This is a genomic window from Undibacterium sp. KW1, from assembly GCF_009937955.1.
In the GTDB taxonomy this organism is placed as follows: domain Bacteria; phylum Pseudomonadota; class Gammaproteobacteria; order Burkholderiales; family Burkholderiaceae_D; genus Undibacterium.
The window spans coordinates 3804740-4727485 of record NZ_AP018439.1; the positions used below are offsets into that span (position 1 = coordinate 3804740).

The window sequence follows — 922746 nt, forward strand, 5'->3', positions numbered from 1 at the left end:
CGCGTAAATCATTCGCATCCGCAATTTGTCTGTCTATTGCACACATCTGCTGACGTATCAACTGACGCAAGTCTGCGCCGCCACCATTGAGCATATCGCGTGCCTCTGCCAGTGACAGCCCGAGGCCACGCAGTGCCTGCACGCGGTGCAGACGGGCGACATCATCTCTGTTATATAAACGATAACCTGATGCCGTGCGCGAAGACGGCTGCACCAGCCCTATTTCTTCATAATGATGCAGCGCACGGATAGTCAGGCCTATGCGCTTTGCCAGTTCGCCTATCTTGAGTAACATTGCTTGCCCTTGTAGAAAGGCCCATCTTAAAGTCTAACGTAACGTCAGAGTCAAGTAATTTCAAAAAGATTTATCGGGCTTTCTACAAATATACTTATTGGCAAGCTAAAAATCTGCCGATATCAAGTCCAGCCTGTCTGTACAAAAGGCATCGACACCCCAATGCAGTATTTCCGTCGCCCTTTCAGGTGTATTGACGGTATAGCAGAAAAGGCCATATCCGGCGTCTTTGATCTCCCGAGCCGTGTCTGCTGTCAAATGTTTGTGATTTGTATGCAGGGCTTTTGCAGCCAGCTCTTGCAAGCTGGCTTTCCAGTCAGGCGTGACCTTGTCCATCAAAAACCCTCGCGGAATAGTGGGTGCAGCATGCTTGGCGGCCATCAGGGCGGCAAATGAAAATGAAGAAAACAGGGGCAGATGCAGAGCATCGGTCACAGAAACATCGGTAAACAGGGCTTGCGTCTGTTCTGCGACGATACGTCCTGTTTCTTCTTCCGCTCCTGATGAAGGCTTGATCTCCACATTCATCCATATGCCATGCTGGCGGCAAAACCTGACCACGTCTGCATACAGAGGCACAGGTTCTCCTGCGAATAGCGCTGAAAACCATTTACCAGCATCCATCTTCTGCAAATCTGCTGCCAAAGTATCAGCCACGCGGCCACTGCCAGCCACGGTTCTGCCAAATTCAGGGTCATGCATGAGCACAGGGACGCCATCCTTTGATAACATGACATCAAATTCCACGGCAGCAAAACCGTGCTCCCATCCGCAACGCATCGCAGCCAGCGTATTTTCTGGCGCCAGGCTTCCACCGCCACGGTGAGCAATGACTTTAGGATAGGGCCACATATGCGCTCCTCACAAACTAAAAAATAATGTTAATAGGATAATCCAAGATGACAAGCTCGTCGCTACAAAAAACCGCCCTGGGCCATATCCGCGTGCTGGACCTGACGCGCGTACTCGCTGGCCCCTGGTGTGCACAAAACCTGGCAGACCTGGGTGCAGATGTCATCAAGGTAGAAAGACCAGGCAGTGGCGACGATACCCGTAGCTGGGGGCCACCTTATTTGCGCGATGCAGAAGGCAATAACACGACAGAGGCGGCCTATTACCTCGCCGCCAACCGTGGCAAACAGGCCATCACGGTAGATATCGCCACGCCTGAAGGCCAGAATATCATCCGTCAACTGGCAGCAAAATCTGATGTCGTGCTGGAAAACTACAAGGTCGGTCAGTTAAAAAAATACGGCCTTGATTATGAATCACTGAAGCTGGTCAAGCCTGATCTGGTGTATTGCTCCATCACTGGCTTTGGCCAGGATGGCCCCTATGCCCACCGTGCTGGCTATGATTTTATCGTGCAAGGCATGGGTGGCTTCATGTCGCTGACGGGTGAACGTGATGACTTGCCTGGCGGCGGCCCGCAAAAAGCCGGGGTCGCCATCGCCGACCTCATGACTGGCATGTATGCCACCATCGCCGTCATGGCTGCCCTGACGCACAGGGACAGGACAGGCGAAGGCCAGTACATAGACATGGCCTTGCTGGATGTGCAGGTCGCCATGCTGGCCAACATGAACATGAATTACCTGGCCAGCGGCAATGCCCCCAAACGCTGGGGCAATGCCCATCCGAATATCGTGCCTTATCAGACCTTTGCGACCTCTGACGGTCATATCATTGTCGCTGCGGGTAATGATGGTCAGTATAAAAAATTTGTACAGATAGGTGGCCTGCCAGAGCTTGCAGATGACCCTCGTTTCAGCACCAACCCAAAGCGAGTAGAACACAGGGATGTGCTGGTGCCGATACTGGCAAACATGGTCAGACTCAAGAGCAAGCAGGAATGGATAGACCTGCTGGAAGAGGCCGGCGTGCCTTGCGGCCCGATCAACCGCCTGGACGAGGTATTTGCCGACCCACAGGTCGTAGCGCGTGGCATGAAGATCAAGGTTCCTCATCCTGCTGCTGGCAGCGTTGATCTGCTGGCCAGCCCGATGAAACTTTCAGTCACCCCCGCAATTACCCCCGGCGCCCCGCCCCTGCTGGGCCAACATACCCAGGCCGTATTGGGTGAATTGCTAGGCTATGGGCCAGCGCAAATTGAGGAATTGAAGGGCAAGAACATCATCTGACGAATGGCAGCAAGGCAGCAGGCGTCGTTTTTGCAAACCCTGGCGACAAAAAACCGGGGCTTCATCCTAAAGCGCTCCGCAGCCTACGCCAAAGTCGCTAAGCTTATGCCCATCACTATTTCCCTGGCAAAACAATGATCAAACAGTATTATTTGCGCACAGTGTCCGCCCTGTTATCAAGCCTGACACCAACATGGCGCGAGCGCATATACAAGATTTTGTCGGATATGCCGCGTCTGCTGGGCATCAATCTGGCCTGCGGCTTTGCTGTCACCTACGTACTGCGCACAGGAGGCAGCCTGTTCGTGAACGTTACCGTTTCCATGTTCATAGGCTTTTCTGCCTATACCCTCATCAACGGTACAAAGCAGTTGATCTGGCGGGACAAGGAGCCCCATGTCATCGGCTTTTACCTGATGTGCCTGCTGGTTGCGCCACTGGCTTTTTTCGTCGGTCTGCTGATTGCGTCCTATCTGCTCAATTTTTCCATCAATGCCTTTTCCCATTTCCAGTGGAACCATGTGAGCAATTTTGTCATCATGACCTGCATCGTCAGTCTTGTGGCAGCCTGGTCTTTCTGGAACCGGGGGAAAATGGCAGAGCTGGTCGCCGCTGCCGAAGCAGAAAAAGCAAAAAATGCAGCCATAGAAAAACAAGCTCTGCAAGCGCAATTACAAATGCTGCAAGCGCAAATAGAGCCGCATATGCTGTTCAACACCCTGGCCAATCTGCAGGGCCTGATAGCGATCGACCCTGAGCGCGCCCAGCACATGCTGGCGCAACTGATCATTTACCTGCGCAACACTCTTAGCTCTTCGCGTGCTGAACAAACCAGCCTGAAGCAGGAGTTCACCCTCATGCAAGCCTATCTGGAACTGCTCGCCATACGCATGGGAAAGCGCCTACGATACACAATGGACTTGCCCGATGCCTTGCAGCAGACCAGCATTGCCCCCATGCTCTTGCAACCATTGGTAGAAAACGCCATCAAGCATGGTCTGGAGCCAAAAATGGAAGGTGGCAGCATCCATGTCGTCGCTGAAGCCGTGACAGGACAATTGCACCTGAAAGTCATCGATACCGGCCTGGGCCTGCCTTTCAATTACGATGATAGCCATGTTGCGAGCACCGACGGACTGCACGTAGGCAATGCCAATATCCGTGACCGCCTGCTTGCCCTGTATGGCCCACAAGCCAGCCTGACACTGACGGCCAACGCGCCTGAAGGGGCGATTGCCCATTTGACTATTCCATTACCACAATTACCATGACAAACAAACGCGCCCTGATCGCCGAAGACGAACCCATCCTTGCCCTGACCCTGCAAAAAATGCTGGGCAAACTCTGGCCTGAGCTGCAAATCTGCAGCCTGGCTGAAAATGGCGTTGAGGCAGTGCAGGAAGCCCTGACACAGTTGCCCGACATCCTCTTTCTCGATATCAAGATGCCCGGCAAGACCGGGCTCGAGGTGGCGCAGGAACTGGCGGAGGAATGGCCGGACCAGAAACCCTTTCCTCTCATCGTGTATGTCACTGCCTATGATGAATATGCCGTTGAAGCCTTTGAACACTCTGCTTCGGACTATGTTCTGAAACCCATCAGCGAAGACAGGTTGAACAAAACCGTACAAAGATTACAGGCCCGCCTCGCTGACGGCCCGCAAAGACCGAATGAGCTTGAGCGTGTGCTTGAGCAACTGCGCCACCTCGTGCCTGGCCAGGCTGCCCAGCCTGGCAATACTGCGCAGCCAGAACGCCTGCGCATCATACGCGCCGCTGTCGGCAACCAGATACGCATGATCAATGTTGATGACGTATTGTATTTTGAAGCCACCGACAAATACATCAATGTCGTCACCAGGGAACATTCGTCCCTGATACGCAGCAGCCTGCGTGAACTCCTGCCACAACTCGACAGCAGCATCTTTTGGCAAATTCACCGCAGTACTGTCGTCAATACCCTGCATATACAGATCGCCAACAAGGACGAGACCGGCAAGATCACACTGAAGCTCAAAGGCAGTGAAGACAAGCTACAGGTTAGTAGAGTCTATGCACATTTGTTCAGACAGATGTAATCATGACTTACGCAAAACCGCCCCAGCTGCGTTGCAGCTCCCGCTTTAATCTTTCCTTGTACTAAAGTACTGTCTTCGTCGCTACGGTGCAGTCGGGGTTTCAGGCAACACGTTGTCTACCGACGCAACGAACCACCCTTGCAAGGGTGGTTTTTAAAGCGTTAGCCTCGCTGGGACAATTTTGCGCAAGTCCTGATAAGATGTTTTCAAAATACAGAAGATCGACTATGACAAACCCAAAAAATATAAACAATTTACAATGGCAATGCGCGAGCTTCGATGAATTGAGCAATTTGCAACTGCATGCCATCTTGCAGGCACGTTCTGCCGTATTTGTCATTGAACAAAACTGCGTTTATCAGGACGTCGATGGCAAAGACCCAGTTTCACATCACCTGACGGCCTGGACGCCGGAGGGCGAAGTGGCGGCCTATCTGCGCATAGTCCCTGCTGGTATCAGCTTTGATGAGGCTTCACTGGGCCGCGTCATCAGCACCCAGGACTGGCGTGGCAGCGGTGTTGGCAAAGCTTTAATTGCAAATGGCATCAAGGCTTTGCATGCACGGTACCCTGGCGCCCCTATACGCATAGGTGCCCAGGCTTACCTTGAAAAATTCTATGGCAGCTTTGGTTTTGAGACGGTTTCTGACATCTATCTGGAAGACGATATTCCCCATATCGAGATGCTGTTGGTCGCAAAAGCCTGATTAAATCGCTTATAATGCTGCCAAATCAATGACTTACTGAATTTCATCATGCCCGCTGCAATACAAACACCCGATAAACCCTACGTCAATATTTCTGCCTACAAGTTCATCACCTTCGATGACACCGCTGAAAAACGCCAGGTATTTCTGGACAAATGCAAGGAACTGAATCTGAAAGGCACGGTACTGCTGACGCCGGAAGGCATCAATATGTTCCTGGCAGGTTTGCGCCATGAGATTGATGCCTATATGGACTGGCTGCACCAGGATCCACGTTTTGCAGACATAGTCGCCAAGGAAAGTTTTTCTGATCACCAGCCTTTCACCAAAATCCTGGTCAAGCTGAAGGCTGAAATCATCACCATGCGCATGCCACTGATCAAGCCTGAAGATGGCCGCGCCCCTGCGGTGGATGCCCATACGCTCAAGCGCTGGCTGGACCAGGGCCATGACGACAATGGTAAAGCCGTGGTCATGGTTGATACCCGCAATGATTTTGAAGTTGATGTTGGCAGTTTTGACAACACCATCGATTACCGTATTGCCAAATTCACAGAGTTTCCGGCTGTTATCGAAGCCAATCGCGATGCCTTGAACGACAAGACGGTAGTGACCTTCTGCACTGGTGGCATACGCTGCGAAAAAGCCGCTATACACATGCAGAATGTAGGCTTCGACAGTGTCTATCAGCTCGAAGGCGGCATCCTCAAGTATTTTGAAGAAGTCGGTGGAGATCACTACCATGGCGACTGCTTTGTGTTTGACTACCGCACAGCACTGAACCCACAACTGGAAGCTACAGACACCAAACAATGCTTCGCCTGCCGAGCTGTCGTCACGCCACGTGAGCAACTGTCTCCCTGGTATATCTCTGGCAAATCTTGCCCGCATTGCAAGAAAGAATCGACAGGGGCAACAGAGGCAGAAACCACTATTGCTCAATAGTCAAACCTGCTCAAATAACTCTTTCAGATAAAAGCATTACTGTTTACAGCAGTAATGCTTTTTTTGTTTTCTGCGATGAACTTCGCCAGTTTCAATCAGTCTATTATTCCGCTAGTTCTATAACTCTAGAGCGCCTGCTCAGACAAAAAAAACATCCTATTCAGAGACTTCCTATGAAACGCTTACTACTCAGCACTCTCGCCCTCAGCCTGCTGGCCAATGCTGCCCAGGCAGCAGACCCCAGCCCAACCACAGTCGTTGCCAAAGCGACTGCCCTTGGCTCTGGCATCTATCCCGAAAACATGGACAAGGCAGTGCGTGCTCAGGATGATTTTTATCGCTATGCGCAAGGTGCATGGTTAACGGCCAATGAAATCCCGGCAGACAAATCAGACTGGGGTACGTTCATGAAAGCGCGTGAGGATGTGCAGCAGCAATTGCGCACCATCGTTGAAAGCGCCGCCAAAGAAAGCAATAAAGTAGCAGGATCAGATACACAGAAAATCGGTGATCTCTACAACAGCTTCATGAATGAAGAAAAACTTAATGCGTTGGGTATTGCAGCGCTGAAAAGTGACCTGAGCAAGATTGCAGCAATGCGAAACAAAAAGGCCATACCAGGCCTGATTGCGCATTTTCATGAGATAGGCGTCAACACGCCGATACGTGTGGGTATTGGTCAGGACAATAAAAATTCCAGTCAATATGCCGTCGATGTCAGTCAAGCTGGGCTGGGCTTACCAAACCGCGACTACTACCTGAAGCTGGATGATGCGAAGATGGCTGACATCCGCGCAAAATACAAAGCGCACATAGAAAAAATGCTGACGCTGGCAGGCGAAAAAAATCCTGCGACACAAGCCGACGATATCATCGCACTCGAAACTGCTATTGCAAAGGTACAGTGGACAGCAGTAGAAAACCGTGATCCGGTCAAGACCTATAACAAAATGGCCGTCATCGATTTGAACAAGATGACTCCGGCATTCAACTGGACAGCCTATCTGCAATCCGCTCACATGCATGGCAAAGTCAATGCCCTCATCGTATCGCAGCCAAGTTATATCAAGGGTTTTGGCGATAACCTGAACAACTTCACGCTGGATGTCTGGAAGTCATATTTCACCTGGCACCTGATCCGTGCCTACAGCCCCTTCCTGTCGTCTGATTTTGTCAATGAAAACTTTGCATTCTATGAAGCCACGATTGCTGGCATCAAGGAAAACCGCACTCGCGATAAACGCGGTATAGCACTGACAGATCAGGTATTGGGTGAAACCGTAGGTAAAATTTATGTAGAAAAATACTTCTCACCTGAAGTCAAACAGCGCACAGAAAAGATGGTGGGCTATTTCCTCGAAGCCTTCAAACAAAGCATAGACACACTGGACTGGATGAGCCCGGAAACCAAGAAGCAGGCGCAAATCAAACTATCCAAGATCAGCGTCAAGATAGGCTATCCAAAAAAATGGCGTGATTATTCCAGTCTGACGATAAAGAGCGATGACCTGGTTGGTAATCTCATGCGCGCACGCAAGGCACGTTATGTCAGGGAAGTTGCCAAGCTCGGCAAACCCATAGACCGTGAAGAATGGCATATGACACCGCAAACGGTGAATGCCTATTACAGCCCTGAGATGAATGAAATCGTCTTCCCTGCTGCACGTTTGCAATCACCCCTGTTTGATGTGAATGCAGAAGATGCATTCAACTACGGCGCACTGGGTATTTCCATCGGCCATGAAATCAGCCACGCTTTCGATGACCAGGGCGCGCAGTATGATGGCGACGGTAATTTGCGTAACTGGTGGACAGCCGAAGACCAGGAAAAATTCAAGAAAAAAACCAGAGTACTGGTAGAGCAATACAATGCCTACAGCCCCTTGCCTGGTCACTTCCTCAATGGTGAGCTGACCCTGGGTGAAAACATTGCCGACAATGCCGGTATCGTCATGGCATTGCGTGCCTACAAGCTGTCACTGCAAGGCAAACCTGCACCTGTGATCGATGGCTGGACCGCCGAGCAACGCCTGTTCATGGGCCTGGCACAAGCCCGACGCGGCAAGTCACGCGAGCAACGTGCGATTACCCTCATCAAGACTGACCCGCATTCCCCAGGAGAATTCCGTGTCAATGGCAGCCTGGTCAATCATCCTGATTTTTATACCTCGTTTGACGTCAAACCTGGCGACAAGATGTATCTGACACCGGATAAGCGCGTCAGTATCTGGTAAATCATTTATCGCCCCCACTACCTGCCGTCCTCTTATCCAGAGTCATGGCAGGTAGCATATACAGTATCCAATTTCCTCAAAAATCGTCATACCGGTATCATATTCCACTACCTCTTCTGTAACTATTTGCTACTGATGACAAATAGCTTGCGATTCTATGGTCTTATATTATTGTAGAGTCACTTTCTACATACAAGGAGACTTCATGTCAGCATCAATTCGCAAAATCGCCCTGATTGCCACCCTGTGCGCAAGCAGCCTGTTGCCACTTTCTGCACACGCTGGCCGTGGCTGCATTTCTTGCGGCCCCTCTGGCGGCTCTGAAGCTCTGTCCATGGGTGTAGGCATCATCATGCTGGGTGGTTTTTCCATGGTGGCTGGTTCAGGTGAGATGATCGTTGATACCGTCAAGGCGGGTGCCGATGGCGTGACTGTCGTGCTCAAGGGTTCTACGCAAGCGGTCAGCACAACCGTCAGATTATCTGGCAAGGGCATAGAAAAAGTCGGTCTGGTCAGCGGTGCCGTGGTGGAAGTCAGCGCGACGACAACTGGTTATTTGCTGGTCAGTGCGGGCAAGGTACTGGCGTTTATTCCTAACGAAATCGGCACTGCCCTGATGCATCACAACAAGGTCTGATCCTATTTATATGCGCACACGCTCACTGGCTTCCTCCAAGGTTCTGATAATAATTCAGCGTCTATTCATCGTCATCGCTCTCGCCTGTACGGCACCGGCTTTTGCCGGTCGCCCTTGCGAGGAAAATAATTACGATCCCAAGAAAGTCATGCAGGCGCTGGAGTTTGCGCACAAGACCCAGATCAGGCTCGACGAAAGCCAGGCCAATGTTGCCATCATCGCCCGCGTTGGCCAGGATTTATCGAAATACAATTTACGTTACTCCCACCTGGGCCTGATAGAACGCCTGCCAGATGGTACCTGGTCTGTCATGCATGAGCTGAACCAATGCGGCACAGCCAATTCAGAATTATTCAGGGAAGGTCTGGGTAATTTTTTCATGGACGACATGTTCGCCTTTGAAACCCTGGTCCTTATTCCCAGCAGTGAAACACAACAGAAAATACAACAGGTGATGGCCGATGGCCGTGCAAAAAACCTGCATGCAGCACGCTACAACATGCTGTCTTATGCCTACTCCACCATGTACCAGAATTCAAATCAATGGGCACTGGAAGTTCTCGCCGCAGCGCAAGCCAATGACGTGCGCATAGAAAACCGCACGCAGGCCCAGGCATGGTTAAAGTCAGTATCCTATAAACCTGACACCATCTACATACCCTCCCTTACGCGCCTGGGCGCCCGCATGTTCCGCGCCAACGTCGCCTTCGACGACCATCCATTTGACCGCCGCATGGCCGGGCAAATCGATACCGTCACGGTTGAATCCATAGTTCGATTCATGATGTCTCGCGATGGCAAGGCTGAAAAATTCGTGCTGAAGCAGTAAAGTAATTTGCAAAACATTCTTCAGTCGAACTCAAAAATCCTTGCCGGAGCAGCACAGAACTGCTCTCAAAAAACCACAAAAGCATTTTTTAGAAGACTTATTCAAATGTCATGAATAAGCCTTGCCTCCTGCTGCCACCTGCATTTAGCATGGTCAAAAACAATAATAAGTTTGCCAATATCAGTACGCAGACGGTATCTGCTACCGCCTGACGTCACCCGATTTTTATAACAATGAGACAAAAAGGTAAAGCATGGAAAAGTTTTGGCTGCAATCCTATCCCCAGGGTGTACCCGCAGAAATCGACTACACCCAATACACCTCACTCGTGCATCTGCTGGAAGAGTCTTTCCAGAAATACGCTGACCGCAAGGCCTATGTCTGCATGGACAAATACCTGAGCTATGCAGAAGTGGATGACTTGTCGAAGGAATTTGGCGCATGGCTGCAAAACCGGGGCCTGGAAAAAGGTGCGCGCGTTGCGATCATGATGCCTAACATCCTGCAATACCCTGTCGTTATCGCTGCAGTCTTGCGCGCAGGCTATACCGCCGTCAACGTCAACCCTTTATATACACCGCGTGAACTTGAACATCAATTGAATGACTCTGGTGCTGAAGCCATCATCATCCTTGAGAACTTTGCCACTACCCTGCAGCAGGTACTCAACAAAACCAGGATCAAACATGTGGTCGTAACCAGCATGGGTGACCTCATGGGTGGAGTCAAAGGTATGGTCGTCAATTTTGCCGTGCGCCATATCAAGAAAATGGTGCCGGAATTCTCACTCCCGACTGCGATCAGCTTCAAACAGGCACTGGCAGATGGTTCACGCCTGCAACTGCAGGCAGTAAAGCTCACTCATGACGATATCGCCTTCCTGCAATATACAGGCGGCACTACCGGTGTATCCAAGGGTGCGGTGCTGACACATCGTAATGTCACTGCCAATGTCCTGCAAAATGAAGCATGGGCACAACCTGCGCTGAACAAGGCACCCAGGGTAGAAGCCATGACCATCGTCTGCGCCCTGCCCCTGTATCATATCTTTGCACTGACCAGTTGCTACCTCATGGGCATGCGCCTGGGTGGCATGAATATCCTGATCCCTAATCCGCGTGATATTCCTGGTCTGGTCAAGACCTTGTCACAACACCAGATCAGCATGCTGCCCGCCGTCAATACCCTGTACAACGGCTTGCTGAATAATGCCGATTTTGCCAAACTGGATTTTTCATTGCTGAAGGCCTGCAATGGTGGCGGTACGGCAGTGCAGCCTGCGGTCGCAGAACGTTGGAAAAAAGTGACGGGCTGCGCCATCATAGAAGGCTATGGCATGTCAGAAACTTCACCAGTAGCAACCTGCAATCCGGCAGATTCAGACGACTTCAGCGGCACCATAGGCTTGCCTCTGCCATCGACAGAAATCGCCATACTTGATGATCATGGCAACCGTGTACCTTTGGGTGAATCGGGTGAAATTGCGATACGTGGCCCGCAAGTCATGCAGGGTTATTGGAACCGTGCTGACGAAACTGCCAAGGTCATGACGGCTGACGGATTTTTCAAATCCGGTGACATCGGCATCATGGAAGCGAATGGCTTTATCCGCGTCGTAGATCGCAAGAAAGACATGATCCTGGTGTCCGGCTTTAATGTCTATCCAAATGAAATTGAAGGAGTCGTCGCCAGTCACCCGGGCGTACTGGAATGTGCATGCGTAGGTGTGCCAGATGACAATTCAGGCGAAGCTGTCAAATTATATGTCGTCAAGAAAGATGCAAAATTGACCGATGAAATATTGATGAGCTACTGCAAGGAGCAACTAACGTCCTACAAAAAACCCAAGTACATAGAATTCCGTACCGAGTTGCCAAAGTCCAACGTAGGCAAAATCTTGCGACGCGAATTAAGGGATGAAAAGAAGGAAGAAAAGAAAGCAGCCTGAACAGCCTATGAGAGAAAAGCAAGACCTGCGTAATCAGGCCTTGCTTTTTTTTGGCATATTCTTTGTTGGGGTGGTAACGCTCACTCAGGCTTGAGTAACTCCTGCCAGCGCGCAGCCTGGCGGGACAAGCGTTTACTGCGGCCTATATAGGACCAGGGATTGATGAAACGCGTTACATAGCGCCATACCATCATCGCCGTATCGCCATCGCGGCGCGGTATCACATGCAGATGCACATGAGGTACATGCTGGTTCGCGGCCTTGCCATTATTGAGCAACACTGTGGTAGCATTGCTTTCACCACCGAGGCGCAAGGCCGATGAAAAGCGGCTGGCCATGGCAAACAGATAGCTCACCGTCTCTTCCGGCAATTCTTCTATGTGCTGCTGGTGCTGTTGCGGTATCACCAGCAAATGCCCGCGCGTCAAAGGGAAGGCATCAAGTATGGCGATACAGTGTTCATCTCTATAGACCACCGATGCGGCACTGCGCCCGTTGAGGATTTCGCAAAATACGCATTCATGCTTTCTGGCCACATTGCCTCCTGTCTTGCAGATTACATCATATACATAAAAAAACCCGCCACACAGGACGGGTTCATCTCCTGCCACACCTACCAGGTATCATACGCCAGGAATAAGCTTTTCCACTTGCTGGCCATCACTTTCTTTTGCCAGTTTTTGCAAGGCAGGATAATCGATCTTGCCATTCGAATTGAAAGGCATCTTGCGCAATTCAATCACATCCTGCGGTACCATGTAAGCAGGAAGATGCAGGGTGCATGCCTTGAGTATGTCTCTTGATGATACGGTAAAGCCACAGCCATAGGCAAGCAAGCCCTGCACGCTACCGTCTGCAGCAACCGGCCAGGGTACTACTGCCACCAGGTCAGAACCGCCAAGGCGGCGTATCACCGCCTCAACCTCCTGCACTTCAACCCGGTAGCCACGTATCTTGACCTGGTTATCGATACGCCCGCAATACAGCAAACCCACTTCTACATCGACGCAGGCCAGGTCACCGGTACGATACCAGCGCTGCGCCTGCCTACCCTCAAAATGCATGTTCAGGAAGCGCTGGCGTGTTAATTCAGCATTTTCCCAATAGCCATGTGCCAGTTGTGAGCCGCCCAGATACAATTCACCAATTTCACCGTCAGCAACAGGATTAAAGTGCTCATCCAGGACCATGGTTTCCTGCCCTGGCAAAGACTGGCCTATGGGCACGACGGGCAAGGCCGCAATGCGCTGATCACTGGCGTCGTAAGGATGCACGGTAAAGGCGATCGTTGCCTCGGTGGGCCCGTATAAATTCTCGATGATGGAATTGGGCGCGGCAGGTTGCCAGTCTTGCGCCAGACTGGTGGGCAAAGCTTCACCACAAAACAGACTGTACTTCAGGCTGGGCAAAACACCGGGGCGCAAGGCGTTGTAGCGTTTCAGGCAGGCAGCCAGCGATGGTACAGAGAACCAGTGCGTTAATTCATGTTGCTGTACAAATTTAAGCGGCATCATCATGACACGTGCAGGCACGCTATACAGGCAGGCACCAGCACTCAGGCAGACGAAAATATCATGTACCGACAAGTCAAAGGTTAAATCAAAAAACTGGGTAAAGCGGTCGCCCTGCCCCGGTTGATAGCGTGCGATGATACTGGCGACATAGGTAGCAACATTTTCATTCGTCACTGCCACACCCTTGGGCAAACCCGTGCTGCCAGAAGTAAACAGGATATAGGCAACAGGGTTGGCCTTGACAGGCAAGCTCAGGCTGGCGGTATCGGCCTCGGCCATCTGGCGTTTTAAAATATAAGTATGCTGGCTGGCGCTGGCAGCCCAGGTGGGCAAAGTCTCCGTCTCGGGCATCAGCACGGTCAAAGGCTCGGGATAAGATTGCAGCAATTCTTTGGCTGCATCCATGGAACGCTCATCGACGACAATCGAGGTCGATGCAGAAAGCTCCACCATGCGCAAATTGCGCTGCACGGGGAACTTGGTATTCAGTGGCACATAGGCCATGCCTGCCAGCAAAGTACCAAGCACAGAAACATAGGCAGTAACGCTGCGATCTACCAGCAAGGCACAACGTTGCCGGCTGCAATCCTTGTTCTCGCGCGTCAGCGTGCGGGTAATCCTGGCGACACGCAACAGCAATTCTGCATAGGTATAAACCTGTTCATCCACCCACAATGCATTGCTGTTAGGCTGGGCTTTAGCCGTGTTGAAAAAACTGGCTATCAATAAATTTTGTTCTTTTTTCATAAAAATGTCTCCCCCGACCATAGTGATGAGCATGGTTGTCATTTCGCCACGACAAAAACAGCTTGGCAATGTCCGCAGACTTTCCTGACGCGGACATTGCCATCGACATCAATTCAGGCTGGGTATAACTTGATCCTGATGCTGTGCGACAAATTGCCTGATCATGGTCGCCAGGTCTTCATCATAGAAATGCGAGAAGTGATCACCGTTTTCATCAAAGGACAATACCCCCTGCTTCAGGCCTGCAACCAGGAAACGGCCCACATCGGCATGCGTGACAAGATCCTTGCCACCGACATGCACGAGCACAGGATGCGGGATATCGGCAGTCCAGGCATCTGCTCTTTCATTGAACAGGCCGTTCATCATATTGGCGTAGCGGAACAATGATTCCGGCGTTCGGAAAGGTACGCTGGTCATGTACAGCAAGAAAGGGTCGGTACTGGTCAGGATGGTAGAAATCATCTTGCGGTCTTCACCATCATCTGAGGTTGCATGGGCACCATAAATGAGGTCGCAGTACTTTTGGGCGAAACGATAATTGGCAGCGATCTTGGGGAAAAGCGTGCGTATATTTTTCTCAAAATCGGTGATCTTGATTTCATTCGAGGCTGGCAACGAAACACCGCCATTCAGCAATACTGCCGATGAAATACGTTCAGGGAAAGCCGCCATGCTGCGCAGACATACCTGGGCACCACTGCTCCAGCCGGCGATAGCTGCTTTGGCGATGTCAAAGTGGTCGAGTATAGTCACCATGTCTTTGGCATGGGTCAAGGAATGGCATTTTTCCAGATCAAATTCATGAGTAATCGCTGGTACCCAGCGGCTTTCCCATGTGATGACATGAAACTGATCAGACAGGCGCTGGGCCAGCGGGAACATGAAGTCAGATGGCATGCCATAGGCATTTGCCAGCACCAGCGCCGGTTTGCTCTTGTCGCCCAGCGTCAACACACATAATTCAGTACCATCTTCAGCCGTGACCTGGCTGCGGTTGAAAGTCGTACCATTCTTTTGTTCATCCAGTTCCTTGATAAAAGCAGTCAGGTAAGTACCGTAATCAGCCCAGCTCAGCCCCACATGTTTGGGCAGGCTGCGGGTAAAGTTCTTGATGGTGCGGTAGTAACCGCCATAAAACACGGTGCGTTTATCGAATAATTCTTCTATCGCCGTCGCGGGGGTGTCGCGCTCGGGTACGAAATTGATGCTTTTCATGCCGAGTGCAGTATCAATTTTTTCCAGCATGGTCTTGACATTGAGGTCGCTGGAATTGGTCAGGTGATACACCTTTTGGTCACCAAAACCGATATTGCTCAGATAGATCATGTCGAACACGCATTGATCCACTGGCACCAGATTGCCCGCAGCAGCCAGATCACCGATGAGGCGCAAAGGTGTCTGCAGTTTGCTCAGTGTTTCGCGCAGGCGGTACATTTCCTGGGTCAGGCCGTAGATACCAAAGCGTGTGCCACCGCTGCGGCGTGATGCCAAAGGTCCCATGATGATGGCGGGACGCAGGATGCGGTAGTCCAGTCCGTTGGCATCACAGTATCTGGCGACTTCATGCTCACCTTCATTCTTGCTGCTCTCGTAAAAATTGTTGTAGTCTATATCGACGGGATGCAGGCTCTCCGGTATTTCACCGGCCACGCGGCCAGAGGTATAGGCAGTAGAGATATGCAGGTAGTGCTGGCAATGCACGCGCCGCGCCAGGTCCATCACATTCTGGGTGCCGTTGATATTGTGATGGTAAATTTCTTCCTTGTGGCGGTCTTCAAACTTCAGGCTGGCGGCACAATGCCAGAATTCGCTGATACCCGCCGCTGTGAGTTTTTCCAGGTCATTCTTGCTGATCGCACACATGGTCTCGGTCATATCACCGAGTATGTATTCCAGCTTGCTGTCGATATCTGCTTTGGGGATGGGCTGGTTGTAGGCAGAGGCGCAGACTGCAAGCGCGTCATATACACGCTGCCTGGCGTGTTCCTGCGACTCGCCCCTAACGAGAACATAAATCTTGCCACTCTGGCGCAAACGCCAGAACAGGAAATTACTGCCGAGAAAACCGGTAGCACCTGTGAGAATAATATTCTTTGTGGTATTGCGGTGACGGTTGGTCAGTTCCAGCAAATCGCCATAGCGATAGTCAGTCAATTGGTGTTCCATGGTTTTTCCTAGTCTAAGTTTTCTGTATGCGTGGTGGAATGGAATGCTCTATTCCATGTAATGCTGTTGCACCCTGTCCAGGGTCCTGACCTTGTCGAGCACGGTGTCATCGACCACAACTTCCCTGCCACTGATTTCTTCTATGAGGAGTACGTATTCCACAAAACTCAGGGAATCAACGACATCGTTTTCTATAAGGTCAAGGTCAAAGGGAATATCGGACAGATATTTTTTCTTTGACAGCAACCACTGTTTAACTTCATTGATCTTGTCAAGACTGATAAGCTGGTTCAAGACTGGTCTCCTGTTTTAATAAATGGGTGTCGGCCAGCAGGGCCAATACTTTTTTCAACAATTCACGTGCGTGAAAATCCTGCCGCGCCGGGTCAGCCAGCAGTGCACTGCGGATTGCCATGCCGCTGCTAAAACCGGCATCGCGGTACATCGCCGGGTTGTAGAGCGATTCGATGGTGACCTGCACATATTTGCGCAAGTGTTGCGAGACTTTCTCCAGTACTTCTGGCGCATAATCATTGCTGATGCCATCTGCCAGCCTGGCCAGCAGGGCACGGCCAAAGGTGATGTGGCGCGACTCATCATTGCGGTGCGCCTCATTGATCTCGCGTATAAAGGGATGCACGCGCTCATCAAGTGCAATCTTCAGGTTGTAGTAATGGCCGACTTCTTCAAAAATGAAAATCTGTGCAAAGCGGACGAGGATAGTCAGCCTGGGGTCAAGCTTGAGTTCAGTCAGTTTTATTTTCTTGTTGCCATAAATCTTTCCCCCATAGTTTTCGCAGAATTTGGCGAAGTACCACATGTGCTGGTTTTCTTCATCAATGAAGTGATGCAGGTAATCATTGGCTTCTTTCAGCATGGGTGTATGCAAGAGCTCTGCCACGCCTGCTATCAGTTCCTGCTCGCCCGTCACATTCAGGCTGAACAGGTTGATGCATTCCCATTTGCTGAGCAGTTTGCATTGTGCCTCGCTGGCCTGCTCGTAGTAAGCTGTGCCATGGATGGTCAGCAGTTCAGGGCTTACCCACCAGTCCTGCTCACTGATATCATTTACCCAGTCAAAGCGGGTGAAGCTGAAGACATGCCTGTCACGGGACAATTGCACCAGCCTGGCAAGGCGGTCGGTGTACATACTTTGGGCACTTTGGTTCATGCTCATCTTTCTTTGTCTCCATTGATGTTGATCAATACGTTAAAATTTAGTCTAGCTATTTTTAGATGTCGCTTTAACTACATTAATAAAAATCTAACATCAGCGTCCATGGAATTTGATAGAATTTTTCATCTAAGTTTCTGGCACAAAATTTGATTTACAGAAACTTTACAGACATACAAAAATAGCGGAGAAACACCTTGTTTGAGACGTGGCAGACGCATACCACCGGGGCTGGCCAGAGGGTATTTTTGCATTCAGGAATTGATCTCAGGCACGAACAGACCACTTTTCAATTAGTGGTAAAAAAAGCACAATCGGTCTTTTTTTAATTTCGCTTAAACCTCTGGCATGCTGGAAATTTTCTTTAAATTAATGCTTTTAAAGCATTGTTCTTTAAGAGTGCGCTAGAATCCGTCATCACTATTTCTGGTACTGAAAATGCAGAATTTATCGATTCTTCAGGCTTTTTATGTGGGCCGGGCCAGTATTCAGGTAATCATCAAAGCTTCATACCGCAATTAAGCGTATGACGACTTCCGTTAGCGATAACACCCGGCAATTGGTGGAATCCATATACCAGCAAGAGTCGCGTCGGGTCTTTGCGACCCTGGTACATCTGCTGGGTGACTTTGACCTGGCAGAAGAAGCCCTACACGAGGCCTTCAAGGCAGCGCTGGAGCAATGGCCGGACAAAGGCTTGCCTGAATACCCACACACCTGGTTGGTCTCTGCAGGACGCTATAAGGCCATAGACAGCATACGCAGGCAAAGACGCTTTGACCCGCTGGATGAGCATGTAGAGGCCGTAGAAGCGCTGGTGGATGAAACAGCCCAGCCAGGCGAAACTGCATTTGAATCACCAGTCATGGAAGACGACAGGCTGCGCCTGATCTTCACCTGCTGCCACCCGGCACTGGCGGCAGATGCCCAGGTTGCGCTGACCTTGCGTGAAGTCTGCGGCCTGACAACGGAAGAAATCGCCCATGCCTTTTTGACCCCCGCCCCTACTCTGGCGCAGCGCATCGTGCGTGCAAAAGCAAAAATACGTGATGCCAGAATCCCTTATCAGGTACCAGAAAAAGAAGAATTGCCCGCGCGCCTGCATAGCGTGCTTAGGGTGATTTATCTGGTCTTTAATGAAGGCTATTCCAGTTCTGCCGGTGACTCTGCCTTGCGTCTGGATCTGGCAGCGGAAGCCATACGGTTGACACGACTGCTACAGGAATTATTGCCCGAGCCGGAAGTCAGTGGTTTGCTGGCGCTAATGCTTTTGCATGAATCGCGCCGTCCCGCCCGTACGGACAGCCAGGGTGAATTGATTGCACTGGAACAGCAGGACCGGCAATTATGGGATCAACAATTGATCGACGAAGGTTGCACGCTGGTAGAGCAGGCTTTGCGCTCTGGCCGCTTTGGCGCCTACACACTGCAGGCGGCGATATCCGCCGTCCATGCAGAGGCGGCGACTTATGCAGAAACTGACTGGCCACAGATCGTTGGTCTGTATGATGCCCTGCTACGTGTTGAAGCCAGCCCCATCATAGAACTGAACCGTGCCATCGCGATTGCCATGTGCACGGGCGGGTTAAAACATGGCTTGTCGTTGGTGGAAGCCTTGCTGGAAAGACAGGAAATGCAAAACTACCATCTGGCACATGCAGCCAGAGCTGACCTGTGCCGCCGCAATGGTGACATGGTACAGGCAAAGCTGTCCTACCAACAGGCATTGAAGCTCTGCAAACAGGAACCTGAAAAACGCTTTATTGAACGCCGCTTGCAGGCACTCATCAATTAGAGTATGCATCTGATACGCATCAGTTTTACTAAAAAATAAAAACGACCGCCCATACCTCAGGAGATATATGGCAAAACTGCACCACGTCCTTCCCGCTTTGTTCATGAGCCTGTTACCTGCACTATGTCAGGCGCAAGCAACACCAATTTCACCAGGCCTCGCCTGCAAGTCTGCAACCCAGGCCATCAATGAAGAAGGATTTGTCGAGCTGGGTGGCATACCGCAGTGGGTGACCATCAAGGGCAGCCGTTGCAGTAACCCGATTATCCTGGTCGTGCATGGCGGGCCTGGCAATACCATGAGCCCGTATGGCACGGCTATTTACGGCGCATGGGAAAAAGATTACACCGTCGTGCAATGGGATCAGCGCGGCGCGGGCAAGACTTTTGGCAAGAACAAACCCGGTGAAGAAACGCCTTTGACAATTGCGCAAATGGCCGATGATGGTGTCGCCCTGGCGGCTTATCTGACCCAACATCTGGGTAAGAAAAAAATCATACTGACGGGCAGTTCATGGGGTTCCATACTCGGTGTGCAGATGAGTCTGTCGAAACCAGAATTATTTTATGCCTATGTTGGTACTTCTCAGGTTATCAGCTACAGGGCAAACCAGGCTAGTAGTTATAAGCAGGTGTTACATCTGGCACAGGCTGCCGGTGATCAGGAGACCGTCACAAAAGTAAGCGCACTAGGCCCACCACCGTGGACCAATCCGCGTAACTTCGGCATTTTGCGCAAGGCTATCCGCAAATATGAAGCACAGCGCACAGACCCTGCCCCAAAAACATGGTGGGCGTCTGATCCGGCCTATGCCACACCGGCTGCTCTGGCTGACTACGAAGCGGGCGAAGATTATTCCTTCCTGAAGTTTGTCGGTTACAAAGGCAATGGCATGTTCAGCACCGTGAATTTTCCTGCTACGGCAAACAAATTCGCCATCCCGGTGTTTTTTGTCCAGGGCGCAGAAGATTTACTGACCATGCCTGAGATCACCAAACAGTATGTGGATAGCATTACTGCCCCGCAAAAAGAATATATCGTAGTACCACGCGCCGGGCATGATCCCAATTTGCCATTTATTGAGGCACAATTAAAACTGCTCAATGAACGTGTGCGAGCCTTGAGCAATTAATGCTCACGAGCAATTTTCAGATATCTAAAAAAAATTAAATATTTTCTTAAAGTAGTGTCGATTTACTGTCATGCCATTCGACTATCAGATGTGGAGACGCTTTCACACAATAATCCAACCAATTGATAATTGATAAAAGGAAATGACCATGCCACATCCTATCGCTTACCTGTCCTTCAATGGCAACTGCAAGGAAGCCATGCACTATTATGAACAAGTCCTGGGCGGCAAAATAACTGTCATGATGAGTGGTGCCGATTCGCCCATGGCTGCGATGATACCGCCAGAATCTGCCCACAACATCCTGCATGCACGTCTGGAATTACCAGATGGTGGCTTGCTCTACGCCGGTGACTGCCCACAACAAATGCCCTATGAAGGTATCAAGGGTGTCTCTTTTACGCTGAATTACGATACTACAGAAGAAGCCGCCAAAGTCTTTAACGCGCTGGCAGAAGGTGGGCAGATCACCATGCCGGTACAGCCGGCATTCTGGGCAAAATCCTGGGGCATGCTGGTCGACAAATACGGTACGCCATGGATTATCAATGGCGAGCAGTTGCCACTGCAATCAGATCACCGTTAATCCATCCTTGGCGGAGTCCCTATGAAATACCTATGCCTGGTTTATCTCGATAATGAACACTGGAATGCCTGCCCTGACGAAAAATGCGGCATGTATGCTCAGGGCCTTATTGATAGTGGCCACATGCTGGCGGCAGAACCTCTGCACCCTGTCCATACCGCCACCACGGTCAGGGTAAGGAACGGCCAATTGTCAGTCACCGATGGCCCATTTGCTGAAACCAAGGAGATGCTGGCTGGTTTTTATCTGATTGATGCCAGGGATTTGAATGAAGCCATACACCTGGCTTCAAAGATCCCGCCAGCCCAGCATGGCAGCATAGAAGTGCGCCCCGTGCGGGCACTGAACCTGCCTGCTGAAGCAATGAGCACAAATTAAAGGAGAACGACATGCATAAACAATTTTTTGTCAATCTGCCAGTCAAAGACCTGGCACGTTCCAAACAATTCTGGAGCAGCCTTGGTTACAGCTTCGATCCAAAATTCGCCAGTGATAACGCTGCCTGCATTATCTTCGGTGAAAACATCCTGATCATGCTGCTGACAGAAGAACTCTTTGCCAGCTTCGCCCACAAGCCAGTCTGCGATGCCCACGAGCGTGTCGAAGTCTTGCATGCCATGTCCTGCGATGGCCGCGAACATGTCGATAGCCTCATCGCAAAAGCCAGGGCTGCTGGTGCCACCATCCCCGACGAAGCAGAAGATCATGGCTTCATGTATGCACAGGGCTTCTATGACCTTGATGGTCACGGCTGGAATTGCTGCGCGTGGGCCACGGAAGGTGAATGCAAATAAAACGGTATGGCTCGCCTGGCCTGCCTATACCGGAACAACAAATGAAAGGAAGACAAAATGCATAAACAAATTTTTGTAAATCTGTCTGTCAAAGACCTGCCTCGCTCAAAGGAATTCTGGAGCAGTCTGGGCTACAGTTTTGAACCCAAGTTCACGAATGATCAGGCTGCCTGCATGATCATGGGCGAGAACCTGTTCGTCATGCTGCTGGTAGAAGAATTCTTTGCTGGCTTCACCAACAAGCCCATCAGCGATGCGCATGAGCGTACTGAAGTGTTGAACTGCCTGTCCTGCGACAGCCGCGAACATGTCGATAGCCTGGTCGCCAAAGCCAGGGCTGCGGGTGCCACAGTGCCTAAAGAGCCTATAGATCATGGTTTCATGTACGGACATGGTTTCCATGATGTCGACGGCCATGGCTGGGAACTGGTGTACATGGTAGCCGAAGGTGAGTGCAAATAAATCTGCGCAAGCTGAACCTGCCCCACCAAACCGCCTGCTCTTCAGGCGGTTTTTTTATGGACATGACTATCGCTTCCATGCAATTCGTCACGGCAGACTCAAGCTTGGTCACACACTCCCTTACCTACTCCTGCTGACCCGGCATACTGATTCCATGTAAAACTCTTCATGTCGCAGGAAATAAGAAATGAAATTTTTTAACCAGCCAGGCAAGCTATGTAGATTCACATCCATTTTATATCGTTTGATAACCTGTATCACCCTGAGCCTGCTGGCAGCAGCTTCTGTACACGCTGCCATGCCAGAGACGGCTTATGAGATGCAACAAGGCATCATCTACCAGCGCAACGGCGATGAAGTATTGACGGGTGATCTATACCGTCCCAAGGGTGATGGAAAATATCCTGTGCTGATCGCAGTACACGGCGGCGACTGGCGCTTTGCCGATGCCAGTCTGTATAAACACTGGGGACCGTATCTGGCAAAAAATGGCTATGCCGTATTTGCCGTTAATTATCGTCTGGTCAAAGACAAAACCAATCTCTATCCGGCAGCTGTACACGATGTACGCGCCGCCGTGCAGTTCTTGCGCCAGCAGGCGGCGGCTTACCAGCTTGATCCTGAACGTATAGGTTTGATGGGCGACTCAGCCGGAGCACAGCTTGCCTCTATCGTCGCACTGGCTGGTGACCAGCCACCGTTCTCAGATGGCATGCAACCCACGACAAAGGTCAAGGTTTGCATAGGCATTTATGGCAGCTATGATCTGACGGCAAAGTGGGAACATTCGAATCGCTACTACCCTGACAATAATATTGCCCAGGGTTTCCTTGGCAGCAGTTTGATTGACAACCGAAAAATTTATTTTGAAGCGTCGCCGCTGTCGTATGTGACGCGGGATAATAATCAAACGCAGTTCTTGTTGAGCTGGGGAGCGAAGGACAAATTCGTAGATCCTGCTGGGCAGTCGATTGCCTTCATGCATGCATTGAAGCAGGCGGGGTTTTCTGTGAGTTCTGTTGTGTTAAAAAATGCGGGGCATTATTGGGCGTCTGAGCCTATCAAGATACCTGGCAGTGATTCTGGATATTTGGCACCGCGATTATTAGAATTTTTGAAGGAGAAGCTGTAGGGGTCTTAAGCACGCCAACTCATGATTTCAGGCCTGTATGTCATGGTTAGTCAGTAATTCGTTTTGCTCGAGCAACATGATATAGATTGAATAACCGCCCCCTCAAAGTCGTCATTCCTGCGTGCTTTTGGCAGGAATCCACCGGGCTGGCGCTCCAGCGGCGTTCTTGGCATCCGGTTAGCTTCATAAATTTCAGAATCGTTGTGTTTAAATTTCCTGACTTTAAGCACCTGCACACGTCATTTACGATTGCCAGCCGGGGGTAGCCCGACAGCTACATACCTTTCTTGCGTCGCCAAGAAAGGTATGTCAAAGAAGGCGACCCAGGCGTAGCCGCCCCCTAAAGGGGGTTCCCGTTTATGCTGTACAAAAAATGGGAAGGCCCGAAACTCGCCTGCGGCTCAAACAGCGGTCCTTCTTAATCCATTTTCTGTACAGCACAAACGGCGGCTACACATGGGAACAGCAAAAAATCAAAAACAGCCCCAACGTCACCACGACCTGTTTTTATATTTTTTGAGCTAGGGACTACTCGCAGCCTTAGTTTCACATAGAAAAAACCCACCAATCAATCTGGCGGGTCTTTTTACTTCAACACTAACTCAATTCACTTAAACTTCGCAGCCACTTCCGCAATCCGCTTACCAAACAATTTCGCTGTTTCCAGGTCACCTGGCAACGGGCCTTCTTCTGGTGAAGAATCGGATGGGGACTGCGTCATCAGGCCACTGAAGCTGGCGATGTAGTTGATGTCATTGCGTTGTGCCGCCTTGCTGTTGGATGGCATCAGGCCTGTGCCTACCCAGATCATGGAATGCTGTTGTGACAGGGTGAACAGGTAATGCAGGGTCGATAATTTGTCGCCATTCATGGAGGCAGAATTGGTGAAACCTGCGGCGATCTTGTCTTTCCAGACCTGGCTATACCAAGGCTTGGAAGAAGCATCGGCGAATTTTTTGAATTGCCAGGACACTGATCCCATATAAGTTGGGGAACCAAAGACGATAGCATCAGCAGCGGCCAGGGTTTCCCATTGGGCGTCGGTGATATTGCCTTCGGCGTCAATCTTGATGAGTTCGGCATCAGCACCGGCAGCGGCAGCACCTGCGTGTACTGCTTCTGCAGCCTTGGTGGTGTGGCCATAACCTGAATGATAAATAATCGCGACTTTAGACATGTTTTACTCCAAATTTATATGTTGAGATTGCTAAGGAAAAAGACAAATCACTGACGCGTTTTTACTTGTTCACGTCAGCGATTTTCCTGTCTTTAGTACTTATTGAGGCAGATCAAATACCAGTACTTCTGCCTGTTTACCCTGCTCCAGCACGAGTTTTTCTTCGGCTGACATCATCACGGCATCGCCCTCTTTCAAGGCCATGCCATTGACCTGCAATTCACCGCGTGCTACGTGGACATAGGTCAGGCGATCCTTTGCCAGTGCTACTTCCTGCTTTTGTTCTGCATCGAACAAGCCAATTTGCAGACGTGCGTTCTGGCGGATCTTGATCGAGCCATCAGCACCATCACCAGAAACCACCAGGCGCAAGCGACCCTGTTTTTCTTCACGGCTGAATTCTTTTTCACCGTACAAAGGCTCACCACCCAACTGGTCTGGCTGTATCCAGATTTGCAGCAAACGTGTGTGCTCATTATTTGCCGGGTTAAATTCCGAATGGCGCACACCAGTACCTGCACTCATATACTGCACATTGCCTGGACGTATCGTACTGCCATTGCCCATGCTGTCTTTGTGCGCAATCGCACCTTCGAGCACATAAGTAATAATTTCCATGTTCTGGTGCGGATGCGTACCAAAACCCATGGCTGGAGCGATCCAGTCATCGTTAATCACACGCAGTGGGCCAAAACCCATGTGCTGTGGATCGTAATATTCTGCAAATGAAAAACTGTGATGTGATTTCAGCCAGCCGTGCTCGGCGTGGCCGCGTTCTTGTGATGGTCTGAGCGTAATCATATAAGTCCCTTTCAAATTTCCTGAAGAATGTGTTCAGGCGATGTACACACTATATACATGCAAATTCTTTGACATAAGGGTAGAATTTCATATAACTCATTCAAATTATTTGAACAAGCATGAACCTGACCCTTGAAGCCCTGCAAATCCTTGATGCGATAGAACGCAAGGGCAGCTTTGCGGCGGCTGCAGCGGCCCTGGACAAAGTGCCCTCAGCCATCACTTACAGCATACGCAAGCTGGAAGAAGACCTGGATGTATTGCTATATGACAGACGCGGCCACAGGGCCAAACTGACTATCGCCGGCGAAGAATTATTGCTCCAGGGCAGACATTTACTGAATGCTGCACAGGAGCTGGAGAACCGTGTAAAACGTGCCGCCAGCGGCTGGGAGGCGGAGCTGCGCATCGTCATTGATGGCATCATACAATTCGACGACATGATCCCCTTGATCAAGGAATTTGAACAACAGGGATGCGGTACACGCATCCGTATCAGCCAGGAGATTTTGTCCGGCGTCTGGGAAACCATGGTATCTGGCCGTGCTGACCTGGCCATAGGCGCTGCCTATTACGGGCCGGATGCAATACGCATGCAGGGTGAATTCCAGACCCGCTTGCTGGGCAGCGTGGAATGGGTGTTTGCCGTGGCACCACAACACCCGCTGGCGCAGGCAGCAGAACCGCTGACACCGGCGATTTTGCAGGCCCACAGGGCGATAGCCATCGGTGATACTGGCCTGACTCTGCCATCGATGACGGCCGGCTTGCTAAGCGGCCAGGACACCATGACCGTGCCTACCATGCATGCCAAGCTGGCGGCACAACTGGCTGGCCTGGGTTGCGGGCATTTGCCGCGCCGCCTGGCATTACCCCATTTGCGCAGTGGTGCTTTGATAGAAAAGAAGACCAGCGCTCACCGTCCGCCAGAAGATAACCGCCTGGTCTGGCGTAATGCCAACAAGGGCAAGGCTTTGCTGTGGTTTTTACAGAAGTTGCAAGACCCTGTCGTGCAACGCATGTTGATAGGTAATTGAAGAACATCCATGCCAACAAAACAGATGATGCAAAAATACATAGGACGTTTCGCCCCCTCACCGACCGGCCCCTTGCACATGGGTTCGCTGGTGGCTGCCATGGCCAGCTATCTGGATGCCAAAGCCCACGAAGGGCTATGGCTGCTGCGCATGGAAGACCTGGATTTTGACCGGAATGTCAAAGGTGCAGACCAAAATATTATCAATTCACTGCAACGCTGCGGCATGCTCTGGGATGGCGACATCACCTGGCAAAGCCAGCGCCAGCATCTGTATGAAGCTGCCTTGCAAAAGCTGGGCAATAATCTTTACCCCTGTGCCTGTTCACGCAAGGAAATTGCTGATTCGCGGTTGCGCCTGGGTGACGCGGCCAGCCAGATTTACCCGGGCACTTGCCGTCACGGGCTGGCAGCAGGCAAGACAGCGCGTGCCTGGCGCTTGCGCGTGCCTGACAAAATCTATCGCTTTGAAGACCGGCTGGCTGGCATGCAGCAGCAAAACCTGGCGACCGAGGTGGGAGACTTTGTCTTGAAACGCGCTGACGGTTTTTGGGCCTACCAGTTGGCGGTGGTGGTTGATGATGCCGCGCAAGGCATCACGCATGTGGTGCGTGGTGCTGACCTGATAGATTCAACTGCTCGTCAAATCTATCTGCAAGAATTGCTGGGCTTGCCCACGCCGCATTACCTGCATGTGCCAGTAGTGACCAATGCTGATGGCGAGAAATTATCCAAGCAAACCGGAGCACTGGCTTTTGACCGTGGTGACAATGATGTGCTGCATGAAGCGCTGATACCGGCAGCCCAATTTCTTGGACTGAGCTTGCCCTTACCAGTCACAGATATTCCCACTTTCTGGTCAATGGCAATTCAGGCTTGGAAAGAAAAATTGGTCAGTATGGATAGAAGATAGACACAAGGGCTGCGCTGCAGCCCTTGTTAATACCTATGACTTATGATGCAAGCCAAAAATCGCTGGCCTTAGTCACCGCTGAGAACTGACAAGCAATTAATATTCAAATTAATGTTCAGGATGTTCCCTGCCGCGCTCGTGTCCATGGCGGTCATGTTCATCATAGCGCCTGTCGCGTCTGTCATCGCGCCAGTATTCATCACGGCGATAGGCATCATGCCTGTAACTATGGTCACGATAATAACCATCGCGGTAACGTGGCACTACCTGTGTGTTGTACCAGTTTTCCTGCACAAAATAGACTGGGCGGCCGCAGGCATGATAGCTGTAGCAATAACGACTCCAGTTATTCCTGTGTACAGTCGGCACTACCAGATACATAGGGGGCTGAACCACCCGCACTCTTTCGACAACACGGGGCTCACGGTAAATCACCTGTGGTTGAGGGAAATTACCTACGTCCACCTGACCATAAAATCCTGGCTGCCCAAATTGCACGGAAACACCGACATTCTGTGCCTGGGACTGCGCTGTCATGAACAAGGCTGCGCAAGCAGCGCCCGCCATCAATACTTTTTTGCATGTCATGGTTTTCATTGCGTACTCCTTTTCAATCACAGAAATACATCCTGCGCTTATACCTATAACGTCTGGGCAGCGCATCTGTTGACTTCTGTAGAACATATTTTGCTTGAGCACGGGCTACAGGTCTGTGTGTTATCCAACACAAAGACCTGCATGACAAATGAAGATCACAAAAAAATTCGCAGTACAACTTATTTTGCGGGGAAATCGGCAGCCCATTGCTGCGCTTTTTGATCAAGAACGGCGCGACGCTCTGCCGATATTTTCGTCGTCAGTTGTGCGAGTGTTGTACGGTGCGATGCGCAGGCATACTTGACATCGCGCTTGCCAAATTGACGCTTGAGCACGCATTCAAGCTGGTTGGCACCAGCCACATCTTCATAAGCTGTTTCCAGTGATTCTGGCAAGACGGCCAGATATCGCAAGACCAGTTGTGCCGACATGCCACGATAAGCCGGATCGTTCGCGCCAGCTTGATGTGTGTATTTGACAGCATCTTTCAATGCGGCATAGGCATCAGCATTTTTTTTGATGTTCGGAATACCGGGATTGGATGTTGTTTCACTAGTGCCATCACCACTGCTCATGGTCACTAACCAGCCCGACTTTTCAGTGATTTTTTCTTCCAGGCAGGCGAGGCGGTTATTTGCTTCAGCGGCGACATAGGTCTGTGCCTCAACATTGCCCTCTGCAGCGAGTTTGCGGTTCTTTACCAGCCAATCCTTGAAATCGGCGCGCAAAGGTTTTGCGGTAATCAAGTCGCAATCGTCCAGGCTGATTTTTGCAGCCTGAGAACTTAGGCAAGTGAGTGCCAGACCAAGCAGAAAAACAGTGCGGGAAATTATTGAAGAATGTTTCATGTGTAATTTGTTATGTTCAATTCAAAAAAACGGATACGAATCCAGGCCAGCGATGCTGCCATGATGGATTTAATAGTGGAAATGATTTTACAAATTAACACTTTTGTTTTATTCAAAAGCCAGCAAAACAACTATTTGCATTTTCCATTATCAAAGCGAAATCGAAGTTTGTCTTAGCTGCATGATTTCAACAATCCTTGACATTTTTCCGCTTTCATTTGGGCGGAAATATTTGTACCCTGAATCTGTAATTTCAATTTCAAAATCTTGAGGGCAAACCCGTTGAAAAATGGGGACGCAAAGCCACCGGCCTAAAGCGCATCTGCGCCATGGTAGCGGGGTTGCCGGTGATGGTGTCTGCTTATTCTTGGCACGATACTATTATTCGTCGAATCACCGCCCTCTGCTTATATCGGAGTGCATTTGTGATCATCGAAAAAAAGTTGTTCTTCACCATCCCCAAGCCACTTGGCTTGTCTTGCTTGCTGATCAGTGCAAGTATTCTCAGCGCTTGCGGCGGCGACAATCCACAAGTCAGTCAGTCCAGCATTGCATTACCACCTCAGGCAGTGGCAACTGGAACGACGACACTGGATATAACTGTCCCTGTTTTGCCGCCTGATGTGGCTGCACAGGCGACACAGCCGACCTTTCATCTGGCGCCGGTTTTGCTTGATCCACCGACAGATATTGATGCGGCTGACAGCAGCAGATCGGCCCACATTCCAGCAGCGGCGGTGAGCATGCCGCGAGAACTGCAAGGTGTGCGTGGGCGCGGTTTGACTGTCGGTGCAATTCGTTCCTTGCCACGACCACAGTTGGCACCGCCACCTGCAGGTGAAAACGCACAGCCTATGGCAGGCACCTCTGTCGTTTCTACCTATACGCCTGCGCAAATCCGCGCTGCGTATAGTCTCCCTGCACTCCCTGCCAGTACCAGTGGATTGACTGCAAGCCAGGCTGCACAGCTTGGTGCAGGTCAGACGATTTATATTGTGAACGCAAATCACGATCCCAATATCGTTGCAGAACTAAACGCTTTTAATCAAAAGTTTGGTCTTCCCGCATGTACAGTAAAAAGCATTCCTGCAGGTACAGCTTTGCCATTGCCTGCTGCGTCAAGCAATGTTTGTGAATTTTCTGTGGTGTACAGCACCAGTGGTGGTGGCATGACCAGTGCGACACCAGCATATGATTCTGGCTGGGCCACGGAAATTGCACTAGACGTGCAATGGGCGCATGCGACTGCACCATTGGCCCGTATCATTTTGATTGAAGCCGCTGATTCTTCTATGAGCAACATGATAGGTGGAATCAAGCTGGCCAACGCCATGGGGCCAGGCATCGTCTCCATGAGCTTCGGTGCACATGAAGGAAACTGGACAGCTGGGGTGGAAAGCACATTCACTACCGCCAAAATGACCTATCTGGCTGCAACCGGCGATAACGGGCCAGCCGTTGAATGGCCTGCAGTTTCTCCCAATGTTGTTGCCGTTGGTGGCACCAGTCTCACCTACTCAGGTACATCACGCACGGAGGTCGCCTGGTCCAATACTGGAGGTGGAGTAAGTGCATACACGGCGACACCAAGCTATCAGAACAATACCGTGCCAGGTGTGGGTACACCTGCCCGCAGGACTGTCGCTGACGTCTCCATGAACGCTGACCCGAACACTGGCCAGTACGTCGCCGTCATGACGCCAGGAAGCAGTGTTGTAAACTGGGTCAGTGCAGGCGGCACCAGCCTTTCCACGCCCCAATGGGCCGGGGTGATTGCCATCGCCAACGCGACTTTGGCGCAGGCTGGCAAACCAGTTCTGGGTGCACCGCATGCTGTCCTGTATAACAAAATTGCGACAACTCCTGGCAGCTATGCCAGCAGTTTTGCCGATGTTGCGAAAGGCAGCAATGGCACTTGCGCAAGTTGCGTTGCCAAAACCGGGCATGACCAACTGACCGGCCTTGGCACGCCCAATGTCACCAGCTTGTTGAGTACACTCGGCGGCACAGTCATTGCAACAGCGCCAACTGTGACTTCGGCAAGCATCAGCGGGCAAGTTGGTACTGCATTGAGTTTTACCGTATCTGCAACAGCAGCTAATCCCCTCACCTATACCTTGAGTGGTAACCCGGCAGGAATGAGCATCAATAGCAGTGGCATTGTTAGCTGGGCCACGCCTGTAGCAGGTACATACACGGTGGTCGTTACTGCGCTGGATGCAAAAACGGGGCTGAGCGGTAAAGGCACTTATACGATCGTTATTTCTGCCCCTGTGCCACCAGCTATTTCTGCCACCACCATCAATGGAAAAGCAGGCACGGCGCTTTCCTTCAATATAACGGCAACGTCCACCAATCCGCTGACCTATAGCATCACTGGTGCACCAAGCGGCATGACTGCTACTTCTGCGGGCGCTGCGACCTGGCCAACGCCAGTTGCAGGAACTTACTCGGTGACGGCAACTGCACTCGATGCAAAAACTGGATTGAGCAGCAAGGCTGTCTATACCGTTGTGATTGCTGCTGCGACACCTCCAGTCGTCACTGCAGCAACGATCAATGGAGTAGCAGCAACCGCACTGACTTTTAATGTGACCGCAACATCTGGCAACGCAATGACTTTTAGCCTGACAGGTGCACCTACTGGAATGACTATAGGGTCAACAGGAACTGTAAGCTGGGCTTCTCCTGTTCTTGGCACGTATTCAGTCACCGTCAATGCAACGGACAGCAAGACAGGATTGACAGGCAAAGCTGTGTATACCGTCGTGATTGCTCAGCAACCAGCCCCTGTAGTAACTGCGGCGACGGTCAATGGAACCGTTGGTACTGCACTATCCTACACCGTAGCCGTCAAGGCCTCGAATCCAGTCACCTATACGCTGACTGGCGCGCCTGCCGGGCTGACTATCAGCAGCGCTGGCATTATCAGCTGGGCTAGTCCTGTTGCAGGAAATTATGCTGTCACAGTGCTTGCCAAAGACAGCAAGACTGGTTTGAGCGGTCAGGCAGTCATCAGCATCAGCGTTGTAGCATCTGGCTTGAGTATCAACGCACCGGCAATGACAGGCACTGCAGGCAAGGCGCTAACAGGCAGCATCACGATCAATGCACCCGGCGCGACCTCGATTTCCATCTCCATCACGGGCGCACCTCTGGGTCTCGGATTTTCCATGAGTGGACTGAGCATTGCAACCAGCTGGGCAAGCCCTGTAAAAGGCAGCTACACCATGCTTATTACTGTGACTGACAATCTTGGAAGAAAGGCGACTGCCAGCGTACCTATCACAATCAACTGAGACGATCAGTTGAGATAGTCACCTAAGACGATCAAGTAAATATAAAAGGCGGAGCATTGTGCTCCGCCTTTTGTACTCTGGCTTTGGACATTTCTATTGCCCGCAGCCATTTTTTTAATGCCGGCTATGAGCTTGTGGCTTACGCACCTGCACTTCGACTTCCGGTGCGGAATGTGTGCCATGCTTCATGCCAGCATGCGCATCAACAGGCTGAGCAGGCTGGCGCGGCGCATCTGCAACCGGCCCGGCATATTCAAAAGCCACCGTTCCCTTGGGATGCCGGAACCAGCCAGGGTCTTTATAATCCCCCGGCTTCTGATCTTTGCGCACCTTGACTACGCTGAACATGCCACCCATTTCCAGCCCGCCAAACGGCCCCTCGCCTGTCATCATGGGCAGAGTGTTGTCAGGCAAGGGCATTTCCATAGTCCCCATGTCGGCCATGCCCTTGTCGCCCATGGTCATGTATGCGGGAATGAGTTTATTGATCTTGTCGGCTACCTCTTTGTGATCAACACCTATCATCGACGGCACATTATGGCCCATGGCATTCATGGTGTGATGGCTCTTGTGACAATGGAAGGACCAGTCGCCTTCTTCATCGGCGACAAATTCCACCTGGCGCATCTGACCGACGGCAATATCCGTCGTTACCTCTGGCCAGCGTGCAGTTCTTGGTACCGGGCCGCCATCCGTGCCTGTCACGGTGAATTCATGGCCATGGATATGAATGGGATGGTTGGTCATCGTCAGATTGCCTACGCGTATCCTGACTCTGTCGTTCTTGCGCACATTCAGGGTATCGATGCCGGGGAAGACGCGACTGTTCCATGTCCACAAATTAAAATCTGTCATGGTCATGATATTAGGTTTGAATGCACCTGGTTCTATGTCATAAGAACTGAGCAGGAAAATAAAATCTCTGTCGACATCATCAATCTGCGGATGTTTATTTTTGGGATGCGTAACCCATGAGCCCATCATGCCCATTGCCATCTGCGTCATTTCATCGGCGTGCGGGTGGTACATAAAGGTACCCGGACGACGTGCGACAAATTCATAGACAAAGGTCTTGCCTGGCTGTATTGATGGCTGGGTCAGGCCGGATACCCCATCCATGCCATTTGGCAGGCGCTGGCCATGCCAGTGCACACTGGTGTGTTCTGGCAAGCGGTTGGTGACAAAGATGCGTACGCGGTCGCCCTCCACCACCTCTATCGTCGGCCCCGGACTTTGGCCGTTATAACCCCATAGATGCGCTTTCATGCCGGGAGCCATTTCACGTACTACCGGTTCAGCCACGAGGTGGAATTCCTTGACACCATTATTCATGCGCCATGGTAGCGTCCAGCCATTCAGGGTCACTACCGGATTGTATGGGCGACCTGTTTTTGGCTGCAGCGGTGGCATGGTGTCCGGGCTGGTTTGTGTTACTGCGTCCGGCAAGGCTGCCAATGCCACTTTGCTGACTGTGCTTGCTGCCAGTGCCCCGCCCGCGATGCTCGCCAATTTAAAAAAATCTCTTCTTGTACTCATGTTGTTTCCTTCGGAAATCGAGTGATCAATGCGCTGCTTCTGCCGTGGCAGTTGATTTAACGGGATTCAGATTACTTGCTGACGGACGCCCCAGCAACTCGGCCTGCAAGGCCGCATCTGCCAGCCAGAATTGTTGCTCTGCATTGATGGCAGCCAGCACGCTATTGATTTGCTCGCGGCTGTCGGCCAGCAATTCAAACACGCTGATGAACATGCCGTTGTAGCGCAACTGGTTTTCAGCAGAAATGCGTTTGCGCAGCGGCAGTATCTCGTCGCGGTATTGGCGGGCGATATCATACATATTCCGATAGGCTGAGTAGCTGACGCGCAAATGCGAGCCTGCATTATTGAGCGTCGCCTGCAGGCGATAACTGGCGCCCAGGGTATTCGCATTCATGGCTGTTCTCTGCGCATCACCCCAGTCAAATAGCGGCAATCTCAGGCTCACCTCAACACCACGTTTGATCTCGCCATGTCCCGCTGCATCAAAATTGGTATCGCGCCTGATACCCAGTTCGATATCGGTAAAGCTGCTAACCAGGCTCAAACCCTGGCGTGCTGCGGCGGCGTCCAGTTCCTGTTTTGCCAGTTGTATGTCAAGACGGTTTTTTGTCGCTTGGGGCCCCATGCTTTCTGCTGCCAATGGTGTTGCTGGCAAATCCGGCAGACGCTCAGGCAACTTCAGTGTTTTTTCCTGTTCATCATTCAGCCCCAGCAAGCGCACCAGTTCTTCGCGGGTGGCGAGACTGGCATGGCGGGCAAAACTGAGCTGTGCCATCGCGTCAGCCTTGAAAGCCAGTTGGCGCGCTGCTTGCAAGCTATTGAAATTGCCCGCCTTGTGCATGCGCTCTGCCAGTATGGCACTGGCATCGGCCGCGTCACCGACTTGTCTGGCATATTCCAGGCTTTGTTGTGCAGCGACTGCCTTGACCCAGGCAACACGCACCTGGCTGACGCTGGCTATGACATCCAGGCTCAACTGCGTCTGTGCCTGTGCCAGGCTATGCTGTGCCATGGTCTGCCTTTGCGGCAGGCTCAGCAAGTCCAGCAGGCCAAAACTCAGCAAACGACCCAGCTCCAGCTCACCTGACTGGCGGTTGCGTTCAAACGTAAAAAGCGGGTTGGTGATGCGTGCGCTTTGCGCTGCGCTGGCTCCTGCGGCCTGATGCTGCGCCAGCATGGCTTGCAAGGCTGGGCTATTCAACAAGGCCAGTTGTACAGCAGCGTCTTGCGACAAAGGCTGTGCCAACAAACTTGCTGCCTGATCCTGCATGTTTTTTTGTTGCTCAGGCTTGCTCGCCAGCGCCAGTTTGCCCTGGGTGTAAGCCGGATATTGCTGATTGAGTTTTTGCGTGCTTTGATCGATATCAAAACTGGCACAGCCAGTCAATGCCAGCAATGCTGGCAACAGATATCGGTAATGAATGTGCGACATGAGTCCTCGCGGTAGAAAATGTGTTTCCGTCAAATGGGGGAAGTATTCGTAACTTGGGCTACCCACGCATGTTGGGCTGAGCTTGTAGGTTGGGCTACGGTTTACCAGCCCAACACTCGGCCTCAACAAACGTTAACCTTATTCAAACGCCCAGTGTTGGGCTGATAAGGCGCAGCCCAACCTACGAACAAACTAATTATTCAGACGAGAACAGCCTTGGGAGGACGTTCGAGCATGCGCGCAGGCACGGATGCTGGTAACAGGACGGGCAGTACCTGGGCATCATCATGCGCAGGTACCGATGCAGAAATGGAAGGGGCAGGCATGAGCGCGATACCCGTGCAACAAGGGGAAGAAGACTTGCAGTGATCGGCCACTTTGGCTTTCACAGCATCTGAACCATGACCGCTAGCTTTGGCGGCTGGCTGGCAATGTTCATTACCGCTGACAACAGAGCTACCAGCCTGGACAGGCATATCCATGGCGCAACCTAGCTTACTGGCGACAGCAAAGCCCTGCAAGGGCAGCAGTACCAGTAACAGGCAAGCAATAAAAAGACGCCAGGATTTTTTCATGTGCTGAAGTTATCACAATTCGGGCTTTTCAACAAATGACCAGCTCAAAGCCAGATCAACCCAGCATTAAATTGAGCGCCAGCATCAGCATCACGATGCCGACCAGGCTATCAAGCACCCGCCATGCCATAGGTTTGGCAAACCAGGGAGCGAGCAGGCGCGCTCCAAAGCCTAAAGCCGCAAACCAGATCGTCGCATTCAAGACGGCACCTACGGCAAACCAGTATTTGCCATCACCAGGTTGCTGCCCCCCTATGGCACCCAGCAACACCACCGTATCCAGATAGGTGTGGGGATTGAGCAAGGTCGCGCCCAGCACTGCCAATGCAGCCTTGCCAGCCGTCAGACTCAACTCCCCGGCTTCAGCGACCAGGCTCTGCTGGCTGGCCGCAGCCCGCAGAGAGCGTACGCCATACCAGACCAAAAACGCGGCCCCGCCCCAACGGGCTATCGTCAGCAAGACTGGCTGGCTACTGATCATGCCACCTATGCCCGCCACACCCGCCAGTATCAGCAGCATTTCACACGCGATGCAGATCATCACCGTCAAAGCCACATGCTGTTTACGCAAGCCCATGCGCAAGACATGGGCATTCTGCGAACCAATAGCCATGATCAAACCTGCACTCATGCCCATGCCCTTGAGTATAAAAGCCAACATCATCTGTCTCCCGTTTGTCGATACAGGGAGTTTGGGCAAAAAAGGGTTTAATATGAAGCAAATTTAAAATATTTCCTATTTCATTAAAATTTCTTAATTTAATTAATTCTATGTGGCTTTATGTCTCTGTATTTGGTGGTTCTCCCCCAGACTTATGAATGTATCTAAAGAAACATGCAAACAAGACTAGACAGCCGCCAATGCGAAGCCTTCCTCAGTGTTATTGACCATGGCAGCCTGGAACAGGCGGCGCAGGCCCTGAGCCTGACCAGCTCGGCCATTTCCCAGCGCATCAAGGCACTGGAAATGGAGCTGGGCAATACCCTGCTGGTACGCAGCCGCCCCTGCCGCGCCACGGCAGCCGGACAAAAGCTGGTACAGCACTTGCGGCGGGTAGCAGAACTTGAACAGGATTTGCAAAGCGAATTTGCCGGTCAGCAAAGTGCTGCCATCAGCATTGCCCTAGGCGTCAATGCCGATAGTCTGGATAGCTGGCTACTGCCTGCACTGGCAGAATTTTTGATCGCTGAAAATATCTTGCTTGAAGTGTTGATCGATGACCAGGATCACACCCATGATTTACTGGAAAGCGGTATGGTGCTCGGCTGCCTCTCTGCTGAACAAAATGCGATGCGGGGTTGCCAGGCTGTGCCCCTGGGCTTCATGCGTTACCACCCGGTTGCCAGCAAAGAATATTGCCAGCGCTGGTTCCCGCAAGGGATGACACGCGAAGCAGCCAGGCTGGCACCAGTGCTGACTTTCAATCGCAAGGACAAATTGCAAGCTCAGATTTTGCTCGAACATTTTGGACTGCAGGAACATACTTACCCCACACACTATGTACCAGCAACAACGCCGTATAACCAGTCGATTTTACTGGGACTGGGCTGGGGCGTGATTCCTGATGTCATGCTGGAAAATCTGGATCAGGACAAGCTGGTCAGGCTTATGCCGCATCATCCTGTGGATGTCGCCCTGTACTGGCACCACTGGAAAGTACAGACGCCCCGGCTGGCTCGGCTGACAAATACCCTGGTCAGGCAAGCCCGGGAGAGCCTGCAGCAAGTCAGGGACCCAGATAAATGACGGGTGCAGCCATGGGCTGCACCCGGTTGCGTCCCTGGGACTTGGCTTTGTACAGACATTCATCAGCGCGCTGCACCATGCTTTCCATATTGTCGGCCGCCTGCAATTGAGCCACCCCAAAACTGGCGGTGATGTGTAGCATGTTGCCGTTGGCCAGACGTATGGTCAGTTGATGTTCGACTTTCTGACGTATTCTTTCTGCGACTTCAAGTGCAGCCAGCAGACTGGTCTCAGGTAAAACCATGATGAACTCTTCGCCGCCGTAGCGGACTATCCAATCGACATCAGCACGCAACTCATCGGCCAGGCATTGGGTAAAAGCGATGAGCACAGTGTCGCCTACTGCATGCCCATACTCATCATTGATTTTCTTGAAGAAATCTATGTCGCAAAACACCAGCGACAAATGGCGCTGGTAACGCACGGCTCTCTGGATTTCTGCAGGCATGCGCTCATTGAACAAGAGGCGGTTATAACAACTGGTGAGACCATCAGTAATCGATAATTGCTTCAGGGTTTTCATCGCCGTTTCGAGCTGGCTGGTTCGCTCAGCGACCAGTGCATCCTGGTTGGCGATATGTTTTTGCAGACTGTCCTGCATGGTGTGGAAGCCATCGACGACCAGGTCAATTTCGTTATATCCGTCCTCCGGTTTGCGTTTTAATTCCAGTTTGGTCGCGAGCTGGTTGGCTTGCAGGTTTTTGACAAAATCTGCCAGTTGCCGCATCGGTTTTTCAAGATCACGACGCAATATTGCCACGACCGCCATAAAAATAAAAATCGACAGGATGATGACTTCGATAATGACGATAATAAAGCTGCGCAACAATTCCTTGCGCAAGATAGTCTTATCGACGACAAACTCCACCGTACCCACTGTTTTACTGGCGTCTGCCGGGGCTGGGATGTTGAACTTCATATGCTGGCCATTTCCGAGACGATTGACATCACCACCAGTAAATTGCTGCCCGGTGCTGGCCTTGATGGCCACATAAGAAATCGTTTTATTCTTCAAAATCAAATCGATTTGCTTTTGTATGGTTTGCGGCTCTATATCCCAGATGGCAACAGACAATAAAGGCAGATGCGCATGGGCCACGTCATCCACAGTCATCGTGAAGTTTTCTTCTATGGCGCGGTAATTGAGCCAGGCTTGCAGGCTGCTGATACAGATCACGCACAGGATCACCCATTTGAAGACACGTCGTATCAACAAACTGGCGATCGGTTGCAGGACTTGCTTGCTCATTTGCGCTGATCTGACTGGGTCAATAAATGCCGGAAACTGAAATCATATTTTTTGATGGCAGGGTTCAGGTATTTGCTGAACTTCCTGAAATCCACTTTTTCAAAATTCTGCGCGCCAAACAATTGCTGGTAACGCCTGGCCACTTCTGGTGTGAACAGTATGAACATGGATCTGTTTTGCTCCAGGCCTTCATCAGCAAAGTCCTTGCCATGGTGATAGTCATATAGCATCACCAGGCCAAATGCACCGGTAATGAAATGGCCGCCAGCCAGCGCCGTGAGACTGCCTGACTCCAATGCGGTAAAAGCTTCAGCCGAGGTATTGATGGCACTGAAATGAGCATCGCGCCCTGGTTTGCCACCGCGGGCGCGCCAGCTTTCCATCGCACCAAAGCTCATCAAATCATTCCCGGCCCAGATCAACCTGGTCTGGGGATAGCGCTGATACAGCCAGACGCTCTGCTCCTGCGCCTTGGCACGGTTCCAGTCGCCATAGACGACCTGATCCAGTACCACATTCGCTTCTGCAACAGCCTTGCGCATACCTTCAGTGCGTTTATACGATGTCGCCGTGGATCTGTCCCCGGCAATTGCCAGCAGATGCAATTTGCCATCAGAACTGAACATTTTTTCTGTCTTGCCACGTTGTATCAGCGCGCGTGCGGTCTGGTAACCCGCATCTTCTGCCTGCGGTTCCAGCACCCCCAGCCAGCCCTTGTAAAACTGACGTGGCATACCGGTTTTTTCCCTGTCACCGGCATCATTGATACCGCTATAGGCAAAAAAAGTCTTGATGTTTGCGGCATCCAGTATGCGCAGTGCTTCAGCACCGACAGCATAATCATTCGACAAGATCACATAATCAGGCCGCTTACCAGCCGGACGTGCCGCAATCTGCTTCGCATATTCCAGGGTCTTTAAATGATCGCGTTCAGAATAAATGACTTCGAGATGGATGCCCAGGCTGTGGGCGGCAGCCGACATGCCGTTGCTGGCGGTGACCCAGTAGATTTCATCAGATTTACCCGGATTGAGAAAGGTGACGGTCATAGCCATAACCACACAAGGCATGAACAAGGCCATGCAGGCGCACAAGCAAACAACCAAACGATAAATCCACATTCCTGCCTCCGCGCATCCTGTCATGTAAGAACTGCAAATGATGACGGGATCAGTGCCTGTCTTGAGTTCGCCCAGGTGATGGTGAACCGACAGTTTTTTACTCAGCTTCTATTTTCGCGGTTTTCCTGAGTAAAAAGTTGCTCATTCACAAAAAATCACATTTTATGTGAATGAGCATGGATGTGTCATGCAGGCGGATTCTGTCTTGAGGGCGGCCTATTTCAGTAAAGCTTTTTCACGCCTGATATTCACCAGCGCCTGGCTGGTGTAGAGCTCAGCAAACCAGGTATCAGAAAACAAGTTGCCAGCTACTGCCTGTGCCTCAAAATGGCTTAAGACACGCGCCCTGCCCGCCTGGTAAGCAGCATCATCAACGTCACTGTATTCAAGCCGTACAGTTGACGCATAGGCATCATAAGTATCCGCCGCCTGGCCCAGTATCGCCAGATCAACACCGAGCATGGCATCTTTCAAGGGGTGGCTCAGGCCTGCACTCTGGAAGTGATCTGTCACCCGTATGAGATCAGCCACCTCCTGCGCATGCTCTGATCCCAGGCTGGCATCCAGCCACAACCTGGCACTTTGCTCTTCATTCGACAGACCAGCACGCTTGCCAACAGAGCCGCCATAGACTGCGTCATGGAACCAAAAAGCTTTTTTCAATATCGCAACGTCGGCCTTGCTGGCACCCGTATTGCTCGCCCAGGCAGAGATTTCACTCAGGCCATGCACCAGGTGATCGAGATTATGATAAGTCCGGCGTGCTGAGCCATAGGCTTCATCACCAGTCAGATAATCAAACCAGTGGTCGAGTTTGCTGGCCTCAACACCAGCACCCTCCCAAAGTTTTTGCCAGTCTGTACGCAGCCAGCTTTTGATCCAGGCGATATAAGCGGGCATGGGCATGAATTTTTTTACCGTCCAGTGCCAGCCCACCGGCCCTTGCAAGGCCCGCACGAAACTGGAACTGACCGAGCCAAGGTCACGCGGTGGCATGACAAAAATAGTCTTGGCACCATCAAGCACATCGACATTGGTTTGCTGTATCAGGTTTTCATAATCAAAGTCTGAAGTATTGCGTATGCCGCGCACCAGATACTCTATGCCGTGGCGCTTGGCGGCACGGGCTGTGTAATCACCCTTGACGATAACCACACTGACATTGTGCCAGCCGCATTCAGCCACGCTGCGCTCAATAATATCCTTGCGTTCGATCGCATCAAACTGCGGTTTCTTGACCGGGTTTTCAGAAATAAAAACCACCACTTCATCTGCCAAAGCGCGGGCCTCTTGTATCACCCATAAATGACCATTGGTGATCGGGTCCAGAGTGCCAGAGAATGCGATTTTTTTCATTGTGTGCTCCAGTGCGACATAAAAGTAAGGTGTTGCTGCAAGACTGCCTGTTCCAGTTCCATGATGTTGCCCTGATTGACGATCATCGCGTCGGCGTATTCCTTGTACTGATCCAATGTGGCCTGCATATTAAAAACCTGCCTGATCTCAGTTTCAGTCCAGTCAGGGTTACGCTGACGCACGCGTCGCAGACGAATTTGAGCGTCAGCATGCACCAGCAAAGCGCTATCGTACATGAAGCCGCCAGGTTCATCAGGCAAGAGCGCGGTTTCCCAGATCACATACGGCGCAGTTTGCTGCACAGTCCATTGCCGCATTGCTGCCAGCACATGAGGCTTCAACAGGCACAGCAAGCGACGATTGGCATGTGCATCATGCGTCAGCACCGTGCGCAAGCTGCCACGCCGCAAACATCCATCTTCTGTCAGCAATTGCGGCAACTCCTGTGCAATTTGTTCCATTACAGGATGTTGCGGGTCCTGGTGTATTGCCCTGGCAAGCAGATCAGTATCAATGACAGGCACACCCAGTTGCTGGAAACACCTGGCTGCGCACGATTTGCCGCTTCCCATGGGCCCAGTCAGCAAAACCACGCGAACGGGTAAATGCTTGGCAGAGATGTCAGTAGGAACTTGCATGTGAGCTGCTTTCAATATTTGGTTAATTAACCAATATTCAAAGCTTAATCCAACAAAGCTCAGAATACAAGTAATTTTGGTTATACAACCAACATAAATATTAAAAAAATTAATGCTGGATGAGCCGCCTCTTTTACGCCGGGAAAAACAACTCTAAAACAATAGCCTGTTCATTCTTGTTATAACTGACACTGACATGTCCGCCATGCAAATCGACAATAGCCTTGACGATGGACAAGCCCAGGCCGTTTGATTCTGTATGGCTGTTGCGGGCGCTGTCGCCGCGGTAAAAGCGGTCAAACATTTTGTCCAGTTGCGGCGGCTCTATGGCAGCACATTGATTGATGATGCTGATGCTCGCCCCTTCGGTGCTGGCGATGACTTTCACCCGTATCACCGTCCCGGCTTGCCCATGTCGTATGGCGTTGATGAACAGATTACTGAGTGCTCTCTGCAGCATCAGGGGATTGGCATGGACCATGCCATCAATACCACCGACATCGACAGCAAAATGCATGTCGCGCTCTTGTGCCAGGATGTCGAAATAATCAATGAGCTTGCCCATCTCTGCTGCCATTGATAGCGGCTCTTTTTCGACCACAAAACCTGCATGATCGATGTGAGCGAGAAACAGGATGTTTTCGATGATGCGCGCCAGCCGGGCATATTCTTCGAGATTGGATTCAAGCAGGCTTTCATACTCATCCACCTCCCTGACCTGCGCAAGGGCCACCTGGGTCTGGCCCATCAGGATATTGACGGGTGTGCGCAATTCATGCGCCAGGTCTGATGAGAATTGCGAAAGTTGTTGGAAGCCTGCTTCCAGCCTGTCCAGCATGTCGTTGCATGCAAGGGCCAACTTGCGCAAGTCAGGCGGCATATCGGCTGCTGAAAGGCGCAAGGACAAGTTTTTAGGGCTGATCTGCCCGGCCTGAGTACTCATGACGGTGATGGGCAAGAGGCCGCGTCGCAAGATCAGGTAACTCAACGCACTCGTCAACAATAACGTCAATGCTACTGCGGCAATCACACGCAAGAGGTAAGTTGACAGCACACCAGATTCTTGCGTCATCACATAGGCGGCGATGATTTCTACCTTGTCTTTATGATTGCCCACTTCTGCCAGGGCTGCTACCCAGCGTACCCGCACACCATCATCGCGCTTACCGTCTTGCAAGGCAGCGAGCGTCAGTGGCACGCAGGCGTTTGACGGCAACATCAACGACATTGGTATCATTGTCAAAATTCATGTCCCCTATCTGGGATGCGATGATAGTGCGCGAGAGCGCTTCGTCGTGGAGCTTGATCAGAAGGTGCAGCAACATGAACTCTTTACTGGTCAAAACTATGGGTATATGTTGACGGGTGATTTTATGACGCACGGTATCAAGCTGCAGGTCTGCGACCTGGTAGATGTCGGCATCGCGCCTGATGCCACGGCGCAACAGGGTACGGATGCGCAGCACAAGCTCAGTAAATGAAAAGGGTTTGACCAGGTAATCATCTGCGCCCAGTTGCAGGCCGCGTATCCTGTCATCGACATGGTCGCGCGCGGTCAGGAAGATGACAGGCATATCCTGCTTGCTGCGCAGCGATTGCATCACTGTCCAGCCATCCAGGCCGGGCATCATGACATCAATAATGACCAGTTCATAGCTTTGCTCCATGGCCAGATGCAGGCCATCAATGCCATTCCTGGCAAGATCAACGGCATAACCTGATTCGCGCAAACCCTTCTTCAGGTAGTCGCCGGTTTTCTGATCATCCTCTATGACTAATATGGTTATCCGTATCCTGTATGCATGATGCGTTGATGGCCGGATTCTAACATCCGGCCATCGCCTGGACTAATTTGTGCTCACCATCACAGCTGACTCTGCATTCAGTGCCTTACTGCCTTCCATGACAATCAGTCGCTGAGCTTTGATGCTGGCATCTGCCTTTATCGCTTCCCTCACAGGGCCTATCACAGTTGCATTGGCTGCGCCTTTCGCATCGGTCTTCAAACGGCCCAATACGGTGTTTTGCCCATCAAGATAAACCGTATATACAGTTTCTGGCTTGAGCTTGAACAAAGCCACTTCCAGCGCATCGACTATACCCAGGTTACGCAATACGACAAAGCCCCTGCCCTCACCATTCACGGGTTTCAAACCTATGTTCACCGGCTCATTATTGCTGCGCGGGACCAGATTCGCAGTGCCATTGGCACTATCGCCACTCTCGACCACGTTAGATACATACACCAGCGCCTGCGGGGCCTGGCCACCAGCCATGTGGGCAATGACTTTATTGCTGGCGGTATCACAGACATCAACGCGATCACCATTCTTCAGCCCGACATACATGCGGCTGTGATCGTCCGGCGCCCATATGCCATGCGGCAAGGCTCCGGTTGCAATACTGGCCAGCAATCTGGGCACTTTGTCTGTCGTGAATACCTTGACGACATTCTCACCGCCTATGGTTACATAGGCCAGGGTTTTTCCATCAATGTTGGCAAAAGCCAGGTGATTGGACATAAAGCCGATATCAAACACCCCGCTCACTTCCAGCGTTTTTGTGTCGATGCGGGTGACTTTGCCGACGTCTTTGTGCGTCATCCACACTTCACTAGAGTCTGGCGTAAATTGCAAAAACGGTGAGAACGGGCTGACCACCTTGATACGCTTGATGACTTCATGCGTAGCTACATCAATCACATCGACCATGGGCGTGAAGCTAGACACCACAAAAGCCAGCTTGCCAGCAGGATGGAATTGCACCATGCCCGGCCCCAGGTCAGTCTGTATACGCCGCGTCTCCTTGAAAGTGACTGGGTCTATGACCGAGATATAGTCTTCACCACGCACAACCACCCATACTTCTTTACCATCCGCCGTGAAAAAACCCTCATGCGGCGAACGACCCACATAAGTCGTGCCCTTGACCTTGTTGGTGGCAGTATCAATAAATACTACCGAGTTGGAACCATTGGATATCGCCAGCAAGGTTTTATGGTCTGGCGAAAACCCCATGCCATGCACATTGATCTGCCCCTTGTACAAGGCCGACAAGACATCAGGACGCGGATTACCGAGCCTGATCTGACCAACCAGGGTATTGCTGGCGGGGTTGAATACCGAGATGGTATTGCTGTTCTGGTCTGCCGTGTAAACCCTGTCTCGCGCCGAAGGCAGGGCCCAGGCTGTGTGTGCGATAAGAGTGCTTGCCGCAATCAATGCGAGCGCTGATTTGTTTTTCATGATGATTTTTTTTTAAGTGAGAGGAATAACCCAGGTTTTAAACTCTGGCGGAGTAACGACTGAGTGACTAATGAGTAAGAACTATTTGCCGGCAGCCTGAGGGTGCTGCTGCAACCATAGCTGCATGAGTTTGATTTCGTTTTGCTGCTCAGCGATGATGCCCAGTGCCAGATTCCTGACGGCCGGGTCCTTGCTATACAGTAAAACCGCCTTGGCCATATCGACGGCACCCTGGTGATGAGGAATCATCATGCTCATAAAGTCATGCTCACTCTGACCATTCATGGGCGCACATTTCACACCTTCATCCATAAGCTGCATGGCATCATCCATCAGCACAGCGAACGGCTTCGCTGTGGTTGCCATGAAAACTGGCTTGCTGCCATCAGTTTTATCACTGGCACATTCAACCACCGCAGCACCATGGTGATGCTCATGTGCCAGAGCAGGCTTGAGGAGCAAGGCCAGGTTGATCAACACAGCAGCGCATACAAACATAAGCGGGCGACCTGCTCCCCAGCTGAAACTAAAACGATTAACGACCATCTTGTTACTCCCAGAAATTTTCATCTTCCATAAAACACAGGCTGCAGATGCATGTTTGACGATGGACAGTATGGAAGCACTACCAGAACAACAAGATGACGCAAACATGACAATTTTGTCAGAATGCAGCGAGCGCAAAACCAGGCTGATCAGCCTGCTTGGCATTTCCCGGATTCCCCGACCATAGGCTCAAAAAACCCCCATCCCGGCTCCAGGCATTTCTTTCAATTTCGTCATGTCACTGACATATTTGAAATATATTATCAACACCAATTTAATGCTGAGCCCGCTTTATTTCGCAAAAAAGGAGACGCCATGATTTCCGACAGCCGGAGACGGTTTTTGCAATTTTCTGCTGCGACAGCCGGGTCCGGCCTGTTACCCGGCCTGATAATGGAGACACTCGCCGTACCGGCGAACAATCTCACGGGAACGCTGGCCGATGTTGGCCATGTCATCATCTTCATGTAGGAAAACCGCTCTTTCGATCATTACTTTGGCACCCTGGCCGGGGTACGCGGCTTTTGACGATCCACGTGCCATCAGCCTGCCAATCGGCGCACCGATCTGGCAGCAACCTAACCCGGCTGGCGGCAGTGTGCTGCCTTTTCATTTCGATGTCAGGAACACCAGCGCACTGTCGGTCGGCACCTATCATTCGTGGAAAGGTTCGCAGCAAACCTGGCAGGCCTGGGTCAGACAAAAGACAGTACAAACCATGGGCTATTTCGACCGTGGCGACCTGCCGTTTTACTATGCGCTGGCAGATGCATTCACGATCTGCGATGCCTATCATTGCTAGGTCTTTGGTGCCACTGACCCCAACCGCCTGTATTCGCTCAGCGGTACCAACCAGGGCTGGCTGGGTAGCATGGGTAATCTGTACAACATTGATGCCAGGGGTTATTACAATGCTGAACCGGCCAATGACGACATCTCCAGCGCAACGACAGCCATCGCCCCCTCATGGCAGACCTATGCAGAAGTGCTGGAAGCGAATCAGGTCAGTTGGAAGGTCTATCAGGAATGGGATAACTACGGTGACAACTACCTCGCTTATTTCAAAAATTTTCGTGTCAATGCTAACGGCAGTCGCTTGAACAGCAATTCGTCCCTGTATCAAAAAGCCCGTATATTGGCGCCAGGTGCCAGCGTGGGTGGCAGCAGAGGCGATGGTCTGGTCAGCGCCTTTGCCGATGATATACGTAACCGCCGCTTGCCCCAGGTGTCATGGATATGTGCACCCAATGACTATACCGAGCATGCACCCAACTCTCCAAATGTCGGCGAAAATCTGACGGCAAGACTATTGGCTGCCCTGGTGGCAGAACCTGAAGTCTGGGCCAAAACTGTTTTCCTGCTGATGTATGATGAAAACGATGGATTCTTCGACCATGTACCGCCAGATATTCCTCCGGTAACGACTGCCATGGGACGATCAACCCTGGCAGATAACGGCTACAATGAAAAGTCCGGCAATGAACCCGTAGGCATGGGGCCGCGCGTACCCATGTTGGTGATTTCGCCATGGAGTAAAGGCGGCAAAGTCTGCTCTCAGTTATTTGATCACACCTCAAAGTTACGCTTTCTTGAAGAGTGGCTGGTCAATGACCTGGGTAAAAGCCGTGCAGCAGTGAGTCGTAACCAGATATCGCCATGGCGACGCACTGTCTGCGGTGACCTGACGTCGGCATTTGACTTCAAATCACTAGATCAGAACTGGCCTGCCACCGTCCCCAAAACTGCGGCCTATGTGCCGGTTAATGGTAAGCCTTATCCGGTACCTCCAGTCAACCAGATCCAGCCGCAGCAAGAGTCTTATCAGTCGCTGCAGGGCCCACGCCCAGCCTGTCGCCTGTCGTATGAGCTGGCGGTACAACCCCGTCAGAATGCCAGCAAACAGCTTGAAGTCAGTTTCACCAACACTGGTACTACGGGCGCAGCCTTCATCGTGTACTCCAGAGCACGCGCCGATGGCCCATGGTATTACACTGTCGAAGTTGGCAAGCAGATACAGAAAGAAGTCTGGAACTAGAGCGGTGACAGTTATCACCTCGCAATCTATGGCCCTAATGGCTTCATGCGCGAATGCCAGGGCAGCAGCACCGCCACAAACAGGCCGGAAGTGCAGACTATACATGACACTGTCAATGGCAAACTGGTGCTGCCCCTGTCCAATACAGACAGTAACCAGACTTGCACGCTGATTATCAGCGACAATGCCTATGGCAGCATGTCAAGCATGCACACCCTGGTAGCCGGACAAAGTTTGCGGCTCGACTATAGCCTGAGCAACAGTTTTGGCTGGCATGACTTCAGTGTGAGTAGCAGCAACGACACGCAATTCCTGCGCAGATTGGCTGGTCATGTCGAAGCAACGGCAAATAATAATTTCAACAGCCGTTGCGACCCCCGCATAGGTGGAAAACGCAGCGCAGCCCGCCTCAGCAGCAGCACACCACAGATAACAAGAGGCAGCAACATCACTGTCACCTACGAGGTAGCACAGGCACAGCTCAGCACAAAAAACTGGATAGGTGTATATGCCGTTGGCGTAGTACCAGGCACGGCCAATTCATTGGCCTGGCAATATGCCAGCAGCATGCAGGGCAATCTCAAGCTCAATACAGCTAACCTGGCCACCGGCAACTACATGATTTGGTATTTATATAATGATGCTTATACGGCTCTGGCTGCACCGCTGGCATTAACGATAGTGTAACGTTCGCAGTTGCATGCCATTGAAACAACTTTGGAATTGATGTGCATACAAATTCATCTTGAAACTACTTCTTTTTTGGAGATAGACCAAATCTCTGTAAGTACCCCAGGCAAAGCCCGGGGAATGTATTATTTACTCGGTCTCGTCAATCGCAAAACGTACCTCTGGCAATGCATCGGTCAAAGCTTTCTCAAGCAAACCTTTTAGACTAGTGGCATCTGGATTTTTTCTAAAAAATACTTTCGCTAATTTTACACACTCAACTCTCAGGCTCGATGCGGTAATAGCTTCTTCACCAGCGGGGTCGATGTTTGCGTAGTCATTTGCGTCAAATATTTCAGGAATAGCTTCTATTAATATTGCAACCTGCTCAGAGGATAGCCGTGACTTTTTGAAAATATCGCCAACGGTACGCAACAACTGCTGCAAACCAACCTTACGCCCTGACTCAATGATGACCATCAGCCTTGAAATAAGACGATCAAATTGCGGCAAATCAGCAGCCTCTGGTAGCTCTATCCATTTTTGCAAAGTAATCGCAGCGTAGCTCACTTCGCGCGGCGCATGTCGATGCAAAGACTTGCGAATCATCTTTTCCGCAAAATCTGCAATGTCTTCACTTATTGATGCAAAGTATGCAAATGCAGGCATTACTGAAATTGATATATTAACTTCTTCGTAGAATAACTTTAGTTTTTGAAAGCGCTTAGTACTTCTCGCTTCCTTAGCTAGCATCGGTACGATTGCATACGCAAGCGCATTACCTATACTATCTGCTAAACGTGTTTGTTCCCTGGTTTCAAGACCGAAAGTATCATCACTGCCCTTCCATGGGCGCCATTCCATCAAGCGGTCAAAAATTACTATTGCTTGCTCTGGTGTTGGAAAGACAGCCCCGGCGGTACTAACTGCGGCATGCGCTATACCGCTGTAGATCATGATAGCCCGTTCAATTTCGATAGAGGGAAAACTACGCAATTTTTTCTGTGTATCTATCAAAACCGCTTCGTCATGCTCAAACAAATGATGGCGCAGCAATGCTTTAACTTTTTCAGCATCAGGTGCTGGCAAGTATAGAAAAGCATGGGGATATATCTTTCCCGCATACGGTAAATTCTCATATGTCGGAGGAGTTCCCCAAAGTATGTCCGCCAATTTTTCACGCTCACCGTCTGTGAGAAACCCCTCCTTTTTACACAAAGGCAACAGCCGCAACAATGCAGCATTCGAAACTAGTCCGTTGGGGCCAGGTGATATCAGCTCATTTATTTGTTTCTCCAAGCTTGGGTAAGAATCCCGCGCATTAGGGTAATCGATGACAAGCATCGGAAGGTAATGAGAAACATCTGTTCTTACCTCACTCGGCAAGGGGAATGTCAATGCATCCGTCAATAATTCTCCTTGTCCTGACTTCGGGATACTTTTAAGAGAATTAGTTAATAAAGATTTTAAAACCGTACAAAGCAAAATGTGCTGAAAGTCTGGCTGACGTCCTAAAGTGACAGCTAGTCGGAATATATTTTTGGCCTCTTCGGATGTCAGGCGCACGACTAGTCGCGCCAACGCCTCAATTAATACCTGAAGAGCTGGTAATGCAAATCCCCGCTGCTCTACGCTTCCATTGCTACGTTTGAACTGCCAAAATTCTATCGCTGGCAAAATCCTGGAAACAATGGAATTCGCGTCTCGTTGAGATATCCTTGCAATTCCAACTCGTGTAAAAACATCTTTTATTGAAGTAGCGTCTTCGCTATTAGCTACACGGAGTGCCATTGTGAGATTCCACAATTCTGCACCAATACCGCCAGACAAAATCAATTTTTCTAAGGTACCTGCAAGCAGATTGACATTACCTAAGCGCAAAGGAAGCCCTACATTTCGACTCATTCCGTCCAAAGCTAAGAATACAGATTTCCCATTACTAAATGAGCGCTGGCTTGAGTTATCCCGATAATAGCCCTGTTCAAACAAGGGTTCGATGCTTTTTTGATTTTTTAAGTACTCTTTCTGCTGTTCGTCAGCCCTCTCTCGGATATTTTCCATCCAATCCCAAGGATCACATTTCCATTCTCGGTATTTGCTCTCAACAAAGGCCGGGAGCACTTCTTGACTCCGATTGGAGTGACCTCTATTAGCCATTTCTAATAATAAGTGCGCCCACATCAGCCGCGAAAGAATAGGGATAGAATATCGATCACGGCGATGATTTTCTCTTAGCTCACCGTAAGCTTTTGCTATTAGTTCCCTCCCTTCTGCAAAGCGTCCCGATTCCATCGTCAATGAGGCCTGTCGAAGCTTCCAAACAGGGTCTTCACCTACAATTTTTTCTAACCGTGCTTCGACACCAGCGTAATCAAGCACGTCACGTGCAACCAGGGCATGGTAATATGCCAACTCTGCAACGCAGTCAGGTAAATATTGAGAATGTTTTTCCAGCAAAGTAACCAGCACGTTAATGCGCTCTTGATTGAATTGTTGATCAGTCTCATTATTTACCTCTAACCAACGACTATTTTTGAGCAAAGTCAAAGCAATTTCCATTCGCTGCCGTTTGCCAATACTCATGGGTTCGTCCGAATTTACAATTTCAAAAAGCTGATTCGCGAGCCAAGGATCGATATGGTCAAAAGTTATACTATGCCGCCACGCAATTTCATAAAGCAATTGAGCTCGATCGTTTGGCATTAATGCGGCAACATTTTTTATATTAGGTGACGGATTAGTTAGTTGAGATTTGATTTTCCATTGTAATGAAGGTGGGCATATCAACCAGCCGGGATAAGACTCACGATCTTTTTTCAATGCTGCCAACTGCGCCTTCAATAAGCTAGCCGCATAGTCATGATCTTTGAATCGGCGAGACAGATCAGTTTCCGTTACTTGCGAGCTACCCAAATTGCTTGGAGACCACTTATGCGGCTCCATCTTGGACCTAGCTTCATTCGACATCGCTGCCAGGAACAATTCAGTCGCATTGCGATGCATCAAATCACGATCATCAATATGCTTCACTGCATCCCACAAATCAATTGGCGCAATATTGATAGATTCAAGGTGCTTACGTCTTGCTGCAGTGAGATTCAAAGCGCCAACCAAATAGATTTTTCGAGAGTGATCGGCCAAGTGATCGCGAACCCAGCCCGTCCAATGTAAGAAATTGGGATCGTCGCCAGAAAACCCAAGTAGGCAAAGTTCATTTTCGATAAACACCTGACGCGCAAAATTGACAAAAGGAGCGAATCTTTCTGGGTAGGTGCGGTAGTCCTCTTGGGCGGCAATAAAAGTTTCTGTTGTACCTATTGTGCCGTGAAGCTTAGCGATGCGCGGTGATGAAGCCCATGTCAAATCAGACGGCTTAGTTATTGTCGTGTAATACGGTCCATGAATACCCTCCGCAGCACGTTCCAATAAAGTGTCCCAATTGGTAGTCATGATTTCTGACCATGGCAACTCTAACAAGGATTGATAAAGTTCACCCGTTCTCCAGGCGTCATTATCTATTTCGGAGCGAATTCGATCATTCAAAGCCGCTTGCCCGAAGTAAGCCCTATACTCTTCAGCGACACGCAATGGATCAGAGAAGTTCAAATTTGTGTCAGCGGGATTAAGTTCCGCCACCAGTTTTTTGGTGAAGCTATCCCATAAAGGCATCTTCTTATCGCCACCGACATGATGTGCCGCACTTCGGCTAAAACCAGCTCCTACCATAATGGCAGCACCGTGCCTGCTCGCATCAAACTGATGCAGGGCGGAAGCTAGTTTTTTTATCGATGGATAATCGGTGAGCTCACTTATTAGTTTTATTTCCATGGTTCAAGATCATTTTCGGTTTTGCAACTTATGATTAAAAAAGCATTTTCTAGTGAATTTAATCTTAGCCTTACTAAAAATCAATCTTTATTATTTAAGCAACTATTTCTCACCTCTACCTCGAACTCAATCGTTTCAGGTAGAAAAATTAGCAAAATAAATTATTGAAAAAAATATTAAACCCTTGATTATTAAAGAAATATTAGTTTATCCCTTTTTTAGCTCTTGAAAAGCCCACCCCCCGCCCATATACTTAGCACTCGTTGGGAGAGAGTGCTAACAAAGTCTTTCCCCAGCTTAATTGAATTCCAATAGTAATTACTCGCAAATTTAAAGGAGCTAGTATGAACCTTCGTCCCCTGCATGATCGCCTGATCGTGAAACGCCTGGATCAAGAAACAAAAACCGCATCCGGTATCGTTCTGCCTGACGCTGCTGCTGAAAAGCCAGATCAAGGTGAAGTGCTGGCTGTTGGTCCTGGCAAATTGCTGGACAACGGTACTGTGCGCGCCCTGGACGTTAAAGTCGGCGACCGCGTTTTGTTCGGCAAATATTCTGGTCAGGCTGTCAAAGTTGACGGCAACGAAGTTCTGGTGATGCGTGAAGAAGATATCTTCGCGGTCGTACAGAAGTAATCGACATCCACGATATCAATTAAAGAATTCGGAGAATTAATATGGCAGCTAAACAAGTAATTTTTGGCGATGACGCACGTGCGAAGATCGTTAATGGCGTCAACATCCTGGCGAACGCAGTTAAAGTCACCCTGGGCCCGAAAGGCCGTAACGTTGTTCTGGAACGCTCTTTCGGCGCACCTACAGTAACCAAAGATGGCGTATCGGTTGCTAAAGAAATCGAATTGAAAGACAAGCTGGAAAACATGGGTGCACAACTGGTGAAAGAAGTGGCTTCCCGCACTTCTGACAACGCTGGTGACGGCACAACGACAGCGACAGTTCTGGCACAAGCCATCGTTCGCGAAGGTTTCAAATATGTAGCAGCTGGTTTCAACCCAACTGACCTGAAACGCGGTATAGACAAAGCGGTGACAGCCATTGTTGCTGAAATCAAAACGCTGTCCAAGCCAACAACAACCAACAAAGAAATCGCTCAAGTTGGTTCCATCTCTGCCAACTCCGATGCAAACATCGGCGACATCATTGCCAAAGCAATGGACAAAGTCGGCAAAGAAGGCGTGATCACTGTTGAAGACGGCAAATCCCTGGACAACGAACTCGACATCGTTGAAGGTATGCAGTTTGACCGTGGCTACCTGTCACCCTACTTCATCAACAATCCAGAAAAACAATCCGTTATCCTGGAAAACCCGTTCATCCTGTTGTTCGACAAAAAAATCTCGAACATCCGTGACCTGCTGCCAGTACTGGAACAAGTTGCAAAATCCGGCCGCCCACTGCTGATCATCGCTGAAGATGTCGATGGCGAAGCACTGGCAACTCTGGTTGTGAACAACATCCGTGGCATCCTGAAAACTGCAGCTGTTAAAGCTCCAGGCTTCGGTGACCGTCGCAAAGCCATGCTGGAAGACATCGCTATCCTGACCGGTGGTCAAGTGATTGCTGAAGAAGTTGGCCTGACTCTGGAAAAAGCAACTCTGGCTGATCTGGGCCAAGCTAAACGTATCGAAATCGGTAAAGAAAACACGACCGTTATCGATGGCGCTGGCCAGGCTGTAGGTATCGAAGCACGCGTTAAACAAATCCGCGCGCAAATCGAAGAAGCAACTTCTGACTACGACCGTGAAAAACTGCAAGAACGCGTTGCCAAACTGGCAGGCGGCGTTGCTGTGATCAAGGTTGGTGCTGCAACTGAAGTTGAAATGAAAGAGAAAAAAGCACGCGTTGAAGATGCTCTGCATGCAACTCGCGCTGCCGTAGAAGAAGGCGTTGTTCCTGGCGGTGGCGTTGCCCTGCTGCGCGCACGTCAAGCTGCTGGCGAAATCAAAGGCGACAATCCAGATCAAGAAGCAGGTATCAAACTGGTTCTGAAAGCAATCGAAGCACCTCTGCGTGAAATCGTTGCAAATGCCGGTGGCGAACCTAGCGTTGTTGTTAACGCCATCATCAATGGCAAAGGCAACTACGGTTTCAATGCTGCCAATGACACATACGGCGACATGATAGAAATGGGTATCCTGGACCCAGCTAAAGTAACCCGCTCTGCATTGCAAAATGCAGCGTCTGTTGCTGGCCTGATCCTGACTACTGACGCTCTGGTTGCTGAATTGTCTGAAGACAAGCCATCTATGGGTGGTGGTGATATGGGTGGCATGGGCGGTATGGGTGGTATGGGCGGCATGATGTAAAAGCTGCTTCGCTACTCACACAGAGTCGCATTGCTCAAAACCCCGCAACGCAAGTTGCGGGGTTTTTTATTGTTTATACAATTTATAGCCTTGCATAATAAATGTCCTAATCTTCATTTTTTTGTGCCTGCTAAGTTATGAATCGTCGCAAATAACACAAGACAGCAAATTTTTACACGGTCCGCTTGACAGAAAACATCTGTCGCTTGGATACTGCCGCACCTGAAAGAAAATTTTCATATTTCTGGCTTCGTGTTTCATATTTGCAATGATCTTGCGTATGCATCAACAAGCCGGGCATCATCATCAAGCAAGACAACCGCTTTGGAGAAAATATGGCGCTGCAACAATTAAGCGATGAGCAAATACGAACCTGGACCCGCGCCCAAAAGGACGAGTGGTGGTTTGCCAATATTTACCGGGGTGACATGGCGCAGTTGACCATACGCTCGGCATTCACTGGCTTTTTGCTTGGCGGCATATTGTCGGCAACTGCTTTATACATCGGTGCCAAAACCGGCATCACGATAGGCGTAGGCCTGACCTCGGTCATTTTGGCCTTTGCGATTTTTAAAATCCTCGCCAACCTGGGGCTGGCCAAGGATTTCACTATCCTTGAAAACAATTGTACACAATCCATCGCCACAGCGGCAGGCTACATGACCATGCCACTCAATACCGTGCTGTCAGCCTATATGCTGATCAGCGGTACGGTAGTCAGTTGGTGGCATCTGGTGGTATGGATGAGTATCTGCTCCATCCTGGGCGTACTGGTGGCCTTCCCTATGAAGCGCCGCTTTATCAATGAAGACCAACTGCCCTTCCCTGAAGGCCGTGCCTGCGGCGTGGTGCTCGATGCGGTATATACCGGCGAAGCTGCCAGCGGCATGTACAAGGCGCGCCTGATGGCTTTCTCTGCGATGTGGACAGCAATCTACCAAATGATCACCAGCGATGGCTGGATGAAACTGATACAGTTCAAAATCTTGCGCATGGACAAATGGGCAGGCATGACAGAAGCATGGCATTTCCAGGAGCGGTTTGATTCTTACTATTACGCCGCTGCCGTCAAATATGACATGCTGATCCCAAAAATCCTGGGTACAGATTTCCGTGCACTGGGTCTGCGCTTTACCCTCGATGCTGCAATGCTGGGCGTCGGCGGCCTGATGGGCATACGTGTCGCCAGCAGCGTTTTGCTGGGCACCATTATCAATTTCGTTTTCCTGGCACCGTGGATGATACAACGTGGCGATATCGTCGAACGGATCGCTCCTAGTGGCAAACTGGTACCTATTTCCCGTACCGAGATCGTCAATCAATGGGGCCTGTGGTGGGCGGTTTCGATGATGGTGGTGGCCTCCTTCATCAGCCTGGCGGCCAAGCCTGAACTGTTCACCAGCCTGTTCAAAAAATCTGACACCAAGAAAGTCGCAGACCAGACCAGTACTGTTCTTGATCATATCGAAGTACCGCTGATCATCTCTTACATAGGTATCCCTGTATTCAGTATCCTGGCTGCCTGGACCACGCATGAGTTCTTTGGCGTACCCTGGCTGATGTCCATCATCACCCTGCCCCTGGTATTCATCCTGACTATCATCTGTGCCAATGCAATGGCGCTGACCTCATGGACACCAACAGGCACCTTGTCAAAAATCACCCAGTTCAGCATGGGTGCGATCGACAGCACCAACCCTGCCAACAATCTGATACCTGCGGGCATGACGGCAGAAGTGGCATCGAATGCATCCAATCTGTTGTCCGACATCAAACCTGGCTACATGCTGGGCGCCAAACCAAGGCAGCAGGCGATAGGCCATATCATCGGTATTTTCTCCGGCGCGCTGGCTTGCGTACCGTTGTACTTCCTGCTGTTCCTGCCGCCAGATGCTGACGGCATACGTTCTACTGCCACTATCGTTTCCGACAAATTTGCCTTCCCGGGCGCGATGCAATGGAAAGGCGTGGCCGAGCTGATCGCCAAAGGCTTCAGCAGCCTGCCAGCATCTGCCATCACCGGCATCATCGTGGCAGCAGTAGCGGCTACCATCATCGAAATTGCCCGTATCATCACCAAGGGTCGCTTCCCGCTGTCCGCTGTCTCCATCGGCCTGGGCGTCATCCTGCCTCCTGAATCCTGCCTGGCGATGTGGATAGGTGCAGCGATATTCTGGTGGATGGGCAGCCGCAACAGCACTCCTGGCAGCAAAGGCCATGATTTCTGGGTAGAAGGGTGCGAACCTATCTGCGCTGGTTTGATCTCTGGTGCTGCGTTGATAGGCATAGGCAATGCGATTATCAATGTGCTGATCTGATCCTGCATTGATACACCTTGACATTATTAGCCCCGCTTCTTGCGGGGCTTTTTTATACCTGTGCGAACTACTTCTGCAGATAGGAACGCGAACAAATACCAGGAACCAACATGAATATACCGAGTCAAGGTAAATTGATACGCTTGCTCATGCAAAGGCGGGGCAAGACCTGCTAAGGTATAAACTTTATTTCATCCGGTATTCAATTCTTTAAAAGTCGCACTTAATCAGGAACCAAGAACTATGTCCATAGTGACCCTTTTCATCGCAGCTACCTTTTACGCCAGCCCTGGCAGCAATCAAACCACCGTCGATGCTGCGACCATTGCCGCCATCGAAGCCACTTGCCACGACTATATCGACGGCCAACTGGAAGCAGATCCCAAACGGGTAGCCCGCTCCCTGCATCCCGATCTGGCCAAGCGCGCCGTGATAGGCGACACACCGGATGAGCGCCTGGGCCTGCGGCGCATGTCCAAAGAAGAACTGGTCAACCTGACCAAAGCAGGCGCACTTAAAACACCGAAGGCAGAATGGAACCGCACCTGTACTGTCCTGGACGTAACAGACAAAGCCGCCTCAGTACGCCTGGAAACCCCATGGTTTGTCGATTACTTCCACATGGGTAAATTTGAAGACCGCTGGATTATTGTGAATGCGCTTTGGTATAGCAAGCCAAAGAAAAGCAATTAAATGGCTATGGGATAAGATTTTCATTAGAGGACTTGCTAATTAAGACAATAGAAAGATAAGGCCTGGGCTACGTTCGGTTGGGTGGCCCCATGCGCACCGTTTCTATCTTAATTACTCAAGCACCTCTACATACCAAGCTCGCTAACGACTGTGTCAATAAAACTCTTCAGCTTGGGAGTCTGCCTGCGGTCAGGGTGGTAGATAAGATGCACGGGCCGTGATGGTGTTTCATAATCAGGCAAAATTTTAACGAGACGACCAGTGCGCAAATCTTCACGCGCAAGGTCCTCTGCAATATAAGCCACGCCTATCCCATTTAAGGCTGCAACCAGCAATGCCTTTGCATCGTTGAGTTGCAAGCGGTGCCGGACCTGAGCATGGAATTTTTCTGCTCCACGCATAAAGCGCCATTCGCTGGCGGTTGAACCAGTGCTGGATGCATAAGCCAGGCACTCATGTTTTTCCAGATCAAGCGGCGTGGCGGGAACACCCCTTTCTTTGAGATAGTCTGGTGATGCGCAGGCGACCAGGCGAAATGGTGCAAGCTCGCGCGCGATGAAGCTGGAGTCGCTCAAACGGCCTATACGAAACACTGCCTCAAACTCTTCTTCCACCAGATCAACATAGCGGTCACTCAGTACCAGATCAATTTCTACCTGCGGATACTGTCGCAAATAGCGGGCAATGACAGGTGTCAGCGCGTATGTGCCAAACGACACCGGCGCATTGATACGAAAGCGCCCTTTCGGCGCACCCTTCACCTCGTCGGCGAGCGAATCAGCCCAGTCTGCATCGGCCAACACCATCTTGCAACGATCATAATAAGCCTTGCCGATATCGGTCAGGCTCTGCCGCCTGGTAGTCCGGTTGATCAGGCGTGTGCCAAGGCGCCTTTCCAGCCAACTCACATGCTTGGCGATCATCTGGGGCGACATGTTCAGCGCACTGGCAGCTGCGGCAAAAGAGCCAACTTCCACTGTTTTGACAAAGGCAGCCATGCTTGCGAGTCTGTCCATTCCATACTCCTGGTTGTTACACACATACAAATATCAGTATTTATGCGCAATTCAGGTGGGAATAATATCACCGTCTCAGCCTCAAAGGCGGCGTTAAAAAAGGAAAGAAATCATGAGTAAAATCGGAATTATCGGCTCCGGCAATATCGGCGGCGCACTGACACGTTTGTTCACCAAGGCAGGGCACGATGTGGCAGTAGCCAATTCACGTGGCCCATCTTCGCTGCAGGATTTGGCAAATGAAACTGGTGCCCGTCCAGTGACGGTCTCACAAGCAGTGCAGGATAGTGAGATTGTGGTCGTAACCATCCCCATGGTAGCGGTCGCCAGCCTGCCTAAAGACCTGTTCAGCGATGCCCCTGCAGACTTGATAGTCATCGACACCAGCAACTATTATCCGCAACAACGCGATGGCCTGATTGCAGAAGTCGAAGCAGGAATGACAGAAAGCGCTTGGGTTGAACAACAGATCGGACGCCCGGTTATCAAAGTATTTAATAGCATACTGGCTGAACACATGCTCAACAAGGGTACCCCTGATGAGCGCACAAACCGGGTGGCGCTGGCAGTCGCTGGCGATGATATGAAAGCCAAAGCGGTGGTCATGCGCCTTGTCGAAGGGATAGGATTTGCAGCAGTCGATGCTGGCACGATCGCGCAATCATGGCGCCAACAACCTGGCTCACCGGGATATCTGAAGGATTACAATGCGGCGGATGTTAGCAAAGCATTGTCTGAAGCCACGCAGGAACGCACACCTGCATGGCGTGCGACACCAGATAGTCCAGGCACATTTGAATCACCAGCTTGATAATTATTCAAATGCCAGCAAAAAAGATTCACTCATCGCGTCGCCTGCACCCGTAGTAAGAATTGAGCAAAGTAAAACATGGGTGAGTAAGACATAAGTGCAGCGGTGGAAGATATTTTTGGAGTCTTCCACTGATTGCTATCATCAGCTCTGAAGTTCGGACAATGATTTTCAGACTTAAGGGCATGAATCAGGATCAAATTCGCCCTTAGTTATTCAAAGCTATCAAGCTCATCTGCTGCCCCACAAACCCATCAAACGCCTCGATCAGAGGCTGATATTTTTCCTCATCCTGTTCCAACTTTATGAGTGCATAACAAGCAGCCTCCAGCGTTGATAACTGATCTGGAGCATGCGCTTTGCGTATGCGGTAGTGCGAGGCTGGCATGTCTTGCAGGCTCAGGCGGGGTAGTTGTTGCAGCAGCGGGTTCAGGTACAGCATCTTGCGGCTTTTGCGCCAGGTCGCATCGATGATCACCAGACGTATGTTCGTCAATGCATGGTCTTGCGCAACAAATTCTGCTGCTTCGTATTGCAGGTCTTGCGCGTCATTTTGCGTGGTTGCAGGATAAAGCAATACAGCCTGCTTGCCATCAGCTTGCAGCAGGCCAGTCAATAATTGTTGATCAAACTGCTCGCCTTCCAGCATGCGTGAATTTTGCAGGCAAAGGTCCAGCAGGCGTGCGCTACCCTTGGCATTGTTGACTTCCAGGGGATGTTGCAACACTAACACTTCGGGTGCATTGGCAATGCTGCAAACCCAGTGGCAGATGCAGGCTGTGGATGGGCGCAGGCATCGTGGGCAGGATTTTCTTTTGGGCTTGGGTTCTGACATGCCAACATTGTGAAGGATTGTTATTTAAGCGGCAAGCTTCAAATGGTTTCAGGCAAAGTCGTAAAGGCATCGTCTATCATGAACAGAACCTCTGACACTTTATTTTAGCCTTATGAAATTCCCAACTATCCTTGCAGCAAGCCTGCTAGTGGCCACCAGCGCTTGCGGTGGTGGCGGTGGCTCGACTGCAGCGACAACTACCGGCACCACGACTACAGGTACCACAACTGGTACTACAGGAACAACTACAGGCACAACCACTGGAACAATCACGGGTACAGGCACCGGTACTACTACGGGCACTACCACTGGTACAGGTACGGGTACTACTACGGGCACGGGCACTGGCACGACGGTCGTCACGCTGGAGAAAAAGGCCGCTGCACTGGCAGCCAAGCTCGGCAAGCCTACGCGTTTTCTGGTGGGCCTGGGCAGTGCCGATCTGGCGGATGTACAAAAGCAAAACATTACACCAGATATCTATGACCAATACCTGGTCGGTGTCGGTGCTGGTTCCTGGCCAACCTGGAACAGCCCTTCTGGTGCTTATGTCCAGATCGTTGCGCAAAATGCCGACAAGCTGGGTGCTATCCCCATGTTCACTTTGTACCAGATGGCCAGCAATGGCGACGGCAATCTGAGCGGCCTGACCAATACGACGTTCATGAAAGGTTATTGGGACAATGTACGTCTGATGTTCCAGCAAATCAAGGCGTATGGCAAACCAGTGCTGGTCAATTTTGAGCCAGACTTTTGGGGTTATACGCAAAGGATATCCAATAACGCCGACCCGGCCACCGTGCCTGCGCAGGTCAACAATAACCCTGACTGCGCGAACCAGCCGAACAGCGTCGCCGGTATCAGCCAGTGCCTGATGCAGATGGCGAGAGCCATTGCGCCAAATGCCTATGTTGGCTTTCCCCCGGCCCTGTTTGAAGACCTGCATTCAACGGCCATGTCTTACATGCTGAAACTGGGTGCCGACAAGGCCGACTTCATCGTCATGCAAACCCTGGACAGGGATGCCGGCTGTTTTGAAACCGTGCCGCAAGTGTCTTACTGCTCGCGCGCAGGCACGGGCTGGTACTGGGATGAGTCGAACCTGACTTCACCTAATTTCAAGGACCATTTTGCGCTGGCCAAAACCTACTATCAGGGTCTGCAATTGCCTGTCCTGTGGTGGCAAACCCCACTGGGCGTGCCATCGACCCAGATAGGCGGCTCGTCAGGTAAATACCGCGACAACAAGGTACGTTATTTCCTCACGCATGCATCGGAAATGGTCGCGGTTGGTGGCCTGGGTGTAGTGTTCAGCACGGGTGAAGTGAACCAGACTTCCATCAATACCGATGGTGGGCAGTTCAAGACTTATTCAACCAGCTATCTGGCCAAGCCTGCTGCCTTGCCATGATATAAGACATGCCAACACATGCCAGCCTTGCTTGCACAGGCTGGCATTTTTCAGTTGATTTCTACCAGCGGGATGTGTTTCTGCTTCTTCCCTTCCGGTAGTCTATCCATGGTTTGCCTCGCAATGCTGCCGCGTATCTCTTTGAGCCTGCTAGCTTCCCTGTACAACAGGTTATGACTCTCAAACGGTATCATCTTGCCGTCAGGCAGAGCGAAATGGATACAGGATTTTTTCAATGCGCGTACGTCCAGGGAATAGGCGTCCATGAACTGCACGATCAGCACGCGAAAGACATTGTCATATTTGAGGTTTTGCGGCGCCGAGATCAAGGGCAGACAACACATCAATTCAGACAGGCAATTGGCCTGAGACTCTGGCGAATGATTGGTTGAGAAGAGTTTGAAAATCTGGTCTTTCATACCCTGCTTTAAATTCTCATCACGTTCAAAGACGATGGTATTGCCACTACCTTCCACCAGAGATTGCGGGTCAAGATAGCGCGTGAGCGGGACGGTTTTTTCTTCTGTCTTTAAGGCATACGCCATCGCCAGCGTATCTGGGTTACAGGGTACAGGCACGATGTCCTTGAGACTGAACAGGCTGCATTGCTCAGCAATTTTTCTGCGTATTTCTGATACTGTCAATCGATGCAGGCGCGGGTCATAGTTCTCGACACGTCCTGCATCCTGTATTGGTTGCAAGGTCACGCCGCGTACGCATTTTTGGGTCAGCCCAAAATTGATGATGTCGCCTATCTCGTCGTCATTCAAACCTTTTTTCAAGGTCACGACCAGAGTGGTAGATAGATTAACTGCATTCAGGTTTTCCAGCGCCTGCTGGCGTATGCGACGCAGGTCTGCGCCGCGCAAAACCTTGTGTACTTCTGCCCGGAAAGAATCAAATTGCAAATAAACTTCAACACCCGGTGCATAACTTGCCAGGCGCTCAACAAAGGCCTTGTCCTGCGCGAGCACAATGCCATTGGTATTGACCATGACGTGCTTGATAGGACGAGCCTTGGCAGCATCAAGAATTTCCCAGAATTGCGGATGCAGCGTTGGCTCACCACCTGACAATTGCATGACATCGGCTTCGCCTTCATTGGCAACTACCGTATCGAGCATCCTGATAATCTCAGCCAGTGGTTTGTGCTGTTCGCGATGGGTACCGCTCTCGGCATAACAGACCGGGCAATTCAAATTGCAGTTGTCGGTAATCTCCACGATGGACAGGCAGGAATGCTGCATGTGGTCAGGACACAAACCACAGTCATAGGGGCAGCCATATTCCATTTTGGTATTAAAGATTTGCGGCATTTCAGGATGCTTGACGAATACTTCACGGCACAGCCTGTAGTATTCAACATCATCACTGACCAGCACGCGCTCAGTACCATGCGCACTGCACCATTTGTCCATATAGACCTTATCATCCTTGAAGATGATTTTAGCTTCTACAGGGTGAAGGCAGCTGGAACAAACCGAACTGGTTGTGTCGTAAAATAGATAAGGGCGGACTTTTCGGGACATATTATTTTTTACCCTTATAGTTAGTAGGATCGGGATATTCCTGCTCTGACTGACGAATTGCCAAACGAAGCTCTTGCGCTATTGCTTTGGCTTCCTTGATCTGCTCCGAATTCAATGTGGCAGCAAATTCTGAGGCACGTTCCCTGTAGTATTTGGGGTAAGGACTGCGCGAGTTATCCAACAAATAAAGGAATGCTAAAGTTTTTGCATCTGAAAAATCTTCATGACCGAGCAAGCGCCATGCTTTTTTCTTTGAAAACAAAGATGTCCCGCCGCAATGCGTGATAGATCTCGTCAACCAAAGATCAGCAATTCGTTCATTTTTTGAAACATATTTTCCATCCAGATAGATGTTCTTCAAATCTTGGGCTGGATAATTCAACTTTTGCGAAAATGATGCAGCACATATTTTCCTTGCCGAATTTTCTATTAACCTTACCCCTTCAGAATAAGAGAGTTCTATATCTCCTTGTTCCAGCGTAATCTGGCGGTCACTTTCGACAGGCGAGCCTTGAAGTAATAGCCATCCATAATAATACTCAGCATCTGGATGTCCATCATCCGCAGCGCCTTTAATCAGTGCAATTCCCTTTTTGACGTCTTTTGGAAAATATCCAATATTCTTCAAATACTCTATACCAAGTTTGGTTTTGGCAGCAGGGTCATTTGCATTTGCTGCAATCACCAAATTATTATATTCAAGCTCGTACTTCCTCCTGCTTTCTTCTCTTGCAAGTTCCGCTTTCTTTGCAATCTCTTCTTTTTCCTGTGCAGTTAATTCTCTAGGAACGCTGACTGGATTTGTATTATTCCTCGAGCCAGAGCTAGAGCTCGCCATCAAATAATGCACACAACCAGTCCCGCCTATCAAACTCAGCGCCACCATCAACATCGCAATACGCGAATTTCTATTAAGGTTCGAGTCCAAATTTCTCTCCTGTATTCAATCTAAGCATCTGCCGCACAAGCAAAGGTAAGTAAACCACAAGCGCAATAATGCACAAAACCTGTATGCCACTCAAACAAGAAAAATAATAGTAAGGCACAGGTTTGATACCATCGATGAGCAAGCGCCAGAACAGGTAGCCAGCGAGGTACATTTTGAACATCAGGCCAGACTGACTTTGCCATACCTGCCTGCGTCGTAATAAAAAACCGCCCCATGCCAGAACAAAGATCATGTCGTAGATCTGGGTGGGATGACGTGCGATACCATCGCCGAAATCGATACCCCATGGCAGACCCGTGGCATTGCCATAGGTGCCGTCGTTGAGTCCTGCCAGGAAACAGCCTATGCGGCCTATGACCGTCGCCACCATCAAAGGTAAAACAAAATTGTCGCCGGTTGATTGCGGTTGTTTGAGCAGGAACTTGGCAAACTCGACACCGATCAAACCACCCAGCAAACCACCGACGATGGATTGGCCTGACATCAATATCTGCAAGTTAGCTGTTGCTGCCGCCCACATGTGTGGGAACTCCATCCAGAAGGCTGCTTTATTGCCTATTGCAGCACCCAGTACACAGCCTATGATCACACCATAATGTCCGGGTGCCAGTATGCCTGCCTGCTGCTGGTATGTGCGCTGACGGCGGTATAACTGCACACCAATGGCAATTGCCAGCCATTCAAAAATGAAATGCAAAAGATGGGCGGTACTTGCTGAAAATACGTAAAGTTTCATTGAATGAGTATCTGGAGAAGCACGTGAGCAAGGTTGCCAGCATGCACTAAGTCTGGCCCAAGTCTGGCCCAAGTCTGGCCCAAGTCTGGCCTTTCAGTTTTATTTGGAAGCGATTTTTCCAATTAATTTATACAACAGCGCACAAATGAGCAGGCCTGCAACTCCCATTACAAGCGGGATGGTGCTGATAGTAATGACCGCCGTGAATATACCGAGCACGCCACAAGCACCAAAACCTACCAGAGGTATGAAACACAGGAGAATTAAAACTGCACGAAGAAAGTTGTTAAATTTATTCATGGTCGCCATGTCGATCAGACTTAATCAATTAGCATGATAGCGCAAGTAATCAACATCGCCTGTTTTACTCTACAAATAAACCAGCGTCAAAATAATGTGCACTTGACACAGAGTTTCAACTTAGCCTGGCTCTTGCTTGTCAGGATCAGATTTGTGCGTAGATACAAAAAGCTTTTTGAGCAGAAAGCCACAAACAAGGCTGATACTTAAACCCAGCGCAGTCAAACCCAACACTGAAAGATTGAATGGTGTTCCTGCTAAAAAAGTTAAACCGAGAAGACCACAAGCACCAAAGCCTATCATTAATATCAGGCAAATCAGCATCGCGATGACGCGGACAGTTTTTTGCAAACTCATGATTTTTATCCTGTATTTGTACGCTGCTGGAGATTTTCACGTATGGTTTGCACACTGGTTCTGAACAATGCAGCCAGATTTGCATCCTTGTTTGCGTCAATGACTGCCTGCATGATTTTACTGGCAGGAACGAGGCTAAAAATGACTGGCGGCGCATCTGCAGTAGTCATGACAAAGATGCGTTGCTGGTCGTTATCGATCACTGCCCATTTCAAACCTGTCTCTTGTACCAAGGCATCGGCAAATACTATTTCCAGTGCCTGCACTTCATGTACTGGCCGTGCTTCTATTGGCTTTTGCTGCAAGATCACTTCGATGATTTTGAGCTTGCCTTCTACAGTGTCAAACTGTGTTCTCGCTTCTGGCAAATATTGCTGTCTGACCCAATCTCTCAATGATTCTGCTTTGAGGATATCGGCAGTAGAAAAATATTCCAGGTTTTGTGCCGCGTTGGCCGGTAGCGGTAAAGAAGATTGTGTCAGCCCCAGCTTCTTGCACTCAATATAGGCCCATGCAGCGCCAACCAGCAATCCCATGGTGTGCGCCCAGTTTGCGATAGGGCCAAGCAAGCCGGTCCAGCACAACACAAACCAAGCCAGCATCATATTCACTGTGGCTTTGCGCATGATGCCGTTAAAGGCGGCGTCATAGCGGCCACGTATCCAGACATAGGAAAATAAGCCATATATAACCCCAGACATGCCGCCAAAATAAGGATTATCTGTGAGCAGGTATTGTGCGATATTTGAAATGACTGCCGTAACCAGGAAGAAGCCCAGATAAAAGCGCGGGCCTTTTCTGTTTTCAATGACGATGCCCAGATCCCACACCCACAGCAAATTAAAGATCAGATGTATGGGGCCGAAATGGATGAAGGCAGGTGTGAGCAAGCGCCAGACCTGGCCTGAAAAAACATCGGCGAACCCGGCATGATCCGGGTCTGTTATGAAAAGAATGCGCAGGTTTTCTATTTCTCCACCAAAGCTGGAAGTGAGTGCAACCAGAGCACTCAGCGCAATCAGCGCGATGGAAACGCTGGAATAGTTTTTAAATTTTGTCATGAATGATGATTGAATGTACCTGGCAGGCATCAAGCCGAAAAAACCCAGCCAGCAGAATACTTCACACAACTAGCGCAGCTCTTCTATCAATCTCAGATTGTCGTCAAAATTCCAGATACGGCGTATTTCTATAACGTCATACTGAGCTGCGATATTCGGCGGGAAGGCGGCGTATTTGGCATTCACGCGGACGATACGGCGTACTGCCTCATCGATGTCGGCACGCCCACTGGAACGCAAGATAGTGATTTCTTCGACGCTACCATCACTACGTATGGAAACCACCACTACAGGGTCGCCACGCGCCCTGTCTTTGGAAATCTGCGAATAGTTCAGATTGCCATTGCGCTCGATTTTTTGCTTCCAGCTATCGATGTACAAACGCAAGGGAACATCTTTGTCCTGGCTGCCAAACAGGCTGCGGCGACGCGGTTTTTCTTCTGCGTCATTACGTGGCAAAGGCGGCGTACCACGCAGGACATCGAGCCCGCGTGCCTGGTCCCTGGCCCGGTTAGCCAGGTCACCACCGGTAATATTTTTAGGCAGGCTGAACGGGTCAGATTTATTCCCCTGATTACTGCCATTGCCCGGCGTGGTAGCAGAGCCATTGTTTTGCTGCCCGGTGTTTGGACCGGGATTGATGCCGGTATTTGCAGACTGGTTATTGGCGGCGACCTGCGCAGCAGCTTTGGCAGCGGCAGCAGCCTGTGCCTGTGCCTGTGCCTGTGCCTGTGCCTGTGCCTGTGCCTGTGCCTGTGCCTGTGCCTGTGCCTGTGCCTGTGCTTGTGCTTGTGCTTGTGCTTGTGCTTGTGCTTGTGCTTGTGCTTGTGCTTGTGCTTGTGCTTGTGCTTGTGCTTGTGCTTGTGCTTGGGCCTGGGCCTGGGCCTGGGCACGCTGCTCGTCTGCTTTTTGTTTTGCAGCCAGCTCTTCGGCTTTTTGTTTCGCTAATTGTTCATCCTGTTTTTGTCTGGCGACTTGCTCTTCTTGGTGTTTTTGACGTACCGCAGCTTGCTGACGCTGTTCTTCCTGCTTGCGTTTTTCCGCTTCCAACGCGACTTGCTGTTCTTTTTCTTTCAACTGTTGTTGCTCTTTGGCTTGCTGCTGTTCTTTCTGTGCCTGGGCCAGTTGCTGGGATTTTTGCTGTCTTTCTTCTTCCTGGCGCTTATTGTCGTCCTGGCGTTTTTGCTCTGCCAGTTTGACTTCTTCAGCCTGGGCTGCTTCGCGTTGGGCGCGGCGGTTTTGTTCTTCTGCTTCCAGTTGTTTTTGCAGGGCCAGTGCGGCTGCCGCCTTGCGGCTGGCTTCATCAGCGAGTTTGCGGTTTTCTTCGTCGAATTGTTTGCTCAATTGCTGGATGTCTGCCTTGCCATTGGCATCGCTTTGCTGCGCCAGTTCCTCGGCCTGCTTGCGCATCTGTTCTTCACGCTTTTTGCGTTTTTGTTCTCTTGCCTGTTCTTTGGCAGCTTTTTCTTGCGGTGTTTCCTGCTCCACGCCTTCTTGCGCTACGTTGTCATATTGCTTTTTAGGATCGGGTTCTGCATCTGCTTTTTTGGGCAGGTCATCGGGATTAGGGACAGCCATGGCGAAGCTTTCTTCACGGGCTATATCCTGGGTGATCACACGGGCCACATCTGGTGCCATGACTTTGCGCTGCTGGGCCTGGGGTGGAGCCGTGTTGGCTTTGGTTTTTTGAGGAGCGCGCGGCTTGCTGGCAACTTTGGTCTGTACCGGTGCGGGAGCAGGTGCCGCCTTTTGTGGTGCAACCAGGCGTATCCCAGAAGTGGCAGCCTTGCTCTCGTTTTTTGCAGTTGCGCCACTTTCTTTCACGCTGACTGCGGCGGTAGTGGATGCGGGTGCAGGATCAGACTTGGGGGTGACAGGTGTTACTGGTGTCATCGGCGCTACTGGTGCCGATGATTCAGCCGCAGCGCTGGCAGCGACAGGCTTGTCATTATTAGCTGGTGTTGAATTGGCAATCTGTACCGTGATTTGTGGTGACTCAGCCCTGCGTTTGTTCCACGGCGCTTCCACGCCGGGCATACCCAGGCCAGGCAAGCCAAACTGTAAACACAAAATAAATATATGTATGGCGAGAGAAATGAGCAAACCGCCAGTCAGGCGCTGCTTGATCTCTTTGGGCATGGCATTTTCAGTGTGGTCTGGATACAGATTCATGCAACAGGTTCAATTTTCTCTCATGGCTGAAGATTATCGCATGGTCAAAATGCGAAACGTACTTTACCATCTGTATGCATCAAAAAAGTGCTTCAGCATCAGAAATTCACGATTTGAATTTGATGGCCCACCAAACAGGAGCAAAACATGACCCCTCGCTTTCGCATCCTCTCCGCCTCTGCCCTGCTCTGCCTGACTAGCCCTGCGCTGGCAGAAGTTATCAATATAAGTAGTAATGGTTTCCAGATACGTCATGAAGTGCTGTTGAATATACCATCTGAAGAAGCCTACGAATTGCTGGTGAATGTCAGCGGCTGGTGGAATCCTTCGCATACTTATACCCTCAATCCCAAAAACCTGAGCATAGACGCCAGGCCTGGTGGCTGCTTTTGTGAGAAATACCCGCATGGTGGCGGAGTACAACACATGAGCGTGGTACATGCAGCACCTGGCAAAGCCTTGCGCATGACAGGCGCACTCGGCCCCATGCAGGCACACGGTCTGGCTGGCAGCATGAGCTGGGATTTCATCCCGCAAAAACCGGCTGAAGCGGGCCAGCCACTGAGCAAGCTGGTACTGAGTTATAGCGTGGGCGGCTATATGGCAGGTGGTTTTGAAAAAATGGCACCGATGGTGAATGCCATGCTGGGTGAACAGATTGCCCGCTACAAAAATTTTGCCAATACCGGCAAGGTGGATTAGCAAATCTGCACTCTGTGCGTAGGATCATATTGCCAACATGACTATGCTGATTTCGTCGTCCGCCTGCTGAATTTGTGTCAAGACAGATACAACTGTTTTGCCTAAGCTGACGTAGCTAATCATTTTCTCATGAATCAGGTTTTATTCTGCATGGAAACCCTGATTCAGCAAACTCATCCCATACTGGCAAAATACATGAAAAAAATCTCAGTCATTGATTCGCATACTGGTGGCGAACCTACCCGGATTATTGTTGATGGCGGCCCGGATCTGGGCGCAGGTGACCTGGCTACCCGCCTGCAAGTATTTCGTGATCAATTTGATCACTACCGTTCTGCCACCGTCTGTGAACCGCGTGGCTCTGATGTCATCGTCGGCGCGCTGGCTTGTGCACCGCATGACCCATCCTGCACGGCGGGGGTGATATTTTTCAATAATGTCGGATATCTGGGTATGTGCGGCCACGGCATGATAGGCTTTATCGTCACCCTCGCCTATCAGGGCAAGATCAAGGCAGGCAAGCATAGGATAGATACACCGGTCGGCATCGTCGAGGCAGAGCTGCATGCCGACAACACCGTGACCGTGCACAATGTGCCCGCATACCGCTACCGCCATGCAGTAAAGATCGATGTGGACGGACATGGGCAGATCAGCGGCGACATTGCATGGGGCGGCAACTGGTTCTTTTTGATCAACCAGCACGGGCAAGACCTGCGTCTGTCAAATGTAGAACAACTGACAGACTTTAGCTGGCGCGTCAGACAGGCACTGGAAAACCAGGGCATTACCGGTGAAAACGGTGCACTGATCGATCATGTCGAGTTATTTGGCCCGCCACTTTCAACAGACAACCATAGCCAGAACTTTGTGCTCTGCCCCGGCAAAGCTTATGACAGATCACCCTGCGGCACTGGCACCAGCGCCAAACTGGCCTGTCTGGCAGCGGATGAAAAACTCAAGGAAGGCCAGGTCTGGCGACAAGAAAGCATACTGGGCAGCGTGTTTGAAGCCAGCTATCGCCATGCGGCAGATGGCAAGGTCTTGCCAAGCTTGCGTGGCAGCGCTTTTGTGAATGCAGAAGCACAGTTATTGCTGGATGAACGCGACCCCTTTGTCTGGGGCATACGTCAATAAGCACGTCTGCAAACTGATCCCGGTAAAAGTGCGGGATCAGTTTGCGATATCATTCAGCGCAAAGTATTAACGCAAAAACCGTCCATCTTTGGACACTACAGTCAGCTCTGCATAATCAGAACCCTGGTGGTTATTCTTGCTAAAGTTGACGATAAAGCCATCAAAGTCAGTACGTCCCATACCCTCTAATGCCGTGATCAGACGCTCGCTGTTGACATCCTTGCCTGCGCGCTTGATGGCTTCGACAAACACCTTGGCATCCAGAAAACCTTCTATACCCAGATAAGAATATTCCTTGACGTTCATCTTGCCCATGACCTTTTGGTATTCACGTACCAGGGCTGTCGTGGCAGAGTAAGGGAAAGGCAAGACCTGGGAAATGATGACGCCCACACCGTCCTTGCCCAGTGCTGTAATACCAGCCTGTGATGCCAGTACCGATAGGGCAAAATACTGCATGCCCTTGACCTTCTTATTGAAGGCCTGGATAAAATCACTGGATGGCTTGCCTGCGGTGATCAGGATGATAGTCTGTACATCGGCCGCTTCCATGGCACTGACAGCCTTGTCCAGATCAGAAGAATCGCTGTTGATACTGACTGTTGCCGTCAACTTCAACTGATGTTTGGCGATAGCCTGTTCTATGCCAGCCAGGCCTTCCTTGCCGAAGGCATTATTCTGTACCACCACCCCTATCTTCTTGATGCCACGCACGTTCAGGTGATCAATGATCTTTTCTGTCTCTGTCGTGTAACCCGCGCGGATATTGAAGATGCGGCGGTTAAATGGCTTGCGCACCACATCAGCACCGGTCACCGGGGCAAAGCTCAGGATATTGGCTTCTTCCAGCACTGGCAGCAAGGCGGTATTGGCAGGTGTGCCCAGCATGCCGAACAGGGCTACGGCTTTTTCTTTTTCTATAAGCTGTTTTGCATTTGCCAGTGACTTCTTGGCGTCATATGCATCATCCAGGGTGATCAGGCGTATCTTGCGGCCATTCACGCCCCCCTGTGAATTCACATAATCAAAATAGGCTTTGGCACCGGTGGAGTGCGCAACTCCCAGTTCAGCCAGGATGCCGGTCAATGCAGTTGATTGACCAATGACGATGTCATTCCCATCTGCATGGACACTCACACTACAGCACAACATCAAATTGACGAGCAAAAGCCTTACCATCGCTTTGCAGCGATTTAATTTTACGAACATATTGTCTCCAGTATTTTCTTTCCCTTTGTGCTGGATGCCAGAGGGTGTTTTGGTTAATGCTCAACAAAATTTCCGAAAAGCATTGCCCAAAGAATAAAACACATCTTTGTTAAAGATTGTCATTTGGATGACTATTCAATTACTCAAAGGAAACATTTGTCAGTTTTTAGCTACGCACTACAACATCGCGGTATTCACTCGGCGTCATACCTACTGTTGCCTTAAAGATACGCGAAAACGCGCTGTGGTCCTGGTAACCGCAGGCAACAGCAATATCGGTAATGCTCAATTGTGATTCGGCCAGCAAGCATGAGGCGGCATCGAGGCGTATCTTGACCATCATCTGCCTCGGGGTAAGGGAAAATATCTTGTGGAAATTGCGCTCCAGTTGCGCCACCGACAGACCAGTCAGCTTGACCAGGTCTGCCATGGCAATGGTTTGGGTATAGTTTTGATGCAGATGTTTTACCGCAGCAGCAATTTTGGCATACACGGGATGACGCTGGTCAGGCATGGCAAGGTCGCGTGAAATGCCTGTCATGCCTATGATGTTATGGCGGGCATCGCGCAAGGGAATTTTTTGTGTCAGGCACCAGCCCGGCGAGCGGTTCGGGTACAGGTGCAGCTCCAGCTGGTCATGAATTTCTTTTTTGCCACTCAGCACCAGCGCGTCCTGTGTGGCATAGCTGGTTGCCAGTGAAGATGGGAACACTTCCTCTGCCTTCTTGCCTATCAACGCATCCTTGTCCCAGACACCACAACGCCTGACCAGGGTGTGATTGACCACCAGATAACGCCCCTCATCGTCCTTCACAAAAAACACGATGTCAGGCATGGCATCGAACAGGCTTTCAGCAAAAAACACATTCGCCATCTGGCTGGCCATCTGCTGACGTTTTTGCTGTGCTGGAAAAGGGGATGCTGGCAGCGTCAATTAATCAACTCCATGAATGAAGAGAAAGAAAAGAATAACAAGAAAAAATATTGTGTTGCGATTAACTCAATCTATAAATATATTTAAATTATATTTGATATGTAGAGCTTAAACCATAATTCAGTCTAGAATCTATTCCTGTGCCGATTTCTGCGTAAATCACCAGCAAATAAGGATAGTCCATGGCAAAATTGAAGGCAGGAATATATTGCCATAAGTCAAAAAAGTGCAAAAGTTTTATAAAAACGCGCAGAATTTGATAATACTGGCTTTTTACAAGGTAAAATTCGTACTCGAATAGGTAAAATCCATACAAAATACAGAACATGGATATCTGATGCTTGCTACTCCTGAAAAAACACCCGCTTTCGCTCCTAAATTACGCGCAGCCGACGTTGCGTATGATGCGATAGAAAGCATGATAGTCACGCTACAGTTAAAACCTGGCTCACCCGTAGTCGAGTCTGAACTGGTAGAAAGAACCGGCCTGGGCCGCACCCCGCTGCGCGAAGCCCTGATGCGCATGTCATCCAACGGCCTGATACAGCAAATGCCCAGGCGTGGCCTGATCATCAGCGACATCGAAGCTGCCGAGCACATGACGCTGATAGAAACCCGCCGCGTCATCGAACGCCTGATCGGCGCCAGCGCCGCCCGCCGCGCCACGCCACAGCACCGCAAAGACATCATAGAATGCGCCGACAAAATGCTGGTCGCCGCCAAGCGCAATGACCTCAACGACTACATGGCAGCCGACCAGGCCCTCGACCATGTCGTCCACGAAGCCTGCCGCAACCCTTCAGCCGTCGCTGCAGTGATCCCGCTGATCATCAAATGCCGCCGCTTCTGGTACGCCTTCCAGCACGAAGGTGACATAGAAGAAGGCGCCCGCTGTCATATGCTGGTTGCCAAGGCGATTGCCAAAGGGAATGAGGAGCAGGCTGCCAAGGCAGCGGATGGCTTGATGGATTACCTGGAGTCGTTTGCGCGTAAGGTGATTGGGTAGGTGAAGTGTTTGAGGGCTTAGAAAGCCTCATTGACTACAAGTCCAAGAATACTCCCCAAGATCGTAGTGACGTCGCAGTTGGGGTTGGTTTTGACTTTCCGCAGTTCCCATGTGTCGACGCCGTTTGTGCAGTACAGAAAATGGAAAAAGAAGGGCCGCTTGTTTGAGCCGCAGGCGAGTTTCGGACCTTCCCATTTTTTGTACTGCACAAACGGGAACCCCGCAGGGGCGGCGATGCCTGGGTCGCCTTCTTTTGCTTCCTTTTCTTGGCGAAGCAAGAAAAGGGAGTAGCTGCCGGTCTACCACCGGCCTGCGATCCCAAAATACGTGTGCAAGTATTCAATTAAACAGACGCATAGAACACAATGAGTCTGAAACTAATAGCGCATTAGTTTGCCACGAACGTCGCTGGATTCCAGCTAAAAACACGCTGGAATGACGTTACCAAGATTGCCGATCATATTGCAGCTCACCAGTCGCAAACCATGCTCTTAAAGAATGGCACAAAACACACTCAATTGTGCCCAACTCTTCAGCAGCTAAGAGTATAATCTTGCCCCTATGGCATTCCACCCTTTTATTTCCAAACCCAACACCCAGGCGATCGCTGTCTCGACTGTTGTGTATGGTCTGCTGTATTTCATATTTATTGCGTTGCTGAAGGCTTCGATGGCACCACCAACACTGGTGAATACGGATACCGGCTTATGGGGAAACCAGCTGTTCATGGCGATCTTTGGCTTTGCACAGTATGTAGTGCCAGGCTTGCTGGTGGGGTATCTGGCTGAAAAATCGCCTATGATGCATGGCTATCTGTTGGGTATTGCCACCACGGCGCTGGTTTATACCTATGCCAGTTTTACCTATAGCGACAATCCTGCCCAACTCCCCACCTCCTATGCAGTCTTATATACCTGCTTTGTAGCCGGAGTCTGGTGTTCGCTTGGTGCGGTGATTGCTGACCATCTCAGGTCCAAAGAACCAGAACAATAATCAAGTCCAGTCGGGCCTGCGTTTTTCCAAAAAAGCCTGTACACCTTCTTGCGCCGTCCCATCAAGCATATTGCAGGCCATGGTCTGCCCGGCCAGCTGATAGGCGGCTTCCACACCCATTTCCAGCTGTTTATAGAATAACTGCTTGCCCATGCTAATGGCCAGTGCAGGTTTGGCAATGATGCTGGCTGTGAGCTCCGCCACACAGGCATCGAGCTCATCAGTACTGACGACACGATTGATGAGGCCGCGCTGCAAGGCAGTTTGCGCATCGATAAAATCACCGGTCAGCAGCATTTCCATCGCCTGCTTGCGCGAGACATTACGCGACAAGGCAACAGCGGGTGTAGAACAGAACAGGCCGACATTCACGCCAGATACGGCAAAGCTGGCATTGTCACTGGCAACAGCCAGATCACACATGCCCACCAGCTGGCAGCCGGCTGCTGTCGCCAAGCCCTGCACACGGGCGATGACGGGTTGGGGTAATTTCTGGATAGTCAGCATGAGCTTGCTGCATTGCTGGAACAGGCTCTTGTAATAATCTTCAGATGGATGGGCCTGCATTTGCTTCAGGTCATGGCCAGCACAAAATGCCTTGCCAGCAGCAGCCAGCACTACTACCCGCACATTTTCATCCACTGCGATGGCCTTGAACTCAGACTGCAAGGCAGCCAGCATTTCTTCAGACAGGGGGTTAAAGCGCTCGCCACGGTTCAAAGTCAGGGTGCTGACGCCTGCGACATCCTTACGCAATACAAAAGGCGAGTCTGCCGGAGTACTCATTCTGCATCTTCCTGTTCTGGCTCCATGCCAGTCTGCACACTCTTGCCCTGCCCGAGCAAGACTGGTGGCACATAGGTCGCCAGCAAATGTTCGCGGCTGGCCGGGGTTTCCAGGCTCACGCGGCCCAGGGCGCCGCTGCGGTAATCAAGCAACAGGGTGTGGGAAGCTTTTTCATAGTCCCAGTCGCCACCTTTGAGCTTGTAGCCACGTTTCTTGGCCACGCCCTCAATGACAGAGACAGCATCTATACCTTCGACCGGAAAGCCATAACGCGCAGTGATAAATTTTGGGTAATGAATCAGCAATTGCTCTGCCAAAAATGTCGCGATTTCTTCTTCTATCAGCGCATTCACGCCCACCGCATGGCTGGCTGCCAGCATCAGACCGTCAGTAGGATGTTCTATCTTGGGCCACAGCATGCCGGGGGTATCGGTCAAAATCATGTTCTTGCCCAGGTACAAACGCTGCTGGGTCTTGGTCACGGCGGGCTCGTCACCGACATTGGCAACACGTTTCTTGAGCAAGGCATTCATCAAGGTCGATTTACCGACATTGGGTATGCCCATGATCATCATGCGCAGCGGCTTGGTCGGCACGCCGCGGTGCGGTGCCAGCTTCAAAGCCAGGCCAGGCACTTTGGCGACATCAGATGGCTTTTTGCAACTCAGGGCGACAGCGAACACGCCCTTCTGGGCATTGTAGAAATCCAGCCAGGCCTTGGTGGCATTCGGGTCAGCCAGGTCAGCCTTGTTCAAGATCTTCAGACAAGGACGCTGGCGGAAGGTACGCAGCGACTCCACCATGGGATTGCAAGAGGCTTGTGGAATGCGGGCATCCTGCACTTCTATCACCAGGTCGGTGTTTTCCATGGTTTCCGCCGCCTTCTTGCGGGCGGCGTTCATGTGGCCGGGGAACCATTGTATGGACATGCTTATTCTTCTTTTTGGCAAAAACAAAGCGACATTGTACGGAAGTCTGCCTCGCTTGCGCCGGATTTTGCTGGCGATCTCGGGGAAGCACCGCATTTATCCGGTGCAGATTTTGACTATGGATGTACAAAAAAACATTAATGTTTAATATTTTTGCAAGAATTGTAAATTTAGTTGATTAATTTGTATGTAGATGCTATTTTTCTAATCCATGATTTGTTGTATTTTTATTAGCGACTGAAACATTTCCCCGCAGGAAATTCAAGCAAGTTTTTCACCCTTTAAAAAAGGGTGAAGGGGAAACTCGTGCGAACAAGCAACAAGGCAGGTATAAGGACGGACAGAGGCAAGCGGCACAGCAGTAGGAATTTTATTGTTTTTTTGAGCTTACATAACCATAGGCAGATGAGCGATGAAGGTGATTTCCTGGAATCTGAAAAATGTCAGTCTCAACAAGCTGACAAAAGCGAACGCTTTCCAGCCTCTTTTTCAGTCTTATGGCATGGGAAACACCGTTCTTGATTTTGTCACCAATGTTGTCATGGGGGCAGAACAATGGGAAGGCGTCGTTTCTGCCTTTCCAGTTGACCTGTTTGTCGTCATCGAATTGAAAACCGGCGGATCTGCCAAGGGCGGCGCTGTATCAGGCAACTGCCTGCCTACCCTGGTTGCGCTGCGCGACGCGATGAATGCAGCAGTCACTGCCATGAATCATGACCCGCAAGAATACACTTATGCGTATGTCACGCCATTGATCACAGGTCAACATGAAACAGTTGGTTTTATCTACAACACGCGTGTCCTGACTCCAACAGGTATTGCTGTAGAAAGGGACTCCGTCAGCAATACTTACCTGCCAGGCAGAACCCCGCTGGTCGCCACCTTCAGCCTGGTATCAAATCCGCTGACAACCATGCGCTTTTCAGGCATTCATGATCCGCCACCCAGTGGCGGTGCGGCAGTCAGGATGCGTCCTCCAATTGATTTTTGTAGACGGCTGACCAATACGCCGTCCGCAGCGGTACAGAATACCTTTTTTCTCGGTGACTTCAATTGCCAGCCAACTGATAACTATGTGAATGGTAATGGCGTCACTGTTCGGCCATTTTCCAATCTGAACAATTTTGGAACTGAACTGCCGAATAATTCGCTTTCCAGTGTCAGGCGACGCCTTAATAACAACCAGGCGGGGCAAGCAGCCTATCTGAATGCTGCATATGACAACAATATTTTTTGGGTTAGTCAAAATGTTGTTATTGGTGACGGGAATGAGGAGGTGGCCGATCTGATTGGTGAAGCAAAGGACAGTACTTTTGATCCACCGACTGATCTTTATCCTGCCAAGGGCAGAGCTGTACTGAATGCGTTTAATGCAGTGTCAGACCATCTGCCTGTCATTACGGAATTCAATGTCTTATAAAAAAGAGCAGGAGAGGCATCACCTATGGCTTACTGGAAATTTACCGATGTCTATGGCAGCACTTACCCGGCGCTGAGTAATTCCATACTCAGTGTGCTGGTATTTGATGTACCGTCCGGATCTCCTGTCAGCGGCACAAATTTTAGTGCCAACCTGGATTTGCAGGCGACTGGCAAATCCATGGCCGTGCTGTCAAAAATGCTGGGCATGAACGCAGTGCCCATGACAGGCACAGTCACGACCACGAACAATGAACTGAACATCGATCTGACGTCGAGCAATAATGCCGCGATACTGAGCGCACTGGCAGCCTGCATCCCAGTCATCGGTGGTCAGCTCATGCAGGCGGCAAACCTGGCCATCAAGAACACCACACCGCAATCTGCCACCGTTGATGACGATCCGACCACGGACCAGTTCAATCTGAATACCACGGTCAAGATAGGCAGTGGCAGTGGGAATGTGAGCACGCAGATACCGATGAGCAATGGCCTGTTCACCATGAGTGCCACGTTCGACAACTTTGGCATCGGTTTGAGCGACCTGAATTTCCTGGTGCCGGGCGCGCAGTTTTCCAGCATGTTTCCAACCACGCTGCCAACGAATTACTACAACCCGGCCAGCACAACCTTGAACCTCCTGTCGCTGGAATTGTCGCTGTATGTGAAGACTACCCCTTCGCTGAGTATCAGCGTCAATAATGTCTCGACCTCGATAGGCATAGTCAATATACCGCTGTATCCGAATGCGCTATTCCTGAACCCGCTGGCGATCTGGATCAGTGTCAGCAATCCACTCAGCAACCCGACACCGACCTGGGGGCTCAACGGCACCATTGCGCTTTATCCTTACGATAAGCAGACCAGCCCGCCCAGTGTGCCGCCGGATTTTAGCTATGATCTGGCGATGCAGATGCCGACCAGATCCGACCCCACTTTTTCTGTGACTGGCACCCTTGACAATCCACAAAACCTGCCAGTGTCGCAAATACTTTGTGACCTCATGAGTGACGGCAGCTTCAACACTGGCATATCGAATCAACTGACTTTGGAAACATTTGACTTTGCCACCGTGGCCGACACCTCGACAGGCACGATCAGCGAATTTTCTGTCGAGATAGCAATGAATGCCACTGCTAATGGTGGCTCTTACCTCGGCTTGTTCAGCGACAGCTTTGGCGTCAAGGATTTCAGTATCGCGGTTGCTTACGTCAAGTAAGTGGCGAATAAGTGGCAAATGAATATAGAACCATCCTCTATTGAAAACGAAGGTGCGCGGACCATGGGTACAACGATCAATTTTAAAACCACGCTGGTCATAGGTGAACAGGATGTACCACTGGCTTCAGAAATTGTACTGGGCCAGAGCGATTCACAGGAAGGTGCCAGCAACGGCTTTTTATTCAAGCTCGACCGCGACCCCTTTGACCCACCCGTCACGATCTATCTTGGTGATGTGATCAACTTCATCAATACCAAACTCGGTGGCGGTGATGTTTCCAGCAATCCTGGCATGGCCCTGATCAGCCAGGCTTTTCCTGGCATGAACCCGGCCAATTTCAATGCCAGCAACCAGACGCTGGTCAACATCTATGAATTCAGCCTCAATTCGACGACCAAGGAATTCCTGTTTTCTTTCAATCTTGATGTAGAAGGCTCCAATCCTGACGTCGGCCTGATAGCCCTGCCGCCTGTCTTGTCGAGCTGGCTCAAGATAGAGAGTCTGGCTATTTCTTTTTCTGCCTCCAGTCAATCCTGAACAATCCAAACTCTGCGCCGCCATGTCCAATACTGCCATAGACCTCACCCTCGGCCTGAACCTGCAAATCGGGTCTGTTCCTGTTTCCCTGAGCGCGGAAGTGGAAAGCAAATCGAGCGGATCTGTTTACACCTTCAGTGGCTCTGTGCAGGATGCCACCATCGATATAGGCAAGTTCATGAGCTATATCGGTCAGCAATTTGGCGTCGATGTACAATTCCCGCCTGAACTGAATCTCGAAGCCATCATCGACTATGTCGCTGGGCAAATTACCTATACCAAGCCTGTCACTGGCGCAACGACGACAGAAATGGGCATGGCAGCCAAGTTTGAACTGGTCTATCAGAATGGCAGCAGCACCGAGACATTTGGTTTCAGTTTTTATGCCGACACTATCCTGACCAGTGGCTCTGCTACCAGCAACTACGTGGTCGGCGCCTCGATAGACAGCAACCTGGCATTCAAGGATTTACCCCTGGTTGGCAGCATACCGGTATTCAATGAATTCATACTCCAGCATCTGGGCTTCAGCTATACCAATGCTGACCCCGCACAGAATAATGGCAAGCCTGTCAGCTTCAATATCCCCCAAGTGTCGCAGAGCAGTAATCCATTAAAGCCAGCAGGTTCACCGCCCTCGCGTGAAAGCAATACCTATGCGATAGATACGAAAGGTGACCAGACTACATTCAGTCTGAATAAAAAAGGGTTTGCATTCACTGCAGGTCTTTTGCGGGAGGGCAGCAATACTGCTGTCAGCAATTTCTCCTTGCCCATGGCCTTGCCTGCTGCCCCGGCTTCTACTGCGCCAGCCACTTATTACCAGGGTAGTGGTAGCGGCAGCGTCAAAGCCAGCCCGCCAGCCAGTCCCATCAACTGGATCAATATCAACAAGACTTTTGGCCCAGTTGACCTGCAAAAAATCGGTCTGAATTATAAAAGCGGTGAAGCGACGTTTGGTCTGTCTGCCGGGTTTTCCATGGGTGGTTTTTCGCTGGACTTGCAAGGTCTGTCAATCACCTTCCCACTGCCCTTGCCTGGCATGCCAGCAGGTAACACGGTCAGTTTTGACCTGGATGGCCTCGCGATGGATTTCCAACGCGGCAATCTGCGTCTGGGTGGTGCTTTCCTGAAAGTCAAACAGAACGACATCACGAATTATTTTGGTGAAGTCGTCGTGCAGGTCGCCAGTTATGGCTTCAAGGCCATAGGCGGCTATGCTCCGGCGCAGAATAATAATCCGGCCTCCTTCTTCATCTATGCGAACCTGCAGGTGCCTTTGGGTGGCCCACCCTTCCTGTATGTATCCGGCCTGGCCTTTGGTTTTGGTGTCAACTATGCGTTGAACCTGCCAACCATCGCAACCCTGCCAGGCTACCTGCTGTTGCCTGGCAAGGCGCCGGCACAACCATCGAATGCGGGTGCGGCCTTCAGCAGCGTACTGACGCAACTGGCTGGCGGCACCAACCCTGTTGTAACCAACCAGCCTGGTCAGTACTGGGTGGCGGCTGGCATACAGTTCACGTCTTTCAATATGGTGTCTGCCTTTGCCCTGGTCACGGTGTCGTTTGGCGTCAGCACCCAGATAGGTTTGCTGGGTTCCTGCTCCATCACTTTGCCCAAGGGAGCCAGCAGCCCACTCGCGTATATAGAAATCGATATCGTCGCCTCGTTCACACCAGACAGTGGTGCACTGGCGGTCGCAGGTGTGATCACACCTGCTTCTTACCTGTATGGTGACTTCGTCAAGATCAGTGGTGGTTTTGCCTTCAATATCTGGTTCAGCGGCGAGCACAAGGGTGATTTCGTTGTCACGGTCGGCGGCTATAACAGCGCCTATTCCAAACCGGACTGGTACCCTGCCGTGCCGCGCATGCAAATGGGTTTTGCACTGGGGCCCTTCCAGGCATCGGGCTCGTCTTACCTCGCGCTGACACCGGCGATGTTCATGGCGGGCATGCAGTTTTCTGCGACCTTCTCGCTGGGCTCCATCAAGGCCTGGTTCAATTGCGGCATGGACTTTTTGATTGCCTGGGCTCCCTTTGTCTACCGGGCAGATGCCTATGTCAATGTCGGTTGCTCGGTTGATCTTGGCCTGTTCACGATACGTGTCAGTGTGGGCGCGAACCTGCAGGTCTGGGGTCCCTCATTTGGTGGCCGTGCCGAAGTTGATCTCGACATCGTCAGCTTCACCATCAGCTTCGGTTCTTCTGCCCCCAACCCTGCTCCTGTCAGTTGGCAAAATGTGGCGGACAACTTCTTGCCTGGCAGTGGTACAACTTCATCGAACTCAGCCAAGTCGGTATCTGCCCGTAGCATGAATATGCTGAGCATGCAAAAGTCTGCCAGCATGGCAAAGACTGCCAAGCTCAGCACCGCCAGCGCAAATGCCAGCACCGACACCAATGCCTCTGCATCTGTCGCCGTAGGTTTGTTGCAACAGGACATTGTCGATGCCGAAGGCCGCACCTGGGACTGGATCGTCGATCCTAATCAGTTCCAGTTGATGACTGCATCAACCATACCGTCGAACGTAGCACGCTGGAGCACTGGCAGCAGTACGACAACGACGATACCAAATGTCTTGCCCATTGCCAGCACTACAGCCCTGCCACATCTGGTGGCAGCCAGCGAGTCTTACTCCAGCACACAGATATGGAATCCGACAATCAGCGTCAAACCCATGAAGCTGTCGAGTGTGCAGACCATACATACCATCACGCTGACCAAGGCAGACAATAACGGTAACTTCACTGACTATATCAATGAAGTGCAAATCCAGCCTGTATTGGGTAACTCGAACACCGCATTGTGGGGTGACCCGAATGCCAGCAAGGATGCCAATGCCGCGGCCCTGCTGCCACATACACTGATGGGTTTCAATATCACAGCCCTGCCGCGCAACCCGCTGACAGTCAACAATGTGCCATTGATACAGCTGATTTTTACGGCAGGAAACCAAACTACTTTCAGCTATACCTCACAGCAGTCTGACCAGAATTACACGGTGACCTCGACCATCACCAGCCCGGCAGAAGAATTGCAGATCAATGTCACAGGAGCCAGCACGCAAGCGCTGACGAACCAGAATTATGTACTCAGCTCGCTGACGAATAACTGGGTCAGCAGCCAGCGCAATACCGTGCTGGATGACCTGACAGCCAATGGCTTTGGCACCTACACGCCCGCGCAACTGAACCTGACAGCCATGGCCACGACAGAAGCCCTGACTGACTGGCCACTGGTGGGTGTGCTGGGGGAAGCAATAGCGGCCTAGCAATCGCAGCCTGGCAATTGCAGCTTGTATGGAAAAGCGCAACAAATAATGCATAGATGAATATTTTTTCTGAAGGTGTGGATCAACATGGCTGTCAATGACGATGAAACCTATTTGCTGAACCAGCAGGTATCCTTTATCCAGCATTTTTTACCAGGCTTGGATGCTGGCGGTTATCAGTTAAAGGTAAGGCAAAACATACTCGACAACGCAGGTAATGCTGTCAACGGCGCAGACTATAGCAATAGCTATACCTTTGCGGTAACGGCAGACCGCTTTGCGATTTCGCAGCCCGGCAATGTGATCAGCTCGGTCTTCCCCTCGGACAATGCCTCGGGTGAGTTCAGCAATGTCTTGCCACATGTGGTGTTTTCACAAAAAACTTTCCCCTGGGTGCGTTACCCGACCAATAAACTTCCGTATTCACCGCCAGAGGCAGGCACGGATACCGATGCGGATGTACCAACCTGGCTATGGGTCATGCTGCTGGATGAAGATGATGTCGATGCCTGCACTGCTGAAGGTCTGAGCCTGAGTCTGACTGCTGCAACCCGCAGTGTGGCCGACCTGTTCCCGCAGGCTGCCCTGCCGTCTGGCACGAACAGCAGCCTGGGTAGCAATTATTCCTATTTCAATGGCGCCACCACAATATTGGGGCTGGAACCCGGTGAGACATTGACAGATGCGATCCAGACCATTGATGTGCCGCTAAGCCTGTTCTGGAAGATCGCACCCAGTGTCGATGACTTGAAGCAGATGGCGCATGGTCGTGTAGTCAGTCTGATCAACCAGCCGACTACCACCAATACGCCAGACCCTGGTGAACCTACCGGTTCATTTTCCATCGTATTTGGCAACCGCCTGCCTGCTACAGGCAAAAAAACCGTGGCCTTTCTGGTATCACTTGAAGAATTGGAGAACTTTTTGCCCAGCACCAGCAGTGGCGGTGCACCGGCGGGCAACACTTACAATGGCAACTTGTCGCTGAGGTTGGCAGTACTCAGCAACTGGACTTTCTTCAGCACAGGCCAGCCAGCGACATTTGTCCACCAGTTGCTGAGCCTGAATGATCGCGTCATTGATGACCCGAAAAAACAACCGCCACCAGCCGCCACCAATACCAATCTGCGCCTGCCCTATCAAGGTAGCAATGCGGTCGTGCGCGGCGCATTGAATATGGGTTACGTGCCACTCAATGAAACCCTGCGCACTTCCGGCCAGACGGTGTCCTGGTATCGAGGCCCCTTGACGCCTTATCAGGTCACGCAGTCATGGTTGCAGGTACCAATAGCCTCGCCTGATGCGGCCACCATCTTTGACCCGACCACGGGTTTGCTGGATACCTCTTATGCTGCCGCCTGGACCATAGGCCGCATGGTGGCCTTGCAGGATACTTCGTTTTCAACGGCCTATTACACCTGGAAGCGCGACCTGGAAATGCAGGTGCAACAATCCGTCGAAGACCAGATGCTGGAACAAAGCCTGGGTGCCTCGCTGGACCTGGCTCCGCAAGCGAAGCAAATGAAACTCATGGTCGGCGCACCGGCACCGCATGGTTCAAATTCACTGCTGAAACGCACCATCATGTCACTCAATCCTGAGGCTTAATATGAAATCCGTCTATAAGCGCTCATCGCTGATCAGCAACCTGCAGACTGCGTATTCCAGCCCCGCCAATGTGCAGGCCAATCTGCCCAATCCTGCCATGCCACAAGTGCTGGTGGATTGGCTGGCCAACCTGGCACTGCTGCATGGCGTGCCGTTTAATTACCTGGTACCAGATGAAAACATGCTGCCGCCAGAATCACTGCGCTTTTTTTATCTCGACAGTAACTGGATTTCTGCATTGACGGATGGTGCCATGAGCATAGGCCGCAATTTGACCACACAGATCGATACGCCAGAGATGAATCTGCAATCTGCCGTCTTGCCCGAGGTGACCAGCCAGGTCAAGAGCACAGCTTCTCAAGTCAGGGCCAAGGCCTTTGGGACCACTGCCAAACTCAGCGAAAGCAATTCCACAGTCATCAGCGGCTTTGTCCTGCGCTCTTCACTGGTACTTGATTACCCGAGCATGGGCGTGAATGTCTATCCTCTCGGTGGCACTCCCAAAGACCCAAGCCCTGTCATGTTGCAAATCCTGAGACTGGAGCAACTGGGACCACAATCAGACACCTTAATCTGTCTGGTTGCTGGTGATGCCTATCGCGTTGATATACATGAAGCGCCACAGGCACTGCATTATGGTATCGATTGTTTCCAGAATGGCTGTACCGTCAGGGGTCTCGCCGCCACTGCGGTCAAAAACCTGTACACCTTTGGCAATGCAACTAAGACCAACGATGGCACGACGACGAATAGCGTCACCATGAGCCAGACGGTGACGCCGACTGACATCAGCTCATGTTTCCGCAGTATATCGCCGCGCGTGCTGGGTATGGACAGCTTGTCCAAACTCATCCTGCAAGCCAACCGCTCTGTCGCACCGCCACCGGGCACCACAGCCCCCAGCAGCATCGATTCTGCCGAGATGGGCTTTGAGATGACCGAGGGTGTGGGCATGGTCAGTTTTTATAAATCAAATTAATTAAGCCAGCGACTGAAAATCATGATGAACGCCATCGTTCCACTTAATATTGCCGCATTGCGCGTCAACAATAATGATGCCACCAATGTCGTTGGCGGCTTCCAGGGCAAGACGGCCAGCTTCAACTCCATGCCCTGGTATAACCCGAATGGCGGCACGCCACCGGCAGCGGCCAGTACCGGTGACAAGATTTATGCGCCGCTGGGAAGCACAGCCAGCGGCAATCCGCTTAACAGCCCAGCCAACCCGCTCGGTGTGGGTGTGCATCTGCAATGGGAATTGCCTGATTATTTTCGCAAAGGCTCGCAACCTGCTGAAGGCGGCAACCTGGTTTTCCCGGCTGCGCCTAACCGCTGGCTGGTAACCCGCTTCCTGAGTTTTTATGATACGCAAACCCAGGCTTATGGCAACATCAGCAGCAAGAGCTGGGTGGTCGAGAGTGATTACCTGTCATCGACACTGCAGGCCGATGCTTCCGGCATTATACGGCCTGTCATCTCTGTGCCTATCCCAGCCCAGCCTGGTTTCCAGCAACAGCCTTTCATGTACATGGGGCGGGTGGTCGATGCAGCAAGCTGGAACCCGGCGAATACACCAGCATCGAATTACCTGCCAAATTACAAAGCCACTGATGGAAGCTCACTGTACCTGACATCAATAGGTTTTGTCGGTGCCTATTTTGGTTCTTACTACCCTGAATGCTGCAGTGTATTTGGCTTCTGGGATAACTTTTCTGACGTACCTTATCCCGGCTACAAGTCTTTGTATGAAGCCCTGAAGGCGAATGCGACGATACAGTTCCGCACAACTTACCAGGTCACAGGCTGGCTCAATGAGAGCATGTCTGATCCCCTGGCCAATATTGATGCCCATATTACCGACGACTATAACAAATACCTGACTGAATGCAATAACAATGATGTTGCCCCTGAACTGACGCCGAATGACTTTTTCCAGCAGATCACCAGCGGAAAAATGAAATGGACCTTCAATATGGCCGATGTCGGTTATGAGCTCAATGAAAATCATACGATAGCTTCGCTCAACTACCCTGAAGAAACCCTGTCTTCCGGTACCAGCCAGGAAATCGTCTGGAACATGCTCAGCAATCCTGGCACGACTTACTTTTTGCAGTCGAATAATGCGGGCAATGTTTCAGTCTGGGATACCGAGGTTGAGATTGCCGTCGGCAATTCAACCGAAGAAGCCGTGGCTGCCATGCTCAAGACCGACATGGGCCAGCAGACCAATGACCCGAATGTGCTAAGCAATTATGAATACCTGCTGGATGCCCTGCAACTGGGCTTGCTGGCAGATCTCGAAAAAACACCGAACAAACTCATTACGCTAGAAGAAGCACTGCACAGCAATGCCTTCTCGACTGACCCGGGCGGTTACCTGTGGATCATAGGTAGCCAGGAAGTCAATGGTGACACCCCGGTCAATCCAGATGTCGAAGTCACCCTGCCGCTGGACCTGGCCGAACAACTGTATTTGCTGAACCAGGCGCAAAAAAACTACGACATGGGCCGCGCTGCGCTCTCCACCATGCGCAAGCAATTGTTCATGGACTGGACGCATTATGTGAAGCTATACACGGGTGAAATCACTGACCCGAATATCAGCATCAGCAACATGACGAATTTCATCAACACTGCCAGCGGTGGTGAACTGAATGCTGTCATCGCCAAGGGCACGGCAGTTGGCATATTGTCGTATATCACGAATGAAGAATCAGGTGCAGTCACCGGCATCAGCCAGCCTGTCAGCGGGGTATCGATTTCCAGCCTGGCCTACAAGGTCTGGGATAATTATCAGGTAGTGCAAAATGCCCTGGCGGCTTACCCGGCATGGCAAGTGCAATGCACTAAGAGTGATGCTTTCTATCTGCCGAATGAACCTCTGGTACTGATGCAGGGCGACATGATGGAGCCTGCACGCAGGAATGGCAAAAATCCACTGACCTTTGTGCGTCTGAGCCAGGAAATACTGGACCAGCTCAATATCAGCTATAACGGCAATGAGCTCAGGATAATGGCCAGCAGCACAGGCATAGTTCCTGCCATCAACGGCAATATACCCATGGGCACCGATGTCAGCGCTCTGCTCGGCGAAGCCTGCCTGATCACGCCCATGCTGGCAACGGCAGTGGCATCCGGCCTCGCTGCAATAGGTGGAGCAAATAATCCGGCAGTTACTTCACTGTCCGCCTTTACTACCAGCCTGATGTATGCGCAAGGTGGCCTGAGCCCGCTTGATATTGCACCGAATGCCGGTGGCGTACCTGCATCCACAGATACCAGTCTGTTTGCCACGGTGGCAAGCGACAATTACCAGGCTGCAGCCAATCCGGTCATCGCGATCAGCGCACCACAGTCGCTGAATATCACGTTCAGCAATGTTGCCGGCAATGGCTGGGCACCAAATACCATAGGCTGGAGCACCCAGGCTACGCCAGCCGGTTTCCCATCCAGCCAGGTCAACCCTTTCCTGCCGGTATTCATGGTCTGGAATGTCAGACTTAATCCATTGCTGTGGGAAGCCAGGGACAACAATGGCAACGCGATTTATTCACCATCGAATCTCACGGACTTTTTTACCCTGGATACAGATGCGGTCGATTATGTCTATAAGATGAATGGCAGCCAGGCTGTGAACTTCACCTCGCCTGACGCCATCACTTATGGCAACTCATCGACCATGAGTTCCAACTCCACCGGTGTGCTGGTGTACCAGATCAACTCTTATATAGCCAGCCACCCCGGCGACCCGGATAACCCTACCCTGCAAAGCATAGCCGATCTGTATGCCGACAAGAACTTCCTGGCGCAATCGATCAGCGGCTTCAACATCCAGCAGATATTGACTGCCGATGTCGCCCAGGTAGCAGTGGAAGACCTGACCAAGGGCAGCCGCGACAGCGTGACCACCGCTGTCGCCAACGCCGCCAAACAAAATGCCTGGGACAACTGGTATGACTTTGGCTTCAACAGCCAGCAACCTATCTCCACGGGCTTGCTGGCTCAGGGTAATTTTGGCCCCCTGCGTTCTGGTTTCCTGGAAATCTTGAGCATAGAAATCGTCGATGCTTTCGGCCAGCGCATGGATCTGGCGACTGCGGCCAGCAATCCCGATGGATCGCTGGAAGTGATCACCGCCTACTCCATGACACCGCCCGCCGAAGATACAGCGAACCAGGGCAAGATCTATTTGCCACCAAGGTTACTGGCCTCCAGCCGTCTGTGGTTCCAGTGGCTGTCAGCCTCGTATGACACCAGCATCGCCGGTATCACAGGGGATTTTGAAGAGATGAGCCATCACCCCGCCACCTCACCTGTGTGCGGCTGGATCATGCCGAATCACCTCGACAACAACCTGTTTTTCTACAATGCCGATGGCAGCCCGATAGGCACGTTTGGCATAGAACATCTGAGCACCAACCCTGCCCTGGTCTATCGCACCCGTGCCGGTAACCTGGACAATCCCACCAGCAGCCTGGCGTATGACATAGGCGAACCAGGCTCACCCAAGGTGAATGCCAATCTGGCCAACTACATGTGGTACATCAATGGCCAGAACGCCAGCTACCTGCAAGACCTGATGAAGGTGATACTGGACTCTGCCGACTATATCAACCCGGCCAATTACGCCAGGGATGCGAACCTGTCGGTACTGCTGGGTAATCCCCTGGCCCTGGTCAGGGCATCAGTCGGGCTGGAAACTGCTGGCAACCTGCTGCCAATCAGCCAGGCAAGCAGCGGCCCTGGCGCACCACTCCCGCAAGACGTGAATAATAACCGCGTCAATTACACAGACCGCATGGCCTACAGCAGTGCCAACCTGCAAAACCTCAACTTCCCACTGCGGCTGGGTGACCTCGCCAATCTGGATGACGGGCTGGTTGGCTACCTGATGGATGGCACTGGCGACAATCCTTACATCGGTGCCGTATTTTATGCACCTGCTGCCGATCCTGGCATGCAAGGTGGTATCCGGGCGCCGACTGAAACCACGGTGCAACTGACCCTGAATGCAGCATCACGTCACCTGACCATGCTGGTTGATCCGCGTGCGGCGGTACATGCCACGACAGGCGTATTGCCGGTCAATGAACTGAGCATACCGCCTGACCAGTACTCGACTGCAATGAACAGCCTGCAAGTCAATTTCGTCACCAGACCCATGCTGAAAATGAGTCAGGGCCTGGTTGTACCCTTGCCTGCGGAGGCCGGTTATGCGTGGTCGTGGATCACGCCGGGCAGCACTACCGAGACAGCGCTGATCGCCAACGCGGCGAATGAAACCCCGGTCTATGGCTACTCACCACAGACTCTGCAGGAGGGTTGGCTGGAACTCACCCCGGACAGTAATGAATGAAGCATGCATACAAGCAGTGACAACCAAGCAGTAACAACCAAGCCAACACTACTGAACATTTATTATTTTGATCAACCCTAACAGACAGAAAAAATTATGAGCTCAGTAATAATGACCATGAACAACCCTGCGGTAGCGGGCACGCCCGCTACCATTTATACAGGGGTCACAGCCAGCCTGAATATCGTGCTCACCAATGACACCGGGGCTGATATCAATCTCACTAACGCCGCCAGCCTGGAAGTGTTCATGCCGCTGTATTTCACGGCTGCACAACTGGAGCAGATGACGATAAGCAATATCACGCCTGCAGGCTGGACTTTCAGTTACAACAGTGCCGACATGTCTTTGCAACTTAACTGGACTGGTGGCAATGCCCCCTGGTTCAGCAATGGCGCCATCACTTTCAGCATCAATAATGTGCTGACATCGAATACCCCTAACGCTGACGTCGTGCAAATCAACTTCAATGGCATCAGCGGTGCCAACGTCCCTAGCCAGGTATCGTCAGCGCTGGCGCTGGTTGCACAACCTGCGCCAGGCAACCTGAATCTGCAACAGGTGCTCAGCGTCACACCAGAATTTGGCGGCGCGGTCTATGTGTCCGCCGTCAGCAATCCACTGACCAATACCCTGTACCTGAACCTCAAGAATATCGGCAGCACGCCACTGTTCAATGGCAATAATATGTGGACAGGCTCACCCAAGGTATCGGTCAGTTTTGTGTATGGTACAACCAGCGGCTCGCTGGCGCCGGACGACAAACAGCAAGCGACACAAACAGGCTCAGCCTGGGCTATCAGCGCCGGTATCTATGTAGATCAGACTGGTGGCTGGAGTGTGCAAAATCCTTCTGTTACCGGCCAGGCGAATTCGCCAACCTGGACACTGACACCCAACAATACCAATAAACAGATCATAGGTACTGGTGACCAGTCAAATGTGACATTCTCTTTCGCCAATATCATTTCGATGACGCCGACCGGCCCTACGCAGATGTATGTGCAGTTTTCCGGTTTCATGGCAAACGATGGCACGCATTACAACGATACGGTGTTTGTCGTTCCTATCAGCAAGCAGATTCCACCCAATCCCGGCGCGATAGGCATCTACAGCCTGGCGGAAACTATCCCCGTTAACAGTTCAACTGAACAGGTCTCTATTCCGCTGACCTGGAGCATGTTTGGTGTTGGCAGTGTCAAGCTGAGCTTCTATATACCAGGCATGACCATACCCGAACAAAAGTATACCTACGGCACTACGGCACATCCCGCACTCAATTATGACACTGAGCATCCACAGATCACTGGCATTACCAAGACCCAGACCCTGACTGTGTATTGCTGGGCTTACTCTGACAGCAACTGGCAAAACCAGTTGAACAAGATACAGTGTACGGTACCTCTGATCTTCCCGCCCGTGATCAATAGTTTTACCATACAGCCTACCACGATCGTGCCACCGGCCAGTTATGCCTTCCAGTTGCAATGGGATATTGAGGGACAGGACAGTTTTGAAATCATTGCCGACAATGGTTCTGGTAGTCCGGTTAAGTTACCGGTGCCGCAAACTGTTTCGACTTACATCGTCAATCCTACCGCTCCCCAAACAACCTATACACTGAACGTGTATGGCAATACCACTAATGACTGACCGGAGTATCCAATGCCGAATCAAAATGTAGTCACTGCCAGTAACACCGTTATTATCACCGTGCCTGTAGGTACCATCGTCAGCTTCGCCGGAAATACTGCGCCGCCAGGCTGGTTATTGTGTGATGGGGCAACTATTTCGTCATCTACTTATCCTGCCCTGTACGGCATAGTTGGTGCCCATGTGCCGGATTTGCGCAGTCGTTTCATCGTCGGTGCAGGTCAGGGCAATAGCTTATCCATCCGCACGTTGAACAGCTTTGGCGGTGAAGAGTCTCACACCCTGAGCGAAAATGAAATGCCCAATCACAGTCATGCATATGGTGTTGGCGGCGGCAACCGTGGTAACAACAACGGAGGTGGCAACTCTGAAGGCTGGTCAACTAATAACTGGTCATTTACGACCTGGACAGCCCGCACTGGCGGTAATCTTGCGCACAATAATATGCCCCCTTTTTATGCACTGACCTACATCATCAAATACTAAAGCTGCAGATTCAAGGCGTCTTTATCCCGATGCCAATGCAATATCCTGTATTGGCATAATTCATTCCATTTTTTGAGAAAAGCTCATGAGCACATTAACCAACACCGCGCCTTCCCAGTCCGCTGAGACGGTTGCCATCAATCCCTTGCCAGTCGGCTCCATCATTGCCTTTGGCGGTAGCGATGCACCAAACGGCTGGCTGCTTTGCGTCGGACAGGCCATCAGCCAATCGACTTATCCGAACCTGTTCGCTGTCATTGGTAATACAGTACCTGACCTGCGCAGCCGATTTATCATCGGCAGCGGCCAGGGCGGTGGTCTCAGCAACTATCCACTAAAAAGCACGGGCGGTGTAGAAAACGTGACCCTTAATATCAACCAGATACCTAGCCACCAGCACTTTGGTTTTGGTGAGTCGGATTCCTCCTGGCCCATGAACATTCAGGGCAAGAATCAAATGGGTAGCAAAGGCGGGATAGACAAGGACAATTATTATTATGGCACGACCAGCGCTGGCGGCAATGGTGCACATGAAAACCGCCCGCCCTATTTTGCCCTGACTTATATCATCAAGTATTAAAAACTCACATGAAGGCTGGCTTGAACAGTTTGCAGGGCTTATTTTTTCTGCGCTTGTTCAGCCTGCTTTTCAGTCAGTTTTTTCACGCCATCTGCCAAATAATCAGTCAGCTCATTGGGCACGGTCAGCGACAACTGATAGTGCCTGATTTCAAACCCCCTGGCGGTTTGTTCTATCACGCCAGTGGCCTGGCAAATGCCCATCTGGGTTTGTAGCTGCTCATCAAACCAGATAAATTTGTGGTCTGCCGACATGCTGATATGGCGGTTGAAGGACTTGAAAGCCCAGGCAGATGGCCGCTCAAAAAAACGTTTGGCCCAGGCTTTGAATTCATCACGCGTCCAGCGTTCTGTCTTGTCGGTGCCTATATACACACCATCTTTTGCCATCTTGTCGAAATACTGCAGGCGTGCGTGGGCAGCATCGTCATGCCATTCATCAATGAACTGGGCAACTTTGCTCGTGACGCTTGCAATATCATCTGCGGCATGAACCAGTGCAGTCTGCATGGCCCATGCAGCCAATAAAGCACTCAGTGTCTTTTTCATTTTCACATCCTGGTTTTTATAGCCTGATTTTTTAGCCTGATCCGGGTATCAGTTTTGTCGGTTCAGGTAATCGGCACGGGTGATGCGGTAAATCAGGCTGGCCGCTTCACCCGGCACATCTTCCACTTCCGAGTATAACTGCATGCCGATTTTTTCCAGGGTGCGGCGCGAAGGAATGTTGGCAGGTCTGACCAGGCCATATACAGCATCCTCAGCCAGCACGACAAAAGCAGTATGCAAGGCAGCCATCGCCATTTCCGTTGCATAGCCCTTGCCCCAGGTGTGCGCAGCAAACCGGAAATAGATGTTCAGGCCACTGAAATCACCTATCTGCTTGCGCATGACGCCACCAAAACCCAATACCTGGTCTGGCTCATCTATAGAACAGACTGTCCAGTAACCAAAATGCTGACGTTCCCATGCACCGGCCCAGTCATCCAGCAATACCCTGGTGGTTTCGCGTGATCTGGGGCCGGTCGGGTTATGGATATTGGTGGCGGGGTCACCATGGATAATGGCGGCACTGTCGATATCGCTGCGTTCCATCTTGCGCAACAGGAGACGCTCCGTCTTTAACGGACTCAGGCTGGCATAGTCAATCATGCTTGCTCAACGATGCTCAATCCAGGTCTGCCAGGACTTTGAGGTGAGCCACCACGCTGCGCCCCAAAGCAGACAGGTTATAGCCCCCTTCCAGACAACTGACGATGCGTTTGTTCGAAAACTCCTGGGCTATCTTCATGATTTCTTTAGTGATCCACGCATAATCGGCCTCGACCAGACCCAATTGTCCCATGTCATCTTCACGGTGGGCATCGAAACCGGCAGAAATAAAGATCATTTCTGGTTCAAACTCGCGCAATGCGGGCAACCACTGCTCATTAATCAACTGACGCACGACATCGCCATAACTGTGTGCCGGAACTGGAATATTCACCATATTGCTGGCCGGGTGCTCAGTGCCGGTATAGGGGTAATACGGATGCTGGAAAAAACTGACCATCAGCACGCGCCCGTCATCCCTGAATGCTTCTTCCGTGCCATTGCCGTGATGGACATCAAAATCAACAATGGCAATACGCTTCAGACCGCGTACCTCCAATGCATGCTTGGCCGCGACAGCAACATTATTGAACATGCAAAAACCCATGGCTTCACTGGGGGTCGCATGGTGTCCTGGCGGGCGTATCGCACAAAATGCATTTTCCACTTCACCATCAAGCACGGCATCGGTTGCCGCTACAGCAGCACCGGCGGCACGCAGGGAGGCACGCCAGGTGTAAGCATTCAGTGATGTATCTGCATCCAGCGGGAAATGGCTGTAGTCGGAGCGCTCTGAGGGGCAGTTTTCCCGTATGCGGTAAATGGCGTCGGCAGTATGCACGCGCGCAAGATCGGCTTCCGTCGCCGGAGGTGCTTCGCGATGGTCCAGCAAGTTGCTGATACGGCTGGCGATCAGTTGATCGTCTATGGCTTGCAGACGCTCGGGTGATTCGGGTGCCATGAGCCCATTTCATGGCGTTTGCAGTCAGCATGGGTGAAATACGCAGTTGTCATGTCTCTGTGCCAGAACTGCCACAAAACCAGTCCGGCATTAGCTTGCCAGCGCAGTATGAGTGATCTCAGTTCTGTTTATCTTATCCGTCTTGCTATCAGTTTCACCCTATTTGCCTGATTTTGCAAATCCGTCTGTCTGAATCTTTTCACTATGGGCAACAGTTTTTCACATTTCGGTTTACACTGTGGGCACAGAAATTTGACAATTCATGTACATGGTCAGCTCATTCTGGCTTGAACCATCATGATTTTCAGGCAACAATAAATATCGCTCAGTAAGGAAGAACATGTTTTCCAAAGTACATAAAGTAGCAAAACAGGTCAATAGCGTCATCATAGGCAAGGAACAGCAGATCAGGCAGGCTCTGGTCTGTTTGCTGGCGGGTGGGCACTTGCTGATAGAAGATTTGCCTGGCGTAGGCAAAACCACACTGGCACATGCGCTGGCGATATCCCTGGGCCTGAAATTCAACCGTCTGCAATTTACCAGTGACCTGCTGCCAGCAGACGTGGTCGGTATTTCGATTTTTGACAGGGAAAAATCACAATTTGTCTTTCATCCCGGCCCAGTGTTTTCCCAGGTCCTGCTGGCAGATGAAATCAACCGCGCTACGCCAAAAACACAATCCTCATTGCTGGAAGCCATGGAAGAAAGGCAAGTTTCGGTAGAAGGGCAAACGCGCAACCTGCCCTCACCTTTCTTTGTCATCGCCACCCAAAATCCAGCGCATCAGGTAGGTACGTTTGCCCTGCCTGAGTCGCAACTGGACAGGTTTTTGATGTGTCTGTCACTCGGTTACCCCGATGCGGCAGCAGAACGTGCCCTTTTGCTGGGTGAAGACAGACGCAGCCTGCTGGCGCAATTGCCCGCCGTCATGCAGCCGGAAGAATTGATGGAAGCCCAGCAGCAACTGAAGAAAATCCACACGTCTACCGCGCTGATCGACTACGTGCAATCACTGGCTCATGCAACACGTCAGGGCGATTTATTTGCCGAAGGCATGAGCCCGCGTGCCTCTATCGCTCTATTGCAGGCTGCACGCGCCTGGGCTGCCATGGAAGGCCGTGACCACGTCCTGCCTGAAGATGTGCAGGCGGTATTGATACCCGTCATTGCGCACAGGCTGCGTCCCTTGAAGTCAATGACGGGCAAAGTCAGTGCCAGCAGCGAATTACTGGCGCAATTGATGAAACGCGTCAGCGTCTGAACTGCACAGCCATAGATCAAGCACAGCATCATGTTCACATCGCTTAAAAAAAGACTGCGCAAGATCGTTTTTCTGGAGCATAAGCCAGAAAGCGGTGAAGTGTTCCTGAATCAGCGGCGGGTATTCACCCTGCCCAGCAAACCCGGGCTGGTATATGTCGTCCTTTTGCTGCTGATGTTTTTGGCAGCGACCAATTACAGCCTGAATCTGGGCTTTGGCCTGACTTATGTATTGGGTGGCGTTGCCCTGGTCAATGTGTTTTATGGCTTTCGCAACCTGGCCTACCTGCACTTGCTGCCAGGTTCGGCCCGGGCGGTCTTTGCGGGTGAAGAAACCGAATATACGGTGTATCTGATCAACCGCCGCACTCATCCGCGCTACGCCATCAGCGTGGGGTTTGCTGAAATAGGCCATCCGGAAAAATTTGTTGATATTGCCGCCGACAGCCGCATTGCCGTGCAGCTCAGCTATCCGACGACGAACAGGGGTTTGCAGGCGATACCCAGAATCCGTTTGCAGACCAGTTACCCGCTGGGCCTGTTACGCGCCTGGAGCACCTGGCTGCCAGATGCCAATGCGCTGGTCTATCCGCAACCAGAGGCAAATCCACCACCCCTGCCCATGTCAGGTGCCGGGCAAAAGACAGAAGCACCAGGCCATGCCGGTGACGAAGATTTTGCCGGTGTGCGTGCCTATCAGCCTGGCGACCCCATGAAACACCTAGCCTGGAAACAGATTGCCAAAGTCGATACAGCACTGGGAGGTTCACTGGTGACCAAGCAATTCGCCGGAGGCTCTGGCAGCGATGTCATGCTGGACTTTGCCGCACTACCCCGGAATTTGGATACAGAACTAAAACTGTCACGCCTGACCAGCTGGGTACTGGAAGCCGACCAGCGCGGCCTGACTTATGGTTTCAGGCTGGCGCAAACACATTATCCGCCCACCACAGGGCCAGAGCATTGTGAGGCCTGCCTGCGCGCACTGGCGCTCTACGAGATACCAGCATCATGAAATTGCCAGTCTTCCGCACCATATTGTCACGCGACAAAGCAGATACCCTGCTGTTGATCTTTGCCTGCGCCTTCGTGTTGTTACCACATGCTGACCATGTCAAATGGTGGGTGAATGCCTCTTGCGTCCTGCTATTGACCTGGCGTGGATGGCTGACCCTGAGCGGACGCCGCCTGCCCCCTGCCTGGCTGCTGCTACCAGTTGCTATGATGATGATGGCCGGGGTTTATCTGACGCACAGGACTTTTTTTGGCCGGGAAGCTGGCGTCACCATGCTGGTCTTGCTGCTGACCTGCAAGCTGCTGGAAATGCACGCCAAGAGAGATTTGTTCGTGGTGATTTTTCTTGGCTTTTTCCTGTTACTGACGAGTTTCTTTTATCAGCAGAGCATCTTTGCTGCGATACTGACATTGACAGGCCTGTGCCTGTTATTGACAGCACAGCTATCCTTCCATTACACGGGCTTAGTGCCGCCCTTACTGCAAAGGCTCAAGCTTGGTGCCGGCATACTGGGGCTGGCAATTCCTCTGACCATCATCGCTTTTGTGCTGTTCCCGCGCATACAGGGGCCATTGTGGGGGCTACCAGGTGATGCACAATCTGGCCGCAGTGGTCTGTCAAACTCAATGTCGCCAGGGAATATCAGCGAACTGGCACAATCTGAAGAAATTGCCTTTCGCGTCAAGTTCGACAAATTCATCCCGGCCAAACCCCAGCTTTACTGGCGTGGTATCGTCATGAATAAATTCGACGGACGCAGCTGGTCACAGGAAGAAAAAAGGTCTTCCTATAAAACTGACCAGGACAAAAACTGGATTAAGTATGGCGGCCAGGCCATACGCCAGGAAATCACACTGGAAGCAAATGGGCAAAACTGGCTGTTTGCACTCGACATGCCCGCTGGCAAACCCGAGCTGGAAACCAATACCGGTACCGTTGCCATCATCAACAGACTGATGGAAACCCGGCGCGAGCAAGTCACCAATGACAGACTCAAATACACGATAGAGTCGTATACCAGCTATGCCCTGGAAGCCGGGAGCAACCGGGAAATGGTGGCCGATTCGCTGAAACTGCCTGAAGGCTACAATCCACGCACCCTGGCTTTTGCTGCGACGCTGAGACAACAATATCCCGATGATATGCAGTTGATCTGGGCCATACTGAACTACTTCCGCCGTGAAGCCTATTCCTACACCCTGGAACCACCGCGGCTGGGCAGGAATAGTGCCGATGAATTCCTGTTCGATACCAAGGCTGGTTTTTGCGAACACTATGCCAGTGCCTTTGTCCTGCTGATGCGAGCCGCCAATATTCCGGCACGGGTCATTGCCGGCTATCAGGGTGGCAACCTGAATTCGGTCGATGGCTATATAGAGATACGCCAGTCCGACGCGCATGCATGGGCCGAAGTCTGGCTGGAAGGCAAAGGCTGGATCAGGATAGATCCGACGGCAGCCGTAGCCCCAGAAAGGGTGCAGCGCTCACTCAATTATGCCGTACCGCGCCAGGGCCTGGTGGGCCTCATGAACCTGAGCCCGAATGGAATTTCCTTTTTCAACCAGGTGCGCATGCAATGGAGCGCCGTCAATAACTCCTGGAATCAATGGGTATTGAATTACAACCAGAATACCCAGAGGAGCCTGTTGAACTCCCTGGGCTTCATGAAGGTAGACTGGGCACAACTGACCTTGTTGTTCTTTATTGCCACCAGCCTGATACTAGGCCTGATCTCCCTGCCCTTAATTCGCAACCGGCCACGTATCACAGCGCTTGATAAGGTATACTTTTCTTTCTGTCGCAAGATGGAAAAAAAGACCGCAGCACGCGCTTTGCACGAAGGACCAAAAACCTATCTGGAAAGATTGCGCAACAGCCTGCCCGCAGCTGAATTTGAAAATGCCGAGCGTTTTCTGACACTGTACGCAAGTGCCCGCTACGGCAAAGACCCAGGTCCGGAAAGTACACTGATCCGGCGTTTGAAAACCTTGCTGGCAGCATGCCGCTAATTATTAATAGACGTATTTTGATCTCTCTGACATCCCACGCATCACGCCAGCCAGGCATCCTGCTAAATAGCATCTACTCACTCATTATCGCAGTCGCCCTGCTCACCTCGGGCGAAGCACATGCAACAGAAAAAAAACATGTGAAAAAGCCTGTAAGCAGCACGGCAGCAGCCAGTTCTGCCCCGGCTGCCAAGGCAAAAAAAGATGAAAGCCATTTTGAGCAATGGAAGGAAGTATCCAGCTTCATCTCGGAAATGGTCAGCAAGCATGGCTATACCGAAGCAGAATTGAAAGCCATCTTCAAGCAAGCCAGATACATAGAAACCGCCAGGCAACTGATGCGCCCTGCTCCGGCAGGTAAACCCAAGAACTGGAAAGCCTACCGCGCCCGCTTTGTCGAGCCTTACCGTATTGAAGCCGGCGTCGCTTTTTGGGATAAATATGCCGATGCCCTCGCCAAAGCCGAGCAGGAATATGGCGTGCCACCAGAAATTATCGTTGGCCTGATTGGTGTAGAAACCATCTTTGGCAAGCAGACTGGCGGCTTTCGCGTCATGGATGTGCTGACTACGCTGGCCTTTGATTATCCCGACACGCCAACGCGCGATGCACGCATGCAATTCTTCCGGGGGGAGCTGGAAAACATGTTGCTGATGTCCAGGGAAGCCTCGCTTGATCCTTTTGTGTTTAAAGGCTCTTACGCAGGCGCGATAGGCTGGCCTCAATTCATGCCTGGCAGCATCAGGAAATATGCAGTGGATTTTGATGGTGACGGCAAAATCAACCTGACAGATTCACCGGTGGATGCGATAGGCAGTGTCGCCCATTATCTGGCAGTACATGGCTGGAAGCGCAATCTGCCCGTGGCATTTCCCGCTACCCTGGTCGTGAGCGAAAAAAGTGAGCAACTCAGCACGGTCTTGGGCAAAGGTTTGCAGGCCAGCTATCAGTTGCAGGACTTAAAAGCCATCGCGACAACAGCCAGTAGCGATGCACCAACAAATATCCCCTATGGGCTTGTCGATCTGCAAAATGGCAATGACGCAACAGAGTACTGGTTTGCAACAGAAAATTTTTACGCGATTACCTTGTATAACCGCAGTTATTTTTATGCAATGTCAGTCTATGATCTGGGTCGCGTCATTGCCTTGGCCAGACAAAAATAATTCTCACTTAATGTGTTTAACGCCGCATCACAGAGTGATGGAAGAAGAAGCTCGCAATTTAACAGATTTTAATAAACCAAATAAAATTGTTAATTTATGTTATTCTAGTAACTAATTACTGGAATAAACATTGCCATTCAGTATTTTCTAAACTAAAGTGTTGTTATCTAGTTGACACATTTACTTCTTAACTAAGCAAAGTGTCAAGAGATTTAACAATGGTTTGCTATTTTTCTGACAAGCAAATTATATTTTAAAGATACAATATTACCGTTTGATTAATTTTTTATTGAGGCAACTAATTAAGCGTCAATAAACTACACAGCGAGGTAATTATGGCAAATTTGACCCAGCTTGAATCCGATGAAATCGACTATGATCCTAACAATCTGTTGGATACTCTGATCAAGCAATTGCATTTGAAAAATGATGCAGCACTCTCCAGAGCATTGGAAGTGGCACCACCAGTAATCAGTAAAATCAGGCATCGTCGCCTGCCGGTCGGCGCATCACTGCTGATCCGCATGCATGAAATCAGCGATGTCAGCATCAAAGAATTGCGCGAATTGATGGGCGACCGTCGTGCGAAATTCCGTATCAGCGACAAGCAATTCAAACCAAAAGACGCAGCATAAGTCTTTAATTTGATCAGTGCTTGCTGGCCTGTTTGACCTTCGGGTTGTCAGGAAAACTGCTACATTGAAAAATACCGAAAATGCGCCACAAGCGTGATTTCGGTATTTTTTTTCTTGTTTTTATTGTGCGCCGGATTTATGACAGCTTGATGTAAAGCTGCCGGAGAAGTGCAATAAATTGAGTGCCTGGAGATTTCCATGGCAGAGCGCCATGACAATGCGTGCACGAATGGCAGCAGCCAAACCGCTCGCCTTGGCCAGTTCATCACATCTAGCAGTGCCCTTCATGATCTGGCTATATGAGTAGCGATGTGAGTAGCTATATAACTTAGCTGTATGCCTTAGTCCTGTCACTTGCACCTGCACCTGCAAGATATACACGCTATCCACTCGGTCATGCCTGCAATTACATCAGCAAGCCACATCTTTGGCTCAATCAACGAGTGCGGGGCGGCACTCGCTATGATGCGACTGCTCAGGCTGGAAACACACCTGTCGATAAATACCGGTCGCCACGATCACAAACAACGAAGACTATTGTGGCGTTTTCTACCGTCTGGGCGATACGCAAAGCGATTTCGCAAGCACCTGCGGCAGAAATACCACAAAATATGCCCTCTTCCACGGCCATCCTGCGGGCCATTTGTTCAGCATCAGCCTGCGTGACTGACTCCACCTGATCAACTCTGGCTTTATCAAAAATCTTGGGCATGTAAGCCTCTGGCCATTTGCGTATGCCTGGTATCTGCGAACCCTCTTCCGGCTGTGCACCGACGATGCGTATCTGTGGATTCTGCTCCTTCAGATAAGCAGATACCCCCATGATGGTACCGGTAGTTCCCATGGCGCTGACAAAGTGGGTGACCTGGCCCTTGGTGTCGCGCCAGATTTCTGGCCCTGTGGCTTCGTAGTGCGCGAGCGGATTATCCGGATTGGCGAACTGGTCGAGTATCACACCCTGCCCTTCTGCCTGCATTTGCTCTGCCAGGTCACGCGCATATTCCATGCCGCCGGTCTTGGGAGTCAGCATGATTTGCGCCCCGTAAGCAGCCATGCTCTGGCGACGCTCTATGCTCAGGTTTTCTGGCATCAGCAAGATCATCTTGTAACCACGCATGGCAGCAGCCATGGCAAGGGCAATGCCGGTATTGCCGCTGGTGGCCTCGATCAAAGTATCACCAGGTTTGATGCGGCCACGTTCTTCTGCCCTCTTGATCATGGATAAGGCAGGCCTGTCCTTGACAGAACCAGCGGGATTATTCCCTTCCAGTTTGCCCAGGATGATATTGTTGCGGCGCCGGTTTTCATCACCGGGTATGCGCTGCAATCTAACGAGCGGTGTATTGCCTATGGTGTCTTCGATGGTCAGATAGGTCATGATAAACAGCTTAACAACAGCTTAAAAAGACAAAGTCTTATTCTAAACGCAGTTACCTTAAGACGCTTGCCGCATAAGCAAGCACTTTGTTTGAAAAACACCCCGCAAAGGCTGATAAAAATCAGCTTCTCATAGACAAATCAAGCCTTTGCAACCCACTCGCAAGCACCAATCAGGCTTATACAGAATTTAAATAAGCTAATAAAAAACCCCGGAATCACTTCCGGGGTTTTGTGAAACTGTCAGTTCAACAAAAGAACTGAAGAATCAGACTTATTTTGCGCTGGCCTTGGAAGCTGCAGATGCCGCAGCAGAAGCTTTTGGTGCCGCTGTTGACGCTGGTGCTGCTGTTGCAGACGCTGCTGGCGCAGGTTTTTCTGCTTTCTCTGCCTTCGCTGCAGCTTTATCTGCTTTTGCACCTTTGGCAGGAGCTGCGCTGGCCGCTGGTTTTGCTGCTGCACCAGGTTTAGCCTGGCCATTGACAGTCAAACCTGCTTCAGACAATTTAGTGGAGCTTTTTTCGCCTATGCCTTTGACACGGCTTTCAAAATCTGCCCAATCCTTGAAGGCACCGTTCTTGGTACGTTCTTCGATGATGGCCTTGGATTTGGCTGGGCCTATGCCCTTGATACCATCGAGTGCGGCCTGGTCACCTTTATTGACATCGACATCGGCGAATGCAAAACCAGTAGCAGCCAACAAAGCCAGCATAGCAAACATCAATTTCTTAATCATGCGAATACTCCCTCTTAAATTGAACAAACATTGAATTGGACAACTATTTTTATTCAGCCACAGTCCGGTTTGAGTTCCATTCCTGTAGGTATACCAACGATGCAAGTTGCAAGTCGTTGACAAGTATTTCACAGATTTCTTTCAGGGATATGGCCTGCAAAAGGGTTTATTTGAATATTGCAAATCCGTCCGGTTGCTGATCGCTTAATTTCTCGATAAGAAAATCAATAAAGCAGCGTAACTTGGGCGGCATCTGACGTCGACTCGTGTACACAGCGAACAAATGACTGGCAAACCCAGGTTCGTGGTTGTTAACTTGAAGCAGGCGTCCGGATTCCAGATCACTGGCCACCAGCCAGGCCGGGAGGAAAGCGGCCCCCATACCAGCCAACACACAATGGTAGCTCATTGTGGTATCACTGGATTTCATGACTGCATCCAGTTTCAGCGGGATGGAACCAGCCATGATTGAGAGCTTCAGCCGTTCCAGTTGCAAATAGTTGGGGAAAATTGTTGCGACTGTCAATGATTCTGCCGGGTCGGCGGCAGCCTTCAGCATGCGCAGATACGCTGGTGTCGCGACTAAATAAAAATGTGTGGTACAAAGCTGTCTCGCAATCAGGTTAGCCGATGGCTCTGCCGTTGCGCGCAGCGCCAGGTCAAAGCCATCAGCCACCAAATCCACCATGTGATTATCGAGATACAGGTCGAGTCGTATTTCCGGGTATGTTTGACGAAATTCCGTCAGCAGACTAGCGAATCTGGGTGTGGCGAACCAGACCGGGGCGCTGATTTTCAATTCACCACGCGGCGGGCCACTGTCATGTGCCACGGCGGCCACAGCCGCATCCAGAATATCCAGCGCCTGCCGACCTTGCTCATAAAAGGTTTTGCCAGCTTCAGTCAGGCTCATGCTGCGACTGCTGCGATTCAATAGTCGGGCACCCAGTTTGCGCTCCAGCCTCGCAACATGCTTGCTGACCATGGGTGCAGCCATGCCCAACCTGTCAGCGGCAGCGGTAAAACTGCCCGACTCGATGATTTCGCGAAAAACCCTGATGCCATTGAGTTCAAGTTCATCCATGCGGTACCTCCATCCGATGTTCGTGATCAATGTTGCCTATTTTGGAAATGAATCAATGACTTTACCACCATCGATTTCCGAATTGGGAAACATTATGATCCTCAACATCGGAGCTAGGCCTTAGTTTCCGTCACCAGCAGGATCAACATTTTTTCAAAATGGAGCCAGACATGACGACCAATACTTCCAATTCTTTCACCCAAACCGACAAGCCCATCGCGGCCAGCAAAGCACTAAAAATTAGTCTATGGATAGCACAAGTATTACTCGCATTTGTGTTTTGTGGTGCAGGGCTGACAAAACTCACCACCCCTATAGCCGCACTTAGCCAGATGATGCCCTGGACTGGTCAATATTCTGAGAGCTTTGTACGCATCATCGGCCTGATTGACCTGGCAGGCGGATTGGGAATGTTGTTACCGTCACTGACACGCATACTGCCTGGACTGGGGATAGTGGCAACTGCAGCCAGCATCGTGCTCCAAGTGTTTGCAGTCATTTTTCACACCTCACGTGGTGAATTGATGGTATTACCGATGAACTTTGTTTTATTGGCATTGTGTGCATTTGTACTATGGGGCCGTGGGAAACGTGTGCCCATCCTGCCACGCAATTAAGAAATTTTTGCAGAAACTTTGAATTTTCAAACATGCGTCTACCTACTTATTTTATTTCTCATGGCGGTGGCCCCTGGCCGTACATGGATGACTTGCGCGCCCAGATGCACATCCTGGAGGCTTCTCTGGTGGATATCCCACGTCAGTTGCCACAAGTGCCAAAGGCCTTGCTGATGATCTCGGCCCATTGGGAAGAAGCTGGCTTCCGCGTCATGAGCAATCCACAACCGCCGATGGTATATGACTATGGAGGCTTTCCTGCCCATACTTACAAAGTTAGCTATCCTGCTCCCGGTTTACCTGAATTGGCAGAGCAGGTGATGGGCATGCTGAAAGCCGCTGGCTTGCCGACACAGGCAGATGCCAGACGCGGTTTCGATCATGGCACTTTTGCACCATTGGCGGTGATGTATCCGGACGCACAGATGCCGGTCGTTCAGGTATCGCTCAGAGCCGGACTGGACCCGGCAGAACATCTGGCCTTGGGACGTGCGCTGGCACCTTTGCGGGATGAAGGCGTACTGATCATAGGCAGCGGGCTCAGTTATCACAATCTGCGGTATATGGGACCACAGGCCAAAGAGCCATCCTCCCTATTCGACGAATGGCTGCAAAATATTCTGCTGGAATCCAGCCCAGAAGACAGAGTCAGGCACTTGGTCAACTGGACAAAGGCGCCAGCAGCACGTATCGCCCACCCCAGGGAAGATCATTTACTACCACTGATGGTGGCCGTTGGTGCCGCACAGAACGATGCAGGCGCCTGCATTTATCATGAGGAAAATGTATTTGGTGGTATGGTCGCATCGAGCTTTCGCTTTGGCACAATTGCCTGAAGCCTGAAACAAGATAAGTAGGACTGATGCAAAACCGGCCCAGTTGCGTTGCTGCTCCGAGCCGTACATTCGTACTGTCTTCGTCGCTGCGCCCTGCTGGGACGATTTTGCGTAAGTCCTAATAAGAAAACTGGCTGAGATTTGTCTCAGCCCCTTTTACAAGCAATGCAATAACTCAGCTTGCAGCAGCAGGAAACAGTTCTTCCTGGGTCACGGTTGCCGTACCAAGCTTACCGACCACAATCCCTCCAGCTCGATTGGCAATCACTACCGCCTCTTGCATGGATTTGCCCTGCGCCAGCATGACGGCCATGGTGGCGATGACGGTATCACCGGCACCAGAGACATCAAATACTTCACGCGCCATCGCTGGTACATGGGTCACGCCATCGGCAGTGAACAGGGTCATGCCTTCTTCTGAGCGGGTCAGCAGCAAACCATCGATCTGCAAATCTGCGCGCAGTTGCTGCGCCCTGGATGTCAGTTCCTCTTCATTTGACCAGTCACCGATGATCTGCTTTAACTCAGACTTGTTTGGTGTCAGGAGGCTGGCACCAGCATAGCGCTTGAAGTCGCTGCCCTTGGGATCGACCAGCACGATCTTGCCTGCTGCCTTGGCCGCAGCGATCATCGCGCTGACGTTCACCAGGCTGCCCTTGGCATAGTCGGACAAGACGACGACATCATAACCAGTCAGCAAAGAATTAAAGCGATTCAGTTTGTCGCGCAAGACATGTTCAGTCGGGCGCTCTTCAAAATCGATGCGCAGCAACTGCTGCTGCCTGCCGATGACGCGCAGCTTGATGATGGTAGAGATTTGCTGGTCACGGCTGAGGTAGGCTTCTATGCCTGAAGTCTTCAGCAGGCGCTCCATGCTATTGCCTGCATCATCGTCACCGATGACACCCATCAAGGCAGCCTGCACGCCCAGGGCGACGGCATTGCGGGCCACGTTGGCTGCGCCGCCAAGGCGTTCTTCACTTTTTTCCACGCGCACGATAGGCACAGGTGCTTCTGGTGAAATGCGGTTAACTTCGCCGAACCAGTATCTGTCGAGCATGACATCGCCAGCGACCAGAATACGCTTCATTGCTGTATTTTTTTTTGCATCCATATTCTGCATTATTTGTTCGTCATTTATTTGTCATTTATTCGTCAATACGGAACGGCCTATGCCGTGGTATTCAATGCCGAGTTCGGTCATGACAGTGGGTTCAAACAGATTGCGGCCATCAAACACCACTGGTTGTTTCAGGCGTGCCTTGACTTCATCAAAGTCAGGGCTGCGGAAGGCCTTCCATTCTGTGACAATCGCCAGCGCGTCGGCTTCAAGCAGTGCATCCATGGGGTTGGCGGCATAACGTATAGATGCCAGCAATTCTGGCGCATCGTAGAAATCCAGTTCAAATACGCGCTTGGCTTCCTGCATGGAGACTGGGTCATACACTGCCACAGTCGCACCTGCGCGTAATAATTCACCCAGCAAGACGCGTGAAGAAGCTGCACGCATATCATCGGTATTCGGCTTGAATGCCAGGCCCCAGATGGCGAAATGACGGCCACTAAGGTTTTCACCAAAGCGTTGCTGTATCTTGTTGCCGAGTACCTGCTTTTGGCGTGCATTGACTGCTTCCACTGCCTGCAGGATGAGGAGATTCAAACCATGGTCCTGGGCAGTACGCTCCAGCGCCTGCACATCCTTGGGGAAGCAGGAACCACCATAACCGCAGCCTGCATACAAAAAGCTGTGACCTATGCGCGGGTCAGAGCCTATGCCGTGTCGCACCGCCTCAATATCAGCACCAACATGATCAGCCAGATTCGCCAGCTCATTCATGAAAGAGATCCGGGTGGCCAGCATGGCATTCGCTGCATACTTGGTAAACTCTGCTGAACGCACATCCATCCAGTAAGTGCGCTCATGGTTGCGGTTGAAAGGCGCATACAGCTTCTTCATCTGGCTGCGGGCTTTTTCACCTTGCGGTGTCTGGTCGCAACCGATGACGATGCGGTCAGGGCGCATGAAGTCTTCTACTGCTGCGCCTTCTTTCAAAAATTCTGGATTGGAAACTACCGAGAACTCTGCCGTCACTGATCGTGCCGTCAATTCAGCAGCGATGGCAGCGCTGACGCGGTCTGCGGTACCCACAGGCACGGTAGATTTATCAACAACTACCTTGAAGTTCGTCATGTACTTGCCGATATTTTTTGCCGCAGCCACGACATATTGCAAATCAGCAGAACCATCTTCATCCGGTGGCGTGCCGACCGCGATGAATTGCACATCACCGTGCTTGACGCTGGCTTCGACATCGGTAGAAAACTGTATGCGGCCTGCAGCGCGATTGCGCGCAACGATTTCTTCCAGGCCCGGCTCATGGATAGGGATACCGCCATTATTGAGGATATCAATCTTGCGCTGATCGACATCGAGGCAAAATACGTCATTACCCAATTCAGCCAGACAGGCACCTGTGACCAGACCGACATAACCTGTACCAATAATTGTGATTTTCATTTTTTGATCACCAAATAAAAATAAGTCATTCTGTACATCTGAGTATCCAGTCATCCACATAGAATTTCAGATCACAGCCCTTATTCAAGATTCTTTTTTCACTTAACGAGTATCCCTGAAGCCTTGTGCAAATCAGTCTGCGCAGGCATGACAGAGTTCATTAATTCATGACGTTCAGCTCTTCTGTCCGACGTGGCGGATAAGTTTCCCACTTACTGCAGCCAGGACAATGCCAGTAAAACTGCCTGGCCTTGAAACCGCAATTGGAACACTGATAGCGCGCCAGTTTTTGTGCATAGCCATGTACCAGGTTCTTGATGATGGCCAGTTCAGGCCTGACTTCAGGCGGTACCACCATGATGCGGCCATCCAGCAATTTATCCAGGCCCAGCAGGGTTGGGGTGCGGCGCAATTCTTCACTGACCAGGCTATTGACGGCTTCTATACCTTCCAGCTCCAGTGTGGCCTTGAAGGCGACTTCCAGCAAATCTATCGACGGTGCTTCGGCAAGGTAGTTCTTGAGCAGGTTCAAGCCCTCCTGCGACTTGTCGAGCTTGCGGTATGCATCCATCAGACGCTGCGCCACCAGTGCCACATGCGGCACGCTTTGCTGCTCTACCCGGCGCCAGGTAGCCAGCGCTATCTCAGTGTCGCCATTGGCCATATACACATCACCCATGAGGATAATGGCGCGTACATTATTACGGTCTGCCGCCAGTGCTTTTTCCAGATTGGCCAGGGCCGCATCGGTGTTGGTATGCACCAGCTCATCCTGTGCAATTTCGCAATAGAACTGGGCGATTTCTTTTTGACGGCCACCGGCGCCGCATTCCTGCAAGGCATTGGCTGCCTCAATCGCACGCGCCCATTCTTTTTCTCGCTGGTAAATTTCCAGCAAGGCACGCCGGGCCTGGGCTTCAAACGGGCTGTTGACGAGCAGGTTGTAGGTTTCTTCAGCACGGTCAAGCAGACCGGCTTTCAGGTAATCCTGCCCAAGTTCATACATGGCCTGGGTTTTTTGCTCTGTGGGCAGGTCTGGCCTGGCCAGCAGGTTTTGATGCACGCGGATAGCGCGTTCAGTCTCACCACGGCGGCGGAACAGGTTACCGAGGGCGAAATGCAAATCTACCGCCTCAGGATCCAGCCTGACGATGTCGATAAAGGCGTCAATAGCCTTGTCTGGCTGGTCGTTCAGCAGGAAATTCAAGCCCTTGAAATAGCCACGCGGCAGGCTGCGGGACTCAGAAATCAACTGGCGTATATCGATACGCGCAGCACTCCAGCCCAGGGTAAAGAATAAGGGTATGCCTAGCAGCCACCAAATTTCAAATTCCATGTGTATTTCTTCTTATTGTTGAGAACAATGTCAGTTCAGATGCAAAGCCTGAATTGCCGATATGTCTTTAACCTATCTTTGTTCGCAGGTCCCAATGTACTGAAAGCTGCGCCCACACGTGTCAGATATTGCGAATGCTATCAGGCTGGGGCGCTTGTGTGCTGGCCCTTTGTGCGGCTTCACGTTCTTTTTCAATTTCTGCCAGGGTCTTTTTATGCTTGTGCAGATCACGTCTGTGGCGGAATACCATGGGCACCATGGCCAGTGCGCCCAGCGTAGCACCGCCGGCAAAAAAAGCCAGCAGCATGATCACCAGTGGCGCAGATTGTTGATAGCCAAAGAAATATTGCAGCGTGACTATCTGGTCGTTTTTCAAGGCAAAGCCAAAGAACAGGATAAACAGCACGATGGCGAAAAATCTTGAAATATATTTCATGTATGCATCCTTGATGGATAAGCGGAAAAATCGTCAATGAAGCAATTTATCCCGAAAAGAGCATTGTACTGAAAAAAAACGGCATATCGGAAAACCGATATGCCGTTTTTATCTTTGCGTCATCTAATAGGCTCAACATTCCGAGCTCAACAACCAGTCAGCCTGACTTAGTCATCGTGTATCGGTTGCCCCACCATGGCATCAACACGTTCGCGCAACTCCTTGCCTGGCTTAAAGTGCGGCACCCGTTTTTCAGGGACCATCACCTTGTCACCGGACTTGGGATTACGACCTATCCGTGGTGGACGACTGTTCAGTGCAAAGCTGCCAAAACCGCGGATTTCTATGCGTTGCCCTGTTGCCAGGGCATCCGACATTGCGTCCAGTATGGTTTTAACAGCGATATCCACATCTTTAGCTACCAGTTGCGGATATCGCTCTGCCAGACGAGCTATCAGCTCCGACTTAGTCATAGTAAAAACCTTATGACTTAATCTTAGTTTTTATTGTCGAGCTTGGCTTTCAACAAAGCGCCCAGGCTGGTTGTGCCGGATGCTGCGTTGGAATCAGTAGTGGACATTTTTTGCATAGCTTCTTGTGTTTCAACGCTATCTTTAGCTTTGATAGACAATTGGATACCACGAGCTTTGCGGTCGATGTTCAATACCAGGGCTTCAACTGTGTCGCCGACTTTCAGGTGTGTACCAGCATCTTCCACGCGGTCGCGGGAGATTTCGGATGCACGCAGGTAGCCTTCAACGTCGTCTGCCAACTGGATTACTGCGCCTTTGGCTTCAACGGATTTAACTGTACCAGTAACAACTGCACCTTTGTCGTTCATTGCGCAGTAGTTATTGAATGGGTCGCCTTCCAGTTGCTTAACGCCCAGGGAAACGCGCTCACGCTCAACGTCGATTGCCAGAACGATGGCTTCCAGTTCGTCACCTTTCTTGAAGCGACGTACTGCCTCTTCGCCTGTTTCATTCCAGGACAGGTCAGACAAATGTACCAGACCGTCGATGTTGCCAGACAAACCGATAAATACGCCGAAATCAGTGATGGACTTGATCGCGCCGCGAACTTTGTCACCTTTCTTGTGGTTGATCGCGAAATCATCCCAAGGATTGGCTTTGCACTGTTTCATGCCCAGGCTGATACGACGACGTTCTTCGTCGATTTCCAGAACCATGACTTCAACTTCGTCGCCCAATTGAACAACTTTGTTTGGAGCAACGTTTTTGTTCGTCCAGTCCATTTCGGAAACGTGAACCAGACCTTCGATACCTTGCTCGACTTCAACGAACGCGCCGTAGTCGGTCAGGTTCGTTACTTTACCGAACAGACGTGTGTTCGCTGGGTAACGACGGGACAAACCTGTCCATGGGTCGTCGCCCAATTGTTTTACGCCCAGGGAAACACGGTTTTTCTCTTGGTCGAATTTCAATACTTTTGCAGTGATTTCCTGACCAACTGTCAACACCTCGGAAGGGTGACGTACACGACGCCATGCCAGGTCGGTGATGTGCAACAAGCCATCGATGCCACCCAGATCAACGAACGCGCCGTAGTCAGTGATGTTTTTAACAACACCAGTAACCACTGTGCCTTCTTTCAGGGTTTCCATCAGTTTTTGACGCTCTTCGCCCATGGACGCTTCAACAACAGCGCGGCGGGACAGCACAACGTTGTTACGTTTGCGGTCGAGCTTGATCACTTTGAATTCCATGGTTTTGCCTTCGTAAGGAGTTGTATCCTTAACTGGGCGTGTATCAACCAAAGAACCTGGCAAGAAAGCGCGGATGCCGTTCGTCAGAACAGTCAGACCACCTTTGACTTTGCCATTTACTGTACCAGTAACGATCTCGCCAGACTCCAGCGCTTTTTCCAGCGCGAGCCAGGAGGCCAGACGTTTAGCTTTGTCACGGGACAAAATTGTGTCGCCGAAGCCGTTTTCCAGCGAATCAATCGCCACGGAAACGAAATCGCCGATATTAACTTCCAGGTCGCCCTGGTCGTTTTTGAATTCTTCAACAGGAATAAAGGCTTCAGACTTCAAGCCAGCGTTAACGATCACGAAGTTGTGGTCGATACGGACGACTTCAGCAGAAATCACTTCACCGGAACGCATATCCTGACGTGACAGGGATTCTTCGAACAAAGCTGCGAAGCTATCTGCACCGGTTGCGAAATCTTGGGACATGAAAACAGTAGACATAGTATTTACAAGTTAGCCGGAACGGTGCAAAAGGCACTATTTACCGGGTTAGGTTGAACATCCCTTTATTAACCTTGCGTCAATAAAGGCACTTGAAACGACACCTGCAAACTTCACCAGATACTTAAATACTTACTTATATAGTGTTGTTTGTCTGTGTTTGCGCATACCAGACCAGAACTTTATTGACCGCTTCTTCAGCAGTTAATTCAGATGTATCCAGGATGATCGCGTCTGGTGCGGGCTTGAGCGGCGCTGTGCTGCGGGCACTATCTCTCGCATCACGTTCCATCAAATCTTTTACCAAGTTTTCCATATTAGCAGAAATTCCCTTTTCAATCAATTGCTTATATCGACGGCTTGCGCGCGCCTCAGCACTTGCTGTTAAGAAAACTTTTAAGCTGGCATCGGGGAAGATCACCGTCCCCATGTCGCGCCCATCAGCCACCAGGCCGGGTGTATAGCGAAAAGCCACCTGCAAATCAACCAGGGCCTGACGCACTGCCGGCAAAACAGCAATACGGGAAGCGGCTACGCCAACCTCTTCTGCCCTTACGGCATCGGTGACATCCGCATCTTCCAGAAAAACATGGCCGTGAACAAAACGGCAAGGCAGGGTCCTTGCCATGCTGGCAATGGTAGTTTCATCATCCAGAGCGATGCCATGGCGGGTGGCCATCAAGGCAGTCAGGCGGTACAGGGCACCAGAATCGAGGTAATGAAAACCCAGATGCTTGGCCACCCTGTGTGCCACCGTGCCCTTACCGGATGCGGTAGGGCCGTCTATCGTGATAACAGGACTACGTGTAGTCATAGAAACAATAAAAACCTTTAAAACAAATCTCGGTGATTAATCTTGGCAAAGACTTCAAAGTAATCTGGGAAGGTCTTGGCCACGCATTTTGGATCATTGATGCGCATAGTAGCACCTCTGCGGGCCCGGCCATCGAGGCTGGCCAAAGAGAAGCACATGGCCATGCGGTGATCATCGTAAGTATCGATAGTTGCAGGCAGGATATGCTCGGGCGGTGTGACCGTCATATAATCTGCGCCCTCTTCCACTATTGCCCCAAGCTTGCGCAATTCTGTTGCCATGGCAGACAGGCGATCGGTTTCCTTAACGCGCCAGCTGGCAATATTGCGCAGGGTCGTGGTGCCATTGGCATATAGTGCGGCTACCGCAATCGTCATGGCAGCGTCGGGGATATGGTTAAAATCCATATCTATGGCTTGCAAGACCCCATTCGAAGTGGCCTCTATCCAGTTATCACCACGGGTGATGGTTGCACCCATTTTTTCCAATGCCTCGGCAAAGCGCACATCGCCCTGTATGCTGGACTTGCCTACACCTTCTACACGGATAGGGCCGCCAGCGATGGCACCTGCTGCCAGGAAGTAGGAAGCAGATGAAGCATCACCTTCGACGTGGATAACACCAGGCGACACATAATGCTGGCCTTTTGTGACAGTAAAAGCCTGCCAGCCATCACGCTCTACCGTCACGCCAAATTTTTGCATAAGGTTCAGGGTGATTTCTATATAAGGCTTGGAAATCAGCTCACCTATCACTTCTATCGTCACATCATGCTCGCGCGCCATCAAAGGTGCAGCCATCAGCAAGGCCGTCAGAAATTGGCTGGAGACATTGCCCTTGACCTGCAAACGCTGGGCGTGAACATGGCCACGGCGTATATGCAAAGGCGGGTAACCTGGATTGCCGGTATATTCTATCTGCGCACCAGCTTCATTCAGTGCATCAACCAGGTCACCGATAGGACGTTCATGCATGCGGTGCACGCCGTGGATAGTGTAATCACCACCCAGCACGGCCAGGGCACCTACCAGCGGGCGTATCGCAGTACCGGCATTGCCCATGAACAGGTCTGCCTGGTGTTTGGGGAAGTGGCCTTTTACACCGTCTACCGTGTAATTCTGGCTTTCGCCATCCTGCTCCCAGTGAACACCCAATTGCGTCAGGGCGTTCAGCATGACCAGGGTGTCATCCGATGCCAGCAAATCCATGATTTGAGTTTTGCCTTCTGCCAGCGCCGCCAGCAAAAGGGTACGGTTGGAAATGCTTTTGGAGCCAGGTAATTTAACTGCGCCCTGAACCTGCATGACAGGTTGCAGATCGATGTGGTGCGGATAATGTTTGCTTGCTTGTGTCATGGTCTTATTCAATCTTGAGTTTGTCGATGCAGAGAAGAGCAACAAGCCCTGTCAATCTCCACCTTCACGCTGCTGTTTTTCGGCTGCCTCAATGGCACTGATCCAGTTATGCCGCGCGCGCTGGGCATTGGTGTAAATACCTTCTATACCCTCACTATCGGCATCCACCAGATGCTGGCGCAAGATGGACAGGCGGGCGGTATAGGAATCCAATTCCTGCAACATCGCAGCCCGGTTCGCCAGACTGATGTCACGCCACATTTCCGGTGATGACCCAGCGATGCGGGTAAAGTCTCGAAAACCACTGGCAGCATACTGGAACAAGGTATCTGCATGCGGCTTGCGGGCGATATCATCGACCAAGGCATAAGCCAGCAAATGCGGCAAATGGCTGACTGCAGCAAATACAGCATCATGCGCAGCAGGCTCCAGATGATGGATGATGGCACCGCATTGCTGCCATGTCCAGGCCACCCTCGCCACGTCAGCATCGGTATTTTCTGGCAGGCGGGTGATGACGGCTTTTTTGCCAATATACAAATCCACCAGTGCTGCCTCAGGCCCGTTCAATTCACGTCCGGCAATTGGATGCGCAGGTACAAATTGCGCAATCTTTTCACCCAGGCTGGCGCGTGCGGCTGCCACCACATCGGCCTTGGTACTGCCCGCATCCGTGACTATCGTACCCGGCTGCAGGTGCGGATAAATCGCCTTCAATATCGCGCCGGTTTGTGCCACTGGCGCGGCTATCAGTACCAGGTCGCAGTTGCGCAGTGCCTGTTCGGCATTCAAGGCTATTTCATCGATGATGCCCAATTGCTGCGCTTTTTCCAGTGAAGCCTGGCTGCGCCCTACCCCGGCTATCTGCTCAACTGCCCCTGCCTTTTTCAAAGCCAGGGCAAATGAACCTCCAATCAAACCTACGCCAAAAATCGCTATGCGTTGAAAAGCTTTTTGCATCAGGCACTCACACTGTACAAGGGTAAGAACCCAGCACCTTGAAGAAGGCCGCTTTATCATTCAACTCGGCCATGGCGGCTGCCACCTTGGCGTCCATGACATGGCCTTCTACATCGACATAGAAATAATATTCCCAATTGCCGGTACGTGCGGGACGCGACTCAAAACGCGTCATCGAGACACCATGCTTTTCCAGCGGAGCCAGCAGGTTATAGACAGCACCCGCCTTGTTCGGTGTCGCCAGCACGATGGAAGTCTGGTCCTTGCCACTAGGCGTGGTATGCAGGCGACCAATGACGGCAAAACGAGTACGGTTATGCGGATCATCCTGGATGTGGGCAGAGACGATGCCCAGATTGTACTGGTGACCTGCGATTTCACTGGCGATCGCTGCCACGGTGTAATCACCACTGGCCATGCGTGCTGCTTCTGCATTCGATGCCACCGCATGTCTTTCCACATGCGGGAAATGCTGGTTCAGCCAGGCCTGGCACTGCGCCAAAGCTTGCGAGTGGGCACAGATGCGGCTGACGCCTTCCATATTGCCAGACTTGCTCATCAGGCTATGTTGTACAGGTATCGCCAGCTCGCCACTGATGGCCAGGCTGGTTTGCAAGAGCAAATCTAGGGTACGGTTGATCGCGCCTTCGGATGAATTCTCGATAGGCACGACACCAAAGTCCGCCGTGCCTGCTTCTGTCGCACGAAAAACTTCATCAATAGATACGCAAGGCAGGGGCTGGATGGCATGACCAAACTGTTTATAGACAGCCTGCTCGCTGAAGGTGCCGACAGGGCCAAGGAAAGCCACGACCACGCGGCGCTCCAGCGCACGGCAGGCTGACATGATTTCGCGGAAGATCAGTTGTATATCATCGCTAAGCAAGGGGCCGGGATTGCGCTCCGCCACGCCGCGCAAGACTTGCGCTTCACGCTCAGGACGAAACACTGGCGCATTGGTTTCTGCCTTGACATGACCAACTTCTTCCGCCACGCGGGCGCGCTGGTTCAGCAAATCCAGGATTTGTGCATCGATGGCATCAATCTTGATGCGCAGGGGAGTAATTTATTGTCGCTCATAATGACCTAAAAACCGTGTTTGATAGGGTGTGGGCAGGCAGCAATACTGTAGCGCAAGGCTGTCATGCCGGATATGCTTTTTTCGCCAGACTTTTGACCTGGTTCATCAGCGCCACGGTTTCCAGGTGATGGTGAGTACCATGCTCAGAAAGGGCTGATGATGAAAATAATGTTATTGGCGTCTGTCTATAGAGTAAACAAAACAGACGCTGTATATCTTAAATGCTGTCTTTAAGCTCAGGTTTTATGAATTTCTTTTGGCGAAATCCTGCATAAAACTGACCAGAGCCTGTACGCCTTCTATAGGCATGGCGTTATAAATCGAGGCACGCATGCCGCCTACTGATTTATGGCCTTTCAATTGCAACAGGCCATTCGCCTTGGCTTCTGCCAGGAATGCCGCATTCAGGTTTTCATCTTTCAGGTAAAAAGGCACATTCATACGTGAACGGCTGCCTTTTTCTACTCTGTTCTCATAAAAATCTGTGGAGTCCAGATACTCATACAGCAGGCTGGATTTGGCAATATTCTTTTGCTCCATCGCCGCCACACCGCCCTGCTGCTTCAGCCATTTGAAGACCAGACCAGCGATGTAAATTGCATAGGTTGGCGGGGTGTTATACATAGAATCATTGTCAGCAACGATTTTCCAGTCAAAAGCCGATGGGCAGATGGGCAAGGCATGGCCGAGCAAATCCTCACGCACAATGACGATGGTCAGACCTGCAGGGCCGATATTCTTTTGCGCGCCACCAAAGATGACGCCGTATTTGGAGACATCAATCACGCGTGACAGAATGTGCGAAGACATGTCGGCAACGATGGGCGCATCACCAGTTTCAGCGGCGATATCAGGAGCAAAATTGTATTCGATACCGTCTATGGTTTCATTGGTGCACAGATGCACATAGGCTGCACCTGGCGTCAATTTCCAGCTATCGCGTGGTGGCATGGTAGTAAACCCGCTGGCCTCGCCAGAAGCAGCGACATTCACATTGCCGTATTTTTTTGCTTCCTTGATGGACTTGCCAGTCCAGGAGCCAGTGTGGATGAAATCAGCCGTTGCCGGCTGCGGCTTGCGCCCCATCAGATTCATGGGAACGATAGCATTTTCACCCAGGCCACCACCTTGCAGGAACAGGATTTTATAATTGTCCGGCACCGCCAGCAGCTCGCGCAAATCACTTTGTGCAGCAGCGATAATGGACATGAATTCCGGCCCACGGTGGCTCATTTCCATGACGGACATGCCACTGCCATGCCAGTCCAGCATTTCGGCAGCGGCTTGCTGCAACACCTCTTTCGGCAATACTGCCGGGCCCGCAGAGAAATTGTAGATCGTCGTCATGATGGCTTACTCCGCTGCGTCGGCTTCTGGTGCGCTGCCTTCTGCTTCACCAGCACCGTTATCGCCTGTATCTACATCGGCATCTGTTTCCACAATGCGTTGCAAGCCAGACAATTTGGTACCGTCTTCAACCGCAATCAGGGTCACGCCCTGAGTTGCACGGCCCATTTCACGGATTTCGGAAACACGGGTACGTATCAGGATGCCACCGGTAGTGATCAACATGATTTCATCCGTTGTCTCAACCAGTGTTGCAGCCACAACCTTGCCGTTACGCTCGGAAGTCTGGATCGCGATCATGCCCTTGGTACCACGGCCATGACGGGTGTATTCAGTGATAGGTGTACGTTTCCCAAAGCCGTTTTCAGTCGCAGTCAACACAGATTGCTGTTCATTTTCAGCCACCAGCAAGGCAATAACCTGCTGGCCTTCATCCAGGTTCATGCCGCGTACACCACGGGCTGTGCGGCCCATAGGACGCACATCGTTTTCATCAAAGCGTACTGCTTTGCCGGAATCAGAGAACAGCATGACATCATGCTTGCCATCGGTCAGTGCCGCGCCGATAAGGAAATCGCCCTCGTCCAGATCAACCGCAATAATGCCGGCCTTACGTGGATTGCTGAAATCAGTCAAAGGTGTTTTCTTGACCGTGCCCAGGCTGGTGGACATGAAGACATAATGGTCTTCAGGGAAAGTACGGTTATCGCCAGACAAAGGCAGGATGACGGTGATTTTTTCACCGTCCTGCAATGGGAACATGTTGACGATAGGCTTGCCGCGTGAAGTACGCGAGCCTTGTGGCACTTCCCAGACCTTCAGCCAGTACATGCGGCCACGGTTACTGAAGCACAGGATGTAATCATGGGTATTAGCCACGAAGAGTTGCTCGATCCAGTCATCATCCTTGGTCGCTGTCGCCTGCTTGCCACGGCCACCGCGTTTTTGCGCGCGGTATTCAGACAAAGGTTGCGACTTCATATAACCAGTGTGCGACAGGGTCACGACCATGTCTTGCGGCGTGATCAGGTCTTCTGTGCCCAGGTCTGTGGCGTTATGGGTGATTTCTGAACGGCGTACGTCTTTATTGCCTTCGCCGTATTCATTGCGGGCCAGGGTCAGTTCATCAGTGATGATGACGGTGACGCGTTCTGGCTTGGACAAGATGTCCAGCAAATCGGCAATCTCGGCCATGACGTCTTTGTATTCATTGACGATCTTGTCTTGTTCCAGACCAGTCAGGCGTTGCAAACGCATTTGCAGGATTTCTTGCGCCTGGTCGTCAGACAATTTATACAGACCATCTGGCTGTATGCCGTAGTGTTTAGGCAAATTCTCAGGGCGGAAAGAATCAATACCACCAGAATTGTCAGCAGCAGTACGCACCAGCATCTCACGCACCATGGAACTATCCCAGGCGCGTGTCATCAATTCCTGTTTCGCGATCGGTGGCGTAGGCGCTGCGCGGATGATGGCGATAAAGTCATCGATATTCGCCAGCGCAACAGCCAGGCCTTCCAGCACATGGCCACGCTCACGTGCCTTGCGCAGTTCAAACAGGGTGCGGCGCGTCACTACTTCACGACGATGCGACAAGAAGCAGGACAGCATTTCCTTCAAGTTCAGCAATTTAGGCTGACCATTCACCAGCGCCACCATGTTCATGCCGAAAGTATCTTGCAACTGCGTCTGCTTGTACAGATTATTCAGTACTACATCAGGTACTTCGCCACGCTTGAGCTCGATAACCACGCGCATGCCCGATTTATCGGATTCATCGCGGATATCAGAAATACCATCGAGCTTTTTGTCGCGTACCAGTTCAGCGATACGTTCCAGCAGGGATTTTTTATTGACCTGGTAAGGCAGCTCATCAACGATCAGCGCAGTACGGCTGTCTTTGCCAAACTCTTCAAAGTGGGTCTTGGCGCGCATGACCACACGGCCACGGCCAGTGCGGTAACCATCGCGCACACCAGACACGCCATAGATAATGCCGCCGGTAGGGAAGTCAGGTGCAGGGATGATCTCGATCAGTTCATCGATCGTGCAATCACTATTGCGCAAGACATGCAGAGCACCATTGATGATCTCGGTAATATTATGTGGCGGGATATTCGTCGCCATACCCACTGCAATACCGGATGCGCCATTGATCAGCAGATTCGGGATACGGGTAGGCAGAACCGAAGGCTCTTTCTCTTTGCCGTCATAGTTGGGAACGAAATCGACTGTTTCTTTTTCGATATCGGCCAGAATTTCATTGGCGATCTTGTCCAGGCGGCACTCGGTATAACGCATCGCCGCAGCATTGTCGCCATCGATGGAACCAAAGTTACCCTGACCATCGACCAGGGTATAACGCAGGGAAAAGTCTTGCGCCATACGCACCAGCGTGTCGTAAATGGAGGCATCGCCATGGGGATGGTACTTACCCATGACTTCACCCACCACACGCGCACATTTAACGAAGGGGCGGTTATAGACATTGTTCATTTCGTGCATCGCGAACAATACGCGACGATGCACAGGCTTTAAGCCATCACGCACATCCGGCAAAGCGCGACCTACGATAACGCTCATCGCGTAATCGAGATAGCTTTTGCGCATTTCTTCTTCAAGGGAAATCGGGAGTGTTTCTTTTGCGAATTGATCCATTGGCGGCCGGCGAATTAGAGCTTGGTTAATTAATAACGTCTTTAATAACGTCCTTAATTGAAATCCAATAAGTGAAATCCAATAAGATTTTATTAAGACTGTTAAAGACTGACGTTTAACTCTTGATTCTAACATGCCTCCTACGTTGAATTCCATTTATAGCAATTAAGTCAGGCAAACACTGGCAATAGGCAGCAAAATAGCCAACTGACAGCGTGCAACACTGTCATTCAAATGACAGCCGGGGTGCAAATTTATATGATTTAATCAAAAGCATAATAAAAACACCTGACAAATAATTCCCCACGGAGACAACCATGTTAAAAAATTTGACAGCACTTTGTGTGCTCGCAGCATTCGCCCTGCCCGTCTCAACAGCACTGGCCCAAACCGCTGCTGCACCAGCATCTGCGGCACAAACTGGTGAAGCCCCTGTATCTGCCGCAGTTACTCCACCCGCCCCAGCCCCGGCTGCTGCACCAAAACGCTGCGACTTTGCCCTCACCCTGCAAAGCGATGAAATTTTTGAGCACAAAAAATCCGTACAATTATCTGTATTGAATGACAAGGGTAAAGAGCGCATAGACAATGAAGTCATAGCCAAGCTGGCCAACTGCGCCAAAGTTGATCTCATCGTCGTCAGTGGCCACACCGACCTGTCAGCCAGCCATGCACAAGCCCAGAAATTATCTGAAAAGAATGCCGATGCCGTGGTCGCTTACTTAGCTAGCAAGGGCCTGAGTGCCCCTATGGACACCATGGGCATGGGTAAAACCCAACAAATCAAGGCTTGCGATGACAAGTTACCTAAAGCAAAACTGGCAGAATGCCTTGCACCAAACAGGCGCATCGTCGTCGAAGGACGCGGTCTCGCCAAATAATTTCAGTGTAAAAACCCGTCGTTTTTCTGGTTAAAAACAAAACACTTCTGCTCCGGAACTGGTATTAGCTTGCCAAAGCATACATTTCGTTGTCAAAATACGACATATTTAACTAACTGTAACTTTGTCGATTTAACAATTTTCGTCTTTATATTGATGATTATGGCAAAATAGAACGAATGCTTATTTATGGCTGACATGATGTTTGACGAAATAGTAATGTCATCATCGCCGTGGTACTATCTGGTTTTATGCAGTAATTTGCGCAGTTCATCTGCGGTAATAATCTCACCCGAGAGGAGAAATATGAAAAATTTAGTCAAGCTCGTTATCGCAGCGTCCGCAGTAGCATCCTTTTCTGCTTCCGCACAGCAAGACATTATGGCTAACAAGCCACACAGCGCCTATGTACAAGACGGTCGCGGTGTAATTGCACGTGACCCATTTGGTCTGTGCTGGCGTACTGGCTACTGGACACCTGCTGACGCAGTTCCAGGTTGCGATGCACCCTTGGTACAACCAGCTCCGGCTACAGCACCAGCAGCACCAGCAGTTGTTGCACCAGTTGTGCCACCAAAACCACCAGTTCCACCTGCACCTACTTCTGAAAAAGTAACGTTTGCAGCTGACGCATTCTTTGACTTTGACAAAGCAGTTCTGAAACCAGAAGCTAAAGTCAAACTCGACGACATGGCATCCAAACTGAAAGCAATCAACCTGGAAGTCGTTATCGCTGTTGGTCACACTGACTCTGTAGGCTCTGACGAATACAATCAAAAATTGTCTATCCGTCGCGCTGAAGCTGTCAAAGCTTACCTGGTAAGCAAAGGCATCGAAGCCAACCGTGTTTACACTGAAGGTAAAGGCAAAAAACAACCAGTAGCTGACAACAAAACAGCTGATGGTCGCGCCAAAAACCGTCGCGTTGAAATCGAAGTTGTTGGTACACGCAACGTCAAGTAATTCAGTACTTGAAGCCTGGCTTCTAAAAACCCGCTTCGGCGGGTTTTTTTATTTGCGGCTTATGCTATTCATTTCGGCTTAAGACCTAAATCACTCCCAGAGTATTTCCATACTATGTTTATTTTCCGCCAATGCGGTACAGCCCTGAATCGCCTACAATAGCGGTTTCGCAGCTCATGCCCCGACCCGGCACTTCAAACCACATCATGTCCACCTTGAACGCTGATCCCGCAGAAATCCAGAAATTTAGTGAACTTGCCCATCGCTGGTGGGACCCCAGCTCAGAATTCAAACCACTGCATGAAATTAACCCCCTGCGCCTGGAATGGATCAACCAGCGTGTGCCGCTGGCAGGCAAACAGGTGATCGACGTCGGTTGCGGCGGCGGCATCCTGGCCGAATCCATGGCACAAAAAGGGGCGACCGTTACCGGCATAGACCTGTCTGACAAGGCCCTCAAGGTCGCCGACCTGCATGGCCTCGAATCCGGCGTTAACGTGCGCTATAAAAAAATCGCCGCCGAAGATATGGCAGAAGCAGAGGCTGGCCAGTTTGATGTTGTCACCTGCATGGAAATGCTGGAACACGTACCCGACCCAGCATCCATCATCAAGGCCTGTGCGAAAATGGTCAAACCAGGCGGACATGTTTTCTTCTCCACTCTGAACCGCAATGCCAAGGCCTACCTGTTTGCCGTTATCGGTGCAGAATACCTGCTGCAAATGCTGCCCAAGGGCACGCATGATTACGCCAAGTTCATCACCCCGGCAGAACTCTCGCAAGACATACGCAATGCAGGCCTGGAATTACATGCGATGAAGGGCTTGAGTTATAACCCCCTGACCCAAATCTACTCGCTGAATGCTGATACCAGTGTCAACTACATGGTTGCCTGTACACGTCCGCTGTAAACTTAACAAACGCCTTCATGCAGTATGAAGGCATGCTTTTGAATTGACCATGCGAACTCCACAAGCAATCCTGTTTGACCTCGACGGCACCCTCGCAGACACCGCCCCCGACCTGGCAGCCGCCGTCAATGTCATGCGAGAAAACCGGCAACTGCCACCCGTTCATTATCAAAGTTTACGCCCCCATGCATCCGCTGGTGCACGTGGTTTGCTGGGCGCGGGTTTTGGCATCAAGCCAGAACATCCTGACTACGAAGCCATGCGCATTGAATTTCTGAACCAGTATGAATCCGCCATTGCCGTGCACAGCAAACTGTTCAAGCAAGTGCCAGACCTCTTGCGCGGTCTTGATGTCATGGGCGTATCCTGGGGCATAGTCACCAACAAGGCCATGCGCTTTACCCGCCCGCTGATCCCGCTGCTCGATTTGCAGGAAGCGCGCTGCGTGATTTCTGGCGACACCACCCCACATGCCAAACCTCACCCTGCCCCCTTGCTGGAAGCCGCAAGGCAACTGGGCATACGCTCAGAAAACTGCTGGTACGTAGGCGACGACCTGCGCGACATACAAGCTGCCGAAGCTGCAGGCATGACCAGCATTGCCGCCGCCTGGGGCTATTGCGGCGCGACCGAGCCCAAGCACTGGAAAGCCGACGCCATCATCGACAGCCCGCTGGAACTGCTGGAACTGGTACGCGCCAAACATTTACAGGCCGTGGGCTCTTGAATACTGCAGGACTAGCCCTAAATGGGGTATACTGATAAAGCTTTGGGGACGACCAGGTTTCGACGGGGGTTGCAAAGCAGCGCAGGGCATACCGAGGCCAGACTACCTCGTAAATACAATCTGAACTATATAACTGCAAACGATAACTCGTACGCATTAGCCGCTTAATACCGGCTAACCTTACACCACTTCGTCCATAGGGTGGGCTGGCAACAGCAGTAAGGACATTCATATGGAATCGTCTTGAGCCGGGTTACTTGACTCTCGATTAAATAATAGGTAACTCGTCCTGCCGCAGCGTGTGCGTCCGCGTCGTCAGGATTAAATCAAATGGCAGCACTAAGTATGTAGAACTGTCTGTAGAGTGCTTTCGGACGCGGGTTCGATTCCCGCCGTCTCCACCAAAAATACAAAACCACCCAGTTTCATCGGGTGGTTTTTTATTTTTGTTGATTTTGTGGGTATGCCAACCCGCGGGACGCGGGGCGAGTGGGGAATTCGAGCTGCATGCAGCGAGCCCACGAGCGACATATCGCTTGCAAGCGATATGGCTGGCCAGGATGACCGATTCCCGCCATCTCCACCAAAACAGAGAAGCCATCCAATTTATTGGGTGGCTTTTCTATTTTGATGATCTGCGTGAATTGAACCTGCGGGACGCGGGGATGAGTGCGGACAGACAACAGCACCTGCGTGCTGTTGTCTGCCTCACGAATCTGAGCAGCTTGCAAGCTGCGAAGTGGAGAACAGGGGTTTCGAGCCCCATGCGGCGAGCCCACGAACGACATGGCGCTGCTTCAACTCCCATCAACCGCGCCAGTCCAGCATTAGGCTCTGCTGACGCCTCATGCATGGCATTAAATTGGCGAAACTTTTCATCATCAAGTTTAAAGTAAATCTGGTCCAGCAAAACTTCCCGAGTATGCTCACAAGCAACTTCAACAATAAAGTCTGTTCGACTCTTACCCAATGCATTTGCGGCGCGATCAATTAAGGCCATTTGTTCTGGCAAGATACGGATTTTAATTGTGCCAGCACACACGGCAACCTCATTTTGTTGACAGTAGATAGGAAGAGGCTAGCGCTTGGAGTCGCATTTGCCAACATAAAAGACAATGCAGCATATTGCAAGCCCCAGCAACCGGATGTTAGCCTTCTTACTGCAATTTACTATTGCTGAAATAATTTTCACAAGAGAAATAAATGGCACCAAAGAAATCAAAAACGTCCTGGAAAGACGTCAAAGTCAAGCTAACTGACCTGAGCGATACAGAGCTTATCAAGTTGATACATGATCTATATGTCAGCGACAAAAACAATCAGCACATTCTGCATGCCAGATTCGATCTGGGTGACGATGTGTTGGGTCCGTATAAAGCCACTATCCATCGCTGGCTTTGGCCTGATTTTGGTCAGGACACTTCAGTGGGCAGGGCAAAAAAAGCGATAGCCGACTATAAAAACGCAGGTGGCCAATCTAATGGTTTGGCCGAACTGATGGTTTTTTATTGCGAACAAGCTACTGGTTTCATCGATAGCATAGCTTTGGAAGATGAAACGTATTTTGATGCATTGATAGTAATGTTTGAAAATGCCCTGGATACAATCTCCACCCTTCCGCTCAAAAAAGCACAGTCATATAGTGATCGGCTAGAAAATGTAAGGCACCTTTGTCATCGATTTGGTTATGGTGTAGGCGATGAAATGGATGAACTACTCGCCAACTATGGGGCCAGAAGTTGAACCCTCCTTGCAATGGAAGCCTGTTCCCTGCGCGATAATAACCAAGCATAGGTATCATATTGATACGCCATTATTAAATATGCATGACAACCCCCATCTTTATACAGTAGGATTATCGTCTGTCCATATACCAATTTGAATAGCGAGCAAGCCTGCATGTCCCTGGACTTTTCTACTCTGTCCGCCCTGCGTACTCATCATCCCGCCTGGCGCTTACTATGTTCTGACCATGCGCCCTTGATTGCCAGTTTTTTGCATCGCATCTTTGTCGCGCCCAATGTAAGGGTTGTGAGTGCCGATGATCTGGCTGAGATGCTGGAAGATGAGTTGTTTGCCCTGCGTGAGCGTTTGGGTGAAAACGAATTCCCCAAGCGCGCACAAGAGTATTTGAATGACTGGGCAAGCCCGGATAAAGCCTGGTTGCGCAAATTTTATCAACAGGGCTCTGACGAGGCGCAGTTTGACCTGACACCAGCAACGGAAAAAGCCATCAACTGGCTCAGCAGCCTGACTGAGCGCAGCTTTGTCGGTACCGAGTCACGCTTGCTGACCTTGTTTGACTTACTTAAACAAATGAGTGAAGGTAGCGAAGTTGACCCGGCAAAGCGCATCGCCGAGTTGCAAAAGAAACGTGAAGACATTGATGCAGAGATTAGCCGGGTCTTGAGTGGTGATCTTGGCCTGCTGGATGATACGGGTATCAAAGACCGCTTCCAGCAATTCATGCAGATTTCACGTGATCTTTTAACTGATTTTCGTGAGGTTGAATACAACTTTCGCCAGCTTGACCGCAGGGTGCGAGAGCACATCGCTTTGTGGGAGGGTTCCAAGGGAGCCTTGCTGGAGCAGATCATGGGGGAACGTGATGCGATCAGCGACTCAGATCAGGGCAAGAGTTTTCGCGCATTCTGGGATTTTCTGATGTCCAGCCGCAGGCAGGAGGAACTGACGCAGTTGCTTGATCATGTCCTTGCTTTGACGCCGGTACAGGAACTGGCACCCGGCCCGCGTACCAGACGTGTGCATTATGACTGGCTGGAAGCGGGTGAACATACCCAGCGCACAGTCGCCCAATTATCGCAACAACTAAGGCGCTTTCTGGATGATCAGACCTGGCTGGAAAATCGCCGCATTATGGACATCTTGCGCGGCATAGAATCCAAGTCACTGGCTTTGCGCCAGCAACAACCATCGGGTGAATTTTTCAGCATAGATGAAATGACGGCAGAGATAGAATTGCCGATGGAGCGCCCTTTACACAGCCCCTCTTTCAAGCCAGTCATTGCCGACTTGATCTTGCAGGCTGGCGACGCTGATCTTGATACCAATGCGCTCTACAATTATTTCACTATCGACAAAGCAGAGTTGATGCTACACATACGACATGCATTGCAATTGCAATCCCAGGCGACACTGCAAGAGATCACGACCAAACATCCCTTGAAACATGGTCTGGCTGAGCTCGTCAGTTACCTGCATTTGGGCAATGAGTCTTTCAATACCGTGATCGATGAAGAGCACACAGAAACCATAGGCTGGCACGCAATCACATCCCGTGGCGAGCAAGTACAAAAACAGGCTACCCTGCCACGCGTTATTTTTGTGAGGTGAGCATGGATACCACCGCCTCCGTTGTTGGTCACGCTGCAACTAACCTAGCCACGCCTAATCAAGACCATGCATTGTCCCCGCTGCTGATCAATTTGCTCAAGACGGTTCTGTACCGTGAAGATGATGAGCAATTGTGGGGTGCGCTCTTGAAGCTGCAAGCAAGGGTGCGCGACTATGTTAATGTTCTCAATCTTGATCTTGTGCTGGATGAGGCAGAAGGTTATGCCTTTCTCAAAAGCCGCCCTGAACCAGAAGAGCAGGAAGCGAAAACCAGGACCAAGCTACCTCGCCTCGTGGCGCGGCGTCCCTTGTCGTTTCCTGTCAGTCTGCTATTAGCTTTGCTCAGGAAGAGGTTGGCAGAATTTGATGCCAATGGCGGTGACACACGCCTGGTTTTAAGCAAGGAAGACATCGCCGGACTCATGCGTGTGTTTTTACCAGACAGCAGTAACGAAGCCAGACTGGTCGATCAAGTAGAAACCCATATCAACAAAGTGATAGATCTGGGCTTTATACGCAAATTGAAAGCTGGCAGCAGCCCACAAACGTATGAAGTGCGGCGCATACTGAAAGCCTTTGTGGATGCACAATGGCTGGCTGATTTTGATGTCAGGCTGGCCAGCTACCAAGCGCAACTCGCTGGCGAAGAAGATGTATCGGACAAAACTGATGAATGACGTGATGCGAGCTGATACTGAACTGATGGCAGAGGTCGAGCTGTCAGGCTTTCGTCTGCATAGACTGGAAGTACTGAACTGGGGCACCTTTGACAAGAAAGTCTGGACTTTGCATCTGGATGGGAAAAATGGCTTGCTCACTGGCGATATAGGCTCAGGCAAATCCACCCTGGTAGATGCGATCACCACCCTGCTGGTGCCGACACAAAAAGCAGCCTATAACAAGGCTGCAGGTGCAGACAGCCGCGAGAGAAATTTGCGCTCTTACGTACTAGGCTATTTCAAGTCAGAGCGCAATGAGGTCAGTGGTACCGCCAGGCCTGTGTCGCTGCGCAAGGACAATAGCTATTCCGTCATCCTGGCCGTGTTTCGCAATGCCGGTTTTGATCAGACAGTGACGCTGGCACAAATGTTCTGGATGAAAGAGCCACACGGTCAGCCTGCGCGCTTTTTTGTCGGTGCAGAAAAAGAATTATCCATAGCCGCTGACTTTGGCAATTTTGATGCAGATGTCAATAAGTTGCGCAAAAGACTGCGTGCCTCAGGTGCAGATGTAGAAGAGAGCTTCTCTAAATATGCAGCCTGGTTCCGGCGGCGTTTTGGCATAGAGAATGAGCAGGCTATGGAACTGTTTCATCAGACTGTGTCCATGAAGTCGGTTGGCAATCTGACAGACTTTGTACGCACCCACATGCTGGAACCCTTTGATGTAGCCAGCCGTACCGATGCCCTGATCTCTCACTTTGAAGACTTGAACCGCGCCCATGAAGCGGTCTTGAAGGCCAAGCGCCAGACCGATATGCTGACGCCACTGGTCGCCGATTATGAGCTGCACATCGTCAAAGCGGCCGACATTGCGCAACTGAAACAATGCCGCGAAGGCTTGCCCAGCCATTTTGCCAGTTTGAAATTACACTTGCTGACACAGCGCCTGAATCATTTAGGGGAGGAATGGCTGGGGCATAATGCCCAGGTCTTGCAATTGGAGATGCAACGTGAAAAGCAAGGTTTTGAGATAGACGATATCAAGCTCGCCATTGCCAATAATGGTGGCGACCGCCTGAGCAAGCTGGAAGCAGATATCAGGGAAAAAGAAATCCTGCGCGACAATCGCAAGAGCAAGGCTGAGCGTTACGGCCAGCTATTGGCCGACCTGGGTGAGAAACCTGCTGATAATTCACAGGATTTCCATGCGAAAAGCCAGGTCTTGCACACATTGGCTGAGGATTTGCGTGCCGATGAAGGCCGCCTTCAAAACATACACGCAGAACATGGTGTCAGCTTCAGGCAAGCCAAGATTGAGAGGGATGAATTACAGACTGAAATCAACAGCCTGAAACGCCGCCCGAATAATATAGACAGCAAACAAATCAAGATACGTGAACTCTTGTGTAGTGCGCTGGACATCGCAGAAGATGACATGCCCTTTTGCGGTGAGCTGATACAAATCCGCGATAGCGAACAAGAATGGGAAGGTGCAGCAGAGCGGCTCATGCGTGGCTTTGCCTTGTCCATGCTGGTGCCAGAAAAGTATTACCAGCAGGTTGCAGAGTGGGTCAACACAAACCATCTTTACGGGCGTTTCGTGTATTTTCGGGTGCATCAGCAAAGACGTGGCAAACCGGCCAGCCCGCATGCTGATTCACTGGTCAGGAAACTCGCCATCAAGCCGGATTCTGCATTGTATGAATGGCTGGAAGCCGAGCTGTTGCATCGTTTCGATGTCGCCTGTTGCGCAAGCCAGGCGCAGTTCCGTCAGGAAGCCAGGGCAATTACCATGGCTGGTCAGATAAAAGACCCCAGTGGCCGCCACGAGAAAGACGATAGCCACAGCATCAATGACCGCAGCCGCTATGTACTGGGCTGGTCGAATGCACCCAAGATAGCCGCCTTGGAAAAGAAGCGTAGTCAGCTGGAAACTGACATGCATCGTGTCATGACCTTGATGAATGATGCCAAAGCTGCACAGAACGCCGCCAAAGCCAGAATCACTGTGCTCGACAAACTGGAAGAATTCAAAGATTTTGAAGAAATCAATTGGGCCAGCCTGGTTACAGAGATTGCCAATCTTCAGCTTGAAAAACAAAGACTGGAAGCTGCCTCTGATGTACTGCTATCCTTGAACCAGAATTTGCAAAATGCCCGACAGGCGCTGAAGGAGTTGGAAAGCCAGCTCGACAGCTTCAAGGACAAGCGCTCAAAAAATGAAGGCCAGCGGCAACAGGCAGAGAGCCTGCAGACAGCGGCGCTGACGGTGCTGCAAAAGCAGGCTCTGGAAGCCGACATAACACCCCTGCTGGAAAAAATACGCAACCAGGTTTTAGGCAAGCACGCACTCACGGTTGAGTCATGTGATCCACAAGAGCATGAGGTGCGCAGTTTCATTCACAAAAATCTGGAAACAGAAGACGACAAATTGAGAAAGCTGGGTAAAAGAATCAGCGAAGCCATGTTCACTTTCAAGAACGAATTCAAGCTGGAAACCACTGACTTTGATACCCATGTTGATGCCGGATTTGAATACAAGAAACTGCTCGAGCAATTGAACCGGGACGACCTGCCACGCTTTGAAGCACGCTTCAAGGAAATGCTCAACGTCAATACCATTAACGAACTCGCTAATTTCAATGCGCAATTGGCACGGGAACGTGAAACCATCAAAGAGCGTATTGCTCACATCAATGAATCACTGATCCAGATAGACTATAACCCTGAGCGTTACATCATCGTCGAATCACAGATCAGCCCGGATGCTGACATACGTGATTTTCAGTCTGATTTGCGGGCATGTACCGAGGGCACACTCAGTGGTAGCGACGAGGCGCAATATTCAGAAACCAAGTTCCTGCAGGTCAAAGCCATCATAGACCGCTTTCGCGGCCGCGAGGGTTTGTCAGAACAAGATAAACGCTGGACTGGCAAGGTCACCGATGTGCGTAACTGGTTCTTGTTTGCGGCCAGTGAAAGATGGCGTAGCAATGATGCAGAACATGAGCACTATTCCGACTCTGGCGGCAAATCAGGTGGTCAAAAAGAAAAGCTGGCTTACACCATTTTAGCTGCCAGCCTTGCCTATCAATTTGGCCTGGGTTGGGACAAGCAACGTTCGCGCTCTTTCCGCTTTGTGGTAATTGATGAGGCATTTGGACGCGGCTCAGATGAATCTGCGCAATATGGCCTGAATCTGTTTCAGCAATTGAATCTGCAATTACTGATCGTCACGCCTTTGCAAAAGATCCATATTATTGAACCTTATGTATCCAGCGTTGGCTTTGTGCATAACGAAAATGGTCAGGAATCCAAATTGCGTAATTTGTCGATAGAAGAGTATCGCGAACAGAAATTACATGTGCTGGCGGATGTACTCGCATGAATTGGACTGACTCAACTGAATTAAAAGCCCAGTTGCAACGTCTGTGGGAGCGTGGTGATTTATTACGTATGCAACTGGAACCTGAAGCGCACTTCCCGCTACGTTTGAGCTTGAAGGCACCAACCTCCAGCGATATCAGCGACCGCTTTGATGCCGTAAGAAAATGGATAGCAGAACTAGCCTCATTACCACATATACGCTTGGAATGGCGCGAGGTGCGCCACCGCATACATGGTTTGCAACGCCTGCCAGATCAAGTCTGGATAGATAGCCTTGATGCTGCTTTGGCGATAACAAGCAAAAAACGGGAAGCTGCGCGTTTTCAGTTGATGTTTGATGAAACACTAAGCAAGCTCCCGGTCTTGCAGCCATGGTTAAAAAAACGGCCCATGCAGGCACTCGACTTGCATGACCGATGGCCACAATTGCTGGCGATTATCACATGGTTATGCGAACATCCACGCCCTGCAATTTATCTGCGTCAAGTTGATATTACTGGCATGCACAGCAAATTCATTGAGGCAAATCGTGCGGTATTGTCAGAACTACTGGATCTGGCATTACCCCCGGATACTATTGATGAGCGCTACACAGGCATAGGCCAATTTGCGTCGCGTTATGGATTTCTGGACAAGCCACTGCGCTTGCGCTTCAGGGTACTTGACGAGCGTATGCAAATTTTAGCGGGCATCAGCCACCCGGACATCATGCTTGATGCAGACAGTTTTTCCGGTCTTGATTTATCTGGGAAAACTGTCTTCATTACCGAGAATGAAATTAATTTTCTGGCTTTTCCTAAAGTCGCCAATGCGATTGTTATTTTTGGCTCTGGCTATGGCTGGGACGCGCTGACATCCGCTCAATGGCTGAATAGCTGTGCAATTTACTATTGGGGTGATATCGATACGCATGGCTTTGCCATTCTCAACCAGCTGCGCCATCATTTCCAGCATGTCACCTCCTTTTTAATGGACAGGGAGAGCTTGCTGAGACATGAAATACATTGGGGTGAAGAAGCTAATCAGGTCACCCATGCGTTGAATTGCCTCAATGTTGAAGAACAGGCGCTATTCGAAGACTTGCGCGAACATCGCTTGGGAAAGAATCTGAGACTGGAACAAGAACGCATACAATTTGAGTACGTCATGAATGAAGTGTTGCGACTGACGAACACTACAAAGATGCTGAATTCAGATTGAGCATTATTATCTATGACCCCAGAACTCAAATTTTATCTCGCAGCCTGGATCAGCTACTGCATCCTGTGCATCTGGCTATACCTGACTGACCGCGCGTCCTTTCCCCTGCAAGCGTACAAAGCATTTCTGTACGTGCCCTGGAAGCTGATTACGTTCAGCATTGCTGCAATTGGGATTACTGTCGTCGCACCTTACACCGCTGACCCGACCTGGGATTATTTTGATGCGGCCATGATGTCTGCACTCACATTCTTGACTGCACCTTGGGCAACGGGAATACTCTACTTGGGGATAAGAGGCAAGGCCAGATTCAGACATGTGCTGGTCGCAATTGGGGTTTGGATGTTCTCGGCAAGCTGGTGTTATGACTTGTATCTGTTGATCAGGGATGGCAATTATCCGATTACCTGGGAGGCAAATATCTATGCATCCTCGGTGCTTTATTTTAGCGCGGGCTTGCTGTGGAATCTGGAGTATAGGGCTGGCCGGGGCGTGACATTTTCTTTTCTTGAACCGGGATTTCCAGCCCGCCCACAGCAAACAAGTTTTGCCAGGATCGCCTGGTTTGGCCTGCCTTTCATGATATTGGCTATCTGTTGCATAGGATATTTTCTTATCTAAAGACAAGAAAATCACACGCAAAAAATTCACAACTCTATCCAGCTTGCAGGTCTTCAAGCGTTCAGGAAAATCAATCCCTGACTCACTCTGCATTAATCTCTGTCCGGTGCACCAAGCGGAAACAACTGCCGATAAGGCCGCGCCTCTTCCACTGCCCTTGCGAATGATGGGCGGGCCAGCAGGCGGCTGCGGTAAGCACGTAGCTTTGGATATTTTTCTGCGATCTGCTGGGTCCAGTCTGCATAGAAAAGTGAAGGTGCTGCGGCGCAGTCTGCCAGTGTGAAATTTTCACCGCTGGCCCATGCATCACCTTTGAGGTGGTTTTCCAGCCATGCATAGGCGAGGTCGAGTTTGCTGGCGGCGTGGGCCAGCCCCTCCTGTCTTTTTACAGTATCGCCTGTCAGTGCTGCGCCAACCGCGTGCTGGACCGGGGTCATGACGTGCAGGTCGAAGTAGCGGTCAAGAAAGCGCACGTCCAGCGCCTGCATGGGATCTGCTGGCAGCAGGCGCACTGGCCCAGGGTGAACCATTTGCAGGTATTCGATGATGATGCTGGTCTCGACGACATTGCGCTCGCCATCGACCAGCAGGGGGAATTTGCCGAGCGGCCAGCGTTGCAGCCACTCTGCTGTGTAGGCAGGCGTATCTGGCCCTATGCAGCGAAATTCAAAAGGCGTGTCATTCTCGTACAGCGCGATAAGCACTTTCTGGGTGTAGGAAGAAAAAGGATGACCGTAAAGTAAGAGTGACATGAGCTATGCCTTGAAAAAGGTGTTCTTTGATGATGTTCGCGTTGTACAGAAATTTATCTCGCATGGTGGTCTGCGTATGACCAAGACCAAGGCCATGACTACACCGGCCATGCGCCGCAAATACATGCCTGGCCCAATTCTGCGCGTCCACAGGTATTCAATCAAATACTTCCATCCAGCGACAAGGCTCATTATTTGCCGACTATATTAAAAATGCAATCACTTGCGGAGTTGAAATGATCAGAAACCGGCTCGCTAAATAAGGTCGTGGGTGACAAATGAAATCAGGACGACCATCTCTTGTTCGCAGGGGCAATTCAATCTGAACGATAAGCCTTCCGTTTAAATTCCGGGCACCAAAACAATAAGCCACCTCGCGGCGGCTTATTGTTTTCAAATTGAATGTCTCTTCAATCCAGCTTAGCCACGCACATAGCGGCTATCAACTGCAAAGGCAGTCGTTGAGCTGCCAATCGCCTGTACAAAGAACAGTTCGCCATTACGCAACATGAAACCGCCCTGGGCGCTGCCAGACGAGATTTCTATGGTCTGGGTAATTGTCGTGTCCTTGAAAACAAATTTCCAGGTGGTCTTGCCATTGACCACGGAAGATGACACGGCACTGCCAACGAAGTTGATCACTGCACCGTTAGCAGTCGCATTGACAAGATCGACCGAAGAGGCGACGGTTTCACCAGTCAACATTTTGACGGTGGCGTTGGCTTCTGTCCTGATATGTTGCGCCACCACAACTGGCGAGGTGTAGGTGCCAGTTGCGACGATAGCCCCTGTACAGTTGGCGTTTTCGTAGTATTCAATTTTTTGTGACATCGACAGCGCGGAACCAGCGCTGGTCGCCGTGATCGTGGTCGTGTCGATTTCATGGTTCTGACAACCCTGGTAAGTCTTGACTGAAGATGAAGTGCGTACGGCAATGGCAGGCATAGGGCCAGACATCAGCTCTGCCGACCGCGACAAGATCGTGGAAAGAGTAGCGACCTCGGCCAAGAATATCGTCAAGCTCAGGCAGGAATTATTCATCAAGGCAGATGCACCTGTCAGTTACCCTTTCTTGTGGGACATCGCCCAGCGTGATTATGTGCAGTGGAATGGCCTGGGTGGCAATGGTGGCCTGGGCCCACTGGGGCGCAATACCGGTGAGGTAATAGGCGTATTTGGCTCGCTGGACTGGCATGAGGGCAAACGTTTCTCTATCACTTCATTACTGACTGGCCAGGGCTGGACCAAGAAAGTCGTTGAATATGACAGCTCCATCAATACCCAGAATTTGCGCCGTATAGAAAACCAGCTGACTGAATTGCAGTCACCCAAATGGCCGCAAGACATTCTGGGCAAGCTGGACCAGACCCGCATCAAGCGCGGCGAAAAACTGTTTGCCAATTATTGCGTCAGTTGTCATGCAGAGATAGACCGCAGCTCGCCACAACGCCGTGTCGTGGCACATATGTCCAAGCTGGAAGAAGTGGGCACAGACCCGACCATGGCTGACAACAGTATCAAGTATGAAGGTTATTCAGGCATCTTGCGCAATCAGTACGTAGGCGCGGGTGTGGGTGATGTCTTGCTCGATAAAAAAGCCCCTATCGCTGCCCTGCTGACCAAGGCAACGCTGGGCGTGGTAACGACGCCAGATGCAGACAAGGGCTTCATACGCCGCTGGTCTGAGTGGCTGCACAATATTTTCCAGGCTTTGTTCAGCAATGAAATCAAGGACTCAAACAAGCACGGCAATTACAATCCTGATACCACGATGACGCCCTACTCTTCGCTGCAGGCGTACAAGGGGCGCTCACTGAATGGTATCTGGGCGACCGGGCCTTATCTGCATAATGGTTCTGTGCCTACCCTGTATGACTTGCTGTTACCGGTCTGTCAGGCCGAGCAAAAGGATGCAGAATGCAGACCTGAGAAGTTCATGGTGGGCTCACGCGAATTTGATGCAGAAAAAGTCGGCATGAAGAGCACAGGCTATGAAGGTTTTGTCTTTGACACCCGGCTCAATGGCAACCGCAATACAGGCCATGACTATGGAACCAAGCCAGCCAAAGGGGCAGGCGACTTGCCTATGCTGACGAAAGAACAAAGACTGGATTTGCTGGAGTATTTGAAGGATCAGTGATGATCTTCACTGCATTTAAAGTGGGCCGGTGGTTGATCCCGCGATCAGCACCGGTTGCCACAGCACCTGCAAATCTGCTGCGGGTGTGCCATTCATCAGAGCCAGCAGCATTTCACTCATCTTGACGCCTGCTGCCCGGGGATCAGGCTGGTCTATGGTGGTGACCTGATCGCCGACCAGGGTGTCTTCCATATTGCCCCAGACGATGACTGAAATATCACGGCCTATGGCAATGCCTGCATCCATCAGGGCACGCATGGCACCGACGCCAGACAGATGGTTATCGACGATGATGGCGCTGGGTCTTGGTGTGCAGTTCAATAGCTGCTGCACTGCCAGGTAACCGCTGCGCCTGTCGAGGGCATCCTGTATCAGATAGCGGGTATCAATATCTAGGCCAGCACTGCTCATGGCTTCGACAAAGCTGGTGCGTCGCTGGCGCGCAAAGTTCAATTCCAGCGGCGCGCTGATGAGGCTGATGCGCTGGTGGCCAAGCTCCAGCAAATGCTGCACAGCCAGCCGTATGCCGTTTGCATTGTCATAGTCAAACCAGGCATAGGGTTTGTCAGTCTGGGTACGGCCATGGGCAATGAAAGGAAAGCCCTGCCGGGACAAATAAGCGATGCGCGGGTCTTGCACCATGGTGCGGCTGACGATGAGGCCATCAACGCGGCGACCTTTGACCATTTGCTCATACGAGGGTAATTCGTTGCCGGGCGAAACAGGCGCAATCATCAGGTTCATCTTGCGCGCCTCCAGCGCCTCGGCCATGCCACCAACGACGCCCAGGAACATGGGGTCGCCCAGGTCAGAGGGCAGCAAGGGGTAGATCAGACCAAACACATTGGTGCGGCCCACGGCCAGGCTGCGCGCCATGGGGTTGGCTTCATAGCCATGCTGCTCTGCTGCTGCCAATACTTTTTTGCGCGTCTGCTCACCGACTTCAGGGTAGCCGTTCAAGGCACGGCTGACCGTGGTCTTGGACATACCCAGGCTGGCGGCAAGCTCCTTTAAAGTAATCGACATAGGGCAAATGGTAAAGATGGATTAAGTTGAAAATAAGCTGGGATTATATACTTGTGCAGCGTGACTAAGTTCATCCATGGTCATATCAATCCAGTCGCTCAATCGCGCGCTTGAAGAAAAACAGGGTCAGCAAGATGACACTCAAGGGCAACAGAGACAGATAAAACGCCGTTTGCCCATTCATCGCACCAAACACATAGCCCGTGATCATGGAACCGCTGGTACCACCCAAAGCAGAAAACAAGACCAGCAAACCCGTCATGGCGGCATGCTGGTTGGTCGGCAGAGAGCTCAGCATGACAGAATTAATGCCAGGATAAATCGGTGCCATGAACAAGCCTATCAATGGAAAGATGAAGGCCGCCAGCGGTGCATTGCTCCAGCGCAGATCAGGGTTGGCGACGATGTTATGCGTCAATGGCAACGTCAGCAACACTAGTGCCGCCATGCTGATGAGGCAGATGTTCAATACCAGATACCAGTTCAGCTTGCGCATGACAGCACCCGCACCCAGCCTGCCTATCGCCAGGCAGGCCGCAAAAATGCTGGTAGCTTGCACGCTCATATCCACCGGCATCTTGAGGATTTCATTGTTGAAGGTCGGCAGCCAGGTGCCTATGCCCTGCTCCAGCAGCACATATAAAAACGCCGAGATGATATAAACACAGACGAGGGGACGCGCCATCAGTTTAAGCATATCGGCAAAATCGGTAAGCAGGCTGCTGTGACTGACAGTCAGCTTTGCTTCAAATTCGGTAAAGCTGGTGGTCGCTACCAGCAAGAAAGTCACAGCGCACAAGGCGGCCAGCAACCAGTAGACTTGCAACCAGACTGGTGAGGCGGGATCGTTGGCATCGATGAAATAGCCAAATATCCAGTAACCACTGAGCACACCGACCATGAAAAAGCCTTCCAGCGTATTCATCAAGCTTGCATGCTGCTTGCGGTCTGTACTGATCAGGCCTATGGACGCATAGACGGATACCTTGATAAGCGCAAACGCCACACCCACACTGAGGAACAGGAGCTTGGTCATCAAAAAGCCGGGCAGCAAGGGCATGGCTGCTGTACTGATAGTGACTATCGCCATGCCAGTCAGCATTGCATATTTATAGCCAAGACGTGGCAGAAAAGACGCAACGCAGAAAGAGACTATGCTGATGGGAATATCCTTGAAAGCCTCCAGCACACTGGCAGCAGATTTGCTGACACCATAAGTTTTGATGACTTGCAGTATCACCGTGCCCACGCTGTTGAGCAGGATGGCGAATACAAAATACAGCAGGAATAGCGCAAGAATAATGCGCCGCCTGCTGGCTGGCTGCGGGTGTTGCTCGGTCATGTTGTCTCCTGCCTTTTTATTTTTACTGCTTATTTTTTTATGTTTTGTTTTTACTGCTACTGCTTTTACTTTTAATGCTGTTACTTCAAATAATCCTGCAAACTGAACTGATGCAAGCCTTCGATGACAACGTCTGCCTCAGTCAATACTGCCGGGCTACCTATACCTAGCGCAAACATGCTCGCAGATTTGATCGCGCGTATGCCTGCTATGGAATCTTCAATTCCAAAACACTCATCGGAAGTCAAACCCAGCCCTGCTGCTGCGGTCAGGAAAATTTCAGGATCAGGCTTGCTGTTCTTTATTTTTGCGGCATCGACGACGACATCAAACTGGTCTGCAATGCCCAGTCTCTCAATGACTGCCTGGGCATTTTTACTGACCGATGCCAACGCTGTTTTTAAACCTGCCGCACGTATCTGTTGCAAGGACTCAGCCGCACCGGGCAATAAGTCAGCGGGGCTCAACTGCGCAATCAGGCTTTGGTAATGCAGGTTTTTTTGATCTGACAGCGCCAGTTTATCTGCATCGCTAAAGTCTTTGCCGGATGCTGCGAGAATCAGATTCAGCGACCCCATTCTATCGACGCCTTTTAATTGTTCATTGAAGGCTTCGTCAAAACTCGCACCGACACTCTCGGCCAGTTTTTTCCAGGCCAGATAGTGGTAATGTGCAGTGTCTGTCAGCACGCCATCCAGATCAAAAATCACACCACGATAATCATATTTACGCATGGCTCGGCTCCTGTGCCTGCAACGCGATTTTGCATGTCGCTTGTTGCTCTGTGACTTGCAGGCTTTGTCCCCTGTGCTGGAATTGCAATGCCGTGCCGCGCAAGAGACGATATTCGACATGGGTTTGGCTCACGATGATTTCCAGTAATTGCCCGTGGAAATGCACGCGGAACTGGTAGTCTTGCCATTGCCTAGGCAAGACCGGTGCAAAACTCAGTTGCCTCTGGTTGACGCGCATGCCTGCAAAACCATAGGCAATACCCAGCCAGGTGCCGCCCATGGCTGCCGTGTGCACACCATAATGGGTATTGCCATGGGTATTGTCCAGATCCAGCCTGGCAGTTTGCATGAAGTAGTCGTAAGCCTTGTCCTGATAACCGACTTCTGCGGCGATGATGCTGAAGATACAGGTAGATAGGGATGAATCATGGGTCGTGACTTTTTCATAAAAATCAAAGTCACGGCGCTTGTCATCGAGGCTGAACTGGTCACTGAGCAAGAGCAAGGCCAGCACCACATCTGCCTGTTTGCAAACCTGATGGCGATAGATGACAAGCGGATGGTAATTCAACAGCAGGGGATAATTTTCTTTGGGTGTATTGGCAAAGTCCCAGACCTTTTTATTGAGGAAGCTGTCATCCTGCTCATGAATGCCCCGCTCTTTGTTATAGGGCAAAGCCATGTGATCAGCAGCATGTTGCCATGCGTCTGCCTCATCCGCTTGCAGATGAATTTTTGCTGCAAGTCCAGCAAATTTTTCTATGTGTTCAAGTTGTAATTGCCTGACGATATCAGCTGCAAAACGCAAATGCATTTGCGCCATCGCATTGGTGTAATAGTTGTTGTTGACTTGCGCCGTGTATTCATCTGGGCCGGTCACTTCATTGATGCAAAACGATTCCTCGTTGTGACCTGACAAGCGGGTGTAATGGCCCAGGCCCATCCACAGGCGGGCGGTTTCCAGCACGATTTCTGCCCCTTGCGTCAGCAAGAAATCCATGTCTGCCGTTGCTTCCATATATAGCTTGATGGAATAGGCAATGTCAGCATTGATATGGTATTGCGCTGTACCTGCGGGGAAGTAGGCTGAGCATTCTTCACCATCGATAGTGCGCCATGGGTAAAGTGCGCCGCTGGCATGCGACATCTGACGCGCACGCTCTCTCGCTTGTGGCAGGTATTGATAGCGGTATTCGAGCAGCTTTCTGGCAATCTCTGGTTTGTTGTAGAGGAAGAAGGGGAAGATATAAATTTCTGTATCCCAGAAATAATGGCCTTCATAGCCTTCACCTGTCAGGCCCTTGGCAGCGATATTGGTCTTGCCGTCACGCCCTACTGATTGCAGCAGGTGGAACATATTGAAACGTATACCCTGCTGCAAGGCAGCGTCGCCGCTGATGTGCACATCGGCCTGCGCCCAAAAGTCAGCCAGATATGCTTGCTGGCTTGCGGCCAGTTGTGCAAAACCTTGTTCACACACCTTGCCCAATGTTTGTTGACTGAGCGAGAGCAAAGACGCTACCGGATAATCGCGGGATGAAAAATAGCTGCAAAATTTATCCAGTTTTATTGCCTGTCCTTGTACTGCCTCGATGGTGAATTGCTGTTCCAGTTTGTCATCAAACTGCTGCAAGCTGCTGGTGTAGGCACTCTCTGCTTGCAAATGATTTTGCATCGCAGTTGCCAGGCTCAGACCGCTATTGTGGGTGCGGTGCAGGAAGGCAGAAAAATCATCTTCCTGCGTTACTTCGAGTTTGTGCAGAACCGGGCCGCTGATGGCGGAACCTACACGCGGGTCATCACCAGCAGCGATATTTTTTACTGCAGCATCAATAGCAGAAAGCAGTTTGATCTCGCCAGAAAAATTCAAGGGCGTAACCTCATACGACATCGCATAGACATGCTTGTTATCGAAACTGACCAGTCGCTGGCTATGCAGGCGTATGCTGCGTCCCCGTGCAGATGTCCATTGCAGGGTGCGGGTCAGCAAACCGGTGCGAAAATCCAGTTGACGCTGGTAGCTGTCTATCCTGCCCTGCTGCAAATCGAAGGTTTCATCTTCCAGCATCAATGTCAGGCATTTGGCGTTGGGCACATTCAGCATGAATTGATTGGTGCGCGCCAGGCCATACGCGTTTTCTGGATACTGTATGGCTTCGGATTCATAAAAACCATTGAGGTAACTGCCGTTCAGTGAGTCTGCTGCTGTTCTTTGATTGCCTTCTTCTGCCGTGCCGCGCAAACCTATGTAGCCATTTCCCAGGGCGAACAGGGTTTCGCTGAGCAGGTGATGCCCGTCATCGAGCTGATTCTCAGTAATCCCCCAGCCTTCCAGCGGAAATTGATGTTGCAAGGCATCACTTGTGTGCACGGTGTCGTCCTTCATTTTTGTTCTTGATTTTGAATATTGCGATTCATTTTGATGGATTTGATATTAATAAATTTATTCAAACCGGTTTGAAACCTAAATTAATTCTATTTAAACCGGTTTTAAAAGTCAACAAACTAAATTTATATTTTTCGAACCAAGATCAGCCAGCGTTTAAGCAGTGTTTAAGAACGGCCCTGAAAATAGCTAGTTGGAGACCTGGGCGGCATGGAGCCAGGTTTATCCAGTGATCAGTTTATCGACGCAAAATAGGGGCTAAAGCAAGCTGCCCTCTCTTACGGCGGGCAAAACCGGGTCAGCTCTCAGCAAATTGCCCCTAAGCTTTTTAGGTTATTTATTAAATAATCCACAAATGATAACGATTCTCATTTATAATGATTTCACTTTAGCAATTTCACCCCCTCTGAAGCGCCAGCCCCCAGCTACACACGTACGCCAGCATCCCTACGTGGGCAAGTGAAAAAACCATGCGTTATATTCGCGGGGAAATCATGTCCATCGTCATTTCACATTCGTATCCATCACTGCATCCATCGTCGTACCCATCGTCATATCGATTGCCGCACTCATCCGTCGTCACCCCTGTCCGGAAAAATATTCTCATGACGCAGCACTACGACAGCCCTGGCTAAACGTCAGCCCATAAGCGCTTTTCATTTCACATCGTGCAGCAAGCTGTGATTGCCCCGGCAATCGCAAGGGATTTGCTCACCCTCATTTTTTGGAAAAACAATATGGACAGCAACAATCAAATTCCGGCGACTGGCAATAAATCCTGTTATGCCGCAGCGGCCGAACGCACGCTACGCCAGTTCATCGATGCATTCTGGTTTGAAGGAGCCCTGGATGGGCATCTGGAGCGACAGGCTGATGGCAAGGCTGATTTGTATTTACGGGGTAGCAATGAGCAGGGCCAGGCGATTGAATACCGGATAGCTGCACATCCGGCAAACAGCTTTGGGCGCCACCGTTTGCACGGCCCGGTATGCGAAGCGAGCAGTGGGATGAGCACCACTGATATTGCCACCGTTGCAGGCAATTTGCTGAGGTCACACGCGGCGCAGAATGGCCCACGCTTCATTAATGAATTAATTCATACCGCCGCCAAACAGGCCTGCTCATTGCAAGCCAGGGCACTGGCCGCAAAGGGCCGTACTGCACTTGACTTGCCGTATGCATGGCAAGAAGCGCAATTGGGTGACGGCCATCTGTACCATCCTTGCTATCGTTCTCGCATAGGTTTTAACCTGGCCGACCATCAGCGTTATGGGCCAGAATTTGCGCAGGCCTTTGGCCTGGTCTGGCTGGCGCTGGACAAGCAACTGGCTGATATCCATGGCTTGCCCAGCATTGATTACATCCAGTTTTTGCAAACGGAAATTGGTGCAGCAGAAGTGCTGCGTTTGCAGCAAACCATCACGCTCTCAGGCAAGGATGCAGACAATTATTACCTGCTGCCCGCCCATCCCTGGCACTGGCGACAGAGCCTGCAAATTCAGTACGCCGACTGGCTGGCAGATGACCGCCTGCTCTATCTTGGCGTTGGTGAAACGACCTGGCTGGCACAACAATCAATACGTTCACTGACATCTCTTGTCAGCCATAACAATCACAACCTCAAGCTGCCGCTCGCCATCGCCAACAGTTCAGCAGACCGCATCCTGTCTGACCATCATGTACATAATGCGCCGCTGATATCGCAATGGCTTAACAACTTGTGTAGCGAAGATAATTTTTTACAGCAGTACTGTAGGCTGGCGGTTCTGGCAGAACCCATGGGCATCACCCTGGCACCTGCGGCGTCACGCCAGGACAGATATGGCTTGCTCGGTGCGATCTGGCGGCAGTCGCCGACATCCATACTCAGGCAAGGCGAGCAGGTATTCCCCTGCACTGCCTTGACTACACTTGATGATCAGCAGCAACTGAACATTTCCAGCTGGTTGCAACAACATGGCACTGAAACCTGGGTAAAGGCGCTATTGCACGCCATGCTGCCACCGTTTATCCATCTGATGCTGGCGCATGGTGTTTTGCTGGAAGCGCACGCACAAAATACCCTGCTCATCGTCAGGGATGGCTTGCCTGTCGGTGTTGCCATCCGTGACTTGCCCGGTGGCCTGCACTATATCGCGGGGCAAACCACCAACGAAGCGCAATTACAGCATTTGCGCCAGGCGCCGGCACACCGCAATGTGGCCAATGCCAGCAATGGTTTTGCCATGGACACTACAGACGAAGCCCGGGATTACCTGCTTGAAGTGCTCTTGTTTATCCATCTGTCTGAACTGGCACACAGGCTGACGCTGCATCATGGGTTTGAAGAAAGCCGCTTCTGGCAACTGGCTGCACAAACCGTGCTTGATTATCAGGCGCAAGTGCCGCAATTGTTTGCACGCTGCCAGCAATTCAATTTGTTTGCACCAGAACTGCAAATGGAAAAACTGGCCAGCAGGCGTCTTTCTGCCGCCAGCGCGCAAGCATTTCATATTGTCCCTAACCCCCTGCATCAATTCATACAATCTCAGGGCGCGTGATGCGGCAAACCATTTTCATCACGGTACTGGGGCATTTTGGTGCGGCCTTTGCTGCGCTGTGCATGCCACCATTTTATGCGCATATACTGCAGCAGAACTTTTCCAGTCAGGCCCTGGTCATGGCTGGCTGGTACTTTACCCTGCCAACCCTGGCGGCGGCGATCTCCAATCCCTTATGGGGCAAGCTGGCTGACCGCATAGGCATACGTGCTTCGCTGATACGTGCACACTGGGGCCTGTGCCTGAGCTTCATCATCACAGGTATGGCACGCACGCCGTGGGAATTTGCCTTTGGCCTGACTTTGCAAGGTTTGCTGGGTGGCACCTTTGCGGCATCAAATGCTTTTCTGGCTTCTTTCCTGCCAGGCAAGCGCCTCGCTACATTGCTGAGTGTCATGCAAGGCTCGGCCCGCACCGCGCTGTTCGCAGGGCCTGCCATCATAGGCCTGTTCAGCGACGGCCAAAATCTGCTGCACATCTTTTTTTACCTGGCCATATTCCCTGGTCTGGCGGGGTTGATACTCTATCTGCTACCGGTAAAAACTGTTGCTCCTGCTGCGCATACCGTAACAGACAACACTGGTACAGCGCCTGTCAAGGCTGGCACACTCAGTGCCAGCAGTCTGTACCGCTACCAGGCGCTATTCACCATAGGTACGGTACTGACCTATCCGTATTTTGTCATTGACCTGGCGCAACGCCTGAATATGTCTGCGGCCTGGGCCGGTGCCCTGTTTGGCTTGCCGCATGCACTGTTTCTGGTGCTGGCCTGGCCTATCGGCCGCCATGTCAATTTTTCTAATGCGCAGACTGCACTGGCGCGTTTCTCCGCGCTGACCTGCGCTGGATTGTTATTGCAGGTGCTGGCCAATAATCTGCCCCTGCTGGCCACGGGCCGGATACTCATGGGCGCAGGGATGACCGGCGCTTATCTGGCCATCAATGCCCTGGCAGCATCCACAACCAGAAAAGCCAGTGCCGGCCAGCATTTTGGCAAACTGGAAGGCGCCAATAAATGGGGCGCTGTCATGGCAGGAATTCTCGCAAGCGGTCTGGCTACTTCAATGAGTTATACCGCTCCCATCTGGTTGGCTTGTGCGCTGTTGGCCGGCCTCTCCATTTTTATAGAAAGTAAACGCTTATGAACGCTAGCTTACCGCGGTTCGCCTGGAACCATGTGCCTGACACTTTGCCCTTACTCCATCTACCGTCTTTGCCACGTGCTTTACCACATCCCAGGCAGGCAGCCAACAATGCTGTCCCTGTCGAAGCCAGCGAATACGCCCAGTTGCAACATGCGCGCGTGCTGCTGAATTGTTATGCGCGTGAGGTCGCCATGCAGGAACATAAGCTGGCCGTCCGTTCCATTGCCCACACCAGGCTGGCACCTGCAGCATTGCGCCAGTATCAGGGCCAGGTGCTGGACATACAGTTACCGCGCATGCAAAGCCGTTTTTGCGTGGGGGTACAACATGTCTCAGTCACCGGCAATTATGATTACATCACCGACATCTATCTGCAAGACCATCAGCAGACCTGGTCAGTAGCCAGTTGGCGCGAGATTGCCCAGCTCATTGTCGCTGACCTCTCGCTGCGCGAAGGCACTGCGTTTAATGCCGACCTGCTACAACAAATCGAGGAAAGCATCGCTACCATGCAGCATCTGCTGGAGGCGCAGCAAGGCAAATTACGTTCTCTCCACACAGACTCAGCATTGCAGCAATACATACGCAGTGAACAGCATTTGCTGACGGGCCACCCTTTCCACCCTACTCCCAAGAGCCGTTCAGGCTGGACAAGAACAGAAGAAAAAAACTATTCGCCAGAACATGGCGCAAGGCTGCAATTACGCTATTTCCAGATCCCGCGCAGCTGGATCATTAGCGATAGTCTCGATGAGCAAGACTTGTCCAGCCGTTTGCAACAACTGACCGGCCACGGCCTGCAAGCTGATAGCAAACACATCATCGTTCCCCTGCACCCCTGGCAAGCTGACTGGCTCATGCAGCAGGCACGCATACAGACCGCCATGGGCGCTGGAGAAATACACGATCTGGGCTGTAGTGGCAAACAGTTTTATCCCACGGCATCCATACGCACCATGCTGGCAGAAGATGGCAGTGCTTTTTTAAAACTGTCGCTGAACCTGCGCATCACCAATTGCATACGCAATAATGCGCGACACGAACTGGCTGCAGCATTGACCGCCAGCCGTCTTTACCGACCGATGAAAGCAGAAATGCTGGCGCTGTTCCCGCATTTTCATGCACTGGAAGAACAGGCTTACCTGAGTGTAGCCTTCCCGGAAGACCAACAACAGAGTGACAGGCAACATAAGGAAATCGAAGACGGCTTTGGCCTGGTCCTGCGTGAAGGTCTGTCAAGCCATCTGGCGCAAGGCATCACACCCATGATATGCGCGGCCCTGTTTGGCAACGGCCAGGCAGGTCGCCTGCAGGTGGCCGCATTGATAGAACGGTTTTCCCACAGACATAGTTTGTCCCTGCGCCAGGGCATGCGCCTGTGGTTCAGCCGTTATGCCGAGCTGGCAATTTATCCCGTGTTTTACCTGTTGTTTGAAAAAGGTATCGCCTTTGAACCACATATGCAAAACAGCATCGTCGGGCTTGCAGAAGATGGCACTCCAGTGCGTTTCATTGTCCGTGATCTGGAGCTGACCAGGCTGACACCCAAGGCCCACAAACTGATCAACGCCATGCAGCTTGATGAGCATACCCGTAAAGAAATCTGTTGCAGCGACGAAGCTGGTTGGACACGCATAGGCTATTGCCTGCTGGTCAATAATATCTGTGAAGTCATCGCCACGCTGGCGAATGGCAATCATGAACTTTACCTCGAATTATGGGCTTGCCTGCGCAATATACTGCAAAGTTATCTGGCCAACTTCCCCAACCCAGAGGCAGCACGCCGCATACAGGGCTTGCTGTCCGGCGAGCCCTTGCCCGTCAAGGGTAATTTGCTGATCCGTTTTTTAAAGCAGGCTGACCGCAAGGCTGCCTATCTTCCGCTATATCACCCACTGGGCGTAGTCAATGAAGCTTAGCGATTCGTGGCGTGGTCACAGCTCTGTATCTGTTTTTTTTCAACTCCAAATGATGTATTCATTATGCACGTAAAACCTTTTTCACTGATACTCCCGGCCTTGCTAGGTCAGGCTTATAGCCATGCAGTGATGGCGCAAAGCACGACACAAAATGACTTACCGTTAATTGAAGTCAAGGCTCAGTCCAGGCCAGCAGCTACCCAGGTAAGCGGCGCCAGCAAAACCAATGGCATTTTGCTGGAAACCCCACAGTCGATATCCGTCGTCAACAATGAAGACTTGCGCGACCGTGCCGTCAACAGCAGCAAGGACGCACTGGCCTATACGCCCGGCATTATCGCCGGGCAAGGCGAAGGCCGCCGTGATGAATTTTATATACGTGGCTTTTACTCCCCACGGGAAACCCTGCTCGATGGCATGCGTGACGACAGCCTGTATTTCCGCGATCTTGCCACCACCGACAAACTCGAAGTCATCAAGGGTGCCACGGCAGCTTTATATGGACGTGGCGCAGCCGGGGGCCTGATCAACCGCATTACCAAAAAACCGCAGGCAAAACAGGACAATGAAATTTCACTGGCTCTGGGTTCGAACAGCCAGCGCAGGCTCAGCATTGATACAGGTGAGGCCCTGAGCAATGAGCTCAATGCGCGCCTGATTGCTGCCTATGACGCGGGTGACAGTTACCGCAATATTGTTGATCATAAGCGCACGCTGCTGGCACCATCGCTGTCTTGGAATATCAGCCCGCAAACCAGCTTGCTGCTGCAGACGGAAATACAGCGCGAAGACCACACACCTGACCGTGGCATACCATCGGTGAATGGACGTGCCGTGGCGGTTGATGCCAGCACTTTTTATGGTGAAAAATTTGACTTCACCAAAACCAATAGTGATCTTTTTAAAGCCAGGCTGGAACACAAATTCAATCAGCAACTCAGCCTGGTCAACAACCTGCAATACAGTCAGACTGATCTCGATGGTGTGAACACCCGCAACCGGCGCGTGAATGCAAACAATACCGTGTCACGCCAGATTACCTATTTCCCCATACAGCAAAATAACCTGATCAACCAGACTGAACTGACTTACGCCATCGGTAATCACCTGTTGCTGGCTGGCCTGGAATTATCCCAGCAAAAGCGCGATTCCCTGGTCAGGCAGACCGGCACGGCTTACCCTGTGGATTTATACCGCCCCCAGCAATTGCTGGCCGCTCCTGACTTCAGGGCTTTGCCTGTGGCCATAGACAGCCGCTTCAATGCCGACACCACTGCCCTGTACCTGCAGGATCAGATTGCCTTGACGAATGAATGGGACATACTGCTCGGTGGCCGCTTTGACCAGTTCAAGCAAAAGCAAACCAACAGGCTGCTCAACAATGTCGTCAGTGAACGTACCGATAATCTGTTCTCACCACGCATGGGGCTGGTGTATAAAATCACGCCGCAACAGTCTGCCTATGCCACGATCAGTCGCTCACATCAGCCTGCCGGTGGTGACTTGCTGTACACAGGCAGTAATCCCTTGAGCCAGGTCAAGCCCTTGAAGACAGACCTGCAGGAAATCGGTTTAAAGCAAGAGTGGCTGGATAAACGCCTGTACACCAGCATCGCCTTGTTCAGGGTGGAGCAAAGCAATCAATTGACTGCTGATCCAACTGACCTGACAGGTTTGCGTCAGTTGCAAATTGGCCGTCAGCGCAACCAGGGGCTGGAGCTTGAACTGCAGGGACAACTGTTCAGCGCTACCCAGGTCAATGCCAGTTACACCTACAACGATGCCAAGATACTCGCATCCAACGATATACGCATAGGTAACCGCGCAGAAATGACACCGACGCACAACGCCAGCCTGTGGTTAAAGCAAAGTTTCAGCAAGAACTGGAGTGCTGGTGCAGGCATCATTGCCCATAGCGAGCAGTATGCACTGACTGATAATACGGTACGTCTGCCGGGTTACGCCCGGGTCGATCTGGCACTGACTTATATGCAGGCCCGTTATGACATTACCCTGAAACTCAATAACCTCGGCAATACCCGCTATATGGAGTCAGCCAACAATAATGTGCAGATACAGCCTGGTGCACCTTTCAATGCTTATCTGGTGTTGAATACACGCTTCTAAGTGCGAGGGACTTGAACACAGCTCCATAGCAATACTAGCCGGGTGCATCGCGCATCCGGCTTTTTTTATTTGTTCTTGCGCTTGCGCCACATGCGCCAGCCTGTCAGCATCAAAACCAGTGGAACCAGGCCAAAGCATGAAATGAATATCCTGCCCGGCACGCCAAAGGCGATGCCGCTATGCAGGGGAAACAACCAGGTCAGAAAGCGGTCGCCAGCCTGCCCCTGCAGCGGATCGGCAACCCTGATGATGCGGCCAGTGCCGGCATCTACACTGACCCTGCTGGCACCATCGCCGCTATGCATTTCCTGAGGCTGGCGCAAACGGATTTCATACACGGCAGCAGAAGCCGATGGCAAACCCAGGCGCGAAATTCTGGCATGTGGGAATACGCCTTGTGCTATCAGCATGGCTTGTGCAGCAGTGATGTGCTGGCCAGGAAACACATGTGCATCCCCCTGCTTGCGTGCCTCTGTGACTGGTAATACTTTGCCTATGACGGGCAATATCCATTGTGGCTGATTGAAATAGGCACCAGAAAATCCCAGCAGGAGGAGCACAGGCAAGGCAAAAAATCCCAGCATGCGGTGCAGGCGAAAATTGATAGCAGCCGGAGTTGCCGTCAGATTGACTGTCAGTGCCTGGCGCAAGGCTTTCCAGTTGGGTTTGGGCAGCCATAAAAACAGGCCAATAAGCGACATCAGCACGAGCATGATGCCGCTGACTGCGATCACGGTCTTGCCGGTATCACCCAGTAAAACATAACGGTGCAAGTGATACAGGCTAGGTATCAGCAAGCTTACTGAGATGCCGTATTGCCCCCAGTTGCGTTCACCTTTCACTTCCAGCGTGAGCGGGTCAAGCATGACCTGGCGTGACCAGTCCTGGCTAAACGCAGACTTGCCGGTAGCTGCTCTGGCAGGATACCAGGCAGTAATGACATCTGCCGTAGTGGCAGGCAGCATCAATTGCCTGGGCTTGCCATAAGCGGGATTGGCTGTCAGTATATCCAGCGCAGCCTGTACCATTTCTGGCTCGATGGGTTCAGCAGTGTAAGTTTGCCGTCCAGTGCTGAACAGGGCTGGATTGAGTGCGTGATCAAGCTCATGCATCCAGCAGATAATGCTGCCAGTGAGCCCCAATAGCACGAATAGACTGCCAAACGTGAGCGCCAGCCACAAATGCAAACGCCGCAATACCGTGCGTGCCGACTTAGGCAACATAAACAGTCCCGAAATAGCGACTATTTGAGATCATGTGAAACTGGGATTTGCAGGTAAACATCGTGAATATCCAGACTGAGAAAAAATGGCTGGCTATTCTTGGGGAAACAGGAAAATGCTGGCTGTAGTGGGGGCTGCTTATTGAATGGCACCAGATAGCAGCGCTGCCATTATCTTATCTAAAACAGCCAGGCAGATCAATGATAGTTAAGGGCTAACAGCCGCGATGCGGCTAAACACCATCGCATTCAAGTCTGCCTGACCACCAGCATGGTCTGCAAGACCTCGGACTCGACCGGCTCTTCATTGATGAGGCCAAGGATTTTCTTGGCGAGCAGGATGCCGCCATCGCGCAGGTATTGGTGCACGCTGGTGAGTGCAGGGATAAAGCTGGCAGCGCCGGGGGTGTCGTCGTAGCCAATGACGGATACCTGTCCGGGCACGCTCATGTCTGCTTCGGTAATTGCCCGTATCGCGCCCATGGCCAGCAAGTCGCTGGCGGCGAAGACGGCGTCGAAGGCTTTGTCTTTTTTATCCAGGTAGGCAGACATGCAGTCAAACCCGGCTTCAAAGGTAAACGCCTTGGGGCGCAGGATGGTGACGGCATGTTGCTGTTCACCCAGGGCTTCCATGAAACCGGCGCAACGTTCCTGCACTTCGGCGTGGTCAATGTCACCGATGAACAAGAGTTTGCGCCGCCCTTGCTGGACAAAACGCTCAGCCACGCTGGCACCGCCCTTGCGGTTATCGCTACCAACGACGATGCCGGGCTGGTTGGCATCTGGCGCGCCCCAGATGACCAGCGGCAGGCCGGAACGTTGCAAGCGATGCACAGCCTCCCCATGGGAGCCCTGTCCCAGCAAGATCATGCCATCAGCACCTTGTACAGGTGGCGTGTCTATGAGTTGCATGGAAGTCAGCACCACGCTATAGCCTGCCGTCGTCAGCTCCTGCGTGATGCCGCCCAATAATTCCAGCGGATAAGGGTCAGACATGGGCCTGTCATTGGCAGGCGTCATCTCCACCACCACGGCGACAGAATGGCTGCGGCCCAGGCGCAAATTGCGGGCGCTGACGTTAAAGCGGTAGCCCTGCTCTTCTGCAATCTTGCGGATTTTTTCGCGCGTCTCTACCGTCACCAGCGGGCTGTTACGCAAGGCACGCGACACCGTAATGGTCGAAACCCCGGCAATGGCTGCCAGGTGTTCCATCGTTACCCCGGATTCGGGATGAGGTGTGCTGCGCTTTTTTGCCGACATGCAAAGACCTTATAAACAATTGCCAGGTGTAGAAATTTCGGGTGCAGTGATTTCAGCTTCGGGCAAACTCAGCACGATGTCTGGCTTAGCCCCTGTGAAACTGATTATTTCCCGCGCATTATGACAGAGCTTGTTTGGCTGCGATATATCCACCACCGACTCTGCGCAAAGTGAACACCCCCTTCTCCTCTATCGCTGCCGCACAACACAGGGGCAAATCTGGCAAAAACATGTCAGAAATTTTGCGGTGCTCATGCCAGCATCTGTACTGGCAAGTTAGTCAGCGTTTCATTTCCCATTGGAAATTTTTGTATTTTTAACCAATAGATTTATCTGTGTCGAATAAATGACATCGATAACATTTCAATTGACATCGATAACATTTATTGTTTCAATGGGCTTGTTTTTACATCTCGTCACTTGAGTACCAGGGAAACAGGCCACACAAAAAACCAGGCCAGACTCATTTAGGAAGTGGCAAGAGGCAACAATGCGTATCATGGAAAATGGACGTATTGCCCTTGAACGGATGTTAGGAACGACAAACTTTAATAATATTCAGGAGCACAACATGAACTGCAACAAGCCTTTCCGCTTGTCGGCGATTACTATCGCCATGATGACATTATTGAGCCAGGCCCAGGCACAGGTCGCCAGCAATCCAGAAACCAATGCCGCCACTACCGCTAATACCACTGCGCCAGCCAAGGCAGATGAAGTCCAGCAAATCGTCGTGACAGGTAATGCCCGCAAAGGTGGCCAGCGCAAGATCGATGCGTCTTATTCCATCACGACTGCGAATGAAGAACAACTGAAACAGGCGGCCCCCAGCAGCACTGCCGACCTGCTGAAAATCGTGCCCGGCATTTACGCCGAATCCAGCGGCGGTAATGCCGGTGCCAATATAGGCGTACGTGGTTTCCCTATCGACGGTGATGCGCCGTTTGTGACCATACAAATGAATGGCTCGCCTTTGTTCCCGCCGCCTACCCTGTCTTTCCTGGAAGGTTCATCCTTGTTCCGTATTGATGACACGGTTGAGCGGGTAGAAGTCTTGCGTGGCGGCCCCAGCCCTATCTTCTCGAATGGACAGCCTGGTGCGACGATGAACTTCCTGCTCAAGAAAGGCCGTGATGTGGCAGAAGGCAGTTTGCGTGCGACTGTGGGCACGGGCAATCTGCGCCGTATTGATGGTTATTATGGCGGCAAGATTGCTGATGGCTGGTATGGCACCATAGGCGGATTTTACCGCGTAGCACAAGGCGTGCGTGACGGGCAATACCCGGCAGACGATGGCGGGCAAATCACTGCCAGTGTGACTAGGAAGCTGGACCAGGGCGAGCTGACTTTTTATGCGCGCACCGTCAATGACAAAAATACTTTCTATACTGGCGTGCCGCTGATCTCTGCCAGCTCTGCGGGCGGCAAGCCCAGCGCCTTCCCTGGCTTTGATCCTTTGACTGGTTCGCTGTACAGCAATGAATTACGCAATGTCGCTCTGGAAGTGGGCCCTGGCCAGGTTATCAATAAAGACCTGGCAAATGGCCGTGGCTTGCAGGCCAATCTGTTTGGCGTGGATTTCTCGCAAAGCATCAACGGCTGGAATATCAGCAACAAGCTCAATCATTTTTCTGGCGATGCACCTACCCTGGCAATCTTCACCGGTAATAGCCCGGTGAGCATGTCCAGCTATATCAATAGCGCTATCCTGTCTGCAAATGGCCAGGCCAATGTGGTGGCTGCGGCAGGTGGCAAGCAGGCGGTGTCGGGTACTGCGACTTATCTGAATGGTGGCACTACAGTAGCTGGTGACCAGCAAGTGATGTCAGCCGGTATCTGGTCGGTAGAAAAGAAACTGAGTTCTTTCACGGATGAATTACGTATCAGCAAAGAGATCGTCAAAGACCATACATTCACCGCCGGTCTGTATTACGCTGACTATTCGTCCAAGGACATGTGGTATCTTGGCAATAGCGTGCTGATGACAGCAACACCGAATGCCCGTCCTATCAATGTGCAGTTGAATAATGGCGTGGTCGTCAGCGGCAATGGCCATGATGGCGCATCCTTCTATACCTTGAATGAGAGTTTCTCGGCACAAAACACGGCGTTTTACCTCGCGGATGAATGGAAGATCAATGAGCGCATCCGCGTTGATGCTGGTGTACGTACCGAGAACCGCCGTTTGAATGGCGTTATCTCGAATCCAAAATCAGTGGATCTGGATAATAACCCGCTGACACTGTACAACAACAGCGCATCAGTGCTAAGTGGCAGCAATACACCGGTCGATCGTTCGGACAATGAAGTGTCTTATACCCTCGGTGGCAATTACAAGGTGTCAGAAAACTTCAGCATGTTTGCACGTCTTAATTCTGGCTTTGCCCTGCCACAGTTTGACACCATACGCGACAATGGCGTGAATGCACCGGTAACCAAGGTCAAGCAATATGAGATAGGTTTGAAAAGTGTGTCCGAGTACATCAGTGCTTACCTGACCTTCTTCCACAATACTTTCACAGGCCTGCCCTTCCAGCAATTCTTGGCAGATGGCCGCAATGTGAATGCGATAGGTGGCTCCAGCGGTTCTGGCCTGGAATTTGAAGTGGCTGCCCGCCCTGTCAAGAATTTCCAGATTTCACTGAGCGGTGCCTATCAGAAATCGAAGTATGAAAACTATGGCGCCAATACTGGCAATGAAGTGAAGCGTCAGCCTAAGTTGCAATTCCGCCTGTCACCAAGCTACCGCATCCCGCTCGACAATGGCGATATCAAGCTGTATGGCACCTATACCCATGTCGATGCACGCTTTGCCGATGCAGAAAACCAGCAATCGCTGCCCAAGTATTACACCCTGGATGCAGGCATCCTGGTGGGCTTGGGTGAAAACCTGGAATTCCGCCTGGCTGGCACCAACCTGACTAATCAACTCGGTCTGACGGAAGGTAATTCCCGCGTCATAGGCAGTGGTAGCAGCGTGGTCTTTGCCCGTCCTATCTTTGGTCGTGCGATTGAAGCGTCTGTGCTGTATCGCTTCTAAAAGCTAGCCTCTATTGATCGTTAAGCGTGGTCCTGCCCAGGGCCGCGCTTTTTCATTCAGGCGATCAGTTTTTGCACTTTCTCGACATCATCAAACAGGAAGAAGTGTCCGCCAGCAAATGTATGTATTTCAGGCGCATTCACAAAACACTCTGCCCAGGCCATGCCATCGGCCAGCGCTATTCGGTCATCTTGCCCCAGCAGCACTCGCACAGGTACATCATGCTGGCGCTGGCTGCCATGGACATAGGCTTCTGCTGCGCCTATGTCTGCGCGCAGGATAGGCTCAAATAATTCCATCAATTGCGGCTCTGCCAGCACTTCTGCTGAAATGCCTCCCATGCTTACTACCCACTCCAGAAATTGCTTGTGCGGCAGTTCTGCGTGATGCTGTAAAGCGCGGCTATGCGGTGCAGCAGCACCTGACAACACCAGTCTTTGTGGCAGGCGGGCACCCAGTTCCACCAGCCTGTCCAGCATGGCAAGCGCAAGATAGGCCCCCATGCTGTGTCCAAACAGAACATAAGGTTTGCCAGCGCTTGCACGCAAAGTAGGTTCGAGCAGGGCCGCTACCATCTCGGGTATGCTGTGCATCAAAGGCTGGCGCATATTACTGCCATGTCCCGGCGGGTCGAGTACCAGCCATTCATGCGCATGCTCACGCGACAGTTTTGCATAGCTATAGCTGCTGCCACCGGCGAATGGGTAGGCGATGATTTTCAATATACTATTCCTTTATCGGCGTTCTGAATATAATGCGGCACCAGTGAATATAACCTGTCTATGACCACGCACACAAACGATATGCAATTGAACCAGGCAGCAGCTATATGGGTAGCAAGGCTGGATCAATTGCGCTTACACCGGAGCGGCTTGCTCTCCCTGTTAAGCTCGGCAGAGCTAGTGCGCCACCAGCGCTATCTGCAACAAGACGACAGAGACCGGTATCTGGGTGGCCGTGCGCTGGTCAAGCTGGCCGTTGCAAAAATATGTGGCATTTCTCCAGGAGAAATATTTGTCGCCACCACAGCCACAGGCAAGCCTTTTGTCTTGATTCCTGACAAAAACATACGTGTTCCTGCCATCAGCATTTCTCACGCCGGTGACCTGGTTGTGGTGGCATTGCAATATGCTGCCGTTCTGGGTGTCGATGTGGAATTATTCAACCATGACGTGAACCTTGATGATTTGATGAGCGTGGTTTGCAGCGAAGAAGAAATTGCCGAGATCAATCTTGCCCCCCAAAAGAACAGGGCGAAAAAATTTTATGAAGTCTGGGTGCTAAAAGAGGCCTATCTGAAAGCGACGGGCGAAGGTCTGTCCGCCAATGCGCGGCGACTGGCATTCAGTGTGGATACCGCATCCAGGGTAAGCTTGTTGAGAAACCCCGAAGATGACAATGGAGGGGAATGGGATTTTGTGCTCAGGCAGCATGACGGGCAACATCTCATTGCATTGGCAAGCAGAAAAGCCAGATCCGGCGAGTGGCTTGAGCATGCATGCAAGACAGAAAAAAATATCCCTGCCTTTATAGATGCCGGTGATTTACTTGGGGAGTATTGTTCTCTGGAATGATGCCAGGTTCCTGACATCAGGCACATGACCCGGATGAGCCATGTGCTCTGCTACCTCTGTTACTGCAGGGAATTACTTCTTGATACTGAGAACGATGGAGCCTGTCCAGTTTGCACCGCCGTTTTCGACGAGGATGCTCAATACATTGGTGATCTCTGTCCATTCCATGGAAACTTTTGCGCCGCCGATATCAACGCCATCAGATTTCAAAGTGCCGTTTGGGTCAGACAGCAACTTGGTACGGTATGCAGGATCTTGTGCTGATTTTGCGATTGCAGATGCCAGTTGGTCATATAAATGTGCCATTTTTCTTACCCCTAGTTTACGTGGTTCAACGAAAATAATATCGGAATGAAACGAAACTCTATGCCACCCGTTTCAGCTTAAAATTTAGGCAGCGAAGGCAATAGTACACTTGCACAGAAATGATGTCTAGCTTTTAACAAAGCGCAAAAAAATATTATTATTTTTGCGTTGTTAAAAGTACGATTTGCGTCGAAATTACGTCTAGAATAGGCAGCATTTAGCTCACAAACTTTCCTGTCAGGATCATTATGCCGAATATAAAAACATTTACACCTGCTGGCCGCCTGGACAGCAATAATTCTGCCGCATTTGAGAAAGAAGTTCTGGCTGCCATTGAGGCTGGCGAAGTGCACATCCTCATCGATTTTTCTGAACTTGCCTATATCAGCAGCGCTGGTTTGCGCGTGATCTTGCTGACAGCCAAGAAAACCAAGGCAGCCAGCGGCAAGCTGGTCTTGTGCAGCCTGAATGAATCGATCAATGAAGTATTTCTGGTTAGTGGTTTTAATGCCATCCTGGATATACAGGCGAACAAGGATGCTGCACTGGCACGCTTCTGAATTCATCAAGCCGTCACAAAAAGCTCTCGCAATTTTTTTGCGAGAGCTTTTTACTTTTTACCGTCCTATCTGACAATCAGGCGTCTGCGGCTTCCATGATCGCCTGCGTCCACTCCGCAGCCCTTTCATAGGCGGTCGTTGTCACCGCTTCTTTCAGTTTAGGATCCGCATCCATCAACTCCATGAATTGCTGCCTGTCGAGACTGATGCAGGTACTATCGACCACCGCACGCACAGACCAGGTACGCGGTACCGGGCGTATCAGGGCCATTTCACCAAAGTAGTCGCCGTCATCGAGCATGCCCAGCGGCGTTTCTTTGTCACCTTCGAGCTTCACATAGTTTTCCAGTTTGCCACGGGCGACGATGTAGAACTTGCTACCAGGTTCGCCCTCTTCAAATACCGGTTTGCCTGCGGCAAAGGATTCTGACACCAGCGACTTCGAGAGTTTTTGCAAGACTTCGTCCGAGCATTCAGACAGGAAAGGGATGCCCCTGAGACGTTCTACAGATACGCTGGCCTTGCCGTCATCAGTAATCGTAAAGCCGCTTTGCTTGCGCCACAGCATGGCATAGCGGCCATCCTTGGCGAGTAGTTCTTCATGCGTGCCCGACTCCACCACCTGGCCTTTTTCCATGACGATGATGAGATCGTAATTGGTGATATGGGTAAAGCGGTGGGTAACAGACACTACGGTCCAGTCGGCAGAGATGGCATCGAGGGTCGCGCCTATCTCGGCTTCAGTATGAGCATCAAGTGCTGAAGTGGCTTCGTCCAGGAAAAGTATGCGTGGGTTGCGCAATAGCGCACGGGCTATGGCGATACGCTGGCGCTGTCCACCCGACAGGCTGCCGCCCTGGCTGCCGACTACGCTTTGGTAGCCATCCGGGAAAGTCTCTATCAGATCATGGATGCCAGCATTCTTGGCGGCGGCGACAATTTCTTCGTCTGTTGCATCCAGCCTGCCCATGCGTATGTTTTCTGCGATGCTGGTGTCGAACAAGGCTGTGTTTTGCAAGACCACGCTGGTTTGTGCGCGCAGCGATGCTTCTGTACCATCACGCAAGTCCACATTATCGAGCAAGATCTTGCCCTTGTTGGGATCATACAAGCGCATCAGCAAAGACAGTACCGTCGATTTACCGGAGCCGGAGCCACCGACGATGGCAACCGTCTTGCCCGCCGGGATTTCTATATCGACGCCTCGCAGGATGGGGTGATCAGCCTGATACGCAAATTCCACGCCTTGCAGTTTGAGGTTTTCCTGTATCGCTGGCAATGCCGTAGCTGTTGGGCTGTCTGGCAAGGCTGGTTGCGCACCCAGCAGTTTTTGAATGCGCGAATAACTGTTCATGCCCTGTACCAGCAAAGGGATGGCCTGGGTCAGGTTGTCGGTAGCTCCACCAATATTGAGCAGCAGGCCTATGAAGGCAATCAGCAAACCCGTAGTCAAAAAACCCATGACGGCCAGGATGGCACCAACACCGAGTACACCTATCTGCAAAAAACCGGCAGCGACATTGGTGGAGCGGCCTATCATGGAGGTAAAGAAATTGGCCCTGAAATCATCTTCCTGCAAACGCGTCAGCCTTTCACCGAATTGCTGTTCACGGTATTTGCTGAGATTGAAGGTGCGTATGGTCAGGTGGTTCAACAGGTTCTCTTGCACCAGGCCGGCATTGCCGGATTGCAGGTCATCGCGTGAACGGCCAAACTTGCGCGCACGTGGGCCGAATGGCTTGGGAGCAAAGGCAATCATGGGCATGAGTACCAGCGCCACCATGGCCAGCCGCCACTCAATGACAAATAGCAGGACCAGGCTGGTGACGATGGTCACCAGGCGCATGCAAAAACTGGGCAGGCCGCGCACCAGGGCGGTTTCTATCGCCATCACATCAGGGCCAAAGCAGGCAACGATGTCGCCTTGCGGTGTCTTGCTGAAGAAATCGGTCGATTGCTTCTGCAGATTGGCGAACATCCTTTCCTGCAAACTCTTGGAAATGCGGGAGCCTATGGTCGCCGTACCAAAATCCTGCATCAGCCCAGCCCCCGCATTGAGCAGGAAACCCACAGCCAGTATGCCCAGCAGCATTGCCAACAGAGGCATATCCTTGTTGACGATGGCCTTGTCGAAGATATAGCGGTAGCTTAAGGGCATGAGCAGATTAAAGCCTATCTGCACCAGCAAAGCCAATGCCACCAGGCTGGCCAGCATTCGATAGGTAAAGGCCAAACCCAGTGCCTGGCCGATGAAGCCCCAGAAACTGGTTTTATGCTCGCCGTCTGCGGGTTTACTGTTTTCTTTTTTGGGTGCTGCCGTTTGATCGCTCATGCTTGCTCCGGTTTAATTTACCCATGCCGACTGGCGTGCTGCCTTGCTGTCTCTGAATGTCTCTCAATGCGCTATCAATGTCGCTATGTATGCACTTAACAGATGTATCGTCGGATAATCCCAGACGATGGTCGATTCAATTTCTATGCCCAGCAAATCATCCAGCTCGACGATAAGGTCCATGACATTGATAGAATCCAGGCCCAGGCTGTTGAAAGGCATGTCGGGGTCTATGTCATTTTCGGCCTGTCCCATCAACTGAGCTACCCGCCTGATGAGCCAGTCTTCCAGTTGTTCTGCATTCCATGATTTTGTTGCCAGTTTTTCTGTCATTGTTTTTCCTGGATAGAAGGCTTAATCCTTGCTGCGGAATTCTGCTGATGCTGTGCGTGATCTGATACTTTCAGGCAATTCAGAAAACGCCCTGCGATTCTGGCCATAGCTGGTTTTGCCACTGGTGGTCTTGCTGATGCCCATGGGACCAACAAAACGCAGATGGGTAATCGCAATTTCTGCTGGTGCTACTGCCAGCCTGATCTGGTTGGCGAGTTTTTCGAGTTCTGCACCCAGGGTCTGCTCAGCCGTGTCTGCAAACCAGCCGCGCGCAGTGCGTGCCAGCTCGCAGATGACGATAATGCTTTCACTTTTTGCGCTCGCATCATCATAAGAAAAAACGGCAACATCCTCAATCCCGGCGACTGCATTCTGTATCAATGCTTCCACATCATGAGGATATATATTGCGGCCATTCACAATCATTAACTCTTTGCTGCGCCCGGTCACATACAGTTGCCCATCAACAATGGCACCTATGTCACCTGTCACCAGATAGCGCGACTGAGGCTGGTCAGCGAACTGTGCATGGAAAGTCAGCTGGCTTTGCTCAGGATTATTGAAGTAAGTCTCAGGCACACTGGGGCCAGTGATCCAGATTTCACCTATCTTGCCATCGACCAGTCTGAGCTTGCTGACCGAGTCGGCAATGGCTATGCGCTCAGGGTCGGCATGTCCGCTGGCGACCAGTAGGCGGCTGTCTTCTTCATTCAGCGGTGCACCTATATTGCCCTGCTCCAGACCCAGTACTGAAACAGAGCGTATGACAGGGTCATGGTTGCCGGTGGCAAACAGCGTGGTTTCTGCCAGGCCATAACAGGTCAGCATATTCGTATTGGAATAACCTGCCTGGGCAAAGCGTTGCTCGAATTTTTGCAGAGTGATGGCGCGTATCGGTTCTGCACCGTTGTAGGCTGTCTTCCAGGCTTGCAGGCGCAAGTCTGTTATATCGGCATCGGCCACCCGATCAGCACAAAGCTGATAGGCAAAATTGGGGCCACCGGACATGACTTTACGGCCATCATCTTGTGCCGATATCAGTTGCAACCAGCGCACCGGTCGTTTGATAAAGGCTGACGGTGCCATGCTGACACCGGGTATGCCGCCATACAGTGGCGTCAGCAAACCTCCTATCAAACCCATGTCATGATAATGCGGCAGCCAGTTGACCATGACAAACTCGGGATCAACCTTGAAGTCTTTCTGTATGAGTGCCAGGTTGGCTGCCAGGTTGGCATGACTGACCAGTACTCCCTTGGGCAGGCTACTGGAACCTGAGGTGTACTGGATGAAGGCATGTTCCTGTGCCTTGTACCTCGCCATGCTGCGCCCCTCGCCCAATACCTTCAACTGTATGGTGCTGAGTATATGCATGCGATCCAAAGCCGGGCTGGAGGCAAATACATCCTGTAATCGCAACACTTCACTCTCGCTGGTCAGCGTCATCGTCGCGCCGCAATTGCTGACGATGGCTTCGAGTATATGTGCTTCGCGTCCGCGTCTTGGCATGGCGATGGGAATAGCGATGACGCCCGCCATCTGACAGGCGAGAAAGGCCTGTATGAAATCCAGCCCGGGTGAAAACGCCAGTATCATCATGCGCGGATGATCTTCAGGCCAGCTCAGTTGCAACAGGCCACGGGCTATGCATTCACTGGCCGCATCCAGTTCTGCACGGCTCAGATGCTCTGCCAGGTCTTGCGAACGTTCTGGCACCCAGGACATGGCTGCTGCATGCGCATCAATGTCGAGGTCGGCACGGAATTTCTCTAACAGGCTCAGTGTCATGGCTTCAAATCAGCTTCCAGTTGAAATAATTCTGCCAGCGCGACAATAGCGGCACGCTTGCGTTCTTCGAGATGCCACATGTGATAGATGATGATATTGTTTGTCTCGTAGCGCTCCTGTATCGCGAGTAACTGGTCGCGGCAGGACGCAGGCGTGCCACAGATATTGACGCGCATAGTGCTACCTATCCAGCTTTCTACCTGCTGCTTTTGAGCCTGGGCAATCTCTTCGGTATCAGCACAGACACAACTGAGAGCGATGGCTATTTCTGCCTTGTCTGTATTGCCCTGATATTCGCCATACTGGCGTTGATAGGCAGCGGTGATGGCAGCATCCTGTGTACTGGCTCTGTGAAATAGCGAGTAGGCATAGCTGGCTGCCGACTTTGCTGCCAGTTCTGCCGTGCCAAAGCCTGAACCCATGATCCATAATGGTGGTCTTTCAGCAAAGCATGGTGTGGCTGCGTGCGCAAAGCGGTGCCCTTCAGGGAAATCACCATCGAGATAGCGCTTCAAATCCGCCAGCTTTTCAGCAAACTGTTTGGTGATAACAGCGGGTGGCTCATCAGTACCTGTCAAAGCGGCCAGTGCAACAGGATCAGCAGGCACGCCGCCACAAACTCCCAGCACGACACGGCCACCTGACAAGGCAGATAGGCCCCGATAATTTTCAGCCACAGCCAGCGGGCTATACAGCGGCAGTAATACTGCTGCCGAACCCAGGCCTATACGTTGCGTCGCTTGTGCCAGCGCTGCCAGCATCATTTCCGGCGCGGCCCAGGAGAAATGGGATTCGTGGTGTTCGGCCAGCCACAGTCGCTCATAACCCAGTTGGTCGGCCAGTTTCGCCATCCTGAAGGTTTGCGCCAATACATCTGCACCATTCTGGCCGGGGGCAATAATGCCCAGATCCAGCAGTGATAAGCTCAAGCTACTCATGCTGCCGCCTTTGCACAAATGGTGGAAGGATCAGGATCAACCGCACTATAGGTATTCCAGAACAACACGCGCCGCCCATGCAGGGTGGACTTGCGGAACATCGCCAGTGTCTTGGAGATATAGGTGGTCTCGGTGCGGAAGTTGCTGGCTTCTGCCACTTCTTGGGCGGCTGCGTCGGCATCTGCATTGCTTTGCCCGTAACCTGGTGCGGCAAAGTCATCAACCCAGAGTATGTCGCCAAACTGTGGCTCTTTGGTATAACCAGCTTCGCGCAACAAGGCCAGGGTTTTCATTGCCAGCTTTTTCATTTTTCCTGGCCCCGTGATCATCATGGGCACCATGCGCACCGCCACCACACGTATCGGCAAACCTGCCATCGCCAGGCCCAGCCAGACGCCGGATGCGGTAGCGCAAGTACCGGTGGGGACGACGATGTCATCTATCATGGGCAGCTCACCACTTTTGATGGCAGCCGCAATTTCCAGAGCGCCTTCGATGACGCCCAGCACGCCTATGGGATGATGAGAGCCTGGCGGTATCCAGTAAGGGCGCTGCCCCTGATGGCGGGAGTAACGTATGCGCAGAAAAGCCATGGGCACGTCGAGGAAGCGTTCACAGCGCAGGAATTCCATCCCCAATGCTGGCAACAGGCGCTTGTTCAACCCGGCCTCATGTACATTTGGCTGCGGTGTCAGCAAGGCGCGTGCATGCAGGCCATGGATACGGGCAAAGGTGGCAGTCGCCAATACCTGATGGCTGCCAAGTGGCCCCATGGTGGCGACACTGGTCGCGCCTTTGGCTATCGCATCGCCAAAGAAATATTCGAGATTCCTGACCTTGCTGCCGCCATAGATGGGGGAACTAAGGTCATCGCGCTTGACCCATAACTCCTGTAGCTTCCAGCGTGCTGCCAGGGTGGTTTCTTGGCTGATGGGAGTCGGCCTTTGTACCAGATCGACAGGTTTATACATGGCATCCAGGCCAGGCACCATTTCGGTAAGTAGTCGGGCTGTCATCATGCATGCTCCGCCGGATTGAGCATGGCCGGGCTTAAATATTGAAACTCTTCCACCAGTGCGCTGAAACAGCCAGACTCGCTGCGATCCAGATAGGCTTGCAGGCGTGGCTCCAGTTCAGGATAGGTGCGTAACTTTTGCAAGAGTGCAGGCACGACTCTTTGCAGGCAGGCCAGCATGAGTAAGGAAGGATTGCGGTATTCCGCCTCTACATCAGCCACTGGCCCCAGCATGAAGTGGCGCACGGTTTTACTGAGGTCAGCAAAGGCAGCCATCAGCATTTCCATGAAAGCGGCATCGCTCCTGACTTCAACCATAGGGATGATGGAACCCAGATCAACAAAGCCACCATCGATGACGGCGTTTTGCATTTCCAGGCAATGGCCTATGCCTATGTGTTCTGTGCGTCCAGGCAAGAAACCCAGGGCCAGCATGCGGGCAACCAGGTCTATCCAGCGATCGACCACCTGTTCCGGCGTCAGTCCATAGCCTGCAGTCAGGCTGCTCAGTCTTTGCAGCCAGGGCGTATTACCAAGCTTTTTCAATTCCACAGGCAAATGCGCAACGCGTAAAGGCAGGCTGGGGTAGTGATAGATGATCGCCGCCACCCCATCTGCGGATGAAGTTTCGACTATGCGCATGGCCCGTTCTGACAACAGGCTACGCAAGGCAGCGAGATGACTGTCGCGTGCGGATGCGGGCCACTGTATTACCAGCAAGGGTGTAGGTATGCTGGCAAGATTTCCAAAACGTTTTAAATGCGCCTGCTGCAACATGCAGGCTGCCTTCGCATCTTCCACTGCTTCATAGGCGCTGATGGCCAGCGGGATTTTTTGTTCAACCAGGGCAAAATGCTCAGTCGCAGAAAATAGCGACTTACCGCGTACGGGATAATCAATACGGAATTGCGCCAATACCGCCAGGTGCTGGTCAAGGTCATGTGCATACACTTCCGTCCCCTTGTGCGCCAGCACACCAGCCCCAGTGTCCTGGTAAAAAGCCCGCAAGTGGCGATAAGGCCGCTGATATGCGCCAGACTGAAAGGGATTGATACCATGGGCACAAGGCAGTTCCTGGCGCAGTGCTGCCAACCGCATATCAAGATCGGGTAAAATCACTGACAGGGCTGCATGCAGATCAGCCGCTACTGTTGTCACATCCCACAAAACCCGTCCTACTTTGTGGGCAGTAATACTTGCTTGCTCTGTCATCGCATCTTTCATGATGATGTTAATCATAGTATTACCCCTGGCTTGCGCAATTCCTTGAGTCTTTGCAAGCCACTCTTGCGCAAATCACGTTTTGCCGCTTCCTGGCGTTCTGTACCATCGAGTGACAACATGCTGGCCAGACTGGCATAGCTGATGCTTGCGTCAGCGGCGACCTGGCCCAGCACGGCGATAAATTCTCGTTGTATGCTTTGCGCAGTTGCTACGGTAAATAGTTCGGTACTGAATTCCAGTGTGGCACGCAATTGTGGCTCATCAATGACAGTCAGCAGCAAATCGTATTTTGCGGTATCGGTATGCAAATCGACTGCCTGTATCTGGAAGTGCTTATTATCCAGTTCCGCCAGCGGTGCATTTTGCAGGACAAACTTGTGCTGGAACAGCGGCATGCCACCGGCATCCCGTGGCGGGTTCAGTTCTTGCACCAGCAAGTCAAATGGCAGGTGCTGGTTGAAATACGCTTGCAAGCTGGTTTGTCTGACCTTGCCCAGCATGTCGGCAAAGCTGTTGCAATCAGAAAAATTACTGCGCAAGACCAGTTGATTGACGAAGAAACCCTGAATTTTTTCAGCCAGCGGATGATCCCTGCCAGCGATATCACTGCCAACAACGATATCTTCCTGGCCAGACCTGTGACGCAGGACGACATGAAAAGCCGTCAACAAGAGCATGAACAGGGTAGTTGAATGCTGACGTGCGACACGGCGCAAATCATCGGACAGTTTGGCATCAAGCCAGAAGCTGATGCGTGTACCAGCATGGCTGCTGTTTACAGGACGCGGGAAATCGGTCGGCAAATTCAGGCGTGGCAAGGCAGCCAGTTGCTGTTTCCAGTACTGCATTTCCTTATCCAGATATTGTTCCTGCACCTGCTGTTCCCACCAGTGGCTGAAGTCTGCATATTGCAATGCAGGTTCTGTAAATGCCTGGATGCGGTTCACTTCAGCGGCATAGGCCTGCAAGAGTTCTTGCGCAAACAGGGCAATCGCCCAGCCATCGGTGGCGATATGGTGTATCAGTATCAGCACATAGGCTTGCTGGTCGCCATTGAGCAAGAGGCTCAGGCGTACCGGCCTTTCATTTTCCAGATCCAAGGCCTGGCTGGCCAGTTGTTTGAGCCTGGCATTGGCCTGCGTTTCATCCAGATTTTCTTTAACTATATCTTCGACATGAATTGCCAGGCTAGCCTCATCAGTCACAGCCTGCATGACAGCGCCCTGCCCTTGCTTTTGTATACGCAGGTTGAGTATTTCATGACGCGCCACCACTTGCTGTACCGCGCGCTGGAAAGCAGCCTGGTCCAGATTGCCATCCAGCCGTGCTGCCAGTGCGACATTGTAGTTGGCGCTGGCTGGTTCCATCTTGTGCAAAAACCACAGGCGCGATTGCGCACGTGACAAAGGCAAACCCTGAGTGCGATTCAATGTGGGCAAAGTCACCGCCTGTGCTTGCGCATGACCGCTCAATAATTCGCGCACTGCTGCTGCCAGAGTTTGCAATGTCGTATATTCAAATATCAGGCGCAAAGGCAGGTCCACCGCGAAGGCTGCCCGCAGTCTTGCCATGACGGCAGTGGCCCGCAATGAATGTCCACCCAGGGCAAAGAAATCATCCGTGCCATGCACGCCTGGCACGGACAATACTTCTGACCAGGCTGCAGCGATGATGTCTTGCACAGCATCAGCGCCTGCCTGCTGCGCTGCATGTGCATTGCGCTCAGGCAGTGGCAGGTTTTTCCTGTCCACCTTGCCGTTGACAGACACTGGCACACTATCAAGCTGCAAAAAGTGCGAGGGCAACATGCTGGCTGGCAGTTGCGCTTGCAGATGCAGGCGTAATTCCTCAGCCCCCAGGTTCTGGCCAGGATGCAGGACGTAGTAGGCAATCAATTCCTTATCGGATTTGCCCGAGGCCGGGCCAGCTTCATTGTGGTCATGCACTATGCAGATCGCATCACGTATCGCTGCATGCCTGCTCATGGCGATTTCTATTTCACCCAGCTCTATGCGAAAACCGCGTATCTTGACCTGGTTATCAAGCCGGCCCAGGAATTCCATGACGCCATCAGGATAAAACCGCGCACGGTCACCGGTCTTGTACATACGTGCATCTTTTTGATCTGGCCTGGCATGGGGATCATGCAGGAAGCGTTCTGCCGTCAACTCAGGCTGGCCAACATAGCCTTCGGCCAGGCAATCACCGCCTATATACAAGTCGCCGGGCAGGCCCACAGGCAATGGCTGCAAGTCTGCATCAAGTATGTAGTAGCGGGCATTTTGTATCGGTCTGCCATAAGGAACGCTGACCCAGTCTGGCTGTAGCTCTCCAACGATATGGTAATTCGACCAGATGGTTGCCTCAGTCGCACCACCGAGGGCAACGACGCAGACACCGGGGAAAGCGGCTTTCATACGGTCTGGCAGGGCCAGCGGTATCCAGTCGCCACTGAGGAAAATCAGGCGCAACCTGGAAGTCGCTGAGCGCTGCGGCAATAATGATTCCAGTTGCCACAAGGCTGCCGGGGCTGAATCCCAGAAGCTGATATTTTCTGATTCTATTATTTTCAGCAAACGTTCAGGGTCTGCAATCTCGGCCTCACTAGCTATCCTGACGACAGCACCTGCGGCCAATATGCCAAAGATGTCATACACCGACAAATCAAATGCGGGTGAAGTGACGAACAAGAGCTTGTCTTGTGCGCCTATGTCAAATGTGTGGTTCACCCACTCTATGAGATTGATGGCTTTTTGATGCAAGACCAGTACGCCCTTGGGCTTGCCGGTGGAACCAGACGTAAAGATCACATAAGCCGGGTCTTGCGGACGGGCCTGATTTTGCAAGGCTGCGATTGGCAGAGTCGTTGTCTGGTCAACACAGACGACCTGTAATTGCCGCTCGTTTGCCAGAGCCTGCGTGCTGTCTATCAGACTGCTGACCGTCAATATGCTGCGTACTGGCAAGCTGTCAAAAATCGCCATGACGCGGGCGGCAGGCAGTTGCGGTTCAATAGGCACATAATGGTGGCCGCTGGCGACTACGGCCAGCAGGGCAATGAGCATTTCGCGGTCACGCGTGAGCCTGACGGCGACTGGTGAATTTGCGCTCAATCCCAGGGCATTGATGGCATGCACCACCTGACTGACCCTGTCTTGCAAACTCGCATAGCTCATGCTTCCTTGCGCGTCGATGAGGGCTGTTGCACCCGGCGTGCGTGCTGCCTGGTCTATGAAAATACTCGCCAGCGTGGCCGTAGTGTCATATGCGCAGGCAGTGTCATTCCATTGCTGTAATTGCAGTTCACGCTGCTCTACCGTCAGCAAATGCACATCCCTCACCGGCTGCTCGCTATTCGCATGTGCCAGTTGCTGCAACAAGAAGCGATATTGATCTAGCATGGCTTGCGCTGTTGCAGGTTCTATACGCGCAGTATCTACCAGCAAGCGTAAGTGCAGGCCATCATCTTTGGGCTCGACAATCAGGGTCAGTGGATAATTCGATTCTTCCTGCAAATGGTAATCAATAATGCTGGCATTACCTAGTTGATTACCCTGCACTGCCAGCGGGTAATTTTCATAGACGACGATAGTGTCAAACAATGCCTGGCACGATGGTAGTTCACTCCATTCGGCAATGCGGCTAAGGCTGCTGTGTTCATGTTCACGCGATGCGGCCAGGTGCCTGTGCACATCAGTCAGCAGACTGGCAATGCTGTGGTCTGCGCCATGTTTGATGCGTAGCGGAATGGTATTGATGAACAGGCCTACCATCTGCTCTACCCCATCCAGTTCAGCAGGGCGGCCAGAAGTGGTGACACCAAACAGCACATCCTTGCTGTCTGCATATCTGGACAAAAGCAAACCCCAGCAAGCCATAATGGCGCTGACAGTGGTCACTCCGGTTTTTTGCGACAGGGTTGATAATGCACTAAAGTCATCAGCAACCAGCAGGCTTTCAAAAGCCAGGACTTTTGCAACGGTTCCGGTACTGCGTTTCAGCACTGGCAAACTGGTCGCTTGCTCTAAGCCATGCAGGGCATGACGCCAGTAATCTTCCGCCGCCAGGTTATCGCGTTTGCCCAGCCATTGCAAAAACTCTGTATACGGGCGTTCGGCTGACAGGTTGACAGGCTTGCCCTGCAATAAATCAGCATACACTTGCGCTACTGAAGCCAACACCAGGCCAGATGCCCAGCCATCGAGTATCAGGTGATGATGACTCCAGACCATCTCCCATTCGTGTTCAGCCCAGCGTAGGATGTTGACGCGCATCAGCGGCGCGCTATCCAGTGCAAAGCCTTGCTGACTGTCTGCCTGCAAGAATTGCTGGCGCAAGGCATCATGTTCTTGCTTTGGTGAATGCCTGTAATCGACGACTTTGAATGGCAGGACGATTGCAGCCTGCAATTGCTGGCGAGGCTGGTCTCCCGTCCACAGGAAGCGCATGCGCAAGGCGCAGTGATGGGCGATGACAGTTTCCCAGGCTTGCTGCAATTTTGCTGTATCCAGCTCACCTTGCAGGCGTACCTGCAATTGCTGGAAATAAGCAGCACTGGCTGGTTCACGCAAATGGTGAAACAGCATGCCTTGTTGCATGGCCGTCAGGGGAAAAACCATTTCCATATTTGTTCCAGCCCTCATCAATGTTTATGTAATCAATGTTTATTTAGCAAAAACAAGTTTTTCATTCCTATCTACAGACCTAGCATGGGCAAGAGTATCTGCCGCCCCAGGCCATGCAAGCGTTCGACTTCCTTCAATTCCTGATCCAGGGCTGCTACTACCGCATTGACTCTTGGTGTCTCCATCATCGACATATGGTCGCCGACAATATCTCGCACTTTGACAAAGCAGAGCTTGTCCCAGCCCAGGTGTTTTTCTTCAGAGTTGTAATGCACTGCCGCTTCACGTATCGCCTCCGGCAAAGCCTGTGTGGCTTTCATGAGCAGGGTGCGTCGTGGCAGAGGGCCAGCGGCATAGCGGCCTATCACTGTCACATTTTTTTCAAACACATGGAACAAACGCGCGATTTCTTTTTCATCGGCATGCGGTGGCACATAATCAGCTTCGCGCGCCAGTTCCAGCAGGCGCTGCAAGGCAGTATCAAAAGGAAGACCAGATAAATCTGGGCAGGCGATGTCTGCCTTGTGCGCGATCAGGCGCGAGATGGAGCGCAATAAACGTTCACGCGGCGGCGCAGATTCCGCCAGTGGCGCAATCTGGCTGTCTATCAGGCACAGGAAGGCAATTTCATAACCGCGCGCCAGGGCCTGTCTTGCCATTTCATAAGCGATGATGCCACCCGAGGACCAGCCTGCCAGCAAATAGCGCTGATCCTTGACCAGCGGGGCAATCTTGTCCAGATACAGGCTGGCCAGTTCTTCCACGCTTGTATAAGTTGCTACCCCCATGAGGCCAGGGTCTTGCAGGGCGATCACTGGCCGGTCTGTCGTCAAACCACTGGCGAGGTCGCGATAACACAAGACACTGCCGCCGGTAGGGTGTACCAGTACGATGGGCGTGTGCTGGGGATTGCCTGCACGTATGGGTATCACGACAGGATCAAGTTGCAGGCTCTCATTGCGCAAGAGTTCTGCCTGGGCAGCAATGGTGGGTGCAGAAAAAAGCGAAGTCAGCGGCAGTCTGTGGGCAAATTCTTTTTCTATCTCGGCCATCAGACGCACGGCCAGCAGGGAATGCCCACCGAGATCAAAGAAATTGCTGGTAATGCCGACCTGGGATACATGCAAGACGCTTTCCCAGATACGTTCCAGGCGCATTTCCAGTGTATCGCGCGGTGCCTGTGAGATGGCGGTATTCGATGGCCGCAGCTTCAGCAAGGCCTTGTTATCGACCTTGCCGTTGGGCATGAAGGGGAAGGCATCAATCGGTATCAGCCAGTTTGGCAGCATATAGTCAGGCAGAGCAGCGGCCAATTTCTCCTTGATGCTGGCGACTGTCACACTGGCTCCTGGCTTGAGCGTATAGAAGCATAGTAACTGGTCTATGTTTGCGGCATCCCTATCGACTACCACAGCAGCCATCAGCACCTCAGACTGTGCGGCAACAATGGTTTCTATCTCGCCCAGTTCTATGCGGTAACCGCGCAGCTTGACTTGCCGGTCTGCACGGCCAAAACAATCAAGTTTGCCGTCCATGCGCCAGGCACCAAGGTCGCCGGTGCGGCACATGCGTTCGCCATGCACGAATGGATCGCTGACGAAACGCTCTGCTGTCAAGGCTTCACGCAGGTAGTAGCCTTGCGCCAGACTGGCACCTGCCACATGCAGCTCACCGCGCACACCAATTGGTTGTACTTGCAAGTATTCATCGAGGACATAGATGTGGGTATTGTCTATGGGCTTGCCGATGGCAACCACCACGTCATCCATGCTGACTTTTTCATAGACGACTTGCACCGTGGCCTCGGTAGGGCCATACAGGTTGATGCACTCTGCACAAGTTGGTAAAGCCACTAAGACCTGGCGCGCCAGTTCAGCATCCAGCACTTCGCCACCACAACACAAGCGACGCAGGCGCAGGCATTTGGCAAATTCAGGCTGCCCTACCATCATGCGCAACATGCTGGGCACGAGTTGCAGCACGCTGATATCAAAATCCTGCAGGGTCTGCAACAAGGCTTCCGGGTCTCTTTCGACGCCAGGGGCAGCCAGCACCAGTCTGGCACCTGCCATCAATGGCGCAAATACTTCCCAGACTGAGGCATCGAAGCTGATGGCAGTTTTTTGCAAAACTGCATCGTCTGCATCCAGCGGTAAATCCCTGAGCATCCATTGCATGTGATTGGCCAACGCGCCATGGGTTACCGCGACAGCCTTGGGCTGGCCGGTCGACCCCGAGGTATAAATCAGATATGCCAGATCGGTGGTACGCAAGACAGGAAATTGCGGGGCTGCTGCATCTTCAAGTGCGGGCAATGTATCAACCGTGATCAGCCTTATTTTTTCCAGCAAACCCGCGAAGACAGCCTGCTGTTTGAATTGAGCAGCAATAGCTGCACTGGTCAGCAATACGCTGACTCCACTATCCTGCAACATGAAGGCAATGCGCTCTTCTGGATAGGCAGTGTCCAGCGGCAAATAAGCCGCACCAGCCACCTGTATCGCCAGCATACTGGCTATCATATCTACACTGCGGTCCAGCAATACCGCCACGACCCTGGCCTTGGTTTCATCCTGTTGTCTGGCCAGCAATACATGTTGGGCCAGTTCTGCTATGCGCTGTGAGCAAGTCTGACCACTCAATTGTGTCAGTGGACTTTGTATGAATATTTGTTCGGGGTGCTTTGCCAGGCAAGCAAGAATGTCCTGCACTGGTGCCTGCCATGGCTCTGCAATCGGCACCAGCGGCCCGGCAAAATCATGCATTATCTGCTGCCGTTCATTGGGGCCTAGCAGTGTCAATTGATCTATCTGTGTCTCAGGACTGGCGACTATGGATGCCAGCAGGGTCAGCAATTCTTCTTCCAAATTGTGCATGCAGGCAGAGTCGCAGACTGCCATGTCGTAATCAACATACAGTTGCAACTGGCCTGTTGCATCTGCATAAGCCGACAACACCAGCAAGCAATCATCTGTCCAGGCGAAAGGTGCATCTGCTGTTATCAGCTTGCCTGTGCTCGCCTGCTGCCAGCAAAAACCTGCCGCCAGGCCCTGTTTGCTATCCAGCGGTGCGATATAGTCTTGCAGCGCGGAGGCTTCATCAATCGCGGTGCTATATGTCTTCAGCAATGACATGAAGCTGGCATGCGGATTAATCACAGTATGCAGCGGGATAAAGCGCGCCATAGGCCCCATGGCCGCCGCCATTTCTTCATAGGCACGGCCATTGGCCTGATAAGCCACGGCAGGTGACTGCGGATATAATCTGTATAACAATACGGCCCAAGCGAGATAAAGCAAATGTGCAACTGGCAACTGGTTTTTTTCAGCCAGCGCATTGAGGGTGGCAGACAAATCTGCTGATAATGCCAGAGGCTGACGCTTGACATAGGGTGTAGCCTGGCGTTGCCTGCGCATGAAAGGCCAGTCTGGCAGATTGCCCGCTACCAAACTGTTAGCTGCGTCCCAGACTGGCAACTGCACATCCTGAGGCTCTGCCAGCATATCGTGCTGCCACTGAGCCAGACTGGTGAAGGGCAGGTCTTCATCCGCAAATTTTATAACATGCTGCGCGGCGCACCATGCTGCATCGGCCAGCTTTTCTTCCACTTCAGTCAATATCAGCAAAGCCGTCTGCGCATCGGCACACAAGGCAGATAACCCTAGCCGGTAATGACTGTCATTGAGTTTTTGCAGACAGGCGCGCTGGTTTTCATGGATAGCAGCCAGCTGTGGTGGGGCTATTTGCGTGGACGCTAATGTTTCAGCAGGTGCCTGCACAGGTAACTGCATGCCAGGCAATACCCCAAACTCCATGCGCAGGATTTCATGCCTGGCCAGTACATGGTCAAAGGCAAGGCACAATAGTGCTTCATCCACGCCAGCGCAATGAAAGTCAACGCTGACCAGATAAGTCTGCTGACCATCTCTTTGCGCCAGTTGCCACAGCCTTTGCTGAACTGGTGACAATGAAAAACCACTTTTCAGTTTGCCGCTCACTTGCGTGTCCTTGCTCAGTTATTGCTTAATTTATCGAACCCGGCAAGACACTGGCCGGGCGTACTTCATCCCCCATGGCCGTCAGTATCTTGCGCTCCCCGGTGAACCTGGAACGGCCATGCGCCACCAGCATATTGTCGAGCAAGAGCAGGTCGCCCGGCTGCCAGCGGAACTTGACAGTGTCTGCATCATAGGCAGCCCGCAGGTGGGCAACCACTTCGTCCGGGATCACCGTACCATCGCCATAGAAAGTGTTATATGGCAGGTTTTCCACTCCCAGGTCGCCAGTCAATGAAGTACGGATTTCATCTGTCATACTGGATGGATGCCAGAAGGCGATGTGATTGAACCATAGCTCTTCACCGGTCTGCGGGTGGCAGCGTATCGCAGAGCGTATTTGCTTGGTTCGCAGCCTGTCGCCTTCCATCCACGTCCATTGCGTGTCTGACTTTTGCATATAGGCTTCGGCTTCTTCCCTGGTATCTACCGCCAGCGAATGTTGCCAGGATGGCCCTATACCAGAACCAAAATTACGTACCAGCATCCAGCCCAGGCGACGGAATTTTTCCTTGACTTCAGTATCTATCGCAGCCAATACACGGCGCACATCGGCGATAGGCGTCTCGCCTTCTGTCTCGGCAGCGACTTCACAAAAAAAGGCGATGCGCCCCGGCCACTGGCGTACATAAGACAATTCATTATGCAGGGCAATCACATGTTCAGGCGGAAAGATGGTCGAGGTATACACCTGCCCATCTATCTGCTTGCGCGGCGTGGCCTTTTCTATGTAGTTCATGAGCTGCACGCCAAAGGCATTCAGGCCAGCCTGGAAATCCTGCACGCCGCGCATATCAAAATCACGGAATAGCAAGCCACCGTATTGCAATAATTCCTGCCGCAACTGTGCCTGGTTATCCTTGATCCAGCCCAGCAAATCCACGCCTTTTGCATGTGGCCGCAAGACCAGCGGCAAGCCAGATTCAATGTTAAAGGGCTGCTTATCGACCAGGCTGCCATCCGACAGGCGCACTGCCGGGCGGCGCAGATTCAGTCCGGGTTTGGGCATCGTGTTCATGCTATTTCTTCCTTCCCATGTTTTGCTTCTGTCGCTGTGCTACTGCTCAAGATACTGGCGATATGCCCTGCCATTTTTTTCGCAAGGCTGCGTATTTCCTGCTCCTGATAGCTGCCTGCATGGTATTGCCACAGCAAGCGCAGGCAACCATCGAGTATGCAAGCTTCTATAGCCAGCTTGTGCAGGCGTGGTAAGTGCCCTGCTCTTTCTGCCCCCCTGTCTTGCCGGTCTGGCGACCATGACAAGAGCTTGCAGACATCATCAGGCGGTGGATTGATCTGGCCCATGTAATTGAGGCTGATCTCAGGCATCTGCCCTTGTGCCAGTGTGGCACGCACTTTGTCCGGGCCAAGATAGCGCAATAAACCATAAGAAAAGCCATGCCTAGGGATATCGCTGCGTTGCGCTGCAATCTCACTGGCAGCAGAATCTGCGGCTATATCAGTCAGGTCAAACCAGGCCGGATAACGGCTGGTGAACCAGCCCACGCTGCGGCTGACATCCAGTTCACCCTGCTCAAGTTGTCGGCCATGGCCTTCCAGTTCCAGATAGGCGACAGGTTCACCTGTCCAGTCACCAAGGCTCAGGGTCAGGGCAGCAATGAGAATATCTTCCGCTATTGCATCTGGCAGCCCCTGTAAAAAGCGGCTGGTGATTTCTGCTGACATGATGACGCTGACCTGCGCTTCTTCGGCAACGCTGCCATATTCATCGCCACTGCCAGGTAATTCAGGTGCAGGAATGGAGGTGCAAACTTCCCAATATTCGGCCTCTGCCAATACAGCATCCTGGCTGACCTGGCGCGTCAGGTGTGCTGCCCAGGCTTGTACTGAGGCAGTCTTTCTACCTAGTGCAGGGGCACGGCCTGCCTGCAAATCCAGCAGTACCTGGCGCAAGTCTTCGAGCAAAATCTGCATGGAGATACCGTCGCTGACCAGATGATGCACAGCGAGCAAAAGCTGCGATGCGCGTCCTTCGCTTGCAGGTGTCCATGCCGCAGCCAGCAAACTCCCTTGCGCAGGTTGCAATGAAGCCTGCACTTGCTGGTAGTCTTTTGTCAGATGCAAAACAGGTTTACTGGAAAGTTCATTGAAATGCGCAGCTTCATTACTAAAACTCAGGCGCAGGGCATCATGTTGCGCGATCAGCGCCTGCAAGGCCTGTTCCAGCATTTCAGCATTAACCCAGTCTGCCATTTCCAGCAGGACGGATAAATTGAAATGCACTGGTATTTCCTGCATCCGCTCTTGCAACCTGAGTTGCGCAGGCAAGAGTCCACACACGCCTTCAGCTTTGGTATCCACACCAGCCATCTCACCTGTGGGCAAGAGTTTCTTTACAAAGTCAGCCAATACTGGCGCAGCATATAAATCCATGGCCTTTGCTTGCCAGCCAGCCTGGCGCAAACGGGCGATCATTTGTATCGCCAGGATAGAATCACCACCGCTTTGAAAAAAATCTGCCTGTTTGCCCAGGTTTTCGCGTTGCAAGAGTTCGCGCCAGATTGCCAGTACCACTGCTTCTGCTTCTGCTTCTGAGCTTATGGCGGTTTCTGCTTCAAAGTAGTCTTGCTCCGCATCCGGTTTGGGCAAGGCAGCTTTGTCCAGTTTGCCATTGGAAGTATAAGGAATGCTGGCTATGGCGATGACTGCCTTCGGCAGCATGTAATCGGGTAAATGCTGACGCAGTTTTTCCAGCAGACTTTGCGTATTGAGCGAAGTTTCCTGATCAGCAGCAACCACATAAGCCAGCAAATATGAACGGCCAGATTCCGGCTTATGCAGGATCACCGTAGCGTTTGCCACATTCTCTTGCGCCATCAGGGCAGCGATGATTTCTGCCGGTTCTATACGATAGCCACGTATTTTCAGTTGCTCATCCTTGCGGCCCAGTATCTGTATGCCGCCATCAGCATGCATGACAGCAAGGTCGCCAGTACGATACAGGCGCTCACGCAAGCCGGCGATTTCGGCAAACAGGAAAGGGCTGGCTGCATCTTCGGGCACGCCCACATAACCCATTGCCAGGCCAGGACCACCCAGATAAATCTCGCCAGCCTCGCCAAAAGCACATGGCTGCGCTGCGGCATCAAGTATGTGTATGCGGTTATTACCCAAAGGTTGACTGAAGCGCATGCCACTCAAATCGCCCTGCCATTTGCCTACCATGACGCCTATGGTCGCTTCGGTAGGGCCAAAGTGATTGAAGATGGCGCAAGCTGGTTTCAGCTTACTCAACTCTTGCAAGAGCCTGACACTGGCAGTTTCTCCACCAAGTATCAAATGCGTCAATGGCAAGACTGCTGCCTTGTCCTGCGCTGCCAGCAAGGCTTCGAGATGTGAAGGGACTATCTTTAATACATCGACCGGTGTTTGCTGCATCAATGCTGCAAAAGCGTCAGCATCTCGCGCAAGCGCATTGCTGATGATGGAAAGGCAGCCGCCATGAAATAGTGCAGGTAAGACCGTGGTCAGGCCCAGGTCAGCAGCAAAGGTTGATATCACGGCATAACGCAAACCAGTCTGCAAATCAAAGGCGGCGATAATCGCATCGAGATAATGCTGAACTGCCCTGTGCGGCACAGCAACCAGTTTGGGCTTGCCTGTGGAGCCTGAAGTGAATAGCTGGTAGGAGCATGACTCTGGATGGATGGCCGGTAGCGACAATGGCTGATGATCATGAACACCGACCTCTGCAAGACAGGCTGGCAATTGCAGACAGGGAATATCCCTCTCTATCAATGCATCACCCACATCCTGATTATCTTGCAAGATAACGCAACAAGGCTTTGCCTGTCGTATCAATTCCAGCACGCGTACTTGGGGCAGATTGCTATCTACCGGCAGATAGGCTTTACCAGCCTTCCATGCCGCCAGCATGGCGACAGGGAAAGCCAGGCTGCGGCCCAGCAGCAAAAGCACAGGCCCTGCACTTTGCCCAGACTTTAAAATATCCAGCGCCAGCCTGTCTGATAAGCGATCAAGCTGCTGGCGTGTCATGTGCTCATTTGCATCTACCCGCAAAGCCACGGCCTGCGGGTCTTGCTCAACTGACTGACGGAATCTTTGCAGCAAGCCCGGCTTGGCAGAAGTTGATTCTGGTCTGGCAGGCAACCAGACAGCCCTGGCAGCAACACGCTCATCAAAATCCTGATCATTGCCTGCCATGCGTTCTATCATGGCGACAAAACTGTCCAGCAATTCCTGCATATCCGCAGCATCAAATAACTGACTATCGAAATCCAGCTCTACCCGCGCACCATCTTGCCAATCGACCAGATTGCAACCTATGTCAAAGCGTGCATGGCGTATCGGCAGGGAATACGCCTGCACCGTCATGCCTGGCAAGCTGGGCATGGTCGTCAATTTATCGACATTGAAGGTGATATTCACCAATGGCGGCCTGGCCGGGTCACGCGCCAGCCCCAGATCATCAACCAGTTGCGACAACGGGTAATTGGCATGGCTGATGGCATCAAGGAATTGTTGCTTCACTTCTGCCAGCAAGGTGCTGGTATTCGCCTGCGCTGGAATATTCAGACGCAAGGGCAGGAGATGCGCGCAATAACCTGGCGTGTGCGCCAATGCTTCATCGCGTCCAGAATAAGGCACGCCGATGACCATGTCCCGCCCTGCCCCGGCACGTCGCAGCGTCGCAACAAAGGTCGCAATCAAGGCCATACTGGATGACATGCCCAGCTTACCCGCTTTTTGCTCAAGCTGGCGCAAGATGGCCTTGTCAAGTTCATACGTGAGACGTCGGCCTTCAAAACCACGCATGCTGGCCCTGGCATGACCACATGGCAGCTCTATGCCTACTGGCGCGTGCTGCAATTTACTTAACCAGTATTGTTTGTGTTTTTGTTCTTCTGGCGATAAACCAACATCTGCCATGCGTTGCGCCAATAAGGCATAGTCCGGTTTGCTGCCTGGCTGCTGGCCATTCATGAGTGCTGCAAATTCTTCGAATAGCATCTGCATGGATTGCCCGTCAATGAAAACATGGTGGGCAGCAAACAGAAGCACAGCATGATGGTCATCAAGCTCAAACAAATCTATGCGGAAGGCACCAGCCTGCGTCAGGTCAAAACTGGCGGCGACGCTGTTTTGCAGTGCTGCATCCAGCGTGCTGGCACTGACTTGATGGCGCGGCACTTTTACTTCCACATGAGCTGCGATTTTCTGCACACCTGCTTCCAGGTCTATCGATGCCCGCAAGGCATCATGTCTGGCTACCAGTCTTGTAAATGCGCGCGTGATATCAGCATGATTGATATTGCCCTGCAAATCCAAGGCAACACTGACGACATAGGCCGCAGAACCCTGTTCAGACAAGGCTGCCAGTGTCGCCAATTGTTTTTGCGCTTTGGATAAAGGGAGGATTACTTCTGCTACCTTCTGTGCTTGAGGTAGGTTGGCAGAACTGGCAATAAAACCTGCCGCCTTCAAGGCAGCCACACTCTCACTGACCCGGCTGACTATCTGGGCGATATCATCTTCCGTATGCGCGGTTGAAAGGAATAAATTACGCCCTTCCCACACATACAGACCGCGATACAGCAAGTGATAAAAGAAGGGATCAAGATTCTCGCTAAACACAAAGCGGAACAGCGAGCCGAAATTCTTCATGTGTATAGGTGCACCAGCAGCAGCAAAAACCTGATCAAGTTCCGCAGTCAGCCTGGCGGTATTGTCATTGAGTTTTTGATAGACAGCCAGGCCACCCTGTTTGATCTCTGTCAGCACTGCTTTTGCTGCTGCCATCACCAGCGGATGCTTGTTGAAAGTACCGGCAAAAAAAGTCGTATCCGCCGCCGGGTAAGAGGCATCTCCATATTGCCAGTGCCCGCCATCAATACCCGCCATGATATCGGCACGACCAGCGATGACGCCCACCGGCAAACCACCACCGACAATCTTGCCATAGGTGACGATATCTGCCTGCACATCAAAATGCGCCTGGGCACCGCCGGGGTGTATGCGGAAACCTACCAGCACTTCATCAAAGATCAGCAGGCTGCCAGCCGCTCTGGTCATGGCACGCAGGCTGCCCAAGAAGTCTTGCGGCTGCAGGCCAGGGTTACGGCTTTGTACAGGTTCGACCAGCACAGCAGCAAATTCATGCAGGCGGCCACGCAATAATTCCAGTGCCTCTACCGAACCATATTCAAAGAAGGCCAGGTCACTGACCATACCGGGCGTAATACCAGCCACACGCGGTATCACCTTCCACGGGTCATCATTGACCTCACCCAACACGCCATCGAAATGACCGTGATAACTGTCGCGGAATATCGCGACCTTGTTGCGGCCAGTGAAGGTCCGGGCCAGGCGCAAGGCCGTCATGATGGCTTCTGTGCCCGAGCTGCAAAAGGCGACGCGCTCTACGCCGGTCAATTCACTGATGAGGCTGGCGACCTCGCCTGCCATGTCTGACTGCGGCCCTATGCGCATGCCGCGCGACAGGCTTTCCGCCAACGCCTCTTTTAAAAACTCTGGCTCGTGCCCAAACAACTGGACGCCAAAACCCATGGAGATATCGATGTACTCATTGCCATCCAGATCCCAGACTTTGGAACCGGCAGCACGCTGACCGACGATGGGATAGAGCATTTCCTTGATGGAGAAACGGAAACCCGCCGAGGCGCGGCTATCTGCCAGCACATGACGGTATTGCTGGGCCTGTTGTTTGGATAGCGCAGTTTTCTTGCAATAGCTGAGGCTGAATTCATCCAGATGCTGGCGCTGTACTTCGCTCAGATTAGTGCTGAGCAGGATATTGCTTTTGGGTTTGGTGGCAGGTTCTATTGGAATATCAGTTTCGAGCTCTTTTTCGACAACTTCATCAGTCGGTACTTTAGCAACTTGCTGTTCCGCCAAATACGCAGCCACTGCTTCAATAGAAGACAAATTCTCAAAGAAAGCGCGCACCGGTATCTTGACCGAAAACTCGTTTTCTATGCGCCCCACCGCCTGCATCAGTATCAGCGAATCAGCACCAATTTCCAACAGGGGTGCTGCGGCATCGACCTTGCTGGCATCAATCGCCAGCAAGCCTGCGATGATGGCAATGATGCGTTTGCGAATAGCAAGCGGATCGCTGACGATCGTGCGCGTGCTTGCCGCCAATGGCTTGCTGATTTCGATAGATTTACTCGACGGCACCGCCGCGCTGCCGCCACTAAAGCTGTTCAAGCCCAGTCGCAGGGGAAAGACATCCTTGGCAAAGGGATACAAGGGCAAGGCATCGCCAGCCGCAGTATTTTTTTTGTCAGCGAATTGCAGCTTGCTACCCAGTACATGCAGGTGCGCGACAGTTTTCAGGAATGCGACCCTGTCATCCTGAGTCGCATCCAGGCAAGGCAGGCTGCGTATATTGATAGCATCGGCGCTTGCAACATCGTCAAGCATGCCAGACAGTACAGGCATGGCACCCAGTTCCAGTGCAGTATCAATACCGGTTTTACTCAACGCCGCGATGTTGTCAGCAAAACGCACGGCTTCGCGTGTATGCTTTAACCAGTAGGCGGTGTCATACACATGGCCGACGGGTAGCAATTCACCAGTCAGATTCGATGTCACAGCCACTTGTAGAGGTTGCCACTCCAGATCTTGCAAAGCCTGTTCAAACTCTGCCAGCATGGGTTCCAGCAAGGCAGAATGGAAAGCAGTTTTTACGCGCAACGAGCGCACCCGTATGCCATCTGCAATCAGCTTCTGACTGAGTATATCCAGCTGATCTCTGGCACCGGAAATAGTCACGGATTGCGGGCCGTTCACGGCAGCGATGCTGATATCTGTGCCAGCCAGATAAGGTACTACAGTTTGCTCATCAGCACGCACCGCAGCCATGGCACCATCTGAAGTCAAGGCACCCATGAGCCTGCCGCGTTTTTCAACCAGGCGCAGTGCCTGCTCAAAACTCAACGCACTGGCGATGACTGCCGCCGTATATTCACCCAGGCTATGTCCGGCAAGTACGGTGGGCCTGATGCTGTAGTCAGCCAGCAGGCGCGCCAGACCCACACCTAGCGCCAATAAAGCTGGCTGGGTATAAGCAGTCTGGTCGACATTTCCATCATTGTTTAGCAGCAACTGGCTTAGCGACCAGGGCAACACCGCATCAGCTTCAGCGATGGTCGCACGGAAGCTGGCGAACTGGAATAAACCCCTGGCCATGCCTGGCCGCTGCGATCCCTGACCGGGGCACAGGAAAGCCAGTTTGGGCGGTCTTCTGGCTGCTACAGCAGTGACGACTTGCTCAGCATGGGCTTGATCCAGCCACTCATGCAACTGCATAGCAGCCTCACCGGCACTTGCCGCCACCAGCGCCAATCTGTGACGCAGGTGCGCACGGCCATGCTGAGACAAGGCACAGATGGCGGCAAAATTTTGATGGGCATCAGCTTGCAGTTTTTGCGCTGTTTGCTCCGCCAGCAAGCTCAGGGCTTCGTTGCTGGATGCTGACAAGAGAAAAATTCCTGGCTCACCTGCTTGCGAATTTCCAGCTACTGGTGCAGGAATAAATTCTTCAAGCACGACATGACAATTTACGCCACCAAAGCCAAAGGCGCTGATGGAAGCTGCCCTCGCTCCAGCCCCGGGATTACTTGGCCAGTCAGTACTACGAGCCACCACCTGCAAACGCAATTGCTCAAAATTGATGTGCGGATTAGGCTGGGTGTAGTGCAGGCTGGCGGGTATTTTTTTATGCTTGAGCGCCAGTATCAGCTTGATCAGACCTGCGATACCGGCAGCCGCTTCCAGGTGGCCGATATTGGTTTTGACTGAGCCTATCAGCAGAGGTGTCTGCCGTGGATGCTGGCCCAGGGTGCGCCCCAGAGCACGGGTCTCGGTAGGATCACCCAGCAAAGTGCCAGTACCATGTGCTTCTACATATTGTATGGATGATGGCGGCAAGCCAGCATCGGCAATCGCTGCCTGTATCAGATTTTCTTGCGCCAGGCCATTGGGGGCAGTGATACCGTTGGAGACACCGTCATGGTTGGTGGCAGAACCACGTATGACGGCATGGATGCGGTCACCATCTGCCAGCGCATCTGACAGACGCTTGAGCAAGACCAGGCCAGCACCTTCACCACGGCCATAACCGTTGGCTGATGCATCAAAGGTCTTGCACAAGCCATCCGGGGCCAGCATACTCCCCTTGCCCAGTGCCACGCTGCTGTCTGGCCTTAACATCAGGCTGACGCCACCGGCCAGCACCATGTCGGCATCACCAGCCTGCAAGCTGCGGCAGGCCTGGTGCACAGCGACCAATGACGATGAACAGGCAGTATCTATGCTCATGCTGGGACCGCGCAAACCCAATACATGAGAAATACGGTTAGCGATGATGGCATTTGACATGCCTATGCCCATGTGGGACTCTACATCGTCGGTATGGGCAAAGCTGCCCAGGAATTCGCCATTGACTGCACCGATGAAAACGCCCAGGCGGCTTTCTTTGAGGCTGTCGGCAGCGATGCCCGCATCTTCCAGCGCCCACCAGGCCAGTTGTAGGGTCAGGCGCTGACGTGGGTCCAGCGCGCTTGCTTCCTTGGGGGAGATACCAAAAAACGCCGGATCAAAACAGGCTGCATCGTCAATGAAGGCAGCATACGGCGCGGCAGAGGCAGGAAGTTCCGCTGCATCCCAGCGCTCTGGCGGTATGGGTCTGACGGCGCATGCTTCCTGTTCAAGCAGTGACCAGAAAGCTTCAATATTAGCCGCTCCAGGAAAAACACATGACATGCCGATGACAGCAATTGCATGTCCTGCCACCTGAGTGCCAGACTCTGGTGTGGCTTTATCCATATCAGTACTCATGATGAGCGAGAAATCAGATCATGCCCAAAGGCAATAGATTGATTAAAGTATTCTGCATCCAAGCCCGACATCACAATGAAATTCCTGGTATGCATGGTCATCTCAATCCAGATGGCCTATGTAACGCAGTATTGAGGCGTCGATATCAACCAGCGTGTCATGTATCTGGGCGATGACCTTATAGCCTTCGTCAGACCCGTAGTGTTGCACGACCCGTCTTTCCAGCGTGGCGACCTCGCCTAGCTCAGCGATGGTATTGCCCATCGTAAAAGCATGCAGTCTGACCGGCCCGGCAAAGGTGGCAAAACAGAACAGGGGACTGCCAGCAGTGGCTACGCCTAGCTGCTGCAGGTTTTGCATGAGTTGCCCCATGCGCCCTGGCTGCGCTTGCAGGTTCAGGTAATACAGGTAGGGTGGCGGGGTTTCGCGCTCTATCGGGTCTATGCCGTCATTGACACGGTTGAGTACAAAGCTTTCCATCTGCAAGACGCTTTCCTGGAATTTTTCCAGCAAGGCTACGCTGTCAGCACCATAAACATCAGACAAAACCTGGTCCAGTGAAGGCATGCGGTCCATGTCACCAAGTTCTGCCAGGGGCAGCATGATATACACATAATTGGCCGGGCCAGCCACCGTGGCGTAGGCCATCCAGCGCATGCGGCGGCTATGCTGCTGGTAGGCGAAAGCGACCTTGCCAGCCAGCTCCTTGAATTGCACATAGCGCTCGCGGCGCACAGACAAACGCACGAAAAGACAATAAGGGGTAGGAAAAAACCACTGAGCATTCATTGTTTTTTTACCGGCTAAGTCGATGCAAAAAGTTTAACCGATCTGGGAGCCTGACAGCAATATGAATGCGGGCAAACAACACTTATTGAAGGATAAAAAAAATTGTGAAGAAAACACGAAAAATCTGTTAATTTGCGTTAGAAATCATCGACAAAAAATTCCGGCACGGGAATAATAAGCTGCCCGGACAATGTATGCTCCTGCAGTTTTTTTCATGTCGCTGAAGTTCCTTCTAGCCGAGGGGGATGTTCCGGCTTTGTCAGCGATATTTTGAGAAGATTGCATTTAACAGTTTTTAACCTTGCACCTGCCCTGCTTGTTTATATTGGCATTTTCTATCTGCAACAAGTTACATTGAATATCCGAGCGGCAAGGGCCTGAAAGCCAGGACGTGCAGGCGATGTCAGCCAGGAGCCATGCGTGCATCACATTGTTGGCCTGTACCTGGTTTTTATCCACCTGTCAGGCTCATCATCGTCGAGGAGACTTAGATGTCGAGTGAAGAAGCAGCGCCGGGCACAGCCAGATTCCACCATATCATCCCCGGCCTGATACCGGAGATAGAGAGCCTGACCGAGGCACTGCGTGGCTGGGCAGACCGTCACGGCATACCGGCACGCATGATTAACAGTATCGTCCTCATGCTGGATGAATTATTGACCAATGTTGTCATGCACGGCTATGGCGATGATGACAGTGGTGAAATTGAGGTGACCGTGCTGGCGACTACGAATGGCCTTGAAGTTATCATCCGCGACAGCGCAACCACCTTTGACCCTTTCTCTATCGCCGAGCCTGACACCACACTCGATGTCGATGAGCGCGATATAGGCGGCCTGGGCGTGCATTTTGTCAGGAAGATGGCTGACAGTTTTGCCTATCGCCGCGATGGTGACATCAATGAAGTGCGTTTTAGCAAGAGTTTCCCGTCCTGATCATTTTTCAGCAAACAGACCAAAGATACCCAGACACCGGACCAGAAAATGCCCAGCACGCCGCCGCCAGCCAGCCACAAAAATAATATCAACTTCTTCCGCAACTATAACCGGCTGGTTGGCTTCACCTATATCGCCATCGTCGTACTGACCATGGGCTTTTTCCTGTTCCAGATACGGCAAAAACACACCGAAGAAATCAAGGTCATACAAGGCCACGTTGATAGACACGGACAATTCGTTGAATTCATCCTGCGCTCATCACTGGACAGTCTCGAAGCCATGCGCATCTCGGCGGCCAATTTCTACGATAGCGCCCCACTTGCTTTTAGCAAGGCAGAAACAGATACCGGGCACTCCCCCCTGTTCAAAAAGCTGGAACAGGAAAAGCTGAGTTTTGATCTCGACAAGGCACCTGAAAAAGATGCCACTGGCAACCTGAACGGCCTGGGCAAACTGCAAGGCCGCACACCTGAATTTTATCTCGACGTGGAAATGGCGCTGAACCTGAATCAGGTCTTCCAGGCGATTGCCTTCAACTTGCCGAATGCGAGCGAAAGTCGTTTCATCTCAGTAGAAAACTTCTCCAACACTTACCCCTGGCTGGATGCAGCAAAACGTCCACATAGTGACCAGGTATACCAAAGCCAGGCCTGGCTCATGGGTACCCCTGAGAAAAACCCTACCGGCGAAAAATACTGGGCACCAGTGTATTACGGTGGTACAGCCACTGGCTTGCTGGTGCCAACGGCTGCGCCCATCTACCATAACGACAAATTCCGTGGCGTGGTATCCATCGATACCAGCCTCGATTACCTGAACCGCATCAACGCCGACTTTGCCTACCAGCCAGGCACAGTCTTTCTCGTCGATGCCTATGGTGAAGTGGTGGCCCACCCTGATGCCTATGCCAATGCGCTTGAAGTGCAAGCGACACAAAAGCTGGAAAAAATCATGCCCGCTGGCATACTCACTGACGGCAAACGCCTGACCGACATACCCGCCAACCAGGCCGTCGAGATGGGCGATTATCTGTTGATACGCCACCCCTTTATCTCAGCCCCCTGGCAACTCGTGTATGTCGTACCCAGGAACCAGTTGTGGAAAAACCTCTTGTGGGAACGTGGCCCCATCATGCTGCTGGTGGTATTGGGCCTGACGCTGCTGATGGTCGTCACTTATTACGTGACCACGCGTGAATTCATCTCACCGGCATCCAAGCTTGTGGCACATATCGCGCAAGAAAGCCAGTTCACCCCGGCACCGATACCGGCAGTACCAGGCAGCTGGAAACCCTGGTTTGAAACCATCTCGCAAGCCTTTAAGCAAAGCCTGCAACTTGTCAGCATACGGCAGGAACTGGATATTGCAGCCAATATGCAATTATCGATCCTGCCGCGCCATTGGCCCGATGAAAAAGAGTTTTCTTTATGGGGCATCATGCGTTCAGCCAAGGAAGTGGGCGGTGATTTCTATGACCACTTCTCACTCGGCGATGGCAAGACCGGCATAGTCGTGGCCGATGTCAGCGGCAAGGGTGTACCTGCAGCATTATTTGGCATGGTATCGAAAACCCTGATACGTGCGACCGCCACCCGCAATGTCAGCGAGCCTGGCGAGATCATCGCGATTGCCAATGACATCCTCGCAGAAGACAATGATGAATGCATCTTCGTCACCACCTTTTATGCTGTGCTTGATCCGGCCACTGGCATACTTACTTATGTCAATGGCGGCCACCCACCACCGCTGTTGATACATCAGGATGGCACGACAGAATTTTTACCCATGACTGGTGGCAGTGCACTCGGGATCATGGAAGGCATCCCCTTTGCGCAAAAAACTGTGCAATTGCGGGAAGGTGATTACGTACTTATCTATACCGATGGCGTGACAGAAGCCTTCAACCCGCAGAATGAAGAATACACACCAGAGCGCCTGCCACCCCTGTTTACGAATCGCCCCATTGCCGATGTCAATGAAGCCGTCAATCGTACCGTTGCCGATGTCGATTTGCACGCGAATGGCGCACCGCAATCGGATGATATTACCTGTGTCGCCCTACATTTTCATTTTGCGAAAAATAGTGTGGCCGACAATAAACCACAAGAAGGTCAGCAGGCATCATGATGAAATTCAAATCCACCATCTTTAGCCTTGGCTTGTGTTGCGCACTTTTGATGCTGAACTGTGCTGCTCAGGCCACCAGCCTGGCAGAAATCAAGCAGCGCGGCAAACTCGTCGTCGGTGTCAAGAAAGATGTACTGCTGTGGGGCTATCAGGACAGCAGTGGCAAAATCGTAGGCATGGAGCCAGACCTTGCGCAAAACATCGCCACTGATCTTGGCGTGCAACTGGAACTGGTCGGCGTGCTGACGGCTGAACGCATAGACGCCGTCAAAAGCGGCCAGGTCGATATCCTGATTGCCACTCTTACTGATACGCCGGAGAGGCAAAAGGAACTGAACCTCATCCTGCCACATTACTATAGTTCAGGCGTGAACCTGCTGACCCGCAAGAGCGAAAACTTCAAGGAATGGACAGACCTCAAGAACCGCCGCGTTTGTAGCCGTCGTGGTGCCTTTTATAACCGCCGTGTGACTGTCACCTATGGTGCCGATGTAGTCGCCCTGTATTCCAACGACTGGTCCAAGCAGGCTTTGCGCGATGGCCGTTGTGCTGCTCTCGTGTATGACGATACGGCTATTGCCGCCATGCTGCGAGCCCCTGAATGGGCCAATGACTTTGTCATGCCCATGACCACGATTTTCACGACGCCATGGTCCATCGCGATTGCCCCGGCAGAGCGCGGTGGCGAACTGGAAAAATACCTGTCCAAGACCATCATCAACTGGCACAGGAATGGCTATTTGCAGCAAGTAGAAAAAACCTGGTCCATACCACCATCACGCTTTCTCGATGACATGCACAAGACCTGGAACAAGAAAAATGGCGACAAATGGTTATGCGGTGACAGCATCAGCCCCAGCACACCGAAAGAATGCCTGTGAAAGATGATTTCCCAGCACCGGTCCGTGATAATCATCAAATCGCCGAGGCGATGACGGATTTGTACGACCGCTATTACACCAGCCATGAATATGAAAAGCGCTATCCCAAGCCCAACCAGGGCACCATGCACTTCCTGTTTGATAATGGCGCTAGAGAGGCAAAAGACATACTCGATTTTGGTTGCGGTAATGGCCGCTATGCACTGCCCCTTTTACAGCAAACCAACGCGAGGCTGACCGGTTTTGATATCTCACATGCGGCGATAGCCGAGCTGTCACGTTTTTTACAGAATAATCCGCATGCAGAGCGCATGCGGCTGTTTGATGGTGACGCACAAGTCCTCAATGGGCAAGGCGACTATGACCTTGTCATGCTGATGTTTGGTGTGCTCAGCCATGTTGGCGACCATACCGCCAGGCTGGCCACACTAAGGCAATTGCGCAGCCTGATGCGGCCTGAAGGCAAGCTGGTGCTCAGCGTACCCAGCATTTTCCGCCGCCGCCCCTTCGAGCTATTCGCAGCATACTGGCAGCGCATGACAGGCAAGGCGCGTGATACGCAAAAAGAACCGGGCAATATTTTCTTTACTCGCAACATAGACAAACAGGCGCACCAGTTTTTTTATCACCTGTACTCTGTTGCCGGCTTGCGTGCAGAATTGCAGGAAGCAGGCTTTACCATCATCGCCCTGTCACCAGAAAGCCTGCTGCCAGAATGGACGATCACCCAGCATGACCTGTTGGGCAAGCTTGATGAAGCCCTGCTACCCTTGCTGCCTGCGGCGCTCGGCTATGGCATACGTGCAGTGGCTGTACCCACATAGACATGATTCAAACATGATTCAAACATGACGATATACAAAAGAAAAATAAAATCATATTGCGGCCTGGTACTTTTGTTGATGGTGTTTTTCATGTCAGCAGTACAGGCACAAGCAGCAAAGTCCCCGGCTGCAAGCGAAAGACTGACATTGATACACGAACGTGGCGCAATCGTCGTCGGCGTCAAAACCGATTACCCCCCTTTGGCATGCTGGACGCCAATGGCGTGCCCGAAGGTTTCGAGCATGATCTGGCAGCCGACATCGCCAAACGCCTTGGCGTGCAATTACGCAAGGTCAGCGTCACCGGCAGCAACCGCCTGCAAAAATTGCAGGAAGGCGTGATCGACCTGGTCATCGCCACTACGGGAGACACGGAAGAACGCCGCCAGATCGTGACCATGATAGAGCCTAATTACTATGCGTCTGGTGTCACCCTGTTCATGCCACCAACAGCTAACATCAAGGACTGGGCAGATACCCGCGGTCATCCGGTATGTGCAACGCAAGGCTCTTATTTCAACCGCGTCATGCAGCAGCGCTATCTGATGGAATTGCAGATGTATAACAATGCCAGAGATGCCAAACTGGCCGTCAAGGATGGGCGCTGCATAGGCTATCTGTTCGACAATACAGCAGTCATCAATGATCTCGCCAACCCCGAATGGAAAGGCTATAAAGCCCCCCTGCCACCTACTCTGAATACGCCCTGGGCCATGGCTATCAGCAAGAACGAAAAAGGCACGGAGTTTGAAAAAATGCTCGGCGATATCGTCGCCGACTGGCACCGCAGCGGCTTTTTGCAAGAGCGGGAAAAAGCCTGGGGTATAGCGCCATCAAAATTCCTGGCGGATACCCACGCACTGTGGCAAAAAGAGGAAGGCGACAAGACACCCTTTTGCCACCGCATGCCAGAAGGTAGCTGGCGCGCGGAATGTCGTAACCAGGTATTCCTGACATCAACAGATGTAGGTGGTCTGGCGCAACTTGGTCTGTGGCTCAATGAAACCACGGGCATCAACCTGACCCTGGTGTATGACAGCTTTGACCGCAGCCAGTTCTTTTATGGCTTGGTGGTTACGCTGGTGCTAACGGTTTTGTGCATCACTTGCAGCCTCTTGCTGGGCTGGGCGGGTGCAGTATTTGCCGAATCCAGAATATCGCTATTATCAGTCACGGCACGGCTGCTGGGCACGACAGGCCGCATGACACCGCCGCTGCTGTGCATGTATCTGCTGCTGTTTGGTATTGGTGCAATCCTCAGTGAATCTGTAGGTATAGCACTGCCAGCCTTTGGCGTGGTGGTGTTTTGCCTCAGCGTATATACCGGTGCAGGTGTCATGACAGCCTTGCTGGATGCTGCTACCGCCTACCGCTTGCAGCACGGCGAATTCCGCCTGCGATTTGCCAACACCTCGCAAATCGCCAGGCTGGCCAGCGGCTCGGTCACGGCTTCGCTGATCAACGTCTCCAAAGCCACCATGATGGCTTCTGCCGTCGCGGTGCCAGAACTATTGTCAGCCACTACTTCCATCATCAATGAACGCGGCAATGTCGGCGTCATGATGAATGCCCTGCTATTGACCTTCTTGCTGATTATCTTTGCCGTCGTGCGTGTCATACGCCAGCTGGAACAAAAAATCCTGGCGAGGGTCGCATGATGGATGGCACAGAAATCTTCCAGCACCTGCTGACCTGGACACCATTCTTGCTTGGCGGCTTTGCCATGAATATCTGGATATCCATCGTCGCCATGATCATAGGTACGGGCATAGGCTGGCTGCTGGCAACCTTGCGCCTGTCCACTCATCCACGCCGCGTCAAAGCCAGCCTGGTGGCAACCGAATTTTCACGCAGCATACCGACTATCGTGTTCCAGTTTTATCTGGCCTTCATGCTGCCGTCTGAAATCCTGCTGCCTTATTTCAAGACCATCATCAGCTTCCCGGTATGGATCAAGGCCGCACTGGCACTGGCGATTGCCGTCATTGGTTTCACCAGCGATAACCTGACCATCGCCATGGATGAATGGAAGAAGGGCAACCACCATGCCGCCTTCCTGTTCATCCCCAGCTGGACCAGCTATGCCCTCATCATCGTCATGGCATCGAGCACGGCATCCATCATCGGTGTCAGCGAACTGGTCAGCCGCTGCAATACCGTCATTAATGCGACAGGCAATACGGCTTTGATGCTGCCGATTTATCTGTATGCCTGTTTATTCTTTTTTTGTTTTTGCTATCCGCTGACTTTGTTGATGAAGCGGATTTCGAGGCAGTTGAAGTTGCGGTATGGGATGGAGAGTTGAGGTAGGCGTAGGCCGGGCAAGCGACGTAGGTTGGGCTACGGTTCACCAGCCAAACACTCGGCTTTTAAATAAGGTATACGTTTGTTAAGGCCCAGTGTTGGGCTGATAACCCGTAGCCCAACCTACGAGAAACATGCATTGCGCGTCTAACAAACGCCTCATCAACTCCAACTCAAATCCGTGTGCGTCAAGGGCAACTGCCTGACGCGCTTGCCCGTCGCTGCAAAAATCGCATTACACACCGCCGGTGCCAGTGGCGGGAAGGCTGGCTCACCCAGACCCGTCACGGGAAAATCTGTCTTCAGGAAATGTGCTTCAATCTTGGTATAACTGTCCTTGATGCGCAGCAGCGGGTATTCGTTGAAATTACCCTGCATGACACGGCCACGTTGGATATCGAGCTCAGGGTACATCAGGGTACTGATACCATCCAGCACTGAGCCCTGTACCTGATGCTCGGCACCGCTAAGATTGACAATTTGCGAACCGATATCGGTCACCACCACCACCCTATCGACCTTGAGCTCACCCTGCTTGCTGACGGTAACCTCAGCCACCTCGGCAATATAGCCGCGATGACTGAAATGGAAGGCGATGCCCTGCCCCTGGCCGCGCGGAAATTTCTTTTTACCCCAGTCTGCCCTGGATGCCACTTCCTGCAAAACACGCTTCATGCGGCCCACATGGTAGGGCTGGCCGCGCTCACCTGTACCTGGCACGATTTCTTTATCACCGAGGATATCGAGGCGGAACTGCACAGGGTCACGCCCTGCTGCATGCGCCAGCTCATCAATAAAACTATGAAAGACCCAGGCAAACACATTGCTGCCCGGTGCGCGCCAGGGGCCCATGGGGATATTGCATTCCATCAGCGTCTGTTCGAGCAGACAATTGTCGAGCCAGCGGCCAGGAAATTCATCTCCTGACAAACCGGCACCGCTGCCCGCCTGCAATTGCGGCTTGCCGTCCCGCATGAGCTTGTTGCCAAAACTCACAAAGTGGTTATGCCAGGCAGTGAGCTTGCCCTTGTCATCCACTGCACCACGCAAGAAGTGAAAACCACCTGCACGGAAATGATCATGCCGCATATCGTCTTCGCGTGACCAGGTCAGTTTGACTGGTGCATTGACGCGTTTGGCAATCGCGGCAGCTTCGACGATAAAATCAGAACTCAGGCGGCGGCCAAAGCCACCACCGCTGCGGGTAATGTGCAGCTTGATTTTTTCCTTGGGCATGGCCAGAACTTCAGCCACCAGATTCTGGCCAGACTCAGGCAACTGGGTTGGTGCCCAGATTTCCAGGCTACTGTCTTTTGCATTGTAGGCTGCCGTGCAATTTTGTGGCTCCATGCTCGCATGCGAGATAAAGGCGTAGGAATAGGCAGCTTCGACCGTCTTGGTGGCTTTACCCAAGGCGGCAGTAACATCACCATCCTTGCGCAAAGTGACAGTGCCCGGCTGGCCAGAGAGTTTTTTGGCTTGCTCGGCAAAGCCAGACCAGCTCTCGGCCGCGCCCTTGCCCTCATCCCATTTCACTTCCAGCAGCTTGCGGGCGCTGAAGGCTGCCCAGGTGGTTTCGGCAATTATCGCCACGCCGGGCATGAGACCACGCAGATTGTCCGTACCCTCAATGACAAAGGCATCCTTGATGCCAGGCTGCTTCTTGATGTGGTCGAGATTGGCGCTGACGACCTTGCCACCAAATACCGGGCATTTTTCATACACGGCATACAGCATGCCGGGTAATTTCACATCTATGCCAAACAGCGGCTTGCCGGTGACAATGGCGGCATTATCAACCCCGCCTATGCGCGTGCCCAGTAGCTTGAATTGCGCCGGGTCTTTGAGTTTGACATCCTTGGCATCTGGCACAGGCAGGCTAGCGGCCTTGGCAGCCAGTGCCGCATACGTCAGTTTGCGATTGCTGGCCGCATGATGCACGGCACTGTCAGCCGCATGACATTCAGACGTTGGCACATTCCAGGTCTGTGCAGCAGCACTGACGAGCATAGTGCGCGCAGTGGCACCCAGCCTGTGGAATTCATTGTAATTCGTCGGTGTGGAAGTTGAGCCACCGGCACCCTGGCTACCGTAAGCAGGATTAAGATCACCCTGGATGATGCGCACATCTTTCCAGTTCACTTCCAGCTCTTCGGCTATCACCATGGGCAGCGAAGTTTTGATGCCCTGGCCTATCTCTGGCTGTTTGGATACCAGGGTCACCGTGCCGTCACTGCCTATGCGTATCAGGGCATGCGGCACAAAGTCAGTTGATGACGGCAGTGCAGCAGGCTTGCTGATCTGCGCCAGTGCACTGTCGCCAGCACCCAGGTAGGCCAGTACCAGGCCACCGCCTGTGAATGCTGACATGCGTAAAAAGTCACGGCGTGCCGGATAGCTGACTTTTGCCTCAACAGAAATATTTGCAGGTTTATTCATTTCGCCACCTTCTTCTTGCCACTATTGCCGCTCTTGCCGCTATTGCCATCAGCGAGCTCAGCCGCTCTATGTATGCCTGCCCGTATGCGTATATAGGTCGCACAGCGACACAGGTTACCGCCCATGGCAGCATCGATATCAGCATCAGTAGGATGGGGCTTGTCTTTGAGCAAGGCGGCAGCCGACATGATCTGGCCAGCCTGGCAATAGCCGCATTGCGGCACGTCCAGCTCTTGCCAGGCGGCTTGCAGCGGGTGCGTGGTCTTGGCGTCCAGGCCTTCTATGGTGGTGATTTTTTGTTTACCTAGCGAAGATACCGGCACCATGCAGGATCGAGTGGGTGAGCCATTGATATGCACGGTACAGGCGCCGCACTGCCCCACACCGCATCCATATTTGGTGCCAACCAGGTTCAGGCTGTCGCGCAGCGCCCATAATAAGGGGGTATCGGGGGCGACATCTACGGCCTGCAACTGGCCATTAATATTCAGGGTATGTTTGCTCATGCTGAGTCCGCTAAAGTTGAACAAGTCCAATCAGGCATGCAAGATTGTATGCTTTTTAGGCAAATCAGGTGAGGCAGTTTCAAATCAATACACGATGAGCGACTGTCATGTACAAAGGGATACCGAGCAAGATATTGAATGGGAAGGTCATACCCAGTGACATGCCCAAATACAGTGCTGGTGAAGCTTCAGGAATAGCAAAGCGCAAAACCGCCGGTACTGCAATATAGGAGGCACTGGCAGCAAGGACCATCAACAGCGCGGCGTCCCCGGCAGGCAAGCTGAACAAGGCAGCCAGAACCAATGCAATTCCAGCGTGGGCCAGCGGCGCCAGCAAGGAATAGGCAATCAGCAAGGGAGACTTTCCACGCAATTGTCCCAGGTTGCGTGCAGCCTTTAAACCCATATCAAGCAGAAAAAACGCAAGCATACCTTTGAACAAGTCGCCAGAAAATGGCTGCATCGATGCCTTGCCCGCTTCACCGGAAAGTATGCCCACCAGCATGGCCCCCAACAACAGCAACTGCGCACCGTCCGTCAAAGACTCGTGCAGTATCTTGCCCAGTGTAGGCACACCACCGGGCTCACCAGCATTCGCATGGCGCTTGCGCACTGTATTTGCCACGATCACGGCGAACAGTATCGCTGGCGACTCCATCAGCGCCATCGCGGCCGCCATGTGACCACCATAATGCAAAGCATGAGTATCCATGTACTGCACCGCCGTAATAAACGTGACCGCGCTGACAGAACCGTAAGTCGCAGCGACAGCAACGGCATCAAGGGCTGGCAAAATTCGCTTCAAGGCCAGATAAGACAATGCGGGAACAATTAGCGCCAATGCAACCGCGCAGCCCAGGCTGGTTACCAGTTGCAGGTTGAGGCCAGAATGCGCCAGCGCAAAACCGCCCTTCAACCCCAGGGCCATGAGTAAATACAAGGAGAGGAATTTGGCAATCTGCGAGGGAATCTCCAGATTTGATTTCATCAATCCAGCCAGGATGCCAAAGATAAAAAAGAGGATGGCGGGGTCAAGTAAGCTCTGCATATCTGCCTTAAGAATATCGTTGGCAGGCATGGTAAGCGCAGGCCATCATAAGGTAAAATCAATTTTTTTAAGTACAATCATAGATAAAAACCTATGAACATCACCTTTAGACAATTGCAGATTTTCATACGCCTGGCAGAGCTGCGCAGCATTAGTGCTGTTGCACGCGCCTGTCACGTGACACAACCCACGGTGTCCATGCAACTGAAAGAAATGACAGACACCATCGGTATGCCCCTTTATGAAGTGATAGGCAAAAAACTCTACCTGACCAAGGCAGGCGAAGAGTTGGCGAGTACCGCCCGCAGCCTGGCGCATGAATGGGGCAGCTTTGAACAGCAAATCGCAGCCATGAAAGGTTTGACCGAGGGCAGCCTGCGCGTGGCCGTGGTCAGCACCGCGAAATACTTTATCCCGCGCATGCTGGGCGATTTTTGCAGGGAATTCCCGGAAATTGATATTGCGCTCGAAGTGCAAAACCGTGACGGCGTCGTCGAGCGCCTGAGAAACAATTTGGACGATATCTACATCATGTCCACACCCCCTAAGGACATCGACGTCGTCAAACAAGTATTCTTGCCAAATCCACTGGTCGTGGTTGCACCCTTGCAGCATCCTCTGGCGGGAAAAAAACGGCTGCAATTTGCCCAGTTATTAAATGAGCGCTTTATCCTGCGTGAGCGGGGCTCTGGCACCAGGCTGGCGTGTGAACACTACTTTAGTGAGAATAAGATCGCACCCGTGGTAAGACTGGAACTCGGCAGCAACGAGGCGATCAAACAAGCAGTTGCTGCCGACATGGGGCTGACCATCCTGTCACGCCATGCGCTGGGTGATCATTTGACAGATCAAAACCTGAGCGTTCTGGACGTCCAGGATTTTCCCATCATGTCTAACTGGTATATCGTTCACCTGCAAGGCAAACGCCTGTCCCCCATTGCCAGCAATTTTCTTGGCTACCTGAGCCAGCACGCACAAGACAAGGTCTAGAAATTAGATCAAGGCAAAATCACCAGCCCTGAATGTTGAAAAGAATTACGGTCACCACGACGATAACTGCGATAAACATACTTGCCTTCTGCTGTCCTGCTGCACATGGTGCAAGGCACGTCATGGTCTATCTCGCTGATACCGATTTTCTGCAAGGCTCGCCTGGCAAGTACATTCAAATCTACATGGCGGTAACGCGGGTTGATGGCTGTTGCATCCAGGTCAGGGAATTGCCGTACAAAATCCGCCGCCAGCTCTTCACTGACTTCAAAACAGCATGGGCCTATATGCGCGCCTATGGCCGCCACCCAGTCTTGCGGTTGCTCGCCCTGTGCGGCCAGCTCCTGCCACAAGGTTTGAACCACACCACCGACGATGCCACGCCAGCCAGCATGGGCAGCGGCTATCATCTTGCCATCACGTCTGGCCAGCAAGACAGGTACGCAATCAGCAGTGATCACGGTGACTGGTATGCCCGGCAGGCGCGTGAAAAAAGCATCGGCATCACCGCACTGCTGGGATTGCTCTGTCACTTCCACCACGCGGATACCATGTACCTGCAGCTTGTTGGGCACGGTATCCCAGTGCCCGCTGAGGCTGGCTGGCACAAAGTCCCTGGCATTACCAAAGCCATATTGTATGCCGGGTATGCTGGAGAGAATGGCGCTGTGGTGGTGACTGCGATGCAAGGCTGGCTCCGGTGAATTGAGTGAAAGCAAGATTTTAGCGAGTTTTGGACTTTAGCGCCCGGCATATAAAGGCGGGAATATTATTGGCGCGCATGCAATTCAGCTAATTCCTTGAACCTGCCTATGACAAACTGCGCCACCGGCGAATGGCTGCGGCCCCGCAGCGACACGATGCCCACCTCGGAATGCATATTCGGGATACCCGCAATCAGCAGCGGTAACATCAAGCCACGCTGTATTTCATCTGCTACCGCAGCATTAATGGCAGCCAGTATGGTGTCAGACTCCAGGGCAGCACGCTTCAATGTCAGCACATCGTCACATTCAAGCGCAATCGGCAAGGCGGCGCCCGCTGGCAAACCCAGCAATTGCGCCAGCGCCTTGCGTATCGCCTGCGGCAAGCGCACAGATGCCAGACCATAATCGAGAATATCCGCAGGCAGCCTCCCTGCCTTGTTCAATAACGGATGCCCGGCACGCACAAAAAAACCACCACTCTGGCGCGCCAGCAAATCAATGTCCAGGTCCTGGTCCGGCGGCAGGTCACGCGTGTCTGCCACAAAAAAATCCAGCTCTTCAGCCCGCAGATGCTGGGCCAGGTATTCCCAGTTATTGACTTCTACCCGCAAGCTGACGCTGGCAAAATTCTGCCGCAATTCTGGCATCAGCATGGGCAGCAAGGTCGCCGCCGGAAATGGCCCCACGCCTATCGCCAGCTCGCCTATCTGCTTGCTGCGGTATAGCTCAATATCTCTTTGCAGACAATTGCTGTCAAACACCAGCTTGCGCGCCCGGTCTATAAAAAAGCTGCCTGCCGGAGTGGGCAACACCTCGGTCGTGCCACGGTCAAACAATTGCACCTGCAACTCAGCCTCTGCCGCCTGTATGCTACGGCTAAGGGCAGACTGCGACAGATGCACGCGCTCGGCAGCGCGGGCAAAATTCTTTTCATCTGCCAGGGCAACTACATGTTTGAGTCGCTTAAGTTCCATTATGTTCCATAGCCCTTACCTGAAGAAAACAGCATAAAAGATCAGCAATGCGCGCAGTTCTTGAGTATTGTCATTTCAATACGCTCATGCATGCAGCGCATTGATTTTAGCTTAAGAATGCATTGGACAACTACAATTCGCTGCCCTACGCTCTTCCATAAAATAAATAATGGAGACTGTCATGCATCATTTGAAGTTAACACCTCTCGCCGCCCTGCTCATTAGCGGCCTCGCTGGCAGCCTCATCCTCAGCGCCTGCGGACAAAAGGCCAGCAACACCCCCATGGGTGACGCCACGGCCACTACCGTCAAAGCCAATGCCGACATGGCGCAAGACCTGGCGCTGGACGACCAGCAAGACTTTGAAGATGCCAAGCGCGGCTTGATCGCCAAACCAGAAGGCAAAATCCTCAGCCCAGCAGGTGAAGTGCTCATCGATTTCGATGCCTGGAAATTCATTGATGGCGCAGCCCCCTCCACCGTCAACCCCAGCCTGTGGCGGCATGCAAAACTCAATGCCCAAATCGGCCTGTTCAAAGTTACTGATGGCATTTACCAGTTGCGCGGCTTTGACATCGCCAATATGAGCATCATAGTAGGCAAGACAGGCTGGATCATCGTTGACCCACTCACATCAAAAGAAAGTGCCAGCGCCGCCCTCGCCTTTGCCCGCAAACACCTGGGTGATAAGTCAGTGACCGCCATCGTATTCACCCATAGCCATGCTGACCATTTTGGTGGCGCACTTGGCGTCATCACGCCAGAAGAAGTCAAAAGCAAAAACATCCCCGTCATCGCGCCCGACGGCTTCATGGAAGAAGCCACCAGCGAAAACATCCTCGTCGGCACCGCCATGGCCAGGCGCTCTGGCTACCAGTTTGGCAAAGACCTGGAGCGCTCACCCAAGGGCCTGGTCGATACCGGCCTGGGCAAAGGCGTCGCCTATGGCAGCATAGGCGTGCTAGCACCTAACCAGCTCATCACCAAAGAAACGCAGGAGCTGACACTGGACGGCGTGAACTTTGTCTTCCACAACGTGCCAGGTGCAGAAGCACCATCAGAACTGACCTTCAGCATCCCCGATAAAAAAGCCTATGCCGGTGCCGAAATACTCGCGCAAACCATGCACAATCTCTTGCCCGTGCGCGGTGCCAAGGCACGCGATGCACAACGCTGGAGCAGCTACCTCGAACAGGCCCTCGCACAAAGTGCCGATGCCGATGTTTATTTTGGTCAGCACAACTGGCCCATCTGGGGCAAGCCACGCATTGCAGAATTCATTACCAAGCAGCGCGATGTTTACAAATACACTCATGACCAGACCGTGCGCCTCATTAATGCCGGTTACACGCCTTACGAAATCGCCGACAAAATCAAGCTGCCCAAATCACTGGAAAACTATTTCGGCGCACGCGGCTACTACGGCGATCTGCGCCACAATGTCAAAGCCGTCTATCAGTTCTACATAGGCGCGTATGATGGCAACCCCGCCAACCTGAACCGCCTGCCACCGCAGGAATCTGCCAAACACTATGTAGAGTTGCTGGGCGGCGCAGACAAGGCCATCGCCGCTGCGCAAGCATCTTTTGACAAGGGAGAATACCGCTGGACAGCCGAGCTGCTAAACCACGTCGTCTTTGCCGACAGCAAAAACAAAACCGCCAAAGAACTCCTGGCACGCACCTACGAACAAATGGGCTACGCAGCAGAAGCATCCACCTGGCGCAACAGCTACCTGACCGCCGCCAATGAACTACGCAACGGCCCACCCGCCAAAGGCGTGAACCGCGCTGCCATGATAGACATGCTCAGCCAAACCCCGATAGAACGCTTCCTCGAAGCCATGGCCGCCGGCCTCAACGGCCCCGACGCCGAAGGCAAAGACTACAAGCTCAACCTGGTACTGACCGACACCAAGGAGTCTTACGTACTATGGATAGAAAACGCGGTACTGCATCACAAAAAAGCAGAACCGGTAAAAGATGCGAATGCCACGCTGACGCTGACGAAGCCCATCTTCATCAAGATGATGGCCGGGACGGCGGGCATCAAAGATACCTTGTTCAGTGATGACTTGAAGGTGGATGGGAGCAAGATAGATCTGGTGCGATTTTTTGGTCTCATCGACAAGGCGCCGGGGACGTTTGGGATTGTGACGAAGTAGGCCAATCACAATTTCACGAAACTGACTTGCAGACATTTTTTTGAAATTACTACATTTAATTTGAACACATCTGTACTTCCGATAACATTCAAAAGTCTCATTATTTCGCTCTTAGTAGCTCGAATCGAGACAAGATTAAAAACGTTGGAGCCGTGCTGTTTTTGTATTAATTTGGACACACTAATCTCATTTCTTATAATAAAACCAAATTAATATTTTTAATCATGATGTAATTAGCAAACTCTATCTTTCCCCAAAACAAAACGAGAAAAACCTATGAATGTATTTGGCTCAAAAACCGGTGTGATCATTCAAAAATCAGGTTTATGGATTGGTATCATCATATTAATTGTGATAGCGGCGTCTTTAACTCTCTCTTTGTTTACTTTATGTTTAGCAAATATACTTTTTTTCACTCAAAAAGTTGCCGATAATTTAGGCTATACATTCCTTATTAGCGATGAAATTGCAAAAGCTATACTGACATTAGGCGGCGCTATTTGCGTGGGATTTCTAGCGCTATATGGTGTTCGGCAACAAAATTTAAGTGCCGAAATGCGACACAGAAAAGATGCTAGCCTTACATTAAAAAAAGAAATTTTCTTAGAAGTAGCAGAAGCATCATTTTTCCAATTTAAAATTTTAACGACTTATGCAGCCCCTTCGGTTACTGAAGAAGATAGGCAAGTTATGATGCAAGAGGTTGAAAGTGCATTTTTTAGAATGCAAATCGTATCTAGCCAAGAAACTATCGAGGCTATGCTTGATTCAAATCACGCGTGGACAAGGGCACGATATGCCATCGCGATGCTTCCACCAGTGGAGAACAGTAATGAAGCTAGGATAATAAGGCTACAAGAAATACAGGCGCATGCTAGGCCCTTTATGAGAACGCTTTGGCAATTCAATATTTCAGCAAGAAAAGAAATAGATTGTGGGCTGCCAAATGAATCTACATACTTGGCTATGATGAACAACCAATTCGATAAGGTTGATATATTTTTTAAAGAGTTGCAAAAAAATATGAAAATTAGCCGTTAGTTCACATAGATGCGATTACTTTAAAAAATATTTTGCCGTGTCATCCGAAAATATATGCCCAAGAAACAAGCACGATCACGCAAGAGTAAGCGCCGTGACTGCTGCAGGGCCCGTAGCCGCAGTGCCCATACTCGAAGGCCTGTTTATCTGGCTTCAGGATATCAATTACCCAATTGCTAGACTGATTGCAGATTTTCTTGTCACGGTTGGAGACCCACTCATTCCCCACATCAAGAAAATATTGCGCTCTAACGATCAGCCATGGATAGAATTTGTCCTGGATTACGTCGTCGCACAATTAGCGCCGGAACATATCCATGCACTCAAGGCGGAACTCAATCAACTGGCGATGACGGGCATGTCTGAAAGTGGTGTCACTGCGATACGTATTGGGGCATCTGTCGGAATATGGGATCAAAAAACCTTGAACTGGATGCTCGACAATAATATCCGGGCATGTGAAGAATTCTTGCTTGAACTCAAAGCACTTAAAGCCGAGGCATCGCGAGAACAGCAAGTATAAGTATGATGAGTAAAACGCAGTCGTACCCAAGTTGCATTTCACATTAGCTCATATTAGTTGCAACCACCTAAACATGCCCAAGCCAGTAAGTCACGCTCCCCTTCGCGTAGCATATCCCTCTATAAACTACTGATTCCTAATAGCTTGATGGCAGCAGTAATGCATGCAACTAAGCATGGCAATTAATTTACCCGCAGCAACTAATCTTTCCCTGCCAAATCATTCACTCCAGCAACAGCCTTGCACACAAGCCTATCTACGTTTATATTGCCGGGTTGCCCGCCCCCTATATAGCGCTTTTACAGTGCACAACAACAATTCAAACCATGTCCGCAGAACCCCAGATCAAGATTTACCAAGACGATATCACGCCATTTTTGCAGCGCCTGCCTGCTTTTTTGCTGTTTCCTTTCAAGCCTGCACCGCTGATCATGATTGCGGGCTTGTCGGCCCTGAGTGTCGTGTCGGTGTTTGCCTTTGGCATGTTTCGCGGCTTGCTGATGCTGTTCTTTTTGCGCTATGCGTATGCAGTCATGGAAATGGCGTCGATGGGACAACTGAACCCAAAATGGGATGACATTACTGTCTGGGGTAATAAAGATAAACGCCCCTATAAGCAGAACCTGGTGTTCTTGCTGTATTTTATTTTGATGGTCATCGTTGGCACTTATGCCATGAAGCCGGATGCGAATGCGCCTGCGATCTCATCCAAATCCCAAACCAGTGCCGCAAGTGTGCAAATGCCTGCGGCGGCATCGCTGGCGGCAATAGCCGGCAATGAGGCCACCCCTGGCCGCAGGCCTGCGCCAACAGATGAGGATGACGACAGCGTCGACCCGGATGAACCCAAAGCCCTCAGTCAGTATGATATGGCTGCCCCCAGGGCCAGCAGCGATGGCAGTGATGAAGCAGCCCGGCGCATTGCCATGCGTGAGGCGGAGCTGACCTATGGTACGCAAAACGGCGCGCAAGACAATAGTGTGGAAGAAAGCAGCAATCAGCCGCGCAGCAGGATGGATAAATTCATGGCGCCGGATGTGCATTTTGCCAAATGGTTTTATGTGCTTGCGATCCTGTTTGCCCTGCCCATACCCGCTGCAGTGATGGTGCTGGCGATTGAAGATAATGCCTGGCGTGCTCTCAATCCTGCGACGGCGCTGTTCTTCATACGTGGCATGGGTGCATCCTATTTCGTCGTGTGGGCAATCTTTGGCGCAGTCTTGTTGAGCATAGAGGGCTTGCGTCATCTGATACCGGCAACCTGGTCACCTTTCGTGAGCGTGCCGCTGATGACTTTTTTGAATTTTTACCTGATCCTGGCAACCTATTCGATGATGGGCTATGTGCTGTATCAATACCATCAGCAACTTGGTTTGCCTGTGGCAGTGGATTTTGATACGCACAGGGAGCAGTCCAAGGCGAAGGACAATCCGGCACCTGCATCTTCTGACCCGTTCATCCAGCGTATTGATGCACTCTTGATGAGAGGTGAACTCGATGCTGCCTTGCGCATACTGGAAGATGAAATGCGCTATGAGCGCGGCAACCTGACCCTGAATGAAAAACTGTATCAGCTGCTATTGCGCAAAGGCGATGAAAAACGCATCTGCGAACAGGCGCGGCGCTATATGCTGGTGCTGGGTAAAGCTGGCTATCATGAAAAAGCCATGCATATGCTAGGTGAACTCAAAAACCGCGACCCGGCTTTTGAAGTGCAGCCGGACGATATCCTGCAAGTTGCCAGCAGTGCTTTTGCGACCAGTGATTTCAAGGGCGCGATGAATCTGATACAGGGTTTTGACAAGAAGAACCCCAAGCATGCAGATATCCCCGCCGTATACATGCTGGCTGCCCGCCTGTCTGGTGACCATTTCCGCAAATATGCGCAGGCAATTTCCATCGTGAATGTGATCTTGCAGCGTTACCCTGATGCTGACGTGGCAGCAGAAGCCAGTGCTTATCTGGAAAAAATGCAAAAGCTCATGGCAGCATTACCACCTGCTGCACCAGTGGCATCAAGCTGACCATATTACAGGCCTCCCACTAAAAAACAGAAGCAGTTGCGCTTCAGCGCAGCTCTGTTTTTGACTCTCTATTATGGTGACTACTAATGGATAATCTGGGTTTCTTAGCTGCTGCAAAACTAATGCCTGCATGTACAGATATTGAGTTAAAAAATCTATTTCCAGAAATTCACTCATTCATTGAGCAAGAAAAAAGTAAACATAGCTGGAGTGCAGTAAAGAATAGTCCAGACTTCATAGCATTTGAAAAAGCACTTCAACAACGAATGCTTGTTGCCAATGATGACGCTATCATGGCTGGCTGCTTATCAATTCTCACCATTTCTGAAATGGTCTCTGACGTCCAATTTATTATACAAGCTCTGGCACTGTCTGCGCGAAAGCTAAGACAGGCAGATGCGGTGCTGTATGCGGCAGTTCGATATGCATTGTCAGCCGACCTTCTGGATGACAACAGTTATGTGGAAGCTTGCGGTGGTTTAAATATGAATGCTCTGGAATGTGATAAACACTTGCGGGTTGCTGAAAAGATTTTGCATCCTTTGGGGATTTCAACAACGATATAGTATAGGCAAGGTACGGTTAGCTCGTGTAGGTACGATTAGTGAAACGTAATCGTACGCATGTACATCGTTGAAACAGCCATAGCCCTTTCAAGATTTGATGCCTGCGTGATTTGTGATGTGCTCCCTACCAAGTGTCTAGAGTGAGTCAACATGCGTACGATTACGCAAAGCTAATCGTACCTACAGGACTGACCAGCCTGCTTGGGATCCATCTAAAAAAACAGAAACCATTTTTTATCAAAGGTCTCTGTTTGTTATGCAGAAAAATTCAAGCCATCTAAGCCAACAATGCCGAAATAAAATCCTTCTTGTCACTCTTCGCCACTTCCTTGAATTGCAGCGCCGATTCAACATGGTGCAGATGATGGGACATCAGTTCTACGGCTTTTTCTACGTCCCCGGCTTTTGCGGCCTTGATGAATTCTACGTGTTCGTCTGATGAGCAACTGGCGTCGCGGCTGGACTGGTAGAGCATGGTGATGAGGGAACTGCGGCCAGCGAGTTTCATGAGGATGTCAGTCAGTACCTGGTTGCCTGCGGTCTTGGCGAGCAGGATGTGAAAGTCGCTGAGCAGGGTTGAGCGTTCCTGCACGTTGTTGTCGCTGATGGCCTGGCGTTCCTGGAGCAGGTGCTGTTCTATGCGGGCGTAATCTTCTGCTGTCGCCTTGGCGATGAACTCGCGTACCAGTGCAGCTTCGAGTATGCGGCGGACAGCAAATATCTCGTGGGCTTCCTGCTCGCTGGGCTTGCTGACGAAGGCGCCTTTTTCTGGCACGAGGTCGATGAGCTTGTCCTTGGCCAGCATGACGAGGGCAGCGCGGATTTTGGTGCGGCTGACGGAATACATGCGCGCCAGCGCCTCTTCCCTGAGCTTGGTGCCGGGCGGCAGCCTTTGCTCGGCGATGGCCGTGGTGATGTCTAGGGCGATGGCTTCTGAGCTGTCTGCCTGGTCTGCCTGGGCTGGATTGGTGGTGGCGGTCATATTCTTATTTACCTGTAGAGCTAGCGTGCTGCATGATGAGCTAAGGCGAAATTGTAACCTCTAGTGGACTGTAACAGTGAAAGCGCAAGTGAAGGACATGCGCCCGGCGTACCAGGGCAAGGCGCAAAACACAGCGATAGCGGGGCTATCGCGAGTATTTGCAACACAGCCCTGGTCGGCGCGCGCATGGCAGGCACTTCGCTTTTCACTGCTACAGTCCACTAAAAGCACAACGCCCAAAGATTTTGGCCTTTGGGCGTTATGTTTGTTGCATTAAGCTTGACCTGGCGCAGTCAGTGCATGAAAAACTGCATCATCCCACCACCAGCTCTGCCTTGCTATTCGCCAGATCATAACTGGCAATCGCTGCAGTATCACCATTCAAGACTGCATGGGCACGGCTTCTGTCTATGTCTTTCTCCCACGCTGCCACGACCACGGTAGCAACGCAGTTACCGATCAGGTTGCCTAGGGCGCGGGCGATGCCGATGAACCAATCGACTGACAGCACCAGTACGAGGCCTACTACCGGTATGGCCGGTATGGCAGACAGGGTGGCGGCCAGGATGACGATGGCCGAGCCGGGTACGCCATGTGCGCCTTTGGAAGTGACCAGGGCAATCGCCAGTATCGCCAGCAAATCTGAGAACGCCAGCGGGGTATTGGTGGCCTGGGCGATGAATACGGCGGCCAGTGTCAGGTAGATGGAAAACGCGTCAAGGTTGATGGAATAGCCGGTGGGTATCACCAGGCCAACAGTGGTGTCCTTGATGCCCATGTATTCCAGCTTTTTCATCACTTGTGGCAAGACAGAGTCAGACGATGCTGTCGCCAGCACTACCAGCAATTCTTCACGCAGGTATTTGATGAATTTGAAGATATTGAAGCCAGCGACTTTCAATATCCCGCCCAGGATGACAAATACAAAAATGATGACGGCAGCGTAAAACAAGATCACCAGCAAACCCAGTTGCTTCAATGAACCCACCCCATATTTGCCCACAGTGAAGGCAATGGCACCAAACACGCCCAAAGGTGCGAGCTTGATGATGAAGGACATGCACTTGAAAAACACTTCTGACAAACTACTGATCATGTTGGCGATGGGGCGGGCTTTTTCACCGACCAGTGACAGGGCGCAACCAAAGATCAGCGAAAACAGCAAGACCTGCAACACGTCACCCGAGGTAAAGGCGCTGACCACGGTGGTCGGGATGATCTTCATGACAAATTCGGCAAAGCCTGCACTTTTGACCTTGTTGGCATTATCGACATAAGTGCCCAGGGTGCTGGCATCAAGCGAGGCGGGGACGATGTTCATGCCCTCACCGGGGTGGAAGATGAAAGCCAGTGCCAGGCCCAATACCAGTGCAATGGTAGTCACCACTTCAAAGTAGATCAGCGCCTTGAGGCCGACGCGCCCTACTTTCTTGAGCTCGCCTGCACCATAAATGCCATGGACAACGACGCAAAAAACGATCATGGGGATGATCATCTTGATCAGTTTGATAAAGCCATCGCCTATGGGTTTGAGGCTGACGCCAAAGCTGGGGTACAAGACCCCTATCAGTATCCCGGCTACCAGGGCGATAAGCACCTGGCCAAAAAGTGATTTGTAGATACGCTGCACGATTACCTCCTGATTGACTGGTTATTATTACTTACTGAAATTCAACTCCAACTCATTGATAAATAGACGAAAATTCTTGCAGACCTCACCATCAAGCCAGCTTTTCAGGAAGCGATCTGAAATCAAATATACTGCATCCAATTTTTGTATGCAATAAATGAATTCAATAGTAGAATCCAAAAAAACAGGTAAATCGGCAGCTCTCACGACCAGGTAAATGCGGCATACATAACAAGACAAGCCGGGACAGCCACAGCTCACTATGAAGCCTGTACAAGATACCTAACAAAGGAGGAGACCAGCATGTCGAGCAAGATGCATTCCTACGCGAGTTGTGGCTCGCAAATCATGAGCAGGGCTGACGTATTGGCGCAACATACCGAAACACCGGGCATGTTGACGCGCACTTACCTGACCGCCGAGCACCACAGTGCCGCCGCGCAACTGGCTGAATGGATGTGCGCTGCCGGCATGAATGTGCGGCGCGATATGGCAGGCAATGTCATAGGCCGTTATGAAGGCCTGGAACCCGACGCCCCCGCCCTGCTGACCGGCTCGCATTTTGATACGGTGCGCAATGCGGGCAAATATGACGGCAACCTGGGCATCTTGCTGCCACTGGCCTGTGTAGAGCAATGGCATGCGGCGGGCAAGCGCTTCCCGTTCGCGATAGAGATCATCGGTTTTGCAGAAGAAGAAGGTGTGCGCTTCAAAGCCACGCTGCTGGGCAGCCGCGCCGCCGCAGGCACGTTTGATATGGCCGTGCTGGATAATCTGGATGATAGCGGCGCGAGCATGCGCGAAGTGATGACGGCTTCAGGCTTTCACCCAGCCGGGCTGGCCAAGGCTGCGTATGACCCGGCCAGCGTACTGGGCTTTGTCGAAGTTCATATAGAACAAGGCCCAGTCTTGCTTAATGAAAGTTTGGCGCTGGGTGTGGTCACTGCAATATCCGGTGCCACCCGCTATATGGTCGAGGTGGAAGGGCTGGCAGGGCATGCAGGCACATCCCCCATGGGCATGCGCCGTGATGCCGCCATGGCCGCAGCAGAAATCGGTCTGTATATAGAACAGCGCTGCCAGGGCATACCTGGCCTGGTTGGCACGGTTGGGCAATTCAATGTACCAAATGGTGCGGCCAATGTGGTGCCTGGCAAGGCGGTATTTTCCATAGACATACGTGCTGAGCAAGATGTGGTACGCGAACAGGCCGTGGCCGATGTGCTGGCGCAAATCGAGCGCATCGCAGCACGCCGCAAGGTGCATTTCAATTTGCGAAAAACCCATGAAGCTGCCAGCGTGCCTTGTGCGCCTTGGCTACAACAGCAACTGGCTGATTCCATTACTGATTGCGATGTACCGCTGCGTCACCTGCCCTCAGGTGCCGGACATGATGCGATGGCAATGGCCGCCATCTGCGATGTTGCCATGCTGTTTGTACGCTGCGGCAATGGCGGCATCAGCCATCACCCGGATGAAATCATGACGACAGAAGATGCCGCACTCGCTGCGCAAGCCTTTGCCCATTTTGTTGAACACTTTCAATCGAAGCGTGAAAAATAACACGCCCAATCACACTCAACACCCACCAAGAAAGCTCTCCACCATGAACAACTACGAACAACTCGACGCCTGGGTAGATGCGCACTTTGACGAGCAAGTCAAATTCCTGCAAGAACTGATACGTGTGCCTACCGATACCCCACCCGGCAATAATGCTCCCCATGCAGAACGTACTGCAGATCTCTTGCAAGACATGGGCATCAGCGCAGAAAAACATGCTGTGCCAGATAGCGAAGTCAAAGACGCTGGCCTGCAAAGCATCACGAATCTCCTGGTACGTCGCCAGTACGGCCCCGGCAAGACCGTGCTGCTGAATGCCCATGGCGACGTCGTGCCACCTGGCGAAGGCTGGACCAAAAACCCTTATGGTGGTGAAATAGAAAACGGCAACATCTATGGCCGCGCCACGGCTGTCAGCAAATGCGATTTTTCGACTTATACCTTTGCCTTGCGCGCCCTCGAAGCGGTTGCCAAACCAAAGGCGGGTACGCTGGAGTTGTTATTTACTTATGATGAAGAATTCGGTGGCGAAGTCGGCCCGGGCTGGATGCTCAAGCACAATCTGATCAAGCCTGACCTGATGATAGCTGCAGGTTTTTCTTACCAGGTCATCACAGCGCATAACGGCTGTTTGCAGATGGAAGTGACGGTGCATGGCAAGATGGCGCATGCCGCAATCCCTGACTCTGGCGTTGATGCCCTGCAGGCTGCAGTGAAAATCCTGAATGCCCTGTATGCGCAAAACATGCTGTACAAACAGGTTACCTCGAAAGTGGAAGGTATTACTCATCCTTACCTGAATGTGGGCACGATAGAGGGTGGCACGAATACCAATGTCATTCCTGGCCGTGTCACGTTCAAACTCGACCGCCGCATGATACCGGAAGAAAGTCCGGCAGAAGTCGAAGCGACTTTGCGCAAAGTCATCAGCGATACCGCCGCTGAGTTGCCCGGCATCAGCGTTGATGTAAAACGCATCTTGCTGGCAAATTCCATGCGGCCATTGCCGGGCAATGCGCCTTTGGTAGAGGCAATACAAAAACATGGTGGGACTGTGTTTGGTGAAGCGATTCCCGCGCTGGGTACGCCGCTCTATACCGATGTGCGTCTGTTCTCGGAAGCGGGCATACCTGGTGTTATCTATGGTGCTGGGCCACGTACCGTGCTGGAGTCCCATGCGAAACGGGCAGATGAGCGTTTGAACCTGGAAGATTTACGCAAGGCCACCAAGGTCATTGCGCGTAGTCTGGCGGATTTATTGGTGTGATGCCGGGTTGCACTTGTTAAGCTAAATCAAACTCAACAGGCATGCGATCACACTGTATGTGTATCGCATGCATGCTGGCCGGGTACATGTGTTTGACTCAGGCTAACTGATTTTTTCTGTCAGCAGCTACTGCCTGGCTACGGGCAATTTCCAACTCCATTGCTTTCATCTTTTCCTGATGTTCCATAGTACGCTGTTGCAGTTCAGTCTCGTGCTGGCTGGTCTTGATCCATGCATGGCAGACCGAGTAAGCGATGGCAACAGCAAATGCACCGAGGGGAACGATTTGGGAGTAAGAGAGTATGTCAGACATGGCACTTTTCCTTGCTTGGTTGATGGAGTCTCCAGTATAGGGAAGCAAAGTCAGGTGCATAAGTAGCGGCTGTAAGCAGTATTGCATGACATTTGTCATGCCCCCACCCTGGTCTGGTGAACAGCAAGGCCGGGAAGCAGAGTACTGGCAAAAACTGTTACTGCAACAAAGTAATACACGTGTTACAGAGTTTTCTTGCTAAGCTAAGCGCCCTGATCAAAGAATCAATAAGGCGCGAATAGCACCAACTGCTGCCATGAAATATCTGCTCCCCCTGTTTTTCCTATTACCTGCGCTCGCTTTTGGCCAGGGTAAGGATAGCAAAGCCACCTGTGCTGATGCACGCCTGCTACAGGCAGAAACATTGAAAAAATCCGGCATCCTCCTGCCGGTGTTCAAGCATTACTGCTATGGCGACCAGTCTGGCAACTACGCGCTTTATCTGACTGAAAAGCAGGATGTAAAGCAAGGTGAAGACAAACTTTCCAGCGCTGTAGAAGCGCACCTGCTGAAGATAGAAACTGATAAATCCCTGAGCAGCATTGCCAGCATACGCGACAAGGCCAATGCTGAAGAAGCGGGCATGGAATTCTGGAGCAAGCTGACCGAAATCAGCGACATCGATCTTCTGGTGTACCGTCGAAGACTATAACCGAGAGGGGAAAAGAAGCATCCCGGCGTGGGCAAATCTCTGCAGAAAATGCTGGCTGGAGCAGGCTGAATGTCACACATGCGCAAACCAGGCTTTTCAACTTGAATTTAATGAGCACCGTAGCTTCTCCTTAAGTGACAAAAAAGTGGCAAAAATAGTGACGATAAAAGCTGATGCAAAAAGCTTGTTCCAGCTTATCACATCGATGCGACGTGCCACTCGCCAGAATTTTCACAAACCCTGACCCACAATAGAAGAAAGGCCCAAAAAGCATTTCTACTTTTTGAGCCTGCAATTTCCATCCACTAAACCATCATACCGTCTGCGGTCTGTTCTTATGAAAGGTCACGGTACTATATGGCACTGATGATGGCGGTGGTGCCTGCAGGATGTGCTTTTTCATTGCGCCTATGATGTGCATCTCACACGGCTTGCAATCAAATTTGAGTGTGTATTTTTCTTCACCGGTGACCAGGGTCATGGGTTCGGCCTTGACCTGGCCTTGTACGCCTTGCACACCCTTGGCCTGTTTGGGGCAGAGGTTGAAGGAGAAGCGCAGGCAGTGCTTGGTGATCATCAGCGATACTTCGCCCGGTTCTTCATGTGATTCGTAGGCGGCGGCGATCAGTTGTACGGCGTGTTTTTCATAGAAGCTGCGGGCCTTGTGGTTGTACACGTTGGCGAGGTAGCTCAGGGTGGTTTCTGGATAGGCGACTGGCGGTTCGACTGCCAGTGTGCGTTCAGGGCGCTGCCATGCGGCTAGACGTGCAGCCTCATGTGCAGCCACCGCATCACGGCGCAGGGCGTTGATGACTGATGATGGTACGAACCATGGCTGTTGCAAATCGAGATTGACCTGGGCAGCCTCAAACATGGTGTTGCCGAGCTTGGCGAGGTTGTCGCGCAGGCCTGCTTCTGCCTTGTCGCGGTTTTGTGCCGGTTCCAGTGCGAGTTGCGTGCTGACTTCAGAAGTCACGCCATCTTCATCGGTAATCTTCAGCAGCAATCCATCAGCCTGTTCTGTCAAAGTCATATAGACAGGAATGCGGCGCTCAGCGGATTTTTTGGTCAACGCATGTTCCCAGCGATGATCGCGGTTGCGATTGATCAGCGTACCGACTTTTAAACCAGTCAGCTCAGCCATTTTTTCATTCGGGAAGACGCGCCAGATTTCGCCATTCTCTGATGCGCCTACGCGTTCTACGGTATTGGCCTGTATGCCCGCGACTTCGCGCTTGACCATATAGTTGAGGCCATCGCCATTCGACATGGGTTCATTGGCTTCGATCTCAAAGAAGTTGGCAGCCAGGCGGGTGACATAACCGAGGTGCAAGCCTACATATTTGGGTGAGTCGAATGCGCCTATGTCATCGAGGCGGCCATTGGCAAAATAATCGGTATGACCACGGTGGAAGTTTTTATCAACGTTAGGTGTGAAGGCAACCTGGCTATGGCCGCTGGAAGCACGCGTGAATTCTGGTCGGCGCTCTAAAATTTCATCCAGCAGCAAGCGGTAATGGGCTGTGATGTTCTTGACATAGCCCATGTCCTTGTAGCGGCCTTCTATCTTCAATGACTGCACGCCTGCATCGAGCAAGGCTTCGAGATTGCGGCTCTGGTCATTGTCTTTCATCGACAGCAGATGTTTTTCATAGGCGACTACCCTGCCCTCGCCATCGCTGAGGGTATAAGGCAGGCGGCAGGCTTGCGAGCAATCGCCACGGTTGGCGCTGCGGCCATTGTCGGCATGCGAGATATAGCATTGGCCAGAGAAGGCAACGCACAATGCGCCGTGAATAAAATATTCCAGCGGCGTGGCAACCTGCGCCTTGATGGCCTGTATCTGTTTGATCGTCAGTTCACGCGCCAGCACCAATTGCGAGAAGCCGACATCGCCAAGGAATTTGGCTTTTTCCACACCACGGATATCGCACTGTGTGCTGGCATGCAACTGTATAGGTGGGATATCGAGTTCCAGTATGCCCATGTCTTGCACGATGAGGGCATCGACGCCGGCATCATACAACTGGTGTATCTGCTTCCTTGCCGGTTCCAGTTCTGAATCATGCAGGATGGTATTCATGGTCACGAAGATGCGCGCATGATAGCGGTGGGCAAATTCCACCAGGCTGGCGATCTCACTGACTTCATTACTGGCATTGTGACGCGCACCAAACGAAGGGCCACCGATATACACGGCATCAGCACCATGCAAGATCGCTTCGCGGCCTATTTCTACAGTTTTGGCGGGCGATAACAGTTCGGTCTGGTTGACAAGCAAGCTCATGGTGGTGGCCGGTGACAGGGAAAGGGCGAAATTATAAAGGAAATCAAGGGCTTATGTCATATTTGCTGCTGCAACCCAGTATTAATTGAATGTTGATTAAGCAATATTTGCGTTGGCAAAGCTGCTTTCTTGGGTTTCCATCAATATTGAAGCCTGATTTTTATCTTTTGCAGTGTAGATCAAGACGGGCAAATAACCAGAAGATATGTGGCGCAGACAAAATTTCATTGCACAAAAAGAACGCTTTCCTGTTTCCCTTTCTTGCCTGCTCTACAATATGGCTCAATGTCACCACTACTGTATCTATGCGCTTAGCTCCTGCCTGCCTTTTGTCCGTTTTACCCTTGCTACCTGCTTTTGCTTTCGCACAGGCCGGTTTGCCGACTACTGTCGAAGCCGCATTCAGCAGAACCAATGTGCCGGTCCAGGCATTCAGCGCAATCGTCATGCCTGCCAGTGGAGGCCAGCCAGTCTTGTTGCAGGCCGCAGACCGGCCCATGAACCCGGCATCGGCGATGAAGCTGGTGACAACTATCGTGGCACTCGAAGAACTGGGGCCGACCTTTCGCTGGAAAACGCAGATACTGGCCGACAAGAGCAGCAAGAAAGACATCTACACTGGCAACCTCTACCTGCGTGGTGGTGGTGAGCCCAACCTGACGATAGAAAAACTGGGCAGCATGTTGCGTAGCCTGCGCAACCAGGGCTTGCGACGCCTGCGTGGTGACATCATTCTTGACCGCAGTTATTTCCAGCCTGAGCGGCCAGATATAGGTGCAGCACAATTCGATGAATTCCCTGATGCTTATTACAACGTCATACCTGATGCACTGCTGGTCAACAGCAACCTCAGCAGCATCTCTCTGGAATCAACGACGGACAAGATAGAAGCTCGTCTGAACACGCCGCTGGACAAGGTCAAGATCGTTAATCACCTGCACTTTAATGAGCTGCCCTGCTCTGCCTGGGAGACCGAATGGCAGCCGCCTGTGATAGAGACTGTCAACAACATGGCGGAAGATCCCGAGACAGATAATCCAAACGCGCCAGCCAGTAAAAAACCACTGCGTCAGACCACCAAAGCCGGGCTGGAAATCACGCTCAACGGCGGCTTCCCCAAGCGTTGCAAGATCACGAACAATATCAACATCCTTGACCGCAACCAGTATCTTGCGCACCTGATACGCGCGCTATGGCAAGAGATGGGTGGTACCTGGCAGGGTGAAGTGCGCGATGGCAAGACACCCGCCTCGGCCACGGTATTGGCAGAGCGCCAGTCCGAGCCACTGGCAGACATTCTGCGCATCATCAACAAGCAGTCTGACAATGTCATGGCGCGCATGCTGTACCTGACTCTGGGCGCAGAATCCGCCAACAAGCAGGGCATGACTAACCTGCAGGCAGCGGACGCACGTATCAGGCAATGGTTGTTCAGGCAGGGTATCAACGATGCCGGGCTGGTGCTGGAAAATGGTTCCGGCCTTTCACGAATTGAACGTATCAGCCCACAACAAATGGCGGGTTTATTGCAGGTGGCCGCCCGCAGCAACTGGTATGCAGAATTTGCCAGCAGCCTGCCGGTGGCCTCCATGGATGGCACCATGCGCCGTCGTCTCAAAGGTGGGCCGGCAGAATTACGCGCGCGCATCAAGACCGGCACCTTGAAAGATGTGGTGGCGATTGCCGGTTATGTCAGGGATATCAATGACCAGCAATGGATAGTGGCGGCGATGATCAATCATGATGAAGCTGTCAAGGCAAAAGCTGCTTTGGACGAATTGATTACATGGGTGGCGGCAGGTCGCCCATAAATTTCACTGCGATCCACTGCGCCTATTTGGTTTTGACCGGCTTGTCATTGACCACGACATACTTCTGCGTATCAGCATCAAAAACCAGCTTCTTCTTGCCCTTTTGCGCAGTAATGACAAAGTCATAGCTGTTGGTGCGTTCACCTGCACTGTCGGTCATTCGGCTAACCTGGCGGTAACCGTAAGTTTTACCTGCAAATTCGACGATGAGCGGGCCAGGTGCGGCGATGCCGGGGGCGAGCTCCCATTTGGCCAGGTAGTCATAGCAATGCGGCGGGTCTTGTTCGTTTTCATGCAGGTGCAGGCGTGGATGCTTGCCTTTGCCGGGGCGCATCATGCTTTCACATTCTGGGCCACTCTCTACATGCTTGACCAGATCGACATCCTGGCCTTTGTCAAACAATGGGGTGATCTTGTCTGCTTCTATGCGCAACAAACGCAACCAGACATGGACTTCGTTTTTTTCTACATGGCTATGTTCTATTGCCATGGCAAAGTCACCGGGGAATAATTCCACCATGCTGGTCTTGCTGATGCGACCGTTGGCAGCCAGCCATTCAACCACATCCTGACGATTGGTCAGTGACCAGGCCTCACCACGGCGTTTGAACCAGTACGCGGCAATCAAATTGGGCAAACCCGATGCAAGTGGCTCGCCCTTGACCAGCAGGACAGCCGTGTCTGCATCGAGTTTTTGTACATGCAGGGCATGCATGCGCAATGCCAGTTGGGTTGTCGAGGGAATCGACGCTGGCAACTCTGCCTTTAGTTGCGGTGTCCTGATGATGTCTTTGTCGTCATTGATATCCCAGCCCTTGAACACCAGGCGCATGAGATCGCGCTGCTCCAGCGTTTGCACTGACTCATTGCGGGCGCAGGCCACCAGCATGCACAGGGATAGCATGAGTACTGCGTAAGCAGGGGAGTAAATGAAGCGCCAGGTTAATTGCACAAGGGAAATTCTTCTCGATGAGGCAGTCTGGATTTTAACTGATAGGCAGTGATTGAAGGTTGTTTGATGGACTAAGTATGGTTTTAGCCCGCTCACCCAGGCCAGAAGAACACAAAGCCCCTACTCTCCATTCTTGAACCGCCTCACAGCCTCATCCCGCTTGGCAATGAGCTTGTCCCCCTTGGTCTGCATGCCCAGCGCAAAGTATGACTGTGCCAGGGCTTCGAGAGTGTAGATATCCCATTCATTGCCATTTGCCATGCTCTTTTCCAACAGGGCGATGGCTTGTTTGTGGCTGTTCTTTTTGGCGTACAGCAGGGCCAGTTCATTGACCAGTAACTGATATGGCTGACTGTTGAGGCCGCGCTCAAACCAGGTGCGGGCACCTTCCTGGTCTTCGCGATAAATGGCGATGCCGCGGTAATAGCAAAGACGTGATTTCAAATCATCGACCAGTATTTCATCGCCGGTGGTTTTTCTGATGTTGCCGATGAAGGTCTCCATCTCAGAAAAAGAACCGCCCCACTGCGGCAACAATTTGCTCAGGCAGGCATATACCGGTGAATACAGGGTGGGGTCATTTTGCAGGGCGATTTTTAGCAATACATCATCACCGTCTTTGATACTGAGTGCCCTGTTACTGGTGATTAACTCACCTGCACAGATACTGCATGATTTTATTTTTTCATTGGCTTTCGTCAGATCGACTCTTGCCAGGCTGGATAATTGATGAAACTCAGCAAACTGTTTTTTGCTGGTCTCAGCAGCCAGTTTATCACCGCGCGCATCCCATGCCTGCTGTTGCAAGAACATGCCACGTGCGAGTGAAGCATAGCCATAGGTGCTGGATTTTAGCCAGGTATCAAACTGCTTTTGAAAGTCTTTGTCCAGGCGCGACAAAGTAGCAAAGCGTTTATAAAGGGTATTTGATTTAAGCCTGCCAGCCTTGTTTTGTGCAAAAGCACTATCGAGTGCAATGTCCAGCTTTTTGAATTCGCCGCGCCATAACATGCCCACCAGGATGTTTTGTTCATGTTCTTCATCGGCATAATTGCTGCCCAGTTTTTGCAGTTCAGGATTTTCTGTTGAGCTTTTTAACCATACGACCTGATGTAATTCAGTATTACCGGCATCGCGGAAAGACTGGTGCCATATTTCTTGAAAGCCCTCTTGCGCCATGCTGTTCTTACGGGCGACATACCATACTGTGGTCATGCCCCAGTATGAATAGAATCTCTCCATATCCCTGGGAAAAGGATGGAAGTAGGCTTTATAGCTGAGCAAGTCCTTGTCATTTTTTTGCCCGACGACCTTATAGGGCATGAAGCGGCTTTCCACCATTTTTTGCAGCAGTTGCGTCAGGGCAGAATCAGACAGCCATGCGCTCTCCTTCACTTTTTCGTTCGCCGCAATTGGCGTAGCCGGTTTGGTTTGTGCCTGAACCTGCGTAGCAGCAAAACTCAATACCATGGCGCAGGCAAGGCCAAGTTTGCTCAGGTATGAAACTTCTTTTAGATGGGACTTGCTGGATAAATGATCAGGCATGGATGACAACTCAGATTTTTGTATACCAATCATAGCCCGACAGACCGACAAACGCCAAGCGTGCTTGCGCATGTTGGATACAAATCACAGATTCAATCAAAACAAAAAAATAATCCTATTGACATCAAAAATGATTTGCAAATGGATAATGTGTGCACTATGCTCATTTCTACAACTTGCACAACAGGTTGAGCACAGCACATCAAACAATATCGGGAGAGACTGCCAAATAAAGATTGTGGCAGCGCCGAAGGAGCAACCGCCCCGGAAACTCTCAGGCAAAAGGACCGTTATTGTTTTCAAACTCTGAAGAGCGGCTGGATTGCGTCGCCCAGCACACCGAAGGAGCAAGCATTGCCGCCTTACCCATGGCAGCAGGCGAAATCTCTCAGGTCCAGGACAGAGGGGGTATCCGTTGCGTAACTGCGCACGGACATCCCTTTGACGTCTGGAGTCTGCTTACCATGAAATTCATCCATTTGAACGGTGACACTGTCACCGCGATGGCGGCCGCCTGCGCGCTGTCCATCTATAAAACCGGGTTTTACACTGATTGCAAAACCGAGTTCAAAAACATGAACGACGCTCAACAAACAGCCAGCCTTGATGGTCCTTGCTACAAAGATGATCTCAGTATCACTTTAATCACTACAATCACCACAGGCCTTTTGCACTCTCACGATATGCGACCGCAGTGTAGTCACATTCATTGTTGACGCTGACCAGCGCAATTTCTTTTTCATAAAAATTCTGATTATAGAGTTCTGAACCGCTCTATAAGCGGATCCCCTATTCCCGTTTGCGCGGGAATGTTGTCCGGCATGCTCAGCCATGCCATGTTTCAAGCCGCCCAATCCGCTTGAATGGGCGAGCTATTGTCTCAAGCAAGTCACAAACCAACCAAGGAGTAAATCATCATGCATTTTCACCCTGTTTCAAGATTCAAAAAATCCACCCTGGCTGCTTTGATTGTCAGCATCAGTTGCGCTGTAGCCAGCCCTGCATTATTGGCACAAAATCTGGCTAGCGATATTGGTGGAACAAGCGATCAGGCCCGCCTGGTCAGCGCTGCTGCACAACGCGATTTTGCTGAATTTGTACAGTTCAATGTACAGCGACGTGGCGGCACTTTGCCGTCTGAATTCCCGCTCGAAGTCAATGATGTGCAAGACCTCAAGGACGCGAAGATAGGCTATGGGTTTCCAGTTTATAGCCTGCCGCCGCAAGATGTCATGACAGGTCGCGGTGATTTACGCAGCATGGCAAAAGCGACCGGTGAATGGCGCTTTGTCATCACCCTCAACGACACACCGATAGGACTGGCAACCCTGCGGCAAAACAACGGGCGCTGGGGTGTAATTTCGTATGGCGGCGCAGTGCTGGCCAAGGATGTCGATGCAGCGATTGCAGTGCATGGCAACAGCACACGCTCCAACCTGCGCTTCATTCGCGTGTATCAGGCCATGTCGGATTTTCTGGAAGTAGTCTCGCCTACCGATGCTCGTGCCCGCTTTGCGCCCTTGCAAGCCGCCCGCCAGAATTTGCTGCTGCAACAGCGCAGTGAAAGACTCGGCACTCAATCTGCCAACAACGGTTTGCTCGAGCAAAGCGACATCCTTGAACCTTTGCGCATCAGCGTCAAGCGCAATATCGACAGCTTTCGCTAAGCCAAAATCCAGTTGAATATACCTACAATAAATACGGTGATATCATGAAAAAAAATCTGTTAAAGCTCATACTCGTCTTGGGAGCAATGCTGGGCATACCCAGCGCTTACGCGCAATACCGCGCATTGAATGTACCGCTGGTCACGCAAGAACACAGCCAGTGGTGCTGGGCAGGCAGCAGCAAGGCCTTGCTGAGTTTTTATAATCAAAATCCCAGCCAGTGCCAGATAGTGAACTGGGCTTATGGTCTGAACTATGCTTGCGGCAATACCAACTTTAACTGGAACAGCAACGCCAACCAGCCCAACTCCATGTACGGTAGCGGCGGCAGCGTACAAAACATCCTGGCACATTGGGGCGTGCCAAATACTGCCTATAACTATGCATCATCATGGAACACGGTGGTCAACGACATCAATGCCAACCGCCCTTTCGTCATCCGCTATGGCTGGACCAATGGCGGCGGCCATATCATGGTCGGTACTGGCTATGAGGTGTATAACGGCACCAACTATATCTACATCATGAACCCATGGCCAGGCGAAGGCAAAACCTACCGGACTTATGGCTCTGCCGTGTCCGACTATGATCATCAGTGGACGCATACGCAGCGCATGAATATCAGTGGTTGATGTTTAAAATACTGATGCAGTAAATTGACTGGGGGTGCAGGGAACGCCACCTCCAGTCCATAACTCAACACTGTTCAAGACAAACCACAGGAACATATTTTGACTGTGATTCAGATAACAACATATACTGGAACATAATCAGCGCCTCAATTTCCGACCATTGGCATCACCTGTCAATTCCAAATCAGGCAATTTTTCAACACCAAGTCGATATGAGTATCAAAGCTTTGGTCGAATCTTCGACCACACAAGAAGATAAGCCAACAGCGGACGAAATCCTTTTGTATTGCGGTACAACTCAAATTAGCCATGAATTCTTTTTCAATCAGTTTTCCCTTGAGGTAGCCCGGGGCTTTCATGAGCAGCGCTATACTTATGAAGACTGTGATGCCGTGATGAATCACCTGTTCAATATCATGACAACTGCGCCTTTTTTCGATACTGAAATCAATATTCCAGAGCCTGCGTTTTCTATTTTTCTTACTTTCGATTCAGGTGAATACCATCATCCGCATGACCTTCCGCATGAAAATCCAATAGAAAAACACACCAGACCAGGTGTGTCAGAAATACTGAAATTACATACTTATCGCGAGTAACTGCCCGCATACTTTACAATGCGCGCATGAGTACTACTTTTTCCTGCCGCCCCCATTGCGCCGCCTGCTGCATCGCGCCATCCATCAGCAGCCCCATACCTGGCATGCCGGATGGCAAACCCGCGGGCGTGCCCTGCATACAACTGGATGAAAATCTGGCCTGCAAGATTTTTGGCCTGGCCAGTCGCCCTGCAGTTTGCTCAGGCTTGCGTGCTTCGGTGGAAATGTGTGGGGACAGACGTGAACAAGCCATGTTTTTTCTGACACAGCTTGAACTTGCAACTGCTCCTGCCATTTCATAAAACAAAGAAGTATGAGCCTCATTCACATATCTGACTTAACTGCGAATGATATTGCCAGCATCTGGGAACTGGCAGAACGTCAGGACATGCGTATCGAGGGGCGTGTCGCCTGGTCGTTTGAGGGCAATGGCATACGCACGCGTACCAGCTTCATACAGGCTTTCCAGGAACTGGGCCTGCGTTTTGTTGAATTGCCCAATTTGCTGAAGACAGCGGAGAGAACGACAGACCTGGCCGCCTATCTTGATGACTTTTACGACATCTATGTCATACGCGAACGCAACCATGAGCGCCTGGCGGAATTTGCCGGTAATAGCTGCCGCGCTGTTGTCAATGCACTGTCGAGCCAGGGTCACCCTTGCGAGGTATTGACGGATGCGTATTATGTGAATCAGGCAATCGCGCCGATACAGCAGGCGAGAATATGCCTTTGGGGCCCGCCCACCAATGTTATGCGGTCCTGGCATGAATTGGCGGTGGTCATGGGCTTTCAGGTCACGCAGCTATGTGAGGCTGCCTTTCATGAAGCAAAACCGAACGTCCGCTATGCCTCATCGATTGAATCCAGCTTTGATATCGTCATCACCGATGGCTGGCCCGAGAGCTATGCAAATGCAGACTGGTCATTGACTACCGGACATCTTGAACAAATGGGAATGCCGCATTTGTTGCCAACACCACCATTTACCATAGGCAGGGAAATTGCCTTTGACCCGGTCAGCTACGCTGGCTTTACTGGCTACCGGCAAAAGAACCTGCTCCTGCCAGTACAAAAAGCCATGCTGTTCTATTTACTAAATCATAAAAAGTTATGATCCAGACTATCTTGACATCACTTTTAGATATTTCTCAACTGATGTGGCAAAACCCTCATATCAATATGGATTTTTGTAAATTTTCACCTAAAATATATGTTACAAATCTTGGTGATACGATGGATTAGCATGTCATCAGGCTTGTAAGCGTATAAGATTTGGCTATAGCATAAGCAACAATTTTTATAGGAATTTGCATTAAAGTCATACAAACTTCATACAATCAGCTTATTACTTCAAAGTATAATTGCTATATGGAAATTATATTTCCAATCTTCATGATGCAGGCCATTAAGCAAACTGTACCTCAGTGCACAGGTCTGCATTTTCAATTTGTCTTACGACAACAAATAGAAAATCTATGACCTCTCTGTTCAAACACCTCTCGGTGGGTAAGCGCTTAGGCTTTGGCTTTGTCCTTATCCTCTCCCTGTTCTTCGTGACTACGCTGGTTGCCATCATCAAACTCAATACCGTTGCGGCGGCGGCAGACGATTTATTGAAAGACCCGCTGGCAACTGAGCGCATGATCAGTGACTGGTACCGCAATATTCACACAGGCGTTCGCCGCACCACAGCGATTGCGAAGAGCACCGATCCCTCACTGGCGACCTTCTTTGCAGCAGAACAGGAAGAATCCACCCGTGTCTCTGGCCTGCTGCAAAAAGGTATTGCCGAGCATATGAAAAGCGCTGACGAAGTGGCCCTCTTCAAAGAAATCGGCGAACAACGCCAGACTTACCTGAGTACCCGCAATACCGTGGTTGCCCTCAAAAAAGATGGCAAGGTCGATGAAGCCAATGAGGCGCTGGAAAAAGGCTTTATTCCTGCGGCGGCACTGTATGTCAAAAAAATAGAAGAAATGCTGAGCCTGCAACGCAAACAGATAGACGAAATGTCGGCTGAAATCCAGCAGACGTATCAAACCAGCCGCATTCTCTTGATTGTACTGTCGGTGATTGCCGCAGCGTTGTCAGTGCTGTGCGCCTGGCTGATGACAATCTCGATTACCCGCCCTCTGGCCAGAGCCACGGCAGTTGCCGAGAAAATGGCCCAGGGAGATCTGAGTGAGACCATAGAGATCAAGCTGAATGACGAAATCGGCAAGATGATGCATGCCATCAATGGCATCAACACTGGCCTCAGCAGTGTTATTGGTAATGTGCGCCATGGCACCGAGACCATCAATGTGGCAGCGGCAGAAATTGCCTCTGGCAATGCTGACCTGTCATCCCGCACGGAATCACAAGCCAGCTCACTGGAAGAAACCGCCTCATCCATGGAAGAGCTGACCTCTACCGTCAGGCAAAATGCGGACAATGCGCGCCAGGCCAATCAACTGGTGATCTCGGCATCCGGCGTGGCCGTCAAGGGTGGCGAAGTGGTTGGACAAGTGGTGGAGACCATGGGCTCAATCAAGGAGAGCTCGCGCAAGATTGTCGATATTATTTCTGTCATTGACGGCATCGCCTTCCAGACAAATATCCTGGCCTTGAACGCTGCAGTTGAAGCAGCCCGCGCTGGTGAACAAGGCCGTGGTTTTGCAGTGGTAGCGACCGAAGTGCGTAACCTGGCGCAACGCAGCGCATCTGCTGCCAAAGAAATCAAACACCTCATTGATGACTCGGTGGGCAAGGTCGAGCATGGCAGCAAGCTGGTTGATACTGCTGGCCAGACCATGACAGACATCGTCTCCAGCGTCCAGCATGTGGCCGACATCATGAGTGAAATCACCGCAGCCAGCCAGGAACAAAGTGCCGGTATCGAACAAGTGAACCTGGCCGTTACCCAAATGGATGAAATGACCCAGCAAAATGCTGCCCTGGTAGAAGAAGCAGCCGCAGCAGCGGAGAGCATGCGCGAACAATCAAGCAAGTTGTCCGAACTGGTATCCCAGTTCCAGATCATGGCGCAGGCACAAAAACCCGCAGTACAAACTGGCCGCCCTGTGGCGTCCCCACGCCCGCCAGTGATTGCCAGGGCCGCTGACAAGTCAGGTAACGCGGCAAATGCCGCCAGAGCACAAATCCGCCAGATACCGCAAAGAAAAGCAAAGGCAGTTGAACAGGATTGGGAAGAGTTTTAATTACAGAATATCCAGACCAGCAAATTAGCTGGTCTGGACTGGAAAATTGAATTTCCTGCTACCCGTTTTTTGTAAATCCCTCAATCCTGAGATCAAATCTTGATGCGCATGGAATCACCACTCAAAAAGAACAACGAGATGCCGTCATCATTTTGAATGACGCGCACGACTGACTGTTCCAGGCTGGCGGCATACAGCTTGCTGCCATCCGGGCGGAAGATACCAAACCACATGCGCTGGGTGCTGGTGCGGGAATTAGCCGCCAGCAAAAGGTAGTCGCGCCCGCCTATCTGTACTTCGCTGGCTTGCAGCTCGCCCATGTAAAAAGCAGAGGGTATGCGTTCCAGCATGATGCGCAGGCCATCATGATAGACCTGGATCAGTACGCCATTGTCGGTGCCAGAGCGCACAAAATTGAATTCAAACGACCCCATCCTGGTAGGCGTATTGCGGCGTACGTGCACATGGTCGGCAAAGTCGGCAAAATAATTGTTGCGGTCAGTGCGCATCTTGTTGCTTACTCGCTGGGTAGTTTCGGTTTGCACATCTTTCTCCTTAAATTCAGGGTAATTCCAGGCTTCTGCCCTGACTGCATCGCTGTCGCGCCCGGCACCGGCAATTCCGCCGCCAATGACAGGCAATGCGATGAAACAGCCACTCAAATTCATACAACTCATACTTAAGCAAGCAAACAGGACAAAGCGCATGCGCTTTGTTAGCAGGCCTGCACCTGGCCTGCTCTTCATTAGTGCTCAGGCCTGATCAGCAAACGCCTGCCAGAACCCGAGGTATCGACGATGGAAATACCGTCAGCATGCTCCGTTAATTGCCAGTGCCCGTGAGGCAGACCTATGCGATAGACGGGGTTGCCATCTGCCGCAAATATCGCCAGCCACATGGGCCTGTGTAAAAAGCCGTTGGCCACGGTCAGCACATAGGTGTCATTGCCGACCTTGAGACTGGCCGCTTCCAGGCGGCGGTAACTTTGCTTGCCGGTAAACACCGGCGATATGCTTTCACTCACCATGAACCTGCCATTCCTGCTGATCTGTACCTGGTCAAGCAGGCTCGCGCTCATCGAGGCGCTGTCTGCAGGCGTATTGCGCGGCAGGTGCTGCGCTTTGCTATAGGTGACTACAAATTCCTGCAAACGGGCGGGCACAGTGCCATCGACCTGGATGTGGTGAGCAAATTGCGCCAGATGCTGGTTGGCGTCTGGCAAACGCCAGACATACTGTTGCCGCACTAGCGTGACCTCAACCTGGTTACTGCGGTATTCCGTCAGAACGGTATCCACGCCGCCTTCCATACTTGCTCCAGCCTGAGCGGGCGGTGCTGGCATGGTGGTCGTGCTGCAGGCACTCAGTCCAAGAATCAAACTCAACGCCACAAGCGCGTGCAGGCTGGCGGCGCGGCCATGCTGGCAAAATGCGGTATATCGTTTGGGTTGCAGGGACATGCGAAATCAAGCCATCATCATTAAACATGCTGAAGTATCGCGATGCTTCATTTTAGTGACAATGAAATTAGATAAAGTACTAAAATACGGCACTTATGGTGCAGGCTGCTGCCATCTGGCAAATGTTCAAATATGGCTATCCTGCAAATAAATACAATTGAACACTGGCTGTCGCCAGCAAATTTCCAAGCAGGTGTGGCGGGCGACATGCTAAGCTTCGTCCCGACTAAAACTTCCTTATTTTTGTGTTTTTATGGATCTACTACTCGCCGTCAAAGTCATCATTATGGGTATCGTCGAAGGCTTGACGGAATTTTTGCCCATCTCCTCTACCGGCCACCTGATACTGACAGGCAGTTTGCTGAATTTCACCGGCGAGAAGCAAAAAGTATTTGAGATCGTCATACAGGCAGGAGCAATTTTTGCGGTGTGCTGGGAGTACCGTGCCAAGATCGCCAGTGTCGTAGGCGGCCTGGGCAACGATCCCAAAGCCCGCAAGTTTGCGCTTAACCTCATCGTCGCCTTCTTGCCGGCAGCAGTACTGGGTTTGCTGTTTTCCAAAAAAATCAAGGCTGTCCTGTTTGCACCGGTACCGGTTGCCCTGGCCTTCATCATAGGCGGCATCATCATTCTGTTTGTTGAACGCAAGCATGCGGGAGCGGACACTCACGACAGCAGCCATGCGCGCATACAGACTGTCGATGACATGAGTCTGCTCGATGCCCTCAAAATAGGCCTGGCGCAATCGCTGGCCCTGATCCCCGGTACCAGCCGTTCTGGTGCGACCATCATAGGCGGCATGCTGTTTGGCCTGTCGCGCAAGGCAGCCACTGAATTCTCATTCTTCCTGGCGATACCGACACTGCTGGGTGCCACCGTGTATTCGCTGTACAAGGCGCGTGAAGATTTGTCGATGGCAGATTTGCCCATGTTCAGCCTGGGTACGGTTGCCGCCTTTATCTCGGCATTCTTTTGCGTGCGCTGGTTGCTGCGTTATATCAGCTCGCATAATTTCAATGTGTTTGCCTGGTACCGTATCGCCTTTGGTATCATGATCCTGATTACCGCCTACACTGGCGCGATTACCTGGGCAGACTGATAGGTGATAACTGAAGTGACAACAGAGGTAAGTACCGCAGTGACAACAGCAGTGACGACAGCAGTGACGGCTGGCTATACGCATACAAATACCGGCAGCAATACGGTAGACCAGGCTCTGCACGTATTGCAGACTGTCTTTGGCTACCCGGCTTTCCGCTCCCAGCAAGGGCAAATCGTCGAGCATGTCGTCAATGGCGGCGATGCCCTGGTGCTGATGCCCACGGGCGGCGGTAAATCTCTGTGCTATCAGATACCGGCTCTGCTGCGCAGTGGCGTAGGCATCGTCGTTTCACCCCTGATCGCCCTCATGCAAGACCAGGTCGATGCCCTGGCCGAGGTAGGTGTACGTGCTGCCTTTTTGAACTCTACCCAGAGCTTTGATGAAATCCTGGCTGTAGAAAAAAAGATGCGCGAAGGCGATATCGACCTGGTGTATATCGCACCGGAACGCCTGCTGACCCAGCGCTGCCTTGAGTTGCTGCAAGTCGTCAACATTGCCCTGTTTGCGATTGATGAGGCCCACTGCGTCTCGCAATGGGGCCATGATTTCCGTCCTGAATACATCAAGCTGTCGGCCTTGCATGAGCGTTTCCCTAACGTACCGCGCATTGCCCTGACGGCCACCGCTGACCAGCAAACCCGCGATGAAATCATCCACAGGTTGCAACTGGAAAACGCGATGCAGTTCGTGTCGTCTTTTGACCGCCCAAATATCCGCTACCAGATCGTAGAAAAAGCCAATGGCCGCAAGCAATTGCTGGACTTCATCACGGCCCAGCATAGTGGTGATGCGGGCATCGTGTATTGCCTGTCCCGCAAAAAAGTCGAAGAAACATCTGAGTTCCTGAATGAAAACGGCATCACCTCCCTGCCCTATCATGCCGGGATGGAGCTGGCTGACCGTAGCCGCAACCAGGCGCGCTTCCTGCGCGAAGATGGTATCGTCATGTGTGCCACCATTGCCTTTGGCATGGGCATAGACAAACCCGACGTGCGCTTTGTCGCCCATCTGGATTTACCAAAAAGCATAGAAGGCTATTACCAGGAAACTGGCCGTGCTGGACGCGATGGTGCCAGCGCCAATGCCTGGATGGCCTATGGTTTGCAGGATGTAGTGCAACAGCGCCGCATGATCGACGAGTCAGAAGCCAATGAGACTTACAAGCGCGTGCAAAGCGTCAAGCTTGATGCCATGCTGGCCCTGTGCGAAACCCTGAATTGTCGCCGCACCCACATACTGGAATATTTCGGCCAGGCCGCCCAGCCCTGCGGCAATTGCGATACCTGCATCAGCCCGCCCAGCTCATTTGATGGCAGTGTGGCTGCGCAAAAAATCTTGTCCACCATTTACCGTGTAGATCAGCGTTTTGCCGCTGGCCATGTCATCGACATCCTGCGCGGCATAGATACCGAACGTGTGCAGCAATGGCGGCATGAAAAATTATCGACTTACGGCATAGGCTCGGACAAGAGCGAGGCTGAATGGCGTGCCTTGTTACGCCAATTAATCGCCCTTGGCCTGGTTGCAGTCGATTATGAAAACTATAGCTCGCTAAAACTGACAGAAGCATCCCGCGCCGTACTACGCGGTGAGATCAAGGTGCAGCTGCGCCAGTACAAAAAAGCTGAAAAAGCCGTCAAACACAAACGCCAGTCCGCTAAGGACTTTGCAGAGTCTGACCTCGACAGCGCCGCACAAACCGTCTTTGACAAGCTGCGCTGGTGGCGCGTAGAAACCGCACGCACTCACAATGTGCCCGCCTACGTCATCTTCCCCGACGCCACCCTGCGCGAAATCGCCCGCCAGCAACCCACCACCCTGCCCGCTTTGCGGGCTATCTCTGGTGTCGGCGACAAGAAGCTGGAGAGCTATGGTAAAGAGATTATTGAGTTGATAGAAGAGTTGCGCGCTTGATACCAGTCGCGCTTTTGGACGCAGCTATTCGCTCTTGCGAGGCTGTCGTCTAAGTCTCAACCCTCCTCACACGAATACCATGCAACAACGCTGTATCGTGAACTTGCTTTGCCAGCTCTGCATCGTCAATCACTAGCGTGGATTTGTTTTGATTGTTTGCAAACAAGTGCCTGGAAGTGTCGGTTACTTTCTCCAGCACGATCAAACCTTCTTTCCGACAATTTGCGGTAATAATTCTTGCCTGTCTTGACTCGAATCTCCCAAGGGAGTAAGTCTGGCTTCCGCGCAGACGGGCAATGACCTGGGCAAGTGGAAGAGAACTAAATTCATGCACGGTACGCCTTACCGCCATCATTTCCAAGTTTGATGGCCCAGTGAGGTCAAATTTTAGCGATAGATCGACATATGCTTGATAAACATAGATCAATTCCCAACCAGGTTGAGAGCCGTCCCAGAGATATTGATATTGAAGAACGACTTGTGTACTCATGTTTTTTATGTTCATTTTGGCTCGATCACCTTGAGGCGAACTTAGACCACATTCCTGGTAAGTGATTGCGAGCAGTTCACCGCTCCTGATGATATCCGTACATTTCCAGCCCAGCGGGCGATTACTCGTTGCTAATGACCACTACGTGGGACAGGCATTGACTGCACTCCTCAACCAAAAACACTCCCCCACATCTGTCAATTCACGAATGACAAAGCCGCGTCTTTCCAGTACACGGCGTAATTTCAGGTTGGGCCTGGCGCAATGTACGGCGTGCACCCGCCATTCCAGAAACTGCAAACCTTCGCGTTGTGCATAGCGATTGGCCAGTGATGCCAGGGCGGGTAAGGCACCTTCGCCGCCGCCATCGACGTGCGCCAGTTCCAGAATGAGGGTGTCGCCAGACACGCAAAAGCGGCCCAGCATGTTGGCTGAGCCGGCCTTGAAGACCAGAGCTTCGTCACTGAGTATGATGGATTGCATCAGTTCAGCAGGAAGGTTCAGGATTTCGTCGGTGGTGTAGCCTTCCAGCAGTATGTTTGACATGGATTTGATGAACGATCAATATTGGTTAAGGATCATATCAAAATTCAGCCAGTCCAGATCCTGTCGTGGCGCAATAGCGGGAGCCGGTCATATCTCGCAGAATGCAAGGTCCTGCTGTCAGATCAAATCGAAACTACCACGTCTGATATCTATAATCCATACATTTCCAAGCAGACGCGCTATTGCACGCCGCTATTCGCTGCTGCGAGACTGTCGCTTGTCCACGCATTTTCTTGATGCCTGTAAATGTAAATTTAACAAATTTCTGCCATTCACATTTTTGGTTATTTAACCAAAATAAGCTTGCAAGCCAATTCAAACACGACTACCATCAAATATTGGTCAAACAACCAAATGAAGGAACTGTCGTGACTAAGCCCATTACACTGCCAACCAAGCCTACGAAAAGTGCCTTCATGACAAGCAAACCCGCTCTCACTGACACCAGAGCGATGGTGGTATTGGTGTTCCTGACCCTGCTCAATATCCTGAATTTTGCTGACCGCTTTCTGATACAGGGTTTTGCGATAGATATGATCAGGGACCTGCATTTAAGCAATCTGGAATTCACTCTCCTGACGGGTTTTGTCTTCACCACTTTTTATACCGTGGTCGGATTGTTCATGGGTGCACTGGCGGACCGGGTGCACAGGCCGCGCCTGATTGCAGCAGGCATCTTTGGCTGGAGTGCCCTGACTGCCGCCACCGGCTTTGCCGGGAACTTTACACAACTGGCATTGGTGCGTATGTTCACCGGTGTAGGCGAGGCTGCACTGACACCTGCGGCCCTGGGCTTATTGGGCGAACGCTTCAAGGCACAGCAGCGCGCATTTGCGGCTGGCTTTTATTATCTGGGGGCACCGATAGGCATAGGCGCAGCTTTCCTGATCGCTGGTACCCTGGGTGCTGCCATAGGCTGGCGCAATTGTTTTTTTGTGCTGGGTGGACTGGGAGTCGTGCTGACGGTTTTTCTGTTCATGCTGCGTGAGCCACGCGACGAACATAAAATGCAGGCCATTATAGAGAACACCAGTCAGCGCCCCTTGCTGGCGGTATTTACTGAAGTCAGGCAGGCACTGCGCGCTTCACCTGCGCTGTGCCTGCTGATACTCGGTGGCGTGCTGATGATTTTTGCCCAGGGTGCTTTTGTGCTTGATCAGTTATGGCTGGTGCAGGAACGGGGTATGCAGGCTCAGCATGCACAGAAACTGGCAGGCATGATGTTTATTGCCGGAGGTGTGCTGGGTTCTCTGACCGGTGGTTATCTTGCCGACAAAATGCAGGCGCGCCGCAAAGCCGGGCGTTTGTGGTTTCTGGTATTGATTTACCTGCTTGGCTTGCCTGTAGCTTATCTGTATCGCCTTGTGGATGCTGGCAGCCCTGCATTTTATACATGTATGTTCATCGGCAGCATGATGATTACCATAGGCTATGGCCCGGTGTTTGCCAGTCTGCAGGACCTGGCACCTACACACCTGAGTTCGACGATGACGGCCTTCATGATCCTCTGCATGACACTGTTTGGCACTTCGCTTGGCAACCTTGCTGTTGGCGTGCTCGCTGATGCCTTCAAAGCAGCAGCCTTCAGTGCCCCCATCAGTAAGGCCGTCATGCTGGCAATGACACCTTGGCTACTGGCTATCCCGTGCTTTGCGCTGGCGGCGCGGATAATGGAAAAATGACTGAACTTATTCGAGTGAAGCGAGTATCGCATCTATCTTCATTTTGGCATCGCGGATGACGGCAAGTTTAGCGTCGGTTTCACTTTTGGCCTTGAATGGCCCGCTAAATTGTTGGGCGATTTCCAGTCCCTGCGCGCCAAACTTCTGTACTTCACCGCTGGCAAACCAATGTCCGTCTTTACGTGGAAATGCGATGACAAAAATATCGTAATTTTTGTAATGCATGGTCGGTGTTCGTTCTATCCTGGTCTCTACCCTGCTGCTCATGTTTTCTCCTGAAAGCTGATCCTGCTGTCTTTCAATACTCGTTTCAATACTCAACCACTGCCATCAATCTGACACCCCGGTGCGCTGCACCGCGCAGGCGTATTGCGGCTTTTTCATTGAAACGGTATTCCAGCCACAGATGATCATTCCCGCTTTGTGAATAGCCCAGACCGAAGCGTGACAAAGCGCCCTGCTTTTCCTGTCTGGGAGCGGGGTTGGCAGACTGCGAATAATATTCTTTAGTCACGCGCGTATACAAATCAGGCCCGTTGGCAGACTGCGTTTTTTCAGGCCGACCCGCAAGCTGCGCTTTGCTAACAGCCGGGACAGGTGGCCCGTTCAAATCTGCCTGTGTGCTGGTATCTGCCCTCGCACCTGGCTCACCCGGCTCTTGTGCCACGTTCACGGCCTGGGGTGTTGCCAAACCCGGGGGCGGTTCGGCAGCATCAGCGCTGGCGACAGAATTGCTTTCACTGGCGCAGCTATATTGCGCATACATCAACAGACTGCATGTGACGAGAACCAGGTAATGAGCGCTCATGATCATCTCTTGGCAAAAATGGAATTCATTACGGTCATGAGCAATACACCATACAAAACAAGCTGTGAAATGCGCATGATCTTCCCCTTGTTAAACTTGCTCAGCCTGTCGATTGCTTAGTCCGCAACCAGGTTCAGATGCCCTGGCAATTTCGAAAACGAACGCCCATGCGGCATATTTATCCTGATGTGGGCATATTCCCATTCAACCTCATTGGCTTCTGCCGCGGCTTTTGCGGTTCTCAAGGCAACGAGCAGCCATTGTTGAGCGGGCGCCTTGTTAATAGCGATGATGATCATGATCCAGCCTCATGCAAAATATTTATATCTTTTTTGCCTGTACTACCGCCCGCCACGCTTGCCTGCATCCAGAGCCTGTTCAAGTTCTGCCTTGTTCATGCCAGAACGTCCACGGATATTTCTCCTGCGTGCTTCTTCATACAATTGCGCATAACTGCGGCCCAAAGGGCCACTGTGAGAACCCGGCCCGCTACGTCTTCTTGCCACTTTCTCAAGCCTTGCACTTGTTAAGTCCTGTCTGTTCTTGTTAACGGAGTCAGAAGCAATTTCTGTAGTGAAACTTTGCTGGTGGACACTTTTATTCACCTTTTCTTTTAACTTCCCGAACTGACGCAATCTTTTTGCGCTCCAGATAGTGTGCGGCATGCTCACTCCTTTTTTTTATCATTTGACTTGCAGGTCCTGCATCCCTGAGCTGTATGGTAGTCACCCATCGCAAGGAACAACATCAGACCAGGATGAAAGTCGCGTAAGACTACGCTGACGTCTTTGTCATGCCGTCAACAAAAGCACAGGGTAAAATCGCACAAATGATCAAAGGGGAAAATTGCCATGCCTGTAAACCCAAGTGAGTATCCACATGTCACGTGCTGAGCGCTTGCTACAGTTGATGCAAATCCTGCGCAGGCATCGTTATCCCGTCAGCGGTGCTGCCTTGTCACAGGAACTGGGTATCAGTCTGCGCAGCCTGTACCGCGATATCGCCACCCTGCAAAACCAGGGAGCAAAAATTGCCGGTGAAGCTGGCGTAGGCTATGTCTTGCAGCCGGGCTTTACCCTGCCACCCTTGATGTTCACTGAAGAAGAAATCGCCGCCATTGCCCTTGGCTCAAAATGGGTGGCGCAACAGGCGGACCATAAACTGGCATTGGCTGCGCGTGATGCACTGGCAAAAATTGCCTCAGTCTTGCCAGCAGAAGCCAGGCTGGAACTAGAGACCTGCGGTTTGCTGATAGGCCCCAGCAGCAAGAACGCTGGCAACGATGAGCAGTTGCGCGAGATACGCCTGGCAATACGCAAACAGCACAAACTGGTACTTGAATACCAGGATGAAACCGGCAAGGCCAGCGAACGCATCATCTGGCCCTGCGCTCTGTCTTTCTTTGATAATCTGCGCATCATCGTTGCCTGGTGCGAATTACGCAATGACTTCAGGCACTTCCGCACTGACCGCATACAGGCCTTGCAGGTGGCAGATCAAACCTACCCGCGCTCGCGCCAGGCCTTGTTGAAGGAATGGCGTGAGCAACAGGGGATCAGGGCCGAGCGCTAAAACAGCCGGGCTGTGCAAAGCAGGTTCCACGCTAAACTGCATATTTGCCGCTAATGCTGATTTCGGTTTTATAATGGGCTTGAGAAGAGCTCAGTACATACACCCAAATTAAGAACAAGAAGATGAAAGCCAAGACGGACCTTACAACAGACACAATCAAGTCCGCCAGCAAAGAACAGCGCCGTTTGCAGATGGCTGATATCGCCAGGCTGGCAGGTGTTTCGACCTCGACGGTGTCACGCGCCCTGAGTGGCAGCACGCTGGTCAATGATGAAACCCGTCAGCGCATTGCCGAACTGGCACGCTCGCTCAAATATTCCATCAATATCGATGCCCGTAATTTGCGCCTCAAGCAGACACGCACGATTGCCGTGGTCGTACCCTTTGATTCTGAAACCCGTCAGCATTTGTCTGACCCTTTTTTCCTCGGTATCTTGGGCAGTCTCGCCGATGCATTGACAGACCGTGGTTTTGACATGTTGTTGTCACGCGTAGATGCAGAACATCTCGATAATGCCGCGCAGATTTTTGATACTGGCCGGGTGCTGGGCGTGATCCTGATAGGCCAGTGGCGTCACCATGACCAGTTGAACCAGTTGGCGGCGCGCCATGTGCCCATCGTGGTATGGGGCGCGCAATTGCCGCAGCAATTGTACGTGACCGTCGGTAGCGACAATGTCACTGGCGGGCAAAAAGCCACTGAGCACCTGCTGCAAAGCGGGCACAAGCGCATTGCCTTTTTTGGGGACACGCAATTGCCTGAAGTGGCGCAACGCTACGAGGGGTATTGCAAGGCGCTGGCGCAGCATGGCATTGCCCTTGATGAAAAACTGGTCGTGCCCGCCTCATTCATAGAAGAAGGCGGCAAGCTGGCAGTGGCAGAACTGTGCAGCCGGAAAATCAGTTTCGATGCCCTGTTTGCCTGCAGTGATTTGCTGGCCATGACCAGTATCAACAGCCTGCGCGAGAAAAATTACCGTGTGCCGGATGACGTGGCCGTGGTTGGCTATGACGACATAGAACTGGCGCGCTACTTTCACCCGCCCTTGACGACCGTGCGTCAGCCCATGGCACAGGCAGGCCTGGCGCTGGTCGATGCCTTGTTATCCCTGATAGAAGATGGGAATAGCGAGGCGCAGTTATTGCCTACCGAATTGATGATCAGGGCGAGCAGTATTTGACTGCAACGTCAGACACGTCCTGCGGGACGGGAAAACCATGGATTATTTGCATTACTGACAATCTATGCAACCGATTGCAATATATTTCAAAAATTCGAAGTATTCCTACAGAAAACTCAAAGACCTCCTCCTGATTTTCATTGTGCATCGCAGCATATATAAGCCTACCCAGTCTTTCTGTTGCTTGCAAAATACATGCGATGACGGCCATTTTTTTTACGCCTCAGAAGATAAAAATACGAGAGATTGCCGGCCAGATTTCATAGTACGCAATCCTTTGCGTCAATATCTCCCCTCCTCATCTTCGTGCATGTCTGAAATTTACCCAAAAGAAATGTTGCACCACTTTATTGCACCGCACCTTTGCAATCGATTGCAATAAAATCCGGTTTACCAGATAATTCTCTACACCTGCACTACAAAAGATCTTCAACAGCGTTTGCCTTGGCAAACCAGGGATCGCAAAAAAAAAGCGTCATAGAGTACGACGGCTGATTGCAATGTCAACAGCCTGAACGTCCAAAGAGCGCGGCGAAAATTGTTGGAGGTCTTTTGTGACTGACACGGCATCACCGCTACCGGCGTGATGCCTGTGCTCAGGCAACAAGGTAAGAGACATGCATGCACAGACCTGTTCTGTGCGGCTTTATAAAAATGATGACAGCGGAGACAGCAATGAAATCATCACACATCAAAATGACGCGCATGGCCAGCGTCATTTCCCTGGCCTTACTGCACATGAACGGTGCTTGGGCACAAGACAACACAGCGGCACAGGATAAAGATAAAAACTCACTGAACCTGAATTCAGTCATCGTGACGGGTACCCCTATAGGCACTTCCAAAATGAAGGCCAGTGTGTCCATCAGTACTATCGATGCTGACCAGATCGCCCAGTCCGCGCCGACCAATGCGGCAGAAATCTTGCGCTCCATCCCTGGTGTGCGGGCAGAATCCTCAGGTGGCGAAGGTAATGCCAACCTGACAGTGCGCGGCGTACCTATTTCTGCTGGCGGTGCGCGTTATGTACAGTTCCAGGAAGATGGCTTGCCGCTGCTGCAATTTGGTGACATCGCCTTCGTCACACCTGACATGTATTTGCGCGCCGATGGCAGCCTTTCGCATCTGGAAGTAGTACGCGGTGGCACGGCATCAACCATGGCCACCAATTCGCCAGGCGGCATCATCAACTTCATCAGCAAGACTGGGAAGGAAAAAGGCGGCAGCATAGGCATCACCAAAGGTGTGGATTTTAGCCAGACCCGCTTTGATTTTGACTATGGCGCTGCCCTGTCTGACAAGACCCGCGCCTTTATCGCTGGTTATTACCGTAGTGGCGACAGTTCACGCCCTGCTGGCATGACAGCGGAAGAAGGCGGCCAACTGCGTGCCAATATCACGCATGAACTGGACAATGGTTACCTGCGCCTGAGTTTCAAGCATCTGGATGACAAAACGCCGATGAATATGCCAGTGCCAGTCAGGACGGTGAATGGAAATATCTCTGAACTGCCCGGCATAGACCCGCGCACCGCCAGTTTTTATTCCCCCTACTGGACCCGCGATATAGTCCTCGATAAAAACAATAACAAGATCGCGACGAATGTGAATGATGGCCTGCATGTCGTCAACAATGCCTTTGGTGCAGAAGCATCCTTGAAGCTGGGCGGTGGCTGGACCCTGGATGAAAAATTCCGCAAGTCGAATAACACAGGCCGCTTTATTTCCATTTTCCCGGCGGATGCAGGCGTGACCGGTGCCGCAGCGACGAACATGACTTATGCTACCGGCCCCAATGCAGGCAAGGCATATACAGGCGCTGCATTTACGGCGACCGTGTTCAATACTTCGATTGATGACCTGGGCAGTACCGTCAATGACATGAAATTGTCCAAAGTATTTGAGACATCCGGTGGCAAGTTCGCCACCACGGTGGGCTGGTATTCATCCCTGCAAAACCTGGGCGTGACCTGGAACTTCAATCAATACCTGATGCAGGCCAGCGGTGACAAACCAGCGCTATTGAATTCAAATGGCACGATTGCTGGCACACCCGGTTTGCTGGCACAAGGTACAGATGTATTTGGCGGCTGCTGCAACCGCAATATCGATGCACAATACAAGACCAATGCCATGTATGCCAACCTCGGTTGGGAAAGCGGCAACTGGAACCTGGATGGTAGCCTGCGCTATGACAAGCAGGATGCCAGCGGCACGTTTATTCAGGCAGTCAATCAAAGCTATCGTGCGGCCAATACCAAATTCATCAACTATGGCGTGAACCATACTTCTTACTCTTTCGGTGCCAATTACCGTGTCACCAAAGACATCGCCGTATTTGCCCGCGTCAGCGAAGGCATCGCCTTCAATGCCGACCGCATCATGTTTGGCAACCCACTCGATGGCAGCACACCGATCAGTACCAATATCGTCAAGCAGACCGAGGCAGGTGTGAAATGGAAAGCAGGCAGCTTCAGCAGCTTTGTGACCCTGTTTCAGGCCAAGACAGAAGAATCGAATTTTGAAGCAACGACACAAAAATTCACCGCCAACAGCTACGATGCCAAGGGTGTGGAAATCGAAGCCAGCTATCGCTACGATGCCTTCCGCGTTACTGGCGGCCTGACTTACACCAATGCCAGCATCACGGCAGCCAATGACAAGTCAGTGGTCGGCAAAACCCCACGCCGCCAGGCCAGCTACACCTACCAGATTGCCCCCACCTATACCATGGGTGAAGCCGTCTTCGGTGCCAGCCTGATAGGCACGGGCAAATCTTACGGTGACGACGCCAACACCCTGATCCTGCCCGCCTTCCACGTCCTGAACGCCTTCATCAACTACAACATCAACGACAAAGTCCAGGTATCCCTGAGCGTCAACAACCTGACAAACAACATAGGCTACACCGAAGTAGAAGGCGACGGACACGCAGCAAGATCCATCAATGGACGCAGTATTAAAGCGTCACTTAAGTATAGTTTTTAAGAGCAAGGGTGGAGCGTAGCGAACTTCCGCGCCCCCCCGTGCGTAGGAAGCGTGGAGGGGGCGTAGCGAGCGGCGTCAGTTTGGGTTGAGAAGCGCAGTCGTACTTTAAGTACGATGAGCATCGCCAACTCAAAATCACGTCGCGCAGTAGTCCCCTCCACGCTTCCGGCAAAAGTCCCTGGTAGCACTTTAGGCTCCCCTACACCCCCAACATGTGGGGGAGCCATTTTTAATGACCCGTTTTTCTAAGGCACTACCTGCACCATGTCTGCCGCAACGAACACAACACCTTTCCTCACAACCCTGCTCAGCAAGCTGGCACCGGGCATGCACGCGCGCATAGAGGCCAGGCTGGCAAAGCATCTTCCCGATTTATACCAAACGCTACAGACACTGTATGGCACTAAATTCAGCAATGAACAAGCGTATGCCACATGGCTGACAGAACTCTTGCAAGTCGCAGGCGAGGCCATCGCAGCACGCCCCCTGCCCCTGCAACTTCTGGATGATGCCAGAAGCACCGACAAAAACTGGTTCACCAAAGAAAACATGCTTGGCTATTGCTGCTATGCTGACCGCTTTGCCGGTGACTTGCGCGGCGTGCAACAACGCATACCGCATTTGCAGGAACTGGGTGTAACTTACCTGCACCTGCTACCCTTTTTAAAAGCCCGCGCTGGTGAAAATGATGGCGGTTTTGCCGTAGCCGATTTTGATGCAATAGAACCGCGTCTTGGCAACATGGCAGACCTGGAAGAACTCAGCACTGCCCTGCGTGCAGCGGGTATCAGCCTGTGTTCTGACTTTATCCTCAACCACGTGGCAGACGATCACCCCTGGGCTATCGCGGCAAAGCAAGGTGACCCGCACTACCGCGATTATTTTTATCACTATCCTGATCGCACAGAACCAGACAATTACGAAAGAAACCTGGGTCAGGTCTTCCCGCAAGTTGCTCCCGGCAATTTCAGCTTTGCACCTGAATTGCAGGAATGGGTATGGACCACCTTCTACCCTTATCAATGGGATCTGAATTACAGCAATCCAAACGTCTTTGCCGACATGGCTGCAGCCTTGTTGCGCCTCGCTAACCGTGGGGTAGAAGCTTTTCGTCTCGATTCCACCGCCTTCTTGTGGAAGCGCGCTGGCACAAAATGCATGAACCAGCCAGAAGCCCACCAGATTTTGCAAGCCTTGCGCAGTCTGGTAGAAATTGCTGCCCCAGGTGTTTTGCTGAAGGCAGAAGCCATTGTTGAGACGGCAGAATTGCCTGCCTACCTTGGCAACAACGACGGTGCAAATTCAAAGCACGAATGCCACCTCGCCTACCACAGCAGCCTGATGGCAGCCTCCTGGGTCGCGCTGGCAGAACAAGACACCAGCCTGATGCGCCATGTATTTGCAGGCACGCCAGCGCAGCCAGAGCAAAGCAGTTGGCTGACTTATGTCCGCTGCCATGACGACATAGGCTGGAATGTGCTGCGGCCAGAAGCAAGTCTGGAAGCAGAAGATGTACAGCAAAGGCTGGCCAGGGTATCCCGCTTCTATAGTGGCGAGGGCAGCTATGCGCGCGGCGCCAGTTTCCAGGCCAATGACCCGGCAGCGGTGCATGGCACGGTAGGCATGGCGGCAGCGTTAACCGGTTTTTCCAGCGCACACACAGCAACAGAAAAACATCTGTCCAGGCAACGTCTGCTACTCTTGTATGGGCTGAGTTTTTGCTTTGGCGGCATGCCGCTGATTTATATGGGCGATGAGCTGGCACAGACAAATGATGACGCATACAGGCAGGTACCCGCACAGGCTGCAGACAGCCGCTGGTTGCACAGGCCAGTCTGGGATGAAGAATTATATGCCCAGCGCCATTCCGGTTCGCATGAAGCGGGTACGGTATTCAATGCGCTTTGTCACTTGTTGCAGCAGCGTAGGCAATTGCCGCAACTTGCTGCGCAGGAAGCACGACAACTGTTGAAAGCAAACAATCCTGCCGTGCTGGCTTTTTTGCGCGGCAGCGTGGATGATCCTTTGCTATTTTTAGGGAATTTTTCAGAGCACAGTATCAGCCTGGATATGGCGGAACTGCTGACGGACCATGATATTCCTGGGCAAGGCTGGGTTGATCAGTTGAGCAAGCTTGATGTTGATCTTACCGTGACATTACAAGCATATTCTCAATTGTGGTTGGTAAGGAAACAGGGGCTTACAATTTAAGTGCTAGTTTGATTAGCCGAAACCCATCCCCACCCTGCCCTCCCCTTGAAAGGGAGGGATTTATGAATGGTATCAAGGATTTGAAACTTGCAATTAAACCGCAACTAAAGCCCGCTAACAGAAAAGAAACCCATGTCACTGCAAAGCAAACCCATCATCATCTTTGGCGAAACCCTGATTGATGATTTCCCTGATCAGCCTGTCGTTGGCGGTGCGCCTTTCAATGTGGCGCGTAGCCTGGGTTATTTTGATTGTGCTCCCCTGATGATTTCTCGCGTGGGTAATGATGCCACTGCGAAATTGATACTTGCTGACATGCAGCGGTTCAAGTTGCCAGTGACTGGTTTGCAAACTGACCAGCTTTACCCCACAGGGCGCGTCAAGGTGACACAAGACAACAGCGCAGACAAGGCCAGTCACAAGTTCGACATCTTGCCTGACCAGGCCTATGACAATATAGAAAGCCATGCAGCCTTAACAGCCATGCTACAGGGTGGCCCTGAACATGACCAGGGCATCTTTTACTTTGGCACACTGGCACAAAGAAACCCTGTATCACGCGCTGCCTTGTATGCCTTGCTAAAAGAGACACTGGCGCTCAAATACCTGGATTTGAATTTGCGTGCCATGCAATATAGCCTGGCTACCATAGAACAGTCATTGCAGTTCGCCGACATACTCAAGGTCAATGAAGAAGAATTGCAGATACTGGCAGAGATTTACCTGGATAAACCCAAGGCAGACAGCGTGGTCACACTGGATGATGCAGATATTCTGATCAATGCAAAAGCATTGATAAGCCTGTTCAAGCTGCAAGCCATTATCACCACCCTGGGTGAACGCGGTTATGCCTATCTGGATGAGGCTGGGCAGTACCTGCGCAGTGCAAGTGAAGCTGTTAAAGTTGAAGTCGTTGATACCGTAGGCGGCGGTGATGCCTTCTCTGCCATCTTCATACTTGGCATGCAGCGCGGATGGCCTTTGCACCTCAGCCTGCAGCGTGCCCACCAATTTGCGGCAGGCATTTGCGGTGTACGCGGTGCAGTTGCCAGCGATGCTGACTTTTATGAACAATGGCAACAACGCTGGAATGCAGAAACCCTGCCAGTCATTGCAAGCAGCGGAGCAAACCCATGAATGCAGCCACAAGCAGCCCGCAACAGGTGACAGGCAAACCCCGACTGTCATTCTGGCAAATCATCAACATGAACTTTGGCTTTTTTGGCATACAGTTCAGTTTTGGCTTGCAGCAAAGCAGCATGAGTCCCATCTATGCCTACCTGGGTGCTGACGAAGCCAGCCTGCCCTATTTGTGGCTGGCCGGGCCAGTGACAGGCCTGCTGGTGCAACCTCTGATTGGTGCCATGAGTGACCGCACCATCAGCCGCTGGGGCAGACGTACGCCTTACTTCCTGATTGGAGCCGTGCTGTGCAGCCTGGGTTTATTGATCATGCCGTTCAGCTCTACACTGTGGATGGCTGCTGGTTTGCTGTGGATACTTGATGCTGCCAATAATGTGACGATGGAGCCCTACCGCGCCTTTGTCAGCGACAAGCTCGATGCCAGCCAGCATTCTGTCGGCTTCCTGACGCAAAGCGCTTTCACTGGTCTGGGGCAAACCCTGGCCTACCTGACGCCATCGATCCTGGTGGTGGCAGGCATGAACAGCAATAGCGTTAACAGCCATCACATTCCCTATATTGTCATTGCGGCTTTCATCATAGGTGCGATATTTTCGATTGCCTCTATCTTGTGGACCTTGAAGACGACGCCAGAAATCCCTTTGACTGCAGAGCAACTGGCGCAAATCAGGCAACAAGCCACCGGCTGGCGCGCCACTCTTGCCGAGATAGGCCTGGCAATAAAAGAAATGCCGCCCACCATGCGCCAACTGGCGCTGGTCAAACTATTCCAGTGGTATGCCATGTTTTGCTACTGGCAGTACATCATGCTGTCACTGGGCCGCAGCATATTTGGCACCAGTGACCCCAGTTCTGCCGGTTTTCGTGAAGCGGGATTATTGAATGGGCAGATAGGCGCTTTCTATAATTTCATCGCCTTCATTGCCGCCTTTGCGCTGGTGCCTTTCACCCGTCGCTTTGGCCCAAAAATCAGCCATGCCACTTGCCTGACACTGGCGGGCTTGTGCATGGTCAGCATACCAGCCATACATACACCAGCGCTCTTATTCATTCCCATGCTGGGCGTGGGCCTGGCCTGGGCCAGTATCATGGGCAATCCTTATATCATGCTGGCAGGCAGCATACCGGCAGAGCGCACGGGGGTGTATATGGGAATTTTCAACATGTTCATCGTCATCCCCATGATCATACAAATCTTCACCCTGCCGCTGTATTACCAGGCCTGGCTGGGTGGCAATCCTGAAAACGTGATCAGGCTGGCGGGTGGCTTGCTGATTTGTGCGGCGCTGGCGGTGGGTATCGTCAAATTACCAAAAAGAACACTACCCACCATCAAGACTTAAACCAGGCCAGGATTACCAGCAACGCCAATCAAACGCGGCGTATTCAATTTGCGTGGTGTGATTTTTATAGTCGGCCTTAAACTTAAACTGGACAACTATCTGTTCGGGGCTCTTTTATTCTTTCAGTTGAAATGCGGCAATTGCTGCCATTACCATGCTTGCTAGCCATACGTAATAGCCAGTTGCAGCAAGGTATGGAAATTCGCCTGCACTACCGACCGCGATCAACTTTCCAAAAAGAAAAGAGCAGGCAAGGACCAAGGAAAGAACCGCGAACACCACAGACTGACCTCTTGTCTCGTCCGTATGCTTAAACCAGGAGAGCCACAAGAGTAGATTGGCCAGCCAGGAAAAATGGCCAGCAAACAAACCTACAGGGCCAAGCAAGAATGCTTCCAGCCCGTAGTGCACCGACGTCTTTCCATAGTAATCAGTCGTGTATGCGGGGAGGGCCAGGCATGCGACAAACGCCGTCAAACTGGCCCTTAGCGACCAATATGATAAAGATTTTCGTGTGATCATAGGTTGAGGCACCAGACTTGCGATACCTCACTAATTTTAAAGCGTTACATTATAACTTAGCAAACCCTCATCAACCCAACATGCCAGGATTACCAGCGACGCCAATCAAACGTGGTGTATTCAGTTTGCGCGGCGTGATTTTTTTGTGGGTACGCAGCCATTGCGCAACCACGTCCCAGACTGGCTCACCTTTGGCACCTTCAGCCACTGGTGCCCAGCCAGCCACCTTATAGACTTTGCCATCTGCCAGAGGCTGGCCGTTCAGGCGCATGTCCTGTATGCGCTTGCCCATGGCGGCTGCTGGTTCTATGGCATAACTCAAACCACCAACGCGCACCATGTCACCGCCCTGCTGGTAGTAAGGATCAGGATTGAACAGGTTGTCGGCAACGTCTTCCAGTACGGTCTTGATGGCTGCGCCTGTCATTTCTGTGACAGTAGTGTAGGAATAAGTCGTGGCGGTCTGGTCCATCACATGTTCCATGGTGATGGCGCTATTCGGCAGCAGAGATGTACCCCAGCGGAAGCCCGGTGAGAAAGCGATTTCTGCATCCTTGACTTCCATGAGGGCATCGACAATCAACTGGTCAAAGCTGCCATTGAAATTGCCACGGCGATACAGCGCACCCTCGGTCACCGCCAGTTTTTCAGCCAGTTTTGCGCTGTAGGGTGCACGAATTTTTTGTATCAGTGACTGCATGTCGGCATCCGCAGGCAGGAAGTTGGCAAACACTGGCAGCAGCTTGTACTGGAAGCCCTGAATGCGCCCTTCTTTCACATCAAAATCAAGAACGCCGAGAAACTTGCTGTTGCTACCCGCATTGGTCACCAGGGTTTTGCCGCCGCCGTTTTCTACGATGACAGGTGCAGGCATGCCGTCGTGGGTATGCCCACCCAGAATGGCATCGATGCCGCGCACGCGTGAGGCCATCTTGAGATCCACATCCATGCCGTTGTGCGATAGGACGACGACGACCTTCGCACCCTTGGCACGAGCCGCATCGACTGTCTTTTGCATATTCTCTTCCTGTATGCCAAAGCTCCATTCGGGTACCAGATAGCGCGGGTTGGCAATGGGCGTATAAGGGAAGGCCTGGCCGATGATGGCGACTGGCACGCCATTCATTTCTTTCATGACAAAAGCTTCAAAGACCGGATCACCAAAATCGGTAGTCTGGATATTTTGCGCGACAAAATCGACCTTACCCTTGAAGTCATTCTCGACAATCTGCTTGACGCGCTTGTCACCGAGGGTCATTTCCCAGTGCGCCGTCATGACATTCACACCCATCTGCAGGCAGGCATCGACCATGTCCTGCCCCTTGGTCCATAGGGCCGTCGCCGAACCTTGCCAGGTGTCACCACCATCGAGCAAGAGCGCACCGGGCCGGTTGCCCTTGATGCGCTTGACCAAGGTTGTCAGATGCGCAAAGCCACCGACCTTGCCATAGGCTGCTGCCGCCTGTTCAAAGTTCAGGCAGCTAAAGGCATGGGCTTCAGGTGTATTGGGCTTGATGCCAAATTGCTTGAGCAAATGTTCCCCCACCAGATGCGGACTTTTACCAAATGCCGCACCTATGCCCAGATTGACACTGGGCTCACGAAAATACAGCGGCAACAACTGCGCATGACAATCGGTGAAATGCATGAGGTGCACATTGCCAAAGCGTGGCAAGTCGTAGAGCTTGTCTGCAGCAGGATTAGCGATGGCAGCCTGCGCATCTATCTGCATGCCACCTGCGGCGGCAATGGCCATTACTTGTAAAAAATCGCGACGATTCAGGCCCATGGTGATTTGCTTTCTGATTTTGGTGTTGCTTTGTCGTTGATTTTGACGTTGCTGTTGATTTTGATGTTGTCGTTGCTTTTGACTTTGGCAGTTCCGATGTGTCGATGCCTTTGCTGCGAGACAGAAAATGGAAAAAGAAAGGCCGCTGTTTGAGCCGCAGGCGAGTTTCGGACTTTCCCATTTTTTGACTTGCAGCAAAGGGAACCCCGAAGGGGCAGCGACGCCTCGGTCGCCTTTCTTTGATTCCTTTCTTTGGCGAAGCAAAGAAAGGGATTCGGCTGCCGGGCCGAAACCCGGCCTGGTTCTACGAAGGGCAATCGTCTTAATCAAAACACGGCACAGCATTGAACGTCACTGGATTCCTGCCTTCGCAGGAATGACGTCAATATAAATGCCGTTTATCAACCAAACCCCATCCCAACCTTCCCCCTTGAAGGGGAAGGAGAGCCCATTCACTTATTCACCGGCGATTCCCCATCCAGCAACAAAGCCATCACATCCTTCAACTGCGCCTCAGTCAATACCCCATTATGCCCAAACCTCGGCATACGGGAACAGGCGTTATAGGCCTGTGCGTTATACAGCTTGCCCCAGGTATATTTCACGATATCGGGGCCAGCACCACGCAGCTTGCCGTATTGGTATAGCGAAGGCCCGATATTGCCGAACGAGATTTCTGTCTTGCTCATCTGGTGGCAAGCATAGCAATTGCCGCCATTGACTGAACCCATCGCGTCTGAAGACTGCATGCCACGGCCATTCTGAGCGATTTTTTCGCCATTCTTCCAGTCGCCCATATACTGACCATCCGCCGGATATTTAACCGTCGTGAGTTGTGCCTGTTCGAGCTTCTTGGCTGGCTTGGCTTTCAGTCCTTGCGGGTTGGCGCTGCACAGGGCCTGGGCTTCGTCCTGTTGCACCATGCGCTCCATGGTAGCCGGGCCCTTGGCTTTGAAATCAGATTTCATCATTTCCAGTGCGGCTTTGGCATAGTCTGGTTCAGCAGCAGAAACCAGTGCCGTGCTACCGATGGCTAACAGCAAGATACTGATATGGCTTATGCGTGGATTTATGCGTAAATTTTTCATGCCTATCCCCTTAGCGTTTCAATGCAGGTGCATTCATGACCGCGCCATCGGCAGATTTTGCCAGGAACATGGTCAGTGCAGTGATGGTGTCTGACGCATAGTCAGGCACGGGGAAGCGTTGCTGGCGGAAACAGTCATTGAGTCTGTGCTGCATGGTCCTGACTTCACCTTGCGAAACGCGGTAAGCGGGCCAGGTTGAATAAGCTGCCTGGGCATTTTCCTTGTTGTTCAGATTCGGCAAGTCTTGCAGGCGTATGCGCTGGCCATCTGCCGAGTGGCAGGATGCACAGGAAAAATCGTGGGAACCGGCGCGGTAATAGAATATCTTCTTGCCGATTTCATAGGCCTGTTTTTCTGCCGGATGCTTGGTGCTGATCGCCAGTTTCATGCCGCGTGACTCTGCCGTCAAAAAAGACACCAGGGCTTCGATATCAGACGGGTTACCGGCAGAACCAAAAGGTGTTTTCACCGCTTGCTCACGTGTCAGACCTTGCAGATTCATGCGACAGTGCATGAGGCGCTGCTCCAGGTCCATGACCTTGTTGGTGTCTTTAAAATAGCGCGGCAATTCTGCATACGCACCCTTGGTCACGCCTGGGCCTTTACCCAGATCACATTGCTCCAGCGACGCCTGATTGGGGCCAAGCTTTTTTTGCCAGAGTTCCTGGCCGCGCATTTCCCATAATTCTGCCGGATTACCATCGGCCAGCATCTGGCGGTATTTGGCGATTTCTTCAGTTGCAGAAGTTTGAGAAGCGGCTTGTGCCTTCGCAGAACCAGACATTGCACACAACGCGACACAGACCGCTAGCGGCACGGCTTGCGCAAGTTTAAAGACAGCATATGACATAGTTCTTTCCTTTTCAGGCGATGACGGCTTCATCACTACGTTGATCACCCTTGTTGTCTGTCCAGGTAACCGATACTTTTTCTCCTTTAACACCGCCTTTGAACTTGAAGGACAAAAACGGGTCTTTGGATACAGAGGGGCCAAATTGCGCGTCCAGCACCAGCTTGTCTTTCCATTTTGCTTGCAGTGTCTTGATGAAATGGGCAGGAACAACTTTGCCTTCAAGGTCCTTGCGCTGACCTGTTTCCATATCGTGACGTATCAATACTTTTACCTCGACAGCTTCGCCTACAACTGCCGCCCGAATACGCATAGGATCGCCCATGATGTCTCCTTTTTTGCTAATTTTAAATAGATACTTGATTAAGACTGGTCAAGACCTGAAAGCTCACCACAGAGGCACGGAGACACAGAGGTGCACAGAGAAACCCGCTTGTATCTGCTTCTCCAGGCTTACGATGCATCACAGTAGCACCTGACCTGAAACTCTAAAAATTAACCGCCGCAACCACCCAGAGTAACCTTGATCTCTTTCGATGCAACCAGCCATTTACCATCGGCCCTCACCAGAGCATGCACATTCGACGTTTCGCCGACCTTGACACGTGTTCCTACCTGGGGTTCAGTACCTTCGGGTATGGTAAATGCTGCCGACATGGCATTTGGATTTTTTTCAATCAAGATCGCAATGTATTCTGTATTGGCGGCCTTGCTGCTGACGTTAACCTGAACCACGGCACCATTTTCTGCAATGTCCGGTGCGCCAATGATGACATCAGCACTGACAGCAGGGCTGCCCGCGCCCAACGCAGCAAACGCATCTTGCAGGCTCTTGGCTTCAAAAGCCTTGGCTTGCCATTCTGCAGCAAATACATCGGATGGTTTGAGCAGACCAGCGGCAAAGGCCAGGCCAAATACTGTGGATATGCGCAAAAAATCACGGCGTTGCTGGCCGTCATCGTTGATCTTGAATGCCTGCTTCATTACTGTCTCCTGAGTAAGCGTACTGCCGCTATAGTGCGAACTAAAAAAGTTTGATAAGCTTAACGCGAAATCGTTCCATCGATATGACAAAACTGAAAAAACCTTGCCGCTGCACGATGCTCACTGACGCATGACCCAGCCCAGCATGGTCTTGATGTCTGCATCCTTGATATGGCCTTGCGGTGGCATGGGGATATCGCCCCAGGCACCGCTGCCGCCCGTCTTGATTTTTTTGATCAGATTGGCTTCCGCATTGGCGTCACCCTTGTATTTTGCAGCGATCTGGGCAAAGCCGGGGCCCACTACTTTGTCCTTGACGCCATGGCAGGCCGTGCAGGCATATTGTTTGGCCAGTTTCAAACCTTCATCTGCGGCTGGCGCACTGACTTTGATGACGGCAGCCTTGCTCAGATCGATACCGCGCACGGCACCAATAGTACGGTTTTGCTCTACCGGGTTACCGTTCGCACTACGGGCAAAGGCTGGCAGTTCAGAAGTGATCTTGACTTCCTTCAGGCAGTCTTTCATGCAGGCAGTGTTCTTCACATCTGGCTTGCCGCTGGTTTGCCACAGACCATGTTTCTCTGTCATGCCATCACGGTTGGGCATGCGCTTTTGCACTTCGGCGATGTTCTCGTCCGACATGGTAAAGTCGTCAGCAACAACGCCTCCCAGGTTAAGAATATACGCGGTGACGGCATACACTTCATCGGTGGTCAGAGTCTTGGGTGCATTCCAGGGCATGGCGCGGTTGATGTAGTCCCACAAGGTAGAAACTGTGGCGACTTTCATCAGGGTGGTACGTTGCGGCTGGCTATTGCCCGTCAATGCAGCGACGCGGCCATTCTTGACATCGTCTTTTGTCGTGCCACCGACTATGGGTGTGAAAACCTGGTTCGATTCACCGAAGGTACCGTGACAGGAGGCACATTTGCCATCCCATACCTGCTGCCCCTGATCGACACTGCCGCGCCCTTTGGGCAAACCCCTGAAGTCGGGGCGCACATCAATGTCCCAGGCAGCGACTTCCTTAGGGGTCGCCGCACGGCCTATATTGCTATAGTCTGCAGCACTGGCGGCAAGACTGAAGCCAGCCAGCACAAGGACAGATAAAGACTTACGCAACTCAGGCCACTTGTACATTGCTGACCTCGCCGTCTTCATTGATTTTCCACGATTGAATAGCATTATTGTGATAAATCGATTTGGTGCCGCGCACTTCGCGCAACTGGTTGATCTTGGGTTGTACATAGCCGGTTTCATCTATCGCCCGTGATTGCAAGATCGCTGGCCCGCCATCCCAGTTCCAGTCCATGTTGAAGCGGGTCAGGCATTTGCCCAGTATTGGTCCCTCCAGCCTGGCGGTGCGCCAGCTACGGCCACCGTCAGCAGAGACATCGACACGCTTGACCTTGCCACGGCCTGACCAAGCCAGGCCGGTGATATTGTGAAAACCTTTTTCCAGCAGCATCTGCCCGCCAGAAGGTGTGGTGATGACGGACTTGCATTCTTGCACCGAGGTATATTGCCTGTGCAGGCCGCTGGGTTGCAGGTCTATATAATGTATCGCTTCATCCTTGGCGGCCCAGGGCTGGTCACCAACTTCGATACGGCGCAACCACTTGACCCAGGACACCCCCTGGACGCCGGGTACGACCAGGCGCAGCGGATAACCATTTTCTGGCCGCAGCATTTCACCGTTCATGGCATAGGCAACGATAACATCATCCATGGCACGGGCGATATCGATGGTGCGCGTCATGGCGGAACCATCGCCACCTTCGGCCAGGACAAATTTGGCTTTCTTGCGGTCTATACCACAATCATCGAGCAGGACAGACAAGGGCACACCTGTGTATTCACAACAGCTCAGCATGCCATGGGTGTATTGCACGGTCGGCACGGCGACATTACCCCATTCAGTCGCGCTGTTCGCACCGCATTCGATGAAGTGCATACGTGATACTGAAGGCAGGCGCATGAGGTCATCCATGGTATACACCTTGGCTTCGCGTACCAGGCCATTGATCATGAAGCGGTGTTGTGCAGGGTCGATATCTATCCAGCCCTGATGGTGGCGTTCAAAATGCAGGCCATTCGGTGTGATGATGCCAAAGAAGCCCTGTAAGGGTGCGAACGACACGGAAGCCTGTGGCACCCGTGTGAGACCAGGTGACTGGCGGCGCTGCAGATTACTTTCAAACTTGGATGGCTGGCCATAGCCCTGCATGACAACCGGGTTGCCGAGTGTCTTGGCCTGATCCTGCAAATTCAGTATCAGCGGGTCGCCATCATCTTCAGGCATGCTGCCAGGTCTGGCCATGGCTGCACCGCTTGCCAAGGCTGCCGTGGCGGCTGCAAAGCTCTTGCGCAAGAAGCCGCGACGCTCATCATTCAAGCCTTGCTCAGTAATGGCCTCGCGCAATGGTGCATCCAAAAAATTCTCGGGTGCACGGCGCAAAAGACCGGACTTTTTTATCTGGATAGACATGAGACTGAAACTTTCCAATGAGATACTGGGTTCATGCTGCGCCTGTATGCTGCCACCATCCGTACTATCAGTGACAGCATAGTTTATTCTCCAAGCACAGTTTTCACGATCTGTTTTTGATCAAGCTCAAATAATACTATTTGCGCATATAATTAAATAAGGAAGGATAAAAGGCAAATACTTTCTTTTGTGCAATGCACAAATGAAAAATCCCTGGGCTTGCAAAGCTGCTTTCGTGATAAATTCTTGCTCTCGCATAAGCATGCAAAATCAGCAAGATGAGCCAGAAAAAACTTTTACCCATATCGCCTGTAGCAATTCTTCTCTTTGTGCTGATATTGGCGGGCTGGACTTGCTCTGTCCTGTATTTCGGAAAATCTTTTTTTGCCTCGCAAAAATCCGTACTCCTGCCGCAGTTGGGTGCGGCAACCGGGGAGCTGTTCACCAGCCATGAATGGTGGCGTTTGCTGGTCTCGCAATTCCTGCATGTACATTTCCTGCACATGCTGTTCAATGCCTTGTCCATACTCATCATTGCCAGCAGCCTGGAAAGGGCAAGAGGCTGGCTGGCCCTGCTGGCGATTTACTTCATTGGCGGCCTCACCGGCCAAGCTGCCAGCGTCTGGCACTACCCTGCACTCGTCACCGACGGTGCCTCACAGGCGCTGATGGCCTTGTGTGCAGGCGCGTTGGTCTTGCAGCCACGCAGCAAAGTGACCTGGTTTGCCGGCCTGGTAGTCGCCATACAAGTAGCGCTGGATGTGCATGCGATAGCAGCTATCAAGGCCGGGCATTTGTATGGGTTTGTTGCGGGATTATTGGTCAGTCTGCTGATTGCACTGCGACAAAAAAATCAACTTGCAAAAGAGAATGCATCCTTATGATGAGACCGCATGTGCCTTTGCTGGCAAACCAAACCTACCCACCATAAATTCTATAAACGTAGAAAGCTTGGGCGTGGGCTGCCTGTCGCGAGGATAAAGCAAATGCATGGGGCGTGATGCAGGCAGGTAGTCTTCCATCAGTGGCACCAGTCTGCCTGCAGCAACTTCACTGGCGAGCAGCAGTTCAGATTGCATGACGATACCGAAACCCGCCACGGCAGCACTCTTCAAGGCCTGGCCATTATTCGAACGCAGGCGGCTGACGGGGATGTCCGTGACATCTTCGCTCAGACGCCAGCGCACATGCTTGTTCCAGTGTAAAAAATCCAGGCATTCATGCGCTGTCAGATCGGCAGGTTTAAGCGGTATGCCCTTGCGTTGCAGGTAAGCAGGCGCGGCACAGATCATCATGCGGTAAGGCCGCAACGGGCGGGCAATCAGAGTGGAGTCTTCCAGCCTGCCTATGCGTATGGCGGCATCATAGCCATCTTCGACCACATCCACCAGTCTGTCATTCATGTGCAGGTCGGCGCGCATCTCGGGATATTGCGCGAGATAATCAACCATGGCCGGGGCCAGCAATTCACTGCCAAAGGTCACGGGGGAGGTGATCTTCAGCACGCCACGGGCACCGCCACGCATCCTGGCGGCACCGGACTCTGCCTCACTGATCTGCGCCAGTATGGCCCGGCATTGCTCGGCATATTGCAAACCCAGCTCGGTCAGACTCTGGCGGCGCGTCGTGCGTGTCAACAGACGCGCAGCGAGCAGTTCTTCCAGAAACTGTATGTGTTTGCCGACCATGACAGGCGAGATTTCGCACTGCGCTGCGGCAGCCGTAAAACTGCCTGCATCGACAACGGCGACGAATACTTCCATGCTGCGCAATTTATCCATTGCTTACCTCAATTACTAACCATGAGTTTGCAATATATGCTTTTCCTAGATATTTATCCACATTAAAAATCGGAGGATACTTAATTCCTGAAACACAGCTCCAGAATTATGTAAATTCATGCAATCACCACGAAAGGAACAAACCATGAAACTCATCATCATCGGTGCCAACGGCACAGTAGGCAGCGCTATCAGCAATGAACTCGGTGCCCGTCATGAACTTATCCGCGTTGGCAAGAGCAGCGGTGACATACAGCTGGACATCAGCAGTAGCGAACAGATACAGGCACTGTTTGCCCACACTGGCAAGGTCGATGGCGTGGTGGTCGCGGCAGGCCATGTGCATTTTGCCCCATTGGGTGAAATCGAAGAACAGCACTATCATATCGGCCTCAACAGCAAGCTCATGGGCCAGGTGAATGTTGCGCGCATTGCCCAGGACTATCTGCATGATGGCGGCTCTATCACGCTGACCAGCGGTTTCGTCGGCGACATACAAATACGTGCTGGCGCGAGCGCTGCGATGGTCAATGGCGCCATCGAAGGTTTTGTGCGCGGTGCAGCAATAGAATTGCCACGCGGCTTGCGCATCAATGTTGTCAGCCCCGGCTTGCTGGAAGCCTCGGTCGCGGCACTGGGCAGCTTCTTCCCTGGCTTTGAAGCAGTATCCGCAAAACGTGTGGGGCTGGCCTACGCCAGGAGCGTGGAAGGGGCGCAAACCGGGCAGGTTTACGCTGTGCGCTAGGTAGGCAGGACTTATCAAAAAAATAGCGCAAAACAGCGATTACCAGTTAGCATGGCCCTGCAACGCCGCTGGCAGCAATGCGTGCCAGCGGCCATCATCCATGCGACCGGGAGTGCTACCTTGAATAATGAAAACTTTGATGCCCCCATCTTCATAGAAGATGGGCCTTATATAGACTTGCTGCCCGGCGTATATCCTTACCTGTATAACGAGCGCGGTCACTGCAGACAATTGCGCCAGGCTTTTGGCACCGAGATCAGCATCGCCAAAGATAATCCCGATCTTGAGCTGGGTACAAAATACAAGGGCATCAGCCACCAGCCCAAGACCATACCGAATGATGGTCACCCTTACCAGATTACCGAGTTCAATTTCAAGGTGGCAGAAGTCCATTACGAAGCAATCACCGCCACCAGGGAAAGCGTGCAGGCCTTTGGCATGACCCTACTGAAAAGCGGTGAATGCCTGCGCTTTGAATACGATGGCATGATCATGGCCCAATACACGTATGGGAAATGGGCAGGTCACCAGTCCCCCTACATAGGAGGCCGCCGGCGGCGCGAGTTGCTGACCCATAATCCCACTGACCTTGAGTTCCATGACTTTCCTCACATCTTCTTTTCGCAGGATGACTTACCCCTGGTCATCAGCGTGGCACGCTGGCGCCCCTATGTGCAGGAAATCTCGCTGGCAGACCTGTGGGTGGCACCAGGTGATGCCATCGTCCTGCCACCGAAGACCAGACCAGCGCCACCTAAAGGGCAACTGTCAGAAGAACAGGCCAGGCGCATCATCATAGACCTGCACGGCAACCGCAATTCTGCCCTCGCTTGCTGGGGTAGTGACAAAGCCGCACTGACGACAACGACTGTACTGGGTAATGCTCACACCATGGAAACCCGTGCGCCGAATTACCATGAAGAGCAGCATCCCAGCAAACACCCTTACCCTGGCAGCAGACTCGCTGGGTGATGACATCGGCCTCATCGTATCGAGCGGAATACGGTATGAAGGGCCGGGGTTTTAGCGCATCGCTTTCAAACCTATCCTTTTCCCAAACCCTTGATCTCCGGGTGCTACTTGCGCTAGCATCTGTATTGCGAAGGCTCAGACTGGGCTTCCTTCTACAACCTGAAACAGCCCGGTCGATTTCCTTCGCAACTTATTTCTTCACCTGATTTCATATCAGGGATACTTTGTTCATCAGCGGAAGGTGGCTCGGGCCCTCTTCCGTTTTTTGTTGGAAGCGTGCATGACTTTGCCATTTTCTGCGACACAGGCTTTACTGCTCAGAAGAAAACATCTGGTTTTTGTAGAAGCAGGCACAGACGCCAGCCTGCTGCCAGAATCCCATCTGCAAGCTTTTGAAATCAATCTGGCGAAACTGGGTTATGCCGTCTCCACCCGTCTGCGTCTGGCCTTGCAAAGCCAGAGTGCCAATGCACTGACGCAGATCCAAAAGCATGTATGGAAAGTTTTACTGGAAAAGGTCGGCGGTAACCAGCAGTTGATGCCGCAATTTCGTCGCTTCCCTGAAGATGTGCCCGTAGATACGCATGCACTGTGGCGTCAACGTGTGCTCAGCCACTTCCTGCAACTAGCTGATCAGCCCTGTCTGTTCTGTTCACAAACTGGCAGCACACATGTATTGGCGCCATGTGAGCATGTGGCATGCAGTCATTGCTATGATGGCAGCAATTATTCTGCCTGCCCCATCTGCGGCCAGCAAACAGAGTCGTCAGCATTCTTCAAGCCAGCCCTAGCACGCCAGCAGCCAAAAGAAAACATTATTTTCAAGCTGCTGGATCTGGGCCAGGATGTAGATGCCGCAGCAAAAGAACTCTTGCACAGCCTGTGCGAGCGCAAACAGGCCATGTCTCCAGTGGACAAGGACGACTTCACCGCCATCGTGCAAGAGTATGGGATGGCAGTCATACCATGGTTGCCGGAAGTAATACCTGTGCGTGAAAACATTGCCCTTTTATTTGGCAACTTGTTGAAGCAATGTGAGCCTGCCCTGGTCATGGATGCAGCAAAATCGTATATCAGCACTGCCACCGATGTGCTGCGCCTGATCGCAGCCTATTCGGGCGCTGACCCCGCCTTACAGGGCCAAACTGTTTACCGGCAACTCGCCATTGCAGAAATGCGTGGTGTCAAAAAATACCGGTTATGGTTTGAATCCAGCCACTGGCTAGCCTGGGCCAAACGCCACACCCATATGCAAGTCACCCGGCTGGTCAAACGCTTTAAAGTTGCCAAACTGAGCCGCCCACTACGCAAGTCGCTTCTAGGCTTCATGGAAAGCCTGCGTCCTGATTTGCTGACTGAAGACATGCTCAGGCACAGGTCGTATTGGGTATGGATGGGCGAATTCCTGCATCCGCATGAATACAAAAACCGCTACCCTCAGGTGGCAGCCGCCTTTACCATCATCCGCAAAAAATCTGCCGACGGCACGCCAGCGCCTGCCTTCCAGACTTTTTACGGTAAGCTCGAAGCCAGCCTGCGCCTGGGCGATGCAGGCACCATGGCTGGATTGCTGGCGCAAAGGCCGGGTGAACTTGCGCGCCGCCTGGATTTACTATTGCGAACTGCGGGTACCGATGAAACGGCACTTGCCCAGGTCAAGTCTGCTTTTCAGAAGGCACTGCCGCAATTTGCCACACCAGTGCTGCTCACTTTACTGGCTCACCTGCCAGTCAGGAGACAAGCTGTAAAAACCAGGATATATTGGCCCAAGGGCCAGGTTGCCAAAGCAGTGTTTGCACCTGAGACCAGAGCAAACCTGGACGCAAATACCATAGTAGAAATAGTCACCGCGCTGGAAGAACAACTCATGCAGCGCTTTGCTGCAAAACCCCACTATGATCAATTCATCATAGACCGGGCATTACAAGACATCATCGTACCTTTCAATGAGAGAACTGCCAGCAAATCAGCGATCAGCCTGCCGCGCGGCTCCAGCATTGCTGTCACGCCAGAAAAAACAGCACGCCTGTTTTTACACTGGTGCCAGCCTGAGAACAATGCCAGCCGTACTGACCTCGATTTGTCAGTCGGTTTTTATGACACTGACTGGCAGTATCAGGGAGTTTGCTCTTATTACCAATTGCAGTTGCAGAGCAAAAATGGCCAGCATATCGCCAGCAGTTCTGGCGATATCACCAGCGCCCCCTTCCCTGATGGCGCCAGTGAATTTGTCGATGTCGATCTTGAAGCAGCCCAACTGCAAGGCATACGCTATGCAGTGGTGGTCTTGAATAATTATTCAGGTATGGCTTTTGAAGACCTGGAACGTGCCTATGCTGGCATCATGTTCAGGGACGATGTTCAAGGGCATCATTTTGACCCGCGCACGGTCGAGCTCAGGTTCAATCTGCAAGGGGCCAATGGCATCTTCCTGCCCATGGTCATCGACCTGCAAGAGGCGCGCCTGCACTGGCTGGACATGTATTCCACAGGCATGTTCGCCATGAATAATGTCGCCAGTTCAAACAATGCCATCACCACCATTTGCCCCGAATTGATCGCCTACTTTGCCAGCGGCACGCGTCCATCCATGTATGAGCTATGCCTTCTGCATGCTGCCTCGCGTGGCCAGGAAGTGCTGTTGCGCGGCAAGGGCTTGCAGCGTTTTATACGTGCAGAGAACGAAACCAATGCGGCATTTCTGGCACGCTTGCGACGTGAATCTGGTCAGCAGTTACTCGCAGATGCATTGCACTTTGAGTGCAGCATTTTTGCAGCCCTGTATGAAGGTAACCTGCCCTTGCCCGAAGGCAGTGCAATCTTTGCCCTGAAACCTGCAGCCATCACAGGAAATCTGGCTGCCAGCGATCTGCTAAGTTGAGCTTGCGCTGACAGCTGACAAGGGCTCATTCATCATTGAGTCCCTTGCCATCCAATATCTGTGGAATCGCTTTTTCCACTCTTGATTCGCGGGTCTTGGATTGCTTGGCGGCTGAGAAATGCAGCAGGTATGCTCTTTGTCGTCCAGGTGTCAGGGCTTCAAACGCTTTTTTCAAAGCGGGCATGCTGTCAAGTTTGATCTGGAATTCTTCAGGCATATTAAATTCTGTCGTCTTTTTGAATTCCACCTTCAGCCCGGCTTTTTCTACTGCAATCGCATCCTTGATATAAGCTTTGATTGCAGTTTTTTTCTTGCTGATTTCATCAACGCTGGTGAACCGAAGTTGCCTCGCCGCCTGGGTATTCTCGGTCTGCTGTACCAGCAAACCCTTGCTGTCTTTTAGCAGCGCTCCCTTGAAAAACAGCAGGGCAGCATATTCCTTGAAGACATGAATGAGGACGATATTTGTATCCTCATGCGTATAGCAGGGGTTGCCCCACTTGAATTCTTCAGTCAACAGGCATTCCAGGACTATGCTGCGCAATTGCGCGATTTCTTCTTTCCAGGTCTCGGCTTTGCTGACGTAGGCATCAACTTTGGGGTTCATATTTTCTCGCAGATAAAATATGCAGCATGGCTCACATAAAATTATGGCTCACCACTTAGGCGTAATCCGCTCACCTGGCAAGACTTCATAAGGATGTGCCCAGCCCGGCAAGGCACGCAAGCGGTCCAGCCAGGCGACGATGTGCGGGTAGCGGTCTGTCAGCTTGTAGCCACTCTCTTCTTCAGGATAAAACAGGTAGGAACTCAGGGAAAAATCAGCGATGGTTGGTGCATCGCCGACCAGGTATTCTCGGCCTGCCAGATGTTTGTTGACAATAGTGAAGGCATTGTCGATGCGCCCCAACAGCCAGGCCTGGACAGCCGGATCGGGGGCAGCGGGACCAAAGGATTTATTGAAGCGGTAGCTGGCAAAATAGCTGGTGAATTTGTGGTTATCAAATAAAAGCCAGCGCAGCACTTCGAGCTTTTCATCTTCATTCTTGCCGCCAAAAGCGCCATGCTTATTAGACAGGTAGCTGAGGATTACGCCAGACTGTGTCAGCCTGCGTTCGCCGTCTTCAAGTATCGGCACCTCCCCCATTTCATTGGCTTGCTCGCGCCATTCATTGCTGCGGGTAACGCCCTGGAACATATCGACAAAGGCGTTCTCAAAAGGCTGGTTCAGTGCGCGCAGCAGGAAAGCGACCTTGAAGGAATTTCCTGACTGGCAGAGGCTATACAGTTTGTACATGATGCTTGTCCTCGGATGGGAAGGGAACAGGCATCTTACCAAGATTTAGCGAATGTGCATAATCGCAGCAATCATGCTCCCATCGCCTTCAAGAAAACTTCGGTTTGTGTATCTGCCGGATAAAACAATTCCACGCACAGTTCATGCAGGGTGATGTCGCGCGGGCTGCCAAAGGTGGTCAGGGTCGTGAAGAGCGAAAGTTCATGGCCATGCAGCTCCATGATGCAGGGTATCAGCAAAGAAGGTTCTGTCGCTTGCGTGACGGGTGTTTGCTGTTTGAGGGCGATGACATTGGGATAGGCATGCACTTCTTCCACCAAGGCGATGATGGCTTCATCGCGAGCACTCAACATCAGCCTTTGCAGGACTTGCAAAAGATAGCTACCCCATTCTGCAAAGTTTTTAGTGAAAGCCGCAAAGCCTTGCGGATGCAGACTGGCTCTGAAAATATTGATTTCCGGCCCCAGTAATTCTGGCGGCAACAGGCTCATGAGTTTTACAGCCGCACTGTTATGCAAGACCACATTCCAGTGCCTGTCCAGCGCGACGCCGGGGTAAGGGTCATGGGTATCGAGCAGTCGCTGCACTGCAGCCTTGGCCTGCGCCATGCGGGCCGTATCGAGTCCCTGTTCGCTATAGCGCGGTGCATAGCCTGCTGCCAGCAGCCAGGTATTACGGGCACGCAGGGGTACATCAAGCTGGCTGGCGATGCTCATCAAGAGTTCTGCGCTGGGGCGTGAACGGCCAGTTTCTACAAAGCTCAGGTGACGTGGCGAGATATCGATGTCCAGCGCCAGCTCCATCTGGCTTATTTTGCGTTGCGTGCGCCATTCACGTATCAGGGTACCGACTGGTGCCTCCGTCTGTTCTGCTGTCGTCGATGTGAGATGAGCCATTGCGCTTCCCTTAAGAAATATGGATACCTGATGCATTATCCCTGCCCTGTTGCATGAGCACCATTACCTGTCAGGTAATCGACTCGCTGCAAATGTAGAGCGAAACTGCAATCCCCTCAACTGTTTTTGGAGATACATCATGTCAACTGCTTCTAATGCATCTGCTGCCGTTAAATTGCATGCCCCTGCCCTGTCGCTGCGCACCATACTGGCACTGGATGCCATCACCGGCCTTGCCATGGGCTTGCTGCTGGTTGCCACGTCTGGTCTGTTGTCTGGCCTGCTGGGCTTGCCCAAAGACTTTTTGTTCATGGCAGGTGCCAGCCTGTTCCCGGTTGCTGCACTGGTGGGTTTTACCAGCCGTGCCGGTGGCGAAACAAAGCCGCCTGCCCCACTGGTATGGATCGTCATACTCGGCAACCTGGGCTGGGTCATCGCCAGCATATTGACGATGGAAGTCTGGTTTGAACCCAGTATATTGGGATTTGTTTTTGTCAGTGTACAGGCACTGGTGGTGCTGGCTTTCAGTGTGCTGGAATATCGTGGGCTGCGCAATTAAGGCCTTGGTGCTTGGTAATGAGGGGCAAGCCTGGCTTGTCTCTTACTTCTCAAGCAAGATTGCCGGAATTGCAATATACTAAGACACTTACTTAGTCCCATTTTGCTATTGATCTTAAGCCTGCAATGAAACTAGCTGCTCTCAAAAAATTATGTGCCGGTTATGCTGGCGCCAGCGAAAAACTACACGCAGCTCCCAGTAATGTGCTGGCCTATAGCGTGGGTGAAAAATCCTTTGCCTACTTCAAGACCAGCGAGCCTGAGCGCTGGCGTTTCAGCATACGGGTGACACCTGCTCGCTTTCTTGAGCTGACTGATATGCCGGGCGTAAAACCGGCGCGGTATATGGGACGATTTCATTGGATCACCATCGTCGCTGTCGAGCAATTTCCTGAAGAGTATTTGCGGGAATTGCTGGAGTATTCTTATCAAAAGGCTTTGTCGGGCTTGACGAAGAAAAAGCGGGACGAGGTTTTGGTGGGTGGTGCAGATTGAACTGTACGCCCATTTAGTGCCGACAATGTTTAAAGTTTTTTAGTCGCAATTATCACGTTGCTTCTGATAAGCCATATTCGTGTTAACGTCATTCCTGCATGCTTTTGGTTGAAATCTAGAAGGTAGGCGCTTCAGTGGCATTCTTAACATACTGCAAAGTACATTACCATCAGAATTGCATGCGGCTACGAACTTGATTCTAAAATGTCTTCTCACGTGATCGACGATTGCTGGTCGGGGGTAGCCCGACAGCTACATACCTTTCTTGCGTCGCCAAGAAAGGTATGCCAAAGAAGGCGCCCCAGGCGTCGTCGCCCCCTAAAGGGGGTACCCGTTTATGCGGTACAAAAAATGGGAAGATCCGAAACTCGCTTCGCTCAAACAGCGGCTCTTCTTTTTCCATTTTCTGTACCGCACAAACGGCGCCGACACATGGGAACTACGAAAATCAAAAGCAACATCAACACAACCTGTAATCATATTGCGAACTGAAGACAATGTTCGTCGTAGTTAAGAGAACCTTAAACCGTCTCCAAATCGTTTGCCCTCACCTCACTCACCGGCATAATCACACACCGCAAAAACATCTTCGCTGCATCCTCATGCGCGAGTAAATCCTGCAATTCTGCCGGTATCTGCGTGGTAAAGGCAAAGCCTGATCTGGTATGCATGCCAGCTTCCCGCTCTGTCCACAGCAGTTGTATCTGGCAATCGCCCAGTGCCATGTCAAGTTGGGCTTCATCTGGTAAAAAACTCAGTTGATACTGACCAGGTGGCATTTCGGATTCAAGCTCAGTCAGCACCTGCAGGCCACCTGTGCTGAGATTGACCAACAGGGCTGGCAGGGCATCGGCATGCTTGGGGGAGTTGAATACCCAGACCGGGCGTATCTCGTGGGTACCGAGGGGAACTAAGAAGAATTGCACGCGTTGGTGGCGACGGTTTTCAGATGGATTCATGGCATCAATGATCAGTTCAGGTGGAGGAAATTTCTGTCAAAACAGCAGACAGAAATTTATTCCAGATTTATGTCATGAACATGACCAGACTATGCGTTGCCTCTCTCCTCCACCAAGCCACCACGCCATCATGCCGCCTTGGCCTCAAAGATCATGGACTGGTGAGCTGCCACTCCTGCCATTGCGCCATCAGCCACGGCCATTGCCACATTGCCTGCCATGCGGGCGGCATCACCACAGGCGAATACGCCGGGCACGCTGGTGGCCTTGATCTCATTGGTGCGGATAACCGTGCCCATGGGGCCTTCTGTCATTTCGCAAGCCAATTGTGTGGCGAAGGGACTGTTGATGCGAATAGTGCCCATGGTGAACAGGCCATCCATGTCATGTTGCCTGCCGTCTTGCAGCTCTACCGTGGCAAGGCCGCTGATTTTGCTCACAGGTGCGGCTTCTATTGTGACGCCACGTTTTTGCAAAGCCGCCAATTGCTCAGCATCTGGCTCAAAGCATAAATTGGTGAACAGCGTAACTTGTCCCCAGTCTGGCAGCATCATCGCATGGTGATACGACAGCGGGCTGGTAGCCAGTACACCAATGCGGCCATTATCAATTTCATAGCCGTGACAATATGGGCAGTGGAAGATGCTGCGGCCCCAACGTTCTGCCAGGCCTTCAATCGCGGGCAAGTCATCTGTCACACCGGTGGCGAGTATCAGCCTCCGTGCCTGGTAATTGCCCTGTCCCTCAACGGTTACGATAAACCCATCATCCTGACGAGCTACCGATGTTGCCTGCCCTTCTACCCAGGTGACGGTTTTATAGGCCATCAACTGTTCCTTGCCTTCACTGGCAATGGCGCTGGCTTTCTTGCCATCTTGTCCCAGAAAACCGTGTGAGTATTCAACAAAGCGGTTACGGCGCTGCCCACCATCGATGACCAGCACATGCCGCCTGGCGCGTGCGAGTTGCATGGCGGCAGAAAGCCCGGCATAGCTGCCACCGATGATGATGGCATCAAACATCATGCATTTAGTGATGATGGTCATGGCCTTTTCCCTTGTTCTTGCTGTGTGCATTAAATTTGCGGCTGAACTCTGTCGCCAGATCAGCCAGCGTTACGTCACCCAGACGGGCGATGAGCAAGGCCTCTGCTTCGTCAAAGGCAGTTGCGAGTGCTTCGTTGACGACTTGCTCGACCAGACATTCAGGCTTGTCATTGCGGTTGCCCATGGCAAATACGGTAGGTGCGCCGAGGGCATCGTAGATGTCTCGCAAGGTCACTGTTTGCAAGTCGCAAGAAATCACCCAGCCGCCACCATGGCCCTTGTCAGAACTCACGTAGCCACGGCTGCGCAAGCCCGCCAGCACACGCCTGACCAGCACCGGATTGGTTGTCAGGTATTGTGCCAGTTCTTCAGAAGTCATGGCCCGTTGTCCATGCGCCATGTGCAATAGCACGTGGAGGATGGAAGAAAGTTTACTGTCTTTTCTCATGTAACTTATGATAGTACATAATTGAGAAATGTGCTGGGATTTTTAAAGTACAGAAAATAGTCACAATAAAAAAAGGGTGGCCATGATCAGGCCACCCCATTCTTATCTTTTGCGGTCGATGAGTTTTATTTATCCACTTCCCTCGTCAGCATTTCCCATGAAGGCTGGGAAGTGCCATCAGTCGTTGCTGAGACTTTACCGCCAGCAAACTTGAGGTAAGTCGTCGCAGCCTTGCTGAATTCTATGGACTTCATCTTGCACATGGCTTTCTTTGTCGCGGCATCAGCGCAATAGGAAGCAACATTGTCCTTGATGGTAGCGGCAAAATACTTGATCTTGAACATGTCGTCAGTGCTTTGAAAACTGTCGGCCTTGATATCGAATTTGACGTCGCAACCACAAGATGTTTTCAAGCTGCTGGTGGCAGCCTTGACTGCGGGCTCAACTTCATTGCTCATGAAGTCGCGCTCTGCCTTGCCTGCAAATGCAGTCAGTGGCAAGAGCAAGGCGATGCAGGAGATGGCGGCGAGTCTGGAAATTTTCATGCTGGTGTCCTTGTGTGGTTAAAACCTGGAATGTCTTGAAGAGTTTTGCATTCTAAGTTTCAAGAACAGCATGCGGCTAAATGTTTGTAAGTAATTCACGCTGGAAAAATGCCGCTCACAGTGCGTGTCATTTTACTTTGTCACCAGTGCTTACACTTTTGATCACAGTGCATTCTTTCCAAATTCTGGTTCACCGGGATTATTCATCCCAGTGCTTTTCTTTGCCGCCACCAATGGAAAGCCCAGCGCCAGCAATAGATCAGGCTGACTAAGAATAAACTGATCCAGCAGACAATCGCCAGCACACCGCCGGCTTGCGGCGTTCCCCACACCAGCACCCAAAAGAACAAGGCTGGGCCAGCAAGCACACTGGCCAGCAAGGTAATGATGACTTGTGTTTTTTCCTTAAAAACCAGCAGCCCACAAGGCAGAAAAAAACGGCAAGTACTGCGAGCATGGTCAAGCTGCTTGCCAGCGTTTTGCTTTTGCGCACGTCCTCCCAACCGTCGATCAATAAGACATAGCCATATAGTAAATTATCTTTCGCAACCACTTTCACGGCCTCTTTCCCCACCTCATTTTGCTTAGCCTGGTCATTTGCAGTTTGCGATTGAGCTTCCTTTTGCGGCTGCATTTTTGATTCGCATTTGGAAAGAGGCAGTACAAAACAAAGCAATAAAAGAAGGGAAGAAATTTTCCTGATCAAGCTCACCGTCATGATGTGAACTTTCGAATGAATGTGGACTTTCGAATTAAAGAGTACTCGCGGCCCAATCGAAGCACCTGCCGGATTCAACACCAGCGCTTAGCTATCTACAAACCTGTTGCTACTTTATCAAAGTATTACCACTAAATATACTGACATCAGCTGTTCGGCATGTGTTGAACAGAAATAAAAACATTGAACAGCAATCAGCAGCTATTCAAGTTTTTGCCCCTCACTTTAGATACAAGATAAATCAGGAAAACATCATGTTCATACTCAATGCCAGCTATAGTAAAAACCCTGGCGAAGTAGAGCCACATATCAAAGCCCATGGCGAATGGGTGAGCCGTTACCTGAAGGAAGGTATATTCCTGTTCGCTGGCCCCAAAAAGAGTGGGCTCGGCGGCATCATCGCCGTACAGAGCATCAGCAAGGAAAGGCTCTTGCAAATACTGGCGGAAGATTCATATGTGCAGGCAGATGTCGCGGATTACCAGATCATTGATTTTGATTGCAAGGCGACGCAAAGCACGCTGGAAGCTTTGAAGCTGGCTTGAGCATATAGTCTTCAAAGCCCTTGGCATACAAAGCCAGATCAAGGGCTTTGCCATAAAAACAGCGATCTCGTGAACTGTAACAGTGAAAATCGGAGTGCCTGCCATGCGCGCGACGATCATGGCTGCGTTGCAAATACTCGCGATAGCCCCGCTATCGCTGTGTTTTGCGTCTTGCCCTGATGCGCCGGGCGCATGTCTTTCACTCTCGATTCCACTGTTACAGTCCACTAGTGCGGTGAAGACATTTTCATGAAGACCAGGCCACAGATGATGAGCAACAATGCACAAATGCGCATGAAATTCAGTTGCTCTCCAAAGAAGACGATCCCGAGAATAAAGGCACCGACGGCACCTATGCCTGTCCACATGGTATAGGCGGTGCCTAATGGCAGGGTACGCATGGATAAGGCCAGCAAGGCAAAGCTGACTATCATGCCTGCGATGGTGACGATAGAGGGGACAACTTTCGTGAAACCTTCAGACTGCTTCATGGCGAAAGCCCAGACGACTTCAAACAGCCCCGCCAGTATCAATAATATCCAAGCCATGACTGCTCTCCTTTCAAAGAGCCGGGCCGTCCCGGACATTCATTCCCAAACTGGGGAAGGTCGTTCCTCCTGATGGAATCCGTATGGATTCACTTGAATGAGCTGATTAGCCCAATGATGCCAGGAGCAAATTATAGCTTAGCTACCGCCCTGCTGCACATCACGGCCTGATGTAAGCATAGCCCTGCTGCTGCCGCCTGATCAGTTGCGACACGCCTGCTTCAACATAATCGAGATTGTCGAGCATGTCTGATTTGCTGATTTTTTGTGCGCGCATGGTGTTCTCGCAGATCACGACATGGGCACCGAGCTTCATGACTTCTTCTATGCGGCTTGCTACGGGTGTCTCAAACTTGAACATGTCTATGCCGGGGCCATAGGCGACGATTTCTACCTCGACATTTTCCTTGCCCAGGTCTTTGATGACATTCTTCACGTTATTCAAAGCCAGTTCCCATTTGCGGCTTTCGCCATCACTGACCTGAAAAACTACTTTGGATTTTTGTGTTGCCTGCGCTTTGGCAGGCGCGGGTGTTTGTGCCATGACGCTGGCCTGGCCCAGGCTGCTGACTAACAGGACCAGGACTGCTGCCACATTACGGCCATAGTTGGAAAACTGGTTCATATTCACTCCGCTATTTAAAAGTGCTGATTTATGCGGCAACAATAGCAGATTTATAGGCAAACTGATCATGAAATTTTCTGCTTCCTTGCATGGTTTATTTGGCAACACATTACTTTTTTGACAGGTTGCAAAAAAGCATTCTACAAAAACAAGAATGTTAAAAATGGTTGCTTGCATCAGCTTATCTGGATTAAAGTTGGCCTTTCCGCAATTTGCGTTGGCGTAACCGGTCACCCATCAGTTGCATGCGTCTGGTGTTGGCGTATGTGATCAATACGCGACAACCACATGACAACTACGTGACAACTGCGTGACAAGAATGTTGAACAGTTTCCCAGGAAGACGGATATGAAAAAAGTTCTCTCGATTGCAGCTTGCTGCCTGGCTGGTTTTACTGCTCAGGTGCAGGCGCAAAACAACTATAGTCTCTACGTCAGTGAAGGCACATCTGGCGGGCTTGATGCGGCCCAGGTCATAGAAAAATATACTGGCCTGGCAGAAGTCATGGGCAAGGCCCTGGGTAAAAAAGTCACGGTGGTGGTAGCGCGTGAGTTTTCCCAGCTTGAGGAAGGCATGAAAGCCGGCAAGATGGATTTTGTGATTGCCCGGCCCAGTGATTATCCGGCGCGCGGCGTGCGCGACTATAAATATCAACTGGTCTCGACATCCAAGCCTGATGGTCAGTGCCTGCTGATCGTACCCAATGCATCACCATTGAAGAGTATCGCTGACGTGAAGGGCAAACGCATTGCCTTGCCTGAAAAAATTTCTTATATGTCGAAATTCTGTTCGGCAGAATTGACACACAATGGTTTCAACCTGGCGACAGAGAAAATCCAGTATGCCAAAGAACAGGGTGCAGTACTGTTTTACCTGGACAATCTGCTGGCCGATGTTGGTGGCATTGCCTCTTACTCAGGCGTAGCCAAGAACCTTGAAAAAACCGGCCACCGCGTTATCCACACCAGCCAGCCACAACCTTACCAGCCTTTGATTGCCCACCCCAAGATCACGGCAGCGCAAATCCAGGCATTGAAAAAAGAACTTGGGCTACTCGATGAAACCGAAGCAGGCAAACCCACGCTGAAGCAAATCGGTATCAAGGAATTTGATACCGGCAATAATGAACAACGCCTGCGCGATTTGCTGAAGTGGCTGGGCTAAGCCTTAGCTCCAGTTCCAACTCCAGCGCCTCTATCCCATTCCATTCATTAATACGAATGGGATGCAGCCTGGGTAAGCGGGTCATAAATCGATGGCATCATGGGCATGGATGGAACCGGGGTTTTCACCTGTTCTGCCATGTCAAGCATCATCAGCTTTTGCGTACGCAGATAAGGGCTGGGTACTGCCCTTTCTACCACGATGTTCCAGCGCTTCAGGTAGTTGGTCACTGAGCGAATATGGATTTTGACGCCCAGGTGTTTGCTGATGAGCTCAGCGACGGCAGGACGTGTCCATTCAGCAAAGTCCATCTGCAACTGACGTGGTTTGTTGTCACGTATCAGTTGTTGTATTTGCTCTTCCTGCTCGGTACTCATGGCACGGCCTTCGCCTGAACGGCGGCCACGGCGGTGCGGCAGAATGGCATCTGCGCCCTGCTCCTGGTAGCGGGCAATAATCAGGCAGACTGCAGTATAGCTAAGCCCCAGTTCACGTGCGATCTGGACTTTTCTGGCACCGCGCTGGTGGGCGCGTATGACCTGGCGGCGGCGTTCATACTGTTCCAGCGCGCTCAGACTTCTGGCATCTTCTTTTTTGGCGGCAGGTGCAAATACTTGCATGGGCAGTGGCATATTCATACTGAGATCCTTAATGTTGACTATTCAACGAAGAGATGCAGTGAATATAGGCGATTTACAGCTTTATGTGCCCTATACTAAAGTATGAATACAGCACTTCCAGGGTGATTTTCCCTACCTTGATACCAAGGCATTCCCAGATATCGCCCTCTTTCCCGTCATACTGACAAGCCAGCATGAGTGACTTACCGGCCGATACAGTCACTTCTGGCGGCGTCAGCAATATTGCCGTGAATAAAAAAACTGCACAAAGTAGCAGGATGCGCATGTTCTTGTCCTCACACTGCCCGGCCAGCGGGGAAAATGGCTGCCACTTTTGCCAGCCTGAGCCATCGCCAGTAAAGGATGATAGCTGTTGTCAAAGTAATCGCCGCGCAAATCTGCCAGGCTGAGATGAATCCTGACTGTACGTACACCACAATGGAGATGATGCCAAGCACCACTGGTATTCCCATTGCGGCCAGCAATGAAGTTTGGTAAGTAGATTCCATACGGGCATAGTTGTTCAAACTCAGCACGCTCACCGGCAACAGGCAAAAACTGATGATACAGATGATCGCAGACATACGTGTTGACGTTTGCAGGAGATAGATCGCACTGCCAAATATGAAAGTTGTTGTCAGCCACAAACCGAGGAACTGGCGCAACATGGATTGCAAGAGCAGCCTGCCCTGCTGATGTGGATCAGGTAACTTGGCTGTCAACATCAGCAGCCCCAGCTCTCCCTTGCGCTGATAGACCAAGGAGCGCACGATGGAGCTGTATATCGGTGACAGCATGATCAGAGACACCAGACCAACAAAGTAAGCCAGGCCTATATTTTTTTCGTCAAACTTGCTGCTGTGGTTGCCCAAAACCGCAAAGACGATGAACAACAGGGCTGCCATGAATACGACTGAAAAGAAACTGGTCATCCAAAAAACTTGAGCCCCCAGAGAAAACAGCATTAGATCGCCGGCTTTTGCCGGGTTCCTTTTCACTTTTTTCATACTCAGGCGCAACAATAGAGCATAAGGATTGATGAAATTCAGGCTGTAGTACCTGTTCGAAATTTCTTCGCCATTCATTTGCTTTTGCATCATGGCAAAATTCTCTTTGTGCCTGAAATGCTGGTCACCATGGAGCTTAAAAACCCAGTGAAGTACCAATACAGTTAAACCGAGGCCAGCGGCAAAGAATAATACCGGTTGACTCCATGTCGGATCAATGAAAAAACTTTTACCCTTGTCAAAAGCAAAGGGTGTCAGAAATAGCAGCGTGACCACTAAATAAGCCCATTGTGTGCGTATGGCCGCAGTATAAATAAGGAGAGCCACTACCCCAAAAAACCAGCTCAAAGAGAAATGGTCATGATTTAAGCATGCAAAACCCAATGGCATCAGCAAGACAGGAATAGCAAGTGCCACTTGCAAATTACGCTTCAGACCTGGTACCAGCGATGCATTCGCAGGTGTGTATTGCAGGGTAATGTTGGGCACCAGCATGACGAACCAGGTGAAAATCAAAGTAGCCAGAATTCCCCCAGCACAAACGAGCAAGGCCCATATCATTGCTCGCAAACCTGGCTCTTCTGTGCTAGCAAAATAGAGGACGACAAGCGATGCAAGCGTGGTCAGACTCAACAAAATATACATGGTCTTTGACATGCCGACATTCTTGCGCGCATAAACCGGCTGCATCCACACTGAAATAATGGCTTTCATGTTTTCTCTCTCAACGCAGGTATTATGTTGAATAAATGATGTGTTCAGTCCACAGTGTTCACAATGTCATTTCTATGAACAAATCTTCCAGGCTCAGTTTGTCTAGGCGCACATCGCGTCGTACCTGCAATGCCTGCAGTTGTTCATGGCTGAACTGCGCCAGCATCTTGCCTTCTGCAGCATCACCGTCTTTGGCAGTGGTTGACTGGCGCAATATTTTTGTCGGCTGCAATTCTTGCAATACCGCTGGTGCCGCGATGACGCGCACGGTGTTGTCCATCATGTCGTCCAGTGATTGCTGGTGCACGATCTGTCCGCCATTGAGGAAGGCGACATCCATCGCTACCCTTTCCAGATCAGACAGGATATGAGTAGAGAACACGATGGTCGTCTGCTTTTCGATGACGCGGTCTATGAGTTCGCGCAAAAATTCACGGCGGCCTGCGGGGTCAAGGCTGGATACTGGCTCATCCAGGATAAGCAACTCAGGATCATGGGCCAGTGCACGGATGATGGACAGGCGTTGCTTTTGTCCTACCGAGAGTTTGTTGATGGCCTTGTCATAAGGTAGCTCCCAGGCTTGCATCAGTGACTGAACCTTGCTGTCGTTCCAGCGTGGGTACAGTAGCTGGAAGTAGGCCAGCATCTGCCTTGCCGTCAGCCATTCAAACAGGTCACTGCACTGTGGCACATAGGCTATCCGGGCTCGGGTCTCTGCACTGAGTTGCCCTGCTGCTTCGCCATACAGACTGGACTTGCCGCCATCGATATCACGCAAACCCAGCAGGCATTCTATCAATGTCGATTTGCCTGCGCCATTGCGCCCCAACAGACCGACGATACTGCCCGGTGCAATCTGCCAGTCCAGATTTTTCAAGACAGCTTGCCCACTGAACGATTTACTCAATCCCTGGATATGCACGGGTGCATTTAAATGAACTTGCATGCTTATTTTCCTTTAAGAATACTGGTCAAGAGTGCGATGACTGCGCTGGAGTCAAGTTCGAGCTGGCTGGCTTCCAGTGCGATACGTTCAAGACTGGGGCGTAATAATTCCAGCCTGGACGCCAGGGCAGAATTGCCACTGGCCAGGGCCGCCACTTCCATCCCCAGGCCACGGCGACGCACCAGCAAACCCTCGGCTTCGAGCATGCTGTAAGCCTTGGATACTGTCATGGGATTAACTCCCAGCCCGCTGGCGACATCGCGCACAGATGGCATGGCATCGCCTGCAGTAATTTGCCCACCCGCCTGCAGACGTCGTAATTGTTCTATCAACTGGCGATAGATAGGCTCGCTACTGCCGGTAGAAACCTGGAAAATCTCTGCGCCCAACTGGCGCGGCTTTATGTTTGTCATGCCTGGTGCCATGTCTCACGCTCCATGTTCCGGCCTCTCATCGTGTTTAAACGAATACCTGAACACCTCCATCGTCAGGATGAATGCGTCGTGGTAGCTTCACATGGGGTTAATGACTAATACATCACCTTCACGTGTATTAATATAGTAATACACTAATTTTACCATTTCAAGCAATTTTCAGAAAATGCTGGGAGATTTGCTGGATGCAGCAAGTTGACGCAAAAAGTGAGTGGACGGGATGTAAAAAAACGCCAGCAAAGCTGGCGTCTTGAGTAGCGTGTTACTGCGATACCGTGGACAAGGATCAAAACTGATACCTGTCCTCGAGAAGCACTACTTTATGCAATCAGATTACCCGTGGATATAGTCCCGACCGTACCTGTCAATTGCACAAAGAAGTCAGTGTTATCAAACTGGCTGGTATCTGTACCGGTGTTCTGGAACAGATAAGTACCTGCTGCGGTACCTGTCTGTATCGTGATCAGGTAAGCCTGACCAGTGTTATTTAGCACGACTGACAAACCAGCAGTGATGGTAGCGAGGTAATTAGACGTATCGGCATTGCCGATGATGTAAGAACCGACACTCGCTGCATTGACGCCAGTCTTGAAGTAATCCACTCCCGTCGCATTGAAATTACCGACCACGTCTATCTGCGTCTTATTCGACATATTGGCGCCGGTTTCTATCAATGTTTCCGAGCCGGAACCAGCGGTCTGCAGATTAATCGTATCCACCGCCGCACCACCTGTAATGGTAGTCGCTGCAGGACTGGAACCCAACAGGTTCAATGTCTGGCCACCACTACCCAGGGTAATGGTGTTGTCACCCGTGCTCTTGGTATAGTTCAGCGTGACACCTGCGCCATTCATGTTGGTGAGACTGGCCGTACCTATACTGCCTGCCACGTTAATGATTTCAATATTGGCGACTTTGGTACTCAGATCAATGTTCTGGGTTGTGGTAGCACCGATGTTGAGTGTATCTGTACCATTGCCGCCATCCACCGTGGTCAGGTAGGTGATGATCTGGTTGGAAGTGAAGTTGAAGGTATCAGCACCTGTGCCACCGATTACGCTGACAGCCACGTTAGTAGAAGTGAAGTTATTGGTGCCATTGGCGAGGTTATACTTCTCTATCGTGTTGAAGGCATTGAAACTACCAGCCGTAGCCAGGTTCAGCGTCTCGGTTCCTGCGGCATTGACGACGCCGGTAAACTGCGACATCTGGGCAATGGTTGCCGTGATGTTGGCATTATTGGTCACTGTCAGATTTTCAAAGCCGGTGATCGTGGCATTGCTGATATCGGGTGTCGCTGAGAAGAACGCCAGACTATCTGTACCCGTGCCACCAGTATAAGTGCCGAGGATGGTCACGCCATTGAGAGCCAGGCTATTGTTGCCGTTACCCAATGCCGCCGTGCTGGAAACAGTGGCGTTGATCGTGATGTTGTCGTTGCCACTACCGCCAGTGTAGTTAACACCTGCAGTGGCAGAATTCATGTTGACGGTGTTGGTACCGCTTGCACTGCCTTTGACAGTAGCTGCGCCTGTCAGGGCACCGGATGTCCAGGTAAAGCCACCAAGGGTAATGCCGCTTGCATCCACCGTCGTCAACGCGGTGCTCGATGATGACAGGGTCAGGCCTGCATTGCCACTCACATTGATGGTTTTGACTGAGTTACCCAGCCAGGTCACGTTGTCATTGAAAGCGCCTGTCGGTGTAGCCTGGCTATCAACGGTTGTGATATTCGCAGTCTCAACACCGGATGCTGTAATACCGGTGGTCGCAAAAGAAACGCCACCAGTGCTACCATCCGTCAGCGTCAGGTTAATGACATCGTTGACGCCACCCGCAAAGGCGGCATTGGCAAGGGTAACGGCGGTTCCTGCGCCATTGAGCGTGATATTGCTATTGCCAGCCACGTTGGTCAATGTCAGTCCATTGGCGCCAGAGAAAGTGACGTCGTTATAATTACCCAGTACCTGCAAGTCGACGGTCTGGTTGGTGACGTTGGTGAGTGTCAATTTCTCAAAGCCAGTGACATTGGCAGCAAAGGTACCGGAACCTGAAGCTGTGGCAGCATAAGCAGCCGACAGCACTATCGTGTCAGTGCCGGAGCCGCCATTCACAACGATAGGTAACAAGGCTGAGTTGGGAATGAAGGTATCATCGCCTGTACCGCCATTGATCGTAGCAAAGCCGGCCGAGTTGTTATAGGTAATCGTGTTGGTGCCATTAGCCAGGTTCAATACCTTGATGTTGCTGATGGTGCCGCCAGTAGCACCATTATTGAGGGTGACAGTGCCAGCCGTGGTCAGTGTCAGTACATCGGTATCTGCTGCATTGCCAGCAATAGTCGACCCATTGAGACCAGGAATGCTGGACATGAAGATGTCATTAGCGCCAGAGACACCATTGAACGTGCCGCCAGCAGTGACACCGACGGCATTGGCAATACCAAAGTCACTGGCCACAATACTGCCTGTGGTACCACCCAATTTGACGATAAAGTCGCTGCCATCCACTGCTGTTGCGCTACTACCCGAATTCTGGAAGGCATAGGTACCTGCTGCTGTACCACTATTAACGGTGATGGTATAAGCCTGGCCAGTATTGGCAAGGCTCGCCCCCGCTGCTGTTGCCGCAGTCGCAATGGCTGCTGCCAGGTTGCTGCTGTCAGCATTGGCAATAGTCAGGTTAAACAGCGAGGTCGCGATAACGCCAGTTCCGAAACTGTCTGCACCTGCTGCCTTGAAATTATTGACAGTATCCATGGCATTGATGTTCGAGCCTGCCACAATCACATCTGCACCGCTTGCCGTGGTGGACAAATTGATGATATCAGCACCAGAACCGCCAGTGATGGTACTCGCACCTGTGCCCGTACCCAGGATATTGAGGGTCTGGCCGCCAGAACCCAGCGTGATGCCATTGATCGCCGTCGAAGCTGACTTGGTGAAGTTCAGGGTGACGCCAGCGCCGTTTTCATTGGCGACGGTCCAGGTTGCAGTTGTGCCACCTGTGACATTGACTGTTTCTACATTGCTGACTTTGGCAGACATATCCAAAGAGGCGGTTACCGCACCGACATTCAAGGTATCTGTCCCCGCACCACCATTGATGGCTGTGGAAGCAGTAATCATGGCGGAGCTGGCATTGATGGTGTCATTGCCCGTACCACCCGTCACCGATACCAGGCCGGTTGCGGCAGTAAAGGTATTGCTGCCATTGGCCAGTACATAGTTTTCTACATTGGTCTTGCCAGCGATGGTGCCCGCAGTGGTAAAGTTGACTGTCTCGGCACCTGGTGCAATGATGGTGGTGAAGCCGCCATATTGTGCTGCTGTCATGGTGACGGAGGCATTATTGGCGATATTGACCGTTTCAAAGCCACTCACATTGGCTGCGCTGATATTGCTGCCATTGAAGAGGTTCAGTGCATCACTCGTACCCGCACCTGCCACGAATGTGCCAGTGTAAGACTTGCCTTCCAGCGTCAGGGTATTATTGCCCGCGCCCAGATTAATATTGCCAGCCAGTAAGGAGCTGCCAGAATTGGTCAGGTTGACATCGTCGTTGCCAGTTCCGCCGTTGATGGTGGTGATGCCGGAGGTAGCGACAGTGAAGTTGACACTGGTTGCGGTGTTGTCGGTAGCCAGGGTCTTGATATTGGTGATGGTGTTACCATTACCAATGTTGACCGAACCGCCGCCAGAGATGGTGATGGTGTCTGCGTCACTACCATTGCCGTTGACGGTTGTGCCGACCAGTGCGGCCACATTGCCGGTGAAGTTTTCATTGAGGCCAGCTGTGCCATTGAATATACCGCCTGCAGTCAGCACAGTGCTGTTGGCAGACTGGCCATTGCCATTCGATGGACTAGTGCCTATTGTTCCAGCGATGGCCGATGCCCCACCAGACACCACAATCGCATTGGAAGTGGTCATATTATTGACACTGCCGCCCGCCGCATTCGAAGCCGAAGTCACGTCATACACCAGGGTACCGCCAGTGATGGAGATATACGACAGGTCAATGTTGTTCCCACCTGCCACGTCATCCACAATTGTCAACTGATGTGGACCCGCGCCAGTGAATGTCAGTACCGGACCGGACAGGTTCAATGCAGCACGCGCTGCGATTAATGCAGCGTATTGGGAAGCAGTGATCACAACAGCAGAGTTTGCTGTGATGTTTTCAATACCGGACAGAGTTGCACCAGCCAGGTTGATCGCACCGTAAGTGACCAGTGTATCGTTACCTGTACCCAGGTTGATCGTGTCTGTCACAACACGTGCCACGGCATTTGCTGTGGATTGTGCGTTCAGGTTCACACCGTTTTCTGTCGTGTTGTAAGTACCGGCAACATAGTTACCCAGCAAGACAACGCGGTCAGCACCAGCACCCAGGCTCAGGAAGTTGGCGCCACGGGCCAGAGTCACGTCCAGAGCAGATTGTGCTGTCAATGCGCCTGCATCGATCGATACACCAACAGTGGCGTTAGCAACGTTGACGTTGTCCAGTGCGCGGATAGTCAGACGTTCTACGTGTGTTGTTGTGTTAGCAGCCTGGTAGCCGTCAACCAGTGCATCAACGATCGTGTCGTTCAACTGGATTTGGGACACTTGGGTGACTGCTGTGTCGTTGGTCAGTTCGATGTTACCGATGTTGCTGATACCGTTGAAGTCACCGATCGCTGCGTTTGTTGCATTGCGCAGTTCGATGACGTCATCATTCTTCTGGCTGTTGTTGGTGGTGTTGTTGTCCACTGCACCGCCGTTGATGGCGTGTGTACCATTGAAGTTGGCATCTGTGAAGATGATACGGTCTGCTGTGCGGCTTGCACCTTCTTCGCCGTTGTAGCTGAAGCGGCTTGTGGCGCTCAGGCTACGGGCGTCGATGACGACTGCGCTTTCAACGGCTGTACCAGCTGTGTCTGCGGCGTTAGCTGCATCATTGGCTGTGTCGTTGTCGTTGACGATAGCCAGAACACCACCGTTGTTGTTGGCAGCGATCAGGGCATCTGTCAATGTCAGACGGTAGTTACCTGCACCGTCAACACCGGCGTTGTTGGAGGTACCAACCAGACGGATTGTTTCGAAACCGGAAACGTTAGTCCATTCAGACGCGCCCAGAGCGATGGTGTCGCCCAGTGCTGCACCTGTCAGGTCGCCGTCGATGACGAGTGTGTCTGTACCAGCACCACCTACGACTGTGTCGGAGATTGTCAGGCCAGCACGTGTGTCTTGCAGGTTATCGAAAGTGACTGTGTCGTTACCAGCACCCATCTTGATGTTTTGCGCGCCGTTAGCTGCACCGCTGGTGGAAACACGAACGATAACGCTGGCTGTTTCTGCGGATGCATCGATGTTAGCGGCGATCAGTTTGATCTGGCCAGCTGTTTTGGACAACTCTTGTACGCCAGCGATGTTGGCTGCGGCGCCGCCTGTTGTGTCGATACGGTACAAACCACCGTTACCAGCGACTGTGGTGTCGAGGTTGAGGAATGTTGTTGTGGAACCAGCACCTGCTGTTGTACCAATCGTGATGGTGCCTGTGTGGGCAGCAACGTTGGCGAGAGCAACTGTGTTGGATTCTGTATCAGCATCGACCAGAGTGATGTTTTCAACAGCGTTGGTGTTCAATACGAAGTTGAAACGTGGGTCAACGTTCAAGCCTTCAGCGATCGTGACAGCAACGGTATCGGATGCACCAGTCGCAGTCGCCAGGTTGGCGTTGATGGTGGATTGGCCGATGGCGTTGGAGCCTGTGTCGCTATGACGGATGGTGATGGCTGCAGCTTGACCAACACTCAGGTTGTTGAGTGTGAACACGTCTGTACCAGCGACTGGTGCGGAGTTCGCAGGAGCTGCGACGTTGGTGTTGGAGACGTTGCGAACCAGTACGCCTGTGACGTCTGGCAGTTTGGCGAAGTCAACTGTGGAAGCGGCGTTGTTCAACAACACTTGCACTGCTTCTACTTTGGTGATGATGGAGGAACCAGCTGCACCGGCTGTGACGTTACCGCCGTTGACGATGACCAGGGTATCTGTACCGTCGCCGCCTGTGATGCTGTCGCCTGTTTCTACTGTGTCTGCCAGGTAGAATGTGTCGTTACCAGAACCGCCAGTGATGGTGACGTTTTGAACGGAACCGGATGTGTCAGCTTTACCAGTGGTGAAGATGCCATTGCCGAGGTTCAGGGTCAGGTTGCCTTTGAATGCGGATGCATCAATGGCGGACAGACGGCCTGCTGCTTGGAGGATACCACCGGAGAAGTTGGTGGATTCAATGGTTGTTACACCATTAACAACATTGGATGTTTGGGCCAGTGTGAGGTCTTTGTCGCCAGTGATGATGACTTTGCCTGCTGTACCTGTGTCCATTGGCAGGTTGAGTGTGCCGATGTTGTTGGTGTTGCCTGTGCTGTTGATGGTCAGTGTTTCGTAACCTTGGTTGCCTACGCCTGCGGCGGATGTGCCGGAGGTGTTTTGACCAATGTTGACGGTACCAACTTGGACGTCGGACAGGTTCAGTGTACCTGCATTGGCGCCGAGCAGTGTGCCGTTGCCGAAGGAGAATTCAACGACGCCAGCGTTGTTGGCGTTGGTGCTTGTCAGGGACAGTGTGTCGAGAACGGATTTGATGTTTTCGATACGGGCAACGTTTGTACCTGCTGTGGAGGCGATACGGTTGATACCAACATTCTTCAAGCCAGTGGCATCTTGCAAGTCAACTGCAACAACGGCGTTGTTGTTGACGTTTTGTGCATCAGCAGAGCCAGTGAACGTGAAGTTCGCTGTCTGGATGTTTTTGAGCGTTGGGGTGATGATTGGCGCGCCGTTGTCATTGGAGTTACCCAGTGTGGCTGTCAATTTGTTGTTGGCTGTGGCGGATGTGTTGGAGCCTGTCAGGACGTCTTCGTCTTGCAGGGCGTTGACACGGGAACCACCGTTTGGTGTGTAGACGAGGCCAGCTGTGAAGTTCTCAGCTGTAGCGATGTCTGTGTTGCTGGTCAGTGCGAAGTCTTTAACACCACCACCGTTGACGATGGATGTCAGGACTGCATCTTGAACTGCGATCTGGGATGCTTGTGTGGCGGAATCCAACACTTTGCTGAGCCAGTCCTTGGCCAGGGCTGTGTTGGCTGGCAGGGAGTAGGCAACGATTTCTTCGTTGGTGTCGATGGCTGTTGTGAAGGATGTCGCTGCAGCAACTTTGGAGTCAACGGCAACTTTGTCTGCACCAGTAGCACCACCGAGGATGGCCAGAGCGGCTTGACCCAGTGTGACTTTGCCGTTCAACAGTTGGCCTGTCCAGTAGTTGAGACCGGCTACGTCAGCTTTGTGGCCGAACAGGTTGTTGTAGATGGTGTTGACGGTGTCTTCTGTTGTTTTACCAGCGAATACGGTGGCGTATTCTGCTTGTTTGGAGAAGCTGTCGGCGATTTGGTTCAGTGTCAAACCTTGGGCCATCCAGTAGGCCAGACCATTTGGGTCTGCTGGGCGGTTGAAATATGCGATGTAAAGCTTTTGGATATCAGCAGACGTATTAGCCATTAACAACCCCAGAAAAAATTCACGTATAAAACGTTACAATTAGAATAAGTACCAATGTTACTAATAGTAACATTGCTGGAAAAGAAAAATTTCCATTCCAGCTTGGGCAACATAAATATAACAATTTTTAAATTTCTCTTTACATTGTTCCAGAACAAACCAATGCCATTTGTAGTTATTTGACAACTTCCACATCTATTTTTCGCCTCTTGCACCTGACTCAGGGTCAGGGTTTATCATCCTGGCCACGATCAAGTAAGCACGTAAGTAAGCAAATAAGTAAGCAAATAAGTAAGCACATGAGCAGGCGAAAAATGAAATTAAAAGTAGGTGAGCTTGCAAAACGCACCGGTCTGACCGTCCGCGCCTTGCATCACTATGACAAGATAGGCCTGTTACGTCCCTCGGTAAGAGCTGACAATACTTACCGTCTGTATGATGATGACGACGTCTTGCGGCTATATCGCATACAGGCACTGCGCCGCCTGCAGTTATCGCTGGATGAAATCGGGGTGATACTCGCTGATAACAATGTCAGCATGACCGATATTGTCAGTCAGCAAATCAGCCTGATGGAAAAACAGGCGCGTGAAGCCCTGGCCTTGCGCGACCACTTGCTCACACTCTCGGAACATCTTGCCGGTCAACAATTACCAGTTGTCGATGACTGGCTGACTGCGCTGGAAATGACAGTCCACAGCGAAAAATATTTCACTCCTGCAGAACTCACGGCATTACGGCAAAGACGCAGCGCCGTGGATACGATTGACAAATCGGCACTCATTAAAGCCTTGCGTGAATTGATGGAAAAACAGGTATCACCACAGGATGAACTGGCTCAATCCCTGAGCCAGCGCTGGCTGCAGTGCATGCAGGAAGAAAGTGGGGGTGATGCCGCGATCCTGATCAAGTTTTACCAGATGCAGAGTGAAGAAAAAGCGCTGCAATTATTCTCAGGACTGGATCAGGCCACGCTTGATTACATGGTACGCGCCCTCGCCTGCGCCACACTGCACCTGTATGCAGCATATTGCCTGCCGGATGAAATAGAAGTCTTGCGCCAGCATAGTCTGACAGATGCCGCTCACTGGCCTGCACTGATCGCCGCCCTGCACCTGGAATGCGAAGCGGGTACCCGTGTACACCATCTCAAAGTACAGGAACTGGCAAAAAAATGGCTGGCATTGTCCTTGAAGAAAGCGGGCAACAGTCCCGGCTTGCAAAAGAAAATCCAGCAAGCTTTTGCAGAACACCCAGTCTTGCGCATGGGCATAGACAATCGCCTGTTTGACTACCTGCAGTCAGCATTGAAAACAGTAGCACTATAAAATGTACGCATATTCTTTTGATCAGACACATATTCATGAAACCAGCAAGTATCCATCAGGCAGCCCAAATTTTGCTGGACAGGCGGCACAGCGGTGAACAGGGTGATGCACTGCCCGCCTCGCTCCGGCCTGATAATCTGACCACCGCATTTGCGATACAGTGCGAGCTCAGTCACATCATTGATCAACCCATCGCTGGCTGGAAATGCGGTATGCCTGCTGCTGACAAATGGGTGCTGGCCCCTATCTATGCGATTGATGTGCATGATGCGAACACGCCAACCTGCCCGGTTCGTGTCAGGCAGGGGCAAATCAACATCGAGCCGGAACTGGCTTTTATACTCGCCCATGACCTGCCTGCAAGAGCGGCAAGTTATACGCCAGCAGATGTTGATGCGGCAATAGCAGAAACCAGGCTGGCGCTGGAATTGATAGATAGCCGCTACACGCATCCTGAGCAATTGAATTTCCATGATCACTTTGCTGATGGGCTGTTTAACCAAGGTCTGCTACTCGGTCCTATCGTTGATGATGAAGCGGCAAAACAGAGCAGGCAACTGGACATCAAATTGTGCGTTGCTGGCCAGCCAGAGCTCAGCCTGGATGGACAGCACCCGGCAGGTCAAGCTCGCCTGCCACTGTACTGGCTGGCAGAATTTTTGCGCAGCCAGGGGCTGGGTTTGCAGGCAGGTCAGGCAATCATTACAGGATCATATGCAGGCAGCCCTCAAGTGCCCGTCCACACTGAAGTGGAAGTGCAGTTTGCCAGCCTGGGCAGCATAAAGGTGCGGTTTGAAAGAAAATAAACCTGCACCACGTGGCCTGCCTGAGTTCACGGGGCATTTCCGCCCTCGCATCACTTTGCAGACCCTGCACCGTGGTGATGGCTTGCTGGGCATGAAGCCCAGCGGTGACTTTGGGCCGCGTGGTGGCAGTGTCACAGTGGTAGAAATCGACTGGCTATATCACACCGACACTGGGCTGCGCTGGCAAACCCCGGCACCCACTGCCCTGCTGAACCGCAGGCCGCATTCCACCCAGTTGTTGCATGATGAAGATGGCAAAGCTTTGAGCCTGCTACGTGATCTGGGTGCAGAGGCAGATGCACTGGACAAGGTCTGGGAAATCGCCCTGCAACCCCTGCCCGCAGCGAGCCTGCAGTGGCGCAACGACAGTATTGCAGAAAATTTTGGCCCGCTGTGGAGCTTGGTGCAGGAAGCTTTCTTTGCCGATTTTTGGGCAGAGAAATTGCCGGAGATGCAGACACTGGGCTGGCAAGTCGTGGTGCGCCCCGGCTTTGCGCATGAGAGTGTACCTGTCGATGCCTGGCATCTGATCATCGATGAAGACACCGGTGCTATCACTGGCAAGCAGGTGGCATCTCGCATGCGTGGCCGTAAGGAGATCATCACCCCGCTAGGCCTGCCTGCGCGTGAAGGTTCATGGATGCTGAGCCTGGGGATAGAAATCGAAGGTGAGGTGCTGGACCTGGTGCCCATGCTGGCCCATCTGCTGCAACGCGATGCGCGCTGGCTGAATGCGAGGCAGATACGCCTCATCGATGATATGGCCGTCATACAATTGCGCGCACCCGGTGGCAAGCGCATTGATGCCATGGCGGCACCACTGAAAGCCATCGTCATCCACATGCTGGATTTGCTGACTGACAGGCCGCAGGTGGAAGGACCGGTCCCATTGTCAGCCTGGGACAGCTACAGGCTGGAAGCCTTGCGTGTCAGTCTGCTCGATAGCCAGCCTGCGCGCGCGGGAGAATACGGTGGCTGGCAATTGCAGGGCGATATGGGCTTGCGCAGCCTGGCGCAACGTCTGAAGAAAGTTGGCAGCCCGCGTGCGGTCGCTGCACCCGATGGCCTGGGCGTGACGCTGCGCCCGTATCAATTGCATGGCGTGGCATGGTTGCAATACCTGCGCGAACAGCATCTGGCGGGCATCTTGGCTGATGATATGGGTTTGGGTAAAACCGCACAGGTACTCGCCCACTTGCTGATAGAGAAGCAGCAAGGCCGTATGGATATTCCTGCCCTTATTGTCTTGCCAACTTCATTGATTTTCAACTGGCAGGCAGAGGCCAGACGCATGGCCCCTGCCCTGCGCGTATTAACGCTGCAAGGGACAGAGCGCGCTGACTTGTTTGCCGATATCAAACAGGCAGATGTGGTGCTGACGACTTACCCTTTGTTATGGCGCGACCTCGACGTATTGAAGGCGCAAGAATTTCATTTACTGATCCTTGATGAAGCGCAAACAGTCAAAAATGCGGCCAGTCGCAGTGCCGATGCGGTACGCCAGATCAATGCGCGCCACAGGCTGTGCATGACAGGCACGCCACTGGAAAATAATCTGGGCGAGCTGTGGGCGCAGTTTGATTTTTTAATGCCGGGCTTTCTGGGTGATATGCGCAGTTTTTCAAGGTTGTGGCGCAAACCCATAGAGGTCAACGGCGAGACACTGCGCGCACAATTACTGGCGCAAAGAGTGCGTCCCTTCATCTTGCGAAGACGCAAAGATGAAGTGGCAACAGAATTGCCACCCCGTACCGAAGTTATCAAGCGCTTGCGTCTGCAAGGCAAGCAACGCGAATTATATGAAAGCGTGCGTGTCGCGGCTGATGAGCAGGTGCGCCGCATTTTGCAGCGCAAGGGCTTTGATGGGGCGCAGATCACGATACTTGATGCGCTGTTAAAGCTGCGCCAGGTCTGCTGCGACCCGGCTTTGCTGAAAGGCCAGAACCTGCCACCGGAGATGGAAAGAGCCAAGCTGGAAATGCTCAGCGACATGCTGCCAGCCCTGGTGGCAGAAGGCCGCCGCATACTGGTGTTTTCGCAATTCACAGAAATGCTGGAACTGATTGCCTCAGCTCTGATGGACATGAATCTGAATTATCTGATGTTGACTGGCAAAACGGCTACAGCAGACCGTGGTGCGGTAGTCGCCAGCTTCCAGGACAAACAAGTACCCATCATGCTGATCAGTCTGAAGGCAGGCGGCGTCGGCTTGAACCTGACAGCCGCAGACACGATCATCCATATGGACCCATGGTGGAACCCGGCGGTGGAAGAACAAGCCAATGCCCGCGCCCACCGCATAGGCCAGGAACAAGCTGTCTTCATCTACAAATTGCTGATCGAAGGCAGCATAGAAGAACGGATTTTGGGCCTGCAGGCACGCAAGGCTGCACTGGCAGAAGGAGTACTGGGGAGTGACACTGCCTTTGCCAGCAAATTCAGCGCTGAAGACTTGCAGGCCCTGCTAGCGCCATTAAGCAGCCGCATCACTTGACATCAGTCCAGATTGGTAAATCCCGCTCAATCAATTTTGGGGTTTTACGCAAGTTTTTATGTCAATTTTACAAATTTTGCCATTTTGTACATTGACAAAAAAATACACATGGCACATCTTGTTAGTAAGTGGCATTCAGACATGTTAGGCTTACAAGATAAGTCCATGCGGCAATACTTCTTGACCCGAGGATAAATCCAGATTCGCATTCACCGTAATCCCGAGTTGATGTCAATAAGCACATAAATAACACCGGGCTTGACCTTCTTCATCAATGCAGAAACGGCAGGATCTTTATGATGACTAACCCGCGCAATCGCTATATCAGCATCGTCACGGTTCTTTATCTGTTATTTGCGTTGGCATGGATATTTCTTTCCGACAGTCTGCTGAGCAGTTTAAGCAACCTCGATACCATCACTTGGTTTTCTACTGTCAAGGGCGTGTTTTTTGTGGTTGTTACTACAGCATTATTTTTTCTTGCAATGCGGGCAGTGCCGCAATTGCCTGCAGGTGAGCAGCTTGCATCGGACAACCCCTTGCTGGAAGCATTTCATCCTCAGAATAAAATCCGGTGGCCCATTTATTTGCTGGCGATTGCCCTGCCACTCTCGGTGCTTTTATTGCGCCTGGCCATGGCAACCACTTTTGAAAACCGGCCCATGCTGATCATGTTTGTCTTGCCCATCGTGCTGAGCGCGATGCTGGGGGGGCTGGGACCAGGCTTGCTGTCAACATTGATTGCAAGTCTAGGACTTTGCTACTTCCTTATTCCACCTCTTTACAGCTTCAGTATTAAAACAAGCCAGGACATTTTACAACTGGGCTTTCTTATCGTTGACGGGATTGCTGTCAGTCTGCTCAGCGAAGCCTTGCGACAATCCTTGCTTAAGGTACGAAACAATCGCAATTTGCTTGATGCCATCATCAGAGGCACTTCAGACGCCATTTTTGTCAAGGATTTGAAGGGACGATATGTGTTGGTTAATGAATCTGCCGCTAGCTTCGTTGGCAAACCCGTACAAGACATCTTGGGGCATGATGATTTTTCCCTATTCCCAAGGCAATCTGCTGAATTAATCGCTGCGGTCGACCACGGGGTAGTGACAAGCGGAGAAATAAAGACACGTGATGAATGCATAGATACCTTCGATGGCAAATCGCTGGTCTTCATGGTGACCAAGGGACCACTGCTGGATAAGGATAAGAATGTACAGGGCTTGTTTGGTATTGCCCGGGATATCACCGAGCGCAAGGAGGCTGAAGCTGCGCTCAAAGAAAGTGAAGCCGCCATGAAAGTAGCGCAACGCCTGGCGGCGGTCGGCAGTTGGAACTGGGATGTACGCACGGACTTGCATACCTGGTCGGAAGAAGTGTATGCGATCTACGGCCGTGACACTAAGCTGCCACCCGCCGTTTATCCTGAGGTACAGCAATACTTCACACCTGAGAGTTGGACCAGACTGGCAAATGCAGTCGAACAAGCGATCAATACCTTCACACCATACACCTGTGATGCGGAAGTGATCAGGCCAAATGGTGACCATCGCTGGATTATCGCCCGCGGTGAGACTGTACTAGATACCGATGGCAAGCTGATCAGGCTGCATGGCAGCGTGCAAGACATCACTGAGCGCAAAGCCGCTGCCATGCGACTGCAGGCCAGCGAAGAACGCCTGCAAATGGCAATAGCTGCTACCAGCGAGGCACTGTGGGATTGGGACGTAGCGACTGGCAAAGTCTATCGATCTCAGCGCTACTATGAAATGACGGGATACACAGAAAGCGAAGACACGCAAGACCTTGAATTTATCAAGCGCCAGGTACACCCCGACGATGTCGACCTGGTGCTGCAGCATATCAAAAACTATAAAACCACGCATTGTGGTGACGTGGATTTTGAATACCGGCTACTGACCAGGCAAGGCGAAATCAAGTGGGTACATGCGCGTGGCCGCGTCGTCAGTCGTGATGCCAGTGGCAATGCCTTGCGCGTAGTGGGCACCCTGGCTGATATCAATGAGAAAAAAATCATCGCCGCCGAATTACTTGAGAGAGAACAAAGGCTGGAGCGCGTGATGCTGGGTTCTGACCTGGGCTACTGGGACTGGGACCTGGTCACCAATACCTTCAAGGTCAGTGCCCGCTGGGAAACCATGCTGGGCTATGAGCCAGGTGAAATGAATGTCAGCCCTGAGCATTGGTCAGATCACATCCATCCCGATGACATGAAAGCTGCCCATGCTTCACTCGACCGCCATATCAAAGGGCAAACCGCCAGCCATGAGATGGAGTTGCGCTTACGTAGCAAGTCAGGAGAATGGCGCTGGATACTGACGCGGGGCGCCATCGTGGCCTGGGACGACACTGGCAATCCCCTCATCATGTCAGGTACACACACTGATATCACTGGACAAAAAATCCTGGAAATGACGCAGCGTGAAGCTGCTACAGTGTTTTCCAGTAGTTTTGAAGGCATCATGATGGTTGATCCACGTGGCTGCATCACCAAGATCAATCCCGCATTCACGCGTATTACCGGTTATACCGAAAAAGAAGTCTATGGCAACTCCACCAGGATACTGGCTTCTGGCCGCCACAACGCCAGCTTTTATGCAGAAATGTGGAAGGCCGTAACAGAAGATGATTTCTGGCGCGGTGAAATCTGGAACAAGCGTAAGAATGGTGAAATATTTCCTGAATTGATGTCGATTTCTGCGGTACGCGATGCACGAGGAGAAATTCAGCATTATGTTGGCATTTTTACCGATATAAGCGAACTCAAAACCCATGAAGCACAGCTCGACCGCATGGCCCACTACGACCCACTGACAGGTGCACCAAACCGGCGTTTACTAGCAGACCGTCTGAGCCAGGCAGTCAACCGTGCCAACCGCACCAGCAAATCACTGGCAGTGTGCTTCATTGACCTGGACGGTTTCAAGGAAATCAACGATAAATTTGGGCACACCGTCGGCGACCGTCTATTGATTGGCGTCACAGAAAATCTGAAGCAAGTCCTGCGGGCCGACGATACGCTTGCGCGTCTGGGCGGCGACGAATTCGCTGTGCTGCTGTCTGACATTTCATCTGCAGAAGAAAGCGCCATGATACTGGATCGTGTCCTGGCGGGTATCAGTAAAACCATACAAATCGACTTGAAATCAATCAGCATTTCGGCCAGCATTGGTGTCAGCCTGTATCCTGACGATAACGTCGATGCGGACACCCTGTTACGACACGCAGACCACGCCATGTACCTGGCAAAGGAAGCAGGCAAAAACCGCTACCATCTTTTTGATCCCGAAAGTGACCGTAAAGCACAGCAGCGTAGACAGATACTGGAGAGACTGGAAATTGCGCTTGATCAGGACGAATTTGTTTTGTATTACCAGCCCAAGGTCGATTTGATCAGTGGCGAAATCGTCGGTGCAGAAGCCCTGATACGCTGGCAGCATCCAAACCGCGGCATACTTGCACCCGGCGAATTTTTGCCGCACATTTATGGCAGCAAACTCGAAAAGCCTTTGGGAGAATGGGTGATCAAGGCCGCGATACAGCAAGCCTATCACTGGCAATTGCGGGGCATCGCGATACGCGTCAGCGCCAATATCAGTGCCCATCATTTGCTGGCACCAGAGTTTTGCGATTACCTGCAAACAGCATTACGCGTCCACCCCTACTTCCAGGCCAGCAATTTTGAACTGGAAGTATTGGAAACTGCCGCCATTGCCGATATGGAACAAGCCGTTGCGATTCTGAACCGCTGCCGACAATTAGGAGTCCACTTTTCGCTTGATGATTTTGGTACTGGCTATTCGTCACTGACCTACCTGCGCAAGTTGCCAGTAGATACCCTGAAAATAGACCAGAGTTTTGTGCGTGATATGCTGACCGATGTCGAAGACTTGGACATAGTTGAAGGCGTAATACGCCTGGCAGGTGCTTTTGACCGTCAAGTCATTGCCGAGGGGTAGAGACAATGGCGCATGGGGCCAAACTGCTGGAACTGGGATGCCGACTCGCACAGGGCTATGGCATTGCCCGCCCCATGCCTGCTGACCAGTTCGTAGAATGGTCGGTACGCTGGAAATCAGAAGCGCGCTGGCGTGACTTGCGTGCAAGGCCCACTCTGCAAGTCTTGCAGTAAGCCGATAGCACGCAAACAAAATGCAGATTTGATACTGACCTCGCTTACTTCTTGCGGAATACCAGATCCCATACGCCATGGCCAAGGCGCAGGCCACGGTTTTCGAATTTTGTCACAGGACGGTAATCAGGCCGCGCCGCAAAGCCATCGGCAGTATTTTCCAGTGCCGGCTCAGCCCTCAATACTTCCAGCATCTGCACTGCATAGTCCTCCCAGTCAGTAGCACAGTGCAGATAGCCGCCAGGTGCCAGACGAGATGCAAGCAAGGCCACCAGTGGGCCCTGTATCAGGCGGCGCTTGTTATGACGGGCTTTATGCCAGGGGTCAGGAAAAAACACATGGATGCCATGCAGAGAAGCTGGCGTGATCATGTTTGTCAGCACTTCAAAGGCGTCATGCTGAATGATACGCTGATTTTGCAAACCCAATTCGTCCGTCAGCTTGAGCAGGCTACCCACACCCGGCGTATGCACTTCAACGCCGATGAAATTTTTCTCTGGCATTCCAGCAGAAATCTTGGCACTGGTCTCACCCATGCCAAATCCAATCTCAAACACGGTCGGCGCATTGCGGCCAAATGCCGCATCCACATCCAGCGGCGCTTTTTGGTAAGGGATGCAAAAGAGTGGGCTCAGGCTTTCTATCGCCCTGGCCTGGGCATCAGACAAGCGTCCGGCACGGGTGACAAAGCTACGAATGCGGCGCTCGGTAGGGTCATAAAACATCGGCTTGGCACCGTCAGCAGGTTTGGAATCAGACATACGGAAAATCAGAAAGAAGGAAGAATGGCAGTTGCGAACTCAAGGCTAAAGCCATCATGGCATCAAAGCACAACGACCGACTCTGACTGATCGTTACCTAAGGTAAGCCCAATATCCGCGAAACAGGCATTTTACCAGATGAACGCGATGCTTAATATTAATAAAAACAGTTCTTAACAGTTCTTACAAGCAGGCGGCCATTGGGAAATATCGTCCTTGATCATTCCGACAAGATAACTCAAGGCAAACAATACCAAGCTTTGCTTGAACATCACTCGGGCACGCCCAGCTCAAATTCAATCAGAACTAATCTATATCTTTCTCTACAAGTCCGGTATAAAAAGAGAACGAAAATCCCCGTTTGGATGGCATGCTAACACCTAATATTTTTTCAGCAAGCCTGGAATTCTCTCTATTTGCCGCAGGTGGCCTCAACAAGAATTTAAAGCTTACAGGATCAATAATGCCGTATTCCCTTACGCATGCAGATCCGCCGCAGTCACGCGAAAAAAGAAGTTGCTCATTGCCACGATAGTCTTTGACGCAGTTAATCGACAAATGATCGCCATCCACGGTATACAAATTCCGTGTCTTGCCATGAGTTCTGCCGTAAAGTGTAAACATATAGTAGAAATCATCCTTGATCCCCATATGCCTAACAAGTTTAGCCTTCACTTCAAATTGTGTTCCGCCACACTGAAACGACACAATCTCTGCACATGCATTATTCAAAGCAAGAAAAAAAGAGAGAATGAAAAACAAAAATTTGTATACGCTCGGCATGGAAATATCTCTTATTAAATCAGTGAATACAGGCTGACTACAGTAAGTCATTACGATGCCACAAGCTTTTCACTTTGTCTGCGTGATGCCTCAGAAATTTACTAAAAAAATATGCATTGAATCTGAAGGGCTTGAGATTATTTTTCAGTGGGGCATTTCACAAAAACCGCTTTTTTTGAAAAATTGTCAATATAGAATTTTATGAGAAGATATTATCAGGAATTCATTCATTATGGTGTGCACATTACTCCCCTCTTAAGATTTTAAGAAAAGTTTTTGCACGCGGCATGATCTCGCTTCGTGAAATATCCATGCCTTCAGATTTGCTATGAAGATCATTGCTCTCGCGCTTGTTTGGGCCGTCATGATGATACTTATACACATATTCAGGCCCCCTTAGTCGCTTCTTTGCCAATCGTTCATTGTCCATTGTAAGTTTGATCATGGTGTCGGCCTGTGCGTCAATATCCCACATATTGCTGTCATCAAGCCTGTACTTTTTTCTGGTATCGTTGGTGAATTGCCCCAGGCCAGTTGCACTCGAAGTCCCGGCTGCTGCATCTGGATTAAAGCCAGATTCTTTATGTGCGATCGCCAGGATCAATGCGGTCTGCTCATCGTTTAAACCTGCCTGCTTGGATTTCTCTATCAATGTATTGATTGCAGCCCTTTGCACTGCTGGATCGGCATCTCCAGAGATTCGGGAACGACCGGCAGCTCTGCCGCTCGAATAGTCAATAGGTGCGTTGATATGCGAATCCTGAATAATCTGGTTCTTCCTGTAAGCCGCTGCTTTAGGCGCATATAATTGATTGTAGTCAATTCCGTAATCTGGATATTTATTTATCGGATCAAGACCATGACTTTCTGCCGTATCTGTCGGCACACCTGCACTCTTTAACTCCGCCTCCAAGAAACGCATGAAACCTGCTGCGTTGTCATTTTGAGGATCTGTATTTACCTCAAGCATGCTTTTTGTGCGGAATGGTAAAGCTGCGCGTGCCATGACACTCGGCACGGCTGTATGCTTATAGCCTGACAAGGCTGTGCTATTTGACATGGCTACAGCCGGATACCCAAATAGCGGAAACTCATCATTCGCACAGTACCTGGTAGCATTATCACCACCAGATCCAGCTACAACAAGTAACGGCCGATTTGACTTTTTTAAACCAGCTTCAGAACTTGGTATATAAGCAGAAGCGCCAAAGTCAAACTGACTTGTCAACGCACCATTTCCCGGGAGATCATACTCGTTAATCACATCAGAATTTTTCAACGACAAGCTGTTTCGTGCAAGATCATAGGTAGCAAGCGATAGCAATCCTCTCGGGCGATCTGACTGCCGCATGTACATGATATCCATATCGTCAATACCTGATCTGGAAGGTAAATCGGTATTAGATGCTAGCTCAAAGTTTCTTCCTGGGCGATCTGCGTGATGAGTTGGCAGCATCAATTTCTGCGCAGAATCGTCCAGAAACTGATTGCTATTTGAGAATATATCGTCGCTTTCATTCAAGCCTGTCCCTGAGGTATCAATGAGATATGGAAGTCCATCATTCCCAAAAATTCTCTGAAGATTTGCCATTATTTTCCTTTCAATTGAATAATGCGATGCGAATTCTGAGCAAAGCGTGTGCATTGCTATCAGCAAGCGTCCATAATCTGGATATAAAAAAAGCTATCCATACTGGATAGCTTCCTCATTTGAGTGTTTTTTGAATATTTTTACTTAACCGGGTCGAGCGGGTCGAGCGGGTCGTTTACTAACCGCGACCAAGCCATTGAACAAACTGGTGACGAAAAGCAAGGCAGCTTCCATCTGCGGCGCATCAACGCTTAGATTAGTACTATTGATTTTTACGTAAATCATGACAACCGTTTTTGATTTCATTCGTTATCCCAATATAATGTCCGTACTGGAGGTATGAGATGGCGAAAGAAATAGAAGATGGAGCAAAGCGACGAGTCAAGGCGGGTCGGCTTCTGCTGCAAGGCAAAGGGTGCGCCGAAGTAGCGCTGGTGGTCGGCGTAGCACGCAACACGGTATATACCTGGAAAGCCATACTCGATGAAGGAGGGCTTGACGCGCTGCGCGCAGTAGGTGGAAAGGGGCGGCCTGCACAACTTGATGCCATGGAATTAGGGGAGTTGCGGCGCTGCCTTCTCGATAGTCCGACGGAACATGGTTTTGGCACCGAGTTGTGGACACTTAAACGCGTGCGTCTACTTATTGAAAGAAAGTTCGAAGTGTCGTTCAGTGAAGTGCACGTTTGGCGCATTCTTGGCGCACTGGGATTCAGTAACCAAAAGCCGGAGCGTCGCGCCATCGAACGTAACGAAGATGCTGTACAGGAGTTCAAGAAAAAGACCTGGCCTGCGCTCAAAAAAAAGCCTCGAGAGAGAATCGACTGATTGTATTCATCGACGAGTCCGGAATCAGCGAACGGCCTACCCGTGTGCGTACTTGGGCACTCAAAGGGAAAACGCCGATTATTCAGTTTCATTTCAACTGGAAACATTTGTCCGTGATTGCAGGTGTGACCAGGAAGAACTACTTGTTCCGCTTCCACGAGGGTAGCATCAAGAAGGAGCAAATTGTCGAGTTTCTCAAGGCGCTCAAAGCGCATTTGAAGCAGCCGCTGTTGATCATCCTCGATGGGCTCAGGGCGCACAAATCGAAACTGGTGCGCGAATACCTCGACAGCACCAATGGGTACATTCAAATCGCATTCCTGCCCCCGTATGCGCCGGACCTCAATCCTGTCGAATATCTCTGGGCCTGGCTCAAGCGACATGCGTTGGCAAACTTCTGCCCGAACAACCTCGCCGAATTGCAAACAATTGCCCGCAATAAACTCAAAAGCGCACAACGCCGTCCATCCATCATCATGGCATGTTGGAAGCAGGCGGAGTTGTGGTGATGTCATCAATTATGTAAAGCTCAATAGGCATTGACTAGACATTGGTCAGATGATGACTTTGCAGAGCCTCTTTGAACCTCTAAACAAAGATGAAGTTTTCGCCCAAATAGTCCTTGAACTTATCCGAACCCATTTCAAACTGACGCAAGCTATCCTGGCTTGGACCGCTTCTTACCCGATTCAATTTCCGTCAGAGTAAGCTGCGTACGACATTCAGATTGGCGTATCGAACGCTATGTGGTTTTCAATTGCATTTCTTTGATTTTATCGACCCAAGCCATGATCTTGTCGCGAATTGGAAAATTATCCTCGATAAAACCTGGGCGTGAGCTCTCTACAAAGTGAAAGCTCCCGTCGCCATCGAGCCTGTGAAAATTACGGATTGTGCCACTTAAAGCAGCATTTATCGACATAAATCGCCACCAGATCGGTGGCCAGAAACGATCATTTAACAAGGGCTCAATTATTTCCAGATCTGAATTTATCCACTTGATTGGAACCCATTTATGTTCATCCCCGAGGCTTAACAAGTATGATCGCAACGCCCTCAGCTCATTGAGTATCGAAGCTATTTCCTGCAATTTTTTATCCAATTTCATTTACTCCATGGAGTTGGTTTTGTAGAAATTTCGGAAAATGGGATCGCTTTCCTGGAGTCAGGTACGTAAATTTGATAGCCGCCACCGGGTTGTAACCAGCCATATCGGAATTTAGATCCCAAAATTGCTCTTTCCGTATGGTGGCCTGTTATTGCCTGAGGAGCTGCTTCTCCACCCCAAGCCCATCCGCCTTTAGGTGTCCAATTTCCTTCCACAGTAGCATCATTACCCCATTCGTTCAATATTGCAATTTGTTCCGCCATTTCCCCAAGCTCTTGGGAGGTGGCTCTGTAGCCCAATATGCACCAACCGGTGAGGTTCTCACATTGTCTGATACACGATACAGCGTTTTTCCACCCACATAAACTGGCTCCGCAGAAGTGAAGTTTGGCGTTTGGTTAGAAGGAAGTGACTCCAGCAATCTACCTGGACTGACCATTGGATCTGTCGTCTCTATCTCAGGCCGCACTTTGTAAAACCCTAATTCTGCACCAGCTTCTGGCGCAAACTTGCGTTGAATTGTCTTACTTGTAGCGAAGCCTGCCGCAACACCGCCGGCATTTTCCGCTACGTCACCCCATCGCCCATCAAGAGCAGCACCAGCCATATCATAACTTGTCAACCCGGTTCCTAACACTTGCCCCACAACAGGAATGCCAGTTACAGACCGAAATGCAACTTCGCCCTTGCCCATCCCAGCTTCATAATTTTTTCCTATTGAACTTAGCCATTTCGGTTCGTATCGATCACCTGAAGCCAGTCCCAAAGCCACCTGTCCTAAATCTATCGTATTTGCAACTGGCTGCCAAACTGTATCCAGCAGTCCATTTCCTACGCCTTTTGCGAAGCGACGACTTAGATTACCTGGGGTCGCCAGGTTTTCATTTGTATGGAATTTTTCATCACCGACAAGCGAAGAGTTACTGGCTTGAGAAAGACGAGCATCCGTATAAAGTCCAAGTCGTGCCGCGTTTTCTAAACTTGGCCGGCGATCGGCTGCTGCCATTGTCATCTGATAATAAGGGTCAGCATTCTTCTCTGCTTGTGATGCTTTCCACAAATAACCATTGGTCAACGGATCATTTTGTGCAGCCTCTCCGCGCTTTTGAACAAAATAATCATTTCTGGCCAAATAATCCTTGAGTTGCTCCGGGCTCACATCAACCTGATGCAGCTTGTCTATGCTTGGACTGTTTATTACCCGATTCACATCCAGTTGATGTGCGCTACGCAAACCATTCAGACTGGCATATTGAATCAACTCGCCTGCGCTTGGCGTATAGCCATAGTTCTTTTTGAACAGTGCCGTCATGGTGTCGCCAGCACGGCTCATACCTCTCCCGTCAAAGGCGCCAGTTTGATAGCCAGCTCTTTCTGATCGCAAGAAATTGGGCTTGGCAAGTTCAGTATCGTCATCTATCGCGCCCCTTTCTGGCGGGGCGACGGGAATCACTGCACTGCCGTCAGAGACAGGTAATCGATAGCCAAAATCACGCTGCGCTTCATTATAAGCTGGTAGCATTCCAGAGTTAAATCTCGGGTCGCTCAGCATATACAAAGAACTGGCATCGTCATCAAGTTTCAAGCTCTTATATTGTTCAGCAAATTCTGAATCATCTTCGTCAGGATTGTAAAGCATGTCTTCCTCTTGATATTGGTTGTGACTTGCGCTGGCATGCCACCGACAGGTTAAAGTGACGTGTACCGACAGAACAGGCGTACAGCGTCCTGCCTGTCGGCATGGTTTTTAAAAAAGTCAGGAAATTTGTGTTATGAGAAACGAAAGTAAAAACAAACGGAAGGTTTGCTCGTCAAGCTAAGTCACTGTGATTACATGGCAGATTTGATCAGGCTGGCCGCTTCGTCGCTGCGACCAGGTCATTGAACAGGCCACTGACATGGGGCCAGGCCTGTTCAATCTGGGCTTCTATGCCAAGACCGGTGGCAATGAAGTTGCGTGCGATCAGCACCTTGTTGTTGCCTGCTGTGGCGGGAATGAGATTTTCTATGTCAAGTATCAGCTTTCTGATTTGCTCTTTATGTTCGGCCAGAAAGGCGATGATTTGCAAGATCGTGCTTGCTATTTGCAGCATAATAATATCCTTTAGATTTTACACTGATGGGTAATAGTGAGTCCTTTGACAGCCTTGAGATAGTCGCGCGCCGTGTCAGCCGCGGAATGTGGTGTCGAGCCCGGCAAGGGGGTTGTCGCTGTCTGCCATTGCGGACTGAGGCTGGTGCTGCACTTCGCCTGTTGCCACAGATGCTGATATTGCTGGCACGCCGTCGCTGAAGCTATGATCTTCGATTGGAGCATGCTGACTGGCTTTTGCCGGCAATAGACCGGCTCGTTTAGAAGTAATGACGGGGAGCACGATGCCAACAAGGGTAACAATACCAACAGCCAGGCCATTGAGTTGCTCTGGTGTGATGGCGACATGGATGCCAAAGGCATCGCCAAATTGCGCCAACGCGCCCATGGCTGCGGCCAGGGCTGCGACCGAGATACCACGATTTTTCCAGGCTTCCACATTGCTGACCTCGCTTCCTTTGCGGAACAGGTTGATGACTGCATTAACTTTTTCAAGCATGATCGCTCTCCCATAAGACGTTGTTTGCCAGACGATTCATCCAGCCAGCACCAAATGTGGGCCAGTTGGATAATTTGGTATAAAACCTGATGCGATGAGCCAGCATGCGCCTGGCCAGTTTGTCGGGAGTGATACTGGCAACTGCAGCCAATGTGATCGGGCCAACAATGCCATCTTCAGCAACACCAAGGGCGCGCTGCAAAAGCCTCGTGGCAGTACCTGCACCGCAATTAATGGCGCTGTCAAAAAATTCAAAGGCCACAGCGAGCGGCAATTGATCAAGATGATTGGCATCCCAAAAGTCACGTTTGTAAAGTGCTTTGGCTTGCTCTACGGTGAGTGCTGCAATATCAAGCTTGGGATAACTGCGCTGACTGATGCCAAACCGCGTCAGCTTGCCGGCATCCAGAGGGTGATTACTGGTGCCGCCTTCGCTTTTCAGAACTGGCGCAATACAGAGATCAAAGTTGTTCATGCTGATGTTCCTTCCATCGTTGTTCTGCTTCCTGTCTTTCTATCTCAGCCGTCTGCAGGCTGACCCAGCGCTGGCGCAGCAGGATCAGTGAAATGGCGATGCCTATGAGCATGGATGCAATCGACAAATAGCCCTGAATTTCGGCTATTGAAGTCAGTGGAGCAATTGCCGTCGTAATCGCTGGTACTGCCAGGGCAGTCTTTGGATTATTGGTAATCGCCTGCGCCATGTGGCTGGCAGCAGTTTCAGTAAGTTCGGGAATTTTCATGAGTCAGGTCCTTGTAAGTAAGAGGACTACAATAAACGTGGCAGTAATAAAGCTCGCATACGCATGCTGTTGCCTTCAGCAAATTTGCTACCTGAGTTTGAATAAAGTTAGGGTACGGACATGCGTTTTCAAATCTCAAGCTATACCTCCCCGTTCCCATGTGGGATAGTCATTTGATCCTGCATTACCGGGAGAATTATTCCCGCCAGAAGAGTCACCATTATTGCCCCCGTTGCGCCTACCTAGTCCGCTAAAAATATTGCCGATTCCTTTGGTCAATCCACCCAGAAGATTGGATTCAAAACCATCTCCCTGCCCAGATTTTGTGGACGTACCGTTCGTGGTGGTTGTGCCATTGACGCCCATATATGGCGACAGCAGTCCGTTGATCCTGGTGGCCTGGTTCAATGCATAATCATTCTGATTATTGGCGACACCATAGGCATTGTTGATCAATGAGGTAACGGCATTAAGCCCATTAAGTTTGTTCTGACTATTGAGCTGGTTATTAGCGAGCTGCCATGCGGCATTTTGCATATTGGCTTGCTGGCGATTACCGAGGTTTGCCATGTTGGTTGCCTGCATACCCTGATAATTATTCTGGTTAGCTTGTTGCTGGAAGCCCGCATTGGCCAGATTGGTTTGCAAGGCAGCGCCAAATAATTGCGACAGCACATTATTCTGCGCTGTCGCATTGAATTGATTATTGTTGTTCGCCATCTGCGCGTTGCTGAGATTGACCTGGTTCTTTGCACCTGCGTCAAGTCCAGCCACGTTATATTGCTGGCCCGACAGTCCCATGGCAGCATTCAGTTGATTTTGTCTGTCCTGGGTATATTGCCCGGATTGTGCGGCAACTGCAGCATCTGTCATGTTTTGCCCGACTTGTGACAGTGCACGACTCATATTGCGCGCCAGGGAATCTGCTGCTTTTCCCTCTGCGATACCCTGACGCGACCCACCATACTGGCCGTTAGCGATAGCGTCACCTCGCAGGGAAGGTAGGATGTCTTCCTTGAACTGTTGCATCGCATCATTTTGCAGATTCTGGAATTGCGCCGAGCTTTGATTCAGACCCTTTTGAATCGCACCAGCCAGATAGGGATTATTCCCAAGGTCGCCATAAATCACGTCTTGAAAAGCCCGGCCCAGACCAAGATTATTTTGCCCAGGAGCGTTGATCGTGGCCGCCGGGCCCGCTTGTGCCAGGCCAGAAGTTGCCGCCTGATAGCCTTGCGGCATCTGGCTGAAGGCCGCGTTCATGGGCATGGTATAAGCACTTTGTGCTGCCTGCATGCTGACAGGGTCATAAGCATTCTTCATCAGCCTGAAAGCCGAATCCCTCGCTTCACCCATGTCCCAGGCAGAATTGGTGCCAAGATAGTTGTCAGCAGCCTGCCCATATAAACGCAGCCCTTCGTTTTGCGGTCTGTCAAGCAAGGCTTGATAACGCTCAAGCAAGCCTCCACTGGTTTGATAATCTTCGGGTTTGTAAATGGGGTTCCCATCTTCATCTGCCCCTATTGGTACAGCTCCTTTTTTTAAAACTTTTTCACCAGATCCAAACAAAATGGCAGCGATACGTGGATCAAGCTCTTGTTTGACAATTTGTGTTTGTGAGCCCGAACTACCACCTCCTCCACCGCCCCCACCACCTCCACCACCTCCCATGAGGCCACCAACAAAGGCGCTCGCCGCGCCACCTGCTACCGCTGCAAAAGACATTATGATTCCTCCAATTTTTTCAACTCTTTCGTTGAGATAAGATGTTGTCTGGTCTGAAGCTGATCACTCTCTTCCACCAATTCATCTTCTATCTCTTCAATGACAAGCAAATCCGTTTTGCACACTGTTGTCCATGTCGTATCTGCGTGCGCATAGCCCACTCGCTTCATGCCGGCTTTGGTGGGCAAAACGCAATATCCACTTAGCCGTCGCATGCCCGTATCGGTTGACACCGAAATATCGCCACAAACAACATTCAGATGATCTGTTTTGTGCGTAGTACCAACCAGAACTGTGCCGGCTGGTATGTGTATGGTTCGCGCATACATGCCACCCGACAAACAATGCTCGGTATTCAGATCAATCTGTGGACCCTGCCTGAGGCAAGTCTCCAGCCTTGCCAGCGCATCAGGCTTTATCAGTTCTTCCATGACTTATCCTAAAAATACCCAGGTTGAACTTGCGCCTTTGTAGTAATACACGCCAACACCAGATCCAGGATTCCACAAACTACCATCGGCGTAGCGAATGTCACCATCTCTGGGCTTGGCAGGGGCAACTGTGGTTTTGTCTAGGTGGCCCACCGATAATCCAGCAATGGCTGTGGCTATTTTCTGAAGCTCAGACGAAAAAAAACGCTGCATTTCTGCAGCGTCATCTGGTAATTGCGATGGTGCATAGCCCACCGTGCTTGAATTGCTTGCCCTCACCATGCCCCATAATATCGACATCCAGATCGACCGAATCAAGTCGCCATTGAAACGCAGATCCGGACGCGTAGCGATGTGCGATATAGCGACCACTTGCAAACAGATCGACAGCTACGCTAGAGCCTATCGTATACGTTCCTGTGACCCACACTGGCTCATCATAGGGTGTATTGGCATACCCAACGCTCACCTTGACTGTTTCTCCGGGATTGCCGGCGATACGGGGACGCACTCCCTTCACCAGTTTAATGCTTTCAGGTGTATCAAATGACAAACCCCGGCGTTCCAGAAACGCAGCAGGCAGGCTGCCATTAAAGGAAGCTGAGGCATCAAGCATATACAATTTTTGATCATTCGATGCCATGACGACACGCGCAGTGTCAGGTGTGTAATCGGGACCGCTCCAGAATGTCAGATCAGAATCCCAGGAATCAGAATCCTGCGCCCAGGTTCCTCCAAGGTCATTCGATACAGCACCGTAGCTGGCATGATTGATATTAGGCACATCACGGAATGAAACTGTCTTGTCGATAAAATTATAAACCATCGCCTTGTCACATACGCTTGATCCTATGGAAGGATAAGCCAGATAAATTTCATTCAGAAATGGATTCTTGAATACGAATACATTGCCACGGCTATTGACATCAATATTCTGGAAAAAGAATCTGCGTGTTTGCTTGTCCAGCACCGAGTTTGCTGTTTGCCCATCGTGAACAATGACGTCAGAGCCAGTAACCACGAAATGCCAGCCATCAAACTCAACTGCACAATTACGGTTGAGCATACCGGACATGCCAAGGATTTTGGAAAACCGGAACATCGATTGTCCGCCGACAAAATCCATACGATGGGTCGAATTTTCAGTATAGATGATGAAAGAATCGCGCAAAGGCAAACCATCGACAACTGGACTGGTCGCTTCTGCCAAATCAACTTCACCCGCGTCCTTGGTGGCATCGGCAGCGTCCCAGGTTACTGGAAAAGCACCAGGATCAGCCGGATGCGACCATTTCACCAGAAATGGTTTATTCGTGCCGGCAACAGTCAGGTTCATGGCAATCAAAAAATTTTTATACGCCCGTAATGATTTGCAATATGTGCTTGCCGGCCAGTTAGGTAAATCAACAAATTTATTTGCCACATTCAAGTCCCAGGACATCGGGATTCTCAATGCATCGCCAACATTTAATATTGGCAGACCTGAAAGCAAAGCATGGGTCCATTGGTTGACCACACCCGCCCTGGGTGTTGCATGTGTAATATCGGTATGAGTCACGACACCACCAGAATAAGTCACCGCATGTGATTTGGTGGCACTCATATATACCCAGTAACGGTTGCCCGAAATTGTCACTGGTAGCACATACTGCGGCACGACAGCTGGTGAGTTATATACTTCGCCATGGCCATAAAACTGGTAAGCATAGCCATCTAGAAAGCGAATATTGCGCGCATCTGTCCAGGCATTGACAGGTATTTCATGCTGCGACAAATCCTTGTTGACACCAAATTGTCCCAGATTTTGTATTTTAACGAGAGCCATATGCGCTTAATAATCCGTAGCGGTTTTGATTACCTTTAGCAGGCTGTTGCTGTGCAAAACCCTGATTAAGCAATCCCATAGGTTGCTGGAAATTGCTTTGCGATCCCTGGTTTTGCATGCCATAAGGGTTTCGCTGATTTTGTAAGAATGGGCTCTGAAAATTACTATTTTGTCCGCCATACAAATAGGTATTCGATTGTCCCGGCTGATTTTGCCAGTTACCATTTTGCCCCTCATTACCCCAGTAAGTCTGTGCTCGCGGCTGATCAGGGCTACCCCAATTCATGTTAACAGACTTGCGATAGGCATTTGTCTGCTGAAACGGCTGTATATAAGGATCTTGTTGCTGTTGTTGCGCCACTGGCACTTGTGACAGATTTACAGGAGCATCAAACCCGCTCATGCCATATGCCTGGCGCTGATTAAACAACTGCTGCTGGGCATTATTGTATGCGCCATTGTTGTATGTTTTAGCATACGCCTGATGTGGCTCGTCAATTCCACCCAATTGCTGCAATTGCTGTGGCGTCAGTTGAGACATTTGCTGCCGCAAGTATTCCTGTTGAGCCGGATTCATGGACTGCGCTTCAGCAATCCTTCGCTGCATGTCGATCAAGGGATCGCTGGCATACATACCGGACGACTGAACACTATCGAATGGTTTCGCCGCCATCTGTTTTTGGCGGTTTGCAGCAGCGGTTGCCAATTCGGATTGCATACGCATTGCGGCAAGTTTTTGTTCGTAATCCGGCCTGGCGCTAGCGCCAGGCATACCAAGTTCACCAGCCTGATAAGGACCACCAATATTTCCAAGCGCCGCCATCCTCGCATTCTGGGCCGCCAGATATTCAGCTGTTGGCATTCCATTCGCTGTCCCAGATTTTGCACTTGCATTGGCCGTGTCTGTTGATGTGAAATCCTTAGCTTGCGTACTTGTGTTTGCTGAAGTTTGAATATTGCCAGAACCTATACCCTTGCCGCTCACCATATTCTGTGCTGCTGCAACCTGAAAGGCAGTGCGGGCATTCTCCAGCCCCTTATTTTTTATCTCATTATTCCAATAATCGATCCCCGCCTGATCACCCACCTTACCAAATGGTGTGTAAAAATCAGCGGCTGTCGTACCCGCTACATAGCCTGAACCAGGATCCTGAACATTCCCGACACCGCGTCCAGAAATAATATTATCACTGGCGGCCTGATAGAAAGCACGCTGCGCTGCGTCAGCACCCTTGGCAGCAATTTCCCGGTTCCAGTAATCGACACCTGCCTGATCTCCAGCGCGACCAAATTGCTTGTACCAGTCTGCTGCACTTATATCTGCCATGATTTACCTCATTCTTTTCGTGGTTTCGCGAACACGTGACCATCCCAATGATCGCCAATAGAAACGCTATCATCACAAGGGATATATCCTGCAACCATTCCTAAAACTATATTCACAACTATGCCATTTTGAATTTCTGCGCTTTTCATATTTACCACCAATAAATAATAACTAGGCCGTTTCCACCATTGCCGCATAGCGTATCGGAACCACCACCGCCACCGGACGGGAAACCACCATTGCCTCCTGGTAGACCTGCAGCTGTTGCTGCTCTCCCACCGTCACCTCCACCTCCTTGTATTGAAAAGTACAGCCCATCACGGGCAACATTCATCCCCCCGCCAGTAGAATACGTACCCCGGCCACCACCGTTCGCACCTGCAATTCCTGCGCCGCCTCCGCTTCCACCACACAGACTTCCACCTCCGTTTGTAAGTGATCCACCTCCGGTTCCACCTGCCCCCCCCCCACACAGCGGAGCCAACTCCGTTAGAATTCACCGAAGCACCACCAAAATCGCTCGATGCATGAAAAACGGTTGAGATTCCAAAACTAGGATTTGGATGTCCACCAACGCCAGCATTTGAACCAGTACTAGCAATTCCCCCTCCACCTGCACCACTAAAGACTGCGCCTCCTCCGCCAAATGCTGAAAATGTAAGCCCAGATTGCGTGCAAAAAATGCTTGAAGCGCCCCCATTCGAGCCAAAACCTGTGCTACCAACACCGCCAGCTCCAACAATTATTTGGCATGCCTCACCCATAATCAACGTACTCTTAGGTACGATTTGTCTATTTCTACCACCGCCACCACCGCCATGGGCCCAAGTACCACCCCATCCTCCAGATCCGCCGGCTCCAAATATGTCGAAAACATACATTGAAGCAACTGGAAGAATAAACATCTGCGATGTTTTGAATAATTGAAAATTTGCACCTCTTGGCGCTGCATTAGCAAACCCCGTAAACCCCGCCATATCAATAATCCCCCGAATGAGCACGCGCACGCCAACCGGCAGCCACCGCTGTCCCCATGGTCGCATACAATGTATAGCCGGCAGGAATAGCCCGATTTAAAGGGATAACGACCTTCGCCTGCGCTGCTACTTCTGTCAATACAGTGGCCGGCAAACTTACTTCTTCCCATAAGATGTTATTCGCAGCCGATGACGTAGAAGATCCATTATTAAGAAATACGCGAAGCACAGATGCGTTATTTGTGCCGATAGGGATAGCTTCGACACTCTCAACAAATGCACCATTTGGCCCCGCCGGTGAAGAAATTTGAACAACTGTGCCGGTACCATCCTTATTGGTATTCGCTGCTGTGATAAGCGCTGATATCCATACCTTGGGTGTCAGTGGAAAGATAGGGGAAATATTTGCTGCCATATCTGCTCCTTAAAAATTATTGTATAAATACAGTACGCTAGCGGAGTTAGTGCCCCAACTCGCATTACTCCCATCCGTCGTCAGCACCTTGCCCGCATTTCCCGCCTGTCCAGGCAACACAGGAGAAAATGCCTGCGCCACAACAAATGCGCAAGTTGCCACCTCATTTGTAGCTGTACCTGCCGTTTTGGTCGATGCCGTCAACGCCGCGCTTGTAAAGTCTTGTGCACCTGCCCAGGTTTGCCCCGACACATTGCCCTTGGAAGACATGGCAGGCCCACTCAAACTTCCCGTTACTGCCAAGTCACCTGTAATAAGTTGACTGCCGACCATGGTCAAATTCCCGGTCATCGTCTGATTCCCAGTCCGCAGCAAAGTCTCGGACCCGGCAATGATGACGAAATTTGTGCCGTCATACATCAACAGCAGTGGTTGACTGGCAACGACGTCGCCTGCAGTAGGATCAGCTCCCAGCAAAGTCTTTACAGGCTTTGCCCCAAGACCTGAAACATTCACAGTAAAAGAACCTGTCCCAGCATTGACTGGTCGATACAAAAGCAACAGCCCGGTCGTATAAGCCAGCAAAGCAGTTGCAGGATTCAAGACATGCGCCGCAGCTGTACCTGTTTCTGCTGCAGTAATAATCACCGCACCAGTAAAGCCAGCGAAGCATTCCTTCAATACCGTTTTCAGCATGCGGATATGGTCGTCCCCCTGGGATTTTGGATCAGATGCCGTTGGATTTGTGATCGTCAGATCATTGATATAGTTTGCAGTTTCTAATGCCATTATTTAGCCCTCACTTGCATGGTTGAACCTGAATACCAGTCTATGGAATTGATGGCATCCACACTTTGCAGATACAGTTTTTCAAAGGTAGGGATGCGTGCATCATTCATGATGAAAGGCTGGGCTGCGCATAAAGCAGCGTACAGATATACATTTGGAAAAGCCGCCAGTAACCAGTTCGTCGTATTGATAGTTGTTAGCGCCGGTATGCGCTGCTGATAAGTCAATTCAAGTTGGTAAGCTGCGTCTGGTATGGGAGCCAGTTGCAGCTGCTGACCAATCACAGAAAATGCCACTGGTTTGCCAGTCGCAGCACTGGCATGATCAGCACTGAGTTGATCCGGGGCGGCGTAACGCAACACCGTCACAGGATCGCTACGCAAGATCAGTCGTCTCATCTCCAACATATCAGGCGGTAAATTCACGTACGCATTACCAGCCACCGTCAACAAATTGCTGCGTATGTCCATAGGGCGCGCCACGATGTCAGACGACATTTTGGCTTCAGCCAAAGCAATGAAGCCTGCAATAAACGGTGTCAGATCAGTACGATGCAACCAGTTGCTCACAGCTGTCTGCAGAGTTGCATAATCAGTGATAGCGCTCATACCCGGCCTCCCCAGACACGAAAGGCAGACAGTGCCGGATCAGCCAGCATGCTCTTTACATGCACGGCTTCCGCCATGAATTCCTGGAAGCTGATACCTTTGTCATTCAGATATTTCTCTACGATCACCATGGGAAAAGATGCTGCATGTCGCATATCAGCTGAACCATGCTTTCCTTCCTTGTGCAACGCCTGAGTATGCTCAGCAATGGCCGTGCAATCCTGCACACGCTCAAACGTGACATCACCACCTTCTACATGGATATTGGTCGTGACTGCCATTACATGTTCTCCAGCGGAGAAACCTGCACCACGCCCGCAGCAGCTACCTGTATCGCCGCTATCCTGTCGTTGCCATTCACACTCAGAATGACGGCATCACCAGGCTGCACCTGCAAATCAGTGCTCAAGGCAGTCGCAGATGATTTGCCAAGTCGCACACAAGCTGGCGCAGTTGCAGCGACACGTATAAAACGGGGCAATTCACCGCTGGACATTGTTGGAATAGCTGCCGATGCAGACGTACCCGAAGTGGCGATTGCCACTCCGGTGGTCTGACTCGAAACGGTGATATATCCACCATTCATAAAAACCTCCTGCGCTTCACAGCGTTTTAATTCGATTGAAAAACGGCGGGGCTTGCACCCGCCAGCTTTTTTATGCAGTCACAAAATCAGGCTGACTACATAATGCGACGTCAAGAATTACAAAACGTCGTAAATCGCACCATGCGCTTTCGGTGCGCGGCATTCCAGCGTGTATTCAACCACCAGTTCACGCTGTACTGCATCGCCTGTCGTCGCCAGTTCGATAGTACTGAACGGGCGCAAATAAGCCAGAGCCAATTTGTCGGCCTGCAAGACAAACACATCACGCGCGGCCTGGAAGCGGTTCGGCACCACCTTCAAAGAGCCAAAGTCGGATACATACACATCAATCGCTGCATACAGCTTCGCATCTTCTGACTTATCGAAACGTGTAGCATTGCCGCTGAAGGTAGAGAAAGTCTGTTTCTGCGCCGGGCCGACCATAATGGTGTCAGGTTCGCCACCGGCGCTATAACATTTCTGCAAAACATTCTTCAACTGTGCTTCAGTAAATGCACGCGGTGTACCGACGGTGCGGCCAGTGTTGCCTGTGTAGGATGCCAAAGTACCGGCATTATTATCGACATTATCAACTACCCAACCTGGCAGGCCACGTGCCTGGCGCGGGGAAGTTGCAGCAACATCCAATTGACACAAGGCCGACTCCATATCACGTTTCAATTCCAGCGAAGCCATGGACAACTGGTAAGCCAGTTCATCCTTGCGACCCGCAGGGTTCATCGCTTGCTGGGTACCAGAGACGATCACGGTCTTCGATGCGATCTGGGTACGGTTGCTCAAACGCACAGTCGGCGTCACGCTCTTGGCCGTGGCATTGTCACCCTCAGCTTGCGCATTGGTGGTGACGGCGCTTGCCAGATCCTGCGTTTGCCATTCATGCAAAGTATTGCTGGCCTTGGCCTTAGCCGCCATGTTCATCAATGGCGTAGTGGTGGGGGAAATGCGATAGATGATATCGCTGAGATCTTCCTTATTACCAATCGCGCTGGTTGTTACATAGGTATTGCTTGGTGCTGTCATAGATTTCTCCGGGGTCTCGCGACCTTAAATAAATTTTGCAAAAAGGGATGCTGCGTCTTCAACTCTGCCGGATTTGGCAAGACGCTGCATGGCAGCCTGACGACCATCACCACCGGGTGATTCGCCTACACCCGGCCTGATTACTTTTTGCGGTATGCTCGTCACACGCTTGGCTGCTGCATTGGCTTTGGCCATCATGGCATCGTAAAGCATAGCCTTACGTCCCAACAGTACCGCCTTATGATCAGCGATACTATCGACTAACTGATGTTCAAACCCCTGCTCCAGTAAATACTGGCGAATAGCCTTACTTTCGGCTTCGGCCTTTCTGCTGTCTTTCCAGTCCGGTAGCTTGGCAAGAAGTTCTTCCTGCTGCGTATGGAGCACAGACTCCAGATGGTTTGCCTGTTCAGCCTGGGCGATATGTGCCAGGCGTTGTTGTTGCTGCATATTTTTCTGATAGGCGGCTTGTCTCCTTTGATAGAGATGCTGCTGCTTCAGATATTCAGCGGGATTATTGTCCAGCAAATGTTCCCAGTCTATCTGCTGTTGCTGGTTCAATGCACCTTCGATTTGGGCGGCCATTTTTTGCAGATTGCTGGCATACTCATGGCGTTCCTGGCTGGCCCTGTGAATTTCAGCCTCGGCAGCTTTGCGCTGTTCAGCCACTTCCATGGTCTTTCTGGTGTAGTCAGATTGACGCAAGCCATTTTTATAGGCATCTGCCAACTCTGCCTTCGATAAATTAACAGTCTTGCCATCTACAACAATGGTGACAGCCTCTTTCTCCCTGGCATACAGGTCCTGCTCTGCGTCCTCACTGCCTGGCTCTGCAGGCAAAGTATCGCTCCTATCTCTTCGTCCACTCAAGTCATCCAGCACTTCCCTCTCAAGAGCCTGGGCACTTTTTTCATGTGCCTGCGGTTCCAGAAAAGCGCCCATGGCTTGCGCCGCACCATCTACATTCAAAGCACTACTTGTGGGTTCAGTTACCTGATTATCCATATTCCATCTCCAATCAATGAATGGGACTTCCACCCATTCCCGGCGCCTCACGGCGTTAAGATTTATCCGGCAGAAAAACCGCTATCGCAGCCACCCAGTGTGCCGGACCACCACTAGACTCTTACTAATTCACCACTGTTAAGCTGATAAGCAGTTTCGCCACATGCCACCCTGACCCAGCCCTTATTTGTCTGTATCATCGCCACTGCGGGATGCGGGTGAAAAGCCATGGCAACCGAATCCTTCCAGCCCTTGAAATCCTGTACAGCCTTCACCAATTCTTCAAACGATGCATCAGGCCTTGCTTGTGTTCCACTTCCAGTTGCGCCAGCTTGCCGGTCTCCAGCGTTGTATCGAGCTGGCTTTTGAGCTTCTTCAACATGGCCAAATACATCCAGAGTTTTTCCCGCCCCTCGGCGTCGCGTGCTGGTGAGTTTTTCCATTTTTCTGTGACCTCGTTTTCTATATCAGCAAATGCCTGTTGATAGGCTTCATTCTCCAGCACTTCCCTGGCGCGGCTGGCTGCGTGTACGCGTTGTTCAAATGTGCTCATCATTCGCTCCTGTCAATCCATCCGCCATCCCCGCAACTGAACCGTTCACGCAAGCATCCAGTTGAGCTTGTGGCTGCATCTTCGCTTCCGCCGCAATACGGGCAACCATCATCCTGGTTTCTGCCTCCAACTGCGCTTTCCAGCGATCAAACTCCATGCGTTGCTGCGCCAGTTGCGCATCCAGTTGTGCTTTATGCTGCCGCTCCTGCATATCATTCTGTGATTGCGCCAGTTGCTTTTGTGCTTCCAGTTGCAGTTCACGCTCACGCAGCATGGCTTCCTGTTGCAATTCGCGTTCGCGCATTTGCATGTCCATCATGTGCTTTTCTTTACTCGCCTGCACTTGCATCTGTGTCTTTTGCTGTTCGGCCTGCATCTGCATTTGTACAGGATCAGGCGACGGTGGTGATGATGGCGCTGGTGGATTTTTAGCAGGGTCGCTAAAAAACTTGTCACCATTCTTGAATCCCAGCAAACGCGCCAGTTCCGAACTGGATTGATAAATCCCTTGCGGATTTGCGATGCCTAAGGGGAAAACTTTTTCCTGCTGCGCCAGCAAGGCCATCAGATAATTCACCTTCTGGTCTTTGTTACCCAGGCCTATGCCGACGTTGATACTCACATCAAACTGGTTGCGCCATTCACGTGGATCAATATCCACCCAGCCATTAGATAACCTGACTTGCGCTTTCTTGTCCTGATGCTGGCATATCAATTTCAACACCAGCTTGAACAACTCTGTAAAGCCTTCCGCAAAATTGCGCGAGATTAAATCCAGACGCATATCTGCCTTGTTGGTGATGATATTCATGCCCTGCGCAGTCTGGTTCAGGCCATCAGAGTCATTGCCCTGACTATAGCGTGTCCAGCCTGTCTTGTTTTCCAGGTCTTGCTGTATATAGTCCAGCAAACCCATGGCTTCACCTGTATTACCCTGTGCCTGGTCCAGCCTGCCAACCGCACCAGGCTGTTTAATACGTACCACACCACCAGGGCGTGAAGTCAGTAAATCATCCAGATTCACCTGGCCTTCGACGGCATAATAGCGGCCATTGACGTTCAGATACAGATTATCGAGCTGGCTGCGCAAGATGCTGGTCTTAGTTTTCTGGCTTTCCATCGCCAGATCGGCAATCGACAAACCAAAGAAGGTATGTGGCAATGGCACAGGCGTGATATCAACAAAGGGGATGAAATCCACCTCCTCATTGTCAAGCAACTCATTGCCCGCCACCGTCACCTTGCGCAATTCGCTGATGCCATCGCCGTCAAAATCACAACGCACATAAGCTTCTGTAATCCAGATCTTGCGCTGGCTGTCGTCAGCATTCGTTACTTCATCCGACAGATAAGCATTTTCATCATTCCAGCTCAGTCGCTGTATGCGTTCCAGATTCAAGGCTTGCCCCTGATCTTCGCCGCTGATATTGTCCACGTTCTTGTAACCCATGGATTTCAGTTCAGACACTGTCCGTTGCACCCTGTGCCCGACAAACCTGGCTGTCTGTATATCCTTGGCATTGCGTGCAATCAAAAATTCTTCAGGTGGCACATTGTCGATCTGTATCTTGCCGCCAGTCTTCACCCGCTTGCAGGTAATGTCATACAACAATTCAGGTGGCTGTGACTGGATTTGTTGCAACTGCGCTTGCAACTGCTGTACAACCGGGTTAACTTGCTGATTTGCTGGCGGCATATTCGGCGGGCCAGGTGGCTGTCCGGGGTGCTGAACATTCGCTTGCGGTGCCTGCTGCATTTGCTGACTGATTTGCTGGTTGATCTGTTCGACCGCCTGCTGACGTTGTTTGGCGTCGTCTTCATCCGGATAAGCCTGCTGGGCAATCACCTCGATTTCTGGATCATCCAGAATTTGCGCCAACTCTATCTGGTTCAAACCTTTATATTCTTCCTTAGCCTCTTCAAAGCGGGTATCCCACCACACTTTGACGATGCCATTTTTTTGCAGCAAGGCATCCTTCATCCATACATAAGCTATCTTGTGACCATTGTTCTTTTTAAAGAACAAGTAATTGATGTATTCCGTCGCTGCCTTGGCCCTGGCTTCATCGTCCGGATTTTGTGGTTCAAACTCGACAATCGAATCACCGCCACAAAATGTCAACATCAATTGCGGCAACATAGACTCTATGGTGTCACGGACATCAGTAGAAACCACAGACGAGCGGCCATCCACTTCTGGTGGCGACAAATCACCCACCGCCAGGCCCAGATAATAATATTCCGCCTTTTGCCTCGCTTGCGACAAACGCGAAGATGAATAACCCAGGCTCTGGCGCATTTCTGTCTGCACCAGTGCTTTCAATTCGTCTTGAGATAAAGCTTTAGCCATTCCATCCTCTATGCATAAGTAAATTTAGGGTAAGTCAGTTTGCCACCCCATTCTTCGTTCGACATCGCCTCTGCATTGATGCAGATATAGCGCAGGTTGTCTGCACCATGACTGAACTCATCATGCAAGGGTGCGCCAGCTTCATTTGTGCTTTGGTTGATCACGCGGCGATAGCGTTTCACGCATTCAATCAGACGCGCAGTTTTATCCGCATCAAACCACAAGCGTCCAAATGTCATGCGCGTCAGACGTATGCCATCTTCCACACTCATGCTGGGCGTGATTGCCACATCCCAGCCCAGAGCCGTCATGATTTCTTCTGCGCTCTTGCCGGTCTTGAAGTCCTTGTTGCGACCATCGTGAGGTAAAAATAGTTTTCCCCAATTCATATTCTTTTGCTTCAACAAGGCAGAGTAATAATCCAGGGTTTGATGGCTGTCTTCCAGGTATTCAATCACCCGCAATTCAGAGCTTTGTCTTTGCACCAGGCTGATCGCCATCGCATCATTCCAGCCCAGATCAACCACAACATGCACTTTCAGCATAGGGTCATACGGCACATGACAAACCCTGCCCTGTGCGCCAGCCACTTCGTGGTAATAAATCGCCCCACTCACTGCCGGTTTGCATTCACCGTCCCAGATATTTTTATAAGCTTCAGGTTCGCGCTGCATGCAGGTTTGTCGTTCTCTTTCCAGCACGTCAGGGAACCAGGGGTTATCCCGCCAGTTCATCAGGATCGATACACAGTCATGCGGTGGCCTTGCGACAAAACGCTGATGGGTAGGATCAGTTTCCAGTTCGGGGTTATAAGTCACCCAGATTTCTGAACCTGCCGTACGTATCGTCGGTATCAAAATACTCCATGATCTGTCCGACACACTCTGACCTTCTTCTATCCACACCTTGGTGCAACCTTCAAAAGACTTGATACTGTCAGCCGTCTGGTCAGACAAACCGCTGAAATAAAAACGTGTGCCATTCATGCCGCGAATTTCTGATTCATACACCTGGTAGAAATGACTCAATCCCAGGGCTGCAATCTGGTCACGCAATAACTGATGCACAGATTGCTTGATCGATTTCTGCAACTCACGTGCACATAAAATCCGCTCTACATTCTGCACACCCAGCAACAACAAGGCGCGGGCAAAGCCCCAGGACTTGCCGCTGCCGCGCCCACCACGCGCCACCTTGTAACGCGCTGGCTGGAACAAGAATTCCAGTTTTTCAGGAAACTCGCATTCAATCTGCATTCGGCTTGACCAGTTTGATGGCGATATCACTAATCAAATGTTCGCCGTTTTCTCCCGCCCCATTGACTTGCAGAGGTAAAATCTTCAGATACAACACTGTCCAAAAGGCTTTTTCATTGGTCGGGTCTTCCCTTGCCCACTGCGCCAGGCGCAAAGCACCACCCAGTTCCTCACCCGCTTTGGCAATCGCATCCCTGACAGTCAATGTAGATTGACTGACTGCTTTTTTTGGTCGTCCGCGTGTCTTGGCAGCAGGTTTAGCCGCCATCTCAGATGCAATAGCAGCCTTCACAATTTTGCTTTCACTCATTTATTTTCAGGATGCCTTGCGGCTTGTCCTGCTCCAGGGTTATCAGCATTGGCCTGCCCGGGAACCATGGGCAGCGCATCTGCACGGCTGCATTAACTGCAATTGCAGGCGCACATTCCCATGATTCCCGTCAACGCCTAAAAAGATTTACCTGTCTGCTGCTTTGCGTTCAGTATGGTCAGCACTACGTGAAAGGGTGATACGCTTGCAATCACAAACAGGTAAAAGCCTGAGCGCCAGCACAAGCAAATTGCGTGGCGCGATTCTGTCAATTTTCTGCATTCATCGACAAGATTCATTAACAAAATTTGCGAACAAAAATTCATGAACAAAACGCAGAAAACAAAAAGCCCAGCTGCTTTACAGTAGCGGGGCCAGATCAACTCTAACAAATAAAATTCTTCAGGACGCAAATCGCCCTGAACAGAACTATATACTGATTATATAATCAGTGCAAATTTTTCTTAAGCTCCAGCATTTACAGGAAAATTCTCTGTAAAAACAGCGCAAAAGTTTAAGAAAAATCCATCAACTCAAAACCAAAAACCCCACTTTTTACAAAGCAGGGTTCGTGGTTTTTATCTGAGGGTTACTACAAAATAGCAACAGGACGCAGCTCGCCCTGAACAACACTATACACTGATTATTTAATCAGTACAAATTTTTCTTATTAAATTAGAGTACGCAGGCGCAGCAAGAAAACAACATCTGAATTCAGCCCGGCACACGCATTAACAAAAATAAAATAATCAATAAAAACAAGGCCTTAAAAACAAAAAACCCCACTTTTCACAAAGCAGGGTCCGAAGTTTTTATCTGAGGGATACTACAAAATAGCAACAGGACGCAACTCGCCCTGAACAACAATATACACTGATTATTTAATCAGTACAAATTTTTATTAAGCTTATTTCTCATGCATATTTTCTCCATAAAAACAGCTGGCGCAGCAAGAAACCAAGCCTGATTGGGCGCACAAGCAAGCACGCCGACAAAGCGCAAATTCGTCCAGATGAATAAAAACACAATGACTTGCTTTCGGTCATATAATTATTCACAGCAAATTTTTCGCTTGGAGGTGTTCACCATGGGGAGCAAGGTATTTTGCCCACATCGTCCTTGAACAATGTCTCCTCTCTGCTCGCGAGGAATCTGCTACTGGCTTTCGTCTATATCCTGTTTGGACGCATCGCCCTGTTGCTAGCCATTCCTCCCGGCTATGCCATTGCCGTCTTTCCACCGGCGGGCGTGGCAGTGATTGCCGTGCTAACGGGTGGATACCATCTGCTGCCTGGCGCAGCTCTGGGTTCATGTCTCTTCAATCTGTGGATAGGCTGGGAAAGCCAGGGACAATTGACGCTCACAAATACCGGCCTGGCCCTGCTGGTTGCCACAGGCGCCATGCTGCAGGCGATGAGTAGCGCTTATCTGCTGAAACGCTTTGTTGGTTATCCAGCCGCGCTTGATGACGAACGGCATGTTGCGCTCTTCCTGTTGCTCGCTGGGCCGGTTGGCTGTCTCGTCAATGCCAGTGTCGGCATGCAAATTTACGCTGGTGTCTGGATGGGACTGGCAAAGTGGATGCGCGTGGTGTGCCGCATTTTATTCTTGGTATTGTCGATCATGGTACGCGCATGAATTTGTTGTTGCTGCGTTTGGAGTTGGCGACGTCGGCGGTAATACTTGAGCATATAAAACAGGCGATCAACTTGTTTGGCAAACCAAAAATTATTCGTAACGATAATGCCTCTGTGTTTCGCAGTAAAAAATTCAGACGGGCGTTAAAGAAATTAGGAATTCGTCAGGAGTTCAGTGAACCCGGTAAGCCGTGGCAAAACGGCAGGATTGAGCGTTTCTTTTGAACGTTGAAAGAGAAATTGAATTTGACTACACCGGTCAATGGATTCATGCTGGATGCCATGCTCAGGGATTTTACGACCTGGTATAACCTGATCAGGCCGCATCAGCATTTGCACGGGCATACGCCTGCTGAGGTCTGGACGGGTATTAATCCGTACATCACACCACCTAAGTCTGTGCATCAGTTTGAGGCTTGGGATGATTTGTTGCAGGGATATTATTTGCGGCGCTAGCAAATTCTCGATGAACCAGAATATACATTTTAAACGGACAGCTTAGCTGTTCAGGATGAATCTCGCCTTGAACAAGTAATTTGCACAAAATTCAATCCAGAGAACAAATTGAATTGCTCGAACTGATTAAAAAATAGTTAGTTCTGTGTTTAGCCAAACCAAAACCGTCGGCAGATTTTGCGAAATTTGCAGATCTGGCGGAGCGATTTGGTTTAACTGAACACTGAACAGGGCAGCAGCAACAGCAAGTATTTAAACTTCAATTGTAGTTATAAAATCCTTTAAAGAATCTTTAATTTTATCGTCCGACATTAAAGTGAAATCACATTTTTTTTGCAATCCTTTCGAGATCAAAAAATCTGTTTCGTCGTCTAAAGTTACTAATAAGCCACGTTCATTCCGATAATTGAGATTTCGAGGCTCAGAAGTTTTGTAAATAGTTAATCGGTCTATTCTCTTACCAATAATATTCGCACATTGCGGATCACCAAAGCGCATATCTTGGCAACTAACCAAGCATCCTGAATTTATTATATAAGCAAATTTTTTTTCTAATATATCAAACGTCAAAGGCAAATTTTCTTGCCATACAAGCACAGAACTATTTAAAGAAGAAGCGTAGAATCCAACACAGATTTCAGATTCCAATAAAAAAAATATCGGTCCGCTCCCGCGTTTAAATAATTTATTTTCAGGGATGTTATATGGTGCACATAGATAAGTAGAAGGATGCTCTTTATACAATTTCAATATATCGATAATCTTTTTTGATTTTAATTTTTTAAGTAAATCAATTGAGTCACAAAGCAATGGCAAATCATCCCCAAAAGGTAATTTGTTCTCTGCGAATAACGTAACGCCATTTTTTTCACTGATAATCCGACGCATATCACTTCACTTTCTATTTACTTTAGTCCAATAAACATATCATAAGCAATGAAGCTCATTCAAAAAAGCTTCATTCTCCTTCAATTCAATATTACTGTTGTCGTAACGTTTTATCCATTTGCACCTGCAAAGCACTCGCCAGAGAATTCCCCAAACTGTCCAGCAAAGCCGCCATCGCCAGATCACCATCTGCCGCTGTCGTCGTACTGCTGGTGTTATTTGTGCTTGCTGTTGAATTGCTTGCCGTTCCAGCCGGAATCACAATCGCACTACTCCCCGACGTTGCCTGCATAGGCGTCGCTGCGACTGTCGTGGTCTTGCTATTCGTCGTCGTAGTCGGTGTCGCCGGGCTCACCGCCGTCGCATACGGATTCGCTGCGGCGACTGACATTCCCATGGCACTGGTCTGTGTTTGTTTCGCTGGCATTGCCGCCACCTGGAAGCTGCGGTTGTTGGCGATGTAGACATTGCTGTTCCAGTTGTTGACGACGACATTGCCATCCACCACACCACTACCACCACTGACTGTGGCCAGCGGCGCGAGGATGCTGGCGTTGAGGGCAACGTTGGTGAACGTCAGTTTCTTGGCGGTGCTGAAGTTGAACAGGGTGTTGTAGTTCTTGAAGCCGTCAGGCATGCCGCCTTGCATGCCACTGTCCCCAGTGACGTTGATGATGAGTGTCTGTCCCGGTGTGAGGTTGACGAAGTTGGCGTAGGTCACATTCAGCAAATCAGCACCTTTGACATTGAAGATTTGTGTGCCACTTGTGCCATCGCCCTGGAAGGTCATGCCGTTGAACTGTATCGTGGTCTTGCCATTGGCAGTTTGCGCTGCGAGGTTGGTGGACAAGTCTGTCAACTGGGTTTTGTTGTCGGCAAAGCTGAATGGCGGTGCGGCTTTGACGACGGTGTCTCCTTGCTGGAGGTTGTTGACGTTCTTGCTGCTGCCATAAGTGGCTTTGCCATGGGTGGAGCCACCATTGAAGGTGAGCTGGTTACCGACGATTAAGGACGCGCCCTGGTAGTTCTTTTGGGTGGTGTCCATGCTGAAGGCGGAGACATTGAAGTTGTGGCCTACAGCCATGGTACCGGCGACTTCGCCACCGGTGGCGGTGTAGTCATTGAAGATGAAGGCGTTGAACTGCCCTGCCAGGCCCAGGTCTGCACTGGTGAGTACGGGTGGGGCAACGCAGTCGCATTAAATTTCCCAGTTAAAAGCCCTCAAAAGAAATTTCCAATTGCGCTTGCAACTGAGAATGATTCTCATTTATAATGAATCCGATTAACATATATTAGTCGTAAAAACTCCCCTTTTTACGATGCTCCCAGCCTCAAGCACGGTGCAATGAACGTGCGGGCTAAGGAGTTGACCATGATACGCACCAGCCAGTCGCCGCTAGCCAGTGTCCAATTTTTTAAAATTAGGAAACACGATGCTAAGCAAGACGCAAATCGCCCTGGCACTGGGTATGGCATGGGGCATGGCTCCGGCAACTACTTTTGCACAAACTCCCGGCCCGGTTCCACCGACAGAAGCAACTACCCTCAAAGATATTACTGTCACCTCTACGCGTACCGCCAGGACAGTCGATAGTGTGCCCAATACCGTCACCGTCATCCCTGCTGCCAGGATAGAGCAGGAAGGTGGTCGCGACATCAAGGACCTGTTCCGCAATGAACTCGATATCAGCGTGCGTGCTGCCCCTACCCGCTTTACAGCGGCTGGCAGCTCCACTGGTCGTGCTGGTAATGAAGGTATCAATGTCCGTGGTCTCGAAGGTAACCAGGTCTTGATGCTGGTGGATGGCACGCGCGTACCGGGTAGTTTTTCGTTTGGCGCATTTGCGACAGGCCGTGGTGATTTCCTTGAACTCGATGGCATCAAGGCAGTAGAAATTTTGCGTGGGCCTACCTCCACACAGTTCGGCAGCGATGGTCTGGCTGGTGCAGTCAGCTTCCGCACACTGGACCCGTCTGATTTGCTCAAAAAAGGCCAGTCTTTTGGCGGCTTCGTGCGTTCTGGCTATGCCACAGTCGATCGCTCATGGCGCAATACCGCAGCTATAGCTGGCGACAATGGTAGCTGGCAAGGTTTGCTGCTGGTCAGCGACCGCCGTGGTCATGAAACAGAAAACCGTGCAAACAATGACGCAAAAAACGTCAACCGTACCAAACCAAATCCAGTTGATTTCAATGCCCAATACCTGCTGGGTAAAGCCATCTTTAAAATCGATGGCAACCAACAGATCGAAGCCAGCGTAGAAGCACAAAAACGCACGCAGGAAACTGATGTTTATTCTGCCCGCGCCGTGCCGCCACTGGCATCCACCAGCACCCTGGACCTGGATACCCGCGACAAGGTAGAGCGCAATAAACTCAGCCTGGCGCACCGCTATAAAAACCTGAATTCCAGCTGGTTGCACAATGCCGAGACACGTCTGTACTGGCAAGATGCCAAGGTCAGCCAATACTCTGCTGAAGACAGAAACACCGCCGCTGACCGCACCCGCGACAACCACTACAACACCAGGATCGTCGGCTTGTCCAACATCATGGAAAGCAATTTCTCCGGTGCGGTTGAACAAAAACTCAGCTACGGCTTTGACTGGAACCGCACAGAAGTCACCGGCCTGCGCGATGGCACGGTAGCGCCATTTGGCGAATCCTTCCCTGCCAAGCCTTTCCCTGACACGACTTACACAGTCACAGGTGCCTTCATCCAGGATGAAATCGAAGCAGGCAAGCTAAGCATCATCCCCAGCCTGCGTTATGACCATTACAAGCTCGCTCCTTCCAGTGCAGGCTACACAGGCGGCGCAGTCGCAACTCTGTCTGACAGTGCTGTCACACCACGCCTGGGCCTGGTATGGCAACTCGACGCCACCTTTGCACCTTATGCACAATTCGCCAAGGGCTTCCGCGCACCTACTCCTGATCAGGTCAATAATGGTTTCACTAATCTGGCATCCGGCTACACCAGCATAGGCAATTCGCAACTGAAAGCAGAACGTGCTGACAGCTTTGAGATTGGCTTTCGTGGCAGGGTGCAGGGTTTGCGTTATTCCTTCGCCGCATTCGACAATAGCTACAAAGACTTCATCAGCCAGCAGGTAGTGCGCGGCACAGGCACTGCAGTCGACCCGCTGGTATTCCAGTACATCAACCTGGCCAAGGCGCAAATCCGTGGTGCAGAAGCACGTGCAGAATGGCAGATCGACAGTAACTGGCAAGCCACTGCCGGTGTCTCCTACACCAAGGGCGACAGCGAAGTTGCTGGCGTAAAAACGCCACTCGACACCATCAACCCGATGAAATTCCTGGCAGGCCTGCGCTATGACACAGCAGTCTGGGGTGCGCGTGCGCAATTCCAGCATCATCAAGGCAAGCAGCTCGACAGGATCGCACCAGCATCAACAACACAGTTTGCACCAGGTTCTTACCACATCGTTGACCTCGGTGTGTACTGGAAGCCCATGCCTAACCTGACAGTCAATGCCAACCTCAACAATGTCTTTGATACCAAATACTGGGCCTGGTCTGATGTACGCGGCCTGGCTGACAACACCAACGTCAAAGATGCTTACACCGCCCCTGGCCGAAATGCCCAGGTATCAGTTCGTTACGACTTTTAAGAAGGAATCGTCATGCCAGCCCAACATTTGAACCCGCAGCAAAATGCTCATGTCCGTGAACAATTCGCCAGCATGCGCCGCGAGAAAAAAGCCAGACATCGTGACATCGCAGAAGCTTTAGAGATCAGTGAAGGCGAGCTCATCGCCGCCCACGCAGGCACAGCAGCCATAGAAAGCAATTGCCTGTTGCGTACCACCTGCCTGCGCGCAGAGTGGCCAGAAATTATCGCCGCGGTAGAAAGCCTGGGCGAAGTCATGGCCCTGACACGCAATCCTTCCTGCGTCCATGAAAAAACTGGCACCTACAGCAAAATCAGCCACAACCACCATGTCGGCCTGGTGCTGGCAGGTGAAATCGATTTGCGGATTTTTTATCAGCAATGGGCGTTTGGCTTTGCAGTGACAGAACAAACAGGAAGCGGCGAAGAGCGCAGCGAGCAAAAAAGCCTGCAATTCTATGATGCCACCGGCACGGCCATCCACAAGATTTTCATCAAGCCACAAAGCAATGTAGAGGCTTATGAAGCGCTGGTCGCCAGCTTTGCCGCAGTCGAGCAAGAAAGCGGCATCGCTACCAAAGACAGCGCAAAAAAAATACTGGAACTGGCTGACAAGGACATCGATGTCACCGGCTTCCGTCAGGCCTGGGCATCCTTGCGTGATACTCATGAGTTCTTTGGCCTCATGAAAAAATTTGCCGTGACACGCACCCAGGCATTGCGCGTGGCTGATGCCCAGTTCGTCCAGCAAATTGATGTCAGCAGTTGCCAGGACCTGTTGCAGGCAGCCGCTGCCGAAGCCGTGCCTATCATGGTATTTACCGGCAATGCCGGCATGATACAAATCCATTCCGGTCCGGTCAGCAAGATTGCCAAAATGGGTCCATGGGTGAACGTACTCGACCCACGCTTCAACCTGCATCTGCGTGAAGACCAAATTGCCAGTGCATGGGTCGTCAAAAAACCAACCACGGATGGCCTCGTCACTTCACTAGAATTGTTTGACGCCGACGGCGAAACCATCGCCATGTTCTTTGGTGAACGCAAACCCGGCAAGCCCGAACTCTGCGAATGGCGTGCACTGATCGACAACCTCTTGTCAGAAAGCCAGACATGCGCAGCATAAGTCCACAAACCCAGCACAATCGCCTGCGCAGGCAGACTTTGATGCAACTTGCTAGCCTGGCGGGTTTGGCTGGCTCCAGCATGCTGGCACCGTGGGCACAAGCCGCAACCGGCAAAGGCAAGCAGCGCATCATCAGCGTAGGCGGCGCGATCACCGAGATCATCTACGCCCTCAATGCCAGCAATGACCTAGTCGCCGTCGATACCACATCCAACTTCCCTGAGAGTGTGCAAAAACTGCCTAATGTCGGCTATGCGCGTGCACTGTCAGCAGAAGGGGTATTGGCCCTGGCACCAACGCAAATCATCGCCAGCGAAGATGCAGGCCCGCCTGCCGTGATACGCCAGTTGACATCCTCAGGTATCCCGCTCGCGGTCTTGCCTGCGCATCACAAGTTTGAAGGCGTGCTCGACCGCATCAAGCAGATTGGTGAACTGACTGGGACACAAGCCCAGGCCGTCACCCTGATGCAAAGCCTGCAGCAGGAATGGACCAGGGTCCGTACACCGATAGAGCAGCGCAAGGGCAAAGGCCCCAAAGCCGTATTCATTCTCGCCCATGCACCTAACCAGATCATGGTGGCAGGTCGTGAAACCGCCGCCCATGCCGTGCTTGAATATGCAGGTGCCAGCAATGCCCTGACTGCAGGTAGTGGTGGCAATGGTTTCAATGGCTACAAGCCTTTGACACCAGAAGCCATGATCGCAGCCCAGCCCGACATCATCCTCGTGACCGACCAGGGCCTGAAAGCCTCAGGCGGCATAGAATCCGTATTGAAATTGCCGGGTGTGGAACAAACACCGGCAGGCCGCAAGCGCCGCGTGCTGTCGCAGGAAGCCATGCTCATGCTAGGCTTTGGGCCACGTCTGCCAGCGGCAATCAGCCAGCTGGACAGCGCCATCACCCGGGCCATGCAGGCATGAAAGCCTCAGTAGCCGTGTCTGGTGAATTGCCACCAAGTTTGCAGGCAAAGCTTTTGCAAGGCGGCAGACCTGGCCCGCTGCTAGTGCTGGTGCTGAGTATGGCCCTGCTTGCCGCTTTACTGCTGAGTGTGCAATTCGGTGCCGTGCCAGTCACATTGCAAGACTGGCTGACCCTGCTAGACTTCAGCGACGACCAGACGCTGACTGGCAGCAGCTATGTCTTGTGGAATATCCGACTGCCACGTGCCCTGTTTGCCATGCTGGTGGGTGCTGCACTCGGCATGTCAGGTGCACTGACGCAAGGCCTGTTCCGCAATCCGCTGGCAGATCCCAATTTGCTGGGCATTACTGCCGGTGCTGCTGCGGCTGCGGGTTTGAGTATCGTCGTCTTGTCAGGCATGCACTTGCCTATCCCCATGTCCTGGCGCATGTGGATCTTGCCAGTCACCGCGTTCAGCGGTGCCTTGCTGGTTTGTTTTGCACTTGATCGTGTCGCCCGCTGGATTTCACCTGGTTCCATCGTCGGCCTGCTTCTGACAGGCATTGCTTTGAACGCCCTGAGCGCTGCCGTGCTGGGCCTGTGCACTTACCTGGCAACGGACGAGCAATTGCGCAACCTGAGTTTCTGGACCCTGGGCTCCCTGGCAGGTGCCAGCTGGCTGGCTGCTGGCTTGCTATTGACGCTGCTGTTGCCAGCCTGGTGGTGGGTCAGGCGCATGATCAGCGCCATGAATGCCCTGGCCCTGGGTGAAGCAGCGGCTGCCCATGTCGGCATCGATGTGCGCCGCCTGCGCACACAGGTCATTGTCCTGGTCGCAGTACTGACCGGGTTTGCGGTAGCCTGGTGCGGCATGATAGGCTTCATCAGCCTGGTTGCACCACATCTGGTGCGCACCATGGGCGGGCCAGATCAAAGACAGGTGATACCACGCTCCATGCTCATGGGTGGTTTGCTCCTGCTACTGGCCGATACCGTGGCACGCTGCATCGCCATCCCGGCTGAAGTGCCAGTGGGTATTTTCACTGCCTTGCTGGGCAGCCCTTTCTTCCTGATCCTGCTGCGTAATGCACGTGGTCGTTTAGCCTGAATCACATGGTTGAGAATCGCATCATGTTAATGAAAACCACCACACAACAGGGTTTGCTCCAGCTTGACGCCGTCTGCGCCAGGCTGGACAAGAAAGACTTTGGGCCCTTTAGTCTGAATATAGCCAAGGCAGAAAAAGTCGCCATCCTTGGCCCCAGCGGCGCAGGCAAATCCACGCTGCTGAAACTGCTGTCCCGTGAATTAAAAACCAGCAGCGGCAACATCACTTTTCAGTCACGCCCGCTGGCAAGCTGGTCCTTGATGGAACTCAGCCGCCTGCGTGCCGTCCTGCCGCAAAACAGCGATGTGGCCTTTGGCCTGGAAACTGATCTGGTCATTAGCCTTGGTCGTGTCAGCCGTGCCCATGATCCTGAACTGTCCAACATCGTCAGACAAGCAGCGGCCATGGCCCATGCAGCCCATTTACTGGGCCGTCGCTTTGACAGCCTCTCTGGCGGCGAACAGGCACGCATACAACTGGCACGCATCTTTGCACAACTGTGGGACCAGCGCGATGGCCTGATACTCGTCGATGAACCTCTGGCAGCACTCGACCCCGGCCTGCAATTTGACCTGCTTGCCAGCCTCGAAGAATATGCGACAGAACGCCAGCATGCCATCGCCGCCATCCTGCATGACATCAACCATGCGATGCAGGCGTTCGAACGTCTGCTATTAGTCAAGAATGGCCAGCTCGTCGCCGACATCGCCAGCAACCGCGAAGCAGTACCGGCGCTGGAAGACTTGTATGATATCGCCCTGACCTGCATGCACAATGAAGAAGGTGATTTGCTGGTCACCCCCTTGCGCGCATCGTCACGCGCCAGGAAAAGCGCATAGCAATTCACAACATATTTGAATGGGAGAGAACATGCAAAAACCAAAGATGCAAGAAATCAAGGCCTTTGTGCCTGCCAAAAATTTTGAAACTTCCCTGGCCTTTTATCAAGACCTGGGATTTGAGGTCGTCTTTAGTGAAGATGGCTATGCCCATCTCAAATATGCACAATGCAGCTTCATGCTGCAAGAGTTCTATGTCGCTGATCACACCAATAATTTCATGATGCATATCCTGGTCGATGATGTCGGCATCTGGTATGAATTCATCATCTCATCCGGCATTGCAGAAAAATACCAGGTGCGCCTGACCGCAATTGTGGAACAGCCTTATGGCATGCGCGATTTCACGCTAACCGACCCGAGCGGCGTTCTGTGGTTCATAGGTCAGAATATGGATACTTGCGACAATGCGTAAATCAAACCTGCTCATCGCTGTGATCACCACCAGCCTTTTATCAGCATGCGCAACCCAGACTGAAAAATCAGTCAGCAGCAAAATACTATTGCTGGGCGAAGTGCATGACAATCCCGAAGGACATGCCCAACGCTATGCCGACCTGCAAAAAATGGTCGTCGCAGGCTGGCGTCCCGCCATCGCCATGGAGCAATTCGACCGCGAAAACCAGGCCGAACTCACCCAGGCACAGGCAACTTGCACCGATGCAGACTGCATCATCAGCAAGGTCGGCAACAAGCGCTGGGAGTGGCCGCATTACCGTCCCGTCATCCAGCTCGCCATCGATTACAAACTGCCGCTGCTTGCTGCCAACCTGTCCCGCGCAGATGCCGCCCGTGTCATGCGTGAAGGCTATGCTGCCGTGCTCGACAAGAACACCATCAGCGGCTATAAGCTGGACCAGCCCTTGCCTGCCGTGGTAGTCGATGGCCAGCGCGCTGCCATGGAAAACGGTCATTGCGGCAAGATGCCAGACAATATCGTCCCCAGCATGGTCAGGGCACAAGTTGCGCGTGATGTCGTGATGGCCAAGATCGTCACTGAAAATGCAGACCGTGGCGTCGTCCTGCTGGCCGGTAATGGCCACGTCAGGCGTGATCTTGGTGTACCGGCATGGCTGCCCGCCAGCCAGCAAGCCAGTGTGCAAGTTCACGGCTATCTGGAAACGTCAGCAGAAAAGCCCGGCATGTATGACAGCAGCCATGTCGTCAAGGCCCACACCCGCGCCGATCCATGCACCAGCATTCCCGCACCCAAGGCGTCATCTTAATCCACACCCAGAGGAACACATGAAACACCAGCCATCATCCAACGCTTGCCAGCATCTCGGTCTGGCCTCAAGCAAAGTCGGCGAAGTCATGATCTGCCCTGAATGCGGGGTAGTCCACCTGTCTTTGAACCATGTGTCCCTGCGCTTTGATGTCGAAGCTTTCCGTGTCCTCGCCTATATGCTCGCGGAAGCGCAGTTGAATATAGAAAGCTATGATGCGCGCCTGCCCAAAACCCCGGAAGCGCCCCACGTCACCGGCTTTGAAATAGCACCGGGTAAAAAAATGCACTAAGCAAATCAATCATTAAGCAAATCATCAAGCAAGTTTATGCAACATCACCTGGTCAGAAGTATCAAGAGGAGTACCGTATGTGTGAACATGACAAACATAGTATTGCATTAACACCAGAAGCCACACCGGCAGGTTCACGCCGTCGCCGCATCTGGGATTTGACGCATGAATGCCATTGCCCCGTCATCGGTGTCTGCATACCACTGACAACCTTGCGACGCATCGTCAACAAGGCCATGAATGGCCAGGCCATTGCCGAAGACTATGAAATCCATGTCGGCGCGATTGCAGAATGTGGTCGCCGCAACCGCCTGTCAGAAGCCATACAGCAAGAACTGGAGCAACGCTATGCCCGCACCATACAGGAATTCCGTGCGGCAAAAACAGTAGAAGCTGTCACCCGCCTGTGGCTCGCCGCGATCGACAAAGGCGATGTCGCTGGCGCATTCTGGGCCGCACTGACACACCCGCGTTGCGACGCTGATTTGCAAGATGGCTTATGCCGCGACATGCACATGCTGCAGCACCAGGCTGGTGCCAGCGTACGCATCGATATCGCCCGCTTCAATGCCCTGCTTGAACAAAACAAATTGCTGACCCGCGAACTGGGCCGCGTACAGGAAAGACATAATCGCGCCCTGGCTGAGAAAACCCGCGAGATAGAAAAACAAAACACCCAGTTGATACAACTGCGTGCAGAAAGCATAGGCAAGGACAGCAGCATTCACTTCCTCAGTTGCGACATCGCTGCACTAAAAGCAGAAATCCCCGAACTGGAAACCCGCCAGCGCCTGCTCAAGAAAATCGAGCAAATGGCTGAACGCCAAACCGAAACGGAAAACCTGGTACGCGAGCTAAAGCAAAAACTCACAGAAGCCAGCAAAGCCGCCGCTGACATACAGGAACAGGCAGCCGAGCAAGGCAGGCAACAGCCAGAAGAAAAAGTCTATCCAATCACCCTGCACCTGAAGCAAAAAACTGTGCTATGTGTAGGTGGCCGCAGCGGCAATGTACCCACCTACCGCGACCTCATAGAACGCATAGGCGGCCGCTTCGCCCATCATGATGGTGGCCTCGAAGACAACCAAAGCCTGCTGGACGCCAGCCTGGCCGCCGCCGACCTCGTCATCTGCCAGACCGGTTGCATCAGCCACACCGCCTACTGGCGCGTCAAGGATTTCTGCAAACGCACCGGCAAACGCTGCGTCTTCGTAGAAAACCCCAGCGTCTCATCACTTGCACGCGGGTTGGAAAAATTCTCGGAAGATCAAGCCGTACATACAGAAACGGCCAGTCAATAAAACCAGCGCAATCCTCTGTAGGAGCGGCGTCAGCCGCGAACAGCAAGTACAGCAATGGTCAGTACTACACATACCCCATGCAGCAAAGTGTTCGCGGCGAAAGCCGCTCCTGCGAAAAAAATCCGGACTCCGGCATTTTCCAACGCCTTATTGATCACAGGTCAGTTCTTTTTAATCGCGCCTCTCAAAAGCTCGGTCGGAAAGATATCCGTCATAAGAACCATCGCTTTTTCTTTTTTTGCGTTTTCTATCATTGCGCCCAAAACACCACCGACAATACCACCAGTGGCTCCTGCTGCAACTGGCGAGGCACCGCTAGGGTTGCTCAAGGCAATTTGTGTCGCAACTGTTGAAATGTCACCTGATGATCCACTGGCAGGCGAACGATAGCGGCTACCCGAAAATTCATGAGAATAAATTTTTGATAAAGACTTTGATGCAGGATCGCGTGGCAACCAAAATCCACCATCACGCGTATCCACAATCTTATTGTCCTTCGTATTGATCAGCACCACGCAATCGTCAGGACCACGATAATAAACCCCACCTTCCGCCTCAAAGACCGGCACGTACACTCCTTTTGTTACACCAACAGCCAAACCAGTATTCCAGCCCAGACGTGTTTGTAAACTGACGTCTTTATCCAACTCAATAGATGGACGGCCTGGTATAGATGGCTTCAGACTGCTCTTGGAAACATAAGGAAGGTGCCCACACCCACCAAGTGCGAGAATGAAAAAAAATAAAACAAATTTGCGAATGATCGTGTTCATTAAGATGAGAGAGTAAAGAGGCATGAATGCACTGATTGAAAAGTCATGTTTTTTTGGCTATCGATATAGCCGGGCGGAGTATGCCAGCTTATTAATTCCAGCGCCATACCCTGTGCCTGAAGCAAAAACTCCCTGGTGCACAAGTGGCCACAGCGGCAAAGTGAAAAATGACCGCGGCCTCACGATAAAACGAGTCTGTTCTTGCTGGAGTGGCTTCAGTCGCGAACAGCAATGCCAGCACTACGCATCGCTGCTGCAGTCGCTTTTACGAAAAATCAACACCATCAACAGTGAGTACCTCACTTCAACACATCAGCCGCATCCACAATATCAACACCCTGCATCTGCCCCAGCCAGTGATCAAACCAGGGTTTGTGCGAAACACCGACGACAGACAACACACGTGCACCCGGGCGTTCACGGAAAGTCTCGCGGATATTGGCAACCATGCGCATATTACGTATCTCCCAGCCAGCTACCCATATCTGCGGATAGCCTTCTGGCGATTTGGCACGCATGGCAGCGGCGACATTCGCCTCAGCATAAATCCGCAAGCCTTCTGGTTCGCTGATATAGCGGTACAAGGGCAAAAGCTCGCTGGCCTGCATCAACTCCACTTCATGTTTTTTTCGCAGGTTCATATCTTGATTACCTGCCGCCCAGGCAGACTCTATGGAATGCACAAAAACCTTGATATCCACCACATCAATACGGTCACCAGTATGGTTATCCACGGCATGGACACGCTGCAAGCCCAGGCGTGCAGCCAGTTGCGCAGCAATCAGGTAGTTTTCATTATTGCGTTTTCCTGCCTGAATGAGCTTTTCTACCAAGGCCTCATTCAAGCCATCACCCGCATGGCGCTCCGCCTCTGGCAATTGCAACCATTGCACATAGGCCGATGCCGTATCATACGAAGCCAGGAACAAGGCCGCGAGACGACGGCGTTGCGCTGGCTTTACCTGCATTGCCTGCCCAGGCCATGCTTTCAACAATTTGTCTGCTTCAGCCATCGCCGCAGGTGCATCCAGGCCCGTAGCCAGCCTGGCAGCTTCGTTCGATGCGCAATAGTCAGCACCAAATCTGGCGACATGGCGGGCGGCCATATCACATTCTTCACCAGACTCGGTTTCTATCGTAATAATCTCTGGTTTGAATTTCGCCAGCTTATCGAGAACACCGCCCAGCGATGCAGGATTGAAGCTGGCTGGCATGCTACGCAAATGCACAGTCCCTAGCACCAGCACCTTTGCACGAGGCCCGGTCATATCACGATCGAGCGCCGTCAAATCAAGCTGCGCCTGCGCCAGAACTGGCATCACTGCGCCTGCAAACAAAATCCGTTTTGCCCATTGTTCCATGTAATTTCCCCAGATTGATTAAATCTCGCGAATGTAAGGCATAGCGTGGGGGTGAACAAGAAGAAGAGGACAGGATGCAGTTACAGCAGTCTGGAATGCAAAAACGGCAGAACAGGACGAAGTGCTAATAGTATCCGTTTCGTGAGGACACCAGAGCTATCGCTCAATTGCAGTGCACTCAAATCAACTCTATACTCTGCAAATTCAAATAACTACTCTCCCGTATCGTCGTCACAAAATCACTCAGATACGCCTTGGCCGACAAATCAGGCAGGCAGGCAGCATACAGCCTGCCAGTCAAACCATCCGCAGTAATGCGCTTGGGCAGCACATAGTCACGGTTCACATAATTTTGTGCTGCCCACACTGGCAAAGTGGCGATGCCGCGCTTGCTGGCGACCAGTTGCAGCATGGCGACTGTCAACTCGGTCGTGCGGCGTGTGGTATCTATACCAGCGGGCTTCAAGACCTGACGTACCACGTCCAGCATGTCGTCAGGCACAGGATAGGTGATCAGGGTATCAGTCGCAAAGTCCTGCGCCACCAGATAATCGCGCGTTGCCAGCGCATGGTCTTTGGCAATCAAGGCAATGATCTCGAAGCGGAACAAGGGATGGTAAGCCACGCTCTCATCCGCATCCATTTCTGACACAATCGCCACATCCGCCTTGTGGCTGTACAGCAACCCTACCGGGTCCGCCTGGAAGCCGGACACGATATCCAGCTCCACCTCAGGCCAGCGCTGGCGGAATAAATCCATCGCGGGCATGAGCCAGTCAAAGCAGGTATGGCATTCAACCGCGATACGCAATTGACCCGCCACACCCTGGGCCATGCGTGCGAGGTCGCGCTCGCAATTGGCCACCTGCGGCAGAACACTGTCTGCCAGTTGCAGCAGGCGCTCACCCGCAGGCGTGAAGCGTATAGGTGTGGTCTTGCGCTCGAACAAGGGTGTGCCGTGATGCTCTTCCAGCAACTTGATCTGGTGCGACAGTGCTGATTGCGTGACATTCAGCAGAACGGCGGCACGCAATAAATTGCCAGACTCACGCAGGGCATGCAGGGTTTTCAGGTGGCGTAGCTCTAGTATGGATTGCATGATCTCAGAGCCTTAGGGCTCCATTATGAATAAAATTCAAGATGATTCTTAAAATATGTCGTTTGAATCATAGTCAATTCTAACTCATCATGCTACCACCCATAGGACTTTTGCAAAATTCCCCCAGCCGGCGCCTTAGTGCAGCCAGGTAGTTTTGCATAAGTCCTCCCACGATAGGAGAAATGAAATGACAACAGCACACACTCTGGGCTTCCCCCGCATCGGCGCCCAAAGAGAATTGAAATTCGCACAAGAATCCTTCTGGCGCGACGATATCACCGAAGCCACCCTGCATGAAACCGGTGCCGATTTGCGCGCCCGCCATTGGGGTTTGCAAAAGCAGGCAGGCCTCGATTTTGTCAGCGTTGGTGACTTTGCCTGGTATGACCAGATCTTGAACACCCTGGCCCTGCTGGGTGCCCTGCCCACGCGCTTTGGCTTTGATGCAAAAAACCTGAGTCTGGCAGACTACTACGTCGCCGCCCGTGGCAACCCCCAGCACTTTGCGATGGAAATGACCAAATGGTTTGATACCAACTACCATTATCTCGTACCAGAGTGGACAGCCGACACCAGCTTTGATGGCGGCACAGACTGGCTGTTTGAAGAACTCGCACAAGCCCAGTCCCTGGGCCACAAAGCCAAAGCCACCCTGGTTGGCCCCCTGACCCTGCTCTACCTTGGCAAGATCAAAAATGGCCTGGACATCAAACTCGACTTACTACCCAAAATCATCCCCGCCTACCAGCGCCTGCTGGCCCGCCTGCAAGAGCAAGGCGTGGAATGGGTGCAGATTGATGAACCTATCCTGGCACTGGATCTCGACAATGCCTGGCTGGATGCTTTTGTGCTGGCCTACAATGCCCTCGCACAAAACACACCCAAATTGCTGCTATCGACTTACTTTGAATCAGTGCAGGAACGCGCCGCCCTGCTGCATGCCCTGCCTGTCGCTGGCATTCACCTGGACCTGGTACGCGCTCCTCAGCAATTACCTGCATTGCTGGCCAACTGGCCGCAAGACCGCGTATTGTCCGCCGGTGTCATCGATGGCCGCAATATCTGGCGGGCAGACCTGACAGGCTTGCTGGCCAGCCTGCAAACCGCCCACGCGCAATTGGGCGACAACTTGTGGCTGGCCGCAAGTTGCTCTCTGCTGCATGTACCGGTGGATCTCGCAGCAGAGACAGCACTCGATGCAGAAACCCTGAGCTGGCTGGCCTTTGCCACGCAAAAACTTGATGAAATCGTCGCCCTGAAACAAGTCCTGAACGGCAATGCCGCCAGCGTCGCCCATCAATTCAAAGCCGCCGACCAGGCCATCGCCAGCCGCCGCACCTCAGTACGCATCCACAACCCCATTGTACAAAAACGCCTGGCTGCGGTTACAGAACAGGATGTCACCCGCCACCATGCTTTTGCAAGCCGCATCAGCGAACAGCAAAAGCGTTTTGCGCTGCCCCTGTTCCCGACCACCAGCATAGGTTCCTTCCCGCAAACCAAGACCATACGCCAGGCCCGCGCAGCGTATAAACGTGGTGACTTGTCGCACCTCGAATACCTCGAAGCCATGCGCGCAGAAATCCGCCTGGTCGTTGAGCAACAAGAAAAGCTGGACATCGACGTACTGGTGCATGGCGAACCAGAGCGCAATGACATGGTTGAATATTTCGGTGAACAACTTTGGGGTTATGGCTTCACCCTGAACGGCTGGGTACAAAGCTATGGCTCACGCTGCGTCAAACCGCCATTCATCTATGGCGACGTGTACAGGCCAGAAGCCATGACAGTCAGCTGGAGCGAATACGCCCAGAGCCTCACCAGCAAACCCATGAAAGGCATGCTCACCGGCCCCGTCACCATGCTGCAATGGTCCTTCGTGCGCGATGACCAGCCACGCTCCACCACCGCCCTGCAAATCGCCCTGGCGCTGCGCGATGAAGTTGCCGACCTCGAAAAAGCAGGCATAGGCATGATACAGATAGACGAACCCGCCTTTCGCGAAGGCCTGCCACTGAAACAGCAAGACTGGTCCGCCTACCTCGACTGGGCTGTGCGCGCCTTCAAATTGAGTTCTGCCGTCGTCAGGGACGATACGCAAATCCATACCCACATGTGCTATTCAGAATTCAACGACATCCTGCCGTGGATAGCCGCCATGGATGCTGACGTCATCACCATAGAAACCTCACGCTCGGATATGGAATTGCTCGACGGCTTCGGCGACTTCGCCTACCCCAACGACATAGGCCCCGGCGTGTATGACATCCATTCGCCACGCGTACCCAAAGTCAGCGAAATGCAAAGGTTGCTACAAAAAGCCCGCAACGTCCTCCCCGACGCCCGCCTCTGGGTCAACCCCGACTGCGGCCTCAAAACCCGCGACTGGCCAGAGACCATCGCTGCTCTGGAAAACATGGTGCAGGCAGCCAAGTTGTTAAGAGCGACCGTGGCGGCGGATGATGAAGAGCATCAGGATTGCTGCTGATGAGTTTTTGTCAGCTGGTTTGATTTGATCTAAGGGGCACATGCTCACTTTATTGTGAGCATGTGCCTTTATATTTTTTAATCTTGTAGCTAGTGCGACTTAATACGGATGGCACAATAGTGTTTGAACAGGGAAAAATTACTGTCAAGCTTTTGGGAAATCGCTTTAACACAACTGTCTGAGTACGCATCATATAAGAAATAAGCTTGCGCTTTCTCGCATTTTTTCCAAAATCAGCAAGCATTAGCTTGCATACAAATATCTGGTACAGTACTGAAAAAATTCACGTTTATAAGCGGATCCACTTTCACTTCGTCAGCAATTACCCAGTCTTTTAACCCACCTAAACTGTAATCGAAGCATGATGGCTATAGCAGAATTTATTATCTACTCAATTGTCGGTATAGTTTTGCTCGCTATCATTGTAACAATCTCCATTCCGTTTTTTTTGTTAAAAGGATTGGCAAGAGTCATTGGTATCATATGTGTTGTTGGAATCTGGACATATTTATATCATACCAAGCTAAATACTCATGATCCTGAGTTACAGCGCAGGATCTCTGCTCAAAAAATCTGTGAAACTGAACTCAGTACGCTACCAGATTCGATCGTGATTGAAAATTTTACTGATGAGGGCGCGGCATTGCGTGTGAATGCTTTAATTAATCTTTTTAAAGAGCGCAAATTATCGTTTGTAGAGATCAAAGTTCATAGCGATGAAAGAGGAAGATCTTACATTGCTTATCCAATAGGTGATGGAGAATCTCATTGGCTTGTGAACGGCGAAGCAGGAAGTTATGCAAAACTGGAATTAAGCAACAAAGGCGACCCTGATTGCGCACACCTCCCATCAAGTGTTGCGAACTCTATCGACAAAGTTCCTTTTTTGCCAGACACCTGCATGAGAATTACGTACGCATCACAACCAACTTCCAATTACCGCCTTAACTTGATTCCTGCTACCAAAGTCAATTATGGAGCTTGGGTACTTCTAGATCAGAAAGCTGGCAAAGAGCTTACCAGACTTACCACAACTGACTCAGAAAATCATATTAGTTCTGGCCGGGCAACCAGTCTTATTGGCAAGCGCGATACAGATTGCAGGTCTCCACACGCAGTGATCGCCGATAGACTAATTGGTGCTGCTTCATTCGATAAAAAATCTCAAGTTTTGAATAGCAGGACAGTAGATGCTGAAGTAGATATGTCCAAGGAAGATATCAACAACTATCCATTGTTGGGAGCATCGCTCAAAGTCGATTGGTCTTCAACAGATGAAAAATTGAGTACATGGCGCTATAGCCCACAATTGAGTCATGAACTTTGGTCGGAAATGATTATCCAAGCAATGGTTCACGATCACAGCAACTATGGTAAATTACTTTTGGATTGGAAATCGCACGAGCTCATTTCATTGCGTGTGACGCAGGAAAAAAACCCGTATCCATGGGAATCATTTGCTCTTGGAGATGGATTTATTGTCCTCTCCCAGAAATCCGGCTGGTCTACACGCCAAGAAAATGTATTGGCTAGATTTTCAAAGACAGGAAAGTTAATATGGGTCTTGCGCGTGCCCACTCCTGCAGGCTCATCGGAAAAATGCAGCACTTCCTGGCCTCAAGCTGTATATATAGAAAACAATGACTTTATTTTGGATATGCGCTGCAATCGTTGGAAAATTCCAGTAACGGCGCTACCTCAACCTTTATAAAATTTTGTCTGTCCATTTATAGAAATAAGGAGTTATCCCCGCAAAAAATCACATAGTAGAAATTGCATACAGCCTCCCACAATTTCCGCTAATAGCTATGTTCGCACTCTTTCAATATGTGACTTACATAGACTTAGCTTTAAAAATCGAGATAATTAAGAAACGATCAGTTACCTCGTTACTAATTGACCTCCGACAAAAACCTTACCCGCTGCCTGAGCATCCCATCCCGGATACTGCTCCATATCTGCTCAGGAAAATGTACTGGCAATTCGTGCTCAACCTGCGCCAAGGCATCTGGTACATGTTGAACCAGTCGCTGCATTTGCGCAAAACCATCCACGACACCTGTCTGCGCGGCCAGTCCCTGCCAATGCCGCACATGCATCTCACTCATTTTGAAGTGCGCATTCTTTGACCTCAAAGCCATAGCCATCTTGATTTTCTTTTCCTGCAATTGATTGGCACCACGCCCTATCACCGGCCAGGCTGACAGAATATCGTACATGAGTGTCAATCGGTATTCACCACCGGCGAGCAGAGCAATTGAGAAATTCTTGGCGTGACCATCGGTTGCTGCCAGCAACCAGAATGCCAGATTCATCAATACAAAATTCAGCTTGTCTTTGGCAGCGCTGACACTGCCTTCCAGTATATGCAGACACTGCGCCATGCCTGGTCCGCCATCGGTTTCATATTTATTGTCCGGAGCAACCCCACTGGCCTGACAAAAATCTTCTTGCGGCAATCTGGCTATCCAGTCCTGCCCTATCCATTTCCTGTCGAAACGTTCAACCACCAAAACTTTTTGCGTGCCAAATCGCGCAATCTCAGCTTTAGCTACGTCAAATCCCAGTGTTGCCATGATACGCATGCACACCCATTCGTTTTCTATGGAACCAGACATATCGGCACGCATGCCACCAATCAAGCCCAAAGGCAGTTTCAGGATATGTGTTGTCGGTGTTGCGCCATGGGGTAAATGCCATTGTCCCTGATACCATAGCAGGGCTGTTTTTTCCTGTGCGCCTGCCAGTGAAATGCGGAAGTCATTGATGATATTGCCGTCACCTTCATCGCTGGTCACATTCAGCAATAATTTTTCGACTTCACTGTCTGTCAGTCTGGTCGCGGCAATTGTATTAAAGCCCTCAGGCTTTACATCTGGCGGTAAAATTTGTACAGCACCTATGCAATCACGACCCAATGCTTCCAGCAAGTCTGGCACATTTGTGGACGCGAGTTGATAGCGATGACTTATGCGTTGCCTGATTTTTTTATTGTCCGGCAAAAGATTGTCGAAGTAGTTTTTTACCGCCGGGCCACGCAAGATGCTCTGGCCTGCAGTTATAGGTAAAGAGAGTGAAAGAGGACGAGCAGCAGCCGATTTGATCCAGCTTTCTGCATACTCGAATTGATGTGTATCAGTACGATCCCAACTCCACACACCAACCAGTAAACCGTTCATCCAGACATTGAGTGAGCGATGAATACGAGACTTATTCATGATTACCAGTCAGGTGTGGTGTCGTTATCGGGTTTGTCTGTAGCAGTCTTATTTTCATCACGCTTATAGATAGACAAACCGCAGCCAAGCAAATGCAGAATGCTCAGCATCTGGTCCAGGCTCACAGCACCGGGATTATTTTCTATATTGGCGATCCTAACTTGCCCCACGCCCAATAGCTTGCCCAAGGCGGCCTGAGACAAGCCCTGTTGACTGCGCAAGGATTTGAGATGACTGCTAAGCTGTGTTGCCAGACTGATTCGGTAGTCCATGATGTTCATACCCTCAAGTACCCGCGACATTTATTACCAGAAGAGAGGCAATGATTGTTTTCAGGTAAGCATCTCAATTTATCACTTAAAAGCGATAATATCAATATATCACCTTAAAGTAATATTTTTAATTTATCACTTAAAAGCTATAGACCACACTCAATTTAGTATCTGATTGAAGTAGCAGTACCAGACAACATTCATTGAGGGCGAGCCAGTGTGGGATGTAGAGTATCAGGATTGTTGTTAAAACAGCCCCAACCTTGCGCATGCTGGCATTTCTTGATGCGCCTCAATTGACAATTCTGGCAACCATGCCATATTGAAAGCTGGCATAGGCGCTATGCCCGTATAGCGTTTCATATTGGCTTATATGGACCACATCCTTGCACGGCTTGCCAGCGACAGCTTTTATCACTTGTCCCATGCATCCCTGACGGGCAGTCGCTGTCAAGGGCTGGCCTGCTTTGCAGCAAGGCAGCAAGACCCGGCGGGATGGGAACTGGCATGCCATAGCAGTCCCACTGTGTATTGCCTGGGCCAGTGCTATCGTAGCCCGGCACGGCAAGGTGAAGATGCACTTCCCCATATTGCCAGCCGTGCCCGCATATCAGTCTTGCTAGGTAATGTCGTCCGGGCAGCGGTGCTTGATCTGGACGAGTATTGCAGTACAGGTGGCGGACAGGCATTGCGCCAGGTCTTGCACATGGATAGCGCCGCAGTCATACAGCAGATCTGCGCTTCGGGCTTGCGTGGCCGGGGCGGCGCGGCCTTCCCTACGGGTCTGAAATGGCAATTGCTGGCCAAGCAAGAAGCGGACTGCAAATACCTTGTCGCCAATGCCGATGAAGGCGACCCCGGCAGCTTTAGCGACCGCCTGCTGATGGAGAGAGACCCTTACCGTCTGATAGAAGCCATGCTCATCGCAGGCATTACCGTCGGTGCAAAACAAGCTTACATCTACCTGCGTCGTGAATACGAGCAAGCAGCAAGCATCCTGCAGGCGGCAATAGCACAAGCGCGGGCAGCAGGCTGGCTGGGTCAGCATGTACTCGGCAGTGCACATGCGTTTGACATCAGCCTCGCTATAGGCAAGGGCAGTTACCTGTGCGGTGAAGAAACCGCCATGCTCAATGCTATCGAAGACAGGCGGCCAGAAGCCAGGCTGCGCCCACCGCAAATCACTGAACTGGGTCTATACAGCAAACCAACGCTGGTCAATAATGTCGAAACCCTGTGCGCCATCCCCTGGATCATCACCCATAGCGCTGCCGCCTATGCAGCTTTGGGCACGCCAGAAAGCCCAGGCACCAAGCTCTTGTCGCTCAATTCCGTCTTCAAGCGGCCTGGCCTGTATGAAGTCGAATTTGGCATCAGCCTGCGTGACATCGTCGACAAGCTCGGCCTGGGTCTGAAGCAAGGTCAACTCAAGGGCCTGATGATAGGCGGCCCCTTGGCAGGTGTAATACCGCAGCAATTGCTCGATACCCCACTCGCCTATCAAAGCCTGCAGCAAATTGGCGGCGCGGTCGGCCATGGCGGCGTCATCGCTTTTGACGACAGTTGCAGCATTGCCGAACTGGTGGCGCAGGTATTTCGCTTTGGCGCATTTGAATCCTGCGGCAAATGCACGCCCTGCCATCGCGGCGCAGCAGAAGTCTCCCACCACTTTGACGACATTCTGCAAGGCAGGCATTGGAATGCTAGTCGCTGGCAGGCCCTGGTAACAGCATTGGCTGATGCCAGCCTGTGCGGCCATGGGCGCGGCCTGGCAGAATTCGCCCAGTCAATTCAACGCCATTACCATGCGGAGTTGCAGACATGCTTCACATCAGCATAAATGGCCAGGCATGCACCGTAGCAGAAGGCAGCAGCCTCTTGCAGGCCATGCGCGACCAGGGCTGCCAGCCACCCTACCCCTGCCATGACGACAGACTCAAACCCATAGGCGCATGCAGGCTGTGCCTGGTGGAAGTCGAAGGGCAAGCCCGCCCCGTCCCCAGTTGCGCCACCGCCGTCACAGATGGCATGGTTGTGCATACAGCGACAGCCCGTCTGCAATCACTGCTGCGTACCAACCTCTCGCTACTGGCGCATAATTATCCTGCCACGGCAGTGAGTGAACAGCCTGAACACGCCTTCCATCAATTGCTGATTCAACATGACGTCAACACTGGCAGCAATCACCATGCCCCCATTTTCAAAGACGACAGTCACCCCTATCTGGGCATAGACATGGACAGATGCATACACTGCCAGCGCTGTGTACGCATCTGTGATGAAGTACAGGGGCAATTTGTCTGGAAAGTCTGGGGCAAGGGCGAGCAAACCCATATCGCCCCAGCCGATGGCAAGAGCCTGCTCAGCAGCGGCTGCGTCTCATGCGGGGCCTGCGCCGACACCTGCCCGACCGGCGCCATTTTTGACAAACGCAGTACTGGGCCAGTTGATCACTGGACCAAAACCACCTGCGTGTATTGCGGCGTCGGTTGCCAGATGGAAGTCGCCAGCCACGACAACAAAGTCGTCGCCATCAAACCGGCAGGCAGCCCTGTCAATCATGGTCACCTGTGCGTCAAAGGGCGCTACGCCTTCGACTTTACTCACTCACCAGAACGCATCAGCCAGCCTCTGCTGCGCAAGGGCGGCGACTGGCATGTCGTTTCATGGGAAGAAGCCCTGGCCTTCACCGCCAGCCGCCTGCAAGAACTGCGCCGCAAATACGGCGCAGACAGCCTGGGCGTATTAGGTTCGGCCCGCGCCACCAATGAAGAAAACTATCTCGCGCAGAAATTCGCGCGCGTAGTGCTGGGCACCAACAATGTCGATTGCTGCGCCAGGGTTTGCCATCAGCCCTCCGCCAAGGCTCTCAACACCATGCTGGGCACAGGTGCAGCGACCAATTCATTCGATGACATAGAACACACCAGCCTGTTCATGCTATGCGGTTGCAACCCGACAGAAAACCACCCCATCATCGGCGCCCGCATCAAACAGGCAGTGCGCGCCGGGGCTGGCCTCATCGTCATCGATCCGCGCCGTACCGAGCTGGCAGCCTGCGCCAACATCCACCTGGCCTTGCGCCCCGGCACCAACGTGTTGCTGTTCAATGCCATGGCCGCCACCCTGCTGGAAGAGGATTTGCAGGATGATGATTACATCGCCAGGCGCGTTGATGGTCTGGCAGACTTCCGCAGTTTCATCACAGCCTATGCGCCAGAACAGGTCGCCAGCCAGTGCGGTGTCCAGGCAGGCGACATACGCCGTGCTGCGCGCATGTATGCTCAAGCCAAGCCCGCCATGTGTTTTCATGGCCTGGGCATGACAGAACACCTGCAAGGCACGCAAGGCGTCATGAGCCTGATCAACCTCGCCCTGCTGACCGGCAACCTGGGCAAGCGCGGCAGCGGAATCAACCCCTTGCGCGGGCAAAACAACGTGCAGGGTTCAGCCCAAATGGGATGCGAGCCCGCCTCGTTGACGGGCGCGCAAAACCTGGCAGATGCCAAAGTGCGCGCCAGCTTCGAGCAAGCCTGGAGCACCTGCCTGCCAGCAGGCGCGGGGCTCGATTTGCCTGCCATGCTGGCAGCCGCCAGTTTGGGTAAATTCAAAGCCATGTGGGTCATGGGCTATGACATCGCCATGTCCATGCCCAATGCCAACCAAACCCTGGCAGCCCTGGCGCAACTGGAACTCGTCATCGTGCAAGACCTCTTCCTCAACGAAACTGCCAGGGCCGTTGGCCATGTCTTTTTCCCTGCCGCCAGTGTGTTTGAAAAAGACGGCAGCTTCATGAATGCCGACCGCCGTGTACAAAGAGTCAGGCAGGTTGTCACCAGCCCTGGTGAGGCAAAGCCGGACTGGCAGATCATCACAGAACTGGCCAGGCACATGGGCCATGAGCAGGGCTTCATATTCGATGACCCGCAAGCCATCTGGGATGAAATACGCAGTGTCTGGCCCGCCAGCGCCGGTCTCAGTTACCAGCGCCTGCAAAACGAAAGCCTGCAATGGCCCTGCCCCGCGACTGCCAACGACAATCATCCCGGCACCGCCATCCTGCACCAGCAAGGTTTTGGAGCTGGCCCCAAAGCCAGCCTGGCCTGCATCCCATATCAGCCCACGGCAGAAGTCTGCGATGATGACTACCCCCTGCTACTGACAACGGGCCGCGAGCTGTATCACTTCAATGCAGGCACCATGACTTACCGCACCCCCAATGCGCAACTCAAACCCACCGACACCCTCGACATCTCACCCGTCGACGCTCGGCGCCTGAACCTTGCAGAAGGCCAGCAAACCGAGGTCAGCAGCCGCTATGGCATAGCAATCTTGCCTGTGCACATCACGGACAAGATGCAAGTCGGCCAGTTGTTTTGCAGCTTCCACCGCGCAGACCTGAACGTCAATGCGCTGACCTCGCCTTACTGTGACAACCTGGTGCATGCACCGGAGTATAAGGTGACGGCGGTGAGGGTGAAAGGCTTGGATGAAGATAAGTATTGAAACTTTTATTAGGGAAATTTTTACCCTTTGACGATGTATCTTAAATTATCGCGACTACAGAAAATACCGGATCACGATGCCTGATACGCCGCGCCAACTAGTCCAGCTTCGCGACTTCGTGTTCACTGTTCAAGCCAAATGACACCAGGCGGTCTATACGGTCAGGGTGATGTTTTTTCAAATAATCAATATTCCCATATCCTTCTGGTGCAGAGATATTCTGGATATTCATTTTATTCATTACACCGACTGTTGCAACCCACACCCGTTTGTAAAAGACAGGTTCATGCCCTAGCCTGGTTATATACTCATTGACATTTATTTTCTTGAAAAACTGCCGCTGTTCAGACAATAATTGATTGGAACCCTCATACCGCAATTTATCACTATCCAAATACGCTATTTGCTCCTTGGACGCTTTCCCAGCTAAAGAAAGCGCCAAATAGTCCTCATACTTCTTATTCATTTCCCTGATAGTCCATTGCTCCGCACTACCATGCCAGATAACCAATGCGGAAGGCCTGATTATTTTTGTTTTTGCTGCGGTAAATACATAGTTTGCGCATGCAGACATGCACAAACTAGGCACTTCGACCTCAATCTGATTGTCGTATACCCAATGTCCAAAAATGATGCCGAAGTGTGCATCTCCTCCCTGGGAATTAATGTATAGACGCTCTATTTTTTTGTCCGCCGCAGCAGAAATAAAGTCATTGACCGTTTCATCAATAACACCAAAATAAAGACCAACATTATCTAAAAAATAGAATTTTGCAGGCGTACTGCTTTTTTCAGGTTTAGATTCATCAGCCATTGCACTAAATGATAATGCTGCCATTACCAGCGCAACCACAAGCTGCTTATATATCTTCATGCTCATGGAATTCAAATTAATTTTGTTGGATAAGTCTGTTTGGCGTCTCAATATATATCTCCTGCAGGAAGGCGATATTTCATCTTAAAGTGCAGATTAAAATGATGAACTCTAGCTATGTTAATACGATCGTCAAAATCAGGAATTCTTCACCCACATCGGCGTCAACGCCGTCACCTGCGGCGGGCCAGATAACAAAGGTTCGACATCGACCAGATAAGCAGCATAACTGGCTGTCTGCAAAAATGCCTGTGAGGCTTCTGCGCTGCTGTATTGCTGAAACGCACAAATCACGTCCGGATCAGCATTGTCAAAGCAATAGAAATAGGCCAGGTGGCCAGGATTGGCCGCAACAGCCGGGGCCATATGTTTTCCCCAGAAAGCGCGCACTTCGTCGCGTTTTCCTGGCTGGGTTTTGTGTTTAATGATGACGGCAAAAGTGTTCATAGAGCTTTCAGTCCTGTGTTTGCATTAATTGCTTATATAAGGTACTCGCTAAAACTGTTGTGCTAAACCTCAGGAAGGACCACATATTTTCTAAATTCATTTTTCAGTGCCAATACATGAGCTGCAAATTGCGCTTCAGTATAGTTAACTTCATCCAGCCATTGCCAATAGCTGACAGTCAACTCTCCATCATCAATGCCTATTGCAACATCAGGGTTTTCGAGATCAAAGACCTGCAAAGCACATAATCTCAACCGGGGCATGCGCCTCTGAAGAGTTAGTAACGATGCCTTAGCAATTTTTCTGGCACAGACATCAAATGAGTTGTCTCGCCCATCAATTTCAACTATTTTTTCACTAACGACGACGATTTCCCCACCCTCTTCTTTTGCTCTTTCAAAGTAGTGCAAGAGCAGGTTTGTTTGTGCTATTTTCTTGTGCGTCAGCGAGAGTAACTTCAGTATCTGGGCAAGCTCTGCAATGATTTTTTCATGATCATCACTGGCAGCCAGCGTCAGGAGAGTTGCGGTATTTTTCAGTCTCATTATAAATTCTCGCTTAAGCGCACCAATCTGGCTGGAAGTAAAAGCTTTATTGAGGTTCAGGAGGAATCTGGTTCAAGGTGACAATTTTTCCTGCGCTATCCAGACCAAATACAACAGGTTCTCCACCAGACTGTATGTTTGCAATCAGATTTCTCTTCAAATAATTTGCCGATGCATAGTTGGGGTTCGCTTCTACATTCTTTATACCCATTTTATTCATCAACTCTATCGTCGCAGTCCAGCCATCGACCTTATACCAAATCGGTTCTTGGCCTAGCCGGGTTATATATTCATCTATTCCTAATTGAGAAAATAATTCAGCTTGCATAAGCCTGATTTTTTTTGCACTTTCATACTTGATTTGATTATTGGTTAGGAATTCCTTTTCACTTGAAGTCAAGGCATTGTCACCAGTCTTGGTCTTGGTAAGTAGAGCATCGTAATAAGCGATTCCTTCGCGAACATCTTTTTGTTCTATGCCTCCATGCCAGATTACCAGTGCTCCTCGCTCAATGATTTTTCTGTTTGCAGCGGGAAAAACATAGTTTGCACATGCAGACATGCACAGGGTCCGGACTCTTAAATCCAGGCCGTGCTCACGAACCCAGTGCGCTAATTTCAAAGCAGAAAAAACATCTCCCCCAGGCGAAAAAATGATCATGCTTTTCGCCTGGGTATCTTTATTCTTCTCAAGGAAATCATTAACGGACTTTGCATTTATTTGACCAACAAAGATAAGGTCGCTTCCTGAAGAATTTTCAGTTACTGCAACATCAGAAGCTGCCCGGGCTTCAAACACCAGGCACCATGACAACAAGACACAAGTAAAAAGCAGCTTCATTCAGGTCTCCAATTGATCAATGTCAAAATAGCAAAACCTATTTTATCTTCATCTTGAATTTTTTTCACCAATTAACGTTTACGTTAACGTCAATTCTTGTGCTATTCTAAAAATAACAGGTGCGCGGCCCAATCTCTTGGGCTGTGTTAAACGGGAAAGTGGTTGTCCTGAACCATGTCGCCAGCAGGTGGCAGTCTGGGTTCAGGGCGCTAAGCCCCTGCTGCCTCCGCAACGGTAGGCAAGTGCGGTTACATCATCCACGCCACTGGTCATGCATGACTGGGAAGGCGATGTAACAAGACTTGCAAGCCCGGATACCGGCCTGTTGATCGCTGAGAAAAACATTGCGGAAGGCGGTGTTTGGGATATGGCATGGCGCGCCTGATGGCGGGCGAGTGCCTGTCTTCAATACTGTTCTTTCTCTGTTTTTCCAAGGTCTGGTCACGTACGGAAGGTGCGTGGCGGGTGTGCGTCCTCACGGCGTATGCCCATGGTCAGGATGGTTGCTGCGGAAGGTTTCTGCTTGCAGTAGTCATCCTGTTTTCAGGCATCAGTGCGGCTGTTGTTGCGGGTCAAACCCGCCGTCTGTCCGTGCGCAATCAGGAAGGTTCAGGAAAGCATCATGTCTACTCTTACCCAGGCTCCCAACGTCAAACTGCTGATCAACGGCGAACTGATAGACTCCAAATCCACGCAATGGCGCAATGTGATCAACCCGGCCACGCAACAGGTGCTGGCCCATGTTCCGTTTGCCACGCCAGATGAAATGCAGGCTGCAGTTGATGCTGCCAAGGCTGCATTCAAGACCTGGCGCAAGACAGCGATAGGCACACGCGCCCGCATCTTTTTAAAATACCAGCAACTGATACGTGAAAACATGGCCGAGCTGGCCGCATTGCTGACAGCCGAACAAGGCAAGACCCTGGCCGATGCTGAAGGCGATATCTTCCGTGGTTTGGAGGTGGTTGAGCATGCCGCCAATATCGGCAACCTGCAAATGGGCGAAATCGCCAACAACGTTGCCAGCGGCGTTGATACCTATACCCTGAACCAGCCGCTCGGTGTGTGCGCTGGTATTACCCCTTTCAACTTCCCTGCGATGATACCGCTGTGGATGTTCCCTATGGCGATTGCCTGCGGCAATACCTTCATCCTGAAACCGTCCGAGCAAGACCCCATGGTCACCATGCGTCTGGCTGAACTGGCCATGCAGGCTGGCATACCGCCTGGCGTGCTGAATGTGGTGCATGGTGGTGAAGACATCGTCAATGCGATTTGCGACCACCCTGATATCAAGGCCGTGTCTTTCGTCGGCTCCACCCGCGTAGGTACACATGTGTATAACCGCGCGACACTGGCTGGCAAACGTGCGCAGTGCATGATGGGTGCCAAGAACCACGCCATCGTCCTGCCCGATGCGCACAAGGAACAAACCCTCAACAATCTCGCCGGTGCGGCCTTTGGTGCGGCTGGCCAGCGTTGCATGGCGCTGTCTGTGGTGATACTCGTTGGTGAAGCCAATCAGTGGGTGCCAGAATTGCTGGACCGTGCACGCAGCCTGAAAATCAATGCCGGTGCAGAAGCGGGCACAGATATCGGCCCGGTCATTTCCTGCACCGCCAAAGAGCGGGTAGAAAGCCTGATTGCGCAAGGCGTGGCCGAAGGCGCCAACCTGGTGCTGGATGGTCGCAAGCCGCAGGTCGCTGGCTATGAGCACGGCAATTTCGTCGGGCCGACTGTCTTCACCGGCGTCAAACCTGGCATGCGCATTTATGAAGAAGAAATTTTTGGCCCGGTGCTGTGCATCATGCAGGCCGATACGCTGGCAGACGCCATCGCCATCATCAATGCCAACCCTAACGGCAATGGCACGGCATTGTTCACCCAGTCTGGCGCTGCCGCTCGTACCTTTGAAGAAGATATCGATGTAGGCCAGATCGGCATCAACGTACCTATCCCTGTGCCTGTGCCGCTGTTTTCTTTCACCGGTTCGCGTGCATCCAAACTCGGCGACCTGGGCCCCTACGGCAAACAAGTCATACAGTTTTATACCCAGACCAAGACCATCACGGCACGCTGGTTTGATGACAGTGTCAGCGCTGGCAAGGTGAATACGACCATCTCACTCAAGTAAGGGAAGGCATCCTAGCTCCGGTAGTTGGACAAGTGCAAGTGTGCATTTTTTCAGTTTCCTGGCTAGGCGTGACGACGACGCAGACTAGCGTCTGCTAGGAGGAACAACAACGGCAGGGAGCTGGAAAAGTGTGCAATTGCACTTGTAGCGCTCTCCGCATGCTAAATCTTAACGAAAGTGAGCAATGGTAAATACACGACTTCAATCATTGACTGCTAATAGCGGTCAACTACCGGGGCTAGGATGATATGGACTTCGATCTTAGTGAAGACCAGCGCGCCTACCAGCAATCTGCCCGCAGCTTCGCCGCCCATGAAATGGCGGCGCAAGCCGCTCATTGGGATGCCACTTCCCACTTCCCGCTGGACGTGATTGCCCACGCCGGGGAGTTGGGATTTTGCGGGCTGTATGTGCCAGAAGAACTGGGCGGGCTGGGCCTGACGCGGCTGGATGCAGCCATCATTTTTGAAGAGCTGGCACGCGCCTGCCCTTCCACCACGGCTTACATCACGATACACAACATGGCGAGCTGGATGATTGCCAACTGGGCCACGCCAGAAGTGCAGCAGGAATGGGTGCCCAGGCTGGCAGCAGGCAAAAAGCTGGCCTCTTACTGCCTGACCGAGGCGGGTGCAGGTTCTGACGCGGCCTCGCTGCGCACCACCGCCCTGCTCGATGGTGACAGCTATGTCCTGAATGGCAGCAAGGCTTTTATCTCCGGAGCGGGCGCGACCAATATGCTGGTGGTGATGGCGCGCAGCGGTGGCGATGGTGCGGGTGGCATATCGGCCTTTGCGGTACCGGCTGACTTGCCGGGCATCAGCTATGGCAAGAAAGAAGACAAGATGGGCTGGAACAGCCAGCCCACCCGCACTGTCAATTTTGATCAGGTGCGGGTGCCGCGCAGCCATTTGCTGGGTGAAGAAGGCGAAGGCTTCCGCATCGCCATGCGCGGGCTCGATGGTGGCCGCATCAACATCGCCACCTGCTCCATCGGCGCGGCGCAATCTGCCCTGAACAGTGCGCACAACTACATGAACGAGCGCATGCAGTTCCAGAAAAAACTGTCTGATTTTCAAGTGCTGCAATTCAAGCTGGCCGACATGCAAACTGAACTTGTCGCAGGCCGCCAGATGGTGCGTCTGGCTGCGAGCAAGCTCGACAGCAAGGCCGACAATGCCTCAGTGTATTGCGCCATGGCCAAGCGCCTGGCGACTGACACAGGCTTTGCCGTCTGCAATGAAGCCCTGCAAATCCATGGCGGTTACGGCTATATACGCGAATACCCGCTGGAGCGCTTCCTGCGTGATGTCAGGGTGCACCAGATACTCGAAGGCACGAATGAAATCATGCGCGTCATCGTCGCCCGCCACATGCTAAACCAACCCGCAAGCGAGGAATTTTTATGAGTAAATATGCTAACTACACCAATCTGCAATGCGAAATCATCGGCCACACTGCCCTGGTGACCCTGGCCAACCCGCCCGCCAATACCTGGACGGCAGCGGGTTTGCAGGCATTGACGCAACTCGTCAATGACCTCAATGCTGATGCAGATATCTATAGCCTCGTCATCACAGGCTCAGGCCAGAAATTCTTTTCAGCAGGCGCAGACTTGAAGCTGTTTGCCGACGGCGACAAGGCCGTGGCGCTCGACATGGCACGCCGCTTTGGCGAAGCATTTGAAACCCTGAGCCGCTTTCGTGGTGTTTCCATCGCTGCGATCAATGGCTATGCCATGGGCGGTGGCCTGGAGTGCGCGCTGGCTTGCGATTTGCGCATTGCCGAAACCCAGGCGCAAATGGCCTTGCCAGAAGCCGCAGTCGGCTTGCTGCCCTGCGCTGGCGGCACGCAAAACTTGGCCTGGCTGGTAGGTGAAGGCTGGGCCAAGCGCCTGATCTTGTGCGGTGAACGTGTCGATGCTGCCACTGCCCTGCGCATAGGCTTGGTAGAAGAAGTCGTCGCCACCGGCGGTGCACTCGAACACGCACTGGCGCTGGCCAAACAGGTAGGCAAGCAAAGCCCCAGCAGCGTCAAGGCATGCAAGCAACTCATACAAGGCGCACGCCAGCAACCGATGAACACTGTGCTGCCACAAGAACGCGAAGCCTTCCTGGCCCTGTTTGATACTGCCGATCAAAAAGAAGGGGTCACCGCTTTCCTGGAAAAACGTCCGCCAGTATGGAGGAATGCATGAGCGACTCCCCTGTCCTGTTCCACACCCTGCCTGCTGCCAACGGCATGCAACTAGGCGTGGCCACCCTCAATTCAGAAAAAACCCTGAATGCCCTGTCCAAAGAGATGGTGCAATTACTGGGCAAGCAATTGCAAGTCTGGGATGAAGATGACAGCATTGCCATGGTAGTCTTGCAGGCCGCTAGCGAGAAGGCATTTTGCGCAGGTGGTGATTTGCAAAACCTGTACGCCAGCATGCGCGAGCATCATACCTCCGACAAAAAAGACGACTTGCTCGGCAATGCCTATGCGCTGGATTTTTTTGAGCAGGAATACCGCCTCGACTATCAAATTCATACTTACCGCAAACCCATATTATGCTGGGGTCACGGCATCGTCATGGGTGGCGGCATAGGCTTGATGGCCGGTGCCAGCCACCGCGTCGTCACGGAAAAATCCCGCCTCGCCATGCCAGAGATTGCCATAGGTTTGTTCCCCGATGTAGGCGGCACCTGGTTTTTGAACCGCATGCCGGGCAAGCTGGGTTTATTCCTGGCGTTGACGGGTGCGAACATCAATGCCAGCGACGCCGTGTTTGTAAAGCTGGCCGACCTGCAATTGCCGCATGAGAGGAAGGCAGAACTGCTGGCTCGCCTGCAAGCCTGCGAATGGAGCAAGCAGGCAGAACACAATAAGCTGAGTAATCACCTGCGCCTGAGCCATATCCTGCATGAGCAGCAACGCAATGCCAACGTGATCAGCAGCGTTGGGCCTTTGCGCCAGCATTTTGACCTCATCAATCAATTATGCAGCGCTGCTGACCTGAGCACCATCATCAGCAATATCTGCCAGCTTGATGCGAGCGTATTGAACGACGACGTGTGGCTGCAAAAAGCCGTCGCCAGCCTGCAAAAAGGCAGCCCGACCTCTGCCTGGCTGGCGCATGCCTTGCAGGAAAGAGGCAAACATCTGTCGCTGGCAGAAATTTTCCGCATAGAGTTAGTCGCAGCACTCGCCTGCACGCAAGGCCATGATTTTGCGGAAGGGATACGTGCCTTGATTGTGGATAAGGACCAGAAACCGCAATGGTTGCCTGGTAGTTTGGATGCATTGCAGCCGCAAGATGGTGAGCGTTACTTTGCGCATCTCTGGGCGGCAGAGCGGCATCCTTTGCGGGATTTGGGTGCGAGTGAAAACATCCAAAAGAGAGCCGCGTAAGTATGGAGTGAAGCAGAGCTCTGTAGGTTGGGCTACGGTTTACCAGCCCAACACTCAGCTTCGCAATGACGTACGTCGTGTTTCAACCGCAAAGTGTTGGGCTGATGAAGCGTAGCCCAACCTACGAGAAACGCCCACCAAGCCAAACAAAGAACACGTAAAACAAGGAGATAAACCACCATGTCAAACCAATCCAAAATCGCCTTCATCGGCCTCGGCAACATGGGCGCACCCATGGCCCTTAACCTGCTCAAGGCAGGCTACCCGCTCACCGTCTTCGACCTCTCCCCTGTCGCCCTGAAAACACTGGCAGACGCAGGTGCACTGGCCGCAGGCAACGCCAAACAAGCCATAGAAGGCGCAGACATCGTCATCAGCATGCTGCCTGCCAGCCGCCATGTAGAAAGCCTCTACCTCGGCGATGACGGCATACTCGCCCACATCGCCAGCGGCGCACTGATCATAGATTGCAGCACCATCGCTGCGCAATCTGCCAAGAAAGTCGCACAAGCCGCAGCCACACGCGGGCTGGCAATGGTGGATGCGCCAGTCTCAGGCGGCACAGCAGGCGCAGCCGCAGGCACGCTGACCTTTATCGTCGGCGGCAGCACAGACGACCTCGAACGTGCCCGTTCTGTGCTGAACACCATGGGCAAGAACATATTCCACGCCGGTGAAAACGGTGCCGGGCAAACCGCCAAAATTTGCAACAACATGCTGCTCGGCATACTCATGGCAGGCACGGCAGAAGCGCTGGCGCTGGGCGTGGCGAACGGGCTTGATCCCAAGGTACTGTCCGACATCATGAGCAAAAGCTCAGGCCGCAACTGGGCGCTGGAACTGTACAACCCCTACCCCGGCGTCATGGAAACCGCCCCCGCATCACGCGGCTACACTGGTGGCTTTGGCGTAGATCTAATGCTCAAGGACCTGGGCCTGGCAACCGAGGCAGCGCTGGGTAGCAATTCCAGTATCCCGCTGGGTGAAGCTGTGCGCAACCTGTATGGCATTCATAGCAAGGCAGGGGCTGGTGGAAAGGATTTTTCCAGCATACTTGAGCTGCTCCATAAAAAGGAATAGAAATACTGAGACGCGGGCGCGATGACAATCGCTACACAAAGCGATATGCTAGCGCCCATGACTACCCAAGCACACGCCTACCACTACCTGCAAGCCTCGGCCCTGACTGACGACGTCAGGCCAAGGCTGCAACTGGCCACATCTGGCACTAACGACAAAGCAGCAGTCGTTCACCCGCACTTCTTTGAAGGCATGCTGAAGCAGCCGCGCCTGTCGGCTGAATTGCTGACTGCTATCCATATCATCGTCGGTTCACGCTTTTTCACACCTGCCAATACCCTGGCAAAGAAACTCATGCTGGCTGACCCCGTAGTGACCTCGGGTGGCGGCATCTTGCGGTTTGAAGGTTTTTCTTCCTGTTGTAGTGCCTATGTGCGTGTCGACATGCTGCCTGACAGCTATGAGGGCGATATCGTCGGCAAGGGCACGACCAATGTTGATTTCAATGCACCCATGCGGGCAGCGCTGGCGCGGGTGCGCGATGCATCTGGCCTTGCATTTTCAGTCGGGCATGATGCGTTTACCCTGCATGCTGGCAGCAACAACATTGTCGAGAAAAAAGTCGAACTGCCACTGCGCTGGATACGTGGCATGCTGGAAGTGCAGTCTTATCAAGCTGGCATGCGCAAGATCGTTGAAGTCAGCGGAGCTGAAGCCCTGCGCTTCTTGCGTTCGCTCCCCAAGGCATCGACCAGTAAGACGCCGCTTTGGATATCGCATGGCCCCTTTGGCCTGCGCACCACGACCAGACCAGAGCTGGATAGCATACGCCTGGTCGACAGCACCCGCCTGCGCGTGCTTGAAGCCTTGTTGCCGCGTGTGAAGTCCATGGCTATTTTTGCTGACGAAGCGCAGCAAGCCAGTGCCTGGGTCTTGCAATTTGCTGGCGCCCGTTTAACGCTGGCCCTGAGCGCCGAGGTCTGGCGCGGTTTTTCTGGCGAAGGCCAGGCCCTGCGCGCGCTGATGAATATGCAAAATGCCGATGCTCTGCCCCGCCTGCGCGCGCTCTTGCAATGGCAATCTTCATTGCAAGCCCCTGCACTGGCAGAGCAACTGGATTTACCGCAAGCCAGCATAGAAGACAGCCTGCGTATACTTGGCGTCTCTGGTCTGCTGGGTTTTGATGTGACAGAAGGCAGTTACTTCCACCGCATACTACCACTGGATTTAGGCATGGCAGAAGATTTGCACCCACGCCTGGTTGCCGCCCGTAAACTGATCAAAGATCGTGCAGTCAGCATCATAAAAAAACAACCGCTTGAAGCCAGTGTGCAGAGTGCAGATATACAGCACCGTGTGCGCGAAGTGGACGATGAATTGCGCTGCACCTGCCCCTGGTATGCAAAACACCGGGGGTTGCGTGGGCCTTGCAAGCATGTGCTGGCAGTTGAAGCAATGACAGAAAATTAGGATACCCATGGCAGAACAAAAAATTGAAGCAGCATTCGTAGCCAAGACTCCACTGGAAGAATTTGTAGTTGCGGGTAATTACCTGGGCATGATGGCTTATCTGCAAGCGCAGGACAAAACTCAGTGGTCGCAACACAGAACTAGTGTGATGCGCATGAACAAAGTCATGGAGAAGTCACGCTATACCATGGATATGAGCAAATCTGCCTGGCGCAGCAATGTCACTGCCCAGCAATGGCAATGCCTGCGCTCTGCGATCTTTTTGTGTTGCACTACAAATGATGTTGCTGAAAATTCCTGGATGTTTTTTATCAAACCAGAAGAACTGGTCGAATTATGGAAAGCCTATTCGCCACCATCGACTGAAAATCTGGTATCAAATATGGTGGCGCGTAACCCGGGAAGTTTTCGTATCATACAAAGCCTGCTTATCAGTGGCCTGGCAGAGCGCCCCACACATGACAATTACCTCCTGGGTTTGCTGAGCCAGGAAGTACATTCAGACCGCGTACCCGATGTAGCTTACTGGATAAAACATGATCCAGAATTATTGCAGGGCGCATTGCTGCAGTTGTTCGATATCGAGGGAACGACAGATATCAGTCTGGCCGGACGCGATAAATATACGCATAACTCTGCCCATACCTGGCAACAGTTATTTTTAAATTTATGTCAGCAAGGCGTGTATGGCCGGGAGCTATTGCTAGACAAAACCCTGGGTGCGCTGGAAAAAGACTGGATACAATTCCGCTCTGGCTGGTTCTCACGCTTTCATGAGGCCCTGGCGCCGACGGTAGAAGAAATGAGCGTCTTCAGTGAACGTTATCTGGGTTTATGTCACAGCCGTATTCCGCCTACCGTCAGTATGGCGCTGAAAGTCTTGGACACTTTGCATGCTGCGGATGCGATAAGCAATACCGCCTTGCTGACGGCCCTGCAACCGCTGCTGTCATCTACCGTCAAGACGCAAGTAGATACCGCATTGAAATTACTCGACCAAATCATCCTGAAAGATGGCAGCCTGATGCAAGAAGCGGCATCTATTGCCGTGTTTGGCTTACTGCATGAAGCAGCAGACATGCAAAAGAAAATTATCAGCCGCCTGAGTAAATGGGGCATGGATGCGGCTACGCAAGAGCAAGCCAGGCGATTGTTACCCCAGGTTGCCGCCAGCAACCGTGATGCCCTGATGGCCTTGTTAGGAACTCCTGTCGCTGATGAATCCAAGCTATCAGCCCCTATCCAAGCATCACAAGCATTACCCATTTTGCAGCCTATGCCATCGCCCATAGCAGAGAGCCGCGCCCTGCCAATCATCAGTGATATTGACGCACTCATCGAAGCCTGCGCCTATGTCTTTGAAAACAATGATGACACTGACTGTTTTGAAACCGTCATCCACGCCCTGCTGAAGCTAGCCCCATTTTCTGCTGATGATAAAAAGCGCTTTGGTCCAGTACTGAAACGCGCTCAAAAACTGAAACCCAGTTCGGATAACTGGCGCAATATGGACAAGCCACTGGCGCGTGAACTGGCGCGCCTGCTAGTATTTATATTTGAAGCAGAAAGACTGCCGCCCACCAGCAGTTTTGCCAAAGGCCGTTTCGATGTGCATAGCGTCATCTGTCAGCGCACTGATGATTTGATAGATATTCTGATGCAGGGCAAATCAGTGCCACCACTTGCAGCACCTAGCCATCAACGTGGCTATATAGACCCTGCCATCTTGATAGAAAGAACGCGCGAGCAACATGCACTAGGCTTGCAACAACCATTGCAAGAGCAGGTACTCAGCCTCTTGCGTCTGGCTCCAAGTAATGAAGCCAGCCTGCGCCAGCAAGCAGCCAGCCTGTCGGATACGCCCTATCACAATGCCTTACGCTACGCCCTGGGTTCACAAGTCAGCATACCCGCCAAAGGCAAAGACAGCGCCCTGTACATCGCCGCCGCCCGCGCCCGTTATCCGGATGAAGACGATGCCAACCTCATCCAGTTATATGGTGACTTTGGGCCAGATGGCGCGCATGCAGCACGCTATCGTTTTGAGATAGAGATCAGCAAGAATGAAGCTTACACCTTCTATCACAGTCACTTGCGTACCACACCCACGCCCAGGGCCATAGACCAGACTTATCTGAGTATCTTGCGTCATCCCCAGGTTATAGAGGATCAAGGCTATTTCCATCGCACAGAAGGTTTTGGTGGCAATAATGAAGGCCAAATTCGCTGGTCGGCCAGCATGATGCCTTCCTGCCTGGAAGCGGTGTTTGCTGAAGGTGCTCATGCCATTGCCAACAATCTCGACTGGTGGGAAGCAGAGTGGTATAACAAGGCTTATCTGAACCTCTTGCTTGACCCCACAGTACCCATGAGCAGCAGCGCCATCATGCTGTTGGCCTTTACACTGGCGGGTAAAGAGCCAGGCCAGACTGCCGTCGCGATAGATGCCCTGGTCGCCAGTTGGCTGGAAGGACGTCTCGACGCAACAACTCTCGCCAGCGCCATTCACGGCCTGCTGGCAACGCCACAAGTCAAGGCCAGCCGCTATGCCAAAAGCCTGGCGACGGCAGCACGTGCCCATGCACTGGCACCACAACTGGTGTTTCAGTTACTCTGCACCATGGTGAAACAAAGCCCGCAATCACCTCCTAAAGACATGGCAGCCTTGCTGGAGCTTTTGCACGAATTACGCCTTGAAGTGAAACAAAATCTGCCTGAACATACCGTGGCAGCCCTGCGTGATATGCAGATCGGTGGAAAAGGTAAGGCTGCACTGAAGGCACTGCTGACTGGATAATATTTTTCCGTTGAGAGCAGGACTTGCCTCCCGGAATAAGGCAAGCCCTACTCCAGTTGCAACACCTTGAAATTATTCCGTCCCGCCTTCTTGGCCAGGTATAAAGCTTCATCTGCCTTCTTCAGCATCTCGCCAGCATTGGAATTATGTTCTGACGAGATCGCCACGCCTATGCTGGTGGTTACCATCAGGGGTTTGCCTTCTATGTCAAAAGGAGTGGTCATGGCTTGCACGATTTTGCTGGCGACCATGTCGGCTTCGCTGTGCATGTTCAGGCCCTCAAGTACGATGACGAATTCATCGCCTGCCAGACGGCCTGCAAGATCAGTCTGGCGTATGCAGTGTTTGAGACGGCTGGCGAATTTCTGCAAGACCAGGTCACCGGCATGGTGGCCCAGGCTGTCGTTGATGCTCTTGAATTTATCGACATCCAGGAACATCATCGCCATCAAACGGCCTGTGCGTTGTGAACGGGCGCTGGCCTGCTCCATTCTTTCATTGATCTGGTTACGGTTGGGCAGGCCAGTCAGGGTGTCAAACCTGGCCAGGGCCAGCAATTGCCGCTCCACTGCCTTAGCGTCGCTGATATCGTTGATGAGACTATTGACACCGACCACTTTGCCACTGTCATCATATTGTGGAACATAGGTGGCATGGTAATGGCCGGTCTTGCCTGCGACGCTGATCTCTGTTTCAAATTCGGTTTTTTCACCTGCCATGGCGAGTTTGTAATGCACATGATGCTCTTGCTGCATGGTGCCCGACAACAGCGATAACACCGGCTGGCAGCGTATCTCGGACAAGGGTCGATTGAACCAGGTTTCATAGGGGCGGTTTACAAATTGATAGCGGTTCTCGCTGTCAATGAGGCTGACAAAAGCCGGGATATTGTCGGCAATGGTGCGCAGCAAGCCCTCGCTGGCTGCCAGTCTAAGCTCCGCTTCCTTGCGTGCCGTGATATCGATGACCATGGAATAATATCCCAGGGTTGCTCCCTCGGCATTGGTATCGGGCACGTATTCATACTGCAAAAATCGTTTGATATCGCGCTCGGACGCATAGCGTTCAAACGAAACTCTCTCACCATGCAAGGCGCGCTGTATCCTGTCTTTCAAATCAAGATACGATTGTTCGCCAAACACTTCACGCACGGTTTTCCCTAACAGATGTGCGGGTTCCAGGCCGGGTATCTGGCCGTAATTGCGGTTGCAGAACTGGTAGCGTTCGCTGGCATCGACATAGGCTATCATCGCCGGCACATTGTCGGTGATGGTGCGTACACGTTTTTCACTGCGGGTCAGATCATCCTGCACGCGCTTGAATTCGGTGACGTCTTCTACCAGTACAAAAAAACCATCGACCTGGCCGGACTTGTTAAAGTCTGGCACATAGGTCACCCTGTCCCACTCCCAATAACCATAGCGCTCGACGCGGCGTTCAAAGCACGTCCACTCCCCATTCAAGACCTGGGTCACATAGGGTTTGGTATGACGATAAAATTCCGGCGTAGAAATCTGCTTGATGGTCTTGCCTATCGCCTGTTGCGCTGTCAGACCAAACAAGTGCTCTATGCGCTTATTGACGAAGGTATATTGCTCGCGATAATCGACATAGGCGATAAAGGCTGACATATTGTCTGCAATCAGACGCAGTTTCTTTTCACTGGCACTCAGGGCGGCCTCGGCATCCCTGCGTTTGATCATGGCATCATCAAAAGCCTTGGCCAGGTCGCCTATCTCGTCTCTGGGGTATCCAAGACTGGCCTGCGTCACCAGTAAATTGGTCTCGGCATTATTGACCTTCTCGCGCAATTTTTGCAAAGGTGCCAGTTGCCAGTACATGAACCACCAGACCAGCAGCAGCAAACTCAGCAGCAAGGCCAGACTAAGCAAGACAGCTTCACGCCTCACTTTGGCGACGATACTGAAGGCCTCATTGGTGGGATAGACTCCTGCAATCAGCCAGCCTACCGACTTCAGGCGCCGGTAACTCAGTATGGCTTCATCTTTGGTATTATCGTTGGTAGTCAGGCTGCCTTCGAGTGCATTGAATGTAGTGTCAGGTAGCTGGTTTTTGTCTGGTGATTCACGGCTGTTTTTTAATATCTGCCTGTGGTCAGGGTGAGTGACAAAAACACCCTCGGTCGTCAGCACATAAAAATAGCCTTGTTCGCCAATTTTTGCTGTCGCCAGGTCAGCCAGAAAGCTGTCCTGCGTTAGCTCTATGGTACCCACCAGTACCAGCAGCATATGGCCGCTGGGGTCAAAGACAGGCACACAAACCACGACCAGGGGCCGCCCGGACAGACCGCTTTTCAGAGGAGATGAGATGGCGATTTTTTTTTGTTTGATCGCCTTTTGAAAATAGTCGCGGCTGCTGATATTGAGCTGCCCTTTGGTGCCGGGGTTATCCATGTTGGCCAGGATGTCGCCGTGCAAATCAAACACGGCCAGATTATCAAACAAGCCATCAAGACTGTGATAACGCTCGATAAAGCTCTGAACGTTCTGCTCACTGATGTCACCTGATCCCAGGTCACTGGCCAGACGGATCAGGGCATTTTTTCTGAGTTCTATCTTGTGGTCAATTTCATTGCCCAGATTGGCGATCAAGCTGGATTGCCTGGCGACGATGAGCTTTTCCAGTGCGCTTTCAAATACGGACGAAGCCAGCGCGTACAGCAAACTCAGGGAGAAGACAAAGAAAATCGCCACCGCCACGGTCAGGCGGGTTTTCAAGGTGATATCGCGGATACGGAATATACGAAATAGCGGGGCTGATGACATATTATTCGGCAATCAAAGAGCAATCACGATGATCTTAGCACCCACCTGTACAAGGGCAACATATTTTCAGGCTTACACTGGCTGGCAGATTGCAAATCTATGTGCCATGCCAGTCTTACCCCAGTGGCAAGCTCAGCTCAGCCAGGGGACAGCGATGTAAAAACGCGACAATCACTGCCGGGAAGTGGCCATCCACCAGAAAAATGCTACATCAGGAAAACCGGCCCAGACTGTCATCCGTCAAGATAACTGCGCTGCCCATGTCCGTAACCAGGGCAGATTGGTCCTGCTGGCGGTCTGGAACGCAAACCGGCACATCATTGGCACCCGGCTGATCGTCACAGTCAGGTGCCTGTGGTCGGTCAGTGGCAGTATCAGTGCTGGTATCGACGTGATCATAGTAGGCATTGTCGGTATAGCTGACCGTACCCAGGTAAATCCAGGCACGGTTATCGTCATAACTATAGTTACTGGTCATATCGCTGGCAGGGTAATCATGTTCAGCCGCTGGCCCTGGTGCCCCCCCTCTGACGCGACGCGCGGCCAGCTCACGGGTCTGCATGGCCAGTTGGTGTATCTGGCGCTGCATGGCTGGTGGGATATCACCACTGAGGCCGCGCAATTCTTCCAGCGCCTGCAACAGGTCCAGGTCGCCGTAGTACAACTGTTCCAGGTTTTGTATCAGTCCCTTGACGGCCGTCACCTGCTCATCAAGCGCATCAAAGTAGCTGCCCTGTTGGTGGTTGAGGAAAAAAGCCAGGCGGGTCTTTAAAATGATCATGGCATTGTCGCTGCCAGAACGGCTGAACAGGCCCAATATCTTGCGGTTTTCCCGGAAGGTCTCGCGCACCAGATCATCGACAAAGCCAGGGAAATGCTGTTCCAGCGCCAACAGTGCTGCCGATGAAAATTCCGGCAACACGCGCTCAACTTGCCCTTCCAGCGCCTGCTTGCGCGCGGCCCGTTGCTGCTCCAGCAAAGCGCTTTGCGCCGCGATCTGCTCCTTGGTGGCCTGGGTGGATAGCTTCAGACCCGCGATGGCGACATCAATATCTGACAGGGCAGGATCCAGCAAGGCTGCATAATCATAGCTGAGGTCGTCATTAGACATAATTTTCTTTCGCGGTAAGGGACTGGTTTTGTAGCTGGGATTGATCGCCATCTTCACGGCGGGACTGGAAGTAATCAATGAAATACTGGCGCAGGCGCGGCTTGCGCATATCGGCATGCCACTCCAGCGGCCGTCCTGACTGTTGCTGCAAATCCGTCCAGGGATTAAACCCCAGGTCGGTGATCTCATGCATGCGCAGGAAATAGCGACGGTGCTGTGCCTCGCCATGCCACAGGTGGCGGATTTCACCAGCCACCACACCCAGCCTGCCCTGCACCTGTTCATAAAAGCGCTGGCCCCAGGCTTGCAGATGCTGTATCTGCGCACGGTCATGCTTCAAGGCATTCTGTATGCAAAAATTGTAGTCGCCATAAATCGCATGCGCCATGAAATGATCTGCACTACCCGATATCGCCGCCTCATACAGGCCGACGCTGTCAAACAGGCTGCGCTGCATGGCCCAGCCATAGCCCGTATGCCCGTGGGTATCATAACGCCCTGCATGCAGGGTAGCAGGTTGCGCCTGCATGACGGCAGCAAAAGAGCGGACGCGGTCAGGCACAGCTCCCTCACCGCCACCCTGCTCCAGGCGCAGGCAGCTTTCCCACACTTGCGCCACCGGGTATTGCTGCAACGCCACCACCAGCTCCCTTGCCCAGTTGTTATTCTCAAATACGATATCGCAATCCAGCCAGGCCACATAACGGCAGTTTGCAGGCAACCAGGATGCTGCCAGGTTCAGCAGCCTTTCCTTTTGCCACAGCAAGGTAGCTGAACGCAGTTGCAAGACATCCAGCGCCGCAGGCAATTCAAAGGGCGCATCGCCAAATGCACATTCGACAGTAATACAAGTCACTCCAGCCGCCCGCATGCCCTGCATGAAGACATCATAATTCTGCCTGCGTGAGGTGTAGCGACAGGGGTTGAAGTAAGTGGTGAGGATGACGAGTTCGGACATGGCGTGATGAATAAATGAGTCAGTCAAATGCAATGACAGCTCACTTGTTATAATGCAAAATCAATACTATACGCTAGGCACTCATGCGCATACAAATCCTGTCTGACCTGCACCTTGAAGCCTGGGGTGATACCGCACCTCTCATAGACCCCGCCATCAGCCAGCCTGATGTGGTGGTGCTGGCTGGCGATATCCACAGCGGCAGCAAGGCAGTGAACTGGGCAGCACAACAGTTTGCTGGCATCCCTGTGCTGTATGTACATGGCAATCATGAAGCCTATGGCAAAAATCTCGAAGACATGCAGGCCGACGTTGCCCGCGCCTGTGAGGCTAGTGACAATGTGCACTTCCTTAATGCCCGTGAATACCAGATAGGTGACATACGCTTTCTCGGTGCAACGCTATGGACAGATTTTTGCCTGTTTGGCGAAGAACAGCGCCCCTACGCCATGACCGAGGCGGCCGACCTGATGCCCGATTATCAGCGCATCACCCTGGCCGAGCAAGGCTACCGCAAACTGGAAGCAACGGACACCGCACTCATCCATGCACGACAAAAATCCTGGCTGAATCAACGTCTCAATACCAGCTTTGAAGGCCGCACTGTCGTCGTCAGCCACATGGCACCATCGATACAGTCGGTAGCGCCGCGCTATGCGGATGATTTACTGTCCGCCGCCTTTGCTTCTGAACTAGACATGCTGGCGCAAAAAGCTGATCTTTGGATACATGGCCACATGCATGATAGCTTTGATTATCACCTGGGGAAATGCCGCGTCATCTGTAACCCTTGCGGCTATCCCCTGCACAATGGCAGGATGGAGAACGCGCAATTTGATCCGCATCTGATTGTGAAAATATGACATGCCTGCGCAAATAAAAAAAACCGGCATTCCCCTGGTCGCCCTATTGCTTTATGTGTCAGGTCTGAGCTGTTTCATACTGCCTGTGGTTTTTCCTGGATTGCAGTTTGATGGCGGCTTTGGATACATGCTAGTTCTATACTGCATTTGCGGCATCATTTTTTTACTTGCCGGTTTCATCTTTCACTCCTGGGTCAAGTCAGGTAATGCCGCAGCTCACACACAATTACTTGAAGGTGTAGAAAAGAATACGGTTCCACACCGGCTGGGAGAAGGCCATGAGTGGAATCAACAGGATTGATGAGAATTTGAATACTACGCAGAAAGGACTAAACCATGAAAACAGACTGGCACAGCCTCGACATCTCACGCACCACTGTCGTCGATAAAGACTACAAGAACACGCAAAACGTCAGGCGTTTTTTAAGTGCGGAATGCGGTGCAGAATGCAAGCTAGACCGCAACTTCATGGCCTGGATCATCAATGGTGAGCCCAAGACCATGGGGGATGTGGCAGATGAGTGGCAACGAATTTACGCTGGCAGTGTAAAGCCAGCTTGATCATTTTCCAGCCTGTCTTGCCGCGCCAGTAGTACAAAACAGGCGTACAAGACAGGCCAAAAAATCAATCATCTCAGAGCAAACAACTCAACCCAGCCACAGCTTGAACTCTATGCCATTTTGTATCGTGCCTATGACCTGGGCCTGGTTCTCGGTACTTTCACAGAAGCTTGCCAGTGCACCGGCGGCCGTGATCTGGCCTTTGCTTAACTGATTATTCCAGTAATCAAAACCCGCCTGGTCTGGTGCGCGGTGCAAGACATTCTGGTAGAAATTCGTGATCAGTGTCGTGGTCGATGGGTTGGCACCATACAGCTTCTGGAATTCAGCCGACTGGAAAAAACCTGCCGCCACCGTCGTCAGGCTCGAACCCTTGTCCATGTCCTTGATCCAGTAACCCAGGCCTTCAAGGTCGGGCTTGCGGCCAAATGCTGCCTGGTACAGTCGATAAGCCTGGCCTGCCGTGCCATTGATGTCGAGCGCGATGCTCTTGTCAGAAAACTGCAGGCGTTCGACATTGAACAGACTGTCGATATCACCATTCGATTTGACGCGCAACTGAAAAGCCGAGCCAACCGGAGTAATTGCAAAATTGCTGGCATTGCCAGCCATGATGACGGTATCCATGCCAGTGCCGCCATCGATATTATGGTTGCCCGTGCCAACATTGATGGCATCATTGCCGCTACCAGCATTGACGTGCAAACGGCCACCGCCACCATTGACGGTGATCAGGTCGGCACCTGCGCCTGAGGCGATCAGGTAATCAGAATACATGACGCCAGGCAAATCAACACTGATGACATCTGCACCGGCAAACGAAGACTCATCAGCCAGCAGTTTTTCATCTATCTGCTGGTTGGCTGAAAGTGACACGGAAACGCCAGTGATGCGGTTGTAGCTGCCATCATAGTATTCAGTGACTGAAGAACTCATCACACCGCTGACGCTGGACTTGCTCAAGCCCTGTGCCACGCTGTTGCTGTTGGATGAAAGATTGAAATTGCCTTCCACAGTAGTCGATGCAATGTACTTGTCGGCAGTTGCCGTCACCTTGCTGATGGTACCAACATTATTACCATTGATGTCGCCACGGATAGCGCCCTTGACAGTGATATAGACATTCCCTGTCACCGGATCATAGCTGGGACTATACGCGGGTAATAAGGTAGAAAACGACAAATCATTCAGCAGAACACTAGTCGGTGTAATGGAGACAGAATTGGCACCATTGATCGTGGTATTGGCGTAGTTGAAATTGAACTGACCACCTTCAACAATCGACATTACCCCGCTGTAATACAAGCTCAACTTTGTCGCCGAGGCCTTGCCTGCTGCGGCATAAGGGTCTTCAAGTACCAATCCTGTGTAAGTCATGCTGGCACCGTCGGGGAAGGAAAACCTCGCCTGATCGCCGCCAAAATCGAGTGCAGAATAATACGCATGATCCCTGGCCCACTGCGCACCCAGTTTAGGGAAAACATCAAACAAAGTCCCCAGGCTGCCATTGGTAGGAGGTGACTTGATCAATTGCTGGTAATTAGCGTTAACCATGTTTTGAGACAGTTTGATATTAATGTTTGCCATAAATGAAATTTATCTGAATGTGGGAACTGGTTCACTACCTCAGGCTGCAGCATGCACATGGCTGCCAGGCAGATGAAACGGATGTCTTGCTTGAATGCACGTATGACATGCAAAGAATTTCACGACAATTGTAACATTTTGTCTCAATTTGAATATGACAATGCTATTTTCTTAATCTTGTTCACAGACAATCCCCTATCCCGCGCAGGGCATATATTTTTCTTATGACTGTCAAATGGATATTCATAGCAAAATTAATTGCAATTTAAATAATGATCATTTATATTTTCAGAATAACAATTTAGAAAATATATTTTCAATCTTCATTTGGTCTTGAAGCCCTGAATGACAATTTCCTGGAGTAGGCATGAAACAACTGCGCGTACTGTCGATCTTACTGGTGATATTCAACCTGGCTGCCTGCGACAGAGGCTGGTCTGGCCAGCGCTATGAACTGGTGGCGGCATCCGACGGCAAGGTCTATAGAATCGACTCGCAATCCGGCACCGTTCACTATGTCACGGCTGAGAAAATGCAGGCCCTCAATGATGGCCTGCCCACCCTGCATGTGGGTGAGTACTACCAGATGGCCGACGCCGATGGCAACAGCAAATACCTGAAGTATCTGGGAAATGGGCAATTTGAAAAAAGCCCGGCGTCGAGTCAGGCGAAGTGATTGCCAGCAAAGGCAGCCGCAACCGCCTTATGCTTCAGTTCATTACCGGTGGTCATTGATGTGTTTCTGCCTGGCAGTGCTGGCACCACGCATACAGCGCGTCATACATGATCATGCCATGTCTGAGCATGATGTGGTCATCTGCAAAGGTTTTTGACAAGCCCAGTGACAAGGCATACAGGCCTGCCGATTGCGCCGTCAAATCCAGCTTGCCGGTGTCTGCGCCACGGACGATGGTCGCCAGGGTTTGCAAGGCAGGCTCGGCCAGTGCATATTTCTTCAGGAAAGCATCAAAACTGCACAAGTCACCGACACGGCTCAATTCCACGCCCGGAATGTCATACGGTATGGCAGCGGTTTCTCTGGCGATGCGCAAGACATCGGTATCAGGCACATATAAGAATTATGCCTCACTGTCGATGAAATTCACGATCAGCCAGGGGCAGGCAATGCGGTCTATCTTGGGTCGTTCACGGGTAATCCATTGCATGATTGTTCTCCCACGATGACGACAGGACTTAGCCTGCCCGTCTGGCCAGCATGCCGCCAGCCTGTTTGTAGGCTTCCAGCCCACCTTCGAGGTATCGTGCTGCGATACCCGCTTCATTAAGAGCACTGGCGCAATTAACACCGACTTCATGTCCCTTGATGCAATACACGACGACATTCTGTTGCTGTGTCAGCGCCGGTGCCCAGTTAGTCACCTGCTCAGGGTCCAGCCAGACTGCCCCGACAACTTGCAAGCTGTCAGCTTCAAAGGCCGGACGCCTGCGCACATCAATGACTGCGGGTGGATTGGCACTGCTTAATTCACGCATGAATTCTGCAACACTGACGATTTGCGTTGTTTGTTCTGTTTGCTCAGTTTGATTCATATGTTCCATTTCAGACTCCTCTAAGGGTGAAGCAAGGGGTAAATGAGCAGGCCCAGAACCGCTGCAGCCGCAACGATGACGGGTTCCTGTAACTTCTTGAACTTCCACAACAGGAAGATACTGACCAGGGCAATCACTGCTGTCGGTACATCCAGTATTGAGCGCCTGGCAATGACCAGCACAGAACCGGCAATCGCGCCTATCGCTGCCGCCGTGATGCCATCGACAAAAGCAATCACACCTGGCAACTTGCCATATTTTTTAAAGTAAGGTGCCGGGATGACAGTGAACAGATAGCAGGGCAAAAATGTCGCCAGCGCAGCCACTGTTGCCCCCGGCAAACCCGCCACCAGATAGCCGATAAAACCCACCGTGATGACTACCGGCCCAGGCGTGATCATGGCAACAGCCACGGCATCGACAAACTGCTTGTCCGTCAGCCAGTGATGTTCAGTCACGACACCGCCATACAGGAAAGGAACAATCGCCAGGCCAGAGCCAAATACAAAGGCCCCGGCCTTGGCAAAGAAGATGGCGATCTGTGTTAACAGCGAGGCGTCCTGCGCAGCCAGCATGCTGCCTATGACGGGCAATTGCAGCAGCGTCAGGCCTGGCAATTTGCTGCCACCCAGCCATGCAGGTGGTGCACGCAACAGCCAGACCAGTACGCCAGCAGCGATAAACAGCCAGGCAATCTCTGTCTCGGTGATAAAGGTCAGTGCTGCCAGCAAAAGATAAATAGCCCATAGCAGCTTGTCCTTGCCTATACTTTTTTGCGTGAGCTTCTTGGTGCTCATGACGATGATGCCAACCACCGCAGCACCGACACCATAAAACACAGCCTGCATCCAGGCCAGGCCGCCATAACTGACATAAGCCCAGCCCAGCAACACCACCATCATGAAGGAGGGCAGCACAAAGGCAATGCCAGCCAGCGTCGCACCCCAGATGCGGTAATGCACATAGCCCATATAGATGCCAAGCTGAGCCGCCAGCGGTCCCGGGGCCAGTTGCGCCAGTGCCAGGCCTTCCTTGTAGTCTGCTGGCGAAATCCAGCCGCGCTGCTCAACCAGGTCACGTTGCATATAGCCGACCAGCGCCACCGGCCCACCAAAGCCCAGTGCCCCCAGACGCAGCATGTAGAGCACCATTTGCCACAGCGTATAAGCGGGGGCGGTATCTGGTACATCTGGCACAGTTTGATTTGAATCAGGCAGGCTCTGGCTCATCGCAGTGACCTCTTATGTTGTACTTGGCTGCACTACAGAAAAATGCTGGTAAAGCGCATCCAGTACCACGCTTATTTTGTCCAGCAAGTCATCATCGTCACGGGCGTTTTGCCGTGTACCGGCCAGCATGGCTTCAAAACCACTGGCCTCAGGCACATAGCCATTGCCAATATCAAGTACATGCACCATGGCCCCCAATCTTTGCAAGCCACGGTCAGCTTCCAGATCAAAACTGGCCAGCAAGACCTCAAAACTGACACGGTCACCAACGTGGGTAAACGCTGCGCCGTCAAAGTCAAAACCCAACGCACCTGGTGGGCAATCCTTGACCGACTCCAGCCAGACAAAGCGTGCCTGCCTGTCGATGAAGCGGCGTATCAGCCAGGCGCAAGCCACCCGATCCACCCACAGATGCTGCCGGGTAGCCCAGCTGCGCCCCTGATAATCATCAATGGCCAGCGTCTTGATTGCCGTTTGCACTGCATGGGGTTCACCGACCGATAGCAGGCTCTCTGCCGCCAGCATGAAATCCATCCAGGCAGCTTCGACCGTGTTGCCGCCATCACCAGGGAAGTAATCTATGCTTTTGAAAGCTTCATATTCACGCCGCATCTTGCGCAAAAGCTTGGTAATTTCCTGCTGCTTCAAATTACCCAGGCCGGGACGTGCATCCGCCAGAGTCTGCAGCCAGGTAGCATATTCACCACTGCGGTCAAACAAGGCCTGGAAGGCCAGATTCTCGTCTTCAGTCTGGGCCCAGACATGCAATAGCCAGGCACTGCCACCTTCGCGCAAGGTTTCTTCAGACAAATCCTGCAGTGCCTGTTGCTGGACCTCACCAAAAGGTAAAAGATAAGCCCCATCGCGAAGGGAGCCGCAACCCAGGGCCTTGAGATTGCGCCAGATACGCATGCGCCCGGTTGCACTGTTCGTGGGCAGGCTCAGCACCAGCAATAGCCAGCGTGCAGATGGATCAGCATTGATAGTTTGCGTTTTCATGAAACACATACTATGCAATAATATGAATTATTACAAATTTTGTAGAGATAATTACCTATATTTATAAAATGCAAATAAAACCAGGCCTATCTGCCTACTGGATAATCAGGCAAGATTTGTGGCCCTGCTCATGATCGTGACCGGCGTATTGTCCAGCCTGGCATTCTCAATGGTCTGCCAGCCAAGGCGTGCATACAGCGATTCATTACGCGGTGTGAACAAATACAATTGATCAAAGCCCATAGATCGCGCCTCTTCTGCCGCACGCAGCGACAGTGCCGAAGCAATACCCTTACCCCGGAATTGCGCAGGGACAAACACGGCAGACAACCATGGCGTCAGATGCTTGTGCGTGAGAGTGCTGGCAAGAATGCTGGCAACGCCAACGATATTATCGTCTGAAGACATGGCGAGCAAAGTCACAGGCAATGCTCCTTTTTGTAATGATTGCTGCAAGCGAGCTACTCTCTGCTCCATCGTGACAGACGGTGCCAGATAGCCAAACTCTGATTGCTGCCACATGGCGACCACAGGAATAGATGCAGCATGGTCAGCCAGGTATGTCATGCGTATATCCAATGTTGAAGTTTTACTCAATTCTCTCACCCATATAGAGATTAAAAATTCGTTCAAGACCTGGTACGTACCCAGGCAGCAACCGACAACGGCGGCATAGTGACGGTGCGGTGATCCCGCCCTTGCAACTCTGCAGCGATCAGGGCATCAACGTCATACCGGCAGGCATCACTACGTCCCAGTTTACTGGCCATGGGAATGACAGACCTGACTGCTTCCAGAGGAAGCTCAATCGAACTGGCGCCAAACTGTGGCGGCGCGGCGGTTTCAGCATGCACTTCGCCATAAAGTGCCAGCATGCTTGGCAAGCTTACCCCCATGTGGGGATTGATACCAGCATCGAGCATGACATCAGCGATGAATTCAATGGCGCTATTCGTCTCGGCAGCAACCGGGGGCCAAATGTGGCTGCGTACACCCCGATAAAAATCCATTTCCAGGAAAGCCAGTGCGCCGCCGGGCTTTACCCATCTGGCCATGCGTGCCAATGCAGATTCTGGGTCAGCGATATACAACAGGAAGTAGCGTCCGACTATGGCATCAAATATCTGTTCCGGTACAAAATTATTCATGTCAGACAAGACAAAACTGACATTGAAAAAACCTGCTTCAGCAATTTTTTCTGCCGCTGCCTTGATCTGTGCCGGGTCGCTATCCATCGCGGTGACCCTGCCTGAAGGGCCAACGGCAGCGGCCAGCAACAAAGTCATTTCACCACTCCCGCAACCAGGTTCGAGAACATGCGCACCATGTGCAATACCAGCCCCGTTCAACATTCTTTGGCTTAAGGGAATCAGCGCTTGCGCCTGCATTTTTAAACGATGGCGTTCTTTGTCACTACTATGCAGTGGATAATTTTCTGGGTGATTTTTCATGAGTGAATCCGGTTAGAGGCGTGAGCATCAATGCGAAGGTTTTCGCTTTCACGCAAATGACAACGCATGACAGCGTTGAAAAAATTTGCAGTCGCCAGTGTAGAACTGGTATCAGCTCATGAATAGTGTGCTTACTACGGTAAACAGTCTCGGGATTACGGTAAGCCTTACCGTAATCGATGCGCTCACTCAGGCGACAACAGCCCCTTTTGCACTGCATGATGAACTGCTTCAGCGCGTGTCTTGCAACCCATCGCCTTCAAGGCACGTGCGACATGCATCTCTATGGTCCGTGGGCTGAGCGACAATGCACGTGCAATCTCCTTGTCGGCTTTTCCATTGGCGACATGGCGCAGTACTTCACATTGACGTATCGTCAAATTGACAGCTGCCTTGCCAGAGTCTACATCCAGCCTGGCGTCAAGAAATGAGAGCACGGTCTCACGTACCAGTGGCCAGGCGGTCTCTCCTTCCAGCAGCATATTATTATTCGATGCGACGGGCAAAAACCGTGCCGCTGGTATGAGAGCAGCCAGCTTCTGCCCTTCTGATAAGGGATAAAGAATGTCATGCAGTGCATGTAAAACCAGCGTTGGCACACGAATTGATTGCGCCCGCGCACTTAAATCCAGCTGGTAAAATTCTCTCACGCTTTGCGCTGCAATGGCACCCGTCATGCGTTCATTGAGGATGGCATCAATTGCCGCCAATTGTTCTGGCGTCGCATCCGGGAGAAACTGAACTGTAAAAACCTGGCGAAAAGTGGCCGCAAATTCGCTGCGCCCATCCAGGCCAGACTCATATACCTGCAAGGCAGACAGCGCATCTTCTCGCTGTGCCATACTCAATTCGCGTCGCAAGCGCCCGCGCACCGAACCGCCATAAATGACCAGATGTGTCAATCGTTCAGAATGGCGTGCAGCATATTCAATCGCAGCATACGAGCCGGTGCAAACCGTCATCATGGCAAACTGCGCCAGCCCGGCGGCGTCCACAACAGCTTCAATATCTGCCACCCAATCATCTAAAGTCATGCTGCCTGGTTGACGTTCTGATAAGCCACATCCGCGCATATCGAACTTGATGATGGTGAAAAATTTTGACAGCGTATCCATCCAGTGCTTGCTGGCAGGGCCGGGAGAAATCAAATCATTGTCGGTATAGTGAAGCGTCAGCCACAGCAATGGTGGGCCAGTTCCAGTCACAGAAAAAGCAATTGTCGTACCGTCCCGGCTTTTACAAAAACGAATTTGAGATTTACTATTCAAAAGAAATATTCACCTTCTTTGTTACGCAACACCAGATTGGCACAGGTATATCCATTGGTGCCTGGCCAGAGTCTGCATTGCATCAAATGCAGCGCAATTTATCATATTTCTTATCATGGCTCATTTCGTCAACGAGAAACAAAATAGCCTGGCAAGCGGAAAACATCAGGTTTTTAATGTATTACCCACAGCCATAACTTACCTGCTTGCCGGGAGCTAGCGCTGCATCTATCATGCTGCAGCAATGGTCAAGGCCAACGACAGGAACAGTATCTGCAAAAAACAGCATAAGATAAATATGAATTCGAATAAACAACGCCAGCTTATTGTCTTCGATCTTGATGAAACCTTAGTCCATGCAAGCATGACTGATTTGGGTCAGCCTATGGCTTTTGCATTTCCACCCTACTTTGTTTATCAGCGTCCCTTTTTGACAGAAATGCTGGAAGAACTGGCGCCACATTACGACCTGGCAGTATGGTCATCGTCATCAAGGGAATATGTGGATGCTGTGGTCGCGCAGGTCTTTGGTGCTCGCCACCCGGTCAAGTTTGCCTGGTCGGTCGAGCGCTGTGTGCAGCGGGTGGACATCAAAAGCAATAGCTATGTTTACATCAAGGATTTGAGAAAAATCCAGGGTCAGGGATATACGCTGGACCAGATTGCAATCGTGGATGATTCGCCAGAAAAAATCGCCAGGCAGCCGAGAAACCATATTCTGATTGCACCTTATCTTGGTGACCCGAAAGACAGGGCCCTGCTGGACATCGCCGGGACATTCAAATTGAGAATGGCAACTTGCGAATAATTAACATACTCATTGGCATACTCATTGGCTTAAGTTCGTGCTTAAGGAACCAGTGAACACTACTCTTGATAGCGCTCAAATATACGTTTCAACTCCCCATTTCGCTCCAGCAAAACCAGGCTTGCGCCTATCTTATTGACCAGTTCAGGAGACATGGTTTTTGCCATGCCCATGTAGAATTTTTCTGTCAGTTGAGGTTTGCTCAAAAGCCGTATCTTGTCTTCCAGACCCGCCTGCCTGATCGCCAGGCCTATGCCGGGTGAACGGTGACAATAAAACCGCCCGCGTCCAGCCAGCAGTTTTTTCAGGTTGGAGATGGAAGAAGTCGCGGTGTCATCTATCTTCAAGCCGCCCATTTGCGTGAGGATATCGACTATGCCAAAGCCGCGCAGTGTCAGGATGATGCCATCATTACCGAGCTTGCGTATGTCGTCCCAATCCCCAACAGCGACGGTATCATCCGCCCTCACGGCCAGCAGATAATTGACAGAAAACAGTGGCGTCGCGGCAAACTGGTATTGCGAGGTATTACGCGCTATGCGCTGCACGCCGCAAATGACATCAATATTGCCCGTCTTCAAAGCAGCATCAATGCGGGCACGCGGTTGCCAGACCTGGTCACCAATAAAGCGCAACTCAGGGTCAACCTTCTCGATGGCACGCAAAATATCCACACACATGCCGCCTATCGCAATCTTGCTTTGCGGATTAAGGATAGCAATATACTTGGGCTCGGATGCTTCCTGGGCAGCAGTACGAATCTCTGTAACAGCACAAGCGGGCAGCATGAGCATCAGGAACAGCAGTGTCAGTACGCCTTGCAATGCCCATAAAGGACGAACTTGCTCGGACTTGCTCATTGCCTATATGCCAGCCTCTTGTCTGATTTAACAGCACCGCCAGATGTAGCTGCATAAATGCCAGAACTTGCATGCGTGGACTGTTGCTGCAACTTGAAGATACTGACCACATTCGACAAATTGTCCGCCTGGTCCTGCAAGCTTTTTGCGGCAGCGGCAGCTTCTTCGACCAGGGCTGCGTTTTGCTGAGTCACGCCATCCATTTGTATGATGGCATTGTTGATCTGGTCTATGCCAGCAGACTGTTCTTTGCTGGCATCATTGATTTCATTCATGATGCTCGTCACTTTTGCCACGCGCTCGACTATCTCGGACATGGTCGCACCAGCCTGATCGACGAGGCGCGCACCTTCGCCCACCTTATCGACTGAATCAGAAATCAGGGCCTTGATTTCTTTCGCCGCACTGGCTGATCTTTGCGCGAGGTTGCGCACTTCTGATGCAACTACCGCGAAACCCCTGCCCTGCTCGCCGGCACGTGCTGCTTCCACAGCGGCATTCAGGGCCAGAATATTGGTTTGAAATGCAATGCCATCAATGACGGCAATGATATCGACGATTTTATTCGAAGAATCACTGATCGCCCCCATCGTGGCCACAACCTGCGACACCACGGTGCCCCCTTGACGGCAGCGTCAGATGCCGCATGCGCCAGTTGGTTCGCGTCACGCGCATTTTGTGAGTTCTGCTTCATGGTACTGGTCAGTTCTTCCATGGAAGAAGCAGTCTCTTCCAGCGAACCTGCCTGGCTTTCGGTACGGGCTGACAAATCCATATTGCCATTGGCGATATCAGTTGATGCACCGACGATGGTATCGGTGCTGGTGCGTACTTCGCTGACGATATTCACCAGTCCATTGTTCATGTCTTTCAAAGCCTGCATGAGCTGGCCGGTTTCATCGCTGGATTTCACTTCGATATTGGTCGTCAGGTCTCCATCTGCCACGCTGCGTGCCATTTTCAATGCATGATGCATGGGCCTGGTAATGCCTACGGTCAAAAACCAGGCGCAGGCACTACCAAAAATAATAAAAACGATGATCATTGCGCTGATCAGCATGAAGCTGTTTTTGGCGATGGCATCGACTTCCTTGCTCAGATCGTCCACATCTTTTTTTTGAAACTCAAGGAAATCAAGTTCGCTCTTTTGGTATGCATCCGACACTGGCATAAATTGATCAAACAACTTTGCGGCGGCTTCCGCCTGACCATCTTTTTTTAACTTACTAAGCTGGTCACGCATTGCAATGTATTGCTTGCGCACGGCGATGATATTGTCGAGCAGCTTTTTCTCTTCAGGGGAGGCGATATGCTCTTCCATGTATTTTTGAATTTCGTTATTCCGTGCAGTAGATGCCTTGGCGTCACTGGCGAAATACTCTGCCAGCGACTCATCACTGCTCTTTACTATCGCCAGTGTGCGCTTGAGCCCGGCCACGGTAATCCGGTACCATTCTTCGGTCATGCGCTCTTTTTTCAGCGGCTCCTGCATCATGGCACGGGTGCTGTCTGCAACCTCATTCAAGCGCCACAAGCCTATTCCGGAAGAGATCGTCGCCAGCAGCATGACCAGGCCAAAGCCGATGGCGAGACGTATCCCTATGTTAAAATTTTGAATTTTCATTGCCTGTCTCCTGGGTATTTTTTTATAGGGCACTGCAGAGCTGGAGTTGGCACCGGATATGGCCCGGCACAAACCCCGTCTTGCTTTTCACCTTTTAAAACTATTTCTGGCGAAGCAAGAATTTAGTGTTTTACTGCTTTCAAGCATATAAGGCTATTGCTATTTTGCAAGTCAAAGATTGCAAAATACCATGAAAACGATATAGCTCCCTCTCTCTCATAGGGAAACAGCTTGAGACCGACAAAGCACTTTCATGCTATCTTGATACTTATTTTTGATTTCATCATTACTTCCATGCCACACATCCGCGCCATTCGTGCAGACATCACCAAGCTGCAAGTCGATGCCATCGTCAATGCCGCCAATTCTTCCCTGCTGGGCGGTGGTGGCGTTGATGGGGCAATACATAGAGCTGCCGGGCCTGAACTGGTACATGAATGCCGCCTGCTCGGTGGTTGCAAGACCGGAGAAGCAAAGCTCACCAAGGGCTATCGTTTGCCCGCCAGTTTCATCATCCACACCGTGGGCCCGGTCTGGCGCAACGGCACCAACAATGAAGCTGGCCTGCTTGCCTCTTGCTACTACAACGCCATGCGCATTGCAGCAGAAAAACAGCTCACCAGTATCGCTTTTCCCAGCATCAGCACCGGTATTTATGGCTACCCCATAGAACAGGCTGCCCGTGTTGCAGTAAGCTATGTGCGCTCAACGCTGACAGACTACTCCGTGCTACAGGAAGTGATTTTCTGTTGCTTCTCAGACAGTGACCTCAAGATTTACGAGGCCGTATTGGCCGAATCGGCCGAATCGGCTGAATCGGCTGAAACAGCAAACACGGCACCATGAAAATATACTGACCACAACCAACAAGGCTGAACCTATGCGCTACCTCATCTGCTTCATTACCCTGGCCTGTGCCAGCCAGTTGGCCCTGGCACTGGATTGCAGCAAGGCATCCAATACGCTTGAGATCAATGAGTGCGCATCCATAGAACAAAAGAAAGTGGAAGCAAAACTCAACGCCGTTTATCAGCGCGTGATGAAGTTCCTCGACAAACAGATTGCCGACGGCGATCTGGACAAGGCATCAAAGACTACGCTCATAGAAGCCCAGCGCGCCTGGCTCAAGTTCCGTGAAGCAGACTGCAGTGCCGTCTATCAGTACCACATTGCAGGCACCATACGCAATGTCATGCACATAGGCTGCATGCAAACCCATACTGAGCGGCGTATCAAGGATCTGGAAGAGTATGAAAAGAATTGAAACTCTACGCGTCAGTGTCGCCCTGCAGCTCAGTGACGAATCTGTGATGATTCATTGATGAACAAGATTGACACGCCCACCGACATTGTTCGCTTAAGCAAAAAGAGACAGCTCAATGTCCAGGAACAAAACAGATTGAGCGAATGTGGTTTGAAAACAACAGCCACCTATTGGCGCGCACATGCACTTCCCAAGGCCTTGCATGATGCCGGGCTTGCCCACGGCATAGACTGGGGCAATAGCATCATCATGGATCTTGTCGCTGATTTGCCGTGGATGCGAGACACAGTGATGGGCACAATATTGAACCAGCAAGAAAAATTCATCGAGTTTGAAATTGAAACCAGCCAGCAACACCAGCTAATCAGTTCCATAGAAGCCTGGCTTGACGTGACTGCGCAAACCAATATTTGCGAACACAATCGCGGCACAGGCAGGGGTGCTGGTGCAATGGCCCTGGAGATACGCAGGGAGCTATGCGCGCCAGCCGGGTCGCCACCGGCCAATAACAGCACAACAAAATGTGCTATCTCTGCTTATTAGCGAGTACGTAAACAGAGCAAAGACGCCCTGCAATCAACCTAAGGCCAAAAGCCAAGACGACCACCAGCAATAAAGGTTTGCCAGGCCCCCACAGAGCACCAGCCATGCCCAGGGACAATGCCGAAGCAAAGCCCATATCAATCTCACTGAAACGGCGCTCAAGCACAGCTTGGCAGGATGGGCAGTCATAGCTCACCCGCCGGACCAGTTTATACCAGCGATGTCTGGTTAACACGGGAGGGGTCAATTGCAAGTCAGCGCGACATTGCGGGCAAAGATGTCGTTTGAGCATATTTGAATTGGCTAGAACTCATTTCATCAATAGGATGAGTGCGAACAAGGCGATTTGGGATGCAGTGCAAGGCCTTAGGTGTGTACCCTGTGCAGCTAAGGCTCATGCCTTAGCAAAGGACGCAACGCAGCAATGCGCCCAAATCGTCAGTTCCCGAAGGGTTTGCCTCATAACGCGTGCTGGACTGCGTTGGACTCGTTGTCAATCGGCAAAGCTATTGACTGCCTCGTCCATCTTGCCAGCCCACGTTATGAGGCAAACGCACCTCACCCTATTGATGAAATGAGTTCTAAATGGCGCATACCATGTATTCGCGGTTTGGCAAGATCAGTTTCCCTGCATGGCTACAATTATACATTCCCAATTTGCCCGCCTGCCCTTGCTTTATCATTCAGACAGCAGGCTAAGCAATTCGATCACTAGCCCGGTCGATTGTGTGGCAAGGTCTGAGACATGAAAGATCAGCAATAATGAGAGATGAAAAAATAAGATCAACTGAGCACTGGATAAACACCGAAGCAGGCCAACTGTATGCCTGTAGCTGGCAGCCGACAAACAATGAAGGCCATGACAACAAGCCGCCGATTTTGCTACTGCATGATTCCCTGGGCTGCGTAGCATTATGGCGTAGCTTTCCCGCCCTGCTGTCTGAGCACGGCGGCAGGCAAGTTATCGCTTACGACAGGCTGGGCTTTGGACAATCGGATGCGCGTGATGATGTGTTGAGCCTGGATTTTATCGCGCAGGAAGCGGCAACTTCCTTGCCCCTTCTGCAAAGCCACTTTGGCTTTGAGCGCTTTGCGGTCATGGGGCATAGCGTAGGCGGTGGCATGGCGGTGCATTTTGCAGCTCTGTACGCCGACATCTGCGATGCCCTGATCACCGAATCTGCACAGGCCCTGGTCGAAGACAAAACACGGGCTGGCCTTATCGAAGCGCAACAGCAGTTCCAGCAGCCAGGCGCATTAGACCGCCTGCGCCGCTACCACGGCGACAAGGCCGCATGGGTGCTCAATGCCTGGATCAATACCTGGCTGTCGCCCGCCTTCGCCAATTGGTCACTGCGCGATGTGCTGCCACAGGTAAGATGCCCTGCCCTGGTATTGCATGGTGAGCATGACGAATATGGATCAAGCGCGCACCCTGAGCAGATCGCCGGGCTGACAACTGGCCCTGCACAACTGGAGATCATCGCTGGCGCGCACCATGTGCCGCACAGGGAACAGGAAGACTGGGTGATAAAAAGAGTCTGCCAGTTCCTTGCCAGCTTAAAGTAAGTTAAACAGCGTAGCCGCCACTCAACACCGTCGCCTAAAATTCATCCCACTCATCATCTGGCTTACTCGCTGTCTTGGGTGCACCCACCCTTGGTGCTGGCTTATTAACAGCAGTGACAGACCTGTTGGCGGGTTTTGGTCCAGTTGCGACCCTTGCTGAACTGGCCTGTGGCTTGCTGGTGGCTGCCTGGGCATCGTCGAGCTTGAACATGCTGATGATTTTCGACAGGTGTTCGGCCTGTTCCTGCAGGCTCTCAGCCGCAGCGGCGGCTTCTTCGACGAGGGCAGCGTTTTGCTGCGTCATTTCATCCATCTGGGTCACGGCGCGGTTGACCTCTTCTATGCCTGAGCTTTGTTCCTGGCTGGCGGCGGTGATCTCACTCATGATGTCGGCCACCTGCTTGACCGAGGTGACAATCTCGCCCATGGTCTGGCCTGCTTCATCGACCAGGCGTGCACCGGAATCAACCTTGCCTACCGAGTCATCAATGAGGGATTTGATTTCCTTCGCGGCAGTGGCTGAGCGTTGCGCCAGGTTGCGCACCTCGGATGCAACCACCGCAAAACCACGCCCCTGCTCGCCAGCACGAGCTGCTTCTACCGCTGCATTCAAAGCCAGGATATTGGTCTGGAAGGCGATGCCATCAATGACGCTGATGATATCAACTATCTTGCTGGAGCTGTCCTTGATCGACACCATGGTAGAGACGACTTGCGAGACCACTTCACCGCCCTTGCCTGCCACATTGGCAGCAGACGCAGCAAGTTGATTGGCCTGGCGCGCATTGTCGGCATTTTGCCTGACGGTAGAGGTCAATTCTTCCATCGAAGAAGCAGTTTCTTCGAGTGAGCTGGCCTGGCTTTCAGTGCGGGCAGACAGGTCAGCATTGCCTGCGGCAATCTCGCCAGAGGCCAGCCTGACCGAGCCGCTGGTGGCGCGTATGTCTATCAGCACCGCCGCGATCTTGTCGACAAAGCGGTTGAAGGCCTCGCTGATCTGCGCCAGTTCATCCTTGCCATCAGCGGCCAGACGACGGGTCAGGTCACCTTCGCCAGTTGCAATGTCTGCCATGGCATCGCGCACCAGTTCAAGTTTCTTCAGGGCCTGGGCTACCAGTGCTGTCAATACCAGAGCGGCGAAGGCCACCACGATGATGGCGGTGACTGCCGAGGTAGTCAGCATGGCGGTCAGTGCCTGGGTAGCCTCTGCCCTGTCCAGCACGGTTGCCAGCAGCCAGTCAGTACCAGCGATTTTAGTGACGAACAGCATGCCCTCGCGGCCGTTCAGGTGCACGGTGCTACTGGTTTTGGACGCTTCAGTCGCACTCAGTACCTGAGTGGTCAGGCTGGCATCGAGATCGCTGAGCGGTTTCAGCGTCAGTTTCTCATTCGGGTGAGCAATGATCTTGCCGCTGCCATCCAGCAAAAACGCAAAGCTGGCAGGTGTAGGTTTGATCGAGCCTACATTGCTGGTCACTACGTCTAGCATGACATCGGCGGCGGCCACAGCGCTGATACTGCCCTTAGCGCCTATGGGGTCGGCAAAGGTCACCACCAGTTTGCCGGTGCTGGCGCCGATATAGGGCGCGGTAATGATGGGGCCGCCTGCTTCGCTGGCCTTGATATACCAGGGGCGTGCGGTAGGGTCATAATCGGCCGCACGCTTGCGGTCTTGCGAGAATACCGCATGCTTGTCGGCAAAACCGATATAGGCCATGTCAAACACACCGGCCTGCTCACCCGCCTTGAGTGCCCCCAGGGGTTCGGGCAATTCTGCCGCCAGCTTCAGCGAGGCGACTGCTGCCTGCTTGGATTTGACCCATTCCGTAATGGCTGTTGCATGGCTTTCAGACAGTTGCAGCAACTGGCTGTTGAGTGCATCCATGGTGCGCGAGCGCGTGGTAAAGAAATTTGCCACCACCATGGCCAGCATGGCAATGACTACGATGGATACACAAATGCTGATGAGTTTTCTGCGCAGCGACGAAAAAAACATACCGGTTCTCCATTGATGACAAAAGGCGGAATATTCTGTAGCAACAGCTTTTGCAGCATAGCATTGATTTTGTCATGCAGTCATCTGACAAACCCGGCCTTCTGTTGTAGCCAGGCTGGAAATCATTTTTTCAGGAATCGTTTTTTTATTGCAACGACCATATCAGCCCACAAGTCTCACCAATTAAATTACCTCCGGCAAAGCCGGAGGTTTATTGCTGGGGCGCCTCAAAGGCGCTGGTAACCCTTGAACCGCCTAAAGGCGGCTACAGTCCCAATTTCATTTGGTCGTAACGCTCATCTTCCTGCTCTTGATTTCGGATGTAAGCTCGAACCACTTCTTCATCTAGTCCCACCGTTGAGACAAAGTAACCTCTTGCCCAAAATACTTCTCCTGTGAAATTCCTTTGCCTCCCACCAAAGTGTCTGGCTATCGAAATTGCACTCTTGCCTTTCATGAATCCCACAACGTTTGCCACTGAATACTTTGGCGGAACGCTCAAACACATATGAACATGGTCAATCATTAAGTGACCTTCAACTACGCTGCATTCCCTTTGCTTGGCCAACTCCCGAAATATTTCCCCAAGATGCTTTCTCAATGCCCCATAGATCAACTTCTTTCGGCATTTCGGAATGAACACTATATGGTACTTACAATCCCACCTCGTATGACTCAAACTTTGATACTCTTTCATCTTGAAACTCCTTCTTTTGGTAGAGATAGAAGTTTCAAACCGACCGCCGTATAGGTCAAACCTTGAGGAGTCCCCCGGCAGAGCCGGGGATTACCTTATTTATTTAGTTGCAAATTGACGACGTTGCCGACAATTAATATCATTAATATAAACACGTCACCTGAAATTGTTAAATATTTACACGCATGTTGTTTTACCTATGGGCGCATTGCCTTTCTTGTAGGGCACATCCCTGCCGTGTAGCAACAGGTCATCATATTGCTATCGCTTTGCAGATGACAGGCCTTCTGCAAGGTTTTGATTTCTGGCCGGGTGACTGGTATCTTCAGCTTCTTGCGGATTCGCTGCATTTGCACATGCCTTGTCTGTGTACTTATTTGCGGGCAAATGCAGTTTCATCTCGCGTCGTAATATGTTGCAACAATTTTTGGCAAATCTTGCCTGATTAATACGCTATGCTTCAGCGTGGCTTCCTCTATTCTGGGTTTTGAATTGCAAGAATGAAAGCGCTACTCACACCATTACATGACAGCTATGCGTCAAGAGAGACGGGAGACTTGCTCGCCCTGGGTATCAAGCCTGATCTGGCTGAGCATGAATATGCTGCGGTGGAATCGATACTCTCGGTACGCGGTGTGGATATCAATGCCTTCAGGGAACACCGCCAGCAATACCTGAAAAGTGCCGGGCAGCAAAAACCTGCTGATGACAAGCTGGCCTATATGTCACATCGCCTGGCCGCCCAGCTTATTGATGTGATAGGCATCGCCCTGCTGCTGGCGCTACTGGGTTTGCTGATCACCTTCGCCATGCCCAATCTGTTCAAGCAGACCAACCGCGCCATCCTGATATTGTGGACGCTTTACCTCTTGTTCAAGGATGGCTTTGATGGGCAAAGCCTGGGCAAGCGCATCATGGGCATACGTGTGCTACAGCGTGACACTGAGGAGCCCTGCAACCTCACGCAATCCTTTGTGCGCAATATTCTTGCGCTGACGGTGGTCGATTGGTTGTTCGCCCTGGGCAGCAAGCGCTCTCGTCTGGGCGATATGCTGGCTGGCACCAGGGTAGTCAGGGAATAAGCGACTGCCTGACCAGCCGCCTCCTCTATCACATCCCGCCGTCACATCTCCCTTTACATCCATCCGCGCATCACAAAAAGTTTGTCGCATCAAAGCCGACCAGGCTCAGGTTATTGACATTCTTCAATACCCCCACCAGCACGATCTCATCCGGCGTGATGTTGTTGACATCAAGCTGGTTGATCACATACCAGATGCTGGCGTCGCCTATGATGTCGGCGGTAATGATGACCATCTTGCTGGCAACAGTAGGGCCGGTGAAGGCCTTGCCGGTACCAAACAGGGCGGCAATCTTTGTCGTATCGAGTGCATTGCCCTGCACCGTCAGCACGTCGCCATTGGCCCAGGCTTTTGGGGTCGTTGCTGCTGCATTGACGGCGGCAATCTTGGTCGTGCCGGTCTTGTTCAGGAAGGCGGAGAAATTCAATACATCACCGCCCTTGCCTATGGTGAAATTGGTGATGGTATCCACACCATTGGCAACCGGGGTAATGCCAAAAGCATAGGTATCAACCCCGATACCACCCTGCATGGTGTCGATGCCGCCGCCGCCATTGAAAAAATTAGGGTAATTCGAGCCAACCAGCAGATTATTCGCTTCATCACCCTTGATGGTGGTGGTCACCGTCACCTTGCCTGCGGATGAACCGGTGGTGGTGCCGGTACTGCTGGCAGGCGCTGCAATCAGGCTCAGATCGACATAATCAACCTTCTTGATATCACCACTGAGCAAGGCCAGCGGTTTGCCGTCCAGCGTCAGCAGATCCTGTCCCAGATCCACCACCAGTGGCGTGGTCAGCGCGCCCTTGCCACTGAGCAAGTGATTGGTTTCATTAAGCGGGATATCGATGTAATTGATCTGCAAGTCAGACTTGACTGCATTGATGATATTGGCAACCTTGCCACCGGTGAAAGAGGTATTGTCCAGCGTCACCGTCAGATTCGCGATATTGTTGATACTGGCATTGGCCGTGGCCTTGCCGCTCAGGGTCAAGGTGGCAGTGGTGTCGGTGGTCTTGACCAGGGTGCCGGTCAGGCCTGTGGGTACATTGGTGATCTTGCCCAGGGATGTGCCGACATTACCCTTGAAGGTGTCGCCAGTCAGGGTGAGGATAATACTGCTGGTGATGCTGCCATCATTGAGCTGTTGCTCAACAAAAGCAGGGGCCGAATAACTGATACTGCCTATGGTGGGCGTCACTTCAGACGCCTGCGCCACTTTCAAGACCAGTTGCTCGACATTGGTAGGGGCAGCTGCAGCCTCAGCCGCCGTTGGCATGCGCCCTATCAGCGTGGTATACACCACGCTGGCATACACCTTGGTCGAGGCAGCTATCTTGAACTCTTGCGACTGGGCAAACTGGTTGACGATTTCACCACGTGCCATGCCATTGTTCATTTGCCCAACCCAGTAATCGCGGCCTGCCGCATCAGCGCTGCGGCCAAGCACGTTCTGGTAAATCAGGTCGAGGAACTGGCTGTTTGACAAGTTTGCGCCGTATTTGCTGACAAACTCTTCTGATTGTGCAAACACCTGGGCTATCTGGCTATTGCTGCCGCCATTCCTGTGTACGCCCATCCAGAAGGTAAAACCATCGGTATCCGGTATGCGGTTGAAGGCAGCGAGGTAGAGCCGCACAATCTGCTCAGCAACCGGGCTATACTCAGGCGCAATCAAAAAGCTGTATTCCACCCCGGCGCGGGTGAGCAAACCAGAGTCAAGACGGGACGCATACAAATCCACGGTCTGTTGATCGGGTTGCTTGTCCCAGAGTATCTGGAACAAACCTGTGACGAATTCTTTATTGGTTTTGGCCATCGTTGCACCTGCATTTATTGCAGCAAATAATCACGAAAGAAACAGCAAGCATGCCCTGTCGGGGGTAGCAGTTCACTACTTTACGGCAAACTTTCTCAAAGTTTCAGTGTCTATCCCATGTCCGGGCTAGCGGATAAGACAAACTCAGGGTTCTTGCCAAGCGGAAAAACCCCTATTTATGCAGTATATGCCAAAAAATTTCGCAGCAATTCATGCAACAGGCATTAAAAAACCCGCCAGTTCCCATTTTCGGTGTCTTTAATTGATAAAATACAAAACATCCTGCAAGTCATTCACTAGTCAGCCCAGGCCCGGTAGCAAAAGAGCAGAAAGCCAGACATCATGAAAATCGCCGTCCTCTTCCCCACCCAGACAGAAGCCAGCCTGTTTCAGCGCGAAGGCATCATCACCATCGTCTCTGGCGTAGGGCTCACTGCGACTGCCCACGCAACCCTGCGGGCAATCTATGAATATGAACCCGACATGCTCATCATGGCAGGCATCGCCGGGGCTTATCCCCATTCCAGCTTCAAGGTCGGTGACGTGGCGCTGGTGGAAAGCGAAGTCGAAGGCGACCTCGGCTTTTTCACACCCGATGGTTTTACCCATCTCGCCCACCTGCCCATAGACATGGAATTTGAACGCCGCCATACTCTGAGCTGCCCCTTCATCCCGGCAGGCACAGAGTTCGCCCGGGCACGCAGCATGTCCCTGAATGCCGCGATGGCCCACTATGTCGATACAGAATTTGTCGATCTTGAAAACATGGAAGGTGCAGCCTTCTTCTATACCTGTTTGCAGGAAGAACAGCCCTTCCTGGAGTTGCGGGCGATATCCAACTTCGTCAATGTTGATAATGATGAATGGGACATGCAGGGCTCGATCAAAGCCATGACTGCGGCCCTGCATCACCTGCTGGATGACATACAGCACTGAAATAGCATTGAGCCACACTGAACCAGCACCAAGCCGACACAGAATCTACACTGAATTTTATGCACGGACCCGACCCCAAAAACCCTCACCCCATGCAGGGCTTCCCCCAGGTTTGCTATATCCAGAATACCGTCAGCAACCCCAATATCAGCATCGGTGACTACACCTATTATGATGACCCGGAAGATGCTGAAAACTTCGAGCGCAATGTGCTCTACCATTTCCCCTTCATCGGGGACAAGCTCATCATCGGCAAATTCTGTGCGCTGGCGCGGGGTGTCAAGTTCATCATGAACGGGGCCAACCACAATATGGCAGGCATCTCCACCTACCCTTTCCAGATTTTTGGCAATGGCTGGGAAAAAACACCGATGGATCTTGAGTCCCTCCCCTACAAAGGCGACACCATCATCGGCAACGATGTCTGGATAGGGTATGAAGCACTCATCATGCCGGGTGTAAAGATAGGTAATGGTGCCATCATTTCTTCACGCTCCGTCGTGGTTGCCGATGTACCCGCCTATACCATCGTCGGCGGCAACCCGGCTAAACCCATACGCCAGCGCTTTACGCCGGATGTCATCGATACCCTGGAGCAGATCGCCTGGTGGGACTGGTCGGTAGAAAAAATCAGCCGCTACATCAGCGTGATTATTGCGGGCGACATCGGCGCACTCAAAGCCAGCGCACTGGCTGAATAACGGCGCTTATCTCAATTTACTTTTAGATCCAAAAACATGAAAATTACTGACATCCCTTTTGGCACGACAGACTGGTCTGCCATAGAAAAAACCGAGCATCCCGGCATCACCGGCAAGGCCTATTGGCGTACCTGCAAGTTTGGCGATATCCGCGTACGCATGGTCGAATACACAGCCGGCTACCTGGCTGACCACTGGTGCAGCAAGGGGCATATCCTGCTCTGCCTCGAAGGTGAAATGCTAACCGAACTCGACGATGGCCGCGTGCTGACCCTGAAGGCAGGCATGAGTTATCAGGTAGCTGACGGCGCAGAGGCGCACCGTTCATCGACAGCAACAGGGGCAAAGTTGTTTATCGTCGATTAGGCTTGCGATCTGAAACCGCAACGCTGGTCTGCTTGCGGTTTCGCCCCAGCCATTTCAGGCACATTGCTTGCAAACGCACAGGATTCTTGCATTTGCTGCATATCTGTATGAGATTGTTAAATCTGACGCAAAAACATTTCCACAGGGAAAATTTTAGCTTATCCTTCTGTCTGAGCTTCAACACTTGAAATCAAGTAAAAAATAACGAGCAAGAATGCTGTTGTTTTTTCCTGAATTTTCATCACCTCCGTTGCCCATCCCCCGCAACGAAAGAAGCACCCACTAACGGCCCAAATCCGCCGCGTTGTAAATCCCGTATTTTTTATTCTGTTTGCCCATAGTCCGAGACCAGGTCTCTGCAGGCATACAGCACGTGGTTCAAACGAAAGGAAGCATCATGTCCACAACAACACACAACGAACAATCCACCACCATGCTGCAAAGTGCAGAGCATGGCGCGCAGGAATATCTGGTATTCACCCTGGGCCAGGAAGAATACGGCATAGACATACAGATAGTGCAGGAATTGCGCAGCTACGAAGCAGTGACCAGTATTGCCAATGCGCCAGACTATATCAAGGGTGTCATCAACCTGCGCGGCAACATCATTCCCATCATCGATCTTCGCCTCAGGCTGGGTTTGCCTGTGCGCTTTTACGACCAGTTCACCGTGGTCGTTGTCGTCAATATAGGTGGCAGACAGATAGGTATCGTCGTCGATGGCGTTTCTGATGTCATTGCGCCGCAAGCAAATCAAATTCAGACAGCACCGCAACTGGTCAGCATCAATGATTCCTGCCGGTTCGCTGGTGTCGCTACGCTCGATGACAGGATGATCTTGCTGACAGACATCAGCCGCCTGGTCGCTACTAACGACATTTATCTGCTTGAAGAAGCCGCAGCCTGAGCCCGCGCACTTACCAAGCACACTGACAAATTACTGCCTTACCGGAGTAACAAATGAATATCAAGAATTTGAAAATCGGCCAAAAACTTGGCCTTAGCTTTGGCATCATCGTCTCGCTGCTGTTGCTGATGTCCATCATTGCCTACCTGTGTGTCGATGAGCTTAATAATGATCTGGATCTGACGAACAAGGACCGCTATCCCAAGACTGTCCAGGCACATATCATCAAGGATGAATTGAATGAGACTGCGCGCAACATGAGCAATATCCTGCTGATGACAGATGCAGAGACACTCAAAGCCGAATATGCCAACATGGATCAGTCAGCAATTGATATTACCAAAGCTGTTGAAGCGCTGGATAAGACTATCACCTCAAAGCGCGCCCGCGAAGACCTGGATGCATTGCAAGCCGCACGCAAGGAATTCCTGGCAGTGCGAACAAAATTCGTCCAAGTTTCACGTGAGGGCAATAAAGAAGAGGCGCTTAGCCTGCTTCTCAAGGAAGTACGTCCTGTCCAAATAAAGTACTTTGACGCCCTGGACAAGCTGATCGGCTATCAAGCCAGCCTAATGGATCAATCTTCGAAAGAAGCAGAAGTAAGTGCGGCACAAACCGAAATGCTCATCGTCGGTTTAACAATCGCAGCAATCATCATCAGCGGCTTGCTGGCATTCATAACGACACGCCTGATCACGCGCCCCATGAAACAAGCCGTTGAATTAGCCAACAAGGTGGCGGGCGGTGACTTGTCATCAGACATACAAGTGACCAGCACCGACGAAACTGGTCAGTTGCTATTGGCACTTAAAGGCATGAATGACAGCCTGGCACGCATAGTAGGTGAAGTACGTGCAGGCACCGACACGATTGCTACCGCATCCAGCCAGATCGCCGCTGGCAATATGGACTTGTCTTCCCGCACGGAAGAACAGGCAGGCTCGCTGGAAGAAACTGCCTCGTCCATGGAAGAGCTGACTTCCACCGTCAAACAAAATGCCGACAATGCAAGACAAGCCAACCAGTTGGCAGTGTCAGCCTCTGACGTTGCACAAAAAGGTGGTGATGTTGTGGCGCAGGTCGTACAAACCATGGTGTCCATCAATGACTCATCCAAAAAGATTGTTGATATCATCGGCGTCATTGATGGCATCGCTTTCCAGACCAATATCCTGGCGCTCAACGCCGCCGTCGAAGCAGCCCGTGCCGGTGAACAGGGTCGCGGATTTGCAGTAGTCGCGAGTGAAGTGCGTAACCTGGCACAACGCTCTGCCGCAGCGGCAAAGGAAATCAAGACCCTGATCAGTGACTCGGTAGAAAAAGTCGGTGCAGGCACGAGACTGGTTGACCAGGCAGGTGCCACCATGGACGAAGTCGTACAAAGCGTACGCCGTGTGACTGATGTGATTGCTGAAATCAGCGCAGCCAGCAATGAACAAAGCACAGGCATAGAACAGATTAATCAGGCAATTACCCAGATGGACGAAGTCACCCAGCAAAATGCCTCGCTGGTGGAAGAATCTGCCGCAGCGGCTGAATCCATGCAACACCAGGCCAGCAATCTGTCGCAACTGGTCGCTGGTTTCAAACTAGGCGCAGAATCAGTGCAGGCCAATCTGAGCACTGTAATGGAAACAGCACGGCAGGCTATCAAACCAGCAACGGTGCAGCCACAAATAAAAACCGTTAGACACAACGCTCCAAACGCCATGAACATCAAAAGACTGGCAAGTGCGGTGAAGGTACAGCCCAAAAGACAATTCGCCAGTGCCAGCGCAAGTACCGGAGAATGGGTAGAGTTCTAATTTAAGCACACTAATAAGCACTCTATTTTGCATAAAACCAGCCAGGCACCGCCTGGCTTTTTTGTTGCACAAACGCCAGCGACAGGCAATTGGCAGCACCGCCATGCCAAGCGCAGCAGGCCGGATTTGTACCAACCAGAGTGAGGCTATGCTATATTCACAGCGACTATTCAGGTGCCATTCAGGTACAACTTGGCTACCATTTTGCACTATTTCGCTGATCTTTTCGCACTCTATCCACCATCCGGGAACATGGCATGTATAAAAACAAAACGCGCAGTCTCGTTCACACCATACTCTTTACCAGCCTTTGCCTGGGCAGCAACTTCGTGCATGCTGACGACAAAGGAACAACGCTGGACACCATCGCCATCAAGGCTGGCCGTCTGCTGGATGTAGAAACCGGCAAAGTCTTGCGCGACCAGCTCATCGTCGTTCAGGGCGAACGCATCATCGCCATCACCCCCATAGCTGGCACACCCGTCCCCGCTTCTGCGAAACTCATCGACCTGTCCAAATCGACCGTCTTGCCCGGCCTCATCGATGCCCATACCCACCTGACCAGCAACCCGCACCTGCATGGCTACAGCTCTTTGGGGACATCAACAATACGCTCCGCCCTGTATGGTGTACGGGCCGCACGCGATACCCTGCGCGCTGGCTTCACCACCGTGCGCGACGTAGGCTCTGAAGGCTTTTCTGACGTGGCCCTGCGTGATGCCATCAATGATGGCGACTTTCCCGGCCCGCGCATCATGGCGGCTGGTTATGCGATAGGCATCAAAGGTGGCCATTGCGACAATAACCTGCTGCCACCCGACTACAATGACACCGGCAAGGGCGTGGCCGACGGCCCCTGGGCAGCGCGCACCAAGGTGCGTGAAATGGCCAAGTATGGTGCCGATGTCATCAAAATCTGCGCCACTGGCGGCGTATTATCCAAAGGTGACTCCCCCGGAGCACAACAATACACGCTCGAAGAAATGCAGGCCATCGTGCAGGAAGCCCACAAACTGGGCCGCAAGGTCGCTGCCCATGCCCATGGCGCCAGCGGCATTGCTGATGCCATCCGCGCAGGGGTCGATTCTGTCGAACACAGCAGCCTGATTGATGAAGAAGGCATCAAACTCGCCAAAGAACATGGTACATGGCTGGTCATGGACATTTATAATGACGACTATATTCTTGGTGAAGGCGAAAAAGCAGGCTTTTTGCCAGAATCCCTCGCCAAGGAAAAAGAGATAGGCCAAAAACAGCGTGATAACTTCCGCGCTGCCCTGCAAGGTGGTGCCCGCATGGCCTTCGGTTCAGACGCTGGCGTCTATCCGCATGGTGACAATGGCAAGCAATTTTATTACATGGTCAAGTACGGCATGACACCCATGCAGGCCATACAGGCAGCCACCATCAGTGCCGCAGATTTGCTGGGTCTGAAAGAAAAAGTCGGCAGCATCAAGGTTGGCAAGTTTGCCGACATCATCGCCGTTGATACAGACCCGCTGGCAGATGTAACGAGCCTGACGAAAGTGAATTTCGTCATGAAGGGTGGCAAGGTTTATAAATAGAATTAGTTATTACGAAGAAAAACCTCTCACCACAGAGTCACAGAGTCACAGAAAAAGACTGAAGAAAATCTAAAAAAACCAAACATGGCTATCCGTAGCCAGGTTTAGTTTTCATCAATACCAATGTAGAAAGCAGCAATGAATCAAAAACTCAGCATAGATGAATACGACGCACTGGAGCAATTAAGCAAGCTGCCGCGCAACACCAAACCAAATGCCTGCATCAGCCGCAACGCCAAGCGCCTGTGCGGCATCAAGTTCATGACTTACCGCAAAGACGGCACGCTGGAACTGACCGATGCAGGCAGGCAAACCCTGTTCATCAAACAATGCATAGACGGCCTGCGCGCCATTGCCAATGACCCGGACACCACCCTCCCCGGCCCGGTAGCCACCTTCCTCGGCAAGAAAGCGCATGTGGAAGTCAATGCCGAAACCGGCAAAATGACCATCACCCAGCGTGGTATTGAATGCCTGGCGGATATTGATGCGCAGATGGTGCAGGGGAATAAGTAAATACATAAATAAGCAATATCGTCGAGACGGGATGCAATCGACGATTTATTGCTTACCTATCGCTTTCGCATAGATTCGGTGTATTACAAGGCACGTACGAAACTGTAAAAATATGCTCTTCCTCTCGAATAAACACCAATTGCGTTTTGAGATAAGCCGGACAAACGGGTAAGTACGATTAATTGAGTGTAATCGTATTTATGCTTCGCGCCAGTAAATACATTGTCACCTAGGGCGTGTTGACATATCATTTTAGCCATTCAAAAGAAGCCACAATAGCGAAGAATGAGGCGAAGCGAGAAGCCAACTTGTCATAGCGTGTTGCAATTCGTCTGAATTGTTTGATTCTCGCAAAAAAACGTTCGATTACATTGCGGTTGCGATACTGAAAAGCATCAATTTCTCTTGGCTCTTTCCGGTTCGATTTTGACGGGATCACAACCTTCGCATTTCTCTCTTGAATGCGCGCAATCAAAGCATTGGCATCATAAGCTTTGTCTGCCAGTACTGCTCCTGGCTGTAGGTCTTTGAGTAATGCCTCTGCTTGCGTCACATCATGACAATGCCCCCAGTAAGCAGGAAACGGGCTTCTTCCGCCAAGCCTTCCACACATACATCAATTTTAGTAGTCAATCCCCCGCGAGAACGGCCAAGAGCTTGCTCTCCTTTTTTTGGGCAGCGCCCGCTGCGTGTTGGTGTGCTCTCACCACTGTGCTATCAAGGCACACCTCTTCAAAATCAGCTTCTTCTCGCAACACAGAAAAAATACTTTGCCAACTATCTCGCTCAGACCACCGCGCAAAGCGCGTATAGACCGTGTTCCAGTAGCCAAACTCAACCGGCAAATCTCGCCACGGACTACCTGTGCGGGCTATCCACAACACTGCTTCAATAAACAGCCTGTCATTTCCACCAGACCTGCCTCCGCCTCCTGTTCGTCCAGGCAACAGCCTCTCTATTCTTGCCCATTGATCGTCACGCAACAACATTCTCGACATCCTTGATTCGCCCAAATTCAAGGATGTAAACACATTTTCGGAAAAGTTAACAGCCCTCATGCAAAATAGATATGTTAACACGCCCTAAAATGTTGTAAAAATAAAAATTAACATAAATTATCAATTATTTATGCTTATTTGGCAATATATGCATGCTAAATTAGTATTTTCAAATTGTTACGTACGGCCAGGTATATGCCAAGAGGCTAAGTTACGTCGAAAAGCACATAGCAAGTCACACGGGTACGTAACCTGTTGGTAGCCTAACTCAATGACATAAATATGAAGGGATATTCTATGGGTGCGTTTAAGTACTTTTTGATGATCGCACTGATGTGCGTGCCTCTTTCTGCTTTTCCCTACGGCCCCGATGGTCACAAACAGGTGGGGGCAATTGCAGACAACTTGATTGTCAATTCCCAGGCCGAGCTCGAAGTGAAACGTATCTTGGGAAATTTGAATTTGCAAACCGTTGCAGTATGGGCAGATTGTGCGAAAGGGACGAGTTCAAGTAACGGCGTTTTTGATTACGCCTCAGATCCGATTAAATTTCCTGAATGTATTGTTTTTGACTCACCAGAGGATAAAGCAAGATTTAAGAACTTCGCTGCCATGAACTGGGATCAATGTGGCAAGGCCCATGGCCGGGAACATTGCCACAATCAATATCACTATACCGATGTATCTACATTCAATACGAAATATACAAACGGACTTGTGGGGACTAGTTCATTTGATATTGTTCATTCCATTCAGGCCGCATTTATTTACTTGCGGAGCGGCGGGAAGACAATGACACCTCCATTTGTATTTGCAGATGAAAAAGAGGCCCTGATGCTTCTAGCCCATTATGTCGGTGATATTCACCAACCCCTGCATGTTGTCGCAGAATACTTAGACGAAAATGGCAAAGAAGTTAACCCTGATTTAGTTGGATATAAATTGGGTAATGACACTGTCGGAGGAAATCAGTTGTTTGACGCGAGTAAAACTCTTCATTCTGAGTGGGACTCTATTGGCCCTGACCTCAGTGTCGGCGGTAGTCGTGCAGCAGCACTGTTGTCTCTTGCAAGATGTGTAGGGCGGACAGTGGGCAGCCCTGAAAATTGGTCCATTGAATGGGCATCTGAGAGTGTCAGCATGAGTCGGCAAGTCTTTAGTGGCCTGCGATTTGTACTGCAAAGTAAATACGCTGGTGTCGCAAATGATAAAGAGCATAAATGGGACGTCACCGTCGTTGACCCGAACTACACTACTAAGGCAAATGATTTAAAGCAGCAGCAACTCGCCAAGGGTGGCGCTAGACTAGCCTGGATATTGAAAGCAATATGGCCTGGTGCCTCTGGCACAGACATTACTCCAAATGCGTGGTCCTCATGTAAGAATGGATATCTGTCTCCAAGCGACATGCAAAATGTTACGCTATGGCTACCTGCTCCGCCCGCAAAGAACAGTTTAGAGGAACAGGCGGATTTTGAACAAATTAAGAAGACACGTGCCGTGTTAATGACGCCACGTGGACAAGTCGCTGCGGAAGATGATGTCTATGATCCACCACTAGTGATGGGGCAATTTAAGGAAGCAATAGGTGTTACCTTGGACAATCAAAATGCGCCTACACTGATGATGATGATTACTCGAATTCAGAGTGACGCTTCTAAATTAGTTGCACCTGTTAAAAAATGGGACTGTGGCACCGCAAATGGAAGGTGTCGTCCTTTTGTAGAAGAGCGGATTCAAGATAGAACCTCCTGCTTAGAGCCTAAAGACATGGCTGGCCACAAAGAGTCAGACTATTCATTTCATTTAAAGGAAAGTGGCTCTTACCCATCTACACATGCACTATTTGGAATGTTGATCGGTATGATATTGAATGAAACGAATCCTGATCAATCGGACTCTGTAACGGAGAGAGGCATTGAATTTGGTAACAGTCGTGTTATCTGTGGTTTTCATTATCCCACTGACGTAGCGGCGGGTCGAATTGCAGCTGCTGCACTTTATGGAAGACTGCATGCGAATCCAGAGTTTCTTAATGACCTAGAAGTTGTTCGTTTAGAGATCAAGGCGGCTAGGGCAAATAAATAAGGTTGGCAAATTTTATGAGCATGGTGAATTGGCCATGTTAGTCCGGTACATGCATTAGAAATGAAAGCATAATTTATATACTCCTCTTAAAAAAATTGGTATCACATGAATGGGAAATATCCGAGTATTCTGTTTCATTTCACGCGGCAACAGAGTTCATTGCAAGGCATTTTGCAGGAAACTTTTAAGCCTTCTATGGCTAGAGAGAGGATCGAAACTGACATAGAGGTCAAAGAATTTGCGGTTCCTATGATTTCTTTTTGTGATCTCCGTCTTTCTGAGCTACGACATCATATGGATAAATATGGTCACTTCGGTATAGGAATGTCCAAGGAGTGGGCAATGCGGGAAGGATTGAATCCTGTCTCGTACGTAAATCCAAAAAGTGAATTTACCAATCACTTGATCGATGGCATAAAAGAACTTTTTGATATTTTGGATAAAGCAAATTGGCCCAACGATTTATCTATGTTAGACACTACCTACATGAAAATTTTTAATGTGCAGCGATATATTAAAAATTACAAAGGAAACCTTATTCGAGGTGGTCAAGATAGAGGCATATATACTTTTGCAGACGAACGAGAATGGAGATATGTCCTTCCACTTTTTACAAAACTATTGTTCCCGGTCGTACCGATCTCCATGATTGATACTCCTGAAAAAAAAGCTGCCTGGAACGAACAAATATCTTCGCATAAGCTTGGATTCAAAGCTGCGGATATCAAATATCTGATTGTAAAGAAGGAGTCAAATGCCGCAAGATTGCGAGAATACATTCATAAATTAAAGAATTACGAAACTGGTGAAAAAGACCATATGTTGGCAAGGATAGTCACTGCTGACCAAATTTTTTCGGACATGTAATAGACAAATTTTACGGTATCTCTATACACATATTTTTCTCGATTCTGCCAGACAATATCCAGTTGAGAAATATGATCAATTCTCATCGAATTCAAGCGCCTGTGACTTCATTGCAGACGAGAGATTATTTCATTTAGATGACATAAATGCGCGAGCCATTAGGCTCAAGGATTTTTAAAATTTTCATATTCGTGCTATGACAGAAAAATTTCCTACGGACACAGTTGCTATTATCGAAGATTTCCGAGCCAGCGGATGGCGGGAAGCAATATCTGACGCAGACGGGGAATTAAATGCCATGTCTGCGCCGTTAAGACACTTTTCTGTAACGCGTTCGGACTGAACATTAGGAATCAGCTTGCCCACGGTCTACTGGATTACGGAGAATGCGAGTCTGCACAGTCCGTCTATAGGCTGGATCAATTCAATACATGCAGGCGGCTACTTTGCATGAGAAACAGTGGCTATCTTGAAATGAGAATGAGTGGCTGCCTCATTGTGCCAATCGCTGGCCACTTTGCATAAGAATCCATGGCTACTTTTATGAGAATATGCACCCGGAGTGGGCCAAGTGCATAATCATGCATGAGGAGACAATTGATGAACTGGCCTACCACGTATCGCGTGACAGATCTTTGGCTTCAATAACCGTTAAGAATGATTGCTGCAAGCAAACTACAAATATATAATTTGACAAAAATTTAACAAATAACGAGAAATGTTAGAACCTGTTCGAGATCTTATTGTAAACAAAAGGAATATTGCGTAAACTCGGTTAGATGAGAAAAATCTACCCAAGCGACATAAGTCGAGAACAGTTTGCAAAGATAGAAGATATTCTGCTGAGCGCACGCAAGAAAACCAAGCCGCGCCAAGTGGATTTATATGATGTTTTTTGCGCGGTATTGTACGTGTTAAAAAGTGGCTGCCAGTGGGACATGATACCGAGCGACTTTCCTCCTAAAAGTACGGTGTACACGTACTTTAAGCAATGGAAAGAGAAGCCGTTGGGAAGTGAGTTAAGCCTGCTGGAGCAGGCTTTAAAAAAATCAGGTTGGCGCGGCCCGTACCAAACATGGTCGGAACGTACACAGCACCTTTTTGATTGTTGACGCCCAGAGTGTCAAAAACACGGATACGGCAAAACACAAAGGCTACGATGCAGGGAAGAAAATATCAGGAATCAAGCGCCATATTGCCGTTGACACAGAGGGGCTACCTCATGCCATTGCCGTGACAACAGCCGACATCACGGATAGAAAGGGAGCACTGGAAGCGTTTGAGCAGCACAAGCATTCCTTGGGCAAGGTTGCCAGCGTGCTCGTCGATGGTGGTTATACGGGACGCCCTTTTGCTGAGGGTGTCCATCAAATTCTGGGGGCGTCCGTACAAGTTGCCAAGCGCAATGAACTCCACACCTTTAGTGTCATGCCTCAGCGGTGGGTGGTGGAACGCTCTTTTGCCTGGCTTGAGAAATGCCATCGCCTTTGGAAAAACTGTGAGCGACAATTAAATACCAGCTTGCAATTCGTTAATTTGGCATTTCTCACTTTGCTCTTGCGGCGCGGGTGATCAAAAAAGATCTCGAACAGGTTCTTAGAGACGAATGGATCCACAAAAGCAGAAGGAGCAGTTCAACTACGCATACATGTGCGCGCTTGCTGCACATGCGGGTCTAAATCGAGTTGATTCGGTTGTAGATGATGACAGCATTGACGTTTCATTTAAAGGAAAGGGATACCATGGGCAGCCTGTGCGTAGTCCGCAGATCGAATTTCAATTGAAATGCACTTCACAAGATCTGGTTGATGGAGATGTGATCAAGTTCCCTCTTTCGCGGAAAAATTATGACGATCTCCGTGGCTCAGATTTTGCATCCCCGCGCTATCTTGCGGTCCTGTTGGTGCCAACAGAAATCAAAGCATGGATCGACCATACTGTAGATCATATTGCACTCTTCAATAACTGCTATTGGCTCTCATTGCGGGATGCAGCACCAACTGAGAATGAGGCACAAATCACTGTTGCCATCCCTTTGGCCCAGCGACTTACAAGCACAGCCTTGCGTGAAATGATGAATCGTGCAAGCCAAGGAGAGTGGTTATGATCGACCGTAACCATCTGAATCGGCGAGACCCCGAGATTACAGTAGAACAACTGCACGCGTACCTGGGGTCAAAGCAGTGGCATGAGGACGGCAAGATTCGAAGTGTCGCAACAATCTGGCATCGCTGGGACGATGATGACTCCGAAGTTCTCGTTCCTTGTATATCGGCTAAGGACTACTTGCCTCGTATACGGCAAGCCTTGCTCTCGCTTGCCGTATACGAGAAACGCAACTTAGCTGATGTTATCAAAGATATCCGGCAAATTCTCTCGAACGTAATCACGGTTCGGATCGTCCACGATGACACGTCTGATGGCACGATCCCAATCAACGATGGAGTGCTGTTGATTGCGAAGGCAAAGGAATTGCTGTCAGCTGCTGCTCAGTCGGTGTATGCAAAAAGGAAGCAATTCACGGGGGCCGTACCTAAGGAAGCAAAGGAATATCTTGATACGCTTTTGCTTGGGCAAACTGAAGTCGGAAGCTACATCGTCAATATCATCGCACCGGCCCAACAAGTCACAGATGTGAACGCCAGCACTGCGGAGGCTGTACCGCTAGGACAGGTGGTTACGCGAAACCTTGTAACGAGCCTTGAAGCGCTTGAGTTAGCAAGCGCCGCATACGAAGAGGGTGGAGATCTCAGAACATTTGATGCTGCTGTACGATCAGGCGCAAGCTCAAACATGTGTGATGCCCTCTTAGGTTTTAGCGGCGAAAAGCACCATCGCGAATTTGAAATCACTGTTACCAGCGCTTCAGTTCCGATGTTCGAAAGTGAACCAAGGAAATTTACGTTTGCTAGCCGCCACGTGGAGTTGCTGGAAAAGGTATCTGATTATTACAAAGACGACTATGTACTTACACAATGTAGGCTAATTGGGTACATCACGAAACTGAGCCGGCCGAAAGATGAAACATCTGGAACTATCGTCATTGATTCAACATTGGGTGAAATTGAACGAAAGGTTCGTGTCGAATTGGCAGGTGACGATTACCATATGGCAGTGCTTGCCCATGACAATTCAAAGCTTGTAAGAGTTGATGGGGATGTGCACATAAAGAGCAAGTCTGCCCAACTACTTAACCCAGTGAACTTCGGTGTCATTGAGAACGAGGACTTGTTCTAGGAACAGGCTTTGCCGACCCTTAACCACATGATGGATCGCGGAGAATCGCGATCAATTTGCAACGCGAGACCACTGAATGACTGGATACGTCTATTTAGAGTATGCACCGCCGAAGACTTGGGAGCACTTTGAAGAGCTATTCGCTGATCTGTTTCAGATTATGTGGGGCGATCCCAACCTCGTTCGACATGGCAGGGCCGGCCAAGCGCAGAACGGTGTGGATATCGTCGCGCGCCAAGGATCTTTGTATCAGGTTGGACTCCAATGCAAGCGACGCACAGGGTGGCCTGTAAAGAAAATAACAACAAAGGAGATCGACGACGAGGTCACAGAAGCGAAGAACTTCAAGCCGAAACTCCAGAAGTTCTACATTCTGACGACGGCTCCAGACGACGCGGCAATTCAGAAACATGTGCGTGAATTAAACGAAAAACACCGGAAGGAAGGACTATTCGAAATAGTAGTGTTCGGCTGGTGTGAACTATCGCGTCGGGTCACACTCAACAAGGTCGTAGCCGACAAACACTTCGGGGCAACTGATGGATCTACGCAATCTCCGCTTCTCGCTTCCTTTTTCGTAAAGGACGGGAAGCTACAACTAACGGAGGAAGCCCTTGACATCGTCGTTAGTGAACTCCTACTCGACTACCAAGATTGGCCTAAAGGCCACGTCGTAGTCAGGCAACTCGAGAGCGATGAGTTGGCCGAAGAGATTAAACGGGTCGAAGTCGGCTCGCTGACTAATTCCAAGCGAAAAAAGAGAATATATCTCAGGACCAAGCTTTTAAAGCTGCGCAAGAAAGAGGTACGTATTGCGACTGCGCTCCGCTTTTTCTTCACGACCCCAAGTGTTCAAGACTGGTTCGAAGTTTGGCAGGACGAGCAAGCGACGATCATTCGTTGTTTTGTGGAGCAACAACTGAACGAAGGCTTCTCCGGTAAACACAATGAACTAGACCTCTGGCCGCCGGGCGATATGAATCAGCTTTCGGATGACCGCATCAGAGTCTGGTATCCGCCCGCACTCTATGAAAGTGTCAATGAATTGAACGATGCGCGTCGCAAGAAGTTCGATCGCTCGATTTCAATGGATTCGATAGGAGAGCTACCGCCATCGCTCAGGTCTCAGATCGTATTGCCAAGGGCTCTCGCCAAAATCGAAGAACGCCTTTCCTTGGACGGATCATCAGAACGTATTCCGGACAACTGGCTCTTGCTTTCTGAATGGCGAATTGCGTTTCGTTGACCTGCAAAAATCCGCATCGATCGGCTACGCGGTGGCTATCGTTGCCTAAATTCTGGGGCAATTAGGAGTTTGCGCAAGGAATTTTATACCCATTAAAATGGCTGCGTTGCGCATGCCACCAGTGGTGAAGTTCATGCTATTTAAGAAAAACGTCAAAGCTATTTGATGATAAATGCTGCTTGCTTAAATTAAATGCGCATTAATAGGAAAGTCTTGATGGGATTCGATGCCTAATTGAATGACAACTTTTGATTTCCTCGTGGTACCAAAATAGTCAACATCCGTCTAATTTTTTCAAAATTAAATACCTGGTCAATGCTAAACAGAATGCCTGGTCAACCGCTAATGGATCTAATGGTCACACTAGTCCGGTACATGCACAAACCACGCAAGGCCGACAAGACTGCAGGCCAGGCATTGCTTTGTGGATCAATCACAGCAAAATGCCCGGCGTCAGGCAGCAATACCAATTGCGTTTTGGGGAAAGCCTTGCAGTAAGTTTCAGGCACGACCGGTGGCACAACTTTATCGAGGCTGCCTTGTAGCACCGTCACTGGCACAGCGGGTGCGGGTAACTGCATGGGGTCGGCGTCCGGGCGTTCAGCCGGATTTTTGCCTAAAAACTTCAACACCGCACCATCACCCAGTTTCAAATCATGGGCCATGCGCAGGTCGGCGGCGGGTGCCAGCGCAAGTACACCGGCGAGTGCGGGCGTTGCACATTTGACGGCGGCCCACAGCACGAGATGGCCACCGGCAGAATGCCCGGCCAATATGATCTTGCCGTTGTGTCGCGCCACCTGGTGTGGCAGCATTTCTATCGCGCTGGCGATATCTTCGAGGCTGGCGTCAGGATTACCGGGGATGCGGCGATATTCTGGTGTGACTACGGTCCAGCCTTCAGCGGCCAGTGCGCTGGACATCGCCTCGGTGTGCTGCCTGTCGTATTCTGGTTTCCAGAAACCGCCGTGTATCAGCATGAGCAGTGGACGCCGTGCACCGTCACTGCCATAACGTATATCGGCTACCTGGTCGGCATGACTGCCATAGATCAGGTTGTGGTCAGGTGGAGTGCCCTTGCGGGTCAGAATGGAGAGGTCTTCTGTCATAGTGGTTCCTGCAATGATTTATGTAGAACGGGAGAAGTACAATGCGCTCATTGTACCTGCCACTGGCTGTCACTCTTTGCAGGAGCGGCTTTAGCCACTCCTACAGAGAATGCTACAAGCCGTCTATTTTCCTGCCCTGCGCCCCAGCACAAACGCCAGCAATATTCCCATTGCAGACAAGCCCAGAGCACCGAGGTTGCCGATGAGAATGTAAGGCGTCATGCCGGTATAGCCCTGCACGTTTGCGGCCAGCACGGCGCGGGTATTCTCGGGCAATAACTGCTCGACCACACCACCTGGCACGATGACAGCGGTGGCACCGGTATTGGTGGCGCGCAGCATGGGGCGGCCAGTTTCGAGCACGCGCATTTGGGATATTTGCAAATGCTGGGGGATGGCGAAGGAATTGCCATACCAGGCCAGGTTGGATGCATTCAGCAAGATGCTGGCAACCGGCTGGCCTGCGGCGTGCTGGGCCGACAGTTGCGCAGCAATTTCTTCACCAAACAAATCTTCATAGCAGATATTTGGCATGACCCACTGGCCTGAGACTTTCATCGCAGGCTGTATCGGGCCAGAGGTGGAGAACTCGCCCATGGGGATGGACATCATGTTCACAAACCAGCGGAATCCCGGCGGGATGAATTCGCCAAAAGGTACGAGGTGGTGTTTGTCGTAACGGTAAGGCTGGGCATACTGGCGTGACATGCCGAGTACGCTGTTTGAATATTTGTCAGCACCATCGTGCACGCCTACGCCGAGGATGACGGTGCTGGCACTGTCCTGGGCAAAGGTATTGAGGATGGGCAGATAGTCTGGCGGCAGTTGCGAAGTCAGCATGGGCAATGCTGTCTCGGGCGTGACGATGAGATCAGCCGGGGTTTGCGTGATCATGTCGTGGTACAGCGCCAGCGAGTCATTCAGATGTTCCTGGCTGAACTTCATGTCTTGCGCAACATTGCCCTGCAACAGGCGCACCTGTATGGGCTGGCCTTGTGGCCTGGTCCAGCTGATTTGTTGCAGGCCAAAGCCAGCGGCAAATACCAGCACGATCAGGGCAGGCAGCGCCATTTTTTGCTGGCGGCTGCCAGCACTGACCAATAACAGGGCAAACGCCCCGGCCAGCAGCGCATTGAGCCAGCACAGGCCGAGCACGCCGATGACAGGTGCAAAACCGGCGAGCGGGCTATGAGTGTGGGCATAGCCTGAGATAGTCCAGGGGAAACCCGTCAGGAAGCAGATGCGCAGCCACTCGGCGATGGTAAACAAAGCAGGCAAGACCAGCAGGCCAGCGACGGTCGCCGAAATCTTCCAGCGTTGTTGCAGCCAGCGTGTGCCCCAGGCGGCGGCCGCCAGGTATATGGACAACGCACCAGTCAGGAACATCAACGCCAGCAGAGACAAGACGCCTGGCAAGCCGCCAAACACCGTCATCGCATATATCAGCCAGCTGGTGCTGGCAGTCAGCCAGCCAAGGCCATAGGCCCAGGCCAGCCAGCCTGCGCGCTTGCGGCTGATGGCGGCATCGCCTTCACGCAAAACCTGGCTGAACAAGAGTACCAGACTGAGTATCTGTACAGGCCAGAAATGAAAGGGGGCAAACGACAATACATTCAGCCCCCCTGCTACCAGTGCCAGCAGGAAGGATGAACGTACAGAAAGGGAAGACAATAAAGACCGCACAGCCTTAATCATCGGACCGCACGGTAGGTCGCTGTTCTACCATCAGCATCTGCACTTCACGCGCATCGGCGCGCAAGACTTCAAAGTAGAGGTTGCCGATAGAAAATTCGTCGCCCATGTGTGGCAACTCGCCCATATAGTCGGCCACGTAAGCGCCTATGGTTTCAGCATGGTCTGAGCCCAGCGTCGTACCCAGCGTGTTATTGAACTGCTCAAGATCGGTCAGGCCCTTGATGCGCCAGCGCTTGCCATTCCCCTTGCTTTCCAGCGCCAGGATATTGTCTTCTTCTTCCTCGAAATCGTATTCATCTTCGATGTCACCGACGATTTGCTCGAGGACGTCTTCAATAGTAATCAAGCCGGAGACACCGCCATATTCATCGACCACCATGGCAATATGATTACGGTTGGCGCGAAAATCGCGCAGCAGGATATTCAGGCGCTTTGATTCCGGGATATAGATGACCGGGCGCAGCATGTCACGCACATCAAAAGCGTCTGAGGCGTAGTAGCGCAGCAAATCCTTGGCGAGCAGGATACCAACCACCTTGTCACGGTCACCATCAACGGCAGGAAAGCGGGAATGCGCTGTCTCCAGCACTTCTGGCATCCATTCTTCTATGGGGTTGGAAATGTCGATGACGTCCATTTGCGCGCGCGGCACCATGATATCGCGTGCGCACAAGTCGGATACCTGGAACACGCCTTCTATCATTGCCAGTGCATCAGCATCGATGAGGTTGCGTTCTTGCGCGTCGTGCAATACTTCGAGCAGCTCTGCGCGGTTTTCAGGTTCAGGAGAAATCAGGGCGGTCAATCGTTCAAACAATGACCTGTGGGGTTTAAGGTCAGATGGTCTGACCTTACTAGAGTGCTCTTGCATAATAGGCGTAACGCCGTTGTTTCAATCCTACAGAATACAACAAATGGGAGTGGTTTCCCAAATTTTGATATCGGCAGTTACAAAAACTACAGCAAAACATGCGCAAGCGCAGACCAAAACCCGCGAAAAACACCGTTTGTCATCCCACTGTCATATTAGCGACCTGACTGTGGATCACGTTTTAGGCACATCAGGCGGCTGACAAACTAGCTGCCGTGGTGCAAAAACATCAATTAACCCAACGACAATAAAAGATTAAAAAAACAATTGCCTTTGGTTTTTCGACAACTTATGCTGGTGGCTGACAAAGTACAAGCTTAAGTAAGCACAAGCGCAACCACCATCCTCACCTGCAAAAAGCCAGGCCATATCGCAAACACCGCACTGGCGCTGGTAATTGCACTGACATTGAAATAACAGCAGTAATAAAAGCGACAGAAGTGCCAGATGCAGTAACAGCAAATTACCAATGGAGAGTATCCATGTCAGCAATCATCCAGGCCATCTTTATCAATCCGCCCATGGCAATTGCCCGCCTGGGTGGCAGCAGTACGCCGCAAGAGGCATTCCAGTGGATACAAAATCCGGCACCGCGCGCCAATGCAGAAACCGTCATTGCCCCCGACTGGTCACTGCGCATCTTGCCTGACAGTTCGGTCGAGCCGTATATGCCGACTGAGCTCAGCCTGCGTGATGGAGAACTGATCAGGCCCGTTGCGCCCTTCTTTGAAATATGGGCAAGAATGGGCGAGCCCGGCTCGGCAGAAAGCAGCTGGGCAGATGCTCCGCTGACCCCAGCCCTGTTGAAGCGCTTCAAGATACCGCTTGCCAACTTGTCACTGGAAGTGAATGCGCAAAACCACAAGGCGGCCCGGCGTGCCTCCAACCCGCTGCTACGTTTTGGCACCTATCCACCTGTGGTAGTAAGGGCAGACAATCATGCCAACACCCCTTTGCTAGCTGTCAGCCCGCCCACAGCAGCCAACCCCATGATACCGGCGGGGCGCAATATCCCGCTAGGCAGCATACAGTTCTTGCTCAGCAAACCCCAGCCCAGCAATGGTCAGCCCTGGCTGGCAGCAGTCAATGTAGAAGTATTTCGCTTTCGCTTTACCCCAGCGCGGGGTCGCGTATATGGCCCGCCAGATACCAGCCAGGATCACCAGCCACCCACAGGTGCTCCGGCACCACCGGTACTGGAGCCTTTCAACTTCCTCAACCCTGATGCAGGCTGGCGCGGTACCACGGGCACGCAGGCATCTATCGTCAGACCCTGGGATACCTATGATGGCGCACATGATGGCAACGACAATGATGCCAATGACGAGCTGTCGCTAGGTGTCGTCGATGATACCTGCGAAGCCAGGGTCAAAGCCACGTTGCGCTTCCCTGGGGCGACCGGGCGAACCATCAGCAGCACCGCCAATGTCTTTGTTGCCCCACCCGACTTTGCCCCGGACCGTAGGCCTTTCCTGTCCATGGCGGATGAAATCAATGACCGCAGTGCCGACATCGCCCAGCGCAATGCCGCCATGAGCACAGCCGAGCGCGAGCGCTGGGTAGAAGATCTGTTCGAGCGCGCTTATGAAACCCTGAGCCTGCTCAACATCGATTACTACCGCGAACTAAGGGCCATGCGCTTGCCCGCCGGTGCACGGCGTCCCCAGCCCATCCCCGGTGACAGCATGCGCCTGCCACTCCGGGCATTTGGTGCCAGTGACCCTTTGCGTAATCCCGATTTCGCGCTATCCAATGGCAATGCCGATGATCCCCTGCCACTGACCAGCCATGCTCGTTCGCGCCACCGCTACCTGTCTGACTTGCAGGCCCTGCATGATTTTGTACAGTTGCACCCCACCCGGCTGAAAGAACTGATACGCAAGAGTTTTCACCTGAGATCACCAGAAACAGCCAATGCCACCAGCATGCAGATGCCGCCACTGATGCGCAACTCGAATGCGCTGCCGCTGACGCTGAGTACCTGGCAATATGATCTGCTGATGAGCTGGGTAGATGCGATCGTCCAGACCCCCGTTACCTCACCACTGGGGCGTTCTGCCATTGTCGCCAGGCGGGCCGATGAAAGGCTGGATGAAATCCTCGCAGGCATGGGCACCGCTGCTCCTGGCGGCCAGCCATGAGTCTGTTACCGCTCCCGTCTGCGGCGCAGGCTCCTGGCAGTTATCGCTTCAGGTCCAGCCTGGGTCAGCATTTGCTGGTGGTACAGCACAGCCAGATTTATGACCTGCCCGAACAGGAAACTGATGCTGATATCAGCCTCGATCATGCGCTCAGCCAGATGCTGGCACGCACCCTGGATAATGAAGTCAGCCTCGACACACTAAGCCTGCCTACTGTACAAAGCCTGTCACTGAACGTCAGTTCCAGTTGCAACCTCGGTTGCAGCTATTGCTATGCCAGTCAGGGTAATTTTGAGGGCAAGCAAAGCAAGGGCATGGACTGGGAACAGGCGCGCAGCAGCATAGACCGCCTGCTGGCAGGCGCCAATCCACAAGCGCCACTGACCCTGGGCTTCATAGGCGGCGAGCCCTTTGTCAACCGCGCACTGATACATCAGTGCGTGCACTACAGTGCTCAGCTGGCACAACAGCGGCAACTGGACTTGCGCTATTCCGTCACCACCAATGGCACCTTGCTGCGGCCAGAAGATCACGAACTGCTGAGGCGCCATCGCTTTGCAGTCACCGTCAGCATTGATGGCGGCAGTGTCGTCCATAACCGCCAGCGCCCCATGCTCAATGGCAAGCGCGATTCCTTTGCTGCAGTCATCGAACACTGCCAGCCTTTGCTCGACCAACCCGGCATGTGCAAACTTGCGGCCCGCGCCACGGCCAACAGCCTCTCGCTTGACCTGGGCCAGCAGTTTGATGCCATTGCTGCACTGGGCTTTCAGGACATAGGCTTTTCGCCTTTGCGCAGCGGCTCGGCACTGGCATTGCAGGAGCAAGACTGGCCAGTATATGAGCAAGCCATGATCAGCCTGGCCAGCCGAGAACTGCAACGCGCATTGCAGGGGCAACAGATACGCCAGAGTAATTTCGCCACAGCCTTGAAGCAATTGCATGTCGGTGCCAGCAGCCCTTACCCCTGCGGTGCAGGTGGCGGTTATTTTTCTGTTGCCAGCGATGGCGACTGGTATGCCTGCCATCGTGCGATCGGCAATCATGATTACAGGCTGGGTGACCGGCATACGCTGGATGCGCCCAAACGCCTGCATTTTTTGCAGGAACGCCACGTCCATGCCCAGACCGACTGCCACACTTGCTGGGCACGCTACCTGTGTTCAGGCGGCTGTCACCAGGAAAAAGCCAGCCGCAGCGAGGCCTCTTGCGACTATATCCGTCACTGGCTGACTTTTTGCCTGCAGTCTTATTGTGAACTCAGCCAGGCCAGGCCAGATTATTTTACCCATTGCCGGCCATCCCCACGTGCCAGCAACCCAGCATAAACTGGAACATAAGGAACATAAAATGAGCCTTCCCGACATCATCAAACTGATTCCTCGCAATGCTGCCGCCCTGCGCCGCACACAAACTGCTGACAGCGCCATTACGCCGGTTGCTGGCAATCCCGTCTCTACCCGTCTGGAGTCTGGCGTCGGTAATTGTTATCCCGGACTGGAAGCTGACTTGCGTAATCTGGAACGACGTTTTTTCCCCTTCCTTGAAGTCGATATCGCCAATACAGAAATACGCATTGTGGCCGTCGATAGTACTGCGGTCACGGCAGCTGCCCTACCCGATGCAGTCGCGCAAAAATACCGCGACCTGGCGCTGGGCATCAGCCAGAATCAGCCCTGCATCATTAGCAGGATCAACGGTAATTTCGGGCCCTTTGGTAATCATGATCTGAACATCGCTCAACTGCGCCGACCGAGCGCAACTAGCACTAGTACCAGCGCCAGCACCAGCACTGCGCCCCCGGACGCCTGGACCGCAGTACGCCTGCTGCCAGAAAATACGGCCATCAGCCTGACGATACGGCTGGGTACCCGCAGCATCAGCCTGGAGGGCAGGCGCTCGACCTACCTGAGTGGCACAGGCAGCCTGGCTGCCATGTTTGAACCTGGTGAGCTCACGCAATCCCTGTGCAGCCCCTGGACCCATGATTTTCGTGACTGTGGCTGCTTTTACTGGGCCAGCAATCATCCCGACATTGCCCAGCCACCAACGCCAGATGCCAGCGAGCCCGGCGTACCCTGGCTGGCAGCAGTGCCATGGGAGAGGCTGGACCGCAGCATAGGCAGCACGCCACCCTCACCCGCCAATACAACTCCCCCGGAAGAACTGGGCCACTATGCAATCAACCATCAATGGCAAAGCCTGAACTTTGTGCTGGAAGGCCGCGAAACCATACGCCCCTACAAACCAGGCAAGTTCACTGCAGTTCCACTGGCATCAAGAGAAGAATTACAGTTATACCTGCGTTATGCCGCCGGGCTGGAACTGGCAGCGATACAGGAATACCTGTCGGCGGCCTATTCGCTGCGCAGCCCGGCCAGCCTGGCAGCAGGCAGCTTGCGCAACCGGGTCGCAGCCAGCTTTGCTGAACTCATGCGCATCGCCTATGGAGAAATGCGCCACCTGCGGGCTGTCAATAATGTACTGCAATCACTGAACGGTCCTGCCTATACACCGGCTTTGCAAGTAGCCAAAACAATTCCTGATGCCGCAGGCAATCAAAGCCCGGTACGTGCCAGGATACTCGACCGGCAAGCCATACTGGATTTCCTGGCGCTGGAACAGAGCAACCAGAGTGCAGATGCTTTATATGCACGCATCTACGCCACTCTGCGCCAGCCTGGCTTTGGCAGTGATGCAGACTGCCAGAGCATACGTTACATCATGGCCGAGGGGCAGGACCACTTTGAAACCTTTGAGAACATGCAGGTATGGCTGCAAGGTTTCCAGCCCAGCCAGTATCTGCACCAGAATTTGGTACAGGCACCTGCCGGCAACAGCGCCTACAAGGCACTGCAAACAGCTTACCGCAACCTGCTGGAAAAACTGTATGCCGGTTACCAGGCAGGCATGCCCCAGGGGGCGGTGGATATTAACTCGGCGCGTAGCGACATGGTGGCAGCCAACGGTTTTGGCAGCGCTGCCAGAGCCGTGATCAACGCGGGTTTCCTTCTGTCTTTCGATACCATCAGCGACACTCGTTTTACCTCTGTCGAGCCGCCACCAAGATTATGACGCATTACCGTGTTGCAGTGCTTGGCAATGGCCCGGTTGGCATACTGGCTGCCTTGTGTGCAGCCAGGCAAGGACACGGCCCTGTGTTATTACTCGCCGCAGACCCGCCTGCCAGTGTTGATGCTGAAGGTGGCGGCTACCGCATTGAGGCTGTCCCTGTCAGCCTGCTGGCATTGCTGCTCGAATATGGTATTCACCCTCACCTGATCGGGGCCGGGCAGACGCATGCAGTCAGGCAGATACAGTGGGATAGCAAAGCCAGCATGTCCCTGCCCACCCCCAGGACCGTACACATACACCGCCCGGCACTGGAGCAGGCCCTGTGGCAAAAGTTATTGCAGCAACCGCGCATCCACCTGCACCTGGGCGAACAAAGCCTGCAATTGCATGATGCCGGTGCCCATGGCGCTGATAGTGACCATGGTGACAACTGGCACGCCGACCTGTTAATTGATGCCAGTGGCCGCGCCGCCAGGACCGCCAGCAGCATAGACAAATCGCCGCAACCCTGGGTAGCCCGCCTGTTCACACTGGCTGGCAACACAAGGCCGTCCGGAAGTTTTCAATCTCATTTCCATTCTCACTTCAAGCTGGCAGCGCTACCCGAGGGTTATGTGTATAGCCTGGCTACGCCCGAGGTACAGAATGTGGTTTTTGTCGGGCGCGGCAAGGCAGTCAAAGGCAGTGCAGAAGAATTGCAGCAACTCTTGCAGAGCACTCAGGCTGACTGGGTACTGCAAGGCTTGCCTCAGTTGACAGAATTTCATAGCGGCATGGCCCATCCGGTGTCGCTGCAATGGGCCACATCTGAGCGCAGCGTGCTAATCGGTGATGCGGCACTGGCGCGTGACATTCTGTCGTCCCAGGGTTTGTCCTGTGGCTTGTCAGAAGCACTGTGTGTAGCTGAAATGGGCACGCCACAGGCCAGGGCAAATTTTCAGCAAAGGCAAACACAACAACGGCAATTGCACGCCACGGCATTGCTGAACCAGATCAGGAGCTGCCTGTATGGCATGGAGACTGCGTGGCAAGACTATGCGCAATTTATTATGCGGGCACGCACATAAACCGCCAAGACTGTCAGTTTCAACACTGTTTAAATCGCCGGGGATCAACTAGTATCAGGGCATGGAAAACAATCTCGACAACATCGATAACATAGCCAAAAAGGAGTCACCGTGTATCTCATCGCCAACATACTGACCGGCATCGTCGCCGCCCTGCATATCTACTTCCTGGTACTGGAAATGTTCCTGTGGGATAAGCCCATGGGTTTGCGTACTTTCAAGAACTCACCCGAGAAAGCAGAAATCACCAAGGTGCTGGCAGCCAACCAGGGTTTATACAATGGCTTTTTGGCCGCTGGCCTGGTGTGGGGCTTGTTGATGGGTGGCCATGAAGGTTTTCATGTGAAGATTTTCTTCCTGACCTGCGTCATCGTGGCTGGTGCCTATGGTGCATATTCCGTCAGCCGCCGTATCCTCTACATACAGGCAGCACCAGCCTTGCTGGCTTTAGTGCTGCTGCACTTTTAATTCAGTTTTCCGGCACATCGACGATCTCTTCCGAGTCATGGAAGCGAGTATAGTGGATGTGCTGGACCTGGTCTGAATCACGGTTGCTTTCAAAAACATCGACATAGCGATGGTTCCAGTGTATCTGGCTGCAAGGGTAGTAGTGGCGCGCCCTTTGCGGCTGGTTGGTGGTGTCATCGACCCCTTCTATGCTCAGTATCAGCGAAGCCCTGCAAGCGTGCAGGGCTTCTTCATCCATGCCAAACAGCGGGCTGCTTTCATCAATGACATGGATGACCGTCCAGCCGAGGATAAAGATAGGGTGCTGCTCACGCTCCAGCTTCATGTCGATGATCTTGCGAAAACTGCCCATATTGGCCGTGCTTTCATCCCGCATCAGGCGTAGTTTGGCGGTCGCCTCGCTGATGATATTCATGCGCGCATTGGCCAGGCGTATCAGCAAGACCCGCTTGCCATCCATCATGTGGCTGACAGGGTGATTCGCAAAAATAATGCTGGAGCGCGGGCGTGAAAAACGCGCAAACATGACGCCGGTAATCAGTGCGACACTCGCCATACCGACAAAAATCTCAAGCGTGGCGATGCTATGCCCATACACAGTTTGCGGGTGCATGTCGCCATAACCGACAGTCGCCAAGGTTTCTACACTAAAGAAAAACGCCCCCAGAAAATTATTCGGATGCAAATTGCCGATTGGGTTATCGCCCATCATGAATAGCGAGGCAAAGCACAGGTTCAACACCAGGAACACCACACCCACGCCCGCAAAAAACACCGGCCAGCTAGAGGTCATTGCATAGTAGTAAATATCTTGCCAGAACTGCGTACGCAAACCATAGGCAACGACAGAACGGCCACCCATGCTGATGCTACGGCCATGCGGTTTGTGTTGGGTCATGTTGGGGGCTTTCTGATGAAGTCCCCTCCCTTTCAAGGGGAGGGTTAGGGTGGGGATGGGTTTCGGTTAATTAGCGATAGATTAATTTGCGTCGGAAACCCATCCCCATCCCAACCATTCCACCGCGCAGCTTGCAGGCTGCTTAGAAATTTGTTGCGCAAAGCATGCTTTGCGAATTCCCACAAATCTCCCCTTGAAGGGGAAGGAGTTTAAAAAACGTCACTGATACGGATTACTCAACCCCATCCCCGCCAGTATCTCTATCTCCAGCGCCTCCATCTCCTCAGCCTCATCATCCTCTTCATGATCATAACCCTGGGCATGCAGGACGCCGTGCACGATCAGATGCTGGGCATGTTCAAGCACGGTTTTCTTTTGCTCGGCCGCTTCCTTCTCCAGTACATCGGTACAGAGGATGATGTCAGCCTGCGTCACCTCAGCATCTTCATCCTCGGTATAGGCAAAGGTCAACACATTGGTGGCGTAGTCCTTGCCACGGTAATCATGGTTGAGCACCCTGCCTTCTTCAGCATCGACAAAGCGCAAGGTGATTTCTGCCGGGAAGAACAGCGCCGCCTGCACGGTCTTGCGTATCAGCGGGCGGGTCAGGATATCTTGCAGGCGCTTGTCGGCATATTGCACTGACAGCGTCAGCTTGGGTTTAATTTCGGTTTTACTTTTTGCGACCATGATGGGCAGAGCTTAAAGGAGTTGCAGGTTTCAGCAAGCCGATGGCGGCGCTGTTGGCGGTGGCATTGGCGTTGGCACTTTCATAGGCATCGACTATGCGGGCGACCAGCGGATGGCGTACCACATCGACACTGCCAAAATGGGTAAAGCCTATGCCGCGTACACCATCGAGTACCTGGCAGGCATCGATGAGGCCACTCTTCACATTACGCTGCAAATCAACCTGGGTAGGGTCACCAGTAATTACCGCCTTGCTGCCAAAACCTATGCGCGTCAGGAACATTTTCATTTGTTCCGGCGTGGTGTTTTGCGCTTCATCGAGGATGACAAAAGCATGGTTCAGGGTACGGCCACGCATATAGGCCAGCGGGGCAATTTCGATGACCTGTTTTTCAAACATTTTTTGCGTGCGGTCAAAGCCAAGCAAGTCATACAGCGCGTCGTACAAGGGGCGCAGATATGGATCGACCTTTTGCGCCAGATCACCCGGCAAGAACCCCAGGCGCTCGCCTGCTTCCACCGCAGGGCGGGTCAGCACGATACGCTTGACGGCATCACGCTCCAGCGCATCCACGGCGCAGGCAACGGCCAGATAAGTCTTGCCAGTACCAGCCGGGCCTATGCCAAAGCTGATGTCGTGTTCGAGTATGGTCTTGATGTAATGGTTCTGATGCGGCGTGCGCCCGCGCAAATCGCTGCGGCGGGTTTTGAGCATAGGGCTTTCGATGTCGGCATCTTCCGGCAGTGGTGCATCCACCGCGACGGCATCGGCAGGGATAACATCTTCCTGATCTTTGCCGCCCTTGCCTTTTTTGAGGCTCTTGCTGGCGCGTTGCTCTACCAGGGCCAGCTGCACTTCATCGATGGTGATGATTTTTTTCGCCAGACCATAGAAATGTTCAAGTATCTCTATCGCTTTCTCGGCATTGTGGCCGCTGACGATAAATTTTTCACCACGGCGAAATATCGTCACATCCAGTGCCGATGATATCTGCCGCAAGTTCTCATCCAAAGGCCCGCACAGATGTGCCAGGCGGGTATTGTCCAGAGGTTGAGGGATGAAGTGCGCTACCGGCACGGGTGTTTTTGCCATTATGCTGTCACTGCCTCTTCGACGAGTTCGCCGCGTAAGGAATAATTATAGGATTCGGTGATGCGGGTATTCACCAGCGTACCGACCAGGTCTTTGGAACCCGCGAAATTGACGACGCGGTTATTCTCGGTGCGGCCCTGCAATTCATTCGGGTCTTTGACCGATGGGCCTTCTACCAGAATACGCTGCACCGTACCTATCATGGCATTGCTGTATTTCTTGGTATTGGCATCAATCACTGACTGCAAATGCTGCAGGCGGCGCAATTTGAGTTCTGCCGGGCTATCGTCAGCCAGATTCGCCGCTGGCGTGCCAGGGCGCGGGCTGAAGATAAAGCTGAAGCTGTTATCAAAACCAATGTCATTGATGAGCTTCATCAGTGCATCAAAGTCTTCATCTGTCTCACCAGGGAAGCCGACGATAAAGTCAGACGACACAGCAATATCCGGGCGCACCTGCTTCAGGCGGCGCAAGACGGATTTGTATTCGATGGCGGTGTAACCACGCTTCATCGCCGACAGGATACGGTCAGAGCCATGCTGGGCGGGCAGGTACAGATGATTGACCAGCTTGGGCACCTTGGCATAACAATCGATCAGGCGCTGGGTAAATTCCTTGGGATGGCTGGTGACAAAGCGTATGCGTTCTATCTGCGGGAATTCAGCGATGTATTCAATCAGCAGCGCAAAGTCAGCGATTTCGCCATCTTCCATCGTGCCACGGTAGGCATTCACGTTTTGCCCCAGCAGGGTAATTTCCTTGACGCCCTGCTCGGCCAGGCCAGCCACTTCAGCCAGCACATCATCAAAGCGGCGCGAAACTTCTTCACCACGGGTATAGGGGACGACGCAATAGCTGCAATACTTGCTGCAACCTTCCATGATGGACACATAGGCACTTGCGCCTTCGACGCGGGCCGGTGGCATGTGGTCAAACTTTTCAATTTCAGGGAAGCTGATATCGACCTGCGAGCGGCCAGAATTGCGGCGCGCATCTATCATCTGTGGCAAACGGTGCAAGGTTTGCGGGCCAAACACTACATCGACATAAGGGGCGCGCTTGATAATCGCATCACCTTCTTGCGAAGCCACGCAACCACCGACACCTATCAGCAAATCCGGTTTGTTGCGCTTGAGTTCACGCAGGCGGCCCAGGTCAGAAAATACTTTCTCGGATGCTTTTTCACGCACGCTGCAGGTGTTCAGCAAGATCACGTCGGCGTCTTCGGGTGTATCGGTTTTCACCATACCGTCATTGGCATTGAGAATATCTGCCATCTTGTCCGAGTCGTACTCGTTCATCTGGCAGCCGAAGGTTTTGATAAATACTTTTTTTTGCATAATTTTCTACACGCTCTACATACTCAAGGGACTGACATAATCCATGTTGCCTTGCACTGCTCCCCTGAGCCAGCGCCACATCACATGTTGGTATTTTTAAAAATTTGCGGTACCCATTCCTTCGCGGCTGGTAATACCCTCTTGCGCTCAATTTCGTTCAGAATCCAGATCCTGGACACATCACCAAAATTATCTTCCAGATAATTGATGATGACGTAATTACCGGTAATTTGCGTAGGTGAGATAAACAGGTTCTGGTCATCATAAATACGCAAACCCGGTGCCGTGTTTTTGGCTTTACCATCAATCAGTACATCGGGATATTGCGACATATTCAATACGCCGCGCTTGGTATTCTCCGGAAAATTACGTTCATCCGGTATTTGTGCAAAACCTTGCAAACTCGTCATTGCCAGCAAGACCAGCATGAACATCATCATTACACGGCGTAAAGCCAGCAGCATAGGCATACCTCGGCACCTCTTGGTGGGGATTAAATTCAAAGGAATCAACTACTTAGGTCAAAACCTCGGGAAACCGGCAAGCCTGCAAGTTTAACACAGTCAGCGCCACACTTCCTATTGCAGCATAGCAGCACTTGCAGCCGCAAAAAGCCAAAATGGCCCAAAATCTGTGATAATGGCAAAAAAAGAACGATGGAAACTCATGCACACCCGCTCACCCCGCTCTGAAAAGCGAGAATTTGATACCCGCCATTTCCGGGATGCCCTGTCGCAATTTGCCACTGGCGTCACTGTCATCACCACCCGGCTGGCAGATGGCCAGTTCCTGGGTTTGACCGCCTCCTCCTTCAATTCTGTCTCGCTGGACCCGCCCCTGATACTCTGGAGCCTGGGCACGGCCGCCAACAGCCTGCCCGTGTTCAGCGGCAATTCTCATTATGTAGTCAATATCCTGTCTGCCGAACAAGCCTGGCTGGCCGAGCAGTTTGCCAGCCGCAAGACTGACCGCTTTGCAGGTGTTGATTACACACTGTCACGTACCGGTCACCCTATCCTGACTGGTGCTTCTGCCTGGTTTGAATGCCATAACCGCAGCCGCTACCCTGAGGGTGATCATGTCATTTTCGTTGGCGAAGTCGAGCATTGCGAATTCACCAAACAGGCACCGCTGGTGTTCCATTCCGGCCAGTTCCTGCGCCCCACCAAAGAATAGACACATCCATGACGACCATTTTGCCTGTCGACCTGGTCGGCTACATTGCCGCCTGCCTGACGACGACCGCCTTCGTGCCCCAGGCCTGGCTGACCTGGCGGCGCAAACGGGCAGAAGGAGTTTCCCTCTGCATGTACATCATCCTCGTCCTCGGCATCACGCTGTGGCTGGTGTATGGTCTCATGCTCAGCGCCCTGCCCATCATCATCGCCAATATGATCACACTCATGCTGGCCATGTTTATCCTCGTGATGAAACTGGTCTATAAGTAAATCAGGTAAATTTTCCAGTCCTGGCTCCAGCCAGAACTTCGCGCTGGGAAAAAGATGTGCGCTTTGAAGAAATCATCACCACCTGACAAAGACCCGCCGCCATGCATAACGCTTTCATATCCTGCCCGGCAGGCATAACCAAGTATGCCCTCGACAGGCATGTGGAAATGAGCTGTGAATATGTCGATGTCATTGATGGCGGCTACGACCTGAAGGCAAAAGATGGCGGTACAGAACTGCGTTTGAGTACCCGCTTCATCAACAAGTCACAATTGAAGACGTATGGTGATCTGTGGTGCAAGATGGTGCTCAACGACTTTCACCAATCCATACTGAGCCTCATAAAAAACTGTGCCAAGCAGCGTTATCAGCAACAGCAATAACAGGTAAAAACAGGCAAAAGCAGCAAATTAATTGATGTATTGGCGATTGCTTGAATCCAAAGCCAGGATGTGAGAAGCTTGGGGCCTTGATGACGACCCGGAACCTGAGGCATTCTGCATGAAACTCTCACAGCTTTTATCTGCCGCCATCGTGATGGCACTGGCAAATAGCGCATTTGCCCAAGTACAAAGATGCGTAGCTAGCGACGGGCGTGTGACTTTTACCGACAATGTCTGCCCCAAATCCAGCGTCAATGGAAAATCCGTCAAGGCCAACCAAAAATATGTGGGCTCAGAAAAAGTGCAGGAAACCAACTGGGCCGCACAGAATGAAGCTTTTAATCAACGCCATGCCGAGCGCGAGAGAAGAGCTGACAATGAACGTGCCATTCACAATTTCCTGACAGCGCCCATGCCCGCAGGTGTCAAGTCCAGGCAATTGACGACTTACACCAATGCCCCTCATAAGCTTGAATACAACAAGTAAAACGCTAGTCAGCAGATTCAGAGAGACCCGGGCTTGCCCGGAGTAAACCCTGTAAAACCGTAAATCCGCTCAAACAAAGGCCCAGCTCGCAGACTGGGCCTTTTGTATTCCAGGCTAAGGCTTGGGAGCAGCTGTCGCCACCGGCCTGACAACCGACTCTACACCGCGTGCACCATGCATGTCAGTATCGACCTTACCCTCCTGCAAGTCAATTAATGCCTGCTTCATAACTTTACGCGGCACTGTCTTGCCATCCGTCGTTTGATCACGCTCGTGTGGTAGCAAGGCTTCATTGTTTTTGACCCGTGCGGCCTGAGCAGATCCATCAACGCCCCGACCCGTGGCTTCACCAGCATTGGCCTGCTTGCGATTCTTGCTGTCCAGATTCACATGTCTAGAGCTCACGGCCCGTCACTCCCATTTCTGCAGCCTGCTGTACCTGGTCCTGTTGCTGCAGCCGTCCGGCAATAATATGTGTCACGATGCTCTCCATCCTGGTTGCAAAACCCGCATTGGTCTGTGAGCCTATGAGGGTGCTTATTACCAAGATAGACGCATTCCTTAGAATCATCTGTACGCTGGCGCACCCAGCCTTACAGACATGAAATCCTTGCTTCTTGTTTTTGTTTCTTCAAGCAGGACTCAACTACCGCCACACCACCAAGGTGAAATTGAGGTATGCTCACCTGGCACGTAACGCCATTTTCTCTTTGCAGGTGGTGCAAGCAAATTGAAGCACGCAATTAATAAATCCAGCCGTTGCTGTATCAGCATGCCTTATTAATACAATGAAAGATCAGATACATTACCAACGCGTTCCACAGGTGCCTGGACTGGTCCTGAGTGCTAGCCGGATTTCAGAATTTCACTTCGACCGCCATTATCATCTCGACTACCACATCGGCCTGGTGACGGAAGGTGTGCAACGCCAGGAATTCCGGGGGAACTCGGTGCTGGTGGGCGATGGTTGCATCGTCCTGATGCCACCGGGTGAAATCCATGATGGCATGGCAGAGGATGGTGATACCTATACGCTCAAGACCTTTCGCCTGCCATTTGACCTCGTGAACCAGGTCACAGAAGAACTCTCTGGAACAAACCGTGAACCGGCTCTGATGGGAACGATGCTGGAAGACCCCGTACAGGCCGCCCATCTACTGCGTCTGCATGACAGCATGTATGCGGATAAAGACGCGTCTCCTCTGGCGATACAGTCGGACTGGCTGTCCTTGCTGGATTTTATCTTCACGCAATCCAAAACCATACAGCCCCAGAACATCAAAGGTGGCCTCGCCCCCTGGCAATACCAGCGCATCAAGGAGTACTGCGTGGCGCATCTGTCAAAAAAAATAAGCCTGGATGAGTTGGCGGGCATTTGTGGCCTCGGCCCATTCCATTTTTTGCGTCAATTCAAGAACAGCATAGGCATGACACCCCACGCCTGGCTGGTCAGACTGCGGCTGGAGTACGCCTGTTCATTACTGGGAAAAAATCCGCAGACCATCGCCGATGTGGCACAACTGGTGGGCTTTTATGATCAAAGCCATTTTAACCGCGCTTTCAGACAGGCCTACGGGGTCGCACCGTCCTCGTACTAGAACTCATTTCATAAATAGGATGAGTGCGAACAAGACGATTTGGGATGCAGTGTAAGGCGTGGTCCGCTGCTAAGGCTCCTGCCTTAGCGAGGGCCACAACGCCGCAATGCGCCCAAATCGTCAGTTCCCGGAGGGTTTACCTCATAGCGCGTGCTGGACAGCGTTGGACTCGTTATCAATAGGCAAAGCTATTGACTGCCTCGTCTCCTTGCAGGACGCATGTGCGCTGGTAAGCGCACATCGTACGCAGGCGCGCAGCATGCTGCACGAAACCCCTGCTTTACCCTTGCCAGCCCACGCTATGAGGCAAACGCATCTCACCCTATTTATGAAATGAGTTCTAATAGTCAATTTTTTACAATCCACCGCGCCAGTCCTGCTCTTATCATACCCCAATTGGAGCATGCTCCAGGCAAAAACAGGATTTTCATGCCCACCACCAAGGAGAATTTGCATGACGACAGAGCGCCACTATTTCAAGAGCGATGAGCTCAGCATGCACACGGAAGTAAAACTGTGCACGCCAACACAGGAAGGCGAATATGAGATCATTCTTGCAGCCACCCTGTTTCATCCGCAAGGTGGAGGGCAACCTTCCGATGTAGGCAGCATTGCCGGGGTCAAGGTCAAACGGGTGTTTCAAAATGGTGAACAGATTGTTCATGTCACCGGTTACCCTGTCGCCGTCGGCGCTACCCTGATTGAAGTTTGTCCAGAAACTCGCAGGCTGCATACCCAGCTCCATTCAGCAGGCCACCTGATAGGCTGCTATGGTGAACTGGCTGGATGGCGACCCGTCAAGGCACATCACTGGCCAGGCGAAGCCAGGGTAGTCTTTGAAAATGATGGTACCACCACCGCCTTGCCCGCAGACGAACTGGCGCAACAAATCCAGACCTGGATCACTGCAGACCTGCCACGCCACACCAGCCTGCAAGCAGGGCAACGACAGATTGGTTTTGGCCACTTGCCTGCCCATCCCTGCGGAGGTACGCATGTGCTGTCCACTGGCCAAATCGGCCAGGTCAACATTACCAGGATCAAGGAAAAAAAGGGGCAAGTATCAGTACACTATGAGCTTGCCCCGGCATGATCTTCCAGTAATTTTTTATAAAATTCGCTGCAAACAGCTACGCGGCTTTACCAGAGGCACCCTCGGTGGCCGCATGATGCCTACCGCGCACTATATCGCACGGACGATCTTTGCTAGCCGCTTCACTTTCTGGGTGATGTCTTCGGCATTGACATGTGCATATCCCCGCACCACATTTTTCTTGGCAATAATAAAATCAAGTTTTCAGCAATGGTCGCATAAAATGCAGATTTGGATTTTTCTGCTGCATCAATCAGGTAGCAACCTAACGCTGTGTTTTGGTCTGGCAGGCAATTCAACGGCGAGAAATCATGACAGAAGTCTTCTATCGTCAAAATCATGTAGTTACTATAACCATCAATAACATCGACTAGCTCAGCTTCGAACTCTGATAAAGATATTTTCCCCTCCTGAACACCCAGATACAAAAAACCCAGAAAAAGCGACACATAGCGCTCGTCAAAAACGACATGCTGCTCTCTCATTTGTTCCAGTAAAATATCCTGCGCCTCATCTGCTGTTTGGCACGCAGCCAGTTCAATGAGCGAAAACTCTGGCATTACTTCAAGCTCACTTGCCACGCCTGCCACGCTTGCGAGATTGTTGATCTCTGCAACGGAGAGATACTTTGACTCGACAAGAGAAAAAATCAGCAACAAAAAATTTTTATTTTTATCTTCATCCATAACATCAAAGCTTCACCCGCCCCGCCAACTCCTGCACAGACGCCGTCCATTCATTCGACAGCTTGGAATCTTCCCAAAGTTCCTTGAGTTCAGATTCATCCCCCAGGATTCTGGCAATCACCTGATGGGCTTTCTCGACCAGCTCCTTACCCGGCACCAGCTTTGTTTTTCTGACCCATTTATCGACGCTTTCACTGTACGCATTGCGCATGCCCCAGTTGCCCTGTAATCTGGCAATCACTTCAATAGCGGCAATCGCCTCTTCTGCATCAGAAGCATCAATATAGCCATCGCCTTCCTGCAATATCTTGTCCAGCGTTTCTTCTACCAGTGACAGATCATTGCAGTCTTCAATGGCATAAGCCCAGTCACATGCAGTATCGTTTCCAAAAGAATCGGCAGCCCAGGCACCCATATCAGTTTTCCTAAATTTGAAATATTCGCTGGAAGGCAAAACTACCCTTCTGTTAAAAAAATCCGGTTGCGCCAAGGTGGATCAAGACATCAACCTTCATCCGCCTTGCGCACATACACCCCTATCACGCCCAGCACACCAAAAAACACGCAGAGCAAATGCAGGTACATCAAAGGGAAGATTTCATACAAGACATTTTCATCACTGTAAGGATGCAAGGGCCGTATGTCTGCATGCATGATGCTGTCGAATACCACATGGGACAAAGCACCAAGCAAGGCGCCAATACTGACCTGCAACAAGGTCAGTTGCTGCCAGTGATAAAAATTGGGCAGATAAAATCGTCGCGCACACCAGCGTGCCAGCAGGAAAAGCAAAACCGTAAAACCCGCCAGCAAAGCTGCACCAAGATAGGTATGGAAAAAAACATGCACAGGGAAGCGCGCATGCATGAGGTTATATACAGACTCCACATCAATGAACACATTCACGGCAGAGAAAGACAAAAAACTGACGTGGCGCGGCGCTGCCGCCTTGAGGGCAGCACCGAGACCAAAATGAAATGGAGTAACCGGCATGAAAGATGTACGCTCCTGCGCAAAGATAATCAAGCAGCAGCATACGATGACCAGGGAGGATGGTCAACCAGACAATATCAGGCGCGATCAGGCAAAATCAGGCGATCACTGCCAATTTTGCGCAGCCCTGTGAAAACCAGCTCAGTAATCGATACCGCGCCCGGTTTCCAGTAGCGATTTAAGACTGGACAATACCAGCGGCCAGCCAAAGCTGATGCCGCGATGCACTTCAGGGCTGAGCTCTTCATGCGTCACCGTCAGGCGCTCAAGTACACGCCAGATGCTTGCACCCTGTGTTTTTTTTAAATTCTTTAGCAGGTATTGTCATAAGCCACACTATAAATTTGAGGCATCGGTCAGAGCAATTCTTTTAAGCCCTGATCACTTAATCTTATCCTCTCAATATGGGTGGCAACATCTTTGCTGTTTGACTGATACGTTACAATCCATCTAAAAAATGGCGTTCCCAAGACGAAAGACAGCAGATACTTTTACCTTGGGCACCTCAGTAACACACCGAAAGATTGCGACATGAATGAAACAGCCAAAAGTTTTTTGGATGCCTATGCCAGCGGTGGCGAAATAGAAGGTGGCTGGAAATTTGCCAAAGCTTTGCAGCAAGCCCAGCTTGATTATTCGGACAAAGGTTTACACCGGCTGGACCAATTATTTGCAGCCATGCGGGAACGTGTAAAGCCATCCCGGGACGACATGCAAGGGTCGCTGCAAGGTCGCAACTTTTGCGCCCTGATTGCCTATCATGTGATTGAAGTCCTGCGTCGCCGTACTGGCGCGCATATCGATTGGCATGACAAGGCATCGGCACTCCAGGAATTACCGGCTGGCATGCAATTACCCAACGAGCCGCTTGCCCGGCTGATTGCCCTTGCGCCTGACCAGGGCGTCGCATTTATGCCTTTGGATTGGATAGAAGCAGAGATATTTGCAGACAGCCAGCAATCAAAAGCTGCAGACTATGTCACAAGCCTGATACAGCAACTCGAACGTAATGCGCCTGTCATTTGGTGGACAGGCATGCAGGCCCTGGGGCGGGCTGCCTCATGGCAAATGATGATGGTGGCTGACGGCGGTGCAGTGCTGCCCTTGATGCTGCGCTCAACAGCGCCCATGTCCTGGTGCGCGCTGATGTCTGGCCTGCCAGGTGAAAGCCCTGAACAGGCTTTGCAGTATGGTGTTGATTGCCAGAAAAACCAGGACGGTGCAACATGGCAAGTGTTTTCTTATGATGGTTACGCTGATATTGAAGAAGGCCGTTTCGATGCGGTGATAGTCATTCTTTATACTTACGGCAAATCGCCTTTACAGTTGAAAATAGCTTTTCCATATCGCCCCGCCCAGGCTGGCCGGGCATTTGAAATCTTCGACCCAACTTTGCGTGGCACAAATGTGGAAGGCGAACAAGTGCTGATGTTGGGCAATGCCATGCAACGCGGCATACGGAGCTTCAAGTGGGCGTTTGGAACTACGTGGGACCAATTACGGAAAACTTAGCGCTACGCAGACAATGATATTTATGACGGAAGCCCTCCCAGCGTCCGCCATATACTCGCATCTATTTTCAAGCTATTGCGGCTTGACAGTTTCTTTCTTCACCGGCTCTGGCACCCGCATCATCATGCGGCTGGACGGCGAATCCGTACCCATCAGCATATTCCAGTTTTTGTCTGCATCCTGCCCCGCCTTGTTCACCAGCGGGATGGTTGACAACACATCGCCAGATTTTTTTGGTGTTTCTACTTCTGGTTTGGTGGATTTTGCTGACTCTGCTGTTTCACCAGGCTTGGCGGGCGTTGCGGGTTTGACGGGTGCTGCCGGGCCTGGGCCATCCCAAACCTTGTTGGTCAGGTCTTTGTCATACTGCGTCGCATGTTTGTCCAGGCGCGTCAGCAATTTATTGTATTCTGCCGGGTTGGTATTCCAGGCTTTGTAGATATCGCCGACATCATCAGATCCGGCAACCTTCTTTTTATCCAGATAAACCGCAATACCGTAGGACACATTCGATGCCGTGTTGAACCTGTCGTATTTGTCGGCCACTTCATAGCCACCTATGCGCTTGGTGCCGCTCAGTCTCTCTGCGGCATCTTTGGCCGTGCTGTCGGTAATGGCAAACACACCGGATGCAGAAGACTTGCGTGAAGTCGTTGCAGCGTCAGGGTTGAAGCCGGACTCCACCTCGGCCAGCGCCAGCAAATTGGCAGTGTCCTTTTGTGACAGATTGGCCTTGCCCGCCTGCTGCACAATTTCTTTTTGCACTTGAAACTTGACGTGATCATTGGCATCACCCCAGGTGCGGCTGTCGCCCTGGGAGTCTGCCGTCAGTGGATCGCCGTTATGGCTAAAGTTCTTGGTTTTATGATGCTTTGCGCCTGCCATCTTACTTCCCCTCGCGCTGTATGCGTTTTACTGATACTTTTTCAATTTCAGTGAAACGTCCATTATCATCCAGCACAAAACCGTGTCTTTGCAGAAGATTGCCAGGCAAGGCCCTGGGCTTGAAATTCGTCGCGCCAAATTTTTCGCGGCTGGAACCAAGGAAAACACCAGTCTCAGAAAAATAATCATCCCACTCGCAAGACTTGCAGTTACCGAGGTTGGTGGAACTCAATACGATCTTGTTCCGCGACTTATCTTCTTTACCTTTGCCCCCTTTACCCTTGACGCAAGCCAGTTGCGTAATCAGTGAACGGTCTTTCAGGTAATCTTCGTAGAGATACAGTTTTTCAGAAAACTTGTCTGTGCCAGACTGGCGCAGCTTCACCTTTTGCAGGAAGCATGCGCCATCCAGACGTTCATTAGCTTCGCAATAGGTTTCAACAGTGACATTGAGCTCATCACAATGCAGGCTGGCTTCAGTGATATAGGTAGTTGATTTGGCCGTCACTTGCGCATTGGCAATAGCAGGCAGCAAGGCCACCCCAAGGACAAGACTGCTCAACAAACGAAAACTGCCAGGAAAGTAGTTATTCATAGGCATCCACTTCTTGAAGTATGTGGCAAGGGGAAAAAGCATCAGCAGTACCTATTCTACAATAAAATATATTTTACTTTTGTTTTTATATAAAATTAGAAGCGGCAGCCAAAATAGATTATCCGTGCCAGATAAATATAGCCTTTGCCGTGCTCTCCAACACACGGCAATCTCCACCACCAAGCACCAGCCCCCCAACCGTCATGCCAGACTCGATCTGGCATCCAGTCTCGTTAAGCCGTGAAGTACGTTTAAGCGCGTCCGCTGACAGAAGTCCCACTCATCTCCGCCCTACCCCGCACAAACCTCCCACAAACACTGCCGCAACCACCGGTGCCCAGGATCAGCATCCATACGCGGGTGCCACAACATCGAGACAGTAATCTCCAGCGCAGGAAACGGCAGCTCAAAACTATGCATGCCCGCCCGCAAATTGCCCGTATGTCGCGCAGGCACAGTAGCAATCAAATCAGACGCCCGCGCCAGGGCCAGCGCTGCAGAAAAACCGCCCACGGTAGTCAGCACATCGCGCTCCAGCCCATACGGCTTCAAGGCATCTGCCATCATCCCCTTGCTCTGGGTGCGGCGAGCCACCAGTACGTGCTGGCCAGATGCATACACGGCTGGCGTCATCACAAGCTGACTCAAGGGATGCCTCATGCGCATGACGCCAATAAAACGGTCACGGAACAAGGCGCGGGTACGCACTTCAGGGCTGATGGAATCGCCAACCACGCCGGTTTCCAGATCGACTGTGCCATCACGCAAGAGCGCGCTGTCCTTGTTGAGCTTGGGCATGAAAGTCAGACGCACACCTGGCGCTTCTGCACTGATGCGTGCAATCAGGGCGGGCCCAAAGTTTTCGACAAAACCATCGCTGGTGCGCAGGGTAAAAGTCTGCGTCAATTTCGCAAGATCAAGCTGTGTAACCGGGCGCAATGCCGCCTGTGCATCCTGCACCAGTTGGCTAACCTGTTCACGCAACTCCAGCGCCCTCGGTGTGGGCACCAGGCCACGCCCTGCCCTGACCAGCAAAGGGTCACCCGTGGTCTCGCGCAAGCGTGCCAGCGCGCGACTCATGGCAGATGGACTCAGCCGCAGCCTGGCAGCAGCACGCGCCACGCTGCCTTCGGCAAGTACGGCATCGAGAGTAATCAACAGGTTCAGGTCGGGGATAGACATGCGTTTATTCTAACGCACTTTGACATGGCATGAACAACAACATAGCGTCAAATGCATGAATACAGTGCAAACCGTGCGTCTTCCGCCTTATATCGTAAAAGCCTATGATCAAGCATCGCTACTCTAGTCAGTCAAAAAATGAAAGCCACATCCATCCCAGAAGCCCTTGCAACATCGACAAGCACCAAGGCATCGCAACAGGTGCGCTGGATACTCGCCAGCCTGTCCCTGTCGATGCTGCTGTCTTCACTGGGCACCAGCATCGCCAATGTAGGATTACCAACCCTTACCCACGTATTCAATGCCTCATTCCAGCAAGTACAATGGGTAGTCGTTGCCTACCTGCTCGCCATCACCACCCTCATCGTCAGCGTGGGTCGCCTGGGCGACATGATGGGGCGCAAACGCCTGTTACTGGCCGGCATTGCCCTGTTCACGGTAGCTTCTGCCCTGTGCGGCGCAGCACCCACATTGAATATGCTGATCGCTGCCCGCGCCCTGCAAGGCCTGGGGGCCGCCATCATGATGGCACTGACCATGGCCTTTGTCGGTGAAACCGTCAGCAAAGAGAAAACCGGCAGCGCCATGGGTTTGCTGGGCACCATGTCTGCCGTTGGTACTGCTCTTGGCCCTTCGCTGGGCGGCATACTGATTGCAGGTATCGACTGGCGCGCCATCTTCCTGATCAATCTACCGTTGGGCATCCTGAGTTTTTTTCTGGCACGACGTTACCTGCCGCAAGACCAGCAAGCCCGTAACAAAGCCGATAACAAAGCCAGCGCACGTTTTGATCACATCGGCACACTCTTGCTGGCGCTGACCCTGACCGCTTATGCCCTCGCCATGACGCTGGGTCGCGGACATTTTGGCGCACTGAATCTGGCATTGCTGCTTGCCGCCATCCTTGGCGCGGCGTTGTTCATACTGGTAGAAACCAAAGTCGCATCACCACTGATACGCCCCGCCCTGTTCCGCGACATCACACTCAGCACCAGCCTGGCCATGAATACCCTGGTCGCCACCGTCATGATGGCCACGATGGTGGTCGGCCCCTTCTACCTGTCACGCTCACTGGCTCTGAGCGACGCCATGGTCGGCCTGGTCATGTCCATAGGCCCCGTCATCTCCGCCTGCAGCGGCGTCATCGCAGGCCGCATTGTAGATCGCATGGGCGCACAGGCCACAGTCGCCACCGGGCTCGTCGCCATGGTCACAGGTGCATTCGCCCTCGCCCTGCTGCCCGCTAACCTAGGAATCACCGGCTACATCATCGCCATCGCGATACTCACACCCGGCTACCAGCTTTTCCAGGCCGCCAATAACACCGCCGTCATGCAAGACATCGCCCCGAATCAGCGCGGCCTTATCTCCGGCATGCTCAACCTGTCCCGCAACCTCGGCCTCATCACGGGAGCAACTTTGATGGGCGCGGTATTTGCCTATGTAACAGCGAGCAGCGGCATCAGAGCGGCTACGCCAGCAGCGATTGCAACTGGCATGCAGATCACGTTTATCGTGGCGGGGGTGATGCTGGTGATGGCACTGGGCATTGCCGGGACAGGGAGATTGCTCGCAAAGTCAAATCACACAGTTTGAACAAGGCAGTCAATCTCAGAACTCATTTCAGGCAACACAGCATTTGCCGCAACACCTGATAAGCATCGTCACCGTCTTGTCATCAAGCAACTTTACAATGCCAGCCCATGCAGGCGGCTAGTGTCTCTCATCTTACGTCCCTGCAATAGTCCCACTATCCATCTCCGCCTGGTACTCCTGTGCCAGGTGAGTCTCTGAACCTGTGACAGGAATGACCATGAATGTTCGTTTTTTAAATGAGAGCAAGGCCGCAAAGCAATTGCTTTCATTATGTTTGCCACTGGCGTTGGTCGCCTGCGGCAACAGCAAGGATGCCGCAGCACCCACACCAGAACCCGTGGCTGAAACGCCTGCAGTGGCCGTCATGTCTGACGTGCATTTTGAAAACGTCTATGGCGACCTCAAGAACGCCAAGTTTTCTGGCATACCGACTGGTGACGGCAAATTTGCCACCATACGCACCATGTATGCGCAACTGACTTCCACCCGCCTGTTCAATGAAAACTACTTTGCCTTTCGTGGTGCGCTGGACGATGCCTATGCACGCGGCATCAGGCTGGTGGCATTGTCAGGCGATTATTCAGATGATGCACAACCCGTCAACATCGATGGCATTGCCGCCATCTTGAAAGAATACCAGGCCAAAGGCATGCGCTTCTTTATCGCGCCCGGCAATCATGATCCTAATGAGCCATATGACGATGACGAAGCTGGCAAAAATGATTTCTTGACGGCCGAAGGCAAGGAACAAAAAGTTTATGCCGTCAATTATTCCGGCTGCAAATCACAGGACGCCACTGTCGCCTGTACCAACCAGTTAATGGAACTGGGCTACGAAAAACTGATCGCCCAACTGGGTGAATTTGGCTACATGCCCAACAAGGCCGACGTGTATTGGGAAACCCCGTTTTCCAGTTATGCCAATTCCACCTACACCTATGACGCAGCACTCAGCAGCGCCGATGTAAAAAACCGCCAGTTTGAAATTTGCGCAGAAGGCGAAGGCGGCAGCTACAAGGCCGAAGGCGAAAAGAATCTGGGCAAGGCATTTACCAAATGCACCAACATTATCGATTCCAGCTATCTGGTAGAACCTGTCAAGGGTGTCTGGCTGCTCTCGATTGATGCCAATGTCCATATCCCCAACAGCGCATTTGACCCCGTCAATGCCAAAGCCTTCAAAGGCTTTGATGGTGCAGGCAATGCGGGCTGGAACAAAGTACTGACGCATAAAAAACATTTGCTGGCATGGATCAAGACCGTCACTGCCCGCGCCAAATCTCAGGGCAAGCGCCTGATTGCTTTCTCGCATTATCCGACCATGGATTTTTACGCCAACCAGACTGATACCATGAAGGCCGTCTTCAAGTCAGGCGCCTTCCAGGTGGCACGCGTGCCTGACCAGGCAACCACCACCGCCCTCGCAGCCACAGGCATGCAATTGCACATGGGCGGTCACATGCACTTCAATGGCACAAATGATTACAAGGACGCATCTGGCAATTACTTCGTCAACGTGCAGTCACCCTCACTGGCCGTATTTGGTGCCGCCTACAAGATTGTCAAATACAAGGACCAGGATACTGTCGATATCGAAACCGTATCCCTCAACAACGTGGGGCGCTACAACGAACTCTTCAAGTATTACCAGACCGAGTACGACTACCTGCAAAACAGCAGCCTCGCCGCTGATGTGAGCAAACGCTGGAGCAAAGACATACTCGCCACCAAATCCTATGGCGAATTCACCCGCTTTTATTTTGGTGAACTGTCACGCCTGCGCTTCATGGATGAATACTGGCCCTGCGAAATGAAAGAAGCCGCCACCAGCCTCGACGCCAAACAAATGCTGATCCTGTCGCAATTGCAAACCCAGGTCACGTTCGCACAATTGAAAGACATCCCCGGCGTCTTGCCTTTGACGGCCACCTGCATGTCTAAAGGCAATAGCGGCACCAACAGCGGCACGCCTGTCTCAGCCAGCCAATTGACTGCCGACTGGACGCTGGCCACCACCAAGGCCACACAACTCGCCACTGCTGCAGGTTATAAGCTGGATGATTTCGCCAAGATCAGCGCCTATGAATTCTATGGCGACTTCCACCGCACCGTCTATGCCGGCGAACTCGCCTTGCGTGACATGGGCACAGACAGGGTCAAGCAATACAAGGTTCTGATGAACGCCTTCCCAGCCAACCCGGCTGCCATCAGCATGCTCGACGGCAAACCCTCAGACCAGAATGCGGTCAACGTGCTTTTCCAAAACCAGTTCAAGCAAGTATTCAGCATCCTCAAAGGACTGGGCTCAGGCAAACCCAGCGACCGCTTCACCGTCAACTTCAAAACCCAGACGTTGACGAATACCAATACTAGCTCTGCAAGTTTTAACTAAAGCGCTTGCTCTTCCCGTTTGCCCTGGGCAAGCGGGATGAATTTTTATGATTCGCAAATTTGCCATTCCTCAGAAATACAGCGGCCGACCAATATGCTATAGTTGGCGGCTTGTATTTTCGCCTAAGAGAAATGCAACTTACTATCTAGATACACTTTGATAAAGTGAAGAAACTTCTTTCACGAATGCGTCTAAAGATTATTAATATTAGTGCAATTACGTAGCGGCAATCACACTTTTACTATTAAGCTCCAAAGTCGCAATTAGTGGCATATGGTCACTGAGTTGCAACCAGTCCTCTGGATATCCGATCTCCACATCCAGTACGGTCCAAAGAGATCCACAAAACACATAATCGATATGATGCGATTTGTCTAGTTTGCGTTGCATATAAAACGTAGGTTTTTGTTCTTGCCCTTGCGCTTCCCAAAAATGTTCGTGGTAAACACTTCTTAAGCCAGTATCCGCTAAATCGTTAACTACATCCGTGTGATTCCACCAGCGGTCCCACACATCCCATTTCGCATTGCTGTTGAGATCACCGACTAGCATCGCTCCTGGATGGCGTAAAAATTCTCTATTTGACTGCAAAAATTTCCAGACCTGTCCAATATAGCCAAATGTAGGGGAATTGGCTTGCTTAGTCCATGTTGCTAGCAACGGCCACTTATCGTCAATCAGTAGAGGCAAAAACAATTCCAACGGGTCAAGGAAAAGGGGCACTCGATTAAGCACAAGGCCGTTGCGAGCAAAAACACCAAGGCCCCTGTTTTTGTTTAATCCTGTCCAATGGTAAACCCCAGCCCAATCTTGATAGACCCCATCTGAAGACATTGATGGGTCCTCGCACTCCTGAATAATCAACAAATCAGCACCTAAATCGGCAATTGTTGACCATTTTTTCCGAAACGCGCCGTTGCAATTCCAAGTAAGTACTTTAATCATGCGCTTTCACTATACCCCGATAACTTCGGTCATTGTCAATTGAGGCGACTGGAGTGCTTGAGTATATTTTCGAATACGCCGCATTAAGCTCACCTCAAAATCCCTATTGACTCCCAACCGCATCCTCCAGCAAAGTCTCGCTTTTGGCGACCTTGCCTTTCTTGGAGCTGAGTATGACTTTACGATCGCGTGTCTCATCATACTGATAGCTTTCACTGATTTGCTGGCCAGTCAGCAAGTTGGTGCTGACGGTAGAACCTTTGCCCACCATGCCATCCGCCTCTTCTTCATCTATCCCTATCATTTGCAGACGCTGGCTGGCAGCGTCAAAGCGGAAGCGCCAGGTATAGACTGAGTATTCACGCGAACCGCTGTACTGGCTAACGACCAGCACGCCGTTTTTAACCGCGACATTGACACCATCCTTGACGCCACCGCAACCCTGACATTGCAGCAGCTTGCTATTGCTGCCCAATACACTGTAGCCCTTGCCAGCATTCGCCTGCAGCACGATCAAACCACGCTGCCTATCGTCAGTGGCGCCCTTACCCTCCACCAGTACGGCGGCAATATCGGCCAGGCCATCGCCATTGAGGTCACCGCTGACCTGGCTTTCCACCATCCAGCCAGACGGCACAAAATCACGCAGTGCCGGTGCCGTGGCAGGCATTTTCTTGCCAAAAGGCAGGCTTTGCTGCGCCTGGCTGTTGCTGTGTAGCAGCGCAGCCAGTAACAGGGCAGTGAATTGGATAGAGGTGGCAAGCTTCATGGATATTGATCTTTCAAATACGAGGGATACGTCTGATATTGACGCGGCCCGGTGAGGTTTGATACATGGGGTGAATATTGGTACGGACATAATACTTGATTTGTCATTTACCCAGCCCGCGCACGTCCTCCAGGCAAACAAAGATTTCTTTGCAATGTGCGGTAGCACGCAGAATTAAAGAATGCTTTCGCCTACACTGATGTCAGTGACAAGATAAATTGCAGGCTTTTGACAGCGCACTTGCACCTGTCATGCATCCGCATATTCAGCATCTTTGCTATCTTATTTAGAACTCATTTCATAAATAGGGTGAGATGCGTTTGCCTCATAGCGTGGGCTGGCAAGGGTAAAGCAGGGGTTTCGTGCAGCATGCTGCGCGCCTGCGTACGATGTGCGCTTACCAGCGCACATGCGTCCTGCAAGGAGACGAGGCAGTCAATAGCTTTGCCTATTGATAACGAGTCCAACGCTGTCCAGCACGCGCTATGAGGTAAACCCTCCGGGAACTGACGATTTGGGCGCATTGCGGCGTTGTGGCCTTCGCTAAGGCAGGAGCCTTAGCAGCGGACCACGCCTTGCACGGCATCCCAAATCGTCTTGTTCGCACTCATCCTATTTATGAAATGAGTTCTACTATCTTAATGAGGCCATGCCATGAAACACGATCAAACAGCAATCAACCATACCAGTAACCAGCGCACCGCAAAAAAAACAGCAGGCCTGATTGCCGCCGTCATTTCATCACTGCTATTGGTCAATGTGAGCACGGCAGCCGATCGCCAGGATACCAGTGCCAACGCCCGTGCACGCTACGAATATGAGAAAAGCATCTGCAACAATGGCCAATCCAATCAAGCAAGAGAAACCTGCCTGCGCGAAGCCGGCGCCGCGAAACAGCAAGCCCAGTTAGGCACCCTGACCACAGCAAGCGAAGACCAGCTCCAGCGCAACCGCGAACTCCGCTGCAACGCCCTCCCACCAGCAGACCGTGAATATTGCCTGCAACGCATGCGCGGTGAAGGCACACAGTCCGGCAGCGCCCAAAGCGGCGGTATCTCGCGTGAACTGGTTGTGCCAGTCAAGCCAGGGCAATAAGGGATTGGCTAAGGTTTAAAGACAGTAATACATAAAACTACACCCGTTTTCCTCTGGTAAACGGGGGCAGTTTTATGTGGGCGATATCGCCACGGTCATTATGTCTATGCTTGCGGCAGCATAGCAATTTATTGCTTTATTTGCTATATTGCAGTATCAATTGGCATTCCCCTAATCACTGTTGAAGCGATATGAATGTATATTGAGACGGTTAATCTACCGCAAATTTCAATTCGTTCCTGGAGGATGTATGACCACATCTAAATACACAATCAAAGTCCTGAATAAAAGTCATGCTCAAGACAATTTTTACATTTTCCAACAAACTCCACCTGTTCCAGGCGATATATATGCCTGGAGAAACTTGGAGCGATTTCCTACAACTCCCTTCCCGGATTTAAAGGATGGTCGTGTGAACTGGAATATCGATTACGCTACAAGTCTGTCACCAACAGATGAACAATTGCCAAGGAAAACTGTTCAAGATATTTTGAATATTGATACCGGGTCAAATAATTTACCGATCAATACAGAATTGGATAAGCCATAGTCACCGATGAGAAGACAGCAACGATAGCTCTCAAACAAATAAGCACGCACTTAAAAAATAAATTTCACTGGCAAGTAGAAAAAAATACAATTATAGTTATTTATTATTTAACTATATGTGCCAATGCTTATGCCGCGCTCATTCAAACATCAAGCAGTCAAGATACATAAACCGCAAACTCTGGACATCATCAGAAAATTACATGGCATGCGTAATAGCCAAGGATCAGAGCCCACATCCAGACAAGAATATTGGCATGAGAAAGTACCTGACATGCTAGTGAAAGCAGGGTTCGTATTACTGGCACTGATCATCATCTTCGCATTGTGGCACTTCATCAGCCCTTTGAATGAGTATGCTGCGATGCTCGCCCTTGCTCTGGGTGTTGCCGCGATAGGCCTTCCAACCTGCGCCTTTCTTATCATGATTTATTCAACCATTGTGACTTTCAAAAATCTGAAAAAGAAGTCGTTGGATAACTTCATACTTGACGTCGAAGCCGATCAAAAGCATGTGGAAGAGTTGGATGCATACTCCAAAAAAGATCTGGAGTATGCACAAAGAATCATCCAGTTAAAAATCACCCGCATCAAAAACAAAATGAGCCTCGTGATCGGTTCACCAGAAAAGATAGCATTCATCTCACTGGCAGTAACTGGATGGACCTTGATCAAAGAATTTTCGTCTAAAACCCCTCCGGTGAAACTTCCAGAAATTTCCTTACTCTCCGCCCCTCTCTATGAAATTTTATTCGGCGCTGCCTTCCTGCTGGCCCTGCTGGCTTTTGTAGTTGTCTATCTGAGCCGAGGGATGCGCGAATACGTTTATCAGTCTGAAATCCTGGACTTGGCGATTGCGCTAAAAAAAGAAAATGAAGCTGCCTGAGACAGATTTTGTAGGGTGCGTTACACCCTACAACCCAACAAATTCAACCATCACCAGATGGATGTAAAGAAAATTTTTGATGATATCTTTATTGATTCTGATGGGGGGCCACTTCTTTTTAAAGAAAATCAGATGGGTGCTTGAAATATTTAAAAATGTCGAACTTTGAAACGATGGGCATATTGAATGGCGATTCAGGGCAGAATCAAGGCAAACTGCCGTTAATATATTTAAAATATTTTCCCACATGAGGCAGGCAGGGCTCAAGCCTTGTTTAAGCGTCTGCATGAAACATGCCCCTGCATCTGTATCAAGCAACAAGTATTACGCAGCAACGCAGCACATGCAGTGCATGCCGCAGTGACGAACAAGAGCAGTGCTCTGCCCAATAGCCTGACTCACGCGAAAGTTAAATAATGTAAAATGGCGACCAGATTTGAATTCCCCTGCATGGATAGAGAAATGCAGGGGCATCAAGCACTGTGTGACCAAACTTAACTATTCTGAACATGAAAATTTTCACTGCCCTGTCGTTTTCTTTTTGTGCACTTGGTGCCCTTGGTGCCGCCCAGGCCCAGGATATCTGGCCGGGCCAGATTGAACTGAACAAGAGCGCCCAAACCGGATTTGAAAAATACAAGGGGGACAAAGCCAAGAAAGCCTTTGCCGTGTCTGCTGACGGCTCCTGGGGAACAGGTTTTGGTTTTAATAACGACGTCCTGGCCATACGATCGGCGCTGTCAAAGTGTCAGCGCCATACTAAGCTCAACTGCAAACTCTATGACCTTGATGACGAGGCCTTCCAGGACAAGTATGCACTTTTTCTGACAGAGTCTGAGCGTGCGATAAAAAATCTCAAGGTCCAGAATGGTTATCAGGATTTTGAAAATACCGACTGGTTTTTACCCCCGATGAAGCATTTGCGCCCTGGTAGTGAAGGCTTCCACTATGCCACACCTACCAGAATAGAAGGCATAAAGAATATCAGCACTCCCGAGCTGGCAGAAAAACTGGCTAAAAAACAGATCAGCGTGATTGATGCGCTGGGTATAGACAATAGCGGCATGACCTTGCCGTTTGCCATCTCGCTTGACGGTGCGGCCAATCTTGCAGACGACCCTGAAGCCGCCTTCAATAAAAACCTGGATGCAGATTTGCGTGCGGTCATGAAAAAAAACTTTCCGCAAAAAGAGGCTCCCATCGCGGTATTTTGTATTTCTGAAGAATGCTGGATGAGTGTCAATACCCTGGTGCGCCTCAAGGGCATGGGCTACTCCAATCTGTACTGGTATCGCGGCGGAATCGCTGCATGGCAAGCAGCAAAATTGCCCGTGGTGAAGGCAGTACCGCTATTGACCGTGTTGCGCTAGGACCTCAGCAACGCAAAAAAAACCAGGGCCATCTGATGACGGCCCTGTTTATTTTACGATAGCTGCGCAGTGATGATGGCTGCTCAGTGATGGTGGCTGCGCAATGAATACATCGCCCCTATTGCAACCAGGACTTCAAAGGCTGCTGCGCATAAGCCTGCATTTTCTCGCCAACAAAAATCTGTGGTGACGAGGGATCAAATTTCGCTTTCTTCTCGCGCTCTGTCACCAGCTCTTTGGTATGTTCAAACACTTGCATCAGGTTTTGACCTGAATCGAGTTTGCTGCCAAACAAGGCATCGACAAAAAAGGTATTGTTTGCCAGCGGCTGGCAGCCATAAGACACCTTGTCTTGTGCCGACGCAGTCACGATAATGCGGTTCGGTGCTTTCAATTGCGAGATCAGGGAACCCGAATAGCAGGAAGAAATAATCAGCACCGTCGGGAATTTTTCCAGAGGTGCCAGTGCCGTTTTGAGATAGCGCGTCCAAATGGGTGCCGTGGGTTTATTGCCTATTTCAACCGCGACCAGATCGGTATAGCCATGGCTGCTGAGCAGAATAGTCACCACATCCCCTTCCCTGGCCTGACTGGCAATATCCCTGGCCGTCTGGTCCAGGCTGCCGAGGTGGGCAAAAGGGGCATCAAGCTTGTCCTGATGCGGGTCATTATTGAAGCTATAGCTGATCAGTTCAGGATTGATTTCTTCCAGCCTTTGTTTGGCCAGTTGCACATCACCCAAAAATGCCTTGGAGCCTGAATGCAAACCAAATCCGGCGTACCAGACACGGTGATGGTCTATGGTTTTCGCCTTCTCCTGATTACTGAGCCTTTGCTGCGCCATCAATTGATCACTCATCTCACGCGCCTTGTCCTGGCCAGGGTTTAGATAAGTAATAGCCGGCTTGGTTGCACAAGCAGACAACAGCGTCAGCAGACCAGCCATCCACAGGGAAGAGGAAAGTTTCTTCATTTATTTCTGCACACTTCTTTAAGCGATAAAGCTGGCTATCATAACATTTGTTAAAAAATGTGTCATGATCCACTGCGAGATTTTAAAAGTGCTTCATTCACGAATCTCAATTTCAATCAAAGCTTCGCCCAAAGTACGCAAGAATAAACTCGATATTTCTTTGCAAATTAGCTGTAAAAGAGATTGTGATTTTTGCCTCGCATTCACTGTCAAATCATTGTTGATCGGATTAATCAACACCATGATTTCAATCAGCTCACCATTGGGCAAGTTCACTTCATGCCAGCCAAATTTTTTTGCTTCAGAAATAGTGATCGTGCCCCAGTCGACGTCATAGGAACAAGCAATGGCAAAATCAAGGACAGGATCGATATCTTCTGTTACTGGATTGACGTAGCCTATATATATACTTTGACGAGTGAGGCGCTTGTTGCTATTTTCTGCCTCGGCCCGCATCAGGTCCCTCACCTCCATCAAGGCAAACCCCAAGAGATTGAGCCCCTTCCAATGACGAGGATTGCTCAAGCCAGGATCATTTATCCCCAAGCCTATTCCCCAAATCCTGTCCTTGGCGCTTGCCTCAACCAGCACGAGCGCGTTGGTCGATAAGATGTACTCTTTTAGTTTTGCATTTTGTGCGAATTTTGCATAGTTTCCCGCTACAACCAGCGCATAACGATGCTGCACCCAGAGCTCATCATCGTAGGCTTTGACACGACGGCCAATTGACTTTGCCTCGGCAGGCGTGGCAGATTCAAGAATTTCTTGCAGCGCATCTGCATCACCAAATAAGCGCGCTTTTGCTGCCATCATGTAGTGCTCGGCAGTTTTATATAAGATACCTTCCACTTCAAAAGAAGATGCATACCATTGACTTAAACATTCCTCGCTGACTGCACTTCCCTTTTTTTGACGGTGTCCCATAAAAAAGAGGTATTCAATGGAGTCTCCTTGATTTATGCGTTCAATTAAATCAGCCAGTTTTTTTATTTTATTCATTTTCTATTGCATTAACGAGCACGGGATGGGCAGTAGCGTGGTGCAAAAATTATTGATATGACTCACGTTGAAGTCCAATAGCTATACCTTTTTTGACTTTCGCCCTGTCCTTTGCGTCAGGTCGATTAGCGCTTTTCTCCAGGTAAAACTGATATGTCTCTAATGAGACTATCTCGTTAAACCAGGGCACGGCATTCTCATCGACCAATTTGAGGATATTTTCAAGGCTTTGCGTAACTTCATCTTCAGTGGCAACATCAAAATTTACACCACTGCGCATATTTTCTGGAAATCTCCCGGACAATGTTCCTCCAATTGAGCACGTTCTAAATGGGAACTCAACAAACTCGCCAGTGACAGGGTCATCTATCCAGGGGCACATGACTGTGACAAAGATTCTGAGAGAGCTTCCGCTACCAATTATCTCTCCCCAAAGCACATCAAAAAATGGCCCACGCTTTCGCCAGAAATAGAAGGTCTTTTCGATGGCAAACCCTCGCCTGCGCATTTTATTGTTGAACGACTGATTGGTTAATTTATCCAGTTGCGTAAGAGTAGTCATGGCCTGTCTGTAATTTGAAAGAATTTGTACATCAATTGCGGATACTCTACAAATTAACCGGACGCAATCGACATCTTAAGCATATCAATGAACGCCAGGCTAATCGCATGAAACGCTACTATCCCAGGGCACACCAGGGCTTCTTCTTCATTGCCTGACAATAATCACTGTATTCACTGTTTCGCTGGCAGACCAAAACCGTCCGGCAGGCGGGCAATGATCTGACCTGTCGCTGGAGAATAGAAAATCACGCCTTCGATAGTTGTGCTTAAATATTTCTTCTGGCGATAGCTCTCTTTCGGATTATCCCTGGTAGGCTCTGAGTGATAAAAATCATAGATCAGATAAGGCTGGGTGATCTTGGCGACGACCAAGGCCTTTATCGCAGGCAGCTCTTTTGCTGCAATGGTACTTGGCATGCTGACGCGGGCAGCGGGTATCAAATCCCGGTAGTAACCGACCTCACGCTTAAAGTCGAGAAATGGGATAGTGGGTGACGCCAGGCCAAATACTGTCGTCGAGGTCTCTTCAACATTGACCGTTGCGCCATAGGCATTGCTTCCACGATATGTCCTGGTCTTGTCAATATTAAGATCAAAATCAAGCGCATCCAGCCTGTCGACTCTTACACCTTTGATGTCATGGTTAGGTGAGCCTATACCATTAAGAGACGCATTGGTGGGGAGCATGTAAAACAGCGCATCACCAGCGTCTGCATCGTATTTGTACCTGAAACCGACAGGGAGAGAATCTGCAACAGATACCGGGAAAGCAAAAGCGAAATAATCATCAATTCCCTGCCCGCCGGGCAATTTAGCTGCATATGCCTTGGCTTTACGGTTGTCGAAATCTGCTGTGGTTTCAAACTCCCCTTTCTTGATGAGGGACATTTTCTCAAGCGCATTGATAGTCTCAATTAAATTCACACCTTTGAAATTGGCAGGGAGTTTGTCCTTCGCCAGCATCTCGATGGAGAACTTACCAGCTTGCGCTTGTTTGGCGTTTGGCGCGGCAGGCTTTGCGCTCGGTGTGGTACTTGCCACTGCAACATTTGACAAGACTACGCTAGCTGCGATTAACAGCGTTGAAGAAATTTTCATGATCTTAAAGAATTGATGAAAGCAGTTGATAAGAAAAGTCGATAAGCACAGCGGGTGAAATTTAGCAAAAAAATGACCTGCACAAAGTGTGCAGGGAATGTAACTATCCAACCGGGAAAAAGTATAGGCCTGAGCAAACGAAGCTCACAAAAATGTGCGCCCGCCTGTTGCACTGTCAAAGTCTGGTTCAGGCTACAATACTACAAGAATTCTCAGAGGAAAAACCACTTCCGAGACAGCCATCATCAATAATCACAGAATTTATTATTCTGCATCAATGCCAGGGATAATGACAGAGAACTGTATGACGGGTACTGAGAACTTGTACTGGCCCTAACGGAGTGTTTGCATGAACAATAGTACCCGCCAAATTGTTTTTATCGATGGAGTCGGCGGCAAGCGCTATATGCGCGGCACATTTGTCCGCTACTTTGAACAACGCGGCTACAAGGTACTATGCTTTGACTACAAGGTATCCTCCCAATCCCTGGATGAAATCAAAAAGAACCTGAGCGAATTTTTATCTGCGGTTGGTAGTCAAGGTGAATATCATGCTGTTGGCTATTCTTTTGGCGGCGTGCTTCTCAGGAGCCTGAACGAGCAACTGGAACCGCACTTGCGGCCCAGGCGCGCAGTATTGCTGGCATCACCACTGCGCGCCATGCGGCTCGCCCGCAGATTACGTCACTGGAAAATCTATCAGATACTGACTGGCGAATGCGGCCAGTTTGCCGCTGATGAAGACAGGATGAGCAAAGTCCCGATGCTCAGCATTCCCTGCGGCCACGTCTATGGCACATGGCCCTGGCTTGGTGCTTTCTGTTTTTTCTTTGGCTTTAGCTTGCCACACGATGGCATGGTTGCTGCTGATGAAGCCATTCCATCGTCACAGGCGCAGGCAATACCTGTTCCGGCAAGCCATGCTTTTATCCCATCCAATTTCCATGCATTGAACGCGATTGACCAATGGTTGAGTAGAACGGTCTAGCGTGTCGTAGCTCTTGCCACCATCATCATAAAAAGTAAGAATCAAAAGTAAGACAAGCGGATTGCTTTAATTCATGATACCCTACCCCCTATACTATTTTAGAATTAAGCCATGTCGCATACCATCAAGGAAAAAACAAAGCTGTTGAATCGTGTCCGGCGCATACGAGGGCAGATTGAAGCTGTGGAGCGTGCCCTGGAAGCAGATACTGAATGCGCAGAAGTCTTGCATTTGCTTGCTGCCACCCGCGGTGGCTTGAATGGATTGATGGCAGAGGTCATGGAAGATCACATCCGCGAGCATGTCGCCAGCCCCGACATAGAAAGCGCGGCAGAACGATTAAAGGGTGCAGACGAACTGGTCGAAATTGTCCGTACTTATTTAAAGTGAGCGGTTAGGGTACAAGTCAATGAGCGTCAAATCACCCTGCATAGAATTATGCAAATTCGATGGCAAGTCAGGGCTGTGCACCGGATGCCTGCGCACACTCAAGGAAGCGCGGGAGTGGAAGAAAATGACAGACCACCGCCGCCATCAGATTGTCAATGATCGCTCGCATCGCGAGAAAAAACTGACCAGACTATGACGCAGTCATTAAAAAAGGAACACGCATGCCTGGCACTGAACAACAAGATATAAAGCGCGCGGGCTTGCACCACGATCACCTCTTTGATGAAGGTAACACCACGGCAGAAAGGGGGTCGCGCTGGGTGATGTGGATCACCGCCGCGATTATGGTGGTGGAAATCGCGGCAGGCTGGTGGTTTAATTCCATGGCCTTGCTCGCCGACGGCTGGCACATGAGTTCGCACGCGTTTGCGATTGGCTTAAGTGCCTTTGCCTATTCCGCTGCACGCAAATATGCAAAAGATCCACGATTTGCCTTTGGTACCTGGAAGATAGAAATACTGGCTGGCTATACCAGTGCCATCTTCCTGCTTGGCATTGCGGTGTTGATGGCATTTGGTTCAGTCGAACGGCTATTCTCGCCGCAACCCATCCATTATCACGATGCGGTTATCATTGCCGTCATTGGTCTGGTGGTGAACATCGTCTGCGCCTTCATCCTCGGCGACGCCCATCACCACGGTGACCATGGTCATCATCACGGTCATAACCATGCGCCCCACCATGCCCATGGCAAGAACGATGATGCTCACGATGATGATCATGCCCATCATCTTGATCACCATCAGGAACAGAAGCATCAACACAAACACCACGACCTAAATCTTCAATCTGCTTACATCCACGTCATCGCAGACGCGGCAACGTCCGTTCTGGCGATTGCCGCCCTGATCGGTGGCTGGATATATGGCTGGACCTGGCTCGACCCTGTCATGGGGATCGTCGGTGCAGTGCTGGTTGCGGTGTGGGCAAAGAACCTGATGGTAGAAACAGGCAAAGTGCTGCTTGACCGCGAGATGGATGCACCAGTGGTCAATGAGATCCGCGAAGTCATCGAAAACGATGTGGAAGATCAAAACACCAAACTGGTTGACCTGCATGTCTGGCGCGTAGGCAGGCAATCCTATTCGTGCGCACTGAGTATACTGACCAGCAACGCCAGCCTCACCGCGACGCAAATACGAGAACAGCTAGCCATTCATGAAGAGATCGTGCATTCGACGATAGAAATGCATTATCGGTAAGCGGCTATTGGACGATAACACAGTCTCATTGATGAGATTGTCAGGTGCCTTGTAAGACATGAATGCTTAAGTCTAGAGTTGTCGGGACAACGTGCTCTAAAATTTCCGCCGGATGCACACTCTTTCTTTGCTTTGAATTGACACCGACATTCAAATAGCAAGCCCAATTACTGCTACTGAAACATAGTCGTAGATATGGCAAAAGGGGAGCGTCAACAAGCATAACAAACACTGCTGCTCTACTATTTTTACGCCCCAAGTTAAGTACAAGCGGACTAATATCCGTCTTTACAATAATTACTCGTTAGGTTGCAAACCGAAATTTTCTGGTACGCGGGCATAAATTTCACCAGTCCTGCCTGAATAAAAAATCACTCCAGATACAGCTGTATTCAAGTATTTTTTGACTATAAAACTTTCCCTTGGTCTGTCTATCGCTGGTTTCAAAGAACTGAAATGATAGATAAGGTAGGGCGAAACCACTTTAGTTACCATTAAGGCTCTTAAAGAAGGTAGCTCTTTTGCAGCGGTGGTGCCTGCCATGTTCATCCGGGCAACTGAGGTCGGAAGATCGTAGTAGAAAGGATTGCGCTTAAAATAGAGATATGAAATATTTTTTGACACAATACCAAATGCACTCGAACTGATTCTTTGAATATTAATAGTCACCCCATAAGCATTGCGTCCACGGAGTTTCTCACTAGATTCGATTTTTGAATAAAAATCAAAAACATCCAGATTTTTAAGTACCGAATCACTCTGAGTAACATGATCTGGTGAACCTATGCCATTTAGTTGAGGAATAAGAGGAAGTGCAAAAAATTGCACTTCACTAGAGTCTGCGTCATAGTTGTACACCAACCCGGACGAAATATCGCGAACGGCTTTTACTGGAAAATCGAAAGCAAAATAATCTTGAAGATTTAGGCCATCTGGAAGCTTAGTCGAATATGCTGCTGACTTGCGATTTTCAAAATCAACTGTTGTTTCAAATTCGCCCTTTTTCATGAGCGAAATTTTTTCCAACGCATTGATTGTCTCCATGAGATTGGCACCCTTCATATTCAAGGGAAGCTTGTTTTTCTCCAGCATGTCAATCGAAAATTTAATGCCTTGCACTTGCTTCGATTTTGGTGAAGGTGGCGTACCTGATGCAGCAGTTGCGTTGGTCAAATGCGATAAGGCAAGGGTGGCAGCAATTAAGCCCGCTGGAAAAATTTTCATAGTTCTACATATCATAAAATTTAAATACAAAGAATCTCTGTGCAAATCAGGCGATGCAGAACGCAATAATTCACTGCAACAACTATAATCCCTACGAAATCAATTTCAAAGTCATTTAGTTTATTTAGCTGCGAAGATTGACGATTTTTATTCGGATTGACATTAATTTCACGAGCCTTATCTTCTATCAAGTCGCCTGAACTTAATTGCCATGCGTACAAAGACCTTGCATTAACCGTACTCTACTCACTTCATCGGTAAACACTGGGCATTCATGCCAATTGCGTTACTCGATAACACGCCCATGGGCGGGGTACTGGCCGGACAGTATTTCGTGATCAGTCAGTTCGTCGCCGTACCAGAGTATGACTTTGTATGCACCAGCCCCGAACGCCAACTCACGAAATGCGCGGCCTTCTACCTGGTAAAACCGCCGTCAGGGTTACCGAGTGGGTGGAAGATGATGATGGGACTCATCGCCATGGCAGAACTGGACTTGACGCGCTTAACAAAGGCCTTGATGAGTTGCTGTGCCACGGTAAAATCAGATACCAGTGAGCGAGGATGAGCAAAAGGATTAAGCACAACGGCACCGGTTTTTCCCACTATCGAAGACCGCGCCGCAGCGCCAACACCCAGTATCTTTTGATCAGGTGGCGCACTGATCGCCAGTTCCGGCACTTCTGAAATGCACTCTCCAGATTTAAGATTCTTCACGCTTAAGCGATCAGGAGAAATCTGGATGTAGATATATTGTTTGAAGGAGTCGAACATAGATAAATTATTGTGGGCTGGCGAAAAGATTCAATAAGATTTTTTGGTACAGATACGATCATGCTAAATCCATCTCGCCTACCTGGGCTGTGCAAACTTCGCTTGATGCTGTAGCAGGATTTTTCGCATATCAGGGGCAATAAACCACGCATCTTCAATATTCTCTTGCTCCGTACTTGCGTAGTACCAAACCGAGTAGATATGCAGTGCTATATTATTTTCTATCAGCATCACTATATTTTTCCATAGATGACTTTCCAGAATAATCGTGTCTGCTGCATCAATGACAGAATTGAGTATCACTTCCATCAATGTGAATTTTTCGTCGTCGCTTAATGCCAAATTTTCATAGGCAACAACAAATTCTTCAATTCTGGCAGGATCAGCTACCGCATAATGCCAGTCATAAGACAGGGGTGGAGGTGGCAAATCAAGTTGCCTGGCAAGCGCATGCATAGCCTCGCCGGTTGGGCACCTCCATTTATGTTCCAGATCGATAAACATGGGATTCCTATTTTTTTACAGACTGAGAAACACTGTTCCCCACACCTCACCATGTAGCAAAAAATAGACATCATTACGTTTGACGAATCGCAGCAAATTAATCGGCAGGAGCGACTTTAGTCGCGAACAGTTCGCGCAGAATACCCGAAATTGAACTTGGCACATACAGCAAAAAATCGAGCCTGACACCGCTCCTACCGGTCAGCAGCAATTGAAATCAGGTGAGCCTTATCTCAACATCTCTTGCAACACATCCCGCGAATCAAATGCTGCGCGGCGCAAACGGTCGTTCACACCTTGCCAGTCTTTGTCCTGCGGCAGGGCTTCCACCAAAATCAAATCAGCGTTGGCATGATCAAGCTCGCGCAGGCCTGCGTATAAGTCATGGGCGTAGCCTACCGGGTCGGCGGGCAGGTGGCGCCATGCTTCTGCCTGGATGGCGGGGTGGGTCTGGTAGCTCATGAGGGCGAGTTTTTTATTTTTGGCGTGCAGGCGATTGACTGTGTCGTCGAGCTCTGCAGCTTCGACCAAAATCACAGGTGTATGCGGCGCGTAATGGGCATCCAGCGTGCCGGATGCGCGAGGTGCGGCGGCATCTGGTGCTGCTGGTGTGGTACCCAGGACGGCGGCCATTTGGGCGACGGTGATGTGCCCTGGACGCAGCAGCACGGGGCCGTGGGTAGCGAGGCGGCTGAGATCGACGATGGTTGATTCTATGCCGACATCGCTCTGGCCGCCGTCAAGTATGTGGGCGATGAGGCCGCCGGGTTGTATCTCTTGTTCGAATTCTTCTTCCACATGCGCTGCCATGGTGGGGCTGACGTGGCCGAATTTATTGGCCGATGGTGCAGCGACACCGCCCTTGCCTGCCTTGAAGGCGCGCAAGAGTTCTTGTGCCACGGGGTGCGATGGGCAGCGTATGCCTACCGTGTCTTGCCCGCCGGAGACGGCATCGGGAATATGGTCGGCGCGTTTTAAAATCAGGGTCAGCGGGCCGGGCCAGAAGGCCGCGATGAGCTGGTGTGCTTCTGCCGGGATGTCCTTGGCCCAGTAGCTGATGTCTGCACCAGGGGCAACATGGACAATCACAGGATGATTCGATGGTCTACCCTTGGCGGCGTAGATGTTGGCGACGGCGGTGGGGTTTTCTGCATCCGCACCCAGGCCATACACGGTCTCGGTCGGGAAGGCGACCAATTGGCCGCGTTCGAGTGCTTCTGCCGCTTCGGCAATAGCGCAAGGCGTGCTGGCGACTGGCTTCATGCCCACTCCGGTGCTGCTATGCCAAGGATGGTGCAGGCTTTGCTGAGATTGGCCTGGGCTTCTGCCATCGTCGGTGAAACGAAGGTGACGTGGCCCATCTTGCGGGCACGGCGGGCTTCTGCCTTGCCGTACAGGTGCAGGTGCGCACCTGGGATGGCCAGCACCTGATCCCAAGCAGGTTCGCGCATGTTGTCGGTGTCGCCTTCATACCAGACATCACCGAGGATATTGAGCATGGCGGCTGGCGAATGCTGGCGCACGTCGCCCAGCGGCAATTGCGCGAGCGCCCTGACCTGTTGCTGGAACTGGCTGGTGACGCAAGCATCAATCGTGTAGTGGCCGCTATTGTGCGGGCGTGGTGCCATTTCATTGACAACCAGGCTGCCATCCTTGAGCACAAAAAATTCTATGCACAGCACACCGACATAGCCCATCTCTGCAATGATATGCAGGGCAGCAGCTTGTGCCTTGCTGGCGACATCTGCCGACACATGGGTACTGGGGGCGATGGTGGTGAAGAGGATGCCATCGCGGTGGACGTTTTCTGCAATCGGGTACACCACTGCTTCACCATCGACGCCACGGGCAACGAGAACGGACACTTCGTAAGCAAGTGGCAGCATTTTTTCGAGTACGCAGACCTGGCCGTTCATGCCAGCAAAGGCAGCGGCGAGTTCAGCACGGTCACGCACGCGTACCTGGCCTTTGCCGTCATAGCCCATGCGCACGGTTTTCAGGATGCCGGGCAGCAGGTCTTCCCTGGCGCTGGCGACGTCATCCTGATTGGCGATGCCCCAGTGTGGCGCCGGGTAGACATGCGTGGTCGCGCCACAGCGGGTGAAGAAGTGTTTTTCTGAGAGACGGTCTTGCGCGATGGAGACACAGGCAGCAGCCGGGGCGACAAAGCTGGTTTGTGACAGCAGCTTTAAACTTTCTGCTGGGACGTTTTCAAATTCTGTGGTGACGGCTTTGCTGAGCTTGGCCAGCGCCATCAGGCCGGGGTGGTTTTCATAGCCAGCCTGGATATGCTGACCTGTTACTTGCGCTGCCGGGCAGCCCGCTTCAGGCTCCAGCACGGCGACCTGGTAACCCATGGCTTGTGCCGCCTGGGCAAACATGCGGCCCAGTTGGCCACCGCCCATGATGCCGAGGCAACTGGTGGGAGTGTTGGGTAGCAATGGCTGACGGGGCTGTGCGGGCTGTGAATGAGTGGTCATGGTAGTGATTTCAAACTAGGGATTGTTTGTGCACAATAGTACAAATCAAATGAGGTACGGATATTTAGGTGAATTTGTTCGTGCTCGGTGAGTCGTAGGTTGGGCCGTGATGTAGGTTGGGCTACGCCTTATCAGCCCAACACTCGGCGTTTAAATAACGTATACGTTTGTTGAGGCCCAGTGTTGGGCTGGTGAAGCGTAGCCCAACCTACGAAATCTTCCACTATCAACGAAAATCTAAACCGGCAACACCATATCGCGTGCAACTTGCGTTTGCTTTTCGCGGAACTCGATCAATCTCGCAGCAAGTGCATCATCGGTCGTCGCCAAGATCGCAATCGCGGCCAGGGCGGCATTTGCTGCGCCTGCCTCGCCTATCGCGAAGGTTGATACCGGTATGCCTTTTGGCATTTGCACGATGGACAGCAGCGAGTCTTCACCACGCAGGTATTTGGATGGCACGGGCACACCCAATACTGGCACGATGGTCTTGGCGGCGATCATGCCTGGCAGGTGGGCTGCACCGCCAGCACCGGCAATGATGGCGCGCAGGCCGCGCTCGCGGGCGGTTTCTGCATAGGTGAACATTTCATCGGGCATGCGGTGGGCAGAGACGACCCTGGCTTCAAAGCCTATGCCAAACTCCTTGAGGATGGCGACGGCGTTTTGCATGACGTCCCAGTCCGAGGATGACCCCATGACGACGCCGACGACGATTTTATTTGTAGTCATCATCAGTCCTTCAGGCTTTCGCCAGTCAGGCGTTCCAGTGCTTCACGGTATTTGGCGGCAGTTTTTTGCACGACTTCATCCGGCAAGGCTGGGGCTGGTGCTGTCTTTTTCCAGCTGGTGATGGTTTCGAGATAATCGCGCACGAACTGTTTGTCAAAAGACGGTGGTGAAATACCGGTAGCATAAGAGTCAGCAGGCCAGAAGCGGGAGGAATCGGCAGTCAGCACTTCATCCATCAAGTGCAGCACGCCATTGTCATCGAGGCCAAATTCAAACTTGGTGTCGGCGATGATGATGCCACGGGTGGCGGCGTATTCTGCGGCTTCAGTGTAGAGCTGTATGCTGATGTCGCGAATTTTGGCGGCCAGTTCTGCACCTATGCGTTGCTCGGTTTCTGCATAGCTGATGTTTTCATCATGCTCACCCATTTCTGCCTTGGCAGCCGGGGTGAATATCGGTGCTGGCAGCTTGGCTGCCTGTGGCAAACCTGCTGGCAATTGTATGCCGCAGATTGCGCCTGTCTCTTGATAATCTTTCCAGCCTGAGCCGATGATGTAGCCACGTACCACGGCTTCTACCATGATGGGCTTGAGGCGTTTGGCAACGACCGCACGGCCTTTGACTTGCGCGACTTCATCTGCTGACACCACGGATTCTGGTGCAACACCAGTCAGGTGGTTAGGCACGATATGGCCCAGCTTTTCAAACCAGAAATTCGCCATCTGGTTCAGCACGCGGCCTTTGTCAGGTATCGGTTCATTCATGATGACATCGAATGCGGACAGGCGGTCACTGGTGACGATGAGCAGCTTGTCGTCGCCGACAGCGTAATTGTCACGTACCTTGCCACGGCCCAGCAAAGGCAGGGAATGAAGAGTGGAATTGATTTGCGTAGTCATGAGGGATTTCTTTATTTCGATCTGGATAGGGTTTACACAGAATTGTTGGTGGGTTGGCAGCATTGTAGGTTGGGCTACGCTTCATCAGCCCAACACTGGACCTCAACAAACGTATGCGTTATTTAAACGCCGAGTGTTGGGCTGGTAAACCGTAGCCTAGCGAGGCCCGGCCCAACCTACGAGATTACTACCGCCAAAAACAATTTTGTCTAAACCCTGAACTCCCCCACTCCGGCTCACACCGGAATGAGGAAATGAGCTTATTACTTAATTTACGATCTGCGCCAAAGCGCCTTTCTTGTACTGTTCTGCCACTTTTTCCAGTGCCATAGGCTTGATCTTGCCTGCCTGGCCTTCGCAACCGAAGGACAGATAACGTGCCTTGCAGACCAGTTTCGCTGCTTCACGCGCTGGCTTCAGGTAATCACGTGGATCAAACTTGGACGGGTTTTCAAACATGTAGCGACGGATCGCGCCTGTCATTGCCAGACGGATGTCGGTGTCGATGTTGATCTTGCGCACGCCGTTCTGGATACCAATGACGATTTCTTCAACAGGCACGCCATAGGTTTCTTTCATGTCGCCACCGAACTGGCGGATTTCATCCAGCAGTTCTTGTGGTACGGAAGAAGAACCGTGCATCACCAGATGGGTGTTAGGAATGCGCTGGTGGATTTCCTTGATGCGGTCGATTGCCAGGATGTCGCCAGTAGGCTTGCGGGAGAATTTGTAAGCACCGTGAGACGTACCGATGGCAATTGCCAGGGCATCGCACTGTGTCTGTTTGACGAAGTCAGCAGCTTGCTGCACATCGGTCAGCAATTGTTCGCGCGTCATTTTGCCGTCGGCACCGTGGCCGTCTTCCTTGTCGCCCATCATGGTTTCCAGAGAACCGAGCACGCCCAGTTCTGCTTCTACCGTAACGCCGATGGAGTGGGCAAACTTGACCACTTCACGCGATACTTCGACATTGTATTCATAGCTGGCGACGCTCTTGCCGTCTTCCATCAAAGAGCCGTCCATCATCACCGAGGTGAAGCCGGATTTGATCGCAGCCATGCAGACTGCTGGCGACTGGCCGTGGTCCTGGTGCATGACGACGGGGATGTGCGGGTAAGCTTCTACCGCAGCCTCGATCAGATGACGCAAGAATGCTTCGCCTGCATATTTGCGGGCACCGGCAGAGGCTTGCATGATGACAGGTGCGCCAACTTCATCGGCGGCCTGCATGATGGCGGTGACTTGCTCCAGGTTGTTGACGTTGAAAGCTGGCAGACCGTAACCGTTTTCGGCGGCGTGGTCCAGCAATTGACGCATGGATACGAGTGGCATAATTAACTCCAGATTGCTTTATAAAAAAATCTTTGTCCCTGCTACGCTTGGTTCTCGCCTACCCTGACAATTTTCATTGCATTGGTGCCGCCGACCTGCCCCATGGGCTCACCCCAGGTGACCACGATCATGTCGCCCTTGGTGACGATGTCGTTTTCCAGCAAGACGGTTTCGGCAGACTTCAACACCACTTCCCTGTCAGCAGAGTAAGGCAGGTTGAAGGTCTGGACATTGCGGTACAGCGCTGCCTTGCGCTGGGTAGCCACGCTTGGTGTCAGTGCAAACAAAGGCACATCGACGCTGTGGCGGCTCATCCACAAGGCAGTAGAACCCGACTCGGTCAGGGCCACGATGGCTTTCACACCCAAGTGATGGGCTGTGAACAGCGCGCCATAGGCGATGGACTGGTCGATACGGGTAAAGGTCATGTTGAGGAAGTCGGCGTCGAGCTTGTTTTCCTGGAATTTTTCAGCTTCCAGGCAAATCAGCGACATCGCCTCCACGGTTTCTATTGGGTATTTGCCGGATGCGGTTTCTGCCGAGGTCATGACGGCATCAGTGCCATCAAGCACCGCATTGGCCACGTCTGACACTTCAGCGCGGGTAGGCACGGCATTGACGATCATGGATTCCATCATCTGGGTGGCAGTAATAGCCACCTTGTTGGAAGCACGCGCCATCTTGATCATGCGTTTTTGCAAGGCTGGCACAGCGGCATTACCTACCTCTACAGCCAGATCGCCACGGGCAACCATGATGCCGTCGGATGCATCCAGAATTTCTTGCAGCAGCGGTATCGCTTCTGCACGTTCTATCTTGGCGATCATCATGGGTTTGTGGTTGTAAGGCTCACCCGCGATGTTCGAGAGTTGCCTTGCCATTTCCATGTCAGTCGCATTTTTTGGGAAAGACACGGCGACATAATCAGCCTGGAAAGACATGGCTGTCTTGATGTCTTCCATGTCTTTGCCGGTCAATGCCGGTGCTGTCAGGCCACCGCCCTGGCGGTTGATGCCCTTGTTGTTGGACAACTCGCCACCTATCTTGGTGACAGTATGGATTTCATTGCCAACGACTTTTTCAACGACCAGCACGATCAGGCCATCATTGAGCAACAGCAGGTCGCCGTTTTTGACATCTCGCGGCAGGGCCTTGTAGTCAAGGCCGACACGTTCCTGATTGCCCATGGTGCAGTCTGCATCGAGGATAAACTTGTCGCCGTTTTCGAGATTAATGCGGGAATTTTCAAACTTGCCAATACGAATTTTAGGACCCTGCAAATCAGCCATGATGGCGATTTCACGGCCACATTCTGCTGCTGCCTGGCGCACCATCGTGGCCCGGTCTATATGATCCTGCGCCTTGCCATGCGAGAAATTCAACCTCACCACATTCACCCCGGCATGGATCATACGCTTGAGCGTAGCCAAGTCATTCGAAGCGGGGCCTATGGTGGCAACAATCTTGGTGGCACGTGACATCTGGTCTCCTGAAAATTTTCTTTTATATGTTGATTACACAAAACCTGAAAGCTGATTAAGACCGAAAAGCTCACCACAGAGACACAGAGGGGGCACTGAGGGTCACAGAGAAAAGCAAATAATGAGGTCAATGCAGATCGTCATCATTTCTCAAGGTTTTCTCTGTGCTGTCTCTGTGTCTCCGTGTCTCTGTGGTTAGGGGTTTTGGTCTTGATTTTGAATCAATTTATTTAACCGCGCGTTGCAACAAAATTTCTACTGCTGGCAGGGTTTTGCCTTCCAAAAACTCCAGGAAAGCGCCGCCGCCTGTCGAGATATAACCCACCTTGTCAGCGATGTTGTACTTGGCAATCGCGGCCAGGGTGTCGCCACCGCCAGCAATCGAGAAGCCTGCTGAATCGGCAATCGCCTGCGCCAGCACTTTTGTACCGTTGCCGAACTGGTCAAATTCAAACACGCCTACCGGGCCGTTCCAGACTATCGTGCCAGCTTTTTTGATTTGCTCTGCCAGCAATGCAGCAGTCGTTGGGCCGATGTCGAGGATCATGTCGTCGTCCTGCACATCTGCCACTGCCTTGACAGTTGCCACTGCGGTTGGTGAAAATTCTTTGGCGCACACTACATCGGTAGGGATAGGCACAGATGCGCCGCGCTTGGCCATCATGTCGATGATGGCTTTGGCTTCTTCCACCAGATCAGCTTCTGCCAGGGACTTACCGATTTTGAGGCCGGATGCCAGCATGAAGGTATTCGCAATGCCGCCACCGACGATGAGGTTATCCACCTTGTCAGCCAGTGATTTCAAAATAGTCAGTTTGCTCGATACCTTGGAACCGGCAACAATCGCCACCAGCGGGCGGGCGGGATGGCCCAGCGCTTTGCCCAGTGCATCAAGCTCGGCAGACAACAAGGGGCCAGCGCAGGCGATGGGAGCAAACTTGGCGATGCCGTGGGTAGTTGCTTCTGCACGGTGGGCAGTGCCAAAGGCATCATTCACATACACGTCGCACAGGGCAGCCATTTTTTGCGCAAGCGCATCGTCGTTTTTCTTTTCGCCCTTGTTGACACGGCAGTTTTCCAGCAAGACTACCTGGCCAGGCGCTACATCGACTCCATCCACCCAGTTTTGCTTGAGTTCTACATTCACGCCCAATAATTCAGACAAACGCTTGGCAACCGGTGCCAGGGTATCTTCTGCCTTGAATTCACCCTCAGTCGGACGTCCCAGATGCGAAGTCACCATCACCGCAGCACCTGCCTGCAAAGCCTGCTGTATCGCCGGCACCGAGGCGCGGATACGGGTATCTTCGGTAATATTGCCGTTGTCGTCCTGAGGAACGTTCAAATCGGCGCGGATGAAAACACGTTTGCCCTGGAGCTGGTTTGCTGCGATCAGGTCACTGAGTCGGTTGAATTGCATCGTGATATGGAGTTGGCAAGGTTGAAGGGTGGCGCCCCTGTCTCAGCTAGCTTTGATAACGCGCATAGTAGCGCACGACAAAGCCTGACAAAACACGGCGCCGGGATATTTCAAGACTTACACAAAGCTGCTGTCGCGCCATGTTGCTGCATGGCCGGAACAATCTTGTGTAAGCCCTGTGGATATGTCCAAATAAGTCCAGTATTGCAAAAGTCCCCAGCCCGCTATTTTACCAAAGCCCGCTTGCAGACCATACGGTTTTGCGCGGGTTTTGCGAGTTTAATGCGGGAATTGGTAGTAAATTGACATTTATTTGATGGAATTGCTTGGACATGGGGATGGCGGGTGGGTTTGAATGGGGATGAATGGGGTTTGGCGGGCAATCAGTACGTTCGTGCTTTTGTATGAATTTTTATTAATTTGCCATGCTGAATGCGGTTGTTGATTTGTATACATCAAACAAATATCCACCGCCGGAGCTGCTACATGCAAGCAAAACCATTCATATAATTACGTCATTCCTGCGTGCTTTTGGCAGGAATCCACCGGGTTGGCGCTCCAGCGGCGTTCGACGCAAACTATTGCCTGAGTTAATTTCAGATTCTTGGTGCTTGAGCATTCAGATTTTCAAATGCCTTCACACGTAAACTGCGATTGCAGGTCGGGGTAGCCCGACAGCTACTCACTTTTCTTGTCTCGCCAAGAAAAGTAAGCCAAAGAAGGCGACCGAGGCGTCGCTGCCCCCTGAAGGGGGTTCCCTTTGCTGCAAGTCAAAAAATGGGAAATGCCCGAAACTCGCTTCGCTCAGACAACGTTCATTTCTTAATCCATTTTCCGCCTCGCAGCAAAGGCATCGACACATCGGAACTGCTAAAAGCAACAGCAACCCCAAAGTCAAAAACAACGTCATACGACCTTCACCTCCAACTTTGGAAGCTATTGCTTATCAATCTATGGATTTATGCAGTGTCTTCACGCAAAGCAAAGTATTTTCACAAAAATTCCTGCAATAATTAAAATCCCACTTTCATCAAAAAAGAGCTGTGACATGAAGCTTCAAATCGAACTAACGAAATTTTATACAGAGAAAGACGAGTTACGTTTTTTCATGGCACTAAGAGAAATACCGGCCTTGAAATCGATACAAGGCGTTGGTCGCTCACTCATCATCGATTTTGATCTGAGAGGACTGGGTCGTGATTCTCTGCTTGAATTGATCGGTATATTGACTCGTTACCAAATCAACTTGAAGCCAATTGGCATACTCGCGGAGCGAAGTAAATTTGCGTGGTTGAAGGATAAGAGATGGTATTGGTATGGAGAGATGTTTGGTGAACAGTAAGGCATAAAGAATGCGATTTACCCGCAGTGCTCAACTAAGCAAACCAAGTTAGCAATATGTCTTCTTGCTGTTGCTGTTGCTGTTGCTGTTGCTGTTGCTGTTGCTGTTGCTGTTGCTGTTGCTGTTGCTGTTGCTGTTGCTGTTGCTGTTGCTGTTGCTGTTGCTGTTGACCTTGGCCGTTCCCATGTGTAGCCGCCATTTGTGCTGTACAGAAAATGGATTAAGAAGGACCGCTGTCTGAGCGTAGCGAGTTTCGGGCCTTCCCATTTTTTGTACTGCACAAATGGGGCCCCCGCAGGGGCGGCTACGCCTGGGTCGCCTTCTTTGGCTTACTTTTCTTGGCGAGACAAGAAAAGTGAGTAGCCGCCGGTCTACCACCGGCCTGCAATCTTAAATGACGTGTGCAGGCATTTGAAAATCCGGATGTTCAAGCACGACGAATCAGAAATTAACTCACGCAATAGTTTGCCACTAACACCTCTGGATTGCAGCCAAAAACACGCTGGAGCGCAAGGTCTTGCGCAAGGCAAGACTCTGCCCCCAGATCACAACCCCAACCGAATATAAGTAAACACCGCCATCCCAAAAAATATCGTCTGCAACATATTCTTGCGCACCAAAAAGAATGCCGTCGCCAGCAAGCCCGCCAGCAGGCGCGGGTTTTGCAAACCGACTTCGACCTGACCATTGGTCAGCAACAAGTCCGGCACGATGATTGCAGCCAGCGCGCAGGCGGGAGCGTAGCGCAGGGCTTCCTGCACGCGCTTGGGCAGGTTGATGTGATGTCCCACCAGCCAGAAGCCGCTGCGGGCAATAAAGGTAGCCAGAGTCAGCAGGCCTATGACCAGCCAGATTTCCCAGTCGCTCATGCTTGCTCCCCATTGTTCTTGCCAGCTGCGGCTAGTTTTTTACCGTCCAGATATTCTTCCAGCATCATGGCAGTGCCCATGCCGAGCAAGACGGCCAGCAAGAGGCCGAGTTTGTAGGGCAGATTCACTGCAAGCAGGGCGACGATGCCAGCCACAACGACACCGGCAAAGGCAGCGCGGTTGATGATCAGGGGCAGCATGATGCACAGGATGGCCAGGGTACCGGCAAAACCCAGCCCCCAACTTGAAGGCACCTGGCTGCCCAGCAAAATGCCAATGATAGAGCCGGTTTGCCAGGCGCCCCAATTTGGGAAGACCAGGGATTTCAGGTAGGCCAGCTTGCCTTTTTCCTCAATAAATTCAGGATAGCGCTGTATGAACAGGCTGACAGAAATGTCGCCGGTCATAAAACCCAACCAGGCGCGGGTACGCCAGGGCAGGTGCGCAAAATGGGGAGCAAGAATGGCAGAAAAAATCAAAAACCGCAGATTCACGACCAGTGCCGTGGCAAAAATCACCCAAACAGGGGCATGTGCGGCAATCAGGGGTAATGATGCGAGTTGGGCAGATCCGGCAAAGACCAGCAGGGTCATGCCCAGTGCCTGCGGCAGAGTCAGCCCAGCCTTGATCATGGCAACGCCAACCACCATTCCCCAAGCACCTATACCAAACCAGGTGGGTGCTCCTACTCTCAAACCTTCCTTGATCGCGGCCTTGTCTGATTCAAATGACATGAGAGTGTAGATAGAGCGGGAAAGTCCATCATTGTAACTTGGAAACAAAAAGCTTGCCTGTGGCGCTGATTTTGTGAGCAGATTGGCAAATAAGATGCAAACATATATGCCGTACAAGTCCCCTCCCCTTCAAGGGGAGGTTGTCGGGGTTTCGCAGCCGACGACATCTAAGCAGCTTGCAAGCCGCTTAGCTTGGTAGGTTGGGCCGGGCCTCGCTAGGCTACGTTTTATCAGCCCAACACTCGGCGAATAAATACCGTATTCGTTTGCAGCGGCCCAGTGTTGGGCTGATGATGCGTAGCCCAACCTACGATTTTTTTCAGATCATGCCTAATCACAGAGTACACAGCACCAACAGCCACCCGCACGAATACCCCCAGCCAACCCATAATCCGTTAAAATCCCGTTGGCAATGTTTAATTCGGGAGCAAACCAGCGTCGCCAGCCTGAACGCGCCTGCTTCCAGCACCATTTTTATTTACGGAGTCCCCATGTCCACCACAGCCAGCACAACCAATAACGTCGTCGAACTGCAAGCCAGCGATTTGCCTGCGCATTGCCCTAACCCGGCCATGCCGCTGTGGTCTTCGCACCCGCGCGTCTATCTTGATTTGTCGCATGGCGGCACAGCCACTTGCTCTTATTGCGGCACGCAATACAAGCTGGCGGCAGGCGTCGTGCTCAAAGCCCACTAATCCACCGCCCCCGTCATGGCCGCTAAAAAACAGTTGAATGGCAGTGCCGACGAAGTCGAGGCGGCTTTTTATGATGCACTGAGCCGTGCCGATCTCGATGGCATGATGGCCCTGTGGGCCGAGGATGAAGAGATAGTTTGCATCCACCCCGGTGCAACCAGGCTGATAGGCCATGCAGCCATACGCAGTTCCTGGGAAGCGATCTTCGAGCGCGGCAGCGTGCAGATACGTCCTTTGCAGTTGCATGCGACCCACAATATGCTGACAGCCGTCCATAGCATCGTCGAAGAATTCCAGCGCCCCAGCGACAGCAGCCAGGATGTACATATCCTGGCTACCAATGTGTATGTCAAGACCCCGCGTGGCTGGCGCATTACCATGCACCACGCCTCGGTCGCGTCTGGCAAGCCGCCGCTGGACATGTTCAAGGCCAGCACCCTGCATTGATGACGTTTGCATGAAATACCTCTCCCCTCGCTGGTTACCCGGTGGCCATTTACAAACCATCTATCCGGCCTTGTTTATCAACAAGCCGGTGACACCGCTACGGCGCGAACGCTGGACCACGCCGGACAATGATTTTGTCGATATCGATTTTCTTGATGGCGAACCCGGCAAACCCATGGTTGTACTTTTCCATGGTCTTGAAGGTTCCAGCAACAGCCATTATGCGCGCGCGATGATGGCCGCCCTTGCCGACAAAGGCTGGTCGGGCGCGATACCGCATTTTCGAGGATGCTCGGGCGAGCTCAATCAGGCACCGCGCTTTTATCACTCTGGTGATGCGCAAGAGATAGACTGGATCATAGAACGCCTGTACCAGCAGTTCCATCATCGTCATGATGGTGGCAAGTTTTATGCGGCGGGCGTCTCACTCGGTGGCAATGCCCTGCTGCGCTGGCTGGGTGAATCGCAACATCATGCCGATATCGTCAATGCAGCCTGCGCAGTTTCTGCCCCGCTCGACCTGGCACAGGGCGGTGCTTCGCTGTCCAGCGGTTTCAATATGATTTACACGCGCATGTTTTTGAAGACACTGAAACCCAAGTGCCTGCAAAAACTCAACCAGTTCCCTGGCCTGTTCAACCGTGACGCCATGCTCAATGCGCGTGACCTGTACGAGTTTGACAATGTCGTCACCGCGCCGCTGCATGGTTATCTCGATACCGATGATTACTGGCACAGGGCCAGCGCCAAGCATATACTGAACGACATCACGGTGCCTACGCTGGTGCTCAATGCCAGGAATGATCCCTTCCTGCCCGCGCAGCATTTGCCCACCCAGGCGGCCAGATGCGTGACGCTGGATTACCCCGATCATGGCGGCCATGTCGGCTTTGCGGCAGGCAATGTGCCCGGCCATTTGAACTGGCTGCCGCAAAAGATACTGCATTTTTTTGAGGCGAACAGTTGATGGATGAAATCGTCAAGGCAGCCATGGCCAAATGGCCGAATGTACCGCATTGCTATGGCTGGCTGGCACTCGATGCGCGCGGTAACTGGCGCATGCGCGACGAGCGCAGCCAGGCCTTGAACCTGCAGGGTGACCCCATACGCAACGCCGCCCTGCTGGCCTTCATCACCCGCAATTATCTGTGCAATGAAGAGGGTTGCTGGTATTTCCAAAATGGCCCACAGCGCGTCTACGTCGATCTCGAAGCCACACCTTATATCGCCAACACTACGGTAGATGGCAGCTTCGTACTACAACATGGTGAACAGGCTTTCACACCAGAACTCGCCTTCCTCGACCCGCAAGGCAGGCTGCAACTCAGCAGCGGCAATATCCTGGCGCAGCTTGATGACCGCGACCTGGCCTTATGCCTGCCCTGGCTGACGCTGGGCGAACAGCCAGTCAGTGATGAAGCACTATTGCAATGGCTGGAAGATGCCAGCACACCTGGCGACTTGCAATTGCGCCCACCCGGCATGGCTGGTTTACATGTGGAAGTGCAGCGCTGTGAAGAGGGACAATTGATGCGGGAATTTGGCTTTGTGGCACGCCCCAGGGCAAACCATCACTAGGCTGACTCAACTACTTTATCCTGCTTCGCCAGCACAAAAAAAAATGAACAGATGCCTGTCGTTATTCCTGAGCTCGCTTTTTGTCATTGCGAACGCCTCTGGTGCAGCAGTACTTGATTTATACCTGGGCCCCAAACTGCCACCAGAACAACTCGCCAAAATCAATAATCCTGATGCGATTATCAATTTTGTAGATGAACTGGGATCACAAGGCCTGCCAAGCAGTGAAGTACTTGCATTACCTGGCAAACACGTCATCAGCATTCAGAGCAAGACTTCCAGAGATGCCATCGCCATGTATGTCATGCTTGAAGCTGGCAAGGAATATGACATTGTTCCGCGTTATCAGGACAAGCTCTGGCGGCCTGAGGTGGTAGAAAAACTGTCCGGCAAAACCGTCAGCTGGATGGGTTTTATACCAGTCACAGATTTGAAGGCGGGAGCCAGCCGCGCGCAGGTAGAGGAAATGTTCCAGGGCCAAACCATTCGCGCAAGTTACTCTTACGAGTACAAAAAGATTCTGTATCGAGCGGTACATTACAATGTTTTTCCCAAGAATTCTGTCAATGACCGCAAAGGCGCAGGTACTGATTTCGTCTTCATCTACCGTCCTGACGACACCGTGTTCTTCAGCGGAACATTTACCGGTAATTTACTCAGATCAAACGATCCTGAAATTCAAAAAATGCTGCCCATGATCAAAGAAGGATGGGCGAACGCAGTTTATGGGCCACCTGTAGTCAAATAGAAGCACAAAAAACAAGCGCCACCGTCATCAATACTGATGCCTGATATTGAAGCAGGAGCATGCGGGTAATTCAGCATTTTCATACCACGCAAGTCATTGAACTGCAGACCTCAGCTCCAGGATAAAACATTCTTAACAGGACTTACGCAAAATTGTCCCAGCAAGGCGTAGCGACGAAGACAGTACTTTAGTACGGCTAGTCGCTGCAACGCAGCTGGGGCGGTTTTGCGTAAGTCCTACTAAATCAAACGCAATCTTCACAAAGAATTGCGTCCATCCCCAGCGCCTGTCACACAAACTTAACTATATTTAATTGTTATCCGCTGATAAGATGTGGGACTTTTTTTCTTCTGGATTCCATCCATGTCTATACGCAAAACCTTCGCGCCTTTTGCCTTTTTTGGCCTCATGCTGCTGGCAGCCATGCAACCAGCTCAGGCGGTGGAGCAACTTGCTCCGGGCTTTAGCAAGATTCCCAAAGGCAGCACTGTACTCATCATGCCCAGTGACATAGAACTGTATTCACTGAGTGCAGGTGGCGTTCCTGAACCCAAAGCAGACTGGACTGAAGCGGCTACCAGGTATTTTGCCAAGGCTCTGATAGAGAAAAAGAACAAATTTGGCTTGAATACCGTCACCCTCAATGCACAGGATGCGGACGCCACGGCTGAAGTCAACGCCTTGCATGGTGCAGTTGCGCAGGCGATCAACCTGCACCACTTCAGCTCCTCCTCGCTATACTTGCCGACCAAGGCAGGCGCGCTTGACTGGTCATTGGGAGATTCTGTACAAGTCCTGCGCGAAAAAACCCAGGCAGACTATGCAATATTTACCTGGGTCAGGGATAGCTATGCCAGCGCCGAGCGCAAGGCTGCCATGATCGCCATGGCCATCTTTGGCGTGGGCCTGACAGGCGGCATGCAAGTCGGCTATGCCTCCCTGGTTGATCTGCGCACTGGCCGGATACTCTGGTTCAATAAATTGATCAGCGGTTCAGGCGACATGCGCGAACTGGACAAGGCCAGAAACACCGTGGACAACTTGCTCGACAAGTTCCCGGTGAAACCATGAAATACCGCAAGGGTCAACACCTGCTCTGTATTGCCCTGGGCTTGAGCCTGGGTCTGAGCAGTATCACCGCCAGCGCCCAGGCTTTGTATCAGGTGCCAGGCCGTTTCTTGCGTCCAGAGATCAGCACGGACGAAGGTGGTCTGTGGTCGATGATGGACAGGGAAGAAACCAAATTGCGCCGCAGCCCCTTTGTCTTGAAAGACAAAGAGTTTACGCAATATGTGCAAGGCCTGACCTGCAAGCTGGCACCAGAACATTGCCCGGACATCCGGGTGCATATCGTCAGAAATCATTATTTCAACGCCAACATGGCGCCAAATGGCATGATGCAAGTCTGGTCTGGCCTGATGCTGCGTGCAGACAATGAGGCGCAACTGGCTTCTGTATTGGGACATGAGATAGGCCATTACCTTGAGCGGCATACCTTGTCCAATTTGCGCGACATCAAGAGCCGCGCCGCCTTTGGGCAATTCCTCGGTTTGTTTGGCTTGATTGGTGCACTGGGCCAGGTCGGTTTGCTTGCCGGGCAATTTTCGTTTTCGCGGGAGCATGAAAGCGATGCCGACAGGATAGGTATCGTACTGCTGCATAACGCCCACTATGACACGACTGAAGCAGCAAAAATCTGGGAAAACCTGCGCGAAGAGAGCAAGGCAGGTCCGCTGGGTGATCCGGCCAAAAACAGCCCCATGTTTGCCACTCACCCGCCCATCCATGAGCGCAAGGAAAAGCTGGAGCAATATGCGGCGCTGCTCAATACCCAGGGCAGCAATAACCAGCAAGAATGGCTGGAGCGTACCGCACCATTCCTGCATGACTGGCTGGTCGATGAGATCAAACGTGGCAGCTATGCCGAATCCCTGGTCCTGTTTGAACGACTGTCAGGGCGTCAAGTGAAACAGGCCGAATACCTGTGGGCCAAAGCTGAAATACTGCGTTTGCGCAATCAGGACAAGGATGCTGACCTGGCACTGACCCAGTATCAGGCTGCCATCGCAGCAGGTAATGAACCTGCCGAAACACACCGTGGCATGGGCTTGATCTGGCGTCAGAAAGGCAATAAAGACCAGGCAAAATTATGCTTTGAACAATACCTGCAAAGTGCACCCGAAGCGGGCGATGCACTCATGATCAAAAGTTACATAGAGGATTTGAATACATGAATTTTTTTAAGAAACTCTCGGCACTGGGCCTGGTGCTGGCATTAAGTGCCTGTGTCACCACAACCAAAGTAGAGTCAGGCACACGCCTGATTGGCGACAAACTCACCCTGACGCTGGAAGGTGCCTGGAACCAGGTCAGTGCCAGTGGCATGAATGGTCCACACCGCGATACCTGGACCATGGAAGGTTTGCCGGTAGATAAACTGCTGGTCTATTCTGGCCTGCAAAGTGGTGAACCTGTACACCCGCCAGAAGAATCGAACAAGGATAAAAAAGTGTTCGCATTTAAACCGGGCATGCAAAATGAGCAGATCATTGCCTTGTTTGAAGGTGCGCTGACACGTGACAGTTCTACCTTCAAATTACTGAAAATGGAGCCCAGCCAGTTTGGCGGCACCAAAGGTTTTCATTTTGAATTCAGCCTCTTGCGCAAACTTGACAATCTCGAAATCCTTGGCAGCGCAGATGTATCTGTCGTCAATGGGCAGCTGTATGCGATCATGTACCAGGCACCAAAGCTGGTGTTTTACCCACGACATATAGAGCGGGTGAAGCGCATCGCACAAAGCGCAAGGATAGGTTAACTCACTGAAGTAAGCTAATAAAGCCGGCGATGCCGGCTTTATTTTTACCCCTGCCTGACGCAGGCAATCAGCTACCATCTGCCTTTGCAGGCTTGTCACCAGTACCGCGTACATTGATCTTGACGATGCTTTGTAAAAAATCAAACCAGAACGGTGCCCCCAGGCTGACGGCAAATGCAGTGACCAGGCAACCCAGCAGCGCCATGCCGCAAGGGAAGCTGGCAAAGAAACTTTGAAAGCCAAACATGGTGAGTACATCAGCAGTGATGGCCGGGGTTGTCGTTGCACCTTTTTCTATGGCTGCTGCGGCAGCCGCTGCAGCCTGATCCCTGAGCACAGGGCTGACCCACAAGGCGCTGCCAACGGCAAAGGCATCGAGCTTCATGCCCACGGCCAGTATTGCCCCCAGGCCCAGGCTCAGGTAACCTGCATAGCGCTTGTAGCGGCCTGAGAGGCGGTCCATGGATTCATCAAACCAGGTGGCCACTTCCTGCTCTACCTTGGTGACATCACCCTGGGCACGACTGACGGCGAGTTGCAGCACGCTTTTCAGATTGCCGGCTGGTAAATTATCCACGGCAATATCAAGGCGGTTGAAAGCGTCTTTGGAAGCATCCCCTACCCCACCCAGCACATGAATGGTTGCCGCAGCAAAACTGGTCGATGAAATATAAGAGAGTTTGCCATCGAGCGGCGATACACGCGGATGATTGACGATGGCCTGTATGACAGGATCAAGATTCTTTTTTTGCTCCAGCAATTCATTGATGCCTGAAGAGAGCGTATTGGCCCTGAGCTTCAAGGCCGTGGCAATGAATTCCTGTATTGCGGTGACGAAAAGCGATACCGCAAGAAAAAACAGCGCGATACCGATGGCCGTTTCCAATACCTGGCTACCAAACATGATAAGTTCCTTTTTTCGATGTTGCAAACGGAGCTGCACAACAAGTTTGCTTAATAAGTTTGCTTAATAAGTTTGCTTAATAAGTTTGCTTAATAAGTTTGCTTAATGAGTTTGCCTAACAAGTTTACTTAAGGCAGACCTTGCATTGCTCCTGCGCTTTGTTATTCAAATTAAATTCATTTGGGATTGAGCAGTTTTGAGTCCCGCGTTGCAGCCTGTACCACTTTGACTACCTTGTCTGCGGCCTTGCTGCTCGCTATGCCTATCACTACTTTGTAAGCCTGCCGTGCCAACCAGCCTGCACTATCGACATCAGCAGCCACCCGCAGCAACTTGTCTGCCCTTGCCTCTATCTGGTCTTCGAGACTGTCTGGGTCAAACTTGCCCGGTATCTCAGGCGATGGCTGTTCAGCCAGGGCAGAACCGTACAAGGGAATAATGGGAACCTCAAACTTGCCGCTGTTGGGCGGAGTCTCTACCGCCGGAGGTTTAAGCATATTGAACACGACATTGTCCGGCTCCAGCGTAAACCAGGATTTTAAAAAAGCCTGGCAATTCCTGCGTCCCAGCATGTAGTCATGTTCACGGTATTGCCACGAGAAAAAACCAAGGAAAGCCGCCAGGCCGGATGAGGCAATCGCATCACCACCCGTCAGTGCATCCCCCTTCGCATTCTTGCGACTGGGCGTGATCAAAAAGCGGCTAAAGTCACTGCCGTCAGTAAAAGCCGCCAGGTCCGCCGAGTTGAAACGGTTATTCTGGATCAGGCAATTAATGGTGGGGAACAGGATGCTCACCAAATCAGCCTTGGGCAAGGCAGCAAAATTGGGTACATCGGTAAATGGGTCTATCAGCACGATGGCACGGTTGACCTTGCTGCCACTGGTTTCGCGGGCTGGTGCGATACCTGCCAGCACATCATGCGCGAGGCCTATCGGTGCATTGTCGGTGCAACCACCATCGAGAGAAACAAAGGCATACTTGCTACCTGCATCGCTATCGGGCTGTACAAACAACGACCATTCCGGCACCAGCCATTGCGGGCTGTAAACACCCTGCCCGCTATTCGGCAGGATGTAGCGGTAAGCATAATGCCCGGCTGGCCTGGCGATCTGCACAGCAGGCAACCCCACAGGAAAAGCCGCCGTACCCAGCGCATAACTGGACATGCCAGACCAGGCCAGCATGTCCTGAGTCTGATTACCGACTTCAAAACTATCTGGCGCCAGCGCATATTGTGGTGTTGGCAGCGCGCCCTGGATATCAATGGCGAAGCGCACAAAATCAGCGTGATTGACAAAGTACTCGGCGCGGCCAGTCTGGCCAGAAAACATCTGCTTGTAAGGAATGCCCGCAACATTGGTATAAGTCAGTATCACCGGCAAAGGATTGGCCACATATTGCCGCGCTGCAGCCTGCCCGCTGTCAAATGAAATACCACTGGCAGCCGCAGCAGCAAGCGGTTTGCCAGACAATAATGAGGTGATCGTCGTTGCGCCGTCAAGATCATCGGTCGCCAGCAAACCGTCTATATCGATGGCATTGACCCATATCTGATAGAACGGATTCTTTGCCCTCAACTCTGGCGCGGTCTGTACACTCGCTGGCGGATAGACATAACTAAGGGCGCGTGACAACAGCACGGCATTGACGCCACCGCCAGAAGTACCAGTGACCACCCTGATCAAGACTTTGTGGCGTGGCACGGTTGGCGCACCGGGGTTGTCTTTGTCATCCTGCGCAATCGCCGCCGCCCAGGCATCCAGTGCCTCGATCAGAAAATCCAGCACCCCGGCTGTATAGCAACCTGCCGACACCGTGCCACCAAGCACCAGGGCCAGCTCAAATGTATGTGGAGCAGGCCCAGGCTGCGTCAGCGGGAATATCTTGTCAACGGCCACCTGTGGCGTAACTGGATAAGTTGCTTCAGACAAAATACACTCCTCGATGATAAGTGACTGCACGTTAAAAATGACTCGCGGCCCTCTCTCCAAAAACTCCGGCATGGGGATGGCAGCACAATGAGACATGCCCTGCTGTTGAGCACGGACATGTTCCATTTTAGCTGGCTGATTTTTCAGAGAGATGACATTTTTACAAACAAAGCGAAGATAGCATTTGCTTACAAAAAAGTCACTTTATTCTAGATGGGTGTTGTGTGTATTCACACAGCTCCTGAGCTCCTGCGCAGGGCGATGTGAATTGATCATCGCTGAGGAGTGTCAAGCCTTGGCAATTGCGATCTGAAGTTCAGTCACCAAACCAGTCACTGATTATTCAACTTCAGGCAAGCCCGTACTCCTGCTTTTCAGTACCGCCGCAAACACCTGCGCCAGCTCTGCTGCGTCTTCCCCTGCATGGTGGGTATGCGGCAAACCCTCAAGATTAAGCGCGTATTTGATCTTGCCCTTGCGGCTTTCCACCCATTCGCAACCTGTCAGGCCCATCCAGTAACTGCGCAAATCCACACCTGAGCCGGTAGAGCCAAAGGGGCTGGCACCAACGTATCTCATGAAGTACCAGTGCACAAACATGCCATCCCACACCGCTGGCGCCGCCAGGAAAACAGGCCTGCCTATCTTGCGCAAAGAATTCACCCAGTCATAAGCTGAACGTATTGCTACTGAGGCTTCAGGCGCGTGGTCTATCAGGTGCTGCCTGTCAAGGCCAGAGACAGCCAGTGCAGCGGGATCAAATTCATCAGAGATGGGTTTCAGTTCAGTATAAAAGCTCAGCTCAGGATGCCCGGCTACCGCCATGCCCAGAGAGATCATGCTGTACGGGCCGGGGATGGGACCGTCAGCCTCTACATCAACGGCAATAAAAATCTCTGGCAATTTTTCATTCTCTGCTGTCATGCCTTGCTCCTTTTGTTTGTCTTTAGCGTTCTTACATGGTGGCTTATTGCAGTCTTTTCCAGCCCTCTTCGACAATCACCCAGGAAATATCTTCAGGATCAGCACTCGAGCCAGGCCGCATGCACATTGCCGTTGCCGGGTTATAGCTGGGCCTGCCCGGCTCTGCCGTTGCGTCAAGTTGCGCCTGTGCGGCGCCGGATAAAAACAGGGGCGCAATCACAGCCAGATGCATCTTGCCTGTTGCAGTTTTCATGTTTGTGCCTCTGTAAAAAACTGGCGGCGCAGGCAGGTGAGCTGATTGTCGCATGGGCAGGCACACCGCCCACTATAAGCAGTTTGGCATCCAGCTCACTGATCACCAACAACTCAGTGAAGCTTCTTCCAGATTTGCTGGATGATGATCATGGAAATATGGTCAGGGTGGCGATCACCGTCGTTATCAAGTGCCATACAAGAATCCGTCAGGGCCACATTGCCACGCCACAGGCCAGTCGTATTGCGTATCCCCATGCCCCATCCGCTGTGGAACTGAATCAGGTTTTCATACGTTGAATCCCGCGTGCGCTGCTTGCTGGCTTCATCGAGCCTGGCCAAGATGTTGGTCGCCGCCTGTTCACAGGTCGTTGGCCAGGTATCGGCATCCGCATAGCGCTTGCATTGCTTGTCACAGCCATTTCTTCCTGGCGTGGCGCAGGTAGCGGCGGCCACGCTGACGCTGGCCGGAGCTCTCGCATTAGCCACCGGAGCAGGTACAGACTGCGCCCACACCACATTGGCGCCCATCAGGATGACAGCAGCAAAGCCAGAACAAATCCCTGCACGTGTAATGCTCATCAACTTTCCCCTCAAAATGGGCCAACTTAAAATATTAAAAAATGTTAAAAGTACTAAACAGGCATCATACATAAAATAAAGGAAAGTACTTGCCTTTTGACAATCATTCTTCTTGCCATGGGCCATCGTCCCACCAGCACTCTGCCAGGATGGTGGCGACCTCATAGCTGCTCCCCTCCTCTTCACGATACATTTCTATGTCTAACATCTCGGCCAATTCGTGATCATAGGATTTGAATGCAGCCTTCATGGCAGGCGAACATTGAGAAGGATATATCTCACAACAAAACAACCTGTCTTTTTCGTCAATCGCCACCAATTGTCTGGCAATCACCCGGCCCTCTTCATTACGGGCATAAATAACCCGCTTGTTGGCATCGAGCAGGCAGGCAACCGCCGAGTAACTGCAAAAGCCACCTATGGACAAACAAGATCCGGCATAGGTACCCAGTTTGAGAATTTCAAACGGATCCTGCTCAAAAGTCAGTCGCAAGCTTTTGCCATCCACCTTTATGTCTTTGTGCAAACCAGCTTCCCAGCGATCCTTGTCAACAAGTGGATGAGCTGCATGCCAGGCCAGATTGAGAGGGTGATGGCGGTATGAATCTGGCTTGCCAGCCTTTACCTCACGCAGGAAACTCTGCAAACCCTTGCGGTTATATCTGGGATCTCTATCCAGCCCTGCCAGCAGGCGCAGCGCATGGGCAGCAGATGGAACTTGCCCGCGTATTTGTAGTGCCCTATCCATATCTTGCCAGATAGCCAGCTCCAGTACCCGCAGGCGAAATGCTGGCAAGCGCCTGAGTGTGAGAGCACAATGTCTTTGCACCTGCGCATCAGTCAGTGCTATCTTGCTTTCGATGTAAAGGCGCAAGCGACGTGGCAAAGGGCTATCCAGCCCATACTGTTCACTCAAACTCAGGATTTTCTGACAGGCTGCCAGCGGGGCCAGTGCAGCCCAGTCACAGGCCAGGTATTCTTCCAATATTTGCCCACGCATGAATTGCAGCCTGCGCTCATAGTGGAGACTGCCAAGCAGAGACAGGGTATGAAACAATCGTGGCGCTGCCAACTGCATACCCTGCCACAGCAAGGCCGGAGCCAATTCAGCCATGGCGAAAATACCAAAAGCAAGCAGTCGGGTGTTGTCTTCACGACGGCATGCACGTTCAAACAAAGACCAGAATTGTCCGTTCAAATCGCGCAATCCGCTGCGCATTTCTGCGGGCAAATAATTGATCAGGTTCGTCAGCGCACAGCCGTAAGTGATATGGCAGGAATAAGCTTCCTGGCTCAGCATCGCCATCAGCGGCAATGCATCTTCAATCACTGCTTTCAGGCTGCCTGTTTCCTGCGTGCCAAAGCTCTCAGTCAACAGATACCAGAGTGAGGCGAGTTTTTCCTGCGGCCCCGCCTGATGCTGTAACAATAGCGCATGAAAGCTAGAGTACACCATCATGTATTCGCGCCATTTGCGCGACTTATCTGCATCATCATCCATCCAGTTGAACAGGCCAATCACATTAATCAGCGTGTCAGCAGTCTGTGCAGTCAATTCATGCCAGCTAGTTTCGCGCATCAGCGAAGCCAGCCCTGGCAACTCACAACATGAGCGCCACAGCGACAGATGCATGCGCACCCCTGCACGTTCACAGGCCAGGTTGATGATGTCGGCGACTTCTTCAGTACAGTCATGGAAGACTGTCAGGCCAGAATAACGTAAATCAGTCGCCCCACTCATTTCAAATAGCAGGCAACCCGTCATGCTATATTCAACATTCACTTGCCTGCTCAGGTTGCACAGAATTTTGCGCAGATATAACTCAAAGCGCGCATTATCTTCTGTTAAATCATGCAGGCGCATGAGCTGGTCAGCAGTCATCTGCTGAGGCGACAAACTCCCCTGCACTTCCCGCATCACTACAGTCAGGAAAATCGTTTGCCGGTTTTCTGGCAAGAGCAAAGCGAGCTCTGCCGCGTGAGTATGATCCGTGTTCATGGCACACAGGCGAGCCAATACGGCCAATTTTTGCGAACGTGCAATGTCATCTGCATGCATACCGCCGTACTGATGCCATATTTGCAGCCAGGCCAGTTGCAAGTCTGCACTGCATGCACGCAATTGCCACAGCAAGCAACGGCGAAACGCTTCTGGCAAGACGGGCAATTCTTGTGCTGGCCTGTTCCAGTGATGCAAATACAGAGTGGCACTGCTGGGTATAAGCCCGGCAGCCAGCGACATCACCTGCCCCTCCGCATCCAGCACGGGCAAGGCAGTAAAATCATGGCGCGCAAAGAAAGCATCGAGCAAACGTGCATCTGCCAGCCAGTGACACAAGTCCAGTACAGGCTGCGCAGGCTTTGGCGGCTGGTATTTGGTACCGCGAAAAGCACGTGGGTGGGCAGCAGTCGCCACCGGCTTCCTGGGCACCCTGGCTTGCGGAAGCGCCACCACGCTGGCATTGCCAGCATCAGGCACGGTCATCCAGAACACCCGCCAGAAAGCAGGCCAGACGCTGCGCAAATCGGTAGTAGCTTGCAGACGAAACCAGTCCGCCAGCAAGCTGTGCGCCTGTGGAAACAGCCGCACATCCAGTGCGGCGAGCTCCACCTGCCGCAAAGCAGGCTGCACTACGCCATTGACTTCATCACTGAGCAAGGCAACGATGCCCTGAGGCTGACGCAGTAGGCTGATTAATATGGATTTGACAGTTTGCAGGACAGGCGGCTGAACCGCTGCCCTGTCTTTGACAGGTTTGCTTGATGACATGTGAACACAAAATAAAAATCCAGGGATGGGATGCACTCACGAACAGACATCGCAGTGCAAACGCACATGCAAGCAGCCTGCTCAGGCACTTCCGGGATGAAACCAGTCCTGCACAGGATGGTTTCAGATTTTTATTTTTTATTTCACATGTGGGAATGAATGGTTTAACTAAAAATACAACCGACAGCCAAGGTGGCTATCACATTTGGCGCGTATTATAAATGAAGCTATTACAGCTTGGCACCATCTTTTTTCAAAATTAATACTCGCCCAAATCCAGGTCTTTATTACGTTTTTTTCACGAGAGATCGTCATGCTGTCAAGATGCATGCATCATTCACTTCACCGCGATCTCATCGATATAAATACCGAGCACAGAGCGACGCCCTTTGACCACAACCCGGTCACCAGGAATGGGCTGGCGGCCAATGATGGTATGTTCCATGCAGATGGTGGCGGCAAACTCTGGAGCCCCCACCCGCAGGGTTTGATCACACAGGCCCAGCTTGGGTTTCAGGCGTCCTAAAGAACTTACGGTAGCCTCTACAACGACCGCCTCGCTATTGAATACCCAGCCTGCCAGGGCAGACAAGGCGATAGGGCTGCGTAATATGACGAAAGTCAATAAGCAAGCCATGAGAGGCAGTATGACGAATTGACGTAAGACTGGCGACGGATAGCGATACGCCAAATTAGCCTGATGCGTGCGGTCATAGCACCCGTAAAGCACAAAAGGAAACAACACCACCGCAACAATCCAGGGTAAAGGGGTGGCATAAAAATGCTCGCCTGCAAAAACAAAATTATCACTCAAATTAAATCCGTAGAGCAAACAGGCAAGACCCAGGCACGACAGCGCGAATAGGTACTTTTGCCTGCTGGTCATGGGCTTTCTGTCCATGAACTTGATTGACCATTCTTCACGCGGGCGGGCCAGTCTCTCTTCTGCAATTTTGCCAGCGACGACTACCTGCTCTTCCAGCAGACGGATTTTTTCTGCCTGCTGTTTTTTTAGCAGCTCAGCTGATGTTTCGTTTGTTTGCACTATTCATTACTCTTTATTCTGTTATAGCCATATCAAGGGCTTAGCGCTTTGTGCTAACCAGATCCACCCATTCTCTTTCAGGACTTAATTTGACTGACTTGATGAATTGTGCAAAACCTCCATAGATACCTGCTGGCGGCTTATGTTTGGTCACCTTCCATTCCTGCTGCGAGCATTCAAAGCAAATGTCGAGCTTGCTGCTCAGCTTGCCCTGGGCATAAAAATAAACCGTATGATGGGGATCAAAAACACAGGCGGCGAAAGCCTGCTGGGTTTCATCAGATACCTGCTCAATCGCGGCGATGAAGTTTTCACGGTCGCGTGTAGTCAATGCCACGCTGCGATAGACTTTTTCTTTTTGCGCGGGTGATTGCCCTGCCTGTATGAAATCCATCTCGGACGAATGTTCGGTCACGACGATCTTGCTGGATTGTCGTATCGCATTGATCAAATCTGCCTTATAGGCTGCGCCCTCGCCTGCATCATTCTTTTCAGAAGAGCAGGCGAACAACAGGCCACAAAGCGCTAGGACCACATATTGCCGAACTGATCGCCCATGCTGAAGAAATTGCCGCATCATGTATTAACGCCGCTTTTTCTCTTCCGCCAGTTGTTCCTTGTGCTTCTCTTTCCATTCACGCTCGCGGGCATCGATGACGGACAGTTCATAATACTGCGCATCTTTTTCGCGCCGGGCAATGTCCAGTTGTTGCAGGGCGGCGGCGAGGTTATTTTCTATGCCATAGGCCTCGGCCAGGGCAACATGTTGGGCGGCTTGTTTGCCCTGGGCGGCATAGACCTTGGCCAGCAGGTTATAGAGTTGCGCTTCTTGCCTGTACAGCACGATCTGGTCACGCAAGAAAACAGCCGCCTGCTCTTCTTTGCCGTCGGCCAGCAGAGCCTCAGCATATTGCACGGCCACGCCGCGTGAGAGCGGCAGGTCACGCATGGCTTTTTCTGCCTCTTTGACGGCGGCGGCAGTTTGCTTGTCGCCGATCAGGATGTCGATGGACATATCGACATACATATTGCTATAAGTGAGCATGCTTTTGTATGCGGGTATCTGTTCCAGCATTTTGCGCGATTGATCCAGCAATTTGCGGGCGGTAGCGAAGTCCAGACGCTTGTAGGCGATAAAGGCCTGTCCGTATTTGGCAGTAATCTGGTCTTCGAGTTTGCCGGTTTTGGCCTGGGTGTCAAAAAAGGTGCTGGCATCCATCAGGCCCTGGGTGCTGCTGTCTTGCAATACCCTGATCCTGGCCTTGGTGAGCAAAAATTCCAGGCTATCGGCATGCTGGCGGTAACGCTGCTCTGAAAGGCGCGATTGTATGTCGGCTATCCTTTCGCTGGTCAGCGGGTGGCTGCGCAAAAACGGTGGCAGGTTATCGTTATAGTTGCGCATGGAACTTTGCAGTCGGCCAAAAAAATTGACCATGCCCGAAGGGTCAAAGCCTGAGTCCCGCAATATCTGGAAGCCTACGCGGTCAGCCTCACGCTCGGCATCGCGGCCAAAATTCAGTTGTTTCTGTATCGCCAGGCCCTGCCCGCCAGTGGCAATTGCCATTGCGGCATCAGGGCTGGATCGTGCGGCCAGCACGGCCAGGGCCAGTGCCGCCAGAGGGATCAGGGCATCGCCACGCTGGCTGGTCAGCATGCGGGCGATATGGCGCTGGGCCACGTGACCGATCTCATGGCCCATGACCGAGGCCAGCTCAGATTCAGATTGTGCCGCCAGGATCAGGCCAGAATGAAAACCAATAAAGCCACCAGGAAAGGCAAAGGCGTTCAGCACCGGATCACGCACGGCAAAAAATTCAAAATTGAAATTGGTTTCGCCACGGGCATCTGGCCGCGCTTCCAGCATCTTGTTACCGAGACGGTTCAAGTATTCGCTGACCGGGGCGTCGTCCATATAGTCAGGGTCGCGCCTGACCACGCTCATGATTTGCTCGCCAAGCTTGCGCTCTGCCAGCGGTGACAGGTCTTCACGCGAAGTGTCACCCAAAGTCGGCAGGTTTTGCGCCTGAACCAGTGCAGGCGACAGATTGGCACTCCCCAGGCCCACTGCCAGCAAAACCGCCAGCCGCAAGGCTGACAAAGCAGGCAGGCGAAAAACACGTCGCAAGGGGTTCTCAATGCTATGATACTTGGACACTAATAGCTTCCTTATTTTTCAGGACTTAACCCGGGCGTGATTGAGTAAACTCATCATACCGCCGTACAGGTTTTTTACACAACAATGAGCACAGATACAAGCAAAACACAGCAGCCCCATGAATTGTCCCCAGAACTGACCCATTTTGACGCAAGTGGTCAGGCTCATATGGTGGATGTTGGCAATAAAAACAATAGCCACCGCATCGCCGTTGCCCGTGGCCATATTCGCATGCAGGCAGCCACCCTGGCCATCATCCAGCAGGGCAATGCCAAGAAAGGCGATGTTATCGGCATAGCCCGCATCGCCGCCATCATGGCTGCCAAACGCACCAGCGACCTCATCCCGCTGTGCCACCCGCTGGCACTGACCCGCGTCACTGTTGATTTTAGCATTGATGCAAGTAACAACACTGTTACATGCGAGGCCCAGGTTGAAACCGTGGGTAAAACCGGTGTCGAAATGGAGGCCCTTACTGCAGTGCAAGTTGGCCTGCTGACAATTTACGATATGTGCAAGGCTGCCGACCGTGGCATGGTCATGACCGACATACGGGTGCTGGAGAAGCACGGCGGCAAATCTGGCGACTGGGTGGCGGATATCGACAAATGACAGCAATACCAGCCACTTTGCTGGCGGTGGATGTGCATTACAGTAGCGACGAAGCTGGTGAAAGCGCCTGCGTTGCCGGTGTCGTCTTCCACAACTGGGATGACGACAAACCGGCGAAAACCTGTATCAGTCGCATCAGCAACGTGGCCAACTATGTGCCCGGCGAATTCTATAAACGCGAGCTGCCCTGCATCCTGCAATTGCTGGCGGAACATGATCTACAGCCAGACTGCATCATCATCGACGGCTATGTTTATCTGGATGGCATAAGCAAACCCGGCCTGGGCTGCTACCTGCACGAGGCGCTGGCTGGCAAGGTCAGCATCATCGGCGTAGCCAAATCGTCATTCTCGGCCATAGCCGCCTCGTTCGGCATCTGCCGGGGCGAGAGTATCAAGCCGCTGTACATCACCAGCCTGGGCATGGACCTCGCTACAGCTCAGGCCAGCATCACCGCCATGCATGGCGAATACCGGCTGCCAACTTTGTTGAAGCAGGTCGATCAACTGTGCCGTGAAGCGGGGGCTAAACCTGCCGACAATATCTGAAACGCTGGTCTTGAGCCCAGACATGGCAGGCAAGCAGCAGCACTGATGACAACAGCAGATTTACAGAGGAAACAAGCACAATGAAAAACAGCCTGCTCATCTTGTCTTGCCCCGCCTGCGGAGAGGCCGCCTGCTCTGCCAGCCACAAAACCCTGACCACTTTGTGCGACCTGCCCGTGCGATGCAAAAACTGCCATCGCAGCCTAACCTGCCACTGGCACATTGCCTTAGTTCTAGGAACGCTGACAGGTAACAGCTGGTTTGGTGCTGCTATTTTCTGGATACTTTCTTATAAAACCTTCGCCTTGACTTTGTTAACCCTTCCCGTGGCTATCGCCCTACCGCTAGTATTGCGCGCCAGGTTTTATGAAAGAAAAAAGCGGCGTTTTTTTCGCAGTGAATGGAAATGACATGCCTTGACCGGGATCAAATACCTGAATTTTAGAAAGAGACAAACATGCCAATATTTACCAGTTGGGGGCCCAAAGATGCGCATTCTCCATGCACCCTTGCATCTGGCGAAGACCCGCCCTGCTTCAAGGATGGCACACCAGAACCAGATTGCGAACAATTGTTCTGGCGCATAGAGGCAGCCACCTGGGAAGAAGCAATGGCCATCTACCACCTGCGCCAGGGGTGGGAACCCTATAACCCTGGAGTAAAAGCCATGCCCTGCCCCAAATGCGGCTCGTTGTTTTATCCCGAAGGAAGTGGGCAGTGCTGGAAGTGTGAGAAACGGATTTGCTGACAAAGTTGCACCAAAATGGAGTCAGGTCTCTTTAACAAAAAAATTACACAGAATCCCGAATCCCCTCAAGTCTGCAGGCTTCTAAAATTGCCGCATTGATGGCCATGCCCATAGGAGGAGATTGTACTTTCCCCTCTTCGTTAAAAACCAAGGTCAGCAGGCCCATCGAGGAAGCGCAATCAAATTCCTTTTTGCAATCATCTATCGAAGATCTGATTAGCAAATTCAATTCATCTGATCCGTAGAAAACCATTAATACACCATCTACTAAATCGAGTTCAGTAAACGGATCAAAATGTCTGAATTTTTCAAGAAAATTCTCCATTTCTTTTGATAGCTTTACATACACTGCAATACACAAGACCTTTTTAATGTCCAAATGAACGCCCGACATATTTCTTTTTTTAAATGCCCGTAGAAAGGTATCAAAAAAACGAGTCAATCTGTTGTAAATTATCACTACCTCATTCCTCCTTACAAGGATGTCATCAACTCTACAACCCGGTCAGGAGTATAAGCTATGCTACGGAAATGTATGAATGTAAGCGTAGTAATCGGTTCGTTGCCGAAATTCGTGCCGAAGCAAACACGAGATTTTTACTCATTGAAAATCAATGACTTAGAATTTTCGTTTAAGAGACCAGCCCCCGTTTTTTTTGATAAATATCGATCCCGACCATCCGAAAGGACATATCGCCGAACCTCTTCAGTAACTGCGCCAATACGTTGGAAATTCTGCTGCGCATCACGCAGCGTCATATGATTCGGCCCACTGTGTCGATCAAATTCAGTTGTCCCGTCATCCTCCCAAAAGCACACACGACAAATATCATATGCCGCACTCTCTTCCAGGCTTCGGTATCCGCAGCATGGGCACGTCGCTAGCTCCTCAACGTCGCCTTCAACCACATCATCCAACCCTAGAAGGGTGATCTGGTTTTTCAAATACGAGTTGACCACCCCTATATATGCGTGTTTAAGGGCAATCTGCAGCAGAGGGTCATATATCGCACTGTTCGGGTCGTCCGGCTCGTCAGTACGTGCGATCTTTACTTTTAAAAGATCAGGAAGACTTTCATATTCAGGATCGCCCGCATTAATGGGCCACCAATCCAGCAGCAAGGCCTCACGCTCCTCCCTGGAAAGTCGAGCAAGGTCATGTTGCCCTAACAAATCAATTGCTTCATCTCTAGTCATATGAGTCACCACTTAAAATTACCGACCTCCCAGTTGCTCCACAAAACTCAATTGCGGCCAGAACCACACATAAAATGAGCTCATAAGTAGAGGCAGATCTGACATTACAACAATTCTATACTACAGAAATGCGTAAATATAGGAACCTCTTTGTATTCATTGAGATGTTTTTTGGGAGAGATTCGTGCGTCAAGTAGTTTCAAAAAACGGTCGTAAACCCCTTACGACCGTTACCCCTACAAACTCAGCAATATCACTTCATCGTAAAACTCTGCTGCCCGGTATCGACTGCATAGTTTTTAGCGACGTCCCAATAAGTGAAGCTGTATTTGACCAGATCCCCTGCCTTGAGCCCGCTGGCTGAGTAGCTGTTGTTGCCGTTAGACTGCGTCATGCGGAAGTTTTGCTGGCCGCCGGAGTTGACTGTGTAATGCACGTCTGCCCACGACGATGTGCTGATACCAAACTGCAATGTGCTTGCGTTGATTTGCGTGGCGCTGGCTGAAACTGGAGTTGGAGTCGGTGTCGGCGTTGGTGTCGGAGTCGGTGTCGGCGTTGGTGTCGGAGTTGGTGTCGGAGTTGGTGTCGGAGTTGGTGTCGGAGTTGGTGTTGGTGTCGGCGTTGGGGTGGGTGTCGGCGTTGGGGTGGGTGTCGGAGTCGGCACACCAGTGTCCCAAATAATATCGTCAACCGCCCACTGGAAAGTGCTGCCCGGCAGGCTGCCATCGACGCTGTAGATCTGGAACAGATCAGACATCGATTGCAAGGCGATCAGGTTGCCCGCGAGTGCAGAAATGGGGATGGTGGCCGTGCCCCAGTTGCCGTCACGTACCAGGCCATAGCTCGCCACGCTTGCAGGAAAAGTAACTGAGCCCTGGTTGGTATAGGTATCACCGATGCCGACTTTGAAGGCGACGTTGGCGGGTATTTTGATCCTGAATTTCAGCGTGCCATTTCTGTAATTACTCATGTCACGCACCTGGCGCGATTGTATGCTGCTGCCAAACCACTGGTTGGCAGCGGTGTAGTTCCAGGCAATGACATTGCTGCCTTCATACGGTGCAGTAGAGCCTGCCGACATCGACGCCTGGTTCCAGTTCCACACGTCAGAGCTGACACCAGCCGTCTGTTTGTTATTGACTGCGGTCAGATCGGTGAACACGCCAAATTTACCCACTTCAGGCACGTTGGGGTTGCCAACTTTCACCGCGCCTTTGCCATCGAGCTCATACACCCGTACATAATCGACATACATGGTGCCAGGCAAGGGTGTGGTCACTTGCGCTGGAGTTGCCGCGTCGGTGAAATTGCCGCCTACCGCGAGGTTAAACAGCAGGTAATACGGTGCCTGCAGCGAAGTTGAATTGACCGGCAAAGGGTTTTGATACATGTCGCGCTCTACACCGTTATCGGTGACGGTAAAGCGCATTTGCGTATCAGTCCAGTACAGGCGGTAGGTGACGAAGCGGTTGATCAAAGGCGTCGAGGCGATATACCAGTTTTTGGTTTGCCAGGCAGTCGAGGCGGCACAACTGGGGTTGCCCGGCACGCAGGCGGCGTCCTGATAGGTGATGACGTTTGAGCCCACATAATTATTGATCGCCGGGTAGCCAGCCAGCGCCCTGCCCGCATTGCTATGCCCCATTTCCATGATGTCGATTTCGCCGTTACGCGGCCAGGTTTGCGGGCTGGTACCCAGCATCCAGGCAGCAGGCCACAGCCCTGTGCCAACTTGTGGCGTGCTGATACGCATCTCCACCATGCCGTACTGGACTTGTACTTTGCCAGCAGAAGAGATTTTTCCAGACGTGAAGACGTTGCTGCCTATGACCTGGTTTTTTGCCTGGATTGCCAATGCACGCGTACCAGGTTCAAACGGCACGTTTTGTATCGAGACATTGTTGGGGCTGTAGTACTCCAGTTCCTGATTACCGTAGCCGCACAAATTGATTTGGCAGCCATTGCCATCATAGGCAGTCCACAAGCCAGTGTTGAGGCTGGTGCCATTAAATTCTTCTGACCAGATCAGTTTGCCTATCACAGGATTAGTGACACTGGCATAGGCGTGCGAGCCATAAGCCAGCAAGATACTGGCCGCAATGGCGGTGAGTGTGCTGCTGCGCTTTTGTTTGTTGAGACGATAGTCCTGCCGATTCATCATGCCTCCGTTATTTTCAATTTTAAAAACAGGGTTTAGACGGATTGACATGGAAAATCGCTGTCAACAACGTCTGTCTGAGCTATGTGTAAAGACCATTGATATCAATTCCCGAACCTGCTTCCATTTAATCCACATTTTTTGGAAACGTTTCCATTCGAGAATTTAAATAGTGATATTATTTTTATTTCTTGTCAATGAAAATTTTGCACTTGGGGGTTACATTGATCAGAAAGCAACATTACTATCCAGGCGGGTGCAAGGCGCTTATTGTGTGGCTGAGAAAGGGCTAATAACGGTGAGCGATACCGGCAAAACGAAAACGGAAACGGGGTTGTAACCGAATCCAGTAGCCACAGATCTGCCCATCACCTGGACGCAACGCGGTACTGCGATGCTTCTGGAGTAGCTGTGCTACTTGGGCGAAATCCAGCTTTATGTTTCGCTAGCTCCACATGGGTGAAGCTGCGATTCACGCAAGCACACGTTAAAGCAAAAGGCACGACGGCATTTTTTGAAACAAGCGTGTGATGGCGTGATAAATTTTATCGCGGTGTGTTGCGAGTATGTTGTTCGGCTACTTGACTACCGGGGGCTAATGGGTGACCCCAATTTTGGTCATAGAACAATTCAGTCAATCAGGCAAAAACGAATTGATTTGAATGGACTGTTTAGGTGATACTGGCCATAATTTTATTGTTGCTTATCTACCTATTGGAGCCTGCGGATGGACATACCGGAAAAAACACATGAGCTCATAAAGGAGATATGCGCAGAAGGTAATGTATTTGTCGAGATGGGAGAATTCCAAGATGCCCATAAGAATTACATTGAGGCACTGAACTTAGTTCCCGAACCCAAGCAAGACTACGCGGCGACAACATGGATTCTTGCAGCCCTTGGTGATACGTACTTCCTGGTGCAGGATTACGCACAAGCACAACAAGTGTTTGCTGATGCAATGCATTGTGTCGGTGCAATTGGCAATCCATTTTTGCATCTTCGCAACGGACAAATAGCGTTTGAACTTGGAGATACGGCGCGCGCGGCAGATGAGCTTTGCCGTGCATATATGGGGGCAGGAAAAGAAATATTTGAACGCGATGATTCCAAGTACTTTGAGTTTCTCAAAGCAAAAATATCACCACCAGCCAACGGCGCTTGGTGAGACTGAATTAGTATACTGTATAGCTGACAGAGTTTTTGTGCTACGACACGTTTCGATCAACGTGCTGGGTGAGTCGTAACGCAACCAACTGGCTGTTTTCCAAAAATAAAGTCTTGAAATGGCAGCGTGACCAAGGACTTCGTTAAATTACGTACTGAATGAATACATTTGACATTTTGCACCCCGGCCCTTGGTTTGGGGAAAAACCTGAATCGTTGGATGCGATCAAAAGTCTATCCTCAGATAACGAGGAGGCCAGATTTTTTGAAATATGCCGTCGCTTAAAATGTGGAGACTTTACGGCTAGATCCGAACTTGAGAGATTTATTCTTTCATGCACTAATGAAGTTGTAAAACGGCTCTCTATAAGGCTCTATTGTTATATTGCCAGACATCAGGATATAAGTTTTCTTGGAAATTTATTAGCGAGCTGCACGCACGAAGAAGTATTTTCAATTGTGATTTATGCGCCACATACGTTGTCGCTTCAAATCGTTCCGTATCTTTTTGCTTTACTTGAAGAGTATGAAAGCACATCAATTGAAGAGAATATTCTTTCTTCAATAAATAAAATATGTCCGTTCGAATACTATGGTGGACGAGTGAATATTGCCGAGCTTGGAGAGCGGTTTGCAGGGTTTGCGAAAAAAATGAATTTGGAAAATTACTACTACGATGGAGCTGAAGCTTTTGCAGGTAATCTAACAAAAATTTTGATCGAGACCGCGGCTTTAGCCAGACAAGGAAAAATGTCTTTCCCGCTTACAGACGTGCCGACATTATTGTCTATTTGGAGTGGTGAAAAGTGTCCGCTGTTCTACGGCGAGCAAGTTGCTGATAGTGATTTTGAAAGTGTCATAAAATTCTCAAAACATATTGCCTCTATGCGTTGGATTCGCGGTAAAAAATATTTTTACGGATATCTAATTGAATAGACGTGCTAGCCGCTGTTTGGTGCTGCTCTATTCCGGAAAGCAAGGTTACGTAAGGTGCGTTGTATCGCACCCTACAGGCTGCCTATATGCCCCAAAAGCGTCTGTACAGTAGATATGGGACAGCCATTTGTTTGGTTGGTTGGAGGACAGGGGGTACCTTGGCAGTCCTGCAGTCAACAAAATCCAGCTAGTGATTCGCAATGGCAATCAAGTGATTGCTGGTTATCCAATTCGTTAAGGTGAATATGTACTTTGTAAAAGATAGCTGTCCCGTATGTCGAACAGGGATCTTAGGGGTTCGGCGTTGTGCAGATGGAAAAAACCTTGTTGTAATGTGTGAAGAATGTGAGTCCGTGTGGGCATCTCCTGAACTAATCTCGATATCGAATGCGCTAGATGCTGCTCCCCAAAATTTCGAAGTAGCAGAAATTACAGTCGCTATTGCAGGCAGCGCGGCAGGTTGGTCTAACCACGAAGAGATTGTTGCGAAAGGTTGGGAAGAATATATATCGGGTGAGCTATAGTAGTTTCGAATTAATCTGACAGCGCGTACGGTGCGTTACAAAGCACCACATGAAGGGCATGAAAATACCTGAAGCAGGCTCATCCAGATAGATACTTACTCTGCCCTAAATCCGTCGAATGGTGCGTTGTAACGCAGCCTACTGGCTATCTTTCGGGCAGAAGTCTTCAAACTTCTGGCGGTGACATCCGGGATACCGAATCAATATCTACTGAAGCTTGAAATTTAGAAAGTAAGTCTATCGTTTCCCTTGACAATGAAAATCCGCACGGAAATTCATTGTCATGAAATTCGCAAATGATCGTCACGTGAAAATGTGAAAATGCACGGACTTGATTGAGCGCAAGAAGTATCATTTCATACTCTCGCAAAAGGGGCACTATCGAATCTGTTGGAAACGACGTATACGATGCTCTACGGGGAGTGCGCCAATCCCAAGACTTTGGGCTGCAGGAAGATTTTAATTTACTACCCATCTCATATACAATCGCTTCAGAAAGGCTAACCTTCATCGAAAAATTTTTTATTATTTCTTCGGACGCAATTAATCCAATATATAGCTGGCTCCTCACTATTCATTCTTTCATAAAGATACTGGCTAATCCGAGTAACGTGGACTGGCTTTTTCGACCAATTCGATGGCGTCAGTGTCAACAGCAATTGCGTGAAGTTCCGTCGCCCCGTCTTGCCTTTTCCAAGTCAGACTTACCCAAACCAGACCATCTTCATAGACATCAAATACAGGCAAGACTTGGTCAAGCATTGACGAAACATCGGTATGCTCATCTCCAGCCAATCGCTTCAGGATAGAAGGACGAATACGTAATAAACGAACTAAATCATCATTCTCAACAATATTGCCAAATCTATCTGATCCAAGGTATTTTTTCATTTTTCTCAATTTTATTAGGATTGTAATTGTGAAAGTGGGGTCAGGTTTTACATTGCGACATTTATGGGTTGTTTGTAATCTCTGACTTACAAGTACAACTCCAACATGGTTCTCGTGAAAAATCAGGACTTTTTCTCAAATGCCCGCACTACCCTACTCACAGTGACATAGTCAGTAGGGTGCTTTATAACGCGCCCTGCTGGCCGACCGCAAGATCCAGTCCGATCAACTCCACAATTGTAATGAAAGATACCCACAATTTTGAATAGTGATAACGTCAGCAGGATCTTATGCAGATTTGATGTTACGCCAGATGCACATCTGGCCTAAACTTTATGATTGAGAATCAATGCATTAAGTTCTTCTTCAAAATGGCATGCAGCCACAACTCTAAGCCCAATCGCCCTTAATGCCGAAATGAATGAAGCCAATGAATTTATATATAACCGAGGGTCAATATTTTCATCATCAGGTTCTATTTCAAGATACAGTGGCCATTCAACAAAGTCATCTGGGTCTGCCATCATATTTGCATGCTCATTGACAAAAACATCTGCAGTAAAATACGAGCTATGCACCGACCTCATCTCAATTTCTCCACCAAGTATTACAGAAATAAGTTTTACTAAAGAGATGTAATTGATATTCCCATTTACGTAAGCTTTACAGTAAAGATCCAGAGAGATGGACATCTCATTATGATGTTCGGCGACTTGGCTACCTGCGCCAATGGGTAACACTGTCTTTTGGCTGGCCCCAATCGTTGGAAGTGAGGTGCCATGTGAGGACTCAACAACGGAAGCTCTCTTGGTTCGGCCATAACGCTGAACAAAAAAATACACGGAAACGGCTATCAGCACGAAGGCAATCTGAATAGCGCCTTTCACTACACCGCTAGTTCTTTGTTCAAGAAAAGTTACAACGGGCAAAAGCAATAACAGGCAGCCAAATGCCGCAACTTCGCTGAGAGATTTAATTTCGGTCCAGAAGCGCCTTTTCCGCCAGAGCCATTTGGTACAACGCATCGCAAGAACGGCTATCGCAATAATGATGACGGAGGCAATAGCATCGCGAATGGGGGATGTTCCATAGCCGAGCATCATGATGGGCATGGTAAAGCACACGACCATAAGAAAAGCTGAGATCAGGGACAAAGTGCGCAGAATAAAAGTCATGAAAAGACCTAACTTTGTTATCAGGAAACAGGTTTAGCGCTTACCATCGCCACTTGCTTTCGTCATATGGCTCTGTAAATTTTATAAACGCGGGGTGCGTTGTAACGCACCTCACTTGCTGAGATATTTCTCGATTCTGGAGTAGCTGTGCTAATGAGAAAATTCAAGTTTATGTTCGCCAGATACACATGGGTGAAGCTCCGACTAGCGCAACCACACGTTATAGCAAAAGGCACGACGGCATTTTGACACAAGGGTGTGATGGCGTGGTAAATAGTGAATCAATCAAGCTTAAGATACATTTTTTGAACATAACTTCTGTTCAACGCCACGATCAATTCTAATTAAACATCCATTAGGTCTAGATATAATTCCGGTTGTCGCAACAATTTCTGGAATCAACACATCTCTTCCACAAAAACTTACACTATTCTGCTTAAGATGAGATATCCAGCGATTGGATGTGTCTTTTTCAAAAAACTGGATATCTTCAGTTTTTCCAGCCTTAATTTCGTAGCATCTTGTTTTCAATTCTGATCTGCATAAATGAATGGATTCATTCAGCGCATTTTCAATAGTGACCAAGTATTCTATTTTGTGCTCGCGAAGACAGGCAACCAGTCCAATACAAAAAAAGAACGCTATTTTAGGGACTCTTTGAAATAGAGATAAGGTTTTTAATATCGTCATGACTCGCCTTAGTTCTTTCATCTTGTTCAGCGCGTGGGGTACGCTACAACGCACCACATGAAGGACAGAAAAATACTTGAAGCAGGATCCCCCGCATAGATACCTTCCCGGCCTGCATCTGTCGAGCGGTGCGTTGTAACGCCCCTACCGGCTGCTAACGTCTATGCCTTGCTTTTTTTGCTTGAAGATGTCTTCAATTTTTGAGCCGGGCTGTCAAATTTGGCCAGTTCCTTTTCCATTTCTCTGGCCTTGTTTGTTTCATCGAGTTTTCTATAAACAGTGATGAGGGCCTTGGTGCACCGGATGAGAGGGTCTTTTTTGTTTCCCTGCAAGGCGGTATTTTTTTCGTAGGCCAGTTCATAGAATTTTCTGGCATCCGGGAAGTTGGCTTTTGCCAGGTAAATTTCTCCTAGTTGCTCGTAGTAAGCGGGCAGTTCTTCATATCCATAGATTGATTCATCCTTGAGCAGGTTGATCAACTTGAGATATAGTTCTTCAGCAAAATCTGTTTTGTCATTGATTTTATAGACGTAGGCGAGATTTGCCATGGCGGAAGTCAACGATGGGTGTAACGGAGTGAAAGATTTTTCTGCGATCTCATAGGCAGTCAGAGAATGGTCCTCGGCAAGCTTGAATTCCTTTTTTGTTAAATACAGACGAGTCAGATTGCTATGTACCTGAAAATCGAGCCTACCGTAAATTTGACTGTTTTTATGCGATGCCAGAATTTGCGTGTAAAGGTCAAGCGCTTTGTCCAATTGAGATTGTGAATGGAGGACTTCTGCCAAGGTCAACATGGTTTTGAGCTGGTTGTGCTCTGTTTCTTGGTGCTCACGCAAGAGCTTGTTCAATTCTATTGAGGGTCCATACTGCGACTTTATTTTTGTTTGCAGCTCGTCGCGTCTGGCGTTAAAAAATCCCAATCTCTTTTCCGCATTACCAATCGCGTCCTTGATATTGCCCTTCTTGTAGTCGGCGACGACGTCCTGATCATACAAAGAAGCGATCCTGGAAATCATCGGGGTAGTGTTGTCTAATCGTGCGATTTTTTCAAACGTCTTTTCGCCTTTGAGGAAAGAATTCGCCAGATATTGACTGGCTGCCAGCAGATACAAGTTTTCCAACAAGAAGCCTTTGTTGTAGGAATTATTTTGCTCCATAAGGTTGATACTTTGTTCAAAAAACAAAGCGGCATTGCCATAGTCATTGATCGAAAAGAATGATTCGCCCATCAAGGAATTGGCTTCGGCCTTTTGCGCAGGTGATAATTGTGAGCCTGGGTTCTTTTGATCCAGCATCAGTTTCAAGTTTGCCTGCGTCAAATCAAATCTTTTGTTCTCTAAATACAATTTAGCGAGGTCGAGTTGAAATTGCATGTCTTGCAGATGAAAGGCTTCATTTCTTTTTGCAATGGCTGATCCCAGCAGTAAATAAGACTCGGCATATTCACACCAACCTTTTTTTATCAGCCCTTTTGAAGCAGTATCGATTTCTGCAATTGCTACGTCTGCTTTGCTCCAGTTCATCAGCGCGGTTTGATGTCTGCGTATAGCCTTTTCTGCGGTAGTAACATCTGATATCAGCGTTCCAAGAGAGAATGCATGCAGGCGTCTTAATGCGTCGATGGAGTCATCGCTGATAGATGCCAGCTCAGACAAATTTCTGTCTGATATATCTTTGCTCACGCCTGCTGCCCTGCGTATCTGAACTTTGCAATCTTTGCCGGTCAGCTTACCTTGGTCTTGTGCCTGAGCGGCGCTAGCTGTCATCGTACAGGCTAGCAAAAAATAAGCTATCTTTTTCATTCTATTCTCCAGACATACTGGAGTAAGTGTTTTTGCTGAAAAGGCTTGCCATTCTTGGAGTACGGGCGATAGATGCATTTCATGATTGCCTGATAGGTTGCATGATCTAAATTACGGAATCCACTGCTCTTGCTTATTTTCCCGTCGATGACGCTGCCGTCTTTACCTATGATCAGGTCAAGCCTGACAATCCCTGTTTCTTCGTTACGCAAAGAGGCTCTGGGGTATTCTGGCTTGCACTTATTCATCGTAAGTGCTTCACCTCCAACCTCTTCATCGAGAAATGCAGGCTGAAAGCCACTGTTTGCCGGTGTATCGGCATAGCTAATGCCCGCACAGCACAGCAGAATGCCAATGGCAGGCAAGGTAGATACAAATTTCATGTGCTATCCAATAAAGGTCAGGGAAAGATTTGACAATGTGGGGCTTGTATCAGGATAAAGTGGGCTGATCAATTTTATCCTGACACTGTGTACTGGCAACTGACTGCTCAGGTATCAAGGCGCATCCCGCGCAGGCATGGTCTCAAACACCGCCTGATAACGCGGATCTTCCTTGCCCTTGGCTTTCCAGTAATCATAATATTCCGGATAAGGGATGGGGTGCAGGCGTTGCAGGGTCTGCATGCTGCGGGCGGCTTTTTTGGGCTGGCCATTAAGTGCATAGACTTCGGCCTCGATATTGAGGATGTGGACAAAGCCAAAGCGCGGTGCCCAGGTTTCGATATAGTTGATCTCTTCTGCCGACATGCCTTCACGTGGTTTGATGCGGGTCAGTTTGAAGTATTCAAAGAACTGCGGGAACAGGGTGAATGCCGGTTTTTGCAGGAATTTTTCTTTCGATTCAAAACCTGAGCTCACGTCGCGTATGGACTTGAAGCCGGTGACCACACGTTGATAATCGAGGGTGATGGCCGCCATCAATACGCAGCCGATGACAAACCCACTTAGCACAATGCCGGGCCTGACTACCGTGCCCGCAGTTGGCCAGCGCAATTGATGCACCATGCCCATGAGCACACCTACAGGTAGCAGCACAAAGGCATACCAGAGTGGGAACTCGACCATGCTGTGCACGCCGACGGCAAACAGGCTGAGGGTGCAAAACTGCAATGCGGCGCTTTTGCCTGGGGATTTTTCTGTTCTGATGCAGGTCTGGTAAAACCACCAGCACAGACCACCCATGATGAGGATAGTGGCTGGCCAGCCGAGCTCGGCAGCCAGGTTCAGCGGCAGGTTATGGGCATGCTCGGCATAGGTGCTGGAGGTAAAGTCTGCTCCGACGCTGACCTGGCCTGGGCCAAATCCAAACCAGCCCACGCCCAGCCATGGGTGTTGTGCTGCAAGTTGCCAGGCGGTTTGCCACAGGCCGGTACGTTCAGAGCGGCCACCCACGTGGTCAGCCACGGAGCCGCCAGAAAACCCTATGGCCTGGCTGATTTGCGGTAGGCAAAAGGTCAGCACGGCATACAGGATGAGCAGGGCCAGCATGGCGATGATGACGGGTGTGCCCTTGCGTTTGCTAGCGCCCAGCTTGCCCGCTGTGTAGGCAAAAAACAGTGGCACCAGTATCCAGCCTATGCGCGATTGCGTCAGTACCGCCCCCCATAGCAGGAGCGCAGCGATGGCAATCGAACTAAAACCAGAAAATGTACGTGTGCGGTAAAAATGCCAGAGCCCTGCCAGCGCGAAGAAATACAACAAAGCCAGCTGATTGGGTTGCGCCACGTTGGCATAGGGGCGCATGGCGATATGCGGGTCTTTGGCGATATACATGACGAACGGCGTTGCATCCAGCCCCAGTATCTGGATATGCTGGAACACCAGCGACAGGGATGCTGCCAGCAGGCTGGCGAGGGCAATCGCGGTCACCGCCCTGTCGAGCCTGGATTGCTCAAGCGCGAGGCTGCTGCCAAACACCATGGCCAGCGCAAACAGCAGCAGGTAGAGGATGGGGAGAGCAACAAAGCTGGCTGGCGTTATCATGCCCAGCGCCACTTGCAGGAGAATCAGCAGGATGATCCCGCCAGGCAGAGCAAGCAATGCCGGAAAGCGTAGACGCACTGCTGCTTTAGGTGCAGATAAAGATGCAGATACCGGGCGGACGACGAAATACGCCATCGCGCCAAGCAGTCCAAGGCAGATGATCAGGTCGTGATAAAAAGTTCTGTATGGATGGATATGATAAGGATGTGCGTAGCTGAAAAAAATCGCTACCGCAAAAATGATCAATGCCAGCTTGCCTTCCTTTACGGATGCCATTCGGGATACATTTCAAGAATTGGCCTGGCATGACTCTCTGAGTTTTGCTGAATCATGCAGAACTACGCAGAGTCGGGCCAGGCCGGGTAAGTACTACATTTTGAGAGTGAGCGGCATGATACCCTTGTAAGCCGCTGTTTTTGCATCAACCACGACTGGGAAGGTGCTTACCCTTATTTTGATTGCTTGATATTTACAGGTTTTTTCGTCGCAATCATTGGCTTTGAGCCAGGCCTGTATGTCTGCTTTTTTGTCTTCATTGTCTTTTTCCAGCGCATCAAAATCCTCGGCATTTTTGAGGATTTCATCCTTCATGTCAGCATAAGGGATATGCAGGTGTGGCATGTGCCCCTTGCCACCGCCGACAGATTCCATGGCCTGCGCCGCGCTGATATCAACATACTCGGTTGGATCTTTCACGCCGACCAGTTTGGGCCCCCATAATGGAAGAGTGGTTTTTGCCTTTGCGAGGTTTCCATCCGTAATTTCTGAACATTGTATTACCTGGAAAGATTTGCCCAGCGCTGCGATATAAGCAGGCCGTGCTTCAAGCAGGGTGCTCACGCCATACACGAAGGCTGACATCTGTAGAACAACAATAACAAGCAAATCCAGCACCAGCCACTTTTTCTTGGGGTTGAATACGACCAAAGTCAACGCCGGCCCCAGCACGACGTCTATACCAACAATAAGGAAAAATATTTCATAACCGCCTATAGCTCTTAACATCGGCGTCGGATACCACATGTACCAGCACAGCAGCAGCAGGCACAGGCCCACCAGACAACTTAAAAAGAAATGTGTCGCACCAGCACGATAACGGGAAATAGATGTATTTATCATAATAGTTGACGAGAATCGAAATTAAACTCCGGCGACCAGATCCGGGCTTGTTGGATCAGATCCTCCGGGCATTTGCCACAATCACAAAAAGCACGCTTATTCTAATGAGCTTCTCTTGCTTGATCAAGGCTGGCGGGGGCTGCAAGACAGGTAAAAGCCAGGAACAATGTTCGGCCCACCATAAATATTTTCATTAAAACAACATCATTGCAGCTTTTCATACGCAATCTGAACTGGACTTTCTACCCTCTTGCGCGCCTTCGCCATCCAGATTTTCAACATGAATGAAATAGAATCCGTACCCACCTCCGGTCTAAGCAAGTTCCTGCGGTGGCTTAACTTCAATACGCACTGCTTGCTATCAATGCTACTGACCAATGTTGTAGCAGTCTATTGCTGCCACGGTCTGGGTAACACAGAGTGAGCAATTGATCTTACAAGACCAGGCCACCATGACACAATTCAATCAGCATCAACAGAAGTTACAGGGCATTTCTAAAGAACAGAAAAAATTACAGGAACACGACCTGAAGAAAAGCAATGCTGCCTTTGATACACTGAACAATACTTTCCAAAAATATGAACCTGAGAATACATGAAAGTTTATCTCGACGACGAAAGAACAACCCCGGATGGATGGGCGCGCACCTACTGGCCGGAAGATACAATCGCCTTGCTAAAAACAGGTGAAGTCACTCACCTGAGCCTCGATCATGATCTGGGCGACGACGAACACGGCACAGGCTACGACGTGGTGTTATGGATAGAAGAAGCGGTCATGACGACGGGCTTTATACCGCCGCAGGAGATGTGCGTGCATTCGGCTAATTCTTCTGCCCGGCAAAAAATGGAAGCGGGCATACAGAGTATTTTGAGGCATCTGCAAAAGACTTAGCTAGCTGTCGCCAGCTTCACGGGCAAGACAAAACTCACTTTGGTCCCGAGCATTTTGACCTGCAATTTCCAGATGATCTTGATCTCTGTGCGGCCCAGGTTGCCACTGGCTGGCAGGTCTGCAGGCAGACGGAGCGTGAAATCCAGTACACCTGTGCCGTGGGCGATGTGGCTGTCCTTGAACTTTTTCGACCACAAGATTTTTGTGCTTGCGTTCTCACCGCTACGATCTTCATGGGTACAGACGACCTCCAGTGCCAAAGGGTAAGTCTCAGCAGAGCGGCGCATGCCATGCCCCAGGCCTGCAATGAAATACAAGGTGACTGGCACATCGCTGCAACCCGGATACAAGGGCTGCGTCAATTGCAATAACAAGTCACCCAGGCGCTTACGCAAGTAAACCTGCCCGCATCCATAAACCAGCAGCATGATACCCAGTGCCGGGGAAAGTATCACCAGATACTCTCCTGTGCCGCAGCTACTGGCACATGCTCTGCCTGTTAGCAAGGCAAAAGCAGTACTGACAATCAGCAAGACAATGGAGGCAACGACAATCTTATGATCTGCGCTTTCAGCGTGTATATACTCATCGGTTTGGCCCTGCCTACTATGGTTGGCGACCGCTAAAAATGTGCTCATGAGCACCCCAGCGCCGCCGCTGCCTGCGCCTGTTTGAAATAGCGTGCATAGCCGCAGGCGTCTTCGCCGTACAAGTCTTTCTTGCTGCGGTCTGCGCCTGCCAGTTGCAGGAAGCTGATCACGTCCAGTCGATTGTATTGGGCAGCAATCATCAGGGGTGTAGAACCACGGCCACCATCGAAAGTCTGGTCCATGGCGACTCCGCGTTCATGCAGGAAGCGCAGGCTTTTCAGGGCGCCTTTGTAGGCGGCGTAATGGGCGGGCGTCCATACCTTGTTACCTGGACGACTCAGGTCAGCACCGGCGTCGGCCAGCATTTGCACGATCTCGATACCGTCATTGTGAATGGCGGCAAACAGGGCGCTGCGTCCTCCATTACCATCGGCGTCCACTGGAGTCATTAAATCGACTTGCGCGCCTTTTTGCAGCAGATAACGCACTTTGGCAATGTCATTGTCATCAGCCGCCTGCATGAGCAGGCTACGCCCGCTTGCATCCCTGGCGTTGACATCGCCGCCGGCATCGAGCCTGGCTTTTAACTGCGCCAGGGTTTCTATGGCTACATTGTCGGCCCCGGCGCTACTAGATCCTGCCAAGTTCCGCAGGTCATTCAGGTCGAAGATAAAAAATACCGATGCCACGACAGGAATAAAAAAGATCGCAGAAAACCAAACCCAGCGCCTGGTCTGATTACTGTTGTCAGTTGGTGCTTGAGGCAGCCCATAAATGCGCTGCTCATGACTGCGGTATTGCTTGGCGATGAGGTCGCGGGCATTGGCCTTCTCCCCCAGCCCTTGCTGTACGGGCAGCTTGAAGACCAGGTCGGCCCCAAGGATATTAAGCTGCAAGTTCCAGATCACTTCAATGTCTTTATGCTCTTGCTTGCCACTGGCGGGCATGTCTGCAGGCAGGCTGATCGTAAAATCCATGCTTTGCGCACCATGCATGACAACTTGCTCGGCAAGCGTTTGCTCCCATAGTCTCTTGGTAGTAGTGTCTTCTCCCCGCCGGTCCTCATGCTCGCAATGGATTTCTGCCTTTACCATGTAGTGACTGGCTCCAGTAGCCATGCGTTGCCCGAGAGGTGGATCAAAATGCAGGCGCAAGGATAAATTCTCTATGCCGGTATGAGGCTGTTTAGCCAGAGTCAGTCGCGGCTTGCCCACACGCCAGCGGGAATAAGCCAGCCAGACCGCACCCGCAATCATCAGCACACCCAGTGCGGGGAACAGCAAGACCAGATATTGCCAGTAACCATGGCTCGCCCTGTCCATCATGAAAAGGCCAGCAATTGGAAAACTGATCAAATTCCAGAACAGGGCAAACAAGCCCAGACCACCAGCGCCGGATGGTGCGGGATGTAATTCTTGCCAGTCAGACTTTCCTGTGGCACTGGCGAAGCCTGGCAGCCCTGGCGTGGTCTCTTCATCGTCATCACGCCTGAACCATATCGCCCAGATCGCCCACAAGGCACCCAGGCTGACAGCCGGGAACAAGGTGGCGAAAGGGATGAGGAAAATCAGACGTTTGATGTGCAATTGCCTGTCATACGCGGCAAAGGCAGGGTCTTGCGGGTCTATCCAGAGGGTGACGCTTTGATCATTGCTGCGGGCTTGCAGCAGGCTGGCATGGGTACTGCGATTGTAGCCGTTGTAACCATCGCTGCTATCGCCGCCGACACTGATACGTTTGCTGCGATAAGTCTTGCCGTCAAACTGGTATACAAACTCGGCATCAACTGAGTAGCTGGGGCCATCTTCAGAGCGATGCTCACGCAGCTCCAGCTTGTCGATTCTGGCCTGCACCGCCACCATGTTACCGGCGCGCCACCAGCCCTGCAACTGCTGGGCCATGGGTAAAACCCCACCGTACCATCCGCCCAGACCAAAACCAACTACAAAGATCAAGGCAAATAAACTGCCACCTAATTGACTGACTATTTTTTTTGTTTTTATCATGGCTGCAATGTAGCAAACCGTTTTGCGCACTGCAATATCTGCGATGCAACACTGATGGTTACTTGCAACAGGCTGTTTTGCGGCAATAATGTCATATTGCCGTCATATTCAAGAAGTAAAAATCACACGCTCAAATTAAAAACCAGCAGTAAAGCTGGTTTTTTATGACAAACAAAGCCTGGAGTAATTAACCCAGCCAGCCTGCATACTCTATGCCGTTCTGTATCACCCCGATGACCAGAGCCTGATTTTCTGTACTTTCGCAAAAACTGGCAAGCGCCCCGGCTGGTGTAATTGCACCGCTGTTAAGCGCATTGGCCCAATAATCAAAACCTGCCTTGTCAGGTGTACGGTGCAAGACATTGTTATAGAAATTGGTGATCAGGGTCGTGGTGCTGGGATTACTGCCATACAGTTTCTGGAACTCGGCAGAAGAGAAGAAACCTGCTGCCACCGTTGTCAAACTGGACCCATGTTCCATATCATTGATCCAGTAGCCGAGGCCAGCAAAATCAGGCTTGCGGTCAAATGCCGCCTGGTATAAACGGTAAGCCTGGCCCGCGATGCCCTTGACATCAAAAGTCACATAGTGACGATCATCAAACTTGAGCTGCTCGACATTCAACAGTGTATCGGTACCCAACTGCCCGGTAGTATCCTTGACGCTGACCGTGTTGCCGGACTTGGTAATGGTGTATCTTGATGCAGTACCGCTATACAGCGCCAGGTCATTACCCGCACCGCCATCTATCGTATCGTTACCACCCGCACCCGAGATCAGGTCATTACCGGCCCCGCCCAACAGGCTAACGCCCGTGTTGCCATAAGCATGCAGGTATTCGACATTCGCATAATTGACTATCGAGGCATTGAAATTGACCCAGACAGTATCAAAACCCTCGTTGGCAACTTCGATGATCTTGTCGAGGCTATTGTCGAGCACATAGTCATCGTCGCCCCTGCCGCCCATCATCAGGTCATTGCCGTCTCGGTTGTCTGCCAGCCAGTCAAAACGGTCATCACCATCGCCACCGATCAGCGTGTCGTTACCGCCACCACCTTCAAGACTGTCGTTGCCTGCATCGCCATAGATAACATCATTGCCACCCATGCCACCGAGCAAATCGCTGCCGCCACCACCCCGGATATTATTGGCCAGATCATTGCCCGCGATAATGTCAGCAGCGGCTGATCCTATGGCATTTTCATACTCGCCATAAAGCCAGCGCAAACTGACGGGGTCACCACCATTGACGATGGTATTTGACGCATCGTAATAACTCATCGCTACACCTACCAGGTGCGAGGCACTGACGATCTTCACGCCCATCTCAAAATAAGCGCCCTGGGTGTACATCGATAAATCAACCGTATCAACACCACCTTTGTCAAAATAGGTGCGGTAACCGTCGGTGCCAGCGACTATCGTATCGTCACCGCTGCCACTGGTACCCTTGCCTTCGCCATAGGCCTGCTGCAAAGCAATCACATCCAGGATCATGGGTGTAAACGCGTGCAGAAATGATGAATGGTTCTGGTCATCATAAGACATGATGGAAAAATATTCCTTGTACATGTCCTTCGCACTTTTGATATTAAAACCCAGGGTATCAAAACCCAGGTACTGGGTCGCGGCATAATCACTGGTGATCACAGGCACGCCGTTACTGTAAGAGCTATGCGGGTGCGACAGGCCCAAAGAATGCCCCAGTTCATGCATCAGGGTCTGGGTTGCCACCGTGGTCAGGTCCAGTGAATAATCGCCACCAAAATCGGGCGAAGCCTGATTGAGCACGATATCACCGGCCCCACCCACATAGCCAAACAATCTGTCGTCATTGGCACCTGATTTGGCGCTGTAGCTGACATTCTTCAGATTCTGCCAGTTGATATTGATGTCCGACAAATTCGCCTGCCCGACCACTGCAGGCGTCACCAATGAATAACCGCCATAAGTGTCATAATCCACCACGCTGGAAAACGACAGATTGGCAAACTGCGAATAGATATCCAGTATCGCACTGATGTTATTGATCTGCTTTTGCGTCCAAGGATAATCACTGCCCCCCTGCATCACATCATTGGTAAAACTATCCGACACCGAGACACGGATATATCCAGACAAGATGTAATTAATCAGGCCAGGCGCAACCCCGTCAAAATTGAACATGGCCCGGGTAATCGGGGTCTGAGGGAAATAGGGTATGTAAGTCGCCATGGTATTTTTCTATCAGTTCGCAGTTTGAATTTTCCGGATATAAAGGGTGCACATCAACAGTGAATTCCGCTTTGGCATTGTAATCTCAGCGGCGGTTTCAACGGCGCAGATACATCCCCCTACCCCGCCCACACCGTATACACTATCCCATTCTGTATCTGCCCTATGACTTGCGCCTGGTTTTCTGTGCTTTCACAAAAGCTGGCGAGTGCAGCGGCGGGGGTGATCAGGCCCTTGCTGAACTGGTTGGACCAGTAATCAAAACCTGCCTGGTCCGGTGCGCGGTGCAGGACGTTTTGATAGAAGTTGGTGATCAGGGTATTGGTGCTGGGGTTGCTGCCATACAGTTGCTGGAATTCTGCTGACTGAAAAAAACCAGCGGCCACCGTGGTCAGGCTGGAGCCCTTGTCCATGTCTTTGATCCAGTAACCCAAACCGGCCAGATCAGGCTTGCGGCCAAATGCGGCCTGGTAGATGCGGTAAGCCTGGCCAGCGACACCGTCGGTATCAAAGGCCAAGGCAACATCGCTGAATTGCAGGCGTTCTACCTGGCTCATGGTGATGGTACCGTCATTGCCGACATTGTCTTTCAACACCAGGTTATCGAGCGTACCTGATCCGTAGTAGTTGGCGAGTTTGCCTGACAAGACCAGGGTATCAAGCCCGCTGCCGCCAGAGATGCTGTCATTGCCGCCGCCACCGATGATGGTGTCATTACCGGCACCGCCAGAGATAGTGTCGCTGGCGCTGGTACCAGTCAGGTAATCAGGGCCTGCCGTGCCATTGATGTTGAGGCCGGGGGCAACAAAATTACCGATAGTAGAAAACTGGTAGCTGCTGGTGCCCGCATAATTATAACCAGCCAGATCCTTGATGCTGCCATCGGGGATACTGAGACTGTAGGTGGTGTCATAGGACAACGGGTTGTTCGTGTGTATCGTCAGCTTATTGCCAGTCAGGGTCAGGTTGGTGCTGAAGGCCGCATCAAAATCGGCAACAGTTTTTCCTGTACCATCCTTGAGCAGGATGTGGCCAGAACCACGCGCAATCTCTTCACTGAAAGTGACCACGATATCGCTATTGATGGGTACGGACTTACCAGACTGCGTAGGTGAAAATGATACTGCTGTCGGCGCTGTGGTATCACCCTGCCCCACTATGCGGATAGAAGTATTGATGCCCATTTTCTGTAACTGCGCGGCATTATAGACGTTGACATTGCCTGCCATGTCAGCCACTTCTATGCGTGTGACATTGTAATAGCCATTCGGATTATTGCCCGCGATGGTAAATGTCTGATTGGTCGTGCCATCGACCCAGGGGTCCTTGAAACCACCGAGTACTAGACCAGCATACAGGCTGCCATCGGTTTTTACATCATGGGTCAGTGGCGGATCAGTAATGATGGAAACATAGCGCACGCCCGATTCATAATCCGTGGCAATCGCTTTCATATCTATGATCACATCACCCTTGACCAGGTTGACGACGGATGGAATATTGATGGAATTGAGTACAGGCGGCTTCACGTCGTCCTTGACCACGGCATTGCTAAGACCAATCACATAGTCAGCATTGGTAGTGCCAAGATTGCTGACCTTGACAAAAAAGCCGCCGTGATTATAGCCACCTGAATAGATGAACTTGATGCCGTCATCGTTATAGGTCTGCGCAATGGCGGGCGTCAGGTTATACAGTATATTGCCTGCGCTGTCGGTGATCTCTATCTTGACACCGGCATAGGTAGAGTCCCAGGTATTGCCACGGTAATTGTTCAGGGCATCATTCGACACGACGATAGAATAAATACCCGGCCCATCCAGGTCCAGCTCATACCAGTCTGTTGTGTCCGTAGCAGACAATTTACCAAATGAGCGCTTGCCATTGCCCAGCTTGTAAACAGTGCTGCGGTTAAATGAATCGATGGTGATGGTTCTTTCATCCGCATTCGAATTCAAACCGTAAACATAGGACATAAAACTGGCCTTTAAAGATAAAAAATGGTGGCGACTTCATTCAAGCCATCAAAAAAACAAAGGATGCTATTCAAGCCGGCCACACTATATAAGCGATGCCTTTTTGAATTTGCCCTATGACTTGCGCCTGGTTTTCTGTACTCTCACAAAAACTGGCGAGTGCACCGGCGGGCGTAATCAAGCCCTTGCTCAACTGGTTATTCCAGTAATCGAATCCTGCCTGATCCGGGGCGCGGTGCAACACGTTTTGATAAAAATTGGTAATCAGGGTATTAGTGCTGGGGTTGCTGCCATACAGTTGCTTGAATTCTGCCGACTGGAAAAAACCTGCAGCCACCGTGGTCAGGCTGGAACCCTTGTCCATGTCCTTGATCCAGTAACCTAGCCCTGCCAGATCAGGCTGACGGCCAAATGCAGCCTGATAGATGCGATATGCCTGCCCGGCGACGCCATCAATGTCAAAGGCAAGCGCGACATCGGCAAATTGCAAGCGTTCAACTTGCGTCACATTATCAGTGCCATCATTGCCGACATTATCTTTAACAATAAAATTGCCCACCGTGCCAGTCAGCGTATAGTTCGCGCCTTTTCCTGAAAGTACCAGGGTATCGAGACCACTACCGCCAGCAATATTGTCATTGCCAGCGCCACCCAAGATGGTATCGTTACCTGCACCAGCTGAAATATTGTCGTTGCCGCTGGTCCCGGTTAAATAATCATTGCCAGCAGTACCATTGATATTGGCGCCAACTGAGACAGGATTGACTATCGTTGAAAAAGAATAGCCGGTGGTGCCTGCATAGCTGTTGCCAGAAAGGTCCTTGATACTGCCACCACTAATGCTGATGCTGTAAGTCGTGCCATAGGACAGTGCGGCACTCGGATGTATTATCAGAGTGCTGCCTGAGATACTCAGATTGGAGCTGGACGAAGCATCATAATTCGCGACGATATTGCCCGCCGCATCCTTGAGTACAATACTGCCGATGCCACGTTGTATGGCTTCGCTAAAGCCGAGGATGATGTCACTGTTGATTGGTACAGCCGTGCCGGATTGTGTGGGCATGAACGACAATACCGTTGGTGGCGTGACATCCAGCAAGGTGGTACGTGTACTTAAATTCAGCACATAATCCGCATTGCTAAAACCCAGGTTGCTCACCTTGACATAAAAATCGCCATGGCTGTATGAGCCGGTGTAGCTGAAGTTGATGTTGCCATCCAAACTGGATCTGGCGATGGCAGACTGGGTGCCAGACAACACATTGCCATTGCGGTCAGTGATTTCTATCTTCACACCGATACTGGAGCTGGTCCAGGTATTGAAAAAGTAGTTATTGCTACTATCGGTCGATACAATCAGATTAAAACTGCCAGGTCCATCCAGATCAAGTTCATACCAATCCGTTGTATCAAAAGAAGACAGCTTGCCGAAAGAATTTCTCCCCAACTGCACCCTGAATATCTGGTTCACACCACTTGAATCATAACCATAGGTTTTTTCATCTGTAAAGGAATCAACACCAACGAGATAGGCCATGCCACTGTCTTTCAGAGCTAATAATTGGAAAAGGCATATTTAGCCCAGGTTTTATTGCTTTTGCTTTGCGCAGGAACAGATGTAAGTGAATGTAATATTCTATTTCAAATTTTACATTCAAGGTGAACTGAAATAGTTTTCACTCATCAATTTGAAAGTAAGTTGAAAGCGAGCGGAAATTTTTGTGATGCCTGCAACGGAGGCGGCAATAACACTGATGAAGAGGGGGATAAGGAAAAGAAATGTTTGTATGCAGGATGCAAAGCACGGACTGCCAGCGCAGTGGCTGAACAAAAGTCCGGCAATTTTTCTTACAGCTTTGTATTGGTGAAGTCAGATAAAACGAGGAACAAGTATTCCACAAGTATTCCGTCAGCAAAAGTTGAAATGAGGGCGACGCAATTCAGGCCGCCCCACATTTCAACTGATTTCATCTAATTTCATCTACTGTCATCATATCAACCCACCCACATCGTATATACAATGCCCTGCTGTATCTGGCCCAAAACCTGAGCCTGGTTTTCTGCGCTTTCACAAAAGCTCGCGAGTGCAGCGGCAGGTGTAACCAGACCCTGGTTAATCTGGCTGGACCAGTATTCAAAACCTGCCTGGTCTGGTGCGCGGTGCAGGACGTTTTGATAGAAGTTGTTGATCAGGGTCGTGGTGCTGGGGTTGGCGCCATACAGTTGCTGGAATTCTGCTGACTGCACAAAGGCAGCCGCGACAGCATTGAGGCTGGCGCCTTTATCCATGGCCTGTATCCAGTATCCCAGGCCTGCCTGATCAGGCTTGTGACCAAATGCGGCCTGGTACAGGCGATAAGCCTGGCCAGCTACACCGTTAAGATCAAAGGCCAGCGTCACGTCGGTGAATTGCAGGCGCTCTACCAGGCCGACTGAATCGCTGCCATCATTACCCACATTATCTTTGAGGATGAAATAGGCAGGCGTGCCAGATACCGTGTAGTTGGTCATTTTGCCGGACAAGACCAGGGTATCTAGCCCGCTGTCGCCAAAGATGCTGTCATTGCCGGGGCTGGCGATGATGCGGTCATTCCCCGCACCTGCCGAGATATTGTCGTTGAGATTGCTGCCCGTCAGTACATCATTACCATCAGTGCCGTTGATGGTCAGCCCGACCTGGGCCGGATTGGATGCAGTCCAGAAGGAATACGCACTGGAGGCACTGGAACCCGCATAGCTATTGCCAGCCAGATCCTTGATACTGCCAGCGGGCAGGCTGATGGTGTAGTTGGTATCAAATGCCAGCGCCGTACCGGGATGTATGCTCAGGGTATTGCCTGCAATGCTGATACCGGGGCCAGCCGCATCAATGCTGGCAGCAATATTGCCTGCACCATCCTTGAGAACAATCTTGCCCGTGCCCGCCTGTATGGCTTCGCTGAATGTGAACACCAGGTCACCATTGACCTGCACTACATTGCCTGTGGCTGCCGGGGTAAATGAGAGCACGGTCGGTGGCGCAGTGTCTGCTGTCGCCAGCACGCTGATGGTGGTGTTCACCCCCATGGCCTTGAGTTGTGCTGCTTCATAGGTGGTGCTATTGCCCGCATTGTCTATCACCTGCACGCGCAGTACATGATAGTCGCCGGGTTTGTTGTTGCTGGCGATGGTATAGGTCTGGCTGGATAAGCCGTCTGACCAGCTGTCATCCTGTCCATCAATCACAAAGGCACTCAGGGTGCCGCCATGTATCTTGACATCATAGGCGATGAAATTATCAAGCTCTATCATGACGCTGGCAACACCCGAACCGACGTCGGTCGCACCAGCCCTTATAAATAAGGGCGCATTGCCATTCGCCAGGTTGATGCTGGCCGGGATGATTAGGGAATTGAGAACAGGCGGCGTGGTATCAACGGCTGCCTGGATGATATTCAAACCGGATTTGAGACCGGATGCGTGACGTACACCGAGGGTATCAAGATTATCTACATTAGCCATTTTGCTGACCTTCATTAAAGGCTTCAATTAAAGGGCGGATTCAAGTTCGAAGTGCAAACGCATCTTGAAATCAGTGACCTGCCTGCGCTCGCCGTGTTTCATGTCTGCTGCAAGCATCACTATTGCATTTAAGTTACGTTTAAATTGTAGTTAAGTTGTAACTGAGTTGTAGCTGAGTTGTAATTCAGCTGCACCAGATTGCGCCCCCAAAAAAACTGACTCATGCAAAATTGTGAGAACGAAAAAATGATGTCCTGTGCTCGTGTTTCATGCCCCTGTCGAAATAGGCTATGGGCTTATAGTCCGCGGCAGCACATTGTCTTGTAATGAAAGTCTGCGTTTTGCTATGAAAACCATTTATTTCCTTTGGCCGCCGCCGCTTTAAGATTCATTAAAGTCAGAATTGATAATTTGGAGCGTTAATTGAGGAGTTTCTTCGATTTTCTCTGAACGATCCACCTTCAAGTTGCAACGCATGATAACTGTGAATCGGGCGATCAAGGATGACATCAGCAATATTCTTGTTATTCAGGGCCATATGCCCGGCATGAATGGGGGCTTGGCCATTGAGTAGCTGTTGCGGGATTAAGATGGTCCGGTGCCGCCAAGGCCAGGTTAATTTCGCAACAGTCCTTAAAATTGTTTTACCAGACGAGTAGCAAGTCTAAGATAGCATGCCAACACTTCTTCACAGCCGCTGATGTGCACTCGAGCTATCTCGTTGCTACCGCATCGGATTGACCGGGTTGCCAACCGCCACCCAGTGCCTTGAATGCGGCGACCGCAGCACGGGCTGATTCGGTTCGCGCTTGCGCTTGCATATCGGTGGCGCGTAGCAAGTTTTCGTCGGCTTGCAGGACTTCGATCAGGCTGACGACGCCTTTCTGGTATGCCGCATACGAGGCACCTCTCGCCCGACTAAGCGAGCCGACACCTTGAGTAAGTATGTCAGCCTGATCCTCACGCTTGACCAGGGCCGAAAATGCATTTTCTACGTCTTCGGTAGCGCTTAGCACGGCGAGCCGATAAGCCGCCAGCGCTTCGGCTTCTTGCCCCTTGGCCAGATCAATCTGTGCGTTGATGCGGCCAAAGTCGAACAGACGCCAGCGAAGACCCAGCACGCCTGCTGCCTGACTTGCACCGCTGGTGAACAGGTTGCCGCCAGACACCGATGTCGCGCTGCCTATCATTCCACCAAAGGAAAGCTTGGGATAGTACTCGGCAATCGCCATGCCGATACGGGCGTTCGACGCAGCCAGGCGACGTTCTGCCACGATCAGATCGGGCCGACGCCTGAGCAAATCACCTGGCGCACCAGTGGATGCGATCTGCGGTGCAACTGGAATAACACTCGCATTTGCCAGCTCAAGCCGGTAGGTGCCAGCCGGTTTGCCTAACATGACATCCAGTGCATTCATGGCCGTATCCAAGCCTGTTTCGAGGATAGGCACCGATGCCCGCACTTGGGCCAGCGCAGCTTCGGCTTGTCGTACTTGAAGTTCAGCCGTCAGTCCCTTGCCATATAGCAGATTGACGGTGGCGAGCAGGTCTTGTTGCGTTTGCACTTGTTTGCGAGCGATGTCCAGGCGGGCTTGCAGTCCGCGAATACTGATATAGATGTCGGCGGTTTGTGCTGCCACCGCCAGTCGTGTCGCCGTGGCTCCCGCTTCAGAAGCCTGATATTCAGCAAGTGCCGCTTCCCGACCGCGACGCACACCGCCGAATACATCCAGTTCCCAGCCTACGCCGAGGTTAGCCTCGTAAGTGTTGCCGTGGCGATCGAAATTGGGTTTTGAATTCAAGACTTGTCCCAGCGGTGTTTCAACCGACTGGTAGGCGCGTGCGCCCTGGGCATTGATGGTGCCGGAAGGCAGCAACGCAGCATTCGCGGCGCCAAGCCCTGCTTGTGCCTGAGCGACACGAGCGGACGCCTGGGCAAGATCCAGATTTTGCGCCAACGCCAGTGTTACAAAGCGGGTCAGTTGCGGATCGCCAAATCCCTCCCACCAGGCGATGAAGTCGGCGGAGGCTTTGGCATGCCGCTGCTCAATCGCAGTTTGCCCCAGGTAGCGGTCTGGCATAGCGGGGGCAGGTTGACGGTAATCCGGTCCGACAGCGCAACCCGCTGCAAGACTGGTGGCGATGAACATCAAGAGAGAGCGTTTGATCGACATGAGCATCTTCCGGGAAGTGAAAAGGGGCGAAGCATTTAGTGACTATATCACACATTGGTCACAAGTTGTGCAAACCAAATTTAAGAGGTAAGCTATCGAATATGAGCAAAACAACCACCACAACTACCACAGTGACCGCGCATCCGAGCACAGCCCGGGGTCCGGTCGATCACGAAGTGCGGGATCAGATCATCATTGCGGCTACCGGGCACTTTCGCCTGTATGGCTACGAAAAGACCACCGTCTCTGACCTTGCCAAGGCCATCGGTTTTTCCAAAGCCTATATATATAAGTTCTTCGAATCCAAGCAGGCCATTGGCGAACTGATTTGCGCAAATTGCCTGCGTGAGATTGAAGCGGATGTCAGAACTGCCGTTGACGGGGTCAAGCACCCGCCAGAAAAATTACGCCGCATGTTCAAGACTATCGTCGAATCCAGCCTTCGCCTATTTTTTGAAGACCGCAGGCTATATGACATTGCGGCCTCTGCTGCTACCGAACGTTGGGAATCCGTACGTACCTATGAGGAGCGGATAAAGCTCATGCTGGAAGACATTCTGCGTCAGGGGCGCGAGATGGATGAGTTTGAGCGCAAGACCCCGCTTGATGAGGCGGCGGCGGCGATTTACCTGGTGATTCGCCCTTATCTCAACCCATTGATCTTGCAGCACAGCCTGGATTCTACTGATGACGCGCCAGCTCATTTGTCCAGTCTGGTCTTGCGCAGTCTTTCACCATAAATACGAAAAATATGATGTGACTGTTGACAATATTAGTCACTAGTCCCAAAATGGGAATCCTATTCTGTTCTATATGGGATTTCTATGTTCCGTCGTCTCTTTTTTTCTGTTGCCATCTCTGCATTGCCGTTTACGCTGGTTGCTTGCAGTGAAAAACCGCAATCCGACCCTCGTACCGAAGCGCCGTTGGTACGTGCAGCTACTGTTCAGAGCGCGGCCGCGGCATCACGTACTTTCACCGGTACGGTAGCCGCCCGGGTACAAAGCGATCTTGGTTTCCGGGTTCCTGGCAAAGTGCTGGAGCGCCTTGTAGATACTGGGCAAACTGTCAAGCGCGGGCAGGTGCTCATGCGCATCGATCCTGTAGATCTGAAGTTGGCAGCCCATGCACAGCAAGAGACGGTGGCCGCCGCAAGGGCGCGGGCGCAGCAAACGGCGGAGGATGAAGCCCGTTACCGTGACCTGCGCGGAACCGGTGCGATATCAACATCAGCCTACGATCAGATCAAGGCTGCGGCAGATGCCGCGAAAGCCCAGCTTAACGCGACCGAAGCCCAGGCAGAAGTTGCGCGTAATGCCAGCCACTATGCAGAATTGTTGGCAGATGCGGATGGCGTCGTCATGGAAACGCTGGTTGAACCTGGCCAGGTCGTCAGCGCTGGCCAAATCGTTGTGCGTGTTGCGCGTGCCGGACATCGCGAAGCTGTTATCCAGTTGCCGGAAACCTTGCGCCCTGCCATCGGTTCAGTTGGCCAGGCCACGCTCTTTGGCAAAGAGAGCCTTACTGTTCCGGCCAAACTCAGACAACTCTCAGATACGGCAGACCGGCTAACGCGCACCTTTGAAGCGCGGTATGTGCTCGATGGTGAGCTGTCAAATGCCCCATTGGGTGCTACTATCACCATTCAGATTCCGGGCGGACTTACCGTTGCACAGGACAGCTTACGGGTACCTATTACTTCCCTGTTTGATGCAGGTAAGGGGCCAGGAGTCTGGGTGGTAGAGGGTGAACCGGCAAAGGTTGCCTGGCGTGCCGTCAAGGTTCAGCGTCTGGATGACGATGGCGGCTATATCAGCGGACAACTCAAACAAGGTGACCGGATAGTCGCACTCGGCACGCATTTGCTGCGCGAAGGTCAGCAAGTGCGGGTGGCCAGTCAGGCCACTGCCACAGCGCCGGGAGTGACGCCATGAGCGAAGCTCGTTTCAACCTGTCGGCGCTCGCCGTGCGCGAGCGATCCATCACGCTGTTCCTGATCTTCCTGATCTCGGTTGCTGGCATTCTCGCTTTCTTCAAGCTCGGGCGTGCCGAAGACCCGCCGTTCACGATCAAGCAGATGACTGTCGTCACCGCGTGGCCGGGAGCCACAGCCAGGGAGATGCAGGATCAGGTCGCTGAGCCACTGGAAAAACGCATGCAAGAGTTGCGGTGGTATGAACGCACGGAAACCTATACGCGTCCTGGTCTGGCATTTACCATGGTTTCATTGCTTGACAAGACGCCGCCATCGGAAGTTCGGGAAGAGTTCTATCAGGCACGGAAGAAGCTTGGGGACGAGGCCAAAAAGCTGCCGGCCGGCGTCATTGGGCCGATTATCAATGACGAGTATGCCGACGTCACATTTTCGTTGCTTGCCCTGAAAGCCAAGGGCGAACAACAACGCTTGCTTGTGCGCGATGCGGAAGCGCTGCGCCAGCAACTGCTGCACGTCGCGGGCGTAAAAAAGGTCAACATCATAGGCGAGCAACCCGAACGCATTTTTGTCTCTTTCTCCCACGACCGTCTGGCCACACTAGGCGTCTCGCCGCAGGATATCTTCGCCGCGCTCAACAGCCAAAACGTATTGACGCCCTCCGGTTCGATCGAGACCAAGGGGCCACAGGTTTTCCTTCGTGTTGATGGCGCGTTCGACAATCTGGACAAGATTCGGCAGACCCCGATAGCTGCGCACGGGCGCACGCTGAAGTTGTCGGATGTGGCGACAGTCGAGCGCGGCTATGAAGACCCGGCGACCTTCCAGGTCCGCAACAATGGTGAACCGGCATTGCTGCTGGGCATCGTGATGCGCGACGACTGGAACGGGCTCGATCTCGGCAAGGCGCTTGAAGCGGAAATCACCAAAATCAACACCAGCCTGCCGCTGGGGATGTCGCTTACCAAGGTGACCGATCAGTCCGTCAACATCAGCTCGGCAGTGGACGAGTTCATGGTCAAGTTTTTCGTTGCCTTGCTCGTCGTGCTGGTGGTCTGCTTCGTCAGCATGGGGTGGCGCGTCGGTATCGTGGTTGCAGCGGCTGTGCCGCTGACCCTGGCTGCCGTGTTCGTCATCATGGCGGCCACCGGCAAGAACTTTGACCGCATCACGCTTGGTTCGCTGATCTTGGCGCTTGGTCTGCTAGTGGACGATGCCATCATCGCCATCGAAATGATGGTAGTGAAGATGGAGGAAGGGTATAGCCGTGTGGCGGCGTCTGCCTATGCATGGAGCCACACAGCTGCCCCCATGCTGTCTGGCACGCTGGTCACCGCCATCGGCTTCATGCCCAATGGCTTCGCGCGTTCCACAGCAGGCGAATACACCAGCAATATGTTCTGGATCGTCGGCATCGCCCTGATCGCGTCCTGGGTGGTGGCCGTCGTATTTACCCCCTATCTGGGGGTAAAGATGCTGCCAGACATCAAGAAGGTTGAAGGTGGGCACGAAGCCATCTACAACACCCGCCAATACAACCGATTCCGGCAAGTGCTGGAGCGTGTCATCGCCCGTAAATGGCTGGTAGCAGGAGCGGTCGTCGGGACGTTTGTGCTGGCCATCGCTGGCATGGGGCTGGTTAATAAGCAGTTCTTCCCGACTTCTGACCGGCCAGAAGTGCTGGTTGAAGTGCAGATGCCGTATGGCACCTCCATAGTGCAAACCAGTGATGCGGCAGCTAAGGTTGAAGCCTGGCTTGCGAAGCAGAAAGAGGCCAGGATCGTGACTTCCTATATCGGCCAGGGCGCTCCACGCTTCTTCCTGGCGATGGCACCTGAATTGCCCGATCCGTCGTTTGCCAAGATCGTGGTGCTCACGGGTGACGACAAGGAACGCGAAGCCCTCAAGTTCAGATTGCGTCAGGCGGCGGCTGACGGGTTGGCGCCCGAGGCGCGGGTGCGCGTTACCCAAATTGTGTTCGGCCCTCCTTCGCCATTCCCCGTGGCCTACCGCGTCATGGGGCCGGACCCAGACAAGCTACGCACGATCTCCGCGCAAGTCGAGAGCGTCATGCGCGCCAGTCCAATGCTTCGCACCGTCAACACGGATTGGGGCCCGCGTGTACCTGCCTTGCACTTCACGCTCGACCAGGACCGGCTCCAGAGTGTTGGTCTTACCTCTGCTTCAGTTGCCTTGCAGTTGCAGTTCCTGCTGAATGGGGCACCGCTTACGGAGGTGCGCGAAGATATCCGTTCAGTGCAGGTGCTTGGCCGTGCTGCCGGCAATATCCGTCTCGACCCTGCGAAGATCGCAGGCTTTACGCTGGTCGGCTCGGCAGGGCAACGTATCCCACTGTCTCAGGTAGGTGCCGTCAACGTGCGTATGGAAGACCCTATTCTGCGGCGCCGTGACCGTACACCGACCATCACGGTTCGCGGCGACATCGCTGAAGGTTTGCAACCGCCAGATGTTTCCAGTGCCATCATCAAGCAGTTACAGCCTGTCATTAGCCAACTGCCTTCGGGATACCGGATTGAACAGGCAGGCTCGATCGAAGAAGCCGGCAAAGCTTCTACGGCGATGCTACCACTGTTCCCTATCATGATTGCGCTCACGCTGCTCATCATCATCTTGCAGGTCCGCTCGATCTCGGGGATGGTCATGGTATTCCTGACCAGTCCACTGGGGTTGATCGGCGTGGTGCCGACGCTGCTTCTGTTCCAGCAGCCATTTGGCATCAATGCGCTGGTTGGCCTGATTGCGCTATCAGGCATCCTGATGCGCAATACGCTGATATTGATCGGGCAGATTCGTGAAAACGAAGAGGCCGGGCTGGCCCCTTTCCGCGCAGTTGTCGAAGCCACCGTGCAGCGTGCCCGGCCTGTGGTTCTGACGGCATTGGCAGCCATTCTGGCCTTCATTCCACTGACTCATTCCGTGTTTTGGGGGACGCTTGCCTACACGCTGATTGGCGGTACCTTAGCTGGAACAATTCTGACCCTGGTGTTCTTGCCGGCGATGTATTCCATCTGGTTCAAGATCAGGCCAAGCCCATTGCAAAGCTGATTTGCTGTCCATGCTAAAAAATGTGCCGGTAGCGTTTCAACGGTGATCGACAGGGGAGCGGCATTCTTGCCGCCGACTTCAAAAACTGTATTGCCTGAATTAACTAAACTATTAACAACGACTGAGACTATATCTTGAACCCAAAAATCCTTACCCTGACCATTGCTGCCACCTTGGGCGCTGTATCCCTGTCTTCCCATGCATCTGGCTATCGCTTCGGCTCCCAGAGCGTGTCGGCGCAAAGTACTGCTGAAGCCAACAGTGCCGAAGCGGCTGACGCCTCCACCATCTTCACCAATCCGGCTGGCCTGACCTACCTGGATGGCACCCGGATCGCAGTAGGCGTGACCGCCGTCTTACCGAATTCGAGCTTCTCAGATACTGGCTCCAGGCGTTTCACCGGCACCAGTTCTGGCGGACTGACTGCCCAGGATAGCTATACGCCGGGCATGGTGGCGGCACCATCCTTGTATGTCAGCAAGAAGATCAACGACCAGTGGGCCGCTGGCTTTGGCCTGTTTGTACCCTATGGTACCAAGCTGGACTACGACAACAACTGGTCTGGCCGTTACGCGCTGACCAATGTGAAGCTGGAATCAATCAACCTCAATCCGTCCATCGGCTTCAAGCTGAATGAACAGCATTCTTTCGGCTTCGGCGTGAACGCCCAGTTCATGAAAGCCAATCTTGGGCAGGGGGTGGACGTGCCAGGTTCGATCGCCGCCCTGACTGGTACGCCAGCAGCAGCGACACTGCTACGTACCATTGTTGCCGCTGGCGGTAACCCGGCTGTCCTTGCAGGCGTCAAGGATGGTCACGGTTCTATGGATGGCGAGGACTGGGGTTATGGCTGGAATCTGGGCTATCTGTTCCAGTTGGACCAGAACACGTGCCTGGGCCTGTCCTACCGTTCTTCGATTTCGCACAAGCTCAAGGGCAGTGCTGTGTGGGACTTTAACGTCACCACTGATCCGCTAGTCAACAAGATCATTGCAGCCAATTCGGCCAAAAACAACTCCGCCGTGCTGCTGGATATCCACACTCCAGAGAGCTTCTCCATCAGCGGGTTCCGGCAGATCGATCCTAAGTGGGCCGTGATGGGAGATGCCACCTGGACGCGCACTTCGCGCTTGAAAAACCTGAACATCCAGTTTCCCGGAACCGTGCAGGGCGACGAGGTGATCCTCCAGAACTGGAAAAATACCTGGCGCTTCTCGGCAGGAGCGAGCTACCAGCTTGATGAAAAGTTCACCCTGCGTGGCGGTGTAGCGTACGACCAATCGCCAGTTGCGGGCACCACCCTGCGCCACCCAGCTCTGCCTGATGCGGACCGCGTGCAGTTGTCGTTTGGTACGAACTGGAAGCTGAACGGCAACTCGTCTGTTGATTTGGCGTATTCCTATCTGCACTTTCAGGATGCGGACGGCAGCTACAAGAATTCTTGTTCGCCTTTAATCAGTGGATGCACTGGCAATGGGGAACTTACCAAGGGTACCTGGCAAACCCGCCTGCATATGATCAGTGTGGCTTACAACTACAAATTCTGAGTCGAGCGAGGGTGCTTGATTTCAGCCTGCTTGATGAGAACTTGCGTGGGCAGTCCCGGCGCGTAAGTTCTTGAAATCATTGCTGAGACTTATATGGTATTTTGCCATCTTGACCAATACTGCAACATTAAAAGTACGCGATATTGGATTTGATAGATTGCCCGGCGACCCTACCAGAATTTACGCAAAATTGTCAAAACAAGGTAAATCGACGAAAGCAGATCACCTCGAAAGAACTTACACAAAGTTGTCCCAGCAAGGCGGAGCGACGAAGGCAGGCCTTTAGTACGACCAGGAGCTGCAACGCAGTTGAGACGGCTTTGCGTAAGTCTTATTCAATAATCATCCCAGCCATTCGGTATAGACCACACCGTTTTGTATCTGCCCTATGACCTGTGCCTGGTTCTCTGCGCTTTCACAAAAACTGGCGAGCGCACCTGCGGGTGAAATCATGCCCTTGTTGAGCTGGTTGGACCAGTAATCAAAACCGGCCTGGTCTGGCGCGCGGTGCAGCACATTCTGGTAAAAATTGTTGATTAAAGTGCTTATGCTGGGACTACTGCCATACAGTTGCTTAAATTCTGCTGACTGGAAAAAACCTGCAGCTACCGTAGTCAGGCTGGACCCCTTGTCCATATCCTTGATCCAGTATCCCAAGCCAGCCAGATCAGGTTTGCGGCCAAATGCAGCTTGATAAATGCGGTAAGCCTGGCCTGCGACCCCGTTCACATCGAAGGCAACTGTCACATCTGCAAACTGTAGTCGTTCTACTTGCCCTGCTGTGTCGGTACCATCTTTTCCGAAATTATCTTTCACGACAAGAGAAGTGGCGTTTCCAGAAATCGTATAGTTTGCCTTTTTTCCAGTGTAGACCAGTGTATCAAGACCATTACCCCCTGTAATAATGTCGTCTCCACCACCGGCAATGATGATGTCATTACCCGAACCAGCAAGAAAAACATCATTTAAACTACTACCTGTCAGATAGTCATTTCCTTCAGTGCCATTGACGTTCTTGCCTACGGCAGACGGATTCGGTATTGTCCAAAAAGTAAAGTCGCTTGATCCGGCATAGAAATTAGCATTCAGATCCCAAATCGCCCCCTTGGGGATGCTAAGTGTATATTTAGTATCATATGCAAGCGTGACCATGTAAGGAATGACGAGCTTATTCTGATCCATTATGCTCATATTACGATTGTTGATTGCGTCGAAACTGGCGACAACTTTTCCTGTTTCATCTTTTATCGTGATGATGCCGAAGCCTAAAACGACAGCTTCATTAAAGGTAACGACAAGTTCATCCCTGATGGGCATGGGCTTACCCAGCTGCGTTGGAGAGAACGAGACAACAGTGGGTGGGACATCATCAATTGCGCCATACACTTTGATTTTCGTGTTCACCCGAAATAGTGCTTGAAGAAGCAAAGAGTTATAACTCGTTACGTTCCCGTCATAGTCCGTAATATCGACACGTACTACATTGTAGGTACCATTTTTACTGGTGCGGTCTATCGAAAAAGTTTGCGTCGAAGCGCCATCCTTCCACGAATCGTTTGCACCGGTTAAAGTCAGGGTATTACTGGTGCCACCATTGTTTTTTAAATCGTAGGTGATGGGGGCATCAAGGACAATGGCAAAGCTACGGATTCCTGATATGTCATCTTTGGCATAGGTAGTAATTTTTAGCTGCCCATCATTTTTTGACAAATCCAGCGTATCTGGAATCTCTATCGATTGCAGAGTCGGTCCCATGATGTCGGTTGTCTTACCAAACTTGTTGAGAAACAACATGTAGTCAGCTTCTGGATTACCTTGATTTGTTACCTTGACAAAGTAATCTGTATAGTTGGCCTGACCGGTATAGTGAAAATTGATGCTGGTTTCAAAAATCTCGGTATTAACGGCAGACGAAGCACCGGAGACAGGATTACCGTTACGGTCCGTAATTTCTATTTTTACTCCGCTATTGGACTTAGCCCAGGGGCGTCCCAAACTGTTAACGCTATCGGTAGACAAGTTCAGTATATAGTCAGCTGGGCCATCGAGCTCCAGGGCATACCAATCAACCAAGTCCGATGAAGACAATTTACCAAATGACTTCTTGCTTAGTTTTACTTTAAAAGTTGTATTGGGTTCGCTAGAATCATAGCCGTAAGTTTTTTCATCAGTATGAGATTCGTTCCCAATAATGTATGCCATGAAACACGCTTTCAAATAGAGTAAAAATTTTGCTGATGGCCTGAATCAGATGCTAAATTCCATATCGGCACCAGTCTCCATCCTGATAGTGGATTGAAGTTTTCCTGATACCTGCGAACATAGGCAAAAAAGGACGAGAATTGTAACAATTTTTCAATTGCCCCAGTAATTTTTCTAGCGCCTCGTCTATCCTCACAAGCAAGAGGGACAAATATCACACTAACAAGGCTTGCGTCCTGGACAGGTTGACCTCGCCAAAGCTTTGCGTCAGGGCAAAAAAAAGGGCGGCATAGCAGCCGCCCCATTTCATTGATCACTACACATGGCCTCCGCTTGATCCATCAGGCGGAGACTCCAGGCTAATCAACCAACTAACCCAGCCATTCGGTATAGACCACACCGTTTTGTATCTGCCCTATGACCTGTGCCTGGTTTTCTGCGCTCTCGCAAAAACTGGCGAGCGCACCTGCGGGTGAAATCATGCCCTTGTTGAGCTGGTTCGACCAGTAATCAAAACCAGCCTGGTCGGGCGCGCGGTGCAACACATTCTGGTAAAAATTATTGATCAGTGTCGTTGTGCTGGGGAAGCTGCCATACAGCTTCTGGAACTCTGCCGACTGAAAAAATCCTGCAGCAACTTGCGTGAGGCTGACGCCGTGATCCATCCTGTCTATCCAGTAGCCAAGACCTGCCAGATCAGGCTTGCGGCCAAATGCGGCCTGGTAAAGGCGATAAGCTTGCCCGGCTGCGCCGTTGATATCAAAGGCCAGTGCTGAATCAGTAAAGATCAGGCGTTCGACTTGTGCGACTGCATCCGTGCCATCTTTGCCTACCGTATCTTTGACGGTAAAACTGGTGGTCGTACCATTGATGGCATAATCACCGAGCTTGCCCGCCAACACCAAAAAGTCGAGGCCTGCGCCGCCGTCTATCACATCATTGCCTGCACTGCTGATGATGGTGTCGTTACCTGCCCCTGCGGTGATATTGTCGTCGCCATTTGTACCCTGCAGATAATCATTGCCGCTGGTGCCATAGATATTCTTGCCGGGCACAGAGAGGTTCAGGCCGAGTATATAGTCGGTAGCCGCATACGACAGATTGCTGACGCGCACAAAAAAATCACCGTGTGAATATCCACCTGTGTAATTGAAGACGATGCTGCCATCGGTCGTCAGGCTGGCATAGCTGGTGTCAAGACCGGCCAGCGGGTTACCTGCGCTGTCGGTGATCTTGACTTCTATACCGCTATAGGTTTCGCGCCATTCATTGGTCGCACTATAGTTATTGACGATGTCGGTAGAGACCACCAGGGTATAAGTACCAGGGCCATCGAGGTTGAGCTGGTACCAGTCTGTGAGGTCTGTGGCGGACAATTTGCCGAACGACACCTTGCCCAGGTTAACCTGGAAATTGGCGCTCAGAGAACTGGAATCATAACCCTTGGTTCTCTCATCATAGACACCATCATCACCATAAACATAGGCCATCTTTCACTCCTTACTCTTTCTGGACATACGCAACATACGCAAAAACGCGCTTGACTCTTGCAGCTTTAACGCAATAACGGCATCATCGGATGACAGGAATGTCAAAAAAGTTTAAGCATGAACAAATCAAGCATGGAAACTTGCGCATGAAGAACCCGACAGAAATCACCGTCGCCACTTTCAATAAACTGGCACAGCGCTACCAGGACAAATATATGGACCTGGAAGATTATGACGATACCTATGCGCTGTTTTGCAAGAATTTGGTTTCCAGCAATGCGCGTGTATTGGAACTGGCTTGCGGACCAGGCAATGTGACACGTGCCCTGCTGGCACGCCTGCCTGATTTACAGATCGTGGCAACTGACCTCGCACCGCAAATGGTGGAGCTGGCGCGCAGCAATAATCCTACGGCGCAATTCGCCGTCATGGATTGCCGTGATGTGGGTGGACAAGGGAAAAATTTTGATGCGGTGGTCTGCGCCTTTGGCCTGCCCTATTTATCGCGTGCTGAAGCAGCAACACTCATTGCTGATGCCGTTGCAGTGCTCAATCCTGGTGGCCTGCTTTACCTGAGTGCAATGGAAGCAGAAGAAACACGCTCAGGCTGGCAAACATCAAGTACTGGTGACCAGGTCTATATCCACTATCATGATGAGCAACATTTGCGCACGGCATTGGGCCTGCATAGCTTTGACATCATCGATATCAAACGCAAACCCGGGCCTGCACAAAGCAGCATGGCGAGCACGGATTTATTTATCCTGGCCCGCCTGCGAGCTGTTTGATGACTGCGCTTTAGTAATTTAGTGAGACAGCTTATTTCAAGAAGTTTTTGACTTCAGCCTGAAACTGCTCAGGCTGGTCCCACATGATGAAGTGCGCACTGGCAGTGATGCGCTTGAGCTGCACATCTTTGATGCTGGCATAAGCCATCTTGTAAAAACCATCCATCTGCTCTGGCGTCACCGGCGCACCATTTGGCACCACATACAAGACCGAGGTCGGCACGGCAATGTTTTTCAGCTCAGGTGTCAGGTCCGTCGTGATTAATTCATGATAGGCGCGGGAAGCAACGTCCTGGTCACTCTTGAGTGCGTCATCCAGCCCAGCAGGGCGCATGGCGGTGTTATTGATCATGCTGTTGATGGTTGCCGTGGTTCTTTGCGCCCGCGCTTCTGGTGCGGCTGCACGCATCTTGGCCAGCATATCGTCTGCCATCGGTTTAATACTTTGCGGTGTCGTGCCCGGCGGGCCAAACATCACACCGAGGAAAGGGAACATATCGACGATCATCAGCTTGCTGATGGATTGCGGATGCCGCGCCGCCACCATCATGCCTATCGTGCCACCCATGGAATGCCCGATCAGCACAGGCTTTTGCAAACCATGCGGCACTAGCTGGGCAATGTAGCGGGCGATTTCTTCTGCCACAGGTGTTGCCACTGCCCCTTCGGTATTGCCACCAACTGCCTGCCCGGCAAAGCCCGATACCTGCACCAGATGATACCGGTAGCCAGGTACTGCCTTGACCATCTCAGCCCACACCTTTGGGGACGAACTCAGGCCAGGCACCAGAATCACATCACTGCCCTCGCCTTCTACCCTGATACTGATACGCTCAGAGCTAAAAGCTGCGGCCCAGGCAGCGACAGGGCTAAGGACTGCGCAACTAAATGCCAGAGCGGTCTTGAGCAGGTGACGGCGAAGTATCATAAACAATTCCTTGGTTAATATTCTGCTAGCATACTACAGTCTGCATTCATTTTTTTAAACCATTCATGTCCGCAAGCAATCTACAAAACGCTATCGCCAGCCAGCTCAGTCAATGGCTGGCAATGAGCAACACTGGCGACTGGCAAACCATAGCCAGCACCGATGTCCCGCACCTGCCCTATTTGCTGGCAGCGCGCTTCGACCATGATGTGCGCCAGGGCGGCTTTGCCCAGTTTCTCTACAATATGAACGGGCACTTACTGGCGCAGATTGAAGACATGCTGATTGCCGCCAATGCCCACGTCGCCCATGATTTTTACGTACAAGCCATCAGCCTGTGTCTGAAAAACAAAGCGGAATACCAGCGCTTTTTAGCCAGCAACTATACCGATACCAACACGCTCAAAGACCAGTTGCAGTTACTCAGTGTCGCTTATTTTGGCAAAAGAACGGATTTCCAGACAGAGGCACATGCTTTTCTGGTGAGTGGTTTGCCCGCTTAAGTTCTGATAATGATTGCCCCTAACCTGCATACCCAGTGATAAAACAAGCATAAAAATGCTTGAGCAAAGGCTGATCCTGGCACTTCATCATGCCGCCAATTTTATCCAGCCGCGCCTGTTCTGGCATCTGTGCAGGGTCTGCTATATACAGGATGCCGTGATGCTCTGAAAACGGCACATGCAAGGCATAGGGAAAATACACATACACCGGTTTGCCGTCGTCGGCGTAACAGTCATCTGTTTTCTTGCAATTCCCTGGCAAATTACTACTGAGTACAGCAACTTCCTTTTCATAATGCCCTTGAAAAATCCAGGCATCAACATGCTCTGCCAAAGAAGTTGTGGGCACATAAAACCAGGCAGCCCAGCATACTGTGAGGAGCGTAATCAATATCCATGACCACCCGGCCAGCGGGCCATCGAAAGAATGCCGGAAAAACTTCAAGGAGCTGTAACTGGCATACAGCCCCAGACCAAACATCAGCATCAATACCAAAAGAAAAAAAGCCAGATGCATTTGTACGTACAGTGCCGAGAAACCCAATACGGCAGCGGCAAAAATGAACGGGGACTTTGGTAAAGGTCTTTTTTCAGCAAGCAGTGTCATCAAGGGTAATCCGTGTAGATACGATATCAACAGACAATTAACCCTGCCCCATCATCTTTGCAAACCTGGCACGCAACTCGTCATAAGACACATCTTCTTTGCGACTTGCCAGCAACCACACATGACCAAATGGATCGATCAGGGTACCGCGCCTGTCGCCGTCAAACTGATCAGCAACAGGCATCGCAGCCTTCGCCCCCAGCTCTACGGCACGGCCAAATACAGCATCTACATCATCAACATACAAGTGTATGGATACTGACGATCCACCCAGCGACTGCGGGCCACGGTAACCCATGTCCGGGAACTCATCTGCCAGCATCAACAGCGCATCGCCTATGCTGATTTCTGCATGCATGATCTTGCCGTTGCCATCGTCCAGGCGTACCAGTTCATTGGCAGCAAATGCAGCCGCATAAAATTCAAGCGCAGCAGCAGCGCCCTTGATGATGAGATAAGTTGTGGCGCCACGATAAGCAGCCGGTATAGCAATATTTGACATGAGGATGTACCCATCTAAGGTGTAAGGTAAGAGAAGACTGCCTTCAACAACAAATCAGTTCATCATGATGTGCCGTGAACTGCAGGCATGCAGAGACTATTGCCGCCTCAGAAGCCGGAATGTCAGCATCTTGGGTATTTTCATTTTATCAATGATTTGCATAGCTGGGTAAATTAGCGGGTAAATTAAGGACTAAACTCACCGCACGCATGACGATCAGTTGCCCCGCACCTGAAACCCGCATGAGGTCGCCGGTACGCCACTTGATCACCACGACATGGCAGGGTTAATATGCTGAGGCTTGACACTGACTATCAACGCTCACCAAACGGAAATCAATATGCGATGGTTTTCAAAGACCGATCTCGGCAGTACCTTCGCCAAGGATTGCCATGTACTCCTGTATGGCGTGTTCTTCGATTTCAACAAGGCCACGCTCAAGCCTGAGTCCGACAGTGTGCTGGACAAAGTCGCAGCCATGCTCAAGACCGACGCCAGCATCAAGGCCGAGGTAGAAGGCCATACCGACAATGTCGGTGGCGACGACTACAACCTCAAACTCTCTGACACCCGCGCCGCGAGTGTGCGCAACTGGCTGGTGCAGCATGGTATCGATGCTGCGCGTCTGACTTCCAAAGGCTATGGCAAGTCACGTCCTGTTGCTGATAACGGCACAGACGCAGGCCGTGCACGTAACCGCAGGGTGAAGCTGGCGAAATTGAGTTGCAAACCTTGACAAGTCACGATCAATATTTTCAAAAAAAAATTTACACATGACCAAGCTCCTGAGTGAAACCAGAAATCTCAACATCCGATGCGATTTGCCTGCAGAAATTTGGGACAGGGTTCCAGATGTTTATGCACTCATGGAAGGATGGCTGGGCTTTGGAGATGGCATCAAGGGAATGGACGGCATACCGTACTGGTTTGGATTTAATGAAGAAGAAGCGCACATTTCAGCTTCAGTAGAGCCCGGCGGCTTGCAGTTTTTTGTCACGGATATGGATGAAGAAAAATGGAATTTTTGGCTTTCCCATTTAAAGTTGCAAGCAACAAAAATACTTGGATTCAGGGTTGGCGAAATCGAATTGGGTGAAGTGAATTCTGAGATTGAATGGATAGTCGCGTAGGTACGATTAGCGCAGCGTAATCGTACGCATGCCAATCCTGACAACAACAGAAATGCACCTGATTGCAAAGCCTTCATCTACTGGGAAACGATGCGTTTAAAATATGTTTTTGCGAGAAAAAACAAACCAAAAAATTTTAATCCGTAGCTGACATGCGTACGATTACGCTTTGCTAATCGTACCTACACACCCTTCTCTGCTTGCAGACATTAGCATCGCGCAGCCCTTTTGCGACAATGTCACCAGCCCGCTCGCACCACCTTCGCAACTGATCAATCCTTCTGCACAGGCATCTTCCCATATACATAATCTTGGACAAGTACTGTGCCAAGCCTCAATGACTTCAGTATAACTGCGAGGCCGCTGCTGTATCCATTCCAGCATTTGGAGAGTAAGGCAGGTGTGCGCGTCGGGCATGATATTTCCCCCCTGAGTTCAGATCAGATCAAATGCAACATCCCTGCACCTGCCCCGGCAGCGATCAGTATGACCGGGTTCAGTTTGCTGCGCACGACAATGATGGCTGTAAGCAAGGTAATCACGTCAGTGCGCCAGCTGGCAGTGTCGAGTTGGGTGAACAGGCAGGCAGTGGCCAGCAAGAAACCTATCGAGATAGGGGCAAAGGTGTCGCGCACGGCCGCTGTCAGGCGTATGTTGTAGTTGGAGGTATCCAGGCTGATAACGGATAAGGTCAATATCGTTGACGGGATGATGACTGCAAGTGTCGTCAGTATCGCGCCTGTCCAGCCAGCGATGAGCCAGCCTACCAGAGAGATGAACAAGAGATTGGGGCCGGGCGCTGCCTGGGCGATGGCATAGGCTGAGGCGAACTGGGCGCTGGTGACCCAGTGTTTTTCAGTGACGACAAAATGGCTGATGTCGGGTGCCATCATCACCAGCCCGCCGCCAACTGCCATCATCGACAGGATGGACAGATGCAGGCACAGGTCCAGCATGGGGGATTCGTCATTCATTTTTGTCTTTCAGAAAATAAGCAGCCACGCTGCCTGGTAAGGCCAGCAATACGAAAACAATAATCAGGCGAAACTTGAGCAGAGCCAGCCCGGCAAAGGCCAGCGCCATCAATACCACCTGCAAACTGATCCTGCTGTTGAACAGCCTGCTTTTGTCTGGCTCCGCACTCTGGGCATTTTTTCCAAACAAGGACATTGCCATCTTGAGCGCTGTTGACAACACCAGGCCCGCTGCCACGGCTGTCATACCTGTCAATGCATCTTGCACCACGGCCAGTTTGCCAAAACGCTGGTAGGCAACGCCGAGCGCGATCACCAGCAAAAAAGGGGCAATGATCAGGCCTGCCATCGCTGCCAGCGCACCTGGGATACCGGCATAGCGCTTGCCTATCATCAGGGCGACATTGCAGATTGTAGGGCCGGGCAAGACTTGGCTCAGGGCCAGGTAGCGGGCGAATTCTTCTGCGGTGAGCCAGCGGTATTGCTCGACCAATGCCCGGTAGGCAAAGGGCATGACGCCGCCAAAACCTGTCATCGCTATTTTTGAAAACACCAGGAACAGGCGCCACGCGGAGATGCTGGCAGCATCATTGGCAACCAGAGTGGATAAAGGCGGATTCAGCATGGGGCACCATCTAATCGGTAAGAAATATTTTCTGCATGAACATCTTCTTACCTGGGCAATTAAAAGTACAATGAATTTATTTAGACGATTGATTCATTTTTCTTATGAAAATCGATATTCTCGGTGTGCAGGCTTTTGTGGCCATCGCCGACCATGGCAGTTTTAACAAGGCGGCTGATGTGCTGTTTGTCACGCAAACGGCGGTAACGCAGCGACTGCGCAATCTGGAGATTTTTTTGGGCGTGACCTTGCTCGAAAGAACCACCCGCTCCATCGCCCTGACCAGGACCGGGCAAGACTTTTTGCCGCAAGCAAGAAGGTTATTGCAAGAACTGTCCGCCGCCCTGACCGAGATACGCGAAACCGGCAAGGCCCTGCGCGGTGATGTGTCGATTGCCTGCATACCAACAGCGGGGGTGCGCTACCTGCCGCAAGTCATCCGCGAATATTCTGCACTATTCCCGGATAACCGTATCAAGATACTCGACCATGCATCAGTCGGCGTGGCAGAGGCCGTGCTACGGCGCGAGGCTGAATTTGGTATCAACCTCGCTGGCCCTAACCATCCTGAACTGAGCACCACGCCTTTGCTGGAAGACCGCTTCGTGCTGGTTTGCCGTGATGATCATGCACTGGCCAGACGCAAAAGCCTGTCGTGGTCACAATTGCAGCCCTACCCTTTGATCTTTGCCGGGCAGGCCAGCGGCAACCGAGCGCTGCTCGATGGTTACCTGGGCGCAGAGAATATGCATGGTGGCCGGAGTGCGCAAGATGGGCAGGCGGGTTTAAGCCTGCAGATACATTATGAGGTACAGCGCAACTCCACCGCACTGGGCCTGGTCGATGCCGGTATTGCAGCCGCCATCGTGCCCAATCTCGCCATGCAAAAAGCCAACTACCCGCGCCTGCGCGTGATCAGGCTGCAAGACCCTGTGATTTCGCGAACCCTGGTGCTGGTGGCCCGCAAGGCCGCCCGCCTGTCACCGGCGGCGCAGTTGTTATATGACATGATCAGGGATAGCCGGGTGGTCAAATAAACGGGAGTAAGGCAAACTGTTTGTTCCGATACTCAACCGGCAAATATCAATCACCTTATATTTATTCTGGCTACACTTTCCTGATATCAGTAATCAGTAAAAACACAAAGCCGGTCTCAAACGGCACGCGGTAAATACCCTTGGTCTTGAGCAGATAATTGGCCACGGTTGCCATTTCCCATCCATCTGACAATTGCGCAGGCCAGCTGCGTTGCGTCAGTTTGTTGAACCGGTGTTTTGCACCGAGGCTCCTTAGCACATCCATGCGTTTGTATAAGGCTGGGGTGATGGTGGAATTACCCCAGCTCCATAGCCAGGTCTTGCTGCGATCAGAATAAGAACCGACAAACTCAATTCTGGCACTGAGCTTGACCACACCCCCATCTGAAAATGTGAGCTCACCTGTAACCTGGTCAAGGTCCCAGTGTTCATAGCTGGAAACCTGGTAATCATCATCAAGCGCTTTTTGGGTGGCTGCTGAATAGTCTGCACTAGCGCTCAGAACTTGCTCCCAGCCTTGTTGGCGGGCCTGGGCGTTTGTCGTTAGCAGAGCCAATGCAAATATGACAAAAGCTAATATGCTGAATCCAGTCAGGCAGCATGCAGTAGTGCATGAATAGCGGTCCTGCCCCATTATCTGCATTCCCCCGCAAAAAAACTAACTCAAGATTACGCCGCCAATGACAAAAATGATCAGCCCCAGAACATAGGAAACCAGAAATTTCCCATACAAACCATTGCGCTTCGCCAGTAAAAAAATATAACCAGGAATGAAGAGCGAGATGAAAGCCTTGCCGGGTTCAACTTTAAAAATCATCGCTGCCAAATACATCTGCGCAATGAAGGCAATGAGAAGCCCGGACAATAATGCTGTAACTCCAAAAGTATGCATGTCTATATCGATGCTATGCTAATACTTCAATGTATCACGGGAAAAGCAGAAAAGACTAGCTTGCTGTCACATACTAATGAGAATAAGTTTGGCACTCGCTCATTCAGTTCAATCAAGCGGATCAGCATTCATTTTAGAGATGAGTTGAGCTGTTCCCAGCAACCTGGCCCCCGCCCCCTCTTCTGACAAGGCATCCAGCGGGTTACGCAACTTGCAGGCCTTGATGGACAGGCAGCCGCAGCCTATGCAGTCGCCCAGTTGTTCACGCAATTCCATGAGATTATTGATGCGTTCATCGAGTTCTGCCTTCCAGCGTTTTGACAACCTGGCCCAGTCGGCCACGGTGGGTGTGCGGCCTTCAGGTAATTCTGCCAGGGCGGTTTGTATGGATGCAAGCGAAATGCCCAGGCGCTGCGCGACCTTGATGACGGCGATGCGGCGCAAGACATCGCGCGCATAACGGCGCTGGTTGCCTGCATTGCGCTGGCTGTGTATGAGCCCCCTGGCTTCATAGAAGTGAATGGCTGACACAGCGACACCACTGCGTGCCGCCACCTCACCGACAGCCAGCGGTTTGCCTATATCTTGCGGATTGATTTGTGCCATGAAAAATCTCCTTGACCTCAAGTTAAGTTGAGGTTTTACACTACTCTTCGCCTGGTTTCAAGCTAACATTTGGAGAAATAAAGATGACGACAGAAAATCAAGTTGAACAGAACCACACCGGACAACATCACACCGAACACAATCTTCAACTCGTGCGCCGCCTGTATGAAGACTGCTTCAATACCGGCAATCTTGATCTTGTACCACAGATGATCTCCACTGATTTTGTTAGCAACCGTGGCGAGCATGGTCAAGTGGAATTCGCCGCCAATATCGCGGGCTTGCGCAAGGCTTTTCCTGATGTGAATTTTGCCATTGAAGATATCTTTGGCGCAGCTGACAAAGTGGCAGTCAGGTGGACCTTCAGCGCCACTCACAGTGGCCCTTTTGCTGGCTTTCCTGCTACAGGCAAGGCAGTAAAGCAGCAGGGCAATGTGATTTACAGGATCAAGGATGGCAAGATCGCCCAGGCCTGGGTGCAGATAGACAGGCTGGGTTTGATACAGCAATTGGAGCTTAATGCATAGCACCAGAAAGCAAGATCGTTTTACCTTGCGCTTGCGGTACCTGGCTCAGCAAAGCTTTGGCAACGGCAGTTGCCGCAATGGGCCGGTAATTGGCAGGGATCAGAAAACCGATTAGCTTGCTGATCGCCAGGCCCAGCTTTTCTCCGCGCCGCTCTGGCTGCCCCAGCACTGCCCTTTCGCCAACCAGTAGCGAAGGTCGTGCAAAGACCATGCCTTCAAACGCCATTTTCTCCAGGGCGTTTTCGAGCTCACCTTTGACGCGGTTATAGAAGACGCTGGAATTCGCGTCAGCCCCCATCGCACTGACCAGCCCCAGCTTTTTGACGCCCGCAGCCTGCGCCGCCCTGGCGACAGCCAGGTTGGCATCGTAGTCTAAGGCACGAAAAGCCTGCTGGCTGCCGGCGACCTTGATGGTGGTGCCGAGCGCCAGATACACGTCATCTGCCTGCGGTAAAACTGGCAGACTGGAGAAATTGACGATATGTGTCCGCAGCTTGGGATGCTGCACCGTTGGTGGCCTGCGGCCAAGGCTGTGTACTTCAGCCACGGTATCATCAGCCAGAAGGCCAGCAAGAATTTCTTTACCCACCATGCCGGTGGCCCCGGCGATGATGACGGTTCGCTTTGCCATGTCTGAAACTCCTTGTTGAAATGCTCAGTGAATTAATTTCATCTCCAGCTTTTGTCAGCGCTTCGTGGATGCTGCTATCCTGATCATAGCCGAACTTAGCTTGCGCGAGGCATATCAGAACTTAAAACTGCCGGATTTGCATAAGCATGCTACCTCGCATACTGCTTCCCTTGAAAACTGCCTGGTATCGGCAACAATAACCGTACAACGTCCGGCAATGCCCCATCATCAGAGAAAGGTGTCCAATGGCTGCAAATATCCATCCCACCGCCCATCCCTATTACGAATCGCACCGCGCCGCAATGGAGGCGGCAATGCGCCAGCGCCTTGATCTTGCCGGAACAATGTTGCGTGAACAAGCGCAACTGTCCGACATCGATGCGATCAGACAAGAAGTGATGGACGAGTTCGACATCGTGCTCACCCACATGCCGTATGTTGGTGGCGCGGCAAGCAGGATGAGCGATTTCTTCATGCGCCTGCTGGGTTTTATGGCCATCAGCCGGGTGCTGCGGCGACATGGCGTGGCGCTGTCTGTCATTGGCGACATCGAGCGCGAAACCTACAAAGCACAATTGCTGAGCTTGCCAGAAGCAGATCGCCTCGCGTCGGGCGATCAATTCATGTCAGCAGAAAACCAGGCTTTGCTGCGCGAGCAGGCTGCGCAAAGTGCGACAGCAAGCCATCAGCAAGCGTTTCCGCAAGATTTTGTATATGACTTTGTCGAGCCTGGCCCAGGCGACAAGTTTGAATTTGGCATCAACTACAAGGCCTGCGGCTTTTGCAAATTCGCAGCCTGCCACGGCGATAAAGAAATCCTGCCTAACATTTGCGGGCTGGATTTTGTGGCCTATGCAGCACGGGGCATACACCTCGAAAGAACGCAAACCCTGGCGGGCGGTGCGAGTCACTGTGATTTTCGCTTCTCAAAGCTGACAGTTGGCTGAAGCTGATTCAAGCCGTCATTGACTGCCCAGTAGGGTGCGTCTTGACGCACCAACCCAGCAATTTTAGAAAGAGACGTGGTGCGTCAAGACGCACCCTACCTCAGACAGCCACCACAGGCACCAAAGTACGCAAGCGCAGGGTAATCGCCAGACCCACACTGAGTATGCCAGCCAGCAGCATGACCACGCCCGCCCAGCCGTGGCTGGCCCAGACCACGCCAGTGAATGAACCAATGAGGCTGGAACCGAGGTAATAAAAACACAGGTAAATTGCAGAGGCGACTGCCTTGTAAGCCTGCGCACGGCGCGCGACCCAGCTGCTGGCGACTGAATGTGAGGCAAAGAATCCAAAGGTGAACAGGGCCACGCCAGGGATCATGATGTACAGTGAATTGGACAGGCTCAGCAGCAAACCCGCCATCATGACCAGCAAGACTATCCACAGCACACCACGGCGGCCTATGCGATCTACCAGACGCCCTACCCAGACCGAGCTGCCCATGCCCAGCACATATAGCAAGGCAATCGTGCCTGCGGTACTCTGGCTAAAGCCAAACGGTGTGCCTTGCAGACGGTAACCTATGTAGTTATACACACTGACAAAGCAGCCTGTCAGCATGAAGGCCAGGCAAAACAGCATGCACAGGCCACCATCTGACAAATGCAGACGCAAGCCCTGGTGCAGGCTGCCCCAGACCCTTGCCGCCGGTTTGAAGTTGCGTGCCAGCGGCAGGCTGCGCCAGAATTCCCACGCGGCATAGATACCGGCCACGCCTATCACTGCCATCGCCGTGCGCCAGCCAAAATGATCACTCAACAGGGCAGACAGCAAGCGCCCTATCATGCCACCCATGGCACTGCCTGCAATATACAGACCCACTGCCGTGCCCATGGCTGCGGCCTCTATCTCTTCCCCCATGTACGCCACCGCCACTGCAGGCATACCACCAAGGGCAAAACCCAGCAGGCCGCGCAAGAGCAACAACTGGCTAAAATCTTGCGTCAGCGCGCACAACACCGTGGCAATCGCTGCCAATGCCAGCGCCGCCACCATCATGGGCTTGCGGCCTATGCGCTCGCTGATGGCGCTGGAAATCAGTAATGAAAACGCCAGCGACAAAGTCGATATCGACAAGACCCAGCTGCTTTGCGCCGGACTCAGCGCAAATTGCAAAGCCAGCGAAGGCATCAGCGGTTGCATGCTATACAACAGTGAAAAGGTAGAGAAGCCACCAAAGATCATGGCGCGGGTGATATGCCGGAATGCTGGCGTGCCTGCGACGATACGGGCTGGCTGGTTTATTTGCTGCGGCGGGGTAATGCTGGCGACGGTCATGATGGTGTGGCTGGACGATCAGGGAGTAGCCATCTTATATTTGCGCTTTTATAGCGTCCAATATATATTTAAGGCGTTAGTAATACATTTTTTAGATGATTGAATAACGAATAGTGATAGCTTCTCGTAGGTTGGGCTACGCTTCACCAGCCCAACACTCGGCGCTTGAATAACGTGTACGTTTGTTGAGGCCCAGTGTTGGGCTGATACCCCGTAGCCCAACCTACGCCCTATTCAACCTACAACCACACCCCCATGGAACTCCGCCACCTCAAATACTTCATCGCCGTCGCCGAAGAACTGCACTTCACCCGTGCGGCGGAGCGGCTGCACATAGGCCAGCCACCTTTAAGCCATGCGATACAAATGCTGGAAGCCGATGTCGGTGCGCAGTTATTTGAGCGTAGCAAACGCTGGGTGCGCCTGACGGAAGCGGGCAAGCTGTTCTTGCAGGATGCGCGGCATATCCTGGCGCTGGCTGAGCAGGCCAGCGAAAACGCCCGCCGCGCCCAGCGTGGCGAGACGGGCGAGCTGCGCATAGGTTTTACCTTCTCGACGCCGTTCACACCCCTGTTTGCCACCGTCATCAACGGCTACCGCGAGCAATACCCGGATGTGACACTGACATTGCGCGAGATGGCGACCAACAAGCAACTCGAAGCACTCAGCCAGCATCATCTTGATGTGGGTTTCATACGTCCGCCAGAAGGCGGTGAACTGGCACGCGGAGTATCGTCACCGCTACGCTTTCGCAAGCTGCGTGAAGACCCGCTGGTAGCCGTGCTGCCGAGCACGCATGTGCTGGCAAAAAAGAAAAAAGTGCCCATGAAAGACCTGGCACAAGAAGCCTTCATCATGTACCCACCCAGCGCAGGCACCGGCATTTACCCGCACATTTTGCGGCTATGCCATACCGCAGGCTTTGCCCCGAGAATCGCGCAAGAAGCGAATGACGCCTCCACCATCATCGGCCTGGTGGCTGCTGGCTGCGGCATCTCCATCTTGCCGGGTTCGTTTTACACCATCCATTTTGATGGCATCTGCTACCGGCCTATTGCTGATGCGGGGGCAACCACCTCGCTACTGCTGGCGCAGCGCAAGGGCGAGGTGTCGCCATTGGTGGAAGCTTTTGTGAAGCTGGCTGGCGGGCTGGTGTGAGTAGCGAACAGTCGCGGTAAAAATCGTAACACCAGCCTATTGCTCAGCAACCGGGCGAGCCGGATACAACCAGCAAAACACCAGCGTCGCCACCGCCGCCCCCAGCAATTGCGCAATGATAAAACCCGGCGCATCGACAGGGCGTATGCCCGCAAAGCTATTACTGGCCGCCCGTGCCAGCGTCACTGCGGGGTTGGCAAATGAGGTTGAAGAAGTGAACCAGTATGCCGCCGTGATATAGGCCGCCACCGCAAATGGTGTCACCGCCGGGCGGCTGCGGCTGGTGCTGATGATGACCGCGATCAGGCCAAAGCTGGCGACAAACTCACTCCACCACTGTGCCATGCCGGTGCGTGCATGTGCCGAGGCAAAGAACAGCGGCAGGTCAAACATGGCATGCGCCGCCGCTACTCCGGCAAAGGCACCCAGCACTTGTAGCAGGATATACGGCAGCACATCCCTGGATGGCAGGTTTTGTTGATAAGCCTCAGACAATGTCACGACAGGGTTGAAGTGCGCACCCGAGACGGGGCCAAACATCAATATCAATGCGATCAGACCCGCGCCCGTGGCAATGGCATTGGCCAGCAGCGCAATCGCAACATTGCCACCCGCCAGCCGCTCTGCCATGATGCCCGATCCCACCACGACAGCCAGCAACAAGGCGGTGCCCAAACCTTCTGCCACCAGACGTCTTGCCATGCTCATGGGGTGATCTCGCCTATCTGGTCCAGCGCGGCCTTGAACTTTTGCCTGTCCTGCGCCAGGGTTTCCAGCGGCAGCGCAAGCATGGCCTCGATGCGGGCACGCAGGATGCGGTAGGCAGTCATGAAGGCAGCGTCGATTTCTTCATCTGTCCCGCTGACATGGGCAGGGTCTGCCACACCCCAGTGGGTGCGCAACACTGGCCCCAGATAAGCCGGGCAGGTTTCACCCGCAGCACTGGCGCAGACGGTGATGACGATGTCCGGTGTGGCTGGCAGATTGTCCCATGATTTGCTGGCATAGCCCGTGGTCGAAATACCTTCCCGCGCCAGCAATGCCAGCGAACGCGGGTGTACTTCCCCCGTTGGCTTGCTACCCGCACTCATGGCATGCCAGCCTGCAGGGGCCAGATGATTGAAAGTGGCCTCACCGAGGATGGAACGGCAGGAATTGCCGGTACACAGAAACAAGACGTTCATAAGTCACCAAAAATTGAAAACAGAAATAAAGAAAAAGCAGAAACTGCCTGCACTGCTATCGCTTATTCAGCGGCACATTGCTGCACCTGTACCGGCGTGCATGGATTGCCGCCACAGCAGTTTTCAGTCAAAAAGCCCAGCATCTGGTTCATCGTCGTGATATTCGCCGAGTAAATGACAAAGCGCCCCGCCTGGCGTGACTGCACCAGCCCGGCATGCGACAGCTCTTTGAGGTGAAACGACAAGGAAGAGGCAGGTATGCCCAGCTCTTCACCTATTTTGGTGGCGGCCCTGCCTTGCGGACCAGCCCGCACCAGCAGGCGGAACACCGCCAGGCGTGACTCTTGCGCCAGCGCGGCCAGTGCCAGTAATGCTGCTTTGGTTTCCATCATATCCACGTCCTTGCGATTAGGAATAAATTCTATATTTCCATAATAATGGAAATATAGAATTACTGTAAAGCCGATTTTAAAAGAACTTGCATGAGGGGATTTTTGTGTTATCCTTTATTCGTCAATTAACGAATAAGCCGTATGTCCACCACTTGCTGCACGACTGAACCTACCGTTCTGGAGATGGATTTCCAGCCAGAAGAGATTGCTGCGCTATGCAAGGCGCTGGGGCATCCTGCGCGGGTCAAGCTGCTCAAGCACTTGTCCAATTATGGCGAATGTTTTTTTGGCAGCCTGACCGACATCCTGCCACTGGCAGCATCGACGATATCGCAGCATGTGAGCATACTCAAAGAAGCGGGCCTGATATTGGGCTCGGCTGACGAGCAACGTGTTTGCTATTGTGTCAATGAAGTACGTCTGGCGCAGTTCAAGAAGCTGGTAGCGGGTCTTTGAGCTGGTTTTTTTTGCCTTTATATTCGTATTTTGACGAATAACGAATTGATGTAGAAACACACTGATATAGTCCTCATTGGAAATGATTGGAGATCATGATGAAACCACAGACCAGCGCATTACCCATTGCCATCATTGGTGCCGGGCCCGTCGGGCTGGCGGCAGCCGCGCACCTGCTCTTGCGCGGACAGCAGCCACTGATACTGGAAAGCGCAGCAAGCATTGCCGCCAACCTCGCCAGTTATCGCCAGGTGCGCCTGTTTTCGCCATGGCGCTACAATCTGGACCAGGCTGCAGTCAGCTTGCTGACAGCCTCAGGCTGGCAGCAGCCTGATCCTGAAAGCTTGCCAACTGCCGGGGAGATGATAGACCACTACCTGCAGCCACTTGCCCGGCTACCCGCCATCGCAGCAAGTCTGCACCTGCAACACCGTGTCATCGCCGTCAGCAGGCAGTCTTGCGACAAGGTCAAGACCAAAGGACGGGAAGACGCCGCCTTTGTCTTGCGGGTAGCAACACCAGAGGGCGAACGGGATTACCTCGCCAGCGCCATTATCGATGCCAGCGGCACCTGGTCGCAACCCAACCCGCTGGGAGCGAATGGCATACCCGCCATCGGCGAAGAGCAATATGCAGCCCACATCAGCTACGGCATGCCCGACATACTTGGCACACAGCGCCAGCGTTTTGCTGGCAAACGGGTGCTGGTCGTGGGCACCGGGCATTCAGCCGCAGGCAACCTGCTGGCGCTGGCGCAACTGGCAGAACAAGTGCCGGGCACCACCCTGCTGTGGGCAATCCGGGGCAATCATGTTGCCAAGGTATTTGGCGGCGGCAGTGCCGATGGCCTGCCAGCACGGGGGCAGCTTGGTGCCCGCCTGAAGGCCTTGAAAGATACTGGCCAGCTCAGCCTGTACCGCAATTTCAGGATACGGCAATTGCAGTCTGGCGAGCATGGCATCACCGTCATAGGCGACATGCATCAGGGTGAAACACCTGTCCTTTCCGACATAGATGAAATCATCGCCTCCACCGGGGCCAGGCCCGACCTTAGCCTCAGCCGTGAATTGCGCCTGCGCCATGACCCCTGGCTGGAAAGCACGGAAGCCCTCGCGCCACTGATCGACCCCAACGAACATAGCTGCGGCACGGTGCGCCCGCATGGTCACCGCGAGCTGGCCCACCCTGAGCCTGGCTACTATTCAGTGGGAGCCAAGAGCTATGGCCGCGCCCCCAACTTCCTGATGGCGACAGGGTATGAACAGGTGCGCTCCGTAGTTGCCGCATTGACGGGCGACCTGGCTGCCGCCGACGAGGTGCAGTTGAGCCTGCCGCAAACCGGCATCTGCAGCACACAGCCAGTCTATGAATTGCCAGAGAAAGAAGAGCCAGCGGCATGCTGTGGCGGCGCTGCACCGGCAGGTGCAAACGCCTGTTGCGCACTCGATGCCACTGAAAAAGCCAAAGGGAATGCGGGTTGTGGATGCAGTACACAAAGCGAGACGCCAGCAATGCCAACGCTAAGCAAACCAGAGGCAAGCAAGCCAAAATGCTGCTCTTGAGATTTCCGGGTACCTATCGATGAACCAGCAGCTACTGACCAGAAAAACCATCGCCATCCTGGGTTTTACCCAAATCGCCTCCTGGGGTTCGCTGTACTATGCCATCGCCATCCTGGCACCGTCCATCCAGCAAGAAATGGGCTGGTCATCTGGCACCGTGTTTGGTGCTTTCTCCTGGAGCCTGCTGGTGGCCGGGCTGGCCTCCGCACCGGTGGGCATGCTGCTCGACCGTCATGGCGGGCGGCTGGTGATGGCCAGTGGCTCTTTGCTGTGCGCTGCAGGCATGGTCTTGCTGAGCATGGCACAGGCCAAGGCTGTGTATTTCATGGCCTGGACGCTGCTGGGACTGGGAATGGCGCTGAGCCTGTATGAAGCCGCCTTTGCGACCATCAACCGCATGATACTGGCGAACAGCCGCCAGGCCATCTCTACCCTGACACTGTTCGGTGGCTTTGCCAGCACCGTATTCTGGCCGCTGACCTTGAAACTCAACAGCCTGCTGGGCTGGCGTGACACCTACCTGCTGTATGGCATGCTGCAATTGTGCCTGTGCCTGCCGCTGCACCTGATGCTGGGTACCGCCAAAGCCAGCGATACACGAGCCAGCAACGCACCAGCCAGCGCACACGGCCATGCCTCACCGTCCAGACCTGGCCATACCCTGGCCGAAGCCTTGCGCCATCCGGCATTCTGGAAACTGGCACTGGCCTTTTGTGCGAACAGCTTTGTGTTTTCTACGCTCTCGGTCCACCTCATCCCCTTGCTGGGCCAGTTTGGTCACGCCAGCGCCTGGGTGGTCATGATGGCTGCCTTCATCGGCCCCATGCAAGTCGCTGGCCGCCTCGGTGAAATGACGTTTGCCAGACACGCCTTGCCACAGACCGTCGGCAAATGGGTGTTCACCGCCCTGCCGGTGGCCTTGCTGGTGCTGATGTCATTTGGTACGCAAGCATGGGCAGTCGCCCTGTTCTGCCTGCTGTACGGCCTCAGTAATGGCATCCTGACGATAGTGCGCGGGACGATACCGCAAGCCCTGTTCGGGCGGGATAATTATGGTGCGATTTCCGGCGCTCTGGCCGGCCCCTCGCTACTATCCAAAGCTGCAGGCCCACTTGCGATGGCTGTCGTGGCGCAAGATTCCACAACACCTTACCCGTTTCTGCTGATACTCTTGCTGTTTACCCTCGCCTCACTGGCATTTTACCTCGCCACCATCAGGCAGCAAGCAGTGAGCCTGGAAGCCAGCTAAACCCTCTCAAGCCCAGCACGATGATACGAACAGCCACCGCCGCCGACGCCGCCGCCATCATCAACATCTACAACCACTACATCGCCACGACCACCATCAGCTTTGAAGAAAACCCGGTCACAGAACAGGAGATGGCCCAGCGCATCAAGGATGTCAGCGCCAGCCTGCCATGGTATGTAGAAGAACAGGATGGCGTAGTCATCGGCTATGCCTATGCCACCCCATGGCGGGCACGCAGCGCCTACCGGTTTTCAGTAGAAAGCACGGTGTATGTCGCCGCCAGCCATGCAGGCAAGGGAATAGGCAAGCGGCTGTATCAAACCCTGATAGCCGACCTGCGCCAGCGCGGCATCCACGTCACCATAGGCGGCATCGCCCAACCCAACACAGCCAGCGTCGCCCTGCATGAAAGCCTGGGTTTCGAGAAAGTCGCCCACTTCAAGGACGTGGGACGCAAGTTTGAACAATGGGTGGATGTGGGTTATTGGGAGCTGCGGCTGGGGTGAGTACATGAAGACTGACTGTATCATACGCCCGGCGACACCATCAGATATCGCCATCATCAACCGCCACCGCTTCCACCGGGAAGACGAACAGCAAGAAGACCTGGATGCGTATGCAAACTGGCTGGCAGGCACACTGGCTACGGGCAATTACCTGGGCTTGCTGGCCCAGGCCGGGGACACCGTTGTCGCGGGTGCGGGTCTCTCCATACTGGATTGGGGACCAATACGCGGCGATACACAAGCGCGTCGCGGCAGAATCGTCAATGTCTATACCGCACCAGACTGGCGCAGGCTGGGCATTGCCAGGGCACTGGTCGCAGGCGTGCTGCAACTGGGCAAGGAGCAAGGCCTGAACACCTTCAATCTGAGTGCCTCAGAAGAAGGCCAGCCACTGTACCGGGACCTGGGCTTTGTTTCTTATCCGACGGAGATGATATACAGGTCAGGAACAGGTCAGGAAAACAAGAGAGTTAGTACAGGTTGTCAAAATCATTCTGGACGTCCTTGGAGTTCAAATGACTATTTCACTTCTTCGTAATAATCGTCATAGGGCCAGTAATCCGCATCATTTGCAGATGCCATATTTGTGATACAACGATGTTTCAACAGATTGATGCGATCTGCAGTACTCAAATAATCCATCATCGCGTGCGCAGGGATAGGTTCTCTCAAATCAATCGCCTTGACGCCACGATCAACGTTATAGGCATAGCGATCACCCAGATCAAAATCACGCCGGAAATCTGTCCGCCATTGTGAATTGCGTCCCCATCCATGGGAGAGATCATTCGCTGGCCGGTATTTCCTGCGATACGCCCAGTATAAACAAGAGCGGTCTGCAATTCCCCTTCTTAGCAGATGCGCAGGGGCTTTCACCCTGACGCCCGCACGTGCAAACATCATATTCCCCAGCATGAAGGCAGGCCATAACACTTCCAATAATTCGATACTGTTACCTTCACTTTGAATCACCTCCACGATTTCACATGAAAATGTGTGAAATTGCACAGGTTTAAACACCTCAAAACCAAGGTGTGTGAATAATTCTGTGTAGTTATCCATCGTCGTACCTAAGCCTGCAACATCAAGGTCTCCAGGCTGAAACGACAACAACATCAGATCGCTCAGGCGCGAAGCACAATATAGATTCATGCTTTCACCTTCCAGTAATTCTGGCCACGGATGTGCGCTGCAATCCCGATCACGGATTTCTTTGAAATATTGTCCAGCAGACTTCAACGCATCCCAATGCGCGAGAAAAACCTCTTGCCAGATTTGCTCTCCCTGATACTCGCAAACAGCAGCATACAAATTACGCAAACTACCAGACTCGTGCCTCTTTGCATCAAAGGGAATCGATAAAATAGGCATCACTTAATTGGCTTTCTATTTCAAATCTGATGCAGCGCCGGAATCAGAATTCTCCACTTCCCACACCAGGTTTAGCGACTTGCAGCGCAGGCAATCGACAATTGCGCCATCACCCAATACTGATTTGCACTGGTGGCAGCGACGGCCTGGCAGAGCGACATGCATGAAAGTTGCCTTGGCTTCACCAATGGAACAGGAAGTCATCGCCCGTATCGCCGGAACAAATCCCAGAAAATCAGCTTTTGCAGCTTTGGCATGCAAAGCTGCCCTGCAAACCTCATCTTCAACCCAGATAAGTTCTGACAAACAACCACATTGCTTGCAGCGCGGCTCGCGCTGATTAACTTCATCGATATTCATTTACTGCTTTCAATCAAACAAATCCAGATTAGTCGGCACCACTATCTGCGGCTTCTTGGGCTTGATAATCTTCGCGACTTTCTCCACCGGCGGCTTGGGAAAGAAATCAGCGAACATGCGATCAGCCGGATAAGGCCGCAAAAAGGCGCGGGCGAATTCCGGGTCGCGGCAGGATAGCCAGTCATCAAAATCTTCTGGCGGCACGATGACGAGCGAGCGTTTTTCTTCGCCGGGTTTGTGAAAGCGGCTCATCAGCGGGTGCTCGTCGGCATTAATGGTGATTTGCGTGAAGGAATAGCTGACGCTGCCATCTTCCTGCGGCCATTCCTTGTACAGACCTGCCACGGCAAAGTCAGGTTCTTCGATGAGGCCTATGCGCCAGCGCTCTGCTGCGCCGCTTTCATAATTGGGTTCAAAGAAGTGTTGCATGGGCACCAGGCAGAGTTTGCCGCTGTGCCAGGATGGCGCATAGCTGCGCAGCGATCCCAGCGTCTCTGCCCTGGCATTCATGGTAGAGAATCGCTTGACGCCGGGCTGCATCTTTGACTTGGGTATCATGCTGTAAGCACCTAACAGGGCTTGCCGTCTGCCCTGCTCATCATGCCTGATGATGGGGGCATCGTAGTCTTGCCAGACTTCAACATTCCAGTCGTACATGCTCCTGCCGTGGACTTTGAAATACTCCATCAGCTCAGGGCGCGTGGGGGTGTAGTTGATGCACATGGATAATAGCTAGTTAAACTCGTTGGATTTCGTCGTTGCTCTCATTTTCTCACATCTGCCATGGTAAAAATGCCGCCCGATTACCGCTGCTTAAAACTTGCGCAGCCAGCCCTTGTCTGGTTATAGTCCTGCTTTCATGTTATTGAAAAAGCAAAATCAGGAGACAAGAGCATGTCCACAACAAGCACCCCAATATGCAACGCAAGACCAGGCTTAGCGGCAAGCCTGCTCAGCATGGCCGTGCTACCTGCCCTGTCCGCATTCTTGCTGTATGCGCCAATCGCCAGCGCGCAAGAACAGGCAACATTTAGCATGACAGCCAGCAACCCGGCCTTGTCGGCCTGGATGCCCTGTATAAAACCCTGGCAGCACGCAATGACATCGACAGCACGCATGTCGCCTTGATGGGCGGCTCTAAAGGCGCAGAAATGGCCTTGCTGTCTGCCAGCCTGCTGCCCTGGGTAAAAGCCGTAGTCGCCATCGCCCCGAGCGACCTGGTATGGGAAGGCTTTGCCATGGACAGGATGCTGGGAGCTGGCCGTTACGGCAGCTTCAGCTACCAGGGCAAGACCCTGCCCTATACGCCCAATGCCGGTCTCGACAAAGCCTTTGCCACTACCCAGCCGGTGCTGGCCCACATCTACATCGAAGGCCGCAAAGCCTACCCCGAGCGCGCCAAAGCTGCCCGCATCGCGGTAGAAAATTTCAAAGGCAAACTCTTGCTGATCGCAGGCGGTGATGACCAGATGTGGCCATCGCTGGACATGGCCAACAACATCGTCAACAGCCGCAAGGCAGCCGGGCTGGAAACAGAATTGCTCACCTTCCCCAAGGCCGGGCACCTGGTCGGCGGTGATGGCTACAGCCCGAATGATTACTACACCCCATTCGCCATGGGTGGCAATGCCAAAGAAGATGGCCATGCACAGACTGTCGCCTGGCCTGCGACCATGGGGTTTTTGAAGAAGGCTTTGCAGAGCAAAAAATGACGGTGATCCTGCGGCAGGCTAAAAGAAGTTGTTGAGGCTGCCGCCAATTTGTTTATGATGAGGGCTTTTGCAAGCCGCCCTCATCTTCACATCACCAATTTTTCCCATGCATTCCAGTCTGAAAGTTTTACTTGCTCTGCTTATCCTGATGGCTGGTATTTTGCTGTTGGACCGCCAGCTTCCAGCCACAGAAATAATGACAACGATCATCAGCAGCGATGCAGGCAACATGCGTTATGACTTGCCTCTCAGTGGCGGTGACGAGGCCAGTTGCAAGCCACGAAATACAGATGCACTGCCACTGCCTGCCCAGACCCTGGTGGTGATACAACACACGCCCTTATTCGGTATCTGCCTCAGTGTAAAGCCAGTGCCTAAAGCTGTGCTGGCCTGCCGTGACGAACAAGTAGAAAAAATCTACCAGCAGGCGCTGGAATTTGAAAAACAATTGAAACTGGTGCAGGCGCATGATTACTATGAAGCGGTGTGTACCGTGCGTGGTTCAATGATTAACAATTCAGACAACAGCAATTCACAGGATATCAAAAAAGATCCCTGCGAGACTAGCCAGAGACTTTATACAAAGACGCAAAAAACCTACGATGCTGTCATCGCCGCCCTGGAAAATGTGAAATCAGGAACCGGGCAATATCCAGACAAGCTTGACAGCATACGGGGCGGCCTGTCTCCCATCATGCAAGAGCTGGCACAAGATTTTGTCTATTGCAAAAAAGCCAGACCCGGCGACAGAACTGCCCCATGCTCTGATGGTGGCGAATCTTTTTCCGATCACGAAATTACTGTTGACACTGGCCTGCACATGGCCAGGCCAGTACTTGAAAAAAAACTGGCGATACCGCAGTTTTTGCATTGCGTGGCTGCTGGTACAAGCAAACAATGAGCGATGCCAGTCAATTACATCCAAATCACAATGGCATGTTCTGGAAGAAAGCACAAAAACTTCTTGCTGAATCACACGCTACAATACTCCCTAATCTCGCTGCCTATCGCCGCACATCTTAAGCGTTGAACTTTTCGCCGCAACACCCCTGAATCTCGTTTTCATGTGAGACATATCGCGGCCGATGGCACAGTAATTTCAGTGGATGAATATGACTGATCCAAGCATTCGGTTCATGCAGATACAATTTGCGCAAAGTAAAAGCACTAAAATAAGAAACGCGTGCACGCCAATTTTTGGCTGCATGATCGCGCAGCAATTGCATTCGATAAGGGGCTGCACATTTTTTCTATGCGATTTATGCGAGCGCTCTCATTGATTCATGGATAATGGGGACCATAAATCAATGGCATGAAACATAAAATAGCAGGAGAAACCAATGATAGAAGACGTCGTTTCGCTTTTAATAAACGCTGGGAAAATTTCCGATAATTTCAAAGAAATTCGATTTTGCACCGATTTTCTAAGCGCTAATTTTGCATCTGATTATTCGCTGCTTCAATTTAAGAAGAGCTTTGTTGCGGATGATCTGGAATCATTAGTGAACCTGATTATTGAACCAAAAAACACATGTTTTGAGAAATTATTGCATTTCGAATTGGAAATTCAAGAGCGGTGGCATTCGCTCAATGGCATACATCATTTCCAACTAGGTCAATTAATGCTATACCGTGAAGTTGCTGTCTTCAGATTTGTTCATACGATGCTTTCAAGTAAAGCAATAACGGGGGCTATATATTTTTTTGGCAAAAATTACGAAGAACTCGTTGCCAGCGACGATAATTCACAAAGGCAACTACCATCATGGATTAACTCCGTTCCATGGAAAAGATACACTGGTGTCAGGTCTGGTATAAGCGCCAATATTCCTTCGTATATGCTGAGCGAAGAAGAGGTTGCTTCCTGGCCTGAAGTGGATTAGAAAATTCAGCGCAGCTTATCGTTGGTCTGCATGTGCCGCCCGGCTTTTAGCGCAAACATTTATATACCTTGTGTGAGAAAGTTCATTTAGTGAGCGATACAACAAAATTGATGGCCGAAGAAGTAATCACGTTGATGATCGCGTCCGAAATGATTACCAGCGATGGAACAAGCATCAGATGTTGTCTGGACTCCTTGACGAGCTGTTTTTTTGCCGAGGACTCAAGGTTTCATGTTAAAAGCAGCTTCATCACAGATGACCCAGTGTCACAAGTCAACCTGATTCTGGAACCAGATTCTAGACACATGACAACTTACTATGTTGCGGCTGAAATAGAAGATGCATGGACTATCTACAGTGACTGTCGGCATTTCCAGATCGGACAAATTGAAAGGTTTCGGGAAGCCTCTGTTTTCAGATTTGTAGACACCTGCAGTTCTGGAGTAGCAGTGTCCGGCACAATATACATCATGGGCAATCAATATAAAAAACTGTCCGACGAGCATGTGAAAATGGGGGATTATATCGATAACTGGACAGGTACTATATCCCATCAACGCTTTCTGGCAAGTGCAGAAAAATACGCGGAACTAGTCAATTTTGACTTACCCAACGAGAAAGAGGATTAGCATTACAAATTGCTATTCACACAATATATCATGCTCATTGAGTCTGTCGTAGATAACATTTACGATACCTCACTCAGCCAGATGCCTTTCAGCCATTAGTTATCAATCACTCGACTACACGATTTGGTTTTCTGCATATATTACATGCCTCACGGATCAAGCGTAGCCGCGCAGCCAAGGCCCGATGTTCAATCGGAGTCTCAATGGCTGAACGACCTTGCCATACATCTTATCTAAGGCTATGCCTGAAACGCAAAATTAATCTGCCCCGTCAAGGTCCCGCTTCCTTCAGTCGGCACATACACTGCCTGTATCGCAAACCCCACCAGCGCCGCATTGGATGTGATGGTGGTGCTTGCGCCCGTGGCATCTGCATTGGCATTGCCGCTCATGGTGATGGTGCAGGGGCTAAAGGAGATGATGGTTGTATTTGCGGGTATGCCTGTGCCTGTCAGTACCTGGCCAGGGGTCAGGTCATTGGTACTGCTGACGTTGGTGATCTGGTTGTTGCCACTGGTGACGATGCCGGCAAAACTCAGCACATTGGCGGGAATGTCAAAGGGCGTGACATTGGTGGCGCTGCTGACGCTGGAGGCTGCGACGCTGGCGACCACGTTTTGCGATGAGTCTATGAGGTTCAGCGCCAGTGTGCCAGCGACTGCTGCGACTGGCAGCACAGTGGTGACGCTGACAGTGGTACCAACCGGGAATTGCGGCGGGTTCAGACTGACTGCAAAATCACCGCTGGGGCCTGTGAGTTGCACGGTCTGGGTGGCAACGGCAGGCTGGTAATTGCTGTCGCCGGAATAGACCGCGGTGACGGTATAGCTATGGGTATAGGCCCCATCAGGCAAGGCGGGAACACTAAAGCTGGCGGCTGCAGCCTGGCCATTTGCCAGTGCTACACTGGTCTGATTGCTGGTGTTGCTCATGACGCAGCCATCGACAAAATAACTGATGCTGCCCGTTGGCACAGCACCGCTGCTGACTCCAGAAACGCTGGCCGCAAGTTGCAGGCTGCCGCCCTGATTACCGCTGGCGGGGGCAGTCAGCGTCACTGTCGGCATGGGTGTGCTGCCCCAGGTGCTGAGGGTGATGCTGACATTGCCGACACTGCTTTGCTGGATATTGGTGCTGCTGCCAAACTTGTCGTCGTATGGAAAAGCATAAGCCAGGCCGCTCTCGGTCAGGCCAGCCTGATGCCAGTATTTGACCCAGTAGTTGAAGGGCTGGCTATCTGGATACCAGGTGCTGCTGTCGCCCCAGGTCGATGGCTCATTAAGGATGATGCCACGGTTGAAGGCGGCAGAAATTGAATTCTCCAGATCACCCTGCACCGCCAGTGCCGCACCGCTCAGGCCACGCAGGGTATTGTCAGCAAACACGGCATCGCAGGCGAAGATCATTTGCGAGGCAGATTCCTTGGCCATGGCGGCGCTGATCCATGCAGGTGGTGCAGCGACTGGGAAAACCGGGGTGTAGTCAGCAAGTGCATTTTGCGTCGAGAACGGGTAGTAAATCGTGTAGGTATTGCTGTCGGTGCCGCTGGCGTCAGCGAGTGAAAGTGCATAGCCGCCGTCAGTCTGCAAAGTCACGCTGCCGCTATAAGTCAGTGACTGACCAAAGGCTGAGGATTGCAGACTAAAAATCTTGCCGCCGCCATTTGCAGGCACACCAGGGCTTGATGTGGCGGGGCTGGTGAAGTATTGCAAGAAAAAGTTATCGACCTGGGCATTGAAATAATTGTTCAGCGCATCGCTGGCGGACACATTGGGGTTTTCGCAAATGTCCTTTGGCGAAACGATACGCATGGGCGCGGCACTCAGGCATTCCATGAAAGGGCTGGCGTTGTCCTTGTTGCTCTGCTCCTTGATGAAGGTCGCAAAATTGCTCATGTCGCTGCCATTGAAAATATCGTCGCGCACGCCAACCACACCAACCGGCCCGGCCATCACTGCCGTTAAAGCTGCGCCAGTGGCGGTGGCCGTAGCTGGCAGGTTCAGTGTCATGCTCGTGGGGTTGGCACCCACAGGCACGCTGACCACCGCGCTTCCAGGAGCCATGCCGCTCCCAGTCACAGGTACGCCCTGGCCCAGGCCAGTTGTCGCTGTCAGCGCCGTGACCTCGGTGCTGCCTGCGGTGGTGTCTCCCGTGAAGCTGACGTTATAAGCCTGCGTTGCCGCAGCATCCTTGAAGAACTGCAATTGCATGGGCAAGCCAAAGGCATCGACCTGTGAGGTATCAATATCGACATTGATGCTACCGTCCGCATTCGAGGCGACGGTAAATTCGAGAAAATCATAAAACGTGCCGGTACTCGGGTCTTGCGCACTGGCCGGGCTGGGTGATGAGACTGAGGCAGGTGTGGATGTGACCGACACCTGGGCCTGCGTGGGTGCACCGACAGAAATCAAAATGCGCCCCGAATATTGCTGGTTGTTGTTGCCGTTTGCATCCCCTGAATAAGTCGGCGCTGGCAGACACAAACTATTGCCCCATTGCGTGAGTGTGTAGCTCGGCAAGATAACGCCATCTGGCGAATTGGGCCCTGGCGGCGGCAAATCAGCCACGGCAGTCGGCACTACCTGCGTCTGCCCTGCCGTTGGCGGCACCAGATAATAATTGGCACCCTGCGCCGGGGTCTGGTTGTTGCCGGGATTGACGATAAGGCTGCCATACACCGTCACCCAGACATTGTCATTATTGGCGGGCGAATTATTGGTGATGCTGACGGGGACAGACGACTGGATAGAAAAGGAAGACATGGAGGGCGCTCCTTGAAGGTGATGACATTGTAGAAAAGGCAGGCGGCAAGCCCACCACGGCTGACGCAATATCCTTGCCTATTCTACATGATCAAAACACAAAAAATCTGCCTGATCTCATGGTCGAAAACAAAGCTGCGACACATCCATGCTGCTCGCCGCCAAATCCCTCCCTTAGAGAACTGATGAGTTGCCCCCCTGGCAGCAACATCTCAGGCAATGATAATGCTGGTCCCCTTGAAACGTATGCTTCCATCCTTGTATCTGGCAAACGCCATCCATTCAACATAAGAAAAATCCCGGCCCATGATTGCCTGGTAGCACTGCACAGGCTTGTTGAATGGCCAGATACGGTCCCATTCATTGAGGCATCGCTCTGCCTTTACCTCATGCACGGCAGCTACATGCAGCAAAGATGGATCATCGGCGTTGCGGCTATAACGTTCCCAAGGCAAACCTGCCTTGCGCAAGAGGGCGATGCCACTGAGTTCGGCCAGGTTCTTGATCTCCATCGAAGCTTCCAGCGTCATGTCAGGAGAGATTTCTGTCCATTGCTGGCCGGGGTAAAACTGCTCACGATAATCCAGGGACGGACATAGGCCTTTGCTATTGATGCGGGCTGCATATTTCCTGCTTTCACTTTCGCGAAAATGCCAGGCCCGGTTCTCCCATTTGAGGCTCACCTCATCAAACACGCAAGCCTTACCCTGTTTGATGGCAGGTTTGCTGACCACAAACGCATCTGGCTTGGAAAGACAGCGCACCAGCGTCATGCCATTGTCCAGCTTGTAGCTCGATTGCGCCATGACGCTGGCGCTCAACACTTGCTCAACCGCTGCGATGTCACAGGATAAATTGGGGACTTCATAAATAATGATCGGTAGCATTACTTTCTCCAAAAATCCCAGATGCTGCGGGGCACCTTGGCCGGATAATCACGGTAATTATCAACCAGTATTTTATAGTCTCGCTCTACAGGTCTGGGTGAACGGATAATGTCTGAGGCGTAGGACATAATGCCGGGCCGCATTGCAGGATCGATATATTTGAATTCATCGTGACCTCGTCCCAAGGCATGCAGGACTTCATGCCCGGTGACATTGAAATTACGGCCACGAGGCAGGTACATCGTCAAATCATTGCTGTCCCAGTATCCACCGGTATTTTTAGGCAGTCTGCGGTTCTCTGCGACCTTCTTTCTGAAGGCCTCGTCGTCCATCACATTCATTTTGAATGCAACGGGCTCATCTTTTTGCGCGAGATGAAAATCTACATTCATGCCGTATTTACCGTCTTTGCCATTGATCAGATTCAGTTGTTTAACTGCCAGATCACAATCAGGAACGGTACCTATACATTCCAGTGCGGCCTTGGCAGAGAGTACGTTATCAGTAATGTTCAGGTTTTGCAAATTACCCAACTGTGGGCCATTCCATTCGCGTATGGAGCCGGGTCTGGGTTCTGGACTATTTGCTATATGTGCAGCAATACTCGCGCGGATTTTTCCTATATCTTCAGGCGAGACTTGCGAATAATATTGACTGCCCTTTCTGGCAAAGTCAGCATAGTCCACCTCAGGTAAACGACTAACATCCAAACCCAAGTCATTCTTGAATACCTGACGCTGCAACCATATCACTTCCTGCTCGCGTGTGAGCCCTGGCGGCGGCAGCTCTAAAGGTTTTCTATGTCTTTGCAACACGTCGGCCCCCGTATATCCTGCCGCCGCCCCTGCCTGGTCTTGCTCATTGGGATGCATGGCAGCATCCATAACCTCCCCATCGTACTCACCCCATTTGGCTGGCTCCTGATTGACATCGCGCATCTCGTAGCGTTGCCAGCTATTGAAGGGTAAATCTGGCTGCAGACTGCCACGCAACAGCAAGGGATCACCCCTGTCGTTCATACCGTCTGCCCTTACTGGTATAACTTGCTGCGACCAGGAAACTGCCTGTTCCTGACCGGGTCGCCGATCTGCCTCGAATGCAGCGATACCATTTTGCGAGCTGCTGTCGCTGTCTGGCAAGTCCGCCAGATCGTCATCCAGAACTGGAAAAAAATAGGGCAAGCCATCCCTGCCTGTATAGGTGTTTCTTGTCATGTCATCCTCTATGACGTTAGTGGTCCATCGTTTCCTACGCCTGTCTTTCTGCGTGCATGATGCGCTTAAGCGTCAATATTCTTCTTCATCAAAATAAGTCTCTTCATGCTTCCATAAGGGACGCTCGTCCCAGTCGGTCAGATAATGTCGATCCGGGCCAAAGAACACACTGACATGCATCACCTCATCAAGCTCCACTTGTTTATCCAGGACAAAATCGGCATAGCTACCGGCACCTTGCAACATCTGTACGGGGCAAGCTCCTTCTGCAAGACGGGCACTCCATGCCTGGTATGCAGCATTTCTATTGCAAGCAGATGTTTTGGGGTAATCATCCCAGGCATATTCAAAAAATTCTTCGCACTGCTGCGGCGTTGCCGCAGCTTTTGAGCGTGATCTTGGTTTTATTTTTTTTATTGGTTGATTGTTTATTGGTTCATCGTTCATGGCTACTGGTTCATGGTTAATGGTTGCGATCTGTGCAGTCTCTAATTTCGGTTCTGATCTTGATTGTGATTTCAGATGTTTCAGGTTTGCATGAGATGTTTTCCTTGCAGGGTATTGCTCAAATTCTTCATCTTCCTCTCCCAGCCCTGTTGCCCTGCCAGACCTGGCACCGCCCCAGCGCGCCTTGTTGGCAGATTTGGCGCGGTCGGCTTTGGCCCGGTATAAGGCCAGCTCTTCTTCACAGCGACTATTCGTATGACCTGCATCTGAAATCACAAAGAAATCAGACAAGACGTCTGCCACTTCATGCATATAGTCGCGCATGCCTATCAGGCGTGCGACTTTTTCAGGCTCAACAGGCAGGGCAGCTTCGGTGGTGTAGTACAAATCCAGCATGCGGCGGTAGGCCAGGTCTTCCAGCAAGCTCAGGTGACGGGTGTGGGACGCATAATCGCCCAGGTGGAAGGGATAAAAATTCATATGCTCCCTCCTCTGGCACTGGTGTTGTAGCCGCGAGATATAAGATAAATGACCAGCCCTGCAAATGACCGGGCGTGACTGTACGCTTGAATCAGGATATTCAATGAAAACCTCATGAACAAAATTAGTGATGCACAGGTCAGGAAAACCCGTGCAGAAAATGATATGTGTGCAAACTTAAAAACAACGCGAATTGATGTGTTGTCTGGCGCGTTGTGAGATGTATTAAAACGTCGCGTTGCTGCGTAATTTGAATTCGTGCCTTGATTGCACGCAGTAATGTTGTGTAAAAACGCTGTGTAAAAAATGCTGCTCAGAAAACCTGGTAGTGATGCCAGCCTGCAGGAAGATAAGCTTAAGATACACTTTCCCCGCAAGGATGCATGTTACACAAACTGCCAGCATCCTCAAAATTTTTATTACGTCAGATTAAAACCAAGAAAAGACTGAAAGAAAACCCTGAAAAAACATGATTCAAGCTCCGGAACCAAGCTTTTTTACCTCCGCCCCAGTACAATACTAGCTGACTCATTTCCCACCATCGACAACATAATGCCGGTTAAATTTCAACCCCTGTTCTGCCTCGCCCTGGCGCTGCCTGCCATGTATAGCCAAAGCACCCTGGCTTCTACAGAAAAACAGGCGACCGTTACCAGTACTCAGATTAAAAAGCAGTTATCTGCCACTGAAACAGAGGCCAATAACTTGCGCAAACAGGCAGCAGAGAACCCCGACAAATACTTGCCCCAATTGATCACGGCCATCACCCGGCAGGGCACTATTTATCATAAGGAAAACCGCTATCAGGAAGCGCATACAGCCTATGAAGAAGCGCTGGAACTCTGTAACAAGGTAGAGGCAGGCAAAGCAGAAACCTACCAGGCACACCTGTATATGCTGCTCAATAATCTGGCCTTGCTATATCAGGCAGAAAAAAACTGGCCACAGACCAGGGTTTATTTTGAAAAAGCAGTTGCCGTCAGCCGTCTGCAGGTAGAAAAAAACCGTGATGCTTACTTGCCGCAATTGACTTCGACCCTGCATAGCCTGGCAGATCATGACAAAGAACAGACTCTGCGCCCGCAAGCGCTGGCAGCCTATAACGAAGTCATCGCCAATTATCGCGAGTTGGTACAGAAAGATGCTTATACCTACACGCCAAGACTGGCCAGCGCATTTTTTCATGCGGGCGTGGTTCAGTATCAGGAGAAAAAACTTCCTGAAGCTAGGCAGATGTTTGAAGAGTCAATTGCGTCTTACCGTCTTGCGGTAGTAAAAGAAGAAAAATTCAAACCGGAATTGGCGCTTAGCCTGTCCAATCTTGGTATCACGAATAAAGCCGACAACAAATACGCTGCAGCACGGGCAAATTTTGATGAGGCCATTGTCATCTACCAGACTGAAAAGCAAAAAAGCGCCCATACCCAGTATGTGCATGCCAACTCCGTCAGAAGCCTGGGGGATTTGAATGCCATCGAAAACAAACGGGCTCAGGCGCAAGCATCTTACGAAGAAGCGGTTAATATCTATAGGCAAATTCCTGCCAGTTACGCTGACGAGGCCCGTCCATCGTTTGCAGCGGCCCTCATAGAACTGGCACACATTTACAAGCAGAGTAATCTTCAACCGCAAGCAATCAGCGCCTTCAATGAGGCTATCGTCAGTTATCGCCAGCTAAACCAGAAAGATGCGCTGACCTACACACCCAAGCTGGCCAATGCGCTGCTTAATCTGGGCTTTGTTCTGCATAATGATAGAAAATATGCAGAAGCAAAAAAAACTTATGAAGAATCAGTCAGTTTTTACCGCCTTGCGGCATTAAAAGAAGCCAGGTTCAATGCCGGGCTTGCCTTAGCCCTGAGTAATATTGCACTCATCGATAAACTTGATAATAAAAACCCTGAAGCGCGCCAGGCTTTTGATGAATCCATTGCCCTTTATAAGGAAGATATAAAAAACAATCCGGCGTCCCTGCATGGCTATGCCGTGACACTGGAGGGCTACGCTGAGCTCAACAAGAAAGAGAACAAGCTGCCGCTGGCACAGGCAGCTTATGAAGACGCCGTCCGCGTCTATAAGCAAGAGCTGGCGACAGAGCCAGCACAGGCCTTGCCAGCCTTGCCGGCATTAACAACTGCGCTCATCAGTCTGGCTGACTTGTACCGGCAAATGCGGCTGTCTGACAAGGCAATTGGTGCTTACGGTGAGGTCGTCGCCAACTACCGGCAGTTAATCCAGAAAGATGCTGACACCTATACACCCAGGCTGGCGAGCGCCTATTTTTATCTGGGAGTGCTGCATTTCAACGAAGACAGATATTCAGATGCAAGACAGGCATACCAGGAATCTGTCAATTTTTACCGTACCGCGATAGGCAAAGAACCCCGGTTCAAGCCTGAGCTTGCCCTGAGTATTTCCAATCTTGGCGTCAGCTACAAGAATGACAAAAAATTTACCGAAGCGCGGCTGGCGCTTGATGAGGCCATCGCCATCTACCGTGCAGAAAGCCAGAAGAGCGCCCATACCCTGTATGCCTATGGCGACACACTCAAAAACCTGGGTGATCTGAATGTTTTAGAAAAAAAGCAGGCACAAGCGCAAACATCCTACGAAGAGGCCGCCACTATCTATCGCCAGGTACCAGCCAGCTATGCCGACCAGGCAAGGCCCAACTTTGCAGCAACACTCAACGAGCTCGCAGATATCTATAAGCAGACAGGGCAAAGCGACAAGGCGCGCGTGATTTATGAAGAAGCCGTCGTTCACTGGCGCAAACTGGCCGTCAAAACACCAGAGTATTATCAAAGAAGACTGGCGGGTACCCAATTGTCACTCGGTCTGATTTATTTCAATGAACGTAAAAATCAAGAGGCACAGCAGGCGCTTGAAGAGGCCATCAGCATGTATGGCGCGCAGGCAGAAAAATATCCTGAGCTGACGCACAATCTTGCAGTCAGCTATTTAAACCTCGGCGATGCTGCGCTCGTCAACAAGCAAACCCAAAAAGCCTATACCGCCTATGGCGAAGCCCTGGTTCTTTACCGCAAACTGCTCAAGAAAGATAGTGACAACTATTTGCCGCCACTGACCAATTTGCTGGCCACCATGGCAGAGATAGACCTGACGCAAAAACGCAATAAAGAAGCTTACCCTGCGCTGGAAGAAGCGGCAGACAATTACCGCAAGCTCTCGGCAAAGGATGCCACCTCAGCGCAGCTGTATGCGAAAAAACTTGCCAGCGTCTTGAGCCAGCTTGGCTACCTGAATCTGACTAACAAGCCACAACTGGCCGAATCACTGTTCACTGAAGCCCTGGCTATCTATCGCCCGCTTGCTGTCAGAGAACCACTTTACCTGCACGATCTTGCGTCGGTACAAGTCAGGCTGGCCATGGCCTTCAACAATCAGAGAAAGACGGTCCTGGCGCGCCCTCTGATGGAAGAAGCTATCGCCAATTATCGCAAACTGATACTGCAAAAACCCGAATTGACGGATGAACTGATCTTTACGCTGTCACAACTGGGTGAGCTCAATCTGAAAGAATTCCGCATCGATGATGCCCGCAAGATGTATGCCGAAATACTCGCCCTATGCCGCCAGCAAATTGACAAAAATCCGGCCACTGAAAAGCGCAAGCTGGCATGGGTACTTGCCAGACTGGGCACGTTCAACATCATCGGTAAAGACCTGATACAGGCCCGCATTTTCCTGAATGAAGCAATCAGTATCTATCGCCTGGATTACGCACAACGCAGCGACACTGCCAATGAATTTGCGATGGCCCTGTATGGCCTGGGTTTGCTCAACGAGGCAGATAACCGAGCCTCAGCAGCAATCAAAGCTTTTAGTGAAGCAAGCACCCTGCTGCAGGAACAAAAGCAATTAAGCCTTGCCCAGCAAGCTGAACTGGGCAAAATACTCCACAGCCTGGCGACCGTAGAGTTGACCGAAAAGCGTCTCAAAGATGCACAGGAACATGTCAACGCAGCGCTGGCTATCCGCAGACAATTGGCAAAGAATGACACTGAAGCTGAGCAGCAAGACCTGATAGACGATCTTGCCCTGCTCTCCAGCATTCATATGCTCAACAAGGATTTGCCCAGGGTCAGGCAAGTCTATGCAGAAATCGCACAGCTTGCTGAGCGCACAGGGTCGCTGCCACCGAAAACCCAGGCCCGCGTCGATGCAATCAGGCTCTTTATTAAAAATACCAAGGGCTTATAAGCATTTTACTTCGCGCCAGGATCAGATTCACAGCACGCCTGCCTGGGCGTGCTGGCCTGACCAACCACGCAAGCATGCCGGGCCCTGCTGCTGAAACTCATTTTGGCGCATGAGAGCCCACATGATCAGTACCCTGGGGCCGACACATGCCCTACTTCATAGGCCTGCACATGATCAGGCAAACCTGCAGCTTGCGCGGCAGAGGCATCCCCCCATAAAGTAAAGCGCACCAGTGTCCATGCATTTGGGTCAAAAGCCACCAGCGTTGCCAGCGCACCGGCTTGCTTGCTCATGTTTTTTGCGGCGACAGTTTCAAGCTCGCGCAAAGCACCGAGATCTGTGTAAGCCTCAATCTGGCTGATCTCGCGCGTAGCAAACGTCGCGCTGCGCACCTGCGCATCCACATGACCATGCCACACCGACCACTGCCTGACCGTAGGCCAGCCAAAGGCTTGCGAGACAGCCTTGAAGCCATCGCCGCAGATGAAATTATTCAAGCCTTCATTGTCATGCCAGAGGTAAAAAGGCGCATAGACATTATGGCTGGACTTCGTAGGCTCCTGGCCTTTGCTGGCATACAGATAGGCCTTGAAAGCCAGACCAGGAAAGTTATCCAGCATATGCCCTTTGCTGGCAATGCGCTGACGCACAATGTCCATGTCGTAGTCGGCAGGGAGGGTGAAGTTGTATTGCATGGCGATCATGTTGGGTGTCCTTTTGAAATTGGTTTGATGAGAAATTTTTTCTTGCAGCTTGCAATTGTCGTAGGTTGGGCTACGCCTCATCAGCCCAACACTCGGCGTTTCAATGACGTATACGTTTGCTTAGGCCCAGTGTTGGGCTGGTAAAGCGTAGCCCAACCTACGAAACTGTGTCTCTGTGTCTCTGTGTTGAGAGGTCTTGAAGTAATCCCGTTCTAAGCGGGCCAGACATATACTCACCCCACCTCATACCGCGCCACTCCGTCATACATCACACCGCCACTAAACGACCAGTCCTCTGCCGCCGTGGTATTGATAATGACCAGCACATCCTCAGCCCTGATGCCCGGTGATATTGCCAGCAACTCCGCCAGCCTGCAGTAAAACGCCGCCTTGGTAGCAGCACTGCGCTGGCGTCCTGCGGTGATCTGTATCAACACAAAATCATCCGACCTTGGCTTGTTCTCGTGACTGAGATAATGACGGTCAAACACCAGTTCATTCACTTCATGCTGATGGATGATCTGGAAGCGGTCCTTGAGTGGCACTTCATATGCTTCCACCAGTGCCTGATGCAAGGCATCCGACAAGGCTTGCAGGTATTCAGGTGATTTACCCTTTAACAGGGATAAGCGGCTCATGGGCATGATTTACTCCTTTGATTTTGCTGTGGTTTAATTGGCAGACAATTAGCAGACAATTGGCGCAGCACGGTGACAGCCGATGCCGCCGTAGGCCAACCAGCATAAAACGCCAGGTGGGTGATGACCTCGACCAGTTCTGCATTGGTGATGCCGTTGTCCAGCGCCCGCTGCATGTGAAAGGGCAATTGCTCACTGCTGTTCAGCGCGATCAGGGTGGCAACGGTAATCAGGCTGCGTTCACGCGCGGCCAGGCCCGGCCTTTGCCAGATGTCATCGAATAAAACAGTGTCTGTCAGCTCGGCAAACTTGGGGGCGATGTCGCCCATGAGTTCGCGCGCGATGGTGCTGGGGATTTGCATGGTGCGACTCCAAAAGCGTTATTGACAAGTACAAGATACCCGACTATCTTCATCCATAAAATCAGATAATTTCAAACCCATCATTCCAAAAATCGGGATGGACAAAAAATAAATAAAAAGGAGCAAATCAGTGAGCAAGATCACCTTTGACCTTGATGTCATGCGCACCTTTGTGACTGGCATAGAGCTGGGCAGCTTTGCCAAGGCGGCAGACAGGCTGGGCCGCTCCACCTCTGCCGTCAGCGCCCAGCTCAAGAAACTCGAAGACCAGGTCGGCAGCCCCATCCTGCGCAAATCTGGTCGTGGCATGCTGCCCACCCCAGCGGGCGAAACCCTGCTGGCCTATGGCCGCCGCCTGCTTGAACTCAATGACGAAGCCGCTGCCGCCGTGCGTGGGGTTGATCTCGAAGGCTGGATCAGGCTGGGCATTCCTGAAGACTTTGGCGAGCGCATACTCACCGACGTGCTGGGCCGCTTCGCCCGCGCCCACCCCAGGGTCAGGATAGAAGCCAAAATCGCCCGCAACGCCACCCTGCTTGACCTCATCACCGGCGGCCAGTTAGACCTGGCGCTGACCTGGGATGGCGGCATCAGCACCCCAAACAGCGAACACCTGCGTAACTTTGCCATGCACTGGATAGGCGCGGCAGACCCGCAACTTCAAGCCAGCTATGCCGGTGATGAACCTCTGTCGCTGGTCGCCTTTGAAGCCCCCTGCCTCATGCGCAGTTGCGCCACCAGCGCACTTGACCATGCCAACATTCCCTGGCGCCTGTCCTTCACCAGTCCCAGCCTGTCCGGCATCTGGGCCGCCGTCGCCGCAGGCTTGGGCCTGACCGTGCGCACTGCCGCTGGTTTGCCGAAGCACTTGCGCATCATCGACAACCCGGCCCTGCCCACCTTGCCCATGCTGGGCCTGAGCCTGCACCGACTTGAGGCTGAACCGGACATGGCCGTGCAGCGTTTGCGCGAGATTATGGTGGAGACGCTAATGGAAGAAGAAATGGGGCAGCAGTTGAGAGCGGCGTGATGACTGGCAAAATCAAGATTAAGTATTGAAAGGGCGTTGAATGAGCATATTAAATAGCTTGCAGAGCTACATTGGATTGAAAGTTGGCACTCGGCGGTTTACTCCCGTCGATAGTAATAAATTAGATCAGGCAGAAATGGAACTAGGGTTTCTATTGCCATCTAGCTTAAGAAAATTTTACCAAGCAGTCGGTTATGGCTGGCTTGCAGAAGATAATCGGCCTGACATCAGGAATTTGTTTATCCATCCTTTGGATATGGTTGATCTGTATAAGGGTATTTCCGATTTTGGGCCACCCGAACAATTTTTGCCTGGAGATGTTCCATTTTTTGACTGTGGCTCATTCAGGTTTTTAGTGTTTCGACCAAATTCTGCCAATCCAGAATTCATCTATAAAGATAATGGTGACATAAATCCGGTTGCGAACAATGTAGAAGATTTAGTAGCCAAACTTTTGCGAAATCCACATTTTTATGAAGAGTGAGTTTTCAATATCTCTTGATTATGGACGTACAGTTTGTCGATTCAGGTAAAGCCAGAAATCAAGAATTTGATAAATTCCGTTTTCAAATTCAGATATGATGTACGTTTTACATCTTTCCTCATCTGCCCATGCCTGCTCTCAAACTGCGCCCAGTCTCTAATTTGATACTTGCCTCCGGCCTTTTGCTGGCTGCAGCCAGCCAGGCACAATTGCCAGCGAGCTATACCCTCGAGGACAAAAGACTCTTGTGGGAAGAAGCAGTTTCTTATGCCGATGGCATACAATATAATTACGACCTGCTGCGTTTTGACAACCAGGACGCGGCCAATACTTGCGAAAAATATTCTGCTACCTGCGTCAATGTCAAAACCAGGGGCAGGGAAAATTTCCGGCTACCTTTACCCAGCGTTCCTTTATATCTCAAAGAGACGGTGAGTAATATGCTGCTCACCCCTGTCAGCAAGCCACTGCTTGACCCTGCCAGTAATACCTGGGTCCTGGTCGTCATGAACAACACAAAATCAAGCGAGTTCCCCAAAAATGTTGACCCGCAAAACTGGCTTGACCAGTATGCCCTGATAACCCTGCCAGCTTTGACCGATGTCAAAAATGACCCGCGACTGGCTACGCGACGCGAGCTGGGCCGCATTCTCAATCAGGCATCGCTGACAGCAGCCTTGACTGCAGATAAAGTCAACAGCAGCAATATCAATACCCGGCTGGCCGATGGTTCTACCCTATTGCGCAGGGCCATCATGATGAGAGACAGCGAAATGACAGACACTCTGCTCAAGAACGGTGCCCGTGCAGACGTATGCACACCCAGATGCCCCTTGAACAGCGCGATTCACACAGCAGACCTCAATCTGATCAAGAAACTGCTTGATGCCGGTGCCAACCCCAATGGTGGCACAAGTGACTACCGCCCTCTGTCCGTGGCAACACTGCTCGCTAACAAAAATGTCATCGGGCTCTTGCTGGACAAGGGTGCCAATCTGTTGTTGCCACAACCAGAAATCGCATTTGGCAGCACCATTGAAAAAAATTTGTTGCAATACGCCCCTCCCGGCAATCCTGAATTTGCCAACTGGTTGCAAACAAAAATAGAGCAGGCGCTGGATAAGTCTGGCAAATACAAATGGGCAGCCTGGATAGAGCAAAACGGCCAGAAGACACCGCTCACAGACAATGCCGTCATCAAGCTCAAAAAAGCACCATTCAAGATTGCCATGCAGATCAACCCAGAAAACTCATTCAGGTTGATTTGCGCCGAGGACAAAAGTCTGTTTGAACATGCCAAAGACATCCACTTCAGGACTGACACCCTTAGCCCATTCAAGGTTGGCGCGTCAGGTGACGATAGCAAATATCTCAGCTGTGGCAAGATCGTCATGGAAAAGGGCAAGTGGACATTTGACGGCGCGACTAAAGAACTGAGCTATACCGAAAATGCCGATGAAAAGACTGGCACTCAGCGCATAAAGGGGCCGAAAGGCATGGAATACAGCTACAACGTCACTGAATTTCTTGAGGACGATAACGCAGTCCCGCTGGCCCAATACAATGGCAAAGACCTCGCCATGATCATAGGCACCGTGCCCAGATCAGGCATGGGCGCAGACTACTTCCGCCCGGCCAGTTTTACGATCAAGTTTCAGTGATGTGTTTACCTGCCCTTGTACGTAACTCAAGGCCAGTGAACCCATGTGGCCCTTGTAAGGCTTTCGCGGCGCATACCACTCCCGGTTTGCGCTGCGCCAGCGGGACATGTACTATCTCTTTTGGATAAATGGGCAGGCAAACCAGATTCATTTCAAAATCCATCCTCAGGAGGCAATATGAAACGTGTTGTTGGCATAGGCGGTGTGTTTTTCAAGGCAAAAGACCCGCAAGCATTAAGTGCCTGGTACCGGGATCATCTCGGTTTTGAACTCAGCCCCTGGGGCGGTGCCGTATTCGAGGCCAATGGCGACAGCACAGAAAAAACCGCCTGGTCATTGTTCCCGGCAGATTCCACCTCCTTCGCCCCCAGCACCCAGCCCTTCATGATCAATTACCGCGTCGATGACCTGCACGCCCTGCTAGCCGCCTTGCGCGCCGAAGGTTGCGATGTCGATGCCAAAGTAGATGAATCAGAATACGGCAAGTTCGGCTGGGTCATGGACCCTGAAGGTAACCGCGTGGAGTTGTGGGAACCACCAAAAAATTAATGCTGCAGAACCCGGCCGCCATTTTGCCAACGGCAAACCCTGCACATAGCTGCATTCAGTAGGGTGCGCCGTGCGCACCGGCTAATCTTGCGGGCAATGATAATGATGTCAAATCCGTGCGCCTGTATCACAGCAATGTCAGCAAGAAGATAAGCGTAGGGCGCGCATTACAATGCACCCTACATTACGGAACTGAGCAAGCTGCAATCCATTTTTACCGCTCCCTTCAAATCGTCATGCCGGACTTGATCCGGCATCCAGCGTCGTTTTACCCAGACTTCAAAATTACTGCTGATCGTCGCAAAACCGTGCGCAGCTTCTCGCTCCCGGATACCTGCGCCACTTTACAACGAAAGCCGCTGGATGCCAGATCAAGTCTGGCATGGCGGTTGGGACGTCTTAGTCAGCAATAAGCTCAAGGTCTTTTAAGCGAACAAAAAAACTCTGGAGTACGCAACTCAGTTCATTAGCACGATGACGCCGTGCCAGGCACACCTGCGCCTGGCAACAATAAATTGAACAAACGATGCTATATTGCGTTTTTGCCTGTTGCCTGCCGTGTATCAGGCCATGCATGTGCAGGCAAAGGCGATCAACTTAATCTGACCCATGACCAGCATACCCACATCACCAACAGGCACCAGCCGCAAACACCTGCTCCCGTGGATCAGAATATCCCTGCTCTGCTGTCTCATGCTGTATTCACTGGCACGCGCCATTGATTATCTGCATCAGGCAGGCTGCGCGCAAAACCCCGGTGTGGGCGCGACGATAGCGTCTGCTGACCTGGGTATGATCTCTGCCGGTTTTCAATGGCTGTTCATGTTGTCGGGTGCGGTCATACTCGGTACCTGGCCGGGCGTGAGCAAATGGCGCAGGCTGGGGCAGGCATCTGTGTTTTTGGTGCTCAGCTTTTGCCTGTCTGTCGTGCTGTCAGTCTGGTATGAGGATGAGGTGGCAGAAACTTGCGCCCAGCCAGGTGTAACCCAGCCTGCCAATGCAAGAACTCCTTGAGCCGCTTGTCTGTCTTTGCCATTCAAGTGTATAGTTTTTCACTCACAAAAAAATTCCACACCATGCCCACGCTGATTTTCACCCCGCGCTATACCGACGACTCACAAGCCTTGTGGAAGGCAGCAGGTGCATTGGGCTGGCAGGTTCAGCGCCTGACGAACTGGCGTGTGCCAGATCACATGCAAAATCTGGATGAACCAGTATTATATGGAGAAGCCCTGTTTGGCCCAACGCTGGCAGAGCAACTGGGCATACGTCTGCTGAGCCCGCCAGAAGACTGGCTGGTGCGCCTGCCCATGGAATACAAACACCGTCAGATCAGCATGCAAACCCTGGGGCAGGCTCGCCAACTGACAAAGCCTGCTTTTATCAAACCGCCCAATGACAAGAGTTTTCCGGCGGAGGTATATACCGGTGCCAGCCTGCCGACTGAGTATGATGACGACATGCCGGTGCTGGTGTCAGAGGTCGTCCAGTGGGAAAAAGAATTTCGCTGTTTTATATTGCAGCGCCAATTGGTCACCTACTCTCTCTATTCCCGCTTTGGTGATGTTCAGCGCGAGACAGAGTTCGCCAGCACGATGGATGAAGACAACGCGCTAAAGACATTCATGCACATCCTGCTGGCAGACCAGCGCGTCGATTTACCCGATGCCTGTGTCATCGATGCCGGCATGCTGGCTGGCGGCGCATGGGCCTGCGTGGAACAAAATGCGGCATGGGGTGCGGGTATTTATGGTTGTGATCCTGCCAGCGTGCTGGAAGTAGTGCGGCATGCTTCTGTCAGGGTTTAAGCTCTCAAGTCAAATCCCCGACATGCCTCACGGCCAAAGCTGCTCCTGCGTGACATGCCTGACATCACTTGCACTGCCCTGTCACTGCATTATAGGCCAGCGCAGCGGCGGCGAAATAGCCTTTGTAAGTAACCTGACCTATGGTAATGCCTTCGGGATTGGGCTTGATGCAATCAGTGATTTGGGCCTTGCTGACTTCGCGCCCGAATTTACGTATGGGGCTGCGCTCTGTGGCTTCCAGCGGCTGGCCGGAGCGGCTTGCCAGTTTTTGCAGGTCGCTACGGCTATCGGCATAAGCGCGGGCAATGGCGTCTTTATCTGTACGCAAGCCCGATGAGACCGTCGATTTTTCTTCTGTGAATACATCTTTGCCCGGGTCTTGCCATGACGGCTCTGCTGTTGGTAGCGTGATGGCTTGCGCTGCTTGTTGCGCACTCGGGCTGGCCCGCTGGCGGGTTTCGCGTTCCGGCATTTTGGCGATATCGGTTTTTTTACTGACAGCTCCGGCATCTGCACTTGGGGTCTTGGTCATCGCCTTGGGCATGAATGACAAATCGAGAGTGATGTAGCGAGTTTCTGGCGTTGGTTTTTTGTGCCAGGGCCGCACAAGCTGGAACAATAACAAGGCGGTGATCAGGCAGGCAATGACGAAAGAGAGCACGGATTGCCAGACAGCCTGATTCGGCAGGATAAGCTTGCGTTCTTGCATCAACTCGCCTCAACATGGAAACAGGGTATTGGACATTAGCTTTGACAAAACAGTTCCATTGAGCTTATTTTTCTTGCATGCAGAAATCATATGACAATAGTAGCGCGTGCTATATTAGCCTTCCCCATATGTCCTGAGTCAAGTGCAACAAAGGTGCCACCATGTTCGACCAATTAAAAACCCTGCTGCAAAACCACAATGCCCGCTTCCGTGTTGTTGAGCACCCTGCCGAGGGCCAGTCTGAAAAAGTCGCTGCCATACGCGGTACAGAAGTTGGCCAGGGTGCCAAGGCCATGCTGTGTCAGAGCAAGGATGAGTCGGCGAAACTGATACTTGCCATCCTGCCGGGTGACCAGAAGATCGATTTCAAAAAACTGGCCGCCGTCATGCAGGTCAGGAAAACCAGCTTTGCTGCACCTGAGGCAGCGATGGAGAAAACCGGCTGCGTCATTGGTGCGATACCGCCTTTTGTGTTTTCTGATGACATCGCACTGGTGCTGGACCCTACTCTGGTCGCACGTTATGCCGAGATCGCTTTCAATGCGGGGCGGCTGGATACGTCCATCATCCTGAATACGGAAGATTACCTGCGCATAGCCAAACCGATGCTGCATGATATTTGTGCGGCTTGATGCAATGCAGCTCACCCGGCTTGCGCCTTTGTGGTCACTGATCAAGCGTCATCCTTACCTGATCTTGTTTTGGGTTGGCATTACCTGGCTTTGCAGTATTGAACACATGGGCATGTTGTCATGGGTGATCTTGCCCGTCGTCTCGGTATATGCCTGCATCCGCTATGCCAGCCATTTGAAGAATGATGTTGCAAGAAAAAGGGCCGTACTACTGATGAGACTTTCCTTGGTGTCATTCACCATCGCAATGCTGATTCAACATCATCATGATGCATCTGCGAAAGAATATCGCGATATGGTGGTATCAGCTCTCAAGGAATATGAAAAAACTCACGGGCAATTGCCAGCCAGCCTTGACGACATACCCACACTGGCGAGCGATGGGCCTCGCCCTCATTATTTAAAATACTATCGAGACAAATATGGCGCATTGCTTTACTACTCTTCCACCTTCTCACATTTGAATAGAATGAAGTACGATTTCAGCAATCAGACATGGAAAAGCGTTTCTGATTAAATCTGGCTTATGGCCTTCAAGGCATTTACCCCGAATTCTCTCCACTATCTCCAAAGACCTCCCATGCAACAAACCACCTGGACTGCTGTTGATGATTATTTTTGTGAACGCCTGATCCCTGGCGACCCTGTGCTGAATGCAGCGCTGCAAGATAGTGATGCGGGCGATTTGCCGCAGCATCATGTGGCGCCTAACCAGGGCAAGTTCTTGCACTTGCTGGCCAAACTGCAGGGTGCAAAAACGGTGCTGGAATTTGGTACCCTCGGTGGCTACAGCACGATATGGCTGGCACGTGCCCTGCCAGAAGATGGGCGGGTCGTGTCGCTGGAATTCAACCCGCACAATGCGGCGATTGCGCAAAAGAATATTGAACGTGCCGGCCTCTCGCACAAGGTGGATATACGCGTGGGCAAGGCGCTCGACACGCTGCCCCAACTGGAGACAGAAGGCATACATCCGTTTGACCTGATCTTTATCGATGCCGACAAACCGAACAACCCGCATTATCTCGACTGGTCGATCAAGCTCTCGCGCCCCGGCACCCTCATCATCGGTGATAATGTGGTGCGCAATGGCGCGGTGGCTGATCCAGCCAGCACAGACGCCAATGTACAGGGCGTGCGCAGTTTTTTTGACTTGATGGCAAACAACCCGCGCCTGTCTGCGACGGCCTTGCAGACGGTAGGCAGCAAAGGCTATGATGGCTTCTCGATGGCGCTGGTGATTGCTTAGATGTTCGGTAGGGTGCGTCTTGACGCACCGTTTTGGCAATCTAAGTAAAGATAAAAGCGGTGCGCACGGCACCCCTACAGTACGCTATCAACATCATCCTCCATGAAACGCATCGTCACAATGTCACTCCCGCTCATCCTCATCTTTGCCGCTTATATGGGCTTGAAGCCCGTGCCCATCACACCTGTCGCCTGGCAGGCTCCTGTCAGCCAGGGTTACACTGGCTTGCATGCAGCCAATACCAGACTACAAGATTTGCACACAATAGGCCTGCAAGGCGAAGTGGGGCCGGAACATGTCGTCATCGGCCCCGATGGCAAACTCTATACCGGTGTTGAAAGCGGCAAGATTTTGCGCATGCAGCCAGATGGCAGTGCGCAGGAAGTATTGTGCACTACCGGCGGCAGGCCGCTGGGCATGGCCTTTGATGCAGACGGCCAGCTCATCGTGGCGGATGCCTTCAAGGGCCTATTGTCCATCACTGCCAACGGCAATATCAGCGTCTTGCTGGGGATTGCCGAAGGCGGGCCATTACATTTCCCGGATGCTGTGGTCGTTGCCAGGACAGGCAAGATTTATCTGACAGATTCATCGACCCGCTTCACACCCAGGCAATGGGGCAGCACCAACGAAGCCGCCATGCTGGATATTTTTGAACAGTCATCGACCGGCCGGGTGCTGGAATATGATCCGGTCAAAAAGTCTGCGCGCGTCATCGCCCAGGGCCTGAGCTTTGCCAATGGCATAGCCCTCGGCGGTGATGAAAGCAGCCTGCTCGTTGCCGAGAGCGGCAGGTTCAGGGTATGGAAGATCGCGACAGCAGCCCAACAACTGGACTTGGCCAAACCCTCGCCACAAGCAACTATCCTGTTCGATAACCTGCCCGGCTACCCGGACAATCTCACGCGCGGCAAAGACGACAAGTTATGGCTGGGCTTAGCCGGGCAACGCAACTTCCTCGACCAGACCGCACAACGCCCCTACCTGCGCAGCATGGCCTTGCGCATCCCGCGCCTGTTCTGGAAAATGCCACCAGCTTATGGCCATGTCATCGCTTTTACCGAAGACGGCAAAGTCATCAACGACCTGCAAGACCCTAGTGGCAATTCACCGACCGTCACAGGTGTGACAGAAACCGCGAACCGGCTGTATATTCATAATGTCAGTGGGAAGGGTTTGGGGTGGATGGGGAAGTAAAGCAAAATGGCAACTTACAATACGCCTCTTCTCCCCCGTGCCATCCAGCCATCATCAACTGACGGTACAGGATAAAGGTATTGCTCAAATAATTCACGAAAGCCGCCAGCAAACAGTGCCGCGCTAGCGACCAAACTTGCATCATAGCCTGCCGCAAGATCCTGCCAAAATGCCTGTTGTTTGTGTTTGCTGCCTATAAAATTCTCTATGTCATTATCTACACTCGCCCTGCCGGTCGTCAGGTGAACGACATGGCCACCGACATCAAGGGGGGCTATGGTGCTGCTGAACTGTATTCCACTATTGCGATGGCGCCAGTTTTGCCGCATGCGAATTCGCCTGCCTTCATCCAGAATCAAAAAATCCGCCTGGGTACGGATAAGCGCATTGTCATTTTTCGTTTCATATTCAAATTTCTGGCTGTCCACAGTCAATGGAAGGCTATAACATCCACCGCTTTCGACAAATTCGAGACCGTATCGATCAGCAACATCCCACAATAAACCGACATTGACAGGTATGTTCACAGGTATGAAAAAGTAAGTATCAAGCTTGTTTATCATGGCTCAGCATTTGCAGATACGATTAGCAGAGCATAATCGTAAAAATTGGACAGACTTCGTATTCTCGGTTTTATAATAATACGCCTCCGGCCATGACCGATATTGATATATTTCTTTCTGGCTGGCCGCAAGCATTGCGTGGTTCTCATGCGTACGATTACGCATTTCTAATGGGAGCCGCCAGCTTTATGACCCCGGCTTTATGCGAAACTACTCCGTTTTACCAGCCCTTTTTATTTCTTCATGAAGAATAGAAAAAAATAACCTTGGCGGCACATCTTCAATATATGGATATTCATTCATCTGTATTTCTTCCCACGCAACATTATCGTCTGCTAAAAGCGTCTCAAGGTAATTTAAATATCCTTCTTTGAATGATTCTGAACAAGCCAAATAATATGGAAGTACATAATTCGTAACCAAGGTACGAATTCCATCTGTTTTAGTGATATCTAAACTGGCTACATCTTCCCAAGCTTCTTGTCCTAAACTTGCCTCGGGACCAAGAACTTCTAAGAACCTGTTCGAGATCTTATTGTAAACAAAAGGAATATTGCGTAAACTCGGTTAGATGAGAAAAATCTACCCAAGCGACATAAGTCGAGAACAGTTTGCAAAGATAGAAGATATTCTGCTGAGCGCACGCAAGAAAACCAAGCCGCGCCAAGTGGATTTATATGATGTTTTTTGCGCGGTATTGTACGTGTTAAAAAGTGGCTGCCAGTGGGACATGATACCGAGCGACTTTCCTCCTAAAAGTACGGTGTACACGTACTTTAAGCAATGGAAAGAGAAGCCGTTGGGAAGTGAGTTAAGCCTGCTGGAGCAGGCTTTAAAAAAATCAGGTTGGCGCGGCCCGTACCAAACATGGTCGGAACGTACACAGCACCTTTTTGATCGTTGACGCCCAGAGTGTCAAAAACACGGATACGGCAAAACACAAAGGCTACGATGCAGGGAAGAAAATATCAGGAATCAAGCGCCATATTGCCGTTGACACAGAGGGGCTACCTCATGCCATTGCCGTGACAACAGCCGACATCACGGATAGAAAGGGAGCACTGGAAGCGTTTGAGCAGCACAAGCATTCCTTGGGCAAGGTTGCCAGCGTGCTCGTCGATGGTGGTTATACGGGACGCCCTTTTGCTGAGGGTGTCCATCAAATTCTGGGGGCGTCCGTACAAGTTGCCAAGCGCAATGAACTCCACACCTTTAGTGTCATGCCTCAGCGGTGGGTGGTGGAACGCTCTTTTGCCTGGCTTGAGAAATGCTATCGCCTTTGGAAAAACTGTGAGCGACAATTGAATACCAGCTTGCAATTCGTTAATTTGGCATTTCTCACTTTGCTCTTGCGGCGGGGGTGATCAAAAAAGGTCTCGAACAGGTTCTAACAAAACCGCAATTGTTTCAAGCATTTGATTTTTTGGATTTTGATTTTTTGGTTTCTTATTTTTCATAATTGAATTCAGCCAGTAGGGTGCGTCTTGACGCACCACATGCCCAGGGCCATCTCCCATGGCGCAAGAGATCGAAGAAATGGCAATAAGAGCGGTGCGTTACAACGCACCCTACTGATTGAAATTTTGGTGAATACTACAATCACAAATTTCACCCAAATTAATCCACCAGCCCCCACTGTCCCAGCATCCACGCCTGTTGAAAGGCGTGTTCGCGCAGGCTGTCGTAGCGGCCTGATGCGCCTGAGTGGCCTGCGTGCATATTGGTTTTGAATAGCAACTGGCGCTGGTCAGTTTTGAGGGTACGCAGTCTGGCGACGTATTTGGCAGGTTCCCAATAGTGTACCTGGCTGTCGTTGAGACCAGCGAGCACCAGCATGGCGGGATAGGCTTGTTGCCGTAGATTGTCATATGGCGCGTAGCTGCGCAGGTAGTCGTACACGGCCTTATTATTGGGATTACCCCATTCCAGGTATTCACCCGTGGTCAGTGGCAGTTTGGGGTTCATCATGGTGTTGAGGCTGTCGACGAAAGGTACCTCAAGCACGGCGGCATGAAATAAATCCGGGCGTTCATTGAGGACTGCGCCTATCAGCAAACCACCGGCGCTGGCGCCATGGATGATGAGCTTGCCAGGGCAGGTCCAGCCTTGTGCGATCAGATATTCAGAGGCCGCGATAAAGTCGCTGAAGCTGTTTTTCTTTTTCATGAGCATGCCGTCGGCCCGCCATTGCTCGCCAAGGTCATTGCCACCCCTGATGCCGGCTTCTACATAGATCACGCCGCGATCCAGCAGATTGATACGGTCTACATCAAACTGGGCGTCTGAAGCTTCACCATAGGCACCATAGCCATACAGCAGCAATGGCGCACTGCCAACAAAGGCTATCCCTTTTTTATACACGGCCCATAAAGGGATTTGTGCCCCGTCCTGGGCAGTTGCCCACAGGCGCTTGCTTTCATAGTGTTGTGGATCATACTTGCCAAGTATTTCATAGCGCTTTAACACCTTGCGCTGGCCGCTGGTAACATCAACTTCATAGATCACGGGTGGTGTCAGTGGTGATTGATATGAAATGCGATAAGAAGACGACTCGTAACCATCTCCATCCATGCCAGCGACAAAATAGACTGCCTCATCAAAGTCCAGCGTTTGCCAGCGCTGTTGGGCAAAGTGATAAATCCGCATGCGTGTGGCCGCCTGCTTTTTTTCGGTAACGACCATAAAGTCACGATAGACATCCAGTCTCTCGGTCAAAACTTCAGGGTCATAATCAGCAAAATTTTTCCAGTACCGCGCTGATGGCTGGGTCACGCTGGCGGTGACGATGCGAAAATTGATTGCATCCAGATTGGTGGTGATATACAGCCTGCCTTCACGATGGGCAACGCTGTAGCGCAGGCCTTTTTGCCTCGCCTGTATCATCTGCCATGGTGCTTGCGGCGTGGCAGCGGGCAGCATCCGTGTTTCATTGCTATCATAAGATGAAGCGTCGAGGAAAATCAGTTTTTCATCACTGGCGGGATAAACGGCAAGATTGAACTCCTGCGCAGCTTCGCGATATTGCAAAACAGGCTTGCCGCCAAGGCGCTGGCGGTAGAGGCGATCCGGGCGCAGGGTCACGGCATCGCCACTGACATAGAACAGGGTTTGATTATCTGCCGCCCAGGCGAGTGAAGACACCCGTTGCGCCCTGTCAGGCAGGAGCTGGCCGCTACTCAGGTCTTTGACAAACAGCTCAAACCTGAGATCACCAGAAAAATCCAGTGTATAGGCCAGCTTGCGGCCATCAGGGCTGATCTGGAATTCGCCGAGCGCCACATAGCGGTGCTGGCGCGCGAGCTGGTTAAGGTCAAGCAGGATTTCTTCTGTTGCCGCTTCATCCCATTTCGTGACGCCATCTACCACTTGCGCTGCGCGGCGGCAGAGCAAGGGATGCTGCTGTCCGGCCTCAATGCGTGAATAATAATAAAACTGCCCATGGCGCTTTGGCAAATTCATATCGACTTCTTTGACCCTGGCCTTGCTGGCTTCAAACAGGCGCGTTGCCAGCGGCTGCAAAGGCTGCATCTGTTTTTTTGCATAGGCATTTTCTTGCTGCAGGTAAGCCATGACCCGCGAGTCTTGCTTGTTGCTAAGCCAGTGGTATTGATCGATATAGGCCTGACCGTGGTAGGTTTTTTTGTAGGCTTGTCTTTTGGCGATGGGCACACTGTCAGTGTCTTGTGCTGACAATGGCAAAGGATGGATAAGGAAAATCGCCAACAATAACAACAGACGCAGCATATCAAAACCTGTTCAGATCAGTTTGTGTGAAGAGCATAAAAATACGCATTGGTTCAGCGAGAACGCAATGAAAGTATTTTCATTATGACATTAGAACTCATTTCATCAATAGGGATGGGTGCGAACAAGGCGATTTGGCATGCATTGCAAGGCCTCATTAGCCAAGACTCTGCAGCTAAGGCTCGTGCCTTAGCAAAGGCGGGTGCATACTACGCGCAACAATGCGCCCAAATCGTCAGTTCACCAAGAGTTTGCCTCATAACACATACCAGACAGCATTGGAATTATTGAAAATAGTGTCACTGTTGAGAACCATATACGCATTACCGATCCGTGTTTTGAGGCAATCGTATCTTATTCATATTGATGAAATGAGTTCTATTAAAAGATGATGTCGCCTTCAGCCCAGCCTGCATTGTCTTCTTTATTGGTATCGTAGTAAAAACGGTCGGAGTCGGCGGAAAAATGGCTGTAGATGGGGACGGTGCCTGGTGCCTGGCGCCTGTTCTTTATATGTTTGGAAGAAAATCTCGCCTTCTGACCAGCCCGCTATGGTTGACCAGGTCAACCAGGTAGCATGGGGCCTGGGCCATACAGCCACAGCAGACCGCGCGTCCCTGCTCTGGCAATGGGGTAACAACTATGGTTACCGCGCCTTTGTGATTGCCGCCCCGGCGAAGGGCGACGCATAGAACACTTCCTCAACAAGCAGGGCGAACGCATGCTCGTCACCGCCGATGAGATTGCCATGCAGGTGCTGACAGACAAATTTGCCGTACTCAATGCGACAGAGCAAAAGCAGTTGCTAAAACTGCTGAGCAAGCTGGTTGAGGCAGAGGATACGGGGCTGGAGTAATTTGCAGCGAGTTCATTGCAAGATAGCTGTGCGATACAACCGACCGTAAAACATCCGCAAGTCTGTATCAGATCAGACTAAAAACGCATAAAAACCAGCAAATAGTTGATGACATTGACTGTAAATCTGCAACACTGACCTGCCATCACGCCCTCATCTGCTATTCTCTACAGGAACATGCCCTGACTAGGATAGTACTGGTTTTTACCTATGACAAAACCCCCTGTCGCAGCCAGACAAGGCCATGCAAATTAATAGAACGGGCGAACAAAATAGTACGATCACCAGCGATTTCAATTAACTCTTTGACAAATTGTTGATATATTTACTTAAAGGCAACATAATGCAGTAAAGTTGCTTTTTTGGATATATCATTATCTTGATACCAGCGGAGACTACTATGCAAAACCTTATCCCTACCGTTGGCACTGCAGGAGACATCACCAATACTGACCAGTTGCTCGGCGCCTGGGCACATGGCTGGACGATTTCGCGTGGCACCGATGCCCCCATCCCGCTGGCCGATTTTGGCTACCGCATACAGGTAGGTCTGCCCGGCCATCTGGAGCGCTATGTCTTGCAGGGCCATGTTCTGAGTGCAATACAAAAACTCGCGCAAGAGCTCGATACGCCAGATACCTGGCTCAAGGTGTGCGCCCCGCACAGCAGCGTCGCGGGCATCCTGCCGCCACGCTGGAAGGTCAAACCGCTGGAATATTTGATGAGCAAATCCATCGCCCCCACGGCAGTCACCATGCCTGAGGCTTACCACATCAACCTCATCGAAGATGGCGATGCCGTCACCGCCCGCGCCTGCAGCAGCGAAGGCCACCATGCCGCGACGGGCCGCATGGCGATCTACAAACAATACGCCGTGTTTGACCAGATCGTCACCGAACCCGCACACCGCCGCCGTGGCCTGGCCTTTGCCATCATGCAAAGCCTGGCCAACCATGCGTGCAGCAAAGCAGCATCCACCGGTATTCTGGTAGCGACCGATGAAGGCCGTGCGCTCTACACCGCCATGGGCTGGACGCTGGCTTCTGAAATGACGGCGGCTGTGCTGGTCGAGTGAGATTGGACGTGAAATCAGACTTGAGGCTTTGCCTGCACATGACATGCCAGTGCGCAATGCAAAGCCTTAAAGGTAGCTGACCACTGCTGGCGGCGTATCCCAGTTATCGTTGATACCATCGACATAGGTCACCGGTGCTGCCGCCAGTTCTGCGATGCTGGCGTCATCAAGACAGCTCACGCTGACGCCATAGAATTTGCCGCGCCGGGGTGAATGGGCAATGCCAAACGGGCGCACGCCGCAATGCTTGCAAAAGAAATGTTGCTCATTCTTTGCGCCAAATTGATATTCACTGAGCTCAGATTCACCTGCCAGCAGGCGAAAAGATTCTGGTTTTACGACTGTTGCCCAGCAACGTATCTTCAGGCAAAAACTGCAATTGCAACGCATGCTGCCATCGGCCAGATCGATGTCCGCTTCAAAACGTATGGCCTTGCAATGGCAACTGCCGTGATAGGTTTTCATGATGTTTTATTTGTGTAGTTGGCCTGTTATTGTACACAGACTTTATTGAAGTGCAGTTCATTGGTGCACGGTTATAATCTGACTGCTATCCACTTAGGAGATTTCTCATGCCCGCCTTTAACCAGGTCACGTTAGACAGCCCCCGCCTGCACCTGCGCCCTTTGTGCATGGACGATGCCGCCGCCATCCTGCGCATGCGTTCCAAAGCCAAGGTCATGCGCTACATGACCACTGCACCGTGGACAGACATTGCCCAGGCCACTGGCATGGTCGAGCGCGATCAGGCCGCCATGGTCAGGGGCGACCTGCTGCGCCTGGCCTTGATACGCAAGACCGACAAGGTCTTTCTGGGCAGTTGTATCCTGTTCCACTTTGACGAAGGCTGCCGCCGCGCCGAGATTGGCTACGACATGGACGAAACTTACTGGGGCCAGGGCTACATGAACGAAGCCCTGGTGACCCTGCTCAATTACGGCTTCAGTGAATTAAACCTCAACCGCATCGACGCCGACATCCACCCGGACAACATCAACTCCGCCCGCTCACTCGAAAGGCTGGGCTTCATCCGCGAAGGCTATCTGCGCGAACGCTGGATCATTGACGACGTCGTGTCGGACTCGGCGATTTATGGCTTGCTGCGTAGTGATTGGGTGAAGCGGGGCGAGGCATCCTAAAACAAGCGGCGCATTACAATGCGCCAGACGCTTATCCTTTTACAGCCATCGCGGTGCAACTCCAGGCTATTCACTCGCCGCCTTCAAGGCCAGCAACAGATAGTCATGCACATGCTTGTCGCTGATGTCCTGCTCAGAAGTCAGTTTGATATGGCGACGGTACTTGCCCTCGCCTTCGAGTTTCTTGTATTTGTCAGGCAAGGATGCACCCAGGCCAAACTCCAGGGTCACATGGTTTTTGTAAGAGAAAACACCGCAGAATGGCCGCGCTGCTGAAAACAGCAGGCCACCGTATTTGACTTCTTCGCTCACACCCTCATCAAGCTTCAGGATCATTTCACGCAGGCTTTGTACCAGGGCATAATTGTCTTCATTAAGCATGCGTATGTCTTGCAACAGCTTGTTGATTCTCTCTGTACTCATGAGACCTGCTCCCTTTTCATGTGCGGTGTCAGGATTGCCGCAATTGATGTACGTGGTGCATATGGTTTATATGGTGCACACGGTGCGCACGGCGCCCCCTACAAAATGGCTGCATGTGTGGCTACGTTGATGATGACTTCCATCATTTCCTGGTCTGGCCCTGCTGATCCCGCAGCAACATCATCAGCTTCTCAGAAATAAGTCCGGGTTTGTCATTACTGTCATTGTAGCTTGCACAAGCCTCAGGCAATAGCTGCTCCTTGCCTTTGCCTTGCCTTGAAAAATACAGCCGGTCGCCATCACAACGCAAACGCGCCCTGACCTGGCGGGTGGATTTTTTGCGCACCTCGGCAACCCAGCAGGCATCTGCGCAGCCGCTGGAATGATAGGCGAGCAGCTCGCCGCGTACTGGCCAATTGAGGGTGTATTCGCCGGTGCCGCCAGATGCCAAAAGCTGGCTGCTGGCTATCAGCAGGAATACGGCCAGTGGTATGGCCCTGTACAGCCACTGACGCACGGCAAACATGGTGTTCGTATATGTTCTCATAGTCTGGTCTGCGCTTGCGCATCAGTTTTGGTTTCCTCCGTCTCGCCCGCATACTTTGGATATTTCTTATTTTTTGCAACAAAGTGCAAAGTGTATAGGGAAAATAAAAGCTTTATTGCAGTATAGGTTCAGGCCATAACGAATTTTGACAGTCGACACAAACTTTGTATTTGCGTGGCAACATTGCCCAGCCATAATGCATCACCATCCTCAGGAGATTTGAATGAACAAAGACTTATCCCGTGCCCTGGTCATACTCGGCGTCTTGCTGGCCTTGGGCATGTCGGCTGCAGCCTTTATCTTTGGTATGCAGGCCAGGCATATCGGTGCGGGCAAGCAGAGTATATCGGTCAAGGGACTGGCCGAAAAGCCTGTGCAAGCTGATTATGCAGAATGGCGCATAGGCGTGACGGTAGTGGCGCCCAGCTTTGCCGAGGCACTGGCCAAGTTGCGCAAATCACGCCCAGTGCTTGATGAATTCCTGGGCAAGCAAGGCTTTGAAAAAACTGCGCTGAAAGAATCAGAAGAAGCCGTCGATGCCAATATGGTCGTTGAAGATTTGCCCGATGGCCGCAACCGCCAGGTGCAGCGCGGCTACAAGGCCACGCAAAGCATACTGGTCACATCGAAGGATTTGACCAAGGTAACGAACGTCAGCCGCGCCGCCTTGCAACTCGAAGCGGATGGCCAGCCAGTATTTCACAGCGCACCGCAATACCTGGTATCAAAACTCGAAGACATCAAGATGTCATTGATAGGTGCCGCCACCGAAAACGCCAACAAGCGCGCCTCTGAATTTGCCAAGTACGGCTCAGTCAAGGTAGGCAGCATGCGTTCTGCCTCGCAGGGGGCGTTCTATATCCTGCCAGTCGGCACAGAAACCAGTTCAGACGAATACGGCGGCACCTATGACAAGACCACGATAGACAAGGTCGCGCGGGTGGTGGTGACGATAGAATATGGGATAGAGCGTTGATATAAAATTGGTTCTGGTGCGGTGCGCATGGCGCACCGTTTTTTTTGGTCAGATGCTATGCAGGGAATTTTCGCAAAATTATTGACATCTGCTCACGCTCTGCACACCACTAAAACAACTCATCAAGTTGCATAAAAAACTCCCGCTTCGCCGGCGCATCTGCATAACCTAACGAGGCCAGTGAAGCCAGAAATTCATTCGCCACTTTGTCAGACACTTCTTCCCGTAGATTGCGGTGGGCAAAGGCGATATCCATCCAGCGGTCGGCAAGGCCTGCGCGGCCCAGGTCGATGAAATAGAGCTGGTCGCGCTCATCGACAAACACATTGCTGTCACCGAGATCACCATGGGCAAAAACCAGGTCTTGCGGGTTTTCTGCTGGCAGGGTCGCGTGCAGCAAGTTGATCAGGTCTTGCATGCTGTGCAGGCCGGGCCATTGATCGAGCTCATACTCTTGCGCATGCAGGTTCTGGCTGACCAGGTATTCCAGTTCGCGCAAGCGCATGGCTGCGCCTGCATGCAGCGGGCAATCATGCGTGGGCAGGGCTTGCAACTGGCGCAGGGCTTCAAGGAATAAATGGCTGACTGGCTGCCCGGCTGCTATCCGCGCTGACAGGGGCACGCCAGGCACGGCGCGGGTGATCATGGCTTCGCCATATTCATTGTCTGCCACCGCCACCAGTTCAGGCACACCTATGCGCCCGCTCAGCCATTGCAGCGCCTGTGCTTCGCGTTTGACGCTATAGGTGGTCGATGCCAGCACAGGTGACGAAGTCTTGAGGAAGAAGTGTTCACCACCTTTGCTGAAGCGATACACATTGCTGGGGGATTCGCCAATGTCGTCAGCAATCAGGGTGGCGTCGGCGATGAAACGGGTGATGGCGAGTGGTAGCTGGTGCATACGGTGCATGGGCGGTTGCTCTGGTTTGCTGTCTGGTTTGTGCTTATCCATGATCTTTGGGCGGCCCCACTTATTTCAAGTTTCTTATTCAAATTTGCTTTGACTTGCCATGCAGGCTCTGACCATCGGTCTGCGATTTTTGCATCTCATTCCCCTGTTTTTGCAATCCATCTTTTCTCCGTAGCCGCCCGTTTTACCTGGCAATAAAGTAAGCCTGCACTTGTCGGCAGACAAGAAAAAAACAGCGCAAGGGCGATATGGCAAACCTTGCCCCGCCAGCGTGACAAACAAACCAGGAGAAATCAATGCAATCAGCACTATCAATACTATCAATACTGCGTTCTACACCATCCCTGTTCCCCACATATCGTGTTCTTGCAGCCAGCCTGGTTTTGCTGGGTGGTTTGGCTGCCAGCCCCATGCAGGCGCATGCCGACACTGTCGATGATTATGTACGCGCTGAAATGCAGAAGCGCCATATCCCCGGCATGACAGTGGCCGTGCTGCGTAATAACAAGCTCATCAAAGAAAGCGCTTATGGCCTGGCCAGCCTGGAACACAATGTGGCAACAAAAACAGACACGGTCTATACACTGGCCTCAATGACCAAGACCTTTACCGCCAGCGCCATCATGTTGCTGGTGCAGGATGGCGGCCTTGCGCTTGATGACTCCATCACAAAAATCCTGCCGCAACTGCCTGCGGCCTGGGCTGGCATTACGCTGCGCCATTGCCTCTCGCATACCTCGGGCTTGCCAGATGCGATTACCGATGACGTCAACATCACCACCATCAGCGGTGATCGCGACATCCTGATTCAGGAGCTGGCAAAATTGCCGCTGCAGCCCGCAGGTGAAAAATCTGTGTATAACCAGACTGGCTATATGCTGCTGGGCATGGTCATAGAAAAAATCAGTGGCATGCCGTATGAGCAGTTTGTGCAAACCCGTTTGTTCCAGCCCATGGGTATCACTGGTGCAAAGTTTGGTGACGCCTGGTCCATCATCCCTGGCCGCAGTGACCTACATACTTCACTTGACATCAGCAAGGACCATAGCAAGCTGGAGATGAAAAATGGCCGCCCCGTCGTCATGAAAGACAAGATTTACCACTATGGCGCAAAGTTCATGCCTGACTACCTGGCCCCGGCTGGCCTCTTGAATGGCAATATCCACGACCTCGTCAGTTTTGAGCAGGCACTGGCCAGCGGCAAGCTCATCAAGCCTGCCCAACTCAAAGAGATGAATACGCCCTACAAGCTGCGCAATGGCCAGGATGGTGATTATGGTCTGGGCTTTATCTTCATGCCCTTTGGCAAACAGCCTGCGATTTCTTATGGTGGCGGTGCTGCCACCTGGCGTGTGCACCTGCCAGAAAAGCATTTGACTGTGGTCGTGCTGACCAATCTGCAGGGCGCGCAACCGCATGCGCTCGCGGGTGACGTCGCGGCACTCTACGATGACGGGGCGAAGTAATCTGGCGGGGCAGGCGCAGGAACAGGGATAATGAGCCGGCGCTGCAAGCCGGTGCATTTGTTACCTTGGGTAAAAACACTGGCAATGCCGGGGCTGCTCGTATAATTTGGCGGGTCTTGTCATTGCATGTGTTTGCCGGGCTGAATCAATCCCAATTGCGTTTTATCTTCATCGCTGTCGCGCTCATGGTGGCGGTATTTGCCTGGCTGTTCTGGCACCAGGATGGGCCTGTTGCCGGTGCTAATGCTAGTGCCAGCGCCAGTGCAGATGTAATCGCCAGTGCCAGTACCAACGCCAGTGCACCGGCTGTGACAAAACTGCCAGGCGTCAGGGATGAACCCGGCCTGCTACCCGCCCCCGAAGCCGAAAAGTTTGATATTGCCGTGCTCGAAGACCGTGCCCTGCTCTCGCAATACCTGAACCCGGCCCAACGCCAGCAAGCCCTGGCACTGTTGAAAAACCGGCATTGCGAGAGCCAGAAAATAAGCGTGTATTTCAAGAAGAATGTTGCCGAAAAGCTGCTGGTCAGCGATTGCTATTACCTGGTATCGCCCGGCAAAGATGGCAACCCAGGCTGGTACGACACCGACTACGGTATCATGCTGGCCGTCGATAAGACCGGCGTTGTGGAATTGAAAGACATCGCACAGTTCAAGTTCATGTATGAAAGCAGCAAGCTCAGCGCCGTCACCAGCCTCAACAAAAATGGCCGCCTGCAACTATGGCTGGATGGGCTCATCTGTGAGAACGATGGCGCAGATGATAATGATGATGAGGATGCTGCTGCCAGCAATGCCGCAAGTACTCCAGCCAGCGCAGCAAGCCAGCATAGGAGCTCACTGGCAGGCTGCTGGTCCAATACCGTCGTAGAAGTTAATGGTGACAAGCTGGAGATGTTCAGCAAGTAGGCAGTAAATAGGGGTTAAATAAGCAGCGAATGGTGACAAGCAGGCAGTTTCTGGCATGATGACGGTTTTGCCAGCCCAACCCTACAAGATGCCTGACACCCCCATCAACGCCCTCTTCGTGTGCAGCCGCAACCAGTGGCGCAGCCCGACTGCCGAGCAGGTCTGGCGCAAGCACCCCATGGTGCGCGCCCACTCTGGTGGCACCAGCCCCAATGCCCGCCACCCGGTCTCTGCCGCTGACATAGAGTGGGCAGAAGTCATTTTTGTCATGGAAGAAAAACACAAGTCCCGCCTCATGGCAAGCTACCGCAACCTCATAGGCCACAAGCCGGTGCATGTGCTCGATATTCCCGATGAATACAAGTACATGGATGCAGAACTGGTGGAACAATTACAACAAGCTGTCGGCGACATCCTGGGTTTGAACTGATTTTTAAATTATTTAAAAAAACCTGAATCCTTTTAAGCGCCTGAACACTCTTGGTCCATGTCATTCATTACAAAGAGGAGTTCACCATGTTTCATTTCAAACGTAATCTGCCCCATTGGGAACGCGCCCTGCGCATCATCAGCGGTATCGCGCTGAGCTGGCTGGCCTTCAGCGGGCAGTTCCAGGGGATGCTGAACTGGATTATCATTGCCAGTGCAGTCACCATGGTCATGACAGCCTTCGTCGGCTTTTGCCCTGCCTGTGCCATGGTGGGGCGCAAATATCTGGATAACTGAAATGAGCCATCCCCGCCATCAATTACTGGAAGCAGCCCGGCTAGGTGATGGCAATGCCATTGCCGAGCTGCTCACCGTCTGCCAGCCCGACCTCAAGCGCTTTGCCCGCCGCACCTGCTCAAATGCCGAGGATGCCGAAGACGCGGTGCAAATGGCCTTGTGGTCGCTGTACCGCAAGGTAGGCGCACTGCGCTGTGCGGCGACTTTTGCGACCTGGATGTTCCGCATCGTTGAACGTGAATGTTACCACCTGTTCCGCATCAAGAAATACCACGAAGCCATCGATGAGCTCAACGAGCACGACATGCCCATGGCCAATATGGTACCGACTGACTTGCGCATGGACCTGGTGCGCGCGATGGAAAGGCTGTCGCCTCCTTACCGCGAAGTGTTGATACTGCGTGACGTGCATGAACTGACCGCCCCCGAAGTCGCCGCCCATCTGGGCCTGAGCCTGGAAGCCGTCAAAAGCCGTTTGCACCGTGCCCGTGCACAGGTGCGCGAGCAATTGCTCAGCAGTGGATACTGGCTCAAGGATGGTGCACCAGAGGTTGCCAACGCTGCCGGAGTTACCGGAGTTGCTGAACCTGATGGAGACAATCATGTTTTGTAGCACATCTGTGACGGTGCATTTGCTGCGCGGTCTTGGTGCACTGGCCCTGGTGATCGCCGCTTTCTTGCTTGAACCTTTTGGCATGCTCTGGTCAGGCTTGGCACTCATAGCTGCATTTTTGTTGATGCGCGGGTGTCCCATGTGCTGGACTATGGGTTTGATTGAGACGATTTATGAGGGGCGGAAGAAGAGCTAACCGTAGGTTGGAAAATTCTCGTAGGTTGGGCTTCTCGTAGGTTGGGCTACGGGGTATCAGCCCAACACTGGGCCTCAACAGACATGTACATTATTTAAACCCCCTACTCTATTTCTGTGCTTCTATAGATGCGATAAAGGTCGCAGAACCATCGTCCTCCCAGTCTGAACTGGTTTGCACATAATTGGTGAGCTCCTGAAGATATTCGAATCTGAAGAACGCAGAAATATCTTCAAGGACTCTCCTATCTATTCCACGCGATATTTTGTGCGCAAGAAGTCTGGCAATCAACTGCTGATAAGATCGTCCTAAAATTTCAAATTCAGATTCCAACGGCCCGTCTTCCATATGCCAGCGCACATAAATTTTCTGAGCTCTCAGGTAAGAAGTAATGGAATCGCCATTTGTCTGCCAAAGTATCAGGAATTCATCTGCACAAGGGAATGCATCGGGATACTTAACGAAAGCACTGAACAGAGTATCAGGTGATTGACATATATGTTTAATTTCATCGGGCAAAGTCTTCTCCCAAATAGCAACAATATCTAAAGGAATATTTTCCTTCCTGATTGCGTCAAATAGTTCTTGTTGACTTTGAACGACTTGCATTGTGATCCTATATGAACTCAAAATCATCGAATTGAAATTGCCCGTGAAGCGCATGGCATGTTAACCGATGAGCTAACCATGTGCAATTGCCTCAGTCCAACGGTCAGCATTTCAATAGCGTATGCGTCTGTTGAGGTCGAGTGTTGGGCTGATAAACCGTAGCCCAACCTACGATGCCGGCTCCAACCCAATTCTGGCTCTTGTGATAACGCCCCGAATCATGGATACTTGACTCACCCTACCCCACAGTGAGGCTATCCATGACACCCGATCAGGCAAGCTCAGGCACGACTGCGCAGTTAAAATCTACGCTGGGTAGTTTGCAATTGTGGGGCATTGCGGTGGGGCTGGTCATCTCGGGTGAGTATTTTGGCTGGAGTTATGGCTGGGCTTCTGCCGGGACTTTGGGGTTCACGGTGACGGCGCTATTCATTGCGGCGATGTACACCAGCTTTATCTTCAGCTTCACTGAGCTGACCACGGCGATACCGCATGCGGGTGGGCCGTTTGCGTATAGCAGGCGGGCGTTTGGGCCTCTCGGTGGTTTCTTTGCCGGTGCGGCTACCCTCATAGAATTTGTGTTTGCACCACCGGCCATCGCGCTGGCGATAGGTGCTTACCTGAATGTGCAATTTCCTGAAATCAATCCCAAGACGGCCGCGGTGGCTGCCTATCTGGTGTTCATGACACTGAATATTCTGGGCATACAGATCGCCGCCAATTTTGAGCTGGCCGTCACCCTGCTGGCGATATTTGAATTGCTGGTGTTCATGGGTGTGGTGTCGCCAGGGTTTAGCATGAGCAATTTCACCAAGGGTGGCTGGGCCGGGCAGGATCATTTCAGCATGGCCTCGTTGCCGGGCATGTTTGCGGCTATCCCGTTTGCGATATGGTTCTTTCTGGCGATAGAAGGTGTGGCGATGGCGGCAGAAGAATCGCGCAACCCGCTACGCTCTATACCCATCGCTTACATAGGTGGCATCATCACACTGGTGGCATTGGCGATAGGCGTCATGGTGTTTGCCGGTGGTGTGGGTGACTGGACCAAGCTGTCAAATATCAATGACCCGCTACCGCAGGCGATGAAGCTGGTGGTCGGTAATAACAGCAACTGGCTGCACATGCTGGTGTGGCTGGGCCTGTTTGGTTTGATCGCGTCTTTCCACGGCATCATACTCGGCTATTCACGGCAGATTTTTGCACTGGCGCGTGAGAATTATCTGCCACATTTCTTTGCCAAAATCCATCCGCGTTTCAAGACACCGCACCGTGCCATTTTGGCGGGTGGCGCCATCGGTATCGCTGCAATTTATAGCGATGAACTGATCAAGATAGGTGGCCAGAGCCTGACAGCGAATATACTCACGATGAGTGTGTTTGGTGCGCTCCTGATGTATATCGTCAGCATGCTCGCCCTGTTCAAACTGCGCCGCACAGAGCCAGATACCGTGCGGCCATTCCGCGCACCGTTTTACCCTTACTCACCAGCCTTTGCGCTGATCAGTGCCTGCATCTGCATGGTCACCATGATTTATTATAATCTGCTGATATTCGGTATTTTTTGTCTGTTCCTGGTGCTGGCGTATGTCTATCATGCGATGACGGCTGGCAAGCGTTCGCCTGTGCAGAGTGAAGGCAACAGCAATCCCATGAACACGGAAACCGCAGCAAGATGAGCATAAGGCCCGCACAATTCAGCCACATCGTCGGCACGCGCACTTACCAGTTCCGCGACCTTAAGGACTTGCTGGCCAAGGCCACGCCGCTGCGTTCTGGTGACTCGCTGGCGGGAGTGGCCGCAAGCACGGCAGAAGAGCGTGTGGTGGCGCAAATGTGCCTGGCAGAACTACCGCTGAAAACCTTTCTCAATGAAGCGCTGGTGCCTTACGAGAGCGATGAAGTGACCCGCCTCATCATTGATGAACATGATGCCACTGCCTTTGCCACGATCAGTCATCTAAGCGTAGGAGATTTTCGTAACTGGTTGTTGTCAGATGCGGCAGATACTGCAACGCTGACGGCGCTGGCACCCGGCATCACACCAGAAATGGCAGCCGCCGTCAGCAAGCTCATGCGCGTGCAGGATTTGATTTTGGTGGCAAAGAAATGCCGCGTGGTCACGGCATTCCGCAATACCCTGGGTCTGGAAAACCGCATCGCCACGCGCCTGCAACCTAACCACCCAACTGACGATACCACCGGTATCGCTGCCAGCATACTCGACGGCTTATTGTATGGCAGTGGCGACGCCGTGATAGGCATCAACCCCGCCAGCGACAATGTGCCGCAAGTCATCAAGCTGCTGCACATGCTCGACGCCATCATCGAGCAATATGCAATACCCACCCAGTCTTGCGTGCTCACGCATGTGACCAATACCATGGCGGCAATCGAGCGTGGTGCACCAGTCGATCTGGTGTTCCAGTCCATCGCGGGCACCGAGGCGGCCAACAGCAGCTTTGGTATCAACCTCGCGCTACTGGCAGAAGCACGCAGCGCCGCCCTGTCACTGGGGCGCGGCACGGTGGGCCAGAATGTCATGTACTTTGAAACTGGCCAGGGCAGTGCCTTGTCAGCCAATGCCCATCATGGCATGGACCAGCAAACATGCGAAGCGCGTGCCTATGCTGTGGCGCGTAAATTCCAGCCCCTGCTGGTGAATTCTGTCGTCGGCTTCATCGGGCCTGAATATCTTTATGATGGCAAGCAAATCATACGCGCAGGTCTCGAAGACCATTTCTGCGCCAAGCTGCTGGGCTTACCCATGGGTTGCGATGTCTGCTACACCAACCATGCCGAGGCTGACCAGGACGACATGGATATCCTGCTGACTTCCCTCGCCACCGCAGGCTGCAATTTCATCATGGGCGTGCCAGGGTCAGACGATATCATGCTCAATTACCAGAGCACGTCTTTTCACGATGCGCTGTATTTGCGGCGTGTGTTGGGCTTGCGGGCTGCGCCTGAATTTGAAGCCTGGTTGAAGCAAATGGAGATATACAAACACGATAATAGGCAAGATGAGCAATTGCAATTACAATTACATGATGCCCTGCCGCAGGGTTTTGCACCTGCGCTGAGAAGACTGACATGAGCACCAAGCCCCCTGTCCATGCCAACCCATGGGAAGCCCTGCGCCAGTTCACCCAGGCGCGCATCGCCCTGGGCCGTGCTGGCGTCAGCGTACCTACCGGTGCGCAACTGGCCTTCCAGCTCGCCCATGCGCGCGCTCGTGATGCCGTGCATCAGGCGCTGGATGTCGATGTACTAGCACAGGCTTTGCAAGCTGCTGGATATGCCAGCCTGCATGTCAATAGTGCAGCGCATGATCGCCATACTTATTTGCAGCGCCCAGACCTGGGCCGCCGATTGAATGAAGCAGGACGCGAGCATCTGGGGCAATTGTCATCCCCGGTTAGCGATCTCGCCATCGTCATTGCCGATGGTTTATCAGCCCCTGCCGTGGCGCAAAATGCCCTGCCCTTGCTGGCAAGTTTGCAGGCCAGACTCACGCCTGACAACTGGAGCCTGACACCCATCGTCATCGCCACCCAGGCCAGGGTTGCCATAGGAGATGAAACAGGCGCGCTGCTGAATGCGCGTGCCGTACTGGTCTTGATTGGAGAAAGACCGGGCCTGAGTTCCCCCGACAGCATGGGAGCCTACCTGAGCTGGGCACCCCAACCCGGCCTGACTGATGCTGCACGCAATTGTATCTCCAACATACGGCCAGATGGCCTTAGTTACGATACCGCCGCTTACAAGCTGCATTACCTGCTGAGTGAAGCGCGCAAACGTGGATTAACGGGAGTAGGCTTGAAGGACGAGACCGAAGCACCTGTTCAGCTTGGCAGCCAAAGCGTGTCGAATTTCTTGCTGGAAAAGTAGGGTGCTCCATGCGCGCCGCTTCATGCTTATGAAGTGCTTGCGTAAAAAATAAAGCGGTGCGCACGGCGCACCCTACTCCTTTTTCAACATCCATTGCAATTGCCGTGACGTAGGGCGCATTGTAATGCGCCGCATCTCATTTCCGCATCCACAAGCAATTGACATGACCGTGAACCACGCTTGCATGCGGTGCATCGCAATGCACCCTACACAACGGCTATGCTTGAGCGGTGGAGTCCTACATGCCGGATACTTTCAGGTAGAGAAATCGATTGTTGACATGCGCTACTGCCACACTGCGCTGACACGACTATCAGTGACGATTTCCCAGTCGTATCTACGCGCGCTCAATCCGGGATATTTTCAGGAACGTTTACCAGAACTCATTTCATCGACAGGATGACATACATTCCATTTAAATTTCACCAGGCCCGCGCAACTATCCGCACAGGCCCGGCAAAAAAATTTACTCAAGCAAAAACCGCATTCAAACTAGCAATAATCGCTGTCTGACTACCATCCGCCAGCGGAACCGTAACGGTGGAACCTTTGAAGGCGACCACGCTTTGCCCGGATGGCGCAGCTTGTGAGAAAGCTTTGCTGGAGCTGGCGTGGGCCATGCTACCGTAGGGGCCATAAGTGGTGCCGCTTTTTCCGGTCAGGGTCAGTTGCAACACGCATTGCCAGCCAAACCATGTGCCGGTGTAGCCAGAGACAGACACTATCGGATCGTTATAGGGGATGTTGGCAACCTGGCTGGTTCCGCTATTGCCACCATGCTGCAGAGTGGTGAAGATGCCGGTTTCCTTGTTCTGCGTACCGATGTTGTATGGGCCGGTGCCGGTATTGACGGACTGTATGGCATTGAGTACATCACCGGAACGCACCGTCACTTGTGTGATATTCGGGTTACCCGCTGCTGCGATGATCGCGGTGTCATCAAAGGCGTTGCCAGCGGGCGGGTTCGCCAGTTGATCAAGGATCATGAACTGTGCCTGCTCGAACTGGAAGTTGCCTGAGTTCAGGCGCCACATGAAAATATCCTGATAATTGTACTGCTTGTCACCGCTGTTAAAGCCTGCGGAAACGACATTCCACACCTGTTGTGCGCTGGCGTTAGGTGCTGAATTACCTGGTTCAAACTGCGCGCCATAACCGATGACGGAGGGGGATATTCCAGCATCGAGAAACTTAAACAAGCGTGTGCCATCGTAGAATTGCGGCGAGACAAAATCGAAGGCGCTGTTGACGGTGGGATAGTCGATGGAATCAGTCAGCCAGGCAGGTGTGAATGACAGGAAATATTTAACGGGCTGCTCATCAAACACCTGGCGTATCGTGGAGAACAGTATCTTGAACTGGTCCTGGGTCATGTCGTCGGAGACATCGCCTTCCCAGTCTATATCAAGGCCATTCATGCCATTACCTTGCAGATAGCTGACAAGATTATTGGCAAATTGTGTTGCCTGAGTCTGCGGGTCGCCTGGGTTGGAAAAAATCGCGGCCAGGGTATTGGCGCCTGAATACACCATGGTCGCCAGAAACTTGATGCCAGGGTTGACCTGGCGCGCATCATGCAGCACAGAATTCAGGTAATCCTGATTGCTGAGTCCGCCTTCATGCGTTGAACTGCCAATTTCTATGGTGTCACCATTGACGGCTGGGGTGACGGCAAAAAAAGCGATGCCGAGAAAGTTGGCGCTGTTATAGGTTTTATTGTTGATGAGTGTTTGAAAGCAACTGTTTGCGCTGTTGTAGTTGGTGCCGGGTGGTTCATCTTCGTTCAGATAAATCCACGCATTGACTCCATTTGCCAGGTCTGCCATGTTGATACTCCTTTGGATTGATGTGATAGTTTGCCTATCCTCAATATGCAGCCATCAGCACGATGGCCATAAAGGCCATAAACTCGGCGTGACACCTCATGCCATCTGCATATCTTCATAAAGAAATCGGACTGGGTGGGCTTTGCAATCGCGCTAAAAAGCGGATTGATGTTAACAATTCCGGTGCCCGGATCAACATCTGGGCTTGCAGAAAAGTTAACATTTTTATTATATCAAAAAAACAATTTATTTCCAGTTTTTTTACTTGCTGTGCCTTGTGCCTCACATCCGCATTCTGGTTATGCAAAATCCCCAGTCCGTTTCTGGCGAGACTGTGCGGGCCTGAACATCAATACTGCCTGCTCTTGTCCAACACGTATAGACACCATAAAGAGGAAGAGCATGATAGAACTGCACAATAAAATCGCCATCATCACCGGAGCCAGCTCAGGCATAGGGCGGGCAGCCGCACTGCTGTTTGCCAGCGCAGGCGCAAGCGTGATTGTTACTGCGCGGCGGCAGCCTGAACTGGACAGTCTGGTGGCACAGATACGGCAGGCGGGTGGCCGTGCCGCAGGCATTGCGGGCGATGTCAGGCAAGAAGCCTATGCGCAAACCCTGGTTGATTTTGCCGTGCAGGAATTTGGCGGGCTGGACATTGCCTTCAATAATGCGGGCACCATGGGTGAAATGGGGGCAACGCTGCAAGTGTCTGCCGCAGGCTGGCAAGATACGCTGGATACCAATTTGAACAGTGCATTTTTTGGCGCGAAATATCAGATACCTGCGATGCTCAAACGCGGTGGAGGCAGCCTGATTTTTACATCTAGCTTTGTCGGCCATACGGTGGGTTTTCCTGGTGTGGCCGCCTATGCCGCCAGCAAGGCGGGGTTGAATGGCTTGACGCAGGCATTGGCAACAGAATTTGGCGCACAAGGCATACGCGTGAATGCGATCTTGCCTGGCGGCACAGAGACACCGATGGCACATCAAATGAACCACACGCCAGAGGCCATGGCCCAGGTCGCCAGTCTGCATGCCTTAAAGCGTCTGGCGCAACCGGAAGAAATTGCGCAGGCAGCACTGTTCCTGGCATCGGATGCGTCTTCATTCATGACGGGTACAGCGATGCTCGTCGATGGCGGGGTGTCGGTGAACAGGACTTGAGTCTGGGTGTTTTAAGCACGCTGAAATTCGTGTACTAAAACTCATCTGCTGACATTCCACAGACAGGGTGCGTCGCGCGCACCCTACGCACCCCACTCACCTTGCTTGCATTTGCATATATACAAGTTCCTGTTTTTTTGCGATGATGCTGACTCTTTTGGCAAGGCATTGCCCAACTCCCGCTCAGCAACAAGGTTTTTACATGGCTACCGAAGTCGAGATCCAGAATTTGTACATCGCTTATTTCAACCGCCCTGCCGACAAGGCTGGTCTCGCTTACTGGAAGGATGTCAGCCTGAGCCTCTTGCAGATCGCGCAAAGCTTTTCTGAACAGAAGGAATATGCGAGTGCCTTTGCCGGGTTCACGGCAGAACAAACCATCAATGCCCTGTACAACAACCTGTTCAACCATAAGGCTGACGCGGATGGTCTGGCCTACTGGAGTAGTCAGATCAAATCCGGCAAGGTCAGCATCGGTGCAGCAGCGATTGCGATTTTGAACGGTGCCACAGGTGCAGACCAGATGGCGGTGCAATCCAAGAATGCAGCGGCGATTGCGTTCACCAAAAAACTGGTCGCTGATCCCCTGGCAGACTATGCCTATAACCTCGGTGGCACGGCATTCAACACAGCCAAGAGCTGGCTGGCTCCTGTGGTTGATATCCCCAGCGGTATTGATGCCATCAACAGCCTCGCCAGCATCACTGGCAAATTAACGTCGAGTGCAGCCTATGGTAACGACAAACTGGCAAATGCAGTACTCGTGCCTGTGCTGGCGGGCCAGAACAATACAGGTAGCAGGACCGGGGACTTTTATTTCACTGCGGACGATAGCCAGTTGCTGGCATCGAATACCAGGCTGACAGGCAACGGTGCGGCAGTGGCGCTCAATGTCAACAGTTTTTTTACGCCAGTCTCGCACAGCAGCGCAATGGTTAGCGCCGTGCAGACACTGAACCTGCAAGCGGGCGCTGACACCAGCAATGCGGGCAACGATTTCCTCAACAGTTTCACGACGATCAATGCCAACCGCATCAGTGGTGGTGACAATATCGTGCTTGGTAATCTGTCTGGTCAGACTGTGAACCTGAATAACCAGAGCGGTACATCGACAGTCACGCTGGGCGGCATCAACCAGAGTGTAACCCAGGCTGCGGCGCAGGCCAACTCTGTCGTCAAGAGCACAAGCGCCAACCTCAAAGGGGCGAGCTTCAATTTCAGCAATACCGGCACGGGCGACCATACACTGGATGTAGCAGCAGGTGGCAATGGTTTCACACTGGACCGTGTCAATATGATAGGCCTCAACAAGATCATTGCGCGCGGAACCGATGACACTTACCTGGACATTACACCCTCGCGCGATCTGGCCATCAGTCTGTCCAGCAGCAAAAATGTCACTATCGCTGCCAAGGGCGGACAAAATGTGAGTATCAGCGGCGTCAAGGCATACGGGCTGACGCTGTACGGCAACAGCAAATTTACGATAGAAAACAGTCAGTTTTCCAGCATCGACCTTTCCGACAAAGGTGGCACGCTGACGGTCAAGGATATCAACACCGAAGACCACACTATCTACAGCTCCGTGCCTACCAAACTTGACATGAGCAATGGCGGCGGTGGCACGATCAAATTCTCTGGTGCCGGTAGTTTTGACATCACGGGCGCGGGCAGCAAGCCCAAGGCGTATTTTTATGAATTTGGCGCAACTGGTGACATCAACCTGACCACGGCCGGTACCAATTCTGTGGGCTTTTACGAGTTCCTGGGAACCGGGGCAGTCACCGTCAATCTTGGTGGCACTGGCATGCTGTTCCTGGGTGCTTACTCAACGCACAGCTCAACAACAGTGAATGTCTATCAACCGGGTTCCAGCATATTTATAACGGGCAACGGCGCACTGGTGAATGTGCTGGAGACAGAAGGCAAGACTGGTAACTTTAACTTGACGACCAGCAGTTCCACGCCAACCAATATCAAACTTGCCAGGACGGGCGGCGGAAATGACAAGATGGAGATTAAATATTCGACAGTAGAAACCATCAAGACTGCGCTGTGCACCATCAGCAATTTCAATGTCACTGGCAACGATAAATTCGCTACAGGTACAGCAGCGACATCACTGAGTAAAATCAGTATCAACAGTTCTGACTTTGCCAGCCTCGCCAGCAATATTGCCAGCAGCGCGGCCGCAGCCGGACAGGCACTATCGGCAACTGCGGGGCAGGCATACCTGATCACCATCGGCAGTGGTGAGGCCGCAGGTACTTATCTGTATGAACACACTTCTACAATCGCCAATACTGTTGCGGGCACAGATGTCATCGTCAAACTGGTTGGTGCCAGCCAGTTTGGTACGGCAGATATTGTCGATTACGCGTATTGACAGACAGTAGAGATGCAGGGATATGCGTGTCCCTGTATCTCTACTGCCAGGTGCGTGCACATACACTTGACGCACCCGCCCACTACTGGCACACTACAGCTTCCATCAACCACCACAGGAGACAACATCATGAGAACCACGGATATTGCCCTCTTGTCGGCTGCCTGATCTGCCCACATCGCTGCCTACATCTTCTCCTGGCGTCTTATAAAGCTTATCGCTAGTGTGCTGATGCGCGTCCGCTTTCGGGTCTGATCGCGCGCCGACTTCCATTTTCTTTTTTCGTTCCTGCTCGCCCTGGCATTTTTCTTATTTGCCGTGGCTGCAGGATGGTTCAGTGCATCCAAAAACGATGCACGCCCATGAATATGGACAGACACACTTATCATGATCAATTTTGATTTCGCATCCCTGCGCCTGATCGGCCTGACACCGGCTATCGCCAACCAGTTACACGCACTGACGGCAGATAATGACGACGATGCCAGCCTGCAAATGGCACGTATTACCGAAGTACACCGCGACAGCCTGGTCGTTCACAATGGCAGCCAGACCATGCAGGTGCGCGCCCTGCCGCGTCTCTTGCATGAACTGGCAGCAGATGACAGCAACCTGGCCGTGGGTGACTGGGGCCTGTTGAGCAATAGCGGCGATATCGGCGCTGACTATAGATTCATCGCCCGCATGCCGCCATTCACGCATCTGGCTCGCCGCAATAATGAAGGACGTTTGCAAGCCCTGGCCAGCAATGTCGATACCGCCCTGCTCGTCATGGGCCTGGACAGCGACTTCAAGCTGCGCAGGCTGGAACGTTACCTGGCACTGGTACAGGCTGCCGGAGTTGCCCCTGTCATCGTGCTGACCAAGGCTGATGTGCACGAAGATGCGCCGGCACGCCTGGCTGAGGTAGAACAACGCCTGTCTGCCAGCGTGCCAGTGCTTGCGGTCAACGGCCAGAGCAGTAAGACAGCAGACTTGCTGGCACCCTGGATGGCGGCTGGCCAGACTTTGATCTTGCTGGGTTCATCCGGCGCAGGCAAATCGACGCTGACCAATACCCTGGCAAGCAGCGCGCAAGATACCGGCGCAGTGCGCACCAGCGATGGCCGTGGTCAGCACACCACCACCGCGCGCTCGTTACACCAATGCCCCGGCGGAGCCTGCATCATCGACACCCCCGGCCTGCGTACCCTGCAACTCAATCTCGATGAGCAGGAACTCAGCGCCAGCTTTGCCGACATTGATGCGCTGGCAGCCGAGTGTCAGTTCCGCGACTGCAGCCACCAGAGCGAACCCGGCTGCGCCGTGCGCGATGCCATTGATGCAGACAGGCTCAGCAACTTCCAGAAACTGCAACGCGAAACCCGCCGCCACCAGCAAACCCCGCTGGAACGAATAGCAGCAAGGTCGAAGTGGAAGGTCTTGATGCGCTCAGTGAAGGAGAAAGACAGGATGAAGCGGAGCTAGGTTTGCAATAGGCCTGAGATGCGGTTTGGATACGGTTTGGATGTGTTTTGGATACGTTTTGGATAAGTTCGGTCCATGATGCAAGAGTGACGCAAAGTGTTGTGACGCAAGCTGGAGACCACTGACTGGTACTCCAGCAGCGTTATCGCAGCCCGCAAATCCGGTAAATTGTGAGATGCGGTTTGCAACGCTTGAATGGCTTTGCCATCCCGGCATAGTATCTTAAATAAAATTTGCAACCAAGTTAGTTGCAATTTATATATAAGTAATTTATAGTGTGAGCATTACAAGCTCAAACCAAGCGCATCATGACTACACACAACATCACCACCGTCACACTCTACCGCCCTACCGGCCCTGAGGAGCTGGCACTGGTGCGCGACAGTGGCAACAAGAAATGGCCGCCCCGCCTGCCTGAACAACCTATCTTTTACCCTGTGACCAATGTGGAATACGCGATACAGATTGCCAGGGACTGGAATGTGCCAGCAAGCGGCTCTGGCTATGTCACCCGCTTTGAGGTTAGCAAGAGCTTTATGGACAACTACCCAGTCCAGACCGTGGGTGGTGCCATACATACCGAGTGGTGGATACCGGCAGAAGATGTCGAGCTCATGAATGCCAATATCGTTGGCGAGATTGAGCTTATCCATAGCTTTACTGCCTGAGGCAAGTCTCAAGCTTGATAAAATGCAGGGCGAACATGGCATGCCCTGCATTTTATTTTTTAGCTTATTCGCTTTCCCTGAGAAATTCCTCATACCGCAATTGTTCACGCACCATCCGGCGTACGCTACGCACGACGCTCATACTGCCTATCACGCAGATAGTCATCACAAGCAATATCAACCTGTAATCAAGCCCCATGTGGTAGCGACCGATGGAGAACAGATACGCCGTCACTGCATAATAAAATGTTGGCAAAGACCAGTAAATGATGCCAGAACCCACCCACAGCAATTTACTCTTTTTGGCGACTTCTACCAGATGCTTGAGGATGTGCAAATGCCAGATAAAAGCTGGGAAAGCAATAAAATATAAAGGCGCATGGGCTTTATCGAAGATGGTGTAAAAACTGATGAGCCATGGTTTTATCGGGAGCCAGTGCAAACACATTACGATCAAATACAGTGCCCCTGGCAATAACATCAGCAGGCAACTTAGTGCCAGGTTTCGCATAAGCTCAGGCACATCTCTCGATGGCTGATATTCACGCGCCCGGCCCAAAACCAGCCGGGTAAACAAGAATCCAGCAAGCGCTGAAGATAACAAGACATGGAGAGTCAGGAAACCGCCATAGCGTAAATATGGAGATAACAAGGGCTTGTCTGGAAAAAACATGTAAAAAACGAGGCGCAGAAATAAGGCAGTTACCACCGTCAGGATAATTGAAGGCGCAATCCAATTGCGCCTGGAGTCAGAAAACGCACCGGCTTGCGCAAAGATAATGATTTGCAGCAAAACAACCACAAGCAAAGACGGTAAAGACAGGAAAGCAAAAATGGGGAACAGGCCCGTCATGAACCTTGACAAAGGCATAGAAACGCCTAGGGCGACAATATTCATTGATTTATTTGTATATTGGAATTAAGCGCATCTTACACTGACTCATGCTGCATTTGCTTGAGAACATGAGGCTAAAGAGCCTTGAATAAAGTGCCATCATCCCTCATGGCAGGCGGTATGCATACAGAGGTATATGTCAAGACGTAAAACATCGTCATGAGCAAGTCGCATGCTATAGTCGCAACGCCATCAAGCTTCCTTACTTCTGTCACACGCGAATACGTACATAAACTGCGGACAATATCTTGAGCAATACAAAAACCTGCAATACGACCAGTTTAATTTCTTCATGCAGCAAGCAGTGCACAGGCCAGCTGAGCCGCCGGCTTTTCACACTATTCTGTTTCTCGTTCACCAGCCCGGCCTTAGCTTTTTCACCCATATCCAACCTCGAAGAGCTGATCTATGCAGCCATTGGCAGTGCGATAGTCAGCCTGATTGCCATGGTCGTGGTGCTGGTCAAATTAAAGATCAGTTTATTGCCGCGTTTGCTCGCCATGCTGGCGACGCCTGTGCTGGTATTTCCGCTGTGCATGGCGGGCAGCATGGGCATGGGTTACATTGCGCATGAAATCAAGCAGTACCAGCAAGAGCAGGATGCGGCACACATCGCCCGCGTAGAAGAAGACGCCTGGCAGCATAATTTCTTGCGCATCAATGCCTGTGAGGGCAATCATGCATTGCTGCAATCAGAACTGGCCTCGGGCAGGCACCAGATAGAAAACAAGTTACGCGCCTTGAATGAATGTGTGCTGCCGCAAGCCGATGCGCAGGCATTGCGCATCCTGTTGCAGGATGCGGTGAGTAATGACAAGGAGGAGCGTACCTACTGCACTTACCTGCCGCCAGTCTTGCAGAGCATGAATACCGTTTTGCTGGATGTATTTGGCGAGCAAAAGCTGTCGCTCGCCTGCCCTTCGCCTAAATATGCTTATGTTCCCGACACAAGCAAAGTCTCGCCAGCATGGTGGGATATTCTGAACGATGAGCAAATCACATCAGACACCAAAGACAAAGATCGCCTGTTGACTGTCTTGCGCTATTTGCAGGCGCATGGCGTGGATATGAAAGTCGTCGCGGATGACCGCTCGCTGCTGACTATCGCCATGGAAAGCGGCAAGGTTGATCTCATCCTGTTTGCCCTCGATGCAGGTGTCGATCCGTACGCGCTGCCTGAGAATGATAGCATGCTGTCGCCACAGCAAATCTGGACGCTGCAAAGATTTGGCTATGCCGATGCGGGGCCAGTGGCGTACAGCGAAGCAGACCAGAAACGCATACAATCACGCCTGCGTGAAATGAATAGCAAGGAGGCGGCATCACTGGCACAGAAGTTACCGCTTAAAGGCGGCCTGGCCGCAGCCAGGGATGGCGGTGCCGGATTACTGGCCTACCTGATCAAAAGCAGCAACAATATGCGCGAGCTTAACCGCGCTGGCCGCGATCTCATCGACGTATATGCCCAGACATCGCCGGCGGTATTGGACGTGCTTGATCGTCTTAACGATCAACAGTTGCGCGATTTTATCTGCCCGGATGCCAGCAGCAAGGGCGACGACAGTGACAATAGCAATGGTCATGCACTGTATGCACGTGCCGTCAGCGCCGAGAATCAGGCGCTGGTCAATTTCTTAAAACGACGCAAAATGCCTGAGACTTGCCCGGGCATGCCCAGGCAAGAGCAGTAACACAGACCCCGCACTTGCATGCTGCAAGTCTGTGCTGACCTGCTATCAGGTCAATGCAGGTGCCGGTTTAATATTTGGCAGCGGCACGTTCTTGCCATCGACAGTCAGGCTGAATGTCGCGTCCTTGTGCACCAGTCGCACTTTCAGCACGCCCTTCTTTTTATAGACAACGGTACCATTGAGGCTGAGTTCGCCATCCTTGAGTTCAAGGATATTACCGCTTTCATTGGCAATGCCTGCCACGCCATCGATAGCCGAAACTTTGGTATCGCCGTCTATCTTGACGCTGCTGCTATTGGTATCGGGTGCTGCAAAGGCGGGGATATTTGCCGACAAGGCTGCCAGCATACTGAGCAAGACAAATGTGGATTTCATTTTTGATCGTGTCATCACAAAAAAATATAGAACTCATTTCATAAATAGGATGAGTGCGAACAAGACGATTTGGGATGCAGTGCAAGGCGTGGTCCGCTGCTAAGGCTCCTGCCTTAGCGAGGGCCACAACGCCGCAATGCGCCCAAATCGTCAGTTCCCGGAGGGTTTACCTCATAGCGCGTGCTGGACAGCGTTGGACTCGTTATCAATAGCACCGCTATTGACTGCCTCGTCCGCCTTGCCAGCCCACGCTATGAGGCAAACGCATCTCACCCTATTTATGAAATGAGTTCTAGAAACACTACCCTAAGACATATCAATTGTTTTGTCAAACAGGCAATGCAAGCAACAACGCAAGACGAAAAAAAACCTGCCAGTGGCAGGTTCTTTTAAAGTCACCCAAGCCGGATTAAACGCCCTTACTATCTGTAAAGTGAATCTATATCCCAGGATGACATGTTATGTATGCCGTGTTTATCCCTGCTCCCTGGCTTATCTGCCAGGTGATGCAGTTCTTTGCAACGTAAAGCTATTCTAGACAGCGCAGGCGTTCAAGTCTGTGCGCTGGCATACACACTTTCATTTCCACCGGGTTTTACCAAATGTAATTAAAGCTGCATCCAAACTGTAACTCCTTATACTCGCGGCTTATAGAATAATTAAGCTTATTTGACATGAAGTTTTGCCGCGCTAACTTATCTTGCTGTTTAACCTGCTATTTACACAAAGCCTCGTTGCTGACAACGCTGCTCAGTATCGCCCTGGTGACGCCAGCATTGCAAGCCATGCCTGTTGAAGTGCATACCCGCATCGCTGCGCCCATCATCACAGGCAAAAAAATAGCGCTGACGCTGGACGCCTGCTCGGGCAAGTTTGATGCTGAGTTGCTCGATTTTCTGATTCGCAAGCGCATCCCCGCGACTATCTTTGTAACCAAGAAATGGCTGGACAAAAACCCGCAAGGCGTTGCCATCATCAAGGCTAATCTTGATTTGTTTGATGTTGAAGACCACGGCGAAAAGCATATCCCCGCCATCATAGGTACGGGTAAAAAAGTCTATGGCATGGCCGGTGAACCCGACATCGCCAGCCTGCAGCGTGAAGTCACCGAAGGTGCCAAAGCCATCACCAGCGCCATGGGCACCACCCCGCAATGGTACCGCGGTGCAAGCGCCAAATATGACCCGCAAGCCATGGATGAAATCAAACGCATGGGCTACAAGATCGCTGGCTTCTCACTTAATGCCGACCAAGGCGCAACGCTGCGCAAACAAGCCATCATCAAACAATTCAAACGCCTGCAGGCGGGCGACGTCATCATCGCCCACATGAACAAGCCAGCCTCTGACTCTGCTGAAGGTTTGGCCGTGGCACTGGAAGAGACATTGAAACAGGGCTTTGTTTTTGTACGGCTGGATCAGGTGGAGTTGCAAAGAGTGGATTTGCAAAAATTACAGACTCCCAGACGCAGCGTTGCACTATCCAATTGATGCGGCAAAAAACTGTCTGTCATCCTCCTCTGCTGCAGGCATCTTAAACGCTTGCAAGCCTCACGCTTCACTCAGCGCGCCCATCCACATCAAGATTTGACTGGCAACATACGCCGCAACACGCCGTCTTTTTTGACCAGGCCATGCCACAAGGCAGCCGCTGCATGAAAAGCGGCCAGTGCGAGCAGGATATTGGCCAGCAAGCCGTGCAGCTCAACGACATTATGTCTGAGCTCTTTGTTGGCAGGGTCAAATGCTGGTACGGTAATGAGATTGAATATATTGTCCCCGCGTATCCATACTGCGGCTACCCCAATGATCACTATAGCCACCATGAGCAGGTACAGCAGATGATGTATGCCTACCGCCAGTTTGCCCAGCATGCCGGGATCAGCCGCTGGTAACCGGGCGCCTGAGGTTCTGCGCCAGATGAGTCGCAATATCAATACCGCGCCCAGCAAGACACCAAAACTGATATGCAGGCTGCGTACCGTAACGCGTGGCGTGCCTTTTGGGAAAAAGTCTATCGTCTGCCCGATTACCCAAAGCCCCACCACCAGAATGGCGCTGAGCCAATGGAACAGTATGGTACGGCGATCATAGACCAAGGCTGAAGTCAAAGCTGAACTTGTATGCATGAATACCCTACCCCAAAAATTTGTGAACTCAAAAATTTGCACGTCAATAGCAAGAGCAGGCACCCATCATCCCGATCAAGGCCAAGACAGCATGGAAAATCATTTCTGTGCTTGCCATCCGTAATCCATCGTGTCTTGATTACATTTGCCGTTACGGTGAAAACCGGGTTAATTTCACAAAAGCCAAGTCCTTAAATCAAGTTCATTCTCAAAAGCCAGGACTTCAAGGCAAGATACTGCCCTTTAACAATATTGACCATTCCGCTTTGGCTATGGTGAAAAAGGTAAAGCTCGGTCTCTGCATGGAAATCAGCCAATTGATCAATGATATCTCTCCGAACCCATTCGGGTAAAGAATGCCATAACTCAATATCAATCTCTGATTTGCCCAGTAACTGCACTGCGGCATGAATTACCTCACCTTCAGTATAGAAGCCTTTAGAGTGCATCGTTAATATTCCTATCAATTTCCTCTTGATTTCTGCCATCTCCTTGGTTTTCTGCAAATTTTGCTGACATAGCTGTGTTTCTTCAAACACGGCAAAAGCCTGCAACGCTTTTTTCCGGTCCATCGCAGATTTGATTCTCTCAAAAATCCAAGTTGCGCCTTTGTTTGCATAAATTAAATCGATTGGCTCATCACATGGTTCGAATACCCATACGCAATTTGGCGTAGAGTCGCAAATGTGCTTAATGACTATATCAAGGCCTGTAGGTTTCGCCTCGTCTGGTTCAATCCAGCCATTAGCTTCTGTCTCCAGCATATTGATGTAATCCCCGCGCAAAACAAAGGAATGCCAATTAACTTCTCCTTCCGGGATAAATTTGGCCAGCCACTGGTATATCGGCCTTGGTTCTATCTTAATATGCTCGCCAAAGCGGAATGACACCGGGTTGACGATACCTTGCACTTCTAATTCTCCTTTCCAAAGGGTTTCCGTTTTATCGAATTCCCAATTCAAAAAACAGGGAACCATAACAGTAAGAATTGCATCCATGCAGAAGTCCCTCGGAGGTCGATTTTCTAAATATAGTTTAGTTCGTATGATTAAGAATAAGCTCTGACATTCGCACAGGTGAATGTGAAATAATTACAGTTACTTTTCAGGTCTGACAGGCAAGTCTTGACTTTTAATCGCGCCGAAACTGTTAAACAGGCAGCGGGATAAGTCGGCACTTGGTGCCTGGGTACCAAACAAATAATAGCTGACACCTCATCTATCAAAATACGATCTACACCATCTGAATCAGAACTGCCTTCAGTATCACTCCACCCAAGCTCTATTCCAGCGGCCTCGCTACCAAAGAATTCCAGGCCGCCTGCGTCAGGTGCTCACGGTATTTTTTGGGTGAAGTATTTACCCGGCCTGACAACCAGGCGCGGCAATAGTTTTCTGCCTGGCCTATCAGCAGCGATGGCAGTAAATCATCTGGTATGTGTTTGATGTGATCACGCCTGCCGGGTGCTGCCCACCATGCGTGCATGTTTTTATTGCGAGTGCGGTTACGGCTTGTCAGTTCACCGGCCTGAGGTCCTTTGGCAATTGCTGCGCGTGCCTGGTACTGGAAGCGTGCCAGCTCTGGCTGCTCAGTCACCCAATCGACGTAGGCGCAAACGATCGCGGCTACGCCTTCTTGCGCGGTCTGGGCTTTGCCCAGGTAGTCTGCCAGCAGGCGCGCCTGGTCTTCGAGCGCGCTGAAGAACAGTGCTGCCACCAGGCCTTCTTTGCTGCCAAAGTGGTGATAAATATTGCCGACACTGGTGTCGCAATGCTGCTTGATGATTTCTATGGTGGCCAGGTCCAGGCCATGTTCATTAAAACAGGCGAGTGCGCCCAACAGGATATCGCGCTTTAACTGCGCACGCCTGCCGGGGTAATTGCGTTCAAGTACGTCTGCTGTTGCCAAGTCTATGCTGCCTGAAAATGAGTAAGAAGGTAAATAAGCGTGACCGTTTGATGTCGATGATACCGCAGCTCGCCCGGGAGTAAACCGCTTGACACCGAAAAATGTTCTAGAATAATATTCTTAAACAGAATTTAATTCTATTTTAGAATATTATTCTAATTTAAGGTTTTTCTTATACACTTCAGGAGACAATCAATGAGCCAGGCATTAGAGATGTTCAAACTCGGCGGCCCCGAGCAATTCAGTAAAATGGTTTGTCAGATGGCCCCTTACTTCAGCACCATCAACCCCACACTGACTGAACTGCGCCCCGGTTATGCATCTGCCAGCGTACCTTTCCGCCGCGAGATTACCAATCATCTGGGCACCATCCATGCGATTGCCCTGTGCAACGCAGCTGAGCTGGTGGCTGGCACGATGACGGATGTCACCATCCCCAAAGGTGCGCGCTGGATACCCAAAGGCATGACGGTCGAATACCTCGCCAAGGCCAAGACCGATGTCACCGCAGTGGCAGATGGCAGCGGCCTGGACTGGAGCACGGCGGGCGACAAGATCGTGACCGTGGATGTCGTCGATGGTGGTGGCGTCAAGGTGTTTACGGCGCGTATCACCATGAATGTGAAACTTGCGGAGTAAGCAGGCGTGGGGGAATTAGTGTCCCCTAATGTCTCCATTTGCCGTATTTAAAGAGTTACGATCCTGCACAACATCGACTACGCAAATCACCACCGTGATGTAGGGCGCATTGCAATGCGCCCTACGGTCATCCTTTTGCGAAGCTTGCCGTGGTTGGCTTGGTGGCAGGTTGCGTAGCAGGCATTTTCTTAAGCACTCTTGCTCTGCCTGGCAACAGCATCTTGAGGTTGACTTTGAACCACAGCCTTGGTTTCATCCTTCAAAAGCACGTACTCCATGATTACGCTCTTGCAGCTTTTCATCGTTTTCAAACCATTCTATTTCCGAGATTGCCGCTTCCTCCGCGACGACCGCATCAATGGCGGCGATGATTTCTCTTAATTCAGCAAACGGCACAGGGCGCTTGAGGATTTTGTCGAAGAACGAGCGTTCATGCATGATGGCGATGCTCCACTGTTGTTCTTCAACATGGGAGCAGCCGACGATGATCTTGCTGGTATGTAAACGCGGGCTGGCAAATTCGATGAGATAGCCCCAGTCTTCTTCCATGCAGGCAGCCTCAAAACTGGCGGGCAGTTTGGCGCATAGCCAGTTGGCGAGTGCGGCGCCGTTCTCGCTTTGCTCCAGCGGTGGCTGGAATAATGAAGTGGTAAACCTGACTTGATCGCGCATGATGGGAAGGATTGCCTGAGCCTGAAAAAGAAACGACAATGGCAGGAGCTAATTTGCATTAAAATAAAGTCTAAATAATAACGCAAATTGAGGTATGTCAGCTTCGGGGCAGAAAGGGAGTAAAAATTTATCGCACTGCCCTGATATCGCAGCAGTTTTTGCATCCATGTTTACATAAATCTCAACAATGGAATCCATACTCGAAGCCATATTCCGCTTTCTTTTCGAAGCCGTGTTTCAATTCATACTGTATGGCACAGGCTGGGTGCTGATCCCTGCCCTGACTTTGGGTTTAGTGCATAGCGAAGATTTTAATAGCAAGGCAGCGCCAGGAAGATCATATTACTGGCGCGACCGTAAGGGCATCGTCCTGAGTACAGATATGACCATGCTGGTTGGCCTCTTGTTCTGGGTGAGTGTGGTTGTGGCAGCGGTAATTTATTTCAAGCGCTCATAGAGATCATAGAGAGCCCGCCATTATGCTGTCAGCGCATCAAATCTTCCACACACTTTCCAGCATCGCCAAGCCCTGCGCATCGTATTGCCTGAGCTCGGCACGGTGATACGGGAAAAAATCATTCTCTCCAAAATACGCTTCACTGAGCTCTGCAAAATACTCACGGTGATTGCTGATGGCATAGGCTTCTTGCAGCTCAGATCTGTGGTCGCGGGTGACCTTGCGGTACAGCCCGGCGGCTTTGGCATTGTCGTAGGCGCGCAGGATAGCGGCATCAAGCTCGGGGTGCTGAAAATGGTAGGCATGCGAGAGTTTACTCAAAAGTAAGTCGTAAATGGACAGTAAAAATCTTCTAAAAATCATAAACTTAGATTATTTTCTGTTTGTCCATTTTTATTTTACCAAAATGAACAAATTCCGAAACAAGTGCATATTCGCAAAAAAAACCATTCAATCACACACAAAAAGAGCACTCAATTGCATTTCACCTGTACCACCTAGTCGCATTAAAAAACCACCTACGCTTTTATTCACAGATAGCTTACTTTATTTATAAGCGCCAATTTACCCCCATGGGGCTTTCCAAATTGTGCAATCAATTTAGCGATGGGTGCAGCAATCTCTTAAACGCTGGCCGGCGCTTATGCACTATATCGATTCAGCATGCTGCCGATCGATAATAATGCTATTGAAAACGCGATACATCCGATTGCCATTGGCAAGAAGAACTGTCTGTTTGCGGGTTCGGAATGTGCGGGCCGCCGTGCTGCCGCCATCCAGACCTTAATGGGCACGGCAAAATCAATGGCCTTGATCCGATGCAATGGCTCACCAGTGTCCTGGAACGTCTCCCGACGCGCCTTAACAATCAGATCGATCGCTGCTGCCATTCCCGAACTCTACACTTTTGTAACTTCTTTTTATACGTGCGATGGCAGGACGCCCACAATAAAAACGTATAGAAGTTTTAGAAAATGTTGGAATGTTAGAACTGACCCTATTTCTTGCATCCCTAATTGTGACGGTTCGGTGAAAATTGGGATTTTTACATGAACCAATCGCGCCAGCGAAGATTTGCAAATGCAACCTGCTCTGACGCCGGTACGGACTGATCCGTGAGCGCTCCAGTTTGTCCAAACGCGTTGTGCATAAGCTTAACGCCGATAGGCCAAAAATCGTAAGAAAATGGCTTGTTGCGGAATATCTAGTCCTGCGCATCTACTCGTATTTGTTGCGCTGGCAACCTGGGTTGTGCCAGTAATCCCAAATACTGTCAAACTTTTTTCAGTGCGCACTGGTAAAGATCGCACATTCCACGGGCGTACCTGCAATTCTTTTCGTGGCATCAACTCGTTTAGCCCATGCAGGGCGCTGGTGATCTACACATCTGCCACTAGCATCACTCACCAACTTGGAGCAACCAACAAAGGTACATTTCTTAGGGGCTGCTTTAGGCATTTTGATTCACCAATAAAAAAGCCCTGCTGTAATTAAGCAGACAGGGCGAAAGGTTTTTCAACCGAGGAGTCTAAAAACTACAAACAACACCAGCAAAGTGCAGACGTCTGCACAACCAAAAAAATTATAAGAACGGCTTTCAATCACAAATTCAATATACACTTACCCAAAGTAGATGCAAAAAACACAAGGCCATTTGCCAACGAAAGGAAAAAAAATGGACAAGCCCGAAAAAATCGATAACTATAATCACCTGCTGTATTCTGCGATCACTATATCTATTGGCGTATTCATGGCTGCATTAGCGACAGTGAAAGTCTATGTTAATGTCTTTCATGATGGTCCGTATTCAACGGATCCTGCAGTATGGGGGCAACTTGGTGACTATATAGGCGGAGTTCTTAATCCCGTCATAGGTTTAGCAACCTTATTTATGCTACTCATCAACATAAGATTGCAACAAAAAGAATTGCAAAATTCGAAGATCGAATTACACGACACCAAATTGGCGATGGATATTCAAGCTAAAGAAATGAAAGTGCAAAATATTGAACAATCTTTTTTTTCCATGCTTTCCAATTACCGCAGTCAACTTGATCTAGTATTTACAGAGGAAATAATTGGAAGTGCTTTTAACCACAACCAACAAAGAATAACAGTCACAGGACGTAGAGCATTAAATGCATTATGGAAGTCAAGAATGGCTTGGTCTATGATCATCGATACTATTAAAAATAAATATCAAAGCGAAGAAGACCCCAAGTTACCCCTCCACGACATACTTAACGCAGTAGATCAACCCGTTGGATTTGGTGATTGTAATTTCCCCAGCTCCCACCGTACAAATCAGCCTATCTGTACCGATTTCCCATCATCAAAGAACCTGTCAGCTATAACGCCAATTCGCCCAAGCGAATTTTCCTGTACCAAATTGAATACTGCAAAATAGGCATCTTTTCCGATTCAGGTGCCGTCATGCAACGCTACTATCCCAACCTTCAAGCCATTCACCAACAGACCATGCAGCTGGAGTACGCGCAATGCAAGCATTGTCAGCAAACACAGCACTTGGTTTCGCACGGCTTCATCCGCAAGAAACGCTTGGGTGCCGAACCGCAAGCAGTTGGCAAACGCGTCTACTGCTCCAACCGCCATCATCGCACCGGTTGCGGGCGTACCATGCAGCTTTATCTGGACTCGACCATCCGCTATTTACATCATGCTGGCTGCTGTGTGGTGGCGTTGGTGCTCTTGCTGATGGCGGGCATGACCGTCCAGCACGCTTATCACCAGGCGACCGGTGTCAGCATGCCGCGCAATGCGTATCGATGGTTGCATCGCTTACACATGCAGGCGAGTGTCTACCGTAGCTTACCGCACCGACCACCACTACAGGATGCCAATCCGTTCATGACAACACATCGTTCTGCGCGTCTGGGGTCATTGATGTCAACATTCCAAACCTTATTGCAGCGCTTTGGACAGCACCTTTGCACGGCCTATCAGTCGCAATTGCAACGATCATTTCTGTGATGCGTGTTCGCCGGTCGTCAGACTTTTTTCCACATTCCCATCGTTTCTGTAGATTCAGCTCCATTGATTTCTCTTTCCTTGCCCGTGCAACAGGTTTTGACTCTCGATCATTTTGGATGACGCAGATAGGCTTTGCCTTCTTTTTTGACTCAACAGGAGAACGCATGGCTGCTAAACCTTCATTTGAATTACGACTACGGGTGTTGAATGCCGTGCATGATGCCCCCGGCAATAGCATGCGCGAGCGCATCAAGTTCGTCGCCGATAAAACCTTTATCGATGGCTTGTCAGGTCACCTGCACCAGTTCACCTGGCGCACCATCAGTACATGGCTGTATCGTCATAAAAGCCATGGCATGACCACCCTGCAAAACAAGACCCGTTCCGATAAAGATGCTTATCGCAAGGTGCAGGTGAATCAGTTGGCCGAGGCAATCCATGAAGTGCTGCCGACGCTGACACACAATAAGGTCGGCGTGATCCCCAAAAGCGTTCTATACCGGGTACTTTTGCAGCGCGGTTTGTTCACCCGCTCGCAATTAGCACCGACCACGTTTTATAGGATGATACGCACCCACCAGTTACTGGATGACAAGGCTGTGCAAAAGCAACGCTTGTCGTTTGCCATGCAGTTCGCCAATCAATTGTGGCAAGCTGACACCTTGTATGGCCCGACCATCAAACAGGCGGATGGTCATTGGAGAAAGACTTTCCTGATCGCCTTCATCGATGATGCGTCCAGGGTGGTGACACATGCCGAGTTTTTCTACCGCGACAATACCGAGAACATGGTGTTGGCCTTCCGATCGGCTTTATACAAGCGCGGTAAGCCGGAGCGGCTCTATTTCGACAATGGCGCGAATTATTCCGCCAAGGAAATTCTGCAGGCTTGTGTGCGGCTGGATATTCATCTCTCTCATGCGCCGATTCGTGACGGTGCGGCCAAGGGCAAGATCGAGCGTTTCTTCAGGGGGTTCCGGGATCGCTTTCTGACCTTGCATCCCAGCTTCACGTCTCTGGAAGAATTGAATCGCCTGACGCATGAATGGGTGGAGGGGGAATACAATTCGAAGTCTCATAGTGCCATAGGGATGACGCCGGTTGATCGTTTCAATCTGGACCGTAACCGGGTGAAGTTTTTGACTGACGATGCGTTTTCTGCAGAAGTGTTTTTTATGGAGGAGACGCGTAAGGTGAGTAAGACCAACGTATTCTCGATCCATTCGCAGCGCTATGAATGCCCGGTCGATTTACGCGACAAATCCATTCAGGTGCGCTATGACCGCATGCGCCGTGACCGTTTTGTGGTGTATTTCAACGGCCACCGCATGGGGGAAGCAACGGTGCTGGATTTATACGCCAATGCGCGCTTGCGTCTGCCGGCAACGGTTGGGGGGCATGATGATTAAGGCCACCTTCGGTTTAACTAAAGAGCCGTTTTACCGCAGTGAGGTGGCGTTGTTGCCGCAGCAGGCCGAAGCCGTGGAGATGATCAGGGTTCATGCGCAGCACGGGGGCTTCTCGGTGATTGTGGGTCATCCTGGCGTCGGCAAATCTGTCATTCGCGAACATCTGGAACACTTGGGTAAGGAGCGCGATACGGTGGTGGTGTCTTTTAGCCAGACGATGCATACTTATCAGCCTATCTTGAAGCAATTGGCGGAGTCGTTGCAGGTGAATGCGCCAATGAAAGACATTGAAAAAGAGCTGATACAAGCGGCTTACCGTCATGTACAATCGCAAAAAACGCTGTATATCGTGATCGATGAGGCGCACTTGCTGGATGTGGGCATTTTACGTAAATTGCGCTTGTTGTTTGAGCGTTTCCCTAAAAAGCACAATCTGGTGTTGCTGGGGCATCCTGAGTTGATGTTTCGTTTGTCAATGACGTGTAATGAAGACATCAAGAGCCGGATCAGTTATTCCAGGCAGGTGTTGCCGTTGCATGACGATGACTTGACCAAATTTGTCGTCACCGAGCTGGCTGCTGTTGGTTTGGGTGCCAACACTTTCGATGAGGCAGCCTTGCAGGTCGTATTGCGGGCGGTGCAGGGTAATTTGCGGCTATGTCGTAACCTTTGTTACGCTAGTCTGATTGCTGCTTGCCTCGATCATCAACGCATTTGCACGGTGTCGCATGTCAATGCCGCGCTTCTGCAGCCGCACTGGCGTTCACACGATGCTTTGCTTAAGCAACAGGTCAAACCGCAGCGGGTGCCATCATGAGCATGCGTATCCACAAGCTCAACACTTACCTTCGGCCAGAGGACGCGTACACCATCGTTGAGTTTCTTGATCAGGTGCGTGACATGTTGATGCAGGCTTACGGCGATGATATAAAAATCATGCTGCAAGAAGCGTCACAGCACAATCCAATACAGAGGGAGTCGGATGATGATGAGTCGTTTTAGCGGGTAGCCGATATCATCATATCTTTCGGGGGGCGACATGCCCCCTTTTACACGACATTCGATATGACGGCAATTTGGTTGTCGTTATGATTTAAGTGAAGCTGGACATGCAAAATCGTATGACCGGAATGGGGTAATCCCGGCTCAATCTTGCCAAAATCGTGCGATGACAATTTGGGAGGAAGTACGATGGAAGCGGCGTGCGCAACAGTGATGCTGCCATTAATTACTTACATAGCTCGATTGAACTTCAATGGCATTGTTTTGTTACAGACAACCATTTTCAAACCGAAACTCTTTTTCAAATTATCAGCAGTTTAGTTGAGTGGATAGATGGTCATGCAGTCTTAACTGAAGATGAAAAAAAACAGTATGTATCAATTGTGATAGCACAACTTAGCTCTGTAGAAATACAAATTTTCTTTTTATACAGCCTAAAGAACTATGAAAAAAGAATGAATTTATTCACAAAATATAGATTCTTTAAAAATCTAGATTCTAAACAACGCGCTCTCGCATTTGTTAAACAATATGGTATGAACGCTAATTCGTATAGTTCAGAAGCATTTGATGTTTTTTAAGTGATGAAAAACAAAAGCCCTGATACCTTTGAGTATCAGGGCTTTATTCTTTCCACCCACGCCTATTCACCCAATCACGGGAGTTCAGAGTAAGCGCCAATTCTTCCCCCATGGAGCTTCCCAGATTGTGCAATGTGGCTGTCACCGCAAACAGTGGCTGGGGCCGTCATTATGATGTAAGTGAGGTTGCCCATCCAAAATATAACTGGCTACACCATTTATGAAATTTTGCATTCAGGTCAATCCAGTTTAAATAGGAGCATTCTTTACAGAGTTATAAAGTCGGTTCTGTCGAAGTTAGATGTCTATTATCGATGTAAACTAAATTGGCTCTATGTTTTCCCTAAATCCATTTTCCAGCAAACGGATATGTCCTCGGGTAGCAAGGCGCATCCAGTAATAAAATTGCGTGCTGGTGATTTGTTGCCAATGAATTTTGAATTTCCAGAGAGACAAATATTTGGAGACTATCAGCATCGCCATTCTTTGATTGGCATTGACGAAAGGATGGATCGCCAGAAAATCCGAAAACAGTCTTGCAGAAAATTTGACCGCTTCCTGAATCCCAGCGGGCTGATGCTCACTTGCTATAGCCAACAGAGTATCAACTGCGGGAGATAGTTCGGTATGTTGTACGAACACAGTGTCACCGCGCTTCAAATTAAAGCTGCGGTACTGGCCATAGTACTGAGGTCGATTAGGACAGATTGAGACGTGAGACGCAAATAAGGCGGATGCACTGAGCGCAGTCAATGGCAATGGGGCATGAAAAATTGCTTTCGGCAATAATGCAGTTTGAGCATCGTAGGCCAAGAACGCATTTCTGTCATAGCGGCCTTGATAGCAAGTCAGACAGGGTAACAAGTACAGTTTAGGATGACGCTCTCCTTTGGGAATAGCAGGACCCAGATGATGCATACGTATTGCATAAGCAGTGCATGCACTCTGCATAAGTTCATCCTCAAAAGAAAGATTACAAACCTGCTCCGAGTAGCCAGGTAGGGCAGCTACAAAATAATCCTGCTCCAACTTCAGTAACAAAAAACAATAGCCAGATGCATTCATGACCAGCACCGGCCAGGATGCGACTGTTGCCGCAATCTCTTCTTGAGCAATGCCCATAGTTTGCATACCCAGGCGACGGCTAAGTACCTGAAAAAAACGCCCTGTAGTCTGACCATGCGGCATCGGAGCCAGACCCAGCAAATGCGTGAGCCTGACCTTGATGCCTGACAAATTCAAGAGGACAGAGAAACAAGCCAGAAGACTGGTTTCGCTTTCGCGGCATTCTATTTTACCGACGAGCTTACTGTATTCTAGTTTTGCAATTACTTCATATGACATCGCTTTTTAACTATCTGATTGTCGAGGTCAAATCTAGTGCTCATTTCATTTTTGAGTCTCGTAGGAGTGGTAGACTTGAGCCCGTCTTGGGTATTAGTCGCAACAAACTTTAGGTGGAAAGAATAGCCCTCAACTCAGCAACTATCTCTAGTGCCTGGTTTTTATATTTTCTATCCCATTCTGGCAACCAATTCTGAGGTTTACCTTTGGACTCCCAATCATCCAAAGCCAAAGCATTGACTATTTCCAGTTCCATCCAAATTCGCCTATATTGAGTCTGGAGATCTTCAACCTCCCCGCTAACATTATTCGCGCAATGTTTTTCTGATTCCCAAACAAACTTTGCAAAGGCAGTGTGATTTGCAGTAGCCAATTCTGCATCTCTCAAAAAAGCAGCTACATCAACATCTCCAAACGATATGTGTTCCATTCTACTTTCCTCCGTACATTGTTGTTACAACTTTACCGTCACTATTCGTAACCACAGTGACATTATTAGTTTTGCTAAAATAGATTGTAGTTCCACCTCTTCCAGGAGTTGCTACTCCATTCGCAATAGTATCAGCGATCACCGAAGGCATAATTCCGCGGTCTTGCATTCGATCAAGAGCATGTCCAGAATAATCCGTGTTGTCTACAGTTCCAGCTTCGTTTCGAACAGGCTGGTAACCTGGATTTTTGGGCTGATTCATTTGGTTGTATCTGCTGCCCAACGGCAATGATGACCCAGATTCCGATGTATTTGTTGCACCTGATTTCGAATCCGACGTATTGCTATCTCCACCATTCATCTCAGTATATATGGCACCAAGCCCAGCCGCATCTCCTATCCCCAATGTCTGGAATCCTCCGCCAGCGGTGACAGACGTCTTATCCGGGTCCAGCTTTGGAGTTGAGGTAATGCCATCCGATTTATTGTTGGTACTTGTTTGTCCAAATCCACCACCGACTGCACCACCTTTGGCACCAGTAAGCGCCTTATCTCCTTCGCTTAATCCAGTAGATCCACCACCAACTGCACCACCATTGGCACCAGTAAGCGCCTTATCTCCTTCGCTTAGTCCTTTAGATCCACCACCAACAATCACATCATTTTGACCATCTGGATTTATACCGAATACGTTAATCTTAAAGTTAGTCAACGCCTGCCCTGGATCTGTAAAGAGCGTGTAGGCACCATTCAATGCAGACGTAAAACCTGGATTGTTAGCCTTAAAGTTATTCCATGCCTGCCCTGGATCTGTAAAAAGTGTGTAAGCGCCATTCAATGCAGACCCTAATTCAATCTGGAACTTGCCATAGTTGGAATTACCGAAGTTAAGTCCGCTACTCCCTTGCGTACCTCCGGGAACAACTATTGGCATAAATGTCAGTGTGCCAAATGGTGTTAGTATTGGCATCTGTGTTAACACCGATTGTGGAATAACATACCCAGTAGGGGAAAAGGGATCCTTTTTAAGGTTAATTCCAGCATCGTCAAATCCAGCCACAAAAGCATTATCGCCACTTGCCCAAAGTTTTGCGCTATTTGGCAGATTAGGATATCCCTGCTCGCCGGGGGTAACACTCCAATTTATTGAATTAGTACTGGACGCAACCGGTATGTTAATCCCAAGGAGCAAATCAACAATATTCGGGACATCAACTTTATCGATTTCGGAATTACTTATTAGCGTCGTTGCAGAATCTATAACGCCAGTCAATGATTTAAAACCTACTGCTGGCTCAATTGATTGGTGCCCCCCGAAATTCCATCCATCCTGAGCCATCAGTTGGTTGACAATAGCAAAATCGGCAGTCATCCAGTCAGCATTACTGGAATCATCGCCATCAGTCGCCCCTAACGTCATATACGTCCCGTCAGCCAGCCTGTATTCAAACGAATTCCTGGTGTCCGACCATCCTTGCGCACGCGCATCATTGAGCATATCCGTGTATGCCATATGGCTAAGATGATAGGGATTATCGTAGCCAACAAATTGGTAATGTCCGTCAGCCATTTTCATGAATGGACGGTCGCCATTAAATATGGAAATAGGCCCATAGTATCCGCCATCCAGCATTTCAGGATTCACCTCCGGATTGCTCAGGGCCAAACTCTTATACACAGAAGTTGTTGCAGTTTCATTTCCCAAGTCCTGAGCATTATTGTTTGTCCCAGTCCCAGCCAATGTCGGATTAACATAATTATGGTTCTTCTCAGCTGACATCGCATTAGTCCTGTCTTGCGCCGCATCCGCTGTCCCCAGATTCACCGCATTCTGATACCCATTCACCGCATACACCGCATTGCCCGTCACATTCGCATTGGCATTATTAGTCGCATCCACATTGGCTTTAAGCGACACGCTAGCCACTGTTGCCGCAGCAAGCGTCCCTGCTGGCCCCGTCGGCGTCGTCGGCGTCACTGGCTGTAACGCAGCGATTTGTGTATTAATACTACTAATTTGCGACTTCAAGCCATCGATATACGACGTCCATGCAACCAGGGTTGATGAAGCTGATGGGTTGGATGCCGTCAGTCGCTGAAGTTGAGTGGTTGCCAAGGCCAACATATAAGCACGCATATTCAACTCTGTCTGCAACGTGTTCAAATCATTCGATGTGACAGGTGCAGGTAAAACTGGTGGCTGCGGCAAATTCGGATTCGTCGGCGTGCCTGGGTCAGTTGGATTTGTTGGATTCGTCGGATTGGTTGGCGTAGTTGTACCACCACCTCCTGGCGTGGTACCTGTATATGTACTGATTTGCGTGTTCAGCGTAGCAATTTGTCCCTGCAGGGTTGCTATACGCGCCTTCAGGTAATCTACCATTGTGTCTGTCGTATGCGGATCGACGTCATATAGTCTTTGCAATTGGACCAGCGCTACACTCAACTCACCAGTACGTTGCGCCAGTTCAGCCCGCAATGACGCCAGGTCAGTTGGAGGTGGAGTGGTTGGCGCAGTACCCCCTGTATCCAGTTGCGCTTGCAACGCCTGAATTTGAGAATAATAGTCTGCAATTTGCGCACGATAATCAGCAATGCGTCCTTCTTCGATAGAGGCCAGCAATGCTTCATCGGCAGGATGCGTATCGTGAATCCTCGACAAATTATTAAGGCTATAAGACAGATTTCCCGTAGCAGCATCCATCTTTACTTGAAGAGCAATGATCTGCGCTTCAATATCTGACGTGCTACTAGTACTACTAACGCTACTCAGGCTGGCCCGCATCATCATCGGCGCAGGACTGAAGTCTTCACCACCTTCTTCGCTACTATCTTCCACCGCTACGCTCATGTCACTGTCATCAGCAACATCGGTCACATCTTCCACCGCCATCATGCTAAACATGCCGCGTGCCGCAAACAAGGCCGACTGTGTCGGTGCTGCCTGCGCTGACGATTGTGCCGTTGGAGCCGGAGTCGGCTCCACCCATACATCCGTCTTACCCGTCCCATTGCCACTGTTCGCCGCAAAGTTATTATGGTTCGCCCCCGTCCAGCTATTAAACACCTGGCCATTCACGATCAGGTTACTCGTCGCCGTATTGGCCTGCTCACTGATCAGAACCTGTCCATGCACATCCGTGACCTGATGTTTGTAAGACGTCACGGTCGTGTTGTTCGTGAACCGCTCTTCATGCTTGACCTGGGTTTTCTGGCCATTGACGTCGTAGCTGATTTGCTGCGTGTTCCAGCTCGTGAGTGTTGACCAATCACCATTGCTGTAGTTAGACTGAATCTGGCTTTGCAAATAGCCTTCACCGAGTATCAGGTCGAGCGATACGTTGACATTATTACCTGCCATGTCACCGCTGCTGTAACCACGCAAGTGTCCTACCGCATCATAGGTACTATAGTTACTTACATTCGTGCTCTGCCCTTGGACGTTGTACGTCACCTCTTTCCTGAGCAAGCCATTAGCATCGTAGTAATGCGCCTTCCTGGTCGCCGTTTCCGCAAACGCCGCCTTCTGTACATCCTGCAAGGCCTGCAGATACCCTGCTGCCAGATTGTCGTTAATCCCTTCCTGCAACAACCTGCCCGCACCGTCATACATGCGTTCATCCACCACAGTCGCAAAGTATTGCGGCAGTGCATTGCCCTGCTGGTCATAACTAGCCACCGCCACTTTGCTGACACGATTCGCCGCATCATAGCTAAAGTAACGGGTAATCATGCCTTCGCGCACGATATAGGTGGTGCGGCTGGTATCGGGCTGACCGTTTGCCCCCAGCGGAATCTGTGCAACCAGCTCCTTGCCCCAGGCCGTGTCGCTGGCGACATTGCCATTCTTGTCGTAGGTGAGCAGATGCCCCTGGGTGCTGTTCAGACTGCCCTGGTCTGCTGTACTGCTGGTGCCTTCCACCAGCGTTTGCCTTTGCATGCTGTCATAGGCATAGCTGTTGTTATGCACAGCCGCATTGATTTGCACTGTTTCATGGCTGACTGTGTGTGTACTGCCACTGATGCTGACCTGGCGTGTCGTTGTCCCTGCAGTCTGGGCAACCTGGATATTGAGTTCGTGCTTGAGGTTGCCAGCTTTGTCATATTCCAGGGCGCTGGTATAGCCATCATCCAATGCCTCGATGAGAGAAACCTGACCCTGGGCGTTATAGCTCAGGCGCGTGTTTTGCAGGCTGATGTCAGCCTGGATGGTTTGCTCACGGGTATGCTTGCCTGCCAGGTTATAGCTATACAGGGTAGTCTTGTCGGTCGCCAAGTCGCGGATCTGGGTGACTTGCCCAGCTTCGTTGTAGTGGTAGTTAAGGTTTTGGCCACGGGTATTGGTCTGTTGCAGCAGTTGACCCGCGCTGTCATAGCGGTAGGTGTAGGTGGCTCCTCCAATGTCTTTGTGACTTTGCAACTGGCCTTGGACATTGTATTGCCAGGTACTGACGTTACCATTGGCATCGCGATGAGCGATCTGGTTGCCCTGGGCATCATAGGCAAACTGGTCATACTGCCCCAGGGGCTTTGTCGTGAGGATGAGGTTGCCACGCAAGTCGTAGCCATATTTGGTGGTTTCACCATTGGCATTGCTCTTGGCAATGACACGTCCTGCTTCGTCGTAGCTGGTGCGGCTGACCAGGCTTTGGATTTTACCGGTCACATTGCCAGTATCAGTACCATAAACGCCAACAGGGTCGCTGGTGGTCTGGAGCAGACGGCCCAGTTTGTCATATTCGTAGCGGGTGTGATTGCCATTGGCATCCGTCAACTGGACCTGCTTACCAAAGTTGTCATAGGCGTGGCTGACGATGCCGCCATCAGCATGGGTTTCTTTGATCAGCTGGCCGCTGGCATCGTAGGCCATGCGGTTGACGTTGCCGTTGGCATCTCGGTTGGCGATCTGGCGGCCCAGGCGGTCGTAATAGATTTCAGTAATGGCACTGTTGGCGCTTTGCTGGCCCGCGGCATCCGGGCTGATCTGGCGGATTAGCTGGTTGTTGGCATCGTACTGGAAGGTTGTGACACCATTGTAGCCATTGAGGTCACTGCGGCTGGTGAGGTTGCCCCAGCGGTCGTAGCTTTGGCGGATCACAGGCGTTTGACCATCGCGGGTCGGCAACGTCAGGGTGACGGCACGGCCAAGAGCATCGTACTGGCTGGTGCTGCGGCGCAGACCGGCGACGCTATCGGCTTCATGGGCAGTACTGATGTTGGACAGCGGGTCACCATTGCCGAGGTTGAGGCTGGCGGTGCTGATGCCTGCACTGGTCAGGGTGACAGTCTGGCGGCCTTGTACGTCGTATTGCATGACGCGGGTGACGCCACCGCTATTGGTGCGCCAGAGGTGGCCGGCATTGTCATAATCGAAAGTAGCTACGTCCTGGCCATTGCTGCGTTCGCGGATGGCTTCATCAAAGGCGTTGTAGACAACTTCATTACGGACTACTGCTGTCTGGTTCTGGTTGATGGCCGTGAACGGACTACCGTTCGTCGTGACCTGTACATTACTGCCCGGTGTGATGCTGGCGGTGCGGCGGCCCAGGGCATCGTATTCATAGGCAGTGAACAGAGTATGCAAGCTGCCATCGGCATTGGTGACGCCTTGCCATTGCTTGCGCAGGTGGTTTTGTGCATCGTAAGACGCAAAGTGATTGATGCCATTGGCGTCGGCATTCTGCACGACATTGCCGCGCACGTCATAACGGGCCAGGCTGATGTGGTCATCGTTGCTGATGCTGATCGAGGAATAACTATACTGACCCACGGAACTTGCAGCATTGGCATAGTCACGCTTGGTGACGACATTGCCATAGGCATCTCGGCTGTATTCTGTCAGCGTGATCAGAGTGGCACCAGCTTCTGTCGTAGTCCCTGGCTCTGCCACTGCTTTGAGGCGGTTGAGGACATCGTAATAACGGTAGCTGCGGTTACCTTGGGCATCAGTGCTGCTGATGACATTACCCAGGGCATCGTATTCAACACTGGTCGTGACATTGCCACGGCTGCGCTGGCCAGTGCTGATATCGTTGGTACCATCACTGAAACCCACATTGATGCGGGTCTGGCTGATCTGGCGGTTGGCCTTGTCATAGGTAAACAGTGTCGTACGGTCATCACTGCTATTGACTGGGAAGACCAGCTTGCCATTCGCATCAACACTACCTGCATTGGCATACTCTGTACTGCTGATGACATTACCCTGTGCATCGTAAGTCCTGAAGCTGACATAGCCGAGTGCATTGATACTGGCGGTTCTTTGACCTTGTTTGTCATAGAAGTAACGGCTGACTGTCCAACTGTCGTTTGCAGGGTTGCTGAGTACGGCTGTCTGCGACAGGTTGCCGAACACGTCGTAGCTGTAGCGTGTGATTTTGGAGGCCAGTACGCTGGCTTCACCTGCGCCGCCGCTGTTGACCCAGGTGGCAGGTTCAGTAGTTTCTACCGCACGGCCGAGTTGGTCATAACGGCTGGTGGCAATCCTGTCCTGGCTATGGTCCAGACCAGCCAGTGCCGTAGTAACCTGACTGTTGACTGGTGCCTTGCCTGCCTGGCCACTGAGCGTAGTGGCATTGATCGATGTGGCATAGCGGGTGACTGAGGTTGTGTTACCAAAGCTGTTGCGGCTAAAGCCAGTGACATTGCCAAGCGCATCAATGTCATAGCTGACACGGCCGAGTTTGTCGTAAGTTCGGTAACTGTAATTGCCAGCTACATCGCGGCTGGCGGTGACATTACCAAAGCTGTCATAGGTGACTGAGGCTTCCAGGGTGACGGACTTTTCTGATCGGGTGGCGAGGCTGTTGGCGCCATTGGCACCGAGATTGTCAGTTGTCGCATCGTAGACTGTCGTCGCCGGATAGATGGTCTTGGTCTGACGTCCCAGTGCATCATATTCAAAGCGGGTGACGCGTTGCTCTGGACGGCCAGCAGCTTCGGTGCGGCTGGTAAGGTTGCCGAGTGCATCGTAGCTCATGCGGCTGACGAGGGCTGCGCTGACCGTTGTGCCTATCTGCAAATTGCCATTGGCATCAACTGTGACGCTGGCCATGCTGACGACAGGCGAGGTTTCGCTCAATAAGCGACCAGCAGCATCGTAGTCATAGGTCCAGGTGGCACCTATTTTATTGCTATAGCTGATGCGGTTACCCAGGCCATCATAACTGAAACGCTCTGTATTGTTCAAGGCATCGGTATGGGCGATCAAACGGCCATCGGCATTGTACTGGTAGCTCTGTATCTGATCTGCCGCGTCCGTTGCTGGCATGGCGCCATTTTCAGTCAAAGGATTTGGGCTGGCAAATGTAGCTGCCGGTAAGGTTTTGGCATACTCGGTCGATTTGACCAGGCGACCGAGGGCATCATAACTATAGCCCTTGACATAACCGAGGGCATCAATGCTGAACAGCACGCGGCCACTAGCATCATAAACCTGGCGCTGGACATGGTCATTGAGCGGATCGGACTGCAGCAGGCTGCGCACGGTTGCTGACGACACCACTGCTGGCAGATTGGCCGCATTGATGGTGTGTGCGTAGCTGATGGTGCCGACCAGGTTGCCGTTGGCGTCGTAGCGGTTTTCTGCAACGGCACCCTGGCTGTCGATCGTGAACAAGAGCCTGCCTGCAGTGTCACGGGTATAGCGCACATTGCGGTCTTGTGTACTGTCAACTTGCAACTGGCTGGCGATCTCGCTGCTGCTCAGTTGGGTATTGGCATTAGGTGCGGCTATGGTATTGGCATAGGCAATACGCTGCGCCAGTTGACCATTGGCATCATAGATGTAGTGACTGACGCTGCCATCGGCGTTGACCTGGTAAGACAGGCGGTTGGCATCGTCATAGCTCATCAGGGTGACGCGGTCGGCATCACTGGCCTGCACTGTTTCTGCTGCGGCGTTGGCGGCGATGGCATTGGCGTACTGGACCTGCTTGGTCAGGTTGCCGTTTTTGTCGTAGACCAGATGGGTAACGGCACCACTGGCATCAACACTCCAGGTGAGGCGGTTGGCGGCATCATAAGTACGGTGGACATGGGCATCATGTGCTGCATCAGCCAAAGCTGCTGTGGCGGTTGCCAGCGCGCTGGCCGTCATCGGGGTAGTGGCAGGCAATGAGGCGGCGTAACTGACGACATCGACGACGTTGCCATTGGCGTCATAGCTGGTTTTAGTAACGGTACCGGTGCCGCTGACAACGTAAATGGGACGATTCAGTGCATCGTAGACAGTTTGCACACGCTGGTCATGGGCGGCATCTGCCACGACAGTTGGCGTGGTGCCGGGAACCCAGTTTGCCAGGTTGATTTCTTTGGCATAGCTGATGCGTTCTGTGACGTTGCCATTGGCATCATAGGTATAGCGGGTGACGCTGCCAGTGCCATCGATGCTGAAACGGACATGGCCATCTTTGTCATACACACGGCTTTGCTGGACATCGTGCAGGCTGTCTGCCTGCGCTCTGGCAGCGACGTCGGCGATTGTTGCTGTCTCGCTTAAACCTGTCAGAGATATCGGCGTGACATAGTTGATGACGCTGACGACATGGCCTTCATTGTCGTAAGTGTTCTTTTGAACAGCGCCACTGGCATTGATGGTGTAGACCAGACGGTTATTGCTGTCATATACGTAGCGGGTCAGGTTGCCGTTGGCGTCGCGGGCTGCGACGACATTATTATTGTCGTCGTACTGATAGCTACGGGTAACGTTTTGACCTGCCGGGTCAGTGTGCTCGGCGATGCGGCGGCCCAGAGCATCATAGTCATATTGGACGACATTGCCTGCGGGACTGGTGACGGTCAGCACCTGGCCTCGCTGATCATAGCTGTAGCGGGTGATGGCATTAAGGCCGGTCGGATCGACGACCTGGCTGATGACCTGGCCTTTGAGATCGTAATTAGTCAGGGTGACGATACCATTGGCATCCGTCATGCTGATTTGCTGGCCTTTGGCATCGTACTGGTAGCTGGTGGTCAGCGCCAGGCCGTTGGCGTCAACTGTACGTGACAGCAAACGGTTGGCGGCATCATAGTGGTAGCTGACCTTGTTGCCATTGGCATCAGTGGTTTCGATGAGGCGGTTGCCATGGTCATAGACATTGCTGACGCTATTCAATTCGCTGGCAGAACTCAGCAAGGCACCGTTAGTGTCGTACTGGTAGCTGGTGACATGACCATTGCCATCGGTAACGCTGCTGGTCTGGCCCTGGCGGTTATGGATGCTGCTGACCTTGACGCCTTCTGCCGTGGTGATGGTGACGCCACGGTTGGCAGTGTCGTAGGCGTAGGTCACGGCATTGCCATTACCATCGGTCTGGCTCAGGATGTGGCCTATGGCATCATAACTGATAGTGCGTTGTACATGGCTGGCATCAGTACCGCCTACGGCACGGCCCAGGCGGTCATAGCTGACCAGGCGTTCATTGCCATTGCCGTCAACTGTGCGGGTGATACGGCCAAAGGCATCGTACTCAACGCTGGAAACGACTGATGCACCCAATGGGTCTGTGGTAGAACCAATTTGCAGGCCACGGTGATCATAACGAGTCAGTTGGGTCAGGGCATGGTTGCTGTCGATGTTGACGGTAGTTGTGAGGCGCTCACCAAAGGCATCATAAGTAAAGCTGGTGACGGCACCAAGCTGATCGGTCACGCTGGCAATCTGGCCGGCAGCGTTATAACTGACGGTTGCCTGGCTATCGAGAGCGCTATTGGCAATGCCTGCCAGCGCTGTGCGCAGATTGCTGTCGACCAAACCACCATTCATACCTGTCAGGCTGGACAGGCGGCTTCCATACTGGACCGTGCTGACCAGTTGATTGAGTTGGTTGTATTTGCGCTCTTGTACTTCACCCAGAGCATTGACGGTGTGCGTCAGGTTGCCGCTCTGGTCATAGTAGAACAGGGTTTTATTGCCGTTCGGGTCGGTCGCACTGCTGCGGCGACCCGCCGCATCATAGGTGTAGCTGGTGCCATATTGAGCCCAGATAGCGTCGATTTGCTGCTGGCTTTGATTACCTGTCAGTTGCGCACTACCCAGACCAGACAGAGTAGCGATGACGCGGCCCAGTTGATCATAGCGCTGGTTGCTGATGCGGATGTCGCCAGTACCAGCCGCATCGATGACTTTAATCAGGTTACCAGCAACATCGTACTGATATTGCTTTTGGGTGCCTTCGGCATTGGTGCTGGTGAGGACGCGGTTGAGGGCATCATAGGTCTGGCTATTGGTCTGGTCTTCTGCATGGACGGCAGGACGCAAACTGGCAAGCGTAGAAGTCGCGGTGACCGGGGTTTTAGCTTTGTTGATGTAGCGTGTACTGCTGAGGGCATTGCCATTGGCATCGTAACGTATTTCGGTCAGGTAGCCTTCGGCATCGACATTGCCTACCAGTTGGCCTTTGTTGTCGTAGATGGCGTAGCTGTGCTGGTCGGCAGTATTAGCAGACGGAATCAGGCTGGCGAAGTTGCTGGCGCTGGTCACAGACGAACTGACTTTAGTGGCGTAGCGGATGACTTCGACACGACGGCCAGCGCTGTCGTAACGGTATTGGCTGAGGTAGCCTTCTGCATCAACAGTTCCTGTGACCTGGTTGTTGAGGTCATAGAAGTAGGTCACGTTTCTGTCATCGGCATGCGCGGTCAAGACAACATCCTGGGCACGGGTGCTGACAGTGAGTGTTGCAGTGTTGATGAGCGTGGCTCTTTGGACTGTGGCGAGCAGGTTGCCCGCACCGTCGTACTGGTATTCGGTGACAGCACCGGCAGCGCTGACGGTTTTACTCAGGTGGCCTGCTGCATCATAGAAGCTGCGGCTGATGAGGTCGTTCGCTGAGCTGGTCAGCATGGGCAGCAGGTCGTAGAAGACCCGGGCTGGTACTGGTGGTGTGACTGGCGGCGTAGCAGGAGCGACACCTTGTTCTGCCCAGACGGAGGTGCCTTCTGCACCGGGTGTTTCGCCTTTGTTGAACCATTGGGCCAGCCACAGGTGGCCGTTGTAGCTGATGGTCTCTCCACCGAGATAGGTGACGCCTACTCCCCACGGGGCATAGGTGCCAGCTTCGGGTGCCTGGGCCCAGACCTGGGTTTCACCTGGGATATCACCATGAGTAGGCCAGCGTGGTGTCCAGCGTTGTCCATCATGGATGACGATCTGGCCTTCGACATATTCAGGGCCAGCGGACCAGGGTGGATTACTGCCAGCAGGCACCACTTGGCTCCAGACATGTTCTACACCAGGTGCATAGCCAGGCGTAGTGGTCCAGTTGGCTTTCCATATCTGGCCGTCGCGAGTCACCATCTGGTTGACGACATATTCAACACCTGCCATCCACGGACGTATCGTGCCTGGTGCCGGTACTTGCGTCCATACCTTATTGACACCGGGTTCATCACCCAGCCCGGTATCCCAGCGGGCCATATAGACTTGGCCGTTGAATCTGACAGTCTGGCCTTCCATGTAATACTGGCTGGCGGACCAGGCAGCGACACTGTCGGGGGAGACGACTTCCAGCCATTTGACGGGAGTGGCATTCGGCTCACTGCCCTGGGTATCAACCCGTGCCTGGTACACCTTGCCATTGTGGGTCACCTGCTCACCCATCAAGTAGGTTGTACCCGTATTCCATTCCGGCGTGCTGACCGTTATCGGGCCAGAAGCAGACGATGTCGCCCCCCAGAATTTGCCGTTGGTGCTGGTAGCACCGGCGGCGTAACCGGAGTGGTTGACGGGGTTGTTGTCGCAGGCACAGCGACGGTATCGGTATTGCTGATCAGTTGCGCGATCTGTGTGGCAGTCAAAGGCACACTGTGCTGTATGGTCTGGATACGCTGCCCCAAGGCATTGTAGACATACTGGGTGACCTTACCATCACCATCGACCATGCCTTGCAGGTTGCCTGCGGCGTCGTAGATGTACAGTTGTTTGACACCAGTTGCGTCGGTGCTGACACTGAGACGGCCAAGGGCATCATAACGGTAGCTGCTTTGCGCCTGGCCGCCAGCGATGACGGAGATCAACTGGCCTGCTGCATCATATACAGCAGTATCGATGCGGCCATTGGCCTGGGTCTGGGTGATGGTGTGGTTGGCATCATCATAGAGATTGATGCTGCTGTGCCCCAGAGCATCGGTGGTCGACAGGACACGGCCTAAACCATCATAGGCATAGCTGGTCTGGTTATTGTCGGCATCGACTTTGAACAGGAGATTGCCACTGGCGTCATAACCATAGCTGCTGGTGGATTGCTTGCCATCGGCGATACCATTGCCATTCGCATCAACGGCGTTATAACTGGTCATGCTGGTGAGTTGACCACGGCTGTTGTATTGGTAGTCGGTACGGCTGGATTGTGCCGGGTTCTGGGTGCTAACCCAGGTGTCCAGCTGGGCCTGGCTCAGACTTTGGCTGGTGCTTAAGCCTGTCAGGTTGTAGCTGGCTGCCGGGTAGACGATGCTGGCAATGCGCTGTCCCAGATTGTTGTAGCGGAATTCGGTGACGCTGCCTTGGGCACTGACGACGAAACGTGGGTTCAGGTGGGCATCGTAGATGGTGCGGGTGGTCTCTGGCAGGCTGGCGGCCTGGCCACTGGTAGCAGGTGTACGGTAGACCGTGGATGTCAATACCTGGTGTTGGTCACCATAGGTGCGCTCGACACGCTCACCCAGGCTGTCGGTCTGGCTGAGCAGGTTGCCGTGGGTATCATAGGTGTTGACGGTGCTATTACCGAGGGCATCCGTTGACTGGATGAGTTTGCCAGCAGCATCATACTGGTACTGAACCTTTTGGATGACGCCATCGACAGCGGGACCGGTAATTTGGGTGAAGCGCTGTTTGTCGTCGTATGTATAGGTGTTTTTATTACCTAATGGATCAGTGACGGTGGTGGTGCGAGTCGCAAGATCGTAATTGAATGTGGTGACGCGCCCAAGTGCATCGGTCATGCTGGCGATGCGGTCTGTGCCTTCCTGTTTGATATAGGTAAAGCTCAGTTGGGTGCCATCAGTCTGGCTGATGCTATTAATGAGGTTGCTGTTGCCGACATAGGTATAGCTGGTGACATAGACTTTACCATCGGTGATGCTGTTGTCTTCAGGTGTCAGGTCGAGTTTGACCTGGGTCAGGCGATTTTGCGCGTCGTAGCCGTAGGTGGTGTTGCTTTGGACTGTGCCGTTGGCAAGGAGGATTTTTTCTTGGGCGAGGTTAGTGCCGACATAACTGAATTCGACTTTGTCGCCATTGGGGCTGGTGATGGAACTGAGGTAGTCGCCTGCATACGCATAGGTGGCGCTGTTGCCGTTGGCATCGCTAGACGATGTGAGGCGCCATGTGTCGCCATGGGCGGCGTAGCTTTCTGTGCTTTGGCTGGATGGATCAGTCCAGGTCCAGCTGGTGGTACCTGCATCGTACTTCAGGGTGTCGAATTTACCGGAACCGGCACGGGCCATATAGCTGTTGCTGGCAGCATCAAAGTCGTAGGTCTGGATGGAGTTGTCGGTACCAACGCGCTGGATGGAGCTCCCCGCCTGATTCAGTGTACCGCTGACGTTGACGAGGCGGCGGTAGCCGTTGATCCACCAGCCGTCGGCGTTGTCGTCTGTGAATGTGCCCTGGCTGTTGTAGGTGCGGATCAGAGCAAGGTCGTTGCCGCGGCTGGCAAGAAAGCCGTCTTTGTCTTGCAGGATGAGGTTGCCAGTGGCGATGTTGACGATACTCTGCTCGCCTGTCTTGCCCTGGCTGGCGGAACCTAAATTACCGCGTTGACCCAGATTAGACGACGATGCTAAGTTCAGGCCTGTGCTGTTGCCGCTGACGATCGCTACCATGTAACTTCCTTTTATGTTTGAACTATTGGCATTTATTTAACGACGCCAATATCCATACAAGCGTCGTTTCTTAAAGCAATAGTCCAAACATTTAGGAATTTGTTTAGGTGAAATCGAAATAAATTGAAAATTCGTTTTTAATTCTTAAATTAAGCTATTCACATATTTATCGTTAATTAAAAACATTAAAACGCCAAAATAACGTTCGGCGTCAAGTTTCAAGAGAAGTGAGGCGGCAATGCATAGAAAGCGTTGATAATTTAATTTTTAATGTTATTTAGGCAATTAAACGTGAAATGGATTGAGGCAAGGCGTATGGCGGAAGAGGTGACCGCTGTGATTAAAGGAGCTGGTGCGAGTGAGGAGTCTTGATGCAGTCATTGTAGGCTTGGATTCTTACACCATGAAAACCAAGGGCAAGACCAGCAGGTTTTATTTATCTGGTCAATGGTTTCCGGCACAGGTGGTCGGCTTCACCGGAATATGCAGCTGATCGCATATATTTGAAATTGAAATGGATATAGGTGTCGCCAACATTCAATTCAACTAATCTCGGCTATGTCATCTCTTTTCTCACCAATACGCTCTGCTCTATAGCCCTAATACCAGCCTCCATTTTCTGCCTGGCAGAGGAATTAGCAGAATGCACGGTCATCTTGGGTGGCTTGAAGCCATGCAATGCAACGGCTTCCTCTATCCACAGAACTACATCATAGCCAGTGCCTCGTTGATCATTGCCCAAGTCATGTTCCAAGCTGATTTCGGCTACTGCATTAGTTTCCAGCAGGTCAATGGCTTCGTTCGGCCAGTAGACGCGTACCCAGCCTTCTGGCGTGGCGCGTTCGTCGTCCAGAAACACGCGTAGCGCAAGACAAGCTGGATCAACTGAAGTCATGGCAGTACGAACCAGATGGTCATGGTCTAGTAAACGCTCATAATCCTTACTGCCAAATTCACGTCCGACAGGTGTGACATTAGCCCAGAAAGAATCTTCTTTTCCCAGTGCAGGACCAGGAAGCTCTTTGAGGTAATCGTCAATCAGTTGTTTCCGCGTTTTATTAGTCATGGCAAAAGCTCCCTATGCTCGGTATTGAATGTCAAAATTGTCTTTACTTGTGAAACTATTCTGAAAGTTCAATAATCAGGTTTGGGTCGAACGGACCATTCTCAGGTGTGCCCGCCCTGGTCTTATACCCGCAGGGATTGCACACCACACGGCAATCACCGATTTGATAATTAAATGACTCATGCATATGCCCATGAATCCAGAGATCGGCCTGCGAGGCGATGTCATCCAAATTGGAGGCATAGGCCGCAGACACCATGTCACTGGCGTAGCGCTCCGAGACGGATTTCATCGACGGTGCCATATGCGTCACAACCACCGTCTTTCCGGCGAAGGGCTCCGTCAACCTTTGCTTCAACCATGATTTATGCTGTGAATGAAATTTGGCCGTGTCAGCCGATCGTAATTTGCGGTACCCGGCACCGGCCAAGCGGATGCGCTTGTAGTCAACCATCACAGCCTCTGCCTCGCGCATGGCGAATTGCCGATCGCCATCTCCAAAAAGTCGGAAATCTGTCCACATCGTTGCACCAAGGAATCTGACATTCCCAAGAACGAATTCACTGCAGTTCAAGAAGTGCACGTTGCCAGCAACCGCACATGCAGCCTCAATATCTTCCTGCATATGCTCCAGATGTTTGCCGTAGGATTCATGATTGCCATGTACATAGAGCACAGGAATACCCTCAAATGTCTGTGCAGCCCATTCAACCGCTTTCGCACCTGTATCAATATCTCCCGCCAGGATCACCACATCCGGGCGACTGATGGTAGGATCAATAATAGGAGCAGCTTCACGCCACAGCTCATGATGAAGATCTGATAATGGCAAAATGCGCATGATAACTTTCAATAAATAAAATCCTCTTTGTATAACGGATGGGAATAAATCTTCCTTTAAGTGTTGAACTCGGATGTTTGAAAATAAATCTCGCTTCAGATCATTAACTACTCATGAAAAAAATATTCGTCGACACGGAATTCACTGATTTCCTCGACCTGCACCTAATCAGCTTGGGCTTGGTGAGTGATGCAAGTGAGGAATTCTATGCCGAGGTTCCGTTTCCAGATGCAAGTTGCTCTGCTTTTGTACGCGAGGCAGTCATTCCGCTGCTAGGTAGGATAACTGATGCAGCTATGTCAAAAGATAGCTTATGCGAGCAGCTCCTTGCCTGGCTATCTGCAGTTCGCCCTGAGAACACGGACATCGAGATTTGCTACGACTACCAGACGGATTGGGATCTATTTATTGATGCCATCGACTATCAGGTTCCAGCCTGGTGTCACCCGCATCTAATCGCCAGCAACATCGATGAAGTTCTGAAGTACGAGTTTTATAAGAAGTATGATCTACCTCAACACCATGCTCTCTATGATGCCAGGGCGAATCTGGCGGCTTTTAAGGAAAGCGATAATGATCGTCTTTAACGCAATCCTAATAGCCTCTATTCTTCCATCAACTCATCATGTCGGAAAATGCGTATTTCAATCGCATCTGGCGTTTAGTACGAAAGTCTATTGAATCTGGCGATGTCAGTATTTGACTGTACCATGCTAAGCGCTCTGTCAGAATTTTCAGCTCATCGGCAAATCGAGCATTGTTAGCTTTGGCCTCGGTAGAACTAACGAGGCCAAGTAATTGGCCCAACTTGACTGTGCCCCTGAAAAACTCCTGGCGCTCTGTCAGGTGCGAACGCAGATCATCGAGACCGTCCTTCTTGACTTTGGCGATGGCAGTTCGGAGACGATTTCTCTCATCAAGCAATAAGAGGTCGATATACCGTTCAAAATGCTCTCTCATGACCATCGACAAATCTGCATCTACAAACGAGTCGTCTATAGCGGCTTGATCAGCTAAATCCCGATGAAGTGTATCCTGACCAGACACCCTCGGGTGGTGTGGTACTTCATCAGGAAAGTGCTGATTAGGCGATGTACGGGTGTCCAAAGTGTATTCGTTCATATGCAAGTGCTTAGTTTTTTACTTCTGGTCAGGCAGCTTCTGGCCGGACAGGATCAAGCCAATCTTGTGACTCCAGTCTTCCGCTGAGTATTTGCCGACACCCATGGTGATAGAAGGTGTCTCCAGGTCATTCAGAAAAAATTGGATCTGGAAGTTGTTGGTTTTGGTGGTGACTGCATTACCTTGCACCTTGAGCTCCTCTTTCCACAAGATCGTCCACTTGCTGACTTGTGAGAAATCAAAGACCCATACGCATTTTCCTCGAAACTTATTGAACATGATTTTCTTGGCTTCTGTGTCGAACATGACCAGGTCTGTACCACTGGAGAAACCAAATGCCTTATCCAGTCGGAAATTGCTTCCATAGGCCTTATTGGCTGCATCAACAGCGGAGTTCATCCTGCTATTTCCACTTCGCACGAGATACATGAACCAAGCAATGAAGCCGCCTATCAGCAAGTAGGCTGTCACCTTATCATCCCAGCGTGCTTCTTCTCCTACCATTAGACCAAATGCCGCCACGACGGCAGCCAAAAAGAGCAGACTACCAAACAAGGTCGTCAGGGTGTTCGTAGAAGCAGCTGAGTTCAGATCGCTTTGGGTAGGTCGTTTCATATTAAATTTTTAACAATATCCATGCGTATTGTGGAAGATTCCCGTCAGAATCAGAATATATCTGAAATCCAGCTAAATGTGCACTATAGTAATCATTACGTTTATTATAAGCTGTGGACTGTAAGACATCCAAATTGGATGCTTACAGGCATGAAGAAATCCAAAAACCTACTGTCGAGCAAAGAAATATTTGGCCGGAATCTGCGCCGTGCGCGTCGGCATAAAGAAATTTCGCAGGAAGATTTGGCGCTGAGATCAGACCTGAGCCGCAGTTATGTGAGTGGGGTCGAGCGTGGAATCCGTAATGTGTCAATCGACAACATGGATCTGCTAGCCCAGGCTTTGGGTATTCCTATTCGAGATCTTCTTGATCCCGATTTATTTGCATATGTAGACGACAAGCTGGAGTAATTGTCAGATACGACGAGATTGGCATATGGCGGCATGATAACCGTGTGCGCCAGGCCAACATCGATGCCACAGAAAAATCCCAGCCCTACTGTCAGGCACCCAAACAATCATTGTGAGACTATTGCTTAAATATCAAGATTCTTAAGTAATTTGATATTATTTTGAAATAGCGTGAGCTTCACAACGCGGAACAGAAGTGCTGAGTTTGGGAAATTAGGTAGGTAAACGAATAACCAGTCCCCGTGGCTTTTCCTAAAGACTGTCACAAATTGCTTGGTGCGTAGCAGCGTGACACTGAACGATAGGGGCTGTAGGACTGCATTTAAATTGTGGCACGGCTTGATCAAAAATGACTATGGCGTATCGAGAGTCGGACAGTGACAATAGAGCGATTCCCAGACCATGAACATAGTTCTAAGCTTAATATGACTTCCCGTCGATGTTCGAATTCGTCCGCAGGTCAATCCAAGTCAACCAGCTTTGCGTCAGAAAGGATAAATCATTTCAATACTTGGAGGTGGCTACTTTTATGAGGATACGCAGCTGCACTGGAAGGAAAAAAGTAAGCTCTAATGAATGAATTCTGGTGCACTGCCTAATTCTATTAGGTGACAAATTCTAACAACCACGGTGGTCAATATCTTTCTAATCTTTGGAAATTAAAGACCTGGTCAATGCTAAACAGAATGACTGCTCAAGCTTCAATGGATTGAATGGTCAGACCAACGCGGCACATGCACAACAATAGGTAAAAGCCCTGCTAAGTCAGTTGCTGCGCGTGTCTGGTGATGAATGGGACTGTATGAGATCCTTTAAATTTAGCAGGAAATCAACCACCACTTCCGATATGTGATAATTATCGGAAGTTAGCTTATTGCTGCTATCATGAATTATTCTCATCCAGAATTCCATAATATGGTCTCTCTTCAAGTTAAGTGTAAGTGATCAAACAAGATGAAAATAGAAAGCACTAGCCAGTTAGCAAATATTATCCGCACTCAAATTGACTCGATGCGCAAAGCCATCAAGACACCGCATGCGAGCAGTCTCAGCTCAAAAAAAGAAACAACAAAAACAAAAAAAATATCGTCCACAAAAGAAAAAAAAGACTTGGGAAATTTGATTGTTCAAAGAGTTGCGGGGATACCGGTGGAGGATCCACAGAGGCGCAGGAAGGCTTTCCGTGTTTTTTTAGAGTCCGTTCTACTGGATGAACTCGGGGACAGGCTGATTGCCGATCCCCGTTTTTTTCGTATGGTAGAAGATATTCAAAATCAGATGCAGGCAGACCAGGAACTGGCACCAGTCATTGAACAAGCAATAGACTTGCTGCTGACTCCTTCGTCGTCATCGTAAAAAACGAAAGCATACTGCAATCGGCTGTTTGTATGCTTTGCACATACCCACCTCAAACTACCCTTAACATGTGGTTTTCAATTCTGAAACGATTTTTCATCAGGCGTTGTGCTAGTCGTTTGATTGCTTCTGCATCGTTTGCTTCCCCAGATAAAATAGCTTTTGCATAAGGTGCTGAAAAATTGGCTTTATCTAAGCGCAAAGCCAATTCTATATGCAGTTCGGCCTTTTCTACTTGGTTTTGCATCGCCGCGATTACAGCGATAGCTCCATGGCTCTCACTGAAGTTGCGGTCAAGGGCTAACGCAGTCTCAAACTCGGCATTCGCCGCATGCAAATCCCGTTGAATAAAATAGAGCCAGCCCAAGCCTAAATGCGTGCCTATGTGCTCAGGCATATAAGCAACAGCATTCTGTAAATAGGACAATGCCTGCTCTATTTTCATGTCATACATTTCAGTAAAACCCAAAAGTGAAAAAATTCGTCCATCAGTCGAATTCTTCGTCAATGCTCTCAATAAGCACTTGCGGGACAGGTCCGTATTTTTTTGCGCCAACGCTACTGTCGCATTTGCAACCAGGGCTTCGACCTGTTCAGAGTCTGTTAATAACGCTTGCTTTGCCCAGATGGCAGCCAACTCCATATTCCCCAAATCAACCGCAATCAAACTAGCAACGCCAGCAGCTTGATCCGAGAGACGATTTAGCTTTTGCTGTCGCAATACATACTCAAGCGCTTCTTCCAGTCTGAGGGATCTGTGCATGCACCTGAGCCACAACACCTGATGTTGGCTGATATCTTGGATAGTATGTCCAGTATCATTAACTACATTGCCGAGCTGTTCTAATGCTCCAGCAAAGTCATTTTGCTGAAAATATATATAAGCAAGGTTATGGATGATTGCAGGATTTGGCCCATGCATTTCTTGAAGGCTGATCAGTACGGCCTTAGCTTCTTTGAAACGCCCTTGAGCAAGATATAAATTGCTGGCACGAAATTGCCAGCCAACAGTGTCGATTTGCTTGGACTGCGCGTAAGTGAGGAATTGTTCTGCTTTTGTGAACAATGCAGCCTGCAATGCTGTTTCAAACGCGTCTACCAGCAAAACATTATTGTCTGGATCACTGCTCAAGTACGATTCTAGCCGAGCGACTCTGGCACCGAGTTCTTGTTGTCGTATTGTTTGCACTTCGGTTAATACATTTTGAGAAATCAAGGTATTCTCCAGCGAGGTCGTTTTTTTGGTCATCATCTATTTCTTTCGTTTCCCTTGCCGGGAAGTTTGTATTTTCACATTCTATTGCTTGCACTGACATGGCGATCCGTTTAACAGGCCAAGTCAAAATCCCGCTGCATGGTTAACAACCGCTTAAGGTTTTTCAAGGCGGAATGGTGAATTTGCGAAACGCGTCCCTTGCTTACATTCATTATTTCTGCGATTTCTTCAAAGGGTGTACTTTGCAGGTAATGATATCGCACAACTTTTTGTTCTTGTCTCGACAACTGCTCTACAAGAGAACGAATTTGCCCTTGCAATTGTTTCAATTCCAAACTTTCATAGACTGGTGGAAGCTGAGATGTGAGCCCCTCATTGCTTACCATACCACTGTCGTCGAGCAGCCAGGAGAGTGCCAAACCAAGGCCAACCTCGGCCAAGCGACGAAAAATCTGTTCACTATCATGCGGATTTGCACCATCTGCCAGTAAGGCTATTTCCTTACTAGCTGCCATCCGTTGAGCATTAAGGCGTTGGCGCACGCTGATTTGTTGATGTTTTTCGGAATGAACTTCCATGCTGTTAAGGATGGCACCGCGCATTCTTGGTCCGGCAAAACTGGAAAATTTTGTTCCGGCTCCGACATTAAATCTATCCATCGCATCCAGCATGCCGACCAAAGCGATTTGATAGTATTCGGCAAACTCCACATCATTCCCATAGCGTTTGACATACATAGATGCAGCGACTGTCTTGGCATACGGCATGTAAATGTCAATAAGCTGCTCTCTGGCAGCAAAGTCTGAGTTTGTTTTCCACTTCGCCCATAACACTGCTTCGGAATCCTCAGAGTCCGCTCCTTGTATCAACACATCGAGATTAGCAGTGCCTGCCATTACGTGAGCAGTGAATGGAACGTTAATGGAAAGAACCAACCAGTGCTTTTAATACCAGGCTCCAGCCATCAATCAATACAAACATGAGTATCTTTAAAGGCAAAGCAATCGAGATCGGTGGCATCATCATCATCCCCAACGCCATCAAGATGCTCGACACTACCAAATCGATCAATAAAAAAGGCAGAAAAATAACAAAACCGATTTGAAATGCTGCTCTAAGCTCTGAAAGCATAAAAGCCGGTATCAGCTGTAAATTGCTTATATCGTCCATGGTTTCAGGTGCCTTGGACTTTGATAATTCCACCATCAATGCCAAATCCTGTTCCCGAGTTTGTCGGACCATGAATTCGCGCATGGGCACACTAGTTTTTTCAAAAGCCACTTCTGCATTCATCTTGCCGGACATGAAAGGCTGAAAAGCCTGGTCATTGATGGTTTGCATAGTCGGTGCCATGGTAAACAATGTCATGAATAAAGCCAGACCTATCATGGCAGAATTAGGAGGTGTTTCTTGCATCCCGATCGCGTGACGCAACATCGACAGGACGATAATGATACGTAAAAAAGCCGTCATGGAAACCAAGATAGCAGGCAAGACCGCCAATACCGTCAGACCTAAAATAACGCGCAGGGCCTGATTTGTATCGCCAGCAGCGAGGATGGATGGTTTTAATTTGTTCGACAGCGATTCATCCGGTGAAGCGATGGTAGTGACAGTTTTTACCGCGCTGGTAGCAGCAGGTTTAACCGCTGGCAAAGCCTCGACTTTTTCCTTGATCTCTTCTTTGTTTTGCTCTGTTGCTGGAGTCGTCGTTTCGGATGTACTTTGAGTCACAAAAGCTTCTAAAGCGGCATCTCGCGCGTGCGCTGGAGATATAAAGCTGAACCAGAAAAAAAATTGCAGGCAGCAGCAAAATAAAAAGCGGTGGATCGACATTTTAATGCTCATATTATGTCTGTCCGTTTTGTTGAGGTGGAAATTCAGCCTCTGCATTAACGTCAGATAGGGTTGGCAAATCCATTTTCTTTTTGTCGAGTACAGTTACCTGATTATCTGAACAGGCGATGAGCAATTCATCACCATTCCAGCTAATCAGATGGATACTGGCTTTTGCCGTTAACATGAGTTGCTTCTTTATTTTCAATTCTGAATTGGTGCTTTTCTTATCCAGCCCTGGAAGTCCCACACCTAAATTGAATGTACCTGATTTAAATTTAATGACGATATAGGCGAAAGCGAGAATCAAGGCAAGCACTGTGATCAGCCAGGCAGATGAAATATCATCTGTTTTACCTTTCCCATTGTCGCGGATCACAGGGATATTCGCCGACAACTGCATTGGCGAATCAGAGGCTGCCAATTTAGCCAGCGAAGCTGATGGAATCGATGCGGCAGTTGCAATTTGCACAGCAGGCATACTCACTCCCGCTGCTGTCTGCGACTTTGCGTTTACACACCACATCAAGAGGCTAAGGACGCATAAGCTGCCAGCTTGACGAGAAAATTTCAAAAATGAATTCACGATAATTGCCTGGTACTAAGGTCAGGCTTTCAAGGGAACAGGTAATTCAGAAATCTGAATTGCGAATTGCCCGTCCACTGCGACCAGATTGCCCCTGGCAACAGTATGTCCTTCCAGAACCAGATCAATTGCCTGCTCTACATCAGTACCTAGCGTGACGATCTGATGCTGCTTCAAGGCTAATAATTCGCCCACGGTCATTTCAACCTCGCCGACATAGACCTGCAATCTTGCCTTTACTGTGTGCAATGGATTGATTGTCGTCATTATTGGTGCAGACTTATTTGCGGCAGCCTGGTCTTGTGTATCAAGCTCTGGCAATTTGATCATTTGAATTTCAACTGCGTCTTGTGCGGTCGTTGGTGTTCCAGAACTGGATACAGAGGCTTCAGGATGTTGGTTCATATTTCATTCATTTCTTAAATACTGCAAAAGAGCAAACGCAAGCTTGGGTGGTATCTAAATAGCTAATGACATCACCATAGAAAGCAACCAATGTCAGGCCTTTATTGCAGAAGATGGTGCCAATACTTCTATCGCTTTTTTAGTCGCCCTTGTCCCTAAGAATGCCAGGCAAAGCGCTTCGCCGCTGGCGAATTTGACTTGTAAAGGTTGTTCCAGTCCATGTGGTAATGGAATTACATCGCCCACTTGTATCTGCTGTAAATTACCGAGTTCAATGTCACATGAACTGAGCTCGACGCGGACACGTACTTTTTTATGCTGAACAGCTTGTGCAATCGATAGTAACTTGCTTGTCGGTGCAGTACGCAACAATCTACGCTTGTTTTCATCCTCTGCTAATACATCTGGCCCCAGCAAATGCTCAACGCAGGCTTGATTCAGTACCAACACCAGTTTCACGCCGCACCATTGGATTTCCAGTTGCACAGCACCTGACCATGCCTTGAACAGATTTTGTGGCGGCACACCGGCTGAAATATCGATTTGCGCGGGCGACAGCAAATCAGTCAATTTGCCCAGGTATTCTTCCCAGGCTTGGCTTGCCACACTTTTGCCAATAACTCCCTTAGAATTGGAGGAGATTGATGCAGACCCGCTTGCAGTAAACATGGCGTGTTGAAGATGTTCAAGATGCCGCGAAGGGATTTGCATCCAAAATGTTTGTGCCCCCGCTCCGGACACCTGTCGCCAGTCAGCAAGTATTTCTTGCTTTCGTGGCGATGCTGAAGCGAGCGCGGCCTGGGTCAAATGGTTTTCGCCATTCGCCAGCCAATCCTTACTCCATTCAGCATTGACTGCATCAATCTTTTTGCAAATCAAATCCAATTGCCCTACAGCCCACCAGCGCGTCTTGTACAGTTCGCCAGGCGCTACGATTTGAGATTTAGCATTGACTTCAGACACTACTATTTACCCTTCATTGCAAACAATTCTTGCAGCATTTCGTTTGCAGTTGTAATAATTTGTGATGAGGCTTGATAACCACGTTGCATGATCACAAGGTCACTAAATTCTTGTGAAAGATCGACGTTTGATATTTCTACAAAGCCTGATTTGACACTACCAAAACCGTTTTCGCCAGCATTGCCAGAGTGCCAGGCCGTAGGATCCGTTGAATCGAACTGATTGCCGCCCACTGCCTGGACAGCATCCACAGTATCAAACCGGCTCAATGCAAGGCGATTGCCCTTGCTGGTTTGCCCATTTGAATAAGCCATGACCAATACCCCGTTTGCATCAAAACTTGCACCGGTCAAACTGCCTGCAGAAAAACCGTCTTGCGTATTGAATGCCAAAGGTGTCAAATTGCCGTTGGTAGGCGTCGTAGTGTTAGCTGCAAATGAAGTCACGTCAGTACTGAAATCTAACGTAAGTGGAGTGCTGGTGAGGCCTGCAGGCGCGAAATTGATAACCACTTTTGAACTAGCAAAAACAGTTTTACCATTCAAAAATACAATAGCACCTGTGCCAACAGAAACACCATTTTCTGAAATATCAACCGACCAATTATCTGTGCTTGTTTTTGTCAACTTGGTCGTCAAGTTGTGCTCACCACCCACACTATCAATGACCTTGACAGAACCTACGCTGACTGTAGTACTGTTGATATCCACATTGCCCTTAAAAGTAACAGTTGTGGTTGCCTTGGAATTGGAAGAGCGTGTGCCGTTGACTGTAATTTCAGCCAGTGCGCCATTTGCATCTCGGCCCATTACTTTGCTACCGTCAAGGCGATTGACCAATACGCCGCTGGAGTTGAATTCAAACTGGCCCGCACGTGTATAGTGCAACTTGCCATTAGCATCTTTCAAAGTAAACAGACCTTCGCCATCCACTGCCAGATCCAGCGTATTACCAGTTTGCCTGAGCTCGCCTTGCTTGAAGTTCAGCGTAGTTCCACCTGTCACAAGGCCATGACCGCTAGAGCCAAAAGTACCTTTTGAAGTACCGCTCTGGTCACCATTGGCATAGAACATATCACCAAACTGTATGCTGGAGCTTTTAAAGCCAGGGGTGTTGATGTTGGCCGTATTATTTGCAATCACCTTCAAGCCACGGGAGTAACCTTGCAAACCACTCATACCAATGTAGATAGAATCAAGCATAATTTTTCCTTCTTTAATTTCGAATTATTTTAACTTTGCAAAACGTACCCGCGCATCAGCAATCAGCGTACGTTAATGATTTGATCAAGCCCGATATTGTCTATCTTCAATCCACCCGTGGTAGTCAAAGTCAACATTGGAGAATCACCACTGAGTGACAATCCAGCGACAACGCCTGTCAAAGTCCCGGTTTGTGTCGCAATATCCACGGTACGACCAATCAAACCGACCGATTGCAGAGACGCCTGGTTATTAATCAGGTGTTCGATATTTGTATTTAATTGCTGAGTCTGCTGCAAAGTGGTGAACTGCGCCATTTGTGCCATGAACTGTTGATTGTCCATGGGTTTCATAGGGTCTTGATAGTTAAGCTGAGTCAGCAAAATTTTCAAGAAATCCTGGATTCCCAGATTATTTGCTTGCAGGTTATTGGTAGCAGATGATGCGCTACCTACGGAACTGATGGCCATTGCATCTCCTTTGCTTGTAAATAAGAATTTAAAAAATAATGCGTATCTTCAACGCTTACTGTATTTGCAACATCACTAGACTTGATATTGGTGAGCGACGATGCTGATGGTTTAACACCTTCTTTTAGCATCTGCGCAATCACATTCTTAGGCAATTGCTCACCATTCCAAGTCAGTGCCAATAATTGCACATTCTGTTTGGCAACCCAGTAATGCAATTGCTTTGTCAGTTGCGCTTTATCAATATTGGCGTTGCTGTTTATACCCAACCAGAGCCGCAAACCTTCTTCACTCCATTCTGCATGAAAACGAATAGCCTGGTGTTCTTCAGTAACAGCTTCAGTCTTATCCGCCACTTCAGCGCTCGCAGGCTCGTCTTTGATCTCGCTTTTTTCGAGCTCAGAAGTATCAGTTTCCATTATTGACAAGCTGGCTGCCAACTTGCCCACAGGCTGATTTGTTTGTCTATCTACATCAGTCATTTGATTCAATGATTCAACGGAGACGATCTTTGCCTCAATGCCTGTCATTTCTTGCAGCGCTATTTTAATGGTTTGCACAGCTTGCCAAGCCTGAGTAGACTCCGCCGCTAATGGCATTGCGCTTCCAGTGGCAATGGACGACTGCTCCGCCCCAGACGAAGAGGCTAAATTATTTGCAGCAAATGCTGTCATGCCCGACGTAGCTGTCTGCTGCTTTACCGGAGAGTTTTCATTTCCCACTTCAACCGCTGTTGAGTCAGCAGAACTTGGTTGAGCTGAGCTTGCAGCCGGCAAAAACTCTTTTGCTTTTGCATCCTGAATACTCAACTCTCTTTCTTGCGCTAAATCTGCAGATACGGCTTGCTCATCAGTTCGATTTGAGCGGGAATCTGTTTGCGTATCATTCACTGTTTCGCGGTCACCAGTTTTCTCAACACCGTCCTGATTATGCGCTTGCCTTTGCTCACGCGCGTTCGATGTGCCCTCAGTTGCAGGCGTGTCGTGACCGCCTCTGGCAGTCAAGCCTTGCCTTAGCCACTCTTGCATTTGCGACTGTTCCATCGCCTTTAACCAGGCTTGCCGCTTCGCCATATCCGGCGCGCCATTATTGTCTGCACGCAGGCGCTGGCTTTTTGCGGACAAATCCTGATTCAAGCTCAAAGATGACGTCACGCTCATACGTTTGCCTCTCTTTTCTTTGCTCTCCACATACTTCTGGCATTCCAATCCCGGTCAATTTCTGCATTTTGCTGATGCAATTGCTCAAGGATATACTCGTCTAAACATTCTTGGCGATGTGAATCAAATAGCTCCATTTTCTGCTGCAGGTTAATGCATTCCTGCCGGATCAAGGTGCATTTATCTTGCAAGCCAATCAGTTCTTCCTGCTTGATTAACATCTCAGCTTTTAGTACAAGTAAGAATTCCAAGGCAGATTTGTGTACCGAAACATTCATATGGCTTTGCCATGATGTACGTGCCAATTGTGCTTGCTCTTGTTCACGCAGTTTAAGTTGCTCTATCAGTTGCGCGCATTGCTGCTCTTCACGTTGCGCCCTGGCCAGGTCAATTTCCAGTATATCCAGCTTCCATTGCGTTTGCTTCTGGACAGGATCCAACTGATAAGTAAAGCCACGCAAATCCACACTGGAACTCATGCACGTCCTCTTACCATTTGCCTGCCAACAATACTACTCAAATTTTGTATTGCCTGATCGCGCAAAAATCCACCTTCATCCTGCTTCAACCAATTCAGCAACTGGCTTTCAATCTGCAAGGCTTGATCCAATGCAGGGTTACTGCCTGTCTGATAGGCACCTATGTCCACCATTTGGCGGTTACGTTCCAGTACAGCCATTTGTTTAACGGTTTCAATTGCCAGCATTTTTTGTTCCTGGCTGACTATGTCCGGCATCACCCGGCTGACGCTTTTCAGAATATCAATCGCCGGATACTGCCCTTTGTGTGCCAGCTGCCGCGCCAATACGATATGGCCGTCAAGTATCGAACGCAGGCTGTCTGAAATAGGTTCGTTCAGGTCGTCGCCTTCCACCAGCACAGTCATCAATGCGGTAATTGCACCGCCACTATCTGCAGTACCACAGCGTTCACAAAGCTCGGGTAACTCTGCAAAAACAGATGGCGTATAACCACGTGCAGTTGGTGGTTCACCTGCTGACAAGCCAACTTCACGCCTGGCCATGGCAAAGCGGGTAACAGAATCCATGGTCAACAGCACCTGCAAACCTTGGTCGCGGAAATATTCTGCAATTGCCAAAGCGGCATAAGCAGCCCGGATACGCGCCAAAGCTGGCTGGTCGGAAGTCGCCACTACGACCACCGAGCGTTTCATTCCTTCATCGCCGAGTTGCTTGTCGATGAATTCCCGCACTTCCCTGCCACGCTCACCGATTAAGGCAATAATATTGATATCAGCCTTGACATGACGGGCGACCATACCCAGCAGCGTACTTTTACCGACACCACTCCCAGCAAAAATACCAACCCTTTGCCCCTTGCCTATCGTCAGCAAAGAGTCAATGCAGCGTATGCCGGTTTCCAGAACTTTTTCTATCCTTGGCCTTTGCATGGGATTGATAGGTGCAGCTTTTAAAGGTTTTTTCAATTGCGTGCGCACTGGTGGCAAGCCATCCAATGCCTGACCAAAGCCATCAATAACACGACCCAGCAATTCTTGACCGACACCAATCTCAGCATATGCACCATCGGCCACGACTTCGCAACCTGCAGCCAACCCTTGTACCGATCCATACGGCATCAAGGTCAGGCAGCCAGCACCTATACCGATCACCTCGGCAATAATCGGTTCGGCGGCTTCATTGCCCTGATATTCACCACGCTTGGGATAAATAGAACACAGCTCTCCTACTGTCGCATTCAAGCCAGTTACCTCGATCGACAAACCACTGAATTGACGCACTTGCCCTATCCGTTTTATGAAAACAGATTTATTCAATTGCGCGTGATATTCGTTGAGCCTGATCACGCTATTCCTGTCGTTGCAGCCATCATCGCTTGTGCATGCTCATGCAGCGACTTGTTCTTGCGCAGGTTTCTGGCCTGCAGCAAACCTTGTTTCAAGACCTCTATCTGGAAATCAAGTCTTGCATCCAGGCTTTGTTCACTGGACCGTATAATCAAACCACCCAGTTTAATATTGGCATCTGAAACCCACCGGAACTGGTGAGAGCTGGTTATGTTTTCGCCAGATGAAAATAAAGCATAATCGTCTGGATGCAGGTGGACGGAAAATTCTGTATCCGTCAAATGTTGCTTGACCAGGGAATTGATCAGCTCACGGATAGCAGTCTCAGAACTCAGGGACTCACCCAAAATCTTTGTGATGGCGGCAAAAGATAATGCCACCAGTTCATCTTCTGCATCCCTCAGGTAATTATCAAGTTGTACCGGCAGATTGACAAGAACTTGCTCGAACCGCACCAGTTGCTGATGCAAATTTTCTTTCAATTTTGCAGCTACGTTTTGCGCTTCTGCCAAGCCTTCTTTTTGCCCAATGGCAAATCCTTGTTGTTGGCCTAGCTTGTAGGCTTCATGAAACAACTGCTCGCGCTTGGCATCCAGTTCAGCCTGCAATTTTTCTCCTACTTCACGCACTGCCTGTGCACGGCCTTCGATTTTGCCTGCCAGATATCCTTCCTCGTAGCGGTCAACGAGTGGCAATTTGTTTTGCGTTGCAGGTAAACCAAAGCTCACGGGCGCAGGCTTGCTGTCGAGTGGTCGAATATCACTGTCAACTTTATTTTTTACGGCAAAATTCTTTTCTACAGTTCTGCCAGGTCTGTGCAAGGTATGTACGTGATTGTGCACCAGCACGTCACGCAAAACCTGCATATTCTTTTTAACTGTCGGCTGTCCTTTCATACTTAGTATTCCTTACGCATGACGGCATTTGCACTGCCAAGACCAAGACGACGCAATAAACGTCCAAACATGCCCGCGCTTTCCAGCACATCTGTTTGATAAACAGGAGTGCGCGGAGCTGGCACTTGCTGAATAATCTCTGCAATCAGGGCATGTTGTAGTTTTTTGGGCCGTACATCTGGTTCTGACAAATAGGGCTCTTTAATGTCGACCTTTGTCTCTTGAATACGGCGCGCCTTACTTGCATCAAAGCATGCAAGAAATTCTTTTTTCCAGGTCCAGGGGTGTATTTGCAAGAAATAAGCTACTAACTCAGTCGACTCATCTGCCAACACCCCGAAAATATTGCGGTAATCGGCTCTATCCAGACAAGCTATTTGTTGTTCCATGCTGAGATCAGCTACATTTGCTGGCCATGTCGAAATCTTAGCGGACACAGGTAAAGCTTTGTCCGTGCTACTGAGGCCAGACAACAATTCCTTATCTGCCGGCATGCCCAATTCATTTAACTCGCTCAGCAATTGCTTGAGTATTTGGGTGTCCTGGCTATGCAGATTGCCCAGTACCCATTGCTTGTCCGCTTCACTCATTGAGTGCAGCAACAAGGCAGAACGACGGGTATTTTCAGAAATTTGCATCATATTCTCAATAAAAACTTTAACTGCGCTGTTTATTATCAGCAACAGATTCTGCTGAAGAATTGGCTTCTGACTGACGCATCCAATCTTGAATCTGTTTCAATGCCTGTTCGCGTTGCTGGCTGTTCATGGTGGCGCTACTGCCTTTATTTCTGGCAGACAACTGCATCAGATACATAAGCAATATAATCACAGCGAGTATAGCCAATAAGCTGGTAATGATCTTGAAGGTATCAAGTTCTGCAGCCAGCTGTCTCGCATTTTGTGGTGCCTCATCTGCTTTGATCAAAGCAGCTTGATCAGTTGTACTGGCAAATGCATCTGTCAATTTGACTTCCTGACCGGGTAGAGCGTGCAAGCTTTGCACTACGACGGTGTCGCCACGTTCTGCAACCACGCCGACTGCCGCAGCAACCAGGGCTTTCACTTTTTCTGTTTCTGCTTCATCCAGGGACTTACGCACAACAGCCACCACATTGATTTTTTGTATGGAGCCTGGCTGTCCTACCACCTGCTCAACTTTACGGCCAACCTGATACTCAGTTTCTCTTTGTGAACTGCCACCACGGGCATTCTGTGGCTGCGATACGTCCGCAGGCGCGCCGGATTCTTTCACTGTTTCTTTTTCGCGGATAATGATGCCAGTCGGCGTCTGCCCTGTAGTTGCTGGCGCTGCGATCACGTTTTCGGTTGTCACACGAACCTGATCCATGTTGAGCACTACATCAACACTTGCCATTGCCTGACCTGCACCAAAGCTGTGTTCAAGTACTTCATTGACTTTATGTGCCAGCAACGTCTCGGTATCTTTTTTCAGGTCAAGATTCCCTGTGCTCAACTCGACTTCACCTGGGACAGCATTATTGCGCGTCAAAGCAACACCCTGGCGGTCAACGATCGTGACATCCTGAATTTGTATGCCGGGTACAGCCGCAGCCACCAACCTTTGTATACCGGTAATTTGTTCCTGCCTCAGTTTCTTGCCCGGCTTTAAAGCGATGGTGATCGCTGCCTTGGGCTTATTATTGCTTCTCTTGAACAATGCTTCTTCGGGCAAGGCAAGATGGACGCGCACATCCTTGACTTCATCCAGAGAAGAAATGGTACGGGTAATTTCACCTTGCAAGGCGCGTTGGAAATTAATCTTTTGCGCAAACTCAGTCATGCCAAAATCGCTGCTATTGAACAACTCTAAACCAACAGCACCGTTTAGGGGAATTTCTTTTCCCATCAGTTTGAGCCGTGTTGTGTGTACGATTTCTTTATCTACCAGAATAGCATTACCACCCTCGCCTATCTTGTAAGGGATTTTCAGGCGATCAAGTTCAGCCACCATGGCGGCACTGTCTTGCGGTTTCAGATCAGAAAAAAGCACCTGATAATCCGTTCGCAGCAACCATACCGCGCACCACGCGGTAATAACAAAAATAGCCAACAGCCCGCCTACAAAACCAATCCTGGCAGAACTGCTTAGCGTATTCCAAAAATTTTTAATCACAACCTACTCCAACCACGATTACAAGAGATGCGATAAAGCATCCTGTCTTTCAACTCAAAGTTATTGCAGCAATCTATATCTGCATCTTCATGATGTCCTGGTAGGACTCGAGCAAGCGGTTCCTGACCTGCAACATCAATTGAAATGACAAACGGCTTTCTTCCATACGTATCATGACCTGATGCAGGTTTTGCACATCGCCGGTTGCGAGTGCTTGCAAATCAGCCTGAGAGGTTTGCAACTGATCATTGACCTGTGCCAAACCCTGGCTCACCAAATTGCCAAAACTTTGTGCTGGTGCAGCTGCATTGGCAAGCGGCTCGATTGAGGCAATAGCGCTTGGCGCTATAAATTGTGAAATGCTGGCGACTTCCATCAGTTACTTCCTCCACCGATTTCCAGCGCTTTGAGCGCCAGGTTTCTTGCGGTATTCATTGCTGCAACGTTAGCTTCATAAGCCCGCATCGCACTCATCATGGTGACCATCTCTGTGGCTGAATCTACGGCGGGATATGCAACGAAACCCTTGGCGTCGGCATAAGGATGACCAGGTTCGTGCACCATGCGTGCCGGTTTATCAACGCCTTCAATCGAAAAGCTTCTACCAGCATTGCCTATCGTGAACAAACCGGTTTCACCAATCATGTCTGAGAAACTGGTGCTTGGCGCTGCACTTCTGGCGATCACACGCAGTGGCTGGTAACCTGTGCCATCTGTTTCCCGCACTGTATTGGCGTTAGCAAGATTCATGGCAGCCACATCCACCCTGGCACGCTCAAAAGACATGCCAACTGCACTGATACCGAATGATTGTCGATAATCCATTTGTAGATCCTTAATTATTTTTTGCCGTCAGTAACGGCGCTGGACATGATTGCATAGTGGCGGTTCAAGGCCTTGATCAAGGCCTGGTATTGCACTGTGTTATGCGCCATGGCGGCGACTTCAGTATCCAGCGACACTTTTGCAGGGTTGCCATTCACATCAAATACTGGTTCCAGTTCCAGTTGGCCTATGCTGTGCTTCTGGCTGCCTTTTCCCTGAGTTGGCGCAGAAAGCTGTTCCAGTTGCTCCATGTAACTGGCAAAATTAATTTGCACAGGAACATAGCCTTCTGTATTGACGTTCGCAATATTATTGGCGATTGCCTGATGCCTGAGTGTTGCAGCATCCAGCGCCAGGCCTACAGTCGCTGTTGTCACAGATTGAAGATTGTGAGTCATAAATAATGAACGTATAAAAATTATTGAATAATCAGTTCTGCATGCAAAGCACCAGCTGCCTTGACTGCCCTCAGTATGGAAATGATGTCGCGCGTATTTGTCTTGATGCGCACCAGCGAGCGCACCAGATCAGCGACGGTATTACCCTCTGATAAAAATGCAGATTCTTTCTTTTCGTCCACGTCCAGCTTGGTATTTGTCACAATCGCAGTACGTATTGCGCTACTTGCCTGACCAATCACAAATGGCTGTGAAGCAGTATTCTGGCTGGCTACGGAAATTTTGATATCACCGTGAGAAATTGACACTCGTGAAATCTGCACATCACCACCTGCCACTACAACACCAGTACGTTCGTTGATGACCACTTTGGCGCGACGGTCTGGTTCAACCAGAACATTCTCGATGTCAGCAATAAAATCGACGAGCTGGTCTTTTTGATTGTCTGCAACCTGTATCTGTATGCCAGATGCGTCACTCGCCACTGCAATAGGACCATATTTTGCATTGATTGCCTTGGCCACACGGCTTGCCGTTGTGTAATCAGGGTCTGTCAGCAAAAAAGTCAGTTTTTGATCTTTGCTAAGCATTTGCGAACTGACACCCACTTCAACAATCGCACCATTCGGCACTGAGCCGACCGTAGGATGATTTTTTTGGATGATGTTACCGTTCGCGTCATAGCGATAACCGCCAACCGACAATGCGCCTTGCGCCAATGCATACACGCGGCCATTTGGCGCTTTAAGCGGCGTACTTAAGAGGCTGCCGCCTACCAGACTACGGGCATCGCCAGCGGAAGTAATGGTCACATCCAGCGTTTCGCCTTCACGAGCAAAGGCCGGCAGCATGGCACTGACCATCACCACGGCAACGTTGCGGCTTTGTACCTGGTCTACCGGTATCGTCAGGTTGAATTGCGAATACACATTTGCCAGCACTTGTCTGGTTGTACGGTTGGAAGAAGAATCCCCCGTACCGGCCAGACCGGTCACAATACCATAGCCGACCAGGGCGTTTTCACGCCAGCCTTGCAGCTTACCAATATCCTTGACCCTGACTTCTTTCAGGTCATTTACTTCATTCTGTTTAGTCTGGTTGATTGCCTGTGCATCCTGTGCAAAAACAAAAGCAGCCAGCAACATGGCCTGCAACAAATACATCATATTCCGCAATCCCATTACAACCCCATTCCGTCGAGTAATCGACGCCACCAGCTTCGGCGCTGCCTATCCGTGACTTCGCCTTCGCCCACATAGACGATTTTGGCATCGGACAGACGAGTAGAGATCACAACGTTCTGGTCAGAGATATCCTGAGGGCGTACCCGGCCTTCCAGACTCACTCTTTGCACTTCATCATTCACCATCAGTGCTTGCTCGCCTGACACACCAAGATCACCGTTGGAATACACTTCACGCACCGCCACAGATAGTGTCGCCAGCAGTTTGCTGCTACGCTGTGTCTTGCCACCGCCATCAAATTCACCACCGACATTGATGCCAAATTGCTTCAGGCTGCCGCCATTCTTGCTCAGTTCGGCAGAAACGCCGTCTTTTCTGCGGGTACCAGTATCAGCACTGGTCGATGCTGTCGAATTCTCAAATACCTGCACTGTGAGTACGTCACCCAGGCGATAAGCCTTGTTGTCTGAGGTCAGCGCACGGTAAGTTGATTCCTTGTACAAGCTATCGGCAAATGCAGGCGAAGCAGACGTACCGAGTCCACAGGCAACAATAAAGATCATGTTGACCATGCCCATCCACTTTTGCATTCTCGTTTCCAATTTCATTAACGCAACTCCACTTTTCCTGGCTCAATTATTTTCGCCGGAATTTGATTATTTGAATTACCGGGGCGCACCTTGATGATTTGTCCCACATAACCATCCTGCATTGCCTCTACCCGGCTTTCTATGCTGACCAGACCATCGCGCGCCAGCAATACTACAAATTCACCACGGGCCACATCAGGCACGGTTTCTATATTCGCGCGGTTCAAGATTGCACCTTTGTGCAAGCCAGTTTTTGCCCTGACTGCTGTTTTGGCAAAAGTGATTGGAGATACCGGCTCATTCACGTCGGCGAAGATGTCTACTTCCCTTAATTCCACATCTGCTTCTGAAACCGCACCCCCCCTTGCAATATCATGCCTGGCTATAAAGGCTTGTCTGCTGCCACTTAGCTCAAACAAGACTGGCACACTTTTGACGACTTGATCTGATATTAATACATCTAGCAATACTGTTAACTTACTGCGCAAACTTAATGGCTCGGACAAATGCGATATCCTCACCTTTACTTCACCTGCCGGTACCACAAGCGCTTGCAATTCGCCCTGATCCCTGATCGCAATATCGCTGCTGCCGGCATCACGAACGTTTAAACTGATCCACTCTTCAAGCACGGCCCTGGCATGACTGCGCACCTTTGCCGCATCCACGATCTGGGTCTGCAACATGATATTGACCGCGTCAGCACCTACCCAATGAATATCCCTGCTGCGTGCACCTGCATGCTGTCTTACCCACTTCTCCAGTGCCTTGCGCTGCACTACCATATTGCCCGCGGTCAGCGACATGGTGCCTATCGGCAAAGCAAGCAACTGTGCTTCTTCTCTTTGCGTGGCGGCATCCACATTCACCACGTCTGCCAATACCAGCCTGGCCGACTTTACCTGTACAACACTGCGCAATTCCAATTGCACTGTTTTTGCAGCAGCGATGTCAGCTAGCAGACACCATGCAAACAATACCTGCAATGCGATCCTGGCAGAATTCACAGATATCTACTTACGCAGATTGTTAACCAATCCCAGCATTTCATCCGACGCCTGCACGATTTTCACATTGGCTTCATAAGCACGCTGGGCGATCATCAGGTTCACCATTTCATCCAGCATCTTGACGTTGGATGCTTCCACATATCCCTGCATGATGCTACCAACGCCGTTTTCACCTGCAACACCGGCAACGGCTTCACCAGAAGACTCACTGGTTTTATACAGATTTTCACCCAACGTTGTCAGTTGACCGGGGCTGGCAAAGCGCACGAGTTCAAGCTGGCCGACATCACTCATACCAGTTTGCCCTGCCTGGCTGACTTGCACCCTGCCATCGGCACTGATCTGCAAACTCTTTGCGCCGTCAGGAATGGTAATGCCTGGCTTCAGTGGCTGGCCGCTTTGCAAGGCAAGCTGGCCATCCTTATTCACTTTCAGGCTGCCGCCACGGCTATAGGCAATAGAATTGTCCGGCATCATGACAGAGATAAAACCATCACCCTGTATGGCAATATCAAATGCAGAATCAGACTTCTTTAGTTCACCTGCATCAAACAATTTGCTCATGCTGGCAATCGCAACACCAGCACCAAACTTGCCGCTTTGTGCCAGAGCACCCAGGCTGTCTGCGCCGCCGAGTTGTGACGTTAACCTGGTATCAGGCACCATCATGTCAGAGAAGCTGACGCGTCCTTTTTTAAAGCCGTTGGTATTCGCATTGGCGAGGTTATTAGCAATCGTATCAACATTCGTCTGTTGCGCCTGCATGCCAGTAGCGCCTATGTATAGTGCGTCAAACATTCTTTTTCCTTGCGTGAAAATTATTCATTTTGTTTGCAAAACCATGACGATCAGCTGACATCGCCAAGTTTTCTGACGGCGGAACCTATCATTTCATCATAGCCCTGGGCAATTCTTTGCATGGATTCAAAATGGCGCATGGTTTGCATCACTTGCACCATCTCTTGCATGGAATTGATATTCGCGTTTTCCAATTGGCCCTGGTGTATTTGAGCCACTTTGCTTTGCGAACCCCAGACGCCTTCTCTTGCCGTCAGCATGCCATCACCCACCTTGATCAGATCACTAGTATGTTCAAATTCCATCAACTTGAACTGTCCGGCAGAAGTTGCAGGCAAATTACCCGCCTCGGCATTGACATCATCAACAAACAGGCCGCTCGCATCCACTACAGGCTTGGACGTACGGACAATGATCTCCCCACTTTTACCCATCACAGGATAACCCTGCTGATTGACAATACGGCCCTGCGCATCAATACGGAAATTACCTTGCCGTGTATAGGCAGGACCTTGCGGCGTAGATACTTCAAAATACCCATTGCCGCTAATCGCAAAATCCAGGCTCTGACCAGTAACTTTGAAAGTTCCCTGGCGCTGATCCGTCACCACTTCCAGCGCGCTCGCCTGTTGATCCAAATTCATACCGGTTTGCACCAGATCGCCAAAGGTGTGCTCGACGATGACTTCCCGTTTGTAAGCAGGTGTCAGCGTATTAGCCATGTTCATGCTGATGCGTTCCATGCGGGCCGCATCGTTTTGCATGCTTTGCAGGGCAACGCCCATAATTCCATTCATCGCTACTATCTTTCTTTTTCTATTCAGCTATCTCAAAACGACATCCATTACAGTTGCACTACCCCAAAAGACTTCAACTCTATGTTCTGAGGAATCTCTGACATCGACAACACGCGCAAATGCGGTACAACACGCTCGCTCAGCGCGCGTATATGGCGCCGCAATTCAGGTGAGCATAACAAAACTGGCAGCATATTGCTTTTCATCATACGGTCAGCCTGCTGTACCAGCTTGCTCATAAACTGTTCTGCCAGTTTTGGCTCCAGCACAAACGACCTGTTTGCCGGCCCGCCATCCTGGCGTGCTGACTGTAGGTTTTGCATGAACTGGCTTTCAATGACAGGGTCCAGCGTCATCACCTGCAAGGCACTCGCTTCACCCATCAAGCCCTGGCAAATCGCATTACCCAGACGTTGGCGCACCATTTCAGTCAGGAAATTGGTGTCCTTGCTGCTACGGCCTGCATCGGCCAGGGTTTCCAGGATCGCCTCAATGTGCCGGATGGAGACCTTTTCTTTCAACAGATTTTGCAGTACGCGCTGCACATCGCTGATAGAAATGACCGTCGGGATCAATTCATCAACCAGACTGGATTGATTCTCACGTACACGTGTCAGCAAACGGTCTGTCTCGCCCCTCGTCAACAAATTGGCTGATTCTCTGCGCAAAACCTCAGTCAGATGGGTCAGGAATACTGTTTCACCATCCACCAGCGTGTATTTGTTGGCGCTGGCATTGTCGCGCTGGCTTGCGTCGATCCACAATGCTGGCAAACCATAGGTAGGGTCTTTGGTGACTTCACCTTGTATGGACTTGACGTCGCCAGTCGGATGTATCGCGAGATACTGATTCAACCTCGCCTCACCCTTGGCGACGATCACGCCATCAATACAAATTTCATAGCGGTCAGCCAGCAACTTCTTGGCATCTTTAAACCGCACCTTGGGCAATACCAGACCCAGGTCCATCGCATGCTGTTTGCGGAAAACTGCAATCCTGTCCATGAACAAACTGCCGGATTGATTAATCAGAGGTATCCAGTTGCTACCCACATGCACCTCTATCGGCTCAACCGGCAACATGCTATACGGGTCATCTTTGCCTGCCGCATTGTCACCTTCTAAAATGTCATCCTCATTACTGTCTTTGCTGCTTTCAGCCTCTTGCGTTTTTTTGCTTCTGTATGAGAAATAAGTCACACACAGCACAAAGCTCAACAGGCCAAGTGTTGGCACTGCCGGTATGCCAGGCAATACCAGCAAGCCACCCAATGCCACGCCCACCAGCAACAGGGTTTTAGGAAAAGACAATATCTGCTGGAACACTTCCTGACTCAGATTACCGTCAGATGCCGATCGGGTGACGATAATACCCGTACCCAGTGCAATCACCAGTGCTGGCACCTGGGTTACGATACCGTCACCTATCGTCAGCAAGGTATAAGTCTGCAAAGCCTGCGCCCATGGTATGCCGTGCTGCATGATACCGATCAGCAAGCCACCAATGATATTGATGAGCAAAATGATAATACCGGCGATGGCATCGCCTTTGACAAACTTGCTGGCACCATCCATGGCACCATAAAAACCCGCTTCTTTTTCCAGGTTCTTGCGTTTCTTTTGAGCTTCTTCCTGAGTGATGAAACCCATGTTGAGATCAGCATCAATACTCATTTGCTGACCTGGCATACTGTCCAGCGTAAAACGGGCAGCCACCTCAGACACACGCTGCGCACCGCTAGTAATCACCACATACTGCACAACAATCAAAATCAAAAATACAATTAGGCCAATCACATAATTACCGCCAACTACATAAGAACCAATCGCTGCAATCACCTTACCCGCATCACCATGCGACAAAATTAAACGCGTAGCAGCCACATTCAATGACAAGCGGAACAAGGTCGCAATCAACAACAAGGATGGAAAAGTAGAAAACTCCACCGGACGCGCCATGTAAAACGTCAACAACAAAATCAAAAACGCAAAACTGAAGTTAGCCAAGATCAAGAAATCCAGGACAGGGCTAGGGATGGGCGCAAACAGCACGACCAAAACACCCAGCACCAGCATCACCAGCGCCAGATCGCTATGCTTACCTAAAAGTTGCGTCAATTGCTTCAAACTGCTTCCCCAGCTACAAGGGTTTCTTTAACAAGGGCTTCTTTATTTTTTCTCATTGCAAATACCCAAATCATGATCTTGGCCACATCCGCATATAGGTGCGTGGGCACATGCTGATCAAAATCCACCTCACGGAATAATTGACGTGCAAGCGCCTTGTTTTGCACCACCGGTATATGATGTCGCACGGCCATCTTCCTCATAGCCTGTGCTAAAGAACCTGCACCTTTTGCCAGCAATTGTGGCGACTCCATCTTGCCATGCTCATAACGCAAGGCAATCGCCAGATGCGTAGGGTTGGTGATCAGCACATCTGCATTTTTTGTCTTTGCTGCAGCCAGGCTGCGTTTTAACATCTCACGACGCAACTCGCGCAAGCGCGAACGTATGCGTGGGTCACCATCACGATTTTTTGCTTCGTCTTTCACATCGCGTTTGCTCATGCGCATTTTTTTGGCAAACTCGCGATGCACAAACATCAAATCCAAAAAGGCCAGCAAAGCCAGCACCAGGGTCATCTTGAAACCAAGTGACACCAGATCAACTTGCATGTTCTTGATCATTTCCAGTGGCGGCAACATAGCAGTATGAAACAACTGCGGCCCAATCTGCTTCAAGGCCAGATATGCCACCAAGCTCAGCAAGATCAGCTTAAAACAGGTCCTGAATAAATCAAACAATGACCTTATTGAAAAAAACTTCTTGATCCCGTTCATCGGATTCAAGCGGTTAAAATCAGGTTTGACAGGCTCGCTAGACAAAATCACGCCAGTCTGCGCAACATTACTAATAATAGCTGTCAACATCAGTGCAATAAAAAATGGTAGCAACAAATACAGTCCATCCAGCAGCAACGTACGCAACATGCGCCAGTAATTAATCGAACCAACATCCCCCTGCCCCAGTTGCAACAACAGGTTCAAGTCCAGCTTGAATAAATCCCGTATGCCATCCAGGCCACGCCAATAGAAAAAAACCACCACCACAAAAAATACCACGACAGACACTACATCCGGGCTTTTCGCCACCTGCCCTTTTTCTTTCGCTTTTTGTAGCTTATAGGGAGTAGCTTTTTCAGAGCGGTCAAAATCCTGTTCAGACATCAGGCAAACTTTCCTGCCGATGGCATAAGCGCCCGAGCATCTGCCACCGCAAACACCGCACCCCAACTCTGAAAAATACTGCCCTGTATGCGGGTGATGGTGCTACCCATCAACACAAAACCAAAAGACAATGCGGCGAGGCCAACCACAACCTTGATCGGCACGCCCATCACAAACATATTCATCTGCGGTAAATTACGCGCCACTACGCCCAGCGCCAACTCCACCAGCAACACACAAAATACTATGGGAGCAGCCAGTGCAAAACCCAGGCTGAACAAGCCACCCACCTGCTTTAATACCGGCACCGACACCGCCTGTATCGACCATGCCTTGCCCAGCGGGAAGCGCTCTATGCTGTAGGCCACAGCCCTCAACAAAGTGTGATGCCCATTAATCAAAAAAAAGTACACCACCGCGACCTGGTTAAAGGCCATCGTCAAGATAGGCAATTGTGTTCTGGTCAATGGGTCAAACACCTGCGCCATGCCAAAACCGATTTGTATATCCAGCACCCGCCCGGCAATCGAAATGGCAGCAAAACTGATAAAAATACCCACCGCCAGCGTCGCCCCCAATGCCAGCTCACGCGCTGCCGCCAGGATAATAAAACCGGCGCCTGTTTCCACAGGCGCAGCATCAAGCAAGCCAGCAGGAGCAATCCCCAAAGCTATCGCCAGACTCAAACTAAAAATCAGGATTGTGCGATAAGTGGCCGGCAGAGTTGACGCATACAAAATAGGCGTCAGCAACAGCAAGGCAGCAATGCGCACAGAAAGCAAAAAAGCCTTCAGCATCACACCGCTGCCGATAAAGTCAGCAAGAAAATTTCCCAAATCTGCCATGAGTCAAAACATCTGTGGGATATTCGTCCACAGCTTGGTGGCAAACTGCGTCAGTTTGCGCAACATCCATGGCCCAGCCACGACCAAAGTGATCGTTGCCGTCAGCAATTTTGGAATAAAAGTGAGTGACATCTCTTGTATTTGTGTCACCACTTGGAATATACTTATGAGTAAGCCAACAAGCATGGTCAGCCCCAGCACTGGCAGGCATATTAGCAAGCCTGTCCAAAACAGCTCAGCCATGAGCGATAAAGCAAAGTCTGAATGCATATAAATGACTTAACACCAGCGGCTCTCACAAGGGAGTTACACCCTATCCCACACCAATAACTCCGCCAGTCAACAACGTCCCAATAAATAATGAGCGTCATTGTACATTGATATTTTACAATTACTCACAAATTTCTTTGCATTTACAAAATATTTTTTGAAATTTTTATAAATTGCAAGAAATATTTACCAAAAACAATTTCATTTGATTAATATCTTTAAAACAATTGTCAGAATACAACACTTGTCTGCCCCGCAAGAATCAAGATCGCATTTTGTTGCAACCGTCATTGCCCACTTATTGCCCACTTATAAAGCCAGCCCGCAATTATCACCCTGGATGTGAACTCATAAAGCCGATTGCCCGTGCAGGTTTTTATCACTCTATCGCTTTATTACGCCTCAAATTTTCGCACTGCCCGGCTAACGGTCATGTAATGCACAGTAAAAAATTCTGCTATTTCAGCCATGGTATAAGCACCGGAATGATAGGCACGATACATGGCCTCATCTCGATTTGTGTATTGCTGCTGGTAAGTAGCTAGAGGGAGTGCAATGGAACGGCGATGTGCCAGCGACACTTCACGCAGATCTTCAGGCCGTAATTGATGCTGGTATTTTTCGACAAACTCATCATCGCCCAATAGCAACTGATGCCTGGTCGCCAGCAGAGGTGACAGCAAGCCCATTCCTTCCAGCACAAATTTTGCATAGGCTACACGCGCCCGTTTGCGGCTGGCACCAAACTGCCCCAGCAGCCAGTCTGTGTCTAGCCATTCTGGCGCATGCCTGTCCTGCATGCAGCAGTCATAGCTGCTCCAGTGCCATTGCTCTGGCAAGTCCACCATTCCGGCACGCACAGGATTAAGAACAATATAGCGGGCCAACTCCAATAGATGCGCTTCTTTTTGCACCAGAATAGCCTTGTACCTGCCCTGGAACAAATGCCCGACTTGCTTGTGTTTGCGATTGAAGCGCTGGGTGTACAAGCCATTGAGCTGGCGCATGCCACGCGACAAATTACCATCCACTGTTTCTACCAAAAGATGATAGTGATTACTCATTTCGCAGTAAGCATGCACCACCCAGTTAAAGCGGTCACAGACCTCTGCCAGCACCGTCAACCACTCTTGCCGGTCTTCATCATCAATATAAATATCCTCACGCCTGTCTCCGCGAGAAGTGACGTGATACAAAGCTCCGGCAAATTCTAAACGTAGTGGTCTGGCCATGGTTTAAGCATAGCACATTTTGCAGAAAATGTTGGAATGTTAGAACTGACCCCTTTTTCTGTGTGTGACCCCTTTTTCTGTGTGCTGAAAATGTTGGAATGTTAGAACTGACCCCAATTTTGCTGCGGGCAAGGCCATTGAGCACGCACTCAAACGCTGGCCGGCGCTGGTGCGCTATATCGATTCGGGCACGCTGCCGATTGATAACAATGCGGTCGAAAACGCGATACGTCCGATTGTCATAGGCAAGAAGAACTGGCTGTTCGCCGGCTCAGAACGCGCCGGCCGCCGTGCTGCCGCCATCCAGACCTTGCTGGGCACCGCCAGGCTCAATGGCCTTGATCCGATGCAATGGCTGACCAGCGTCCTGGAACGTCTCCCGACGTGCCCTAACAACCAGATCGATTCGCTGCTGCCATTTCCGAACTCTACACAGCTATAACTTCTTTTTATAGGTGGGGCGGCTGGACGCTTACGGTGGTGCCTGCTTCGGTGATGGAGGAACGGCGGCAGCGCCGGGCATGGATTGCTTTGGCGTGGGCCGATGAGGATTTGTAAGCGTCCAGCCGCCCCATCTAGCATTGAACGATGACCTCATCCAGACTCACGCTCCCATCACAAGTAAAGAGGAGCAGTATGAAACGAGATCAAGCCAAGCGGCAGCAGTGGCAACAGCACATCACCCAGTGGCAGCAGAGTGCACTGAGTCAGCGCGCCTTTTGCGAGCATGCAGGCCTCAAGTTCTCCACCTTCGACTATTGGCGGCGCGCACTCATCGCCGAACAGTCTGTTGAGAATAAGTCAGCATCCCAAGCGCAGCATCCCGGCATTGCGCTATTACCCGTGCAAGTAACATCTGCTCCTTCTGCTCCCACAGGGCTGATGTTGCGCAGCCCGCAAGGCTGGGAACTGCGTCTGCCACCCGAGGTCAAGGCGGACTGGCTGTCCGACCTGCTGCGTGGCCTGTGATGCAATGGCAGGCAGATGCCATCTGGCTGGCGGTGCAGCCGGTCGACATCCGCGCCGGGATCGACCGCCTGTCAACCTACGTCCAGCAAGCACTGGGGCGTATGCCTTGCGACGGTACTGCCTACGTTTTCAGCAACCGGCGCCACACACGCCTCAAAGTGGTGTGCTGGGATGGCAACGGCGTGTGGATGTGCGTGCGCCGCCTGCACCGTGGTCAATTCGTCTGGCCCAAGCCTGGCGAGCTCAGTTGGCAATTGACCGCCGAGCAATGGCAGTGGCTGGTGGCCGGCGTCGATTGGCAGCGCTTGTCGGCACCGGCTCCGGCAGCCTGGGCACTGTAGCAAGTCCCTGTTAACTTCGACGCGAATCTGTTAACATGGCGCCATGGATCTGCTCGAACAACTCGCCCATACCAACGCCGACCCTGCGCTCCTTGCGCAGTTGCAGGCCATGCTGGCCCAGAAGGACGAGTTGATCGCTGCGAAGGATGCCCAACTACACGTCCTGCAGAGACAGCAGGATGCGTTGAGTGCCGCTGGGCACGCCAAGGACATCAAGATCAAGGCACTGACGCTGGAACTGGCGCATCACAGGCGCATCCGTTTCGGCAAGGCCAGCGAAGCCTACAGCGGCGAGCAACTGGATATGTTCAACGAAGCCGGCGATGCCGACCTGGCGGCGATGGAGGCCGAACTGGAGGCGCTGCAAGCGCCGCGTCCGGCCAAGCCGCGCAGCCGTGCCGGTCGCCAGCCGCTGCCCAGCGAACTGCCGCGCATTGAGTACCGCCATGAACCAAGCTCTTGCCAATGTGCAGCCTGCGGGCGCGACCTGGTCAAGATCGGCGAAGACGTCAGCGAACAACTTGATGTCGAACCAGCACGCTTCTTTGTGCATCGCCATATTCGTCCTCAATATGCCTGCCGTGGCTGCGACACGGTCACCGCTGCGGCGATCCCGCCAGCGGTGATCGATGGTGGCCTCGCCGCTCCCGGCTTGTTGGCCTGGGTTGCGGTCAGCAAGTTTGCCGATCATTTGCCGCTGTACCGGCTGGAACAGATCGCCGCCCGCCAGGGTGTGCCGCTGGCGCGTTCTACGTTGGCAGGCTGGATAGGTAAGCTCGGCGTGGTATTGCAACCCTTAAGCGAGCGACTAGCCGGGCTGCTGCTGCAGCGGCCTTGCCTGCATGCCGACGAAACCCCGGTACGCCAACTTGATCCCGGCCAGGGCAAGACCAAACACGCCTATTTGTGGGCCTATCGCTCCAACCATCTGGACCAGGGGCCACCCATTATCGTGTTTGACTACCAGAGCGGCCGTGCCGGTGCTCACGCACGCACCTTCCTCGGTACATGGCGCGGCCATCTTATGGTGGATGACTATGCCGGCTACAAGGCACTGTTCGCCGATGGCGTGACCGAACTGGCTTGCCTGGCCCACGTGCGGCGCAGGTTCTTCGAGCTACATGCGGCCAACGGCAGCCCGGTGGCGGCCGAGGCACTACGCCGCATCGCAACACTGTACGCCATCGAGCAACAGGCCGCGAGCGCGACGGCCGAAGCGCGCCTGCAACTACGGCAAGTGCAAGCCAGGCCGGTACTGGTTGAACTGCATGCCTGGCTGCAGACGATGCAACAAGCTGTCGCACCAGGCAGCGGCACGGGCAAGGCCATTGAGCACGCACTCAAACGCTGGCCGGCGCTGGTGCGCTATATCGATTCGGGCACGCTGCCGATTGATAACAATGCGGTCGAAAACGCGATACGTCCGATTGCCATAGGCAAGAAGAACTGGCTGTTCGCCGGCTCAGAACGCGCCGGCCGCCGTGCTGCCGCCATCCAGACCTTGCTGGGCACCGCCAGGCTCAATGGCCTTGATCCGATGCAATGGCTGACCAGCGTCCTGGAACGTCTCCCGACGTGCCCTAACAACCAGATCGATTCGCTGCTGCCATTTCCGAACTCTACACAGCTATAACTTCTTTTTATAGGTGGGGCGGCTGGACGCTTACGAGGATTTTAGGCAGGTGGCGGCTTCCTTTGCTTTGTCGGACATCGCAGTGACGGATGAGCAGGCTTGGCGACACGGCCAGGTGTTAGCTGGCGTGAAGTCGCGTGAGGAAGTTCTGGCGGAGATGCTGGCAGCGTTTGCACGGCCTCGGGGTGAGGCCGTGCAGGCTGACTGAGTTTGTCTGGCTGGGCGTCGTGTCTCAAACATCTACAGGCACGGCGATCAAGTCAGAATGTCGTAATGTAAGACTTGACCCCGGCTTTGTTTGCACGGCCTCAGGGTGAGGCTGTGCAGGCTGACTGAGTTTGTCTTGCTGGGCGTCGTGTCTCAAACATCTACAAGCACGGCGGTCGGGTCAGGAATGTCGTAATGAAAGACCTGACCCCGGCTTTTCGGAATGTCGCAATGTGAGACCTGACCCCGTCTTTCGCTCCCGTCACAGCGTCTTCCTTATATGCCCCGCACCGTCACCTTAAATTCGCACTCAGCGCACCGGATGCTGTAGCCAGAAACTACAGCGTTGAATTTCAATTCTCCGGTGCACCAGGGACATTTCTTATGGGTTTCCCCCTGTGCTTCATACTCAGAAAATGCTTCCTCAACGAACAAGACTTCCTCCTCCGTCACCTGCCGTTTTGCATTAGTATCCATACAGTGTTTCCCTCATAAATTTATTCATTTTGATCGGTGCTCCAGCCTCCCGCGCACGCATAATCGCGTCGCTTAACAAGTCAGCACGTTCTGCTGAAGACAGACCCGGTGCATTTTTTGCTCCCCAATAACTAGCTCTAAATTCGTCATTCCAGGCGCCGATGGGGACTCTTGTTCCTTGATGTGCCTGATGGCCCAATTCATGTGCAAGGGTTGCCCGACTCGACATACTTGAGCGTGGGTGTAAAGCATCCTCAAGCGGAAGAACATCGCCGCGAACACGAAAGACATCAAGCTCATCTACGTATGACGTTTGCCTACCAGAGTTAAAGCGAAGTTTCGAAGGGTCACCACCGACTTCGACAAATTCACGTGTGAGGCGACTAATGTCGGCATCATCAAGTAGAACATTTGCCGGGCGACGTAGGCCACCAGACATCCGCGCAGCCTCTACGCTATTTGCCCCGCTAGGTCCAGGCGGCACAACATACATCGGCTGAGGAACAACAGTAAAACCAGCACGTTGGTTCACATATTGACCTAGCTTTTCAAAGCCTCCTCGTTCTGCATAATCTTGCAAACCTTCCTTAACGTAATTGTAGGCTTTGTTTACATATTGCGGTGAATTCATGATGAATTTACCAGCAACAGGAAGCGCGCCGCCCACTGTAGTTGATACTGCAAATTGCTTTCCTGAGAAACCGTTATGGCCTACTGACCCGCCACTAAGTTTGTGCGCAATATTATCCTGAGCCTGCTGTACGATATCAAATACGCTGCCGCCAGCGCCACCTGCAATGGCTCTCCCCATATAGGTAGTGGCCCGCGCACCTAATTGTGTTGCAACATATCTGGCAGCTGGTGCCGCAGCCATGAGGCTAACTGTATTGGAGAAAGTTTTGTAAACAAATCCACCAACCGCACCACGCATCGTAACTTGTATTTGCCCTCGTTCAGCAGCCCGTTTTACTCTTTCAGCGTTCGCAGCAGTATCACTATATGGCCTGCGTGCCAATACGTCGTCAGGTGTATCGCCGTAGTTTTTCGGGGAAACATAGTCAAAGAAATCTAGTCCATAGGACTTCAAGCGTTCTTCTGGAGTCATGTGATGACCAATAATCTCAACGCTGTATTTCTTCTCATCAACAACCACGGAATTCGAGGAACCACCACTTAAACCATCACCATCACTATCACTATCACCATTATCCGTATCTTGACTGCTAAGCGGCATCCACGAGCTATCATCTGGTACTGATTGATCTGAGCTGACGACAGTTTGCGGCATGGTAGCCGCCCAGCTTCCCCGGTTCATTTCTCGCAACGTGTCCGCAAATTGCTCTTTGGCGCTATAGCTTATATTGGAGCCAGCCAAACTACTTCCCAGAGCATTGCCAAACGCAATTGGCCGGATGCAAAGTCGTAACCGACCTCCCCGCACACGCAGTAATGACGCGGCTCTTGGCTAGTCGGACAGGCTTCACAGGGCCGTAATTTAACTTTTTTGCGCCGACGTGCAGTTTTTAAATGTGCGACGGGGAGATGTACTGTCTTGGCAGCTAAAGAGGGAAGCTAATTTTTTCTTGTCAGAGTGCTTGCTATGGAGGGAATTGGTTTTACTTTTTGCAACCACGCCCACCACTTTTCATTAGTATCGATCAATCAGATACCGTAAAAACTTAAAAAAATCACTAAATACCCCATTTTTGGCTGTTTATCGTGAGCAGTTTTTTGAAGTCGGTATGCGATGATTCATACACATTATTTTTTTGGAGAGGCAAATGAAACACACCACATTCGCAACATGGCAGCGTGATTTTTCACCGATGATTCGCAAGTTGAAGAACCCCTTGCGCAGCCTGGCTTACCTTGCAGGCATTGGCAGATTTTTGATTGCTTTGATTAATTTTTTCAGACACACATGAAGTCTTAGCGCGGTGCGATGCCTTGTTCAGCAAGTGACATGCGCAGCCTGTCAGCGGCTGCTTGCATGTCTTGCGCTTCTTGTTCATTGGCGGCCAGCGGACGATAGTCGCTATAGCCCGCACGCTTCAAGAATTGCGCCAGCGCCCAGGCTTGCTCTTCGTCCAAGTTCAGCAGAATCTGGATGCTCATGGGCTGGCCTCGTCCTCTTCTGCTTCGGCTTCGGCTTCCCTGTCTAAGACAGCGAATAACGCATCTGCGGCCTGTTCCCGCCCTTCCTGGTGCTGCATTGCTTCTGTGGTCGCTTGCACGGCTTTGACACGCCTCTGCGCTCCTGGGTGCGTGCTGGCATGGACTTGCTGCAATTGCCGGATGGCGACCTGGGTATAAATCTGGGTGGTACTCATTTCTGCATGGCCGAGCATGACTTGTATAAAACGGATGTCGGCCCCGCCTTCAAGCATCAGGGTGGCCATGGTGTGGCGGAACAGGTGGCAGCCGCCGTGCTTGCCCAGTTCTGCCCGTTTGACATACTGGGCCACGGTGGTAGAGAGCCAGCTTTCATTGAGGGCAGTACCTTCACGGCTTAGAAACAGGGTGTGCTCCTGCAGGTTCCAGGCCAGTTGCGGACGGCTTTGATCGAGGTAGAGTTGCACCCAGTACAGGGCGCGTTCACCGAGGGGAATGAGGCGGTCTTTTCTGCCCTTGCCTTCGCGGATCAGGACGACGCATTGATCAATGTCGATATCGCTGATCTGCAAATGGGTGATTTCCATCCTGCGCATACCAGTGGCATACAGCACTTCCATGATGGCGCGGTCGCGCAGGCCGATAGGCTGGCGGATATCGGTGCAGGCCATGACACGCTCGACTTCCTTGACACTGAGCACATGGCGCGGCAGGCGGCGTATGCTTTTGGGTAGGTCGAGTTCTGAAGCAGGGTTGGCAGGAATGTGGCCTGTCCGGGTCAGCCATTTGAAGAAGCTTCTGAGCGGCACAATCTTGGCACGGCGGCTGGCAATGGAGAGGGCTGCACCATCTTTTTTACGGTAGTAGTAGAGGTGGCGCTGGTAGCGTTCCAGCACGGCCTGGCTGACGTGTTCGGGATGGGTGACGCTTCTTGCATCGGCCCAGGCGATGAAGTCGCGGATGTAACGTTCGAGGTTATACAGGCTGCTTTCTGTGCTGCCGGTGATGCCGCGATGTTCAAGGAAGCGACGCATGGCAGCGTACAGACCACGGGCGTCCCTAGGATCGCCGACGGGTTTGGTAAAGCGTTGGCGTGGGGTGGATGGACCTGAAGGCATGGCGACCTCAGACTATGCTGGCTGCCATGGCAGCGGCTATGACAGGACTGCCGTTATGCAGGGGCTGTATACGCTTATTTTGTGGTGCATCCTTTATATCTGCTGGCAAGCCTTGTGCTGCCTGGGTCTGAGTGGTTGGTACACGCTCCAACCTGGGGGCAACCTGCGGCAAACTTGGGGGCAACTTGCCAATGGCCTGCCCCAACTTGCTGCGGTCGTAGTCATTATCTGAGGCCAAATCCTGTACATCCCGCAAGCCGCATAATTGTTTTCCGGTGTCTTTGCCATCAAACAACAAGGCATATTGCAGGGCATGGCCACGACTGCCACCATGCACGATCAGGTATTCCATTTCGGTGAGCCGTGCACAGTGGACCTTGAGCTGGTTGTCACTCCATTTGGTGATATCGCGGATGTCACGGCGACTAAAACGTACTTCGCGCAGGGAAATGTCTTGTTGTTGCGCCATCCGGTTCACCATGTCGTGTACGAGCATTAATAAGCGTCTGGTCTGCGGTGGTAATTCGTCCAGTGTCCGGCCCAGCACTTCATGGGCAATGGTGTTAGCTAGGGCAATATCGCTTTTGGTGACTTCGATATAGGCAAGCTGCTGCCCATTGTGATTCACTGTTTTGACTTCACGCTGGTGCTGGTGCAATAAGGTAATGGCGCGTATCAGGGTCAGGTATTTCATATGATCGCGCCGGGTTCTGGTCTGTTCATCGAGGAAGGTCAGTTGATCGGCATAGGGATTGACGACCAGCACCGGCTTTAACAGGCGCTGGGCATTCTGGTGTAACTCGGTGATGGTTTGTTTGTCGTTGGCGGCCAGCAAGCCTGCCAGGGTCTGTTTTGAGCGTTGCCGTGCATGGATGGCCTGGGTTTGTTCGCGGCTTTCATTGACGGTGAGGACTAAACAGCGGTTCATGAGTTCTTCATCGACATCAATGGCGGTAGTGGTCAGCATGAGCATGACGGGGCCTTTGACTTTGTATTGCTTGGTGACGAGGTTGCCGGTGACATCATCCTTGCCGGTACTTGCCATGCTGAGTTCACCATCGCTTTGCAAGAGTTTTAAGGCGTAGGCCGCTTGCCGTACGCCCTCCTCTTCGGCGATGGCGAGTATCTTGTGTTGCATGTCGGTTTCACCGAGATAGAACAGGCTTTGCCCTGTCATGGCGCTGTATTGCTGTTTGTCTTCTGGCGGCACCATGGCTAATACGGCCTCCATCAAACTGCTTTTACCAGCAGCGCTGGTGCTTTGTATCAGGATAGCCAGCGGGGTGTCGAGTTTGCGACTGACTGCGGCCAGGTAGCCTGCCAGTAAATTATTGGCTTCGCCAACAACACCACAGCGTTCCATGTCGGCCACGAGACGGGCAATCAGGTCAGGGGCTTGCAACAGTTGGAGGGCGGCGGCTTCTTGTTCGGCAGTCAGTGTCAGGGGCTGACTTTTAGCTTGGGAGTTGCTGCGGATGAGTTCGTCTTGTAGGGTTTCCAGGCGCAGCAGTAGCGTGCCGATGTCGTGCTTGATGAGATTGTCGGGCAATGCCAGTTCGACGGCAGCCTGTTTGATATAGGTGGCGCGACTGCGGGCAGCGTACAGGTCAAGGGTATCAACATGGTAGGCGCTGTGTTCGCCTGATCCGCTCGCTTGCAGACGCACTTGCAAATTCACGCGCATAGATTCGGGCGAGGTATTTTTTTTCCAGCCACGGATGCGCCAGTGACGTTCGTCCTGCACCATCGTTATTTCATCGCTGTCGAGTTCGGCAGCATGTACCTGGTCGGCTTCGCTGCCTGGAGTGGCGGTGGTCACGGCAATGGTCGGGGCCGTGATGTCGGCGGCGATTGCCTCAGCGGCTAAAGGAAGAGGCTCAACCATCGGCGGCAAGTCTGGAGGCGCAGGAGATGCAACGACTGGCGCGGGTGCAATGGGGGTGGCGGGTCGCCCTATCCATTCAGCTTGTCTGAGCATGAGGCCCAGGCTGTGGTGGGCGGGTGTCAGTTTCAAGGCGGTGCTGTTGGCATCCATACCTTTGGGGAAGTGTACGCGCAGGCATTCGATGCTAGCAGCAATCAGTTGGGGGGCCAGCTTGTCGGCGGCCTTGTCACCTGGTTCGTCTCTATCGTAAGCAATCAGGATGCGCTGGGTGCCGTGACGCTGGAAGGCGGCCAGATGGTCATCGGTAAAACCTTCTATGCCGTAGCTGGTGGTGACATTGGTATAACCGGCGCACCAGAATGTCATGGCGTCGATCAGTGCTTCGCATAGGATGATTTCTTTATTATCTGCCAGTGCCTGTTCGTTCCAGATGCCGCGACCAGCGCTTCTGCCCTGGTTGGGCAGGTAGAGGTGTTTGGGGGTGCCTTTGCGCAGGTCATCACGTATCTTGCGACCATAGATTTCGGTGACATTGCCTGCCTGGTCAAGAATGGGAACGATCAGGCTGCCATTGAAGTGTTCGTGACCGCTGTCACGGTAGAGGCCGACATGCTGCAAACGGCTGCGAATTTGTTCGCCGGTCTGCTGACGCTTGACGGGCAAGCGCAGACCCAGGCTGCGATTGGCATAGCCAAGCTTGAAGCGGCTAATCAGGTCGGGATGATCGAGGCCACGTTGTTTCAGGTAGGCCAGAGCTTCCGGCGAAGCCAGCAAGGTCTGGTGGTAGTAATCCACGGTTTGATTCAGCAAGTCTTGGTCGTCTGCATCAAACACGACCGGCGGCGGCAGGCTGCGCACGACGCTGCGTTTGACGGGAGAGTCACCAACAGGGCTGGCAGCTAAAGAAGAATCCGTTTTGAGCAATTCGACCGCATGGCGAAACGAGACACCGCGCAGCTTCATCACCCAGTCAATCGGGCCGCCACCAATCTGGCAGCTAAAACAGTGCCACAGGTTTTTAGCGGGGGTGACGATCAGGGAGGGTTCGCTATCGGCATGGAAGGGACATAGGCCGAGCTGGTCTTTGCCACTCTTTTTTAAAACGATACCAGCGGATTCCACCAAGCGCTCGACCGACACTTCATTCTTTAGCCGCTCGACTTCTGCTGTTGGTATTCTTGCCATAAATCACTTTCCCCTGGAAACCTGTCAATACTCTATTCGGATATACGTAAACTAACATATATGTTATCTTTGAACAAGTCAGTTAAAAAGGGGGACTTATAGTGACGTTCGCTCAATTACCAGCTTTCCTCGCTATGGAATTTCCCGAACGTGTGACCGCTCTACGCAAAGAGCGTGGTTTGACACAACAAGCGCTTGCCGACAAGGTTGGTGTGCATGTGCTGCAAATCCGCCGGTACGAGGGAGGCACTTCGCAACCTACGCTTGATGTTATCCGGCGCTTGGCAATTGCTCTTAGTGTGAGTGCGGATATGTTGGTTTTCGACCAGGAGGATCAACGTGGCCCCTCGGACGATCTACGCTTGCAATTCGAGGCCATCAGCCAATTTTCGCAGGAAGAGAAGGAAGTCATCAGGGAATTGCTGGAGGGAATGATTCTCAAGCATGATGCCAAGCGCTGGATCAAACCATAAAAACTAGCCGCTAAAAAAAATCCCCTACCGCCGAGGTCGGGGATAGGGGGAGCTTTTTTTTCTTTTTAAAAGAAGAACACACCATTTGCAAATAATCTCTCTATTCGATATTGTAAATGGGCTACTCTTTCATCCCCCTCCATATGAACACCCCACAGATGGCAGCACCTGCGTCGCGCAGTAGCATGGCCGAACAGCTCCAGACCGTTCAAAGTAAGATTGCCAACGCCCCAGCAGAGTGACTTGCTGAACGTGAGCGCCGCTTTTTAGCGATTGAGAAACTCAGAGAATCACGCAAGATACTGGTGGACTACTACACCACGCCAGGTGTCACGGCACCATTCCCCATCAATCCAGTCGAAGAGGATTTGCACTTGTTTGCCTGCACCGATACCGCCACGCTGGAAGTTTATGCAGAGATCGATGCTTTACTGGTGACCGAAGCGCAACGCGGCACACCAGTTGAGGTGTTAGCGTCTTAGTGTCAATGGCATTTTTTAATGCTACACATAATGGGCCATGCGCTCGTAGAAGTAAGCACCTTTGGTTTCCATGTCTTCACCGGCATTAACCACCACCGCAGCCAGGTATTCAAAGAAGCTTTGCTTGATGTAGTCCACCACCAATTGGCGGAAGGGTTCGATATTGCCATCGACTTGCGCCTGTTCCAGGGCTGCGTAATACGCCAGCCTGGCATCATCATCCCCAGAGATACGCGCTATTGGATAACCATGCTGTAACAGGATGAGGTTCATCACCAGTCGTGAGGTGCGACCATTGCCATCAATCCAGGGATGCACTGTGACGATTTTTTCGTGCATGTCAGCAGCCAATAAAGCTGGATGGAATGCCGTAGCGTATTCATCATAGAAATGGAACACGTCTTCCATGCGTTTTGGCACCAGGTAAGGTGGCGGCGGCACATGCCGCGCACCAGTAATTTCTACTTGCACCTTGCGATAGACTCCGGCATCAAGTGGACGGATACCCCCTAGCACAATGGCATGGATGTGGTTCACCAGGCGCTCATTCAAGACCACTTCTTGCCCTGCCAGTTCGCGGATATAACCGATAGCTGCCTGATGATTGCGTGCCTCCAGGTGTTCATCCAGGGACTTGCCCTTGATGGTCATGCCTTTGGCAATGACCATGTGCGTTTCTTGTAAAGAGAGCGTATTTCCTTCGATTCTATTGGACTCGTAGGTATATTCGGTGTCCCAGGTACGCTGCAAATTTTCTAATTGGGTTGGATTGAGAGGACGGAAACTATCAAGGCAGCGCTTCAAATCATCGAGCTGGTCGAGGGCAGCGCGTAAATCGCCGTTGACTTCATTGCTGACATCAGGGAAGGCACGGGCCAGCAATTTCTTCATGTCCATAGTGGTCTGGGTAACGGATAAAACACGCTCCACAAAGACCTGGCGCAAGGCTTGAACATGGGTCTTGTCTTCCGGCGATAGGATGGCTGCGGGGTGTTGTTCTGGGGTCGTTTTCATCGTTTAACTTAATACTGGCAAGGAGTAACGCCACCAGTTGGTGGACGAATGCAGCCATTGTATTCACTTTAGCGGCAAGCTCCAGCAAATCGGTATAGAAGAGAATTGTCAGGCGGCATAAATCGCACCACCTGACAGAGTTGACGCGCCAACGAAATAAACATCGTGTGATACAACAATCTATCTCACAAGCTTCAGTAATTTAGTAGAGTTAATCGCGCATCGTTGAGCAATACGATAAGCATAGGTATTGACATGATCCTCCATACAATATGCATCAAACAAAGACAAGCAAGCATCAATTCCCATGGCAATATTTCCTTGCCACTGGTCGCCATGCTTTTCACCTTCCGCCTTTGATGGCTGACATAAACCGCAAAATAAAAAGACTCGCTCACCTCTAAATTCTTCGTATCTTGCCTTTCGTGTTGCCGTATTTGCCCATTCAGGAAACCAGTCCCACTCCACTGTCACGACAGGATAAATATCCCCCACAATTTCATAGCCGACCTCCTCTAATAATTCACGCTTGGAACTAGCAACAATATCTTCATTGGGATCAACACCTCCACCTGGAAACATAATATATTTTCCATGATCTTGCGCCAGGATTTCATAACTTCTGGTCAAGAGAAATAATTCCGTCTTTTCTCTGTAAGGTAAATTTTTTCGGTTCATATCAGACTTTTTCTAAAAATAGGTAGCGCAAAGAGGATGTAGTCCGGCCTTGTTAGACCGGACTACATTGCTATGCAAGCATAGGTAATAAGGAGGGATTGTCACGCTCAAACTTTTTCAATATCCGCTCAAGTATCTTCAGGCAATTTGCCACTTCCTCTCGCCCTGGGGAACGGATTGGAATAATCGGCTCATGAATTTCCCTTGTTTTGCTTAACACCAGTGTTTGCCCGCTATCAAGGGACTTGTCTTTGATAATCAACGTAACAGGAAGCTCACGTCCTGAAGCAGATGCTATCGAATGATAACTATTGTTTCCGACAGTCAATATGTTGCCTACAAAGTGCTTGCGGGTATACCACTGACTTAAACGACCAAGAAACTCATGTGGTGCATTCAGTTGGCCGCCCTTATGACGAACAAAGCAAAAAAATTTGCTTTTCTCATCCTTGTCCCATCGCCATATTTTCTCGGTATACCCTCCCTGTAAGCCATAGCTGAGAAACGGGTGTTTATGATTATGGATATACGTCTCCTTGCAATCTTCGTAAATGTGGAAACGAACTTCTGTCGTTGGTGTATCCAATACAATGATTTGATACATAACTTGAGGGACATGCCTGACTTCGTACTGTGTTGGAGAAGACAAGACCTGCCTGAGTTGATCGATGCAGAATTTCTTCATTTTGGAAGAAATCAGCAATGAAGTTGATAAAACTTCAAGACCAATATTGAATGATTCTCTGGGATAGCTACTCATAACGCCTCCATGTGGTAAAAAAACAATATTTTTTTACACATGCAACGCTATTTTTGGCAATTGAGCCTTTTCTTCAAACAAAAAATTTACTTTTCTGTCAGAAGGTTTATAAAAGATGTGTGTATAGCTTTAACGATTCAAATTCCATTGAATTCGCTATTGCATCTCACCCCCATATTAGTGATAATCTGGGGTTGTCGTCCCATAAACGGCAAAACGCCTCAAACATGTTTCATGTGCGAGGGATGCCGGAAACGACTTGCCTGATGATAGGTTCGCAAATCTTTCACATCATTCAAGACCGTTCCGACATTAGAGCTTCAAACTTTGCAGCGTCTCAGCCCACCCTAGGAAGTGGGCTGAGTTTTTTTTAAGCCAAATTCTGGCAAAAAAAAAGCCGCCAGACATACTCACATACAGTTATGTCCTCGGCGGCCTGCTTCTTACTTGACACCACTTACGCAGGAACAATATGCCGAGTTGGCGGGCAAATCTTTTATTACTAGAATTGCGGTGTCATATGTAATATAGCACACCATTTATTGTGATCGTTTGAATTTTGCTACAAATTTGCGTGTAATAGAGACATGTCACCGAAATTCAGCGACAAGCAGGGATGGCATGACGATTTATGCGACTACGCAGACACAATAACTGTGGTGCGCTTTGAACGCATTATCTTGAATCGTTTTGCAAATCAAACTCCGAGTAGTAGATGTAGTAATAATTGAGCTATGTCATTCTTGTATCCTTATCGTAGGACGCAATAATGACGCGACGATGACCATCGTCACAACATCCCGCAACTATGCGCCTTTAAAATTCAGTTGACAAGTGGTTGTTCTACAACAATCTGCCCCACAAACCTTCCTTTACGGGACACAGCAACCAGGATCACTCTTCACGACGGTAAATAGCGGTTTTTGTGTCTCACTATCTCGTCTCTTGCTTTTTTTAAATTATTCTTACAATGAGACGGGTGATGGGACACCTCACATTCATTTCCTAATTATTTCGTCTATGAAGATCGGCTATGCTCGCGTCTCTACACGCGACCAGAATTTACACCTGCAACTGGATGCCCTGACACTGGCTGGCTGCGATAAGGTCTTTGAAGAAGCCGCCAGTGGAGCATCGATGCAGCGCCCCGTCTTATCTGAAGCCTTATCGTATTTGCGCGAAGGCGATAGCCTGGTGGTCTGGAAGCTAGACCGTCTTGGCCGCACATTGGGCTGATTGGTCAAACTGGCCGAAGACTTGCGCCAGCGTGGTATTCATTTGCACAGCATCACCGATGGGATTGACACAGGCACACCCGCAGGCCGTTTCTTTTTTAACGTCATGGCTAGCCTGGCCGAGATGGAGCGCGACTTGCTCCGCGAACGCACCCGTGCAGGCCTGGCAGCAGCACGCAACCGTGGTCATTTGGGTGGTCGCCGCATGACCATTACACCTGGTCAGCTCGAAGCCGCCCGCAGCTTAATCGCCGCAGGCAATTCCATACGGCAAACTGCCATCAAGTTAGACATACCACGCGCCACCCTACACCGCAATTTGCAATCACCAATAATTGTGTAATAGTCATGACTCTTCCAGGCTGCATATCTGTTTTCTTGCGGCCTGGCACTATTTTTTTGATACGTGCATAAGGAGTGGTCGATGTCTGAACTTACCAATGATGAGATTAAGTCTTACATGAACAAATGGGACCTGGACGACAAGATGCTGACACCCGTCAGACATGCTTTTAATAAAGCAGACATTCATGACCGTATCAGGGAGATCATGTGCGTCGACTCTGGTCAATTCAAGTGGCCAGAGCATGTGGACAAGATTCAAACCGAACGCAGGCGCAAAGAGATTCTTGAGGATATCAACACTCGAATTGCAACCATCAGCACTTTGCCTCAGGACATGCACTGTATTGCCAACTCAAAGCAAATTGTCAGGCCGTCTAGTGAGGAATGTTGGGAGGCTTTCGTGGGTGCGCCTCTCGGCGGTCTCCTGTTCAATTGGCTCCTTCTACAGGGTATTAGTTTTATATTTAGTGTGGATCTTCCGACTTGGTTATGGCGCTTGACAGGTACAGGGTTCGTGATACTCTTATTTTTAGTTACCACCAAACAGCCACAAGACAGGAAGAAGCTGGCCACAGATATCGCCGAGCGCATTACTAAAACCATCGACGAACATAAAGCCAGGCTTTTTCATCTCCAATCTGAACTCGAAGACGAGCACAATATCCATCTTATCCGCACCCGTGATCTAGGGGGAGAGCATGAGAGAAGCGCCGTACAAACCGCCCAGGCAGTCGGTGCAGTCACCAAGAACGTCGCCGCAGAAACTGCCAAGATAACCAAAGACCTCATCAAGGCAGGCCAGAAGCTCCAGGCCGAGAATGTGGCAACGCAAACACAGACCATTGACCACTTGGCTGATCGCCTGGAGCAACAAGCCCACCGCCCTCTCCCCATTGCGCCGCCCGTCCAAGATGAGCGTGATGCCCGTATTGCCGCACTCCAGGCCAATGTTGCCAAACTGGAAGAGATTAAGGCACTGGAAGCAAGACTGGCCATATTGAAGGAAACGACATAATGGGATGGACGAACCTTGCCACCCTTCAGGCACAACTTGACCCAGGCTACCAGAGTAAGCTGCATTTCCTGCAAGAGAAGCTAACAGGCGAAGCACACATCGCCCAATTCCAGGCACGGCAAACGACCAATCTGGAACAACAACGGCATTACAACAATAGTGAACTAGAGCAATTACGTTATTCCAATAGCAGTGGAATAGAACAACAACGGCACGACCACAACAGCCATCTGGTGCAACAACAGCATGCTAACAACCGTGACCTGGAGCAGCAGCGATATGACAACAGTCGTGACCTGGAAGCTGTGCGTGCTGGCAATCAGGCAGATGCCGATGCCCGTCGTTTCACCCATGATATCGACATGCAGCGTGCAGGCCATTACCTCAAACTCCAGGAGCTGCAAGCCGACTTAAACAAGTCCCTCACGCTGGCCTCTCTGGAATACCAGGCATCTATGCTCAAGACCATTGATGATGCCCATGTGTCCGTCGTCAACACGATATCCACCATGCTGCTGCAACAGGATGCGGTCATGGGCGAAGTAACCAAGATGTACGCCGCTGCCCGCTTTTCTGAATCCAAATCCAGGGCAGACCATATCCGCCAGCTCGAAATCATGCGCACCCAGCAAGAATTGAATATGGGCGAGCAGGTCTATGCCATGCTGATGGAAACTGTCACCAAGTTTATCGAGGCGGGCAAGGAGGCCGATGCACGGCACACCATCGACAAATTGTATGCAGAAGCCCTGGCGGGTGCTTTTTAGTACGCCCCAGCAAAGCGGCCTGGTGATTGAATGCAGTTGCGCTGCATGACTGGCTTGTCAGTTGAGGTGTGACAGTGATGGGAATGGATTGGCGGTAGTGGCGCTGTGGTTGCTGGTCTGCTTGTTGTCGCTGAGTTGTTGCCGGTTGCTGTAGGTTGTCTGTGCGAGGGCTGGCGGTTTGGTGGCGTGCCGGTGTCGCCTACAGGGCTGTTTATCAGTACTGTGTTCGGCCAAATTTGACTCGCTATCCCTTTAGGATATAAAGGTTTGTGCGCCAGGGGTGTTGTCTCATTCTTGGCTTCATAATGGGATGATCCTTGCCTCCTGCCAGGCGGTCGGGAACATCGAAACAGGGGGTTCTGCATGGATTTATCGACCTTTGTTGCACAGCACATGACGCCCCAGGAAGCGGCGCAACACAGCACGGCATTCTCTGGTGGGTTGCTGGCCCTGGATGCGCAACGGGTATCTGCTTTGATTACCCAATGGCGAGCCACCAGCAACAAGGCACTACCGCTGACCTACAGCGAATTTTGTGGGGTGCTGGCAGGTGATCTGTTGCCTTCGGATTCCATACAACGCGCCTGGGAACGCTTGCCGTTGCACCGCCACCGCCCTGCCGCCCCCAAGTTGCTGCCCTATGTCAGCGAACGCCGTGCCGATTTATTGACCCACTTGTCTATCGCCTATGAGTCCAAAGCCCGCGACATCCTGACGCATTTTGCCACCACACCTGCGTCGCCCAAGCTGTATGCAGCGTATCTGGCATGGGCTGGTCGTGATACCCGTCAGGCGTTTTTTCGTCGCTGGGCCATGCCGTTTCCAGAAGGAGGCAGTGTGGCCCATGGATTCATTGCCGCCAGCTCTGGCTATGGCAAGTCAGAACTCATCAAGGCGCTGGTGTTCGAGCGGGTACGACGCCAGGAAGGGGTGGTCGTATTCGATCCACATGGCGATATGGTGCAGCAGATTGCCCGCTGGCCAGAAGTCGCCAGAAGCGGCAGGCTGCTGTATATCGACCCTTATCTGGCCGGAGCAGAAGGTATGATAACGCCTGTCATGAACCCCTTCGAGGAGATCAATCGCAACCCCTATCAGGATGCCGCCGTGTCTTACCTGGTGCGCTGCCTGCAACGGGTAGTCGGCACCCAGCAAGCCGAGATCACGCCACGCATGGTGGCGCTCTTGCGCACGGTCTTGCCACCGATGGCAAAGCAAGCCAATGCCAGCCTGCTTGATCTGTGGGCGGCCATGGGCAACCCCAAGAAACCGGCAGCCGAGGCATTGCGTGAGCTATTGGCCGCCCATTCCCAGGATAACGCGGTCAATGCCGAATTTATCCGCGAGGATTTCAAGGACGGTGACTACAATAATTCTCGCGTGGCTCTCCGCAGCCGCCTGCAATACCTGTTTAGCTCCACGGTATTTACCCGTTGTGTCACAGGGGCTTCCACCTTCAACTTGCGCCAGGAGATCGATCGCGGTGCCATTATCCTGGTGGATTTGTCCGGCAATATGGGCGATGGGGTGGCCGCTGACTGGGGTAAGTTTCTGTTGTCGTCCCTGTTTTCTGCGGCGATGAGCCGGCAGGATGTCTTGCCACACTTGCGCCGCCCCTGCTTTGCCTATATCGATGAGGCCGATGCTTTCTTGAATGAGAGTATTGAGGATATTTATGCCAAGACGCGTAAATATGGCTTGTTCCTGACGCTCGCCCAGCAAGTGCCTGGGGCAGGCATGACGCCCACCATGGAAAGCCAGGTCTTCGGCAATTCCGGCATGCGTATCGCCGGTTATTCGGGTGACCCTGCCAGTGTCAAACGCCTGGCCGCAATCACGGGTGCGCCAGAAGAAGCCATCCAGGATTTGCGGCGCGGTGAGTTCATCTTTAGGGTGCCTCCCCATCTGCACCGTGCCACGGTGCGCAAGGATTTGCGCAATTTTGCGCATAGCATCAGTGAGCAGGAATGGCAGCAGGTCAAGGCTGACCAGTTGGCGCGCTATTACCGTGACCACAGCCTGACTGGCAAGCCGCAGGCGGGCATGCCTGCCTATGGCGGCCATGGTGGCAGTGGCACGCCCTCTGCTGCTTCCGACACGGAACGCGCCCGTTTGCAGCGTCTGCGTGACCCTGACTGGGATCACGCCTAACTCTCTTTTTGCCTATGCCTTCTCTCCAACCTGAGCAATTAAAAATCCTGCGCCTGCTGGCACGTACCCAGTTTGCCAGCATGGATTTATTACACAAGCTGACCGGCAGCCAGCGCAAGCCGCGCACTACCTATCATTTGCTGCATGAGATTGAGCATGGCTTGGGGATGATCTGTCATAAGGTGTTTTACACCAGGAACAAGCAGGCGCTCGGTACCACTTATGCACTGACCAAGGCCGGTGCGGCCTATGTGGCCGAGCTGGAAGCCTGGCCGCCTGGCACGGTGTATTACCCGCAAGGGGGCATCAGTTTTGCCTTTGCCGACCATTTTCATAGGGAGGCTTGTGCCTGGTTTGCCGCCAAGTTCTGGGAATGGGCCGATAGTACGGAGGATGTGGCGGTGTCGCGCTGTATCGGCTACTGGAAGAAGGATGCCTCGCAGTTCGCTGTTAACCGTGTGGTCGTGCCAGGGCTGGATTATCCTATCATTCCTGACTGGGTATTGCGCTTTGAGCATGGCAGTAAATCGCGCCTGGTGGCAGTGGAGATTGACCGCACCACGGGCCGCACCCGTCTCCTGGATCGGGTGCGCTATTACGCGCAGGCCATCGATACCCAGGCCATCTCGCAGCGTTTCCAGCATCCCCGTGCGCCTTTCGTGCTGCTGGTCACGGAGTCGCCGCAGCGCATGGCGCAGTTGCTAGAGGATATTCATGCAGGCAAGGCGGGGGCAAGTTTTGTGAAGGATTTTTTGGGTATTTTCCAGGTATCGACTTTGCCGGATATCGCCACAAGGGGCGTGGCAGCAGGTTTTTTCAGGCTCGATGGCTCGCCCTCGCCTTTGTTTGCTTCGCCTTGAGTCAGCAGCAAGCGTCTGGGCATGGAGCAGTTCGGGCCCAGACTGGGGAATCTGGCTTGACTCGGTGGCACTGCTGCCTAAGATAGCAGGCAGACGGATCAACAGATCAAACAGGCCAAACAGGTCAATGAGTCAGCAAATAAGATAAGGGGGTGGAATGCGCGAACATCCCACCCCTCATCTACCCGAACAGCAGGGCTTTACTTCTGTCCAGCGTCTAGACGTAGTGTGTACCTATCCAGTAAAGCAAGGCTAGCAAGATCACGGTGTCGCGCATTAATAATGCAACGGCTCGGCGTGTTTCTCTATGTAGGCGTGCTTTGCGGGTCAGGCAAGATCGACAAGCATCCATAAAACGAGCGTGAAGAAGTAAAAAACGCCTCCCTGGTATGAACCTGGGGGCGTTTTTATTTTACACCTGTGGCTGGCAACCAGTCTAGGTAGACGGTGGCAAGTCCAAGAAGCGGCAAGGGGTGAAGTGCAAATCAACCTCGATGCAGTGCCAGCCGCTAAACTGGATGGCGGCCATTTCCTGTAGATCGACATAGCCCCATTCATCGTAATCCAGGCCGGTGACATAGCCAAAGGCAATGCGTTCGCCATCGAACTCGCTCAAGTACCAGGTGCCGCTACCAGCGGCATTGAAGAGTCTGGCGGCGATCATGGGGTTGCCTGCGCTGTCTTCCTGGCTGTAGAGGGGGTAATCTTTGAGGCGGGCGGCCACGGCTTCGATGAGTTTGTTTTGCTGCTGCATGCTTGCTGCTCCTGTGTGTCGGTGGGCGACCCATGCGCAACATGCACACGAGTCCCCGACCAATACCCAGGGATTGCCTGGTTGCTGTCTGGTTGCCAGGCGGTTGCGTCTGCTTGCTGTCGGTTGCTGGTAGCCTGCTCACTAATGGCCGAGCAGGCGGGCGAACCAGGAGGGCTTTGCTGTCTTGGCCGGTGCGGATAGCAGGAGGAGGTTTTCTTGGGCGAGTCTGTCGAGGTGTTGCCGCAACCAGGTTTCGCGTTCTTCCGCTTGCTGGCGCTGGTGGGCTTCGTCACTCAACTTTTGGCGCAGGGTAGCTATTTCTGTGTCCTGGGCGCTGAGTTGTTGCTGCAACAGTTGGAAACCTGGCGCAACTGGGTTGTCGGCAACAGGTTTGTCTTTGTTTGGCACTTGGAAGCCAGGGAAGACCCGAATACATTCAATCAGTTCGACATAGGGCTTATCAAGGCTGTCATGGCAGACAGTGAGGCGGCCTTTGTTGATGTAGACCTTGCGCAGGTTTTGCACGCTCATGGCGGCACCACGGGCGACATCGGCCAGGGTCAGGCGGGAAGGAGTAGGAGGCAACATGGGAGGATGGAGATAGGCAGCAACCGGTCACAACTTGCCACAATTGGCATAGCAACCGGTGCTTGTCTGGCAGTATATGGTGTCGGCCTGGCTTTGCAAATTCTGGCGAGGGGCCGGTGCAGTTGGTGGGCTATGCAGAAATGCAGCAGGGATGTTCATCATCTACGCGGTGTCTTTACGCTGTCTGCCTGGTTAAAAAATCATGGATCGGGGAATTTTTGTAAGAGGTGAATTGTGATTTTTTAGCCTTGTTGGGAATCGGGGTTTATTGGGGTTTTGGGGAGCTTTGTTGCTGGGGATATAAAAGTGTGGCGGGTGGGGTGAACGCTTTGCTATGGAGGAGTTTTGACCGGTTGCGGGGGTGTTTTCCGGTGAGTTCAGAGGACAATGCTCGGTGTCATACCCCCTGTCCCCCTTGACCATTTTTCTTTTTATTGCAGAATGATGGCAAGTGAGGCAGGAAGGTGTGGGTGCTTGTTGCATGCCTCAGGATTGCTCCCCATCGTCCGAGACCGTTGCCGCCCACGCCGATACTTTACTGGGCTTTTTTTCCGTGTCGTTCGTCGGAACAGCCAGCCATGCACACCCCCGTGGTCGCCCACGATGTCTCCTTCCCCGCTGGGTGCATGTTGTTCACGCACGGGGCACCTACCTGGCAATTCAGGGATTTACTTCCGTCCAACCGGAGAAACGAAACACAAAAAAACCAAACAGGAAGCGACCAGGCCTTGAAATCTGTTTGGTTTCGTCCTTCTAGGTTCCCGTTGTCTCGTGTCCTGAACACTGGCCTGGTCTAGCAATGTTCAGAACGCGAGCAGTAGGGTTAGTACTGAGCAGGTTCGCAGAAGAGTGCAAATTGCTTTGCATCTCCCACATAGGATATGGATTTTGCTATCAATTGCAAAAGATTTTGTGCAAGCCCCGTCAGTGAGCCACTTTAATCAGGGAATACCCTGGCTTTTGCTGTGTGTGGCTGCCTTACGTTAATTGCACGTTGACTGATCCAAATCCCTCCGCCGTTTTTTGCAAAAATTGCTGATCTGGCGAAGGGATTTGGCTTAACTGAACACTGAACGGGGCAGGCAGGAATTTGACTCTAGTTTTTTAAAATTTTTAATTGCAAGAAATCTTTCAATAAAGAACACGCCTCATCCAATCCAACTCCATATACAAGTCTTACCATCCTTACGATTCTTAACTCTGGTAGGTTTTCACTTTTTGCCACCTGCACAAGCTCATCAAGAGTTAAACCGAAACTCTTCAGTAATTTGTATGTCTCATAATTTGTAGGGTCAGCATCGGTTCCAATATTTTTTCCACTTTCTGGGACAAATTGAGGAATTGAAGGCCAAAGTAATTCGATTTCTTTAGCAAAACGAATTGCCAAGTCAATCCGTTTCGTATTTTCTGGAGCTGAGCTACTCTCCAATTCATTTAAAATTCTGATCAAACTATCCATACAACTTTTAAAAATGACTTCGTTACTCATTACTACCTCTTTAGTGGTTAAATTGCCCATGCTTCATTTGGTATAACTTTGCATAGCGCGTCGCAACTCGCTCAACATATATCTCCTCATGAATCAGCGGCCCAGTTGTCAATTCCATTGCTTTCCAGTTACCAAGCTGCGCCTGACGTCCTAATCGAATATGCATTTCTTCGTGCCATATCGACTTGAAAAGTTCGCTGTCCCTTATAAGTGCACTTTTTCCGATCCTCAAAACTTCACTTCCAACAGGCACTTGAGGTGCCACTAAAGCACTACCGTATGACGTCAATTTAGGATCATATAACGGATCGACAGAAGGTTTTATCCCCTTCATTTGAGAAACAAAATCATCTACAAAGCCACGTGGATCAGCATACCTCTCTGTGTATGCAAAATAATCATCAGGGTGCGCAAAATCGGGCCTACTTACTTCCACCTCACGAAATCGCGGTCCTATTCTACTAGCCGCGTTTCTACTAGCCGCATTTATCAACTGTCCGGCCCCAGCCACACCGCCTAAGAATGGCATGCCGTCATCTACGGCTTGAGCAAAGCGAGAGGAACCTGTTAAATCTTTTACACCATCATATGTCAGTGTATTTTGTCGTTCACCATTGATCATCCTGTTGATACCCGTACCAACATTATCCCCACCATGCCAAGCCAAAGGAACACCAACAATTGCGCCAACAGTCGTTGCACTCAATGGTATGGCACCGGCTATCTCCAGGCCACCTCCAATGGCTTGTCCAGCACCTTTAATTCGCTCAGAACCTTGGACATAGTATTTGGTATTCTGCCACGTCATTGAGGCAGCACCTCCAAAATCAATTTTGTCAGCGGAATATGCTCCCCATATGTTTCGTATGGTCGCAAAATAACCAGGATCTTTCTCAAGCGTACTCCCGTCAGGCAAAAATCTTCTTTCCACACTAGCATAGGGATCAGGTATTGCCCATGTCATCGCACCCGTTTTTTGGTCTATATAAGCTGGTTGACCATGTTTCGCTATAATTTCTTCCAATGACCCCAGACTCTGAATAACACTATCGTTCGGGATGATGCGAGGAGTGATGTATGTAGCTTTACCGCCAGTTCTCATTCCACCTGTATACATCTGTGATGAGGCATCTCTCAAAAGGGGTGAAGTAGACGGAATGATTTTATACTGCTCTTTATCCATCATACGCTTGGCGCGTGCAATCTCGTCATCATAAAAAGAAATCGGCTCTTCCGTCACATTTTGTGCAGCTGGATTCAAAATATCATCTATATATGGAACGTTAACCTTTTCAAGTTCTCCAGGCTTAAAGAATGTTGCAAGAGGCCGTTCACGTATCGCAAAGCCACTGGTGTTCTGCGCTCCGAGACTCTCGCCCAGGGCATTGCCAAACGCAATTGGCCGGATGCAAAGTCGTAACCGACCTCCCCGCACACGCAGTAATGACGCGGCTCTTGGCTAGTCGGACAGGCTTCACAGGGCCGTAATTTAACTTTTTTGCGCCGACGTGCAGTTTTTAAATGTGCGACGGGGAGATGTACTGTCTTGGCAGCTAAAGAGGGAAGCTAATTTTTTCTTGTCAGAGTGCTTGCTATGGAGGGAATTGGTTTTACTTTTTGCAACCACGCCCACCACTTTTCATTAGTATCGATCAATCAGATACCGTAAAAACTTAAAAAAATCACTAAATACCCCATTTTTGGCTGTTTATCGTGAGCAGTTTTTTGAAGTCGGTATGCGATGATTCATACACATTATTTTTTTGGAGAGGCAAATGAAACACACCACATTCGCAACATGGCAGCGTGATTTTTCACCGATGATTCGCAAGTTGAAGAACCCCTTGCGCAGCCTGGCTTACCTTGCAGGCATTGGCAGATTTTTGATTGCTTTGATTAATTTTTTCAGACACACATGAAGTCTTAGCGCGGTGCGATGCCTTGTTCAGCAAGTGACATGCGCAGCCTGTCAGCGGCTGCTTGCATGTCTTGCGCTTCTTGTTCATTGGCGGCCAGCGGACGATAGTCGCTATAGCCCGCACGCTTCAAGAATTGCGCCAGCGCCCAGGCTTGCTCTTCGTCCAAGTTCAGCAGAATCTGGATGCTCATGGGCTGGCCTCGTCCTCTTCTGCTTCGGCTTCGGCTTCCCTGTCTAAGACAGCGAATAACGCATCTGCGGCCTGTTCCCGCCCTTCCTGGTGCTGCATTGCTTCTGTGGTCGCTTGCACGGCTTTGACACGCCTCTGCGCTCCTGGGTGCGTGCTGGCATGGACTTGCTGCAATTGCCGGATGGCGACCTGGGTATAAATCTGGGTGGTACTCATTTCTGCATGGCCGAGCATGACTTGTATAAAACGGATGTCGGCCCCGCCTTCAAGCATCAGGGTGGCCATGGTGTGGCGGAACAGGTGGCAGCCGCCGTGCTTGCCCAGTTCTGCCCGTTTGACATACTGGGCCACGGTGGTAGAGAGCCAGCTTTCATTGAGGGCAGTACCTTCACGGCTTAGAAACAGGGTGTGCTCCTGCAGGTTCCAGGCCAGTTGCGGACGGCTTTGATCGAGGTAGAGTTGCACCCAGTACAGGGCGCGTTCACCGAGGGGAATGAGGCGGTCTTTTCTGCCCTTGCCTTCGCGGATCAGGACGACGCATTGATCAATGTCGATATCGCTGATCTGCAAATGGGTGATTTCCATCCTGCGCATACCAGTGGCATACAGCACTTCCATGATGGCGCGGTCGCGCAGGCCGATAGGCTGGCGGATATCGGTGCAGGCCATGACACGCTCGACTTCCTTGACACTGAGCACATGGCGCGGCAGGCGGCGTATGCTTTTGGGTAGGTCGAGTTCTGAAGCAGGGTTGGCAGGAATGTGGCCTGTCCGGGTCAGCCATTTGAAGAAGCTTCTGAGCGGCACAATCTTGGCACGGCGGCTGGCAATGGAGAGGGCTGCACCATCTTTTTTACGGTAGTAGTAGAGGTGGCGCTGGTAGCGTTCCAGCACGGCCTGGCTGACGTGTTCGGGATGGGTGACGCTTCTTGCATCGGCCCAGGCGATGAAGTCGCGGATGTAACGTTCGAGGTTATACAGGCTGCTTTCTGTGCTGCCGGTGATGCCGCGATGTTCAAGGAAGCGACGCATGGCAGCGTACAGACCACGGGCGTCCCTAGGATCGCCGACGGGTTTGGTAAAGCGTTGGCGTGGGGTGGATGGACCTGAAGGCATGGCGACCTCAGACTATGCTGGCTGCCATGGCAGCGGCTATGACAGGACTGCCGTTATGCAGGGGCTGTATACGCTTATTTTGTGGTGCATCCTTTATATCTGCTGGCAAGCCTTGTGCTGCCTGGGTCTGAGTGGTTGGTACACGCTCCAACCTGGGGGCAACCTGCGGCAAACTTGGGGGCAACTTGCCAATGGCCTGCCCCAACTTGCTGCGGTCGTAGTCATTATCTGAGGCCAAATCCTGTACATCCCGCAAGCCGCATAATTGTTTTCCGGTGTCTTTGCCATCAAACAACAAGGCATATTGCAGGGCATGGCCACGACTGCCACCATGCACGATCAGGTATTCCATTTCGGTGAGCCGTGCACAGTGGACCTTGAGCTGGTTGTCACTCCATTTGGTGATATCGCGGATGTCACGGCGACTAAAACGTACTTCGCGCAGGGAAATGTCTTGTTGTTGCGCCATCCGGTTCACCATGTCGTGTACGAGCATTAATAAGCGTCTGGTCTGCGGTGGTAATTCGTCCAGTGTCCGGCCCAGCACTTCATGGGCAATGGTGTTAGCTAGGGCAATATCGCTTTTGGTGACTTCGATATAGGCAAGCTGCTGCCCATTGTGATTCACTGTTTTGACTTCACGCTGGTGCTGGTGCAATAAGGTAATGGCGCGTATCAGGGTCAGGTATTTCATATGATCGCGCCGGGTTCTGGTCTGTTCATCGAGGAAGGTCAGTTGATCGGCATAGGGATTGACGACCAGCACCGGCTTTAACAGGCGCTGGGCATTCTGGTGTAACTCGGTGATGGTTTGTTTGTCGTTGGCGGCCAGCAAGCCTGCCAGGGTCTGTTTTGAGCGTTGCCGTGCATGGATGGCCTGGGTTTGTTCGCGGCTTTCATTGACGGTGAGGACTAAACAGCGGTTCATGAGTTCTTCATCGACATCAATGGCGGTAGTGGTCAGCATGAGCATGACGGGGCCTTTGACTTTGTATTGCTTGGTGACGAGGTTGCCGGTGACATCATCCTTGCCGGTACTTGCCATGCTGAGTTCACCATCGCTTTGCAAGAGTTTTAAGGCGTAGGCCGCTTGCCGTACGCCCTCCTCTTCGGCGATGGCGAGTATCTTGTGTTGCATGTCGGTTTCACCGAGATAGAACAGGCTTTGCCCTGTCATGGCGCTGTATTGCTGTTTGTCTTCTGGCGGCACCATGGCTAATACGGCCTCCATCAAACTGCTTTTACCAGCAGCGCTGGTGCTTTGTATCAGGATAGCCAGCGGGGTGTCGAGTTTGCGACTGACTGCGGCCAGGTAGCCTGCCAGTAAATTATTGGCTTCGCCAACAACACCACAGCGTTCCATGTCGGCCACGAGACGGGCAATCAGGTCAGGGGCTTGCAACAGTTGGAGGGCGGCGGCTTCTTGTTCGGCAGTCAGTGTCAGGGGCTGACTTTTAGCTTGGGAGTTGCTGCGGATGAGTTCGTCTTGTAGGGTTTCCAGGCGCAGCAGTAGCGTGCCGATGTCGTGCTTGATGAGATTGTCGGGCAATGCCAGTTCGACGGCAGCCTGTTTGATATAGGTGGCGCGACTGCGGGCAGCGTACAGGTCAAGGGTATCAACATGGTAGGCGCTGTGTTCGCCTGATCCGCTCGCTTGCAGACGCACTTGCAAATTCACGCGCATAGATTCGGGCGAGGTATTTTTTTTCCAGCCACGGATGCGCCAGTGACGTTCGTCCTGCACCATCGTTATTTCATCGCTGTCGAGTTCGGCAGCATGTACCTGGTCGGCTTCGCTGCCTGGAGTGGCGGTGGTCACGGCAATGGTCGGGGCCGTGATGTCGGCGGCGATTGCCTCAGCGGCTAAAGGAAGAGGCTCAACCATCGGCGGCAAGTCTGGAGGCGCAGGAGATGCAACGACTGGCGCGGGTGCAATGGGGGTGGCGGGTCGCCCTATCCATTCAGCTTGTCTGAGCATGAGGCCCAGGCTGTGGTGGGCGGGTGTCAGTTTCAAGGCGGTGCTGTTGGCATCCATACCTTTGGGGAAGTGTACGCGCAGGCATTCGATGCTAGCAGCAATCAGTTGGGGGGCCAGCTTGTCGGCGGCCTTGTCACCTGGTTCGTCTCTATCGTAAGCAATCAGGATGCGCTGGGTGCCGTGACGCTGGAAGGCGGCCAGATGGTCATCGGTAAAACCTTCTATGCCGTAGCTGGTGGTGACATTGGTATAACCGGCGCACCAGAATGTCATGGCGTCGATCAGTGCTTCGCATAGGATGATTTCTTTATTATCTGCCAGTGCCTGTTCGTTCCAGATGCCGCGACCAGCGCTTCTGCCCTGGTTGGGCAGGTAGAGGTGTTTGGGGGTGCCTTTGCGCAGGTCATCACGTATCTTGCGACCATAGATTTCGGTGACATTGCCTGCCTGGTCAAGAATGGGAACGATCAGGCTGCCATTGAAGTGTTCGTGACCGCTGTCACGGTAGAGGCCGACATGCTGCAAACGGCTGCGAATTTGTTCGCCGGTCTGCTGACGCTTGACGGGCAAGCGCAGACCCAGGCTGCGATTGGCATAGCCAAGCTTGAAGCGGCTAATCAGGTCGGGATGATCGAGGCCACGTTGTTTCAGGTAGGCCAGAGCTTCCGGCGAAGCCAGCAAGGTCTGGTGGTAGTAATCCACGGTTTGATTCAGCAAGTCTTGGTCGTCTGCATCAAACACGACCGGCGGCGGCAGGCTGCGCACGACGCTGCGTTTGACGGGAGAGTCACCAACAGGGCTGGCAGCTAAAGAAGAATCCGTTTTGAGCAATTCGACCGCATGGCGAAACGAGACACCGCGCAGCTTCATCACCCAGTCAATCGGGCCGCCACCAATCTGGCAGCTAAAACAGTGCCACAGGTTTTTAGCGGGGGTGACGATCAGGGAGGGTTCGCTATCGGCATGGAAGGGACATAGGCCGAGCTGGTCTTTGCCACTCTTTTTTAAAACGATACCAGCGGATTCCACCAAGCGCTCGACCGACACTTCATTCTTTAGCCGCTCGACTTCTGCTGTTGGTATTCTTGCCATAAATCACTTTCCCCTGGAAACCTGTCAATACTCTATTCGGATATACGTAAACTAACATATATGTTATCTTTGAACAAGTCAGTTAAAAAGGGGGACTTATAGTGACGTTCGCTCAATTACCAGCTTTCCTCGCTATGGAATTTCCCGAACGTGTGACCGCTCTACGCAAAGAGCGTGGTTTGACACAACAAGCGCTTGCCGACAAGGTTGGTGTGCATGTGCTGCAAATCCGCCGGTACGAGGGAGGCACTTCGCAACCTACGCTTGATGTTATCCGGCGCTTGGCAATTGCTCTTAGTGTGAGTGCGGATATGTTGGTTTTCGACCAGGAGGATCAACGTGGCCCCTCGGACGATCTACGCTTGCAATTCGAGGCCATCAGCCAATTTTCGCAGGAAGAGAAGGAAGTCATCAGGGAATTGCTGGAGGGAATGATTCTCAAGCATGATGCCAAGCGCTGGATCAAACCATAAAAACTAGCCGCTAAAAAAAATCCCCTACCGCCGAGGTCGGGGATAGGGGGAGCTTTTTTTTCTTTTTAAAAGAAGAACACACCATTTGCAAATAATCTCTCTATTCGATATTGTAAATGGGCTACTCTTTCATCCCCCTCCATATGAACACCCCACAGATGGCAGCACCTGCGTCGCGCAGTAGCATGGCCGAACAGCTCCAGACCGTTCAAAGTAAGATTGCCAACGCCCCAGCAGAGTGACTTGCTGAACGTGAGCGCCGCTTTTTAGCGATTGAGAAACTCAGAGAATCACGCAAGATACTGGTGGACTACTACACCACGCCAGGTGTCACGGCACCATTCCCCATCAATCCAGTCGAAGAGGATTTGCACTTGTTTGCCTGCACCGATACCGCCACGCTGGAAGTTTATGCAGAGATCGATGCTTTACTGGTGACCGAAGCGCAACGCGGCACACCAGTTGAGGTGTTAGCGTCTTAGTGTCAATGGCATTTTTTAATGCTACACATAATGGGCCATGCGCTCGTAGAAGTAAGCACCTTTGGTTTCCATGTCTTCACCGGCATTAACCACCACCGCAGCCAGGTATTCAAAGAAGCTTTGCTTGATGTAGTCCACCACCAATTGGCGGAAGGGTTCGATATTGCCATCGACTTGCGCCTGTTCCAGGGCTGCGTAATACGCCAGCCTGGCATCATCATCCCCAGAGATACGCGCTATTGGATAACCATGCTGTAACAGGATGAGGTTCATCACCAGTCGTGAGGTGCGACCATTGCCATCAATCCAGGGATGCACTGTGACGATTTTTTCGTGCATGTCAGCAGCCAATAAAGCTGGATGGAATGCCGTAGCGTATTCATCATAGAAATGGAACACGTCTTCCATGCGTTTTGGCACCAGGTAAGGTGGCGGCGGCACATGCCGCGCACCAGTAATTTCTACTTGCACCTTGCGATAGACTCCGGCATCAAGTGGACGGATACCCCCTAGCACAATGGCATGGATGTGGTTCACCAGGCGCTCATTCAAGACCACTTCTTGCCCTGCCAGTTCGCGGATATAACCGATAGCTGCCTGATGATTGCGTGCCTCCAGGTGTTCATCCAGGGACTTGCCCTTGATGGTCATGCCTTTGGCAATGACCATGTGCGTTTCTTGTAAAGAGAGCGTATTTCCTTCGATTCTATTGGACTCGTAGGTATATTCGGTGTCCCAGGTACGCTGCAAATTTTCTAATTGGGTTGGATTGAGAGGACGGAAACTATCAAGGCAGCGCTTCAAATCATCGAGCTGGTCGAGGGCAGCGCGTAAATCGCCGTTGACTTCATTGCTGACATCAGGGAAGGCACGGGCCAGCAATTTCTTCATGTCCATAGTGGTCTGGGTAACGGATAAAACACGCTCCACAAAGACCTGGCGCAAGGCTTGAACATGGGTCTTGTCTTCCGGCGATAGGATGGCTGCGGGGTGTTGTTCTGGGGTCGTTTTCATCGTTTAACTTAATACTGGCAAGGAGTAACGCCACCAGTTGGTGGACGAATGCAGCCATTGTATTCACTTTAGCGGCAAGCTCCAGCAAATCGGTATAGAAGAGAATTGTCAGGCGGCATAAATCGCACCACCTGACAGAGTTGACGCGCCAACGAAATAAACATCGTGTGATACAACAATCTATCTCACAAGCTTCAGTAATTTAGTAGAGTTAATCGCGCATCGTTGAGCAATACGATAAGCATAGGTATTGACATGATCCTCCATACAATATGCATCAAACAAAGACAAGCAAGCATCAATTCCCATGGCAATATTTCCTTGCCACTGGTCGCCATGCTTTTCACCTTCCGCCTTTGATGGCTGACATAAACCGCAAAATAAAAAGACTCGCTCACCTCTAAATTCTTCGTATCTTGCCTTTCGTGTTGCCGTATTTGCCCATTCAGGAAACCAGTCCCACTCCACTGTCACGACAGGATAAATATCCCCCACAATTTCATAGCCGACCTCCTCTAATAATTCACGCTTGGAACTAGCAACAATATCTTCATTGGGATCAACACCTCCACCTGGAAACATAATATATTTTCCATGATCTTGCGCCAGGATTTCATAACTTCTGGTCAAGAGAAATAATTCCGTCTTTTCTCTGTAAGGTAAATTTTTTCGGTTCATATCAGACTTTTTCTAAAAATAGGTAGCGCAAAGAGGATGTAGTCCGGCCTTGTTAGACCGGACTACATTGCTATGCAAGCATAGGTAATAAGGAGGGATTGTCACGCTCAAACTTTTTCAATATCCGCTCAAGTATCTTCAGGCAATTTGCCACTTCCTCTCGCCCTGGGGAACGGATTGGAATAATCGGCTCATGAATTTCCCTTGTTTTGCTTAACACCAGTGTTTGCCCGCTATCAAGGGACTTGTCTTTGATAATCAACGTAACAGGAAGCTCACGTCCTGAAGCAGATGCTATCGAATGATAACTATTGTTTCCGACAGTCAATATGTTGCCTACAAAGTGCTTGCGGGTATACCACTGACTTAAACGACCAAGAAACTCATGTGGTGCATTCAGTTGGCCGCCCTTATGACGAACAAAGCAAAAAAATTTGCTTTTCTCATCCTTGTCCCATCGCCATATTTTCTCGGTATACCCTCCCTGTAAGCCATAGCTGAGAAACGGGTGTTTATGATTATGGATATACGTCTCCTTGCAATCTTCGTAAATGTGGAAACGAACTTCTGTCGTTGGTGTATCCAATACAATGATTTGATACATAACTTGAGGGACATGCCTGACTTCGTACTGTGTTGGAGAAGACAAGACCTGCCTGAGTTGATCGATGCAGAATTTCTTCATTTTGGAAGAAATCAGCAATGAAGTTGATAAAACTTCAAGACCAATATTGAATGATTCTCTGGGATAGCTACTCATAACGCCTCCATGTGGTAAAAAAACAATATTTTTTTACACATGCAACGCTATTTTTGGCAATTGAGCCTTTTCTTCAAACAAAAAATTTACTTTTCTGTCAGAAGGTTTATAAAAGATGTGTGTATAGCTTTAACGATTCAAATTCCATTGAATTCGCTATTGCATCTCACCCCCATATTAGTGATAATCTGGGGTTGTCGTCCCATAAACGGCAAAACGCCTCAAACATGTTTCATGTGCGAGGGATGCCGGAAACGACTTGCCTGATGATAGGTTCGCAAATCTTTCACATCATTCAAGACCGTTCCGACATTAGAGCTTCAAACTTTGCAGCGTCTCAGCCCACCCTAGGAAGTGGGCTGAGTTTTTTTTAAGCCAAATTCTGGCAAAAAAAAAGCCGCCAGACATACTCACATACAGTTATGTCCTCGGCGGCCTGCTTCTTACTTGACACCACTTACGCAGGAACAATATGCCGAGTTGGCGGGCAAATCTTTTATTACTAGAATTGCGGTGTCATATGTAATATAGCACACCATTTATTGTGATCGTTTGAATTTTGCTACAAATTTGCGTGTAATAGAGACATGTCACCGAAATTCAGCGACAAGCAGGGATGGCATGACGATTTATGCGACTACGCAGACACAATAACTGTGGTGCGCTTTGAACGCATTATCTTGAATCGTTTTGCAAATCAAACTCCGAGTAGTAGATGTAGTAATAATTGAGCTATGTCATTCTTGTATCCTTATCGTAGGACGCAATAATGACGCGACGATGACCATCGTCACAACATCCCGCAACTATGCGCCTTTAAAATTCAGTTGACAAGTGGTTGTTCTACAACAATCTGCCCCACAAACCTTCCTTTACGGGACACAGCAACCAGGATCACTCTTCACGACGGTAAATAGCGGTTTTTGTGTCTCACTATCTCGTCTCTTGCTTTTTTTAAATTATTCTTACAATGAGACGGGTGATGGGACACCTCACATTCATTTCCTAATTATTTCGTCTATGAAGATCGGCTATGCTCGCGTCTCTACACGCGACCAGAATTTACACCTGCAACTGGATGCCCTGACACTGGCTGGCTGCGATAAGGTCTTTGAAGAAGCCGCCAGTGGAGCATCGATGCAGCGCCCCGTCTTATCTGAAGCCTTATCGTATTTGCGCGAAGGCGATAGCCTGGTGGTCTGGAAGCTAGACCGTCTTGGCCGCACATTGGGCTGATTGGTCAAACTGGCCGAAGACTTGCGCCAGCGTGGTATTCATTTGCACAGCATCACCGATGGGATTGACACAGGCACACCCGCAGGCCGTTTCTTTTTTAACGTCATGGCTAGCCTGGCCGAGATGGAGCGCGACTTGCTCCGCGAACGCACCCGTGCAGGCCTGGCAGCAGCACGCAACCGTGGTCATTTGGGTGGTCGCCGCATGACCATTACACCTGGTCAGCTCGAAGCCGCCCGCAGCTTAATCGCCGCAGGCAATTCCATACGGCAAACTGCCATCAAGTTAGACATACCACGCGCCACCCTACACCGCAATTTGCAATCACCAATAATTGTGTAATAGTCATGACTCTTCCAGGCTGCATATCTGTTTTCTTGCGGCCTGGCACTATTTTTTTGATACGTGCATAAGGAGTGGTCGATGTCTGAACTTACCAATGATGAGATTAAGTCTTACATGAACAAATGGGACCTGGACGACAAGATGCTGACACCCGTCAGACATGCTTTTAATAAAGCAGACATTCATGACCGTATCAGGGAGATCATGTGCGTCGACTCTGGTCAATTCAAGTGGCCAGAGCATGTGGACAAGATTCAAACCGAACGCAGGCGCAAAGAGATTCTTGAGGATATCAACACTCGAATTGCAACCATCAGCACTTTGCCTCAGGACATGCACTGTATTGCCAACTCAAAGCAAATTGTCAGGCCGTCTAGTGAGGAATGTTGGGAGGCTTTCGTGGGTGCGCCTCTCGGCGGTCTCCTGTTCAATTGGCTCCTTCTACAGGGTATTAGTTTTATATTTAGTGTGGATCTTCCGACTTGGTTATGGCGCTTGACAGGTACAGGGTTCGTGATACTCTTATTTTTAGTTACCACCAAACAGCCACAAGACAGGAAGAAGCTGGCCACAGATATCGCCGAGCGCATTACTAAAACCATCGACGAACATAAAGCCAGGCTTTTTCATCTCCAATCTGAACTCGAAGACGAGCACAATATCCATCTTATCCGCACCCGTGATCTAGGGGGAGAGCATGAGAGAAGCGCCGTACAAACCGCCCAGGCAGTCGGTGCAGTCACCAAGAACGTCGCCGCAGAAACTGCCAAGATAACCAAAGACCTCATCAAGGCAGGCCAGAAGCTCCAGGCCGAGAATGTGGCAACGCAAACACAGACCATTGACCACTTGGCTGATCGCCTGGAGCAACAAGCCCACCGCCCTCTCCCCATTGCGCCGCCCGTCCAAGATGAGCGTGATGCCCGTATTGCCGCACTCCAGGCCAATGTTGCCAAACTGGAAGAGATTAAGGCACTGGAAGCAAGACTGGCCATATTGAAGGAAACGACATAATGGGATGGACGAACCTTGCCACCCTTCAGGCACAACTTGACCCAGGCTACCAGAGTAAGCTGCATTTCCTGCAAGAGAAGCTAACAGGCGAAGCACACATCGCCCAATTCCAGGCACGGCAAACGACCAATCTGGAACAACAACGGCATTACAACAATAGTGAACTAGAGCAATTACGTTATTCCAATAGCAGTGGAATAGAACAACAACGGCACGACCACAACAGCCATCTGGTGCAACAACAGCATGCTAACAACCGTGACCTGGAGCAGCAGCGATATGACAACAGTCGTGACCTGGAAGCTGTGCGTGCTGGCAATCAGGCAGATGCCGATGCCCGTCGTTTCACCCATGATATCGACATGCAGCGTGCAGGCCATTACCTCAAACTCCAGGAGCTGCAAGCCGACTTAAACAAGTCCCTCACGCTGGCCTCTCTGGAATACCAGGCATCTATGCTCAAGACCATTGATGATGCCCATGTGTCCGTCGTCAACACGATATCCACCATGCTGCTGCAACAGGATGCGGTCATGGGCGAAGTAACCAAGATGTACGCCGCTGCCCGCTTTTCTGAATCCAAATCCAGGGCAGACCATATCCGCCAGCTCGAAATCATGCGCACCCAGCAAGAATTGAATATGGGCGAGCAGGTCTATGCCATGCTGATGGAAACTGTCACCAAGTTTATCGAGGCGGGCAAGGAGGCCGATGCACGGCACACCATCGACAAATTGTATGCAGAAGCCCTGGCGGGTGCTTTTTAGTACGCCCCAGCAAAGCGGCCTGGTGATTGAATGCAGTTGCGCTGCATGACTGGCTTGTCAGTTGAGGTGTGACAGTGATGGGAATGGATTGGCGGTAGTGGCGCTGTGGTTGCTGGTCTGCTTGTTGTCGCTGAGTTGTTGCCGGTTGCTGTAGGTTGTCTGTGCGAGGGCTGGCGGTTTGGTGGCGTGCCGGTGTCGCCTACAGGGCTGTTTATCAGTACTGTGTTCGGCCAAATTTGACTCGCTATCCCTTTAGGATATAAAGGTTTGTGCGCCAGGGGTGTTGTCTCATTCTTGGCTTCATAATGGGATGATCCTTGCCTCCTGCCAGGCGGTCGGGAACATCGAAACAGGGGGTTCTGCATGGATTTATCGACCTTTGTTGCACAGCACATGACGCCCCAGGAAGCGGCGCAACACAGCACGGCATTCTCTGGTGGGTTGCTGGCCCTGGATGCGCAACGGGTATCTGCTTTGATTACCCAATGGCGAGCCACCAGCAACAAGGCACTACCGCTGACCTACAGCGAATTTTGTGGGGTGCTGGCAGGTGATCTGTTGCCTTCGGATTCCATACAACGCGCCTGGGAACGCTTGCCGTTGCACCGCCACCGCCCTGCCGCCCCCAAGTTGCTGCCCTATGTCAGCGAACGCCGTGCCGATTTATTGACCCACTTGTCTATCGCCTATGAGTCCAAAGCCCGCGACATCCTGACGCATTTTGCCACCACACCTGCGTCGCCCAAGCTGTATGCAGCGTATCTGGCATGGGCTGGTCGTGATACCCGTCAGGCGTTTTTTCGTCGCTGGGCCATGCCGTTTCCAGAAGGAGGCAGTGTGGCCCATGGATTCATTGCCGCCAGCTCTGGCTATGGCAAGTCAGAACTCATCAAGGCGCTGGTGTTCGAGCGGGTACGACGCCAGGAAGGGGTGGTCGTATTCGATCCACATGGCGATATGGTGCAGCAGATTGCCCGCTGGCCAGAAGTCGCCAGAAGCGGCAGGCTGCTGTATATCGACCCTTATCTGGCCGGAGCAGAAGGTATGATAACGCCTGTCATGAACCCCTTCGAGGAGATCAATCGCAACCCCTATCAGGATGCCGCCGTGTCTTACCTGGTGCGCTGCCTGCAACGGGTAGTCGGCACCCAGCAAGCCGAGATCACGCCACGCATGGTGGCGCTCTTGCGCACGGTCTTGCCACCGATGGCAAAGCAAGCCAATGCCAGCCTGCTTGATCTGTGGGCGGCCATGGGCAACCCCAAGAAACCGGCAGCCGAGGCATTGCGTGAGCTATTGGCCGCCCATTCCCAGGATAACGCGGTCAATGCCGAATTTATCCGCGAGGATTTCAAGGACGGTGACTACAATAATTCTCGCGTGGCTCTCCGCAGCCGCCTGCAATACCTGTTTAGCTCCACGGTATTTACCCGTTGTGTCACAGGGGCTTCCACCTTCAACTTGCGCCAGGAGATCGATCGCGGTGCCATTATCCTGGTGGATTTGTCCGGCAATATGGGCGATGGGGTGGCCGCTGACTGGGGTAAGTTTCTGTTGTCGTCCCTGTTTTCTGCGGCGATGAGCCGGCAGGATGTCTTGCCACACTTGCGCCGCCCCTGCTTTGCCTATATCGATGAGGCCGATGCTTTCTTGAATGAGAGTATTGAGGATATTTATGCCAAGACGCGTAAATATGGCTTGTTCCTGACGCTCGCCCAGCAAGTGCCTGGGGCAGGCATGACGCCCACCATGGAAAGCCAGGTCTTCGGCAATTCCGGCATGCGTATCGCCGGTTATTCGGGTGACCCTGCCAGTGTCAAACGCCTGGCCGCAATCACGGGTGCGCCAGAAGAAGCCATCCAGGATTTGCGGCGCGGTGAGTTCATCTTTAGGGTGCCTCCCCATCTGCACCGTGCCACGGTGCGCAAGGATTTGCGCAATTTTGCGCATAGCATCAGTGAGCAGGAATGGCAGCAGGTCAAGGCTGACCAGTTGGCGCGCTATTACCGTGACCACAGCCTGACTGGCAAGCCGCAGGCGGGCATGCCTGCCTATGGCGGCCATGGTGGCAGTGGCACGCCCTCTGCTGCTTCCGACACGGAACGCGCCCGTTTGCAGCGTCTGCGTGACCCTGACTGGGATCACGCCTAACTCTCTTTTTGCCTATGCCTTCTCTCCAACCTGAGCAATTAAAAATCCTGCGCCTGCTGGCACGTACCCAGTTTGCCAGCATGGATTTATTACACAAGCTGACCGGCAGCCAGCGCAAGCCGCGCACTACCTATCATTTGCTGCATGAGATTGAGCATGGCTTGGGGATGATCTGTCATAAGGTGTTTTACACCAGGAACAAGCAGGCGCTCGGTACCACTTATGCACTGACCAAGGCCGGTGCGGCCTATGTGGCCGAGCTGGAAGCCTGGCCGCCTGGCACGGTGTATTACCCGCAAGGGGGCATCAGTTTTGCCTTTGCCGACCATTTTCATAGGGAGGCTTGTGCCTGGTTTGCCGCCAAGTTCTGGGAATGGGCCGATAGTACGGAGGATGTGGCGGTGTCGCGCTGTATCGGCTACTGGAAGAAGGATGCCTCGCAGTTCGCTGTTAACCGTGTGGTCGTGCCAGGGCTGGATTATCCTATCATTCCTGACTGGGTATTGCGCTTTGAGCATGGCAGTAAATCGCGCCTGGTGGCAGTGGAGATTGACCGCACCACGGGCCGCACCCGTCTCCTGGATCGGGTGCGCTATTACGCGCAGGCCATCGATACCCAGGCCATCTCGCAGCGTTTCCAGCATCCCCGTGCGCCTTTCGTGCTGCTGGTCACGGAGTCGCCGCAGCGCATGGCGCAGTTGCTAGAGGATATTCATGCAGGCAAGGCGGGGGCAAGTTTTGTGAAGGATTTTTTGGGTATTTTCCAGGTATCGACTTTGCCGGATATCGCCACAAGGGGCGTGGCAGCAGGTTTTTTCAGGCTCGATGGCTCGCCCTCGCCTTTGTTTGCTTCGCCTTGAGTCAGCAGCAAGCGTCTGGGCATGGAGCAGTTCGGGCCCAGACTGGGGAATCTGGCTTGACTCGGTGGCACTGCTGCCTAAGATAGCAGGCAGACGGATCAACAGATCAAACAGGCCAAACAGGTCAATGAGTCAGCAAATAAGATAAGGGGGTGGAATGCGCGAACATCCCACCCCTCATCTACCCGAACAGCAGGGCTTTACTTCTGTCCAGCGTCTAGACGTAGTGTGTACCTATCCAGTAAAGCAAGGCTAGCAAGATCACGGTGTCGCGCATTAATAATGCAACGGCTCGGCGTGTTTCTCTATGTAGGCGTGCTTTGCGGGTCAGGCAAGATCGACAAGCATCCATAAAACGAGCGTGAAGAAGTAAAAAACGCCTCCCTGGTATGAACCTGGGGGCGTTTTTATTTTACACCTGTGGCTGGCAACCAGTCTAGGTAGACGGTGGCAAGTCCAAGAAGCGGCAAGGGGTGAAGTGCAAATCAACCTCGATGCAGTGCCAGCCGCTAAACTGGATGGCGGCCATTTCCTGTAGATCGACATAGCCCCATTCATCGTAATCCAGGCCGGTGACATAGCCAAAGGCAATGCGTTCGCCATCGAACTCGCTCAAGTGTAATTTCCCCAGCTCCCACCGTACAAATCAGCCTATCTGTACCGATTTCCCATCATCAAAGAACCTGTCAGCTATAACGCCAATTCGCCCAAGCGAATTTTCCTGTACCAAATTGAATACTGCAAAATAGGCATCTTTTCCGATTCAGGTGCCGTCATGCAACGCTACTATCCCAACCTTCAAGCCATTCACCAACAGACCATGCAGCTGGAGTACGCGCAATGCAAGCATTGTCAGCAAACACAGCACTTGGTTTCGCACGGCTTCATCCGCAAGAAACGCTTGGGTGCCGAACCGCAAGCAGTTGGCAAACGCGTCTACTGCTCCAACCGCCATCATCGCACCGGTTGCGGGCGTACCATGCAGCTTTATCTGGACTCGACCATCCGCTATTTACATCATGCTGGCTGCTGTGTGGTGGCGTTGGTGCTCTTGCTGATGGCGGGCATGACCGTCCAGCACGCTTATCACCAGGCGACCGGTGTCAGCATGCCGCGCAATGCGTATCGATGGTTGCATCGCTTACACATGCAGGCGAGTGTCTACCGTAGCTTACCGCACCGACCACCACTACAGGATGCCAATCCGTTCATGACAACACATCGTTCTGCGCGTCTGGGGTCATTGATGTCAACATTCCAAACCTTATTGCAGCGCTTTGGACAGCACCTTTGCACGGCCTATCAGTCGCAATTGCAACGATCATTTCTGTGATGCGTGTTCGCCGGTCGTCAGACTTTTTTCCACATTCCCATCGTTTCTGTAGATTCAGCTCCATTGATTTCTCTTTCCTTGCCCGTGCAACAGGTTTTGACTCTCGATCATTTTGGATGACGCAGATAGGCTTTGCCTTCTTTTTTGACTCAACAGGAGAACGCATGGCTGCTAAACCTTCATTTGAATTACGACTACGGGTGTTGAATGCCGTGCATGATGCCCCCGGCAATAGCATGCGCGAGCGCATCAAGTTCGTCGCCGATAAAACCTTTATCGATGGCTTGTCAGGTCACCTGCACCAGTTCACCTGGCGCACCATCAGTACATGGCTGTATCGTCATAAAAGCCATGGCATGACCACCCTGCAAAACAAGACCCGTTCCGATAAAGATGCTTATCGCAAGGTGCAGGTGAATCAGTTGGCCGAGGCAATCCATGAAGTGCTGCCGACGCTGACACACAATAAGGTCGGCGTGATCCCCAAAAGCGTTCTATACCGGGTACTTTTGCAGCGCGGTTTGTTCACCCGCTCGCAATTAGCACCGACCACGTTTTATAGGATGATACGCACCCACCAGTTACTGGATGACAAGGCTGTGCAAAAGCAACGCTTGTCGTTTGCCATGCAGTTCGCCAATCAATTGTGGCAAGCTGACACCTTGTATGGCCCGACCATCAAACAGGCGGATGGTCATTGGAGAAAGACTTTCCTGATCGCCTTCATCGATGATGCGTCCAGGGTGGTGACACATGCCGAGTTTTTCTACCGCGACAATACCGAGAACATGGTGTTGGCCTTCCGATCGGCTTTATACAAGCGCGGTAAGCCGGAGCGGCTCTATTTCGACAATGGCGCGAATTATTCCGCCAAGGAAATTCTGCAGGCTTGTGTGCGGCTGGATATTCATCTCTCTCATGCGCCGATTCGTGACGGTGCGGCCAAGGGCAAGATCGAGCGTTTCTTCAGGGGGTTCCGGGATCGCTTTCTGACCTTGCATCCCAGCTTCACGTCTCTGGAAGAATTGAATCGCCTGACGCATGAATGGGTGGAGGGGGAATACAATTCGAAGTCTCATAGTGCCATAGGGATGACGCCGGTTGATCGTTTCAATCTGGACCGTAACCGGGTGAAGTTTTTGACTGACGATGCGTTTTCTGCAGAAGTGTTTTTTATGGAGGAGACGCGTAAGGTGAGTAAGACCAACGTATTCTCGATCCATTCGCAGCGCTATGAATGCCCGGTCGATTTACGCGACAAATCCATTCAGGTGCGCTATGACCGCATGCGCCGTGACCGTTTTGTGGTGTATTTCAACGGCCACCGCATGGGGGAAGCAACGGTGCTGGATTTATACGCCAATGCGCGCTTGCGTCTGCCGGCAACGGTTGGGGGGCATGATGATTAAGGCCACCTTCGGTTTAACTAAAGAGCCGTTTTACCGCAGTGAGGTGGCGTTGTTGCCGCAGCAGGCCGAAGCCGTGGAGATGATCAGGGTTCATGCGCAGCACGGGGGCTTCTCGGTGATTGTGGGTCATCCTGGCGTCGGCAAATCTGTCATTCGCGAACATCTGGAACACTTGGGTAAGGAGCGCGATACGGTGGTGGTGTCTTTTAGCCAGACGATGCATACTTATCAGCCTATCTTGAAGCAATTGGCGGAGTCGTTGCAGGTGAATGCGCCAATGAAAGACATTGAAAAAGAGCTGATACAAGCGGCTTACCGTCATGTACAATCGCAAAAAACGCTGTATATCGTGATCGATGAGGCGCACTTGCTGGATGTGGGCATTTTACGTAAATTGCGCTTGTTGTTTGAGCGTTTCCCTAAAAAGCACAATCTGGTGTTGCTGGGGCATCCTGAGTTGATGTTTCGTTTGTCAATGACGTGTAATGAAGACATCAAGAGCCGGATCAGTTATTCCAGGCAGGTGTTGCCGTTGCATGACGATGACTTGACCAAATTTGTCGTCACCGAGCTGGCTGCTGTTGGTTTGGGTGCCAACACTTTCGATGAGGCAGCCTTGCAGGTCGTATTGCGGGCGGTGCAGGGTAATTTGCGGCTATGTCGTAACCTTTGTTACGCTAGTCTGATTGCTGCTTGCCTCGATCATCAACGCATTTGCACGGTGTCGCATGTCAATGCCGCGCTTCTGCAGCCGCACTGGCGTTCACACGATGCTTTGCTTAAGCAACAGGTCAAACCGCAGCGGGTGCCATCATGAGCATGCGTATCCACAAGCTCAACACTTACCTTCGGCCAGAGGACGCGTACACCATCGTTGAGTTTCTTGATCAGGTGCGTGACATGTTGATGCAGGCTTACGGCGATGATATAAAAATCATGCTGCAAGAAGCGTCACAGCACAATCCAATACAGAGGGAGTCGGATGATGATGAGTCGTTTTAGCGGGTAGCCGATATCATCATATCTTTCGGGGGGCGACATGCCCCCTTTTACACGACATTCGATATGACGGCAATTTGGTTGTCGTTATGATTTAAGTGAAGCTGGACATGCAAAATCGTATGACCGGAATGGGGTAATCCCGGCTCAATCTTGCCAAAATCGTGCGATGACAATTTGGGAGGAAGTACGATGGAAGCGGCGTGCGCAACATCAAGTACCAGGTGCCGCTACCAGCGGCATTGAAGAGTCTGGCGGCGATCATGGGGTTGCCTGCGCTGTCTTCCTGGCTGTAGAGGGGGTAATCTTTGAGGCGGGCGGCCACGGCTTCGATGAGTTTGTTTTGCTGCTGCATGCTTGCTGCTCCTGTGTGTCGGTGGGCGACCCATGCGCAACATGCACACGAGTCCCCGACCAATACCCAGGGATTGCCTGGTTGCTGTCTGGTTGCCAGGCGGTTGCGTCTGCTTGCTGTCGGTTGCTGGTAGCCTGCTCACTAATGGCCGAGCAGGCGGGCGAACCAGGAGGGCTTTGCTGTCTTGGCCGGTGCGGATAGCAGGAGGAGGTTTTCTTGGGCGAGTCTGTCGAGGTGTTGCCGCAACCAGGTTTCGCGTTCTTCCGCTTGCTGGCGCTGGTGGGCTTCGTCACTCAACTTTTGGCGCAGGGTAGCTATTTCTGTGTCCTGGGCGCTGAGTTGTTGCTGCAACAGTTGGAAACCTGGCGCAACTGGGTTGTCGGCAACAGGTTTGTCTTTGTTTGGCACTTGGAAGCCAGGGAAGACCCGAATACATTCAATCAGTTCGACATAGGGCTTATCAAGGCTGTCATGGCAGACAGTGAGGCGGCCTTTGTTGATGTAGACCTTGCGCAGGTTTTGCACGCTCATGGCGGCACCACGGGCGACATCGGCCAGGGTCAGGCGGGAAGGAGTAGGAGGCAACATGGGAGGATGGAGATAGGCAGCAACCGGTCACAACTTGCCACAATTGGCATAGCAACCGGTGCTTGTCTGGCAGTATATGGTGTCGGCCTGGCTTTGCAAATTCTGGCGAGGGGCCGGTGCAGTTGGTGGGCTATGCAGAAATGCAGCAGGGATGTTCATCATCTACGCGGTGTCTTTACGCTGTCTGCCTGGTTAAAAAATCATGGATCGGGGAATTTTTGTAAGAGGTGAATTGTGATTTTTTAGCCTTGTTGGGAATCGGGGTTTATTGGGGTTTTGGGGAGCTTTGTTGCTGGGGATATAAAAGTGTGGCGGGTGGGGTGAACGCTTTGCTATGGAGGAGTTTTGACCGGTTGCGGGGGTGTTTTCCGGTGAGTTCAGAGGACAATGCTCGGTGTCATACCCCCTGTCCCCCTTGACCATTTTTCTTTTTATTGCAGAATGATGGCAAGTGAGGCAGGAAGGTGTGGGTGCTTGTTGCATGCCTCAGGATTGCTCCCCATCGTCCGAGACCGTTGCCGCCCACGCCGATACTTTACTGGGCTTTTTTTCCGTGTCGTTCGTCGGAACAGCCAGCCATGCACACCCCCGTGGTCGCCCACGATGTCTCCTTCCCCGCTGGGTGCATGTTGTTCACGCACGGGGCACCTACCTGGCAATTCAGGGATTTACTTCCGTCCAACCGGAGAAACGAAACACAAAAAAACCAAACAGGAAGCGACCAGGCCTTGAAATCTGTTTGGTTTCGTCCTTCTAGGTTCCCGTTGTCTCGTGTCCTGAACACTGGCCTGGTCTAGCAATGTTCAGAACGCGAGCAGTAGGGTTAGTACTGAGCAGGTTCGCAGAAGAGTGCAAATTGCTTTGCATCTCCCACATAGGATATGGATTTTGCTATCAATTGCAAAAGATTTTGTGCAAGCCCCGTCAGTGAGCCACTTTAATCAGGGAATACCCTGGCTTTTGCTGTGTGTGGCTGCCTTACGTTAATTGCACGTTGACTGATCCAAATCCCTCCGCCGTTTTTTGCAAAAATTGCTGATCTGGCGAAGGGATTTGGCTTAACTGAACACTGAACGGGGCAGGCAGGAATTTGACTCTAGTTTTTTAAAATTTTTAATTGCAAGAAATCTTTCAATAAAGAACACGCCTCATCCAATCCAACTCCATATACAAGTCTTACCATCCTTACGATTCTTAACTCTGGTAGGTTTTCACTTTTTGCCACCTGCACAAGCTCATCAAGAGTTAAACCGAAACTCTTCAGTAATTTGTATGTCTCATAATTTGTAGGGTCAGCATCGGTTCCAATATTTTTTCCACTTTCTGGGACAAATTGAGGAATTGAAGGCCAAAGTAATTCGATTTCTTTAGCAAAACGAATTGCCAAGTCAATCCGTTTCGTATTTTCTGGAGCTGAGCTACTCTCCAATTCATTTAAAATTCTGATCAAACTATCCATACAACTTTTAAAAATGACTTCGTTACTCATTACTACCTCTTTAGTGGTTAAATTGCCCATGCTTCATTTGGTATAACTTTGCATAGCGCGTCGCAACTCGCTCAACATATATCTCCTCATGAATCAGCGGCCCAGTTGTCAATTCCATTGCTTTCCAGTTACCAAGCTGCGCCTGACGTCCTAATCGAATATGCATTTCTTCGTGCCATATCGACTTGAAAAGTTCGCTGTCCCTTATAAGTGCACTTTTTCCGATCCTCAAAACTTCACTTCCAACAGGCACTTGAGGTGCCACTAAAGCACTACCGTATGACGTCAATTTAGGATCATATAACGGATCGACAGAAGGTTTTATCCCCTTCATTTGAGAAACAAAATCATCTACAAAGCCACGTGGATCAGCATACCTCTCTGTGTATGCAAAATAATCATCAGGGTGCGCAAAATCGGGCCTACTTACTTCCACCTCACGAAATCGCGGTCCTATTCTACTAGCCGCGTTTCTACTAGCCGCATTTATCAACTGTCCGGCCCCAGCCACACCGCCTAAGAATGGCATGCCGTCATCTACGGCTTGAGCAAAGCGAGAGGAACCTGTTAAATCTTTTACACCATCATATGTCAGTGTATTTTGTCGTTCACCATTGATCATCCTGTTGATACCCGTACCAACATTATCCCCACCATGCCAAGCCAAAGGAACACCAACAATTGCGCCAACAGTCGTTGCACTCAATGGTATGGCACCGGCTATCTCCAGGCCACCTCCAATGGCTTGTCCAGCACCTTTAATTCGCTCAGAACCTTGGACATAGTATTTGGTATTCTGCCACGTCATTGAGGCAGCACCTCCAAAATCAATTTTGTCAGCGGAATATGCTCCCCATATGTTTCGTATGGTCGCAAAATAACCAGGATCTTTCTCAAGCGTACTCCCGTCAGGCAAAAATCTTCTTTCCACACTAGCATAGGGATCAGGTATTGCCCATGTCATCGCACCCGTTTTTTGGTCTATATAAGCTGGTTGACCATGTTTCGCTATAATTTCTTCCAATGACCCCAGACTCTGAATAACACTATCGTTCGGGATGATGCGAGGAGTGATGTATGTAGCTTTACCGCCAGTTCTCATTCCACCTGTATACATCTGTGATGAGGCATCTCTCAAAAGGGGTGAAGTAGACGGAATGATTTTATACTGCTCTTTATCCATCATACGCTTGGCGCGTGCAATCTCGTCATCATAAAAAGAAATCGGCTCTTCCGTCACATTTTGTGCAGCTGGATTCAAAATATCATCTATATATGGAACGTTAACCTTTTCAAGTTCTCCAGGCTTAAAGAATGTTGCAAGAGGCCGTTCACGTATCGCAAAGCCACTGGTGTTCTGCGCTCCGAGACTCTCGCCCAGGGCATTGCCAAACGCATCCCTGGCAATCTGCGCCATCTCAACTCGACCACCACGCATCGCAGCAACTGTCACACCCGCAGCAAAACCACTGACCGTGCCACGTGCGATACCATTCCCGACAGCACCCAAGTCAGTAAATACTTTATTTGTGTCCAGCCAGTCACCGACTTCCTTACCAACCCCGGCACCCGCAGCGGAAGCTGCTACATTACGCCAGTTAAAGCTGTCTTGCAAATGAGTGACTACACCTATTCCTTGGGTAATTACACTACCAAGTGCAGCTTTTGCCATAACGTTCATCGTTCCAGGAGTAAAACCTGGCAATGTCGCTGGCAATCCATTACTAACACCAGCACTGAGTGCCGACAGTGCTACTGATTTCCAGTTGAAGCCGTCTTGCATATTCATTGCGATTGCTGCACCTTGGCTTACCACGGACCCAACCGCTGCAGAAGCGGCTGCCACCCCCATCCGGCTGCCGCAACTCCGCCACCGCCGCCGCCCGCCAAAGCGATCGCACCGTTGCTAATGAGCGAACCCAAGGTACTTCCAGCTAATGATCCCGTTGGCCCCATAAGGGCAGCGGCAGCCCCCGCAGTCATGAATGTGGCAACGACAGCAATGGCAGCGACAATAATCATGCCCATGCCACCGCAACCATCCTGCCCCGCAGGCATAGGCATATTCGGCGTGGTATCCCCCACAATCTCACGAGGATTGTATGGCTTGAAGGTATCTACCCTGTTGCCACCCGACACTTCCCTGGCTGGTATTAACAGCTTGGCACCGCTTAGCGGCTCAGTGGCCGCCAGACCATTGGCGTCAGCAATCAGATACCACAGCGTGGCATCGCCCCACACAGCTTTGGCGATGCTTTGCAGGGTGTCGCCTTGCTGGGCGACGTAGATGCTCGGGCCGCTGTTTGCCAGAGCGCTTTGTTTGACATAGCTTTGGTTGATGGTGTCGCTGACGTAGTCCTTGCTGCTGGTACCGATGAGTTCATCATTGACCAGCAGACTATAGGTGTTATCCCCTTTTTGTTCTTTACGCAGGATGTGGCCTGCGGTATCCACAAACAGGTTGCGTTTGTTGTTGGTATCGGTGCTGTCGGTCACAGTAATCAGATGACCATTGACATCGTAGGTGTTGACGGTGGTGGCTTCGCCACCGCCACGGTTACCGACCACCCTGCTGGCCTGGTACTGGTCAAACTGGTCTGCGGCATCATAGTGATAGCCGACGACCGTTTTGGTGTCCTGGGTATAGAGGGTCATCCTGCCTGCTTCGTCATAGGTGAACCTGGTGCCACTATACCTAGCTCCCGCAATGGGCGTATGCACCTGCTGGATATCAAGCTGGTCTATCTTGTCTGTCTTGTATTGATAAATGGTGAACTCGGCACTGACGCCCGCATCCTGGAATGACTTTTTAAGGTCACTATTGATAAAGATATCGTTCATAAGTTTGTCACTAATACCGCTACGCACAAGTTGGCTGTTGGCGTTGTAGTAGCGCTTGTCTATTTCAACACCGTCGCGGTTGATGGTGTCTAACCTGCCTATGGCGTCGTAGGAATAGGTTTCGGTGACATTGCCTGAGGTGGTACCTGCCATGGTGACGGGGATACCCAGGACATTGGCTGTGGTGGTGGTAATCTTTTTGCCATAGCTGGTGTCACTGAGACGGCGGCCTTCTTCATCATAGGTGAACTGGTGACCTTGCTCTGCACTGATGCTGATGACGCCATTGTTGTTGACGCCGTCGGCGATGACTTGCCTGTTCATGGCATCGTAGGTGTTCCAGGTAACTTTGACCTGTTCTTTACTATTGATCTGGTTACCTCCTACGGTGTTGACGAGTTCGCCCTTGGCATTGGTGGTGGCATTGGTATCGGTGACGTAGTAGCTCGATACCTTAGTTCGGTTGCCGTTGTCGTCATAGGTATATGTCAGGGAGTAGCGGTCTGTCTGGACGACGGCCAAACGCCCCAGTTTGTCATAGGACAGGTGGTTGTCCTGCAGGACACTGACGTGGGTGTCCTTAACCTGGATAACGTTCTCTGAGAGGCGGTTACCGGCAACATCGTACTGGTAGTAGGTGTTAGTAGTGGTACCGGCATCCTGGATGGTCAATACCTGGCCTAGCTGATTATAGGTGGTGGTGATGTCTTTGCCATAGTTGACACCATACTCATGAACAACCTGATTGTAGTAGTTGTAGGCGTACTTGGTGGTGTGCCCGCCCAAGTCAGACTTACTGGCCAGACGGCCTGTAGCGATGTCGTAGACCCAGTTCTTTTGTCCGCCCATGGCGTCTGTTTCGTTGACTTTATGGTTCAGTGCATCAAAACGGCTGGTGGTCTGGGAGCCATTGCTGCCGGTTGTATGTGACTCATTGTCGGCTTTGATGACGTTGCCACGCAGGTCGTACCAGGTACGCAGGATGCCGCCTGCGGCGTCTGTGGTCTGGATGCGGCGGCTCAGTTCATCATATTGATAGCTGGTGGTGAGTTGTGTGGTAATGACCTGCCCTGGTTTAAAATCTACTCCACCGTCTGCTGTCAGATCGGTGGAATGGTAAACATTGACTACGCCAACTTGTGTTTGTGAGCTGACACGACCCAATACATCGTATTTAAACGCGGTCTGGTAACCTGTTGCATCGGTATAGGACGTCCTGTCACCAAAGGCGTTGAAGTCCTGACGGGCGACGTGACCATCTGCACGGTGTTCTTCCAATACGTGACCGCTGGCATCGAGGACATTGAAGCTGATGTTGCCATTGGCATCCATGCCACCGATTTTTTGACCGAGGCTGTTGTAGGCGTCGGTGACTTTGATGTCTTTGATGCCATCGTTACGAATGGTTTCTATGAGGCGGTTGTCGCTGTCATAGTGGTAGCGGGTCAGCAGTTTGGGGTCGCGTACGTCTGTCGCACTGAGTACATTGCCCCAGCGGTCACTGGTCTGGATGATGCTGTTGTAACCAGCAGGGGCAATTGGTGTGCTGTTGCTGCCATTATTGATGTTGAGTGTTGGTATCCAGCTGATATCAGCCGCTTTGGGTATCTGGCTTATTCTTCCAATGTCCCCCATGGCCTTGAGCGCGGCCAGATCAGCTTCGATGGCGAGTCCGGCAGCGACTGAAGCAGCGGTTTTGAGTTGATCAAGATTGCCCTGGTCAACCTGCCCAGCATTGGTCAGTTTAGTTTGCTCCAATACGGCCAGATGGTTAAGCGCTAATGAGACTTTTTCATTAAAGGCCTTTTGATTGAGCCTGAATTGTAATTGTGTCGTCGCATCAGCACTGCTGCTAGCAGGACTGTTTTGTATGTCATACAAGATACCTAGTATGACTTCTGCACGGGATTTGGAACTTAGTTGTTGCAACCAGAAATTCCGTCCTGCTGCATCAGGTTGCTGACCAAAGGCATTGGTATAAATCTTGTTGATGAAATCTGTATCGTTAAGCTTGTAGGCTTCCAATGTATGCTCAGCATCGCCGCTGATCATGTTTTGCACAAACATCACGCGATCGGCCAGTGGCGCATCAATGGCGGGAATGCGTTCTGACCAATGATCAAAGCCATCCAGATCAGCTTCGCGGCCAAACATCATAATGAACAGGCTGGCAACTTGCGTGCGTGCGTACACTGCAGGTTTCGTATTGAGGGCCGCATTGATGCCTGCTGTTGCATTGTCTGCCGTAACACTGGTAAACAGTGTACGGGCAACGCCGACGTTGTCACCATTCATTGTCAGTGCATAGGTCAGGCCAACGGCTGTCTTGTTCGCCAACAATCTTAATCTGTCCGCACTTGCCTGATCAGTGGTGCCGTTACTCATGGTTTCACTGAGGATTTCATAAGCAACTTGTCCACGGGTCTTGGTGCGCAAATCATTAATATGCGTGGCGATGTTTTTACTGTCAGTGCTGCCAAGATTGCTGTAAATTAAACTGACGAAACTACTATTGTCCAGCCCTGCAGCAATATCACCAGGCTTTGCACCGTCCAGCATGAGCTGGGCAATGCTGCTGAGATCTGTGCTTCCCACGCGGGAGCTCCAATAACTAAGCCCTGATGCCTCTGGTGCACGGTTAAACATTAATGCGTATAAGCGTGCAACACTCTTTTGCGCTTCCGTCGCAGAAACTGTTGGTGCAGTAGATACCCCATAGACAGCACTTGCATTTTGGTGCGCAGTGTCTGACGCTGCTTTAGCCTGGTCAAATTTACTTTGAGCGTCAATCAGAACCTGGCTATCACCGTATTTGGCAGGGATGAGCACTGAGTTAATAAACGCCTGCTGAACGCTTTGGAAATTGGATATGAAAGTCGCGACTTTTTGATCAAAAAGCCTGCGACTTGCAAACGCAACTGAAATAACACTGGTTTCGTTTGCCAGGCCGCTGATAAGGCTATTAAATACATTGCCTATTGCTGCCTCGCCACTTTGCCGTGCTGTATCCAGACGTGAGGCCCAATACGACTCGCCGTTCAACGGATCTGGCGCTGTACGGCCTAATGCACCGTAATAAATACTTTGTATGAGGCTATAGCTACCAACTGAATTCAAATTGAGTTCGGTATAAATTTTGCCCGCAATCGTATCTACAGTCTCTTTACCACTAGCAATGGCATCTATCCAGCCGCCCATCTTGACAGTGAAGTTGGGGGAAATATTTTGATTATTCGTCAACAGCATAATGACTTGCAGTATGGACGCAAGATTTGTCGCTGTTGCTGTTGTGGTTGGGATAGAGATACTTGTGCCAGCGGCTCCAGCAGCATCTTTTAATGCCAGATAGCGTTGCAATGCAAGTGAAGCATCAGAAGCTGTTTTTGTTACTGCGGCATTAGCAACCGCCAGTGCGTTGCTCGCATTGTTTACTGCATGTGACACTGCCAAATTTACTTTAGCAATAAATTTGTCACGTGTTGCAAGAAACTGCGCGTCAGGATTATCGTTATTCAGAACACTGAATATCAAAGCGTTAAAAATAGCGCCCTGGCTATTAGCAGGCTCTGACCGTAATTTGTTGGCCCAATAGGTGATTCCAGCAGTATCGTTATCGAAGCGACTGAGGCTATTCGTATAGATACTTGCCATTAACACGTTTGGATCTTTCTTATCCAGACCCTCATTTACATACGTATTGGTATCGTGATACATGCTGGTGGCAATATCGACGATTTGCATACCTTCCTTCATCCGGGTTACCCAATAGGCGACACCTGCAGAGTCCGGATCGGTACGATTGAAGAGCAACACGTACAGTTGCAATACTTGCCTCAGGTGCTCAGGATTGGCCTGAGAGATTGCGTCCAGTGCTGCGCTGGTTTTTTTCGCAAAATTAGGGGCATCCTCTGCCAGACCTTTCTTGACGTTGTAATCAGAAAGTGCACCGACCAAAGTGTTCATCACATCACCTGATGGCGTTGTACTACCGCCAGCCGGTTGCAGGCCATTGACTTGATTTTGGAAATAGGTAACCCAGCCGTGAGCAGAATTAACAGCATTAACGGCATTGTCAAGAGCGCTCTGGAGTGGCGTGATATTGCCAGCCGCTATATCGTAGCTGGATTTTGCATCATTGAAGTCACTTATCGCCTGAGCATCGGTTGGTGTATTTCTTAGGCGATTTTCGGCGTCAGCCATGTCCCCTTTTCTCTCACCCAGGGTTTTATTCGCCAGTGCTAATGCAGCAGTCGCATTATCAAAGTCCAATTGCGTACGTGCAATGATGACTGCGCCCGCATCTTTGCTCTGAGTGCTTACTCTGAGCAGATTTGCATATCCAACGTAAGGTCCCTGATAAGTCTCGTTCAGGAGCCCATTATAGAAAGTATAGATCTGTTCAGCCTTATCCGGCCTCCCCATTGGGTCTGGGTTAAGAGTGTTGTCATCCGGTGCATTTTGCAGAGTGTCAGCCCACCATAAAGCACCTGGATCGCTGCTGGACAGATTCAGCGAAGAACTATAAATACGGCCGAAGAAACTTGTCGGAGAAAGGTAATTTACCCTCCGTGAAGGGTCAAAGTACATAGCATGTATGACTTGCTTGACGGTCATTCTGCCACTGTCAAGAGCCGCCTGCCAATATTGGACGCCTGCCAAATCAGGATTAGCTTCACCAAAAATAATGTTATACAACTGATAGATAGTTAATCTATTCGAAGATGTCAGCGGTGCAGCAATTTTTGACAAGGCTGCTGACGCATTTGCAGTTGTCACTGTATTATCGTTGACCGTTCTCTGTGCAGCATCGCGATCATTCGTTTTCTGGGTCAAATCAGAGGCCGCTTCCTTATAATTATCAGCAGCTGTTTTCTTAGCCGTTTCTAGAATATCGAGCCTATCTTTCAGGCGCTTCACATTGTCTTTTGCATCTTGCAATGCTTTTTCCGCACCTTGCTTATTCGCGATGGCCAAGCCTTCTTGAATCTCGGCTTCTAACTTCGCTTGCTGCGCCCTTGCCAATGCTGCCTGATTTGCAATTGCATTGTCGGCCTGTACTGCTGCGTTGGCAAATGCGAGCGCACTGTCAGCAGATTGCACTAAAGCTGTCGCCAGGCTCAGATCTCTGTCTACGATTTTTTTCTGTTCAACCCATGTGTTCAGATTATTTTGAGCTGTAGTCAGATCACTATCGACTTTTGTAAAGTCGGCCAAGGTCGCCTGCAGTTGTGCTTTCGCGTAAGCAAACGCAGCTGCACTGGCTTCATAGGCAACCATAGATGCTGCTAACTTGGTAGCATCTGCCCCCTGTTGTGCCTGTGCGAGTTTGTCACTTGTAGCCGCTACATTTGCTTTGGCCTGTTGCAATGCCAGGCTGGCAGTCATGGATTTCAAGTCAAGTTCAACAGCCGCCAATGACGCTGCGGCTTCTGTTACATCACCGGCAGCAAGCTTAACAAAATTCATGCCAGTGGCAGTTTTGAGTGTAAACACTTGTCGGGCATAGCTACTGAAATTCGCTGAACCGGATGGGTTAACCAGGTCGTTGATCATACGTTCCAGCACTTCGCCTTTACTGGCTGCACCAGGCTGCCCTGCCGCATTCAATTCCAGCACCCATTGATTGCTTTCCGTGACCGACGCAGCATCACCACCAAGGGTATTGGCATATATTTGCTTGACAAGGTCGATGTTGCTGACGGTGGAAAACTTGTCAGTCCAGATCGCATTGGCAATGGTGCTGAAACTGATGTTGCTACTGAGATTACTTTGCTGCAGCCAGTATTGATAACCTTTGGGGTCAGGTGAGCGGTTGAACAGCATCACGTATAAGCGTGCCAGGTTCAGTTGTTTGTTTTGTGTAACATTGAGTTGCGCAAATATGCTGTTGATGGCGGTAAGTGTGTCTGTCGCCGTGACCTGGGCATTGATCGTGGCAGCAACCTTGTCATCTGTGAGGCCAAAGGAATTGGCATACAACATGCCGACGTTAACACGGTTGTTGAATAGCTGTTGTGCCTGACGCCAGTCGAAATCAGTTCTTGTATTGCCAACTATGTCATCGATAAGTTCAAGGATGACTGCTGCTTTTTGTGCTGAAGTAGTGGTTGCGTTTAATTTATCCAGGAAGCCAGACTTTGCTGGCGACCCTTTCCAGTTCAGTACTGCGTCAAAGATGGTATCGGCGATATCCTTATTGGATTTTCCGGCCAAGAGACTTTGGCTCAGGATAACAGTAGCCTCGTCATTGATGGTGCGCGACTTATTCTTTAATTCATCTGCAAAATAATCGAGCCCACCCTTTTCTGGACTACGGTTTTGCAGCAGGACGTACAGGCGTGTCAATTGCAGACGAGACTGGGCATCGGTAACAAGGTTTCCTACACTGGCCACAGCCAGGGCAGCAGTTGTATCAGTTGCCGTAACTTGCGTGAGAATAGAAGTCGCTACAGCAATGTCTCGGCCTTTTAACTCACCGCCATAGGTTAACGCTACTGAAACCTTGTTGTTGAACAACTTGCTTGATGTCGCTATTGCTTCCACATTTCCTGTGTAAGCAACAGTGCCACGAATAATATCGGCCACTACACTGCCATGAGCATTGGTAGCGCCGCTATTCCATTGTGCTAACCAGTAAGCCTTGCCAGCGTCATCAATTTCACGTTTAAGCGCGTCATTGTAGATGAGCTTAAGGACCGCTTCGCCAGACAGCGCGTTTAACTTCATCTCTGGAAGATCGAGCAGATATTGCGCCATCTGGTCCAGCGTTTTGTTGGCGAGTTTTTCGGTAAAGTTAACCAGTTCGCTGTCCGTTGGCGCGCGGCCCAGCAATGCAACATACAACTGGGCTGCTTTGATGCGTTCAGAACCGTAACCGACAGTCATTTTCCCGTCGCTATGCGAAACGACGACATCATCCTGTTTATAGTCAACCTGATATTCGTAGATGCCTTCAGCCAGTGAACGATTGACACCATCAATGTTGCCAGCATCAGTATCAGATTTTCCATCCAGTGGATTAAAGACATAACTATTACCAAAATTGGTCAGCTTACCTGTGTACCAAGTAGTATTGCCAATCACACGGTAACGGAAAACCGGCTTTATATTTAGGTCGATCGGCGCAGCTATATTGATAACAGCACTGATGGAATTACTTTGATTGGCACCGAGCTTGTTGACCTGGACCCAATGGCCTGTCGCATCTTTTTTACTGATGACAATTTCAGTGACATAATTCTGTGTCGGAATACCCCAGCTTTTGTCATTATTCCAGAAGAAATCTACCACTCCCTTGGCTTGTAAAGCCTCGTAGACTTTCTCAACAGAACCCATTGTTGGCGGCACACCATTCAATCCTAATTTGGTATAGAACTGAACGCTGATTTTGACATCGCCATAGCCCCAACTTGACATATCCGGCATGGTGATTAGCACACTATTGTGGCCAGTAAATGTACCGCCAACCGGTGAACTGCCACTTGCGTCGCCAGTTCCATTTTTGAGCTCGCTTGGATCGGGTCTACCGTTGTTTCCGGTACTGCCAGCACCGCTATTATTATCCAGATTCCCATTGACAGTGAATTTGAGCGTGGAGCTTTGTGCGCTCACTTCCAGCTTGTTGCTGTTACCGACATTAGGAAGCTGCTTTTCAATGACATGACCTAAATGGTCGTATCGTGTGACAGATGAGGTAAACAGCGGATCAGGTTTGGCTTTTCCATCAGCTTGTGCTGCTCCATCAAGCTGAGCTTTTCCAACTACGCTGATCGTATCGGCCAAACTTCTGAGATCGACTGTACCGCTGGTAATCTGTACGGTACCACGTCCTTCCTGATCAACCAGCATGACTTTGGTGATACCGCCACTGGTGGTACGCCACAAATGCCCTTCATTGTCGTATTCATTGAGCAATGTGGTGACACCATTGACGGTTTGCTTTTGCAACTCACCAAAGGCATTGTATTCATACCGTGTCTCAGTCGTATCGCTACTGCCAGAAACACCTAGCTCTACCGTGCGCACCAGTTTTCCAGCGGCATCATATTCCATGCTGACCATGGCTGAGGTGTCAGAATTGCCGACGACCTGACCTTTGATGTCGGTCACTTTGCGTTGTTGTGCGACGAGATTACCATTGGCGTCATAAGACTGGTGGCTGCGTTTGTCTGCCGCATCAACACTATCGGTCACTTTGCCAAATGCATTGTATTGGGCATAGCTTTCACGTATATCCGCACTGGGCGTTGTCGGCGCAACAATGGTCGCTGTCTGCCACACAATTTGCTGGCTGGCATTGGTAAGGACCAGATTGCCGTCATCGCGCAAGCGCAACACCATGCCACTACCACTGGTGGCAGATTGCCACAAAGGAGCACCAGCATGATATACAACCAGGTTTCCATCGGTCTGCAAGGCAAGCCCCGTACTTCCCGAGGGGGCGCGTGTGTTGCTATACCAGATGATACCTGGCGCACTGGCATTGCCTTGTTGCCTGTCATACATCACCAAATTACCGTCAGACTGCATAACCAACTGGAAGCGGCCGTTGGCTGAATACAGTGCCTGGCCTTCAAGCAGGTTTTGGCCAGCGTTCATGCTACCCATATAGGTCATCAATGGATTACCCGATTGATTGCCCTGTGTCATTGGTGTTTGGCTTGTCACTACCGCATTGCCATAGGCATCGCGTTTGTAAACGGTATAGATGCCTGTATTGCTGGCACCACTGCCGCTGGAGGTTGTCGTTGCGACCCTGCCAAGCATGTCGTAGGTGATATAGCTAGTCCTTGTGATCAGGCCAATATTGCTGATTCCTGATATCGCACGGCCACTGTCAATTTCTTGTTCTGTCGTTGAGACGAGATTGCCAAGTTGATCATAGCCATATTGCGTTTTGACTGAACCATGCGCATTAACATCTGTGCGGTTGAAGCTACTGAGTTGTGCATACTCGACATTGAGCTTGGTTTCGCTGATTTTGCGGTTGATGAGGTCATACTCATAGCGTACACCACGGTCACTCGCTCCCCCAATCAGGGAAACATCTGCCACTGGTAAACCACTATCGCTGCCACTCCAGTTGGCTGCGAGGCTTGGGTAAGCGGCAGCAAACTCGACATGTAAAATAACATTGCCGTAAGCATCAAACTGCTGACGGGTCAAATAATTTTCTGCATCCAGGACGGCAACTTGCTGACCGCGTTGATTATAGGCGTAGCGTGTGGTGGCAAGGTCAACGCCTGCCTGCAAAATATTGCCATTAGCATCGTACACATTGCGCCCTACTGAGGCGCTAGCGAGCTCACCAAAGGCATTGTAGGTGTTACTGGTGACCTTGGCCTGGTATTCATAATGGGTACCGTCTGAACCATAAAATATGGATTCGGTGACCGTTGCGGCCTGGCCAAGCTGGTTGTACTGGGTTTTGATCTGACGGTCTTTAGTGCTGATGACGGGCACTATTTGTGCCAGGGTCGGCGCTGTCTCGCTCGTGGTATCGCGTTTGTCTGTGGCGTAGCGAATCAACGTTTCCACTTCACCAAAGGTATTGCGCTTGTATTCTGTCAAATAACCATTGGCATCGATATCGAACCTGACACGTCCCAACTGATCATAGACTTTGTAGCTGCGTTTGCCAGCCACGTCAATATTGCTGACGGCGTTACCCAATGTGTCATAGGTAACGTGGGTAGTCAACTGTTTACCGACGATGGTGACGCCAGTGCTACTGTTAGTCACGTCGACTGGTGGATAGGTAACACCAATCTGGCGACCTAAAGCATCGTAGGTATACTCGGTTCTTCTTTGCTGATCACTGTTACTGGCTTCTATACGGGCTTTGAGATTACCTACAGCGTCATAGACAAAGCGTGTTTCCAGCGCCAGCATGACGCTAGTGGATGACTTGGCACCATTTTTGATATCAATACTGGTTACTTCTACCGCTGGGGCTTTTTCTGTTTCCAGGCGACCGACTGCATCGTAGGTGTAAGTCCAGGTTGCGCCTTTTTTATTGGTGAAACTGTCCTTCTGACCAAGGCTGTTATAGGTGTACTTTTCAGTAAAGCCCATTGCATCGGTGGTCTTGAGCAAATGACCGGCATGGTCATACTCATATGAGCTGGTGCGGTCTTTTGCGGAGGAACTGACTGCGGCCTGGATACTGGCTAAATTGCTGTTCGTTACGACAATTGGCTGGTCGTATTGGGTTGTTGATTTAAGGTGTGTACCTTCATAGGTATTTTTTGTGACGTAGCCTTGCGCATCGACGCTATAGGCCAGGCGATTGGCTGCATCATAGGCGTAGCGCACCGTACGGTCTTGCTGGGCATTGACTTGTACTTGGTTCAGATAGGTTTGCGGTGTTGCACCAACAGCCACGTTTGCCGTACTGATACGGTTTGCATAGGCGGTCGTGCTGATGACGTTGCCATTGCCATCATAGGTGTTGGACGTGACGCTACCATCTGCTGCAATGCTGACTGTCAGGCGGTTCATGCCATCATAGGCAAACCATTGTGTGCGGTCATTGGCAGGATTGACACCATCGCCACTGGTTTTCTTGACGACGTTGTTGTTGGCGTCATACACGTAGCTGACGACACCACCGAGGGCATCGACGGTGCTGGTGACGCGGCCATCTTTGTCGTAGTAATTGGTGCTGAATCTGTCTTGTGCAGTTTCTGCCGGGATCAGTGCTTCCAGTGCGGCACGCGTAGGTTGCGTGCTCAGACCAGTGAGGTTGACAGCAGTTGCATAGCGGCGGACGGATTTGACACTGCCGTTTTCGTCATAGACGGTGCGTTGCATGCCACCAGCTGCATCGAGTACGAGTATCTGACGGTCTTCGCTATCATAAGCAAAGCGGGTGACGTTGTTCAAGGCGTCTTTGCTGCTGATGACATTATTATTGGCGTCGTACTGATAGCTGCGGGTCAGTGTGGTGCTGGTATATTCTTCTATGCGGCGACCAAGTTTGTCGAAGACATAGCGTTGTACCAGGTCTTGTGTTTCACCCTTTTGGGTGACTTTGAGGGTCTTGCCGCGTTTGTCGTAATCGTACTCGGTCACCAGTTTCAAGCCATCAGGATCAACCGTTTGTCTGATCAACTGACCTTTGAGGTCGTATTCGAGTTTGGTCTTGACGTTGTTCGAGTCTGTTATTTCGACTTGCTGGCCTCTGGCATCGTAGGCATAGGTCGTAACCAATGGAGCACTGCCTGCGATGATCAGAGTTTTACTGATCAGGCGGTTGGCGTCATCATAGGCATAGGTGGTTTTGTTCCCGTTGGCGTCTGTGCTTTCTTTGAGTAAATCAGCGTTGTCGTAGACGTTTGACGTGGAGATGCTATTTGTACCATCCGACGTACTTTTTAATTTGAGATTGCCATCTCTGTCATAGGTAATGGAAGTTGTATTACCTTTGCCGTCAGTCGATGCGATTACTTGGCCATACGAATTGGTCGTCGTTATGACGATACTTCCTTCTGCACTGGTCTGTTTTGTTTCAGAACGAAGTACATTATTTTTATATGAATACGTCGAAACATTGCCTTTGGCATCAGTCAAGGTCAATGTTTGATTGAATGCATTATAGCTCGTCTTATTGCTGTGACCGCTGGCCTGGTCGATGACTTCCACTGCCCGACCCAGACGATCAAATACCTGAGTCGTTACATTGCCGTTAGCATCAACTGAACGAATGGCACGACCAAAGGCGTCATAGTCAGTGTGAACCGTTTGCTTGATACCATTTGCATCTTGAATTGTTTCGATGACTTGACCGAGTTTGTTATAGCTGGTTTTGCTGACTACATTTTCTGTATCAGTGATAAGACTGGTAATACTGGTACGCTCACCAAATTGGTCGTAGCTGTAAGTCGTGACGTTACCATTGGCGTCAGTAGATGTTGCCAGATGCCCATCCAAGTCATAGCTCAAGTGTTGAGTGCTGTCTAATTGACTGTTGGCAATACCAGCCAAATTTTGCGTTAAAGAGGATGTAACCAGGCCACCATTCAAGCTTGATATACTTGCCAGACGAGTGCCATAACGGATAGTGTCGGTCAATTGGCCTAAATGGTTGTAGCGGTTCTCTGTGACTTCTCCCAGTACATTGATAGTGTGTGTCAGGTGTCCGGCCTGATCATAGTAGAACAGAGTACGGTGCCCGCTCTGATCTGTACTACTGGTGCGACGGTTGGCGGTATCGTAGGTGTAGCTAACGCCATAATTTTGCCAGGCGGTCGCTTCAGAAATTGCACCCGTGTTGAGTTGCCAGCCACCAATACTGGACATGTCACCAATGACGCGTCCATATTGGTCATACTTTTGATTGAGGAACCGGCTTTGTGCAGTGCCAAGATTGGCCTTTTGTTGAATGAGTAGGCCAGTTTTGTCGTCATAAAATGAAGTCGTTGTGGAACCGTTTGCCTCTGTATTAGTTTTTGCACGACCGAGTACATCATAGGTTTGTTTTGACACCAAATCTGAGGTTGCATCCGCTACAGGTTTGACGCTGTCCCACGCAACACCCGGGCTGACACTGTTCGCTTTATTGTTGTAACGGGTCGTCTGCGTCAGTTGCCCATCCAGATTGTATTGGTACTCAGTGGCATAGCCTTCGGCGTTAACAGTCCCAATCAGTTGATTCTCAGCATTGTAGAAGTTATAGCTGACCGCATCAGTAGACGGATTTTGGGTGATGAGGCTACTGAACACGCTGTTGACCAGCGCATTCTTGTTCTGCGTCGCATACGCTATCGTCACTGTCTGACGACCTGCGCTGTCGTAGCGGTATTCAACAATCCCTCCTTCTGCATCCACCGTACCAATTAATTTCTGGTCCTGGTCATAGTAACGGTAGCTGCTGCGGTCTTTACTGTCTGCTGTGACGGAGATGTCTTCCGCTGTCGCATTGACGCCTACACTGGACGGATTGAGGGTGTTGGCGCGCTGTATCGTGGCAACCAGTTTGCCTGCAGCGTTGTATTGCAACTCGGTGACTTCACCCAGCGGGCTGATGGTCTTGGCTACTCTTCCCAGTTTGTCGTACAGGGTACGGACGATCATGTCGCTGGCACTGGCGGTCACAGGAATGACGCTGACGTTGGTGGGTGCTGATGCATTGCCAGTTTGTACTACCTGGCCTTTGAGTTGCTGGAACTGGGCATCTGTCAGCGCATTGGCACGGGCGATAGTTTGTACACGCTGACCTGCTACGTTGTAGATGTATTGGGTGACTTCGCCTTTGCCATTGACATCAGCCTGGAGGTTGCCTGCGGCATCGTAGATGTGCAGTTGTTCTACGCCGCTTGGGTCTTTGGCATAGACGAGTCTGCCCAGGGCATCGTAACCATAACTGGTGGTGAGTTCACCACCGAGGGTACTGCTGAGCAAATGGCCCTGGTTGTCATAGACCTGGGTATCAATGCGGCCACTGGCGTTGTGCTGGACGATTTTGTGGTTGGCGTCGTCGTATTCGGTGTAGCTGGTCTTTTGCAGTGCATCGATGGTACTAGTCTGGCGACCCAGACCGTCGTAGGTGTAGCTGGTCTGGTTGTTGAGGGCATCGACTGTCATCAGCAGTTTGCCTGCAACATCGTAGGTGTACCGGGTGATGCTTTGGCTGCCGTCAGCTACGCCTGTGCCATCAGCATTGATCTTGGCGTAGGTGGTGGTGGTGCTGAGCTGGCCACGGGTGTTGTAACTGTAGTCGCTGCGGGTGGTGTTGCTTTGGACCTGGGAGGTGCTCCAGCTTTGCAGTTGGCCCAGTGTCAGTGGGTCGTTCGTTCCTAGTCCGGCTACGGGGTAGTTGGCGTTGGTGTAGTGGATGTCGGCGATCTTTTGGCCTGCGCTGTCATAGCGTTGTTCAGTGACAGTACCTGTAGCACTGATCTGGAAGCGTAACTGGCCGGGCAGGCCGTAGACGAAGCGGGTGCTTTGTGGGCCTGTGGACTGGTTGGCACCTGCTGCGGGGGTCAGGGTGCTGAGGATCAGGTCGCCATTGACGTCGTAGGTGTTGTCGGTGCGATTACCGGCTACATCGGTTTTGCTGAGCAGGTGGCCGGCTGTGTCGTAGGTGTAGCTGGTGACATTGCCTTGGGCATCGGTGAGGCTGGTGATGTTGCCGTAGTTGTCGTAGCCGTAGCGCAGTGTTTGTGTCTGGCCATTGGCTGCGGGTGCGGTGATGCTGTCGAAGCGTTTGTCAGTTGTGAGGGTGTAGACGGTGACGTTGCCAAAGGTGTCGGTGACTTTGGTTTGGCGGTTGACGGTGTCGTAGTCGAATTTGGTCACCTTGTTGTAGGCATCGGTGATGCTGGCAACGCGGGCTTCGCCATCTACGGTAACGTAGGTAAATTTCTGGTAGCTGCCGTCTGTCTGGGTGATGCTGTCGATGAGGTTACCAGTTCCCACATAGGTGTAGGTGGTGATGTAGACTTTGCCATCAGTGATGCTGGCGTCTTCTGGACTCAGGTCGAGCAGGACCTGGCTCAGGCGGTTCTGGGTATCGTAGCTGTAGCGGGTGTTGCTGGTGACTTTGCCGTCTGCTGCAACAATGCGCTCTTGGGAGAGGTTGTTGCCTGTGTAGATGAATTCTACCGATTCGCCATTGGCGTTGGTGATTTTAGAGAGCCGTTCGCCATTGTAGCTGTAGGTGGTGACATTGCCGCTGGTGTCGCTGGCTGTGGCCAACTTCCACATGTAGCCATTGCCACTTTGATAGGTTTCTGTCTGGTGAGTGGTCGTGTTGGTCCAGGTCCAGGTCGTGCCATCGCTGCTTAAGGTGTCGAACTGGCCACTACCTTGGGCTGCCACATAAAGTTGCCGACTACTGTCATAGACATATTGTACGGCGCTGCCATCCTGACCAGCACGGTAGACAATGCTCCCTGCGGCATTGATGCTGCCACTTAATCCAGAAACATGGCGGTAACCGTTGATCCACCAAGCATCACCATTGTCGTCGGACAGTTTGCCTTGGCTGTTGTAGCTGCGCAATAGCGAGACATCTTTGCCAAGCCCTTCCATCGTTGCATCGCTGTCTCTGAGAACGACGTTGCCAGTGGCAAGGTCGACAGCAGTGAGTTCACCTGTCTTGCTGTTACCCACATTAACCAGAGCAAGGTTTTGTTTGCTATTGGCGTAAGCACTACTGTCAAAACTAATGCTTGTACCATTGGCTGCAGACGTGGTGACCGTTTTTAGTACGCCATTGGCATCGTAATTGTAAGTGGTGGTGTCACCTTGTTTGTTGGTATAGGTCTGTTTTTGACCAAGGCCATTGTAGGTATAACTTTCTGTTTTTCCCTGAATGTCGGTAGCACTCAACAAGTAACCAGCTTTATTATAGACAGCCTTAGATTGTTGACCGACGCTGTTGTAACTGTACTTTTCGACTGTACCTTGCGCATCAGTCTTGCTTTGCAAACGCCCTTCGCTATAAATCTTTATATTGCCTAAACTATCGGTCTCCGTTGAAAGCAGGCCGTTTGTGTCGTAGGTATATGTGCTGGTAACACCGTTAATGTCGGTCGCGCTGACCAGGTGATTGTCTTTGTCATACGTTTTACTATCTGTTTTGCCTTGGGCATCGGTGTTAGTTTCCACACGAGCTAACAAGACTCCTGAGTCGGCAAAGGTCGAGGTCGAAGTAAATCCATCGAGTTTGACTGTAACTGTAGCTTTACCACCAAAATTATTATAGGTGTAATTTTCCGTCTGCCCTTGAACATTGGTTTTACTTAATACGCGACCATCCCTGTCAAATGTTGTACTGTCCGCACTTCCAACATTCACGGTCGTACTTTGTACACCACCTAATTTATCGTAGACATAACTAGTTGTTATGTCTTTTGCAGCATCAACGTTAATGGCATTTTTTATCGCTGCCGCATCACCATAAACTAGATTCGCGGCATGTGTATTGATAGTATTTGCAAACTTAATAGTTTTCTTAAGCAGCGTGCCTTCATAGATGTTTTGAGTCACGAAACCTTGCGCATCAACGACATAAATCAGACGATTAGCTTCATCATAAGCACGACGTTCGGTAAGGTCTTGCGGAGTATGTTTGCCAATCAGCATGGCAGCAATGTCATCTGACCTTGAAACCAATGGCACACTATTCGGGTTCAAGCGTGTTGCGTAAATTGTCGTACCAACCAAATTGCCGTTAGCATCATAAACAAAATCAGTAGCAGTCCCATCTGACGCAATTTTAAAACCCACGCGACCTAAAGCATCATAAGCAAACGTTTCGAAGGTGTCCTTTGCGTCCGTAGCAGCGTAGAAAATATTAAAGTTGTTGGCCTCAATCTGCGATAGAGACACTTTAGTTGCATAATGAACGGCACGTACTACGCGTCCATAAGTGTCAAGAATATAGCGAGTGACCTCTCCTTGAGCGTTGACTTCGCCAACTGGAGTGTCGCCCCCTTGAAAAGCACGATAAGACTGTAGGTCACTGACATTTGGTGGTGGAATCAATGCCAATAATGTCGTTCCGCTAGCATTATCGCTAATACTTGCGACATTAATAGTCGTGGCATAACGATACACTTTGCTGAAAAGACCATTAGGATCATAAACAGTTTTTGTTATGTTTCCTGCGGAATCTATACTCAGGATTTGCCGATTTTGGCTGTCGTAAGCAAAGTGAGTAACATGTGCCTGTGCATCGGTGGTGCTGATAACGTTGTTGTTCGCATCATATTGATACTTACGACTAATGCTCAGTCCACCATCTACGGACTCGGTTGCACGACGACCCAATGCGTCATAAGTGTAAATTTGGGCTAACTCTACGCCGCTATCATGCCCTTTTTGACTGACTTTCAGCGTATTACCTGTTGCGTCATAACTGTACTCAGTGACAAAATTCAAACCACTAGGATCTACGATGTACTGTAGTAACTGACCTTTATGGTCGTAAATTAATTTCGTAACTTTATTATCTGGGTCAGTAATTTCAATCTGACGCCCCAAAGCGTCATATTTATAACTAGTCACGAGTGACTTGCCATTTGACATGTTGAGTGCTTTACTCAGCAGACGATTAGCATCATCGTAAGTAAATTTGGTTACATTTCCATTCGCGTCGGTGTTGCTTATTAATTGACCAGATTTAGCGTATTCGTTAAAACTCAGGTAAGGGCTAAAATAAGAATTATTTGGATTTAGATAGCCTTCACCTGCACCAGATACAGCAATTAGATTACCGTCCTTATCATAACGAGTTGAAATAGCGCCACCACGCCTGTCATATTTGACCTCACCAAAAATAGAGACTATTTTTGAGTTACTACCTGCAGTTGATGTATTAACTGCGTCGATTCTCATATCCCCCATGTCAAAAGAATAGGAAAATCCTGTGTAAAACCCTAAGGCATCAATTTTCGTCAAAACCCGACTGAACGCATCATAGGTTGTTCTTGTAGAACTTCCACTCGCGACATCCTTCACTTCCACAACCTGACCCAGCTTATCCAAGTTCTGCTGCGTGACATTACCCATCGCATCGACGGTGCGCCATGCACGACCAAATGCATCGTAGTCTGTATGCACAGTTTGATGCAGGTTTGCTGCATCGCGTATGGTGTCTGTTACTAAACCACGTTTGTCGTAATGCAGTTCGGTATCAATTTGTTTGGCATCAGTGATCTTGATCTGCTGACCAAACTGGTCATAGGTGTAACGGGTAAGCTGATTATTTGGATCGGTCACTGCAAGCAAACGGCCATCCAGATCATAGGTATTGCTGGTCCTGATGTCGTCAGCAGAATTCGCTATCGCCTGGATTTTTTGATTGAAATCTGCTGTCTGCAAGCCACCATTCAGTGTGTTCAAACCTGTTACACGGTTTGCATATTGAATCGTATCTGTCAGTTGCCCAAGATGGTTATAGCGCTGTTCTGTCACTTCGCCCATTGCATTGACGGTAAAGGTCAGATGCCCTGCCTGGTCATAGTAATACAGAGTCCGATGGCCGTTCTGATCAATGCGGCTCGTGCGGCGATTGGCTCCATCGTAGGTATAGGCTATGCCATAGTCTTTCCAGACTTGGGTTATTTGGTCCGCTGAATTTGCCAGTGGTTCATAGTAGCTCAGTTCAGCACTTCCGTTGCCGCCCAGAGTTGCTACGACGCGTCCGTACTTGTCGTAGGCTGTATAGCCCTCCCTTAGCCCGTACGAGAGCGAGAGATTAGCTGTAATCGAAGTATGTCTCGCAAGCCCGGAGTATTCATCATATGAGTATGAAGTTCGCACTCCATTTCTCACACTCGCTCCTATTGTCAATGTACTGGTAGCTACACGGTTTTTAGCATCATAGGTATTGGCTGTGATTTGATCATTGCCAGCGTCCCGGGGCGGCTTAACTGCCTCCCAATTCAAAGAACCATTGATGGTATCTATTTTTTTTGCGTAACGAATGGTCTTTGTGATCTTACCATCCAAGTTGTATTGGTATTCAGTGGCATAGCCCTCCGCATTAACGCTTCCAATTAATTGGTTTTCGGCATTGTAGAAGTTATAGCTGATTGCATCCTGGGACGGATTTTGGGTGATGAGTCCGCTCAACTGACTGTTGACCTGTGCATTCTTGTTCTGTGTCGCATAAGCGATTGTCGTAGTCTGACGGCCTGCACTGTCATAGCGGTATTCAACAATCCCACCTTCTGCATCCACCGTACCAATTAATTTCTGGTCTTGATCATAGTAACGGTAGCTGCTGCGGTCTTTGATTGCGTCTGCTGTTACCTGTATCTCCTCTGCCGTGGCATTAATGCCGACGCTGGACGGATTGAGGGTGTTGGCGCGCTGTATCGTGGCAACCAGTTTGCCTGCAGCGTTGTATTGCAACTCGGTGACTTCACCCAGCGGGCTGATGGTCTTGGCTACTCTTCCCAGTTTGTCGTACAGGGTACGGACGATCATGTCGCTGGCACTGGCGGTCACAGGAATGACGCTGACGTTGGTGGGTGCTGATGCATTGCCAGTTTGTACTACCTGGCCTTTGAGTTGCTGGAACTGGGCATCTGTCAGCGCATTGGCACGGGCGATAGTTTGTACACGCTGACCTGCTACGTTGTAGATGTATTGGGTGACTTCTCCCTTGCCATTGACATCGGCCTGGAGGTTGCCTGCGGCATCGTAGATGTGCAGTTGTTCTACACCTGTCGGGTCTTTGGCGTAGACCAGACGGCCCAGGGCATCATAGCCGTAGCTGGTGGTGAGTTCACCACCGAGAGTGCTGCTGAGCAGGTGGCCCTGGTTGTCGTAGACCTGGGTGTCAATGCGGCCACTGGCGTTGTGCTGGACGATTTTGTGGTTGGCGTCGTCGTATTCAGTGTAGCTGGTCTTTTGCAGGGCATCGGTGGTGCTGGTCTGGCGGCCCAGACCGTCGTAGGTGTAGCTGGTCTGGTTGTTGAGGGCATCGACTGTCATCAGCAGTTTGCCTGCAACATCGTAGGTGTACCGGGTGATGCTTTGGCTGCCGTCAGCTACGCCTGTGCCATCAGCATTGATCTTGGCGTAGGTGGTGGTGGTGCTGAGCTGGCCACGGGTGTTGTAACTGTAGTCGCTGCGGGTGGTGTTGCTTTGGACCTGGGAGGTGCTCCAGCTTTGCAGTTGGCCCAGTGTCAGTGGGTCGTTCGTTCCTAGTCCGGCTACGGGGTAGTTGGCGTTGGTGTAGTGGATGTCGGCGATCTTTTGTCCTTCGCTGTCATAGCGTTGTTCGCTGACTGTACCAGTAGCACTGATCTGGAAGCGTAACTGGCCTGGAATTCCATAGACGAAGCGGGTGCTTTGTGGGCCTGTGGACTGGTTGGCGCTTGCAGCAGGGGTCAGGGTGCTGAGGATCAGGTCGCCATTGGCGTCGTAGGTGTTGTCGGTGCGGTTACCGGCGGCATCTGTCTTGGTCAGCAGGTGGCCGCCTGTGTCGTAACTGTAGCTGGTGACATTGCCTTGTGCATCGGTGAGGCTGGTGATGTTGCCTGCCGTATCGTAGCCGTAGCGCAGGGTTTGTGTCTGGCCATTGGCTGCGGGTGCGGTGATGCTGTCGAAGCGTTTGTCTGCGGTGAGGGTGTAGACGGTGACATTGCCAAAGGCGTCGGTGACTTTGGTTTGGCGGTTGACGGTGTCGTAGTCGAACTTGGTAATCTGGTTGTAGGCATCGGTGATGCTGGCAACGCGGGCTTCGCCATCAACGGTAACGTAGGTAAATTTCTGGTAGCTGCCGTCTGTCTGGGTGATGCTGTCGATGAGGTTACCAGTTCCCACATAGGTGTAGGTGGTGACATAGACTTTGCCATCGGCGATGCTGGCATCTTCGGGACTCAGGTCGAGCAGGACTCTTCTAATGCGACCTATTGCGTCGTAAATATATGAAGTATTACTAAAAACCTTACCATCAGACCCGGTCACTTTTTCTTGTGAGAGATTACGACCAGTGTATGAGAACTCTACCGCGTCACCATTTGCATTGGCGATTTTAGACAGCAGGTCGCCGTTGTAACTGTAGGTAGTAATATTACCGCTAACATCGCTAACAGTAACCAGTTTCCAAGTACCGTTGCCACCTTGATAGGTTTCTGTTTGGTGCGTAGCACTATTCGTCCAGGACCAGTTAGTACCATCGCTGCTAAGGGTATCAAATTGGCCACTGCTCTGTGTTGCCACATACAGTTGGCGTGTGCTGTCGAAACTGTATTTGATGACACTGCCGTCCTGGCCTGCGCGGTAGACCTGACTGCCGGTACTATTGATATCTCCTATCAAGCCTGAGATACGTCGGTAACCGTTAATCCACCAAGAGTCACCGTTGTCGTCACTCAACTTGCCTTGGCTATTATAAGTCCGCAATAAAGAAACATTGCCACCACGACCAGCCAAAACCGCATCATTGTCTTGTAACACGACATTGCCATTAGCTAAGTCGACTGCAGTTCGCTCGCCCGTCTTGCTACTGCCCACATTAACCAATGCCAAGTTTTGTTTGCTAGATGCATAGGCTGCAAGATTATTACTATTACCGCCACCAGTATTGCCATCAATTACGGGCGCGGTCTCACTTAAAAAATTTCCATTTGCATCGTAGGAATAAGTCCAAGTTTCTCCCTTTTTATTGGTATAACTCAGCTTTTGGTTGCGACTATTATAGGTGTAACTTTCAGTGTCACCAATAGCATCGGTCTTACTCAATAAATTGCCTAATTTATCATAAGTGTAAGTAAGGCTTGCCACCATTGACGCATTTGAGTTGATGGCATTTTTGATAGCCATCGCATCGCTGCCAACAATATTGATTGGGCTAGCATATAGCATCACTTGCTTCAAATGCAGGCCTTCATATAGGTTCTGCGTAACGTACCCTTGCGCATCAATACCGTAGATAAGGCGATTGGCTTCATCATAGGCGCGACGCTCAACACGATCGTCCGCACTTTTTTTCCTTTCCATCAACTGGGCAAGCACATCAGCCTTGGTACCAACAGCCACATCATTGACACTTATCTTATTAGTAAAGATAGTCGTCGCAGTCAGATTTCCTGCTTTATCGTACGTATATCCAGTAACACTACCATCTGTACTAATCTTGAAACCAAGACGACCGACTGCATCGTATGAATAGGATTCGACAAGATCGAGTACATTGACAGGAACAAGGCTTGAACTAAAATCTACAGGCGGCGGAAGTGTAATTTTGGTGGCAAACTGCGTGTTTCGCACAATACGACCTGCTCCATCGTATGCATGAGAAATGACCTCTCCAAGTGCACTTACCTCGACGGTCATGCGACCATCTTTATCATAATAACGATAAGACACTTGGTCATTAGTGCTTGATAGCGGAATCAAGGCAAGTAAAGTCGCACTGTCAGCCGCACTACCAATAATTGTTACGTCAATTGCCGTAGCATAGCGACGTACCTGGGTGATACGACCATTCAAATCATATACTGTGCTGGTGACACTTCCTGTCGCATCAATACTGAGTATTTGCCGATTCTGACTGTCATACGCAAAGTGGGTAACATGAGCTTGTGCATCAGTAACGCTGATAACATTGTTGTTGGCATCATATTGATATTTGCGACTGACAGTCAGTCCACCATCCTGGGATTCGGTTATGCGGCGGCCTAGAGAATCATAAGCATAGGTTTGCATTGACTTGACGACATTGTCACGATCCTTTTGGGTGATCTTGAGAGTTTTACCAGTTTCGTCGTAACTGTATTCTGTAACTAAATTCAACCCATTTGGATCAACGATAGTTTGCAATAATTGGCCGTTGTGGTCGTACACCAACCTGGTGGTTTTATTTTCTGGATCAGTAGTTTCAATCTGGCGACCAAGTGCATCATATTTATAGCTGGTAACCAACGGCTGACCATTCGCTATTTCCAAGGTTTTACTCAGCAAGCGGTTAACATCGTCGTAGGTGTACGTTGTTGTATTACCGTTTTCATCGATATTTAGAACCAGGCGACCGGACTTATCAAAAGTCTTATTTATGACATACGATCCATTGTATTTGGTGATTTCATTGCCGTCTTTATCATATGCGAACCCAAAATTTGTGCCGTCTGCATTATTTTGACTCACCTTTTCACCAGTACGAAGAAAACGCTCTGATGATACAAGTCCCTCAGCAGATGTGGTGACAACGGGTGCTCCTTGCGGACCCCACGAATACGAAAATTGAGTTACTGCGCCCTTTGCATCAATTTTCGTCAAAATCCGACTGAACGCATCATAGGTTGTTCTTGTAGAACTTCCACTCGCGACATCCTTCACTTCCACAACCTGACCCAGCTTATCCAAGTTCTGCTGCGTGACATTACCCATCGCATCGACGGTGCGCCATGCACGACCAAATGCATCGTAGTCTGTATGCACAGTTTGATGCAGGTTTGCTGCATCGCGTATGGTGTCTGTTACTAAACCACGTTTGTCGTAATGCAGTTCGGTATCAATTTGTTTGGCATCAGTGATCTTGATCTGCTGACCAAACTGGTCATAGGTGTAACGGGTAAGCTGATTATTTGGATCGGTCACTGCAAGCAAACGGCCATCTAGATCATAGGTATTGCTGGTCCTGATGTCGTCAGCAGAATTCGCTATCGCCTGGATTTTTTGATTGAAATCTGCTGTCTGCAAGCCACCATTCAGTGTGTTCAAACCTGTTACACGGTTTGCATATTGAATCGTATCTGTCAGTTGCCCAAGATGGTTATAGCGCTGTTCTGTCACTTCGCCCATTGCATTGACGGTAAAGGTCAGATGCCCTGCCTGGTCATAGTAATACAGAGTCCGATGGCCGTTCTGATCAATGCGGCTCGTGCGGCGATTGGCTCCATCGTAGGTATAGGCTATGCCGTAGTCTTTCCAGGCCTGGTCAATTATTGCAGGGTCAGAGTTGGTAAACAGTATTTCGCTACCATTGCCCGCCAGCGTGCCAATAACTCGACCGTACTGGTCGTAAGCAGTATTTGAAGCACGCCTTAAATACGGTCTGCTCGCGTCCTGAACTGTGTTCGACAATAGGCCAGTCTTTGTGTCGTATACGTTTTCTATAAACTTAGTTAAATTAGTGCCAAAAGCATTACCCACATTAAATTTACTTGTACTCAGGCGCCCCAAATTGTCAAAGAACTGTTGTAGAGTTTGCCTGTTGGCATCATTTTGAGGACGGAGACTTTCCCAGGTTTGTGATGAACTGACAGACGTCAACTTTACTGAGTAACTCGTCTTTTGGATGACATGACCACCTGCATCATACCGATAGTCGATCGCATACCCTTCCGCATTAACAGTCCCAATCAACTGGTTCTCAGCATCATAGAAGTTATAGCTGACCGCATCAGTTGACGGATTTTGGGTGATGAGTCCGCTCAACTGGCTGTTGACCTGCGCATTCTTGTTCTGCGTCGCATACGCAATCGTCGTAGTCTGACGACCCGCACTGTCATAGCGGTATTCAACAATCCCACCTTCTGCATCCACCGTACCAATTAATTTCTGGTCTTGATCATAGTAACGGTAGCTGCTGCGGTCTTTGATTGCGTCTGCTGTTACCTGTATCTCCTCTGCCGTGGCATTAATGCCGACGCTGGACGGATTGAGGGTGTTGGCGCGCTGTATCGTGGCAACCAGTTTGCCTGCAGCGTTGTATTGCAACTCGGTGACTTCACCCAGCGGGCTGATGGTCTTGGCTACTCTTCCCAGTTTGTCGTACAGGGTACGGACGATCATGTCGCTGGCACTGGCGGTCACAGGAATGACGCTGACGTTGGTGGGTGCTGATGCATTGCCAGTTTGTACTACCTGGCCTTTGAGTTGCTGGAACTGGGCATCTGTCAGCGCATTGGCACGGGCGATAGTTTGTACACGCTGACCTGCTACGTTGTAGATGTATTGGGTGACTTCTCCCTTGCCATTGACATCGGCCTGGAGGTTGCCTGCGGCATCGTAGATGTGCAGTTGTTCTACACCTGTCGGGTCTTTGGCGTAGACCAGACGGCCCAGGGCATCATAGCCGTAGCTGGTGGTGAGTTCACCACCGAGAGTGCTGCTGAGCAGGTGGCCCTGGTTGTCGTAGACCTGGGTGTCAATGCGGCCACTGGCGTTGTGCTGGACGATTTTGTGGTTGGCGTCGTCGTATTCAGTGTAGCTGGTCTTTTGCAGGGCATCGGTGGTGCTGGTCTGGCGGCCCAGACCGTCGTAGGTGTAGCTGGTCTGGTTGTTGAGGGCATCGACTGTCATCAGCAGTTTGCCTGCAACATCGTAGGTGTACCGGGTGATGCTTTGGCTGCCGTCAGCTACGCCTGTGCCATCAGCATTGATCTTGGCGTAGGTGGTGGTGGTGCTGAGCTGGCCACGGGTGTTGTAACTGTAGTCGCTGCGGGTGGTGTTGCTTTGGACCTGGGAGGTGCTCCAGCTTTGCAGTTGGCCCAGTGTCAGTGGGTCGTTCGTTCCTAGTCCGGCTACGGGGTAGTTGGCGTTGGTGTAGTGGATGTCGGCGATCTTTTGGCCTGCGCTGTCATAGCGTTGTTCAGTGACAGTACCTGTAGCACTGATCTGGAAGCGTAACTGGCCGGGCAGGCCGTAGACGAAGCGGGTGCTTTGTGGGCCTGTGGACTGGTTGGCACCTGCTGCGGGGGTCAGGGTGCTGAGGATCAGGTCGCCATTGACGTCGTAGGTGTTGTCGGTGCGATTACCGGCTACATCGGTTTTGCTGAGCAGGTGGCCGGCTGTGTCGTAGGTGTAGCTGGTGACATTGCCTTGGGCATCGGTGAGGCTGGTGATGTTGCCTGCGCCATCGTAGCCGTAGCGCTGGGTGCTTGTCTGGCCGTTGGCTGCGGGTGCGGTGATGCTGTCGAAGCGTTTGTCTGCGGTGAGGGTGTAGACGGTGACATTGCCAAAGGTGTCGGTGACTTTGGTCTGACGGTTGACGGTGTCGTAGTCGAATTTGGTGACGTTGTTGTAGGCATCGGTGATGCTGGCGACGCGGGCTTCTCCATCAACAGTAACGTAGGTAAATTTCTGGTAACTGCCATCGGTCTGGGTGATGCTGTCGATGAGTTTACTAGTTCCCACATAGGTGTAGGTGGTGGCATAGACTTTGCCATCAGCGATGCTGGCGTCTTCTGGACTTAAGTCGAGCAGGACCTGGCTCAGGCGGTTTTGAGCATCGTAGGTGTAGCGGGTGTTGCTGGTGACTTTGCCATCGGCGGCGACAATGCGTTCCTGGCTCAGGTTGTTGCCTGTGTAGATAAATTCTACTGCTTCGCCATTGGCGTTGGTGATTTTAGAGAGCCGTTCGCCATTGTAGCTGTAGGTGGTGACATTGCCGCTGGTGTCGCTGGCTGTGGCCAACTTCCACATGTAGCCATTGCCACTTTGATAGGTTTCTGTCTGGTGAGTGGTCGTGTTGGTCCAGGTCCAGGTCGTGCCATCGCTGCTTAAGGTGTCGAACTGGCCACTACCTTGGGCTGCCACATAAAGTTGCCGACTACTGTCATAGACATATTGTACGGCGCTGCCGTCTTGTCCTGCGCGTTCAACTTCACTGCCTGCGGTGTTCAATGTGCCGGTCAGGTTGGTGATACGGCGATAGCCATTGAGCCACCAAGCGTCGCCGTTGTCGTCGGACATTTTGCCCTGGCTATTATAGGTACGTAAGATAGAAACATCGTCACCACGACCTACCAGTACAGCATCATTGTCTTGTATCACAACGTTGCCGGTTGCTACGTTCACATAGGTTTTTTCACCTGCCTTGTTTGATCCTGATTGCCCCAAATTCCCGCGCTCGCCCAAAGGAGCCAATGAAGCCTGATTCAATCCAACGCCATTTCCGCCTACGATAGCAACCATGTGATTTCCTAATATGTTTTATTCAATTGTTTGTTTGACAGGAGTAACTGACTCAACCGCCGTCGTTCAGTGCAATAGTCCAAACATTTGAAGAATTGTTTAGGTAAAATCGAAAATAATTGGCATATCCGTTGATTATTTTTATATATCTTGATTTTTATTATAAAAATAAGTCTAATTTCAAAAATATCCTGAATAAATGATGGTCACTTTATTTTTAAAAAACTTGCTTTTTATTTATTTAAATGCCAAAAGCTCGTGAAATAACTCTGTGGAGGCCCATTTAAATGTGCTGACATCTCCATTTGTTGGCTAGAATGACGCCCGTGTTTGCACATTTGCCGCAATAATTTTTGGGAATAAAATCGATGAATACTGCACCTACTCTAGGCTTTGATGACATCTTGCAAGAGGCGTTGCGGGTCAGTCAGGCGAATGATGGGCCTGCCGCGATCAGTTTGTTTCAGCAGGCATTGACGCTCAATCCAGGGTCAGCGACAACTTATTGTCTGCTTGGGGCTGAGTACATTACGCTTGGTCAGGTCGCTGAGAGTGAGGCGGCCTATGCAAATGCGTTGGTACTGGCGCCGCAATTCCATGTAGCTCGGTTTCAGTTGGGGTTATTGCAGTTCACTTCGGCAAGGGTAGCCGTTGCATTGCTGACCTGGCAGCCTTTACTGGATTTGCAGGATGATAATGCGTTGAAGTTATTTGTGATGGGCTTTGCGCATATGGCGCAAGATGATTTTGAAGTAGCCATCAATTACTTTGAACGCGGCATCATGCTTAATACAGATATTCCACCTTTAAATACTGATATTCAACGCGTGATTGCAGATATCAAAGGTCTGGAAGATAAGCCTCTATTAACCACAGCGAACCAAGCTAATGCTACACCCACTCCCGCTGCAGTTGAAGACGGTGGCCAAAACGAAGAAGATGCAAATGTGCATTTCTTGCTTTCGAATTACCAACAGCAAGGGCCTTTGCATTGAGTAGCTTAGCTATTGAAACTCAAAAGCACAATGGACTTTAAGTGAGCAATCTTCTCACTCTTCAGCCAACATGAATTGAAGTAATACCTGGCTGTTATAAACATTGGCACCCGTTGCGACTACGCTGTATCAATTCGGTCTTGCTGCCCACACCAATGTGCCCCTTCATGTCGAAGTGCCATTGACTCCCTTTTTGGTCTGATGCATTTATGAATCACGCCCTCCATCTTTATTCTTGGTCGAAGACGGGGCGGCGATGATGGCGGCATCAACGATAGTGCCGGCCGACACTTTCATCCAACGTTCTTGCAAATGATGCCCCACTTCCACAAAGATCTACATGTCGAGAGCATGACTATCCAGTAAATGACGAAATTTGCAAACCGTTGTTTAATCGAGAACAGGTTCACTAAGATCTACGCCGATAAAACTATGCATGGAAACTTATTCGTATAAAGCATCTTCGACGGCTGGATCAGACAAGTTGAACCATTGCTGCAGGAAGTAGATCCGAAACTTACGTTCTACACCCACTGGTGGAAGTTCGTTTTCAGCCTTCGGATAATAAGGCTCAACCAGCTCATGCAGCATTGACCACGGCACAACCTGATTCAACTCATATAGAAATACTGCTCGCTTCGTCGTCATGGCGTAGGGTTCAAAGCTTCCATGGGCAAAGGTAGTCTGTTTCATGGGTTCAAGCAATGACAGGGGACATGCTTCTATTAACGCTTCTGAATCAGGTTGCTTTTACTTAATCAGAGATTCCGTAGAAATCATTTTAGATAGCTGAGAAAAGCAAATATTTCGATTGAATCTCCCCAAAAAATGGGGAAACAATGGCGTCAGGCAGGAATTCAAATATTTCTTCAAATTATCCAAAAAAATTGGAATTTAATGCTTTTGAATAAGAAAAAAAATCTTTTTTTTTACATAAGTCATTGATTCTAATGAATATATTTTAAAAATTACCAGTTGCAGTAAACGTCACTTTGATGCATGATGTCGCCTACTGATTTTAGGCAGCATCATGGAAACAATTCTAGGCAATGAGCTTCGAAAGCAAAGAACAAGCACCAAAGTCACCTTGAGACAGGTAGCCAACATCGTCGGATGTACTGCTCCTTACCTGCATCGTATTGAAGCTGGTTGTTGCGCGCCTACTGATCAGGCTTTCTTAATAAAACTGGCTCAAGCCCTTATGCTTAATCATAAAGAGCAATGCCAATTTATTGAGTATGCGAGTGAATCTCAGCGAACCATTCGCATATCCAAAGCTGTCGGTGCAGAAGCATTAAGAATCATCAATCAAACTGCACGCAATCTGGAAATGCTAGAGCAAGAAGATTTGCAGAAGATAGAACAGATATTGAATAATGCTCGTCAAAAATGAAAGGTAAAAAATGAAATCAAAGTAAATTAGTGAGACTAAAAGGCTAAAAAAAAACCTCCGTTGGGGAACAGAGGTTTTTTGGGTGATTACAACTTAAAAACTTTGGTAGTTTTAAGTTCACTGTACAACTTACACGTTGCCTTGTCAAGCAACGTGTAAGCTTGTCTTTCTTCGTCCCTCAGAAAATATCAAAATCGGATTTCATTTCCGAGGTGCAATCACGCTCCTCGCTCCGATAAATAGCATATGCATCAGAAATCCTACATTTAAAAAGCAGGTGTCATCAGGATCATGAAAAAGAAAATATTAGCCAGAAAAATTCTTTTACCAACATTCACTTTTACTGAACTCAGCGAAGTACAAAACCAGAATACATCATTGGTTCAGCTAAAAAAAATTGCTTCTTTCGATTCATATCACGTACGTCATAAAAAAAATTTACCGGCAATCGGGAGTACTAATTTAAATCTGAACTGGACGAACTCAAATTTCAACTTATTCCCAGTTGTGCTAGATAAAAGCGGTGCTCCGTGGGCCGAGGCAATGATTTTCTTAATTTCGCAGATTGAAGAACGAAATGCGCCTGCGATGTCAACATTTGCAAGCATAGCCGATTCGCTCACTGCATATCGCCGGTTCATCGATGAAAGTGAAATTGATTGGACTATCTTTCCATCCAACAAAATGCGACGACCAACATATATCTACCATGGGACACTGAAACTAAGTGTTGCGGCAGGCGAGATTCAGCTGTCAACAGCCAAACGTAGAATTGGCGTAGTGATCTCATTTTATGAATGGCTTATTGCTGAGAAAGTCCTGACTCCCGCCTTTGCACCTTGGAAAGAAACCGACAAATATGTGCAATTGACAGATGGCAATGGATTCAGATTCTCAAAAAAAATAATATCCAGAGACGTTTCGTTTAAAACGCAAACGCAAATTGATCCATACGATCAAAAAATTACTGATGGTGGCAAGTTAAGGCCGCTTCCGGTAAGTGAACAAGAATGGCTAATTGACGCTCTGCTTGCCTCTGGAAACACAGAAATGCTTTTAATTCATCTACTTGGCATAACAACAGGCGCAAGAATTCAGTCAATTCTGACTATGAGAATCAAACATTTAAATATCGAAATAAATGAAAAAACAAATACAGATGTACGACTAAAAATAGGACCAGGCACCGGTGTAGACACAAAAAACGACAAAGCACTAGTACTACATATCCCAACGTGGTTTTACAAAATGCTCAAGGTTTATTCAAAAAGTCCAAGGGCAACGCGCCGAAGAAAATTATCAAAGGCAGGAGACCACGAAAATCAATATATATTTTTAAGTCAACGGGGTGAATCTTTTTATTCAAGCAAACTAGACTACAAGGAATTCAATGAAAAAAGCAAGATCAGATATTTAAAAACTGGGCAAGCGATCAGGCAGTTCATCAAAGAAAAAATTATTCCATTCATTCGGAAGAAATATGACGCTCCAGATTTTCACTTTCAATTTCATGACACCAGAGCGACCTTTGGAATGAATATGACAGACAGTCAATTAGCACTTGTCGCGAATAAGAAAATAACTTTACATCAGGCTAGGGAATTTGTGAAAGCAAGATTGGGGCATAGCTCTACAGCTACAACAGATAACACTAGTGTCCCAACGTTTCTCATAGTAGAGACATCTGTTTTGGTTGATTTTCGTCATTGAGATTTCCCGATGGCGGCGTAAGTAATTGATTTATTGGTGTTGTTTCAAACATGGTGAGGCTCAGGATTTGTAGAATCTCGTAAAGACTGTGAGGCAAATGCAGACGTTTTTTGACGATAGCGATGAGTACATAAGTACAGACCGCGATCCATATTTGCGTCTTCACGGCATTCTCGCTGGTTCCCAGGAAGGTTTTGATACGGAAATGTTGCTTGATCCACTTGAAGAACAATTCGACCTGCCAACGCTGCTTGTAAAGCGCTGCGATCATCTCCGGTTTGAGAGTGAAATTGTTGGTCAAAAAAATGATGCGTTCCCCAGTGTCGTCCTTGACGACGACACGACGCAAAGTTGCCGGGTAGTCCTTGCTTGCGTAGAAGAGCGGGAGTACGCCCGTTTGATCGCAGATAACGCTGCTCGTCGCCCGATCGACTGGCTGCGAATACCGACGCTTGAACTTGGTATTGCTTTTTGCTCTCGTGACAAAGAAGGCGTCCGCCGCATGCAGCCTGTGCAATCGGGCGAAGTCCAGGTAGCCGCGATCCATCAGGTAATAAGCTCCTGGCTCGATGACCAGATCGTCGAGAATATTGACCTCGTGGGTCTTGCCGTCGGTGATATGAATGAAGCTGGGAATAGAACCGCGCAGGTCCAGCAGTGTATGCAATTTGATGGCCGCCTTGGCGGATCGGAAAGGTGCCCAGGGATACACAGACAAACAAAGATCGATGGTGGTGGCATCGAACGCATAGACCGTTGCATCGAGGTCCACGCCAAATGGTTCGCTGGCGTACAACGGGCGTGCTACCGCAATCAGGTGCTGCGCCAGATCGGCGTAAATTTGCCAGGGGCGCGTTGCATTTGCATTGGCCAGCGTATTGCGGGAAATCGTCGCGCAGCGAAATCCCATGTGGTACAGCCGATGGGGCTGGGCGCGCAAATTGACCTCGATATCGCGCAACGATTCCCGATAGGTCAACTGCGCAAAGGCCATGGCGAAGAATTGATCCAGACAGGAAAAATCCTTGACCTTGTGTTCGCCCCTGTGGGCTGCCACACATCGTCGAAAAGTGGTCAGTGGCAAATACGTCATGACCTGCGAGAAAACGAGTTTGCCCTGATGCATAGGAGCCTTTGGCGGATATCCGCAAAAAGCTCCAATTCTGCGCCTCGACGTTCAAATCGAGACCAGATAAAAACATCATTTTATGCAAACAAATCATTGACTTACAAACCCCTGATGTGAAAACGTTGGGACACTAGTGAACAGATAAGTATCTTCAATATAAGAGCAATTTAAATTTAATGAAAAGTATCAATGTTGAATACGACAACCATCTACAAACTTTAATAAAAGAATTCATTTCTTCCGGCTTATGAAATTTCAGAATAGAACGATTGCTGTGCTTGAATTGCCGCTTCCTCAACAAACTTTAGTCCTTCGTCCCGAAGCGGTCATTATTAAATTCCCTGGGGGAAGGACGTCCGATGTTGGCTCACTTTGCTTTCAAAAAAGACGTGAAATAACAGTCAAGAAAATGGCGAAACGCAGAACTATCAAAGGAAGAGAAGTAGAACTTCAATCCATCAATAGCGATCGCATTTTGGTAATTAGAAAATTAATACTCTATGCGTCAGATGCGCTTCTGATTGGTGGGAAGAGACCTGAAACTGTTCGGAATTCCGTAAACAGATTTGTGACTTTTGTAGATTGGGTAGATCAAAATAACTATCAAGATTCATTCAAAAACGCGGAGAATATCAAGTCAACTTTTCGTGCATATGTTCAGCACTTACGCGAGCGAGTAAAGCTAAGTTCAATTTCTATAAATGGTGCATTTTCTCAGCAAATTTCAATATCACGAACACTGGAAGAAATTTGTCAGATAGAAGACCTGACTCGGGGAATAAATTCTTTAAAAAGAAATCACCAATCGCAAGTTATAACACGCCCTCCAAGCGAAGAAGCGCAAGGAAAAATTCTTAGCTTATGCACAGTACTATTTGAAGAGCTGTCTTCCTTTTTAATAGATTTCAAACAGTACCCCTTCGAAATTCCGATGCCTTCTTATTTAAACTATTTGAATAATAAATTATGGATATTTCCAACAAACCCAGCCTTCCTAAAAAAAAACAAAGGCAAAAGGGAGAATTATGCCTACAAATATGCCGAAGGCAGGATAGCTACATTTGAAGAGCTTAGAAATTCCCCGGACCATCTAAAGAAGTCAACACCAGCCATTAAATTAATGTTGGAAACAGCAATTCTTCAAATCAGGAAAAGCAACTCAAACGGACACAATATACACAGGGTAATTCAAGGCTTCAATGCTTTAAATTACTTCCTCGTGCTATTCGTAGCAGAGACTGGCATGAACTGGGCACAAGTACAGAATCTTACATGGTCAGAAGACTATGAAGTGAAAAGTGAGAATCAGTTTTTTAGAACAATTAAATGGCGTGCAGATAATCGAATTGTGTTTTTTGAGTTACCAATTTCCTTCATGCCAAGGTTTAAAAAATTTCTAAAATTGCGCGAATTCCTATTAAACGGACAAACATGCAAATGGTTGTTTTTCCACAGAGGAAGTCACAGAGATGAAGATCCGCAACAAATCAAATTTAGATTAAGCAACTCCTACCAAATCCTAAAAAACATTGATCCAAATATAGAGCCGATCACGACGCGACAGTGGAGAGCTGCGAAGAGCGACTGGCTAATTCGAAATACCGACCCAGCAACGTCAGCAGCAGTGCTGCAGAATACTGAAAAAACTGTACTCGCTTCCTATCTTGCAGGCTCCCCTGTCACGCAAATGGAAGAGATTACGAAATTTCTTGACGGCGTTTCGCAAATTGTGGAAAGGGAAGAAAATGCATTGCCACTATCAACAAGTCGGTCTGTTGGAAGCTGCGTTGAATATGGAAAACCACAAAGTATTAATTTTGAGACTACTACTACAACGAACTGCAGGAATGTTGAAGGATGCTTTTTCTGCAGAAATTTTAGAATTCATCAAGATGAAAGAGATATTAGAAAGCTAGTTAGTTGTCGCTATTGCCTGCAAGAATTTGCAAAATCTTCAGGTGGAAATGTGCTCCCAAATAGTATTTTATTCGCGACACTGAATCGCGTCGATGAAATTCTGAGTGAAATCGCAAAAAAAAACACGATTTTGGTATCGAAAATAGTATGGGAAGTTGAAGAACAAGGAGAACTTGATCAGTACTGGGCAAGTAAACTTGAAATGTTAATGGCACTCGGAATAGTATTATGAAGAAAATTTTTGAACCTAAATTGACGATGTCCGTTACCGCTGTCCCACCGGACTCATTCGAAAGTTTAGATTATCAATCACCCTGCCCTGATTTCGTAGTTAGTCGCAATCTTGATGGCTCCATCGCCTCGATATACGGAGATTTAATTTGGGATTACACGGCGTACGAGCCAAGCACCAGACCAAGCGTGCTTAACTTTATATTTTGGAAAACGGGGAAAATAACCAACAGAAGAATTCAGTTAACTTTAGAGACGCGATATATAATTTTCTCATTAATATGGCTGCGCTCAGGCAATCCGTTGAGCAACGGCACGTTAAGAAATTACACAATCGTTGTCAACGAACTGGCTCGCTATTCTGAAATAAAAAATATTACGATATGCAATCTTCTCGCGGAAGAAAAGTCACTCTGGGATTTTGTAAATTCTCAAAAATCAGGTTGGTTAGTCGAAACATTTACCTCAATGATCAAGATGTTAGCTAACACTATTGAGATTGATAAACGAATGAAGGTTGTTAGTGGGAAAATTCTCCGTCTCCTGCGCCAACGAGGAATTCAGTACAGGAGGACCCTCAATCAACATGCACCGATTCCGACTCGGATTTATTCAGAATTTATAGCACGTCTAAAAACGGAAATAATAAATTGGAAGAAAATTGAAGAGCAAATGCTACTAGCTATAGAAACATGCTCGGAAAACCGGTCTCAAAGAAAAAAAGATAAATTTGGCAATCAAAAATATACGCCAATTTCGCAGCTTATTAATCAAGTTTGCTTAGACTATTTATTTGAAAACGATCTTGATTGCAATGTTAAAAGCCTATCGAAAATTATTACAGAAATGCAGTTAGTCTCAAAATTAACTATTCAAGTTTTTTCTGGAATGCGTGACAACGAGGCATTTACTTTGCCCTACGACTGTCTTGAAGAATCCTATGCCAATGGGATAAAACATTTTTTCATACGTGGAAACACTACAAAATTTAATAATGGGAGACAAGTGCAAACACGATGGGTAACTAATCTTGATGGAGCAGATGCAATAAAAATTGCGCAAAGAATCGCGCTAACCATATATAAAAAACTGGGTATTGATCCCACTGGTCAGTCACAAAAAAAGAATGAAATCCCGCTCTTTATTTCCGCAGGCCATCTACCACTAGCAACTCTTTCGCCAAAGCGAAAAAATGGTCAGTTGCAGCCAACGAAAATTGCTTTTTCCCGGTTGTCAGCCCTTAGAGAAAAGCTTATTCCAAAAATACAAGAATCTGACATCCTCGAATTAGAGGAAATAGATCAGCACAGGTCTTGGAGATCTGAAGAAAAATTTCAAATCGGAATTCTCTGGCATTTTTGCTCCCATCAACTCAGGCGCTCACTTGCTCTATATGCACAACGTTCTGGACTCGTATCTCTATCATCACTTCGCAGACAATTGCAGCACATTACCAACGAAATGTCACAATACTACGCCAAAGGGTCTGCGTTTGCGAAAGATCTTATTGGTGACGATAAAGATCACTTTGGACTAGTTTGGCAAAGAACTCAACCAGAGTCCGCAGGACTTAGCTATATAAAAAATGTGCTTCTAAGTGAAGAAATGCTAGTCGGGGGTCATGCATCTTGGGTCAAAAATCAAAATATGAAATCAAATGCGGTGCTTGCCGTTGACAGAGATCTTACAATGCTCCGCTTTAAAAAAGGTGAAATGGCTTACACAGAGACTATTGTCGGTGGATGCACAAATATTGATGCATGCAAGCACCCAGCACTTGATTGGTTAAACTTTGAATGTTTAGCTAGCAATTGCAAGAACCTGGTTTGCGATCCAAGGAAACTGGATCGTGTCATTTCAGCGCATAAAAAGTTCCTGATCTCATTGGATCCTAACACTGTTGAATATCGAACCGAAAAGTCAAATCTAGAAGCGCTTCAGAAAATGTACGCAATTACTCAAACTCCTTAAGAAAGCTGATATGAATAACGACCCAATATCAGAGTATTTTGAAGCCCTGGAGCGGTTAAAGGCAGGCTGCCCAATACACGTTAAACTCGGCACAAAGATTACCAACGATGCAGTCGCGCTAGAAGCTGGACGTGGAAAAGGTAGTATAAAAAAATCTAGATCGTCATTTTTGGAATTAATTTCTGCTATAGACTCGGCAGCAAAGCAACAAGCAAAAGAGCCAAATTATCAGAAAGAAAAAATGATGAAATATAAAAACAACGCGAACGACTTCAGGATAGAACTTGAGGCAGCGCTAGGAAGAGAAATATCGTTGCTCTACGAAATCTATGAATTGAAAAAACAATTGGCCAAACTGACAGGCCAAAACATTATTCCTATTCGTCCGCAATAGTAGCTAAAATGCAGTAGTAGCAATCTGATCTGACAGCTAACCTATTTGAAGTTGGTGGTTGCCAGATCAAAATCAGATAGCTGATATTGTGATTTTATCGCACCACACCACCTTCAATAAATCAGTGTTTGCACAAAACACATTTTCCCCGGATGCGCTTGTTCTACGTCGAAACACGTTAAGCTTTCATCCAGGTCATGCTTCAGTTAATCCGTGAATCGATATCTTTTTCGTCTGAAAGCAACCTGATAATTTTGTTGTTGTATAGTTTTTTTGAAACACTCACAAATACCATTCATCTGAGGATGATACAGCTTAGTTTTAGTGCGTTCAATCTCACATCGCGTCAGGTGCAACTGACCGTCATGCGTTTCTGTTCAGCCGCAATATTCCGTTCTCCAGCCTGTCAAAACACAAATTAGGCCTATTCCTTGCACTAAGTTATGCGCATTTGGTATCGCAGGGGCTATATCAGATAGTTGCACCAAAAAAAGACAGATTCAATATCTAATTTTAATAGCCTAGTACTTGCATAGAGTAGTATTGTCCATCAAATATTACTTGTGTTTCACTTAAAAAACCGTTTACTTGCGAGTACCATTTCATGCAGCAGCGCATAGGGCTGGCTGTTAACCAGGGTGGTGAATTCTTTCCAGTTACAGATTTCTATGTTACCGGCAAATTCAACGGGGTAGCCATGCTCTTGCAGCCATTGTGCAGAAGGATGGTGTTGCGCACCAAAGGCGCGGTAAGTGCCACTGGAAACATAGATGCTGACCTTGCGCAAACCGGCCTGAGCCTGGGTGGGCAACTTATTGAGTTTGCTCAGTTGGTCATTCAATGCACTGATGAAGGCAGACCTGGATGCAGCATCTGCCGTTTGCAAGCCCTGGTCAAACATCAGTGTCCAGCCATCGGTCTGACTTTTCTGATAGGTGGGGGCAGCATGCGCACGGGAAGTACTCAACAAGAGTAAAGCGGGACAAAACAGTAGCGCCCGGCGGCGGCTGTTGATGTGGGCGATGGGCATGAAATTGGTCTGTTGTATGTTGAGTATGAATACATCAGCAGGATTAAAACATGCCCGCCCGCAATGGCGCAAGCGCATGCGCCATGGCTACAAACAGGGACAGATCAGCGGCGGTGCGGTGCCCAGTAGCCTTCCCTGAAATGCCAGGAATGGCCTACCTGCTCCCAGTGATGCCCGACCCAGTAATGGCCAGCACGTGGTGCCGACCAATAACCACGGTGCCATACATGGCGGCCACCTTCCCAGAACCAGGCGCCGCCTATCCAGATATATCCGGGACTGGGCGCGACGCCTATGACTTCGGCATATGGGGCAGGCGGCGCAGCTTGCACCACGACCACGCCAGGTGCATAGGCAGGCTGGGCATACACCGGCTGAACCACGGGTACAGGCTGAACCACAGGCACGGGTTGCGCGTGATAATAAGGACGTGGTGCCACGACACAGCCTGTCATGGCGGTGGCAGCGGCCAGGGCAGCCAGAGTAAGAGGGATTGCTTTCATTTTTATAACTCCAGTTTGATAGGCGCATGGTGACGCACCAAGCACACAGGCATGCTCCAGGCTGCCTTGTGTAGAGTTAACGACTATCTTAAAAACCATGTTGACCGGGTTTTGTAATGATTTGTAGCAGCCAGATTGCAAGGCCGTAGCACCGGTAAGCAAATGAAACAACCCTGCGCAAGAAAAGCGCTTGCCCGCATGCGCTTTGTATTGCACACTTTATATTGCACACTTTATATTCCACCCTGCCCGGCCCCACAAAATCATCTACCTGGAGACATCATGCGTATCAACAAAAACTTCGCCATTGCCGCTGCATTTTTTGCAGGCCTGATTGCCTCACCCCTGATGCAGCATATGGTCAGCGATGCCTATGCCGATGCGCCTGGCCTGACTGCCAGCATCACAGATTTGCTGGCGATCAAGCATGATGACTTGCCCAAGACTGGCAATCCAGATTTGAATGCCCGCCCTCTGGTGGTCACGGACAATGCCACGGTCGGCATACAATCCGGCAATGTTGCCAAGCACATCCACCCGCAGACTGACGAAATCCAGTACATCATCGAAGGCAGCGGCAGCATGTGGCTGGGCAAAGAGCGCAAAGACTTCAAACCTGGCAGCCTCATCGTCATCCCCAAAGGCACAGCCCACGCTGGCAGCATCGTCAGCAACGGCCCGGTGAAAGCCATCGCCATCAAGATCCCGCCTCAGGGCAAGACGGATACGGTGTTTGTGGATTGATGTTTGATGGCAGCAGTTAATTGACAGTAGTTTGTTAACAGCAGCCTGCCACAATTCATAGGGTGCGCGTGCGCACCGTTTTTATCATGTACCAATTCGCGACAGTAAACTTGTTCAGTGAAAATCAAAAAGAAATACGCTCCAGTCATCCTGGAAGAACTAAAGCTGGGTCGTGAGCACATTGAAAATCTCGATTTGCTCGAAGAGCTGGTATTTGACTGCCTGTCACTCAACAAAGCCGGGTTACAAGAGCGCTGGCTTGGTATAGGGAAAATTTTATATGCCAATGCAATACGTCTGGAACTTGACGAAGACATTGATCAGTTGACCAGTTTCGCAAGATCTGTTGCTGGCGAGATCATATCTCCCAAAGCACACCGGGATTGGTGGGGCAATGGTTCAAGCTGGGAAAGTCAAAACTATCGCAACTTCCCGCCATTTATCAAAAAAGGCAGTGGTGTCAGAATGTCGCCGGACGGCATACTTAGTCCAGAAGAATCACAGCATTTCATGGCTGGTATGTTTTTGTGGGTTGTGCGTACCGACAAGGATATGCATGCAGATGCGCAGGCGATACTGGATGCGGCCCCAATGAAACTGCTTCTGCTGGAGCGTTTGTAAAATGACATTCGCTAGCAATCGACATAGTCTAAGATTGGCGTTTGAATGGTGCACACGGCGTACTAACACTAAAATGTCGTCATTTGTAGAGTGCTCTATGCGCAACGCTTTTTTTGCCAAGTCGATTCCGTGATCAAGTTAAGTTGAAACTTGAACGGTGCGCACGGCGCACCCTACTGCTGTATTTATCCATTTTTATTGATACCTGAGCGACACGCTTTTTATGAAATTTACCACGCCTTCATCAGATGTTGAAACCAGAGTTACCTCTGGCAAGTCAATGTCAGCATTTTTCTTATTTGGCCTGACATGCTGCCTGCCCAGCCTTGCCATGGCGGATGACTGGAGCGGCTTTCTGGGATTGCTTATCGTCCTGTTTTCACTCCCGGTTGCGGCCATCAGCCTGATTGCGAGCCTGGTGTTGGTCAGCAAGGGCAAGTTCAGACAACCTGGATTTTTCATAAAGTATGCCGCCGTTTTTACAATTGTCGCTGTCGTACTCGTGATTGCCAGCTATACGTGGAATGACAGGAAATCACTTCATTATGCGTTTATAGGTGAATCCATACTGCTGCTCATCATTCTGCTACCGGGGTTCATACAATATCTGCGGCGTCATCGGTATGATGAAAAGAATTGATGCTCAACCTAGATTGCAGCCAGCGGCAGCCTATTTATCGACAAGAGGAATAACATGAATTATGTAAAGGCAGCAATTACAGAACAGGATGCAGCAAGAATCAGGTCTGACATCAAGGCAAGCACGCATTTATATGAACTTGCCAGAATGCATGTGGAGAGCATGACAAAACACCAGTGGATGATAGACCGCGTCGGCAATTCTTATCTGTACAGGGCAGCCGTCCCACGCCTTGACTCTGCAATATCCAACGTATATGCCTACTTTTACGAGGACAGGCTCTATGAAATGCTGGTTACCGGAATGCTTGGTCATTTTTCGGTCAAAATCACGATGAATGATGACTCATTGAACTGGCAGGATGAAAACATGCACCGGGCTTTCAAAGCAGCCCTTCAGGAACTGGGATTGCCTTTCCAAAGCGCAGCAGATGTATTTACTGAAAAATTGGGCATCACCTTTGATAATACCGCTGCCGTTTTTGAATTTTCGGCAAAAAAACCGGGTACCTGAACAGTCTCTTATTTGGCTTAGCGTGTTTTAATAATAAATAGATAATTTTTCTCACGAGAAGTTTGCCCCATCAACGTAGCAGGCACGCGCGCTTCCCCTTAAAATCCAGACCGTTTGTGCTATCCTTACAAATAGACAATATACAACAGCTACAAACACCAACAATAAGCCATCACTCACGATGATGCCCCTGCCACTGCCAAGGCTTTATGGATAACTCACCTGACAAAAAGCCCATCTACGTCACGCAACCCCATTTGCCTCCGCTTGAGGAATTTATTCCTTATCTGGAGAAAATATGGGGCAACAAGATACTGACCAATTGCGGGCCTTTCCATCATCAGCTCGAAGCAGCCTTGTGTGAATATCTGGGTGTTGAGCACCTGGCCCTGTTCAGCAATGGCACACTGGCACTGGTGACCGCCTTGCAGGCGCTGCGCATTACCGGCGAAGTGATCACCACACCTTACTCATTTGTGGCAACCGCGCATTCGCTGCTGTGGAATGGTATCAAGCCCGTGTTTGCAGATATAGACCCGCTTACCCTCAATCTTGACCCATCGCGCATAGAAGCAGCCATTACGCCGCAGACTACGGCCATCATGCCTGTGCACTGCTATGGCAACCCATGTGATGTCGATGCGATTCAGGATATTGCAGACCGCTATAACCTCAAAGTGATCTACGATGCGGCGCATTCGTTTGGTGTCAGGGATCAGGGGGCAGCATATTGCGCCATGGTGACCTGTCTGTACTCAGCTTTCATGCAACCAAGGTATTTAACACCTTTGAAGGTGGGGCCATCGTTTGCCGCGACGCCAAAATCAAGCGTCATATTGACCATCTTAAAAACTTTGGTTTTGTTGATGAAACCACGGTCACAGCGCCTGGCATCAATGGCAAGATGAGCGAGATCAATGCGGCTTTCGGCCTGTTGCAGCTCAAGGATGTGGATAATGCCATTGCCAGGCGCAGGACAATTGATGCGCATTACCGCTCATTGCTCAAGGACGTAAAAGGCATACGCTGCCCTGAACCTGTGAGTCATGAGCTGGCGAACTGCGCTTATTTTCCAGTGATGGTAGGGCCAGACTACCCCATGAGCCGTGATGCACTGTATCAAAAATTACGCGACCACCAGATCTTTGGCAGGCGTTATTTTTACCCCCTGTTATCTGATTTTCCCATGTACCGCGGCCTGCAATCGGCCCAGGGCACAAATTTACCGCACGCCACAATAGCCGCCCAGCAGGTGTTGTGTCTGCCGATTTACCCTGCACTGGAACTGGAACAGGTTGAAGCCATCGTGGCCCTGATTGCATCCTGACATGCCCCCCATGATACCAACGACGCCAGGCCAGGAGCGTCACCGCAGCCTGGGCGTGATGCAACCCTATTTTTTTCCCTACATAGGTTACTTTCAACTGATCGCGGCGGTAGATCAGTTCATCATCTATGACAATATCAAGTACACCAAAAAGGGTTGGATCAACCGTAACCGCTTGCTACAAGACGGCAAGGATGTATTATTTTCACTACCTTTGAAAGCGGGGTCGGATTCGCTGGATATTGTTGAACGTGAGCTGGCAACTGATTTCAAACCTGAGAAATTATTGCGTCAGTTTCGCAATGCCTATGGCCGTGCGCCGTTTTTTGCGCAGACCATGCCACTTGTTGAACGCATCGTGTTGCATGATGACCAGAATCTGTTCAACTTCCTGCATCATGGCCTGATCGCGACTTGCCAGCATCTGGGTATCACTACTCCCATACATGTATCATCTGCTGTGAATATCGATCATGAGCTCAAAAGCCAGGACAAGGTCATCGCGCTATGCAAGGCAATGGGTGCAAGCAGGTATATTAACGCCATAGGAGGCATGGATTTATATTCAGGCAGTGTATTCAATGAACATGGTATTGCACTCAACTTCATACGTACTGCTGCATTTGAATATGCTCAGTATGGGGCGCCGTTTGTGCCTTCGCTATCTATTGTTGATGTCATGATGTTCAATTCACTGGAGAATATCAGGCAACAAGTCGGGCAAGGCTATGATTTAATCTGATCTGTCATCTATCGCTACCCGCTCTCAGGCAAGCCGGGATAACCGAAATCATCGCCTGACACTGGTTTGACAACACCATGCAGGGGGACGATAATTTCGACAAAGTTGCCAGAAAAAAATGTCACTATAAACAATAATGCTTGATGGCAGGCACAAACCATGAGTGAAACCACAACAATTCACTTCATTTACCAGGAAATAGATCAGGCATGACCAATATACTCGACACCCATGTGCAAGCCTATGAAGGTTCCAGCATTTACGAGTTTGACAATCAGATCCAGCTACAATGGTATCCGGAACGCGTCGCCCAATTTTCTGACGGTGCCCATTCGCTGCTGGAACTGGGTCTGGGTCACGGCATTACTGCCAACATGTTTGAGAAGCATTTTTCCCGCCATGTGGTGATTGATGCCTCGCGCGCGGTGATTGATCAGTTTCGTAGCCGCTTCCCCGACTCCAGGGCAGAGATAGTTGAAGCCTATTTTGAAAATTTTTCCACTGAAGAGCGCTTTGATGTCATCGTCTTTGGTTACATCCTGGAACATGTAGACGATCCTGTACGCATACTCAAGCATTTCCGCCAATTTCTGGCACCAGAGGGGCGCATGTTTGTGACTGTGCCAAATGCAGAAGTGCTGAACCGTCGCCTGGGCCATCTCGCGGGCTTGCTGCCAGACATGCAGGAATTGTCTGACTACGATCATTTATTAGGGCATAAGCGTTATTACACCGTTCATACCTTGACAAAAGATATTCTTGAAGCGGGCTATGAGATCAAGCGCATGGAAGGTATTTACCTCAAACCCTTGACGACAAGGCAAATGCTGTCACTAAATTTCGATGCCAATATCATCCGCGCATTTTGCCTCGCAGCGATCGATTATCCAGAGCTCTCCTGCGGTATCCTGGCAGAACTGACTTTGCCAGCAGCCTGATCCATGAGCGGCAAACACAAGATACTGGTCTTTCCTGCGGGCTCTGAAATCGGTCTGGAAATTTATAACTCGCTTAAATATAGCCACCATGTCGAGCTGTTTGGTGCTTCAGGCAAGAATGATCATGCCTCTTATGTGTATGACGAGTCCCATTATATCGAGGACACGTTTTACGTGGACCGGCCAGATTTCATCGAGCGCTTCAACAACTTGCTGCTCAGGCTGGGGATAGCATTTGTCTATCCTACGCATGATACGATCGCTAATTTTCTGGCGGCACACCAGGATCAACTCGCGGCCAGGATCATTACTTCCTGTGCACAAACCAATCAGATCGCACGTTCAAAAAGCCTTACCTATGCGAAGTTCAGCGCATTTGCTTTTTGCCCGCAGATATTTTCTGGGCAAGACAAGGCACTGACATTCCCGGTATTTCTGAAGCCCGACGACGGCCAGGGTGGAAAAGGCAGCTACCTGGCCTCGGATCAGGCGGAGCTGGAATTCTATTTGCACAAAGATCCTGGCTTGCTCATCAGCGAGTTTTTGCCAGGTGAAGAATTGAGTGTGGATTGCTTCACCGACTTCAAGGGTGATTTAAAATTCATCGGCCCCAGGACGCGGGAGCGCGTGCAGATGGGCATCTCGTTCCGCTCGACCGCAATTGAGCTAAGCAGTGAAATCGAAGAGATTGCCAACACGATCAATAGTACTGTCGCTCTCAACGGTGCCTGGTTTTTCCAGGTAAAAAAGGACCGTGCAGGAAAATTCAAGCTGCTGGAATTTGCGCCACGCCAGTCCAGCACCATGGGTTTGTACCGTGCCGCAGGTATCAATTTTGCGCTGCTGAGCCTGTTCAATGCACTGAAAATCCCGGTGCACATCATGAAGAACAATTATGCACTGCAACTCGACCGTTGCCTGCATAACCGCTACAGGGCAGACTTCAAGTATTTCCATGTGTATATTGATCTTGATGAGACGCTCATCATAGGCAGCCATGTTCATCCCATGGTGATGGCTTTCGTCTATCAGTGCCGCAACCGCGGCATAGGCCTCACCCTCATCACCAAGCACCGCGCCGATGTCAGCGCCAGCCTGCGTGATTGTGGCATCGCTGAAAACTTGTTTAGCGCCATCATTCATCTGACAGAAGAACAGCCAAAGTGGCAGTCCATCAAGGGAGACGGGGCCATATTCATCGACAATTACTGGCATGACAGGCTGGAGGTAGCGCAAAAGCTGGGGATACCCGTGTTTGATGTCGATGCCGTTGAAACGCTGCTGGCATAAGCGCAAGCCAGCCCAGCCATCTGCCATCTGTCATGTGATATTTGGCATTTGGTACTCGCAAGGAAAATACATGTTCAAGTGGGAAAAACTAGGGAAAATATTTGACCCCAGAGATATGGAAGGCAAGAGCTGGATGCATGAGTTTGCCCAGTCGCCTTCGGTCGTTATCCATGATGATTACGTCAGGGTGTATTTCTGTTCCCGTCCTGCCCCGTCTGCAGATGGGCAATACCTCAGCTACCTGGCCCACATAGATCTCGACCGTAATGACCTGACTCAGGTAAAGAATGTCTGCCAGCAGCCAGCACTCAGCCTTGGCGGGCTGGGATGCTTCGATGAGTTTGGCACCAATCCTGTCTCTGTTATTCGTGATGGAGAACAACACCGTGTCTATTATGCGGGCTGGACGCGTTGCGAATCAGTACCCTTCAATGGAGCCATAGGTGTTGCTGTCAGCCATGACGGCGGCAATAGCTTTGTACGTCTTGGAGATGGGCCTGTCATTTCATATAGCCTTGACGAGCCTTTTCTCATGGGCAGCCCGAGAATAAGAAAGTTCAACGACAAATGGACGCTCTGGTATGTCGCTGGCAAGGAATGGATTAAAACCAGCGGCAGGCCAGAACCCGTCTATCGCATACGCATGGCCAGCTCGGACAATGGCTACGACTGGGAAAAAGCAGGTCGCGATCTGATCGAAAGCCGTCTCGGTGAACAAGAATGCCAGGCCTGCCCGGACGTGCTTTACCGTGACGGTTTATACCATATGTTTTTTTCTTACCGCAGCACCGAGAACTATAAAAGCAAGCAAGGCGGCTACCGTATAGGCTATGCCAGCTCAAGTGACATGTTGAACTGGCACAGGGATGACGACAGAGCTGGCATACAGGTCTCTGAGTCTGGCTGGGATTCAGAGATGGTCAATTACCCGCATGTCTTTATGCTTGATGGTGATGTTTACATGCTCTACCAGGGCAACGAGATGGGCCGCACTGGCATGGGTCTGGCGCGTATGGCACCGGGACAACATTGGGGGCAGGTATGAAGTGGATCAAGTTGGGCAAGATTTTTGATCCGTCTGCCCACCCCCTGCCGCCACCCTGCTTTGGCTATGCCCAGTCACCGCAGGCCCTGGTCATGGCTGACCGGGTACGCATCTATTTTTCAACCCGGGAACGCGACAGCAGCGGCAAGTTCCTCAGCCACATTGCTTTTGTCGATTTCGACAAAAATATGCGGGACGTCATCAGCACTTCAACACATGAAGTGATCAAGCTGGGCAAACTGGGATGCTTTGACGAACATGGCATTTTCCCTGTCAATGTGCTGCGTGATGGCAATCGCATACTGGCTTTTACCACAGGCTGGAACAGGAAAGTATCCGTATCTGCAGATGCAGCGATAGGCCTGGCCATCAGCCATGATGAAGGGCTGACCTTTGAGAAACCGGGTGATGGCCCGGTGCTGGCAGCTTCATTGCACGAACCTTTTCTGGTCGGCGATGCCTTCGTCATGCGCGAGCAGGGGCAGTACCACATGTGGTATATCCACGGTACGAGGTGGGTAAAGCAATCGGATACGTCGGCACCTGACCGTGTCTATAAAATTGCCCACGCCACATCCGGCGATGCCATACACTGGCAACGCGAAGGCCGCCTCATTATTGCGGACAGACTCAATGAAAATGAATGCCAGGCTCTGCCGACCGTCTTCAGGCAAGGTGATATCTATCACATGTATTTTTGCTACCGGCAGGCACATGACTTCAGGAGCCAGCACAGCAGCGCCTACAGGCTGGGTTACGCCTGGTCCAGGGATATGCTGAACTGGGAAAGGGACGACAGCCTGGCCGGCATAGATGTATCTGCAGACGACTGGGATTCACAGATGCAGTGTTATCCTCATGTATTTGAAATGGACGGCAAATTTTATATGCTCTACAACGGCAATGAGTTTGGCCGCGGCGGTTTTGGTCTGGCCGTACTTGAGACCAGCGTCTAAACAAGCAAGGAAATATTTATGGACAGCAAGCGCAACTACAACGCCGAACTCGATGATGCAGGCAATCGTGAGAACGAAAAATACGCCTATTCGTTTGACTTTGATGTACTGCATCACTACATGATCAAATCTTTCGAGCCCTTCATCAATAATGGCAGCATACTGGAACTGGGTAGCTACAAAGGCAACTTCACCAAGCGACTGCAGGCCTTTTCTGACGATATTACCTGCGTCGAAGCGTCGGACACGGCCATCGCTGAAGCACGTGCCAGTTTTGGTGAAAGCCTGCATTTTTTCAATGCCGAATTTGAAAAAGTGCAATTGCCACGCCGCTATGACAATATCGTACTGACCCATGTACTTGAACACCTGGATGACCCGGTAATGGTACTGAAACGTATCAATGATGAATGGTTGTCTGACAAAGGCCGTCTCTTCCTGGTTTGTCCCAATGCAAATGCCCCTTCACGCCAGATTGCCGTGAAGATGGGTTTAATTTCGCACAATGCTGCTGTCACGCCCGCCGAGGCAGAACATGGGCACAGGTGCACTTATTCGTTGGACACCATGGAGCGCGACGCCGTCGCTGCCGGCTTGAAGGTAGTCCACCGTTCCGGTATTTTTTTTAAGGCACTCGCCAATTTCCAGTGGGACCGTTTGCTCAACACCGACATCATTTCTCCAGCCTATATCGAAGGCTGCTATCAATTAGGCCAACAGTACCCGGACTTGTGCGCGAGTATTTTCCTGATGTGTGAAAAAGGCCAAGCAAAAACACCAAACCCGGCAGTTGGAGCAAGCTGATATGAGCAAGGCCATACTTATTTTCCCGGCGGGCATGCCACGTGCATTAAGCTTCCTGGAGCAATGTCTGCGTGACGGAAGCAAGGTCATAGGCGCATCTTCGCTGGCGCATGATCCATCCCGCCCGTCTTATCCGGAATGGCAGTATTTGCCATATATCTCTGACGCTGGTTTTGACCAAGCCCTGGCCAGGGCGATACAAGAACAGGACATAGGCAGTATCTACACCGCCAACCCTGTAGTCTGGGATCATCTGCAACAGCATCTTGGACAAATCGCACCAGGCGTAAAATTACTCAATGAAGCACCGGCGAACGAAGAATTGACACGCTTTCGCGCCGCAAAGAAACGCGCCCATGAGCTGCTGGGCCATCGCTTGCCGCTTCAGGATGCAGCAGCAAAGCCTGGCCTGAGCATCGCCCAGTTAACGTCGCTGTTACTGCATACTGATGCCATACCAGGTATGTGTGATCATCAGAAAGTCCATGCCTTGTATGAGGTTGCCAGGCATAGTCCGTCTGGCGACCTGGTCGAGATCGGTAGCTGGTGGGGCAAATCTGCCTTTGTGCTATTAAGACTGGCGCAGTGTTTTAACATAGGCCATGTGCTTTGTGTTGATCCGTGGTCCGACGAACACCTGGTACAGCAGGACGCCAGCGCCATCGTCGATAAAGTATCAAAGCAGGTCAGTGCGGACGAAGCCTTTGACGTGTTTCTTGGCAATTTGCTGCCTTATGCCAGAGCAGATATCAACTATCTGCGTATGCCCTCCACCGCTGGGGCAATAGAATATGGCACACAAAAATCCGTGCAGACGGAGGCCTTTGGTGAGACGCGTTATCAGGGCCAGATTGCCTTACTGCATATCGATGGCAACCACAGTTTTGATAATGCCAGTGCTGACATCCTGGCATGGAGCAAGTATGTGGTCAGCGGTGGCTGGATAGTCATCGACGATTACACCTGGCCTTTTGGCGATGGCCCGCGCCGCGCTGCAGATGCTTACCTCGCCCATCATCATGCAGAGATAGATACAGCATTTTTTATGGGTGGTGCGCTTTTTATCCAGAAAAAAGTCCAGCACGCATGATCATCGCATTATCATAGGCATGCTAAAAACGACCGGCGTGCAATGCATTACTGCACGTCCGTCAAATCCTTTTCAAGCACCTCAAACGACTGTGCAGGCAAACCTTGACACCAGTTTTGCCACATGATGCGCAAGGCGCGTTGCAAACCACGGGCAATCAGTTCAGGGCGGCCCGGTACGGATTGCTGTATGCGTGCCCGCATCCCCATGCGCAGGCTGCCCAGACTGTTCAAATCAGCAGCATTAGCCGCTGCCTTGCGTACGAATTCGTCAGCATTGCCAGCAATGTAGTTCTCCAGCCCCAGATGCCCCATGACAGATGTACTTGTGCGGCTGGGTATGGTCTGACCATGCATGGTCATGGTAGGAACACCCATCCACAGTGCATACATGGTAGTTGTACCACCAGAGTAAGGGAAGGTATCCAGGCAGATATCCACCTGCTGATGCAGCATCAGGTATTTACGCAAGTCACAATGCGGCTCAAACATCAGGCGATCTGCACTGATACCTGCGTCAGCAAACCAGCCACGGATGAGCGGGTGCTCACCGTCGGCAGGCATGGAACCCAGCAACATGCGCGAGTTGGGCACAGACTGCAAGACCCTGGCCCAGATCGCGACGACTTCTGCATTGATCTTGCCGACACGGTTAAAACTGCCAAAGGTGATATAGCCTTTCGCCAGCGCTGGCAGGGTCACCAGGTCAGGAGGGTTCACCGTCGATTTGAACGGCGCATTGGCTGGCAGACGGACTATCTTCTCGACAAACTGCGACTCAAACTGCCCAGGTGGCAGGATAAACCGGTCAGACAGGAAGTAGTCAACAGAACGGAAGCCAGTAGTGCCGGGGTAACCCATCCAGCTCACCTGCACTGGTGCTGGCTTGTACGCAAACGCCTGCAACCTGTGCATGCTGGTGTGGCTGGAAAGATCGATGAGTATATCGACGCCATCCTTCGTGATCTGGGTGACCAGGTCAGCGTCAGACAGCCCAGCCACCTTGCGCCATTGTTTAAAGCGGGAACGGATGCGGTAAGTGATCTCGTCTTCTACGCTATTGTTATAGTAAATATAGACAGCGACATCATTCGCAGCGGCCAGGTGTTCAAGCACAGGCTCGATGAAAGATGCCACTGCATGATTGCATAAATCTGCCGAGACAAAGCCTACCCTCAATTGCTTTTGCGGATCACGCTGGTTTTGATGTCTGGGCCAGGCATCGCGCAAGCCAGCCTCATAGATATCGCCTATGCGGCAATGTTCAGCAAACAGGGCTTGCGGATCGGTCGCCTGATTTTCAACCATGTTGAATAATTTCCAGCTGGCCAGCTCCAGGCGCTGGTCGATCAGGCCGGGATCAACCTCCAGAGCCTGTTTAAGTGCCTGTTCTGCATCCGCAATCTTGCCCTGGGATTTGAGGATGGACGCCAGTATGCAATAAAAATCACCTGCCTGCGGTGCATGCTCAATAGCGCTGCGGCAGCTCGCCCCGGCCTCTTCAAGCTTGTGCTGCCCCATCAGCAACAGGGCGAGATTGATATGTGCATACGCATGTTGCGGGTTGATCTCAAGCACGGCCCTGAAACTGCGCTCGGCACTGGCCGTCAGCCCCTGCCCTATCTGTATGCCGCCGAGATTAAAATGCGCCTCGACAAAATCAGGCTTGATCCTGATCGCTGCCTGGTAGCAGCTTACCGCTTCGGCCATGTGCCTTAGCTGCGTCTGCTTTTCTGCTAGCTGGAAATGCCAGTTGGCATCCTCAGTCACGCTGGCGATCAGGCGCTGGTAATGGCTGTCGGCCTGTACCAGGCGGTCTTGCGAACCCAAAGTATCGAGCAGGATGGCGCGTGCTTCTGTATGGGCAGGCTGTACTTCCAGCAAGCGCCACAACCAGGTTTCAGCTTCTGCCCCTTTGGCCTGGGCCAGCAGCGCGTTACTCAACATCCACAATAATTGGGGAGATACCGGAGCGGCATTGCTGGCTTGTTTCAGCAATGCCTCAGCCTCGGCATAGCGCGCCTGCGTCAGCAGTATTCCACTCAAGTTAACATAGGCATTGACAGAACCGGGATTGATTTCCAGCACGCGCCGGAAACATGGCTCAGCCTCAGCCAGCCTGTTTTGCCCCTGCAACAAAGTCCCCAGGTTGAAATGCGCAAAAGAAAAAGCCGGGTTGATTGCTATGGCCTGGCGATAACTGGCCTCTGCCTCGGGCAAGCGGTTTTGCATCGTCAGGTTGGCGGCCAGGTTGAAATGCGCCACGGTGTTGCCAGCTTCACGGGTAATCAATTGCCTGTAAATGGCTTCAGCCTCTGCACTGCGGCCTTGCCCATCAAGGGTCAGGCCAAGATTAATCGCCGCATCACCAAAGCCGGGTGCAATTTCCAGGGCACGGCGATAAGCCACTTCAGCCACCTCCAGTTGCCCACGCTCATAGGCAATATCGCCCAGCTTGTTGTGCACCTGCGCATCTTGCGGGTCAAGCACAAGCGCCTGCTGGCAGTAATCTTTTGCCTCGTCGAGTTTGCCAGCAGCAAACAAATGATTAGCCTGCTCCAGCAAGCTACCCACTGCTGACAGTTGCCCTGCGACAGGCGTCGGCTTCGCCGGGCTCTCAATTGGCCCGCCAACCGCCTGTTCAGGCGGAGTCACTGGCTTTGCCACAGGCTGAACTTCAGCCTCATTGCCTGCACCCATGCGCTTTTTAAACCAGGAAAACATCCAGATATCCTTTGCTCAGTACCGTTTGCCACTATATCCCAGGCGATGAGACCGCCTCAGTGGCCAAACACAAATATTAACGCAGGATAACATTGACAAGCCTGATTCTAAAGCTTGAATCTAAAGTCTGAACCTAAAGCCAGATTCTGAGGCCCGCTGCGTGAAACAGCCTGAGTTACTCCAGTCACATCCCCAGTACATCGAAGTATTTCTCACCCGACAGCCAAATCATTGCATAATTGCTACCGCGCAATTGCTTGCGAGTGCCAGCAAACCCGGCGAAAAAAGTGAACCACAAGTTCACGCACAATATGGAGACACCATGAACAAGAAAATAGCCAGTGCATACACACTGAGCCTGTTGGCAACAGTTTTGGCAGCGACACTGGGAGGATGTGGTGGCGGTTCAGGTGGCAGCGGCAATGCCAGCACCGCGCCCGACACTGGCAATCAAACCCAGGTCAGCACCAGCCTGGTACCCATCATCTTGCCAGGGCCGGTTCCGGCAGATTCACCGCCACCACCCACGGGTGGCAGTTACGCGATGTCACTGGCGATTCCGCCACGTCACCAGTGGAATGCCAACTACGGCTATTGCGGCGAAACCGCCTTCATCAGTGCCGGTTTGTATTACGGCCAGTATGTATCGCAGTACACCGCACGCGCTGCCGCAACACCGGGTTTGAGCCAAAACGATGTCAACAGCCAGTTGCTAGTCTCGGTCAATGACCTGACAGCAGCAGCCAACATGCATCTGAATGCCGTTGAGTGGAACGGGCTGTCAAACGCCACCACGACCAGCCAGTACCTGGCCTGGATCAAGGGCTATGTGCTGGCTGGTTATCCGGTCATCATGGGTATCTATGTGAACCAGTATCAGCCTGGCGGCAACCCTGCGACTGGTTTTTCCAGCTATGACCATATCGTGCCGGTTAATGGCATCGCCTCCAGCCACCCGCTGGTACCGGGATTGAACCAGACTTATTACGCCGACGATATTTTGCAATTCAGCGATAACAGCGGCACCAATAATGCCAATTACCCCAATCAATTCACTGCCCCGCCAGTGGCCGCAGCTTATCTGTTCCAATATGGCTTCGACAAATTCCAGATGACACGCACCCAGGCCAACGCCCAGGCTGCACCACCGTATTCGCTGGCACTGCATAGCAGCAGTAACAACATCAATTCAGCCGTTGCCATTACCGGTGTCATCGATATAAATAGAGAAACGGTGCCAGTGCGGCTGGCAACCGACCTGAATTACGAAAACCCGGCAATGAGCAAAGGCGCAAACACTCCGCCCATGGCAGCGCCGCTGACCCTGACTGCCACCGTATATGGCCTCAGCGTTGGAGTGAAATACAATGTGTATCAATACGATTCGCTGGCAGCCATCCCCAATTCGTCTTTCAACGCCAATGCTGCCTCAGCCACGCAAACCTTCAGCTTCACCGCCACCGATTCCACCTATGTGCTGCCGCAGGTAAAAATCATGTCTAACCAGACTGCAGCCTTCCGCGCGGTGCCTGCGTCGGCGCGGTGAAGAAATACCTTGAAGCCGGACACTGGGTAAATATGCAGTCATGACTACATGAATCAACAGCCCAGATGCGGGGGCACTGTTCCCCGCTACGACTCCAAAGCATAATTAATCAACCTGACTGCTTACCGATGATAAATAAAAACCTGCTGGTCTTGCTATTTACCGCCCTGGTCCCATTCTCTGCATGCATTGCGCAAGACATAAACCAGACACAGTCTCAAACCACTTCAATAAAAATCGACAAGGCGTTGACCCCGGAAATAGGCGGAATAAAACAGTTTATCGAGATTAAAACCGATGATGCCAACAAGCCCGTCCTGCTATTTTTATCGGGCGGCCCCGGAAGCTCAATGATAAGCAATGCGGCAGCTTTCACAACTATCTTGAAAGACAGATTTACGATAGTCCAATGGGACCAGCGAGATGCCGGTAAGACCCTGAAACTCAATCTCTCACCCGTACAGCCCTCGGTTGAGCTCATGGAGAAGGATACCTATGAAGTCATACAATTCATCAGGAAAGAATTAAAACAGGAAAAAATATATTTGCTCGGCAGCTCCTGGGGCAATGTCCTGGGTTTTTACATCGTCAAAAACCACCCCGAATTACTGCATGCCTATTTTGCGTCCAATCCCGTCATCAGCCAGCTCGCCAGTGAAAAAGAATTGCTGGCGGCCCTGAAGAACCATTTCAAGGACAATGCAATCGCCAGCGCTGAACTGGCCAGCGTTAATATCCCGTTTAAAATCGATGAAGACCTGCTCTACCTGAGAAAATGGCTGCTGTACAAAGAAGGCAAAGAGTTCGCAACCAGTGCCGAATTCAGGAATGGTTTTCTGCAATGGTCAAAAACCTGGTCGCCTGTATGGAACGCCGTCATGAATATGGATTTGCCAAAGACCTTGAAAGAAGTCGATTGCCCGGTGTATTTTTTCGTGGGCAAAAACGATATACAAACATCTGCCCAGATTACCAAAGACTATTTCGCGCAATTGAAGGCACCAAAGAAAGCGCTGTTTTTATTTGAACATTCTGGCCATCAGATTCATAAAGACGAGGCAGAAAAATTTCAGCAGACTATCATCAGCACCTTGCCTGCGGTGGCGACAGGAAAGTAGGGAGGGTTTTTATGCCGGGGCTGATTATTAGCTCCGGCAATCTGGCTGTAGCAATCACATACCAGCTATAAACCATCATCAACACCCGAGCTTGGAAATGCAGGAAGTCACGCCTTCCTTTTATCGGACCTCAATGTCAAACAACGGCGTATCCAAACGATAACAGCGCAGGCCATGCCAAAAGAAAGCAAGACATTCATCGTTATCTCAAGAACAAAACTTAACGTGGCCTTTGAAAAGTAAAACGTCAACACGCCAGTAAAACTTGCCCCAACAGCCGCAAACCAAGAAATTAGTCCAGGATTCGGTGGCGACGTTCCATCCTTCAAATGGACGGTACTTCGAATAAGTATTGCCGTGAGTATGACCCAAAGCGGTATTAGTAGCCATAAACACTTATTGCCAAAAGTGTGACCAAGTATAAGCAAGGAAAAAGACGAATAGGCAATGAAGAGTGGTATCCAGAGAACCAGACACCAAGCGTAAAACTGGATGTTTGGGTACTTATTTTTTCTGAATACCAGGATGACCAATATTCCCAGTGCCGTCTCGATTGCGAGAAACTCCTTCCACCAGAAATTGGGGGCCAGGTCGTAATTGAGCAAAAGAAGATAAGAATAAAAAATGGCTCCCCAATTGCCTAGCAGTTTCTCATCTTCAAAACTCATTTACGTTTACTTTCCGGGTATTCCGAAAGGGTTTATGTTGTTTCATATTCCGTATAGATTAAACTTCGCGCTGTCTTGCTTTGTCGGGCTCATTTTTATATCCTATGTGAAGGAAAGATCTGAGTCCAAATTCAATCTAAATCCAAGCCCGGCTCTACGCGACATGAATTGTTGAAACAAATACCCAAAGAATTAGCAACACAATAGCAAATAAGCTCAAAACGCCTATCTTCACATACCGTCTGACTGAACCATCGGGTCGAAAAAGCATTTGACGAATCCGGTCATGTCGTCCCAGCTTTCACCACCAATCCGGCCCGGCGCTGCCTTTCTCCGAACCTGAAAAGTAAATCAGCACGGCAATGACAGTAATGGCCAGGGTAAAAAAGAATTTTATATTCAGTGGCATCAAACACCCGCAAGGATAATAAACATAGAAATGTCAGACGTGCTCTCGCTGCAGATACCACCCAAGTTTTTTCTCAAACCAGGGTAACGCGCAACGTTTAACGTCGGCCACAGCCTTATCAACGGCCAGTTGAACCCTCATTTTCGCTTCATCGTCGCCAATCTCGCGCATTTCATCAGCCATGAATTCTGCCTGAAAGGCAGCTATATCATCTATCGTCGAATTGGGTTTCCAGAATGGCCAGTTTAATGCTATTTCCTCAGGTTTGAAGCCAGCCATTGGGCCAGACAGTAATTGAAAGAAGACCGTCGCACTCGGTGCAGAAATAACTGTATCCGAAAAAGGTTCCATGGTCCAAGGAACATCCGCCTTTCTCGCCGTCTCTGACCATTGACAATATCCTTCAAAGTAATCGAGACGAGGATGCGTAGAAAACCATATTGTGAAAGTCAACTTATCAACGGGATTCCAGATAAATACAACTGGCTTTCCGGATGGTTTTGCCTCGTCTGCTGCTTTCCTTGATGGTGTCTCTTTCAAAGTAAATTCCGGGAGGACGCCATGCATTTTTTCGACCAGGATTGGTTTCCAGAATTTCTTGTAGCAGACTCTCATTATTGCAAACCCTAGTTTTCAATAGATATGGTTACTGACAGCGACATCAAATCTGAACGCGATCCAGAAATGGCATGCCATTTTGACGTAGTTTTAAAATAAAAGCTGAGGTAGTCTCAGAAATAGTCTCTTCATCTATATGCACACCATCCACGCCATCTTCACACAGGCTACCAATCCAGACAAAACCTTCATCGAGATTATTGGCATTAGAAATAATCCCGGCTGTCACAATTGACGGCCTCTGCATCAATTTATCTGAGCTGCTCCAGCCCTGCATGGTTTTCAGAAACATCCATTTCTGCTAAGGTAAGCCATCCCCCACAATTTGTCCTGCACGTCATGTCCCTACTCAGAAAACCCAAACCTGTCCCGGCAAATACTGTTGAGACCAATCAACAGATTGCTGCGCTGGTGTCTGTGCAAAACCGGATTTTTCCGAGGCTGATTGATAGCCTGCAGGCGGGTGTCAGTACGGCTGACGTGGCGGTGCTGGCGGATGAGCTGGCGCGGGAGCATGGTGTGCATAGCTCGCTGCCATTGATGAATGGTTTTCCGGCTGGTATCAGCATTAGTGTGAACCAGGAAATCATGAATGGTGTGCCGCTTAGCGACAAGCTGCTCAAGGATGGGGATGTGGTGAAGCTGGCGTTTGGTCTGCACGATCAGCAAAGGGCGTTCAGCATGCAGAACTGGACTGTGCAGATCGGAGCGGGTACGGCCATTGCCGGCGACTTGCTGGGGCCTAGTGAACTGTAACAGTGAAAATCGGAGTGCCTGCCATGTGCGCGACGATCATGGCTGCGTTGCAAATACTCGCGATAGCCCCGCTATCGCTGTGTTTTGCATCTTGCCCTGATGCGCCGGGCACATGTCCTTCACTCTCGATTTCACTGTTACAGTCCACTAGTCATGCTATTTTGCAGGAGAGCATATCGCTGTGCCGGCCTGGCGCGCTGGTCTCGGCAATTGGCAGCCATTTGCAGCAGGCGTGCAGCAAGACTGGCTTGTTTATCTCGGAGCTGTTTGCTGGTCATATCATCGGTGAACAGGCGCATATGCTGCCGCAGGTTTTACCGCGCCGTGGCATGTTCGAAGCGGAGCATGTCTTGGGTGCGGGTTGCATGCTGCATCTGGTGGTACTGGCCCACCCTGCCAAGCCCAGCGCCAGGCAGCTCAAAGATCACTGGCCTGTGACTGAGCGCAACTACTATCCATCTGCCTGCTACAGCCATATGCTGCTGATCACCGAGGACGTGCCGCAGATACTGACAGCGTCCTATCCTTTACTGCCGAACTGCTAAACCCACAAAGCAGAGGTGATCACGAAGTCCCACAATCCGACCGTGCTGGCCATGCCTGCCATGCATTAAGACGCGGCATTCTCCTACAGACAAATGAAATCTTGAGGCGCAGCATTACTCCACAGCAAATACTAGCCAAGCCACAAAAGCGTAAAAAAATGCAAATTAATCATATCAATATTGCAGCGATATAGACAATTGCATAATATGAATGTAAATTTAGTAAGCATGATATATTTGCATTGACATGCATGTATATTGAGGGAATACGTAAGCGGGGCCGTGCTGTGGCAATAAGTGCCGGGGCGAGTTTGTGAGCAAGCATGGCTTGTAAAAGGCTTGTTACAAATTTCGCGTTGCAGCAAAGTTGCCCTGAAGTATTATTAATCATTGTGCGCAGGCGAAAGGTGTCTAATGAATGACAGCATTCCGCAAACCAGACCGGTCACTATTCTTGTCGTTGATGATGACGATGTCGATGTGCTGGGTATAGAGCGCGCACTGAAAAAACTCAAGATCGCCAATCCCATCGTGCGGGCGCATGACGGTGTTGAAGCGCTGGAAATCCTGCGCTCGTCTGAGGGCCTGCCACGTCCCTACCTGATCTTGCTGGACATTAATATGCCCCGCATGAACGGGCAAGAATTCCTGGCGGTATTACGGCAGGACAAAAACCTGTCATCTGCCGTTGTATTCGTACTGACCACTTCACAGGATGACCAGGACAAGCTCATGGCTTATTCCAGACATGTGGCTGGTTATATCGTCAAACAGCATGTGGGTGATGGATTCATGCGTGTGACAGAAATGCTCGACCACTACTGGCGAGTCGTTGAACTGCCTGTTGCCTGAGGTGTAATCATGATGCTGACCGCGCCACCGCAAACCTCTACCCTCGATATTCTCATCATCGACGATGATGAAATCGACAGGCGCAATGTCATCCGTGCGTTGAAGCAGGTATCGGTCAGTGTCAAGATCGTTGAAGCCAATAATGCCCTTGATGGCCTGCTCAAAGCCAAGGAAACCCTGTTCGATGTCATCCTGCTTGACTACCGCCTGCCCGACCGTGACGGCATCGAGGTATTAAAGAGCCTGCGTCTCGACAAGACCCACCACACCGCCATCATCATGCTGACGCACCAGGAAGATGTGAGCCTGGCAGAGCAAGCCATCGAAGCCGGTGCGCAAGATTTTTTGCTGAAAGAAGAAGTCAATGCGCGCCGCCTGATGCGCGCCGTGCACCAGGCACGCCACCGCCACAAGCTGGAATCTGAACTCAGCCGCAGCTACAACCAGTTGCGCGAACTGGCTGAGCATGATGCCCTCACTGGGCTGGCCAACCGTTATGATTTTGAGCGCGCCCTGGCCTTTGCCGTCAGCCGCGCCAAGCGCGAGAACCTGCATGGCAAGATGGCGGTACTGCTGCTGGATCTTGACCGCTTCAAGAATGTGAATGACACCTATGGTCACGCGATAGGTGACCAGTTGCTCATCAAGGTAGCGCGCCGCCTGGGTACCACCACGCGCGGCAGTGATTTGCTGGCGCGCCTCGGTGGTGATGAATTTGTGGTGCTGGTGCAGGATATGGACAGGGTCGATCAGGCCATCCTGCTGGCGACCCGTATTGTCGAAGCGTTCAAGAAACCCATCGTCCTTGATGGCATGGAATGGCATGTGACGATGAGCATCGGCATTGCTGTGTTTGGCTCCTGCGCCAATGATGCGACTGAACTCATGAAATGTGCCGACATTGCGATGTACCGCGCCAAGCAGGAAGGCCGTAACCAGAGCCATTTTTATTCTGACCAGTTGCACCAGGCCGTACGCCACCGCATGTACCTTGAGCGCGATCTGCGCCATGCTTTGCGCAATGAGCAGTTGCAGGTGTATTACCAGGCCAAGATCAATCCCTTTGATGGCAGCATAGGCGGCATGGAAGCCCTGCTGCGCTGGCACCATCCGGTAGAGGGGGTGCTGACACCGGGTGTGTTCTTGCCGATGGCAGAAGAACTGGGCCTGATGTTCGATATCGACCAGTGGGTCATGCGCACGGCCTGCGCCCAGTTGCAAGAATGGCGCTCGCTGCCCTTCCTGCATGCCCAGGACCTGACGATGGCAGTGAATGTCTCGGCCATACAATTGCAGGGCGATAATCTCATCTACACCGTCGATGAAGCCCTGCTGACCAGTGGCCTGGACCCGCGCTACCTGGAGCTTGAGATTACCGAAAATGCATTGATCCGCGACCCTGTCCATGTTGCGGCGATTTTGCACAAGCTGGTCGGACGTGGCGTCAAACTCTCGCTGGATGATTTTGGTACCGGTTATTCATCTTTCGGGCATTTGAAACTGTTCCCCATCCATGTGCTGAAGATAGACCAGAGTTTTGTCGCCGGTGTTGGCAAGGGTGAATCGCAAGAACGCCTGCTGGCTGCCATGATAGCCTTTGCCCAGACCATGGAATTGTCCCTGGTGGCAGAGGGTATAGAAACTGAGCAACAGGCCACGTTCTGTGCTGAACGTGGTTGTGAACTTTTGCAGGGCTATATGTATTCACGCCCTATTCCTTCAAGTGAATTTGAAGATCGCTACCTGACTGGAAGTTTCCGCCATGCGCCAATTGGACCACAGTCAGACAAATGAGCCGGCCAGCAATCAACAAACCGGAAAGCAGCCAGCTTATGTCAATGAACAGCATGCCTTGCTGGCTGCCATTGTCAACTCATCTGACGACGCCATCATCAGCAGCGACCTCAGCGGCAATATACTGAGCTGGAATCACGCAGCAGAAATCCTGTTTGGTTATACCGCCACGGCGATTTACCAGCGCCCTTTTGCCAGCCTTTTCCCGGCTGGGCAATTGCCTGATCATCTGTCGCTGATCAAGCTTATGCAGCAAGGTGCTTCGATAGGCCATTTTGAAACCATGCGGCGCTGCCAGGATGGTACTGAGTTGCCAGTGGCGCTGACCATCTCGGCCATGCGTGACGAGGGCGGCAATATCATAGGCCTGTCACTGATCGCGCGTGACTTTAGCGTGGGCTACCGCATGGCTGCCCGCCTGACGCAGAGCGAGCGTTATTTTCGCCAGGTGGTGGATGCGGCGCCGAATGCCATGGTCATGATAGACCGCCACGGTCTCATAGAAATGGTCAATTCGCAGACCGAGTCCATCTTTGGCTACACCCGCACCGAGCTATTGGGCAAACCCCTGGAAATTCTGATCCCCTCGCGCTTCCAGCGCCATCACCCCAGCCAGCGCACCGGTTACTTTGCCAACCCCATCAGCCGTGTCATGGGACGCGGGCGCGAGCTGTATGGCCTGCGCAAGGACGGAACCGAGTTCCCGGTAGAGATAGGCCTGAACCCGATAGAAACTGCCGACGGCATCAAGGTCTTGTCAGCCATCGTCGATATCACTGAGCGCAAGCGCCAGGAAGAGCGCTTCCGCCTTGTGGTGGAAGCTGCACCGAATGCCATGGTCATGATAGACAGCCAGGGCAAAATAGAAATGGTGAATGCCCAGACCGAAACCATCTTTGGCTACGAGCGTGAAGAACTGCTGGGCCAACCCATGGAAGTGCTGATACCTGAACGCTTTCGCCATCACCACCCGGGCTTGCGCAGTCATTTTTTTACCCAGCCCAGCAGCCGCAGCATGGGCACAGGCCGCGACCTGTTTGGCTTGCGCAAGGATGGCACAGAGTTCCCGGTAGAGATAGGCCTGAACCCGATAGAAACGGCAGATGGTCTCAAGGTCTTGTCGGCGATTGTCGATATCAGTGAGCGCAAGCGCCTGGAAGAACGCTTCCGTCTCGTCGTCGAAGCCGCGCCAAATGCCATGGTCATGATAGATGGCCGTGGAATCATAGAAATGGTGAATGCCCAGACCGAGCACCTGTTTGCTTACCCGCGCGACGAATTGCTGGGCCAGCCCATGGAGATGCTGATACCGGCCCGCTTTCGCAGCCAGCACCCGGATTTGCGCGTCCATTATTTCACCAGCCCCAGCACCCGCGCCATGGGCAGTGGGCGCGACCTGTTTGGCCTGCGCAAGGACGGTAGCGAATTCCAGATAGAGATAGGCCTCAACCCCATACACACAGCAGATGGCCTCAAGGTCTTGTCAGCGATTGTCGATATCTCTGAACGCAAGCGCTTTACCGATGAGCTGTCGCGGCGCAACCAGGAACTGAATAATTTTGCCTATGTCGCCTCGCATGATCTCAAGTCACCCCTGCGTGGGGTCGATCAACTGGCCACCTGGCTGACCGAAGACCTGGCCGGCAAGATCGATGATGAAACCAATGAACACCTGCGTCTCATGCGCATACGCATCAAACGCATGGAGAGGCTGCTCGACGATTTATTGCTCTACTTCCGCGCCGGGCAACTGGGTGGCTCGGTAGAACACATAGACTTTGCCGAGCTGGTGCGCGATGTATTTGAACTGTGCTGCCCTGACCAGTCGTTCAGGCTGGAGCTGCAGGGCGAATTCCCGCGCTGCCATACCCACAAGGTGCCGCTGGAACTGGTGTTCCGCAATCTCATGAGCAATGCGATCAAACATCACGATACCAAAAAGGGCTGCATCGTCGTAAGGTCCATGCCCAATGAGCAATGGCTGGAATTTTCAGTCAGCGATGACGGCCCTGGTATCCCGGCTGAGCATACTGAGCGCGTATTCGCCATGTTCCAGACCCTGCGTCCGCGTGATGAAGTTGAAGGCAGCGGCATGGGTCTGGCCATCATCAAGAAAACCATAGAGTCGCTCGGTGGCAGTATCAGGCTTAGTGCCAACCAGCCACGCGGCACCGTGTTCAGCTTCACCTGGCCACGCAACATGGCGGAGGCTTTATAAGATGATGTCGCATTCACGCAAAACAGAAGCAAACAATGATCCGGTGGCCTTGCTGGCCGCCATCGTCAACTCATCGGACGATGCCATCATAGGCAGCGACCTGAACGGCCACATCATCAGCTGGAACCACGCCGCCAGTCTGCTGTTTGGGCATGCGCATGAGGCAATCCTGGGCCGTCCCTTTGCCGTCCTGTTCCCGGACGGGCAATTACCCGACCATCAAACGCTAGGCCAACTGCTGCAAAAAAATAACGCCATCGGCCAGTTTGAAACCATGGGCAGGCGTGCTGATGGCAACGAAATACCAGTATCGCTGACCATCTCGGCCATACGCGATGCCAGTGGAAATATGTTTGGCCTCTCGCTGAGCGCACGCGACTTCAGCAGCGGCTACCAATTGGCCGCCAGGCTGACACAGAGTGAAAGGCATTTCCGCCAGGTAGTCCAGGCTGCGCCAAATGCCATGATACTCGTCAACAGCCAGGGCCAGATAGAGCTGATCAATGAGCGTTGTGAACAAATGTTTGGCTACACACGCGCAGAACTCATAGGCAATACGCTCGACATACTGGTACCTGAACGCTTTCGCGGGCAACATCCCGAACGGCGTGCAGCTTATTTTGCTCATCCTGACGAACCTGTCATGGGCAAGGGCCGCGAACTATATGCCTTGCACAGGGATGGTAACGAGTTCCCGGTAGAAGTCAGCCTCAGCCCCATCGAGACAGCAGATGGCATGAAGGTATTGTCAGCCATTGTCGATATGTCAGAACGCCAGCGCTTCACCGACGAACTCTCGCGCCGCAACCAGGAACTCAAGGACTTTGCCTACGTCGCCTCGCATGATCTCAAAGCCCCGCTGCGCGGCGTCAACCAGCTCGCCACCTGGATCACCGAAGACCTGGCAGGCCAGATCAATGAAGAAACCCAGGAACACCTGCACCTCATGCGCGTGCGCATCACCCGCATGGAAAAACTGCTCGACGACCTGCTGCTCTACTTCCGCGCCGACAACCTTGGCGGCAGCACAGAATGCATAGACTTTGCAGAGATGGCGCGCGATGTCTTTGAACTATGCTGCAACAACCCCTCGTTTTCTCTCGAATTGCAGGGCACTTTCCCCAAAGACTTCACACACAAGGTGGCCCTGGAACTGGTCTTGCGCAACCTCATCAACAATGCCATCAAGCACCACGACAAGGCAAGCGGCCACATCATCGTGCGCGCCTTGCCTGCGCCTGATGAACAGCACTACCTCTTCGAAGTCGCCGACGACGGCCCCGGCATCGCCCCCGAACACCGCGAACGCGTCTTTGCCATGTTCCAGACCCTGCGCCCGCGCGACGAAGTAGAAGGCAGCGGCATGGGCCTGGCCGTCATCAAGAAAACCATAGAATCACTGGGCGGCAGCATCAGCCTCGCAGCCAATGCGCCACGCGGTGCGGTGTTCAGGTTTAGCTGGCCGCGGGTGGCGGGATAGTTGGTGCCTCACGTAGCAGCGACTTTGGACGCAAATAGCAAACGGAATTGAAAGTTCAAGACCAAAAAGCTCACCACAGAGACACGGAGTCACAGAGAAATGCAAGAGAGGGAAAGACAGTATTGACAAGCAACACCCTCGTAGAAGCGGCTTTAGCCGCAAATAGCAGACTGCAAGAGGCTTGGACCAGGATACCTGTCTGAAATTTTTTATCGCATTTCAAATGCGTGCAGCCCAAATACGATGGATTCCTGCCTGCGCAGGAATGACGATTGAAGGGTATCCAGATAAAAAAATAACGCGGTTTGCGCACGCTGAAATTGAAGGGTACAACAATACCAGTAAGCTGCGGCATAGCGCACACAAACGAAACGAGAACGGAAGGAAAGCAGTATTTCTTCCTCCGTGTGCCTCTGTGTCTCAGTGTCTCTGTGGTGAGATTTTTGGTCTTGCTTTCACCAATTAATGAAGCATTGCAACGCAGTACTTCACCGCACTTGTCTGCCAATCCAATGCAAGGCGCTTTGCCCGACAAAAGCACAAAACGCCCGCATACGATTCAACCTGCACATAGTAATAACCTGCCGCTCCTGCATAGCTGACAGATTCAGTCGATGTACTGCCTTCGCTGCTGGCGACTTTGGCCCAGGCGCTGCCTGAGTATTTGTACAGGTAGAGGTCAAAGTCTGTACCCGGTGGCCCGCTCAACTGTATGCTATAGGAACCATTACCAGCCTTAGCCGGGTGATGCGCTGGGTGCATTGGCGGTCGCACCGTTGGTCAGGCTGCCGGTCTGGGTGACAGCACCACCTGGTGTTGGCGTGTAAGAGGCAAACACCGTCCTGGCCAGGCCTTCATTGACTGCATGCCATGGATAGCCCAGCGTGCGCATGCGGGAGTTTTCTGTTGGCCTGTATTTCCCGGTCTTGCAATATTGCGCGCCCTGGAAGGTGCCGACCGTGCCGTTCGGATATTGCCCCAGGCCGGTTGGCACGGCAGTGGATGATGAGATCAGGCCGCCCCATTTGACATTGCGTGTGCCATTCAGTGACACATCACCTGAGCTGGGCTCGGCACTCAGGCTGCAGGTACCGTAATCATATTCATCAGCCAGGGCAAAGGCGGTGTGGCCTATCTCATGCAGGGCGATTTCCACTGACTGAACATGCATGGAGAGCGTCGCTATCTCACCGCCAGAACCACCATAGCGGGTGGAGTTGGACACTACGACAATGACGCCACGCTGGTCAGGCGCAAGTACCGAACCGACGATGTCATATACCTTAGTCGAGTTCACACAGAGCAGGCGGTCGATGTTATAGCAGTAAAAGCTGCCATCCATGGCGGTGTCGCGATAGACGCCCTTATCCGGCTCGTCTGCGCCGGACTGGTTGCTGGCGACATCAACGCGGTGCACATTGATGCTGGCACGATTCGCGGCAAACAGGGAGTCGGCCATGAAGCCATCGATGACTTTTTGTGCGTCTGTACGCCATTTGCTCATCTCGGCAGCGGTATAACCATCGCCAACAAAGACCATGTCCATGCGTGCATTGGACGGACCATTATTGATGATGGTCGTGACGGTTGCTGCCGGGGCGGCAGATGGTGGCGGCTGCATGCGTGCGGCCTGACCGCTGCGCACTATCTTGTCGAGGGCAGCTCGCTTGAATACCGCTGGCTGTGGTGGTGGTGGCGCCAACTCGCCAAGCTCGGCACGCACAGGAGTAAAGCTGGTACCCTGCCTGCCATCGCTGTAGGCAACGCGCAGCGAAATATTCGCTGCATGGGCCACACTGAGTTGTAACATTGAAATTGCAACGGACATCGAAATAAGTTTGAGTGAATTCATACTGTCTCCGAATAAAATAAGGTGAAAGTGTGAACTACCGATGCTGATGGTGCTAATGCTGATGTTGATGCTGATGTTGATGCCGATGTTGATGCTGTTAAAGCTGATGACTAAGGAGGAACCTCCCCCGATGTGAGAGAACCGTTGATGGAAGATGCTATCGGGGCAGTCGCTGCGCTTGATACTGGCAGCTGGAGTTCAGTATAGTAAAATAAATATATTAAACAAATATTAATGTAAGCAAATGTGAGTGAGATCGCGGCATGCAAATGAAGATGGCCGGGGTCAATATGGATACCGGCGGCCCGCCCTGCTTCTCTTATGTCACAATAGCTGATCTATCCCAGTTTATGACTTGCATGCACCGCATCACACGCTCTGATCTCTATTTGTTTCTGATGCTGCTGTTGACCAGCCCTGTCACTGTGCCGTGTGCACTGATCTGCCTCGTGCTGTTTGGCCTGTTATGGCTGCTGAGCCTGCTCCAGATAAAATTGATAAACGGTATATTTATCATCTTATTCCTGATCATAGGGTATCCATTTATTATGGTATTGCAGCTAAGTACTGTCTCACTGTATCACCTGCTGCGTGAACGTCCGCACATCAGCGATACCGGTTTCACGTTCCATCGCCGCTTTAAAAAAGTGACGGTCTTGTGGACTAACATCAAGTTCATCCGCGAGGTCTGGACGCCGCCGATGAATACAACATATCAATTCCATTTTCATGAAGGCCAACGGCTGCAAATAACCGCCACTGACGACAGTAAGCAAGTCGTGGAAGAAGCAAAGAAGCTGGGGATACCATTTGAGCAGGACAGTATCAGCAAAACCTGGCATGACAATGAGCGTGCAACAGCTATTCCCGCACCAGGTAAGCCAGACCCGGACTAAACCTCATCCGCTATACTGTGACAAATCCATATTTTTACGAGAGCCAATACCGCGATAGCATGGATCAACTCCCGATTATCTTCTTCCCTGGTATCAACGGTGATGCACGCATATTTGCAGAACAGCTAAAAGCCTTCCCCACCTTAAAAATCGCGCAGTGGCTGCCGCCAGCCCGCTCAGAGAGCATGGCGGCGTATGCAAAGCGTATGGCAAGAGCAGTTGATCCGGGTGGCCCGTGCCTGGTCGGTGGCACCTCTTTTGGCGGCATCATCGCACTTGAAGCGGCGCATCACCTGCAAGCGCAAGCCTGCCTGCTATTTGCATCCAGCCGCGACGCCCATGGCCTGCCGACTAGCTTGCGCATGGCGAGGCAGTTGGGCAAACTGATCAGTGCTGACACCATCTGGAAATGGACAATGCGGTGGCAAGATGCAAGCATCGCCAGCCTGCCATCGGCCAGAAAAAAACGCCAACGCCTGTCGCCAACGCAGCAGCATTTTCGTGACTGGGCCCTGTCTGCCTTACTGGACTGGAAGCCTGCTCCCGCAGCCTGTCCGGTCATGCAACTGCACGGCAGCAAGGACAATGTCTTTGACGCCAGGCGCAGCAAGGCCAACCGCATCATCCCCGGTGCCGGGCATGTGATGACGCGTACGCATAGCGAAGAGGTCAATCAGTTCATCATCAAAGCAATTGAATCCTGCCATGCGTCAGAGACAGACATCACCAGCATCCAGCAAAACAGGCATCGCCATGAATGACCGCGTCACGTTTTCAGACCTCATGCTTTTTGTGGTCTTGCTGCTGAGCTGCCCCATATGGCTAAGTTGCCTACTCATGGTGTGGATACTGAGCATCGTTTTTTTGCCTTTGTTGATACTAAAACTGCCACTGAATATTAAAATCTTCCTCACAGATGTGATGACGCTAACTGGTTTGCCATTCTTGTTCATCGCTACCCTCGGGAGTAAAGGCTTTTATCACCTGATACGAAAGCGCCCGCAAGTCACGCAAAACGGATTTACTTATCGCCAGGGATTTAGCTCAAGAGAAATCACCTGGGCAGAAGTTGCATTCATCAAATGGTCGAACTTTATACCTGATGGCGATGCCTATGAATTTACCCTGATTGACGGTAATGTATTCAGCTTCAACTCCTATGTAAAAATCCAGTATCTGCTTGAACAGTCGCAGAAAGCGGGAGTGGAGTTCAGACGCTGGGACAGACCAAATAAATCTGCGGTCCGTGACAAAGTATGGCATGAGATACTGTGACGTCCTTCCATCGATCCCGCCGTAGCAGGGAATCTTCTTTAGCACTTGCGTCTTTGTACTACCCGCCATATGCTATTCATCCCAATCGATGATGCCTGCGGCAGTATCAAACAGCTTACCCCGAATTTCACCCATAGCATCAGATAAAAAAACCAAGCAATGACACTACCCCGCCCCGCTGATTTTGAAGGCATACTCAGCCTCTCACGTACCGACAACGACGGCAGGCAGTCTGCCGTGCTAACCGGGTACAGAGCTGTCCACCAGTTGCATGACAATCACTGCAGCACCGGCATCCATGAATATCTGGATAGTGACCAGGTGCAGCCGGGTGAAAGTGGCCGGGTGGCTGTGTGTTTATCCACACCCGACATGTACCCGGCCTGTCTTTGGGATGGCCGTGAACTCAATATTCTTGAAGGTAAAAAACAGGTAGGCACACTCAGGGTCACCAGTATATTCAATACTACTCTGCGCACCAGTCCTGGCGAATACCTGATCAGGTGGCAGGCTCCCCGCCTCGCAGAAATTGGTGCCTGCCTACTTGATCTCTTCCAGGGTGACGACTACCAGATCAATCAACAGGCTTTGCAAGACCTGCACAAACTGCATGCATCTCCCCTGGTCTTGCGCATGGATGCGACACTATTCAAGACCGTGATGAACATGCCGGGCTTTGACAAGGCAAATTGCGTCGCCCGCATGCTGACTGGCTATCGCCTGAATTACACGCGCAGCCTGGCCGCGTTCAAAGCTGCGTCGGGCGATGAAACTTTCCTCAGCCTGTTTAAGGGCGCTTCCAGAAAGAAAGCACAAGAAGAATACACACAGGTGGTAACCGACCTGGGCAGCCTCATGTATGCGCTGCCAGGCTATGGCCATCTGGCGCAGGAAGAAGTACTTGCCCTGCTCGATACTGGTGACAGCTTTTTGATCTCCTTTGCCGGAACCATGATGGATGCGTTTCCCACGCTTGACGACCGGCACATAGCACAGCTACTCGACACGATGGAAGAATATGGCGTGCATGAATGGCCCTACCAACCCGGTATTGCATTGGCTGCCGCATTGACAAAAAACCCCAAAGGTTTTGACACTGTGATGAGCAGGTTCGAACATGGCAACGACAATCTGCAATCCGGCATACTCAGAAGTTTTGAATCCCTGGAAATGGCATTGCCTTTGCAGGCACAAGACATGATTGTGCGCAGGGCGCAATCACATGGCGGCAATCGCGATGACGAGGCATACAGTACTACCGTCATCGCCCTGGCACTGTGCAAAGACCGGCAAGCAGAAGCAGTAGCGATACTGGCCCCCTGCCTTGAGAGTGAAGCCTGGTTTATCCGTGGTAATGCAGCCATGTCACTGGGCTTGCTGGGTATAGAAGATGAAGTACTGATCAATCGCCTCGGTGACTTGATCTTTGATACTGAAGGCAACGACTGGAGCGTGCAGTCAGCCACGCTGGGGGCTTTGACAGAACTTGGTGACAAGGCGCGCAGCCAGATAGATAAATTGCTGAGACTGGCACGTGACGATGAAGATGACAACTATACCAAACAAATGCTGGCAGATTGCTTTGGTGCCATAGGTGACGACTCAGCCTCCGTTATTGAGGCTCTTCGCAAAATAGTTGCCAAACAAGCTTATAACAGCGGCAGGCTGGCGGTCATCGCCCTGGGCAAACTAGGCAAAGCAGCCAAACCTGCCATGGATGCAATCAAGGCGTTTATTTTCAGCGAAGACTATCATGTCGACGATGCAGAAAAAGCCCGCGCCGTCATCGATGCCTGCATCGCCATCAATGATGCGGACAATGTTGATGTCAACAACTGCATCAGGCATTTGGCAAAGTCTGTGCATGCTGATGTGGCTGAGGTGGCGCATCAGTATTTGAGCGGGGAAACTAAAAAGTAAAACCGTCGTGCATAGGCATGATGATAGCAAGATGTACGACTGAAGCAGCTCCTGATGTTAGCAAAGCCCCGGTCGTAGTGCGCATTATAATGCGCCCTACTTTACTGACCAAACGCTACTTATTCGGGTCGTAGGAGGAATTGCAATGCCCCCTGTCTTGCCACCTGGTGGCTACATCTGCGCCAGCCGCTTTATCTCTGACAAAATCTCATTGAAATCACCGTAGATATCAACATCAGCGCCAAACAATGTTTGATTTTTTGCGAGGTATTCAATTGCGGACATTAACTCCTTCATTAGTGGAGAAATCGAATCAGGGTCGTCGCTCAGTTTGCTCTCGACAAGTCGTAAAAAACAACTTGCGGTATCTGACGCATTACGGTTGTTAAGCACCGCAAGCGATGTTAGATATTGATAGTAGGCACCGATATAATATTGAAACGGAATTACCGGCATGAACCTGAGTTCTTCTGTTCGTTCGATGACCGCCCCTTGAAAAAGAAGTCTTGCCTCTGCCAAGTTTTTCCCAAAAAACATTTTATATGCATATTTTTGGTCCAGGTCATTCTTATAATCACCCCAATCTTCTTCAGATGGTATTTCCAGGGATCGTTTCATTTCACAAATTGGTCAATGTTTTTGATTGGCGCATGAGTCAATTCCACTGATTAATCTATGCAGCCACGATTTGATCATCAAGATTTATTGAATAAAGCAATCGTTCGTGCGACTGCCGGTGCGATCATGGATTCATGGCTGCCAGTGATCACTTCATGTTTACATATCGAGTATTTGGCGACCATGTTGCAAAATTCTGTATTGACCGGGATTGCAGGTGGGCTGGCAGATTCGGTAAACACATACAGGGGTGTTTTGACCGATGCCACATAGCGATAGGGGTCACGGATTTTTTGCTCGTCGGGCAGATCAACATTAAAGGGAGCAATGTTCTTGTAATGCGCCAGCCACAGCGGCAAGCGGGCAAAGCCACTATAGGCAGCAACTGCTTTGTACGGCGATGGCATTTGAGAGACGAGCAAGGCCATGCTGCCACCTATACTGTGGCCTGCGAGATAGATTTTCTGGGTATCGACTTGTGGCAGACTTGCCAGATATTTGCCAGCGGCAATAGCATCATCGACTTCACCACCAAACATTTCGAAATAACCTTCGCCGCCATTCTCACCGCGGAGGCGTGGCATTAAAAGGAGGTAGCCTGCATTGACAAAACCCTGAGCAGCGACCCAGTCATCGGTTGAAAATGAGAAGCCACCATGCAAAAAAACGACTGCGGGCATTTTCTTCGCATTGTCAGGCAGAGCCGATATCCATGCCTTCAAGTGCAACTTACCAGAGACGTAATCAATTTCTTTGACACCAGCTGGCAATTTTTCTTGTACAAAATCTTGTGGTGCTTTGATGTTCTTTGTGATTTGGCTGGCATAGGCAGCTCTTGCTGCCTGCAAGTCTTGCGCGTGCACGTTAAAGAAGCCAGCAGTCAGGGACAGCAGCAACAGGAACTTGAGCAGACGTGGCGTCTTGATTTTCATTTTGTACCGACATAGATGGGATGGAATCGGGATATTAAGGTATTCAGACAATTATGGATATAGGAGAGTTGGGCGTATTGCAGTGCCCCCAACTTTACGGTGATGTCGCAATTCGCACGAATACGAATAGCAGAGCTTTATCTGACCTTAATGCAGCGCGCATCACGATGTTCAAACGCATGGATATGAACGCGATGGATTCCTGCCTGCGCAGGAATGACGACAGAGAGGATTTCCAGGCAAGTCGGTGCCACGGTTTGCCCGGCCTTATGTAATCGTAAGCGCAGGCAAAATTCGATGGCTGTCTGCAATAGGTGACTTAACATCATCTCTTAAGCATTCCCCAACAATGGCAATTCCAGCCACTTCCCATACACCCGTATCAACTCCTCGACAGGCTGCGGTCTGGACAGCACAAAACCCTGTATCAGCGTATCCCCGAACTGCCGCAAGAAGGCGAGTTGGGTGTCGGTTTCTACGCCTTCTGCAATCACATTCAGACGCAGGTTGCGCCCCAGTTCTATGATGGTGCGGACGATGGCGCGGTCTTCGCTTTGCTGGGGCAGACCCTTGATGAAGGAGCGGTCTATTTTCATCGAGGAAATGGGCAGGTTCTTCAAGTGGGCGAGTGAGGAATAGCCCATCCCAAAATCGTCGAGGCTGATGCCAAAGCCCAGCCGCCGCAGCGTGCTCATGATGGGGATGACATGGTCGGGCTGATGCATGAGCATGCTCTCGGTCAGCTCCAGGCAGAGGTGGTGTGGTTTGATGCCTGATCTCTCGACGACGGCGCGCAATTCGTCTGGCAGCGTGCTGGAGGTGAATTCTGAAGCGGCCATGTTGACATGCACCTTCACATTCTCAAAACCACAGCGGTGCAGGCGCGCCAGGTCGTGGCAGGCGCGGTGCACGACCCAGTTGCCTAGCTGGATGATGAGGCGGCTTTCTTCTGCAATGGGGATGAAGATGTCGGGCCGCACGATGTCGCCATTGGCACGGCGCCAGCGTATCAGGGCTTCCAGGGCATGGATCTGGCCGTTAGCATCAAAGATGGGCTGGTATTCGAGGAACAGAGCTTGCTCGGCAATGGCCTGGTGCAACTCGGTTTGCATGGTCAGGCGCTGCGCCAGGTCTGACTGTTGCACTGCCAGGCTGTAGGAGGTGCTGCTGGAAAAATAGCTGACGTCATTACGGCCATTTTTCTTGATACGGTACATGGCAGTGTCAGCCGCACGCAAGAGCTCGGGGCCATTCAAGCCATTGTCAGGGTAGATGCTGATGCCTATGCTGGCCGACACCGTCATCTCATGACCATTGAAGATGAAGGGTAATTGCGCTGCGTGCAGCACCTGCCTGACCAGACTATCAAGCTGTTCATTGAAAGGCGTGGCAGAGCCATCAGGCTGGTAGAGTATCGCAAATTCATCACCGCCTAGCCGCCCCACCAGCTTGCCGGGTATGGGCAGGGCCTGCACTCTTTGTGAAAATCCGCGCAAGACCACATTGCCAGCCTCATGGCCAAAGGCGTCATTGACGGGTTTGAAGCGGTCAAGGTCAATAAAGATCAGGCCAAACTCAGTGCCACTGGCGGCGCTTTTTTTGCAGGCGCTGTCGAGTATCTGGTAAAAATAGCTGCGGTTGGCGAGCTCGGTCAGGCCATCGATTTGCGCCAGCAGGCGTATGGTTTCTTGCTGTTCCAGCCTTTGGGCGGTTTGTGCGATCAGTGCACCTATGGTGGCAGACAGGCTCGGTAATTGCGCTTCACTCTGGCGCGTCAGGCGACTATAGAATTCCAGCACGCCAGGGCAGTGGCGCTCACCTTCGTCGGTGATATACGCCACCGGAAAGATATAGCCAGAGCGTAAATGGCACAGGGCCGCGCTTTTATTACGCAAGAAATCCTCATCGCTATTCATGTTCTCGACCCAGCGAGGCTCGCCCTGCTGCCACACCTGCCCTACCAGGCCCGTACCTGGGCGCACTTGCATGGTCTGGCTTTCTTGCGTGAACAAACTGAGCGTCTCTTGCTGACCGTGCCAATAATTTTGTAGCTTCAACTGGCGCTCGCCCAGCGTATCTGTTTCAACTGTCCAATAGGCGCCCCAATCCCAGCCCAGGTTTTCACACACCAGTTGTATAACCTTGGTGACGGCAGCACCTATAGAATCCGCCCCCACAAACAACCTGGTCGTTTCAAAACTCAGGCGTTCACGCATGGCTGCATGTTTGGCCGTCGTGATATCAGTCAGGATACCTTCGCAAATACCAGATGCAGTTGCTTGCGGCAGGGATTGCAAACGTAACCATCGCAGTCCGCTGCCTTCATTGAAAATACGGAATTCATACTCCGCCTGCACCCGTCCGGCTGCCGCATTGTGCAATACGGCGTGCAGTTGTAACAAGTCATCCATCAGCACTTTTGTAAAGCCGCCACCCAGCGAGGCATGCCAGCCTGAGACCACACCCAGCATGTTCGCCGCAACGACGGAAAACACTATTCCATCACTGTCAGCCTGATACCACCAGCGTCCAAAAGCTGCCGTCTGTTCAACCGGATCTATGCTTGCTGTTTGTGCAAGCAGGGCCCGCAGTCCCGGCGTGGTGCAGTGTTCCACATATTCTGGCAAGAATGAAGTATGGGTCAGGGAAATGGATTCATGCATGGCGTGAAATACTTCCGGATATGCAAAGTGATTATTTATAACCAGCAATTTTTATACCAGTAGATTCAGCAAGAATGCGGGTTTTTGGTGCAGGCAAGTTTGATCAATTGACGATGAAAAGCAAGACTATGGTGAGATCACGCTTAATAATGTGCATGCAGGAGAATATGCACCATGATGTGCCAACTGGCAGATATAGTAAAAACATAACAGTATCAAAGGAATCCTGAAATGCGTGCTACCTATCTGTTATCATTTTAAAATCTCATATGCCAGTATGCCGATACAGGCACCATGTCTGCATTTTGGCAGTGCCGTTTTCGCGAATCAATTCTATGACCAAAACCCTGCCATTCAGTCTATTTCTTTCCCTGTTGCTCTCCTTCTCCGGCAATGTTCAGGCACAAAGTCAGACACAACTGACACAGATTGAAACTGCAACGACGAAACGCCCTTCAGATTCAAATCAGGAGCTTCATGAGCGCATTATAAAATCAACAGCTTGGCTCAAATTACTTGAAGTCCTCGACAAGAAATATCTTGGGGCAGTAGACGAAACAGCACTTTCAACATTTTGCAGACTGGCACTAGAATCTGCTGCCCCCCGCACAGATAAAGAAGCAAGCGATTCATGCTACAAGACAGCAATCAGCTATCTACTGCCATTAGCAGAATTTATCCCGTCGGAAAAACTTGCCACCCTCAAGAAAAAGCCCGTTTTTTTGGGTATAGGGCTGGAACTGGGAATTCAAGATGAGTATTTAAAAGTCGTCTCCACGATTGAATCTGGTGCAGCACACCGTGGAGGTGTCATGGCAGGAGATGTGATACTGACTCTTGATGGAGTATCGACAAAGTCACAATCTCTGGACAGCCTGGTCAGTCGCATGCGAAACACATCGGCTTCATACACCAATTTAAAGATTGCCCGACGAGGTGTAGATCAAGCACTCAGCTTTGATATTCCTCGCGAAGAAGTTAAAATCACAAGTTGTCGGGGGCGCTTGTTAGCTGCAGACACTGGCTACCTTAGAGCAAGTCAGTTCATTGATGAAACGCGTTCCCAGGCATTGATGGTGATCAGAAGAATGGAGAAAGAAAATCAAGGTCCATTGCGCAATCTGATCCTGGACTTGCGTGGCAATCCCGGCGGCGCACTTCCTGCTATCGTCGGCATGGCTGAGCCTTTTATTCCAGCGAGTAAATTAGTGTTGATCACCAAAGACAAGCACGGCGAAAAGCACGAATATCGCACAACTGCCGAAGAATCGAGCACAGAATCCGTGTCCAGGCTTGCTCCTGAAATAAAAAGTGAGCTCAAGCAAATTCACTTGATCATCTTGACAGACAAGCTCTCAGGTGGCGGCAGCGAGTCCTTGATAGCTGCCCTGCGCGAATACAGACCAGTGACACTCATGGGTGAAAAAACGTCTGGATCAAACAAAGTTACAGAAATTGTCGAGATCGGTAATGGCAGCGCCATCAAGATGGCAACAGCGACGCTGTATGCACCAAACGAAGTAAGCCTGCCAGAAGATGGAATTGTTCCTGATAGGATGGTAGCTTTTCCCAGCCTTTCAAAAGCTGATTATGGTAATTCAATGAACGATCCTGTTTTGCAGGCGGCATTATTATCCATTCAAGAGAATCGTAAAGATCAAGTTAAACAAAAACTGGATTGAGTATTTTCGGCATATGGATTCTCAATGAGCGTCCGCATTAAACTTGCAGCTGCATATTTACGCTTGTGTATTTGCTTCCGCCTCGGGCCAAAGTCGTAGAAAAAGATGGCGGAACAAATACAAAGATGCAGCCAGTCAACCGGGCCCTTGGGAGTTGGTGAGTTGATCACGCCCAGTTTGAATAAGCCTGCTAGAACTTGGTCAGCAGTGCGACCAGCCCTTTTTCTGTCAGGTTTCCTCAGCCATCCAGGTCACCCTGGCGTGCCTGATCAGCGCGGATCAGATGTGCCTGATAATTTTCCTGTTGGCGCGCCAGACCGCGCATAGGCGAGCATAGACCTTGCATCAAACCCAATGCGTTTAATCCTGCATGCGTATGCAAACATGCAGTGCGTCAATTCACATCTAAATTCACCCTGTACGGCATGAGCGAGGGAAGGGGCAAGATTGCGCAAGCAAAGGCGCTGTTTGCCAGATATGGTGTTTGAAACTGGCTCTCACGCAGCACCGATCCGCAAGCGCTTGACACCGGTTTTTTGAGCGGCTTTGTCTTCGTACTGACGCAACACAGGGGCGGGCCTGGTCCTGGCAGTAGCCTGGCCTGCATCACGGAGCTTGAATACGCTGATAGCATGTTGCAGATGTTTGCTCTCTTCTGCCAGACTGCCAGAAGAAGCGGCGGCTTCTTCTACCATGGCGGCATTTTGCTGGGTCAGCTCATCCATCTGTGTAATGGCCTGGTTCATCTGTTCCACACCATCGCTTTGCTCGTGGCTGGCATTGCTGATTTCATGAATGATGCTGGCCACGTTTTGCACAGCGCTGACCAGTTGTGACATCGTCCTGGTCGTGTCGGCCACGAGTTTGTTGCCGGTATCAACCTTGCTCATCGAAGCCGTGATGAGTTGCTTGATCTCTTTGGCAGCACTGGCAGAACGCTGGGCCAGGTTGCGTACTTCACTGGCCACTACGGCAAACCCACGTCCCTGCTCGCCTGCCCGCGCCGCTTCGACTGCCGCATTCAGGGCGAGTATATTGGTCTGAAAGGCAATGCCATCAATGAGACTGATGATGTTTTCTATACTCCTGGCCGACTCGCTGATGTCTTGCATGGTATTGCCCACCTTGTTGACCATGTCGCCGCTCTGCCTGGCGATGCCCGACGCAGCTTCTGCCTGCTGGCTGGCCTGGGCGGCACTATCGGAATTTTGCTTGATGGTGGAAGCAAATTCTTCCATGCTGGCAGCGGTTTCTTCGAGATTCGAAGCCTGGGCTTCTGTACGGTTTGACAGGTCAAGATTGCCATCGGCGATCTCACGACTGCCTCGCGTGATGGAATTGACGTTGCTGCGCACATCGCTGATGATGGCAACCAGGTTGATATTCATCTGCCGCATGGCCTGCATTAATTGCCCCATCTCACTGCCATCCCCCTTGGGGACTTCAGTCGTCAAATCACCACCGGCCATGGCGCGGGCAGCCATGATGGCCTGCTGCAAAGGCCGGAGATACGCGCGGTGTATGGCATAAGTATTCCAGGCAATCAATATGCTGGCGAGAAGCAAGAATGCGAGATCAGCAGTGCGCACATCAGAACGCATGAATTGCGCTACACCCAGGGCAGCAACGGCGGCGAAGATAGCCAGCATGCCCAGCACCAGCCTGGTCGTTCCTGACATGTCCAGTGCCCGCTGCAGGCGCCCGGCCAGCCCTGTTTTTACCAACTGACCATGATGCAGCTTCATGCTGCCGCTCTGGTCTTCACGCATGCGCTGGTAGAGTTTTTCCGCATCAGCAATCTCGGCACGGCTGGGCTTGGTGCGCACGGACATATACCCTATCACCTGGCCTTTTTCCATGACAGGAGTGACATTCGCCCGCACCCAGTAATGGTCACCATTCTTGCAACGGTTCTTGACCATGCCGTCCCACTGCCGCCCCTCTTTGATGGTACCCCACAAATCTGCAAAGGCCTGCACCGGCATATCGGGATGGCGCACCAGATTATGCGGCGAACCTATCAGCTCATGCTCTTCAAAGCCGCTAATTTCGATAAAGGTGGGATTGCAATATTCGATATTGCCCTGGAGGTCAGTTTTAGAAACGATGGATTGTCCATCCTTGATTTCAACTTCTTTCCCGCTGACTGGCTGATTGAGACGCATGGCTGGTCCTTTTCAAAAAATTTCAAGCTAGGGATATGCAGAGGAAAAAAAATCCTCCAGAAATTTAAGTCAAATGTAAAATCTCAACTCTGTATTCGGCTAAGTAACTGTTTATATCCTGGACCGCTGTTTTTCCAGCCAGGAACAAAGCCAGCTTAAGGAACATCAATTGCCACCCGCCTTGATGATCATCCAGCTAGATTTTTGCACCCTTGATGCAGGTAACCAGAAATCAAGAAAGCCCACAAGCTGTCCTCACAAGGCCAGCCTGGTGATGCTAAAAGTGACAATAAGAGACGGCGACATGCAGCACACATGAATATCAGCACGCAAACATCAGTCAACCAACCAATCAATATTTCTTATCACTATCATGGCAGATTACAAAACGGGAATATTGATGTACGGCAATATTTTCACTACAAAAACGCATTAACGCCATGAATATTCTTTTAATTTTATGAAAATCTCAATTCAAATATAATAATCATAATTATTATATTAAAAAGATAATTTAACATTAACTTGCAAAATATTCAGATGCGAGTTGTAAAAAAACCAGAGCATCTGCCCTGGTTTTTTCATACTAACTTGCAGACAACAGACAAACCGGATTACAGCCCGCCTATCATCTGCAACTACTACAAACTACAAGGCTCATACAAACGAAGCCTCTTCCACATCACAAGCCGCATGACGCGCATAGACCGAACTGGCAAACGCCCTGCCCTGTGACAGAGAACGCAAGTCATTCGTATGACCGAACAGCCTGGTCAGGGGCACATCGGCCACCACTTCAACACGGCCTGTGTTTTCTGCGATGCCCAAAACGCGGCCGCTGCGTCTTTGCAAGTCACCGATGACATCGCCAGTGTTGATGGCGGGGGCATCAACGGTCACTTTCATCACAGGTTCGAGCAAGACTGGTTTAGCCTTGCGCAAGCCTGCCAGCACGGCTTCCTTGGCGGCGATGATAAAGGCCATTTCATTACTATCGACGGCATGGAAATCACCATCGAGCAAAGTAACTTTGACGCCTGTCACTTTTTGCCCCAGCGGGCCTTGCTGCATGGCCTGCTGTACGCCTTTTTCAACAGCCGGGAAAAACGCCGTTGGTATCACGCCACCCTTGACGACATTGGCAAAGGCAAACTCACCGTCATCCAGCAGCTCAAGCCGCACGACCACGCGGGCATACATGCCTTTGCCGCCGTTTTGCTTGTCCAGCTTGCCTTCTGCTTCGACCATAGGCAGGCCCATGGTTTCCTTGTAAGCCACATGCGGCGCACCGACACGTATATCTACCGCAGCTTCGCGGCGTGCACGTTCCAGCACCACATCCAGATGCAATTCACCCATGCCCCACAAAATGGTCTCGCCAGTTTCGACATTGTTTTCCAGACGCAAAGACGGATCTTCACGACGGAACTTGTCCAGCGCTGCCAACATCTTTGCACGGTCAGTGCCACTGCCTGGTTCAACCGCCAGTGCCACCACGGGCTCACCAGCATGGATGGATTCCAGTGTCCACGGTTGCGCCTTGCTGGACAAAGTTTGCCCCGTCAGCGCGTCTTTCAGGTTGGCGATGGCGATGATACTGCCCGCGCCAGACTGCGTGGTACTGGTACGTTCATCCGCATGCACGACATACAAACGGCCTATGCGCACAGAACTATCCAGGCTGGCATTCCAGATGGTTTCACCTTCATGCAGACTGCCGCCGTAAATACGCACAAACGCCAGCGAGCCATGCTCATCATGCGTGACCTTGAACACCAGCGCGGCCAGAGGATCAGTATCACCAGTTGCCACGGTCACACTGTTACCGTTCAAAGTCGCAACGGGAGCAGCGCGGTCATCAGGTGCAGGCAGCCAGGCTATCACGGCATCGAGCAACGGTTCTATACCTGCGTTTTTATACGCAGAACCGGCCAGCATGGGCGTGGCTTTTCTGGCCAGCGTCAGGGTACGCAAACCTTGCAAAATTTCTGCATGAGTCAGCGTGTCGTTCGCCAGATAGGCATCCGTCAATGCATCACTCGCTTCTGCCGCAACCGAGGCTGCATACGCATACGCTGCCTGCGCTTGCGCCTGCAATTCTGCGGGCAGAGCCAGCACCGTCATATTGCCCTTGGCATCCCATTGCAGCAGACGCTGTTGCAAGACATCGATAACGCCACCAAACTCATCCGCCGCACCAACAGGTATCGCCAGCGGCACAGGGCGCGCACCCAGTTGCTTGCGCACCTGTTCCGTCACGCGGGCAAAGTCAGCACCAGTCTGGTCCATCTTGTTGACGAAGATGATCATGGGCACGCCATGTTTCTCGGCCTGATGCCAGACAGTCTCAGTCTGCGGCTGCACGCCAGCCACGCCAGACAAAACGGTGATAGCACCGTCAAGCACGCGCAGAGAGCGCTCAACTTCGATCGCAAAGTCGATGTGGCCTGGCGTATCAATCAGCGTGAATTCATGACCGTTCCAGATGCAGCGGGTCGCCGCTGCACCAATGGTGATGCCGCGTTCTTTTTCCAGTGCCATGGTGTCCATGGTGGCATTGCCTTCATGGACTTCGCCAGTGCGGTGGATTTCGCCGGTTTTAAACAGGATGCGTTCAGACAGCGTAGTCTTGCCAGCGTCTATGTGCGCGATGATGCCAAAGTTGCGCCAGTTGTTACGCACATTACTGAGCGCAGAGTAAGCAGATGCCTTGTTGGAAGCGGCACGGGGTGTGGTGTTCGTCATGATGATCTTTCATAGCGAGCGGTCGTGGGGTTGTCTTGGTGACAGCGCCGCGGGGCCATGCGACCACCCTTATTTCAGTGGACCCGCGCGCGTTCTACATCTGCTGACTTCATGTTATATGGCTCCTCAATGAGAGAGTGACTGGTTCAAAGTACACTACAAAGTGCTGACTAAAATGGTGCTGAGTTTTTGGATATCAAGTTCAATACTTTTGGAACATTTGGATAAGCGTAGCGAGCGGTGCTAGTTTGAGTAAAGAAGCGCAACCGTACTAAAGTACGGTGAGCATCGCAGACTCAAAATCGCGCCGCGCAGTAGCTTATACAATTGTTCCAACATGGAAAACAAAAAAGGCCCTTGTGGGCCTTTGTTTTTTTTCTGATGCTATCTGATCAGAGTTTCAACGGGCACACATCAGCGGCCCCGGGATGTCGTCTGACATGCCGGGAGGGCGGAGGTAAAAAAGAGTATGCTCAGTGTTTTCATCTCTACAGAATAATCCTGTTTTTATCGATTGTCAAATGGGGTAGCAAAAGGCTCATGCACCAGATAAAGCTCGCCAGAAATCATGCTTACGCATATTTATTTAATGTTATTTGCATATTTATTAGATAAAATGCATAATTAAGCCATCAAATACATTAAGCAGAAAGTGTTTTATGAGCAACAATACCATAGACACTGCCATGGCCAAGCGCATGGTCGATGCCTCTGCCATACAGGGTGCGTCCATCATAGGGCAGCCAGGTGGCTGGGGCGTCATGCTGAAATTCGGTGTCACAGAAAAACCTCTGGGCGCACAAAGAACCGACCAGCCGCGCGTGTGGCGCTCACTTGACCGCTGCATGGATTACCTGAAAACCGAACTACATATCACCCGCGTTGATTTGCTCGATGCCAGCAATCATAGCGATGCAGCAGATAAGGCCACTGTCCGCACCGATACCTCCGAACGCATGCGCCAGGCACATGCGGCAGCCGCTCACGACAAATGGTTTCGCGAGCAGGTGCAAGCTTCGCTGGATGACCCTGCACCTGGTATCGCAAACGAAGATGTCAAACAAAAATTTGCCGCCAGGCGCGCAGCATTGAAGCAGCGTATCGCGGGTAACAAAGCTTGAAGCTCATCTGGAAATCACTCGCGCTGGCAGATCGCGAGCGTATCATGGACTACATCGCAGAAGACAAACCACAAGCCGCAATTGATCTTGATGAATCCTTTGAGCACACGGCAGATCAGTTTTTGCTCAACCCACGCATGTACAAACCTGGCCGTGTCAAAAAAACGCGTGAAGCAGTCGTTCATCCCAACTACATCATGGTGTATGCAATTGAGGGCGACACCATCAGCATACTTAGAGTTTTGCATAGCGCGCAGGCGTGGCCTTGAATGGTAACTGCGTCAAAATAAGGTTCGCTATAGCACATCAACTTTGATGCTATAAAATATAAATGGCCCTCTGGTCCCTTTGCAATCAAGCGACTTACCCTCGCAGCCAGTGTAGGTACGATTAGTGCAACGTAATCGTACGCATGCTGTGCCGCAAATGACTATAGGTCACAAGCAAGTTCCGTGTCCGCTACTTATTCATTTCAACGTGAGTGAAATGCATGCATGATGGAGTCACATAAAATGCCCTAGATTATCAAGCAGTATAGGGAGTTGCAGCCAACCATTCGTACGATTACGTTGCACTAATCGTACCTACGTGCTTATGAACTCGACAGCCATATCGCCCTTACCCATTGCGTGGCAGCCAGGTTGCGCGAGGCAGGCGCAGATGTCAGCATCCATATCCTGCCCTTCCCCGAATTTGGCCCCTACGGCTGGCGGGATTGGGCGGACGTGGTGATTGCCGGAGATGTGCTCGACAATGATATGGAATTTGGCCTGTATAGCTGGTTGGCCGGAGAATCGCTGGTCAAGCAAATGATGGACAAAGCGGCCCGCACCTGGCTCGCGCAAGCCAGTACAAAAATCGCCGCAGAGGAAGACGCGACAAAGCGCGCTGCACTCATCGAAGCCTGCTTCGCCCGCATGGTAGAACAAGCCTGGATACTCCCCATGCGCCACACCCGCCACGGCATAGACTATGGCCCGCAACTCGGCGGCGTGCCCCTGGCGCGTTGCGGCTGGATGGATTTTCGCAAGCTATGGTTGCGGCCTTAAAAAATTACAAGTAGGGTGCGCCGTGCGCACCGTTTTTTCGGGGAAATTTATTTTCTCGTCATATCAAACGCGGTGCGCACGGCGCACCCTACCAGCGTGATCACAGGAACTTATATCTATGACCCACTCCTTGCAAATTCCCGGTCTCCTTAAACGCTGTGATTGCCTACCGCGCAGGTATTTACCTAACCCGTAGCAAGCACACCTGCATAAGTAAAGCGCATCAATATGCAATGAAATCCTGATGATTGTGATCAGGTATTGAATATGCAATTTTTTAATGCCATGCTAAGCTATGTACATCTTTTTAGATAACTGTAACGGTTGAAAGCAAACTACGAAACAGCAACCGGCAATTGCAGTGCGAAATTTTCAAAATCAATCGCCATGAAAAAAACTTACAACGATGCCGAGTTTTTCTTGATACTCCATATGGCGACCATTCTCGTTCTGGAAGGCGGGCAACTCCTGGGCGTAGATTGGACTTTTGGCAAGGATAATGCTTTTGGGCGTATGCTGACACACCCGGGGCTGGTGGCGATACATCTGCTTTTTTCTTCCAGCCTGTTGTTTTTATTCTGGCTCAAGAATGAAAAAACTTACAAACTCATGTACTGCATTGCATTGTGCGCCTGTATCTACGGTGCTTTTATTTCCTTTGCCGTTTCTATCGGTATAGATTTTGCATTGATGCTTGGTGCCGCCGGTATGATCCGTTATAGCTCTCCCCTGGCGTTTCCTGACGGCTTCGGTATGTTTGCAAAACCCATCCATCGCGCTGATGAAGATGGAAAATGAACCTGACATACCCCATGCAATAACCCGAATACCCAGATGCAGACAAAAACACATTACCGCCACGGCTATCACATCATCGTATGGACAGATATCTTCGATCCCTCACTGACAACACTGATCCAGAGTTGCCCTGAACTGGTTATGGGGCAGCATGTGGCGATTGCTGCTTGTGATGGCGGCCATTACCTGCCTGATCAGGCAGAAATGGCAAGAGGCTGGACGCTGAACAATAAGCTGGCTGTCAGCCCGCGCGTGCAAAGCATAGCCGATTTGCCGACGCCGGGTTTTGATGAATGGTATGTGTATGAGGGTGAGACACCTCGTGCGCAGCATGCTATATCGGTGAATCACTTTGAGTTTTCGGTACTTGATGAGCAAAGTGAGCAAGCGCGGGTTTTCTGGTCACAAGTCGAGAGTTTCCAGCCTTTGCATGTATTGGGGGCTGGTGCAGGTTCCATGTTTGTACTCAGCCGTGATGAGCAGATTCACAGGCAATTACAAAAAATATTCATCATGCACACTGACATACCAGATCCCGCAGCGTTTTTCCTCGCGCTTGGCGGGCTGCATGATGCCAGGTTTCGTGCGAGCGCAAATCCATCTGGCAAAATATTGACGCTAGAGGTAGATGACATCAATATCAACTTGCTAGGTCTGCCTGGATATCAGGGAAAAGAGCCGGCCCTCTTCATTTTCTCAAATGTGGCAGGCTTAGATATGGATTATGATGTCGATGATGCCAGCAATTGCCGTATCTACGACATGGAAATAAATACAGAATGGGATGCACGCAGAAGCACAATGAACATTTCCATATCCCCGGGTGGCAGGCTGTCTTTTCTATTTTCAACTGTAAAACGCGCAAAATACTTGAGCAAGCCTCAGCCTTGATCATTGACCATACAGAAAAAATCTACATGAAAAACACCCGCAACAGTGCATTGATCTTTCTGTCTTTTCACATTGTGACTACTTTGGCACTTATCACCGGGCAGCTCATGGGCGTACATTGGCCATATTTAAGTGAACGCCAACTGATGAGGCTAGAAATTCACCCTGGCTTTGCGCTTGCTTCCATTTTTGTTTCATTACTCCTGCTGGTCTTGCTGTGGAAAAAAAACGAGAAAACATACCGATTCATGCACGCTCTTGCCCTTGCTGCCCTTGTCTATGGCGTTTTTCTTATGGTGACCCACATGCTGGTCTTTGGGTTTCTGTTGGCCTATGGTGCTGTATGTATTATCCGTTTTAGCACGCCTTATGGATGGCAGCGTGTGAATAATTTTTTTGCCCATCCTGGCCATCATACTGGTGAAAATGGACAGTAAGCGCGTCTGTTAACAGGATGACAGAGTCAGATACCTTTACATTGCTGTTATTGAACACAGACAAAAAACTGCATGGCCGAGATACTCCATTGCCTTAGCGCGAGGCCCGTAAAACTGGTTTCCAGCGGCATTGCTTATGAACCAGCGCCTGTCATCCATATTGATGTCTGTGAAGGTGAGCAGGTCGTGGCCGCTGCCCGTATCATGTATCCTTACCATGGCAGCATGCTGGGTAACAGCACCAATAAAGCAGAAGAAGAGCTTGAGCTGGAGGTGCTGACGCTGTTCAGCAAAGGTTTGCTGCCATTAACACTGGGGCGCGTGATGGAACTCAGGCAAGTGATGCAATCGATAGGGCATCACGAGATCACCCCCATGTATCAACACCCGGCAGAGGTGGATGGCTGAATGGCGGTATTGCTTTTTACTCCACCCCATTCTCAAAGTCAGTAATGACCTGGTCAAAGAAAGCACGCAGGCAGGCGGTTGAACAAAAAAAGGCATCACCGATATTCTCGAACAACGTCAACCCTTTTCCAGAGGCATTCACGCCATGGTCGCACAAATGGACTGATTTAATCACGTCAGCTGGTCCAAAAGAATCGGTGTTGCCAATTCTTTCCATCGCACTGAAAGTCAGGCAGGCAAATTTTCAATTGTTAGACTTGCCGCAGTGACCGCAGCAGCCATTGGCGGGAAAGAACCCGGCTGTCTTGTGTGTTTTTAACGGGTACTTCATATTTTCAAGAGATATCTTTCAACATATCAAGTGACGGCACAGATCAACATGCTCAGGAAAAAACACTAAGTAATGGCAGTCTCACTTTCCTCAGCCTGCTTCAAAACCTTTGCCGCCGCCACATATTTGGGCCGCCAGAACCAGAACAGTATCGCCCCTAGCGGGAAACCTGCCGTTAGCACGGACGGTGCATATTTGCTCATCGTCATCAAGGCTGCACCAAACAGCTGGAATTGCAACAGATTCAAGCGATATTCGCCAGATGTCCAGTTCATTTGAATTGCACCTACGCTCAGGATAATGAATACAATCCACAACCATTTGCGTTTGGGGATCGGGGTCTTGATGCAGACGATCAGTGTGACGATTATGAACAGCGGGATACAGACGGTAGCAATCAATACCAGGTAGTGCAATACCGATTTGCCAGACAAGGTGAAGCGGTTCAGCTCTTCTTGCGAGCCATTGGCCTTGTGAACGCTAAAGGCGGTCACGATTAACTGCGTATCGATGCGTTTCAAGGCCACAAAACCTACGGCCCAGCCATACTTCGTATGGTATTCGAAAGTGAAATTGCCGGTCCAGACGCCATTGATGATATTGACTTGTGAACCGATCAGTTCAGTCGATAATATCTCACCACCAGGAAAATAAGCACTGATACGCAGTAAATTATCGTCAGTCACTGTTGGCAGCAATTCTGGATCCAGCTTACTCTTCACATAGGCAAAATCATTGTCATGCACATGCTGGAGATAATCTTTTGCGAAAGCAGATTCTTCTTTGGGTATCAGCTTGTCTTCAAGAAAACCTGCTGAGGATAATGCAGAGATGCTTAATAATGCCATCAGCAGAATGGCCTTGATGAAGTTGCGCATGAGTTTGTTTTTTTTTGCCGGAAGAAAAGGAAATTGGTTTGCAACCTATTCTAAAACAAAAGACGCGACATCAATTTATTTTATGTATCCACCAACTATGATTTCATTTGGCGCGATGTGCAGAATTTTTTTGAATCACTTCCACAAAACTGTGATTGTACTTCTTAGCATCATCCTAGCTTAACGATCTCTGGCATCGAACAGCAAAGGCAACAGCCGTGCGATATTGCGCGCATCGTCTATGCCACGGTGGGCAGTACCTTCAAACTGCATGCCTGCCTGGCGCAGAGCCTGGCCCAGGCCCAGCTTTTTACTGAGACTCAGGCGTTCAGACATCAAGGGCTTGAGGTTGATGTGCGGCGCACCGACAGGATTGGGGACGCCATGAAAGGCGCAGTCCTGCTGCAATTGCTTGCGATCATAATCGCCCCAGGAGCAAAATACAAAGCCCTGGTATTGATGCAGCCATTTTTTGAATTGAACTGCCACATCCTTGAACAAGGGTGCACCATCCACATCGTGTTGTTGTATCGATGTGAGCTCTGTACAAAAGCCAGTCAGCACCGGGTGCCTGACAGGCCGGACAAAACTCTGGAACTGGCTGAGCACCTGGAAATTTGTTGCTTCGACCATGACTGCACCGAATTCTATGATTTCCATTTGTTCACGCGGCACACTGCCCTGGTTGCAGCAGGTGGCTTCAAAGTCGATGACGAGGTAATAATTTGTTTTCATGTTTTTTTATTTTAAGGCGCGCAGTGTCACTGGCACACGCCATACGGCTGCACGCTATGATGAGTCAGCTGAAATTAGTTTCAGATTTTTATATCGTATTTTTATGATGCGCCACAGAGCCAGTCTGCAAGATCTGCTTAATATCTGCTTAAGGTCTGAGTATGGTATGGCATCGCGCTGAACATTCCATGTTGTGCCTGGTTTTATTGTGCTTCTTGTTTTGACCTGGCAAATTTTCCCTGGAGCGGGTGTTGATCACATAAATAGGACTTACGCAAAATTGTCCCAGCAAGGCGTAGCGACGAAGACAGTACTTTAGTACGACTAGGAGCTGCAACGCAGCTGGGGCGGTTTTGCGTAAGTCCTAATAAAGTGTATGTGCGGTATTGCTACAATGGGCGGATTGTAGCAATACTTGTTTAAGCAATGAAAGTTTATTTGCGATGGATGTTGCGTGTTTGCTGCATTCATCGCCTGGGACGCATTACAGTGCGCGCGACATTGCGGCTGTAATACGAGATGTTTGATGTCGTCGTCCTGCTGCTTGAAACCTCTCACCACAGAGACACAGAGACACAGAGTCACAGAGCTGGCACAGAGAGAACATCGTCGCTCGCACCCCTGGCATCGCATCCATTGGTAAGCGTAGGGCGCATTACAATGCACCTCCCGTTACGTCTACATCACGGCTTGGATTAGGCGATATTTGATGTCGCCATCACACTACTTGGCGCTGTCCACACGCAAGAACGCAATCAAGGCCTGCAAGGCCGCCGTCTCCAGATTTGATGGCCTCAGTCAGAAACTATAAAGTCGCCATACTGGACAAGCAACGCCAGGAAATCGCAGCACAGCAACAGGCAGCATTTGATGCCGAGTCTGAAAAAAACATACAAGAATCACGCACCTGTCTGAGTAAACTCACTGAGGATGCCAGGACAAAATCCCTGGCCGGTAAATTCTCTCCCTTTGGCAGCAATACCGTGCCTATGGAAATGCTGGCCAATACCGGCAAACCCAATGCCAAAGAAAAAGCAGCCTTGTCCTATGTTGTGGCCGAATGGGAAAAATGCATAGACATACAGGCAGAGCCGCGCAAGAAGTATTTGCCACCAGAGGCCAACAATATCATCAGCAGCTACCGCCTCGACTTGCGTTCTGGTTTCGCTGATCTGTATAGCGGTAAATCATCGTATGGCGATACAGCCAGAATGCGCGCAAAGCTGGACATAGAATTCAAACAAAAAATAGATACCCTGAGTGCCAAAATCCAGGCGCAGGAATTTGCCGACGCCAAGCAAAGGCAAGAAGCCGAAGCACAAAAACGCTATGCCGAGGCACAGAGCCAGCAACAGCGTGAAGCAGAAAAACAAAGACAGGCGGAAGCACGCCGCATGCTGGACATGCAAGAAGCCCAGGCACGTGCACAACTGGAGCAGAACCGTCAGTTGCAAAGGAATGTCGATTTCTTGCAGGGCATGCAAATGCAGCAAATGTTCAGGCCGCCTCCACCACCACAACCCGTGATCATACAGCAGGCACCGTCTTACCCGACAACCTGCAAATCCACGCGCTTTGGCAGCACAGTAACGACGAATTGTTTTTGAGCTGCAAGGATTTGCATTGGCAATTCATGGCACTCTGCTAAACAAATAATGTACCTTGCCCCGGTATTTTTTAAATCAAGCAAAGACTCTATTATGCATTGGCGCAATCACCCTGCTCTGAAAAGCAAACTGCATCCTGAATATCCTGACGACCTGCAAGTCATCGTGCACGATGGCGGGCCACGCTTGACAGAGCGCCGCCCGGAACTGGTCTGGGTCAGGATAAACGGACTCGAAAATGAAGTGCTGAGTGGCACGGTCTTGAATGCGCCAACACAATTACAGTCGGTGCGACAAAATCAGCAGATACAATTTGCGCTGGCTGGCGTCGAGCATCCTGTCATGCTGACTGCAAAATACCTGCAAGAAAAATCTGCCTGGAATATCCAGCCTTGTGACAAGTGCGGTTTTACGCACATGTTTGATGCGCCGTCAGACTTGATTAAAGTCATTTTCCCCAATATACCAGCAGATGCAGAGATGGAAGGCTTTACCAGCTTTTACCCTCTTTGTGGCGGGGTACAAATCATAGAATCCAGGACCATTGCACCACTGGCTGAAATCAAACGCCCATGGTGGAAATTCTGGTCATCCTGAACGCAAATACCAGATGTGATATCTGAGCAGCAGATACATCAGCTAATCGCCCGCATTTTTTGCATCAAACAAGAGCGCAACACATCTATGACACAGTAAAGGCTCAGGAGCAGACACGCACGTCCGGCATGCCTGCTCCTGCTTGCTCTCGCCTTGCTACGTCAATCGACACAAAATCAACTCAAGGGCAATTACCAATGATGTAATAGCCAGCCGCCGTCTGTGCCAGGGTCTTGGTGTAGAACAGGTTATCCAGCCCCATGTTCTGGTTGGAGCCATTGGCCAGTGCATAGCCGCCACTGTCATGCGCCCGCCCGGCTTGCACATGGGCATAATTGCTGGCAGTCACCGCGTTGCACGTCCAGCTTGATGCAGTAGTGACGCTGGTGGCAGCAGACAATGCGCTTTCACCGCTGCTGCCCACGGCAGAAACAGCAAAGCTATAGCTGGTGCTGGCTGTGAGGCCGGTAACGGTGTAACTGGTAGCACTGAGCGGGGATGCAGTGATCTTGCTGCCATTGCTATACAGGTTATAACCAGTGGCACCGCTGACTGCATTCCAGCTCAGCACCACGCTGGTTGCCGTGGGTGTGCCTGCACTCAAGCCGCTTGGTGCCTGTATCACCGGTGCCGTACCCACCAAAAATTGCGGGATAGCGCAACTGGCCGCTACCTGGCCAAGATTGTCGGTGGCATTGACAGTGCCCGTGTAATAACCGCTAGCGAGGTTATAGCTTTTGTTAAAGCTGCTGCCGCTGCCTGCTGCTGCATCGTTGACAGCACTGGGGCCACTAAGAGTGACTGCGTAGCTGCTGATGCTACCGCTGGCAGTAGCAGCACCATTGATAGTCGCACTGGTGGCAGTGATGCCTGAGCTGGAGCAACTGCTCATCACAGGGGCAGGCACGGTCGATGCGCGCAGATTATTCTTGAACCAGAAATCCATCAAAAACACCGGATAGTTGATCTTCGTGCTATTGACATAATGGCTGTTCTGGCCGCCACTACCAGCAGGCCATGCATGGCCCATGCCGCTGACGGTAATCTCATGCGTGCGTACTTTGCCATTGGCATCGGTATAGGGGATATTGGTGCCGCCAGTTGCGATGCTGACGCTGCTGCCCTGGGTGAAGGTACCGCCATATACCTGGCGCATGGCTGCCACATCCATGGGGCCATAGGCTTGCGCGACTGTATAGTCACTGGTACCCCAGACTGCACCGGCAATCTGCGTCGCAAAACTTGCGGCATTGCTGCCCGCCATGGCCTGGCATTTGCTGGCTGCGGTGGCAGCAGTATAGCCTGAGGGTACGGCACCGATTTGCAAGGTGCTCGTCCCGGGTGGCGGGCCGGCGTTGATGCCAACACCGGCAAATACATCGGGTGCGAGGCAAGCCAGCACCATGGCCTCGCCACCGCCGGACGACAAGCCCGTCACATACACCTGGTTAGGGTCAATCGCATATTGTGGATTGGTGACAAAGCGGTTGACCAGGTCCAGCAAGATTGCATCATGCCCTGCCGCGCTGCGGGTGTGGGTAGTATTGGCATAGTCCCAGCAATGATTGCTATAGACGTTGCCAGTCGCATTCGGCGCGAGGATGACGGCACCATATTGCTCAGCCACCGCTTTCCAGTTAAAACCCTTGTCGCTGGTTTTGTCTATCACGTCACCAGAGGCAGTCTGGGTGCAGCCGTGCAGCACCAGCACCAATGCGCGTTTGCCAGCAAGCACTGGCTGTGCTGCTGGCCAGTAAAAATAACCTGTGAGGTTGCCGCCATTGACGCTGTCAGCCGCCCAGGTTTGCTGACTACTCCAGCTGCCTGGCCCGGCTGTGACTGCATGGGCTGTCAGGCTGGCCAGCAATGTGCAGGCGAGCAGCATGACTGCCCGCAACATGGTCTTGATATGATTCATTGATGTCTCCGATATTTTATTTATATAATTTGAAGCAGTTTGCGGGCCCTGTTTTTTGCACACCAATCGCTTTGCATTGATACGACGACGATACGGCGAAGATTAGCTCAGCAAAGTATTTCCTAATAGGCCCGGCAACCAGGGTGGACATACGTCCGTATTCCTGGCCTTGTTTTGGTGATGAACGCAATACGCATGCACGTGCGCACCAGCTCAGCAAGCAAGTGCGCGCAAGCTCAAAAATGAGCCAGAAAATAAAGCAATTGAAATTTTTGTCTCCTGATTTTTTTGGAATTCCATCTGGGCAAGCGCGGGCCAAACCAGATGCAGACCTGTACAGGTAGCAATCATGGTAAATCATTATTTTACGATTACAAGGCGAACAGGCTGTGCAAATCTGCACATTTGGCTGGAGAAAAAAACGCATGCTTTTTTGTATCAATGTGAGCATTAGCCCACCCGCAATTTGCTACAACAATCGCTAAGGCATATGGGCAGAACAGCCCTTTATCACCTCGCCTTGCCCGGACACGGTATCATGCCGATCATATCCAGCTCGCTTATCATCAACATGAAAAATAATCCAGGCCGTATCATATCCAGTCTCATTCTGGCCTTGCTCGCCTTCCCCTGCCATGCACAGACCAGTGTCACATCAGCGCAGCCCATGATGATCAGTGCAGAACGCTTTGCCGTCTTGCGGCAGGAACCCGCACGCTGGGCAGCATTGCGCAAGCGCTGCGATAAAGAATTGACGCAACCCACCCATGCCGTGGCTGATTACAGCCCGGCGCGCCATTACACGGCTGACGGCGTCAGCCACGACCCCAGCGGCAAATACCTGAACACTGATGCCGGGGTAGCCTATCGCGCGGCTCTCTGCTACCAGCTCAGTCATGACGTCGTCTATGCGCGCCACACCCAGCAAATCGCCGATGCCTGGGGCAAGACGCTGGCGCATGTATCAAAAGACCAGGGTGCGGCTGAGCTCAATTTCAATATTCCGCAACTTGTGATCGCCGCCAGCTGGGTGCGCAATGCCAGCCCCTGGGACGACAGTGACTTCATCGCCATGCTGCAAAAAGTAGCGCTGCCACTGTCACATGCCGACAAGGCCAATAACCACGGCAATTGGGGCGTGCTGATGGATGCCAGTATTGCCGCCTATACCAGCAACAGCAAGCAACTGGAACGCGCACAACAACGCTGGCAAACCCTGTTATCTAACCAGGTTGCAGAAGATGGCAGCATGCCGCTGGAAATTTGCCGCAGCAACACCAATAATTTTTGCGGCGGCCCCGACAAAGGCATCAACGGTATCAGCTATACCCATTACACCCTGCATCCCGCCACCATCACGGCAGAAATTTTTATGCAACTCGGAAAAAATTTATACCAAACGGACGCAGGCAAGAAACTGTCCCTGGCTTACCAGCGCGCTGCGGAATGGACGCGTTACCCTGAACGATTCCCCTACTATGCCAGCAACCAGGGCAAGCTCAATGGCATCAATAACACCGCCTATTTCCTGATCCTGCAAGCCCACACCATGAATGACGACGCTGCAGAAATCATCAAGCAGGGCAAGCCGGGTTCAAACAGCATGGAACTGGTGCTGTTGTATGGTCGTTGAGGCAGAGCGAATACCATGTTAAGTTACAATATCCGCCTGCATACCGCATTAGCCTCACAGGAAGCCACCACATGAACACCGTATTCGCCGCCCCCGTCTTTGACACCACCGTGATTTTTGAAGGCAAGGAACTCTTCAAAGGCAAAAGCGCCGCCGAGAACTGGGCAAAAAAACTTGGTGCAGAACTCGACTGCGTCACCACCGTAGAAAAGATAGGCACAGGCTGGGCGATAGTCGGCAATGTTGATGGCGAGGATTGTGTCTGGGCGATTTTGGGGCAGAGGTTGAAGAGAATTGATGTGCAGTAAACAACAAGAGCCTTTTCAGCAAGTACATAATCCTTCTCAGGACACAAGAATATGGATGAAGCAAGCTGGATACAATTCGCCTACCCGGATACAACACTTGACTGGTCTGGCGTCACTGAAGAGGCGCTGCTCCAGCTAGTCAGGAAACATGAAGAACCGAATTGCGCCGGGCTTGCACTTGGTGAACTTCGTTCCCGAAAACATCCTGCTGTTGAAGAACTATGCTTGCTGCTGATACATAGTCCTCATGCAGATCAATGGCTACAGGCCTCTGCACTATCTACTTTACTATCTAACAGCCCCATGAAGGGTTTCGACGTGGCATTAGAAATACTCATGGTCTGTAACGCACCACAACTGACTGAAATAATCGAAGCTGCCAACTATGAGTATCAAGGAGACTTGCAAGAACGTTTGTTCCAGCACCCCTTGATATCTGGACTCAAAAAACGTTTGCAAGAACCGGAGATGCAAAACCTCCCGTTCGCCGATCTGTTCGTTAAAAATTTTTCCTGATCAACGCAGGCATGTAATGCTTTAAGCAGTATGTGTTATTTGAAGTAAAACGTATGACATTGCACAAGCAAATTCGCTGGATGCCGGATCAAGTCCCACTGCTGCCCGGAATAATGTTCTTGACAAACAATAACGGGTAAATTCCCTCCCTTTCAAGGCGAGGGTTAGGGTGGGGATGGATTTCGGTCGATTGACAGCAAATGATGCACGCGCCGTTCAGGCAATACTCACAAAAACTCCACCAGTTGGGTAGGGTGCGCCATGCGCACCATTTCTTGACGCAGGCATACACTTCTGTGAATGAAGCAACACGCCTCTTGAGGTTTTTGATAATAAGGACGGTGTGCGCGGCGCACCCTGCATATGCTCATTTACTCAGGATATGCCACCTTGTTACTCTGCTTTAGTACGTTTTTTGATGGCAGTGCCTGCTTATCCTGATTTCGCAACAGCCTCTCAATTATAAATCACCAGCACATAATGCTGCGCCTTGGCGGCAGACTGATAAAACTGGCTGACGGCGCGGTAAGATGGCAGGAGGAAGTCTTCATAGACGCTATCTTTTTCTTCTTTCCAGGACATGCCACCTACATCATATTTTGCCATTGTGACGCGGTTGAATTGCGACTTGATCGCAGATTCTTTGGTAAGTGCAAAGGCATCTGCAATTGCCTTGACTTCAGTTGGTGCATAAACGCAGGGGCCACCCAGGCCAAAATTGATCGCCGTATCACGTTGCGCTTTATCACAACGCCCTTCTATGCCCTTCAATAGCGGGTCGGTAGGCATGGCGTCAGTATCTTGCGGCTGATTACCCATCTTGCGCATTTCTTGCTCGACGGCTTTTTTAAAAGCTTCTTTATCTGTCTTTTTTGTACCGCGTTCTTCACGGTCAAGTACATGCATGCGGGCCACATAGTCTTGCTGCTCAAGACGTTTTTTGGGCGAAGCCAGCCATGAAATCACTTGCCAGTCCTGATCGACGTCCAGCATGGCGGCTTTGGCAAAGCGTGCATCATTTTTCATTTGCCACAAGAGCACAGGTTTTTGCCTGAGCAGTTGTAGTTGTTCAAGGGAGACCTGTACGTAGTAAGCAACGATGCTCATGAGCGTAGTAAGGTGATTGTTAAGCAGTGGGCAATATAGTGGCAAGGTGACGTCCAGTCAAGCAAGCTGCTGGCAAGTCTTTACCAACAGCCAGTAGGGTGCGTTTCAACGCACCAAGCACACTAACCAATCACACTAATATGGGCGCCGTTCAGGCAGTGAAGTAGAGTGCAATGCACCTCCCGTTACGGCTACGACTACCCTGCCGCCACCATCGCCGTAGATTTGCATTGTAACTAGAGCCCTAAGTCACTCACAAAAACTCCACCAGTTGCCCGCTCACACTGCGCAGGCGCTGGCTCATGAGTTTGGCCAGCCGTGCCAGGATTTGTACTGCCAGTGCTGGCTTTTCGCGGATGATGCGCTGGTAATTGTCCTTGGTCAGCAGGAGCAGGATACTGGTTTGTGAGGCGAGGCAGGTGGCGGAGCGTTTTTCGCCATCGATGATGGACATCTCGCCTATGGTCTTGCCGTGGCCTACCGAGACGATGCGGTGTGGTGTGCCGTCGAGATCAGTTTTGAGTATCCCGACTTCCCCCTTGACCAGCAGGCACATGTAGGAACCGGCTTCGCCCTCCCTGAAGATGGTCGTGCCTGCCGAGACTTCATAGCATTGCAGATAGGCCGCCAGGGCCTCGATGTCTTTCCAGTCAAGGTCGGCAAACAGTTGCGATTCAGAGACCATATCGCAGATATCACGCGACTGAAAAGTCGTGCCTGCGCCGACGAGACGAAAACCTGGCAAAGCTTGATCTGGGTTCATTTTGCACTCTCCAACATATTACGGATGGTAGTGACTAATAGTTTATCGCAATCAGGGGAGTCTGTGACAGTAACAATCGCAGGCATCTGCGCTGCAAGCAATATAAAATTTTTAATTATCAGTACGTCATGTCCAGGTTTGTGTGCGCTATTCTGCTGTAAGACATGCTCACATCCCCATCCGCATACGCCGGACATCGCGCAATGGCGGTTCACCAAACAGCCGTGTGTATTCACGGCTGAACTGTGAGGCGCTTTCATAGCCCACTCTTAATGCTGCACTGCTGGCGTCGATGTCTTCAATGAGCATGATCTGGCGGGCGTTTTGCAGGCGCAGGTGTTTCAGGTATTGCAAGGGGCTCATGCCTGCCACGGTGCGGAAGTGCAGCCTGAAGGTGGAGGCGCTCATGTGGGCCTTGCTGGCCAGTTCATCAATGGCAACGTCCTCGGTGTAATTCTGCTTGAGCCAGGCGATGACGCGGGCAATTTGCTGGCCCGTTGAGCCAGCGGTGACCAGGTGGCGCAAGACCGGGCCATGCTCGCCATTGAGCAGGCGGACGATGATCTCTTGCTGTATCAGCGGCGCCAGCATGGGCACGAGTTGCGGTTCATCAAGCAGGCGCACCAGGCGGGTGATGGCGTCCAGCAAGCCCTCCTCCATGGTCACAACGGACATCGCCAGCGATGTCGTGGCTTTCAGGGGCGCTGCGAAGGTCATGCCAGCGGCGCACTGGGTAATGGCCAGGGCATCAAGCATCAGGTACATGCCCAGAAATGGTTGCGTGCTGCTGGCACTGGTGACATAAGACACTACCGGCAAATCGACTGAGGTGACCAGGGATTGTCCTGGCACATAATCAAATACCTCTTCCCCCAGGTTCACGCGCTTGCTGCCTTGCACGGTGACACCCAAGCCCAGGCCATAGAAACAGGGCATGGGGTCGGTGACCTTGCTGCGCCTGACCATGATCAAGCCTGGTACCTGAGTGGTACAGTCGCCGTCTGCCTGAATAATGTTGCCGACCATGTCAGCCAGGGAGGGGCTGGATGATGGATAGGCGGCGGTCTGGTGTGAGGTCTGCATGTGATGAGGTTAGATTTTTAACTGTAGGTTTTTGAACTATCGTTAGCCTACCATTTTCAGGGCGGGGATTTCAATTTCTGCCGGGCATTCATCGAAATAGGCAAGAAATACGTCGAATCAGGCAAACGCTTTATTGCCGGGAGAGCTGACAATAGCCGTCAATTAAGATTTTGCAGCGGCTACCCGTACATGGGCATGGCCGCCGCCATTAACCTGGCACCAATCCGGCATCATCCCGACATCAACCCGGCATCAACAACATATCGTCACCCCATACTGGAGGTTTTCATGATCAACTCAACTATTAATGGCAAGAATACCAGCGTCGATGTCGCACCCGACACGCCTGTGCTATGGGCCCTGCGCGATACCCTGGGCCTGACTGGTACCAAGTTTGGCTGCGGTGCCGCCTTGTGCGGTGCCTGCACCGTGCATTTGAACGGCCAGGCCATACGCTCTTGCGTGACACCCATCTCTGCCGTTGCGGGCCAAAAAATCACCACCATCGAAGCCATGAGCCAGGACAAGGTCGGCAAGGCCGTGCAAGCCGCCTGGGTCAAGCATGACGTGGCCCAGTGCGGTTACTGCCAGAGCGGCCAGATCATGAGTGCCACTGCCCTGCTCAAAACCAACAAGAAGCCCAGCGATGCCGACATCGACAGCGCCATGGCGGGCAATATCTGCCGCTGTGGTACTTACGTACGTATCCGCGCTGCTATCCACGACGCCGCATCCACCTTGGCCTGATCAGGAGAGCCACCATGCATTTTGAAGCCCGTTTGAATGAACTGCCACGCCATTTGCAATCCCTGTTGCAATCCACCAGCCCCGAAACCAGCGTAGCTGGCCTTAGCCGTCGCAGCTTTTTGAAAATGGCAACTGCCAGCGGCTTTGCCCTGGGTTGCTACCCCATGCTGGCGATAGGCCAGGACGCCGCAGCCAAGGCACCCGCCGGTTTGAAACCAACCGAGCAACCCGGTGCCTTCGTCCAGATTGCCAAAGATGGCACGGTGACAGTGACGATCAACCGCCTGGAATTTGGCCAGGGCGTGCAAACCGCATTACCCTTGATACTGGCAGAAGAGCTCGACGCTGACTGGTCCAAGGTCAAGTATGCCAATGGTAATAACCACCCTGCCTATGTCGATCCGGCATATGGCATGCATTTGACAGGTGGCTCGAATTCCATCGCCCATTCTTATACCCAGTACCGTGAGCTGGGTGCACGCACCCGTGCCATGCTGGTCCAGGCTGCGGCAACGCAATGGGGTGTTGATGCCTCTGGCCTGCGTACAGAAAAAGGCGTCGTCGTTGGACCAGGTGGCAAAAAACTGACCTATGGCGAACTGGCTGAAGCGGCCATGAAATTGCAGGTGCCAGAAAAAGTCGTTTTGAAAGACCCAAAAAGCTTCCGCCTGATCGGCAAACCCACAGGTCGCCTGGATGCCAAGGCCAAATCCACAGGCACCCAGGACTTTGGCATTGATATGCATCTGCCCGGCATGCTGACGGCGGTTGTCGCTCGTCCGCCGGTATTTGGTGCCAAACTCAAGTCTGTCGATGATAGCGCTGCCAAGGCCATCAAGGGTGTCAAGGCCGTGGTACGTGTGCCGGTAGATCGCGGTGGCGAAGGTGTAGCAATTATCGCTACTGGCTACTGGCCAGCCAAGCAGGGGCGCGATGTGCTGAAGCTGGAATGGGATCTGGGCAGCGTAGAAAAAGTCGATAGCGTAAAACAACTGGCCAGTTATAAAGAATTGGCCAAACAGCAAGGCGCATTGAAGTACAACGACGATGTATCAAAAATCGCCACCGCGCCGCACAAACTGAATGCAGAGTTCAGCTTCCCTTACCTCGCCCATACGCCAATGGAGCCTTTGAACTGCACAGTCGCCATCAAAGGCGACAAGGCAGAATTGTGGGTAGGCGCACAAATGCCTGGTCTGGATGGCTTTGCCGCATCCGCCGCGCTGGGCCTGAAGCCAGAAAACATCGCTGTCCACACCCAGATGGCGGGTGGCGGCTTTGGTCGTCGTGCCATTCCTACCAGCGATTATGTGGTGGAAGCCTGCAATGTCACCAAGGCAGCAGTCGCCGCTGGCCTCGATGCGCCGGTGCGCACGCTGTGGAGCCGTGAAGACGATGTCAAGGGTGGTTACTACCGCCCCATGCATGTGCACAGGGCCGACATCGGTTTTGATGCGCAGGGCAATATCCTCGGCTGGGACCATGTCATCGTCGGCCAGTCCATCGTCAGCGGCACGCCGTTCGAAGGCATGATGGTCAAGAATGGCGTCGATGCAACCGCCGTGGAAGGCATGAAAGAACCGTACGACATGCCGATGCGCCTGTCTGTCCATCACCCGAAAATCAATGTGCCAGTCTTGTGGTGGCGCAGTGTGGGCTCTACCCATACCGCCTTTGTGATGGAAACCCTGCTCGATGAAATTGCAGAAACCACCAAGCAAGACCCGGTGGCCTATCGCCTGAAACTGATGGGTGACAAGCATCCACGTCATAAGGCAGCCCTGGAACTGGCGGTAGAAAAATCTGGCTACGGCAAAAAGAAATTGCCTGCAGGTCGTGCCTATGGTGTCGCTGTGCATGAATCCTTCTCGTCCATCGTTGCCTATGTGGTAGAAGCATCCATCAAAAATGGCCAGCCCAAATTGCACAAGGTCACGGCTGGCGTGCATTGCAACCTGGCTGTCAATCCCAAAACGGTGGAAGCACAGGTCCAGGGTGCGGCACTGATGGGCTTGTCGATGTGCCTGCCGGGTGCGGCCATCACGCTCAAGGATGGTGTGGTCGAGCAAAGCAATTTTGGTGATTTTGTGGTGCCACGCATTACCGACATGCCGCAGGTTGCCGTGCATATCGTACCTAGTGCCGATGCGCCAACCGGCATGGGTGAACCTGGCCTGCCAGCTTTGGCCCCGGCATTTGCCAATGCCGTTGCCAGGGCGGGTGGCAAGCGCTGGCGTGAACTGCCATTCAAGACGGCCTAAGGTCAAATCAGTTAAGGTCCAATCAGTTAAGGTCAAAAACGATGGAAGATCTCGATACCCTGGTCCTGCGTACTGCGCTGAACTGGCACACGCAGGGCTTGCAAGTCATTCTGGTCACGGTGGCTCGCACCTGGGGTTCTTCACCACGCCCACCAGGGTCGCTGATGGCGATCAACGGGCGTGGTGAAACCGTGGGCTCGGTATCGGGTGGCTGCATAGAAGATGATCTTATCCACCGCATCAGGGAAGAAGGCGTGCAGGCAGTATGCGCAGGCAACTTGCCGCTGGTGCTGCGCTATGGCATCTCTGCCGACCAGGCGCACCGCTTTGGCCTGCCCTGTGGCGGCACGGTAGAGCTGGTGCTGGAACCTGTCTCTGCGCACAGCCGCCTTGATGAATTGCTGCTCGCTTGCGAACAGCGCCGCAGCGTAGAGCGCACGCTGGATTTGCAGACCGGCCATGCCCAACTGCAGGCAGGCAAGTACGACGGCATGCCCAGGCTGGATGATCACAGGCTCATCACTTACCTTGGCCCGCAAGCCCGCATCATCGTCATCGGTGCCAGTGACCTCTCGCGCTACCTTTGCCAGTTCGCACTCAGCCTGGGTTTTGCCGTCATCGTCTGCGACCCGCGTGAAGAGTATCGCGCCAGCTGGCAATTGCCCGGTGTAGTCGTTAGCGAAGAAATGCCGGACGACCTGATACTGCGCCTGCAACCCGACAACCGCACTGCCGTCATCGCCCTCACGCATGACCCCAAGCTCGATGACCTGGCCCTCATCGATGCCCTGCAATCAAATGCCTTCTATGTTGGCGCAATCGGTTCACGCCGTAACAGCCAGCAAAGACGCGAACGCCTGCACATCCATTTCGATATCCCGGAAGCCACCCTGCAAACCCTGCATGGGCCAGCAGGTTTGTACATAGGCAGCAAGACCCCGGCAGAAATCGCCCTATCCATCATGGCAGAAATTGTCGCGATCAAGAATGGCGTGAATCACACTCCCCAAAGAGCAAATTTTGAAAATATCGATTTATCCCTTGCTCATCATTGACAAGTTTTTCGTCAATTTCACGGCGAACAACTTGAAGCCACAATACTGCGCTAATGAAATCTCTGACCATCAACATTACGCAAACACGCTGCATAACTGCACGATTAAATAATCCTTTTGATTATCAGAAACGTAGCTGTGCTTATTACAGCTCCCAATCAAGCAATTCGTGGTGACGACGAATATATTCAGGTAGAGGGCAGTGCTTCTGAAGACGAGGAATATTCATTTTTTTATTATGTAAATCGATCGTCAATCCTGCCTCCAACGCAGAATATGCGCGATCATTCATGTCCGCATCCCAAAACACAATCCTATAGTCATCTGTGATCGTCAGATAAGCCTTATCAAACAAACGGTGATGCAAGGAATTTAAAAGTATTCCATTTCTGACGTCCATGCGCTCCTGAGGAGTCGCATTAGCCCAAGGAATAATGTGACATGCTTCCAGCGCCTCGGGAAATTGTATGCCGGTAAATGCGCAGCGCAATGAATACGCTTTCCTGACTGCTTCTCGAAACAGTATTTGTTGTATGCCTCGCGACTTTATTTTTGTATACACCGTGCCAGCATCCTCTGGGCTGTCAGTGAGCGTTTCAATCATCCCATTGTATGACAAGCCCTCTGCCGCAAAGTCAAACGGGTTTGTAATTGTGTTCCACGCGTAGTTCCAGACAGCCTCAAATCCGCTCTCCAGGTCGTTCTTGTCATGGGCAATAAAACCGTCTCCGTGTTTTCCAGAACCGTTTACGACAAGTATGGTAATGGGTGGTAAGAGCGATTCAAGGCAATAGTCCTGAATTGGCCCCAGCACATAACGAATCGCCCGGTGGTGAACACCTATTCTTGCTCCTAACTCACCATATGTAATCGTACTCTTTGACCTGGCGACCATTGCAAGAACATCCCAGGCCAGACGTGCGCGTTCAGCTTGATTGATTTGTGACATAGAATTTTCCAGAGTAAAACGATTTTTGATGAATAACCAGTTTCAAATATTAAGTCATAATTTATCAAAAAAGCATGAATTAACAATAACTTAACATTGATATAAATTACTCTACTTCCAAGTTGGATCGTGGTGCAAATTCACAGTTACCAACAACAAATACGCTCCCGAATAATTCACCATTGAATTCAATCCCCTCGAGTAAAAATTCTTTTTTGTCTAAGCATGGAAAGAAATTCTGGCAAAAAGTCACACATAAAACACAGCAATTCCCTGGCGCGCATTCAAATAAACAATTGACAACAATTGAGTAGTATTGCAATATTTTATAGCAATTTTTGCATGCCCGACCATCTCAAGGAGGATGTATGACATTTGAACGCAAGGACGTATCAAAACTGGGGTCTGACTGGAACGATACGCTGGTCTGGTATGCAAAAGCAGTGGGCAAGCTGCAGGAAAGGCCGCTGGCATCGCGCACCAGCTGGCGGTTTCTGGCAGCCATGCATGGCTTTAATGAAGTACTCTGGTCGGCCCATGGCTATTACAGCAGTGGCGAGGCCCTGCCCTCAGATAGCGACAGGGCCAGGTTCTGGGATCAGTGCCAGCATCAGAGCTGGTATTTTTTGCCCTGGCACCGTGGTTACCTGGCATCATTTGAAGCCATCGTGCGCAGTGTGGTCGTCGAGCTGGGTGGCCCGGCTGACTGGGCGCTGCCTTACTGGAATTATTTTGACCCCAATTCACGCTCTGTGCCACCGGCTTTCCTGCAAAAAACCATGCCTGATGGTTCGCCCAATCATTTGTTTGTCGAAGCCCGCTATGGTGATGGCAACGGCAACTTCATCATCCAGCCAGAGGATGTCTCGCTAAATGCCCTGAAAGACCATGCCTTTATCGGTGGCGATAGTGGTGGCAACTCTGGTTTTGGCGGGCCAGACACCAAATTCAATCATGGCAAAGGCGTTAACGGCCATCTCGAATCTGACCCGCACAATACCGTGCATGGCTTGGTAGGCGGCCTGGCCGATCCTGAGCATGATGAAGACCGCACCACTTATGGCCTGATGTCCATCCCCGCCACCGCCGCGCTTGACCCAATATTCTGGCTGCACCATGCCAATATAGACCGCCTGTGGGAAGTCTGGCGCAAGCGCGACCCGCACAATCTTGACCCCGATCAGGAGACCTGGCTCAAAGGCCCGGTTGACCGCAAGTTCATCGTGCCTGACCCTGATGGCGAAGGCATCACCTTCACTGCATCACAAATGCTTGATACCACGGCAGCGCCATTGAACTACACTTATCAGGACACCAGCGACCCGCTGGCTGGCAGCACGCGCAAAAAAGTCAGGCTGACAGGCCTGCGTCTCCTGAGCGATGCGCCTATGGTAAATTTTATGGATATCAAATCCGCAGGAGGCCAGGTGGCGACAGAATTATTGGGTGCCAATACCAGCACCATCAAACTGGCAGGTGGTGTTTCACAAACCAGGGTGACGCTGGATACAGCCAGCGCTGACAAGGTCAATAACAGCTTCGACAGCGTCAAACTGCTCAGCACCATGCCCAAAGAACCAGACCGCGTCTTTTTGAACCTGGAAAATATACGCGGCAAAAATGATGCGGCCGTCTTCTATGTGTATGTGAACGTGCCCAATGGTGACGACCCGAAAGACCACCCTGAAAACAAGGTCGGTGTGTTGTCACTGTTTGGTGTATCCGACGCAAGCAAGACAGACAGCCCGCATGGCGGTGCAGGCATCACCCAGGTGTTTGAAATCACCAGCATCGTCGATAACCTGCAGCTCGATGAAAGCCAGCTCAGCGATACCCTGCAAGTGCAATTCGTAGCACGCAATACCGTCAAGCCTGAGCACGACATCACGGTAGAACGCGTCAGCGTGTTCCGCGAAAGCTTGTAGCGAACTGCAAAAGCCTACTAGCCATGTTGTTCGCCATCTTGCGCGCGGCCCTGCTGAGCTGCCCCCGCCCGCTGCTGTTGATCAGCCTGGCGGGCTGGCTGGGTTTGGCTACGCTGCAATTTGGCGTGCGTGTGCCAGAGTACTGCGGCAGCCTTGCCAACATAGACCTGGCTTATCTCGCCAATATCGGCGATCGCCTGGTCTTTGTCTGGCACACCAATTCAAGGCCCACCATGATGGCCAACTGGCTGCTCATGCTGCTGGCCATGATGTCGCCACTGCTCGCGCAAGAAGTGAACTACCTGTGGCAACGCAGCCTCGCGCGCCGCCGCCTGCGCGCCTTGCTGCTGTTTGCCATCGCCTATTTACTGATATGGAGCCTGGCTGGCGCATTCATCATGCTGGCCTCACTGGTGCTGCGCCTGGCCATAGGCGACATGCGCTGGTGCTTTGCCATGTTGCTGGCACTTGCCCTGCTATGGCAAATCAGCCCCGCCAAACAATACTGCCTGAACCGCTGCCATAGCCGCCCCCGCCTCGCCGCCTTTGGCTGGCAAGCTGACCGCGATAGCCTGCGCTATGGCCTGCAAGCCGCCTTCTGGTGTGGCGGCACCTGCTGGGCCTGGATGCTGGCCGCCACCGCCGCCGGCCCCGCCCACTTCCCCTTCATGCTGATCACCTCAGCCTGGCTCCTGATAGACCGCCAGGCCCCGGGCCGCGCACCTGCATGGCAATTGCCATACAGCCTGCGCTGGTACCGCCCCGCCTGATACCACCCGCGCAGCCCCGGTGATATCATCCGTATCACCGAAGAACCAAGGTAAATCTGAACAGGATCACCGACATGAGCACCAACATGAGCACCAACGAGAGCACCAGCATGAACACACCAGCCCCCCGCAGCCTCAACGGCATCACCCTCGAAAAAATCCTCGAACAACTGGTCGCTTATTATGGCTGGGAGCAAATGGGACAGATAATAGACATCAACTGCTTCAAGATCGACCCCAGCATCAAATCCAGTTTGAAGTTTTTACGCAAGACACCGTGGGCACGGGCTAAGGTCGAGGAGTTGTATTTGGGGATGCCGGGGTGAGGCGATATGTTGCCTTGTACCGTAGGGCGCATTGCAATGCGCCGGATGCGGTTCCAGAAACGACTAAAGTACGTGCAACTCCTGCATAAAACATGATCAAAGCTTTTCCCATAAAGCATCCCACATGTTAGTAAATGTCGATACGATGTGATGCAAGACAATTGGCTATCATAATTTTTGACACGATTTCCTGATCTATTTCCATCTAGTTTTCACGGTTAGAAAATTAAAGAGGTTCACAATAATGAGTGAATTATTGAGCTTTACATAATTGATGACATCACCACAACTCCGCCTGCTTCCAACATGCCATGATGATGGATGGACGGCGTTGTGCGCTTTTGAGTTTGTTGCGGGCAATTGTTTGCAATTCGGCGAGGTTGTTCGGGCAGAAGTTTGCCAACGCATGTCGCTTGAGCCAGCCCCAGAGATATTCGACAGGATTGAGGTCCGGCGCATACGGGGCAGGAATGCGATTTGAATGTACCCATTGGTGCTGTCGAGGTATTCGCGCACCAGTTTCGATTTGTGCGCCCTGAGCCCATCGCGGATGATCAACAGCGGCTGCTTCAAATGCGCTTTGAGCGCCTTGAGAAACTCGACAATTTGCTCCTTCTTGATGCTACCCTCGTGGAAGCGGAACAAGTAGTTCTTCCTGGTCACACCTGCAATCACGGACAAATGTTTCCAGTTGATATGAAACTGAATAATCGGCGTTTTCCCTTTGAGTGCCCAAGTGCGCACACGGGTAGGCCGTTCGCTGATTCCGGACTCGTCGATGAATACAATCAGTCGATTCTCTCTCGAGGCTTTTTTTTGAGCGCAGGCCAGGTCTTTTTCTTGAACTCCTGTACAGCATCTTCGTTACGTTCGATGGCGCGACGCTCCGGCTTTTGGTTACTGAATCCCAGTGCGCCAAGAATGCGCCAAACGTGCACTTCACTGAACGACACTTCGAACTTTCTTTCAATAAGTAGACGCACGCGTTTAAGTGTCCACAACTCGGTGCCAAAACCATGTTCCGTCGGACTATCGAGAAGGCAGCGCCGCAACTCCCCTAATTCCATGGCATCAAGTTGTGCAGGCCGCCCCTTTCCGCCTACTGCGCGCAGCGCGTCAAGGCCTCCTTCATCGAGTATGGCTTTCCAGGTATATACCGTGTTGCGTGCTACACCGACCACCAGCGCTACTTCGGCGCACCCTCTGCCTTGCAGCAGAAGCCGACCCGCCTTGACTCGTCGCTTTGCTCCATCTTCTATTTCTTTCGCCATCTCATACCTCCAGTACGGACATCATATTGGGATAACGAATGAAATCAAAAACGGTTGTCATGATTTACGTAAGCATCAATAATCACCGCTACAGCACCCGGCTTGCAAGCAGCCAGCGTGCGCATGCCCGTGCAAAAGACTACTGGCATTCCTTTTGTCGCCATCAGCGATGCCCCGGTGCTGTACTTGCAGAACTGGCGCATATCTCCACCCTATGCAACACGGCCTGACCCCAACCAGGCACTGGCAGACAATGACATGAATACCTGGAACTGGGGTCAGCCTCCCTTCCTGGAAATCGCCGTCGAGGATAGTGATGCCAGGGCGAACCACTTCCATCTGTTCCGCACAAATTTTATCCAGGATAAAAAACTGAGTAGTGGCAAGGCACGCCTGCTGTTTTCACGTATCAACGGTAAGGCAGAAATCTGGATGAACGGGAAATTGCTGGGATCAAAAACCTCGCTGGGTACGGGTGATCTCAGTGTTGACCTGCCCGCTGGCGAAGGGCCTGCACAACTGACTGTGCTGGTGGAAGCGGAGCCGGGCAAGAAGGCCGGACTGGAAAGAAATATTATTGCAGAGCCGAAAAAGTAAGCACAAATAAGCGAGTATCACATTAAAAAACGAGCCGGACATTTGCCTGCAACAAGCAAATGCCCAGACTCTCAACCCCGATTTTCTTAGGGTTTTCCTGGGTTAAAAACAAACAGTTTCAAGTCCGTTGCAGGTACGATTTCCGTCAGCGGCAAATCGCGATGCGGTGCCTGCGCTGTCCATGCCAGACGATATACCCTGCCGTTAGCGTCGCTTGTTTCAGTGGTATTGATCTGCATGTCCGGCCCAGGTTTGAAATAGGTAGAGAACATCTCTGCCACGCCAGCGACCTTGTTTTCTGAGACAGTTTCCAAGGTTCTGGAATCGACACTGAATTCCAGTCTTTGCCCAAGACGTGTCACTGTCACCAGCAGTTGTCCGGGCTTGCCTGGGCGTGCGCCTTCGACAAAGATTTCAGAATTCAGCGAGCCATTGCCTTTAAAGTCCCAGCGATAATTGGTCCATGCGCTAATCTGTTTCAATTTCCAGCCGTTCTTTTCATGTCGCGCCAGCCAGATTTGCGTATTTCCTGCTGCATCGTATTTATGGTAGGTGATGATGGCGCGCCCTTCTTCATCAAAGCCCAGCACCGTATTATTATTGATCATGCCGCCACTTACAGGTACCGGGTCGACAATCTCCGCCTGCTTAAGACGTATCGGCAAAGTCAGGGGACTGCCATCGGCACGTTCCCAATGCACGAGGTCACGGCTTTTAGCGTAAGACAGGTCATGATTGGTTTCGGCCCTGGGTGATTCGCGCCATACCCAGGCGACATGAAAGTAACTGTCACTTCCTCTGGTTGGACCCATGAAGTAGGCATTGCGCTGCCCTTCACCATCGGTCAGCGGACTATCGGTCAAGGCTTTCCAGCTTTGAGATTTCTCGTCGTAGATATTATAAATTTCATTGCCACGACCGCTGCTGCCATCGCGGTATTTGAAAATCAATTGTCCCTGATGATTTTTCAAAAACACCGGATAGGTCATCGCCTTTTCACGTGCGGCATCCAGCATCAGCGGCACCCGTCGCAGGCTGCGCACATCGCCGGACGAATCCGAACGAAACATCGTCAACGGATCTACATGCATATTGGCGGCAATATGCATGGCACCAGAAGCATCCAGTGCCATCGCGATCAGGTTATGACTATCCCAGCCCAGCCAGGTATCAAGCTTGTGATAGACCCAGTGACTGGGTGCATTCAATGGCCGTTGCGCTACCGTCAGTTGACGGTTGGCGTCGTAGTAAGCCACATACAGGTGGTCTTTGCTTGTGGTTATGGCAAACGGTACCGAATGCCCTGACCAGACCTTGTCTATCGCTTCTATGGAAACCGGCGTGGACACCGGCGTTGAAGCAGGTACGGATGTTGCTGCCGGGCTAGCGGCAATTGCCAACTGGCCGGAAGCCAGTGCTAGCATGAATAGCAACGGACAGCTGATCTTCAGCATAAGTGATCTCCTTGATTTTTTTATCCAACAGCAGGGCTGTTTTTCCAGTTGGCTTTGATAAACCTGCACTATAGGCGGCCTAAGATTATAGGTTTAAGGACCAAGGCAATCACCATGATCACAGACTTCAGACGCATATGCGCAAAACTTTGATTGAAATAATACTGTATATATACAGGCAACAGGGCAGTAAGAATGGCGGCACGCCAGCACGGCAAATAGTGCCGTGCCGCCGACGATCAGGAGAGCTGAGGAATGGAAAGGACGAGAAAGGAGTGCTGGCTTAAGGGTTTTCTGCTGCAGGCAATTTCCTTTCCAGCTTCAAGCCTGCTGCAGTGCGGGCTGGAAAACCCTTCCAGTAGGTATGGTCGGCTTTTGGCTGGCCAGTTGCATCCACACTCCGTTTTCCATCCTGCGCATTCTCTGGCAGGTTCAGCTAAGCATCCATGCTGGCATCACTTTTCAGATACTTGCCCAGGAAAGCGGTGACAAAGTGCTGTGCAATATTGTTCATCCTGGTGTTATCCCAGACGGCGTCGATATAGGTTTCTGCAGGCACCTTCTTCAGGCCTGGTACAGGCAACCAGGCTTCTTCTGGTGCGGGTATGGGTGCGCCGGCATTGTGGTTGGCGTTCTCAATGGTCAGCAGATAGCGTCTGGCGTTGACACTATTTTCATAGATGTTGCGCACACCGGGCGCATAGCCGGATATGTCATCGACGCTGCCCGCCACAAAAAAGATGGGTGTACGGATAGCGGACAAACCAGCGGCATCCCATAAGCCCGCATTCTAGCACCAGGGTGCAAATGCAACCGCCGCCTTGATGCGTCTATCCTGTGATGCCAGATAGGTAGCATTGCCGGCCTGCCGTACAGCCAGCGCCCGGTTGGGAACAAAAGCCCCATCCACACTGGCCGCTGTCAAACCACCACCAATGGTATTCACTACGCCATAGCCACCCATTGAATAACCGATCAGGCCGGTATTGTCCGCATTGACCAGTCCGTCGAACCTGCCGCTGGCATCAGCTTTGTTCAGGGCAGCCATCTGGTTCAAGACAAACAACTGGTCCAGTGAGCGGTTCAGCAAGGTGCTGGAAAACGCCTTGAGATCATGATAAGTGCTTTCGGCATGATCGATGGCGACCACCACATAGCCTTTGCTGGCCAGGTTTTCTGTCAGATGGCTCAGCAGGTAGCGATTACCCGGATAACCATGCGACACGATCAGCAGCGGGTAAGGACCATGCTGTTTGTCGGGTGCAGCATCGCGCACCGCCTGGCCGCTCAGGCTGACTTCGGTCTTGCCATCACGCAGATAGGTCTGGTATTTGCCGCCCGATGCCTGCTGTGGTTTCAACGTGGCGGGGTACCAGATTTCTACCGTCAGCGGGCGGTCGTAATACACCGTTTCGCCACCAGGCTTGCTGTTAAGGATATCAACTTGCTTTGGATTCACCAGATTCAGGCTGGTGACGCCCACCCTGTGCTGGCCATAGGCTGCCAGCTCGGGCGCATCGGGTCGTATCTGGTCAATGTGATTATCCTGCGCGCCCGCCAGGTATGGTGCGAACAAAGCGCAAGCAGCAAACACAATGCATAGTTTTCTTATCGTCATGAAGGCTTTCGTCAGAAATAGGTATATCTGCGGACATGCTAGCTAATTTGCCAGCACACCGCAGAAAAATGACAGGAATCACTCTTTATTCGGAAATGCCAATCCCAGATTGTCACGCAAAGTCGTGCCTTCATAGCTGCGCCGGAACAGGCCACGTTTTTGCAATTCCGGCACCACCAGTTCGGCAAAGTCTTCCAGCCCGCCAGGCAGATACGGCGACATGATGTTGAAGCCATCTGCGGCTTCGCTTTCTAACTATAACTGCATCTGGTCAGCGATCATCTCTGGTGTACCTATCAGTGTAAAGTGTCCACGGCCACCGGCAATACGCAGATACAGTTCACGTATGCTCAGGTTTTCACCCTGAGCCAGCTGGGTCAGCAATTTTTGCCGGCTTTGCTGGCCATTGTCTGTCAAAGGCAGCTCTGGCAAAGGTTCATCCAGCGGATAAGCCGATAAATCAAAATTGCCTATCATGCGACCGAGCAGCGCCAGACCATCTTTGGGTACGAGCAGGTCTTGCAATAGCTGGAATTTTTCTTGTGCTTCTTCCTGCGTTCTTCCCACCACCGGGAACAGGCCGGGCATGATCTTCAGGCTGTCTGCCGAACGCCCGGCCTGCACCACCCGGCTTTTCAGGTCACGGTAGAAAGCCTGGGCAGATGCCAGGTTGGGGTGGGCGGTAAACACCACATCCGCCGTTTCTGCCGCCAGATTTTTGCCAGCTTCTGACCCACCGGCCTGCACCACCACTGGATGGCCCAGCGGGCTGCGGCTGACATTCAAGGGCCCGGTAACCGAAAAATGATCGCCCTTGTGGTTCAAAGCATGCAATTTATCTACATCGAACTGTATACCTTTTTCCTTATCGTTCAGGATGGCATCGTCTTCCCAGCTATTCCACAGGCCTTTGACCACCTGATGGAATTCCCTGGCCCTGGCATAACGCTCTCCATGTGCAACATGGTCGCTGCGGCCAAAATTTGCTGCCTCACTGGCATTGTCGGAGGTCACCAGGTTCCAGCCGGCACGCCCGCCAGAGATGCGGTCCAGTGAAGCAAACTTGCGTGCAACATGGTAAGGCTCGTTATAGGTGGTGGTCGCAGTGCCAATCAGGCCAATATGCTCGGTCACTGCCGCCAACGCTGACAGCAGTTTCAAAGGTTCCAGCCCGCCGACGCCGCTGGTCAGGGCAACACTGTCGGCAAAGAAGATGGTATCAAAACAGGCACGCTACGCCGTCTGTACCAGTTTTTTGTATAGTTTGAATGGATCGCGACCATCATCGGCCAGCGGATGCCGCCAGGCTGCCACATGATGGCCGTTATGCAGCAGGAAAGCGCCCAGTTTCAATTGAGGTGTTGCCTTGGCTTCAGAAATCCTTCCTGAAGTTGACGCCGAAATAGCGCTGATCATCACGCGGTACTGCACGGGTCACCGTATTGGTACCATTCACCAAATTGATCGCATACGATTTGTCACCCAGATTCTTTGCGATCAATGCCAGACGCCAGCCGTTTTCTGGTGCAGCCAATGCCACACTGGCATTCCACAATCCAACGCTACCCTGTATCGTGGTTGCAGACTGGAACAGGTCATACTGCACCTTGCTTTGCCAGCTGAAATCGGTCGCCAGGTCCACCTGTGCAAGCCATTGCTCAGTGGTACCACATAACTGGCGCGGGCAAAGGATTTCCACTTCGGTGAAAACGGCAGAGTCTGCCCATTCAAAGAGCAGGATGCTGCCGCTGCCACCGGGTAGTTGAACTGGTCTATACGTGCATCCACATAGGCCTGCGAAGCACTCAGGTTCAGGCGCGATATCGGCCGGGCTTCCAGCTCCAGTTCAACACCACGGGTATCGTCAAGAACCTTGGGCGCATACAGGTGGTGCTTCAACGGCTGTTTACAGATAGTTGGAAATTTCGATCAGGTTTTCGTCTGGATCGCGAAAGTAGACCGAACGTATCGGTCCCATGGCGCCGGTGCGTTGCACAGGGCCTTCGGTAATAACCACGTTCACCGCTTTGAGATGTTTGATGACATCGTCGACTGTCGTGCTGGCAATGATGCATAAGTCGACCGACCCTGGTGTCGGACGGTGTGCATGCGGCACGATTTCCCGTCCAAGCTGATGCAGGTTGAATTTCTGTCGTCCGAATACCAATGCCTTGCGTCCCGAGCCAAAAGTCTCAACCTTGACACCAATTGCACGAACATAAAATTCGCAGGTACGTTCAACGTCGGCCACCGTCAGTACGATGTGGTCAAAGCGGTCGAGTACGACTGGATGAGGGGAGGTGGGCGTGGTCTCCGCGCTGGCGAGATTGCCTGTTCCGGTTGCGGCGATAGTGGCAAGGCCGAGCCCAAACTTGCCAAGCGCGGCGCGGCGGGCCGAGTTAATGCTATTTTCTGACATTTTTTTCCCCTTTTTCGGTTTTCATTGTGACAGTCCACTTGGACATCATGTTTCAAGAATCAAAGGGAGAGAATTTCCAAATTCTCCATCATGCTTTACGGCTACGAAAGGCTGGCCGCGCCATGGCACTGACAGCTCCATGGCAAGAGATGCAGCCTAGTCATGCGACAGCGAACCACACATAGCGCCACCGAACGTAGTTGTTACTTCATAACGCATACGGGCGGCGGCGTTGGCCATGATGCATATACGTAGCCATCGTCTGCCAGCACATGAAACCACACCTGTGTACCTGCCCCGGGTGAGGTTGCATTCGGCGCTTTGCAACACTTTCCAGAATGGAAGGTGTTGTTGAGGGAATATTGATTGTCATTTTGTGTTTTTAATTAGACAATGATTTTGCCGCATTTTTTGGCTAGCGCCTATTTGCTGACTTGCCTGGGACCATCATGAAACTTCTGTTTAACTTAAGCATCGGTACCCGTCTGGGTGTTGGTTTCGCTTTCGTGCTGTCTCTATCTGTGATTGGCACCGCCATTGCCTACAGCAACGCTGCCACCAGCTTGGAGCAGACCAGGCAAATGATGGACAAGCCGCTTGCCAATGAGCGACTGGCTTCAGACCTAAACGCCCTGATGTCGGCAGCGATTGTGCGAACCTCGATTTTAGTCCGCAGTAATGATGCCGAGCTCGCCGATAAGTTAGCGAATGATGTAGCGGAAGGTACGCGTGGTGGCGGCGAGTTGCTTGGAAAGCTGGAGCAATTGATGACCACGCCAGAAGAAAAAAACATCTTCGCCCGCACCTTGCAGGTGCGTGCGTTTTTTCAAAAGGCCAAAACGGACATCGTTAAACTGAAAGGCGCGGTATCTTCAGACGAAGTCGAGCGCAAATATGGCGAAACCTTCATGCCTGCCGCGCGCGCCTACCAGGAGCAGGTCCGCCAGCTACTAGTATTCCAGCGCCAACGTATCGACGATGCGGCACGCCGCATTGAAGCAAGCACCCGTAATTCCAACCAGTTAATGATTGGTTTGACAATGCTGATGTTGCTTTCAGGGGCTTTCATTGCACATGCCATTTCTCGCTCGATCACGCAACCCGTCAAGCAGGCATTGCATGTCGCGACAACGGTGGCCAGTGGCGACTTGAGCCTGGACTTGCCGGAGGCAGCGGCGCGTGATGAAATTGGCGAACTAATGAGTGCTCTCAAGCATATGAACGAGGCATTGCGCGACGTAGTTGGCGAGGTTCAGGATGGCACACAGGTAATTGCATTGGCATCGAGAGAAATAGCCGAAGGCAACCACGATTTGTCGAGTCGTACAGAACACCAGGCTAGCTCGCTGGAGGAAACTGCTTCCTCTATGGAACAATTGACTGCAACGGTGCGGCAAAATGCGGATAGTGCCCAGCATGCGAATCAACAGGCCAAAGCCGCATCCGAGGTTGCTGCGCGCGGCGGTCGCATCGTGAGCGAGGTGGTGGTCACCATGGAAGCGATCAACGCCTCGTCCCAGCGTATCGCCGATATTATCAGTGTGATAGACGGGATCGCGTTTCAGACCAATATTCTTGCACTCAATGCCGCAGTTGAGGCAGCACGGGCAGGCGAGCAGGGGCGGGGATTTGCCGTGGTGGCCAGCGAGGTGCGGAACCTGGCGCACCGTGCGGCCAGCGCCGCCAAGGAAATCAAGGATTTGATAGACAGCTCGGTGTTACAAGTGGTAAGCAGCACCGCATTAGTACAGCGTGCCGGCACCACCATAGAAGAAGTGGTTAGCAGTGTACAAAGGTTGGCGCAGACGATTAGTGAAATCACCGCCGCCAGCCGGGAACAGAGCGTAGGTATCGACCAAGTGAATATAGCGGTAGTCGAAATGGATAACTTCACACAGCAAAATGCCGCAATGGTCGAAGAGGCCGCCGCGACCGCATCCAGTTTGCAGCAACAAGCAGCGAAGTTAGCCGATGTGGCTGCCAGATTCAAGCTGGGGGCGGGCAACCTTGGTGATGGCCGTGCGCCAGTGCAGCGCACTCCCCTGGCATTGCCGCGCTAACGTCACAAAGCTCGCTCGCAATGACTGCTTCTAGTGGACTTTAAATGTGACAGTCCGCTAGTCCACGGCCTTGTCCCAGCAGTTAGCCCTTGTCAGCGGCACGCAAATGCGCCAATAGCTTGGAAGCTTCAGGAACCAAGGCAGCTTCCGACTTCACACCCAGCCACAGCGTACGTTGCGCCCATGTATCGGTCAGTGGAATGGCCCGCAGGTTGCTAGCGAGTAATTCAGGCGGGACCGCGCCGTCTGGCAGGACGCCGATGCCCAACCCGGCAGCAATCATGCGGCACATGCCGTCGAAGCTACTGACCTGAATGCGCAATCGCAGTGGCTTGTCATGAGTGAGCGAAGCATCAGTCAGTCGTTTCAGTAGTGAGCTGCCGTGATTGAGGCCGACGAAGTCGTAGTTCAGCGTATCGCTAAAACTGATTGCAGGCAGCGTCGCCAATGCATGGTCGGCGCGTACTACCACCATCAGCTTATCGCGACGGTAAAGGTATTTCTCCAGCCCACGAGAGGATACATTGTCGGCAAATATACCGAGATCGGCCTCCCCCGAGAGTACAGCAGTCACGATCTGATCGCTTAACATTTCTTCCAGGCTGATGCGAATAAGCGGATGGACTTCCACAAAACTCGCAAGATCGGCTGGCAGAAACTGAATGATGGCTGAAGTGTTGGCCCAGATGCGGACGTGGCCGCGCACGCCGATTGCAAAGTCTTCCATCTCTCCCGCCATACGGTTCACAGTGTCCAGCACGCTGCGTGCGTGGTGTGCAAGCTGTTCTCCGGCCGGTGTCAGTTCCAGGCCCCGTGGCAAGCGCACGAACAGGGCGGTATCCACAGTCCTTTCCAGATCAGCAATGCGCTTACTGAGGGCCGACAAGGTCATATGCGACTTGTCGGTTGCCTTGGTAAGGCTGCCAGTTTGCGCCACCATCAGAAAGATGCGTAGCGACTGCAGGTCGAAATGAGTAGGATTGATCACGTGAGGAAGGTGTTTGGGGGATGGCAGGAGAATAGAGGACGTGGGCGGGCTTGTCAACGTAGCGATACTACGGTTTTCTTGTAAGGAAAGGGCCTTTGAGAAATCACTGATTTTAAATACCGTATGGTGCGCCTACGATGGTACCGATGGTCAGACCAAATGGAGGAGATAACTATGAACAAGCCGCTCCACGGCGTCCGTGTTCTTGAGATGGGACAACTAATCGCTGGCCCATTCGCGGCCAAGATGCTGGCGGAATTCGGCGCTGAGGTAATCAAGATCGAACCGCCGGGTACCGGCGATCCGCTGCGCAAATGGCGTCTGCTGCACGAAGGCACGTCGGTATGGTGGGCGGCACAGTCGCGTAACAAGCAGTCAGTTACGCTGGATCTGCGCACGCCTGAAGGCCAGGACGTGATACGCACGCTGGTGAATGAGTGTGATGTGCTCATCGAGAATTTTCGCCCTGGCGCTATGGAAGGCTGGGGCTTGGGTTGGGACACGCTGCATAAAATCAATCCACGTCTCGTGATGCTGCGGGTCTCAGGTTATGGCCAGGATGGCCCCTATCGCGATCGCCCCGGTTTTGGCGTGGTGGGTGAAGCCATGGGGGGCTTGCGCCACCTGAGCGGAGAGCCTGGTCGTACCCCTGTCAGGGTAGGCGTGTCGATTGGCGATTCGTTGTCGGCGCTGCACGGTGTGATTGGCATCTTGCTTGCGTTGCGTCATCGCGATCAGAACGGCGGCGACGGCCAGATGATCGACGTCGCCCTGTATGAATCCGTCTTCAACATGATGGAAAGTCTGTTACCCGAGTATTCCGTTTTTGGCACGGTGCGGGAACCTGCCGGCAGCAGTTTGCCGGGCATCGCCCCGACAAACGCCTATCAGTGCTCCGATGGCAAATATGTGCTGATCGCTGGCAACGGTGACGGTATTTTTCGCCGTCTGATGGATGTGATCGAACGTCCCGACCTACGCGACGACCTCGCGTTGGCGCAGAACGACGGTCGCGTTAAACAAGTGCAGCGACTGGATGCTGCCATCGGTGAATGGAGCAGCCAACACACCCTGGAGCAAGCGCTGTTTGCATTGAATGGCGCAGGGATTCCTGCTGGCCGGATCTACGACATCGCCGATATCGCTGCAGACCCCCACTACAAGGCACGCAATATGCTGCTGGACGCGAAACTTGACGATGGCACACCCGTGAAATTGCCAGGCATCATTCCGAAGTTGAGTGCAACTCCCGGCGAAGTACGTCACCAAGCACCCAAGCTAGGCCAGCATACCGACCAGGTGCTGGCTGGTATCGGGATCGATAGCGCAACGCGGGACGAATGGCGTCAGCGCGGCATCATATAATTGGGAGCCCTTATGAGCAAACAGCGTCTATACATCCAGGAAGTGGCCACCCGTGACGGCTTCCAGAACGAGGCAGCTTACGTCGAAACCGACGCCAAGATCGCACTGGTCAACCAGCTTAGCAAGTGCGGTTATGCCAAGATCGAAGTCACCTCGTTCACCTCGCCGCGCGCGATACCGGCACTGCGCGATGCCGAAGCGGTGATGCATCAAATAACCCGCAAGCCGGGCGTGATCTACACCGTGCTGGTGCCAAACCTTCGCGGTGCAGAACGCGCACTCTCCTGTAATGTGGATGAGATCAACTTGGTGATGTCAGTCAGCGAAAGCCATAACCGTACCAACCTGCGCATGACGCGTGAAGAATCGTTCACGCAACTGCAAGAAGTAATCACCTTGGCCAAGCAAACGCCGGTGGCAATCAATGTCTCGCTATCGACGGCAATGGGCTGCCCGATGGAGGGAGATGTGCCGGTGGCGACCGTGCTGGATTGGATGCAACGCTTTGCCGACCTTGGAGTCGACGGTGTCACCCTGTGTGACACCACCGGCATGGCTTATCCGGCCCAGGTGGCAGAACTGAGCTTCGCTGCGCGTGCACGTTTCCCGCAACTGGAACTGACCCAGCACTTCCACAACACTCGTGGCCTGGCGGCAGCCAACGCGCTGGCTGCGGTGGCTGCGGGAATAGACCGCTTCGACGCCTCGTTGGGGGCTTAGGCGGCTGCCCTTATGCACCTGGGGCGACGGGTAACGTTTGCACAGAAGAGCTGGTGCATCTGTTCGAACTGCAAGGCTATGATACCGGTGTCGATCTCAATGGCATCCTGCACGCTTCTGCCTTGTTGCCAGGGTTGATTGGACATGACGTACCCAGCCAGCTCCTAAAGGCCGGACCGCGTCTGAAACTGCACCCAATGCCAGCCAACAATGGCATGCCGACTCAAGTATTCAGGGCTTAAGGTGAACACAATGCGACTCATCGATCATCTCGACCATCTGGTACTGACCTGTGTGGATGTTGAAGCGACCTTGCATTTCTATTCCAAGGTATTGGGAATGCAGGTCGAAACCTTTGGCGCGGGCCGCACCGCGTTCCGCTTTGGCAACCAGAAAATCAATTTGCACCAGAAAGGAAAGGAATTCGAACCTAAGGCGCACCTGCCGGTGCCTGGTGCGCTTGACCTGTGCTTTATCGCCGCTGTACCGCTCAACGACGTGATCGCGCATCTGCGCGATTGCCATTGGCCGATCATCGAAGGTCCGGTGGAACGCACTGGTGCTACCAGCAAGATCCGATCGGTCTATATCCGCGATCCGGATTTCAACCTGATTGAAATATCAGAGTTGATTACATAATCAGCACTACCATCCCAAGACGGTCCCACAAAAAATATCAGGAGACAGACCGAATGAACAACATACTGCAAGCCGGGCCAGCGCCCGCAAAACCCGCCATCATCCGACGCAAGCCTTGGTGGCGACAGCTATATATCCAGGTGCTCATCGCCGTGGTGCTGGGCATACTGCTCGGGCACTACGCGCCATCCACCGCGACTTCGATGAAACCGCTGGGAGACAATTTCCTCAAGCTGGTTAAGCTGATGGTGGCACCATTGATCTTCTGCACCGTGGTACACGGTATCGCAAGCATGGGCGACATCAAGGCCGTCGGGCGACTGGGTCTCAAGGCCCTGGTCTACTTTGAAGTGATGACCACGTTGGCATTAATCATCGGCTTGCTCATGGTGAACTTATTCCATCCAGGTAGCGACATGCATATCGACCCTGCCACGCTGGATGTCAAGGCGATTGCAGGTTTCACCCAAACAGCGCATGACCAAACCGTCGTGGGCTTCCTGTCCCATATCATACCCAAAACCGTGTTCGGCGCTTTCACTGACGGCGATATATTGCAAGTCCTTTTTATCTCCATCGTTTTTGCGTTTGGCCTGCAGGCTCTGGGGGAGACTGGCCAGCCCATGCTGAAAGTGATCGATATCGGCGCTCACACCTTCTTCAACATGGTGCGTATCGTCATGTATGTATCGCCTATTGGCGCTTTTGGCGCGATCGCATTCACAATCGGTCAGTATGGCGTAGGTTCGCTGACCTCTTACGCACGCTTGCTCGGTACCTACTATATCACCGCCGTATTTTTCGTCGTTGTGGTGCTGGGCCTGACCTGCAGACTGTCTGGATTCAGCCTGTACAAATTCCTGCGCTATATTCGTGAGGAACTGATGATAGTGCTTGGCACATCCTCGTCCGAGTCGGCGCTTCCCCGGCTGATGGGTAAGCTTGAACGTCTTGGCTGCGACAAATCTGCTGTCGGCCTCATAGTGCCAGCAGGGTATTCCTTCAACCTCGACGGCAGTTGCATCAACATGACAGTACTGGCGGTATTCATTGCCCAAGCCACAGACACCTATTTGTCGCTGGGGCAGCAAGTCACCCTGCTGGTCATTCTGTTGCTGACCTCCAAAGGGGCGGCCAGCGTCAGCGGCGGTGCCTTTGTTGTACTGGCTGCGACCCTGGGTACCATACCGGGATTCCCGGTTGCTGGTTTGGTGTTGGTGCTGGGCGTCTATCGCTTCATCTCGGAAGGTGGTGCGCTCGTCAACGTGATCGGCAACGGAATCGCCACCATCGTGGTGTCGAAGTGGGAGAAAGTGCTTGATGAGCCCACCCTGCATCGGGAGCTCGAAAGAGGTCCGACACCCACACAGTCAACTCTTCCTTGAACTTTTTAAATAGGTCATATCATGAAAGTAGTCTTTCTTGACGCGGGCACCTTGCCAAGCCCTTTGTATTTTCCTGATGATTCAATTCAGTATCAGGCGTTTCCATCGACGGCACCAGAGCAGGTTATCGAACGCATCAGCGGCGCGACGGTAGTGATCACCAACAAGGTCCGACTCAACGCTGCGCATCTGGAATCAAGCCCGCAGCTAAAGTTGGTTGCGGTCGCTGCCGCCGGTACAGACAACATTGATCTGGTCACAGCGGTCAAACTTGGTATCCGTGTACAAAACGTACCAGATTATGGCTCCGACTCTGTGGCCGAACATGTTATCGCGACGCTCTTTGCACTGCGCCGCCACATCATCACCTACGCTGCCGCAGCTATTGATGGCCGATGGTCGGGGGCCCCCCAGTTCTGCTGGAACGGTCCCCGCATCCGCGACCTGGGCGGTAGCGTGTTGGGAGTAGTGGGGCGTGGTCGCATCGGCCAGGCCACCGCGCGCCTGGCCATGGGACTAGGAATGCAAGTGCTGTACGCCCAGGCACCCGGCTCAACGCAACGCGATGACGAACTTCCGCTGGACAACTTACTCGCCGTTGCCGACGCACTTACCCTGCACGTCCCGCTGACCGATTTGACCCGTGGCCTGATCGGACAAAGCGCACTTGAAAAAATGAAGCCAGATGCGATCCTCATCAATACCGGGCGGGGTGCGCTGGTCGATCCGCTCGCATTGGCATCAGCGCTGCGTAACCAGACAATCGGCGGCGCGGCGATTGATGTGCTGGAAGTTGAACCCCCGCCACATGACCACCCCTTGCTTGCTGCCGACATTCCAAATCTGCTGTGCACCCCCCATGTGGCGTGGGCCAGCCAGCGTGCTCAGGCGCGGTTGGCTGCCACGCTGGTTCAGTTGGTGCTAGAGCAGCGCAGAGTGTCTTGAACGGGTAACAAACTTCATCAGGGGTACATGATGGCACACGATACCAACCAGCCTTTGCGGGTGCTGATCGCACCGGACTCGTTCAAAGGCAGTCTGCAAGCGCACGAAGTGGCACAGCATATCGCCACTGGTGTGAAACAGGCAATCCCAAACAGCGTCATCACGCTGGCACCGATAGCCGACGGAGGCGAAGGTACCGCAAGAACGGTAGTCCAAAAGCTGGGAGGACATTGGGGCACGATTACCGTGACCAATGCCAACGGTCATGAGACAGAGTTGCCCTTTGGCGTTTGCAACAGCGCCACAGTGCCAGTATTTGCGATTTTCGACGTAGCTGAAATTGTCGGCCTGCCGGATGCCATACTGCCAGTTGAAGCTCGCACCACACAAGGAGTAGGCGAAGCGGTGCGAGCACTGGTCGGGCAAGGTTACAAAACGATCGTCGTTGGCCTGGGTGGCTCTTCAACCAACGATGGCGGCGTCGGCTTGCTGGCTGAGTTAATGGTGAACGTAAAAGATACGCATGGAAACGTGTTCGCACCAACACTTGGCACATTGGACAAAGTAAGCTCGGTGTCCATGCGTGAGGATGCTGCATGGCTATCCAACGTCAGTCTGATCGCACTCACTGATGTCAATAGCCCACTCGCCGGGCCCAACGGAGCAAGTCACATTTTCGGTACCCAAAAAGGCCTTATTGACGTCGATAAGGCCGATTGTCTGGTGCAGAAATTCGCCTCCAGGATCGGCACCATGCTCAACGAAGACCATTCCCGTATTGCAGGTGCGGGTGCGGCTGGTGGCTTGGGTTTTGCCATTCGGGTCCTGGGTGGCAGGCTGCAACCTGGTGCTGAATTTATATTGAATGTCCTGGGTTTGGATGATACGGGCATGGACTTCGACTGGGTGATCACAGGCGAAGGTCACTCCGACAGCCAGACACTCCTGGGAAAAGGCCCTGTCTGCGTCGCCAGACTGGCAAAGAAAAAAAATATCCCCGTAACCCTATTGTCCGGCGCAATAGCAAGCAGCACAGAACTGTTTGACGAATTTGATGGCTGCTTTTCGATTCAGCGCTCACCCGTGACACTTGCGTTTGCGATTCAACATACCGACGCACTGTTAGAGTCTGCAGCGCATAACCTTGCAGCACTCTTCCTCTGTGCTGCACGCAGGAATCAATAATAGAACTGACGAAAAATCGCCCCATCGCTGCAATGTATGCATCATCGAAGACGGCCCCTACTGGCTGCTGGCTGGGGGTCGATTTGTTTTAGGTGCAATAAGTGACGGCAGGAGATCGAGCATTGGCGTGAGGGTAGTTCTGTAAGTCAATGATTTCATTAAGGTTTCAGCTCATCGTTTTTCATCGGTTATGTGGCGTCAAACTGTTGCCGGTTTTAGCTAGGGCGTGTTGACATATCTATTTTGCATGAGGGCTGTTAACTTTTCCGAAAATGTTGACGTCCTTGAATTTGGGCGAATCAAGGATGTCGAGAATGTTGTTGCGTGACGATCAATGGGCAAGAATAGAGAGGCTGTTGCCTGGACGAACAGGAGGCGGAGGCAGGGCTGGTGGAAATGACAGGCTGTTTATTGAAGCAGTGTTGTGGATAGCCCGCACAGTTAGTCCGTGGCGAGATTTGCCGGTTGAGTTTGGCTACTGGAACACGGTCTATACGCGCTTTGCGCGGTGGTCTGAGCGAGATAGTTGGCAAAGTATTTTTTCTGTGTTGCGAGAAGAAGCTGATTTTGAAGAGGTGTACCTTGATAGCACAGTGGTGAGAGCACACCAACACGCAACGGGCGCTGCCAAAAAAAAGGAGAGCAAGCTCTTGGCCGTTCTCGCGGGGGATTGACTACTAAAATTCATGTATGTGTGGAAGGCTTGGGGGAAGCAGCCCGTTTCCTGCTTACTGGGGGTCATTGTCATGATGTGACGCAAGCAGAGGCATTACTCAAAGACCTACAGCCAGGAGCAGTACTGGCAGACAAAGCTTATGATGCCAATGCTTTGATTGCGCGCATTCAAGAGAGAAATGCGAAGGTTGTGATCCCGTCAAAATCGAACCGGAAAGAGCCAAGAGAAATTGATGCTTTTCAGTATCGCAACCGCAATGTAATCGAACGTTTTTTTGCGAGAATCAAACAATTCAGACGAATTGCAACACGCTATGACAAGTTGGCTTCTCGCTTCGCCTCATTCTTCGCTATTGTGGCTTCTTTTGAATGGCTAAAATGATATGTCAACACGCACTAGTAGCTGACAGGATAATCCTTGGGGAACTTGCGTCCGCCAAAGGCTTTCTTTTGCGTCCAGTCCAGCGGCGGGCTGGTCCAGTAAGTATCGGTTTCTGGCAGGCCGAGAGAAAGAAAACCTTCCGATGCCAGATACATGCTGCCATTATTGGAATACCAGTCGCCCAGTTCCGGTTGATGGCCGACAAAACCTATGGTCAGGAAACCATCGCTGGTGAAATTGCTGGGCTCGGTCCAGATCGCCTTGTGGACTGCCTGCATGGCGGCGCGTACCTGGCCTTCTGGCAGGCTGGCGGGCAATTGCTTGCGCCATGCCAACAACCCCAGCGGCTGGAATGCGGCCGTCCTGTAAGTCAGCGAGCGACCGATGGGAGGGTAAGTTCCTTCTGGCGAAATGAAACGTTCCAGATGCTCGCTATAGCGCTGCATGCGTTTCAGGGCCTGTGCCTGCAAGTCTGCAGGTTTGGCGTTCCAGAAAGGGCCTTTGAACTTGACCAGCACTTCCAGCACTTCATACAGCATGGGGTACATCACAAATGAATTGTAATAATCGAAGTGAAAGGCTTCGCCATCCTTGATCCAGCCATCACCGATATACCATTCATTGATCTTACGAATGGCGACATTCATGCGCATGGGGTCGTATTCTTCACCTATCGACATCAGCCAGGCTTCGTTCATTGCGGCAAACAGCATCCAGTTGATGTAGGGCGGTTCTATCCGGCGCAGGCCTTTGATCTCGCTGATGATGCGCTGTTTTGTGACGCTGTCCAGCGGTTCCCACAATGCCTTGGGTGCACGCATCAGGGCATTGGTGAAATAGGCTGAATCGACCAGTGCCTGGCCGTGGCCTTTCCATAAAAGATAATCCGGACTCTTGGGGTCTACCGAATGCGCATAGCTTTGCAAGGCCATTTGTTGCAGGCGTTTGCGAGTGCGGCCTTCGGGTGTATTGTCTTCTGGCAGAGCTAGCCACGGGGCTGCACCTGCGATCAGGCGACCAAAACACTCCAGATAGGCGACCTGCTTGTCGCGACCATCCCAGGTCGGGCTAAGCTCCAGTTGAAACTTCTTTTGCAATTCGCCTTTTGCCATCGCAGACAACACCGGCTCTGCCATTTTTTGCAATAGCCCTGTCATGTAGGCACGGTCGCTGCCGATGTCTGGTAAGGTCGTTGGGGCTGCCTGCACTTGTGTGCCGCTGGCCAGCAAGCCGCTGACGGCGGAGCCTGCTACCACTGCACGCATAAAATGTCGTCGTTCCATGTCTTCCTCTTGTTATGGTTTTTGGTATTTATTCTTCAGCTTATTCCTGAACGACCAGCGTATCAGCGACATAGACACGATAACGCTTGATGCGGCCGGTAACGCTATCGGCACCCTGACGTGGCGTATAACGTATCCCCGCCACCTCAACCTGTTTACCCAGGTCGAGAATCAATCTGTGTGGGTGAGTGCCGAATGGTGGCTTGCCACTGTAGGCGGTATGCCAATGATCGGTGATTTGTCCGTTGATGGCATTCAAGGCCGAGCCGTCTTCCTTATTTGCTTCTTCGCTACTGACATAGGCGATGGTCCAGCCGGACTGATTGAGTGTCTTGCCATCGGTGCCAAGCAAGGCCAGTTCTGCCACCGATGCAAACTGTTTGCCATCGAAGGCATCCAGTGACTCCAGACACAACTGACGCCCGCGTACCGGTTTGTCGAAACGTACATCCTGCGTCGCGCTGCCAGCTTGGAATTGCCCTTCATGCGCAGGCGTCAGGCCATCCAGCTTAGGCTTGGCTGTATTTGGTGGGCGCGGCAGGTCGCGTTCGGGATGCAGTTGATCGAGGATAGGTGTGCTTAGCCCAGCTATGCGCGCACTTTGTGGTCCGGTCAGGTCCAGCACCACGATGTCGTTGCGGCCAGGTTTGATCCAGGGGCCGGGCAGGTACATGGTCTGGGTTGGGCCTATACTCCAGTAGCGGCCCAGGCATCGGCCATTGATCCATACCACGCCCTGACCCCAGGTCGACATGTCGAGGAAGGTATCACCGCTAGAACTGACATCAAAACTACCGTGCCAGAATGCCGGGCCCTTTGCATGTCCAGGCTTCCATTTCAGTGCTGGCAGCTTGCCGTCGGCATCAAAGTCAATGGCGCGGATTTCCCAGTTTTCCAGCGCCTGCGGTTGGCCATTTTTTGGTTTGAAAACTACCGGGCCATGCAAGCCTTTTCTGTCGTGGATTTCCACTCCAAAATTCACACGGGCGATGGTGTACAACAGAATGTCCATCGTGACAGGCTTGCTGCGCGCGGCCAGTTCAACCCTAAAGCGATTATGCCGGGTATCCATGGTGCCGACCTGCTTGCCATCCACATACACCCAGGCCAGGTCACGCACCTTGGCCGCTTCGAGTATTCCTGCCGGGCCAGCGGGTAGCGTCACACGGTAGGTCACCAGACCACGGCTGATGTCATACTGTTCTATCGGTTGTGGTAATGTCGTCTTGATGACGCGCGGTGGCAGATTGGCAAATACGCTGGCTGATTCTTTCAGCGCAAAGGCAGCAATCTCAATCACTGGCATGCGCGGCGGCGCCGGCGGTAAGATTTCACCTTCAGCCAGGAAGGGCTGTATGCCGTCACGATATGCCTTGAACTTGTCGCCTGTCCACCCAGCTTCGCCAATAGGTGCATCGTAGTCATAGCTGCTGGTATCAGGCCGGAAAGGGCGGTCGCAACCACCCCATAAACCAAAGGTGGTGCCGCCATGCGCCATATACAGACTGAACGAACCATTGGCTTTCAGCATCGTCTGGATATCGGCCACTGCCTTGCTGGCATCACCACGGCGGTGCGGCGAGCCCCAGGTGTCGAACCAGCCGGAATAAAATTCCCCACACATTAGTGGGCCTTGCTGTACCGAGGCGAGCGCCTTGAAACCAGCCAGGGGTTGACTGCCAAAGTTGGCGACTGAAAATAGCTCAGGGATATGTGACTTGACGACCGCATTGGTCGGATTGCATTGAAACAGTGGTACGTCAAATTTGGCGTCCAGCAAAGCCTGGCGCATCACGCGCATGTATTCCAGGTCTTCGCCAAAGAAGCCATATTCGTTTTCTACCTGCACCATCAAAATCGGGCCACCCTGAGTAATCTGCATAGGTGCCAGTACACGGCCTACTTCATGCATCCAGCGGCGTGCCGGTTGTACGTAAGCATCGTCACGTGTGCGCAGGAAATTATCTTTGGGATGTTTCAGCAGCCACCATGGCAAGCCTCCCATTTCCCATTCAGCGCACGCATAGGGGCCGGGGCGCAGGATGACCCACAAACCCTCTTGCTGAGCGATGCGGCAGAACTCGGCGGCGTCGCGCTGGCCGCTCCAGTCGTATTGGCCTTCGCGCCATTCATGATAATTCCAGAACAGGTAGGCACACACGGTGTTCAAGCCCATGGCCTTGATGGCTTGCAGGCGGTGTCGCCAGTATTCACGCGGGACACGTGCAAAATGCAGCTCGCCACAACGAATTTGCAGGCGCTTTCCATCGAGTAAAAAATCGTTCTGACCTATCTGGAAGCGCGGCGACTCTGCCGCCTGTGCCTTGCCTGCAAGTGGAAAAAGCATGCTGCCAACGGCTGCTGCTGCACCCTGGATGAGACGTCTGCGCGGATGATATGTGGTCATGATGTAAATAAAGTTACGTGAAGTTGATCAGCGTCGCTACGCCATCATCTCTGTATAAAAACAAAGGCGGCCTATAGGGTAACCTTTGGTGAAACGTCCAGGACAGGAGAGGCAAACCTGGACGGAATAAACGATACCACTACGGCAAGCCATCCGGAGCCGGATTGGCGGGCGACGCCTTTAATGATCAATAAACCTGATCATTTCAGCCGCAGCCAGCAAGAAGGCCCCGACGCCGAAGGAAGTGAATGAATTCTGGTCTATGGTCTGCCCCGGTATGGCACGTTCACCGATAGGCTGCACATAGCCTATCTTGCCGCCAGGCTGCAATGCGACTGTGCTCAGGTAGTGCCAGCTCTTCGTGACTACCGGTGTGTATTCGGCTTTATCAAGGTAGCCATGGTTCATGCCCCATAGATATCCGTAGGTGAAAAATGCAGTGCCACTGGTTTCCCTGCCAGGTGCCTGAGCCGGGTCAAGCAGGCTGCGGGTCCAGTAGCCTTCTTCCTGCTGCACTGATTTCAGGGCCTTGGCCATCCCCTGAAAGCGTTGCACGAACAAGGCGTGGCTGGGATGGCTTGCAGGCAGGTCGGCCAATACTTTAGCCAGGCCAGCAAATACCCAGCCGTCACCACGTGCCCAGAAATCCTTGCCACCATTCGCGCTCTTGTGTTTGGGGTAGAGATATTTGGCATCGCGGTAATACAGATTACTTTCCTTATCGAACATTAAATGGTCAGCAAAAAGAAAATATTCCTGAAGCTTGTCGAGGTAGCGACGGTCGCCGGTGACCTTATACAGCTTGGTCATGACCGGCATGACCATGTACAGACCATCTACCCACCACCAGTAGTCATTGTTGGGCGTGCTCATCTGGTATTCCATGACTTCGCGTGCACGGGCGATCTTGCGTGGGTCTTTGTTGGCGTCCAGATTATATAAGTCTATAAACGTCTGATAACTGACTTGCCAGTCGCCAAACATCACATGTTCATCAGTTTCGCCATAGTTGTATTTCCAGCTGGCCTTGACGTCTGAGTTGGCCGAGCGCCAGCGGTTATGTTCGGCCCAGGCTGTCGAATAATCACGGTAGGCAGGATTTCCGGTTATGACATAGGCTTCCATATTGCCGGTGTGATAGGTGGCGATGTCCCAGAATGGCGACTGTCCGGGTGGATTGTTGCGTTGCCAGTAGCTGTTGGCCAGATTCAGGGCCGCCATCACTTCGGCCCTGGTGGTAGCAGGTATGCTGGCTGACTGCTTGACTGGTGTAGTGCTACAAGCGCATGCCATCAGCGCCAGACCTACCATTGCTGCCTGCAAATAGTGACGTCTCGTCATAGGTGGTGATCTTTCGTCGTGATCTTTGGTGAAGTTGGCAGGTGGCGGCGGACAAGTGTCGAACCTGTCTGCCTTGTGCCACCTCTCGCTGATGCCAAATAGGACTCCAGCGAGAATGCCAGAACGTTTATATTTTTCCGCGTATGCCTATTTTGATGGTGCGGCCATCGTACTTGGCATAATCCATACGTGTTTTCTGGCCATCGCCATAGCGGCCAGTGGCGTCTTCGAAGTAGTCATAGGCCAGGGTATTGGACAGGTTGAGTGCATCGATCCGCAGCTCGAACGATTCGCTCAGCTTGTAGCTGATGTTGGCGTCCATATAGCCACGGGCGGCGCGCCAGCGTATCAGGTCATTTCCGGTATTGGTCGGATTGTCACCATGCAGCGATCTGCCCTTGTAGTTGTATGACAGACGTAATGCCAGTGGACCTCGTTCGTAATATCCAGTGACGCTGTAGGCGTATTTTGGTACGGAATTGACCTCAATCTCTTTGCCAGCATTGGTGATCCACTTGGCGCTGTTAAATGGATTGATGTGCGTGTAGCTGGCCAATGCACCAAAGCCCCTGTACTGTTCAGGCAGGAAGTCGAATGCCTGCTGGTAAGCGACTTCGAAACCTTTGAGTGTCTGCTGGCCGGCATTGCTGTAGCTGCGCAATACCATAGGCAGGTTAGGGTCAACTTTACCCTGCGAGTTCTGGAAAATTGCACCAAGTGAAGTATCCGGCAGGCCCAGTGCACCGAAGGTGGTGTTGGTTGTGCTGGCTACAGTCGCATCAGACAAGTCTTTCTTGAACAGGGCAAGAGACAACAGACTGCCTGGACGGAAATACCATTCCAGACTGGTGTCGAGGTTATTCGATTTTTGTGGTAACAGATTAGGATTGCCAGCGGTTGCCGTGTTATCGAATGGGTTAGGAATGACAGTCTGTGCGGCAATGATGGACAGCGATGCACGGCTGAGGGTCTTGCCGTAAGACGCACGCCACATCAGATTGTCGGTCAGGTCCAGGGCCGCGCTGACGGCTGGCAAGACATTGCTGTAAGAACCATTTTCGGTATTTGGCAGATAGGCTCCGCCAGCACCGGTTTTCTTGAAATTATCGATGTTGGTATCGGTGGTTGAATAGCGCACGCCCGCGTTGATACGCAGTTCATGTTCCATGATCTGACCTTTGAAGTCGGATTGGATATAGGCAGTCGAGACTTTTTCCTTGGCGGTGAAACTTTGCGCAGGTGTGAAGCTGGCTTCCGAGTTATAGGTCAGCGGATTGAAGTTTCCGTAGGTATAGCCGCGGGTGAAGCTGGACCAGGCTTGTGGCCAGCCAGCACCAATATCGAGATTATCTATAGGCAGGTTAGACACCATGCCGCTGCGCAGGCTGGCAATGCCCATTGAGTTCAGTTGGGTGGTGGCAGCCGCTGTACCGTTGCGCTTGTTGATGCCTTTGGTTGTCTCAATGAGGGTCAGGCCGGCTTTCAGATGACCTTTCCAGTCGCCTGGCAGACCATAGTCCCAATCCGCAGCGATACGTGCCTGCTTGCCCTTGTCGGTCTCGCGGGTCAGGCTGGTGCCGATACCAAAGCCGGAATAATTATTCGGGTCGGTATAACTGCTGGTTGAAGACATCGATGGATAGACATGGTCAGACCCGTAGCCTATCGTAGAGGTAATACCGTACATATTCCCGCTCAGGGTATCCTGATAGCTGAGGGCTTTGCTTTGGTTGAAACTGACCTGGCCGCTGAACACCAGGTCTTTACTGGCTTCCCATGAACCGTTCAATGCGCTGTAGCCAAAGGTGGTCTCATCGTCGCTGTAGGTAACGCCATTACTAAGTACCGTGTTGCCAAAGGTACCTGTCATCAGGTTGGTTGCCGGGTCAATTTTGATGTTCATTGGTACCAGACCAGTGTGGCCGGTCTGGCCTGCGGCGGCAGTGCGGTTGTTGGTAAGGCTGTTGCGTATCAACAGGCCGAATGTGATTTCATCACGCTGGTTTTTTAGCTTGGAATACATGGTATCCAGGCTCAGGTTCAGGCCACCGCTTTTGTACTGGAGTGAAGAAACCAGACCATCACGCGTACGTTCATTACGGGAGCCATAGAAGCGATAGATACGTGGCAGATAGGCATTGTCGACATCGGAACGCGAATACCCGCTGAGGTTGGCGCGCGGGTCATCGTAGTCAAGCGCCATGGCAAAGAAGCCTTTGGTAGGAGATTGGCTGCCATAGAATGAACTGTTGTAACCGCCGGTCGCTTCGAAACCGGAACGGTTATTAACGCCACCGGAATGCGATCCACCAAGCAGCAGACCCCAGTTTCCCCAGGTGTTGGAGTACAGGGCGAAGCCAGTTGGATCAACATGCTTGGACATGGTGTTATACGCGCCTGACACGCTATACCGTATGGCTTGTTTAGGATTATCGAATGGACGTGGTGTCTGCAAGTCAACCACACCACCCAGACCGCCTTCAGTCAATTCTGCCAATGGCGATTTGTAGAAATCGACACGTCCGAACAGTTCAGACGCAAACACGTCGTAATTGAAACCGCGTGCGGCAGTGCCGATAGTGCTGGTCGAGGTTGTGTTGACGGGAGCACCGTTGAGGGTGGTAACGGAGTATTCGGTCGGCAAGCCGCGAATCGAGATGCGCTGGCCTTCGCCCGAGCTTTCGTCGCGATTCAGGATAACGCCAGGGACACGTTGCAGCGATTCTGCCACGTTCGCTTCCGGGAACTTGCCTATGTCTTCAGCCACGATCGAGTCACGCGTGCCTATCGCCTTGGCCTTCAGGTTGAGAGCCTTTTGCAGGCTGGAGCGAAATCCGGTCACGACCACGGTTTCGGCTTCTGCCGGCGGGGCTGGCACATCAGTTTTGACCGGATTGGCCTGTGCGCCTGCGGCAGGCGCTTCTTGCGCAGTGGCTTCAGCGCCATAAAATGCCGCCAGGGCGAGTGGCAGCACGGTGGCTAAAATTTTCTTTTTCACTATGGTCTCCGTTGAATTACAGACAGTCTTGAAGGCTGCATGATGTAAATACAGCACGGGGACGCTCAATCTGGCGACTTGTATTCCGCACTGCTTAAAGTTTTCAGTAATGTGTTTCAGTATTGGCTTGTTCATCACTTCAACGGGTGGTATTTCATCCTGTTTGAGTGACATGGTTACGTTACCACATGAAATCAGAATGTACAAAGTCCGCTATACGGGTGAATGAAGATGTAAGTTAAGTCATTGATTTTAAACATGAAAAAATATTGAAAATAAGGCGAAATGATGTGGTATCGTTACCACATCAGAAAATTAAACCAACAATAATCAATTATTTGATTATTGCCGGGCATGTGCTTTATTCGCTTCTATATTTTTTCGGAGACAAGCTCTTTTCCTTGTGTAGTGCGCGAAAATACTGGCCGTGTTTTGCCGCTTGCGGGACAATTCTGCACCTTGTCTGCTTCTTGTCTCCACTTCAGCTGCGACTTAAGCAGATGTGAAATTGGCAATGCCCGGACCATGAATATTGAGTTCTTTAAATTTTGGAAGATAAATGCGCAAAGTCAGCAAGTTAAGTGAAGTGGCCAAGATTGCCGGGGTGTCGCCGATCACCGCTTCGCGTGCAATTCGAGGTGTTGGCTATGTATCAGAAGAAGCCCGTGCACGCATCATGGATGCCGCTGCCCAGCTTAATTACACGCCGGATATGTTGGCGCGCCGCATGCGCGGTGACAAAAGCAATCTGATCGGCGTATTTGTGAACAACTATGGTTCTTTGGTGTTGCATGAAATCATCAAGGCCATCACGCAGGAAGCCAGGCGCAAGGGTTTCGACCTGATCGTCTTTAATGCGGAAAGGTTTGATCGCCCCGGTCGTATCGAAACCAGCAATATGCTGAGTCAGTTGTGCGACGGACTCTTGCTGCTGTTGCCAAATTCCAGCGACAGCTACCTCGATCTCATAGATAAACAGGGTTTCCCCTGTGTGCTGGTCAATTTTGATGCCAGACAAATGAATATGCCTATTGTTGTGGCCGAGAACCGCAATGGCGCACGTACGGCTGTAGAACATCTGCTGGCACTGGGGCACAGGCGCATTGGTTTCGTGGCTGGAACTGCAGGAACAGGTCAGAGTGCCGAACGCGAAAAAGGCTATGTGGATGCGATACAGGCAACCGGGCTGTCGGTTGATCCGGCCTTGATCGTGCAGGGGCAATTCATGCAGTCAGGTGGGTATTCTGCGACCGAAACCTTGTTGTCGCTGGCAGTTCCACCTACCGCCATATTTTGTGCGAATGATGAAATGGCATTCGGTGCCATTGATGCGATCAATAGCAGAGGATTAAAGGTTCCCGATGATGTGTCGGTAGTTGGCTTTGACGATATTCCAACGGCGAGCTATGTCTTTCCAACCCTGACCACCATGCGCCAACCCTTCGCCGAAATGGCCAACCGTGCGGTCAGTGAAGTGGTGGAAATTATTCAGGGCAGGGAAATCAAAGCGGCGAAAATCGCGTTTGCAATGGATATTGTCGTCAGAAATTCTACCGCGCCGCTGAAGAAGACCGCTCAGTCTGTGTCATAAGTGGCCACGAATCAGCATGCGTGACAGTGCACATCTGGCCGGGGTAGTCGATACCGGCATCAAGGACAGCCCACGCTATAGCGTGGGGACTTTGCACTATACGAGCTTTGGTTTGTTCGCCGCTATCTTGTGGCTGCTGGTGGGCGAACTGGGCATTGCCATGCGCGACCGTTCTGCCCTGCCCAGTGGGCTGGAATTTTTGCGACTGAATGCCGCTTCGGATACGACTACATCCTTGCTGATATCAACCGTGCCTGCAGTGTTGAGTCTGTTGCTGTTACCGCTGATAGGCTACCATTCTGACCGTCTTCGCACACGCTGGGGGCGACGGCGCCCATTCCTGATGGCTATCGCGCCGGTTGGTGCGGCAGCTGTGATTGGCCTAGCGTTATCTTCCGATATGGGCCTATGGACGCATGAGCAACTTGCAAGCCTGTCGCCCGGTGTGCGCATCTGTAATCTGGCATATTTTTGCGTGTTCTGGACCATCTTTGAATGCACGGCCATTAGCACTTTGGCCCTGTTCAGCGGTTTGGTAAACGATGTCATGCCGCACCGCTTTCTTGGCAGATTTTATGCAGGTTTTCGTATCGTCGGCCTGAGTATAGGCATAGCCTTCAACAGCTTTGTATTCGCCCTGACTGAAAACTATTTGCGCGAGATATTGCTTACCGTTGGCCTGGTGTTTGGCGGTTCAGTATTGCTGATGTGCGTGATGGTAAAAGAAGGTACTTACCCGGATGAAGTGGGTACCGACTTGAACGCAAAGCCGGTGTCGTTTGCCGTGCCACGAGCGCATATTCTGGAATGCTTTTCTCGTCCCTTTTTCCTGTGGGCAGTTGCTGCCTTCATGCTGGCCAGCGTGACCTTCAGCCCCTTCCACACTTTTTGCCAGTTCTATGCAGGTACGCTGGGCATCTCCAAGGCTACCCTTGGCACCCTGACTGCGTATTCGTATGGAGTGTCTATCTTCCTGGCATTTGGCATAGGGTGGCTGGTTGATCGCTACGGCGCCATATTGATCTCTGCCATCATGATGAGTCTGTATTTTGTGGTAGCAGCCACGGGCTATCTGTGGATGGACGGTGAGCAGAACTTTCTTATTTTTTATGTCGCCCATGTGGTTGTTTCTGGTGCTTATTACACGGCGGCAGCCTCCATGCCTATGGCCTTGTTTCCCAGCGCACAGTTTGTCCGGTATAACTCCAGTAAAGATGTCATGGTCACTCTTGCCGTCATCCTGGGAAGCAGCATACAAGGGCCGGCGCTGGACATGTCCGGCCATAACTATCATCTGACACTTTTGAGTGCGGCCCTGTTTTCGCTATTATGTGTCATGTGCCTGGCACGCCTGCATGTACGAAAAACAGTTCAAGTGCGCTTGGTAACTGAAACGTAGTCACAAAGCGTAACAGTAAGTATGGCCGATTTTCAATATCATGCTGCGATGACTCACGCATTTGTGTGGGCGACCAATTCGCACCAGGATAATGACAAAAAATAATATTCTTTTGCTATCGACCGAGCTGAGCTTTGCCTACCCGGAGTAAGCCTTGTTCAGTAACTGGTCTGGTGAGATTACTCCAGGCGTTACCCTAATATACGGTGGTGATGGCCGTGGCAAGACCAGTTTGCTGCAATTGCTGGCCGGTGTATTGCCAGTGCAAGAGGGGCAGTTGCAGATATGTGTTTGAGCGTTCCTCCAAAGCATTCAGTGTCGAATGTTGTGGGATTCATGAAAGGTAAGAGTGCAATTTCGATAGCCAGACACTTTGGTGGGAGGCAAAAAAATTTCACAGGAGAAGTATTTTGGGCAAGAGGCTACAATTTCCAAACCTTAATATCTTACCATCCCCTGTACTTCGCCACCCATGCAAATCTCCGCCCTCGCTCAAACGCCGCCCCCACCGGCATGGTATATGCCAGACTCGCTGGCAGCCTGACCTGTATCGCCGTGCCTTCGCCTGCCACTGATTTCATGAGGTAGTTTGCGCCCATGGCCTCTGCGCGTTCTTTCATGCCGACCAGTCCCCAGTGGCCTTCGCGCTGACCAGTTTCGGCAATGGCGGTGGGCAAGCCCTGGCCGTTGTCGGCGATGCGTAGGGTGAAATGGTCGCGCTGGTATTCGAGTTCTAGCGTCACACTGCTGGCGTTGGAATGGCGGGCTGCGTTGAGCAGAGCTTCGCGGGCGATGGCGTGGATTTCATTACGTATGGGTTCGCACAGCCAGTGTGGCTTGCCGCGCTGGATGAGAGTGAAGCGTTCATTGAGCAGGATGCTGCCGTATTGCTGGAGTGCATCTTCGAGTTCTTCGGGCACGGATTCGCTGCGCAGGTCCATAATGTGTTCGCGACCTTCGACCATCAATTGGTCGGCCAGGTCCAGGGTTTGTTCTAGCTTGGCTCGTTCTTCTGAATCGCTGGGCAGGCGTCGGGCCTGGCTGTCAAAATACATGATCAGGCCTTGCACGCTTTGCAGCAGCGTGTCGTGCAGGCCGCGTGCGATGCGGGCGCGTTCTGCCAGTCTTTCGTGCATGAGGTCTTGCATATGGGCGGTCAGATAGCGTATGCGCAACAGGTAGATAACATACAGAAATGCAGCGGCGAGTGCGATTAACAAAGCGATGAACCAGGGTGTTTCTGTGAAGACGGGGGTGATGCCTATCTGCATGGTCGCGCCTTGCTCGTTCCAGACGCCATCTTCATTGGCGGCCTTGACCATGAAACGGTAATTGCCCGGTGGCAGATTGGTGTAGAAGGCTTCGCGCCGTCCCTGCGGGTCTTGCCAGCCTTTGTCATAGCCTTGCAACTGATAAAGAAAGCGGATGCGCTCCGGCATGCTGAGGCTGAGCGCGGTAAAGCTGATCTGTATATCACGCTCTTCTTTTGGCAATTGCAGTGCTGTCTGTGCAGCGTAGTCTTTGCCCGCCGCGTGGATGGCGGTAATCTGTACAGATGGCGGCAATGCGTTGCGGGCGATATACTGGGGGTTGATGCTGGCGATTTCGCTGGCGGTAGAGAACCAAAGTCTGCCATCACTGCCTTCGATGAGCGAAGGTAGTGGGCGCAATTGCGGTGCGCTGCCGAGCAAACCATCAAGTGCAGTGAAGCGTTCATGGTTTACAGCATGGGTGGGCTCACGCAATAGCTGTTCGACTTCTTTGGCAGGGATATGGACAATGCCGTCGGCGCTGTGCAGCCACAGGTCGCCAGTAGCGGTGCGGACGATGCCGGAGATGCCACGCAGAGGCTGCCCGCCGCTGACGGTGACGGGTATAAAAAGTTGACCATCGCGCTTACCATCACGCTTGCGGTCGTAGATAGCCAGACCAAATTCGCCACCGGCCCAGAGCCGCTCTTCATCCGTTTGCAGGGCCAGTACATTGCCGAGCGCCAGTCCCTGGGCATCGCCAAAGACTTGCACACTGTTGCCGTCAATTAGGGCGATGTGATTAAACAAATACCCAGCCCAGATGCGGCCTGCGGCATCTTTGGTCAGACTCATGACATTGTCCGTGGGTAGGCCATGAAGACCGCTTTGCAATTGCCATTGACCATCGTCTATGCGGAACAGCCCCTTGCGGAAAACCGATGCCCATTGCTGATGCGGGTTGACGACGAGCATGGCTTGCACCTGGTTGCCAGCAAGTTCGGTGGGCATGGTCACGGCGCTGAACTTGCTGGCGTCATCACGCCGCCACAGGGCGGTGTCATTACCTAGCCAGAGTTTGCCATCGTCTGCACGATAGGCCACGCTGAAATACCCTTCCCGCTCGCTATGGTAACCACCGTTGGGATTAAAGCGGCGTACATCGCCCGCAAAGTCAGAGGTGAGGATGTCACCATTGCCCGCGCTGACGATGGCAGGATGGTCGAATGGCAGCGCTACCGGCAAAATCTGCAGGCGGTTGCGGCGCAGGCGGTCTAGCCCGTGGGACGTGCCTATCCAGATATTGCCTTCCCTGTCCTGGAAAAAAGTTTGCGGCAGCGGGCCGCTCATGCCGCTGTCTTTGGTCAGAAGCTGGTCGGTGCCGCTGCTGGCTGGCCAGGGAGCCCGGCGGCGTTCGAGCGCGTGCGTGCGCAATATCCACATGACGCCTTCGCGGTCAAAGAACATGCCGTTGCCTTCTATCTCGGGCTTGGGTGCGGGCTCAGGTGCAGGATATCCTGCCGGGGCGCTGGCATACATGCGGTAGAATTTATAGGTACCGTCCGATGCCCACAGCGTACCGTCGGGGCTTTCTGCCATGGCCATTAAATCGAGCCTGGGCCAGGCCTGGGTATAGCGGGCTTCACCCGGCTGGCGATAATAGATGCCCCCCTGGACTGATACCCATTGCACACCGGCCTTGTCAAACAGGATTTGCCTGGCCAGGATACGCGGCAAGCCGGTCTCTGGGCTAACGGCCTTGAACCGCAGTGCGCCTGGCGTCAGTGATGCCAGACCTTCACGGGTGGCAGCCCAGATGGTGCCGTCTGGGCCCAGGGTCATGCTCATGACGGTGCCGCCCGGAAGACCGTCTGTCTCAGTAAAGTTGCGTACGCTGCCGTTATTGAACATGCTAATGCCACCCAGACGGTAACCTACCCACAGGCTGCCATCGGGGGGAGCAAGCAAACCCAGCACATTGCTGGAACGCAGGACATGGCCCTGAACTTTATCCATGCGTTCAAAGCGCACCCCATCAAAGCGGAACAGGCCTGTGGGCGTGGCCATCCACAACCAGCCATCGGTGGTCTGGGCAAACTTGAGTACATCGACAGGCGCGCCGTTGAGGCCGTTCCAGGCGGTATGGGTATAGTCAGACAGCAGGCGGCTGGGTTGGGCCGATGTCTTTGCCGTCTGCGCAAAAGAGGGTGAAGAAAATAAGAAGCTGAACAACAGCGCAGCCAAGTTGGTTTTTAGCAAGGTCTGCGAACGGGTAAAAGGCACTTGGTTAATCCTGAGCGATAAATGATTAATCTACAGGCCACAGTCTAACCAAGTTTGCACAGCTACGACAATTGATGTCGTATTACTTTTTACTTCACCTCATGTCGGTTCAGAGAACCTCAGCCAAATCATACACAATATCAGTAGTGGTAAACCCAGCGAAAGAAAACCCACGTATAGATAGACAAACGCGCCACCCACTGCCCCACGCCAAAGGCCAGCACTGGCCACAAGAATTTCCACAGGCGGGCCTTGGTGCCTGCGGCAGCGCTGCCCCTGAGAATATCCACCAGATCAATCACGATCTGGGTGACATTGCCTGTCATTACGGTGGTGGGCGCCAGCTCGGTCCAGACCAGGCGGCTGGCCGCATTTTGCACACCCATGGCGGCGGCACCAGCGATGCCTGCCAGCAAGGGTAGAACAGCATCGGTGCTTTGCACAGGGGTGGACAAGTAACCCAGCAACATAAAGACCAGCAAGAACAGTAACTGCATACCTGTCAGTGCGCGGGCTGCAGATTTGCCGCTGGCTTCGAGCTTGACGGCGATGATACGCGACAAGGCCACTGCCAGGATAAAGGAAGGGAAAGCCAGAAACTTGATCAGCACACCATGGCTGGGGTGGGCGAGCTCACTACCAATGAGCACAAAGTTGCCAGTCACATGGGCGGTGAACAGGCCAAACAAGGCAACAAAACCGACGGTATCGACATAGCCTGCGGTAGAACCCAGGGCAATGCCCAGCGTGTGTTTGCTTGTCATGCAGATTTACCCTTGCTCAATGAATAGGCGCCCGGCCCGGCCAGGGCGATACTGCCAAAGATGATGAGCAGCAGCCAGCCGAACTGGCCTTCGGCGATGCTCCAGCCAGGGTGTACTGCCAACATGGACACCAGCAGCAAAATGATGATGGGAAGGCAGGCCAGCCTTGTCAAGATGCCTGCTGCAATCAACATTGGGCAGACAATTTCTGCCAGCAGAGCCAGCCACAACGTCAGGCTGCGGCCCAGATGTATGGGGTCATCGATATGTGCCAGCTCGGTGCTGTAATGCAGGAGCTTGGGCAAGCCATGCACGTACAAGAGCATGAAGGCACCTGCCAACCGGAGGAAGAGCAAACCCAGGTCAGGTTTGGCTGGCATGGACAGCCGCTGGAAGGAACCCATCACTTTCATGGTATGCCTTTCAGGCGAACTGCCCAGCCGCAAGATAACCTACCGTCATGGCGACAACCAGCAAAGCACCGATGGGTGTAGGCGGTGCTGGCGAAGGAATATCCAGCCAGCGACACAAGCCACCAATAGCCAGACCCAGTAATGCACCTATTGCGATATCCATATCAAGCCCCTTTCTCTTTATCTAGTGCATGACCGCCACACAAGGCCTTGTGTTTCGCTTCCTGCGCCTGGGTGTAACGGTCAACCAGCCAGTAACCCAGGCTCATGGTCAACACCAGGAAAGCCCCGCTCAAAACAGGTGGAGATGGCACAGGTATGTGCAGCAAGTTACAGCCCGCACCCGTGACAAAGGAAATTACCAGGCCCAACAAAATTTTTGAATAACGCATCGCCTATTCCTTAAAAAGCAAAACAACTGCAACCCAGCGCGCCCCAGAACCCTGAAAAATCTGATACTGGTACATTTGCGCCGCGCGCCACATCATGCCGGTGTACATGTACACCACAAGCGCCACGACAATGGTGCGGCAAGGCTGTTTTTTGTGTGCCTGGCACAGCGCGATAATGACCACTGACCTTGGTCACTGGCGACCAGTCTGGCAACACAGGTATGGCTGGTGGCGACAGCGGACTAAATTCTGCCGCTCCATACACAATCTTGCCATCGACAATGGTGAGTACCGCTTCTATGTGTTTGATGCTGTCTTCAGGTACACTGAAATAGTCAGCAGAGAGCACAGCCAGATCGGCGAACTGGCCTTCCTTGATCTGGCCTTTTTTACCCTGCTCATTAGAGAACCAGCTACTGCCCAGCGTCCATAATTCCAGCGCATCATCGCGTGACAATTGGGCATTGACACTGGCCAGGCGCATGCCGCCAACGGTACGACCAGAGACCAGCCAGTACAGCGCAGTCCATGGGTTGTAGCTGGCCACACGGGTGGCATCGGTGCCTGCACCGACGGGCACACCCATCTCCAGCATCTTGGCGACAGGCGGTGTCGCGCGGGCTGCGTCGGCACCATAACGTTCTACAAAATACTCGCCCTGGAAAGCCATTCTGTGCTGAATGGCGATGCCACCACCGAGCTTACGCACGCGTTCTATATTGCGCTCCGAAATCGTTTCGGCATGATCAAACATCCAATGCAGGCCATCGAAAGGAATCTCACGGTTGACCTTCTCAAACACATCCAGCATGCGGCTGATGGATTCGTCATAAGTCGCATGCAGACGGAAAGGCCAGCGCTGGCTGACGAGATGGCGCACGACTTTTTCCAGCTCATCTTCCATGCCTGCGGCCAGTTCGGGGCGTGGCTCCAGGAAGTCTTCAAAGTCGGCGGCGGAAAATACCAGCATCTCGCCCGCGCCATTGTGACGGTAAAAATCGCTGCCATCGCCGGGTTTGACCATGTCGGTCCAGCGCTCAAAGTCTTGTAGCTCTTGTCCCTTGTTCTGGGTGAACAGGTTGTAGGCGATGCGTATGGTGAGCTGCTGGTCTTTGGCGAGCTGGTCTATGATGGCATAGTCTTCAGGATAATTCTGGAAGCCGCCACCGGCGTCAATGGCACTGGTCAAACCCAGGCGGTTCAGCTCGCGCATGAACTGACGGGTGGAATTGACTTGCAAGTCCAGCGGCAGTTTGGGGCCTTTGGCCAGGGTGGCGTACAGTATCATCGCATTTGGTTTGGCGATGAGCATGCCGGTAGGGTTGCCTGCGGCATCGCGCTGAATTTCGCCACCCGGTGGGTTGGGTGTATCTTTGGTGTAGCCTACTGCGCGCAAGGCGGCGCGGTTGAGCAGCGCCCTGTCGTACAGGTGCAGGATAAACACTGGTGTATCTGGCGCAGCGGCATTGATTTCATCCAGCGTGGGCATGCGTTTTTCAGCGAACTGGAACTCAGTCCAGCCACCCACTACCCTCACCCATTGCGGCTGCGGCGTGCGCAGCGCCTGTTCTTTCAACATGCGCAAGGCATCGGCCAGGGAGGGCACGCCTTCCCAGCGCAATTCGAGATTGTAGTTAAGGCCACCGCGTATCAGGTGGATATGTGAATCGTTCAGACCGGGGATGACGCAGCGTTTTTTCAGGTCGATGACTTTGGTGCTGTCGGCCTTGAAGCGCATGACGCTCTCTGTATCACCAACCGCCAGGAACTTGCCATCCTTGATGGCGACTGCACTAGCGAGCGGCTGGCTGCGGTCTACCGTGTGGAACTGGCCGTTATGGAGTATCAGATCTGCGTGCATGGTGCTTACCTCTTGGAAAATCATCATTGACCCGGCAGTTTTCAACCACCGGATCATTAAAAGCAAAAGCAAGTAGAAAATTAATGCCCTTCACTGGCATTGAACATGCTCTTTGCATAGATCAATCCGAGACCATAACCGCCGCCGTGGGTAATGGCAGTAGATACGGTTTGATTGTAAGTCTCGCCGCGCGCCCAGTCACGCTGCAATTCAAGCAGGTATTGCAACGATGTCATAGGACGTGCGCCCATTTGTATCATGCGTTCCATGGCGCGCTGGTGGGCTTCGTCAGAGACATCACCGCAGGCGTCGGCGATGACATACACTTCAAAACCTTGTTCCAGCGCTGAGATAGCCGGGCCAACGATGCAGACAGATGTCCACAGGCCAGCCAGCACGATCCTGTCCTTGCCCTTGGCATTGACGAGTTCGGCAATGCGGCCATCTTCCCAGGTGTTCATGCTGGTGCGGTCAACGATTTTTTCACCCGGGAAGACGGCTTTGATTTCTTCAAAAATGGGGCCGGAAAAAGATTTCTCGGCCACAGTCGTCAGGATCGTGGCGACCGAGAATTCCTTGGCAGCCTTGGCCACGAGGGCGGCATTATTGCGCAATGTTACCGCGTCTATGGATTTGGTGGCAAAAGCCATTTGCGGCTGATGATCAATCATGATCAGGGTGTGGTTAGTCGGGTTCAACAGGGCTTTACCTGGTTCTGCTTTAGCGGTAGGCATGATGTTTTCCTTCGTTTAATTGAGAGTGGATTAATGTGTCAAAAAGTATTGGTACATGTATTGCGTGAACTACCCTGGTTCGTCTTCTCTGCCTGCGCATGCCTAACTGGCCAGTGCCGCCAGCGCCGCGCCAACACCCGCACCATAGGCTGGATCGGCCTTGCTGCAATTGCTGATATGGCGCTGTTGAATTTCTGCTGCCACGCCATTGAGCGAACGTGCCGTGTTTTCAAACAAGAGTTGCTGCTTGTCACTGCTGAGCAAGCGGAACAGGGCACCTGGCTGGCTGTAGTAATCTTCATCAACATGATGATCCCAGTGACCTGCCGCACCCTCCAGCGCCAGCAATGGCTCGGCAAAAGCTGGTTGTTGCTGCCACGCGCCTTTGGAATTGGGCTCGTAAGCGATCAGACCACCATGATTGCCATCGACCCGGCCAGCACCATCGCGGTGGTAACTGTTGAAAGGGCATTTTGGCGCATTCACCGGTATCTGGTGATGGTTGACACCAAGGCGGTAGCGCTGTGCGTCGCCATAGGCAAACAGGCGCGACTGCAGCATGCGGTCTGGCGAAAAGCCAATGCCCGGCACGACATTGGCAGGTGAAAATGCGGCTTGCTCAACATCAGAAAAATAGTTGTCAGGGTTGCGGTTCAATTCCAGCACACCCACATCGATGAGCGGGTAATCCTTGTGTGGCCACACCTTGCTCAGATCAAAGGGGTTGATGTGATAGGTGGCTGCATCTTTTTCTGGCATGACCTGTATCTTCAAGTTCCAACGCGGGAAATCGCCATGCTCTATGCTATGGAACAGATCACGCTGGGCACTTTCACGGTCTTGCCCTATCAATTTCTCCGCCTCGGCATCGGTGAGATTAACAATGCCCTGCTGGCAGACAAAATGGAACTTGACCCAGTGCCTTTCATTGGCGGCGTTCAACATGCTGAATGTGTGGCTGCCAAAGCCATGCATGTGGCGGTAGCTGGCCGGTATGCCACGGTCACTCATGACGATGGTGATCTGGTGCAGAGCTTCTGGCATCAGAGTCCAGTAGTCCCAGTTATTATCAGCGCTGCGCAAGTTGGTGCGGGGGTCGCGTTTTACCGCATGATTCAAATCAGGAAATTTGAGTGGGTCGCGCATGAAGAACACCGGGGTATTATTGCCCACCACGTCCCAGTTACCTTCTTCGGTATAGAACTTGACGGCAAAACCGCGGATGTCGCGCTCAGCATCGGCAGCACCGCGCTCACCGGCGACGGTAGAAAACCGCATAAAAATGTCTGTCTTCTTGCCCACTTCAGCAAACAGCCTGGCCTTGCTGAAAGCAGAAATATCGTGCGTCACGGTAAAAGTGCCAAATGCACCTGAACCTTTGGCGTGCATGCGGCGTTCTGGTATCACTTCACGGTTGAAGTGCGCCATTTTTTCAAGATGCCAGATATCTTGCAGTAGCAGCGGGCCGCGCAGGCCTGCACTCTGGGTATTCTGGTTATCGACTACCGGCGCACCGGCAGCGGTGGTGAGTTTATTCATGACATTTCTCGCGTCTTGTTGTGCGTCTTGTGTTGTGCATCTTATTGCGGCTCTGTCTGGTTGGCCTTATCGTTCACCAGTATCAGGCGGCGTCCAAAAAACTTGGCATCTAGGGAATAAGCCCCCGGCCCCAGCAAACCCGATGCGATGGCATTGGCGATGACCAGACCAAACATGGGCAGCAGAGGCTGTATTTGCGACCCATGATTTAACAGGCAAAATGCCGCCATCGCCGCGCACAGCAAGGCAAGCAGCGGCGTTAGTATGCCTACGCAAAGCAGCACTGCCGTCGCCTGTGCCAGCCATTCCATCCAGTCGACCAACACTGGCCTGGCACAGCAAGCGCTGACCGCAGGAAGCTGCAAGGCCACAACAACGCGCAGTATCAGCAAACCTGCCCCGGCCCGGCCAGCCGGGAACATGGAATAAAGTCTTTGCATCGCTGGTCTGGCTTCGCTGTGCTTAAGCCTTGATAAAGTTCAACATGTCTTTGTTAAACTGGTCTTTGTGGGTGTCCGTCAAGCCATGCGGTGCGCCTGCGTAGACCAGCAGTTTGGAATTCTTGACAAGCTTGGCAGCGGCGCGACCTGAGGCGTCGATAGGTACGATCTGATCATCGTCACCATGCACGATCAATGTCGGGATATCAAACTTCTTCAGGTCTTCTCTGAAGTCTGTTTCCGAGAATGCCTTGATGGAGTCGTAGGTATTCTTGTGCCCTGCCTGCATGCCCTGCGCCCACCAGGAGTACACCAGTCCTTGCGACACTTTGGCACCAGGACGATTAAAGCCGTAGAAAGGCCCGCCTGCCAGGTCCAGATACAATTGAGCACGATTGGCCAGTGAACCAGCACGCAAGCCATCAAACACAGACATAGGCAAGCCACCAGGGTTGGTATCAGTCTTTAACATCAAAGGTGGCACAGCCGAGATAAGGCCCGCTTTTGCGAGGCGCTTGGTACCATGGCGGCCAATATAACGCGCCACTTCGCCACCGCCGGTAGAGAAACCGAACAGGACCACGTTTTTCAGATCCAGCAACTCGATCAACTGCGCCAGGTCGTCGGCGTAGTGGTCCATGTCGTTGCCGTCCCATGGCTGACTGGAGCGACCATGGCCACGGCGGTCGTGAGCGATACAGCGAAAACCTTGTGAGGCCAGGAAGATCATTTGCGATTCCCAGCTATCAGAATTCAATGGCCAGCCATGGCAAAAAACGACGGGCTGACCTGAACCCCAGTCCTTGTAATAGATATCGGTACCATCTTTGGTTTTGAAGTAAGCCATTTTTTTCTCTCCGTGAAAGTGAGCTGGTGCGGTGGGATGGATCGCCTGATCGGCGGGAACTGCCATGACGCCAAAAGGAACACTGAAGGCCCCAACTGCAACGACACCACCCAGCAAGACCTTGCGCCGCTGATGGTCCACTGCCATTCCGTCGTTTTTTGTTTCCATGAGTTTCTCCATTTGCATCAATAAAGTAGAAGGGCTGTCCCTGCCGGCAAGCAAGTCAAGGCACAGCCATGCGATAGAGCAAATTGTAGGAAACTTGCAAGAAATGCACATCGCTCTAAAGCGGGGGGAGCGACTAATCATTTTGGGTAGTTTTTACACGCGGCGGCCGAAGCGCTATTGCAGGTACAACTGTCTAAACAGAAATCGCCAGGTAGCAAAACGGCACACAGCACTCCGGTCGCCCGACATTTCAGGATTACGCATAATCAGCGACAATTCGCTCCCTGCAATGTCGCCACTCCAGATTTCCAGCCTTGCCTGGAGGTCACTGGCATGCGCCAGTATTTGTCGCAGGCCTAAAAAACCGCACGCGTCCGAAACGCCTGGCGCAAGTCTTGTATAGCCCTGACCGTCATCGCGGATACGTAATCCAACAAACCCGAATGTGTAACAAAGCTCCACTTCCACCCTGCGCGCATGAGCGTAAAGCGCGGCATTGATCATTGCTATACGAGACAGTTGATAAATGGCATAGTGCGTGGCTGAAGTGGCGGGCTGCGCTTGTCCACCGATGATCACACAAAAACTGGTCCGGCTATTTGCCACCAGACCGAATGCCAGTTCAAGGAGCGACTGTTCGAGTTCACTGCCCGGCCGGGAGTCAATTTGCTCATCCAGAATGGCTCGCCGCCCTTGCGCCAGCATGCTCTCTGCCTGGTCCAGCAGAGTTTCAATCTGTTCGCGGCTCCTCCCTTCCGGCGGCAACTGGCTTGCAGTTGCCTGCAGACTCAACATCAGGCCCTGCACACCCTGTATCAGGGTGTCGTGCATCTCTGCCAACCCTGGATTATCATGTGACCATCGTTGGTTCAAAACCGCTGCACGCAACATACCGACCTGAAACAAGAAGTAAATGCATACACTAAGCACCACCAACGCCAAGGTCGATTGCCAGGGCAACATCGCGCTGTAGTAAGCATGTGAATCGCAGATCGTGCAAAAAACCGGAGATGTAGCAAACAACATGCTGTCCTGGTTTTGTAAGTGTGAAAGCAGCAATGTCGTCCCAGTGACGCAAAAGTGTCAATCACCCTTAGGAGTAATTGACAGCAATCTCCGTGGATTATTGCGCTGTCATTTTTTGATGGTGCCAATACCAGTTTTGCTAAACGATGCTATATTGCACTTTTTAACAAATACTGCGGATGTCGGGCTTTCCCTTTCAGTGGAAGCAGGCTCCCAGGTCCATTTTGCAAACAGGAATCATGGAACATTGCGAATCGACCATACCAATTACGATATTGTCAGTGGATGATCACCCGCTGTTCCGCCAGGGCATCGCCAGCGTCATCGACAGCCAGGCAGATATGCGCCTGGTGGGCGAAGCCACTAATGGCAATGAAGCACTGGCCAATTACCGCGTCTTGCGCCCTGATGTCACGCTCATGGATATACAGATGCCGGACATGAACGGCATCGATGCCACCATCGCCATACGCCAGGAATTCCCGCATGCCAGAATCATTATCCTGACCACCTATGAAGGAGATGTACGCGCCCTGCGTGCCGTCAAAGCGGGGGCCGCTGGTTACCTGCTCAAGAGCATGTTGCGCAAGGACTTGCTTGACACCGTGCGCCAGGTCTACAGTGGCCGCCGCTGCATCCCCGCCGACATCGCCATGGAACTGATCTCCCCCGCCAGTGGCGATGCACTGAGCAAACGGGAGATAGAAGTACTCAAGCAGGTGGCCGACGGCAAATCCAACAAGCGCATTGCCCTCAACCTCGCCATCTCGGAAGATACCGTCAAAGCCCATGTCAAAAACATCCTGGCAAAACTGAGCGCCAGCGATCGCACCCACGCCGCCGTGCTGGCCCTGCAACGCGGCATTATTGATTTGAATTGCCCGCAACAACCTCACATCGTTTAATGTAGGTCAGAATTGATAGTGCTCAGCCGCGGTATTGTCAACTTATTGAACGGAGAGGGCGAGTTGTACAATCCAGGCGAACTTGCATCTGCCCGGGTACCACGGTGTCACGGATTAGGCATTTTTTGCTACGTCGGTGACCTCATCCCATATAGAAAATGCCTGCTTACGGACGTGCCGGTACTGCTCCGCTGTCAAGCGGTTCCACTGACACCGGAAAGCATTGTTGATCGGGCCATGCGCCGACAAAAAACGTTGAGCGTGGCCGGATGAATTGAAGCGCCGCATCTGTCGTTCTCGTTGCCGCGTCGGTTGATACGAGAGTTCTGCCCGGTTATTGAGACCTTTGTGTTGGCGATGCTCGACACCCGGCATGATATGCATCTTCGCCGCTACATAGCTCTTCAGCTTGTCAGTAATTAGCACCCGTGGTGCATAACGCGAGCCCTTGAGCAGCTTGCGGAGAAAACGTTTTGCTGCCAGCTGGTTGCGCCGACTCTGCATCAGAATATCGAGCACATGACCGCTCTGATCGACTGCACGCCAGAGGTAATGGTGCTTGCCCTTGATTGTTAGCATCACCTCGTCGAGATGCCATTTGTCCCCGTGCTACGGGTGACGCAGGCGAAGTCCATTGGCATAGGCTTTGCCGAACTTTAACGTCCATTGGCGGATCGTCTCGTACGTGACGATGATGCCACGGCTGGCCATCAGCTCTTCCATGTCGCGAAAACTCAGCGCGAACCGGAAGTAGAGACACACAACACGACTGATGATTTCTGCCGGGTAGCGGAAGCCGCGGTAAAGTGGGAATTTTTTCATCTCGCTACTTTACAAAATTTCCCCGCCGCCCGTAAGTTGACAGTACCCGCTCAAGATATGATGACCCAGAGAAAGGTGAAGCTAGTCCCTATACATCCGATAAACTCTGGCTGAAATTACTCTGTGTCTGGTTGGATTCCAGGATGCGCCAATTCAAATGCTTTTAGCATCTCACATTCATGCGCAATTGCTAGCAAGGTCGGGTATGGTGCGAGATCTACATCAAAGCGCCTGGCATTGAATAACTGAGGGACAAGACAACAGTCTGCTATTGTTGGTGTGTTTCCACAAATAAATTGCCCTCTCTTGGGCGAATTCAAAATAGTCTTTTCAAGAGCCTGCAAGCCCAGTTCGTTCCAGTGACGAATCCAGCCTTTTTTCGCGTCATCAGTCAGTTTGAGCTCTTCTGTCAAATATTTCAGCACACGCAGGTTATTCACGGGATGCATCTCGCATGCAATTGCATTCGCTATCTGCCTTACGTAGGCCCTGTCCTCGGGCGCTGATGGCAATAACGGATGCTCAGGATACATTTCTTCAAGATATTCAATGATGGCGAGTGACTGGCTAATACTGTTTCCATTTTCAAATAGTAGTGGAACCAGTTGTTGTGGATTTAGCGTTCGAAAGTCATGCGAAAATTGCTCGCCTCCATGTCTATTCAAATGCACGGCGAGATACTCGAATGGAAGCGATTTCAGATTCAGTGCTATACGAACCCGATATGAAGAAGAGCTATGCCGCAGCAAAAACGTAAATCGTGCCGCGTGTGGAGCATCCGCCAACACAAAGGTCTCAATAACCGGGCAGAACTCTCGTATCAACCGACGCGGCATCGAGAACGACAGATGCGGCGCTTCAAGTCATCCGGCCACGCTCAGCGCTTTTTGTCGGCGCATGGCCCGATTAACAATGCTTTCTGGTGTCAGCGGAACCGTTTGACTGCGGAGCAGTACCGGCACGTCCGTACGCAGACATTTTCTATATGGAATGAGGTCGCCGACGTAGCAAAAAAGCCTAATCCGTGACACCGTTTTACCCGGGCAGATGCAAGTTCATCTGGAATTGTACAACTCGTTGTCCCGGTTCAGCTAGATGACAATGCCAATAGCCCCACCCCTCACTCCATCCAGATGATGGATAGAGTGAGTTGTCGCATCTATTAACCTGTGGAGACTATTTGGATTAGCTGCAAACCTCTACATTTAAAAAGTCGTACGCATAGACAAGGTGTAAGCCGCACCCGGTTTGTATTCATCAAATATGGCATTGCTGAATTGCGTATATGACTGACTGATGGCTTTATTGGCATTCCACACACTCAGTGTCAGTTCTGTGTTGTAGGGAAAACCAAACAAGGTCTTCAGATTGGCACCGGCTGACAAGTCAACTTGCGAACGCGAAGTTGTGTAGGCATAGGCGCCGCCAGCTACGTTCAGGCCAGTACTGGTATTGACGACATGACCAGCAGTGTATTGACGTGAAATGCGGAAGTTCAGGCCATTGCGTTCGTAGTAAAGCGTCAGGTTACTGGTACGGGGTGGCACACCTGCAACTGGCGGTGCATTTGGTGCCTCATCCTTTTGCGAGGTGTAGGTGTAATTCGCCGTAAAACCAAAACCCTTGACTGGCAACATATCCAGCGGCTGCTGCCATGTCAGTTCTATGCCCCTTACCTTGAGCTTGGTGTCGATGTTGTAAGGCTCGGTGATTTCAACCAGATGCTTGTCACGTCCGCCACTGGCATCAACTGACTGTTGTTGTGCAGCTGTCAAACCCACGGTACCGAACATCGCATCCAGTTGTGACAAGGTATAAGTGCTGATGCGTTGTCCCGGACGGCTGACGATGTCTTTGGCAAAGACACTGGCCGACACATAGGACTCGCGGGTCATGTAATACTCCAGCCCCAAATCCAGATTATTCGCACCGAAAGGTTTGAGGTTGGGGTTGGTCACATTACCCTGACGTGCGCCCTGGTCACCCATGGTCAACATGGTTTGACGCAGATCAGCCGGGTTGGCACGTGTCAGGGATTTGGATCCTGAAGCGCGGAAAATCAAAGCAGGCGTGATGTTATACGCAAGTGTGGCCGAAGGCAGCACGTTGCTGTATTTGGTTGTTTCATAAGCCCAGACACCGATATTGTCGTACTGCCCGCCATTCTTCAAATCGACATTGCGCGGATCAGCCACCACGCTCAAAGCACCGATAGTCTGCTGGGTTTCAGAATAACGTACCCCGGCGTTGTAGCGCAAAGTGCCATCGAATAGCTTGGTACGACCATTCGCCTCAGTATAAAAACCACTGACGACTTCGCGGATATAGCCACCACTGCCATTGGCGAAACCCTTGTAAATATTATCGCGGAAATATTGATAGTCGGTGTCTTGCGCAAACTTGGGCCAATTCACACTGATGAAACCATGGTTGCTCGCATAAGCATAATTTGGTACACCAGCATTGGTGACTACCGAGCCTTGATAAGTCAGTGGCGTTGTCAGGCCTGCCGTAGAGCCCGTGCCATAACCAGGATAAGCAGTGGCGGCATCTGTCATCGCGCCAGGTGTGCTGCGTCCATCGCAACCTGGTTGACGAATCTGGGTGTTGGGTGCGAAGAAACGGTAGCTGACGTTATTACCGCAAGCGACATTCATCCATGCATCTGCCACGCCATAGCTGCGGTAACGGCGTTCGATATCGTCGTACGCCACACCACTCTTGATACTGAAACTGCTATCACCCCAATTGACATTCAGGCGTGTACCCTTGGTCGAATTGGTGCGCTCATACAGATCCATGCGCAAACCCGACAGGCCCTGGCCAGCCTGGTTCCAACCAAAATTTGTAGGGTCGTTAATGTCAAGGTTAGCCGTATATGTCGGTGACTGACCAGCGACAGTATTATTGTAAGTAATCACCGAATTGGGTGACTTGGTGGCCAGCAGCACCGTTGGCATATCGCGAAAGAAGGTGCTGTTTGTGATATTGAGATGACCGTCTATCGTCCAGTTGTCATTCGGACGGAATTCGAAGCCAGGGTTAAAGCTGCGGAATTTCGTTTTTTCTTCCATGGGCCGGAATTCCAGTGCCCAGAAAGTGTTGGCGAAGATAGCTTTGTTCAGCACGCAACCAGTCGTACAATCGCTGCGGTCAAATTCCATGCCTATGGGGATGACAGTATTGGCACGGGTACCGGCATTCATCGCCTCATAGATCATCTTGTTGTTCTTTTGGGCGAACACCATGTCCATGTAGATATCGAGCTTGTCATTAGGTTGCCATTGCAAGCTGATGACTTCACCGGCACGCTTGCGCTCACCTTCGTATATCAGGTGGCGACCCAGGCGAGCCATGAGGGCATTGTCAATTTGCTGTATGGTGGCGCCAGGGTTCAAGGCCAGTAACATGGCGCGATCTATCTGCTTGCCCGGTACCAGGATGGAGCGCGCATAGTCGGGCAAATTATTGAGTGCCAGACCTGAGGGTACTGTGTCAGGCGTAGATTGCGAACCACCACCGGTACTGTTGGGCTTGTCTGCTGCAGTCGCCTGGAAAGACTTCAATTGCAGGTTGCGCATATCCACTGACTGGAAACCATCGGTCTTGTATTTGGTATCGCCAAAAGCTGCACCAACCAGGACACCGAACTTGCCGAAGGTATTGCTATTCCAGGTATTACTGACCAGGGCCGAGCCTGTGGTGCCAGCTTTACCGCTTTGATCGCGGTAATTGCCACTCAGTGTGAATGCAGAACGGAAACCGTTCTTGTCAAAAGGACGCACGCTGCGCATATCGACCGTACCAGCAATACCACCTTCGATCAGGCTGGCTTGCTGGCTTTTGTAAACACTGGCGCTACGGAATAATTCAGACGGCAGGAAGTCCATATCGACTTCGCGGTTGGCGCTGATGGAGCCGCCCCAGCTACCTGCCGAGGCAGATGCCATAGGCGCGCCGTTCAGCAAGACCCGCGTGAAAGCCGGGCCCATGCCACGGATGGAAACATTCAGGCCCTCGCCATCGATTTCTGCCCTGGTCACCTTGACGCCAGGAATGCGACCCAGCGCATCGGCAATATTAGGATCTGGGAACTTGCCCATGTCTTCAGAGAAAACGGTATCACTGAGACCGACGTTTTCAAGTTTTTCATTGGCGGATAAGGCGAGCGAACTGCGGTAACCACTGACTGTCACTGTAGGCACATGGCTTTTTTCCTTTTCAGCTTTTTCTTTTTCGGCTTTCGCTTTTTCAGCTGCCAGCTTTTCGGTATTTTCTGCGCTAGCAGTCGATGTCGGCGCCGGGCTTGGTGCTGTCTGAGCTGCCTGTCCATAGGCACTGGAAATCAGGCCAGCAAGGACCGTGGTGACAAAGACTTCGCCACCTGTGCAGAACCGACGCTTACCGGTACCAGCTCCCTTCAATTTTCTATTCATGCTTGTCTCCTGTATATGGCCTCTGGTGCCATTGTTGTTTGCGCCTTTATTGGCGCATCGATTTTTCTATTTTTTTCTATTGATGACGAAATACAATTACTAGTAACGCAAACAGCGGATACTCATTCTTTTGATGACCGGTCGCCTTATGAACTTGCGTCACCATTAATTTTCTGTTTTTTTGCAACAGGATTTAAGAAATATGTTTGCGCTAAACAATACTACCCAAATAAATAATAGCGCTACCATTTGCATGGTGGATGTTTTGCAATCGCACGTCAATTCCCTTCTTTAGCTGCGTTGTTGCAGTGATACGGAAAAATAACTACATCTTCAACAATTTTGTTTTTTGCGAAAGGCATAGATATCTTATGCTATATTCAAATCAAATTGTTTGCGCTAACATCAATATTTTAAAGCGTGCTTTTCCAAGCCATGCAGCAAAGATTTTTAGTTAGAACGAGGGTTGTTTGGTAAAACGGAATGCATCAACATCGATATAACCCTGGCCTGGATGTGGGTTATAACAAAACAGGGCAAACTGCTGCCCCTGGAAAGTGCCAGTGCGCCAGTCATAAGCCAGCTCGAAGCTGCCGCCCATCACATGCCAGGCCTTGCCATCCAGGCTATAAGCAACTTCCGCCTGGTTCTTCCTGAAATCCATGTCAGTACGCAAATGAATTTTATTCACAGCAACAGGCAGCGATGGCACCCGCACTTCAGTCTGCCGCCCTATCGCGGCATCTTCTATCACTTGCATGCTCAGGAATAATTTATCCGCCGCGTCACGCTGAATGACGATATGTCCATTGAATTTTCCCAGCGTACCAAACCCGCACATATCGCCAGCCTGCAGATTGCTGGCATCAATTTCAACTTCGCCGCGACTCCATGGCCCCTGGCCTTTCTGGGTAAGCGTGTTACGCGCAGTCCAGAACTCATTTGCCTGCACAGGCTCTAACCTCAAGTAACCGCGCCTTTCACGCAAGGACCAGCGAGTATCATCAGGATTATGGTTCCACTGCCACTGCAGACCCAGCACAGGTGCACTGAAATCGTCTGAAGTTGCCAATTGTGTGACTGGCTTGCCCTGGACAGGTTTGATGGCGCTGACGGGCACTCTGCCCGGAGCTTCTTTGGTACCCCACACCGGCCAGTCATCTTCCCAGAAAACCGGGCTGATATTAGTCATGCGCCCGATAGCACCGGCGTCAACCATTACAAAGCCATACCAGTTACCATCAGGCAGATCGACGATACCACCCTGATGCCCGCCGCCACTATCATCAATCTGCGCATGCGACTCCCAGGGGCCATACAGGTTTTTGGCGCGCGATACTATCAGTGTCAGGCTGGCTGGCAGTGCATTGAAGAGGTAGTAATACTCGCCACGCTTGACGAGCCTGGAACCTTCCGCCCCTTTGTAGTAATGAATTTTGCGTGCATCCATCACCTTGCTATAGTCGTTGTTCAAACTCAACAAGGTAACCGTGCCATCCCAGCCGCCAGATGTTGCGATGTACGCCTTGCCGTCAGGCTCAATGAACATGGCGGGGTCAAAGGCTGCGCGATCAAGCTCGTGGTAAGCCCAGGGGCCTTTGATATCCTTGCTGTAATAGATGCGAGTATTTTGCCTGACCGGTGTGACTACCGCATAGAAAACACCCTTATGGTGACGCAGGCTGGCAGCAAATAATCCGCCGCGATAAGCATTGCCATTCTTCAGGTCATATTGCTCCATACCATTGAGTCTGGGCACGATATGCGAAGCAAATTCCCAGTTGACCAGGTCTTTCGAATGCAGCAAGGTGAGGCCAGGACTATTGGCGAATGTGGTGCTGGCAAAATAAAAATCTTCGCCTACGCGGATGATGTCCGGGTCCGGGTAATCAGCATACAGTGGCGGATTGGTATATGTACCATCACCATTATCAGCAGGCCTGGCCTGGGCACCTTGCATGACACCCAGGAAAACACTGAGCACAGCAATCAAACTCACGCCACAGCATCGCTGAATACGATAACGCATAGCATGCATGGCTTGATGAAATAGCGACCCGCCTCCCATCACTGCAAACCCAGTACTGTGACTGATTGCGGTGTCAGTTTCAATGTCATTTGATCGTTGACTATACGGGCTTTCGCTGGCTTGGTAGCAACTGTATCAGGGGCTGCAAATGTATTGACGGCATCAATACGCGGTGCCGTCAGGGTTTCGCCAAGGGCTATGCCGGCTACTGCACCAGATAGCTTGATGGTGATATCAACTGCAGCATTCGGATCAACATTGGTCAGTGCCAGCCATAGCTTGCCAGCTTTATCCCTGGCGGCAATGGCGTCCACCCTCGGCAAATGAATATCTGCAAAAGTATAAGTGCCGGCATCAATACTGACCGGTATCAACTGCGCATCCTGAAATGGCACATACATCTTGAAAACATGGTAGGTTGGCGTCAGCAACATGCGTTCTTTGTCAGTCAGTATCATGGCCTGCAAGACATTCACCATCTGCGCGATATTGGTCATCCTGACGCGATCTGCATGGCGTGCAAAAATATTGAAATTGAGCGCAGTGAGAATAGCGTCACGTTGTGAATTTTGCTGCATCAGAAAGCCGGGCTTACTACCTGGCGCAGGTGCCAGCCACGAGCCCCACTCATCGACCACAAGTGCAATTTTTTTGGCTGGATCATATTTATCCATGATGGCTGCATGGGTCTTGATGAGATCATCCATGCCCACTGTCTCTTTGATGAAACTGGCATATTCATCCTCACCAAAACCAGTTGCCTTTTTAGCCGGAGGCCAACCGTTAACGGTGTATGAATGCAGGGACAAGCCATCAATATTCCAGCTCCACACTTTGTCCCGCCATGCCTTCATGATGGTCTCGGTATATTCCGTCTTGCCGCCGTCTGGACCAACCGCGATCTGCTGCATTTTCTGACCGCTAAGATAGTTGCGGCTGAAGCGAGAATAGATCTTGAGCTGATTCAAATAATAATCAGCACTCATGGCCCCACCACAACCCCAGCTTTCATTCCCTATACCCCAGAACGCCACTTTATAAGGTGCGGGATGCCCATTCGCAGCTCTATCTTGCGCCAGCGCGGTATGCTCGGATGTCATATATTCCAGCCATTCAGCTGCTTCCTGTGGCGTGCCTGTGCCGACATTGGCCGATAGATAAGCTTCAGCGCCGATCTGCTCGACAAAGTCCATGAACTCATGGGTGCCAAAGGTATTTGGCTCGACTACCCCACCCCAGTTGGGATTCAAACCTGCACGCCGCTTATCAGCTGGGCCTATGCCATTACGCCAATGATATTCATCGGCAAAACAACCACCTGGCCAGCGCACTACCGGCACCTTGATCGCTTTCAGCGCTGCCACCACATCATTGCGGATACCGCGTGTGTTAGGGATAGCCGATTCAGCACCTACCCAGACTCCCTCATAAACTCCATGCCCCAGGTGTTCGGCAAATTGCCCGAAGATGTGCCGGTCTATGACAACGCCGGGCTTGCTGGCATCCAGCGTCAGTGATGCACTCTTCACGACGCGAGGAGCATCGGCGGCATGCGTTGTAAATACAGACAAAGCCAGCACCAGCAGCGCAGCCAGACCAGAATAAACTTGCCTCATTGAGTCTCCTGTTTCCTGTAATGATGATTCAGCCAAAATCCAACGAAGCAGAAGTGAACGATTGCCACGATGAATCAGGATAAATGTTAGCGCAAACAATTATATTAATGAATCATGTTAATTGCCATTAAATTCAATGTCGCATAGCACCATGGCATGAAAACCTCCTGGTGAAGATGTGAATTCAGGGCCTAAATTCAGAGTCAAATAATTGAGGTATGCCCACGATAGCAATTGCTGAAATGGCTTCTGCTCTCAATCAGATCTGCTGTTGCACTGCAATAGCTTGCGCGCATGGATAAACTACTTGAATGAAGAAATGTTAGCGTACAACATTAATTTTCATATTTTTATTGACACTCTCTCAATGTAGCTTTTAAACTGGATAATGGTCACGCTAACATCGTGTATTAAGCAAGTACGGAAGTGTTCGGGAAAAATGGGGCTGATTGCCAATATGCAAGCGAAGAATACAAACAGCCTTGAATGTTGTGACGATCGCGTCGCCGTCTACCCCCGCCCGATCCAGAGAAGATAGGGTGGTTTTACCCACCGCCAGTCTGCACGGGCGGTGTTTTTTTACATTGAATGCAAGGTAAGTAATGAAAGCACCAAAACTCCGTACTTATATTTCTGCCTGCGTGCTACTACTGTCCCTGCTGGACTTGCAAGCGGCAGTTGCGGCTGAATCCCTGCCCTATTTGCGCAAACAGGGTACGGCGACGCAACTCATGGTCAACGACCAGGCCTTCCTGATACTGGGTGGCGAACTGCATAACTCGTCAGCATCCAGCCTGACTTATCTGAACAAGCTCTGGCCAGCCTTGAAAGCTGCCGAACTCAATACGGTACTGGCACCAGTGGAGTGGGATCAGATAGAAGCTGTCGAAGGCCGTTTCGATTTCAGTGTATTGGATGGTATGTTGCAGCAAGCCCGCGCCAACAATACCCGCCTGATCTTGCTGTGGTTTGGCGCCTGGAAAAATTCCATGTCTACCTATGTGCCAGCCTGGGTGAAACGAGACCAGCAGCGTTTTCCGCTTGCGCAAAATCGTGCGGGTGCAGCACAGGAAATACTGACGCCCTTTAGCCCAAATACGCTGGCGGCAGATACTGCCGCTTACAAGGCTTTGCTGGCCCATCTCAAACAAGCAGATACACAACGCACGGTGATCATGGTGCAGGTCGAGAATGAAATCGGCATGCTGCCAGACGCACGCGACCATGGTCCGCTGGCTGACACGGCATATAAGGAAGCTGTACCAAAGGCATTGATGGATTATTTGCAAGCCCATCACAGCAGTCTGCATCCGGCTATACAGACACTGTGGACCGCAAATGGCAAGCGCATGAATGGTAACTGGGCCGAGGTATTTGGCAATAGTGTCGCGGCGGAAGAAGTCTTTCAGGCCTGGGCCTATGCCAGCTTTGTCGAAGGCATGACAGCCGCAGCTAAATCTGCCTATCCCTTGCCCATGTACGTTAATGCTGCACTGAACCGCCCGGGCAAGAAACCTGGCGAGTATCCAAGTGCCGGGCCACTGCCACATCTGTTCGACATCTGGAAAGCCGCAGCACCCTCCATCGATGTGCTGGCAATAGATACTTACTTCCCTAACTTCACTGAATGGGCAGTGCAATTCAAGCGCCCGGACAATCCACTCTTCATACCAGAGGCGAATAATGCGGGGCGACATGATGCTGCAGCCAAGGCCTTTTACGCTATCGGCGAACATGATGCCTTCGGTTTCTCGCCCTTTGGCATAGAAGACAGTAACGGCAAAGGAGATGACACCTTGCCACAGGCTTTTCGCGCACTGAAACAACTGGCACCCGTGATAGCTGAGTACCAGGGCAGTGGCAAAATGCGTGGCTTCAAGGCACATGTTTCTTATGACGGCGTGGTGGATTCCACGCCGCAAAAAGTCACCATGGGTAGCTACGCGCTACAGGTTAACCTGAACAAGCAATGGAGCAAAACCGAAAACAAGGACCTGGAAGCGCATGGCGGCTTGATCATCCAGCTGTCAGATACAGAATTCCTGATCGCAGGCACAGGGTTGACGGTGACGTTCAAGGATGCCAGCAATGCCGGAGACATGATAGGTTTTGAAAAAATCACCGAAGGCACTTATGAAAATGGCAAATGGGTGGAAGGGCGCTGGTTGAATGGCGATGAAAGTCATCAGGGCAGGCAGATCATGTTGCCGGATAAAGGGGTGACAATCCAGAAGCTCAAGCTTTACCGTTATCGTTAAGTCTGCCGCTTGTTCGCCCCAGCGATGGCAGCTTGTGGTAAAGTTTGGCGCTAACAAAGTGCCATTTTTCAAACGGATTTCCAAAGCAGATGACGAAAAGCAAGGTGAAACAAGAGGCGGTTGCCATAATTGACAATCGGCAACATGCTCCTACCATGTCTGATGTGGCCAAGCTGGCAGGTGTCTCAGCAATGACTGTATCACGCGTCATGAACGGTGACAGCAATGTACGCGAGCAAACCCGCACGCGCGTTGACGCCGCCATTGCCCAGTTGAACTACATTCCCAACCAGGCTGCCCGCCGTCTGGCTGGCTTGCGACCTATCCGCATAGGTTTCTTGTACAGCAACCCCAGCGCAGGTTATCTGAGCGAATTTTTGGTCGGTCTGCTGAACCAGGTCAGCCCGAATAATATTCAACTCGTCGTCGAAAAGTGTGAAGCTGATGAACATGATGTGGAACAGGCCCAGCGTCTGATCACCAATGGAGTAGATGGCATTATCCTGCCACCACCACTGTGTGACTCCGCTCGCCTGATCGAATTGATTGCCGCTACCGGCACCCCGGCGGTAACTGTGGCTTGCGGCCAGCCAGATCCACGGGTAGGTGGTATCAGCATTGACGACTACGAGGCCGCTTACGCCATGGTCTGCCATCTAGTCGCCCTTGGACATCATCGCATAGGCTTTATTATCGGCCACCCTAACCAGAGTGCCAGTGCCCGTCGCCTGGAAGGCTTCAAAGCTGCCATCGCTGAAAAAAATGTAGAAAGCGCGCCAGAACTGATTACCCAGGGCATGTTCACCTACCGTTCTGGCCTGGACGCTGCAGAAGCCTTGCTGGGCTTGCCAGAACGCCCCACCGCGATCTTTGCCAGTAATGACGACATGGCTGCAGCAGTAGTGTCCATTGCCCACAGGCTGGGGTTGGATGTACCAGGCGACCTGACCGTTGCAGGTTTCGATGATACTTCACTGGCCACCACCATCTGGCCAGAATTGACTACCGTGCGCCAGCCTATTGCCGACATGGCAGAAGCGGCAGTGCAGTTGCTTTTGCAACAGATACGCGGCCAGCGCAATGGCACGCCGCAAGCGCCGGAACATGTACGCATAGACCATACCCTGGTGCGACGACAATCTGACGCCGCACCACGCTTGCGACCACGCACCCAGTTTCTGGCCAAAGTAGCACCTTAGACCCCGCACTCATCGGCACTCATTGGCAATCATCGGCCAATCTCGCATTTCTGCAATGCTGGCAGGGGAACTGCATTCGCCATGGCCAGAAATCCTGCCGGTGAGGGGTGCAGGAAATCACCGTTGTGATAATCCTTGCGTATATATTCGGCCTGCGCAGGGTCGCGGATGGCAGCATCAAAGTCAGCCACCGCATCAAATACCCCTGAATTACGTATCCAGGCATTCACTGCCTGACGGTCTTCTTCATTATTGAGGCCAGGACGATAATAGTCGCTGCCAGTGTAAGGCGTGATGGTTGCGCCAATGACGCAGATGCCGTGCGCATGGGCACGTTCAACCAGCTGACGGTGAGCCGTGAACAAGTCATCCATCATCTTTTTTCTGGCTTCAGGAATGTCGTCACCATTGCGATGCTGCCCACCCAGGTCATTGACGCCTATCATGATAATCGCATGTGTCACGCCGCTGCGTAAAATCACATCGCGATCAAAACGCGATGCCAGATTGGGGCCAGTGCCATCGCGTAACATGCGTCCGCCACCTATCCCGGCATTCAGCACCGCCATGGCAGGCAAGCCCTCTTTCATCAGGCGTGCAGACAGCAAATCAGGCCAGCGGTTATTACCATCGGTCGTGGCACCGTGGCCATCAGTAATCGAATCACCTATGGCAACCACGGCACCAGTATTGCGTGGTGCCTGCACTTCAATATCGGCAATCTGATACCAGTGCGCGACCTTGCCAGCATCTTGCCAGATCGGGTCCAGTATGCGGTTTCCTTTGGTAAAAAAACTATTGGCGCGCGAACCAGGGTGGCTGGTCTGGCGCACCGGTTCGCCCTTGAAATACATGGAAATGGCAAGGTCAGATGCAGGGGCATGCTGCAAATTCACGGCGTCGCTATAGTACTCGCTGCCTGCAGGTATCATGACGCTGCTGCGGCCAGAAAATTTTAGCGCTTGCAGGGTTTCGGTATCAATGTCTGTCTTGCCCGGTGCGATTGCCCTGGCCAGACTGGCACTGTCGATAAACAGCGGCGTACTACCAAATACATTGCTGAAGCGTACACGCACACGGCTGCCACCCAGCGAGACATGGACAATCTGGCGCAAGCTGGCATCACGCCAATTGGCAGCTGGCAGCATATTCTCTGGCTCGGGTATCTGTTGCGCCGAGCCCCAGGAAGAGACCCAATGCCAGTCTGGCTGAGCTGCGGCATGAGCGGTAGTAGTCAGTGACATTGCTGTCGTCAGCAGCAGGCTTGCTGCCAGTGTGTATAACTGTTTTTGTACATGTCTCATTTTTTGTCTCTTATATTTTTTTTTGCAGTTGCTGTTCATCCAGCTCAGAAGCGTGGGCTGCTGCCCTTGAAATCGGGATCATATTTGCGCATCTGCCCCAGGTCGTCGCGGTTGCGTATGCCGCATTCCAGATATTGCTGATGCAGTACCGCCAGTTTGACGTAATCAATTTCCACACCCAGTCCTGGTGTTGTTGGCACGGGCACCGCCCCATCTTCGAAACGCACCCTGTCGCCCTTGATGACGTCTTCTTCCTGCCAGGGATAATGGGTATCGCACGCATAGGTCAGGCCGGGAATGACAGCAGCCACATGGGTCATGGCCATCAGGCTGATACCAAGGTGGGAATTGGAATGCATGGACATGCCCATGCCAAATACTTCACACATGCGTGCCAGTGATACCGTGGCACGCAAGCCACCCCAGTAATGGTGATCAGACAGCAATATGCTCACCGCATGGGTAGAGGCATTGCGTTTAAATTCTTCCATGGTGGTGACCACCATATTGGTTGCCAGTGGTGCTTCGCAATGCCTGGATAATTCGGCCATGCCTATTTGCCCTGGTGTTGGGTCTTCGTAATATTCCAGCAGATCATCCAGCTCTTTGGCTGCTGCGATACTGGTTTCCAGCGACCAGTTTGCATTCGGGTCCAGCCGCAATGGTAGTGTCGGGAAAGCCTGGCGCAAAGCTTTGATGGCAGCGATTTCTTGCGCTGGCAGCATGACACCACCTTTCAGCTTGATACTTTTAAAACCGTATTGCGCGATCATGGTCTGCGCCTGTTTGACGATTTGTGTTGGCGTCAACGCTTCGCCCCAGGCATCTGCCGGATAAGGATTGTCTACGTGTGTGGCATATTTGTAGAACAGGTAGGCGCTATACGGCACCGCCTTGCGCACCGCACCTCCCAGTAAATCTGAGACTGGCAAACCCAGGATCTGGCCTTGCAAATCCAGCATGGCCACTTCCAGCGCACTGATGACCTTGTCTGCATTCTTGTTGGTATGAGAACCCGGTGCCAGTTCTATCTGTACCCCTGCGCCACCGCCAGTGGACAGGATATTCTTACGCACACGCTCTTCCATCAGAGTCAGGTCAAACGGTGTCAGGTCCGTCAGCAAGGTCCTGGCCTGCTCCAGCACCTTTAACATGGGTTGATCACCATAGGTTTCGGCGATACCGATACGCCCATCTGCAGTTTCAACTTCTATGATGCTGCGCAGTGCCCAGGGCTCATGAATACCGCTGGCGTTCAGCAAAGGTGGATCACGAAATGCGATAGGTGTCACACGTACCTGGCGTATCATCATCTTGGCATTGCGAATAGTTTGACTCATTGTTCATCCATGCATAAAAATGGTTGCAAATAATTAGAACTCATTTCATCAATAGGGTGAGTGCGAACAAGACGATTTGGGATGCAGTGCAAGGCCTAAGGTGTGTACCCTGCGCAGCTAAGGCGTCTGCCTTAGCAAGCGGCACAACACAGCAAGGCGCCCAAATCGTCAGTTCCCGAAGGGTTTGCCTCATAACGCGTGCTGGACTGCGTTGGACTCGTTATCAATAGGCAAAGCTATTGACTGCCTCGTCCATAGTTTTACCATTGGCCAGCCCACGTTATGAGGCAAACGCATCTCACCCTATTGATGAAATGAGTTCTAACGCTTCATGCTTTCTTTTGGCCCGATATAACTTGCGAACAAGCCACCCGTATTCACGACTATGCGCTGCAGCGTGACACCGGCATCGATGCCGTAAATACGTATGCGATGCACTCCCGCTTTGGCGATGTGGTGCTTGCTGCTGATTTTACGCATCTCGTTTCGCACCGAGTCTTCCCAGCCCTTTAAACTCATGTCTTTGACTATATTGAAAACCTGGGGTTTTTCATCATCAACGGCGATGGCAAAGCGCAGGCCCGGCCCTTCGGCAAAAGGCAGCGTAGGCGCAAAAACCGTATCGATGCTGACCTCACCAGTCGAATGCAGGTAAGTCGTGTATTCCAGGTAAGGGGCCTGGCTCAGGTCGGTAAAATGTCTGTCGTTTCTGGGGAACACCGCCATGGAAGACAAATGCCGTCCATGTTCAGGAATTTTTTGCCAGGAATACGCGCCCGCATTCTTTGCCTGACTATAGTGTTCTGCCTCTATCGTCACATTGCCATCCGACTCGACAAAACCTTTGTAGTCTTGCGGCAGCGGTGCAGCATTCAAGGCCGACACTTTAATGCTGGCCCCACCCCAGCCCGTGCCTTTGATGTCTATCGTCCCTTCAGCCTTGCCTTTGGGCAGTTTGCCCCAGTCTATGGACACTTTAATGTCCTGGCTGCTGGTCACCTGGCCACTGGTATCGCTGAGGATAATCCAGGGCGCACTGGCCCTGGCGGTGAACTTGTATGTCTTTGTTCCCTTGTTAAACACCGTGATAGTGCGCTGTTGCTTTCCAAAAGGGTCAAAACGTGCCAGTTGATAATTGCCCTGATGCGGCCAGACAGATGCCGCATTCTGTGGCCAGGCGGGTTCAATGTCTTCCACTGCCACCCCCATGTCAGCCCCCGCATGTGGCTGCAGGTCATACAGCAAAGGCATGGTATTGGCGGCGGGCTGGTCCCAGTGTATGTAGCCAATATGGGTCTGGTCCATGAAGTGCTGCCACTTGCCATGGCCAAGTTCGGTATCGTACTGGCGCTGCAAATCTGCATCGGCTTTAAACAATGCACGCGCCTTGTCCGCATAATTGTTTGCATAAGCCCGGCCCTGCCTGGCATACAAATGATTTTTACCCACCATGTCATACATCTCGGTGACGATGGCACTGGCTTTGACCGGGTGCAGCACCAGCTGGAAAAACGCATCCCTGTAGTCTGCTGGCATCTTTGCATACAGTGCTTCAGCCCTGCTGCGCAAATCCCTGATCTCTGCCGTCACGCGGTCAGCTTCATCGTAATGCAACTGGCTATAGGTGGTCGGATCTTGCAGTTCTGGCTTGCGGCGGTAATTATGGCGTGAATAACCGGTCATCAAGGCGGCGATTTCTGCGGCATGTTCCGCACCAAATTCACGTTCTGCCCACAGCTTGCCAAATTCGGGGATGCGTTCTTTCGGCCACTGCTCCGGGTTCCAGGCCATGCGCAAGAAAAACTCTATGGGATATTCCATGGGCTTCAAATCGCCGACATTGACTATCCATATCTGCCTGGCGTCAAAATGATAGGCCAGGTCCATTTGCTCCCATACCTTGGCAATGGAATTGGTATTGATCCAGCGGTAAGAACGCGGCCCACCGACATAATCAAAATGGTAATAGACACCAGCACCACCGGCGCGCTTGCGTTCTTCCGGCTTGGGCAGGCGGCGGATATTGCCCCAGTTATCATCGCACCATAGCAAGGTCACATCATCCGGCACGCGCATGCCTTTTTCATAGTAGGTCTGCACTTCTTTGTACAGCGCCCAGACTTGCGGTACCTCAGTGGCTGGTTTGTCATGTACCTTGCTGATGATCTGGCGCTGGTCCTTGACGATGTTTTCCAGCAGCGAGATATTTTCGCTTTCCGACATCGGTTCATCTCCGTCGCCACGCATGCCTATGGTGATCAGGCTTTCCTGGCTCTTGTTGCGGGCAACGCCGCCTTCCCAGAAGGGATAGAGTCTGGCTTTATTGTTTTGGTAATCCCATTTACCGTTTTCTGCCGTCCACTCCTTGTGGGCACGCATCATGGGTTCGTGATGTGAAGTACCCATGATGATGCCGACTTCATCCGCCAAAAAGCGGTTTTGTTCATCGTCGACATTAAAGGCATTGTTCCACATGGCGGGCCACAGGCAATTGGCCTTCAGGCGCAGCAGCAATTCAAACACTTTGCCATAAAACTGCTGATTGTAATTGCCGTAATTCTTGACGACCCAATTCGTCAACGCCGGTGCTTCATCATTCAAAAAAATGCCGCGATATTTGATCTTGGGAATTTCCTGCACCAGGGTATTCTTCTGGATGGCGATACTGCTCTTCTTTTTCAAAGGTACATCCGCCCACCAGTACCAGGGTGATACACCTATCTGTTCAGACAGGTCATACACACCATACACACCGCCGCGTTTATTGGCACCGATAATCACCAGCGCCTGCGCCACATCCAGCAAGGGGTTTTGTACCGTCACCAGTTGATAGGCATCCCATTGATTCACAATGCCGCTGACATCAATCTTATGCGACGAAATCAGTTGATCAATGAGCTTGCTTTTTCCTATGGTGCCAACGATGACAGCTTGCCCCTTCAGGCTTTGCACATCATTGGTGATGGCAGGCTTTTTACCTGTAATGCCTTCTATGTCTTTTTGCAGATTAACTACTGCACGCTGGACACCGGCATAATCAGCCACATCAACATACAGAGTGGCTGCGCTGCTGGCGTTGACCAGGACCAGATCACCAGCGACAGCAGCTTCAGTGACATAGGGTTTTTCACCAAGAGCAAAGCAATTATTGGCCGCAGTCATGAAAAGATAAGCGGTAGCAAATATCAGTTTTGAAAACTGTCTGCTCATACGAGCACGGTGGCGTGCACCTGTTCATTAATTTGCATTTTTTTGTCTCAATTCTCGTTTCAATTTATAGTTTATTTTTATAAGCTACAAATTCCTGTTCTGAATTTGTGCAAGCTTAACAATGAACTCCGCCACTCTTTTGTGCAATTATGAAACTCACCAATCACGATCATGATTACACGCAGCCAGTTTCAGGCCCCGGATGATACGGTAGACGGACGTAGCAAGACAGGCTGATGAAATACTGCCAGCTTCGTTTCAGCTTTGCAGTGAAATTCTGTAGATCGTGGTTTGGCGATACACTTCGCCTGCGCGCAAGATCACCGCTTCTGCATATGGCCCATTGATTTGATTGGGATAAGCATGCGCCTCAAGGCAAAAACCATCATGTACCGCATAGTCACGCGCATCACGCCCGGCTACGCCGTTGAGGAAATTACCGCTATAGAATTGCAGGCCAGCCTGGTCGGTGGAAACGGATAATTTACGTCCTGAGCCGGGGTCGTACACAGTGGCCACTTCACGCACAGTGCCAGGTTTTCCATTCAATTCTGCCTGCACGCAATAACAATGATCAAAACCGCCTGCCATCAAAATCTGCTGGTCTGGCCATGTCAGCCTTGGGCCTATGGGTGCGGGCTGGCGAAAGTCAAAGGCACTACCAGCGACGGAAGCCAATTCGCTGGAGATACCCGCTGCATCTATCTTCAGGTAATGCGATGCATCAATAAACAAAAGCTGGTCTTTGATATCAGAAGTGCCCGCATTCAGGTTGAAGTAGGGATGCGAAGTCAGATTGATCGCTGTTGGCGCGTCAGACCTGGCTTCATACTCTATGCTCAGGCTGCCCTCATCATCCAGGCGATAGACGACCTGCACTTCAAGATTGCCGGGGAAACCAGCATCGCCATCAGCCGAAGTCAGCAACATGCGTATGCCATCTGTCTCTTCCATGACATCCCAGCGGGCGGTATGAAAGCCGCTATTACTGCCATGCAGATGATGATCGCCATCATTGCAGTCAACTGAAAAATTGCTGCCATCGATGGAAAAATGTCCACCTGCAATGCGGTTTGCCCAGCGACCTATGATGGCACCAAAATAATAGGGGTTTTGCTGATAGCTGTGGGCATCTGCATACGCCAGCAAGACATCACCTATGCGGCCATATCGGTCAGGCGTCAGCCATGAAACCAGCGATGCACCCCGGTCGCTGATACTCAACTGCATATCATGCGCATTGCGCAGGGTATAAATATTTTCATCTGCTGTTTTGACAGTGCAGGAAACTAGCTTTTTATTCGTCATCACTTTGCTCGGCAAGTTGAGTGTGTGGATGTGGCAGGCCTGCGGCATTCGCTTCTACCTGCGTCAGGCTTTCTTGATATTTGCGCGGTGTACAACCCAGTTCCCGTTTAAAAACGGCATGCATATACTGTATGGTGGTAAAGCCGCAACTGACTGCAACGTCGGCAATACTCGATTGCCCGCTAGCCAGCATGGCTTTTGCTGCCTCCAGCTTGAAATGCAAAATCTCGTCATGGACGCTGCGCCCCAGCTCTTGCCGGAAATAGGATTCCAGTGAAGAACGGGATATGCCGACATAGTCAGCCACCTGCTCGGTCTTGATACCCTGGCAGGCATATTGGCGGATGAAATGACGTGCCTGCATCACGTGCGGATGCTTGGGTGTTTCAAAGCGCGAAGAGGTCAGGACATTGATGCCAACCGGCGGCACCAGTATCCTGGTGCTGGCAATGCGGGCGCCGTTCAACATCTGATGCAAGAGATGGGCGGCAGTGCGCCCCATTTCCTCTGCCCCCTGCATGACAGAACTCAGTGGTATCCGGGTCAGCATGCGCGCCAGCGGATCATTGTCTATGCCTATCAGGGCGACTTGCTCTGGTACAGCGATACCCGCAATCAAACAGGCCTGCAATAATTGCCTGGCGCGTGCATCTGTTACCGCGATGATACCTACTGGCTTGGGCAAACCTTCCAGCCATTTGATCAATTGCTCGACCGCTTCATCCCAGGATGGCGCGCTGGTAATCTGGCCGCGATAAATTTCTCCCGTCAGGCGATCACGTTTCATCAGATCGCAGAAGGCATTTTCACGCTCCTGCGCCCAGCGATTTTCCGGTGCTTCTGGCAAACTGAACAAGGCAAAGCGCGGCAAGCCTGCCTCAATCAAATGATCATAGGCAAGCTTGATAAGTTTGAAATTGTCCGTCGCCACATAAGGAACACCCTGTGGATAATGATCCTGGTTTTCGTAGGAACCACCGACAGCCACCACTGGCACCCGGCTATGCGACAAGGCTTCACAAACGACAGGATCGTCAAAGTCGGCAATGATGCCATCGCCCTGCCAGCGTTCTATCCCATGCAGGCGGGCACGAAAATCTTCTTCCAGAAACAAATCCCAGGACACCCTGGTTGAACTCAGGTAAGAGGCAACCCCGGCAATGATTTCCCTGTCATAGATTTTGTTTGCATTGAACAATAAGGCTATCCTATGCGAGTTGGGCATCTTCATATTCGGTCTTCTCCATGGGCGACGGCTTGCTTGCCATACTTTTTGTATTGTACTGCCTTCCCTTTTCTTCTCTTTTTATTTCAAAGAATTTAAAGGAATGCCAGCACTGGCAAGGGCAACATCCAATCGACATAGATTCTTTTGACTACTCCTTTTAATATTCAGACCACCATCAATTTGACTGATTTAAGATCAACACTGCTGGAACCTGCATGTATGGTGAAGCTGCCAGGCTCCACAACGCGTTTCATGTCCATGTTATAAAAAGACAAATCTGCTGGTTTGATATCAAAAGACAAAGTGCGTTTTTCGCCCGGATTCAAGCTGACGCGTTTGAAGGCTTTCAATTCCAGTACTGGCCTGGTGACAGAACTGAAATCATCGCGAATATAGATTTGCACGACTTCATCGCCCTTGACGGCACCGGTATTGCTGACATCGACTTCGACTTTGGTGCTATCGCCAACACCCATCGTGGCCCTGGACAAGCGTGGTTCTGAAATACTGAACGAGGTATAGCTAAGGCCAAAACCGAATGGGTACAAGGGTTTGGTCGATGCATCCAGATAACCACGGCGTGCCGACGGTTTGTAGTTGTAATAAATCGGCAACTGACCGACATTGCGCGCAATCGACACCGGCAATTTGCCACCTGGGTTGACCCGGCCAAATAAAATGTCCGCCGCTGCAAAGCCGGTTTCCTGCCCCATGTACCAGCCTTCTACCAGCGCGTCTGCGCGTTCGGCCAGCAGGTTGACGGACAGCGGGCGACCATTCAGCAAGAAGACGACGGTCGGTTTGCCCAGATCAAAAATCGCTTTGGCCAGGTCATTTTGCTGGCCCATCAAATCCAGGCTGGCACGGTCACCCAGATGGTTATCGGCCCAGGCTTCACGGCTGGTTTGTTCATTGTCGCCCAATACCATGATGATGGTATCGGCAGATTTGGCCGCCTCTACCGCTTCGGCAATCAGCTTGGCATTCACTGCCGGTGGCGTGAATTTGACTTCATCATGTCCCCAGACATGACCGCCTTCGGTGATGCGCACACCTTCGGCATAACTGAGTTCAAAGCCCTGTGCCCGGCTTTCCGCCTGCAAGCCTTCGTAGATGGATACCACATGACGCGGGATGTCAGAATACCCGCCTATAGGACAATCCTTGGCGTGTGTACCCAGCAACACGACTTTGCCGACCTTCTTGCCGTTCAGCGGCAGCAAGCCCTTGTCATTTTTAAGCAGGACCACGGAACGGGTGGCAGCTTCACGCGCCAGTGCCACTGCGTCTTGCGTAGCAGTCAGTTTGTCAGCAATGCTGGCATCGACATAGGGGTTTTCAAACAGACCAGCCAGGAACTTAAGTTCCAATACCCGGCGCACGCAGCGATTGATTTCTTCTTCAGAAACACGTTTTTCCTTGACCAGTTCTGCCAAGGTGCGATAAGCCAGGCCATCCGGTGTTTCTATATCGACACCAGCCTTGATGGCGCGCAGCGCTGCTTCTTTGGGATTGGGCACCAGCTTATGCCTGATCACCAGTTCATTGATGCCAAAGTAATCGGATACCAGCGCACCTTTAAAGCCCCATTCTTCACGCAAGACCTTGGTCAGCAACCAACGATTCGCATGCGAGGGAACGCCGCCGATTTCATTATAGGAAGGCATTACGGCACTGATATTGGTTTCACGCACCAGCTTTTCAAAGGGTGGGAAAAATTCTTCGCGCAAGGTACGCTCACTGACTTCTGCCGGGCCGATGTTGGTGCCGTTTTCTGGCTGGCCGTGGCCCGTCATATGCTTGAGCGTGGCAAATACCTTGTCTTTCGCCAGTTTCTTATCTTTGCTCATGGGGCCCATGAAGCCGATCACCGCAGCCTTGCCCATTTCGCCGCACAGGTGCGGGTCTTCGCCATAAGTTTCTTCTATGCGGCCCCAGCGCGGCTCACGTGCCACGTCGACCACAGGTGCCAGCGCAAAATTGGCACCGCGTGCACGCATCTCGCGTGCAGCCACGCTGAAGATTCTGGTCGCCATATCCGGGTCGAACGAAGACGCCAACCCTATCGCCTGCGGGAAGCAGGTGGCATCACGCGCGACATAGCCATGCAGGGCTTCTTCATGCATGAGCAACGGAATGCCCAGGCGCGTCTGTTCTACGGCCCATTTTTGCACGGCATTGACATAGGTGGCCGTTTGCAAGGCATTGCGGTTTGGCACCGAACCATCATCACCTGCGCCAGTAGCCTTGGCTATGCCCTGATGGTCGGACGGACGTGCCATCATCCCCAAACCATGAGGATAGACTGTGCCTGCCTTGGTGACGGAAAAATCGCCATTGGCTTCCTGTATCAGTTTTTTGTCTTGCCATACGCATTGCATCTGCATGATTTTCTCATCCAGGGTCATACGCCCCAGCAGATCTTCAACACGTGCTGCCAGCGGTGCAGCAGCATCTTTGTAAATGGGTTTAGATCCAGCTTTTGCGGTAGCCGCCCACCCCAGAGCTGGTGATAAAACTGCCCACCCGGCCAGACCGGTCAAGCCAGACATGGATGCCAGGAATTGCCTGCGTTGATTACTCATTGAATCTGTCTCCATCTATTTTTTATTTTTAAACCGTCAGGTCATGACACAGGCCAGCTATTGCCTGATGACTGCCATCCCATCTTGCATGCAAAACCAGGCAGACACAATTATGAAACTCACCAAGCCGCGTCATGATTACAAATGAGATGCGCGCAAATAAAAAAAGGCGATCCCTATGAAATCGCCTGTCAAGGCAAGGAAATCCTTGCCAGTTCTGGAGCGAACTATTCAATCATCTTTTTGCAGAGCGTGTACTGACATCCACCCATACTGCCAATGTCAGGATGCAGCCTTTGACTATCATCTGCCAGTAGGTATCCACATCCAGCATGGACATGCCATTGTCCAGACTGGCCATGACCAGCGCCCCAATCAGGGCACCATATACTGTGCCAGAGCCGCCACGCATGGAGGTGCCGCCAATAAAGCAGGCAGCAATCGCATCCAGCTCGCCCGAAGTACCGGCAGAAGGTGAGCCAGCCGCCAGCCGTGCGGTATTGATGAGGCCAGCCAGCGCGCACATCAAACCCATGATGCCGAATATCCACAGCTTGATGGCATTCACATTGATGCCCGAGAGGCGGGTGGCTTCCATATTGCTGCCCACTGCATAAATCCTGCGGCCAAATACGGTTTGCGTAGTCATGTAGCTGAAGATGCCCAGCAAGACCAGCAGCAACAGCACAGGCAAGGGGATGCCTTCGTAGCTGTTAAAGGTGATGACAAAGGCCAGCAGCACCGCCGCAATCGCAGCAAGCTTGATACCATCACGCCACAGCGGTGCGACTTCCAGTCCATGCTGCGCACGCTTGTTACGCTGCTGCCAGGTCAAAAATACAGCCAGCGCGAAAAGAGCTATTCCCAGCAAGATACCGGTGGTCGCCGACAGGTAACCCTGGCCCAGATACACCATGTCAGCAGACACTGGCGCTACCGTGGTGCCACCTGTCACACCCAGCACGATACCGCGATAAGCCAGCATGCCACCCAGGCCAACAATAAAGGATGGTATCTTCATGTAGGCAGTCAGGTAGCCATTGAACAGTCCTATCAGCAAACCGAAAATCAACACCACCATGAGATTTAATGGCAAAGGTAAATGATGGGTCACATCCAGTACCGCTGCCACACCACCCAGCAAACCCAGCAAGGAACCGACAGACAAATCAATCTCGCCAGCGATAATCACCAGCGCCATGCCACAGGCGACGATGCCGGTAATCGACATTTGCCGCATCAGGTTGGACAGATTGCGCGGTGTAATGAAACCACCTTCGGTTTTCCAGCTGAAGAAAGCCCAGATCAATGCAATGGCAATCAGCAGGGCCAGCATTTTGTATTGTGTGAACAGCTGTTTGATATTCAGGTTTTTCATTTTAATTTTTACCGATAGCGATGAATGGCATCAGATGGGTGATCATGGCACAGGGCTTAATTGACTTGCCTGGTTTGACTGGTTGGGCGCTAGTACATGGCTTTGATCCAGCGCCGCCGCCAGCAGGGTTTCCTGCTTCAAATCCTGATTGATGAAGTTGCCGCGCAGCTTGCCCTCGCCTATCACCAGCACGCGGTCAGAAATACCCAGCACTTCGGCCAGTTCAGACGACACCATGATGATGGACATACCCTGCTTTACCAGTTCAAACATGAGTTTGTAGATTTCATATTTGGCACCGACATCGACACCGCGTGTCGGCTCATCGAGTATCAAAATCTTGGGTTTGGTCAGCAACATTTTCGACAGCACCGCTTTTTGCTGGTTACCGCCGGACAGGCTGGTAATAGGCAAAAACGGGCTGGCGGTTTTCAGGGTCATGCTGGCGATTTCTGTACGTATGGTCTTCAGTTCGGCTTCTTTGTCTATGCGGCTCATGCGGGCAAATTCGTGCAAGACGCTCAGGCTCATGTTCTGGCCCACATCCAGGTCGGGGACGATGCCATGCTGCTTGCGGTCTTCCGGCACCATGGCCAGGCCAGCGCGTATGGATTTCAACGGGCTGCTGCTGTCAAGCTTGCTGCCATTCAGCCAGACTTCAGCTTCATATTCACCAGGATAAGCACCAAACAGGGCCGACACCAGTTCAGTACGGCCAGCGCCAACCAGCCCGGCTATACCCAGAATCTCCCCCTGGCGCAGAGTGAATGAAATGTCATCGACACGCTTGCGCTGCGGGTTTTCTGTGTCATAGCAGGTCACATTGCGCGCTTCAAACACCACTTCACCGATGGTATGATCTTGTCTTGGATAAAGCTGGCTCATTTCACGCCCCACCATCTGGGCGATGATGCGTTCTGCACTCATATCGGCCATGGGTGTCGTGGCAATGTGCTGACCATCGCGTATCACTACGATGGTGTCGCAAATGGCTTCGACTTCATCGAGCTTGTGCGAGATGTAAATGCAGGTCACGCCCTTGGCTTTCAAGGCGCGGATAATATCCAGCAAGACCGTGATTTCTGATGTCGTCAGTGAAGATGAAGGTTCATCCAGTATCAACAGTTTGGCCTGCTTGTTGAGTGCCTTGGCTATCTCTATCAATTGCTGGTGGCCGCCACCATAGTTCTTGACCGGCAGTACTACATTGACTTCAGGTATATTCAATTCACGCAATAATTCTTCGGCCCGCTTGTTCATGGCGGCATAGTCCATGCGGCCACCGGGCAGGGTGATTTCATTCCCCAAAAACAGGTTTTCGGTGACTGACAATTCTGGCACCAGCATCAATTCCTGATGGATGATGATGATGCCCGCCGATTCAGTATCGCGGATGGACTGCGCCTTCAAGGGCTTGCCTTCCCACAGGATTTCACCATCCCAACTGCCATGCGGGTAGACACCAGACAGCACCTTCATCAGGGTGGATTTGCCAGCGCCGTTTTCACCGCACAGGCCTATGCATTCGCCAGCCCTGACCTTGATGTCGATACCGTTTAAAGCCCTGACACCGCCAAACTGTTTGACGATACCCTTCATTTCCAGCAAATATTCAGACATGCTATTTTTCTCGGAAGAACCTGGAACAAGCCAACACAAACAACCAAACCTGGCCCATCAGGCTTGGTTTTAACTGCATGCTGTATCAGTTGGCAGAAAGCTGTGCCTTGGTATAGAAACCCTCGTCAACCAGCAGGTTCACATTTGCCTTGGTGAGGGAAACAGGTTTCAAGAGTAAAGTACTGACTTTTTTAAAGCCATTGTCGTATTGGGAATTGTAGGCAGGCTTTTCATTGCGCACCAGTTGCACAGCCAGTTTGGCAGCTTCAGAAGCGATCAGTTTCAAAGGCTTGTAGACGGTCATGGCCTGGGTACCTGCCATCACGCGCTTGACGGCAGCCAGGTCGGCATCCTGCCCGGAGACTGGCACCTTGCCACTGAGTTTTTGCGAAGCCAGTGCCTGTATCGCACCGCCAGCAGTGCCATCGTTGGAAGCAACGATGGCATCAATCTTGTTGTTATTCGCAGTCAGGGCATTTTCAACGATGGACATGGCTTCAGCAGCGCTCCAGTCTTTCACCCATTGTTTGCCGATGACCTTGATATCGCCTTTGTCCATCAAGGGCTGCAAGACCTTCATCTGCCCTTCACGCAAGATCTTGGCGTTATTGTCGGTAGGCGCACCACCCAGCAAATAATAGTTGCCTTTCGGTTTCAATTGCACCAGGCCTTCGGCCTGCATTTCACCGACCTTGGCATTGTCGAAAGAAATGTAGGCATCAATATCTGCATTCAGGATCAGGCGGTCATAGGACACCACCTTGATATTGGCTTTCTTGGCTTCGCGGATGGCGTTATTCAATACCGTGGCGTTGTAGGGTACGATCACTAGTACATCAACGCCACGCGAGATCAGGTTTTCTATCTGGGAAATCTGGCGCTGTTCACTGGCGTCGGCTGATTGCACAAACACCTTGGCACCGAGTTTTTCTGCTTCTGCACTAAAGAAATCCCTGTCTCTGACCCAGCGCTCTACCCGCAGGTCATCGATGGAAAAACCGATTTTTGGATTCTTGGCATCAGCGTGGGCACTGCCAGCCATACTGCCACCCAGGGCAAGCATGACACTGAGGATAGCGATTTTTACTTTGGCATTCATTTTTTGTCTCCGTTTGGATTAAAGCATGGGTAATGGCATTGCCAATCCCATTTATTATTGCTTTATGTATTCGTTATTCTGGATACTTTGTTTCTTGTATTGTCACTTATTTAAGCATATTAATTTGAGCATCTTAGTGATTATGGCGGGGTAAAGTATTTCCTATGCCTATATACGGTACAGCCAATTCCATGCAGGCCCCGGTTTCCAGTTGCCCGACTGTAGAACGATAAATCTCTTGCCATGGCGTCTGGCTGGCAGGATATGCCGGCATGCCCTCAGCCTTGCGGCTTTCCAGTTCTTCTGGAGTGATCAACATATCGCAACGCCCGGTGTTCAGGTTGATACGTATGGTGTCGCCGGTACGGATATAGGCCAGGCCACCGCCGACCGCGCTTTCAGGCGATGCATTCAGGATGGATGGACTGTCCGACGTGCCGGACTGCCTGCCATCACCCAGAGTAGGAAGGTTCAATATGCCGCGCTTCAACAGCGCATCCGGCGGTTGCATGTTCACCACTTCAGCCGAACCGGGCCAACCCACCGGGCCAGCACCGCGTATCACCAGGATGCTGTCTTCATCAATATTCAGCGATGGGTCATTGATACGTGCATGGTAATCACCAGAACCATCAAATACCACGGCCTTGCATTCAAAGATGTTTTCCTCTCCGGACTTGCTCAGGTAACGGGCGCGGAATGCGGGTGAGATCACGCTGGTCTTCATGATGGCAAAGTCAAACAGATTACCCTTCAACACCATGAAACCGGCTTGTTGTTTCAGCGGTGCGGCATATGGATAGATGACTTCGCGGTCATTCGTCTGCCTGCCGTCCAGGTTGTCGTGCATGGTCTTGCCGGTCACGGTAAGACGGTCAGCGCGCAGTTTTCCTGCTTGCAGCAGTTCCCACATGATGGCGGGTACACCGCCGGCGCGGTGAAAGCGCTCGCCCAGGAACTTGCCCGCCGGCTGCATGTTCAAGATCAGCGGGATGTCATGCCCATGCGCCATCCAGTCATCTGAATGCAACTCGACATGAGCATGTCTGGCCATGGCCATGATATGTGGCTGAGCATTGGTGGAACCACCAATTGCGGCATTTACCACGATGGCATCGAGGAAGGCATCACGTGTCAAAATACTGGATGGACGGATATCCTGATACGCCATCTCGACAATGCGACGGCCTGTTTCATAGGCGATCTGGCCGCGTTCACGGTAAGGCGCGGGAATGGCCGAACAGCCAGTCAGCGACATGCCCAGGGCTTCAGCCAGGGCGTTCATGGTGGATGCCGTGCCCATGGTATTGCAGTGACCTGCCGACGGTGCTGATGCCGCAGCTATCTGCAAGAATTTTTCTTCATCGATATCGCCTGCCGCCAGTTGCCTGCGGCCCTTCCAGATGGCAGCACCAGAACCTACCAGTTCACCATCCATCCAGCCATCCAGCATGGGGCCACCAGACAAGACAATCGCCGGGATATCCACCGTTGATGCAGCCATGATCTGGGCTGGCGTAGTCTTGTCACAACCCGTAGTTAACACCACGGCGTCGATAGGATAACCATGCAAAATCTCAACCAGGCCCATATACGCCAGGTTGCGGTCTATTGCTGCGGTTGGGCGGCGGCAGTTTTCAAAAATCGGGTGCAACGGGAATTCCATCGCAATACCACCGGCATCCCGGATGCCATCGCGTACCCGCTTCGCCAGCTCCAGATGGATGCGGTTGCATGGGCTGATATCACTGCCGCTCTGTGCAATACCTATGATGGGGCGACCAGAACGCAGTTCGTCAGGGGTGATGCCATAGTTCATGAAGCGCTCCAGATACAGCGCTGTCATGTCGATATGATCGGGATTATCAAACCAGTCTTGCGAGCGGAAGCGGCGAGCCTTGTTATCGTCAAACATCATGATGCAGACTCACTGAACTGATATTGCGGCAGACCGGGCACGTCCACACGGAAAGAAAACAGACCGCCCGCCAATGGCTGCTGTTCACGTTTTTCTGCCGACATGCCTTTCCAGGCCGTGGTCACAAAGACGGTACGCAAATCATAGCCACCAAAACATACCTTGGTGATATTCGAACAGGGGAAATTGATGACCTGGACGATTTCTCCAGCGGGGGAATATCGCTCCACACGATTGCCAGCAAAAATCGCCACCCACAGAAAACCTTCTGCATCGACCACCGTGCCATCCGGGTGGCCACCGGTGCTGATGTCGGCAAACACACGCTTGCCGGACAAGCTGCCATCAGGTGTCACATCAAAGGCATAAATCTTTTTGCGTAGGGTATCGGTGTGATAAAACACTTTGCCGTCAGGGCTCATGCAGGGGCCATTGGTGATAACGTAATCATGATCCCTGGCCTGCAAATTGGCCAAAGTATTAAGGCGATACAGCGAACCGCTAGGCGCTTTTTCACCATCATCCATGGAACCAAACCACAGGCAACCCTGGCTATCAATATAGCCGTCATTAAGGCGATTGTCGGGTTGATCAGTTTCCACTTCCAGCATGCTGCTGAAGCTACCGGTGCTGCTGGAAAAGCGCACCAGCTTTCCCGGCAAGCCACAGATGAAATTGCCGCTTTCCCCCTTGATGGGCAGGATAAAGCCGATCTGGTCTGGCGCATGCCAGCTCTGGCGAGCCGAACCATCTTCTGCACAGCGATGGATTTTATGGCTTTTGATATCCACGAAGTAAAGCGCGCCCGCGTGCCATACCGGGCCTTCGCCCAGATGCGTAGCCACTTCCCAAATGCAGTGAGACTGATCCAATATCATGCGCCGTACCATCCTGCGTCCACAAAATAATCACGTCCCGAACAACGCGCGGCGTTGTCAGAGGCCAAAAACAAAGTCAGGGCAGCGACGTCTTCGGTTTCCACCCTTTCGTGCAGGCATTGGGCGGCCAGTATCTGCGCTTCTTCTTCCGGCGTGTGCCACAGTGCCATCTGGCGTGGGGTACGTACTGAACCGGGGATGATGCAGTTGACACGTATGCCGTCTGGCCCCAGATCACGGGCCAGGCCACGGGTCAGGCCTTCTATCGCTGCCTTGGCTGTCATATACAGGCTGAGCTTGCTCAGGGCAAGATGCCAGGAGATGGAACCAAAGTTAAGGATAACACCACCGCCCATGGCTTTCATACCTGGTGCCACGGCCTGGGCACAAAAAAACTGGTGACGCAAATTCACGGCAAAACTGTCGTCCCAATAAGTGGGCGTCACATTCTTCACATCATGTCTGTCGTCATTGGCGGCATTATTGATCAAAATCTCGACAGCACCATATTCACTTTCTATATGGGCCAATACTTTGGCCAGCGCATCCAGGTCGGTCAGGTCACAATGCATGAATCTTGGCGGTCTGGCAGACTGATGGAGACTTTTTTCCAGCGCCTGCGAAGCCTGGTCGGCGATATCCAGGAAAAAAACCTGCGCGCCCTGCTTGCAAAAGGCATCTACGATGGCAGCGCCTATGCCGGTACCGCCACCGGTTACTACTACTCTCTTCCCGGCCAGATTCGGGTAACTTGCATAAATCATTGGTTTTCTTTCTTGGTCCGCATAGAGACCAGGGTTCCCTGCCTCTGACGACGCCTTGCTTATGCTATTACTTGCGCTATTACTCATACTTGTGCAGCACCTGAGGCAGCGTGCTCACTCATTCCATAAGCCAGGCCACGCGCGGCCAGGTTGCGGTACAGGGCACTGACTCCAAAATCCCAGCGAGCGATCGCATTACTATACTTGACATGGTTCATCAAAGCGCCCAGTGCCGGACAGCCGATTGTGACCCGGTCACCTATATGGTGGGTAAAGCCACTGCCTGCCGCATCCCTGTCCTCGATGGGTGAAAACATGGTGCCCAAGAACAGCATGAAACCGTCAGGGTACTGGTGGGTATTGCCACAAACCTGGTTAACCAAGTCCAGCGGGTCACGGCTGATTTCACGCATCATGCTGATACCATCGAGTCTGAAATCGTCATCCAGACCTTCTATCAGCAATCTGACTTCGGCCTGGCGTATGGTATCGAGCGTGAATGTGTCATCAAACAGGCGGATGAAAGGGCCTATCGCACATGAGCCGTTATTGTCTTTTGCCTTGCCCAGCAACAAGGCACTGCGCCCTTCTATGTCACGCAGGTTGACATCATTGCCCAGAGTGGCCCCCACTATTTGAGCGCGGCTGTTGACGGCCAGCACGATTTCTGGCTCGGGGTTATTCCAGCTGGAGTCAGGATGTATGCCTACATCAGCACCAAAACCGACTGCCGACATGGCTTGAGACTTGGTAAATACTTCGGCATCGGGGCCTATGCCAACTTCCATATATTGCGACCAGGCACCACGGCTGATCAGATCCTGCTTCAATTTTTCAGCTGTGTCAGAACCCGGACGTATGCGCGACAAATCCGAACCTATACTGGCTTGCATGGCGGCACGCAGGCTGTCCGCCGCCGAGGCGTCACCACCAGCCTGTTCTTCGATAACGCGCTCCAGCAAGCTGACCGCAAAGGTGACGCCACAGGCCTTGATCGCCTGCAGATCACAGGGAGCAAGCAAATAGGGAGCTTCACTGCCAGCATTTCGGTTGAGGGAGTGCTCAATCAGAGCCTGTACGTCCCCCATGGACTCGCCACCTGCGTTCAGCGCGAAAGCCAGTGGATTTTCTTTTTCCAGCAAATCAGTCACGGTTTGCACCTGTGCCGTAATGTCAAACACTTGCCCCTGCCGCACGACGACCACACATGGCCCGTTGATCTTGCCAGCACGCCATACGCGCCCCAGCAGCACCGCTTGTTGAAACTGATCCGGCAAATAGGATATGGCGGATGTATTATTCATGATCTTCTCCCGTATAGCGATTTTTTTGTTCACCTGACTCTTCGCTTCAGAGTTTCCTGTCGTTAATGCCCGACAGGCAGCAGGTGTCCCGAACTAATTCAGGTATCTTGCCTAGGTATACTCGCTGGTATCAGGCCTATCCACAATTATGAAACTCACCAAGATGAATCATGATTACGTTCAAGACAGGCGCTGACAGCTGCGAGTGCGGGCTTATTTCCCTGTCAAAGCCTCAAGTACGCCATCAAAAGCAGGTTTGCTGGTGTAATCATCATTGAACAACAGCGGCCACTCTGTGCGTTTGTGGAACTTGCTGAGCCAGGTCTCGCCATCAACCACGCCCCAGAAGGTGATGCCGCCGCGCAGTGCTGGTGGCACTTCTTCCAGATAAGCAGCGACGATAGCCTTGTAACGCGCTTTTTGGATAGCCGCAGCGGCAGGGGTCAAAGACTTGAGATCATTGCGCTGATTCATCGCTACATCCAGCTCGGAAATGCGTACTTTCAAGCCGCGCTTTACCACAGCCTTGAAAGATTTCCTGATCTGTGCAATGGCAGGATAGTCACTGTTCACATGCATTTGAAAACCTATGCCATGGACAGGTATATGCCGCACCTGGAAGTCATCGATCATGCCCAGCATGAAATCCAGCTTGGATTGCACGGCCTCGGTATTGAAATCGTTGTAATACAGGTCTGCTGCAGGGTCGGCAGCATGCGCTGCGACAAAGGCTTTTTCTATATACGATTTACCCATTTTTTGATAGAACAGCGACTTCCTGTAGCCTGCGGGGACGTTTTCGTCTATGACCTCATTGGCGACATCCCAGCTGGCAACCCGCCCGGCAAAATGCTTGCATATCTGCGTCACATGATGGGCCAGCATGGCATCCCAGTCGCCAGCATAGTTTTTCATCCATGCTGGCACCTGATAGTCTGGATGCCATACCAGGGCATGGCCATGCAAGATCATGTCGTGCTCCTTGGCGTAATTGGCGAGGGCATCTGCATCATCATAGCTGAACTGGTTTTCTGCTGGATGCAGGTAACGCATCTTCATGATGTTGGCGGCAACCAGGCTATTAAATTGCTGGTTGATCAGTGCCTGCTGATCGGTTTTCTTGAAAAGGCTGCGCTTCTCGTCACCAGCGCTGACTGCCACCCCGATGGGAAAGGCCGCCAGATTTTTCAATGCAACGGTAGCAGGGGCTTTATCATTGCTCTCAGCAGCACCGGCAGTCTCAATAAGTACGACGGCCAGGCTGGTAAGCAATAAACCGCAGAATGTCTTTTTATGCATATTTTTTCAAGAAGATTAAGAAATCTGGCTTGCCACAATCACAGCAATCCTCATGCTGCCTGGCATCTATTGTGAGCATTTTTTATCAACGCTGTGCCGCTGTCAGCTTAAGCAGTATCACATCGTTTTCACGCATGGTGACTTTGATATAAGCCTTGCCTGAGCGGCTGACCTGGAATTTGCGTAACTCAGCTTTATCCTGTGTCAGGCTTTGCAGCGTCTGCAATTGCTCTGCGCTGAGTGACTTCGGCGAACTCATTTCCAGATAGGCGGTGTGCGCATCATTGGCCAGGTAACCAGTCCGATAAATTTGTGCCGTGTATTTACCCGGCTTCAGGCCAGTCAGTTGCAACTCCAGCGGGGCAGTCTCAACAGACGGCAATACCTTGGTGTAAAACGCACGATTGCTCTTGTCCTGCACAGGCTGGCGATAATCCCAGGCCAGCACTTGCAGTGTCTTGCCGCTGCGGCTTACATAGCTCTGTGCGTCTTGTTTACCTTGTATGGAGAGTATTTCATCGCCCAACTGGTGCAGGTATTTATAGGCAAAAAATGCTGGCTTGCGTAGACCCTGAGGATTGAGCAAGCCAAAGCCACCTTCAAATGGTGCTGTTGGTGGCCCCGGCTCTTCAAACAGATCAGTGTAAGTCCAGTAACTCATGCCTTGCAATTGCCCTTCACTGGATTTCAGTTTGGTGAGGATATAGGCGGCGCTGATATAAGAATCATGCACAGGGTCACGCGGCGCATAGCTGCTACTCCATTCAGTAAAAAACAGTGGCAATTCAGGTTGGGCGGAAGCCTTGATCTGGGCTCTTACCTTGTGTACATCAGCCACGATGGCATGCGGTGAAGTGGAGAGTTTGGTATCACTGACACCATGTTCGTCAATGAAACCGCCATCCACACCATAGGTATGGGTAGTAATGAAATCCACCGGGGCACCCGTTTTTTGCGTGAATGCCAAAAACTCCGACACCCAGGCAGCACCAGCAGTAGCTGGCCCACCCACCCTGAGTTGCGGGTCTATCGCCTTGATGGCACGGGCAGTTCTTTCATATAAATCGAAATAGGCGGCCTGATCTGCGCCTTCCCAGAAGATGGCAAGATTAGGCTCATTCCAGACTTCAAAATACCAGCTCCGGACTTCTTCTTTCCCATAACGCGCCTCCAGGTGGCGCGCAAAGGCATCCACCAGGGCGGTCCACTTTACCGGGTCGGGGTGTGAGATATTTCCCTTCCAGTAAAAGATGGTTTTCTCAGAACTTCTCATTGCATGCGGCGTGAAGCCCAGTTCCACAAAGGGTTTGATGCCCATGCGCAACAAGCGATCGTACAGTATATCTATCTTGCTCCAGTCATACACCGGTTTGCCGTCGTGCTCAGTGTAGGTTTGCAAGATATCATGGAAAATGCCATGAAAGCGCAAATAACGAAAACCCAGTTCATCCTTGATGATCTGCAACTGGGCAAGACTGTCTTCCCTGATCAGGGTACCGGGATAATCTGAACCTATGGATAAATCAGCAAAGTGATCACGCGGCACGCCGGGAGCATTGACATCAATGCTGATACGACGTGGCGCGGCGGCATGTGAGACGTTGAACAGGCTGAGCAGGCTGAAAAAGAACGGCATTGCCAGGACGAACGACAGTGGTTTGAACATGAAGGCAGCCTTTGGAATGTGAGCTTGCATTCTGCGGCCAGCTGCCAGCCTGTGCAATTATGAAAATCGCTAGCCAGCAGAACGATAACTGCCAGCTGGCGCGAAGAGCTGGCCAAAGCAGCCCTTCGCTTACTGCTTATGCAAATACCATCAGAATGAATACTCGGCCTTGACCGTGTATGCACGACCTATGGGTTTGGCGATATTTTGCGCAAACACGACGCGTGAACTCAGCCTCTGATTCGACAAAGGTGGATCAACATTCAACAGGTTATTGATACCCAGGCTCAACCTGAACTTATCCGAATAGCGATAGTTGGCACTCAGGTTATAAATGATATAGGAATCGATCACGTTGTAATACGGCTGCCCAAATTTTTGCGTAGGCAGGGCATTGGTGTCCTCATAACTGGCAGTATAAGATTGCGACAACTGGGTGGCGAACTTGCCCATATTCCAGGACAAGCGCAAATTATGACGCCAGCGGAATATATAAGTATTCGCCGAAGTCGAACCTGTAGCCAATGCCCCCGGCCTGCCTACACTATCCACCCACGCACCGCCCACGTCGTTTTGCCCCTCGTACTTGTTGACGTAGGTGCCGTCCATGCTGACACCAAATTTACCCCAGCTAGTTGTCGGCAACAGGTAGCGGAAGTTGGTGTCAATACCGCGCGTATGCACACCGCCCATATTCAGGCGGGTGACGACGATATAGTTCAGCGTGCCATCCGGGTTCCTAACAAACAGATTGGAATACTTGTTCACATCGGAAAAAATTGTTTCTTCGGTGATCTGGGCGATGGTTCCCTTCATGCGTATGTCCCAGATATCGAAAGAGAGCATCATGTTCCTGACTGGTTCCAGCACGATACCCGCAGTCAGGGTACGTGATTTTTCCGGTTGCAGATCAGGATTGGCACCTGTCAATATCGTCAATTGGGTATTACAGACGCGGGCAGGATCAAGATTCAATCCTGCATACTTGGGGTCACTGGTCAGTGTGCCTGTATTTGGCTGCGATGGCGTCGTACTAGGGCAAAGCAAGGGATCATCCCAGCGATTGGTAGATGGCGTCTTCGTGCGTGGCGTGCCATACAGTTCTGGCAGGGTTGGTGCGCGGAAACCGGTGCTGGCAGTGCCGCGCAACATGATGGCCTTATGTGGTTCCCAGCGCACACTGGCCTTGGGGTTCACGGTAGATCCAAAATCACTGAAATGATCAGCACGGGCAGCAAAGGTCAGATCCAGCCCTTTGCTCAGTGGTGCATCGATCTCCACATACAGACCAGCAATGGTGCGCGCACCACTGGGGTTGGCACCCGGTGTGCCGGAGGTCTTGTAGACGATATCGTTGCTAAGGGCACTGGTCGAATCGGTATACGTTTCCCTATGCAGGTCACCACCCACTGCAATAGAGAGTGAACCGCCAGGCAATTCTTTCAATACGCGTGACAGATTGAAATCAGGGCCAAAGTATTTCACGCTCGCAGTACGATAATTGGTATCGTCAACCTTGATGCTGTTGAGATAAGCCTGTCCTGTCGCGTCCTGCGCACCGAATGGATTGAGGATACCATTTGCCACGCCATCGTACAGTTTAGGTGTGCTGACAAAGCCACTCTTCCAGCTGACACGCCGCTTGCTCATCGCGGCATTGAAGCCGACACGGTAATCCCAGCCCATGAACTCACCCTCGTCGGCGACGACAAGGCGGTTGGTATTCTGGCGGTCATCCGTGCCTGCCGGGCCAAGTTCATCCAGGCTCCAGGTCAGGGCCAGGTCTTGCCCGGTGACCCCGGCAACTGCTGGCACGCCACCGCTACCACCTGGGTACCATTTGCTGTTCTTGCTGATGAACAGCGGCTTGCGCACACCGGGATTGAGCTTGTCGTAATCAGTCTGCGCACCAAAAACCTGCGGTGGATTCAACGCATCAATATAGGATTCACTAGCAAGCACTTCAACCGTCATCAGTTTATTGTCACCATGACGCAAAGCCCCTTTGCTAAACAGCGTGGTTTGCTTGTTCTCAGGCAGCAGTTGCGGATAAAGACCGGGGTCGAGAATACAGGTCTTGATGCCGGAACCTGATACCTTGGTCGAGGGCAGGCTGTACTGCGCGCCATAATTGCTGGTGCAGCCAGTTGCCCAATACGGATTGCCCGTAGTCGTAGTGGCCTTGCTGTTAGTGTACACCGTAAAGTTAGCCGGTGACGACGATGAGCCTGAAGTATTGGTAGAAAACACGCTGCCGCCAAGCTGGGCAATGGCATCCGGGTTCGAGAGCTCTGGCCTGTCTTTCTGCATCAGGGAGGAGCGGGACTGTATGTCAAATGCCGCATACACATTCCAGCCATCTTTATTCAGATCACCCTTACCACCAGCAATGGAAAAACGGCGCTGGTCACCACCACCAGAACGCTGCGGGGCGACGACGCTGGCTGCCAGCCTGATCTCATTGAGAGTGCGCCTGGTGATGAAATTGACTACACCGGCGATTGCGTCAGTACCATAAATCGACGATGCGCCGTCACGCAAGACTTCCACCCTTTCGATGGCGCTCATGGGGACAACATCGACGTTAATCGAGCTGTCGCCGATAGCCTCATTTGGCAAGCGACGTCCATTCAGCAATACCAGGGTGCGGTTGGTGTTCAGGCCACGCATATTGATCATGGTGCCACCGCCACCGCCACCGACCGGTTCATTGGTAGCACCCATGACCAGCGAAGTGGCTACCTCGGACATGGTCGTCAGCCCCTGTGCTTCCAGTTCTTCTGCCTTGTAGGTAGTCAGCGGCAAGGCATTTTCTGTGGCCAGCCGTTTAATCGACGAACCGGTAATTTCTATCTTGGTGACCGGAGTTTGAGGAGCTTGAGGGGCCTGATTTTGCCTTGCCATCGCCTGGTTCTGGTTGATCAAAGTCAGCACGGCCAGCGTCACTGCGCTGATCTTGATGCTGGCATGCTGGGGAAGTCTGGTGCGCCTGATTTTTTCCATCTTTTGTCTCCATCTGTAGTTTTATTGAGTTTTATAGCTTTATAGTTTTATGGCCTTACCTGCTATCCGGTGGCGAAGGATTCCAGCCTTTGCCGTTGTCGAAACTGGCGAAAATCTGGCGGCGACTGGCAAAGCGCCCCGCCACCTGCTTTTCGGTTAATGTGTGACCTGGCAAGCGCTGCGATACATCGAGAGGCTTGCCGTTGATATCCATGCTGCCGTACTCACCCCAGCCAGCACCTGGCTGGGCCTGCGCCGACTCTGGCTTTGGCAACAGCCAGCCCACAGGGGCGATATGCGTGTCCATCCTGCAGTGGATGAAACTGACCTTGTCCCAAGTGCTGGGCGGCCCCTGCCGGGCCAGATAAGCCGTGCCGGGCAAGACATCGTTTTGGCCTGGACCAGGCCCATGGGTCAGGCGACTGTTGAGAAAAACAAATCCAGCTTCATCGGCAGCGACCGTGCGGGCCTGCACGATGTAGCCGCCACCCTTGCCCGGATTGGCACTGTCACCGACTGAACGGATTTCACTTTCTTCGAATAAGGCGGCCCTGTTGCCACCCCAGATAAAATCCACATTGCCTGCAATCAGCGAGCGATAAAACCAGGAATAGCCCTTCACCTGTATGGTGTCCTGCTCACTGAAGAAACTGGCATTGTGTGCCAGCAGACGGCCACGGTCACTATTGAATACCAGGGTTTCTGCCTGCGCCCCCTTGCTCCTGGCACGCACCGCTGTATTGACTAGCGTGAGCGTGTCCAGCGTCAGCATGTCGGCATCTTCAATCAACAACACTGAACGCCCGCCAGTAACGGATGGCGTGTACGGCCCCTGACTGATACCCGTGCCTGGGTTATTACTGTCGTCGTTGTAAGCCTGAAGAATGACACCATCACGGCTTTCGCCACGCAGGGTAAGATTGTCCTTGCCCTTCAAATAAAGTAACTGATCGTAGCGGCCATTGGCGATATGTATGGTCACTGCTTCTGCACGCGACATGGTGCGCATGACGTGATTCAAGGCACCCTGCACAGTACGGAAATCTGCCGGGCCATCATCATCGACAGTCAGACTGTTGCCAGAGGGCGCCGCCCTGCGCGTGCTGAATGTCCATCCTGCCGCTCGGCCCAGCCCGGTAAATGCCTGCCCATCAAGACTGGCATTGGTGAAGACACCTGCATCCACTGCAACGTAATATTCCGTGCCATATGCCAGACGCGCATTGTGCGGTTTGATCGTCACGGTCTTGCCATCTATGCTGATGGGCTTGTAACGCAGCACACGTTTGAATTCTTGCCCGGCGTAGCCGATCTCATCAATGTCATCACCAAGACGGATGACATCAACCAAGGCATTATCGGAGGCCCGGAAAATGCGCACAGAGCCACCCTGCCCCAGGCTGGGTACCTGATCAAACACGATGTGCAAAGGCGTGTCTGGCGGCACATCTTCAGCATTTGCAGCCGGGCTGACTTTGCCTTGCAGTGCATAGCTTTGTGCAGATGTTGCGAAAGCCGGGGTGACACTGACAGCGAGATAGCCAGCCACATTGGCATCTGCCTGGCTGCTTACCGTAATGGGCGCTGTGCCGGGGTGCGGCGCCGTGAGTATGATTTCGCCATCCCTGACTACCACACTGGCAATGCCCGGCGCACTTGATAACGCAGTGATTGGTATGGCAAGCTTGTCATTGTCTGCAGATATGCGCGCCGCATAATGCAGCGGCGCATCACCCGCCTGCAAGCTGACCCTGTCGTTCATGCGCGCCAGGCCAAGGCGTAGTGGTTTGTTTCCAGCGGCACCGCTACGGACATCGTCAAACTCAAAGCCCTGGCCTTTCGCCAGCAAGCCTATGCGTCTTTCGAATGACGAAGCATCTGTAGCTGTGCTCAACATTTCGCCGTTCAGGTATAGCGTCAGCAAGTCACCGGCCACGTCCAGCCTGAGTGTGTAAAAACTACCCTCCGGCCCCGGCTCTTTTGCTGACTGCTTCAATCTGCTCAGCTTGCCATTCTGCATTTTCACCAACTCTATGAACAGCTTTTGCTTGTCACGCTGAATAACGAGGCTGGCAGCCAGCCAATTGTTTTCGTCCTGGTAGTGCGCCAATAGATAAGCCTGGCCATCTGCAGCATTTGTACTGGCGACGGGGCGCATGCGTTCCTCGACAAAGTAATCTGCACCTGGTATTGCCTCTGGTGCAGATGCCAACAGCGGCCCACCCTGCCCGCTTAGTAGCAGCACGTGATTACCCGATCCATCCTGGCGGCGCACATTCGCATCAGATATGCCGGCTTCTTTGCTTGCCCAGTGCGTCGCGCCATTCTCGAAATCGTCGCACCAGCTTGCGCCACCAGGGCAGGTTCCTGCTTGTGCATGCAATGCATACACGGTCGCCAGCACAGCCAGGAATAAATGACTAGTTTTCATAGATATGTGTGAGGAATTTATTTGGGCAAGCATCTGCTGGCGCGCGCCAGCAGATGCCTGTCATTCGCTATTCTGGAAACGGCACGAAGCGTTCCTGGCAATTAAGCGTCTTTGCATCAGCCGCGTTAAGCTGACCCGTCAGCCTGGCAAATTCCAGCTTGACTACTGGTTTGCCGTCAACGACAACATCTTGCAGTGCGAGTTGCAGCGGGCGCTGTTCGTCATATCCCTGCAAGATCACTTGCCCAGGTGTCAGGCTGTGCACGCTTTCCATACGGATATCGGTATAGGAAGGAATTAACTGACCCGACGGACCTGGCTCATATTTTGTATCGATATACAGCGGCCAGCGATTATCACGCAGGCAGACATCGCGATAGACAACACCAGAAACCACGCCGCCGCGCCTGTCATTACTCTTGATGCGCAGGCCCGAGGTAGTGCCATCCATGACCAGGTCTTCAACCAGCACATTACGCACCCCGCCATTGGTTTCACTGCCTATCGACATGCCATGGCCGCTATAGAAATGATTATGCAGGATAGAGATATTTTCACTCCGCCCGTTATTGCCAGCCTTGATGGCGACGTTGTCGTCACCGGTGCGTATGTAACTATGCGCAATCGTCACATTGCGCGATGCTCCCGGATCTATACCATCGGTATTGCGCGCATCATGTGGCGTATCGATACGTATTCCCCAGGCAGTAAAGCCATCAACACGGTTCATCGCCACGTGGAAATTCGGCGAATTGCGCAAGGTGATACGGTGCATCGTAAAGTCTTGCACCTTATCCAGCTGTATAAGGCGCGGCACATTCTGGCGCTGTTTTTCTTTCTGCGCCCGGCGTGCGATCTGCCACCAGGTTTCGCTCTTGCCCTCTATGATCTGGCCACCCTGGCCATCAATAATACCCTCACCCATGATGCCAGTACCCGACACTCCTTCGACTGTGATAAAGGGTTGGCAGCCCTTGCCAGTGGCATCGTTAGTGCCACAGGTTTTTGCACCACGGTCATACAACAAGGGATTGGTGCTGGCATACAGAGTCACGCCTGCATCCACCACCAGCGTGACACCGCTACGCAACTTCAGGGGGCCAGAAGTAAATGCCTTGCTGCCAGCACCGGCAGCCAGTTGCACGGCCTTGCCTGGCGCACAGCTATCCAGTGCAGCCTGTATGCGCGGCGCATCATTTTGATTTGCTGTCGATGTTTCTGCCAGCAGAGTGGCGCAGGTAGCTGGCATGACCGGCTCGCGAACCGTGCGCGTGTCTTGCGCCTGTGCTGTAGTAGACAATACAGAAATGGCCGCAACCCCGGCCAACGCCTGCAAACGCAAGGGATGCCCATGTGCTTGGGCGAAATTGAATAAGTACATATATCGTCTCCAGTTATTATAAATGCGTATGTCTGTGAATCTGTGACATGACGCTAACCGGAGCACCTCGCGTACTCCACGCCGTTTAGACGAGGGCCATGAAAAATGATGGCCGAGGTCGCTCGGTTGTATCTGTTTTATTGCTTTGTGAACAGCCTATCTAATTTTCGAGTTCACCTGATTCATCTATGAAAAAGACTCACTAGTGTCCCAACGTTTCTCATAGTAGAGACATCTGTTTTGGTTGATTTTCGTCATTGAGATTTCCCGATGGCGGCGTAAGTAATTGATTTATTGGTGTTGTTTCAAACATGGTGAGACTCAGGATTTGTAGAATCTCGTAAAGACTGTGAGGCAAATGCAGACGTTTTTTGACGATAGCGATGAGTACATAAGTACAGACCGCGATCCATATTTGCGTCTTCACGGCATTCTCGCTGGTTCCCAGGAAGGTTTTGATACGCAAATGTTGCTTGATCCACTTGAAGAACAATTCGACCTGCCAACGCTGCTTGTAAAGCGCTGCGATCATCTCCGGTTTGAGAGTGAAATTGTTGGTCAAAAAAATGATGCGTTCCCCAGTGTCGTCCTTGACGACGACACGACGCAAAGTTGCCGGGTAGTCCTTGCTTGCGTAGAAGAGCGGGAGTACGCCCGTTTGATCGCAGATAACGCTGCTCGTCGCCCGATCGACTGGCTGCGAATACCGACGCTTGAACCTGGTATTGCTTTTTGCTCTCGTGACAAAGAAGGCGTCCGCCGCATGCAGCCTGTGCAATCGGGCGAAGTCCAGGTAGCCGCGATCCATCAGGTAATACGCTCCTGGCTCGATGAGCAGATCGTCGAGAATATTGACCTCGTGGGTCTTGCCGTCGGTGATATGAATGAAGCTGGGAATAGAGCCGCGCAGGTCCAGCAGTGTATGCAATTTGATGGCCGCCTTGGTGGACCGGAAAGGTGCCCACGGATACACCGATAAACACAGGTCGATGGTAGTGGCATCGAACGCATAGACCGTTGCATCGAGGTCCACGCCAAATGGTTCGCTGGCATACAACGGGCGCGCCATCGCAATCAGGTGCTGCGCCAGATCGGCGTAAATTTGCCAGGGGCGCGTTGCATTTGCATTGGCCAGCGTATTGCGGGAAATCGTCGCGCAGCGAAATCCCATGTGGTACAGCCGATGGGGCTGGGCGCGCAAATTGACTTCGATATCGCGCAACGATTCCCGATAGGTCAACTGCGCAAAGGCCATGGCGAAGAATTGATCCAGACAGGAAAAATCCTTGACCTTGTGATCGCCCCTGTGGGCTGCGACGCATCATCGAAAAGTGGTCAGTGGCAAATACGTCATGACCTGCGAGAAAACGAGTTTGCCCTGATGCGTAGGAGCCTTTGGCGGATATCCGCAAAAAGCTCCAATTCTGCGCCTCGACGTTCAAATCGAGACCAGATAAAAACATCATTTTATGCAAACAAATCATTGACTTACAAACCCCTGATGTGAAAACGTTGGGACACTAGTGAAAAAGACTAACAGTTGAAAACGAAATACACCATCAGCAGATTTGCTGATGGGAAGAATCATTACTCGATTTGGTGATTTTCACAAATTTTTGTTGTTGTAGAGTTGCAGACTCGCACTGCTAACCAGTTATACACAGCTCAGTTATGCACAGATTTGTTAGCCACCAAATCCAAAAAATCCTGTCTCTCTTAAATTAAGGAATCTCTGATTATTGAGCTTTACATAATTGATGACATCACCACAACTCCACCTGCTTCCAACATGCCATGATGATGGATGGACGGCGTTGTGCGCTTTTGAGTTTGTTGCGGGCAATTGTTTGCAATTCGGCGAGGTTGTTCGGGCAGAAGTTTGCCAACGCATGTCGCTTGAGCCAGGCCCAGAGATATTCGACAGGATTGAGGTCCGGCGCATACGGGGGCAGGAATGCGATTTGAATGTACCCATTGGTGCTGTCGAGGTATTCGCGCACCAGTTTCGATTTGTGCGCCCTGAGCCCATCGCGGATGATCAACAGCGGCTGCTTCAAATGCGTTTTGAGCGCCTTGAGAAAATCGACAATTTGCTCCTTCTTGATGCTACCCTCGTGGAAGCGGAACAAGTAGTTCTTCCTGGTCACACCTGCAATCACGGACAAATGTTTCCAGTTGAAATGAAACTGAATAATCGGCGTTTTCCCTTTGAGTGCCCAAGTACGCACACGGGTAGGCCGTTCGCTGATTCCGGACTCGTCGATGAATACAATCAGTCGATTCTCTCTCGAGGCTTTTTTTTGAGCGCAGGCCAGGTCTTTTTCTTGAACTCCTGTACAGCATCTTCGTTACGTTCGATGGCGCGACGCTCCGGCTTTTGGTTACTGAATCCCAGTGCGCCAAGAATGCGCCAAACGTGCACTTCACTGAACGACACTTCTAACTTTCTTTCAATAAGTAGACGCACGCGTTTAAGTGTCCACAACTCGGTGCCAAAACCATGTTCCGCCTGCCGGTGGCACATCCATTAGCCAGCGGACCGGAGTCACCGCTAGTGCGCGCGGTACTGCTGACCTGGGTACTCAGCTTAGTCGTGGGCTTTGCACTGCAGACGCGGGCTATTCGTTTACGTCATCGACAAGCAGCACGCAGTTAGTGGACTGTCGTAGTGGCATAGTAAGTGAGGGGCATGTGCGCTACGTTTCAGGGCAAGGCACTTAGCCATGCACGTGCAGGCATGACGGGTGCTTGCTCATCACGCACATACAATACTGGGGCGCTAATCTTCTTCGCAGTCAAAGCAGCCAAGATATTTCAGGAAATAGTCGCTTGTACGGACAGTTTTTGGAGCATGAAACTGGTCAGTGTTGGCGATAATGAATACATTGATTTTATCAATACCCTCATCACCGCATAATTTGACGACAGCATCCAGATACGATGCGCTGTAAGAATGACCGTCGATGAATTGCCGTGGCGATTGTGCGTCTCTCCAATCAAGATAGCTTATTTCAGTGAAGTCATAGTCAAAACTGAGCTCTCCTTGCTCCATGGCGAAGCTGTTCATGGGGTCTACACCCACCTCACGCTCACGGTTTTCTACAAAATAATTTGCAGGCGCGGCATCACTAGATTGTCCTACCCAGATGTGTGATTGATGCACAGGCATTTACTGGCTCCATTATGATAGGAACGATATATTCCCAGAAGATGACTTCTTAGACTATGTATCGCTGTCCTTCAAGGCAGCATTGGTAAGATTACGCTGTTGCTCAACAAAGCAAGGCCTATATTTTTCCAATACATAGCGGTCCCGTCCATCCGAAAGGACATATCGTCGAACCGCTTGATTAACGGCACCAATGTCTTGGAAATTCTGTCGTGCCTCGTGTAAAGTCATGCGATTCGGCGAACTAAGCTGATCTAATTCACATGTACCGTCATCTTCCCAAAAGCACACACGACAAATTTCATACTCCCCATTCACGTCCAGGCTCCGGTACCCACAACAGGGACAGGCCATCAATTTTTCGACAATACCTCTTATCACAACTTTCGATCCAAGCAGTGCAGTCTGCGTTTCCAGATACGAGTTGACCACGCCCAGATACGCATGACGAAGAGCAATCTTTAGCAGGAAATCATATATTGCATTATCTGGATCGTCAGGTTCGTCACAACGAGCGATTTTCTCTTTCAAGAAGTCCGTAAGATCTGCATAACCAGAATCACCTGAGTCAATGGACCACCAGTCCAGCAACAGGGCTTCTCGCTCCTTGGTTGACAACCGGGCAAGGTCACGTAGCACTAATAAATCAATTGCTTCATCTCTCGTCATAAAATCATCAAGAAAACTATGTATTCGGCCTCTTAAAATCAAGTCTCATCTACTGCATACAAATGCATTCACTTCCAGAATTGCCACCATTTCTTCGCTACCGAACCAGGCGATTGATAGCTTGGCCGCAGTAGGTTTGCATGATCGCAGCAGTTCGTCATCTTCAAGCGCAAGAGTATCTTTGGGTCTTTTCCACCGTATCGTAATGCATCAGCGCAACAGACTTCAATCGCACTGCATGCCTGTTCTATCTCTTCTGCAGACTGTGGCTGCTGCAAAAAATAGGTATCCAAATTTTCGTCAGTCAAGGGCGCCAGTAGGGTTGGCGCTTCGCCCTCGGGAACACCGCAAGACAAACACTGCCCATTCCAAGTACCGTCACCTCGTTGATCTCCCAGAGTATAGAAAGGGCCCGGAGCGTTTTTGGGGAAACGTTGTGGGTGCTTAAAATAATCACTATTCATCGTTATCGCCTATTGTATCTGGCCTGGAAAATCGCCTGGACAGGTCAATTTAACCTGATCATGCGCATTTCGAACACAAAAACTTACGCGTTTCTTCGTAGCTGGAATGCAGTGCAGCCAATACCGTATCGGGTGATACGTGCTCCAGGCCAATATCAACTACCGCGATGAGATCAACGCCCATGCGCTCGTCCGTACTCAAGCATAGCTGTTATGCAAATATTCACCTCAGTTCGTACTTACGCAGAAAGTTTGCCAGCCACTGCATGCGCGAAAGCGTCAACATCGGCCTGCGGGCCGTCACCGAAGTTGAGATGTGCATCGTCATCTGTCCATTCACAAAACACTGTCCTGGGCGTGCCATCCAGGTTGATGCCGCATTCTAGCGTGAAATAACGTATGCCTACGTCTTCTTGTGGCAACTCGTTTTCACCATTGACCATGAGCACTGCTGCAATATAATGCACTTCTGCTACGGCCCTGGGCTCAGGCATGCGGAGTATCACGGCGGGGTATGGGCCCATGCGGCACGTCGTGACCACGACATCATCGACGCTCAGTTCTTTGGACGGATTTTTGACATATTTGGCGCAGACATCCCACATCCATGCCAGATAGGGCTTTTGCTCTTCAGATGCCATGAGTGAGAAAAACTGCAGCGGATTATCAACGCATGCCTGACGAACGCCCTGATGGGCAAACACATAATGTTGCTCGCGTGGTTCGCTGAGCAAGTCTGTTGGTGACTCTTTCTTTTTCTTGAAGAACATGGTGGCGTTTTTTAAAATGGATTTGGAAAAGTTGGTACTTGCATGATGCGTCAAGAATTGGCGCGTCAAGACGCACCCTACAGGATACGGCATGTACTACATATACAAAGTTTTGTGATGCAAATAATTGCGATAGACGATCTTGAATGTCTCGATATCGCGCTTGTCTGCCTGCACGAGAAAATCACGCACTTCGCATTCGTTGTCTTCGATTTTATAAACCCAGAAATCGAGTTTAACTTCTGGATGATCTTGCGAGACGATGGAGACACCCTTGCCACCGCCGAGGAAATTGGAGAATAAATAGACCAGGAATTTACCCTTGAGGATTTTCTTGTCTATCTTTAATTCATCGAGGACGCTGGCGGCTCTCTCTTCTGAGGGGGAGACATCCTGGCGGTGGTCTGCGTAGGTATTCAGGAACTGGCGCAGGTGTTTGACCTCTGCGGTTTTATAGGTCTGGCCGTATTTGGCAAGTTGCTCTTGATTGAGTACGAGTTCTTTGGGTGCATCTGTTTGTGCCTGGCTGACCAGGGGGAGCAGGAACAGGGATAGCAGGAGTGGTAACAGGTAGCGCAATTGCATGAATGCCTTCTATGACGTTTTTGCCATTATAGTGCATGGCGGTCTACGTCAATGTACATTGCCTCAGGTATGCCACAATCGCATGCGGCGCATTGCCATGCGCCCTACCTCACGGCATTGATCTGGTGCGAGGTAATGTCATCAGGTGCAATCCATCTGAATTCATCCAAGGTGAATCACACAGAATACGGCCTCAATACCTCTTCCAGAAATTCTACAAATACCCTGATCTTGGCGGCGCGGTGGTGCTTTTGCTGGAACAGCACAGATACATCCGGGCCGGGCACTGCCCAGTCTGACAGCACGGGCACTAGCAAGCCTTCACGCAGGGGGCTGGCTAGTGAAATGGACATGTGCTGGATGATGCCTGCGCCTGCCTTGGCGCTTTCTATGAGGGATTCGACATGGTCCATCGCCAGTAATGGTGATGGCAGGTGTGAGAATTTCTCGTCGTCTTTTTGAAACTGCCACGCCCTTAGCTGGCGGGAGTTGGGGCGCAAGAAACCCAGGCAGTGGTATTGTGCAAGCTCTTGCGGATGCTGTGGCTGGCCATGTCTGTCAATGAAAGTCGAGGCTGCGCAACAGAGGTAGTTGGTCTTGCACAGGCTTTTGGCGATGAGGTTGGAACTGGGCAGATCACCTATGCGCACGGCCACATCGACGCCCTCTTCCACCATGTCGATATTGCGGTCGCCAACAGTGATCTTGAGGCTGATGTCAGGATAGGCAGCGATAAAGCGCTGCAGGGCCGGTGCAATGTAGAGGCGGCTGATAATGGCGGGCAGCTCTACGCGGATACTGCCAGCCGGTGCCTGGTTGGAATGCATGAGACTGGCCTCAAGCTCGTCCATATCACCGAGTAATTGCAAGGCCTGTTCATAACAATGCCGCCCTTCATCGGTCAGCGACATGCTGCGCGTGCTGCGGTTCAGCAGTTTGATGTTGAAGTGTTTTTCAAGTGCGGCGATCTGGTTGGTGACGGAAGAAGTGGACATGCCCAGCATGTCGGCAGCACGGCTGAAGCCACCGAACTCAACCACACGGCAAAACACTTTTAATGCATCAAGTTTGTCCAATTTGCATACTCCCGTGTTTTCTCCCCAGCGTAATGTCTGCATTCTAGCACCGCCATCAGCCGGCCTTGCGCGCTGGAGCATGCGCATTATGCAGTTTTTCAGAAAACTGCATTGCGGCCAGGCCCGTTTATCTGGCTTGAGTGCGGGGATAGACTGTTTTCACTGGAGACGCGGGGCCAGGCAAGACAAAGCAAGGTAAACGGCGTCGTCGTCCAGATTGTCAACAGACTACTTTAATTCTACATTTCAGGAGAAAACATCATGGCAAACAACAATATGCAGGCACTGGTACTGGAAAAATTTGGCTCACCTTTAGTCATGCGCGAAATAGCCCGACCTCAGCCTGGCGCAGGCGAAGTGCTGGTGCGCATCCATGCCAGCGGCGTTAACCCGCTGGATCTCAAAATCCGCGCTGGCAAGGCCGCCCACGCAAAACCTGTCTTGCCCGCCATTTTGGGCATAGACATGGCAGGAGTAGTAGAAGCTGTTGGTGCAGGCGTCAGCGGCTTTACACCTGGCGATGCAGTGTACGGCATGACGGGTGGCATAGCGGGCGTGCCAGGTTCATTGGCACAGTATGCGGCGGTGGATGCGCGCTTGCTGGCACATCAGGCGGGAAACTTTAGCATGCGTGAAGCGGCTGCCCTGCCCCTGATTTTTATCACTGCATGGGAAGGTCTGGTAGATCGCGCCAAGGTGCAGCCAGGGCAAAAAGTTTTGATACACGGTGGTGCCGGTGGAGTTGGTCACATGGCCGTGCAACTGGCCAGGGCACTGGATGCTGAAGTCTATGCAACAGGCAGCGCCGTGCAAAAAGACATTATAGAAAGCTATGGTGCAACGGCGATTGATTACCAGGCCTGCAGCGTGGCCGACTATGTGCAGCAATATACCGGCGGCGCAGGTTTTGATGTGGTGTATGACACCGTTGGCGGCGCTACCCTGGATGCCTCGTTCGCAGCCGTGCGCACTTACGGCGGCCATGTCGTCAGTTGTCTGGGCTGGGGCACGCATGCGCTGGCACCGCTGTCTTTCAGGGCCGCGACTTATTCTGGCGTATTCACGCTGCTACCGCTGATCACTGGCCAGCAGCGCCTTCACCATGGCGACATCCTGCGTGAAGCCGCCAGACTGGCTGATGCTGGTAAACTTAAAGTGAGGCTGGATGAACGTGTATTTGATTTGTACACCGCGATGGAGGCACAGCAATTGCTCGAAGATGGGCAGGCGCAGGGCAAGGTGGTGATTGATATTGCCTGATGCCGGGTGCTGCAAAACTGCCCACTGCCAGATTCATTCAGCTGGCAGTTTTGGCCTTGGAAGTAACCGCGTTCTTGCGGAAATAGGCACTCCCCATCCAGCCCATTGCCAGAAGCCAGAATCCAACCGAACCTGCATACGAAAAATACCAAGATAAGAACAGGGCAATAACCAGCATGGCCGATGCCGCAGCACAATTGGCATTGACGGTGCGGTTAGAGGGGAAGCAGAACCACATTGCCCAGCCTGTCATGATGATGAGGAAAGGGCCTGAGGCGGCGAGGTCCAGCAGCCCACGCACATTGCTGATAAAAAGCTCAGGTGCGCCCAGGCGCACCCATAGCCAGGGCGTGCCAAGGAAAGTGATAGCCGCCACTGAATAAATCAGGCCCCAGTTTCTACCGGAGCTCACTTTTACCGCAGGCTCATCTCCGGCACTGCCAGACTGTTTGAACGTCTCGCCTCTTAAAGTCTGCAAGAGCAATAAGCCGGCAAACATGATGAGAAAGCCGGGTGTCTGTTTAAACATGGCGTAAAGATTGAGCAGAAAACCTATGGTCAAGAATGAAGCTCCGGCACCGATGATGACTTTTTCTGTCCTGTATTTTGGTATGGTAAGTAAAACGGTCCAGCCAAGTATGGTCAGCAGATAGACAGAAGAGTACTGAAAATTCTGCAATCCACGAAAGCCATACATAAAATAATCTGTCTGAAAAAAATAGAACCAGGCAGACGGTAGCCAGACGAGTAGTGTCACTGTCCAGACTATAAAAAGGACTTGCTTTTGTTTTGAAGTCATCATCTCAGGCTTCTAGTTTTCCGTCGTCAGTCACAGACTCGTCCCTCACCATGCCTAACAGGATCATCCCTGAAAACAGGATGACGAAACCGCCTGTATGGTGAAAAACTTCATAATAAATGAGCACAAAGCCCAGGCTCATGAGAGAACTGCCTGCGCCGATGATGTTTTTTCGCGTCCTGGTTTTGGGTATTGAGAGAAGCGTGGCCCAGCAAAAAATAATCAACAGGAAAGGGGCTGACAACTTGAAATTTTGCAGCCCACGAAAATTCCCCAGGAAGTAATCAGTCTGAAAAAAATAGAACCAGATCGGTGGCAACCAGACGAAGATGGTCAGGCACCAGACTGTGAGGAGAATTGATCTGGTTTTGTTTTGCAGCATGGGAACCTTTATTCATTAATGCTGGCAATCGCGCCTGCTTGTCATTTTACCATTTTAAAAATGAATCAAACAGCCCGCAATGCACTGTGATGCCGTGGGATTTAACGCTGCATAAGTACAGGCAAAGGCCGGTGCGACATGCCACATCTGCGGTGTGCGCATACTCTCTTTGCTCGTAATTTCCGTGACGTAGGGCGCATTGCAATGCGCCCCACTTTACGGCTGCGTCTGTTGCGTCAGGCATCTTTACTCCTTTTCCACATACGCTTCCCGCGCCATGGTGACGACGTCATCGACGCTGAGTTCACTGAAGCTGCCTGTGTGCAGATGAGGGATAGCGGCTCTCTCCAGCACGACGCGGGCGCTGGATTTGAGGCGGGCGAACATCAGGTGTTTTTTCTGCAGATACAAGGCGGCGCAAAAGTCGGTGATGGCTTCTATGCTGGTGCTGTCGAGGTCAGGTGATTCTTCCAGGCTCATGACGATGACCTTTGCATCACTGGCGACGGCATATTGCCTGGCCAGTGCCATGGCGCGCTCGGCATTGCCAAAGAATAGCGCCATCTCTGGGCGCAGGATGAGTACGCCGGGGATGATCTTGGCTCCAGGATAATTGACGAGGCTGACAAAGTCATGGCCGCCGTTCAGGCGGCCAAGCACGCTGACATTGGCCTCAGCCAGCCTGCGCAACAGCATCAGCAGGCTAAAGCCGATGGCCACCAGCAAGCCATCGAGCACGCCGAGCAAGAGCACGGCAACGACGGCAGCCAAGGCAACAAACCTGTCGCGGTGCAGTTTGAAGTAGGCATAGAACACAGAGGGCCGCAAGGAATGGCTAACTGCGTGAATGACGATGGCCGCCAGCACAGGCACTGGGGTCAGGGCAATGACGGGCAAGAGGGTGAGGACGATGAGCAGCAATACAGCGGCTGCCGCCCAGCCAGCAAGCTTGCTGCGGCCACCATAACTTTCATTGGCTGCCGTGGCAGAAAACCCTGCTCCTACAGGCAAACCATGGAACAGGCCAGAGAACAGGTTGGCAACGCCCAGGGCCAGCAAGTCACGGTTGGGGCTGACACTGTCACCGTGGCGCAGGGCAAAATTGCGGATGGAACTGTAGGATTCGGCATACAGTATCAGCAGCATGGCGATACCGAGCTCGCCTATGCGCAGCCACTGCACATAGGTCATGGTGGGCAGGCTGGGTACCTGCAACTGCAGATCAATGGCACCCACCACCTGCACGCCGAGTTGCGCGAGGTCCAGCGCCTGCCCTGCGGCAATGCCAAGTGCCAGCACCACCAGGCCAGCTGGCATATAGACAATACGTGCCAGACCATATAAAAGCAGCAGGGCCAGCATGGCAAGGCCGAGTGAAGGCCAGTTCCACTGTGCAAATTGGGAGAGCAAGTGATAAATAAAGCGCGGCATGTCAGTGCTGTGCACCTGCACGCCAACGATGTGGGCAAACTGTTTGATGACGATGACAAGCGCCAGGCCAAAGGCAAAGCCGCGCAACACAGGCCGGGCAATGAAGTCAGAAATGCTGCCCAGCCTGGCCGCACTCGCCAGCATGAAAAATGCCCCTGTCATGATGACCAGCCCGGTCGCCACCAGCATGCGCAAACCCGCGTCGCCATTGGCCATGGCCGCCGACGCCGAGGCCAGCACCGCCGCCGATGATGAAGTGGCCGCGACGATGGCAAAACGGCTGCTGCCTATCAACCCATAACAAAGCAAGCCGGCAAACACGGCAACGATGCCTGCCTGTGGCGGCAGGTTGGCGATGCTGGAATAGGCAACGGCTTCTGGCAGCAGCAGGCCAGCCAGCGACAAACCGGCGATAATGTCAGACCAGGCCCAGGTTTTGTTCATGCGTTTTTTTGTATGTGTTTGGGTGAGTGCGGTTGGTAATTACGAGCGCATATTGAATAAATGATTTATCTTTTATTGCAGTCATTGAGCGCTCAGTATACGCCGCATGGATATGGATGGGGAAATTGTCAGGCTGTGGCCGATACTTTAAGAAGATGAGGCATGACACATCTCAAAGTCACGCCACAGAGCGCGTCGTGCGCGCCGTACTCACCGCATGTAAACCCGCGTCACCATCGTATGGTTCAGGCCCGACGTTTTTGCCCCTTGCCAGGGGCAGGCTCAGTGGCACCATCTATATCCATGGCCCTGCTGGCTGCAAGTTCATAGGCTTTCTGATCTATGGTCTGCCTGTAGGTATTCAACAAGGCCCCTCCAATCACCATCACGAACAGGCCGCCAGTATGCTGGAACATCTCATAGTATTGCATTAACAAGCCCATCGTAAAAAGTGAGCCGCCTGCACTGAGAACAATGCCCCAGGTTCTGGTCTTTGGCAGCGTAAGCAACACCGCATAGGCCAGTATGATCAATAAAATAGGTGCAGAAACTGCAAAATTTTGCAGGCCGCGCATATTTTTGAAAAAGAAATCTGTCTGGAAAAAATATTGCCAGACTGGCGGCAGCCACATCACCATAGTCAGGTACCAGATGGCGATTAGCGTTTCTTTGGCTTTGGGTATCTGCATTGCAGGATTCTTTAATTTCAATTGATGGCGTGCATGACCAAAGCTACTGACTACGCTCAGCATCCTCCGGTTCTATCCCAACCAGCTTCAAAGCCAGCACGGCAAGGCCAAGTACGATGCCCACAATGATATCCGCTATCTTGCCCGAATAAGGCAGCAGGAAGATGCTGTAAAAGATGCAGGCCAGGATGATGGTAATACAAACACCCACAATCATCGTCCTGATGATTGCTGCATTGCCTGCGGGAGGTTTGCCCATGTCAATCGCGCCTTGTTAAGAGCTGAATCTAAGAGCTGAATTAGAGCTGAATTATGCTGCGTGCCTGCATTCCATATTTTACTTTGTATTGGCAAAAAGTATTTTGTACTTCGCAATTTATATTTCCTATCAGCAATAAGTCTGCGCAATGCAAAGGCTATAGGCACATGGAGGTATGGCGTCCGGCTTTTACTATCATTTTCAGTCACAGACAACAGATTGTGTCTGCACTTGCAGGTAAAAACAGCATGGATCAGTCATGTAAAAACTGGCACCAATTGCAACATAACGTTACAAAGCAAAATATCTGCACCGAAAATCGGCTAACTTCGGCTTTTTTATTTTCCAAAATCAACAAAATTTCCATGTGGAAATTATTCGTATTTGTTAATTTCTCCTAACTCCTGACAAAGTGATGACAAATCGACGACAAAATTAAGTTTGCTAATATATTCCCATGTCTGATACATTGAGTTACATTAATATGCAGTGCGAAACAAATGGTGCGATTGTGAATATATTGAACTGGCGTGAACTATGGACTGCAGGCAGGGTACTGGAGGCTATTGATACAAAGAAGTTGCATGAGTCAGGCAGTTTGATGGCCAGCCTGCGCTGGGCCTTGCATGTGCGCCTGGCGGATGACAACACCAGCTTCAAGAGCAAATTCCTGTTCCTGTTGCGCAGCAGCTTGCGCCCTCAGGTGAGCTTGCGCTGGTTCCATTTCCTGCACCAGACCTATTTGCAAAAGGCCACGCCTGGCGATATCGCCTTGCTGGACGCCATACACCGCCCTTTCTTTGACCGCCAGATTTGCTGCGTGTCGCGCCTGCGCTTGTTGCGCAACCATTTCCATTTGTCCGCCCAGTTGTTTGGCAAACGCCGCGCCCAGGACATGCTGGCGGGCAGTGACTTTACCCTGGCCACACTGGTGGGCAAGGATGAGCAGCATTACCGTATCAGCCTGTTCCGCAGTTGCGCCTTTAAACGTGAAGGTGGCCTGAGCCTGGGCCTGTTTCAGGGTAGCCAACTGCTGCAATGCATCAGCTTCTCTTTTGACCGCAAGGATCAGCATCTGATGATCAGGGTGGGCGGCCTGCAGTCATGCAAGCACAATGCGCGCGAGACCATGCGCGCCTGTACCAAGAGCCTGTTTGGCATACAGCCCCGCCTCTTGCTGATCGAAGCCTTGCGCAGCCTGGCACGTGAACTGCACTGTGCAGGCATAGAATGCATCGCCAAGAAAAACCATATTTACCAATCCTGGCGTTACCGCTTCAGCAAAACCATCAAGGCAGAATACGACAGCCTGTGGCAGGCAGCAGGTGCCTGCGCGCAAGCCAATGGCAATTACCTGCTGCCGCTGGCGAGTGAAGATGTGCCACTGTCTGAGCGCCCATCCAACAAGCGCAGCGAATACCGCGCACGCGATGGCCTGACCACGAGCATGCGCGAGGGGATCAGGCGCAGCCTCGTGAGTGCCTGAACCTGGCTTGTACGCGGCAAGTACGTCTTGCTCTTTCAAGCGCACGCCCATATCTCGCAGGAGCGGCTTCAGCCGCGAATGACTTTTACCGCTATCTGTTCACGGCTAAGGCCGCTCCTACGGTTGCAATCGCCGTGACGTAGGGCGCATTGTAATGCGCCGCATGAAATCTTCACTTCTCAAAGCAAATCACCTTTGCCGTGCGCAGCGTACACATGCGGCGCAATATATTGCGCCCTGCATCACGGCCAGGTTCAAGGGACGATAGTTTGCAGCAATCAGATGCGGGGTACACTACCCAGCATCAGGTGCTCTCCTCCACCACCATCCGAAACACGCCACCAGCACAAATTGGAGATATTGATGAGCAATGCATCAATGGCGAATTCTGGCCCCATCAGCAGCGACAGCGACACAGTCGATCTGCGTGCGCAGACGCTTTACCACGGTACCAGGGCTGACCTGCAGTTGGGCGATCTCATCGCACCGGGTTACCGTTCGAACTATGGCAAGCGCAAGAAGGCGACTTAGGTGTATCTGAGCGCGACCCTGGATGCAGCCACCTGGGGTGCAGAGCTGGCAGCCGGCGACGGCCCCGGCCGGATTTATATTGTGGAAGCAATGGGCGAGATCTTCGATGACCCGAATCTGACGGACAAGAAGCTCCCTGGCAATCCGACAAAATCATTCCGCAGCCGCGAAGCATTGAAAGTCGTTGGCGAGGTCATGGACCGGCAAGCAAAGAAAAAGCTTCTATGGACAAGCGTTTCAAACCACTGTCTCCAGCAGAAGAATTACAGGCGCGGCGAACATTGGCGGCAGAGCTGGCGGCAGAACCGGCCATGCCTGGTCTGGCTGTCATCAGGAAAATACATATGAGTCTGCGCCTGACCATTGCTGAATATGCGCGGCTTTGCGGGGTGTCGGCCCGGAATTTGCAAGACATAGAGCGTGAAGTATCCAGCCCAGCCTGAGTAAGGCAGACAAGCTGCTGCGTCCCACCGGGATGAGCGTGGGCGCAGTATAAAAACCGCTGCTGCACCAATAAACCACATTCTTGCACTGTCATGCTGTAATTATCACAAAAAAATCGGGTAAACTTAGCCAGACCAATCCCAGCCCGCTTTACGCTGCCCACAACCGGAGAACATGCTTGATGACAGCCCAGCAGCATCCCATGCCTGCCGCCAGGGTATTGCTCCCGGCCTGCCTGTGGTTCTTTGTGCTGGCGGTGGCGGGCATGTCGCTTACGCGGGGCGACAACCAGGTGTCAATATTGTGGTTTGCCAATGCACTGGCAGTGGCTTATATGCACGGCCAGGGGCGCACCCGGCAATTGCAGATACTGGTGCTGACCATGGTGGCGAGCCTGGCAGCCAATCTGCTGACGGGCAATAATCTGGCAGTAGCTACCCTGTTCACCCTTGCCAATGCGGTAGAGGTGGTGCTGGTCAGCTACACCATACGGCATGCGGGTCTGGCCCAGGGTTTTGAGCATTCCAGCAGCGATATGTTGAAGCTGATCTTGCTGGGCTTTTTATTACCCTGCGCCTGCAGTGCCACGCTGGCGGCAGCGCTGGCAGCCTGGGTTGGCCTGGGTGACTTTGAACTGATCTTCACTGGCTGGTATGTGTCGGCCTCACTGGGCCTGATCCTGATTTACCCGCTGGTACGCAGGATGCGGCTGGAAGCAGCACCCACCTGGGCCACGCGCATCAACTGGGAACGCTTCGCCCGTTATGCCTTGCCTATCCTGGTGCTGGTGGTGATCACGCTGCTGTACCTGCCGCTGCCCTTCCTGTACATCCTGGTGGCACTGACCTTCGCTACCCACAGGCTCAATTTTGATGAAGCACATCTGCTGACGGTGCTGGCCATCACCTGCCTGGGGCTGATGCTGAGCCTGGGCCATGTGCTGCCGCTGGGTGGGGTGGCGCGCTGGCAGTTACTGTTTGTCTATCTGCCCATCCTGATTACCTCGGTGCCGCCGATGCTGATGGCAGCAGCGCGCAATGAGAACCTGATCAAAGATGCCGAGAGACAGCGGTTTTCTGAAGAGCTGCAAAAGAGCCAGCAATCGCTGCAATCCACCATCGACCACATGCCTGCGATGATAGGCTATTGGGACCAGCAATTGCATAACCGTTTTGCCAATGCTGCCTATGAAAAATGGTTCAGGCTCAAGCCTGATCAGATACGCGGCATGCATATCCGCGATGTGGTAGGGCCGGAAATATATGAACAAAACTCTGCACACATGCAAGCTGCGCTGGCTGGGGAAGCGCGTATTTTTGAGCGCTCTGTCGTTGATGCCGAGGGCAAACTGCACAATGCCCTGACCCATTACACCCCACACATAGTCAAAGGCAGTGTGCAGGGGTTTTATGTTTTTGCATCCGATATCACACCATTAAAAGAAGCACAACTTCAAGAAAACCGCGCCTTGGCCAAATTTGCCAGCGTTGTCGAAGCAGCCAGTGAATTTGCCATTATCACCACCGATTTGGTGGGTACGATCACTCTCTTTAGCAAGGGTGCAGAGCGTATGTTGGGCTATGGTGCAGATGAGCTGGTGAATCTGCACACCCCTGCCATACTTCATTTACAGGAAGAAGTCAGCGCCATCGGTGAGCAACTCACCGCAGAACTGGGCTACCCCGTAGAAGGTTTTGAGGTCTTTGTCGCCAAGGCCAGACGTGGCTTGCCACAAAGCCAGCAGTGGACCTATATCAGCAAGCAGGGCCAGCATATTCCGGTAAACCTGGTGATCAACAGCATCCATGACGAGCATCAGCAAACCATAGGCTTTTTGGGTATTGCCACCGACATCAGCCGCCAGAAACAACTGGAGACCTCGATGATCAGCGCGCGCGACCAGGCTGAAATGGCCAGCCGCACCAAATCAGAATTCCTGGCCAATATGAGCCATGAAATCCGCACGCCGATGAATGCGGTGCTGGGCATGAGTTACCTGCTGGGCAAGACAGACCTGAGTTCTACCCAGCGCCATTATCTGCAGATGATACGTTCGTCCGGCCAGTCACTGCTAGGCATACTGAATGACATACTCGATATCTCGAAGATAGAAGCAGGCCGCATAGAATTATCACCTACCCGCTTTTATCTCAAGGACGTGCTGAGTGCACTGGCCAATATGATGTCGGTCAATGTTGGTGAAAAGCAGCTGGAATTATCGATGGGCATAGACACTGACGTGCCCAAGGAACTGATAGGCGACGCCCTACGCCTGCAACAGGTGCTCATCAACATCATCGGCAATGCCATCAAGTTTACGGCCAATGGTGAAGTCTCATTGCTGGTGCAACAGGCTGAGCCGGTTCCGGGCAGTGAGCAGGATACAGACAATTTGCTGATACAGTTCATCATCCGTGACACTGGCATAGGCATGTCGGCAGAGCAGATCAGCCGCCTGTTCAATGCCTTTGAGCAGGCCGATGCCTCGACTTCACGCCGCTTTGGCGGCACTGGTCTGGGCCTGGCAATCTCGAAGCGCTTTGTCGATCTGATGGGTGGCGATATCCGCGTCAACAGCCAGGAAGGTACGGGCACAGAATTCATCGTCAGCGTGCCCATGCAGACTGCGCCGCCCCTCGAAGACCATCAGGCAGAAAACGCCAGCACTGCCTCGGGCAGTAACCAGGCCAGGAAAATCCTGGTCGTTGATGACAATGCCACCAGCCGCAGCTATATCGCCAAGACCATAGAAGCCTGGGGCTGGCATGCCGACACTGCCAGCACCGGCGAGCAGGCCCTGCAAAAAGTGCGCGAACACCTGGCCGGCCAACCTGCGGCAGAAGATGAATACTGCGCCATCCTGATAGACTGGCACATGCCGGGCCAGGATGGCCTGAGTACCCTGGCCGCCATCAAGGACATGCAGACCAGCCAGCGCATCCCCCTGATTTTGATGAGCAGCGCCTATGACCGCAGCGCCCTGCAGATGGAAGACAAGCCAGGTGCGCCCGATGCCGTGCTGCTCAAACCAGTGACCGGCTCCAGCCTGTATGATGTATTGCAAGAGACCAGCCTGCACCTGCACCATGGTGCCCCGGCGCTGTCTGCTACACTGGCTGCAGCAAACCCGCATAATGAACAAACCATGAACGATAGCAGCTCACCCGCCAGGACAGGCACAGGCAGCTTCAGCGGCAAACACATACTGCTGGTGGAAGACAATTATTTCAACCAGATCGTCGCCACCAAGATACTCGAACAAACCGGGGCCAGCATCAAGGTCGCCAACAATGGCAGTGAAGCAGTCGAAATTTTCAAGATCGCAGAAGAGCAGTTTGACCTCGTCCTCATGGACGTGCAAATGCCCATCATGGATGGCTGGACAGCCACCGAAATCCTGCGCAAGGAACTGGCCCTGCCCATCCCCATCCTGGCCATGACTGCCGGTGTCATGACGGCAGAGCGCGAACATTGCCTGGCCGCTGGCATGAATGACGTCATCTCCAAACCCATAGACATAGACCAGATGCTGGGCGTACTGGCGCGCTACCTGTCGGCAGAACAGCCAGCACAGACTGGCGGCGCAAGGGCTGCACTGGCCCCGGTCAAGCCTGCCAGTACGGCAGAGACCAGCCCAGTGCCCGCGACAAGAGCAGAATCAAGCCCAGAATCAAGCCCAGAGCCAAGGACGGCACCCATGCCCGGCCAGGCAACACCAACTGCCAGCGGCGTCTTTGATCCCGCCAAGATCATGGCGCTAGCCAAGGGCAACCCTGCCCTCGTCAAAACCCTGGCAGGCGTGATACAGAACATGATCAACCACGCCAGGCAGGATTTTGACCAGGCCGTCAGCCACTGGCGGCAAGGCGATGCGCAACAGGCCGCCCGTACCCTGCATACCATGCGCGGCAGCATAGGTACGCTCGGTGCCAGGGACTTTGCCGCCGCTGCACTGACACTGGAAAACGCCATTAACCAGCAAAACCAACAAGACCAGCAACGCGTCCCCGACCTGATCAGCCATGCCGACCAGCAACTCAGCCTGACGATTTCCTGCGTGCAGTCATGGCTCAATGAGCAAATGACCGGCAAAACCGAAGCTGACGACGGTGCCAGCCCGATCAAGCCTGGCGACCTGCAGGAATTAAAAGACCTGCTCCAGACCCAGAACATGCGTGCCAGCGCCCGTTACCAGGAACTGCAAGCCGGCCTGCAACAACACCTGTCCGGCGAGCGCCGCCAGGCCATGCAGGCCGCCATGCTGGACCTGGACTTTGTCACCGCCCTCAGACTGCTCGACGAGATAAAGGTGTAAATTTTGCAATGCGGCAAAATCCGTTTGCGTTCGCCAGCACAAATGCTATGCTGACGAGATATTCAAGTAGCCACAAACGCCAGCAACACGTATAAACATGCCCCTCACAAAAACTCTGGACAACCTGACAGAAAAACTTGAGTTCACCGCTTACCGGCCACGCATACTCATCGTCGATGACGAGGTCATCAATATCCAGGCATTGCACCAGATTTTTGCCAGCGACCATGAAGTCTTCATGGCCACCAGCGGCCAGAGCGCCCTCGATTTTTGCAGGAAAACTCCGCCCGACCTGATCCTGCTCGACATCATGATGCCTGACATGGATGGTCTCGAAGTCTGCGCCCAGCTCAAGCATGAAGAACCAACCGCCGACATCCCGGTATTGTTTGTCACCGCCCAGAACGACGCCAGCGAAGAATCACGTGCCCTCATGGCCGGCGGCATGGATTTCATCAGCAAACCTGTCAACCCCGACGTCGTACGCGCCCGCGTGCACACCCATGTCACCCTCAAGCTGCAACGCGACCTGCTCAAAAAACTGGTGTTCACCGACCCGCTGACAGGTCTTGCCAACCGTCGCAACTTTGACCAGGCCATCGCCAGGGAATGGCGGCATTGCCAGCGCAACGGCAAATCCCTGGCCGTGCTGATGATAGACATAGACAGCTTCAAGCAGTACATCGACACCTATGGTCACCAGCAGGGTGATACCTGCCTGGCAGCCGTGGCAGCCTGCCTGCAGGCAGGATTCCGACGCCCGCATGATATCGTCGCCCGCTACGGTGGCGAAGAATTCATCTGCCTCATGCCTGAATGCGAACTGCAGAGCGCCATCAGCAAGGCCTCAACCATGCTGCGCGCCATCGCCGACCAGGCCATCCCGCACAGTTCAACCAAGGTCGCAGACAGCGACACCATCACCCTCAGCATAGGCGTAGCCGCCATCGTGCCCGGCGACCAGCACAGCATCGATGAACTCATCGCCAAGGCCGACCAGAAACTGTATGAAGCCAAACAGGCGGGACGTAACCGGGTGGGGGCTTAGGCTCACCATAGCAAATTCAAAGTCATCAACACGACCCAGGCCAGCCGATCTCAAAGATGCCTGCACTTCTGGCGAATATCGTCGCACCTTCCCTCACTTTTATATCATGCAATTCCTTCACCGCCTGCTCATCACCACCGCAAGCCTGCTCCTGCTACTTGCCTGCGACAAGAAAATCGACATCAGTGTTGAAACACCTGATATCAGTTCTATCGCAGGTATCAAGACGATGCCGGATATCAAACCGACCGTCGATGTGAGCCTGCCCGATGCTGATGCCAATCTGCCTGAGTTATTTTCCAGGCTGGACAAGCAGTTCTCCAAAAACAATATCCAGCCATCAGCGCCCATTTCTGATCAGGAGATCACAGCCCTGGAGCTGCAACTGCCCTGCAAGCTGCCACCGATCTTGAGAGCGATGTATCGCTGGCACAATGGCATCCCGGATTTCACACCTCCGTATGAATTTCAAGCTTTGAACAAGGTCGTAGAAGAATACAAATTCTTCAAACGCATTAACAAAGAGTACGGCGTGAAAGAGGGTGAAGGCTGGCCCGCTCACTTTTTGCCGATCTTGCAGTTTAACGGCAAAATGTATGTAGCCCTGGATTGCAAGGATCAGGGCCCCACGCCTCTGTTTTCTTATTTCATTGAAGACGGCACGCCGCAAGCCAAGTACCGTGGTCCTGCTCATCTGCTGCAAGTAACGCTGAGTTCTTATGAGTCAGGCGCATACAAACGTGAGTTTGAAAATATGGAAGTTGATACCCTTGCAGAAGCCAGGGCATTTCGCCAGCATGCCTTTGCAAGTGAACTGCAAACCATGGAAGACAACTGGGCGAAGACGAAAAAATTTCTGATGACGGCCAAAGGAGAGAATTTCAGAGCGATGGTCGGCTCCATGGACCCTGACGAACGCGCCATCCCTTTACTCATAGACAAGTTGCATGATGCAGGCCCAGAAGAAATCGTTTATATCTGCCTTGCATTTGGCAATTTTAAGTCAGAAGCAACAAGACCCGCATTAAATGACTTACTCAAACACAAATCATCCCGAGCACGAGATTTTGCAGCCAGCGCCTTATCAAAACTGAGAGGTCCACAAAGCCAGGCTGAAACAGACACCCTGCTGAGCTTGCTGGAAGACAGTGACAAGCTGGTACAGCTCAGCGCTATCGAGGCATTGAAACATGCCAAATCCTATCGCGCCATCGATACACTGATTGATAAACTGCACCGCAGCAAGCCAGGAATGCAGGCCTATATCATTAGGACATTAGCCGACATAGGCGACAGACACGCCCTGCCTGCATTAAAAGAACTACAGGCCAGTTTCCCTGCGCAACTCGATAGCAAACGATACGCCCGCGCCCGTGGTGATGATCCCTCACCTGCGGATTTCAAATCAGACGTCGATGAGGCGATCAGGCGATTCGGGCAACAGTGATATTATAGGCGAAGTCCTTGCCAGCCATGGTTCATTTGACAAAGCATGATGAACTCAAGTACGCAAACCAGGTGATCCCTTAGCCCATGCAAGCCAGGCACCGGCTCCCACATCCGGCGCATTGCAATGCGCCTCACGTTACGGCTGCATCACGGCGATGTTTGCCGCCAGGATATGCGCAAATCCTGACCTGCGGGGTGCGCCATGCGCACCGATATCACGACGAAAAAAACGCGCCATATCTCACCATGGCGCGTTTTTTATTACTACTGAACTACTCTTAATTTACTACCTATTTTACTGCTCAAGCTACTACCTGATCTACTACCAAATTTACAGCTCGCGCCGCAAACTTATTTCACTGCTGGAGTTGCTGTCTTGCCTGTACCTGCGGTTGCCACTTTGCCTGCATCAGTTTTCACTTCAGCCTTGATTTCTGTTTTTGCTTCAGCTTTTACGTCTGGTTTGACTTCTGTTTTCACTTCAGTCTTTGCCTTCGCATGTTTTTCATGCTTGACGTGCTTTTCATGTTTCTCTGCAGTTTTTTCTACTGCTGCAGTTTTAGTCTCAACCGCTGGCGTTACTGCTGTAGTGGTAGTGGTCACTGTGCTCGTTACTGCCTTGCCAGTTGGAGCAGGTGTCGTTACGGCTGGTGTAGCGGTCGTTGCGGCTGTCGCAGTCACTTCTGTTGTTACTGCTACAGGTGCTGCGCTTGTTTTTGCTGGCGTAGTTGCTACAGTAGTTGCAGGTGTCTGTGCAAATGCGCTACCCATCAAAACTGTGGAAGCGATCAGGGCGGTAATGAGTTTGTTCATGGTGATAATCCTTAATATGTCTGTGAGCGATTTGTTTGTTTTTACTTGATTCACCGGCAGCGCGTGCTGCCGGCAGGTGTTCCAAAATTACTGATTATTTCTGACTAAAACTTATTTCGATGCTGCGCTGGCGGCGGCAGATGCGCCTGCTGCTTTTGCTTCTTTCTTGGTGTGCTTGGTATGTTTCGCTGCTTTTTCACCTGTGTGCATTGCTGGCTTGGCTTCAGGAGCAGATGCTGCTGGTGCTGCTGCAGAAGCACTGGCTGATGCAGAAGCGGCTACTACTTTAGCTGCCGGAGCAGATTTCGCTACACTCGCTGCTGCTGCGGCTGTCGCTGGTTTGGAAGCAGCAGTGGCTGATGCAGAAGCTGGTGTCTGTGCAAAGGCGCTACCCATAACAACTGTGGAAGCGATGATGGCGGTGATCAGTTTGTTCATGATATTTCCCTCTTTATGTTTGGGTTGCTTGCTAAGTTTTGTACTTCGTTTTGCGTTTCGTTTTGCGTCTCGTAGTGTCGCTACGTAAGCCAAAAACGCCGCCCGGCTACATTGCGTTGACGCAAAAAACCACAGAACATGGGGCTTAGTGTTGTTGTTCTAAACGGCATGTCACCTGTCAACCGAATGCCAGGCTCATGCGTTACGCGCGTAGGAACAATAAAAAACGACGCCTGCTTGATGCATGGCGTCGTTTTTTGTAGGGTGCGTCTTGACGCACCATATCGTCAATCATCAGGATGGATCAAAGTGAAAAACGGTGCGTCAAGACGCACCCTACTGGTTTGCTATCAACTGCCGGAGCGGCTTAACCTGATATGTGTATTCGACGTCCGGTAGGGTGCGCCATGCGCACCGGGTTTTGAATTGGATCATCGCAAAATATTGAGCATGAAAAGGTGCGCACCGCGCACCTTACGAGCCTGAAATCTTATCAGGCGCTCACAAAAAATTCTTGACCTTGCGCACGCCGCGACGGCCCCAGCGGCGTGCTGTTCTTTGTGACTGGCTGACGCGGTCAAGCTGCACGCAGCGCAGGTGTGAGCTGATGCTTTGGTCTATGTTCCACAAGGCCTGGGTGATGAGTAAATCCATTTCCGTGGTGAATTTTCCTGTTACGGGCGCCGTGGTGCTGGCACGCGATGTATCTGTCATGCTGATGCGCCAGGCGTCTTCCAGCGTGATGCCACCCGCAGGTTTGGCGAGGTTCCAGTGCAGGCTGTTTTCTGCTGCAGAGATCAAGCCTTCATCCTGCAGGCGCAGGCAGATTTTACGGATGGCATATTTGCTCATGCCACAGTGTTTTGCCAGTTGATCCAGCCTTACCTCTGCCGGAGCTGCGGCGACAAAATGTTCGAGCACCCTGGCCAGTTTGCGGAACATGCCGTATTGGGATGCGGGTAAAAATTGTGCTGTGCTCAAACTCATGGCTGGGTCTTTCTTTAATACTCTCTTTGATACTTTACATGCATGGCGCATACAGACAGCGCAGGCGCCATGCGTACTCACAAAACGATTAATGTGTTACCGCGATCAGTTCGCGTTTGCCACCCTTATAGGTGTACAAAGTCAGGGTGCCGTCACGGATATCACCACGTGCATCAAATGCGATTTCACCTGTCACGCCCTTGTGGTTGATTTTGGCCAGTTCTGGCAGGTATTTGGCGGGTTCGGCTGAATTGGCTTTTTGCATGGCGGCCACCATGGTCATCACGCCATCGTAGGCATAAGGCGCATTCAACACAACTTCGTGACCATATTTTTTGCTGAAATTGGCCTTGAACTTGACCAGGTCGGCCTTCTTGCCTTCTTCTACCCCACCCGCCTCAGCACAGATCACATTGCCTTCACCGATGGCATCGCCTGCCAGCTGTGCCAGATCTGTCGAGCAGATACCGTCACCGCCCATGAACTTGACTTTCAGGCCCAGTTGCTTGATTTGCTTGAGCATGGGGCCACCTACTGCGTCCATGCCGCCAAAGAAAATCAAATCAGGATTGGTGGATTTGATAGTGGTCAGGATGGCGCTGAAATTGGTTGCCTTGTCGGTCGTATATTGGCGCGAGACGATCTTGGCAGAGGCGAGCTTGCCCGTCGCGCCTTTGACGAATTCATCTGCCACGCCTTGCCCATACGCAGTGCGGTCATCAATCACGGCGATATTTTTTGCCTTCAGCATTTGCACGGCATAGCGGCCCAACGTGCCACCGAGTTGCCCGTCATTGGCAACAACACGGAAAGCCGTCTTATAACCCTGCATCGTGTATTGGGGGTTGGTCGCCGAGGGTGAGATTTCCGGGATACCGGCATCGCTGTAAATTTTTGAAGAGGGGATGGTGGTACCAGAATTCATGTGGCCGATAACACCATTGACCTTGGCATCCACTAGTTTTTGCGCCACGGTAGTAGCCTGCTTTGGTTCCCCGGCATCATCTTCCGACAGCAATTCAAACTTGGCCTTCTTGCCGCCTATGGTCACACCCTTGGCATTGAGTTCATCCACCGCCATGCGTGCGCCCTCTTCGGTATCTTTGCCCATGTGTGCAGATGGCCCGGACAAGGGGCTGACATGGCCTATCCTTACCAGCAGGTCCTGAGCACTGGCATTACCTGCCAGCAGGATGCCTGCAGAAGATGCGGCGGCGATGAGTTTGATGGTCGTGGACATAAGTATTCCTCTGTATGGGTTTTAGGTATTTGTTTTCGGTTTCGCCTTTCGGTGATGAATGATTGTCTGGCGCACTTCAATGCACAAGGCAATTATTCTAAGGGTATGAATTAGCGAGGCTAATGCGTAAAGACAGGCCACGCCCAGTGCAGGAACGGTGGCCAAGAGGGAAAAGATGGATTAGCAGGGGTAATACTGCGCAACACGAAGAAGTGATGCAGCGAACCGGAAAATCAGACCAACTGCGCAATACCTGACAAAAAAGCATCGCGCCGTGTTTCAAATTCGCGACACTCTTCGGTCAGCCAGTCTTTGAAGATATTGACCGACTTTTTATTACCCACATGTTCATTGATGACTAAAAAATAAGCCGCACTGGCCTTGACGCAGATAGGCACGGTAGGTATCAACTGACCCTGAGCAAGTTCATCGAGTATCAATGAAGTACGCGCCATTGCCATGCCCTGCCCATAGGTAGCTGCATTGATGGCGAGGTGCGAGAGATTGTATTGATGGCCGTGGCGCACAAAGTCCTGCACCTCGTTGTCATTGCACTGGGTGGAGATACGCATCCACTCGCCCCACTCGGCATAGGGTGGCGCATTTTCCCAGGGTGAATCATCATGCAGCAAAATGTGTTCAGTAAAATCCGATGCCTGCGCCAGCGCAGGGTAACGCGTAAGGTAATCGCTGTTGGCGACCGGCAGCAGGTATTCAGACATCAGCCTGCTGGCATGGTGGTTACTCTGGTCTGGCCCCTGGCCGTACAGCACCAGGATGTCGATGGATTCTGCACTCATCTTCAGCGCACTCATGCCAAACAGCTCACCACGCAAGTGGATTTCTATCTCTGGATACAGCCGCCCAAAACCACTGAGCCTGGGCATGAGCCACATCATCGAGAATGAGGGAGATGAACGTATTGCCACGCTTTTGTTGTTCAGGCTCGGTTGTATCGCCTGCAATTGCAGTTCCAGTTCTTGCAGCAGGCGATTCACCACCCTGTGCAGCTCACTGCCCTCGCGCGTCAGCCGCAGGCTGCGCGTCATGCGCACGAACAGGCGCGCCCCTATCTGCTCTTCCAGCCCCTTGATCTGCTGGCTGACCGCCCCCTGGGTCACATGCAACTCCGCCGCCGCCCGCGTAAAACTGAGATTGCGCGCTGCGGCATCAAAGTATTTGAGTGCATGTAAAACCAGGGGAGTAACAAGCTTTTGGGTGCGCATGGCATATTCTGAAAGTGATGTCTTGTCTGATTATAAGTTTGAAAGCCGGGTGGAGGATATAGGCTTAGGCTATATTGCAATAAACGAATCAAGCTACCATAGAATCTATTCACGAATCTATTCACGAATCTATTCACTTATCTATTCACCCTGTCACATCTTCACTATGAAGACTGGCTGATTTTATCTATTCATCCTGAAGGCATATCCGACTCAAAACAGCCGTCCTGTTACAATGTAGCAAATATACAAGACATGCCAGACACCGCACATTCACCATGAGCTACACCCTGTATTTTGACTTGACCCAAAAAGTATGGCCAGATTTCCTGACGCCTGTCCCGCTCATTCCCCTGAGTATCGGTGTAGTTGGCATCGCCCTGAATATCTCGCGCAAGCGGCGTGGCCTGCCTGCGTATAGCTGGAGTTCACGCCCGGATAAACCAGCCCCTTTTCTACCCTATCTCTTTCTCGGTATTGGCCTGCTCACAAGCTGGGTGGCATTTCGGGACGGCTATCTTGCCTATACAGAGCTGCGCGCTGAATATGATGCAGGAAAATGCGAAATTATCGAAGGCAAGATTGAGAACCTGGTTTTGCATAAAAAGAAGGGGGACCCGCCAAGTTCATTTGATGTCTGGCCCAAACACTACCCCTATCGAAGGTGGCTTAATACCGCCGACTTTCATGTCAGCGGAAGTGACAATGACCCCATCAAGGAAGGCCTGCAAGTCAGGATCACTGATTGCAGCGGTGCCATCGTCAAACTGGAAACCGAGAAAGATGTACCAACAGCCCAGGCAATCGTGGATATACCAAACGACCCGGTAACCAAACCAAGCGTCAGCGACAACAAAACCCAATAGCCCCGCTAATAGGCCTGATTAGAAATTTTCGTTTGTTGAGCAAGGCTGCAAGCCCCCACAATCGCCGGCATCTTGAACACGATGGGGAAATTTCATGCAGGCCCACTCTATCCGAAAACTGACAGTCATGTTGTCGATGGCCGCTATCAGCATCAGCAACTCAGCAATGGCGGGCGAAACACTGGAACGTATCACCCGCAGTGGCAGGATAGTGCTGGCAACCAGGGAGGCGTCGATTCCTTTCTCATACAAAGACAATCATGGCAAACCCCTGGGTTATACCGTAGATATCTGCCTCAAGCTGGTCGATGCCATCAGGCTGCAACTGAAGCGGCCTGATTTGCGCATAGAATATATGCAGGTCACGCCGTCCAGCCGTTTCAAGGCCATCACTGATGGTCAGGCGGATCTGGAATGCGGGCCTACCACCAACACCACAGAGCGGCGTGCGCTGGTGGGTTTTACGATTGCGAATTTTATTGCCAGCGCAAAGATGCTGGTGAAAAAAGATTCTGGCATACGCAACTGGGCAGACTTGCGCAACAAGACTATCGTCACCACGGCGGCCACCACCAATGCCAAATCGATTGCTGAACGCAATGACGTGGGTGCCTTGCGCATCACCCTGCTGGAAGCGAAGGATGACCTGGAATCTTTTCACCAGGTAGAAACCAGCAAGGCCGATGCCTTTGCGATGGATGATGTCTTGCTGTATGGCCTCAAGGCCATGTCCGCTCACCCGGCAGACTATCAGGTCGTCGCCAGCCCGCTAACGGTGGAGCCGTATGCCATCATGTTTTCCAAAAACGATATCGAACTCAAGAAGCTCATGGATGCAGAAATGGCCAGGATCATTTATAACGGCGACGTTGAAAAGCTGTACAAGAAATGGTTCAACAATCCCATCCCGCCATCTGGTGTGAACCTGGATATGCCGATGAATGCACTATTGCGAAATTCGTTTCAGTTTCCGTCTGATAAGGTGGCGGATTGATATGGTATCTGTGATTGAACATTGGTAACAAAATAATAACAAATTATCCCCTCCCCTTCAAGGGGAGGGTTGAGAAAGGGTTAATCTCTCCACCGCCGCAGTAAACCGCCGCCTGAAGCGCCTCAGTGATGACAAGGTCATAGAACGCTACAGCGCGCAACTGCGCCCCGATGCAATGGGCTACCCGCTGACTATCGTCGTCGAAGTGGAGGTGGAAAACGAACGCATGGATTTGCTCGACGCCATGAAAGCCGCCTTTCTCTCCTGCCCACAGGTGCAGCAATGTTATTACGTTGCTGACGAATGTGATTTTGTCCTGATCTTCATCGTGCGCGACATGGCGCAATACACCGAGCTGACGCGCCAGCTTTTCTTTGAAAGCAATAATGTCAAACGGTTCAAAACTCTTGTGGCGATGAGCAGGGTGAAGACGGGGCTGGATGTGCCGATGGATGAAATCTGATGTCTGTCACTTAAGCTTTAGATTAAATATCAAATCATGCATTAGAAAAACTAATGCCTGAACATAGAATTCATGGTTTGCGTTGAGAGTTTTGAACAGGGATGATGGCAACATCAAACCCATCAAAAACAATCAAAACAAAACCAATGACAAGCTCTCCACCGCCCCGCATAGGTATCACCCCCGACCGCAGCGCTGCCGCAAGCGATATTGAAGCCCTGTTCTTTGTGCGCCGCAATTATTGCGCGGCAATCAGTGACAATGGTGGCGTGCCGCTGGTGCTGCCCTATGACATGGATGCGGTAGAGACTTACCTCGACCAGATCGATGGCTTGCTCATCACCGGCGGCATGTTCGATGTCAACCCTGCCCTGTACGGCATGCCCGCCCGCTATCCTGAAAAAATGGCACTCAAAGAAGACCGCACCGCCTTTGAACAAGCCATGCTGCGTGCTGCCATTGCACGTGACATGCCAGTGTTGGGCATCTGTGGCGGCATGCAATTGATTGCTGTTGAGATGGGCGCAAAGCTGCACCAGCACATCCCTTCTGATATTACCACCGGCATAGAACACAAGCAGGCTGAAGATTGCGATCTGGCCAGCCATGCCATCTACATCCATCAGGACAGCAAACTGCACGAGATTATGGGTGTCAGTCGCTGTGAGGTTAACAGCCTGCATCACCAGTCAGTCTTTGGCCCCACGGATCAAGTCAAGATTGCCGCAATTGCCGACGATGGCGTGGTCGAAGCCATAGAAGTGCCGTCGCTGTCGTTTTGCATGGGCGTGCAATGGCACCCTGAATACCGGGTTAATGCCGGCGAAAAAAACCTGTTCACTGCCCTGCTTGCAGCGGCGAGAGAAAGTGCTGCACGTAAGCTGATTGCTATCACCGCCTGAATAATTTTCACTCACCAAGTATTCAATAAATCTATTATGAAAGTTTGTATCATCGGCGCAGGTGTCATCGGCCTCACCACTGCGTATTCACTGGCAAGGCGTGGCCATGATGTCAGCATTGTCGAGGCGCATGACGGTGCCGGAGAAGGTGCCAGCTTTGGCAATGGGGCGCAGCTCAGTTACTCTTATGTTGCGCCGTTGGCTGATCCTTCAGTATGGGCCAGCATGCCTTCTTATCTGTTGAACCCCGATTCGCCTTTAAGCTGGCGCCCGGCCCTTGAACTGGCGCAGTGGAAATGGTTGTGCAGTTTTTTACTCGCCTGCAACCAGCGCAAATCGCGGCAGACCACGGCTGAACTTTTGCGCCTGGCATTCTATAGCCGTAACTGCCTGGCGAATCTGCAGGCGCAACTGGCCTTGAATTTTGATTTGCGCCAGGCAGGCAAGCTGGTCATGTATTCATCTGATGTTGCACTCAAGGCTGCGGCTGCGCAAGTCGCTTACCAGGCGCAACTGGGTTGTGAGCAGCAAGTTTTATCAACCCAGGCTTGTCTCGATATAGAACCTGCGCTGGCACATGCAGCCGCCCGTTGGGTGGGCGGCGTTTATACGCCATCTGAAGATGTTGGTGACTGTGCTCGCTTTTGCAGACAATTGTCGCAGGCATTGATACACAATTATCCTAAGGTGAAGTTTTTGTATGGCATCCAGGTCAATGGCATGCTCGTGCAGGCATGCAAACTGCAGGCGCTGCAAACCAGCCGGGGCGATATCAGTGCAGATGCCTTTGTGCTGGCAAATGGTTCGCATGCCGCCACCCTGGCTGCCAGGGCAGGCTTGCGCTTGCCCGTGTATCCGCTCAAGGGCTACAGCATCACGCTGGATGCGCCAGCGGCAGATGCCAGCCTGCCCAGCGTCAGCATCACCGACAGCGCCAGAAAAATCGTCTATGCCCGCATAGGTGATCGCCTGCGTGTGGCAGGCCGGGTAGAAATTGTCGGCCACGACATGCAGATCAATGCAGCCCGCGCGCGCAGCCTGCTCACAGAAACACAGGAACTCTTCCCTACGCTCAAGGCAGATACAAACGCCATACACCCCTGGGTAGGCATGCGCCCGGCAACGCCCACTGGCATCCCCATCATAGGCGCATCACCAGTCAGCAATCTTTATCTCAATACAGGCCATGGCGCACTTGGCTGGACCCTCGCTTGCGGCAGCGCTGAACTGCTGGCCCAGCAAATCGACGGCGAACAGAGTGCGATTGACGCCAGCCCCTATCACTATTAAGGAAACCACATGCAAGTCATCACTAATGAACAAGTCGCATCGCTGTTAACAGTCAAGGACGCCATCACCGTCATGCGTGAGGCCTTTGCGCATTACGCCACAGCAGGTGCCATGCAGGAGCGGGTACGCATAGATAGCGGCAAAACCAAGCTCAGCGCCATGGGTGCCGTCATCCCCGGCCTGAATGCTGCCGGGGCCAAGATTTACTCCACCATCAATGGCAAGTTCACGTTCGTGATTGTGCTGTTCGCGGCTGACGATGGCCGCCTGCTGGCCGTGATGGAAGGCGACACCATGACAGAATTCCGCACCGCTGCCGTCACCGCTGTCGCTGCTGACAAACTGGCGCGGCAAGATGCCACCACCCTGGCCATCTTTGGCACCGGCATACAGGCGCGCGCCCACGTCCCCGCCCTGCTGGCAGTGCGCAACTTCAGCGAAGTGCTGGTGGTCGGCATAGAAGGACAGGATGCTTTTGCACAGCACATCGCCACGCAATACGGCATCCCCGCCCGCGCCACCACTGCTGCTGAAGCCGCCAGCCAGGCCGACGTCATCCTCACCGCTACACGATCAGCCTCGCCGCTGTTTGATGGCAATGATATCAAACCCGGTGCCTTTGTCGCCGCCATCGGTTCGAGCAAACCCGACACCCGCGAAGTCGATGACACCCTGATACGCCGCGCCAGCAAGATCGTCGTTGAATGGAAAAAACAGGCCGCCTATGAGGCCGGTGATTTGCTCCTGTGCGACAAGAACAGCTTTGCATGGGACGATGTGCTGGAGATGACCGATGTGGTGCAAGGCGCAGGCATACGCAGCAATGAATCTGACATCATTCTCTACAAGGCAATAGGTGTAGGGGTGGAAGATGTGGCTCTGGCGGAGTTTGTTTATCGCAAGCTGGCTGGGTAAGTTCCTGATAGGGTGCGCCGTGCGCACCATCGTTGATATTATTCAGCGATTTGGAAACACAAACGGTGCGCACGGCGCACCCTACAAGTTGGTAGTCGTTCCATCTCAACGGACCTTGCTCACATGGATCCCAGCCTGCGCTGGGATGACATTACTAACATAGAGATTTGTCAAATTTCCCGGCCTTAATCCAGCCGGGCATTTAAAGTCGTCATTCCAGCTTCATTTCAACCCTACTCTCAAAGTCGTCATTCCAGCGCAGGCTGGAACCCAGTGGCGTTCGTCGCATTCGTCTAGCGCTGTTATAAGCACGCAAGCCGCCCATCTGCAATTGATAAAGCAGGGCATATTGCAATACGCCGCATGAGCTGAGATAAAAAAAAGCAAATCGCAAACCCTGCCATACAGGCTACAATTGCGCCAGCCCTGTTCCCATCTCACCTGCCATGCTCAATCTTCTCTTCATTGTTTACATTTGCCTGTTCGTACACCTGTTCAGCATAGCTGCGGCAGGTCGGGTGGCTGGTGTCCGGGTGCTGGAAATATCCATAGGCGTGGGACCAGTGCTGTTCAGGTATAAAAAATTTATCCTGAAGCTCATCCCCATCAATGGCTATGTCAAATTTCTGGACAGCCAGGAACACTTCGTCAGCGACGCCGATCTACCCTTTGCATTTGACCAGTTAAGTCTGATGCGGAAAATACTGGTCATCTTGCCTGGCTGCACCGTCCTGCTGTTACTGGCTGCGACACTGAACGGCGCAGACGCATGGCAAGATTTTTGCACATTTCCCACGCAATTTGTGACGGGTGCTTTGTCCCCTTTTGACACGGCACAGACCCTGCTGCACACAGCTAGCAAGCTGATACAGACCAGCAGTTTTCTGAGCCTGCTGGGTATCGCTGCTGCCAAACTGGCTGCTGGTAATTTACTGCCATTAGTGAGCACCAATGGCAGCCAACTCATTATTTTCGTCGCGCAGCGACTTGGCCTGGTCAAGCCTTATCCTGGTCCTATTCACAAGTTTGTCGCATTCGTCAGCATTGCATGCTGGATTTCTTGGCTCCTGGCGATAGTCAGTACCCCTGTCATAAAGGCATATGGCTTGTAGCCTGCGCGAAATATGCCCCTCTAGATTGTGGTCTGTCGGGGCCTTATCCTCAATAGGATAAAATAAGCTCTCCCGACCAACAGCCAAGGACACCCATGGAAAATTACGCTCCCCTTCTCGGCATCTGCGCCGCACTCACTGTCGGCGTGGTCAGCCCCGGCCCGAGTTTTGTGATGATAGCCCGCACCGCCATGGCATCAACCCGCGCTGAAGGTGTCAGTGCTGCGATAGGCATGGGCATGGGTGGTACGCTGTTTGCGCTGGCGGCCTTGCTGGGCTTGCAGGGCATTTTGCTGGCTTTGCCTGTGCTGTTTATCGCACTCAAGGTATTGGGTGGTCTGTACCTGGCATACCTGGGCTTCAAAATCTGGCGCGGTGCGGCTGAACCTTTGCAGATTGCCGCTACTGAAGCATCGTGTGAACGCAATTTGCGTAAGTCGCTGTTGCTGGGTTTTACTACCCAGGTCAGCAATCCAAAAACATCGATCGTGTATGCCAGCGTGTTCGCCGCCTTCATGCCTGCCACGCAAAGCCTGGGCTTTGATGTCTTGCTGCTGTCTTGTGTCTTCATCATAGAAGCCAGCTGGTATGCGATAGTCGCCGTTGCCCTGTCCTCAGAAAAACCGCGCACGACTTACCTGCGCTACAAACAATGGCTGGACCGCGTTGCCGGTGGTGTCATGATGGCACTGGGGATCAAGCTGGTGGCATCAGCACGCTGATACCTCGCTCATCTGTTGCGCATAACAAAAGACGCTTCATCGCGAATGATGAAGCGTCTTTTTTTCAGACCTGATATTGCCTGCTGCTAAAAACCTGGCAACTTATTTTGTTGCTGGCGTTGCAGTCTTGCCTGTGCCTGCTGTGGCAACTTTAGCTGTGTCAGTTTTGACTTCGGCTTTTACTTCTGGCTTGACTTCAGTTTTGGCATCTGCCTTCACTTCAGTTTTTGCCTTGGCATGCTTTTCATGGGCGACATGCTTGGCATGCTTCTCATGTTTCTCTGCTGTTTTTTCCACTGCTGCAGTTTTGACTTCTGGCGTTGCTGGTGTAGCTGCCGGCGTAGTTGCAGGTGTAGTTACAGATGTAGCTGCGGCCGTGGTGTTTGTTGCCATTGCAGTCGTTACTGCCTTACCCGCTGGAGTTGCTGTGCTTGTTGTGACTGTGGCTGCTGGGGTTGCTGCCGTCACTGCTGGTGTTGCTTTTGCTGGCGTAGCAGTTGTCGCTGCAGGTGTCTGTGCAAATGCGCTACCCATCAAAACAGTAGAAGCGATCAGGGCGGTAATGAGTTTGTTCATGGTGATAATCCTTAATATGTCTGTGAGCGGTTTGTTTGTTTTAACTTGATTCACCGGCAGCTCGTGCTGCCGGCAGGTGTTCCAAAATTACTGATTATTTCTGACTAAAACTTATTTCGATGCTGCGCTGGCGGCGGCAGATGCGCCTGCTGCTTTTGCTTCTTTCTTGGTGTGCTTGGCAGCTTTTTCACCTGTGTGCATTGCTGGCTTGGCTTCAGGAGCAGATGCTGCTGGTGCTGCTGCAGAAGCACTGGCTGATGCAGAAGCGGCTACTACTTTAGCTGCCGGAGCAGATTTCGCTACACTCGCTGCTGCGGCTGTCGCTGGTTTGGAAGCAGCAGTAGCAGATGCAGAAGCTGGAGTTTGTGCAAAGGCGCTACCCATAACAACTGTGGAAGCGATGATGGCGGTGATCAGTTTGTTCATGATATTTCCCTCTTTATGTTTGGGTTGGCTTGCTTGATTTTTCATTTCGTAGTGTCGCTACGTAAGCCAAAAACGCCGCCCAGCTACATTGCGTTGACGTAAGAAACCACAGGGCATGGGGCTTAGTGTTGTTGCTCTAAATGGCAGGTAGCTTGTCAACCGATCACCAGGTTCATGCGTTACGCGCGTAGGAACAATAAAAAACGACGCCTGCAAACTGCATGGCGTCGTTTTTTTATGGTGCGTCTTGACGCACCATATCGTCAATCATCAGGATGGATAAAAGAGAAAAACGGTGCGTCAAGACGCCCGCTACTGGCTATTTTATAGCCTCAATTTTCTTCTTCATGAAGTCAAATAACTCTTCATTCAACTCAGTGATCTTGAGGAACAAAGGAATGTATTTCAGTGCGACAGTACATGCTTGCACGGGATCATCCTTGACATCTTTTGCGCCTAATTCATTTTGAACCATCATCACGGAAAGTTGTTGCTCTTGAAGCTTCAGGCTGAGATATACGTATTGTCCGTTCTCCTGCATTTTCTTCAAGAATTCAGATTTCTGTACTTTTGTCCATCCAAGCGCATCTGTCTTCACATTAAATGATTGCAGAGTCTCATCAAGCCTTGTTTTCTGTTGCGCTTTATTGGCAGAGATATCCGCTTTCATTTTCGCAGCCGTGATGCGTACAGCTTCTTCATTTTCACATTGCGCCAAGGCCATATTGCTAGACAAAAAAATGACCAATGCAAGTATGCAAATTTTATGTATTTTCATGACAGTTTTTAAATGCAAATAAAAAAATGATGAAGTCAATGACTGACATTTATTTTTTTTTATCAAAACGCGCCAATCTGAAAAATTCTGGTTTCCCGGTTATTTTTACATTTTCACCCAGGTCCAGCAAAATTTGCTGTGGCACGCGCCCTGGATGTACATCCAGATCACCAAAAGGCATTTGCACGTCGAGTTGATTGATCTGCGCGCCTTCTTTCACAGAATAAGTGATAGCACAGCATTCTTTTTTTGGTGGTGATACACAGGCAGATACCAGCCTGAGCTGGTTGACTTTCAAACTATCGACCTCTATATGAGAGTCGCAATCACGGACGAGCAATTCCAGCGAGGTATCAGGTGCTGTGAAACTGCCCGAGATTTCTGCATTTGAAGCACCGGTAAGCTCCAGCCTTCTTACACTCACCGGGAGACGGATTTCCAACTCCCCAGTCCTGTAATGCCTCATGTCCGATTTGCTCGAATTTAATCTGATGTGAAAGGCATCAGCAGCCGCTTGCATGCTGACAGCAATCTGCAAATTCGGGTTGCTGACTTTTGCCTGCGTCATGCCAGGCTCAAAGATGAGTTTGATCTTTCCTACACCTCGATGAATTGCAAGCTGAGTATCGATCACTACTCTGGTATGCTGGCCCAGGTCAGCATATTGTTCCTTGATGTGTATGTTCTCGGCCGCTGCCAGCCGCTCTTTGTTCAAATAGCCCAGCATGTAATTGCCTGCGAGGTACCAGACAAAGGTGAACGCAAATAAGCAGACGCCTGCTTTGGAAAAAAGACGCGACATCATGCCACCTCCCTTTCCCTGATATGAAAATAAAGTGCAATCCACAAGAGAACAGGCACACCTGCCCACAAGCCGATGGAGAGTGCATATTCCATCGGCGTATAAATGTAATCTTCGGTGTAACGGTAATCCCTCATGAATATACCGGTTTGCGGAGCAATCCCCATCAGCAGCGTCAGTATGCCCAGGAAAAAAGTCGCCAGTACCGTGCGCAACACGGGCGAACGCCTGAAGTAAACCGCGCCACCAGCCACCAGCGCCTGTGCAAATGACAGCAGCAAAAAGGAAAATGCCTGGGTAAGGTGCGTTTCGTCAACGCCCTTGGCATTGCTGGTTGTCACAAAGGGAAAGAAAAATCGGAAATCCTTTTCGCAATGCTCGCAGACCGTCATGCTCGCCGTCACCGCCTTGGCCAGTTGCACCACGGGATAATGTATCGCCACATACAACAGGCTGTAAGCCAGTGGGTACAGGATACCTATCATCAGAAAAGCCATGAGCCATTTTTCAAATACCGAGCCAGGGCGCATCAAGGCAATCAGACAGGCACCGGGATTTTGCAGGTACTTGAAATGCCGCCACGCAAAAATCAATGCTGAACCCCAGAGACCCGTCATATACCAGAATGCCTGCCCACCGTAAGTGAACTGATAATTACTGCGAAAGCCATCGAGAGAAACTGTCAACACCATCACTACCAGGTCCAGCCCCACCAGCACACCCGCAAACCATACATATTCCCGCCAGCTCTCGGCCCAGTGGGCGCGCAGCAGGCGGCCAAAACGTTGTATGTCAAAAAAATCTGTCATTGCTCTTCCTTGGCAGCTTGTAACTGAGGCTGGGATTGCGGCCGCAAATAATCTGCCACCGCATCCAGCACACCCTGTTTATTGATGCTCAGCGCCTTGTACAATAATTCGAGATTGACAGCGCCCGGTTCACCCGTGGTATTGCGCGCAATATATGCCCATTGCTGGCCATAAGCTTCCTGGTAAATGCTGCCTGCGGTATCCGCCTGGTCGTCTGTGACGCCGAGTTGCAGCGCATGTTGCAGTGTCTGCATGCTGGCTGACAGTGCGAGTTTGCCACCATCAACGAACAGCACATGATGCATCAGGCTCTCAAGATCATGTGCCTGATGGGTGCTGATGATCACGGTACGGTTCGCATGTTCCTTGCCACCAAGGATAATCTTGAATTGCGAGCGCCCGACAATGTCGAGGCCGTTGGTGGGCTCATCCATCAGCAGCAGAGGCGTGTGCGTTGCCAGGGCAAAGGCAATGACGGCCTTCTTTTTCTGGCCCAGGCTCATCGCGGCAAAGCCCTTGTCATGCGGGATTTCAAAGATATCGGCATACTGCGCAAAATCACTGCCTGAGAAACGCGGATAAAACGGCGCATGCGTCTTTTGCAGCACGGCCATGCTGATGTCCGGCAGGTGAAACTCTTCTGGCACGACATACACCTGCTCCAGAAAAGTCGGCAAGCGTGCCGCTGGCCTGTAGCCCAGCACCTCCACCTGCCCGCCATGCGGGAACAGCAAACCTGACAAAATCTTCAGCAGCGTCGATTTGCCACTGCCATTGCGGCCAAACAGGCCATACACTCCAGGCTTGTCCAGCGCCAGCGAAAAGTCGTCATAGACGCGCTTCTTGCCATACTCAAATTGTAGTTGCGTGACTTTGATCATCAATTTCCTTACAGTGCTTTTTGTATGTCATGTTACGTCATGGTGCATGTTGTGCATGAAGCTGGCCGCGAAAACAAAGGGATGAATATAAGCATCCATGCCGGCAACAGTTTGCGTATCGAAGGCAGAAGTGTATTACTATTTTGAAAACAGTGGGAGATTTTGGTCGCAGTTGCGATCATCGAAGTTGAAAAGCTCGAGACGCATGAAAGCGCCATCCCCAATGAAAACATTGATCTGAACCTGTGATGATCTCAGGCGGTGTTGTGAGGCGTATGCTGAATCAGGGATTTTCTATCATCTCAAGCCATGCAATATCTGCGCCACAGCGCTGCATCCTTACGTGAAGACCATCTCTCAAGATCCCGCCATTGCCTGCGGCCCGGTGAAAACCGGGTGAGGAATCAAAAGCTGAGTAATCATGATCTAACAAAACGATAGTTTAGGCTACCACGGAGCGCAAGAGAAAATGTCGATGCAATACGATACGATGCGGGCGTCATTTGCTGCGGCGAGTAAGTCAGGCTGACTCCCGCGTTACAAGCACGCCACGGCATACCACCTGCACCGGCCCCGTCATCGTGACTTCAAAATCAGGCGAGATGGTAATCGCAATGTCGCCACCCCGCATGTGCACCGTCAGGTTCGCATCAACAAACCCCAGCCTGTGCGCCACGGAGGCGGCGGCGCAACTGCTGCTACCGGATGCATGGGTGTAACCTGCGCCACGCTCCCAGATTTCGAGCTGTATATTCTGGCGATCAAGCACGCGCAGGAACTGCACATTACTGCGGTTAGGGAAGAGTGGATGATGTTCCAGCAAAGGGCCCAGTTCTCTCGCCAGGGATTCGGTAGGCTCTGTTCCCAGCGTATCTGTCAGCACCACGCAATGCGGGTTGCCTATCGTCGCGCAAGATACCTGCACGCTGCGTTGACCAACAGCGATTTCTTCCAGCAGGACTTCACGCACCGGCCCTGCCACGGGTATCTGTGCTGAATCGAAACTGACCTGCCCCATCGACACTTCCACTAACTGCTGCTCAGGAAAAACCCTGGCCCGCACGATGCCGCCCCTGGTCTTGACAGTGAACACCTGCGTGCCAACCAACCCCTGGTCGTACAGATACTGGCAAAAGATGCGCAAACCATTGCCACTCTTCTCGGCCTCGCTGCCATCTGGATTGATGATGCGCAAACCAAAGTCGGCATCATCAGGATAAGTAGGGCCAAACAACACGCCGTCGCTGCCTATGCCAGTACGAAAATCGCACAGACGCCTGATCTCGTCCGTGCCAATTTCCATGGCAGATGCATCAACAACCAGATAGGCATTGCCGAGTGCCTGGTATTTTGCAAAACTGATTTCCATACCGGTATCCACCGCTTGTGTCATTAATACAGGCAACAAAGATACGGTAAACAATGCGCTTGTTCAAGCAGATTAGTGCAGGCGCAACTTTCGCCAAAGCCATCACGCCATCGTAAACACCAGCCTCGGCATGTTGGCATCCTTGCCCCAGTTCTCTTCCACCGCAGACAAGGGTGCTGTCTCCACCGCGATCTCGAACCCGCCTGGCACGGCAGCATGCAAGACTTCGCCTATCGCTTTGAACAGGCGCTGGGACGGGATGCTGCCTATGCCGCTGCCCATGAGCACGATGGCGGATGAACGCAACACCGCACTTGGCAAATTGATGTCTTCTCCACTGACCGAACCCACCTGCACAAAGCGCACGGGTACAGCTTCTTTGCCTGCCTTGGCGGCGGCGATGAGCAGCAATTCTGCACTCTGCCCCCACAGGTAATCGACGACCACATCTACGCCCCCGGCAAACTGCTGTTTGAAGACTTCTTCCATGGCTTGTTTATCATCGCCCAGAGGGATTATCACGTCTGCACCTATGGCTTGCAGTGCCTCCAGCGCCAGTTTGTTGCGGCCCGTGGCAATCACCTTCTTTGCGCCCAGGTACTTTGCAATCTGCACTGCCAGGCGGCCTGCTGAGCCAGTTGCGCCGTTGATCAATACGGTTTCGCCCGCCACCAGTTTTGCCCTCTCCTGCATGGCGGCCCAGGCCGACATGCCAGGGTTGGCAAGGGCTGCCGCCTTGATATCATCAAGTGCATCTGGCAGGGCTATGCATTGCGCAGCCCTGACTACGGTCTTTTCAGCCATGCTGCCAAAGGGCGCTTGCGGCAGGGCAAAATAGACGTGGCTGCCATCTTCCAGACGCCCTACGCCATCAATGCCCACCACAAACGGCAGGCTGCCTGCAGAACTATAATGCCTGCCCGAGGCGCGGCTTTTGACCACGGGGCTGAGCGCTGCTGCCGTCACCTTGACAATCACCTCGCCGTCACCTGCGACTGGCTCCTTGAAATCACCATAGACGGGTGGCTTGCCTGCTTCTACTACGATTGCTGCTTTCATATCTGCTATCCTTTGCTGAAATTATTCAGATTTGGCCAAAATGGATGCCCCGAATATCCGTGCATTATACACATATATTGAAATGAGCAAGGACAAGGAAAAATGAAGAAAGAAATTGGCGAACTGCGCGGTGCCCTGATGGATATCACCGGCGTGCTGAACCGCCCGCAGCCGGATGCCGCCCTCATTGCGGCGGCGGGCATCGATCTTGACCGCGCCCTCTTCCCCTTGCTGGTACGCATAGAACGCCTGGGGCCGATAGGCATAGTCGAGCTGGCCGAGCTGGTGGGCCGCGACCACAGCACTGTCAGCCGCCAGATCGCCAAGCTCGACAGCCTGGGTCTGGTCAGCCGCTGCCCCAGCCCGCAAGATGGCCGCGTCAAGGCCGCCGTCATCACCGAACAAGGCCGCGTCATGACAGATGCGCTCGATAGCGCGCGGCAAAAGATCATAGAAAAAATGCTGAGCGACTGGAAGAAAGAAGACGTGCGCGAACTGGCGCGCTTGCTACGGCATTTTGCGGATGATGCACTGGCCTGGGTGGGGGCTTTGTGAAGTTGCGATGGCGTTGATCGGGTTTATGGATAAACACGAAATGTCATTGCCACTGCAGCTGATTAACCAGTAGGGTGCGCCGTGCGCACCGTTTGTATTTTCAAATCGCCGGATTTAAAAATTGGTGCGCACGGCGCACCCTACTGCGGAACGATACGGCAATAGCAGCGACACACCATAGCGACAAACGCCACTGGCGCGCCAGCCCGGTAGATTCCAGCCTGCGCTGGAATGACGACTTTAAGTTCAGGGTCTGATTAGCAGCGTAAAGTTTGATGATCCGCCCCCATCGCAACCTCATCCCAGCGCAGGCCGGGATACATCTGCGCAAAATCCGTACTCCTGAAATGGCCAAGGATTTTGCAGATTGAATATCTGCCACTTCCAATCTGCTCGCACAAGCGCACATCCTTGACGCCACTTTAGCATCAAGATAATATCGCGCAACATTTTATCCTGCCGCAGGATAGATAAAAAAATCCAGTACCCTACCCGCATCAAGGCCAGCCAGTGACATCTCTCTTCCCATGCAAGACCTCTCAAGGCGCCAGCCTTCCCGGCCCCCGGTGAATAAACGTCGCCTCTTTAATCCCCGGCAAACCCAGAAACAAGGCAGTCAAGCGTGCCAGGCCCAGGCCAAAACCGCCGTGTGGTGGTGCTGCCAGTTTGAATGATTCCAGATAAAACTCCAGGCCCTTGCCTGTCAGCCCTTTCTCGGCAAGCTGCGCCATCAGGACATCGTATCTGTGTTCGCGTATGGCACCCGTGGTAATTTCTACGCCGCGATACAGCAACTCAAAACTCCGTGTCAGGCGTTCACCTTCACGCTTATGGTAGAACGGTCTTTGCTTCCATGGCACACGGGTCAGTGCCACCAGCTCGTGGCCCTGCTCTTGCATCATCGCACCGAGTCTTCGCTCTTCCTCGGCACTCAGTGATTCGTCGCCGGATACACCAAGCAAAGCCTGCGCTTCGGCAAATTCGAGAATATGACAAGCGGCTGGCACTGTCGCTTTGGGGTAATGCAAAGCCAGCTCAGGGCCGATTCTGGTGATCACCTGCTGCAAGGCGGCAATGATCATTGCGCACTCAAGTTCTATGATCTCGACTTCGCTTTTAACACCTTCGAGTTCCACGTCGAAGGAGATAAACTCAGTCGCGTGGCGCGAAGAAAAACTCGGTTCTGCCCTGAATACTGGCCCAACCTCATAAATCTTGCCCAGGCCCGCCATGATGGCAATTTGCTTGTAGATCTGCGGTGACTGGGCCAGATAAGCCCGTTCACCAAAGTACTTGACCTCAAACACCTCTGAACCAGATTCAGACGGCGCGCCCATGAGCTTGGGTGAATGAATGCCAATGAAACCCTGACTCCTCAGATAACTGGTCATCTCCATTTCGATTTCGCTCTGAACGATCAGCGCCAGCGCCTCTTTGCGATCACGGAAGCGCGCTGCTGGCCATGCCAGCCTGGTGCCAATTTCACTATCGCTGGATATAGGCCACTGTATCGTTGGTGACAGCAGCTCAATCGACTCTGCCTGTATCTCAAAGCCGCCTGGTGCCTGCGCTGATGAAACGACTATGCCTTCAACTGCCGCATACGCCTGCTGCATCAAGGCCTTCGCCTGTTCACGCGCCGCGCCCGATGCCACGACCTGCACCTTGCTCGCGCCCGACTGCATAATGACGAATGCCATTTTGCTCTGTATGCGGGTGGTCGCCACAAAGCCTTCTACTCTTACTTTTTTACCTGCCTGTACTGCGATTTCCTCGAATGTAAACATGTCCTGCTCCTTTGATTGCGGGTTGATAAAAATGCCGCCTTCGGATTCCGGAAATGAAAAAGCCCGGAATCTCCGGGCTTTTTGAATCGTGGTGTTCGCTATTTAATCTGATACTAATCAAATACAGCGAAACGACTCCAGCCCGGGTTCGAGTTGGAATCATTATTATTAATGCGGGCAACAAGCGACAAAACCTCGCAGCCACAGGCGAAGCTACGCAGGGAGCGTGGCTCCGGCGTACTTGCTATGCGTGGATACAAAGTAGTTTGCATGATTGTTGTCAAAAAATGGATGGGTGCCAGCGGCACACCGAGAAACTAGGCTATATCAAGATGATCCAGGCTGTCAATAGCCAATGCTGATTTACTGCGAGAACTGTACTGACACACCCTACTGTCCTGACACACTCTCCAGCACAGCAGCAATACGCCCCGCCAATGGCTGCTGACCCGGCTCATAGTTGGACAGCACGACCACGGTATAGCCCGCATCGAGATACATGTCGAGCTTGCTATATACCCCCGTGAACTGCCCGCTGTGTCCCACGACCTTGCCCAGCGGGCCTGTGCTTAATTCGAAACAGTATCCATAGCTGCCCTTGTCTGCACGGCCTGCGCTCTGGTCTTGCCAGAACAACTGGCGCGTCGCTGGCTTGAGCAGTTTGCCTGCCTGCAGTGCGTTGGCAAAGCGCAGCAGGTCATGCGTGGTCGAATAAGCCAGGCCATACGGCCCGCCGCGCAATGGTATGAGGACAGTGTTTTCTTTTCTGCCTGCCATCGCGGCTTGCTTGCCCAGATAACCGGTAGCGAGGTCTTCTACTCCCTCATCCCTGACATAATTATCTGTACTGTTCATGCCTGCCGCCATAAACACATGCTGGCGCACATAGTCATAATAATTTTGTCCCGAGACTTTTTCTATGATGACACCAAGTAAAAACGTGCCCATATTGCTGTACAAATAATTGCTGCCGGGAGCAAACTCCAGCCTCGCTTCACGTGTGAATGGCTTGTAGTCGTCCAGGTTACGCAGCGCGACCATCTGCATATACGGGCCGTTGAGAAACGTGCTATTGAAAAGATCGCCCAGGCCCGATGTGTGCGACAGCAACTGGCCTATGGTGATTTTTTTCGACACTTCAGGCGACAACCAGCTAGCATCCACATAGTTGCTGACAGTATCTGCATACGACAAACGCCCCGCCTCTGCCAACTGGCCTATGGCCACCGCAGTAAACATCTTGCCGACCGAGGCCACATTGAACCTGGTGTCTATCGTGTTAGCGACATGGTAGCGCTTGCTGGCTTCGCCACATGCCGCCTCACTGATGATCTTGCCGTTTTTTGCGACGAGGTAGGCACCTGAGAATTCATCTTTGGCGCAGGCGGTGTTGAACATGGTTTGCAGTTTATCTTTCAGTGCAGCTTCAGCAGCGGGCGACAGGACTGCATTTTTATCAGGCATTGCAGCCGTACTGGTTTGCGCAGTTGTAAGAGAAATCAGGAACAAACTCAATATGGCGGGCAGTGCATGGCTGGTGCGCATTGGTTTCCTTATCGGATGTATGGATGAGGGGCTGGCAAAATTTGTTGACCGCTATTGATAGCGTTGTGGATTTTATATGATTGTATTATTAAAATAAGCGGAGTTACGGTTCTTTGTATGCAGCCGCATGCAAGCGTCGTGCTGGCAACGGGCACGTCATGCGTAAGATAAGGCTGCATCCATCGCACTTGCATGGCTTACACCCCCAAGGCAATTTCAGTATCGCTGATAACCGTAGCTAAGCTCACTTTGCCGTTTTCCGTAACAATACAAAGGGTACTGCAAAGAATATTGCGCATAGCCATTCCACAATGAAAAGCCAGCCTGATTGAATTCCCGCTTCTCCGTCCGCGATGGAAGGGATGCCAGGAATATAACCACAATACAAATACACTGCGGCATAAATAAAGAAGACGATAAAACCGATTATGATTTGCGCCATCGACTTGGCAAATTGGGTCACCACTAGCCACATCAGTTGCGGAAAAGCCATCACCATTACGCTGGTAAATATTGAATCAAACAATGTCAGGTTGAACGCTACGCTCTCCCATGCCATAAAGAATTTGAATGAGGCAAGCGCAGCGAACAAAAGTGTGAGTACAGCACCAGGATTTTTCATTTGAATTTTCAAGGATAGCTTGACAGAACCGCAATTAGCAGGATTCTACACAGGCAAGTGGCAAGCACCAAGCTGACTCTTCGTGGAAAACAACTCGTGCCAAATCCAGGTCATCATCTATTTAGGTCTATCTTGCGTCATCATCATACGTAATTTACCAAGTAGATATAATCCACTTCACAACCACAATCATTGACTGTGCAGCACGCTTTTGAGCAGCGTGATACGCAAGTCGATGCTTGCTTCATCAAAAACTGCCGATCCATGTAGCGTGTTTACCCTTTTTGTGACATGCTTCCGCCCCGCTGAGAAAATTTCCTGACCATGGAAAATCGGTAGCTTTCATACCGGCAACTCTATGACATTTGCGTGACCAAAAATTTCGCTTGCATGTCAAATCGCACCAGATAGTCAAAAAAATGACGCCTAGTCAAGTTTAAGGAGTTGCGAAATTGTATTGCTACACAGGTCAATTCTTACCTCGCTTTGCCCGCTGCAAGATACTGAAGTTGATGGTCGTATTGAAGTTGATGTTCGTGTTAACGCTGGCGATATGGGTAGTACCTGCCCGGTCGCAACAAATACCGCTACGCTACTACACCCAGCTCGACGGTCTGAGCAATCTCTCAGTCACGGCGATGGCGAGTGATGCTGACGGCTATATGTGGGTGGGCACAGAGAACGGACTATTTCGCTGTAACGGCGCAGAATTTCGTCGCTACGCCCAGGAACAAGGCTTGCCCGATCCATTCATCGCCGCCTTGTACGTGGATGAGCAGCGGCGGCTATGGGTGGGAAATAATGAAGGCCTCTTTCTCAAGCAGGGCGAGCGCTTTGTGCCTATGCTCCACAATGGCAAAAAACTGCCGATTGCACCTGGCCAGAAATTCTATTCCTCACCGGACGGCAGCCTGTACTTCATCAGCCAGCAACATCTGTATGCGCTGAACATGGCCAGCGGCCAGCCGCAGTTGCAGGTGATACTTCCGAACCAGCAACATCTCGCGCAAGCAACGCCAGATACCCTGTATGGTCTTTATCGTGAAAAAAACGGTGATTTCTGGCTGGGTTGCGGTTCATCGATCTGTCAATACTCAGGCAATCAAATTCATGTATGGGATGCAGCGCAAGGTGTACCGGGCGACCAGTGGCTGAGTTTTCACCGCGACAACAGCGGGCAACTCTGGGCCAGGGGCGAGCAGCATATCGTGGTTCTGCAGGCCAGCGAAAAACACTTCACCGACAGAACACCGCACGGCGACATCCTGCATAAAAAAGGCCTGGTCACCTGGATATCGGCCGATGCAGAAGGACGCATACTCAGCAATGCCGACCAGTCACTGATACGCTGGAACAAAGACCATTGGGACAATTTTGACCGGAAAAATGGCTTAAGAATAGCAGGCGGCCTGACTGCCCTACTGTATGACAAAGATGGTGGCATGTGGTTGGGTTCACGCGGGCTGGGCCTGATCAAATGGCTGGGTTCTGGCAATTGGGAAAGCTGGACCATGGCGCAAGGCATGCCTGACGATGTTGCTCTTTCCATGGTCAGGGATAAGGACGGGGTTTTGCATATAGGTACACGCTCTGGCCCGGCACAACTACGTCCCGGACAACGGCAATTCAGTAGCATGAATGCCAGACTGGAAAAGCTGGACCATCAGTGGTCAGGCATGGTGGTCGACAATTCTGGCGTGGTATGGGGCAGCACTTATTTCGGACAGTTGATGCGTTTCGACGCAAAGGCGCGGGTCTATCAACAACTGGCAAGCCTGCCCCAGATTTTTAGAATGCTGCCAGACCGCCAGGGCAACATCTGGCTGGCGACCATAGAAGGCTTGTTCGTCTTTGATGCCAGTGCCAGCAAGATCAATGTCGTGCGCCCCGCTGGCCTGGATGGTTTGCAGATTCCCAAGGGCGTCAATTTTCGGGATCTGTGCCTGAGCCCGAACGGCAACATCTGGTTTATGGCACGCGATCAACTGCTGCGCTTTGATGGCAAAAACTGGGCTACTTTCGAAGTGCGCTACAACGGCCAGTCACCTTATATGTCCGCCATCAGTTGCACGGTAGAGAATGACTTGTGGCTGGGTACGCGTCACGCAGGCCTTTTACGTGCCACTGCCAGTGCCAGCGTCAACAACGGCGTCTTGCAGTTACGCCAGCAAGAGTCTCCCGTCTTAAAGAACAAGATCATCTTTTCCTTGCTGGAAGACAGCCGTGGCTGGCTGTGGGCAGGTACCGATGCCGGTATCGCCGTCTGGAATAAAAAACAGTGGCGGCTATTCAATCAAAGCAATGGCTTCGTCTGGAACGAAACCAATGGCCACAGCTTTTATGAAGACAGCGATGCCGCCATGTGGGTGGCCACCAGCAACGGTATCTCACACATACTCAAACCTGAGAACCTGTTTAAAGAGCATGAGCTCAATACCCTGATAGAAAGCATACATAGAGATGGCAACAGCTATGCCAGCGATAAACCGCTGGCGCTGACCTGGTCACCACAGCCGCTGGAACTGGTGCTGGCCAGCCTTAATTTCAGGAACCGCAGCGCGCTGGAATTTCATTACCGGCTCAGCGGGCTGGAAGAAAACTGGTCAAGCTCAACGACACCCAAAGTGCGTTACACCGCGCTTGAACCTGGCAGCTACCGCTTTGAATACTTTGTCAGCAATGCCGATGCCCAGCAAACCTCGGCGGTCAAATCGCTGGAACTAATCATACAGCCGCCGTGGTGGAGAACCATCTGGTTTTACACGCTGCTTGCCACCGCTATGCTGATGCTGGTTTTTACCCTCCACCGCTATCGCCTGCGCAAGCTGACCGAGCTACAGGCTCGTACTGAAGCCATCGTCCGAGAACGCACACGTGAACTGGAAATATCCCGCGAAGAACTCAAGGTGCGCGCTTTGCGTGATGGCCTGACATCTGCCTGGAACCGTTCTGCCATGCTGGAAATGCTGGACATGGAACTGGGCAAGGCACAACGCCAGCAAACGCCCTTGCTCCTGGCCCTGCTGGACCTCGATCACTTCAAGCGCATTAACGACACCTACGGCCACCCTGCTGGTGATGCCGTCTTGGTCGAGGTGGTGCGCCGCCTGAATGCCACCGTGCGTCAGTCAGACGCGGTTGGCCGCTATGGTGGCGAAGAATTCCTGATCATCATCCCCGGGCTTGATGTCGCACATGGCAAAGGCCTCATCGAAAGACTGCTCAAATCAGTCCGCGAAAAAGAAATCATCATCAGCGAACACCAGTCCATCGCCGTCACCAGCAGCTTTGGCGTCATCGCCTTTGATCCACAACACCCGATGACAGCCGCCGAACTCATCTCGCACGCCGACCAGGCCTTGTACCGATCCAAACAACAAGGCAGGAACAGGGTTGAGTATGTGGAGTGAAGATAGAGCGGTAGGTCTGTAAAGCGGTAGGTACGATTAGCGAAGCGTAATCGTACAATTCGTAGCAAATTATGCAGCCCGTAGGGTGCGTCTTGACGCACCGCTTATTGATCAAAAAATTTTAATACCCACGTACATAAAGGTGCGCCGAGACGCACCCTACTTCACTTTTCGATCAGAAAAATTCAAGGCAAACGCACATAAGGTGCGTCAAGACGCACCCTACATCACTATTTCTTTTCCGCTGGCATCTGATCCACCGCCTGCGTTATCGCGTCCTTGAAATTCAACTGGCCTTCCAGATAAGGCTCCCATACCTGGTCTATCAAATCCAGATATTCTGGCCAGGCTTTTTGATACAGGCCATTCTTCAATGCGTAGGGCTGGTAGTCCAGATTGGCGCTCTGCTTGAGCACATCCTGGGTCACTTTACCCACCGTATAAAATTGCAGCACATGCCATAAGTCAGACTCGCCTTGACGATGCGCGGCCTTCATCCTGTCGTTGATGGCAGCGACCAGGGTGTCAGTAACGGTAGTGTGCGATGCCTCGTGATACAGCATTTCCAGCGCCGCCAGGCCCTGATAATCTGGGCGGCCACTGGGCATGATGATCTGTTCATCGGTATAGGCGCCCTGCCTTGTACCCGTCAGCACGACGATATCACTGCGTATGGGCTTGACCGGAAAAGCATGCACCATATACTTCTCTATGCGCGCCTGTATTTCCTTGCCATAGCTTGCGTCCAGCTGTTTAGTCTGCTTGATCCAGTCCTGGTTGCTTTTGTTCTGCGATGCCCAAATGCAGCGCGCATACACGGGCGCAACCCGGTTCAACACAGCAATGAGCGGCGCCGGAATAGCCAGGCCAGTGGCGTCACGACGCTGGTCATCTACACTCAGGCCACGCTTGATGCCTTGCATGGTCGCGTCAAACAGCGGATCGCGTTTGGCATAATCAGCCAGGTAAAAATCAACGGCGTCTTTCAGGATGGCAAATTCTGCCTCGGCAGGTTTGTTATCCCATGGCAGCTCTTGCAGTGATTTGTTACTGACCGACACATCCAGCAGAAAATGGTGCAGGTTCATTAAAAACGCGCTGTGATACTCAAAGCTGGCACGCTGCATGGGCAAACCAGGCTTGCCGTTTTCTGCACTGTGGGCAGTCGTTAGGAATGAACAAGCAAGGGAAAGAGAGAGAAAAAACTTCAGAACAAGGCGCATAGTAATTCGATGGGGAAAGGTAACAAACTGCTGACTTGGCTTAGGACTTGGACATACTTAAAGCATGCAAATTCTTATGCGGTCATTCTCTCTTAATTTTGCTGGCTCCTGTATTTTTATGCAATGCCAAATCCACAATATTAAGAATGGAATTCAATTTACCAGCGCCATTGAAATATATTCGACAGAATTTTCATCAAAACATAGAATTTTGCACGGCCCTTATTTGCCCATCCACTTCTTCAGAAAACGCTTTTTCAATGCCGCCCGCTCCTGCGGAGTACGCCCCTTTTGATTGGCACCAATTTCAGCCGCAGCGGCCATGTCGCGCGCAGAATGATAGGAATGCCCGTCCTTACCCATCTTCCATACATTGCTGACTTGCCGCTCCTGCACAGGCAAATGAGCGTCCAACCCTGCTGGTGTTGCACTGACAAGTGCCACACGTTCAGTGCTACGCCAGCGACTGTGCCAGCGCTTCTTTTCTTCCTTCTCGCTTTGGCAAACACAGTGGCCCCAGACAGGGTTTTTACGGCGGCTATTACTCATGAGCTCATCTCACTTCTCAATTTTATGATAGCTGGTTGCAGTAAGTCCGAACTACACACACTACCCGCCTGACTGTATAGTTCTGTAGCAATCAAGAAATCCGCCATCGCTCTTGATGGCGAACGATGCTATTTCTTGCAGCGTCCAGATCGCAGAATAAGTATCATCGACAACTCCGGGCAAGAAACTGATGAGCCGCAGCGCGAATGCACTGGCATCATTCACACCTTTGTTGGCGCTAACCCTGCGCATCTCTATTGCCAGCGATACGCCTGGCATGCCCTGTAGTGCCTCTGTGACGCTGGTTATGTTTTCAGGCTCATACTCAGTGAGCATGTCATCATAAAAATAAATAGTCAGAGTGTAGTCTTCTCTATCGGGGTATCGCCATGTCTGTTTTACATACTCAATGGGAGTCGCCATGTGATCAACTACCTTATCAACAAACTGACGGTCTTGAGTACGAAGATGGACTATGATGGATTCTGCCATGGTGAGTTTTTCTGGTTGTCAGTGGGTACGATGGGTAGTTGCGATCGTAGGTACGATTAGCGCAGCGTAATCGTACAAATCGTGTTCACATCATATGGCCATTTTCAGAAGAGTTTTCTCCCCCATCCCAATGACGTCAATGTTTCTTTTTTGGATCAGACTGTATATACAGTCTGCACAACATGCGTACGATTACGCTGCGTTAATCGTACCTGTGTGCGCTTTGCTAAGATTTTTGCATCGACCAGATATCAAACAAATTTTTTAGCTTAATCATTTCCACTGGATCGAAATAAAAATTTTCGTTTGCTTGGGCAATTCTATTCTTACGAATTTTGCCTATTTCATCTTCTGGCTGAGCATCAAGCGCAGATAGGTTTTCTTTGACGTAAGTCTCAAATAATCGTCGTTGCTCCTCACTTTTATATAAAATAAAAGCCGCTTGACTCATAGGTGAATGAAAATCATAAGTCCCTTTGGTCATGAAGTACAAAAATGCACCGTCCCGTCCGTTTAACTCAAAGTACTGATACCAAATTTCGCGTGATTTAGTCCTAATACTAGCATTGGTGGGATCAACAAATTCTATACGAGAATCATCACAGCACACGTACGCCAACGTAAAAAGAACTGTACTTAGATATCGAAATTTAGCTGTGCCAATAAACGACTTTTCACTTATGTAAAAGTAGCTATATACGTCTTTGAATGCCTTCACCTCACCAAATTCTATTTGATATTCAGGGTAAAATTTGTGATAACAGAATCTTCCATTGCTAAAATCTTTTTCCCAATCGTCTGGATGCTTTAATAGTTCTTCCATGCGCTGTGCAGGTTGTAAGTCCAAGCCAAATCGCTCGCGCCACATGGCTTCGATCCTGCGCAAATCGGCACTGGATGTTATTGGTGTATTCGTGTCTGAATTTCTACAGTAGATATGGTGTGCCTCAACTACTTTACCATTATCACGATAATCTTCAGTCAAATAGTATGGCTTGTTCGGATGGTCAAAAACTATGACGACATCAATTTCTACCCCTGCCATTATTAGGGTTCGCAATTCAATTTCGGGCCTAATATCACCAGCGAAATTTTTCGAACGTAAGAAATCTATTATGTCAGCCTGAGACCGCCTACCTTCACTAGGCACGCCTTTTATTTCACAGCCACTCGAGGGGTCAGATACGCCATAGATAAGATATTTATTGCATTTGGTAATTGTATTTGCCAAACACAAAATATCATGTAACAAAACTGCTTTATTCTCATGATGGCGCTCTTTGAAATCCCAATAATCACCCTCTCTCTGTGACGCGACTAAATCTTGTATTTTTTGACGCAAGAGTCCTCCCTCATAGAAATCAAATTATTAATCGTCATCCCGGCCTTGTATCGTACCTGAAGACCTCATGCAAATGACTACAATCTCGCACACCGAAACAAATAAGTACAAGGTTTATGCGGTCAACCGAATGTAGCCAACTACGCTAGATCATGTAGTGCATTGAATGCGACACCAATATTTCTCCAGCGATTTAAAAACAGTATTCGACACATTACAAGTTCATACATCTCGGCAAGTACCTAACCTGCTGGATATGTCCTAGCACAGGAAAAATAAACTCTGGCAAAGCTGCGCAGGGCGCACCCAACAAATACAACAGCTCCTGCAAAGCGCCCAAGACCACAGCAATTATCTAGTCTGCTTACGATTGTACTTAACGAAGCAATACTTTTTGATCTGCACGTATAGGATGCAAGCGGACTACGCATGCGATAACGCCACGTACCGTATCTACGCAAACGATCACAATGATGATGTCTATCGCGGGCATGGTAACTAACACGGACATGTTACTTTCGACTTTTTTCTGCATTGGTGACTGAGGAGAACAATGCCCCTTAGCGTTCACTTTACTGGCTGAGAACACGCCTTGAGCAATACCGACAATCCTGATTATCATAGAATGCCCCACGCTCGCCAACCCTAATGACATGTTTGCGCTGCCTTTCAGGCGACCTGAATGCAGATATCAGCTCACTTGGCACGCAGATGATTTATCAACACCAGAAACTGCACATTAAAAAGCACGACCACACACTTGCTTGCTGCATTTGTTTTTACCGACAAGCGCTGCTCAAACCACCGTTCCAAGTACATCCGGCGCCCAAAAATTTAGAGGCCAAATTCTAATTCTGCGTCTGTTTAGTTGATGTGATTCACACAAAAAGAAATCCGCTAAAAAGCTGTATCACAACATCCATTTTTGCCTGTTTTTTTTACATAAACGACCGCAAAAAATGCGCAAACCGGCACAGGAAATGGGGATGGATATGCGCTTTTTGGGACGGTTTTGTTGCAATTTCACAACCATTTTCTACTGCTCACACATTCCTTTTCAGTAATGAAAGTATATCTTTTCCTCTATGAAAATAAGTTTTCATCAATTTCAAGGTAAATGATTAAAAAAATTTGTCTATACATAAACACTTATTGCTTTTGACATATTGTTAAAGAATGTCAATAATTTGGCTCTGTTACAAAATGGCAAACTGGTATTGAACAGTTCCAGTGCCTATAAAAAATTCGGCAGTGAATATCGTCTTGCGCGGCTGTTGCCATGCGCAAGTGGTCTTACTATTGCCTGAAAGAATTGTTGTGTGGGGAAAATGATCAATTGCCTGCATGGCAATGTGGGACGAAGGGCGGGCCTCGCGCAGCCTGCCTGGGTGTCTCTGGATGTAGGGTAAAAGCGGTGCGGATACACCGCTTCTGTCTGTGCATCCATCCCTGTTTTGGGAAGAATGGGGATGAGTACTTAGCCAGACCGACGCCGCCAACAAGCTTCGGTCACATACTTCGTATCAAAAAAACAAGGAGAGAAGTAATGCGTACCAGCAGTAACCTACAACTACTAACCGGCATTTCCATGGCCGTTGCCATGCTGTTCAATACGGCACAGGCATCTGCCGAACAATGGGCGCCAACAGCGACCAAGGCAACCAGGATACCTACAACGGTATCGTCGAAGTCAGTGGCAACGCTGATGCAGGCGGGCACACCAACGCAGATTTCGGTTGCCCTGAAGCTGCGTAACAAGGCTGAGCTTGATGCCATCACCACCGGCATCCTGAACGGCAAAAACGTGAAGACGATTTCGAATGCCGAATTCATGAACCGCTTTGCACCGACCACAGCCCAGGTGCAATCGGTCGTGAATTACCTGAAGGCCAGCGGTTTCGTCAACATCACGGTGTCTGACAACCGCATGCTGGTGACTGCAAATGGTGCAGCAGCAACGGTAAAAACGGCGTTCAACACTGACCTGCAAACCTTTAGCATTGATGGCCGTACTGTGCATGCCAACACGACAGATGCACAGATACCGCAATCGCTGTCTGACATCGTGCTGGCTGTGCATGGTCTGCAAAACGTGCACACTTACCGCACTCACCTGGTCAGGCCCAATGCCAATACACTGGCCAGCACCGGGCACAATCCTACCGAGTTCTCGGCGATCTATAACGCCAGTGGTCTGCCCAGCGCTGTGAATGCCACCATAGGCATTATCACGCAAGGCAGCATGACACAGACCATCAAGGACTTGAACACGTTCACAAGCAAAGCCGGTTACCCGACTGCGAATGTGGAAACCGTGACGATAGGTTCACCCAGCACTGACACTTCCGGTGTCGGTGAATGGAATATGGATACGCAAGATGCGCTGGCAACTGCAGGCGGCACGATCAAGAAGATGGTGCTCTACACAGCCAACACACTGAACCTGACTGACATCACGGCAGCCTATAACCGCGCGGTCAGTGACAACGTGGCCAAGGTCATCAACGTGTCTTTGGGTATGTGTGAAAACGATGCGCAAAATGGTGGTATCACGGCCAGTAATGACCAGATATTCCAGACAGCGGTGGCACAGGGCCAGACTTTTGCAGTCTCGTCCGGTGACTCTGGTGCGTATGAA

The 922746-nt window shown here is 51.5% G+C and carries 801 protein-coding genes, 1 other RNA gene, 20 pseudogenes and 3 riboswitches (2 of these 825 only partly in view); of the genes and pseudogenes, 376 read left to right on the forward strand and 446 right to left on the reverse strand.

Going from position 1 to position 922746, the window contains the following annotated elements; genetic code table 11:
* Both UNDKW_RS17055 and ugpQ read right to left on the reverse strand, forming a co-directional pair.
* On the reverse strand, window positions 1-295 hold the 5' portion of the coding sequence (locus UNDKW_RS17055; RefSeq protein ID WP_162059646.1) for a MerR family transcriptional regulator. It extends 767 nt beyond the left edge of the window; 295 of the gene's 1062 nt are visible here — the first part of the coding sequence; its start codon is at window positions 293-295; its stop codon lies off the left edge, out of view.
* A gap of 105 nt (window positions 296-400) precedes the next feature.
* Complete coding sequence (ugpQ, locus tag UNDKW_RS17060; protein ID WP_162059647.1) at window positions 401-1147, reverse strand: glycerophosphodiester phosphodiesterase; 747 nt, start codon at window positions 1145-1147, stop codon at window positions 401-403.
* A gap of 47 nt (window positions 1148-1194) precedes the next feature.
* On the opposite strand from ugpQ, the gene UNDKW_RS17065 reads away from it, so the two are divergent.
* The 9 genes from UNDKW_RS17065 (at window position 1195) to UNDKW_RS17105 (ending at window position 11813) form a co-directional block, all read left to right on the forward strand.
* A complete protein-coding gene (locus tag UNDKW_RS17065; RefSeq protein WP_162059648.1) occupies window positions 1195-2436 on the forward strand; it encodes a CaiB/BaiF CoA-transferase family protein in 1242 nt (413 codons plus the stop codon).
* Window positions 2437-2570: 134 nt separating this feature from the next.
* Window positions 2571-3707 (forward strand): sensor histidine kinase, encoded by a 1137-nt coding sequence (locus UNDKW_RS17070; protein WP_162059649.1) that lies wholly within the window; start codon window positions 2571-2573, stop codon window positions 3705-3707.
* Window positions 3704-4513 carry a LytTR family DNA-binding domain-containing protein gene (locus UNDKW_RS17075; protein ID WP_162059650.1) on the forward strand — a complete coding sequence of 270 codons (810 nt, stop codon included), beginning with the start codon at window positions 3704-3706 and terminating at the stop codon, window positions 4511-4513. Before UNDKW_RS17070 ends, UNDKW_RS17075 begins: the two co-directional genes overlap by 4 nt.
* A 227-nt stretch (window positions 4514-4740) precedes the next feature.
* Entirely contained in the window at window positions 4741-5220 is a 480-nt protein-coding gene (locus UNDKW_RS17080) for a GNAT family N-acetyltransferase (RefSeq protein ID WP_162059651.1), read from the forward strand.
* Between the two features lie 48 nt (window positions 5221-5268).
* A complete protein-coding gene (locus UNDKW_RS17085) occupies window positions 5269-6165 on the forward strand; it encodes a sulfurtransferase (RefSeq protein ID WP_174247601.1) in 897 nt (298 codons plus the stop codon).
* Between the two features lie 173 nt (window positions 6166-6338).
* The gene (locus UNDKW_RS17090; RefSeq protein WP_162059652.1) at window positions 6339-8399 is read left to right on the forward strand and encodes a M13 family metallopeptidase; all 2061 of its coding nucleotides are present in this window, start codon (window positions 6339-6341) and stop codon (window positions 8397-8399) included.
* A 205-nt stretch (window positions 8400-8604) separates the two neighbouring features.
* Window positions 8605-9036 carry a hypothetical protein gene (locus tag UNDKW_RS17095; RefSeq protein ID WP_162042151.1) on the forward strand — a complete coding sequence of 144 codons (432 nt, stop codon included), beginning with the start codon at window positions 8605-8607 and terminating at the stop codon, window positions 9034-9036.
* Between the two features lie 10 nt (window positions 9037-9046).
* Window positions 9047-9865, forward strand: coding sequence for a DUF2145 domain-containing protein (locus tag UNDKW_RS17100; protein WP_174247602.1), 819 nt, complete (start codon window positions 9047-9049; stop codon window positions 9863-9865).
* 253 nt (window positions 9866-10118) lie between these two features.
* Complete coding sequence (locus UNDKW_RS17105) at window positions 10119-11813, forward strand: long-chain-fatty-acid--CoA ligase (protein WP_162059653.1); 1695 nt, start codon at window positions 10119-10121, stop codon at window positions 11811-11813.
* 80 nt (window positions 11814-11893) lie between these two features.
* Here UNDKW_RS17105 and UNDKW_RS17110 read toward each other — a convergent pair whose 3' ends face one another.
* The 5 genes from UNDKW_RS17110 to UNDKW_RS17130 form a co-directional block, all read right to left on the reverse strand.
* A complete protein-coding gene (locus tag UNDKW_RS17110; protein WP_162059654.1) occupies window positions 11894-12349 on the reverse strand; it encodes an HIT family protein in 456 nt (151 codons plus the stop codon).
* 87 nt (window positions 12350-12436) lie between these two features.
* Entirely contained in the window at window positions 12437-14074 is a 1638-nt protein-coding gene (locus tag UNDKW_RS17115; RefSeq protein ID WP_162059655.1) for an amino acid adenylation domain-containing protein, read from the reverse strand.
* Window positions 14075-14182: 108 nt separating this feature from the next.
* Window positions 14183-16243 (reverse strand): alpha/beta fold hydrolase, encoded by a 2061-nt coding sequence (locus UNDKW_RS17120; RefSeq protein ID WP_162059656.1) that lies wholly within the window; start codon window positions 16241-16243, stop codon window positions 14183-14185.
* Window positions 16244-16291: 48 nt separating this feature from the next.
* Window positions 16292-16537 (reverse strand): acyl carrier protein, encoded by a 246-nt coding sequence (locus UNDKW_RS17125; RefSeq protein WP_162059657.1) that lies wholly within the window; start codon window positions 16535-16537, stop codon window positions 16292-16294.
* Window positions 16515-17414 (reverse strand): diiron oxygenase, encoded by a 900-nt coding sequence (locus tag UNDKW_RS17130; RefSeq protein ID WP_197892919.1) that lies wholly within the window; start codon window positions 17412-17414, stop codon window positions 16515-16517. Before UNDKW_RS17130 ends, UNDKW_RS17125 begins: the two co-directional genes overlap by 23 nt.
* Before the next feature lie 529 nt (window positions 17415-17943).
* Here UNDKW_RS17130 and UNDKW_RS17135 point away from each other — a divergent pair.
* From UNDKW_RS17135 to UNDKW_RS17165, 7 genes are all read left to right on the forward strand, one after another.
* Complete coding sequence (locus UNDKW_RS17135; protein ID WP_162059658.1) at window positions 17944-19212, forward strand: RNA polymerase sigma factor; 1269 nt, start codon at window positions 17944-17946, stop codon at window positions 19210-19212.
* A 67-nt stretch (window positions 19213-19279) separates the two neighbouring features.
* The gene (locus UNDKW_RS17140) at window positions 19280-20344 is read left to right on the forward strand and encodes an alpha/beta fold hydrolase (RefSeq protein WP_162059659.1); all 1065 of its coding nucleotides are present in this window, start codon (window positions 19280-19282) and stop codon (window positions 20342-20344) included.
* A gap of 148 nt (window positions 20345-20492) precedes the next feature.
* Window positions 20493-20930 carry a VOC family protein gene (locus UNDKW_RS17145; RefSeq protein ID WP_162059660.1) on the forward strand — a complete coding sequence of 146 codons (438 nt, stop codon included), beginning with the start codon at window positions 20493-20495 and terminating at the stop codon, window positions 20928-20930.
* 21 nt (window positions 20931-20951) lie between these two features.
* The gene (locus UNDKW_RS17150) at window positions 20952-21308 is read left to right on the forward strand and encodes a YciI family protein (protein ID WP_162059661.1); all 357 of its coding nucleotides are present in this window, start codon (window positions 20952-20954) and stop codon (window positions 21306-21308) included.
* Between the two features lie 11 nt (window positions 21309-21319).
* Window positions 21320-21724: a VOC family protein gene (locus UNDKW_RS17155; RefSeq protein ID WP_162059662.1), complete on the forward strand. Its 405-nt coding sequence runs from the start codon at window positions 21320-21322 to the stop codon at window positions 21722-21724.
* Between the two features lie 57 nt (window positions 21725-21781).
* Complete coding sequence (locus UNDKW_RS17160; protein WP_162059663.1) at window positions 21782-22186, forward strand: VOC family protein; 405 nt, start codon at window positions 21782-21784, stop codon at window positions 22184-22186.
* Between the two features lie 187 nt (window positions 22187-22373).
* Window positions 22374-23318 (forward strand): alpha/beta hydrolase, encoded by a 945-nt coding sequence (locus UNDKW_RS17165; protein ID WP_162059664.1) that lies wholly within the window; start codon window positions 22374-22376, stop codon window positions 23316-23318.
* 607 nt (window positions 23319-23925) lie between these two features.
* On the opposite strand, the gene UNDKW_RS17170 is transcribed toward UNDKW_RS17165, so the two are convergent.
* Both UNDKW_RS17170 and UNDKW_RS17175 read right to left on the reverse strand, forming a co-directional pair.
* Complete coding sequence (locus UNDKW_RS17170; RefSeq protein ID WP_162059665.1) at window positions 23926-24495, reverse strand: flavodoxin family protein; 570 nt, start codon at window positions 24493-24495, stop codon at window positions 23926-23928.
* Between the two features lie 99 nt (window positions 24496-24594).
* Window positions 24595-25296 (reverse strand): pirin family protein, encoded by a 702-nt coding sequence (locus UNDKW_RS17175; protein ID WP_162059666.1) that lies wholly within the window; start codon window positions 25294-25296, stop codon window positions 24595-24597.
* A 119-nt stretch (window positions 25297-25415) separates the two neighbouring features.
* Between UNDKW_RS17175 and UNDKW_RS17180 the strand changes: the two genes are divergently transcribed.
* Both UNDKW_RS17180 and gluQRS read left to right on the forward strand, forming a co-directional pair.
* Window positions 25416-26333 (forward strand): LysR family transcriptional regulator, encoded by a 918-nt coding sequence (locus UNDKW_RS17180; RefSeq protein ID WP_162059667.1) that lies wholly within the window; start codon window positions 25416-25418, stop codon window positions 26331-26333.
* Window positions 26334-26342: 9 nt separating this feature from the next.
* On the forward strand, window positions 26343-27245 hold the full coding sequence (gene gluQRS, locus UNDKW_RS17185; protein WP_232063016.1) for a tRNA glutamyl-Q(34) synthetase GluQRS: 903 nt from the start codon (window positions 26343-26345) through the stop codon (window positions 27243-27245).
* A gap of 108 nt (window positions 27246-27353) precedes the next feature.
* Here the strand turns inward: gluQRS and UNDKW_RS17190 are convergent, their stop codons facing one another.
* Window positions 27354-27842 (reverse strand): hypothetical protein, encoded by a 489-nt coding sequence (locus tag UNDKW_RS17190; protein WP_162059668.1) that lies wholly within the window; start codon window positions 27840-27842, stop codon window positions 27354-27356.
* Window positions 27843-28021: 179 nt separating this feature from the next.
* On the reverse strand, window positions 28022-28690 hold the full coding sequence (locus UNDKW_RS17195) for a hypothetical protein (protein WP_162059669.1): 669 nt from the start codon (window positions 28688-28690) through the stop codon (window positions 28022-28024).
* Between the two features lie 262 nt (window positions 28691-28952).
* Window positions 28953-29039: riboswitch (cyclic di-GMP riboswitch) on the forward strand.
* Window positions 29040-29115: 76 nt separating this feature from the next.
* On the opposite strand from UNDKW_RS17195, the gene UNDKW_RS17200 reads away from it, so the two are divergent.
* On the forward strand, window positions 29116-31989 hold the full coding sequence (locus UNDKW_RS17200; protein WP_197892921.1) for a S53 family peptidase: 2874 nt from the start codon (window positions 29116-29118) through the stop codon (window positions 31987-31989).
* Window positions 31990-32103: 114 nt separating this feature from the next.
* Here UNDKW_RS17200 and UNDKW_RS17205 read toward each other — a convergent pair whose 3' ends face one another.
* From UNDKW_RS17205 to UNDKW_RS17220, 4 genes are all read right to left on the reverse strand, one after another.
* Window positions 32104-33525: a multicopper oxidase family protein gene (locus tag UNDKW_RS17205; RefSeq protein ID WP_162059670.1), complete on the reverse strand. Its 1422-nt coding sequence runs from the start codon at window positions 33523-33525 to the stop codon at window positions 32104-32106.
* Window positions 33526-33550: 25 nt separating this feature from the next.
* Window positions 33551-34960 carry a TolC family protein gene (locus tag UNDKW_RS17210; protein ID WP_162059671.1) on the reverse strand — a complete coding sequence of 470 codons (1410 nt, stop codon included), beginning with the start codon at window positions 34958-34960 and terminating at the stop codon, window positions 33551-33553.
* A gap of 200 nt (window positions 34961-35160) precedes the next feature.
* On the reverse strand, window positions 35161-35535 hold the full coding sequence (locus UNDKW_RS17215) for a hypothetical protein (RefSeq protein WP_162059672.1): 375 nt from the start codon (window positions 35533-35535) through the stop codon (window positions 35161-35163).
* 55 nt (window positions 35536-35590) lie between these two features.
* Window positions 35591-36196, reverse strand: a complete 606-nt coding sequence (locus UNDKW_RS17220) for a LysE/ArgO family amino acid transporter (protein WP_370529037.1) — start codon at window positions 36194-36196, stop codon at window positions 35591-35593.
* Between the two features lie 174 nt (window positions 36197-36370).
* Between UNDKW_RS17220 and argP the strand changes: the two genes are divergently transcribed.
* Complete coding sequence (argP, locus tag UNDKW_RS17225) at window positions 36371-37282, forward strand: HTH-type transcriptional regulator ArgP (RefSeq protein ID WP_162059674.1); 912 nt, start codon at window positions 36371-36373, stop codon at window positions 37280-37282.
* Here the strand turns inward: argP and UNDKW_RS17230 are convergent.
* The 8 genes from UNDKW_RS17230 to UNDKW_RS17265 form a co-directional block, all read right to left on the reverse strand.
* Window positions 37263-38531 carry a sensor domain-containing diguanylate cyclase gene (locus UNDKW_RS17230; protein ID WP_162059675.1) on the reverse strand — a complete coding sequence of 423 codons (1269 nt, stop codon included), beginning with the start codon at window positions 38529-38531 and terminating at the stop codon, window positions 37263-37265. The two genes, argP and UNDKW_RS17230, sit on opposite strands and share 20 nt — an antisense overlap.
* The gene (locus UNDKW_RS17235; protein WP_232063017.1) at window positions 38528-39580 is read right to left on the reverse strand and encodes an ABC transporter substrate-binding protein; all 1053 of its coding nucleotides are present in this window, start codon (window positions 39578-39580) and stop codon (window positions 38528-38530) included. Before UNDKW_RS17235 ends, UNDKW_RS17230 begins: the two co-directional genes overlap by 4 nt.
* A 288-nt stretch (window positions 39581-39868) precedes the next feature.
* Window positions 39869-41008, reverse strand: coding sequence for a pantetheine-phosphate adenylyltransferase (gene coaD, locus UNDKW_RS17240; RefSeq protein WP_162059676.1), 1140 nt, complete (start codon window positions 41006-41008; stop codon window positions 39869-39871).
* A complete protein-coding gene (coaE, locus tag UNDKW_RS17245; RefSeq protein WP_162059677.1) occupies window positions 41005-41646 on the reverse strand; it encodes a dephospho-CoA kinase in 642 nt (213 codons plus the stop codon). Before coaE ends, coaD begins: the two co-directional genes overlap by 4 nt.
* Window positions 41647-41779: 133 nt before the next feature.
* Complete coding sequence (locus UNDKW_RS17250; RefSeq protein WP_162059678.1) at window positions 41780-42874, reverse strand: heavy metal sensor histidine kinase; 1095 nt, start codon at window positions 42872-42874, stop codon at window positions 41780-41782.
* Complete coding sequence (locus UNDKW_RS17255) at window positions 42810-43433, reverse strand: heavy metal response regulator transcription factor (RefSeq protein WP_162061994.1); 624 nt, start codon at window positions 43431-43433, stop codon at window positions 42810-42812. The genes UNDKW_RS17250 and UNDKW_RS17255 overlap by 65 nt, the downstream gene beginning before the upstream one ends.
* Before the next feature lie 60 nt (window positions 43434-43493).
* A complete protein-coding gene (locus UNDKW_RS17260; RefSeq protein WP_162059679.1) occupies window positions 43494-44891 on the reverse strand; it encodes a YncE family protein in 1398 nt (465 codons plus the stop codon).
* A gap of 81 nt (window positions 44892-44972) precedes the next feature.
* Window positions 44973-45437: a DUF305 domain-containing protein gene (locus UNDKW_RS17265; protein ID WP_162059680.1), complete on the reverse strand. Its 465-nt coding sequence runs from the start codon at window positions 45435-45437 to the stop codon at window positions 44973-44975.
* Window positions 45438-45752: 315 nt separating this feature from the next.
* On the opposite strand from UNDKW_RS17265, the gene UNDKW_RS30535 reads away from it, so the two are divergent.
* From UNDKW_RS30535 to UNDKW_RS30550, 4 genes and pseudogenes are all read left to right on the forward strand, one after another.
* Complete coding sequence (locus tag UNDKW_RS30535; protein WP_232063018.1) at window positions 45753-45908, forward strand: twin-arginine translocation signal domain-containing protein; 156 nt, start codon at window positions 45753-45755, stop codon at window positions 45906-45908.
* Window positions 45889-46974: pseudogene (locus tag UNDKW_RS30540) on the forward strand (alkaline phosphatase family protein); the annotation flags it as partial. The gene UNDKW_RS30535 and the pseudogene UNDKW_RS30540, both read left to right, overlap by 20 nt.
* Entirely contained in the window at window positions 46948-47472 is a 525-nt protein-coding gene (locus UNDKW_RS30545) for a phospholipase domain-containing protein (protein ID WP_232063435.1), read from the forward strand. The pseudogene UNDKW_RS30540 and the gene UNDKW_RS30545, both read left to right, overlap by 27 nt.
* Before the next feature lie 45 nt (window positions 47473-47517).
* Entirely contained in the window at window positions 47518-48159 is a 642-nt protein-coding gene (locus UNDKW_RS30550) for a phospholipase domain-containing protein (RefSeq protein ID WP_232063019.1), read from the forward strand.
* Window positions 48160-48291: 132 nt separating this feature from the next.
* Here UNDKW_RS30550 and UNDKW_RS17275 read toward each other — a convergent pair whose 3' ends face one another.
* On the reverse strand, window positions 48292-51969 hold the full coding sequence (locus UNDKW_RS17275; RefSeq protein ID WP_162059681.1) for an SIR2 family protein: 3678 nt from the start codon (window positions 51967-51969) through the stop codon (window positions 48292-48294).
* Window positions 51970-52313: 344 nt separating this feature from the next.
* On the opposite strand from UNDKW_RS17275, the gene groES reads away from it, so the two are divergent.
* From groES to UNDKW_RS17295, 4 genes are all read left to right on the forward strand, one after another.
* Window positions 52314-52604 carry a co-chaperone GroES gene (gene groES, locus UNDKW_RS17280; protein ID WP_110257032.1) on the forward strand — a complete coding sequence of 97 codons (291 nt, stop codon included), beginning with the start codon at window positions 52314-52316 and terminating at the stop codon, window positions 52602-52604.
* 41 nt (window positions 52605-52645) lie between these two features.
* Window positions 52646-54295: a chaperonin GroEL gene (gene groL / locus UNDKW_RS17285; protein WP_162059682.1), complete on the forward strand. Its 1650-nt coding sequence runs from the start codon at window positions 52646-52648 to the stop codon at window positions 54293-54295.
* A 335-nt stretch (window positions 54296-54630) separates the two neighbouring features.
* Window positions 54631-56613, forward strand: a complete 1983-nt coding sequence (locus UNDKW_RS17290) for an OPT family oligopeptide transporter (protein ID WP_162059683.1) — start codon at window positions 54631-54633, stop codon at window positions 56611-56613.
* Between the two features lie 243 nt (window positions 56614-56856).
* Window positions 56857-57306 (forward strand): nuclear transport factor 2 family protein, encoded by a 450-nt coding sequence (locus UNDKW_RS17295; protein ID WP_162059684.1) that lies wholly within the window; start codon window positions 56857-56859, stop codon window positions 57304-57306.
* 125 nt (window positions 57307-57431) lie between these two features.
* On the opposite strand, the gene UNDKW_RS17300 is transcribed toward UNDKW_RS17295, so the two are convergent.
* On the reverse strand, window positions 57432-58322 hold the full coding sequence (locus UNDKW_RS17300; protein WP_162059685.1) for a LysR family transcriptional regulator: 891 nt from the start codon (window positions 58320-58322) through the stop codon (window positions 57432-57434).
* A 112-nt stretch (window positions 58323-58434) separates the two neighbouring features.
* Between UNDKW_RS17300 and UNDKW_RS17305 the strand changes: the two genes are divergently transcribed.
* Window positions 58435-59133, forward strand: coding sequence for an NADPH-dependent F420 reductase (locus UNDKW_RS17305; RefSeq protein ID WP_162059686.1), 699 nt, complete (start codon window positions 58435-58437; stop codon window positions 59131-59133).
* Window positions 59134-59341: 208 nt separating this feature from the next.
* Here the strand turns inward: UNDKW_RS17305 and UNDKW_RS17310 are convergent, their stop codons facing one another.
* Window positions 59342-59968: a tRNA-uridine aminocarboxypropyltransferase gene (locus tag UNDKW_RS17310; protein ID WP_162059687.1), complete on the reverse strand. Its 627-nt coding sequence runs from the start codon at window positions 59966-59968 to the stop codon at window positions 59342-59344.
* A gap of 112 nt (window positions 59969-60080) precedes the next feature.
* Between UNDKW_RS17310 and UNDKW_RS17315 the strand changes: the two genes are divergently transcribed.
* On the forward strand, window positions 60081-61379 hold the full coding sequence (locus UNDKW_RS17315; RefSeq protein WP_232063020.1) for a hypothetical protein: 1299 nt from the start codon (window positions 60081-60083) through the stop codon (window positions 61377-61379).
* Between the two features lie 50 nt (window positions 61380-61429).
* Here UNDKW_RS17315 and UNDKW_RS17320 read toward each other — a convergent pair whose 3' ends face one another.
* From UNDKW_RS17320 to UNDKW_RS17350, 7 genes are all read right to left on the reverse strand, one after another.
* Window positions 61430-62908: a radical SAM protein gene (locus UNDKW_RS17320; protein WP_162059688.1), complete on the reverse strand. Its 1479-nt coding sequence runs from the start codon at window positions 62906-62908 to the stop codon at window positions 61430-61432.
* 1 nt (window position 62909) lies between these two features.
* The gene (locus tag UNDKW_RS17325; protein WP_162059689.1) at window positions 62910-63836 is read right to left on the reverse strand and encodes a tetratricopeptide repeat protein; all 927 of its coding nucleotides are present in this window, start codon (window positions 63834-63836) and stop codon (window positions 62910-62912) included.
* Window positions 63820-64593, reverse strand: coding sequence for a prolipoprotein diacylglyceryl transferase family protein (locus UNDKW_RS17330; RefSeq protein ID WP_162059690.1), 774 nt, complete (start codon window positions 64591-64593; stop codon window positions 63820-63822). Before UNDKW_RS17330 ends, UNDKW_RS17325 begins: the two co-directional genes overlap by 17 nt.
* Window positions 64594-64692: 99 nt before the next feature.
* Complete coding sequence (locus UNDKW_RS17335) at window positions 64693-64902, reverse strand: hypothetical protein (RefSeq protein WP_162059691.1); 210 nt, start codon at window positions 64900-64902, stop codon at window positions 64693-64695.
* Between the two features lie 111 nt (window positions 64903-65013).
* Entirely contained in the window at window positions 65014-65250 is a 237-nt protein-coding gene (locus tag UNDKW_RS17340; RefSeq protein ID WP_162059692.1) for a hypothetical protein, read from the reverse strand.
* A gap of 5 nt (window positions 65251-65255) precedes the next feature.
* Window positions 65256-66311 carry a rhomboid family intramembrane serine protease gene (locus tag UNDKW_RS17345; protein WP_162059693.1) on the reverse strand — a complete coding sequence of 352 codons (1056 nt, stop codon included), beginning with the start codon at window positions 66309-66311 and terminating at the stop codon, window positions 65256-65258.
* A 69-nt stretch (window positions 66312-66380) separates the two neighbouring features.
* A complete protein-coding gene (locus UNDKW_RS17350; protein ID WP_162059694.1) occupies window positions 66381-68483 on the reverse strand; it encodes a TonB family protein in 2103 nt (700 codons plus the stop codon).
* Window positions 68484-68630: 147 nt separating this feature from the next.
* On the opposite strand from UNDKW_RS17350, the gene UNDKW_RS17355 reads away from it, so the two are divergent.
* Together UNDKW_RS17355 and UNDKW_RS17360 are read left to right on the forward strand one after the other, a co-directional pair.
* Window positions 68631-69185, forward strand: a complete 555-nt coding sequence (locus tag UNDKW_RS17355; protein WP_162059695.1) for an ATPase — start codon at window positions 68631-68633, stop codon at window positions 69183-69185.
* A 195-nt stretch (window positions 69186-69380) separates the two neighbouring features.
* Window positions 69381-70322 carry a 4-hydroxyproline epimerase gene (locus UNDKW_RS17360; protein WP_162061996.1) on the forward strand — a complete coding sequence of 314 codons (942 nt, stop codon included), beginning with the start codon at window positions 69381-69383 and terminating at the stop codon, window positions 70320-70322.
* Between the two features lie 66 nt (window positions 70323-70388).
* On the opposite strand, the gene UNDKW_RS17365 is transcribed toward UNDKW_RS17360, so the two are convergent.
* Window positions 70389-71531, reverse strand: a complete 1143-nt coding sequence (locus tag UNDKW_RS17365; RefSeq protein WP_162059696.1) for an ABC transporter substrate-binding protein — start codon at window positions 71529-71531, stop codon at window positions 70389-70391.
* 166 nt (window positions 71532-71697) lie between these two features.
* Entirely contained in the window at window positions 71698-72465 is a 768-nt protein-coding gene (locus UNDKW_RS17370; RefSeq protein ID WP_232063021.1) for an AraC family transcriptional regulator, read from the reverse strand.
* 337 nt (window positions 72466-72802) lie between these two features.
* On the opposite strand from UNDKW_RS17370, the gene UNDKW_RS17375 reads away from it, so the two are divergent.
* Window positions 72803-73471, forward strand: coding sequence for a GntR family transcriptional regulator (locus UNDKW_RS17375; protein WP_162042205.1), 669 nt, complete (start codon window positions 72803-72805; stop codon window positions 73469-73471).
* Window positions 73472-74032: 561 nt separating this feature from the next.
* On the forward strand, window positions 74033-74464 hold the full coding sequence (locus UNDKW_RS17380; RefSeq protein ID WP_162059697.1) for a hypothetical protein: 432 nt from the start codon (window positions 74033-74035) through the stop codon (window positions 74462-74464).
* On the opposite strand, the gene UNDKW_RS17385 is transcribed toward UNDKW_RS17380, so the two are convergent.
* A complete protein-coding gene (locus UNDKW_RS17385) occupies window positions 74465-75250 on the reverse strand; it encodes an enoyl-CoA hydratase (RefSeq protein ID WP_162059698.1) in 786 nt (261 codons plus the stop codon).
* The gene (gene ylqF, locus UNDKW_RS17390; RefSeq protein WP_162059699.1) at window positions 75247-76179 is read right to left on the reverse strand and encodes a ribosome biogenesis GTPase YlqF; all 933 of its coding nucleotides are present in this window, start codon (window positions 76177-76179) and stop codon (window positions 75247-75249) included. The genes UNDKW_RS17385 and ylqF overlap by 4 nt, the downstream gene beginning before the upstream one ends.
* Window positions 76180-76681: 502 nt before the next feature.
* On the opposite strand from ylqF, the gene UNDKW_RS17395 reads away from it, so the two are divergent.
* From UNDKW_RS17395 to UNDKW_RS17440, 10 genes are all read left to right on the forward strand, one after another.
* Window positions 76682-77599 carry a hypothetical protein gene (locus UNDKW_RS17395; protein ID WP_162059700.1) on the forward strand — a complete coding sequence of 306 codons (918 nt, stop codon included), beginning with the start codon at window positions 76682-76684 and terminating at the stop codon, window positions 77597-77599.
* Window positions 77600-77623: 24 nt separating this feature from the next.
* Window positions 77624-78817, forward strand: coding sequence for a hypothetical protein (locus UNDKW_RS17400; protein ID WP_162059701.1), 1194 nt, complete (start codon window positions 77624-77626; stop codon window positions 78815-78817).
* Between the two features lie 18 nt (window positions 78818-78835).
* Entirely contained in the window at window positions 78836-79357 is a 522-nt protein-coding gene (locus UNDKW_RS17405) for a hypothetical protein (RefSeq protein WP_162059702.1), read from the forward strand.
* A 22-nt stretch (window positions 79358-79379) separates the two neighbouring features.
* A complete protein-coding gene (locus UNDKW_RS17410) occupies window positions 79380-82634 on the forward strand; it encodes a DUF6603 domain-containing protein (protein ID WP_162059703.1) in 3255 nt (1084 codons plus the stop codon).
* Between the two features lie 87 nt (window positions 82635-82721).
* On the forward strand, window positions 82722-84242 hold the full coding sequence (locus UNDKW_RS17415) for a hypothetical protein (protein WP_162059704.1): 1521 nt from the start codon (window positions 82722-82724) through the stop codon (window positions 84240-84242).
* A gap of 1 nt (window position 84243) precedes the next feature.
* Complete coding sequence (locus tag UNDKW_RS17420) at window positions 84244-85221, forward strand: hypothetical protein (RefSeq protein ID WP_162059705.1); 978 nt, start codon at window positions 84244-84246, stop codon at window positions 85219-85221.
* 24 nt (window positions 85222-85245) lie between these two features.
* The gene (locus tag UNDKW_RS17425; protein ID WP_162059706.1) at window positions 85246-89598 is read left to right on the forward strand and encodes a hypothetical protein; all 4353 of its coding nucleotides are present in this window, start codon (window positions 85246-85248) and stop codon (window positions 89596-89598) included.
* A gap of 96 nt (window positions 89599-89694) precedes the next feature.
* Window positions 89695-91251, forward strand: coding sequence for a hypothetical protein (locus tag UNDKW_RS17430; protein ID WP_162059707.1), 1557 nt, complete (start codon window positions 89695-89697; stop codon window positions 91249-91251).
* Window positions 91252-91263: 12 nt separating this feature from the next.
* Window positions 91264-91737 carry a phage tail protein gene (locus tag UNDKW_RS17435; RefSeq protein WP_162059708.1) on the forward strand — a complete coding sequence of 158 codons (474 nt, stop codon included), beginning with the start codon at window positions 91264-91266 and terminating at the stop codon, window positions 91735-91737.
* 85 nt (window positions 91738-91822) lie between these two features.
* A complete protein-coding gene (locus tag UNDKW_RS17440; protein ID WP_162059709.1) occupies window positions 91823-92317 on the forward strand; it encodes a phage tail protein in 495 nt (164 codons plus the stop codon).
* 38 nt (window positions 92318-92355) lie between these two features.
* Here UNDKW_RS17440 and UNDKW_RS17445 read toward each other — a convergent pair whose 3' ends face one another.
* From UNDKW_RS17445 to UNDKW_RS17455, 3 genes and pseudogenes are all read right to left on the reverse strand, one after another.
* Window positions 92356-92865 (reverse strand): nuclear transport factor 2 family protein, encoded by a 510-nt coding sequence (locus UNDKW_RS17445; RefSeq protein ID WP_162059710.1) that lies wholly within the window; start codon window positions 92863-92865, stop codon window positions 92356-92358.
* 48 nt (window positions 92866-92913) lie between these two features.
* Entirely contained in the window at window positions 92914-93468 is a 555-nt protein-coding gene (locus tag UNDKW_RS17450; protein ID WP_162059711.1) for a GNAT family N-acetyltransferase, read from the reverse strand.
* Between the two features lie 16 nt (window positions 93469-93484).
* Window positions 93485-94422: pseudogene (locus tag UNDKW_RS17455) on the reverse strand (histone deacetylase family protein).
* A 287-nt stretch (window positions 94423-94709) separates the two neighbouring features.
* Between UNDKW_RS17455 and UNDKW_RS17460 the strand changes: the two are divergent.
* From UNDKW_RS17460 to UNDKW_RS17480, 5 genes are all read left to right on the forward strand, one after another.
* Window positions 94710-95630: a MoxR family ATPase gene (locus UNDKW_RS17460; protein ID WP_162059713.1), complete on the forward strand. Its 921-nt coding sequence runs from the start codon at window positions 94710-94712 to the stop codon at window positions 95628-95630.
* Between the two features lie 30 nt (window positions 95631-95660).
* Window positions 95661-96644, forward strand: a complete 984-nt coding sequence (locus tag UNDKW_RS17465) for a DUF58 domain-containing protein (RefSeq protein ID WP_162059714.1) — start codon at window positions 95661-95663, stop codon at window positions 96642-96644.
* Window positions 96641-98653 (forward strand): DUF3488 and transglutaminase-like domain-containing protein, encoded by a 2013-nt coding sequence (locus UNDKW_RS17470; protein ID WP_162059715.1) that lies wholly within the window; start codon window positions 96641-96643, stop codon window positions 98651-98653. Before UNDKW_RS17465 ends, UNDKW_RS17470 begins: the two co-directional genes overlap by 4 nt.
* Before the next feature lie 20 nt (window positions 98654-98673).
* Complete coding sequence (mltB, locus tag UNDKW_RS17475; RefSeq protein ID WP_370529140.1) at window positions 98674-99819, forward strand: lytic murein transglycosylase B; 1146 nt, start codon at window positions 98674-98676, stop codon at window positions 99817-99819.
* A 335-nt stretch (window positions 99820-100154) separates the two neighbouring features.
* Window positions 100155-100454, forward strand: a complete 300-nt coding sequence (locus tag UNDKW_RS17480; RefSeq protein ID WP_110257001.1) for a hypothetical protein — start codon at window positions 100155-100157, stop codon at window positions 100452-100454.
* A 120-nt stretch (window positions 100455-100574) separates the two neighbouring features.
* Here UNDKW_RS17480 and UNDKW_RS17485 read toward each other — a convergent pair whose 3' ends face one another.
* The 4 genes from UNDKW_RS17485 to UNDKW_RS17500 form a co-directional block, all read right to left on the reverse strand.
* Window positions 100575-100742, reverse strand: a complete 168-nt coding sequence (locus UNDKW_RS17485; RefSeq protein ID WP_162059717.1) for a hypothetical protein — start codon at window positions 100740-100742, stop codon at window positions 100575-100577.
* 187 nt (window positions 100743-100929) lie between these two features.
* A complete protein-coding gene (gene cysM / locus UNDKW_RS17490; protein WP_162059718.1) occupies window positions 100930-101832 on the reverse strand; it encodes a cysteine synthase CysM in 903 nt (300 codons plus the stop codon).
* A 273-nt stretch (window positions 101833-102105) separates the two neighbouring features.
* Complete coding sequence (locus tag UNDKW_RS17495) at window positions 102106-102567, reverse strand: helix-hairpin-helix domain-containing protein (protein ID WP_162059719.1); 462 nt, start codon at window positions 102565-102567, stop codon at window positions 102106-102108.
* 166 nt (window positions 102568-102733) lie between these two features.
* A complete protein-coding gene (locus tag UNDKW_RS17500) occupies window positions 102734-103651 on the reverse strand; it encodes a LysR family transcriptional regulator (protein WP_162059720.1) in 918 nt (305 codons plus the stop codon).
* Between the two features lie 170 nt (window positions 103652-103821).
* Here UNDKW_RS17500 and UNDKW_RS17505 point away from each other — a divergent pair, with 170 nt between their 5' ends.
* Both UNDKW_RS17505 and UNDKW_RS17510 read left to right on the forward strand, forming a co-directional pair.
* A complete protein-coding gene (locus tag UNDKW_RS17505; protein ID WP_162059721.1) occupies window positions 103822-104268 on the forward strand; it encodes a DoxX family protein in 447 nt (148 codons plus the stop codon).
* Between the two features lie 32 nt (window positions 104269-104300).
* Window positions 104301-105104 (forward strand): class III extradiol ring-cleavage dioxygenase, encoded by an 804-nt coding sequence (locus UNDKW_RS17510; protein ID WP_162059722.1) that lies wholly within the window; start codon window positions 104301-104303, stop codon window positions 105102-105104.
* A gap of 175 nt (window positions 105105-105279) precedes the next feature.
* Here UNDKW_RS17510 and rfaE1 read toward each other — a convergent pair whose 3' ends face one another.
* The 12 genes from rfaE1 to gyrA all read right to left on the reverse strand — a co-directional run bounded on the left by rfaE1 (window position 105280) and on the right by gyrA (window position 119824).
* Window positions 105280-106218, reverse strand: a complete 939-nt coding sequence (gene rfaE1, locus UNDKW_RS17515) for a D-glycero-beta-D-manno-heptose-7-phosphate kinase (protein ID WP_162059723.1) — start codon at window positions 106216-106218, stop codon at window positions 105280-105282.
* A 30-nt stretch (window positions 106219-106248) separates the two neighbouring features.
* Window positions 106249-107622 (reverse strand): UDP-glucose/GDP-mannose dehydrogenase family protein, encoded by a 1374-nt coding sequence (locus tag UNDKW_RS17520; protein ID WP_162059724.1) that lies wholly within the window; start codon window positions 107620-107622, stop codon window positions 106249-106251.
* Window positions 107623-107782: 160 nt separating this feature from the next.
* Window positions 107783-108958: a lipopolysaccharide assembly protein LapB gene (gene lapB, locus UNDKW_RS17525; protein ID WP_162059725.1), complete on the reverse strand. Its 1176-nt coding sequence runs from the start codon at window positions 108956-108958 to the stop codon at window positions 107783-107785.
* A gap of 121 nt (window positions 108959-109079) precedes the next feature.
* The gene (locus tag UNDKW_RS17530; protein ID WP_162059726.1) at window positions 109080-109394 is read right to left on the reverse strand and encodes a lipopolysaccharide assembly LapA domain-containing protein; all 315 of its coding nucleotides are present in this window, start codon (window positions 109392-109394) and stop codon (window positions 109080-109082) included.
* Between the two features lie 167 nt (window positions 109395-109561).
* The gene (locus UNDKW_RS17535) at window positions 109562-109867 is read right to left on the reverse strand and encodes an integration host factor subunit beta (RefSeq protein WP_110256992.1); all 306 of its coding nucleotides are present in this window, start codon (window positions 109865-109867) and stop codon (window positions 109562-109564) included.
* Window positions 109868-109890: 23 nt separating this feature from the next.
* The gene (rpsA, locus tag UNDKW_RS17540; RefSeq protein WP_110257122.1) at window positions 109891-111594 is read right to left on the reverse strand and encodes a 30S ribosomal protein S1; all 1704 of its coding nucleotides are present in this window, start codon (window positions 111592-111594) and stop codon (window positions 109891-109893) included.
* Between the two features lie 151 nt (window positions 111595-111745).
* Window positions 111746-112423: a (d)CMP kinase gene (gene cmk / locus UNDKW_RS17545; RefSeq protein WP_162059727.1), complete on the reverse strand. Its 678-nt coding sequence runs from the start codon at window positions 112421-112423 to the stop codon at window positions 111746-111748.
* Between the two features lie 17 nt (window positions 112424-112440).
* Window positions 112441-113778 carry a 3-phosphoshikimate 1-carboxyvinyltransferase gene (gene aroA / locus UNDKW_RS17550; protein WP_162059728.1) on the reverse strand — a complete coding sequence of 446 codons (1338 nt, stop codon included), beginning with the start codon at window positions 113776-113778 and terminating at the stop codon, window positions 112441-112443.
* Window positions 113779-113829: 51 nt separating this feature from the next.
* Window positions 113830-114738, reverse strand: coding sequence for a prephenate dehydrogenase/arogenate dehydrogenase family protein (locus tag UNDKW_RS17555; RefSeq protein ID WP_162059729.1), 909 nt, complete (start codon window positions 114736-114738; stop codon window positions 113830-113832).
* A 7-nt stretch (window positions 114739-114745) separates the two neighbouring features.
* A complete protein-coding gene (gene pheA / locus UNDKW_RS17560; RefSeq protein WP_232063023.1) occupies window positions 114746-115753 on the reverse strand; it encodes a prephenate dehydratase in 1008 nt (335 codons plus the stop codon).
* Between the two features lie 309 nt (window positions 115754-116062).
* Window positions 116063-117166, reverse strand: coding sequence for a 3-phosphoserine/phosphohydroxythreonine transaminase (gene serC, locus UNDKW_RS17565; protein ID WP_162059730.1), 1104 nt, complete (start codon window positions 117164-117166; stop codon window positions 116063-116065).
* A 6-nt stretch (window positions 117167-117172) separates the two neighbouring features.
* Complete coding sequence (gyrA, locus tag UNDKW_RS17570) at window positions 117173-119824, reverse strand: DNA gyrase subunit A (RefSeq protein WP_162042235.1); 2652 nt, start codon at window positions 119822-119824, stop codon at window positions 117173-117175.
* A 317-nt stretch (window positions 119825-120141) separates the two neighbouring features.
* On the opposite strand from gyrA, the gene UNDKW_RS17575 reads away from it, so the two are divergent.
* The 5 genes from UNDKW_RS17575 to ssrA all read left to right on the forward strand — a co-directional run bounded on the left by UNDKW_RS17575 (window position 120142) and on the right by ssrA (window position 123710).
* Complete coding sequence (locus UNDKW_RS17575) at window positions 120142-120705, forward strand: OmpA family protein (protein ID WP_162059731.1); 564 nt, start codon at window positions 120142-120144, stop codon at window positions 120703-120705.
* Between the two features lie 306 nt (window positions 120706-121011).
* Window positions 121012-121668, forward strand: coding sequence for an outer membrane protein OmpA (gene ompA / locus UNDKW_RS17580; protein ID WP_162059732.1), 657 nt, complete (start codon window positions 121012-121014; stop codon window positions 121666-121668).
* Between the two features lie 206 nt (window positions 121669-121874).
* Window positions 121875-122579 (forward strand): bifunctional 2-polyprenyl-6-hydroxyphenol methylase/3-demethylubiquinol 3-O-methyltransferase UbiG, encoded by a 705-nt coding sequence (gene ubiG, locus UNDKW_RS17585; RefSeq protein WP_162059733.1) that lies wholly within the window; start codon window positions 121875-121877, stop codon window positions 122577-122579.
* Between the two features lie 43 nt (window positions 122580-122622).
* Window positions 122623-123306, forward strand: coding sequence for an HAD family hydrolase (locus tag UNDKW_RS17590; RefSeq protein ID WP_162059734.1), 684 nt, complete (start codon window positions 122623-122625; stop codon window positions 123304-123306).
* A 44-nt stretch (window positions 123307-123350) separates the two neighbouring features.
* Window positions 123351-123710: a transfer-messenger RNA gene (gene ssrA / locus UNDKW_RS17595) on the forward strand.
* 218 nt (window positions 123711-123928) lie between these two features.
* Here ssrA and UNDKW_RS17600 read toward each other — a convergent pair.
* Window positions 123929-124348 (reverse strand): DUF1778 domain-containing protein, encoded by a 420-nt coding sequence (locus UNDKW_RS17600; protein ID WP_162059735.1) that lies wholly within the window; start codon window positions 124346-124348, stop codon window positions 123929-123931.
* Between the two features lie 161 nt (window positions 124349-124509).
* Here UNDKW_RS17600 and UNDKW_RS17605 point away from each other — a divergent pair, with 161 nt between their 5' ends.
* The 6 genes from UNDKW_RS17605 to UNDKW_RS17630 all read left to right on the forward strand — a co-directional run bounded on the left by UNDKW_RS17605 (window position 124510) and on the right by UNDKW_RS17630 (window position 132530).
* Window positions 124510-125049 carry a hypothetical protein gene (locus UNDKW_RS17605; protein WP_162059736.1) on the forward strand — a complete coding sequence of 180 codons (540 nt, stop codon included), beginning with the start codon at window positions 124510-124512 and terminating at the stop codon, window positions 125047-125049.
* Between the two features lie 156 nt (window positions 125050-125205).
* Complete coding sequence (locus UNDKW_RS17610; protein WP_162059737.1) at window positions 125206-126660, forward strand: DUF3375 domain-containing protein; 1455 nt, start codon at window positions 125206-125208, stop codon at window positions 126658-126660.
* Window positions 126661-126662: 2 nt separating this feature from the next.
* Complete coding sequence (locus UNDKW_RS17615; protein ID WP_162059738.1) at window positions 126663-127337, forward strand: DUF4194 domain-containing protein; 675 nt, start codon at window positions 126663-126665, stop codon at window positions 127335-127337.
* 4 nt (window positions 127338-127341) lie between these two features.
* Complete coding sequence (locus UNDKW_RS17620) at window positions 127342-130710, forward strand: ATP-binding protein (protein ID WP_232063024.1); 3369 nt, start codon at window positions 127342-127344, stop codon at window positions 130708-130710.
* Window positions 130707-131909, forward strand: a complete 1203-nt coding sequence (locus UNDKW_RS17625) for a Wadjet anti-phage system protein JetD domain-containing protein (protein ID WP_162059740.1) — start codon at window positions 130707-130709, stop codon at window positions 131907-131909. Before UNDKW_RS17620 ends, UNDKW_RS17625 begins: the two co-directional genes overlap by 4 nt.
* A 12-nt stretch (window positions 131910-131921) precedes the next feature.
* Window positions 131922-132530 carry a hypothetical protein gene (locus UNDKW_RS17630; RefSeq protein WP_162059741.1) on the forward strand — a complete coding sequence of 203 codons (609 nt, stop codon included), beginning with the start codon at window positions 131922-131924 and terminating at the stop codon, window positions 132528-132530.
* 92 nt (window positions 132531-132622) lie between these two features.
* On the opposite strand, the gene UNDKW_RS17635 is transcribed toward UNDKW_RS17630, so the two are convergent.
* Window positions 132623-133282 carry a glutathione S-transferase family protein gene (locus UNDKW_RS17635; protein ID WP_162059742.1) on the reverse strand — a complete coding sequence of 220 codons (660 nt, stop codon included), beginning with the start codon at window positions 133280-133282 and terminating at the stop codon, window positions 132623-132625.
* Between UNDKW_RS17635 and UNDKW_RS30555 the strand changes: the two genes are divergently transcribed.
* Window positions 133281-133493 (forward strand): hypothetical protein, encoded by a 213-nt coding sequence (locus UNDKW_RS30555; protein WP_232063025.1) that lies wholly within the window; start codon window positions 133281-133283, stop codon window positions 133491-133493. The two genes, UNDKW_RS17635 and UNDKW_RS30555, sit on opposite strands and share 2 nt — an antisense overlap.
* A 209-nt stretch (window positions 133494-133702) precedes the next feature.
* Here UNDKW_RS30555 and UNDKW_RS17640 read toward each other — a convergent pair whose 3' ends face one another.
* The gene (locus UNDKW_RS17640; protein ID WP_162059743.1) at window positions 133703-134239 is read right to left on the reverse strand and encodes a hypothetical protein; all 537 of its coding nucleotides are present in this window, start codon (window positions 134237-134239) and stop codon (window positions 133703-133705) included.
* Here UNDKW_RS17640 and UNDKW_RS17645 point away from each other — a divergent pair.
* Window positions 134190-135422 (forward strand): di-heme-cytochrome C peroxidase, encoded by a 1233-nt coding sequence (locus tag UNDKW_RS17645; protein ID WP_162059744.1) that lies wholly within the window; start codon window positions 134190-134192, stop codon window positions 135420-135422. The two genes, UNDKW_RS17640 and UNDKW_RS17645, sit on opposite strands and share 50 nt — an antisense overlap.
* Window positions 135423-135437: 15 nt before the next feature.
* On the opposite strand, the gene UNDKW_RS17650 is transcribed toward UNDKW_RS17645, so the two are convergent.
* The 4 genes from UNDKW_RS17650 to UNDKW_RS17665 form a co-directional block, all read right to left on the reverse strand.
* Window positions 135438-136442: a substrate-binding domain-containing protein gene (locus tag UNDKW_RS17650; RefSeq protein ID WP_162061999.1), complete on the reverse strand. Its 1005-nt coding sequence runs from the start codon at window positions 136440-136442 to the stop codon at window positions 135438-135440.
* 91 nt (window positions 136443-136533) lie between these two features.
* Window positions 136534-137790: a sugar MFS transporter gene (locus tag UNDKW_RS17655; RefSeq protein ID WP_162059745.1), complete on the reverse strand. Its 1257-nt coding sequence runs from the start codon at window positions 137788-137790 to the stop codon at window positions 136534-136536.
* A gap of 80 nt (window positions 137791-137870) precedes the next feature.
* Window positions 137871-138524: a beta-phosphoglucomutase gene (gene pgmB, locus UNDKW_RS17660; RefSeq protein ID WP_162059746.1), complete on the reverse strand. Its 654-nt coding sequence runs from the start codon at window positions 138522-138524 to the stop codon at window positions 137871-137873.
* Window positions 138517-140895, reverse strand: coding sequence for a glycoside hydrolase family 65 protein (locus tag UNDKW_RS17665; protein WP_232063026.1), 2379 nt, complete (start codon window positions 140893-140895; stop codon window positions 138517-138519). Before UNDKW_RS17665 ends, pgmB begins: the two co-directional genes overlap by 8 nt.
* A gap of 752 nt (window positions 140896-141647) precedes the next feature.
* Between UNDKW_RS17665 and UNDKW_RS17670 the strand changes: the two genes are divergently transcribed.
* The 4 genes from UNDKW_RS17670 to UNDKW_RS17685 all read left to right on the forward strand — a co-directional run bounded on the left by UNDKW_RS17670 (window position 141648) and on the right by UNDKW_RS17685 (window position 148641).
* Window positions 141648-143450 (forward strand): IucA/IucC family siderophore biosynthesis protein, encoded by a 1803-nt coding sequence (locus tag UNDKW_RS17670; protein WP_162059748.1) that lies wholly within the window; start codon window positions 141648-141650, stop codon window positions 143448-143450.
* On the forward strand, window positions 143450-144595 hold the full coding sequence (locus UNDKW_RS17675; RefSeq protein WP_162059749.1) for an MFS transporter: 1146 nt from the start codon (window positions 143450-143452) through the stop codon (window positions 144593-144595). Before UNDKW_RS17670 ends, UNDKW_RS17675 begins: the two co-directional genes overlap by 1 nt.
* A complete protein-coding gene (locus tag UNDKW_RS17680; protein ID WP_162059750.1) occupies window positions 144592-146514 on the forward strand; it encodes an IucA/IucC family siderophore biosynthesis protein in 1923 nt (640 codons plus the stop codon). The genes UNDKW_RS17675 and UNDKW_RS17680 overlap by 4 nt, the downstream gene beginning before the upstream one ends.
* 63 nt (window positions 146515-146577) lie before the next feature.
* A complete protein-coding gene (locus UNDKW_RS17685) occupies window positions 146578-148641 on the forward strand; it encodes a TonB-dependent siderophore receptor (protein WP_232063027.1) in 2064 nt (687 codons plus the stop codon).
* A 65-nt stretch (window positions 148642-148706) separates the two neighbouring features.
* Here UNDKW_RS17685 and UNDKW_RS17690 read toward each other — a convergent pair whose 3' ends face one another.
* The gene (locus UNDKW_RS17690; RefSeq protein ID WP_162059751.1) at window positions 148707-149864 is read right to left on the reverse strand and encodes a PepSY domain-containing protein; all 1158 of its coding nucleotides are present in this window, start codon (window positions 149862-149864) and stop codon (window positions 148707-148709) included.
* A 248-nt stretch (window positions 149865-150112) separates the two neighbouring features.
* The gene (locus tag UNDKW_RS17695) at window positions 150113-151123 is read right to left on the reverse strand and encodes a LacI family DNA-binding transcriptional regulator (RefSeq protein ID WP_232063028.1); all 1011 of its coding nucleotides are present in this window, start codon (window positions 151121-151123) and stop codon (window positions 150113-150115) included.
* A gap of 571 nt (window positions 151124-151694) precedes the next feature.
* Here UNDKW_RS17695 and UNDKW_RS17700 point away from each other — a divergent pair.
* Window positions 151695-154163, forward strand: coding sequence for a TonB-dependent siderophore receptor (locus UNDKW_RS17700; protein ID WP_162059752.1), 2469 nt, complete (start codon window positions 151695-151697; stop codon window positions 154161-154163).
* A 56-nt stretch (window positions 154164-154219) separates the two neighbouring features.
* Here UNDKW_RS17700 and UNDKW_RS17705 read toward each other — a convergent pair whose 3' ends face one another.
* Window positions 154220-154885: a thioesterase II family protein gene (locus tag UNDKW_RS17705; protein ID WP_162059753.1), complete on the reverse strand. Its 666-nt coding sequence runs from the start codon at window positions 154883-154885 to the stop codon at window positions 154220-154222.
* Window positions 154886-154945: 60 nt separating this feature from the next.
* Here UNDKW_RS17705 and UNDKW_RS17710 point away from each other — a divergent pair, with 60 nt between their 5' ends.
* Window positions 154946-155737 (forward strand): 4'-phosphopantetheinyl transferase superfamily protein, encoded by a 792-nt coding sequence (locus UNDKW_RS17710; RefSeq protein WP_162059754.1) that lies wholly within the window; start codon window positions 154946-154948, stop codon window positions 155735-155737.
* A 72-nt stretch (window positions 155738-155809) separates the two neighbouring features.
* Here the strand turns inward: UNDKW_RS17710 and UNDKW_RS17715 are convergent, their stop codons facing one another.
* Window positions 155810-156043 carry a hypothetical protein gene (locus tag UNDKW_RS17715; protein ID WP_162042255.1) on the reverse strand — a complete coding sequence of 78 codons (234 nt, stop codon included), beginning with the start codon at window positions 156041-156043 and terminating at the stop codon, window positions 155810-155812.
* A 248-nt stretch (window positions 156044-156291) separates the two neighbouring features.
* Between UNDKW_RS17715 and UNDKW_RS17720 the strand changes: the two genes are divergently transcribed.
* Complete coding sequence (locus UNDKW_RS17720) at window positions 156292-156603, forward strand: STAS domain-containing protein (RefSeq protein ID WP_162059755.1); 312 nt, start codon at window positions 156292-156294, stop codon at window positions 156601-156603.
* A 76-nt stretch (window positions 156604-156679) separates the two neighbouring features.
* On the opposite strand, the gene UNDKW_RS17725 is transcribed toward UNDKW_RS17720, so the two are convergent.
* The 11 genes from UNDKW_RS17725 to UNDKW_RS17775 form a co-directional block, all read right to left on the reverse strand.
* Complete coding sequence (locus UNDKW_RS17725; protein ID WP_162059756.1) at window positions 156680-158935, reverse strand: ABC transporter transmembrane domain-containing protein; 2256 nt, start codon at window positions 158933-158935, stop codon at window positions 156680-156682.
* A 63-nt stretch (window positions 158936-158998) separates the two neighbouring features.
* Window positions 158999-159268 (reverse strand): acyl carrier protein, encoded by a 270-nt coding sequence (locus tag UNDKW_RS17730; protein ID WP_162059757.1) that lies wholly within the window; start codon window positions 159266-159268, stop codon window positions 158999-159001.
* 21 nt (window positions 159269-159289) lie between these two features.
* A complete protein-coding gene (locus UNDKW_RS17735; protein ID WP_162059758.1) occupies window positions 159290-161056 on the reverse strand; it encodes a fatty acyl-AMP ligase in 1767 nt (588 codons plus the stop codon).
* Window positions 161053-161994 (reverse strand): MsnO8 family LLM class oxidoreductase, encoded by a 942-nt coding sequence (locus UNDKW_RS17740; protein WP_162059759.1) that lies wholly within the window; start codon window positions 161992-161994, stop codon window positions 161053-161055. The genes UNDKW_RS17735 and UNDKW_RS17740 overlap by 4 nt, the downstream gene beginning before the upstream one ends.
* A complete protein-coding gene (locus UNDKW_RS17745; RefSeq protein ID WP_232063029.1) occupies window positions 161991-163013 on the reverse strand; it encodes a 1-aminocyclopropane-1-carboxylate deaminase/D-cysteine desulfhydrase in 1023 nt (340 codons plus the stop codon). Before UNDKW_RS17745 ends, UNDKW_RS17740 begins: the two co-directional genes overlap by 4 nt.
* Entirely contained in the window at window positions 163010-164248 is a 1239-nt protein-coding gene (locus tag UNDKW_RS17750; protein WP_162059761.1) for a hypothetical protein, read from the reverse strand. The genes UNDKW_RS17745 and UNDKW_RS17750 overlap by 4 nt, the downstream gene beginning before the upstream one ends.
* On the reverse strand, window positions 164245-168858 hold the full coding sequence (locus UNDKW_RS17755; protein WP_162059762.1) for a non-ribosomal peptide synthetase: 4614 nt from the start codon (window positions 168856-168858) through the stop codon (window positions 164245-164247). Before UNDKW_RS17755 ends, UNDKW_RS17750 begins: the two co-directional genes overlap by 4 nt.
* A gap of 71 nt (window positions 168859-168929) precedes the next feature.
* Window positions 168930-172856 carry an amino acid adenylation domain-containing protein gene (locus UNDKW_RS17760; RefSeq protein ID WP_162059763.1) on the reverse strand — a complete coding sequence of 1309 codons (3927 nt, stop codon included), beginning with the start codon at window positions 172854-172856 and terminating at the stop codon, window positions 168930-168932.
* A gap of 25 nt (window positions 172857-172881) precedes the next feature.
* Window positions 172882-173931 (reverse strand): TauD/TfdA family dioxygenase, encoded by a 1050-nt coding sequence (locus UNDKW_RS17765; protein WP_232063030.1) that lies wholly within the window; start codon window positions 173929-173931, stop codon window positions 172882-172884.
* The gene (locus UNDKW_RS17770) at window positions 173928-182759 is read right to left on the reverse strand and encodes a type I polyketide synthase (RefSeq protein WP_162059764.1); all 8832 of its coding nucleotides are present in this window, start codon (window positions 182757-182759) and stop codon (window positions 173928-173930) included. Before UNDKW_RS17770 ends, UNDKW_RS17765 begins: the two co-directional genes overlap by 4 nt.
* Before the next feature lie 102 nt (window positions 182760-182861).
* The gene (locus UNDKW_RS17775; protein ID WP_232063031.1) at window positions 182862-183548 is read right to left on the reverse strand and encodes a hypothetical protein; all 687 of its coding nucleotides are present in this window, start codon (window positions 183546-183548) and stop codon (window positions 182862-182864) included.
* A gap of 491 nt (window positions 183549-184039) precedes the next feature.
* Between UNDKW_RS17775 and UNDKW_RS17780 the strand changes: the two genes are divergently transcribed.
* The 6 genes from UNDKW_RS17780 to UNDKW_RS17805 are packed head-to-tail and all read left to right on the forward strand — an operon-like array spanning window position 184040 to window position 190623.
* A complete protein-coding gene (locus UNDKW_RS17780; protein ID WP_162059766.1) occupies window positions 184040-184483 on the forward strand; it encodes an ATP-binding protein in 444 nt (147 codons plus the stop codon).
* Window positions 184484-184531: 48 nt separating this feature from the next.
* On the forward strand, window positions 184532-186613 hold the full coding sequence (locus tag UNDKW_RS17785) for a SpoIIE family protein phosphatase (RefSeq protein ID WP_162059767.1): 2082 nt from the start codon (window positions 184532-184534) through the stop codon (window positions 186611-186613).
* On the forward strand, window positions 186610-187494 hold the full coding sequence (locus UNDKW_RS17790; protein ID WP_162059768.1) for a transporter substrate-binding domain-containing protein: 885 nt from the start codon (window positions 186610-186612) through the stop codon (window positions 187492-187494). Before UNDKW_RS17785 ends, UNDKW_RS17790 begins: the two co-directional genes overlap by 4 nt.
* The gene (locus UNDKW_RS17795) at window positions 187491-188318 is read left to right on the forward strand and encodes a bifunctional 2-polyprenyl-6-hydroxyphenol methylase/3-demethylubiquinol 3-O-methyltransferase UbiG (protein WP_162059769.1); all 828 of its coding nucleotides are present in this window, start codon (window positions 187491-187493) and stop codon (window positions 188316-188318) included. Before UNDKW_RS17790 ends, UNDKW_RS17795 begins: the two co-directional genes overlap by 4 nt.
* A gap of 56 nt (window positions 188319-188374) precedes the next feature.
* A complete protein-coding gene (locus UNDKW_RS17800) occupies window positions 188375-189976 on the forward strand; it encodes a transporter substrate-binding domain-containing protein (RefSeq protein WP_255431513.1) in 1602 nt (533 codons plus the stop codon).
* A complete protein-coding gene (locus tag UNDKW_RS17805) occupies window positions 189976-190623 on the forward strand; it encodes a polar amino acid ABC transporter permease (protein ID WP_162059771.1) in 648 nt (215 codons plus the stop codon). Before UNDKW_RS17800 ends, UNDKW_RS17805 begins: the two co-directional genes overlap by 1 nt.
* Window positions 190624-190784: 161 nt before the next feature.
* Here UNDKW_RS17805 and UNDKW_RS17810 read toward each other — a convergent pair whose 3' ends face one another.
* From UNDKW_RS17810 to UNDKW_RS17820, 3 genes are all read right to left on the reverse strand, one after another.
* The gene (locus UNDKW_RS17810; RefSeq protein ID WP_162059772.1) at window positions 190785-193061 is read right to left on the reverse strand and encodes a molybdopterin cofactor-binding domain-containing protein; all 2277 of its coding nucleotides are present in this window, start codon (window positions 193059-193061) and stop codon (window positions 190785-190787) included.
* Entirely contained in the window at window positions 193058-193567 is a 510-nt protein-coding gene (locus UNDKW_RS17815; RefSeq protein ID WP_162059773.1) for a (2Fe-2S)-binding protein, read from the reverse strand. Before UNDKW_RS17815 ends, UNDKW_RS17810 begins: the two co-directional genes overlap by 4 nt.
* A gap of 79 nt (window positions 193568-193646) precedes the next feature.
* Window positions 193647-194615: a sodium-dependent bicarbonate transport family permease gene (locus tag UNDKW_RS17820; protein ID WP_162059774.1), complete on the reverse strand. Its 969-nt coding sequence runs from the start codon at window positions 194613-194615 to the stop codon at window positions 193647-193649.
* Between the two features lie 93 nt (window positions 194616-194708).
* On the opposite strand from UNDKW_RS17820, the gene UNDKW_RS17825 reads away from it, so the two are divergent.
* Window positions 194709-195605 (forward strand): LysR family transcriptional regulator, encoded by an 897-nt coding sequence (locus UNDKW_RS17825; protein WP_162059775.1) that lies wholly within the window; start codon window positions 194709-194711, stop codon window positions 195603-195605.
* Between the two features lie 8 nt (window positions 195606-195613).
* On the opposite strand, the gene pgeF is transcribed toward UNDKW_RS17825, so the two are convergent.
* Together pgeF and UNDKW_RS17835 are read right to left on the reverse strand one after the other, a co-directional pair.
* Window positions 195614-196294, reverse strand: a complete 681-nt coding sequence (gene pgeF, locus UNDKW_RS17830) for a peptidoglycan editing factor PgeF (RefSeq protein ID WP_162059776.1) — start codon at window positions 196292-196294, stop codon at window positions 195614-195616.
* 80 nt (window positions 196295-196374) lie between these two features.
* Complete coding sequence (locus tag UNDKW_RS17835) at window positions 196375-197286, reverse strand: LysR family transcriptional regulator (RefSeq protein ID WP_162059777.1); 912 nt, start codon at window positions 197284-197286, stop codon at window positions 196375-196377.
* A gap of 181 nt (window positions 197287-197467) precedes the next feature.
* Here UNDKW_RS17835 and UNDKW_RS17840 point away from each other — a divergent pair, with 181 nt between their 5' ends.
* From UNDKW_RS17840 to UNDKW_RS17860, 5 genes are all read left to right on the forward strand, one after another.
* Complete coding sequence (locus UNDKW_RS17840; RefSeq protein ID WP_162059778.1) at window positions 197468-199450, forward strand: alkyl/aryl-sulfatase; 1983 nt, start codon at window positions 197468-197470, stop codon at window positions 199448-199450.
* A gap of 276 nt (window positions 199451-199726) precedes the next feature.
* On the forward strand, window positions 199727-200491 hold the full coding sequence (locus tag UNDKW_RS17845; protein WP_162059779.1) for a hypothetical protein: 765 nt from the start codon (window positions 199727-199729) through the stop codon (window positions 200489-200491).
* Window positions 200492-200528: 37 nt separating this feature from the next.
* Window positions 200529-201014 carry a DUF5071 domain-containing protein gene (locus tag UNDKW_RS17850; protein ID WP_255431514.1) on the forward strand — a complete coding sequence of 162 codons (486 nt, stop codon included), beginning with the start codon at window positions 200529-200531 and terminating at the stop codon, window positions 201012-201014.
* A gap of 326 nt (window positions 201015-201340) precedes the next feature.
* Entirely contained in the window at window positions 201341-203038 is a 1698-nt protein-coding gene (locus UNDKW_RS17855) for a tol-pal system YbgF family protein (RefSeq protein ID WP_162059781.1), read from the forward strand.
* An 86-nt stretch (window positions 203039-203124) separates the two neighbouring features.
* Window positions 203125-203604 (forward strand): hypothetical protein, encoded by a 480-nt coding sequence (locus UNDKW_RS17860; protein WP_162059782.1) that lies wholly within the window; start codon window positions 203125-203127, stop codon window positions 203602-203604.
* A gap of 277 nt (window positions 203605-203881) precedes the next feature.
* On the opposite strand, the gene UNDKW_RS17865 is transcribed toward UNDKW_RS17860, so the two are convergent.
* Window positions 203882-204586 carry a GntR family transcriptional regulator gene (locus UNDKW_RS17865; RefSeq protein ID WP_162059783.1) on the reverse strand — a complete coding sequence of 235 codons (705 nt, stop codon included), beginning with the start codon at window positions 204584-204586 and terminating at the stop codon, window positions 203882-203884.
* A gap of 313 nt (window positions 204587-204899) precedes the next feature.
* On the reverse strand, window positions 204900-206216 hold the full coding sequence (locus tag UNDKW_RS17870) for a C4-dicarboxylate transporter DctA (protein WP_162059784.1): 1317 nt from the start codon (window positions 206214-206216) through the stop codon (window positions 204900-204902).
* 303 nt (window positions 206217-206519) lie between these two features.
* Between UNDKW_RS17870 and UNDKW_RS17875 the strand changes: the two genes are divergently transcribed.
* Together UNDKW_RS17875 and UNDKW_RS17880 are read left to right on the forward strand one after the other, a co-directional pair.
* On the forward strand, window positions 206520-207779 hold the full coding sequence (locus UNDKW_RS17875) for an allantoate amidohydrolase (protein ID WP_162059785.1): 1260 nt from the start codon (window positions 206520-206522) through the stop codon (window positions 207777-207779).
* A 43-nt stretch (window positions 207780-207822) separates the two neighbouring features.
* A complete protein-coding gene (locus UNDKW_RS17880; RefSeq protein WP_162059786.1) occupies window positions 207823-209046 on the forward strand; it encodes an ArgE/DapE family deacylase in 1224 nt (407 codons plus the stop codon).
* 97 nt (window positions 209047-209143) lie between these two features.
* Here UNDKW_RS17880 and UNDKW_RS17885 read toward each other — a convergent pair whose 3' ends face one another.
* Complete coding sequence (locus UNDKW_RS17885; RefSeq protein ID WP_162059787.1) at window positions 209144-209359, reverse strand: hypothetical protein; 216 nt, start codon at window positions 209357-209359, stop codon at window positions 209144-209146.
* Between the two features lie 256 nt (window positions 209360-209615).
* Here UNDKW_RS17885 and UNDKW_RS17890 point away from each other — a divergent pair, with 256 nt between their 5' ends.
* Window positions 209616-210011, forward strand: a complete 396-nt coding sequence (locus UNDKW_RS17890; protein ID WP_162059788.1) for a hypothetical protein — start codon at window positions 209616-209618, stop codon at window positions 210009-210011.
* 313 nt (window positions 210012-210324) lie between these two features.
* On the opposite strand, the gene UNDKW_RS17895 is transcribed toward UNDKW_RS17890, so the two are convergent.
* The gene (locus UNDKW_RS17895; RefSeq protein WP_162059789.1) at window positions 210325-212298 is read right to left on the reverse strand and encodes a U32 family peptidase; all 1974 of its coding nucleotides are present in this window, start codon (window positions 212296-212298) and stop codon (window positions 210325-210327) included.
* A gap of 305 nt (window positions 212299-212603) precedes the next feature.
* Between UNDKW_RS17895 and dacB the strand changes: the two genes are divergently transcribed.
* Window positions 212604-214109: a D-alanyl-D-alanine carboxypeptidase/D-alanyl-D-alanine-endopeptidase gene (dacB, locus tag UNDKW_RS17900; RefSeq protein WP_162059790.1), complete on the forward strand. Its 1506-nt coding sequence runs from the start codon at window positions 212604-212606 to the stop codon at window positions 214107-214109.
* A 22-nt stretch (window positions 214110-214131) separates the two neighbouring features.
* Here dacB and UNDKW_RS17905 read toward each other — a convergent pair whose 3' ends face one another.
* A complete protein-coding gene (locus UNDKW_RS17905) occupies window positions 214132-215013 on the reverse strand; it encodes a hypothetical protein (protein WP_162059791.1) in 882 nt (293 codons plus the stop codon).
* Window positions 215014-215181: 168 nt separating this feature from the next.
* The gene (locus tag UNDKW_RS17910; RefSeq protein ID WP_162059792.1) at window positions 215182-216606 is read right to left on the reverse strand and encodes a M48 family metallopeptidase; all 1425 of its coding nucleotides are present in this window, start codon (window positions 216604-216606) and stop codon (window positions 215182-215184) included.
* A gap of 203 nt (window positions 216607-216809) precedes the next feature.
* Window positions 216810-216906: riboswitch (glycine riboswitch) on the forward strand.
* Between the two features lie 617 nt (window positions 216907-217523).
* Between UNDKW_RS17910 and UNDKW_RS17915 the strand changes: the two genes are divergently transcribed.
* The 6 genes from UNDKW_RS17915 (at window position 217524) to UNDKW_RS17940 (ending at window position 222707) form a co-directional block, all read left to right on the forward strand.
* Window positions 217524-218273: a hypothetical protein gene (locus tag UNDKW_RS17915; protein WP_174247604.1), complete on the forward strand. Its 750-nt coding sequence runs from the start codon at window positions 217524-217526 to the stop codon at window positions 218271-218273.
* A gap of 44 nt (window positions 218274-218317) precedes the next feature.
* The gene (locus UNDKW_RS17920; protein WP_162059793.1) at window positions 218318-218905 is read left to right on the forward strand and encodes a C39 family peptidase; all 588 of its coding nucleotides are present in this window, start codon (window positions 218318-218320) and stop codon (window positions 218903-218905) included.
* Between the two features lie 212 nt (window positions 218906-219117).
* Window positions 219118-219504, forward strand: a complete 387-nt coding sequence (locus UNDKW_RS17925) for a hypothetical protein (RefSeq protein WP_162059794.1) — start codon at window positions 219118-219120, stop codon at window positions 219502-219504.
* A 26-nt stretch (window positions 219505-219530) separates the two neighbouring features.
* Window positions 219531-219806 (forward strand): YkgJ family cysteine cluster protein, encoded by a 276-nt coding sequence (locus tag UNDKW_RS17930; protein ID WP_162059795.1) that lies wholly within the window; start codon window positions 219531-219533, stop codon window positions 219804-219806.
* Window positions 219807-219817: 11 nt separating this feature from the next.
* On the forward strand, window positions 219818-220621 hold the full coding sequence (locus UNDKW_RS17935) for an ornithine carbamoyltransferase (RefSeq protein ID WP_162059796.1): 804 nt from the start codon (window positions 219818-219820) through the stop codon (window positions 220619-220621).
* A 361-nt stretch (window positions 220622-220982) separates the two neighbouring features.
* Window positions 220983-222707 carry a methyl-accepting chemotaxis protein gene (locus UNDKW_RS17940; RefSeq protein WP_162059797.1) on the forward strand — a complete coding sequence of 575 codons (1725 nt, stop codon included), beginning with the start codon at window positions 220983-220985 and terminating at the stop codon, window positions 222705-222707.
* Window positions 222708-222799: 92 nt separating this feature from the next.
* Here the strand turns inward: UNDKW_RS17940 and UNDKW_RS17945 are convergent, their stop codons facing one another.
* On the reverse strand, window positions 222800-223375 hold the full coding sequence (locus UNDKW_RS17945) for a hypothetical protein (protein WP_162059798.1): 576 nt from the start codon (window positions 223373-223375) through the stop codon (window positions 222800-222802).
* A gap of 77 nt (window positions 223376-223452) precedes the next feature.
* Window positions 223453-224166: a hypothetical protein gene (locus UNDKW_RS17950; RefSeq protein ID WP_162059799.1), complete on the reverse strand. Its 714-nt coding sequence runs from the start codon at window positions 224164-224166 to the stop codon at window positions 223453-223455.
* Window positions 224167-224419: 253 nt separating this feature from the next.
* Between UNDKW_RS17950 and UNDKW_RS17955 the strand changes: the two genes are divergently transcribed.
* Window positions 224420-225265, forward strand: a complete 846-nt coding sequence (locus tag UNDKW_RS17955) for an undecaprenyl-diphosphate phosphatase (protein ID WP_162059800.1) — start codon at window positions 224420-224422, stop codon at window positions 225263-225265.
* Between the two features lie 63 nt (window positions 225266-225328).
* Window positions 225329-227182 (forward strand): DNA helicase RecQ, encoded by a 1854-nt coding sequence (recQ, locus tag UNDKW_RS17960; protein WP_162062004.1) that lies wholly within the window; start codon window positions 225329-225331, stop codon window positions 227180-227182.
* Window positions 227183-227231: 49 nt separating this feature from the next.
* Here the strand turns inward: recQ and UNDKW_RS17965 are convergent, their stop codons facing one another.
* Together UNDKW_RS17965 and UNDKW_RS17970 are read right to left on the reverse strand one after the other, a co-directional pair.
* On the reverse strand, window positions 227232-227672 hold the full coding sequence (locus tag UNDKW_RS17965; protein ID WP_162059801.1) for a hypothetical protein: 441 nt from the start codon (window positions 227670-227672) through the stop codon (window positions 227232-227234).
* A 141-nt stretch (window positions 227673-227813) separates the two neighbouring features.
* Window positions 227814-228218: a hypothetical protein gene (locus UNDKW_RS17970; RefSeq protein WP_162059802.1), complete on the reverse strand. Its 405-nt coding sequence runs from the start codon at window positions 228216-228218 to the stop codon at window positions 227814-227816.
* A 368-nt stretch (window positions 228219-228586) separates the two neighbouring features.
* On the opposite strand from UNDKW_RS17970, the gene UNDKW_RS17975 reads away from it, so the two are divergent.
* Window positions 228587-229900: an MFS transporter gene (locus tag UNDKW_RS17975; RefSeq protein WP_162059803.1), complete on the forward strand. Its 1314-nt coding sequence runs from the start codon at window positions 228587-228589 to the stop codon at window positions 229898-229900.
* A gap of 6 nt (window positions 229901-229906) precedes the next feature.
* Here the strand turns inward: UNDKW_RS17975 and UNDKW_RS17980 are convergent, their stop codons facing one another.
* The 4 genes from UNDKW_RS17980 to UNDKW_RS30560 form a co-directional block, all read right to left on the reverse strand.
* Window positions 229907-230167 carry a hypothetical protein gene (locus UNDKW_RS17980; protein WP_162059804.1) on the reverse strand — a complete coding sequence of 87 codons (261 nt, stop codon included), beginning with the start codon at window positions 230165-230167 and terminating at the stop codon, window positions 229907-229909.
* Window positions 230168-230210: 43 nt separating this feature from the next.
* Window positions 230211-230708, reverse strand: a complete 498-nt coding sequence (locus UNDKW_RS17985; protein ID WP_162059805.1) for a hypothetical protein — start codon at window positions 230706-230708, stop codon at window positions 230211-230213.
* Between the two features lie 116 nt (window positions 230709-230824).
* On the reverse strand, window positions 230825-231007 hold the full coding sequence (locus tag UNDKW_RS17990; RefSeq protein ID WP_162059806.1) for a hypothetical protein: 183 nt from the start codon (window positions 231005-231007) through the stop codon (window positions 230825-230827).
* A gap of 42 nt (window positions 231008-231049) precedes the next feature.
* Complete coding sequence (locus tag UNDKW_RS30560; protein ID WP_232063032.1) at window positions 231050-231214, reverse strand: hypothetical protein; 165 nt, start codon at window positions 231212-231214, stop codon at window positions 231050-231052.
* Between the two features lie 373 nt (window positions 231215-231587).
* Here UNDKW_RS30560 and UNDKW_RS18000 point away from each other — a divergent pair, with 373 nt between their 5' ends.
* The 6 genes from UNDKW_RS18000 to UNDKW_RS18025 all read left to right on the forward strand — a co-directional run bounded on the left by UNDKW_RS18000 (window position 231588) and on the right by UNDKW_RS18025 (window position 241146).
* A complete protein-coding gene (locus UNDKW_RS18000; protein ID WP_162059808.1) occupies window positions 231588-232280 on the forward strand; it encodes a YafY family protein in 693 nt (230 codons plus the stop codon).
* Window positions 232281-232402: 122 nt separating this feature from the next.
* Window positions 232403-233461 carry a LacI family DNA-binding transcriptional regulator gene (locus tag UNDKW_RS18005; protein ID WP_232063033.1) on the forward strand — a complete coding sequence of 353 codons (1059 nt, stop codon included), beginning with the start codon at window positions 232403-232405 and terminating at the stop codon, window positions 233459-233461.
* A 675-nt stretch (window positions 233462-234136) separates the two neighbouring features.
* Complete coding sequence (locus tag UNDKW_RS18010) at window positions 234137-236449, forward strand: TonB-dependent siderophore receptor (protein WP_162059809.1); 2313 nt, start codon at window positions 234137-234139, stop codon at window positions 236447-236449.
* A 264-nt stretch (window positions 236450-236713) separates the two neighbouring features.
* Complete coding sequence (locus UNDKW_RS18015; RefSeq protein ID WP_232063034.1) at window positions 236714-238660, forward strand: alpha-amylase family glycosyl hydrolase; 1947 nt, start codon at window positions 236714-236716, stop codon at window positions 238658-238660.
* A gap of 132 nt (window positions 238661-238792) precedes the next feature.
* Window positions 238793-239797 (forward strand): PfkB family carbohydrate kinase, encoded by a 1005-nt coding sequence (locus UNDKW_RS18020; RefSeq protein ID WP_162059810.1) that lies wholly within the window; start codon window positions 238793-238795, stop codon window positions 239795-239797.
* Window positions 239794-241146, forward strand: coding sequence for an MFS transporter (locus UNDKW_RS18025; RefSeq protein ID WP_162059811.1), 1353 nt, complete (start codon window positions 239794-239796; stop codon window positions 241144-241146). Before UNDKW_RS18020 ends, UNDKW_RS18025 begins: the two co-directional genes overlap by 4 nt.
* A 114-nt stretch (window positions 241147-241260) precedes the next feature.
* On the opposite strand, the gene UNDKW_RS18030 is transcribed toward UNDKW_RS18025, so the two are convergent.
* The 8 genes from UNDKW_RS18030 to soxC form a co-directional block, all read right to left on the reverse strand.
* Window positions 241261-241668, reverse strand: a complete 408-nt coding sequence (locus UNDKW_RS18030; protein ID WP_162059812.1) for a hypothetical protein — start codon at window positions 241666-241668, stop codon at window positions 241261-241263.
* 70 nt (window positions 241669-241738) lie between these two features.
* Window positions 241739-243451: a thiosulfohydrolase SoxB gene (gene soxB, locus UNDKW_RS18035; protein ID WP_197893208.1), complete on the reverse strand. Its 1713-nt coding sequence runs from the start codon at window positions 243449-243451 to the stop codon at window positions 241739-241741.
* Window positions 243452-243909: 458 nt separating this feature from the next.
* Window positions 243910-244545 carry a sulfur oxidation c-type cytochrome SoxX gene (gene soxX / locus UNDKW_RS18040; protein ID WP_162059814.1) on the reverse strand — a complete coding sequence of 212 codons (636 nt, stop codon included), beginning with the start codon at window positions 244543-244545 and terminating at the stop codon, window positions 243910-243912.
* A 10-nt stretch (window positions 244546-244555) separates the two neighbouring features.
* Window positions 244556-245395 (reverse strand): sulfur oxidation c-type cytochrome SoxA, encoded by an 840-nt coding sequence (soxA, locus tag UNDKW_RS18045; protein ID WP_162059815.1) that lies wholly within the window; start codon window positions 245393-245395, stop codon window positions 244556-244558.
* Between the two features lie 13 nt (window positions 245396-245408).
* Window positions 245409-245720 (reverse strand): thiosulfate oxidation carrier complex protein SoxZ, encoded by a 312-nt coding sequence (gene soxZ / locus UNDKW_RS18050; protein WP_162042322.1) that lies wholly within the window; start codon window positions 245718-245720, stop codon window positions 245409-245411.
* A 170-nt stretch (window positions 245721-245890) separates the two neighbouring features.
* Window positions 245891-246379: a thiosulfate oxidation carrier protein SoxY gene (gene soxY / locus UNDKW_RS18055; RefSeq protein ID WP_162059816.1), complete on the reverse strand. Its 489-nt coding sequence runs from the start codon at window positions 246377-246379 to the stop codon at window positions 245891-245893.
* Between the two features lie 120 nt (window positions 246380-246499).
* Window positions 246500-247522, reverse strand: a complete 1023-nt coding sequence (locus tag UNDKW_RS18060; protein ID WP_162059817.1) for a c-type cytochrome — start codon at window positions 247520-247522, stop codon at window positions 246500-246502.
* On the reverse strand, window positions 247506-248870 hold the full coding sequence (gene soxC, locus UNDKW_RS18065; RefSeq protein WP_162059818.1) for a sulfite dehydrogenase: 1365 nt from the start codon (window positions 248868-248870) through the stop codon (window positions 247506-247508). The genes UNDKW_RS18060 and soxC overlap by 17 nt, the downstream gene beginning before the upstream one ends.
* Window positions 248871-249148: 278 nt before the next feature.
* Here soxC and UNDKW_RS18070 point away from each other — a divergent pair, with 278 nt between their 5' ends.
* Complete coding sequence (locus UNDKW_RS18070; RefSeq protein ID WP_162059819.1) at window positions 249149-249754, forward strand: rhomboid family intramembrane serine protease; 606 nt, start codon at window positions 249149-249151, stop codon at window positions 249752-249754.
* Here the strand turns inward: UNDKW_RS18070 and UNDKW_RS18075 are convergent.
* Window positions 249749-250651 carry a LysR family transcriptional regulator gene (locus tag UNDKW_RS18075; RefSeq protein WP_162059820.1) on the reverse strand — a complete coding sequence of 301 codons (903 nt, stop codon included), beginning with the start codon at window positions 250649-250651 and terminating at the stop codon, window positions 249749-249751. The genes UNDKW_RS18070 and UNDKW_RS18075 overlap by 6 nt on opposite strands.
* Window positions 250652-250796: 145 nt before the next feature.
* On the opposite strand from UNDKW_RS18075, the gene UNDKW_RS18080 reads away from it, so the two are divergent.
* The 3 genes from UNDKW_RS18080 to UNDKW_RS18090 all read left to right on the forward strand — a co-directional run bounded on the left by UNDKW_RS18080 (window position 250797) and on the right by UNDKW_RS18090 (window position 255249).
* Entirely contained in the window at window positions 250797-251396 is a 600-nt protein-coding gene (locus UNDKW_RS18080; protein ID WP_162059821.1) for a short chain dehydrogenase, read from the forward strand.
* 51 nt (window positions 251397-251447) lie between these two features.
* Window positions 251448-252368, forward strand: coding sequence for a hypothetical protein (locus tag UNDKW_RS18085; RefSeq protein WP_232063035.1), 921 nt, complete (start codon window positions 251448-251450; stop codon window positions 252366-252368).
* A 280-nt stretch (window positions 252369-252648) separates the two neighbouring features.
* Entirely contained in the window at window positions 252649-255249 is a 2601-nt protein-coding gene (locus tag UNDKW_RS18090) for an MXAN_6230/SCO0854 family RING domain-containing protein (protein ID WP_162059822.1), read from the forward strand.
* Window positions 255250-255274: 25 nt separating this feature from the next.
* On the opposite strand, the gene UNDKW_RS18095 is transcribed toward UNDKW_RS18090, so the two are convergent.
* From UNDKW_RS18095 to UNDKW_RS18105, 3 genes are all read right to left on the reverse strand, one after another.
* A complete protein-coding gene (locus UNDKW_RS18095; RefSeq protein WP_162059823.1) occupies window positions 255275-255856 on the reverse strand; it encodes a YdeI family protein in 582 nt (193 codons plus the stop codon).
* A 48-nt stretch (window positions 255857-255904) separates the two neighbouring features.
* Window positions 255905-256546, reverse strand: coding sequence for a glutathione S-transferase family protein (locus tag UNDKW_RS18100; protein WP_162059824.1), 642 nt, complete (start codon window positions 256544-256546; stop codon window positions 255905-255907).
* Between the two features lie 71 nt (window positions 256547-256617).
* Window positions 256618-257442, reverse strand: a complete 825-nt coding sequence (locus UNDKW_RS18105; RefSeq protein ID WP_162059825.1) for a helix-turn-helix domain-containing protein — start codon at window positions 257440-257442, stop codon at window positions 256618-256620.
* Between the two features lie 139 nt (window positions 257443-257581).
* On the opposite strand from UNDKW_RS18105, the gene UNDKW_RS18110 reads away from it, so the two are divergent.
* Both UNDKW_RS18110 and UNDKW_RS18115 read left to right on the forward strand, forming a co-directional pair.
* On the forward strand, window positions 257582-258001 hold the full coding sequence (locus UNDKW_RS18110) for a hypothetical protein (protein WP_162059826.1): 420 nt from the start codon (window positions 257582-257584) through the stop codon (window positions 257999-258001).
* Window positions 258002-258126: 125 nt separating this feature from the next.
* A complete protein-coding gene (locus UNDKW_RS18115) occupies window positions 258127-258495 on the forward strand; it encodes an MmcQ/YjbR family DNA-binding protein (protein ID WP_162059827.1) in 369 nt (122 codons plus the stop codon).
* Window positions 258496-259016: 521 nt separating this feature from the next.
* Here the strand turns inward: UNDKW_RS18115 and UNDKW_RS18120 are convergent.
* The 5 genes from UNDKW_RS18120 to UNDKW_RS18140 all read right to left on the reverse strand — a co-directional run bounded on the left by UNDKW_RS18120 (window position 259017) and on the right by UNDKW_RS18140 (window position 262211).
* A complete protein-coding gene (locus tag UNDKW_RS18120; RefSeq protein ID WP_162059828.1) occupies window positions 259017-259454 on the reverse strand; it encodes a PilZ domain-containing protein in 438 nt (145 codons plus the stop codon).
* Window positions 259455-259582: 128 nt separating this feature from the next.
* Window positions 259583-260500: an NAD(P)/FAD-dependent oxidoreductase gene (locus UNDKW_RS18125; RefSeq protein WP_232063036.1), complete on the reverse strand. Its 918-nt coding sequence runs from the start codon at window positions 260498-260500 to the stop codon at window positions 259583-259585.
* Entirely contained in the window at window positions 260484-260948 is a 465-nt protein-coding gene (locus UNDKW_RS18130) for an Rrf2 family transcriptional regulator (protein WP_162059829.1), read from the reverse strand. The genes UNDKW_RS18125 and UNDKW_RS18130 overlap by 17 nt, the downstream gene beginning before the upstream one ends.
* A 125-nt stretch (window positions 260949-261073) precedes the next feature.
* Window positions 261074-261493 (reverse strand): hypothetical protein, encoded by a 420-nt coding sequence (locus tag UNDKW_RS18135; protein WP_162059830.1) that lies wholly within the window; start codon window positions 261491-261493, stop codon window positions 261074-261076.
* A 268-nt stretch (window positions 261494-261761) separates the two neighbouring features.
* Window positions 261762-262211 carry a hypothetical protein gene (locus UNDKW_RS18140; protein WP_162059831.1) on the reverse strand — a complete coding sequence of 150 codons (450 nt, stop codon included), beginning with the start codon at window positions 262209-262211 and terminating at the stop codon, window positions 261762-261764.
* 254 nt (window positions 262212-262465) lie between these two features.
* On the opposite strand from UNDKW_RS18140, the gene UNDKW_RS18145 reads away from it, so the two are divergent.
* On the forward strand, window positions 262466-262756 hold the full coding sequence (locus UNDKW_RS18145) for a YciI family protein (RefSeq protein ID WP_162059832.1): 291 nt from the start codon (window positions 262466-262468) through the stop codon (window positions 262754-262756).
* Window positions 262757-262983: 227 nt separating this feature from the next.
* On the opposite strand, the gene sugE is transcribed toward UNDKW_RS18145, so the two are convergent.
* On the reverse strand, window positions 262984-263304 hold the full coding sequence (sugE, locus tag UNDKW_RS18150) for a quaternary ammonium compound efflux SMR transporter SugE (protein WP_162059833.1): 321 nt from the start codon (window positions 263302-263304) through the stop codon (window positions 262984-262986).
* A 160-nt stretch (window positions 263305-263464) separates the two neighbouring features.
* A complete protein-coding gene (locus tag UNDKW_RS18155; protein WP_232063037.1) occupies window positions 263465-263929 on the reverse strand; it encodes a DsrE family protein in 465 nt (154 codons plus the stop codon).
* Between the two features lie 348 nt (window positions 263930-264277).
* Between UNDKW_RS18155 and UNDKW_RS18160 the strand changes: the two genes are divergently transcribed.
* The gene (locus tag UNDKW_RS18160) at window positions 264278-265093 is read left to right on the forward strand and encodes a phosphate/phosphite/phosphonate ABC transporter substrate-binding protein (protein WP_162059834.1); all 816 of its coding nucleotides are present in this window, start codon (window positions 264278-264280) and stop codon (window positions 265091-265093) included.
* A 47-nt stretch (window positions 265094-265140) separates the two neighbouring features.
* Here UNDKW_RS18160 and UNDKW_RS18165 read toward each other — a convergent pair whose 3' ends face one another.
* The 6 genes from UNDKW_RS18165 to UNDKW_RS18190 form a co-directional block, all read right to left on the reverse strand.
* Window positions 265141-265731 (reverse strand): helix-turn-helix domain-containing protein, encoded by a 591-nt coding sequence (locus UNDKW_RS18165; RefSeq protein WP_162059835.1) that lies wholly within the window; start codon window positions 265729-265731, stop codon window positions 265141-265143.
* A 55-nt stretch (window positions 265732-265786) separates the two neighbouring features.
* Complete coding sequence (locus UNDKW_RS18170) at window positions 265787-265999, reverse strand: hypothetical protein (RefSeq protein ID WP_162059836.1); 213 nt, start codon at window positions 265997-265999, stop codon at window positions 265787-265789.
* A 10-nt stretch (window positions 266000-266009) separates the two neighbouring features.
* On the reverse strand, window positions 266010-267434 hold the full coding sequence (locus UNDKW_RS18175; RefSeq protein ID WP_162059837.1) for a hypothetical protein: 1425 nt from the start codon (window positions 267432-267434) through the stop codon (window positions 266010-266012).
* A gap of 58 nt (window positions 267435-267492) precedes the next feature.
* Window positions 267493-268380 (reverse strand): ABC transporter ATP-binding protein, encoded by an 888-nt coding sequence (locus UNDKW_RS18180; RefSeq protein ID WP_162059838.1) that lies wholly within the window; start codon window positions 268378-268380, stop codon window positions 267493-267495.
* 2 nt (window positions 268381-268382) lie between these two features.
* Window positions 268383-268793, reverse strand: a complete 411-nt coding sequence (locus UNDKW_RS18185; protein WP_174247605.1) for a GntR family transcriptional regulator — start codon at window positions 268791-268793, stop codon at window positions 268383-268385.
* 341 nt (window positions 268794-269134) lie between these two features.
* Window positions 269135-276358, reverse strand: a complete 7224-nt coding sequence (locus UNDKW_RS18190; protein WP_162059839.1) for a DUF4214 domain-containing protein — start codon at window positions 276356-276358, stop codon at window positions 269135-269137.
* Window positions 276359-276672: 314 nt separating this feature from the next.
* Here UNDKW_RS18190 and UNDKW_RS18195 point away from each other — a divergent pair, with 314 nt between their 5' ends.
* The 5 genes from UNDKW_RS18195 (at window position 276673) to UNDKW_RS18215 (ending at window position 285136) form a co-directional block, all read left to right on the forward strand.
* A complete protein-coding gene (locus tag UNDKW_RS18195; RefSeq protein ID WP_162059840.1) occupies window positions 276673-277686 on the forward strand; it encodes a MerR family transcriptional regulator in 1014 nt (337 codons plus the stop codon).
* 35 nt (window positions 277687-277721) lie between these two features.
* Window positions 277722-278492, forward strand: a complete 771-nt coding sequence (locus UNDKW_RS18200; protein WP_162059841.1) for a fumarylacetoacetate hydrolase family protein — start codon at window positions 277722-277724, stop codon at window positions 278490-278492.
* Window positions 278479-280986 (forward strand): DEAD/DEAH box helicase, encoded by a 2508-nt coding sequence (locus UNDKW_RS18205; RefSeq protein ID WP_232063038.1) that lies wholly within the window; start codon window positions 278479-278481, stop codon window positions 280984-280986. Before UNDKW_RS18200 ends, UNDKW_RS18205 begins: the two co-directional genes overlap by 14 nt.
* A gap of 299 nt (window positions 280987-281285) precedes the next feature.
* Window positions 281286-284963 carry a PAS domain-containing protein gene (locus UNDKW_RS18210; protein WP_162059842.1) on the forward strand — a complete coding sequence of 1226 codons (3678 nt, stop codon included), beginning with the start codon at window positions 281286-281288 and terminating at the stop codon, window positions 284961-284963.
* Window positions 284964-284968: 5 nt separating this feature from the next.
* Window positions 284969-285136 carry a hypothetical protein gene (locus UNDKW_RS18215; protein WP_162059843.1) on the forward strand — a complete coding sequence of 56 codons (168 nt, stop codon included), beginning with the start codon at window positions 284969-284971 and terminating at the stop codon, window positions 285134-285136.
* A 44-nt stretch (window positions 285137-285180) separates the two neighbouring features.
* Here the strand turns inward: UNDKW_RS18215 and trmB are convergent, their stop codons facing one another.
* The 3 genes from trmB to UNDKW_RS18230 form a co-directional block, all read right to left on the reverse strand.
* Window positions 285181-285897, reverse strand: a complete 717-nt coding sequence (gene trmB, locus UNDKW_RS18220; RefSeq protein WP_162059844.1) for a tRNA (guanosine(46)-N7)-methyltransferase TrmB — start codon at window positions 285895-285897, stop codon at window positions 285181-285183.
* Window positions 285898-286203: 306 nt separating this feature from the next.
* Window positions 286204-286680: a hypothetical protein gene (locus tag UNDKW_RS18225; protein ID WP_162059845.1), complete on the reverse strand. Its 477-nt coding sequence runs from the start codon at window positions 286678-286680 to the stop codon at window positions 286204-286206.
* A gap of 244 nt (window positions 286681-286924) precedes the next feature.
* On the reverse strand, window positions 286925-288271 hold the full coding sequence (locus UNDKW_RS18230) for a phage tail tip lysozyme (protein WP_162059846.1): 1347 nt from the start codon (window positions 288269-288271) through the stop codon (window positions 286925-286927).
* 344 nt (window positions 288272-288615) lie between these two features.
* On the opposite strand from UNDKW_RS18230, the gene UNDKW_RS18235 reads away from it, so the two are divergent.
* Window positions 288616-289607 (forward strand): IS630 family transposase gene (locus tag UNDKW_RS18235; protein ID WP_162057396.1). Its coding sequence is split into 2 segments (ribosomal slippage): window positions 288616-289078 and window positions 289078-289607, totalling 993 coding nucleotides; the frame shifts between segments, so codons are not numbered across the junction.
* A gap of 233 nt (window positions 289608-289840) precedes the next feature.
* On the opposite strand, the gene UNDKW_RS18240 is transcribed toward UNDKW_RS18235, so the two are convergent.
* The 26 genes from UNDKW_RS18240 to UNDKW_RS18365 all read right to left on the reverse strand — a co-directional run bounded on the left by UNDKW_RS18240 (window position 289841) and on the right by UNDKW_RS18365 (window position 308738).
* Window positions 289841-290206: a hypothetical protein gene (locus tag UNDKW_RS18240; RefSeq protein ID WP_162059847.1), complete on the reverse strand. Its 366-nt coding sequence runs from the start codon at window positions 290204-290206 to the stop codon at window positions 289841-289843.
* The gene (locus UNDKW_RS18245; protein ID WP_162059848.1) at window positions 290203-290469 is read right to left on the reverse strand and encodes a hypothetical protein; all 267 of its coding nucleotides are present in this window, start codon (window positions 290467-290469) and stop codon (window positions 290203-290205) included. Before UNDKW_RS18245 ends, UNDKW_RS18240 begins: the two co-directional genes overlap by 4 nt.
* On the reverse strand, window positions 290445-291845 hold the full coding sequence (locus tag UNDKW_RS18250) for a hypothetical protein (protein WP_162059849.1): 1401 nt from the start codon (window positions 291843-291845) through the stop codon (window positions 290445-290447). The genes UNDKW_RS18245 and UNDKW_RS18250 overlap by 25 nt, the downstream gene beginning before the upstream one ends.
* 208 nt (window positions 291846-292053) lie before the next feature.
* On the reverse strand, window positions 292054-292299 hold the full coding sequence (locus UNDKW_RS18255) for a hypothetical protein (protein WP_162059850.1): 246 nt from the start codon (window positions 292297-292299) through the stop codon (window positions 292054-292056).
* 75 nt (window positions 292300-292374) lie between these two features.
* Window positions 292375-292797 (reverse strand): hypothetical protein, encoded by a 423-nt coding sequence (locus UNDKW_RS18260; protein WP_162059851.1) that lies wholly within the window; start codon window positions 292795-292797, stop codon window positions 292375-292377.
* Window positions 292790-293272 carry a glycoside hydrolase family 108 protein gene (locus UNDKW_RS18265; RefSeq protein ID WP_162059852.1) on the reverse strand — a complete coding sequence of 161 codons (483 nt, stop codon included), beginning with the start codon at window positions 293270-293272 and terminating at the stop codon, window positions 292790-292792. Before UNDKW_RS18265 ends, UNDKW_RS18260 begins: the two co-directional genes overlap by 8 nt.
* The gene (locus UNDKW_RS18270; protein WP_162059853.1) at window positions 293259-293540 is read right to left on the reverse strand and encodes a hypothetical protein; all 282 of its coding nucleotides are present in this window, start codon (window positions 293538-293540) and stop codon (window positions 293259-293261) included. The genes UNDKW_RS18265 and UNDKW_RS18270 overlap by 14 nt, the downstream gene beginning before the upstream one ends.
* Before the next feature lie 135 nt (window positions 293541-293675).
* Window positions 293676-295265 (reverse strand): hypothetical protein, encoded by a 1590-nt coding sequence (locus UNDKW_RS18275; protein ID WP_162059854.1) that lies wholly within the window; start codon window positions 295263-295265, stop codon window positions 293676-293678.
* Window positions 295265-295696, reverse strand: a complete 432-nt coding sequence (locus tag UNDKW_RS18280; RefSeq protein ID WP_162059855.1) for a hypothetical protein — start codon at window positions 295694-295696, stop codon at window positions 295265-295267. Before UNDKW_RS18280 ends, UNDKW_RS18275 begins: the two co-directional genes overlap by 1 nt.
* Window positions 295697-295919: 223 nt before the next feature.
* On the reverse strand, window positions 295920-297521 hold the full coding sequence (locus UNDKW_RS18285; RefSeq protein WP_162059856.1) for a hypothetical protein: 1602 nt from the start codon (window positions 297519-297521) through the stop codon (window positions 295920-295922).
* Window positions 297508-298848 carry a hypothetical protein gene (locus UNDKW_RS18290; protein ID WP_162059857.1) on the reverse strand — a complete coding sequence of 447 codons (1341 nt, stop codon included), beginning with the start codon at window positions 298846-298848 and terminating at the stop codon, window positions 297508-297510. The genes UNDKW_RS18285 and UNDKW_RS18290 overlap by 14 nt, the downstream gene beginning before the upstream one ends.
* A gap of 8 nt (window positions 298849-298856) precedes the next feature.
* Window positions 298857-298997, reverse strand: coding sequence for a hypothetical protein (locus UNDKW_RS18295; RefSeq protein ID WP_162042368.1), 141 nt, complete (start codon window positions 298995-298997; stop codon window positions 298857-298859).
* A 22-nt stretch (window positions 298998-299019) separates the two neighbouring features.
* Window positions 299020-299178 carry a hypothetical protein gene (locus UNDKW_RS30990; protein WP_162059858.1) on the reverse strand — a complete coding sequence of 53 codons (159 nt, stop codon included), beginning with the start codon at window positions 299176-299178 and terminating at the stop codon, window positions 299020-299022.
* 166 nt (window positions 299179-299344) lie between these two features.
* Window positions 299345-299575, reverse strand: a complete 231-nt coding sequence (locus UNDKW_RS18305) for a hypothetical protein (protein WP_162059859.1) — start codon at window positions 299573-299575, stop codon at window positions 299345-299347.
* Between the two features lie 251 nt (window positions 299576-299826).
* Window positions 299827-300240 (reverse strand): hypothetical protein, encoded by a 414-nt coding sequence (locus UNDKW_RS18310; RefSeq protein ID WP_162059860.1) that lies wholly within the window; start codon window positions 300238-300240, stop codon window positions 299827-299829.
* Between the two features lie 9 nt (window positions 300241-300249).
* Complete coding sequence (locus tag UNDKW_RS18315; protein WP_162059861.1) at window positions 300250-301029, reverse strand: hypothetical protein; 780 nt, start codon at window positions 301027-301029, stop codon at window positions 300250-300252.
* Entirely contained in the window at window positions 301029-301637 is a 609-nt protein-coding gene (locus tag UNDKW_RS18320; RefSeq protein WP_162059862.1) for a hypothetical protein, read from the reverse strand. The genes UNDKW_RS18315 and UNDKW_RS18320 overlap by 1 nt, the downstream gene beginning before the upstream one ends.
* Complete coding sequence (locus tag UNDKW_RS18325) at window positions 301634-301918, reverse strand: hypothetical protein (RefSeq protein WP_162059863.1); 285 nt, start codon at window positions 301916-301918, stop codon at window positions 301634-301636. Before UNDKW_RS18325 ends, UNDKW_RS18320 begins: the two co-directional genes overlap by 4 nt.
* A complete protein-coding gene (locus UNDKW_RS18330; protein ID WP_162059864.1) occupies window positions 301918-302223 on the reverse strand; it encodes a hypothetical protein in 306 nt (101 codons plus the stop codon). Before UNDKW_RS18330 ends, UNDKW_RS18325 begins: the two co-directional genes overlap by 1 nt.
* Window positions 302224-302340: 117 nt before the next feature.
* On the reverse strand, window positions 302341-303264 hold the full coding sequence (locus UNDKW_RS18335) for a DUF5309 domain-containing protein (RefSeq protein WP_162059865.1): 924 nt from the start codon (window positions 303262-303264) through the stop codon (window positions 302341-302343).
* Window positions 303265-303288: 24 nt separating this feature from the next.
* The gene (locus tag UNDKW_RS18340) at window positions 303289-304269 is read right to left on the reverse strand and encodes a hypothetical protein (RefSeq protein WP_197892923.1); all 981 of its coding nucleotides are present in this window, start codon (window positions 304267-304269) and stop codon (window positions 303289-303291) included.
* 113 nt (window positions 304270-304382) lie between these two features.
* Window positions 304383-304544 carry a hypothetical protein gene (locus tag UNDKW_RS18345; RefSeq protein ID WP_162059866.1) on the reverse strand — a complete coding sequence of 54 codons (162 nt, stop codon included), beginning with the start codon at window positions 304542-304544 and terminating at the stop codon, window positions 304383-304385.
* Window positions 304541-304822 (reverse strand): hypothetical protein, encoded by a 282-nt coding sequence (locus UNDKW_RS18350; protein WP_110256864.1) that lies wholly within the window; start codon window positions 304820-304822, stop codon window positions 304541-304543. Before UNDKW_RS18350 ends, UNDKW_RS18345 begins: the two co-directional genes overlap by 4 nt.
* Window positions 304809-307172 (reverse strand): hypothetical protein, encoded by a 2364-nt coding sequence (locus UNDKW_RS18355; protein ID WP_162059867.1) that lies wholly within the window; start codon window positions 307170-307172, stop codon window positions 304809-304811. Before UNDKW_RS18355 ends, UNDKW_RS18350 begins: the two co-directional genes overlap by 14 nt.
* An 8-nt stretch (window positions 307173-307180) precedes the next feature.
* Complete coding sequence (locus tag UNDKW_RS18360) at window positions 307181-308428, reverse strand: PBSX family phage terminase large subunit (protein ID WP_197892926.1); 1248 nt, start codon at window positions 308426-308428, stop codon at window positions 307181-307183.
* The gene (locus tag UNDKW_RS18365; protein ID WP_162059868.1) at window positions 308418-308738 is read right to left on the reverse strand and encodes a hypothetical protein; all 321 of its coding nucleotides are present in this window, start codon (window positions 308736-308738) and stop codon (window positions 308418-308420) included. The genes UNDKW_RS18360 and UNDKW_RS18365 overlap by 11 nt, the downstream gene beginning before the upstream one ends.
* 1119 nt (window positions 308739-309857) lie before the next feature.
* On the opposite strand from UNDKW_RS18365, the gene UNDKW_RS18370 reads away from it, so the two are divergent.
* From UNDKW_RS18370 to UNDKW_RS18380, 3 genes are read left to right on the forward strand one after another with little or no spacing between them, the layout of a single operon-like run.
* A complete protein-coding gene (locus UNDKW_RS18370; RefSeq protein ID WP_232063039.1) occupies window positions 309858-310376 on the forward strand; it encodes an MASE1 domain-containing protein in 519 nt (172 codons plus the stop codon).
* Entirely contained in the window at window positions 310331-310600 is a 270-nt protein-coding gene (locus UNDKW_RS18375; RefSeq protein ID WP_232063439.1) for a DDE-type integrase/transposase/recombinase, read from the forward strand. The genes UNDKW_RS18370 and UNDKW_RS18375 overlap by 46 nt, the downstream gene beginning before the upstream one ends.
* A gap of 15 nt (window positions 310601-310615) precedes the next feature.
* Window positions 310616-310831 carry a hypothetical protein gene (locus tag UNDKW_RS18380; RefSeq protein ID WP_162059871.1) on the forward strand — a complete coding sequence of 72 codons (216 nt, stop codon included), beginning with the start codon at window positions 310616-310618 and terminating at the stop codon, window positions 310829-310831.
* A 252-nt stretch (window positions 310832-311083) separates the two neighbouring features.
* Here UNDKW_RS18380 and UNDKW_RS18385 read toward each other — a convergent pair whose 3' ends face one another.
* Together UNDKW_RS18385 and UNDKW_RS18390 are read right to left on the reverse strand one after the other, a co-directional pair.
* Window positions 311084-311719 carry a hypothetical protein gene (locus UNDKW_RS18385; RefSeq protein WP_162059872.1) on the reverse strand — a complete coding sequence of 212 codons (636 nt, stop codon included), beginning with the start codon at window positions 311717-311719 and terminating at the stop codon, window positions 311084-311086.
* Window positions 311720-311810: 91 nt separating this feature from the next.
* Window positions 311811-312848 (reverse strand): choice-of-anchor A family protein, encoded by a 1038-nt coding sequence (locus UNDKW_RS18390; RefSeq protein ID WP_370529141.1) that lies wholly within the window; start codon window positions 312846-312848, stop codon window positions 311811-311813.
* On the opposite strand from UNDKW_RS18390, the gene UNDKW_RS30570 reads away from it, so the two are divergent.
* From UNDKW_RS30570 to UNDKW_RS18435, 10 genes are all read left to right on the forward strand, one after another.
* Window positions 312750-312992, forward strand: a complete 243-nt coding sequence (locus UNDKW_RS30570; protein ID WP_232063479.1) for a hypothetical protein — start codon at window positions 312750-312752, stop codon at window positions 312990-312992. The genes UNDKW_RS18390 and UNDKW_RS30570 overlap by 99 nt on opposite strands.
* Window positions 312993-313152: 160 nt before the next feature.
* Window positions 313153-315351, forward strand: coding sequence for a TonB-dependent hemoglobin/transferrin/lactoferrin family receptor (locus UNDKW_RS18395; protein ID WP_162059873.1), 2199 nt, complete (start codon window positions 313153-313155; stop codon window positions 315349-315351).
* A 12-nt stretch (window positions 315352-315363) separates the two neighbouring features.
* On the forward strand, window positions 315364-316476 hold the full coding sequence (locus tag UNDKW_RS18400; RefSeq protein ID WP_174247606.1) for a hemin-degrading factor: 1113 nt from the start codon (window positions 315364-315366) through the stop codon (window positions 316474-316476).
* Window positions 316464-317399: a hemin ABC transporter substrate-binding protein gene (locus UNDKW_RS18405; protein WP_232063041.1), complete on the forward strand. Its 936-nt coding sequence runs from the start codon at window positions 316464-316466 to the stop codon at window positions 317397-317399. The genes UNDKW_RS18400 and UNDKW_RS18405 overlap by 13 nt, the downstream gene beginning before the upstream one ends.
* The gene (locus UNDKW_RS18410) at window positions 317396-318487 is read left to right on the forward strand and encodes an iron ABC transporter permease (RefSeq protein ID WP_162059874.1); all 1092 of its coding nucleotides are present in this window, start codon (window positions 317396-317398) and stop codon (window positions 318485-318487) included. The genes UNDKW_RS18405 and UNDKW_RS18410 overlap by 4 nt, the downstream gene beginning before the upstream one ends.
* Before the next feature lie 23 nt (window positions 318488-318510).
* Window positions 318511-319326, forward strand: a complete 816-nt coding sequence (locus UNDKW_RS18415; RefSeq protein WP_162059875.1) for an ATP-binding cassette domain-containing protein — start codon at window positions 318511-318513, stop codon at window positions 319324-319326.
* Window positions 319327-319357: 31 nt separating this feature from the next.
* Entirely contained in the window at window positions 319358-319741 is a 384-nt protein-coding gene (locus tag UNDKW_RS18420; RefSeq protein ID WP_162059876.1) for a VOC family protein, read from the forward strand.
* Window positions 319734-320552 carry a ChaN family lipoprotein gene (locus tag UNDKW_RS18425; RefSeq protein WP_162059877.1) on the forward strand — a complete coding sequence of 273 codons (819 nt, stop codon included), beginning with the start codon at window positions 319734-319736 and terminating at the stop codon, window positions 320550-320552. The genes UNDKW_RS18420 and UNDKW_RS18425 overlap by 8 nt, the downstream gene beginning before the upstream one ends.
* 19 nt (window positions 320553-320571) lie before the next feature.
* Window positions 320572-320844, forward strand: coding sequence for a hypothetical protein (locus UNDKW_RS18430; protein ID WP_162059878.1), 273 nt, complete (start codon window positions 320572-320574; stop codon window positions 320842-320844).
* Between the two features lie 77 nt (window positions 320845-320921).
* On the forward strand, window positions 320922-322145 hold the full coding sequence (locus UNDKW_RS18435; RefSeq protein WP_162059879.1) for a DUF2325 domain-containing protein: 1224 nt from the start codon (window positions 320922-320924) through the stop codon (window positions 322143-322145).
* Between the two features lie 161 nt (window positions 322146-322306).
* On the opposite strand, the gene UNDKW_RS18440 is transcribed toward UNDKW_RS18435, so the two are convergent.
* The 3 genes from UNDKW_RS18440 to UNDKW_RS18450 form a co-directional block, all read right to left on the reverse strand.
* Window positions 322307-322918 carry a hypothetical protein gene (locus UNDKW_RS18440; RefSeq protein ID WP_162059880.1) on the reverse strand — a complete coding sequence of 204 codons (612 nt, stop codon included), beginning with the start codon at window positions 322916-322918 and terminating at the stop codon, window positions 322307-322309.
* Between the two features lie 299 nt (window positions 322919-323217).
* Entirely contained in the window at window positions 323218-324279 is a 1062-nt protein-coding gene (locus UNDKW_RS18445; protein ID WP_162059881.1) for a DUF5694 domain-containing protein, read from the reverse strand.
* Window positions 324280-324457: 178 nt separating this feature from the next.
* Complete coding sequence (locus UNDKW_RS18450; RefSeq protein ID WP_162059882.1) at window positions 324458-325378, reverse strand: LysR family transcriptional regulator; 921 nt, start codon at window positions 325376-325378, stop codon at window positions 324458-324460.
* A gap of 187 nt (window positions 325379-325565) precedes the next feature.
* Here UNDKW_RS18450 and metE point away from each other — a divergent pair, with 187 nt between their 5' ends.
* A complete protein-coding gene (gene metE / locus UNDKW_RS18455; RefSeq protein WP_162059883.1) occupies window positions 325566-327866 on the forward strand; it encodes a 5-methyltetrahydropteroyltriglutamate--homocysteine S-methyltransferase in 2301 nt (766 codons plus the stop codon).
* A gap of 361 nt (window positions 327867-328227) precedes the next feature.
* Window positions 328228-329577: a hypothetical protein gene (locus UNDKW_RS18460; protein WP_232063042.1), complete on the forward strand. Its 1350-nt coding sequence runs from the start codon at window positions 328228-328230 to the stop codon at window positions 329575-329577.
* Between the two features lie 181 nt (window positions 329578-329758).
* On the opposite strand, the gene UNDKW_RS18465 is transcribed toward UNDKW_RS18460, so the two are convergent.
* On the reverse strand, window positions 329759-331084 hold the full coding sequence (locus UNDKW_RS18465; RefSeq protein WP_232063043.1) for a type II toxin-antitoxin system HipA family toxin: 1326 nt from the start codon (window positions 331082-331084) through the stop codon (window positions 329759-329761).
* A 2-nt stretch (window positions 331085-331086) separates the two neighbouring features.
* Window positions 331087-331356 (reverse strand): helix-turn-helix domain-containing protein, encoded by a 270-nt coding sequence (locus UNDKW_RS18470; protein WP_162059885.1) that lies wholly within the window; start codon window positions 331354-331356, stop codon window positions 331087-331089.
* A gap of 373 nt (window positions 331357-331729) precedes the next feature.
* Here UNDKW_RS18470 and UNDKW_RS18475 point away from each other — a divergent pair, with 373 nt between their 5' ends.
* The gene (locus tag UNDKW_RS18475; RefSeq protein ID WP_162059886.1) at window positions 331730-333196 is read left to right on the forward strand and encodes an NADH-quinone oxidoreductase subunit F; all 1467 of its coding nucleotides are present in this window, start codon (window positions 331730-331732) and stop codon (window positions 333194-333196) included.
* Window positions 333178-335862: a formate dehydrogenase subunit alpha gene (gene fdhF / locus UNDKW_RS18480; protein WP_162059887.1), complete on the forward strand. Its 2685-nt coding sequence runs from the start codon at window positions 333178-333180 to the stop codon at window positions 335860-335862. The genes UNDKW_RS18475 and fdhF overlap by 19 nt, the downstream gene beginning before the upstream one ends.
* Window positions 335863-335959: 97 nt before the next feature.
* Here fdhF and UNDKW_RS18485 read toward each other — a convergent pair whose 3' ends face one another.
* From UNDKW_RS18485 to UNDKW_RS18500, 4 genes are all read right to left on the reverse strand, one after another.
* Window positions 335960-336742: a hypothetical protein gene (locus UNDKW_RS18485; RefSeq protein ID WP_162059888.1), complete on the reverse strand. Its 783-nt coding sequence runs from the start codon at window positions 336740-336742 to the stop codon at window positions 335960-335962.
* Between the two features lie 132 nt (window positions 336743-336874).
* A complete protein-coding gene (locus UNDKW_RS18490; RefSeq protein ID WP_162059889.1) occupies window positions 336875-337183 on the reverse strand; it encodes a putative quinol monooxygenase in 309 nt (102 codons plus the stop codon).
* Window positions 337184-337245: 62 nt separating this feature from the next.
* Window positions 337246-337728: a hypothetical protein gene (locus tag UNDKW_RS18495; RefSeq protein ID WP_162059890.1), complete on the reverse strand. Its 483-nt coding sequence runs from the start codon at window positions 337726-337728 to the stop codon at window positions 337246-337248.
* 46 nt (window positions 337729-337774) lie between these two features.
* Entirely contained in the window at window positions 337775-338569 is a 795-nt protein-coding gene (locus UNDKW_RS18500) for a hypothetical protein (protein WP_162059891.1), read from the reverse strand.
* A gap of 100 nt (window positions 338570-338669) precedes the next feature.
* A riboswitch (cobalamin riboswitch) is annotated at window positions 338670-338910 on the forward strand.
* Between the two features lie 281 nt (window positions 338911-339191).
* On the opposite strand from UNDKW_RS18500, the gene UNDKW_RS18505 reads away from it, so the two are divergent.
* The 7 genes from UNDKW_RS18505 to UNDKW_RS18535 all read left to right on the forward strand — a co-directional run bounded on the left by UNDKW_RS18505 (window position 339192) and on the right by UNDKW_RS18535 (window position 349383).
* The gene (locus UNDKW_RS18505) at window positions 339192-340703 is read left to right on the forward strand and encodes a CoA-acylating methylmalonate-semialdehyde dehydrogenase (RefSeq protein ID WP_162059892.1); all 1512 of its coding nucleotides are present in this window, start codon (window positions 339192-339194) and stop codon (window positions 340701-340703) included.
* Between the two features lie 248 nt (window positions 340704-340951).
* A complete protein-coding gene (locus UNDKW_RS18510) occupies window positions 340952-342112 on the forward strand; it encodes an acyl-CoA dehydrogenase family protein (RefSeq protein ID WP_162059893.1) in 1161 nt (386 codons plus the stop codon).
* A complete protein-coding gene (locus UNDKW_RS18515) occupies window positions 342109-342900 on the forward strand; it encodes an enoyl-CoA hydratase (RefSeq protein ID WP_162059894.1) in 792 nt (263 codons plus the stop codon). Before UNDKW_RS18510 ends, UNDKW_RS18515 begins: the two co-directional genes overlap by 4 nt.
* A complete protein-coding gene (locus UNDKW_RS18520; RefSeq protein WP_162059895.1) occupies window positions 342897-344096 on the forward strand; it encodes an enoyl-CoA hydratase/isomerase family protein in 1200 nt (399 codons plus the stop codon). Before UNDKW_RS18515 ends, UNDKW_RS18520 begins: the two co-directional genes overlap by 4 nt.
* A gap of 180 nt (window positions 344097-344276) precedes the next feature.
* Entirely contained in the window at window positions 344277-345176 is a 900-nt protein-coding gene (gene mmsB, locus UNDKW_RS18525) for a 3-hydroxyisobutyrate dehydrogenase (protein ID WP_162059896.1), read from the forward strand.
* Between the two features lie 57 nt (window positions 345177-345233).
* Window positions 345234-346586: an SWIM zinc finger family protein gene (locus tag UNDKW_RS18530; RefSeq protein ID WP_162059897.1), complete on the forward strand. Its 1353-nt coding sequence runs from the start codon at window positions 345234-345236 to the stop codon at window positions 346584-346586.
* Between the two features lie 7 nt (window positions 346587-346593).
* Window positions 346594-349383, forward strand: a complete 2790-nt coding sequence (locus tag UNDKW_RS18535; RefSeq protein ID WP_162059898.1) for a DUF6493 family protein — start codon at window positions 346594-346596, stop codon at window positions 349381-349383.
* A 47-nt stretch (window positions 349384-349430) separates the two neighbouring features.
* Here UNDKW_RS18535 and UNDKW_RS18540 read toward each other — a convergent pair whose 3' ends face one another.
* The 3 genes from UNDKW_RS18540 to UNDKW_RS18550 all read right to left on the reverse strand — a co-directional run bounded on the left by UNDKW_RS18540 (window position 349431) and on the right by UNDKW_RS18550 (window position 354238).
* The gene (locus UNDKW_RS18540) at window positions 349431-352169 is read right to left on the reverse strand and encodes a PAS domain-containing protein (RefSeq protein ID WP_162059899.1); all 2739 of its coding nucleotides are present in this window, start codon (window positions 352167-352169) and stop codon (window positions 349431-349433) included.
* Between the two features lie 211 nt (window positions 352170-352380).
* On the reverse strand, window positions 352381-353280 hold the full coding sequence (locus tag UNDKW_RS18545) for a hypothetical protein (RefSeq protein WP_162059900.1): 900 nt from the start codon (window positions 353278-353280) through the stop codon (window positions 352381-352383).
* Window positions 353273-354238 (reverse strand): hypothetical protein, encoded by a 966-nt coding sequence (locus UNDKW_RS18550; protein WP_162059901.1) that lies wholly within the window; start codon window positions 354236-354238, stop codon window positions 353273-353275. The genes UNDKW_RS18545 and UNDKW_RS18550 overlap by 8 nt, the downstream gene beginning before the upstream one ends.
* Before the next feature lie 83 nt (window positions 354239-354321).
* On the opposite strand from UNDKW_RS18550, the gene UNDKW_RS18555 reads away from it, so the two are divergent.
* From UNDKW_RS18555 to UNDKW_RS18565, 3 genes are read left to right on the forward strand one after another with little or no spacing between them, the layout of a single operon-like run.
* Complete coding sequence (locus UNDKW_RS18555; protein ID WP_162059902.1) at window positions 354322-355101, forward strand: metallophosphoesterase; 780 nt, start codon at window positions 354322-354324, stop codon at window positions 355099-355101.
* 1 nt (window position 355102) lies between these two features.
* Entirely contained in the window at window positions 355103-355402 is a 300-nt protein-coding gene (locus UNDKW_RS18560; protein WP_162059903.1) for a hypothetical protein, read from the forward strand.
* Between the two features lie 35 nt (window positions 355403-355437).
* Window positions 355438-355662, forward strand: coding sequence for a DUF6434 domain-containing protein (locus UNDKW_RS18565; RefSeq protein ID WP_162059904.1), 225 nt, complete (start codon window positions 355438-355440; stop codon window positions 355660-355662).
* 87 nt (window positions 355663-355749) lie between these two features.
* On the opposite strand, the gene UNDKW_RS18570 is transcribed toward UNDKW_RS18565, so the two are convergent.
* On the reverse strand, window positions 355750-357216 hold the full coding sequence (locus UNDKW_RS18570; protein ID WP_232063044.1) for a DUF4214 domain-containing protein: 1467 nt from the start codon (window positions 357214-357216) through the stop codon (window positions 355750-355752).
* A gap of 400 nt (window positions 357217-357616) precedes the next feature.
* On the opposite strand from UNDKW_RS18570, the gene UNDKW_RS18575 reads away from it, so the two are divergent.
* Window positions 357617-357925 carry a hypothetical protein gene (locus UNDKW_RS18575; protein ID WP_162059906.1) on the forward strand — a complete coding sequence of 103 codons (309 nt, stop codon included), beginning with the start codon at window positions 357617-357619 and terminating at the stop codon, window positions 357923-357925.
* Window positions 357926-357977: 52 nt separating this feature from the next.
* Here UNDKW_RS18575 and UNDKW_RS18580 read toward each other — a convergent pair.
* The 7 genes and pseudogenes from UNDKW_RS18580 to UNDKW_RS18610 all read right to left on the reverse strand — a co-directional run bounded on the left by UNDKW_RS18580 (window position 357978) and on the right by UNDKW_RS18610 (window position 363684).
* Window positions 357978-358415 (reverse strand): annotated as a pseudogene (locus UNDKW_RS18580) (chromate resistance protein ChrB domain-containing protein).
* Between the two features lie 28 nt (window positions 358416-358443).
* A complete protein-coding gene (locus tag UNDKW_RS18585) occupies window positions 358444-358809 on the reverse strand; it encodes a rhodanese-like domain-containing protein (protein ID WP_162059907.1) in 366 nt (121 codons plus the stop codon).
* An 11-nt stretch (window positions 358810-358820) separates the two neighbouring features.
* Entirely contained in the window at window positions 358821-360029 is a 1209-nt protein-coding gene (locus UNDKW_RS18590) for a chromate transporter (RefSeq protein WP_162059908.1), read from the reverse strand.
* Between the two features lie 12 nt (window positions 360030-360041).
* Window positions 360042-361028, reverse strand: coding sequence for a chromate resistance protein ChrB domain-containing protein (locus UNDKW_RS18595; RefSeq protein ID WP_174247607.1), 987 nt, complete (start codon window positions 361026-361028; stop codon window positions 360042-360044).
* A 105-nt stretch (window positions 361029-361133) separates the two neighbouring features.
* A complete protein-coding gene (locus UNDKW_RS18600; RefSeq protein WP_162059909.1) occupies window positions 361134-361595 on the reverse strand; it encodes a GNAT family N-acetyltransferase in 462 nt (153 codons plus the stop codon).
* A gap of 62 nt (window positions 361596-361657) precedes the next feature.
* Window positions 361658-362479, reverse strand: a complete 822-nt coding sequence (locus UNDKW_RS18605; protein WP_162059910.1) for a trans-aconitate 2-methyltransferase — start codon at window positions 362477-362479, stop codon at window positions 361658-361660.
* Window positions 362480-362664: 185 nt separating this feature from the next.
* Window positions 362665-363684 carry an alpha/beta fold hydrolase gene (locus UNDKW_RS18610; RefSeq protein ID WP_162059911.1) on the reverse strand — a complete coding sequence of 340 codons (1020 nt, stop codon included), beginning with the start codon at window positions 363682-363684 and terminating at the stop codon, window positions 362665-362667.
* 361 nt (window positions 363685-364045) lie between these two features.
* Between UNDKW_RS18610 and UNDKW_RS18615 the strand changes: the two genes are divergently transcribed.
* Window positions 364046-364555, forward strand: a complete 510-nt coding sequence (locus tag UNDKW_RS18615) for an HAD family hydrolase (RefSeq protein WP_162059912.1) — start codon at window positions 364046-364048, stop codon at window positions 364553-364555.
* Between the two features lie 59 nt (window positions 364556-364614).
* Here UNDKW_RS18615 and UNDKW_RS18620 read toward each other — a convergent pair whose 3' ends face one another.
* From UNDKW_RS18620 to UNDKW_RS30995, 3 genes are read right to left on the reverse strand one after another with little or no spacing between them, the layout of a single operon-like run.
* Entirely contained in the window at window positions 364615-365415 is an 801-nt protein-coding gene (locus UNDKW_RS18620; RefSeq protein WP_162059913.1) for an ABC transporter substrate-binding protein, read from the reverse strand.
* Window positions 365412-366005 carry a methyl-accepting chemotaxis protein gene (locus UNDKW_RS31185; RefSeq protein ID WP_162059914.1) on the reverse strand — a complete coding sequence of 198 codons (594 nt, stop codon included), beginning with the start codon at window positions 366003-366005 and terminating at the stop codon, window positions 365412-365414. Before UNDKW_RS31185 ends, UNDKW_RS18620 begins: the two co-directional genes overlap by 4 nt.
* Window positions 365915-367039 carry a methyl-accepting chemotaxis protein gene (locus UNDKW_RS30995; RefSeq protein ID WP_162059915.1) on the reverse strand — a complete coding sequence of 375 codons (1125 nt, stop codon included), beginning with the start codon at window positions 367037-367039 and terminating at the stop codon, window positions 365915-365917. The genes UNDKW_RS31185 and UNDKW_RS30995 overlap by 91 nt, the downstream gene beginning before the upstream one ends.
* A gap of 294 nt (window positions 367040-367333) precedes the next feature.
* Here UNDKW_RS30995 and UNDKW_RS18635 point away from each other — a divergent pair, with 294 nt between their 5' ends.
* The 4 genes from UNDKW_RS18635 (at window position 367334) to UNDKW_RS18650 (ending at window position 370415) form a co-directional block, all read left to right on the forward strand.
* On the forward strand, window positions 367334-367885 hold the full coding sequence (locus UNDKW_RS18635; protein ID WP_162062019.1) for an O-acetyl-ADP-ribose deacetylase: 552 nt from the start codon (window positions 367334-367336) through the stop codon (window positions 367883-367885).
* A 34-nt stretch (window positions 367886-367919) separates the two neighbouring features.
* Window positions 367920-368303: a lysozyme inhibitor LprI family protein gene (locus UNDKW_RS18640; RefSeq protein ID WP_162059916.1), complete on the forward strand. Its 384-nt coding sequence runs from the start codon at window positions 367920-367922 to the stop codon at window positions 368301-368303.
* Window positions 368304-368453: 150 nt separating this feature from the next.
* Window positions 368454-368846 carry a hypothetical protein gene (locus UNDKW_RS18645; RefSeq protein WP_162059917.1) on the forward strand — a complete coding sequence of 131 codons (393 nt, stop codon included), beginning with the start codon at window positions 368454-368456 and terminating at the stop codon, window positions 368844-368846.
* 762 nt (window positions 368847-369608) lie between these two features.
* The gene (locus UNDKW_RS18650) at window positions 369609-370415 is read left to right on the forward strand and encodes an alpha/beta fold hydrolase (protein WP_162059918.1); all 807 of its coding nucleotides are present in this window, start codon (window positions 369609-369611) and stop codon (window positions 370413-370415) included.
* Between the two features lie 34 nt (window positions 370416-370449).
* On the opposite strand, the gene UNDKW_RS18655 is transcribed toward UNDKW_RS18650, so the two are convergent.
* Window positions 370450-372411, reverse strand: a complete 1962-nt coding sequence (locus UNDKW_RS18655; RefSeq protein ID WP_174247608.1) for a methyl-accepting chemotaxis protein — start codon at window positions 372409-372411, stop codon at window positions 370450-370452.
* Between the two features lie 265 nt (window positions 372412-372676).
* A complete protein-coding gene (gene tnpA / locus UNDKW_RS18660) occupies window positions 372677-373108 on the reverse strand; it encodes an IS200/IS605 family transposase (protein ID WP_162059919.1) in 432 nt (143 codons plus the stop codon).
* A 500-nt stretch (window positions 373109-373608) separates the two neighbouring features.
* Here tnpA and UNDKW_RS18665 point away from each other — a divergent pair, with 500 nt between their 5' ends.
* On the forward strand, window positions 373609-374190 hold the full coding sequence (locus UNDKW_RS18665) for an RDD family protein (protein ID WP_162059920.1): 582 nt from the start codon (window positions 373609-373611) through the stop codon (window positions 374188-374190).
* 70 nt (window positions 374191-374260) lie between these two features.
* Here UNDKW_RS18665 and UNDKW_RS18670 read toward each other — a convergent pair whose 3' ends face one another.
* Window positions 374261-376009 carry a DUF4214 domain-containing protein gene (locus UNDKW_RS18670; RefSeq protein ID WP_162059921.1) on the reverse strand — a complete coding sequence of 583 codons (1749 nt, stop codon included), beginning with the start codon at window positions 376007-376009 and terminating at the stop codon, window positions 374261-374263.
* Between the two features lie 342 nt (window positions 376010-376351).
* On the opposite strand from UNDKW_RS18670, the gene UNDKW_RS18675 reads away from it, so the two are divergent.
* The 7 genes from UNDKW_RS18675 (at window position 376352) to UNDKW_RS18705 (ending at window position 382805) form a co-directional block, all read left to right on the forward strand.
* Entirely contained in the window at window positions 376352-376945 is a 594-nt protein-coding gene (locus UNDKW_RS18675) for a purine phosphorylase (RefSeq protein ID WP_162059922.1), read from the forward strand.
* A gap of 59 nt (window positions 376946-377004) precedes the next feature.
* A complete protein-coding gene (locus UNDKW_RS18680; protein ID WP_162059923.1) occupies window positions 377005-377646 on the forward strand; it encodes a Vat family streptogramin A O-acetyltransferase in 642 nt (213 codons plus the stop codon).
* Between the two features lie 36 nt (window positions 377647-377682).
* Window positions 377683-378012 (forward strand): DHCW motif cupin fold protein, encoded by a 330-nt coding sequence (locus UNDKW_RS18685; protein WP_162059924.1) that lies wholly within the window; start codon window positions 377683-377685, stop codon window positions 378010-378012.
* Window positions 378013-378409: 397 nt separating this feature from the next.
* Window positions 378410-378919, forward strand: a complete 510-nt coding sequence (locus UNDKW_RS18690; RefSeq protein ID WP_162059925.1) for a chemotaxis protein CheW — start codon at window positions 378410-378412, stop codon at window positions 378917-378919.
* Between the two features lie 53 nt (window positions 378920-378972).
* Window positions 378973-380724, forward strand: a complete 1752-nt coding sequence (locus tag UNDKW_RS31000) for a methyl-accepting chemotaxis protein (protein WP_197892929.1) — start codon at window positions 378973-378975, stop codon at window positions 380722-380724.
* A gap of 257 nt (window positions 380725-380981) precedes the next feature.
* Window positions 380982-382289 (forward strand): amidohydrolase family protein, encoded by a 1308-nt coding sequence (locus UNDKW_RS18700; RefSeq protein WP_162059926.1) that lies wholly within the window; start codon window positions 380982-380984, stop codon window positions 382287-382289.
* Window positions 382290-382427: 138 nt separating this feature from the next.
* Window positions 382428-382805, forward strand: coding sequence for a hypothetical protein (locus UNDKW_RS18705; protein WP_162059927.1), 378 nt, complete (start codon window positions 382428-382430; stop codon window positions 382803-382805).
* 247 nt (window positions 382806-383052) lie between these two features.
* On the opposite strand, the pseudogene UNDKW_RS18710 reads toward UNDKW_RS18705, so the two are convergent.
* Window positions 383053-383803 (reverse strand): annotated as a pseudogene (locus UNDKW_RS18710) (IS5 family transposase).
* A 297-nt stretch (window positions 383804-384100) separates the two neighbouring features.
* On the opposite strand from UNDKW_RS18710, the gene UNDKW_RS18715 reads away from it, so the two are divergent.
* From UNDKW_RS18715 to UNDKW_RS18745, 7 genes are all read left to right on the forward strand, one after another.
* Window positions 384101-385891 (forward strand): S1/P1 nuclease, encoded by a 1791-nt coding sequence (locus UNDKW_RS18715; RefSeq protein ID WP_162059928.1) that lies wholly within the window; start codon window positions 384101-384103, stop codon window positions 385889-385891.
* 105 nt (window positions 385892-385996) lie between these two features.
* Entirely contained in the window at window positions 385997-386758 is a 762-nt protein-coding gene (locus UNDKW_RS18720) for an abortive infection system antitoxin AbiGi family protein (protein WP_162059929.1), read from the forward strand.
* A gap of 288 nt (window positions 386759-387046) precedes the next feature.
* The gene (locus UNDKW_RS31190; protein ID WP_162062022.1) at window positions 387047-387283 is read left to right on the forward strand and encodes a DUF4209 domain-containing protein; all 237 of its coding nucleotides are present in this window, start codon (window positions 387047-387049) and stop codon (window positions 387281-387283) included.
* Between the two features lie 254 nt (window positions 387284-387537).
* Window positions 387538-388330, forward strand: a protein-coding gene (locus UNDKW_RS18730; RefSeq protein WP_162059447.1) for an IS5 family transposase whose coding sequence is annotated in 2 segments (ribosomal slippage) — window positions 387538-387803 and window positions 387802-388330 — 795 coding nt in all. Because the reading frame shifts where the segments join, the coding sequence is not laid out codon by codon here.
* Between the two features lie 34 nt (window positions 388331-388364).
* Window positions 388365-388865 (forward strand): DUF4365 domain-containing protein, encoded by a 501-nt coding sequence (locus tag UNDKW_RS18735; RefSeq protein WP_162059930.1) that lies wholly within the window; start codon window positions 388365-388367, stop codon window positions 388863-388865.
* On the forward strand, window positions 388862-389995 hold the full coding sequence (locus UNDKW_RS18740) for a hypothetical protein (RefSeq protein ID WP_162059931.1): 1134 nt from the start codon (window positions 388862-388864) through the stop codon (window positions 389993-389995). Before UNDKW_RS18735 ends, UNDKW_RS18740 begins: the two co-directional genes overlap by 4 nt.
* Window positions 389996-390071: 76 nt before the next feature.
* Window positions 390072-391241, forward strand: a complete 1170-nt coding sequence (locus UNDKW_RS18745) for a restriction endonuclease (RefSeq protein WP_162059932.1) — start codon at window positions 390072-390074, stop codon at window positions 391239-391241.
* 335 nt (window positions 391242-391576) lie between these two features.
* Here the strand turns inward: UNDKW_RS18745 and UNDKW_RS18750 are convergent, their stop codons facing one another.
* From UNDKW_RS18750 to UNDKW_RS18760, 3 genes are all read right to left on the reverse strand, one after another.
* On the reverse strand, window positions 391577-392350 hold the full coding sequence (locus UNDKW_RS18750) for an alpha/beta hydrolase (RefSeq protein WP_162059933.1): 774 nt from the start codon (window positions 392348-392350) through the stop codon (window positions 391577-391579).
* Between the two features lie 123 nt (window positions 392351-392473).
* Window positions 392474-394021, reverse strand: coding sequence for an apolipoprotein N-acyltransferase (gene lnt / locus UNDKW_RS18755; RefSeq protein ID WP_232063045.1), 1548 nt, complete (start codon window positions 394019-394021; stop codon window positions 392474-392476).
* A gap of 16 nt (window positions 394022-394037) precedes the next feature.
* Window positions 394038-394916 carry an HlyC/CorC family transporter gene (locus UNDKW_RS18760; protein WP_162059935.1) on the reverse strand — a complete coding sequence of 293 codons (879 nt, stop codon included), beginning with the start codon at window positions 394914-394916 and terminating at the stop codon, window positions 394038-394040.
* 482 nt (window positions 394917-395398) lie between these two features.
* Between UNDKW_RS18760 and UNDKW_RS18765 the strand changes: the two genes are divergently transcribed.
* The 5 genes from UNDKW_RS18765 (at window position 395399) to UNDKW_RS18785 (ending at window position 401667) form a co-directional block, all read left to right on the forward strand.
* Complete coding sequence (locus UNDKW_RS18765; protein WP_162059936.1) at window positions 395399-397057, forward strand: hypothetical protein; 1659 nt, start codon at window positions 395399-395401, stop codon at window positions 397055-397057.
* Complete coding sequence (locus UNDKW_RS18770; RefSeq protein WP_162059937.1) at window positions 397054-398385, forward strand: radical SAM/SPASM domain-containing protein; 1332 nt, start codon at window positions 397054-397056, stop codon at window positions 398383-398385. Before UNDKW_RS18765 ends, UNDKW_RS18770 begins: the two co-directional genes overlap by 4 nt.
* Window positions 398386-398407: 22 nt before the next feature.
* Window positions 398408-400132, forward strand: a complete 1725-nt coding sequence (locus tag UNDKW_RS18775) for a ferritin-like domain-containing protein (RefSeq protein ID WP_162059938.1) — start codon at window positions 398408-398410, stop codon at window positions 400130-400132.
* Window positions 400129-401199 (forward strand): NAD(P)/FAD-dependent oxidoreductase, encoded by a 1071-nt coding sequence (locus UNDKW_RS18780; RefSeq protein WP_162059939.1) that lies wholly within the window; start codon window positions 400129-400131, stop codon window positions 401197-401199. Before UNDKW_RS18775 ends, UNDKW_RS18780 begins: the two co-directional genes overlap by 4 nt.
* Window positions 401200-401310: 111 nt before the next feature.
* Entirely contained in the window at window positions 401311-401667 is a 357-nt protein-coding gene (locus tag UNDKW_RS18785) for a DUF1304 domain-containing protein (RefSeq protein ID WP_162059940.1), read from the forward strand.
* Window position 401668: 1 nt separating this feature from the next.
* Here UNDKW_RS18785 and UNDKW_RS18790 read toward each other — a convergent pair whose 3' ends face one another.
* The 5 genes from UNDKW_RS18790 to UNDKW_RS18810 all read right to left on the reverse strand — a co-directional run bounded on the left by UNDKW_RS18790 (window position 401669) and on the right by UNDKW_RS18810 (window position 406158).
* Entirely contained in the window at window positions 401669-402565 is an 897-nt protein-coding gene (locus tag UNDKW_RS18790) for an ion channel (RefSeq protein ID WP_162059941.1), read from the reverse strand.
* A gap of 219 nt (window positions 402566-402784) precedes the next feature.
* Window positions 402785-403255, reverse strand: a complete 471-nt coding sequence (gene ybeY / locus UNDKW_RS18795; RefSeq protein ID WP_162059942.1) for an rRNA maturation RNase YbeY — start codon at window positions 403253-403255, stop codon at window positions 402785-402787.
* Complete coding sequence (locus UNDKW_RS18800; protein WP_162062023.1) at window positions 403239-404351, reverse strand: PhoH family protein; 1113 nt, start codon at window positions 404349-404351, stop codon at window positions 403239-403241. Before UNDKW_RS18800 ends, ybeY begins: the two co-directional genes overlap by 17 nt.
* Entirely contained in the window at window positions 404348-405688 is a 1341-nt protein-coding gene (gene miaB, locus UNDKW_RS18805; protein ID WP_162059943.1) for a tRNA (N6-isopentenyl adenosine(37)-C2)-methylthiotransferase MiaB, read from the reverse strand. Before miaB ends, UNDKW_RS18800 begins: the two co-directional genes overlap by 4 nt.
* Window positions 405689-405768: 80 nt before the next feature.
* Window positions 405769-406158, reverse strand: a complete 390-nt coding sequence (locus UNDKW_RS18810) for a hypothetical protein (protein ID WP_162059944.1) — start codon at window positions 406156-406158, stop codon at window positions 405769-405771.
* 196 nt (window positions 406159-406354) lie between these two features.
* Here UNDKW_RS18810 and UNDKW_RS18815 point away from each other — a divergent pair, with 196 nt between their 5' ends.
* The 4 genes from UNDKW_RS18815 (at window position 406355) to UNDKW_RS18830 (ending at window position 408006) form a co-directional block, all read left to right on the forward strand.
* Complete coding sequence (locus tag UNDKW_RS18815) at window positions 406355-406864, forward strand: flavin reductase family protein (RefSeq protein WP_162042452.1); 510 nt, start codon at window positions 406355-406357, stop codon at window positions 406862-406864.
* 8 nt (window positions 406865-406872) lie between these two features.
* On the forward strand, window positions 406873-407136 hold the full coding sequence (locus tag UNDKW_RS18820) for a SemiSWEET transporter (RefSeq protein WP_370529038.1): 264 nt from the start codon (window positions 406873-406875) through the stop codon (window positions 407134-407136).
* A gap of 101 nt (window positions 407137-407237) precedes the next feature.
* Window positions 407238-407519: a hypothetical protein gene (locus tag UNDKW_RS18825; RefSeq protein WP_162059945.1), complete on the forward strand. Its 282-nt coding sequence runs from the start codon at window positions 407238-407240 to the stop codon at window positions 407517-407519.
* 118 nt (window positions 407520-407637) lie between these two features.
* Window positions 407638-408006 carry a DUF4124 domain-containing protein gene (locus UNDKW_RS18830; RefSeq protein WP_162059946.1) on the forward strand — a complete coding sequence of 123 codons (369 nt, stop codon included), beginning with the start codon at window positions 407638-407640 and terminating at the stop codon, window positions 408004-408006.
* A gap of 114 nt (window positions 408007-408120) precedes the next feature.
* On the opposite strand, the gene UNDKW_RS18835 is transcribed toward UNDKW_RS18830, so the two are convergent.
* Together UNDKW_RS18835 and UNDKW_RS18840 are read right to left on the reverse strand one after the other, a co-directional pair.
* Window positions 408121-408411: a hypothetical protein gene (locus tag UNDKW_RS18835; RefSeq protein WP_232063046.1), complete on the reverse strand. Its 291-nt coding sequence runs from the start codon at window positions 408409-408411 to the stop codon at window positions 408121-408123.
* Entirely contained in the window at window positions 408401-408553 is a 153-nt protein-coding gene (locus UNDKW_RS18840) for a hypothetical protein (protein ID WP_162059947.1), read from the reverse strand. The genes UNDKW_RS18835 and UNDKW_RS18840 overlap by 11 nt, the downstream gene beginning before the upstream one ends.
* Before the next feature lie 241 nt (window positions 408554-408794).
* Here UNDKW_RS18840 and UNDKW_RS18845 point away from each other — a divergent pair, with 241 nt between their 5' ends.
* Together UNDKW_RS18845 and UNDKW_RS18850 are read left to right on the forward strand one after the other, a co-directional pair.
* A complete protein-coding gene (locus tag UNDKW_RS18845) occupies window positions 408795-409604 on the forward strand; it encodes an AraC family transcriptional regulator (RefSeq protein ID WP_162059948.1) in 810 nt (269 codons plus the stop codon).
* 454 nt (window positions 409605-410058) lie between these two features.
* Window positions 410059-410697 (forward strand): alanyl-tRNA editing protein, encoded by a 639-nt coding sequence (locus tag UNDKW_RS18850; RefSeq protein ID WP_162059949.1) that lies wholly within the window; start codon window positions 410059-410061, stop codon window positions 410695-410697.
* Between the two features lie 122 nt (window positions 410698-410819).
* Here UNDKW_RS18850 and UNDKW_RS18855 read toward each other — a convergent pair whose 3' ends face one another.
* The 3 genes from UNDKW_RS18855 to UNDKW_RS18865 form a co-directional block, all read right to left on the reverse strand.
* Window positions 410820-411383 (reverse strand): hypothetical protein, encoded by a 564-nt coding sequence (locus tag UNDKW_RS18855; protein WP_162059950.1) that lies wholly within the window; start codon window positions 411381-411383, stop codon window positions 410820-410822.
* 4 nt (window positions 411384-411387) lie between these two features.
* Window positions 411388-411798 carry a DUF4259 domain-containing protein gene (locus UNDKW_RS18860; RefSeq protein WP_162059951.1) on the reverse strand — a complete coding sequence of 137 codons (411 nt, stop codon included), beginning with the start codon at window positions 411796-411798 and terminating at the stop codon, window positions 411388-411390.
* An 89-nt stretch (window positions 411799-411887) separates the two neighbouring features.
* Window positions 411888-412376, reverse strand: a complete 489-nt coding sequence (locus UNDKW_RS18865; RefSeq protein WP_162059952.1) for a hypothetical protein — start codon at window positions 412374-412376, stop codon at window positions 411888-411890.
* A 531-nt stretch (window positions 412377-412907) separates the two neighbouring features.
* On the opposite strand from UNDKW_RS18865, the gene UNDKW_RS18870 reads away from it, so the two are divergent.
* On the forward strand, window positions 412908-413888 hold the full coding sequence (locus UNDKW_RS18870; protein ID WP_162059953.1) for a hypothetical protein: 981 nt from the start codon (window positions 412908-412910) through the stop codon (window positions 413886-413888).
* A 72-nt stretch (window positions 413889-413960) separates the two neighbouring features.
* Here the strand turns inward: UNDKW_RS18870 and UNDKW_RS18875 are convergent, their stop codons facing one another.
* The 3 genes from UNDKW_RS18875 to UNDKW_RS18885 all read right to left on the reverse strand — a co-directional run bounded on the left by UNDKW_RS18875 (window position 413961) and on the right by UNDKW_RS18885 (window position 416550).
* A complete protein-coding gene (locus UNDKW_RS18875; RefSeq protein ID WP_162059954.1) occupies window positions 413961-414773 on the reverse strand; it encodes a transglycosylase SLT domain-containing protein in 813 nt (270 codons plus the stop codon).
* A gap of 1 nt (window position 414774) precedes the next feature.
* Window positions 414775-415368 (reverse strand): hypothetical protein, encoded by a 594-nt coding sequence (locus UNDKW_RS18880; RefSeq protein ID WP_162059955.1) that lies wholly within the window; start codon window positions 415366-415368, stop codon window positions 414775-414777.
* A 291-nt stretch (window positions 415369-415659) separates the two neighbouring features.
* A complete protein-coding gene (locus tag UNDKW_RS18885; RefSeq protein ID WP_162059956.1) occupies window positions 415660-416550 on the reverse strand; it encodes a LysR family transcriptional regulator in 891 nt (296 codons plus the stop codon).
* A 138-nt stretch (window positions 416551-416688) separates the two neighbouring features.
* Between UNDKW_RS18885 and UNDKW_RS18890 the strand changes: the two genes are divergently transcribed.
* Entirely contained in the window at window positions 416689-418146 is a 1458-nt protein-coding gene (locus tag UNDKW_RS18890) for an MFS transporter (protein ID WP_162059957.1), read from the forward strand.
* A gap of 217 nt (window positions 418147-418363) precedes the next feature.
* Complete coding sequence (locus UNDKW_RS18895) at window positions 418364-420538, forward strand: metallophosphoesterase (RefSeq protein ID WP_197892931.1); 2175 nt, start codon at window positions 418364-418366, stop codon at window positions 420536-420538.
* 216 nt (window positions 420539-420754) lie between these two features.
* On the opposite strand, the gene UNDKW_RS18900 is transcribed toward UNDKW_RS18895, so the two are convergent.
* Together UNDKW_RS18900 and UNDKW_RS18905 are read right to left on the reverse strand one after the other, a co-directional pair.
* A complete protein-coding gene (locus UNDKW_RS18900) occupies window positions 420755-421483 on the reverse strand; it encodes an endonuclease/exonuclease/phosphatase family protein (RefSeq protein WP_197892933.1) in 729 nt (242 codons plus the stop codon).
* Between the two features lie 103 nt (window positions 421484-421586).
* Window positions 421587-422252 carry a hypothetical protein gene (locus tag UNDKW_RS18905; RefSeq protein WP_162059958.1) on the reverse strand — a complete coding sequence of 222 codons (666 nt, stop codon included), beginning with the start codon at window positions 422250-422252 and terminating at the stop codon, window positions 421587-421589.
* Between the two features lie 654 nt (window positions 422253-422906).
* Here UNDKW_RS18905 and UNDKW_RS18910 point away from each other — a divergent pair.
* The 3 genes from UNDKW_RS18910 to UNDKW_RS18920 all read left to right on the forward strand — a co-directional run bounded on the left by UNDKW_RS18910 (window position 422907) and on the right by UNDKW_RS18920 (window position 424782).
* Window positions 422907-423347, forward strand: coding sequence for a hypothetical protein (locus tag UNDKW_RS18910; protein ID WP_162059959.1), 441 nt, complete (start codon window positions 422907-422909; stop codon window positions 423345-423347).
* Window positions 423348-423597: 250 nt separating this feature from the next.
* Window positions 423598-423897, forward strand: a complete 300-nt coding sequence (locus UNDKW_RS18915) for a hypothetical protein (RefSeq protein WP_162059960.1) — start codon at window positions 423598-423600, stop codon at window positions 423895-423897.
* A 207-nt stretch (window positions 423898-424104) separates the two neighbouring features.
* Window positions 424105-424782 (forward strand): hypothetical protein, encoded by a 678-nt coding sequence (locus UNDKW_RS18920; RefSeq protein ID WP_162059961.1) that lies wholly within the window; start codon window positions 424105-424107, stop codon window positions 424780-424782.
* Between the two features lie 27 nt (window positions 424783-424809).
* On the opposite strand, the gene UNDKW_RS18925 is transcribed toward UNDKW_RS18920, so the two are convergent.
* The gene (locus UNDKW_RS18925) at window positions 424810-425070 is read right to left on the reverse strand and encodes a hypothetical protein (protein WP_162059962.1); all 261 of its coding nucleotides are present in this window, start codon (window positions 425068-425070) and stop codon (window positions 424810-424812) included.
* 221 nt (window positions 425071-425291) lie between these two features.
* Here UNDKW_RS18925 and UNDKW_RS18930 point away from each other — a divergent pair, with 221 nt between their 5' ends.
* On the forward strand, window positions 425292-426152 hold the full coding sequence (locus UNDKW_RS18930; protein WP_162059963.1) for a rhodanese-like domain-containing protein: 861 nt from the start codon (window positions 425292-425294) through the stop codon (window positions 426150-426152).
* Window positions 426153-426270: 118 nt separating this feature from the next.
* Here the strand turns inward: UNDKW_RS18930 and UNDKW_RS18935 are convergent, their stop codons facing one another.
* The 4 genes from UNDKW_RS18935 to UNDKW_RS18950 form a co-directional block, all read right to left on the reverse strand.
* Window positions 426271-427125, reverse strand: coding sequence for a C13 family peptidase (locus UNDKW_RS18935; RefSeq protein WP_162059964.1), 855 nt, complete (start codon window positions 427123-427125; stop codon window positions 426271-426273).
* A 93-nt stretch (window positions 427126-427218) separates the two neighbouring features.
* Complete coding sequence (locus tag UNDKW_RS18940; RefSeq protein ID WP_174247610.1) at window positions 427219-428124, reverse strand: NADAR family protein; 906 nt, start codon at window positions 428122-428124, stop codon at window positions 427219-427221.
* Window positions 428125-428173: 49 nt separating this feature from the next.
* Complete coding sequence (locus UNDKW_RS18945) at window positions 428174-428686, reverse strand: hypothetical protein (protein WP_162059965.1); 513 nt, start codon at window positions 428684-428686, stop codon at window positions 428174-428176.
* Between the two features lie 173 nt (window positions 428687-428859).
* A complete protein-coding gene (locus tag UNDKW_RS18950; protein ID WP_162059966.1) occupies window positions 428860-429786 on the reverse strand; it encodes a hypothetical protein in 927 nt (308 codons plus the stop codon).
* 349 nt (window positions 429787-430135) lie between these two features.
* On the opposite strand from UNDKW_RS18950, the gene UNDKW_RS18955 reads away from it, so the two are divergent.
* The 4 genes from UNDKW_RS18955 (at window position 430136) to dmeF (ending at window position 432426) form a co-directional block, all read left to right on the forward strand.
* On the forward strand, window positions 430136-430774 hold the full coding sequence (locus UNDKW_RS18955) for a hypothetical protein (RefSeq protein ID WP_162059967.1): 639 nt from the start codon (window positions 430136-430138) through the stop codon (window positions 430772-430774).
* Window positions 430775-430885: 111 nt separating this feature from the next.
* Window positions 430886-431164: a metal/formaldehyde-sensitive transcriptional repressor gene (locus UNDKW_RS18960; protein WP_162059968.1), complete on the forward strand. Its 279-nt coding sequence runs from the start codon at window positions 430886-430888 to the stop codon at window positions 431162-431164.
* 19 nt (window positions 431165-431183) lie between these two features.
* A complete protein-coding gene (locus UNDKW_RS18965; RefSeq protein WP_162059969.1) occupies window positions 431184-431360 on the forward strand; it encodes a DUF1289 domain-containing protein in 177 nt (58 codons plus the stop codon).
* 25 nt (window positions 431361-431385) lie between these two features.
* Window positions 431386-432426, forward strand: a complete 1041-nt coding sequence (gene dmeF, locus UNDKW_RS18970) for a CDF family Co(II)/Ni(II) efflux transporter DmeF (protein WP_162059970.1) — start codon at window positions 431386-431388, stop codon at window positions 432424-432426.
* 297 nt (window positions 432427-432723) lie between these two features.
* Here the strand turns inward: dmeF and UNDKW_RS18975 are convergent, their stop codons facing one another.
* From UNDKW_RS18975 to UNDKW_RS19020, 10 genes are all read right to left on the reverse strand, one after another.
* Window positions 432724-433650, reverse strand: coding sequence for a hypothetical protein (locus tag UNDKW_RS18975; protein ID WP_162059971.1), 927 nt, complete (start codon window positions 433648-433650; stop codon window positions 432724-432726).
* Window positions 433651-434067: 417 nt separating this feature from the next.
* Window positions 434068-434367 (reverse strand): rod shape-determining protein, encoded by a 300-nt coding sequence (locus tag UNDKW_RS30595; RefSeq protein ID WP_232063047.1) that lies wholly within the window; start codon window positions 434365-434367, stop codon window positions 434068-434070.
* 135 nt (window positions 434368-434502) lie between these two features.
* On the reverse strand, window positions 434503-434928 hold the full coding sequence (locus UNDKW_RS18985; RefSeq protein ID WP_162059972.1) for a hypothetical protein: 426 nt from the start codon (window positions 434926-434928) through the stop codon (window positions 434503-434505).
* Window positions 434929-435156: 228 nt separating this feature from the next.
* Window positions 435157-436191 (reverse strand): L-threonylcarbamoyladenylate synthase, encoded by a 1035-nt coding sequence (locus tag UNDKW_RS18990; protein WP_162059973.1) that lies wholly within the window; start codon window positions 436189-436191, stop codon window positions 435157-435159.
* Entirely contained in the window at window positions 436188-437408 is a 1221-nt protein-coding gene (locus UNDKW_RS18995; RefSeq protein WP_162059974.1) for a 5-(carboxyamino)imidazole ribonucleotide synthase, read from the reverse strand. The genes UNDKW_RS18990 and UNDKW_RS18995 overlap by 4 nt, the downstream gene beginning before the upstream one ends.
* 237 nt (window positions 437409-437645) lie before the next feature.
* A complete protein-coding gene (gene purE, locus UNDKW_RS19000) occupies window positions 437646-438143 on the reverse strand; it encodes a 5-(carboxyamino)imidazole ribonucleotide mutase (protein WP_370529039.1) in 498 nt (165 codons plus the stop codon).
* Complete coding sequence (locus UNDKW_RS19005; RefSeq protein ID WP_110256739.1) at window positions 438143-439039, reverse strand: phosphoribosylaminoimidazolesuccinocarboxamide synthase; 897 nt, start codon at window positions 439037-439039, stop codon at window positions 438143-438145. Before UNDKW_RS19005 ends, purE begins: the two co-directional genes overlap by 1 nt.
* A 267-nt stretch (window positions 439040-439306) precedes the next feature.
* Window positions 439307-440371 (reverse strand): class II fructose-bisphosphate aldolase, encoded by a 1065-nt coding sequence (fba, locus tag UNDKW_RS19010; RefSeq protein ID WP_162042491.1) that lies wholly within the window; start codon window positions 440369-440371, stop codon window positions 439307-439309.
* A gap of 41 nt (window positions 440372-440412) precedes the next feature.
* Window positions 440413-441852: a pyruvate kinase gene (gene pyk, locus UNDKW_RS19015; protein ID WP_162042492.1), complete on the reverse strand. Its 1440-nt coding sequence runs from the start codon at window positions 441850-441852 to the stop codon at window positions 440413-440415.
* Window positions 441853-442078: 226 nt separating this feature from the next.
* Complete coding sequence (locus UNDKW_RS19020; RefSeq protein ID WP_162059976.1) at window positions 442079-443272, reverse strand: phosphoglycerate kinase; 1194 nt, start codon at window positions 443270-443272, stop codon at window positions 442079-442081.
* 1048 nt (window positions 443273-444320) lie between these two features.
* Here UNDKW_RS19020 and UNDKW_RS19025 point away from each other — a divergent pair.
* Window positions 444321-444614 carry a hypothetical protein gene (locus UNDKW_RS19025; RefSeq protein ID WP_162059977.1) on the forward strand — a complete coding sequence of 98 codons (294 nt, stop codon included), beginning with the start codon at window positions 444321-444323 and terminating at the stop codon, window positions 444612-444614.
* A gap of 34 nt (window positions 444615-444648) precedes the next feature.
* Here the strand turns inward: UNDKW_RS19025 and UNDKW_RS19030 are convergent, their stop codons facing one another.
* The 3 genes from UNDKW_RS19030 to UNDKW_RS19040 all read right to left on the reverse strand — a co-directional run bounded on the left by UNDKW_RS19030 (window position 444649) and on the right by UNDKW_RS19040 (window position 446217).
* Window positions 444649-444813, reverse strand: a complete 165-nt coding sequence (locus tag UNDKW_RS19030) for a hypothetical protein (RefSeq protein ID WP_162059978.1) — start codon at window positions 444811-444813, stop codon at window positions 444649-444651.
* Between the two features lie 346 nt (window positions 444814-445159).
* On the reverse strand, window positions 445160-445483 hold the full coding sequence (locus UNDKW_RS19035; RefSeq protein ID WP_162059979.1) for an AzlD domain-containing protein: 324 nt from the start codon (window positions 445481-445483) through the stop codon (window positions 445160-445162).
* Window positions 445480-446217: an AzlC family ABC transporter permease gene (locus tag UNDKW_RS19040; protein WP_162059980.1), complete on the reverse strand. Its 738-nt coding sequence runs from the start codon at window positions 446215-446217 to the stop codon at window positions 445480-445482. The genes UNDKW_RS19035 and UNDKW_RS19040 overlap by 4 nt, the downstream gene beginning before the upstream one ends.
* A 491-nt stretch (window positions 446218-446708) precedes the next feature.
* Here UNDKW_RS19040 and UNDKW_RS19045 point away from each other — a divergent pair, with 491 nt between their 5' ends.
* The 8 genes from UNDKW_RS19045 to UNDKW_RS19080 all read left to right on the forward strand — a co-directional run bounded on the left by UNDKW_RS19045 (window position 446709) and on the right by UNDKW_RS19080 (window position 452503).
* On the forward strand, window positions 446709-446912 hold the full coding sequence (locus UNDKW_RS19045) for a zinc-finger domain-containing protein (RefSeq protein WP_162059981.1): 204 nt from the start codon (window positions 446709-446711) through the stop codon (window positions 446910-446912).
* A 15-nt stretch (window positions 446913-446927) separates the two neighbouring features.
* Window positions 446928-447359 (forward strand): nuclear transport factor 2 family protein, encoded by a 432-nt coding sequence (locus tag UNDKW_RS19050; RefSeq protein WP_162059982.1) that lies wholly within the window; start codon window positions 446928-446930, stop codon window positions 447357-447359.
* Between the two features lie 10 nt (window positions 447360-447369).
* Window positions 447370-448326 carry a YheT family hydrolase gene (locus tag UNDKW_RS19055; protein ID WP_162059983.1) on the forward strand — a complete coding sequence of 319 codons (957 nt, stop codon included), beginning with the start codon at window positions 447370-447372 and terminating at the stop codon, window positions 448324-448326.
* On the forward strand, window positions 448326-448937 hold the full coding sequence (locus tag UNDKW_RS19060) for a DUF2946 family protein (RefSeq protein ID WP_162059984.1): 612 nt from the start codon (window positions 448326-448328) through the stop codon (window positions 448935-448937). The genes UNDKW_RS19055 and UNDKW_RS19060 overlap by 1 nt, the downstream gene beginning before the upstream one ends.
* 43 nt (window positions 448938-448980) lie before the next feature.
* Window positions 448981-449685, forward strand: coding sequence for a hypothetical protein (locus UNDKW_RS19065; RefSeq protein ID WP_162059985.1), 705 nt, complete (start codon window positions 448981-448983; stop codon window positions 449683-449685).
* Between the two features lie 363 nt (window positions 449686-450048).
* Window positions 450049-450756, forward strand: a complete 708-nt coding sequence (locus UNDKW_RS19070) for a hypothetical protein (RefSeq protein WP_162042502.1) — start codon at window positions 450049-450051, stop codon at window positions 450754-450756.
* Window positions 450753-451919: a M48 family metallopeptidase gene (locus tag UNDKW_RS19075; RefSeq protein WP_162059986.1), complete on the forward strand. Its 1167-nt coding sequence runs from the start codon at window positions 450753-450755 to the stop codon at window positions 451917-451919. Before UNDKW_RS19070 ends, UNDKW_RS19075 begins: the two co-directional genes overlap by 4 nt.
* A complete protein-coding gene (locus tag UNDKW_RS19080; RefSeq protein ID WP_162059987.1) occupies window positions 451916-452503 on the forward strand; it encodes a hypothetical protein in 588 nt (195 codons plus the stop codon). Before UNDKW_RS19075 ends, UNDKW_RS19080 begins: the two co-directional genes overlap by 4 nt.
* Window positions 452504-452570: 67 nt before the next feature.
* Here the strand turns inward: UNDKW_RS19080 and UNDKW_RS19085 are convergent, their stop codons facing one another.
* The 9 genes from UNDKW_RS19085 to UNDKW_RS19125 form a co-directional block, all read right to left on the reverse strand.
* Window positions 452571-453407 carry a hypothetical protein gene (locus UNDKW_RS19085; protein ID WP_162059988.1) on the reverse strand — a complete coding sequence of 279 codons (837 nt, stop codon included), beginning with the start codon at window positions 453405-453407 and terminating at the stop codon, window positions 452571-452573.
* 176 nt (window positions 453408-453583) lie between these two features.
* Window positions 453584-455341, reverse strand: a complete 1758-nt coding sequence (locus UNDKW_RS19090; protein WP_162059989.1) for a patatin-like phospholipase family protein — start codon at window positions 455339-455341, stop codon at window positions 453584-453586.
* Between the two features lie 339 nt (window positions 455342-455680).
* Window positions 455681-456265 carry an exonuclease gene (locus UNDKW_RS19095; RefSeq protein WP_162059990.1) on the reverse strand — a complete coding sequence of 195 codons (585 nt, stop codon included), beginning with the start codon at window positions 456263-456265 and terminating at the stop codon, window positions 455681-455683.
* 43 nt (window positions 456266-456308) lie between these two features.
* Window positions 456309-456518, reverse strand: a complete 210-nt coding sequence (locus tag UNDKW_RS19100) for a hypothetical protein (RefSeq protein ID WP_162059991.1) — start codon at window positions 456516-456518, stop codon at window positions 456309-456311.
* A 113-nt stretch (window positions 456519-456631) separates the two neighbouring features.
* The gene (locus UNDKW_RS19105) at window positions 456632-457099 is read right to left on the reverse strand and encodes a DUF6794 domain-containing protein (protein ID WP_162059992.1); all 468 of its coding nucleotides are present in this window, start codon (window positions 457097-457099) and stop codon (window positions 456632-456634) included.
* Between the two features lie 103 nt (window positions 457100-457202).
* A complete protein-coding gene (locus UNDKW_RS19110; RefSeq protein WP_162059993.1) occupies window positions 457203-459869 on the reverse strand; it encodes a hypothetical protein in 2667 nt (888 codons plus the stop codon).
* Between the two features lie 337 nt (window positions 459870-460206).
* Window positions 460207-460914 (reverse strand): hypothetical protein, encoded by a 708-nt coding sequence (locus UNDKW_RS19115; protein WP_162059994.1) that lies wholly within the window; start codon window positions 460912-460914, stop codon window positions 460207-460209.
* A gap of 40 nt (window positions 460915-460954) precedes the next feature.
* The gene (locus tag UNDKW_RS19120) at window positions 460955-461449 is read right to left on the reverse strand and encodes a hypothetical protein (RefSeq protein WP_162059995.1); all 495 of its coding nucleotides are present in this window, start codon (window positions 461447-461449) and stop codon (window positions 460955-460957) included.
* A 48-nt stretch (window positions 461450-461497) separates the two neighbouring features.
* A complete protein-coding gene (locus tag UNDKW_RS19125; protein WP_232063048.1) occupies window positions 461498-463069 on the reverse strand; it encodes a M48 family metallopeptidase in 1572 nt (523 codons plus the stop codon).
* Between the two features lie 84 nt (window positions 463070-463153).
* On the opposite strand from UNDKW_RS19125, the gene moaC reads away from it, so the two are divergent.
* The 4 genes from moaC to UNDKW_RS19145 all read left to right on the forward strand — a co-directional run bounded on the left by moaC (window position 463154) and on the right by UNDKW_RS19145 (window position 464977).
* Window positions 463154-463681, forward strand: coding sequence for a cyclic pyranopterin monophosphate synthase MoaC (gene moaC / locus UNDKW_RS19130; protein ID WP_162059996.1), 528 nt, complete (start codon window positions 463154-463156; stop codon window positions 463679-463681).
* Window positions 463678-464229: an endonuclease V gene (locus tag UNDKW_RS19135; protein WP_162059997.1), complete on the forward strand. Its 552-nt coding sequence runs from the start codon at window positions 463678-463680 to the stop codon at window positions 464227-464229. Before moaC ends, UNDKW_RS19135 begins: the two co-directional genes overlap by 4 nt.
* 80 nt (window positions 464230-464309) lie before the next feature.
* Complete coding sequence (locus UNDKW_RS19140) at window positions 464310-464639, forward strand: hypothetical protein (RefSeq protein ID WP_162059998.1); 330 nt, start codon at window positions 464310-464312, stop codon at window positions 464637-464639.
* A 47-nt stretch (window positions 464640-464686) separates the two neighbouring features.
* Window positions 464687-464977 (forward strand): hypothetical protein, encoded by a 291-nt coding sequence (locus UNDKW_RS19145; RefSeq protein ID WP_162059999.1) that lies wholly within the window; start codon window positions 464687-464689, stop codon window positions 464975-464977.
* 43 nt (window positions 464978-465020) lie between these two features.
* On the opposite strand, the gene UNDKW_RS19150 is transcribed toward UNDKW_RS19145, so the two are convergent.
* The 3 genes from UNDKW_RS19150 to UNDKW_RS19160 all read right to left on the reverse strand — a co-directional run bounded on the left by UNDKW_RS19150 (window position 465021) and on the right by UNDKW_RS19160 (window position 468332).
* Window positions 465021-465437, reverse strand: a complete 417-nt coding sequence (locus UNDKW_RS19150; RefSeq protein WP_162060000.1) for a hypothetical protein — start codon at window positions 465435-465437, stop codon at window positions 465021-465023.
* Between the two features lie 137 nt (window positions 465438-465574).
* Window positions 465575-466174, reverse strand: a complete 600-nt coding sequence (locus UNDKW_RS19155) for a CPCC family cysteine-rich protein (RefSeq protein WP_162060001.1) — start codon at window positions 466172-466174, stop codon at window positions 465575-465577.
* Between the two features lie 253 nt (window positions 466175-466427).
* Complete coding sequence (locus UNDKW_RS19160; protein WP_197892934.1) at window positions 466428-468332, reverse strand: family 16 glycosylhydrolase; 1905 nt, start codon at window positions 468330-468332, stop codon at window positions 466428-466430.
* Between the two features lie 727 nt (window positions 468333-469059).
* Between UNDKW_RS19160 and UNDKW_RS19165 the strand changes: the two genes are divergently transcribed.
* Both UNDKW_RS19165 and imm47 read left to right on the forward strand, forming a co-directional pair.
* Window positions 469060-469500: a tetratricopeptide repeat protein gene (locus UNDKW_RS19165; RefSeq protein WP_162060002.1), complete on the forward strand. Its 441-nt coding sequence runs from the start codon at window positions 469060-469062 to the stop codon at window positions 469498-469500.
* Between the two features lie 158 nt (window positions 469501-469658).
* On the forward strand, window positions 469659-470435 hold the full coding sequence (imm47, locus tag UNDKW_RS19170) for an Imm47 family immunity protein (protein WP_162060003.1): 777 nt from the start codon (window positions 469659-469661) through the stop codon (window positions 470433-470435).
* A gap of 1121 nt (window positions 470436-471556) precedes the next feature.
* Here the strand turns inward: imm47 and UNDKW_RS19175 are convergent.
* The 7 genes from UNDKW_RS19175 to UNDKW_RS19205 all read right to left on the reverse strand — a co-directional run bounded on the left by UNDKW_RS19175 (window position 471557) and on the right by UNDKW_RS19205 (window position 478624).
* The gene (locus UNDKW_RS19175; protein WP_162060004.1) at window positions 471557-471850 is read right to left on the reverse strand and encodes a hypothetical protein; all 294 of its coding nucleotides are present in this window, start codon (window positions 471848-471850) and stop codon (window positions 471557-471559) included.
* Between the two features lie 326 nt (window positions 471851-472176).
* On the reverse strand, window positions 472177-473025 hold the full coding sequence (locus UNDKW_RS19180; RefSeq protein WP_162060005.1) for a hypothetical protein: 849 nt from the start codon (window positions 473023-473025) through the stop codon (window positions 472177-472179).
* A 291-nt stretch (window positions 473026-473316) separates the two neighbouring features.
* Window positions 473317-473715 carry a hypothetical protein gene (locus UNDKW_RS19185; RefSeq protein WP_162060006.1) on the reverse strand — a complete coding sequence of 133 codons (399 nt, stop codon included), beginning with the start codon at window positions 473713-473715 and terminating at the stop codon, window positions 473317-473319.
* 161 nt (window positions 473716-473876) lie between these two features.
* Entirely contained in the window at window positions 473877-475520 is a 1644-nt protein-coding gene (locus UNDKW_RS19190) for a lipopolysaccharide assembly protein LapB (protein WP_162060007.1), read from the reverse strand.
* The gene (locus UNDKW_RS19195; RefSeq protein WP_162060008.1) at window positions 475517-475903 is read right to left on the reverse strand and encodes an energy transducer TonB; all 387 of its coding nucleotides are present in this window, start codon (window positions 475901-475903) and stop codon (window positions 475517-475519) included. The genes UNDKW_RS19190 and UNDKW_RS19195 overlap by 4 nt, the downstream gene beginning before the upstream one ends.
* A gap of 114 nt (window positions 475904-476017) precedes the next feature.
* On the reverse strand, window positions 476018-477781 hold the full coding sequence (locus tag UNDKW_RS19200) for a PglL family O-oligosaccharyltransferase (protein WP_162060009.1): 1764 nt from the start codon (window positions 477779-477781) through the stop codon (window positions 476018-476020).
* 93 nt (window positions 477782-477874) lie between these two features.
* The gene (locus UNDKW_RS19205; RefSeq protein ID WP_162060010.1) at window positions 477875-478624 is read right to left on the reverse strand and encodes a hypothetical protein; all 750 of its coding nucleotides are present in this window, start codon (window positions 478622-478624) and stop codon (window positions 477875-477877) included.
* Between the two features lie 452 nt (window positions 478625-479076).
* Between UNDKW_RS19205 and UNDKW_RS19210 the strand changes: the two genes are divergently transcribed.
* Together UNDKW_RS19210 and UNDKW_RS19215 are read left to right on the forward strand one after the other, a co-directional pair.
* The gene (locus tag UNDKW_RS19210) at window positions 479077-479223 is read left to right on the forward strand and encodes a hypothetical protein (protein WP_162060011.1); all 147 of its coding nucleotides are present in this window, start codon (window positions 479077-479079) and stop codon (window positions 479221-479223) included.
* The gene (locus UNDKW_RS19215) at window positions 479220-479519 is read left to right on the forward strand and encodes a cyclic-phosphate processing receiver domain-containing protein (RefSeq protein ID WP_162060012.1); all 300 of its coding nucleotides are present in this window, start codon (window positions 479220-479222) and stop codon (window positions 479517-479519) included. The genes UNDKW_RS19210 and UNDKW_RS19215 overlap by 4 nt, the downstream gene beginning before the upstream one ends.
* Here the strand turns inward: UNDKW_RS19215 and UNDKW_RS19220 are convergent.
* The 7 genes from UNDKW_RS19220 to UNDKW_RS19250 form a co-directional block, all read right to left on the reverse strand.
* Window positions 479516-480157 carry a hypothetical protein gene (locus UNDKW_RS19220; protein ID WP_162060013.1) on the reverse strand — a complete coding sequence of 214 codons (642 nt, stop codon included), beginning with the start codon at window positions 480155-480157 and terminating at the stop codon, window positions 479516-479518. The two genes, UNDKW_RS19215 and UNDKW_RS19220, sit on opposite strands and share 4 nt — an antisense overlap.
* On the reverse strand, window positions 480154-482115 hold the full coding sequence (locus tag UNDKW_RS19225) for an ankyrin repeat domain-containing protein (protein WP_162060014.1): 1962 nt from the start codon (window positions 482113-482115) through the stop codon (window positions 480154-480156). Before UNDKW_RS19225 ends, UNDKW_RS19220 begins: the two co-directional genes overlap by 4 nt.
* Window positions 482116-482302: 187 nt before the next feature.
* On the reverse strand, window positions 482303-484333 hold the full coding sequence (locus UNDKW_RS19230) for a DUF4214 domain-containing protein (protein WP_162060015.1): 2031 nt from the start codon (window positions 484331-484333) through the stop codon (window positions 482303-482305).
* A 119-nt stretch (window positions 484334-484452) separates the two neighbouring features.
* Window positions 484453-486309, reverse strand: coding sequence for a DUF4214 domain-containing protein (locus UNDKW_RS19235; protein WP_162060016.1), 1857 nt, complete (start codon window positions 486307-486309; stop codon window positions 484453-484455).
* A gap of 70 nt (window positions 486310-486379) precedes the next feature.
* Complete coding sequence (locus UNDKW_RS19240; protein WP_162060017.1) at window positions 486380-487849, reverse strand: DUF4214 domain-containing protein; 1470 nt, start codon at window positions 487847-487849, stop codon at window positions 486380-486382.
* Window positions 487850-488307: 458 nt separating this feature from the next.
* Window positions 488308-489813 (reverse strand): DUF4214 domain-containing protein, encoded by a 1506-nt coding sequence (locus UNDKW_RS19245; protein ID WP_162060018.1) that lies wholly within the window; start codon window positions 489811-489813, stop codon window positions 488308-488310.
* Between the two features lie 713 nt (window positions 489814-490526).
* Window positions 490527-491987 (reverse strand): efflux transporter outer membrane subunit, encoded by a 1461-nt coding sequence (locus UNDKW_RS19250; protein WP_162060019.1) that lies wholly within the window; start codon window positions 491985-491987, stop codon window positions 490527-490529.
* A gap of 101 nt (window positions 491988-492088) precedes the next feature.
* On the opposite strand from UNDKW_RS19250, the gene UNDKW_RS19255 reads away from it, so the two are divergent.
* The 4 genes from UNDKW_RS19255 to UNDKW_RS19270 all read left to right on the forward strand — a co-directional run bounded on the left by UNDKW_RS19255 (window position 492089) and on the right by UNDKW_RS19270 (window position 498533).
* The gene (locus UNDKW_RS19255; RefSeq protein ID WP_162060020.1) at window positions 492089-492727 is read left to right on the forward strand and encodes a TetR/AcrR family transcriptional regulator; all 639 of its coding nucleotides are present in this window, start codon (window positions 492089-492091) and stop codon (window positions 492725-492727) included.
* Window positions 492728-492811: 84 nt separating this feature from the next.
* A complete protein-coding gene (locus UNDKW_RS19260; protein WP_162060021.1) occupies window positions 492812-493921 on the forward strand; it encodes an efflux RND transporter periplasmic adaptor subunit in 1110 nt (369 codons plus the stop codon).
* The gene (locus UNDKW_RS19265; RefSeq protein ID WP_162060022.1) at window positions 493918-496986 is read left to right on the forward strand and encodes an efflux RND transporter permease subunit; all 3069 of its coding nucleotides are present in this window, start codon (window positions 493918-493920) and stop codon (window positions 496984-496986) included. The genes UNDKW_RS19260 and UNDKW_RS19265 overlap by 4 nt, the downstream gene beginning before the upstream one ends.
* Before the next feature lie 134 nt (window positions 496987-497120).
* The gene (locus UNDKW_RS19270) at window positions 497121-498533 is read left to right on the forward strand and encodes an OmpP1/FadL family transporter (protein WP_162060023.1); all 1413 of its coding nucleotides are present in this window, start codon (window positions 497121-497123) and stop codon (window positions 498531-498533) included.
* A 342-nt stretch (window positions 498534-498875) separates the two neighbouring features.
* On the opposite strand, the gene UNDKW_RS19275 is transcribed toward UNDKW_RS19270, so the two are convergent.
* Complete coding sequence (locus UNDKW_RS19275) at window positions 498876-500735, reverse strand: DUF4214 domain-containing protein (RefSeq protein ID WP_162060024.1); 1860 nt, start codon at window positions 500733-500735, stop codon at window positions 498876-498878.
* Between the two features lie 371 nt (window positions 500736-501106).
* The gene (locus UNDKW_RS19280) at window positions 501107-502225 is read right to left on the reverse strand and encodes a DUF4214 domain-containing protein (RefSeq protein ID WP_162060025.1); all 1119 of its coding nucleotides are present in this window, start codon (window positions 502223-502225) and stop codon (window positions 501107-501109) included.
* A gap of 98 nt (window positions 502226-502323) precedes the next feature.
* Between UNDKW_RS19280 and UNDKW_RS19285 the strand changes: the two genes are divergently transcribed.
* Window positions 502324-503013 carry a trans-aconitate 2-methyltransferase gene (locus UNDKW_RS19285; protein WP_162060026.1) on the forward strand — a complete coding sequence of 230 codons (690 nt, stop codon included), beginning with the start codon at window positions 502324-502326 and terminating at the stop codon, window positions 503011-503013.
* Between the two features lie 31 nt (window positions 503014-503044).
* On the opposite strand, the gene UNDKW_RS19290 is transcribed toward UNDKW_RS19285, so the two are convergent.
* The gene (locus UNDKW_RS19290) at window positions 503045-503941 is read right to left on the reverse strand and encodes an alpha/beta fold hydrolase (protein ID WP_162060027.1); all 897 of its coding nucleotides are present in this window, start codon (window positions 503939-503941) and stop codon (window positions 503045-503047) included.
* A gap of 65 nt (window positions 503942-504006) precedes the next feature.
* On the opposite strand from UNDKW_RS19290, the gene UNDKW_RS19295 reads away from it, so the two are divergent.
* A complete protein-coding gene (locus tag UNDKW_RS19295) occupies window positions 504007-504444 on the forward strand; it encodes a hypothetical protein (protein WP_162060028.1) in 438 nt (145 codons plus the stop codon).
* 19 nt (window positions 504445-504463) lie between these two features.
* Here UNDKW_RS19295 and UNDKW_RS19300 read toward each other — a convergent pair whose 3' ends face one another.
* Window positions 504464-505054: a hypothetical protein gene (locus UNDKW_RS19300; RefSeq protein WP_162060029.1), complete on the reverse strand. Its 591-nt coding sequence runs from the start codon at window positions 505052-505054 to the stop codon at window positions 504464-504466.
* Window positions 505055-505088: 34 nt separating this feature from the next.
* Window positions 505089-505553, reverse strand: a complete 465-nt coding sequence (locus UNDKW_RS19305) for a VOC family protein (protein WP_162060030.1) — start codon at window positions 505551-505553, stop codon at window positions 505089-505091.
* A 340-nt stretch (window positions 505554-505893) separates the two neighbouring features.
* Between UNDKW_RS19305 and UNDKW_RS19310 the strand changes: the two genes are divergently transcribed.
* Together UNDKW_RS19310 and UNDKW_RS19315 are read left to right on the forward strand one after the other, a co-directional pair.
* On the forward strand, window positions 505894-506289 hold the full coding sequence (locus UNDKW_RS19310) for an OmpA family protein (protein WP_162060031.1): 396 nt from the start codon (window positions 505894-505896) through the stop codon (window positions 506287-506289).
* A gap of 37 nt (window positions 506290-506326) precedes the next feature.
* Window positions 506327-506683: a hypothetical protein gene (locus tag UNDKW_RS19315; protein WP_162060032.1), complete on the forward strand. Its 357-nt coding sequence runs from the start codon at window positions 506327-506329 to the stop codon at window positions 506681-506683.
* A 440-nt stretch (window positions 506684-507123) separates the two neighbouring features.
* Here the strand turns inward: UNDKW_RS19315 and UNDKW_RS19320 are convergent, their stop codons facing one another.
* Together UNDKW_RS19320 and UNDKW_RS19325 are read right to left on the reverse strand one after the other, a co-directional pair.
* Window positions 507124-507657, reverse strand: coding sequence for a chromate transporter (locus tag UNDKW_RS19320; protein ID WP_162060033.1), 534 nt, complete (start codon window positions 507655-507657; stop codon window positions 507124-507126).
* Window positions 507650-508282, reverse strand: a complete 633-nt coding sequence (locus UNDKW_RS19325; RefSeq protein WP_162060034.1) for a chromate transporter — start codon at window positions 508280-508282, stop codon at window positions 507650-507652. The genes UNDKW_RS19320 and UNDKW_RS19325 overlap by 8 nt, the downstream gene beginning before the upstream one ends.
* Before the next feature lie 104 nt (window positions 508283-508386).
* Here UNDKW_RS19325 and UNDKW_RS19330 point away from each other — a divergent pair, with 104 nt between their 5' ends.
* The gene (locus UNDKW_RS19330) at window positions 508387-509319 is read left to right on the forward strand and encodes a LysR family transcriptional regulator (RefSeq protein WP_162060035.1); all 933 of its coding nucleotides are present in this window, start codon (window positions 508387-508389) and stop codon (window positions 509317-509319) included.
* Between the two features lie 70 nt (window positions 509320-509389).
* On the opposite strand, the gene UNDKW_RS19335 is transcribed toward UNDKW_RS19330, so the two are convergent.
* From UNDKW_RS19335 to soxR, 3 genes are all read right to left on the reverse strand, one after another.
* Complete coding sequence (locus tag UNDKW_RS19335; RefSeq protein WP_162060036.1) at window positions 509390-509875, reverse strand: DUF6882 domain-containing protein; 486 nt, start codon at window positions 509873-509875, stop codon at window positions 509390-509392.
* Between the two features lie 102 nt (window positions 509876-509977).
* Complete coding sequence (locus tag UNDKW_RS19340; protein ID WP_162060037.1) at window positions 509978-510211, reverse strand: hypothetical protein; 234 nt, start codon at window positions 510209-510211, stop codon at window positions 509978-509980.
* A 108-nt stretch (window positions 510212-510319) separates the two neighbouring features.
* The gene (gene soxR, locus UNDKW_RS19345; protein ID WP_162060038.1) at window positions 510320-510817 is read right to left on the reverse strand and encodes a redox-sensitive transcriptional activator SoxR; all 498 of its coding nucleotides are present in this window, start codon (window positions 510815-510817) and stop codon (window positions 510320-510322) included.
* An 83-nt stretch (window positions 510818-510900) separates the two neighbouring features.
* Here soxR and UNDKW_RS19350 point away from each other — a divergent pair, with 83 nt between their 5' ends.
* A complete protein-coding gene (locus UNDKW_RS19350; protein WP_162060039.1) occupies window positions 510901-511344 on the forward strand; it encodes an ester cyclase in 444 nt (147 codons plus the stop codon).
* On the opposite strand, the gene UNDKW_RS19355 is transcribed toward UNDKW_RS19350, so the two are convergent.
* Entirely contained in the window at window positions 511334-511975 is a 642-nt protein-coding gene (locus tag UNDKW_RS19355; RefSeq protein WP_162060040.1) for an NAD(P)H-binding protein, read from the reverse strand. The genes UNDKW_RS19350 and UNDKW_RS19355 overlap by 11 nt on opposite strands.
* A 245-nt stretch (window positions 511976-512220) precedes the next feature.
* Here UNDKW_RS19355 and UNDKW_RS19360 point away from each other — a divergent pair, with 245 nt between their 5' ends.
* Complete coding sequence (locus UNDKW_RS19360) at window positions 512221-512922, forward strand: L-2-amino-thiazoline-4-carboxylic acid hydrolase (protein WP_162060041.1); 702 nt, start codon at window positions 512221-512223, stop codon at window positions 512920-512922.
* Window positions 512923-513022: 100 nt separating this feature from the next.
* Here the strand turns inward: UNDKW_RS19360 and UNDKW_RS19365 are convergent, their stop codons facing one another.
* Window positions 513023-514258, reverse strand: coding sequence for an MFS transporter (locus UNDKW_RS19365; RefSeq protein WP_162060042.1), 1236 nt, complete (start codon window positions 514256-514258; stop codon window positions 513023-513025).
* Between the two features lie 255 nt (window positions 514259-514513).
* Between UNDKW_RS19365 and UNDKW_RS19370 the strand changes: the two genes are divergently transcribed.
* Complete coding sequence (locus UNDKW_RS19370) at window positions 514514-515416, forward strand: LysR substrate-binding domain-containing protein (protein WP_162060043.1); 903 nt, start codon at window positions 514514-514516, stop codon at window positions 515414-515416.
* Between the two features lie 36 nt (window positions 515417-515452).
* On the opposite strand, the gene UNDKW_RS19375 is transcribed toward UNDKW_RS19370, so the two are convergent.
* The 3 genes from UNDKW_RS19375 to UNDKW_RS19385 all read right to left on the reverse strand — a co-directional run bounded on the left by UNDKW_RS19375 (window position 515453) and on the right by UNDKW_RS19385 (window position 516989).
* Window positions 515453-516124, reverse strand: a complete 672-nt coding sequence (locus tag UNDKW_RS19375; RefSeq protein ID WP_162060044.1) for an MIP/aquaporin family protein — start codon at window positions 516122-516124, stop codon at window positions 515453-515455.
* Entirely contained in the window at window positions 516121-516600 is a 480-nt protein-coding gene (locus UNDKW_RS19380; protein WP_162060045.1) for an arsenate reductase ArsC, read from the reverse strand. Before UNDKW_RS19380 ends, UNDKW_RS19375 begins: the two co-directional genes overlap by 4 nt.
* Window positions 516601-516662: 62 nt before the next feature.
* Window positions 516663-516989, reverse strand: coding sequence for a helix-turn-helix transcriptional regulator (locus tag UNDKW_RS19385; RefSeq protein WP_162060046.1), 327 nt, complete (start codon window positions 516987-516989; stop codon window positions 516663-516665).
* Window positions 516990-517133: 144 nt separating this feature from the next.
* Between UNDKW_RS19385 and UNDKW_RS19390 the strand changes: the two genes are divergently transcribed.
* The 5 genes from UNDKW_RS19390 to UNDKW_RS19410 all read left to right on the forward strand — a co-directional run bounded on the left by UNDKW_RS19390 (window position 517134) and on the right by UNDKW_RS19410 (window position 521303).
* Window positions 517134-517448 carry a helix-turn-helix transcriptional regulator gene (locus tag UNDKW_RS19390; protein ID WP_162060047.1) on the forward strand — a complete coding sequence of 105 codons (315 nt, stop codon included), beginning with the start codon at window positions 517134-517136 and terminating at the stop codon, window positions 517446-517448.
* A gap of 98 nt (window positions 517449-517546) precedes the next feature.
* The gene (locus UNDKW_RS19395; protein WP_162060048.1) at window positions 517547-519010 is read left to right on the forward strand and encodes an FAD-dependent oxidoreductase; all 1464 of its coding nucleotides are present in this window, start codon (window positions 517547-517549) and stop codon (window positions 519008-519010) included.
* 19 nt (window positions 519011-519029) lie between these two features.
* Window positions 519030-520259 (forward strand): MFS transporter, encoded by a 1230-nt coding sequence (locus UNDKW_RS19400; RefSeq protein WP_162060049.1) that lies wholly within the window; start codon window positions 519030-519032, stop codon window positions 520257-520259.
* 20 nt (window positions 520260-520279) lie between these two features.
* The gene (locus UNDKW_RS19405; protein ID WP_162060050.1) at window positions 520280-520765 is read left to right on the forward strand and encodes an arsinothricin resistance N-acetyltransferase ArsN1 family B; all 486 of its coding nucleotides are present in this window, start codon (window positions 520280-520282) and stop codon (window positions 520763-520765) included.
* A gap of 4 nt (window positions 520766-520769) precedes the next feature.
* Window positions 520770-521303 carry a GNAT family N-acetyltransferase gene (locus tag UNDKW_RS19410; RefSeq protein WP_162060051.1) on the forward strand — a complete coding sequence of 178 codons (534 nt, stop codon included), beginning with the start codon at window positions 520770-520772 and terminating at the stop codon, window positions 521301-521303.
* Here UNDKW_RS19410 and UNDKW_RS19415 read toward each other — a convergent pair.
* Genes UNDKW_RS19415 through UNDKW_RS19425 form a run of 3 tightly spaced genes read right to left on the reverse strand, consistent with a single transcriptional unit; the run spans window position 521285 to window position 523219 of the window.
* On the reverse strand, window positions 521285-522136 hold the full coding sequence (locus tag UNDKW_RS19415) for a hypothetical protein (RefSeq protein ID WP_162060052.1): 852 nt from the start codon (window positions 522134-522136) through the stop codon (window positions 521285-521287). The two genes, UNDKW_RS19410 and UNDKW_RS19415, sit on opposite strands and share 19 nt — an antisense overlap.
* Window positions 522137-522151: 15 nt before the next feature.
* The gene (locus tag UNDKW_RS19420) at window positions 522152-522496 is read right to left on the reverse strand and encodes a hypothetical protein (RefSeq protein WP_162060053.1); all 345 of its coding nucleotides are present in this window, start codon (window positions 522494-522496) and stop codon (window positions 522152-522154) included.
* 9 nt (window positions 522497-522505) lie between these two features.
* On the reverse strand, window positions 522506-523219 hold the full coding sequence (locus tag UNDKW_RS19425; RefSeq protein ID WP_162042577.1) for an SOS response-associated peptidase: 714 nt from the start codon (window positions 523217-523219) through the stop codon (window positions 522506-522508).
* A gap of 171 nt (window positions 523220-523390) precedes the next feature.
* Between UNDKW_RS19425 and UNDKW_RS19430 the strand changes: the two genes are divergently transcribed.
* The 5 genes from UNDKW_RS19430 to UNDKW_RS19450 all read left to right on the forward strand — a co-directional run bounded on the left by UNDKW_RS19430 (window position 523391) and on the right by UNDKW_RS19450 (window position 526720).
* Entirely contained in the window at window positions 523391-523624 is a 234-nt protein-coding gene (locus UNDKW_RS19430; RefSeq protein ID WP_162060054.1) for a hypothetical protein, read from the forward strand.
* Window positions 523624-524208, forward strand: coding sequence for an acyl-CoA thioester hydrolase/BAAT C-terminal domain-containing protein (locus UNDKW_RS19435; protein WP_162060055.1), 585 nt, complete (start codon window positions 523624-523626; stop codon window positions 524206-524208). The genes UNDKW_RS19430 and UNDKW_RS19435 overlap by 1 nt, the downstream gene beginning before the upstream one ends.
* A 196-nt stretch (window positions 524209-524404) precedes the next feature.
* Window positions 524405-525109, forward strand: a complete 705-nt coding sequence (locus UNDKW_RS19440; protein ID WP_162060056.1) for a hypothetical protein — start codon at window positions 524405-524407, stop codon at window positions 525107-525109.
* A 439-nt stretch (window positions 525110-525548) separates the two neighbouring features.
* On the forward strand, window positions 525549-526091 hold the full coding sequence (locus UNDKW_RS19445) for a hypothetical protein (RefSeq protein WP_162060057.1): 543 nt from the start codon (window positions 525549-525551) through the stop codon (window positions 526089-526091).
* 110 nt (window positions 526092-526201) lie between these two features.
* Complete coding sequence (locus tag UNDKW_RS19450; protein ID WP_162060058.1) at window positions 526202-526720, forward strand: hypothetical protein; 519 nt, start codon at window positions 526202-526204, stop codon at window positions 526718-526720.
* Between the two features lie 239 nt (window positions 526721-526959).
* On the opposite strand, the gene UNDKW_RS19455 is transcribed toward UNDKW_RS19450, so the two are convergent.
* The 4 genes from UNDKW_RS19455 to UNDKW_RS19470 all read right to left on the reverse strand — a co-directional run bounded on the left by UNDKW_RS19455 (window position 526960) and on the right by UNDKW_RS19470 (window position 532513).
* A complete protein-coding gene (locus UNDKW_RS19455) occupies window positions 526960-529485 on the reverse strand; it encodes a beta-1,3-glucanase family protein (protein ID WP_162060059.1) in 2526 nt (841 codons plus the stop codon).
* Window positions 529486-529697: 212 nt separating this feature from the next.
* Window positions 529698-530372 (reverse strand): hypothetical protein, encoded by a 675-nt coding sequence (locus UNDKW_RS19460; protein WP_162060060.1) that lies wholly within the window; start codon window positions 530370-530372, stop codon window positions 529698-529700.
* Window positions 530372-531586 carry a hypothetical protein gene (locus tag UNDKW_RS19465; RefSeq protein WP_162060061.1) on the reverse strand — a complete coding sequence of 405 codons (1215 nt, stop codon included), beginning with the start codon at window positions 531584-531586 and terminating at the stop codon, window positions 530372-530374. The genes UNDKW_RS19460 and UNDKW_RS19465 overlap by 1 nt, the downstream gene beginning before the upstream one ends.
* Before the next feature lie 72 nt (window positions 531587-531658).
* Window positions 531659-532513 carry a YdaU family protein gene (locus UNDKW_RS19470; RefSeq protein WP_162060062.1) on the reverse strand — a complete coding sequence of 285 codons (855 nt, stop codon included), beginning with the start codon at window positions 532511-532513 and terminating at the stop codon, window positions 531659-531661.
* Window positions 532514-533065: 552 nt separating this feature from the next.
* On the opposite strand from UNDKW_RS19470, the gene UNDKW_RS19475 reads away from it, so the two are divergent.
* Entirely contained in the window at window positions 533066-536737 is a 3672-nt protein-coding gene (locus UNDKW_RS19475; RefSeq protein WP_162060063.1) for a tetratricopeptide repeat protein, read from the forward strand.
* Window positions 536738-536862: 125 nt separating this feature from the next.
* On the opposite strand, the gene UNDKW_RS19480 is transcribed toward UNDKW_RS19475, so the two are convergent.
* The 3 genes from UNDKW_RS19480 to UNDKW_RS19490 form a co-directional block, all read right to left on the reverse strand.
* On the reverse strand, window positions 536863-537441 hold the full coding sequence (locus UNDKW_RS19480) for a DUF4865 family protein (protein ID WP_162060064.1): 579 nt from the start codon (window positions 537439-537441) through the stop codon (window positions 536863-536865).
* 233 nt (window positions 537442-537674) lie between these two features.
* Window positions 537675-538085 carry a tautomerase family protein gene (locus UNDKW_RS19485; RefSeq protein ID WP_162060065.1) on the reverse strand — a complete coding sequence of 137 codons (411 nt, stop codon included), beginning with the start codon at window positions 538083-538085 and terminating at the stop codon, window positions 537675-537677.
* On the reverse strand, window positions 538076-538441 hold the full coding sequence (locus UNDKW_RS19490; RefSeq protein ID WP_162060066.1) for a carboxymuconolactone decarboxylase family protein: 366 nt from the start codon (window positions 538439-538441) through the stop codon (window positions 538076-538078). The genes UNDKW_RS19485 and UNDKW_RS19490 overlap by 10 nt, the downstream gene beginning before the upstream one ends.
* Before the next feature lie 130 nt (window positions 538442-538571).
* On the opposite strand from UNDKW_RS19490, the gene UNDKW_RS19495 reads away from it, so the two are divergent.
* From UNDKW_RS19495 to UNDKW_RS19520, 6 genes are all read left to right on the forward strand, one after another.
* Complete coding sequence (locus tag UNDKW_RS19495) at window positions 538572-539471, forward strand: LysR substrate-binding domain-containing protein (RefSeq protein WP_162060067.1); 900 nt, start codon at window positions 538572-538574, stop codon at window positions 539469-539471.
* 40 nt (window positions 539472-539511) lie between these two features.
* Window positions 539512-539955 (forward strand): SMI1/KNR4 family protein, encoded by a 444-nt coding sequence (locus UNDKW_RS19500; protein ID WP_162060068.1) that lies wholly within the window; start codon window positions 539512-539514, stop codon window positions 539953-539955.
* Between the two features lie 128 nt (window positions 539956-540083).
* A complete protein-coding gene (locus tag UNDKW_RS19505) occupies window positions 540084-541616 on the forward strand; it encodes an ankyrin repeat domain-containing protein (protein ID WP_162060069.1) in 1533 nt (510 codons plus the stop codon).
* Window positions 541617-541793: 177 nt separating this feature from the next.
* The gene (locus UNDKW_RS19510) at window positions 541794-542165 is read left to right on the forward strand and encodes a VOC family protein (protein ID WP_162060070.1); all 372 of its coding nucleotides are present in this window, start codon (window positions 541794-541796) and stop codon (window positions 542163-542165) included.
* A 609-nt stretch (window positions 542166-542774) separates the two neighbouring features.
* On the forward strand, window positions 542775-543179 hold the full coding sequence (locus UNDKW_RS19515; RefSeq protein WP_162060071.1) for a hypothetical protein: 405 nt from the start codon (window positions 542775-542777) through the stop codon (window positions 543177-543179).
* 62 nt (window positions 543180-543241) lie between these two features.
* Entirely contained in the window at window positions 543242-543973 is a 732-nt protein-coding gene (locus UNDKW_RS19520; protein WP_162060072.1) for an ATP-grasp domain-containing protein, read from the forward strand.
* A gap of 64 nt (window positions 543974-544037) precedes the next feature.
* On the opposite strand, the gene UNDKW_RS19525 is transcribed toward UNDKW_RS19520, so the two are convergent.
* The gene (locus tag UNDKW_RS19525; protein WP_162060073.1) at window positions 544038-544682 is read right to left on the reverse strand and encodes a hypothetical protein; all 645 of its coding nucleotides are present in this window, start codon (window positions 544680-544682) and stop codon (window positions 544038-544040) included.
* Between the two features lie 161 nt (window positions 544683-544843).
* On the opposite strand from UNDKW_RS19525, the gene UNDKW_RS19530 reads away from it, so the two are divergent.
* The 4 genes from UNDKW_RS19530 (at window position 544844) to UNDKW_RS19545 (ending at window position 547760) form a co-directional block, all read left to right on the forward strand.
* Window positions 544844-545314, forward strand: coding sequence for a YbaK/prolyl-tRNA synthetase associated domain-containing protein (locus tag UNDKW_RS19530; RefSeq protein ID WP_162060074.1), 471 nt, complete (start codon window positions 544844-544846; stop codon window positions 545312-545314).
* Between the two features lie 4 nt (window positions 545315-545318).
* The gene (locus UNDKW_RS19535; RefSeq protein ID WP_162060075.1) at window positions 545319-545831 is read left to right on the forward strand and encodes a hypothetical protein; all 513 of its coding nucleotides are present in this window, start codon (window positions 545319-545321) and stop codon (window positions 545829-545831) included.
* A 63-nt stretch (window positions 545832-545894) separates the two neighbouring features.
* A complete protein-coding gene (locus tag UNDKW_RS19540; protein WP_162060076.1) occupies window positions 545895-546563 on the forward strand; it encodes an O-methyltransferase in 669 nt (222 codons plus the stop codon).
* Between the two features lie 102 nt (window positions 546564-546665).
* Entirely contained in the window at window positions 546666-547760 is a 1095-nt protein-coding gene (locus UNDKW_RS19545) for an SMP-30/gluconolactonase/LRE family protein (RefSeq protein ID WP_162060077.1), read from the forward strand.
* Window positions 547761-547774: 14 nt separating this feature from the next.
* On the opposite strand, the gene UNDKW_RS19550 is transcribed toward UNDKW_RS19545, so the two are convergent.
* Both UNDKW_RS19550 and UNDKW_RS19555 read right to left on the reverse strand, forming a co-directional pair.
* Window positions 547775-548287: a hypothetical protein gene (locus tag UNDKW_RS19550; protein WP_162060078.1), complete on the reverse strand. Its 513-nt coding sequence runs from the start codon at window positions 548285-548287 to the stop codon at window positions 547775-547777.
* A gap of 246 nt (window positions 548288-548533) precedes the next feature.
* On the reverse strand, window positions 548534-548746 hold the full coding sequence (locus UNDKW_RS19555) for a hypothetical protein (RefSeq protein ID WP_162060079.1): 213 nt from the start codon (window positions 548744-548746) through the stop codon (window positions 548534-548536).
* A 148-nt stretch (window positions 548747-548894) separates the two neighbouring features.
* On the opposite strand from UNDKW_RS19555, the gene UNDKW_RS19560 reads away from it, so the two are divergent.
* Window positions 548895-549687 (forward strand): IS5 family transposase gene (locus UNDKW_RS19560; protein ID WP_162060080.1). Its coding sequence is split into 2 segments (ribosomal slippage): window positions 548895-549160 and window positions 549159-549687, totalling 795 coding nucleotides; the frame shifts between segments, so codons are not numbered across the junction.
* On the opposite strand, the gene UNDKW_RS30605 is transcribed toward UNDKW_RS19560, so the two are convergent.
* The gene (locus UNDKW_RS30605) at window positions 549688-549840 is read right to left on the reverse strand and encodes a hypothetical protein (protein WP_232063050.1); all 153 of its coding nucleotides are present in this window, start codon (window positions 549838-549840) and stop codon (window positions 549688-549690) included.
* A 100-nt stretch (window positions 549841-549940) separates the two neighbouring features.
* Complete coding sequence (locus tag UNDKW_RS19565) at window positions 549941-552067, reverse strand: S9 family peptidase (RefSeq protein ID WP_162060081.1); 2127 nt, start codon at window positions 552065-552067, stop codon at window positions 549941-549943.
* A gap of 551 nt (window positions 552068-552618) precedes the next feature.
* Here UNDKW_RS19565 and UNDKW_RS19570 point away from each other — a divergent pair.
* The 3 genes from UNDKW_RS19570 (at window position 552619) to UNDKW_RS19575 (ending at window position 553998) form a co-directional block, all read left to right on the forward strand.
* A complete protein-coding gene (locus tag UNDKW_RS19570; protein WP_162060082.1) occupies window positions 552619-552759 on the forward strand; it encodes a hypothetical protein in 141 nt (46 codons plus the stop codon).
* A gap of 29 nt (window positions 552760-552788) precedes the next feature.
* Complete coding sequence (locus UNDKW_RS30865; protein WP_255431515.1) at window positions 552789-552923, forward strand: hypothetical protein; 135 nt, start codon at window positions 552789-552791, stop codon at window positions 552921-552923.
* Between the two features lie 400 nt (window positions 552924-553323).
* Window positions 553324-553998: a GNAT family N-acetyltransferase gene (locus UNDKW_RS19575; RefSeq protein WP_162060083.1), complete on the forward strand. Its 675-nt coding sequence runs from the start codon at window positions 553324-553326 to the stop codon at window positions 553996-553998.
* Between the two features lie 66 nt (window positions 553999-554064).
* On the opposite strand, the gene UNDKW_RS19580 is transcribed toward UNDKW_RS19575, so the two are convergent.
* Window positions 554065-554463: a GFA family protein gene (locus UNDKW_RS19580; RefSeq protein WP_197892936.1), complete on the reverse strand. Its 399-nt coding sequence runs from the start codon at window positions 554461-554463 to the stop codon at window positions 554065-554067.
* A 107-nt stretch (window positions 554464-554570) separates the two neighbouring features.
* Between UNDKW_RS19580 and UNDKW_RS19585 the strand changes: the two genes are divergently transcribed.
* Complete coding sequence (locus UNDKW_RS19585) at window positions 554571-555137, forward strand: GNAT family N-acetyltransferase (RefSeq protein ID WP_162060084.1); 567 nt, start codon at window positions 554571-554573, stop codon at window positions 555135-555137.
* A gap of 66 nt (window positions 555138-555203) precedes the next feature.
* Here the strand turns inward: UNDKW_RS19585 and UNDKW_RS19590 are convergent, their stop codons facing one another.
* Both UNDKW_RS19590 and UNDKW_RS19595 read right to left on the reverse strand, forming a co-directional pair.
* The gene (locus tag UNDKW_RS19590; RefSeq protein ID WP_162060085.1) at window positions 555204-555560 is read right to left on the reverse strand and encodes a DUF1801 domain-containing protein; all 357 of its coding nucleotides are present in this window, start codon (window positions 555558-555560) and stop codon (window positions 555204-555206) included.
* Between the two features lie 142 nt (window positions 555561-555702).
* Entirely contained in the window at window positions 555703-556107 is a 405-nt protein-coding gene (locus tag UNDKW_RS19595; protein WP_162060086.1) for a hypothetical protein, read from the reverse strand.
* 223 nt (window positions 556108-556330) lie between these two features.
* Here UNDKW_RS19595 and UNDKW_RS19600 point away from each other — a divergent pair, with 223 nt between their 5' ends.
* The gene (locus UNDKW_RS19600) at window positions 556331-557083 is read left to right on the forward strand and encodes an SIMPL domain-containing protein (protein ID WP_162042621.1); all 753 of its coding nucleotides are present in this window, start codon (window positions 556331-556333) and stop codon (window positions 557081-557083) included.
* Between the two features lie 109 nt (window positions 557084-557192).
* Here UNDKW_RS19600 and UNDKW_RS19605 read toward each other — a convergent pair whose 3' ends face one another.
* A complete protein-coding gene (locus tag UNDKW_RS19605) occupies window positions 557193-558035 on the reverse strand; it encodes an APH(3') family aminoglycoside O-phosphotransferase (RefSeq protein ID WP_232063051.1) in 843 nt (280 codons plus the stop codon).
* 254 nt (window positions 558036-558289) lie between these two features.
* On the opposite strand from UNDKW_RS19605, the gene UNDKW_RS19610 reads away from it, so the two are divergent.
* The 6 genes from UNDKW_RS19610 to UNDKW_RS19635 all read left to right on the forward strand — a co-directional run bounded on the left by UNDKW_RS19610 (window position 558290) and on the right by UNDKW_RS19635 (window position 561902).
* Complete coding sequence (locus tag UNDKW_RS19610; protein ID WP_162060087.1) at window positions 558290-559459, forward strand: serine hydrolase; 1170 nt, start codon at window positions 558290-558292, stop codon at window positions 559457-559459.
* Window positions 559460-559575: 116 nt separating this feature from the next.
* Window positions 559576-560367, forward strand: coding sequence for a hypothetical protein (locus UNDKW_RS19615; protein WP_162060088.1), 792 nt, complete (start codon window positions 559576-559578; stop codon window positions 560365-560367).
* Window positions 560368-560422: 55 nt separating this feature from the next.
* The gene (locus UNDKW_RS19620) at window positions 560423-560797 is read left to right on the forward strand and encodes a low molecular weight protein tyrosine phosphatase family protein (RefSeq protein ID WP_232063052.1); all 375 of its coding nucleotides are present in this window, start codon (window positions 560423-560425) and stop codon (window positions 560795-560797) included.
* Between the two features lie 86 nt (window positions 560798-560883).
* Entirely contained in the window at window positions 560884-561093 is a 210-nt protein-coding gene (locus tag UNDKW_RS19625; protein WP_162060089.1) for a DUF2892 domain-containing protein, read from the forward strand.
* A 1-nt stretch (window position 561094) separates the two neighbouring features.
* Window positions 561095-561706, forward strand: coding sequence for an RNA polymerase sigma factor (locus UNDKW_RS19630; protein ID WP_162060090.1), 612 nt, complete (start codon window positions 561095-561097; stop codon window positions 561704-561706).
* Window positions 561696-561902: a hypothetical protein gene (locus tag UNDKW_RS19635; protein ID WP_162060091.1), complete on the forward strand. Its 207-nt coding sequence runs from the start codon at window positions 561696-561698 to the stop codon at window positions 561900-561902. Before UNDKW_RS19630 ends, UNDKW_RS19635 begins: the two co-directional genes overlap by 11 nt.
* Before the next feature lie 108 nt (window positions 561903-562010).
* Here UNDKW_RS19635 and UNDKW_RS19640 read toward each other — a convergent pair whose 3' ends face one another.
* A complete protein-coding gene (locus UNDKW_RS19640; RefSeq protein ID WP_162060092.1) occupies window positions 562011-562511 on the reverse strand; it encodes a hypothetical protein in 501 nt (166 codons plus the stop codon).
* A 260-nt stretch (window positions 562512-562771) separates the two neighbouring features.
* Here UNDKW_RS19640 and eat point away from each other — a divergent pair, with 260 nt between their 5' ends.
* From eat to eutC, 3 genes are read left to right on the forward strand one after another with little or no spacing between them, the layout of a single operon-like run.
* Complete coding sequence (eat, locus tag UNDKW_RS19645; RefSeq protein WP_162060093.1) at window positions 562772-564187, forward strand: ethanolamine permease; 1416 nt, start codon at window positions 562772-562774, stop codon at window positions 564185-564187.
* Window positions 564184-565605 carry an ethanolamine ammonia-lyase subunit EutB gene (locus UNDKW_RS19650; RefSeq protein ID WP_162060094.1) on the forward strand — a complete coding sequence of 474 codons (1422 nt, stop codon included), beginning with the start codon at window positions 564184-564186 and terminating at the stop codon, window positions 565603-565605. Before eat ends, UNDKW_RS19650 begins: the two co-directional genes overlap by 4 nt.
* Window positions 565602-566399 carry an ethanolamine ammonia-lyase subunit EutC gene (gene eutC, locus UNDKW_RS19655; protein WP_162060095.1) on the forward strand — a complete coding sequence of 266 codons (798 nt, stop codon included), beginning with the start codon at window positions 565602-565604 and terminating at the stop codon, window positions 566397-566399. Before UNDKW_RS19650 ends, eutC begins: the two co-directional genes overlap by 4 nt.
* A gap of 470 nt (window positions 566400-566869) precedes the next feature.
* Here the strand turns inward: eutC and UNDKW_RS19660 are convergent, their stop codons facing one another.
* The gene (locus tag UNDKW_RS19660; protein WP_162060096.1) at window positions 566870-568225 is read right to left on the reverse strand and encodes a glycosyl hydrolase family 18 protein; all 1356 of its coding nucleotides are present in this window, start codon (window positions 568223-568225) and stop codon (window positions 566870-566872) included.
* Between the two features lie 402 nt (window positions 568226-568627).
* Here UNDKW_RS19660 and UNDKW_RS19665 point away from each other — a divergent pair, with 402 nt between their 5' ends.
* The 4 genes from UNDKW_RS19665 (at window position 568628) to UNDKW_RS19680 (ending at window position 573913) form a co-directional block, all read left to right on the forward strand.
* On the forward strand, window positions 568628-569392 hold the full coding sequence (locus tag UNDKW_RS19665; RefSeq protein ID WP_162060097.1) for an SDR family oxidoreductase: 765 nt from the start codon (window positions 568628-568630) through the stop codon (window positions 569390-569392).
* Between the two features lie 202 nt (window positions 569393-569594).
* Entirely contained in the window at window positions 569595-571778 is a 2184-nt protein-coding gene (locus UNDKW_RS19670; protein WP_162060098.1) for a DUF4214 domain-containing protein, read from the forward strand.
* 387 nt (window positions 571779-572165) lie between these two features.
* Window positions 572166-573245 (forward strand): ribosome small subunit-dependent GTPase A, encoded by a 1080-nt coding sequence (gene rsgA, locus UNDKW_RS19675; RefSeq protein WP_162060099.1) that lies wholly within the window; start codon window positions 572166-572168, stop codon window positions 573243-573245.
* A gap of 308 nt (window positions 573246-573553) precedes the next feature.
* Window positions 573554-573913 carry a hypothetical protein gene (locus tag UNDKW_RS19680; protein ID WP_162042638.1) on the forward strand — a complete coding sequence of 120 codons (360 nt, stop codon included), beginning with the start codon at window positions 573554-573556 and terminating at the stop codon, window positions 573911-573913.
* A gap of 64 nt (window positions 573914-573977) precedes the next feature.
* Here UNDKW_RS19680 and UNDKW_RS19685 read toward each other — a convergent pair whose 3' ends face one another.
* Entirely contained in the window at window positions 573978-574784 is an 807-nt protein-coding gene (locus UNDKW_RS19685) for a hypothetical protein (RefSeq protein ID WP_162060100.1), read from the reverse strand.
* Between the two features lie 272 nt (window positions 574785-575056).
* On the opposite strand from UNDKW_RS19685, the gene UNDKW_RS19690 reads away from it, so the two are divergent.
* Entirely contained in the window at window positions 575057-576499 is a 1443-nt protein-coding gene (locus UNDKW_RS19690) for a hypothetical protein (protein WP_162060101.1), read from the forward strand.
* Window positions 576500-576544: 45 nt separating this feature from the next.
* On the opposite strand, the gene UNDKW_RS19695 is transcribed toward UNDKW_RS19690, so the two are convergent.
* A complete protein-coding gene (locus UNDKW_RS19695) occupies window positions 576545-576874 on the reverse strand; it encodes a hypothetical protein (protein WP_162060102.1) in 330 nt (109 codons plus the stop codon).
* A gap of 734 nt (window positions 576875-577608) precedes the next feature.
* On the opposite strand from UNDKW_RS19695, the gene UNDKW_RS19700 reads away from it, so the two are divergent.
* On the forward strand, window positions 577609-578364 hold the full coding sequence (locus tag UNDKW_RS19700; RefSeq protein ID WP_162060103.1) for a polysaccharide deacetylase family protein: 756 nt from the start codon (window positions 577609-577611) through the stop codon (window positions 578362-578364).
* A gap of 89 nt (window positions 578365-578453) precedes the next feature.
* Here UNDKW_RS19700 and UNDKW_RS19705 read toward each other — a convergent pair whose 3' ends face one another.
* From UNDKW_RS19705 to UNDKW_RS19715, 3 genes are all read right to left on the reverse strand, one after another.
* Window positions 578454-579002, reverse strand: a complete 549-nt coding sequence (locus UNDKW_RS19705; RefSeq protein ID WP_162060104.1) for a cytochrome b — start codon at window positions 579000-579002, stop codon at window positions 578454-578456.
* A gap of 191 nt (window positions 579003-579193) precedes the next feature.
* Window positions 579194-580000 carry a hypothetical protein gene (locus UNDKW_RS19710; RefSeq protein WP_162060105.1) on the reverse strand — a complete coding sequence of 269 codons (807 nt, stop codon included), beginning with the start codon at window positions 579998-580000 and terminating at the stop codon, window positions 579194-579196.
* Between the two features lie 283 nt (window positions 580001-580283).
* Window positions 580284-580910, reverse strand: coding sequence for a TetR/AcrR family transcriptional regulator (locus UNDKW_RS19715; RefSeq protein WP_162060106.1), 627 nt, complete (start codon window positions 580908-580910; stop codon window positions 580284-580286).
* A gap of 195 nt (window positions 580911-581105) precedes the next feature.
* On the opposite strand from UNDKW_RS19715, the gene UNDKW_RS19720 reads away from it, so the two are divergent.
* Window positions 581106-581549, forward strand: coding sequence for a hotdog fold domain-containing protein (locus tag UNDKW_RS19720; protein WP_162060107.1), 444 nt, complete (start codon window positions 581106-581108; stop codon window positions 581547-581549).
* Between the two features lie 252 nt (window positions 581550-581801).
* Here the strand turns inward: UNDKW_RS19720 and UNDKW_RS19725 are convergent, their stop codons facing one another.
* Window positions 581802-582221, reverse strand: a complete 420-nt coding sequence (locus tag UNDKW_RS19725) for a hypothetical protein (RefSeq protein WP_162060108.1) — start codon at window positions 582219-582221, stop codon at window positions 581802-581804.
* Between the two features lie 187 nt (window positions 582222-582408).
* Here UNDKW_RS19725 and UNDKW_RS19730 point away from each other — a divergent pair, with 187 nt between their 5' ends.
* A complete protein-coding gene (locus tag UNDKW_RS19730) occupies window positions 582409-582678 on the forward strand; it encodes a hypothetical protein (RefSeq protein WP_162060109.1) in 270 nt (89 codons plus the stop codon).
* A 36-nt stretch (window positions 582679-582714) separates the two neighbouring features.
* Here UNDKW_RS19730 and UNDKW_RS19735 read toward each other — a convergent pair whose 3' ends face one another.
* Window positions 582715-582999 (reverse strand): hypothetical protein, encoded by a 285-nt coding sequence (locus tag UNDKW_RS19735; RefSeq protein WP_162060110.1) that lies wholly within the window; start codon window positions 582997-582999, stop codon window positions 582715-582717.
* A 342-nt stretch (window positions 583000-583341) separates the two neighbouring features.
* Between UNDKW_RS19735 and UNDKW_RS31195 the strand changes: the two are divergent.
* The 8 genes and pseudogenes from UNDKW_RS31195 to UNDKW_RS19770 all read left to right on the forward strand — a co-directional run.
* A pseudogene (locus tag UNDKW_RS31195) lies at window positions 583342-583395 on the forward strand (hypothetical protein); the annotation flags it as partial.
* A gap of 101 nt (window positions 583396-583496) precedes the next feature.
* On the forward strand, window positions 583497-583640 hold the full coding sequence (locus UNDKW_RS31200) for a hypothetical protein (RefSeq protein WP_370529142.1): 144 nt from the start codon (window positions 583497-583499) through the stop codon (window positions 583638-583640).
* Window positions 583641-584353: 713 nt separating this feature from the next.
* Complete coding sequence (locus UNDKW_RS19745) at window positions 584354-585085, forward strand: hypothetical protein (RefSeq protein ID WP_162060111.1); 732 nt, start codon at window positions 584354-584356, stop codon at window positions 585083-585085.
* Between the two features lie 26 nt (window positions 585086-585111).
* Window positions 585112-585669, forward strand: a complete 558-nt coding sequence (locus tag UNDKW_RS19750; protein ID WP_162060112.1) for a hypothetical protein — start codon at window positions 585112-585114, stop codon at window positions 585667-585669.
* Between the two features lie 164 nt (window positions 585670-585833).
* On the forward strand, window positions 585834-587078 hold the full coding sequence (locus UNDKW_RS19755) for a DDE-type integrase/transposase/recombinase (protein WP_162060113.1): 1245 nt from the start codon (window positions 585834-585836) through the stop codon (window positions 587076-587078).
* Window positions 587032-587895, forward strand: a complete 864-nt coding sequence (locus UNDKW_RS19760; protein WP_162060114.1) for an AAA family ATPase — start codon at window positions 587032-587034, stop codon at window positions 587893-587895. The genes UNDKW_RS19755 and UNDKW_RS19760 overlap by 47 nt, the downstream gene beginning before the upstream one ends.
* A complete protein-coding gene (locus tag UNDKW_RS19765; protein ID WP_162060115.1) occupies window positions 587892-588080 on the forward strand; it encodes a hypothetical protein in 189 nt (62 codons plus the stop codon). Before UNDKW_RS19760 ends, UNDKW_RS19765 begins: the two co-directional genes overlap by 4 nt.
* Before the next feature lie 200 nt (window positions 588081-588280).
* The gene (locus tag UNDKW_RS19770; protein ID WP_162060116.1) at window positions 588281-588661 is read left to right on the forward strand and encodes a putative phage abortive infection protein; all 381 of its coding nucleotides are present in this window, start codon (window positions 588281-588283) and stop codon (window positions 588659-588661) included.
* 321 nt (window positions 588662-588982) lie between these two features.
* On the opposite strand, the gene UNDKW_RS19775 is transcribed toward UNDKW_RS19770, so the two are convergent.
* The 6 genes from UNDKW_RS19775 to UNDKW_RS19800 form a co-directional block, all read right to left on the reverse strand.
* Window positions 588983-590005 carry a Fic family protein gene (locus UNDKW_RS19775; protein ID WP_162060117.1) on the reverse strand — a complete coding sequence of 341 codons (1023 nt, stop codon included), beginning with the start codon at window positions 590003-590005 and terminating at the stop codon, window positions 588983-588985.
* Window positions 590006-590114: 109 nt separating this feature from the next.
* Entirely contained in the window at window positions 590115-590435 is a 321-nt protein-coding gene (locus tag UNDKW_RS19780; protein ID WP_162060118.1) for a hypothetical protein, read from the reverse strand.
* A gap of 1 nt (window position 590436) precedes the next feature.
* The gene (locus UNDKW_RS19785) at window positions 590437-602082 is read right to left on the reverse strand and encodes a carbohydrate-binding protein (RefSeq protein WP_370529143.1); all 11646 of its coding nucleotides are present in this window, start codon (window positions 602080-602082) and stop codon (window positions 590437-590439) included.
* Complete coding sequence (locus UNDKW_RS19790; RefSeq protein WP_162060120.1) at window positions 602079-604259, reverse strand: RHS repeat protein; 2181 nt, start codon at window positions 604257-604259, stop codon at window positions 602079-602081. The genes UNDKW_RS19785 and UNDKW_RS19790 overlap by 4 nt, the downstream gene beginning before the upstream one ends.
* A 556-nt stretch (window positions 604260-604815) precedes the next feature.
* A complete protein-coding gene (locus tag UNDKW_RS19795; protein WP_370529040.1) occupies window positions 604816-605325 on the reverse strand; it encodes a cyclic-phosphate processing receiver domain-containing protein in 510 nt (169 codons plus the stop codon).
* 55 nt (window positions 605326-605380) lie between these two features.
* On the reverse strand, window positions 605381-606166 hold the full coding sequence (locus UNDKW_RS19800; RefSeq protein ID WP_162060121.1) for a metallophosphoesterase: 786 nt from the start codon (window positions 606164-606166) through the stop codon (window positions 605381-605383).
* Window positions 606167-606279: 113 nt separating this feature from the next.
* On the opposite strand from UNDKW_RS19800, the gene UNDKW_RS19805 reads away from it, so the two are divergent.
* Entirely contained in the window at window positions 606280-606753 is a 474-nt protein-coding gene (locus UNDKW_RS19805) for a 3'-5' exoribonuclease (protein ID WP_162060122.1), read from the forward strand.
* A 28-nt stretch (window positions 606754-606781) separates the two neighbouring features.
* Here the strand turns inward: UNDKW_RS19805 and UNDKW_RS19810 are convergent, their stop codons facing one another.
* Together UNDKW_RS19810 and UNDKW_RS19815 are read right to left on the reverse strand one after the other, a co-directional pair.
* Window positions 606782-607288: a hypothetical protein gene (locus tag UNDKW_RS19810; RefSeq protein WP_162060123.1), complete on the reverse strand. Its 507-nt coding sequence runs from the start codon at window positions 607286-607288 to the stop codon at window positions 606782-606784.
* 18 nt (window positions 607289-607306) lie between these two features.
* Window positions 607307-607903 carry a hypothetical protein gene (locus UNDKW_RS19815; protein ID WP_162060124.1) on the reverse strand — a complete coding sequence of 199 codons (597 nt, stop codon included), beginning with the start codon at window positions 607901-607903 and terminating at the stop codon, window positions 607307-607309.
* 21 nt (window positions 607904-607924) lie between these two features.
* Between UNDKW_RS19815 and UNDKW_RS19820 the strand changes: the two genes are divergently transcribed.
* Both UNDKW_RS19820 and UNDKW_RS19825 read left to right on the forward strand, forming a co-directional pair.
* Complete coding sequence (locus tag UNDKW_RS19820) at window positions 607925-608314, forward strand: helix-turn-helix domain-containing protein (protein WP_370529041.1); 390 nt, start codon at window positions 607925-607927, stop codon at window positions 608312-608314.
* Between the two features lie 954 nt (window positions 608315-609268).
* Window positions 609269-609670 carry a hypothetical protein gene (locus UNDKW_RS19825; protein ID WP_162060126.1) on the forward strand — a complete coding sequence of 134 codons (402 nt, stop codon included), beginning with the start codon at window positions 609269-609271 and terminating at the stop codon, window positions 609668-609670.
* Window positions 609671-609722: 52 nt separating this feature from the next.
* Here UNDKW_RS19825 and UNDKW_RS19830 read toward each other — a convergent pair whose 3' ends face one another.
* The 27 genes from UNDKW_RS19830 to UNDKW_RS19960 form a co-directional block, all read right to left on the reverse strand.
* Entirely contained in the window at window positions 609723-610922 is a 1200-nt protein-coding gene (locus UNDKW_RS19830) for a lipopolysaccharide assembly protein LapB (protein ID WP_162060127.1), read from the reverse strand.
* Between the two features lie 74 nt (window positions 610923-610996).
* Window positions 610997-611782: a sigma-70 family RNA polymerase sigma factor gene (locus UNDKW_RS19835; protein WP_162060128.1), complete on the reverse strand. Its 786-nt coding sequence runs from the start codon at window positions 611780-611782 to the stop codon at window positions 610997-610999.
* A 22-nt stretch (window positions 611783-611804) separates the two neighbouring features.
* Complete coding sequence (fliP, locus tag UNDKW_RS19840; RefSeq protein WP_232063053.1) at window positions 611805-612734, reverse strand: flagellar type III secretion system pore protein FliP; 930 nt, start codon at window positions 612732-612734, stop codon at window positions 611805-611807.
* A gap of 1 nt (window position 612735) precedes the next feature.
* Window positions 612736-613203: a flagellar biosynthetic protein FliO gene (locus UNDKW_RS19845; protein WP_162060129.1), complete on the reverse strand. Its 468-nt coding sequence runs from the start codon at window positions 613201-613203 to the stop codon at window positions 612736-612738.
* Between the two features lie 126 nt (window positions 613204-613329).
* Window positions 613330-613713, reverse strand: coding sequence for a FliM/FliN family flagellar motor switch protein (locus UNDKW_RS19850; protein ID WP_162060130.1), 384 nt, complete (start codon window positions 613711-613713; stop codon window positions 613330-613332).
* 93 nt (window positions 613714-613806) lie between these two features.
* The gene (locus UNDKW_RS19855; RefSeq protein WP_162060131.1) at window positions 613807-614676 is read right to left on the reverse strand and encodes a FliM/FliN family flagellar motor switch protein; all 870 of its coding nucleotides are present in this window, start codon (window positions 614674-614676) and stop codon (window positions 613807-613809) included.
* Between the two features lie 2 nt (window positions 614677-614678).
* Window positions 614679-615878 carry a flagellar hook protein FlgE gene (locus UNDKW_RS19860; RefSeq protein ID WP_162060132.1) on the reverse strand — a complete coding sequence of 400 codons (1200 nt, stop codon included), beginning with the start codon at window positions 615876-615878 and terminating at the stop codon, window positions 614679-614681.
* Between the two features lie 62 nt (window positions 615879-615940).
* On the reverse strand, window positions 615941-616348 hold the full coding sequence (locus tag UNDKW_RS19865; RefSeq protein ID WP_162060133.1) for a flagellar hook assembly protein FlgD: 408 nt from the start codon (window positions 616346-616348) through the stop codon (window positions 615941-615943).
* Window positions 616330-617508 carry a hypothetical protein gene (locus tag UNDKW_RS19870; RefSeq protein ID WP_162060134.1) on the reverse strand — a complete coding sequence of 393 codons (1179 nt, stop codon included), beginning with the start codon at window positions 617506-617508 and terminating at the stop codon, window positions 616330-616332. The genes UNDKW_RS19865 and UNDKW_RS19870 overlap by 19 nt, the downstream gene beginning before the upstream one ends.
* Entirely contained in the window at window positions 617505-617987 is a 483-nt protein-coding gene (locus tag UNDKW_RS19875) for a hypothetical protein (RefSeq protein WP_162060135.1), read from the reverse strand. Before UNDKW_RS19875 ends, UNDKW_RS19870 begins: the two co-directional genes overlap by 4 nt.
* A complete protein-coding gene (locus tag UNDKW_RS19880) occupies window positions 617984-619336 on the reverse strand; it encodes a FliI/YscN family ATPase (protein WP_162060136.1) in 1353 nt (450 codons plus the stop codon). Before UNDKW_RS19880 ends, UNDKW_RS19875 begins: the two co-directional genes overlap by 4 nt.
* Window positions 619333-620232, reverse strand: a complete 900-nt coding sequence (locus UNDKW_RS19885) for a FliH/SctL family protein (RefSeq protein ID WP_162060137.1) — start codon at window positions 620230-620232, stop codon at window positions 619333-619335. Before UNDKW_RS19885 ends, UNDKW_RS19880 begins: the two co-directional genes overlap by 4 nt.
* 2 nt (window positions 620233-620234) lie before the next feature.
* Complete coding sequence (locus tag UNDKW_RS19890; RefSeq protein WP_162060138.1) at window positions 620235-620870, reverse strand: hypothetical protein; 636 nt, start codon at window positions 620868-620870, stop codon at window positions 620235-620237.
* 19 nt (window positions 620871-620889) lie between these two features.
* Window positions 620890-622368, reverse strand: coding sequence for a flagellar basal-body MS-ring/collar protein FliF (fliF, locus tag UNDKW_RS19895; protein ID WP_162060139.1), 1479 nt, complete (start codon window positions 622366-622368; stop codon window positions 620890-620892).
* A gap of 73 nt (window positions 622369-622441) precedes the next feature.
* Window positions 622442-622744, reverse strand: coding sequence for a flagellar hook-basal body complex protein FliE (gene fliE, locus UNDKW_RS19900; protein ID WP_162060140.1), 303 nt, complete (start codon window positions 622742-622744; stop codon window positions 622442-622444).
* A complete protein-coding gene (gene flgC / locus UNDKW_RS19905) occupies window positions 622744-623193 on the reverse strand; it encodes a flagellar basal body rod protein FlgC (protein WP_162060141.1) in 450 nt (149 codons plus the stop codon). Before flgC ends, fliE begins: the two co-directional genes overlap by 1 nt.
* A 14-nt stretch (window positions 623194-623207) precedes the next feature.
* Window positions 623208-623591, reverse strand: coding sequence for a flagellar basal body protein (locus UNDKW_RS19910; protein WP_162060142.1), 384 nt, complete (start codon window positions 623589-623591; stop codon window positions 623208-623210).
* 20 nt (window positions 623592-623611) lie between these two features.
* Window positions 623612-624772, reverse strand: coding sequence for a flagellar basal body P-ring protein FlgI (locus UNDKW_RS19915; RefSeq protein ID WP_232063055.1), 1161 nt, complete (start codon window positions 624770-624772; stop codon window positions 623612-623614).
* Window positions 624772-625365 carry a flagellar basal body L-ring protein FlgH gene (locus UNDKW_RS19920; RefSeq protein ID WP_197892938.1) on the reverse strand — a complete coding sequence of 198 codons (594 nt, stop codon included), beginning with the start codon at window positions 625363-625365 and terminating at the stop codon, window positions 624772-624774. Before UNDKW_RS19920 ends, UNDKW_RS19915 begins: the two co-directional genes overlap by 1 nt.
* Before the next feature lie 17 nt (window positions 625366-625382).
* Window positions 625383-626372: a flagellar basal body P-ring formation chaperone FlgA gene (gene flgA, locus UNDKW_RS19925; protein WP_162060143.1), complete on the reverse strand. Its 990-nt coding sequence runs from the start codon at window positions 626370-626372 to the stop codon at window positions 625383-625385.
* Between the two features lie 6 nt (window positions 626373-626378).
* On the reverse strand, window positions 626379-627173 hold the full coding sequence (flgG, locus tag UNDKW_RS19930; RefSeq protein ID WP_162060144.1) for a flagellar basal-body rod protein FlgG: 795 nt from the start codon (window positions 627171-627173) through the stop codon (window positions 626379-626381).
* A 50-nt stretch (window positions 627174-627223) separates the two neighbouring features.
* Window positions 627224-627970: a flagellar hook-basal body protein gene (locus tag UNDKW_RS19935; RefSeq protein WP_162060145.1), complete on the reverse strand. Its 747-nt coding sequence runs from the start codon at window positions 627968-627970 to the stop codon at window positions 627224-627226.
* 47 nt (window positions 627971-628017) lie between these two features.
* Window positions 628018-630045, reverse strand: coding sequence for a flagellar biosynthesis protein FlhA (gene flhA / locus UNDKW_RS19940; protein ID WP_370529144.1), 2028 nt, complete (start codon window positions 630043-630045; stop codon window positions 628018-628020).
* 47 nt (window positions 630046-630092) lie between these two features.
* Entirely contained in the window at window positions 630093-631199 is a 1107-nt protein-coding gene (locus tag UNDKW_RS19945) for a flagellar biosynthesis protein FlhB (protein WP_162060147.1), read from the reverse strand.
* Complete coding sequence (locus tag UNDKW_RS19950) at window positions 631199-632044, reverse strand: flagellar biosynthetic protein FliR (protein ID WP_162060148.1); 846 nt, start codon at window positions 632042-632044, stop codon at window positions 631199-631201. Before UNDKW_RS19950 ends, UNDKW_RS19945 begins: the two co-directional genes overlap by 1 nt.
* A gap of 3 nt (window positions 632045-632047) precedes the next feature.
* On the reverse strand, window positions 632048-632314 hold the full coding sequence (gene fliQ / locus UNDKW_RS19955) for a flagellar biosynthesis protein FliQ (protein ID WP_162060149.1): 267 nt from the start codon (window positions 632312-632314) through the stop codon (window positions 632048-632050).
* A gap of 395 nt (window positions 632315-632709) precedes the next feature.
* Window positions 632710-633546: a transposase gene (locus UNDKW_RS19960; protein WP_162060150.1), complete on the reverse strand. Its 837-nt coding sequence runs from the start codon at window positions 633544-633546 to the stop codon at window positions 632710-632712.
* Window positions 633547-633640: 94 nt separating this feature from the next.
* On the opposite strand from UNDKW_RS19960, the pseudogene UNDKW_RS19965 reads away from it, so the two are divergent.
* From UNDKW_RS19965 to UNDKW_RS19980, 4 genes and pseudogenes are all read left to right on the forward strand, one after another.
* Window positions 633641-633988, forward strand: a pseudogene (locus UNDKW_RS19965) (transposase); the annotation flags it as partial.
* Window positions 633989-634182: 194 nt separating this feature from the next.
* Window positions 634183-634515 (forward strand): hypothetical protein, encoded by a 333-nt coding sequence (locus UNDKW_RS19970; RefSeq protein WP_162059051.1) that lies wholly within the window; start codon window positions 634183-634185, stop codon window positions 634513-634515.
* Window positions 634515-634856 (forward strand): IS66 family insertion sequence element accessory protein TnpB, encoded by a 342-nt coding sequence (gene tnpB, locus UNDKW_RS19975; protein ID WP_162059050.1) that lies wholly within the window; start codon window positions 634515-634517, stop codon window positions 634854-634856. The genes UNDKW_RS19970 and tnpB overlap by 1 nt, the downstream gene beginning before the upstream one ends.
* A gap of 43 nt (window positions 634857-634899) precedes the next feature.
* Window positions 634900-636489, forward strand: coding sequence for an IS66 family transposase (locus UNDKW_RS19980; protein WP_162059049.1), 1590 nt, complete (start codon window positions 634900-634902; stop codon window positions 636487-636489).
* Between the two features lie 673 nt (window positions 636490-637162).
* Here the strand turns inward: UNDKW_RS19980 and UNDKW_RS19985 are convergent.
* From UNDKW_RS19985 to UNDKW_RS20000, 4 genes are all read right to left on the reverse strand, one after another.
* The gene (locus UNDKW_RS19985; RefSeq protein ID WP_162060151.1) at window positions 637163-638548 is read right to left on the reverse strand and encodes a hypothetical protein; all 1386 of its coding nucleotides are present in this window, start codon (window positions 638546-638548) and stop codon (window positions 637163-637165) included.
* A 554-nt stretch (window positions 638549-639102) separates the two neighbouring features.
* The gene (locus UNDKW_RS19990; protein ID WP_162060152.1) at window positions 639103-639288 is read right to left on the reverse strand and encodes a hypothetical protein; all 186 of its coding nucleotides are present in this window, start codon (window positions 639286-639288) and stop codon (window positions 639103-639105) included.
* Window positions 639285-640403, reverse strand: a complete 1119-nt coding sequence (xerC, locus tag UNDKW_RS19995) for a site-specific tyrosine recombinase XerC (RefSeq protein ID WP_162060153.1) — start codon at window positions 640401-640403, stop codon at window positions 639285-639287. Before xerC (UNDKW_RS19995) ends, UNDKW_RS19990 begins: the two co-directional genes overlap by 4 nt.
* Window positions 640404-640410: 7 nt before the next feature.
* On the reverse strand, window positions 640411-643473 hold the full coding sequence (locus UNDKW_RS20000) for a CHC2 zinc finger domain-containing protein (RefSeq protein ID WP_162060154.1): 3063 nt from the start codon (window positions 643471-643473) through the stop codon (window positions 640411-640413).
* Between the two features lie 134 nt (window positions 643474-643607).
* On the opposite strand from UNDKW_RS20000, the gene UNDKW_RS20005 reads away from it, so the two are divergent.
* Window positions 643608-643946 (forward strand): helix-turn-helix domain-containing protein, encoded by a 339-nt coding sequence (locus UNDKW_RS20005; RefSeq protein WP_162062038.1) that lies wholly within the window; start codon window positions 643608-643610, stop codon window positions 643944-643946.
* Window positions 643947-644251: 305 nt separating this feature from the next.
* Window positions 644252-644428, forward strand: a complete 177-nt coding sequence (locus UNDKW_RS20010) for a hypothetical protein (protein ID WP_162060155.1) — start codon at window positions 644252-644254, stop codon at window positions 644426-644428.
* Window positions 644429-644449: 21 nt separating this feature from the next.
* Here UNDKW_RS20010 and UNDKW_RS20015 read toward each other — a convergent pair whose 3' ends face one another.
* The 3 genes from UNDKW_RS20015 to UNDKW_RS20025 all read right to left on the reverse strand — a co-directional run bounded on the left by UNDKW_RS20015 (window position 644450) and on the right by UNDKW_RS20025 (window position 646880).
* Entirely contained in the window at window positions 644450-645442 is a 993-nt protein-coding gene (locus UNDKW_RS20015; protein ID WP_197892940.1) for a Fic family protein, read from the reverse strand.
* 180 nt (window positions 645443-645622) lie between these two features.
* The gene (locus tag UNDKW_RS20020; protein WP_162060156.1) at window positions 645623-646120 is read right to left on the reverse strand and encodes an NUDIX domain-containing protein; all 498 of its coding nucleotides are present in this window, start codon (window positions 646118-646120) and stop codon (window positions 645623-645625) included.
* A 70-nt stretch (window positions 646121-646190) separates the two neighbouring features.
* Window positions 646191-646880 (reverse strand): hypothetical protein, encoded by a 690-nt coding sequence (locus UNDKW_RS20025; RefSeq protein ID WP_162060157.1) that lies wholly within the window; start codon window positions 646878-646880, stop codon window positions 646191-646193.
* Between the two features lie 1020 nt (window positions 646881-647900).
* Between UNDKW_RS20025 and UNDKW_RS20030 the strand changes: the two are divergent.
* The 5 genes and pseudogenes from UNDKW_RS20030 (at window position 647901) to UNDKW_RS20050 (ending at window position 653253) form a co-directional block, all read left to right on the forward strand.
* Window positions 647901-648458: pseudogene (locus tag UNDKW_RS20030) on the forward strand (recombinase family protein).
* Between the two features lie 81 nt (window positions 648459-648539).
* On the forward strand, window positions 648540-649475 hold the full coding sequence (locus UNDKW_RS20035; RefSeq protein WP_162060158.1) for a DUF4398 domain-containing protein: 936 nt from the start codon (window positions 648540-648542) through the stop codon (window positions 649473-649475).
* On the forward strand, window positions 649475-650242 hold the full coding sequence (locus UNDKW_RS20040) for a hypothetical protein (RefSeq protein ID WP_162060159.1): 768 nt from the start codon (window positions 649475-649477) through the stop codon (window positions 650240-650242). The genes UNDKW_RS20035 and UNDKW_RS20040 overlap by 1 nt, the downstream gene beginning before the upstream one ends.
* A 363-nt stretch (window positions 650243-650605) precedes the next feature.
* Complete coding sequence (locus tag UNDKW_RS20045; RefSeq protein WP_162060160.1) at window positions 650606-652393, forward strand: type IV secretory system conjugative DNA transfer family protein; 1788 nt, start codon at window positions 650606-650608, stop codon at window positions 652391-652393.
* 14 nt (window positions 652394-652407) lie between these two features.
* On the forward strand, window positions 652408-653253 hold the full coding sequence (locus UNDKW_RS20050; RefSeq protein WP_162060161.1) for a replication-relaxation family protein: 846 nt from the start codon (window positions 652408-652410) through the stop codon (window positions 653251-653253).
* A 436-nt stretch (window positions 653254-653689) separates the two neighbouring features.
* Here the strand turns inward: UNDKW_RS20050 and UNDKW_RS20055 are convergent, their stop codons facing one another.
* From UNDKW_RS20055 to UNDKW_RS20085, 7 genes are all read right to left on the reverse strand, one after another.
* Entirely contained in the window at window positions 653690-654007 is a 318-nt protein-coding gene (locus tag UNDKW_RS20055; protein WP_162060162.1) for a DUF2958 domain-containing protein, read from the reverse strand.
* Between the two features lie 141 nt (window positions 654008-654148).
* Entirely contained in the window at window positions 654149-654595 is a 447-nt protein-coding gene (locus tag UNDKW_RS20060) for a hypothetical protein (RefSeq protein ID WP_162060163.1), read from the reverse strand.
* A 1096-nt stretch (window positions 654596-655691) separates the two neighbouring features.
* The gene (locus tag UNDKW_RS20065) at window positions 655692-656084 is read right to left on the reverse strand and encodes a hypothetical protein (protein ID WP_162060164.1); all 393 of its coding nucleotides are present in this window, start codon (window positions 656082-656084) and stop codon (window positions 655692-655694) included.
* Window positions 656085-656094: 10 nt separating this feature from the next.
* Window positions 656095-657345 carry a hypothetical protein gene (locus UNDKW_RS20070; protein ID WP_162060165.1) on the reverse strand — a complete coding sequence of 417 codons (1251 nt, stop codon included), beginning with the start codon at window positions 657343-657345 and terminating at the stop codon, window positions 656095-656097.
* 662 nt (window positions 657346-658007) lie between these two features.
* Window positions 658008-658193: a hypothetical protein gene (locus tag UNDKW_RS20075; RefSeq protein WP_162060152.1), complete on the reverse strand. Its 186-nt coding sequence runs from the start codon at window positions 658191-658193 to the stop codon at window positions 658008-658010.
* Complete coding sequence (gene xerC, locus UNDKW_RS20080; protein WP_162060153.1) at window positions 658190-659308, reverse strand: site-specific tyrosine recombinase XerC; 1119 nt, start codon at window positions 659306-659308, stop codon at window positions 658190-658192. Before xerC (UNDKW_RS20080) ends, UNDKW_RS20075 begins: the two co-directional genes overlap by 4 nt.
* Window positions 659309-659315: 7 nt before the next feature.
* The gene (locus UNDKW_RS20085) at window positions 659316-662378 is read right to left on the reverse strand and encodes a CHC2 zinc finger domain-containing protein (protein ID WP_162060154.1); all 3063 of its coding nucleotides are present in this window, start codon (window positions 662376-662378) and stop codon (window positions 659316-659318) included.
* A 134-nt stretch (window positions 662379-662512) separates the two neighbouring features.
* Between UNDKW_RS20085 and UNDKW_RS20090 the strand changes: the two genes are divergently transcribed.
* Complete coding sequence (locus tag UNDKW_RS20090; RefSeq protein WP_162062038.1) at window positions 662513-662851, forward strand: helix-turn-helix domain-containing protein; 339 nt, start codon at window positions 662513-662515, stop codon at window positions 662849-662851.
* Between the two features lie 305 nt (window positions 662852-663156).
* Complete coding sequence (locus UNDKW_RS20095) at window positions 663157-663333, forward strand: hypothetical protein (RefSeq protein ID WP_162060155.1); 177 nt, start codon at window positions 663157-663159, stop codon at window positions 663331-663333.
* Window positions 663334-663354: 21 nt separating this feature from the next.
* On the opposite strand, the gene UNDKW_RS20100 is transcribed toward UNDKW_RS20095, so the two are convergent.
* From UNDKW_RS20100 to UNDKW_RS20110, 3 genes are all read right to left on the reverse strand, one after another.
* The gene (locus UNDKW_RS20100; protein ID WP_197892940.1) at window positions 663355-664347 is read right to left on the reverse strand and encodes a Fic family protein; all 993 of its coding nucleotides are present in this window, start codon (window positions 664345-664347) and stop codon (window positions 663355-663357) included.
* 180 nt (window positions 664348-664527) lie between these two features.
* On the reverse strand, window positions 664528-665025 hold the full coding sequence (locus tag UNDKW_RS20105; protein WP_162060156.1) for an NUDIX domain-containing protein: 498 nt from the start codon (window positions 665023-665025) through the stop codon (window positions 664528-664530).
* 70 nt (window positions 665026-665095) lie between these two features.
* Window positions 665096-665785: a hypothetical protein gene (locus UNDKW_RS20110; RefSeq protein ID WP_162060157.1), complete on the reverse strand. Its 690-nt coding sequence runs from the start codon at window positions 665783-665785 to the stop codon at window positions 665096-665098.
* Between the two features lie 1020 nt (window positions 665786-666805).
* Between UNDKW_RS20110 and UNDKW_RS20115 the strand changes: the two are divergent.
* The 5 genes and pseudogenes from UNDKW_RS20115 to UNDKW_RS20135 all read left to right on the forward strand — a co-directional run bounded on the left by UNDKW_RS20115 (window position 666806) and on the right by UNDKW_RS20135 (window position 672158).
* Window positions 666806-667363: pseudogene (locus UNDKW_RS20115) on the forward strand (recombinase family protein).
* A gap of 81 nt (window positions 667364-667444) precedes the next feature.
* Entirely contained in the window at window positions 667445-668380 is a 936-nt protein-coding gene (locus tag UNDKW_RS20120; protein ID WP_162060158.1) for a DUF4398 domain-containing protein, read from the forward strand.
* Window positions 668380-669147, forward strand: a complete 768-nt coding sequence (locus UNDKW_RS20125) for a hypothetical protein (RefSeq protein WP_162060159.1) — start codon at window positions 668380-668382, stop codon at window positions 669145-669147. Before UNDKW_RS20120 ends, UNDKW_RS20125 begins: the two co-directional genes overlap by 1 nt.
* 363 nt (window positions 669148-669510) lie before the next feature.
* Window positions 669511-671298 carry a type IV secretory system conjugative DNA transfer family protein gene (locus UNDKW_RS20130; RefSeq protein ID WP_162060160.1) on the forward strand — a complete coding sequence of 596 codons (1788 nt, stop codon included), beginning with the start codon at window positions 669511-669513 and terminating at the stop codon, window positions 671296-671298.
* A 14-nt stretch (window positions 671299-671312) separates the two neighbouring features.
* A complete protein-coding gene (locus UNDKW_RS20135; RefSeq protein WP_162060161.1) occupies window positions 671313-672158 on the forward strand; it encodes a replication-relaxation family protein in 846 nt (281 codons plus the stop codon).
* 436 nt (window positions 672159-672594) lie between these two features.
* On the opposite strand, the gene UNDKW_RS20140 is transcribed toward UNDKW_RS20135, so the two are convergent.
* Window positions 672595-672774: a hypothetical protein gene (locus UNDKW_RS20140; RefSeq protein ID WP_162060166.1), complete on the reverse strand. Its 180-nt coding sequence runs from the start codon at window positions 672772-672774 to the stop codon at window positions 672595-672597.
* Between the two features lie 159 nt (window positions 672775-672933).
* Between UNDKW_RS20140 and UNDKW_RS20145 the strand changes: the two genes are divergently transcribed.
* The 4 genes from UNDKW_RS20145 (at window position 672934) to UNDKW_RS20160 (ending at window position 675902) form a co-directional block, all read left to right on the forward strand.
* Window positions 672934-673491 carry a hypothetical protein gene (locus UNDKW_RS20145; RefSeq protein WP_162060112.1) on the forward strand — a complete coding sequence of 186 codons (558 nt, stop codon included), beginning with the start codon at window positions 672934-672936 and terminating at the stop codon, window positions 673489-673491.
* 164 nt (window positions 673492-673655) lie between these two features.
* A complete protein-coding gene (locus UNDKW_RS20150) occupies window positions 673656-674900 on the forward strand; it encodes a DDE-type integrase/transposase/recombinase (RefSeq protein WP_162060113.1) in 1245 nt (414 codons plus the stop codon).
* On the forward strand, window positions 674854-675717 hold the full coding sequence (locus tag UNDKW_RS20155; RefSeq protein ID WP_162060114.1) for an AAA family ATPase: 864 nt from the start codon (window positions 674854-674856) through the stop codon (window positions 675715-675717). The genes UNDKW_RS20150 and UNDKW_RS20155 overlap by 47 nt, the downstream gene beginning before the upstream one ends.
* Window positions 675714-675902 (forward strand): hypothetical protein, encoded by a 189-nt coding sequence (locus UNDKW_RS20160; protein ID WP_162060115.1) that lies wholly within the window; start codon window positions 675714-675716, stop codon window positions 675900-675902. Before UNDKW_RS20155 ends, UNDKW_RS20160 begins: the two co-directional genes overlap by 4 nt.
* A gap of 91 nt (window positions 675903-675993) precedes the next feature.
* Here the strand turns inward: UNDKW_RS20160 and UNDKW_RS20165 are convergent, their stop codons facing one another.
* From UNDKW_RS20165 to UNDKW_RS20185, 5 genes are all read right to left on the reverse strand, one after another.
* Window positions 675994-676254, reverse strand: coding sequence for a hypothetical protein (locus tag UNDKW_RS20165; RefSeq protein WP_162060167.1), 261 nt, complete (start codon window positions 676252-676254; stop codon window positions 675994-675996).
* Window positions 676255-676395: 141 nt separating this feature from the next.
* Window positions 676396-676842, reverse strand: a complete 447-nt coding sequence (locus UNDKW_RS20170) for a hypothetical protein (protein ID WP_162060163.1) — start codon at window positions 676840-676842, stop codon at window positions 676396-676398.
* A 1096-nt stretch (window positions 676843-677938) separates the two neighbouring features.
* The gene (locus UNDKW_RS20175) at window positions 677939-678331 is read right to left on the reverse strand and encodes a hypothetical protein (RefSeq protein WP_162060164.1); all 393 of its coding nucleotides are present in this window, start codon (window positions 678329-678331) and stop codon (window positions 677939-677941) included.
* Window positions 678332-678341: 10 nt separating this feature from the next.
* Window positions 678342-680120 carry a hypothetical protein gene (locus tag UNDKW_RS20180; RefSeq protein ID WP_162060168.1) on the reverse strand — a complete coding sequence of 593 codons (1779 nt, stop codon included), beginning with the start codon at window positions 680118-680120 and terminating at the stop codon, window positions 678342-678344.
* Between the two features lie 20 nt (window positions 680121-680140).
* Complete coding sequence (locus UNDKW_RS20185) at window positions 680141-707554, reverse strand: DUF4214 domain-containing protein (protein ID WP_162060169.1); 27414 nt, start codon at window positions 707552-707554, stop codon at window positions 680141-680143.
* Window positions 707555-707922: 368 nt separating this feature from the next.
* Between UNDKW_RS20185 and UNDKW_RS20190 the strand changes: the two genes are divergently transcribed.
* Window positions 707923-708549 (forward strand): hypothetical protein, encoded by a 627-nt coding sequence (locus UNDKW_RS20190; protein WP_162060170.1) that lies wholly within the window; start codon window positions 707923-707925, stop codon window positions 708547-708549.
* Between the two features lie 57 nt (window positions 708550-708606).
* Here the strand turns inward: UNDKW_RS20190 and UNDKW_RS30610 are convergent.
* A pseudogene (locus tag UNDKW_RS30610) lies at window positions 708607-709242 on the reverse strand (IS5 family transposase); the annotation flags it as partial.
* Between the two features lie 337 nt (window positions 709243-709579).
* Here UNDKW_RS30610 and UNDKW_RS20200 point away from each other — a divergent pair.
* Together UNDKW_RS20200 and UNDKW_RS20205 are read left to right on the forward strand one after the other, a co-directional pair.
* Window positions 709580-709942 carry a helix-turn-helix domain-containing protein gene (locus tag UNDKW_RS20200; protein WP_162060172.1) on the forward strand — a complete coding sequence of 121 codons (363 nt, stop codon included), beginning with the start codon at window positions 709580-709582 and terminating at the stop codon, window positions 709940-709942.
* Window positions 709943-710233: 291 nt separating this feature from the next.
* Window positions 710234-711652 (forward strand): integrase, encoded by a 1419-nt coding sequence (locus UNDKW_RS20205; protein WP_162060173.1) that lies wholly within the window; start codon window positions 710234-710236, stop codon window positions 711650-711652.
* Here the strand turns inward: UNDKW_RS20205 and UNDKW_RS20210 are convergent.
* On the reverse strand, window positions 711612-712778 hold the full coding sequence (locus tag UNDKW_RS20210; RefSeq protein WP_162060174.1) for an IS4 family transposase: 1167 nt from the start codon (window positions 712776-712778) through the stop codon (window positions 711612-711614). The two genes, UNDKW_RS20205 and UNDKW_RS20210, sit on opposite strands and share 41 nt — an antisense overlap.
* 250 nt (window positions 712779-713028) lie before the next feature.
* On the opposite strand from UNDKW_RS20210, the gene UNDKW_RS20215 reads away from it, so the two are divergent.
* Genes UNDKW_RS20215 through UNDKW_RS20225 form a run of 3 tightly spaced genes read left to right on the forward strand, consistent with a single transcriptional unit; the run spans window position 713029 to window position 717294 of the window.
* Window positions 713029-714930: a hypothetical protein gene (locus UNDKW_RS20215; protein WP_162060175.1), complete on the forward strand. Its 1902-nt coding sequence runs from the start codon at window positions 713029-713031 to the stop codon at window positions 714928-714930.
* On the forward strand, window positions 714927-716900 hold the full coding sequence (locus tag UNDKW_RS20220; RefSeq protein WP_162060176.1) for an integrase: 1974 nt from the start codon (window positions 714927-714929) through the stop codon (window positions 716898-716900). The genes UNDKW_RS20215 and UNDKW_RS20220 overlap by 4 nt, the downstream gene beginning before the upstream one ends.
* 10 nt (window positions 716901-716910) lie before the next feature.
* Window positions 716911-717294, forward strand: a complete 384-nt coding sequence (locus UNDKW_RS20225; RefSeq protein WP_162060177.1) for a hypothetical protein — start codon at window positions 716911-716913, stop codon at window positions 717292-717294.
* A gap of 568 nt (window positions 717295-717862) precedes the next feature.
* Here the strand turns inward: UNDKW_RS20225 and UNDKW_RS20230 are convergent.
* Entirely contained in the window at window positions 717863-718402 is a 540-nt protein-coding gene (locus UNDKW_RS20230) for a hypothetical protein (RefSeq protein ID WP_162060178.1), read from the reverse strand.
* Between the two features lie 26 nt (window positions 718403-718428).
* Window positions 718429-718827, reverse strand: coding sequence for a hypothetical protein (locus UNDKW_RS20235; protein WP_232063059.1), 399 nt, complete (start codon window positions 718825-718827; stop codon window positions 718429-718431).
* Window positions 718828-719109: 282 nt separating this feature from the next.
* Between UNDKW_RS20235 and UNDKW_RS20240 the strand changes: the two genes are divergently transcribed.
* The 12 genes and pseudogenes from UNDKW_RS20240 (at window position 719110) to UNDKW_RS20295 (ending at window position 729537) form a co-directional block, all read left to right on the forward strand.
* Window positions 719110-719571 (forward strand): cupin domain-containing protein, encoded by a 462-nt coding sequence (locus UNDKW_RS20240; protein ID WP_162060179.1) that lies wholly within the window; start codon window positions 719110-719112, stop codon window positions 719569-719571.
* A 117-nt stretch (window positions 719572-719688) separates the two neighbouring features.
* The gene (locus UNDKW_RS20245) at window positions 719689-720192 is read left to right on the forward strand and encodes a hypothetical protein (RefSeq protein ID WP_162060180.1); all 504 of its coding nucleotides are present in this window, start codon (window positions 719689-719691) and stop codon (window positions 720190-720192) included.
* 223 nt (window positions 720193-720415) lie between these two features.
* The gene (locus tag UNDKW_RS20250) at window positions 720416-720832 is read left to right on the forward strand and encodes a hypothetical protein (RefSeq protein WP_162060181.1); all 417 of its coding nucleotides are present in this window, start codon (window positions 720416-720418) and stop codon (window positions 720830-720832) included.
* Between the two features lie 54 nt (window positions 720833-720886).
* A complete protein-coding gene (locus UNDKW_RS20255; protein ID WP_162060182.1) occupies window positions 720887-721345 on the forward strand; it encodes a hypothetical protein in 459 nt (152 codons plus the stop codon).
* A 209-nt stretch (window positions 721346-721554) separates the two neighbouring features.
* Window positions 721555-722672 (forward strand): annotated as a pseudogene (locus tag UNDKW_RS20260) (DegT/DnrJ/EryC1/StrS family aminotransferase).
* 1 nt (window position 722673) lies between these two features.
* Window positions 722674-723414 (forward strand): WbqC family protein, encoded by a 741-nt coding sequence (locus UNDKW_RS20265; RefSeq protein WP_232063060.1) that lies wholly within the window; start codon window positions 722674-722676, stop codon window positions 723412-723414.
* Between the two features lie 209 nt (window positions 723415-723623).
* Window positions 723624-724352 carry a class I SAM-dependent methyltransferase gene (locus UNDKW_RS20270; protein WP_162060183.1) on the forward strand — a complete coding sequence of 243 codons (729 nt, stop codon included), beginning with the start codon at window positions 723624-723626 and terminating at the stop codon, window positions 724350-724352.
* A 3-nt stretch (window positions 724353-724355) separates the two neighbouring features.
* A complete protein-coding gene (locus UNDKW_RS20275) occupies window positions 724356-725642 on the forward strand; it encodes an ATP-grasp domain-containing protein (protein ID WP_162060184.1) in 1287 nt (428 codons plus the stop codon).
* Window positions 725643-725712: 70 nt separating this feature from the next.
* The gene (locus UNDKW_RS20280) at window positions 725713-726687 is read left to right on the forward strand and encodes a glycosylase (RefSeq protein WP_162060185.1); all 975 of its coding nucleotides are present in this window, start codon (window positions 725713-725715) and stop codon (window positions 726685-726687) included.
* On the forward strand, window positions 726684-727643 hold the full coding sequence (locus tag UNDKW_RS20285) for a hypothetical protein (RefSeq protein WP_162060186.1): 960 nt from the start codon (window positions 726684-726686) through the stop codon (window positions 727641-727643). Before UNDKW_RS20280 ends, UNDKW_RS20285 begins: the two co-directional genes overlap by 4 nt.
* Window positions 727644-727661: 18 nt before the next feature.
* Window positions 727662-728447 carry a class I SAM-dependent methyltransferase gene (locus UNDKW_RS20290; protein ID WP_162060187.1) on the forward strand — a complete coding sequence of 262 codons (786 nt, stop codon included), beginning with the start codon at window positions 727662-727664 and terminating at the stop codon, window positions 728445-728447.
* A gap of 1 nt (window position 728448) precedes the next feature.
* Entirely contained in the window at window positions 728449-729537 is a 1089-nt protein-coding gene (locus UNDKW_RS20295) for a class I SAM-dependent methyltransferase (protein ID WP_162060188.1), read from the forward strand.
* Window positions 729538-729584: 47 nt separating this feature from the next.
* Here the strand turns inward: UNDKW_RS20295 and UNDKW_RS20300 are convergent, their stop codons facing one another.
* Entirely contained in the window at window positions 729585-732260 is a 2676-nt protein-coding gene (locus tag UNDKW_RS20300; RefSeq protein WP_162060189.1) for a tetratricopeptide repeat protein, read from the reverse strand.
* Window positions 732261-732582: 322 nt separating this feature from the next.
* On the opposite strand from UNDKW_RS20300, the gene UNDKW_RS20305 reads away from it, so the two are divergent.
* Both UNDKW_RS20305 and UNDKW_RS20310 read left to right on the forward strand, forming a co-directional pair.
* A complete protein-coding gene (locus UNDKW_RS20305) occupies window positions 732583-733806 on the forward strand; it encodes a C39 family peptidase (RefSeq protein WP_197892942.1) in 1224 nt (407 codons plus the stop codon).
* A 128-nt stretch (window positions 733807-733934) separates the two neighbouring features.
* Window positions 733935-734924, forward strand: a complete 990-nt coding sequence (locus UNDKW_RS20310) for an alpha/beta fold hydrolase (RefSeq protein WP_162060190.1) — start codon at window positions 733935-733937, stop codon at window positions 734922-734924.
* A 107-nt stretch (window positions 734925-735031) separates the two neighbouring features.
* Here UNDKW_RS20310 and UNDKW_RS20315 read toward each other — a convergent pair whose 3' ends face one another.
* The 3 genes from UNDKW_RS20315 to UNDKW_RS20325 form a co-directional block, all read right to left on the reverse strand.
* On the reverse strand, window positions 735032-735592 hold the full coding sequence (locus UNDKW_RS20315; RefSeq protein ID WP_162060191.1) for a hypothetical protein: 561 nt from the start codon (window positions 735590-735592) through the stop codon (window positions 735032-735034).
* A 442-nt stretch (window positions 735593-736034) separates the two neighbouring features.
* The gene (locus tag UNDKW_RS20320) at window positions 736035-736541 is read right to left on the reverse strand and encodes a hypothetical protein (RefSeq protein ID WP_162060192.1); all 507 of its coding nucleotides are present in this window, start codon (window positions 736539-736541) and stop codon (window positions 736035-736037) included.
* 121 nt (window positions 736542-736662) lie between these two features.
* Window positions 736663-736911 carry a hypothetical protein gene (locus UNDKW_RS20325; RefSeq protein ID WP_162060193.1) on the reverse strand — a complete coding sequence of 83 codons (249 nt, stop codon included), beginning with the start codon at window positions 736909-736911 and terminating at the stop codon, window positions 736663-736665.
* A gap of 47 nt (window positions 736912-736958) precedes the next feature.
* On the opposite strand from UNDKW_RS20325, the gene UNDKW_RS20330 reads away from it, so the two are divergent.
* From UNDKW_RS20330 to UNDKW_RS20355, 6 genes are all read left to right on the forward strand, one after another.
* Window positions 736959-737375: a M24 family metallopeptidase gene (locus tag UNDKW_RS20330; RefSeq protein ID WP_162060194.1), complete on the forward strand. Its 417-nt coding sequence runs from the start codon at window positions 736959-736961 to the stop codon at window positions 737373-737375.
* Window positions 737376-737398: 23 nt separating this feature from the next.
* Window positions 737399-737920: a hypothetical protein gene (locus tag UNDKW_RS20335; RefSeq protein WP_162060195.1), complete on the forward strand. Its 522-nt coding sequence runs from the start codon at window positions 737399-737401 to the stop codon at window positions 737918-737920.
* 414 nt (window positions 737921-738334) lie between these two features.
* Window positions 738335-738772 carry a response regulator gene (locus UNDKW_RS20340; protein ID WP_162060196.1) on the forward strand — a complete coding sequence of 146 codons (438 nt, stop codon included), beginning with the start codon at window positions 738335-738337 and terminating at the stop codon, window positions 738770-738772.
* A gap of 9 nt (window positions 738773-738781) precedes the next feature.
* The gene (locus UNDKW_RS20345; protein WP_197892944.1) at window positions 738782-740566 is read left to right on the forward strand and encodes a GGDEF domain-containing response regulator; all 1785 of its coding nucleotides are present in this window, start codon (window positions 738782-738784) and stop codon (window positions 740564-740566) included.
* Window positions 740535-742784 carry a PAS domain S-box protein gene (locus tag UNDKW_RS20350; protein ID WP_162060197.1) on the forward strand — a complete coding sequence of 750 codons (2250 nt, stop codon included), beginning with the start codon at window positions 740535-740537 and terminating at the stop codon, window positions 742782-742784. The genes UNDKW_RS20345 and UNDKW_RS20350 overlap by 32 nt, the downstream gene beginning before the upstream one ends.
* A gap of 1 nt (window position 742785) precedes the next feature.
* Window positions 742786-744264 carry a PAS domain S-box protein gene (locus UNDKW_RS20355; RefSeq protein ID WP_232063061.1) on the forward strand — a complete coding sequence of 493 codons (1479 nt, stop codon included), beginning with the start codon at window positions 742786-742788 and terminating at the stop codon, window positions 744262-744264.
* 462 nt (window positions 744265-744726) lie between these two features.
* Here UNDKW_RS20355 and UNDKW_RS30615 read toward each other — a convergent pair whose 3' ends face one another.
* A complete protein-coding gene (locus UNDKW_RS30615) occupies window positions 744727-745026 on the reverse strand; it encodes a PPC domain-containing protein (RefSeq protein ID WP_232063062.1) in 300 nt (99 codons plus the stop codon).
* Window positions 745001-746116, reverse strand: coding sequence for a M64 family metallopeptidase (locus UNDKW_RS20360; RefSeq protein ID WP_232063063.1), 1116 nt, complete (start codon window positions 746114-746116; stop codon window positions 745001-745003). Before UNDKW_RS20360 ends, UNDKW_RS30615 begins: the two co-directional genes overlap by 26 nt.
* Before the next feature lie 263 nt (window positions 746117-746379).
* Between UNDKW_RS20360 and UNDKW_RS20365 the strand changes: the two genes are divergently transcribed.
* From UNDKW_RS20365 to UNDKW_RS20380, 4 genes are all read left to right on the forward strand, one after another.
* Window positions 746380-747012 (forward strand): hypothetical protein, encoded by a 633-nt coding sequence (locus UNDKW_RS20365; RefSeq protein ID WP_162060199.1) that lies wholly within the window; start codon window positions 746380-746382, stop codon window positions 747010-747012.
* Window positions 747013-747071: 59 nt separating this feature from the next.
* On the forward strand, window positions 747072-747773 hold the full coding sequence (locus UNDKW_RS20370) for an alpha/beta fold hydrolase (RefSeq protein ID WP_162060200.1): 702 nt from the start codon (window positions 747072-747074) through the stop codon (window positions 747771-747773).
* Window positions 747766-748287, forward strand: coding sequence for a hypothetical protein (locus UNDKW_RS20375; RefSeq protein ID WP_162060201.1), 522 nt, complete (start codon window positions 747766-747768; stop codon window positions 748285-748287). The genes UNDKW_RS20370 and UNDKW_RS20375 overlap by 8 nt, the downstream gene beginning before the upstream one ends.
* Window positions 748288-748446: 159 nt before the next feature.
* Window positions 748447-750207, forward strand: a complete 1761-nt coding sequence (locus UNDKW_RS20380) for a HEAT repeat domain-containing protein (protein WP_162060202.1) — start codon at window positions 748447-748449, stop codon at window positions 750205-750207.
* Window positions 750208-750378: 171 nt separating this feature from the next.
* Here UNDKW_RS20380 and UNDKW_RS20385 read toward each other — a convergent pair whose 3' ends face one another.
* The 3 genes from UNDKW_RS20385 to UNDKW_RS20395 form a co-directional block, all read right to left on the reverse strand.
* Window positions 750379-750825 (reverse strand): hypothetical protein, encoded by a 447-nt coding sequence (locus UNDKW_RS20385; RefSeq protein WP_162060203.1) that lies wholly within the window; start codon window positions 750823-750825, stop codon window positions 750379-750381.
* Window positions 750826-750902: 77 nt separating this feature from the next.
* On the reverse strand, window positions 750903-751757 hold the full coding sequence (locus tag UNDKW_RS20390; RefSeq protein WP_162060204.1) for a S9 family peptidase: 855 nt from the start codon (window positions 751755-751757) through the stop codon (window positions 750903-750905).
* A 332-nt stretch (window positions 751758-752089) separates the two neighbouring features.
* Entirely contained in the window at window positions 752090-754420 is a 2331-nt protein-coding gene (locus UNDKW_RS20395) for a bifunctional diguanylate cyclase/phosphodiesterase (RefSeq protein WP_162060205.1), read from the reverse strand.
* 335 nt (window positions 754421-754755) lie between these two features.
* On the opposite strand from UNDKW_RS20395, the gene UNDKW_RS20400 reads away from it, so the two are divergent.
* Window positions 754756-756102 carry a S41 family peptidase gene (locus UNDKW_RS20400; RefSeq protein WP_162060206.1) on the forward strand — a complete coding sequence of 449 codons (1347 nt, stop codon included), beginning with the start codon at window positions 754756-754758 and terminating at the stop codon, window positions 756100-756102.
* Window positions 756103-756599: 497 nt separating this feature from the next.
* Here the strand turns inward: UNDKW_RS20400 and UNDKW_RS20405 are convergent, their stop codons facing one another.
* A complete protein-coding gene (locus tag UNDKW_RS20405) occupies window positions 756600-758267 on the reverse strand; it encodes a PAS domain-containing methyl-accepting chemotaxis protein (protein WP_162060207.1) in 1668 nt (555 codons plus the stop codon).
* A gap of 657 nt (window positions 758268-758924) precedes the next feature.
* Window positions 758925-761012 (reverse strand): elongation factor G, encoded by a 2088-nt coding sequence (gene fusA, locus UNDKW_RS20410; RefSeq protein ID WP_162060208.1) that lies wholly within the window; start codon window positions 761010-761012, stop codon window positions 758925-758927.
* A 659-nt stretch (window positions 761013-761671) separates the two neighbouring features.
* Between fusA and UNDKW_RS20415 the strand changes: the two genes are divergently transcribed.
* From UNDKW_RS20415 to UNDKW_RS20445, 7 genes are all read left to right on the forward strand, one after another.
* Window positions 761672-762133 (forward strand): hypothetical protein, encoded by a 462-nt coding sequence (locus UNDKW_RS20415; RefSeq protein ID WP_162060209.1) that lies wholly within the window; start codon window positions 761672-761674, stop codon window positions 762131-762133.
* The gene (locus tag UNDKW_RS20420; RefSeq protein WP_162060210.1) at window positions 762130-762402 is read left to right on the forward strand and encodes a type II toxin-antitoxin system RelE/ParE family toxin; all 273 of its coding nucleotides are present in this window, start codon (window positions 762130-762132) and stop codon (window positions 762400-762402) included. Before UNDKW_RS20415 ends, UNDKW_RS20420 begins: the two co-directional genes overlap by 4 nt.
* A 360-nt stretch (window positions 762403-762762) precedes the next feature.
* On the forward strand, window positions 762763-763182 hold the full coding sequence (locus tag UNDKW_RS20425; protein WP_162060211.1) for a hypothetical protein: 420 nt from the start codon (window positions 762763-762765) through the stop codon (window positions 763180-763182).
* Between the two features lie 387 nt (window positions 763183-763569).
* Complete coding sequence (locus UNDKW_RS20430; protein ID WP_162060212.1) at window positions 763570-763980, forward strand: hypothetical protein; 411 nt, start codon at window positions 763570-763572, stop codon at window positions 763978-763980.
* A 36-nt stretch (window positions 763981-764016) separates the two neighbouring features.
* Window positions 764017-764871, forward strand: coding sequence for a hypothetical protein (locus tag UNDKW_RS30115; protein WP_197892946.1), 855 nt, complete (start codon window positions 764017-764019; stop codon window positions 764869-764871).
* 26 nt (window positions 764872-764897) lie between these two features.
* Window positions 764898-765308 (forward strand): hypothetical protein, encoded by a 411-nt coding sequence (locus UNDKW_RS20440; RefSeq protein WP_162060213.1) that lies wholly within the window; start codon window positions 764898-764900, stop codon window positions 765306-765308.
* Window positions 765309-765380: 72 nt separating this feature from the next.
* Complete coding sequence (locus UNDKW_RS20445) at window positions 765381-765716, forward strand: hypothetical protein (protein ID WP_162060214.1); 336 nt, start codon at window positions 765381-765383, stop codon at window positions 765714-765716.
* 16 nt (window positions 765717-765732) lie between these two features.
* On the opposite strand, the gene UNDKW_RS20450 is transcribed toward UNDKW_RS20445, so the two are convergent.
* The 3 genes from UNDKW_RS20450 to UNDKW_RS20460 all read right to left on the reverse strand — a co-directional run bounded on the left by UNDKW_RS20450 (window position 765733) and on the right by UNDKW_RS20460 (window position 767660).
* On the reverse strand, window positions 765733-765933 hold the full coding sequence (locus UNDKW_RS20450; RefSeq protein WP_162060215.1) for a hypothetical protein: 201 nt from the start codon (window positions 765931-765933) through the stop codon (window positions 765733-765735).
* A 179-nt stretch (window positions 765934-766112) separates the two neighbouring features.
* Complete coding sequence (locus tag UNDKW_RS20455) at window positions 766113-766925, reverse strand: hypothetical protein (RefSeq protein WP_162060216.1); 813 nt, start codon at window positions 766923-766925, stop codon at window positions 766113-766115.
* 180 nt (window positions 766926-767105) lie between these two features.
* Window positions 767106-767660, reverse strand: coding sequence for a 3'-5' exonuclease (locus UNDKW_RS20460; protein WP_162060217.1), 555 nt, complete (start codon window positions 767658-767660; stop codon window positions 767106-767108).
* Window positions 767661-768448: 788 nt separating this feature from the next.
* Between UNDKW_RS20460 and UNDKW_RS20465 the strand changes: the two genes are divergently transcribed.
* Window positions 768449-769267, forward strand: a complete 819-nt coding sequence (locus UNDKW_RS20465; protein WP_162060218.1) for a hypothetical protein — start codon at window positions 768449-768451, stop codon at window positions 769265-769267.
* 93 nt (window positions 769268-769360) lie between these two features.
* Window positions 769361-769864, forward strand: a complete 504-nt coding sequence (locus UNDKW_RS20470; protein ID WP_162060219.1) for a DUF2314 domain-containing protein — start codon at window positions 769361-769363, stop codon at window positions 769862-769864.
* 181 nt (window positions 769865-770045) lie between these two features.
* On the opposite strand, the gene UNDKW_RS20475 is transcribed toward UNDKW_RS20470, so the two are convergent.
* Window positions 770046-771764 (reverse strand): PHB depolymerase family esterase, encoded by a 1719-nt coding sequence (locus tag UNDKW_RS20475; protein ID WP_232063441.1) that lies wholly within the window; start codon window positions 771762-771764, stop codon window positions 770046-770048.
* Window positions 771765-772353: 589 nt separating this feature from the next.
* On the opposite strand from UNDKW_RS20475, the gene UNDKW_RS20480 reads away from it, so the two are divergent.
* From UNDKW_RS20480 to UNDKW_RS20490, 3 genes are all read left to right on the forward strand, one after another.
* Window positions 772354-773415, forward strand: coding sequence for an alginate lyase family protein (locus UNDKW_RS20480; protein ID WP_162060221.1), 1062 nt, complete (start codon window positions 772354-772356; stop codon window positions 773413-773415).
* A 71-nt stretch (window positions 773416-773486) separates the two neighbouring features.
* Entirely contained in the window at window positions 773487-773723 is a 237-nt protein-coding gene (locus tag UNDKW_RS20485) for a hypothetical protein (RefSeq protein WP_162060222.1), read from the forward strand.
* 51 nt (window positions 773724-773774) lie between these two features.
* Window positions 773775-774239: a hypothetical protein gene (locus UNDKW_RS20490; RefSeq protein ID WP_162060223.1), complete on the forward strand. Its 465-nt coding sequence runs from the start codon at window positions 773775-773777 to the stop codon at window positions 774237-774239.
* A 456-nt stretch (window positions 774240-774695) separates the two neighbouring features.
* Here UNDKW_RS20490 and UNDKW_RS20495 read toward each other — a convergent pair whose 3' ends face one another.
* The 3 genes from UNDKW_RS20495 to UNDKW_RS20505 form a co-directional block, all read right to left on the reverse strand.
* The gene (locus UNDKW_RS20495; RefSeq protein ID WP_162060224.1) at window positions 774696-775346 is read right to left on the reverse strand and encodes a DUF1877 family protein; all 651 of its coding nucleotides are present in this window, start codon (window positions 775344-775346) and stop codon (window positions 774696-774698) included.
* A 253-nt stretch (window positions 775347-775599) separates the two neighbouring features.
* Window positions 775600-776109 carry a Crp/Fnr family transcriptional regulator gene (locus tag UNDKW_RS20500; RefSeq protein WP_162060225.1) on the reverse strand — a complete coding sequence of 170 codons (510 nt, stop codon included), beginning with the start codon at window positions 776107-776109 and terminating at the stop codon, window positions 775600-775602.
* Between the two features lie 168 nt (window positions 776110-776277).
* Window positions 776278-777192: an AraC family transcriptional regulator gene (locus UNDKW_RS20505; RefSeq protein WP_162060226.1), complete on the reverse strand. Its 915-nt coding sequence runs from the start codon at window positions 777190-777192 to the stop codon at window positions 776278-776280.
* 288 nt (window positions 777193-777480) lie between these two features.
* Here UNDKW_RS20505 and UNDKW_RS20510 point away from each other — a divergent pair, with 288 nt between their 5' ends.
* Genes UNDKW_RS20510 through UNDKW_RS20520 form a run of 3 tightly spaced genes read left to right on the forward strand, consistent with a single transcriptional unit; the run spans window position 777481 to window position 781255 of the window.
* Window positions 777481-777939, forward strand: a complete 459-nt coding sequence (locus UNDKW_RS20510; RefSeq protein ID WP_110258299.1) for a (2Fe-2S)-binding protein — start codon at window positions 777481-777483, stop codon at window positions 777937-777939.
* A 14-nt stretch (window positions 777940-777953) separates the two neighbouring features.
* Window positions 777954-780200 carry a xanthine dehydrogenase family protein molybdopterin-binding subunit gene (locus UNDKW_RS20515; protein WP_162060227.1) on the forward strand — a complete coding sequence of 749 codons (2247 nt, stop codon included), beginning with the start codon at window positions 777954-777956 and terminating at the stop codon, window positions 780198-780200.
* Between the two features lie 41 nt (window positions 780201-780241).
* On the forward strand, window positions 780242-781255 hold the full coding sequence (locus UNDKW_RS20520; protein WP_162060228.1) for an XdhC family protein: 1014 nt from the start codon (window positions 780242-780244) through the stop codon (window positions 781253-781255).
* 145 nt (window positions 781256-781400) lie between these two features.
* On the opposite strand, the gene UNDKW_RS20525 is transcribed toward UNDKW_RS20520, so the two are convergent.
* The gene (locus UNDKW_RS20525; protein ID WP_162060229.1) at window positions 781401-782204 is read right to left on the reverse strand and encodes an HNH endonuclease; all 804 of its coding nucleotides are present in this window, start codon (window positions 782202-782204) and stop codon (window positions 781401-781403) included.
* Between the two features lie 368 nt (window positions 782205-782572).
* Here UNDKW_RS20525 and UNDKW_RS20530 point away from each other — a divergent pair, with 368 nt between their 5' ends.
* The 3 genes from UNDKW_RS20530 (at window position 782573) to UNDKW_RS20540 (ending at window position 785225) form a co-directional block, all read left to right on the forward strand.
* Window positions 782573-784129 (forward strand): tyrosinase family protein, encoded by a 1557-nt coding sequence (locus tag UNDKW_RS20530; protein ID WP_162060230.1) that lies wholly within the window; start codon window positions 782573-782575, stop codon window positions 784127-784129.
* A gap of 23 nt (window positions 784130-784152) precedes the next feature.
* Entirely contained in the window at window positions 784153-784899 is a 747-nt protein-coding gene (locus UNDKW_RS20535; RefSeq protein WP_162060231.1) for a DUF2182 domain-containing protein, read from the forward strand.
* Window positions 784900-784973: 74 nt separating this feature from the next.
* The gene (locus tag UNDKW_RS20540) at window positions 784974-785225 is read left to right on the forward strand and encodes a VF530 family DNA-binding protein (protein ID WP_232063064.1); all 252 of its coding nucleotides are present in this window, start codon (window positions 784974-784976) and stop codon (window positions 785223-785225) included.
* Window positions 785226-785505: 280 nt separating this feature from the next.
* Here UNDKW_RS20540 and UNDKW_RS20545 read toward each other — a convergent pair.
* Window positions 785506-786496, reverse strand: a pseudogene (locus UNDKW_RS20545) (IS630 family transposase).
* Window positions 786497-786598: 102 nt separating this feature from the next.
* On the opposite strand from UNDKW_RS20545, the gene UNDKW_RS20550 reads away from it, so the two are divergent.
* A complete protein-coding gene (locus tag UNDKW_RS20550) occupies window positions 786599-787093 on the forward strand; it encodes a hypothetical protein (RefSeq protein ID WP_162060232.1) in 495 nt (164 codons plus the stop codon).
* Window positions 787094-787179: 86 nt separating this feature from the next.
* Here UNDKW_RS20550 and UNDKW_RS20555 read toward each other — a convergent pair whose 3' ends face one another.
* From UNDKW_RS20555 to UNDKW_RS20575, 6 genes and pseudogenes are all read right to left on the reverse strand, one after another.
* A complete protein-coding gene (locus UNDKW_RS20555; RefSeq protein ID WP_197892948.1) occupies window positions 787180-788547 on the reverse strand; it encodes a BNR repeat-containing protein in 1368 nt (455 codons plus the stop codon).
* A gap of 436 nt (window positions 788548-788983) precedes the next feature.
* Window positions 788984-789310: a hypothetical protein gene (locus tag UNDKW_RS30120; RefSeq protein ID WP_197892950.1), complete on the reverse strand. Its 327-nt coding sequence runs from the start codon at window positions 789308-789310 to the stop codon at window positions 788984-788986.
* Between the two features lie 27 nt (window positions 789311-789337).
* Entirely contained in the window at window positions 789338-790165 is an 828-nt protein-coding gene (locus UNDKW_RS30125; protein WP_197892952.1) for a hypothetical protein, read from the reverse strand.
* Window positions 790166-790243: 78 nt separating this feature from the next.
* Window positions 790244-791581, reverse strand: a pseudogene (locus UNDKW_RS20565) (LLM class flavin-dependent oxidoreductase).
* Window positions 791538-791864 carry a hypothetical protein gene (locus tag UNDKW_RS20570; RefSeq protein ID WP_162060233.1) on the reverse strand — a complete coding sequence of 109 codons (327 nt, stop codon included), beginning with the start codon at window positions 791862-791864 and terminating at the stop codon, window positions 791538-791540. Before UNDKW_RS20570 ends, UNDKW_RS20565 begins: the two are co-directional and overlap by 44 nt.
* Window positions 791865-792071: 207 nt before the next feature.
* Window positions 792072-792428, reverse strand: a complete 357-nt coding sequence (locus tag UNDKW_RS20575) for a VOC family protein (RefSeq protein ID WP_232063442.1) — start codon at window positions 792426-792428, stop codon at window positions 792072-792074.
* A gap of 605 nt (window positions 792429-793033) precedes the next feature.
* Here UNDKW_RS20575 and UNDKW_RS20580 point away from each other — a divergent pair.
* Window positions 793034-794644, forward strand: a complete 1611-nt coding sequence (locus UNDKW_RS20580) for a methyl-accepting chemotaxis protein (protein WP_162060235.1) — start codon at window positions 793034-793036, stop codon at window positions 794642-794644.
* 82 nt (window positions 794645-794726) lie between these two features.
* Here the strand turns inward: UNDKW_RS20580 and UNDKW_RS20585 are convergent, their stop codons facing one another.
* Window positions 794727-795632 (reverse strand): LysR family transcriptional regulator, encoded by a 906-nt coding sequence (locus tag UNDKW_RS20585; protein ID WP_162060236.1) that lies wholly within the window; start codon window positions 795630-795632, stop codon window positions 794727-794729.
* 174 nt (window positions 795633-795806) lie between these two features.
* On the opposite strand from UNDKW_RS20585, the gene UNDKW_RS20590 reads away from it, so the two are divergent.
* The 7 genes and pseudogenes from UNDKW_RS20590 to UNDKW_RS20620 all read left to right on the forward strand — a co-directional run bounded on the left by UNDKW_RS20590 (window position 795807) and on the right by UNDKW_RS20620 (window position 802928).
* Entirely contained in the window at window positions 795807-796997 is a 1191-nt protein-coding gene (locus UNDKW_RS20590; protein WP_162060237.1) for a CaiB/BaiF CoA-transferase family protein, read from the forward strand.
* A gap of 12 nt (window positions 796998-797009) precedes the next feature.
* Window positions 797010-797959, forward strand: a pseudogene (locus UNDKW_RS20595) (hydroxymethylglutaryl-CoA lyase).
* 10 nt (window positions 797960-797969) lie between these two features.
* Window positions 797970-798356 carry a VOC family protein gene (locus UNDKW_RS20600; RefSeq protein WP_162060238.1) on the forward strand — a complete coding sequence of 129 codons (387 nt, stop codon included), beginning with the start codon at window positions 797970-797972 and terminating at the stop codon, window positions 798354-798356.
* 53 nt (window positions 798357-798409) lie between these two features.
* Complete coding sequence (dctA, locus tag UNDKW_RS20605; RefSeq protein WP_162060239.1) at window positions 798410-799741, forward strand: C4-dicarboxylate transporter DctA; 1332 nt, start codon at window positions 798410-798412, stop codon at window positions 799739-799741.
* Between the two features lie 21 nt (window positions 799742-799762).
* A complete protein-coding gene (locus UNDKW_RS20610) occupies window positions 799763-800686 on the forward strand; it encodes a D-2-hydroxyacid dehydrogenase (protein ID WP_162060240.1) in 924 nt (307 codons plus the stop codon).
* 30 nt (window positions 800687-800716) lie between these two features.
* On the forward strand, window positions 800717-801871 hold the full coding sequence (locus UNDKW_RS20615) for a glycerate kinase (protein WP_232063065.1): 1155 nt from the start codon (window positions 800717-800719) through the stop codon (window positions 801869-801871).
* Window positions 801872-802176: 305 nt separating this feature from the next.
* Window positions 802177-802928 (forward strand): IS5 family transposase gene (locus tag UNDKW_RS20620; RefSeq protein WP_370529042.1). Its coding sequence is split into 2 segments (ribosomal slippage): window positions 802177-802507 and window positions 802507-802928, totalling 753 coding nucleotides; the frame shifts between segments, so codons are not numbered across the junction.
* A gap of 14 nt (window positions 802929-802942) precedes the next feature.
* Here UNDKW_RS20620 and UNDKW_RS20625 read toward each other — a convergent pair.
* The 4 genes from UNDKW_RS20625 to UNDKW_RS20640 all read right to left on the reverse strand — a co-directional run bounded on the left by UNDKW_RS20625 (window position 802943) and on the right by UNDKW_RS20640 (window position 810957).
* Window positions 802943-804211 (reverse strand): DUF2264 domain-containing protein, encoded by a 1269-nt coding sequence (locus UNDKW_RS20625; protein WP_162060242.1) that lies wholly within the window; start codon window positions 804209-804211, stop codon window positions 802943-802945.
* 40 nt (window positions 804212-804251) lie between these two features.
* Entirely contained in the window at window positions 804252-806618 is a 2367-nt protein-coding gene (locus UNDKW_RS20630) for a beta-galactosidase (RefSeq protein ID WP_162060243.1), read from the reverse strand.
* 180 nt (window positions 806619-806798) lie between these two features.
* Window positions 806799-807959, reverse strand: coding sequence for a glycoside hydrolase family 88 protein (locus UNDKW_RS20635; RefSeq protein ID WP_162060244.1), 1161 nt, complete (start codon window positions 807957-807959; stop codon window positions 806799-806801).
* A gap of 127 nt (window positions 807960-808086) precedes the next feature.
* The gene (locus UNDKW_RS20640; RefSeq protein ID WP_162060245.1) at window positions 808087-810957 is read right to left on the reverse strand and encodes a TonB-dependent receptor; all 2871 of its coding nucleotides are present in this window, start codon (window positions 810955-810957) and stop codon (window positions 808087-808089) included.
* Window positions 810958-811516: 559 nt separating this feature from the next.
* Between UNDKW_RS20640 and UNDKW_RS20645 the strand changes: the two genes are divergently transcribed.
* The 4 genes and pseudogenes from UNDKW_RS20645 to UNDKW_RS20660 form a co-directional block, all read left to right on the forward strand.
* Window positions 811517-812548 carry a LacI family DNA-binding transcriptional regulator gene (locus UNDKW_RS20645; RefSeq protein ID WP_162060246.1) on the forward strand — a complete coding sequence of 344 codons (1032 nt, stop codon included), beginning with the start codon at window positions 811517-811519 and terminating at the stop codon, window positions 812546-812548.
* A 16-nt stretch (window positions 812549-812564) separates the two neighbouring features.
* On the forward strand, window positions 812565-813947 hold the full coding sequence (locus tag UNDKW_RS20650; protein WP_162060247.1) for an MFS transporter: 1383 nt from the start codon (window positions 812565-812567) through the stop codon (window positions 813945-813947).
* Window positions 813948-814101: 154 nt separating this feature from the next.
* A complete protein-coding gene (locus UNDKW_RS20655) occupies window positions 814102-814242 on the forward strand; it encodes a hypothetical protein (RefSeq protein ID WP_162060248.1) in 141 nt (46 codons plus the stop codon).
* Window positions 814233-814388: pseudogene (locus UNDKW_RS20660) on the forward strand (transposase); the annotation flags it as partial. The gene UNDKW_RS20655 and the pseudogene UNDKW_RS20660, both read left to right, overlap by 10 nt.
* A gap of 5 nt (window positions 814389-814393) precedes the next feature.
* Here the strand turns inward: UNDKW_RS20660 and UNDKW_RS20665 are convergent.
* The 11 genes from UNDKW_RS20665 to UNDKW_RS20715 form a co-directional block, all read right to left on the reverse strand.
* A complete protein-coding gene (locus tag UNDKW_RS20665; RefSeq protein WP_162060249.1) occupies window positions 814394-817480 on the reverse strand; it encodes a sensor histidine kinase in 3087 nt (1028 codons plus the stop codon).
* Window positions 817481-817620: 140 nt separating this feature from the next.
* Entirely contained in the window at window positions 817621-818244 is a 624-nt protein-coding gene (locus UNDKW_RS20670; protein WP_370529043.1) for a YoaK family protein, read from the reverse strand.
* Window positions 818241-818657 (reverse strand): DoxX family protein, encoded by a 417-nt coding sequence (locus UNDKW_RS20675; RefSeq protein WP_162060250.1) that lies wholly within the window; start codon window positions 818655-818657, stop codon window positions 818241-818243. The genes UNDKW_RS20670 and UNDKW_RS20675 overlap by 4 nt, the downstream gene beginning before the upstream one ends.
* A gap of 10 nt (window positions 818658-818667) precedes the next feature.
* Window positions 818668-818820 carry a DUF1427 family protein gene (locus tag UNDKW_RS20680; protein WP_162060251.1) on the reverse strand — a complete coding sequence of 51 codons (153 nt, stop codon included), beginning with the start codon at window positions 818818-818820 and terminating at the stop codon, window positions 818668-818670.
* Between the two features lies 1 nt (window position 818821).
* Complete coding sequence (locus tag UNDKW_RS20685; RefSeq protein WP_162060252.1) at window positions 818822-819049, reverse strand: DUF1427 family protein; 228 nt, start codon at window positions 819047-819049, stop codon at window positions 818822-818824.
* Between the two features lie 10 nt (window positions 819050-819059).
* Window positions 819060-820910, reverse strand: a complete 1851-nt coding sequence (locus UNDKW_RS20690) for an amidohydrolase (protein WP_162060253.1) — start codon at window positions 820908-820910, stop codon at window positions 819060-819062.
* Between the two features lie 80 nt (window positions 820911-820990).
* Window positions 820991-821644, reverse strand: coding sequence for a hydrolase (locus UNDKW_RS20695; RefSeq protein ID WP_162060254.1), 654 nt, complete (start codon window positions 821642-821644; stop codon window positions 820991-820993).
* A 102-nt stretch (window positions 821645-821746) separates the two neighbouring features.
* The gene (locus tag UNDKW_RS20700) at window positions 821747-823183 is read right to left on the reverse strand and encodes a catalase (protein WP_162060255.1); all 1437 of its coding nucleotides are present in this window, start codon (window positions 823181-823183) and stop codon (window positions 821747-821749) included.
* 41 nt (window positions 823184-823224) lie between these two features.
* On the reverse strand, window positions 823225-823623 hold the full coding sequence (locus tag UNDKW_RS20705; RefSeq protein WP_162060256.1) for a hypothetical protein: 399 nt from the start codon (window positions 823621-823623) through the stop codon (window positions 823225-823227).
* A gap of 22 nt (window positions 823624-823645) precedes the next feature.
* The gene (locus tag UNDKW_RS20710) at window positions 823646-824470 is read right to left on the reverse strand and encodes an alpha/beta fold hydrolase (protein WP_232063443.1); all 825 of its coding nucleotides are present in this window, start codon (window positions 824468-824470) and stop codon (window positions 823646-823648) included.
* Between the two features lie 342 nt (window positions 824471-824812).
* Window positions 824813-825664, reverse strand: coding sequence for a sensor histidine kinase (locus UNDKW_RS20715; protein ID WP_162060257.1), 852 nt, complete (start codon window positions 825662-825664; stop codon window positions 824813-824815).
* Window positions 825665-825903: 239 nt separating this feature from the next.
* On the opposite strand from UNDKW_RS20715, the gene UNDKW_RS20720 reads away from it, so the two are divergent.
* The gene (locus UNDKW_RS20720) at window positions 825904-826569 is read left to right on the forward strand and encodes a response regulator transcription factor (RefSeq protein WP_162060258.1); all 666 of its coding nucleotides are present in this window, start codon (window positions 825904-825906) and stop codon (window positions 826567-826569) included.
* A gap of 114 nt (window positions 826570-826683) precedes the next feature.
* Here UNDKW_RS20720 and UNDKW_RS20725 read toward each other — a convergent pair.
* Both UNDKW_RS20725 and maiA read right to left on the reverse strand, forming a co-directional pair.
* Window positions 826684-827391, reverse strand: a pseudogene (locus tag UNDKW_RS20725) (IS6 family transposase).
* 116 nt (window positions 827392-827507) lie between these two features.
* Complete coding sequence (gene maiA / locus UNDKW_RS20730) at window positions 827508-828140, reverse strand: maleylacetoacetate isomerase (RefSeq protein WP_232063067.1); 633 nt, start codon at window positions 828138-828140, stop codon at window positions 827508-827510.
* Between the two features lie 30 nt (window positions 828141-828170).
* On the opposite strand from maiA, the pseudogene UNDKW_RS30620 reads away from it, so the two are divergent.
* Window positions 828171-828291: pseudogene (locus UNDKW_RS30620) on the forward strand (IS6 family transposase); the annotation flags it as partial.
* A 305-nt stretch (window positions 828292-828596) separates the two neighbouring features.
* Here the strand turns inward: UNDKW_RS30620 and UNDKW_RS20735 are convergent.
* The 3 genes from UNDKW_RS20735 to UNDKW_RS20745 all read right to left on the reverse strand — a co-directional run bounded on the left by UNDKW_RS20735 (window position 828597) and on the right by UNDKW_RS20745 (window position 835472).
* Window positions 828597-831827: a TonB-dependent receptor gene (locus tag UNDKW_RS20735; RefSeq protein ID WP_162060260.1), complete on the reverse strand. Its 3231-nt coding sequence runs from the start codon at window positions 831825-831827 to the stop codon at window positions 828597-828599.
* Between the two features lie 454 nt (window positions 831828-832281).
* Window positions 832282-833826: a glycoside hydrolase 43 family protein gene (locus UNDKW_RS20740; protein WP_197892955.1), complete on the reverse strand. Its 1545-nt coding sequence runs from the start codon at window positions 833824-833826 to the stop codon at window positions 832282-832284.
* Window positions 833827-833894: 68 nt separating this feature from the next.
* Window positions 833895-835472: an alpha-N-arabinofuranosidase gene (locus tag UNDKW_RS20745; RefSeq protein ID WP_162060261.1), complete on the reverse strand. Its 1578-nt coding sequence runs from the start codon at window positions 835470-835472 to the stop codon at window positions 833895-833897.
* 602 nt (window positions 835473-836074) lie between these two features.
* Between UNDKW_RS20745 and UNDKW_RS20750 the strand changes: the two genes are divergently transcribed.
* Both UNDKW_RS20750 and UNDKW_RS20755 read left to right on the forward strand, forming a co-directional pair.
* Window positions 836075-837730: a DUF5597 domain-containing protein gene (locus UNDKW_RS20750; RefSeq protein ID WP_162060262.1), complete on the forward strand. Its 1656-nt coding sequence runs from the start codon at window positions 836075-836077 to the stop codon at window positions 837728-837730.
* Between the two features lie 89 nt (window positions 837731-837819).
* The gene (locus UNDKW_RS20755) at window positions 837820-838929 is read left to right on the forward strand and encodes a LacI family DNA-binding transcriptional regulator (RefSeq protein WP_162060263.1); all 1110 of its coding nucleotides are present in this window, start codon (window positions 837820-837822) and stop codon (window positions 838927-838929) included.
* Window positions 838930-838958: 29 nt separating this feature from the next.
* Here the strand turns inward: UNDKW_RS20755 and UNDKW_RS20760 are convergent, their stop codons facing one another.
* The 25 genes and pseudogenes from UNDKW_RS20760 to UNDKW_RS20880 all read right to left on the reverse strand — a co-directional run bounded on the left by UNDKW_RS20760 (window position 838959) and on the right by UNDKW_RS20880 (window position 875378).
* Window positions 838959-840233, reverse strand: a complete 1275-nt coding sequence (locus UNDKW_RS20760; protein WP_232063068.1) for an SGNH/GDSL hydrolase family protein — start codon at window positions 840231-840233, stop codon at window positions 838959-838961.
* A gap of 44 nt (window positions 840234-840277) precedes the next feature.
* Window positions 840278-841573, reverse strand: a complete 1296-nt coding sequence (locus UNDKW_RS20765; protein WP_232063069.1) for a glucarate dehydratase family protein — start codon at window positions 841571-841573, stop codon at window positions 840278-840280.
* A 321-nt stretch (window positions 841574-841894) separates the two neighbouring features.
* On the reverse strand, window positions 841895-844783 hold the full coding sequence (locus UNDKW_RS20770) for a glycosyl hydrolase 115 family protein (RefSeq protein ID WP_162060264.1): 2889 nt from the start codon (window positions 844781-844783) through the stop codon (window positions 841895-841897).
* A gap of 258 nt (window positions 844784-845041) precedes the next feature.
* On the reverse strand, window positions 845042-846091 hold the full coding sequence (locus UNDKW_RS20775; RefSeq protein ID WP_162060265.1) for an aldose epimerase family protein: 1050 nt from the start codon (window positions 846089-846091) through the stop codon (window positions 845042-845044).
* Window positions 846081-847316 carry a DNA-binding transcriptional regulator gene (locus UNDKW_RS20780; RefSeq protein WP_304941492.1) on the reverse strand — a complete coding sequence of 412 codons (1236 nt, stop codon included), beginning with the start codon at window positions 847314-847316 and terminating at the stop codon, window positions 846081-846083. Before UNDKW_RS20780 ends, UNDKW_RS20775 begins: the two co-directional genes overlap by 11 nt.
* Window positions 847317-847483: 167 nt before the next feature.
* Window positions 847484-849904: a glycoside hydrolase family 3 N-terminal domain-containing protein gene (locus UNDKW_RS20785; RefSeq protein ID WP_162060267.1), complete on the reverse strand. Its 2421-nt coding sequence runs from the start codon at window positions 849902-849904 to the stop codon at window positions 847484-847486.
* Between the two features lie 235 nt (window positions 849905-850139).
* Window positions 850140-851282, reverse strand: a complete 1143-nt coding sequence (locus UNDKW_RS20790) for a sugar ABC transporter permease (RefSeq protein WP_162060268.1) — start codon at window positions 851280-851282, stop codon at window positions 850140-850142.
* Window positions 851283-851324: 42 nt separating this feature from the next.
* Entirely contained in the window at window positions 851325-852902 is a 1578-nt protein-coding gene (xylG, locus tag UNDKW_RS20795) for a D-xylose ABC transporter ATP-binding protein (protein ID WP_162060269.1), read from the reverse strand.
* Window positions 852903-852987: 85 nt separating this feature from the next.
* Window positions 852988-854001, reverse strand: a complete 1014-nt coding sequence (gene xylF, locus UNDKW_RS20800) for a D-xylose ABC transporter substrate-binding protein (RefSeq protein ID WP_162060270.1) — start codon at window positions 853999-854001, stop codon at window positions 852988-852990.
* Between the two features lie 133 nt (window positions 854002-854134).
* Window positions 854135-855919: an IlvD/Edd family dehydratase gene (locus tag UNDKW_RS20805; RefSeq protein WP_162060271.1), complete on the reverse strand. Its 1785-nt coding sequence runs from the start codon at window positions 855917-855919 to the stop codon at window positions 854135-854137.
* Entirely contained in the window at window positions 855916-856797 is an 882-nt protein-coding gene (locus tag UNDKW_RS20810) for an SMP-30/gluconolactonase/LRE family protein (protein ID WP_370529044.1), read from the reverse strand. Before UNDKW_RS20810 ends, UNDKW_RS20805 begins: the two co-directional genes overlap by 4 nt.
* Entirely contained in the window at window positions 856794-857561 is a 768-nt protein-coding gene (locus UNDKW_RS20815) for an SDR family NAD(P)-dependent oxidoreductase (RefSeq protein ID WP_162060273.1), read from the reverse strand. Before UNDKW_RS20815 ends, UNDKW_RS20810 begins: the two co-directional genes overlap by 4 nt.
* Before the next feature lie 83 nt (window positions 857562-857644).
* Entirely contained in the window at window positions 857645-858865 is a 1221-nt protein-coding gene (locus UNDKW_RS20820) for a fumarylacetoacetate hydrolase family protein (RefSeq protein ID WP_162060274.1), read from the reverse strand.
* A gap of 213 nt (window positions 858866-859078) precedes the next feature.
* Entirely contained in the window at window positions 859079-860164 is a 1086-nt protein-coding gene (locus tag UNDKW_RS20825) for an endo-1,4-beta-xylanase (RefSeq protein ID WP_162060275.1), read from the reverse strand.
* An 85-nt stretch (window positions 860165-860249) separates the two neighbouring features.
* A complete protein-coding gene (locus UNDKW_RS20830) occupies window positions 860250-861830 on the reverse strand; it encodes a beta-xylosidase (protein WP_197892957.1) in 1581 nt (526 codons plus the stop codon).
* 150 nt (window positions 861831-861980) lie between these two features.
* Window positions 861981-864833, reverse strand: coding sequence for a TonB-dependent siderophore receptor (locus UNDKW_RS20835; RefSeq protein ID WP_162060276.1), 2853 nt, complete (start codon window positions 864831-864833; stop codon window positions 861981-861983).
* 55 nt (window positions 864834-864888) lie between these two features.
* Window positions 864889-867264, reverse strand: a complete 2376-nt coding sequence (locus tag UNDKW_RS20840; RefSeq protein ID WP_162060277.1) for a pectinesterase family protein — start codon at window positions 867262-867264, stop codon at window positions 864889-864891.
* Between the two features lie 67 nt (window positions 867265-867331).
* Entirely contained in the window at window positions 867332-868645 is a 1314-nt protein-coding gene (locus UNDKW_RS20845; protein WP_162060278.1) for a glycoside hydrolase family 28 protein, read from the reverse strand.
* Between the two features lie 220 nt (window positions 868646-868865).
* Window positions 868866-869999: pseudogene (locus UNDKW_RS20850) on the reverse strand (IS4 family transposase).
* A gap of 409 nt (window positions 870000-870408) precedes the next feature.
* Window positions 870409-871154: pseudogene (locus tag UNDKW_RS20855) on the reverse strand (IS630 family transposase); the annotation flags it as partial.
* A 270-nt stretch (window positions 871155-871424) separates the two neighbouring features.
* Window positions 871425-871814, reverse strand: a complete 390-nt coding sequence (locus UNDKW_RS20860) for an immunity 22 family protein (RefSeq protein WP_162060279.1) — start codon at window positions 871812-871814, stop codon at window positions 871425-871427.
* A 54-nt stretch (window positions 871815-871868) separates the two neighbouring features.
* On the reverse strand, window positions 871869-872483 hold the full coding sequence (locus UNDKW_RS30625; protein WP_232063070.1) for a CPCC family cysteine-rich protein: 615 nt from the start codon (window positions 872481-872483) through the stop codon (window positions 871869-871871).
* Window positions 872484-873186: 703 nt separating this feature from the next.
* On the reverse strand, window positions 873187-873786 hold the full coding sequence (locus UNDKW_RS20870) for a hypothetical protein (RefSeq protein ID WP_162060280.1): 600 nt from the start codon (window positions 873784-873786) through the stop codon (window positions 873187-873189).
* 27 nt (window positions 873787-873813) lie between these two features.
* The gene (locus UNDKW_RS20875; RefSeq protein ID WP_162060281.1) at window positions 873814-874302 is read right to left on the reverse strand and encodes a hypothetical protein; all 489 of its coding nucleotides are present in this window, start codon (window positions 874300-874302) and stop codon (window positions 873814-873816) included.
* 176 nt (window positions 874303-874478) lie between these two features.
* Window positions 874479-875378, reverse strand: coding sequence for a LysR family transcriptional regulator (locus UNDKW_RS20880; protein WP_162060282.1), 900 nt, complete (start codon window positions 875376-875378; stop codon window positions 874479-874481).
* Between the two features lie 261 nt (window positions 875379-875639).
* On the opposite strand from UNDKW_RS20880, the gene UNDKW_RS20885 reads away from it, so the two are divergent.
* Entirely contained in the window at window positions 875640-876638 is a 999-nt protein-coding gene (locus UNDKW_RS20885) for a zinc-dependent alcohol dehydrogenase family protein (RefSeq protein WP_162060283.1), read from the forward strand.
* Between the two features lie 37 nt (window positions 876639-876675).
* Here UNDKW_RS20885 and UNDKW_RS20890 read toward each other — a convergent pair whose 3' ends face one another.
* From UNDKW_RS20890 to UNDKW_RS20910, 5 genes are all read right to left on the reverse strand, one after another.
* On the reverse strand, window positions 876676-877440 hold the full coding sequence (locus UNDKW_RS20890; RefSeq protein ID WP_162060284.1) for a hypothetical protein: 765 nt from the start codon (window positions 877438-877440) through the stop codon (window positions 876676-876678).
* Window position 877441: 1 nt separating this feature from the next.
* Window positions 877442-877819 carry a hypothetical protein gene (locus UNDKW_RS20895; protein ID WP_162060285.1) on the reverse strand — a complete coding sequence of 126 codons (378 nt, stop codon included), beginning with the start codon at window positions 877817-877819 and terminating at the stop codon, window positions 877442-877444.
* 246 nt (window positions 877820-878065) lie between these two features.
* A complete protein-coding gene (locus tag UNDKW_RS20900) occupies window positions 878066-879694 on the reverse strand; it encodes a SulP family inorganic anion transporter (RefSeq protein ID WP_162060286.1) in 1629 nt (542 codons plus the stop codon).
* A gap of 245 nt (window positions 879695-879939) precedes the next feature.
* Window positions 879940-880383 carry a hypothetical protein gene (locus UNDKW_RS20905; RefSeq protein WP_162060287.1) on the reverse strand — a complete coding sequence of 148 codons (444 nt, stop codon included), beginning with the start codon at window positions 880381-880383 and terminating at the stop codon, window positions 879940-879942.
* Between the two features lie 43 nt (window positions 880384-880426).
* Entirely contained in the window at window positions 880427-880642 is a 216-nt protein-coding gene (locus UNDKW_RS20910; protein WP_162060288.1) for a hypothetical protein, read from the reverse strand.
* Between the two features lie 457 nt (window positions 880643-881099).
* On the opposite strand from UNDKW_RS20910, the gene UNDKW_RS20915 reads away from it, so the two are divergent.
* The 6 genes and pseudogenes from UNDKW_RS20915 (at window position 881100) to UNDKW_RS20940 (ending at window position 889913) form a co-directional block, all read left to right on the forward strand.
* Complete coding sequence (locus UNDKW_RS20915; RefSeq protein ID WP_232063071.1) at window positions 881100-882128, forward strand: DUF535 family protein; 1029 nt, start codon at window positions 881100-881102, stop codon at window positions 882126-882128.
* A 378-nt stretch (window positions 882129-882506) separates the two neighbouring features.
* Window positions 882507-882848, forward strand: a pseudogene (gene arr / locus UNDKW_RS30630) (NAD(+)--rifampin ADP-ribosyltransferase); the annotation flags it as partial.
* A 35-nt stretch (window positions 882849-882883) separates the two neighbouring features.
* On the forward strand, window positions 882884-883102 hold the full coding sequence (locus tag UNDKW_RS20925; protein WP_232063480.1) for a transcriptional regulator: 219 nt from the start codon (window positions 882884-882886) through the stop codon (window positions 883100-883102).
* Between the two features lie 182 nt (window positions 883103-883284).
* Window positions 883285-887418, forward strand: coding sequence for a response regulator (locus UNDKW_RS20930; RefSeq protein ID WP_232063444.1), 4134 nt, complete (start codon window positions 883285-883287; stop codon window positions 887416-887418).
* A gap of 97 nt (window positions 887419-887515) precedes the next feature.
* Window positions 887516-888466, forward strand: a complete 951-nt coding sequence (locus tag UNDKW_RS20935) for a diguanylate cyclase (protein ID WP_162060291.1) — start codon at window positions 887516-887518, stop codon at window positions 888464-888466.
* Between the two features lie 106 nt (window positions 888467-888572).
* Window positions 888573-889913 (forward strand): HEAT repeat domain-containing protein, encoded by a 1341-nt coding sequence (locus UNDKW_RS20940; RefSeq protein ID WP_162060292.1) that lies wholly within the window; start codon window positions 888573-888575, stop codon window positions 889911-889913.
* Window positions 889914-890266: 353 nt separating this feature from the next.
* Here UNDKW_RS20940 and UNDKW_RS20945 read toward each other — a convergent pair whose 3' ends face one another.
* From UNDKW_RS20945 to UNDKW_RS20965, 5 genes are all read right to left on the reverse strand, one after another.
* Window positions 890267-890728 carry a hypothetical protein gene (locus UNDKW_RS20945; RefSeq protein WP_162060293.1) on the reverse strand — a complete coding sequence of 154 codons (462 nt, stop codon included), beginning with the start codon at window positions 890726-890728 and terminating at the stop codon, window positions 890267-890269.
* Window positions 890729-890839: 111 nt separating this feature from the next.
* Window positions 890840-891166 carry a cell envelope biogenesis protein TolA gene (locus UNDKW_RS20950; protein ID WP_162042741.1) on the reverse strand — a complete coding sequence of 109 codons (327 nt, stop codon included), beginning with the start codon at window positions 891164-891166 and terminating at the stop codon, window positions 890840-890842.
* Between the two features lie 501 nt (window positions 891167-891667).
* Window positions 891668-892153 carry a MarR family transcriptional regulator gene (locus UNDKW_RS20955; RefSeq protein WP_162060294.1) on the reverse strand — a complete coding sequence of 162 codons (486 nt, stop codon included), beginning with the start codon at window positions 892151-892153 and terminating at the stop codon, window positions 891668-891670.
* A gap of 88 nt (window positions 892154-892241) precedes the next feature.
* Window positions 892242-893393, reverse strand: a complete 1152-nt coding sequence (locus tag UNDKW_RS20960) for a branched-chain amino acid ABC transporter substrate-binding protein (RefSeq protein ID WP_162060295.1) — start codon at window positions 893391-893393, stop codon at window positions 892242-892244.
* Window positions 893394-893626: 233 nt separating this feature from the next.
* The gene (locus UNDKW_RS20965) at window positions 893627-894619 is read right to left on the reverse strand and encodes a LysR family transcriptional regulator (RefSeq protein ID WP_162060296.1); all 993 of its coding nucleotides are present in this window, start codon (window positions 894617-894619) and stop codon (window positions 893627-893629) included.
* 278 nt (window positions 894620-894897) lie between these two features.
* Here UNDKW_RS20965 and UNDKW_RS20970 point away from each other — a divergent pair, with 278 nt between their 5' ends.
* The 8 genes and pseudogenes from UNDKW_RS20970 to UNDKW_RS21005 all read left to right on the forward strand — a co-directional run bounded on the left by UNDKW_RS20970 (window position 894898) and on the right by UNDKW_RS21005 (window position 901883).
* Window positions 894898-895485, forward strand: coding sequence for a hypothetical protein (locus tag UNDKW_RS20970; RefSeq protein WP_162060297.1), 588 nt, complete (start codon window positions 894898-894900; stop codon window positions 895483-895485).
* A gap of 94 nt (window positions 895486-895579) precedes the next feature.
* Window positions 895580-896479, forward strand: a complete 900-nt coding sequence (locus tag UNDKW_RS20975; protein ID WP_162060298.1) for an amino acid ABC transporter substrate-binding protein — start codon at window positions 895580-895582, stop codon at window positions 896477-896479.
* A gap of 76 nt (window positions 896480-896555) precedes the next feature.
* Window positions 896556-896942: pseudogene (locus tag UNDKW_RS20980) on the forward strand (Lrp/AsnC family transcriptional regulator); the annotation flags it as partial.
* Window positions 896943-897088: 146 nt separating this feature from the next.
* The gene (locus tag UNDKW_RS20985; RefSeq protein ID WP_162060299.1) at window positions 897089-897844 is read left to right on the forward strand and encodes a gamma-glutamyl-gamma-aminobutyrate hydrolase family protein; all 756 of its coding nucleotides are present in this window, start codon (window positions 897089-897091) and stop codon (window positions 897842-897844) included.
* Between the two features lie 36 nt (window positions 897845-897880).
* Window positions 897881-899134, forward strand: a complete 1254-nt coding sequence (locus UNDKW_RS20990; RefSeq protein WP_162060300.1) for a D-amino acid dehydrogenase — start codon at window positions 897881-897883, stop codon at window positions 899132-899134.
* A gap of 9 nt (window positions 899135-899143) precedes the next feature.
* On the forward strand, window positions 899144-900049 hold the full coding sequence (locus tag UNDKW_RS20995; protein WP_162060301.1) for an ornithine cyclodeaminase family protein: 906 nt from the start codon (window positions 899144-899146) through the stop codon (window positions 900047-900049).
* Between the two features lie 446 nt (window positions 900050-900495).
* Window positions 900496-901161 carry a site-2 protease family protein gene (locus tag UNDKW_RS21000; protein ID WP_162060302.1) on the forward strand — a complete coding sequence of 222 codons (666 nt, stop codon included), beginning with the start codon at window positions 900496-900498 and terminating at the stop codon, window positions 901159-901161.
* 95 nt (window positions 901162-901256) lie between these two features.
* Window positions 901257-901883: a LysE family translocator gene (locus UNDKW_RS21005; RefSeq protein ID WP_162060303.1), complete on the forward strand. Its 627-nt coding sequence runs from the start codon at window positions 901257-901259 to the stop codon at window positions 901881-901883.
* A gap of 102 nt (window positions 901884-901985) precedes the next feature.
* Here UNDKW_RS21005 and UNDKW_RS21010 read toward each other — a convergent pair whose 3' ends face one another.
* The 8 genes from UNDKW_RS21010 to UNDKW_RS21045 all read right to left on the reverse strand — a co-directional run bounded on the left by UNDKW_RS21010 (window position 901986) and on the right by UNDKW_RS21045 (window position 908583).
* Window positions 901986-902459 (reverse strand): hypothetical protein, encoded by a 474-nt coding sequence (locus tag UNDKW_RS21010; RefSeq protein ID WP_162060304.1) that lies wholly within the window; start codon window positions 902457-902459, stop codon window positions 901986-901988.
* A gap of 111 nt (window positions 902460-902570) precedes the next feature.
* Window positions 902571-902885: a cell envelope biogenesis protein TolA gene (locus tag UNDKW_RS21015; protein WP_162060305.1), complete on the reverse strand. Its 315-nt coding sequence runs from the start codon at window positions 902883-902885 to the stop codon at window positions 902571-902573.
* Window positions 902886-903204: 319 nt separating this feature from the next.
* Entirely contained in the window at window positions 903205-903663 is a 459-nt protein-coding gene (locus tag UNDKW_RS21020; RefSeq protein ID WP_162060306.1) for a hypothetical protein, read from the reverse strand.
* A gap of 49 nt (window positions 903664-903712) precedes the next feature.
* Window positions 903713-904468, reverse strand: coding sequence for a hypothetical protein (locus tag UNDKW_RS21025; protein WP_162060307.1), 756 nt, complete (start codon window positions 904466-904468; stop codon window positions 903713-903715).
* A complete protein-coding gene (locus UNDKW_RS21030; protein ID WP_162060308.1) occupies window positions 904465-905274 on the reverse strand; it encodes a hypothetical protein in 810 nt (269 codons plus the stop codon). The genes UNDKW_RS21025 and UNDKW_RS21030 overlap by 4 nt, the downstream gene beginning before the upstream one ends.
* Window positions 905271-906155, reverse strand: coding sequence for an ATP-binding cassette domain-containing protein (locus tag UNDKW_RS21035; RefSeq protein ID WP_162060309.1), 885 nt, complete (start codon window positions 906153-906155; stop codon window positions 905271-905273). Before UNDKW_RS21035 ends, UNDKW_RS21030 begins: the two co-directional genes overlap by 4 nt.
* A 520-nt stretch (window positions 906156-906675) precedes the next feature.
* Complete coding sequence (dapF, locus tag UNDKW_RS21040) at window positions 906676-907524, reverse strand: diaminopimelate epimerase (protein WP_197892961.1); 849 nt, start codon at window positions 907522-907524, stop codon at window positions 906676-906678.
* A gap of 102 nt (window positions 907525-907626) precedes the next feature.
* Window positions 907627-908583: a zinc-binding alcohol dehydrogenase family protein gene (locus UNDKW_RS21045; RefSeq protein WP_162060310.1), complete on the reverse strand. Its 957-nt coding sequence runs from the start codon at window positions 908581-908583 to the stop codon at window positions 907627-907629.
* A 102-nt stretch (window positions 908584-908685) separates the two neighbouring features.
* Here UNDKW_RS21045 and UNDKW_RS21050 point away from each other — a divergent pair, with 102 nt between their 5' ends.
* Window positions 908686-909138 (forward strand): MarR family winged helix-turn-helix transcriptional regulator, encoded by a 453-nt coding sequence (locus tag UNDKW_RS21050; protein ID WP_162060311.1) that lies wholly within the window; start codon window positions 908686-908688, stop codon window positions 909136-909138.
* A 539-nt stretch (window positions 909139-909677) separates the two neighbouring features.
* Here the strand turns inward: UNDKW_RS21050 and UNDKW_RS21055 are convergent.
* The 4 genes from UNDKW_RS21055 to UNDKW_RS21070 all read right to left on the reverse strand — a co-directional run bounded on the left by UNDKW_RS21055 (window position 909678) and on the right by UNDKW_RS21070 (window position 913092).
* Complete coding sequence (locus UNDKW_RS21055; RefSeq protein WP_162060312.1) at window positions 909678-910925, reverse strand: amino acid--tRNA ligase-related protein; 1248 nt, start codon at window positions 910923-910925, stop codon at window positions 909678-909680.
* A gap of 113 nt (window positions 910926-911038) precedes the next feature.
* Window positions 911039-911197: a hypothetical protein gene (locus UNDKW_RS21060; protein WP_162060313.1), complete on the reverse strand. Its 159-nt coding sequence runs from the start codon at window positions 911195-911197 to the stop codon at window positions 911039-911041.
* A 118-nt stretch (window positions 911198-911315) separates the two neighbouring features.
* Complete coding sequence (locus tag UNDKW_RS21065; protein WP_162060314.1) at window positions 911316-912470, reverse strand: serine hydrolase; 1155 nt, start codon at window positions 912468-912470, stop codon at window positions 911316-911318.
* Window positions 912471-912714: 244 nt separating this feature from the next.
* Complete coding sequence (locus UNDKW_RS21070) at window positions 912715-913092, reverse strand: hypothetical protein (protein ID WP_162060315.1); 378 nt, start codon at window positions 913090-913092, stop codon at window positions 912715-912717.
* A 512-nt stretch (window positions 913093-913604) separates the two neighbouring features.
* Between UNDKW_RS21070 and UNDKW_RS21075 the strand changes: the two genes are divergently transcribed.
* On the forward strand, window positions 913605-916502 hold the full coding sequence (locus UNDKW_RS21075) for a diguanylate cyclase (RefSeq protein WP_162060316.1): 2898 nt from the start codon (window positions 913605-913607) through the stop codon (window positions 916500-916502).
* A gap of 230 nt (window positions 916503-916732) precedes the next feature.
* On the opposite strand, the gene UNDKW_RS21080 is transcribed toward UNDKW_RS21075, so the two are convergent.
* The 5 genes from UNDKW_RS21080 to UNDKW_RS30870 form a co-directional block, all read right to left on the reverse strand.
* Entirely contained in the window at window positions 916733-917629 is an 897-nt protein-coding gene (locus tag UNDKW_RS21080) for a hypothetical protein (protein WP_232063072.1), read from the reverse strand.
* 318 nt (window positions 917630-917947) lie between these two features.
* Window positions 917948-918274 carry a hypothetical protein gene (locus tag UNDKW_RS21085; RefSeq protein WP_162060318.1) on the reverse strand — a complete coding sequence of 109 codons (327 nt, stop codon included), beginning with the start codon at window positions 918272-918274 and terminating at the stop codon, window positions 917948-917950.
* 60 nt (window positions 918275-918334) lie between these two features.
* Window positions 918335-918766: a hypothetical protein gene (locus tag UNDKW_RS21090; RefSeq protein WP_162060319.1), complete on the reverse strand. Its 432-nt coding sequence runs from the start codon at window positions 918764-918766 to the stop codon at window positions 918335-918337.
* Window positions 918767-918992: 226 nt separating this feature from the next.
* Window positions 918993-920108 (reverse strand): helix-turn-helix domain-containing protein, encoded by a 1116-nt coding sequence (locus UNDKW_RS21095; RefSeq protein ID WP_162060320.1) that lies wholly within the window; start codon window positions 920106-920108, stop codon window positions 918993-918995.
* Window positions 920109-920484: 376 nt separating this feature from the next.
* The gene (locus UNDKW_RS30870; protein ID WP_255431516.1) at window positions 920485-920619 is read right to left on the reverse strand and encodes a hypothetical protein; all 135 of its coding nucleotides are present in this window, start codon (window positions 920617-920619) and stop codon (window positions 920485-920487) included.
* 1035 nt (window positions 920620-921654) lie between these two features.
* Here UNDKW_RS30870 and UNDKW_RS21100 point away from each other — a divergent pair.
* A protein-coding gene (locus tag UNDKW_RS21100) for a pre-peptidase C-terminal domain-containing protein (protein WP_162060321.1) crosses the window boundary here: on the forward strand, window positions 921655-922746 show its 5' portion. 1200 nt of this gene lie beyond the right edge of the window; the window shows 1092 of its 2292 coding nt (coding positions 1-1092); its start codon is at window positions 921655-921657; the stop codon falls past the right edge of the window.

Coding starts and splice junctions, on each gene's coding strand:
- ugpQ (WP_162059647.1), bottom strand. CDS start 1,147: ATGTGGCCCTATCCTAAAGTCATTGCTCACCGTGGCGGTGGAAGCCTG.
- UNDKW_RS17065 (WP_162059648.1), top strand. CDS start 1,195: ATGACAAGCTCGTCGCTACAAAAAACCGCCCTGGGCCATATCCGCGTG.
- UNDKW_RS17070 (WP_162059649.1), top strand. CDS start 2,571: ATGATCAAACAGTATTATTTGCGCACAGTGTCCGCCCTGTTATCAAGC.
- UNDKW_RS17075 (WP_162059650.1), top strand. CDS start 3,704: ATGACAAACAAACGCGCCCTGATCGCCGAAGACGAACCCATCCTTGCC.
- UNDKW_RS17080 (WP_162059651.1), top strand. CDS start 4,741: ATGACAAACCCAAAAAATATAAACAATTTACAATGGCAATGCGCGAGC.
- UNDKW_RS17085 (WP_174247601.1), top strand. CDS start 5,269: ATGCCCGCTGCAATACAAACACCCGATAAACCCTACGTCAATATTTCT.
- UNDKW_RS17090 (WP_162059652.1), top strand. CDS start 6,339: ATGAAACGCTTACTACTCAGCACTCTCGCCCTCAGCCTGCTGGCCAAT.
- UNDKW_RS17095 (WP_162042151.1), top strand. CDS start 8,605: ATGTCAGCATCAATTCGCAAAATCGCCCTGATTGCCACCCTGTGCGCA.
- UNDKW_RS17100 (WP_174247602.1), top strand. CDS start 9,047: ATGCGCACACGCTCACTGGCTTCCTCCAAGGTTCTGATAATAATTCAG.
- UNDKW_RS17105 (WP_162059653.1), top strand. CDS start 10,119: ATGGAAAAGTTTTGGCTGCAATCCTATCCCCAGGGTGTACCCGCAGAA.
- UNDKW_RS17115 (WP_162059655.1), bottom strand. CDS start 14,074: ATGAAAAAAGAACAAAATTTATTGATAGCCAGTTTTTTCAACACGGCT.
- UNDKW_RS17120 (WP_162059656.1), bottom strand. CDS start 16,243: ATGGAACACCAATTGACTGACTATCGCTATGGCGATTTGCTGGAACTG.
- UNDKW_RS17130 (WP_197892919.1), bottom strand. CDS start 17,414: ATGAACCAAAGTGCCCAAAGTATGTACACCGACCGCCTTGCCAGGCTG.
- UNDKW_RS17135 (WP_162059658.1), top strand. CDS start 17,944: ATGACGACTTCCGTTAGCGATAACACCCGGCAATTGGTGGAATCCATA.
- UNDKW_RS17140 (WP_162059659.1), top strand. CDS start 19,280: ATGGCAAAACTGCACCACGTCCTTCCCGCTTTGTTCATGAGCCTGTTA.
- UNDKW_RS17145 (WP_162059660.1), top strand. CDS start 20,493: ATGCCACATCCTATCGCTTACCTGTCCTTCAATGGCAACTGCAAGGAA.
- UNDKW_RS17150 (WP_162059661.1), top strand. CDS start 20,952: ATGAAATACCTATGCCTGGTTTATCTCGATAATGAACACTGGAATGCC.
- UNDKW_RS17155 (WP_162059662.1), top strand. CDS start 21,320: ATGCATAAACAATTTTTTGTCAATCTGCCAGTCAAAGACCTGGCACGT.
- UNDKW_RS17160 (WP_162059663.1), top strand. CDS start 21,782: ATGCATAAACAAATTTTTGTAAATCTGTCTGTCAAAGACCTGCCTCGC.
- UNDKW_RS17165 (WP_162059664.1), top strand. CDS start 22,374: ATGAAATTTTTTAACCAGCCAGGCAAGCTATGTAGATTCACATCCATT.
- UNDKW_RS17170 (WP_162059665.1), bottom strand. CDS start 24,495: ATGTCTAAAGTCGCGATTATTTATCATTCAGGTTATGGCCACACCACC.
- UNDKW_RS17175 (WP_162059666.1), bottom strand. CDS start 25,296: ATGATTACGCTCAGACCATCACAAGAACGCGGCCACGCCGAGCACGGC.
- UNDKW_RS17180 (WP_162059667.1), top strand. CDS start 25,416: ATGAACCTGACCCTTGAAGCCCTGCAAATCCTTGATGCGATAGAACGC.
- gluQRS (WP_232063016.1), top strand. CDS start 26,343: ATGCCAACAAAACAGATGATGCAAAAATACATAGGACGTTTCGCCCCC.
- UNDKW_RS17190 (WP_162059668.1), bottom strand. CDS start 27,842: ATGAAAACCATGACATGCAAAAAAGTATTGATGGCGGGCGCTGCTTGC.
- UNDKW_RS17195 (WP_162059669.1), bottom strand. CDS start 28,690: ATGAAACATTCTTCAATAATTTCCCGCACTGTTTTTCTGCTTGGTCTG.
- UNDKW_RS17205 (WP_162059670.1), bottom strand. CDS start 33,525: ATGAGTACAAGAAGAGATTTTTTTAAATTGGCGAGCATCGCGGGCGGG.
- UNDKW_RS17210 (WP_162059671.1), bottom strand. CDS start 34,960: ATGTCGCACATTCATTACCGATATCTGTTGCCAGCATTGCTGGCATTG.
- UNDKW_RS17215 (WP_162059672.1), bottom strand. CDS start 35,535: ATGAAAAAATCCTGGCGTCTTTTTATTGCTTGCCTGTTACTGGTACTG.
- UNDKW_RS17220 (WP_370529037.1), bottom strand. CDS start 36,196: ATGTTGGCTTTTATACTCAAGGGCATGGGCATGAGTGCAGGTTTGATC.
- argP (WP_162059674.1), top strand. CDS start 36,371: ATGCAAACAAGACTAGACAGCCGCCAATGCGAAGCCTTCCTCAGTGTT.
- UNDKW_RS17230 (WP_162059675.1), bottom strand. CDS start 38,531: ATGAGCAAGCAAGTCCTGCAACCGATCGCCAGTTTGTTGATACGACGT.
- UNDKW_RS17235 (WP_232063017.1), bottom strand. CDS start 39,580: ATGACCGTCACCTTTCTCAATCCGGGTAAATCTGATGAAATCTACTGG.
- coaD (WP_162059676.1), bottom strand. CDS start 41,008: ATGAAAAAAATCGCATTCTCTGGCACTCTGGACCCGATCACCAATGGT.
- coaE (WP_162059677.1), bottom strand. CDS start 41,646: ATGCAAGTTCCTACTGACATCTCTGCCAAGCATTTACCCGTTCGCGTG.
- UNDKW_RS17250 (WP_162059678.1), bottom strand. CDS start 42,874: ATGTCGTTGATGTTGCCGTCAAACGCCTGCGTGCCACTGACGCTCGCT.
- UNDKW_RS17260 (WP_162059679.1), bottom strand. CDS start 44,891: ATGAAAAACAAATCAGCGCTCGCATTGATTGCGGCAAGCACTCTTATC.
- UNDKW_RS17265 (WP_162059680.1), bottom strand. CDS start 45,437: ATGGTCGTTAATCGTTTTAGTTTCAGCTGGGGAGCAGGTCGCCCGCTT.
- UNDKW_RS30535 (WP_232063018.1), top strand. CDS start 45,753: ATGATTTCCGACAGCCGGAGACGGTTTTTGCAATTTTCTGCTGCGACA.
- UNDKW_RS30545 (WP_232063435.1), top strand. CDS start 46,948: ATGTTGGTGATTTCGCCATGGAGTAAAGGCGGCAAAGTCTGCTCTCAG.
- UNDKW_RS30550 (WP_232063019.1), top strand. CDS start 47,518: ATGCGCGAATGCCAGGGCAGCAGCACCGCCACAAACAGGCCGGAAGTG.
- UNDKW_RS17275 (WP_162059681.1), bottom strand. CDS start 51,969: ATGGAAATAAAACTAATAAGTGAGCTCACCGATTATCCATCGATAAAA.
- groES (WP_110257032.1), top strand. CDS start 52,314: ATGAACCTTCGTCCCCTGCATGATCGCCTGATCGTGAAACGCCTGGAT.
- groL (WP_162059682.1), top strand. CDS start 52,646: ATGGCAGCTAAACAAGTAATTTTTGGCGATGACGCACGTGCGAAGATC.
- UNDKW_RS17290 (WP_162059683.1), top strand. CDS start 54,631: ATGGCGCTGCAACAATTAAGCGATGAGCAAATACGAACCTGGACCCGC.
- UNDKW_RS17295 (WP_162059684.1), top strand. CDS start 56,857: ATGTCCATAGTGACCCTTTTCATCGCAGCTACCTTTTACGCCAGCCCT.
- UNDKW_RS17300 (WP_162059685.1), bottom strand. CDS start 58,322: ATGGACAGACTCGCAAGCATGGCTGCCTTTGTCAAAACAGTGGAAGTT.
- UNDKW_RS17305 (WP_162059686.1), top strand. CDS start 58,435: ATGAGTAAAATCGGAATTATCGGCTCCGGCAATATCGGCGGCGCACTG.
- UNDKW_RS17310 (WP_162059687.1), bottom strand. CDS start 59,968: ATGTCAGAACCCAAGCCCAAAAGAAAATCCTGCCCACGATGCCTGCGC.
- UNDKW_RS17315 (WP_232063020.1), top strand. CDS start 60,081: ATGAAATTCCCAACTATCCTTGCAGCAAGCCTGCTAGTGGCCACCAGC.
- UNDKW_RS17320 (WP_162059688.1), bottom strand. CDS start 62,908: ATGTCCCGAAAAGTCCGCCCTTATCTATTTTACGACACAACCAGTTCG.
- UNDKW_RS17330 (WP_162059690.1), bottom strand. CDS start 64,593: ATGAAACTTTACGTATTTTCAGCAAGTACCGCCCATCTTTTGCATTTC.
- UNDKW_RS17335 (WP_162059691.1), bottom strand. CDS start 64,902: ATGGCGACCATGAATAAATTTAACAACTTTCTTCGTGCAGTTTTAATT.
- UNDKW_RS17340 (WP_162059692.1), bottom strand. CDS start 65,250: ATGAGTTTGCAAAAAACTGTCCGCGTCATCGCGATGCTGATTTGCCTG.
- UNDKW_RS17345 (WP_162059693.1), bottom strand. CDS start 66,311: ATGACAAAATTTAAAAACTATTCCAGCGTTTCCATCGCGCTGATTGCG.
- UNDKW_RS17350 (WP_162059694.1), bottom strand. CDS start 68,483: ATGAATCTGTATCCAGACCACACTGAAAATGCCATGCCCAAAGAGATC.
- UNDKW_RS17355 (WP_162059695.1), top strand. CDS start 68,631: ATGACCCCTCGCTTTCGCATCCTCTCCGCCTCTGCCCTGCTCTGCCTG.
- UNDKW_RS17360 (WP_162061996.1), top strand. CDS start 69,381: ATGAAAAAAATCTCAGTCATTGATTCGCATACTGGTGGCGAACCTACC.
- UNDKW_RS17365 (WP_162059696.1), bottom strand. CDS start 71,531: ATGTTCGTAAAATTAAATCGCTGCAAAGCGATGGTAAGGCTTTTGCTC.
- UNDKW_RS17375 (WP_162042205.1), top strand. CDS start 72,803: ATGCTTGCTACTCCTGAAAAAACACCCGCTTTCGCTCCTAAATTACGC.
- UNDKW_RS17380 (WP_162059697.1), top strand. CDS start 74,033: ATGGCATTCCACCCTTTTATTTCCAAACCCAACACCCAGGCGATCGCT.
- UNDKW_RS17385 (WP_162059698.1), bottom strand. CDS start 75,250: ATGAGTACTCCGGCAGACTCGCCTTTTGTATTGCGTAAGGATGTCGCA.
- ylqF (WP_162059699.1), bottom strand. CDS start 76,179: ATGTCCATACAATGGTTCCCCGGCCACATGAACGCCGCCCGCAAGAAG.
- UNDKW_RS17395 (WP_162059700.1), top strand. CDS start 76,682: ATGGGAAACACCGTTCTTGATTTTGTCACCAATGTTGTCATGGGGGCA.
- UNDKW_RS17400 (WP_162059701.1), top strand. CDS start 77,624: ATGGCTTACTGGAAATTTACCGATGTCTATGGCAGCACTTACCCGGCG.
- UNDKW_RS17405 (WP_162059702.1), top strand. CDS start 78,836: ATGAATATAGAACCATCCTCTATTGAAAACGAAGGTGCGCGGACCATG.
- UNDKW_RS17410 (WP_162059703.1), top strand. CDS start 79,380: ATGTCCAATACTGCCATAGACCTCACCCTCGGCCTGAACCTGCAAATC.
- UNDKW_RS17415 (WP_162059704.1), top strand. CDS start 82,722: ATGGCTGTCAATGACGATGAAACCTATTTGCTGAACCAGCAGGTATCC.
- UNDKW_RS17420 (WP_162059705.1), top strand. CDS start 84,244: ATGAAATCCGTCTATAAGCGCTCATCGCTGATCAGCAACCTGCAGACT.
- UNDKW_RS17425 (WP_162059706.1), top strand. CDS start 85,246: ATGAACGCCATCGTTCCACTTAATATTGCCGCATTGCGCGTCAACAAT.
- UNDKW_RS17430 (WP_162059707.1), top strand. CDS start 89,695: ATGAGCTCAGTAATAATGACCATGAACAACCCTGCGGTAGCGGGCACG.
- UNDKW_RS17435 (WP_162059708.1), top strand. CDS start 91,264: ATGCCGAATCAAAATGTAGTCACTGCCAGTAACACCGTTATTATCACC.
- UNDKW_RS17440 (WP_162059709.1), top strand. CDS start 91,823: ATGAGCACATTAACCAACACCGCGCCTTCCCAGTCCGCTGAGACGGTT.
- UNDKW_RS17445 (WP_162059710.1), bottom strand. CDS start 92,865: ATGAAAAAGACACTGAGTGCTTTATTGGCTGCATGGGCCATGCAGACT.
- UNDKW_RS17450 (WP_162059711.1), bottom strand. CDS start 93,468: ATGATTGACTATGCCAGCCTGAGTCCGTTAAAGACGGAGCGTCTCCTG.
- UNDKW_RS17460 (WP_162059713.1), top strand. CDS start 94,710: ATGTTTTCCAAAGTACATAAAGTAGCAAAACAGGTCAATAGCGTCATC.
- UNDKW_RS17465 (WP_162059714.1), top strand. CDS start 95,661: ATGTTCACATCGCTTAAAAAAAGACTGCGCAAGATCGTTTTTCTGGAG.
- UNDKW_RS17470 (WP_162059715.1), top strand. CDS start 96,641: ATGAAATTGCCAGTCTTCCGCACCATATTGTCACGCGACAAAGCAGAT.
- UNDKW_RS17480 (WP_110257001.1), top strand. CDS start 100,155: ATGGCAAATTTGACCCAGCTTGAATCCGATGAAATCGACTATGATCCT.
- UNDKW_RS17485 (WP_162059717.1), bottom strand. CDS start 100,742: ATGAAGGGCACTGCTAGATGTGATGAACTGGCCAAGGCGAGCGGTTTG.
- cysM (WP_162059718.1), bottom strand. CDS start 101,832: ATGACCTATCTGACCATCGAAGACACCATAGGCAATACACCGCTCGTT.
- UNDKW_RS17495 (WP_162059719.1), bottom strand. CDS start 102,567: ATGATTAAGAAATTGATGTTTGCTATGCTGGCTTTGTTGGCTGCTACT.
- UNDKW_RS17500 (WP_162059720.1), bottom strand. CDS start 103,651: ATGGATGAACTTGAACTCAATGGCATCAGGGTTTTTCGCGAAATCATC.
- UNDKW_RS17505 (WP_162059721.1), top strand. CDS start 103,822: ATGACGACCAATACTTCCAATTCTTTCACCCAAACCGACAAGCCCATC.
- UNDKW_RS17510 (WP_162059722.1), top strand. CDS start 104,301: ATGCGTCTACCTACTTATTTTATTTCTCATGGCGGTGGCCCCTGGCCG.
- rfaE1 (WP_162059723.1), bottom strand. CDS start 106,218: ATGGATGCAAAAAAAAATACAGCAATGAAGCGTATTCTGGTCGCTGGC.
- UNDKW_RS17520 (WP_162059724.1), bottom strand. CDS start 107,622: ATGAAAATCACAATTATTGGTACAGGTTATGTCGGTCTGGTCACAGGT.
- lapB (WP_162059725.1), bottom strand. CDS start 108,958: ATGGAATTTGAAATTTGGTGGCTGCTAGGCATACCCTTATTCTTTACC.
- UNDKW_RS17530 (WP_162059726.1), bottom strand. CDS start 109,394: ATGAAATATATTTCAAGATTTTTCGCCATCGTGCTGTTTATCCTGTTC.
- UNDKW_RS17535 (WP_110256992.1), bottom strand. CDS start 109,867: ATGACTAAGTCGGAGCTGATAGCTCGTCTGGCAGAGCGATATCCGCAA.
- rpsA (WP_110257122.1), bottom strand. CDS start 111,594: ATGTCCCAAGATTTCGCAACCGGTGCAGATAGCTTCGCAGCTTTGTTC.
- cmk (WP_162059727.1), bottom strand. CDS start 112,423: ATGACTACACGTAGTCCTGTTATCACGATAGACGGCCCTACCGCATCC.
- aroA (WP_162059728.1), bottom strand. CDS start 113,778: ATGACACAAGCAAGCAAACATTATCCGCACCACATCGATCTGCAACCT.
- UNDKW_RS17555 (WP_162059729.1), bottom strand. CDS start 114,738: ATGCAAAAAGCTTTTCAACGCATAGCGATTTTTGGCGTAGGTTTGATT.
- serC (WP_162059730.1), bottom strand. CDS start 117,166: ATGACGACGATCTACAATTTCTCTGCGGGCCCGGCAGTATTGCCGAAA.
- gyrA (WP_162042235.1), bottom strand. CDS start 119,824: ATGGATCAATTCGCAAAAGAAACACTCCCGATTTCCCTTGAAGAAGAA.
- UNDKW_RS17575 (WP_162059731.1), top strand. CDS start 120,142: ATGTTAAAAAATTTGACAGCACTTTGTGTGCTCGCAGCATTCGCCCTG.
- ompA (WP_162059732.1), top strand. CDS start 121,012: ATGAAAAATTTAGTCAAGCTCGTTATCGCAGCGTCCGCAGTAGCATCC.
- ubiG (WP_162059733.1), top strand. CDS start 121,875: ATGTCCACCTTGAACGCTGATCCCGCAGAAATCCAGAAATTTAGTGAA.
- UNDKW_RS17605 (WP_162059736.1), top strand. CDS start 124,510: ATGGCACCAAAGAAATCAAAAACGTCCTGGAAAGACGTCAAAGTCAAG.
- UNDKW_RS17610 (WP_162059737.1), top strand. CDS start 125,206: ATGTCCCTGGACTTTTCTACTCTGTCCGCCCTGCGTACTCATCATCCC.
- UNDKW_RS17615 (WP_162059738.1), top strand. CDS start 126,663: ATGGATACCACCGCCTCCGTTGTTGGTCACGCTGCAACTAACCTAGCC.
- UNDKW_RS17620 (WP_232063024.1), top strand. CDS start 127,342: ATGCGAGCTGATACTGAACTGATGGCAGAGGTCGAGCTGTCAGGCTTT.
- UNDKW_RS17625 (WP_162059740.1), top strand. CDS start 130,707: ATGAATTGGACTGACTCAACTGAATTAAAAGCCCAGTTGCAACGTCTG.
- UNDKW_RS17630 (WP_162059741.1), top strand. CDS start 131,922: ATGACCCCAGAACTCAAATTTTATCTCGCAGCCTGGATCAGCTACTGC.
- UNDKW_RS30555 (WP_232063025.1), top strand. CDS start 133,281: ATGAGCTATGCCTTGAAAAAGGTGTTCTTTGATGATGTTCGCGTTGTA.
- UNDKW_RS17635 (WP_162059742.1), bottom strand. CDS start 133,282: ATGTCACTCTTACTTTACGGTCATCCTTTTTCTTCCTACACCCAGAAA.
- UNDKW_RS17640 (WP_162059743.1), bottom strand. CDS start 134,239: ATGTCTGGCCCTATGCCTGCCATTGCCGTACGCACTTCATCTTCAGTC.
- UNDKW_RS17655 (WP_162059745.1), bottom strand. CDS start 137,790: ATGACCGAGCAACACCCGCAGCCAGCCAGCAGGCGGCGCATTATTCTT.
- pgmB (WP_162059746.1), bottom strand. CDS start 138,524: ATGCGTAAATATGATTATCGTGGTGTGATTTTTGATCTGGATGGCGTG.
- UNDKW_RS17670 (WP_162059748.1), top strand. CDS start 141,648: ATGGACAGCAACAATCAAATTCCGGCGACTGGCAATAAATCCTGTTAT.
- UNDKW_RS17675 (WP_162059749.1), top strand. CDS start 143,450: ATGCGGCAAACCATTTTCATCACGGTACTGGGGCATTTTGGTGCGGCC.
- UNDKW_RS17680 (WP_162059750.1), top strand. CDS start 144,592: ATGAACGCTAGCTTACCGCGGTTCGCCTGGAACCATGTGCCTGACACT.
- UNDKW_RS17685 (WP_232063027.1), top strand. CDS start 146,578: ATGCACGTAAAACCTTTTTCACTGATACTCCCGGCCTTGCTAGGTCAG.
- UNDKW_RS17690 (WP_162059751.1), bottom strand. CDS start 149,864: ATGTTGCCTAAGTCGGCACGCACGGTATTGCGGCGTTTGCATTTGTGG.
- UNDKW_RS17695 (WP_232063028.1), bottom strand. CDS start 151,123: ATGTCGGCAAAAAAGCGCAGCACACCTCATCCCGAATCCGGGGTAACG.
- UNDKW_RS17700 (WP_162059752.1), top strand. CDS start 151,695: ATGAACTGCAACAAGCCTTTCCGCTTGTCGGCGATTACTATCGCCATG.
- UNDKW_RS17710 (WP_162059754.1), top strand. CDS start 154,946: ATGACCACGCACACAAACGATATGCAATTGAACCAGGCAGCAGCTATA.
- UNDKW_RS17715 (WP_162042255.1), bottom strand. CDS start 156,043: ATGGCACATTTATATGACCAACTGGCATCTGCAATCGCAAAATCAGCA.
- UNDKW_RS17720 (WP_162059755.1), top strand. CDS start 156,292: ATGCCGAATATAAAAACATTTACACCTGCTGGCCGCCTGGACAGCAAT.
- UNDKW_RS17725 (WP_162059756.1), bottom strand. CDS start 158,935: ATGAGCGATCAAACGGCAGCACCCAAAAAAGAAAACAGTAAACCCGCA.
- UNDKW_RS17730 (WP_162059757.1), bottom strand. CDS start 159,268: ATGACAGAAAAACTGGCAACAAAATCATGGAATGCAGAACAACTGGAA.
- UNDKW_RS17735 (WP_162059758.1), bottom strand. CDS start 161,056: ATGACACTGAGCCTGTTAGAGAAATTCCGTGCCGACCTCGACATTGAT.
- UNDKW_RS17740 (WP_162059759.1), bottom strand. CDS start 161,994: ATGAGTAGCTTGAGCTTATCACTGCTGGATCTGGGCATTATTGCCCCC.
- UNDKW_RS17745 (WP_232063029.1), bottom strand. CDS start 163,013: ATGATGACAGCCCGACTACTTACCGAAATGGTGCCTGGCCTGGATGCC.
- UNDKW_RS17750 (WP_162059761.1), bottom strand. CDS start 164,248: ATGATTAACATCATCATGAAAGATGCGATGACAGAGCAAGCAAGTATT.
- UNDKW_RS17755 (WP_162059762.1), bottom strand. CDS start 168,858: ATGGAAATGGTTTTTCCCCTGACGGCCATGCAACAAGGCATGCTGTTT.
- UNDKW_RS17765 (WP_232063030.1), bottom strand. CDS start 173,931: ATGAACACGATGCCCAAACCCGGACTGAATCTGCGCCGCCCGGCAGTG.
- UNDKW_RS17770 (WP_162059764.1), bottom strand. CDS start 182,759: ATGAGTACTGATATGGATAAAGCCACACCAGAGTCTGGCACTCAGGTG.
- UNDKW_RS17775 (WP_232063031.1), bottom strand. CDS start 183,548: ATGAATGCTCAGTGGTTTTTTCCTACCCCTTATTGTCTTTTCGTGCGT.
- UNDKW_RS17780 (WP_162059766.1), top strand. CDS start 184,040: ATGTCGAGTGAAGAAGCAGCGCCGGGCACAGCCAGATTCCACCATATC.
- UNDKW_RS17785 (WP_162059767.1), top strand. CDS start 184,532: ATGCCCAGCACGCCGCCGCCAGCCAGCCACAAAAATAATATCAACTTC.
- UNDKW_RS17790 (WP_162059768.1), top strand. CDS start 186,610: ATGATGAAATTCAAATCCACCATCTTTAGCCTTGGCTTGTGTTGCGCA.
- UNDKW_RS17805 (WP_162059771.1), top strand. CDS start 189,976: ATGGATGGCACAGAAATCTTCCAGCACCTGCTGACCTGGACACCATTC.
- UNDKW_RS17810 (WP_162059772.1), bottom strand. CDS start 193,061: ATGAATAAACCTGCAAATATTTCTGTTGAGGCAAAAGTCAGCTATCCG.
- UNDKW_RS17815 (WP_162059773.1), bottom strand. CDS start 193,567: ATGAGCAAACATACCCTGAATATTAATGGCCAGTTGCAGGCCGTAGAT.
- UNDKW_RS17820 (WP_162059774.1), bottom strand. CDS start 194,615: ATGCAGAGCTTACTTGACCCCGCCATCCTCTTTTTTATCTTTGGCATC.
- UNDKW_RS17825 (WP_162059775.1), top strand. CDS start 194,709: ATGAACATCACCTTTAGACAATTGCAGATTTTCATACGCCTGGCAGAG.
- UNDKW_RS17835 (WP_162059777.1), bottom strand. CDS start 197,286: ATGGAACTTAAGCGACTCAAACATGTAGTTGCCCTGGCAGATGAAAAG.
- UNDKW_RS17840 (WP_162059778.1), top strand. CDS start 197,468: ATGCATCATTTGAAGTTAACACCTCTCGCCGCCCTGCTCATTAGCGGC.
- UNDKW_RS17845 (WP_162059779.1), top strand. CDS start 199,727: ATGAATGTATTTGGCTCAAAAACCGGTGTGATCATTCAAAAATCAGGT.
- UNDKW_RS17855 (WP_162059781.1), top strand. CDS start 201,341: ATGTCCGCAGAACCCCAGATCAAGATTTACCAAGACGATATCACGCCA.
- UNDKW_RS17860 (WP_162059782.1), top strand. CDS start 203,125: ATGGATAATCTGGGTTTCTTAGCTGCTGCAAAACTAATGCCTGCATGT.
- UNDKW_RS17865 (WP_162059783.1), bottom strand. CDS start 204,586: ATGACCGCCACCACCAATCCAGCCCAGGCAGACCAGGCAGACAGCTCA.
- UNDKW_RS17875 (WP_162059785.1), top strand. CDS start 206,520: ATGTCGAGCAAGATGCATTCCTACGCGAGTTGTGGCTCGCAAATCATG.
- UNDKW_RS17880 (WP_162059786.1), top strand. CDS start 207,823: ATGAACAACTACGAACAACTCGACGCCTGGGTAGATGCGCACTTTGAC.
- UNDKW_RS17885 (WP_162059787.1), bottom strand. CDS start 209,359: ATGTCTGACATACTCTCTTACTCCCAAATCGTTCCCCTCGGTGCATTT.
- UNDKW_RS17890 (WP_162059788.1), top strand. CDS start 209,616: ATGAAATATCTGCTCCCCCTGTTTTTCCTATTACCTGCGCTCGCTTTT.
- UNDKW_RS17895 (WP_162059789.1), bottom strand. CDS start 212,298: ATGAGCTTGCTTGTCAACCAGACCGAACTGTTATCGCCCGCCAAAACT.
- dacB (WP_162059790.1), top strand. CDS start 212,604: ATGCGCTTAGCTCCTGCCTGCCTTTTGTCCGTTTTACCCTTGCTACCT.
- UNDKW_RS17905 (WP_162059791.1), bottom strand. CDS start 215,013: ATGCTATCCCTGTGCATGCTGGTGGCCTGCGCCCGCAATGAGTCAGTG.
- UNDKW_RS17910 (WP_162059792.1), bottom strand. CDS start 216,606: ATGCCTGATCATTTATCCAGCAAGTCCCATCTAAAAGAAGTTTCATAC.
- UNDKW_RS17915 (WP_174247604.1), top strand. CDS start 217,524: ATGCATTTTCACCCTGTTTCAAGATTCAAAAAATCCACCCTGGCTGCT.
- UNDKW_RS17920 (WP_162059793.1), top strand. CDS start 218,318: ATGAAAAAAAATCTGTTAAAGCTCATACTCGTCTTGGGAGCAATGCTG.
- UNDKW_RS17925 (WP_162059794.1), top strand. CDS start 219,118: ATGAGTATCAAAGCTTTGGTCGAATCTTCGACCACACAAGAAGATAAG.
- UNDKW_RS17930 (WP_162059795.1), top strand. CDS start 219,531: ATGAGTACTACTTTTTCCTGCCGCCCCCATTGCGCCGCCTGCTGCATC.
- UNDKW_RS17935 (WP_162059796.1), top strand. CDS start 219,818: ATGAGCCTCATTCACATATCTGACTTAACTGCGAATGATATTGCCAGC.
- UNDKW_RS17940 (WP_162059797.1), top strand. CDS start 220,983: ATGACCTCTCTGTTCAAACACCTCTCGGTGGGTAAGCGCTTAGGCTTT.
- UNDKW_RS17945 (WP_162059798.1), bottom strand. CDS start 223,375: ATGAATTTGAGTGGCTGTTTCATCGCATTGCCTGTCATTGGCGGCGGA.
- UNDKW_RS17950 (WP_162059799.1), bottom strand. CDS start 224,166: ATGTCCCTGCAACCCAAACGATATACCGCATTTTGCCAGCATGGCCGC.
- UNDKW_RS17955 (WP_162059800.1), top strand. CDS start 224,420: ATGGATCTACTACTCGCCGTCAAAGTCATCATTATGGGTATCGTCGAA.
- UNDKW_RS17965 (WP_162059801.1), bottom strand. CDS start 227,672: ATGAGTACACAAGTCGTTCTTCAATATCAATATCTCTGGGACGGCTCT.
- UNDKW_RS17970 (WP_162059802.1), bottom strand. CDS start 228,218: ATGTCAAACATACTGCTGGAAGGCTACACCACCGACGAAATCCTGAAC.
- UNDKW_RS17980 (WP_162059804.1), bottom strand. CDS start 230,167: ATGAGCAGCAGGGTAGAGACCAGGATAGAACGAACACCGACCATGCAT.
- UNDKW_RS17985 (WP_162059805.1), bottom strand. CDS start 230,708: ATGAGCGCTCATTACCTGGTTCTCGTCACATGCAGTCTGTTGATGTAT.
- UNDKW_RS17990 (WP_162059806.1), bottom strand. CDS start 231,007: ATGATCATCATCGCTATTAACAAGGCGCCCGCTCAACAATGGCTGCTC.
- UNDKW_RS18000 (WP_162059808.1), top strand. CDS start 231,588: ATGTCACGTGCTGAGCGCTTGCTACAGTTGATGCAAATCCTGCGCAGG.
- UNDKW_RS18005 (WP_232063033.1), top strand. CDS start 232,403: ATGAAAGCCAAGACGGACCTTACAACAGACACAATCAAGTCCGCCAGC.
- UNDKW_RS18010 (WP_162059809.1), top strand. CDS start 234,137: ATGAAATCATCACACATCAAAATGACGCGCATGGCCAGCGTCATTTCC.
- UNDKW_RS18015 (WP_232063034.1), top strand. CDS start 236,714: ATGTCTGCCGCAACGAACACAACACCTTTCCTCACAACCCTGCTCAGC.
- UNDKW_RS18020 (WP_162059810.1), top strand. CDS start 238,793: ATGTCACTGCAAAGCAAACCCATCATCATCTTTGGCGAAACCCTGATT.
- UNDKW_RS18025 (WP_162059811.1), top strand. CDS start 239,794: ATGAATGCAGCCACAAGCAGCCCGCAACAGGTGACAGGCAAACCCCGA.
- UNDKW_RS18030 (WP_162059812.1), bottom strand. CDS start 241,668: ATGATCACACGAAAATCTTTATCATATTGGTCGCTAAGGGCCAGTTTG.
- soxX (WP_162059814.1), bottom strand. CDS start 244,545: ATGAAAAATTTACGCATAAATCCACGCATAAGCCATATCAGTATCTTG.
- soxA (WP_162059815.1), bottom strand. CDS start 245,395: ATGTCATATGCTGTCTTTAAACTTGCGCAAGCCGTGCCGCTAGCGGTC.
- soxZ (WP_162042322.1), bottom strand. CDS start 245,720: ATGGGCGATCCTATGCGTATTCGGGCGGCAGTTGTAGGCGAAGCTGTC.
- soxY (WP_162059816.1), bottom strand. CDS start 246,379: ATGAAGCAGGCATTCAAGATCAACGATGACGGCCAGCAACGCCGTGAT.
- UNDKW_RS18060 (WP_162059817.1), bottom strand. CDS start 247,522: ATGTACAAGTGGCCTGAGTTGCGTAAGTCTTTATCTGTCCTTGTGCTG.
- soxC (WP_162059818.1), bottom strand. CDS start 248,870: ATGTCTATCCAGATAAAAAAGTCCGGTCTTTTGCGCCGTGCACCCGAG.
- UNDKW_RS18070 (WP_162059819.1), top strand. CDS start 249,149: ATGAGCCAGAAAAAACTTTTACCCATATCGCCTGTAGCAATTCTTCTC.
- UNDKW_RS18075 (WP_162059820.1), bottom strand. CDS start 250,651: ATGGATAAATTGCGCAGCATGGAAGTATTCGTCGCCGTTGTCGATGCA.
- UNDKW_RS18080 (WP_162059821.1), top strand. CDS start 250,797: ATGAAACTCATCATCATCGGTGCCAACGGCACAGTAGGCAGCGCTATC.
- UNDKW_RS18085 (WP_232063035.1), top strand. CDS start 251,448: ATGGCCCTGCAACGCCGCTGGCAGCAATGCGTGCCAGCGGCCATCATC.
- UNDKW_RS18090 (WP_162059822.1), top strand. CDS start 252,649: ATGACTTTGCCATTTTCTGCGACACAGGCTTTACTGCTCAGAAGAAAA.
- UNDKW_RS18095 (WP_162059823.1), bottom strand. CDS start 255,856: ATGAACCCCAAAGTTGATGCCTACGTCAGCAAAGCCGAGACCTGGAAA.
- UNDKW_RS18100 (WP_162059824.1), bottom strand. CDS start 256,546: ATGTACAAACTGTATAGCCTCTGCCAGTCAGGAAATTCCTTCAAGGTC.
- UNDKW_RS18105 (WP_162059825.1), bottom strand. CDS start 257,442: ATGGCTCATCTCACATCGACGACAGCAGAACAGACGGAGGCACCAGTC.
- UNDKW_RS18110 (WP_162059826.1), top strand. CDS start 257,582: ATGTCAACTGCTTCTAATGCATCTGCTGCCGTTAAATTGCATGCCCCT.
- UNDKW_RS18115 (WP_162059827.1), top strand. CDS start 258,127: ATGAAACTAGCTGCTCTCAAAAAATTATGTGCCGGTTATGCTGGCGCC.
- UNDKW_RS18120 (WP_162059828.1), bottom strand. CDS start 259,454: ATGAATCCATCTGAAAACCGTCGCCACCAACGCGTGCAATTCTTCTTA.
- UNDKW_RS18125 (WP_232063036.1), bottom strand. CDS start 260,500: ATGACCATCATCACTAAATGCATGATGTTTGATGCCATCATCATCGGT.
- UNDKW_RS18130 (WP_162059829.1), bottom strand. CDS start 260,948: ATGAGAAAAGACAGTAAACTTTCTTCCATCCTCCACGTGCTATTGCAC.
- UNDKW_RS18135 (WP_162059830.1), bottom strand. CDS start 261,493: ATGAAAATTTCCAGACTCGCCGCCATCTCCTGCATCGCCTTGCTCTTG.
- UNDKW_RS18140 (WP_162059831.1), bottom strand. CDS start 262,211: ATGACGGTGAGCTTGATCAGGAAAATTTCTTCCCTTCTTTTATTGCTT.
- UNDKW_RS18145 (WP_162059832.1), top strand. CDS start 262,466: ATGTTCATACTCAATGCCAGCTATAGTAAAAACCCTGGCGAAGTAGAG.
- sugE (WP_162059833.1), bottom strand. CDS start 263,304: ATGGCTTGGATATTATTGATACTGGCGGGGCTGTTTGAAGTCGTCTGG.
- UNDKW_RS18155 (WP_232063037.1), bottom strand. CDS start 263,929: ATGAACCAGTTTTCCAACTATGGCCGTAATGTGGCAGCAGTCCTGGTC.
- UNDKW_RS18160 (WP_162059834.1), top strand. CDS start 264,278: ATGAAAAAAGTTCTCTCGATTGCAGCTTGCTGCCTGGCTGGTTTTACT.
- UNDKW_RS18165 (WP_162059835.1), bottom strand. CDS start 265,731: ATGAATATGCCACTGCCCATGCAAGTATTTGCACCTGCCGCCAAAAAA.
- UNDKW_RS18170 (WP_162059836.1), bottom strand. CDS start 265,999: ATGCGCATCCTGCTACTTTGTGCAGTTTTTTTATTCACGGCAATATTG.
- UNDKW_RS18175 (WP_162059837.1), bottom strand. CDS start 267,434: ATGAAAGCCATTATTTCAGTGTGGATGCAGCCGGTTTATGCGCGCAAG.
- UNDKW_RS18180 (WP_162059838.1), bottom strand. CDS start 268,380: ATGCAAGTTCATTTAAATGCACCCGTGCATATCCAGGGATTGAGTAAA.
- UNDKW_RS18185 (WP_174247605.1), bottom strand. CDS start 268,793: ATGACAAACATAAAGCCGCGCCAGTTGGGCGCAGAGATTTTCCAGGTT.
- UNDKW_RS18190 (WP_162059839.1), bottom strand. CDS start 276,358: ATGGCTAATACGTCTGCTGATATCCAAAAGCTTTACATCGCATATTTC.
- UNDKW_RS18195 (WP_162059840.1), top strand. CDS start 276,673: ATGAAATTAAAAGTAGGTGAGCTTGCAAAACGCACCGGTCTGACCGTC.
- UNDKW_RS18200 (WP_162059841.1), top strand. CDS start 277,722: ATGAAACCAGCAAGTATCCATCAGGCAGCCCAAATTTTGCTGGACAGG.
- UNDKW_RS18210 (WP_162059842.1), top strand. CDS start 281,286: ATGACTAACCCGCGCAATCGCTATATCAGCATCGTCACGGTTCTTTAT.
- UNDKW_RS18215 (WP_162059843.1), top strand. CDS start 284,969: ATGGCGCATGGGGCCAAACTGCTGGAACTGGGATGCCGACTCGCACAG.
- trmB (WP_162059844.1), bottom strand. CDS start 285,897: ATGTCTGATTCCAAACCTGCTGACGGTGCCAAGCCGATGTTTTATGAC.
- UNDKW_RS18225 (WP_162059845.1), bottom strand. CDS start 286,680: ATGCCGAGCGTATACAAATTTTTGTTTTTCATTCTCTCTTTTTTTCTT.
- UNDKW_RS18230 (WP_162059846.1), bottom strand. CDS start 288,271: ATGGCAAATCTTCAGAGAATTTTTGGGAATGATGGACTTCCATATCTC.
- UNDKW_RS18240 (WP_162059847.1), bottom strand. CDS start 290,206: ATGAAATTGGATAAAAAATTGCAGGAAATAGCTTCGATACTCAATGAG.
- UNDKW_RS18245 (WP_162059848.1), bottom strand. CDS start 290,469: ATGGCGGAACAAATTGCAATATTGAACGAATGGGGTAATGATGCTACT.
- UNDKW_RS18250 (WP_162059849.1), bottom strand. CDS start 291,845: ATGCTTTACAATCCTGACGAAGATGATTCAGAATTTGCTGAACAATAT.
- UNDKW_RS18255 (WP_162059850.1), bottom strand. CDS start 292,299: ATGCTGCAAATAGCAAGCACGATCTTGCAAATCATCGCCTTTCTGGCC.
- UNDKW_RS18260 (WP_162059851.1), bottom strand. CDS start 292,797: ATGCTTGAAAAAGTTAATGCAGTCATCAACCTGTTCCGCAAAGGAAGC.
- UNDKW_RS18265 (WP_162059852.1), bottom strand. CDS start 293,272: ATGAACAACTTTGATCTCTGTATTGCGCCAGTTCTGAAAAGCGAAGGC.
- UNDKW_RS18270 (WP_162059853.1), bottom strand. CDS start 293,540: ATGAAAATTCCCGAACTTACTGAAACTGCTGCCAGCCACATGGCGCAG.
- UNDKW_RS18275 (WP_162059854.1), bottom strand. CDS start 295,265: ATGTCTTTTGCAGCGGTAGCAGGTGGCGCGGCGAGCGCCTTTGTTGGT.
- UNDKW_RS18280 (WP_162059855.1), bottom strand. CDS start 295,696: ATGGAAGAACTGATAAAGCCTGATGCGCTGGCAAGGCTGGAGACTTGC.
- UNDKW_RS18285 (WP_162059856.1), bottom strand. CDS start 297,521: ATGGCTCTCGTTAAAATACAAAATCTGGGACAATTTGGTGTCAACAAG.
- UNDKW_RS18290 (WP_162059857.1), bottom strand. CDS start 298,848: ATGGCAGATATAAGTGCAGCAGACTGGTACAAGCAATTTGGTCGCGCT.
- UNDKW_RS18295 (WP_162042368.1), bottom strand. CDS start 298,997: ATGAAAAGCGCAGAAATTCAAAATGGCATAGTTGTGAATATAGTTTTA.
- UNDKW_RS30990 (WP_162059858.1), bottom strand. CDS start 299,178: ATGTTGCCCGTGATGGGCTGTACTTTTCAATACAAGGAGGTGGAGGTG.
- UNDKW_RS18310 (WP_162059860.1), bottom strand. CDS start 300,240: ATGGCAGCAAATATTTCCCCTATCTTTCCACTGACACCCAAGGTATGG.
- UNDKW_RS18315 (WP_162059861.1), bottom strand. CDS start 301,029: ATGGCATTAGAAACTGCAAACTATATCAATGATCTGACGATCACAAAT.
- UNDKW_RS18320 (WP_162059862.1), bottom strand. CDS start 301,637: ATGAGCGCTATCACTGATTATGCAACTCTGCAGACAGCTGTGAGCAAC.
- UNDKW_RS18325 (WP_162059863.1), bottom strand. CDS start 301,918: ATGGCAGTCACGACCAATATCCATGTAGAAGGTGGTGATGTCACGTTT.
- UNDKW_RS18330 (WP_162059864.1), bottom strand. CDS start 302,223: ATGAATGGTGGATATATCACCGTTTCGAGTCAGACCACCGGAGTGGCA.
- UNDKW_RS18335 (WP_162059865.1), bottom strand. CDS start 303,264: ATGACAGCACCAAGCAATACCTATGTAACAACCAGCGCGATTGGTAAT.
- UNDKW_RS18340 (WP_197892923.1), bottom strand. CDS start 304,269: ATGGATAATCAGGTAACTGAACCCACAAGTAGTGCTTTGAATGTAGAT.
- UNDKW_RS18350 (WP_110256864.1), bottom strand. CDS start 304,822: ATGAGCACATTTGAACAACGCGTACACGCAGCCAGCCGCGCCAGGGAA.
- UNDKW_RS18355 (WP_162059867.1), bottom strand. CDS start 307,172: ATGGCTAAAGCTTTATCTCAAGACGAATTGAAAGCACTGGTGCAGACA.
- UNDKW_RS18360 (WP_197892926.1), bottom strand. CDS start 308,428: ATGCAGATTGAATGCGAGTTTCCTGAAAAACTGGAATTCTTGTTCCAG.
- UNDKW_RS18365 (WP_162059868.1), bottom strand. CDS start 308,738: ATGAGTGAAAGCAAAATTGTGAAGGCTGCTATTGCATCTGAGATGGCG.
- UNDKW_RS18385 (WP_162059872.1), bottom strand. CDS start 311,719: ATGCGTCGGATTATCAGTGAAAAAAATGGCGTTACGTTATTCGCAGAG.
- UNDKW_RS18395 (WP_162059873.1), top strand. CDS start 313,153: ATGCTAAGCAAGACGCAAATCGCCCTGGCACTGGGTATGGCATGGGGC.
- UNDKW_RS18400 (WP_174247606.1), top strand. CDS start 315,364: ATGCCAGCCCAACATTTGAACCCGCAGCAAAATGCTCATGTCCGTGAA.
- UNDKW_RS18405 (WP_232063041.1), top strand. CDS start 316,464: ATGCGCAGCATAAGTCCACAAACCCAGCACAATCGCCTGCGCAGGCAG.
- UNDKW_RS18410 (WP_162059874.1), top strand. CDS start 317,396: ATGAAAGCCTCAGTAGCCGTGTCTGGTGAATTGCCACCAAGTTTGCAG.
- UNDKW_RS18415 (WP_162059875.1), top strand. CDS start 318,511: ATGTTAATGAAAACCACCACACAACAGGGTTTGCTCCAGCTTGACGCC.
- UNDKW_RS18420 (WP_162059876.1), top strand. CDS start 319,358: ATGCAAAAACCAAAGATGCAAGAAATCAAGGCCTTTGTGCCTGCCAAA.
- UNDKW_RS18425 (WP_162059877.1), top strand. CDS start 319,734: ATGCGTAAATCAAACCTGCTCATCGCTGTGATCACCACCAGCCTTTTA.
- UNDKW_RS18430 (WP_162059878.1), top strand. CDS start 320,572: ATGAAACACCAGCCATCATCCAACGCTTGCCAGCATCTCGGTCTGGCC.
- UNDKW_RS18435 (WP_162059879.1), top strand. CDS start 320,922: ATGTGTGAACATGACAAACATAGTATTGCATTAACACCAGAAGCCACA.
- UNDKW_RS18440 (WP_162059880.1), bottom strand. CDS start 322,918: ATGAACACGATCATTCGCAAATTTGTTTTATTTTTTTTCATTCTCGCA.
- UNDKW_RS18445 (WP_162059881.1), bottom strand. CDS start 324,279: ATGGAACAATGGGCAAAACGGATTTTGTTTGCAGGCGCAGTGATGCCA.
- UNDKW_RS18450 (WP_162059882.1), bottom strand. CDS start 325,378: ATGCAATCCATACTAGAGCTACGCCACCTGAAAACCCTGCATGCCCTG.
- metE (WP_162059883.1), top strand. CDS start 325,566: ATGACAACAGCACACACTCTGGGCTTCCCCCGCATCGGCGCCCAAAGA.
- UNDKW_RS18460 (WP_232063042.1), top strand. CDS start 328,228: ATGATGGCTATAGCAGAATTTATTATCTACTCAATTGTCGGTATAGTT.
- UNDKW_RS18465 (WP_232063043.1), bottom strand. CDS start 331,084: ATGAATAAGTCTCGTATTCATCGCTCACTCAATGTCTGGATGAACGGT.
- UNDKW_RS18470 (WP_162059885.1), bottom strand. CDS start 331,356: ATGGACTACCGAATCAGTCTGGCAACACAGCTTAGCAGTCATCTCAAA.
- UNDKW_RS18475 (WP_162059886.1), top strand. CDS start 331,730: ATGGACCACATCCTTGCACGGCTTGCCAGCGACAGCTTTTATCACTTG.
- fdhF (WP_162059887.1), top strand. CDS start 333,178: ATGCTTCACATCAGCATAAATGGCCAGGCATGCACCGTAGCAGAAGGC.
- UNDKW_RS18485 (WP_162059888.1), bottom strand. CDS start 336,742: ATGAGCATGAAGATATATAAGCAGCTTGTGGTTGCGCTGGTAATGGCA.
- UNDKW_RS18490 (WP_162059889.1), bottom strand. CDS start 337,183: ATGAACACTTTTGCCGTCATCATTAAACACAAAACCCAGCCAGGAAAA.
- UNDKW_RS18495 (WP_162059890.1), bottom strand. CDS start 337,728: ATGAGACTGAAAAATACCGCAACTCTCCTGACGCTGGCTGCCAGTGAT.
- UNDKW_RS18500 (WP_162059891.1), bottom strand. CDS start 338,569: ATGAAGCTGCTTTTTACTTGTGTCTTGTTGTCATGGTGCCTGGTGTTT.
- UNDKW_RS18505 (WP_162059892.1), top strand. CDS start 339,192: ATGTCTACTCTTACCCAGGCTCCCAACGTCAAACTGCTGATCAACGGC.
- UNDKW_RS18510 (WP_162059893.1), top strand. CDS start 340,952: ATGGACTTCGATCTTAGTGAAGACCAGCGCGCCTACCAGCAATCTGCC.
- UNDKW_RS18515 (WP_162059894.1), top strand. CDS start 342,109: ATGAGTAAATATGCTAACTACACCAATCTGCAATGCGAAATCATCGGC.
- UNDKW_RS18520 (WP_162059895.1), top strand. CDS start 342,897: ATGAGCGACTCCCCTGTCCTGTTCCACACCCTGCCTGCTGCCAACGGC.
- mmsB (WP_162059896.1), top strand. CDS start 344,277: ATGTCAAACCAATCCAAAATCGCCTTCATCGGCCTCGGCAACATGGGC.
- UNDKW_RS18530 (WP_162059897.1), top strand. CDS start 345,234: ATGACTACCCAAGCACACGCCTACCACTACCTGCAAGCCTCGGCCCTG.
- UNDKW_RS18535 (WP_162059898.1), top strand. CDS start 346,594: ATGGCAGAACAAAAAATTGAAGCAGCATTCGTAGCCAAGACTCCACTG.
- UNDKW_RS18540 (WP_162059899.1), bottom strand. CDS start 352,169: ATGTCATCAGCCCCGCTATTTCGTATATTCCGTATCCGCGATATCACC.
- UNDKW_RS18545 (WP_162059900.1), bottom strand. CDS start 353,280: ATGTCTAATGACGACCTCAGCTATGATTATGCAGCCTTGCTGGATCCT.
- UNDKW_RS18550 (WP_162059901.1), bottom strand. CDS start 354,238: ATGTCCGAACTCGTCATCCTCACCACTTACTTCAACCCCTGTCGCTAC.
- UNDKW_RS18555 (WP_162059902.1), top strand. CDS start 354,322: ATGCGCATACAAATCCTGTCTGACCTGCACCTTGAAGCCTGGGGTGAT.
- UNDKW_RS18560 (WP_162059903.1), top strand. CDS start 355,103: ATGCCTGCGCAAATAAAAAAAACCGGCATTCCCCTGGTCGCCCTATTG.
- UNDKW_RS18565 (WP_162059904.1), top strand. CDS start 355,438: ATGAAAACAGACTGGCACAGCCTCGACATCTCACGCACCACTGTCGTC.
- UNDKW_RS18570 (WP_232063044.1), bottom strand. CDS start 357,216: ATGGTTAACGCTAATTACCAGCAATTGATCAAGTCACCTCCTACCAAT.
- UNDKW_RS18575 (WP_162059906.1), top strand. CDS start 357,617: ATGAAACAACTGCGCGTACTGTCGATCTTACTGGTGATATTCAACCTG.
- UNDKW_RS18585 (WP_162059907.1), bottom strand. CDS start 358,809: ATGGAACATATGAATCAAACTGAGCAAACAGAACAAACAACGCAAATC.
- UNDKW_RS18590 (WP_162059908.1), bottom strand. CDS start 360,029: ATGAGCCAGAGCCTGCCTGATTCAAATCAAACTGTGCCAGATGTACCA.
- UNDKW_RS18595 (WP_174247607.1), bottom strand. CDS start 361,028: ATGAAAACGCAAACTATCAATGCTGATCCATCTGCACGCTGGCTATTG.
- UNDKW_RS18600 (WP_162059909.1), bottom strand. CDS start 361,595: ATGACATACCTGGCTGACCATGCTGCATCTATTCCTGTGGTCGCCATG.
- UNDKW_RS18605 (WP_162059910.1), bottom strand. CDS start 362,479: ATGAAAAATCACCCAGAAAATTATCCACTGCATAGTAGTGACAAAGAA.
- UNDKW_RS18615 (WP_162059912.1), top strand. CDS start 364,046: ATGAATTCGAATAAACAACGCCAGCTTATTGTCTTCGATCTTGATGAA.
- UNDKW_RS18620 (WP_162059913.1), bottom strand. CDS start 365,415: ATGAGCAAGTCCGAGCAAGTTCGTCCTTTATGGGCATTGCAAGGCGTA.
- UNDKW_RS31185 (WP_162059914.1), bottom strand. CDS start 366,005: ATGGGGGCGATCAGTGATTCTTCGAATAAAATCGTCGATATCATTGCC.
- UNDKW_RS30995 (WP_162059915.1), bottom strand. CDS start 367,039: ATGAAAATTCAAAATTTTAACATAGGGATACGTCTCGCCATCGGCTTT.
- UNDKW_RS18635 (WP_162062019.1), top strand. CDS start 367,334: ATGCCACACATCCGCGCCATTCGTGCAGACATCACCAAGCTGCAAGTC.
- UNDKW_RS18640 (WP_162059916.1), top strand. CDS start 367,920: ATGCGCTACCTCATCTGCTTCATTACCCTGGCCTGTGCCAGCCAGTTG.
- UNDKW_RS18650 (WP_162059918.1), top strand. CDS start 369,609: ATGAGAGATGAAAAAATAAGATCAACTGAGCACTGGATAAACACCGAA.
- UNDKW_RS18655 (WP_174247608.1), bottom strand. CDS start 372,411: ATGTTTTTTTCGTCGCTGCGCAGAAAACTCATCAGCATTTGTGTATCC.
- tnpA (WP_162059919.1), bottom strand. CDS start 373,108: ATGAAAGAGTATCAAAGTTTGAGTCATACGAGGTGGGATTGTAAGTAC.
- UNDKW_RS18665 (WP_162059920.1), top strand. CDS start 373,609: ATGAAAGCGCTACTCACACCATTACATGACAGCTATGCGTCAAGAGAG.
- UNDKW_RS18670 (WP_162059921.1), bottom strand. CDS start 376,009: ATGGCCAAAACCAATAAAGAATTCGTCACAGGTTTGTTCCAGATACTC.
- UNDKW_RS18675 (WP_162059922.1), top strand. CDS start 376,352: ATGAAAATCGCCGTCCTCTTCCCCACCCAGACAGAAGCCAGCCTGTTT.
- UNDKW_RS18680 (WP_162059923.1), top strand. CDS start 377,005: ATGCACGGACCCGACCCCAAAAACCCTCACCCCATGCAGGGCTTCCCC.
- UNDKW_RS18685 (WP_162059924.1), top strand. CDS start 377,683: ATGAAAATTACTGACATCCCTTTTGGCACGACAGACTGGTCTGCCATA.
- UNDKW_RS18690 (WP_162059925.1), top strand. CDS start 378,410: ATGTCCACAACAACACACAACGAACAATCCACCACCATGCTGCAAAGT.
- UNDKW_RS31000 (WP_197892929.1), top strand. CDS start 378,973: ATGAATATCAAGAATTTGAAAATCGGCCAAAAACTTGGCCTTAGCTTT.
- UNDKW_RS18700 (WP_162059926.1), top strand. CDS start 380,982: ATGTATAAAAACAAAACGCGCAGTCTCGTTCACACCATACTCTTTACC.
- UNDKW_RS18705 (WP_162059927.1), top strand. CDS start 382,428: ATGAATCAAAAACTCAGCATAGATGAATACGACGCACTGGAGCAATTA.
- UNDKW_RS18715 (WP_162059928.1), top strand. CDS start 384,101: ATGGGTGCGTTTAAGTACTTTTTGATGATCGCACTGATGTGCGTGCCT.
- UNDKW_RS18720 (WP_162059929.1), top strand. CDS start 385,997: ATGAATGGGAAATATCCGAGTATTCTGTTTCATTTCACGCGGCAACAG.
- UNDKW_RS18735 (WP_162059930.1), top strand. CDS start 388,365: ATGGATCCACAAAAGCAGAAGGAGCAGTTCAACTACGCATACATGTGC.
- UNDKW_RS18740 (WP_162059931.1), top strand. CDS start 388,862: ATGATCGACCGTAACCATCTGAATCGGCGAGACCCCGAGATTACAGTA.
- UNDKW_RS18745 (WP_162059932.1), top strand. CDS start 390,072: ATGACTGGATACGTCTATTTAGAGTATGCACCGCCGAAGACTTGGGAG.
- UNDKW_RS18750 (WP_162059933.1), bottom strand. CDS start 392,350: ATGACAGAAGACCTCTCCATTCTGACCCGCAAGGGCACTCCACCTGAC.
- UNDKW_RS18760 (WP_162059935.1), bottom strand. CDS start 394,916: ATGCAAGAGCACTCTAGTAAGGTCAGACCATCTGACCTTAAACCCCAC.
- UNDKW_RS18765 (WP_162059936.1), top strand. CDS start 395,399: ATGTCAGCAATCATCCAGGCCATCTTTATCAATCCGCCCATGGCAATT.
- UNDKW_RS18770 (WP_162059937.1), top strand. CDS start 397,054: ATGAGTCTGTTACCGCTCCCGTCTGCGGCGCAGGCTCCTGGCAGTTAT.
- UNDKW_RS18775 (WP_162059938.1), top strand. CDS start 398,408: ATGAGCCTTCCCGACATCATCAAACTGATTCCTCGCAATGCTGCCGCC.
- UNDKW_RS18780 (WP_162059939.1), top strand. CDS start 400,129: ATGACGCATTACCGTGTTGCAGTGCTTGGCAATGGCCCGGTTGGCATA.
- UNDKW_RS18790 (WP_162059941.1), bottom strand. CDS start 402,565: ATGACCCAACACAAACCGCATGGCCGTAGCATCAGCATGGGTGGCCGT.
- ybeY (WP_162059942.1), bottom strand. CDS start 403,255: ATGGTCGCAAAAAGTAAAACCGAAATTAAACCCAAGCTGACGCTGTCA.
- miaB (WP_162059943.1), bottom strand. CDS start 405,688: ATGCAAAAAAAAGTATTTATCAAAACCTTCGGCTGCCAGATGAACGAG.
- UNDKW_RS18810 (WP_162059944.1), bottom strand. CDS start 406,158: ATGCCTATGCTGCTGGCTTTACGCCGTGTAATGATGATGTTCATGCTG.
- UNDKW_RS18815 (WP_162042452.1), top strand. CDS start 406,355: ATGCACACCCGCTCACCCCGCTCTGAAAAGCGAGAATTTGATACCCGC.
- UNDKW_RS18820 (WP_370529038.1), top strand. CDS start 406,873: ATGACGACCATTTTGCCTGTCGACCTGGTCGGCTACATTGCCGCCTGC.
- UNDKW_RS18825 (WP_162059945.1), top strand. CDS start 407,238: ATGCATAACGCTTTCATATCCTGCCCGGCAGGCATAACCAAGTATGCC.
- UNDKW_RS18830 (WP_162059946.1), top strand. CDS start 407,638: ATGAAACTCTCACAGCTTTTATCTGCCGCCATCGTGATGGCACTGGCA.
- UNDKW_RS18845 (WP_162059948.1), top strand. CDS start 408,795: ATGAAAGATCAGATACATTACCAACGCGTTCCACAGGTGCCTGGACTG.
- UNDKW_RS18850 (WP_162059949.1), top strand. CDS start 410,059: ATGACGACAGAGCGCCACTATTTCAAGAGCGATGAGCTCAGCATGCAC.
- UNDKW_RS18855 (WP_162059950.1), bottom strand. CDS start 411,383: ATGGATGAAGATAAAAATAAAAATTTTTTGTTGCTGATTTTTTCTCTT.
- UNDKW_RS18860 (WP_162059951.1), bottom strand. CDS start 411,798: ATGGGTGCCTGGGCTGCCGATTCTTTTGGAAACGATACTGCATGTGAC.
- UNDKW_RS18865 (WP_162059952.1), bottom strand. CDS start 412,376: ATGCCGGTTACTCCATTTCATTTTGGTCTCGGTGCTGCCCTCAAGGCG.
- UNDKW_RS18870 (WP_162059953.1), top strand. CDS start 412,908: ATGAATGAAACAGCCAAAAGTTTTTTGGATGCCTATGCCAGCGGTGGC.
- UNDKW_RS18875 (WP_162059954.1), bottom strand. CDS start 414,773: ATGGCAGGCGCAAAGCATCATAAAACCAAGAACTTTAGCCATAACGGC.
- UNDKW_RS18880 (WP_162059955.1), bottom strand. CDS start 415,368: ATGAATAACTACTTTCCTGGCAGTTTTCGTTTGTTGAGCAGTCTTGTC.
- UNDKW_RS18885 (WP_162059956.1), bottom strand. CDS start 416,550: ATGTCTATCCCCGACCTGAACCTGTTGATTACTCTCGATGCCGTACTT.
- UNDKW_RS18890 (WP_162059957.1), top strand. CDS start 416,689: ATGAAAGCCACATCCATCCCAGAAGCCCTTGCAACATCGACAAGCACC.
- UNDKW_RS18895 (WP_197892931.1), top strand. CDS start 418,364: ATGAATGTTCGTTTTTTAAATGAGAGCAAGGCCGCAAAGCAATTGCTT.
- UNDKW_RS18900 (WP_197892933.1), bottom strand. CDS start 421,483: ATGATTAAAGTACTTACTTGGAATTGCAACGGCGCGTTTCGGAAAAAA.
- UNDKW_RS18905 (WP_162059958.1), bottom strand. CDS start 422,252: ATGAAGCTTGCCACCTCTATCCAATTCACTGCCCTGTTACTGGCTGCG.
- UNDKW_RS18910 (WP_162059959.1), top strand. CDS start 422,907: ATGAAACACGATCAAACAGCAATCAACCATACCAGTAACCAGCGCACC.
- UNDKW_RS18915 (WP_162059960.1), top strand. CDS start 423,598: ATGACCACATCTAAATACACAATCAAAGTCCTGAATAAAAGTCATGCT.
- UNDKW_RS18920 (WP_162059961.1), top strand. CDS start 424,105: ATGCGTAATAGCCAAGGATCAGAGCCCACATCCAGACAAGAATATTGG.
- UNDKW_RS18925 (WP_162059962.1), bottom strand. CDS start 425,070: ATGCAGACGCTTAAACAAGGCTTGAGCCCTGCCTGCCTCATGTGGGAA.
- UNDKW_RS18930 (WP_162059963.1), top strand. CDS start 425,292: ATGAAAATTTTCACTGCCCTGTCGTTTTCTTTTTGTGCACTTGGTGCC.
- UNDKW_RS18935 (WP_162059964.1), bottom strand. CDS start 427,125: ATGAAGAAACTTTCCTCTTCCCTGTGGATGGCTGGTCTGCTGACGCTG.
- UNDKW_RS18940 (WP_174247610.1), bottom strand. CDS start 428,124: ATGAATAAAATAAAAAAACTGGCTGATTTAATTGAACGCATAAATCAA.
- UNDKW_RS18945 (WP_162059965.1), bottom strand. CDS start 428,686: ATGACTACTCTTACGCAACTGGATAAATTAACCAATCAGTCGTTCAAC.
- UNDKW_RS18950 (WP_162059966.1), bottom strand. CDS start 429,786: ATGAAAATTTCTTCAACGCTGTTAATCGCAGCTAGCGTAGTCTTGTCA.
- UNDKW_RS18955 (WP_162059967.1), top strand. CDS start 430,136: ATGAACAATAGTACCCGCCAAATTGTTTTTATCGATGGAGTCGGCGGC.
- UNDKW_RS18960 (WP_162059968.1), top strand. CDS start 430,886: ATGTCGCATACCATCAAGGAAAAAACAAAGCTGTTGAATCGTGTCCGG.
- UNDKW_RS18965 (WP_162059969.1), top strand. CDS start 431,184: ATGAGCGTCAAATCACCCTGCATAGAATTATGCAAATTCGATGGCAAG.
- dmeF (WP_162059970.1), top strand. CDS start 431,386: ATGCCTGGCACTGAACAACAAGATATAAAGCGCGCGGGCTTGCACCAC.
- UNDKW_RS18975 (WP_162059971.1), bottom strand. CDS start 433,650: ATGAAAATTTTTCCAGCGGGCTTAATTGCTGCCACCCTTGCCTTATCG.
- UNDKW_RS18985 (WP_162059972.1), bottom strand. CDS start 434,928: ATGTTTATCGATCTGGAACATAAATGGAGGTGCCCAACCGGCGAGGCT.
- UNDKW_RS18990 (WP_162059973.1), bottom strand. CDS start 436,191: ATGAAGCCAGTCGCCAGCACGCCTTGCGCTATTGCCGAAGCGGCAGAA.
- UNDKW_RS18995 (WP_162059974.1), bottom strand. CDS start 437,408: ATGACCACTCATTCACAGCCCGCACAGCCCCGTCAGCCATTGCTACCC.
- purE (WP_370529039.1), bottom strand. CDS start 438,143: ATGATGACTACAAATAAAATCGTCGTCGGCGTCGTCATGGGGTCATCC.
- UNDKW_RS19005 (WP_110256739.1), bottom strand. CDS start 439,039: ATGACTACGCAAATCAATTCCACTCTTCATTCCCTGCCTTTGCTGGGC.
- fba (WP_162042491.1), bottom strand. CDS start 440,371: ATGCCACTCGTATCCATGCGTCAATTGCTGGACCACGCCGCCGAAAAC.
- pyk (WP_162042492.1), bottom strand. CDS start 441,852: ATGTCACGTGCCACCAAGATTGTTGCCACCATAGGCCCCGCTTCGAAT.
- UNDKW_RS19020 (WP_162059976.1), bottom strand. CDS start 443,272: ATGCAATTCAACCGACTCAGTGACCTGATCGCAGCAAACCAGCTCCAG.
- UNDKW_RS19025 (WP_162059977.1), top strand. CDS start 444,321: ATGAAGCTTCAAATCGAACTAACGAAATTTTATACAGAGAAAGACGAG.
- UNDKW_RS19030 (WP_162059978.1), bottom strand. CDS start 444,813: ATGGCGGCTACACATGGGAACGGCCAAGGTCAACAGCAACAGCAACAG.
- UNDKW_RS19035 (WP_162059979.1), bottom strand. CDS start 445,483: ATGAGCGACTGGGAAATCTGGCTGGTCATAGGCCTGCTGACTCTGGCT.
- UNDKW_RS19040 (WP_162059980.1), bottom strand. CDS start 446,217: ATGTCATTTGAATCAGACAAGGCCGCGATCAAGGAAGGTTTGAGAGTA.
- UNDKW_RS19045 (WP_162059981.1), top strand. CDS start 446,709: ATGTCCACCACAGCCAGCACAACCAATAACGTCGTCGAACTGCAAGCC.
- UNDKW_RS19050 (WP_162059982.1), top strand. CDS start 446,928: ATGGCCGCTAAAAAACAGTTGAATGGCAGTGCCGACGAAGTCGAGGCG.
- UNDKW_RS19055 (WP_162059983.1), top strand. CDS start 447,370: ATGAAATACCTCTCCCCTCGCTGGTTACCCGGTGGCCATTTACAAACC.
- UNDKW_RS19060 (WP_162059984.1), top strand. CDS start 448,326: ATGGATGAAATCGTCAAGGCAGCCATGGCCAAATGGCCGAATGTACCG.
- UNDKW_RS19065 (WP_162059985.1), top strand. CDS start 448,981: ATGAACAGATGCCTGTCGTTATTCCTGAGCTCGCTTTTTGTCATTGCG.
- UNDKW_RS19070 (WP_162042502.1), top strand. CDS start 450,049: ATGTCTATACGCAAAACCTTCGCGCCTTTTGCCTTTTTTGGCCTCATG.
- UNDKW_RS19075 (WP_162059986.1), top strand. CDS start 450,753: ATGAAATACCGCAAGGGTCAACACCTGCTCTGTATTGCCCTGGGCTTG.
- UNDKW_RS19080 (WP_162059987.1), top strand. CDS start 451,916: ATGAATTTTTTTAAGAAACTCTCGGCACTGGGCCTGGTGCTGGCATTA.
- UNDKW_RS19085 (WP_162059988.1), bottom strand. CDS start 453,407: ATGTTTGGTAGCCAGGTATTGGAAACGGCCATCGGTATCGCGCTGTTT.
- UNDKW_RS19095 (WP_162059990.1), bottom strand. CDS start 456,265: ATGACAGCAGAGAATGAAAAATTGCCAGAGATTTTTATTGCCGTTGAT.
- UNDKW_RS19100 (WP_162059991.1), bottom strand. CDS start 456,518: ATGAAAACTGCAACAGGCAAGATGCATCTGGCTGTGATTGCGCCCCTG.
- UNDKW_RS19105 (WP_162059992.1), bottom strand. CDS start 457,099: ATGAGCATTACACGTGCAGGGATTTGTTCTGGCTTTGCTGCTGTCATC.
- UNDKW_RS19110 (WP_162059993.1), bottom strand. CDS start 459,869: ATGTCATCAAGCAAACCTGTCAAAGACAGGGCAGCGGTTCAGCCGCCT.
- moaC (WP_162059996.1), top strand. CDS start 463,154: ATGAGCACAGATACAAGCAAAACACAGCAGCCCCATGAATTGTCCCCA.
- UNDKW_RS19135 (WP_162059997.1), top strand. CDS start 463,678: ATGACAGCAATACCAGCCACTTTGCTGGCGGTGGATGTGCATTACAGT.
- UNDKW_RS19140 (WP_162059998.1), top strand. CDS start 464,310: ATGAAAAACAGCCTGCTCATCTTGTCTTGCCCCGCCTGCGGAGAGGCC.
- UNDKW_RS19145 (WP_162059999.1), top strand. CDS start 464,687: ATGCCAATATTTACCAGTTGGGGGCCCAAAGATGCGCATTCTCCATGC.
- UNDKW_RS19155 (WP_162060001.1), bottom strand. CDS start 466,174: ATGACTAGAGATGAAGCAATTGATTTGTTAGGGCAACATGACCTTGCT.
- UNDKW_RS19160 (WP_197892934.1), bottom strand. CDS start 468,332: ATGAATCGGCAGGACTATCGTCTCAACAAACAAAAGCGCAGCAGCACA.
- UNDKW_RS19165 (WP_162060002.1), top strand. CDS start 469,060: ATGGACATACCGGAAAAAACACATGAGCTCATAAAGGAGATATGCGCA.
- imm47 (WP_162060003.1), top strand. CDS start 469,659: ATGAATACATTTGACATTTTGCACCCCGGCCCTTGGTTTGGGGAAAAA.
- UNDKW_RS19175 (WP_162060004.1), bottom strand. CDS start 471,850: ATGAAAAAATACCTTGGATCAGATAGATTTGGCAATATTGTTGAGAAT.
- UNDKW_RS19180 (WP_162060005.1), bottom strand. CDS start 473,025: ATGACTTTTATTCTGCGCACTTTGTCCCTGATCTCAGCTTTTCTTATG.
- UNDKW_RS19185 (WP_162060006.1), bottom strand. CDS start 473,715: ATGACGATATTAAAAACCTTATCTCTATTTCAAAGAGTCCCTAAAATA.
- UNDKW_RS19190 (WP_162060007.1), bottom strand. CDS start 475,520: ATGAAAAAGATAGCTTATTTTTTGCTAGCCTGTACGATGACAGCTAGC.
- UNDKW_RS19195 (WP_162060008.1), bottom strand. CDS start 475,903: ATGAAATTTGTATCTACCTTGCCTGCCATTGGCATTCTGCTGTGCTGT.
- UNDKW_RS19200 (WP_162060009.1), bottom strand. CDS start 477,781: ATGGCATCCGTAAAGGAAGGCAAGCTGGCATTGATCATTTTTGCGGTA.
- UNDKW_RS19205 (WP_162060010.1), bottom strand. CDS start 478,624: ATGATAAATACATCTATTTCCCGTTATCGTGCTGGTGCGACACATTTC.
- UNDKW_RS19210 (WP_162060011.1), top strand. CDS start 479,077: ATGACACAATTCAATCAGCATCAACAGAAGTTACAGGGCATTTCTAAA.
- UNDKW_RS19215 (WP_162060012.1), top strand. CDS start 479,220: ATGAAAGTTTATCTCGACGACGAAAGAACAACCCCGGATGGATGGGCG.
- UNDKW_RS19220 (WP_162060013.1), bottom strand. CDS start 480,157: ATGAGCACATTTTTAGCGGTCGCCAACCATAGTAGGCAGGGCCAAACC.
- UNDKW_RS19225 (WP_162060014.1), bottom strand. CDS start 482,115: ATGATAAAAACAAAAAAAATAGTCAGTCAATTAGGTGGCAGTTTATTT.
- UNDKW_RS19230 (WP_162060015.1), bottom strand. CDS start 484,333: ATGGCGACTTACATACCCTATTTCCCTCAGACCCCGATTACCCGGGCC.
- UNDKW_RS19235 (WP_162060016.1), bottom strand. CDS start 486,309: ATGTCCTATGTTTACGGTTTGAATTCGAATGCGGATGAAAGAACCATC.
- UNDKW_RS19240 (WP_162060017.1), bottom strand. CDS start 487,849: ATGGCCTATCTCGTTGGTGTTGATTCCTTTACAGATGAAAAAACCTAT.
- UNDKW_RS19245 (WP_162060018.1), bottom strand. CDS start 489,813: ATGGCTAATGTAGATAATCTTGATACCCTCGGTGTACGTCACGCATCC.
- UNDKW_RS19250 (WP_162060019.1), bottom strand. CDS start 491,987: ATGTCGATCAAACGCTCTCTCTTGATGTTCATCGCCACCAGTCTTGCA.
- UNDKW_RS19255 (WP_162060020.1), top strand. CDS start 492,089: ATGAGCAAAACAACCACCACAACTACCACAGTGACCGCGCATCCGAGC.
- UNDKW_RS19260 (WP_162060021.1), top strand. CDS start 492,812: ATGTTCCGTCGTCTCTTTTTTTCTGTTGCCATCTCTGCATTGCCGTTT.
- UNDKW_RS19265 (WP_162060022.1), top strand. CDS start 493,918: ATGAGCGAAGCTCGTTTCAACCTGTCGGCGCTCGCCGTGCGCGAGCGA.
- UNDKW_RS19275 (WP_162060024.1), bottom strand. CDS start 500,735: ATGGCATACATTATTGGGAACGAATCTCATACTGATGAAAAAACTTAC.
- UNDKW_RS19280 (WP_162060025.1), bottom strand. CDS start 502,225: ATGGCCTATGTTTATGGTGATGATGGTGTCTATGATGAGAGAACCAAG.
- UNDKW_RS19285 (WP_162060026.1), top strand. CDS start 502,324: ATGTCAAAAAAGTTTAAGCATGAACAAATCAAGCATGGAAACTTGCGC.
- UNDKW_RS19290 (WP_162060027.1), bottom strand. CDS start 503,941: ATGATACTTCGCCGTCACCTGCTCAAGACCGCTCTGGCATTTAGTTGC.
- UNDKW_RS19295 (WP_162060028.1), top strand. CDS start 504,007: ATGTCCGCAAGCAATCTACAAAACGCTATCGCCAGCCAGCTCAGTCAA.
- UNDKW_RS19305 (WP_162060030.1), bottom strand. CDS start 505,553: ATGTCAAATATTGCTATACCGGCTGCTTATCGTGGCGCCACAACTTAT.
- UNDKW_RS19310 (WP_162060031.1), top strand. CDS start 505,894: ATGCGATGGTTTTCAAAGACCGATCTCGGCAGTACCTTCGCCAAGGAT.
- UNDKW_RS19315 (WP_162060032.1), top strand. CDS start 506,327: ATGACCAAGCTCCTGAGTGAAACCAGAAATCTCAACATCCGATGCGAT.
- UNDKW_RS19320 (WP_162060033.1), bottom strand. CDS start 507,657: ATGAATGACGAATCCCCCATGCTGGACCTGTGCCTGCATCTGTCCATC.
- UNDKW_RS19325 (WP_162060034.1), bottom strand. CDS start 508,282: ATGCTGAATCCGCCTTTATCCACTCTGGTTGCCAATGATGCTGCCAGC.
- UNDKW_RS19330 (WP_162060035.1), top strand. CDS start 508,387: ATGAAAATCGATATTCTCGGTGTGCAGGCTTTTGTGGCCATCGCCGAC.
- UNDKW_RS19340 (WP_162060037.1), bottom strand. CDS start 510,211: ATGCATACTTTTGGAGTTACAGCATTATTGTCCGGGCTTCTCATTGCC.
- soxR (WP_162060038.1), bottom strand. CDS start 510,817: ATGGCACAAATCAATCCGCAAGATATAGGCAAACCGCTGGCTGTCGGT.
- UNDKW_RS19350 (WP_162060039.1), top strand. CDS start 510,901: ATGACGACAGAAAATCAAGTTGAACAGAACCACACCGGACAACATCAC.
- UNDKW_RS19355 (WP_162060040.1), bottom strand. CDS start 511,975: ATGGCAAAGCGAACCGTCATCATCGCCGGGGCCACCGGCATGGTGGGT.
- UNDKW_RS19360 (WP_162060041.1), top strand. CDS start 512,221: ATGGCTGCAAATATCCATCCCACCGCCCATCCCTATTACGAATCGCAC.
- UNDKW_RS19365 (WP_162060042.1), bottom strand. CDS start 514,258: ATGACCGTCGCCAGCATTACCCCGCCGCAGCAAATAAACCAGCCAGCC.
- UNDKW_RS19370 (WP_162060043.1), top strand. CDS start 514,514: ATGGAACTCCGCCACCTCAAATACTTCATCGCCGTCGCCGAAGAACTG.
- UNDKW_RS19375 (WP_162060044.1), bottom strand. CDS start 516,124: ATGAGCATGGCAAGACGTCTGGTGGCAGAAGGTTTGGGCACCGCCTTG.
- UNDKW_RS19380 (WP_162060045.1), bottom strand. CDS start 516,600: ATGAACGTCTTGTTTCTGTGTACCGGCAATTCCTGCCGTTCCATCCTC.
- UNDKW_RS19385 (WP_162060046.1), bottom strand. CDS start 516,989: ATGGAAACCAAAGCAGCATTACTGGCACTGGCCGCGCTGGCGCAAGAG.
- UNDKW_RS19390 (WP_162060047.1), top strand. CDS start 517,134: ATGTCCACCACTTGCTGCACGACTGAACCTACCGTTCTGGAGATGGAT.
- UNDKW_RS19395 (WP_162060048.1), top strand. CDS start 517,547: ATGAAACCACAGACCAGCGCATTACCCATTGCCATCATTGGTGCCGGG.
- UNDKW_RS19400 (WP_162060049.1), top strand. CDS start 519,030: ATGAACCAGCAGCTACTGACCAGAAAAACCATCGCCATCCTGGGTTTT.
- UNDKW_RS19405 (WP_162060050.1), top strand. CDS start 520,280: ATGATACGAACAGCCACCGCCGCCGACGCCGCCGCCATCATCAACATC.
- UNDKW_RS19410 (WP_162060051.1), top strand. CDS start 520,770: ATGAAGACTGACTGTATCATACGCCCGGCGACACCATCAGATATCGCC.
- UNDKW_RS19415 (WP_162060052.1), bottom strand. CDS start 522,136: ATGCCTATTTTATCGATTCCCTTTGATGCAAAGAGGCACGAGTCTGGT.
- UNDKW_RS19420 (WP_162060053.1), bottom strand. CDS start 522,496: ATGAATATCGATGAAGTTAATCAGCGCGAGCCGCGCTGCAAGCAATGT.
- UNDKW_RS19425 (WP_162042577.1), bottom strand. CDS start 523,219: ATGTGCATCAACTACACCCCCACGCGCCCTGAGCTGATGGAGTATTTC.
- UNDKW_RS19430 (WP_162060054.1), top strand. CDS start 523,391: ATGTCCACAACAAGCACCCCAATATGCAACGCAAGACCAGGCTTAGCG.
- UNDKW_RS19435 (WP_162060055.1), top strand. CDS start 523,624: ATGGGCGGCTCTAAAGGCGCAGAAATGGCCTTGCTGTCTGCCAGCCTG.
- UNDKW_RS19440 (WP_162060056.1), top strand. CDS start 524,405: ATGACAACGATCATCAGCAGCGATGCAGGCAACATGCGTTATGACTTG.
- UNDKW_RS19445 (WP_162060057.1), top strand. CDS start 525,549: ATGATAGAAGACGTCGTTTCGCTTTTAATAAACGCTGGGAAAATTTCC.
- UNDKW_RS19450 (WP_162060058.1), top strand. CDS start 526,202: ATGGCCGAAGAAGTAATCACGTTGATGATCGCGTCCGAAATGATTACC.
- UNDKW_RS19455 (WP_162060059.1), bottom strand. CDS start 529,485: ATGTCTTCCTTTTCTATCCAGTCGTCTGTCCCCGTCAGCATCACCAAT.
- UNDKW_RS19460 (WP_162060060.1), bottom strand. CDS start 530,372: ATGCTACCGATCATTATTTATGAAGTCCCCAATTTATCCTGTGACATC.
- UNDKW_RS19465 (WP_162060061.1), bottom strand. CDS start 531,586: ATGACAAGAAACACCTATACAGGCAGGGATGGCTTGCCCTATTTTTTT.
- UNDKW_RS19470 (WP_162060062.1), bottom strand. CDS start 532,513: ATGAATTTTTATCCCTTCCACCTGGGCGATTATGCGTCCCACACCCGT.
- UNDKW_RS19475 (WP_162060063.1), top strand. CDS start 533,066: ATGCCGGTTAAATTTCAACCCCTGTTCTGCCTCGCCCTGGCGCTGCCT.
- UNDKW_RS19480 (WP_162060064.1), bottom strand. CDS start 537,441: ATGATCGCCATGCAATACAACTTCACCCTCCCTGCCGACTACGACATG.
- UNDKW_RS19485 (WP_162060065.1), bottom strand. CDS start 538,085: ATGCCCATGAGCCGCTTATCCCTGTTAAAGGGTAAATCACCTGAATAC.
- UNDKW_RS19490 (WP_162060066.1), bottom strand. CDS start 538,441: ATGCAAATCCCCAGCACCATCGCGCGCGAACTCATGGGCGACATCGCC.
- UNDKW_RS19500 (WP_162060068.1), top strand. CDS start 539,512: ATGAGCATATTAAATAGCTTGCAGAGCTACATTGGATTGAAAGTTGGC.
- UNDKW_RS19505 (WP_162060069.1), top strand. CDS start 540,084: ATGCCTGCTCTCAAACTGCGCCCAGTCTCTAATTTGATACTTGCCTCC.
- UNDKW_RS19510 (WP_162060070.1), top strand. CDS start 541,794: ATGAAACGTGTTGTTGGCATAGGCGGTGTGTTTTTCAAGGCAAAAGAC.
- UNDKW_RS19515 (WP_162060071.1), top strand. CDS start 542,775: ATGACCAGCATACCCACATCACCAACAGGCACCAGCCGCAAACACCTG.
- UNDKW_RS19520 (WP_162060072.1), top strand. CDS start 543,242: ATGCCCACGCTGATTTTCACCCCGCGCTATACCGACGACTCACAAGCC.
- UNDKW_RS19525 (WP_162060073.1), bottom strand. CDS start 544,682: ATGCAAGAACGCAAGCTTATCCTGCCGAATCAGGCTGTCTGGCAATCC.
- UNDKW_RS19530 (WP_162060074.1), top strand. CDS start 544,844: ATGTTCGACCAATTAAAAACCCTGCTGCAAAACCACAATGCCCGCTTC.
- UNDKW_RS19535 (WP_162060075.1), top strand. CDS start 545,319: ATGCAGCTCACCCGGCTTGCGCCTTTGTGGTCACTGATCAAGCGTCAT.
- UNDKW_RS19540 (WP_162060076.1), top strand. CDS start 545,895: ATGCAACAAACCACCTGGACTGCTGTTGATGATTATTTTTGTGAACGC.
- UNDKW_RS19545 (WP_162060077.1), top strand. CDS start 546,666: ATGAAACGCATCGTCACAATGTCACTCCCGCTCATCCTCATCTTTGCC.
- UNDKW_RS30605 (WP_232063050.1), bottom strand. CDS start 549,840: ATGGGAGATGGCCCTGGGCATGTGGTGCGTCAAGACGCACCCTACTGG.
- UNDKW_RS19565 (WP_162060081.1), bottom strand. CDS start 552,067: ATGCTGCGTCTGTTGTTATTGTTGGCGATTTTCCTTATCCATCCTTTG.
- UNDKW_RS19570 (WP_162060082.1), top strand. CDS start 552,619: ATGGTTGACCAGGTCAACCAGGTAGCATGGGGCCTGGGCCATACAGCC.
- UNDKW_RS30865 (WP_255431515.1), top strand. CDS start 552,789: ATGCTCGTCACCGCCGATGAGATTGCCATGCAGGTGCTGACAGACAAA.
- UNDKW_RS19575 (WP_162060083.1), top strand. CDS start 553,324: ATGCAAAACCTTATCCCTACCGTTGGCACTGCAGGAGACATCACCAAT.
- UNDKW_RS19580 (WP_197892936.1), bottom strand. CDS start 554,463: ATGAAAACCTATCACGGCAGTTGCCATTGCAAGGCCATACGTTTTGAA.
- UNDKW_RS19585 (WP_162060084.1), top strand. CDS start 554,571: ATGCCCGCCTTTAACCAGGTCACGTTAGACAGCCCCCGCCTGCACCTG.
- UNDKW_RS19590 (WP_162060085.1), bottom strand. CDS start 555,560: ATGAGTACAGAGAGAATCAACAAGCTGTTGCAAGACATACGCATGCTT.
- UNDKW_RS19595 (WP_162060086.1), bottom strand. CDS start 556,107: ATGAGAACATATACGAACACCATGTTTGCCGTGCGTCAGTGGCTGTAC.
- UNDKW_RS19600 (WP_162042621.1), top strand. CDS start 556,331: ATGAACAAAGACTTATCCCGTGCCCTGGTCATACTCGGCGTCTTGCTG.
- UNDKW_RS19605 (WP_232063051.1), bottom strand. CDS start 558,035: ATGGATAAGCACAAACCAGACAGCAAACCAGAGCAACCGCCCATGCAC.
- UNDKW_RS19610 (WP_162060087.1), top strand. CDS start 558,290: ATGCAATCAGCACTATCAATACTATCAATACTGCGTTCTACACCATCC.
- UNDKW_RS19620 (WP_232063052.1), top strand. CDS start 560,423: ATGATGACGGTTTTGCCAGCCCAACCCTACAAGATGCCTGACACCCCC.
- UNDKW_RS19625 (WP_162060089.1), top strand. CDS start 560,884: ATGTTTCATTTCAAACGTAATCTGCCCCATTGGGAACGCGCCCTGCGC.
- UNDKW_RS19630 (WP_162060090.1), top strand. CDS start 561,095: ATGAGCCATCCCCGCCATCAATTACTGGAAGCAGCCCGGCTAGGTGAT.
- UNDKW_RS19635 (WP_162060091.1), top strand. CDS start 561,696: ATGTTTTGTAGCACATCTGTGACGGTGCATTTGCTGCGCGGTCTTGGT.
- UNDKW_RS19640 (WP_162060092.1), bottom strand. CDS start 562,511: ATGCAAGTCGTTCAAAGTCAACAAGAACTATTTGACGCAATCAGGAAG.
- eat (WP_162060093.1), top strand. CDS start 562,772: ATGACACCCGATCAGGCAAGCTCAGGCACGACTGCGCAGTTAAAATCT.
- UNDKW_RS19650 (WP_162060094.1), top strand. CDS start 564,184: ATGAGCATAAGGCCCGCACAATTCAGCCACATCGTCGGCACGCGCACT.
- eutC (WP_162060095.1), top strand. CDS start 565,602: ATGAGCACCAAGCCCCCTGTCCATGCCAACCCATGGGAAGCCCTGCGC.
- UNDKW_RS19660 (WP_162060096.1), bottom strand. CDS start 568,225: ATGGCAGACCTGGCAAATGGAGTCAATGCGTGGATTTATCTGAACGAA.
- UNDKW_RS19665 (WP_162060097.1), top strand. CDS start 568,628: ATGATAGAACTGCACAATAAAATCGCCATCATCACCGGAGCCAGCTCA.
- UNDKW_RS19670 (WP_162060098.1), top strand. CDS start 569,595: ATGGCTACCGAAGTCGAGATCCAGAATTTGTACATCGCTTATTTCAAC.
- rsgA (WP_162060099.1), top strand. CDS start 572,166: ATGATCAATTTTGATTTCGCATCCCTGCGCCTGATCGGCCTGACACCG.
- UNDKW_RS19680 (WP_162042638.1), top strand. CDS start 573,554: ATGACTACACACAACATCACCACCGTCACACTCTACCGCCCTACCGGC.
- UNDKW_RS19685 (WP_162060100.1), bottom strand. CDS start 574,784: ATGCCTTTGTCAAGGTTCATGACGGGCCTGTTCCCCATTTTTGCTTTC.
- UNDKW_RS19695 (WP_162060102.1), bottom strand. CDS start 576,874: ATGAAATCCACATTTGTCTTGCTCAGTATGCTGGCAGCCTTGTCGGCA.
- UNDKW_RS19705 (WP_162060104.1), bottom strand. CDS start 579,002: ATGCATACAAGTTCAGCTTTGACTTCAGCCTTGGTCTATGATCGCCGT.
- UNDKW_RS19710 (WP_162060105.1), bottom strand. CDS start 580,000: ATGGATGCAATTCTTACTGTTATGGTTCCCTGTTTTTTGAATTGGGAA.
- UNDKW_RS19720 (WP_162060107.1), top strand. CDS start 581,106: ATGAGCCAGGCATTAGAGATGTTCAAACTCGGCGGCCCCGAGCAATTC.
- UNDKW_RS19725 (WP_162060108.1), bottom strand. CDS start 582,221: ATGCGCGATCAAGTCAGGTTTACCACTTCATTATTCCAGCCACCGCTG.
- UNDKW_RS19730 (WP_162060109.1), top strand. CDS start 582,409: ATGGAATCCATACTCGAAGCCATATTCCGCTTTCTTTTCGAAGCCGTG.
- UNDKW_RS31200 (WP_370529142.1), top strand. CDS start 583,497: ATGCAATGGCTCACCAGTGTCCTGGAACGTCTCCCGACGCGCCTTAAC.
- UNDKW_RS19745 (WP_162060111.1), top strand. CDS start 584,354: ATGGACAAGCCCGAAAAAATCGATAACTATAATCACCTGCTGTATTCT.
- UNDKW_RS19750 (WP_162060112.1), top strand. CDS start 585,112: ATGCAACGCTACTATCCCAACCTTCAAGCCATTCACCAACAGACCATG.
- UNDKW_RS19755 (WP_162060113.1), top strand. CDS start 585,834: ATGGCTGCTAAACCTTCATTTGAATTACGACTACGGGTGTTGAATGCC.
- UNDKW_RS19760 (WP_162060114.1), top strand. CDS start 587,032: ATGCGCGCTTGCGTCTGCCGGCAACGGTTGGGGGGCATGATGATTAAG.
- UNDKW_RS19765 (WP_162060115.1), top strand. CDS start 587,892: ATGAGCATGCGTATCCACAAGCTCAACACTTACCTTCGGCCAGAGGAC.
- UNDKW_RS19775 (WP_162060117.1), bottom strand. CDS start 590,005: ATGTCATATGAAGTAATTGCAAAACTAGAATACAGTAAGCTCGTCGGT.
- UNDKW_RS19780 (WP_162060118.1), bottom strand. CDS start 590,435: ATGGAACACATATCGTTTGGAGATGTTGATGTAGCTGCTTTTTTGAGA.
- UNDKW_RS19790 (WP_162060120.1), bottom strand. CDS start 604,259: ATGGTAGCGATCGTCAGCGGCAACAGCACAGGCCTGAACTTAGCATCG.
- UNDKW_RS19795 (WP_370529040.1), bottom strand. CDS start 605,325: ATGACTAATAAAACGCGGAAACAACTGATTGACGATTACCTCAAAGAG.
- UNDKW_RS19800 (WP_162060121.1), bottom strand. CDS start 606,166: ATGCGCATTTTGCCATTATCAGATCTTCATCATGAGCTGTGGCGTGAA.
- UNDKW_RS19805 (WP_162060122.1), top strand. CDS start 606,280: ATGAAAAAAATATTCGTCGACACGGAATTCACTGATTTCCTCGACCTG.
- UNDKW_RS19810 (WP_162060123.1), bottom strand. CDS start 607,288: ATGAACGAATACACTTTGGACACCCGTACATCGCCTAATCAGCACTTT.
- UNDKW_RS19815 (WP_162060124.1), bottom strand. CDS start 607,903: ATGAAACGACCTACCCAAAGCGATCTGAACTCAGCTGCTTCTACGAAC.
- UNDKW_RS19820 (WP_370529041.1), top strand. CDS start 607,925: ATGCGTATTGTGGAAGATTCCCGTCAGAATCAGAATATATCTGAAATC.
- UNDKW_RS19825 (WP_162060126.1), top strand. CDS start 609,269: ATGAAAATAGAAAGCACTAGCCAGTTAGCAAATATTATCCGCACTCAA.
- UNDKW_RS19830 (WP_162060127.1), bottom strand. CDS start 610,922: ATGATGACCAAAAAAACGACCTCGCTGGAGAATACCTTGATTTCTCAA.
- UNDKW_RS19835 (WP_162060128.1), bottom strand. CDS start 611,782: ATGGCAGGCACTGCTAATCTCGATGTGTTGATACAAGGAGCGGACTCT.
- fliP (WP_232063053.1), bottom strand. CDS start 612,734: ATGAGCATTAAAATGTCGATCCACCGCTTTTTATTTTGCTGCTGCCTG.
- UNDKW_RS19845 (WP_162060129.1), bottom strand. CDS start 613,203: ATGCCTGCTGTGCAAATTGCAACTGCCGCATCGATTCCATCAGCTTCG.
- UNDKW_RS19850 (WP_162060130.1), bottom strand. CDS start 613,713: ATGAACCAACATCCTGAAGCCTCTGTATCCAGTTCTGGAACACCAACG.
- UNDKW_RS19860 (WP_162060132.1), bottom strand. CDS start 615,878: ATGCTTGATTCTATCTACATTGGTATGAGTGGTTTGCAAGGTTACTCC.
- UNDKW_RS19865 (WP_162060133.1), bottom strand. CDS start 616,348: ATGGCCATCAGTTCCGTAGGTAGCGCATCATCTGCTACCAATAACCTG.
- UNDKW_RS19870 (WP_162060134.1), bottom strand. CDS start 617,508: ATGAGCGTGACGTCATCTTTGAGCTTGAATCAGGATTTGTCCGCAAAA.
- UNDKW_RS19875 (WP_162060135.1), bottom strand. CDS start 617,987: ATGAGTTCCAGTGTGGATTTGCGTGGCTTTACTTATCAGTTGGATCCT.
- UNDKW_RS19885 (WP_162060137.1), bottom strand. CDS start 620,232: ATGAAAGGACAGCCGACAGTTAAAAAGAATATGCAGGTTTTGCGTGAC.
- UNDKW_RS19890 (WP_162060138.1), bottom strand. CDS start 620,870: ATGCAAATTTCTGAAAATACCCGTCGTTCTGCCTTGTTGCTGCACTCA.
- fliE (WP_162060140.1), bottom strand. CDS start 622,744: ATGGAAGTCGCCAGCATTTCACAATTTATAGCGCCAAGCGCTATTGCC.
- flgC (WP_162060141.1), bottom strand. CDS start 623,193: ATGGATTATCGACAATCATTCGGTATCAGTGCAGTTGGCATGTCTTTT.
- UNDKW_RS19910 (WP_162060142.1), bottom strand. CDS start 623,591: ATGACTCACAATCTTCAATCTGTGACAACAGCGACTGTAGGCCTGGCG.
- UNDKW_RS19915 (WP_232063055.1), bottom strand. CDS start 624,772: ATGGGATTGCGGAATATGATGTATTTGTTGCAGGCCATGTTGCTGGCT.
- UNDKW_RS19920 (WP_197892938.1), bottom strand. CDS start 625,365: ATGCAAAAGTGGATGGGCATGGTCAACATGATCTTTATTGTTGCCTGT.
- flgG (WP_162060144.1), bottom strand. CDS start 627,173: ATGTTTGACGCACTATACATAGGCGCTACTGGCATGCAGGCGCAACAG.
- UNDKW_RS19935 (WP_162060145.1), bottom strand. CDS start 627,970: ATGAATGGAATTATGGGCGTTGCCCTGCAAAGCATGCAAAACGATGCG.
- flhA (WP_370529144.1), bottom strand. CDS start 630,045: ATGCTGGTGCTGGGTGTTTTGGTCGTGCTGTTTGCGCCCATCCCTAGC.
- UNDKW_RS19945 (WP_162060147.1), bottom strand. CDS start 631,199: ATGTCTGAACAGGATTTTGACCGCTCTGAAAAAGCTACTCCCTATAAG.
- UNDKW_RS19950 (WP_162060148.1), bottom strand. CDS start 632,044: ATGGCAGATTTGGGAAATTTTCTTGCTGACTTTATCGGCAGCGGTGTG.
- fliQ (WP_162060149.1), bottom strand. CDS start 632,314: ATGCATTCAGACTTTGCTTTATCGCTCATGGCTGAGCTGTTTTGGACA.
- UNDKW_RS19960 (WP_162060150.1), bottom strand. CDS start 633,546: ATGGCCAGACCACTACGTTTAGAATTTGCCGGAGCTTTGTATCACGTC.
- UNDKW_RS19970 (WP_162059051.1), top strand. CDS start 634,183: ATGAAACGAGATCAAGCCAAGCGGCAGCAGTGGCAACAGCACATCACC.
- tnpB (WP_162059050.1), top strand. CDS start 634,515: ATGCAATGGCAGGCAGATGCCATCTGGCTGGCGGTGCAGCCGGTCGAC.
- UNDKW_RS19980 (WP_162059049.1), top strand. CDS start 634,900: ATGGATCTGCTCGAACAACTCGCCCATACCAACGCCGACCCTGCGCTC.
- UNDKW_RS19990 (WP_162060152.1), bottom strand. CDS start 639,288: ATGAGCATCCAGATTCTGCTGAACTTGGACGAAGAGCAAGCCTGGGCG.
- xerC (WP_162060153.1), bottom strand. CDS start 640,403: ATGCCTTCAGGTCCATCCACCCCACGCCAACGCTTTACCAAACCCGTC.
- UNDKW_RS20000 (WP_162060154.1), bottom strand. CDS start 643,473: ATGGCAAGAATACCAACAGCAGAAGTCGAGCGGCTAAAGAATGAAGTG.
- UNDKW_RS20005 (WP_162062038.1), top strand. CDS start 643,608: ATGGAATTTCCCGAACGTGTGACCGCTCTACGCAAAGAGCGTGGTTTG.
- UNDKW_RS20015 (WP_197892940.1), bottom strand. CDS start 645,442: ATGAAAACGACCCCAGAACAACACCCCGCAGCCATCCTATCGCCGGAA.
- UNDKW_RS20020 (WP_162060156.1), bottom strand. CDS start 646,120: ATGAACCGAAAAAATTTACCTTACAGAGAAAAGACGGAATTATTTCTC.
- UNDKW_RS20025 (WP_162060157.1), bottom strand. CDS start 646,880: ATGAGTAGCTATCCCAGAGAATCATTCAATATTGGTCTTGAAGTTTTA.
- UNDKW_RS20035 (WP_162060158.1), top strand. CDS start 648,540: ATGTCTGAACTTACCAATGATGAGATTAAGTCTTACATGAACAAATGG.
- UNDKW_RS20040 (WP_162060159.1), top strand. CDS start 649,475: ATGGGATGGACGAACCTTGCCACCCTTCAGGCACAACTTGACCCAGGC.
- UNDKW_RS20045 (WP_162060160.1), top strand. CDS start 650,606: ATGGATTTATCGACCTTTGTTGCACAGCACATGACGCCCCAGGAAGCG.
- UNDKW_RS20050 (WP_162060161.1), top strand. CDS start 652,408: ATGCCTTCTCTCCAACCTGAGCAATTAAAAATCCTGCGCCTGCTGGCA.
- UNDKW_RS20055 (WP_162060162.1), bottom strand. CDS start 654,007: ATGCAGCAGCAAAACAAACTCATCGAAGCCGTGGCCGCCCGCCTCAAA.
- UNDKW_RS20060 (WP_162060163.1), bottom strand. CDS start 654,595: ATGTTGCCTCCTACTCCTTCCCGCCTGACCCTGGCCGATGTCGCCCGT.
- UNDKW_RS20065 (WP_162060164.1), bottom strand. CDS start 656,084: ATGAGTAACGAAGTCATTTTTAAAAGTTGTATGGATAGTTTGATCAGA.
- UNDKW_RS20075 (WP_162060152.1), bottom strand. CDS start 658,193: ATGAGCATCCAGATTCTGCTGAACTTGGACGAAGAGCAAGCCTGGGCG.
- xerC (WP_162060153.1), bottom strand. CDS start 659,308: ATGCCTTCAGGTCCATCCACCCCACGCCAACGCTTTACCAAACCCGTC.
- UNDKW_RS20085 (WP_162060154.1), bottom strand. CDS start 662,378: ATGGCAAGAATACCAACAGCAGAAGTCGAGCGGCTAAAGAATGAAGTG.
- UNDKW_RS20090 (WP_162062038.1), top strand. CDS start 662,513: ATGGAATTTCCCGAACGTGTGACCGCTCTACGCAAAGAGCGTGGTTTG.
- UNDKW_RS20100 (WP_197892940.1), bottom strand. CDS start 664,347: ATGAAAACGACCCCAGAACAACACCCCGCAGCCATCCTATCGCCGGAA.
- UNDKW_RS20105 (WP_162060156.1), bottom strand. CDS start 665,025: ATGAACCGAAAAAATTTACCTTACAGAGAAAAGACGGAATTATTTCTC.
- UNDKW_RS20110 (WP_162060157.1), bottom strand. CDS start 665,785: ATGAGTAGCTATCCCAGAGAATCATTCAATATTGGTCTTGAAGTTTTA.
- UNDKW_RS20120 (WP_162060158.1), top strand. CDS start 667,445: ATGTCTGAACTTACCAATGATGAGATTAAGTCTTACATGAACAAATGG.
- UNDKW_RS20125 (WP_162060159.1), top strand. CDS start 668,380: ATGGGATGGACGAACCTTGCCACCCTTCAGGCACAACTTGACCCAGGC.
- UNDKW_RS20130 (WP_162060160.1), top strand. CDS start 669,511: ATGGATTTATCGACCTTTGTTGCACAGCACATGACGCCCCAGGAAGCG.
- UNDKW_RS20135 (WP_162060161.1), top strand. CDS start 671,313: ATGCCTTCTCTCCAACCTGAGCAATTAAAAATCCTGCGCCTGCTGGCA.
- UNDKW_RS20145 (WP_162060112.1), top strand. CDS start 672,934: ATGCAACGCTACTATCCCAACCTTCAAGCCATTCACCAACAGACCATG.
- UNDKW_RS20150 (WP_162060113.1), top strand. CDS start 673,656: ATGGCTGCTAAACCTTCATTTGAATTACGACTACGGGTGTTGAATGCC.
- UNDKW_RS20155 (WP_162060114.1), top strand. CDS start 674,854: ATGCGCGCTTGCGTCTGCCGGCAACGGTTGGGGGGCATGATGATTAAG.
- UNDKW_RS20160 (WP_162060115.1), top strand. CDS start 675,714: ATGAGCATGCGTATCCACAAGCTCAACACTTACCTTCGGCCAGAGGAC.
- UNDKW_RS20165 (WP_162060167.1), bottom strand. CDS start 676,254: ATGCAGCAGCAAAACAAACTCATCGAAGCCGTGGCCGCCCGCCTCAAA.
- UNDKW_RS20170 (WP_162060163.1), bottom strand. CDS start 676,842: ATGTTGCCTCCTACTCCTTCCCGCCTGACCCTGGCCGATGTCGCCCGT.
- UNDKW_RS20175 (WP_162060164.1), bottom strand. CDS start 678,331: ATGAGTAACGAAGTCATTTTTAAAAGTTGTATGGATAGTTTGATCAGA.
- UNDKW_RS20180 (WP_162060168.1), bottom strand. CDS start 680,120: ATGAATATGCAAGACGGCTTCAACTGGAAATCAGTAGCACTGTCGGCA.
- UNDKW_RS20185 (WP_162060169.1), bottom strand. CDS start 707,554: ATGGTTGCTATCGTAGGCGGAAATGGCGTTGGATTGAATCAGGCTTCA.
- UNDKW_RS20190 (WP_162060170.1), top strand. CDS start 707,923: ATGAATACTGCACCTACTCTAGGCTTTGATGACATCTTGCAAGAGGCG.
- UNDKW_RS20200 (WP_162060172.1), top strand. CDS start 709,580: ATGGAAACAATTCTAGGCAATGAGCTTCGAAAGCAAAGAACAAGCACC.
- UNDKW_RS20205 (WP_162060173.1), top strand. CDS start 710,234: ATGAAAAAGAAAATATTAGCCAGAAAAATTCTTTTACCAACATTCACT.
- UNDKW_RS20210 (WP_162060174.1), bottom strand. CDS start 712,778: ATGCATCAGGGCAAACTCGTTTTCTCGCAGGTCATGACGTATTTGCCA.
- UNDKW_RS20215 (WP_162060175.1), top strand. CDS start 713,029: ATGAAATTTCAGAATAGAACGATTGCTGTGCTTGAATTGCCGCTTCCT.
- UNDKW_RS20220 (WP_162060176.1), top strand. CDS start 714,927: ATGAAGAAAATTTTTGAACCTAAATTGACGATGTCCGTTACCGCTGTC.
- UNDKW_RS20225 (WP_162060177.1), top strand. CDS start 716,911: ATGAATAACGACCCAATATCAGAGTATTTTGAAGCCCTGGAGCGGTTA.
- UNDKW_RS20230 (WP_162060178.1), bottom strand. CDS start 718,402: ATGCGCTTGCGCCATTGCGGGCGGGCATGTTTTAATCCTGCTGATGTA.
- UNDKW_RS20235 (WP_232063059.1), bottom strand. CDS start 718,827: ATGAAAGCAATCCCTCTTACTCTGGCTGCCCTGGCCGCTGCCACCGCC.
- UNDKW_RS20240 (WP_162060179.1), top strand. CDS start 719,110: ATGCGTATCAACAAAAACTTCGCCATTGCCGCTGCATTTTTTGCAGGC.
- UNDKW_RS20250 (WP_162060181.1), top strand. CDS start 720,416: ATGAAATTTACCACGCCTTCATCAGATGTTGAAACCAGAGTTACCTCT.
- UNDKW_RS20255 (WP_162060182.1), top strand. CDS start 720,887: ATGAATTATGTAAAGGCAGCAATTACAGAACAGGATGCAGCAAGAATC.
- UNDKW_RS20265 (WP_232063060.1), top strand. CDS start 722,674: ATGCCCCCCATGATACCAACGACGCCAGGCCAGGAGCGTCACCGCAGC.
- UNDKW_RS20270 (WP_162060183.1), top strand. CDS start 723,624: ATGACCAATATACTCGACACCCATGTGCAAGCCTATGAAGGTTCCAGC.
- UNDKW_RS20275 (WP_162060184.1), top strand. CDS start 724,356: ATGAGCGGCAAACACAAGATACTGGTCTTTCCTGCGGGCTCTGAAATC.
- UNDKW_RS20280 (WP_162060185.1), top strand. CDS start 725,713: ATGTTCAAGTGGGAAAAACTAGGGAAAATATTTGACCCCAGAGATATG.
- UNDKW_RS20285 (WP_162060186.1), top strand. CDS start 726,684: ATGAAGTGGATCAAGTTGGGCAAGATTTTTGATCCGTCTGCCCACCCC.
- UNDKW_RS20290 (WP_162060187.1), top strand. CDS start 727,662: ATGGACAGCAAGCGCAACTACAACGCCGAACTCGATGATGCAGGCAAT.
- UNDKW_RS20295 (WP_162060188.1), top strand. CDS start 728,449: ATGAGCAAGGCCATACTTATTTTCCCGGCGGGCATGCCACGTGCATTA.
- UNDKW_RS20300 (WP_162060189.1), bottom strand. CDS start 732,260: ATGTTTTCCTGGTTTAAAAAGCGCATGGGTGCAGGCAATGAGGCTGAA.
- UNDKW_RS20305 (WP_197892942.1), top strand. CDS start 732,583: ATGAACAAGAAAATAGCCAGTGCATACACACTGAGCCTGTTGGCAACA.
- UNDKW_RS20310 (WP_162060190.1), top strand. CDS start 733,935: ATGATAAATAAAAACCTGCTGGTCTTGCTATTTACCGCCCTGGTCCCA.
- UNDKW_RS20315 (WP_162060191.1), bottom strand. CDS start 735,592: ATGAGTTTTGAAGATGAGAAACTGCTAGGCAATTGGGGAGCCATTTTT.
- UNDKW_RS20325 (WP_162060193.1), bottom strand. CDS start 736,911: ATGTTTCTGAAAACCATGCAGGGCTGGAGCAGCTCAGATAAATTGATG.
- UNDKW_RS20330 (WP_162060194.1), top strand. CDS start 736,959: ATGTCCCTACTCAGAAAACCCAAACCTGTCCCGGCAAATACTGTTGAG.
- UNDKW_RS20335 (WP_162060195.1), top strand. CDS start 737,399: ATGTGCGCGACGATCATGGCTGCGTTGCAAATACTCGCGATAGCCCCG.
- UNDKW_RS20340 (WP_162060196.1), top strand. CDS start 738,335: ATGAATGACAGCATTCCGCAAACCAGACCGGTCACTATTCTTGTCGTT.
- UNDKW_RS20345 (WP_197892944.1), top strand. CDS start 738,782: ATGATGCTGACCGCGCCACCGCAAACCTCTACCCTCGATATTCTCATC.
- UNDKW_RS20350 (WP_162060197.1), top strand. CDS start 740,535: ATGCGCCAATTGGACCACAGTCAGACAAATGAGCCGGCCAGCAATCAA.
- UNDKW_RS20355 (WP_232063061.1), top strand. CDS start 742,786: ATGATGTCGCATTCACGCAAAACAGAAGCAAACAATGATCCGGTGGCC.
- UNDKW_RS30615 (WP_232063062.1), bottom strand. CDS start 745,026: ATGCACCCAGCGCATCACCCGGCTAAGGCTGGTAATGGTTCCTATAGC.
- UNDKW_RS20360 (WP_232063063.1), bottom strand. CDS start 746,116: ATGAATTCACTCAAACTTATTTCGATGTCCGTTGCAATTTCAATGTTA.
- UNDKW_RS20365 (WP_162060199.1), top strand. CDS start 746,380: ATGCAAATGAAGATGGCCGGGGTCAATATGGATACCGGCGGCCCGCCC.
- UNDKW_RS20370 (WP_162060200.1), top strand. CDS start 747,072: ATGGATCAACTCCCGATTATCTTCTTCCCTGGTATCAACGGTGATGCA.
- UNDKW_RS20375 (WP_162060201.1), top strand. CDS start 747,766: ATGAATGACCGCGTCACGTTTTCAGACCTCATGCTTTTTGTGGTCTTG.
- UNDKW_RS20380 (WP_162060202.1), top strand. CDS start 748,447: ATGACACTACCCCGCCCCGCTGATTTTGAAGGCATACTCAGCCTCTCA.
- UNDKW_RS20385 (WP_162060203.1), bottom strand. CDS start 750,825: ATGAAACGATCCCTGGAAATACCATCTGAAGAAGATTGGGGTGATTAT.
- UNDKW_RS20390 (WP_162060204.1), bottom strand. CDS start 751,757: ATGAAAATCAAGACGCCACGTCTGCTCAAGTTCCTGTTGCTGCTGTCC.
- UNDKW_RS20395 (WP_162060205.1), bottom strand. CDS start 754,420: ATGCATGAATCCATTTCCCTGACCCATACTTCATTCTTGCCAGAATAT.
- UNDKW_RS20400 (WP_162060206.1), top strand. CDS start 754,756: ATGACCAAAACCCTGCCATTCAGTCTATTTCTTTCCCTGTTGCTCTCC.
- UNDKW_RS20405 (WP_162060207.1), bottom strand. CDS start 758,267: ATGCGTCTCAATCAGCCAGTCAGCGGGAAAGAAGTTGAAATCAAGGAT.
- fusA (WP_162060208.1), bottom strand. CDS start 761,012: ATGACGAACACCACACCCCGTGCCGCTTCCAACAAGGCATCTGCTTAC.
- UNDKW_RS20415 (WP_162060209.1), top strand. CDS start 761,672: ATGAGCAACAATACCATAGACACTGCCATGGCCAAGCGCATGGTCGAT.
- UNDKW_RS20430 (WP_162060212.1), top strand. CDS start 763,570: ATGAAAAAAACTTACAACGATGCCGAGTTTTTCTTGATACTCCATATG.
- UNDKW_RS30115 (WP_197892946.1), top strand. CDS start 764,017: ATGCAGACAAAAACACATTACCGCCACGGCTATCACATCATCGTATGG.
- UNDKW_RS20440 (WP_162060213.1), top strand. CDS start 764,898: ATGAAAAACACCCGCAACAGTGCATTGATCTTTCTGTCTTTTCACATT.
- UNDKW_RS20445 (WP_162060214.1), top strand. CDS start 765,381: ATGGCCGAGATACTCCATTGCCTTAGCGCGAGGCCCGTAAAACTGGTT.
- UNDKW_RS20450 (WP_162060215.1), bottom strand. CDS start 765,933: ATGGAAAGAATTGGCAACACCGATTCTTTTGGACCAGCTGACGTGATT.
- UNDKW_RS20455 (WP_162060216.1), bottom strand. CDS start 766,925: ATGCGCAACTTCATCAAGGCCATTCTGCTGATGGCATTATTAAGCATC.
- UNDKW_RS20460 (WP_162060217.1), bottom strand. CDS start 767,660: ATGAAAACAAATTATTACCTCGTCATCGACTTTGAAGCCACCTGCTGC.
- UNDKW_RS20465 (WP_162060218.1), top strand. CDS start 768,449: ATGGCCTCAGTCAGAAACTATAAAGTCGCCATACTGGACAAGCAACGC.
- UNDKW_RS20470 (WP_162060219.1), top strand. CDS start 769,361: ATGCATTGGCGCAATCACCCTGCTCTGAAAAGCAAACTGCATCCTGAA.
- UNDKW_RS20475 (WP_232063441.1), bottom strand. CDS start 771,764: ATGTTGCGGGCAGTCATGCTGCTCGCCTGCACATTGCTGGCCAGCCTG.
- UNDKW_RS20480 (WP_162060221.1), top strand. CDS start 772,354: ATGAAAAATAATCCAGGCCGTATCATATCCAGTCTCATTCTGGCCTTG.
- UNDKW_RS20485 (WP_162060222.1), top strand. CDS start 773,487: ATGAACACCGTATTCGCCGCCCCCGTCTTTGACACCACCGTGATTTTT.
- UNDKW_RS20490 (WP_162060223.1), top strand. CDS start 773,775: ATGGATGAAGCAAGCTGGATACAATTCGCCTACCCGGATACAACACTT.
- UNDKW_RS20495 (WP_162060224.1), bottom strand. CDS start 775,346: ATGAGCATCGTTGCTTACTACGTACAGGTCTCCCTTGAACAACTACAA.
- UNDKW_RS20500 (WP_162060225.1), bottom strand. CDS start 776,109: ATGAACCCAGATCAAGCTTTGCCAGGTTTTCGTCTCGTCGGCGCAGGC.
- UNDKW_RS20505 (WP_162060226.1), bottom strand. CDS start 777,192: ATGCAGACCTCACACCAGACCGCCGCCTATCCATCATCCAGCCCCTCC.
- UNDKW_RS20510 (WP_110258299.1), top strand. CDS start 777,481: ATGATCAACTCAACTATTAATGGCAAGAATACCAGCGTCGATGTCGCA.
- UNDKW_RS20515 (WP_162060227.1), top strand. CDS start 777,954: ATGCATTTTGAAGCCCGTTTGAATGAACTGCCACGCCATTTGCAATCC.
- UNDKW_RS20520 (WP_162060228.1), top strand. CDS start 780,242: ATGGAAGATCTCGATACCCTGGTCCTGCGTACTGCGCTGAACTGGCAC.
- UNDKW_RS20525 (WP_162060229.1), bottom strand. CDS start 782,204: ATGTCACAAATCAATCAAGCTGAACGCGCACGTCTGGCCTGGGATGTT.
- UNDKW_RS20530 (WP_162060230.1), top strand. CDS start 782,573: ATGACATTTGAACGCAAGGACGTATCAAAACTGGGGTCTGACTGGAAC.
- UNDKW_RS20535 (WP_162060231.1), top strand. CDS start 784,153: ATGTTGTTCGCCATCTTGCGCGCGGCCCTGCTGAGCTGCCCCCGCCCG.
- UNDKW_RS20540 (WP_232063064.1), top strand. CDS start 784,974: ATGAGCACCAACATGAGCACCAACGAGAGCACCAGCATGAACACACCA.
- UNDKW_RS20555 (WP_197892948.1), bottom strand. CDS start 788,547: ATGCTGAAGATCAGCTGTCCGTTGCTATTCATGCTAGCACTGGCTTCC.
- UNDKW_RS30125 (WP_197892952.1), bottom strand. CDS start 790,165: ATGACGATAAGAAAACTATGCATTGTGTTTGCTGCTTGCGCTTTGTTC.
- UNDKW_RS20580 (WP_162060235.1), top strand. CDS start 793,034: ATGAAACTTCTGTTTAACTTAAGCATCGGTACCCGTCTGGGTGTTGGT.
- UNDKW_RS20590 (WP_162060237.1), top strand. CDS start 795,807: ATGAACAAGCCGCTCCACGGCGTCCGTGTTCTTGAGATGGGACAACTA.
- UNDKW_RS20600 (WP_162060238.1), top strand. CDS start 797,970: ATGCGACTCATCGATCATCTCGACCATCTGGTACTGACCTGTGTGGAT.
- dctA (WP_162060239.1), top strand. CDS start 798,410: ATGAACAACATACTGCAAGCCGGGCCAGCGCCCGCAAAACCCGCCATC.
- UNDKW_RS20610 (WP_162060240.1), top strand. CDS start 799,763: ATGAAAGTAGTCTTTCTTGACGCGGGCACCTTGCCAAGCCCTTTGTAT.
- UNDKW_RS20615 (WP_232063065.1), top strand. CDS start 800,717: ATGGCACACGATACCAACCAGCCTTTGCGGGTGCTGATCGCACCGGAC.
- UNDKW_RS20625 (WP_162060242.1), bottom strand. CDS start 804,211: ATGGAACGACGACATTTTATGCGTGCAGTGGTAGCAGGCTCCGCCGTC.
- UNDKW_RS20630 (WP_162060243.1), bottom strand. CDS start 806,618: ATGACCACATATCATCCGCGCAGACGTCTCATCCAGGGTGCAGCAGCA.
- UNDKW_RS20635 (WP_162060244.1), bottom strand. CDS start 807,959: ATGACGAGACGTCACTATTTGCAGGCAGCAATGGTAGGTCTGGCGCTG.
- UNDKW_RS20645 (WP_162060246.1), top strand. CDS start 811,517: ATGCGCAAAGTCAGCAAGTTAAGTGAAGTGGCCAAGATTGCCGGGGTG.
- UNDKW_RS20650 (WP_162060247.1), top strand. CDS start 812,565: ATGCGTGACAGTGCACATCTGGCCGGGGTAGTCGATACCGGCATCAAG.
- UNDKW_RS20670 (WP_370529043.1), bottom strand. CDS start 818,244: ATGACAAGCAAACACACGCTGGGCATTGCCCTGGGTTCTACCGCAGGC.
- UNDKW_RS20675 (WP_162060250.1), bottom strand. CDS start 818,657: ATGAAAGTGATGGGTTCCTTCCAGCGGCTGTCCATGCCAGCCAAACCT.
- UNDKW_RS20680 (WP_162060251.1), bottom strand. CDS start 818,820: ATGGATATCGCAATAGGTGCATTACTGGGTCTGGCTATTGGTGGCTTG.
- UNDKW_RS20685 (WP_162060252.1), bottom strand. CDS start 819,049: ATGCGTTATTCAAAAATTTTGTTGGGCCTGGTAATTTCCTTTGTCACG.
- UNDKW_RS20690 (WP_162060253.1), bottom strand. CDS start 820,910: ATGCACGCAGATCTGATACTCCATAACGGCCAGTTCCACACGGTAGAC.
- UNDKW_RS20695 (WP_162060254.1), bottom strand. CDS start 821,644: ATGCCTACCGCTAAAGCAGAACCAGGTAAAGCCCTGTTGAACCCGACT.
- UNDKW_RS20700 (WP_162060255.1), bottom strand. CDS start 823,183: ATGAATAAACTCACCACCGCTGCCGGTGCGCCGGTAGTCGATAACCAG.
- UNDKW_RS20705 (WP_162060256.1), bottom strand. CDS start 823,623: ATGCAAAGACTTTATTCCATGTTCCCGGCTGGCCGGGCCGGGGCAGGT.
- UNDKW_RS20710 (WP_232063443.1), bottom strand. CDS start 824,470: ATGGCTTACTTCAAAACCAAAGATGGTACCGATATCTATTACAAGGAC.
- UNDKW_RS20715 (WP_162060257.1), bottom strand. CDS start 825,664: ATGTTGTTTGCTACATCTCCGGTTTTTTGCACGATCTGCGATTCACAT.
- UNDKW_RS20720 (WP_162060258.1), top strand. CDS start 825,904: ATGGAACATTGCGAATCGACCATACCAATTACGATATTGTCAGTGGAT.
- UNDKW_RS20735 (WP_162060260.1), bottom strand. CDS start 831,827: ATGAATAGAAAATTGAAGGGAGCTGGTACCGGTAAGCGTCGGTTCTGC.
- UNDKW_RS20745 (WP_162060261.1), bottom strand. CDS start 835,472: ATGAGGCAAGTTTATTCTGGTCTGGCTGCGCTGCTGGTGCTGGCTTTG.
- UNDKW_RS20750 (WP_162060262.1), top strand. CDS start 836,075: ATGAAAGCACCAAAACTCCGTACTTATATTTCTGCCTGCGTGCTACTA.
- UNDKW_RS20755 (WP_162060263.1), top strand. CDS start 837,820: ATGACGAAAAGCAAGGTGAAACAAGAGGCGGTTGCCATAATTGACAAT.
- UNDKW_RS20760 (WP_232063068.1), bottom strand. CDS start 840,233: ATGAGACATGTACAAAAACAGTTATACACACTGGCAGCAAGCCTGCTG.
- UNDKW_RS20765 (WP_232063069.1), bottom strand. CDS start 841,573: ATGAGTCAAACTATTCGCAATGCCAAGATGATGATACGCCAGGTACGT.
- UNDKW_RS20770 (WP_162060264.1), bottom strand. CDS start 844,783: ATGAGCAGACAGTTTTCAAAACTGATATTTGCTACCGCTTATCTTTTC.
- UNDKW_RS20775 (WP_162060265.1), bottom strand. CDS start 846,091: ATGACGAATAAAAAGCTAGTTTCCTGCACTGTCAAAACAGCAGATGAA.
- UNDKW_RS20780 (WP_304941492.1), bottom strand. CDS start 847,316: ATGCCCAACTCGCATAGGATAGCCTTATTGTTCAATGCAAACAAAATC.
- UNDKW_RS20785 (WP_162060267.1), bottom strand. CDS start 849,904: ATGAGTAATCAACGCAGGCAATTCCTGGCATCCATGTCTGGCTTGACC.
- UNDKW_RS20790 (WP_162060268.1), bottom strand. CDS start 851,282: ATGAAAAACCTGAATATCAAACAGCTGTTCACACAATACAAAATGCTG.
- xylG (WP_162060269.1), bottom strand. CDS start 852,902: ATGTCTGAATATTTGCTGGAAATGAAGGGTATCGTCAAACAGTTTGGC.
- xylF (WP_162060270.1), bottom strand. CDS start 854,001: ATGAATGCCAAAGTAAAAATCGCTATCCTCAGTGTCATGCTTGCCCTG.
- UNDKW_RS20805 (WP_162060271.1), bottom strand. CDS start 855,919: ATGATGTTTGACGATAACAAGGCTCGCCGCTTCCGCTCGCAAGACTGG.
- UNDKW_RS20810 (WP_370529044.1), bottom strand. CDS start 856,797: ATGATATTGGATCAGTCTCACTGCATTTGGGAAGTGGCTACGCATCTG.
- UNDKW_RS20815 (WP_162060273.1), bottom strand. CDS start 857,561: ATGATTTATGCAAGTTACCCGAATCTGGCCGGGAAGAGAGTAGTAGTA.
- UNDKW_RS20820 (WP_162060274.1), bottom strand. CDS start 858,865: ATGAATAATACATCCGCCATATCCTATTTGCCGGATCAGTTTCAACAA.
- UNDKW_RS20825 (WP_162060275.1), bottom strand. CDS start 860,164: ATGCATAAAAAGACATTCTGCGGTTTATTGCTTACCAGCCTGGCCGTC.
- UNDKW_RS20830 (WP_197892957.1), bottom strand. CDS start 861,830: ATGTTCAAACCACTGTCGTTCGTCCTGGCAATGCCGTTCTTTTTCAGC.
- UNDKW_RS20835 (WP_162060276.1), bottom strand. CDS start 864,833: ATGGAAAAAATCAGGCGCACCAGACTTCCCCAGCATGCCAGCATCAAG.
- UNDKW_RS20840 (WP_162060277.1), bottom strand. CDS start 867,264: ATGAAAACTAGTCATTTATTCCTGGCTGTGCTGGCGACCGTGTATGCA.
- UNDKW_RS20845 (WP_162060278.1), bottom strand. CDS start 868,645: ATGTACTTATTCAATTTCGCCCAAGCACATGGGCATCCCTTGCGTTTG.
- UNDKW_RS20860 (WP_162060279.1), bottom strand. CDS start 871,814: ATGCCTGTGCATCAATCACACATCTGGGTAGGACAATCTAGTGATGCC.
- UNDKW_RS30625 (WP_232063070.1), bottom strand. CDS start 872,483: ATGACGAGAGATGAAGCAATTGATTTATTAGTGCTACGTGACCTTGCC.
- UNDKW_RS20875 (WP_162060281.1), bottom strand. CDS start 874,302: ATGCAATTGCGCTACCTGTTACCACTCCTGCTATCCCTGTTCCTGCTC.
- UNDKW_RS20885 (WP_162060283.1), top strand. CDS start 875,640: ATGGCAAACAACAATATGCAGGCACTGGTACTGGAAAAATTTGGCTCA.
- UNDKW_RS20890 (WP_162060284.1), bottom strand. CDS start 877,440: ATGATGACTTCAAAACAAAAGCAAGTCCTTTTTATAGTCTGGACAGTG.
- UNDKW_RS20895 (WP_162060285.1), bottom strand. CDS start 877,819: ATGCTGCAAAACAAAACCAGATCAATTCTCCTCACAGTCTGGTGCCTG.
- UNDKW_RS20900 (WP_162060286.1), bottom strand. CDS start 879,694: ATGAACAAAACCTGGGCCTGGTCTGACATTATCGCCGGTTTGTCGCTG.
- UNDKW_RS20905 (WP_162060287.1), bottom strand. CDS start 880,383: ATGCAGATACCCAAAGCCAAAGAAACGCTAATCGCCATCTGGTACCTG.
- UNDKW_RS20910 (WP_162060288.1), bottom strand. CDS start 880,642: ATGGGCAAACCTCCCGCAGGCAATGCAGCAATCATCAGGACGATGATT.
- UNDKW_RS20915 (WP_232063071.1), top strand. CDS start 881,100: ATGTCTGATACATTGAGTTACATTAATATGCAGTGCGAAACAAATGGT.
- UNDKW_RS20925 (WP_232063480.1), top strand. CDS start 882,884: ATGGACAAGCGTTTCAAACCACTGTCTCCAGCAGAAGAATTACAGGCG.
- UNDKW_RS20930 (WP_232063444.1), top strand. CDS start 883,285: ATGACAGCCCAGCAGCATCCCATGCCTGCCGCCAGGGTATTGCTCCCG.
- UNDKW_RS20935 (WP_162060291.1), top strand. CDS start 887,516: ATGCCCCTCACAAAAACTCTGGACAACCTGACAGAAAAACTTGAGTTC.
- UNDKW_RS20940 (WP_162060292.1), top strand. CDS start 888,573: ATGCAATTCCTTCACCGCCTGCTCATCACCACCGCAAGCCTGCTCCTG.
- UNDKW_RS20945 (WP_162060293.1), bottom strand. CDS start 890,728: ATGAACAAACTCATTACCGCCCTGATCGCTTCCACAGTTTTGATGGGT.
- UNDKW_RS20950 (WP_162042741.1), bottom strand. CDS start 891,166: ATGAACAAACTGATCACCGCCATCATCGCTTCCACAGTTGTTATGGGT.
- UNDKW_RS20955 (WP_162060294.1), bottom strand. CDS start 892,153: ATGAGTTTGAGCACAGCACAATTTTTACCCGCATCCCAATACGGCATG.
- UNDKW_RS20960 (WP_162060295.1), bottom strand. CDS start 893,393: ATGTCCACGACCATCAAACTCATCGCCGCCGCATCTTCTGCAGGCATC.
- UNDKW_RS20965 (WP_162060296.1), bottom strand. CDS start 894,619: ATGCGCACCCAAAAGCTTGTTACTCCCCTGGTTTTACATGCACTCAAA.
- UNDKW_RS20970 (WP_162060297.1), top strand. CDS start 894,898: ATGAGCTACACCCTGTATTTTGACTTGACCCAAAAAGTATGGCCAGAT.
- UNDKW_RS20975 (WP_162060298.1), top strand. CDS start 895,580: ATGCAGGCCCACTCTATCCGAAAACTGACAGTCATGTTGTCGATGGCC.
- UNDKW_RS20985 (WP_162060299.1), top strand. CDS start 897,089: ATGACAAGCTCTCCACCGCCCCGCATAGGTATCACCCCCGACCGCAGC.
- UNDKW_RS20990 (WP_162060300.1), top strand. CDS start 897,881: ATGAAAGTTTGTATCATCGGCGCAGGTGTCATCGGCCTCACCACTGCG.
- UNDKW_RS20995 (WP_162060301.1), top strand. CDS start 899,144: ATGCAAGTCATCACTAATGAACAAGTCGCATCGCTGTTAACAGTCAAG.
- UNDKW_RS21000 (WP_162060302.1), top strand. CDS start 900,496: ATGCTCAATCTTCTCTTCATTGTTTACATTTGCCTGTTCGTACACCTG.
- UNDKW_RS21005 (WP_162060303.1), top strand. CDS start 901,257: ATGGAAAATTACGCTCCCCTTCTCGGCATCTGCGCCGCACTCACTGTC.
- UNDKW_RS21010 (WP_162060304.1), bottom strand. CDS start 902,459: ATGAACAAACTCATTACCGCCCTGATCGCTTCTACTGTTTTGATGGGT.
- UNDKW_RS21015 (WP_162060305.1), bottom strand. CDS start 902,885: ATGAACAAACTGATCACCGCCATCATCGCTTCCACAGTTGTTATGGGT.
- UNDKW_RS21020 (WP_162060306.1), bottom strand. CDS start 903,663: ATGAAAATACATAAAATTTGCATACTTGCATTGGTCATTTTTTTGTCT.
- UNDKW_RS21025 (WP_162060307.1), bottom strand. CDS start 904,468: ATGATGTCGCGTCTTTTTTCCAAAGCAGGCGTCTGCTTATTTGCGTTC.
- UNDKW_RS21030 (WP_162060308.1), bottom strand. CDS start 905,274: ATGACAGATTTTTTTGACATACAACGTTTTGGCCGCCTGCTGCGCGCC.
- UNDKW_RS21035 (WP_162060309.1), bottom strand. CDS start 906,155: ATGATCAAAGTCACGCAACTACAATTTGAGTATGGCAAGAAGCGCGTC.
- dapF (WP_197892961.1), bottom strand. CDS start 907,524: ATGGAAATCAGTTTTGCAAAATACCAGGCACTCGGCAATGCCTATCTG.
- UNDKW_RS21045 (WP_162060310.1), bottom strand. CDS start 908,583: ATGAAAGCAGCAATCGTAGTAGAAGCAGGCAAGCCACCCGTCTATGGT.
- UNDKW_RS21050 (WP_162060311.1), top strand. CDS start 908,686: ATGAAGAAAGAAATTGGCGAACTGCGCGGTGCCCTGATGGATATCACC.
- UNDKW_RS21055 (WP_162060312.1), bottom strand. CDS start 910,925: ATGTTTACATTCGAGGAAATCGCAGTACAGGCAGGTAAAAAAGTAAGA.
- UNDKW_RS21060 (WP_162060313.1), bottom strand. CDS start 911,197: ATGCAAACTACTTTGTATCCACGCATAGCAAGTACGCCGGAGCCACGC.
- UNDKW_RS21065 (WP_162060314.1), bottom strand. CDS start 912,470: ATGCGCACCAGCCATGCACTGCCCGCCATATTGAGTTTGTTCCTGATT.
- UNDKW_RS21070 (WP_162060315.1), bottom strand. CDS start 913,092: ATGAAAAATCCTGGTGCTGTACTCACACTTTTGTTCGCTGCGCTTGCC.
- UNDKW_RS21075 (WP_162060316.1), top strand. CDS start 913,605: ATGGTCGTATTGAAGTTGATGTTCGTGTTAACGCTGGCGATATGGGTA.
- UNDKW_RS21080 (WP_232063072.1), bottom strand. CDS start 917,629: ATGCAGCGTGCCAGCTTTGAGTATCACAGCGCGTTTTTAATGAACCTG.
- UNDKW_RS21085 (WP_162060318.1), bottom strand. CDS start 918,274: ATGAGTAATAGCCGCCGTAAAAACCCTGTCTGGGGCCACTGTGTTTGC.
- UNDKW_RS21090 (WP_162060319.1), bottom strand. CDS start 918,766: ATGGCAGAATCCATCATAGTCCATCTTCGTACTCAAGACCGTCAGTTT.
- UNDKW_RS30870 (WP_255431516.1), bottom strand. CDS start 920,619: ATGTCCGTGTTAGTTACCATGCCCGCGATAGACATCATCATTGTGATC.